General features: G+C 59.4%; 805 protein-coding genes, 2 tRNA genes, 16 pseudogenes and 1 riboswitch (2 of these 824 only partly in view). Of the genes and pseudogenes, 390 read left to right on the top strand and 433 right to left on the bottom strand.

Features of this window, described 5'->3' with window-relative positions:
* Window positions 1–104: the 3' end of an ATP-dependent Clp protease adapter ClpS gene (clpS, locus tag U6037_RS18205; protein WP_011334948.1), read on the top strand. Its footprint begins 280 nt before the window's first position; 104 of the gene's 384 nt are visible here — the last part of the coding sequence; its start codon lies beyond the left edge, outside the window; its stop codon occupies window positions 102–104.
* A 30-nt stretch (window positions 105–134) separates the two neighbouring features.
* The gene (gene clpA, locus U6037_RS18200; RefSeq protein WP_007920210.1) at window positions 135–2405 is read left to right on the top strand and encodes an ATP-dependent Clp protease ATP-binding subunit ClpA; all 2271 of its coding nucleotides are present in this window, start codon (window positions 135–137) and stop codon (window positions 2403–2405) included.
* A gap of 974 nt (window positions 2406–3379) precedes the next feature.
* On the opposite strand, the gene infA is transcribed toward clpA, so the two are convergent.
* From infA to trxB, 4 genes are all read right to left on the bottom strand, one after another.
* Window positions 3380–3598 carry a translation initiation factor IF-1 gene (gene infA, locus U6037_RS18195; protein ID WP_002553999.1) on the bottom strand — a complete coding sequence of 73 codons (219 nt, stop codon included), beginning with the start codon at window positions 3596–3598 and terminating at the stop codon, window positions 3380–3382.
* A 112-nt stretch (window positions 3599–3710) separates the two neighbouring features.
* Entirely contained in the window at window positions 3711–4418 is a 708-nt protein-coding gene (locus U6037_RS18190) for an arginyltransferase (protein ID WP_242207633.1), read from the bottom strand.
* A 57-nt stretch (window positions 4419–4475) separates the two neighbouring features.
* Window positions 4476–5156 (bottom strand): leucyl/phenylalanyl-tRNA--protein transferase, encoded by a 681-nt coding sequence (gene aat, locus U6037_RS18185; RefSeq protein ID WP_322844030.1) that lies wholly within the window; start codon window positions 5154–5156, stop codon window positions 4476–4478.
* A gap of 63 nt (window positions 5157–5219) precedes the next feature.
* Complete coding sequence (trxB, locus tag U6037_RS18180) at window positions 5220–6179, bottom strand: thioredoxin-disulfide reductase (RefSeq protein ID WP_322844029.1); 960 nt, start codon at window positions 6177–6179, stop codon at window positions 5220–5222.
* Between the two features lie 298 nt (window positions 6180–6477).
* Here trxB and U6037_RS18175 point away from each other — a divergent pair, with 298 nt between their 5' ends.
* The 6 genes from U6037_RS18175 (at window position 6478) to cysG (ending at window position 14103) form a co-directional block, all read left to right on the top strand.
* The gene (locus U6037_RS18175) at window positions 6478–8886 is read left to right on the top strand and encodes a DNA translocase FtsK (RefSeq protein ID WP_150775028.1); all 2409 of its coding nucleotides are present in this window, start codon (window positions 6478–6480) and stop codon (window positions 8884–8886) included.
* A gap of 67 nt (window positions 8887–8953) precedes the next feature.
* Window positions 8954–9574 carry an outer membrane lipoprotein chaperone LolA gene (lolA, locus tag U6037_RS18170; protein WP_322844028.1) on the top strand — a complete coding sequence of 207 codons (621 nt, stop codon included), beginning with the start codon at window positions 8954–8956 and terminating at the stop codon, window positions 9572–9574.
* 141 nt (window positions 9575–9715) lie between these two features.
* Window positions 9716–11038 carry a replication-associated recombination protein A gene (locus U6037_RS18165; protein ID WP_034155144.1) on the top strand — a complete coding sequence of 441 codons (1323 nt, stop codon included), beginning with the start codon at window positions 9716–9718 and terminating at the stop codon, window positions 11036–11038.
* The gene (gene crcB / locus U6037_RS18160; protein ID WP_064390665.1) at window positions 11038–11412 is read left to right on the top strand and encodes a fluoride efflux transporter CrcB; all 375 of its coding nucleotides are present in this window, start codon (window positions 11038–11040) and stop codon (window positions 11410–11412) included. The genes U6037_RS18165 and crcB overlap by 1 nt, the downstream gene beginning before the upstream one ends.
* A gap of 15 nt (window positions 11413–11427) precedes the next feature.
* Window positions 11428–12708: a serine--tRNA ligase gene (gene serS, locus U6037_RS18155; protein ID WP_007908080.1), complete on the top strand. Its 1281-nt coding sequence runs from the start codon at window positions 11428–11430 to the stop codon at window positions 12706–12708.
* Window positions 12709–14103 carry a siroheme synthase CysG gene (cysG, locus tag U6037_RS18150; protein ID WP_127928925.1) on the top strand — a complete coding sequence of 465 codons (1395 nt, stop codon included), beginning with the start codon at window positions 12709–12711 and terminating at the stop codon, window positions 14101–14103.
* 94 nt (window positions 14104–14197) lie between these two features.
* Here cysG and U6037_RS18145 read toward each other — a convergent pair whose 3' ends face one another.
* From U6037_RS18145 to U6037_RS18110, 8 genes are all read right to left on the bottom strand, one after another.
* On the bottom strand, window positions 14198–15199 hold the full coding sequence (locus U6037_RS18145; protein ID WP_322844027.1) for a glutathione S-transferase family protein: 1002 nt from the start codon (window positions 15197–15199) through the stop codon (window positions 14198–14200).
* A gap of 91 nt (window positions 15200–15290) precedes the next feature.
* Window positions 15291–16292 carry a glycosyl transferase family protein gene (locus U6037_RS18140; protein WP_322844026.1) on the bottom strand — a complete coding sequence of 334 codons (1002 nt, stop codon included), beginning with the start codon at window positions 16290–16292 and terminating at the stop codon, window positions 15291–15293.
* Window positions 16289–16624 carry a TusE/DsrC/DsvC family sulfur relay protein gene (locus U6037_RS18135; protein WP_322844025.1) on the bottom strand — a complete coding sequence of 112 codons (336 nt, stop codon included), beginning with the start codon at window positions 16622–16624 and terminating at the stop codon, window positions 16289–16291. The genes U6037_RS18140 and U6037_RS18135 overlap by 4 nt, the downstream gene beginning before the upstream one ends.
* Window positions 16621–16914, bottom strand: coding sequence for a sulfurtransferase complex subunit TusB (tusB, locus tag U6037_RS18130; RefSeq protein WP_322844024.1), 294 nt, complete (start codon window positions 16912–16914; stop codon window positions 16621–16623). Before tusB ends, U6037_RS18135 begins: the two co-directional genes overlap by 4 nt.
* Window positions 16914–17270 (bottom strand): sulfurtransferase complex subunit TusC, encoded by a 357-nt coding sequence (gene tusC, locus U6037_RS18125; protein ID WP_322844023.1) that lies wholly within the window; start codon window positions 17268–17270, stop codon window positions 16914–16916. The genes tusB and tusC overlap by 1 nt, the downstream gene beginning before the upstream one ends.
* Before the next feature lies 1 nt (window position 17271).
* Complete coding sequence (gene tusD, locus U6037_RS18120; RefSeq protein WP_322844022.1) at window positions 17272–17664, bottom strand: sulfurtransferase complex subunit TusD; 393 nt, start codon at window positions 17662–17664, stop codon at window positions 17272–17274.
* Between the two features lie 200 nt (window positions 17665–17864).
* A complete protein-coding gene (locus U6037_RS18115; protein ID WP_322844021.1) occupies window positions 17865–18569 on the bottom strand; it encodes a YoaK family protein in 705 nt (234 codons plus the stop codon).
* A gap of 25 nt (window positions 18570–18594) precedes the next feature.
* A complete protein-coding gene (locus tag U6037_RS18110; protein WP_322844020.1) occupies window positions 18595–18924 on the bottom strand; it encodes a DUF6388 family protein in 330 nt (109 codons plus the stop codon).
* A gap of 134 nt (window positions 18925–19058) precedes the next feature.
* Between U6037_RS18110 and U6037_RS18105 the strand changes: the two genes are divergently transcribed.
* Window positions 19059–19409, top strand: coding sequence for a hypothetical protein (locus tag U6037_RS18105; protein WP_322844019.1), 351 nt, complete (start codon window positions 19059–19061; stop codon window positions 19407–19409).
* Between the two features lie 117 nt (window positions 19410–19526).
* Here the strand turns inward: U6037_RS18105 and U6037_RS18100 are convergent, their stop codons facing one another.
* On the bottom strand, window positions 19527–19952 hold the full coding sequence (locus U6037_RS18100) for a GNAT family N-acetyltransferase (RefSeq protein WP_322844018.1): 426 nt from the start codon (window positions 19950–19952) through the stop codon (window positions 19527–19529).
* 148 nt (window positions 19953–20100) lie between these two features.
* On the opposite strand from U6037_RS18100, the gene U6037_RS18095 reads away from it, so the two are divergent.
* The 3 genes and pseudogenes from U6037_RS18095 to U6037_RS18085 form a co-directional block, all read left to right on the top strand.
* Window positions 20101–20538 carry a hemerythrin domain-containing protein gene (locus U6037_RS18095; protein WP_322844017.1) on the top strand — a complete coding sequence of 146 codons (438 nt, stop codon included), beginning with the start codon at window positions 20101–20103 and terminating at the stop codon, window positions 20536–20538.
* A 221-nt stretch (window positions 20539–20759) separates the two neighbouring features.
* A complete protein-coding gene (locus U6037_RS18090) occupies window positions 20760–21395 on the top strand; it encodes a lytic polysaccharide monooxygenase auxiliary activity family 9 protein (protein ID WP_150751079.1) in 636 nt (211 codons plus the stop codon).
* Window positions 21396–21438: 43 nt separating this feature from the next.
* Window positions 21439–22440 (top strand): annotated as a pseudogene (locus U6037_RS18085) (chitinase); the annotation flags it as partial.
* A 355-nt stretch (window positions 22441–22795) separates the two neighbouring features.
* On the opposite strand, the gene U6037_RS18080 reads toward U6037_RS18085, so the two are convergent.
* The 4 genes from U6037_RS18080 to U6037_RS18065 all read right to left on the bottom strand — a co-directional run bounded on the left by U6037_RS18080 (window position 22796) and on the right by U6037_RS18065 (window position 28995).
* Window positions 22796–23200, bottom strand: coding sequence for a hypothetical protein (locus U6037_RS18080; protein WP_322844016.1), 405 nt, complete (start codon window positions 23198–23200; stop codon window positions 22796–22798).
* A 103-nt stretch (window positions 23201–23303) separates the two neighbouring features.
* Complete coding sequence (locus U6037_RS18075) at window positions 23304–23696, bottom strand: hypothetical protein (RefSeq protein ID WP_322844015.1); 393 nt, start codon at window positions 23694–23696, stop codon at window positions 23304–23306.
* Between the two features lie 62 nt (window positions 23697–23758).
* On the bottom strand, window positions 23759–24145 hold the full coding sequence (locus tag U6037_RS18070) for a hypothetical protein (protein WP_322844014.1): 387 nt from the start codon (window positions 24143–24145) through the stop codon (window positions 23759–23761).
* Entirely contained in the window at window positions 24142–28995 is a 4854-nt protein-coding gene (locus U6037_RS18065) for an RHS repeat-associated core domain-containing protein (RefSeq protein ID WP_322844013.1), read from the bottom strand. Before U6037_RS18065 ends, U6037_RS18070 begins: the two co-directional genes overlap by 4 nt.
* A gap of 193 nt (window positions 28996–29188) precedes the next feature.
* Here U6037_RS18065 and U6037_RS18060 point away from each other — a divergent pair, with 193 nt between their 5' ends.
* Window positions 29189–29776: an NUDIX domain-containing protein gene (locus U6037_RS18060; protein WP_160040946.1), complete on the top strand. Its 588-nt coding sequence runs from the start codon at window positions 29189–29191 to the stop codon at window positions 29774–29776.
* 98 nt (window positions 29777–29874) lie between these two features.
* Here U6037_RS18060 and U6037_RS18055 read toward each other — a convergent pair whose 3' ends face one another.
* Window positions 29875–30390 (bottom strand): methylated-DNA--[protein]-cysteine S-methyltransferase, encoded by a 516-nt coding sequence (locus tag U6037_RS18055; RefSeq protein ID WP_322844012.1) that lies wholly within the window; start codon window positions 30388–30390, stop codon window positions 29875–29877.
* 152 nt (window positions 30391–30542) lie between these two features.
* On the opposite strand from U6037_RS18055, the gene ggt reads away from it, so the two are divergent.
* The 3 genes from ggt to U6037_RS18040 all read left to right on the top strand — a co-directional run bounded on the left by ggt (window position 30543) and on the right by U6037_RS18040 (window position 34050).
* Window positions 30543–32270, top strand: coding sequence for a gamma-glutamyltransferase (ggt, locus tag U6037_RS18050; protein ID WP_322844011.1), 1728 nt, complete (start codon window positions 30543–30545; stop codon window positions 32268–32270).
* A 66-nt stretch (window positions 32271–32336) separates the two neighbouring features.
* Entirely contained in the window at window positions 32337–32870 is a 534-nt protein-coding gene (locus tag U6037_RS18045; RefSeq protein WP_127928892.1) for a cysteine hydrolase family protein, read from the top strand.
* A 166-nt stretch (window positions 32871–33036) separates the two neighbouring features.
* Window positions 33037–34050: a hypothetical protein gene (locus tag U6037_RS18040; RefSeq protein WP_322844010.1), complete on the top strand. Its 1014-nt coding sequence runs from the start codon at window positions 33037–33039 to the stop codon at window positions 34048–34050.
* 21 nt (window positions 34051–34071) lie between these two features.
* On the opposite strand, the gene U6037_RS18035 is transcribed toward U6037_RS18040, so the two are convergent.
* Entirely contained in the window at window positions 34072–34716 is a 645-nt protein-coding gene (locus tag U6037_RS18035; protein ID WP_322844009.1) for a TetR/AcrR family transcriptional regulator, read from the bottom strand.
* Between the two features lie 143 nt (window positions 34717–34859).
* Here U6037_RS18035 and U6037_RS18030 point away from each other — a divergent pair, with 143 nt between their 5' ends.
* Entirely contained in the window at window positions 34860–35318 is a 459-nt protein-coding gene (locus tag U6037_RS18030) for a GNAT family N-acetyltransferase (RefSeq protein WP_322844008.1), read from the top strand.
* A gap of 128 nt (window positions 35319–35446) precedes the next feature.
* On the top strand, window positions 35447–36082 hold the full coding sequence (locus U6037_RS18025) for a hypothetical protein (protein WP_322844007.1): 636 nt from the start codon (window positions 35447–35449) through the stop codon (window positions 36080–36082).
* A gap of 41 nt (window positions 36083–36123) precedes the next feature.
* On the opposite strand, the gene U6037_RS18020 is transcribed toward U6037_RS18025, so the two are convergent.
* Both U6037_RS18020 and U6037_RS18015 read right to left on the bottom strand, forming a co-directional pair.
* Window positions 36124–36669, bottom strand: a complete 546-nt coding sequence (locus U6037_RS18020) for a hypothetical protein (RefSeq protein ID WP_322844006.1) — start codon at window positions 36667–36669, stop codon at window positions 36124–36126.
* Window positions 36670–36722: 53 nt separating this feature from the next.
* Entirely contained in the window at window positions 36723–37040 is a 318-nt protein-coding gene (locus U6037_RS18015) for a hypothetical protein (protein WP_322844005.1), read from the bottom strand.
* A 156-nt stretch (window positions 37041–37196) separates the two neighbouring features.
* On the opposite strand from U6037_RS18015, the gene U6037_RS18010 reads away from it, so the two are divergent.
* The gene (locus U6037_RS18010) at window positions 37197–38642 is read left to right on the top strand and encodes a SulP family inorganic anion transporter (RefSeq protein WP_322844004.1); all 1446 of its coding nucleotides are present in this window, start codon (window positions 37197–37199) and stop codon (window positions 38640–38642) included.
* Between the two features lie 483 nt (window positions 38643–39125).
* Here the strand turns inward: U6037_RS18010 and U6037_RS18005 are convergent, their stop codons facing one another.
* A complete protein-coding gene (locus tag U6037_RS18005; RefSeq protein ID WP_322844003.1) occupies window positions 39126–39638 on the bottom strand; it encodes a carboxymuconolactone decarboxylase family protein in 513 nt (170 codons plus the stop codon).
* A gap of 282 nt (window positions 39639–39920) precedes the next feature.
* Here U6037_RS18005 and U6037_RS18000 point away from each other — a divergent pair, with 282 nt between their 5' ends.
* Complete coding sequence (locus U6037_RS18000) at window positions 39921–40736, top strand: AraC family transcriptional regulator (RefSeq protein WP_322844002.1); 816 nt, start codon at window positions 39921–39923, stop codon at window positions 40734–40736.
* Between the two features lie 3 nt (window positions 40737–40739).
* Here the strand turns inward: U6037_RS18000 and U6037_RS17995 are convergent, their stop codons facing one another.
* Window positions 40740–41633 (bottom strand): DMT family transporter, encoded by an 894-nt coding sequence (locus U6037_RS17995; RefSeq protein ID WP_322844001.1) that lies wholly within the window; start codon window positions 41631–41633, stop codon window positions 40740–40742.
* 89 nt (window positions 41634–41722) lie between these two features.
* Here U6037_RS17995 and U6037_RS17990 point away from each other — a divergent pair, with 89 nt between their 5' ends.
* The 4 genes from U6037_RS17990 to U6037_RS17975 all read left to right on the top strand — a co-directional run bounded on the left by U6037_RS17990 (window position 41723) and on the right by U6037_RS17975 (window position 46068).
* A complete protein-coding gene (locus U6037_RS17990) occupies window positions 41723–43054 on the top strand; it encodes a PLP-dependent aminotransferase family protein (RefSeq protein ID WP_322847340.1) in 1332 nt (443 codons plus the stop codon).
* A gap of 52 nt (window positions 43055–43106) precedes the next feature.
* A complete protein-coding gene (locus tag U6037_RS17985; RefSeq protein ID WP_322844000.1) occupies window positions 43107–43502 on the top strand; it encodes a cytochrome c family protein in 396 nt (131 codons plus the stop codon).
* 74 nt (window positions 43503–43576) lie between these two features.
* Window positions 43577–45217: an AAA family ATPase gene (locus U6037_RS17980; RefSeq protein WP_322843999.1), complete on the top strand. Its 1641-nt coding sequence runs from the start codon at window positions 43577–43579 to the stop codon at window positions 45215–45217.
* On the top strand, window positions 45214–46068 hold the full coding sequence (locus U6037_RS17975; protein ID WP_322843998.1) for a hypothetical protein: 855 nt from the start codon (window positions 45214–45216) through the stop codon (window positions 46066–46068). Before U6037_RS17980 ends, U6037_RS17975 begins: the two co-directional genes overlap by 4 nt.
* Window positions 46069–46148: 80 nt before the next feature.
* Here the strand turns inward: U6037_RS17975 and U6037_RS17970 are convergent, their stop codons facing one another.
* Entirely contained in the window at window positions 46149–47021 is an 873-nt protein-coding gene (locus U6037_RS17970) for a LysR substrate-binding domain-containing protein (RefSeq protein ID WP_322843997.1), read from the bottom strand.
* A 160-nt stretch (window positions 47022–47181) separates the two neighbouring features.
* On the opposite strand from U6037_RS17970, the gene U6037_RS17965 reads away from it, so the two are divergent.
* From U6037_RS17965 to U6037_RS17955, 3 genes are all read left to right on the top strand, one after another.
* Entirely contained in the window at window positions 47182–48483 is a 1302-nt protein-coding gene (locus U6037_RS17965; protein WP_322843996.1) for an FAD-binding oxidoreductase, read from the top strand.
* Window positions 48484–48534: 51 nt separating this feature from the next.
* Window positions 48535–49623, top strand: coding sequence for a polyamine ABC transporter substrate-binding protein (locus tag U6037_RS17960; RefSeq protein ID WP_322843995.1), 1089 nt, complete (start codon window positions 48535–48537; stop codon window positions 49621–49623).
* Between the two features lie 91 nt (window positions 49624–49714).
* Window positions 49715–50008, top strand: coding sequence for a hypothetical protein (locus tag U6037_RS17955; protein ID WP_322843994.1), 294 nt, complete (start codon window positions 49715–49717; stop codon window positions 50006–50008).
* Here the strand turns inward: U6037_RS17955 and U6037_RS17950 are convergent, their stop codons facing one another.
* Entirely contained in the window at window positions 50009–51649 is a 1641-nt protein-coding gene (locus U6037_RS17950) for a diguanylate cyclase (RefSeq protein ID WP_322843993.1), read from the bottom strand.
* Between the two features lie 265 nt (window positions 51650–51914).
* Between U6037_RS17950 and U6037_RS17945 the strand changes: the two genes are divergently transcribed.
* On the top strand, window positions 51915–53525 hold the full coding sequence (locus U6037_RS17945) for an ATP-dependent nuclease (RefSeq protein WP_322843992.1): 1611 nt from the start codon (window positions 51915–51917) through the stop codon (window positions 53523–53525).
* 126 nt (window positions 53526–53651) lie between these two features.
* Here the strand turns inward: U6037_RS17945 and U6037_RS17940 are convergent, their stop codons facing one another.
* Window positions 53652–54092 (bottom strand): phage infection protein, encoded by a 441-nt coding sequence (locus U6037_RS17940; protein ID WP_322843991.1) that lies wholly within the window; start codon window positions 54090–54092, stop codon window positions 53652–53654.
* Window positions 54093–54215: 123 nt separating this feature from the next.
* Window positions 54216–54776 (bottom strand): chorismate mutase, encoded by a 561-nt coding sequence (locus tag U6037_RS17935; RefSeq protein WP_322843990.1) that lies wholly within the window; start codon window positions 54774–54776, stop codon window positions 54216–54218.
* 198 nt (window positions 54777–54974) lie between these two features.
* Here U6037_RS17935 and U6037_RS17930 point away from each other — a divergent pair, with 198 nt between their 5' ends.
* On the top strand, window positions 54975–56330 hold the full coding sequence (locus U6037_RS17930; protein WP_322843989.1) for an MATE family efflux transporter: 1356 nt from the start codon (window positions 54975–54977) through the stop codon (window positions 56328–56330).
* A gap of 74 nt (window positions 56331–56404) precedes the next feature.
* Complete coding sequence (locus tag U6037_RS17925) at window positions 56405–56962, top strand: YceI family protein (RefSeq protein ID WP_322843988.1); 558 nt, start codon at window positions 56405–56407, stop codon at window positions 56960–56962.
* A gap of 14 nt (window positions 56963–56976) precedes the next feature.
* Here U6037_RS17925 and U6037_RS17920 read toward each other — a convergent pair whose 3' ends face one another.
* Window positions 56977–57300 carry a YXWGXW repeat-containing protein gene (locus U6037_RS17920; RefSeq protein WP_322843987.1) on the bottom strand — a complete coding sequence of 108 codons (324 nt, stop codon included), beginning with the start codon at window positions 57298–57300 and terminating at the stop codon, window positions 56977–56979.
* Between the two features lie 278 nt (window positions 57301–57578).
* Between U6037_RS17920 and U6037_RS17915 the strand changes: the two genes are divergently transcribed.
* Window positions 57579–58265: a GNAT family N-acetyltransferase gene (locus tag U6037_RS17915; RefSeq protein WP_322843986.1), complete on the top strand. Its 687-nt coding sequence runs from the start codon at window positions 57579–57581 to the stop codon at window positions 58263–58265.
* A 64-nt stretch (window positions 58266–58329) separates the two neighbouring features.
* Here U6037_RS17915 and U6037_RS17910 read toward each other — a convergent pair whose 3' ends face one another.
* Window positions 58330–58770, bottom strand: a complete 441-nt coding sequence (locus U6037_RS17910) for a hotdog fold domain-containing protein (protein ID WP_322843985.1) — start codon at window positions 58768–58770, stop codon at window positions 58330–58332.
* Window positions 58771–58933: 163 nt separating this feature from the next.
* On the opposite strand from U6037_RS17910, the gene U6037_RS17905 reads away from it, so the two are divergent.
* A complete protein-coding gene (locus tag U6037_RS17905; RefSeq protein WP_322843984.1) occupies window positions 58934–59566 on the top strand; it encodes a TetR/AcrR family transcriptional regulator in 633 nt (210 codons plus the stop codon).
* A 183-nt stretch (window positions 59567–59749) separates the two neighbouring features.
* Here U6037_RS17905 and U6037_RS17900 read toward each other — a convergent pair whose 3' ends face one another.
* The gene (locus U6037_RS17900) at window positions 59750–60388 is read right to left on the bottom strand and encodes a TetR/AcrR family transcriptional regulator (protein WP_322843983.1); all 639 of its coding nucleotides are present in this window, start codon (window positions 60386–60388) and stop codon (window positions 59750–59752) included.
* An 85-nt stretch (window positions 60389–60473) separates the two neighbouring features.
* On the opposite strand from U6037_RS17900, the gene U6037_RS17895 reads away from it, so the two are divergent.
* Window positions 60474–61061 (top strand): NAD(P)H-dependent oxidoreductase, encoded by a 588-nt coding sequence (locus U6037_RS17895; protein WP_322843982.1) that lies wholly within the window; start codon window positions 60474–60476, stop codon window positions 61059–61061.
* Between the two features lie 96 nt (window positions 61062–61157).
* Here U6037_RS17895 and U6037_RS17890 read toward each other — a convergent pair whose 3' ends face one another.
* Both U6037_RS17890 and U6037_RS17885 read right to left on the bottom strand, forming a co-directional pair.
* Window positions 61158–62276: a P1 family peptidase gene (locus U6037_RS17890; RefSeq protein ID WP_322843981.1), complete on the bottom strand. Its 1119-nt coding sequence runs from the start codon at window positions 62274–62276 to the stop codon at window positions 61158–61160.
* A gap of 145 nt (window positions 62277–62421) precedes the next feature.
* Entirely contained in the window at window positions 62422–63537 is a 1116-nt protein-coding gene (locus U6037_RS17885; protein ID WP_322843980.1) for an extracellular solute-binding protein, read from the bottom strand.
* Between the two features lie 110 nt (window positions 63538–63647).
* Here U6037_RS17885 and U6037_RS17880 point away from each other — a divergent pair, with 110 nt between their 5' ends.
* Window positions 63648–64427: a helix-turn-helix transcriptional regulator gene (locus tag U6037_RS17880; RefSeq protein WP_322843979.1), complete on the top strand. Its 780-nt coding sequence runs from the start codon at window positions 63648–63650 to the stop codon at window positions 64425–64427.
* 121 nt (window positions 64428–64548) lie between these two features.
* Here U6037_RS17880 and U6037_RS17875 read toward each other — a convergent pair whose 3' ends face one another.
* Complete coding sequence (locus U6037_RS17875) at window positions 64549–65490, bottom strand: class I SAM-dependent methyltransferase (protein ID WP_322843978.1); 942 nt, start codon at window positions 65488–65490, stop codon at window positions 64549–64551.
* Window positions 65491–65689: 199 nt separating this feature from the next.
* Here U6037_RS17875 and U6037_RS17870 point away from each other — a divergent pair, with 199 nt between their 5' ends.
* Window positions 65690–66103 (top strand): response regulator, encoded by a 414-nt coding sequence (locus U6037_RS17870; protein ID WP_123594218.1) that lies wholly within the window; start codon window positions 65690–65692, stop codon window positions 66101–66103.
* A gap of 56 nt (window positions 66104–66159) precedes the next feature.
* Window positions 66160–66825, top strand: a complete 666-nt coding sequence (locus tag U6037_RS17865) for an HAD family hydrolase (RefSeq protein ID WP_322843977.1) — start codon at window positions 66160–66162, stop codon at window positions 66823–66825.
* A 119-nt stretch (window positions 66826–66944) separates the two neighbouring features.
* On the opposite strand, the gene U6037_RS17860 is transcribed toward U6037_RS17865, so the two are convergent.
* Both U6037_RS17860 and U6037_RS17855 read right to left on the bottom strand, forming a co-directional pair.
* Window positions 66945–67604 (bottom strand): isoprenylcysteine carboxylmethyltransferase family protein, encoded by a 660-nt coding sequence (locus U6037_RS17860; protein ID WP_322843976.1) that lies wholly within the window; start codon window positions 67602–67604, stop codon window positions 66945–66947.
* A 172-nt stretch (window positions 67605–67776) separates the two neighbouring features.
* Window positions 67777–68673: a LysR substrate-binding domain-containing protein gene (locus tag U6037_RS17855; RefSeq protein WP_322843975.1), complete on the bottom strand. Its 897-nt coding sequence runs from the start codon at window positions 68671–68673 to the stop codon at window positions 67777–67779.
* 113 nt (window positions 68674–68786) lie between these two features.
* On the opposite strand from U6037_RS17855, the gene U6037_RS17850 reads away from it, so the two are divergent.
* From U6037_RS17850 to U6037_RS17840, 3 genes are read left to right on the top strand one after another with little or no spacing between them, the layout of a single operon-like run.
* Window positions 68787–69809 carry an aldo/keto reductase gene (locus U6037_RS17850; RefSeq protein ID WP_322843974.1) on the top strand — a complete coding sequence of 341 codons (1023 nt, stop codon included), beginning with the start codon at window positions 68787–68789 and terminating at the stop codon, window positions 69807–69809.
* Complete coding sequence (locus U6037_RS17845) at window positions 69806–70603, top strand: SDR family NAD(P)-dependent oxidoreductase (RefSeq protein ID WP_322843973.1); 798 nt, start codon at window positions 69806–69808, stop codon at window positions 70601–70603. Before U6037_RS17850 ends, U6037_RS17845 begins: the two co-directional genes overlap by 4 nt.
* Before the next feature lie 23 nt (window positions 70604–70626).
* A complete protein-coding gene (locus U6037_RS17840) occupies window positions 70627–71037 on the top strand; it encodes an SRPBCC family protein (protein ID WP_322843972.1) in 411 nt (136 codons plus the stop codon).
* A gap of 129 nt (window positions 71038–71166) precedes the next feature.
* Here the strand turns inward: U6037_RS17840 and U6037_RS17835 are convergent, their stop codons facing one another.
* Together U6037_RS17835 and U6037_RS17830 are read right to left on the bottom strand one after the other, a co-directional pair.
* Entirely contained in the window at window positions 71167–72561 is a 1395-nt protein-coding gene (locus U6037_RS17835) for a HAMP domain-containing sensor histidine kinase (protein WP_322843971.1), read from the bottom strand.
* Window positions 72539–73222, bottom strand: coding sequence for a response regulator transcription factor (locus U6037_RS17830; protein WP_322843970.1), 684 nt, complete (start codon window positions 73220–73222; stop codon window positions 72539–72541). The genes U6037_RS17835 and U6037_RS17830 overlap by 23 nt, the downstream gene beginning before the upstream one ends.
* A 193-nt stretch (window positions 73223–73415) precedes the next feature.
* Here U6037_RS17830 and U6037_RS17825 point away from each other — a divergent pair, with 193 nt between their 5' ends.
* Window positions 73416–73724, top strand: a complete 309-nt coding sequence (locus tag U6037_RS17825) for a hypothetical protein (RefSeq protein ID WP_322847339.1) — start codon at window positions 73416–73418, stop codon at window positions 73722–73724.
* A 192-nt stretch (window positions 73725–73916) separates the two neighbouring features.
* The gene (locus U6037_RS17820; protein WP_322843969.1) at window positions 73917–74846 is read left to right on the top strand and encodes a hypothetical protein; all 930 of its coding nucleotides are present in this window, start codon (window positions 73917–73919) and stop codon (window positions 74844–74846) included.
* 24 nt (window positions 74847–74870) lie between these two features.
* Here U6037_RS17820 and U6037_RS17815 read toward each other — a convergent pair whose 3' ends face one another.
* On the bottom strand, window positions 74871–75080 hold the full coding sequence (locus U6037_RS17815; protein WP_322843968.1) for a hypothetical protein: 210 nt from the start codon (window positions 75078–75080) through the stop codon (window positions 74871–74873).
* Between U6037_RS17815 and U6037_RS17810 the strand changes: the two genes are divergently transcribed.
* From U6037_RS17810 to hcnC, 4 genes are all read left to right on the top strand, one after another.
* Window positions 75073–75612, top strand: coding sequence for a hypothetical protein (locus tag U6037_RS17810; RefSeq protein ID WP_322843967.1), 540 nt, complete (start codon window positions 75073–75075; stop codon window positions 75610–75612). The genes U6037_RS17815 and U6037_RS17810 overlap by 8 nt on opposite strands.
* A gap of 241 nt (window positions 75613–75853) precedes the next feature.
* Window positions 75854–76171 carry a cyanide-forming glycine dehydrogenase subunit HcnA gene (gene hcnA / locus U6037_RS17805; RefSeq protein WP_322843966.1) on the top strand — a complete coding sequence of 106 codons (318 nt, stop codon included), beginning with the start codon at window positions 75854–75856 and terminating at the stop codon, window positions 76169–76171.
* Window positions 76168–77577, top strand: a complete 1410-nt coding sequence (hcnB, locus tag U6037_RS17800) for a cyanide-forming glycine dehydrogenase subunit HcnB (RefSeq protein WP_322843965.1) — start codon at window positions 76168–76170, stop codon at window positions 77575–77577. The genes hcnA and hcnB overlap by 4 nt, the downstream gene beginning before the upstream one ends.
* A complete protein-coding gene (hcnC, locus tag U6037_RS17795) occupies window positions 77570–78829 on the top strand; it encodes a cyanide-forming glycine dehydrogenase subunit HcnC (RefSeq protein WP_322843964.1) in 1260 nt (419 codons plus the stop codon). Before hcnB ends, hcnC begins: the two co-directional genes overlap by 8 nt.
* A 119-nt stretch (window positions 78830–78948) precedes the next feature.
* On the opposite strand, the gene U6037_RS17790 is transcribed toward hcnC, so the two are convergent.
* Window positions 78949–80757 carry a monovalent cation:proton antiporter-2 (CPA2) family protein gene (locus U6037_RS17790; protein WP_322843963.1) on the bottom strand — a complete coding sequence of 603 codons (1809 nt, stop codon included), beginning with the start codon at window positions 80755–80757 and terminating at the stop codon, window positions 78949–78951.
* A gap of 262 nt (window positions 80758–81019) precedes the next feature.
* Between U6037_RS17790 and U6037_RS17785 the strand changes: the two genes are divergently transcribed.
* The gene (locus tag U6037_RS17785) at window positions 81020–81934 is read left to right on the top strand and encodes a LysR family transcriptional regulator (RefSeq protein ID WP_175553899.1); all 915 of its coding nucleotides are present in this window, start codon (window positions 81020–81022) and stop codon (window positions 81932–81934) included.
* Here U6037_RS17785 and U6037_RS17780 read toward each other — a convergent pair.
* From U6037_RS17780 to U6037_RS17765, 4 genes are all read right to left on the bottom strand, one after another.
* Window positions 81924–82694, bottom strand: a complete 771-nt coding sequence (locus U6037_RS17780) for a substrate-binding domain-containing protein (RefSeq protein WP_322843962.1) — start codon at window positions 82692–82694, stop codon at window positions 81924–81926. The genes U6037_RS17785 and U6037_RS17780 overlap by 11 nt on opposite strands.
* A gap of 12 nt (window positions 82695–82706) precedes the next feature.
* Window positions 82707–83999, bottom strand: a complete 1293-nt coding sequence (locus U6037_RS17775) for an MFS transporter (protein ID WP_108226972.1) — start codon at window positions 83997–83999, stop codon at window positions 82707–82709.
* 274 nt (window positions 84000–84273) lie between these two features.
* Window positions 84274–86229 (bottom strand): M48 family metallopeptidase, encoded by a 1956-nt coding sequence (locus U6037_RS17770; protein WP_322843961.1) that lies wholly within the window; start codon window positions 86227–86229, stop codon window positions 84274–84276.
* A gap of 22 nt (window positions 86230–86251) precedes the next feature.
* Window positions 86252–86848 carry a LemA family protein gene (locus U6037_RS17765; protein ID WP_416221683.1) on the bottom strand — a complete coding sequence of 199 codons (597 nt, stop codon included), beginning with the start codon at window positions 86846–86848 and terminating at the stop codon, window positions 86252–86254.
* Window positions 86849–86973: 125 nt separating this feature from the next.
* On the opposite strand from U6037_RS17765, the gene U6037_RS17760 reads away from it, so the two are divergent.
* Together U6037_RS17760 and U6037_RS17755 are read left to right on the top strand one after the other, a co-directional pair.
* A complete protein-coding gene (locus U6037_RS17760) occupies window positions 86974–87279 on the top strand; it encodes an RcnB family protein (RefSeq protein ID WP_034156152.1) in 306 nt (101 codons plus the stop codon).
* 101 nt (window positions 87280–87380) lie between these two features.
* Window positions 87381–87845 (top strand): hypothetical protein, encoded by a 465-nt coding sequence (locus tag U6037_RS17755; protein ID WP_322843960.1) that lies wholly within the window; start codon window positions 87381–87383, stop codon window positions 87843–87845.
* Between the two features lie 5 nt (window positions 87846–87850).
* Here the strand turns inward: U6037_RS17755 and U6037_RS17750 are convergent, their stop codons facing one another.
* Entirely contained in the window at window positions 87851–88927 is a 1077-nt protein-coding gene (locus tag U6037_RS17750) for a diguanylate cyclase domain-containing protein (RefSeq protein ID WP_322843959.1), read from the bottom strand.
* 163 nt (window positions 88928–89090) lie between these two features.
* Here U6037_RS17750 and U6037_RS17745 point away from each other — a divergent pair, with 163 nt between their 5' ends.
* Window positions 89091–89429 carry an FKBP-type peptidyl-prolyl cis-trans isomerase gene (locus U6037_RS17745; RefSeq protein ID WP_322843958.1) on the top strand — a complete coding sequence of 113 codons (339 nt, stop codon included), beginning with the start codon at window positions 89091–89093 and terminating at the stop codon, window positions 89427–89429.
* A 60-nt stretch (window positions 89430–89489) separates the two neighbouring features.
* On the opposite strand, the gene U6037_RS17740 is transcribed toward U6037_RS17745, so the two are convergent.
* The 5 genes from U6037_RS17740 to ftrA all read right to left on the bottom strand — a co-directional run bounded on the left by U6037_RS17740 (window position 89490) and on the right by ftrA (window position 92479).
* A complete protein-coding gene (locus U6037_RS17740; protein ID WP_322843957.1) occupies window positions 89490–89825 on the bottom strand; it encodes a hypothetical protein in 336 nt (111 codons plus the stop codon).
* An 8-nt stretch (window positions 89826–89833) separates the two neighbouring features.
* Complete coding sequence (locus U6037_RS17735; protein ID WP_322843956.1) at window positions 89834–90250, bottom strand: pyocin S6 family toxin immunity protein; 417 nt, start codon at window positions 90248–90250, stop codon at window positions 89834–89836.
* A 166-nt stretch (window positions 90251–90416) separates the two neighbouring features.
* A complete protein-coding gene (locus U6037_RS17730; RefSeq protein ID WP_322843955.1) occupies window positions 90417–90686 on the bottom strand; it encodes a hypothetical protein in 270 nt (89 codons plus the stop codon).
* A 2-nt stretch (window positions 90687–90688) separates the two neighbouring features.
* Complete coding sequence (locus tag U6037_RS17725) at window positions 90689–91069, bottom strand: DUF6124 family protein (RefSeq protein WP_116254971.1); 381 nt, start codon at window positions 91067–91069, stop codon at window positions 90689–90691.
* Window positions 91070–91504: 435 nt separating this feature from the next.
* Window positions 91505–92479, bottom strand: coding sequence for a transcriptional regulator FtrA (gene ftrA, locus U6037_RS17720; RefSeq protein ID WP_322843954.1), 975 nt, complete (start codon window positions 92477–92479; stop codon window positions 91505–91507).
* Between the two features lie 101 nt (window positions 92480–92580).
* Here ftrA and U6037_RS17715 point away from each other — a divergent pair, with 101 nt between their 5' ends.
* The 4 genes from U6037_RS17715 to U6037_RS17700 all read left to right on the top strand — a co-directional run bounded on the left by U6037_RS17715 (window position 92581) and on the right by U6037_RS17700 (window position 96338).
* On the top strand, window positions 92581–93009 hold the full coding sequence (locus tag U6037_RS17715) for a rhodanese-like domain-containing protein (RefSeq protein WP_322843953.1): 429 nt from the start codon (window positions 92581–92583) through the stop codon (window positions 93007–93009).
* A 337-nt stretch (window positions 93010–93346) separates the two neighbouring features.
* On the top strand, window positions 93347–94126 hold the full coding sequence (locus U6037_RS17710; RefSeq protein ID WP_016775210.1) for an ABC transporter substrate-binding protein: 780 nt from the start codon (window positions 93347–93349) through the stop codon (window positions 94124–94126).
* A 200-nt stretch (window positions 94127–94326) separates the two neighbouring features.
* Entirely contained in the window at window positions 94327–95439 is a 1113-nt protein-coding gene (locus tag U6037_RS17705; RefSeq protein WP_322843952.1) for a succinylglutamate desuccinylase/aspartoacylase family protein, read from the top strand.
* A 182-nt stretch (window positions 95440–95621) separates the two neighbouring features.
* Entirely contained in the window at window positions 95622–96338 is a 717-nt protein-coding gene (locus U6037_RS17700; RefSeq protein WP_322843951.1) for an alpha/beta hydrolase, read from the top strand.
* Here the strand turns inward: U6037_RS17700 and U6037_RS17695 are convergent.
* Together U6037_RS17695 and U6037_RS17690 are read right to left on the bottom strand one after the other, a co-directional pair.
* Window positions 96328–96885, bottom strand: a complete 558-nt coding sequence (locus tag U6037_RS17695) for a hypothetical protein (RefSeq protein WP_322843950.1) — start codon at window positions 96883–96885, stop codon at window positions 96328–96330. The genes U6037_RS17700 and U6037_RS17695 overlap by 11 nt on opposite strands.
* An 84-nt stretch (window positions 96886–96969) precedes the next feature.
* On the bottom strand, window positions 96970–97743 hold the full coding sequence (locus tag U6037_RS17690) for a hypothetical protein (protein ID WP_322843949.1): 774 nt from the start codon (window positions 97741–97743) through the stop codon (window positions 96970–96972).
* Between the two features lie 147 nt (window positions 97744–97890).
* On the opposite strand from U6037_RS17690, the gene U6037_RS17685 reads away from it, so the two are divergent.
* Both U6037_RS17685 and U6037_RS17680 read left to right on the top strand, forming a co-directional pair.
* Entirely contained in the window at window positions 97891–98427 is a 537-nt protein-coding gene (locus U6037_RS17685; RefSeq protein WP_322843948.1) for a chalcone isomerase family protein, read from the top strand.
* Window positions 98428–98499: 72 nt separating this feature from the next.
* Window positions 98500–99819: an Nramp family divalent metal transporter gene (locus tag U6037_RS17680; protein ID WP_322843947.1), complete on the top strand. Its 1320-nt coding sequence runs from the start codon at window positions 98500–98502 to the stop codon at window positions 99817–99819.
* A 128-nt stretch (window positions 99820–99947) separates the two neighbouring features.
* Here the strand turns inward: U6037_RS17680 and U6037_RS17675 are convergent, their stop codons facing one another.
* Window positions 99948–101051: a cytochrome P450 gene (locus tag U6037_RS17675; protein WP_322843946.1), complete on the bottom strand. Its 1104-nt coding sequence runs from the start codon at window positions 101049–101051 to the stop codon at window positions 99948–99950.
* A gap of 79 nt (window positions 101052–101130) precedes the next feature.
* Between U6037_RS17675 and U6037_RS17670 the strand changes: the two genes are divergently transcribed.
* From U6037_RS17670 to U6037_RS17660, 3 genes are all read left to right on the top strand, one after another.
* Window positions 101131–101889, top strand: a complete 759-nt coding sequence (locus U6037_RS17670; protein ID WP_322843945.1) for a helix-turn-helix transcriptional regulator — start codon at window positions 101131–101133, stop codon at window positions 101887–101889.
* Window positions 101890–102036: 147 nt separating this feature from the next.
* Window positions 102037–103257, top strand: coding sequence for a putative DNA modification/repair radical SAM protein (locus tag U6037_RS17665; protein WP_322843944.1), 1221 nt, complete (start codon window positions 102037–102039; stop codon window positions 103255–103257).
* Window positions 103254–104078 (top strand): TIGR03915 family putative DNA repair protein, encoded by an 825-nt coding sequence (locus U6037_RS17660; RefSeq protein ID WP_322843943.1) that lies wholly within the window; start codon window positions 103254–103256, stop codon window positions 104076–104078. The genes U6037_RS17665 and U6037_RS17660 overlap by 4 nt, the downstream gene beginning before the upstream one ends.
* Before the next feature lie 263 nt (window positions 104079–104341).
* On the opposite strand, the gene U6037_RS17655 is transcribed toward U6037_RS17660, so the two are convergent.
* The 5 genes from U6037_RS17655 to U6037_RS17635 form a co-directional block, all read right to left on the bottom strand.
* Entirely contained in the window at window positions 104342–105361 is a 1020-nt protein-coding gene (locus tag U6037_RS17655) for a branched-chain amino acid aminotransferase (protein WP_053121443.1), read from the bottom strand.
* Between the two features lie 229 nt (window positions 105362–105590).
* A complete protein-coding gene (gene lpdA / locus U6037_RS17650; protein ID WP_322843942.1) occupies window positions 105591–106964 on the bottom strand; it encodes a dihydrolipoyl dehydrogenase in 1374 nt (457 codons plus the stop codon).
* Between the two features lie 3 nt (window positions 106965–106967).
* Window positions 106968–108239, bottom strand: a complete 1272-nt coding sequence (locus U6037_RS17645) for a dihydrolipoamide acetyltransferase family protein (RefSeq protein ID WP_322843941.1) — start codon at window positions 108237–108239, stop codon at window positions 106968–106970.
* On the bottom strand, window positions 108240–109298 hold the full coding sequence (locus tag U6037_RS17640; protein ID WP_003224000.1) for an alpha-ketoacid dehydrogenase subunit beta: 1059 nt from the start codon (window positions 109296–109298) through the stop codon (window positions 108240–108242).
* Window position 109299: 1 nt separating this feature from the next.
* Window positions 109300–110535, bottom strand: coding sequence for a 3-methyl-2-oxobutanoate dehydrogenase (2-methylpropanoyl-transferring) subunit alpha (locus U6037_RS17635; RefSeq protein ID WP_322843940.1), 1236 nt, complete (start codon window positions 110533–110535; stop codon window positions 109300–109302).
* Between the two features lie 185 nt (window positions 110536–110720).
* Between U6037_RS17635 and bkdR the strand changes: the two genes are divergently transcribed.
* Entirely contained in the window at window positions 110721–111209 is a 489-nt protein-coding gene (bkdR, locus tag U6037_RS17630; RefSeq protein WP_025111414.1) for a Bkd operon transcriptional regulator BkdR, read from the top strand.
* Window positions 111210–111296: 87 nt separating this feature from the next.
* Here the strand turns inward: bkdR and U6037_RS17625 are convergent, their stop codons facing one another.
* Window positions 111297–112160, bottom strand: a complete 864-nt coding sequence (locus U6037_RS17625; RefSeq protein WP_322843939.1) for an MBL fold metallo-hydrolase — start codon at window positions 112158–112160, stop codon at window positions 111297–111299.
* A gap of 91 nt (window positions 112161–112251) precedes the next feature.
* Here U6037_RS17625 and U6037_RS17620 point away from each other — a divergent pair, with 91 nt between their 5' ends.
* The 3 genes from U6037_RS17620 (at window position 112252) to U6037_RS17610 (ending at window position 114813) form a co-directional block, all read left to right on the top strand.
* Window positions 112252–112593, top strand: coding sequence for an ArsR/SmtB family transcription factor (locus tag U6037_RS17620; RefSeq protein WP_007915092.1), 342 nt, complete (start codon window positions 112252–112254; stop codon window positions 112591–112593).
* Between the two features lie 165 nt (window positions 112594–112758).
* The gene (locus tag U6037_RS17615; protein WP_322843938.1) at window positions 112759–114003 is read left to right on the top strand and encodes an FAD/NAD(P)-binding oxidoreductase; all 1245 of its coding nucleotides are present in this window, start codon (window positions 112759–112761) and stop codon (window positions 114001–114003) included.
* A 9-nt stretch (window positions 114004–114012) separates the two neighbouring features.
* Window positions 114013–114813 carry a sulfite exporter TauE/SafE family protein gene (locus U6037_RS17610; protein WP_322843937.1) on the top strand — a complete coding sequence of 267 codons (801 nt, stop codon included), beginning with the start codon at window positions 114013–114015 and terminating at the stop codon, window positions 114811–114813.
* A gap of 43 nt (window positions 114814–114856) precedes the next feature.
* Here U6037_RS17610 and U6037_RS17605 read toward each other — a convergent pair whose 3' ends face one another.
* The 6 genes from U6037_RS17605 to U6037_RS17580 form a co-directional block, all read right to left on the bottom strand.
* Window positions 114857–116137, bottom strand: coding sequence for a TRAP transporter large permease (locus U6037_RS17605; RefSeq protein WP_038365546.1), 1281 nt, complete (start codon window positions 116135–116137; stop codon window positions 114857–114859).
* Window positions 116137–116664, bottom strand: a complete 528-nt coding sequence (locus U6037_RS17600; RefSeq protein WP_322843936.1) for a TRAP transporter small permease — start codon at window positions 116662–116664, stop codon at window positions 116137–116139. The genes U6037_RS17605 and U6037_RS17600 overlap by 1 nt, the downstream gene beginning before the upstream one ends.
* A 76-nt stretch (window positions 116665–116740) precedes the next feature.
* Window positions 116741–117712 (bottom strand): TRAP transporter substrate-binding protein, encoded by a 972-nt coding sequence (locus U6037_RS17595; RefSeq protein ID WP_322843935.1) that lies wholly within the window; start codon window positions 117710–117712, stop codon window positions 116741–116743.
* A gap of 58 nt (window positions 117713–117770) precedes the next feature.
* The gene (locus U6037_RS17590; protein ID WP_322843934.1) at window positions 117771–118664 is read right to left on the bottom strand and encodes an SMP-30/gluconolactonase/LRE family protein; all 894 of its coding nucleotides are present in this window, start codon (window positions 118662–118664) and stop codon (window positions 117771–117773) included.
* Window positions 118665–118694: 30 nt separating this feature from the next.
* On the bottom strand, window positions 118695–119519 hold the full coding sequence (locus tag U6037_RS17585; protein WP_016986822.1) for an NAD-dependent epimerase/dehydratase family protein: 825 nt from the start codon (window positions 119517–119519) through the stop codon (window positions 118695–118697).
* 416 nt (window positions 119520–119935) lie between these two features.
* Window positions 119936–121222, bottom strand: coding sequence for an OprD family porin (locus tag U6037_RS17580; protein ID WP_322843933.1), 1287 nt, complete (start codon window positions 121220–121222; stop codon window positions 119936–119938).
* Between the two features lie 307 nt (window positions 121223–121529).
* Here U6037_RS17580 and U6037_RS17575 point away from each other — a divergent pair, with 307 nt between their 5' ends.
* The gene (locus U6037_RS17575) at window positions 121530–123185 is read left to right on the top strand and encodes an MFS transporter (protein ID WP_322843932.1); all 1656 of its coding nucleotides are present in this window, start codon (window positions 121530–121532) and stop codon (window positions 123183–123185) included.
* Window positions 123182–124324: an HlyD family secretion protein gene (locus tag U6037_RS17570; protein WP_322843931.1), complete on the top strand. Its 1143-nt coding sequence runs from the start codon at window positions 123182–123184 to the stop codon at window positions 124322–124324. Before U6037_RS17575 ends, U6037_RS17570 begins: the two co-directional genes overlap by 4 nt.
* Before the next feature lie 115 nt (window positions 124325–124439).
* Here the strand turns inward: U6037_RS17570 and copD are convergent, their stop codons facing one another.
* Window positions 124440–125297, bottom strand: a complete 858-nt coding sequence (gene copD, locus U6037_RS17565; protein WP_322843930.1) for a copper homeostasis membrane protein CopD — start codon at window positions 125295–125297, stop codon at window positions 124440–124442.
* A 3-nt stretch (window positions 125298–125300) separates the two neighbouring features.
* The gene (copC, locus tag U6037_RS17560) at window positions 125301–125663 is read right to left on the bottom strand and encodes a copper homeostasis periplasmic binding protein CopC (RefSeq protein ID WP_322843929.1); all 363 of its coding nucleotides are present in this window, start codon (window positions 125661–125663) and stop codon (window positions 125301–125303) included.
* Between the two features lie 139 nt (window positions 125664–125802).
* Between copC and U6037_RS17555 the strand changes: the two genes are divergently transcribed.
* Window positions 125803–126423 (top strand): TetR/AcrR family transcriptional regulator, encoded by a 621-nt coding sequence (locus U6037_RS17555; protein WP_038365564.1) that lies wholly within the window; start codon window positions 125803–125805, stop codon window positions 126421–126423.
* A gap of 583 nt (window positions 126424–127006) precedes the next feature.
* Here the strand turns inward: U6037_RS17555 and preA are convergent.
* The 3 genes from preA to hydA all read right to left on the bottom strand — a co-directional run bounded on the left by preA (window position 127007) and on the right by hydA (window position 131253).
* On the bottom strand, window positions 127007–128281 hold the full coding sequence (gene preA / locus U6037_RS17550; protein ID WP_322843928.1) for an NAD-dependent dihydropyrimidine dehydrogenase subunit PreA: 1275 nt from the start codon (window positions 128279–128281) through the stop codon (window positions 127007–127009).
* Window positions 128282–129649, bottom strand: coding sequence for an NAD(P)-dependent oxidoreductase (locus U6037_RS17545; RefSeq protein WP_322843927.1), 1368 nt, complete (start codon window positions 129647–129649; stop codon window positions 128282–128284). It lies immediately after the preceding gene.
* A 164-nt stretch (window positions 129650–129813) separates the two neighbouring features.
* On the bottom strand, window positions 129814–131253 hold the full coding sequence (gene hydA / locus U6037_RS17540) for a dihydropyrimidinase (protein WP_102899263.1): 1440 nt from the start codon (window positions 131251–131253) through the stop codon (window positions 129814–129816).
* 625 nt (window positions 131254–131878) lie between these two features.
* On the opposite strand from hydA, the gene U6037_RS17535 reads away from it, so the two are divergent.
* The 3 genes from U6037_RS17535 (at window position 131879) to U6037_RS17525 (ending at window position 135849) form a co-directional block, all read left to right on the top strand.
* Window positions 131879–133363: an NCS1 family nucleobase:cation symporter-1 gene (locus tag U6037_RS17535; protein ID WP_322843926.1), complete on the top strand. Its 1485-nt coding sequence runs from the start codon at window positions 131879–131881 to the stop codon at window positions 133361–133363.
* Between the two features lie 158 nt (window positions 133364–133521).
* Window positions 133522–134805 carry a Zn-dependent hydrolase gene (locus U6037_RS17530; RefSeq protein WP_322843925.1) on the top strand — a complete coding sequence of 428 codons (1284 nt, stop codon included), beginning with the start codon at window positions 133522–133524 and terminating at the stop codon, window positions 134803–134805.
* A 102-nt stretch (window positions 134806–134907) separates the two neighbouring features.
* Window positions 134908–135849 carry a DHH family protein gene (locus U6037_RS17525; protein ID WP_322843924.1) on the top strand — a complete coding sequence of 314 codons (942 nt, stop codon included), beginning with the start codon at window positions 134908–134910 and terminating at the stop codon, window positions 135847–135849.
* On the opposite strand, the gene U6037_RS17520 is transcribed toward U6037_RS17525, so the two are convergent.
* Both U6037_RS17520 and U6037_RS17515 read right to left on the bottom strand, forming a co-directional pair.
* Window positions 135819–136685, bottom strand: a complete 867-nt coding sequence (locus U6037_RS17520; RefSeq protein WP_322843923.1) for a CAP domain-containing protein — start codon at window positions 136683–136685, stop codon at window positions 135819–135821. The two genes, U6037_RS17525 and U6037_RS17520, sit on opposite strands and share 31 nt — an antisense overlap.
* A gap of 274 nt (window positions 136686–136959) precedes the next feature.
* Window positions 136960–137730, bottom strand: coding sequence for an alpha/beta hydrolase (locus tag U6037_RS17515; RefSeq protein WP_322843922.1), 771 nt, complete (start codon window positions 137728–137730; stop codon window positions 136960–136962).
* Window positions 137731–137842: 112 nt separating this feature from the next.
* On the opposite strand from U6037_RS17515, the gene U6037_RS17510 reads away from it, so the two are divergent.
* A complete protein-coding gene (locus U6037_RS17510; RefSeq protein WP_322843921.1) occupies window positions 137843–138787 on the top strand; it encodes an aldo/keto reductase in 945 nt (314 codons plus the stop codon).
* 19 nt (window positions 138788–138806) lie between these two features.
* On the opposite strand, the gene U6037_RS17505 is transcribed toward U6037_RS17510, so the two are convergent.
* Window positions 138807–139700, bottom strand: a complete 894-nt coding sequence (locus U6037_RS17505) for a LysR family transcriptional regulator (protein WP_322843920.1) — start codon at window positions 139698–139700, stop codon at window positions 138807–138809.
* 97 nt (window positions 139701–139797) lie between these two features.
* Here U6037_RS17505 and U6037_RS17500 point away from each other — a divergent pair, with 97 nt between their 5' ends.
* Complete coding sequence (locus U6037_RS17500; RefSeq protein ID WP_322843919.1) at window positions 139798–140274, top strand: cupin domain-containing protein; 477 nt, start codon at window positions 139798–139800, stop codon at window positions 140272–140274.
* A gap of 292 nt (window positions 140275–140566) precedes the next feature.
* Here U6037_RS17500 and paoC read toward each other — a convergent pair whose 3' ends face one another.
* The 4 genes from paoC to U6037_RS17480 form a co-directional block, all read right to left on the bottom strand.
* Complete coding sequence (gene paoC, locus U6037_RS17495) at window positions 140567–142765, bottom strand: aldehyde oxidoreductase molybdenum-binding subunit PaoC (protein WP_322843918.1); 2199 nt, start codon at window positions 142763–142765, stop codon at window positions 140567–140569.
* Complete coding sequence (locus tag U6037_RS17490; RefSeq protein WP_322843917.1) at window positions 142762–143718, bottom strand: xanthine dehydrogenase family protein subunit M; 957 nt, start codon at window positions 143716–143718, stop codon at window positions 142762–142764. Before U6037_RS17490 ends, paoC begins: the two co-directional genes overlap by 4 nt.
* Window positions 143715–144338 (bottom strand): aldehyde dehydrogenase iron-sulfur subunit PaoA, encoded by a 624-nt coding sequence (paoA, locus tag U6037_RS17485; protein ID WP_322843916.1) that lies wholly within the window; start codon window positions 144336–144338, stop codon window positions 143715–143717. The genes U6037_RS17490 and paoA overlap by 4 nt, the downstream gene beginning before the upstream one ends.
* Window positions 144339–144629: 291 nt before the next feature.
* The gene (locus U6037_RS17480; protein ID WP_322843915.1) at window positions 144630–146384 is read right to left on the bottom strand and encodes an L-lactate permease; all 1755 of its coding nucleotides are present in this window, start codon (window positions 146382–146384) and stop codon (window positions 144630–144632) included.
* Between the two features lie 243 nt (window positions 146385–146627).
* Between U6037_RS17480 and U6037_RS17475 the strand changes: the two genes are divergently transcribed.
* Window positions 146628–146831 (top strand): hypothetical protein, encoded by a 204-nt coding sequence (locus U6037_RS17475; protein WP_322843914.1) that lies wholly within the window; start codon window positions 146628–146630, stop codon window positions 146829–146831.
* An 89-nt stretch (window positions 146832–146920) separates the two neighbouring features.
* The gene (locus tag U6037_RS17470; protein WP_322843913.1) at window positions 146921–147706 is read left to right on the top strand and encodes a hypothetical protein; all 786 of its coding nucleotides are present in this window, start codon (window positions 146921–146923) and stop codon (window positions 147704–147706) included.
* Window positions 147707–147819: 113 nt separating this feature from the next.
* On the opposite strand, the gene U6037_RS17465 is transcribed toward U6037_RS17470, so the two are convergent.
* A complete protein-coding gene (locus U6037_RS17465; RefSeq protein WP_141128123.1) occupies window positions 147820–148095 on the bottom strand; it encodes a hypothetical protein in 276 nt (91 codons plus the stop codon).
* Window positions 148096–148380: 285 nt separating this feature from the next.
* Here U6037_RS17465 and U6037_RS17460 point away from each other — a divergent pair, with 285 nt between their 5' ends.
* Both U6037_RS17460 and U6037_RS17455 read left to right on the top strand, forming a co-directional pair.
* Window positions 148381–149463: a hypothetical protein gene (locus U6037_RS17460; RefSeq protein WP_322843912.1), complete on the top strand. Its 1083-nt coding sequence runs from the start codon at window positions 148381–148383 to the stop codon at window positions 149461–149463.
* Between the two features lie 2 nt (window positions 149464–149465).
* The gene (locus U6037_RS17455) at window positions 149466–149819 is read left to right on the top strand and encodes a DUF1428 domain-containing protein (protein WP_322843911.1); all 354 of its coding nucleotides are present in this window, start codon (window positions 149466–149468) and stop codon (window positions 149817–149819) included.
* A 157-nt stretch (window positions 149820–149976) separates the two neighbouring features.
* Here U6037_RS17455 and U6037_RS17450 read toward each other — a convergent pair whose 3' ends face one another.
* Window positions 149977–150171, bottom strand: a complete 195-nt coding sequence (locus tag U6037_RS17450; RefSeq protein ID WP_322843910.1) for a hypothetical protein — start codon at window positions 150169–150171, stop codon at window positions 149977–149979.
* Window positions 150172–150279: 108 nt separating this feature from the next.
* Here U6037_RS17450 and thpR point away from each other — a divergent pair, with 108 nt between their 5' ends.
* Window positions 150280–150801, top strand: coding sequence for an RNA 2',3'-cyclic phosphodiesterase (gene thpR, locus U6037_RS17445; RefSeq protein ID WP_322843909.1), 522 nt, complete (start codon window positions 150280–150282; stop codon window positions 150799–150801).
* 254 nt (window positions 150802–151055) lie between these two features.
* On the opposite strand, the gene U6037_RS17440 is transcribed toward thpR, so the two are convergent.
* The 5 genes from U6037_RS17440 to U6037_RS17420 form a co-directional block, all read right to left on the bottom strand.
* Window positions 151056–152153, bottom strand: coding sequence for a polyamine ABC transporter substrate-binding protein (locus U6037_RS17440; RefSeq protein ID WP_322843908.1), 1098 nt, complete (start codon window positions 152151–152153; stop codon window positions 151056–151058).
* Window positions 152154–152329: 176 nt separating this feature from the next.
* Entirely contained in the window at window positions 152330–153205 is an 876-nt protein-coding gene (locus U6037_RS17435) for an ABC transporter permease subunit (RefSeq protein WP_127928702.1), read from the bottom strand.
* On the bottom strand, window positions 153202–154083 hold the full coding sequence (locus U6037_RS17430) for an ABC transporter permease subunit (RefSeq protein ID WP_371042493.1): 882 nt from the start codon (window positions 154081–154083) through the stop codon (window positions 153202–153204). Before U6037_RS17430 ends, U6037_RS17435 begins: the two co-directional genes overlap by 4 nt.
* Window positions 154084–154112: 29 nt before the next feature.
* Entirely contained in the window at window positions 154113–155255 is a 1143-nt protein-coding gene (locus U6037_RS17425; protein ID WP_064120849.1) for an ABC transporter ATP-binding protein, read from the bottom strand.
* Between the two features lie 364 nt (window positions 155256–155619).
* On the bottom strand, window positions 155620–156381 hold the full coding sequence (locus tag U6037_RS17420; protein ID WP_322843907.1) for a gamma-glutamyl-gamma-aminobutyrate hydrolase family protein: 762 nt from the start codon (window positions 156379–156381) through the stop codon (window positions 155620–155622).
* Between the two features lie 282 nt (window positions 156382–156663).
* On the opposite strand from U6037_RS17420, the gene U6037_RS17415 reads away from it, so the two are divergent.
* The 5 genes and pseudogenes from U6037_RS17415 to U6037_RS17395 all read left to right on the top strand — a co-directional run.
* Window positions 156664–158040, top strand: coding sequence for a glutamine synthetase family protein (locus tag U6037_RS17415; RefSeq protein WP_064120847.1), 1377 nt, complete (start codon window positions 156664–156666; stop codon window positions 158038–158040).
* Window positions 158041–158308: 268 nt separating this feature from the next.
* Window positions 158309–159799, top strand: coding sequence for an aldehyde dehydrogenase (locus U6037_RS17410; protein ID WP_322843906.1), 1491 nt, complete (start codon window positions 158309–158311; stop codon window positions 159797–159799).
* Between the two features lie 49 nt (window positions 159800–159848).
* Window positions 159849–161132, top strand: coding sequence for an FAD-binding oxidoreductase (locus U6037_RS17405; protein ID WP_322843905.1), 1284 nt, complete (start codon window positions 159849–159851; stop codon window positions 161130–161132).
* Window positions 161133–161773: 641 nt separating this feature from the next.
* Window positions 161774–162322: a cupin domain-containing protein gene (locus U6037_RS17400; RefSeq protein ID WP_007950154.1), complete on the top strand. Its 549-nt coding sequence runs from the start codon at window positions 161774–161776 to the stop codon at window positions 162320–162322.
* Between the two features lie 479 nt (window positions 162323–162801).
* Window positions 162802–163041, top strand: a pseudogene (locus U6037_RS17395) (cupin domain-containing protein); the annotation flags it as partial.
* 587 nt (window positions 163042–163628) lie between these two features.
* Here U6037_RS17395 and U6037_RS17390 read toward each other — a convergent pair.
* Window positions 163629–163913 (bottom strand): fructose-bisphosphate aldolase, encoded by a 285-nt coding sequence (locus U6037_RS17390; protein ID WP_322843904.1) that lies wholly within the window; start codon window positions 163911–163913, stop codon window positions 163629–163631.
* Between the two features lie 528 nt (window positions 163914–164441).
* On the opposite strand from U6037_RS17390, the pseudogene U6037_RS17385 reads away from it, so the two are divergent.
* Window positions 164442–164767 (top strand): annotated as a pseudogene (locus U6037_RS17385) (cupin domain-containing protein); the annotation flags it as partial.
* A 233-nt stretch (window positions 164768–165000) separates the two neighbouring features.
* Entirely contained in the window at window positions 165001–165423 is a 423-nt protein-coding gene (locus U6037_RS17380) for a hypothetical protein (RefSeq protein WP_322843903.1), read from the top strand.
* Window positions 165424–166128: 705 nt separating this feature from the next.
* Here the strand turns inward: U6037_RS17380 and U6037_RS17375 are convergent.
* Entirely contained in the window at window positions 166129–166917 is a 789-nt protein-coding gene (locus U6037_RS17375; RefSeq protein ID WP_322843902.1) for a DUF4225 domain-containing protein, read from the bottom strand.
* Window positions 166910–167410 carry an Hcp family type VI secretion system effector gene (locus tag U6037_RS17370; RefSeq protein ID WP_322843901.1) on the bottom strand — a complete coding sequence of 167 codons (501 nt, stop codon included), beginning with the start codon at window positions 167408–167410 and terminating at the stop codon, window positions 166910–166912. The genes U6037_RS17375 and U6037_RS17370 overlap by 8 nt, the downstream gene beginning before the upstream one ends.
* A 339-nt stretch (window positions 167411–167749) precedes the next feature.
* Here U6037_RS17370 and U6037_RS17365 point away from each other — a divergent pair, with 339 nt between their 5' ends.
* Complete coding sequence (locus tag U6037_RS17365) at window positions 167750–168034, top strand: hypothetical protein (protein WP_322843900.1); 285 nt, start codon at window positions 167750–167752, stop codon at window positions 168032–168034.
* Between the two features lie 78 nt (window positions 168035–168112).
* On the opposite strand, the gene U6037_RS17360 is transcribed toward U6037_RS17365, so the two are convergent.
* Window positions 168113–168544, bottom strand: a complete 432-nt coding sequence (locus tag U6037_RS17360) for a hypothetical protein (RefSeq protein WP_322843899.1) — start codon at window positions 168542–168544, stop codon at window positions 168113–168115.
* Window positions 168545–168710: 166 nt separating this feature from the next.
* Here U6037_RS17360 and U6037_RS17355 point away from each other — a divergent pair, with 166 nt between their 5' ends.
* From U6037_RS17355 to U6037_RS17345, 3 genes are all read left to right on the top strand, one after another.
* Window positions 168711–169100: a hypothetical protein gene (locus tag U6037_RS17355; protein WP_322843898.1), complete on the top strand. Its 390-nt coding sequence runs from the start codon at window positions 168711–168713 to the stop codon at window positions 169098–169100.
* 15 nt (window positions 169101–169115) lie between these two features.
* Window positions 169116–169538, top strand: coding sequence for an HD domain-containing protein (locus tag U6037_RS17350; RefSeq protein ID WP_322843897.1), 423 nt, complete (start codon window positions 169116–169118; stop codon window positions 169536–169538).
* 142 nt (window positions 169539–169680) lie between these two features.
* Entirely contained in the window at window positions 169681–170703 is a 1023-nt protein-coding gene (locus U6037_RS17345; RefSeq protein ID WP_322843896.1) for an AbrB family transcriptional regulator, read from the top strand.
* 214 nt (window positions 170704–170917) lie between these two features.
* Here U6037_RS17345 and U6037_RS17340 read toward each other — a convergent pair whose 3' ends face one another.
* Window positions 170918–171694, bottom strand: coding sequence for an NAD(P)H-dependent oxidoreductase (locus U6037_RS17340; protein ID WP_322843895.1), 777 nt, complete (start codon window positions 171692–171694; stop codon window positions 170918–170920).
* Window positions 171695–171779: 85 nt separating this feature from the next.
* Between U6037_RS17340 and U6037_RS17335 the strand changes: the two genes are divergently transcribed.
* Both U6037_RS17335 and U6037_RS17330 read left to right on the top strand, forming a co-directional pair.
* Window positions 171780–172673 (top strand): LysR family transcriptional regulator, encoded by an 894-nt coding sequence (locus tag U6037_RS17335; protein WP_322843894.1) that lies wholly within the window; start codon window positions 171780–171782, stop codon window positions 172671–172673.
* A 254-nt stretch (window positions 172674–172927) separates the two neighbouring features.
* Window positions 172928–173713, top strand: a complete 786-nt coding sequence (locus U6037_RS17330; RefSeq protein ID WP_322843893.1) for a DeoR/GlpR family DNA-binding transcription regulator — start codon at window positions 172928–172930, stop codon at window positions 173711–173713.
* 130 nt (window positions 173714–173843) lie between these two features.
* Here the strand turns inward: U6037_RS17330 and U6037_RS17325 are convergent, their stop codons facing one another.
* From U6037_RS17325 to U6037_RS17290, 8 genes are all read right to left on the bottom strand, one after another.
* Window positions 173844–175127, bottom strand: coding sequence for an FAD-binding oxidoreductase (locus U6037_RS17325; protein WP_322843892.1), 1284 nt, complete (start codon window positions 175125–175127; stop codon window positions 173844–173846).
* Window positions 175128–175274: 147 nt separating this feature from the next.
* On the bottom strand, window positions 175275–176639 hold the full coding sequence (locus U6037_RS17320; RefSeq protein WP_322843891.1) for a glutamine synthetase family protein: 1365 nt from the start codon (window positions 176637–176639) through the stop codon (window positions 175275–175277).
* Between the two features lie 408 nt (window positions 176640–177047).
* Window positions 177048–178391, bottom strand: a complete 1344-nt coding sequence (gene chrA / locus U6037_RS17315; protein ID WP_322843890.1) for a chromate efflux transporter — start codon at window positions 178389–178391, stop codon at window positions 177048–177050.
* Between the two features lie 315 nt (window positions 178392–178706).
* The gene (gene moaE, locus U6037_RS17310; RefSeq protein WP_322843889.1) at window positions 178707–179168 is read right to left on the bottom strand and encodes a molybdopterin synthase catalytic subunit MoaE; all 462 of its coding nucleotides are present in this window, start codon (window positions 179166–179168) and stop codon (window positions 178707–178709) included.
* Window positions 179169–179171: 3 nt separating this feature from the next.
* Window positions 179172–179423, bottom strand: a complete 252-nt coding sequence (locus U6037_RS17305; protein ID WP_322843888.1) for a MoaD/ThiS family protein — start codon at window positions 179421–179423, stop codon at window positions 179172–179174.
* Window positions 179420–179905, bottom strand: a complete 486-nt coding sequence (moaC, locus tag U6037_RS17300) for a cyclic pyranopterin monophosphate synthase MoaC (RefSeq protein ID WP_137216490.1) — start codon at window positions 179903–179905, stop codon at window positions 179420–179422. Before moaC ends, U6037_RS17305 begins: the two co-directional genes overlap by 4 nt.
* Complete coding sequence (fdhD, locus tag U6037_RS17295) at window positions 179902–180747, bottom strand: formate dehydrogenase accessory sulfurtransferase FdhD (RefSeq protein WP_322843887.1); 846 nt, start codon at window positions 180745–180747, stop codon at window positions 179902–179904. The genes moaC and fdhD overlap by 4 nt, the downstream gene beginning before the upstream one ends.
* 227 nt (window positions 180748–180974) lie before the next feature.
* Window positions 180975–181874: a LysR family transcriptional regulator gene (locus U6037_RS17290; protein WP_212621653.1), complete on the bottom strand. Its 900-nt coding sequence runs from the start codon at window positions 181872–181874 to the stop codon at window positions 180975–180977.
* Between the two features lie 287 nt (window positions 181875–182161).
* Between U6037_RS17290 and moaB the strand changes: the two genes are divergently transcribed.
* Together moaB and glp are read left to right on the top strand one after the other, a co-directional pair.
* Window positions 182162–182701 carry a molybdenum cofactor biosynthesis protein B gene (gene moaB, locus U6037_RS17285; RefSeq protein WP_322843886.1) on the top strand — a complete coding sequence of 180 codons (540 nt, stop codon included), beginning with the start codon at window positions 182162–182164 and terminating at the stop codon, window positions 182699–182701.
* On the top strand, window positions 182698–183903 hold the full coding sequence (glp, locus tag U6037_RS17280; protein WP_322843885.1) for a gephyrin-like molybdotransferase Glp: 1206 nt from the start codon (window positions 182698–182700) through the stop codon (window positions 183901–183903). Before moaB ends, glp begins: the two co-directional genes overlap by 4 nt.
* Window positions 183904–184307: 404 nt before the next feature.
* On the opposite strand, the gene U6037_RS17275 is transcribed toward glp, so the two are convergent.
* Window positions 184308–185204, bottom strand: a complete 897-nt coding sequence (locus U6037_RS17275) for a bestrophin family protein (protein ID WP_322843884.1) — start codon at window positions 185202–185204, stop codon at window positions 184308–184310.
* A 35-nt stretch (window positions 185205–185239) separates the two neighbouring features.
* On the bottom strand, window positions 185240–186238 hold the full coding sequence (gene moaA / locus U6037_RS17270; RefSeq protein WP_322843883.1) for a GTP 3',8-cyclase MoaA: 999 nt from the start codon (window positions 186236–186238) through the stop codon (window positions 185240–185242).
* A gap of 354 nt (window positions 186239–186592) precedes the next feature.
* Here moaA and U6037_RS17265 point away from each other — a divergent pair, with 354 nt between their 5' ends.
* The 4 genes from U6037_RS17265 (at window position 186593) to U6037_RS17250 (ending at window position 191589) form a co-directional block, all read left to right on the top strand.
* The gene (locus U6037_RS17265; RefSeq protein ID WP_322843882.1) at window positions 186593–188917 is read left to right on the top strand and encodes an FdhF/YdeP family oxidoreductase; all 2325 of its coding nucleotides are present in this window, start codon (window positions 186593–186595) and stop codon (window positions 188915–188917) included.
* 106 nt (window positions 188918–189023) lie between these two features.
* The gene (locus tag U6037_RS17260) at window positions 189024–190427 is read left to right on the top strand and encodes a cytochrome ubiquinol oxidase subunit I (RefSeq protein WP_322843881.1); all 1404 of its coding nucleotides are present in this window, start codon (window positions 189024–189026) and stop codon (window positions 190425–190427) included.
* 3 nt (window positions 190428–190430) lie between these two features.
* A complete protein-coding gene (gene cydB / locus U6037_RS17255) occupies window positions 190431–191447 on the top strand; it encodes a cytochrome d ubiquinol oxidase subunit II (RefSeq protein WP_322843880.1) in 1017 nt (338 codons plus the stop codon).
* The gene (locus U6037_RS17250; RefSeq protein ID WP_081265204.1) at window positions 191434–191589 is read left to right on the top strand and encodes a DUF2474 domain-containing protein; all 156 of its coding nucleotides are present in this window, start codon (window positions 191434–191436) and stop codon (window positions 191587–191589) included. Before cydB ends, U6037_RS17250 begins: the two co-directional genes overlap by 14 nt.
* A gap of 451 nt (window positions 191590–192040) precedes the next feature.
* On the opposite strand, the gene U6037_RS17245 is transcribed toward U6037_RS17250, so the two are convergent.
* On the bottom strand, window positions 192041–192892 hold the full coding sequence (locus U6037_RS17245; protein ID WP_322843879.1) for a CAP domain-containing protein: 852 nt from the start codon (window positions 192890–192892) through the stop codon (window positions 192041–192043).
* A 198-nt stretch (window positions 192893–193090) separates the two neighbouring features.
* On the opposite strand from U6037_RS17245, the gene U6037_RS17240 reads away from it, so the two are divergent.
* Window positions 193091–193711 carry a cell wall hydrolase gene (locus tag U6037_RS17240; protein WP_322843878.1) on the top strand — a complete coding sequence of 207 codons (621 nt, stop codon included), beginning with the start codon at window positions 193091–193093 and terminating at the stop codon, window positions 193709–193711.
* Here U6037_RS17240 and U6037_RS17235 read toward each other — a convergent pair.
* Window positions 193708–194595 (bottom strand): LysR family transcriptional regulator, encoded by an 888-nt coding sequence (locus U6037_RS17235; protein WP_322843877.1) that lies wholly within the window; start codon window positions 194593–194595, stop codon window positions 193708–193710. The two genes, U6037_RS17240 and U6037_RS17235, sit on opposite strands and share 4 nt — an antisense overlap.
* Window positions 194596–194698: 103 nt before the next feature.
* Between U6037_RS17235 and U6037_RS17230 the strand changes: the two genes are divergently transcribed.
* Window positions 194699–196111, top strand: coding sequence for an MFS transporter (locus tag U6037_RS17230; protein ID WP_322843876.1), 1413 nt, complete (start codon window positions 194699–194701; stop codon window positions 196109–196111).
* 28 nt (window positions 196112–196139) lie between these two features.
* On the opposite strand, the gene U6037_RS17225 is transcribed toward U6037_RS17230, so the two are convergent.
* The 4 genes from U6037_RS17225 to U6037_RS17210 form a co-directional block, all read right to left on the bottom strand.
* Entirely contained in the window at window positions 196140–197555 is a 1416-nt protein-coding gene (locus U6037_RS17225; RefSeq protein WP_322843875.1) for a heavy metal sensor histidine kinase, read from the bottom strand.
* Window positions 197552–198223, bottom strand: coding sequence for a heavy metal response regulator transcription factor (locus U6037_RS17220; protein ID WP_064119333.1), 672 nt, complete (start codon window positions 198221–198223; stop codon window positions 197552–197554). The genes U6037_RS17225 and U6037_RS17220 overlap by 4 nt, the downstream gene beginning before the upstream one ends.
* A gap of 9 nt (window positions 198224–198232) precedes the next feature.
* Window positions 198233–198490, bottom strand: a complete 258-nt coding sequence (locus tag U6037_RS17215) for a DUF2790 domain-containing protein (protein WP_242209210.1) — start codon at window positions 198488–198490, stop codon at window positions 198233–198235.
* 231 nt (window positions 198491–198721) lie between these two features.
* The gene (locus U6037_RS17210) at window positions 198722–199435 is read right to left on the bottom strand and encodes a murein L,D-transpeptidase catalytic domain family protein (protein WP_322843874.1); all 714 of its coding nucleotides are present in this window, start codon (window positions 199433–199435) and stop codon (window positions 198722–198724) included.
* 151 nt (window positions 199436–199586) lie between these two features.
* Between U6037_RS17210 and U6037_RS17205 the strand changes: the two genes are divergently transcribed.
* Entirely contained in the window at window positions 199587–201203 is a 1617-nt protein-coding gene (locus U6037_RS17205) for a L,D-transpeptidase family protein (protein ID WP_322843873.1), read from the top strand.
* Between the two features lie 3 nt (window positions 201204–201206).
* On the opposite strand, the gene U6037_RS17200 is transcribed toward U6037_RS17205, so the two are convergent.
* Entirely contained in the window at window positions 201207–201722 is a 516-nt protein-coding gene (locus U6037_RS17200) for a DoxX family protein (RefSeq protein WP_322843872.1), read from the bottom strand.
* 379 nt (window positions 201723–202101) lie between these two features.
* Here U6037_RS17200 and U6037_RS17195 point away from each other — a divergent pair, with 379 nt between their 5' ends.
* The 3 genes from U6037_RS17195 (at window position 202102) to U6037_RS17185 (ending at window position 205306) form a co-directional block, all read left to right on the top strand.
* Window positions 202102–202986, top strand: a complete 885-nt coding sequence (locus U6037_RS17195; protein WP_322843871.1) for a LysR substrate-binding domain-containing protein — start codon at window positions 202102–202104, stop codon at window positions 202984–202986.
* 104 nt (window positions 202987–203090) lie between these two features.
* On the top strand, window positions 203091–204206 hold the full coding sequence (gene aguA / locus U6037_RS17190; RefSeq protein ID WP_322843870.1) for an agmatine deiminase: 1116 nt from the start codon (window positions 203091–203093) through the stop codon (window positions 204204–204206).
* A gap of 2 nt (window positions 204207–204208) precedes the next feature.
* Window positions 204209–205306, top strand: coding sequence for an extracellular solute-binding protein (locus U6037_RS17185; RefSeq protein WP_322843869.1), 1098 nt, complete (start codon window positions 204209–204211; stop codon window positions 205304–205306).
* Between the two features lie 334 nt (window positions 205307–205640).
* On the opposite strand, the gene U6037_RS17180 is transcribed toward U6037_RS17185, so the two are convergent.
* Genes U6037_RS17180 through U6037_RS17170 form a run of 3 tightly spaced genes read right to left on the bottom strand, consistent with a single transcriptional unit; the run spans window position 205641 to window position 208184 of the window.
* Window positions 205641–206270, bottom strand: a complete 630-nt coding sequence (locus U6037_RS17180; protein WP_322843868.1) for a DNA-3-methyladenine glycosylase — start codon at window positions 206268–206270, stop codon at window positions 205641–205643.
* A 1-nt stretch (window position 206271) separates the two neighbouring features.
* Complete coding sequence (locus U6037_RS17175; protein ID WP_322843867.1) at window positions 206272–207069, bottom strand: isocitrate lyase/phosphoenolpyruvate mutase family protein; 798 nt, start codon at window positions 207067–207069, stop codon at window positions 206272–206274.
* Window positions 207070–207101: 32 nt separating this feature from the next.
* Window positions 207102–208184 (bottom strand): trifunctional transcriptional activator/DNA repair protein Ada/methylated-DNA--[protein]-cysteine S-methyltransferase, encoded by a 1083-nt coding sequence (locus U6037_RS17170; RefSeq protein WP_322843866.1) that lies wholly within the window; start codon window positions 208182–208184, stop codon window positions 207102–207104.
* A gap of 181 nt (window positions 208185–208365) precedes the next feature.
* On the opposite strand from U6037_RS17170, the pseudogene U6037_RS17165 reads away from it, so the two are divergent.
* Window positions 208366–208780: pseudogene (locus U6037_RS17165) on the top strand (VOC family protein).
* On the opposite strand, the gene U6037_RS17160 reads toward U6037_RS17165, so the two are convergent.
* Window positions 208777–209397, bottom strand: a complete 621-nt coding sequence (locus U6037_RS17160) for a LysE family translocator (RefSeq protein WP_122600309.1) — start codon at window positions 209395–209397, stop codon at window positions 208777–208779. The pseudogene U6037_RS17165 and the gene U6037_RS17160 sit on opposite strands and share 4 nt — an antisense overlap.
* Before the next feature lie 276 nt (window positions 209398–209673).
* Here U6037_RS17160 and U6037_RS17155 point away from each other — a divergent pair, with 276 nt between their 5' ends.
* The 3 genes from U6037_RS17155 (at window position 209674) to U6037_RS17145 (ending at window position 213360) form a co-directional block, all read left to right on the top strand.
* Window positions 209674–210288: a biliverdin-producing heme oxygenase gene (locus U6037_RS17155; RefSeq protein ID WP_322843865.1), complete on the top strand. Its 615-nt coding sequence runs from the start codon at window positions 209674–209676 to the stop codon at window positions 210286–210288.
* On the top strand, window positions 210285–212522 hold the full coding sequence (locus U6037_RS17150) for an ATP-binding protein (RefSeq protein WP_322843864.1): 2238 nt from the start codon (window positions 210285–210287) through the stop codon (window positions 212520–212522). The genes U6037_RS17155 and U6037_RS17150 overlap by 4 nt, the downstream gene beginning before the upstream one ends.
* A gap of 250 nt (window positions 212523–212772) precedes the next feature.
* Window positions 212773–213360, top strand: coding sequence for a LysE family translocator (locus U6037_RS17145; protein ID WP_322843863.1), 588 nt, complete (start codon window positions 212773–212775; stop codon window positions 213358–213360).
* A 121-nt stretch (window positions 213361–213481) separates the two neighbouring features.
* Here the strand turns inward: U6037_RS17145 and U6037_RS17140 are convergent, their stop codons facing one another.
* The 5 genes from U6037_RS17140 to U6037_RS17120 all read right to left on the bottom strand — a co-directional run bounded on the left by U6037_RS17140 (window position 213482) and on the right by U6037_RS17120 (window position 216749).
* Window positions 213482–213790: an antibiotic biosynthesis monooxygenase gene (locus U6037_RS17140; RefSeq protein WP_322843862.1), complete on the bottom strand. Its 309-nt coding sequence runs from the start codon at window positions 213788–213790 to the stop codon at window positions 213482–213484.
* Between the two features lie 21 nt (window positions 213791–213811).
* On the bottom strand, window positions 213812–214795 hold the full coding sequence (locus tag U6037_RS17135) for a zinc-dependent alcohol dehydrogenase family protein (RefSeq protein ID WP_322843861.1): 984 nt from the start codon (window positions 214793–214795) through the stop codon (window positions 213812–213814).
* Window positions 214796–214856: 61 nt separating this feature from the next.
* Window positions 214857–215159 carry an ArsR/SmtB family transcription factor gene (locus tag U6037_RS17130; RefSeq protein ID WP_077572353.1) on the bottom strand — a complete coding sequence of 101 codons (303 nt, stop codon included), beginning with the start codon at window positions 215157–215159 and terminating at the stop codon, window positions 214857–214859.
* A gap of 218 nt (window positions 215160–215377) precedes the next feature.
* Complete coding sequence (locus U6037_RS17125) at window positions 215378–216211, bottom strand: AraC family transcriptional regulator (protein WP_322843860.1); 834 nt, start codon at window positions 216209–216211, stop codon at window positions 215378–215380.
* Between the two features lie 34 nt (window positions 216212–216245).
* The gene (locus tag U6037_RS17120) at window positions 216246–216749 is read right to left on the bottom strand and encodes a VOC family protein (RefSeq protein WP_322843859.1); all 504 of its coding nucleotides are present in this window, start codon (window positions 216747–216749) and stop codon (window positions 216246–216248) included.
* 313 nt (window positions 216750–217062) lie between these two features.
* On the opposite strand from U6037_RS17120, the gene U6037_RS17115 reads away from it, so the two are divergent.
* Window positions 217063–217314, top strand: a complete 252-nt coding sequence (locus tag U6037_RS17115; protein WP_322843858.1) for a transmembrane sensor/regulator PpyR — start codon at window positions 217063–217065, stop codon at window positions 217312–217314.
* A 164-nt stretch (window positions 217315–217478) separates the two neighbouring features.
* Here U6037_RS17115 and U6037_RS17110 read toward each other — a convergent pair whose 3' ends face one another.
* The 3 genes from U6037_RS17110 to U6037_RS17100 form a co-directional block, all read right to left on the bottom strand.
* The gene (locus U6037_RS17110; protein ID WP_322843857.1) at window positions 217479–218147 is read right to left on the bottom strand and encodes a class I SAM-dependent methyltransferase; all 669 of its coding nucleotides are present in this window, start codon (window positions 218145–218147) and stop codon (window positions 217479–217481) included.
* A gap of 130 nt (window positions 218148–218277) precedes the next feature.
* Window positions 218278–219189, bottom strand: coding sequence for a carboxymuconolactone decarboxylase family protein (locus U6037_RS17105; RefSeq protein WP_322843856.1), 912 nt, complete (start codon window positions 219187–219189; stop codon window positions 218278–218280).
* 157 nt (window positions 219190–219346) lie between these two features.
* Window positions 219347–219712 carry a DUF6124 family protein gene (locus U6037_RS17100; protein WP_322843855.1) on the bottom strand — a complete coding sequence of 122 codons (366 nt, stop codon included), beginning with the start codon at window positions 219710–219712 and terminating at the stop codon, window positions 219347–219349.
* A 552-nt stretch (window positions 219713–220264) separates the two neighbouring features.
* Between U6037_RS17100 and U6037_RS17095 the strand changes: the two genes are divergently transcribed.
* From U6037_RS17095 to U6037_RS17085, 3 genes are read left to right on the top strand one after another with little or no spacing between them, the layout of a single operon-like run.
* Complete coding sequence (locus tag U6037_RS17095) at window positions 220265–220411, top strand: hypothetical protein (RefSeq protein WP_162835975.1); 147 nt, start codon at window positions 220265–220267, stop codon at window positions 220409–220411.
* 6 nt (window positions 220412–220417) lie between these two features.
* Window positions 220418–220837, top strand: coding sequence for a type II toxin-antitoxin system YafO family toxin (locus tag U6037_RS17090; protein ID WP_322843854.1), 420 nt, complete (start codon window positions 220418–220420; stop codon window positions 220835–220837).
* A gap of 27 nt (window positions 220838–220864) precedes the next feature.
* On the top strand, window positions 220865–221257 hold the full coding sequence (locus tag U6037_RS17085) for a GFA family protein (RefSeq protein ID WP_322843853.1): 393 nt from the start codon (window positions 220865–220867) through the stop codon (window positions 221255–221257).
* Window positions 221258–221401: 144 nt separating this feature from the next.
* On the opposite strand, the gene U6037_RS17080 is transcribed toward U6037_RS17085, so the two are convergent.
* On the bottom strand, window positions 221402–222232 hold the full coding sequence (locus U6037_RS17080; protein ID WP_322843852.1) for an alpha/beta hydrolase: 831 nt from the start codon (window positions 222230–222232) through the stop codon (window positions 221402–221404).
* A 265-nt stretch (window positions 222233–222497) separates the two neighbouring features.
* On the opposite strand from U6037_RS17080, the gene U6037_RS17075 reads away from it, so the two are divergent.
* The 4 genes from U6037_RS17075 to U6037_RS17060 all read left to right on the top strand — a co-directional run bounded on the left by U6037_RS17075 (window position 222498) and on the right by U6037_RS17060 (window position 226743).
* A complete protein-coding gene (locus tag U6037_RS17075) occupies window positions 222498–222953 on the top strand; it encodes a (2Fe-2S)-binding protein (protein WP_003224136.1) in 456 nt (151 codons plus the stop codon).
* Window positions 222954–222972: 19 nt separating this feature from the next.
* Complete coding sequence (locus U6037_RS17070) at window positions 222973–225135, top strand: xanthine dehydrogenase family protein molybdopterin-binding subunit (RefSeq protein WP_322843851.1); 2163 nt, start codon at window positions 222973–222975, stop codon at window positions 225133–225135.
* A 1-nt stretch (window position 225136) separates the two neighbouring features.
* Window positions 225137–225715: a hypothetical protein gene (locus U6037_RS17065; protein ID WP_322843850.1), complete on the top strand. Its 579-nt coding sequence runs from the start codon at window positions 225137–225139 to the stop codon at window positions 225713–225715.
* A 62-nt stretch (window positions 225716–225777) separates the two neighbouring features.
* Window positions 225778–226743, top strand: a complete 966-nt coding sequence (locus U6037_RS17060) for a sensor domain-containing diguanylate cyclase (protein ID WP_322843849.1) — start codon at window positions 225778–225780, stop codon at window positions 226741–226743.
* 382 nt (window positions 226744–227125) lie between these two features.
* On the opposite strand, the gene fabI is transcribed toward U6037_RS17060, so the two are convergent.
* From fabI to gloB, 8 genes are all read right to left on the bottom strand, one after another.
* Window positions 227126–227920, bottom strand: coding sequence for an enoyl-ACP reductase FabI (fabI, locus tag U6037_RS17055; protein WP_007910591.1), 795 nt, complete (start codon window positions 227918–227920; stop codon window positions 227126–227128).
* Window positions 227921–227939: 19 nt separating this feature from the next.
* Window positions 227940–229550, bottom strand: coding sequence for an ABC transporter ATP-binding protein (locus U6037_RS17050; protein WP_150650479.1), 1611 nt, complete (start codon window positions 229548–229550; stop codon window positions 227940–227942).
* A gap of 1 nt (window position 229551) precedes the next feature.
* On the bottom strand, window positions 229552–230571 hold the full coding sequence (locus tag U6037_RS17045; protein ID WP_322843848.1) for an ABC transporter permease: 1020 nt from the start codon (window positions 230569–230571) through the stop codon (window positions 229552–229554).
* A gap of 1 nt (window position 230572) precedes the next feature.
* Window positions 230573–231646, bottom strand: a complete 1074-nt coding sequence (locus U6037_RS17040) for a microcin C ABC transporter permease YejB (protein ID WP_016987121.1) — start codon at window positions 231644–231646, stop codon at window positions 230573–230575.
* 4 nt (window positions 231647–231650) lie between these two features.
* Window positions 231651–233492 carry an extracellular solute-binding protein gene (locus U6037_RS17035; protein WP_322843847.1) on the bottom strand — a complete coding sequence of 614 codons (1842 nt, stop codon included), beginning with the start codon at window positions 233490–233492 and terminating at the stop codon, window positions 231651–231653.
* The gene (locus tag U6037_RS17030) at window positions 233489–235321 is read right to left on the bottom strand and encodes an extracellular solute-binding protein (RefSeq protein ID WP_322843846.1); all 1833 of its coding nucleotides are present in this window, start codon (window positions 235319–235321) and stop codon (window positions 233489–233491) included. Before U6037_RS17030 ends, U6037_RS17035 begins: the two co-directional genes overlap by 4 nt.
* A 337-nt stretch (window positions 235322–235658) precedes the next feature.
* A complete protein-coding gene (locus tag U6037_RS17025; RefSeq protein WP_322843845.1) occupies window positions 235659–237122 on the bottom strand; it encodes a transglycosylase SLT domain-containing protein in 1464 nt (487 codons plus the stop codon).
* A gap of 99 nt (window positions 237123–237221) precedes the next feature.
* Window positions 237222–237989 (bottom strand): hydroxyacylglutathione hydrolase, encoded by a 768-nt coding sequence (gloB, locus tag U6037_RS17020; protein WP_322843844.1) that lies wholly within the window; start codon window positions 237987–237989, stop codon window positions 237222–237224.
* Between the two features lie 66 nt (window positions 237990–238055).
* Between gloB and U6037_RS17015 the strand changes: the two genes are divergently transcribed.
* The 5 genes from U6037_RS17015 (at window position 238056) to U6037_RS16995 (ending at window position 243426) form a co-directional block, all read left to right on the top strand.
* Entirely contained in the window at window positions 238056–238814 is a 759-nt protein-coding gene (locus U6037_RS17015; protein ID WP_016987126.1) for a class I SAM-dependent methyltransferase, read from the top strand.
* A gap of 91 nt (window positions 238815–238905) precedes the next feature.
* The gene (gene rnhA, locus U6037_RS17010) at window positions 238906–239376 is read left to right on the top strand and encodes a ribonuclease HI (RefSeq protein ID WP_322843843.1); all 471 of its coding nucleotides are present in this window, start codon (window positions 238906–238908) and stop codon (window positions 239374–239376) included.
* Between the two features lie 216 nt (window positions 239377–239592).
* Window positions 239593–240351: a DNA polymerase III subunit epsilon gene (gene dnaQ, locus U6037_RS17005; protein ID WP_322843842.1), complete on the top strand. Its 759-nt coding sequence runs from the start codon at window positions 239593–239595 to the stop codon at window positions 240349–240351.
* A 190-nt stretch (window positions 240352–240541) separates the two neighbouring features.
* On the top strand, window positions 240542–242797 hold the full coding sequence (locus tag U6037_RS17000; protein ID WP_322843841.1) for an Orn/Lys/Arg decarboxylase N-terminal domain-containing protein: 2256 nt from the start codon (window positions 240542–240544) through the stop codon (window positions 242795–242797).
* Between the two features lie 14 nt (window positions 242798–242811).
* Window positions 242812–243426 (top strand): GNAT family N-acetyltransferase, encoded by a 615-nt coding sequence (locus tag U6037_RS16995; RefSeq protein WP_322843840.1) that lies wholly within the window; start codon window positions 242812–242814, stop codon window positions 243424–243426.
* Here the strand turns inward: U6037_RS16995 and U6037_RS16990 are convergent.
* Together U6037_RS16990 and U6037_RS16985 are read right to left on the bottom strand one after the other, a co-directional pair.
* Window positions 243392–244285: a LysR family transcriptional regulator gene (locus tag U6037_RS16990; protein WP_322843839.1), complete on the bottom strand. Its 894-nt coding sequence runs from the start codon at window positions 244283–244285 to the stop codon at window positions 243392–243394. The genes U6037_RS16995 and U6037_RS16990 overlap by 35 nt on opposite strands.
* An 85-nt stretch (window positions 244286–244370) precedes the next feature.
* Complete coding sequence (locus U6037_RS16985) at window positions 244371–244601, bottom strand: hypothetical protein (protein WP_322843838.1); 231 nt, start codon at window positions 244599–244601, stop codon at window positions 244371–244373.
* 184 nt (window positions 244602–244785) lie between these two features.
* On the opposite strand from U6037_RS16985, the gene U6037_RS16980 reads away from it, so the two are divergent.
* Both U6037_RS16980 and U6037_RS16975 read left to right on the top strand, forming a co-directional pair.
* On the top strand, window positions 244786–245343 hold the full coding sequence (locus U6037_RS16980) for an NAD(P)H-dependent oxidoreductase (RefSeq protein ID WP_322843837.1): 558 nt from the start codon (window positions 244786–244788) through the stop codon (window positions 245341–245343).
* A gap of 156 nt (window positions 245344–245499) precedes the next feature.
* Window positions 245500–246783, top strand: coding sequence for an arsenic transporter (locus tag U6037_RS16975; RefSeq protein WP_322843836.1), 1284 nt, complete (start codon window positions 245500–245502; stop codon window positions 246781–246783).
* 105 nt (window positions 246784–246888) lie between these two features.
* On the opposite strand, the gene U6037_RS16970 is transcribed toward U6037_RS16975, so the two are convergent.
* A complete protein-coding gene (locus U6037_RS16970) occupies window positions 246889–247839 on the bottom strand; it encodes a DUF1853 family protein (protein ID WP_322843835.1) in 951 nt (316 codons plus the stop codon).
* 115 nt (window positions 247840–247954) lie between these two features.
* Between U6037_RS16970 and U6037_RS16965 the strand changes: the two genes are divergently transcribed.
* Genes U6037_RS16965 through pepN form a run of 6 tightly spaced genes read left to right on the top strand, consistent with a single transcriptional unit; the run spans window position 247955 to window position 254471 of the window.
* Window positions 247955–248845, top strand: coding sequence for an NAD(+) kinase (locus tag U6037_RS16965; RefSeq protein WP_003224174.1), 891 nt, complete (start codon window positions 247955–247957; stop codon window positions 248843–248845).
* Window positions 248842–249816, top strand: coding sequence for a metallophosphoesterase (locus tag U6037_RS16960; protein WP_416221723.1), 975 nt, complete (start codon window positions 248842–248844; stop codon window positions 249814–249816). The genes U6037_RS16965 and U6037_RS16960 overlap by 4 nt, the downstream gene beginning before the upstream one ends.
* A complete protein-coding gene (locus U6037_RS16955; RefSeq protein WP_322843834.1) occupies window positions 249813–250682 on the top strand; it encodes a rhomboid family intramembrane serine protease in 870 nt (289 codons plus the stop codon). Before U6037_RS16960 ends, U6037_RS16955 begins: the two co-directional genes overlap by 4 nt.
* A 33-nt stretch (window positions 250683–250715) precedes the next feature.
* Entirely contained in the window at window positions 250716–250976 is a 261-nt protein-coding gene (locus tag U6037_RS16950; RefSeq protein ID WP_007919229.1) for a YeaC family protein, read from the top strand.
* A complete protein-coding gene (locus tag U6037_RS16945; protein WP_038366003.1) occupies window positions 250973–251803 on the top strand; it encodes a DUF2797 domain-containing protein in 831 nt (276 codons plus the stop codon). The genes U6037_RS16950 and U6037_RS16945 overlap by 4 nt, the downstream gene beginning before the upstream one ends.
* Before the next feature lie 10 nt (window positions 251804–251813).
* The gene (pepN, locus tag U6037_RS16940) at window positions 251814–254471 is read left to right on the top strand and encodes an aminopeptidase N (RefSeq protein ID WP_322843833.1); all 2658 of its coding nucleotides are present in this window, start codon (window positions 251814–251816) and stop codon (window positions 254469–254471) included.
* 283 nt (window positions 254472–254754) lie between these two features.
* On the opposite strand, the gene katG is transcribed toward pepN, so the two are convergent.
* On the bottom strand, window positions 254755–257025 hold the full coding sequence (gene katG / locus U6037_RS16935) for a catalase/peroxidase HPI (RefSeq protein ID WP_322843832.1): 2271 nt from the start codon (window positions 257023–257025) through the stop codon (window positions 254755–254757).
* A 334-nt stretch (window positions 257026–257359) separates the two neighbouring features.
* Here katG and U6037_RS16930 point away from each other — a divergent pair, with 334 nt between their 5' ends.
* A complete protein-coding gene (locus tag U6037_RS16930; protein WP_322843831.1) occupies window positions 257360–259396 on the top strand; it encodes a TonB-dependent receptor in 2037 nt (678 codons plus the stop codon).
* 103 nt (window positions 259397–259499) lie between these two features.
* Here U6037_RS16930 and U6037_RS16925 read toward each other — a convergent pair whose 3' ends face one another.
* Complete coding sequence (locus U6037_RS16925; RefSeq protein WP_322843830.1) at window positions 259500–261710, bottom strand: LTA synthase family protein; 2211 nt, start codon at window positions 261708–261710, stop codon at window positions 259500–259502.
* Between the two features lie 407 nt (window positions 261711–262117).
* Here U6037_RS16925 and U6037_RS16920 point away from each other — a divergent pair, with 407 nt between their 5' ends.
* Window positions 262118–263134: an ABC transporter substrate-binding protein gene (locus U6037_RS16920; protein WP_322843829.1), complete on the top strand. Its 1017-nt coding sequence runs from the start codon at window positions 262118–262120 to the stop codon at window positions 263132–263134.
* 33 nt (window positions 263135–263167) lie between these two features.
* Here the strand turns inward: U6037_RS16920 and U6037_RS16915 are convergent, their stop codons facing one another.
* The 3 genes from U6037_RS16915 to U6037_RS16905 all read right to left on the bottom strand — a co-directional run bounded on the left by U6037_RS16915 (window position 263168) and on the right by U6037_RS16905 (window position 265379).
* Window positions 263168–264709: an alkaline phosphatase D family protein gene (locus U6037_RS16915; protein ID WP_322843828.1), complete on the bottom strand. Its 1542-nt coding sequence runs from the start codon at window positions 264707–264709 to the stop codon at window positions 263168–263170.
* A gap of 101 nt (window positions 264710–264810) precedes the next feature.
* Complete coding sequence (locus tag U6037_RS16910; RefSeq protein WP_194933138.1) at window positions 264811–265008, bottom strand: helix-turn-helix transcriptional regulator; 198 nt, start codon at window positions 265006–265008, stop codon at window positions 264811–264813.
* Window positions 265005–265379, bottom strand: a complete 375-nt coding sequence (locus U6037_RS16905; RefSeq protein WP_102899169.1) for a hypothetical protein — start codon at window positions 265377–265379, stop codon at window positions 265005–265007. The genes U6037_RS16910 and U6037_RS16905 overlap by 4 nt, the downstream gene beginning before the upstream one ends.
* A 234-nt stretch (window positions 265380–265613) precedes the next feature.
* On the opposite strand from U6037_RS16905, the gene U6037_RS16900 reads away from it, so the two are divergent.
* On the top strand, window positions 265614–266111 hold the full coding sequence (locus U6037_RS16900) for a hypothetical protein (RefSeq protein ID WP_322843827.1): 498 nt from the start codon (window positions 265614–265616) through the stop codon (window positions 266109–266111).
* A 74-nt stretch (window positions 266112–266185) separates the two neighbouring features.
* On the opposite strand, the gene U6037_RS16895 is transcribed toward U6037_RS16900, so the two are convergent.
* The 4 genes from U6037_RS16895 to U6037_RS16880 all read right to left on the bottom strand — a co-directional run bounded on the left by U6037_RS16895 (window position 266186) and on the right by U6037_RS16880 (window position 269650).
* A complete protein-coding gene (locus U6037_RS16895; protein ID WP_277758208.1) occupies window positions 266186–266665 on the bottom strand; it encodes a copper chaperone PCu(A)C in 480 nt (159 codons plus the stop codon).
* Window positions 266665–267270 carry an SCO family protein gene (locus tag U6037_RS16890; RefSeq protein WP_008079652.1) on the bottom strand — a complete coding sequence of 202 codons (606 nt, stop codon included), beginning with the start codon at window positions 267268–267270 and terminating at the stop codon, window positions 266665–266667. Before U6037_RS16890 ends, U6037_RS16895 begins: the two co-directional genes overlap by 1 nt.
* A 157-nt stretch (window positions 267271–267427) precedes the next feature.
* On the bottom strand, window positions 267428–268822 hold the full coding sequence (locus U6037_RS16885; protein WP_322843826.1) for an efflux transporter outer membrane subunit: 1395 nt from the start codon (window positions 268820–268822) through the stop codon (window positions 267428–267430).
* Window positions 268823–268855: 33 nt separating this feature from the next.
* Window positions 268856–269650, bottom strand: a complete 795-nt coding sequence (locus U6037_RS16880; RefSeq protein WP_322843825.1) for a helix-turn-helix transcriptional regulator — start codon at window positions 269648–269650, stop codon at window positions 268856–268858.
* A gap of 488 nt (window positions 269651–270138) precedes the next feature.
* Here U6037_RS16880 and U6037_RS16875 point away from each other — a divergent pair, with 488 nt between their 5' ends.
* The 7 genes from U6037_RS16875 to U6037_RS16845 all read left to right on the top strand — a co-directional run bounded on the left by U6037_RS16875 (window position 270139) and on the right by U6037_RS16845 (window position 312223).
* Window positions 270139–276549: a non-ribosomal peptide synthetase gene (locus U6037_RS16875; RefSeq protein ID WP_322843824.1), complete on the top strand. Its 6411-nt coding sequence runs from the start codon at window positions 270139–270141 to the stop codon at window positions 276547–276549.
* 261 nt (window positions 276550–276810) lie between these two features.
* Window positions 276811–289821 carry a non-ribosomal peptide synthetase gene (locus U6037_RS16870; protein ID WP_322843823.1) on the top strand — a complete coding sequence of 4337 codons (13011 nt, stop codon included), beginning with the start codon at window positions 276811–276813 and terminating at the stop codon, window positions 289819–289821.
* Window positions 289818–307661, top strand: coding sequence for a non-ribosomal peptide synthase/polyketide synthase (locus tag U6037_RS16865; RefSeq protein ID WP_322843822.1), 17844 nt, complete (start codon window positions 289818–289820; stop codon window positions 307659–307661). Before U6037_RS16870 ends, U6037_RS16865 begins: the two co-directional genes overlap by 4 nt.
* 66 nt (window positions 307662–307727) lie before the next feature.
* A complete protein-coding gene (macA, locus tag U6037_RS16860) occupies window positions 307728–308876 on the top strand; it encodes a macrolide transporter subunit MacA (protein WP_322843821.1) in 1149 nt (382 codons plus the stop codon).
* Between the two features lie 2 nt (window positions 308877–308878).
* Entirely contained in the window at window positions 308879–310837 is a 1959-nt protein-coding gene (locus tag U6037_RS16855) for a MacB family efflux pump subunit (RefSeq protein ID WP_322843820.1), read from the top strand.
* A gap of 679 nt (window positions 310838–311516) precedes the next feature.
* Window positions 311517–311882 (top strand): DUF6124 family protein, encoded by a 366-nt coding sequence (locus U6037_RS16850; RefSeq protein WP_095111868.1) that lies wholly within the window; start codon window positions 311517–311519, stop codon window positions 311880–311882.
* Between the two features lie 59 nt (window positions 311883–311941).
* Window positions 311942–312223: a DUF6124 family protein gene (locus U6037_RS16845; RefSeq protein WP_256588333.1), complete on the top strand. Its 282-nt coding sequence runs from the start codon at window positions 311942–311944 to the stop codon at window positions 312221–312223.
* Between the two features lie 224 nt (window positions 312224–312447).
* Here U6037_RS16845 and U6037_RS16840 read toward each other — a convergent pair whose 3' ends face one another.
* A complete protein-coding gene (locus U6037_RS16840) occupies window positions 312448–313194 on the bottom strand; it encodes a helix-turn-helix transcriptional regulator (RefSeq protein WP_322843819.1) in 747 nt (248 codons plus the stop codon).
* Between the two features lie 318 nt (window positions 313195–313512).
* On the opposite strand from U6037_RS16840, the gene ycaC (U6037_RS16835) reads away from it, so the two are divergent.
* Window positions 313513–314145 (top strand): isochorismate family cysteine hydrolase YcaC, encoded by a 633-nt coding sequence (gene ycaC, locus U6037_RS16835; protein WP_064390431.1) that lies wholly within the window; start codon window positions 313513–313515, stop codon window positions 314143–314145.
* An 81-nt stretch (window positions 314146–314226) separates the two neighbouring features.
* Here ycaC (U6037_RS16835) and U6037_RS16830 read toward each other — a convergent pair whose 3' ends face one another.
* Complete coding sequence (locus tag U6037_RS16830) at window positions 314227–315477, bottom strand: MFS transporter (protein ID WP_322843818.1); 1251 nt, start codon at window positions 315475–315477, stop codon at window positions 314227–314229.
* A 265-nt stretch (window positions 315478–315742) separates the two neighbouring features.
* Here U6037_RS16830 and U6037_RS16825 point away from each other — a divergent pair, with 265 nt between their 5' ends.
* Window positions 315743–317290: a sensor domain-containing diguanylate cyclase gene (locus tag U6037_RS16825; protein ID WP_322843817.1), complete on the top strand. Its 1548-nt coding sequence runs from the start codon at window positions 315743–315745 to the stop codon at window positions 317288–317290.
* Here the strand turns inward: U6037_RS16825 and U6037_RS16820 are convergent.
* From U6037_RS16820 to U6037_RS16805, 4 genes are all read right to left on the bottom strand, one after another.
* A complete protein-coding gene (locus tag U6037_RS16820; RefSeq protein ID WP_322843816.1) occupies window positions 317252–319714 on the bottom strand; it encodes a PAS domain-containing protein in 2463 nt (820 codons plus the stop codon). The two genes, U6037_RS16825 and U6037_RS16820, sit on opposite strands and share 39 nt — an antisense overlap.
* A 126-nt stretch (window positions 319715–319840) precedes the next feature.
* Window positions 319841–321379 carry a cryptochrome/photolyase family protein gene (locus tag U6037_RS16815; RefSeq protein WP_322843815.1) on the bottom strand — a complete coding sequence of 513 codons (1539 nt, stop codon included), beginning with the start codon at window positions 321377–321379 and terminating at the stop codon, window positions 319841–319843.
* A gap of 279 nt (window positions 321380–321658) precedes the next feature.
* Window positions 321659–322783 (bottom strand): alkene reductase, encoded by a 1125-nt coding sequence (locus tag U6037_RS16810; RefSeq protein WP_322843814.1) that lies wholly within the window; start codon window positions 322781–322783, stop codon window positions 321659–321661.
* A gap of 101 nt (window positions 322784–322884) precedes the next feature.
* The gene (locus tag U6037_RS16805; protein WP_322843813.1) at window positions 322885–323562 is read right to left on the bottom strand and encodes a type 1 glutamine amidotransferase domain-containing protein; all 678 of its coding nucleotides are present in this window, start codon (window positions 323560–323562) and stop codon (window positions 322885–322887) included.
* Window positions 323563–323774: 212 nt separating this feature from the next.
* On the opposite strand from U6037_RS16805, the gene U6037_RS16800 reads away from it, so the two are divergent.
* From U6037_RS16800 to U6037_RS16795, 3 genes and pseudogenes are all read left to right on the top strand, one after another.
* The gene (locus tag U6037_RS16800; RefSeq protein ID WP_322843812.1) at window positions 323775–324359 is read left to right on the top strand and encodes a TetR/AcrR family transcriptional regulator; all 585 of its coding nucleotides are present in this window, start codon (window positions 323775–323777) and stop codon (window positions 324357–324359) included.
* Window positions 324360–324425: 66 nt separating this feature from the next.
* A pseudogene (locus U6037_RS29480) lies at window positions 324426–324533 on the top strand (hypothetical protein); the annotation flags it as partial.
* Window positions 324526–324669: a hypothetical protein gene (locus tag U6037_RS16795; protein WP_416221733.1), complete on the top strand. Its 144-nt coding sequence runs from the start codon at window positions 324526–324528 to the stop codon at window positions 324667–324669. The pseudogene U6037_RS29480 and the gene U6037_RS16795, both read left to right, overlap by 8 nt.
* A 568-nt stretch (window positions 324670–325237) precedes the next feature.
* On the opposite strand, the gene U6037_RS16790 is transcribed toward U6037_RS16795, so the two are convergent.
* Genes U6037_RS16790 through U6037_RS16780 form a run of 3 tightly spaced genes read right to left on the bottom strand, consistent with a single transcriptional unit; the run spans window position 325238 to window position 327920 of the window.
* Window positions 325238–326236 carry an NADP-dependent oxidoreductase gene (locus U6037_RS16790; protein WP_322843811.1) on the bottom strand — a complete coding sequence of 333 codons (999 nt, stop codon included), beginning with the start codon at window positions 326234–326236 and terminating at the stop codon, window positions 325238–325240.
* Between the two features lie 56 nt (window positions 326237–326292).
* The gene (locus tag U6037_RS16785; protein WP_322843810.1) at window positions 326293–327132 is read right to left on the bottom strand and encodes an alpha/beta hydrolase; all 840 of its coding nucleotides are present in this window, start codon (window positions 327130–327132) and stop codon (window positions 326293–326295) included.
* 5 nt (window positions 327133–327137) lie between these two features.
* Entirely contained in the window at window positions 327138–327920 is a 783-nt protein-coding gene (locus U6037_RS16780; RefSeq protein ID WP_322843809.1) for an SDR family oxidoreductase, read from the bottom strand.
* A 216-nt stretch (window positions 327921–328136) separates the two neighbouring features.
* On the opposite strand from U6037_RS16780, the gene U6037_RS16775 reads away from it, so the two are divergent.
* On the top strand, window positions 328137–328733 hold the full coding sequence (locus U6037_RS16775; RefSeq protein WP_322847337.1) for a TetR family transcriptional regulator: 597 nt from the start codon (window positions 328137–328139) through the stop codon (window positions 328731–328733).
* Between the two features lie 128 nt (window positions 328734–328861).
* Window positions 328862–329494, top strand: a complete 633-nt coding sequence (gene ycaC, locus U6037_RS16770; protein WP_007915995.1) for an isochorismate family cysteine hydrolase YcaC — start codon at window positions 328862–328864, stop codon at window positions 329492–329494.
* 100 nt (window positions 329495–329594) lie between these two features.
* Here ycaC (U6037_RS16770) and U6037_RS16765 read toward each other — a convergent pair.
* The 8 genes and pseudogenes from U6037_RS16765 to U6037_RS16730 form a co-directional block, all read right to left on the bottom strand.
* A pseudogene (locus U6037_RS16765) lies at window positions 329595–330370 on the bottom strand (Fic family protein).
* On the bottom strand, window positions 330297–330590 hold the full coding sequence (locus U6037_RS16760; RefSeq protein ID WP_322843808.1) for a hypothetical protein: 294 nt from the start codon (window positions 330588–330590) through the stop codon (window positions 330297–330299). The pseudogene U6037_RS16765 and the gene U6037_RS16760 overlap by 74 nt, the downstream one beginning before the upstream one ends.
* A 143-nt stretch (window positions 330591–330733) precedes the next feature.
* The gene (locus U6037_RS16755; RefSeq protein WP_322843807.1) at window positions 330734–331657 is read right to left on the bottom strand and encodes a LysR family transcriptional regulator; all 924 of its coding nucleotides are present in this window, start codon (window positions 331655–331657) and stop codon (window positions 330734–330736) included.
* 93 nt (window positions 331658–331750) lie between these two features.
* Window positions 331751–332461: an SDR family NAD(P)-dependent oxidoreductase gene (locus U6037_RS16750; protein WP_322843806.1), complete on the bottom strand. Its 711-nt coding sequence runs from the start codon at window positions 332459–332461 to the stop codon at window positions 331751–331753.
* A 49-nt stretch (window positions 332462–332510) separates the two neighbouring features.
* Window positions 332511–333167, bottom strand: a complete 657-nt coding sequence (locus U6037_RS16745; protein WP_322843805.1) for a DsbA family oxidoreductase — start codon at window positions 333165–333167, stop codon at window positions 332511–332513.
* On the bottom strand, window positions 333164–333379 hold the full coding sequence (locus U6037_RS16740) for a 4-oxalocrotonate tautomerase family protein (RefSeq protein ID WP_322843804.1): 216 nt from the start codon (window positions 333377–333379) through the stop codon (window positions 333164–333166). The genes U6037_RS16745 and U6037_RS16740 overlap by 4 nt, the downstream gene beginning before the upstream one ends.
* Window positions 333380–333537: 158 nt before the next feature.
* Window positions 333538–334233: a tRNA (adenine(22)-N(1))-methyltransferase gene (locus U6037_RS16735; protein WP_322843803.1), complete on the bottom strand. Its 696-nt coding sequence runs from the start codon at window positions 334231–334233 to the stop codon at window positions 333538–333540.
* Window positions 334234–334356: 123 nt separating this feature from the next.
* Window positions 334357–335406 (bottom strand): NAD(P)-dependent alcohol dehydrogenase, encoded by a 1050-nt coding sequence (locus U6037_RS16730; RefSeq protein WP_322843802.1) that lies wholly within the window; start codon window positions 335404–335406, stop codon window positions 334357–334359.
* A gap of 188 nt (window positions 335407–335594) precedes the next feature.
* Here U6037_RS16730 and U6037_RS16725 point away from each other — a divergent pair, with 188 nt between their 5' ends.
* From U6037_RS16725 to U6037_RS16715, 3 genes are all read left to right on the top strand, one after another.
* Complete coding sequence (locus U6037_RS16725) at window positions 335595–336521, top strand: Gfo/Idh/MocA family oxidoreductase (protein ID WP_322843801.1); 927 nt, start codon at window positions 335595–335597, stop codon at window positions 336519–336521.
* Window positions 336522–336689: 168 nt separating this feature from the next.
* A complete protein-coding gene (locus U6037_RS16720) occupies window positions 336690–336890 on the top strand; it encodes a hypothetical protein (RefSeq protein WP_102899126.1) in 201 nt (66 codons plus the stop codon).
* A 29-nt stretch (window positions 336891–336919) separates the two neighbouring features.
* Entirely contained in the window at window positions 336920–337132 is a 213-nt protein-coding gene (locus tag U6037_RS16715) for a DUF2945 domain-containing protein (protein ID WP_322843800.1), read from the top strand.
* A 5-nt stretch (window positions 337133–337137) separates the two neighbouring features.
* Here the strand turns inward: U6037_RS16715 and U6037_RS16710 are convergent, their stop codons facing one another.
* The 7 genes from U6037_RS16710 to U6037_RS16680 all read right to left on the bottom strand — a co-directional run bounded on the left by U6037_RS16710 (window position 337138) and on the right by U6037_RS16680 (window position 345586).
* Entirely contained in the window at window positions 337138–338076 is a 939-nt protein-coding gene (locus U6037_RS16710) for an AraC family transcriptional regulator (RefSeq protein WP_322843799.1), read from the bottom strand.
* Window positions 338077–338087: 11 nt separating this feature from the next.
* Window positions 338088–338921: an oxidoreductase gene (locus U6037_RS16705; protein ID WP_322843798.1), complete on the bottom strand. Its 834-nt coding sequence runs from the start codon at window positions 338919–338921 to the stop codon at window positions 338088–338090.
* A gap of 167 nt (window positions 338922–339088) precedes the next feature.
* Window positions 339089–340354: an FAD-dependent oxidoreductase gene (locus tag U6037_RS16700; protein ID WP_322843797.1), complete on the bottom strand. Its 1266-nt coding sequence runs from the start codon at window positions 340352–340354 to the stop codon at window positions 339089–339091.
* A complete protein-coding gene (locus U6037_RS16695) occupies window positions 340344–341936 on the bottom strand; it encodes an aldehyde dehydrogenase (NADP(+)) (RefSeq protein WP_322843796.1) in 1593 nt (530 codons plus the stop codon). Before U6037_RS16695 ends, U6037_RS16700 begins: the two co-directional genes overlap by 11 nt.
* A 72-nt stretch (window positions 341937–342008) precedes the next feature.
* Window positions 342009–342956 carry a dihydrodipicolinate synthase family protein gene (locus U6037_RS16690; RefSeq protein WP_322843795.1) on the bottom strand — a complete coding sequence of 316 codons (948 nt, stop codon included), beginning with the start codon at window positions 342954–342956 and terminating at the stop codon, window positions 342009–342011.
* A gap of 55 nt (window positions 342957–343011) precedes the next feature.
* Window positions 343012–343938, bottom strand: a complete 927-nt coding sequence (locus U6037_RS16685; protein ID WP_322843794.1) for a 4-hydroxyproline epimerase — start codon at window positions 343936–343938, stop codon at window positions 343012–343014.
* Window positions 343939–343960: 22 nt separating this feature from the next.
* Window positions 343961–345586 carry an APC family permease gene (locus tag U6037_RS16680; RefSeq protein ID WP_322843793.1) on the bottom strand — a complete coding sequence of 542 codons (1626 nt, stop codon included), beginning with the start codon at window positions 345584–345586 and terminating at the stop codon, window positions 343961–343963.
* A gap of 231 nt (window positions 345587–345817) precedes the next feature.
* On the opposite strand from U6037_RS16680, the gene U6037_RS16675 reads away from it, so the two are divergent.
* Both U6037_RS16675 and U6037_RS16670 read left to right on the top strand, forming a co-directional pair.
* Window positions 345818–346585: an AraC family transcriptional regulator gene (locus U6037_RS16675; protein WP_322843792.1), complete on the top strand. Its 768-nt coding sequence runs from the start codon at window positions 345818–345820 to the stop codon at window positions 346583–346585.
* Between the two features lie 64 nt (window positions 346586–346649).
* Window positions 346650–346907 carry a hypothetical protein gene (locus U6037_RS16670; protein WP_249122227.1) on the top strand — a complete coding sequence of 86 codons (258 nt, stop codon included), beginning with the start codon at window positions 346650–346652 and terminating at the stop codon, window positions 346905–346907.
* Window positions 346908–346975: 68 nt separating this feature from the next.
* Here U6037_RS16670 and U6037_RS16665 read toward each other — a convergent pair whose 3' ends face one another.
* The gene (locus tag U6037_RS16665) at window positions 346976–347572 is read right to left on the bottom strand and encodes a LysE family translocator (RefSeq protein ID WP_322843791.1); all 597 of its coding nucleotides are present in this window, start codon (window positions 347570–347572) and stop codon (window positions 346976–346978) included.
* A gap of 55 nt (window positions 347573–347627) precedes the next feature.
* Window positions 347628–348464 (bottom strand): AraC family transcriptional regulator, encoded by an 837-nt coding sequence (locus U6037_RS16660; protein ID WP_322843790.1) that lies wholly within the window; start codon window positions 348462–348464, stop codon window positions 347628–347630.
* A gap of 147 nt (window positions 348465–348611) precedes the next feature.
* On the opposite strand from U6037_RS16660, the gene U6037_RS16655 reads away from it, so the two are divergent.
* The 20 genes from U6037_RS16655 to U6037_RS16560 all read left to right on the top strand — a co-directional run bounded on the left by U6037_RS16655 (window position 348612) and on the right by U6037_RS16560 (window position 370477).
* Window positions 348612–348887 (top strand): hypothetical protein, encoded by a 276-nt coding sequence (locus U6037_RS16655; RefSeq protein ID WP_322843789.1) that lies wholly within the window; start codon window positions 348612–348614, stop codon window positions 348885–348887.
* A gap of 68 nt (window positions 348888–348955) precedes the next feature.
* Window positions 348956–349879: a helix-turn-helix domain-containing GNAT family N-acetyltransferase gene (locus tag U6037_RS16650; protein ID WP_322843788.1), complete on the top strand. Its 924-nt coding sequence runs from the start codon at window positions 348956–348958 to the stop codon at window positions 349877–349879.
* Between the two features lie 884 nt (window positions 349880–350763).
* Window positions 350764–351720: an AraC family transcriptional regulator gene (locus U6037_RS16645; protein ID WP_322843787.1), complete on the top strand. Its 957-nt coding sequence runs from the start codon at window positions 350764–350766 to the stop codon at window positions 351718–351720.
* A gap of 142 nt (window positions 351721–351862) precedes the next feature.
* Window positions 351863–353218: a benzoate 1,2-dioxygenase large subunit gene (benA, locus tag U6037_RS16640; RefSeq protein WP_322843786.1), complete on the top strand. Its 1356-nt coding sequence runs from the start codon at window positions 351863–351865 to the stop codon at window positions 353216–353218.
* Window positions 353218–353706, top strand: a complete 489-nt coding sequence (gene benB / locus U6037_RS16635; RefSeq protein WP_322843785.1) for a benzoate 1,2-dioxygenase small subunit — start codon at window positions 353218–353220, stop codon at window positions 353704–353706. Before benA ends, benB begins: the two co-directional genes overlap by 1 nt.
* Window positions 353707–353726: 20 nt before the next feature.
* On the top strand, window positions 353727–354740 hold the full coding sequence (benC, locus tag U6037_RS16630) for a benzoate 1,2-dioxygenase electron transfer component BenC (RefSeq protein ID WP_322843784.1): 1014 nt from the start codon (window positions 353727–353729) through the stop codon (window positions 354738–354740).
* A gap of 21 nt (window positions 354741–354761) precedes the next feature.
* The gene (locus U6037_RS16625) at window positions 354762–355523 is read left to right on the top strand and encodes a 1,6-dihydroxycyclohexa-2,4-diene-1-carboxylate dehydrogenase (protein WP_322843783.1); all 762 of its coding nucleotides are present in this window, start codon (window positions 354762–354764) and stop codon (window positions 355521–355523) included.
* A 22-nt stretch (window positions 355524–355545) separates the two neighbouring features.
* On the top strand, window positions 355546–356667 hold the full coding sequence (locus U6037_RS16620) for a muconate cycloisomerase family protein (RefSeq protein ID WP_322843782.1): 1122 nt from the start codon (window positions 355546–355548) through the stop codon (window positions 356665–356667).
* A 15-nt stretch (window positions 356668–356682) separates the two neighbouring features.
* On the top strand, window positions 356683–356973 hold the full coding sequence (gene catC, locus U6037_RS16615) for a muconolactone Delta-isomerase (protein WP_322843781.1): 291 nt from the start codon (window positions 356683–356685) through the stop codon (window positions 356971–356973).
* A gap of 163 nt (window positions 356974–357136) precedes the next feature.
* On the top strand, window positions 357137–358054 hold the full coding sequence (gene catA, locus U6037_RS16610) for a catechol 1,2-dioxygenase (RefSeq protein WP_322843780.1): 918 nt from the start codon (window positions 357137–357139) through the stop codon (window positions 358052–358054).
* 396 nt (window positions 358055–358450) lie between these two features.
* Entirely contained in the window at window positions 358451–359497 is a 1047-nt protein-coding gene (locus U6037_RS16605) for an isopenicillin N synthase family oxygenase (RefSeq protein ID WP_322843779.1), read from the top strand.
* A gap of 27 nt (window positions 359498–359524) precedes the next feature.
* Window positions 359525–360334: a MetQ/NlpA family ABC transporter substrate-binding protein gene (locus tag U6037_RS16600; protein WP_322843778.1), complete on the top strand. Its 810-nt coding sequence runs from the start codon at window positions 359525–359527 to the stop codon at window positions 360332–360334.
* Window positions 360331–361131, top strand: coding sequence for a methionine ABC transporter ATP-binding protein (locus U6037_RS16595; RefSeq protein ID WP_322843777.1), 801 nt, complete (start codon window positions 360331–360333; stop codon window positions 361129–361131). The genes U6037_RS16600 and U6037_RS16595 overlap by 4 nt, the downstream gene beginning before the upstream one ends.
* Window positions 361128–361799: a methionine ABC transporter permease gene (locus tag U6037_RS16590; protein ID WP_322843776.1), complete on the top strand. Its 672-nt coding sequence runs from the start codon at window positions 361128–361130 to the stop codon at window positions 361797–361799. The genes U6037_RS16595 and U6037_RS16590 overlap by 4 nt, the downstream gene beginning before the upstream one ends.
* Before the next feature lie 8 nt (window positions 361800–361807).
* Window positions 361808–363361, top strand: a complete 1554-nt coding sequence (locus U6037_RS16585) for a sugar ABC transporter ATP-binding protein (RefSeq protein ID WP_322843775.1) — start codon at window positions 361808–361810, stop codon at window positions 363359–363361.
* Complete coding sequence (locus tag U6037_RS16580) at window positions 363354–364379, top strand: ABC transporter permease (RefSeq protein ID WP_322843774.1); 1026 nt, start codon at window positions 363354–363356, stop codon at window positions 364377–364379. The genes U6037_RS16585 and U6037_RS16580 overlap by 8 nt, the downstream gene beginning before the upstream one ends.
* A 23-nt stretch (window positions 364380–364402) precedes the next feature.
* Window positions 364403–365458 carry a substrate-binding domain-containing protein gene (locus U6037_RS16575; protein WP_322843773.1) on the top strand — a complete coding sequence of 352 codons (1056 nt, stop codon included), beginning with the start codon at window positions 364403–364405 and terminating at the stop codon, window positions 365456–365458.
* A gap of 148 nt (window positions 365459–365606) precedes the next feature.
* A complete protein-coding gene (locus U6037_RS16570; RefSeq protein ID WP_322843772.1) occupies window positions 365607–366272 on the top strand; it encodes a sulfite oxidase-like oxidoreductase in 666 nt (221 codons plus the stop codon).
* Window positions 366273–366699: 427 nt separating this feature from the next.
* Window positions 366700–369087: a TonB-dependent receptor gene (locus U6037_RS16565; RefSeq protein ID WP_322843771.1), complete on the top strand. Its 2388-nt coding sequence runs from the start codon at window positions 366700–366702 to the stop codon at window positions 369085–369087.
* The gene (locus tag U6037_RS16560) at window positions 369077–370477 is read left to right on the top strand and encodes an APC family permease (protein WP_322843770.1); all 1401 of its coding nucleotides are present in this window, start codon (window positions 369077–369079) and stop codon (window positions 370475–370477) included. The genes U6037_RS16565 and U6037_RS16560 overlap by 11 nt, the downstream gene beginning before the upstream one ends.
* 153 nt (window positions 370478–370630) lie before the next feature.
* Here the strand turns inward: U6037_RS16560 and U6037_RS16555 are convergent, their stop codons facing one another.
* The 3 genes from U6037_RS16555 to U6037_RS16545 form a co-directional block, all read right to left on the bottom strand.
* Window positions 370631–371092, bottom strand: coding sequence for a DUF3574 domain-containing protein (locus tag U6037_RS16555; protein ID WP_322843769.1), 462 nt, complete (start codon window positions 371090–371092; stop codon window positions 370631–370633).
* A gap of 108 nt (window positions 371093–371200) precedes the next feature.
* A complete protein-coding gene (locus U6037_RS16550; RefSeq protein ID WP_322843768.1) occupies window positions 371201–373585 on the bottom strand; it encodes a DUF3772 domain-containing protein in 2385 nt (794 codons plus the stop codon).
* Between the two features lie 168 nt (window positions 373586–373753).
* The gene (locus U6037_RS16545) at window positions 373754–374029 is read right to left on the bottom strand and encodes a hypothetical protein (protein WP_322843767.1); all 276 of its coding nucleotides are present in this window, start codon (window positions 374027–374029) and stop codon (window positions 373754–373756) included.
* A 214-nt stretch (window positions 374030–374243) separates the two neighbouring features.
* Between U6037_RS16545 and U6037_RS16540 the strand changes: the two genes are divergently transcribed.
* Window positions 374244–374954, top strand: a complete 711-nt coding sequence (locus tag U6037_RS16540) for a class I SAM-dependent methyltransferase (protein WP_322843766.1) — start codon at window positions 374244–374246, stop codon at window positions 374952–374954.
* On the opposite strand, the gene U6037_RS16535 is transcribed toward U6037_RS16540, so the two are convergent.
* Window positions 374951–375718, bottom strand: a complete 768-nt coding sequence (locus tag U6037_RS16535) for a helix-turn-helix transcriptional regulator (RefSeq protein WP_322843765.1) — start codon at window positions 375716–375718, stop codon at window positions 374951–374953. The genes U6037_RS16540 and U6037_RS16535 overlap by 4 nt on opposite strands.
* Before the next feature lie 108 nt (window positions 375719–375826).
* Here U6037_RS16535 and U6037_RS16530 point away from each other — a divergent pair, with 108 nt between their 5' ends.
* The gene (locus tag U6037_RS16530) at window positions 375827–376726 is read left to right on the top strand and encodes an EamA family transporter (protein ID WP_322843764.1); all 900 of its coding nucleotides are present in this window, start codon (window positions 375827–375829) and stop codon (window positions 376724–376726) included.
* Here U6037_RS16530 and U6037_RS16525 read toward each other — a convergent pair.
* Entirely contained in the window at window positions 376664–377236 is a 573-nt protein-coding gene (locus U6037_RS16525; RefSeq protein WP_322843763.1) for a GNAT family N-acetyltransferase, read from the bottom strand. The genes U6037_RS16530 and U6037_RS16525 overlap by 63 nt on opposite strands.
* Window positions 377237–377467: 231 nt before the next feature.
* On the opposite strand from U6037_RS16525, the pseudogene U6037_RS16520 reads away from it, so the two are divergent.
* Window positions 377468–377812, top strand: a pseudogene (locus U6037_RS16520) (Lrp/AsnC family transcriptional regulator); the annotation flags it as partial.
* Window positions 377813–377824: 12 nt separating this feature from the next.
* Here the strand turns inward: U6037_RS16520 and U6037_RS16515 are convergent.
* The 4 genes and pseudogenes from U6037_RS16515 to U6037_RS29475 all read right to left on the bottom strand — a co-directional run.
* Window positions 377825–377980, bottom strand: coding sequence for a DUF2986 domain-containing protein (locus tag U6037_RS16515; RefSeq protein ID WP_077572520.1), 156 nt, complete (start codon window positions 377978–377980; stop codon window positions 377825–377827).
* Between the two features lie 33 nt (window positions 377981–378013).
* Window positions 378014–378337 (bottom strand): gamma-glutamylcyclotransferase family protein, encoded by a 324-nt coding sequence (locus U6037_RS16510; protein WP_322843762.1) that lies wholly within the window; start codon window positions 378335–378337, stop codon window positions 378014–378016.
* A 68-nt stretch (window positions 378338–378405) separates the two neighbouring features.
* Window positions 378406–379314, bottom strand: a complete 909-nt coding sequence (locus U6037_RS16505; RefSeq protein ID WP_322843761.1) for an alpha/beta hydrolase — start codon at window positions 379312–379314, stop codon at window positions 378406–378408.
* A 71-nt stretch (window positions 379315–379385) separates the two neighbouring features.
* A pseudogene (locus U6037_RS29475) lies at window positions 379386–379493 on the bottom strand (methylmalonyl-CoA epimerase); the annotation flags it as partial.
* Window positions 379494–379598: 105 nt separating this feature from the next.
* On the opposite strand from U6037_RS29475, the gene U6037_RS16500 reads away from it, so the two are divergent.
* Window positions 379599–380072: an anti-virulence regulator CigR family protein gene (locus U6037_RS16500; protein ID WP_322847336.1), complete on the top strand. Its 474-nt coding sequence runs from the start codon at window positions 379599–379601 to the stop codon at window positions 380070–380072.
* 38 nt (window positions 380073–380110) lie between these two features.
* Here the strand turns inward: U6037_RS16500 and U6037_RS16495 are convergent, their stop codons facing one another.
* The gene (locus U6037_RS16495; RefSeq protein ID WP_322843760.1) at window positions 380111–381652 is read right to left on the bottom strand and encodes a class I SAM-dependent methyltransferase; all 1542 of its coding nucleotides are present in this window, start codon (window positions 381650–381652) and stop codon (window positions 380111–380113) included.
* 167 nt (window positions 381653–381819) lie between these two features.
* Window positions 381820–382302 carry a GNAT family N-acetyltransferase gene (locus U6037_RS16490; protein ID WP_322843759.1) on the bottom strand — a complete coding sequence of 161 codons (483 nt, stop codon included), beginning with the start codon at window positions 382300–382302 and terminating at the stop codon, window positions 381820–381822.
* A 264-nt stretch (window positions 382303–382566) separates the two neighbouring features.
* Between U6037_RS16490 and panB the strand changes: the two genes are divergently transcribed.
* Complete coding sequence (gene panB, locus U6037_RS16485) at window positions 382567–383382, top strand: 3-methyl-2-oxobutanoate hydroxymethyltransferase (protein WP_322843758.1); 816 nt, start codon at window positions 382567–382569, stop codon at window positions 383380–383382.
* Here panB and U6037_RS16480 read toward each other — a convergent pair.
* The 7 genes from U6037_RS16480 to U6037_RS16450 all read right to left on the bottom strand — a co-directional run bounded on the left by U6037_RS16480 (window position 383370) and on the right by U6037_RS16450 (window position 389640).
* Window positions 383370–384779, bottom strand: a complete 1410-nt coding sequence (locus U6037_RS16480; RefSeq protein ID WP_322843757.1) for a PLP-dependent aminotransferase family protein — start codon at window positions 384777–384779, stop codon at window positions 383370–383372. The two genes, panB and U6037_RS16480, sit on opposite strands and share 13 nt — an antisense overlap.
* Window positions 384780–384797: 18 nt before the next feature.
* The gene (locus U6037_RS16475; protein ID WP_322843756.1) at window positions 384798–385349 is read right to left on the bottom strand and encodes an AAA family ATPase; all 552 of its coding nucleotides are present in this window, start codon (window positions 385347–385349) and stop codon (window positions 384798–384800) included.
* Between the two features lie 140 nt (window positions 385350–385489).
* Entirely contained in the window at window positions 385490–385966 is a 477-nt protein-coding gene (locus U6037_RS16470; RefSeq protein WP_322843755.1) for a hemerythrin domain-containing protein, read from the bottom strand.
* 206 nt (window positions 385967–386172) lie between these two features.
* On the bottom strand, window positions 386173–386376 hold the full coding sequence (locus tag U6037_RS16465) for a PLD nuclease N-terminal domain-containing protein (RefSeq protein WP_007916127.1): 204 nt from the start codon (window positions 386374–386376) through the stop codon (window positions 386173–386175).
* A gap of 50 nt (window positions 386377–386426) precedes the next feature.
* The gene (locus U6037_RS16460; protein WP_322843754.1) at window positions 386427–387347 is read right to left on the bottom strand and encodes an ABC transporter substrate-binding protein; all 921 of its coding nucleotides are present in this window, start codon (window positions 387345–387347) and stop codon (window positions 386427–386429) included.
* Window positions 387344–387703: a (2Fe-2S) ferredoxin domain-containing protein gene (locus tag U6037_RS16455; protein WP_322843753.1), complete on the bottom strand. Its 360-nt coding sequence runs from the start codon at window positions 387701–387703 to the stop codon at window positions 387344–387346. Before U6037_RS16455 ends, U6037_RS16460 begins: the two co-directional genes overlap by 4 nt.
* Window positions 387703–389640: a TonB-dependent receptor gene (locus U6037_RS16450; protein ID WP_322843752.1), complete on the bottom strand. Its 1938-nt coding sequence runs from the start codon at window positions 389638–389640 to the stop codon at window positions 387703–387705. Before U6037_RS16450 ends, U6037_RS16455 begins: the two co-directional genes overlap by 1 nt.
* 91 nt (window positions 389641–389731) lie before the next feature.
* Window positions 389732–389938, bottom strand: a riboswitch (cobalamin riboswitch).
* Window positions 389939–390102: 164 nt separating this feature from the next.
* Between U6037_RS16450 and U6037_RS16445 the strand changes: the two genes are divergently transcribed.
* The 5 genes from U6037_RS16445 to U6037_RS16425 all read left to right on the top strand — a co-directional run bounded on the left by U6037_RS16445 (window position 390103) and on the right by U6037_RS16425 (window position 397445).
* Window positions 390103–393927 carry an autotransporter outer membrane beta-barrel domain-containing protein gene (locus U6037_RS16445; RefSeq protein WP_322843751.1) on the top strand — a complete coding sequence of 1275 codons (3825 nt, stop codon included), beginning with the start codon at window positions 390103–390105 and terminating at the stop codon, window positions 393925–393927.
* 96 nt (window positions 393928–394023) lie between these two features.
* A complete protein-coding gene (locus U6037_RS16440; RefSeq protein ID WP_322843750.1) occupies window positions 394024–394446 on the top strand; it encodes a MerR family transcriptional regulator in 423 nt (140 codons plus the stop codon).
* Between the two features lie 78 nt (window positions 394447–394524).
* Window positions 394525–395751, top strand: coding sequence for an NADH:flavin oxidoreductase/NADH oxidase family protein (locus tag U6037_RS16435; protein WP_322843749.1), 1227 nt, complete (start codon window positions 394525–394527; stop codon window positions 395749–395751).
* Window positions 395752–395824: 73 nt separating this feature from the next.
* Complete coding sequence (locus U6037_RS16430) at window positions 395825–396952, top strand: saccharopine dehydrogenase family protein (RefSeq protein ID WP_322843748.1); 1128 nt, start codon at window positions 395825–395827, stop codon at window positions 396950–396952.
* A gap of 1 nt (window position 396953) precedes the next feature.
* Entirely contained in the window at window positions 396954–397445 is a 492-nt protein-coding gene (locus U6037_RS16425; protein WP_322843747.1) for a DUF2269 domain-containing protein, read from the top strand.
* Here the strand turns inward: U6037_RS16425 and U6037_RS16420 are convergent.
* Both U6037_RS16420 and U6037_RS16415 read right to left on the bottom strand, forming a co-directional pair.
* Complete coding sequence (locus tag U6037_RS16420; protein ID WP_322843746.1) at window positions 397429–397896, bottom strand: thiol-disulfide oxidoreductase DCC family protein; 468 nt, start codon at window positions 397894–397896, stop codon at window positions 397429–397431. The genes U6037_RS16425 and U6037_RS16420 overlap by 17 nt on opposite strands.
* Window positions 397897–398031: 135 nt before the next feature.
* On the bottom strand, window positions 398032–399033 hold the full coding sequence (locus U6037_RS16415) for an acyltransferase (protein WP_322843745.1): 1002 nt from the start codon (window positions 399031–399033) through the stop codon (window positions 398032–398034).
* 253 nt (window positions 399034–399286) lie between these two features.
* On the opposite strand from U6037_RS16415, the gene U6037_RS16410 reads away from it, so the two are divergent.
* The 7 genes from U6037_RS16410 (at window position 399287) to U6037_RS16380 (ending at window position 406688) form a co-directional block, all read left to right on the top strand.
* The gene (locus tag U6037_RS16410) at window positions 399287–399628 is read left to right on the top strand and encodes a hypothetical protein (protein ID WP_322843744.1); all 342 of its coding nucleotides are present in this window, start codon (window positions 399287–399289) and stop codon (window positions 399626–399628) included.
* Between the two features lie 99 nt (window positions 399629–399727).
* Window positions 399728–400984, top strand: coding sequence for a TolC family protein (locus U6037_RS16405; RefSeq protein ID WP_322843743.1), 1257 nt, complete (start codon window positions 399728–399730; stop codon window positions 400982–400984).
* Complete coding sequence (locus U6037_RS16400) at window positions 400981–402228, top strand: efflux RND transporter periplasmic adaptor subunit (protein ID WP_322843742.1); 1248 nt, start codon at window positions 400981–400983, stop codon at window positions 402226–402228. Before U6037_RS16405 ends, U6037_RS16400 begins: the two co-directional genes overlap by 4 nt.
* Window positions 402225–405383: an efflux RND transporter permease subunit gene (locus tag U6037_RS16395; RefSeq protein WP_322843741.1), complete on the top strand. Its 3159-nt coding sequence runs from the start codon at window positions 402225–402227 to the stop codon at window positions 405381–405383. Before U6037_RS16400 ends, U6037_RS16395 begins: the two co-directional genes overlap by 4 nt.
* Window positions 405380–405706, top strand: coding sequence for a copper-binding protein (locus U6037_RS16390; RefSeq protein WP_322843740.1), 327 nt, complete (start codon window positions 405380–405382; stop codon window positions 405704–405706). Before U6037_RS16395 ends, U6037_RS16390 begins: the two co-directional genes overlap by 4 nt.
* 224 nt (window positions 405707–405930) lie before the next feature.
* Window positions 405931–406188, top strand: coding sequence for a hypothetical protein (locus tag U6037_RS16385; RefSeq protein WP_322843739.1), 258 nt, complete (start codon window positions 405931–405933; stop codon window positions 406186–406188).
* A gap of 176 nt (window positions 406189–406364) precedes the next feature.
* The gene (locus U6037_RS16380; protein ID WP_322843738.1) at window positions 406365–406688 is read left to right on the top strand and encodes a hypothetical protein; all 324 of its coding nucleotides are present in this window, start codon (window positions 406365–406367) and stop codon (window positions 406686–406688) included.
* Between the two features lie 222 nt (window positions 406689–406910).
* Here the strand turns inward: U6037_RS16380 and U6037_RS16375 are convergent, their stop codons facing one another.
* The 4 genes from U6037_RS16375 to U6037_RS16360 form a co-directional block, all read right to left on the bottom strand.
* Window positions 406911–407273 (bottom strand): DUF6124 family protein, encoded by a 363-nt coding sequence (locus tag U6037_RS16375; RefSeq protein WP_322843737.1) that lies wholly within the window; start codon window positions 407271–407273, stop codon window positions 406911–406913.
* Between the two features lie 496 nt (window positions 407274–407769).
* Window positions 407770–408162, bottom strand: coding sequence for a hypothetical protein (locus U6037_RS16370; RefSeq protein ID WP_322843736.1), 393 nt, complete (start codon window positions 408160–408162; stop codon window positions 407770–407772).
* On the bottom strand, window positions 408143–409276 hold the full coding sequence (locus tag U6037_RS16365; protein ID WP_322843735.1) for a polymorphic toxin type 44 domain-containing protein: 1134 nt from the start codon (window positions 409274–409276) through the stop codon (window positions 408143–408145). The genes U6037_RS16370 and U6037_RS16365 overlap by 20 nt, the downstream gene beginning before the upstream one ends.
* A gap of 246 nt (window positions 409277–409522) precedes the next feature.
* Window positions 409523–409885 (bottom strand): DUF6124 family protein, encoded by a 363-nt coding sequence (locus U6037_RS16360; protein ID WP_322843734.1) that lies wholly within the window; start codon window positions 409883–409885, stop codon window positions 409523–409525.
* Between the two features lie 496 nt (window positions 409886–410381).
* Here U6037_RS16360 and U6037_RS16355 point away from each other — a divergent pair, with 496 nt between their 5' ends.
* A complete protein-coding gene (locus tag U6037_RS16355) occupies window positions 410382–411389 on the top strand; it encodes an NAD(P)-dependent oxidoreductase (RefSeq protein WP_322843733.1) in 1008 nt (335 codons plus the stop codon).
* A 99-nt stretch (window positions 411390–411488) separates the two neighbouring features.
* Here the strand turns inward: U6037_RS16355 and U6037_RS16350 are convergent, their stop codons facing one another.
* Window positions 411489–411929 carry a hypothetical protein gene (locus U6037_RS16350; protein WP_322843732.1) on the bottom strand — a complete coding sequence of 147 codons (441 nt, stop codon included), beginning with the start codon at window positions 411927–411929 and terminating at the stop codon, window positions 411489–411491.
* A 1-nt stretch (window position 411930) separates the two neighbouring features.
* Complete coding sequence (locus U6037_RS16345) at window positions 411931–412218, bottom strand: hypothetical protein (RefSeq protein ID WP_322843731.1); 288 nt, start codon at window positions 412216–412218, stop codon at window positions 411931–411933.
* A 176-nt stretch (window positions 412219–412394) separates the two neighbouring features.
* Between U6037_RS16345 and U6037_RS16340 the strand changes: the two genes are divergently transcribed.
* The gene (locus U6037_RS16340; RefSeq protein WP_322843730.1) at window positions 412395–412886 is read left to right on the top strand and encodes a hypothetical protein; all 492 of its coding nucleotides are present in this window, start codon (window positions 412395–412397) and stop codon (window positions 412884–412886) included.
* A 558-nt stretch (window positions 412887–413444) separates the two neighbouring features.
* On the opposite strand, the gene U6037_RS16335 is transcribed toward U6037_RS16340, so the two are convergent.
* A complete protein-coding gene (locus U6037_RS16335) occupies window positions 413445–413693 on the bottom strand; it encodes a DUF6555 family protein (protein WP_322843729.1) in 249 nt (82 codons plus the stop codon).
* Window positions 413694–413887: 194 nt separating this feature from the next.
* Between U6037_RS16335 and U6037_RS16330 the strand changes: the two genes are divergently transcribed.
* The gene (locus tag U6037_RS16330; protein ID WP_322843728.1) at window positions 413888–414322 is read left to right on the top strand and encodes a DNA methylase; all 435 of its coding nucleotides are present in this window, start codon (window positions 413888–413890) and stop codon (window positions 414320–414322) included.
* Between the two features lie 45 nt (window positions 414323–414367).
* Here U6037_RS16330 and U6037_RS16325 read toward each other — a convergent pair whose 3' ends face one another.
* The 8 genes from U6037_RS16325 to U6037_RS16285 all read right to left on the bottom strand — a co-directional run bounded on the left by U6037_RS16325 (window position 414368) and on the right by U6037_RS16285 (window position 422291).
* Window positions 414368–414844, bottom strand: a complete 477-nt coding sequence (locus U6037_RS16325; protein ID WP_322843727.1) for a short chain dehydrogenase — start codon at window positions 414842–414844, stop codon at window positions 414368–414370.
* Between the two features lie 105 nt (window positions 414845–414949).
* Window positions 414950–416299 carry a PBS lyase gene (locus U6037_RS16320; RefSeq protein ID WP_322843726.1) on the bottom strand — a complete coding sequence of 450 codons (1350 nt, stop codon included), beginning with the start codon at window positions 416297–416299 and terminating at the stop codon, window positions 414950–414952.
* Window positions 416300–416384: 85 nt separating this feature from the next.
* Complete coding sequence (locus U6037_RS29470) at window positions 416385–417173, bottom strand: hypothetical protein (protein ID WP_416221682.1); 789 nt, start codon at window positions 417171–417173, stop codon at window positions 416385–416387.
* A complete protein-coding gene (locus tag U6037_RS16305) occupies window positions 417170–418222 on the bottom strand; it encodes a hypothetical protein (protein ID WP_322843724.1) in 1053 nt (350 codons plus the stop codon). Before U6037_RS16305 ends, U6037_RS29470 begins: the two co-directional genes overlap by 4 nt.
* Before the next feature lie 149 nt (window positions 418223–418371).
* The gene (locus tag U6037_RS16300; protein ID WP_322843723.1) at window positions 418372–419301 is read right to left on the bottom strand and encodes an MBL fold metallo-hydrolase; all 930 of its coding nucleotides are present in this window, start codon (window positions 419299–419301) and stop codon (window positions 418372–418374) included.
* A 52-nt stretch (window positions 419302–419353) separates the two neighbouring features.
* A complete protein-coding gene (locus U6037_RS16295) occupies window positions 419354–420556 on the bottom strand; it encodes an NAD(P)/FAD-dependent oxidoreductase (RefSeq protein WP_322843722.1) in 1203 nt (400 codons plus the stop codon).
* 216 nt (window positions 420557–420772) lie between these two features.
* Complete coding sequence (locus U6037_RS16290; protein WP_322843721.1) at window positions 420773–421144, bottom strand: response regulator transcription factor; 372 nt, start codon at window positions 421142–421144, stop codon at window positions 420773–420775.
* A gap of 130 nt (window positions 421145–421274) precedes the next feature.
* Window positions 421275–422291: a GlxA family transcriptional regulator gene (locus U6037_RS16285; RefSeq protein ID WP_322843720.1), complete on the bottom strand. Its 1017-nt coding sequence runs from the start codon at window positions 422289–422291 to the stop codon at window positions 421275–421277.
* Between the two features lie 200 nt (window positions 422292–422491).
* On the opposite strand from U6037_RS16285, the gene U6037_RS16280 reads away from it, so the two are divergent.
* The 4 genes from U6037_RS16280 (at window position 422492) to U6037_RS16265 (ending at window position 431028) form a co-directional block, all read left to right on the top strand.
* The gene (locus tag U6037_RS16280) at window positions 422492–423163 is read left to right on the top strand and encodes a response regulator transcription factor (protein WP_322843719.1); all 672 of its coding nucleotides are present in this window, start codon (window positions 422492–422494) and stop codon (window positions 423161–423163) included.
* A 72-nt stretch (window positions 423164–423235) separates the two neighbouring features.
* Entirely contained in the window at window positions 423236–428731 is a 5496-nt protein-coding gene (locus U6037_RS16275) for an AAA family ATPase (protein WP_322843718.1), read from the top strand.
* A 317-nt stretch (window positions 428732–429048) separates the two neighbouring features.
* The gene (gene gabP / locus U6037_RS16270; RefSeq protein ID WP_322843717.1) at window positions 429049–430449 is read left to right on the top strand and encodes a GABA permease; all 1401 of its coding nucleotides are present in this window, start codon (window positions 429049–429051) and stop codon (window positions 430447–430449) included.
* A gap of 165 nt (window positions 430450–430614) precedes the next feature.
* Window positions 430615–431028 (top strand): PaaI family thioesterase, encoded by a 414-nt coding sequence (locus U6037_RS16265; RefSeq protein ID WP_322843716.1) that lies wholly within the window; start codon window positions 430615–430617, stop codon window positions 431026–431028.
* A gap of 107 nt (window positions 431029–431135) precedes the next feature.
* Here U6037_RS16265 and U6037_RS16260 read toward each other — a convergent pair whose 3' ends face one another.
* The gene (locus U6037_RS16260; protein ID WP_322843715.1) at window positions 431136–431540 is read right to left on the bottom strand and encodes a hypothetical protein; all 405 of its coding nucleotides are present in this window, start codon (window positions 431538–431540) and stop codon (window positions 431136–431138) included.
* Window positions 431537–433396 (bottom strand): ABC transporter ATP-binding protein, encoded by a 1860-nt coding sequence (locus U6037_RS16255; protein WP_322843714.1) that lies wholly within the window; start codon window positions 433394–433396, stop codon window positions 431537–431539. The genes U6037_RS16260 and U6037_RS16255 overlap by 4 nt, the downstream gene beginning before the upstream one ends.
* A gap of 235 nt (window positions 433397–433631) precedes the next feature.
* Here U6037_RS16255 and U6037_RS16250 point away from each other — a divergent pair, with 235 nt between their 5' ends.
* Complete coding sequence (locus U6037_RS16250; protein ID WP_093433302.1) at window positions 433632–433826, top strand: hypothetical protein; 195 nt, start codon at window positions 433632–433634, stop codon at window positions 433824–433826.
* 58 nt (window positions 433827–433884) lie between these two features.
* On the opposite strand, the gene U6037_RS16245 is transcribed toward U6037_RS16250, so the two are convergent.
* The 4 genes from U6037_RS16245 to tspO all read right to left on the bottom strand — a co-directional run bounded on the left by U6037_RS16245 (window position 433885) and on the right by tspO (window position 436531).
* On the bottom strand, window positions 433885–434292 hold the full coding sequence (locus U6037_RS16245; RefSeq protein ID WP_322843713.1) for a hypothetical protein: 408 nt from the start codon (window positions 434290–434292) through the stop codon (window positions 433885–433887).
* A gap of 77 nt (window positions 434293–434369) precedes the next feature.
* A complete protein-coding gene (locus U6037_RS16240; protein ID WP_322843712.1) occupies window positions 434370–434996 on the bottom strand; it encodes a DUF3885 domain-containing protein in 627 nt (208 codons plus the stop codon).
* Window positions 434997–435089: 93 nt separating this feature from the next.
* Window positions 435090–436091 (bottom strand): alpha/beta hydrolase, encoded by a 1002-nt coding sequence (locus U6037_RS16235; RefSeq protein WP_322843711.1) that lies wholly within the window; start codon window positions 436089–436091, stop codon window positions 435090–435092.
* Window positions 436091–436531, bottom strand: coding sequence for a tryptophan-rich sensory protein TspO (gene tspO / locus U6037_RS16230; RefSeq protein ID WP_322843710.1), 441 nt, complete (start codon window positions 436529–436531; stop codon window positions 436091–436093). The genes U6037_RS16235 and tspO overlap by 1 nt, the downstream gene beginning before the upstream one ends.
* A 171-nt stretch (window positions 436532–436702) precedes the next feature.
* On the opposite strand from tspO, the gene U6037_RS16225 reads away from it, so the two are divergent.
* Both U6037_RS16225 and U6037_RS16220 read left to right on the top strand, forming a co-directional pair.
* Entirely contained in the window at window positions 436703–436939 is a 237-nt protein-coding gene (locus tag U6037_RS16225) for a hypothetical protein (protein ID WP_322843709.1), read from the top strand.
* A gap of 80 nt (window positions 436940–437019) precedes the next feature.
* Window positions 437020–437418 (top strand): hypothetical protein, encoded by a 399-nt coding sequence (locus tag U6037_RS16220; RefSeq protein WP_322843708.1) that lies wholly within the window; start codon window positions 437020–437022, stop codon window positions 437416–437418.
* Here U6037_RS16220 and U6037_RS16215 read toward each other — a convergent pair whose 3' ends face one another.
* Window positions 437419–438927: an EAL domain-containing protein gene (locus tag U6037_RS16215; protein ID WP_322843707.1), complete on the bottom strand. Its 1509-nt coding sequence runs from the start codon at window positions 438925–438927 to the stop codon at window positions 437419–437421. It lies immediately after the preceding gene.
* 343 nt (window positions 438928–439270) lie between these two features.
* Window positions 439271–439720 (bottom strand): GNAT family N-acetyltransferase, encoded by a 450-nt coding sequence (locus tag U6037_RS16210; RefSeq protein WP_322843706.1) that lies wholly within the window; start codon window positions 439718–439720, stop codon window positions 439271–439273.
* 160 nt (window positions 439721–439880) lie between these two features.
* Between U6037_RS16210 and U6037_RS16205 the strand changes: the two genes are divergently transcribed.
* Together U6037_RS16205 and U6037_RS16200 are read left to right on the top strand one after the other, a co-directional pair.
* The gene (locus U6037_RS16205) at window positions 439881–441800 is read left to right on the top strand and encodes a tyrosine-protein phosphatase (RefSeq protein ID WP_322843705.1); all 1920 of its coding nucleotides are present in this window, start codon (window positions 439881–439883) and stop codon (window positions 441798–441800) included.
* A gap of 208 nt (window positions 441801–442008) precedes the next feature.
* On the top strand, window positions 442009–442992 hold the full coding sequence (locus U6037_RS16200) for a hypothetical protein (RefSeq protein ID WP_322843704.1): 984 nt from the start codon (window positions 442009–442011) through the stop codon (window positions 442990–442992).
* A 113-nt stretch (window positions 442993–443105) separates the two neighbouring features.
* On the opposite strand, the gene U6037_RS16195 is transcribed toward U6037_RS16200, so the two are convergent.
* A complete protein-coding gene (locus U6037_RS16195) occupies window positions 443106–444089 on the bottom strand; it encodes an AraC family transcriptional regulator (RefSeq protein ID WP_322843703.1) in 984 nt (327 codons plus the stop codon).
* 265 nt (window positions 444090–444354) lie between these two features.
* Between U6037_RS16195 and U6037_RS16190 the strand changes: the two genes are divergently transcribed.
* From U6037_RS16190 to U6037_RS16175, 4 genes are all read left to right on the top strand, one after another.
* Complete coding sequence (locus tag U6037_RS16190; RefSeq protein ID WP_322843702.1) at window positions 444355–445158, top strand: 2OG-Fe(II) oxygenase; 804 nt, start codon at window positions 444355–444357, stop codon at window positions 445156–445158.
* Window positions 445159–445324: 166 nt separating this feature from the next.
* The gene (locus U6037_RS16185; RefSeq protein ID WP_322843701.1) at window positions 445325–445711 is read left to right on the top strand and encodes a hypothetical protein; all 387 of its coding nucleotides are present in this window, start codon (window positions 445325–445327) and stop codon (window positions 445709–445711) included.
* A 112-nt stretch (window positions 445712–445823) separates the two neighbouring features.
* The gene (locus U6037_RS16180) at window positions 445824–446942 is read left to right on the top strand and encodes a hypothetical protein (protein WP_322843700.1); all 1119 of its coding nucleotides are present in this window, start codon (window positions 445824–445826) and stop codon (window positions 446940–446942) included.
* 234 nt (window positions 446943–447176) lie between these two features.
* Entirely contained in the window at window positions 447177–448097 is a 921-nt protein-coding gene (locus U6037_RS16175; RefSeq protein ID WP_322843699.1) for a hypothetical protein, read from the top strand.
* A gap of 282 nt (window positions 448098–448379) precedes the next feature.
* Here U6037_RS16175 and U6037_RS16170 read toward each other — a convergent pair whose 3' ends face one another.
* From U6037_RS16170 to U6037_RS16150, 5 genes are all read right to left on the bottom strand, one after another.
* On the bottom strand, window positions 448380–448742 hold the full coding sequence (locus U6037_RS16170) for a DUF6124 family protein (protein WP_322843698.1): 363 nt from the start codon (window positions 448740–448742) through the stop codon (window positions 448380–448382).
* A gap of 419 nt (window positions 448743–449161) precedes the next feature.
* Window positions 449162–451660: a fimbria/pilus outer membrane usher protein gene (locus U6037_RS16165; RefSeq protein ID WP_322843697.1), complete on the bottom strand. Its 2499-nt coding sequence runs from the start codon at window positions 451658–451660 to the stop codon at window positions 449162–449164.
* A 75-nt stretch (window positions 451661–451735) separates the two neighbouring features.
* Entirely contained in the window at window positions 451736–452476 is a 741-nt protein-coding gene (locus U6037_RS16160; RefSeq protein ID WP_236432004.1) for a molecular chaperone, read from the bottom strand.
* A 91-nt stretch (window positions 452477–452567) separates the two neighbouring features.
* Window positions 452568–453116 (bottom strand): fimbrial protein, encoded by a 549-nt coding sequence (locus tag U6037_RS16155; protein WP_093433268.1) that lies wholly within the window; start codon window positions 453114–453116, stop codon window positions 452568–452570.
* Window positions 453117–453400: 284 nt separating this feature from the next.
* Entirely contained in the window at window positions 453401–454465 is a 1065-nt protein-coding gene (locus U6037_RS16150) for a fimbrial protein (protein ID WP_322843696.1), read from the bottom strand.
* Between the two features lie 246 nt (window positions 454466–454711).
* Here U6037_RS16150 and U6037_RS16145 point away from each other — a divergent pair, with 246 nt between their 5' ends.
* Window positions 454712–455020, top strand: a complete 309-nt coding sequence (locus U6037_RS16145) for a hypothetical protein (RefSeq protein WP_322847335.1) — start codon at window positions 454712–454714, stop codon at window positions 455018–455020.
* A gap of 32 nt (window positions 455021–455052) precedes the next feature.
* On the opposite strand, the gene U6037_RS16140 is transcribed toward U6037_RS16145, so the two are convergent.
* The gene (locus tag U6037_RS16140) at window positions 455053–455688 is read right to left on the bottom strand and encodes a TetR/AcrR family transcriptional regulator (protein ID WP_322843695.1); all 636 of its coding nucleotides are present in this window, start codon (window positions 455686–455688) and stop codon (window positions 455053–455055) included.
* Window positions 455689–455819: 131 nt separating this feature from the next.
* Here U6037_RS16140 and U6037_RS16135 point away from each other — a divergent pair, with 131 nt between their 5' ends.
* A complete protein-coding gene (locus U6037_RS16135) occupies window positions 455820–457037 on the top strand; it encodes an MFS transporter (RefSeq protein WP_322843694.1) in 1218 nt (405 codons plus the stop codon).
* A gap of 35 nt (window positions 457038–457072) precedes the next feature.
* Here U6037_RS16135 and U6037_RS16130 read toward each other — a convergent pair whose 3' ends face one another.
* A complete protein-coding gene (locus U6037_RS16130) occupies window positions 457073–457540 on the bottom strand; it encodes a hypothetical protein (RefSeq protein WP_322843693.1) in 468 nt (155 codons plus the stop codon).
* A 144-nt stretch (window positions 457541–457684) separates the two neighbouring features.
* Window positions 457685–458062, bottom strand: coding sequence for a hypothetical protein (locus U6037_RS16125; RefSeq protein ID WP_322843692.1), 378 nt, complete (start codon window positions 458060–458062; stop codon window positions 457685–457687).
* 93 nt (window positions 458063–458155) lie between these two features.
* Between U6037_RS16125 and msrA the strand changes: the two genes are divergently transcribed.
* Entirely contained in the window at window positions 458156–458662 is a 507-nt protein-coding gene (gene msrA, locus U6037_RS16120; RefSeq protein ID WP_322843691.1) for a peptide-methionine (S)-S-oxide reductase MsrA, read from the top strand.
* Here msrA and U6037_RS16115 read toward each other — a convergent pair.
* Entirely contained in the window at window positions 458625–459302 is a 678-nt protein-coding gene (locus U6037_RS16115) for a TetR family transcriptional regulator (protein WP_322843690.1), read from the bottom strand. The two genes, msrA and U6037_RS16115, sit on opposite strands and share 38 nt — an antisense overlap.
* Before the next feature lie 111 nt (window positions 459303–459413).
* Between U6037_RS16115 and U6037_RS16110 the strand changes: the two genes are divergently transcribed.
* Window positions 459414–460070: an O-methyltransferase gene (locus tag U6037_RS16110; protein ID WP_322843689.1), complete on the top strand. Its 657-nt coding sequence runs from the start codon at window positions 459414–459416 to the stop codon at window positions 460068–460070.
* A gap of 223 nt (window positions 460071–460293) precedes the next feature.
* Here the strand turns inward: U6037_RS16110 and U6037_RS16105 are convergent, their stop codons facing one another.
* Window positions 460294–462420 (bottom strand): TonB-dependent receptor family protein, encoded by a 2127-nt coding sequence (locus tag U6037_RS16105; protein WP_322843688.1) that lies wholly within the window; start codon window positions 462418–462420, stop codon window positions 460294–460296.
* A gap of 188 nt (window positions 462421–462608) precedes the next feature.
* Between U6037_RS16105 and ppk2 (U6037_RS16100) the strand changes: the two genes are divergently transcribed.
* Together ppk2 (U6037_RS16100) and U6037_RS16095 are read left to right on the top strand one after the other, a co-directional pair.
* Window positions 462609–463424: a polyphosphate kinase 2 gene (gene ppk2, locus U6037_RS16100; RefSeq protein ID WP_322843687.1), complete on the top strand. Its 816-nt coding sequence runs from the start codon at window positions 462609–462611 to the stop codon at window positions 463422–463424.
* A gap of 500 nt (window positions 463425–463924) precedes the next feature.
* Window positions 463925–464140 carry a hypothetical protein gene (locus U6037_RS16095; protein ID WP_322843686.1) on the top strand — a complete coding sequence of 72 codons (216 nt, stop codon included), beginning with the start codon at window positions 463925–463927 and terminating at the stop codon, window positions 464138–464140.
* A gap of 25 nt (window positions 464141–464165) precedes the next feature.
* On the opposite strand, the gene U6037_RS16090 is transcribed toward U6037_RS16095, so the two are convergent.
* A complete protein-coding gene (locus tag U6037_RS16090; RefSeq protein WP_322843685.1) occupies window positions 464166–466778 on the bottom strand; it encodes an EAL domain-containing protein in 2613 nt (870 codons plus the stop codon).
* Between the two features lie 221 nt (window positions 466779–466999).
* Between U6037_RS16090 and U6037_RS16085 the strand changes: the two genes are divergently transcribed.
* From U6037_RS16085 to U6037_RS16055, 7 genes are all read left to right on the top strand, one after another.
* Window positions 467000–469204, top strand: a complete 2205-nt coding sequence (locus tag U6037_RS16085; RefSeq protein WP_322843684.1) for an OsmC domain/YcaO domain-containing protein — start codon at window positions 467000–467002, stop codon at window positions 469202–469204.
* A 154-nt stretch (window positions 469205–469358) separates the two neighbouring features.
* Complete coding sequence (locus U6037_RS16080; RefSeq protein ID WP_322843683.1) at window positions 469359–469505, top strand: hypothetical protein; 147 nt, start codon at window positions 469359–469361, stop codon at window positions 469503–469505.
* Between the two features lie 110 nt (window positions 469506–469615).
* Window positions 469616–470668, top strand: a complete 1053-nt coding sequence (locus tag U6037_RS16075; protein ID WP_322843682.1) for a WYL domain-containing protein — start codon at window positions 469616–469618, stop codon at window positions 470666–470668.
* A complete protein-coding gene (locus U6037_RS16070) occupies window positions 470668–472389 on the top strand; it encodes a hypothetical protein (RefSeq protein WP_322843681.1) in 1722 nt (573 codons plus the stop codon). Before U6037_RS16075 ends, U6037_RS16070 begins: the two co-directional genes overlap by 1 nt.
* 47 nt (window positions 472390–472436) lie before the next feature.
* A complete protein-coding gene (locus U6037_RS16065; RefSeq protein WP_322843680.1) occupies window positions 472437–473021 on the top strand; it encodes a hypothetical protein in 585 nt (194 codons plus the stop codon).
* A 10-nt stretch (window positions 473022–473031) separates the two neighbouring features.
* Entirely contained in the window at window positions 473032–474057 is a 1026-nt protein-coding gene (locus tag U6037_RS16060; RefSeq protein ID WP_322843679.1) for a hypothetical protein, read from the top strand.
* Window positions 474058–474111: 54 nt separating this feature from the next.
* Complete coding sequence (locus U6037_RS16055) at window positions 474112–474405, top strand: YkgJ family cysteine cluster protein (protein ID WP_322843678.1); 294 nt, start codon at window positions 474112–474114, stop codon at window positions 474403–474405.
* 26 nt (window positions 474406–474431) lie between these two features.
* Here U6037_RS16055 and U6037_RS16050 read toward each other — a convergent pair whose 3' ends face one another.
* From U6037_RS16050 to U6037_RS16040, 3 genes are all read right to left on the bottom strand, one after another.
* Entirely contained in the window at window positions 474432–474926 is a 495-nt protein-coding gene (locus U6037_RS16050; protein ID WP_322843677.1) for a PaaI family thioesterase, read from the bottom strand.
* An 8-nt stretch (window positions 474927–474934) separates the two neighbouring features.
* Complete coding sequence (locus tag U6037_RS16045) at window positions 474935–476092, bottom strand: GGDEF domain-containing protein (RefSeq protein WP_322843676.1); 1158 nt, start codon at window positions 476090–476092, stop codon at window positions 474935–474937.
* Between the two features lie 147 nt (window positions 476093–476239).
* Complete coding sequence (locus U6037_RS16040) at window positions 476240–476488, bottom strand: hypothetical protein (protein WP_127928245.1); 249 nt, start codon at window positions 476486–476488, stop codon at window positions 476240–476242.
* Between the two features lie 169 nt (window positions 476489–476657).
* On the opposite strand from U6037_RS16040, the gene U6037_RS16035 reads away from it, so the two are divergent.
* From U6037_RS16035 to U6037_RS16025, 3 genes are all read left to right on the top strand, one after another.
* Window positions 476658–477302, top strand: coding sequence for an ATPase (locus U6037_RS16035; RefSeq protein WP_175554164.1), 645 nt, complete (start codon window positions 476658–476660; stop codon window positions 477300–477302).
* Window positions 477303–477389: 87 nt separating this feature from the next.
* Window positions 477390–477731 (top strand): hypothetical protein, encoded by a 342-nt coding sequence (locus U6037_RS16030; protein WP_150774748.1) that lies wholly within the window; start codon window positions 477390–477392, stop codon window positions 477729–477731.
* Window positions 477732–478528: 797 nt separating this feature from the next.
* Window positions 478529–479170, top strand: a complete 642-nt coding sequence (locus U6037_RS16025) for a LysE family translocator (protein ID WP_322843675.1) — start codon at window positions 478529–478531, stop codon at window positions 479168–479170.
* Here U6037_RS16025 and U6037_RS16020 read toward each other — a convergent pair.
* The 7 genes from U6037_RS16020 to U6037_RS15990 all read right to left on the bottom strand — a co-directional run bounded on the left by U6037_RS16020 (window position 479167) and on the right by U6037_RS15990 (window position 487009).
* Window positions 479167–480360: a GAF domain-containing sensor histidine kinase gene (locus U6037_RS16020; protein ID WP_322843674.1), complete on the bottom strand. Its 1194-nt coding sequence runs from the start codon at window positions 480358–480360 to the stop codon at window positions 479167–479169. The genes U6037_RS16025 and U6037_RS16020 overlap by 4 nt on opposite strands.
* 130 nt (window positions 480361–480490) lie before the next feature.
* Window positions 480491–482668, bottom strand: coding sequence for a TonB-dependent siderophore receptor (locus U6037_RS16015; RefSeq protein ID WP_322843673.1), 2178 nt, complete (start codon window positions 482666–482668; stop codon window positions 480491–480493).
* Window positions 482669–482953: 285 nt separating this feature from the next.
* Window positions 482954–483793 (bottom strand): glutathione-dependent disulfide-bond oxidoreductase, encoded by an 840-nt coding sequence (gene yghU / locus U6037_RS16010; protein ID WP_322843672.1) that lies wholly within the window; start codon window positions 483791–483793, stop codon window positions 482954–482956.
* Between the two features lie 125 nt (window positions 483794–483918).
* Complete coding sequence (locus U6037_RS16005; protein WP_322843671.1) at window positions 483919–484407, bottom strand: hypothetical protein; 489 nt, start codon at window positions 484405–484407, stop codon at window positions 483919–483921.
* Between the two features lie 107 nt (window positions 484408–484514).
* Complete coding sequence (locus U6037_RS16000) at window positions 484515–484925, bottom strand: GFA family protein (protein ID WP_242209010.1); 411 nt, start codon at window positions 484923–484925, stop codon at window positions 484515–484517.
* 2 nt (window positions 484926–484927) lie between these two features.
* On the bottom strand, window positions 484928–486004 hold the full coding sequence (locus U6037_RS15995) for an alpha/beta hydrolase family protein (protein ID WP_322843670.1): 1077 nt from the start codon (window positions 486002–486004) through the stop codon (window positions 484928–484930).
* A 78-nt stretch (window positions 486005–486082) separates the two neighbouring features.
* Complete coding sequence (locus U6037_RS15990; protein ID WP_322843669.1) at window positions 486083–487009, bottom strand: LysR family transcriptional regulator; 927 nt, start codon at window positions 487007–487009, stop codon at window positions 486083–486085.
* Between the two features lie 123 nt (window positions 487010–487132).
* On the opposite strand from U6037_RS15990, the gene U6037_RS15985 reads away from it, so the two are divergent.
* Window positions 487133–487408, top strand: coding sequence for a DUF2798 domain-containing protein (locus U6037_RS15985; RefSeq protein ID WP_127928222.1), 276 nt, complete (start codon window positions 487133–487135; stop codon window positions 487406–487408).
* Between the two features lie 135 nt (window positions 487409–487543).
* Here the strand turns inward: U6037_RS15985 and U6037_RS15980 are convergent, their stop codons facing one another.
* Entirely contained in the window at window positions 487544–488314 is a 771-nt protein-coding gene (locus tag U6037_RS15980; protein ID WP_322843668.1) for an APH(3')-II family aminoglycoside O-phosphotransferase, read from the bottom strand.
* Between the two features lie 185 nt (window positions 488315–488499).
* Between U6037_RS15980 and U6037_RS15975 the strand changes: the two genes are divergently transcribed.
* Together U6037_RS15975 and U6037_RS15970 are read left to right on the top strand one after the other, a co-directional pair.
* Entirely contained in the window at window positions 488500–490287 is a 1788-nt protein-coding gene (locus U6037_RS15975; RefSeq protein WP_322843667.1) for a thiamine pyrophosphate-requiring protein, read from the top strand.
* Window positions 490288–490409: 122 nt separating this feature from the next.
* Window positions 490410–491180 (top strand): DUF72 domain-containing protein, encoded by a 771-nt coding sequence (locus tag U6037_RS15970; protein ID WP_322843666.1) that lies wholly within the window; start codon window positions 490410–490412, stop codon window positions 491178–491180.
* A gap of 294 nt (window positions 491181–491474) precedes the next feature.
* Here the strand turns inward: U6037_RS15970 and U6037_RS15965 are convergent, their stop codons facing one another.
* The 8 genes from U6037_RS15965 to U6037_RS15930 form a co-directional block, all read right to left on the bottom strand.
* Entirely contained in the window at window positions 491475–491690 is a 216-nt protein-coding gene (locus U6037_RS15965; RefSeq protein WP_322843665.1) for a hypothetical protein, read from the bottom strand.
* Window positions 491691–491808: 118 nt separating this feature from the next.
* A complete protein-coding gene (locus U6037_RS15960; protein ID WP_322843664.1) occupies window positions 491809–493488 on the bottom strand; it encodes an MFS transporter in 1680 nt (559 codons plus the stop codon).
* A 188-nt stretch (window positions 493489–493676) separates the two neighbouring features.
* The gene (gene phnE / locus U6037_RS15955) at window positions 493677–494444 is read right to left on the bottom strand and encodes a phosphonate ABC transporter, permease protein PhnE (protein WP_322843663.1); all 768 of its coding nucleotides are present in this window, start codon (window positions 494442–494444) and stop codon (window positions 493677–493679) included.
* The gene (locus U6037_RS15950) at window positions 494441–495265 is read right to left on the bottom strand and encodes a PhnE/PtxC family ABC transporter permease (RefSeq protein WP_322843662.1); all 825 of its coding nucleotides are present in this window, start codon (window positions 495263–495265) and stop codon (window positions 494441–494443) included. Before U6037_RS15950 ends, phnE begins: the two co-directional genes overlap by 4 nt.
* A complete protein-coding gene (locus tag U6037_RS15945; RefSeq protein WP_322843661.1) occupies window positions 495259–496056 on the bottom strand; it encodes a phosphonate ABC transporter ATP-binding protein in 798 nt (265 codons plus the stop codon). The genes U6037_RS15950 and U6037_RS15945 overlap by 7 nt, the downstream gene beginning before the upstream one ends.
* A complete protein-coding gene (locus U6037_RS15940; protein WP_220558788.1) occupies window positions 496053–496916 on the bottom strand; it encodes a putative selenate ABC transporter substrate-binding protein in 864 nt (287 codons plus the stop codon). The genes U6037_RS15945 and U6037_RS15940 overlap by 4 nt, the downstream gene beginning before the upstream one ends.
* Before the next feature lie 129 nt (window positions 496917–497045).
* The gene (locus U6037_RS15935) at window positions 497046–497765 is read right to left on the bottom strand and encodes an SDR family oxidoreductase (RefSeq protein ID WP_322843660.1); all 720 of its coding nucleotides are present in this window, start codon (window positions 497763–497765) and stop codon (window positions 497046–497048) included.
* Between the two features lie 89 nt (window positions 497766–497854).
* Window positions 497855–498247, bottom strand: a complete 393-nt coding sequence (locus U6037_RS15930; protein ID WP_322843659.1) for a RidA family protein — start codon at window positions 498245–498247, stop codon at window positions 497855–497857.
* 116 nt (window positions 498248–498363) lie between these two features.
* Between U6037_RS15930 and U6037_RS15925 the strand changes: the two genes are divergently transcribed.
* On the top strand, window positions 498364–499290 hold the full coding sequence (locus U6037_RS15925; protein ID WP_322843658.1) for a LysR family transcriptional regulator: 927 nt from the start codon (window positions 498364–498366) through the stop codon (window positions 499288–499290).
* Here U6037_RS15925 and U6037_RS15920 read toward each other — a convergent pair.
* Window positions 499268–500128, bottom strand: a complete 861-nt coding sequence (locus U6037_RS15920; RefSeq protein ID WP_322843657.1) for a LysR substrate-binding domain-containing protein — start codon at window positions 500126–500128, stop codon at window positions 499268–499270. The two genes, U6037_RS15925 and U6037_RS15920, sit on opposite strands and share 23 nt — an antisense overlap.
* 111 nt (window positions 500129–500239) lie before the next feature.
* Here U6037_RS15920 and U6037_RS15915 point away from each other — a divergent pair, with 111 nt between their 5' ends.
* The 7 genes from U6037_RS15915 to U6037_RS15885 all read left to right on the top strand — a co-directional run bounded on the left by U6037_RS15915 (window position 500240) and on the right by U6037_RS15885 (window position 506875).
* Window positions 500240–501292 (top strand): agmatine deiminase family protein, encoded by a 1053-nt coding sequence (locus tag U6037_RS15915; RefSeq protein ID WP_322843656.1) that lies wholly within the window; start codon window positions 500240–500242, stop codon window positions 501290–501292.
* 4 nt (window positions 501293–501296) lie between these two features.
* Window positions 501297–502205, top strand: a complete 909-nt coding sequence (gene aguB, locus U6037_RS15910) for an N-carbamoylputrescine amidase (RefSeq protein WP_322843655.1) — start codon at window positions 501297–501299, stop codon at window positions 502203–502205.
* Between the two features lies 1 nt (window position 502206).
* Window positions 502207–503310, top strand: coding sequence for an extracellular solute-binding protein (locus tag U6037_RS15905; protein ID WP_322843654.1), 1104 nt, complete (start codon window positions 502207–502209; stop codon window positions 503308–503310).
* A gap of 46 nt (window positions 503311–503356) precedes the next feature.
* Window positions 503357–504478: an agmatine deiminase family protein gene (locus U6037_RS15900; protein ID WP_322843653.1), complete on the top strand. Its 1122-nt coding sequence runs from the start codon at window positions 503357–503359 to the stop codon at window positions 504476–504478.
* 50 nt (window positions 504479–504528) lie between these two features.
* Window positions 504529–505554, top strand: a complete 1026-nt coding sequence (locus U6037_RS15895) for a GlxA family transcriptional regulator (protein ID WP_322843652.1) — start codon at window positions 504529–504531, stop codon at window positions 505552–505554.
* Window positions 505555–506033: 479 nt separating this feature from the next.
* Window positions 506034–506399, top strand: coding sequence for a DUF6124 family protein (locus U6037_RS15890; RefSeq protein ID WP_110718657.1), 366 nt, complete (start codon window positions 506034–506036; stop codon window positions 506397–506399).
* A gap of 119 nt (window positions 506400–506518) precedes the next feature.
* On the top strand, window positions 506519–506875 hold the full coding sequence (locus tag U6037_RS15885; protein ID WP_007919067.1) for a DUF6124 family protein: 357 nt from the start codon (window positions 506519–506521) through the stop codon (window positions 506873–506875).
* 209 nt (window positions 506876–507084) lie between these two features.
* On the opposite strand, the gene U6037_RS15880 is transcribed toward U6037_RS15885, so the two are convergent.
* Window positions 507085–508113, bottom strand: coding sequence for an alpha/beta hydrolase (locus tag U6037_RS15880; RefSeq protein WP_322843651.1), 1029 nt, complete (start codon window positions 508111–508113; stop codon window positions 507085–507087).
* Window positions 508114–508432: 319 nt separating this feature from the next.
* On the opposite strand from U6037_RS15880, the gene U6037_RS15875 reads away from it, so the two are divergent.
* Window positions 508433–508507 (top strand) — tRNA-Gln (locus U6037_RS15875).
* A 115-nt stretch (window positions 508508–508622) separates the two neighbouring features.
* On the opposite strand, the gene U6037_RS15870 is transcribed toward U6037_RS15875, so the two are convergent.
* The gene (locus U6037_RS15870) at window positions 508623–510611 is read right to left on the bottom strand and encodes a U32 family peptidase (RefSeq protein WP_322843650.1); all 1989 of its coding nucleotides are present in this window, start codon (window positions 510609–510611) and stop codon (window positions 508623–508625) included.
* A 225-nt stretch (window positions 510612–510836) separates the two neighbouring features.
* On the opposite strand from U6037_RS15870, the gene U6037_RS15865 reads away from it, so the two are divergent.
* The gene (locus U6037_RS15865) at window positions 510837–511295 is read left to right on the top strand and encodes a hypothetical protein (protein ID WP_322843649.1); all 459 of its coding nucleotides are present in this window, start codon (window positions 510837–510839) and stop codon (window positions 511293–511295) included.
* 166 nt (window positions 511296–511461) lie between these two features.
* On the opposite strand, the gene U6037_RS15860 is transcribed toward U6037_RS15865, so the two are convergent.
* Together U6037_RS15860 and gstA are read right to left on the bottom strand one after the other, a co-directional pair.
* The gene (locus tag U6037_RS15860; protein WP_322843648.1) at window positions 511462–511842 is read right to left on the bottom strand and encodes a RidA family protein; all 381 of its coding nucleotides are present in this window, start codon (window positions 511840–511842) and stop codon (window positions 511462–511464) included.
* Window positions 511843–511927: 85 nt separating this feature from the next.
* Entirely contained in the window at window positions 511928–512539 is a 612-nt protein-coding gene (gene gstA / locus U6037_RS15855; RefSeq protein WP_322843647.1) for a glutathione transferase GstA, read from the bottom strand.
* A 110-nt stretch (window positions 512540–512649) separates the two neighbouring features.
* Here gstA and U6037_RS15850 point away from each other — a divergent pair, with 110 nt between their 5' ends.
* Window positions 512650–513549: a transcriptional regulator GcvA gene (locus U6037_RS15850; protein ID WP_322843646.1), complete on the top strand. Its 900-nt coding sequence runs from the start codon at window positions 512650–512652 to the stop codon at window positions 513547–513549.
* 123 nt (window positions 513550–513672) lie between these two features.
* Window positions 513673–514086, top strand: coding sequence for a cupin domain-containing protein (locus U6037_RS15845; protein ID WP_322843645.1), 414 nt, complete (start codon window positions 513673–513675; stop codon window positions 514084–514086).
* A gap of 9 nt (window positions 514087–514095) precedes the next feature.
* Here U6037_RS15845 and U6037_RS15840 read toward each other — a convergent pair whose 3' ends face one another.
* The 3 genes and pseudogenes from U6037_RS15840 to U6037_RS15830 all read right to left on the bottom strand — a co-directional run bounded on the left by U6037_RS15840 (window position 514096) and on the right by U6037_RS15830 (window position 515511).
* Window positions 514096–514305, bottom strand: coding sequence for a hypothetical protein (locus U6037_RS15840; protein WP_322843644.1), 210 nt, complete (start codon window positions 514303–514305; stop codon window positions 514096–514098).
* Window positions 514280–514441 (bottom strand): annotated as a pseudogene (locus tag U6037_RS15835) (MFS transporter); the annotation flags it as partial. The pseudogene U6037_RS15835 and the gene U6037_RS15840, both read right to left, overlap by 26 nt.
* Window positions 514442–514482: 41 nt before the next feature.
* Window positions 514483–515511, bottom strand: coding sequence for an acyltransferase (locus U6037_RS15830; protein WP_322843643.1), 1029 nt, complete (start codon window positions 515509–515511; stop codon window positions 514483–514485).
* Between the two features lie 289 nt (window positions 515512–515800).
* On the opposite strand from U6037_RS15830, the gene U6037_RS15825 reads away from it, so the two are divergent.
* Together U6037_RS15825 and U6037_RS15820 are read left to right on the top strand one after the other, a co-directional pair.
* Window positions 515801–516013, top strand: a complete 213-nt coding sequence (locus U6037_RS15825) for a hypothetical protein (protein WP_322843642.1) — start codon at window positions 515801–515803, stop codon at window positions 516011–516013.
* Between the two features lie 142 nt (window positions 516014–516155).
* Window positions 516156–516386, top strand: coding sequence for a hypothetical protein (locus tag U6037_RS15820; protein ID WP_322843641.1), 231 nt, complete (start codon window positions 516156–516158; stop codon window positions 516384–516386).
* A 207-nt stretch (window positions 516387–516593) separates the two neighbouring features.
* Here the strand turns inward: U6037_RS15820 and U6037_RS15815 are convergent.
* Window positions 516594–516681 (bottom strand) — tRNA-Ser (locus tag U6037_RS15815).
* Window positions 516682–516803: 122 nt separating this feature from the next.
* Here U6037_RS15815 and U6037_RS15810 point away from each other — a divergent pair.
* On the top strand, window positions 516804–517475 hold the full coding sequence (locus U6037_RS15810) for a Bax inhibitor-1/YccA family protein (RefSeq protein ID WP_008081508.1): 672 nt from the start codon (window positions 516804–516806) through the stop codon (window positions 517473–517475).
* Window positions 517476–517561: 86 nt separating this feature from the next.
* Here U6037_RS15810 and U6037_RS15805 read toward each other — a convergent pair whose 3' ends face one another.
* Together U6037_RS15805 and U6037_RS15800 are read right to left on the bottom strand one after the other, a co-directional pair.
* A complete protein-coding gene (locus tag U6037_RS15805; RefSeq protein WP_322843640.1) occupies window positions 517562–517879 on the bottom strand; it encodes a YceK/YidQ family lipoprotein in 318 nt (105 codons plus the stop codon).
* Window positions 517880–517936: 57 nt separating this feature from the next.
* On the bottom strand, window positions 517937–518374 hold the full coding sequence (locus tag U6037_RS15800; RefSeq protein WP_064381847.1) for an Lrp/AsnC family transcriptional regulator: 438 nt from the start codon (window positions 518372–518374) through the stop codon (window positions 517937–517939).
* A 138-nt stretch (window positions 518375–518512) separates the two neighbouring features.
* Between U6037_RS15800 and U6037_RS15795 the strand changes: the two genes are divergently transcribed.
* Window positions 518513–519406, top strand: a complete 894-nt coding sequence (locus tag U6037_RS15795) for a DMT family transporter (protein ID WP_322843639.1) — start codon at window positions 518513–518515, stop codon at window positions 519404–519406.
* Window positions 519407–519409: 3 nt separating this feature from the next.
* Here U6037_RS15795 and U6037_RS15790 read toward each other — a convergent pair whose 3' ends face one another.
* The 4 genes from U6037_RS15790 to U6037_RS15775 all read right to left on the bottom strand — a co-directional run bounded on the left by U6037_RS15790 (window position 519410) and on the right by U6037_RS15775 (window position 523583).
* Entirely contained in the window at window positions 519410–520450 is a 1041-nt protein-coding gene (locus U6037_RS15790) for an FUSC family protein (RefSeq protein ID WP_322843638.1), read from the bottom strand.
* Window positions 520451–520511: 61 nt separating this feature from the next.
* Window positions 520512–521471, bottom strand: a complete 960-nt coding sequence (locus U6037_RS15785; RefSeq protein WP_141129243.1) for an HlyD family secretion protein — start codon at window positions 521469–521471, stop codon at window positions 520512–520514.
* Between the two features lie 5 nt (window positions 521472–521476).
* Complete coding sequence (locus U6037_RS15780; protein ID WP_038368661.1) at window positions 521477–521827, bottom strand: DUF3302 domain-containing protein; 351 nt, start codon at window positions 521825–521827, stop codon at window positions 521477–521479.
* A gap of 130 nt (window positions 521828–521957) precedes the next feature.
* The gene (locus tag U6037_RS15775) at window positions 521958–523583 is read right to left on the bottom strand and encodes an NADP-dependent glyceraldehyde-3-phosphate dehydrogenase (RefSeq protein ID WP_322843637.1); all 1626 of its coding nucleotides are present in this window, start codon (window positions 523581–523583) and stop codon (window positions 521958–521960) included.
* 333 nt (window positions 523584–523916) lie between these two features.
* On the opposite strand from U6037_RS15775, the gene U6037_RS15770 reads away from it, so the two are divergent.
* The 14 genes from U6037_RS15770 (at window position 523917) to U6037_RS15705 (ending at window position 538091) form a co-directional block, all read left to right on the top strand.
* Complete coding sequence (locus tag U6037_RS15770; protein WP_322843636.1) at window positions 523917–524273, top strand: c-type cytochrome; 357 nt, start codon at window positions 523917–523919, stop codon at window positions 524271–524273.
* Window positions 524274–524349: 76 nt separating this feature from the next.
* Window positions 524350–525678 carry a D-arabinono-1,4-lactone oxidase gene (locus tag U6037_RS15765; RefSeq protein ID WP_322847334.1) on the top strand — a complete coding sequence of 443 codons (1329 nt, stop codon included), beginning with the start codon at window positions 524350–524352 and terminating at the stop codon, window positions 525676–525678.
* Window positions 525679–525752: 74 nt separating this feature from the next.
* A complete protein-coding gene (locus U6037_RS15760; RefSeq protein ID WP_322847333.1) occupies window positions 525753–526961 on the top strand; it encodes a DSD1 family PLP-dependent enzyme in 1209 nt (402 codons plus the stop codon).
* Window positions 526962–527222: 261 nt separating this feature from the next.
* Window positions 527223–527834 (top strand): transposase, encoded by a 612-nt coding sequence (locus tag U6037_RS29465; protein ID WP_007915478.1) that lies wholly within the window; start codon window positions 527223–527225, stop codon window positions 527832–527834.
* 56 nt (window positions 527835–527890) lie between these two features.
* Window positions 527891–529489, top strand: a complete 1599-nt coding sequence (locus U6037_RS15750; protein WP_322843635.1) for a ShlB/FhaC/HecB family hemolysin secretion/activation protein — start codon at window positions 527891–527893, stop codon at window positions 529487–529489.
* Window positions 529490–529501: 12 nt separating this feature from the next.
* Window positions 529502–531298 carry a DUF2341 domain-containing protein gene (locus U6037_RS15745; protein ID WP_322843634.1) on the top strand — a complete coding sequence of 599 codons (1797 nt, stop codon included), beginning with the start codon at window positions 529502–529504 and terminating at the stop codon, window positions 531296–531298.
* A gap of 11 nt (window positions 531299–531309) precedes the next feature.
* Window positions 531310–531735, top strand: a complete 426-nt coding sequence (locus tag U6037_RS15740) for an ExbD/TolR family protein (RefSeq protein WP_007915482.1) — start codon at window positions 531310–531312, stop codon at window positions 531733–531735.
* A 3-nt stretch (window positions 531736–531738) separates the two neighbouring features.
* Entirely contained in the window at window positions 531739–532443 is a 705-nt protein-coding gene (locus U6037_RS15735) for an energy transducer TonB (protein WP_322843633.1), read from the top strand.
* A gap of 39 nt (window positions 532444–532482) precedes the next feature.
* Window positions 532483–534180: a putative porin gene (locus U6037_RS15730; protein ID WP_322843632.1), complete on the top strand. Its 1698-nt coding sequence runs from the start codon at window positions 532483–532485 to the stop codon at window positions 534178–534180.
* Between the two features lie 17 nt (window positions 534181–534197).
* Window positions 534198–534827, top strand: a complete 630-nt coding sequence (locus tag U6037_RS15725) for a DNA repair protein (protein WP_322843631.1) — start codon at window positions 534198–534200, stop codon at window positions 534825–534827.
* Window positions 534828–534844: 17 nt separating this feature from the next.
* Window positions 534845–535315 (top strand): YbjN domain-containing protein, encoded by a 471-nt coding sequence (locus tag U6037_RS15720; RefSeq protein ID WP_122595734.1) that lies wholly within the window; start codon window positions 534845–534847, stop codon window positions 535313–535315.
* Complete coding sequence (locus U6037_RS15715) at window positions 535312–536259, top strand: peptidylprolyl isomerase (RefSeq protein ID WP_322843630.1); 948 nt, start codon at window positions 535312–535314, stop codon at window positions 536257–536259. The genes U6037_RS15720 and U6037_RS15715 overlap by 4 nt, the downstream gene beginning before the upstream one ends.
* A gap of 156 nt (window positions 536260–536415) precedes the next feature.
* The gene (locus U6037_RS15710) at window positions 536416–537396 is read left to right on the top strand and encodes a LysR family transcriptional regulator (RefSeq protein WP_322843629.1); all 981 of its coding nucleotides are present in this window, start codon (window positions 536416–536418) and stop codon (window positions 537394–537396) included.
* Window positions 537397–537572: 176 nt separating this feature from the next.
* Entirely contained in the window at window positions 537573–538091 is a 519-nt protein-coding gene (locus U6037_RS15705; RefSeq protein ID WP_322843628.1) for a GNAT family N-acetyltransferase, read from the top strand.
* 1 nt (window position 538092) lies between these two features.
* On the opposite strand, the gene U6037_RS15700 is transcribed toward U6037_RS15705, so the two are convergent.
* A complete protein-coding gene (locus U6037_RS15700) occupies window positions 538093–538785 on the bottom strand; it encodes an aspartate/glutamate racemase family protein (protein WP_322843627.1) in 693 nt (230 codons plus the stop codon).
* Between the two features lie 212 nt (window positions 538786–538997).
* Here U6037_RS15700 and U6037_RS15695 point away from each other — a divergent pair, with 212 nt between their 5' ends.
* The gene (locus U6037_RS15695) at window positions 538998–539489 is read left to right on the top strand and encodes a hypothetical protein (RefSeq protein WP_123593361.1); all 492 of its coding nucleotides are present in this window, start codon (window positions 538998–539000) and stop codon (window positions 539487–539489) included.
* A gap of 297 nt (window positions 539490–539786) precedes the next feature.
* Here U6037_RS15695 and U6037_RS15690 read toward each other — a convergent pair whose 3' ends face one another.
* Both U6037_RS15690 and ccoN read right to left on the bottom strand, forming a co-directional pair.
* Window positions 539787–540005 carry a hypothetical protein gene (locus U6037_RS15690; protein WP_016983187.1) on the bottom strand — a complete coding sequence of 73 codons (219 nt, stop codon included), beginning with the start codon at window positions 540003–540005 and terminating at the stop codon, window positions 539787–539789.
* Window positions 540006–540023: 18 nt separating this feature from the next.
* On the bottom strand, window positions 540024–541451 hold the full coding sequence (gene ccoN, locus U6037_RS15685) for a cytochrome-c oxidase, cbb3-type subunit I (protein ID WP_322843626.1): 1428 nt from the start codon (window positions 541449–541451) through the stop codon (window positions 540024–540026).
* 346 nt (window positions 541452–541797) lie between these two features.
* Between ccoN and U6037_RS15680 the strand changes: the two genes are divergently transcribed.
* The 3 genes from U6037_RS15680 to U6037_RS15670 all read left to right on the top strand — a co-directional run bounded on the left by U6037_RS15680 (window position 541798) and on the right by U6037_RS15670 (window position 545063).
* Complete coding sequence (locus tag U6037_RS15680; protein ID WP_322843625.1) at window positions 541798–543471, top strand: nitrite/sulfite reductase; 1674 nt, start codon at window positions 541798–541800, stop codon at window positions 543469–543471.
* Window positions 543468–543947 carry a DUF934 domain-containing protein gene (locus U6037_RS15675; RefSeq protein WP_322843624.1) on the top strand — a complete coding sequence of 160 codons (480 nt, stop codon included), beginning with the start codon at window positions 543468–543470 and terminating at the stop codon, window positions 543945–543947. Before U6037_RS15680 ends, U6037_RS15675 begins: the two co-directional genes overlap by 4 nt.
* Before the next feature lie 141 nt (window positions 543948–544088).
* Window positions 544089–545063: a hypothetical protein gene (locus U6037_RS15670; RefSeq protein WP_236428036.1), complete on the top strand. Its 975-nt coding sequence runs from the start codon at window positions 544089–544091 to the stop codon at window positions 545061–545063.
* A gap of 215 nt (window positions 545064–545278) precedes the next feature.
* Here U6037_RS15670 and U6037_RS15665 read toward each other — a convergent pair whose 3' ends face one another.
* The gene (locus U6037_RS15665; protein WP_322843623.1) at window positions 545279–547633 is read right to left on the bottom strand and encodes a tetratricopeptide repeat protein; all 2355 of its coding nucleotides are present in this window, start codon (window positions 547631–547633) and stop codon (window positions 545279–545281) included.
* 212 nt (window positions 547634–547845) lie between these two features.
* Between U6037_RS15665 and U6037_RS15660 the strand changes: the two genes are divergently transcribed.
* Window positions 547846–548520, top strand: a complete 675-nt coding sequence (locus U6037_RS15660) for a DUF3313 domain-containing protein (RefSeq protein ID WP_322843622.1) — start codon at window positions 547846–547848, stop codon at window positions 548518–548520.
* Window positions 548521–548568: 48 nt separating this feature from the next.
* On the opposite strand, the gene U6037_RS15655 is transcribed toward U6037_RS15660, so the two are convergent.
* The 15 genes from U6037_RS15655 to U6037_RS15585 all read right to left on the bottom strand — a co-directional run bounded on the left by U6037_RS15655 (window position 548569) and on the right by U6037_RS15585 (window position 567802).
* Window positions 548569–549564, bottom strand: coding sequence for a DUF3829 domain-containing protein (locus U6037_RS15655; RefSeq protein WP_322843621.1), 996 nt, complete (start codon window positions 549562–549564; stop codon window positions 548569–548571).
* Window positions 549561–551189 (bottom strand): J domain-containing protein, encoded by a 1629-nt coding sequence (locus U6037_RS15650; protein ID WP_322843620.1) that lies wholly within the window; start codon window positions 551187–551189, stop codon window positions 549561–549563. Before U6037_RS15650 ends, U6037_RS15655 begins: the two co-directional genes overlap by 4 nt.
* 101 nt (window positions 551190–551290) lie before the next feature.
* Window positions 551291–553795 (bottom strand): fused MFS/spermidine synthase, encoded by a 2505-nt coding sequence (locus tag U6037_RS15645; protein WP_322843619.1) that lies wholly within the window; start codon window positions 553793–553795, stop codon window positions 551291–551293.
* A gap of 188 nt (window positions 553796–553983) precedes the next feature.
* The gene (locus U6037_RS15640) at window positions 553984–555564 is read right to left on the bottom strand and encodes an arylsulfatase (protein ID WP_322843618.1); all 1581 of its coding nucleotides are present in this window, start codon (window positions 555562–555564) and stop codon (window positions 553984–553986) included.
* Between the two features lie 70 nt (window positions 555565–555634).
* A complete protein-coding gene (locus U6037_RS15635) occupies window positions 555635–556657 on the bottom strand; it encodes an HAD family hydrolase (RefSeq protein WP_322843617.1) in 1023 nt (340 codons plus the stop codon).
* The gene (locus U6037_RS15630; RefSeq protein WP_322843616.1) at window positions 556654–558078 is read right to left on the bottom strand and encodes a hypothetical protein; all 1425 of its coding nucleotides are present in this window, start codon (window positions 558076–558078) and stop codon (window positions 556654–556656) included. The genes U6037_RS15635 and U6037_RS15630 overlap by 4 nt, the downstream gene beginning before the upstream one ends.
* Window positions 558075–559655, bottom strand: a complete 1581-nt coding sequence (locus U6037_RS15625) for a VWA domain-containing protein (protein ID WP_322843615.1) — start codon at window positions 559653–559655, stop codon at window positions 558075–558077. Before U6037_RS15625 ends, U6037_RS15630 begins: the two co-directional genes overlap by 4 nt.
* A gap of 1 nt (window position 559656) precedes the next feature.
* Window positions 559657–560649, bottom strand: a complete 993-nt coding sequence (locus U6037_RS15620) for a VWA domain-containing protein (protein ID WP_322843614.1) — start codon at window positions 560647–560649, stop codon at window positions 559657–559659.
* A complete protein-coding gene (locus U6037_RS15615; protein WP_322843613.1) occupies window positions 560636–561235 on the bottom strand; it encodes a DUF4381 domain-containing protein in 600 nt (199 codons plus the stop codon). Before U6037_RS15615 ends, U6037_RS15620 begins: the two co-directional genes overlap by 14 nt.
* Complete coding sequence (locus U6037_RS15610; RefSeq protein WP_322843612.1) at window positions 561232–562167, bottom strand: DUF58 domain-containing protein; 936 nt, start codon at window positions 562165–562167, stop codon at window positions 561232–561234. The genes U6037_RS15615 and U6037_RS15610 overlap by 4 nt, the downstream gene beginning before the upstream one ends.
* Window positions 562164–563144, bottom strand: coding sequence for a MoxR family ATPase (locus U6037_RS15605; protein ID WP_322843611.1), 981 nt, complete (start codon window positions 563142–563144; stop codon window positions 562164–562166). Before U6037_RS15605 ends, U6037_RS15610 begins: the two co-directional genes overlap by 4 nt.
* 23 nt (window positions 563145–563167) lie before the next feature.
* Window positions 563168–564118, bottom strand: coding sequence for a SphA family protein (locus U6037_RS15600; RefSeq protein WP_322843610.1), 951 nt, complete (start codon window positions 564116–564118; stop codon window positions 563168–563170).
* 16 nt (window positions 564119–564134) lie between these two features.
* Complete coding sequence (locus U6037_RS15595) at window positions 564135–565538, bottom strand: DUF1254 domain-containing protein (RefSeq protein WP_416221681.1); 1404 nt, start codon at window positions 565536–565538, stop codon at window positions 564135–564137.
* Between the two features lie 13 nt (window positions 565539–565551).
* Window positions 565552–567003 (bottom strand): DUF1254 domain-containing protein, encoded by a 1452-nt coding sequence (locus U6037_RS15590; protein WP_322843609.1) that lies wholly within the window; start codon window positions 567001–567003, stop codon window positions 565552–565554.
* Window positions 567004–567013: 10 nt separating this feature from the next.
* The gene (locus U6037_RS15585; protein ID WP_322847331.1) at window positions 567014–567802 is read right to left on the bottom strand and encodes a hypothetical protein; all 789 of its coding nucleotides are present in this window, start codon (window positions 567800–567802) and stop codon (window positions 567014–567016) included.
* A gap of 626 nt (window positions 567803–568428) precedes the next feature.
* Here U6037_RS15585 and U6037_RS15580 point away from each other — a divergent pair.
* The gene (locus U6037_RS15580) at window positions 568429–568797 is read left to right on the top strand and encodes a DUF6124 family protein (RefSeq protein WP_122844117.1); all 369 of its coding nucleotides are present in this window, start codon (window positions 568429–568431) and stop codon (window positions 568795–568797) included.
* Window positions 568798–568970: 173 nt separating this feature from the next.
* On the opposite strand, the gene U6037_RS15575 is transcribed toward U6037_RS15580, so the two are convergent.
* The gene (locus U6037_RS15575; RefSeq protein ID WP_322843608.1) at window positions 568971–569396 is read right to left on the bottom strand and encodes a YciI family protein; all 426 of its coding nucleotides are present in this window, start codon (window positions 569394–569396) and stop codon (window positions 568971–568973) included.
* Window positions 569397–569731: 335 nt separating this feature from the next.
* On the opposite strand from U6037_RS15575, the gene tpx reads away from it, so the two are divergent.
* The 7 genes from tpx to U6037_RS15540 all read left to right on the top strand — a co-directional run bounded on the left by tpx (window position 569732) and on the right by U6037_RS15540 (window position 582837).
* A complete protein-coding gene (tpx, locus tag U6037_RS15570) occupies window positions 569732–570232 on the top strand; it encodes a thiol peroxidase (RefSeq protein WP_095112063.1) in 501 nt (166 codons plus the stop codon).
* A 175-nt stretch (window positions 570233–570407) separates the two neighbouring features.
* The gene (locus tag U6037_RS15565; protein ID WP_322843607.1) at window positions 570408–571715 is read left to right on the top strand and encodes an MdtA/MuxA family multidrug efflux RND transporter periplasmic adaptor subunit; all 1308 of its coding nucleotides are present in this window, start codon (window positions 570408–570410) and stop codon (window positions 571713–571715) included.
* Window positions 571712–574813, top strand: coding sequence for an MdtB/MuxB family multidrug efflux RND transporter permease subunit (locus tag U6037_RS15560; protein WP_322843606.1), 3102 nt, complete (start codon window positions 571712–571714; stop codon window positions 574811–574813). The genes U6037_RS15565 and U6037_RS15560 overlap by 4 nt, the downstream gene beginning before the upstream one ends.
* A gap of 142 nt (window positions 574814–574955) precedes the next feature.
* Entirely contained in the window at window positions 574956–578063 is a 3108-nt protein-coding gene (locus tag U6037_RS15555; RefSeq protein WP_322843605.1) for an efflux RND transporter permease subunit, read from the top strand.
* Entirely contained in the window at window positions 578060–579529 is a 1470-nt protein-coding gene (locus U6037_RS15550; RefSeq protein WP_322843604.1) for an efflux transporter outer membrane subunit, read from the top strand. Before U6037_RS15555 ends, U6037_RS15550 begins: the two co-directional genes overlap by 4 nt.
* Window positions 579530–579819: 290 nt before the next feature.
* A complete protein-coding gene (locus tag U6037_RS15545) occupies window positions 579820–581901 on the top strand; it encodes a putative bifunctional diguanylate cyclase/phosphodiesterase (RefSeq protein WP_322843603.1) in 2082 nt (693 codons plus the stop codon).
* Window positions 581902–582090: 189 nt separating this feature from the next.
* The gene (locus tag U6037_RS15540) at window positions 582091–582837 is read left to right on the top strand and encodes an SDR family oxidoreductase (protein WP_322843602.1); all 747 of its coding nucleotides are present in this window, start codon (window positions 582091–582093) and stop codon (window positions 582835–582837) included.
* Window positions 582838–582971: 134 nt separating this feature from the next.
* On the opposite strand, the gene mapR is transcribed toward U6037_RS15540, so the two are convergent.
* The 3 genes from mapR to U6037_RS15525 form a co-directional block, all read right to left on the bottom strand.
* Window positions 582972–584381 (bottom strand): GntR family transcriptional regulator MpaR, encoded by a 1410-nt coding sequence (gene mapR, locus U6037_RS15535; RefSeq protein ID WP_007919188.1) that lies wholly within the window; start codon window positions 584379–584381, stop codon window positions 582972–582974.
* Window positions 584382–584693: 312 nt separating this feature from the next.
* Window positions 584694–586124: a cytochrome c oxidase accessory protein CcoG gene (gene ccoG, locus U6037_RS15530; protein ID WP_322843601.1), complete on the bottom strand. Its 1431-nt coding sequence runs from the start codon at window positions 586122–586124 to the stop codon at window positions 584694–584696.
* Between the two features lie 195 nt (window positions 586125–586319).
* The gene (locus U6037_RS15525; RefSeq protein WP_322843600.1) at window positions 586320–586568 is read right to left on the bottom strand and encodes a DUF3203 family protein; all 249 of its coding nucleotides are present in this window, start codon (window positions 586566–586568) and stop codon (window positions 586320–586322) included.
* 122 nt (window positions 586569–586690) lie between these two features.
* Here U6037_RS15525 and U6037_RS15520 point away from each other — a divergent pair, with 122 nt between their 5' ends.
* Complete coding sequence (locus U6037_RS15520; RefSeq protein ID WP_322843599.1) at window positions 586691–587203, top strand: MgtC/SapB family protein; 513 nt, start codon at window positions 586691–586693, stop codon at window positions 587201–587203.
* A gap of 117 nt (window positions 587204–587320) precedes the next feature.
* Here the strand turns inward: U6037_RS15520 and U6037_RS15515 are convergent, their stop codons facing one another.
* The gene (locus tag U6037_RS15515) at window positions 587321–587479 is read right to left on the bottom strand and encodes a hypothetical protein (RefSeq protein WP_016985118.1); all 159 of its coding nucleotides are present in this window, start codon (window positions 587477–587479) and stop codon (window positions 587321–587323) included.
* Window positions 587480–587696: 217 nt separating this feature from the next.
* On the opposite strand from U6037_RS15515, the gene U6037_RS15510 reads away from it, so the two are divergent.
* The 3 genes from U6037_RS15510 (at window position 587697) to glgB (ending at window position 595436) form a co-directional block, all read left to right on the top strand.
* Window positions 587697–589691: an alpha-1,4-glucan--maltose-1-phosphate maltosyltransferase gene (locus U6037_RS15510; protein ID WP_322843598.1), complete on the top strand. Its 1995-nt coding sequence runs from the start codon at window positions 587697–587699 to the stop codon at window positions 589689–589691.
* Between the two features lie 169 nt (window positions 589692–589860).
* On the top strand, window positions 589861–593202 hold the full coding sequence (gene treS / locus U6037_RS15505; RefSeq protein WP_322843597.1) for a maltose alpha-D-glucosyltransferase: 3342 nt from the start codon (window positions 589861–589863) through the stop codon (window positions 593200–593202).
* A gap of 2 nt (window positions 593203–593204) precedes the next feature.
* Window positions 593205–595436 carry a 1,4-alpha-glucan branching protein GlgB gene (glgB, locus tag U6037_RS15500; RefSeq protein WP_322843596.1) on the top strand — a complete coding sequence of 744 codons (2232 nt, stop codon included), beginning with the start codon at window positions 593205–593207 and terminating at the stop codon, window positions 595434–595436.
* A 123-nt stretch (window positions 595437–595559) separates the two neighbouring features.
* On the opposite strand, the gene U6037_RS15495 is transcribed toward glgB, so the two are convergent.
* The 20 genes and pseudogenes from U6037_RS15495 to U6037_RS29455 form a co-directional block, all read right to left on the bottom strand.
* The gene (locus tag U6037_RS15495) at window positions 595560–596627 is read right to left on the bottom strand and encodes an autotransporter outer membrane beta-barrel domain-containing protein (protein WP_322843595.1); all 1068 of its coding nucleotides are present in this window, start codon (window positions 596625–596627) and stop codon (window positions 595560–595562) included.
* Window positions 596628–596949: 322 nt separating this feature from the next.
* On the bottom strand, window positions 596950–599487 hold the full coding sequence (locus tag U6037_RS15490; protein WP_322843594.1) for an autotransporter outer membrane beta-barrel domain-containing protein: 2538 nt from the start codon (window positions 599485–599487) through the stop codon (window positions 596950–596952).
* A 193-nt stretch (window positions 599488–599680) separates the two neighbouring features.
* Window positions 599681–600463, bottom strand: coding sequence for an endonuclease/exonuclease/phosphatase family protein (locus U6037_RS15485; protein ID WP_322843593.1), 783 nt, complete (start codon window positions 600461–600463; stop codon window positions 599681–599683).
* 194 nt (window positions 600464–600657) lie between these two features.
* On the bottom strand, window positions 600658–601416 hold the full coding sequence (locus U6037_RS15480; protein WP_322843592.1) for a PIG-L family deacetylase: 759 nt from the start codon (window positions 601414–601416) through the stop codon (window positions 600658–600660).
* Between the two features lie 156 nt (window positions 601417–601572).
* Window positions 601573–602259, bottom strand: coding sequence for a glycosyltransferase (locus tag U6037_RS15475; RefSeq protein ID WP_322843591.1), 687 nt, complete (start codon window positions 602257–602259; stop codon window positions 601573–601575).
* Window positions 602256–602855, bottom strand: a complete 600-nt coding sequence (locus U6037_RS15470) for an SAM-dependent methyltransferase (RefSeq protein ID WP_322843590.1) — start codon at window positions 602853–602855, stop codon at window positions 602256–602258. The genes U6037_RS15475 and U6037_RS15470 overlap by 4 nt, the downstream gene beginning before the upstream one ends.
* The gene (locus U6037_RS15465; protein ID WP_322843589.1) at window positions 602852–603610 is read right to left on the bottom strand and encodes a PIG-L family deacetylase; all 759 of its coding nucleotides are present in this window, start codon (window positions 603608–603610) and stop codon (window positions 602852–602854) included. The genes U6037_RS15470 and U6037_RS15465 overlap by 4 nt, the downstream gene beginning before the upstream one ends.
* Complete coding sequence (locus tag U6037_RS15460) at window positions 603607–604605, bottom strand: acyl-CoA dehydrogenase family protein (RefSeq protein ID WP_322843588.1); 999 nt, start codon at window positions 604603–604605, stop codon at window positions 603607–603609. The genes U6037_RS15465 and U6037_RS15460 overlap by 4 nt, the downstream gene beginning before the upstream one ends.
* 1 nt (window position 604606) lies before the next feature.
* On the bottom strand, window positions 604607–606766 hold the full coding sequence (glgX, locus tag U6037_RS15455; protein ID WP_322843587.1) for a glycogen debranching protein GlgX: 2160 nt from the start codon (window positions 606764–606766) through the stop codon (window positions 604607–604609).
* A gap of 224 nt (window positions 606767–606990) precedes the next feature.
* Window positions 606991–607305, bottom strand: a complete 315-nt coding sequence (locus tag U6037_RS15450) for a DUF2934 domain-containing protein (RefSeq protein WP_322843586.1) — start codon at window positions 607303–607305, stop codon at window positions 606991–606993.
* A 27-nt stretch (window positions 607306–607332) separates the two neighbouring features.
* Window positions 607333–610101 carry a malto-oligosyltrehalose synthase gene (locus tag U6037_RS15445; protein WP_322843585.1) on the bottom strand — a complete coding sequence of 923 codons (2769 nt, stop codon included), beginning with the start codon at window positions 610099–610101 and terminating at the stop codon, window positions 607333–607335.
* Window positions 610098–612176, bottom strand: a complete 2079-nt coding sequence (gene malQ / locus U6037_RS15440; protein WP_322843584.1) for a 4-alpha-glucanotransferase — start codon at window positions 612174–612176, stop codon at window positions 610098–610100. The genes U6037_RS15445 and malQ overlap by 4 nt, the downstream gene beginning before the upstream one ends.
* Window positions 612173–613975, bottom strand: coding sequence for a malto-oligosyltrehalose trehalohydrolase (treZ, locus tag U6037_RS15435; RefSeq protein ID WP_322843583.1), 1803 nt, complete (start codon window positions 613973–613975; stop codon window positions 612173–612175). The genes malQ and treZ overlap by 4 nt, the downstream gene beginning before the upstream one ends.
* 18 nt (window positions 613976–613993) lie before the next feature.
* Window positions 613994–615580 carry a glycogen synthase GlgA gene (glgA, locus tag U6037_RS15430; protein ID WP_322843582.1) on the bottom strand — a complete coding sequence of 529 codons (1587 nt, stop codon included), beginning with the start codon at window positions 615578–615580 and terminating at the stop codon, window positions 613994–613996.
* A gap of 592 nt (window positions 615581–616172) precedes the next feature.
* Window positions 616173–617126, bottom strand: coding sequence for a D-2-hydroxyacid dehydrogenase family protein (locus U6037_RS15425; protein WP_322843581.1), 954 nt, complete (start codon window positions 617124–617126; stop codon window positions 616173–616175).
* 13 nt (window positions 617127–617139) lie between these two features.
* Window positions 617140–618189 (bottom strand): alpha/beta hydrolase, encoded by a 1050-nt coding sequence (locus U6037_RS15420; RefSeq protein ID WP_322843580.1) that lies wholly within the window; start codon window positions 618187–618189, stop codon window positions 617140–617142.
* A gap of 87 nt (window positions 618190–618276) precedes the next feature.
* Entirely contained in the window at window positions 618277–618711 is a 435-nt protein-coding gene (locus U6037_RS15415) for a YqaA family protein (RefSeq protein WP_322847330.1), read from the bottom strand.
* The gene (locus U6037_RS15410) at window positions 618711–619157 is read right to left on the bottom strand and encodes a DUF411 domain-containing protein (RefSeq protein WP_322843579.1); all 447 of its coding nucleotides are present in this window, start codon (window positions 619155–619157) and stop codon (window positions 618711–618713) included. The genes U6037_RS15415 and U6037_RS15410 overlap by 1 nt, the downstream gene beginning before the upstream one ends.
* A 252-nt stretch (window positions 619158–619409) precedes the next feature.
* Window positions 619410–619937, bottom strand: a pseudogene (locus U6037_RS29460) (methyl-accepting chemotaxis protein); the annotation flags it as partial.
* Between the two features lie 381 nt (window positions 619938–620318).
* Window positions 620319–621401 (bottom strand): annotated as a pseudogene (locus U6037_RS29455) (cache domain-containing protein); the annotation flags it as partial.
* Between the two features lie 379 nt (window positions 621402–621780).
* Here U6037_RS29455 and U6037_RS15400 point away from each other — a divergent pair.
* Window positions 621781–622308: a hypothetical protein gene (locus tag U6037_RS15400; protein ID WP_322843577.1), complete on the top strand. Its 528-nt coding sequence runs from the start codon at window positions 621781–621783 to the stop codon at window positions 622306–622308.
* 60 nt (window positions 622309–622368) lie between these two features.
* On the opposite strand, the gene U6037_RS15395 is transcribed toward U6037_RS15400, so the two are convergent.
* The 6 genes from U6037_RS15395 to U6037_RS15370 all read right to left on the bottom strand — a co-directional run bounded on the left by U6037_RS15395 (window position 622369) and on the right by U6037_RS15370 (window position 629845).
* A complete protein-coding gene (locus tag U6037_RS15395) occupies window positions 622369–623307 on the bottom strand; it encodes a GNAT family N-acetyltransferase (protein ID WP_322843576.1) in 939 nt (312 codons plus the stop codon).
* Window positions 623295–624596 carry a phenylacetate--CoA ligase family protein gene (locus U6037_RS15390; protein WP_322843575.1) on the bottom strand — a complete coding sequence of 434 codons (1302 nt, stop codon included), beginning with the start codon at window positions 624594–624596 and terminating at the stop codon, window positions 623295–623297. The genes U6037_RS15395 and U6037_RS15390 overlap by 13 nt, the downstream gene beginning before the upstream one ends.
* 43 nt (window positions 624597–624639) lie before the next feature.
* Window positions 624640–627036: an acyl-CoA reductase gene (locus U6037_RS15385; protein ID WP_322843574.1), complete on the bottom strand. Its 2397-nt coding sequence runs from the start codon at window positions 627034–627036 to the stop codon at window positions 624640–624642.
* Between the two features lies 1 nt (window position 627037).
* Window positions 627038–628168, bottom strand: a complete 1131-nt coding sequence (locus U6037_RS15380; RefSeq protein WP_322843573.1) for an acyl-protein synthase — start codon at window positions 628166–628168, stop codon at window positions 627038–627040.
* Between the two features lie 11 nt (window positions 628169–628179).
* Window positions 628180–629427 carry an MFS transporter gene (locus tag U6037_RS15375; protein ID WP_322843572.1) on the bottom strand — a complete coding sequence of 416 codons (1248 nt, stop codon included), beginning with the start codon at window positions 629425–629427 and terminating at the stop codon, window positions 628180–628182.
* 277 nt (window positions 629428–629704) lie between these two features.
* The gene (locus U6037_RS15370) at window positions 629705–629845 is read right to left on the bottom strand and encodes a hypothetical protein (RefSeq protein ID WP_007918111.1); all 141 of its coding nucleotides are present in this window, start codon (window positions 629843–629845) and stop codon (window positions 629705–629707) included.
* A gap of 158 nt (window positions 629846–630003) precedes the next feature.
* Here U6037_RS15370 and U6037_RS15365 point away from each other — a divergent pair, with 158 nt between their 5' ends.
* Window positions 630004–630192, top strand: coding sequence for a hypothetical protein (locus U6037_RS15365; protein WP_038363103.1), 189 nt, complete (start codon window positions 630004–630006; stop codon window positions 630190–630192).
* 18 nt (window positions 630193–630210) lie between these two features.
* Here U6037_RS15365 and U6037_RS15360 read toward each other — a convergent pair whose 3' ends face one another.
* Window positions 630211–630588 (bottom strand): fe2+ zn2+ uptake regulation protein, encoded by a 378-nt coding sequence (locus U6037_RS15360; RefSeq protein WP_077572726.1) that lies wholly within the window; start codon window positions 630586–630588, stop codon window positions 630211–630213.
* Window positions 630589–632502: 1914 nt separating this feature from the next.
* On the opposite strand from U6037_RS15360, the gene U6037_RS15355 reads away from it, so the two are divergent.
* Window positions 632503–634848: an acylase gene (locus U6037_RS15355; RefSeq protein WP_322843571.1), complete on the top strand. Its 2346-nt coding sequence runs from the start codon at window positions 632503–632505 to the stop codon at window positions 634846–634848.
* Window positions 634849–634903: 55 nt separating this feature from the next.
* On the opposite strand, the gene U6037_RS15350 is transcribed toward U6037_RS15355, so the two are convergent.
* A complete protein-coding gene (locus U6037_RS15350) occupies window positions 634904–635917 on the bottom strand; it encodes a FecR family protein (protein ID WP_322843570.1) in 1014 nt (337 codons plus the stop codon).
* Between the two features lie 154 nt (window positions 635918–636071).
* Between U6037_RS15350 and U6037_RS15345 the strand changes: the two genes are divergently transcribed.
* The gene (locus U6037_RS15345) at window positions 636072–636341 is read left to right on the top strand and encodes a PepSY domain-containing protein (RefSeq protein ID WP_322843569.1); all 270 of its coding nucleotides are present in this window, start codon (window positions 636072–636074) and stop codon (window positions 636339–636341) included.
* A gap of 63 nt (window positions 636342–636404) precedes the next feature.
* On the opposite strand, the gene U6037_RS15340 is transcribed toward U6037_RS15345, so the two are convergent.
* Window positions 636405–641276, bottom strand: coding sequence for a dermonecrotic toxin domain-containing protein (locus U6037_RS15340; protein ID WP_322843568.1), 4872 nt, complete (start codon window positions 641274–641276; stop codon window positions 636405–636407).
* 234 nt (window positions 641277–641510) lie between these two features.
* Between U6037_RS15340 and U6037_RS15335 the strand changes: the two genes are divergently transcribed.
* Complete coding sequence (locus U6037_RS15335) at window positions 641511–642551, top strand: Ldh family oxidoreductase (protein WP_322843567.1); 1041 nt, start codon at window positions 641511–641513, stop codon at window positions 642549–642551.
* A gap of 69 nt (window positions 642552–642620) precedes the next feature.
* Here U6037_RS15335 and U6037_RS15330 read toward each other — a convergent pair whose 3' ends face one another.
* Window positions 642621–642938 (bottom strand): DUF883 family protein, encoded by a 318-nt coding sequence (locus tag U6037_RS15330; RefSeq protein WP_322843566.1) that lies wholly within the window; start codon window positions 642936–642938, stop codon window positions 642621–642623.
* A 154-nt stretch (window positions 642939–643092) separates the two neighbouring features.
* On the opposite strand from U6037_RS15330, the gene U6037_RS15325 reads away from it, so the two are divergent.
* Window positions 643093–643347: a hypothetical protein gene (locus tag U6037_RS15325; protein ID WP_038363082.1), complete on the top strand. Its 255-nt coding sequence runs from the start codon at window positions 643093–643095 to the stop codon at window positions 643345–643347.
* A 4-nt stretch (window positions 643348–643351) separates the two neighbouring features.
* On the opposite strand, the gene U6037_RS15320 is transcribed toward U6037_RS15325, so the two are convergent.
* A complete protein-coding gene (locus U6037_RS15320; RefSeq protein ID WP_322843565.1) occupies window positions 643352–644260 on the bottom strand; it encodes a LysR family transcriptional regulator in 909 nt (302 codons plus the stop codon).
* A gap of 84 nt (window positions 644261–644344) precedes the next feature.
* On the opposite strand from U6037_RS15320, the gene U6037_RS15315 reads away from it, so the two are divergent.
* Window positions 644345–645268, top strand: coding sequence for a carbon-nitrogen hydrolase family protein (locus U6037_RS15315; protein ID WP_322843564.1), 924 nt, complete (start codon window positions 644345–644347; stop codon window positions 645266–645268).
* 136 nt (window positions 645269–645404) lie between these two features.
* Here the strand turns inward: U6037_RS15315 and U6037_RS15310 are convergent, their stop codons facing one another.
* The 4 genes from U6037_RS15310 to U6037_RS15295 form a co-directional block, all read right to left on the bottom strand.
* Window positions 645405–645950 carry a GNAT family N-acetyltransferase gene (locus U6037_RS15310; protein WP_322843563.1) on the bottom strand — a complete coding sequence of 182 codons (546 nt, stop codon included), beginning with the start codon at window positions 645948–645950 and terminating at the stop codon, window positions 645405–645407.
* Window positions 645951–646003: 53 nt separating this feature from the next.
* Complete coding sequence (locus U6037_RS15305; protein WP_322843562.1) at window positions 646004–646477, bottom strand: LEA type 2 family protein; 474 nt, start codon at window positions 646475–646477, stop codon at window positions 646004–646006.
* Between the two features lie 67 nt (window positions 646478–646544).
* The gene (locus U6037_RS15300; protein ID WP_322843561.1) at window positions 646545–648011 is read right to left on the bottom strand and encodes a nucleobase:cation symporter-2 family protein; all 1467 of its coding nucleotides are present in this window, start codon (window positions 648009–648011) and stop codon (window positions 646545–646547) included.
* Between the two features lie 215 nt (window positions 648012–648226).
* Complete coding sequence (locus U6037_RS15295) at window positions 648227–649126, bottom strand: LysR family transcriptional regulator (RefSeq protein ID WP_322843560.1); 900 nt, start codon at window positions 649124–649126, stop codon at window positions 648227–648229.
* 99 nt (window positions 649127–649225) lie between these two features.
* On the opposite strand from U6037_RS15295, the gene U6037_RS15290 reads away from it, so the two are divergent.
* Window positions 649226–650317, top strand: a complete 1092-nt coding sequence (locus tag U6037_RS15290; RefSeq protein ID WP_322843559.1) for a polyamine ABC transporter substrate-binding protein — start codon at window positions 649226–649228, stop codon at window positions 650315–650317.
* Window positions 650318–650333: 16 nt separating this feature from the next.
* Entirely contained in the window at window positions 650334–651293 is a 960-nt protein-coding gene (speB, locus tag U6037_RS15285; RefSeq protein ID WP_322843558.1) for an agmatinase, read from the top strand.
* Window positions 651294–651389: 96 nt separating this feature from the next.
* On the opposite strand, the gene U6037_RS15280 is transcribed toward speB, so the two are convergent.
* Window positions 651390–652442 (bottom strand): aldo/keto reductase, encoded by a 1053-nt coding sequence (locus U6037_RS15280; protein WP_322843557.1) that lies wholly within the window; start codon window positions 652440–652442, stop codon window positions 651390–651392.
* Between the two features lie 201 nt (window positions 652443–652643).
* On the opposite strand from U6037_RS15280, the gene U6037_RS15275 reads away from it, so the two are divergent.
* The 5 genes from U6037_RS15275 to U6037_RS15255 all read left to right on the top strand — a co-directional run bounded on the left by U6037_RS15275 (window position 652644) and on the right by U6037_RS15255 (window position 656089).
* Window positions 652644–653360 carry a YafY family protein gene (locus U6037_RS15275; protein ID WP_322843556.1) on the top strand — a complete coding sequence of 239 codons (717 nt, stop codon included), beginning with the start codon at window positions 652644–652646 and terminating at the stop codon, window positions 653358–653360.
* A 51-nt stretch (window positions 653361–653411) separates the two neighbouring features.
* Window positions 653412–653753 carry a nuclear transport factor 2 family protein gene (locus U6037_RS15270; RefSeq protein WP_322843555.1) on the top strand — a complete coding sequence of 114 codons (342 nt, stop codon included), beginning with the start codon at window positions 653412–653414 and terminating at the stop codon, window positions 653751–653753.
* Window positions 653754–653775: 22 nt separating this feature from the next.
* A complete protein-coding gene (gene zapE / locus U6037_RS15265) occupies window positions 653776–654891 on the top strand; it encodes a cell division protein ZapE (RefSeq protein ID WP_322843554.1) in 1116 nt (371 codons plus the stop codon).
* A 17-nt stretch (window positions 654892–654908) separates the two neighbouring features.
* Window positions 654909–655490 (top strand): DinB family protein, encoded by a 582-nt coding sequence (locus U6037_RS15260; protein WP_322843553.1) that lies wholly within the window; start codon window positions 654909–654911, stop codon window positions 655488–655490.
* Between the two features lie 101 nt (window positions 655491–655591).
* On the top strand, window positions 655592–656089 hold the full coding sequence (locus U6037_RS15255) for a GNAT family N-acetyltransferase (protein ID WP_322843552.1): 498 nt from the start codon (window positions 655592–655594) through the stop codon (window positions 656087–656089).
* A 377-nt stretch (window positions 656090–656466) separates the two neighbouring features.
* Here U6037_RS15255 and U6037_RS15250 read toward each other — a convergent pair whose 3' ends face one another.
* The 4 genes from U6037_RS15250 to U6037_RS15235 all read right to left on the bottom strand — a co-directional run bounded on the left by U6037_RS15250 (window position 656467) and on the right by U6037_RS15235 (window position 661363).
* Window positions 656467–656676 carry a hypothetical protein gene (locus U6037_RS15250; protein ID WP_150649465.1) on the bottom strand — a complete coding sequence of 70 codons (210 nt, stop codon included), beginning with the start codon at window positions 656674–656676 and terminating at the stop codon, window positions 656467–656469.
* A gap of 173 nt (window positions 656677–656849) precedes the next feature.
* The gene (locus U6037_RS15245; protein ID WP_322843551.1) at window positions 656850–659078 is read right to left on the bottom strand and encodes a TonB-dependent siderophore receptor; all 2229 of its coding nucleotides are present in this window, start codon (window positions 659076–659078) and stop codon (window positions 656850–656852) included.
* A 144-nt stretch (window positions 659079–659222) separates the two neighbouring features.
* The gene (locus U6037_RS15240; RefSeq protein ID WP_322843550.1) at window positions 659223–660971 is read right to left on the bottom strand and encodes a phosphoethanolamine transferase CptA; all 1749 of its coding nucleotides are present in this window, start codon (window positions 660969–660971) and stop codon (window positions 659223–659225) included.
* A gap of 209 nt (window positions 660972–661180) precedes the next feature.
* Window positions 661181–661363: a DUF6026 family protein gene (locus U6037_RS15235; RefSeq protein ID WP_064391122.1), complete on the bottom strand. Its 183-nt coding sequence runs from the start codon at window positions 661361–661363 to the stop codon at window positions 661181–661183.
* 273 nt (window positions 661364–661636) lie between these two features.
* Here U6037_RS15235 and gnd point away from each other — a divergent pair, with 273 nt between their 5' ends.
* From gnd to U6037_RS15220, 3 genes are read left to right on the top strand one after another with little or no spacing between them, the layout of a single operon-like run.
* Window positions 661637–662617 (top strand): phosphogluconate dehydrogenase (NAD(+)-dependent, decarboxylating), encoded by a 981-nt coding sequence (gnd, locus tag U6037_RS15230; protein ID WP_007914838.1) that lies wholly within the window; start codon window positions 661637–661639, stop codon window positions 662615–662617.
* Entirely contained in the window at window positions 662614–664137 is a 1524-nt protein-coding gene (zwf, locus tag U6037_RS15225; RefSeq protein ID WP_322843549.1) for a glucose-6-phosphate dehydrogenase, read from the top strand. Before gnd ends, zwf begins: the two co-directional genes overlap by 4 nt.
* On the top strand, window positions 664134–664955 hold the full coding sequence (locus U6037_RS15220; protein ID WP_322843548.1) for an HAD family hydrolase: 822 nt from the start codon (window positions 664134–664136) through the stop codon (window positions 664953–664955). The genes zwf and U6037_RS15220 overlap by 4 nt, the downstream gene beginning before the upstream one ends.
* Window positions 664956–665077: 122 nt before the next feature.
* Here U6037_RS15220 and nhaB read toward each other — a convergent pair whose 3' ends face one another.
* From nhaB to U6037_RS15200, 4 genes are all read right to left on the bottom strand, one after another.
* Window positions 665078–666580, bottom strand: a complete 1503-nt coding sequence (gene nhaB / locus U6037_RS15215; RefSeq protein ID WP_322843547.1) for a sodium/proton antiporter NhaB — start codon at window positions 666578–666580, stop codon at window positions 665078–665080.
* 176 nt (window positions 666581–666756) lie between these two features.
* A complete protein-coding gene (locus tag U6037_RS15210) occupies window positions 666757–667686 on the bottom strand; it encodes a hypothetical protein (RefSeq protein WP_322843546.1) in 930 nt (309 codons plus the stop codon).
* Between the two features lie 144 nt (window positions 667687–667830).
* Window positions 667831–669120: a hypothetical protein gene (locus U6037_RS15205; protein WP_322843545.1), complete on the bottom strand. Its 1290-nt coding sequence runs from the start codon at window positions 669118–669120 to the stop codon at window positions 667831–667833.
* Window positions 669121–669399: 279 nt separating this feature from the next.
* The gene (locus tag U6037_RS15200) at window positions 669400–669666 is read right to left on the bottom strand and encodes a hypothetical protein (protein WP_242208065.1); all 267 of its coding nucleotides are present in this window, start codon (window positions 669664–669666) and stop codon (window positions 669400–669402) included.
* Window positions 669667–670021: 355 nt separating this feature from the next.
* Here U6037_RS15200 and U6037_RS15195 point away from each other — a divergent pair, with 355 nt between their 5' ends.
* A complete protein-coding gene (locus tag U6037_RS15195) occupies window positions 670022–671347 on the top strand; it encodes a sigma-54 dependent transcriptional regulator (RefSeq protein ID WP_016983762.1) in 1326 nt (441 codons plus the stop codon).
* Between the two features lie 99 nt (window positions 671348–671446).
* Here U6037_RS15195 and U6037_RS15190 read toward each other — a convergent pair whose 3' ends face one another.
* The 9 genes from U6037_RS15190 to U6037_RS15150 form a co-directional block, all read right to left on the bottom strand.
* Entirely contained in the window at window positions 671447–672751 is a 1305-nt protein-coding gene (locus U6037_RS15190; RefSeq protein WP_038361167.1) for a hypothetical protein, read from the bottom strand.
* A gap of 45 nt (window positions 672752–672796) precedes the next feature.
* Window positions 672797–673543 (bottom strand): hypothetical protein, encoded by a 747-nt coding sequence (locus U6037_RS15185; RefSeq protein ID WP_322843544.1) that lies wholly within the window; start codon window positions 673541–673543, stop codon window positions 672797–672799.
* A 44-nt stretch (window positions 673544–673587) separates the two neighbouring features.
* Window positions 673588–674268, bottom strand: a complete 681-nt coding sequence (locus tag U6037_RS15180) for a C39 family peptidase (protein WP_127927862.1) — start codon at window positions 674266–674268, stop codon at window positions 673588–673590.
* 63 nt (window positions 674269–674331) lie between these two features.
* Entirely contained in the window at window positions 674332–675333 is a 1002-nt protein-coding gene (locus U6037_RS15175; protein ID WP_322843543.1) for a heme utilization protein, read from the bottom strand.
* Between the two features lie 73 nt (window positions 675334–675406).
* Window positions 675407–675982, bottom strand: coding sequence for an adhesin (locus U6037_RS15170; protein WP_322843542.1), 576 nt, complete (start codon window positions 675980–675982; stop codon window positions 675407–675409).
* Between the two features lies 1 nt (window position 675983).
* Window positions 675984–676436 (bottom strand): hypothetical protein, encoded by a 453-nt coding sequence (locus tag U6037_RS15165; RefSeq protein WP_127927856.1) that lies wholly within the window; start codon window positions 676434–676436, stop codon window positions 675984–675986.
* A 357-nt stretch (window positions 676437–676793) separates the two neighbouring features.
* Window positions 676794–677318: an AAA family ATPase gene (locus U6037_RS15160; protein ID WP_322847329.1), complete on the bottom strand. Its 525-nt coding sequence runs from the start codon at window positions 677316–677318 to the stop codon at window positions 676794–676796.
* Entirely contained in the window at window positions 677315–677878 is a 564-nt protein-coding gene (gene pnuC, locus U6037_RS15155; protein WP_322843541.1) for a nicotinamide riboside transporter PnuC, read from the bottom strand. The genes U6037_RS15160 and pnuC overlap by 4 nt, the downstream gene beginning before the upstream one ends.
* Before the next feature lie 255 nt (window positions 677879–678133).
* Window positions 678134–679768, bottom strand: coding sequence for a methyl-accepting chemotaxis protein (locus tag U6037_RS15150; protein ID WP_322843540.1), 1635 nt, complete (start codon window positions 679766–679768; stop codon window positions 678134–678136).
* Window positions 679769–680072: 304 nt separating this feature from the next.
* Here U6037_RS15150 and U6037_RS15145 point away from each other — a divergent pair, with 304 nt between their 5' ends.
* Together U6037_RS15145 and U6037_RS15140 are read left to right on the top strand one after the other, a co-directional pair.
* Window positions 680073–680903: an undecaprenyl-diphosphate phosphatase gene (locus tag U6037_RS15145; RefSeq protein WP_322843539.1), complete on the top strand. Its 831-nt coding sequence runs from the start codon at window positions 680073–680075 to the stop codon at window positions 680901–680903.
* Window positions 680900–681331: a DUF1294 domain-containing protein gene (locus tag U6037_RS15140; protein ID WP_322843538.1), complete on the top strand. Its 432-nt coding sequence runs from the start codon at window positions 680900–680902 to the stop codon at window positions 681329–681331. Before U6037_RS15145 ends, U6037_RS15140 begins: the two co-directional genes overlap by 4 nt.
* Window positions 681332–681450: 119 nt before the next feature.
* Here U6037_RS15140 and U6037_RS15135 read toward each other — a convergent pair whose 3' ends face one another.
* Both U6037_RS15135 and U6037_RS15130 read right to left on the bottom strand, forming a co-directional pair.
* The gene (locus U6037_RS15135; RefSeq protein WP_123596121.1) at window positions 681451–681810 is read right to left on the bottom strand and encodes an MmcQ/YjbR family DNA-binding protein; all 360 of its coding nucleotides are present in this window, start codon (window positions 681808–681810) and stop codon (window positions 681451–681453) included.
* The gene (locus U6037_RS15130) at window positions 681807–682715 is read right to left on the bottom strand and encodes a LysR substrate-binding domain-containing protein (RefSeq protein WP_242208077.1); all 909 of its coding nucleotides are present in this window, start codon (window positions 682713–682715) and stop codon (window positions 681807–681809) included. The genes U6037_RS15135 and U6037_RS15130 overlap by 4 nt, the downstream gene beginning before the upstream one ends.
* Before the next feature lie 127 nt (window positions 682716–682842).
* Here U6037_RS15130 and U6037_RS15125 point away from each other — a divergent pair, with 127 nt between their 5' ends.
* Window positions 682843–683454: an FMN-dependent NADH-azoreductase gene (locus U6037_RS15125; RefSeq protein WP_322843537.1), complete on the top strand. Its 612-nt coding sequence runs from the start codon at window positions 682843–682845 to the stop codon at window positions 683452–683454.
* Window positions 683455–683688: 234 nt separating this feature from the next.
* A complete protein-coding gene (locus U6037_RS15120; RefSeq protein ID WP_322843536.1) occupies window positions 683689–684726 on the top strand; it encodes a dienelactone hydrolase in 1038 nt (345 codons plus the stop codon).
* Window positions 684727–684818: 92 nt separating this feature from the next.
* On the opposite strand, the gene U6037_RS15115 is transcribed toward U6037_RS15120, so the two are convergent.
* The gene (locus tag U6037_RS15115) at window positions 684819–686006 is read right to left on the bottom strand and encodes an MFS transporter (protein WP_322843535.1); all 1188 of its coding nucleotides are present in this window, start codon (window positions 686004–686006) and stop codon (window positions 684819–684821) included.
* 278 nt (window positions 686007–686284) lie between these two features.
* Complete coding sequence (locus U6037_RS15110; RefSeq protein ID WP_322843534.1) at window positions 686285–687871, bottom strand: ABC-F family ATPase; 1587 nt, start codon at window positions 687869–687871, stop codon at window positions 686285–686287.
* Window positions 687872–688252: 381 nt separating this feature from the next.
* On the opposite strand from U6037_RS15110, the gene lpxO reads away from it, so the two are divergent.
* On the top strand, window positions 688253–689152 hold the full coding sequence (gene lpxO / locus U6037_RS15105) for a lipid A hydroxylase LpxO (protein WP_322843533.1): 900 nt from the start codon (window positions 688253–688255) through the stop codon (window positions 689150–689152).
* Window positions 689153–689317: 165 nt separating this feature from the next.
* Here the strand turns inward: lpxO and U6037_RS15100 are convergent, their stop codons facing one another.
* A complete protein-coding gene (locus tag U6037_RS15100; protein ID WP_322843532.1) occupies window positions 689318–690184 on the bottom strand; it encodes a Ku protein in 867 nt (288 codons plus the stop codon).
* A gap of 189 nt (window positions 690185–690373) precedes the next feature.
* Here U6037_RS15100 and U6037_RS15095 point away from each other — a divergent pair, with 189 nt between their 5' ends.
* Together U6037_RS15095 and U6037_RS15090 are read left to right on the top strand one after the other, a co-directional pair.
* Window positions 690374–690694, top strand: coding sequence for a hypothetical protein (locus U6037_RS15095; RefSeq protein ID WP_322843531.1), 321 nt, complete (start codon window positions 690374–690376; stop codon window positions 690692–690694).
* Window positions 690695–690747: 53 nt separating this feature from the next.
* Window positions 690748–691902: a PQQ-dependent sugar dehydrogenase gene (locus tag U6037_RS15090; RefSeq protein WP_322843530.1), complete on the top strand. Its 1155-nt coding sequence runs from the start codon at window positions 690748–690750 to the stop codon at window positions 691900–691902.
* 108 nt (window positions 691903–692010) lie between these two features.
* Here the strand turns inward: U6037_RS15090 and U6037_RS15085 are convergent, their stop codons facing one another.
* On the bottom strand, window positions 692011–693111 hold the full coding sequence (locus U6037_RS15085) for a peptidase C39 family protein (RefSeq protein ID WP_322843529.1): 1101 nt from the start codon (window positions 693109–693111) through the stop codon (window positions 692011–692013).
* 92 nt (window positions 693112–693203) lie between these two features.
* Here U6037_RS15085 and U6037_RS15080 point away from each other — a divergent pair, with 92 nt between their 5' ends.
* From U6037_RS15080 to nudC, 4 genes are all read left to right on the top strand, one after another.
* Window positions 693204–694778 carry a RimK family protein gene (locus U6037_RS15080; RefSeq protein WP_322843528.1) on the top strand — a complete coding sequence of 525 codons (1575 nt, stop codon included), beginning with the start codon at window positions 693204–693206 and terminating at the stop codon, window positions 694776–694778.
* 7 nt (window positions 694779–694785) lie between these two features.
* Complete coding sequence (locus U6037_RS15075; protein ID WP_322843527.1) at window positions 694786–695709, top strand: magnesium transporter CorA family protein; 924 nt, start codon at window positions 694786–694788, stop codon at window positions 695707–695709.
* Between the two features lie 203 nt (window positions 695710–695912).
* Window positions 695913–696725 carry a crotonase/enoyl-CoA hydratase family protein gene (locus U6037_RS15070; protein ID WP_322843526.1) on the top strand — a complete coding sequence of 271 codons (813 nt, stop codon included), beginning with the start codon at window positions 695913–695915 and terminating at the stop codon, window positions 696723–696725.
* Between the two features lie 6 nt (window positions 696726–696731).
* The gene (gene nudC / locus U6037_RS15065; protein ID WP_322843525.1) at window positions 696732–697562 is read left to right on the top strand and encodes an NAD(+) diphosphatase; all 831 of its coding nucleotides are present in this window, start codon (window positions 696732–696734) and stop codon (window positions 697560–697562) included.
* Here nudC and U6037_RS15060 read toward each other — a convergent pair.
* Window positions 697530–698309, bottom strand: a complete 780-nt coding sequence (locus U6037_RS15060; protein WP_103302453.1) for a TSUP family transporter — start codon at window positions 698307–698309, stop codon at window positions 697530–697532. The genes nudC and U6037_RS15060 overlap by 33 nt on opposite strands.
* Before the next feature lie 332 nt (window positions 698310–698641).
* On the opposite strand from U6037_RS15060, the gene sfnG reads away from it, so the two are divergent.
* A complete protein-coding gene (gene sfnG, locus U6037_RS15055) occupies window positions 698642–699724 on the top strand; it encodes a dimethylsulfone monooxygenase SfnG (RefSeq protein WP_322843524.1) in 1083 nt (360 codons plus the stop codon).
* Between the two features lie 123 nt (window positions 699725–699847).
* Here the strand turns inward: sfnG and U6037_RS15050 are convergent, their stop codons facing one another.
* Window positions 699848–700327, bottom strand: a complete 480-nt coding sequence (locus U6037_RS15050) for a nuclear transport factor 2 family protein (RefSeq protein ID WP_322843523.1) — start codon at window positions 700325–700327, stop codon at window positions 699848–699850.
* 55 nt (window positions 700328–700382) lie between these two features.
* Window positions 700383–700946 (bottom strand): TetR/AcrR family transcriptional regulator, encoded by a 564-nt coding sequence (locus U6037_RS15045; RefSeq protein ID WP_007914737.1) that lies wholly within the window; start codon window positions 700944–700946, stop codon window positions 700383–700385.
* Between the two features lie 204 nt (window positions 700947–701150).
* Here U6037_RS15045 and pssA point away from each other — a divergent pair, with 204 nt between their 5' ends.
* Window positions 701151–702494: a CDP-diacylglycerol--serine O-phosphatidyltransferase gene (gene pssA / locus U6037_RS15040; protein ID WP_322843522.1), complete on the top strand. Its 1344-nt coding sequence runs from the start codon at window positions 701151–701153 to the stop codon at window positions 702492–702494.
* 123 nt (window positions 702495–702617) lie between these two features.
* Here the strand turns inward: pssA and efeO (U6037_RS15035) are convergent, their stop codons facing one another.
* The 6 genes from efeO (U6037_RS15035) to U6037_RS15010 form a co-directional block, all read right to left on the bottom strand.
* Window positions 702618–703442 carry an iron uptake system protein EfeO gene (gene efeO / locus U6037_RS15035; RefSeq protein ID WP_242208094.1) on the bottom strand — a complete coding sequence of 275 codons (825 nt, stop codon included), beginning with the start codon at window positions 703440–703442 and terminating at the stop codon, window positions 702618–702620.
* 27 nt (window positions 703443–703469) lie between these two features.
* Window positions 703470–704768 (bottom strand): iron uptake transporter deferrochelatase/peroxidase subunit, encoded by a 1299-nt coding sequence (gene efeB / locus U6037_RS15030; RefSeq protein ID WP_322843521.1) that lies wholly within the window; start codon window positions 704766–704768, stop codon window positions 703470–703472.
* An 18-nt stretch (window positions 704769–704786) separates the two neighbouring features.
* Window positions 704787–705986, bottom strand: coding sequence for an iron uptake system protein EfeO (gene efeO / locus U6037_RS15025; RefSeq protein WP_322843520.1), 1200 nt, complete (start codon window positions 705984–705986; stop codon window positions 704787–704789).
* An 8-nt stretch (window positions 705987–705994) separates the two neighbouring features.
* A complete protein-coding gene (efeU, locus tag U6037_RS15020; protein ID WP_322843519.1) occupies window positions 705995–706834 on the bottom strand; it encodes an iron uptake transporter permease EfeU in 840 nt (279 codons plus the stop codon).
* Between the two features lie 121 nt (window positions 706835–706955).
* Window positions 706956–707927, bottom strand: a complete 972-nt coding sequence (locus U6037_RS15015) for a DUF3829 domain-containing protein (RefSeq protein ID WP_322843518.1) — start codon at window positions 707925–707927, stop codon at window positions 706956–706958.
* Window positions 707924–709603 carry a J domain-containing protein gene (locus U6037_RS15010; protein ID WP_322843517.1) on the bottom strand — a complete coding sequence of 560 codons (1680 nt, stop codon included), beginning with the start codon at window positions 709601–709603 and terminating at the stop codon, window positions 707924–707926. The genes U6037_RS15015 and U6037_RS15010 overlap by 4 nt, the downstream gene beginning before the upstream one ends.
* 210 nt (window positions 709604–709813) lie before the next feature.
* Between U6037_RS15010 and U6037_RS15005 the strand changes: the two genes are divergently transcribed.
* The 6 genes from U6037_RS15005 to U6037_RS14980 all read left to right on the top strand — a co-directional run bounded on the left by U6037_RS15005 (window position 709814) and on the right by U6037_RS14980 (window position 716765).
* The gene (locus U6037_RS15005; RefSeq protein WP_322843516.1) at window positions 709814–710830 is read left to right on the top strand and encodes an AraC family transcriptional regulator; all 1017 of its coding nucleotides are present in this window, start codon (window positions 709814–709816) and stop codon (window positions 710828–710830) included.
* Window positions 710831–711056: 226 nt separating this feature from the next.
* Window positions 711057–712721, top strand: coding sequence for an AMP-binding protein (locus tag U6037_RS15000; protein ID WP_322843515.1), 1665 nt, complete (start codon window positions 711057–711059; stop codon window positions 712719–712721).
* Window positions 712722–712737: 16 nt separating this feature from the next.
* Window positions 712738–713499 carry an SDR family NAD(P)-dependent oxidoreductase gene (locus U6037_RS14995; protein WP_242208099.1) on the top strand — a complete coding sequence of 254 codons (762 nt, stop codon included), beginning with the start codon at window positions 712738–712740 and terminating at the stop codon, window positions 713497–713499.
* A gap of 12 nt (window positions 713500–713511) precedes the next feature.
* The gene (locus U6037_RS14990; protein ID WP_257355093.1) at window positions 713512–714705 is read left to right on the top strand and encodes an acetyl-CoA C-acyltransferase; all 1194 of its coding nucleotides are present in this window, start codon (window positions 713512–713514) and stop codon (window positions 714703–714705) included.
* A gap of 143 nt (window positions 714706–714848) precedes the next feature.
* Complete coding sequence (locus U6037_RS14985) at window positions 714849–715976, top strand: acyl-CoA dehydrogenase (RefSeq protein WP_064390162.1); 1128 nt, start codon at window positions 714849–714851, stop codon at window positions 715974–715976.
* A 15-nt stretch (window positions 715977–715991) separates the two neighbouring features.
* On the top strand, window positions 715992–716765 hold the full coding sequence (locus tag U6037_RS14980; protein WP_322843514.1) for an enoyl-CoA hydratase: 774 nt from the start codon (window positions 715992–715994) through the stop codon (window positions 716763–716765).
* Window positions 716766–717630: 865 nt separating this feature from the next.
* Here the strand turns inward: U6037_RS14980 and U6037_RS14975 are convergent.
* The 11 genes from U6037_RS14975 to argH all read right to left on the bottom strand — a co-directional run bounded on the left by U6037_RS14975 (window position 717631) and on the right by argH (window position 729622).
* Window positions 717631–718782, bottom strand: a complete 1152-nt coding sequence (locus U6037_RS14975) for an acyl-CoA dehydrogenase family protein (protein WP_322843513.1) — start codon at window positions 718780–718782, stop codon at window positions 717631–717633.
* 3 nt (window positions 718783–718785) lie between these two features.
* A complete protein-coding gene (locus U6037_RS14970) occupies window positions 718786–719892 on the bottom strand; it encodes an enoyl-CoA hydratase/isomerase family protein (RefSeq protein WP_322843512.1) in 1107 nt (368 codons plus the stop codon).
* Window positions 719893–720034: 142 nt separating this feature from the next.
* The gene (locus U6037_RS14965) at window positions 720035–720724 is read right to left on the bottom strand and encodes an HPP family protein (protein ID WP_322843511.1); all 690 of its coding nucleotides are present in this window, start codon (window positions 720722–720724) and stop codon (window positions 720035–720037) included.
* 169 nt (window positions 720725–720893) lie between these two features.
* A complete protein-coding gene (locus U6037_RS14960; RefSeq protein ID WP_322843510.1) occupies window positions 720894–722060 on the bottom strand; it encodes an MFS transporter in 1167 nt (388 codons plus the stop codon).
* A 239-nt stretch (window positions 722061–722299) separates the two neighbouring features.
* Window positions 722300–723649 carry an MmgE/PrpD family protein gene (locus U6037_RS14955; RefSeq protein ID WP_322843509.1) on the bottom strand — a complete coding sequence of 450 codons (1350 nt, stop codon included), beginning with the start codon at window positions 723647–723649 and terminating at the stop codon, window positions 722300–722302.
* Window positions 723646–724548, bottom strand: a complete 903-nt coding sequence (locus U6037_RS14950) for a polysaccharide deacetylase (RefSeq protein WP_322843508.1) — start codon at window positions 724546–724548, stop codon at window positions 723646–723648. The genes U6037_RS14955 and U6037_RS14950 overlap by 4 nt, the downstream gene beginning before the upstream one ends.
* The gene (locus U6037_RS14945; RefSeq protein ID WP_322843507.1) at window positions 724541–725386 is read right to left on the bottom strand and encodes a polysaccharide deacetylase; all 846 of its coding nucleotides are present in this window, start codon (window positions 725384–725386) and stop codon (window positions 724541–724543) included. The genes U6037_RS14950 and U6037_RS14945 overlap by 8 nt, the downstream gene beginning before the upstream one ends.
* Before the next feature lie 207 nt (window positions 725387–725593).
* Entirely contained in the window at window positions 725594–726418 is an 825-nt protein-coding gene (locus tag U6037_RS14940; RefSeq protein ID WP_322843506.1) for an ABC transporter substrate-binding protein, read from the bottom strand.
* 40 nt (window positions 726419–726458) lie between these two features.
* Complete coding sequence (locus U6037_RS14935) at window positions 726459–727223, bottom strand: amino acid ABC transporter ATP-binding protein (RefSeq protein ID WP_064587499.1); 765 nt, start codon at window positions 727221–727223, stop codon at window positions 726459–726461.
* 10 nt (window positions 727224–727233) lie between these two features.
* Complete coding sequence (locus U6037_RS14930; RefSeq protein WP_322843505.1) at window positions 727234–728112, bottom strand: amino acid ABC transporter permease; 879 nt, start codon at window positions 728110–728112, stop codon at window positions 727234–727236.
* Between the two features lie 82 nt (window positions 728113–728194).
* Entirely contained in the window at window positions 728195–729622 is a 1428-nt protein-coding gene (gene argH, locus U6037_RS14925) for an argininosuccinate lyase (RefSeq protein ID WP_322843504.1), read from the bottom strand.
* Between the two features lie 296 nt (window positions 729623–729918).
* Here argH and U6037_RS14920 point away from each other — a divergent pair, with 296 nt between their 5' ends.
* Window positions 729919–730884, top strand: coding sequence for a LysR family transcriptional regulator (locus U6037_RS14920; protein ID WP_322843503.1), 966 nt, complete (start codon window positions 729919–729921; stop codon window positions 730882–730884).
* A gap of 2 nt (window positions 730885–730886) precedes the next feature.
* On the opposite strand, the gene U6037_RS14915 is transcribed toward U6037_RS14920, so the two are convergent.
* From U6037_RS14915 to arnB, 10 genes are read right to left on the bottom strand one after another with little or no spacing between them, the layout of a single operon-like run.
* Window positions 730887–731405 (bottom strand): GNAT family N-acetyltransferase, encoded by a 519-nt coding sequence (locus tag U6037_RS14915; protein ID WP_322843502.1) that lies wholly within the window; start codon window positions 731403–731405, stop codon window positions 730887–730889.
* 51 nt (window positions 731406–731456) lie between these two features.
* Window positions 731457–733055, bottom strand: coding sequence for a glycosyltransferase family 39 protein (locus U6037_RS14910; RefSeq protein ID WP_322843501.1), 1599 nt, complete (start codon window positions 733053–733055; stop codon window positions 731457–731459).
* Complete coding sequence (locus U6037_RS14905; protein ID WP_322843500.1) at window positions 733052–734431, bottom strand: UDP-glucose/GDP-mannose dehydrogenase family protein; 1380 nt, start codon at window positions 734429–734431, stop codon at window positions 733052–733054. Before U6037_RS14905 ends, U6037_RS14910 begins: the two co-directional genes overlap by 4 nt.
* The gene (gene arnF, locus U6037_RS14900; protein ID WP_322843499.1) at window positions 734428–734832 is read right to left on the bottom strand and encodes a 4-amino-4-deoxy-L-arabinose-phosphoundecaprenol flippase subunit ArnF; all 405 of its coding nucleotides are present in this window, start codon (window positions 734830–734832) and stop codon (window positions 734428–734430) included. Before arnF ends, U6037_RS14905 begins: the two co-directional genes overlap by 4 nt.
* On the bottom strand, window positions 734829–735173 hold the full coding sequence (gene arnE / locus U6037_RS14895) for a 4-amino-4-deoxy-L-arabinose-phosphoundecaprenol flippase subunit ArnE (RefSeq protein ID WP_322843498.1): 345 nt from the start codon (window positions 735171–735173) through the stop codon (window positions 734829–734831). The genes arnF and arnE overlap by 4 nt, the downstream gene beginning before the upstream one ends.
* Window positions 735170–736822, bottom strand: a complete 1653-nt coding sequence (gene arnT, locus U6037_RS14890) for a lipid IV(A) 4-amino-4-deoxy-L-arabinosyltransferase (protein ID WP_322843497.1) — start codon at window positions 736820–736822, stop codon at window positions 735170–735172. Before arnT ends, arnE begins: the two co-directional genes overlap by 4 nt.
* The gene (gene arnD / locus U6037_RS14885; RefSeq protein ID WP_322843496.1) at window positions 736819–737703 is read right to left on the bottom strand and encodes a 4-deoxy-4-formamido-L-arabinose-phosphoundecaprenol deformylase; all 885 of its coding nucleotides are present in this window, start codon (window positions 737701–737703) and stop codon (window positions 736819–736821) included. The genes arnT and arnD overlap by 4 nt, the downstream gene beginning before the upstream one ends.
* Entirely contained in the window at window positions 737703–739694 is a 1992-nt protein-coding gene (gene arnA, locus U6037_RS14880) for a bifunctional UDP-4-amino-4-deoxy-L-arabinose formyltransferase/UDP-glucuronic acid oxidase ArnA (protein ID WP_322843495.1), read from the bottom strand. The genes arnD and arnA overlap by 1 nt, the downstream gene beginning before the upstream one ends.
* Window positions 739691–740707: an undecaprenyl-phosphate 4-deoxy-4-formamido-L-arabinose transferase gene (arnC, locus tag U6037_RS14875; RefSeq protein ID WP_322843494.1), complete on the bottom strand. Its 1017-nt coding sequence runs from the start codon at window positions 740705–740707 to the stop codon at window positions 739691–739693. Before arnC ends, arnA begins: the two co-directional genes overlap by 4 nt.
* The gene (gene arnB / locus U6037_RS14870) at window positions 740704–741852 is read right to left on the bottom strand and encodes a UDP-4-amino-4-deoxy-L-arabinose aminotransferase (protein ID WP_322843493.1); all 1149 of its coding nucleotides are present in this window, start codon (window positions 741850–741852) and stop codon (window positions 740704–740706) included. The genes arnC and arnB overlap by 4 nt, the downstream gene beginning before the upstream one ends.
* Before the next feature lie 447 nt (window positions 741853–742299).
* On the opposite strand from arnB, the gene U6037_RS14865 reads away from it, so the two are divergent.
* A complete protein-coding gene (locus tag U6037_RS14865) occupies window positions 742300–743145 on the top strand; it encodes a site-specific integrase (RefSeq protein WP_322847328.1) in 846 nt (281 codons plus the stop codon).
* On the opposite strand, the gene U6037_RS14860 is transcribed toward U6037_RS14865, so the two are convergent.
* From U6037_RS14860 to U6037_RS14825, 8 genes are all read right to left on the bottom strand, one after another.
* Complete coding sequence (locus U6037_RS14860; protein WP_322843492.1) at window positions 743146–744204, bottom strand: ABC transporter ATP-binding protein; 1059 nt, start codon at window positions 744202–744204, stop codon at window positions 743146–743148. It abuts the gene before it with no gap.
* A complete protein-coding gene (locus U6037_RS14855; protein WP_322847327.1) occupies window positions 744201–745748 on the bottom strand; it encodes an iron ABC transporter permease in 1548 nt (515 codons plus the stop codon). Before U6037_RS14855 ends, U6037_RS14860 begins: the two co-directional genes overlap by 4 nt.
* A 51-nt stretch (window positions 745749–745799) precedes the next feature.
* Window positions 745800–746813: an iron ABC transporter substrate-binding protein gene (locus U6037_RS14850; protein WP_322843491.1), complete on the bottom strand. Its 1014-nt coding sequence runs from the start codon at window positions 746811–746813 to the stop codon at window positions 745800–745802.
* A gap of 220 nt (window positions 746814–747033) precedes the next feature.
* Window positions 747034–747585: a PqiC family protein gene (locus U6037_RS14845; protein WP_322843490.1), complete on the bottom strand. Its 552-nt coding sequence runs from the start codon at window positions 747583–747585 to the stop codon at window positions 747034–747036.
* 17 nt (window positions 747586–747602) lie between these two features.
* Window positions 747603–749258 carry an intermembrane transport protein PqiB gene (locus U6037_RS14840; RefSeq protein ID WP_322843489.1) on the bottom strand — a complete coding sequence of 552 codons (1656 nt, stop codon included), beginning with the start codon at window positions 749256–749258 and terminating at the stop codon, window positions 747603–747605.
* Window positions 749259–749491: 233 nt separating this feature from the next.
* On the bottom strand, window positions 749492–750793 hold the full coding sequence (locus U6037_RS14835; RefSeq protein ID WP_322843488.1) for an FAD-binding oxidoreductase: 1302 nt from the start codon (window positions 750791–750793) through the stop codon (window positions 749492–749494).
* A complete protein-coding gene (locus tag U6037_RS14830) occupies window positions 750790–751878 on the bottom strand; it encodes a polyamine ABC transporter substrate-binding protein (protein WP_322843487.1) in 1089 nt (362 codons plus the stop codon). Before U6037_RS14830 ends, U6037_RS14835 begins: the two co-directional genes overlap by 4 nt.
* Before the next feature lie 151 nt (window positions 751879–752029).
* A complete protein-coding gene (locus tag U6037_RS14825) occupies window positions 752030–753388 on the bottom strand; it encodes a glutamine synthetase family protein (protein ID WP_322843486.1) in 1359 nt (452 codons plus the stop codon).
* Between the two features lie 162 nt (window positions 753389–753550).
* Here U6037_RS14825 and U6037_RS14820 point away from each other — a divergent pair, with 162 nt between their 5' ends.
* The 4 genes from U6037_RS14820 (at window position 753551) to U6037_RS14805 (ending at window position 758462) form a co-directional block, all read left to right on the top strand.
* Window positions 753551–754450 carry a helix-turn-helix domain-containing protein gene (locus U6037_RS14820; protein WP_322843485.1) on the top strand — a complete coding sequence of 300 codons (900 nt, stop codon included), beginning with the start codon at window positions 753551–753553 and terminating at the stop codon, window positions 754448–754450.
* An 88-nt stretch (window positions 754451–754538) separates the two neighbouring features.
* The gene (locus U6037_RS14815) at window positions 754539–755048 is read left to right on the top strand and encodes a sigma-70 family RNA polymerase sigma factor (protein ID WP_322843484.1); all 510 of its coding nucleotides are present in this window, start codon (window positions 754539–754541) and stop codon (window positions 755046–755048) included.
* Entirely contained in the window at window positions 755048–755995 is a 948-nt protein-coding gene (locus U6037_RS14810) for a FecR domain-containing protein (protein ID WP_322843483.1), read from the top strand. Before U6037_RS14815 ends, U6037_RS14810 begins: the two co-directional genes overlap by 1 nt.
* Window positions 755996–756062: 67 nt before the next feature.
* The gene (locus tag U6037_RS14805) at window positions 756063–758462 is read left to right on the top strand and encodes a TonB-dependent receptor (RefSeq protein WP_322843482.1); all 2400 of its coding nucleotides are present in this window, start codon (window positions 756063–756065) and stop codon (window positions 758460–758462) included.
* A gap of 55 nt (window positions 758463–758517) precedes the next feature.
* Here U6037_RS14805 and U6037_RS14800 read toward each other — a convergent pair.
* The 4 genes and pseudogenes from U6037_RS14800 to U6037_RS14785 all read right to left on the bottom strand — a co-directional run.
* Window positions 758518–758739, bottom strand: a pseudogene (locus tag U6037_RS14800) (substrate-binding domain-containing protein); the annotation flags it as partial.
* A gap of 93 nt (window positions 758740–758832) precedes the next feature.
* A complete protein-coding gene (locus U6037_RS14795) occupies window positions 758833–759867 on the bottom strand; it encodes a trans-3-hydroxy-L-proline dehydratase (protein ID WP_322843481.1) in 1035 nt (344 codons plus the stop codon).
* Between the two features lie 73 nt (window positions 759868–759940).
* Window positions 759941–760903, bottom strand: a complete 963-nt coding sequence (locus tag U6037_RS14790; RefSeq protein ID WP_322843480.1) for an ornithine cyclodeaminase family protein — start codon at window positions 760901–760903, stop codon at window positions 759941–759943.
* Between the two features lie 85 nt (window positions 760904–760988).
* Window positions 760989–761198 carry a 4-oxalocrotonate tautomerase family protein gene (locus U6037_RS14785; RefSeq protein WP_322843479.1) on the bottom strand — a complete coding sequence of 70 codons (210 nt, stop codon included), beginning with the start codon at window positions 761196–761198 and terminating at the stop codon, window positions 760989–760991.
* 494 nt (window positions 761199–761692) lie between these two features.
* On the opposite strand from U6037_RS14785, the gene U6037_RS14780 reads away from it, so the two are divergent.
* The gene (locus U6037_RS14780; RefSeq protein ID WP_041064625.1) at window positions 761693–762358 is read left to right on the top strand and encodes a GntR family transcriptional regulator; all 666 of its coding nucleotides are present in this window, start codon (window positions 761693–761695) and stop codon (window positions 762356–762358) included.
* 116 nt (window positions 762359–762474) lie between these two features.
* Window positions 762475–763758: an NAD(P)/FAD-dependent oxidoreductase gene (locus U6037_RS14775; RefSeq protein ID WP_322843478.1), complete on the top strand. Its 1284-nt coding sequence runs from the start codon at window positions 762475–762477 to the stop codon at window positions 763756–763758.
* Between the two features lie 29 nt (window positions 763759–763787).
* Here U6037_RS14775 and U6037_RS14770 read toward each other — a convergent pair whose 3' ends face one another.
* Genes U6037_RS14770 through U6037_RS14760 form a run of 3 tightly spaced genes read right to left on the bottom strand, consistent with a single transcriptional unit; the run spans window position 763788 to window position 767552 of the window.
* Window positions 763788–764222, bottom strand: a complete 435-nt coding sequence (locus tag U6037_RS14770; RefSeq protein ID WP_322843477.1) for a GNAT family N-acetyltransferase — start codon at window positions 764220–764222, stop codon at window positions 763788–763790.
* Window positions 764223–764275: 53 nt separating this feature from the next.
* Complete coding sequence (locus U6037_RS14765) at window positions 764276–765316, bottom strand: Ldh family oxidoreductase (RefSeq protein ID WP_322843476.1); 1041 nt, start codon at window positions 765314–765316, stop codon at window positions 764276–764278.
* 4 nt (window positions 765317–765320) lie between these two features.
* Window positions 765321–767552 carry a N,N-dimethylformamidase beta subunit family domain-containing protein gene (locus U6037_RS14760; protein WP_322843475.1) on the bottom strand — a complete coding sequence of 744 codons (2232 nt, stop codon included), beginning with the start codon at window positions 767550–767552 and terminating at the stop codon, window positions 765321–765323.
* Window positions 767553–767805: 253 nt separating this feature from the next.
* Between U6037_RS14760 and lhpH the strand changes: the two genes are divergently transcribed.
* From lhpH to U6037_RS29445, 8 genes and pseudogenes are all read left to right on the top strand, one after another.
* Window positions 767806–768813 (top strand): trans-3-hydroxy-L-proline dehydratase, encoded by a 1008-nt coding sequence (gene lhpH / locus U6037_RS14755; protein ID WP_179694988.1) that lies wholly within the window; start codon window positions 767806–767808, stop codon window positions 768811–768813.
* Window positions 768814–768937: 124 nt separating this feature from the next.
* Window positions 768938–769759 carry a transporter substrate-binding domain-containing protein gene (locus U6037_RS14750; protein WP_322843474.1) on the top strand — a complete coding sequence of 274 codons (822 nt, stop codon included), beginning with the start codon at window positions 768938–768940 and terminating at the stop codon, window positions 769757–769759.
* Window positions 769760–769815: 56 nt separating this feature from the next.
* Window positions 769816–770478 carry an amino acid ABC transporter permease gene (locus tag U6037_RS14745; RefSeq protein ID WP_179694986.1) on the top strand — a complete coding sequence of 221 codons (663 nt, stop codon included), beginning with the start codon at window positions 769816–769818 and terminating at the stop codon, window positions 770476–770478.
* A 10-nt stretch (window positions 770479–770488) separates the two neighbouring features.
* Window positions 770489–771142, top strand: coding sequence for an amino acid ABC transporter permease (locus U6037_RS14740; protein WP_322843473.1), 654 nt, complete (start codon window positions 770489–770491; stop codon window positions 771140–771142).
* Window positions 771139–771861 (top strand): amino acid ABC transporter ATP-binding protein, encoded by a 723-nt coding sequence (locus tag U6037_RS14735; protein WP_179694984.1) that lies wholly within the window; start codon window positions 771139–771141, stop codon window positions 771859–771861. Before U6037_RS14740 ends, U6037_RS14735 begins: the two co-directional genes overlap by 4 nt.
* Window positions 771862–772069: 208 nt before the next feature.
* Window positions 772070–776023, top strand: coding sequence for a trifunctional transcriptional regulator/proline dehydrogenase/L-glutamate gamma-semialdehyde dehydrogenase (putA, locus tag U6037_RS14730; RefSeq protein WP_322847326.1), 3954 nt, complete (start codon window positions 772070–772072; stop codon window positions 776021–776023).
* Between the two features lie 83 nt (window positions 776024–776106).
* Window positions 776107–777189 (top strand): annotated as a pseudogene (locus tag U6037_RS29450) (methyl-accepting chemotaxis protein); the annotation flags it as partial.
* Window positions 777184–778092 (top strand): methyl-accepting chemotaxis protein, encoded by a 909-nt coding sequence (locus U6037_RS29445; protein WP_416221722.1) that lies wholly within the window; start codon window positions 777184–777186, stop codon window positions 778090–778092. The pseudogene U6037_RS29450 and the gene U6037_RS29445, both read left to right, overlap by 6 nt.
* Window positions 778093–778112: 20 nt before the next feature.
* Here the strand turns inward: U6037_RS29445 and U6037_RS14720 are convergent, their stop codons facing one another.
* Window positions 778113–779045 carry a TIGR03571 family LLM class oxidoreductase gene (locus U6037_RS14720; protein WP_322843471.1) on the bottom strand — a complete coding sequence of 311 codons (933 nt, stop codon included), beginning with the start codon at window positions 779043–779045 and terminating at the stop codon, window positions 778113–778115.
* Window positions 779046–779255: 210 nt separating this feature from the next.
* A complete protein-coding gene (locus tag U6037_RS14715; RefSeq protein WP_322843470.1) occupies window positions 779256–780182 on the bottom strand; it encodes a LysR family transcriptional regulator in 927 nt (308 codons plus the stop codon).
* Between the two features lie 288 nt (window positions 780183–780470).
* On the opposite strand from U6037_RS14715, the gene U6037_RS14710 reads away from it, so the two are divergent.
* The 8 genes from U6037_RS14710 to U6037_RS14675 all read left to right on the top strand — a co-directional run bounded on the left by U6037_RS14710 (window position 780471) and on the right by U6037_RS14675 (window position 788644).
* A complete protein-coding gene (locus tag U6037_RS14710) occupies window positions 780471–780986 on the top strand; it encodes a flavin reductase family protein (RefSeq protein ID WP_322843469.1) in 516 nt (171 codons plus the stop codon).
* 57 nt (window positions 780987–781043) lie between these two features.
* On the top strand, window positions 781044–782030 hold the full coding sequence (locus tag U6037_RS14705; RefSeq protein ID WP_322843468.1) for an ABC transporter permease: 987 nt from the start codon (window positions 781044–781046) through the stop codon (window positions 782028–782030).
* 59 nt (window positions 782031–782089) lie between these two features.
* A complete protein-coding gene (locus U6037_RS14700; RefSeq protein WP_322843467.1) occupies window positions 782090–783043 on the top strand; it encodes a sugar ABC transporter substrate-binding protein in 954 nt (317 codons plus the stop codon).
* 22 nt (window positions 783044–783065) lie between these two features.
* Complete coding sequence (locus tag U6037_RS14695) at window positions 783066–784565, top strand: sugar ABC transporter ATP-binding protein (RefSeq protein WP_322843466.1); 1500 nt, start codon at window positions 783066–783068, stop codon at window positions 784563–784565.
* A complete protein-coding gene (locus U6037_RS14690; protein WP_322843465.1) occupies window positions 784565–785392 on the top strand; it encodes an SDR family oxidoreductase in 828 nt (275 codons plus the stop codon). Before U6037_RS14695 ends, U6037_RS14690 begins: the two co-directional genes overlap by 1 nt.
* A gap of 200 nt (window positions 785393–785592) precedes the next feature.
* Window positions 785593–786696, top strand: coding sequence for an LLM class flavin-dependent oxidoreductase (locus U6037_RS14685; protein WP_322843464.1), 1104 nt, complete (start codon window positions 785593–785595; stop codon window positions 786694–786696).
* A 79-nt stretch (window positions 786697–786775) separates the two neighbouring features.
* Window positions 786776–787660, top strand: coding sequence for a transketolase (locus U6037_RS14680; RefSeq protein WP_322843463.1), 885 nt, complete (start codon window positions 786776–786778; stop codon window positions 787658–787660).
* A 3-nt stretch (window positions 787661–787663) separates the two neighbouring features.
* Window positions 787664–788644, top strand: a complete 981-nt coding sequence (locus tag U6037_RS14675; RefSeq protein WP_322843462.1) for a transketolase family protein — start codon at window positions 787664–787666, stop codon at window positions 788642–788644.
* A gap of 212 nt (window positions 788645–788856) precedes the next feature.
* Here the strand turns inward: U6037_RS14675 and U6037_RS14670 are convergent, their stop codons facing one another.
* Entirely contained in the window at window positions 788857–789762 is a 906-nt protein-coding gene (locus U6037_RS14670) for an NAD-dependent epimerase/dehydratase family protein (protein WP_322843461.1), read from the bottom strand.
* Between the two features lie 147 nt (window positions 789763–789909).
* Between U6037_RS14670 and U6037_RS14665 the strand changes: the two genes are divergently transcribed.
* The gene (locus U6037_RS14665; protein ID WP_322843460.1) at window positions 789910–790833 is read left to right on the top strand and encodes a LysR family transcriptional regulator; all 924 of its coding nucleotides are present in this window, start codon (window positions 789910–789912) and stop codon (window positions 790831–790833) included.
* 119 nt (window positions 790834–790952) lie between these two features.
* On the top strand, window positions 790953–791735 hold the full coding sequence (locus U6037_RS14660) for an SDR family NAD(P)-dependent oxidoreductase (RefSeq protein WP_179694970.1): 783 nt from the start codon (window positions 790953–790955) through the stop codon (window positions 791733–791735).
* A gap of 121 nt (window positions 791736–791856) precedes the next feature.
* On the opposite strand, the gene U6037_RS14655 is transcribed toward U6037_RS14660, so the two are convergent.
* Window positions 791857–792720: a type 1 glutamine amidotransferase domain-containing protein gene (locus U6037_RS14655; protein ID WP_179694969.1), complete on the bottom strand. Its 864-nt coding sequence runs from the start codon at window positions 792718–792720 to the stop codon at window positions 791857–791859.
* 124 nt (window positions 792721–792844) lie between these two features.
* Here U6037_RS14655 and U6037_RS14650 point away from each other — a divergent pair, with 124 nt between their 5' ends.
* Window positions 792845–793789 carry a LysR family transcriptional regulator gene (locus U6037_RS14650; RefSeq protein WP_322843459.1) on the top strand — a complete coding sequence of 315 codons (945 nt, stop codon included), beginning with the start codon at window positions 792845–792847 and terminating at the stop codon, window positions 793787–793789.
* Here U6037_RS14650 and U6037_RS14645 read toward each other — a convergent pair.
* Window positions 793774–794874, bottom strand: a complete 1101-nt coding sequence (locus U6037_RS14645; RefSeq protein ID WP_322843458.1) for an alkene reductase — start codon at window positions 794872–794874, stop codon at window positions 793774–793776. The genes U6037_RS14650 and U6037_RS14645 overlap by 16 nt on opposite strands.
* Before the next feature lie 252 nt (window positions 794875–795126).
* Between U6037_RS14645 and U6037_RS14640 the strand changes: the two genes are divergently transcribed.
* Window positions 795127–796029, top strand: coding sequence for a LysR family transcriptional regulator (locus U6037_RS14640; protein ID WP_322843457.1), 903 nt, complete (start codon window positions 795127–795129; stop codon window positions 796027–796029).
* A gap of 14 nt (window positions 796030–796043) precedes the next feature.
* Here the strand turns inward: U6037_RS14640 and U6037_RS14635 are convergent, their stop codons facing one another.
* Genes U6037_RS14635 through U6037_RS14615 form a run of 5 tightly spaced genes read right to left on the bottom strand, consistent with a single transcriptional unit; the run spans window position 796044 to window position 799620 of the window.
* A complete protein-coding gene (locus U6037_RS14635; RefSeq protein WP_322843456.1) occupies window positions 796044–796463 on the bottom strand; it encodes an SRPBCC family protein in 420 nt (139 codons plus the stop codon).
* 24 nt (window positions 796464–796487) lie between these two features.
* Entirely contained in the window at window positions 796488–797696 is a 1209-nt protein-coding gene (locus tag U6037_RS14630; RefSeq protein ID WP_322847325.1) for an Nramp family divalent metal transporter, read from the bottom strand.
* Between the two features lie 57 nt (window positions 797697–797753).
* Complete coding sequence (locus tag U6037_RS14625; protein WP_322843455.1) at window positions 797754–798125, bottom strand: hypothetical protein; 372 nt, start codon at window positions 798123–798125, stop codon at window positions 797754–797756.
* Window positions 798122–799183, bottom strand: a complete 1062-nt coding sequence (locus U6037_RS14620; protein ID WP_322843454.1) for an L-dopachrome tautomerase-related protein — start codon at window positions 799181–799183, stop codon at window positions 798122–798124. Before U6037_RS14620 ends, U6037_RS14625 begins: the two co-directional genes overlap by 4 nt.
* Window positions 799180–799620 carry a cupin domain-containing protein gene (locus U6037_RS14615; protein WP_179694962.1) on the bottom strand — a complete coding sequence of 147 codons (441 nt, stop codon included), beginning with the start codon at window positions 799618–799620 and terminating at the stop codon, window positions 799180–799182. Before U6037_RS14615 ends, U6037_RS14620 begins: the two co-directional genes overlap by 4 nt.
* A gap of 273 nt (window positions 799621–799893) precedes the next feature.
* Here U6037_RS14615 and U6037_RS14610 point away from each other — a divergent pair, with 273 nt between their 5' ends.
* The 5 genes from U6037_RS14610 (at window position 799894) to U6037_RS14590 (ending at window position 808758) form a co-directional block, all read left to right on the top strand.
* Entirely contained in the window at window positions 799894–801018 is a 1125-nt protein-coding gene (locus U6037_RS14610) for a zinc-dependent alcohol dehydrogenase family protein (RefSeq protein WP_179694961.1), read from the top strand.
* An 11-nt stretch (window positions 801019–801029) separates the two neighbouring features.
* A complete protein-coding gene (gene gabD, locus U6037_RS14605) occupies window positions 801030–802508 on the top strand; it encodes an NADP-dependent succinate-semialdehyde dehydrogenase (RefSeq protein ID WP_322843453.1) in 1479 nt (492 codons plus the stop codon).
* A 526-nt stretch (window positions 802509–803034) separates the two neighbouring features.
* Window positions 803035–804204, top strand: a complete 1170-nt coding sequence (locus tag U6037_RS14600; protein ID WP_416221680.1) for an efflux RND transporter periplasmic adaptor subunit — start codon at window positions 803035–803037, stop codon at window positions 804202–804204.
* Window positions 804201–807383 carry a multidrug efflux RND transporter permease subunit gene (locus U6037_RS14595; RefSeq protein WP_322843451.1) on the top strand — a complete coding sequence of 1061 codons (3183 nt, stop codon included), beginning with the start codon at window positions 804201–804203 and terminating at the stop codon, window positions 807381–807383. The genes U6037_RS14600 and U6037_RS14595 overlap by 4 nt, the downstream gene beginning before the upstream one ends.
* Window positions 807376–808758: an efflux transporter outer membrane subunit gene (locus tag U6037_RS14590; RefSeq protein ID WP_322843450.1), complete on the top strand. Its 1383-nt coding sequence runs from the start codon at window positions 807376–807378 to the stop codon at window positions 808756–808758. The genes U6037_RS14595 and U6037_RS14590 overlap by 8 nt, the downstream gene beginning before the upstream one ends.
* 62 nt (window positions 808759–808820) lie before the next feature.
* Here U6037_RS14590 and U6037_RS14585 read toward each other — a convergent pair whose 3' ends face one another.
* From U6037_RS14585 to U6037_RS14555, 7 genes are all read right to left on the bottom strand, one after another.
* Window positions 808821–810128 (bottom strand): MFS transporter, encoded by a 1308-nt coding sequence (locus U6037_RS14585; protein ID WP_179694956.1) that lies wholly within the window; start codon window positions 810126–810128, stop codon window positions 808821–808823.
* A gap of 140 nt (window positions 810129–810268) precedes the next feature.
* Window positions 810269–811249, bottom strand: a complete 981-nt coding sequence (locus tag U6037_RS14580; RefSeq protein ID WP_179694955.1) for a transketolase family protein — start codon at window positions 811247–811249, stop codon at window positions 810269–810271.
* Window positions 811250–811251: 2 nt separating this feature from the next.
* The gene (locus U6037_RS14575) at window positions 811252–812139 is read right to left on the bottom strand and encodes a transketolase (protein ID WP_322843449.1); all 888 of its coding nucleotides are present in this window, start codon (window positions 812137–812139) and stop codon (window positions 811252–811254) included.
* A gap of 107 nt (window positions 812140–812246) precedes the next feature.
* Window positions 812247–813338, bottom strand: coding sequence for a glycerol dehydrogenase (locus tag U6037_RS14570; RefSeq protein WP_322843448.1), 1092 nt, complete (start codon window positions 813336–813338; stop codon window positions 812247–812249).
* 131 nt (window positions 813339–813469) lie between these two features.
* The gene (locus U6037_RS14565; protein ID WP_322843447.1) at window positions 813470–814162 is read right to left on the bottom strand and encodes an SDR family oxidoreductase; all 693 of its coding nucleotides are present in this window, start codon (window positions 814160–814162) and stop codon (window positions 813470–813472) included.
* A 31-nt stretch (window positions 814163–814193) separates the two neighbouring features.
* Window positions 814194–814994 (bottom strand): shikimate dehydrogenase family protein, encoded by an 801-nt coding sequence (locus U6037_RS14560; RefSeq protein WP_322843446.1) that lies wholly within the window; start codon window positions 814992–814994, stop codon window positions 814194–814196.
* Between the two features lie 28 nt (window positions 814995–815022).
* Window positions 815023–816621 (bottom strand): GMC family oxidoreductase, encoded by a 1599-nt coding sequence (locus U6037_RS14555; RefSeq protein ID WP_322843445.1) that lies wholly within the window; start codon window positions 816619–816621, stop codon window positions 815023–815025.
* A 221-nt stretch (window positions 816622–816842) separates the two neighbouring features.
* Here U6037_RS14555 and U6037_RS14550 point away from each other — a divergent pair, with 221 nt between their 5' ends.
* The 7 genes from U6037_RS14550 to U6037_RS14520 all read left to right on the top strand — a co-directional run bounded on the left by U6037_RS14550 (window position 816843) and on the right by U6037_RS14520 (window position 825590).
* Window positions 816843–817994 (top strand): glycerol dehydrogenase, encoded by a 1152-nt coding sequence (locus U6037_RS14550; protein WP_322843444.1) that lies wholly within the window; start codon window positions 816843–816845, stop codon window positions 817992–817994.
* 40 nt (window positions 817995–818034) lie between these two features.
* Window positions 818035–819207 carry an iron-containing alcohol dehydrogenase gene (locus tag U6037_RS14545; protein ID WP_322843443.1) on the top strand — a complete coding sequence of 391 codons (1173 nt, stop codon included), beginning with the start codon at window positions 818035–818037 and terminating at the stop codon, window positions 819205–819207.
* Between the two features lie 138 nt (window positions 819208–819345).
* Window positions 819346–820848: an aldehyde dehydrogenase gene (locus tag U6037_RS14540; protein ID WP_322843442.1), complete on the top strand. Its 1503-nt coding sequence runs from the start codon at window positions 819346–819348 to the stop codon at window positions 820846–820848.
* A gap of 47 nt (window positions 820849–820895) precedes the next feature.
* A complete protein-coding gene (locus tag U6037_RS14535) occupies window positions 820896–822137 on the top strand; it encodes a sugar ABC transporter substrate-binding protein (protein ID WP_179694946.1) in 1242 nt (413 codons plus the stop codon).
* A gap of 86 nt (window positions 822138–822223) precedes the next feature.
* Window positions 822224–823735 (top strand): sugar ABC transporter ATP-binding protein, encoded by a 1512-nt coding sequence (locus U6037_RS14530; protein WP_322843441.1) that lies wholly within the window; start codon window positions 822224–822226, stop codon window positions 823733–823735.
* Window positions 823728–824783 (top strand): ABC transporter permease, encoded by a 1056-nt coding sequence (locus tag U6037_RS14525; protein ID WP_322843440.1) that lies wholly within the window; start codon window positions 823728–823730, stop codon window positions 824781–824783. Before U6037_RS14530 ends, U6037_RS14525 begins: the two co-directional genes overlap by 8 nt.
* Before the next feature lie 132 nt (window positions 824784–824915).
* The gene (locus U6037_RS14520) at window positions 824916–825590 is read left to right on the top strand and encodes a GntR family transcriptional regulator (RefSeq protein WP_322843439.1); all 675 of its coding nucleotides are present in this window, start codon (window positions 824916–824918) and stop codon (window positions 825588–825590) included.
* A gap of 67 nt (window positions 825591–825657) precedes the next feature.
* On the opposite strand, the gene U6037_RS14515 is transcribed toward U6037_RS14520, so the two are convergent.
* From U6037_RS14515 to U6037_RS14455, 13 genes are all read right to left on the bottom strand, one after another.
* Entirely contained in the window at window positions 825658–826665 is a 1008-nt protein-coding gene (locus tag U6037_RS14515) for a zinc-binding dehydrogenase (RefSeq protein ID WP_179694943.1), read from the bottom strand.
* A gap of 184 nt (window positions 826666–826849) precedes the next feature.
* On the bottom strand, window positions 826850–827158 hold the full coding sequence (locus U6037_RS14510; RefSeq protein WP_322843438.1) for a putative quinol monooxygenase: 309 nt from the start codon (window positions 827156–827158) through the stop codon (window positions 826850–826852).
* A 32-nt stretch (window positions 827159–827190) separates the two neighbouring features.
* A complete protein-coding gene (locus U6037_RS14505; RefSeq protein ID WP_322843437.1) occupies window positions 827191–828390 on the bottom strand; it encodes an XdhC family protein in 1200 nt (399 codons plus the stop codon).
* Between the two features lie 13 nt (window positions 828391–828403).
* Window positions 828404–829624, bottom strand: coding sequence for a cytochrome c (locus tag U6037_RS14500; protein WP_322843436.1), 1221 nt, complete (start codon window positions 829622–829624; stop codon window positions 828404–828406).
* A 10-nt stretch (window positions 829625–829634) separates the two neighbouring features.
* The gene (locus tag U6037_RS14495) at window positions 829635–831827 is read right to left on the bottom strand and encodes a xanthine dehydrogenase family protein molybdopterin-binding subunit (protein WP_322843435.1); all 2193 of its coding nucleotides are present in this window, start codon (window positions 831825–831827) and stop codon (window positions 829635–829637) included.
* Between the two features lie 18 nt (window positions 831828–831845).
* Complete coding sequence (locus U6037_RS14490; RefSeq protein WP_322843434.1) at window positions 831846–832298, bottom strand: (2Fe-2S)-binding protein; 453 nt, start codon at window positions 832296–832298, stop codon at window positions 831846–831848.
* An 87-nt stretch (window positions 832299–832385) separates the two neighbouring features.
* Window positions 832386–832616 (bottom strand): hypothetical protein, encoded by a 231-nt coding sequence (locus U6037_RS14485; RefSeq protein ID WP_322843433.1) that lies wholly within the window; start codon window positions 832614–832616, stop codon window positions 832386–832388.
* Window positions 832617–832740: 124 nt separating this feature from the next.
* A complete protein-coding gene (locus U6037_RS14480) occupies window positions 832741–833982 on the bottom strand; it encodes an L-dopachrome tautomerase-related protein (RefSeq protein WP_322843432.1) in 1242 nt (413 codons plus the stop codon).
* 73 nt (window positions 833983–834055) lie between these two features.
* Window positions 834056–834850 (bottom strand): SDR family oxidoreductase, encoded by a 795-nt coding sequence (locus U6037_RS14475; RefSeq protein WP_322843431.1) that lies wholly within the window; start codon window positions 834848–834850, stop codon window positions 834056–834058.
* Window positions 834851–836763: 1913 nt separating this feature from the next.
* A complete protein-coding gene (locus U6037_RS14470) occupies window positions 836764–837873 on the bottom strand; it encodes a hypothetical protein (protein ID WP_322843430.1) in 1110 nt (369 codons plus the stop codon).
* A 186-nt stretch (window positions 837874–838059) separates the two neighbouring features.
* The gene (locus U6037_RS14465) at window positions 838060–839073 is read right to left on the bottom strand and encodes a LysR family transcriptional regulator (protein WP_322843429.1); all 1014 of its coding nucleotides are present in this window, start codon (window positions 839071–839073) and stop codon (window positions 838060–838062) included.
* 154 nt (window positions 839074–839227) lie between these two features.
* Complete coding sequence (locus U6037_RS14460) at window positions 839228–840358, bottom strand: alkene reductase (RefSeq protein WP_322843428.1); 1131 nt, start codon at window positions 840356–840358, stop codon at window positions 839228–839230.
* 172 nt (window positions 840359–840530) lie between these two features.
* Window positions 840531–841718, bottom strand: coding sequence for a XylR family transcriptional regulator (locus U6037_RS14455; RefSeq protein WP_322843427.1), 1188 nt, complete (start codon window positions 841716–841718; stop codon window positions 840531–840533).
* A 175-nt stretch (window positions 841719–841893) separates the two neighbouring features.
* Between U6037_RS14455 and xylA the strand changes: the two genes are divergently transcribed.
* The 4 genes from xylA (at window position 841894) to U6037_RS14435 (ending at window position 847220) form a co-directional block, all read left to right on the top strand.
* Window positions 841894–843210, top strand: coding sequence for a xylose isomerase (gene xylA / locus U6037_RS14450; RefSeq protein WP_322847266.1), 1317 nt, complete (start codon window positions 841894–841896; stop codon window positions 843208–843210).
* Between the two features lie 149 nt (window positions 843211–843359).
* Window positions 843360–844361: a D-xylose ABC transporter substrate-binding protein gene (xylF, locus tag U6037_RS14445; RefSeq protein ID WP_007913194.1), complete on the top strand. Its 1002-nt coding sequence runs from the start codon at window positions 843360–843362 to the stop codon at window positions 844359–844361.
* Window positions 844362–844526: 165 nt separating this feature from the next.
* On the top strand, window positions 844527–846083 hold the full coding sequence (gene xylG, locus U6037_RS14440) for a D-xylose ABC transporter ATP-binding protein (RefSeq protein WP_322847265.1): 1557 nt from the start codon (window positions 844527–844529) through the stop codon (window positions 846081–846083).
* Window positions 846084–847220 (top strand): sugar ABC transporter permease, encoded by a 1137-nt coding sequence (locus U6037_RS14435; RefSeq protein WP_322847264.1) that lies wholly within the window; start codon window positions 846084–846086, stop codon window positions 847218–847220.
* A 9-nt stretch (window positions 847221–847229) separates the two neighbouring features.
* Here U6037_RS14435 and U6037_RS14430 read toward each other — a convergent pair whose 3' ends face one another.
* A complete protein-coding gene (locus U6037_RS14430; protein WP_322847263.1) occupies window positions 847230–848153 on the bottom strand; it encodes a LysR family transcriptional regulator in 924 nt (307 codons plus the stop codon).
* A gap of 94 nt (window positions 848154–848247) precedes the next feature.
* The gene (locus U6037_RS14425) at window positions 848248–849447 is read right to left on the bottom strand and encodes an MFS transporter (RefSeq protein WP_322847262.1); all 1200 of its coding nucleotides are present in this window, start codon (window positions 849445–849447) and stop codon (window positions 848248–848250) included.
* A 307-nt stretch (window positions 849448–849754) separates the two neighbouring features.
* On the opposite strand from U6037_RS14425, the gene U6037_RS14420 reads away from it, so the two are divergent.
* From U6037_RS14420 to U6037_RS14400, 5 genes are all read left to right on the top strand, one after another.
* Window positions 849755–851023 carry a c-type cytochrome gene (locus U6037_RS14420; RefSeq protein ID WP_416221713.1) on the top strand — a complete coding sequence of 423 codons (1269 nt, stop codon included), beginning with the start codon at window positions 849755–849757 and terminating at the stop codon, window positions 851021–851023.
* Window positions 851020–851493, top strand: coding sequence for a (2Fe-2S)-binding protein (locus U6037_RS14415; protein WP_322847260.1), 474 nt, complete (start codon window positions 851020–851022; stop codon window positions 851491–851493). The genes U6037_RS14420 and U6037_RS14415 overlap by 4 nt, the downstream gene beginning before the upstream one ends.
* A complete protein-coding gene (locus U6037_RS14410; protein ID WP_322847259.1) occupies window positions 851490–853724 on the top strand; it encodes a xanthine dehydrogenase family protein molybdopterin-binding subunit in 2235 nt (744 codons plus the stop codon). The genes U6037_RS14415 and U6037_RS14410 overlap by 4 nt, the downstream gene beginning before the upstream one ends.
* 170 nt (window positions 853725–853894) lie before the next feature.
* Window positions 853895–855007, top strand: coding sequence for an alkene reductase (locus U6037_RS14405; protein WP_322847258.1), 1113 nt, complete (start codon window positions 853895–853897; stop codon window positions 855005–855007).
* A 228-nt stretch (window positions 855008–855235) separates the two neighbouring features.
* A complete protein-coding gene (locus U6037_RS14400) occupies window positions 855236–856195 on the top strand; it encodes a DMT family transporter (protein WP_322847257.1) in 960 nt (319 codons plus the stop codon).
* Window positions 856196–856224: 29 nt separating this feature from the next.
* Here U6037_RS14400 and U6037_RS14395 read toward each other — a convergent pair whose 3' ends face one another.
* From U6037_RS14395 to U6037_RS14385, 3 genes are all read right to left on the bottom strand, one after another.
* Window positions 856225–857154: a ZIP family metal transporter gene (locus tag U6037_RS14395; protein WP_322847256.1), complete on the bottom strand. Its 930-nt coding sequence runs from the start codon at window positions 857152–857154 to the stop codon at window positions 856225–856227.
* Window positions 857155–857217: 63 nt separating this feature from the next.
* Complete coding sequence (locus tag U6037_RS14390) at window positions 857218–857466, bottom strand: hypothetical protein (protein WP_322847255.1); 249 nt, start codon at window positions 857464–857466, stop codon at window positions 857218–857220.
* Between the two features lie 163 nt (window positions 857467–857629).
* Window positions 857630–858562 (bottom strand): hypothetical protein, encoded by a 933-nt coding sequence (locus tag U6037_RS14385; protein WP_322847254.1) that lies wholly within the window; start codon window positions 858560–858562, stop codon window positions 857630–857632.
* A gap of 291 nt (window positions 858563–858853) precedes the next feature.
* On the opposite strand from U6037_RS14385, the gene U6037_RS14380 reads away from it, so the two are divergent.
* Entirely contained in the window at window positions 858854–860152 is a 1299-nt protein-coding gene (locus U6037_RS14380; RefSeq protein WP_322847253.1) for an MFS transporter, read from the top strand.
* Window positions 860153–860194: 42 nt separating this feature from the next.
* On the opposite strand, the gene U6037_RS14375 is transcribed toward U6037_RS14380, so the two are convergent.
* Window positions 860195–861253: an aromatic ring-hydroxylating dioxygenase subunit alpha gene (locus tag U6037_RS14375; protein ID WP_322847252.1), complete on the bottom strand. Its 1059-nt coding sequence runs from the start codon at window positions 861251–861253 to the stop codon at window positions 860195–860197.
* A gap of 141 nt (window positions 861254–861394) precedes the next feature.
* Window positions 861395–862006 carry a dTMP kinase gene (locus tag U6037_RS14370; protein WP_322847251.1) on the bottom strand — a complete coding sequence of 204 codons (612 nt, stop codon included), beginning with the start codon at window positions 862004–862006 and terminating at the stop codon, window positions 861395–861397.
* Between the two features lie 127 nt (window positions 862007–862133).
* On the opposite strand from U6037_RS14370, the gene U6037_RS14365 reads away from it, so the two are divergent.
* Window positions 862134–863261 (top strand): aminotransferase class V-fold PLP-dependent enzyme, encoded by a 1128-nt coding sequence (locus U6037_RS14365; protein WP_322847250.1) that lies wholly within the window; start codon window positions 862134–862136, stop codon window positions 863259–863261.
* Between the two features lie 147 nt (window positions 863262–863408).
* Here the strand turns inward: U6037_RS14365 and ppk2 (U6037_RS14360) are convergent, their stop codons facing one another.
* Window positions 863409–864326 (bottom strand): polyphosphate kinase 2, encoded by a 918-nt coding sequence (gene ppk2, locus U6037_RS14360; protein ID WP_095048978.1) that lies wholly within the window; start codon window positions 864324–864326, stop codon window positions 863409–863411.
* Window positions 864327–864567: 241 nt separating this feature from the next.
* Between ppk2 (U6037_RS14360) and U6037_RS14355 the strand changes: the two genes are divergently transcribed.
* Window positions 864568–865665, top strand: coding sequence for a carboxynorspermidine decarboxylase (locus U6037_RS14355; RefSeq protein ID WP_322847249.1), 1098 nt, complete (start codon window positions 864568–864570; stop codon window positions 865663–865665).
* A 29-nt stretch (window positions 865666–865694) separates the two neighbouring features.
* Complete coding sequence (locus U6037_RS14350) at window positions 865695–866939, top strand: saccharopine dehydrogenase family protein (RefSeq protein ID WP_242208310.1); 1245 nt, start codon at window positions 865695–865697, stop codon at window positions 866937–866939.
* 81 nt (window positions 866940–867020) lie between these two features.
* On the opposite strand, the gene U6037_RS14345 is transcribed toward U6037_RS14350, so the two are convergent.
* Window positions 867021–867575 carry a hypothetical protein gene (locus tag U6037_RS14345; protein WP_322847248.1) on the bottom strand — a complete coding sequence of 185 codons (555 nt, stop codon included), beginning with the start codon at window positions 867573–867575 and terminating at the stop codon, window positions 867021–867023.
* Between the two features lie 21 nt (window positions 867576–867596).
* Between U6037_RS14345 and U6037_RS14340 the strand changes: the two are divergent.
* Window positions 867597–868004, top strand: a pseudogene (locus U6037_RS14340) (substrate-binding domain-containing protein); the annotation flags it as partial.
* A gap of 51 nt (window positions 868005–868055) precedes the next feature.
* On the opposite strand, the gene U6037_RS14335 reads toward U6037_RS14340, so the two are convergent.
* The 5 genes from U6037_RS14335 to U6037_RS14315 form a co-directional block, all read right to left on the bottom strand.
* Window positions 868056–871145 carry an efflux RND transporter permease subunit gene (locus tag U6037_RS14335; protein ID WP_322847247.1) on the bottom strand — a complete coding sequence of 1030 codons (3090 nt, stop codon included), beginning with the start codon at window positions 871143–871145 and terminating at the stop codon, window positions 868056–868058.
* On the bottom strand, window positions 871142–872251 hold the full coding sequence (locus tag U6037_RS14330) for an efflux RND transporter periplasmic adaptor subunit (RefSeq protein ID WP_322847246.1): 1110 nt from the start codon (window positions 872249–872251) through the stop codon (window positions 871142–871144). Before U6037_RS14330 ends, U6037_RS14335 begins: the two co-directional genes overlap by 4 nt.
* A 136-nt stretch (window positions 872252–872387) precedes the next feature.
* Window positions 872388–873659: an OmpP1/FadL family transporter gene (locus U6037_RS14325; RefSeq protein WP_322847245.1), complete on the bottom strand. Its 1272-nt coding sequence runs from the start codon at window positions 873657–873659 to the stop codon at window positions 872388–872390.
* A gap of 199 nt (window positions 873660–873858) precedes the next feature.
* Window positions 873859–874485 carry a TetR/AcrR family transcriptional regulator gene (locus U6037_RS14320; RefSeq protein ID WP_322847244.1) on the bottom strand — a complete coding sequence of 209 codons (627 nt, stop codon included), beginning with the start codon at window positions 874483–874485 and terminating at the stop codon, window positions 873859–873861.
* A 62-nt stretch (window positions 874486–874547) separates the two neighbouring features.
* A complete protein-coding gene (locus U6037_RS14315) occupies window positions 874548–875432 on the bottom strand; it encodes a LysR family transcriptional regulator (protein ID WP_322847243.1) in 885 nt (294 codons plus the stop codon).
* 168 nt (window positions 875433–875600) lie between these two features.
* Here U6037_RS14315 and U6037_RS14310 point away from each other — a divergent pair, with 168 nt between their 5' ends.
* Both U6037_RS14310 and U6037_RS14305 read left to right on the top strand, forming a co-directional pair.
* Window positions 875601–876956, top strand: coding sequence for an MFS transporter (locus U6037_RS14310; RefSeq protein ID WP_322847242.1), 1356 nt, complete (start codon window positions 875601–875603; stop codon window positions 876954–876956).
* Window positions 876957–876971: 15 nt separating this feature from the next.
* A complete protein-coding gene (locus U6037_RS14305; protein ID WP_322847241.1) occupies window positions 876972–877427 on the top strand; it encodes a type II 3-dehydroquinate dehydratase in 456 nt (151 codons plus the stop codon).
* Between the two features lie 18 nt (window positions 877428–877445).
* Here U6037_RS14305 and U6037_RS14300 read toward each other — a convergent pair whose 3' ends face one another.
* On the bottom strand, window positions 877446–878360 hold the full coding sequence (locus U6037_RS14300; protein WP_322847240.1) for a LysR substrate-binding domain-containing protein: 915 nt from the start codon (window positions 878358–878360) through the stop codon (window positions 877446–877448).
* An 85-nt stretch (window positions 878361–878445) separates the two neighbouring features.
* Here U6037_RS14300 and U6037_RS14295 point away from each other — a divergent pair, with 85 nt between their 5' ends.
* Entirely contained in the window at window positions 878446–878931 is a 486-nt protein-coding gene (locus U6037_RS14295) for a hypothetical protein (protein WP_322847239.1), read from the top strand.
* Window positions 878932–879034: 103 nt separating this feature from the next.
* Here U6037_RS14295 and U6037_RS14290 read toward each other — a convergent pair whose 3' ends face one another.
* A complete protein-coding gene (locus U6037_RS14290) occupies window positions 879035–880201 on the bottom strand; it encodes an MFS transporter (RefSeq protein WP_322847238.1) in 1167 nt (388 codons plus the stop codon).
* Between the two features lie 94 nt (window positions 880202–880295).
* Between U6037_RS14290 and U6037_RS14285 the strand changes: the two genes are divergently transcribed.
* Complete coding sequence (locus U6037_RS14285) at window positions 880296–881201, top strand: LysR family transcriptional regulator (protein ID WP_322847237.1); 906 nt, start codon at window positions 880296–880298, stop codon at window positions 881199–881201.
* A gap of 87 nt (window positions 881202–881288) precedes the next feature.
* Window positions 881289–882542: an MFS transporter gene (locus U6037_RS14280; protein ID WP_322847236.1), complete on the top strand. Its 1254-nt coding sequence runs from the start codon at window positions 881289–881291 to the stop codon at window positions 882540–882542.
* Between the two features lie 103 nt (window positions 882543–882645).
* Here U6037_RS14280 and U6037_RS14275 read toward each other — a convergent pair whose 3' ends face one another.
* The gene (locus tag U6037_RS14275) at window positions 882646–883656 is read right to left on the bottom strand and encodes an NAD(P)-dependent alcohol dehydrogenase (RefSeq protein ID WP_322847235.1); all 1011 of its coding nucleotides are present in this window, start codon (window positions 883654–883656) and stop codon (window positions 882646–882648) included.
* 174 nt (window positions 883657–883830) lie between these two features.
* Between U6037_RS14275 and U6037_RS14270 the strand changes: the two genes are divergently transcribed.
* From U6037_RS14270 to U6037_RS14245, 6 genes are all read left to right on the top strand, one after another.
* Window positions 883831–884745 (top strand): LysR family transcriptional regulator, encoded by a 915-nt coding sequence (locus tag U6037_RS14270; protein WP_322847234.1) that lies wholly within the window; start codon window positions 883831–883833, stop codon window positions 884743–884745.
* 170 nt (window positions 884746–884915) lie between these two features.
* Window positions 884916–885377 (top strand): hypothetical protein, encoded by a 462-nt coding sequence (locus U6037_RS14265; protein ID WP_322847233.1) that lies wholly within the window; start codon window positions 884916–884918, stop codon window positions 885375–885377.
* A 210-nt stretch (window positions 885378–885587) separates the two neighbouring features.
* Window positions 885588–886103 (top strand): sigma-70 family RNA polymerase sigma factor, encoded by a 516-nt coding sequence (locus tag U6037_RS14260; protein WP_038361474.1) that lies wholly within the window; start codon window positions 885588–885590, stop codon window positions 886101–886103.
* Window positions 886090–887070 (top strand): FecR domain-containing protein, encoded by a 981-nt coding sequence (locus tag U6037_RS14255; protein WP_322847232.1) that lies wholly within the window; start codon window positions 886090–886092, stop codon window positions 887068–887070. Before U6037_RS14260 ends, U6037_RS14255 begins: the two co-directional genes overlap by 14 nt.
* A 111-nt stretch (window positions 887071–887181) precedes the next feature.
* On the top strand, window positions 887182–889572 hold the full coding sequence (locus U6037_RS14250; RefSeq protein WP_322847231.1) for a TonB-dependent siderophore receptor: 2391 nt from the start codon (window positions 887182–887184) through the stop codon (window positions 889570–889572).
* A gap of 263 nt (window positions 889573–889835) precedes the next feature.
* Window positions 889836–890222 carry a hypothetical protein gene (locus tag U6037_RS14245; RefSeq protein ID WP_322847230.1) on the top strand — a complete coding sequence of 129 codons (387 nt, stop codon included), beginning with the start codon at window positions 889836–889838 and terminating at the stop codon, window positions 890220–890222.
* 250 nt (window positions 890223–890472) lie between these two features.
* Here the strand turns inward: U6037_RS14245 and U6037_RS14240 are convergent, their stop codons facing one another.
* A complete protein-coding gene (locus U6037_RS14240; RefSeq protein WP_322847229.1) occupies window positions 890473–891681 on the bottom strand; it encodes an MFS transporter in 1209 nt (402 codons plus the stop codon).
* A 230-nt stretch (window positions 891682–891911) separates the two neighbouring features.
* Here U6037_RS14240 and U6037_RS14235 point away from each other — a divergent pair, with 230 nt between their 5' ends.
* From U6037_RS14235 to U6037_RS14210, 6 genes and pseudogenes are all read left to right on the top strand, one after another.
* Complete coding sequence (locus tag U6037_RS14235) at window positions 891912–892844, top strand: AraC family transcriptional regulator (protein ID WP_322847228.1); 933 nt, start codon at window positions 891912–891914, stop codon at window positions 892842–892844.
* Between the two features lie 77 nt (window positions 892845–892921).
* Complete coding sequence (locus U6037_RS14230; protein WP_322847227.1) at window positions 892922–893377, top strand: (2Fe-2S)-binding protein; 456 nt, start codon at window positions 892922–892924, stop codon at window positions 893375–893377.
* A complete protein-coding gene (locus U6037_RS14225; RefSeq protein ID WP_322847226.1) occupies window positions 893377–895626 on the top strand; it encodes a xanthine dehydrogenase family protein molybdopterin-binding subunit in 2250 nt (749 codons plus the stop codon). Before U6037_RS14230 ends, U6037_RS14225 begins: the two co-directional genes overlap by 1 nt.
* A gap of 17 nt (window positions 895627–895643) precedes the next feature.
* Window positions 895644–896996 carry a cytochrome c gene (locus U6037_RS14220; protein ID WP_322847225.1) on the top strand — a complete coding sequence of 451 codons (1353 nt, stop codon included), beginning with the start codon at window positions 895644–895646 and terminating at the stop codon, window positions 896994–896996.
* Window positions 896997–897007: 11 nt separating this feature from the next.
* Complete coding sequence (locus tag U6037_RS14215) at window positions 897008–898012, top strand: XdhC family protein (protein WP_322847224.1); 1005 nt, start codon at window positions 897008–897010, stop codon at window positions 898010–898012.
* A 183-nt stretch (window positions 898013–898195) separates the two neighbouring features.
* Window positions 898196–899008, top strand: a pseudogene (locus U6037_RS14210) (DUF1206 domain-containing protein).
* Window positions 899009–899067: 59 nt separating this feature from the next.
* On the opposite strand, the gene U6037_RS14205 reads toward U6037_RS14210, so the two are convergent.
* On the bottom strand, window positions 899068–900045 hold the full coding sequence (locus U6037_RS14205) for an NAD-dependent epimerase (RefSeq protein ID WP_322847223.1): 978 nt from the start codon (window positions 900043–900045) through the stop codon (window positions 899068–899070).
* A gap of 603 nt (window positions 900046–900648) precedes the next feature.
* On the opposite strand from U6037_RS14205, the gene rfaH reads away from it, so the two are divergent.
* The 16 genes from rfaH (at window position 900649) to U6037_RS14125 (ending at window position 919545) form a co-directional block, all read left to right on the top strand.
* Window positions 900649–901185: a transcription/translation regulatory transformer protein RfaH gene (gene rfaH / locus U6037_RS14200; protein WP_322847222.1), complete on the top strand. Its 537-nt coding sequence runs from the start codon at window positions 900649–900651 to the stop codon at window positions 901183–901185.
* Between the two features lie 38 nt (window positions 901186–901223).
* Entirely contained in the window at window positions 901224–902384 is a 1161-nt protein-coding gene (locus U6037_RS14195) for an outer membrane beta-barrel protein (RefSeq protein ID WP_322847221.1), read from the top strand.
* Between the two features lie 11 nt (window positions 902385–902395).
* Complete coding sequence (locus U6037_RS14190) at window positions 902396–902929, top strand: polysaccharide biosynthesis/export family protein (protein ID WP_095118956.1); 534 nt, start codon at window positions 902396–902398, stop codon at window positions 902927–902929.
* 2 nt (window positions 902930–902931) lie between these two features.
* Entirely contained in the window at window positions 902932–905247 is a 2316-nt protein-coding gene (locus tag U6037_RS14185) for a GumC family protein (protein ID WP_322847220.1), read from the top strand.
* Between the two features lie 148 nt (window positions 905248–905395).
* Complete coding sequence (locus tag U6037_RS14180) at window positions 905396–906787, top strand: undecaprenyl-phosphate glucose phosphotransferase (RefSeq protein ID WP_322847219.1); 1392 nt, start codon at window positions 905396–905398, stop codon at window positions 906785–906787.
* 71 nt (window positions 906788–906858) lie between these two features.
* Window positions 906859–908199 (top strand): UDP-glucose/GDP-mannose dehydrogenase family protein, encoded by a 1341-nt coding sequence (locus tag U6037_RS14175; protein ID WP_322847218.1) that lies wholly within the window; start codon window positions 906859–906861, stop codon window positions 908197–908199.
* Window positions 908200–908211: 12 nt separating this feature from the next.
* Window positions 908212–908916 (top strand): WecB/TagA/CpsF family glycosyltransferase, encoded by a 705-nt coding sequence (locus U6037_RS14170; RefSeq protein WP_322847217.1) that lies wholly within the window; start codon window positions 908212–908214, stop codon window positions 908914–908916.
* A gap of 2 nt (window positions 908917–908918) precedes the next feature.
* Complete coding sequence (locus tag U6037_RS14165) at window positions 908919–909998, top strand: glycosyltransferase (protein WP_322847216.1); 1080 nt, start codon at window positions 908919–908921, stop codon at window positions 909996–909998.
* Entirely contained in the window at window positions 909995–911107 is a 1113-nt protein-coding gene (locus U6037_RS14160) for a glycosyltransferase (RefSeq protein WP_322847215.1), read from the top strand. Before U6037_RS14165 ends, U6037_RS14160 begins: the two co-directional genes overlap by 4 nt.
* Window positions 911104–912417 carry an O-antigen ligase family protein gene (locus tag U6037_RS14155; RefSeq protein WP_322847214.1) on the top strand — a complete coding sequence of 438 codons (1314 nt, stop codon included), beginning with the start codon at window positions 911104–911106 and terminating at the stop codon, window positions 912415–912417. The genes U6037_RS14160 and U6037_RS14155 overlap by 4 nt, the downstream gene beginning before the upstream one ends.
* A gap of 17 nt (window positions 912418–912434) precedes the next feature.
* Entirely contained in the window at window positions 912435–913388 is a 954-nt protein-coding gene (locus U6037_RS14150; RefSeq protein ID WP_322847213.1) for a glycosyltransferase family A protein, read from the top strand.
* A gap of 13 nt (window positions 913389–913401) precedes the next feature.
* On the top strand, window positions 913402–914820 hold the full coding sequence (locus U6037_RS14145) for an oligosaccharide flippase family protein (protein ID WP_322847212.1): 1419 nt from the start codon (window positions 913402–913404) through the stop codon (window positions 914818–914820).
* Between the two features lie 29 nt (window positions 914821–914849).
* Window positions 914850–915905 carry a UDP-glucose 4-epimerase GalE gene (gene galE, locus U6037_RS14140; protein ID WP_322847211.1) on the top strand — a complete coding sequence of 352 codons (1056 nt, stop codon included), beginning with the start codon at window positions 914850–914852 and terminating at the stop codon, window positions 915903–915905.
* Window positions 915902–917368: a family 16 glycosylhydrolase gene (locus U6037_RS14135; protein ID WP_322847210.1), complete on the top strand. Its 1467-nt coding sequence runs from the start codon at window positions 915902–915904 to the stop codon at window positions 917366–917368. The genes galE and U6037_RS14135 overlap by 4 nt, the downstream gene beginning before the upstream one ends.
* A gap of 124 nt (window positions 917369–917492) precedes the next feature.
* The gene (locus tag U6037_RS14130) at window positions 917493–918542 is read left to right on the top strand and encodes an acyltransferase (protein ID WP_322847209.1); all 1050 of its coding nucleotides are present in this window, start codon (window positions 917493–917495) and stop codon (window positions 918540–918542) included.
* Window positions 918543–918642: 100 nt separating this feature from the next.
* On the top strand, window positions 918643–919545 hold the full coding sequence (locus tag U6037_RS14125) for a bestrophin family protein (RefSeq protein WP_322847208.1): 903 nt from the start codon (window positions 918643–918645) through the stop codon (window positions 919543–919545).
* 43 nt (window positions 919546–919588) lie between these two features.
* Here the strand turns inward: U6037_RS14125 and U6037_RS14120 are convergent.
* The 3 genes and pseudogenes from U6037_RS14120 to U6037_RS14110 form a co-directional block, all read right to left on the bottom strand.
* Window positions 919589–919681, bottom strand: a pseudogene (locus U6037_RS14120) (methionine ABC transporter substrate-binding protein); the annotation flags it as partial.
* Between the two features lie 26 nt (window positions 919682–919707).
* Window positions 919708–922452, bottom strand: coding sequence for a cystathionine beta-lyase (gene metC, locus U6037_RS14115; protein WP_322847207.1), 2745 nt, complete (start codon window positions 922450–922452; stop codon window positions 919708–919710).
* Window positions 922453–922514: 62 nt separating this feature from the next.
* Window positions 922515–922746 carry the 3' end of a cysteine dioxygenase gene (locus U6037_RS14110; protein ID WP_322847206.1) on the bottom strand. 365 nt of this gene lie beyond the right edge of the window, so only the last 232 of its 597 coding nucleotides appear in the window; the start codon falls outside the window, past its right edge — the gene reads right to left on this strand; it ends in the stop codon at window positions 922515–922517.

The following is a 922746-nucleotide window of genomic DNA, read 5'->3' as shown; positions in this document are numbered from 1 at the left end:
GAGTGTTTACCCGCGACATCGCCGAGACAAAGGCCATGCAGGTCAACCAGTACGCCAGGGAAAGCCAGCATCCGCTACTCTGTGAAATCGAGAAGGACGGTTAATCGCCGACCACTTGGGTATGAGGTGAAGCTATGTTAAACCGCGAGCTCGAAGTCACCCTCAATCTAGCCTTCAAGGAGGCTCGTTCGAAACGTCATGAATTCATGACCGTCGAACACCTTTTGCTGGCCCTATTGGACAATGAGGCTGCCGCCACCGTTTTGCGTGCCTGCGGCGCAAACCTCGACAAACTCAAGCATGACCTGCAGGAGTTCATCGACTCCACCACGCCATTGATCCCCGTTCATGACGAAGATCGCGAAACCCAGCCAACCCTGGGCTTCCAGCGTGTACTGCAACGTGCTGTTTTCCACGTACAGAGCTCGGGCAAACGCGAAGTAACCGGCGCCAACGTGCTGGTTGCCATCTTCAGTGAGCAAGAGAGTCAGGCAGTGTTCCTGCTGAAACAGCAGAGCGTTGCGCGCATCGATGTCGTCAACTACATCGCTCACGGCATTTCCAAAGTGCCGGGGCATGGCGATCACTCTGAAGGTGAACAAGATATGCAGGACGACGAGGGCGGTGAGTCTTCTTCTTCAGGCAATCCTCTGGATGCTTATGCCAGCAACCTCAACGAACTCGCGCGCCAGGGTCGCATCGATCCGCTGGTCGGCCGTGAGTCGGAAGTCGAGCGTGTCGCGCAGATTCTGGCGCGCCGGCGCAAAAACAATCCGCTGCTGGTCGGTGAAGCAGGCGTGGGTAAAACCGCGATTGCCGAAGGTCTGGCCAAGCGTATTGTCGACAACCAGGTGCCGGATTTGTTGGCGGGTAGCGTCGTTTATTCGCTTGATCTCGGTGCTCTGCTCGCGGGCACCAAGTATCGCGGAGATTTCGAGAAGCGTTTCAAAGCGCTGCTCAATGAACTGAAAAAACGTCCGCAAGCCATTCTGTTTATCGACGAGATCCACACCATTATTGGTGCGGGCGCTGCGTCGGGCGGGGTCATGGACGCTTCGAATCTGCTCAAGCCGCTGCTGTCGTCTGGCGACATTCGCTGCATTGGTTCGACCACGTTCCAGGAGTTTCGCGGCATCTTCGAGAAGGATCGTGCCTTGGCGCGTCGCTTCCAGAAGGTCGATGTCGTCGAGCCATCGGTGGAAGACACCATTGGTATCCTGCGCGGCCTGAAAGGGCGTTTCGAACAGCACCACAACATCGAATACAGCGATGAAGCGCTGCGTGCTGCTGCTGAACTGGCATCGCGCTATATCAATGACCGACACATGCCCGACAAAGCCATTGATGTTATCGACGAGGCGGGCGCCTATCAGCGCCTGCAACCGGTCGAGAAGCGCGCCAAGCGCATCGAAGTGCCGCACGTCGAAGACATCGTGGCGAAAATCGCACGGATTCCGCCGAAGCACGTCACCAGCTCCGACAAGGAACTGCTGCGTAACCTTGAGCGTGACCTCAAGCTGACGGTGTTTGGTCAGGATGCGGCGATCGATTCGCTGTCTACCGCGATCAAGCTATCCCGTGCCGGGCTCAAATCGCCGGACAAGCCAGTCGGTTCGTTCCTGTTCGCAGGTCCGACCGGTGTCGGTAAAACCGAGGCTGCGCGGCAATTGGCCAAGGCGTTGGGGATCGAACTGGTTCGCTTCGACATGTCCGAGTACATGGAGCGTCACACCGTATCGCGTCTGATCGGTGCGCCTCCCGGGTATGTTGGTTTCGATCAGGGCGGTCTGTTGACCGAAGCGATCACCAAGCAGCCGCATTGCGTATTGTTGCTCGATGAAATCGAGAAGGCGCATCCGGAAGTCTTCAACCTGCTGTTGCAGGTGATGGACCACGGTACGCTGACCGACAACAACGGGCGCAAGGCGGACTTCCGCAACGTGATCGTGATCATGACCACCAACGCCGGGGCCGAAACGGCAGCGCGCGCTTCGATCGGTTTCACCCATCAGGACCACTCGTCTGATGCGATGGAAGTGATCAAGAAGAGCTTTACGCCGGAGTTCCGTAACCGTCTGGACACCATTATCCAGTTTGGTCGCCTCAGTCATGAGGTCATCAAAAGTGTGGTGGACAAGTTCCTTACCGAGCTTCAGGCGCAGCTGGAAGACAAGCGTGTGTTGCTTGAGGTTACCGACGCGGCACGCAGTTGGCTGGCGGCGGGTGGTTATGACTCGGCGATGGGCGCACGTCCTATGGCGCGTCTGATTCAGGACAAGATCAAGCGTCCGTTGGCGGAGGAGATTCTGTTTGGCGAGCTGGCCGAGCATGGCGGTGTGGTTCACATCGACATCAAGGATGGTGAGTTGACGTTTGACTTCGAGACCACGGCTGAGATGGCCTGACGGCTTGATGTTGATTGGGAAGGCGCCTTCGGGCGCCTTTTTGTTGTCTGGTGTTTTTGTGTGTATATCCGTTGCTGCGGTGATGGCTTATTACGGTTTCGCCCTTACGGCGACTCACTTTTTTTCAAACGCCAAAAAAAGTAAGCAAAAAACGCTTGCTCCTACGTGCGGCCCGCTCGCTGGGGCTCGGGGTTCCTTCGCTCCGGGATCCCTCCGGGCGCAGCGCCTACGGTTTGCTTCGCTGCACCTCCTCTCGCTGTGTTTGGCTGCGCCAAACGGTCGCTGCGCTCCCACGCCCGGATGAATCCCTCCACTCAGCCTTCCGATGTCGCTCGTGGATCAAGATCAAGAGCGGCAGCCGAGCTAACGCTCATCCTGTTGAGTGGTGAGGGGCACAGCGTGGTCGGCTTTGGATTTGCGTTGGAGCTGCCCCTCATCGGAACGCCGCCCGCCCAGCCCTCTCCCGAGGGAGAGGGAGCCGATTTTCGGGCTTTTCAAAGCCTGAGTTCGACTCGGTATTTCACGTCGGCGTACATCTCTCAAACACTTCGGTCAGTCCCCTCTCCCTCCGGGAGAGGGCTAGGGTGAGGGGCTCTTGATCTGGCTTTGGCTTTTGACGTTGCTTTTGATTTTTTGCCCCTTCGGCAGGCCGAGCGTAGGTGTCCATCCGGGGGGTAGGCGCGTAGCGCCGTGCGGCGTAGCCGCATACATCGAGAGGAGGTGCAGCGAAGCAAACCGTAGGCGATGCCCCCGGATGGACACCGTAGCGAGGGAACACTGAGCCTCAGCGAAGTGCCGTACGCCGGGGCAAAGCCTTTTGGGTTACCTTTTCGGCGTTTGGAAAAGGTGACTCGCTGTAAGAGCGAAACCGCCAGCGGCCGCACCCGAAAAAACGGATATGCCCCCAAACCCAAAACCCCAAAACGCACATACAAAAACGCCCGGCATAAACCGGGCGTTCTGTATTGACTTGATTAACGAGCGCGGTAAGTGATGCGCCCTTTGCTCAAGTCATAGGGCGTCAGCTCGACGCGCACTTTGTCACCGGTAAGAATACGAATGTAGTTCTTGCGCATCTTGCCGGAAATATGCGCGGTTACGACGTGCCCATTTTCCAACTCCACACGAAACATGGTGTTGGGCAGGGTGTCGACGACAGTGCCTTCCATTTCGAAGCTGTCTTCTTTCGACATGCAGTAAAGCCCTCGGTATCCAATGAATGGCCCGGTGCAACTGCGCCAGGCAAAAGCGGCGTGCATTGTGCCCGAAAAATGGGGTTTACGCCAAGGGGTTTACGGCTTGGGTTTAGTTGAGGATGACCCAGCGCTGATTAATCAGCAATTCGATGGGGCGATATTGCGTCTTGTAGTTCATCTTTTTGCAATTCTTGATCCAGTACCCGAGGTACACCGCTTCAAGTCCGAGGCGCTGTGCCTCGGCGATTTGCCAGAGGATGGCAAATCGGCCAAGGCTGCGGCGCTCTTCGTCGGGTTCGTAAAAGGTGTAGACCGCCGACAGGCCGTTTGGCAGCAAATCGGTTACCGCCACAGCCAGTAACCGTCCGTCGAGTCGGAATTCGTAAAAACGCGAGAAGGGCAGGTCACGTACCAGAAAAGTCGAGAATTGATCACGGCTGGGCGGGTACATATCGCCATCAGCGTGGCGTTGTTCGATATAGCGCTGGTACAGATCGAAATATTCTTCACTGAATTGCGGTTTGGCCGGGCGCACCTGCAAATCCATGTTGCGCTTGAAGATCCGCTTCTGCTGACGATTAGGTGTGAACTGCGCCACCGGAATGCGCGCAGGCACGCACGCATTGCAGTTCTGGCAATGCGGCCGGTACAGATGATCGCCACTGCGGCGAAAGCCCATTTCCGACAGGTCAGCGTAGACATGCACATCCATGGGCTGACTCGGATCGAGAAACAGGGTCGTGGCCTGCTCCTCGGGCAGATAACTGCAAGAGTGAGGCTGAGTGGCATAGAACTTCAACCGCGCCAACTCGGTCATGATCAACCCTCGGGATAAGCTGGTGAATTAAGTGTAAGCCACGCGCGCAAAAGTCGCTCAGCAAACCCAGGTGGCACGATTGGGTTGATCCAGATGTCGAGCCAGATAGTCAGCAAATTGCTGGCGGGGAATCGCCCGCGCGCCGAGGCTGTGCAGATGATCGGTCGGCATCTGGCAGTCGATCAGCACGACCCCGGAGTCCTTCAGATGGCGCACCAGGGTGGCAAAACCGAATTTCGAAGCGTTGTCGGCGCGGCTGAACATCGATTCGCCGAAAAACAGTTGGCCCATCGCCAGGCCATACAGGCCGCCGACCAATTCGCCCTGATCCCAGACCTCCACCGAATGGGCGAAGCCGCGACGATGCAGTTCGACATAGGCGTCCTGCATCGCCTCGGTGATCCAGGTGCCGTCGGCGTAATCCCGTGGTGCGGCACAGGCGCGGATTACCGCGTCGAAATCCTGATCGAAGGTCACTTGGTAGCGTTGCTGGCGCAACAGTTTGCCGAGGCTGCGCGATACATGCAGTTCGTCGGGAAACAACACCGTGCGCGGATCCGGCGACCACCAGAGAATCGGCTGACCCTCGGAAAACCACGGAAAGCAGCCATGGCGATACGCTTGAATCAGCCGGTCAGCCGACAGATCGCCCCCGGCGGCGAGCAATCCGTTGGGGTCGCGCATGGCCTTTTCCAGCGGCGGAAAAGTCAGGGAATTACGTTGTAACCAAGTCAGCATGGCATCCAGGCTTGCAGAAGGGGAGGGCGGTGCGAGCCGTTTGGCCCGCGATAAAGTGTGCCGTTAAATGACAGGAATGTCGTCCAGATACTTCTCGGCATCGAGCGCGGCCATGCAGCCGGCGCCTGCCGACGTCACCGCCTGGCGATAAACGTGGTCGGCCACGTCGCCGGCGGCAAACACCCCGGGAATCTCGGTGGAGGTAGCGTCGCCGTCGCTGCCGCCCTTGACCTGCAAATAGCCGTCGCGCATCGGCAGCTGGCCTTGAAACAGATCGGTGTTAGGTTTGTGGCCGATGGCGATGAATACGCCCGCCAGCGCCAGTTCACGGGTTTCGCCCGTATGGCTGTCACGCAGTCTCGCGCCAGTCACACCGCTGGCATCGCCGAGTACTTCGTCGAGATTCTGGTTCCAGTGCAGGTGCACATTGCCGTTGGCGGCTTTCTCGAAGAGTTTGTCCTGGAGGATTTTTTCCGAGCGCAGTTTGTCGCGACGATGGATCAGGTGCACTTCTTTAGCGATGTTCGACAGGTACAGTGCTTCCTCGACGGCAGTATTGCCGCCACCGACCACGGCGACCACCTGATTGCGATAGAAAAAGCCGTCACAGGTCGCGCAGGCGGAAACACCTTTGCCGGCGAAGGCTTCTTCCGACGGCAGGCCCAGATATTGCGCCGAAGCGCCGGTGGCAATGATTAGTGCATCACAGGTGTAAGTGCCGCTATCGCCGACAAGTTCGAACGGGCGCTGCTGCAACTTGGCGGTGTGGATGTGGTCGTAAACGATCTCTGTGGCAAAGCGTTCGGCGTGTTTCTGCATGCGTTCCATCAGTACCGGACCGGTGAGGCCTTCAACGTCGCCGGGCCAGTTGTCGACCTCGACGGTGGTGGTGAGCTGGCCACCGGCCTGCAGACCGGTGATCACCACAGGTTTGAGGTTGGCACGGGCGGCATACACGGCAGCGCTGTAACCGGCCGGACCGGAGCCGAGGATGATCAGGCGTGAATGCTTCGCTACGTTCATCAAATACACCTCATAAGCCTTTGTCACAAAAGGTAATGCATGCTCAAATTGAATCGCGGCTTCTGTGTGCTTGACTATGCTCAATCCTGGGGCTTGAAGCATGGCATCGGACGCACAAACCCGTACAATGCCGGGCTGTAACAGAATGTTCGTGGTGCGCTGTGTTTTATAAAACCGGCAGCACAGTGTTAAAAGTAGTCTCAGTTGCGTTCGTTCACTTTTTTACCTGCCTGGATTGGGCAGTTTTTTATCGTCATTCAATAGATGGACGCGCCTCGGGCGCAGGAAAAGAAGCGTTTTGAAGAAATCCACCGAAGCACCAAAAACAGTCGTTCCGCTCTGGCGCCAACAGTTGCACTACCGGCTCAAGGAAGGTGCATTGATCGCCATCGGTGCCTTGTGCCTGTTCCTGATGATGGCTTTGCTGACCTATGGCAAGGACGATCCGGGCTGGAGCCACAACAGCAAGATCGACGATGTACAGAATTTCGGCGGCCCGGCGGGCTCCTACAGCGCTGATATCCTGTTCATGGTGCTGGGTTACTTCGCCTACATCTTCCCGTTGCTGCTGGCGATCAAGGCCTGGCAGATTTTCCGCCAGCGTCATGAGCCGTGGCAGTGGAGCGGCTGGCTGTTCTCCTGGCGCCTGATCGGTCTGGTGTTTCTGGTGCTGTCCGGCGCGGCGCTGGCGCATCTGCATTTCCATGCAGCGTCGGGTCTGCCGGCGGGTGCCGGTGGCGCGTTGGGTGAGAGCCTCGGCAATCTGGCAAAGAACGCACTGAACATTCAGGGCAGCACGCTGTTGTTCATTGCGCTGTTCCTGTTCGGCCTGACCGTGTTTACCGACCTGTCGTGGTTCAAGGTGATGGACATCACCGGCAAGATCACCCTCGACCTGTTCGAACTGTTTCAGGGCGCCCTCAATCGCTGGTGGTCGGCGCGTACCGAGCGCAAGCAACTGGTCGCGCAACTGCGTGAAGTCGACGACCGTGTGCATGACGTGGTCGCGCCGACGGTCACCGACAAACGTGAGCAGGCCAAAGTCAAAGAACGCCTGATCGAACGTGAGCAAGCCCTCAGCAAGCACATGTCCGATCGCGAGAAACAAGTTCCGCCGGTCATTGCGCCAGCCCCGGCCAAAGCGCCCGAGCCAAGCAAGCGCGTGCAGAAAGAGAAACAGGTGCCGTTGTTCGTCGACAGCGCCGTGGAAGGTACCTTGCCGCCGATCTCGATTCTTGATCCGGCGGAAAAGAAACAACTCAATTACTCACCAGAATCCCTGGCGGCGGTCGGCCATTTGCTGGAGATCAAACTCAAGGAGTTCGGTGTCGAGGTCACGGTGGATTCGATTCATCCGGGCCCGGTGATTACCCGTTACGAAATTCAGCCTGCCGCCGGCGTCAAAGTCAGCCGCATCGCCAACCTGGCCAAAGACCTTGCACGTTCGCTGGCCGTGACCAGTGTGCGGGTGGTCGAGGTGATTCCGGGCAAGACCACCGTCGGTATCGAGATCCCCAACGAAGACCGGCAGATCGTGCGCTTCTCCGAAGTGCTGTCGACGCCTGAATACGACAACTTCAAGTCGCCGGTCACTCTGGCGCTGGGGCATGACATCGGTGGTAAGCCGGTGATCACTGACCTGGCGAAGATGCCGCACTTGCTGGTGGCCGGTACCACCGGTTCCGGTAAGTCGGTGGGTGTGAACGCGATGATCCTGTCGATCCTATTCAAGTCCGGCCCGGAAGACGCCAAGCTGATCATGATCGACCCGAAGATGTTGGAACTGTCGATCTACGAAGGCATTCCGCACCTGCTGTGCCCGGTCGTCACCGACATGAAAGATGCTGCCAACGCCCTGCGCTGGAGCGTGGCCGAGATGGAGCGCCGCTACAAGCTGATGGCGAAGATGGGCGTGCGTAACCTGTCCGGCTTCAACGCCAAGGTCAAGGAAGCCCAGGACGCCGGCGAGCCGTTGAGCGATCCGCTGTACAAGCGCGAAAGCATCCACGACGAAGCACCATTGCTGCAGAAATTGCCAACGATCGTCGTGGTGGTCGACGAATTCGCCGACATGATGATGATCGTCGGCAAAAAGGTTGAAGAGCTGATCGCCCGTATCGCCCAGAAGGCCCGTGCGGCAGGTATTCACTTGATCCTCGCGACCCAGCGGCCGTCGGTGGACGTGATCACCGGTCTGATCAAGGCCAACATTCCGACGCGTATGGCGTTCCAGGTGTCGAGCAAGATCGACTCCCGCACCATCATCGATCAGGGTGGCGCCGAACAACTGCTCGGCCACGGTGACATGCTTTACATGCCGCCGGGCACCAGCCTGCCGATCCGGGTTCACGGTGCATTCGTATCCGACGATGAAGTACACCGTGTGGTAGAAGCGTGGAAACTGCGCGGCGCACCGGAATACAACGACGACATCCTCAACGGTGTCGAAGAAGCCGGCAGCGGTTTTGAAGGCAGCAGCGGTGGCGGCGACGGCGACGATCCGGAAGCCGACGCGCTGTATGACGAAGCTGTGCAGTTCGTGCTGGAAAGTCGTCGCGCCTCGATTTCCGCGGTACAGCGCAAGTTGAAGATCGGCTACAACCGCGCCGCACGGATGATCGAAGCCATGGAAATGGCCGGGGTCGTCACCTCGATGAACACCAACGGTTCCCGTGAAGTCCTGGCCCCGGGCCCGGTACGCGACTGATTGCAAACGCAAGAGGCGGGACAATGATGTGCCGCCGCTCTCCCAACGAGTATTCAAGAGGACTCCCATGCGTCTTATCCGCATGCTGCTGCCAGTACTGGCGCTGACCACGCTCACGGCCCACGCCGATGACAAGGACGTGGCGCGTCTGACCCAATTGCTGGAAACATCCAAGACCCTGAGCGCGAACTTCTCGCAGCTGACCCTCGACGGCAGCGGTACGCAGTTGCAGGAAACCACCGGCGACATGACCCTGCAGCGTCCGGGCCTGTTCTACTGGCACACCAATGCGCCGGCCGAGCAGACCATGGTCTCCGACGGCAAGAAAGTCACTCTGTGGGACCCGGATCTGGAGCAGGCAACCATCAAGAAGCTCGACGAGCGCCTGACCCAGACCCCGGCGCTGCTGCTGTCCGGTGATGTGTCAAAGATCAGCCAGAGCTTCGACATCAGCGCGAAAGAGGCGGGCGGCGTGATCGACTTCACCCTCAAGCCGAAAACCAGGGACACCCTGTTCGACAACCTGCGCCTGTCGTTCCGCAACGGTCTGCTCAATGACATGCAACTGATCGACAGCGTCGGCCAGCGGACCAACATCCTGTTTACCGGGGTCAAGGCCAACGAGCCTGTACCGGCATCGAAGTTCAAGTTCGACATCCCCAAGGGTGCGGACGTGATCCAGGAATAAACACGAAACCCTTTGTAGGAGTGAGCCTGCTCGCGATTCGATTTGTCAGTCACATCTTCATCGTCTGACCCACCGCTATCGCGAGCAGGCTCACTCCTACAGGGTCAATGATCGGCAAAATAGAGGTTTCAACGCTACGTGATGGATCTGTTTCGCAGTGCACCGATTGCCCAGCCACTGGCCGCGCGTTTGCGCGCGACCAATCTGGATGAGTACGTCGGTCAGGAGCACGTGCTCGCTCGCGGCAAGCCTCTGCGTGAGGCGCTGGAGCAGGGTGCCCTGCATTCGATGATCTTCTGGGGCCCGCCGGGCGTGGGTAAAACCACCCTGGCGCGATTGCTCGCGGAAGTCTCCGATGCGCACTTCGAAACGGTCTCGGCAGTGCTCGCCGGGGTCAAGGAGATCCGTCAGGCTGTTGAAATCGCCAAGCAGCAAGCCGGCCAGTACGGCAAGCGCACGATTCTGTTCGTCGATGAAGTGCACCGTTTCAACAAGTCCCAGCAGGACGCGTTCCTGCCGTACGTTGAAGACGGCACGCTGATCTTCATCGGCGCCACCACCGAAAACCCATCGTTCGAACTCAACAACGCCTTGTTGTCGCGCGCCCGCGTCTACGTGCTGAAAAGCCTCGACGAAGCGGCGCTGCGCAAACTGGTGCACCGTGCGCTCACTGAAGAGCGTGGCCTGGGCAAGCGCAACCTGACGTTGAATGATGAAGGCTTCCAGATGTTGCTGTCGGCCGCCGATGGCGATGGCCGGCGTTTGCTCAATCTGCTGGAAAACGCCTCGGATCTGGCCGAAGACAATAGCGAAATCGGCACTGAACTGCTGCAAAGCCTGCTCGGCGATACGCGTCGGCGTTTCGACAAGGGCGGCGAAGCGTTCTACGACCAGATTTCGGCGCTGCACAAGTCGGTGCGCGGCTCCAACCCTGACGGCGCGCTGTACTGGTTCGCGCGGATGATCGACGGCGGTTGCGATCCGCTGTACCTGGCTCGGCGCGTGGTGCGCATGGCCAGCGAAGACATCGGCAACGCCGATCCGCGCGCCCTTAGCCTGTGCCTCGCGGCGTGGGAAGTGCAGGAACGCCTCGGCAGTCCGGAAGGCGAGTTGGCCGTGGCCCAGGCCATTACTTATCTGGCCTGCGCGCCGAAGAGCAATGCGGTGTACATGGGCTTCAAAACCGCTCTGCGTGCCGCTGCTGAGAACGGCTCGCTGGAAGTGCCGCTGCACTTGCGCAACGCACCGACCAAACTGATGAAACAATTGGGCTACGGTGACGAATACCGCTACGCCCATGACGAGCCGGACGCCTATGCCGCCGGCGAAGACTATTTCCCGGAAGAGCTCGATCCCATTCCGTTCTACCAACCGGTGCCGCGCGGCCTGGAGTTGAAGATCGGCGAGAAGCTCAACCATCTCGCCCAACTCGATCGTTTAAGCCCTCGGCAGCGGAGAAAATAGTGCTTCCATTGATTGTTGCGGTCTCCGTCGGGGGTGTCGCTGGCACCTTGTTGCGCTTCGCCACCGGCAATTGGGTCAACGCCAATTGGCCGCGGCACTTCTATACCGCGACGCTGGCCGTTAATATCGTGGGCTGTCTGTTGATTGGCGTGCTGTACGGCCTGTTTTTGATACGCCCGGAAGTACCGATCGAGGTGCGTGCCGGGTTGATGGTCGGCTTCCTCGGGGGGCTGACGACTTTTTCATCCTTTTCACTGGATACGGTGCGCCTGCTGGAAAGCGGGCAAGTGCCGCTGGCCCTGGGCTATGCGGCACTCAGCGTATTCGGCGGGCTGCTCGCGACGTGGGCTGGCCTGTCTTTGACCAAACTTTGATAACGAGAAACCGACATGCTCGATTCCAAACTGTTACGTAGCAACCTTCAGGACGTAGCGGACCGCCTGGCTTCCCGTGGCTTTGCCCTGGATACCGCGCGCATCGAAGCGCTGGAAGAACAGCGCAAGACCGTCCAGACCCGCACCGAAGCACTGCAGGCTGAGCGTAACGCGCGTTCCAAATCCATCGGTCAGGCCAAGCAGCGCGGCGAAGACATCGCGCCGTTGATGGCGGACGTCGAGCGCATGGCGGGCGAACTGAGCGCCGGTAAAGTCGAACTGGACGCAATCCAGACCGAACTGGATTCGATCCTGCTCGGCATCCCGAACCTGCCACACGAATCCGTGCCGGTCGGCAAAGACGAAGACGACAACGTCGAAGTGCGCCGTTGGGGCACGCCGACTGCATTCGATTTCGAAGTGAAAGACCACGTGGCGCTGGGCGAGAAGTTCGGCTGGCTGGACTTTGAAACCGCCGCCAAACTGTCCGGCGCGCGTTTCGCCCTGTTGCGTGGCCCGATCGCCCGTCTGCACCGCGCACTGGCGCAGTTCATGATCAACCTGCACGTCAACGAGCACGGCTACGAAGAGGCCTACACGCCTTATCTGGTTCAGGCCCCGGCGCTGCAAGGCACCGGTCAACTGCCGAAGTTCGAAGAAGACCTGTTCAAGATCGCTCGCGAAGGCGAAGCCGATCTGTACTTGATCCCGACTGCCGAAGTGTCGCTGACCAACATCGTTGCCGGCGAAATCGTCGACTCGAAACTGCTGCCGATCAAGTTCGTTGCCCATACTCCGTGCTTCCGCAGTGAAGCCGGCGCATCGGGTCGTGACACTCGCGGCATGATTCGTCAGCACCAGTTCGACAAGGTTGAAATGGTCCAGATCGTTGAGCCGTCGACCTCGATGGAAGCGCTGGAAGGCCTGACCGCCAACGCCGAAAAAGTCCTGCAACTGCTCGGCCTGCCTTACCGCACGCTGGCGCTGTGCACCGGCGACATGGGCTTCAGCGCAGTCAAGACTTATGACCTCGAAGTGTGGATCCCGAGCCAGGACAAGTACCGCGAAATCTCGTCGTGCTCGAACTGCGGCGACTTCCAGGCCCGTCGTATGCAAGCGCGTTTCCGTAACCCGGAAACCGGCAAGCCTGAGCTGGTACACACTTTGAACGGTTCGGGTCTGGCAGTCGGCCGTACGCTGGTTGCCGTGCTGGAAAACTACCAGCAGGCCGACGGTTCGATCCGTGTGCCGGACGTGCTGAAGCCGTACATGGGTGGCCTTGAGGTCATCGGCTAAATGAAATATCTGCCGCTGTTTCACAACCTGCGCGGCAGTCGTGTGTTGGTCGTCGGTGGGGGGGAAATTGCCTTGCGCAAATCCCGCCTGCTGGCCGATGCCGGTGCGCTACTGCGGGTGGTCGCACCTGAAATCGAAACGCAACTGCGTGAACTGGTTACTGCCTCTGGCGGTGAATGCCTGTTGCGCGGTTACGTTGAGGCGGATCTGGACGGTTGCGGGCTGATCATTGCCGCCACCGACGATGAGACGCTGAACGCACAAGTTTCCACCGATGCTCACAAGCGCTGCGTGCCGGTCAACGTGGTCGATGCGCCTGCCTTGTGCAGCGTGATCTTCCCGGCGATCGTCGATCGCTCGCCGCTGATCATTGCCGTGTCCAGCGGCGGCGATGCGCCCGTGCTGGCGCGGTTGATTCGCGCCAAGATCGAAACCTGGATTCCGTCGACTTACGGTCAGTTGGCCGGACTCGCCGCGCGTTTCCGCAATCAGGTGAAAAGCCTGTTTCCGGATGTGCAGCAGCGTCGTGGCTTCTGGGAAGACGTGTTTCAAGGGCCGATTGCTGATCGACAGCTGGCCGGGCAGGGCGCCGAAGCCGAGCGTCTGCTGCAAGCCAAGATCGATGGCGAAGCCATGGTCACGACTGGCGAGGTTTATCTGGTCGGGGCAGGGCCGGGCGATCCGGATCTGCTGACCTTCAAGGCGTTGCGTCTGATGCAGCAAGCCGACGTGGTGCTCTACGACCGTTTGGTTGCACCTGCGATTCTTGAGCTGTGTCGTCGTGATGCCGAGCGGGTCTACGTTGGCAAGCGTCGGTCTGATCACGCCGTGCCGCAGGATCAGATCAACCAGCAACTGGTCGATCTGGCCAAGGCCGGCAAGCGCGTGGTGCGGTTGAAGGGCGGCGATCCGTTTATCTTTGGCCGTGGTGGCGAAGAGATCGAAGAGCTGGCTGCTCACGGCATTCCGTTTCAGGTCGTGCCAGGTATCACCGCGGCCAGCGGTTGTGCGGCGTATGCCGGGATTCCGCTGACGCATCGTGATTACGCGCAGTCGGTGCGTTTTGTCACCGGGCATTTGAAGGACGGTTCCACCGATCTGCCATGGGCCGACCTTGTCGCCCCGGCGCAGACGCTGGTGTTCTATATGGGCCTGGTCGGCTTGCCGGTCATTTGCGAACAACTGATCAAACATGGTCGTTCAGCGGATACCCCGGCGGCGTTGATTCAGCAGGGCACCACGGTCAATCAGCGAGTCTTCACCGGCACGCTGGCCGATCTGCCGCGATTGGTGGCGGAGCATGAAGTGCATGCGCCGACACTGGTGATCGTTGGTGAAGTGGTGCAACTGCGCGAGAAGCTGGCGTGGTTCGAAGGGGCTCAGGCGCAAGTCTAAGTCAGATCAAAAGATCGCAGCCTTCGGCAGCTCCTACATGAGAATGCGTTCCCTGTAGGAGCTGCCGAAGGCTGCGATCTTTTGCTTTTTGCTATTAACCCTTCAACCAAACCCCTTTCCCAGCCAACCGCGCCCGATCATGGGCCGCTGTGAAATCCTGCTCCGGCCCCTTCGGCACAACCCCAGTCGGATTGATCGTCTTGTGACTGCCGTAGTAGTGATTCTTGATGTGCTGGAAATCCACCGTCTCGGCAATCCCCGGCAACTGATACACCTCACGCAGCCAGTTCGAGAGATTCGGGTAATCGGCAATCCGCCGCAGGTTGCACTTGAAGTGGCCGTGGTACACCGCGTCAAACCGAATCATTGTAGTGAACAAGCGGATATCGGCTTCGGTCAGGTACTCACCCGACAAGTAGCGATTGGCGCCCAGCACCCGCTCCAGATGATCCAGCTCGGCAAACACCTCATCGAACGCTTCTTCATAAGCCTGTTGCGAGGTCGCGAAGCCTGCGCGATAGACACCGTTGTTTACCGCCGGATAGATCCGCTCGTTCAGCGCATCAATCTCGCCGCGTAATGGCGCGGGGTAGAAATCCAGATCATTGCCGGTCAGATCATCAAACGCGCTGTTGAACATGCGGATGATTTCCGCCGATTCATTGCTCACAATGCGTTTGAGCTTCTTGTCCCACAGCACTGGCACAGTAACGCGGCCGGTGTAGTCGGCAGTGTCGGCGGTGTAGCGCTGATGCATGAATTCAAAGCCATCAAGCTTGTCGCCCGTCGAGCCAAGTGCTTTGTCGAAGGTCCAGCCGTTCTCCAGCATCAACCAGCTGACTACCGAAACGTCGATCAGACCTTCCAGACCTTTGAGCTTGCGCAGGATCAGGGTGCGATGCGCCCATGGACAGGCGAGAGAAACGTAGAGGTGATAGCGCCCGGCTTCAGCGGCAAAACCGCATTCACCGCTCGGGCCGGGCTGGCCATCTGCGGTGACCCAGTTGCGGCGTTTGGCCTGTTCACGCTGGAACGCGCCGTCCTTGCTGCTTTCGTACCACTTGTCCTGCCAGCGGCCATCGACGAGTAAACCCATGATCAAGACTCCGTAAACCAATAATCGTTGGAGTCGAGTCTATTCCGATGAGTTCGAACAAAAAGCGCAAAGATCGGGCGTGAATGATCGGTTAAATCGATTTGTTCCGCGCGGCCCAGTATTGCTCGGCGGTTGCGAAGGCTTGTTCGCGGGGCTGGCCGAGGCCGCGCAAGGCCAGTGCCATCGTCGCAATCAGGGCCATTTGCGGGTAACTGTCGACCACGTCGCCGCGCCATACGGCTTTCAAATGTTCAACGTCGAGGGTCGCCGGTTTGACGTGGCGTTGCGCCGACAATTGCGGCCATTCCTCGTCCCAGCTCTCGCCACCGGTGGTGCCGTAGAGGTGGCTGTCGGCATCCGGGTTGATCTCGATTTCGCCGCCATCACCCTTGACCACAATGGCCGTGTCGCCGAGCAGGCCGCTGGCATCACGGTGCACCGCCTGATAGCCGGGGTGGAAAATACTTTGCAGGCCGCAGCGTGCGCCCAACGGATTGAGAATCCGCGCCAGGGAATGGATCGGCGAACGCAGGCCCAGGGTGTTGCGCAGGTCGATCATGTTCTGCAACTGCGGCGCCCAGTCCACCAGCGGCATGAATGCCAGTCCGCCGTTGTCCAGCGCTGTGCCGACCTGCTGCCAGGTGCGGCACAACGGAATGTTCAACTCACCAAGCAGTTGCTCGCTGTACAACCGCCCGGCCGTGTGTGCGCCGCCGCCGTGCATGAAAATGCGCACGCCGTTCTGTGCCAGACACTTGGCCGCCAGCAGATACCACGGCAGATGGCGCTTCTTGCCAGCGTAAGTCGGCCAGTCCAGATCGACGTTCAATGTGGGTGCCTGCAAACGTGCGCGCAGGGCTTCGCTGAACCCGGCCATCTCCTCGGCGCTTTCTTCCTTGTGTCGCAGCAACATCAGGAAAGCGCCGAGCTGGGTGTCTTCAACCTTGTCGTCAAGCACCATGCCCATGGCTTCCCGGGCTTCTTCGCGCGTTAAATCACGGGCGCCGCGTTTGCCCTTGCCGAGAATTCGCACGAATTGGGCGAACGGGTGTTCGGCGGGCGTTTCTAGAGTCAGCGCTGGAAAATCGGTCATAAGCAATTCGTCGGTTTGGGCAGGCCCGCCAGTTTCGCGGCGAGTTTGGCAGGGGTGCCTTTGAACAGTCGGTTCAGGTGCAGGCTGTTGCCTTTGTCCGGGCCGAGTTTCAACGCGGTGTACTTGATCAGCGGTCGGGTGGCCGGGGATAGCTGGAATTCTTCGTAGAAGCTGCGCAGCAGTTCGAGGACTTCCCAGTGCTCGGGCGTCAACTCGATGTCTTCGGCGGCGGCGAGGGCGCTGGCGACGTCTGTCGACCAGTCACTCAGGTCGGCGAGGAAGCCGTCCTTGTCCAGTTCGATGGCGCGGGCGCCGACGGTCATGGAGTTCATAGCCAGCTGTTGACCTTGTCGTGGTGAATCGACAGTTCGACGAAGGCGGGATAATCGATGGCTTCGGCCCAGTTCGGCACTGCGATGGCGCGCGCCTGGGCATCCTCGGCCAGAACGAACAATTTGATCTGGCAGCTTTGCAATGCGCTAAACGGTGCGGTGCCCGCTTGCAATGCATAGACCGCGTCGCCGGACAGCAGCAGGGCATCAGCGGTGCCGATCAGGCGCAGACAACTGCTCAGGCGAGCATCGCCGAACGGGGAATGAGACAACACATGCAAAGTCGACATCAGAGGGTGATCACCTGGTCGTAACGGTCAATAAGGGCGGTGATTTGCTCGGCGGCCAGCGGCTGTGCTTCGTCCAGCGACAGATTGTTCAGGCCGCGAGTGATGGCGCTGTCGGCGCAATAGAACAGCTCTTCGACACCAAACATCGGCAGCGCCTGCAGGTTGGCGCTGAGGTCTTTCTGCTGCAGGGCCTTGGCGTTTTGCCCGGCGCTGAGTTGCAGCACGCCGTCATCGAGAAACAGCAAACCGATCGGTAGATCGAACGCGCCGCCGGCCAGCACAATGTCCAGCGCTTCGCGGGCACCGGGGCCAGACCACGGTGATTGGCGGCTGATGAGCAACAGGGATTTAGCCATCTCACGCACCTCCGAAGCAGATCAGGCGATCGGCATCTTGTACTGCGTCATGCAACTGGCCGAGACCGGACAATTCCCACGGCGCACTGACGGAGACGGCGTCACGCTGATAGCGCTTGGCTTCTTCAGCATTCAGCGCACCACGGCGCAGGGCCGCAGCGATGCACACCACACCGTCCAGCTTCTGTTCGCTGATGAACGCGCGCCATTGTTTGGGCAGGTCCAGTTCGTCCTGCGGAGTGACGACCGCATCCGAGGCGTTATAGACGCCGTCCTGATAGAAAAACAGCCGGACAATCTCATGCCCGCCGGCCAGCGCAGCCTGCGCAAACAGCAGGGCGCGGCGCGAGGAGGGCGCATGGGCGGCGGAAAACAGCGCAATGGCGAACTTCATGACGGACTCGATCAGCAAAACTGCGGCCATGATAAAGCATTGCAGACCGCAAAGGATCGCAGCGCTTACAGGGAAGCACGATCTCTGTAGGAGCTGCGGCACGCTGCGATCTGTTGATCTTGATTCTGAAAAACAAGATCAACAGATCGCAGCCTCGTTTCACTCGACAGCTCCTACAGGGAAACCGGGGAAGGCGTTTATTAGCGAGGCATGTAACCCAACTGCCAGCGCCGCGGGATTTTCAGGGAGAGCAGCCCGATCATCGCGGCCAGCAACCCGCTGACGAACATCGCTTTGAGCCCCAGATGATGTTCCAGTACCGCCCCCAGAATCGCGCCGATAAACATCCCGCTCCATGGCACCAGTTGCACCCGCCAGCCGCTGCGCCGTTCGCCAAGCATCCAGCGACCCAATCCACGGCCGAATCGCGACAATGCGCCAGTCACGTAAGTGAGCCCGACCGGCAAGCCGTTTACCTCTTCGACCGCCGCATTGAGCATGCCCATCGCAATAATTGCCGCCATCAGCGCCGGCAGTTGCGTGTCGAATGGCCAGACCGCCGCTGCGCACAGCAGGGTAGCGATACATAGCAGCAGCGGCAGCGCCCGGCGTCCACCCAAGCGCGCAACTACAACACCCAAAGCATTACCGACAACGAAAGTTGCGACGAGAATCACCAGACGCACGGTCAGCCCGACATCGCCATCACTGATCGCCACAGCGAGTCGAGTGGTGTTGCCGCTCATGAACGAGACGAAGTCGCCGCTGGCCATAAAGCCGATGGCGTCGGTCATTCCGGCCAGTACCGAGAGGCTGGCCACCAGTGCCAGACCCACCCGCCCGCGCCACTTCTGCGTGTGCAGATGGCCGGGGCTGGCGCGGTGAGTCGAGACGGATGGCAGCATGAGTGGCGGTGTCCTTTCGCGGTGGTTACGGTTCTATGCCATACAGATCGCAATATTCCAGCCAATCCATTCCGGCCATCTCCGCGACTTCACGATGTACGTCCAGGCGCTGCGCCTGATACTCCTCAGGCGAATCAGCGGTCAGTTGCAAGGTCAACTCCCAGGCGAACAGACCGAGACTTTCCGCCTCGGCCTCAAACGCTTCATGCAGTCGTTCTTCACGATACTGCGCCTGCGTTTCGCCTTTGGCCTGGGCCAGCAACGGGTTGAGGTGGTCGAGGGTTTCGCGCAGTTCGGGACGCGCGTCGAGAAACACTTTCAGGGCATGTTCATGTCGCTGGTCGGTAGGCGCCATGTGTTTTCCTTGTGAGGCTGATGACCTTAGGTTGCCGCAGCGGCCCGCGCGTGTCGCGCTATAAATGCAGTAAAGCAGAACGATTTCTGCTGCTGCGGTGATACAGTCCGCTTTTTTCTGAATGAGCGAATGCAATGCGAATTCTGATGGTAGCGCTGGCGGCGACGCTGCTGGCCGGTTGCGCCGGTTCGGTGATGGACGATGCTCGCACCAAAGCCCCCTATAAAGTACTGACTTCGGACAAAGCCGAAAAAGTCGTGGCGCAGTGTGTGCAGTTCGGCTGGCAGGACGAGGCGGTATTCGGCGTCGATGCGGCGGCGTATCTGGAACCGCGCAAATCGGGCGGTACGACGGTGTATACCCGTTCGGCGGAGTCGTTTGTCGACGTGATCACTCAAGCTTCGGGCACGACGCTGAATTACTACGCGCAGAAGGATGACTTTGTCGCCAAGCGCCGGTTGGCGGCTTTAGCGACCTGCCTCTGATCATGCGCTGAAGCGGCTGCCACCTTCGTCGGAACGCCGCCCGGAGCAGGCTCGCTCCCACATTTCGCAATGCGTTCCAATGTGGGAGCGAGCCTGCTCGCGAAGGGGCCGGTATATTCAACCTACAAGTCGCTTCTGGAAAAAGTGCCGTTTGTGCCCCGGCGGATAATCGACAATCTCCCCAAACTGGCTATACCCCAGTTTCTTGTAGAACTCCGGTGCCTGAAAGTCGAACGTGTCGAGCCATGCGCCGATGCAGCCTTTCTCACGCGCCAGCTCTTCGGCCATGCGCATCAGCTTCGATCCAATACCTTGACCCCGGCCAGCTTCAGGCACCGACAGCAAATCGATGAACAACCATTGGCAGACCAAACGGCCGTAAAGTCCGCCCAGAATCTGGTCGTTATCGTCACGCACCAGCAGGGTGAGCGGCTCGGATACAGCAATCCCGGCCTTGGCCACGTTATAGGCGTGCAGGGGGGCCAAAATGGCCTGACGTTCTTCTTCTGTTGAGTTTTGCGACAACTCGATACGCAGGTTCATGCATGACTTCCTTGTGGTTTGAATTTGCAGCCTATCCTGCCCCGCAGCCATCTTCCAAGCCCTTCTTCAACCCGGTGGAACTGCCGCTCTTACGTCGGGGTCTAGCCTTTACAGCGTCATTCCAGCACGCGGTTGATGAGGATCCCCCATGAATATTTTCGAAGCCCTTCGCGAAAGCCATGACCGCCAGCGTGGCTACGCCAAGACCTTGATCGAAACCAGCGGCGATACGCCGGAACGGGTCGAAGCTTACAAACAGCTCAAGGCAGAACTCCAGGCACACGAAACGGCCGAAGAACGTCACTTCTACATTCCACTGATGGAGTTCGATAACGGCGTCGATCTGAGCCGCCATGCCATCGCTGAACACCATGAAATGGACGAGATGATGGAAGAACTCGACGAGACCGAGATGTCCAGTCCGGCGTGGTTGGCAACCGCGAAGAAGCTTTCGGACAAGGTTCATCATCATTTAAAGGAAGAAGAGCAGAAGTTCTTCCAGATGGCCGGAAAATTGCTCAACGAGAAACAGAAAGTACAACTCGCCGGACAGTACGAAAAGGAGTTCAAGGCACAGTTGCCGTGAGTACTGAATGGCAGTTTTTGCAGCATTGGCGTGTAATCTTTTGGCGTCATCTCAGGTGGGCGTTATCGTAATTGACTGTATATGCATCCAGTATTTTCAGTGTTTTTACGTCTTGAGGCCGTCGACTGCGACAAAACCGCCGATGGACAAAAAATCCGTCTCCGTTAGCTTGAAGGCCTCTCCTCGGAAAGGAGAGTTCTTAAATCAACGGAGTGAAAAACATGAATCAACCACACGCACAAACCCAACTGCGACACGGTCGTGTCATCTCCCCTGCGAGCCGCGGTGCGGTGGCGATCGAGCAAGGATTGCTCGGCGCCTGGCAGGTCAACGAAATGGAAGGCGGGAAGAATTTCCCGGCACTGGCAGCGGGGCCGTTTCCGGCCCCTTACCAGAGCGACTCGGACAGTGTCACGCCACCGGCCGACGGCTACATTCTCAGCGGCGGCAAGAACGATGCCCGCGATTGCGTGAACTTCACCAATGAAGAGATGAGCAAGAAACTCGCTCGCCCGTTCACCTGGCCGCTGCTCAATGTCACGCCGGGGCAGACCCTCGAAATCAAATGGGAATACACCGCGCCGCACACCACCCGCGGCTACCGCTGGCTGATCACCAAGGATGGCTGGGACCCGAAACAACGCATCAGCCGCGCGCAACTGGAGGCGCAACCGTTTTTCGAGGACTTCTACACTCAGGTGCCTTATTACAGCTATCCGAATGAGCTGAAGGCCAAGGTCAATCACGCGGTGAAACTGCCAGCCAACAAGAGGGGCCATCACGTGATCGTGCTGATGTGGATCGTTGCCAACACCGGTAACGCCTTCTATCAGGCCTTCGACGTCGACTTCAAATAACGGCGCTGCGTCGTCAAACCCACACGTTCTGAAGGATTAGAACATGTCAAATATCGACTTTTCTTTAATGCAAAACCCGGCGAGCGATGCCGCTTCGCTGATGCCGAGCATTGCCGGCAAAAAGATCCTCATGGGCTTCTGGCACAACTGGCCAGCGGGGGCGAGCGATGGTTATCGCCAGGGCCGCTTTGCCAGCCTCTCGCTGGAGGAAGTGCCCAAGGAGTACAACGTCGTTGCAGTGGCCTTCATGAAGGGCAGCGGCATTCCGACCTTCAAGCCGTTCAACGTGTCCGATGCCGAGTTCCGCCGCCAGGTCGGCGTGCTCAACAGTCAGGGTCGGGCCGTGCTGATCTCCCTCGGCGGTGCCGATGCGCACATCGAATTGCGCAGCGGCCAGGAACAGCCATTGGCCAATGAAATCATCCGTCTGGTGGAAACCTACGGCTTCGACGGACTGGACATCGATCTTGAACAGAGCGCGATTGATTTCGCTGCCAACAAGACCGTCCTCCCGGCTGCGCTGAAACTGGTCAAGGATCACTACGCAGGCCAGGGCAAACACTTCATCATCAGCATGGCCCCGGAGTTCCCGTACCTGACCAGCACCGGTAAATACATAAGCTACCTGCAAGCGCTGGAAGGCTACTACGACTTTATCGCCCCGCAGTTCTATAACCAGGGTGGAGACGGTGTCTGGGTACCGGAAGCCAACAACGGCGCAGGTGCGTGGATTGCGCAGAACAACGACCCGCTGAAAGAGGATTTCCTCTACTACCTGACAGAGAGTCTGGTGACCGGCACGCGCGGCTTCACCCGGATCCCGGCGGACAAGTTCGTCATCGGCCTGCCCGCCAACAACGATGCGGCGGCCACCGGTTATGTGATCGATAAAACCGTGGTCGGTAATGTGCTCAAGCGTCTGGCTATCAAGGGGATACCGATCAAAGGCCTGATGACCTGGTCGGTGAATTGGGACAATGGCACCAGCAAGGATCGTGTGCCGTATAGCTGGGAATTCAGCCGGCGTTATGGGCCGTTGATTCACGGGGTCTCTTTCACCGGGCAGGCTGTCGATGACACGCGTTCACTCATCGCTCGGTAGTTGCAAATAAAGAAGCCCGGTAGCGCTGCCGGGCTTTTCTTATTTTTCGGTCAGACGCTGGAACGATTGGCTGTTGGGGTTTTTTGAACGTTTGCACCCCTTGGAAATGATGAGGGTTGCCGTGACACCTGAAAAACTGAAGGCAAGGAAGAGAGAGTCCCGAGTTGGCTGTCGTTTATAAATGATTCGGGGAACAAGGATCCGGGGTCGCTGATGGATGATGCGACCGTGCCGATGTATTTATCAAATTAAGGGGCGTGATTTGAGCCGCTCATCTTACAAAGGCTTCTGGTATTATTTATAACTCAGAACCATCAAAAGGGGAGTTTAGCCATTTGTAGTAAAACTCGCGCTGTTCCTCCAGGCTTTTTGCTAAGTTATTTTCTTCGTAATCAAATATTTGGACAATGTCTTCAAAAGTTGCGGCCTTACCATTCTTAAGTTCGTAAGCGATCACGCCGCCACTCATTTGTGAGCACATTCTTGATGGGGTTACGTTTAGTTTTGCCCCTTTGCACATAAAAATAACATCAGGGTGATCCTGTCTTATTTTTGCTAGGCATAGATAGTGATCAGTAGACTCGTCGGTCTTGGTGAAGCCATTTTGCATGGAGAAATTTATAGTGCTTTTTATCGAGTCGTAATAAATAGTGGTCTCTTCTCTAGCGCCATCGACGATAAGTGATATTTTTCTGTACTCCATTATTGCTCTCTCTTAGGGGTATGTTAAAAAGGCCTGCGGTGTATTTCTTGGTAGGTGCTGAGTATTCGGTGCAGGTATGTGTGTCGGGGTTGAATTTCTCTTTTTAAGTCTTTAAAGATTTAATCCAGCGAAAGTAAAAGGCTTTTTGAACCTCAAGGTCATTCGTTAAATTGTTGTCCTCGTAATCGAAGATGCGAACAATGTCAGACTCTTCGGTGGGTTGGCCATTAGTGAGTTCGTATGCGACCAAGCCAGTGGACATTTGTGATGTCATACGCGAAGGGTGAACATTTATTTTGGCGCCTTTGCATAGAAATTTGATGTCGGGGAAGTCTGCCCTGATTAGGCCGAAGCAAATATACAAGTCGGCAGCACTGCGTGTGCTGGTTTTACCGTCTTTCATAGTGAAGGTAAGTCTTTTTGTTTTTCGTTCTATCACAATATTTCCTGTTTCTCGCTTCAGATCTATAACGATCTCAACAGATATCGTTTTCATGCGTGACCTTTGTTGTTGTTTGACAAAAATTCCCACAATCCTTTCAGGGTTTATTTCTCGGTTTAAGATTTTATCCAGTTCAAGTAGAAAACGCGCTGCTCCTCCGGGTCGTTAGTCAATTGTTGTTCCTCATGATCAAATATGAAAACTAAGTCGGCAAGGGACGGCGTCTTACCTGCCTCTAGTTCGTATGCCTTCATGCCCAGAGTCATTTGCGCGGACATGCTTGAGGGGTGAACATTGATTTTCGCACCCTTACAAAAAAATGTTATGTGGGGGTTGGCCTTACGCAGTAGTCCGAAGCATTTGTAAAAATTGCTTTCAATGTAGGTTGTGGGGCTATCGTCTTCTAAGGTTGCGGTTATCGATATCGCCTCGTTATCGCAAATTAGCTCGGTTTTTTTTGTAATGTTTCCAGTGCTGATGGTTATTTCGAATTTTGCAATCATTTGTATGTTTTCCTGTGTGGGTTAGGGATGGAGTAGCCGAACTCTTTACCTTCGTCAGTGATGATAGTGGCACCTAGGATGTCTTCATTTTTGATTGCTCGGGGAATTGCAATCTCTTGTTCTCTATCAAACTTGTAACTGGAACCGAGCTCTTTTTTCAGGTCGTGACCTGGGACTTTGTTGAGGGTGTAAAGGAAGCCGGTTCTTGTGAAAAAACCTGTAGCAAACTCTATTCCCACATCTCTGGAGGGGGAGGTACTGATGAAGCCGCTTGGTGGGAAGTTGCTGTCAATTGAATGAAGCATCAGATCCATGCTATCTCCCTTGCTTTTGAAACCATTCACGAAGATATCCGAGGGGTCCGTTTTGTCTCCACGGTACAGATATTCTTGTCCACCTTTCGGCGCTGGGCGCTCCGGCTCTCCTTCATCTACCTTAGCCCCACCAATGCCACCCGGCACTTCACAGCCCGGCTTATTCGGCGGCGGACAATTGGAATTCAACCCCAACGGATCCACCCACCCCGTCGGATTCGGCACGTACTGGTACTGATTCAAGCCACCGGCCAATTTGATCGGATCCGGCGTCAGATACCGCCCCAGCCTTGGGTCGTAATACCGGTGCCGGTTGTAATGCAGGCCGCTTTCACCATCGAAGTACTGCCCCTGAAAACGCAACGGCTGGTTCAGGTAGTCGTCACCGGCCAGGGTCAGCGTGGCGACTTTGCCGTAGGCGTCGTATTGCGCGGACCAGACGATGTCGCCGCTGTAGTCGGTGAGCTCCTGCGGGGTGCCGAGGTGGTCGAGTTGGTAGTAGAACGGGCAGGCTTTTTTCGGGCCTTTGCCGTCGAGCAGCGCCAGCGGGCGGAAGGTGCCGGGTTCGTAGACGTAGCTGCGGTATTCGTGTTCGCTGCTTTCGGCGACGAGGTGGTCGCCTTGCCAGAAGAATTCGGTGATGACGTCGCCGACGGTTTTGCGGATGCGTCGGCCAAAGGCGTCGTATTGATAGGACGCGGTTTGGCCGGCGGGGCGGGTCAGGCCGATCAGGCGGTGCTGGCTGTCGTAGCAATATTCGGTAACGAGTGTTTGCGCGCGGCCGCGACGTTCGCGGATCAGGTTGCCGAAGGCATCGTAGTCATAGTGGCGGTCGCCCTGCAGCAGCAGGCGGTTGCCCTTGATCTGGCTGGGGCCGGGGCGGTCCTGCATCAGCAGGTTGCCGGCCGGGTCGTGGGCGAAGCTTTCCGGTAGTTCGTCGCGTGAGTGGCGCACGCGGATGAGGCGGTCGAGGGCGTCGTAGCCGTAGGTGCGCTGGCCGTGGCGGCTGTCGGCGATGTGCGCGAGATTGCCGTTGGCGCTGTAGGCATAATCGCGGCGATACAGCGAATCGTGCTGATGGCCTACGGCGTGAGCGAGTAATCGTCCCTGATCGTCGTAGGTATATTCGCTGAGCAGCAGGCCTTGCTGACGTCGTTGTTCACGACCTGACTGGTAGACGTGACGGCTCAGCTCCGCGCCATTGAGGTCGATGCCGGTCAGCGCGCCGCCCTTGGCGTGGTGGTAGTCGAGCACGCTGTTGTCCGGCAGACGCATGCGCTTGAGCTGGCCGCAGGCGTCGTAGCGGTAGCGCAGGGTGCCCCAGCCCTGATGTTCGGTGATCAAGCGGTCCTGGCGGTCGTACTCGAAGGCCAGCGGATGGTTCTGGCCATCGTCGACACCAATCAAACGACCGAGGCGGTCGTATTGATAGCTGACCTTGATGCCGTCGGGCAGGTTTTTGACCAGCAGACGGCCGGCAGCATCGCGCTCATAAGCGGTGACCAGTTGCGAGCCGTCATCGCCGAACTCGGTCTTCTCCAGCAGATGGCCGTTGAGGTCATAGGCGTACGCCGTGCGGCGGCCGTCAAAACCGCTTTCCTGACGGATCAGCCCGGTCGGCGTGTAGTCCAGCCGGTATTTTTCCCCGGACTCGTTTTCAATCTCGGTAAGCAGCAGTTGCGCATGGTCGTAGCGGTACTGCACCCGCGTGCCGTCGGGGTTGATTCGCCGTGAGACCAGATGCAGATCGTCGTCGTATTCGTAGCGGGTGATGCGCCCCAGTTCATCGCGCTCGGCGGTGACCTGACCGTAGGCGCCGTAGCTGTAGGCGCGGGTCGCACCGTCAGGAAATGTCGTCTGGATCAGTCGGCCGACGGCGTCCCAATGCTGACGGGTGACTGCAGCGTGTTCGTCGGCGGTGGTGGTCCGTCGCCCCAGCGCGTCGTAGGAAAAGCGCCGCACGCCGCCGCCGGGCAAGGTTTCTTCGGTCAACTGGCCGAGGCTGTTCCAGACCAGACGATGGCGGCTGCTGTCCGGATAACGGATCGACAGCAACTGACCCCGGGTGTCGTAGTAGTAATGGGTGACCTGGCCATCGGGGTCGACCGCTTCAGTGACATCGCCCTCGGCATTGCGCCGGTAGATCCACACCGCGTCGCCGCGAGTGCGTTTGTGCAGGAAACCGTTGCGATACTCGTAGGACGTGGGCGCGTCAGCAGCAGGAATCAGCGCAATCAGCCGTCCGACCTCGTCGTAGCGGTATTCGGTGACGGCGCCTAACGCATCTTGCTCGGCGATCAAGCGCCCGGCATCGTCATACGCCTTGAGCTGCTCGCCACCGTCCGCCGAGGCTTTACGTACGAGTCGCGCACGCTCGTCGTGGACGTACGTTTCTTCAGTGCCATCGACGTAATGCACCGCGACACTGCCGTCGTCGCTCCAGACGTAACGCGTGTTCATCTGCGAGAACGACGCCCAGTGGCGCACGCAACGGGCAGCCTTGCCTGACCGCTCCCACTCCCAGAAAAAACTCGCGCCGCCGGCCAGTTGCCGCTGCAGGATTACGTGGGCGTCGTCGTAGTCGTAACGCTCGCTGTCACCGACGGCGTTGGTCGCTTCGATCAGGTGCCGGTAGGCGTCGTAGCGGTAACTGACCAGCGCCTGTTCGGTGCCCCAGGCACCGTCGCGAAACACCTGATAATCGACACCCAGCAACTGCGCCCGGTCATAACGCAACAACAGCGAACGCCCGGCACCGTTGTCCAGTCGCTGCACCCGGTCAGACCGATCGCGCTGCACCGTCAGACGATTGCCATAGGCATCGCTGATCGCCGTCAGCCGTCCCGCACGAAAGTGATAAAACCGCGCCGTGTCCCCGGCCAGCGCCAGGATCAGCTCTTCCGGCTCATCACCCAGAAAAATCGCCGCCCGCGACAGGCTGTTGTGAATCGCCGGTCGTACAACACTGGGCAACGGGAAGCGAGTACGCCGGTTTTCATGGTCAACCCAGACAACAAAGTCGCCTTCAAAGACCAGCCGATGCGCCAGCGAATGGCTCCAGCCAAACCCCAACCCAAGATCAATCTCGACGGCGCTCGAGCGATACAACCGGGTGAACTCAAACGCCAACACGCCATCGAGCACGGCATCAGTGAGGGTCAGCAGCTCTTCGCCAGTAACCATCGACACCGGACAACCATTGGTGCAGGTAAAGGGCACGCAATCGGCGCTGTCACCGTTGGGATTTTTCGCCTGATCCGGCGAGTCGTCATGCGGCTCATGCCGCTCGATCCGGCTCGAAGCGCCAGACTTGTCCCGCACAACAGGCGCCGGATTCGGCACCGTCAACACCAGCGAATCGGTCTGACGAATGTTCAGCGGTATCGACGGTGTCGGTTTCAACTCAACGTCACGCACATTGAGCATCAGCGGCTTCAAAGCGCTGGCATGCCGCGTCAAATCCGCCGAGGACGTCAGTTCGGCCAAGCGCAACGCCGACGCCGCCAGCCATTCCCGCGCGCGGGGCGACTTGACCTTCGCCAGCACCTTGCTGCTCAAGCACACCGGCACGCCGACGCCGCCCGACAACCCCATCAGCAGAAAACTGATCAGCAGTTCGACCCGCACCTCGGCCACCACTTCAGCCAGATACTGCGGCGGCAGCATCTTCAGCCAACTGGTGAACGCGGCCAGATGAATGAACAGCAGTGGCTCGTCACTGAGGATCAGCAGACCGTTGGCGATGGCCTCGCTGGAGGCATTCAATAACGCCTCAAGCTCGGCCTCGCTGAGGTATTCCAGCAATTTTTCACTGTTGGCCTGCAAGTCGGCGAGCAGCGCGAATACCTGTTTGATGTCATCCCAGACGCCGTTCAGGGCTTTCTCGAACCCACGCCAGTCGGCCTGTTGCAGCTGACCGTAACGCTCAAGAAATCCGGCGCTGGAAAACTCCGTCCACTGGGGTTGAAACCCTGTCCACTCAGCGCGCAGCCAGCCTTCCAGGCCTGCAATGACACCTTCATAAGAGGCATACAGAGCACGCACATGGTCGGTGGACACATCGGGAAAGAAGGTGATGCGATAACGCTGGCCCCGATCGCAGTCGGTCACTTGCAGAATGCCGCTGGGGCCGATGGTGTAATGCAGCGCTTCGCCGAAAGTCAGCACGCCGCCGACATCGGCAAGCACTGGTTCGAGCGTCACCGGCGTGTCGCCGATCGGCACGAACCGCGCGGCCTCGAACATGTGCACCAGCGTCAGCGACCCGCTGGCCGAGCACATGACCACCGATGAGCTGAGCGGTTGGCGCGACTTGATCGGCGCGCTGAGGCGCACATCGTTGCCGACCGTGAACACCTGCTCGACATCCAGCGCGGTGCCTGTCCAGAACTGCTCGGCCCAGGCGTCGTAGTGGTTCAGGCACAGGCGGAACTCGCGGATCAGGTTGTCAAAATCCGGCTCGTCGGGATTCAAAGCAGCAACAACGAGCAGGCCGATGCTGTTGTTCAGGGCCAGAAGCCGATCGGTTGGAAGCATTCGCAGTTCTCGCGCACATCAAAAAGGTGCGCGGACTTTGCGGGGGATCAATCGGGAAAGAAGTCGGGCGAGTAGGCGTTATCTGTAGGATATTTCGACATAGTTTGTAGGGCGGTATAGGGTTTCGTATTTTCGTTCACAACTAATGGCCTTTACCTATCCGGGGCCTTCAATGACAAAAGGATCAAGCGTCATGTCCAACACAGCCGAGCGGGTCAACATCGTCGACACTCAGGTGTTGTCCCATGACTGGTATCTGCTGAAGAAAATCACCTTCGACTATCACCGCAACAATGGCGAGTGGCAGCGTCAGACCCGTGAGGTCTACGACCGTGGTAACGGTGCGGCGATTTTGTTGTTCAACCGCGAGCAACGCACGGTGGTGCTGACCCGGCAGTTCCGTTTACCGGTGTTCGTCAATGGCCATGATGGTTTGCTGATCGAGGTGGCGGCCGGATTGCTCGAAGGCGCGGCGCCGGAGCAGCGTATCCGCGACGAAGCCGAGGAAGAGACAGGTTATCGCGTGCACGATGTGAAGAAGGTCTTCGAGGCTTACATGAGCCCCGGCTCGGTGACCGAGAAGCTGCACTTTTTCATTGCTGAATATGATGCAGCGTCGAAAGTCAGCGACGGTGGTGGTCTGGAAGAGGAGACCGAAGAACTGGAAGTGCTGGAGTGGAGCTTCGACGAAGCGTTGGCAGCGTTTCAGCGCGGTGAGATCTGCGACGCCAAGACCATCATGCTGTTGCAGTATGCGGCGATGAATAACTTGTTTAACTGATAAATCAAAAGATCGCAGCCTTCGGCAGCTCCTACAGGAAAACGCATTCCAAGGTAGGAGCTGCCGAAGGCTGCGATCTCTTGATTCGTATTAACTGACTAAAACAAATCCCCGGTTTTGCCAGTCTGCAACCAGTCGCCACCTTCAAGGGTCAGCAAGCGCTCTTTCGCCTCAAGTCCACCGGCAAACCCGGTCAGCTTTCCCGAGGCGCCGATCACTCGATGACACGGCGCCACAATGGAGATCGGGTTGCGTCCGTTCGCTGCGCCCACTGCCCGCACGGCGCTGGGATTGCCGATCTGTTCGGCAATCTGGCTGTAGGTCCGCGTCTCGCCAAACGGGATAGTCAGTAGCGCCGTCCAGACCTTTTTCTGGAATTCCGTACCGACGAAATCCAGTTCCAGATCGAAGCAACTTCGAGTTCCGGAAAAATATTCTTCAAGTTGTCGAGCCGTTCGAATCAGGACCGGATTGTCGTTTGCTTCCGTCATCGGCCCGAGGCGCACGCGGTTCGGTTTGTCGTTTTCCCAGAGGATGGCTGCCAGTCGTAAGCCGTTCGCGACCAGCTTCAGCTCACCGACGGGCGAGGGCAGGGTGATGAACGTATAAGGCATGACGGCAGGCTCCGGATCAGGACGGCAATAGCGCCCAGCATACTGCCTCAACGGGGAGGCGCAATACGCAAAGCCGACCATACTGCTTGTTGCTCTTGACGCGTTCCCCCTCTGTTTTGCACAGACCCTAAAACAAAAAAAGAGATCGACTCATGAAGTACGAACCTTTGGCCAAATCGCTGATAGCGACCTCACTGGCACTCAGCTGTCTCATGGCTCACGCGGCGTCAGTCGCACCGGTTGCCGCCGAAAACGGCATGGTGGTCACCGCGCAACATCTGGCCACCCATGTGGGTGTCGACGTACTGAAAAGTGGCGGCAATGCCGTCGATGCGGCAGTCGCCGTGGGTTACGCGCTGGCGGTGGTGTATCCCGCAGCCGGTAACCTCGGTGGTGGCGGCTTCATGACCATTCAACTGGCGGATGGACGCAAGACCTTCCTCGATTTCCGTGAAAAAGCGCCGCTGGCCGCGACGGCCAACATGTACCTCGACAAGGAAGGCAACGTCATTCCCGACTTGAGCACCCGTGGCCACTTGGCGGTGGGCGTGCCCGGCACGGTGTCGGGCATGGAGCTGGCGCTGAGCAAATACGGGACCAAACCGCGCAAGGAGATGATTGCCCCGGCGATCAAACTGGCGGAAGACGGCTTTGCGCTGGAGCAGGGCGACGTCGAGTTGCTGGAGTACGCCACCGACGTGTTCAAGAAGGACATGCGCGATTCCGGCTCGATCTTCCTGCACAACGGCGAGCCGATGCAGGTCGGGCAGAAACTGGTGCAGAAGGATCTCGGCAAAACCCTGCGGACCATTTCCGATAAAGGCGCCGACGGCTTCTATAAAGGCTGGGTCGCCGATGCCATTGTCACCTCCAGTCAGGCCAACAAAGGCATCATCACCCAGGCCGATCTCGACAAATACAAGACCCGTGAACTGGCACCGGTAGAGTGCGATTACCGCGGTTACCACGTGGTTTCGGCGCCACCGCCAAGCTCCGGCGGCGTGGTGATCTGCCAGATCATGAACATCCTCGAAGGCTATCCGATGAAGGATCTGGGCTTCCATTCGGCTCAGGGCATGCACTATCAGATCGAAGCGATGCGCCACGCGTATGTCGATCGCAACAGCTATCTCGGTGATCCGGACTTCGTCAAAAACCCGATCGAGCACCTGCTGGACAAGAACTACGCGACCAAATTGCGTGATGCCATCCCGCCGCAAAAGGCCGGCGTGTCGGCTGAGCTCAAGCCTGGCGTAGCGCCCCATGAAGGCAGCAACACCACCCACTATTCGATCGTCGACAAGTGGGGCAACGCGGTGTCGGTCACCTACACCCTCAACGACTGGTTCGGCGCGGGCGTGATGGCGAGCAAGACCGGGGTGATCCTCAACGATGAAATGGATGACTTCACCTCCAAGGTCGGCGTGCCGAACATGTACGGGCTGGTGCAGGGCGAAGCCAATGCGATTGCGCCGGGCAAGGCACCGTTGTCGTCGATGAGCCCGACCATTGTCACCAAGGATGGCAAAGTGGTGATGGTGGTCGGCACACCGGGTGGCAGCCGCATTATCACGGCGACTTTGCTGACCATGCTCAACGTCATCGACTACGGCATGGGCCTTCAGGAAGCGGTCGATGCGCCACGCTTCCATCAGCAGTGGATGCCGGAGGAAACCAACCTCGAGGACTTCGCCGCCAGCCCCGATACGCGCAAGATTCTCGAGAGCTGGGGCCACAAGTTCGCCGGCCCGCAGGACGCCAACCACATCGCCGCGATTCTGGTCGGCGCACCGTCGCTGGGTGGTAAGCCTGTTGGCAAAAACCGTTTCTACGGTGCCAACGATCCACGCCGCAACACCGGCTTGTCACTGGGTTACTGAGGGGCGTAAAAAGGGGGCGGGCTCACGTCCGCCCCTGTCTCAAGGACTGATCAAGGAAGGCTCATCATGACCACCGCATTACTGATCATCGACGTCCAGCGCGCCCTCTGCTCGGGCGAATATCAGTGCCATGACATTCACCGGGTGATCGACACCATCAACGGTCTCAGCACCCGGGCGCGCAAGTCAGGTGTGCCAGTGGTGCTGATCCAGCATGAAGAAAAGGACAGCCCGTTGGCCCTTGGCGCCGAAGGCTGGCAACTGGCCGAAGGGCTTGAGACATCGCCTGAGGACTTGCGCGTACGCAAGACCACGCCGGATTCGTTCTACCAGACAGACTTGCGCAAACTGCTGCCGAGCGAAGATTTCGAAAAACTGGTCATCTGTGGTCTGCAAACCGATTACTGCATCAACGCCACCGTGCGTCAGGCCCATCAACTGGGTTATGACGTGGTGCTTGTGGCCGACGCGCATTCCACGGTCGACAACGGCAACATGAGCGCCGAAGACATCATCACCGAGCACAACAAGGATCTGGCGCACCTGACCGGCTCCGTGGCGCGGATCGACGTCATACCCGCAGCCGACATCACGTTCTGACAACCCACACAAAACCTGTAGGAGTGAGCCTGCTCGCGATAGCAGTGTGTCAGTTGGCGCAGCATCGTCTGACAGAACGCTATCGCGAGCAGGCTCACTCCTACAGTGGGGATTTCCGGCAGCAGCACTGGCATACTGCGCGCCGTCCGAAGAATGGAATCTCTCGATGTTCGCCATCTCCCTGCGTCATGCCTTGGTGCTGATGTCCGTTGCGTTTGCCTCTGTTACCCAAGCCAGCAGTTTCGATTGCGCCACGGCCAACAGCAAAACTGAAAAAGCCATTTGTGGTGACCCGCAGATTTCGCTGCTCGACGAGAAGCTGGGCAAGCTGTGGCATTCGACATTGGCTAATGTCCCCGATGCCCAAGCTCTCAAGACTGACCAGCGGCAGTGGCTGAAAAATCGCAACGCTTGTGGTGAGCAGACGGCCTGTTTGCGCCGCCAGTACCTGATGCGCCTGACCGAACTTGAACACGCCACCCAGCCCTTCAGTTGGGACGCAACCTGGCAACTCATACCGCCGGGGACTTCAACCTCGGCGACAGTGATAACCCAGCGCCGCGATGCCACGCACATCAGCATCGATATCACGGCGGCTGAGGGTGCCAACTCCGGTGATCTGGATGGCGTTGCCACACTCAACGACGGTAAAGCCGTTTACTCGGAAGATGAGTGCACCCTGTTGTTCACTCCCATCAACGGTGTGCTGGATATTTCGCTCGCAGGGGAAGGCGGGTATTGCAGTGCCGGATTGGGCGTCTACTACACCGGCCGTTTTGTCGCCTCGCAGCACCCGCTGACACTGGATTACGACATGCTCAGCCTGGGCCTGGCGCAAACACCGGAAGAGAACCAGGCACTGCACACCTTGCTCAAAGGTGATTATCAGACACTGGTGGAAAAGTCCGGCTCCCTGATGACGGGTGAGCCAGGCACCGATGTGCCGGGCAGTCAGGTCTGGGAGATGTGGATGCGCGGTCTGGGTGGCACCGGCATCGTGATGCGGTCACCCGATGGCCATTTCTGGGTGTTGTTGGTGACCTGTGACAGTTCCGGCCACTCGCGTCTGCGCTACTACACCAACGTGGCGAAATGGAAAAAACATCTACCCGATGCCTTGCGCGACTGGGATGAGCGCATGAAAGATCATCTGGAGCTGCCCGTAGACTTCATGCCCTGATCTGCGCGGTAGCCCATCCGCTCAAGTTGCAAACAAAACCCCACGGATCTCGCCCACACGCGGCGTCACGACCACGCCCTCCAGCACCATTCGCGTGATCGTCTGCGCCGCCATTTGATAATCCTCATCCTGCGGCACTTCACGTTCCATGATCCGGCCCATCTGCCAGCCGATGTTGGTGTACGTGCGCGTCGCCGACCAGATGAACAACATCAAATGCTCCGGATCCACCGGCGCGAGCAAACCGCGCTCGATCCAGCTGCGCAGACATTCAACATTGCGCCGCGCTTCGGCATGTAAAAGATCGCGGCACTCGTCGGGCAACTGTCGACCGCCCAGCAGCAACTCGCCACTGAACACCTTGGCAATCGCCGGATGCTCGCGAGCAATGCGAATGCGCGCGGCGACGTAGGCGCGAAGGCCCGTCAGCGGATCATCACTTTCACGCAGCGCCGCCGAGGCTTCCAGCAGCGGCTCGACAAAACCCAGCAGCACTTTGCTGTAGAGGTTTTCCTTGGTCTGGAAGTAGTAATACAGATTGGCCTTGGGCACCCCGGCACGCGCCGCGATGTCGCGGGTCTGGGTCGCGTCGAAGCCATTGGCAGCGAACTCTTCGCTGGCGGCGGCAAGGATCAACTGCTCGTTGCGTACGCGGATAGCACTCATGGAAGCACGGAATAGATGGACGGCATGGCAAGGTTCTGGCGATTTCGGTTTCGCAATATACAAAACTATATAGCGCTGAAGCCAGCGCACTCGACAGACAGCGCTATGATGGTTCGATCATCGAATGGAAATGGAGCGAGGACATGACCCTTCAGGCGCTGCGGGCCGACGTCAGACACCTGGATGCGGTGGCGCAATTGTTCGACGCCTATCGAGGCTTTTATCAGCAGCCGTCGAACCTTGAGCAATCGCGCGCCTTCATCGCCGAGCGCATGGCCGGCAACGAATCAGCGATTTTTCTCGCGCAGGATGAAAGCGGCGCAGCGCTGGGTTTTGTGCAGTTGTATCCGACGTTCTCGTCCATCGATGCTCACCGTACCTGGCTACTCAGCGACCTGTTCACCGCCCCCGGCGCCCGTGGACGCGGAGTTGGCCGACTGCTGATGAACACGGCGCGTGACTTTGCTCTGGCAACCGGCGCCAAGGGCCTGGTGCTGGAAACCGCCACGGACAATGTCACGGCGCAAGGCTTGTACAAATCCCTCGGCTACGTACGTGACAGCGGGTATTACACCTACCTGCTCGACTTGCGGCAGGGCTGAGCAAGTTTTTTTGCCGATTTCGCCAATTCAGGCTTTCGCTGGAAGGCCGCTCTCTCTAGAATCCGCCCGGCCTTCGCAATGAAGGCTCAATGCCATCATTTGGTCTTGTACACATAGGGACGGACATCATGCAATTCGGGAAAATTCTGGCGCTGGGGCTGGTACTTGCGCTGGGCGGTTGTGCCAGTTTCACCAAAGACGAAGTGGCGCCGGTGACCATGCCGTCGATGGCCAGTTACACCAACAAGCCAAACGTCTACGTCGATTTCGATTTCTACCAGGGTGGGCCGAAAAGTGGTTCCGCCGTGGAAGTGCCGCAGGCACGTGATCAACTGAAACCACAGCTGCAAAAAATCCTTACCGATTCGGGTCTGTTCGGCCGTGTCACTCTGGACGAGTTCCAGAAGCAGCCGGGCGACTACAGCCTGCGTCTGAAAATGTACAACCATCCGCCGAATGCCGGTTCCATGGTGCTGGCCTTCATCAGCGGCTTCAGCATGATGGTGATCCCGGCGTATGGCACCGATCAGTACACCTTGAGCCTGGAAGGCTTGGATGGCCAAGGTCAGGCCCTGACCACCGCGAGCAACCACGATGCGGTCGGCACCTGGATCGGTATCTGGTTCATCCCGCTGATGGCCAACACGCCTAAAGACGCGGTAAATGACACCTTTACCCGTCAGGTCAACGCGTTGCTCAAGCAAATGGTTGATAACAAAAACCTGAAGTACTCGGCGCTCGAAACCGGTATCCCACGGGTTTGAAGAAAAAAAAAAGAGCCGCGATTGCGGCTCTTTTTTTGCCCTTACTTCAGGGCCTGAATGAACTGCGGATCGCTATACAGTTCCTTCAGCAAGTCACGCACCAGCGGGTTGTAAGCGTTGACCGCGTTCGGGATCGCAATGAAACCGAAGAAGCTGCTGCTCCATTGGCTGCTGACATTCTTGGTTGCGTCGTACACCACATCGTTGCCGTTGAGCAGAGTGAAACGTGCGGCCAGTTTGCCGTCGCCCGTGCCCATGCCGGCGGACAGTTCGTTCTTCACCACCAGCACTTTCAACTGACGCTGAGCCTGCGGATCAAGCAGACCGGCCTTGCGCAGTTCTTCGGTGATCGCATCCTGAATGTGCGCCGGGATGCTGCCGGACGGTGAGCGAACCGGGTTGGCGCGGACCACCAGCGAACCTTCACCGGATTCGGCCGTAACCTGAGGATTGCTGATCGCATGCAGCGGCGGGGCTTGCTTGAGCTTCTGAACGTTCTCGAAACTCGGCTCGTAGCGGGTCATGGTCATGCCACAGCCTTGCAGCAGCACGGCCAGCATCGGGATCAACAACAGCGACTTCTTCACGGCAGTTCCTTGCGTGGGAATAGAGGAGGGCGCGAATTATGGGCAGAGTGCCATCATTGAGCAACCTCGTTCGTCTGCGCTTTGAGCAATTGCTCGATCTGCGCCAATTCCCAGGTACTGAGCAGGCTCACCGGGTCGGTGCCAAAACGCTGCCAGCGCTCTAGCGAGCCTTCTTGTCCAGCGCCGCTGCGGGCGTATTCACAGTGATGTAATCGCCCCCCGGCAAAATCCAGCAGCAGTTGCCAGCCGTCGATATCGACGGTGACCAGTGCGTTCTCGGCAGGTGCTTCGCAGACTTTCAACGCGAGCACACCGAGCGCCGCTTCACGCAAACGCTGGCACACCTCGCGGGACGTCAGAAATGCAGACATGTCGGACTCGATGAATACAGGAGCGCGCCAGCATAAAGCCCGAGTCGGCATGTGTCAGCGTTCACTGGCCCGATCCGGAACAATTCCGTAACATCCGCAACCCTCTTTTCCCGAACACCTGCGGCCATGCTCGTCGGCCGCTCAGTCAGGTAAGCCATGAAACCGATTCGTCTGCGCGCCGATGTCCTGGCCGGACTCACTACCTCGTTTGCCCTGTTGCCCGAATGCATTGCGTTCGCGCTGGTGGCGCACCTCAATCCACTGATGGGCCTGTACGGTGCCTTTATCATTTGTACGCTGACGGCTTTGTTTGGCGGGCGGCCGGGCATGGTCTCCGGCGCGGCGGGTTCGATGGCGGTGGTTATCGTCGCGCTGGTGGTGCAGCACGGCGTGCAGTATTTGCTGGCGACGGTGTTGCTCGGCGGCTTGATCATGATGGCGTTCGGCTTGCTGCGCCTGGGCAAACTGGTGCGCATGGTGCCGCACCCGGTGATGCTCGGTTTCGTCAACGGCCTGGCGATCATCATTGCCCTGGCGCAACTGGAGCATTTCAAGAGCGGCGAAGACTGGCTCAGCGGTACGCCGCTGTACCTGATGACCGGGCTGGTCGCGTTGACCATGGCCATCGTCTACATCCTGCCGCGCCTGACCCGCGCGGTGCCGCCGGCGCTGGTGGCGATTCTCGGCGTCGGTTTGCTGGTCTACCTCTTCGGCTTGCCGACCCGCACCCTCGGCGACATGGCGCATATCGCCGGCGGCTTGCCGACCTTCGCACTGCCAGATATTCCATGGAATCTTGAAACCTTGGGCATCATCGCGCCTTACGCGATTCTGATGGCGCTCGTCGGTCTGCTGGAAACCCTGTTGACGCTGAACCTCACCGACGAAATCACCGAAACCCGTGGCTACCCGGATCGCGAGTGCGTTGCGCTCGGTGCGGCGAATATGGTCTCGGGTGCGTTCGGCGGCATGGGTGGCTGCGCGATGATCGGCCAGACCGTGATCAACCTCAGTTCCGGCGGGCGCGGGCGCTTGTCTGGCGTGGTCGCTGGTGTGCTGATTCTGTTGTTCATTCTGTTTCTGTCGCCGCTGATCGAGCGTATTCCGCTGGCGGCGCTGGTCGGCGTGATGTTCGTGGTGTCGCAGCAGACCTTCGCCTGGGCCTCGTTGCGGGTGGTCAACAAAGTGCCGCTCAACGATGTGCTGGTGATCATCGCCGTGACCACCATCACCGTGTTTACCGATCTGGCAACGGCGGTGCTGTGCGGCATTATCATCGCCGCGCTGAACTTTGCCTGGCAGCAGGCGCGTGAGTTGTATGCCGATGAGCATCTGGAGGCTGACGGCAGTAAGCTTTATCGTCTGCATGGCACGTTGTTTTTTGCCTCGACTACGCCGTTTCTCAATCAGTTCGATCCGGCTAATGATCCGGCTCGGGTGACTTTGGATTGTCGGCATTTGAGTTTTGTCGATTACTCGGCGATTGCGGCGTTGAAGACTTTGCGCGAGCGCTATGCCAAGGCGGGTAAGCATTTGCAGGTGTTTCATTTGTCTGAGCGGTGCAAGAAATTGCTGAAGCGGGCGGGTGAGGAGCATCACTGATTATCTGGCTGACTGGGTACATATCCGTTGCTGCGGGTGTTGCTGATTAGGGTTCCGCCCTTACGGCGGGTCACTTTTTCCAGACGCCGAAAAAGTAACCAAAAAGGCTTGCTCCTACGTGCGGCCCGCTCGCTGGGGCTCGGGGTTCCTTCGCTCCGGGATCCCTCCGGGCGCAGCGCCTACGGTTTGCTTCGCTGCACCTCCTCTCGCTGTGTTTGGCTGCGCCAAACGGTCGCTGCGCTCCCACGCCCGGATGAATCCCTCCACTCAGCCTTCCGATGTCGCTCGTGGATCAAGATCAAGAGCGGCAGCCGAGCTAACGCTCATCCTGTTGAGTGGGGCGGCTTTGCCGCTTGGGTTGTACGCACGTTGAAACTGTGAGAGCGAGCCTGCTCGCGATGGCGGTGTGTCACTCAAAGATGCTTTGAATGACACACCGCCATCGCGAGCAGGTCAGCTCCCACAGGTTTTGTGTAGCCGGATTCAGATGGCCGGGAAGTCGATATCGGTCAGCGCCGCGTTGTTCAGGTAGTTGGTCAGGCTCTGCACGGCCACCAGTGCGATCACTTCGATGATCTTTACGTCGTCGATGCCGGCAGCACGGGCAGCGGCGATCTGTTCGTCACTCAAATGGCCGCGACTTTCGGTCAACTGACGGGCGAGGGCGGCGTACGCGTTGAGTTCGCCTTGGCGGGCGGCGACGATGTCTTGCGCCGAGAGCCCGGCCTTGCCGGCAAACAAGGTGTGGGCGGCCAGGCAATAGTCGCAACCGTTGACCTGTGAGGTGGCGAGGTACACGGCTTCTTTTTCCTGGGCGCTCAGCGAGGTTTTGCCGAGAATCGCCGAGGCTTGCACGTAGGTTTCGAGGGCCACCGGCGCTTTGGCCAGGGTGGTGAAGACGTTGGGCAGGAAACCGATTTTCTTTTTCACGCCTTCCAGCACAGAGCGGCTGGCGTCGGTGGCGTTTTCGAGGCTGATTGCGTGGATGCGGCTCATGGTGATTCTCCGAGATTCCGTCGCGAAGTGCGCCGGGGATGGAGGCCATGTTATTGAGTCGGGGTGGTGCATTGGCGGCAAATCGTCGAGGATATGCGGCAGATCGTCCAGATCTGGCGTTCGCTGACAGAATTGTGGTGACTGGACGGGCGTCTTCGCGAGCAAGCTCACTCCCACAGGGGAATGCGTTTCAAATGTGGGAGCGAGCTTGCTCGCGAAGGTCGCGGCGCAGTCTCAGCGCTGAAAAGAATACGAGCCGCCCGATAACTGTTGGAGCCGTCCATGGATCGCCTGTCTACCTTGCTCAGCCATTTCGGCGTGAATGCCGGCACTTTTCACAGCGGCACGTTCTGCGGCGTCGCGGTTCATGAAGATGAACCGGTCGGCCATGTGCATTTGTTGCAAGGTGGTGAACTGTTGCTCAAGCCGGGCAGCGAACGTGAGATTCGCCTCAGTGAGCCGTCGTTGATTTTCTTCCCCAGACCCTTCGTCCATCGCATGTTTGCCGACGAAGCCATGGACACTCAGGTGGTTTGCGCAACGCTGACGTTTGACGGCGGCTCAGGTAATGCACTGGCGGCGGCACTGCCGGATTATCTGGTGCTGAAACTGACGCAAATCCCGGAACTGGCCAGCACTGTAGAGTGGCTGTTCAAAGAGGCGTTCGAAGGGCATTGCGGACGCGTGGCGGTAATGGATCGCCTGTTCGAATTGCTGGTGATTCTGCTGTTGCGGCATTTGATCAGCAGTCGTGAACAGCAACCGGGGATGATCGCCGGGCTGGCCGATCCACGTCTGTCGCGCGCCTTGAACCTGATGCACGAGCAACCGCAAAAGCCGTGGAGTGTGGCGGATCTGGCCGCTGTCGCCAACCTGTCCCGCGCCAGTTTTGCCGAGCAGTTTCGCCGGGTGGTTGGGCAGACGCCGGCCGATTATCTGCTGAGCTGGCGCGTCAGTCTGGCGCAAAAGCGCTTGCGCGAAGGCAAAGCGATTGCGCTGATTGCCGAGGAGGTCGGTTACGAAAGTCCGTCGGCGCTGGCCCGGGCGTTTCGGCGCAAGACCGGGCTCAGCCCTCGCGAGTGGAAGGCCGGCGCCTGAGGTTCATTTGGCGAATTTCTTCGCCCCAGCCACACACAGAATCACGCCCAACGTCACGGCGAGCATGCCGAGGCTGACATGCTCATGCAGCAGCATCGCCGCCAGCGCCAGGCCGAAGAACGGCTGCAGTAATTGCAACTGACCGACCGCCGCAATTCCGCCCTGAGCCAGACCGCGATACCAGAAGACAAAGCCGATCAGCATGCTGAACAGCGACACATAGCCCAGACCCAACCACGCCGACAGGCTGATCGTGCTGAACGAGGCGGGCGCCAGCCACAGACTCAGAATCGTCATCACCGGCAACGACAGCAGCAGAGCCCAGCAAATCACCTGCCAGCCGCCAAGGGTTCGCGACAGCTTCGCGCCTTCGGCATAACCGAGACCGCAGGCCAGAATCGCCGCGAGCATCAGCAAATCGCCGGTGGGCGAAGCAGTCAGACCTTGTGCCAGCGCGAAGCCGACCACCAGCGCGCTGCCGAGAGTCGAGAAGATCCAGAACACCGGTCGCGGCCGCTCACCGCCGCGCAGCACGGCAAAAATCGCCGTGGCCAGTGGCAGCAAGCCGACAAACACAATCGAATGCGCCGACGTCACGTGTTGCAGCGCCAGTGCGGTCAACAAAGGAAAACCGAGCACCACGCCCAGCGCGACAATCAATAGCGACAGCCACTGATCGTGCGCCGGACGCCGTTCGCGAAACAGCCACAACAGCGCGACAGCCAACACCCCGGCGATGGCGGCGCGGACCACGGTGAGAAACACCGGATCGAACTCCAGCACCGCCAGACGCGTGGCCGGCAGTGAACCGCTGAAGATCACCACACCGATAAAACCGTTAATCCAGCCGCTGGTTTTTTCCAGTACCGGGGTCGTCAGATTCGAAGTCCGTTCCATAGCAGATCACGCTCAGAAGTGGGTTGCATTGCCGTGATGCTAAAGCCGAGAATCAGCACAATCAAAGAATTGTCATGGATACATCCGAGATGCCACGCTCGCGCTACAAGACCCTCGTTGACGCCTATGCAACGGACATTCGTTCCGGGCTTTTGCCGCCGGGTACGCGGTTGCCCACCCACCGGCAACTGGCCGCTCAAAAAGGGCTGGCGCTGGTCACGGCCTCGCGGGTCTATGCAGAGCTGGAGGCCATGGGCCTGGTCAGCGGCGAAACCGGGCGCGGCACGTTTGTCCGCGAAACCTCGCTGGCGCCGGGGCAGGGCATCGATCAGAAACAGGTGGCGGTCGGCATGATCGACCTCAATTTCAATTACCCGTCGTTGCCCGGTCAGGCGGACCTGTTACGCACTGCATTGCGCCAGTTGGCGCTGTCCGGCGATCTGGAAGCGTTGCTGCGTTATCAGCCGCATGCCGGGCGCGCCCACGAGCGCGCGTCGGTTGCTCGGCATCTGCTGACGCGCGGGGTGACTGTCGATGCCGAGCAAGTGCTGATCGTCAACGGTGCCCAGCAAGGCCTGGCCGTCACGCTGATGGCCTTGCTCAAACCCGGCGATGTGATTGCTGCCGACGCGCTGACTTATTCCGGCTTCAAAGTCTTGGCTGAGGCGCTGCATCTGGAGGTCGTGGCGACCCCGTTCAGCGATCAGGGGCCGGATCTCGCCGCGCTGGACAAACTCTGTCGCAGTCGCTCGGTGCGTGCCGTGTACAGCATGCCGACGTTGCACAATCCGCTGGGCTGGGTGATGCCATTCGCCCAGCGCGAGCAGTTGGTGTCTATTGCCCGTCGGCATGATCTGACGATCATCGAAGACGCGGCCTACGCATTTCTGGTGGAAAACCCACCGCGTGCGCTGATCAGTCTGGCGCCGGAGCGCACGGTGTACGTCTCGGGCCTGTCGAAAAACATCGCCACCGGCCTGCGCGTCGGTTTCATTGCCGCCCCGCCAGAAACGGTGCCGGCGCTGGAACGCATCATCCGCGCGACAACCTGGAACACCCCCGGCATCATGACCGCCATCGCCTGCGGCTGGCTCGACGACGGCACGGTGACGTTGCTTGAGGAACAGAAACGCAACGACGCCAAGGCGCGGCAAGCGTTGGCGGCCAAGGTGTTGAAAGGGTTGCCGAGCATTGGCCACCCGGCATCGTATTTTTTGTGGCTGCCGCTGCCGGAAGATGTGCGCGCCGATCAGATTGTCGTCGAGTTGATGCACGAGCAGATTTCCGTCACCACCGCCGAACCGTTTACGGTGTCGGGGCATGTGCCGCATGCGATTCGCCTGGCATTGGGTTCGGTAGACATGGAGGTGTTGCGTCAGGCGTTGATCAAAGTCAGAAGGATCATCGGCGCTTACCTGTAAAAACAACATGCTACCCTTGCGCCGCCCGATGCAGACCGATCCGGAACCCTCGATGAAAAACACCGCTGCACTGTCACTCGCCCTGATCCTCGGCACCAGCCTGCTCAGCACGTTGACCCATGCCGCAGGCGACCCCGAAGCCGGCGCAAAAATCTTCCCGCGTCTGTGCGGCGGCTGCCATCAGGTCGGCGAATCGGCCCGCCCGGGCTTCGGTCCGCAGCTCAATGGCATCATTGGTCGGCCTGCCGGTACGTCGGCCAACTACGTGTATTCCGATGCGATGAAGAACTCGGGCGTGACCTGGGATCGTGAAACGCTGATCGCTTATCTGAAGGACCCGAAAGGCGTCGTGCCCGGCACGCGGATGATTTTCTGGGGATTGAGTGATGAAGAGAAACTCGACAACCTGTTGGCGTATCTGCAAAGTTTTATCGGAGGGGAAAAGTAATCGCCCACTGCTTCACCTTCATAAGTAAAAAATATTTGTGTTTTAGTGAGTTTTATTGATAGGGATCATCGGAGATGCAAGAGCAAAGAAAATCAAAGCTTCAGGTTGTATTTTCGTTGGAAGTGCTGGAGCCAAAAATTGGCCAAGTAGTTATTGTTCCAGCCGACACATCATGGAATGATTTTGGACACCGTATTCGTTGTACCTTCCAAGCTTCGTTGAACGCCCAGTCGCCTGTTGTTAGCGGAGACATGTTTATAGGCTTCCTGCCGTCTCCCGGTGAACCTGAAGATGAATTTTTCAAGCGACGGCTTAGTTTGTTTGAAATTATAGAGAGTAACGGATTGTCGGCTATAGTTTCTGACGATGCTCCGACTTTTTTTACGTTGTTACCTGATTTGAAGGGCTACAGATATATAGTGGAGCGACTTGGACCTAAAGACGCGGATTTTTTTTTAAAGTCTGTAATGGATTTGGTTGCGTCTAAGGGAGGTAAAAATGAATGGGTTGAAAAGGCCTTGGCAACTGACGTATTTAAATTGGGTTTCATGAGAAATTCTGAACCTTTTTTTGCTTTTAATAACGCTGATAGTGTCTTGGGTGGGCTGGCTTCAGAAGATTTTACGGCTATTTCAAAGTCTTTGAATTTAAGTTTTCGTATGGAAGGAGCTGAACTGCCGTACAGTCTTGATCTTCGTTTTTCAAATCAGGATATAATACCTCGTCGTATAAATATCTTGATCGGAAAGAATGGTCTCGGTAAAAGTCAAACGTTGAAAAATTTCTGCCGGGCAGCACTCCAGTACAAGGATGAGGGGTTGAAATTGACAGATCATGATAGTCGCGATGGTCGACCCATGATTAGTCGAGTTCTCGCTATTGCTACTCCCGGTGAAACTAGAAATACATTCCCCCCAGAGAGAAAAAAAGATCAGAAACTTTTTTATCGTAGGCTTAACTTAACGCGTGGTGGAAAGTCTTCGGTCACTCGATCCATTGGAGATGCGTTGGTTCGGCTTGCTAGGAATGAAGAGTTTATTGGTGAGAATAGTCGTTGGAGTTTGTTTGTAGGGGCGCTAGAGAAGTCACTGCCGATCGATTCCATAGTTATTCCTCTTCAAGGTGGCGAATTCGCCTCATTGGTGGGTTTTGTTAGTGGGGGAGAACAGCGGTGTTTAGAACGATGGGCCAGTGTCGAGTCTAACGTAGAAGTAGGGTTGAAAATTTCTGGTGTTGTGTTCCCGTTAAGTAGTGGGCAGTTGACATTTTTTAAATTGACTCTGTTGTGTTGCTTGTATATTGAAAATGGGTCGTATGTATTGATGGATGAGCCTGAAACTCATCTGCACCCGAATTTAATATCTGAACTTGTGGATATATTGGATTATCTGCTTGAACAAACAGGGTCTCACGCAATTATTGCAACTCATTCGGCATATTTTGTAAGGGAGGTTTCAAAAGAGCAGGTTCATGTATTTCATCAGGTTTCAAATGGGCTGGTAGAAATTGATCAGCCAAGACTAAGGACTTTTGGGGCAACAGTAGATTCTATTTCGCAGTTTGTTTTTGGTGAGGATGTTGAAATTCGTCTCATAGATAAATTATATGAGCGCATAAAAGACAGGTCTTTTCAAGATGTTGATAAAGAGTTGGGTGATCAGTTGTCTCTGGCCGCCTTAATGGATATTCGCCGTAGAATGGAGGCAAACTCGTGAAAAAAATTCCGACTCCATTAGTTGATGATGTTTTGTTTACGACTGAAGTCTCAAAAAACTCATCGCTTTCTAGAACGTCCTATCCGCATTTAAAGAACGCGTTGTCAGGTGTGTTGGCTGGTTATCAGAATTATATTGATAATGCTGGCAATGCATTGTTGATAAATTCTATTGGTGTGAGCGAACTTCTTAAACTTGGCCTGCACAAGAATTATAATTCGCCACCACAATCACTGGCTCATATAGAGAGCATTAGAAAGTCCTCGCCAAAAATTTGCCCTATGTGCGGATCTCCAAAGACGACTTCATTGGACCATTTGTTACCGAAAGAGGATTATCCAGAATTCTCGATTTTTTCAAAGAATCTCGTTCCGGCATGTGATTGTAATACCAAGCGAAAAACAAATACCAAGGATGTTCGACTGCATGCACGAGTTTTGCATCCGTATTTTGATAGTTGTCTGTTGCTTAGGCAGGTAACTTGTGTGATCTCTCGAGTGACTTTTCCCGAGGCTAAAATTGAAGTCATTTGTTTGAATCCCGCGGATCCCATGATTGCATCACTAAAATTCCATCTGGAAAACGTGATATTGCCATCAGGTCTGGTTCGGTGGCTGGAAAGTCAGTGGTCTAGCTTGGTTGAGTACCCCGCAGGGATCATTCATACATTGCCGCATAAGACTATCTACTTTCCAAAGGAACTGAGGGGCTATCTGAATGATTCGTTACAGCGACACGACAGAGGGTATGGAACTCCTAATAATTGGGAGTCTGTCTTTGTTCACGGACTAATTAACTCTCCTGGAATCGCAAGATGGATTATGCGGCTGCATAATCAGCATTATGTTTAGGTTGTTTTAGGTGAGGGGAGGGCGCAGTTTGTTTAGAGGACTATCATCCGTTGAATATAAAATATGTGCGCGCGTATCGACTATTCTGCTTTATCGGCAAGCAAATGCATGATCGCTGTTCTTGCCGGATGCGATCCCGCCGCCTGCAAACACAACGAATAAACCCCACCCGTTCTCAACGGTTCGCCAAACGGCACCACCAACACCCCACGCTCGATCGACTCTGCTGCCAACGTCATGTCCGTCACCGCCACGCCCAATCCCCGCGCCGCTGCGTCCAGCGCCAATTCATCAAGGTTGAATGGAATGTGCCGGTAATCCTCCAGCGGCTTTCCCTCATTCGCCGCCAGCCATTCAATCCACGCCTGACGATCGGCTGAGCGATGCAGTAACGGGAAGCGCAGCAACTCGTCGACTGAGCGCGGTGCACCGGCGAGGGTGGGCGAGCACACCGGCACCAGCATTTCCTCGAACAGCGTCAGGCAATCCGGATCGCTCGATGGCTGCGGCAAATAAAGAATATAGGCGTCACTGTCATTGCCCGGTTCGACGACTTCAGTGGCGACGGTTTCTATCGCCAGCGAAACCTCGGGATGAGTCAGATAGAAGTCGCTGAGTTTCGGTAGCAACCAGCGCACCGCCAGCGACACATGCATGCGGATGCGGAAGGGGCGTTGCTGCGGGGCGAGACGTTCTTCGAGCGTCTTCAGTTGTTCAAGGATGCTGCGGGCGCTGGCCAACACCTGTTCGCCTTCTGCGGTCAGGCTCAGGCTGCGGCTGCTGCGGATGAACAGTGCGACATTGAAATGGCTTTCCAGTTGCTGGATCTGCCGGCTCACTGCGCTTTGCGTCAGGCACAGGGTTTGCGCAGCGCGGGTGAAGCTGCCGCAACGGGCGACTTCAACCAGTGCTTGCAGTGCTTGTAGCGAAGGAACGTGGCGAATTTTATCCATGCTTTTTCTGAATGGCTCGATGATTTTATAGCGTTGGTCGGCCTGTTGTAGACCTTATAGATTCTAGCTCTGGCGATGATCTTCTCAAGCCTTGCATGCGATTCACGCATGAAGGGGGTGCAGAGGCAAGCCGCAGAATGACAGTCGAATGAGGTGAGGCATGGAAAACGTATGTGGCTGGATCGCGCAGGCCGGCAGTTCGCCAGAGCGTGGTCGCCTGAGCGGGGCGCAAACAGCTGATTGGCTGGTGATTGGCGCCGGGATCACCGGGCTCAGTGCCGCACACGCACTGGCCGATCTGCACCCGCAGGCGCGTATCGTCGTGGTTGATCGCCAGCGTGCGGCGCAGGGGGCCTCGGCGCGCAACTCGGGGTTCGTCGTGGCCCATGAGCATCCGGCGCACAGCGAGTTGATCGGCGCACCGGGTTTTGCCGGGTTTGAAGTCGACACGATGATCTCCCGCGCGGCCAGCGAAGAGGTGCGGCAACGGATCAATCGCCATGATATCGACTGCGATTTTCGTGACAGCGGTTATTACTTTGCCGTCAACGACCGCGCCAAGCTCGACCATGTCGACGCGAAACTGGCGACCCTGCGTGCCCTCGGCGCTCGTGCGGAGTTTGTGCAAGGTCCGGCATTGGCGCAGAAGCTCGGCACCGGTCACTACGAGGCAGCGATCTGGTGTGGCAACGGCAATGCGCTGTTGCAACCGGCGAAATACGTGAACGGTTTGCTCAATGCCTTGCCGGGCCATATTACGGTTTACGAAAACACCGACATCACCGGATTTGAGCGACTTGCGCAGGGACGACTGCGCGCCAACTGCGCGCAAGGCAGTATCGAAGCCAATCGCGTTCTGGTGTGCCTCAACGCTTTTATTCCTCGGGTCGGGATCGCCGACAGCGCAACGTTCCCGATGGAACTCAGCGCCAGCCTCACGCGACCGCTGACCGATCAGGAGTTCAACGCCATCGGTGCAGTTGAGCCGTGGGGCGTGCTGTCGACGCGACCGCTGGGCGCCACGGTTCGATTGACCCCGGATCGCCGCGTGATGATCCGCAACACCGCCGAATACCGTACTCGCGATCTTTCCAGCAGTGAACTCGCGTTGCGTCGCCAGCACCATGTTCGCGGCTTGCAACGACGCTTCCCGTTTCTCGGTGAGCAAGACATTCAATACACCTGGACCGGCCATTTGAGCGCCAGCCGCAGCGGTCAGGCGTTTTTTCAGCGAGTTGAAGAGGGCGTCTTCGCCGTGGCCGGTTGCAATGGTTCGGGGGTGGCGCGCGGAACGTTATGGGGGCGATTGCTCGCGGAACTGGCCTCGGGTGTCGACTCGCCGCTGCTGCAATCAGTGATGCAGCGCGCTGAACCCGGCTGGCTGCCGCCGCGTCCGTTTTTCGACATCGGTGCCATGCTTCGCCTGCGCGTGGAGGCGGTCAGGGCCAGAACAGAAATCTGAAATTCCGCCTATCGCACAACAAAAAAAGCCACTCAATACAGGTAACAGACCATGCGCATCCACCCGCTTTCACTGGCCGTCGTCGTCGCGGCTGCGTCGACCTCAGCCCTCGCCGACGAAACCGTGAACATCTCCAACTGGAACAGCTACATCGCCCCGGACACTCTGGCCAATTTCACCCAGACCACCGGCATCAAAACCACCTACGATATTCACGACAGTAACGAAGTGCTGGAATCGAAATTGATGACCGGCAACACCGGTTATGACGTGGTCAGTCCGTCGAACCACTTTCTGTCGCGTCTGATCAAGGCCGGTGCAATCCAGAAACTCGACAGAACGCAACTGCCGAACTGGAAGAACCTCGACCCGGTCCTGATGCAGAAACTTGAAGTCAACGACCCCGGCAACCAGTACGGCTACCCGTATATGTGGGGCACCGCCGGCATCGGTTACAACGTCGAAAAGATCAAGGCGATCTTCGGCAATACTGATGTCACCCGTTCATGGAAGTTGTTGTTCGACGAAGACAACATCAAGAAACTCAGCCAGTGCGGCGTGGCGTTCATCGACAACCCGACGCAGGTGTTGCCGATCACCCTCAACTATCTGGGTTTGCCACCGCACAGCCATGAGCCTGAGGACTACAAAAAAGCCGAGCAGGCCTTGTTGAAAATCCGCCCGTATATTCAGTACTTCCACGCTTCGAAATACATCAGCGATCTAGCCAACGGCAACGTCTGCGTGGTGATCGGTTTCAACGGCGACGTCGTCCAGGCGGCGGCCAGCGCCAAGGAAGCCAAAAACGGCATCGACATCGCCTATTCGATCCCCGACGAAGGCACGACGCTGTGGTTCGACATGCTGGTGATGCCGAAGAACGCACCGCACGAAAACAACGGCTACGCCTACATGAACTACCTGCTTGAGCCGAAGGTAATCGCCAACATCAGCAACAGCATTCATTACGCCAATCCGAATGCTGCCGCCGGTGAGTTTCTCAATCCGGACGTGCGGCAGGATGCGGCGATCTACCCGCCGAAAAGCGTGATGGAAAAGTTGTTCACGGTGGAGGAATTGCCGGCGAAGATTGCGCGGCTGACGACGCGCTTGTGGACGAAGTTGAAGACCAATACCTGACCGTGAGTGTGGCAACAAGGCGCTGGCCGGGCTGAGGGATTTGCGGTATTGCTTAAGGCGTCGGCACACCGTCGCACTCAAGGAAACCACCATGAAACCTTTGCTGCTGGCAGCGCCGCTGTTGCTTGTAACCGGACTGGCCCACGCTGGTATCCCCATGCTCAACGCCACGTGCCCTGGCAAGATCGAGGTGCACTCGGATGAAGGCGGGCCGATCTACATCAATGGCAAGGAAGGCCAGTTGAAGAGATTCAACGACAACTACTTCGAGGCCAAAGGCGCGGGCGTGACCATTTCTCTGAGCATCAATCCCGACGGCTCGCCGGCGGTGTCGTACACCGGGAAGAACAGGGCCAACGGGATCTGTGAAGTGAAAAGCGGCTGATCAAGCGATCTGATTGCGACCGGCAGCCTTGGCCTGATACAGCTGCTGATCGGCGCGTTTGATCAGTGCGCTGTGGCTGTTGTCGGCCGGGTCTGCCAGGCCGACACCGATGCTCACCGTCACATTCCCGACCGCAGGGAAATCAGCCTCGGCAACCGCCGCGCGAATCTTCTCGGCGACGACTTCCGGGGTGTCGGGTTGGGCGATTTCCGGCAACAGCACAGCGAACTCTTCGCCGCCATAACGGGCGACGAAATCGGTGGTGCGCAGGCTGGCCTGAATCAGTTGCGCCAACTGTTGCAGCACCTCATCGCCCACCGCGTGACCGTGGGTGTCATTGATTCGCTTGAAGTGATCAGCATCGATCAGCAGCAGGGAAAACGGGCGTCCGGTGCGGCGGAACAGCAGTGTGTATTCGGTGAGTTTTTCGTCGAAACGGCGGCGGTTGTAAACGCCGGTCAAACCATCGTGGGTCGCCAGACTCAGCAGTTCGGCATTGGCCTGCGTCAGGGCTGCGGTGCGTTGCGCGACGGTTGCCTCCAGCGAGGCATTGGCCTCTTGCAGTTCGCGCTCCTTGCCCAGTAGCGATTGGGTCATTGCATCGATGGACTGGCCGAGCTGCGCAATTTCCAGCACCGGGTGTTGCAGCGGGAATTGCGCGCCGGGCTGCTGGTTCTGCACCTGCCGGGCCGAGCGCGCGAGTTGCTCGATCGGGCGGCTCAGATATAGCGCCAGATAGTAGGCCACCAGGCCAAACAGCACGGCCGCGACCACGCCGAGTATCAGCAGTTTGTAGAGCAGCAGGCGCGCCGGCTGCAGCGCGGTTTCCAATGGCTGGCGCACGGCAATTGACCACGACAGTGCCGTGCTGGAAGGCGTTGGTACGGTGACCATGCTGGTGAGGAAGCCGTTGCCCGTCGTCCATCCTTGCGACGTCGAATCTGTAGCGAGTTGCTGGCCCATCAGGGCTTCCGGATAGAGGATCTTGCCATCGTGATCGATGATCAACGCTTCGATATCCGGCGTCGAGTTTTTATGTGAAAACGCCGCCGACTCAACAATGCGTGTCACCCAACTCCAGTGCGCGTGTGCGCCTAAAACACCAATCACCTGACCGTCAGCGTTACGGATCGGCGCGGCGAAATCGATGAAACGCAGCGGTTCACCGTTCGGCAGGGCCGGGAGCATTTTCGCCAGCAACACTGCTTCATGGGGATCGCCGGTGTACTCGCCGCGCAACCCGGCCTGGAACCATGGTCGTTGTTGCACTGATTGGCCGACCAGCAAGTCGTTTACTGCCTGATGCACCTTGCCCTCGGCGTCGGTGACGCCCATCCACGCATACTCGGCGCGGGCCTGGGTGCGCAGTTGCATCGACTTCAGAATTGCCGGGTTGTCCAGATCGCCACGTTCCAGATGAGGCGCGCGGCTGAGCAGATACACCTCCAGCTGGCGTTCGCGCAGTTGCTCACCCAATAACGAGGCGGCCGAGCGCGCGGTGTTGAGCAACGCATTGCCGCTGGCCTGCTTCATTTGTTCGGTGGCGATGTGGCCGACATAGAAACCCACGCTCAGCAGCGTCAGCAGGGACAAACCGGCAAACCAAAGGGTGAGATGGCTACGCAGACTGGCTTTGAACATGGGCGAGGTCTGTCTTTATTGGTGTGGCGCAATGGTATGCGACATCGTCAACGGGCTGCCAGCGAAGTGGTGGATGAGTGTGTCGAGCGCAATTTCAAAGAGCCATTACTTTCAGTAAGGTGTGTGCCCGAATATCAACGATAAGGCTTGGTCCGGATTTTCCAACCCGTGAGTTTCGATTGGAATACGGCGGTTCGGGGAATGCTGGCTCAAACGAATTCCTTCTTGTTGTTCAGGTGGACCCTTTACCCGTCAGGTGGCTGCATTGCATATAGAAAAAATCAAGTTCAGTGCCCTCAGAGGCGTGGCCTTCTACGTCGGAGTCGGTGCAGATATTCACGGCTCCGACGCAGGATTCCACGACATGCAATGCGCTGATCTGGAGCAGATCAATGTGTTTGGCGGCAGGAACGGTGCAGGCAAGTCAACGCTTCTGGATGTGGTGGGTGCCTTGTCCAGGCCAGAGTTGTTTCAGACCCTGAAGCGCACGGCACTCGGCGAACGAGTCTTTCACGGGCTGGATATTACCTTCAAGGGCGATGACTCGAGCTACACGCCCACACCGGATCCGATGGTCTTGCATGTCGAGTTTGAGGCGACCCGGACGCCGGTCCTGGCATTGCGCGTTTTTAACCGGGCGAATTACTCGGAAAAGATTCTGGATGCGATATACGCGCCCATTCCGGCGACAGGCGTAGCGACAGACGACATATGGAAAATCAGTCAGATCGTATCGAAAATGGGGATCAACGTTTCCTGTTGGCGAGGCCCCGAGCAAACCTGTTTCGATGCGGCGTTTGTTGTCGCCTTGCGGGAGATCCAGCCAGAGTTATGCGGGGTCAGACACGTAGAAACTGCTACGACGCAAGAACTGCAAGAAACCGGCGTCGTGAAGTTGCGGCTTTATTCCGATCTGATGGTTTCCCAAGCCGTCCCGTTTGAATATTTGCCTTCGGGGTGGAAAGCGGCTGCCGGTATGCTCGGTTGGCTTCGAAAACAACAAGACGGTTCAATTGTCATTATTGAAGAGCCGGAGTCTCATTTGCACCCTCGACTCCAACGCTTGTTGGCGATGAATCTGGCGCTGTTGGCGAAGGAAAAGAACCTGCAGTTGCTGGTTTCTTCGCACTCCTCAGTTTTTCTCAGCCCTGATGTCTGGGGTGCAAGTGACGCAACAGGCTCTGTTTCGATCGCTCATTTCCATGTGGACGGACGCCGTATCCATAGCTTGCAGGGGCCGCGTGTAAGCGCTTCGCCACAAAAACTGCTGGACGAGTTGGGTGTGCGGGCGAGTGATCTTTATCAGTCGAATTTCGTGATATGGGTCGAAGGCCCTTCGGATCGGCTGTACATAAAGTATTGGTTGCAACGCTGGTGTCGAGAGCATGCCGAAGCCGAACTGGTAGAGAATGTGCATTATTCGTTCGTGCTCTATGGTGGGTCGATATTGTCCCACTATCACGCGGGTGAAGAGTTGCAGACAGAAGAGGCAATCTCGATGCTGCGTATCAACAGGAATTCTTTTGTCGTCATCGATCGTGACCACGATTTTGAGTTCGACGGTGATGTCACTCACCGTACGAAGAAAGATTCAGCAAAGTACAAGGTGCTTGATCAGCTGGATGAAAGCAGCACCTGGATTACTCGGGGCTATACGATGGAAAGCTATTTGCCCGACGCCTTTAAAAAATACCTGGTCAGGAAAAGGAACGGAGCCGTATCTATCGGAACCAAACTGACCAAAGTGGAGCTGGCGAAGAAATATATGAAGGAGACTGAGGGGCTGAAATTCAACCAGATTTTCAAGCGCACTCAAACCAGCGCCATTCAGGAAATCGAGAAGATTTTTCGCGGTATAACCCGAGCGAATTTATAACGTCGCGACCGTTGGCGATCAAACCCGGGGTCACGAACAGGCATGGCCCGTCCTCCAACACACGCCATAAAACAAGCCCGGCTGATCAGACCGGGCTTGTTTGGGAACTACGATGAAGCCGGTGGTTTAGGCAACGCGTCGTTCAAGCAGACGATCGGAACCGCCTTCGGCAACGCGGCGTTCGAGCAGACGATCGGAACCGCCTTCGGCAACGCGGCGTTCGAGCAGACGATCGGAACCGCCTTCGGCAACCCGGCGTTCGAGCAGACGATCGGAACCGCCCTCGGCAACGCGGCGTTCGAGCAGACGATCGGAACCGCCCTCGGCAACGCGGCGTTCGAGCAGACGATCGGAACCGCCCTCGGCAACGCGGCGTTCGAGCAGACGATCGGAACCGCCCTCGGCAACGCGGCGTTCGAGCAGACGATCGGAACCGCCCTCAGCAACACGACTTTCAATCAACTTGTCCGAGCCGCCTTCAGCGACCTGGGTGTGTGCCGGGGTGGCGGCAAAAGCGTTAATGGCGAAAACCGAAAAAGCGATGCTGAGAAGGGTTTGGCGTTTCATGATCGTGTGCTCCAAGGGGTAGTTGTTTGTCTGGAGCCGATGTTACGCCGCGGATTTTTTATGAGAACTTCATTGACGTGATGGTGACTATCGACGCCAGCAATGTATGCCCGAGCCACCGTTTCATGGGGTTGGTGGTCGCACGCACAGTTCACCGGTAGCCCGCGTCAGAGCCAGCTCATGCAGCGCGTCGTGGGTCAGGCCACTGCGCGCCTTGGCCAGCCACGCCGGGCAATTGGCGTCGTGGCGATACGGCAGGAACGCGGCGTATTGCTGCAGCAGACGGGTTTGCAGCTCATCCAGACGCGGACGGATCTGTTGACCCAGGTCGGGGCGCGCGGTGTCCGGCGCGGCACCGGCCGCTTGCCACTGCGCGAGCAACCCGTACTGCACCAGTTTGTTCGCCTCCATTTGCGCCGCGATCAGTTGCGCCACGTCTTCCGGGTCGAGCTGGCGTTCGGCGGCCAGCGTGCGGGCATTAGCAATGACCTGCGCTTCACGCGGGCTGTCCTGAATCGGCTTGCCGCTGTCCCATTTGGTCAGCGCGACGAGGTCGCCGATGTTCAGGCGTTCGTTCAGCGTTTCCAGTAAAGGCTTCAAGGTGTCGGCGGGTGCGGCGGCGTGAGCGGTGGTGGCGAGCAAAGCGAGGAGGGTGCCGGTCAGCAAGTTGGCAAAGTGCGGCATGAACAGAGCCTCAATCAGAGAAATGAAAGTGGGCAGTTGTTTACCACAGCTGTGAAGCGACACCTACAGATCCGCGCCAATTACACAGATGTGGGCAGCGCTGATAAACAGCGATTTGAAATGTTAATTGCGCCCCACGAGCAACTCACCGAAGCTATCCTCAATCAGCCCTCCCGCCGTCGAGATGGACCTCTATTAATGCAAGCCGCCACCCAACGCCCACTCTGGCAAACCTACCTGCTGTTCCTCGCGCCGATGGTGCTGTCGAACTTTCTGCAATCGATGTCGGGCACGGTCAACAGCATCTATATCGGCCAGATGCTCGGCACGCAAGCACTGGCGGCGGTGTCGGGGATGTTTCCCATCGTATTCTTCTTTATCGCCCTGGTGATCGGCCTCGGCGCGGGCGCCGGTGTGCTCATCGGTCAAGCCTGGGGCGCGCGGGAGCCGCATATGGTCAAGGCGATTGCCGGGGCGACGCTGTTGCTGGGCGTATTGATCGGTCTGGTGGCCGCAGTGCTGGGCAGCGTGTTTGCGCGCCAGGCACTGACGGGGTTGGGAACGCCAGCGGATGTGCTCGACGATGCGGTGGCGTATGCCCATGTGATGATGTGGATCTTGCCGTCGCTGCTGGTGTTTGTGTTGTTCACGCAGCTGTTGCGCGGGGTCAGTGACACGCTGTCGCCGTTGCTGGCGCTGATCGTCTCGACTAGTGTCGGCCTGGCACTCACGCCGGCGCTGATTCGCGGCTGGTTCGGCTTGCCGCAGTTGGGCATTCAAAGTGCGGCTTACGCCGGGCTGGCCGGTAACCTGGCAGCGATGGCGTGGCTGGCGTGGCGCCTGATTCGCAAGGGCCATCCACTGGCGCCGGACCGCGAGTTCTTCAACGCGCTGCGTCTCGACGGGGCGATTCTCGGCAAGGTGTTGCGCATCGGCCTGCCGACCGGCGTGCAGATGATTGTGCTGTCGCTGTCGGAGCTGGTGATTCTGGCGCTGGTCAACCAGCACGGCTCACAAGCGACGGCGGCCTATGGCGCGGTGACGCAGATCGTCAACTATGTGCAGTTTCCGGCGTTGTCGATTGCGATCACCGCGTCGATCCTCGGTGCGCAGGCCATCGGCGCCGGACGTCTGGAGCGCATGGGGCCGATTCTGCGCACCGGGCTGTTGATCAACGTCTGTTTGACCGGTGGTCTGATCGTGCTGGGTTATCTGTTGTCGCACTGGTTGCTGGGCCTGTTTCTCACCGAGGACTCGACTCGGGCAATGGCTGAGCATCTGTTGCACATCATGCTGTGGAGCCTGTTGGTGTTCGGCTTCCAGGCCATCATCGGCGGCATCATGCGCGCCAGTGGTACGGTGTTGGTACCGGTGGCAATCGCGATCATCTGTGTGGTCGGGGTGCAGTTGCCGGCGGCATACTGGCTGGACGGGCAGTACGGTTTGCAGGGTGTGTGGATGGCGTTTCCGGTGGCGTATCTGGGCATGCTGGTGCTGCAGACCTTGTATTACAAACTGGTCTGGCAGCATCAGAAGATCGAACGGTTGGTGTAGACGCTGGCGTAACGGCCGGATGTTTGCTTAAGTCAATCGAGGCCCTCGACGGCAAGCTACGCCCGGAGAATCCCATGTCGATCCGATTGCTGCTGGCTGCCGCGTATTCGCTGTGCGTCGTTTATGACGCGAACGCCGTCGAATACACTCGGGTCAACACCAGCGCCAGTCAGATCAGTTTCACCTATAGCCAGATGGGTTCGCGGATGTACGGCACCTTCGGCAAGTTCGAAGCGACGCTGGACTTTGATACCAATAATCTCGCCAGCGCCCGCACTACATTGCACATCGACCTCAGCAGCATCGATGCGGGTAGCGCGGACGCCAACACCGAACTGGTGAAATCGGCGTGGTTCAACACTGAAAAATTCCCCGTGGCGGTATTCGAGTCGAGCCATTTCACTCTAGTTGCCGAGCATCGTTACTTGATCGATGGCGAGCTCACCCTAAAAGGCATCACCCGCAAAGTGCAGGTACCGGTGGAATTGAAACCGGGCAACGACATCGGCATTTTCGACGGTGAACTGCTGCTCAAGCGTGACGAGTTCGGCCTCGGCGCGGGGGAGTGGGCGGACACCGTGGTGTCCAAGGATATCGCCATCAAATTCAAGGTGGTGGCGCCACAGCAGTGACGCCCCAGCGCCATTCATCGCACCCAATGCCCTTCGACCCAGAACCAGTTCGGCCCGCGCGCCTGCCAGTGCCCGGGTTTCCAGCGTGCGCCGTACCTCACCGGTTGCCAGTGGCCGGGCATCCACACATAACCACGTCCTTGCCAGCGCCAATGCCCTTGATCCCAGACATAACCGGGACGCGCACCGGGCATCACTTCCATGCGCATCGGCGGTGGCGCGTGCTGGACGATCACCACCGGTTGCGCAAACACCGGGGCGCTGCTCAGTGCGGCCAGCGTCAACGGCACCAGCAGCAGGGTTTTTCGCCATTTGGACAGGGAACGCAAAACGCTCATGACAACTCCTCAAGGCCTGCGTCGAAAAGTGAACGCAGCTGCAGAATTGGATGCCGGATTTGCGAAAGATCCCGCCTGAGGCGGATGAAATTTTTGTCAGGGACAACCCTGTGGGAGCGAGCCTGCTCGCGAAGGCGTCGGGTCAGTCAATTTCTATGTTGAAGGTGCTACTGCATTCGCGAGCAGGTTCGCCCCCACCTTCGATTTGTCGTTGCCAATGCAGGCTGAATCGGCTCACAGGGTATGATGTCGCGGTTTTCCGCCGGAGTTCGCCCGCCATGCCACGCATCAACCACTACAAATCCCCATGCCCCGAAAGCGTCAACAGCCAGATTCTGCAACTGGTCGTCGACTACCTGACCGACATCAGCGCGGTCGGTCTCGGCCCGAGCAATCTGCTGTACAACGTCTATCAGTACGCAGTCGGCTATGAGGTGCATCTGTATCTGGAAGCGTTGAATGGCGAGAAGGGTATCGACGTCGAATTGCTGGTCGCTACCGACGAGGATGATCCGGAGCAAGTGATCGGCTTTCTGTTGTATCTGCCGGTGCAGGGCGATTGGGAAGCCTGCAGCGTGGCTTACATGGCGGTGCGCGAAGGGCATCGGCGTAAAGGCGTGGCGCGGGCAATGATTGGCGAAATGGTCGGGCGTTATCCCCATGCCGAACTGGCCTGCACAGTCGGCAAAGTCCCGTATTTCGAAGCGTTGGGCTTTGAAGTGATTGGCCAGCGTGAAACGCAGGTGTTGATGAGCACCCGGCATTATCGCAGCAACGGTTTGCGCGGATTTATCGACACCACGCCGATCTACCGGTCGCTGGAAGTACAGCAGATCCACACTTATCTCCTGCAGAAAAACGGCAAACGCGCGATGCTCGATGCGGAGAAACAGCGCGATCGACACCTCGATCAGACCACCCGTCACACCGAAGAATTTGTCCGCCAGCGCCTGACCGTGCACTGATCTCACATTGCTGAAAAAGCCCTTGCTGTGAATGCCGCAGCAAGGGCTTTTTTGTCGGCGCGATTCAGCCGAGTTTGACGTTCATGGTGATCTGCGCCGTGAACACTTTTTTGCCCTCGGTATCGTGAATGTCCACGGTGACGATCTTGTCGCCCTCGCTTTGCCAATCCACGCCTTCACCACTGGCCACCGCCGTCACATCGGTTTTTGCCTTGGCCAGATATTCGACGGTCATGCCTTTGGGGATCCAGCGTGCGCCGGACGGAATCGACACGTCGGTCATCATCCCGGCAGCAAGCTCTGCGGCGTTGCACATGGCAATCGCATGCACGGTGCCGAGGTGGTTGGTGATCTCACGGCGGAACGGTACTTGTACCGTCGCCGCGTTCGCACGCAACTCGGTCACCAGTGGGTTGATGCTGCTGAAGTACGGCGCGACCTGGCAGGCCATCTGGCTGAAGGCTTGCGGACCTGCGCTGTTGAACATGCTGAGAAACTGACTCATGGAAAGCCTCGCGGAAAGTGATTTTGCAGAATGATGTTCCGTTACAGAATTATATTCTGTAACGGAACGGTATTCGGTCTGCGGGAAATCTGTCAACCTGTGCGTGTTTTTTCCATGGGCACGACGAGTGCCTTTCAATCCCGATTTTCAGGCAGTGAGCCGCATGGATACCGCAGACTTACTTGAACGCAGCTACCCCGGCCGCCGCGCCGAACTCAAGCGCGATATCTTTCGCAAGGCGCTGAGCCTGTTCAACGAACAGGGCATCGAGGCCACCACCATCGAGATGATTCGCGCCGAGTGCGACACCAGTGTCGGGGCGATTTATCACCATTTCGGCAACAAGGAGGGCTTGGTCGCCGCGTTGTTTTTCACCGCGCTGGAGGATCAGGCGCGACTGCGCGATGCCTACCTGGAGGCGGCGAAAACCACCGAGGAAGGTGTGCAGGCGCTGGTGTTCAGCTACGTCGATTGGGTCGAACGTCAACCGCAGTGGGCGCGCTTCCAGTACCACGCACGATTTGCCGTGACCAAAGGGCCATTCAAGGACGAACTGGCCGAGCGCAACAAGACTCGCAATCTGCGTCTGCGCGACTGGCTGGCCGAATCGGGGCGCGCTGCCGAACTCAAGGCACTGCCCGCCGAACTCTTGCCGTCGTTGATCATCGGTCAGGCCGACAGTTACTGCCGCGCCTGGTTGGCGGGGCGGGTGAAGGGCAGCCCGGCGGACTACCGCGAATTGCTGGCGCAAGCGGCCTGGCGCTCGATTCGCGTCGATGCGCTGCCGGACTGCTGATTTACGCAGACAAAAAAAGAGCCTCAAAGCTCTTTGATGGGGAGGAAGTAGAGCCCTCGAGGCTCAAGATGCGCATGAAGCAAGGCTCGGGCTTGATTGGGGTTCAGAGCACCCGTGCCTACGCAGCGCCCGATAGAGCGGAGCCACTGCGTGATTCCATCCTAGGAGTGTGCAAGTGGCTGCTCAAGTACCGCCAGTCGCCCGAACGGCGGCGCGTTCGACCATGGCTATGATGGTTGCAGACAGCTCGTCGCTGGCCTCTTTTGCGCTTATTTCACCGTTGGCAGCGGCGTGCGAAAGTGCTTCGGCGGCGCCGAGCATGGCGCGCAATCCTGCCGGCGTGATCTGCCCGCCGCTGGCGTACGGCGCCAGATCGCTGCGGCATTTTTCAAGGAAGATCGCCTCGTATTCGCGCTTTATCTTTTCCAGCTCCGGGGTGCTCGCCAGCGCGGCGATGATCCCCGGAATCTCCGTGCCCTGGAACATGACGCAATCGACGTACGCCTTGGCAATCACTGAGGCGAGGCCGCTCAGTGTCGGTTCGCTGCGGGCGATGGCGGCATCCATCAATACCGTTTGTCGTGCATCGAATTCCCGATACAGCGCTGCAAGTAAACCGGCACGGGTGACGAAATGGTCATAGACCACCGGTTTGGTCACCCCGGCTTTTTCTGCCAGATAACCGAGGGTCAAGGCTTCGGTGCCTTGGGCACGGATGATTTGCCATGCGACGTCGAGCAACTGGCGCAAGCGGTCTTCGCGCGCCAAGCGGCGGCGCGGTTGAGCGGAGGATTGCTGTGCTGAAGTTTTACCGGTTGACATGCTTATCTACCATACGTAGCTTACTGTTGGTAACTTACTCCAAGTATATAAGCCTTGCTGAGCAATCACCAGCCGGAGATTTTCCATGCACGCCTTGATTGTTGTTGCCCACCACGACCCGCGCTCGCTGACCCACAGCGTGGCCGCGCAGATTGCCGAAAGCCTGGTTCAGGCCGATCCGGCCAACACCTTTGAAATCGCTGATCTCTACGCCGAAGGCTTCGAGCCACGTTTCGGCGCTGCGGATTTCGCGGTGCATCACCGTAAGTCCATGCCGCCTGTGGACATACTGGCCGAGCAGGCACGCATCGACCGCGCCGATACGTTGGTGCTGGTCTACCCGGTGTACTGGTGGTCGATGCCGGCGCTGCTCAAAGGCTGGATCGATCGGGTGTTCAGCAATGGCTGGGCCTTCGATTTCACCGGCGATCTCAAGCACGTGAAGCTGCTGCAGCGCCTGCGTGTGCATCTGGTTGGCCTTGCCGGCGCGGAGGCGCGAACCTATGAGCGCCATGGTTATGGCGCGGCGATGAAAGCGCAGATCGAACACGGGATTTTCGATTACTGCGGAGCGACGGTACTGAGTTCGACGTTGCTGCCGGAATCGGAGTTGCGCGATCCACGGGAGCAGTTGGCGGTTGCAAGGGAACTCGGTAGCCAAATGCTCACATAACCCCTGTAGGAGCTGCCGAAGGCTGCGATCTTTTGATCTTGTTCTTAAAATCAAAAGATCGCAGCCTTCGGCAGCTCCTACAGGGTTTTTGCGGTGTCAGCGGGCGCCGGGCCAGCCTGATTTTTCGAGGGCGGCGAACAGGGTTTCGGCATCCAGTCCCGGTACTGAATGCCCGTTGCCTTCGGTGCTCTCGCTGGCCAGCAGGGCATTGATGATCGCTTCTTCAACCGCCTCGGTCGCCGCCAGAAACAGCTCGCTGATATGGTCATTGTTGACCATGCGCAAACCGTCACAGGTCGGCGCGCCTTTGCCTTCGTAGGCGGCGGGCGGTACGTGATCATTGCCGGTGGCGAAGGCGATGAAAATGTCGCCGCTGTGATCCTCGTTGCCACCGCCGGTGCGCGCCAGACCCAAGCTCGCGCGCTGTGCCAGGCGAGTGCATTGATGGGGCAATAGCGGCGCATCGGTCGCCAGGCAGACGACGATCGAGCCCATACCCGGATGCGGCAACGACGCGCGCAAGAACGGCGAATCCTTCTGTTCCATGTAGCGCCCGACCGGGTAGCCATCGACCCGCAATTCACTGCGAATGCCGTGGTTGGCCTGCACGATCGCGCCGACGGTCCAGCCACCCTGAGCACGGCTCAAGCGGCGCGACGAAGTGCCGATGCCGCCCTTGAACTCATGACAGATCATGCCGCTGCCACCGCCGACCGCGCCCTCTACCACGGGACCGTCGACGGCTGCGCTCAACGCTTGGGCAACGTGTTCAGGCTGGACATGGAAACCGTTGATGTCGTTGAGCAAACCGTCAAAGGTTTCCAGTACCACCGGCATGTTCCAGTAGAGGCGACCGTCGTCGGGTTGCTGCTGGCGATCCAGTGCAATCAATGCATCGCGCACCACACCAAGGCTGTGGGTGTTGGTAAAGGCAATCGGGCTGGTCAGCAGCCCCGCCTCGCGAATCCATTCAAGCCCGGTGGCGTCGCCATTGCCATTGAGCACATGCACGCCGGCAAAACACGGTTGCTGATTGGTCGAGCCAGCGCGCGGTTCGATCAGTGTGACGCCGGTGCAGATGTCGCGTCCGGCGCTGCTGCGTCCGCGCACGTTGCTGTGGCCGACGCGCACGCCGGGCACGTCGGTGATGGCGTTGAACGGGCCGGGATGCAGTTGGCCGATGCGGATGTTGAGGTCACGAGCACGAGGTTTCATCGATTGTTGTCTCTCTAAAAAATGCTGGGTTGCGCACGGCCCCTGTGGGAGCGAGCCTGCTCGCGAAGGCGTCGGCACTTTCAACACATCAGTGCCTGGACCCACCGCTTTCGCGAGCAGGGTTTTGTGCAATGTTCAAAAGGTCTTACTGGCCGTTCTTGACCTTGCTCCACACCCGCGTGCGCACGCGTTCGGTGGCTTTCGGCAAAGGTTCAAGGGTGTATAGCGTGGCCATCGCCGTGGCAGACGGATAAACCGCCGGGTTGTCCCGCGTGGCTTCGGCCACCAGCGCTGTTGCCGCACGATTGCCATTCGGATAAGACAGATGATCACTGACCGGCGCGATCACTTCGGGCCGCAGCAGATAGTCGATAAAGGCCAGGCCTTGAGGACGATTCGGTGCGTCCTTGAGCAGCACCAGCGTGTCGAACCACACCGGTGCGCCTTCCTTGGGCAGGCTGTAGGCGATCTTCACGCCGTTGTTGGCCTGCTCGGCATTGGTCTTGGCTTCCAGCATCGCCCCCGACCAGCCCACTGCCACGCAGATGTTGCCGTTGGACAGGTCGCTGATGAATTTCGACGAATTGAAGTAGGCAATGTGCGGCCGCAGTTTCAGCAGCAGCGCTTCGGCTTTTTTATAGTCTTCAGGGTCGGTGCTGTTCGGAGGCAGCCCCAAATAATGCAGGGCGACCGGCAGCATCTCCGACGGCGAATCGAGCATCGCCACACCGCACTGGCCGAGTTTGGCGAGGTTGGCTTCGTTGAACACCAGATCCCACGAATCCACCGGCGCCTTGTCGCCCAGCGCCGCGCGCACCTTGTCGACGTTGTAGCCGATGCCGTTGGTGCCCCACAGGTACGGCACCGCGTATTGATTGCCGGGATCGTTGTTGGCCAGTTTCGCCAGCAGCTCGCTGTCGAGATTCTTCCAGCCCGGCAGTTGCTCGCGTGGCAGCGGGGCGAGGGCGCCGGCCTTGATCAGCGTCGGCAGGCTGAAGTTACTTGCCACCACCACGTCGTAGCCGCTGCGGCTGGTCATCAGTTTGCCTTCGAGGACTTCGGCACTGTCGAAGGTGTCGTAGACCGGTTGGATACCGCTGTCGCGCTGAAAGTCGTGGAGGGTGTTCGGGCCGATATAGTCGTACCAGTTGTAGACGTGCACGCTCGGCGCGTCAGCGGCCAGGGCGATCGAGCTGGCGCCAATCCCGGCCAGCAGGCCCAGTTTACTGCTGAGGTTGATACAGCCACGGCGACGACGCATGATGCGGCACTCCTGGCCTGTGCAGGCCGGTGATGAACAAGAGTGGTCAGCCTATCGGGCCGGCCAGGCCTGACCCATTCCCATCATGGGTTACTCAAAAGGGGTAGTGCGTGGACGCGTTGCTGCAGGAACTGCCAGTGCATCAAAGCCTGGCGCGGGTATTTGCCGGTGTCGGTCAGGCCGGTTTCTGGCGCGCGCTGGTGGACACCTTGCGGTTGCTGGTGCCGCTGGACAACGCACTGGTAGCGCTGATGCAAGCCGGGCAGGCGCCGCAGTTGCTCATCGACTTCGACAGCCAGGGTCGCGCCGACGAGCAAGAAGAACTGGCCGGCTACAGCGCCGGGATGTACCTGCTCGATCCGTTTTATCAAGCCGCATCGACTGGCATTGCCGACGGCTTGCACAGCCTCGCCTCGGTGGCGCCGGACCAGTTTCTGCACAGCGAGTACTACCAGAGTTACTTCCGTTCGGTGGTCGGCGAGGACGAGTTGCAGTTCATGGTCAATGTCGAGGGCGGCGTGCTCGGATTGTCATTGGGTCGCTCGACGCCGTTCGACATGGCCGAGCAGGGCCGATTGCTGTGCGTGCGCGATTGGGTGCTGGCGGCGATGCGTCGGCATGTGCAGTTGCTGCCACCGCAGGGCGCGGTGGCTGAAACGCCGGTTGGGGATCTGGCGACGTTACTCGATCGCTTCGATGCGCGGCTGACCGTGCGGGAGGTCGACACGGCGCGGCTGATCCTGCAGGGTTTCTCCAGCAAGGCGATGGCCCAGCAGATGGGGATTTCGCCGGAGACGGTCAAGGTGCATCGGCGCAATCTGTATCACAAGCTCAATGTCACCGGGCATGGCGAGTTGTTTGCGCTGGTGCTGCGCCCACCAACTCCCTGACCCAACACAATCCCCCTGTAGGAGTGAGCCTGCTCGCGATAGCGGTGTGTCAGATATCACCTATTTGACTGATAGACCGCTATCGCGAGCAGGCTCACTCCTACAAGGGATCTTCGGGGTGTCAGATAGTGCGCTGGAAGACCAAAGCCTTGAGGCCGCTTTCAGGATCAATATCCGCAAACTCCGGCGGATTCTCCAGCCGCTCTACAAAACGCAGACTCGGCGCTTCCTGCGTCACGCCCTCAATCAGAAAGTCCGAACCGAATGCCGGGTCGTTCATGCACGCCAGCACTGTGCCTTGCGCCGTAAGCAATTCCGGCAGGCGGCGCAGCACGCGCTGGTAATCCTTGGTCAGCAGGAAACTGCCTTTCTGGAACGACGGCGGGTCGATGATCACCAGATCATACGGGCCACTGTTGATCACCTTGCCCCAGGACTTGAACAGGTCGTGGCCGAGAAAACTGACTTTGCTCAGGTCATGACCGTTCAAGCGATGATTGTCGCGGCCACGGCTCAGGGCCGCGCGGGACATGTCCAGATTGACCACATGGCTGGCGCTGCCCTCGATGGCGGCCACGGAAAAACCGCAGGTGTAGGCAAACAGATTGAGTATGCGTTTACCGTTGGCCTGTTCGCGCACCCAGTTGCGCCCGTAACGCATGTCGAGAAACAGCCCGGCGTTTTGTTTGCGTCCCAGGTCGACGCGGTAGTGCAAACCACCCTCGACGATGCTCATTTCCTCGATCTCATCGCCCAGCAGCCATTCGGCGGTGCTCTGTGGCAAATAGCGATGCTGGATCAACAGCGTGTGCGCGCCCGACTGTTTCCATTCGGCGGAACCCGTGAGTTCCAGCAGCAACGCCTTGAGATTGTCCAGTTGCTCAGGCAGCGGTTCCTTGAACAGCGACACCAGCACCACGCCTTGCAGCCAGTCCACGGTCAACTGCTCCAGCCCCGGCCAGCAGCGTCCGCGCCCGTGGAACAGGCGGCGGGTTTCGCTCGGTGCTGCCGCGAGGGCCGGCAGCAGATGGGCGTGGAGGGTGGCGAGGGCTTCAGGGGTCATCGGTCAGGATCGGCAAGCAAAAGGGCCGGCATTTTAACCACAAATACATCGCCGCGAACGATTGCCGCTGACGGGCAAAAGCGCCGTTTCGCAAAAGAGCTGTATCAAAAATGAATTTCTGCAGAGCCCGCTGCTCATACCAGTTAAGCAGCGGATTCAAGCCGCTAAATCGTTAATGCAATTCAGGGAGTGCAGTTCCATGTGCCCAACACCGACGGCGGACGCGCACCTTCCTGACGGATTGATTCTGGTGGTTGAGGATGATCCGTTGATTCTGGAGTTTCTCTGCGAAATTCTTCAGGAGGAAGGTTTCAAGGTCGAGCCGCAGACCAGTGCCGACGCCGCATCACTTTATCTTGAGCAGAACGCCCCGAACGTGGCGTTGCTACTGACCGACATCACCATGCCCGGCACCCTCAATGGCGCTGATCTGGCCAATCTGGTCGGCGACCGCTGGCCGGACAAACCGGTGATGGTCATGTCCGGCTATGAAACGCCCGAGACCTCCGGGGTCAAGCATCCGGTGGCGTTCATCAAGAAACCCTGGGCCATCGGTCAATTGCTCGACTGCGTCGACAGCGCCTTCAAATCCAAGGCACCGCGCCTGCACTGACAAGTGCTACATTGCCGGGCACATCTGCCCGGCCCCTTGCCAGAGGAAGCGAACTTTTGCCTGCTCACGACACTCTTTTCAATCGCGCGTTCGGCGCGTTTCTGTTCGACATGGACGGCACCGTCCTCAATTCCATCGCCGCTGCCGAGCGGATCTGGTCAGCCTGGGCCGTGCGCCATGGCGTCGACGTGGAAACCTTTTTGCCGACCATTCATGGCGCGCGTGCCATCGACACGATCAATCGCCTGAATCTGCCGGGCGTGGATGCCGAGGCGCAAGCAGCGTTCATCACCGAGGCGGAAATCGCAGACGTTGAGGGCATTGTCGAAATTCCCGGCGCCGCGCAGTTTCTCAACAGCCTGCCCAACGATCGCTGGGCGATGGTGACGTCGGCGCCACGGGATCTGGCGTTGCGGCGGATGGCGGCGGCGGGGATTCCCGCGCCTGCGGTGATGATCACCGCTGAAGATGTGAAGGCTGGCAAACCTGATCCGGCCGGCTATCTTCTGGCAGCCAAACGTCTTGGCCTGGAAGCGCGTGATTGCCTGATTTTTGAAGACGCTACGGTCGGTATTCAGGCTGCCGAAGCCGCCGGTGCGCCGCTGATGATCATTACCACGACGCATCAGCATCCGCTGGAAACGGCGCACGCGACGTTGGCCAGTTACGCTGCGGTCAGCGTCAAAGTCGACAGTAACGGCCTGCACCTGCAACGCAACTGACAAACACAATCCCTTGTAGGAGTGAGCCTGCTCGCGATAGCGGTCTGTCAGACACATGGATTTGACTGACCCACCGCTATCGCGAGCAGGCTCACTCCTACAGGGGACGTGTTCGCAAATCAATAAACCCCCGGCACCAAACGCCAACTCCGCGCACAATAAGCCTCGTACTCCGCCCCAAATTGCGCACGCAGCAGCGCTTCTTCCGAATGAATCCGGGCAATCAACGGGATCAGTGTCAGCGCCGCCAGCATCAGTCCGACCACCGAGCGAAACGCCAATGCCCAGCCCACAGCATTGATCACCAGCCCCAGATAACTCGGGTTGCGCAGGTGCTGATAGATGCCATCGGTAACCAACCGGTGCCCCGGTTGAATCGCCACCAATCCACTGAAGCGCCGCCCCAGCACAAACACCGGCCACAGTCGCAGCGCGCCGCCGACGATAAACAGCAAAGCGCCGAGCCAGCGCATGCCTTCACCGCCAAACGTCCAGAAATTCACCCGGTCGCAATAGGCCGGCAAAAAACCACTGACCAGCCCGATCACACCAAACGCTGGAATCACCCAACGATTGGCGCGATCTTCACGTTCGCCAGAGCTGAGGTTGACCTCGCTGAACAGTGAGGCGATCACCATGGCTACCGTCGCCAATGCCACGACCACCAATGAACCGTGGGAAAAGAACATCCCCACGCCGCCAATGCCCCACACCGCCAGACCCAGCCAGGCAAGGGTGGCGAGTACCGCGACAACGGTCATTTGCGCAGACATTTTCATGGTCAACTCACGGCTGGGTGCGTATCCGTTGAGTGTAGAACGCCCGAGGGCAATGGTTGTGGCTGCTGGCCTCATCGCGGGCAAGCCCGCTCCCACAGGGATTTGCGGCGTACACAAAGTTCAGGCTCACCCATGAACCTGTGGGAGCGGGCTTGCCCGCGATGAGGCCCGTTCAGTCAGCGGAAATCTCATTACCTGTCAAAACGGTGCGGAAGGTCTCGACCAATGGCCGCAGATTGATCCGGTGCCACGCCGCCCACAATGGCGTGGTCAAGGTCAGCCACGGCAGCTCCCGCAACACCACGCCCGGCGGCGCGTTATGGCTCAGGCCTTTTTGAATCATCGCAATCCCCAGCCCCGACGCCACCAGCCCCAGCGCGGTAAACGGTTCGGTCGCCTGCATGCGCACATCGGGGGTGAAGCCTGCGCGGATGCAGGCGCTGGCAAACTCGTCATTGGCATCCTGACGCGGTTGCACGCCGATCCATTCCTGCTCGGCCAGATCCTCGGGGTTCAACGCCGCTTGCTGCGCCAATGGATGATGCTCCGGCAGCGCCAGCAGCATCGGATCATCCAGCACCTGAAAGCCCAGCAGATCCGGATCGTCATCGGTCGGCGGTTCACTCACCAAGGCAATATCGAGACTACGCTGTCGCAGGCCTTCCAATTGCTCGGCGGAACTGAGGTTGTACAAGGCGACGTGCACATTCGGCCGATCGGCGCGCAACACGCGCAAGGCATTAGGCAAGACTCCGGCGTGCATGGCGTTTTCGATATAGCCGATGCACAAACCACCTTCTTCGCCTCGACCGAGACGTTTGCCGAGGGATTCCAGGCGATTGGCGTGGGTGAGCAGGGCGCGGGTTTCGGCGAGGAAGGTCTGGCCGTCGCGGGTCAGGCGAATGCGTTGCTGGCTGCGTTCGAACAGGGTCAGGCCCAAGCGCTCTTCGAGCTGGGCGATCTGTCGGCTCAGCGGCGACTGGGAAATGTGCAGTCGTTCGGCGGCGCGGCCGACGTGTTCTTCTTCGGCGACAACAACGAAGTAGCGCAATTGGCGGATGTCGATCATGTCAGACCTATAGGGACTCAAGTGCTGCGCATTATGTCTTGGACGGTCTCGGTGTCGCAATCTAGGATCTGCTCAACGGTCACACCGACCCAGAACCTATTGAGGAAAATCCAATGAGCTTGAAAGACAAACTCCCCGGCCAACTGGGCTTCGGCACCGCGCCACTGGGCAACATGTTCCGCGCCATCCCGGAAGCCGAAGCGCAAGCCACCGTGCATGCCGCGTGGGATGCCGGCGTGCGTTACTTCGATACCGCGCCGTTCTACGGTTCCGGTCTGTCGGAGATCCGCCTCGGTGAAGCGCTGAAGCAATACAAGCGTGACGACTATGTGCTGAGCAGCAAGGTCGGTCGGGTCATCCTCGATGAAGTCGAAGACGCCGCTGCCCGTGATCTCGGTGAGAAAAGTGGAGTATTCGAACACGGTCGCCCGAACAAGATCGTCAATGACTACAGCGCCGATGCAACGCTGCGTTCGATCGAGGACAGCCTCAAACGCCTGCAAACCGATCGCCTCGACATCGTCTGGGTGCACGACATCGCTCAGGACTTCTACGGCGATCAGTGGCTGGAATACTTCAACCAGGCCCGCACCGGCGCATTCAAAGTACTGACCCGGTTGCGTGAAGAAGGCGTGATCAAGGGCTGGGGCCTGGGCGTGAACAAAGTCGAACCGTGCGAATTGACCCTCGACCTCAGCGAAGCACAGCCGGACGGTTTTCTGTTGGCCGGTCGCTACACGCTGCTCGATCACGAGCGCCCGTTGCAACGCTTGATGGATTCGGCCCGAGCGCAGAACGTTGAAATCGTCGTCGGTGGCCCTTATAGCTCTGGAATCCTGGCCGGTGGCTCGCACTTCGAATACCAGCAGGCCAGCCCTGAAGTCATCGCCAAGGTCGAGCAGATCAAACGCATCGCCGCCGCTTACAACGTCGATATCAAAGCCGCTGCGCTACAGTTTTCGCTGGCCAATCCAGCGGTTGCTGCGGTTATTCCCGGTGCAAGTAAACCGGGTCGTATTGCTGAAGATGTCGCCGCATTGTCAGCCGTTATTCCTGCCGGTTTCTGGCAGGCGATGCGCGACGCCAAACTAGTCTCCGAACGTGCACCATTGCCAATCGATGAGGTGAAAGCATGAAGATTGATCTGAGTGGAAAACTGGCCATTGTCAGCGGCAGCACTGCGGGCATTGGTCTGGGTATTAGCCAGTCGCTGGCCGAAGCGGGCGCCACGGTGGTGGTGATCGGCCGTGATACGGCCAAGGTCGAGCAGGCGCTGGCGAGCATTCGGCAGAAAGTCCCCGGCGCACAGTTGCGCGGTTTGACCGCTGATCTGGGCACCGCCGAAGGTGCGCAAAAGTTGTTCGCTGCTGAACCGCGTGCGGACATTCTGGTGAACAACCTCGGCATCTTTAATGATGTGGATTTCTTCGATGCGCCGGACAGCGAGTGGACGCGTTTCTATGAGGTCAACGTGATTTCCGGCGTGCGCCTGGCGCGGCATTACGTGCCGGCGATGGTCGAGCAGGGCTGGGGCCGGGTGATTTTCCTGTCCTCGGAATCCGGCGTCGCCACGCCAGCCGACATGATCAACTACGGCGTGACCAAAAGCGCCAATCTGGCGGTGTCCCACGGCCTGGCCAAACGTCTGGCTGGCACCGGGGTGACCGTCAATGCGATCCTGCCGGGGCCGACCTTCACCGATGGCCTGGAAGACATGCTCAAGGATGCCGCTGCCGAATCCGGGCGCAACCTGCGCGATGAAGCCGACGCCTTTGTACGCAAGGCCCGCCCGACCTCGATCATCCAGCGCGTAGCGGATGTCGAAGAGGTCGCGCATCTGGTGACCTACATTGCTTCGCCGCTGTCCTCGGCCACCACCGGCGCTGCTTTGCGCGTCGATGGCGGCGTGGTCGACAGCCTGACCATCTGAATTTCCGAGAGAGACGTTTATTTATGCCAACAGCATCTGCAACCATCGACATCCCGGCTTCGGCCGATCAGGTCTGGCAATTGATCGGCGGCTTCAACACGCTGCCCGACTGGCTGCCCTTTATTCCCAACAGTGAACTGAGCGACGGCGGCCGTGTGCGCACGCTGCAAACCGCTGACGGCGGCGTGGTGGTCGAGCGATTGCAAGCGTTCGACAACGCCGCGAAGACTTACAGCTATTCGATCGAACATGCACCGTTCCCGGCCACTGATTATCTGGCGACGATCAAGGTCGAAGCCCAGGGGCAGGGCTCGCGGGTGACGTGGTCAGGGCGCTTTAATGCCAAAGGCGTGAGCGATGAGGAAGTGGTGGCGCTGTTTAGCGGCATCTATCAGGGTGGCCTCGAGGCACTCCGAGCCAATTACCCAACCTGAAGAACACCACGATCCAACGTAGGAGTGAGCCTGCTCGCGATAGCAATCTGTCAGTAACGAATAAGTTGACTGACACACCGCTATCGCGAGCAGGCTCACTCCTACAGGGGTTGCGTTCCAAAGTGGGAATCAGGAATTCTCGATCAGGCTCTGCCGGCAATCCAGCACCAGTTTCGCCCCGCCCAGATCACTGCTGGCGACTTCAAGACTGAAGCCATGCAAGCTGACAATCGCCGCCACAATCGACAGCCCCAAGCCAAATCCGCCCTGCGGCTGCCCGCCCTCTGCACGATAGAACCGCTGGAATACCGCCTCGCGCTCTGCCTCGGGAATCCCTGGCCCCGAGTCGTGCACTTCAATCCGCGTCTGCCCACCCGCGTTCACCCCACGCAGCATCACCGTGCCGCCGACCGGCGTGAACTTGATCGAGTTGCTCAGCAGATTCGCCAGCGCTTCGAACAACAACGCCCGATCGCCATTCAGCGGCGGCAATGTTTCCGGCATGTTCAGCTCGAAACGCAACTCGCCTTCTTCGGCCAGCGGCAGGTAAAACTCGTGCAGTTCTTCAAGCAATTGCACCGGGTCGAGTTCGACAAAACCTGAGCGTCGCTGACGATCCTCCAGTTCGGAAATCCGCAGCAACCCGCGAAACCGCGCCATCAGCGTGTCCGCTTCGGCCAGCACCAGATCCAGTTGCGCCGCCTCCTGCGAGCCTTCGCCGGCCTGCTGCTGCATGCGATACAACTGCGCGCGCAGGCGCGTCAGCGGCGTGCGCAAATCATGGGCGATGTTGTCGCAGACGCCTTTGACTTCATTCATCAAGCGCTCAATGCGTTCGAGCATGGCGTTGACGATGGCGGCGAGCATGTCCAGTTCATCGCGGCGATTGGACAGCGGCAAACGGTGGGTCAGGTCGCCGGCGACAATCGACTGGGCACTGGCCTGAATCGCCCGAATCCGCCGCAACGGTCGGCGTCGCAGCAAATGCCAGCCGGCAATCCCCGGCAGAATCGTCAGCGACACGCCCCAGAACAACGCATGCAAAATGATTCGCGTCACCGCAAACAGCGAGCCGTTGTCGCGCAACAACACCAGCCAGCGACCGTCGCGGGTTTGCGTGGCGACCGCGTCGCAGCTGTCATTGGGCAGGGTCGGGTCGTCGGAGTCGGCGCAGTCGGCGAGCATGTGGATCTTGCCGTCCAGCGGCAGGCCTTCGGGAATCTGCTGCAACGCGCCACCGAGGTAAACGCCGTCGGCATCGAACAAGCCATAGGCGTCGATGCCACGAATATCGAAGGTCATGCTGGCGGCGAGGGCGTCTTCCAGCTGTGCGCCGCGAAAGTGCGAAAACAGGTGCTGACGTTGCATCAGCGAATGTTTGGCGAGGTTGTCGAGGTAGCCGGAGACCTCGTAATACATGACCCCCATGAGGATCGCGCTCCAGGCCACGAACAGCGAACTGTACAGCGCCAGCAAGCGGCTGCTGGAGGAGCGCCAGCCGTCAGACGGGTTCGGCAATGACATAACCCGAGCCCCGTACCGTGCGGATCAGCGGCACATTGCCGACGGCGTCGATCTTCTTGCGCAGACGGCCGATGTGCACGTCGATCAGGTTGGTGCCGGGGTCGAAGTGATAACCCCAGACCTCTTCGAAAATCATCATCCGCGAGAGGATCTGGCCGCTGTTGCGCATGAGGAATTCGAGCAATTTGTACTCGGTCGGCAACAGCGTCAGCACCTGTTCGGCACGGCGCGCTTCGTGGCTGATCAAATCCAGCTCGAGGTCGGCCACCTGCAACGTTGTCGTCTGAGCCGCGCCGCTGTTCTGTCGGCGCAACAACACTTCAACTCGCGCGGCCATCTCGTCGGTGGCGAACGGTTTGGTCAGGTAATCGTCGCCGCCAGCGCGCAAGCCGCGTACGCGCTCATCGACATCGGAGAGGGCGCTGATCATCAGAATCGGTGTGGCCACGCCCATGGTGCGTAGGGTGGTGACGATGGCCAGACCATCGAGTTCGGGCAGCATGCGGTCGAGGGTGATCAAGTCGTAATTGCCGCTCACGGCGCGGTCGAGGCCTTCGCGGCCATTGTCGACCCAGTCAACCTCCAGCCCGTGGCTGCTCAGTTCGGCGACGATTTCCCGGGCGGTCACGGCGTCGTCTTCGATGGTCAAGATACGAGTCATAGGCAGGCCTGCTGATCGGTTCAAACGGAATGGCAGCATTTTGCCAAGAAATTGCGCTGACGCTTTAAATTAACTTTCATGTTGTAGCTGTCGTTTGCGCGCCTTGGGGATTTATTTGCCGCAACGTTGATATCATCTGGCCACAATTTCCATCAGGAGTGGTGCCGTGCGTCTTTCGATTCGCTGTGGCTGGATGCCGATCACCGGTCTGTTGCTGGTGCTGTTCAGCGCCTCGGCATGGGCCGCCAATACGCCGTGTTCCGGGAAGAAAGGCGGGATCGATCGCTGCGATGGCGACCTGTTCCTGTGCAATGACGGCTCCATCAGCGGCTCGAAGAAAAGCTGCGCGGCGATGTTTGGCGAGCGCCAGCAGGCCCGCCCGCAAAACTTCCTGCAAAGTAATGATGGCTGCGCCTGCGGCACCGGTTCCTTCTGCACTGGCCCACGCGGCGGGGTGTATTGCCTGACCCCAAGCGGTAACAAGAGCTACAAACGCAAATAACTGGCATTTGTGCCAATGCATAAAACCCGCTGTTATTCGGCCCTTGTTGCAATTTGCATGGTCCGGCGAAGTTCATTCTTTCTAACTGATTGAAACTGAAGGATTTATTTATTTTTCGCGACTGGCACGGTCACTGCAATTCCTCTGATGACGAGTTGTAACACCATTTTTCATGCCTGGAGCAGAACAACAATGAATAGATCCCCTGATGGGTTTTATCCCGCCGTTGAAGAGTCGAGCAGCGTTTCGGGCGTGTCCTGGGGCGCGATCTTCGCCGGTGCTGCGGCTGCCGCTGCACTGTCGATGATTCTGGTCCTGCTCGGTTTCGGTTTGGGTTTCTCTGCAGTTTCACCGTGGGCCGGAGAGGGCGTCAGTGCCAAAGGCCTGGGCATTTCGACAATCGTCTGGCTGGCGGCGACGCAAATCATCGCTTCCGGCATGGGTGGCTACATCGCCGGTCGCCTGCGGGTGAAGTGGGCAAACATGCACGGTGACGAAGTGTATTTCCGCGACACTGCGCACGGCTTCCTCGCCTGGTGTGTGGCGACGTTGGTCACCGCTGTACTGGTCGTCGGTTCGGTCAGCAGCGTGATCAGTGGTGGTGTCCAGGCCGGTGCGAGTGTCGCTGGCGGTGCTGCCAGTGCCATGACCCAAGCGGCTGGTACCGCTGCGGCGAACACCGACAGCAACCAGTACGGTTACTACATCGACAGCCTGTTCCGCGATGACCGTCCGGCCTCCGTCAGCGATGACGCGGCGCATGGCGCCGTGGCGCGGATCTTCGCGCAAAGCCTGGCCAACGGTCAGCTCAGTGCCGAAGACCGTACCTACCTCGCGCAACTGGTCGCACAACGGACCAACCTGACTCAGGCCGATGCCGAGCGCCGCGTCGATGAAATCTATGCGCGCACTCAGAAAGCCCTGGCCGACGCCAAAGTCAAAGCGCAACAAGCCGCCGACACCGCTGCGAAAGTCGCTGCCTGGACCTCGCTGTGGATGTTCATCTCGCTGTTGGCCGGTGCGTTCTTCGCCAGCCTCGCTGCCACCTTCGGCGGTCGTCGCCGCGATGCGGTCGAGTACGTTGAAGTCGACACCTACACCACGACCACTCCAGTCCGTTAAACAAGGAGCATGACCATGCGCTCACTACTGCTGTTTTTCCTCGGCGTGCCAATCCCGATCATCATCCTGATCGCCCTGTTCGTGCACTGACTGCTCCATTGAGGCCCATGCCTCGGCCGCTTCCACTCTCGGGTGGAAGCGGCTTTTTGCTTTCTGGCGGGCAATAAGGCGAGAATCCGCGTCGGCAACGGGGCGGCCGTTGCGCGCACGTTTAAGGATGAATACGTTGGACAAGCAACAAATCAAACGAAAGGTCGTCGAAATGCTCGATGGCGGGCATTCCAGGGCCGAAACCTTCAAGGCGTTTTCGGGTGGCAAGGTCAAGGATCGAGTGCTGGCGGGCTGGATCGGGGCGCATCCGGATCCCGCCCTGAGAAAACGACACGCCGTTAAAGTCAACATTCTGGTCGCACTGATGGGTATCTGGGGACTCCTCGGGGCGATAGCCGGGCTTCTTCAAATCAATGACGGCGGCATCGCTATGGCATTGACCATGGTGTTGATTATTGGCGTGATTCCGCTCTTGTTTGCGTGGGGCTTTTACAAGGGCATCGCGGTGGTTTACACAATCTATGTCACCTTCACGATCAGCCAGATTCCTCGTGAATTTTACGGCTTCAGTGAAGAGCCCGTGTCGACTCTGCTCGGCGTGGCGTTCATTCTGGCCATGGTGTTCTACGCCGCCTGGGTCAAATGGCTGTTGTTTCCGGACCTCGCTTTGGTCGGTACAAGGAAGATCAAGGGGCAGTACGTTTTCTCCAATTGATCGTTGGACAATCCAACCGCTTTCACTGGCCTGGATCAATATTACGAGCGGCGAGATCGCCTAACGTAAATGATCCCGGCCTTTGCTGAGGTATGAACTACAGTGCTTCACGCGCACCTTGTTGCGCTGACGAAGTACCCGCGTCGACGCCCCATCACAGCAACAATAAACGCGTCGACACGCTGTAGTGCAGCAAGGAGCTGACACCACCTCAACCGAACTTTCACGGATGAACATCGCAATGCACTGCCAAGAAAGAACTTTCGATATCCAGCCATTGGCGCAGGCGGATATGACCGTCCACATCAACGGTCAAGCGGTCACCGCCGCCATCGGCGAAACCGTCCTCAGCGTTATCCAGTCCCTCGGCGTGCGCCAGATCGCGCGCAACGATCACAACCAGATCATCGGCGCCTATTGCGGCATGGGTGTGTGCCAGTGCTGCCTGGTGAAAATCAACGGTCGACACAAGCGCCGTGCCTGTCAGACCGTGGTGCGTGACGGCATGCAGATCGAAACCCAGGTCAACCGCATCACCGCGCAAGAGGTGATCGTATGAGCCTGCAACCGGTCATCGTCGGCGGCGGCCCGGCGGGGATGGCGGCAGCCATCGAACTGGCGCGCCACGGCGTGCGCTGCACCCTGCTCGAAGAAGCTTCGCGCCTCGGCGGTGTGGTCTATCGCGGGCCGTTGCGTGACGGCGTGCAGCTGGATTATCTCGGCCCGCGTTACTCCGAAGCGCTGGGCAAACTGCACGGTGATTTTCAGGAACAGTCCGGGCTGATCGACGTGCGCCTCAACCATCGCGTGGTCGGCGCCGAAGGCACCCGCGCGCTGGTGGTGCTCGATGGCGACGAGCAATTGCATGAGATCGAGTATCCGCAGTTGCTGTTGGCTGCCGGCTGCCATGAACGCAGCGTGCCGTTTCCCGGGTGGACCTTGCCGGGGGTGATCATGCTCGGTGGTCTGCAACTGCAAATCAAAAGCGGCGTGGTCAAGCCGCAAGGGCCGGTGATCATCGCCGGCACCGGGCCGTTGCTGCCGCTGGTGGCGACACAACTGCATGCCGCCGGCGTCAGCGTTGCGGGCGTGTATGAGGCATGCGCGTTCGGCAAGATTGCCCGCGAAAGTCTGGCGCTGCTGAACAAACCGCAACTGTTCCTCGATGGCTTGAGCATGCTCGCCTACCTGAAGCTGCACGGCATCCCGATGAACTACGGTTGGGGCGTGGTCGAAGCCCACGGCGAGGGCGAGCTGAAAAGCGTCAGCGTCGCGCCGTACTCGGCCACTTGGGAACCGGACATGAGCCGCGTCGAGCGCTTTGAAGCCAAGACCCTCGCGGTCGGTTACGGCTTTATTCCGCGCACGCAACTGAGCCAGCAGATGGGCCTGGATCATGGCTTCAGCGACGACGGTTATCTGCGCGCCAACGCCAACGTCTGGCAGCAAAGCAACGAACCTCACGTGCATTTGGCCGGCGACATGGGCGGGATTCGCGGTGGTGAAGCGGCAATGCTCGCCGGCAAGATCGCGGCGACCTCGATTCTGCTGCAGCGCGGAGTGCTCGAAGAAGAGCTGGCGCGGGTTCGTCGCGACCGCTACTTGAGCAAACTCAAAGCCATCGTGCGCTTCCGTGCCGCCGTCGATCGCTACACCGAACGCGGCGTCGGCCAGACTGCATTGCCCGCCGCCGACACGGTGATCTGTCGCTGTGAACACGCGACCCGCGCCGACATCGACCTGGCGCTGGAGCAGGGCGTGCAAGACATCGCCAGCCTGAAAATGCGCACCCGCGTAAGCATGGGCGATTGCCAGGGGCGCATGTGCGTCGGTTATTGCAGCGACCGTCTGCGCCAGGCCACCGGCCGCAAGGACGTCGGTTGGCTGCGTCCGCGATTCCCGATTGATCCGATTCCTTTTTCCGCGTTTCAGTCTGTCGGCACGGAGGCCGCTGCCCATGAGTAAGTTCTATGACGTGGTCATCGCCGGTGGTGGCGTGATCGGGGCGTCCTGCGCCTATCAATTGTCCAAGCGCAAAAACCTCAAGGTGGCACTGATCGACGCCAAGCGCCCCGGCAACGCGACCCGCGCTTCGGCCGGCGGTTTGTGGGCGATCGGTGAGTCGGTCGGCCTCGGCTGCGGGGTGATTTTCTTCCGCATGATGTCGGCCAACCGCAAGCGCGAAACCCAGGGCGCGGCGGTGGCGGTGGACGCGAGCACGCCGCATATTTTGCCGGAGTCGTTTTTCGATTTTGCCCTGCAGTCCAACGCCCTGTACCCGGCGTTGCACCGTGAGCTGAAAGACAATCACGGCATGGATTTCAAGTTTGAAAAGACCGGGCTGAAATTCGTCATTTATGACGACGAAGACCGCCTCTACGCCGAGCACATCGTCGGTTGCATCCCGCACTTGGCCGATCAGGTGCGCTGGCTCGATCAGGCGGCGTTGCGCGAATCTGAGCCGAGCGTCAGCCATGAAGCACGCGGCGCGCTGGAGTTTCTCTGCGACCATCAGGTCAGCCCGTTTCGCCTCGCCGACGCCTACATGGAAGGCGCGCGGCAGAACGGCGTCGACATCTTCGTCAACACCAACGTCACCGGTGTGTTGCATCACGGCAGCCGCGTGACCGGTGTGCAGACGGCTGAAGAGGGCGTGTTCCACTGCAAGACCCTGATCAACGCCGGCGGTGCCTGGGCGGCGGATCTGAGCGATTGGGCCACGGGGATTCGCATCCCGGTAAAACCGGTGAAAGGCCAGATTCTGCTGACGGAGCGCATGCCGAAGATTCTAAACGGCTGCCTGACCACCAGCGACTGCTACGTGGCGCAGAAGGACAACGGCGAGATCCTGATTGGCAGCACCACCGAAGACAAAGGCTTCGACGTCACCACCACCTACCCGGAAATCGCCGGGCTGGTGCAAGGTGCGGTGCGTTGCCTGCCGGAACTCAAGGACGTCAATCTGAAACGCACGTGGGCGGGCTTGCGTCCGGGTTCGCCGGATGAGTTGCCGATTCTCGGGCCGATGCGTGGGGTGGAAGGGTATTTGAATGCCTGCGGGCACTTCCGTACCGGGATTCTGACCTCGGCGATTACTGGCGTGCTGCTGGACAAACTGGTCAACGATGAGCCGCTGCCGCTGGATATCACACCGTTTCTGGCGGATCGGTTTGCAGGGGCTCCGGTCAAGCAAGCGTCCGAACTCGAGCTGGCCTGACACAACCTCCTGTAGGAGTGAGCCTGCTCGCGATAGCAATCTGTCAGTAATGAATAAGTCGACTGACACACCGTCATCGCGAGCAGGCTCACTCCTACATTTGGATCTGGGCAAGGGGCTCAGGATTTGCGCGACTCTTCTTCCAGCTGATCCGACTCAAACAACCGCGCCAGTTCCGCCCGGGCTTCCTGGGCGGTTTGCAGGACTTTGGCCGCGTCGTCGTAGATCGCGTGTTGTGCCTCCAGCACCTGTTCGTCGTGATGCTTGAAGCGCTTGATCCGCGCATCGGCCTGGGCCTGGGTCAGACCAAGCCCCACCAACGTACGTCGACTCATTTCCAGACTTGAATAATAAGTCTCTCGAATCGCCTCGGCGCCGACATCGACCAACCGATGCACATGCTGACGGTTACGTGCCCGGGCGATGATCTTCATGTGCGGATACAGCTTGCGCACCACCTCGGCGGTCTTGATGTTGGTCTCCGGATCATCCGTGGCAATCACGAAATATTCCGCCTCGCCGACCTTGGCCGCGTTAAGAATTTCCGGGCGCATCGGGTCACCGTAGAACACCGGCACACCGCCAAAACTGCGTGACAGTTCGATGGTTTCCACCGAGGTGTCCAGCGCGACGAACTTGATGTTCTGCGCCCGCAGAATCCGCGCCACGATCTGACCCATCCGGCCCATACCCGCAATCACCACACGCGGCGTGTCAGTGTCGATCTCGCGGTATTTTTCCGGTACTTCCACCGGCTGCACTTTCGGACTGACCAGCCGCGCGCAGAGCAACAGCAACAACGGCGTCACCGCCATCGACAGGGTGATGGTCAGCACCAGCAGATCATATAGACGCGGTTCGAACAGGCCCTGATCACGACCGATCTTGAACACCACAAAGGCAAATTCACCACCCGCCGCCAACACGATACCGAGACGAATCGCACTGACCTTGTTCAAGCCACCGGCCAGACGTCCGACGACAAACAGCAGCGGCAGTTTCAGCCCGATCAACAGCAGCGTCAGCCCCAACACGGTCATCGGCGCACTGAGCAGCAAACTCAAGTTGGCGCCCATGCCGACACTGATGAAAAACAGCCCGAGCAGCAGCCCTTTGAACGGCTCGATCTGCGCTTCCAGTTCATGACGATATTCCGAATCCGCCAACAGCAGACCGGCAAGAAACGCGCCCAGCGCCATCGACACACCGACCAGATCCATCAACCACGCCGTGCCGATCACCACCAGCAACGCCGTAGCCGTCGACACTTCCGGCAAACCGGTTTTCGCCACCACGCGGAACACCGGCCGCAACAGATAGCGCCCACCGACCACGACCACGGCGATACCGCCGAGTACCTGCAACGCGTGATTCAGACTTTCGGCGCTACTGGTGTCGTGAGAACCACCGGCGAGCATCGGCACCAGCGCAATCAACGGGATCGCGGCGATGTCCTGGAACAGCAGAATCGCAAACGCCAGACGCCCGTGGGGGCTGGTCAGTTCCTTGCGTTCGGCCAGGCTTTGCAACCCGAATGCCGTCGAAGACAGCGCCAGACCGAGGCCCAGCACAATCGCGCTGTTCAGCGGTTGGCCAAACACCGACAACGCCAGCACGCCGATCACCGAAGCCGTCAGCAGCACCTGCGCCAGACCGACGCCGAACACTGATTTGCGCATCACCCACAAACGTCGCGGCGACAGCTCAAGGCCAATGATGAACAGCAGCAGCACCACGCCCAGTTCGGAAATGTGCGCCACGCTCTGCGGATTGCCGATCAGACCCAACACCGACGGGCCGATAATCACCCCGGCAAACAGATAACCGAGCACGGCGCCCAGTTGCAGACGTTTGGCCAAAGGCACGGTGAGCACGGCCGCGAACAGAAAGACGACAGCGGCTTGCAACAGATTGCCTTCATGGGGCATGGGGGATTACTCCTGACAACGGTACGGCGGGGGTGACAAGGATAAGGGCTACCGCGATTCCATATCCACAGAAGATCCCCTGTAGGAGCTGTCGAGTGCAACGAGGCTGCGATCTTTTGATCTTGCTTTTGCCTTCGAAGAATCAAGATCAAAAGATCGCAGCCTGCGGCAGCTCCTACAGGGGATCTTCATGTGGCCTGTAATAATTTGCATCAATTGGTTACATTCATAATCTCTGCGAATCAATCTCCCGAGTCTCGCCATGGCCATCAACTTCGACCTCAACGACCTGCAAGCCTTCCGCGCCGTGGTCGAGCAGGGCAGTTTTCGCAAGGCCGCCGACACCGTGCGCCTGTCGCAACCGGCGTTGAGCCGGCGCATCGAGAAGCTTGAAGACGCCCTCGGCGTAAAACTCTTCGAACGCACCACGCGCAAGGTCAGCCTGACCCAGGCCGGGCGTGGTTTCATGCCCAGCGTCGAGCGTTTGCTCGATGATCTCGACGTTGCCTTATTGGGCATCAGCGAAGTCGCTTCGACCCGTTTGGGCCACGTCACCGTCGCCTGCGTGCCCTCGGCGGCGTACTACTTCATGCCCCGCGTGGTCGCGCGCTATCACCAGCAATTCCCACGGATCAAAGTCAAAGTGCTCGACTCCAGCGCGCATGATGTGTTGAGTGCGGTGGTCAATGGCGAGGCGGATTTCGGCTTGAGTTTTCTCGGCACGCAGGATGCCAAAGTCGAGTTCGAACCGCTTGTGCAGGAGTGCTACGTCGTTGCCTGCCGCCGCGATCACCCGTTGGCCGGACGCAGCAGTGTGAGCTGGGACGAGTTCTATCAGCAGGATTACATCTCGCTCGACAAGACGTCCGGCAACCGCTTTCTGCTCGATCAGGCGTTGAGCAGCGTGGTGCCGCAGCGCTCAAGCATCTGCGAAACCCGGCATGTGACGACGATGATCGGTCTGGTCGAGGCGGGGTTGGGCGTGGCGGCGGTGCCGCTGATGGCGATGCCCGGGCCGGATCATCCGATCCTGACGCGGGTGCCGCTGACCGATCCGCAAGTGATGCGCAGTGTCGGCATCATCAAGCGCCGGGGTCGCACGTTGACCCCGGCGGCACTGGAACTGGAGCGGCTGGTGGTGGAGATGAAAGTCCAGCCGCCTACGATCAGCGCTTGACCGAATCCAGTCCGGTGGCTTGCACGTCAGCTTGTGCGGCTGGCGCGGCGAGGTAAGCGAGCAGGGCTTTGGCTTCTTCAGGATGCTGTGCGCCGACCGGGATCCCGGCGGCAAAGCGCGTCACCGACTGCACCGGTTCCGGAATCTTCGCGACGAAACTCACGCCCGGCACCGGCAGCAATTCGCTGACCTGCTGGAAGCCCAATTGATAGTCGCCAGTGGCAACCACCGAGCCGACCGGGATTTTCGGGATCATTTTGGCCTTGGGTTTCAGCTGATCTTCGATGCCCAGTTTCTTGAACAACTGCTGCTCGATGTACACGCCGCTGGCGCTGTCGGAGTAGGCCACCGATTGTGCGTCGAGCAGAGTTTTCTTCAAGGCGTCGACGCTGCTGATGTCTGGTTTCGGCGCGCCTTCACGCACCACCAGGCCGATCCGCGAGTCCGCCAGTTCCACGCGCGAGGCCGGGTCGACCTTGCCTTGCTTGATCAGGTCATCGAGGGCGTAACCGACCATGATCACTACGTCGGCGTGTTCACCGCGCGCGAGGCGATTGGGGATCGCCTCCGGCGCCTTGCCCATCGATGGACCAAGGCTGGTGGTCAAAGTGTTGCCGCTGGCGGCGGCGAATTTCGGGCCGAGAATCTTGTAGGCGGCAGTGAAGCCTCCGGAGGTCATCACGCTCAATTCTTCGGCCTGGGCCGTGAGGTTGAACGCGAGACCGGCGAGCAGGGCGGTGACAGTAAACAGTTTTTTCATGGCGAATTTCCCTCAGGCCGCGACAGGTTGCAGACGACCACCGGCACGGCGGTACAGATAAAGAGTGGCGCACAGGGCACACAGCGCACCGATGCTCATCCAGTAACCCGGCGCGGCTTTGTCGCCGGTGTACTGAATCAGGAAGGTCGACATCGCCGGAGTGAAACCACCGAAAATGGCGGTTGCCAAGCTGTAGGCGAGGGAGAAACCGGCAACCCGCACTTCAACCGGCATGATCTCGGTGAGCGCTGGAATCATTGCGCCGTTGTATAAACCGTAGATAAACGACAGCCACAACAGCGACAACAACATGTGGCTGAAGCTCGGCGCCTGCACCAGGTACGACAACGCCGGATAGGTCGTGGCCAAGGCCAGCAGCGACATGGCGATCAGCACCGGACGACGGCCGATACGGTCGGACAACAGGCCGCCAATCGGCAGCCAGAAGAAGTTCGACACACCGACCAGCAAGGTCACCAACAGCGCGTCCGAAGTACTCAGATGCAGCACGGTTTTGCCGAAGGTCGGCGCGTACACGGTGATCAGGTAAAACGCGGTGGTGGTCAACGCGACCATCAACATGCCGCCGAGTACCACGCCCCAGTTCTGGCCGAGGGTGCGGAACACTTCGCCCATGCTCGGGCGGTGTTTGCGTGCGGCGAACTCTTCGGTTTCCGCCAGGTTACGCCGCAGGAAAAAGATGAACGGCACGATCATGCAGCCGACGAAAAACGGAATCCGCCAGCCCCAATCGGCAATCACATCCGGTGCCATCCACGCGTTCAAGGCGTAGCCCAGCGCAGCGGCAACAATGATCGCCACTTGCTGACTGGCCGACTGCCAAGCGGTGAAGAAACCTTTGCGGCCCGGCGTCGCGATCTCGGCGAGATACACCGACACACCGCCCAATTCCGCACCGGCCGAGAAGCCTTGCAACAAGCGCCCGATCAACACCAGTGCCGGCGCAAACAGGCCGATGCTTTCGTATCCGGGCACCAGCACAATCAAGATCGTGCCGCTGGCCATGATCGACAGGGTGACGATCAAACCTTTACGCCGGCCGACATCATCGATGTACGCACCGAGCACAATGGCGCCCAGCGGACGCATCAAAAAGCCTGCGCCGAATACGGCAAAGGTCATCATCAGGGAAGCGAACTCACTGCTCGCCGGAAAGAACACCGCCGCGATCTGCGTGGCATAGAAACCGAACAGAAAGAAGTCGAACTGTTCGAGGAAGTTGCCCGAGGTCACCCGGAAAATGGCACCGGCCCGCGAGCCGTTGTGTGGGATTGAGGCTGTCATAGAAAAGTACTCCACCGCTTTTATGACGTGCGCGACGGGAGGGCGGCGCACGGTTTTTATTGAGGCGGATGGTGGCGCAGGTGTAACTGGATGTTAATTGCATTGTTGGCATGGATTGATGTGCAGAGTGGATCAATCCCTCTAAGCCGATACCGCAGACCATTGTGGGAGCGAGCCTGCTCGCGAAAGCGGTGGTCCAAGCAAAGAAGATGTCGAATGTACCAACCCCTTCGCGAGCAGGCTCGCTCCCACAGGTTTTGTCGCACCTGCAAACTCAGGACGTTGCAACTGCATGGTGAACAGTGTCACGGGTGCTGTCAGCCATTTCGGCGTGTACGGCAAGCAACGGTGGCAGCGGGCAGTCGAGCAAGTCCGCGACGGCGCGAAACAGTTCTGCTTCAGCCACGGTGATCACGCCATCGTGCATCACGCAGCGGGTCATGGCATCAAGCAATGCCGGACGCTCCTCCGGCATGAGATGGCGCAGGCGCTTGATCGCCGCTTCCAGCCCCGCCAGATCTTCCAGTTCGGCGCGCATTTCTTCAGGCTGTTCGAACGCAAGACCTTGCCAGGCAAACTGAATGGCCTGCGACGCTGCCGATAAATTGTCCTGCCCGGCACGGGCCATCGCGGTCAACAGGGCCATGAGTTCTTCGGCGCACTGGAACAGTCCGAATTTGAACTGCACCGGTGTCGCGCCTTCAACATTGCGCTCGACGATGCGCAACAGCGTCCACTCCAGCAACTCTGTTTCGTTATCCGCTTCGATCAGCAAATTCAGGTTGTGCTTGACCTTGGCAAAGGGCTTTTTGCCAAGCTCTCGCAGACTCGGGATGGCCAGATCCAGCAATGGCAGGCGCAGGCCGGGACTCAGCGACGACAGGGGCTCGCGCAGCTGACTCAAATAGTCGAACACCGTGGCGTCGATTTCCGGCTTCAGTAGCTCGACTTGCATGCCCAGCAGGGAGGTTGAACGCGACAGCAGCAGCCCATACACAACGGCCTGGGCGCCTTCAATATTGCGTGCTGCCATTTTGAGTGTGTGCGGAATGTCTTCCAGCACGCGGCGAGCTTCCAGCAGATGTTCTGGCTGCGGCGCGCCAATGGCCGCCACGGAAGCCTGGACCGCATTCATGTCGTAGAGCACCGACTTGGCCGCAGCGGGGATGCCGCCGAATGCATCGGGCACAGGCAGAGCGACCGAAGGTTGTGCATCTGCGGGCGGCGCCGCCACTTTGATGAAGCTGCCGTCCCATTGCGCATCGACCCGACGGATCCGCTCATTCAAATCCGGATGGGAAGCCGTCGAGTCGGTGTTCGAGTAACCCGGTCCAAAGTACAAGTGGCTGTATTCCTCCGCGCGTGCGGAACGGATGCTTGCGCCCAGTTCATAACCGCCAATTTTCTTCAACGCTCCGGCGATGCTTTGCGGGTTGCGGGTGTATTGCACCGCCGTAGCATCGGCGAGGAATTCACGCTGTCGACTGATTGCAGATTTGATCATATTGCCAAAAATCGTCCCCGCGATACCCACAAACAACAGTACAAAACCAATCAACATCGGTATCGCGACGAACTTGCTGCGCTGTAGCGGGGTTTTACCGACCTGCTCGGTGCCTTCCAGGATATAGCTGCCGGTCAACCCGAGAACCATGATCCCGTGGACGATGGCAATCAGTCGGGTGTTGAGGCGCATGTCACCGTTATAGATATGACTGAACTCATGGGCGATCACCCCTTGCAGCTCTTCGCGGGTCAATACATTGATTGCGCCCTGAGTGACGCCGATGACGGCGTCCTGTGGTGTGAGTCCCGCCGCGAAGGCGTTGATGCCCAGATCGGGCAGCAAGTACACCGAGGGCACGGCAGTGCCGGAGGCGATGGCCATTTCTTCCACCACGTTCATCAATCGCTGCTCTTCCAGCGTCTGCGCGCTGTGGTTGATCACGCGCCCGTCGAGGCGCCGCGCAACCACTTTGCCGCCCTCTGACAACTCCGCAAGCTTGGACAGACTTGCCAGCAGCACGATGCCGACGACCACGGCTGACACGGTCATGACCAGTTGCTGGTCGAGTTCCAGATCCATCAGGACTTTACCGCTGCCATCCTCGACCGGAATGGTCATCAGCACACACGACACGGCGATCAGGCTGAGCACGGCCATGAACATCAAGAAAATGAGGTACACGGTGCGGCGCTTGGCCCGGCGCTGTTGTTCAAAGAAATTCATGTTGCCATCCGTTGGCTGAGGGTTAGAACGAAACCTTTGGCGCTTCCTGAATGGCCGCGCTATCAGCGAACGTCAACGCCGAGGCATCGGCACCGTGGCCGAACAGCGGGGCGAGCAGGGCTGCCGGGAAACTTTGCTTGAGCGTGTTGTAGGTCATCACTGCATCGTTGTAAGCCTGGCGGGCAAAACTGACTTTGTTTTCGGTGCTGCTCAGCTCTTCACTCAGTTGCTGCATGTTTTGCGACGCTTTGAGTTCCGGGTACGCTTCAACCGTTACATTCAGCCGGCCCATGGCATTGCTCAGCGCATTGTCGGCCTGGCCCAGTTGCACGATGCTCTGGGCATTGCCCGGCTGCGCCTGAGCGGCCTGAAGGCCGGCGACGGCGTTGTTGCGCGCGGCAATCACCGCTTCCAGGGTTTCGCGCTCGTGGGCCATATAACCCTTGGCGGTGGCCACCAGATTGGGTATCAGGTCATAGCGGCGCTTGAGTTGCACTTCGAGTTGCGCGAAGGCGTTTTTGATTTGATTGCGTCGAGCGACGAGGCTGTTGAAAAGGAAGATGGCATAGAGGGCGAGGAGGCCGCCAACGACCAAAAGGATGACGAGGGTGCTGTTCACGGTGATGTCCTTGTTCACACGGTGGAATGGGGCGCGGCATGTTAGCGCAAATGCAAAAAAACAAGGAATGATTCCCGAACCCGGCAGTCCGAGTTCAGGTAGCACACATCTCAGGAGGTTCACCGATGAACAGCAAAACCCTAATCGCCAGCCTGGCCCTCGTCGCCGGCATCGCCGGGATCAGTCCACTTGTTCAAGCGGCGCAAACCTCAAATGAACAGGCCGTGCAATCCCCGGTCAGCGACCGCGAACTGAAGGTCAACGACCGTGCTCCGGATATTTATCAGCGCAGTGAAAAAGCCATCGACTGGAAAACCAAGGGCCTGAAAAAACCTGTTGATCAGGCGCAATGGGTACAGATCAATGACCAGTACGTCATGGTGATGATCACCAACGGCACCATTGTCGAGATGAAACCGGTCCCGCGTTAAACCTCCGGCAACAATCAGCCATGGACGGTTGATTGCAATCGAGCGCCGTTCGGGTAAAACCCGTGGGGCGTTTCGAGTGAAGGGAAGTCAGGAGCAACAGGTTGGAAAAGAAACCGCTGTATCGCAAAGAAAACACCACCGCCCACAATGTCTGGCGCAACAACCCAGGCGGGCACTACCGCGACCAACGAAACACCAAAGCGCAAAGCCGCAGCGAGGCCACGCGCGGCTCGATGCATGGCATCAAACACCACGGCTACGACTACACGCCGTTGTTTCGTTTTCTGTTATCCCGCGTCGGCGGTCATTGGGATGAGATTTTCAGCGAAGCGGTATCTCGCCTTGATCGACCAGAACCGGTTTTCTGGATGGTTGCCATCCACGAAGACGATCGCAAGGACATTGTGCGACTGGGCGAGTCGGCCTACTTCAACGGCCTGTTCGTCGATGAGCAAAAGCAGCTGCAAATCGTCAACCCGCAGTTGACTCCCGAAGATATGAAACCTCATTGCCGTTGCTGCACGCATACCTTCAATGGTATTCCGTTTGGGCTGCCTGCGGACTGATCGAGCTACTCGACCCGAACCTGATTCATCACCTGCCCACCCCCCAACCGATACTGATTATTACCACTGCGCTTGGCCTCATACATCGCCAGATCGGCAATGTGCAGCAAGCGATCCATGGCCGTCGCATGATCCGGAAACACCGCCACGCCAAGGCTGGTGCCGATGTGGCGCTGGTCGTTGCCGATGCTGATCGGGGGCGACAGTTCGATGAAGATTTTCTGGCAGATACTGCGGGCTTCGTCCGGCAAACTCAGGTTCGGCGCCAGGCCTTGCAGGATCACCACGAACTCGTCGCCGCCAATGCGCGCAACGGTGTCGGTGGCGCGCAGGATGCGTTTCAGCCGCGTGGCCGTGGTGATCAGCACGCGGTCGCCGGCGGCATGACCGTAGCGGTCGTTGATGGTTTTGAAACCGTTGAGGTCGACGAACACCAGTGCGACGCGCGTGTCGCTCTGTCGCGCGTGGTCCAGCGCTTCGGACAAGCGTTGTTCCAGCACCAGGCGATTGGGCAGGCCGGTCAGCGGGTCGAAATGGGCGAGGTGTTGCAGGTAACTGGCCGAGGCTTTTTCTTCGGTGATGTCGCGCACCACGCCCATCATCTTCACCACCGCATCGTGGTCGTTGTGCACCACGTTGCCGGTTTCCCGCAGCCAGCGAATCGTGCCGTCGGGCCACACCACGCGGTATTCCTCATCATGGTTTTCGCCGGTTTCAAGACAGCGCAGTTCACCTTCGCGCACCTTGGTGCGGTCGTCCGGGTGCACGCAGGAACAGAACAGCGCATAGGACGGGGTGATTTCACCGATCTTGAACCCGAACATGCCGTAAATCGCATCCGACCAGTACAGCCGATCCGTGTCGACTTCCCAGTCCCAGGTGCCGATGCGTGCAAAGTACTGGCTGCGTTTGAAGCGCTCGACGTCGCCGTCCTGCTGAATGTGTTGGCCATCGGCGGCCCGTCTCAGCAGATCCCGATATTGCGCGAGCTGCCGGCGCAAACCGCGCTCGCGCCACAGCAGCAGGGCAATGACGGCCAGCATGCTCGCGCCCACGGCAAGGCTGATCCAGAACAGAGTCATTCGGGCGCTGCCAGCATGGCGGATCTATCCGTGGAGTAATGGCGGTTGGCTATGTTAATGCTTCAATACTCGGTTCGGATACCACGTTGATCGGCGCTGGCAGGTTGCCAATTACCGGTAATTCTGGGAAAACGGCGGCCAGCTGAACAATAGAGTGAATGTTATGAATGATGAACTGCAGGTTATCGATCTTCAGATCGGCGAAGGCAAAACCGCCGTCAAAGGCGCACTGATCACCACCCAATACACCGGATGGCTGGAAGACGGCAGCGAGTTCGATTCTTCCTACAGCCGTGGCAAACCTTTTCAGTGCGTGATTGGCACCGGGCGCGTGATCAAGGGGTGGGATCAGGGTTTGATGGGCATGCAGGTGGGGGGCAAACGCAAATTGCTGGTGCCGGCGCATCTGGGGTATGGCGAGCGGACGATGGGCAAGATCCCGCCGGGTTCGAATCTGGTGTTTGAGATTGAGTTGTTGGAAGTGCTGACGCGGGAGGATTGAGGTGGGGGGGCGACGATTTGGATGAAGTCCGTTACTTCATCCAAATGCCGTCAGGTTGGATCAGGTGAATACGTCTATATCGTCAAGCGTGTCTTCGATGATCCCTTGCAGTGAAGGGTGCGTTTGCTTGGCTGATTCGAGTGCCGCAAAAACTGTTTCAGTATCCAGCTCGCCATGTCGGCGAGCGATGTGCCCGAGTGCAGTAGCCGCAGCGGCCACAATTGCTTCGGCTTTGCTGGTGAGGTGTTTCAGGCAGATGTCCTGAGCCCAGTTTCTATCGGTTTCATTCAGGCCAATGGATACGAGTGCGGCGATCACGTTTGCATCCGTATCACTGGCAAGGAGTCTTATGGCCTCGTCATGGCTTATGGATGGATCTTGATAGATGAGGCCCATTGCCGAAGTTAACCCCTGATGCCGATAAAAAGATCGAATTCCGATGGCAGTTGTTCGTTAACCGCCATACCGATTTTTTGAGCTTGATCGAGTGTCAGCAGCCATTCGCCGTCGGGACTTTCATCAAGGCTCTTCCAACCCATTGCAGCCAAAACTGCCGGTTCAAATTTCGGCCCAACTGTAAGTTCGTATTTTAAGGTGTCGTCTTCGTCGTCACCTTTTAAGAAACCGCTAATCCATAAAAACATCTGTAGCTTCCTGTCTGCCTCATCCATTGGAGTGGCTGGTCTGACGGGGGAGTTCTCTCGTGAAAGCGTGCGCCTCAACTTGGCCAGCAGGCGCATATTGGCGGCGTCCTGCGGTGTGTCTTCCAGTGCATCCCAGACACAAGTGAAACTTTGGAATCGGGAGGGATGTTCCTTCATGGTTTAAGCCTTCCTGGTATTTGGCTTTTAGATATTCACCAGCAGAAAGAACGCTTTCGCGAGCAGGCTCGCTCCCACATTGGGACGGCGGTGTACTCGAATGCCGCGAGTAACCGCGAACAACTGTGGGAGCGAGCCTGCTCGCGAAGAACGATCCCGCGGTCAATCAGGCTGCATGCGCCATCTCGGCCAGTGTGTCGGCCACGGTCCTTTGCAGTGAGGGGAACCGGCGGGTCACGCGGCGCAGTGCGGGCAGCACGGTGTCGATTTCCAGTTCATCGAGTTGGGGAAGGACGGTGACGGCGGAGGCGACGATGGATTCGCGTTCGCTTTCGAAGAGCACCAGGCAGGCGTTCTGTGCCCAGCGTCCGTCGCGTTCGTTGAAGCCCATGGCCACCAGTGCCGCGACGACTTGTGCATCGGTTTTGTTGGACATGTTTATTGCCTCAGGGCGGGTTCGATTTTGTCGAGGGCGCGGTTGACCGCGAGTTCGCCGAGCATGACCACTTGCTGGATGCCGAGCACGGTGTTGCGGTAGGGCGAGTCGAGCAGGGCGGCGAAGTCGCTGAGCATGATGCTGGCCGAAGCCATGGATTCGCAGGCGTGGGCCATGAGGTCTTCGGCGCCGGTGTTCGGGTCGACGAGGAACATGGTGCTGGGTCTGCGCGGTGGTGAAGGCGGTGTGGGTTTCAGGTAGTGGTCGAGGGCGCGTTCGGCGGCTTCGTGGAGTTTTCTGGAGCCCGGTGTGGAATAGGGGGATGTCGGATTTTGATCGATTTCCGCATCTGTTTCGGGCGGATTCGGCGTTATTTTGAACATATGCTAGGAAACCTCAATGAGGCTGACACCGTTTGCGACTAAACATTGGGTGACAGCTATACGCAGGTTAGTCGACCGGCCCCCTAGCTAAACCGGCGCGCTCGAAAGCGCCCTGCGCATAGCCGCCATTGAGTGCAGGCATGGAAATGCCAGACTGAATAACAGCTTGCTAGCTAGAGATGACACCGAGCGACTAAACCCGATCACTGAACATTCAGTGACGCGATCCAAGTTACCGGCAGCTCCCAAGCCGCACAAGCCGGCGGATTCTGGCGTAGTTGTAGGCAAAGGCGCAAGGCGCTGTAGCCTTGTGGCTGATGTCTAAATGATGCTGCGTTTGACTGGGCGCCTTCGCGAGCAGGCTCGCTCCCACAGGGGGAATGCATTCCAAACTGTGGGATCGAGCTTGCTCGCGAAGGCGCCTTCAAAATCACTTCAGGATTCAACCCTCACACCCCGCCCAAACCGCTCCCGATACACCGACGGCGGCACACCCACCACCCCGCGAAACGCCACACGAAAACTCTCCACCGACCGATAACCACAACGCTCGGCAATCTGCTCGGTGTTATGCGGCGTGCTCTCCAGCAACTCTCGCGCCCTCGCTAATCGTTCGTGCTGCAACCAGGCCTTGGGCGACTGCCCACTGGCCTCGGTAAAACGCCGCAGAAACGTACGCTCACTCATCGCCGCTTCGCTGGCCAGATCGCGCACTTCCAGCGGTTCATGCAAACGCTCGCGCGCCCATTGCATCACCCGCGACAGATCGTTGCGCGGCGTCGGGCTGACCGGGGTTGGAATGAATTGCGCCTGGCCGCCAGTACGCTGCGGCGACATCACCAGACGCCGCGCTACCGAGTTGGCGACTTGCGTGCCGAAGTCCCGCGCCACCAGATGCAGGCAGGCATCGATCCCGGCGGCGCTACCAGCCGAAGTGATCAATTGACCGGAGTCGACATAAAGCACATCCGGATCAACCGCAATTGCCGGGAAGCGCTGCGCCAGTTCCGCCGCGTAACGCCAATGGGTTGTGGCGCCGTGGCCGTCGAGCAGGCCGGTGGCCGCCAGCACAAATACACCGGAGCAGATCGACAGTAATCGCGCGCCTCGGGCATGGGCCTGACGCAACGCGTCGATCAATGCTGGAGGCACCGCCGCGTTACGGTCGCGCCAGCCGGGAATAATGATGGTGCGCGCTTCGGCCAACAATTCCAGACCGCCATCGGCCAGCACCTGAATCCCGCCCAAGGCGCGCATCGGGCCTTGATCGACCGCCGCAATGGCGTGGGTGTACCACGGGAAATCGAACTCCGGCCGGGTCAGGCCGAAGACCTCCACGGCGATGCCGAACTCGAATGTGCAGAGGCCGTCGTAGGCCAGAATCGCGACCAGACCTGGTGATGTCGGCATTTGGCGGAAAATTCCCGGTGAGTGTCTTGTGCGCCACTGTAGCCGCAAGCGGCCGCTCGATAAAGTCTGTTCACACCCGTTCAGATAAAGGAGCAACACTCATGGTTAGTCTGGTTCGCGACATCCCCGCAGCACCGTCGGCGATCGCCCTGATGCACTTCAGCAATCGTCTGACTTTCGAGACCGATTGTTCCGACGTGTTCAGCAGCCAAGAGGCTGGCGAGATCGATTTTGTCCTGGTCGACGTTCGCGGCTCGCTGGCCTTTGAGCGCGGGCATGTGCCGGGCGCGATCAATATCCCGAACCGCTTGCTGACGGCGGCGGAACTGGCGAGTTACCCGAAAACCACGCTGTTCGTGGTCTATTGCGCCGGCCCGCACTGCAACGGCGCGAACAAGGCGGCGGTGAAACTGGCGGCACTGGGTTACCCGGTCAAAGAAATGATCGGCGGGGTTACCGGATGGCTGTATGAAGGCTTTCAGTTGAGTGTGCCGCAAGGGGTCAATGCGGCCATCGGCTGCGAATGCTGATCCCCTTGTAGGAGCTGCCGCAGGCTGCGATCTCTTGATCTTGATGGTTAAAAAAACAGATCAAAAGATCGCAGCCTGCGGCAGCTCCTACAGGGAAATCAGCGTTTTTCTGCGCTGGAAATGCCCTTGTCCTACAGCCCTTGCACCACGACGGCGCACCCGTTGACCCCGGTCAATCGGTGCGCCGATCTTTCATAAGTATTTGTCGCTTAAACACAATTTACCCTGTGCGCGCCGCCATAGACTGCCGGCCACTTCGGTTTTTGCAGCCAATTGGCCATGACCGAACGCTGAATCGAAAGCTGCCAATAAAAGCCTCCGCACACAGGAGTTATAAATGAAGAAGCTAGTGATGTTCGGTGCCCTGGCACTGTCGATGTTGTCCCTGACCGCTGTGGCCGAAGACGCCAAGCCGATCCGCATCGGTATCGAAGCCGGTTACCCGCCATTCTCGATGAAAACCCCTGACGGCAAACTGACCGGTTTCGACGTCGACATCGGCGATGCGCTGTGCGCGCAGATGAAAGTCAAATGCACCTGGGTCGAGCAGGAATTCGATGGCCTGATCCCGGCGCTGAAAGTGAAGAAAATCGACGCGATCCTGTCGTCGATGACCATCACCGACGACCGCAAGAAAAACGTCGATTTCACCATCAAGTACTACCACACCCCGGCGCGCTTCGTGATGAAGGAAGGCTCCGGTGTCAAAGACCCGCTGACCGAGCTCAAGGGCAAGAAAGTCGGCGTGCTGCGTGCCAGCACCCATGACCGTTACGCCACCGAAGTGTTGGTGCCGGCCGGGATCGACCTGGTGCGTTACGGCTCGCAACAGGAAGCCAACCTCGACATGGTTTCCGGGCGTATCGACGCGATGCTGGCCGACTCGGTCAACCTCAGCGACGGTTTCCTGAAAACCGATGCCGGTAAAGGTTTTGAATTCGTTGGCCCGACCTACGAAGACGCCAAGTACTTCGGCGGCGGCGCCGGCATTGCAGTGCGCAAGGGCGATACCGCGCTGGCCGAGCAGTTCAACAAAGCCATCACCGAAATCCGCGCCAATGGCGAGTACAAGAAAGTCCAGGACAAGTACTTCGACTTTGATGTGTACGGCCATTAATACGCCGTAGAAAAAAGTGGCCCCGTTTGCGCGATGGCCACTTTTTTTGCGCTCTAATTGTGATGAGACCCTTGTAGGAGTGAGCCTGCTCGCGATAGCGGTGTGTCAGACAACGATAATGTTGAATGTTAAACCGCTATCGCGAGCAGGCTCACTCCTACAGGGGATCTTTGTGATCCAGATATTGAGGAGATTTTCCCTTGCAACGCATCGACCATGTTCTGCCCTGGAGCCACTTGGGCAGCGAGCGCTCGCTCAGCGTGTTTCGCTATGGCGCGGGCACCCGCAAGGTGTACATCCAGGCCAGCCTGCACGCCGATGAACTGCCGGGCATGCGCACCGCGTGGGAACTCAAGCAGCGCCTCAATGAGCTGGAACAACAAGGCCGTTTGCAGGGCGTGATCGAGCTGGTGCCGGTAGCCAACCCGATCGGCCTCGATCAACACGTGCAAGGTGCGCACATGGGCCGTTTCGAACTGGGCAGCGGCAAGAACTTCAACCGTGCCTTCGTCGAACTCAGCGCGCCGGTCGCGGCGTTGATCGGTGAGCGTTTGGGTGCTGATGCCGAGGCCAACGTTGCGCTGATCCGCCAAACCATGGGCCAGGTGTTCGATGAGCTGCCGGCCCCGGCCTCGCAACTGGAAGCCTTGCATCGCTTGCTGCTGCGCCATGCCTGCGATGCCGACATCACCCTCGATCTGCATTGCGATTTCGACGCGGCGATTCATTTGTATGCGCTGCCGCAGCACTGGCCGCAGTGGCAGTCGTTGGCAGCTCGTTTGAAGGCCGGGGTGGCGCTGTTGTGTGAAGATTCCGGCGGCAGTTCGTTCGATGAATCCTGCTCGACGCCGTGGTTGCGGCTGGCGCGGGCATTTCCTAACGCTGCGATTCCTGCGGCGAATCTGGCGACCACGCTGGAGCTGGGCAGTATGGGCGACACCCGGGTCGATCAGGCGCAGGCCAATTGCGAGGCGATTCTGGGCTTCCTCGCCGAGCAGGGTTTTATCAGCGGCGAATGGCCGGCGGCGCCAAGCGAGTGCTGCGAAGGCCTGCCGTTCGAGGGCACCGAATACCTGTTCGCACCGCACCATGGCGTGGTGAGTTTCCTGCGCAATGCCGGCGAGTGGGTGGAGAAGGGCGATGCGCTGTTTGAGGTGGTGGATCCGTTGCAGGATCGTGTGACCACCGTGCGCGCCGGCACCAGCGGCGTGTTGTTTGCGCTGGATCGCGGACGCTACACCGAGCCGGGGATCTGGCAGGCGAAAGTGGCGGGGCGGGTGGCGTTTCGGACGGGTAAATTGACGAACGACTGACGGGATCTCCGTTGGGGCTAATGGCCTCATCGCGAGCAGGCTCACTCCTACAGGGGAATGCATTCCAAATGTAGGAGTGAGCCTGCTCGCGATGGCGGCATCAGCAACACCACCGAATTTGGATCCTTGGCCGAGGATGTTAGGCTCCCCCCCGAACCCGACTCTCCGTGAAGGAAGGCTCTATGTTGAAGGTCTTTGCTCTGTTGACCCTGCTGGCGTCCACTACTGTGCAGGCGCAAACCACGCTGCAATCCGATCTGCCGCTCAAGTACCTCGAACAGGTTCACGCCGATGCCGAGGCGCGGCCGCTGGTGATTTTTCTGCACGGCTACGGCAGTAACGAAGCCGATCTGATCGGCATGAAATTCCAGCTGCCGGCGCAATACAACTACCTGTCGGTGCAGGCACCGTTGTCGCTCGGTGAAGGACGTTTCCAGTGGTTTCGCAAGAAAGGCGAAGGTGCCTACAACGGCGAGACCGATGATCTGAAGGTCAGTGGCCAGAAGCTGCGCGACTTTATCGCGCAAGCGGCGCAGAAATATCACACCACCCCAGACAAGGTGTACCTGATCGGTTTCAGCCAGGGCGCGATGATGACCTACGAAGTGGGGCTGAGGCCGCCAGTGGCGGTCGGTGGGATCGCCGCGCTGAGCGGGCGTTTGTTGCCGGTGTTGAAGGCCGAACTCAAAAGCGAACAGCAGCCGTTGCCGCTGAGCATCTTCATCGGCCACGGCACCGCCGATGATCCGGTGCCGTATAAAAACGGCACCGAGGCTAACACGCAGCTACAGAAACTCGGTTATAACCCGCAGTTCCATGCCTATCCCGGCGTCGGCCACAGTATCAGTGCGGCCGAGCTGCGCGACTTGAACGGCTGGTTGCAGCAGCTCAATCCTTGAGGATGGTTTTCACCAGGGCATCGTGACCTTTCTTGTCGCTGGCGCGGGAGATCACCTGCACAAGCGCCATCTTCGTGCCGGAACCGGCCATCAGCGTGGTGTTGAGAGTCTGGCCACCGCCCTGGGTCGCGGTGCTGTCGACCTGACGCAAGCCAAGGCCGGTGCCTTTCTGGGTCAGGCTCTTTTCGCTGAGTTTGTTGAAGTCCGGCAGCGCCTTGCGTTGGTCTTCGATGAAGCTCGACACGCTGCCGTCGAGGAACTGCCCGTCGTTGTCCTTGACGTGCTGGCCTTCGGGGATCTTGTTTTCAGCGGTAATGACCACGGTTTTCGTGGCCTCGTTGGTGTACATCGTGCCCGTGGTCCCGCTCGGGCTGGTCGGTAGCGGGTCGGCGACGAAACCTTTTGGCAGCACAAAGGTGAACTTGCCCTCGAGCATCGAGACTTTCTCGGTGCCGGCATTTTTCTTGGCCGCTTGCGCGTGAATGGCGCCGAAACCGGCGAGGGCCGCCACCAGCAGGACGACGGTTTTTTTGCTCAACAATGACATGTGAATCTCCGGTGGATGGTCGCGCGAGGCGGGCGATCATCCCACGGAGCGTGCCGGTCGTTCCAGCGCGAATCATCTGAGCGGTTACTGTGTCTGCGCTTTCGCCAACGGACGGGCCAGCAGGCGTTTGGTCACGCCGAGCATGGCCACCGACACCGCAACGCCGACGGCAAATCCGCTCAGGCCCATGCTTGGCAAGGTCAATGCCGAGACCAGACAAAACGCTGAGAACGAATACATGCCGGTCGCCGTCGCCCTTAACAATGCGGCGGTAAATGCCGGGCCGCGGGTCTGTTGCGAGAACACCGCCATCACACTGCCGAGTACCGGGAACACTGCGAGCAAACCGCTCCAGCGCTCGCCGACGGTGCTGGCGAGCATCGTCACCACCAAGGTCAACGCGGCGCCGGCGATCATCCGCCAGATCAGTTTGTCCGACTTCGGCGCCTTGCCGCTGAGCACCGGTTGCACGGTGGGAAACAGATACGGCGATGCCAATAACGCAACCGCCGCCGCTGCCACTGAAAACGGCAGCGACGCCGGAATCAGCGACAGCACCCCTGCGATCACGGCCCACACCGACAGCGACGCCGCCAACGCCAGCGGCCAGTTCGCCCGTTGCGCCACCTGCGCGTAAGTGATGCAGAACGCAATCATCGCGAACATCGCCGATAACGCCGCCACCGCTGATTGCGCGGCAAAGCCCGGACCCTGCTCGATAGCGAGGAAAAACAGAATCGGCCCGACCACCACCGGCAACCCCGACAGCCACCCGGCCACGCTCGGCCCCCAGCGTTTGCCCGCCAGGGAAATCAGCAGCAGAAAACCGGGAATCAGCAGCAGTTTGAGGATCAGCACGCAGGAGTCTCCATCCGTTGAAGGTTCGCCACGTTAGCATTGTCGATCGGCGATTGCTGCCTATGTGTGCGGTTTTTGTATACAAAGTGCCGACGACGATACCCGGCTATGCTTTGATTATCAGGGCTTGCCGGAGTCGATACCGCGATGAACAAAACACCCAAGGTGTTACGGGGATGTTGCGGCATAGGCTTGTGGGCGCTATTGCTGACGCCAACCTGGGCCAATTGGCAGGACGCCGTGCCCGGCGCGCAAATCATCGGCACCGGCGATTACAGCGTATTTGGTTTCGATGTCTACAACGCGCGCCTGTGGAGTGCCGCGCGGCCCCTGGTCGACGGTCAGCCGTTTGCGCTGGAGCTGATCTACCGCCGCAACATTTCCCGCGACGACCTGGTCAAGGCCAGTGTCGATGAAATCAAACGCCTGGCTGATGGCCGCGTCAGCCCGGCGCAATTGGCCGGTTGGCAGATCCAGATGCAGCAATCGTTCGTCGATGTGCAAGCCGGCACGCGCATTACCGGGGTGTATCTGCCGGGGCAGGGCGCGCGGTTTTTTGTCGGCCAGCAGTTACAGCACGAGATCGATGACCCGCTGTTTGCCCGAGCGTTTTTTGCTATCTGGCTCGATCCGCGCACGCGCAGTCCCGAGTTGCGCGAACAGTTATTAGGTATGAGCCAATAGATTTTTTTGCGCTTCAAGGCTCAGGCGGAAACCTCTAAGCTGCGTCTTTCCGACTTGTTTCTGGATGTGTGCGTGAAATTCAGTTTGCCCAAAATCGCCACCGCGCCGTTTTGCCCACCGGAAGTGGCTGGCAGTGTTGCGGTTGATCCCAATGCCTCGTTCTTCAAACGGGTGCTGCGCTTCGCCGGTCCCGGTTTGCTGGTGTCGATCGGTTACATGGATCCGGGCAACTGGGCTACCGCTATCGAGGCCGGTTCACGCTTTGGCTACAGCCTGTTGTTCGTGGTGTTGCTGGCGAGTCTGGCGGGCATGGTCGTGCAATGTTTGTGTTCGCGGCTGGGCATCGCCACCGGGCGCGATTTGGCGCAATTGTCCCGCGAGCGCTACAGCACGCCGACTGCACGGCTGCAGTGGGTACTGGCGGAAATCTCGATCATCGCCACGGACCTCGCTGAAGTGCTTGGTTGTGCGCTGGCGTTTCACTTGTTGCTCGGCTGTTCGCTGACCTTCGGCATTGCCCTGACGGCGTTCGACACCTTGCTGGTGCTGGCCCTGCAAAATCGTGGTTTCCGCAGACTGGAAGCGATCATGTTGGTGCTGGTCGCAACCATCGGCGTGTGTTTCTTCGTTGAACTGTTGCTGATCAAACCCTACTGGCCGGATGTCGCCCAAGGTTTCAAACCGTCGCTGGCGGCGATTGGCGAGGCGGCGCCGTTGTACCTGGCCATCGGTATTCTCGGCGCCACGGTGATGCCGCATAACCTCTATCTGCACACCTCGATCGTGCAGACACGGATGATCGGCAAGGATCTGGCGAGCAAGCAGGACTCGGTGAAACTGGCGCGCATCGACACCATCGGTTCGCTGGCGCTGGCGTTGCTGGTCAACGCGGCGATCCTGATCCTCGCCGCTGCGGCGTTTCACCAGTCCGGGCACACCGATGTGGTGGACATTCAGGACGCCTACCACTTGCTCGATCCGCTGGTCGGCGGTGCGCTGGCCAGCGTGTTGTTCGGCGTCGCGCTACTGGCGTCGGGGCAAAGTTCGACCTTCACCGGCACCATCGCCGGCCAGGTGATCATGGAGGGGTACCTGAACCTGCGGATCCCGTGCTGGCAGCGACGCTTGATCACTCGCGGACTGGCATTGATTCCAGCGTTTATCGGCGTGTGGCTGATGGGCGATAACGCGATTGGCAAGTTGCTAGTGTTGAGTCAGGTGGTGCTCAGTCTGCAACTGCCGTTTGCCCTGTATCCATTGATTCGCATGACCAACGACAAACAGCTGATGGGGCCGTTTGTAAATCGCTGGCCAACCCGGGTGTTGGCTTGGGGGTTGTTTGTGGTGATCAGTGGCGCTAACAGCTGGTTGATTTTGCAGTGGGCGGTTTGATCCAGCATTTGCAGTGACTGGGCTGGCCTCTTCGCGAGCAGGCTCGCTCCCACAGTTTCCAAGGTGATTTCAACAGTGTGTACACCTCGTAACCTTGTGGGAGCGAGCTTGCTCGCGAATGCGGAGTATCAGGCTCCGACATCGCTAAATATTGGAATGCGCCCATTGAGCGAAGGCCGGTAGTGCCAGTTCAAGCGATTCAGATCGATGCCACGCCCAAGTATTTCCCGCACCGTCGCCCCGGCAATACTCATCGCCAACGCTTGCCCCGGACACTGATGTCGGCCACTGCCAAAACTGAAACTGCGGCGGTTGGCGCGCTGCGGCAGAAACTGCTCAGGGTGTGCGTTAAGCGCCGGATCACGATTGGCCGAGGCCAACAAAACCAGAATCACATCACCCGCCTCGACACGCACACCGGCAATCTCGCACGGCGCGGCGACGAAGCGCCGGGTGTTCTGCACCGGCGGATCGAAGCGCTGGACTTCGTTGAGCAGTGCTTCGATGGATTCGCCGCGCAGTGCTGGCTGACGACGTAGCGCCAACAGCGTGTTGCCGATCAGCCCGGCGCAGGCTTCGAACGTCTGCGAGCAGAGGCCGATCAGGTTGGCGATCAGGGTTTCTCCATCGCCGGCAAAACGCTGCTGGATGGCTCCCAACAAATTGCTGGCAGGCTCGGCGAGTAACTCGATGAAGTAGCCGCGCAGTTGTTCGGCCGCCGCATTCGCTGCGGCCAGTTGCAGGTCATTGCTCAGCGGCGACAGGCAGGCGACGAAGTCCGCCGTCAGCTCGCTGACTGCCCGCGCCTGCGCCGGGGTGAATCCCAAAAGCGCCGCGATTACGCATGCCGGGCCGCGAAACATTGCCTTGTACACACCGTCGGCGTCCGCTGTGATCAGCCGGGCGGCGACCAAAGCATTGATCGTCTCAAGGTCCAGCGCTGCCAGCTCAGGCTCGATTGCCGAACGCGGGCAGCGCTGGCGTTCGCCGTCATTCATGCGCATCAATTGGCCGAAGACCTTGCCGGCCATGCTTTTTGCAATCGCCGTGGGTACGGGTTCCTGCGCCGGGCGCACCCGACAATCAGCGTGGGCCAACACCGCACACACCGCGCGGGCGCTGCTGGCGACCCACAGTTTCAACTCCGGATGAAACGTCATTCCACTTGCTGCGCGCAGTTCGGCGTAGTAGGGATAAGGATCGACATGCGTTGCGGCACTGATCGGGTTCATGGTTTGCATCCTTGTCGGCGGGGAAAGTGTTGCTACTATCTCCACTGCGCAACGACGACGATTCGTCCGGGAGCGAACTATGCACGCAGAACATCAAGACATCGGCGTATCGCAGGTGGCCGCCGCCATCGCCGAGCCGGCGCGAACCAAAATCCTCTGTTCGCTGATGGACGGCCACGCCCGCACGAGCACGGAGCTTGCGACGATCGCCGAAGTCAGCGCCTCGACCGCCAGTGTGCACCTGGCGAAACTCAAGGACCTGGCCTTGGTGCGTCTGCATGTGCAAGGCCGTCATCGCTATTACAGCCTCGCCGATCAGCGTGTGGCGCAAGCGCTGGAAGCGTTGATGGTAATCGGTCAGAACGCCGCGCCGACGTTCAAGCCGCACACCCCGGATCGCCTGCAATTCGCCCGTACGTGTTACGACCACATGGCCGGAACGCTGGCGGTGTTGTTGCATGATCGTTTACTCGCAGCGGGTTGGCTGGTGCAGACCGACGAGCAGGTGTATCGCTTGAGTGATACGGGCGAAGTGTTGTTTGTTGGACTGGGCATCGAAGTGCAGGATTTGACCACCCTGCGCCGCAAGTTTGCCTGCCCGTGCCTGGACTGGAGCATGCGCCGGCCGCATCTTGGTGGCTCGCTGGGCGCTGCGCTGTTGCAGACCGCGCTGAAGCGCAAGTGGGTGACGCAGGATCTGGACAGTCGGGCGCTGGCGTTGACGGCGGCGGGGCGCAAGGAGATCGGTGCGCGGTTTGGCGTTGAGTGGCCGGTAGACGGGCAGACCAACAGATCGCAGCCTTCGGCAGCTCCTACAGGAATCGCGTACACCCGATAAATCTCGACTCTACCCAATCCATGTAGGAGCTGCCGAAGGCTGCGATCTTTTGATTTTCAGCTTCTGACCGACGAGGGGCGCATCTGCCACCTTGTATCACCGCAGACGACTCTATACTGTATATGCAAACAGTATAGGGCCCGCGCCATGCAAATCATCGACAAGCTGAGCATCCTCGCCGACGCCGCCAAGTACGACGCCTCCTGCGCGAGCAGCGGCGCGCCCAAGCGCAGCTCCGAAGGCAAGAGCGGGTTGGGCTCGACCGATGGCATGGGCATCTGCCACAGCTACACGCCGGACGGGCGTTGCGTGTCGTTGTTGAAGATTCTGCTGACCAACTTCTGTCTTTACGATTGCCAATACTGCGTCAACCGCCGCTCCAGCGATGTTCCGCGCGCTCGTTTCACCCCCGAGGAAGTCGTCGCGTTGACCATGGATTTCTACCGGCGCAACTGCGTCAGCGGATTGTTCCTCAGTTCGGGGATCATCCGCTCGGCGGACTACACGATGGAGCAACTGGTGCGGGTGGCGAAGCTGCTGCGCGAAGAGCATGAGTTTCGCGGGTACATCCATCTCAAGACCATTCCCGAAGCCGATCCGGCATTGATCGAAGAAGCGGGACGCTACGCTGATCGCCTGAGCGTCAATATCGAACTGCCGACCGATGCCAGCCTGCAAGTGCTGGCGCCGGAGAAGGACATCGCGTCGATCAAACAGGCAATGAACACCATCTACACTGGCGTGCAGACCGTGTTGAACGAACCGCGCTCGGCGAAGTTCGCTCCGGCCGGGCAGAGCACGCAGTTGATTGTCGGCGCCGACGACACCGACGACAGCACCATTCTCCACAGTGCCCAGGCCTTGTACGGCAACTTCCGTCTGCGGCGGGTTTATTACTCGGCCTTCAGCCCGATCCCTGACAGTCCGAAAAGCGTGCCGCTGGCCGCGCCGCCGCTAATGCGCGAACACCGCTTGTATCAGGCCGATTTTCTCTTGCGCAGTTATGGCTACAGTGCCGATGAACTGCTCAAGGGACCGGGCAATCTCGCGTTGGACATCGACCCGAAACTCGCCTGGGCCTTGCAGAATCGCGAGGTGTTCCCGCTCGATCTGAACCGTGCCGAAGCATCCCTGATTGCGCGTATTCCCGGCATTGGTTTGCGTACCACCGAACGTCTGGTGGAGTTGCGCCGACAACGGCGCATTCGTTACGAAGACGTCGCGCGCATGCGCTGTGTGCTGGCCAAGGCCAAGCCGTTCATCATCACCAGCGACTACCATCCGCAACAGGCCGAAGTCACCAGCCATTTGCTCTATCAACAATTGCGCGACCGGCCGATGCCGCACCAGATGGGGCTGTGGGGATGATCAATCTCGATTGCGACGACCTGTTCGACACGTGGCGCCAACAGGCGCGCTGGTTGCTGAGCCATGAAGTCGATCCGAGTCTGGTGAGCTGGGCCTCGGAGGGGGTGGGTGATCTGTTTGCCAATGATGATCCGGTGCCTGAGGGGCAGGGGCCGTTTGTGGCAAAGATCCCGCGCGCGTTGCTCGACACGCTGGAACAGGCTTCGCGCTATCGCGGCGATCAACGCTGGAGTTTGTTGTATGAAGTGTTGTGGCGCGTCAGCCACGGCGACCGCACGGCGATGATGGCCGGGGACAAACTGGGCAGCGAACTGCAGCGACGAATCAAACAAGTCAATCGCGAAGCCCATCACCTGCATGCGTTTGTGCGTTTCATCGAACGCCCTTCATCCAGCGCGGGTCCGCAATATGTGGCTTGGCATGAACCGGCCCATGACATTTTGCACAGCGCCAGTGAGCATTTCATCGGGCGAATGGGCCGCCACCGCTGGTTGATCGCCACGCCGCGTGACGGGGTTTATTACGATGGCGAGCAACTGATCTATCAGCGTCAATGCCCGGTGGAATGGCAGCAGCTGGCGCAGAATGTCGATGATCCTCATGGGGATCTGTGGCTGACGTATTACAGCCACATCTTTAATCCAGCGCGGTTGAACGAGAAGGTCATGCAGGGGCATTTGCCGGCGCGGTTCTGGAAGAATCTTCCCGAGGGGGAGTTGATTCCCGGATTGATTACGCAGGCGCGGATGGGGAAGCAGCAGAATGGGCAGGCGAGTGGGATTGCCAACCGTGCAGGTAAACGGATTGCCTTGAAGAGCTAAAAGCCTACCCTCACCCTAACCCTCTCCCAGAGGGAGAGGGGACTGACCGAGGTGTTCGGACTTGATCCATCGACCTGAAAGTTTGCGTCGAACTTCGGTCTGGAGAACAACCGAGATCGGCTCCCTTTCCCCCTCGCCCCCCTGGGGGAGAGGGCTGGGGTGAGGGGGCGAGGATCTCCAGCACGACATAAAAATCCCGGCACAATAAAAAGCCCTCCACCAATCACTCGGTGGAGGGCTTTTCTACATCAACACCCGTCAAATCAAACCTTGACGATCCAGCCCGCTGGCGCTTCGATGTCGCCGGTCTGTACGCCCGTCAGCTCTTTGTAGAGCTTCTGGGTCACAGGACCCACTTCGGTCTCGCTATGGAACACATGCAGATGGTCGTTGTAGCTGATACCACCGATCGGCGTGATCACCGCAGCCGTACCGCAAGCGCCGGCTTCCTTGAAGTCCGACAGTTTGTCGATCAGCACGTCGCCTTCAACCACTTCCAGGCCCAGACGCGATTTCGCCAGTTCGATCAGCGACAGGCGGGTGATGCCTGGCAGAACCGACGGCGAGTTCGGCGTGATGAACTTGTTGTCGTGGGTGATCCCGAAGAAGTTGGCCGAGCCGACTTCTTCGATCTTGGTGTGGGTCATCGGATCCAGATAGATCGCGTCGGCGAAGTTGGCTTTCTTCGCTTTCGAGCCCGGCATCAGGCTGGCTGCGTAGTTGCCGCCGACCTTGGCTGCGCCGGTGCCTTGTGGGGCGGCGCGGTCGTAGCTGGAGATCTGGAAGTTGTGCGGGGTCAGGCCGCCCTTGAAGTAGGCGCCGACCGGGATGCAGAAGATCGAAAAGATGAACTCGGGTGCAGTGCGCACGCCGATGTTGTCACCCACGCCGATCACGAACGGACGCAGGTACAGCGCGCCGCCGGTGCCGTAGGGCGGAATGAAGCGCTCGTTGGCACGAACCACTTCTTTACAGGCTTCGATGAACTGCTCGGTGTCGACCGTTGGCATCAACAGACGCGCGCAGCTGCGTTGCATGCGCAGGGCGTTCTGGTCCGGGCGGAACAGGTTGATCGAGCCGTCCTTGCAACGATAGGCCTTCATGCCTTCGAAGCACTGCTGGCCATAGTGAAGGGCCGTCGAGCCTTCGCTGATGTGCAGCACGTTATCTTCGGTCAGGGTGCCTTTGTCCCACTCGCCATCGCGAAAGTACGACAGATAGCGTTTGTCGGTCTTGATGTAGTCAAAACCCAGCTTGTCCCAATTGATGCTTTCGTTACCCATGACACCCTCTATCACTGAACAACCGTCGAAACGGTTCAAGGCTTCTGACGTTTTTTGGATGGGCACAACAATACTTCATTCTTGAGCGGTTTCGCAGCCCGGACTATCGGATGACAGGCAGATAGTTCGTGTTGACCTCAAGAATTCGCGAGCAGGTCGAATCGTCGCACCGTCGCTCCCACAGGGAAACGCATTCCAAATGTGGGAGCGAGCCTGCTCGCGAAGGGGCCTACAGGTGCAACGCATGCCCGAGGGCACGCAACGCCGCTTCCTGCACCGCTTCACCCAAGGTCGGATGCGCATGAATGGTGCCGCCGATGTCTTCCAGCCGCGCACCCATTTCCAGGCTTTGCGCAAACGCGGTCGACAATTCGGAAACACCCACGCCCACCGCTTGCCAGCCTACAATCAGATGATTGTCCCGACGAGCGACCACACGCACGAAGCCGCTTTTCGACTCCAGCGTCATCGCCCGGCCATTGGCGGCGAACGGGAAACTGGAAACGATGCAGTCCAGTCCCGCAGCTTTTGCTTCGTCCGGGGTCTTGCCGACGACCACCAGTTCCGGGTCGGTGAAGCACACCGCAGCAATGGCCGTCGGGTTGAACTCGCGGCTCTTGCCGCTGATCAACTCGGCAACCATTTCGCCCTGAGCCATGGCGCGGTGGGCCAGCATCGGTTCGCCGCTCAAATCGCCAATCGCGTAGACGTTGCGCATGCTGGTCTGGCAGCGGCTGTCGATCTTGATCGCCGAACCGTTCATGTCCAGATTCAGCGCTTCCAGATTCAAGCCCTGCGTATTCGGTTTGCGACCAACGGCGACCAGCACCTGATCGGTTTCCAGGTTGAGGGTTTCGCCCTCGGGATCGCGTACCTGCAAGGTGCCATCGAAGCCCAGCACGCTGTGCTTCAGATACAGCTTCACGCCCAGTTGCTTCAGCGCGTCATGCACCGGTTGCGTCAGTTCAGCATCGTAGGCCGGCAGGATGCGATCCTGCGCCTCGACCACACTGACTTCAGCACCAAGCTTGCGATAAGCAATGCCCAGTTCCAGACCAATGTAACCACCGCCCACCACCACCAGACGTTTTGGCACGGATTTCGGCGCGAGTGCTTCGGTGGAAGAGATGATCGGCCCGCCAATTGGCAGGATCGGCAGATTGACGCTGGTCGAACCGGTGGCCAGCGCCAGGTGCTCGCACTGGATGCGCGTGTCGCCAACGTCAACGGTTTTGCCGTCGATGACTTTGGCCCAGCCATTGATGACCTGAACCTTGTTCTTTTTCAGCAAGGCAGCGACGCCGGTGGTCAGGCGATCAACGATGCCGTCCTTCCACTCGACGCTTTTAGTGATGTCGAGGCTCGGCGCGGCAACGCTGATGCCCAGCGCCGAATGCTGGCTGTGGTGCTGCGTCTGATGAAACTGCTCAGCCACATGAATCAGCGCTTTCGACGGGATGCAGCCGATGTTCAGGCAGGTGCCGCCCAGCGATTGGCCTTCAACCAGAATGGTCGGAATGCCCAGTTGACCGGCGCGAATCGCCGTCACATAACCGCCGGGGCCGCCGCCGATGATCAGCAGCGTAGTGTTCAGAGATTGCATGCCTTACTCCACAAACAAAGTGGCAGGTTGTTCGATCAAGCCGCGAATGGCCTGGATGAAGAGTGCCGCGTCCATGCCATCGACCACGCGGTGATCGAAGGAACTGGAGAGGTTCATCATCTTGCGGATCACCACCTGGCCTTTGACGACCATTGGCCGTTCGACGATTTTGTTGACGCCGACGATCGCCACTTCCGGCAGGTTCAGCACCGGCGTGCTGACAATGCCGCCCAGCGCACCGAGGCTGGTCAGGGTGATGGTAGAACCGGATAGCTCATCGCGACTGGCCTTGCCATTGCGCGCGGCGTTGGCCAAACGGGAGATTTCCGTGGCGCTGTCCCACAAGCTGCGCGCCTCGGCGTGACGCACCACCGGCACCATCAGGCCGACATCGCTTTGCGTGGCGACGCCGACATGCACCGCGCCGAGGCGGGTGATGACCTGGGCTTCGTCGTCGTAGCGGGCGTTCATTTGCGGAAAGTCGCGCAGGGCGACGACCAGCGCACGGACGAGGAACGGCAGCAAGGTCAACTTGCCACGGCTGGCGCCGTGTTTTTCATTGAGATGCGCGCGCAGTTCTTCAATCGCGGTGACGTCGATTTCTTCGACATAGCTGAAGTGCGCGGCACGCTGCGTGGCGTCCTGCATACGCTGGGCGATCTTGCGGCGCATGCCGATCACTTGAATCTGTTCTTCGTCGTTACGCTGGGCGTAAGCGGCGGCGACTGGTGCTGAAGCGTTGGACTGACCTTGCGCCAGATAGGCTTCAAGGTCTTCGTGCAGCACACGACCGGCCGGGCCGGAACCGCGCACCAGGCGCAATTGAATGCCCAGATCCAGCGCATGTTTGCGCACGGCCGGGGAGGCGAGCGGGCGTTCGTCTGCTTCGCGCGCAACCATCGGGCCTTGGCAAACCGCAGCAGGGCGCGGCGCGGCTGGAGCAGGTTTGCTCTCAACAACGGTTTCAACTTTCGGCGCAACCGGCGCTTCTTTAACAGGCGCAGGTGCGGCGGACTCTTTCAAGTTCCCGGCACCTTCAACCTCGATGCTGATCAGCACACTGCCAACCGCCATCACTTCACCCGGCTGACCACCGAGGGCAATCACCTTGCCGTGCACGGGCGATGGAATATCAACCATCGCCTTATCAGTCATCACATCCGCCAGCACCTGATCTTCAACGACCAGATCGCCCACCTTGACGTGCCACTGCGACAGTTCTACTTCTGCGATGCCTTCGCCGATGTCCGGCATCTTGATAACGTGCGTGCCCATTCAGACCTCCATGACCCGTTTCAACGCCGCACCCACTCGGGACGGCCCTGGGAAATACGCCCACTCCTGCGCGTGCGGGTAGGGAGTGTCCCAACCGGTGACGCGTTCGATCGGCGCTTCCAGGTGATGGAAGCAATGCTCTTGCACCAGCGACACCAGTTCGGCGCCGAAACCGCAGGTGCGGGTGGCTTCGTGTACTACCACGCAGCGGCCGGTTTTCTTCACCGACTTGACGATGGTTTCCAGGTCCAGCGGCCACAGGCTGCGCAGGTCGATGACTTCGGCATCCACGCCGGATTCTTCGGCAGCGACTTGCGAGACGTAAACGGTGGTGCCGTAGGTCAGCACCGTCACGTCCTTGCCCGGACGGGTGATCGCGGCAACGTCCAGCGGCACGGTGTAGTAACCGTCCGGAACCTGGGCTTGTGGGTGTTTCGACCACGGGGTTACCGGGCGGTCGTGGTGGCCGTCGAACGGGCCGTTGTACAGGCGTTTCGGCTCAAGGAAGATCACCGGGTCATCGTTCTCGATGGAGGCGATCAGCAGGCCTTTGGCGTCATATGGGTTGGACGGCATCACGGTGCGCAAGCCGCACACCTGAGTGAACATCGCCTCGATGCTCTGGCTGTGCGTCTGACCGCCATAGATGCCGCCGCCGCATGGCATACGCAGGGTCATCGGTGCGGTGAACTCGCCAGCCGAGCGATAACGCAGGCGCGCCGCTTCGGAAATGATCTGGTCGGAAGCCGGGTAAACGTAGTCGGCAAATTGAATCTCGGCGACCGGACGCAAACCGTAAGCGCCCATACCGACGGCAACACCGACGATGCCGCTTTCCGAGATCGGTGCGTCGAACACCCGCGAGGTGCCGTACTTGGTCTGCAGGCCTTCGGTGCAGCGGAACACGCCGCCGAAGTAGCCGACGTCCTGACCGAACACCACGACATTGTCATCACGCTCAAGCATCACATCCATGGCCGAGCGCAGGGCCTGGATCATGGTCATGGTGGTCGTGGTCATGGCGGTTTCCAACTGAATATTGTTGTTGTGGTCGTTCATGTCAGATCCCCAACTGCTGACGCTGGCGCTTCAAGTGCTCCGGCATCTCTTTGTAGACGTCTTCGAACATGGTTGCGGCGCTAGGAATCTGACCGCCAGCGAGGGTGCCGTACTGTTCGGCCTGTTTCTGCGCGGCAATCACTTCGGCTTCGAGCTCGGCGCTGACAGCGGTGTGCTCTTCTTCCGACCAGTGGCCAACCTTGATCAGGTGCTGTTTGAGACGGGCGATCGGGTCGCCGAGCGGGAAGTGGCTCCAGTCATCGGCCGGACGATATTTCGACGGATCATCGGAGGTCGAGTGCGGGCCGGCACGGTAGGTGACCCATTCGATCATGGTCGGGCCGAGGTTGCGGCGGGCGCGTTCGGCAGCCCAGGCAGATGCCGCATACACCGCGTAGAAGTCGTTGCCATCCACGCGCAGCGAGGCGATGCCGCAACCGACGCCGCGTCCGGCGAAGGTGGTGGCTTCACCACCGGCGATGGCCTGGAAGGTCGAAATCGCCCATTGGTTGTTGACCACGTTGAGGATCACCGGCGCACGATATACGTGGGCGAAGGTGAGGGCGGTGTGGAAGTCCGATTCGGCGGTAGCACCGTCACCGATCCACGCCGAGGCGATTTTGGTGTCGCCCTTGATCGCGGAAGCCATACCCCAGCCCACGCCTTGAATGAACTGCGTGGCGAGGTTGCCGGAGATGGTGAAGAAACCGGCGTCCTTGACCGAGTACATGATTGGCAACTGACGACCTTTGAGCGGATCGCGCTCGTTGGACAGCAGTTGGCAGATCAGGTCGACCAGTGGCACTTCGCGGGCCATCAAAATGCTTTGCTGACGGTAGGTCGGAAAGCACATGTCGTCGATGTTCAAGGCCAACGCCTGAGCACTGCCGATGGCTTCTTCGCCGAGGCTCTGCATGTAGAACGACATCTTTTTCTGACGCTGGGCGACCACCATACGGTTGTCGTAGATGCGCGTCTTGAGCATGGCGCGCATGCCTTTTCGCAGGATCTCGACCGGCACGTTCTCGGCCCATGGGCCGAGGGCGTTGCCCTGATCGTCGAGCACACGAATCAGCCCACGCGCCAGGTCGGCGGTGTCGGCAGGTTCTACGTCGATGGAAGGTTTGCGCACCGTACCGGCATCGGTCAGATGCAGGTAGGAAAAATCGGTTTTGCAGCCGGGACGGCCCGAGGGTTCAGGGACGTGCAGGCGCAGCGGTTCATACGCTTGGGTCATGGCTTCTACGCTCGATCTTGTGAATTTCTTGTAGTGAGCTGGCAGTCATTCTTCGGTAGAAGAAATCTTGTCCTACAACAATCATAGGCCCGGGCAAGAAGAATATTTATCTCTGTTTCGTTGCGCTGAAGACGATTTGCAGATAGAAATTCTGCATAAACATAAAAAACAGGTGGTTTTGTCTCATGCGCAAACTGGACCGTACCGACATCGGCATTCTCAACAGCCTTCAGGAGAATGCGCGCATCACCAACGCCGACCTCGCACGCTCGGTGAATCTGTCGCCAACGCCGTGCTTCAACCGGGTCAAGGCGATGGAAGAATTAGGCCTGATTCGCGAGCAGGTGACGCTGCTGGATGCCGACCTGCTGGGGCTGCACGTTAACGTGTTCATCCACGTCAGCCTGGAGAAGCAGGTCGAGGAAGCGCTGCAGCATTTCGAGGAAGCCATTTCCGATCGCCCCGAAGTGATGGAGTGCTATCTCATGGCCGGAGACCCGGATTACCTTATCCGGGTCCTGGTGCCGACCATTCAGTCGCTGGAGCGCTTCATGATGGACTTCCTTACAAAGGTTCCCGGCGTGGCGAACATTCGCTCAAGCTTTGCGCTGAAGCAGGTGCGCTACAAGACCGCGCTGCCGCTGCCGGCGAATGGGTTAACGTTGGGGGCGTGAAGATCAAAAGATCGCAGCCTTCGGCAGCTCCTACATTGGATTCGCGTTTCTCCTGTAGGAGTTGCCGCAGGCTGCGATCTTTTGACGTTAAAGCTTGTTGATCGGGATCTTCAGGTACGTCACACCATTGTCGTCCGCCGCCGGAAAATTCCCCGCCCGCACATTCACCTGAATCGCTGGCAGCAACAGTGTCGGCATGCCCAGCCCGGCGTCACGCTTCGTGCGCATCTCGACAAACCCCGCTTCATCAATGCCGTCATGCACGTGAATATTGCTTTTGCGCTGCTCACCGACGGTACTCTGGCACTGCGATTGGCGACCCTCTGGCGGGTAATCGTGACACACGTAGAGTTTCACGCTGGCCGGGAAGGCCAGCAGTTTGTGGATCGAGTTGAACAATTGGTGGGCATTGCCACCGGGAAAGTCGCAGCGCGCGGTGCCGACATCGGGCATGAACAGCGTGTCGCCCACCAGAATCTGCTCGCCATCGATCAGATAAGCCATGTCCGCCGGGGTGTGGCCGGGGACGTGCAGGGCGGTGGCCTTGAGGTTGCCGATGCGAAACGACTCGTTCGGCGCAAACAGGTGATCGAACTGCGAGCCATCAACGCAAAACTCCGGCTCTAGATTGAACAGTGCCTTGAACACGTTCTGCACTTTGCTGATCGATTCACCGATGGCGATTTTGCCACCCAGTTCCCGACGCAGATACGGTGCGGCGGACAGGTGATCGGCGTGGGCATGGGTTTCCAGCAGCCACTGCACTTGCAGGTTGTGGGCGCGAACGAAGGCGATGATTTTGTCGGCCTGGGCAGTGCAGGTACGCCCGGCAGCGCCGTCGTAATCGAGCACCGGATCGACGATCGCACATTGCCCGCCGTCGGTTTCATAGACCACGTAGCTGTAGGTCGAAGAGGCGGGGTCGAGGAACGATTCAATCTGCGCGGGCATGGACACCAACCTGAACAAGGGAAATGGGTTGCAACACTTTATCTAAAAACATAATGTTCGCAGCTTAAGTGACCTTGAAGGCATCGTGCAAATGCAATCCAGTCTGACCGAATGTGAAGTTGCCCAACTCCGTGCCTCGGCCTCCAAGGCCTGCGCGTTGCTCAAGGCCATGGCCAATGAGGATCGCCTGTTGATCCTGTGTCAACTGACTCAGGGTGAGCGCAACGTCGGCGAACTGGAAAAAATGACCGGTGTGCGCCAACCGACGCTGTCCCAGCAACTGGGCATCCTGCGCGATGAAGGGCTGGTCGCGACCCGTCGTGAAGGCAAGTACATTTTTTACGGCCTTGCCAGTCCGGAAGTGATTCAGGTGATGAAGACCCTGTCCGGGCTCTATTGCGGCGCCGTGCTGAAAAGTCTCGGTCATCAATAAAGTGCCAGCCAACACAAAACCCATGTAGGAGTGAGCCTGCTCGCGATTGCGGTGTGTCAGCCACACATTCATTAACTGACACACCGCTATCGCGAGCAGGCTCACTCCTACAATGGATTTGTGTGAAGGCTGAGAAATCCTTGCGTGCAGCAAAAGGAACAAGCAATGAACGATCAACACTGGGGCCCATCCATCAGTGCAGACATCGTGGTCATCGGCGGTGGTACGGCCGGTATCGGTTTCGTCGCCAGCCTGCTCAAGCGTGATCCTGCGCTGAAAGTTACCGTGATCGAACCCAGCGCCCAGCATTACTACCAACCGGCGTGGACGCTGGTCGGCGGTGGTGCCTACGACGTCAAAGACACCGCACGGCCGATGAACAAGGTCATGCCAAAGCAAGCAAACTGGCTGCAAGCGGCAGTCACCGCAATCGACCCGGACCAGCGCCAACTCACCCTCAACGATCAACGCACCGTCAGCTATCAAAACCTGATCGTCTGCCCCGGCCTGCGCCTGGCCTGGGAGAAGATCGAAGGCTTGGCGGAAAGCCTCGGTCAGCACGGCGTCACCTCCAACTACAGCTACCAGCACGCGCAGTACACCTGGGATCAGGTGCAGAAACTGCGCGGCGGCAAGGCCCTGTTCACTCAACCGGCGATGCCGATCAAATGCGCCGGCGCGCCGCAAAAAGCGTTGTACCTGTCCTGCGATCACTGGCGTAAAACCGCTGCGCTGGACAGCATCAATGTCGAATTCAATCTGGCCGGCGCCGCCCTGTTCGGCGTGGCGACGTTCGTGCCACCGTTGATGAAGTACATCGAGAAATACAACGCGCAATTGGCCTTTAACTCGAATCTGGTCAAGGTCGACGGCCCGGCGAAAATCGCGTGGTTCGAGATCAAGGACGCTGACGGCAACGTAACCCGCGAGGCGAAAACATTCGATCTGCTGCACGTCGTGCCGCCACAGATCTCGCCGGATTTCATCGCGCAAAGCCCTTTGGCTGACGCGGCTGGCTGGTGCGAAGTAAACCCGCACAGCCTGCAGCACCCGCGTTATCCGGAAGTGTTCGCCCTCGGTGATATCTGCGGCACCAGCAACGCAAAAACCGCCGCAGCGGTGCGCAAGCAAGTCGTGGTGGTCGCGGAAAACCTGCTGGCCCTGCGCAAGCAACAACCTATGCCGCTGAAGTACGACGGCTACGGTTCCTGCCCGCTGACGGTGGAGAAGGGCAAGGTGATCCTTGCCGAGTTTGGATACGCCGGCAAGTTGCTGCCGACCTTTCCACTGGACCCGACCGTGGCGCGACGTTCGGCGTGGTTTCTCAAGGCGACGCTGCTGCCGTGGTTCTACTGGAACGGCATGCTCAAGGGCCGCGAGTGGCTGACTGGTCTGTCCAAGGTCGACTGAGAAAACCCTATGTTGCTGGCAAGTCTGTTTGGCATGGTGATGGGATTGGTCCTCGGTTTGACCGGGGCCGGCGGCGGGATTCTTGCGGTGCCAGCGCTGGTGCTCGGGCTTGGCTGGACGATGACGCAGGCAGCGCCAGTGGCGCTGTTTGCGGTCGGCAGTGCGGCGGCGGTCGGCGCTATCGACGGTTTGCGTCATGGCTTGGTGCGCTATCGCGCGGCATTGTTGATAGCGGCGCTGGGTGCGGTGTTTTCGCCGTTGGGCATTTACTTCGCGCACCAGTTGCCGGAGAAAATCCTGATGATCCTGTTCAGTCTGCTGATGGTCATGGTGGCCTGGCGCATGCTGCGCCGCGAGCGTCAGCAGGAGGGGCCGAGCGATCACGGTCACGCCAGTTGGGGTCAGAAGAACTGCATGCTCAATGAACAAACCGGGCGCTTTGACTGGACGGCCAAATGCACCGCAACGTTGGCTGCGTTAGGCGCAATTACCGGCGTGGTGTCGGGTTTGCTCGGGGTCGGGGGCGGCTTCTTGATTGTGCCGGCGTTCAAGCAACTGACTGACGTGCAGATGCGCGGAATTGTCGCGACGTCGTTGATGGTGATCAGTCTGATTTCGGCAATCGGGGTGATCGGCTCGTTTCACGCAGGCGTGCGGATTGATGCGCAGGGTGCGGCGTTTATCGTGGCCAGCATTGTCGGCATGATCATCGGACGCAAGCTCTGCGCACGGGTGCCGGCGCGGACGTTGCAGGTGGGGTTTGCCAGTGTTTGTCTAGTGGTGGCGGGGTATATGTTGTTGCGGGCGTAAAGCAAAAACCGCAGCCCATCAAGGGCTGCGATTTTTTAACGGCTTACAACACCAAATGCGGCAACCACAGCGAAAGTGCCGGCACGTAAGTCACCAACATCAACACCAGGAACAGCACGGCATAGAACGGCAGCAGCGCCTTCACGGTGCTTTCGATACTGACCTTGCCCACCGCCGAACCGACAAACAGCACCGCACCCACCGGCGGCGTTATCAATCCGATCCCAAGGTTCACCAGCATGATCATGCCGAACTGCACCGGGTCAACACCAATGCCGAGAATCACCGGCATCAGGATCGGCGTGAGAATCAGGATCAGTGGCGCCATGTCCATCACCGTGCCGAGCAACAGCAGCATGACGTTGATGCACATCAGGATCACGTAGCGGTTGTCCGACAGGGTCAGGAACAGCGTGGTGATCTTCGCCGGGATCTGCATCAGGGTCATGATGTAACCGAAGCTTGCGGCGAAACCGATCAGGATCATCACGATCGAAATCGTTCGCACGGTGCGGTGCATCAGCTTCGGCAACTCACGCCATTTGTAGTCGCGGTAGATGAACATCGTGACGAAGAACGACCACAGCACGGCGATGGCCGCCGATTCGGTCGCGGTGAAGATGCCGGACAGGATGCCGCCGAGGATGATCACCATCGCCATCAGGCCCCAGAGGGCTTCGCCGACGATTTTCAACGCCTGGCGCATCGGGATCACTTCACCCTTGGGATAATTGCGTTTTCTCGCGAAAATCAGACACAGCACCATCAGGCAGGCGCTCATCAGCAAGCCCGGCACGATGCCCGCCATGAACAGCGAGGCAATCGAAACCGTGCCACCGGCGGCCAGGGAGTAGAGCACCGAGTTATGGCTGGGCGGGGTCAGCAGGGCTTGCACCGAACCGCTGACAGTCACGGCGGTGGAGAAGTCCCGTGGATAGCCCTTGCGTTCCATCTCCGGAATCAGCACCGAACCCACCGACGCGGTGTCGGCCACCGACGAACCGGAGATCGCGCCGAAAAAGGTCGAGGCGACAATGTTGACCAGTGACAGGCCACCGCGCACAAAACCCACCAATACCCCGGCACACGCCACCAACCGGCGAGACATGCCGCCCTCGGCCATGATCGCACCGGCCAGCACGAAGAACGGAATGGCCAGCAGCGAGAATTTGTTCACCCCCGAAGCGACCTGGATCATCACCGCCTGGAACGGGATGTCGATCCACCAAGCACCGATGAGCGCGGCGGCGCCCAGCGCGTAGGCGACGGGCATGCCGATCAGGATCAATACGATAAAGCTGCCCAGCAGTATCAAAGCGTCCATTAAGCGGCACCTTCATTTTCTTCAACCAGGTCGAACTGCACGACCCGCCGTTTGCTCTGGTCACCGAGCAAGAGTTTTTCCAGCACGAAAATCAGTGTCAGCAAGCCGCCCACGGGAATGGGCAAGTAGGTCACGCCAACGCGCAGATCGGGCAGGGCTGCCATGAACTGATTCCAGGTGGACATGCACAGCTTGGCGCCCCAGATCGTCATGAAGATGCAGATCGCTGCCATGAGCAGCTGGGAAAAAATTGCCGCCGCGGTTCTCAGCTGCGGCGGCATGCGGTCGGTGAGCATGGCCACGGCCATGTGCGCACCGGCGCGGTAACTGGCGGCGGCGCCGATGAAGGTAAACACCATCATCAACAGGATCGCCGTGGGCTCGGGCCAGCTCGAACCGGTGCCCAGCACGTAACGGGCGAACACGCCCCAGGGAATCATCAGGGAAATCGCCAGGACGGAAAGGCCGGCGATCCAGATGCACGTCATGTAGATCTTGTCGTTGATACGCAGCAGTAGATTCTTCATCGGGTTCCACCGTAACCGGGCGCGCCGCAGTCATCGGGCGCACCGGGCCTTGTTCAAGGGGACGGAGCGGGAGGCCTTACTGAACGGCTTCGATCTTTTTGATCAGATCGGCATACGGCGCGCCGTATTTCTCACGAACCGAGGCGGTGGCGTCGTAGAAGGGTTTCTTGTCGACCTGGATGAACTCGACGCCGGCAGCCTTGAGTTTTTCTTCGCTGGCAGCGGACTTCTTGTCCCACAGCACGCGTTCTTCAGCCTGGGCAGCCTTGGCGGCTGTTTTCACCAGCGTCTGTTGATCCGGGGTGAGTTTTTCCCAGGTGATTTTCGACATCACGATCGGCTCTGGCAGGATCAGGTGACCGGTCAGGCTGTAGAACTTGGCGTTCTGGAAGTGGTTGTGTTCGAGCAGGGTTGGCGGGTTGTTTTCCGCGCCGTCGATCACGCCGGTCTGTAGGGCACTGAAAATTTCGCCGGTGTCCATCGCGATGCCGTTACCGCCCATGGCGTTCATCATGTCGATGAACATCGGGTTGCCTTGCACGCGGATTTTCATGCCCTTGAGGTCTTCGAGCGTGCGCACCGGTTTCTTGGTGTAGATGTTGCGCGTGCCGCCGTCCATCCAGGCCAGTGCCACCAGGCCGAATTCGGAGTTGGTGATTTTGCCGAGGATTTCGTCGCCGACCGGGCCGTCGATGACATCGCGCATGTGTTGCTGGTCGCGGAAGATGAACGGCATGTTGAACACGTTTACGTCCGGCACCACTGGGCCGACGATACCCAGGCTGACGCGCGACAGCTGCACCGCGCCGACCTGCATCTGCTCGATGACTTCCTTTTCCGAACCGAGCACACCGCCCGGGAAGTACTTGAAGGTCAACTCGCCGTTGGTTTCCTTGGTCAGGGTCTTGCCCATGCTTTCTTCGGCTACGACGGTCGGGTAACCGGCGGGGTGAATGTCAGCGAATTTGAGTTCCAGCGCCTGAGCGGCACCGGCAAAGGTGAACATCAGTGGAAGTGCAGCGGCGAGCAAGGTGCGTTTGAAGTCCATGGGGGTGTCTCCAGTCTTGTTATTGTTGTATTCAAGGCGCAGCGGTGCAGCAGAGGGTTTAAAGCAAATCGTTGAAAAAGGGTTCCGGAAGGCCTTTGACGCCTGGCTTCAAGGCGAACACGCCGCCGGCCAGGGACTGCGGATCGTGGTCGTCGCCGGGACGAATCGAGGTGACGAACAAGGTGTCCATCCGGGTTCCACCGAAGGCGCACATGGTCGGTTTTTTCACCGGTACGGCCAGCGAGAAGTCGAGTCGGCCGTCCGGCGCGAAGCGGTGAATGAGGCCCGCGTCGTTGGCGCAGATCCAGTAGCAACCTTCGGCGTCCACGGCGGCACCATCGGGCCGGCCGGGGTAGTGGTTCATGTCGACGAAAACCCGGCGATTCGACGGTGTGCCGGTGTCGGTGTCGTAATCGAACGCCCAGATCAACTGCACATCGGGGTGCGAATCGGACAGATACATTGTCTTGCCGTCGGGGCTGAAACCGAGGCCGTTGGGCACGATGAAACCGTCGAGTTGCGCTTCGATCACGCCAGACTGCCCGGCGCCGTAACGATAGAGCCGACCCTCGGGCGCATTCAGACCCATGTTCAATACCATGCTGCCGGCCCAGAAGCGGCCCTGACGGTCGCAGCGGCCATCGTTCAGACGCATGTCGTCGCGACTGTGTGCAACGCTGGCGAGCCGCTCACTGTCGAGGCTGCTGTCGCTGTGCGGGTGCAGATGAAAGAAGCCGCTTTCCATCCCGGCCACCCAGCCGCCACGGCTGTGACGGGCGATGCAGGCGAGCATCTCCGGGGCTTTCCAGGCATGTACGTGGCCGGTGTCAGCGCTCCAGCGTTGCAGGCCGCCGTTGGGAATGTCGACCCAGTACAGCGCGTTTTCCTCTGCTACCCAGACCGGGCTTTCGCCCACGGCGTTGCGCGCATCGACGATCAATTCGGCTTGCATACTCAATCCCTTGTGTCGTTGTCAGAGTGATCAGTCGCCAAACGGACCGGCCGCGACAAACGCGCCGCCCTGATAGATTCGCGCCGGGTCATCGGCCGCCGGCATTGGCTGCGCCTCGACTTTTTCGCGGAACACTTCGGAGCTGTCCTTCGCCTCGAAGCCGAGGTGGCTGGCGAATTTGTTGTCCCACCAGACGTCCTTGTTGGCGGACATGCCGTAGACCACGGTGTGGCCGACGTTCGGTGTGTACAGCGCGCGTTCGAGCAATTGGGTGAGGTCGTCGAAGCTCAGCCAGGTGTGCATCATTCGACGGTTTTGCGGTTCGGGGAACGAGGAGCCGATGCGGATGCTGACGGTCTCGATGCCGTAGCGATCGAAGTAGAAACTGGCCATGTCTTCGCCGTAGGACTTGGACAAACCGTAGTAGCCGTCGGGGCGGCGCGCGGAGCTGGCGTCGAGCGCCTCGTCCTGCTTGTAGAAACCGATGACATGATTGGAGCTGGCGAAGATCACCCGCTTCACGCCATGCCGGCGCGCCGCTTCGTAGATATGGAAAACACCGCAGATGTTGGCGCCGAGAATCTCTTCGAACGGGCGCTCAACGGAGACGCCGCCGAAGTGCAGGATCGCATCCACGCCTTCGACCAATTGGTGCACGGCGTGTTTGTCGGCCAGATCGCAGACGACAATTTCTTCGCGATCATCGACAGCCGGGGCGAGGGCGGCGATGTCCGACAGACGCAGGACATTGGCGTAAGGGCGCATACGTTCGCGCAGGACTTTGCCCAGGCCACCGGCAGCGCCGGTCAGCAGCAGGCGATTGAATGGAGCGCGGGGAGTAGAGGTAGACGTCATGGCAATCCCTGGACACATTGTTATTAGGTTTGTTGTAGGTTGTCGTATGACTGTGCTGAAGTATCGGTAGGGTTTCCGGAACTTGTCAACGCGACTTTTGGTGTAAATGACGAAGGGGCTCTTTCACTTTTCAATCACCACGACTCCTTCGTTGCAATGCAATCCCCTTGTGGGAGCGAGCCAGCTCGAGAAAGCGGTGTATCAATCAACATCGATGCTGAATCTGCCGCCGCCATCGCTGGCAAGCCAGCTCCCACAGGGTGTTGTGGTGGCCACAGACATCGAAAACAACTTCGATACCTGTGGGAGCTGGCTTGCCAGCGATGAGGCCGGTGCAGGCAACTCTTGCATCGACTGACACGCCGCCTTCGCGAGCAGGCTCGCTCCCACAGGTAAACTCGGTGTGGCGACTGGCTTTACAACAACGAAATCGGATAACTGATAAAGATCCGGTTCTCGTCAAACTCGTTGGTGCTGAAGTCCCGACGAATCGTCGCGTTACGCCATTTCACGTTGAGGTTCTTCAGCGGCCCGCTCTGCACCGTGTAGGCCAGTTCCGATTCGCGGCCCCACTCCTTGCCGTCGGTGATCGTGCCGGTATGCACGTTATCGCCGCTGATGTAGCGGTTCATCATTGTCAGCCCGGGGATGCCGAGGGCGACGAAGTTGTAGTCGTGGCGCAGCTGCCAGGAGCGTTCCTTGGCGTTGTCATAACTGGCGTTGTAACTGTCGTTGGCGAGGGTGCCGCCGCTGGTGCCGTTGACCCGCATCCACGCGTCGTCGCCGCTGAGTTTTTGCAGACCGACATAGAACGTGTTGCCACCGTATTTCGCCGAAAGCAGAGCGAACGCCGTCTTGTTGTCGAGGTCGCCTGCCTGGGCGCTGCCGTCTTCCTTGCCGGTGAAGAAACCGAGGTTGGCGCCCAGCGTCCAGTCGCCCAACGGCTGGCTGTGGCTGAGGTTGAAGTACTGCTGCTGATAAATGTCGCTGAGTTCGGCGTACCACACGCCGACCAGCGTGCGCTTGTCGTTGAAGGTGTATTCACCGCCGCCGAAGTTGAAGCGATCGGAAGTAAACGCACCGCGGCCGTTCATCGACATGTCTTCCATGCTCGCGTCGTTGCGCGGGCTGTTGCCACGGAACTGCCCGCCATAGACGGTCAGGCCATTGATCTCGGTGGACGTGATCTGACCGCCGCGAAAGGTCTGCGGCAGCGAGCGGCCATCGTCGGAGCGCAGGATCGGCAGCACCGGCATCCATTCGCCGACCTTCAGTTCAGTCTTCGACACCTTGGCCTTCAGCGCTACACCGAGGCGCCCGAAGTTGTCGGCCGGACGTCCGTCATCGTGGATCGGCAACAGTTGCGTGCCCCCCGTGCCTTTACCGCCATCAAGCTTTTGCGAATACAGCCCCAGCACATCGATGCCAAAACCGACGGTGCCTTGGGTGAAGCCGGATTTGGCATCGAGGATAAAGCTCTGCGTCCACTCTTCAGCCTTGCCCTGCGGGTAGGCGGGGTTGACGAAGTTGCGGTTGAAGTAGGCGTTGCGCAGGTTCAGCGTGGCTTTGCTGTCTTCGAGAAAACCTTCGGCATCGGCGCTCATCGGCATGGCGAGGGCGAGGCTGCTGCAGCCGATCAGGCCAAGTGTGGAACGGCTGGAAAAGCGGGAAGGGCGGACGGAATTGCAGACGAATGTGCTCACTGTGACGCTCCCTGTTTCGTTTGTTGTTTTTATTATTTGTCATACGTCGTCGTACAACGTGGTTGCGGATATTTCCTAGGTTTCCCGGGAATGTCAACACTAAGTTATACGATGACTTTTTGGTTCACCCGGATCTCCTGTAGGAGTGAGCCTGCTCGCGATAACGGTCTATCTGAGATGAAAATGTTGACTGACACTCCGCGATCGCGAGCAGGCTCACTCCTACAAGGATTTGTGTTGTCCATGGGATGTGTGTTGCCGATGAATTTGCGGCAAACTTCACCCACCCTCCGCACAAGGCCTTTCAATGGATCAATACGCCCCGCGCAACTGGCAGCCGCACGAAAAGCCCAGTCTGCCCGGTTCCCCCTCGACGCCGTTGCACTCCAATCCCAAGCGCCTGGCCTATGCGCTGGTCGGTTTGCTGGTGGCGTTGACCGGTGGTTTGGGCAACTCGCTGGTGGTCGCCAACCTGCCTTATCTGCAGGGCGCACTCGGCGCGACCACCGCAGAAATGGCCTGGCTGCCGGCAGCGTATGTGATGACCAACGTGTCGATGAACCTGTTGCTGGTGAAGTTTCGCCAGCAGTTCGGTTTGCGTGCATTCACCGAGGTGTTTCTGGTGTTGTATGCGTTGGTGACCTTCGGCCATCTGTTCGTCAACGATCTGAATTCAGCGGTAGCGGTGCGGGCGGCCCACGGCATGGTCGGCGCGGCGCTGAGTTCGCTGGGCCTGTATTACATGGTTCAGGCGTTTCCGGCGAAGTGGCGGATGAAGGCGCTGGTGCTCGGTCTCGGCACCTCGCAACTGGCGTTGCCGCTGGCGCGTTTGTTCTCCGAAGACTTGCTGCAGATCGCCGAATGGCGCGGCTTGTACCTGTTCGAATTGGGCATGGCGTTGCTGTCGCTGGGTTGTGTGTTGCTGCTCAAATTGCCGCCGGGCGACCGCTTCAAAACCTTCGAAAAACTCGACTTCCTCACTTTCGCCATTCTCGCCACGGGCGTGGCGTTGTTGTGTGCGGTGTTGTCGCTGGGGCGCATCGACTGGTGGCTGGAGGCGGACTGGATTGGCGTTGCCCTGGCCTCGTCGATTGCGCTGATCGTCATGGGCCTGGCCATCGAACATAATCGCAGCAACCCGCTGCTGATGACCCGATGGCTGGGCAGCGGGGCGATGGTGCGGCTAGCGTTGGCGGTGGTGCTGATTCGCATGGTGACCTCCGAACAATCCACCGGCGCGGTCGGCTTCATGCAAAACCTGAATATGAGCAGTCAGCAATTGCACAGCCTGTACGTGGTGATGCTGCTGGGCAGTGTCGCCGGGCTGTTGACCAGTGCGCTGACCATCGACCCGAAACACCTGATCATGCCGCTGATCATCTCGTTGGCGCTGATGGCCACCGGTTCGGTGATGGACAGTTATTCGAACAACCTGACCCGCCCGGAAAACCTGTACTTCAGCCAGTTCCTGCTGGCCTTCGGCAGCACGTTTTTCCTCGGTCCGACCATGGTCCTCGGCACGCGCAACGTGCTGACCAATCCGCGCAATCTGGTGAGTTTTTCCGTGCTGTTCGGGATCTGTAACAACCTTGGCGGACTGATCGGCGCGGCATTGCTTGGTACTTTCCAGATCGTCCGGGAAAAATTCCACTCCAGCCACATCGTCGAGCATCTGGTGATGTCCGATCCACTGGTCGCTGCGCGGGTGCAGAGCGGTGGTTCGGCGTATGGCTCGTTGCTCGCCGACCCGAGCCTGCGCAACCTCGCCGGCATTCGCAGCCTGTCCAACGCCGCCACGCGCGAAGCGAACGTGCTGGCCTACAACGATGTCTTCATGTTGATCGCCGTGATTGCGGTGCTGACCATGATCTGGATTTCCATTCGTGCGCTGTGGCTGATGAGCACCACCAAAGCCGTCGCCGCCACGCCTTCCGTACCTTCGAGCGGTGCCCCTTCTTCATGACCGAACCGACCACCACAACCACCAATGCCATTGCCGCCACGCCCGAAGGTGTGGCGCCGCCGTCATCGCCGAACACCGAGCCACGCTCGTTGCGCGTGCGGATTATTTCTTCCATGGGCTTCGCGGCGATTGCCATCGTTGGCGTGTTGATTGTGCTTTATGCCTGGCAACTGCCGCCGTTCAGCAGTGCGGTTGAAACCACCGAAAACGCGCTGATTCGTGGGCAAGTGACGATCATCGGTCCGCAACTCGCCGGTTATGTCTACGAAGTACCGGTGCAGGATTTCCAGTACGTGAAGGCTGGCGATTTGTTGGTGCGCCTGGATGACCGCATCTATCAGCAGCGCCTCGACCAGTCACTGGCGCAATTGGCGGTGCAAAAAGCGGCGCTGGCCAATGTGGTGCAGCAGCGCAACAGCGCCGAGGCGACAATCAAATTGCGTCAGGCCGTGCAGGCCGACAGCGAAGCGCAGTTGCGCAAAAGCGAGGCTGATCTGCGACGGAATCAGGAATTGGTGCGCGACGGTTCGGTGTCCAAGCGCGAGATGGATGTGGCGCTGGCGGCCAATGCGCAAAGCGTTGCCGCCGTGGCGCAAGCCAAGGCCAATCTGGAAATCGCCCGTCAGGATCTGCAAACGGTGATCATCAATCGCGGCTCGCTGGAAGCCGCAGTGGCCAGCGCCGAAGCGGCGGTGCAACTGGCGCGGATCGATCTGTCGAACACCCGCATCGTCGCGCCGCGTGACGGTCAGCTCGGGCAGATCGGCGTGCGCCTCGGCGCCTACGTCAACTCCGGCGCGCAGTTGATGGCGCTGGTGCCGAACCAGAAATGGGTAATCGCCAACATGAAGGAAACCCAGATGGACAACGTGCGCGTCGGGCAACCGGTGCGCTTCACTGTCGATGCCTTGAACCACCGCCGATTCACCGGGCATGTGCAGCATATTTCCCCGGGTACGGGGTCTGAATTTGCGCTGTTGCAGGCGGATAATGCCACCGGCAACTTTGTGAAAATCGCCCAGCGCGTGCCGGTACGAATCACCATTGATGCTGATCAGCAGGAAGAGGAACGCTTGCGGCCGGGGATGTCGGTGGTGGTCAGCATCGATACCGCAGCAGGCGACACACAACCTCACTGACACAATGCATAACCCTGTGGGAGCGAGCCTGCTCGCGAAAGCGTCGTATCAGTAACATTTCTTTATCTGACACAGCGCTTTCGCGAGCAGGCTCGCTCCCACATTTGAACTGTGTTTATCCAGAGATCATCGGCGGCAGGGTACCGAGCAGCGAGACGGCCGCCACCGCGCCAATGCCCAGCAGCCATTCGAGCATCACACTGCGCTTGAGCGCGCCCATCCGCTGTTCGCAATCCTCAACCCGCAAGCGGTTGAACAGCGCCAGCCCAAGCATCCCCAGCACGATCATCGCCTTGATCAACAGAATCAGGGCAAACCCGCTGAACAGCGGCGTCGGCCACCACTGACCAGTCAGCACGCGCACATTGATCAACCCCGTGATCAGCAGCCCCGCGACCAACGCATAACCCACTCCACTGAAGCGCCGCAAAACCTCGCGCATCGGCTCACTCGGCTGACGCAGAATCAACACCAGCAACAACAACCCGCCAAGCCACGCCGCCACGCAAGTCAGATGAACGATCTGGTTGAGAATCAGCAGTTGCCCGCTCAAACCATCGAGCATCGCTCCGTGCCCGACCGGTGCCAAGGTCGCCAGCAACAACGTACTCAAGGCCAACCGCAACGGCATGCTTGAGCGCCAAGGTGTGAACAGCAACGCCAACAGCGCGGCATTGATCAGCAGGTGCCAACGCCACACCTGACCGAAAAACGTATTGCCCAAGACCAGCGCAACCGTGTCTGGATCAAACGCCGCTGCGGCTGAACCGGCCATGCTCGCGGTAATCAGCAGCGCCCAGACAATCCCGCTGGCCAGCGCAATCGCGGTCAGCCAACGCGCCAGTCGCGCCAGGTGCCGGTCCACTTGCGGCGCTTCATCCTTGAGCAGCAATGGCCTGAACAGCCAGGCCCCGAACAGCATCAACACCACGATGAAATGCACAAAGCGGCACAGCACCAGCGCTTCGCTCATGGGTTACTGGCCAACCTTGAACTGATAGGCGCCTTCGCTTTTGTGCGTGTCGACTGAAACGGCATGCCATTCGACTTTGTACTCGCCAGCGGTCAGCGGAGCAGCAGGGGTGACGATCAGGGTTTTCTTGTCGCCCTCGGTGGTCAGCGGCTTGAGCGCGACTGCTGCGCCATCCTTGGACACGGTGACTTTGGTGAAACTGGCTTCGACGCCTTCGGAAAAGGTCAGGCGCAAATCGGCCGGGGCAGCGACGGTGCTGTCGGCCGCCGGGGTCTGGTTTTTCAGGTGGGCGTGAGCGAATACCGAGGATGCGGCGAACAGCGAAGCGAGCAGGGCAGTGGTGGTCAGGACGTTCTTGAACAGCATCGCGGATACCTCTGAGGCAAGACAAAGAAGCCGTCAGTTTAGCCATCCGCGCACGGCTGTACGAAGTTTTGTTTGCAGCGGTCGCCCGCGGACCAGAGCGGATGCTAGTCTTGGGCAACGCTGTTGTCAGGGAGCCCTTATGGGCAATCACAAGATCGAAATTCGCCGCAGTAACGTCGAGAAAATCCTTCTGGCGGCGGAGAAAGTCTTCGCCGAAAAAGGCTTCGGCGGCACCGCCATGGCCGACATTGCGGCTGAAGTGCAACTGCCGCGTTCCAACCTGCATTACTACTTCAGCACCAAGAGCGAGCTGTACAGCGCGGTGCTGTTCGACCTGCTGGAAGTGTGGAAACAGGATGCGCTGTGCTTCGAAATGTTCGACGACCCGCGCGTGGTACTGAGCAGCTATATCCGCGCCAAGATGAATCACTCGCGCAGTCGGCCGTACGGCTCGAAAGTCTGGGCCAACGAAATCATCCACGGCGCGCCAACGCTGGGCGAGGCACTGGATGTCAGCCTGTATGACTGGGCGAAGATGAAGGAAGCGAAGATTCGCCAGTGGGTCGAGGACAAGCGGATTTTGCCGGTGGAACCGTCGAGCCTGCTGTACATGATCTGGGCGTCGACCCAGCACTATGCCGACTTTGATCATCAGGTGAATATTCTGAATGAGCATCAGCCGTTGTCGGATATGCAGTTTGAGCGGGCGGTGCAGACGGTGACGAGTGTGATCTTGCGTGGGATCGGGCTGGAACCCTAAAAGCAAAAGCCGACCCTCACCCCAGCCCTCTCCCGGAGGGAGAGGGGGCCTACCGAGGTGTCTCTCGAGGTACATCGACCTGAAGAACCGAGTCGATTGCGGATTCAAAGCAAATCGTTCACGTCGGTGGATTTCTGAAGCATCCCCCAATCAGTCCCCTCTCCCGGAGGGAGAGGGGGCCTACGGACGTGTCTCTCGAGGTACATCGACCTGAAAGACCGGGTCGATTATGGATTCAAAGCAAATCGTTCACGTCGGTGGATTTCTGAAGCATCCCCCAATCAGTCCCCTCTCCCGGAGGGAGAGGGGGCCGACCGAGGTGTCTCTCGAGGTACATCGACCTGAAGAACCGAGTCGATTGCGGATTCAAAGCAAATCGTTCACGTCGGTGGATTTCTGAAGCATCCCCCAATCAGTCCCCTCTCCCGGAGGGAGAGGGGGCCGACCGAGGTGTCTCTCGAGGTACATCGACCTGAAGAACCGAGTCGATTGCGGATTCAAAGCAAATCGTTCACGTCGGTGGATTTCTGAAATATCCCCCAATCAGTCCCCTCTCCCTTTGGGAGAGGGTTAGGGTGAGGGGCTAGACCGCAACGTGATACGGATTCCGCGGGTCATGATTCCAATCGAGAAACGGCTTGCCAGTCTCCATCGGCACCATCTCGATGCAATCCGCCACCGGACAAGTGATCTGACACAAATTGCAGCCCACACACTCCTCATCAATCACTTCATATTTATGCGTGCCGTCCGCCTGCTTCAGACTGCCAATCGCCTGATGTGAAGTGTCCTCGCAAGCAATGTGGCAACGCCCGCAACCAATGCACGCGTCCTGATCAATCTTGGCGATCACCTGATAGTTGATGTCGAGGTACTTCCAGTCCGTGGTATTGCCCACCGCGCGCCCGGAAAACTCACTGATGCTGGCGTAACCCTGACTGTCCATCCACCGCGACAACCCATCCTTCATCTCTTCGACAATGCGAAAGCCATGCAGCATCGCCGCCGTGCACACCTGCACCGCGCCGCTGCCCAGCGCGATGAACTCCGCCGCATCGCGCCAACTGCCGATGCCGCCAATCCCACAAATCGGCAAGCCATGGGTCTGTGGATCGCGGGCGATTTCGGCGACCATGTTCAGCGCAATCGGCTTCACTGCCGAGCCGCAATAACCGCCGTGGGTGCTTTTGCTGCCGACGGTGGGCAGGGCGACCATGTGTTCCAGGTCGACGCTGGTAATCGAGTTGATCGTATTGATCAGCGACACCGCATCGGCGCCACCACGATGGGCTGCGCGGGCAGCGACGCGGATGTCGGTGATGTTCGGCGTCAGTTTGACGATCACCGGCAGCGAGCAATAGGTCTTGCACCAGCGCGTGACCTGCTCGACGTACTCCGGCACCTGACCGACCGCCGCGCCCATGCCCCGTTCAGGCATGCCGTGCGGGCAGCCGAAATTCAGCTCGATACCGTCAGCGCCGGTGGCTTCCACCAGCGGCAGAATGTATTTCCACGACTCCTCGACGCACGGCACCATCAGCGAAACGATCAAGGCGCGATCCGGCCAGTCCTTTTTCACCTGGGTGATTTCACGCAGGTTGATTTCCAGCGAACGGTCGGTGATCAGCTCGATGTTATTGATGCCGAGCACTTCGCGGTTATTGCCGTAATGCGCTGAGTAGCGCGACGAGACGTTGACCGCCGCCGGATCCTCACCGAGGGTTTTCCAGACCACGCCACCCCAGCCTGCTTCAAAGGCGCGGACGACGTTGTAGGCTTTGTCGGTCGGCGGCGCGGAGGCCAGCCAGAACGGATTTGGCGCTTTGATGCCGGCGAAGACTATCGAGAGATCGGCCATTTACGCAGCCTCCACGTTAAGCATCAGTTGAGCGTTGATCGCCTCGGCGGCGCGTTTGCCGTGCTGCACGGCTTGCACGGTGAGGTCCTGATCGAGGCTGGTGCAGTCGCCGCCGGCATACACGCCGGGGATGCTGGTGCGCAGGTTTTCATCGACGTAGATGCGTTCGCCCTGACGCTTCAGTTCACGGGCCAGCGGGTCGGCGAGGGCGCTGCCATCGAAGGCTTGGCCGATGGCTTTGAAGATCGCGTCGGCGACCAGTTCGAAGGTCTCGCCGGTGGTTTGCAGGCGACCGTCGACCAGACCGGTGCGGGCGAAACGCATGCCGCGCACATGGCCCTGAGCGTCGAGCAAGACTTCTTCCGGTTGTGCCCAGGTCAGCAGGCGCACCTGATTGGCTTTGGCGATGTCTTGCTCATGTCCGGTGGCGCCCATGTCGGCGGCGCCACGGCGATACACCAGATTGACGTCGCGGGCACCGAGCCGGGCCATTTGCACGGCCATGTCGATCGCGGTGTTGCCGGCACCGAGGACGATGCAGCGTTCGGCCAGTGGCAGTTGCGTGAGGTCATCGGCCTGGCGCAATTCGCGGATGTAATCGGTCGCAGCGAGCAAGCCCGGGGCATCTTCGTGGGGTAGGCCGAGTTGTTTGCTGGCGTTGAGGCCGAGGCCGAGGAACACCGCGTCGAACTGCTGATGCAGTTCACTCAGCGTCAGATTCTCGCCAAGCTTCTGACCATGACGAATTTCGATGCCGCCGATTTGCAGGAGGAAATCCAGTTCCTTCTGCGCGTAGTCGTCGACCAGTTTGTACTTGGCGATTCCGTACTCATTGAGGCCGCCAGCCTTCTCCCGTGCTTCGAAAATCACCACGTCGTGACCGTGCATGGCGCTGCGATGGGCGCACGACAGACCAGCCGGCCCGGCACCGACCACGGCAATGCGTTTACCGGTGGCGGCGGCGCGCTGGAACGGGTGCTCGCTGAAGTGCGCGTTGTCGACGGCATAGCGTTGCAGCAGGCCGATCAGCACCGGCGCGCATTCGTGGGCGTTGTTGCGCACGCAGGCTTGCTGACAGAGGATTTCTGTCGGACAGACCCGCGCGCAACTGCCACCGAGGATGTTCGCCGAGAGGATTTTCGTCGCGGCACCGGTGACGTTGTCCTGGTGAATATTGCGGATGAACGACGGGATGTCGATCTCGCTCGGGCACGCATTCACGCACGGTGCGTCGTAGCAATAAAGGCAGCGCGAAGCTTCCAGATGCGCCTGCCGGTCGTTGAGCGGCGGCGCCAGATCGGTGAAATGCCCGGCGAGGGCGGCCGCGCTTTCGTGCGGGTGGGGGAGATGGTTCAGGGTCTCGATCACGGTTTTTTGCCTCACGGTTATTGAGGTTCTCTGCCTCTGATGGGCAGTGGTTTTTGTAGCGTTCGGGATGGCCTCATCGCTGGCAAGCCAGCTCCCACAAGGTTTTGTGAGCACCATAGATCCCTGTGGGAGCTGGCTTGCCAGCGATAGGCCGAAGGCCGATTTCAGCGTTTCACAGCAACTGGCTTATGTTGCTCAGCCCGCTTGCTCAGCAAATCAAACACCGCCGGATAAGCCGGCCGCTCGATATACCGCCCGGCGCCACGCTCCGCACGCAGGTCGCCGTCGGCCCAGACCAGCCGGCCCTGGCTGACGGTATGACTCGGCACGCCGCGCACGGTCTTGCCTTCGAAGATGTTGAAGTCCACCTGCTGATGGTGGGTCTTGGCGGAAATGGTGCGGGTACCTTGCGGATCCCATAGCACCAGATCGGCATCGGCGCCGACGCGAATCGCGCCTTTGCGTGGGTAGAGGTTGAAGATTTTTGCGGTGTTGGTGGAGGTGAGGGCGACGAAATCCTGCATCGACAAACGCCCGGAGTTAACCCCCTCATCCCAAAGCACTGCCATGCGATCTTCGATACCCGCCGTGCCGTTGGGAATCTTGCTGAAGTCATCACGGCCGGCGGCTTTTTGCTCCGCGCAGAAGCAGCAATGGTCAGTCGCGGTGGTGTGCAGATTGCCGTTTTGCAGACCGTGCCACAGCGCTTCCTGATGACCGCGCGGGCGGAACGGTGGGCTCATCACATAACCGGCAGCGGTTTGCCAGTCCGGGTGTTGATAGACGCTGTCGTCGAGCAGCAAATGCCCGGCGAGCACTTCGCCGTACACCGGTTGGCCCTTGCTGCGCGCATAGGTGATTTCGTCGAGGGCTTCTTTGGTCGAGACGTGCACCAGATACAGCGGCGTGCCAATGGTTTCGGCAATGCGAATCGCCCGGCTCGCCGCTTCACCTTCAACCTGCGACGGCCGCGACAGCGGATGCGCCTCCGGGCCGGTGATGCCCTGGGCCATCAACTTGCGTTGCAGGTGATAGACCAACTCGCCGTTCTCCGCATGCACGGTCGGCACCGCACCGAGTTCGAGGCAACGCTCGAAACTCGCCACCAGTGTGTCGTCGGCGGCCATGATCGCGTTCTTGTAAGCCATGAAATGCTTGAAGCTGTTGATGCCGTGATGGCTGACCAGCTCGGCCATTTCCTCACGTACCTGCTCGCTCCACCAGGTGATTGCAACGTGGAAGCCATAGTCGGACGCGGACTTTTCCGCCCAGCCGCGCCACTGATGAAACGCTTCCATCAGTGACTGCTGCGGATTGGGAATCACAAAGTCGATGATTGATGTGGTGCCACCGGCCAGTCCCGCCGCCGTGCCACTGTAAAAGTCTTCACTGGCCACAGTGCCCATGAACGGAAGCTGCATGTGGGTGTGCGGGTCGATGCCGCCGGGCATCAGGTATTGGCCACTGCCGTCGAGCACTTCGGCGCCGGCGGGAATATCAAGGTTTTCACCAATGGCTTTGATCACGCCGTCGGCGCAATAGACGTCGGCGCGATAACTTTCATCATGGGTAACAACGGTGGCGCCACGGATCAACAGAGACATTCCGAGTTCCTCGCAGGCATTGACCGACTTGTGTCGGTTCTAGATGTTTTATTGATGTACAGCGTTGCAGAGCGTATTCCTGTCAGCGCTGTCAGGAATAGAAGCTAGTCGCAGATTTGCAATAGATCAAGATTATTTTTTATAAGCTTATTGCTGTTTTAACTATATGAAAAATAACGATAAAAACTGCAAATCACCAAAATGGTGAGGCCGTTCACCATTTTGACGCACTTGACAGGATGGAAATATGAGCAAGATTTTGTATGTGAAATCAGCCGCTTGAAGTTGAGCTGCGGCTGCTCGCTCACAATGAAAATAAATGCAGTGCACCAGATTGAGTCCTGACAGTTCGAACAACTTGCCCGACGTTAAGCCTGAGCGTTCAGACAAGTTTTCGCGGACCGGCAAGGTGAATAATTAAAACTGATGAATATCAGGAAGTTGCAAAACGTTTGCAGTACCGCCCGATGCGCAAGCGGGGCACCCGGCACGTTTATTGATGCCGCCGCTGACACCGTGGCCGGTGCATGAAAGTTGTCAGTTCCTCCGGCCATCGTCCGGCTGCACCTGCGTGTGCAAGCCGCCTGATGAGCAAAAAAATAATCAGAAGAACAGTGGAGCGGCCATGCAACAGATCAGATCGCAAGTGACCGAGCGCGACGGCTTGTTCGAGCTCGAAGCCGGCAGCGACGTCCTCGACAGTCCCCGTTACAACCACGATATGGCGCCGACCAAGGTGCGCGAACGAACATGGAACAAATGGCACATCACCGCGCTGTGGGTCGGCATGTCGATCTGCGTGCCGACCTATACCCTCGGTGGCGTGCTCACGGCGTACTTCGGTTTGAGCGTCGGTGAAGCGCTGATGGCGATTCTGTTCGCCAACATCATCGTGCTGATTCCGCTGACGCTTAACGCTTTTCCCGGCACCAAGTACGGCATCCCGTTTCCGGTGTTGCTGCGCTCGTCGTTCGGCATTCTCGGCTCCAACGTGCCGTGTCTGATTCGTGCGTTGGTCGCATGTGGCTGGTTCGGCATTCAGACGATGTTTGGCGGGCTGGCGATTCACCTGTTTCTCGGCTCGGTGTTCGAGGGCTGGAAATCCCTCGGCGGCACAGGGGAGGTGATTGGCTTCATGGTGTTCTGGGCGCTGAACCTGTGGGTGGTGATTCGCGGCGCCGAGTCGATCAAGTGGCTGGAAACGTTGTCGGCACCGCTGCTGGTGGCGGTCGGCATCGGTCTGCTGGTGTGGGCGATGCCCAATGTGTCGATGAGCGAACTGATGGCGATCCCGGCCAAACGCCCGGAAGGTGCGAGCGTGTACGGTTACTTCGCCGCCGGGCTGACGGCGATGGTCGGCTTCTGGGCGACTTTGTCGCTGAACATTCCGGACTTCAGCCGTTACGCCAAGAGCCAGAAAGATCAGATCCTCGGGCAGATTTTCGGCTTGCCGCTGACCATGTTTCTGTTCGCCTCACTGGGCGTGATCATGACCGCGGCGTCGGTGAAACTGGTCGGCGTGACCGTATCTGATCCAGTCAGCCTGATCGGCCATATCCAGAGCCCGGTGTGGGTCGCGGTGGCCATGGCGTTGATCATTATTGCCACGCTGTCGACCAACACCGCCGCCAATATCGTCTCGCCGACCAACGACTTCCAGAACATCGCGCCGAAGGTGATCAACCGCACCAAAGCGGTGTTGCTGACCGGTCTGGTCGGATTGTTGTTGATGGGCCATGAGCTGCTGAAAAAGCTTGGCTTGATCGTTTCCGATGTCAGCCTGGAGACCGTGTATTCCAACTGGTTGCTGGGCTATTCAAGCCTGCTCGGGCCGATTGCCGGGATCATGGTGGTGGATTATTTCCTGATCAAGAAACAGCAACTGGACCTCGCCGGGCTGTACCGCGACGACGTGTATCCAGCGTGGAATTGGGCCGGGTTTCTCGCGTTTGGTGTGCCAGTGGTGCTGACCTTGTTGTCGCTGGGCAGCGATGCGTTCAGCTGGTTTTACAGCTACGGCTGGTTCACTGGCTCGGCGTTGGGCGGATTGATTTATTACGGGTTGTGCGTGATGCGTGCGCAGCCTTCGGTCGTGAAAACAGCGGTGTGAATGAGGGCCCCATCGCTGGCAAGCCAGCTCCCACAGGGATCGAGTCGTACACAAATTGTGTGTTCACTCAAAAACCTGTGGGAGCTGGCTTGCCAGCGATAGCGGTCTACCAGGCACCACAGCGACATCCATAAGAAAAGCAGCCTGAGGAGATCCCCATGAACGCAGCCGTAGACGTTCTGCAATCGAGCCATCAGCACATCAACCGCGACCGCTTGTGGGCGTCGCTCATGGAACTGGCCAAACTCGGCGCGACGGTCAAGGGAGGGGTCTGTCGCCTGGCCCTCACCGATCTCGACCGCCAGGCCCGCGACCTGTTCGTGCAATGGTGCAAGGACGCCGGATGCAGCGTCACGGTCGATGCCGTCGGCAACATCTTCGCCCGTCGCCCGGGACGCAATCCGAACCTGCCGCCGGTGATGACCGGCAGCCACATCGATACGCAACCCACCGGCGGCAAGTTCGACGGCTGCTTCGGCGTACTGGCCGGCGTCGAAGTCCTGCGCACCCTCAACGACCTCAAAGTGGAAACCGAAGCGCCGCTGGAAGTGGTGGTCTGGACCAACGAAGAAGGCTCGCGATTCGCTCCGTGCATGATGGGTTCCGGCGTGTTCGCGGAGAAATTCACCCTCGAAGAAACCCTCGCCAAAGTCGATGCCGATGGCGTCACCGTTGGCGAAGCGCTGAACGCCATTGGCTACGCGGGTCCGCGTAAAGTCAGCGGGCACAAGGTCGGCGCCTATTTCGAAGCACACATCGAACAAGGCCCGATCCTCGAAGACGAGCAGAAAACCATCGGAGTGGTGCTTGGCGCGCTGGGACAGAAGTGGTTTGACCTCAAGCTGCGCGGCGTCGAAGCGCATGCCGGACCGACACCGATGCACCTGCGCAAAGATGCACTGGTCGGCGCCTCGGTGATCGTCGGCGCCGTCAACCGCGCCGCCCTCGGCCACCAGCCGCATGCCTGCGGTACGGTCGGCTGCCTGCAAGCCTATCCCGGCTCGCGCAACGTCATTCCCGGCGAAGTGCGCATGACCCTCGACTTCCGTCACTTGGAACCGGCGCGGCTGGATTCGATGATCGCTGAGGTGAAGCAAGTCATCGACGCCACCTGCGAAGAACATGGCCTGACTTATGAACTGACCCCGACTGCCGACTTCCCGCCGCTGTATTTCGAAAAGGGCTGTGTGGAAGCCGTGCGCGGCGCGGCAAAAGGGCTTGGCTTGTCGCACATGGACATCGTCAGCGGCGCCGGGCATGACGCGATTTTCCTCGCTGAACTCGGCCCGGCCGGGATGATTTTTGTGCCGTGCGAAGGCGGCATCAGCCACAACGAAATCGAAAACGCTGCGCCGGATGATCTGGCAGCGGGGTGTGCGGTGTTGTTGCGGGCGATGCTGGCGGCTTCGGCGATGGTGGCCGCCGGTAAAGCTGCGGCGTAACAACAAAAAAGATCGCAGCCGTGTAAGCACTGCCGAGCGAAACACGGCTGCGATCTTTTCCTTTCATCCAAACGTCATAAACCTGTGCGATGTTGCCGGCCCATGAAAATCATCACCTCCGGCGCGTCCTATCTGGACATCGACGCCTACGCCTGCTGCATTGCCTATGCCGAATTGCTCAACCTGCAAGGCATTCCCGCCCGCGCCGTCAGCAGCGCGCCAGCCAACGCCAGCGTTTCGCCAAGCGTGCTCGGCTGGGCCGCGACTTTTCACGACTACCAGCCGACGTCGGTCGATGAGTTCGTCTTGGTCGATGTCTCCGACTATCAGCATTTCGACCCACTGGTGGTGCTCGAACGGGTAGTGGAGGTCATCGACCATCATCCCGGCTACGAAAACTATTGGCAGCAGAAGCTTGGATCTGCTGCCGATATCCGCCCGATCGGCGCCGCAGCGACTCAGGTTTTTCAGCGTTGGCAGACGGCCGGTGTGCTGCCGCAGATCAGCGTGCCAAGTGCCGCTTTGCTGGCGACGGCGATTCTCGACAACACGCTGAACTTTACCGGGCAGATGACCACGCCAGCGGACATCGAGGCCTACGCCGACCTCGCGTCACGCGCGAAACTGCCGGCAGACTGGCCCCAGCAGTATTTTCGCGAATGTCAGGCAAGCATCGAATCGGACCTGCCCGCTGCATTGGCAGCCGACTCGAAATGTATGAAGCCCGAAAACAACCTGCCAGGCTTCTTCGCCCAAATGACCGTATGGGATGCCGACGCTTTGCTGCAAAAACACCTGCCGCGGATCAAGCGCTGGATGGCGGAGCAGGGCGATGACTGGCTGCTGAATGTAATCAGTATCCGCGACCGCAAAAGCTGCTTTCTGGCGCCAGCCGAGGTCAGCCAGCAAAAGCTCAATCGCTTGTTGCCACTCGACTGGCAGGCCGGATTGGCCGTTCAGGCGCCGTCAATGCTGCGCAAGGAACTGTTGAAGTTGGCACTGGAGGCTGGCAGTTACTGCGCACCAAACACCATCGTCCAGTAAACCCCTTCATCACTGCGCGCCTCACTGGCAAACCCGGCGCCGACCTGGGTAAACATCGGGTTCATCAGATTGGCGCAGTGCCCGGGGCTGGCCAGCCAGCCGGCCATGGCCTTGCCCGGCGAACTCTGCCCGGCGGCGATGTTTTCGCCGATTTGTCGACCGCGATAACCGGCCGCGCGGGCGCGATCTGCAGGCAGGTCGCCATCCGGGTCGCGGTGGGCGAAGTAGTTGCCGTAAGCCATGGCTTTGCTGTGCCCCTGTGCGGCGGCGCCCAGCGCGGCGTTCCAGCTCAATGGCCGGGCGGCGGCGAATCGCTGGCGGCCGCACATCCGGGGCCGGGCGCGCGCGGCGTTGACCTCTGCCAGCAGCGCCTTGCCGACGCTGCGATTATCGCCAACGCGACTGTCGAGCACCGGTTGCGCCAACACTACTTGCCACTCATTGCGCGACCGACTGACGCCGATGTCGGCGTAGCTCGCATCCAGCAGCGCAGCGCAGTGCTCGTCTTGCAGCAGGTCGAAAGCCTCTTCGGCATCCTCAGCGCCGATTACGCGAATACTGCGCACCGCGACGGCGGAATAGCCGGACGACTTCAACGCTTCACGCATGCCCCCGGCGTAGCGATAACCGATCGGCAAGGCCAGGTTCGACTTCAGCGATAGCGGTGCCAAACGCTGCGCCGGGCGTCGATCGCAGCGTTGCGGGTGGGCGCGATAGTCGTTGATGGCGGCCACCAGTTGTCGCTCCGCACCGGCATGGGCGATTTCAGCGAACAACGGTGAAAGGATCATCAGGCACAGCGAAACGAAGCGAGACGAACGAACGGCGTGGCGCATGAGACGGGCAGCTCTGAAGAGGGACAGCGCGAAGGTTGAGTGAACCGCAGAATGCGGCGCGAGTAGGACTGGGCTTTTTCGACTTGGTTCAAAGGGCGGGGAGGGTTTATCGGAGGGCGACGACGGGCAGGATCAAGCCGAGTGCAATGTTGTGTTTGATGACGCCATCGCGAGCAGGCTCACTCCTACATTTGGAATGCGTTCCCCTGTAGGAGTGAGCCTGCTCGCGATGGCGTCACTGAAAACAACACAAAAAACACAGGCGGATCACAAATCAGCGATTCAACACATCCGCCATCCACTGCAAATACTGCGCACGATCCGAGATCGAGTTATGCCCCGAATCCGGCACCACTCTGAGCAGTGCCACGCCTTGCGGGAAGTTCTCAAGCAAGCGCTGCGTGCTGGCGCGTGGAATCACCTCGTCGTCGCTGGCCGCGAGCAGCAGCGTCGGCACACGGATATGCGCGGCGTACTTGCCCGATTCAAAGCGATCCTTGAGCAACCACTTCACCGGCACCCACGGGTATTGCCGTGCCGCGATTTCTTCGAGGCTGTTGTAGGGCGTCACCAGAATCAGATTTTGCACTGGCCGTTGGCTGGCCAGACGCACGGCGACGCCCGATCCCAGGCTGCGGCCAACTAGCGAAACCTGCGGATGACTGGCATAGACCTGATCGAACAGCGCCAGCGCATCCTCGGCAATCGCTTTCTCGGACGGTGAACCACCGCTGCCACCAAAGCCGCGATAGTTGAGCAGATACACCGCGTATTCAGGAAACGCCTCGGCAAACTCCGGCAGGTTGCGCGAAACGTCCTCGGCATTGCCGCCAAAGTAGATCAGCGCCCGGGGCCCGACGCGCTCGCGGGTGATCACTGAAACCTGTGCGTCCGGCATCGACAGGGTCAGTTGTGAGTCGCTGCTGATGACAGCATTGGGCTGCGGAAAATAGATCAGCGAACGCTGAAAAAAGAACAGCGCCGCGCACAGCACCAGGTACACGGCAACGATCAATGCGACGAGTGACATCAGGGTTCGGGACATTCGGCTACTTTTAACGGTGTGTGAAGGTTGGCTGTCGCAGTGTAGTCCAGCCCTGCAACCGGACCGCTCGCACACACAACATGCAACAGATCCACGCAGCAGGGGAACCAGCATGAGCCACACTGAGGGTTACTCCCGTCGCCGATTGCTCACGCTGGCTGCCGGGGTTTCGGCGGTCTTCACCTTTGATCGGGCGTTGGCCACCGCGACGACGCCCGCGACTACCGGAGGCCACGCCATGCAGACCCGCGCCATCCCGTCCAGCTCCGAATTGCTACCCATCGTGGGCTTGGGCACCTATCGCGGTTTCGATGTCGCCCCCGGTGATCCGGCCTATCGGCAGCTACCGGCGGTGCTCGATGAGCTGTTCACCAAGGGCGGAACGCTGATCGACAGTTCACCCATGTATGGCCGGGCAGAGGAAACCACCGGTGAACTGCTGTCGATCCACGAACCGCGTTCGCCGGCGTTTCTGGCAACCAAGGTGTGGACGCGCGGGCGCGAGGAGGGCATCGCGCAGATGGAGCAATCGTTCAGCCTGCTGCGCACCGAACGCATCGACCTGATGCAGATTCACAACCTGCTCGACTGGCAAACCCACCTGCCGATCTTGCGTGAATGGAAAGCCCAGGGGCGCATCCGTTACATCGGCATCACCCATTACACGCCCTCAGCCTACGAGGAAGTCGAAGCAGTGCTGAAAGCCGAGCCACTGGATTTTCTGCAAATCAATTACGCCCTTGATGATCGAGGGGTGGAGAAACGTATTTTGCCTTTGTGCCGCGAACGCGGTGTGGCGGTGATCTGTAATCGGCCATTCGGCGGCGGCGGTGTGCTCGCGCGTCTCAAAGGCAAACCGTTGCCGGGCTGGGTGTCGGATGTGCAGGTCAACAGTTGGCCGCAACTGGCGTTGAAGTTTCTGCTCTCGCATTCGGCGGTGACGTGCGTGATTCCGGGGACAGGTAATCCGCGCTACATGGCTGATAACGCAAAGGCCGGGTTCGGGCCGATGCTCACCGATGCGCAGCGGCATCAGTTGATTGCCTTAGCGGGGTAATCAATCTCGTCGACGGCGCTCAGCCGCGATAGCGCAACGCCTCCAGCAACAACGCAAACGCCGGCGCAGCCTGACGCCGGCTCGGGTAATACAGGTGATAGCCGGCAAACGTCGGGCACCAGTCTTCCAGCACTTGCCGCAAACGGCCGTCGACCAGAAAGGGGGCGACGATGTTTTCCGGGATGTAACTCAGGCCGAAACCGTCCAGCGCAGCGTCGAGCAGCGGGTAGACGCCGTTCAGGGTGATCTGCCCGGACACCCGCACCTTCAGGCTTTCGCCATCCTTCTCGAATTCCCAGCTGTACAACCCGCCATTAGTGGGCAAACGCAGGTTGTTGCAGGCGTGATCGGTCAGATCCCGTGGCGTTTTCGGCACGGACCGTCTGGCGAAGTAGGCAGGTGAGCCCACCACCGCCATGCGCATGTCGGGGCCGATGCGGGTGGCGATCATGCCTTGCGCGACGTCTTCGCCCAGGCGCACGCCGGCGTCGAAACCTTGCCCGGCGATGTCGACGAAACCATAGTCGCAGCTCACCTCGACGCTGATGTCCGGGTACTGCGGCAGAAAGGTTTTGAGCACCGGGCGCAGCAGCCAGTCCAGCGAATGGTCGGTGGCGTTGAGGCGGATCTTGCCCGCCGGGGTGTCGCGCAGGTTGCTCAGCGCCGCGAGTTCCACTTCGATTTCTTCGAAGCGTGGGCCGATGGTTTGCAGCAGGTGCTCGCCAGCCTCGGTGGGTGAGACGCTGCGGGTGGTACGGGTCAGCAGGCGCAGGCCCAGACGGGCTTCGAGGGCGCGGATGGTATGGCTCAGTGCCGATTGCGAAACGCCGAGTTTGGCAGCGGCTTTGGTGAAGCTGCGCTCGCGGGCGACGGCGAGGAAGGCGAGCAGGTCGGTGGCATTTTCACGCAGCATTGATGAGTGTCCTGCATAAGTTTTTTTGAATTCTAGACGATTATCGGAACAGTTCGGCTCGGTAAAGTGGTGGCATTGATTATCTGGAGGCATTGCCATGAACCCGATTGCCGCTTCTGCGTTGACCCTTTCCCTGTTGGCGGGTGAGGTGCAGGCCAATGACAATCCCCGCGTGACCGTGACACCCAATGGCTCACAAGCTTCGGCCAGAGGCCCGGTGGATTGGTTCACTGGCATTGTGCGTGTCGATGCGCCGTTCAAAGGCACTGAAGCGGCGCGGGTCAGTGGTGCTACGGTGACGTTTGAGCCGGGCGCGCGTACCGCTTGGCATACGCATCCGTTGGGACAGACCTTGATAGTCACGGCAGGGTTTGGGTTTGTGCAGGAGTGGGGGCAGCCGGTGCGGGAGATTCGTCCTGGGGATACGGTGTGGATTGCGCCGGGGGCCAAGCATTGGCATGGGGCGGCTGCGACCACGGCGATGACCCATATCGCTATTGCTGAAGTGCTGGATGGCAAGGTGGTGGAGTGGATGGAGCAGGTGAGTGCCGAGCAGTATCCGCGAGCGGACTGAAAGCTGTCAGGTAGCGCACTAGCACCCCATGCTAGTGCGCTACCTGATTTCCCTCACCCCAGCCCTCTCCCGGAGGGAGAGGGGGCTGACCGAGGTGTCTGGCTTCATACATCGACCTGAAAGACCGAGTCGATTATGGACTCACAGCAAAGCGTCATCCATCGACCTGAAAGTGCTGTGTCGACTATGGATTCACAGCAGGACGTTCAAGTCGATGCAGCTTCTGAATATCCCCGGATCAGTCCCCTCTCCCTCTGGGAGAGGGCTAGGGTGAGGGGCTTTTAACGGGTCATCACATCATCTCCGGCAACGACGACAAAATCTTGTCCAGCGTAATCGGATACTCCCGCACCCTAGCCCCCGTGGCGTTGTAAATCGCATTCGCCACCGCCGCACTAACCCCGCAAATCCCCAGTTCACCAACACCCTTGGCCTTCATCGGCGAGGAAACCGGATCAGTCTCATCAAGGAAAATCACCTCCTGATGCGGTATGTCGGCATGCACCGGCACCTCATACCCGGCCAGATCATGATTGACGAAAAACCCCAGCGTCTTGTCCACCGCCAACTCCTCCATCAACGCCGCACCGACGCCCATGGTCATCGCGCCGATCACCTGACTGCGCGCCGCTGTCGGGTTGAGAATCCGCCCGGCCGCGCACACCGCCAACATGCGGCGCACACGCACTTCCCCGGTCGCCGCATCCACCGCGACCTCAACGAAATGCGCACCAAAGGTCGACTGCTGATACTTCTCGGCCAAGTCGGCAAACTCGATGCTGTCCTCAGCCACCACAACGCCGTCCTGCGCAGCGTTGCGCATCGGCACGCTCTTGTCGCCGAGCCGCACCTGACCGTCGACAAACTCCGCCTGATCCGCCGCCATGCCCAGTTTGCCAGCCACCGCCTCACGCAGTTTCATGCACGCGGCATACACCCCGGCGGTCGAGCAGTTGGCGCCGAATTGCCCGCCGGAACCTGCCGACACCGGGAAGCTCGAATCGCCCAGATGCACAGTGACATCCTTCAACCCGACGCCCATCATCTCGGCCGCCGTCTGCGCAATGATTGTGTAGCTGCCGGTGCCGATATCGGTCATGTCGGTTTCCACCGTGACCTTGCCATCGCGCTCCAGCCGCACCCGCGCGCCCGACTTGACCAGCAGGTTGTTGCGGATCGCGGCGGCCACACCCATGCCGATCAGCCAGCGCCCTTCGCGACGTGTACCCGGCTGCGCATTGCGCTGGTTCCAGCCGAATTTCTCGGCGCCGGTCTGCAGGCATTCGATCAGGCGCCGCTGCGAAAACGGTCGTTCGGTTTTTACTGGATCGACTTGCGTGTCATTGATAATGCGGAACTGCACCGGATCAAGCTTGAGCTGTTCGGCCATTTCGTCCATGGCGATTTCCAGCACCATCAGCCCCGGGGTTTCACCGGGTGCACGCATCGCGTTGCCTTCGGGCAGATCCAGCGGTGCCAGACGCATGCTGACCTGGCGATTTTCAGCGGCGTACAGCAACTGGCTGGGTTGCGCCGCGACCTCGACTTTGCCTTCCGCCAGATTGCCCGACCAGCCTTCGTGGGCGATCGCGGTGAGTTTGCCGTCCGCTGTCGCACCCATGCGAATGCGCTGAATTGTCGCCGGGCGGTGGGTGGTGTTGTTGGCGATCTGCGGGCGGGCGAGGGCGACTTTTACCGGTCTGCCAGCCATCCGTGCACCGAGGGCGGCCAGAATTGCATCGGCGCGCACGAACAGTTTGCCGCCGAAACCGCCGCCAATGTAGGGCGACATCAGCCGGACTTTTTCTTTCGGCAAACCAAGTGTTGTGGCGATGTCGCCGACGCTCCAGGCAATCATCTGGTTCGACGTCCACAGGGTCAGTTGATCGCCTTTCCAAGCTGCTAATGTGGCGTGCGGTTCCATCATCGCGTGGGACTGATCCGGCGTGGTGTAGGTCTGGTCGAACTGCACCGGCGCAGCGGCGAACGCCTTGGCGAAATCACCGTGGCTGACGTCGGGCAACTCCTCTTTTGGCTCGACGCCTTTATCGCGCACGCTGGCCAGATCGAACTCGCCTTTGGCAGCGACGTAATCGACTTTGACCATTTGCGCAGCCGCGCGGGCCTGCTCGAACGTCTCGGCCACCACCAGCGCGACAGCCTGGTGGTAGTGCTGAATCTCCGGCCCGGCCAACAAATGGGCGGCGTTGTACTTGCCCTTGCCGAGTTTGCCGGCGTTGGCGGCGGTGACGATGGCCAGTACACCGGGCGCGGCTTTCGCTGCTTCGAGATCGATATTGTTGATGCGGCCCTTGGCGATGGCCGCGCCGACCATAAAGCCGTAAGCCTGATTGGCCACCGCCTCATGCTGCTCATAGGCGTATGGCGCCTGACCGCTGGTTTTCAGCGGGCCTTCGATGCGTTCGGTGGGTTGGCCGATGACCTTCAACTGGTCGATCGGGTTGGTGGTGGCGGGCGTGTCGAATTTCATGCTTCATCCCTCGCTTGCGCCAACACCGAACCGAGCGTGCGCTCGACCAGGGTCAGTTTGAATTGGTTGTCGTGGGTCGGGGTGGCGCCGTCGAGCAGACGTTCGCTGACGGCTTTGGCGCCTTTTGGCAGCAGCGCTTCGGCGGCTTCAACCCGCCACGGCTTCGGCGCAATACCGCCGACGGCGACGCGACCGCTGCCGTCCTTTTGCAGGATCAGACCGACCGAGACCAGCGCAAACGCGTAGGAGGAGCGATCACGCACCTTGTGATAAACGTGGGTGCCGCCGACGGGCGCAGGCAACGTCACCGAGGTGATGAACTCGCCAGGCGTGAGGCTGGTTTCAATGTTCGGCGTGGTGCCCGGCAATTGATGAAAATCAGCCATGGCGATGCTGCGAGTGCTGCCGTCAGGTTTGACAGTTTCAATCTGCGCATCGAAGGCCCGCATGGCGATTGCCATATCACTCGGGTGGGTGGCGATGCAGGCGTCGCTGACGCCGATAATCCCCAGTTGCCGACTGACCCCGGCAATGGCTGCACAACCACTGCCGGGTTGGCGTTTGTTGCAGGCCTGATTGGTGTCGTAGAAGTACGGGCAGCGCGTGCGTTGCAGCAGGTTGCCGGCGGTGCTCGCCATGTTGCGCAACTGCCCGGAAGCCCCGGCGAGCAGGGCGCGGGAGAGCAAGGCGTAATCTTTTCTGACGCGCGCGTCGGCCGCCAGATCGGTGTTGCGCACCAGCGCGCCAATGCGCAATCCGCCTTCGGGCGTGGCCTCGATCTGGTCCAGCCCGAGGTGATTGACGTCGATCAGGTGCAGCGGCGTTTCGATGTCGAGTTTCATCAAATCCAGCAGGTTGGTGCCGCCGGCGATAAATCGCGCACCTTCGACTTGCGCAGCTTGTGCGGCGGCTGCGGCGGGGGAGTCGGCACGGCTGTAATTGAACGGTCTCATGCCGGCACCTCCGCAACTTCAGTGATGGCTTCGATGATGTTCGAGTAGGCGCCGCAGCGGCAGATATTGCCGCTCATGCGTTCCTGAAATTCGCTGGCGATCAACTGCGGCGCCTCGGTGAGGCTTTCACTGACATGGCTGGGAATACCGTCGCGGATTTCTTTGATCACCGCCACCGCCGAACAGATTTGCCCGGGCGTGCAATAACCACACTGATAGCCGTCGTGCTTGATAAACGCGGCTTGCATCGGGTGCAGCTTGTCAGGCATACCGAGGCCTTCAATGGTGGTGACTTCGCTGCCTTCGTGCATCACCGCTAACGTCAGGCAGGAATTGATCCGCCGGCCATCGGCGATCACCGTGCAGGCGCCGCACTGGCCGTGGTCGCAGCCTTTTTTAGTGCCGGTCAGTTGCAGGTGTTCGCGCAGGGCATCGAGCAGGGTAGTGCGTGTGTCGACATCCAGCTCGCGCGGCTGGCCGTTGACATTGATCGTCACTTTGCTCATGGCCGATTGCTCCAGAGTGGCCGCGTAGGCCTTGAGGCTGATAAACGGTGGCATCGCGAAGGCAGTAGCGGTCACGGCGCCGAGGATCAGAAATCTGCGTCGGGAAATCGTCATGGTTCGATTCCTTTTCTCTCTTCATCAGGGCAGCAGGGTCGTGGATGGCCCAAGCGGGCAGCCAGCGTCATCGCCGGTCTCGTTATGGAGTGACTGCTGATGAGAGGAAAAGGTTTTTGCGGATTTTCGCTATAGAGTTATGCAGGTGGCTCATCAATTGCCTGACCCGACACAAATCCCTGTGGGAGCGAGCCTGCTCGCGAAGAGGCCGGCACAGCCAATATCTTCACTGGCAGACCGGACGTCTTCGCGAGCAGGCTCGCTCCCACATTGGATAGGTGTATGGCCGCCCTAATGCCCGCCCACCACCATAGAGGTAAACGGCGCCACATACGCCTGCAACGTCACCAGCCCGCCGACCAGAATCGCCAACACAATCGAGTGGAAGAACACATAGCGCAGAATCTCGCCCTCATGCCCGTACCAGCGTGTCGCCGTGGAGGCGACCACAATCGATTGCGCATCGACCATTTTGCCCATTACCCCACCGGAACTGTTCGCCGCTGCCATCAGCACCGGACTGATGCCGAGCTGTTCCGAGGTGACTCGCTGCAAACCACCAAACAACACGTTCGACGCGGTATCCGACCCGGTCAACGCGACACCCAGCCAACCGAGCAACGTGCCGAACATCGGGTAGAAAATCCCCGTCGCCGCAAACGCCAGGCCCATGGTCGCGTCGAGCCCCGAGTAGCGCGTGAGGAACCCCAGCGCCAACATCGCCGCAATGGTGATCAGCGAAAACCGCACCACCCACAACGTGCGCAGGTATTGCCTGATCAGTTGCGGAATCGAGTAGCCCATCAGCAAACCGCCGACAATCGCTGCCAGCAGAATCCCGCTGCCAGTGGCGGTGAACCAGGTGAATTTGTATACCGCTTCCTCGGCTTTCGGCGCGGCCACCACGGGCGGGACTTTTTCGATCTGTAGGTGCAGGGTGGTGAAGGTCACCGCCGGCGCGAAGATCGGATTAGCCTCGTTCACCGGTTTGCCCGCGGGGTCGAGTTTGGCCGAGTGCGTGACGGGATCGATCGCCGGGCGCACATCAAAAATATTCTTGAAGCCCTGCGTACCCCAGGCAAATACGAACACGGTGAGGATGATCCACGGCATCCACGCGCGCATCACCGCCGGGCGCGCCTGATCGCTGAACGCGGCGCTGGCGGTGACTTTTTCTTCTTCGACTTTGGAGTTGTCGACTCGCCCTGAAAGAGCTGCCGAGGTGTGAATGGTCGCCGGTTTCCACACCTTTAAAAACAACGTCAGGCAGGCCATGGAAATCAACGCGGCGATCACGTCCACCAGCATCGGCCCGTGGTAGTTCGACACCAGAAACTGCGGCACAGCGAAGCTTACCCCCGCCACTAGAATCGCCGGCCAGATCTCGAGCATTTTGCGCCACCCGGCAAACGCCCAGATCAGCCAGAACGGCACGAGCACCGAGAAGAAAGGCAACTGCCGACCGACCATCATCGACAGCTCCATTTCATCCAGCCCGGTGACTTTGGCCAGGGTAATGATCGGCGTGCCGAGTGCGCCGAATGCCACCGGCGCGGTGTTGGCGATCAGCGCCAGACCCGACGCGGCCAACGGTGAAAAACCGAGACCGATCAGAATCGCCCCGGTCACCGCTACCGGCGTACCGAACCCCGCCGCGCCTTCGAAAAATGCACCGAAGCAGAAGGCGATCAGCAGCAACTGCAGACGTCGGTCATCGGTGATCCGTGCGAGAGAATCCTGCAGCACTTTGAACGAGCCGTTCTCGGTGGTCAGGCGATGCAGAAAGATGATGTTGAGGACGATCCAGCCGATTGGCAGCAAGCCATTCGCCGCACCAAACAACGCGGCGGAACCAGCCATATTCGCCGGCATGCCAAAGGCAAAGATCGAGATCAGTAGCGCCGATGCCAGCGCCAATAGCGCCGCCAAATGTGCCTTGACGTGAAAGAACGCCAGTGCCGCGAGCATCACCACCACTGGCACGGCGGCCATGAGCGTGGAGATCACCGGGTTGCCGAACGGGTCGTAGATTTGCTGCCAGACCATGGTCCACCTCTGCTTGTTGTTATTGAGGGCGCAGATCCATTGCGTGGGGCTTGGTTGCAAGGAGTATAGGTGGCATTTCGCCGCTGTTTGGGCAGCGCGAACAGGGCGACAAACGGTCGATAGTGGCCAGTGAATCAACGGCGTTTTGCCCGGTCGTATCTGCGGCTGCGCGCACCGCGTCCTGAAGGCGCGGGCAGCGTCGCCGATTCCGTCGTCAAGACCTTGGTTTTAGGGAAGTGTTGAATGAAGCGCGCAACAACGATGCTGCTGACCGTGACCGCCGCCGTATTGCTCGGCGGCTGTGTCGCGGACTTTGATGATGATCACCACCATGGCCGGCATTACGACCACGATCATGGCCGCAACTACGACCATGACCGGCGTTGGGATGACCGCGACGATCGCCGCGACGGGCGTCGTTACTACCGTGATCGGGATGGTGATTAAATCGTTGGATCTTTAAACGTTACACGGGTGGACGGGTTATTGGCTGCTCAGTAGCATTGGCGGTTTTTACCCATCTTCAAGGATGATCCGTGAACAAGAAAATAATGTTATGTAGCTGGGTGGCAGCAATTTCTATCGCCCAGGTACTTATTGATAAAGTATTTTTTCCTGAAAACGAAAAAATAGGTCGCAGGGAAAGCGAGTTATATCAACCCATGTCAGAGTTACAGTACAAGCAGCAGCAGGTGATCAGAATCATCCGGGACAGAGAGTATATCAATCAGTTAGATCCTGGGTTTGGCCAAAAAACAGTCGATCAGAAATACATGAATACCCTGCTCGATTATCATCGGGAGATGGTAAATCTATACGACATAACGACGTCCAAGACTTTGCTTTTTTCTATATCCGAAATGGCAACTGATGTGGCGAAAATGTCAAAGGATTTCGGTCTCTGTATTCAAGAGTCCCAGCGGGAAGAATTCTTCAAAGCAACCATGGAAATTATTCCGCTTACCGAGAAAATGCTCCAGACCAAGAGCAAGATTATTGACTTTGATACACGGGTCAGAGCGGCAGAGCCTGATAGGGATGCACAAGGAAACCTTGTAGTTGAGGCTGCTAGCAAGCACCTTAAGATGATTATTGAGTTTATGAAAGATCCGGATCTTTTGATCAGGGTTAACAAAGAGGAAACGCCTCTTAACGATATCGATAAGTTTGTTGAGTATTACAATGTTATTCACTTGGGTTATGGTGATTGCACAAGAGCTTATTCAGAAGAAAGCGAAAATTCTGCAAACTACAAATTGTTTTACCAAATCATCATTTTCCTACTGCTGACGTATGTCATATATAGGAAAGATATGCTCTGAATCATTTAAGCCATAGTCAGGCCGAAGACAATCTTATTGACATGGCCCACTGAGCAATTTTTATTCAGCAAGCTTTCCTAGGGCATCCTTCGCGATTTCGCTTGGCCCCTCAATTAAAAGTGAGCGCTCGCCCGGACGCTGGATCGCGCAGGCACGGAGGCCTCGATGTCCAGCAAATGGGTGGCGAGAATGTCGCTCAGAAAACGGAATTGATCGTTGATGCCGACCACTTCATTACTGAAATGATTAGTCGCGGCGGGCATCAGCAAATCTTCGAAATCTTCGTTGAACACCAGTGCCTGCGCTTTGTGCGACACGACGTGCTGGTCGTAATAGTTGCTGCCGAACACCGGGAAACTCACGGAGAGTGTGACGTGGGTGTGAATCATGTTGTGAACTCCTCGTTGTGTTTCGGATGAGCCAATCGTGCCTTTGATGGGCGGTGGGCGGAAGGCAATCGTGGCGATGGTGAATATCGATGGCAGTGATGGTTCGGTTTTTAGTGGTGTTGCTGATGGCCCCTTCGCGAGCAGGCTCGCTCCCACTTTGAAACGCATTCCCCTGTGGGAGCGAGCCTGCTCGCGAAGAGGCCAGTCCAGCCAAACCGGACAAGCGGCCTTGCACCCACACCTATACTCAAATCTGCTTCCGCCCTTTAAAAGGAAATCTCAACCGTGAACCCGCGTGCGTTGCTCGTCGCCGCACTGTTGTTGCTGTCCGGCTGCGCCACTTCGGCGCGGGCCCCGGTGTCAGCGCCGCAGGCCGTTTTTGTCTCACCGGCCACGTGGCAGCAGATCGACCGGGAAATTGTCAGCGTTTCGCAGCAGTCCACCGAGCAAGTCAAAGTGTTTGCCCGTGGCTCAATGGAACATTGGCGCACTCGGGTCTATCAGCAAACTGAAGAAAATTTCATCCCGTGGTTCAGCAGCTACTGGACCCAGGAATGGCTGTCGATGAAGGTCAGTTGGTACACGATCAATGCCGGCGGCGAGCAGGACGCCTCGGCCAAGCGACTGGCGGCGTATCTGCTTGAGCAATATCAGGAAAGGGTGCTGGCGCCGGTGGCGGTGGAAATCGATCCGGATGCAATTCTGGGGCAGGCGACGGCGTTCTATGCGCAGTTGATGGCGCAGCAGATGCCGCTCATCGCCCAGCGTCATGGTGTGCCTGTCGCTCAGCTCAACGGGCGTTTGCAGAAAGTCCCCGCCATTGCACTGGGCCCGCCGCCAGCGCGGGATGCTTCGTTGTTTCAAGTGATCAGCACGGAACCATTGAACACCTTGCCGGCCTATGCCGCGCTGATCGACAAGATCCACACTGACGGCGGCGCCAAGGGCATTGCCTCGACCGATGCCGGCATGGCCCCGGTGGCCAAGCGCGCCAGTCAGCGGATGGAAGCGGAAATGGCGCCGCGCGGGGCCGCCAGTGCTGTAGCGGCCGCGGCGGGGAAACTGGCTGGAGGGCTGATCTCGGTCGGTGTCGCCGGCATTCGCGCGATCATCCAGGCCAATGACCGGCCCGACAGTGAAGCGTTGATCCGCAGCAGCCTGGGCAGCACCTTCGACAAGGCCTGGCTGAAACTGGTGCAGAACCCGACAACCGGGGTGATGGCCGGCACGCTGCACATGGCCGCACAGGTCGAGCGCAATCTGGGTGAGGGTGAGGAACCGTCGGTCGGCTTGGGCGTGAATTCTGTCGAATGGCAGCCGCCGCAATCGACTAACCAGCAGATCGAACCCAACGTGCAAGGAGAGTGATCATGGCTTACATCGATATTTTTGTAGCGCCGGTGCCGACTGCCAATCTTGAGCAGTACAAAAAGCACTGTGAAATCGCCGCCAAATTGTTCAAAGAATACGGTGCTCAGGACGTGGTTCAGTGCTGGGGTGATGACGTGCCGGAAGGCAAAGTCACCTCATTCCCGATGGCGGTCAAACTCAAGGAGGGTGAGACGGTATCGGCCGGCTGGCTGATCTGGCCCGACAAGGCCACTCGCGACGCTGGCATGGGCAAAATGATGGAAGATCCGCGCATGCAACCGGACGTCAACCCGATGGGGTTTGATGGCCAGCGGATGATCTTTGGTGGCTTTAAAAATATTCTTGAGTCCTGAACCCGATTTTGGAATGGACAAGATTCATGCTTCACCACAAAACCCTGTGGGAGCGAGCCTGCTCGCGAATGCAGTGTGTCAGTCGACAAAAAGGTCACTGATACTCCGCTTTCGCGAGCAGGCTCGCTCCCACAGGATTAGTGCTCACTGGCTGTGTTCACTCGGCTGAAGGGGTGATGCGACAGCTTTTACGGTTGCGGATCTGCTCGTCCGTCGGGCGTTCACGGACGAACTCGAAACGCGGCTCACCCTCGCTGTAATGCACCAGCCAGCCCCATTCCAGTTCCTTCTCTTCCTGCCCGGGATTGGGTGGGCGCGCCCACCACGGTTCTTTGCTGAGGATCTCGCGCATGGCGGCCTCCGGTTTGATGGCAATCCTTGAACTATAGCTTCCTGTCACGAGTCGTCAGATCAGGCTGTGTAGAATCCGGCGGATCACGATGAACAGGGGAGCAGGGCCATGACTGTTGAGACAAAGCGACTGTTTTTCGCCCTCGATTGCCCATCTGCGCAGCGCAAGGCGATTGCTCAATGGCGAGGGGAGTTGGGTTTGCGCACCGGTAAGCCGGTGCCGGCGGACAACTTTCATCTAACGCTGCTGTTTCTCGGCGCGGTGCCATTGGCGCAGATCAACGAAGTCTGCGAGGCGGCCGGGCAAGTGCGCACACCGGGAGAGGCGTTAAAGATTTCGCTGGATCGCTTGCAGGTCTGGCATCGCGCCGGGGTGTTGTCGCTGGCGCCCGTGCAGGCGCCGCAGACGTTGTTGCGCTTGGTCTATGCGCTGGAGCAGGCGATGTTGCCGTTTGGCTTTGAAGAGACGCCACGCGAGTTTCGCCCGCACCTGACGCTGGCCCGTGAGTACCGTGCGCCGGAGCCGGAATCCGCTACGCCGCCGGAGTTTTTCCTGCGTGCCGAACGCTTCGCCCTGTTCGAATCGCACAAGGGCCGTTATCGGATTCTGCAAGATTGGCCGCTGATCTGAAGGCACAAAAAAAGGCGCCCGAGGGCGCCTGAGAATTCACCTGAGCCGAGGGAGCCAGGTGAGGCCGTTCATAGCAGGGTGCAGCGGTGGTAAGGCGCTGCGTGAACGGGAAATCATTAATTCTTTCTGTTACAACACCGAACCATTGTAGGAGTGAGCCTGCTCGCGATGAGGTCGGTAAATACAGCACCACTGCTGCCTGACACACCGCTATCGCGAGCAGGCTCACTCCTACATTTGGATGTTTGGTGGATTTACTTGCCGAGCTTCACCCGGGTCCAGCCACGGGTCATGATCCGTTGCGTGGCAATCGGTTGATCCGGCACCGCATACAACGTCGCCATCACCGCATCTGTCGGGTACGAACCCGGATCGTTGCGGATCGCTTCATCCACCAATGGCGTGGCCGCCGAGTTGGCGTTGCTGTAGCCGTTGCTGTTGGTGATCTCGGCGATGATGTCCGGGCGCATCAGGAAGTCCATGAACAGGTAAGCGTTCTCGACGTTGGCGGCATCGCGCGGGATCGCAACCATGTCGTAGAAACTGCCGGCGCCTTCCTTGGGAATGCTGTAGTCGATGACCACGTTGTTGCCCGATTCCACGGCGCGGGCCTTGGCCTGCAGCACGTCACCGGAGTATCCGACCGCCACGCAGATGTTGCCATTGGCCAGATCGGAGATGTATTTCGAGGAATGGAAATACGCCACGTTCGGGCGGATCTTCATGAACAGCGCCTCGGCTTCCTTGATGTGCGCAGTGTCCCTGTCGTTCACCGGGTAACCCAGATAGTGCAGGGCGGCCGGGATCATTTCGGTCGGCGAATCGAGGAAACTGATGCCGCAGGCTTTGAGCTTTTCAGCGTTTTCCGGTTTGAACAACAAGTCCCAGGAGTTGGTCGGGGCGTTGGCGCCGAGCACTTCCTTGACCTTGGCCGGGTTGAAACCGATGCCGATCGAGCCCCACATGTACGGGAACGCGTGGGCGTTGTCGGGATCACTGGCGGCGGCGTTTTTCAGCAGCACCGGGTTGAGATTCTTCCAGTTCGGCAGCTTCGATTTGTCCAGCGTCTGATAGACGCCGGCCTTGATCTGCTTGGCCAGGAAACTGTTCGACGGCACGACCAGGTCGTAACCGGATTTGCCCGCCAGCAAGCGCGCCTCAAGGGTTTCGTTGCTGTCGAAGACGTCGTAGGTCACGCGGATGCCGGTCTCGTCTTCGAACTTCTTGACGGTGTCCGGCGCAATGTAATCCGACCAGTTGTAAACACGCAGCACCTTGTCGTTGGCCTGGGCGCCCATGACGATTGCGCCCATTAAGGACAGTGTCAGCAGAGTCCTGCCAAACATTTTCATCGGTACAACTCCATTCTTTTTATTCACGTTACGCAAAGCCCCCTAACCCTCTCCCGGAGGGAGAGGGGACTGACCGAGGGGCTGACTACATTTTTGTAGTAGCTGCGGCACGCTGCGATCTTTTGATCTTCAAAAACAACGTCAAAAGATCGCAGCGTGCCGCAGCTCCTACAGGGTCAAGCGGTGGCAGCTTGTTGCTGTGGTTGCCACGACTCGTTCGCGGTCTGATCCATCGCTTCCTGAATCGCTTTTTTGCGGTTGGCTTCTGCCTTGCGGCCGAAGTACCAGACCAGGAAGGTCACCAGCGAAACCGCCAGCAGAATCAGGCTGGCTACGGCGTTGATCTCAGGCTTCACGCCCAGCCGTACCGCCGAGAACACTTCCATCGGCAACGTCGTCGAACCCGGGCCGGAGACGAAGCTGGCCAACACCAGGTCATCCAGCGACAAGGCGAACGACATCATCCCGCCCGCCGCCAGCGACGGCGCGATCATTGGAATGGTGATCAGGAAAAACACCTTGAACGGCTTCGCACCGAGATCCATCGCCGCTTCTTCGATCGACAGGTCCAGCTCACGCAAGCGCGCGGAGACTACCACCGCGACATAGGCGGCACAAAACGTGGTGTGGGCGATCCAGATCGTGACGATGCCACGCTCCTGCGGCCAGCCGATCAGTTGGGCCATCGCCACGAACAGCAGCAACAGCGACAGACCGGTGATCACCTCAGGCATCACCAACGGCGCGGTGACCAGACCGCCAAACAGCGTGCGGCCCTTGAAGCGCGTTACCCGAGTCAAAACGAAAGCGGCGAGGGTGCCCAACGCGACCGCAGCGATCGCGGTGTAGCAGGCGATTTCCAGCGAGCGCACCACCGAGCCCATCAGTTGCGTATTGTCGAGCAGGCCGACGTACCACTTCACCGACCAGCCGCCCCACACCGTCACCAGTTTCGAGGCGTTGAACGAGTAGATCACCAGAATCAGCATCGGCAGATAAATGAACATCAGGCCGAAGATCAGCATGAACTTGGAAAAACCGAAGCGTTTCATCCCCGTGCCTCCATCTCTTTGGCCTGGCTGCGGTTGAACAGCAGAATCGGCACAATCAGGATCAACAGCATCACCACCGCCAGCGCGGACGCCACCGGCCAGTCGCGGTTATTGAAGAACTCTTGCCACAGCACGCGACCGATCATCAGCGTCTCGGGGCCACCCAACAACTCGGGAATCACGAATTCACCGACCACTGGAATGAATACCAGCATGCAGCCGGCAATAATGCCGTTCTTGGCCAGCGGCACAGTGATTTTCCAAAAGTTGTTGAAGTTGCTCGAACCCAGATCCTGTGCGGCTTCCAGCAGGCTGCCATCGTGCTTCACCAGGTTGGCATAGAGCGGCAAGACCATGAACGGCAGGTAGGCGTACACCACGCCGATATACACCGCAGTGTTGGTGTTGAGGATCTCGATCGGGTGATCGGTCAGCCCCGTCCACATCAAAAACGCGTTGAGCAAACCGTTGTTGCTGAGGATGCCCATCCACGCGTAAACGCGGATCAGGATCGCCGTCCAGGTCGGCATCATGATCAACAGCAGCAGGACGTTTTGCGTTTCCTTGCCGGTCTTGGTGATCGCGTAGGCCATCGGGAAACCGATCAGCAGGCACATCATCGTGCTCAGCGCCGCGACTTTCAGCGAACCGAGGTAGGCCGACAGGTACAGCTCGTCTTCGCCGAGCATGGTGTAGTTGCCGATGTTCAGCAGCAGCTGGAATTTCTGTTCGGCGTAGGTGTAGATCTCCGAGTACGGCGGGATCGACAGTGCGGCTTCCGAGAAGCTGATCTTCATCACCAGGAAAAACGGCAGCATGAAGAACAGGAACAGCCAGATGAACGGAATACCAATGACCAGTTTTCGTCCGCTGGGCACCAGGCGCAGGAATTGCTGATTGAAGGTTTTCATGAGCGCAGTACCACGCCGCTGTCGTCTTCCCACCACACGTAGACTTTGTCGTCCCAGGTCGGACGCGCGCCACGGCGTTCGGCGTTGGCCATGAACGACTGGACGATTTTGCCGCCGGGCAGTTCGACGTAGAACACCGAGTGACCGCCGAGGTAGGCGATGTCATGCACCTTGCCTTCGGACCAGTTGTAGCGGAATTCCGGCTTGGTCGTGCTGACGAGCATTTTTTCCGGACGGATCGCGTAGGTGACCGACTTGTCCTGCACCGAGGTGCTGACGCCGTGGCCGACGTAAATCTTCTGTTCCAGGTCCGGGCTGTGGATGATCGCGTGACCTTCAAGGTCTTCCACCACGGTGCCGTCGAAGGCGTTCACGTTACCGATGAACTCGCAGACCATGCGGCTGACCGGCGCTTCATAGATGTCGACCGGGCTGCCGATCTGGGCGATCCAGCCCAGGTGCATGATCGCGATGCGCTCGGCCATGGTCATGGCCTCTTCCTGGTCGTGGGTCACCATCACGCAGGTCACGCCGACGCGTTCGATGATCTGCACCAGCTCCAGTTGCATCTGCGAACGCAGCTTTTTATCCAGCGCACCCATCGGCTCGTCGAGCAGCAACAGCTTCGGACGCTTGGCCAGCGAGCGGGCGAGGGCGACGCGCTGACGCTGACCGCCGGACAACTGGTGCGGGCGGCGTTTGGCGTATTGGGTCATGTGCACAAGGCGCAGCATTTCATCGACACGGGCATCGATTTCGCTGGCGGGCAAACGGTCTTGCTTGAGGCCGAAGGCGATGTTCTGCGCGACGGTCATGTGTGGGAACAGCGCGTAGGACTGGAACATCATGTTGATCGGCCGCTCGTACGGCGGCATGTCGGTGATGTCCACGCCGTCGAGCAGAATCCGCCCTTCAGTCGGGCGCTCGAAACCGGCGAGCATGCGCAGCAGGGTCGATTTGCCCGAACCGGAGCCGCCGAGCAGGGCAAAGATTTCGCCCTGATGGATCTCCAGGGACACATCGTCCACTGCCACGGTTTCGTCGAACTTCTTGGTGACACGGTCGACTTTCACCAGCACCTTTTTCGGTTGCTGATGACCTTCAAGTGCCTTCCTGTAAGTGCTGGAGGCGTTTGCCATGTGAAACTCCCAACAGGTTTCGTTCGCCTGGCCAATGTGGCCGGGCTTAAGTGGATTGCAAGCCTGTAAGCGCAATCTCAGTCATTACACATCCCCTGTAGGAGTGAGCCTGCTCGCGATGAGGCCATGTCAGTCGACATCTCTGTTGACTGGTCTATTGCTATCGCGAGCAGGCTCACTCCTACAGGGGAATTGCGCATGCCTGACTGACCTTGCACTGCCGAGGGCTTGGTCGGCGCCGCCGTCCTGGCTGCCTGGGTCGTACTTGTTGTTATTACGGGTGTTGCTGTTCACGAATGACGGATGTGCGCAGGCACACCCGACGTCCGTGGGGGCAGTAAATCGTTGCGATCTTCGGGGTGTGTCAGCGCTGGTCGCGCCGCGCCGCCCGTTGCCGGCAAGCCGCGCCGAATGCCTGGAAAATCTTCAGGTAGTTCGGGTTATCGAGCACTTGCCATTCCGGGTGCCATTGCACGCCGAGGGCGAAGGTCGGGCTGTGCTCGACCGAGACCGCCTCGATCAAACCGTCCGGCGCCACCGCTTCGGCGCGCAGGCCGGGGGCGAGGCGATCGATGCCCTGGCTGTGAATCGAGTTGACCAGGAACTCGCCCGGCAACTCCAGCGCCTCAAACACGCCGCCGCCGAGCACAGTCACCGCATGGGCCGGTGCGTATTGCACGGCCACATCAGGGCTGTCGGCTTCGCGGTGATCGAGCATGCCCGGCAGCTCGTGCACCTTCTGATGCAGGCTGCCGCCGAACGCCACGTTCATTTCCTGGAAGCCCCGGCAAATGCCGAGCACCGGAACGCCCGCCGCGATGGCTGCACGCAATAAAGGAAGGGTGGTGGCATCCCGCGCCGGATCGTGATCCGTGCCGGGGGCGCTGGCCGGGCCTTGATAGTGGAAGGGCTCCACATTCGAGGGCGAGCCGGTCAGCAGCAGACCGTCGAGTTGACCGAGCAGGTCTTCGATTTCAGTCAGGTTGCCAAGGGAAGGAATGACCACTGGCAACCCGTTAGCGCCAACGCTGACAGCACGTACGTACTTGTCGCCGCTGATGTGATAGGGGTGCAGGCCAATCTGTTTGACGCACGCAGTAACGCCGATCAATGGCTTGAATGCCATTTTTATTCACCTCGAAGTTTGACACTTGAACGAGCTTTTCCGGAGCTTAGCCTCGTTGATTTTAATTAACAACTGCCATGTAAAAAATTCTAAACGCCGTTCATCAAATCTTCATGATTCTCGGGGCTCTGGCGCCTGTGTTGGCACGCTGGTGTTAAAAAAAGCCCGAAAAATAAACCCTGGGCGGCCATCTGTTCGCTATTGACTTCACTTTGCCGTTCGGGTTGACTGGCTCGGCGAAACAGCAGTGAACATAATAATTAACAGCTAAATAGGTGCATCATGTCGGTCCCTCTGCGTACCGTTCAACTCAACGAAGCAAACGCATTCCTTAAGAAATATCCTGAGGTTTTGTACGTCGACCTTCTGATTGCGGATATGAACGGTGTGGTGCGCGGCAAGCGCATCGAACGCACCAGTCTTCATAAGGTTTACGAGAAAGGCATCAACCTGCCGGCCTCGCTTTTCGCGCTCGACATCAACGGCTCCACGGTGGAAAGCACCGGCCTGGGTCTGGACATCGGCGACGCTGACCGTATTTGCTATCCGATCCCCGGCACGCTGAGCATCGAGCCGTGGCAGAAGCGCCCAACCGCACAACTTCTAATGACCATGCATGAGATCGAAGGCCAGCCGTTCTTCGCTGACCCGCGTGAAGTGCTGGCCAACGTCGTACGCAAATTCGACGACCTCGGTCTGACCATTTGCGCGGCGTTCGAACTCGAGTTCTATCTGATCGATCAGGACAACGTGAACGGCCGTCCGCAATCGCCACGTTCGCCGGTGTCCGGCAAGCGTCCAGTGTCGACTCAGGTGTACCTGATCGACGATCTCGACGAATACGTCGACTGCCTGCAAGACATCCTCGAAGGCGCGAAAGAGCAGGGCATCCCGGCCGACGCGATCGTCAAGGAAAGCGCCCCGGCGCAATTCGAAGTCAACCTGCATCACGTCTCCGATCCGATCAAGGCGTGCGACTACGCCGTCCTGCTCAAGCGTCTGGTGAAGAACATCGCCTACGACCACGAGATGGACACCACCTTCATGGCCAAGCCGTATCCGGGTCAGGCGGGCAACGGTCTGCACGTACACATTTCGATCCTGGACAAAGAAGGCAACAACATCTTCGCCAGCGAGGATCCCGAGCAGAACGCCGCACTGCGTCACGCGATCGGCGGTGTGCTGGAGACCCTGCCTGCGCAAATGGCGTTCCTCTGCCCGAACGTCAACTCGTACCGCCGTTTCGGCGCGCAGTTCTACGTACCGAACTCGCCGAGCTGGGGCATCGACAACCGCACCGTGGCCGTGCGCGTACCGACCGGTTCACCGGACGCCGTGCGTATCGAGCACCGTGTCGCCGGTGCCGACGCCAACCCGTACTTGCTGATGGCTTCGGTGCTGGCCGGTATTCATCACGGTCTGACCAATCAGATCGAGCCGGGCGCCCCGGTTGAAGGCAACAGCTACGAGCAGAACGAACAGAGCCTGCCGAACAACCTGCGCGACGCACTGCGCGAGCTGGACGACAGCGAAGTCATGGCCCGCTATATCGACCCGATGTACATCGACGTGTTTGTCGCGTGCAAGGAAAGCGAGCTGGCCGAGTTCGAGAACTCGATTTCTGACCTTGAGTACAACTGGTATCTGCATACGGTGTGATTGGCTGAGGCCCTCAACAGCTGAAGAGCCCCTCACCCTAACCCTCTCCCAGAGGGAGAGGGGACTGACCGGGTTGTATTGAGATATCCGGCGACCTGAACGATCCAGTCGATTATGGATTCGGCAAAGATTGTTCAGGTCGGCGGAGATTCGGAGCATCCCCCGATCGGTCCCCTCTACCTCTGGGAGAGGGCTAGGGTGAGGGCAGCCATCTCAACCCAGACCCAACACCCCAACACCCCCAATTCCCCCTTGTCGAGCCACAACAATGACAACGACCCGCAACGACTGGGAACAACGCTTCCAGTCCCTGACCATCGAAGCCCGCGCGTTCATCAACGGTGAATACCGCCCGGCCATCAGTGGCGACACCTTCGAATGCCTGAGCCCCGTCGACGGCCGTTTCCTCGCCTCCGTGGCCAGCACCGATGAAGCCGACGCCAACCTCGCCGTTGAAGTCGCGCGCCAGTCTTTTGAATCCGGCGTGTGGGCGAAAAAAGCCCCGGCCGAGCGCAAGCGCATCCTGATTCGCTTCGCTGATCTGATCCTGCAGAACCAGGAAGAACTGGCGCTGCTGGAAACCCTCGACATGGGTAAACCGATCAGCGATTCGATGAGTATCGACATCCCGGCGACCGCCAACGCGATCCGCTGGAGCGCCGAAGCCATCGACAAGATCTACGACGAAGTCGCCGCCACCCCGCACGACCAACTTGGCCTCGTCACCCGCGAGCCATCCGGCGTGGTCGCGGCCATCGTGCCGTGGAACTTCCCGTTGATCATGGCCAGCTGGAAGTTCGCTCCAGCGCTGGCAGCAGGCAACTCGTTCATCCTCAAGCCTTCGGAAAAGTCGCCACTGACCGCAATCCGCATCGCCCAGCTCGCGCTGGATGCCGGCATTCCGAAAGGCGTGTTCAACGTCCTGCCGGGCTTCGGCCACACCGTCGGCAAGGCGCTGGCGTTGCACATGGACGTCGACGTGCTGGCCTTCACTGGCTCCACGGCGATTGCCAAGCAACTGATGATTTATGCAGGCCTTAGCAACATGAAACGCGTCTGGCTCGAAGCAGGGGGCAAGAGCCCGAACGTGGTGTTTGCCGACGCACCGGACTTGCGCGCGGCAGCACAAGCGGCGGCCGGCGCCATTGCCTTCAACCAGGGCGAAGTGTGCACGGCGGGTTCGCGCTTGCTGGTCGAGCGTTCGATCCGCGAGCAATTCATCCCGCTGCTGGTGGAAGCACTGCAAGCGTGGAAACCGGGTCACGCACTCGATCCAGCCACCACCGTCGGTGCCGTGGTCGATCAGCGTCAACTCGACAACGTGCTGCGCTACATCAGCATCGGTCGCGAGCAGGGCGCCGAGCTGATCGCGGGCGGCCAACGCACCCTCGAAGAAACCGGCGGCCTCTATGTGCAACCGGCGCTGTTCGACGGCGTGACCAACGCGATGACCATCGCCCAGGAAGAAATCTTCGGCCCGGTGCTGTCGCTGATCACCTTCGACACCGCCGAAGAAGCGCTGCAGATCGCCAACGACAGCATCTTCGGCCTCGCCGCCGGCGTGTGGACCAGCAACCTCAGCAAGGCGCACACCTTCGCCCGTGGCCTGCGTGCCGGCAGCGTCTGGGTCAACCAGTACGACGGCGGCGACATGACCGCTCCGTTCGGTGGCTTCAAACAGTCGGGCAACGGCCGCGATAAATCGCTGCACGCGTTCGACAAGTACACCGAGCTGAAAGCGACCTGGATCAAGCTCTGACTCTATTACAGCGGTGGTCGCCGTTTATTGGCGACCCTCGGAGAAACGTATGAAACAACAACACGTAAACAGCTACTACGCCGCCACCCGCAACGAAGTCATCGACTTTCCGGTTCTGGAAGAGTCGGTCGAGTGCGATGTCTGCATCATCGGCGCCGGTTACACCGGCCTGTCCTCGGCGCTGTTCCTCACCGAAGCCGGCTATAAAGTGACGGTGCTGGAAGCAGCAAAAGTCGGCTACGGCGCCAGCGGTCGCAATGGCGGTCAACTGGTCAACTCCTACAGCCGCGACGTCGACGTGATCGAAGAGCGTTACGGCGACAAGACTGCAGAAATTCTCGGCAGCATGATCTTCGAAGGCGCCGACATCATCCGTTCGCGCATCAAGGAATACGACATCCAATGCGACTACCGCCCGGGCGGTATCTTCGCAGCGATGAACAAGAAACAACTCAACGGTCTGGCTGAGCAGAAGCGTGGCTGGGAACGTTACGGCAACCGCAATCTGAAGATGCTCGACGCGGCTGAGATTCGTCGTGAAGTCGGCTCCGATGCATACGTCGGCGGTCTGCTCGACATGCAGGGCGGCCACGTTCACCCGCTGAACCTGGCGCTCGGTGAGGCGGCTGCGATCACACGTTTGGGTGGCAAGATCTACGAGCAATCGGCGGCCGTGGAAATCAAATACGGCGAGCCCAACGTCGTGCGCACTGCCAAAGGCCAGGTCCGCGCCAAGTACTTGCTGATCGCCGGCAACGCCTACCTGCCGCAAGGTCTCGACAACCGCGTGACCGCGAAAAGCATGCCGTGCGGCTCGCAGATCGTCGTCACCGAGCCGTTGACCGAGAAACAGGCGCGCAGCCTGATCACCAACAACTACTGCGTCGAAGACTGCAATTACTTGCTGGATTACTACCGCCTGACTGCCGACAACCGTCTGCTGTACGGCGGCGGCGTGGTCTACGGCGCGCGTGAACCGGACGACATTGAACAACTGATCCGCCCGAAGATCCTCAAGACCTTCCCGCAGCTCAAAGACGTCAAGATCGACTACCGCTGGACCGGCAACTTCCTGCTGACCATGTCACGCATGCCGCAGTTCGGCCGCATCGAAAAGAACGCCTATTACATGCAAGGCTACAGCGGCCACGGCGTCACCTGCTCGCATCTGGCCGGCAAACTGATCTCGGAAATGATCCGCGGCGACGCCGAACGCTTCGACGCCTTCGCATCGCTGCCGCACATGCCAATGATCGGCGGCCGCACCTTCTCGGCGCCACTGACCGCCCTCGGCGCCGTCTACTACTCCTTGCGCGACCGCTTCGGCCTCTAAGTTACCTCCCCGGCGGCGGCCCAAGACCCCGCCGGTTTTTCTTATCGCAACACTCCCTGATATCCAAATGTGGGAGCTGGCTTGCCAGCGATGAGGCCAGCAAACACAACATCAATCCGACTGAAACACCAAAGATCAAATTGTAGGAGTGAGCCTGCTCGCGATGAGGCTAGAAAAGACACCATCACTCCCGCTGACACACCACAAAACCTGTGGGAGCTGGCTTGCCAGCGATGGCGGTCTTTCAGCAAAAGGGATGTTGAATGTGCCACCCAATCGCTGGCAAGCCAGCTCCCACAGGTTTTGTATTCAGCCCAGAATTACCACCGGCAGGTTCATTTCACCCACCGTCCATCGAACCTGCTGAGCAACACCGGCAAACGTGATTTAATAGCCGCCTTTCACGGTTCCGGGACACGGGAGCAACGTGATCCGCGCCCCTCGCGCGGCACCCGCCACCCACCCCCATTACCCGTGGGTCTGTGCGAGAACCGCCGAGCGGCGATCAGGCAAGGCAAAAACAGGCGAGGAAGCGGAGTGTAGGGCCCTACATGAGCATTCCGAGCCTGTTTTTAACGCAGCATGATCGTCGCGCAGGCAGTTTTCGCGCAGAGCCTAAGTACTTCTCACATAAGGCAGTCATGGATACGGGTTCTCGACTCAAACTAGTACGCGAAAGCTACAAACTCTCCCAGCGCGAGCTGGCCCGGCGTAGCGGCGTGACCAATGCCACCATCTCCCTGATCGAACAGAATCGCGTCAGCCCCTCCGTCAGCTCCCTGAAAAAGCTGCTCGAAGGCATACCGATGTCCCTGGCCGACTTCTTCACCTTCGACCAACCCCCGCGCGAACACCAATACGTCTTCCGCGCCAACGAACAACCCGACCTCGGCCGCCACGGCCTGCGCCTGCTGCTGATCGGCGCCTCCGTACCCAGCCGGCAGATGCGCTTGCTGCGCGAGCAATACGCCCCGGGTGCGAGTTCCGGGGAAGAGCCGATTGTGCATGCGGAAGGTGAGGAGTGCGGGCTGGTGACGCGTGGCACGGTGGAGTTGACTGTGGATGGGTCGGTAAGTGTTTTGAATGCGGGGGATGGGTACTATTTTCCGACGACGCTGCCGCATAAGTTCCGCAATATTGGGGCGGATGAGGCAGAGATTATCAGTGCGAATACGCCGGCGAATTTTTGATTCATTATTTATTTAGTTGTCCAGCGGATTTTTCAGCTTTTTGAGAGCTCCGCTGGACCTGGCGCAGGCGCTGTTTATTTATCTTTGCACTCACCATTACTTCCTTTGGAGCTTTGAGGGCAGTTAGTTCCATATACAGATTTGCTTTCCTTATAAATATTTTCGGATTTAAGGTTTGCCAGCGTTAGACTTGAGTATCCTATGCAGCCGAATACTAGTAGCGCTAATGAAGCGGGTGCGATTTTACGAGAATTTTTCATCACGATCCTTATGCCTGTATGATTTGTTAATGGGGTTTAATTGGTATTGCCTCTCACGGTTTGAACGTAATGGCGAGTCAGGGTTTTCACACCTGTAATTTCTGACAGTTTTTTATACTGGTTTGCTATGTATGTGGTTTGTTTTATTCCGATTTCACAATGATTGGTATGAAAGGTTACCCAGTATAAAAGGTGACGGTACAAAGGGTTGTAAGTCTATTTTTATACGAGCAATACGCCCCGGGCGCGAGTACCGGGGAAGAGCCGATTGTGCATGCGGAAGGCGAGGAGTGCGGGTTGGTGACCCGTGGCACGGTGGAGTTGACCGTGGATGGGTCGGTGAGTGTGTTGAATGCGGGGGATGGGTATTGCTTTCCGACGACATTACCGCATAAGTTTAGGAATATCGGGGCGGATGAGGCTGAGATTATTAGTGCGAATACGCCGGCGAATTTTTAAATAAAAATTTTCGTCTGAGAAAGCTTTCCATTTGTAAAAAGAGAAATCGCTACATTGCGATTTCTCTTGATGTTAGCGGTTGGGAATGACCTGTTTTGCTCAGTCCTTTGTTTAGTATGTAGGGATGCAAGTTACGGGTATATCTATTCTTTTTGTTTGCTCAGTCACTTCTCCGTTAGAATTTTTACATGAGAATGTGATTTTTGTTGAGAGCTGATCTTTTGGTCTGCAAGCATCATTGCATGCCAATACTTGTGTCTTGGATTCGCATGTTAGCAGTCCTGTTTCATCTTGTGTCTCGTAGGTTACCAATTTTCTGGTTAGGCAATATTCATCCGCTATTGCAATAATGCTTGCCCCCATTGTTACGCTAAGAAAACATACCTTGAGCAAGATTTTCATGTGATCACCGTGGTGTGTGGAGTGTGTGTTTTTCTGGGGTGTTCGGTTAGTGATATTGGGTAAGGTTGCCAGTGTTTGCACCTGTCAAAGTTGACAGGTTTTTAGAATCAAATGAAATTAATACAATTTCAATTGGCTTTCTCGAACCGATGGTGAAGGTTAATGCTACAGCTAATAAGCAGCGTTCATTCCTGACTAAATCCTCGTTGCTCAATCACCTGAAACAAATCACGCACATCCTGCACCATTATCCTGGCGATGTTGGTCACGGTGTCGATGTCATGTTCGGCGTGGTCGGGGAAGCGGATGCAGGCGATGAGGTCAAGGTATTTGAGGACGGCGTTGAGGCGTTCGGCTGCGCAGGCGTGGAGGTCGCGTAGTGGGGCGTTGGTGTCGATGAGGAGGACGGGCTGGTCGGTGGCGGGGTGGGACATGTGGGCGTAGTGGTGGAGCGGTTTTTTGATCGTCATAGCAAAGGCCTCTCAGTAAAAATGAGCCACCGTTTTGCTGCGAAACAAGATGGGTGGCGGTTGTGAGCGGGTTCGCAGACCGAGGAGAAACCAGACTCGGCAGACTCGAAAGTCTCCCGCACACAACCGCCATAAAACGTAATGCCGGCGAATTTTGCCAGAATTGTCGCTAGACGGTGTTAGCCAATTTCTCGTTAGGGCTGCGAAACCCATCGCTGACGGCGGTCAGCGACAGATCCACTCTAGGCAGCAATTTCACCATCAACAACCGACCTGTAGGACGTGAAACGTGCACCTGTGGCGAGGGAGCTTGCTCCCGCACGGCGACGCAGTCGTCGTAATCCGGGGCGTACGGTATGTCTGGGAGAAACGGACTATCTGGCTTTGGGGCCGTTTCATAGCCCAGCGGGAGTAAGTTCCCTCGCCACACGGGGTGTTTTCCTACGAAGTTTTCAGACATCGAAATTGCGCGAGCCTTTAGGCGATAACTATTCGTCTGGCGCATCGCACCTTCTTCGCACACCCTCTGCCAATGCTGTAACAGACCTTGGCCGCCACGACCGGCGCCTGCTGCTTTTCGGCCTCTCCGTGCTCAGCCGGCAGATGCGCTTGCTGCGCGAACAACACGTACCGGGCGCAAGTTCTGGGGAAGAGCGGATTGTGCATGCGGAAGGCGAGGAGTGCGGGCTTGTCACCCGTGGCACGGTTGAGTTGCGGGGGATGGGTATTACTTTCCGACGACGCTGCTGAATAAGTTTCGGAATATCGGGGCAGATGAGGCGGAGATTATTAGCGCGAATACGCCGGCTAAACTCTGGATGGTGTCTGTAAGAACCGTCGTAGGGTGTGAATAATCCGATATCTGTTTGGGTGTCGGATTTTTTATTAATTTTTATTTTGAACGGGGAGGTCGCTGCTTTGAACTTGACCAGTTCTATTGGGAAACGTTTGTAAGAGTTTTCCCGAGGTGCTGTAAGACGAGTATGAGTTTTTACTGGTGATGTGGCCAGGAAGTGCTCGTCCTTTCTGGTTGTGTGTATATTGATTTTGTTTTTATCTTTCACTAATTGGGAGTGTGAGTGGAGATATGTTGATTCGAGAGTTTGGTGTTGTTATTGGTCTTTTCATTGTCACTCTCTTTCTCAGTGCGCTGTATAGCGCGCTACTGGTGCATAATTTGGAAAAGCTTGTTCCTCTGAGTGGTGTTGTCAGAAAGGTTATTTTAGGTGTTATTTTTTTTGGAATGTTGTTTGTTAATTTTCGTTATTTTTTTGTTGGGGAGCTTGCGGAGTGGCTTGGTCGAGATGCAGGGATAGAAGAAACTCCAGTAATTGTCGGCTATATTTATATTTTTGTTTCCGCATTGTTTTGCGCTGAGATTGTCGTTCAATTCATCGTTCAATTTATCGGTGGCGGATTCGATTTTACCGATCTTTATCGTGGCGTCATAGGTGTAGTGATGTTTGTAATAATTTTTATTTGGCTCTGGTTGCGCACGATAGATTTGTGATGGTGCTAGTTTGTTTTTGATGTGTTTGTGTTGTCTTTGTCTGTCATGCTTTTTATTGTAAGTGAGCTGGTCATTGCTTCAAATGCCAAGGCCAATTTCCCCATCTGATTGTAGGCGTTTTCTTAATTCATTGGATCTCGAATAAATAGTTTGGTTGAGTTGGTTTTCGAGTCAGTCTAAAGATGCCAATGATAGAGCGGCCCAATAGAGGGGCGAGGATTTTGATTTGTAGAAAAGATCTGAATGGTTGCATGAAGGTGCAGGGTCGGTGATGTTATGGATTTTTTGGCGTGTTTACATTGTGTTGCGGTTCAATTTTTTGAGGCTGAGAATTGGTCTTGAGGTTTTAGGGTGAGTTAATGAAACTGTATGACCTTCGGTATTATTTTAGTGTCTTCTGTCTTATTGTCGGTTCCGCTGGTTTCTGGGCGGTAATGATTGTGAGTGGTATTCGCCAGCTCATCGATCTAGAGGGAGGTTGGCTTTGGGTAGTTTTCTGGGGTATTTATATATTTCTTGTGGTGTTTGATTTGGTTTATAATTTACCGCGACTTCGTAACGTGCTCTATGGCGAAATGATTGAGGAAAAGTATTATAGCTTACGAGTTGCATGGATTCAGATAGTTGTTGTATCTATAACTGCGACTTTTATTTTTACTCCTTTTTTAATGGGGGTTGATTTATTTGTTGATGTCTCTTGCTGGGTTATGGCTGGTGGGCTGTTTTTTTTGTTTCTTGGGTTATTTTGTTATTTGAGTTTTTTCCAGCGATCATTTCGTTCTCGCCGTTGATAAAGCCGTCACTTGATAATTTTGCAGGAATCGACTCCTTTATAATGGTTCTCAGTGTGATGCTATCTGCAAGTGCTTCGAGGGCTAGTGCGAGCGCTCCCATTTGTTTGTATCCGCGCTCGTAGTTTATCGGGTCTCTATTGAAAAGCTGTACCGAGTCAGGCTTTCGAACAAAATTCATCATTCCGTTAATAGATAGGTAGAAATCGAAGGTGTAATAGGCCAAGTTGCCATTTTCAATGCCGAAAGTTTTTTGATAAGCCATCCTTATAGGCCCCAAAATACCTGGTTTTTCAGGGCCGACGTAGATGTTTCCCACTCCCTCGTAAATGTTGTTGATGCCATGAGCCACTAGGGCAGCGCCCTTGACACCGGCCCTCCCTCGGCTAGCTGAAATTACTAAGGCGCCCGCCTGAAGTTGCATGCTTCCCGCAGCGATAGTCACCCCATTCTGAAAATAAAACATGGATTTGGCAGAAAGCTCTGAATGCTCATCCCTGAGCTCCTTCAACCCTTGCTTCGCACTAATAACACCTTCATCCACCGCCCGAATAATCTCATTCGCATAAGACGACACAATCTCGCCAAATTTCAGCTGACTGAAACTGTCGTACAACTGCGTGGCACCAATCTGGCAGCCGAAAGCGACCAGGTCTGACGCGGCACGGGTAACGTCGTTAATGTCGCATGAGTCCTCATTCATCGTTATTCCCCCACGTGCTGGAACCGCACGTGCCCGCTTGAATATGCGTCCAACTGATTTCGCGATAAGTGAACGACACCAGTTCCTGTGGTTCTGCGTCATTGAGGTGAATGGCGTGGGGTACTTGAAGGTTGATGTGGGCGACTTTGGCGCCGGTTATGTGGATTTTGAAATATTTATCTTGAGTGCCGGCGGGCGAGGTTCGGTAGAAAAATATTGTGCATTCCAGCACTTCGCGTTCGTGAAGTGCGGCGGACAGGAGAGGGGAGGATTTGTCGATGTTCTTGGTGATCATGATTGGCAGGTGTTGGCCTCGGTCGGCACCCACGCTGCCGTTATTGCCGGCCGTCATGTTGTGTGAATAGGCCAGCACCATGATTTCATCCAGGTGGCCCAGCTGGCATTTATTGCCGATTGAGCTAGTGTCGGAACACCCGGCGGAGATCAGTCCTTGTCGGTTTCCGGTGATAGTCATGTAACTGTGATTGGCCATGGATGCTCTGCTTTATTGGCAAGTTAGTCTTGTCTGCAGAGTAACCGCCAACTAAAGCCAGGGCCGAGAGGCAGGGTTTCGCTGTTTTTGAAACTCAGACGGGTCTTACAGGGGCGGTAGAAAGTCAGGAAGTGAATGTTCTGAAGTGCTGCAGGTTATGGCCGGTTTTGGAACCGAGCGGGAGCAAGCTCCCTCGCCACATGGGGTGTTTTACTGCGAAGTTTTCAAACATCGAAATGGCCCGAGCCTTTTGGGCGATAACCATTCGTCCGACACGCCGCACCTTCGCCGCACACCTTCTTCCAATGCTGTAACTCCCCACGCAAAGGAAGAGCCACCATGCTGAACCATAAAATCGCGATGTTAACCCTCGCGGCGTTGCTGTCAGGCAGTTCGCTTTACGCGATCGCGGCCGGCGAAACGTCGACCCCGACAGCGAACGACGGCAACAGCCAGACTCGTGAACCGGCGTCTCCAGCCACCAATGCCGACCCGGATGCCAATTCGCTGCCCAAGGGTGGTGATGGTGGCAAGACCGACAATGGGCCGGTGCCTTCTGCCTCCAAACCCAGTCCTGCGGGTCAACCGTCCGGTAGCAGCAGTGGTGGTAATGGCGGTGGTTAATGGATATCGCGCACTAAAAGAGCCCGGTCTTTTGAGCCGGGCTTTTCTTTGCGTATCGCCAGCGCAAATATCAAACGATTACTTCGCTTTCCAATGCCCGCCACCATTCTCACAATCAATCCGCGCCTGCGCCAAATGCTCCACGTCGTAGTAATACGTGGTCACTTGGGCGTTGTCGGGGATGTTCAGCGCCTTGGCATTCTTGTCTTTGCTGGTGGAGTGCGGATTGGCCAGGGATTCCTGGGTTATGGTGGCGATGCACGTGGCCTGGTAGTGATCGGCACAGTGTTCGACCTTGGTTTTAGTGCTGCTGAGCATGTCTTTGCTTTCGTTGCTGCACGACCAGTCGATTGAGTTAACCGGCATGCCTTCGTATTCATAGCAGCTGTGGGTTTCCACCGCTGGCACCGAGGCGCTGGAGGATTGGGTCTGGACGTCGCAGCCTTCGGCCATGACGCAGGTGGGGATGACGGCGAAGCTGGCGATCAGAAGCAGGAAGCGAATGTTCATCGGGGTTTCCTCTTCAGGGGCGCCGGGTCTGATCGATGATTTTGGCGCTTTAAAGTTTCGAGGCGGAGTGGAGGAGGGAGGTTCCATCGGGTTTTTGATTTGCTCCTGTGGCGTACACTGCGAAACAATCGGAAACACTCAGCGCCCAAGGATTGGAACATTGCCCATGATCGAAATCGGCAGCCGCAATAACGCGCCCCCCGCACAGCATCCGTTCCACGACATCTATCTGTTTCACATTGACCCTGCAAAGCCAGACACGCCTTTCTGCTTCGAGCAGTCGATGTCCGGCGGGCACATGGAGCATGGCGGTGCGCGATGGTTGGCGCTGGATGAGCTGGACGCCTGGCCTGGAGAGTGGCGTGAGCATCTGCACAAGGCCGATTGCGCGTGGGTTGCCGAGTTGATCGATGCCCATCCAAAAGCCGATCAGGCCACACTGGTGTCGCTGATTCTTCAGCGTCATTGCGGGCCAGCGAAGCCAGTCAGTCGCCTGAAGGCGATCGGCAACTGGCTCAAGCGCAATATCCATGTCGGCGGCCGCTACGGTGTTTAAACCTCGGAGATTTTCATGACCCAGACCCTCGAACGCGCTATCGCCATCGCCGCCACGGCCCATGCCGGGCAGGTCGACAAGGGCGGTGCGCCGTACATTCTGCATCCGCTGAAAGTCATGTTACGCATGAGCACCCTGGAAGAGCGCATCGTCGCCGTGCTGCACGATGTGGTTGAGGATTGCGGTGTCAGCCTTGATGACTTGCGCAAGGAAGGCTTCAGCGAGGAGGTTTTGAGCGCTATCGAATCCGTGACCAAAGTGCCGGGCGAATCCTATGAAGACTTCGTTGACCGCGCCGCACAGAATCCGATCGGCCGGGTGGTGAAGCTGGCGGATCTGGAAGAGAACAGCGATCTGTCGCGAATTGCCTCGCCAAGTTGGGAAGATCTCGAACGGGTCGAAAAATACCGCCGGGCGATTGGCCGGTTGCGCGGCTGAAAACGAATACATCCCCTGTAGGAGCTGCCGAAGGCTGCGATCTTTTGATCTTGCTTTTAAAAACAAAAGTCAAAAGATCGCAGCCTTCGGCAGCTCCTACAGGGGGTTGTGGTGTGTCAGGTAAATAGCCAGGAAGGCGACTATGAAATCCATTTTCTGTTTGTTGATTGCCGCCGGTTTCGGCGCGCTGTTGCAGTTCGAAGGTGTGCCACACGGTTTACTGTTGGGCTCGATTGTCGTCACTGCATTGTTTGCCAGCAAAACCGGTATCGCCCCGGCAACTCCTTATGGACTTGGCTACATCCAGGTCACGCTGGGCATCGCCACCGGGTTGATGTTCGAAGCGTGGGATAGCGAGACGGCGTCAACGATGTTGCCGAGCCTTGGTGTGTTGTTGATTTGCCTGACGGTGCAAATCGTGTTGGCCGGATGGTGGCTGACACGCGGCGCAGGCTGGAATCGCACCGATGCGCTGTTGGCGGTCTATCCCGGTGCACTGGCTGCGGTGTTCGATTTACTCGAGTCGGAAAAAGCGTCAAGCAAGGTCATCATCGTGCACTTGATGCGCTTGCTGTTGATCACGGTGTTGGTGAGTTTCTTGATTCCCGGTCAAGCCACTGCGGTGGCGGTTGCCGATGGTGATCCTTTAACGACAGGCATGGCCCTGACGGCGCTTTCGGTGATTGCGTTGAGCGTGCTGCTCGGACGCTTGCTACTGGTAATCGGCGTACCGGCGCCGTTCATGCTCACCGCGATCATCATCACAGCGGTGTTTGTGAAATCGGGATGGCTGCACGGTTTTCATATGCCGGACTGGAGCCTGAATCTGGCGGCGCTGATTCTCGGCGTGCGGATCGGCTCAAGGTTTCAGGGGCTGGGCGTCGCGGAACTGGGACGTCATGGGCGCACAGCGTTGGTCTCGGTTGGGTTGATGATCGTGGTCGCGGCGGTATTTGCTGAAGTGGCGGCGCGCTGGTTGGGCAGTGATCCGCTGTCGCTGTGGTTGGCGTACATGCCGGGGGCGATTGAGACGATTGCGATTGTCGCGTTTGGTGGGGGGCTGAATGTGGTGTTTATTCTGACTCATCATTTGAGCCGGATGGTGTTGCTGCATTTTGCGCCGGCGTTGTTGGTGCAGGTGCGGCGGGCGCGCGAAGAGGCCTGACTGGAGCTGATGTCAATGTGTTGCGGTGTGTCAGTTAGATTCATCCCCCTCACCCCAGCCCTCTCCCCCAGGGGGGCGAGGGGGAAGGGAGCCGATCTCGGTGTCTTTCAAAAGCTGAGTTCAACTCGAGATATCAGGTCGGTGTAACTCGAACATCCAACGCGGTCGGCGCCCTCTCCCTCCGGGAGAGGGCTGGGGTGAGGGCAATGCGGCGCTAACGGATGTGTGCGTCGAAGCCTTCGCTATCCGGCGCGATATCGCTCTTCAACGTCAAAGCAGGAATCTCATACTCCCCGGCATTCTGCTGCCGAAACCCGATCGGCCTTGCACTCCACAACTCATCCAGCCGCCGCCCCAACTCATCGCAAGTCTCGGCATACCGCTCCGCATCCATCCGACTCGTCCGATACACCACAAACGGTGGCACCACTTCAAAACCGGGGTAATACAAAATCCCGTGCTGAATCGGAAACAGCAAATCATCCATCGGCCCGTTAATCCCGCGCGGCGCGTAGTGCGATTCCCAGCCGCCAGTGGTGACCATCAACATCGCCCGTTTGCCTTTCATTTTCCCTTCGCCATAACGCTCGCCCCAACGACTGTCGGAATGTTCGCCGACGCCATAGGCAAAACCGTAGGCGTATACCCGATCGACCCAACCTTTGAGAATGGCGGGCATGGTGAACCACCACAGCGGAAACTGCAGAATCAGCGCATCCGCCCACAACAGTTTTTCCTGCTCGCGAGCGATGTCGGCGGCCTGAGTGCCTTCGGCGTAAGCGACTTTCGAGTCGAGCGAGGCATGGAACGGTTTCGTCGCATCGCGCTCAGGGGCGTCGTCGGCGTCCAGCGTGGCTTTCCAGTTCATCGCGTAGAGGTCGGAGACTTGCACGGTGTGACCGGCGGCTTGCAGGCGCTGGACGCTGAAGTCGCGCAGCGAGCCGTTGAGGGAAGTCGGTTCCGGGTGGGCGTAGACGAGTAAGACGTTCATGTTGAAGCTCCGTTAGCTGAGTGACTGCAGGATCGGCGTTCAACCGGTATATTGGAAATGAATGTCTGATATGTCTGGTATAGCCATGAATAATTTGAGACGGCTGGATATCAATCTGCTGCTGACCCTCGATGTGCTGCTCTCCGAGCACAACGTCACCCGCGCGGCGCAGCGCCTGAACCTGTCGCAGCCTTCGGTGAGCGTGCATCTGGCCAAGTTGCGCGACATCTTTGGCGATCCGTTGCTGTTACCCGGACCTCGGGGCATGCGCCCGACGGCGCGCGCCGATGAGTTGCGTGAGCCGTTGCGGGAGGCGCTGGAGGCGTTGGAGAGGGCGGTGGCGCCGGCCAGTGCGTTCGACCCGGCGCTGGCGACGCACACCTGGAAGATCGCCGCGACCGATTACGGCGAGTCGACGGTGGTGTTGCCGGCGCTGAGCAGCTTGCGCGAACAGGCGCCGGGCACGCGTCTGGCGGTGATCGATCTGACACCGGCGCATCTGGTCAAGCAGGCCGAGCAGGGCGTGTTCGATCTGGCGCTGCACATCAGCGAAGACGCGCCGCCGGAGCTGCATCGACGGCCGCTGTTCACCGAGCGTTATGTGCTGGCGGGTCGAGTCGGCCATCCGGGATTAAAGTCTGCACCCACACGCAAACAATTCTGCGCGCTGGAACACGTGATGGTGTCGCGAGAGGGCGGGGGCTTTTTCGGGGTGACCGATCGGGCGTTGGCCGATGTCGGGCTGATGCGCAAAGTGGTGTTGTCGGTGCCGCACTTTCTGATGGCGATGTCGGTGTTGGCCAGCACCGATCTGGTGGCGATGCTGCCGTCACGCCTGGTGCGCGGCAACCCGGCGTTGCAAGTGGTCGACGCGCCGCTGGAAGTGCCCGGTTACGAAATGGCGATGTTCTGGGGCGAGCGTTCGCATCGCGATCCGGCACACAAATGGTTGCGTGAGCATTTGTTGGCGTCGGTCTGAGGCACTGTCAGGCATGGCCCAGGGCAATCGCAAATGACACGACGATCATGCACGCAAACGCAAAATTGAGATTCATGAGGTGTTCATCCTGAGCCTTTTAGAGTGGGGCCATTCTGAACAGGCTGAAAGCAAAGAAAAAATTCGCCTTGTTGATTCCAATGATCGAAACAATTGATACCCCGTCGGTTTGTGTTTGTTGAAGCCTTTCGCTACTCTCGCAAAACCTGCAATTACAAGCATAAACAGGCATAACCATGCACGATCATTCCGCGGCTGAACTGCCATCCCTGCGCCGGCAGAAAATCCTCTTGCTCCTCGAACGTGACGGCAAGGTCATGGCGTCCGAGTTGAGCCAGCACTTCGCAGTCTCAGAAGACACCATCCGCCGCGACCTCGCCGAACTGGACAACGCCGGACTGGTGCAACGCGTGCACGGCGGGGCGCTGCCGCGTCCGAAAGACTCCGGCAAGGATTACTTCACGCGGCTGGACGAGACGGATGAGGTGAAGATTCGTCTGGCGCAACGGGCGGCGCAGGAGATTGAAGACGGGCAGATTGTGCTGTTCGATTCCGGCTCGACCACGTTGCAGGTGGCGCGCTCGTTGCGTGCCGATATCAGCATCACGGCGGTGACCGCTTCGCCGATGACGGCGATTGCCTTGTCCGAATTCAAGGGTGTGAAGGTGATTCTCGCTGGCGGCCAATTGAACCCGCGAACGATGGCGGCGGGCGGGCATGAGGCGCTACGACTGCTGGCCGGGATCAGGGCGGATCTGGCGATTACCGGGGTGTGTGCGATTCATCCGGACGTGGGGATTACTTCGCTGCATTTCGACGAGGTGCCGGTGAAGCAGGCGATGCTGGAGGGCGCGGCGCGGGTGATTGCGGTGACCACGGCGGACAAGTTGGGGGCGGTGGAGCCGTTTGTGGTGGCGTCGTGTACGCGCCTGCATACGCTGATAACCGAGCGGCATGTGGCGTCGGGGAGTGTCGAGGATTATCGGCGGTTGGGGATTGTGGTCGAGCAGTTGGCGGATTGAAGTTTTGCTGATTTGAGTGCCTCTTCGCGAGCAGGCTCGCTCCCACAGGTGACCGAGATCTGGCTCAGGAACGCGGTCGAATGTGGGAGCGAGCCTGCTCGCGAAGGGGCCGGTACATTCAGCACATGTTTCAGCGCAGACGCTCAAGCATCTGGTAATACCACATCCCCGCAGCCAACAACGGGTTACCCAGCAAATCCCCCATCGGCACACGAATGTGCTGGCACTGGGCAAACGTATCGAAATGCTCCATCTGCCCGGTGATCGCCCGGCTCATGATTTCACCCATGATGTGCGTCGTCGCGATGCCGTGCCCCGAGTAGCCCTGGCAATACCAGACATTGTCCGAGAGCTTGCCCAGTTGCGGGATGCGGTTGATCACGATGCCCATCGCGCAGCTCCACTGATAATCGATCTGCACGCCTTTGAGTGCCGGAAAGGTTTGTTCGATGCACGGGCGCAGTTCGGCGGCGATGTCCCGTGAATCCTTGCCGCTGTAGTTGGCACCGCCACCGAACAGCAAGCGGCCGTCGGCGGTGAGGCGGTAGTAGTCGAGGACGAAGCGGCAGTCGTACACCGCAAGGTCTTCGGGGTTGATCTGTTTCGCCAGATCGCCGAGGGGCGCGGTTGTAACGATGCCGCCCATGGCCGGGAAAATCTTGCCCTTGAGCTGACCGGGCTCGAGCTTGTGATAGACATCGCCGGCAAGCATCACCTGATTGGCGTCGATCTGCCCGTGAGCCGTGCGCACACCGGGTGTAGCGCCGTGAATGATCTCCAGCACTTCGCTGTTTTCAAAGATCAGCGCCCCGAGACTTTCCGCCGCCCGCGCTTCACCGATGCACAGGTTGAGCGGGTGCAGATGCATGTTACGAGTGTTCTTGATCGCACCGTGATAGAGGTCGCTTTGCAGCAGGTCGCGCACCTGACTGCGGTCGAGCAGGCTGACCTCATCGCCCAGTCCGCGGCGCACGGCTTCTTCATAATCCTTGCGTAGATCGGTCATATGGCTGGGCTTGTACGCCGCGTGCAAATGGCCGTGTTTGAGGTCGCACTGAATGCCGTATTTCTCGACGCGTTGCTGGATGATTTCATGCCCGCGCCAGCGCAGGTGCCAGATGAAGTCATCGACGTCATCGCCGAGTTTCGCGCGCATCTGTTTGCGCATCGCGCCGTCGCCGGAAAGGCTGCCGGTGACTTGTCCGCCATTGCGCCCGGTGGCGCCCCAGCCTATTTTATTACTTTCGACGATGGCGACTTTCAGGCCTTTTTCGGCGAGTTCGACGGCGGTGGCGACGCCGGTGAAACCGCCGCCGATGATCACCACGTCGACGGTGTGCCGACCTTGCACGGTCGGGTAGTCGGTGTCCTGGTTGAGGGTGGCGGTGTAGTAGGAATTGCAGCGTTCGGTCATGTCAGTGTCCACAGGAATTCTTAGGTTGTACGCGGTCCCCTGTAGGAGTGAGCCTGCTCGCGATAGCGGTGTGTCATTCACCCATGATGTGACTGACATGGCCGCATCGCGAGCAGGCTCACTCCTGCAGGGGGTAGGGGTGAGTCTTCAGGCCTCGGTGAGATACCAGCGCCAATCCTGCTCACCCACTTCGGCCATGAACTGCCGGTACTCGGCACGCTTCACCGCCAGATACACCCCGAGAAACTCCTGCCCCAAGGCATCCCGCGCCCACACCGAATTCTCCAGCGCCTGCAGCGACGTCAGCCAATCGGTCGGCAGCAATTCCTTCGCCTGCGCATAGCCATTGCCCTCGACCGGCGCACCCGGGTCGAGGTCTTCACGAATGCCGCGATGAATCCCGGCAAGGATCGCCGCCGCTGCCAGGTACGGGTTGGCATCGGCGCCGCAGATGCGGTGTTCGATGTGCCGGGTGTTGGCCGGGCCGCCCGGAACGCGCAGGCTGACGGTGCGATTGTCGACGCCCCAGGTCGGCGCCAACGGTGCATAGCTGTTGGCCTGAAAGCGCCGGTACGAGTTGGCGTTCGGGCAGAACAGCAGCAGCGAATCGAGCAAGGACGCGAGCATGCCGCCAATCGCTGTGCGCAGCAGCGGCGTGCCGGCCGGGTCTTCCGAGGCGAACAGATTGTGCCCCGCGCCATCGGCCAGACTGACGTGCATGTGCATGCCAGTGCCGGCCAGATCATCGAACGGCTTGGCCATGAACGTCGCCTGCATACCGTGCTTGTGGGCGATGGCCTTAACCAGACGTTTATAGCGCACGGCCTGATCCATCGCCTCCAGTGCATCGCCATGTTCAAGGGTGATTTCCACCTGGCCCGGCGCGTACTCGGAGATCGCCGTGCGTGCCGGAATACCGTGCAGTTTGCAGGCGCTGTAGAGGTCGGCGAGGAACGGTTCGATCTGTTCCAGCTCACGCAAACCGTAAACCTGAGTGTGTCGCGGTCGGCCTCCGTCAGCATCCAGCGCCGGTTGCGGGCGGCCGTTGTGATCACGTTTGGCGTCGAGCAGATAGAACTCCAGTTCGCAGGCCATCACCGGGTAATAACCCTCAGCTTTGAGGCCGTCAATGACCTTGATCAGCAAGTGTCGCGGGTCGGCGATGCTGGCGGGCATGCCCTCGGTCGGGTGCATGCTGACCTGCACGGCGGCGGTCGGAATCTTGCGCCACGGCAGGCGCACCAGACTGCCCTCAAGCGGATAGGCGCGGCAGTCGATATCGCCGACGTCCCAGACCAGACCGGAGTTTTCGACGTCTTCACCTTGCACGGTCAGACCGAGAATAGTGCTCGGTAGCGGCCGGCCGCTTTGGTACACGGCGAGCAGTTCTTCGCGGTGCAACAGCTTGCCGCGTGGCACGCCGTTGGCGTCGAGGATGAACAGTTCGATCATGTCGATATCGGGGTTCTGTTCAAGGAACAGGCGTGCGTCTTCGATGGCTGCGAATTTCATAATCAATCACTCACGATGGCGCCGCACAGGCGCGCAGATTCGGGCCGGACACGACGCAGCAATAGGCGTGGCTGTCCTGGCAGGGATATCAAGAAGCAGGGGGCTGTCGCGGTTCTTTAACGGACGCGATCAGACAGACCGGGCGATATCCGGCGGGCGTGCGGAGTGACGCAGCTTGGAACGGCGCAGGGCCATGGGGAGATTGACGATACGATTCATACGCCGCCCCTGTTAGAGAGGGCGCGCAGGGTAGAGACGTTCAACGATTCTGCTTGTTGTAGTGACGTACTCATAACGCGTGTTTCCGTTGGCGGAAAACGTCGGCGGCGGGCTGACCCGCCGACCGGTGTGCCCGGATAGTAAGGGGGAATTCGCGGGCGTGTAAACGGGAGATTAGCAGGCCAGGGTTCAGCGCATCAGGTGAAAGCCCAGCCCGGCGAGGGCGCAAACGATCAACACACTGATCACGCCGCGTTTGAAAACGAACAGCGCCAGCGCCGCCGCAACTGCCAACATCAGCGAAAACACATCCAGCGCCCCGGCAAAACCGTTCGGCCACAACACGTGATAGGCGAAGAAACACGCCAGATTCACAATCACCCCGACCACGGCGGCAGTGATTGCCGTCAGCGGTGCCGTGAACTTCAGTTCGTTGTGCGTCGATTCCACCAGCGGCCCGCCGGCGAGGATGAACAGAAACGAGGGCAGGAAGGTGAACCAGGTCACCAGCGTTGCCGCCAGCGCACCGGCGGCAAATGCATGCTCGGGACCGAAGGCCGGTTGCACGTAGGCACCGACGAAACCGACGAACGCCACCACCATGATCAGCGGGCCCGGCGTGGTTTCGCCGAGCGCGAGGCCGTCGATCATCTGCGTCGGCGTCAACCAGCCGTAATGCCCGACGGCGCCCTGATAGACGTAAGGCAGCACCGCGTAGGCGCCGCCAAACGTGAGCAGGGCGGCTTTGGTGAAGAACCAGGCCATTTGCGTGAACGTGCCGTCCCAGCCGAACAACGTCGTCAATAACGCCATGGGCAAACACCAGAGCACTGCGCCGATCAACGCCAGACGCAGCAGCTTCGGCAGACTGAAACGGGCGTGTTCGGGCGCTGGCGTATCGTCATCGATCAATGCCGCACCGAAGGACTTTTTGCTATTGCGTTGACCGCCATGGCTGAACCGATGCGGCGCAAATCGTCCGCCCAGATAGCCGATCAACGCGGCCCCGAGAACGATCAAGGGGAAGGGCACATTGAAGGCGAAAATCGCCACGAACGAGGCGCCCGCAATCGCCCATAGCCAGACATTCTTCAACGCACGCGAACCGATGCGATGCGCGGCGTGCAGCACAATCGCGGTGATCGCCGGTTTGATCCCGTAAAACACCCCGGCCACTGCTGGCACATCACCGAAAGCAACGTACAGCCAGGACAAGCCAATCAGAATGAACAACGACGGCAGCACAAACAGCGCACCGGCGATGACTCCGCCCCAGGTGCGATGCAGCAGCCAGCCGATGTACGTCGCCAATTGCTGGGCCTCGGGGCCGGGCAGCAACATGCAGTAGTTGAGCGCGTGCAGGAAACGTTTTTCGGAGATCCAGCGCCGACGCTCGACCAGTTCCTGATGCATGATCGCGATCTGCCCGGCCGGGCCGCCGAAACCGATACAGCCGAGTTTCAGCCAGAAGCGCCAGGCCTGGCGCAGGGTGACGGGGTCGGGGCGGGGCAGGTGGTTCGGCGCTGTGCTCAAGCGAGACTCCGGAGTTGAAACCTGGCGGAGCGGCTATCTAATCAGACTTTCAACCCTCACCCCAGCCCTCTCCCAGAGGGAGAGGGGGCCGACCGAGGTGTCTTGTGTTATCCATCGACCTGAAAAATCGAGTCGATTATGGATTTGATGGTCACCCGAAGGGGCTGATCGAGGTGTCTGCCGTTCTCCATGACCGGAAAGATCCCATCGATTATGGATTCAATAAAGTACTTCCAGGTCGGCGTACCTCTGCAATATCCCCCAATCAGTCCCCTCTCCCTCTGGGAGAGGGTTAGGGTGAGGGGCTTTTGCTGTTCAGGCATGCGCCAGGCTCCAGCGCAAAGCAGCATTCTGATCACTCTCCCGAGCTTCGACCCAATGCGCACCCTGCGACGTAGTCTCGCGCTTCCAGAACGGCGCACGGGTCTTGAGCACGTCCATGATGAACGCGCAGGCCTCGAACGCCATATGCCGATGCTTGCTGCTGACCCCGACAAACACGATCGGCTCGCACACCGACAGCGTACCGACCCGATGCACAATCTCCACCCCCAACAACGGCCAACGCTCGCGGGCCTCTTCGGCGATTTGTTCGAGGGCCTTTTCGGTCATGCCCGGATAGTGCTCAAGAAACAACTCGTTCACCGTCTGGCCAATATTCAGATCACGCACGTAACCAATGAAATTCACCACCGCGCCCACCCGTGGATTGCGCGCGTGCAGGTCGGCGGTCAACTGGCCGACGTCGAAGCTTTTGTACTGGACTCGAACTGTCATCAATCAGCCTCCGGTGACCGGCGGAAAAAAGGCAATTTCATCGAAATCCTCTATCGCTTGACTTGGCTGACACAATTCCTGATTCACCGCGCACATCAGGTTGCCGGCACCGAGCACTTCACGCCACAGCTCGCCGCGCTCCATGAGCATTTGCCGCACGTCTTCAACGCAGCTCAAAGCCTCAGTCAGCGGGATTTTTTCACCGCCCAGATTGAGCCGGTCACGGTAGCTGGCGAAGTAGTTGATCAGGATCATTGCGCGTCCTCCCATTGAAAGTGGCCTGAGCGGCCGCCCTGTTTGCTGAGCAGGCGGATGTCGCCGATGACCATCGCCCGATCCACCGCTTTGCACATGTCGTAAATGGTCAGCGCGGCGACGCTGGCGGCAGTCAACGCTTCGAGTTCGACGCCGGTCTGGCCGGTGAGGCGACAGGTGCTGGTGATCTGCACCCGGTCAGGTTCGCAGGCCTTGAGTTCGACGTGAATCGAACTGAGCAACAGCGCATGGCACAGCGGGATCAGTTCATGAGTGCGCTTGGCCGCTTGAATTCCGGCGATCCGCGCCACCGCGAAGACATCGCCTTTCGGATGACCGTTGGCCTGAATCATCTGCAAGGTTTGCGGGTGCATCTGCACCCAGGCTTGCGCGCTGGCTTCGCGGCGGGTCGCGGCTTTGTCGCTGACGTCGACCATGTTGGCGCGGCCCTGATCGTCGAGGTGGGTGAGGGTGTGGCTCATGCGGAAAACTCCTGGATCGGGCTGTAAATTCGCGGGGCGTTGCGGTGCGGCACGTGGATCAGGTTGAGTCGATGCCTGAGCGCCCAACCCACGGTCAGTGCGGTAGGCGCTGACAGGCTGACGAGGGTGCCAAGGCGAGCGCGCACGGCTTTGTGGATCAGTTCGAGGCTGCAACGGCTAGTGACCACCACAAAGCCTTCAGCGGCATCAATGGTGTCGATCTGCATCGCGCCGATCAGCTTGTCGAGGGCGTTGTGGCGACCGATGTCTTCACGGCACAGCAGCGCTTCGCCGTCGCCGTCGAAATACAACGCGGCGTGCAGCGCGCCACTGCTGCGCGCCAGTTGCTGGGCCTGTTCGATGCGTTGGCGGATGCCGTCGAAATGCTCGGACGGCGGTAACGGCGAAGGTTGCAGGATCTGCAGCTGCGGCAACGCCTGCTCCAGCGCTTCGACGCCACAGATGCCGCAACCGCTGGTGCCGGTCATTTGCCGGCGATGATCCTTCAAGGCCCAGAACGCGCGGCTGGAAATCTGCACGTTGGCCTGACAGGCCTGATCGAAATGCGTCAGGCGGATGTCGTAGATCTCGTCGACGCTGTCGATGATCGCGTTGCTCAGGCTGAAGCCACGGATGAAGTCTTCGAGGTTGCCGGGCGAGACCATCATCACTGCCTGGCTGAGGCCGTTGTAGCTGATGGCGAGGGCGATTTCCGAGGCGAGAGCTGCCTGGGAAAGCGGGGCGTTCGGCAGGTATTCGCGAAACGCCACTTGTGCCGGTTGCGGGGCGGGGGCGTTGGGTTCGCTGGTGGATTCTGCGATGGTTTCGACTTGGCAGAGCATCTTGAAAGTCCCGAAGCGCTGAAGAGTGTTCAGGCTACGGGGGCGTTAAAAGTGCGTCCAATCGCTTGTTCTGATGTGGTGATTGCTTTGGTCGATCAACACGGTCACATCCAAAATTTTTGCTGTTTGGTCGGGCCTCTTCGCGAGCAGGCTCGCTCCCACAGGGGAACGCATTTCAATTGTGGGAGCGAGCCTGCTCGCGAAGGCGGTCTGACATTCAACATCAATTATTCGGCAGAAACCTCAACCCCAAACAACTTCCGCGCCTCGGCAAAACACTTCTCGGCAATTGCCGAGCGCGGTTCGGTCTTGCGCATCACCAGCCCCAACGGCGCCAGCACACTGGCATCCGGCAATTGCATGAACGACAGATGCTCGATCGGCTCCTCAAGCCCGCTGTCCAGCGGCATGATCGCGCAGCAGAAGCCCTGGTGAATCGCCTGCAACAGCTGATAGGTCGAATCGCTTTCCATGATCGGCTGCGGACTGAGCCCACGGCTGCGGAAGCTCAGGTCGATGGATTTGCGGTAATGCATGCCGGCGGTGATCATTCCCAGCGGCAATTCGGCGGCGTCTTCCCAGCTCATTTCCGAGCCTTCGAAATGGAAATGCCGGTTGTCGTAGAGCAGCCCTACGCGCGTCTCACCAATCTCGAAAAACTCGAAGTAATTCGGGTTGACGTGGTCGAGGTAACACACACCCAGATCAAGCTGATTGTTGCCCAGCCCGGCGATGATCTCGTCGGAACTGAGCGACGACAGGCTGAACTTCAACTCCGGGTACGTCGCCGACAACCCCTGAATGTAATTGACCGGGTTGAAGCTGCTCAGCGGCACCAGACCCAGACGCAAGCTACCCACCAGTTGCCCGCGACACGCCGCCGCTTCGGCGAACAGGCCGTCATGCGCCGCCAGCAAAGTACGCGCCCAGGCCAGCACGCGTTCGCCGGCCTGAGTGAAACCTTCAAAGCGCTGGCCACGGTTGACCAGCACCAGATCCAGTTCGTCTTCCAGATTGCGCAGGCGCATCGACAACGTCGGTTGGGTGATGTGGCAGCGTGCGGCGGCCTGGCCGAAGTGGCGGGTTTCGTCCAGCGCGATCAGGAACTTGAGTTGTTTGATGTCCACGATGGCACCTGCTCGATGGGGATTTTTTGATTGAGTATTGACGCAGATGCGCAAGGCGCACGAAAAGCGCAGGGTGCGACGATCTCACTTGAACGATTGTTCGTCCAATCGGAAGTGTTTAAAGGACTATCGATCAGCTCTATCAGCCACGGTTTCACTGGCTTTGTTCAGTGCAAAAGGCGCTGATAGAGCCGCTCGATAATGTGGTTGGCCAGAGTGATTAGACAGTACTCATAAGTGGCACTTAGGCTGCTCGGCAATCTGATTAATTACTGCCGGAGAGTCCCATGAGCGCCAAAGCGGATGCCCTGTTTGTCCCCCTCAATATTGCCGTGCTGACGGTCAGCGATACGCGCGACTATGCCAGCGATACCTCGGGCCAGTTGCTGGTCAGTCGCTTGCTGGAGGCCGGTCATACGTTGAGCGAGCGCAACTTGCTCAAGGACGATCTGTACAAGATCCGCGCTCAGGTAGCGAACTGGATCGCCGACGAAGGCATTCAGGTGGTGCTGATCACTGGCGGCACTGGTTTCACCGGTCGCGATAGCACGCCGGAAGCGGTGGCGTGCTTGTTCGACAAACAGATCGATGGTTTTGGCGAGCTGTTCCGCGCGATTTCGATTCTGGACATCGGCACGTCCACCGTGCAAAGCCGTGCACTGGCCGGGCTGTCGAACGGCACCCTGGTGTGCTGCCTGCCGGGCTCGACGGGCGCTTGCCGCACGGCGTGGGAAGGCATTCTTGCCGAGCAACTGGATAACCGTCATCGCCCGTGCAACTTCGTCCCGCATCTGAAAGCGGTGCAGACGTGTGGGCCGCGCGGATGAGCCGTTCACCCTTGATGCCGGTGGAGGACGCGCTCGAGCAGTTGTTGCTCATGGCCAATGAACAACAACTGGCCGACAGCGAAGTGCTGGCGCTCGATGAGGCGCGCGGCCGGGTGTTGGCCAGTGATCTGGTAGCGACCCTCGATTTACCGCCGTGGCCGAACAGCGCCATGGACGGTTATGCGTTGAACCTGGCCGATCTGGATCAGCAGCCGCTAGCGGTGTCGCAACGGGTTTACGCGGGGGCCGCTCCTGAGGTGTTGTTGCCTGGAACTTGCGCGCGGATCTTCACTGGCGCGCCGGTGCCACCCGGTGCCAACTGCGTGGAAATGCAGGAAAACGTCGAGGTACTGGACGACGGTCGCGTGCGGTTTTTGCAGCCGTTAAAGGTCGAGCAGAACATTCGCGCACAGGGTCAGGAGAACCGCGTCGGCGATATTTTGCTGCGTGCGGGCAAGCGCCTCGGTCCGTTTGAACTGGCGGTGGCGGCGGGGCAGGGGCTGGCGCAGTTGCATGTGGTGCGCCGGCCGAGGGTGGCGCTGTTGTCGACCGGTGATGAGCTGGTCGAACCGGGTCAGCCGTTGCGCCCCGGCAGCATTTACAACAGCAATCGTGTGCTGTTGGGGCATTGGCTGCGTGAGTTGGGTTGTGAGGTGATCGACGCCGGGATCCTCCCGGATCATCCGGCGCAGACACGGCTCAAGCTTGAGCAACTGCAAGTGAGCGCGGATCTGATTCTGACCACGGGCGGCGTGTCTGCCGGTGATGCCGACTGCCTCGGGCAGGTGCTGCGCGACAGCGGCAAACCGCTGTTGTGGAAACTGGCGATCAAGCCAGGCAAACCGCTGACGGTCGGGCATTTCGGTACGGTGCCGGTGATTGGTCTGCCGGGCAATCCGACCTCGGCGCTGGTGACGTTTGGCTTGTTGGCGCGGCCGTATCTGCTGCGCATTCAAGGTGTCGAAGATGTCATGCCGCTGAGTTTTACGGTCAACGCAGGCTTCGATTGGCACAAGCCCGGCGGCCGTCGTGAGTACCTGCGGGTGAAGCTGGAAGCGGGGCGTGCGGTGCTTTATCCGAATCAAAGCTCCGGCGTCCTGCTCGGCGCGACCTGGGCCGACGGCCTGGTGGAAATCCCTGAGAACAGCACGCACAACCTCGGCGACCCGCTGCGCTTCATCCCCTTCAGCGAACTCTTCTGACCTCACCACCAATCAAACTGTGGGAGCGAGCCTGCTCGCGAAGGCGGTGGCCCAGTCAACATCTGCGTTGGCTGGTCAACCGCTATCGCGAGCAGGCTCACTCCTACAATGGTTTTGTGGTGCTCAACAATATCCGCGGTGTACGCAAAACCTGTGGGAGCGAGCCTGCTCGCGAATGCGAAGTGTCAGTCAACATTGATTTTGGCTGATAGGGCCCCTTCGCGAGCAGGCTCGCTCCCACAATGGCTTTATGGCGCTCATCAATATCCGGGTGTGAATGCAAAACCTGTAGGAGTGAGCCTGCTCGCGATGGCGGAGGGTCAGTCGACGAAGATGTTGACTGGGCCGGCGCTATCGCGAGCAGGCTCGCTCCCACAGGGTTTCGGGGTGTCTGGAGAGAAGGATCAGCTCAGCACATAGTCCACCGGTTTCAGCGCCGGCGGTACGTCTGCGCGCAGTTCGCTGAGGATATCGCGTTCGATGGTGCGCACCAGTGCATCGGTGGGCAGGTCGTTTTCGTCGCGGCCGAAGGGGTCTTCCAGTTCATCGGCAATCGCATCCAGGCCAAAGAACGTGTAGCTGACAATCGCCGTGAACAACGGTGTCAGCCAGCCCAGCGGTTCAGCCATGGCAAACGGCAGCAGGATGCAGAACAGATAAATCGTCCGGTGCAACAACAGCGTGTAAGGAAACGGCAGTGGCGTGGTTTTGATCCGCTCACACACCGCTTGCGCTTGGGTCAGGCTGGTCAAATGGTTGGCCAGCAACATGTAACGCCACTCAGTCAGCTCACCGTTCTGATGCAGATCGGAACACTGCTGGCCGACCGTTTGCAGGATGCGCCCGCTGTAATCCGGTGTCTGCGGATCGGGTTTCGGCATGATCCATTGGCTGCTCGCATCGGCCTCGCTTTCCTTGCGTAATCGCGCGTTCAGCGCATGGGCAAAGCCGCACAGATTGAGCAACAACGGCTTGCGCTCAGCCGACTCACGAATGACATGGGTTTCACGAATCACCGAGCGAATGTGCACGATCACTTCGCCCCAGGCTTTGCGCGCTTCGTACCAGCGGTCATAGCAGGCGTTGTTGCGAAAATTCATGAAGATCGACAGCGACAAACCGAGCAGCGTAAACGGCGTGGCGTTGACCTTGGTGAAGTTGCTTGGATGGAGGATTTCCACCAGCACGATAGCCGAAGCGAGCAGGGTGACCATCAACGTGCGCATGGCGATGCGCTTGGCGATCGAACCCTTGAGGGTGAAGAGAATGGCGAACTGGTTGACCTTGGGTCTGATGATCATGCTGTGCGGTTCCGATAACCCTTGGAAGGGGCGGTCTAGCCGCCCGTCATGTTCATGAAGCGCACGACCTGAACATCATCGTTCACTTCGAAATTATGTCGATACGGCTTGAGTTTCATCGCCTCGATGATGGCTTTCTCCAGCCGCTGCGGTTGCCCCGGATGCGCACGCAGCACCGCTTTCAGATCCACCGCATGCTCGTTACCCAGACACAGTAGCAGGCGCCCTTCGACGGTGAGGCGCACACGGTTGCATGTGCCACAAAAGTTGTGGCTGTGCGGCGAGATAAAGCCCAGGCGAATCTCCGGCGCCTCGGCCAGCCGCCAGTAGCGTGACGGGCCTTGCGTCGACTCGGCAGAGTCAATCAGGGTGTAGCGCTCGGCAATCTTTTCGCGCACCTGTGCGCTGGAGAAAAATGACTCGGCACGGCTGTGTTCGCTGATGATCCCCAGCGGCATCTCTTCGATGAAAGAGACGTCGAGCTGACGGTCGATCGCGAAGCTCACCAGATCGTTGATCTCTTGATCATTACGGCCCTGCATCACCACGACATTGAGTTTAGTGCGGGTAAAACCGGCCTTGCGCGCGGCATCGATGCCGTTGATCACCTGCGCCAGATCGCCGGTGCGGGTCATCTGTTTGAAGCGCTGCGGATCAAGGCTGTCGAGGCTGATGTTCAGGCGTTTGACCCCGGCATCGAACAGTGGAGCGGCGAGTTTGCCCAGTTGCGAGCCGTTGGTGGTCATGCACAACTCGCGCAGGCCGGGCAGGGCGGCGATCTGCTCGCACAACTTGACCACGCCCGGACGGATCAGCGGCTCGCCACCGGTGAGGCGAATCTTGCGCGTCCCCAACGCCACAAAGCTCTGTGCCAGTTGATAGATCTCTTCCAGCGTCAGCACTTGCTGGCGCGGCAGAAACTGCATGTCTTCGGCCATGCAATAGACGCAGCGGAAGTCGCAGCGGTCGGTCACCGACATGCGCAGATAGTCGACGCGGCGGTTGTAACCATCGATCAAGACACGCTCTGACATGACAGCCTCGCAGGAATGAAAACCCCGGTTGAAGGAGTTTGGTCAGCGCAGGTTATGGCTAACTTTAAGTGCCGTCCAATCACTGTTAATGAACAGCTGATTGATGCCGTCGATGATGAATTATTTTTCGCCGAAAGTTGCTCCGTTAGTTTCGCAAGGCCCCGTAAATAAGGGGTTTTAATCCGTGATAGATGCTTTCGATAAGACGGTCATTAATAGCGATTAGACAATGTTTTGTAACGGTTCATATCCTTGCCCCGGCAAACCCAACGACCACTTTTCAACCTTTAAAGTCGGCCGTCGCTGTTTAACCGAATCAGGTTCATGCCTGTGTACATCGTCATGGAGAGTCCCATGTCACAAGTCGACCGTTACAAACCCTACAAAGGCGCCGCTGCCGGTTGGGGCGCTGTCATCAGCCTGACCAAGAGCTGGCTGGGCAGTGAAAACGCCCTGAAAAACATCCGTGCCATGCTCAAGACCAACCAGAACGGCGGCTTCGACTGCCCGGGTTGTGCCTGGGGTGAAGCACCGGGCGCGAGTATGTTGAAGTTCTGCGAGAACGGCGCGAAAGCGGTGAACTGGGAAGCGACCGGGCGCTTGGTCGACCCGGCGTTCTTCAACAAGTACACGGTGTCGAGCCTGGCCGAACAGAGCGACTACTGGCTGGAATATCAGGGCCGCCTGACCCACCCGATGCGCTACGACGCGCGGGTCGACCGCTATGTGGAAATCAGCTGGACAGACGCTTTTGCGCTGATTGCTGATCATCTGAAAAACCTCAAATCGCCGCACGAAGCCGAGTTCTACACCTCGGGTCGCGCCAGCAACGAAGCGGCGTTTCTCTATCAATTGTTCGTCCGTGCGTTCGGCACCAATAACTTCCCCGACTGCTCGAACATGTGCCACGAAGCCAGTGCGGTGAGCATGAACGAGACACTCGGCGTCGGCAAAGGCACCGTGGTTTACGAGGATCTGCACCACGCCGACGCGATTTTCGTCATCGGCCAAAACCCCGGCACCAACCACCCGCGCATGCTCGAACCGCTGCGTGAAGCGGTGAAGCGTGGCGCGCAGGTTGTGTGTATCAATCCGCTGAAAGAGCGTGGCCTGGAGCGTTTCCAGAACCCGCAGAACCCGCTGGAAATGCTCAGCAACGGCTGGGAAGCGACCAACACCGCGTACTTCCGCCCGGCGCTGGGCGGCGACATGGCGATGATTCGCGGCATGGTCAAATTCCTGTTGCAGTGGGAGCGCGAAGCGCAAGCGACTGGCGGCGAACCAGTGTTCGATCACGCCTTCATCGCCGAGCACACTACGGGTCTGGACAGCTATCTGGCTGAAGTCGAGGCAACAAGCTGGGAGCATATTCTCGAGCAGTCCGGCGTGCCGCTGCATGACATTGAACTGGCCGCGCGCATGTATGGCCGCGCCAAAAGCGTGATCATGTGCTGGGCCATGGGCCTGACCCAACACGTGCATTCGGTGGCGACCTTGCAGGAGGTCATCAACCTGCAACTGCTGCGCGGCAACGTCGGCCGCCCGGGCGCCGGGCTTTCCCCGGTGCGCGGGCACAGTAACGTGCAGGGTGACCGCACCATGGGCATCAACGAACTGGCGCCGAAAGACCTGATGGACGCGCTGGAAAAACGCTTCAACTTCGACGTGCCGCGCATGCATGGGCACAACACGGTGATGGCGATCGGCGCCATGGAACGTGGCGAAGCCAAGGTGTTCATCGGTCTGGGCGGCAACTTCGCCCAAGCCACGCCGGACACCCCGCGCACCCACGCCGCCATGCGTAAACTCGATCTGACCGTGCATATCGCGACCAAGCTCAACCGCAGCCATTTGGTCACCGGTCGCGACGCGCTGATCCTGCCATGCCTCGGGCGTACCGACATTGACATCCAGGCCGAAGGCCCGCAAGGCGTGACCGTCGAAGACACCTTTAGCATGGTGCATTTGTCATTCGGTCAGTTGAAGCCGAAATCGGCACATTTGAAATCCGAGCCGGCGATCATTGCCGGGATCGCCGCCGCGACGCTGGGCAAGCACCCGATCGATTGGGAGTGGGTCGTGGGCGACTACGGGCGCATCCGCAACCTGATTGCCGATGTGATTCCGGGCTTCGAAAACTTCAATGAAAAACTGTTGATTCCGGGTGGCTTCCACCTCGGCAACGACGCCTCGGATCGGGTCTGGAATACCGAAAGCGGCAAGGCCCAGTTCACCCCGTGTGTGCTGCCGGAGCACTTGATCAACGAAGGTGTGCGCAACCTGCCGGTGAAACCGCATCTGATCCTGCAGACCATGCGTTCCCACGATCAGTACAACACCACGCTGTACGGCCTCGATGATCGGTATCGCGGGGTTTACGGCATGCGCGATGTGATCTTTGCCAACCAACAGGACATCCAGCGTCTCGGTTTCGAACCGGGGCAGAAGGTCGATCTGGTGGCGCTGTGGGATGACGAACGTGAACGTCGGGTCAGCGGTTTCACCCTGATCGCTTACGACATTCCGGCAGGGCAGGCAGCGGCGTATTACCCGGAGACTAACCCTTTGGTGCCGCTGGAAAGCTACGGCGACCGGACCTACACGCCGACTTCCAAATTTGTGGCGATCCGCCTCGAAGCCGCGAAGGTCAGCAACCTGATTCCGTCGTCGGTGGCGTAACCCGCCACTCATAAAAACACTGGAAACTTTACTGGCTGCAGGCGTTCACGTCTGGCGGTGGCCCGGGTTCGTGCTGCCGCTTTTCAGCCTGGATGAGGACATCATCATGTTCAATCTGGAGGCACTGGACCTGGCGCGAATCCAATTCGCGTTCACGGTTTCGTTCCACATTATTTTCCCGGCGATCACCATTGGCCTGGCGAGTTTCCTTGCGGTGCTCGAAGGTCTGTGGCTGAAAACCCATAACGACACGTACCGCGATCTCTACCATTTCTGGTCGAAAATTTTCGCGGTCAACTTTGGCATGGGCGTGGTTTCCGGACTGGTCATGGCGTACCAGTTCGGTACCAACTGGAGCGGGTTTTCCGACTTTGCCGGGAGTATCACCGGGCCGCTGCTGACCTATGAAGTGCTGACGGCGTTCTTCCTTGAGGCCGGGTTCCTCGGGGTGATGCTGTTCGGCTGGAACCGCGTTGGCCGTGGCTTGCACTTCTTTGCCACGGTGATGGTCGCGATAGGTACGTTGATTTCGACCTTCTGGATTCTCGCGTCCAACAGCTGGATGCAAACCCCGCAGGGCTTTGAAATCGTCGACGGTCGGGTGATGCCACTGGACTGGCTGGCGATTGTGTTCAACCCGTCGTTCCCGTTCCGTCTGGCGCACATGGCGATTGCCGCGTTTGTGGCGACGTCGTTCTTCGTCGGTGCGTCCGCTGCCTGGCATTTGCTGCGCGGCAACAACACGGCGCCGGTGCGCAAGATGTTTTCCATGGCGCTGTGGATGGCGCTGATTGTTGCGCCGATTCAGGCAGTGGTCGGTGACGCCCACGGCTTGAACACGCTGGAGCATCAACCGGCGAAGATCGCTGCCATCGAAGGCCACTGGGAAAACGCCGACAACGGGCCGACGCCGCTGGTGCTGTTCGGCATTCCTGATATGCAGGCGGAGAAAACCAGGTACGCACTGGAAATCCCGTACCTCGGCAGCCTGATCCTCACCCACAGCCTCGACAAGCAGATCCCTGCGTTGAAGAGCTTCCCGAAAGAAGACCGGCCGAATTCAACCGTGATTTTCTGGAGTTTCCGCGTCATGGCCGGGCTGGGGATGTTGATGATCCTCGTCGGTTTGCTCGGTCTGGCGTTGCGCCGTGGCGGCAAGCTCTACGCTCATCGCGGCTTCCAGCGTCTGGTGCTGGTGATGGGGCCGAGCGGCTTGATTGCGCTGTTGGCCGGGTGGATCACCACGGAAGTCGGGCGCCAGCCGTGGGTGGTTTACGGTTTGCTGCGCACCCATGACGCGGCGTCGCATCACTCGGTGGCGCAGATGAGCACGTCGCTGGCGCTGTTCGTGGTGATCTATTTCACCGTGTTCAGCGTGGGCATCGGCTACATGATGAAACTGGTGAAAAAAGGCCCGCAGCCTCACCACGAGCACCCGCCTGCGGGTGATGAATTGCAGACGCCGCGCCGACCGCTTTCGGCGGCTACCGCCCCTATGAAGGAGCATTGAGTCATGGGTATTCAAGGTATCGATCTCTCGTTGATCTGGGGAGTGATCATCGCCTTCGGGGTGATGATGTACGTGATCATGGACGGCTTCGATCTGGGGCTGGGGATCCTGTTTCCGCTGATCCCGGATGAGCAGGAACGCGATGTGATGATGAACACCGTCGCGCCGGTGTGGGACGGTAACGAGACCTGGCTGGTGTTGGGTGGGGCGGCGTTGTACGGCGCGTTTCCGCTGGCGTACGGGGTGATTCTCGAGGCGTTGTATCTGCCGCTGATCCTCATGCTTTGCGGTTTGATTTTCCGCGGCGTGGCGTTCGAGTTTCGCTTCAAGTCGTCGCCGCAAAAACGCCATTGGTGGGACAAGGCGTTTATCGGTGGTTCGCTGCTGGCGACGTTCTCCCAAGGCGTGGTGATCGGCGCGTATGTGTCCGGGATTCCGGTGGTCGATCGGCAGTTTGCCGGTGGCGGTCTGGACTGGTTGGCACCGTTTCCGCTGGTGTGTGGCGTGGGGCTGGTGATCGCCTACGCGTTGCTCGGCAGCACGTGGTTGCTGGTCAAGACTGAGGGCATGCTTGAGTCGCGGATGCGCCTGTTCACCCGCCCGCTGGCCTTGCTGTTGATGGCGATGGTGCTGGTGATTGGCGTGTGGACCCTGCAGCTGCATCCGGAGCTGGCGACGCGTTGGTCGACGCACGGGCATCTGCAGGTGTTTGCCGGGTTGGTGGTGTTGGCGTTGCTGGCGATGTTCGGGCTGTTGCGCACGTTGCGTCAGCGGCATACGCACTGGCCGTTCGTGTTCACCCTGGTGTTGATGTTGCTCGGTTACATCGGTCTGGCGCTGAGCATCTGGCCGAACATCATTCCGCCGTCGGTGAGCATCTGGGCTGCCGCATCACCGCCGTCGAGCCAGTTGTTCGCGCTGATCGGCGCACTGTTCATCCTGCCGGTGATCCTGATGTACACCTTCTGGAGCTACTACGTATTCCGCGGCAAAGTGAGGATTGGCGATGGCTACCATTGATTCGCGCGAAGTGAAATCCAGCCGCTGGTACAAGCGTTTGGGCTGGCTGTTGTTGATCTGGCTGGGCAGCGTGGTGTCGCTGGCGGTGGTGGCCAGTCTGCTGAAACTGGCGATGTACGCCGCGGGGATGAGAACCCATTGACCCCAAAAAAACCGGAGCCTGGCTCCGGTTTTTTATTGCCGCCGATCTTGAGGTCACTGACTACCCCCTGTAGGCCTTCGCCTGCTCGCGATGGCGGTGGATCAGTCAATGGAGATATTGACTGTGCCGGCCTCATCGCGAGCAGGCTCACTCCTACAAGGATTTGTGGTAGCTGGAGAATATGTAAATACCGCCGGACACTGTGGGAGCGAGCCTGCTCGCGAAGGCGGCAGGTCAGACAACATTGATGTTGAATGTAATGGCCTCTTCGCGAGCAGGCTCGCTCCCACATTTGATCTGGGTTCGGCCGAAGATCGACTGATCAACTCAATCCCCGGTGGAGCGAGCCTGCTCGCGAAGGCTTCAGGTCAGACACATTGATGTTGACTGTAAAGGCCTCTTCGCGAGCAGGCTCGCTCCCACAGGTGTTGTGGTGTTTTTGCGATTGGGCTTACTGGGCGCCGAACATGGCGGTCCAGTAAATGCCGGCACTGCTTTTCGGGTCGGTCGCGTAGGCGGCGCCGAGTTCCTGGTATTGCGGGTTCATCAGGTTGGCGCAATGGCCGGGGCTGGCGAGCCAGCCTTCGACGACTTTGTGCACGGTGTCTTGCCCGGCGGCGATGTTTTCGCCGACCTGTTGGCCACTGTAACCGGCCAGTTCCGCGCGATCGCCGGGGGTGCGGCCGTCGCGGTCCTTGTGGTCGAAGTAATTGTTGTTGGCCATATCGCGGCTGTGATCCTGGGCGATCGTGCCCAGTGTCGCATTCCAGGCCAACGGTGCGGCGGCGGCGAAAGCCTGGCCGCCACACTGACGCGCCTGGCTGCGGGCGACGTTGAGTTCACTGAGCAATTTCTGCCCCTCACTTTGCGCATCGCCCAACTTGGCCGACAGCAGCGGCCGCGCCAGCACGATGCGCCAGTCACGGTCATCACGGCTGATACCGACATCGACAAACTGCGGATCAAGCACTACCTGACAGAAACTCTCCTGAATGGCCTTCATCGCCGACGCCGCATCACGCGGGCCGTTGAGGGTGATCGCCTGCACATTGACCATCGGATAACTGGCGCTGGCCATGGCTTGCTGCAGATCGACGGCACCGGTGGCGCGTAATCTCAGCCGTGGATCAGCCGACAACGGTGGCAATTCATTCGACGCCTGCGACCCGCAACGCTGCGGTTGGCTGCGGTAGCTGTTGATCGACTCGATCAATTGCGACTCATCGCCGGCCAGCGCCGGGATGGCCAACATGACGCCCACGGACAACGCGGCAAGACGCAAAACGGATGGCATGAAGCGCATGGAAATCTCCCTTGAGCTGAATGCGCCCATGATGCGCGAAAGGCCCCCGGTGAGTGCAATGTCTTTTTTCTTCATTCAGGTTTTTTTGGCGCAACTTTGCCGATGGATTTGCCGTCTACACTCACCGAAGACCCCGGAAACCGGGTGTCTCCCCGACGTAACACCTTGCCCGTATCGGGCGCTGCCGGATGAACTGACATGGGATTGAAAGGCTGGGCGGGTTGTCTCGTATTTACCCTGTTGGCAGGCTCTGCATGGGCCACCGATCAGGCCCCGATCAAAGCGAAGGCCGAAGAGAAAGCCCAAGTGCTGGAAGAGAAAGCGGCGGACAAAGTCAGCGCCGCGCCGGCGCCGAAAACCGAAGCGATCACCCCGACCGAAGTGCAAGCGGTCGACCCGGCCGGCGCCGCACCACTGGACGATCCGATTACCTGTCTGGCGCGCAGTATCTATTGGGAAGCCAAAGGCAAAGACACCCCGGAAATGGAAGCCGTGGCCAGTGTGGTGATGAATCGCCTCGGTCACGAGGGCTTTCCCGACACGGTGTGTGCTGTCGTCAAACAAGGTTCGGAAACCAAGAGTTGCCAGTTTTCCTGGTGGTGTGACGGCAAACCGGATCAGGTCAAGGAAGATGCCGAATACACGCTGGCCAAGGATATCGCCCGCAAAGCGCTGAACCGCCAGCTCAAGGATCGCACCAACGGCGCGCTGTATTTCCACGACCGCAACGTGCATCCGAGCTGGGCCAGGGAGTACCGCAAGACTGCCGAAACGAAAAAATTCCTCTTCTACAAACCGGCCGGTGGCGACGCGCGCTAGGCGCAGACTTGCCGCACACAATCGCGCAGCCAGCGATGCGCCGGATCGGCGTCCATGCGCGGGTGCCAGAGCATCGACACGCTGATGTCCGGCATCGCGAAGGGCAGGGTAAAACTGTGCAGGCCGGTGCGCAGTTTGCTGGTATGACGCTGCGGGACCGTGGCGATCAGGTCGGATTCGCGGACCAGCGTCAGGGCTGCCGAGAATCCGCCGAATGAGGTGACGATATCCCGCGTCAGGCCGAGCGTGAGTAGCGCTTCGTCGACCGGGCCGCTGCTGCGCCCGCGTCGTGAAATAAGAATGTGCTCGCCGCCGGCAAAGCGCCTGCTGGTGATTTTTCCCGTGCTCAAGGCATGCCCCTCACGCACCACACCAATCCACTGATCCTGAAACAGGATGCGGCTGTGCAGCGTCGGGTCGGTGCTGTCATCGACCACGCCGGTTTCCAGATCGACACGGCCTTCGCGCAGCGGCGTGCTGTCCTTGTCGGCCTTCTGCACAAAGCGCAGGCGCACGCCGGGCGCCTCTTCAGCGATGCGCGCGAGCAGGGCGGCGGCGAAGGTTTCGACAAAACCATCGGTGTTGCGCAGGGTGAAGGTGCGTTGCAAGCGGCCGGGATCAAGCACTTCGGCAGGTCGCAAAACCGCCTCGGCGTCCTGCACCAGGTGACTGACCCGTTCGCGCAGTTCCAATGCGCGCGGCGTTGGCACCAAACCTCGACCCGCTCGCACCAATAACGGATCGCCCGTGGTTTCGCGCAAACGGGCGAGGGCGCGACTCATGGCCGACGGGCTCAGCCGCAGACATTTGGCGGCGCGGGCGACGCTGCCTTCGCGCAGCAAGACGTCGAGGGTGATCAGCAGGTTCAGGTCCGGCGCAGTCATGACATGGCGTTCCGTGCAGGTATTGAGTGCAAAGCATGCGTCTTGCGCCGTGTCTTGTCGAGGCTCAGGCTATGGCGGGTCACCTTTGCATTGTGAGCCCGCCATGTCCCAAGAATCCCTGAGCACACCTGCCCGCTGGGCGCTGACCAGTCTGGCCTTGTCGATGTTGATGCCGTCACTGGACACCAGCATCGCCAATGCCGGGTTGCCGATTCTGGCGTCGGCGTTTGCCGCGACGTTTCAGCAGGTGCAGTGGATCGTTCTGGCGTATTTGCTGGCGATCACCACGTTGATTGTCAGCGTCGGGCGTCTGGGCGATGGTTTTGGTCGGCGGCGATTGCTGCTGATCGGGATCGGCATTTTCACCAGCGCCTCGTTGGCTTGCGCGTTGGCTCCGGGACTGGGCTGGCTGATCGGCGCGCGGGCAGTGCAAGGCGTTGGCGCGGCGATCATGTTCGCCTTGACGGTGGCGCTGGTGTCAGAAGCCGTGCCCAAATCGCGGGCGGGCAGCGCGATGGGGTTGCTGGCAACGATGTCGGCGACTGGCACCAGTCTTGGGCCGTCGCTGGGCGGGCTGTTGATGACGCATGCCGGCTGGCAGGCGATATTTTTACTCAACGTGCCATTGGGCTTGCTCAATATTTGGCTGGTGTACCGCTTTTTGCCAGCGGATCGGGCAACAGGGCCGCGTGCAGCGTTCGATTATTCTGGCAGCGCAGTGTTGGTGCTGACGCTGGCGGCCTATGCGCTGGCAATGACGCTTGAAGGTTTGATGTTGCCATTGCTGCTGGCCAGCCTGTGCGGCGCAGGATTGTTCATCGTGGTCGAGATGAAGGCCAAATCGCCGCTGATTCGTTTGTCGCTGTTTAGCGACGTGCGACTGAGCAGCAGTCTGGCGCTGACGTTGCTGGTGACGACGGTGATGATGACCACGCTGGTGGTCGGCCCGTTTTATCTGCATCGGGGTTTGGGCCTCAGCAGCACAATGGTCGGAGTGGCGTTATCGATCGGACCATTGTTGTCGGCGCTGAGTGGGGTACCGGCGGGACGTTTGGTGGATCGCTTCGGCGCGCGACGGATCGTGCCGGGCGCGTTGCTCGGGATGGCCGGCGGTTGCGGCCTGTTGGCACTGTTGCCGATGAGTCTGGGGTTGCCCGCGTACGTAATGCCGATCATGGTGATTGCCGCCAGTTACGCGTTGTTTCAGGCGGCGAACAACACCGGGTTGATGGCGGGTGTTCGTCAGGAGCAGCGTGGTGTGGTCTCGGCGATGCTCGGGCTGGCGCGCAACCTTGGGTTGATCACCGGCGCGGCAGTGATGGGCGCGGTGTTTGCGCTGGCAGCGGGGGATCCGACACAAGCGCCTGCAACGGCGATTGCCAGCGGATTGCACATCACTTTTGGCGTCGCGGTGGCGTTGATGCTCATGGCGTTGATCATCAGCCGAGCGCAGTTCAACTGTAGGAGTGAGCCTGCTCGCGATAGCGGTGTATCAGTCAATAAAGATGTGGGCTGACCCACCGCTATCGCGAGCAGGCTCACTCCTACAAGGGATTTGTGCTGTCTTGCCGGGCGGGGAAAAACAGTTCGAAGCAGGTGATGCCATCTACACTGCTGACGCTGTAGCGGCCCTGATGCAACTGCATGATGGTTGCCACGATCGACAGGCCCAAACCATTGGATTGTGACGAACGCTCACGGGACTGATCGACACGGTAGAAACGTTCGAACAGCCGCGCCAAGTGTTCAGGGGCAATGGTTGTGCCGTGGTTACGCACCCGCACATAGCTGCCATCCGGCTCGGCAATCGCCTCCACCTGCACCGTCGAATCCGCCGCGCCGTACTTGATCGCATTGGCGCACAGGTTGGCCAGCGCGCGGCGCAGCAGCATCGGCTCGGCCCAGATCACACCGCTGCCGCGCGCCTCGATACTCACCCCTACATCAGCCGCGAGGCCTTCAAAGTAATCGGCAATGCGCTGCATTTCATCCGCCGCGTCCAGCTCCTGGCGCTGGCTCAAGGCGCTGGCCGGATCGGTGCGGGCCAGAAACAGCATGTTGTCGAGCATTCGCGTCAGCCGTTCGAGCTCTTCGACGTTGGAGGCGAGCAACTGTTGATACGCCTCGCTGCTGCGATTCTGCTGCAGCGCGACCTGGGTTTCGCCGAGCAGATTGTTGATCGGCGTGCGCAACTCGTGGGCCATGTCGGTGGACACCTGACTCAACTGCGCAAAGCCCTTGGCGAGTCGATCAAGCATGGCATTAAAGGCTTCGATCATTGGCTGCAATTCTCGCGGCGCACCGCTGCTGGCAAGGCGTTCGCCAAGGTTGCCGACGCCGATGCCATGAGCGTGTTTCGCCAGTCGCCGTAACGGCAGCAACCCGCGATACACCAGCAGGCAGCCGACCACCGCCAGCACCAGCGCTGCCAGCGAGGCGAGGCCATAAACACTCAAACGGTAGTTGGCGAGCATCGCCGTGCGCTCGCTCATCAGGCGCCCGGTGGTGACTCGCAGATTGCCCAGTTCGCCGGAGTCGATACTCGCCGCCACCGCCGAAAACGGCACACCGTCGACGCTCGGCAGATGCTGCACATCTTTGAGCGTCATCGCCTGGTCGATGGGCACCGCCGGCAACGTCGGCGTTTTCAGATTGCCCGGGTTGACCACCAGCAGCGGCGGTTGCCCCGGCGTGCCGATGGTCAGTAGCGCTTCGCGGTTGCCGAGCATGTTCTGGAACAGCGCCGGTTTGTTCTTGATCAGCTCCAGGGTGTTGCTGTCGTTGAGGAACGTGCGCAGTTGGTCGACGCGGCTGACCAGTGAGATGTCGTCGCGGCGGGTCAGTTGATCTTCCAGTTCGCCATACAGCGCCGCGCCGAGGCCGGCCAGCGAAGCGAAGGCGAGCAGGGCGAAGGCCAGCGCCAGGCGCAAGGTCAGGGAATACGGGCGAGGGCTGTTCATGGCTGCGTATCGAAGCGATAGCCGATGCCGCGCACGCTGTGGATCAGCTTGAGCTGGAACGGGTCATCGATCTTCGCCCGCAAACGGCGCACGGCGACATCGACCACATTGGTGTCGCTGTCGAAGTTCATGTCCCAGACCCGCGAAGCAATCAGCGAACGGGCCAGCACCTGCCCGGTGTGGCTGGCGAACAATTGCAGTAACGCGAACTCCTTGTTGGTCAGGGTGATGCGCACACCGGCGCGGCTCACGCGGCGTTTCAGCACGTCAATCTGCAGATCGGCGACTTGCAATTGTTCGTCTTCATGAATCGGCCCGCGTCGGGTCAGGGTGCGCAGACGCGCCACCAGTTCGGCGAAGGAAAACGGCTTGATCAGGTAATCATCGGCGCCCAGTTCGAGGCCTTTGACGCGGTCGGCGATGTCATCGCGGGCGGTGAGGAACAGCACCGGCGTGTCAGCTTCCTTGCGCAACCGGCGCAGGACTTCCCAGCCATCCATCCTGGGCATCATCACATCGAGCACAATCACGTCGAAGCTGTGTTCCAGCGCCAGGTGCAAGCCGTCGGCACCGTCGCGGGCGAGGCTGACGCTGTAACCCAGTTCCTGCAAGCCATTGAGCAGGTAATTGCCGGCCTTGGGTTCGTCTTCGACAACCAGAATATTCATCGATCAGTCTCAATGGTCATTGATGCAGCCGCTGCCTTGTACGTCATAGTTCAGCACATGCTCGCGGCCCTGATGGTCGAGGTAATTCAATTGCGCCGGGACCACGCCGCACGCTTGTGAAATATCGGTGCTGGACAGGACTTTGTCGACATCCAGATTGACGTAGAAACCGGATTTGTCATGAATCACGGCGGTGTCGGGCATGTTCGCGGCGAACGCGGAACCGGTGGCGAGGAGGGCGGTGAAGGCGAGCAGGAGGGTTTTCATGGTCAGTCACTCAGTGGTCAAAGTTGATCGGCATTGGCGCCGGGACAACTTCAGGCTACCGAGCGATCCGCACGGCAAACCGACAGCTGAATGACAAAGTTGTAATGAAAGTGACTGCGAATCTCCCTGTAGGAGCTGCCGAAGGCTGCGATCTTTTGATCTTGCTTCTAAAAGTCAAAGTCAAAAGATCGCAGCCTTCGGCAGCTCCTACAGGGGATTTGTGGTGGTCGGTCAGCTCGCGTGGGTATTGAGGATGCTCGCCACCTGCTGCGGCTGGCAGTTGAGATACGGCGAAGACTTCAACCAGCGCTGATCCGGGTACCACGAAAACATGAACTGGCCATTCTTCAACCGGTCGATCACCTGCTTGGCAATCTGTGGCCGAACCGCCGGGCAACCCTGACTGCGGCCGATGCGCCCCTGTTTCTTGCTCCACAACGGATTCACATAACTGGCGGCGTGAATGACGATCGCGCGATCGCGGGCCATGTCATTGAAGCCCGGCTCCAGACCGTCCATGCGCAGTGAATAACCGTGGGTGCCGCTGTAGCTTTCCTGCGTGCGGAACAGGCCGAGGCTGGACTGGTAGCTGCCTTCGACATTGGAGAACTGCGTGGCGAAATTTTCCCCGGAGTTGGAGCCGTGGGCGACCAGATCGCGCAGCACCAATTTCCGTTTGCTCAGGTCGAAAATCCATAGGCGGCGTTCGGTGGACGGTTGCGAATAATCGATGATCGCCAGATGGCGGGACGGTTTCGCACCGCTGTTGACCGCGCATTGCATGGCGTTCAGGGCACCTTTCAGCGCCTGGGGATTGAGTTCTGGCGCGGCGTGCGCGAGGCTGTTGTAGAGAACCGGCGATGGTTTGCCGGCGGCAAAAACGGGACTGGACACGGCGACAAGGGTCGCGGTGGTCAACAGAAGTCGGCGCAAAAACGTCAACATTTTATAAAGTGTCCTCACTTGCTACTTATTTGGCACTTTGGCTCCTGACGTCCAGTCAATACCTGCAAGCCCGTCGATCGAGCCTGACTGTTCAGCGCACCTGATGTAAGGTTGGCCATCATCTAGACGGCCATGGATTGGAGTAAAGCAGTTGTTCAAAAAGTACGCATGCTACTTGAGCATTTGTTTGCTCGCTGCGCCGTTTGTCGCTTGTGCCGATGAGCCGCTGCCGCCGCTGGAGACATTGCCAACGCCACCGGCGGAAATGCCGGTCGAGCCGCAAAGCCCGTTGCAGGCTGTGTTGATCAGCCTGCCGCAGTCATGCCCGGCGATCGCCGCACAGCTCAACGGCCCGGCGCTGACGCAGTTGCAGGCGTTCTATGAACAGCAGGACTGGATGCCGGTATGGGCCAGAGAAACCGCACGATTGCAGACGTTACACGGCCAATTGCAGATGTTGGCGGACGATGGTCTGAATCCGAAGCGCTATCCGGTCGCACTCACAGCGCCGCAGGATGGCGAGTTATGCGCTGACATCGACATCAGTCGCTACTACCTGCAAGCGCTGCAGGATTTGCATTACGGTCGCCTGCTGCAATCGCACTTCGAACCGCTGTGGCATTCCGACGACACCCCGCGTGACCGTCAAGCGGAATTGTTGGCCATCGCCGTACCGGGCATGCACGACATTCCTGCCGCGTTCGACCTGGCGCGTCCGCGCCTGGCGCAATATCAGGACTTGCGTCAGCTGTACGCGGCGCAACGGCTCAAGGCTTTGCCGCAATGGCAATCAGTCGGTAGCGGGCCGCTGTTGCGCCCGGCCATGGAAGACAAGCGCGTACCGGAACTGGCCCAGCGCTTGTACAGCGAGGGCTATCTGGCTCACGCCATCGGCACACCGGGCAACGCCTATGACGGCGTGCTGGTCGACGCCGTGAAGAGTTTTCAGGCCAATCATTCGTTGCAGGCCGACGGCGTGGTCGGGCCGGGGACGATTGCCGAACTCAACATCAGCCCGCTGACCCGCCGCGAACAGTTGCGCGTCAACCTTGAACGTTTCCGCTGGATGGCTCAGGACATGGAGCCCAATGGCCTGCTGGTCAACGTCGCCGCCGCTGAGTTGACGCTGTATCAGGGCGGCGTGCCGGTGTGGCAGACCCGCACCCAGGTCGGTCGTGCGGAACGCCAGACGCCATTGCTGAAATCCCGAGTGACGCGCCTGACCCTGAACCCGACCTGGACCGTGCCGCCGACCATCTGGAAAGAAGACAAACTGCCGGAAATCCGCAAGGACCAGACCTTCCTCAGCCGGCAGAACCTGCAAGTGCTCGACGCCAACGGGCAGCCGCTGGCAGCAGCGGATATCGACTGGGACAACCCCGGCAATATTCTTCTGCGCCAGGACGCCGGGCCGCGCAATCCGTTGGGGCAAATGGTCATCCGCTTCCCCAACCCGTTCTCGGTGTACCTGCACGACACACCGAGCAAGGCGCTGTTCGAAAAAGGCCCGCGTGCTTTCAGTTCGGGCTGCGTGCGGGTCGAGCATCCGATGCAACTGCGCGATCTGCTCCTGACCCCGGCGGAAAAGGCCCGCACCGAAACCTTGCTGGCCACCGGCACCACCCACGAATTTCGCCTGTCGGCGCCGGTGCCGATCCTGATGACGTACTGGACGGCGCAGGTCGACAGCAGTGGCCGGGTGCGTTACGCGCCGGACATCTACAGCCGTGACAGCGCCTTGCTCGCCGGACTCGACCGGGCGCACTGAGCCTCAGCGGGTGCTTCTGTTCCAGAACACCCGCGCCAGCCAGGCATCGACACTCAACTTGCCAGCCCCGGCGAACACCAGCGGCAGCAACGCGACCAGGTAAATTGCCGGCAGCTTGAAGTTGCCGAAGCCTTTGTTGGTGATCGCATAACCCTGTGCCAATTCACTCAACGACGACCAGTCGGCCGGCCAGTGCACGGCGGCGGTGGCGACGACCGTTACCACCATCAGCGAAATCGCTGAGATCCGTGTACCGAAACCCACCAGAATCGCCAGCGCGCAGATCAGCTCGGCCCACATCGACAGTTCCCAGTTCAGCGTTGCCGGCAATTGATCGAAGGGGAAGGGGAATCGCTCCTGAATGTCTTCGAACCAGTTCTGCCCGTTGAATTTCTCCAGCCCGGATTCGAAGAATTCCCAGGCGATGAACAGGCGCAGTGTCAGCGGGGCAAGCCAGCTGCCGGCGCGGTCGAGGTTCAGGTGCAGGTGTTTGACGGCGGTGGAAAGGGTGGTGGTCATGGTGCAGCTCCGCTGAGTTGAGTGAAATCGACCGGGGCATTTCAGCGTCGGGGTGTATCGGGGATGTGTCGGCGGGGTGGGGGATTGTGCGTTTGGTGTGTCTGCGGCTTCCGGGTATACAGTGCGATACAGGCAAAAGCCCCTCACCCTAACCCTCTCCCGGGGGGAGAGGGGACTGACCGAGTTGTCTTGCGTCATCCATCGACCTGAGAAATCCGGTCGATTATGGATTCACCGAAGCACGTTCAGGTCGGCGTACATCCTCAATATCCCCCGATCGGCCCCCTCTCCCTTTGGGAGAGGGCTGGGGTGAGGGGCAACAGGGCTGGACGCAGACCCACGGCCCAGTCAGCATGGCAAAAAAAACGGACCACCCCCCATGCGACGACTCCCCTCACTGGCCGCCCTGCGCACCTTCGAATGCGCCGCCCGCCACGCGCATTTCGGCCGGGCAGCGGCCGAACTCTGCGTCACCGACAGTGCCGTCAGCCATCAGATCCGCCAGCTCGAAGAGCAACTCGGCGTGCCGCTGTTCATCCGCGAAGGACGACAAATCCGCCCGACCATCGCCGCCGGGCGCCTGATGCAAAGCCTGCAACAGGCCTTCGAACTGATCGGCGATGCCTGCGATGAGTTGCGCGACCCCTCGTCGCTCGCCGTGCTCAGACTGGCCGTCACCGCCGAACTCGCGCAGAAATGGTTGATGAGTCGCCTTACCGATTTCTACGCGCGCTATCCGCACATCACCTTGCACCTCTACGAACAACCGATCGACGCCAGTGCGCCGGGCGAAGACATCGACCTGGCAATCACTTACGGCACCGGCCCGGTGGACAGCAGCGCCTACTTCGTCCGGCCGTTGCCAGCCCTGCAGTTCTTCCCGGTATGCAGCCCCGGCCTGTTCAACCAGGGCACATTGAAAACGCCGAAGGATCTGGCTCGCCACTGCCTGCTGCACGACGATCAGGACGGCAAGACCTGGACCGCCTGGTTGACCAGTCACGCCGGCGATCAACGCCCGCAACGTCAGTTGTATTTCGCCCATGCCGGTCTGGCGCTGGAAGCCGCAGCGCAAGGGCAGGGCGTGGCCATGGGCGACAACCTCACTGCGCAGGAAGATCTGCAAAGTGGTCGACTGGTGCGTCCCTTCGCATCGAGCATGACCGCCCTTGGCCAATACGCGCTGGTCTGTGAACGGCTGCGGCTGGAGCGTCCGGCGGTGGCGCAGATGCTCGAATGGTTCAACGATCAACTAGTGGATTGATGAGTTGAATTCAACTGTTCCGTAATAATCATCGTTGGCGGGCGTGCTGCGTGCGCCCTTAGCCTGTGGTCATTCCCATCCCATCGCGAAGACGAGGTTTGACCATGGCACGTTTGCTCGACTCCACCCCCAAACACGACGGCTTCCGTCTGCCCGGCGAATTCGAAGCCAAATCCGGTTGCTGGCTCGGCTGGCCGGAACGCACCGACGTCTGGCGCAACGGCGCCAAACCGGCGCAGAAAGTCTGGGTGCAGATCGTCACCGCCATCTCCCACAGTGAACCGGTCACTGTCTGCGCATCGGCCGCGCAGTTCGCCACGGCGCGTCGGCAGTTGCCGCCGCAAGTGCGCGTGGTCGAGATGACCTGCAACGACACCTGGTTCCGCGACAGCGGCCCATGCTTTGTGGTCAATGATCAGAGCGGTGACGTGCGCGGCGTGGATTTTGAGTTCAACGCCTATGGCGGGCTCGACGGCGGCCTCTATTACCCGTGGGACAAGGACGACCAGATCGCCAGCAAGATCCTCGAGATCGAGCGTTTCGACCGCTACCGCGCGCCGCTGATTGCCGAACTGGGCGGCATCCAGAGTGATGGTCAGGGCAGCATCCTCACCACCGAACAATGCCTGCTCAACCGCAATCGCAACCAGCATCTGGGCAAGGACGAAGTGACCCGACGACTGACGGATTACCTCGGCGCCGAGCAAGTGATCTGGCTGCCACGCGGCTGCAAGTTCGACGAAACCGACGGCCATGTCGACGACCTCGCTTGCTTCATCCGTCCGGGCGAAGTGGTGTTGCAATGGACCGACAACCGCGACGATCCGCAGTGGGAGATTTATCAGGAAGCCTACGACATCCTGCGCAGCACCCGCGACAGCCGTGGTCGTGAATTGATCGTGCACAAACTGCCGCAACCGGACGTACTGGAGTGGACCGCCGAAGAAGCCGAAGGCCTCGATCAGCAGGACAGCACCCACACCCGTCAGGCCGGCACGAAAATCTGCGCGTCGTACATCAACTACTACGCCGGTAATAGCTCGATCGTCGTGCCGCTGTTCGGTGATCGCAACGATCAAGTGGCGATGGCGACGCTGGCCGAGCTGTTCCCGCAGCACAAAATCGTCGGCATCGAAAACTCCCGGGAAATCCTCCTTGGCGGCGGCAACGTCGCGTGCATCACCATGCCGCAATACGCCGGCCTGAAAAAAGGAGCCTGAGCATGCGCCTGCACAAACTGACTCAAGCGTTATTGCTGGTGCTTGCACCCTTGTGTGTGCAGGCTGCCGACAGCGCGAAACCGGTGGTTAATCTGTATATCTGGGGCGAGTACCTGGCGCCGGATACGCTGAAGAATTTCGAGGCGAAAACCGGCATTCATGTGGTCGCCGATCACTTTGATTCGCTGGAAACCGTCGAGACCAAACTGCTCACCGGGCGCAGTGGATACGACCTGGTGCTGACCGCCGGCCAGCACCTGTCGCGGGCCATCGAAAGCGGCGCGATCCAGCCGCTGGACAAGGCCCGGGTCCCGCACTTTGCCGGGGTTGGCGAGGAGTTTCGCCAACACATGGCGGTGTTCGATCCGGGCAATCGCTACGCCGGGATTTACGCCTGGGGCACCACCGGCGTCGGCTATCAGGAACAGGCGATCAAGCAGCGTTTGCCCGATGCACCGACGGACAGTTGGGCGATGTTGTTCGATCCGGCAGTGGTTTCGAAATTCGCTGACTGCGGGGTGAGTCTGCTCAACGATCCCAACGAAGTATTCGCCGCTGTCATGAAATACATGGGGCTGGACATCAACCGGCAGAACCTCGATGACTTGAAACTCGCCGAGCAGCAACTGGCGAAGATCCGGCCGTACATTCGCTACTTCGACAATGACCTGAATATCAGCGACCTGGCCAACGGCAATACTTGCGTGGCGATGTCGTGGAACGGCAATGTGGCGATCGCGGCGGGGCAGGCTGAGGCGGCGAAGAAACCGTTCACGCTGAGTTACCGGATTCCGAAGGAGGGCACGTTGATCTGGTTCGATGCCATGGTCGTGCCCAAGGACGCGCCGCATCCGCAGGCCGGGTTGGCGCTGATGGATTATCTGATGACGCCGGAAGTGATTGCGCCGATCACCGACACCATTCACTACGCCAATGCGATCACGGCGGCGGATGGTTTGGTGGACGCGTCGATTCGCAATGATCCGGGGACGTACCCGTCCGAGCAGGTCAGGGCTTCGTTGTATAGCAAGAATGACAATGGCAAGGCGTTCAATCGGGCGTTGATCCGGGCGTTCAGCCGGTTGAAATCCGGGCTTTGAAAAGCTGACCCTCACCCCAGCCCTCTCCCGGAGGGAGAGGGAGCCGACCGAGGTGTCTTGCGTTATACATCGACCTGAAAAACCGAGTCGATTATGGATCTAAGTCTTGGCGTTCATGGATTCACAGACGCTATTTCAAGTCGGTGTAGATCTCCAATCTCCCCCAATCAGTCCCCTCTCCATCCGGGCGGTCCGACGTTTCGGGAGGGCTAGGGTGAGGGCGGTCGATTATGGAATTGAGAAGTCTTGGCGTTCATGGATTCAAAGACGTTATTTCAAGTCGGTGTAGATCTCCAATCTCCCCCAATCAGTCCCCTCTCCCTCGGGGAGAGGGCTAGGGTGAGGGCAACGGTTTAGGCACCCGCCACAAATACCAAGCCGCCACCGTCCGAAAAGGACTCCACGCCAACCCGATCTCAACCATCTGCCTGCGCGTTGGCTGCACCTCCAGCCCCTTCAACCGCCGATAACCCTCACGCACACCAAAGTCATCCGCCGGCAAAATATCCATGCGCTCCAGGCTGTAGATCAGCAACATCTCCACCGTCCAGCGACCGACCCCGCGCAAACTGACCAAACGCTCAATCAGCGCCTCATCATCCATCGCCAGCGCCGTAGCGTAATCCGGCACCACACCCGCCAGCGTCGCCTGAGCAATCCCTTGAATCGTCGCAATCTTGCTCGCCGAAAACCCGCAACCGCGCATGCGCTCAAAATCAGTCGCAAGAATCTGCTCCGGTCGCGGAAACGCCTGACCGGGAAACAACCCCACCAACCGCCCTACAATCGCATCCCCGGCCTTGGCATGCAGTTGCTGATAAGCAATCGCCCGCACCAGCGACTCGTACGGATCACGCGCCGGATGCGGTTGATGCAGGCACGGGCCGACCGCTGCGACATGGCGCTGCCAGTGCGGATCGAGCGCGGCCAGAAACGCGCTGGCCGCCTGATAAGCGTCGGCCATGTTATTTCAGCAGGCCGTTGACTTCGCCGTAGCTGAAGGCCTTGAGGTCATGGGTGTCGAGTTTGCCGCTGGCGAGAAAGCTTTTCACCAGCCCACCCATCGCGCCATAGAGGAATTCGGCAATGCCGGAACCCGCACTCAAGCGGCGTACACCCAGCGCTTGCAGCTCTTGCGGCGAAGGCAGGCAAGCAAAGCCAAGCACGTTGACCGGCAGCGCAGAGCCCTTGCAGATGGCCTCGATTTCATAGGCCGACGTGACGCCCGCCGCGAACAAACCATCGGCGCCGGCCGCTTGATACAGCGCCGCGCGGCGCAGGGTTTCGGCGACGCGATCCTCGGCCGGCACCAGGCTTTTCAGATAGACATCGGTGCGCGCATTGATGAACAGCTGCACATCGCGCTTGCCGGCGACCTGTCGTGCCACTTCGATCTTGCGCGCGAGCAATTCAGGATCGGCAGAACCGTCCTCGATATTGATCCCCACGGCACCCGCCGCAATCACCGCATCCAGCACTTCGGCCACGCGCCCGAGGTCATCGGAGTAACCGGCCTCGACGTCCACGGTCAACGGAATACTGATCACCCGCGCGATCGACTCCACCGTCGACACCAGCCGTTCAAGGGGCAGGGTGTTGCCGTCCGGATAACCGTGGGCCCAGGCCACCGCCGCACTGCTGGTGGCCACGGCTTTGCCGCCCAGATGCTCGACCAGTCGCGCACCGGTGGCGTCGGCGACGTTGGTCAGCATCAACAGGCCTTGCTGGTGCAACTGGTGAAACTGCGTAGCGAGCGCGTTCATCAAAAATCCTTCTTGTCAGTTGATGGGGTTGGTCAGAATGCCAGGGGTTGGGTGAGCTGCACGGCGGCGTTTTCCAGCCTCAGCAGAAACGCCTTGCGCGGCTGCCCACCACCATAGCCGGTCAGCGAGCCGTCCGCGCCGATCACCCGATGGCAGGGCACCACAATCGACAGCCGATTGTGCCCGTTGGCCAGACCGACCGCACGACTGGCGCCAGGTTTGCCCAAACCGGCGGCGATGGCGCCGTAGGTGCTGGTGTGGCCGTAAGGGATCAGCAGCAGCGCCGCCCAGACCTGCCGGGCAAACTCGCTGCCGGGCAAGTGCAGGGGCACGCTGAACTCGCTGAGTTTGCCGGCGAAATACGCCATCAGTTGCTGCTCGATCTGCTGCAAATGCGCGTTGTGCCCCGGCGCGACCGCGTAGCCGTAACGCTGCTGCAGTTCTTCGACTTCGCGGGTCAGCGCCGGCCGATCAAGAAACTCCAGCAACACCAGCCCCCGGCGTTCGGCCATGGCGATCATCGGCCCCAGCGGTGTTGTCAGCCGGGTGAACAGCAGCGGTTCACTCTGCGCGACGCGGCCGGGCGTGATGTGAAAAGACTTCTGAAAGGCATCGCGAAAACCGCTGAGCGACTCATAACCCGAATCGAACGCAGCGTGATCAATTGACGTGCCTTGCTTGATCCCGCCCAGTGCCATGCCCAGCCGGCGCGTGCGCAACCAGGCGTGGAAGGTCATGCCGAAATGCTGCTTGAACCAGCGCCGCAGCTTCAGCGGCTCAATACCTTCGGCGAGCAATTGCGCATCGCTCCAGCGCAGCTCCGGGTCGGTCTCCACGGCTTTGAGCAACCGCTGCACCCAGTCCGGCGCAATGGCAGCGGCGTCCAGCGGTTTGCAGCGCAGGCAGGCGCGATAGCCGGCTGACATGCATTCGTCGGCATGGGCGAAAAACTCGACGTTCTCCGGTTTCGGCTTGCGCGCCGTGCAACTGGGGCGGCAGAAGATTCCGGTGGTTTTCACGGCCGTGAAGAACACACCTTCATAGGCAGTGTCGCGCTCGAGCATGGCGCGAACCATCTCGGCGTGGGGCGGCAGGACAGCGGTTTGTATGTTCATGGCTGGAGAGTAAAACCAGATTCTCGATGGCTCCACCGAAAAATCGACAGTGAATTTTCAAATCCCCTGAACTACCGTGTAGGAGCTGCCGCAGGCTGCGATCTTTTGACGTTGATCCTCAAAAACAAGATCAAAAGATCGCAGCCTGCGGCAGCTCCTACCGTTTGTTGAGGTGTACCCGATGCATCCGTTTTCCATTCGACACATTGATCACATCGTCCTGCGCGTCGCCGATCTGCAACGCAGCATCGACTTCTACGGCCAGGTGTTCGGCGCCGAAGTGGTCAAGCGCAACGAACCGCTGGGCCTGATCCACCTGCGCGCCGGCACTTCGATGATCGACCTCGTCGACCTGCAAGGCGAGCTCGGCCGCAAGGGCGGCGGGGCGGCCGGGGCCGGAGCGGCGTAACGTCGATCACTTCTGCCTGCGCATCGAACCGTTCGACGAAGAAACGCTAAGCGCACACCTGCAATCCTTCGGCCTGAGCGTGGCAAAAGCCGAGTCACGCTTCGGCGCCGAGGGCAAAGGCTTGTCACTGTACTGCTTTGACCCGGACGGCAATCAGGTCGAGCTCAAAGGTCCGTCCGAGGTTTAAGCGCGCTTCGCCATTAACAACACCGAAGCCGCCGCCGACAGCAAGCCTGCGCAGCAACGATTGAATATCCGCTTGCCGCGCGGCTCGGCGAACCAGCGGCGCATGTGCAGGCCCATCCAGGCGTAGGCGCTGATGGCGATCCATTCCAGTAACAGGAACAGCACGCCGAGCACAGCGAATTGCGCTGGGACCGGGCGCGCCGGGTCGACGAACTGCGGCAGAAACGCGGTAAACAACAGGATCGCTTTCGGATTGCCCGCTGCTACCAGAAACTCCTGCCGCGCCAATGCAAAGAAACCAACGGTCGCGCCCGTTACCTGCTGCTCGGCCTCGGGATTGGCCCGCCACAACTGCCAGGCCAGGTACAACAGATAAGCCGCGCCGACGATCTTGATCGCATGGAACAGCCATTCCGAGGTCTGCAACACCACCGACAGACCCGCGCCGGCCAGCGCAATCATCCCGGCGAACGCCAGAATCCGCCCGATGCCCGCCGTGCAGGCGCGGCGAAAGCCATAGCGCGTGGCGTTGCTGACCGACAGCAGATTGTTCGGCCCGGGGGCCATGTTCAGGGCAAAACAGGCCGGAAGAAACAGGGTGAGGGTGGCGAGATCCATGACGGTACTCCAATAGCGAGAGCGATATTTTTATCACAGCCCCAACGCGCCCAGACCCATACAGTCACGCCGCGCTGTCGCGGTACAGCGCCCGGCGCCGTTGGGTAACGCGGTCGAACTTTTCGCTGACGCCTTTACTCTGAATGAATCAGAGAAGGATGGATTCGGCAGGAAAAACTATCCATGCGGTCAGAAAAGGCGTTTGCCGTGTAAGATTTCGCCCTATGTTTTACTCATCCAGTCTGGCCCCAGGCGGCCCCACCAAGAGCGATCTACATGCAAGCAAAGGCCCGTGAAGTTTATGTGCCACCGGTGCTGCAAGATCTGCGAGCCGGCACTGCCGAGCTGCACATCGCACTGGAAAAACGCCTTCCCTTTTTCTCCGATGCCCTCGATACACGGGCCTTTGTGCAGCTGATGCAGGCCTATTACGGTTTCTATCTGCCGTTGGAAAGCGCCTTGGTCCGCAGTGATGCAATTCCTGCCGATTTTGATCTGACGCCTCGACTCAAAGCGCCAACCTTGCGCATTGATCTGCACGCGCTGGGCGTATCTGCCGAAGCGCTGCAAGGTCTGCCGCAGTGTGAGCAGTTGCCGGTGATCGACTCCAGCGCTGCCTGCCTTGGCGTGCTCTACGTCCTCGAGGGCGCAACGCTCGGCGGGCAGATTCTGCGCCGGGAAATTTCTGCACGGTTAGGCCTGGAAGCCGACAACGGCGCAGCCTTTCTTGATATCTACGGCGCCGCCACCGGGCGCCGCTGGCGCGATTTCATCGAATATCTGGGCAATCGCCCGATCAGCGCCGACGAACGCACCGCCGTCGTCACAGCGGCACAAACCACATTCAGCTGTTTCGAGCGCTGGCTCGAAAGCCGGGAGGTACTGGCATGACTGCGCAAGACAAAGAAGCCTTTGAAGAACTGCTGGCCAACTGTGCCGATGAGCCTATTCGCTTCCCCGGCGCGATCCAGCCCCACGGTTTGCTGCTGACGTTGAGTGAGCCTGAACTTGCGATCATTCAGGTCAGCGCCAACGTTGAAACCTTGCTGGCGCGGGCGCCGCAAAGCCTGATCGGTCAGCCGCTGGAAAGTCTGTTGGGCGACACTGAGGCGGCGCAAGTGCGCGAAGCCTTGCAGCAACCGTCACTGTCCGACGCGCCGCCGCTGCACTTGCGGCTCAATGGCACCGCGTTCGAGGGCTTGCTGCATCGCCATCAGGGCGTGCTGATTCTGGAGCTGGAAATCCACGTCGAAAACTTCCAGCCGCGCAACGTCGCCGGCAACCAGACGCATCTGGGGCGCATGCTCCAGCGTCTGCAAGCGGCCACCACGCTACAGGCGCTGTACGACATCAGCGTCAAGGAAATCCAGGCCATGACCGGTTACGACCGGGTGCTGATCTATCGTTTCGAGGAGGAGGGCCACGGTCAGGTCATCGCCGAGGCCTCTGATCCGTCGATGGAAGTGTTCAATGGCCTGTTTTTCCCGGCCTCGGACATTCCCGAACAGGCGCGCGAGCTGTATCGCACCAACTGGCTGCGGATCATTCCCAATGCCGACTACCAACCGGTGCCGCTGCTACCGAAGTTGCGCCCGGACACCGACACGCCGCTGGACCTGAGTTTCGCCACACTGCGCAGCGTGTCGCCGATCCACTGCCAGTACATGAAGAATATGGGCGTGCTGTCCTCGATGAGCATTTCCCTGCTCAAGGGCGACAAACTCTGGGGCTTGATCAGTTGCGGCAATCGCCAGCCGTTGCACGTGCCGCACGAGCTGCGCGCCGCCTGCCAGACCATCGGCCAAGTGCTGTCGCTGCAGATCAGCGCCATGGAGGCGCTGGAGATCAGCCGCCAGCGTGAAGAGAAAGTCGAAGCGTTGGCGCTGCTCAATCAAGCGATGATCGACTCGCCGCAGAATGTCTTCGACGGTCTGGCCAATCAGCCGCAGACCTTGATGGCGCTCACCAACGCTGGCGGCATCGCAATCATCGAAGACAAACAACTGCACCGCTACGGCAATTGCCCGGAGCCAGAAGAAATCCGCGCTTTGCACAAGTGGCTGCAGGACAGCGGCGAAGCGGTGTTTGCCAGCCATAACCTGGCCAGTGCCTACCCGCCGGCCGCGCAGTATCAGCAGGTGGCCAGCGGTGTGCTCGCCATGAGCCTGCCGAAACCGGTGGACAACGGCGTGTTCTGGTTCCGTCCAGAGGTCAAGGAAAACATCAATTGGAGCGGCGATCCGCGTAAGCCGCTGGACCTGGAAAACTCCGACGCCGGCCTGCGTTTGCGCCCGCGTACCTCGTTCGAGATCTGGAAAGTCGAGATGGCCGGGATCTCCACCAAGTGGAGCCACGGTGATCTGTTCGCCGCCAATGATTTGCGGCGTTCGGCACTGGAAAACGATCTGGCCCGGCAAGTGCGTCGCGAGCAGGAAGCGGTGCGCGCCCGCGATGAGTTGGTAGCCGTGGTGTCGCACGATCTGCGTAACCCGATGACCGTGATTTCAATGCTCTGCGGCATGATGCAGAAGGCCTTCAGCTCGGACGGCCCGCACACTTCGCGCCGGATCTCGACCGCCATCGACACCATGCAACAGGCTGCCGGACGCATGAATACACTGCTGGAGGATTTGCTCGATACCTCGAAAATCGACGCCGGGCGCTATTCCATCACCCCGCAGAAACTCGACGTCGGGCAGATGTTCGAAGAGGCGCAGGCACTGCTCGCGCCACTGGCGCTGGACAAGGACATCAGCATTTCCTTCGCGGCCGATCCTGATTTGCGCATTCACGCCGACCCGGAGCGGCTGTTCCAGGTGCTGTCGAATCTGGTCGGCAACGCGATCAAGTTCACGCCGCGCTTGGGCACGGTGGGCGTGCTTGCCACCTCCGTCGGCGCTGACATCGTCTTCACCGTGCGCGACAGCGGCGAAGGCATTCCCAAAGAGCATTTGCCGCATGTGTTCGATCGTTACTGGACGGTGAAAGAGGGCAACCCGACCGGCACGGGGCTGGGTTTGTACATCACCCAGGGCATTGTCGAAGCCCACGGCGGGCGGATCTTCGCCGAGAGCGAGCCGGGGCAGGGCAGCGAGTTCCGCTTTACCGTGCCGCGTCTGGACTGAGCGTAGATTTTAATGTGGGAGCGAGCCTGCTCGCGAAAGCGGTGGGTCATGTGATCGTTCCCACGCTCCGCGTGGGAATACCTCAACGGACGCTCTGCGTTCGGCTCTGAAGGGGACGCGGAGCGTCCCAGGCTACATTCCCACGCAGAGCGTGGGAACGATCAGGATCACAGGGGCATTTTCTTCAATACCGAGGACCGGGTGCTCGCTACCGTGAGCACCTTGTTCCTCGATTTGAAGCAGGTGTGCGATGAGTCTGATTGTTTCGATGGCGGCGTTTGCGCTGGCGGCGTCCATCACGCCGGGGCCGGTGAATATTGTGGCGTTGAGTTCCGGGGCGCAGTTCGGTTTTCGCGCCAGTCAGCGGCATGTTGCCGGGGCCACGTTGGGGTTTGTGTTGCTGCTGGTGCTGATGGGGCTGGGCTTGCATGAGGTGCTCAAGCTTTGGCCGTTCATGACCCGGGTGGTGCAACTGGCCGGCGTGGCGTTTCTGCTGTTCATGGCGTGGAAACTGGCCGTGGATGACGGGCAATTGAATGCCGGTGATTCCGGACGGGCGCCGTCGATGCTGTACGGCGCGGTGATGCAATGGCTCAACCCGAAAGCCTGGCTGGCCTGCGTCGCGGGCATGGGCGCGTTTGTCGCCGATGGCGAGGCGCGCTTTGTGTGGCAGTTTGCGGCGGTGTATCTGGTGATCTGTTATCTGTCGGTCGGCTGCTGGGCGTATGCCGGGACGTGTTTGCGCGGGTATCTGGGCAACGCGGCGGCGATGCGCTGGTTCAATCGGGTGATGGCAGCATTGTTGGCCGTCAGCGCGATATACCTGCTGCTACCGTAAACCCTGTAGGAGTGAGCCTGCTCGCGATAGCGGTCTATCGGTCAATATAAAATGTCGAATGATAGACCGCTATCGCGAGCAGGCTCACTCCTACAATGGATCGCGGGTAGCCGAGAGATTATTAGCCGAACGGCTGCTGAAAGGCACCGCCCTCAATGTGATAAACCTTCGGTTCCTCCGAAAAATATTCTTCCAGACCCAGCATGAACAGCCGATGGTCTTCACTCGCTTCAAACCCCGGCGTGTGATCCACGAGTGATTGCCAGCGCACGATCAGATTGAAAACCTCCGGCGTTTCGATCCCTTGCGCGAGCAGGTGTCCGCCGTAACCCTTGGCGCGGCTGAGCAACGGCTCGACCTCGGCAAATGCCTGCTGGAAAGCTTCGGTTTTCCCAGTGTGAACGGGCAGTAAAGCGATCTCATAAATCATGGTGTTCTCCTTGCACTGAGTTCAGCGATTGGCGAGTTCTGGCGACGGCACGACAGCAATCGCGATCTTCCCTTGGACGCCGTTGTTGGGCGTTTCCAGCAAGGCATGGGCGAGCCCGATGTCGGCCAGCGAATAGACGGCGCCAACGTGCGGCCGTAACTGACCGCGAGCGATCAAGGCGCTCAGTTCATCGAGCTTGCCGCGATTCTGTCGGGTGAAAACGAAGTGAAAGCTGGCGTTTTTGCCCCAGGCCTGAATCAGGTTTTGTGGTCGGGCAAGGTCGACAATCGACACCACGCGGCCAAGCTGTGCGAGGGCATCGGGACTGCGCGACAGGGTGTCGCCGCCGATAGTGTCGAACACCACATCGACGCCGCGACCCTCGGTTTCGCGCAGGATCGCGTCGACGTAATCCTCCTTTTCATAGTCGATCAGCACATCGGCGCCCATGCGCCGTGCGAACTCGAAATTGCCTTCGCGCACGGTGGTGAAGACCTTCGCACCGATGGCTTTGGCCAGCTGGATCGCAACATGGCCGACGCCGCCCGCGCCGCCGTGGATCAGAATGCTCTCGCCGACTCTGAGCGCCGCCCGCACGACCAGCGCCTCCCACGCCGTGCCGCCAACCAGGCTCAGGCTCGCCGCTTCTAGATGGCTCAGTGCGGGCGGTTTCTTGCCGATAATATTTTCGGCCGCAACGTGGTACTCGGCATAGCTGCCCGGCCCGCCGAAAATCTGCGGGGTGTACCAGACTTCGTCACCCGGCACGAACGCCGTCACCCCCGGCCCGACGGCTTCGACAACGCCAGAAACGTCGTGCCCGGTAATGGCGGGGAGGGGCACCAGATCGGCATAGTCGCCACGGCGCACCTGATAATCCAGCGGATTGATGGCGGTGGCGTGCACCCGCACCAGCACTTCTCCCGCGTGTGGCACTGGTTTGGGCACTTCACAAAGTTCGAACGATTGTGCGCCGCCAAATGAAGTAAGGATCATCGCTTTCATTGCATTTCCTCGTTTCGGTAAAAAGGGATATCGGGAATTATCGATATCGTGGGGCAAAAAATTACAGCTCGCTGCCGATGATCTCGGCCAGCGCACTGATCGCTGCTTCGTTACGTTTGTAATAGGTCCACTGCCCAATGCGCCTGACCTCGACCAGGCCGGCGCGTTGCAGCGTCGCCAGATAATCGGACACCGTCGACTGCGACAGCCCGACGCCTTCCTGAATACTGCTGACGCAAACGCCCACCGTGTGCACGTCCCCTTCATCCTGGGGAGGGAAGTGTTTCTCGGGATCCTTCAGGCCTTTGAGGATTTCCAGGCGTGTGCGGTTCGAGAGGGCTTTGAAGATTTCGAGTAGTTCCATGCCGCGACGATATCGGAATTTACCGATATGTCAATATCTGAATGTGATGGCCAGCGATTGATCGTTCCCACGCTCCGCGTGGGAATGCCTCAACGGACGCTCTGCGTTCGGCTCTGGAAGGGACGCGGAGCGTCCCGGGCTGCGTTTCCACGCAGAGCGTGGGAACGATCAAACAAGCTCGCTCCCACGGGGGAAAGTGTTGAGTTTCAGATGAAGTGTCAGCCGCGATATTGGCCGGGCGTCGCCGCCAGATGCTGCTTGAACGCCCGCTGAAAATGCGCCTGATCGGCAAACCCTGCCTCAAGTGCTACATCGGCAATCAACTGCCCGCCGCGCAAACGCTCGCGGGCAAACTGGATGCGCTGGTTGACCACAAACGCGTGGGGCGTCATGCCGTAATGCTGTTTGAAGGCGCGGATCAGGTACGACGGCGACAGTTGTGCCGCCGCGCAGATGTCGTCGAGATTCAGCACCCCGGTGCAGTGCTCGCGGATGAAATCGGCCGCGCGTTCAAGTTTGAAATTCGGCTGGCGCAACGACGGGCCGGCAGGGTTGAGGCGCAGTTGCAGGTCGCTGAAGAATTCCACCGCCGCGCTTTGCTTGCGCAAGACATCCTGTTGCTCGTCGACCAGTACGTCGTATAGCGCGATCAGGTCGCGAAACAATCCTGCCTCCTGCAGATGCGTGTCGGAAAACCGCCGAAACTCGAGCTCGGCACTGAACCCCAACTGATGCTGCAAATCCGTCAGCCATGGCGTCTCGACATACAGCATCACATACGACCAGGGCTGATCATCGATCGGATTGCACGCATGCACATCGCCGGGGTTCATCAGCACCACGGTGCCCGCCGCGACCTCGAACTGCGCCTGCTCGTGCACATACGTGCTGCGCCCGGCGGTGATTGCGCCTATGGAAAAGTGCGCATGGGAATGCCGCGCATAGCAGACCTCGCGACCATCGGCGATGGCCCGCGCTTCAATGAATGGCAGCGCCGCGTCGCGCCAGAAGCGCGGGGCTTTTTCAGGGTTTTTGGCGGCAACGTGTTTCATTGTTGTATTCCCGGCAGGCCAGCGCGCCAGTTTATTAGCTCTGGCCGGCAAAGGCCCGTTCGAGTTCGGCAATGTCGAGTTTTTTCATCTGGAACATCGCCTGCATCGCCCGCTGTGACTTGGTGGTGTCCGGGTCCAGCATCATGTGCATAAAGGCCACTGGCACGATCTGCCACGACACGCCGAACTTGTCCTTGAGCCAGCCGCATTGCTGGGCTTCGACGGGGCCGCCCTCGGACAGATGGCCCCAGAAATGGTCGACTTCTTCCTGGTTCTGGCAATTGACCTGAAACGAAATCGCCTCGCTGAATTTGAACATCGGCCCACCGTTGAGCCCGGTAAAAGTCTGGCCATCGAGCTCGAAACTGACGGTCATCACCGCACCTTCCGGCTTGCCGTGAAATTCCTGGCCGACCTTGCTGTAGTGGGTCAGGCCGGTGATTTTCGAGTGATCGAAGATCGAACAGTAAAACTTCGCGGCGGCTTCGGCCTGATCGTCGAACCACAGGCAGGGCGTGAGTTTTTGAAAGCGTTGCATGGCAGTCATCCTCGGCAGGTTAGACACGCAGGATTTACAGCGTAGTCAGTCCTTGGTCGATTGCCGGTGCCGTAGATCGACAATTGCCGAGCATTGGAAATCCCGACGACGAAGACACCGAGCCGCAGACCGGCTTTTCCTTTCGTGCCTTGCTGTAGTCCTAATGACAAGGTTTCTGGTCGAATTGACTGCGTCCGGCTTGTGTCAAATGGACTCGTTATCGTGCAACTAACTGATTCTATTCAATTGAAAATCTGGCACGAGACTTGATGGACTCAACTTACCTAAAGGAACCGCTCAGGAGTACGCCACCATGCTCACTTTCTTTGATAGCCCGCTGAACGTTCTGCACCTGTCGAGCAAAATCCTCATCGCTGGTCTGCTCATGTTGCTGGCCGGCATCTACGGTGCGTATCTCTACAACGGCCACATGCCGATTGCGCTGCTGGTGACGATGCATTCGCTGACCATCCTCGGCCCGACCCTGATCAAGATCGGCTACGTCATGCGCCTGCTGTCGCAATACCGCATCCGTGGTCCGCAGATGATCCGGCAAACTGCATAGATCCCACAGGTTTCTGTGGTGCCCACAAATTCCGGGAACAACTGAAATCACTGTGGGAGCTGGCTTGCCAGCGATGGCGGTGGGTCTGGCAACATTGATGTTGAAGTTACGGCCTCATCGCTGGCAAGCCAGCTCCCACAATGATGGGTGGTGTTTCTAAAATTTCAGCGGCGCTCAGCCACCATCAGCAACGACTGCGGCAGCGGATTTTGCGGGTGTTGTGGTTCTTGCAGGCTGGCCAGTTGGAACTCGGCCATGTCCAGCGCATTCAGCCAGCTCGACAACGTGCGTAAATACCACGGCATCGGCTGCCACTGGCCTTTGAACCCGGCGAACGATTCTTCGCGCCAGCCATCCTGATAATCCCCAGCCGCCACAGCCCACGGATGCAGTGTCTGAATGACTAAAACCCCGCCGGGAACAAGCAGCGTATTCATCGCCGCAAGCAACGGAATGATGTCCTGATGCAGCAATGAAAAATTGGCGCAGATCAGGTCATAGTCGCGACCGATGTCGATCTTGCCATCGACCAGGATTTCATAAGAGGCGACATGCACCCGCGCCGCCCCCGCCAAACGCGCCGCTTCAATAAGCCGCGCATCGCCATCAACACCGACAGCTTCAATCCCCCGATCCGCCAGCGCCCGCAACAACCAGCCTTCGCCACACCCCAGATCCAGCACGCGCTGCGGCTGGCGGCCCATGATCGCCAACAGGATGGCCTGATCCGTAACCTGCTGACGGCTTTCAATGGCGCCGCTGCGGATCGCTTCGATCCAGGCATCAGCGTTGGCATGCCAGCTCTGCAATAGGCTGGATTCGGGGGAGGGCATGGCGGTGTCCCGACTTTTGAAAACCACAGTATGGACGCTGAACGCGGGCGAGGGCTTGTAGATCAGCGCATTCACCACAACCCCGAACGCCGATTTTCTTTAAGACATCGATATCAGGTCCATTTTCAGGTCATTTTTTCGAAGCCGCCAAAACCTCCTTGAGCGCTGCATTCGCACGTTCGGCAGTCTGCGCATCCTCGTGTTTTTTCAACTGCTTAGTGACCTCGCCCAACTGTGCCGCGCTGAGCCCGACGCGCAAGCTTGCCGCCATATGCGCGCGCAGTTGCGGTTCCACGCCCGGCGTCGCTGCCAGCGCTCCGACAGTGGCCAGTTCACGGCTTTGCCAGTCGAGGTTGTCGCGCTCGAAGATGTCGCCGAACAGGTGGGTTTGCAAAAACTGGTTAATCACTGGGGCGAACTCGAACACCGGGCCTTTGACCGGAGCGCCCGAGATTTTCGTTTGATTCGCGGTGCCGGCGGCCAGCAGTTCATCCCCGACTGGAATCGCCTGGCTCGGCTCACGCCCTGGCGCATCTTCGATGCCGCGTTGTTGGCGCGCCTGCACCACGGTCATGAGCTCATTCAAGGCATTGAGGCTGCGCGGGAAGCCCACATAGGCGTAGAGCTGCACGAGAATTTCCCGGGTTTCGCTGATCGTCAGGCCAGCGTCCAGTCCTTGGTTGAGGGCCGCGTTGAGGTTGGGCATGTCGCTGGTCGCCATGAACGCAGCTATCAGTGGAATCGTCTGTTGTTTGCTCGAAAGGGCTTGTCCGGTGGTTTGCGGGGTGGTCATGGATTTCGGTGCCTCGGCTGCTTGGGTGGTAAGGCTGAACATCGCGCCAACGCTCAGGCAGAGCGCCATGAGTGCGGGGAGGGCAGCGCTGCTGCGTGTGTCAGTGGCCATCGTGAAAGGCTCCGTCCACTGTGGTTCTGCGATTCTCTGGGTATCCGTGGTCGGGCCATAACCACGGCTCAGGCCCATGCAGCCAAAGCCGAGGGCGGATACTTCGAGTGAACGGATGCCGAGTGTGCGCTTGTGCATGTCGATCTCCCATTGGGCGTGGGGGAAAGACTAAGCGAGGTGACTGGTGGGGACTAGACGGATAAATCGGGATGGCTTGATGAGTTCTGCTCATCAATCTGCGGGAGGCGGCAAAGCGAAAGTGAGGGTGTGACCCCTCACTCAGTCCGTCTGTTGACTACTGCGGGATGCGCAGCTTGTCCAGCAGTCGGTTGACCAACAGCTCGTTCAGCATGATCACCTGTTGCAGCGCCAGCAGCGGTTTGCGCTCCGGGCCGCCTATCGAGTTGGCGATGTTACCGGCCATGGAGTGGGCGTAGGAAAGCGACTCACAGGCTTCGACCAACAGGGTTTCTTCATCCAGCGTGGGGTCGACCAGATAGACCGGGCGAAACGGGGGCGAGCTTGGTGGAGCGCCCAGTGCTTCGGGTCGCAGGTAGTAGTCGAGGGCGCGGTCGGTGGCTTCTTTGACCTTTTGCGGGTTAAGCGCGGGGTCGTGAGGGATTGGATCGGTGATCGGTGGGTTGGGCGTGATTTTGAACATGGATGAAACTCCTATCGCAGTTTAAGGAGCCATCACTCTCGCTACCAAACGAGTGGGTGGTGGCCATACGCGGGTTGGTAGACCGGCTGCAATAGGAACCCGGCGCTCACGAGTGAGCCCCACGCATGACTACCATTGAACTGAGCTCCACAAAGAGACAGCACAGGATGTTGTCACACGGCTATTACAGACGGGCTACCAAACCCGATCACTGTTTTGCAGTGACAGGCAAACGATATAGCCCGGCCCATAGCCGTGTAAGCCGGCGGATTCTGGCGTACGCGTAGGTAACGGCGCAAGGTGTTGTAGGGAGGATGGCGTAACGGTTTGTGTGCTTTAAACGTGATAACCGGATGATGTTTACCAATGGGCATTGCCGAGCAATGAGATCTAAATTCAGGAGTTTTACGGACTACAATTTTGGGTGTAATGACCTACATATCTGCAAGAATCCGCCGACTTGTCTGCCTTGAAACAAGATCCTATCGTTTGCCGGTCAAAACTTAATCACTTAAGCTGGTCAGCATGAATACACATCCTTCGGAGGCTCCGATGGCCACCACCAGAAAGACCGACAAACCTGACAAAAAGGAAGTTCGTGATGAGCTGACATTCCTTGATGTTCGGCAAGCCGCGCGTGATGGGCAGAAAGTGTTCGATAAATTTGTGATCACTGGCAGGCTACCTATTACAAAGTAGGCCTGAATGCCAGCCATCAAGATTTCTGCGCTTTTTGAAAAAATCACTAACTGGCAAAACTTCGCTGCACATTTTTATAACTACAAGGTGTGCGGTGAATTACCCGGGATTTTCGGGCGTGACGAACGACTCGATCTGACCGATATGCACCATATCCACCTTGCCAGTACTTCGTCACTGCAAGCTCGATGGGCAAAAATAAATCGTCAGTATTACCGCACTGTATTGGTTGACGACGCTGATAATGACTTTTGGCTGATCTATGCCTATGACGCGTTTCGGGATGAATATCTGTTACTGACGGTCACCGGCCCGGATGCCCATAACCGAAGCGAGTGGGGCTCATTCCTGCGCAATGTGCATTGCCAGATTGTTGAGCCTTGGACGCTGGGCAGGATTGCCTTTTCCGATTTGGACGATCTGTAATTTGCAGTCGAGCAGAGGAGGTGTCATATGAATCGATTGACTGGCGGCTGCCTGTGCGGCGATGTCCGTTTCGAAGTGACAGGCCAGCCCTACCGAGTCGGCATCTGCCACTGCCTCGACTGTCGCAAACGCCACGGCGCGCTGTTCGGTACCTCGGCCATATTTCCTGAGGATGCGTTGGAGGTCACTGGCGAAACCCGCGACTACAACGGGCGCTTTTTCTGTCCGCGCTGCGGCTCACCGGTTTTCACGCATTCGGCAGATGAAGTGGAGGTCAACGTCGGGTCACTCGATGAGCCGAATCAGTTCAAACCCACCTACGAACTCTGGACCATTCGCCGCGAGGCGTGGCTGCCGGTGCTTCCACTGGCTCACCACTACGAGCGTGATCGTGAAAGCACGGGACGCACAGAGGAATGATGGACGTGAGCCCAATCACATCCCCCTTGTGGGAGCGAGCCTGCTCGCGAAAGCGGTGGGTCATTCAGCTCAAGTTCAACTGACAGATCGCATTCGCGAGCAGGCTCGCTCCCACAGGGGGGATGTGTACGGCTGCCAATGATCTCAGCCGCGAATAAAGGCCAACAGATCCGCGTTAATCGTTTCGGCCTCCGTCGTAGGCATCCCATGCGGAAACCCCGGATACGATTTCAACGTGCCATTAGGCAGCAACTTGGCCGACAACGGCCCCGAATCCGCATACGGCACAATCTGATCATCTTCGCCGTGCATCACCAGCACCGGCACGGTGACCTTCTTCAAATCCTCAGTAAAATCCGTCTGCGAAAACGCCACGATCCCGTCGTAATGCGCCTTCGCCCCACCGATCATGCCCTGACGCCACCAGTTGGCAATGATCCCTTCCGATGGCGTGGCACCCGGCCGGTTGTAGCCATAAAACGGCCCGGTCGGAATATCCCGATAAAACTGCGCGCGATTCGCCGCCAGTTGCGCCTGAAAATCATCGAACACCGACTTCGGCAGCCCGCCCGGATTGCTCTCGGTCTGCACCATCAGCGGCGGCACCGCGCTGATCAGCACACCTTTGGCGACGTTGTCCTGGCCATGCCGGGCGATGTAATGAATGACCTCACCGCCCCCGGTCGAGTGGCCGACGTGCACGACATTCTTCAAGCCCAAATGATTGACCACCGCCAGCGCATCGTCGGCGTAATGGTCCATATCGTGCCCGTCCCAGACCTGGCTCGAACGCCCGTGCCCACGCCGATCATGGGCAATCACCCGAAAGCCCTTGCCGAGGAAGAACAGCATCTGCGCATCCCAATCGTCCGAACTGAGCGGCCAGCCGTGGTGGAAGTGGATCACCGGCGCGTCTTTCGGGCCCCAGTCTTTGTAGAAAATCTCGACGCCGTCTTTGGTGGTGACAAATCCCATGTTCGCGACTCCAGACCAATGTGATAGGTAACCCGCGCGGCAGGCGCGGACCGGTTTTGCTCATGATGGATTTCTGCTGCGCAGGCTCAGTGCGAGCCGTTATCAACTGTAGGATTAAAGTCGACATCTGCATGACCGGTGGTCGCAACGTCTGGCTTCACGCGCAAATTAGGCTTTGCTGAAAGGGATAAGCCGAGGCGCGCGTAGGCATTGATGGCCACAGCGGCGCCCCTTCAGAACACCGTGAGTCTGAGGAATTTCCCCGATGCTGACCTTGAATATCAATGGCAAGGATCAGGAGCTCGATGTCCCTGCGGACATGCCGTTGCTCTGGGTCCTGCGCGATGTCGCGCACCTGACCGGTACCAAATTCGGCTGCGGCATGGCCCAGTGCGGGGCCTGCACCGTGCACGTTGACGGCGCGCCGCTCCGCGCCTGCATCACGCCCGCAACCGCCGTGGCCCACGGCCAGAAAATCCTCACCATCGAAGGCCTGTCCACCGACGGTTCGCACCCGGTGCAACAAGCCTGGGCCGAACTCGACGTGGTGCAATGCGGTTACTGCCAGTCGGGGCAGATCATGTCGGCCGCCGCCTTGCTGGCAAAAATCCCCAAACCCACCGACAGCGATATCGATCAGGCGCTTTCCGGCAATATCTGCCGTTGCGGCACCTATCCGCGAATTCGCGCAGCGGTGAAGCGTGCTTCGGAAATCGGCTGATTTTGCGGGGAGATAGACGATGAACAGTCCTGTATCGCGTCGGGGTTTTCTCAAGGGCAGTGCCGTGTTGGGCGGCGGCCTGGTGGTGGCGTTTGTCGTCCCCGGCGGCCACAAGTTTGCCTATGCAGCGGAAAATGAAGGCAAGGTTTTCGCGCCGAATGCGTTCTTGCGCATTGCGGCAGACAACAGCGTCACCGTGTTGCTCGGCCATTCAGAGATGGGCCAGGGCATCTGGACCGGGCTGACCATGTTGATCGCCGAGGAACTGGACGCGGACTGGTCGAAGATCCGCGTCGAGCACTCGCCAGCGTCGGCGGCGGATTACGGCATGCCGGGGTTTGGCGGCATGCAGATTACCGGTGGTTCGACGTCGACGTGGATGGAGTTTGACCGTTATCGCCTGGCCGGCGCGACCGCTCGGCAGATGCTGGTGGAGGCGGCGGCGAAACGCTTTGAAGTGGCGCCATCGGCGATTCGCACCGAATCCGGTGTGGTGATTGCTGGCGATAAACGTGCGACTTACGGCGAGTTGGCGGATGCCGCCGGGCAACTGCCGGTACCGGATCCGAAGTCGATTACGTTCAAGGAAGCCAAGGACTGGAAAGTCATTGGCAAACCGACCAAACGCCTCGATACCCCGGAGAAAATCACCGGTCGCGCCAGGTTCGGCATGGACGTGCAGTTTGAAGGCTTGATGACCGCGATGGTCGCGCGCCCACCGGTATTCGGCGCCAGCGTTAAATCCTTCGAAGGCGCTGAAGCGTTGGCGGTGCCGGGCGTGCACAAGGTGGTGCAAGTGCCGACCGGCGTGGCGGTGATTGCCGATCATTATTGGGCGGCGAAGCTGGGCCGCGATGTGCTGAAGATTGATTGGGATCTTGGCCCGCATGCGGACTTGAGCAGCGAACAACTGTTGGCGAGCTTCCGCAAACTGGCCGCGACACAAGGTATATCAGCGAGTCAGGCCGGCGATGCCAAGGGCAGTTTCGGCAAGGCGACGAAGAAAATCGACGTTGAATACAGCGTGCCGTATCTGGCCCACGCGCCGATGGAACCGCTCAACTGTACGGTGAAGATCAGCGCGGAAAAATGCGAGATCTGGACCGGCACCCAATTCCAGACGCTCGATCAAATGGTCGCGGGAAAGATCACCGGGCTGAAACCCGAGCAGGTCGAAATCCACACTGAGTTTTTGGGCGGTGGATTTGGTCGCCGGGCCAATCCGACTTCTGACTTTGTCGCCGAAGCGGTGCAAGTGGCGAAAGCCGCTGCGATGCCGGTGAAAACCGTGTGGTCGCGCGAAGACGATATCCGTGGCGGTTATTACCGTTCGATGTTCCTGCATCAAGCGAAGATCGGTCTGGGCGCCGATGGTATGCCGTCGAGCTGGCAACACGTGCTGGTCGGACAGTCGATCATGGCCGGGACGATGCTGGAAAAAACCATGGTCAAGAACGGCGTTGACGCAACGTCGGTCGAAGGTGTCTCCGACAGCCCTTACATCGAGGGCCTGGCCAATCACCAAGTCGATCTGCATTCGCCGCAAACCGGCATCAATGTGTTGTGGCTGCGCTCGGTGGGCCATAGTCACACCGGTTTTGTCATGGAATCGCTGATCGATGAAATGGCCACGGCGGCGGGCAAGGATCCGGTCGAATACCGACGAACCTTGCTCAAGGATCATCCTCGGCATCTCGGTGTGCTCAATCTGGCGGTGGAAAAGGCCAATTGGAAAGCCCCGTTGCCGGACGGCCATGCGCTGGGCGTGGCGGTGCATGAGTCATTCGGCAGTTACGTGGCGCAGGTCGCCGAGGTGTCACAGGACAATCTGAAGATTCGCGTGCACCGCGTGGTTTGCGCCGTGGATTGCGGGATTGCGGTGAATCCGCAAAGCATCGCCGCGCAGATGGAGTCGTGCATCACTTTCGGTCTGGGCATGGCGCTGCACAGCAAACTGACGCTCAAGAACGGCGCGGTGGTGCAGTCCAACTATCACGATTATCAGGTGTTGCGGCTCAACGAGATGCCGGTGGTCGAGGTGCACATCGTGCCGAGCAGCGACAAGCCCGGTGGTATCGGCGAGGCCGGTGTGCCGCCGACCGCGCCGGCGGTGGCCAACGCGGTGTTCGCCCTGACCGGGCAACGCCTGCGCGAATTGCCGTTGCAACTGTCGGGGGTGTGAGATGAAACGACATCTAGTGTTGGGCACCGTGATTCTGTTGGGGCTGGGCGGTTATGCCTCGGACCTTTTCGCCGATGATCAGGAAGCGCTGAAGGCGTTCGGCACGGTACAGAAAGTGTTCCAGAGCCCGCGCTGCCAGAACTGCCACATTCCCGGCGATTCACCGTTGCAGTTCGACGCCGGCGTTCCCCACGCCATGAACGTGGTGCGCGGCATGGACGGCAAGGGCGCCGCCGGTTTGCCCTGCGCCACCTGTCACGCCGAAAACAATCCACCTGCCAGTTACGGCCCGCATGCGCCACCGGGGGCGCCGCACTGGAGCCTGCCGCCGGCGTCACACAAAATGGCCTGGATCGGCCTGCCGCCGGACAAGCTCTGCGCGATGATCAAGGACCGCTCCAGCAACGGCGATCGCGACTTTGCCGCACTGCTCAAACACGTCAGCGAAGACAAACTGGTGCTCTGGGGCTGGAACCCCGGGGCAGGGCGCGCGCCGGTGCCAGTGCCGCACGATATTTTTGTCGCGCAGTTCAAGCTGTGGGCCGATGCCGGCGGGCCGTGTCCGGTGGCGGGGATCTGACGGGGTGAAGCCTCGCTGATTTGCGCTACGCTCAAGTGCATTGATGACAATGGAGTGTGCGAATGCTGGTTCCAGGAAAACCCGCCAATGAAGCTGCGCGGATTCAGGTGTTGCACGGCCTCGATCTTCTCGATTCGGCACCGGAGGAACGTTTCGATCGGCTGACGCGGTTGGCCAAGCGCCTGTTCAACGTGCCGATTGCACTGGTGACACTGGTCGATAAGGATCGGCAGTGGTTCAAGTCCTGTGTGGGCCTTGATGCCACTGAAACGCCGAGGGATGTTTCGTTCTGCGGCCACGCGATACTTCAGAACGACCTGCTGCTGGTGCCCGACGCCAGGGAGGACGTACGTTTTCATGACAATCCGCTGGTCACCGGCGCGCCAAATATCCGCTTCTATGCCGGCTACCCTTTGACCGTGCCCAACGGCAACAAGATGGGCACGCTGTGCCTGATCGACACCAAACCCCGTGATCTCGATGATGAAGAGCGCGCGCTGTTGCGCGATCTGGCGGAAATGGCCGAGCAAGAGCTGACGGCCGTGCAGATGGCGAGCATGGACGAGCTGACGCTGCTGTCCAACCGTCGCGGCTTCAAACAACTGGCCCAGCATGCACTCGATGCGTGCGCACGGCTGGAGCGCCCGGCAACCTTGCTGTTTTTTGATCTGAATGACTTCAAGCAGATCAACGATCTTTATGGCCATGCCGAGGGCGACAGTGCGCTGAAGACCTTCGCCGATGTGCTGCGCATTGCCTTTCGCGAAAGCGATGTGGTCGGACGCTTGGGCGGCGATGAATTTGTCGCGCTGTTGACCGGCTCAAGCCACATCGAAACCACGGCAATCATGGCGCGGCTCAAGGAAATTCTCGAAGAGCGCAATGCCACGTTGCACCGGGGGTATGCGATTCGCTTCAGCGTCGGGCAGATTGAATACGACGCCAAACGCCATGAGACCGTGGATCGACTGTTGGCGGATGCCGATGGCGCGATGTATGCGCACAAGCAGGCCCTGAAGCGTTGTTAGTTCGGGCCTCATCGCTGGCAAGTCGAATCGTCGCACCGCAGCTCCCACAGGTTTCTCGGGTGTTCACAAAGTCCCGGTTCACTGCAGATCCCTGTGGGAGCTGGCTTGCCAGCGATGGCGTCCGGCCATTCAACATCTTCATTGGCTGACCCAGCGCTATCGCGAGCAGGCTCACTCCTACAGGGGGGGGGCGGGTGTCCTCAAAATCCCGGTTCACCACAAATCCATGTGGGAGCGAGCTTGCTCGCGAAGAGGCCGGCACAGGCATTATCTCCGGTGACTGACACACCGCTTTCGCGAGCAGGCTCGCTCCCACAGGGAACAGCGTTGCAGGCATAAAAAAACCCGCCGGATCGGCGGGTTTTTATCGGCTAAGCGAAGATCACTCTTCGATGTTGCCCATGGCGGTGGTGTTGAAGCCGCCGTCGACGTACATGATTTCGCCGCTGATGCCCGACGCCAGGTCGGAGCACAGGAAGGCGCCGGCGTTGCCGACTTCGTCGATGGTGACGTTGCGACGCAGCGGGGTTTGCGCTTCGTTGGCGGCCAGCATCTTGCGGAAGTTCTTGATGCCCGACGCTGCCAAGGTACGGATCGGGCCAGCCGATACGCAGTTGACGCGGGTGCCGTCCGGGCCCAGGGAGCCGGCCAGGTAACGCACGCCAGCTTCCAGCGAAGCCTTGGCCATGCCCATCACGTTGTAGTTAGGCATGGTGCGCTCGGCGCCCAGGTACGACAGGGTCAGCAGGCTGCCGTTACGGCCTTTCATCATTTCGCGGCCGGCTTTGGCCAGGGCCACGAAGCTGTAGGCGCTGATGTCGTGAGCGATGCGGAAACCGTCACGGGTGGTGGCTTCGGTGAAGTCGCCGTCCAGTTGGTCGCCCGGGGCGAAACCAACGGAGTGGACGATGCAATCCAGGCCGTCCCACTTCTTGCTCAGTGCTTCGAAGACCTTGGCGATTTCTTCATCGCTGGCCACGTCGCACGGGAAGCACAGCTCAGGGCTCGAACCCCAGCCTTGGGCGAATTCTTCAACACGACCTTTCAGTTTGTCGTTCTGATAAGTGAAGGCAAGCTCAGCGCCCTCGCGATGCATGGCGGCAGCGATGCCGGATGCGATGGACAGCTTGCTGGCGACACCGACGATCAGTACGCGCTTACCGGCGAGAAAACCCATGTGTTGCTCCTCTTTCAGGTTATTGCGCAGTGGCTGGTGCCAAAAAAGCGGCTTCCAGCAACTGCTGTGTATACGGATGTTGGGGGGCGGCAAAAATACTTTGCGCGTCTCCCTGTTCGACCACTTGGCCATGCTTGACCACCATCAACTGGTGGCTCAGCGCTTTGACGACAGCCAGGTCATGGCTGATAAACAAATACGTCAGGTTGTACTTGGCTTGCAGTGAACGCAACAGCTCCACCACTTGCCGCTGCACCGTCCGGTCGAGCGCTGAAGTCGGCTCGTCCAGCAGGATCAGCGCCGGTTTCAGCACCAAAGCCCGGGCAATGGCGATTCGCTGCCGTTGCCCACCGGAAAATTCGTGGGGGTAGCGGTGCCGGGTTTCCGGATCCAGACCTACCTCCTTCAATGCCGCAATAATCGCCGCCTGTTGCTCCTCAGCGGTGCCCATCTTGTGAATCCGCAGGCCTTCGCCAACGATGTCGCTGACACACATGCGCGGGCTCAGGCTGCCAAACGGGTCCTGAAACACCACCTGCATCTCCCGTCGCAACGGGCGAACCTCGTTCTGCGTCAGGCAGTCTAGCTGCTTGCCTTCAAAGCGGATCGCGCCTTTGCTGCCGATCAGCCGCAAAATCGCCAGACCCAGCGTGGATTTGCCGGAACCACTTTCCCCGACAATCCCCAGCGTCTGACCCTGAGGCAGGCTGAAATTGATGCCGTCCACTGCCTTGACGTGATCCACCGTGCGTTTGAGCAGGCCTTTCTTGATCGGGAACCAGACTTTCAGGTCCTCGACCTCAAGCAGCGGCGCGCCGATTTTATTGCTCGCCGGGCCTCCGCTGGGCTCCGCGCCGAGCAATTCCCGAGTGTACGGATGCTGCGGCGAACGGAACAGCTCTTCGCACGATGCCTGTTCGACGATGCAACCGCGCTGCATGACACATACGCGATGCGCAATTCTTCGCACCAGGTTCAAATCGTGACTGATCAGTAACAGCGACATGCCCAATCTGGCCTGTAATTCCTTGAGCAAATCGAGGATTTTCAGCTGAACGGTCACATCCAAAGCGGTGGTCGGCTCATCGGCAATCAACAATTCCGGCTCGTTGGCCAGGGCCATGGCGATCATCACCCGTTGGCGCTGGCCGCCAGAGAGTTCGTGGGGCAGGGCCTTGAGGCGCTTGTGCGGCTCGGGGATGCCAACCATTTCCAGCAGTTCCAGCGTGCGTTTGGTCGCGACTTTGCCGGTCAGGCCCTTGTGGATGCCGAGCACTTCGTTGATCTGCTTCTCGATTGAGTGCAGCGGGTTCAGCGAGGTCATCGGCTCCTGAAAGATCATCGCGATGCGGTTGCCACGAATATGGCGGATGGTTTTTTCACTCAGGCCCAGCAGGTTTTGCCCGGCATAGTTGATGCTGCCGGCCGGATGGCGGGCCATCGGGTAGGGCAGCAGGCGCAGGATTGAGTGCGCAGTCACCGATTTGCCCGAACCGGATTCGCCGACCAGCGCCAGGGTTTCGCCGCGCTTGATGTCGAAACTCACGCCTTCGACGACCCGGTGCACGCGCTCGCCGAAACCGAATTCGACGGCGAGGTCACGCACTTCGATCAGATTGTCCTGATTCATTTCACTTCCTCGGGTCGAAGGCATCGCGAGCGGACTCGCCGATAAACACCAGCAAACTCAACATCAACGCCAGCACGGCGAAGGCACTCATGCCCAGCCACGGCGCTTGCAGGTTGGATTTGCCCTGGGCGACCAGTTCACCCAGCGATGGACTGCCGGCCGGCAAGCCGAAACCGAGGAAGTCCAAAGCGGTGAGGGTGCCGATGGCGCCGGTGAGGATGAACGGCATGAAGGTCATGGTCGAGACCATCGCGTTGGGCAGGATGTGGCGAAACATGATCGCGCCGTTCTGCATGCCCAGCGCCCGCGCCGCGCGTACGTATTCGAGGTTGCGGCCACGGAGGAACTCGGCGCGCACCACGTCGACCAGGCTCATCCACGAGAACAGCAGCATGATCCCCAGCAGCCACCAGAAATTCGGCTGGACGAAACTGGCGAGAATGATCAGCAGGTACAGCACTGGCAAACCCGACCAGATTTCCAGGAAACGCTGCCCGGCCAGATCGACCCAGCCGCCATAGAAACCCTGCAAAGCACCGGCAATCACACCGATGATGGAACTCAACATGGTCAGCGTCAGCGCGAACAGCACGGAAATGCGGAAGCCGTAAATCACCCGCGCCAGCACATCGCGGCCCTGATCGTCAGTCCCGAGCAAATTGTCCGCCGACGGTGGCGCCGGCGCCGGGACTTTCAGGTCGTAGTTGATGCTTTGGTAGCTGTAAGGAATCGGCGCCCACAACACCCACGCATCCTTGGCCTTGAGCAGTTCGCGGATGTACGGGCTCTTGTAGTTGGCTTCGAGCGGGAATTCGCCGCCGAAGGCGGTTTCCGGGTAGCGCTTGATCGCCGGGAAGTACCAGTTGTTGTCGTAATGCACGACCAGCGGCTTGTCGTTGGCGATCAGCTCGGCGCCGAGGCTGGCGCCGAACAGGATCAGAAACAGCCACAGCGACCACCAGCCACGCTTGTTGGCCTTGAACAGTTCGAAGCGGCGGCGGTTGAGAGGGGACAGGTTCATCTCAATGCTCCCGGCTTTCGAAGTCGATGCGCGGATCGACCAGGGTGTAGGTGAGGTCGCCGATCAGCTTCACCACCAGCCCGAGCAGGGTGAAGATGAACAGGGTGCCGAACACCACCGGGTAATCGCGGTTGATCGCCGCCTCGAAACTCATCAGGCCGAGGCCGTCGAGGGAGAAGATCACTTCCACCAGCAAGGATCCTGTGAAGAAGATGCCGATGAACGCCGACGGGAAACCGGCAATCACCAGCAGCATGGCGTTGCGGAACACGTGGCCGTAGAGCACGCGATGGCGGGTCAGGCCTTTGGCTTTGGCGGTAACCACGTATTGTTTGTTGATTTCGTCGAGGAAGCTGTTTTTGGTCAGCAGGGTCATGGTCGCGAAATTGCCGATCACCAGTGCGGTCACCGGCAGCGCGAGGTGCCAGAAGTAATCGAGGATCTTGCCGCCGAAACTCAGCTCATCGAAGTTGTTCGAGGTCAGCCCGCGCAACGGGAACCAGTCGAGATAACTGCCACCGGCAAACACCACGATCAGCAGGATCGCAAAGAGAAACGCCGGGATCGCATAGCCGACGATGATCGCTGAACTGGTCCAGACGTCGAAGTGGCTGCCGTGCCGCGTGGCCTTGGCGATCCCCAGCGGGATCGACACCAGGTACATGATCAGCGTGCTCCACAGCCCCAGCGAGATCGACACCGGCATCTTTTCCTTGATCAGGTCGATGACCTTGGCGTCGCGGAAAAAACTGTCGCCGAAATCCAGCGTCGCGTAGTTCTTGACCATGATCCACAGACGTTCCGGGGCCGATTTGTCGAACCCGTACATGTGCTCGATTTCCTTGATCAGCGCCGGATCCAGACCCTGCGCGCCGCGATACGATGAACCGGCCACCGACACCTCGGCACCGCCGCCGGCAATGCGGCTGGTGGCGCCTTCGAAGCCTTCGAGCTTGGCGATCATCTGCTCCACCGGGCCGCCGGGTGCGGCCTGGATGATCACGAAGTTGATCAGCAGAATGCCGAACAGGGTCGGGATGATCAGCAGCAGTCGCCGAAAAATATACGCCAGCATCTGATTACTCCGTGCCCGCAGGGTCGGCTTGCAGTTTGGTTTCGACTTCTACCGCAGGTTTCGCGTCAGGCTTGACCCACCAGGTGTTGATGCCGATGTCGTATTTCGGTGAGACCTTTGGATGGCCGATGTGATTCCAGTAAGCCACGCGCCAGGTCTTGATGTGCCAGTTGGGGACCACGTAAAAGCCCCACTGCAATACGCGATCCAGCGCACGGGCGTGGGCCACCAGGCTTATGCGCGAATCGGCATTGATCAGGTTTTCCACCAATTGATCGACGATCGGGTCCTTCAGGCCCATGGTGTTACGACTGCTGGCCTTGTCGGCGGCAGCGCTCATCCAGTATTCGCGCTGCTCGTTACCCGGCGAGTTGGACTGCGGGAAACTGCCGACCATCATGTCGAAATCCCGCGAACGCACGCGGTTGATGTATTGCGAAACGTCGACGCGGCGGATTACCAGATCGATGCCGAGATCGCTGAGGTTGCGCTTGAACGGCAGCAGAACCCGTTCGAATTCGGTCTGCGCGAGGAGGAACTCGATGACCACCGGTTTGCCCGTAGAGTCGACCATTTTGTCGTCGACGATCTTCCAGCCGGCCTCTTGCAGCAGTTGGTAGGCCTCGCGTTGCTGGGTGCGGATCATGCCGCTGGCGTCGGTCTTGGGATTTTCGAAGGCTTCGCTGAACACTTGCGCCGGCAACTTGCTGCGAAACGGCTCGAGGATCGCCCGTTGATCGGCGTCGGGCAGACCGGTGGCGGCCATTTCCGAGTTCTCGAAATAGCTGCGGGTGCGGAAGTAGGCACCGTTGAACAGTTGTTTGTTGGTCCATTCGAAATCGAACAGCAGCCCGAGCGCCTGACGCACGCGCACATCCTGAAACACCGGGCGGCGCAGGTTGAAGACGAAACCCTGCATGCCGGTCGGGTTGCTGTTGGCGATCTGTTCCTTGATCAGTCGGCCCTCGGTGACTGCCGGGATGTTGTAGGCGTTGGCCCAGTTCTTTGCAGTCATCTCCAGCCAGTAATCGAACTGCCCGGCCTTCAAGGCTTCGAGGGCGACGGTGTTGTCGCGGTAGTAATCGGTGGTCATCGTGTCGAAATTGTAGAAGCCACGGTTGACCGGCAAGTCCTTGCCCCAGTAATCCTTGACCCGCTCGTAGCGCACCGAGCGCCCGGCCTTTACTTCGGCGACCTTGTACGGGCCGCTACCGAGCGGAATTTCCAGGTTGCCTTTGTTGAAATCGCGATCGGCCCACCAGTGTTTCGGCAGCACCGGCAATTGGCCAAGGATCAACGGCAGTTCGCGATTGTTGCTGTGCTTGAACTTGAACAGCACTTTCAGCGGGTCTTCGGCGATCACTTCGGAGACGTCGCTGTAGTAGCCGCGAAACATCGGCGAGCCTTCCTTGGTCAGCGTGTTGAAGCTGAACACCACGTCGTCGGCGCGCACCGGGTGACCGTCATGGAAGCGCGCTTCGGGGCGCAGGTAGAAGCGCACCCAGCTGTTGTCCGGGGCTTTTTCGATTTTGCCGGCGATCAGGCCGTATTCGGTGAACGGCTCGTCGAGGCTGTGTTTGGTCAGGGTGTCGTAGATCTGCCCGACATCATCGGCCGGCACGCCTTTGCTGATAAACGGGTTGAGGCTGTCGAAGCCGCCGAACCCGGCCTGACGGAACACGCCACCCTTGGGCGCGTCGGGATCCACATAATCAAAATGCTTGAAATCGGCCGGGTATTTCGGCGGCTCGTTGTACAGGGTCACGGCGTGTTGCGGGGCGGCACAGGCCAGCCCGGCGAACAACAAGCCGCTGGCCTGGACGAGCAGGGCGCGGATCGGTTTCATTGATCTTTCTCCGAAGACTTCAGCCACCACGCGCTCAGGCCCAGGGTGTAGGGCGGCGTAGTGACGAAGGCCAACCGGTTGCGGTAGGCCAGACGGTGATAATTGAGGTACCAGTTGGGAATGCTGTAGTGCTGCCAGAGCAGCACGCGGTCGAGCGCCTTGCCGGCGGCGACCTGTTCGTCGCGGGTGCGCGCGGCGAGCAATTGTTCGAGCAGGTGATCGACCACCGGATTGGCGATGCCGGCGTAATTCTTGCTGCCCTTGACGTTCACCTGACTGGAGTGGAAGTACTGCCACTGCTCAAGGCCCGGGCTAAGGGTCTGGTTGAGCGTCATCGAGATCATGTCGAAATCAAATTGATCGAGGCGCTGTTTGTATTGGGCGCGATCCACGGTGCGCAGTCGCGCGTCGATGCCGATGCTGTTGAGGTTCTCGATGTAGGGCTGGTAGAGGCGCTCAAGGTTCGGATTGACCAGCAGCAGCTCAAACCGCAGCGGTTGGCCGTTAGCGTTTTGCAGGCGTTGGCCGTTGAGTTTCCAGCCGGCCTCGGCGAGCAGCGCCAGTGCCTTGCGCATGGTTTCCCGGGGGATGCCGCGACCGTCGGTTTTTGGCAGGGTGAACGGCTCGGTGAACAGTTTGGCCGGTAGTTGATCCTTGTACGGCTTGAGCATCAGCCACTCACCCCCGACCGGCAGGCCGGAGGTTGTGAATTCACTGTTGGGGTAGTAACTGGTGGTGCGCTTGTAGGCATCGCTGAACAGCGCGCGATTGGTCCACTCGAAATCGAACATCAGGCCCAGCGCTTCGCGGGTCTTCACATCGGCGAAGGTCGCGCGGCGGGTGTTCATGAACAGGCCCTGACTCTGAGTCGGGATCTGATGCGGAATCTGCGCCTTGATCACGTCGCCACGGCGGATGGCCGGGAAGTTGTAGCCGTTGGCCCAGTTCTTCGCCTGATGCTCGATGTAAATGTCGAATTCGCCAGCCTTGAACGCTTCGAAGGCGACATCGCTGTCGCGGTAGAACTCGACTTCCATGCGATCGAAGTTGTACTTGCCGCGATTGACTGGCAGGTCCTTGCCCCAGTAATCCTTGACCCGTTCAAAGATCAGCTGCCGGCCCGGCGTCACCGAGGTGATGCGATACGGCCCGCTGCCCAGTGGCGGCTCGAAAGTAGTGGCTTTGAAGTCGCGGTCCTTCCAGTAATGCTGCGGCAATACCGGCAGTTCACCGAGGCGCAGGATCAACAGCGGATTGCCCGAGCGCTTGAGTACGAAGCGAATCCGCTGTTTGTTGAGGATGTCGACCCGCAGCACTTCCTGCAGCGCGGTGCGATACAGCGGATGGCCGTCCTTGAGCAGCGTTCGATAGGAGAACGCCACGTCGTAGGCGGTGATTGGCGTGCCATCGTGAAAACGTGCTTCCGGGCGCAGATTGAACACCACCCAGCTGCGATCTTCGCTGTACTCCACCGATTGCGCGATCAAGCCGTAGCTCGATGCGGGTTCGTCGCCAGACGGTGAGTACTGGCCGGTGCCGACCATCAACGGTTCGTTCAGCTCATTGATGCCGTACTGGAGGAAGTTCGCTGTGGTGACCGGGCTGGTGCCCTTGAACGTGTACGGGTTGACCGTATCGAAGGTGCCGAACGCCATCACCCGCAACGTACCGCCCTTGGGCGCTTGCGGGTTGACCCAGTCGAAGTGGGTAAATCTGGCCGGGTACTTGAGCGTGCCGAACTGCGCATAACCGTGACTTTCGGTAATCGTCGCGCTTGCGGTTGAGCTCAAGGCCAGGCTGATCAGGAGCAGGAGGAGGGGACGCTTCAAGTCAGATCCGATCCAGGCGGCTTGGGCTTTGTGGGCCGTACAGTAACAGCTTGTCTGGGCAGGAAAAAGATGCGGGTTAATGCGGGGTTAATCGTTTGCGCGAAGAGGCCCTCACCCTAACCCTCTCCCGGAGGGAGAGGGGACTGATCGTGGTGTTTGGGAGAGCTGCACCGACGTGCGATACCGAGTCGAACGCACGTTTTGAAAAGCCCCCGATCGGCTCCCTTTCCCCCTCGCCCCCCGTGGGGGAGAGGGCTGGGGTGAGGGGGATCGATCTAAAGCACGCCACAAAATCCGAAACAAAAAAAAAGCCCCCGAAATCTCAGGGGCTCTTCTGTCAGTGCGGCTGATAAACCGTGAGCATCTGCCCAGGCTTGAGTGCCTTGCCCGCACCCGGGTTCCAGCGCTTGAGATGCTGCATCTCAACGTTGAATCGCTTGGCCACCACGTACAGCGTGTCGCCGCGTTTGACCTTGTACTGAGTCTGCTGCGTGCTGTCGTCCTTGCCTTTGGTCTTGCTGTTGGCTGCAACCACCGTGTTGACCCGGCCGGACTTGCGAGCCGGCGCGCGTTTGGTGGTGTCCTGCATGACTAGCGTCTGGCCGACCTTGAGGTTTTTGCCGGTCAGCTTGTTCCAGCGTTGCAGATCCTTGACTTCGACCTTGTTGGCCTTGGCGATGGAACCGAGGTTATCGCCACGCTTCACGCGATAGGCACGCTTGAGTTTTGCCACTTCGGAAGGATCGGCGCCTTCGAACACTGGCTTCAGCGAACGCGGGCTGATCAGCTCGTCCGGCCGCATGGTCTGAAGGCTGGCGGTCAGCAACTGCGCCTTCGACGTCGGCACCAGCAAATGCTGCGGGCCGTCGATGGTGGTGCGCTGCTTGAACGCCGGGTTGAGCTGGAACAGTTCGTCTTCGTCGATGTTGGCCACCGCCGCAACCTTGGACAGGTCCATGCGCTGGTTGATTTCGACGACCTGGAAGTACGGTTCGTTGGCGATCGGGTTGAGGTTGACCCCGTAGGCTTCCGGCGCCAGGACCACTTGCGACAGTGCCAGCAGCTTCGGCACGTAGGCCTGGGTTTCTGCCGGCAGCGGCAGGTTCCAGTAGTCGGTGGGCAGGCCGAGCTTTTCGTTACGCTCGATGGCGCGGCTGACCGTGCCTTCACCGGCGTTGTACGCCGCCAGCGCCAGCAGCCAGTCACCGTTGAACATGTCGTGCAGACGGGTCAGGTAGTCCATCGCAGCGGTGGTCGAGGCGGTGATATCGCGACGGCCATCATAGAAACGGGTCTGACGCAGATTGAAGTAACGCCCGGTGGACGGAATGAATTGCCACAGCCCGACAGCATCGGCCCGGGAATAGGCCATTGGGTTGTAGGCGCTTTCAATCACTGGCAACAGGGCCAGTTCCAGCGGCATGTTGCGTTCTTCAAGACGTTCGACGATGTAGTGAATATAGAGACTGCCGCGTTCACCGGCGTTCTCGAGGAAAGAGGGATTGCTGGCGAACCACAGGCGCTGTTGCTCGATGCGCGGGTTGACGCCGAGACCTTCCTGCAGCTGAAAGCCCTGGCGCATGCGTTCCCAGATGTCCTGGGGAACCTGTGGGCTGGGCTTTTCGGTCAGCCAGATCGGCTTCTGCTTGGCTCGCGCAGCAATGTTCGGCGTATGGGTCGCTTCAGTCTGCGGAGCATGGCTGGAACAGCCCGCCAAGGTGGCGGACACAGCCACCGCGATGGCTTGCGCCAGGCGGGTCAATGCGTCTGAATTGACGGACTTACGTATGGATGACGACATTGGCTGGAAGTAAGTTCCGGGCAAAAATGTCGGGCGATTCTAGAAAGCGCACCCCTTGCGGTCAACCATTCAGAATTTTTGTACCAGGCAATGGGGGTCTTAGAACTTATCTTTCCATGCCCGCAGAGCCGCAAAAACCTCACTCGGCGCCCGGTTTTGAGCGCCTGCCCGTTCGTCCACTTTTTGTGTAACTAATGTTTCAGTGGTGCGCAAAAACGGGTTTGTGAGCTTTTCCAGGGCCAGGGTCGAGGGCAGGGTCATTACGCCGTTTTGCCGTTGCTGGGTGACTTTTTCCAGACGGGCGGCGATGTCCGGGTTGCTCGGCTCGACCGCGGCGGCAAACTTCAGATTGCTCAAGGTGTATTCATGGGTGCAGTAGACCAGCGTATCTTCCGGTAGAGCGGCGAGGCGGTTGAGCGAGTGGTGCATTTGCTCCGGCGTGCCTTCGAACAAACGGCCGCAACCGGCAGCGAACAGGGTGTCGCCGCAGAACAGCAGGCCATGGTGGTAATAGGCAATGTGGCCCAAGGTGTGACCGGGCACCGCATAGACATCGAACTCCCAGCCGAGCACGCTGACCGTGTCGTTGTCCTTGAGCGCCACGTCGCGCGCCGGGATGGTTTCGCTGGCCGGGCCGTAAACGGTCGCGCCGCTCGCCGCTTTCAGGCGTTCGACGCCGCCGACGTGATCATGATGGTGGTGGGTGATCAGGATATCGCTCAACACCCAGCCTGGATGCGCTTCGAGCCATGCCTGCACTGGCGCGGCATCGCCCGGATCGACCACCGCGCAGCGCTGGGTGCGGTGATCCTGTAACAACCAGATGTAGTTGTCGGTGAACGCGGGCAGGGCACTGATCTGTATCATCGTCGGAATTCGCCAAGCGGAAAACATTGGCGCATCTTAGTAGTTCCTGGCGCTTTGGAGAATGCGATGAGTGATAAAGCGTTCGCACAGGCTGATCCTGACTGGCTGGCCCTGATCGGTGCAGCCCGTGAATGGCTGTCCGGCCCGCTCGGGCAATTTCTGCTCGATGAAGAGCGGCGCATGCTCGAAGACGAGTTGGGCCGCTTCTTTGGCGGCTATCTGGTGCATTACGGGCCATCGGCCGAAACCCCGCCGGCAGCGCCGCAAGTGCAGCGCAATGTGCGTCTTGGCGCGCCGTTGCCGGGTGTCGAGATTGTCTGCGAAGAGCAGGCCTGGCCGCTGAGCGAGCACGCCGCCGACGTGGTGGTGATGCAGCATGGGCTGGATTTCTGCCTGTCACCCCATGGTTTGCTCCGTGAAGCGGCAAGCAGCGTGCGCCCCGGCGGGCATTTGCTGATCATCGGCATCAACCCGTGGAGCACTTGGGGCTTGCGCCATGTTTTTGCTCACGACGCCTTGCGTCAGGCGCGCTGCATATCACCGTCACGGGTCGCCGACTGGCTCAATCTGCTGGGCTTCGCGCTGGAGAAACGCCGCTTCGGGTGCTATCGTCCGCCGCTCGCGTCAGCCAAGTGGCAGGCCCGTCTGGCCGGCTGGGAACGCAAGGCGGGTGACTGGCAGCTGTCGGGCGGCGGCTTCTATTTATTGGTCGCGCGCAAGATTGTGGTCGGGCTGCGACCGTTGCGTCAGGAACGTCGCGAGCCGATGGGCAAGCTGATTCCGCTGCCGATGGCCAAGGTCAATCGCCGGCGCATCGAACCGTAAACCTTCTTTTATTTGTGGCCGGGCTTGTCCCGGCCCGGGCCATCGTCGATCCGTGATCGGCGAGGCAGGCATTTATTCTGGATAGAGTGGCATGAGCGAAAGCGTTGAAAGCGTCGACACCGTAGAGCTGTTCACCGACGGCGCCTGCAAGGGCAACCCCGGCCCGGGCGGCTGGGGCGCCTTGCTGGTGTGCAAGGGCGTCGAAAAGGAACTGTGGGGCGGCGAAGCCAATACCACCAACAACCGTATGGAACTGCTCGGCGCGATTCGCGGCCTCGAAGCCTTGAAGCGGCCGTGCGAAGTGCTGCTGGTGACCGACTCGCAATACGTGATGAAAGGCATCAACGAGTGGATGGCCAACTGGAAGAAGCGCGGCTGGAAAACTGCCGCGAAGGAACCGGTGAAGAACGCTGATCTGTGGAAAGAGCTGGACGCGCAGGTCAACCGTCACAAGGTCACCTGGAAGTGGGTGCGTGGGCACATTGGTCATCACGGTAACGAGCGGGCGGACCAGTTGGCTAACCGTGGTGTCGACGAAGTGCGCGGTTACAAGCAGAGCTGATTTTGCCGTTACACCGTGGCGCGGCCTTCGCGAGCAGGCTCGCTCCCACAGGGAAATGCATTCCAGATCTGATGTCCCTTCCCTGAATTGGAATGCATTCCAATGTGGGAGCGAGCCTGCTCGCGAATGGGGCGACACGGTCCGACTGAAACACCCCGCCGAGCGTGTTAACATCCGCGTTTTTTGCAAGATTGACCCGCTGAGAGCTGAACACTGATGGCCACCAGATCCGTTGTACTCGATACCGAAACCACCGGCATGCCGGTGACCGATGGTCACCGGATCATTGAAATCGGTTGCGTCGAACTGATTGGTCGGCGCCTGACGGGCCGGCATTTTCACGTTTACCTGCAACCGGATCGCGAGAGTGATGAAGGCGCCATCGGCGTTCACGGTATTACCAACGAGTTCCTGGTTGGCAAACCACGGTTTGCCGAAGTGGCCGATGAGTTCTTCGAATTCATCAAGGGCGCGCAGCTGATCATCCACAACGCGGCGTTCGACGTTGGCTTCATCAACAACGAATTCGCTTTGATGGGCCAGCACGATCGCGCTGACATCACCCAGCACTGCTCGATCCTCGATACCTTGATGATGGCCCGGGAACGTCACCCGGGGCAGCGCAACAGCCTCGATGCGTTGTGCAAACGTTATGGCGTCGACAACTCGGGCCGTGAACTGCACGGCGCCTTGCTTGACTCGGAGATTCTCGCCGACGTCTACCTGACCATGACCGGCGGCCAGACCAGTCTGTCGCTGGCGGGCAATGCGTCTGACGGCAATGGCACGGGCGATGGCGCGGACAACTCGGCAACCGAGATTCGTCGTTTGCCGGCGGATCGCCAGCCAGCGCGGATCATTCGCGCGACTGAGGATGAATTGGCGGCGCATCTGGTGCGGCTGGAAATCATTGCCAAGTCTGCCGGCGGGCCGGCGATGTGGACGCAGATCGCCGAAGCTGACGCGCAGGTTTAAAAGATCAAAAGATCGCAGCCTTCGGCAGCTCCTACAGGGGATCGTAATCTTCTGTAGGAGCTGCCGAAGGCTGCGATCTTTTGCTTTTACAGACATGAAGCCAACTGGCCACCCTCGCCACATTCGCTGCAACCCTCTACCCTGAGTGCATTGGCAGATTCAAACCTGCCGCCTCAGGACACTGAGCCTCATGTACAAAGATTTGAAGTTCCCGGTGTTGATCGTCCATCGCGACATCAAGGCCGACACGGTCGCCGGTGACCGTATCCGTGGCATCGCCCGGGAGTTGGAGCAGGAAGGTTTCAATATCGTTTCGGCCATCGACTACACCGAAGGGCGGTTGGTGGCGTCAACGCACCACGGCCTCGCGTGCATGCTGATCGCCGCCGAGGACGCCAGCACCAACTCGCACCTTTTGCAGAACATGGCTGAACTGATCGGACTGGCGCGGGTGCGCGCACCGGATCTGCCGATCTTCGCCCTCGGTGAGCAAGTCACTCTGGAAAATGCCCCGGCCGATGCCATGGCCGAGCTTAATCAACTGCGCGGCATTCTTTATCTGTTCGAAGACACCGTGCCATTTCTGGCCCGGCAAGTCGCGCGGGCGGCGCGCAAGTACCTGGATGGTTTGCTGCCACCGTTTTTCAAGGCGCTGGTGCAGCACACCGCCGATTCCAATTATTCCTGGCACACCCCCGGCCATGGTGGCGGCGTGGCGTATCACAAAAGCCCGGTGGGGCAGGCGTTTCACCAGTTCTTTGGCGAAAATACCTTGCGTTCGGACTTGTCAGTGTCGGTGCCGGAACTCGGCTCGCTGCTCGATCACACCGGGCCGCTCGCCGAAGCCGAAGCGCGCGCGGCACGCAATTTCGGCGCCGATCACACCTTTTTCGTGATCAATGGCACCTCAACGGCGAACAAGATTGTCTGGCACTCGATGGTCGGGCGCGATGATCTGGTGCTGGTCGATCGCAACTGTCACAAGTCGGTGTTGCACGCGATCATCATGACCGGCGCCATTCCGTTGTACCTGTGCCCGGAGCGCAATGAACTGGGGATCATCGGCCCAATTCCCCTGAGCGAATTCAGCCGCGAGTCGATTCAAGCCAAGATCGATGCCAGCCCGTTGACCAAGGGCCGCGCACCGAAAGTCAAACTGGCGGTGGTCACCAATTCAACCTACGACGGCCTCTGCTACAACGCTGAACTGATCAAGCAGAGCCTCGGCAACAGCGTCGAAGTCCTGCATTTCGACGAAGCGTGGTACGCCTATGCCGCGTTCCACGAGTTTTTCGCCGGGCGCTACGGCATGGCCACGTCGCGCAGTGAAGACAGCCCGCTGGTGTTCACCACCCATTCCACGCACAAACTGCTCGCCGCGTTCAGTCAGGCGTCGATGATTCATGTGCAGGATGGCGGTGCGCGGCAACTTGATCGCGACCGTTTCAATGAAGCGTTCATGATGCACATCTCGACCTCGCCGCAGTACAGCATCATCGCTTCGCTGGACGTGGCGTCGGCGATGATGGAAGGCCCGGCCGGGCGTTCGCTGTTGCAGGAAACCTTTGATGAAGCGCTGAGTTTTCGCCGCGCGCTGGCCAATCTGCGCCAGCACATTGCCGCGGATGACTGGTGGTTTTCGATCTGGCAGCCGCCGGGTGTCGAAGGCATCGACCGTGTGCAGACCGAGGACTGGCTGCTGCAACCGGAGGCCGACTGGCACGGCTTTGGCGAGGTGAGCGACGATTACGTGTTACTCGATCCGATCAAAGTCACGCTGGTGATGCCGGGGCTGAATGCCGGCGGTGCGCTGAGCGATAAGGGCATTCCGGCGGCGGTGGTCAGCAAGTTCCTCTGGGAACGTGGCCTGGTGGTGGAAAAAACCGGGCTGTATTCGTTCCTGGTGCTGTTCTCGATGGGCATCACCAAAGGCAAATGGAGCACGCTGCTCACCGAGTTGCTCGAATTCAAACGCAGTTACGATGCTAATGTGCGCCTCGACTGTTGCCTGCCGTGCGTGGCCCAGCAAGACACCACGCGTTATCGCGGCATGGGCCTGCGCGATTTGTGTGATCAGTTGCATGCCTGTTATCGCAGCAATGCCACCGCCAAACACCTTAAACGCATGTACACCGTGCTCCCGGAAATCGCCATGAAACCCGCCCACGCCTACGATCATCTGGTACGCGGTGAAGTCGAGGCGGTGCCGATCGATGAGCTGGAGGGACGTATTGCCGCCGTCATGCTGGTGCCGTATCCGCCGGGGATTCCGTTGATCATGCCCGGCGAGCGCTTCACCGAATCGACCCGTTCGATCATTGATTACCTGAAATTTGCTCGCACGTTCGATAGCAGCTTCCCCGGTTTTGTCGTGGATGTGCATGGATTGCAGCACGAAGACGAAGGCAGTGGACGGCAATACACCGTCGATTGCGTCAAGGAATGAGGACTTTCCCGAGTATGCAACCGGTCATGAATCCGAAATACCCAGGGCTGTCGGTGCGTGTCGCCGATGAAGGCTTTGCGCCGTATATCTGGGGCAGCGACTTCAGTTTCGAAGTCGCGGCCTATGGAGCCGCCGTGATCGGCCAGCCTGTCGAACAGTGGCGGGTCACACCGATCGTGCCTTACCGCAAGTGCTACGGCATCGATCCCGAGGAGTTCAGCAGCTTCCACAACGCCGCCGACAGCGCGATTTTCATGGCGTATCTCGACGATGAGCCGGTCGGTCATCTGGTGATCAGCACCAACTGGAATGGCTTTGCGCATATCGATGAGCTGGCGGTGCACGCGCCGGCTCGCCGGCATGGTGTGGCCAAGGCATTGCTGGATGTCGCGCAGTTCTGGAGCCGCAAAAAAAAGTTGCCGGGGATCATGCTCGAAACCCAGAACAACAACCTTGGCGCCTGTCGGCTGTATGAGCGCTGCGGTTATGTGATTGGCGGCGTTGACCAGTTGCGCTATCGCGGCATTGATCCGAACACCGCCGAAGTGGCGTTGTTCTGGTACCGATTGTTCGATAATCCGCTGGAAAACCCGCTCAGCTCGACAGCATCGCCTCGGCTTGTTCCGTGACGATGCCGAGCAAGGTCTGAATCGCCGCTGACGGCGCCGCGTGCTTGAAGGTCAGGGCGTACAGGCTGATCGGCACCGCTGGCGACAGCGGGCAGACATCCAGCCCGGCCGAACGCGCGCCCAATGCGGTGAACGGATCGACAATGGCCAGGCCTTCGCCGGCCTCGACCATGCTGCGCATCATCTGATGGGTTTGTACGCGGGTCTGGATGCTCGGTGCCGGGCGCAGTGCCTGCAGCTTGTTTTCCAGCGCCGGGCTCAGCGGGTCCTGGCCTTCGAGGCCGACCATGGTCTGACCGGCCAGGTCCTGCAGGGAAATGTACTTCTGTTTTGGTTGCAGCCAGCCGTGGGGCGCGAGCAGTTGCAGCTTGCCTTGCGCCAATGGCCGGCAATCAATGTCGGGGTGTTCGGGGTCGTGCAGGCTCAAGCCCAGATCGCTTTCGCGCAACAACAGGCTGCGGACGATATCGCGGGTAGGCGCACTGAGCAGGCTGCACGGTGCATCGGGCAGACGTCGGCGCAGGGCGGCGAGACTTTGCGGGAGTAATTGTTGCGCCAGCGGCGGGGTGCCGATGATGCGCAAGGGCGGGGCGAGGTATTGCTTGAGGCTGCTGGCCAGACGTTGCACCGGCTCCAGCGCTTCATAGACATGGGCGATTTCGATCTGCAATGCCCGCGCCTCGGGCGTCGATTGCAGGCGTCCGCGCACGCTGGCGAACAGCATGAACCCCAACTGACTCTCGGCTTCGCGCAAACGCTCCTCGACCTCGGCCACCGGCAACTGCAGCCATTCGGCGGCAGTGCCCAGGTGACCGGTCTGCAAGAGCGCCTGAATCACTTCGATATGACGTAAACGCATGCGTGAAGTCCATGTTCAGCAGGTGGGGTCAGTGACTGAATCCTACCCCAAGTCTGCGCATATGACTTCTGCTCATAACGGCCAGTTATGAAGCGACGGTTGTCTCAGGTTCGCGGATCAGGGTGATACCTGACTGAACCAGAAGAAACTCGCTCTCACTGACCTTATTGACGCGATCGCCAATGGCCAGTTTGTAAATCGGCTCCGAGCCAGTAGAACCGTCGACCGACGGATTGGATTCCTGGAACTCATGCACGGAATAAACGCGGCCTTCCGCATCTCTTGCATGGAACTGACCGACGAGTACTGCTGCCATCTGCTTAGAACCTCTGGAGATAAAACGCTTGATTTGCGGCTTGGTAGACCGCCATCAAGGCCTGTAAGTTTTCCTACAGGAAAAAAATAATCAGCTCGCGGGATTTTCCCATCGGGTGCTGGTGGAATCGTCACCGGATCATCTATAACTACTGGCTCCTCCCACGGACCATCGAGAGTCTTCCATGAGCAATGTCTACAACGTCGCTGTAGTGGTCGGTAGCCTGCGCAAAGCATCGATCAACCGCAAGGTCGCTCTGGCACTGGCAGAGCTGGCCCCGGCCAACCTCAAGCTTGAGATTGTCGAAATTGGCGATCTGCCACTTTATAACGAAGACATCGACGGTGATTCACCGCCGGCAGCCTACAGCACTTTCCGGGAAAAAGTGGGTTCTTCCGACGCGGTGCTGTTTGTCACGCCCGAGTACAACCGTTCGGTACCGGCGCCACTGAAGAATGCGATCGATGTAGGCTCGCGGCCTTATGGCAAAGCCGTCTGGAGTGGCAAACCGGGGGCGGTGATCAGCGTGTCGCCGGGGGCGATCGGTGGTTTCGGCGCGAATCAGCATCTGCGCCAGTCGTTCGTGTTTCTCGATGTGCCGTGTATGCAGCAGCCGGAGGCGTATCTGGGCGGGGCGGGTTCAGCGTTTGATGAGGCGGGCAAGTTGAGCGAATCGGTGAAACCTTTCTTGCAAAGCTTCATCAATGCTTACGGACAATTCGTAGAGCAACACAAAAAATAAGCCATACACGGAACAAAATGTAGGAGTGAGCCTGCTCGCGATAGCGGACTGTCAGTTGCCGATTAGTCGACTGACACACCGCTATCGCGAGCAGGCTCACTCCTACAGGTTTTTGTGTCGGCTTAAATACTCCATTTCAATTTAAGGCTGTTGCGGATGCTCGCTGCGTCACTGATTTTCCTGCTGACCATCACCCTTGTCATCTGGCAACCCAAAGGCCTCGGCGTCGGCTGGAGTGCGACGCTTGGTGCGGTTCTGGCGCTGATTTTCGGCGTCGTCCATCTCAGCGATATCCCGCTGGTGTGGCAGATCATCTGGAACGCCACCGGCACCTTTGTCGCCCTGATCATCATCAGCCTGCTGCTCGACGAAGCCGGATTTTTCAATTGGGCCGCGCTGCATGTGGCGCGCTGGGGACGCGGCAGCGGGCGCAAGCTGTTTGCCTTTATGGTGCTGCTCGGCGCGCTGGTTTCGGCGCTGTTTGCCAACGACGGCGCGGCACTGATTCTCACGCCGATCGTGATTTCAATGTTGCTGGCGTTACGCTTTTCCCCGGCGGCGACATTGGCCTTCGTCATGGGCGCAGGCTTCATCGCCGATACCGCGAGCCTGCCGCTGGTGGTGTCGAACCTGGTCAACATCGTTTCGGCGGACTTCTTTCACATCGGTTTCAACCGCTACGCAGCGGTGATGGTGCCGGTGAACTTTGTCAGCGTGGCGGCGACACTGGGCATGTTGCTGTGGTTCTTCCGCCGTGACATTCCGGCGGCTTACGACCCCGAACAACTCGAACATCCAGAGACCGCGATCCACGACAAAGCGACGTTTTATGCCGGTTGGGCGGTGTTGGTGATTCTGCTGATCGGTTGCTTTGCGCTGGAGCCGCTGGGTATTCCGATCAGTGCGATATCCGCCGTGTGCGCCGCGCTGTTGTTGGGCATCGCCGCTCGCGGTCACAAGATTTCCACGCGCAAGGTGATGAAGGAAGCGCCGTGGCAGATCGTGATTTTTTCCTTGGGCATGTACCTGGTGGTGTACGGCCTGCGCAACGCCGGGCTGACCGGGTATCTGGCCGGTTGGCTGGATGTGTTTGCCGGCCATGGCGTGTGGGGCGCGGCTATGGGCACCGGTGTGCTGACAGCGTTGCTGTCGTCGATCATGAATAACCTGCCGACGGTGCTGATTGGCTTGCTGTCGATTGACGCCAGTCAGGCGAGCGGGGTGGTCAAGGAGGCGATGATTTACGCCAACGTGATTGGCAGTGACCTGGGACCGAAGATCACGCCGATTGGCAGCCTGGCGACGTTGTTGTGGCTGCATGTGCTGGAGCGCAAGGGGATTCACATTGGCTGGGGGTATTACTTCAGGGTCGGGATTGTGCTGACGGTGCCGGTGTTGTTGGTGACGTTGGCGTCTTTGGCTTTGCGGCTTTCCCTTTAAACCGAGTCGGCCCTATCGCGAGCAGGCTCACTCCTACATTGGAATGCGTTCCCCTGTAGGAGTGAGCCTGCTCGCGATGGGGCCGGTACAAACGCCACAAAAACTTCAGGCCTGGCCGGGGACATTCGGCCAAAGATCGGACACCAGAAACAACCGCTCCGCCTCTTCCCATTCCCCTCGCGCATTTTCGATCAGGCGCACCATCAGCTGCGCCGGGGCCAGCGGCTCGAGATCTTCCAGCCACATCCGTAAATGCTCCAGAGACCAGGTCTGATCAGCCGGATAATGCGCCGGCGCCAGCCAGGCATGCCGGGGCAGCGGCTGCCAGCGTCCCGCCGGACGGTGCGCCACAAACGCAGGCCAATCCTTCTGATGCAGCCAACTGCCGCGCAAATGCTGCGGGTGCGCGCCATTCGGTGATTCGGAATGACCGGGCCACGGGTACAGCAAATAACCACCGAGCCACAGTTGCGCGCTGAACACCTCGATATCCAGCGCCGCCAGCACTTCGCGGCTTTCCGGGCGCGCCGATATCGGCAATTGATGCTCGGCCAGATGCGCCAGTTTACGGTCCAGTCGATCATGACAACCCGGCCCCAACCACTGCGCCGAATCACGACCATCGCCATCCTGCGGGCCGAGGTAGAGCTTGATCGCCAATTCCAGGTGATGCACGCCGTCGCGGTCACGCAGAAGCATGTCCAGCTCGCCAAGTGTGTGGCCCTCGCGGCGGATCGGCAGGTTGGCGGCAATCAGCTCAATCCCCGGCGCATGCTCCACGGCAAACTGCCACAGCCGTTCGTAATACAGGCCCAGACGTCGCGTGCGTGCCTGCGACAACCAATGCAGCAAGCCATAGCTGTCGCGGTCGAGCTGGCGCAACCAGTGTTCCAGGCGTTGCGGGTCGTGTACCCAATCACTGCCGGCCAACGGATGGCGCTGCGGCCACGGCGTAGTGCCGAGCATCGGCGGGGCGAGGATCACCCACGCCAGATCGCGCACTTCCGGGTGGCGTAATTGGTGAGGCAACTGGAGCAAGTCGGGAAATAGGATCATCTTGCGAGCATAGCCGTAAACACGAGCACACCCTTGAGGCTGAAAGGATTTTGTCTAACCGGCGCTTTCGCCCATAATCGGGTTTTTCGCGTTTTCGATTGTCCGCAGAGGTCTCATGGAGCAATTTCGTAATATCGGCATCATCGGTCGCCTGGGCAGTTCCCAGGTGCTGGATACCGTCCGCCGACTGAAACGGTTTCTGCTCGATCGTCACCTGCATGTGATCCTCGAAGACACCATCGCCGAAGTCCTGCCGGGCCACGGCCTGCAAACCTCGTCGCGCAAGATGCTCGGCGAAGTCTGCGACATGGTCATCGTCGTCGGCGGTGACGGCAGCCTGCTCGGCGCCGCGCGGGCTCTGGCCAAACACAATATTCCGGTGCTGGGCATCAACCGTGGCAGCCTCGGTTTCCTCACCGACATTCGCCCGGACGAGCTGGAAGTCGAAGTCGCCAAAGTGCTCGACGGCCACTATCTGGTGGAAAACCGCTTCCTGCTGCAAGCCGAAGTGCGCCGCCACGCCGAGGCTATCGGCCAGGGCGATGCACTCAACGATGTGGTGCTGCACCCGGGCAAATCGACGCGGATGATCGAGTTCGAGCTGTACATCGACGGCCAGTTCGTCTGCAGCCAGAAGGCCGACGGCCTGATCGTCGCCACGCCGACCGGTTCCACGGCCTATGCGCTGTCCGCCGGCGGGCCGATCATGCATCCCAAGCTCGATGCCATTGTGATCGTGCCGATGTACCCCCATATGTTGTCGAGCAGGCCAATTGTGGTCGATGGCAACAGTGAGCTGAAAATCGTCGTGTCGAAAAACATGCAGATTTACCCGCAAGTCTCCTGCGACGGGCAGAACCACTTCACCTGCGCGCCGGGCGACACCATCACCGTCAGCAAGAAAGCGCAGAAACTGCGACTGATTCATCCGCTCGACCATAACTACTACGAAGTCTGCCGCACCAAGCTCGGTTGGGGCAGCAAGCTGGGCGGTGGAGGCGACTGATGCTCGATCCCGCGCGCAGTTATGACCTGATTGGTGACGTGCACGGATGCGCTCTGACCCTCGAACACTTGCTTGACCGACTCGGTTATCACAAGCAGGGCGGGGTCTGGCGGCATCCATCGCGCATGGCCGTGTTTGTCGGCGACATCATCGACCGTGGCCCGCGCATTCGCGAGGCGCTGCACATTGTCCACGACATGGTCGAGGCCGGTCAGGCCTTGTGCATCATGGGCAACCACGAATTCAATGCACTGGGCTGGAGCACACCGGCGCCACCGGGCAGCGGCAAGCAGTTCGTCCGCGAACACACGCCGCGCCATGCGCGCCTGCTGCACGAAACCCTGACGCAATTCGAAGACCATCCCGGCGACTGGCACGATTTCCAGCGCTGGTTCTATGAGTTGCCGCTGTTTGTCGACGCCGGGCGTTTCCGCGTCGTGCATGCGTGTTGGGATGCCGGCCTGATCGAACCGCTGCGCGCGCTGTTCCCCAATGGCTGCATCGACGAACACTTCCTGCAGGCTTCGGCCGTGCCGGACAGTTTCGCCTGCACCGTATTCGACCGCCTGCTGCGCGGCACCGACATGCGCTTGCCACACGGTTTGACCATGACCAGCGGCGACGGCCTGGTGCGCTCGTTCTTCCGCACCAAGTTCTGGGAAGATGACCCGAAAACCTACGGCGACATCGTCTTCCAGCCCGATGCACTGCCGGAGCCGGTGGCGCAAACACCGTTGACCTCCACGGAAAAGAATTCCCTGCTGCGCTACGGCGTCGATGAGCCGTTGCTGTTCGTCGGCCACTACTGGCGCAGCGGCAAACCGGCGCCGATCCGCCCGAACCTCGCGTGCCTGGATTACAGCGCGGTGCTCTACGGCAAACTGGTGGCCTATCGTCTGGATCAGGAAACACGTCTGGATCCGCATAAATTTGTCTGGGTCGATGTCGAGCGGCCGGAGGTGCTGCAATGAGTGCGATAGCGGTATTGCGTCTGCCGTTGGCGGTGGACTTGAGCGGTTTCGTCAAACTGCTGCAACGCATGCAAGTGCCACATCGCGTCAGCGAGGAGGCCGGCGAACAAGTGTTATGGGCACCGGCAGAAATCAGCGAAGACGTGCGTTCCTTGTACGAACGCTTCCCGGCGGGCGATCCCGAGCAAACGCTGGACATCCCCGTCGCGCCAACCTTCAAGCGGCCGAGCTTCGCCGAGCAACTGAAATACGCCAAGGCCACCGGATTCATCCTGTTGTTGTGCCTGATCGTTGGCGGGCTGACGTACCTAGGTGAGAACCTGCAGACCTTGCGCTGGCTGACGTTCCTCGATTTTCAGGTGGTCGGCGAGTACATCCATTTCACACCGTTGGCCGACAGCCTGGCGGCGGGGCAGTGGTGGCGTCTGGTCACACCGATGCTGATCCACTTCGGCATCCTGCACCTGGCCATGAACGGCATGTGGTACTGGGAACTGGGCCGGCGCATCGAGTCGCGCCAGGGCAGTATCAACCTGATCGGTCTGACGCTGCTGTTCAGCCTGGTGTCCAACTACGCACAGTTTGTCTGGAGCGGCCCGACCTTGTTCGGTGGTCTGTCCGGCGTGCTGTACGGTTTGCTCGGGCATTGCTGGATCTTCCAGCTGCTGGCACCGAACCCGGCCTATCGCCTGCCGCGCGGCGTGCTGGTGATGATGCTGGTGTGGTTGCTGGTATGCATGTCCGGGCTGATCTCGATGATCGGTTTCGGCGAAATCGCCAACGCCGCCCACGTCGGCGGGTTACTCATCGGATGCTTCACCGGTTTGTTGGGTGGTTTGTATAACCGCCGTAAACTGGCCGCCTGAATTTTTTTGTAGATAAAGAGCACGGAGACCCTGATGTCCTCTTTTAACGACATGATCAACAACATTACCCCGGACATCTACGAGAGCCTGAAACTGGCCGTGGAAATCGGCAAGTGGTCCGACGGTGGCAAGCTCACCGCCGAGCAGCGCGAACTGTCGTTGCAGGCGATGATCGCCTGGGAAATCCAGAACCTGCCTGAAGACCAGCGCACCGGTTACATGGGCCCGCAGGAATGTGCATCGAAGTCGATCGAAGTGCCGAACATCCTGTTCAAGTCGGATGCCATCCATTGATCGAGATTGGCCGCGGTGCAATCAGCAAAATGTCGGCGCGCCTGGACGGGCCGAATGTGCAATACGCGTTTCGTCTGGATGACGTCGAGGTGCCGGTCAACCCGTTGATCGGCACTACGGTGCGTCTGGAATACCTCGGGGCGATCCACTGCACCCATTGCGGGCGCAAGACCAAAACCAGTTTCAGTCAGGGTTACTGCTATCCGTGCATGACCAAGCTGGCGCAGTGCGACCTGTGCATCATGAGCCCGGAGCGTTGCCACTATGACGCCGGCACCTGCCGCGATCCAGCGTGGGGCGAGCAGTTCTGCATGACCGATCACGTGGTTTACCTGTCCAATTCGTCGGGCATCAAGGTTGGCATCACTCGTGCTACGCAACTGCCGACTCGCTGGATCGATCAGGGTGCATGTCAGGCGTTACCGATCATGCGTGTTTCGACGCGGCAGCAATCGGGCTTCGTTGAAGATTTGTTCCGCAGCCAAGTGGCCGACAAAACCAACTGGCGCGCGTTGCTCAAGGGCGATGCGGTGGCGGTCGATCTGGCACAAGTGCGCGATCAACTGTTCGAGAGTTGCGCCGAAGGCCTGCAAGGCCTGCAAGAGCGATTCGGCCTGCAGGCGATTCAGACCATTGCCGACGTCGAACCGCTGGAAATCCGCTACCCGGTCGAGCAATACCCGGCCAAAATCGTCAGCTTCAACCTGGACAAGAACCCGATTGCCGAAGGCACGTTGTTGGGGATCAAGGGCCAGTACCTGATCTTCGATACCGGCGTGATCAATATTCGCAAGTACACGGCTTATCAGCTCGCCGTGCATCAATAAGGACTCCAGCATGCGCACCGAACAACCGAAGATGATTTACCTCAAGGACTATCAGGCGCCCGAGTACCTGATCGACGAAACACACCTGACCTTCGAGTTGTTCGAGGATCACAGCCTGGTGCACACGCAGTTGGTGATGCGCCGCAACCCGGCACGTGGCCCGGGCCTGCCGCCGCTGGTGCTCGACGGCCAGCAGCTGGAATTGCTGTCTGTGAGTCTGGCCGATCAGGCGCTGTCTGATGGCGAGTATCAACTGACGGAAAACCACCTGACCCTGCAGCCGGCCAGCGAAACCTTCACGCTCGACACCAGCGTCAGGATCCACCCGGAAACCAACACCGCACTGGAAGGCCTGTACAAATCCGGCACGATGTTCTGCACCCAGTGCGAGGCCGAAGGTTTCCGCAAGATCACTTACTACCTCGACCGCCCGGACGTGATGAGCAAGTTCACCACCACCGTGGTCGCCGAACAGCACAGCTACCCGGTGCTGCTCTCGAACGGCAACCCGATTGCCTCAGGCCCGGGCGAAGACGGCCGGCACTGGGCGACGTGGGAAGACCCGTTCATGAAACCGGCGTACCTGTTTGCGCTGGTGGCCGGTGACTTGTGGTGCGTCGAAGACACCTTTACCACCATGACCGACCGCAACGTCGCGCTGCGCATTTACGTCGAGCCGGAAAACATCGACAAGTGCCAGCACGCGATGACCAGCCTGAAGAAGTCGATGCGCTGGGACGAAGAGGTCTACGGTCGCGAGTACGATCTGGACATCTTCATGATCGTCGCCGTGAATGACTTCAACATGGGCGCGATGGAGAACAAGGGTCTCAACATCTTCAACTCCAGCGCCGTACTGGCCCGCGCCGAAACCGCTACCGATGCCGCCCACCAGCGCGTTGAAGCGATCGTCGCCCACGAATACTTCCACAACTGGTCGGGCAACCGCGTGACCTGCCGCGACTGGTTCCAGCTGTCGCTGAAGGAAGGCTTCACAGTGTTCCGTGATTCCGGCTTCTCCGCCGACATGAACTCGGCCACGGTCAAGCGGATTCAGGACGTGGCTTACCTGCGTACCCACCAGTTCGCCGAAGATGCCGGCCCGATGGCTCACGCTGTGCGCCCGGACAGCTTTATCGAAATCTCCAACTTCTACACCCTGACCGTGTACGAAAAGGGTTCGGAAGTGGTCGGCATGATCCACACCTTGCTCGGCGCCGAAGGCTTCCGTAAAGGCAGCGATCTGTACTTCGAGCGTCACGATGGTCAGGCAGTGACTTGCGATGACTTCATCAAGGCGATGGAAGATGCCAACGGCGTCGATCTGACCCAGTTCAAGCGCTGGTACTGCCAGGCCGGCACGCCACGTCTGGCGGTGAGCGAGTCTTACGACGCTGCCGCGAAAACCTACAGCCTGACCTTCCGCCAGAGCTGCCCGGAAACCCCGGACAAGGTTGAAAAACTGCCGTTCGTGATCCCGGTCGAACTCGGCCTGTTGGATAGCAAAGGCAACGAGATTGCTCTGCGTCTGAGCGGTGAAGCGACGGCACAAGGCACCACCCGCGTGATATCGGTGACCGAAGCCGAGCAGACTTTCACCTTCGTTGATATCGCTGAACAGCCGCTGCCATCGCTGCTGCGCGGCTTCTCGGCACCGGTGAAACTGAGCTTCCCGTACAACCGCGATCAACTGATGTTCCTGATGCAGCACGACAGCGACGGTTTCAACCGCTGGGATGCCGGTCAGCAACTGTCGGTGCAAGTGCTGCAAGAACTGATTGGCCAGCAGCAGAAGGGCGAGAGCCTGAAGCTTGATCCGCGTCTGGTCTCGGCACTGCGCACGGTGCTGTCGGATGAATCGCTGGATCAGGCGATGGTCGCCGAAATGCTTTCGTTGCCGGGTGAGGCGTACCTCACTGAAATCAGCGAAGTGGCGGATGTCGATGCGATTCATATCGCCCGTGAGTTCGCCCGTCAGCAACTGGCGGAAGGTCTGTTCGAAGCGCTGTGGCTGCGTTATCAGGCCAACCGTGACCTGTCGAAGCAAACTCCGTACGTGGCCGAAGCCGAACATTTCGCTCGTCGCGCGTTGCAGAACATTGCGCTGTCGTACCTGATGCTCAGCGGCAAGCCGGAAGTACTGGCGGCGGCGCTGGAGCAATTCGAAGCAGCCGACAACATGACCGAACGCCTGACGGCGCTGGCCGTGTTGGTGAACTCGCCATTTGAAGAGCAGAAAGCCTTGGCGCTGGCGAGTTTCGCCGAGCACTTCAAGGACAACCCGCTGGTTATGGATCAGTGGTTCAGCGTGCAGGCCGGCAGCACTTTGCCAGGCGGTCTGGAGCGGGTGAAAGCGCTGATGCAGCACCCGGCGTTCAACATCAAGAACCCGAACAAGGTGCGTGCACTGGTCGGCGCGTTTGCCGGGCAGAACCTGATCAACTTCCACGCGGCGGATGGCTCGGGTTATCGCTTCCTCGCGGATCTGGTGATTGAGTTGAACGGCTTCAACCCGCAGATCGCTTCGCGCCAACTGGCGCCGCTGACTCGCTGGCGTAAATACGACAGCGCCCGTCAGGCGTTGATGAAGGGCGAGCTGGAGCGGATTCGGGCGTCGGGGCAGTTGTCGAGTGACGTGTTTGAGGTGGTGAGCAAGAGCCTGGCTTGATGGTGGATTGGAGTCGGTGTTCCAGCTGTGGACTGGCCCTCACCCTAACCCTCTCCCAGTGGGAGAGGGGACTGACCGAGGTGTCTTTGCGCTATACGCCGACCTGAAAGTCCGGCGTCGAACTCAGGTTTTGAACGGCCCCCGATCTGCTCCCTTTCCCCCTCGCCCCCCTGGGGGAGAGGGCTGGGGTGAGGGGGTAAGATCCAGGCCTCACCACAAACTCCAAGCCGTACACATAAAAAAACGCCGCATTAATCAATGCGGCGTTTTTATCGACTAAAAGTTACTTCAGGTCGAAACGGTCCAGGTTGGTGACCTTCGTCCAAGCCGCGACAAAGTCCTTAACGAACTGCTCCTTCGCATCCGAACTGGCATACACCTCGGCCAACGCCCTCAACTGCGCATTGGAACCAAACACCAGATCCACCCGCGTCGCCGTCCACTTCACGTTGCCGGTTTTACGGTCGCGCCCCTCGAACTCATCCGCATCCCTTGAAGTCGGCTTCCACTCCACGCCCATGTCCAGCAGGTTGGTGAAGAAGTCATTGGTCAGCGCTTCAGTCTGGCTGGTGAAGACGCCATGCCGGGTTTGCCCGACGTTGGTGTTCAACACCCGCAGGCCACCCAGCAGCACAGTCATTTCCGGCGCGGTGAGGGTCAGCAACTGCGCCTTGTCGATCAGCAGTGCTTCGGCCGAAACGGTGTATTTGCCTTTGCTGTAGTTGCGGAAGCCATCGGCAATCGGCTCAAGGAAACCAAAGGAATCTACGTCGGTTTGCTCCTGGCTTGCATCCGCGCGGCCGGGCGTGAACGGCACCGAGACCGAATGGCCGGCGTTTTTCGCCGCTTGCTCGACCCCGGCATTGCCCGCCAACACGATCAGGTCTGCCAGCGAGACTTTCTTGCCAGCGCCGCCGTCATTGAACTCGTTCTGAATGCCCTCAAGGGTTTGCAGCACTTTGGCCAGTTGCTCAGGCTGGTTGGCCTGCCAGAATTTCTGCGGTGCCAGACGCAGACGACCGCCGTTGGCGCCGCCGCGCTTGTCCGAACCGCGGAACGTCGAGGCGGCTGCCCAAGCGGTCGAGACCAGTTGCGACACTGAAAGTCCTGACGCGAGGATTTTGCCTTTCAGCGCAGTAGCGTCGCCGTCGTCGATCAGCGGGTGAGCGACAGCGGGAATCGGATCCTGCCACAGCAGTTCTTCGCTCGGCAGTTCCGGGCCGAGATAGCGGGACAGCGGGCCCATGTCGCGGTGGATCAGTTTGTACCAGGCACGGGCGAAGGCGTCGGCCAATTGATCCGGGTTGGCGAGGAAGCGCCGCGAGATCTGCTCGTAAGCCGGGTCGAAACGCAGCGCCAGGTCGGAGGTGAGCATGGTCGGCGAGAGTTTTTTGCTCGGGTCATGGGCATGTGGAACGGTGCCGGCACCGGCGCCGTTTTTCGGAATCCACTGGTGCGCACCGGCCGGGCTTTTGCTCAGCTCCCACTCGAAGCCGAAGAGGTTTTCCAGATAGTTGTTGCTCCACTTTGTCGGCGTAGTGGTCCAGGTTACTTCGAGGCCGCTGGTGATGGTATCGCCACCCTTGCCGGTGCCGAACGCGTTGCGCCAGCCGAGGCCCTGTTCTTCGAGGCCGGCTGCTTCAGGTTCCGGCCCGACGTTATCGGCAGGGCCGGCGCCGTGGGTTTTCCCGAAGGCGTGACCGCCAGCGATCAACGCGACGGTTTCCTCGTCGTTCATGGCCATGCGGCCAAAGGTTTCGCGAATGTCGTGGGCCGAGGCCACTGGATCGGGATTGCCCTCAGGGCCTTCCGGGTTCACGTAAATCAGGCCCATCTGCACGGCGGCCAGCGGGTTTTCCAGATTGCGTTCGCCCTGATCGGTGCGGCTTTCTTCTTTGCCATGCAGATCCGGCTCGGCGACCAGCGTGCCGTCTCCGGGTTCCTGCATGGCTGACTTGTCTTTGCCGTAACGGCTGTCGCCGCCCAGCCACTCGTGCTCCGAGCCCCAATAAACATCTTCGTCCGGCTCCCACACATCGGGGCGGCCACCGGAGAAACCGAAGGTTTTGAAGCCCATGGACTCCAGCGCTACGTTCCCGGTGAGAACGATCAGGTCGGCCCAGGAAATATTGCGTCCATATTTCTGCTTGATCGGCCACAGAAGGCGGCGGGCCTTGTCGAGGCTGACGTTGTCCGGCCAGCTGTTCAGTGGTGCAAAGCGTTGTTGCCCGGAGCCGGCGCCACCACGGCCATCGGCGGTGCGATAAGTGCCAGCGCTGTGCCAGGCCATGCGGATGAAGAGGGGGCCGTAATGGCCAAAGTCGGCTGGCCACCAGTCCTGGGAGTCAGTCATCAATGCGGTGAGGTCTTGTTTCAGCGCCTGGAAATCCAGGCTCTTGAAGGCTTTGGCGTAGTCGAAATCCTTGCCCAGTGGGTCGGACTTTGGCGAATGCTGACTGAGGATTTTCAGGTTGAGTTGATCCGGCCACCAGTCACGGTTCGTCGTACCACCACCGGCGGCGTGGTTGAACGGGCATTTCGATTCGTTTGCCATGTTCGGGTCCTTATCAGGTCTGCTACGGCCGGCTCGTGCCGACTTCGGACTAGTAAGGCTAGACCCGACTTGGAGAGTCAGCTAATAGGCCGACTATTGGAGGCTGATAGGTAAAGTCTTTCAGTGTTTTTCGGAGCTCTCCACCGATGAGTAGATAGCGTCTGCTTGCTGGAAACACGCGTTGTTGAGCCTCTGCAAAAAAACAAAAGTGAAAATCGGGGTGACAGGAAGAAATGTTATTGTATAACATTAAATTCGTTTCATTCTGTTTCTGTCTGCGTTATCTACAAACGCTGGCAGCGATCTTCACTTTTCAGCGCATGGAAATTCTGCAATGCCTGCCCGTTCCCACCTCCTGCAACGACGCCTGAATCCGTTGGCCGCCGCGCTGCTTTTTGCTGCGCCGGTGTTCGCCGCCGACACCCTCGAACTGCAACCGCAAGTCATCACTGGCAATCCGCTCGGCAGCCAGACACTCGCTTCGCCATCGACGGTGCTCAGCGGCGACGACCTCACGTTTCAACAGAAGGGCAGCCTCGGTGAGACCCTGAACAAGCAACCCGGTGTGTCCTCGTCGTACTTCGGCCCGGGGGCGAGCCGGCCGATCATTCGCGGCCAGGACGGTGACCGCATCCGCATCTTGCGCAACGGTGTCGGCGCACTGGATGCCTCGTCGCTGTCTTACGACCACGCAGTGCCGCTGGACCCGGTCAACGTCGAGCGCGTTGAAATCGTTCGTGGTCCGGCGGCGCTGTTGTACGGCGGCAGTGCCATTGGCGGGGTGGTCAACACCTTCGATAACCGCATTCCGACCGAGGCTATCGACGGTATCCATGGCGCTGGTGAGTTGCGCTACGGTGGTGCCGATACTACGCGCAGCAGTGCCGGCAAGCTTGAGGCCGGTAACGGTGAGTTCGCATTGCACCTGGACGCCAGCGCCCGTGAATTCAATGATCTGAAAATCCCCGGTTACGCGAAAACCAGCCGAGAACGCGCAAACGACGACGGCGACTCGAAAAAGCATCGTCTGGGCAACAGTGATGGTCGGCAGGATGGCGGCGCGGTCGGCGGGTCGTACACCTGGGATGACGGTTATGCCGGTCTGTCCTACAGCAACTACGACTCCAACTATGGTTCGCCCGCAGAACAAGACGTGCGCATCCGCATGCAACAGGAGCACTACGCCTTCGCCTCGGAGATCCGCAATCTCGACGGGCCGTTCAGTTCGATCAAACTGGATGCCGGTTACACCGATTACGAGCATCGCGAAATCGAAGGCGGCGAGGTTGGCACGACGTTCAAGAACAAAGGTTACGAGGCGCGGGTCGAGGCGCGGCATCAGCCATTAGGGCCGTTCAATGGCGTGATCGGTGCGCAGGTCAGCCGCAACGAGTTTTCGGCACTGGGTGAAGAGGCGTTCGTGCCGCAGACCGATACCGATGCCGCTGCGTTGTTCGTTCTGGAGGAGTTGCAAGCCACCGACCGACTGCTGTTCACCCTCGGCGGACGCCTGGAGCACACTACGGTCGATCCGGATGCGAAGGGTAATGAGCGCTTCGCCGGCGCCGACCGCTCCAGCAGCTTTACCGCCGGCAGTCTTTCCTCCGGTGCGGTGTACACCCTGACGCCGATCTGGTCGGTGGCCGCGACGCTGGGCTACACCGAGCGCGCACCGACGTTCTATGAGCTTTACGCAAACGGTGCCCACGTCGCGACCGGCACCTATGAAGTCGGCGATGCCGGGCTGTCGAAGGAAAAAGCCGTGTCCAGCGACCTGGCATTGCGTTTTGACAACGGCACGCACAAGGGCAGTGTGGGGGTGTTCTACAGCCACTTCTCCAATTACATCGGCTTGCTCGGCACGGGCCGAACGCTGAATGACGAGGGCGAAGAGGACGCTGACGGTATTCCTGAATACACCTATTCCGGCGTGCGGGCGCGCTTCAGCGGCATTGAAGCGCAGGATCACTGGAAGCTTGGCGAAAGCGCTTACGGCAAATTTGCCCTGGAAGTGTCTGGCGATTACACCCGAGCGAAGAACCTCGACACCGGCGAAGACTTGCCACGCATCGCACCGCTGCGGCTCAACACCGGGCTGCTGTGGAAACTGGACAAGTGGCAGGCACGCATCGATATCGAACACGCCAGTTCACAACATCGCGTGCCGGATAACGAAAGCAGCACCGACGGCTACACGACACTGGGCGCCAATGTGGGCTATCACTTCGATGTCGGCCAGAGCCAATGGCTGGCCTTCGTCAATGCCGAGAACCTGACCAATCAAACCGTGCGTTACGCCAGTTCGATCCTGCGCGACATTGCGCCGGCGGAAGGGCGCAGCATTCAGGTCGGGTTGCGCACGACGTTCTGATAAACACTCATTCCCACTGCAGGAACTGCCGCAGGCTGCGATCTTTTGATCCCCATTTTAAAAGCAAAGATCGCGGCCTGCGGCAGCTCCTGCACGGAACCCATCAGGTGGATTGGGCGGTGTCGTCATCCGGCACGTCGTCAAGAATGTCCTCCTGCCCCGGCAACTCAGTGATCACACTGAAGTCCGTCACTTCAACCGCGCCCAGCCCATACCCCAGCAAATGGAAAGAAAACGCTTTGCGCTCTTGCGGGTTGTCGAAGCTGAAGTTCATTTCCAGTGGCTGGTCGGCGGTTGCGACCATCTCCTGCGGCAAGCCGATCTGCACGTCCTGTTCAAACTCCTTGGCCTTGAGCTGAATGTACGCCGCCTGTTGCGGGTCGACTGAACGTACGGTCAGGCGCACGCGAGTGTGCGAGCCTTTGGGCATTTCCAGGTATTGCGCGCCGATCAGGTTGTCGGCCCAGTCATCCTTGATCTGCGCTTGCAGCGGGATGACGTTGGTGCTGCCGAATTGATAGCGATGATTGAGCGGTGTGCGCAGCAGCGACAGGTCGAGGGCGTTGGCGCGGGCCGCGATCTGCCGGGCCGGGTGACCGCTGTAGTTGCCTTTGTACGTGGCAGTTTCGGCGATGAAACCGGCGCTTTCGTAGTAACGGCAGCGGCGCGGCATGTCGCACTCGGAGAAGATCCCCTGACCGTTGTGATAGCGCAGTTTGCCGTTGGTGAACGACATGATTTCGCGGCCGCTGTCGTAGTCGCGAAACAGCGAACGTCCGCTCAGCGCGGAAGGCACCGGCAAGTCGAAGTAGTCGAGGATCGAGGTGCTCAGATCGACGTGGCCATACACGCCTTTGTTCAGCCGTGGCAGTTGTTCATGCTCCGGCGCCAGGGTCAGATTGAAGCCCCACGACGAGGCCAGTCGCACGCCATCGATGCCGTGGGATTCGTCGGAAGTGATCACCACCAGCGTATCTTTCAGAACGCCCTGGCGCTCGAGGCCGCCGAGGAACTGTTCCAACGCATCGTCGAGATAACCGACGGCGGCTTGTTTCGGCGTTTCGTAGCGCTCCAGATATTCCTCGGGCGCGGAGTAGGGCTGATGGGTGCCGACGGTCAGCAATGTCAGCATCCAGGGCTTTTTCTGCTTTTTCAGTTGGCCGACATAATCCAGCGCGCCTTCGAAAAACGCCTTGTCATCCTTGCCCCACGGGAATTCCAGATAGTTGCTATTGCTGAACCACTCCAGACCATGGGTCGCATCAAAACCGATGTGCGGCATGATCTTGTCTTTGGCCATGAAGCGCAGGCCGGCACCTTGCAGATAGTGCGTGCTGAAGCCGTGCTCCCGCAGTTGCGCCGGCAGGCAGGCCTGATTGCGCTCGTTGAGAGTGAGCATCTCCACGCCTTTGGGCGTGCCGTTGTTGAGTTTGTCGTAGTCACCGCAAAGCATGGCGTACAGACCGCGAATGGTCTGGTGCGTATGCAGCACGTAATCCGGGGTGTTCATGCCGCGCTCGGCCCAGCGGCTGAGGTTGGGCATCAGGTCTTCCTGATAATGGCTGCCGATGGCCTCGCGGTTGGCGCGGATGTAGGCACCGGGAATGCCTTCCAGGGCGATGACCAGTACGTTGCGCGCTTGACCCGGTGCAGCCAGCAGTTTCTGCCCGTTGAGGTCGACGTCGGTGAGCCCGGCCATGGCCGGCGCGGGTTCTTCGACATCACCGTCCAGCCATTCCTCGCCCCGAATCTGCAGATCGGCGACCTCGGTCGCCAGCAACTGGTGCGGCAGATTGTACTGGCGCCACGGGTCTGCTTCGCTCGGCCACAGGTTTTGCGCACCCCAGTGTGCGGCGAACAGTACCAGCGGTGCGGCCCAGATTGCGCGGGGCAGGGGCGGACGCGGCATGCCACGGCCGGCAAATTGAGTCAGCAGCCAAAACAGCAGGGCCAGCAGCAAGGTGATGCCCAATGCCGGATGCGCCAGCCCGCCACCGGTGGAGTTCTCGACGAACTGCGGATCGATCAGGTAATGAATATCCGAAGGTGTCGGCAGACGCCCAACCGCGCTGACCAGTTCAGCGGTCGCCACGGCCAGCAAGCCCCAGAACAGCAGCACCGGCAAGGCCAGCCACCAGGCCCGACGATGCAGCAAAACCACCAGCAGACTGCCGATGGCCAGATCCGACACATAGCCCAGCGGTGTCGACCAGCCCAGTGCTGCACGCAGGCACACCGGCACAATCAACACGAGAAAAATCAGCGAAAAGAGGCGGGCATACGGCTGCCGCAACCGGTTAAAAAGAGCGCTCACAAAAAAGACCTTCCAGCCATTAAAACGTCATAAAAGTGTGGGCGATGATACCAAGGGTAGGCTGTCTGATCGCCCTTTTAAACGCACAGCTGATGCGCTGGTGCGCGGGCTCTCGAAGGTGATGGCGCGTCTGCAGCCCTGACCGGCCCTTGGGTTGCACGGCAATCGGCGATATGGCCAGCGCCGGATTTATTGTTTCAGGCTGTTTAAGCCGCCAGACCATCACCGTTATCCAATGTGGGAGCTGCGCAACGCTGCGATCTTTTTAAACCTCAGAATCAAAAGCGAGCAGCCTCATTTCGCTCAACAACCCGTGCTATCGATATGCGATAAAGATATTTAATTTCTGTTTTTTATATCTATAAAGTCAGGCCTTTCAGCAAACCACCCCATGCTGCGAGGTTGTCATGGCCACACCGTTCAAACGTTCCGCACTGACTTTATTGGCCGCTTCCCTAGCCGCGACTGGGTTGTTCAGTACCGTCGTTCACGCCGAAGGCAAGATCAGCATCGCGCAGCAATTCGGCATCGGCTACCTGATTCTCGACGTGGTGCGCGACCAGAATCTCATCGAAAAACACGGCAAGGAGCAGGGCCTCGACATCAAGGTCGACTGGAACAGCATTTCCGGGGCCACGGCGATGAACGAGGCGCTGCTGACCGGTTCGCTCGATGTGGTTTCGGCGGGCGTGCCGCCGATGCTCACCGTGTGGGATCGCACCAAAGGCAAACAGAACGTCAAAGCCATCGCCGCGCTCGGTTCGATGCCCAACTATTTGCTGACCAACAACCCGAACATCAAGACACTCAAGGACTTTAGCGACAAGGACCGGATCGCCGTGCCGGCGGCCGGCGTGGGTTTCCAGTCACGCACCTTGCAGATCGAAACCGCCAAGGAATTCGGCGACGCCCAGTACAAGAAATTCGACGATATTTCGGTGAGCCTGCCGCACCCCGATGCGACGGCCGCGCTGATTGCCGGCGGCTCGGAAATCAACTCGCATTTCTCCAGCCCGCCGTTCCAGTACCAGGCCCTGCAGAACCCCAACGTGCACAAAGTGCTGAGTTCTTACGACGTGCTTGGCGGGCAGGCAACGTTCAACGTGCTCTACACCACGGAAAAATTCCACGACGAAAACCCGAAAACCTACAAGGCGTTCTACGACGCGTTGGCCGAGGCCGAGAAGATCATCAAGGCTGACAAACCGGCAGCGGCTCAGGCGTACATTCGTGTCGAGCAGTCGAAGTTGCCGCTGGCCTTGGTCGAGCAAATCGTCAACGACCCGGAAATCGACTTCACCGTGGTGCCGCAGCGTACGTTTATCTATGCCGAGAAGTTGCAGGAGCTGGGCGTGCTGAAGAACAAAGCGGGGAGCTGGAAGGATTATTTCTTTGAAGAGGCACATGGTGGGGCCGGTAGCTGAAGGCTCCGGCCCGGTAACGGGAACTTTCGGGACTCAACCTGCGGGCTCGATGAGTCGCGTGATGGCGTGGTCGTGCCCCTCGACGTGCCATTTCACCCACAACCGATTGCGTCCGTCGGAGCTTTTATCTGGCTCGATGGACAGCCAGTTACGACTGGCAATCAGGCAATTTCCGTCGTAGCCAATGGCTTGCATTTCGGCAGTCAGGTCAGTGTCGATCTTTTCCCGGGTACCGGTGATTGTTTCCAGGCTTCTGATCGTCAGCACAGGCAGAGGAGGATGGACGATGCCGGTTGAAATCAACTGATGGATGACTTCTGTACCATTGTCGATATGTCGGGGGTTGGTCGAACGAATGACGCTAGCGGCAGCCACGTGCACATCCCCGGAGACAATGGTGACTTTGCACTTCGCCAACTTGGCGAAATCGAGCAATCCATTGATCAGTTGCTTGCGTTCGTTTTTGTGCGGCTGGTGGCGCCAGTGGTCGCGGAAATCATCCTCTGGCCCGATCTCTCCCGGAATCCATCCGATCAGGGCCTCAAGCAGCGCCAGGTTGACGAACGATACCGGAACGCTGGAGATGAACAGCAAGTGTGAAGGTTTGCTGACCGTCAGGCTTTTGATCCAGGTAAACATCTGCGAGATGCTTTTTTGCGACATGATTTGCGTGGGCTGTTTGAGCTGGCCGTTTCTGCCCTTGATGTCGGGCGCACGTTCAGACCTCAGGTCGGGAACGACAATGGCGAGGCCACCGAGTCCTTCAAAAGCGAAGGTATGCCCTTGGCGGGTAATCGCACCCGGACGACTCTCGGTTTCCTCGACCTGTAATTGGTAGAGACGAAAGTAATAGCTGGCAATGCGGAACAGCCCTTGGTGTACGGGACTTTCATGCAAGGCCTGGGGATAGGAACCCCAACCGTCGATGATGTCGTGATCGTCCCACATCATCAGGGTCGGAACGCAGCTGAGCATGTTCAGGATCTGAGGTCTGGCCCAGTATCGCGGGTAAACACTGGCGAAAAACTCGTCTGCCTGAACCTCCATTTCTTCAGTCCACAGAGTGTCATCGCGATTCCAGGAGAACTGTTTGTACCAGTCATTCAAGGGGCCTTGAGTCTGTAACAGTTCATCGCTGTAAATCTGATCGCCTCCCATGATCAACAGATGGTACTCGGCTTGTTTGTGGGTCTGCGCGAGATGACTCCAGCGTTCGGCATAGCGATCTGCCAGTGAATTCAGGTATTTGACGTCCGACACACCGTTGCACGAGGTGTAAGCGATGCGGGGAGCCTGATCCAGAGGCGGAACGTGAAATGAACCGGACACACCGCCCAAGTCGTAGTCGATCTTCAGCTGCGTTTTACTTTGCTGGATCTGCATGTCCAGTCGCCAGACGGCCATGCGCGGTTTGATCAAAGGAATCCGGGCAATCCGTTTGATCGTCGGATTGTGTGCCTGCGCGACCTGCGTGGTGGGTTCCGGCGCGTTGAGGTCTTGCACCAGCAGGGCAGATACACAGTATTTCTGATTCTGAATACCGCGAAAGCTCAAAACCGGGCCAAAGGGACTCATGTTGTCGTCCTCGCTGACAATTGAAAAACGGATGCCACGCAATGCCGTGGTGTCACCGAGCGTAGTCCGTTTTTGCAGGTAGCGAGGAAGCGAGGGGAGCGTTAGTTCATGCCATCATCAAAAATGCTTTCGATTGATAGCTCGAACGCCCGGGCAATCTGAAAGGCCAACGGCAGGCTCGGGTCGTAGCGTTCGTTTTCAATCGCGTTGATGGTCTGGCGCGACACGTTCAGGCGTTCCGCCAGATCGACCTGCGACCATTTGCGCTCGGCGCGCAATTCCTTGAGGCGGTTTTTCATTGGTAGCGGCGTCGCGCAATTTGCAGGCCGACAATCCACATCAGCCCCATCACCGGCCACACACACGTCCACGGAATGTGCGGAGCGCCGACGTTTTCCAGAAAACCGTAGCTGAAGGTCAACAATGCCGAGGCGGCGAAGGCAAACCCCAATGCTTCGAACTGGATGCGCAAATGCATTTCGTCCATGCGCCGCATATTGCGCACAATGGCCCAGCACATCAGTCCCGCCGGAATGATCGGCGTCAGTGCGACGGCCGAGCGCAGCACGATGGGGGCGTCCATCAGGTATTGCGAGGCAATCAATGAGGCTGTCAGGACCAGCATGTAGATGATTAATGCTGCGCCCAATTCGAGGTAGTACCGGTTCATTTTTCACTTCCTATGTAAAAGACCCTTTACATGGTCGCTGAAGATTTGTCCGATGTAAAGCACGCTTTCCATCATGGCTGGTAGTCTCGAACAGACTCATGCCGGAGGATTTTCGCCTAGGTCTGCCGCTAAGGGGCACGCTTTCTGGACAGCGTAATAACCACTCAGTAGCATTCGACTCCAACGGATTATCCCTTCGCACGTCGTCCGACGTGGAACGCTCAAGGAATCGACATGCGCGACACCCCCATTGACCAAAAACGAACGGTCGTGACCCAGGTCAACGGCGAGATTCACTACGAAGCCCAGATCAGTTTCAGCTCCACGTCGGTCGTCGATGGCGAAATTCGGGTGCATCGTGCTGAAGGTAATCAGCTAGACATTCCGGTGGCCGGGGCGGATTTCGCTTGGCGCATTGATCTGGATGGGGTGCACAGAGTACCGGTGTCGCAGGCAGCGGTTGAACCGGAGGAACCGCTGCCTGTCGATGACAGTTTGAAGTTGTTCACCTCGAAAACCGTGTGGATCACACTGGCGCTGTGGTTCTTCGTCAGTTCGGTGTTCGGTTGGCTGGGGATTGTGGCGGCAGGCGGATATCTCGGTTACCAGTGGCGTCAGGTGGAAAAACGCAAGGAACAGTTGGCCAAGGCAACCGTCGTTGAAACCGTGACCCGTTCCGCCTCGGGGATGTCACGAGAAAGCGTGCGCAGGGCTTTGGCCCGCAAGCGTTAGTGCATACCCAAAACAAAAAAGGGGCGGCCTGATCATCGATCAGGCCGCCCCTTTTTTATTGCCGCTTAGTCAGATCAGTGCATTTTGCTGTGATCGTGACCTTCCATGTTGGTCAGCGCGCGCACCGGCGCTTTGACCTCGATGGTTTCTTTCTCGCCCTTGGCGTTTTCCACGGTCAGGGTCAGCGGCACTGTTTCGCCTTCTTTCAGTTGACCGGTCAGGCCCATCAGCATCACATGGTAGCCGTTCGGATCAAGCTTGACCGCTTTGCCGGCCGGCAGCTCGACGAACTTCACCGGGCCCATGCTCATGACGTCGTTCTTCATGGTCATTTCGTGGATCTGCACGTCTTTGGCCACTGGCGTCGCGACGCTGAGCAACTTGCTGTCGCTGTCGGCGGTGAGGGTCATGAACGCGCCGCTGGCGGACTGGGTCGGCACGGTGGCACGCACCCAGGCGTCGTCGACTTTGGTCTGCGCGGAGACCTGGAACGCCAGGCCCAGCAGAGACAGACCGATGACAGCGCGTTTGATGTGGTTCAGAACAGGTTGCATCAGCAAACCTCCATAACAGTAAGCAAATCTTCAGTACATTGTTCTGCCGAAAGCGAGGTGGACAGCCCCAGGCGCAAGCCGCCATTAGAGTCGTAAACGTAACTGGTGGCAGTGTGCGAGATGGTATAGGTGTCGCCGGCCGGGACTTTCTCGTAGAACACGTCGAATTCCTTGGCGGTGGCCGCGGTTTCCTCAAGTGTGCCGTACAGCGCAACGAAGGTCGGGTCGAAGGCTTTCATGTAAGCGTCGAGGATTTCTGGCGTATCGCGCTCGGGATCGAGGCTGATGAAGATCACCTGCAAACGGTCGCCATCGGCGCCCATCAGCTTCTTGATTTTTGCCGCGCGGGCGAGGGTGGTCGGGCACACAGCCGGGCACTGGGTGAAGCCGAAGAAGACCATCGGCATCATGCCGCGAAAGCTCGACAGCGTCATGGTTTCGCCGTCGGTGTTCTTCAGTTTGAAGGTGCGCCCCATGATCTTGTTACTCAGATCCTTGCCGTACTTGTACGACAGTTGGCCGCGGGTGTCACAGCCGGCGAGCAGGCCTAGCCCGAGCACGCCCATTCCCGCAAGCACCTTGCGGCGAGTCAACAAAGCCGTCATCTAATACCGCCTTTTGCAGCCCGTCAGTCAGCAGGACTGGCGGGGGGTTAACCGTAAAAGCGGCGCATGATACCAAACTGAGGGCAGAGGCCGGCCACGGATCGCCGCACGGCGCAGGATCGAGCGACAAAAGGTGTAAGAAAAAGTGACGACGGACTCACTGCACCTGCGAATACTCAACGCTCCAGCCGCCGCCCAGCGCGGTGTACAGATTGACCTCGGCGACCAGTTGCGCGAGACGATCGGTGATCAGACCCTGTTGCGAACTGAACAGTGATCGCTGCGCATCGAGGAACGTCAGGCTGCTGTCGACACCGTTCTGATAACGGTTATGCGCCAGGTTGTAATAGGTCTGCGTGGCCTGGACCAGATCGCGTTGCGCCTGCAATTGTTGCTGATAGGTGCTGCGTGCGGCGAGGCCGTCGGCGACTTCCTGAAACGCGGTCTGGATCGATTTTTCGTATTCAGCCACCGCTACGTCTTTCTGCAACTTCGAATAATCGAGGCTCGCGCGCAGGCTGCCGGCGTTGAAAATCGGCAGGTTGATCTGCGGCTGAAAGGTCCACGCGCCCGAGCCGGCGCCGAACAATCCGGACAGGTCACGACTGGAGGTGCCGGCATTCGCCGTCAGGCTGACGCTGGGGAAAAACGCTGCCCGCGCCGCGCCGATGTTGGCATTGGCGGCTTTGAGTTTGTATTCGGCCTGGAGAATGTCCGGGCGCCGTTGCAGCAGATCCGAAGGCAGCCCGGCGGGCAGTTGTTGCACCAGATCGCTGGCCAGCGGACGCGCCGGCAGAGAGTCCGGCACCGGCGCGCCGACCAGCAGGGTCAAGCTGTTCAAGTCCTGCGCGACCTGCCGCTGATAGCGCGCCAGATTGGCCCGTGAACTGTCGACGCTGGTCTGCGCCTGCGCCTGTTCCAACGCTGAAGACTTGCCGGCCTCGCGGTTACGCGTGGTCAGGTGCAGGCTCTGAACGTCGGCGGCGAGGGTATCGCGGGTCAGTTCCAGCAGCTCCTGATCGGCGCGCCAGGTCAGGTAGGCATTGGCGACGTTGGCCACCAGACTCAACTGCGCACTGCGCCGCGCCTGTTCGGTGGCCAGCCAGGTTTGCAACGCCTGTTCGCTGAGGCTGCGTACGCGACCGAAGAAGTCCAGTTCATAGGCGCTGATGCCAAGATTGACCGAGTACGACGAATTGATCAGCGCTTTGCCTTGGGTCACGCTTGGTGGCATGCGCTGGCGCAACTCATTGGCATTGGTCGACACCGCCGGCAGGAGGTCGGCGCGCTGAATGCGGTATTGCGCCTGAAAGGCTTCGACGTTGAGAGCCGCCACGCGCAGATCGCGGTTGTTGACCAGTGCGCTTTCGATCAACTGTTGCAGCGCCGGATCAGTGAACAGCGTGCGCCAGTCCTCGCTACTCGTTGCCGCTTGCGTCGCTGTCGGATACTGCGCGGCACTAGGTGAAACGGGCCGCTGATACTCGGGAATCAATGAACAGCCGCCCATCAGCATCGCCATGGACAGCAGGGAAAGTCGCAACGTCAACATCAAACTGCCTCATGCATATAAAGAGCGTTGTGCTCAGGCCCCGGCCATCCATTTCGCCAGACCATGCCGACCACTGACCCCGAGTTTGGCCGTGGCGCGTTTCAGGTACGTCTCGATCGAGCTGTTTTTGACTCGTAGCTGTTCGGCCATTTGCGGCACGGTGCCGCCGGTCAACAAACCCAGGCAGACCTCTTTCTCACGCACCGACAGGGCGATGTCGCTTAACGCCAGCCGCTCATCGAACACCTGCGCCAGTGGCGCCTGATCCAGCTCGGCCAACGGCTGGCGCGGTTGCCGGGCGAGGATTTGCCGGCTGATCTGCGCGTGGCGTTCGATCAGCGGCAGCAAGGTGTCCGACAGGCGCTTGAGAAACGACAACTCCGGCAGGGAAAACACCCGTTGTGTATGAGGTCGGTAAAACGAAATCACGCAACGGCGGTTCGACGTGCGCGAGACCAGATTGCATTGATGGGCGCTGTGTTGCGGATGGCGAGGCTGCAGCGAGGCTCGCAGCTGAATCAGCAGCGAGTCGTTCATCTCGATCATTTTCTGCAACAACGGATGATCGTCGGGACTCTCCAGCGGGTCGGGCGGGGCACACGTCTGCGTCAGACCGGCGCTGCCCAACGGTTTGATATCGACCACGCTGGCCTGTCGCTCATCCAGCGTCCACTCGCTGAGATCTACCCGGTTGACCGGCACCAGTGTGTCGACCAACTGGAACATGTTCGTGGCGAAATGATCATCGCCGGTACTGGCAATCAGTTCACCGAGTTGCCAATAGAAATGCGGGTTTTCCATATTGCGAATACTGCCGGTCAGATTCATATCCTTGTCATCCCTGGTTCAGAACCCTCACTGAATCGTCTGCCGTTTATGCAAAAACCGCCCACGCCGTCCTTTCTCCTTGAACATGATCCGGAGCGGGATTTAAGCCTATGGATTTGTCCTACGTCTGTAGGGGAAAACAGGGACACAAAGTGCCACTATTTCTGAATGTTGGCGCCGGGGTTCTGACGCCGCTGAACACAGGCGTACCGACTTGGGTGACTGTTCAGTCACACTCAAGCCCCGGAAACCCGGGCGATGGTCATTTCTGATCGGCAACGCTCGAGCAAATGGCGGCGCTGCTATGTGGTTTTTTTCCTACAAGCTTTTCAGTATTTCCTCTCCGAACTTTTGGACGTTGCCTGCGATAACCGCGCCAGCAGCACCAGGCAGGCGCCTGCGAGCGTAGTGATTGTCCGGGTTTCAGGTGTCATGTCAGCGTCAGGGTCGATGTTTGAATACCGGCAAAATCACATGAGAAGGATCTTATGCAGCCTACTTCTGCCAACGTGGCGGACGATCTGTCCGTGCCTGTCGAGACATTCGCGCTGACTGCCGCTCAACGGGATATCTGGCTGGACCAACTGAGCCGCGGAGATTCGCCGCTGTATAACATTGGCGGTTATGTCGAACTGACCGGGCCGCTGGATCCGGCATTGCTGCGAACGGCGCTTGAATCTCTGGTGGAAGCGAATGATGCCTTGCGCATTGTTCTGTTATCGGACGTTGGTCATGACGGGCTGCCGTTGCAAGGGTTTGCCCAGGCGTTGCCGGTGGCCATGCCGCTGCTTGATGTCAGCGGGCAGCCCGATCCACAGTCGGCGGCCAGGGCGTTGGTCGAAGCGCAGATGGCGCAGGCCTTTGGGCTGAGCGGGCAAGCGTTGTTCCGCTGCAGTCTGATTCGCCTCGATCGCGATCGCCACTGGTTGGCGGCGCAGGCCCACCACTTGATTATCGATGGCTGGGCTTTTGCTCTGCTGTTCAAGTCGCTGGGCGACATCTACAGCGCGTTGTGCCGTGGCGAGCGCCCGAGTGGGGCGGCACCGTCCTATGTCGACTTCATCGAGGATGACGCGCGCTACCAGCAGTCACCGCGCTATGAGCTTGATCAACGCTACTGGCTGAACAAGTACCGCAGCCTGCCCGAACCCTTGTTGACTGCCCGCCATCGCGAATCCCTCGACGTTGAAACCGCCCCCAGTCGCATCCACGTCGAGGCTTTTCCAACCGTGCTGCACGAGCGCATGAAGGACTGCGCGCGGCAATGGGGTGGTTCGGCCTTTCACGTCTTGCTGGCGGCGCTGCATGTGTATTTCAGTCGCACTGCCCAACGTGACGAGTGGGTGGTCGGGTTGCCGATTCTCAATCGCTCCGGTGCCCGTTTCAAAAGCACTCTTGGGTTATTCACCCAGGTCAGTGCAATGCGCATGGGCTTTGGCCGGGCACTGTCATTTGGTGAGTTGATCAAAGCAATCGGCGATGGCCTCAAGCAGGATTTTCGCCATCAGCGCTACCCGCTGAGCGAGATGAACCGCGCGCTGGGCCTGTTGCGCGAAGACCGTTCGCAGCTGTTCGAACTGTCGGTGTCCTACGAGCAGGACGACCATGAATATCGCTACGGGGAGGCGTTGGGACACTCAGTCAAGGTCTCCAACCAGCACGAGGCGACACCGCTGGCCATTCACCTGCGCAGCAACCGGTACAACGACAAGGCCTGGTTGCATCTGGTGTACTCGCCGGCCTGTTTCACGGCTGATGAGATAGCGTCGTTCACCGAGCGCTTGTTGCTGATTCTGGAGCAAGGCCTGGAGTCTCCTGAGCGGATCGTCGCCGATTTCAACCTGAACAGCCTGGCAGAACTCGCCCGGTTGAATGAGTGGAATGACACCCGAGTCAGCTATCCGCAAAACCGGACAATTCATCAACGCTTCGAGTCGCGCGTGGCCGAACAGCCGGACGCCGTGGTCGCGACTTATCAGGGGCGGTCGCTGAGCTACGCCGAACTGAACCGGCAAGCCAATGCGCTGGCCCATCATCTGCTGGGCCTCGGCGTACGGCCGGATGACCAGGTAGCGATTGTTGCCCGCAGAGGCCTCGATACATTGGTCGGGCTGCTGGCGATTCTCAAGGCTGGCGCCGCTTATGTGCCGATTGACCCGGCGCATCCGCCCGAGCGCCTGAGCTATTTGCTCAGTGACAGTGCTCCAGTGGCGTTGCTGAGCCAAAGCGATCTGCGTGAGCGTTTGCCCGCCACAGCGCTGCCGGTGATCGAGCTCGATCGGCGCGAGTGGTCGCTCGACAACTTAGTCGATCCCGACGTGCCGGGGTTGACCACGAACAACCTCGCTTATGTGATTTACACCTCCGGCTCCACCGGATTGCCCAAAGGCGTGATGGTCGAGCACCGCACACTCGGCAATCTGGTCGACTGGCACTGCGCGGCATTCGGTCTCGGCCCCGGCCAGCACACTTCGAGCCTCGCCGGCTTCGGTTTCGACGCGATGGCGTGGGAGGTCTGGCCGGCGCTGTGTGCCGGGGCAACGCTGCACTTGTCGCCCGCAAGCGAAGGCAACGAAGACATCGACGCACTGCTCGACTGGTGGCGGGCACAGCCGCTGGACGTCAGCTTCCTGCCAACGCCGATTGCCGAATACGCTTTCAGCAAACAACTCGACCATCCGACCTTGCGCACCTTGCTGATCGGCGGCGATCGTCTGCGCCAGTTGAAACGTGCGCAGTCTTTTGCGGTGGTCAACAACTACGGCCCGACCGAAGCCACGGTGGTGGCGACCTCGGGGCTGATCACCCCGGGGCAGCCGTTGCACATCGGCAAACCGGTGAGCAATGCCACGGCTTACCTGCTCGATGATCAGCAGCGCCCGGTGCCGATTGGCGTCATTGGCGAACTGTATGTCGGCGGCGCCGGGGTTGCCCGGGGTTATCTGAATCGCCCGGAATTGACCGCCGAACGCTTCCTCGACGACCCGTTCATTGCGCAGCCGGATGCGCGCATGTACCGCACCGGCGACCTCGCACGCTGGCGCGCCGACGGCAACCTTGAGTACATCGGTCGTAACGATGATCAGGTGAAGGTGCGCGGTGTGCGTGTCGAACTGGGCGAAATCGAAGCGGCGCTCAGCAGTCATGACGCGGTACAGGAAGCCGTGGTGCTGGTGCGCGACGGTCAGCTGTTGGCATGGTTCACCGAGCATGAGGCGCTGGATATCCTGCAACTGCACGCGCATTTGACCTCGCGCTTGCCGTCCGCCCTGTTGCCGGCGGCTTACGTGCGCTTGGCGACGTTGCCACTGACGGCCAACGGCAAACTCGATCGCCTGGCCTTGCCAGCACCGGGACCGGAGGCGTTGATCCGTCGCGCGTACGAGGCGCCACAAGGTGACGTCGAAATCGCTTTGGCACAGATCTGGGCCGAAGTCCTGCAGGTCGAACGGGTAGGGCGTCACGACCATTTCTTTGAACTGGGCGGCCATTCATTGTTGGCGGTCGGGCTGATCGAGCGCATGCGTCAGATCGGTATGAGCAGCGATGTGCGGGTGCTGTTCAGCCAACCGACACTGGCCGCGCTGGCAGCGGCGGAGGGCAGTGGCCGCGAAGTCGAGGTGCCGGCCAACCGCATTCCTGCCGATTGCACGCACATCACGCCTGAGCTGCTGCCACTGGTGCAACTGGATCAGGCGATGATCGAGCGTATCGTCGCAACCGTGCCAGGCGGTGCCGCCAATGTGCAGGACATCTACCCGTTGGCGCCGTTGCAGGAAGGCATTCTCTATCACCACATCACCGCCGCGCAGGGCGATCCGTATCTGCTGCAATCACTGCTGGCGTTCGACAGCATCGAGCGGGTCGAGGCCTTCGCCGCTGCGTTGCGTCAGGTCATGGCACGCCACGACATCCTGCGCACGGCCGTGGTCTGGGAAGGGCTGACGTCACCAGTGCAGGTGGTGTGGCGCGAGGGAATTCTGCCGGTGCAAGAGGTTGAACTTGATCCAGCCCACGGCGCGATCATCGATCAGTTGCACGCGCGCTTCGATGCTCGGCGCTATCGTCTGGATGTCAGTCAGGCGCCGCTGCTGCGCCTGATGTATGCCCGTGATCCGGCGCACAACCGAGTGGTCGGCATTTTGCTGTTCCACCATCTGGCAATGGATCACATTGCGCTGGAGGCGATGCGCGAAGAAATTCACGCCAGCCTGTCCGGGCACTCGGAGACGCTGGCGCCGCCAGTACCGTATCGCAACTACGTGGCGCAGACGCGACTGGGCGTGAGTGAACAGGAGCACGAAGCGTTCTTTCGCCAGATGCTCGCCGACATCGACGAGCCGACCTTGCCGTTCGCTTTGCAGAACGTCCAGGGCGATGGCAGCAACATCGAAGAAGCCGAGCAAACCCTGGCCAGCGAACTCTATCAGCGCTTGCAGCAGCAGGCGCGTCTGGCTGGCGTCAGCGTCGCCAGCCTGATCCACCTCGCCTGGGCGCAAGTGTTGGCGGCAACATCCGGGCAGCAAAGCGTGGTGTTCGGCACGGTGCTGATGGGGCGCATGCAGGGCGGCGCAGGGGCCGACCGGGCGCTGGGCGTATTCATCAATACCTTGCCGCTGCGGGTCGATGTCGGTGAAGGCGCGCGTACGGCGGTGAAATCCACCCATGCGCGCCTGACCGCTTTGCTCGCCCATGAACATGCCTCTTTGGCGCTGGCCCAGCGTTGCAGTGGCGTTGCCGCGCCAGCGCCGCTGTTCAGTGCCTTGCTCAACTACCGGCACAGCGATGACGTCGAGCAAAAGAACTCCCGGCAAACCTGGCAGGGCATCGAAACGCTGGCCAACGAGGAACGCACCAATTACCCGTTTACCCTGAGTGTCGATGACCTCGGCACGGGCTTGCGTCTGACCACCAGAACCCTGTCGAGCATCGGCGCGCAACGGATTTGCAGTTATGTGCAGTCGGCGCTGAACGGTTTGGTCGAGGCACTGGAGAACACGCCGCAGCGGCCGCTGAACAGCCTGCCGTTGTTACCGCAGGAAGAACGGCAACGGCTGCTGATCGAGTTCAACGATACGGCGGTCGATTGCCCGATGGACCAGCCACTGCAGGCGCTGTTCGAACAACAGGTGCAGCGCAAACCGAATGCCATCGCCGTGCAATTCGCCGATCAGCGCCTGACCTATCGCCAGCTCAACGAGCAGGCCAACCGCCTGGCTCATCATCTGCGCGAGCTCGGCGTGCAGCCGGATTCGCGGGTCGCGATCTGCGTCCAGCGCGGGCCGGAACTGGTGATCGGTCTGCTGGGCATTCTCAAGGCTGGCGGTGCTTATGTGCCGCTCGATCCGGATTATCCGCTGCAACGGCTCAACTACATGTTGCAGGACAGCGCACCGGTCGCGCTGCTGGTGCATGGGGCCACGCGTGATCTGCTCGGCGAACCCGGCGTGCCGCTGATCGATCTCGACCTCGGTGCCTGGCAGGACCAGCCCCTCGACAATCCGCAGGTGCCGGGCCTCGGCGCGGCGAATCTGGCCTATATGATCTACACCTCCGGCTCCACCGGTACACCGAAGGGCGTGATGATCGAACACCGCAGCGCTTGCAACATGGTGCATTGGGGCTCGCAACTGGCTCCGCCGACTGAACACGGCGCGTTGCTGCAAAAGGCCCCGTACAGTTTCGACAGTTCGGTGTGGGAGATTTTCTGGCCACTGTGCTCAGGCATGCGTTTGGTGCTGGCGCGGGCCGACGGCAATCGCGATTCGGCGTATGTCACGCAAGTGATCCGCGAGCAGAACATTACCGTGGTCAAGTTCGTCCCGGCGCTGTTGCAGCAGTTCATCGAACAGGACGACGTCAGCCAGTGCACCAGCCTCACCGACGTGCTCAACGGTGGCGGCGAGTTGACCGTTGCGCTGACCCGGCAAGTGCGTGAGCGCCTGCCGTGGGTGCGCCTGCACAACGTCTATGGACCGACCGAAACCACCGTCGACAGCAGCGGCTGGACCCTGGAACCCGGTGAACCGCTGCCGCAGACGCAGGTGCCGATCGGCAAGGCGCTGAGCAACACGCGGCTGTATGTGCTCGATGCCGGCGATCAACCGGTGCCGGTTGGCGTCAGCGGGCATTTGCACATTGGCGGGGTGGGCGTGGCGCGGGGCTATTTGGGGCTGCCGCAGTTGCAGGCCGAACGCTTTATCGACAGCCCGTTCGTGGCCGGTGACCGCTTATATCGCACTGGGGATCTGGTGCGTTACGGCGCTGACGGCAATCTCGAGTTTCTCGGTCGCAATGACTTTCAGGTCAAGCTGCGCGGGGTGCGTCTTGAGCTGGGCGAGATTGAAGCGCGCCTGCTGGAACATCCGGCGATCCGCGAGGCGGTGGTGCTGGTGCGCGATGAGCGGCTGGTGGCTTATTACACCCTGCGTGCCGAGCTGACTGCGCCGACGCTTGAAGCATTGCGAGCGCATGTGTTGGCGCAGTTGCCGGAGTTCATGGTGCCTGGCGCCTACGTGATGTTGGTGGCGTTGCCCTTGACGCCCAACGACAAAATCGATCGCAAGGCATTGCCGGAACCGGGGGCGGAAGCGCTGCTCAGTCGGCCTTATGCGGCACCTGAAGGCGACGTGGAAATTGCCTTGGCGCAGATCTGGGCTCAGGTGCTCAAGGTCGAGCAGGTCGGGCGCGACGACAACTTCTTCGAACTGGGCGGGCATTCGTTGCTGGCGGTCAGTCTGGTCGCGCGCATGCGTCTGGCCGGCCTGCATGTCGATGCGCGGACGTTGTTCAGCCAGCCGACGCTGTCCGCGCTGGCGGCACAGACCTCGCGGCAGGCGAAACAGGTCGAGGTCGCCCAGACCACCATCCCGAGCCTCAACCGCAAACGCCGGCTCTGACGGCGACCACAATCCCTGTAGGAGTGAGCCTGCTCGCGATTGCGGTGGGTCAGTCACGAACATATCGCCTGAACTGACGCTTTCGCGAGCAGGCTCACTCCTACAGGGGGCCGGTTGTGTGGCCCATATCCGATATGGCTTGTCCCCGCTTCCCATGTCAGACACCCACGCCCCGATGTTTTAGTTTTTCCAAGCTGCGCGCCGTCTGCACGGACTCGCTGCTGCGCGCTCCTTTTTTCCGTATTTACAGCAGGTTACCTCATGCATTTCAGCGAACTGATGGCTGTTATTTCCACCCATGCGATCCGCCTTCAACAGGAAGATGAAGACCTGGTCATTCTGGGCAGCGACGACGCGCTGGACGACGCGTTGTGGGACAGCCTCTCGGCGCACAAGGCGCAACTGCTGGAACTGGTCGCCGAACACGGCGGTGACTGGTTGAGCCCGGCCTTTCGCATCACCCCGGACATGCTGCCGCTGGTGAAGCTGAAGCAGGATACTCTTGACCGCATCGTCGCCACGGTGCCGGGTGGCGCAGCCAATGTGCAGGACATTTATCCGCTGTCCGCCTTGCAGGAGGGCATGCTCTATCACCACCTCTCGGCGACTGCTGGCGACCCTTACATCTCGCAGGCGCGTTTCGTATTCGACAGCCCGCAACGGCTGGACGCCTTCGCCGATGCGCTGCGCTGGGTGGTCAAGCGCCACGATATCCTGCGCACCTCGTTCGTCTGGGAATGCCTCGATGAAGCCGTGCAAGTGGTCTGGCGCGAGGCGCCGCTGGTGTGTGAGGAAGTCAGCGTCGACAGTGGTACTGACGTGCTCACGCAACTGCTCGAACGCCATGACCCGCAGCACTTCCGCCTCGACATGCAACAAGCGCCGCTGCTGCGCATGGTCTATGCGCAGGACCCTGCGCAGGGCCGCGTGGTCGCGCTGTTGCTGTTTCATCACATGATCATGGATCACGTCGCGCTGGATGTGCTGCGCCGGGAAATCCAGGCCTGTCTGCTCGGGCAGACTGCGCAGGTGCCAGCGGCGGTGCCGTATCGTGATCACTTGGCCAAGGCCCGCAGCGCGGGCAACGAGCAGGCGCAGGAAGCATTTTTCCGCGGGATGCTCGCCGATATCGACGAGCCGACACTCCCGTGTGGTTTGCAGGATGTGCAGGGTGACGGCCACGCCATCGAGGAGTCTTCGTTGATGCTCGACAGCCGCTTGAGCCGGCAGTTGCGCGAGCAGGCGCGGCAGTTGGGCGTGAGTGTCGCGAGCCTGACGCACCTGGCGCTGGCACGTGTTTTGGGGCAATTGTCCGGGCGCACGGCGGTGGTGTTCGGCACCGTGCTGCTGGGGAGGATGGACGCGGGCGAAGGCGGCGAGCAAGCGCTGGGGATGTTCATCAACACCTTGCCGCTGCGCGTTGATGTCGGCGAGCAAAGCGTGCGTGCCGGCGTGCGGGCGACCCATCAGCGCCTGACCGCGCTGCTGGCCCACGAGCAGGCTTCGCTGGCGTTGGCGCAACGCTGCAGTGCCGTTACGGTGCCGACGCCGCTGTTCAGCGCGATCCTCAACTACCGGCACAGCAGCGTCGAAGAAGTCGCGGACGTGGTCGACATTGCCCCCGGTGTGCAGGTGCTCGGCGCGCGCGAGCGCACCAATTATCCGTTGACCATCAACATCGATGACCTCGGCGCAGACTTGCGCATCACCGCGCTGGCGGATGCAGCGCTGGGTGCCGAGCGCGTGGCCGCGTACCTCAATACGGCGCTGGAGAGTCTGCTCGCGGCGCTGCAAACCAGCACCGATGTGCCGCTGCAAACCCTGCGCATCCTCCCGGCCAGCGAACGTGAACACCTGCTGCGCGGCGTCAATTTGCCGCTGGCGCCGTTCCCCGAAACCCCGATGATCCACCAGCAATTCGAAGCCCAAGCGCAGGCTCGACCTGACGCCACGGCGTTGATTTTCGAGGGGCAGACGCTCAGCTACGGCGAGCTCAACCGCCGCGCCAATCAGGTCGCCCATCATCTGCTGGCCCTCAACATCCGCCCCGATGACCGCGTCGCCATCTGCGTCGAGCGTGGCCCGCAGATGATCATTGGCCTGCTCGGCGTGCTCAAGGCTGGCGCCGGCTACGTGCCGATCGATCCGGCCTATCCGCTCGACAGAATCAGCTTCACCTTGCAGGACAGCGCCCCGGTGGCGGTGCTGATGCAAGCGGCAACGCGTGATCGCTTGGCTGATCTCGACGTGCCGAAAATTGACCTCGACAGCGGCCACCTCAAGGCCGAACTCGACAGCAATCCGCAGATTCCCGAACTGACCCCAGCGCATCTGGCCTATGTCATCTACACCTCCGGCTCCACCGGTTTGCCCAAAGGCGTGATGGTCGAGCACCGCAACGTGACGCGGCTGTTTTCTGCTACCCATGACTGGTTCCAGTTCAATCAGCAGGACACCTGGGCGCTGTTCCATTCCTTCGCGTTCGACTTCTCGGTGTGGGAGATCTGGGGTGCGCTGGCCTTCGGCGGGCAATTGCTGCTGGTCCCGCAAGCCGTCAGCCGCTCGCCGGACGACTGCTATGCATTGCTCTGCCAAAGCGGCGTCACCGTGCTCAACCAGACGCCAAGCGCATTCCGTCAACTGGTCGCCGCGCAGGGCAGCAGTCAGCTTCAACACTCGTTGCGTGAAGTGATTTTCGGCGGCGAAGCGCTGGAGCCGGGGCTGCTCAAACCGTGGTACGCGCGGGTCGGCAATGCCGGAACGCGGCTGGTCAACATGTACGGCATCACTGAAACCACCGTGCACGTCACGTATCGACCGCTGCAAGCTGCCGACGCGCAATTGCTTGGCGTCAGCCCGATAGGCGTGCGCATTCCCGACCTGCAACTGTATGTCCTCGATGCGCAGCGCGAGCCGGTTCCGGTTGGCGTGATCGGCGAGTTGTACGTCGGCGGCGCCGGCGTGGCGCGCGGTTATCTGAATCGCGAAGCGCTCACGGCCGAACGTTTTATCAATGATCCGTTTGGCGAAAATGCCGATGCGCGTTTGTATAAAACCGGTGACCTCGCGCGCTGGGCCGCCGATGGCAGCCTCGAATACCTGGGCCGCAACGACGATCAAGTGAAGATTCGCGGTTTCCGCATCGAACTGGGCGAGATCGAAGCGCGCCTTTGCGCTTGCGCAGGGGTGCGTGAAGCCGTGGTGATTGCTCGCGAAGACAGCCCCGGTGATCAGCGTCTGGTTGCCTACTGGCTGGCCGACGCAGACGCGGCGCCGGATGTGGCGCAATTACGTGATCATCTGCTGGCGGTGTTGGCTGATTACATGGTGCCGAGCGCCTTCGTGCGCCTGGAGGCCTTCCCGCTGACCACCAACGGCAAGCTCGACCGCAAAGCCTTGCCAGCCCCAGACAGCGATGCATTCGCCCGACGGGGTTTTGAAGCACCGGTCGGTGCCGTGGAAAACCTGATTGCCGAACTCTGGCAAACCTTGCTCGGTGTCGAGCAGGTGGGCCGCCACGACAATTTCTTCGAACTCGGTGGTCATTCGTTACTGGCGGTGAAGCTGATCGAACGCATGCGCCAACAGGATCTGCACTGTGACGTTCGCGTGCTGTTCGGTCAGCCTAGTGTGGCAGCGCTGGCGGCGACTCTGAGCAGCGAACGCGTCATCGTCGTTCCCGACAACCAGATCGAACCGGGTTGCACGCGCATTACTCCGGCGATGCTGCCGCTGGCCAATCTCGATCAAACCGCAATCGATCGTGTCGTTGCAACGGTGCCGGGCGGCATCGCCAATGTGCAGGACATCTATGGGCTGGCGCCGTTGCAGGCGGGGATTCTCTATCACCACTTGGCAACCAGCGCTGGTGACCCGTATGTGTTGCAGGCGCAATTTTCCTTCGACGGTCTGGCACAGATCAAAGACTTCGTCCGTGCCTTGAATGGCGTGATCAAGCGCCATGACATTCTGCGCACCGGCATCGTTTGGGAGGGGCTCGAAGACGCCGTACAAGTGGTCTGGCGTGAAGCGCCACTGGCGCTGGAACGCGTCGATGCCGATGAACTTGACGGCGACGTGCTGGAGCAGATGCAGGCGCGGTTCGATCCACGCCACTATCGCCTCGACCTCAATCGCGCGCCGCTGATGCGCTTTGTCTACACCGAAGATCAGCCAAACCAGCGCTGGGTCGGCATTCTCCTGCTGCACCATATCGTCCTCGATCACACTGCACTGGAAGTGCTGATCACGGAAATGAACGACGTCATGCTCGGCCACAGCAGCGACCTGCCGCCGCCGGTGCAGTACCGCCACTTTGTCGCGCAGGCGCGGCTCGGCGCCGATGATCAGGCGCATGAAGCGTTCTTCCGCGAGATGCTTGGCGATATCGACGAGCCGACCGTGGCCTTCGGTTTGCAGGACGTGCACGGTGACGGCAGCGCCATCCTCGACAGCCAATCAGAGCTGGACGCAGGCCTCGGTCAACGTCTGCGCGAGCAGGCGCGGCGGCTGGGTGTCAGCGTCGCGAGTCTGGTGCATCAGGCCTGGGCTCAGGTGTTGGCGCAGGTGTCCGGCCAGCAAGACGTGGTGTTCGGCACGGTATTGCTCGGCCGCATGCAGGGCGGTGAGGGCGCGGATCGTGCCTTGGGCATGTTCATCAACACCTTGCCATTGCGTATCAGCGTCGCTGCCGACTCGGCAGAGAACGGCGTGCGGGGCACCCATGCGCGCCTGGCGCAGTTGCTCGGCCATGAGCAAGCCTCGCTGGCACTGGCCCAGCGTTGCAGCGGTGTCGCCGGTTCGCAGACGCTGTTCAGCACTTTGCTCAACTACCGCCACAGTGCGCCGGAGGCAGCCGCTGTGATGTGGGATGGTGTGCAGATTCTCAGCTCCCGCGAGCGCAGTAATTATCCGTTAGTGGTCAGCGTTGACGACCTCGGCGAAGGTTTCCGCCTGAACGTGCAAGCCGTGCCGCAGGTGGACGGTGTGCGGGTCTGCGATTTCTTGCAAACCGCGTTGCACAGCCTGGTCACGGCGCTGGAATTCACGCCGCAGGCGCCGTTGCAACAGCTGTCGATCGTGTCGCCGGGCGAGCGGCAACGGGTGCTGGTCGGCTTCAATATCAGCGGTCGGGAATACCCGCCGGCGCAGACCGTGCCGCGTCTGTTCGAAGCGCAAGCGGCGGCGCATCCCGAAGCGCTGGCGGTGGTGCAGGGCGAGCAACAGCTCAGCTACCGCGAACTGAATCAGCGCGCCAACCGTCTTGCCCATCACTTGATCGGCCTCGGCGTGCAAACCGATGACCGAGTCGCGCTGTGCCTGCGTCGCGGCCCGGACATGCTGGTTGCGTTGTTGGCGATTCTCAAGGCCGGCGCCGGTTATGTGCCGATCGATGCGGATTATCCGGCAGAGCGCATCGCCTACCTGTTGCAGGACAGCGACCCGATTGCGGTACTGGCGCAGACGTCGACGCGCGACCTGCTCGGCGTTGTGCCGGTGGTTGATCTGGACGCCAGCGACTGGCGCCACCTGCCTGACAGCAACCCGCAACGGCCGGGCCTGACCCCGGCAAATCTGGCCTACGTGATCTACACCTCCGGCTCCACCGGGCAGCCGAAAGGCGTGATGGTCGAGCACCGCACCCTGGAAAACCTCGTGCACTGGCACGCCGAAGCCTTCGCTCTACACGCCGGCAGCCACACCGCCAGCGTTGCCGGTTGCGGTTTCGATGCCATGGCCTGGGAAGTCTGGCCGGCGTTGTGCGTCGGCGCGACCGTGCATCTGCCTCCGCCATCGATCAACAATGAACACCTCGATGAACTGCTGGAATGGTGGCGCGCGCAGCCGTTGCAGGTGAGTTTTCTGCCGACCCCGGTCGCCGAATACGCATTCAGTCGCGAATTGGGCCATCCGACTCTGCGCACGCTGTTGATCGGCGGCGACAAGTTGCGCCAGTTCCCGCGTGACCAGACGTTCGATGTGATCAATAACTACGGCCCGACCGAAGCCACGGTGGTGGCGACTTCCGGGCGCATCGAACCCGGGCCGATTTTGCACATCGGCCGGCCAATCGCCAATGCGCGGATTTATCTGCTGGATCGTCAGCAGCAGCCAGTGCCGACCGGTGTGCAAGGCGAGTTGTATGTCGGTGGCGCCGGGGTTGCGCGCGGTTATCTGAATCGCCCGGAACTGACCGCTACACAGTTCCTCGACGACCCATTCAGTGACGAGCCGCACGCGCGGATGTATCGCACCGGCGACCTCGCGCGCTGGCTGGACGACGGCAATATCGAATACCTCGGGCGCAACGACGATCAGGTGAAACTGCGCGGTGTGCGTATTGAATTGGGCGAAATCGAAGCGGCACTGAGTACGCATTACGCGGTTCGCGAATGCGTGGTGCTGGTGCGCGAAGGGCGTCTGGTTGCGTGGTTCACTGACATCGAGCAGGTCGAAATCGGCGACTTGCACCGCCATCTGCAAGCGCGACTGCCGGACACTTTGATGCCGGCTGCCTACGTGCGACTGGACAGTCTGCCGCTCACGGCCCACGGCAAACTCGATCGCAAGGCCTTGCCCGAGCCGGATCAGGACGCGTGGCTCAGTCGTGAATACGAAGCGCCACAAGGCGCGGTCGAAATGACGCTGGCGCAGATCTGGGCCGACGTTCTGGGCATCGAGAAGATTGGCCGCCACGACAACTTCTTCGAACTCGGCGGCCATTCGCTGTTGGCGGTGAGCCTGATCGAACGCATGCGCCAGGCCGGTCTGAGTGCCGATGTGCGGGTGCTGTTCAATCAGCCGAGCCTCGCGGCGCTGGCGCGTGCCTTGGGCAGTGGCCGGGAAATCGATGTGCCGGCCAATCTGATTGCGGCCGATTGCACGCACATCACCCCCGACATGCTGACCCTGACCACGCTGGATCAGGCCAGCATCGAGCGCATCGTCGCGACGGTGCCGGGCGGTGCGGCCAACGTGCAGGATATCTATCCGCTGGCACCGTTGCAGGAAGGCATTCTCTATCACCATTTGAGTGCCGAGCAGGGCGATCCGTATCTGCTGCAATCGCGTCTGGCTTTCGACAGCCTCGAACGTTTGCAGACCTTCGCCGCGCACTTGCAGCAGGTCATCGCCCGTCACGACATTCTGCGCACCAGCGTGGTCTGGGAAGGTTTGCCGAGCCCGCATCAGGTGGTCTGGCGCGAGGCGCAGATGGTCGTGCAGCAAGTGCTGCTGGATGTTCGGGACGGCGACGTTCTGCAACAGCTGCACGCGCGCTTCGATGCCCGGCATTTCCGTCTCGACCTGAACCAGGCACCGCTGATCCGCATGGTCTACGCCGAGGATCCGTTGCAGCAGCAAGTGGTCGCGATCGTGCTGTTCCATCACTCGATTCTCGACCACACCGCCATGGACGTGATCGGCCGGGAAATGCACGCGTTGATGTTCGATCAGCTCGACACGCTGACGCCGCCGATGCCGTACCGCAATTACGTAGCGCAGGCACGCCTCGGCGCCGATGCGCAGGAACACGAAGCATTCTTCCGCGAGATGCTCGGTGATATCGACGAGCCGACCTTGCCCTTCGGTCTGCAGGATGTGCAGGGCGACGGACGTGGTATCGAAGAAGCGCTGCAAGCGGTCGATGCGACGCTCAATCTGCGCCTGCGTGAACAGGCGCGGCAGTTGGGCGTCAGCCCGGCGAGCCTGATGCACATGGCTTGGGCGCAGGTGCTGGGCGTGGTCTCCGGGCGCCGCGACGTGGTCTTCGGCACGGTGTTGATGGGGCGCATGCAGGGCGGTGAGGGTGCCGACCGCACGCTGGGCGTGTTCATCAATACCTTGCCGCTGCGGGTTGATCTCGCGGAAGGCGTGCGTGCCGGGGTGAAAACCACCCATGCGCGGCTGACGGCGCTGCTCGGCCATGAACATGCGTCGCTGGCGCTGGCCCAGCGCTGCAGTGCCATGACCGGTTCTGCACCGCTGTTCAGCGCGCTGCTCAACTATCGACACAGCGCCGCCGAACAACAGCCGCGCGACGGCCAGGGCATCTGGCAGGGCGTGCGCATGCTCGGTGGCGAGGAGCGCAGCAATTATCCTCTGACCTTGTCGGTGGATGATCTGGGCGAAGGCTTTGCCCTCGACGTGCTGGCAGTCGCCGAGATTGGTGCGCAACGTATCTGCAGTTACATGCACACCGCACTGGAACATCTGGTGACGGCACTGGAGGAGGCACCGCAACGTCCGCTGAACCGTTTGCCGGTGCTTTCGGTGGCGGAATACGAGCATTTGCTGGTCGGTTTCAACCAACAAGGCGCGGCCTACCCGCGTGGCGCGACGATTCAGCGCTTGGTCGAGGCGCAGGCCGAGCAACAGCCGGATGCACTGGCCGTGGTTCAAGGCGCGCAGCAACTGACTTACGTTGAACTCAATCAGCGCGCCAATCGACTGGCCCATCACTTGCTCGGGCTCGGCGTGCAGCCCGATGACCGCATCGCCGTGTGCCTGAGCCGCGGCCCGGACATGCTCGTCGCGTTGCTGGCGATCCTCAAGGCCGGCGCCGGTTATGTGCCGGTCGACCCGGCGTACCCGGCGGAACGCATCGCTTATCTGCTGCAGGACAGCGCGCCGATGGCGGTACTGGCGCAGGCTGCGACGGCTGATTTGCTCGGCGCTGTGCCGTTGATTGATCTGGACCATCCCACTTGGCAGCACTTGTCCGAGAGCAATCCGCAATTACCGACGCTGACCCCGGCGCATCTGGCCTACGTGATCTACACCTCCGGCTCCACCGGCCAGCCGAAGGGCGTGATGGTCGAGCACGCGACGCTGGAAAACCTTGTGCACTGGCACTGCGAGGCCTTCGACCTGCGCGCCGGCAGCCACACGTCGAGTGTCGCCGGGTTCGGTTTCGATGCGATGGCGTGGGAAGTCTGGCCGGCGTTGTGTGTCGGCGCGACCCTGCATCTACCACCGCAATCGGTGAGCAACGAGCACCTCGACGAGTTGCTGGAATGGTGGCGCGCGCAGCCGTTGCAGGTGAGTTTCCTGCCGACGCCGGTCGCCGAATATGCGTTCAGTCGCGACCTCGGCCACCCGACCTTGCGCACGCTGTTGATCGGTGGCGACAAACTGCGCCAGTTCCCCCGCGAGCAGACCTTCGCGGTGATCAATAACTATGGCCCGACCGAAGCCACGGTGGTTGCCACCTCCGGCGCGGTCGAGGCCGGGCAGGTGCTGCATATCGGCCGGCCAATGGCCAACGCGAAGATTTACCTGCTTGACGACCAGCAGCGGCCCGTCCCGGTCGGCGTCGCTGGTGAGTTGTATGTCGGCGGCGCCGGTGTGGCGCGCGGGTATCTGCATCGCCCCGAGCTGACTGCCGAACGCTTCCTCGACGACCCGTTCAGCGACGAACCGCAGGCGCGCATGTACCGCACCGGCGACCTCGCGCGCTGGCTGGCTGACGGCACAATCGAATATCTTGGACGCAACGATGATCAGGTCAAACTGCGCGGCGTGCGCATCGAGCTGGGGGAAATTGAAGCGGCGTTGAGTCGTCACGCGGCCGTGCAGGATTGCGTGGTGCTGGTGCGCGACGGCCAGTTGCTGGCGTGGTTCACCGAACGCCTGAACGTCGACATCGAGGATTTGCGCAGTCATCTGCAAGCGCAGTTGCCGCAAGCGCTGGTGCCCGCCGCTTACGTGCGCCTGCCAGCACTGCCGCTGACCGCCAACGGCAAACTCGACCGCAAGGCGTTGCCGGAGCCGGATCAAACGGCGTGGCTGAGCCGCGAATATGCCGCGCCGCAAGGTTCGGTGGAAATCGCGCTGGCGCAGATCTGGTCTGACGTCTTGAACGTTGAACAGGTCGGGCGCCACGACAACTTCTTTGAACTGGGCGGGCATTCATTGCTGGCGGTGACGCTCATCGAACGCATGCGTCAGGTCGATCTGAGCACCGATGTGCGTGTGCTGTTCAGCCAACCGACCTTGGCCGCACTGGCTGCGGCGGTAGGCAGCGGTCGCGAGGTCGAGGTGCCGGCCAATCTGATTGCAGCCGACTGCACGCACATCACCCCGGACATGCTGCCATTGGTGCAACTGGATCAGGCCAGCATCGAGCGCATCGTCGCCACGGTGCCGGGTGGCGCCGCCAACGTGCAGGACATTTATCCGCTGGCACCGTTGCAGGAAGGGATTCTGTATCACCACCTTAGCGCCGCGCAGGGCGATCCATACCTGCTGCAATCGTGTCTAGCGTTCGACACTATCGAGCGTTTCCAGGCGTTCGCGGCGGCGCTGCGCCAGGTCATGACCCGCCACGACATCCTGCGTACTGCGATTGCCTGGCAAGGCCTTGCGGCGCCGGTGCAAGTGGTCTGGCGTCAGGCCGAGCTGCCGGTTCAAGCCGTGGCGCTGGAGCCTGCGCAGGGTGAAGCCATCGATCAGTTGCGTGCACGCTTTGATGCGCGGCATTGCCGTCTGGAGCTTGATCAGGCACCGCTGTTGCGCTTGGTGTATGCCCTCGACCCGGACAATCAGCGCGTGGTTGCCATGCTGCTGTTCCATCACATCGCCATGGACCACACCGCGTTGGCGGTGGTCAGCGCAGAAATGCAGGCGATTCTGCGCGGCGATGAGCGATTGCCGGCGCCCGCAGTGCCATATCGCAATTATGTCGCGCAAACCCGCCTTGGCGTCAGCGAACAAGAGCACGAAGCGTTCTTCCGCGAAATGCTCGGCGACATCGACGAACCGACGCTGCCGTTCGGCTTGCAGGATGTGCACGGCGACGGCAATGACATCGAGGAAGTCTGTCGGCCGCTGCCTGCCGTGGTGGCGCAGGGTCTGCGCAGTCAGGCGCGCTTGCTCGGCGTCAGCGTTGCCAGCCTGTTCCATCTCGCCTGGGCACGGGTGCTGGCGGCAACGTCCGGTCAGGAGCGGGTGGTGTTCGGCACGGTGCTGCTTGGCCGCATGCAGGGCGGCGCGGGTGCGGATCGCGGGCTGGGCATGTTCATCAACACCTTGCCATTGCGCGTGGATGTCGACGAAACCAACGTGCGCGCCGGGGTCAAGGCGACCCATGCGCGGCTCAGTGCACTGTTGGCCCACGAACATGCTTCGCTGGCGCTGGCCCAGCGTTGCAGCGGTATCGCGGCACCGTCGCCACTGTTCAGCGCGATGCTCAATTACCGGCATAGCGACAGTGAAGCTCAGCAAAATACCAAGCGTGAGGCCTGGCAAGGCATCGAATCGCTGGCCGGCGAGGAGCGCACCAATTACCCGTTGACCCTCAACGTCGACGATCTGGGCAGCGGCTTCGAACTGACGGTGATGACCCCGGCGCGCATCGGCGCGGCACGCGTCGGCCAGTTCATGCAGAACGCGCTGCGTGCACTGGTTGAAGCACTGGAACCAACACCCCTGCAACCGTTGAACCGCTTGACGGTGTTGCCGGAGGAGGAGCGGCAGGCGTTGCTGTTCGGCCTCAACGACACCAACGTTGATTACGATTTGCAGCAGACGTTGCACGGCATGTTCGAAGCGCAGGTACGGCGTACGCCACAGGCTGTGGCCGTCGTCATCGGTGAACAGGCATTGAGCTACGCGCAGTTGAACGAGCGCGCCAATCGCTTGGCCGGGCACTTGATTAGCCTCGGTGTGCAAGTGGATTCGCGGGTGGCGATCTGCGTCGAACGCAGCCTGGCAATGGTCATCGGCCTGCTGGCGATCAACAAGGCCGGCGCCGGTTATGTGCCGCTCGACCCGGCCTATCCGCCGGAGCGTCTCGCCTACATGCTTGAGGACAGCGCGCCGGCCGTGGTGCTGGTGCACGGGGCGACCCGCGAGCTGCTGGGGGATATTAAGGCGGTCGATCTCGACCACAACACCTGGCAATCCTTGTCCGCCGACAATCCGCAAATCCCGGCGCTGAAACCCCAGCACAGCGCTTACGTGATCTACACCTCGGGCTCGACCGGCCAGCCGAAAGGCGTGGTCAACGAACATGCCGGGGTGGTCAACCGTCTGCTGTGGATGCAGGACGCTTATCAGTTGACCGCGGCCGATTCAGTGTTGCAGAAAACCCCGTTCAGCTTCGACGTGTCGGTGTGGGAGTTCTTCTGGCCGCTGATGACCGGCGCGCGACTGGTCATGGCGCAGCCCGGCGGGCACAAGGACCCGCAGTATCTGAGCGAGGTGATCGAGCGTGAAAACATCACCACGCTGCACTTTGTGCCGTCGATGCTCGATGTGTTCCTCGCTAACAGCGACACCACACGCTGCGACAGCGTGCGTCGGGTGATGTGCAGCGGTGAAGCGTTGCCGGGCAGTCTGGTGCGACGTTTCAAACTTCAGTTAACAGGTAGCGAGTTGCATAACCTCTACGGCCCGACTGAAGCCGCCGTCGATGTCACCGCGTGGAACTGCGCCGGGCCTGTCGAGCAGACCCCGGACAACACGCCGATCGGCAAACCGATCGCCAACACCCGCCTGTACATTCTCGATGCGCAGCAGCAACCGGTGCCGCAAGGCGTGATCGGCGAGTTGTACATCGCCGGTGTGCAGGTCGCGCGCGGTTATCTGAACCGACCTGAGCTGAGTGCCGAGCGCTTCCTCGACGATCCGTTCCAGGCCAACGGGCGGATGTATCGCACCGGTGACGTCGCCCGCTATCTGGTGGATGGCAACATCGAATACCTGGGGCGCAACGATGATCAGGTGAAGATTCGCGGTCTGCGTATTGAACTGGGCGAAATTCAGGCGCGGCTTGCCCGGATTGACGGTGTGCAGGAGGCCGTGGTGGTCGCCCGTGAAGAAGTGCCCGGCGACAAACGCCTGGTCGCTTATTACACCGGTGAACGGCTGGAAATCGACCTGCTGCGCAGCCATTTGCTCGAGCACTTGCCGGACTACATGGTGCCCGCCGTGTTCGTCCATCTCGACGCTTTGCCGCTGAGCCCCAACGGCAAACTCGACCGCAAGGCCTTGCCGGCGCCGGATCAGCAATCGCTGAAAACCCGCGAATACGAAGCCCCGGTCGGCGAAGTCGAAATCACCCTCGCACGGCTCTGGGCCGAGCTGCTCAACGTCGAGCGGGTAGGGCGCCACGACCATTTCTTTGAGTTGGGTGGTCACTCATTACTGGCGGTCAGTCTGATCGGCCGGTTGCGTCAGGAAGGCATGGAAGCCGATGTCAGGGCGTTGTTCGAACAACCGACCCTGGCCGGTTACGCCGCAATTACCGAAAGAATGGAGATCGTCCTGTGAAGGTGCTCGAACTGTTGGCCACATTGAAGGCTAAAGACATCCAACTGGCGGTCACCGATGATCAGCTGCGGGTGAACGGCAACAAACAGGCCTTGAGCGATCCGGCACTGCTGGCCGCGCTGCGTGAACACAAACCGGCACTGATCGAACTGATCAAGGCCGGGCAATACTCGGCCAGCCGCGTCGGCCAGATCGACGTCCCGGCCAACGGCATTCTTTCCGGCAGCACGCACATCACGCCAGCGATGGTGACCCTGGCCGAAGTGGATCAGCCGACCCTCGACCGCTTGATCGCCGAGGTACCCGGCGGCGCCGCCAATGTGCAGGACATCTACCCACTGGCGCCGTTGCAGGAAGGCATTCTCTATCACCATGCGAGCAACGAGCAGGGCGATCCCTACGTCATGCAATCGTACTTCGCGTTCAACAGCCGTGAGCGTCTGCAGGATTTCGCCCAGGCGTTGCAAAAGGTTATTGATCGCCACGATATCCTGCGCACAGCGGTGCATTGGGAGGGGCTGGACGTGCCGCTGCAAGTGGTCTGGCGTCAGGCACAGCTGCCGATGGAAGAGGTCGTGCTGGCAGACGGCGAAAGTGATGCGCTGCAGCAACTGCACGAACGTTTCGATGCACGGCATTTCCGACTGGACGTCCGGTGTGCGCCGATGATGCGTCTGGCCTACGCGTGGGACGAGGACGGTCAGCGCGTGGTCGCGACGTTGTTGTTCCATCACATGGCCCTGGACCACTCGGCGCTCGACGTGGTGCGTCACGAACTGCTCGCCTGCCTCACCGGCGACGATCAATCGCTTGGGCGCCCGGTGCCGTTTCGCAATTACGTGGCGCAGGCGCGGCTGGGCATCAGCGAAGCCGAACACGAGGGTTTTTTCCGCGAGATGCTCGCTGACATTGCCGAGCCGACGCTACCGTACGGTTTGCAGGACGTGCAGGGTGACGGCCTCGGCATCGGCGAGCTGAGCCAGCCGATCAACCCGTTGCTCGGCCAGCGTTTGCGCGCGCAGGCGCGGCAACTCGGCGTGAGTGCCGCGAGCCTGTTTCATCTGGGCTGGGCACAGGTGCTGGCAGTGCTCACCGGCAAACAAAACGTGGTGTTCGGTACGGTGCTGATGGGCCGTATGCAAGGCGCCGAAGCCACCGAACGGGCGCTGGGGATGTTCATCAACACCTTGCCGCTGCGGGTCGATGTCGATGCGCAGGGCGTGCGTGCGGCGGTGGAGGCGACGCACAAACGCCTGACCACGCTGATGCGCCACGAACACGCGCCACTGGCACTGGCCCAGCGTTGCAGCGGCGTGGTCGCGCCGACGCCGTTGTTCAGTGCCTTGCTCAATTACCGTCACAGCCACACGGCGGCGACGGCCAGTGCCGAGACCCTGGCCGCGTGGGAGGGCATCAGCACCATCAGTTCCGAAGAACGCACCAACTATCCGCTGACCCTGAGCGTCGATGATTTCGGCGATGCGTTCAGCCTGACGTTGCTGGCCACCACCGAGGTCGATCCCCAGCGTATCTGCGATTACTTGCATTGCGCCCTGGAAAGTCTGGTGCTGGCACTGGAGCAGGCGCCCGATAGTGCGATCAACCAATTGCCGATTCTGCCGGCGGTCGAGCGTGAGCAGGTGCTGTTGGCGTTCAATGCCACTCACGCTGACTACCCGGCAACGTTGACCATTGCCCAACGTTTCGAAGCGCAAGTGGCGCAGCGGCCCGAAGCCGTGGCCGCGCAATACCTCGGTGAGCAACTGAGTTATGCCGAACTCAACCGGCATGCCAATGCCTTGGCCCATCATCTGATCGCACTGGGGGTCAAGCCCGATGATCGCGTCGCCATCGTCGCCCGCCGTGGCCTCGATACGCTGGTCGGGCTAGTGGCGATTCTCAAGGCGGGCGCCGGTTATGTACCGGTCGACCCGGCGCACCCGGCCGAGCGTCTGCATTACTTGCTCAGCGACAGCGGCCCCGTCGCTGTGCTGACCCAAAACACTCTGCGGAAGCGCTTGCCGGCGCTGGCGGTGCCGGTGATCGATCTCGACCCGCGCTCCTGGCCGCTGAGCGAGACCCTTGATCCGCACGTGTCGGGCCTGACCACCGCGCATCTGGCTTACGTGATCTACACCTCCGGTTCCACCGGCCTGCCCAAAGGCGTGATGGTCGAACACCACACCTTGTCGAATCTGGTCGATTGGCATTGCAGCGCGTTTGATCTGTGCGCCGGTCGCCACACCTCAAGCCTTGCCGGCTTCGGTTTCGACGCCATGGCCTGGGAGGTCTGGCCGGCGTTGTGCGCCGGCGCGACCCTGCACCTGGCACCGACGCAAGAAGGCACCGAGGACATCGATGCGCTGCTCGACTGGTGGCGCGCGCAGCCACTGGACGTGAGTTTTCTGCCGACGCCAGTGGCCGAATACGCCTTCAGCCAAAACCTCGAGCACCCGACGCTACGCACGCTGTTGATCGGTGGCGACCGCTTGCGTCAGTTCAGCCGCAACCAGCAATTCGATGTGATCAACAACTACGGTCCGACCGAAGCCACCGTGGTTGCGACCTCCGGGCGAATCGAGGCGGGCGACGCCTTGCACATCGGCAAACCGGTGACCAATGCCACGGTGTACCTGCTGGATGAACAGCAGCGTCCGGTGCCGATTGGTGTTATGGGCGAGTTGTACGTTGGCGGCGCCGGGGTCGCTCGCGGCTATTTGAACCGTGCCGACCTGAGCGCCGAACGCTTCCTCCAGGACCCGTTCAGCGCCTTGCCGAATGCACGCATGTATCGCACCGGCGATCTCGCACGCTGGCGTGCGGACGGCACGATCGAGTACCTGGGGCGTAACGACGATCAGGTGAAAATCCGCGGCGTGCGCATCGAACTCGGCGAAATCGAAACTCGCCTCAATCAGTTGCCCGGCATTCAGGAAGCCGTGTTGCTGGCCCGCGAAGATGAACCCGGCCAGCCGCGCCTGGTGGCGTATTTTACCGAGCAGAGTCAGGTTGAACCGCTGGCCGTAGCCGAGTTGCGCACGCACCTGTTGAGCCAGTTGCCGGAGTACATGGTGCCGGTGGCCTTCGTCAAACTCGACGCGCTGCCGTTGACCGCCAATGGCAAGGTCGACCGCAGGGCCCTGCCGAAACCTGAGCGTGCGGCGCTGTTCACCCGCGAATACGAGGCACCGCACAACGAACTGGAAAGCGCCTTGGCGCAGATCTGGGCGCAGGTGCTGCACGTCGAGCGAGTCGGGCGTCAGGACCATTTCTTCGAACTCGGCGGCCATTCGCTGTTGGCGATGCGCATGGTGTCCCAGGTTCGCCAGCGCCTTGGCGTGGAGTTGGCACTGGGCGATCTGTTTGCCAACGCCGAACTGGCAGCGGTTGCCGCGGCGGTGGCGCAGGCCGGGCGCAGCACGCAACCGGAGATTGTCGCGGTGGCCCGAGACGGCGCCTTGCCGCTGTCATTTGCTCAGCAACGCTTGTGGTTTCTCGCACAAATGGAAGGCGCCAACACCGCGTACAACATTCCTATCGGCCTGCGCCTGCGTGGGCAGCTGAATGAACCGGCCCTGCAACAAGCCTTGGCGCGCATCGTCGCGCGGCATGAAACCCTGCGCAGCCGTTTCGCCCAGTTCAATGACGAGGCGCAAGTGCTGATCGCGCCGATCGACAGCGGTCTGCTACTACGCGTTGAAGACCTGCGCCAGCACCCGCAAGCCGACGAGACCTTAGCGGCGTTGATTCAGGGCGAAGCATCGGGGCCGTTCGATTTACAGGATGATGCGCTGATTCGTGGCCGGTTGGTGCGCCTGGCCGACGATCATCATGTATTGCTGCTGACCCTGCACCACATCATCTCCGATGGCTGGTCGATGGGGGTTCTGACCCGTGAGCTGATGGCGTTGTATCAGGCGTTCAGCCATGGCCAGCCGGACCCGCTGCCGCCGCTGGCGCTGCAATACACCGATTACGCGGTGTGGCAGCGGCGCTGGCTCAGCGGTGAGGTGCTACAGCGTCAAAGTGAATACTGGCAACAGACCCTGGCCGGCGCTCCGGCACTGTTAACGCTGCCGACCGACCGCGTGCGCCCGGCGCAGCAGGATTACGCCGGCAGCACCGTCGACGTGGTGCTCGACGAACGCCTGAGTGCTGGACTCAAGGCCTTGGCTCAGCGTCATGGCGTGACGATGTACATGCTCATGCTCAGCGCCTGGGCGAGTCTGTTGAGTCGGTTGTCCGGGCAATCCGAGGTGGTCATTGGCTCGCCTGTGGCCAACCGTACCCGCGCCGAGATCGAAGGCCTGATCGGCATGTTCGTCAACACCCTGGCGCTGCGTATTGATACGTCGGGCGAGTTGAGCTGCGAAGCGCTGCTGGCGCGGGTCAAGGCGCGGACGCTGCAAGCGCAGGCGCATCAGGATCTGCCGTTCGAGCAAGTGGTGGAAATCACCCGGCCGCTGCGCAGCATGGCGCACAGCCCGTTGTTTCAAGCGATGTTCAGTTGGGACAGCGGCCACGGCGCTAGCCTGAGCCTGGGCGAGCTGACGCTGGAAAGCGTCGCCGAGCCGAGCCATTTCGCCAAATTCGATCTGTCGCTGACGCTGGCTGAGGCGCCGGGCGGGATTCGCGGTGTACTGGAGTACGCCGTTGCCCTGTTCGACGAATCGACCATTGAGCGTTATGTCGGTTACTTCCAGCGACTGTTGCAGGCAATGGTCAACAACGATCAAGCGGTACTGGAGCAGGTGGCGCTGTTGGCAGATGACGAGCGTCAGCATCTGCTGTTCGATCTGAACGCAACCGCCGTCGCCCACGATCTCCAGCAGACCGTTCATGCTCGTTTCGAGGCGCAGGTATTGCGCACACCTGACGTTGACGCCGTGGTGGCCGGTGAGCTGCGTTTGAGCTACGCCGAGTTGAACCGCCGCGCCAACCGCCTCGCGCATCACTTGCGCCAGTGCGGCGTGGGCAGCGATGCGCGGGTGGCGATCTGCGTCGAGCGCGGGCCGCAGCTGCTGGTCGGGCTGCTGGCGATTCTCAAGGCTGGCGGCGCTTATGTGCCGCTGGATCCGGGTTATCCCGCCGAGCGTCTGGCCTACATGCTTGAGGACAGCGCGCCCGTGGCGGTGCTGGTGCATGCGCCGACGCGTGCGCTGATCGGCGAGTGGGCGGGCGTGCGGGTCGATTTCGACAATTGCACTTGGCAAAACCTTGCGCAAAGCAACCCGCAGGTGCCGGACTTGAGCGCGGCGAATCTGGCCTATGTGATTTACACCTCCGGCTCCACCGGCACGCCGAAAGGCGTGATGGTCGAGCACCGTAACCTGGGCAATCTGCTGCACTGGAGCACCGGCCTGTGTCCGCTGCCGACTGGCGCCGCGCTGTTGCAGAAAACCCCGTTCAGCTTCGACGCTTCGGTGTGGGAGCTGTTCTGGCCATTGACCAGCGGCATGCGTCTGGTTCTCGCCGGCCCGGACGACCACCGCGATCCGGCCGCGCTGGTGCAGCTGATTCGTGAGCAACAGGTCAATGTCGTCCAGTTCGTACCGGCGCTGTTGCAGCAATTCCTTGAAGTGGAAGACGTCGTTGAGTGCCGCAGCCTGAGCGATGTGTTCTGTGGTGGCGGTGAGCTGACCGCCGCGTTGGTGCGCAGCGTCCGCGAGCGTCTGCCGCAGGTGCGCCTGCATAACGTTTATGGCCCGACCGAAGCCACTGTCGACAGCACCGTGTGGACGCTGGAGGCAGATTCGCCGGTGCCGGACGGCACGCCGCCAATCGGCAAACCGCTGTGCAACACCTGCGTGTACATCCTTGATGCGCATCAGCAACCGACGCCGTTGGGTGTGGTCGGCGAGATGTATCTGGGCGGGGTGCAGGTGGCGCGGGGTTATCTGAATCGACCTGAACTGACGGCCGAACGCTTCCTCGACGATCCATTCAATGATCAGCCCGGCGCGCGTTTGTACCGCACCGGCGACGTCGCGCGGTATCTGGCTGATGGCAACATCGAGTACCTGGGGCGCAACGACGATCAAGTCAAAATCCGTGGTTTGCGCATCGAGTTGGGCGAGATTCAGGCACATCTGGCGCACATCGACGGCGTGCGCGAAGCGGTGGTGCTCGCTCGTGAAGACGTGCCGGGCGATCAGCGTCTGGTCGCGTATTACAGCGGCGAGCTACTGGAAACCGATCAGCTACGCAGCCAATTGCTCACGCACTCGCCGGATTACATGGTGCCTGCCGTGTTTGTGCATCTGCAGGCCTTGCCACTGAGCCCCAACGGCAAACTGGACCGCCAGGCCTTGCCGGCCCCTGACCCGTCGGCGCTGCTGACCCGCGAGTACGAAGCCCCGGTCGGTGAAGTCGAAACCGTGATTGCCGGTATCTGGGCCGAGTTGCTAAAGGTCGAGCGGGTAGGGCGCTTTGATCATTTCTTTGAACTGGGCGGCCATTCGTTGTTGGCGGTCAATCTGGTCGCACGCATGCGTCGGGCCGGCCTGTCGGCGGACATTCGCGTGCTGTTCGGCCAACCGACGCTGGCCGCACTGGCGGCGGCAGTGGGCGGGAAGCCTGAAGCGGCGGTGCCGGCGAACCTGATTCCAGCCGACTGCACGCGCATCACGCCTGAACTGCTGCCGCTGGTGGCGCTGGATCAGGCGACGATCGACCGCATCGTTGCGAGCGTCCCCGGTGGTGCGCGCAACGTTCAGGACATCTATCCGCTGGCTCCTTTGCAGACTGGCATCCTGTTCCATCATCTGTCGGCCGCACAGGGCGATCCGTATGTGCTGCAGGCGCAGTTTGCCTTTGCTGATGAACAGCGATTGCAGGCCTTTACCGACGCGCTGCAACGGGTGATCGAACGCCATGACATTCTGCGCACGTCGCTGTTCTGGGAGGGGCTGGAAGAGCCGGTGCAAGTGGTCTGGCGTCAGGCTTCGCTGAGCTGCGAGGCATTGGAACCGGATACCAAAGCAGGCGATGCGCTGAGCCAGTTACAGGCGCGATTCACCATCGATAACTACCGTATGCCGGTTGCCGAGGCGCCACTGATGCGCGTGGTGTACAGCCGCGATGAGGTCAATCAACGCGTGGTGGCATTACTGCTGTTCCATCACCTGGTCATGGATCACGTGGCGCTCGAAGTGTTGCAGCACGAGATGCAGGCGTTTCTGCTGGGGAACGCCGGGCAACTGAGCGAGCCGGTGCCGTACCGCAATTATGTGGCGCACACCCGTTCCGGCCTGACCGAGCAAGAGCACGCCGGTTTCTTCAGCGAGATGCTCGGCGCTGTTGATGAGCCGACCTTGCCCTACGGACAGAGTCTGACCGACGACGGCCCCGCACAAGAGGCGCAACTGAATCTGGAAAGCCCACTGAGCCACAGCGTGCGTCAGCAGGCGCGGCGCTTGGGTGTCAGCGCCGCCAGCCTGATGCACCTCGCCTGGGCGCAGGTGCTGGGGCAGTTGTCCGGGCGCGACGCCGTGGTGTTTGGCACGGTGTTGCTCGGCCGATTGCAGGGTGGTGAAGGCTCGGAGCGCGCGCTCGGTGTGTTCATCAACACCTTGCCGTTGTGCATCGAGCTGAACGCTCATAGCGTCAAAGGCGCCGCACTGGCGACCCACGAACGCCTGAGTCAGTTGCTCGCTCACGAGCATGCGCAACTGGCGCAGGTGCAACAGTGCAGCGCCATGCCAGCGGGCACGCCGCTGTTCAGCACATTGCTCAATTATCGTCACAGCGCCCCGGTCGGGCCGATATCCGCCGAGGTGCAGGCAGCGTGGCACGGTATGCAATTGCTCAATGCCGAGGAACACAGCAACTATCGCCTGACCCTCAGCGTCGATGATCTCGGTGAAGGTTTCAGCCTGAAGGTATTGGCCGGGGCCGGCATTGATGCGCAACGCATTTGCGGGTACATGCAGGCTGCGTTGAACGTATTGCTTGATGCGCTGGAGCATACTCCGCATGTGGGTTTTGACCGGTTGTCGATCCTGCCGGCAGCAGAGCGCGAGCAGTTGCTGATACGCTTCAATGCAACCGCAGCCGACTACCCGCGTGGGCTGACGATTGCGCAGCGCTTCGAGTCGCAGGTCGCCGAGCGTCCGCAGGCCGTGGCAGCGCTGTTTGCCGGACAGCCACTGACTTACTTGCAGCTCAATCGCCAGGCCAATGCGTTGGCTCATCACTTGATCGAACATGGGGTGAAAGCCGATGACCGCGTGGCCATCGTCGCCCGCCGGGGGCTGGATACATTGGTCGGGCTGGTCGCCATCCTCAAGGCTGGCGCCGGTTATGTGCCGATCGACCCGGCGCATCCCGCCGAGCGGATCAGCTATTTGCTCGGCGACAGCGCGCCGGTCGCGGTGCTCACGCAAAGCGATCTGCACGAAAGACTGCCACTGCTGACTGTGCCAGTGATCGATGTCGACCTGTGCGCGTGGCCGGCGCAGGCGCAGCACAATCCTGCGGTGCCGGGCCTGACCGCTGCGCATCTGGCGTACGTGATCTACACCTCGGGTTCGACTGGTCTGCCCAAAGGGGTCATGGTCGAACATCAGACGTTGTCCAATCTGGTCGACTGGCACTGTGAGGCGTTCGACTTGCGTGCCGGCAACCACACCTCAAGCCTCGCCGGGTTTGGCTTTGATGCCATGGCGTGGGAAGTCTGGCCGGCACTGTGTGCGGGCGCGACGGTGCATCTGGCACCTACTCACGACGGCGCGGAAGACGTCGATGCCTTGCTCGACTGGTGGCGCGCGCAACCGCTGGACGTGAGCTTTTTGCCGACACCGGTCGCCGAATACGCCTTCAGCCAGAATCTTGATCATCCGACCTTGCGCACCTTGCTGATTGGTGGCGATCGCTTGCGTCAGTTCAGCCGTCAGCAGCGCTTCGCCGTGATCAACAATTACGGCCCGACCGAGGCCACTGTGGTCGCCACTTCCGGGCATGTCGAAGTGGGCGCGGCGTTGCACATCGGCCAACCGGTGGCGAACGCGGCGGTCTATTTGCTCGACGAGCAGCAACGCCCGGTACCAATGGGCGTGATGGGCGAGTTGTACGTCGGTGGCGCCGGAGTAGCTCGGGGTTATCTGAATCGTGCTGATCTGACCGCCGAACGTTTCCTGCTCGACCCGTTCAGCCGCACGCCGAATGCGCGCATGTACCGCACCGGTGACCTTGCCCGCTGGCGCGAAGACGGCTTGCTCGACTACTTGGGGCGTAACGACGACCAGGTGAAAATCCGTGGCATGCGCATTGAATTGGGCGAAATCGAGACCCGTCTCAATCAGCTCCCCGGTATCAACGAAGCGGTGCTGCTGGCCCGCGAGGACCAACCCGGCCAGCCGCGACTGGTGGCGTACTTCACCGAACAGACCGGGGCCGAGCCACTGGCAGTGGGCGAATTGCGCGCACAGCTGTTGACGCAGTTGCCGGACTACATGGTGCCGGCGGCGTTTGTCCGGCTCGAGGCTTTGCCGCTGACCGCCAATGGCAAGGTCGACCGCAAGGCGTTGCCGAAACCGGATCTGGCCGCACTGCCCACCCGCGAATACGTGGTGCCGCAAGGCCAACTGGAAACCGCGCTGGCGCAGATCTGGGGCGAAGTGCTGCAAGTCGAGCAGGTCGGCCGTCACGATCACTTCTTCGAACTCGGCGGTCATTCGCTGTTGGCGATGCGCATGGTTTCGCTGATCCGTCAGCGCCTCGGCGTCGAACTGGCGCTGAGTGATTTGTTTGCCGACGCACAATTGCGCGCAGTCGCTGAAGTATTGAATCGCGCCGGGCGCAGCGTGCTACCGGACATCGTGCCGGCACCGCGTGATCAAGCGCTGCCGATGTCCTTCGCCCAACAACGCCTGTGGTTCCTGGCGCAGATGGCGGGTGGCAACTCGGCGTACAACATCCCTGTCGGTCTGCGCTTGCGTGGTCACCTCGACGTCGATGCCCTGCAATCAGCGCTGGCGCGGATCGTTGCCCGCCACGAAACCCTGCGCAGCCGCTTCATTCGCCTCGACGACGGCGCACAGGTGTCGATTGCCCCGGTCGACAGCGGTTTGCTCTTGCGCGTGGAAGACCTGCGCCAAGACTTGCAAGCCGAACTCACCTTGCAGGCATTGATGGCGCAAGAAGCCTCAACAGCCTTTGATCTGCAGGACGATTCGTTGATTCGTGGGCGACTGGTGCGTCTGGCCGACGAGCATCATGTGCTGCTGTTGACCGTGCATCACATCGTCGCTGATGGCTGGTCGATGGGTGTGCTGACCGCTGAGTTGATGGCGTTGTATCAAGCGTTCAGCCATGGGCAGCCTGATCCGCTGCCAGCCCTGACCCTGCAATACGGCGACTACGCCGTGTGGCAGCGGCGCTGGCTCAGCGGTGAAGTGCTGCAACAGCAAAGCGACTACTGGCAGCAGACCCTCGACGGCGCGCCGGCCTTGTTGATGCTGCCGACCGATCGCCCGCGTCCGGCGCAGCAGGATTACACCGGCGGCAACGTCGAAGTGCTGCTGGACCCGCGCCTGAGTGCAGGGCTCAAGGCCTTGAGCCAACGTCACGGCGTGACCCTGTTCATGACCGTGATGAGTGCCTGGGCATCGCTGATGAGTCGCCTGTCCGGGCAGACCGATGTGGTGATCGGTGCGCCGGTGGCCAACCGCAGCCGCGCTGAACTCGAAGGCTTGATCGGCATGTTCGTCAACACGCTGGCCTTGCGCATCGACACCTCGGGCGCGGTGAGCGTCGAAGCGCTGTTGGCGCAGGTCAAGGCGCGGACACTGGCGGCCCAGGCGCATCAGGATCTGCCGTTCGAACAAGTGGTGGAAATCGCCCGACCGCTGCGCAGTCTGGCGCAGAGCCCGCTGTTCCAGACCACATTGAACTGGGACAGTAGCGTCGGCCCGCAACTGGCGTTGGGCGATCTGACGCTGGAGGGCATTGCCGGGTCGGGCGATGTCGCCAAGTTTGACCTGACGCTGACACTGGGCGAGGTCAATGGAGTGATTCGCGGTTCGCTGAACTACGCCACGGCGCTGTTCGATGCGTCGACGGTCGAGCGGTACATCGGCTACTTGCAGCGCTTGCTTGAAGCGATGATCAGCAGTGATCAAACGGTGTTGGAACAGGTGCCGTTGCTGGCAGCAGATGAGCGCAAGCGCTTGCTGCGTGACTTCAACGCCACGGCGCGCGATTACCCGCAAACCCTGACCGTGCACGGAATTTTCCAGCAGCAGGCGGCCGCGCATCCCAAGGCTGTGGCGGCGGTGCATGGTGCGCATTCGCTGAGTTACTTTGAGCTGAATGCCCAAGCCAACCGTTTGGCCCATCACCTGATCGCTCACGGCGTGCAACCGGGCGATCACGTGGCAATCCTGCTGCCGCGCTCGCTGGAGCTGCTGGTGGCGCAATTGGCCATTGCCAAGTGTGCGGCGGCGTACGTGCCGCTGGACATCAATGCGCCGAGCGAACGCCAGGCGTTCATGGTCGAGGACTGTCAGGCAGTGGCGCTGCTAACCTTGAGCAGTGAAATCATCGCCTACGCCGCGCCGCGCATCGATCTCGACACCCTGACCCTCAACGGCCAGCCGACGCACAATCCGAATCTTGTGCAGTCTTCCGAGGCGCTGGCGTACATCATGTACACCTCGGGTTCCACCGGCACGCCGAAAGGGGTGATGGTGCCGCATCGGGGCATCGGTCGGTTGGTGCTCAACAACGGTTACGCCGATTTCACTGCCCAGGATCGTGTGGTGTTCGCCTCGAACCCGGCGTTCGACGCCAGCACCATGGACATCTGGGGGCCACTGCTCAACGGCGGTCGCGTGGTGGTCATCGACCATCAAACCCTGCTTGATCCGAATGCCTTCGGCCGTGAACTGAGTGCCAGCGGCGCGACGATCCTGTTTGTCACCACCGCGCTGTTCAACCAGTACGTGCAACTGATTGCGCAGGCGCTCAAGGGCCTGCGGATTCTGCTGTGCGGCGGTGAGCGTGGCGATCCAGCGGCATTCCGGCGACTGCTGGCCGAGGCCCCGGCGTTGCGCATCGTGCATTGCTACGGCCCGACCGAAACCACCACCTACGCAACGACGTTCGAAGTGAAGGAGGTGGCTGAAAATGCCGAGAGCGTGCCGATTGGTGGCCCCATCGGCAACACGCAGGTGTACGTGCTCGACGCGTATCAGCAACCGGTGCCGATGGGCGTGACCGGCGAGCTGTATATCGGCGGGCAGGGCGTGGCGCTGGGTTACCTGAATCGGCCGGATCTGACCGCCGAGAAATTCCTCTGCGATCCGTTCAGTGAAAAACCGGGTGCGCTGCTCTACCGCACTGGCGACCTCGCGCGTTGGCTGGCGCCGGGGCAACTCGATTGCATCGGGCGTAACGACGATCAGGTGAAGATCCGTGGCTTCCGCATCGAACTGGGGGAAATCGAAAACCGCCTGCTGAACTGCCCGGGCATCAAGGAAGCGGTGGTGCTGGCGCGCCGCGACGGTCAGGACGCCACGCGGCTGGTGGCTTACTACACGACGCAGGATAGCGTCTTGGACAGCGCCGAACTGCACGCGCAGATGCACGCACGACTGCCGGAATACATGGTGCCGACGGCGTGGGTGCAACTCGATGTATTGCCGTTGAACAACAACGGCAAGGTCGACCGCAAGGCACTGCCGGCACCGACGCAGGAGGCGCTGCTCAGTCGGGTTTACGAGGCGCCGGCCAATCCTTTGGAAGCCGCTCTTGCGCAGGTCTGGGCCGAGGTGTTGCAGGTCGAACAGGTCGGCCGCCATGACAACTTCTTCGAACTTGGCGGTCATTCATTGCTGGCGATGCGCATGCTCTCCCAAGTGCGCCAGCAACTGGGCGTGGAGCTGGCGCTGGCGGATCTGTTTGCCAACCCGGAACTGGCGGCGGTCGCTGAAGTGTTGAGTCAGGCCGAACGCAGCAGCTTGCCGGAAATTCTGCCGGCACCGCGCGATCAGGCGCTGCCGTTGTCGTTCGCCCAGCAACGTTTGTGGTTCCTCGCGCAGATGGACGGCGGCAACACCGCCTACAACATTCCTCTGGGTCTGCATTTGCGTGGCCCGCTGAACGCCGTGGCACTGCAACAGGCATTGGCGCGGATCGTTGCGCGGCACGAATCCCTGCGCAGCCGTTTCACGCAATTGAACGACCAGGCACAGGTGCTGATAGCCCCGGTCGACAGTGGGCTGACGCTGATTGAGGAAGATTGGCGGCAACAGCCGCAGGCAGAGCAGGCGTTGCGCACATTGCTCGACACGGAGGCGCGCGGGCCATTCAATTTGCAAGACGGCCCGTTGATTCGTGGTCGTCTGGTGCGTCTGGCCGATGAGCACCATGTGCTGTTACTGACGATGCACCACATCATCTCCGACGGCTGGTCGATGGGTGTGCTGACTCGTGAATTGATGGCGTTGTATCAGGCGTTCAGTCACGGCGAGGACGACCCGCTGCCACCGCTGGCCCTGCAATACGCCGACTACGCGGTGTGGCAACGTCGCTGGCTGAGCGGCGAGGTGCTGCAGCGCCAAAGCGATTACTGGCAGCAGACGCTGGCCGGCGCCCCAGCGTTGCTGAGCCTGCCGACTGACCGGCCACGTCCGGCGCAACAGGATCACCACGGCGGCAGTGTCGAAATAGTGCTGGACGAGCAGACCAGCGCCGGCCTGAAGCTGTTATGTCAACGCCACGCCATGACGCCATACATGGTGATCATGAGCGCGTGGGCGATGTTGTTGGCTCGCCTGTCCGGGCAGTCCGATGTGGTGATCGGCTCGCCCGTGGCCAACCGTACCCGCGCCGAGATCGAAGAGCTGATCGGCATGTTCGTCAACACCCTCGCGCTGCGTGTCGACACTTCAGGTGAGCTGACGGGCGCAGCGTTGCTGGCGCGGGTCAAAGCGCAGACCCTGGCCGCGCAGGCGCATCAGGATCTGCCGTTCGAACACGTGGTGGAAATCACCCGGCCGCTGCGCAGCCTTTCCCACACACCGTTGTTCCAGACTCTGGTGAGCTGGGACAGCAGCGTCGCGCCAGCCTTGGCGCTGGGCGGGCTGACGCTGGAAGGCGTGGCCGGGGACAATCACTTCGTGAAGTTCGACCTGTCGCTGAGCCTGGGCGATACACAGGAAGGTGTTCGCGGTTCGTTGCGCTACGCCACGGCGTTGTTCGATGAGGCGACCGTGCGGCGGTTTGTCGGTTACTTCCAGCGTTTGCTGGCTGTATTGGTCAGTGATGATCAGGCCGTGTTGGCGCAGATCAACCTGCTGGCGGTGGATGAACAGCAGCGTTTGCTTGGCGATTTCAACGCGACAGCGGTTGATTGCCCGGTCGAGCAACCGGTGCAGAGCCTGTTCGAAGCGCAAGTGCAGCGTCAGCCGGACGCCATCGCCGTGCAGACTGACGAACACTGTCTGACTTACCGCGAACTTAATGCGCGTGCCAACCGCCTCGCCCATCACCTGCGCGAGCAGGGCGTGGGGCCGGATGCGCGGGTGGCGCTGTGCGTCGAGCGTGGACTCGATCTGGTGGTGGGGTTGCTCGGTATTCTCAAGGCCGGTGGCGCTTACGTGCCGCTGGATCCGGCTTACCCAGCGGAGCGCCTGGACTTTATGCTCAGGGATTGTGCGCCGGTGGCAGTGCTGGTGCAGACGGCGACTCGATCGCTGTTTGCCGGGACCGACGCAGCAGTCATCGACTTTGACCAATGCACCTGGCACGAGCAATCAGAAAACAATCCGCAGGTGCCCGGCCTCAATGCCTCGAATCTGGCCTACATGATCTACACCTCGGGTTCGACCGGCACACCAAAAGGCGTGATGCTCGAACACCGTGGCTTGTGCAATCTGGTGCATTGGGGCTCGCAGATTTGTCCGCCAGCCCCAAACGGCGCGTTGTTGCAGAAAGCGCCATTCAGTTTCGACGGTTCGGTGTGGGAGTTCTTCTGGCCGCTGACGGCCGGCGTACGCCTGGTGCTGGCACGGCCCGGCGGTCATCGTGAACCGGCGTATCTGGCGCAAGTGATTCGTCAGCAACGGATCACGGTGGTCAAGTTTGTGCCGGCGCTGTTGCAGCAGTTTGTTGAGCTGCAGGAGGTCAGTGAATGCACCAGCCTCACCGATGTGTTCTGTGGTGGTGGCGAACTCACCGCGGCGCTGGCCGATGCTGTGCGCCAACGCCTGCCGTGGGTACGCCTGCATAACGTGTATGGCCCGACCGAAGCCACAGTCGACAGCACGGCGTGGACACTGGAACCGCACATGCCGGTGCCGTCCACCGAATTGCCGATCGGCAAAGCCATCTGCAACACCCGCCTGTATGTGCTCGATGCGCACGATCAACCGGTGCCGCTCGGCGTCATTGGCCAGTTGCACATCGGCGGTATCGGCGTGGCGCGCGGTTACATGGCGCTGCCGCAGATGCAGGCCGAGCGCTTTATCGACAGCCCGTTTGTGGCCGGTGATCGCTTGTACCGCACCGGTGATCTGGTGCGCTACCGCGCTGACGGCAACCTTGAATTCCTCGGGCGCAATGACTTTCAGGTCAAGCTGCATGGCTTGCGTCTGGAACTCGGTGAAATCGAAGCGCGGTTGATCCAGCACCCGCTGGTTCGCGAGGCGGTGGTGCTGATGCGCGACGAGCGTCTGGTCGGGTATTTCACTGCAGTTGATGGCAGTGCTGTGCCTGCGATCGACGCGCTGCGCGCGTTCATCCTCGAACAATTGCCCGAATACATGGTGCCGGGTGCGTTTGTTGCGCTCGACGTTTTGCCGTTGAGTCCCAACGGCAAGATCGACCGTCAGGCGCTGCCGGCTCCGGGCCTCGACGCCGTGCTCAGCCGTCACTACGAAGCCCCGCAAGGCGAGGTTGAAACCTTGCTCGCGCAGGTGTGGGGCGAGGTGCTCAAGGTCGAGCAGGTCGGTCGTCACGACAACTTCTTCGAGTTGGGCGGGCATTCGCTGCTGGCTATTCGGCTGGTCAACCTGCTGCAACGTGCGGGGCAACAGGTGACGCTGGCGCAGTTGTTCCAGCGTCCGAGCATTGAGGCGCTGGCCGCGTTGCTCAGTCAGTCCGGCGCAACGCTCGCGCAGCCGGAAGGCTTGGTCGTGGTGCGACCGGGTGAAGGCGACAATGCGCTATTTCTGATCCATGAGTTCAGCGGCCGGGACGTGTATTTCCCGGCATTGGGCATGCACATCGAGGGGCAGTTTCCGATTTACGGTTTGCCCGGTGTGCCGCTGGGGCAGCCGCAACTGCGCACCCTTGAATGCATGGCCACGCGGATGGTCGGGATTATCCGGGCGGTGCAGCCGCATGGGCCGTATCGTCTGGCCGGGTGGTCGTTTGGTGGTTTGCTGGCGTATGAAGTCGCTCAGCAGTTGCTCGGTCTGGATGAGGCGGTGGCGTTCGTCGGCCTGCTCGATACCTACGCACCGCATCCGGCCAGCCAGGATAAATCGCGTTGGAGCGGCGAGCATCGCGATAAACGTCAGTTGCTCGAGCATTGCCGCGCGCGCTCGCAGATGCGTGGTCAAGAAGGGTTGCAAGCATTGACTGACGTCGAAAGGCTTGAGGCTGAAGTCGAGCTGATCGGCTTCGACGAACTTTTCCAGCGCTGCTGCGAACAGCAATTGCCTGACCCGGAACTGGCCGCACTGAGCGCAGCGGACGTCTGGAGTTACTTTGATCGTGAGGCCGCTCATGGCCTGGCGCTGGCGCATTACCGGGTCAGCCCGGCCAGCCAGCCAGTGCATTTGTTCCGCGCTCAGGCACTGATGCCAGGGCAGGTACAGCCGAGTCCGACCCGTGGCTGGGAGCCGAAAGTCGCCAGCGATTTGCTGCGTTGCATCGATGTGCCGGGGGATCACCGCAGCATGATGAAAACGCCGGATATCGAGGCACTCGGTCAGGCCCTCAGTCAGGCAATGGCGGCAGCACAGGCACCGCAGCCCCAGGCTTATCAGCCGGTGTTGACCATCCAGAGCGGGCACGCCGGGCATGCGCCGATCTTCTGCGTGCCGGGCGCGGGCGACAGTGTCACCGGGTTTATTCACCTGACCGAAGCACTGGGTCCGGAATGGCCGATTTTCGGTCTGCAACCGCGCGGGCTCGATGGCAGCGGCGTGCCGCACAGCCAGGTTGAAGCGGCAGCGAAGTGCTATCTGCAAGCCGTCGAGCAGTTGTATCCGCAAGGTGCGGTGCACTTGATCGGGCATTCCTTCGGCGGTTGGGTCGCGCATGCCATGGCAGTGCAGTTGCAGGCGGCGGGGCGTGAAGTGGCGTCGTTGACCCTGATCGACAGTGAATCTCCCGGTGGCAATGGCACAGCGGGCAAACCGTACACCACGACCGCCGCGCTGGAACGCTTGATCGAGACGCTGCAACTGTCCAGCGGCAAGTCCCTGGGCATCGATCCGCTGGCGTTCGCCGAGGCTGATGACACTATGCAAATGTCCCTGCTGCACGAGGGCATGGTACGCGCCGGTGTGTTGTCTGCGCGTTCGTCAGCGCAGGCGATGCATGGCCCGGTCCGCACCTTCGCCACAGCCTTGCGCACGGTCTATCAACCGCCACTGGCCTACACCGGGCCGGTGCGGCTGGCGCTGGTCGATGACCCGACGCTGGACGCGTGGGGCAATCAGCGCGAACAAGCGGCGATGGTCGAGGGTTGGCAGCGCCAGGTTGCGGATCTGGCGGTGTGGTACGGGCCGGGCAACCACTTCACGATTCTCAAGGCACCCAACGTCTTCAGTCTCGCGGCGTGGTGGCATGACGGCCTGAAAGTGCCGGCCGGCCAAGTGGTTTCCTGATTGTTGTTTATCTACCAGAGCCCGGCCGCTGGCCGGGTTCACCCCTGAACGGACTTGTGGTTATTTATGGAAAAGTCGAAGTTGCGCAAAGTCGGTATGGGTTTGGCATTAGTGGCAGTAACAGGATTGGCGTTCTACGCGGTGCAGGCACCGGCCGAGGCGCCGCAATACCTGACCGCGCCGGTTGAACGCAGTGACATCGAAAACGCGGTGCTGGCCACCGGGTTGCTCGAAGGCATCAAGCAAGTGGACGTCGGTGCGCAGGTGTCCGGGCAATTGAAGTCGCTCAAGGTCAAGGTTGGCGACAAGGTGAAGAAGGGCCAGTGGCTGGCGGAAATCGATCCGCTGGTGTTGCAGAACACCCTGCGTCAGGCCCAGGTTGATGAGGAAAACCTGCAAGCGCAAAGACGCGCGACCCAGGCTCAACTGAGGCAGACCAAAGCGATTTACGAGCGCTACAAGAACTTGCAGGACGACGCGTCGATCTCGCGCCAGGATTTCGAAACCGCCGAGTCGGATTATCAGGTGCAGCAGGCTAACCTGATGTCGCTGGATGCGCAGATCAAAAGTGCGCATATCCAGATCGACACGGCCAAGGTCAATCTGGCCTACACGCGGATTGTTGCGCCGATCGATGGTGATGTGGTCGGTGTGGTGACGCAGGAAGGGCAAACGGTGATCGCCAGCCAACTGGCGCCGGTCCTGCTGAAACTGGCGGATCTGGACACCATGACGGTCAAGGCGCAGGTGTCCGAGGCCGATGTGATCCACATTGCGCCGGGGCAAGAAGTGTATTTCACCATTCTTGGCGAGGACAAACGCTACTACGCAAAATTGCGCGGCACGGACCCGGCGCCACAGAATTTCCTCGAAACGCCGCCCGCCGGTACGCCGAAACAAAGCAGCGCGGTGTTCTACAACGCCTTGTTCGAGGTGCCGAACCCCGACCATCGTTTGCGCATTTCGATGACCGCGCAGGTGCGCATTATCCTCGACACCGCCAAGGCTGTGCTGACCGTGCCGGTGGCGGCGCTCGGCCCGCGCAATGCCGATGGCAGCTTCCCTGTAAGGGTGCTGGATGCCAAGGGCCACGCGCAGTCGCGCAATGTGCAGACCGGGATCAACAACAACGTCAAAGTGCAGATCAATGACGGCTTGGCGGAAGGTGATCGCGTGGTCATCGGTGATCCGCTGACCAATGTAGCGGGGGCCTGAGCATGACTGAGCCACTGCTGCAGCTCACCGGCATCACCCGCAGTTTCACCGCCGGCGACCGCGAATTTCTGGCGCTGAAAAACATCAACCTGACAATCAACGCCGGGGAAATGGTCGCGATCATTGGCGCTTCGGGTTCCGGTAAATCGACGCTGATGAACATCCTCGGCTGCCTCGATTACGCTACCGCCGGCAGCTACAGGATCAACGGCCAGGAAACCCGCGATCTGGACAATCAGGCGCTGGCTGAACTGCGCCGTGACTACTTCGGTTTCATCTTCCAGCGTTACCACTTGCTGCCGCATTTGAGCGCGATGCACAACGTTGAGATGCCGGCGATTTACGCCGGTACGCCGCAGCTTCAGCGCCATGCCCGTGCCCGTGAATTGTTGGCGCGGCTGGGCCTGGAGGGACACCTGGCGCATCGGCCGAGCCAGCTTTCCGGCGGTCAGCAGCAGCGGGTGAGTATCGCCCGGGCCTTGATGAATGGCGGCGAAGTGATCCTCGCCGACGAACCGACCGGCGCCCTCGATACCGCCAGCGGCAAAGAGGTGATGCGCATCCTGCTGGAGCTGCACGCGGCGGGGCACACGGTGATTCTGGTGACCCACGACCCGAAAGTCGCGGCCAACGCCGAGCGCATCATCGAAGTCAGCGACGGCGAAATCCTCAGCGACCGCGCCAACGAACGCGACACTACGCATCTGCTCAGCGACGAACCGGTGACGCCGAAAGCCACCGCCTCCCGGCGTCTTGTTGCCAGTCTCGGGTTGTTCAAAGAGGCGTTCGCCATGGCGTGGGTGGCGTTGATTTCCCATCGCATGCGCACCTTGTTGACCATGCTTGGTATCGTCATTGGCATCACCTCAGTGGTGTCGATTTCGGCGGTCGGGGAGGGCGCCAAGAATTACGTGCTCAAGGACATCGCCGCGATTGGCAGCAACACCATCGATGTCTATCCCGGCAGCAGTTACGGCGACAAACGTGCCGCCGCCATCGAAACCCTGACGCCGGCCGATGTCACCGCGCTGAATCAGTTGTATTACGTCGACAGCGCCACGCCGATGATCGGCCGCAGCCTGTTGCTGCGCTATCGCAATATCGACCTGGATGCACAGGTCAATGGCGTCAGCGATCAGTACTTCAAGGTGCGCGGGATCAAGATGGCGGCGGGTATTGCGTTCAGCGAAAACGATGCACGGCGCCAGGCGCAGGTGGTGGTCATCGATCACAACACCCGGCAGCGCCTGTTTGGGCAAGACGTGGATCCGTTGGGCCAGGTGATCCTGATCGGTAACCTGCCGTGCACGGTGATCGGTGTGGCCGCGCAGGATAAAAGCCTGTTCGCCTCGGGCAAGACCCTCAACGTCTGGGTGCCTTATGAAACCGCCGCCGGGCGGGTGTTGGGCCAGCGATATCTGGACAGCATCAGCGTGCGCATGAAGGACGGCCAGCCGAGCAAAGTGGTGGAAGAACACGTCACCCAACTGCTGCTGCAACGCCACGGCACCAAGGATTTCTTCACCAACAACCTCGACAGCGTCTTGCAGACCGTGCAGAAAACCAGCCGTTCACTGGCGTTGCTGCTGTCGCTGATTGCAGTGATTTCGTTGGTGGTGGGGGGGATCGGAGTGATGAACATCATGCTGGTGTCGGTGACCGAGCGTACGCGGGAAATCGGTATTCGCATGGCGGTGGGCGCGCGGCAGTCGGACATTCGTCAGCAGTTTTTGGTGGAGGCGGTGATGGTCTGTCTGTTGGGCGGGGCGATCGGGATTTCCCTGTCGTATGCGATCGGGCATTTGTTTTCGGTGTTTATCAAGGAGTGGGAGATGGTGTTTTCGCTGGCGTCGGTGCTGACGGCGGTGGTGTGCTCGACGTTGATCGGCATTGTGTTTGGTTTTGTGCCGGCACGGAATGCTTCACGGCTTGATCCGATTGAGGCGTTGGCGCGGGATTAAGAGCGGCCCTCATCAAACCTGTGGGGCATGGCTCAGGTCGTGATGTTGGGGGGAATTGGCGGTGAATCAGGCATTGGTGCACGTCGCGGGATTGCCCTCACCCTAACCCTCTCCCAGAGGGAGAGGGGACTGATCGCGGTGTTCTTTCGAGGTACGCCGACTTGAAATATCGCGTCGAACTCAGGCACGAAAACTACACAAATCTGCTCCCTTTCCCCCTCGCCCCCTTGGGGGAGAGGGCTGGGGTGAGGGGGTAGATCCAACTGACACACTGCAAAACCTGGAACCACCGCCCTCCAGTATTTCCGTCAATAAACACAACGCCGATTGCCCGTTTAAATTACACGCCCCGTTACGTCATACCGCCTACAACACCTTGCGTCGTTACCTACGCGTACGCCAGAATCCGCCGGCTTACGCGGCTATGGGTCGGGATATATCGTTTGCCTGTCACTGCAAATCAGTGATCGGGTTTGGTAGCCCGCTTCGGTACCGCCGTATGGCGCCACCTTATGCAGTCTCTTTTTTGCGGCTGCGTTTTATATGGTGGACATGCGTGGGGCTCATTCATGAGCGCCGGGTTTCCGTATCGACCGGTCTACCAACCCGCGCATGGCCGCCACCTTCGTTTGGTAGCGAAAGTGATGGCTCCGGTTAATTTCGATACGAGATTTTATCTATGTTCAAAGCCACACCCAACCCACCAGATACCGATCCAATCCCCTACGACGCCGCACTAGAACCTCAAAACATCAAAGAGGCCACAGAACGGGCGATCAATTTCTACCTCAATCCTTCCGCGCTCAAGACCTCAAAACCCACCCGCAAAACCGGCAAGATCTACCTGATCGACCCCACCATCGACGACGAAACCCTGCTCGTTGAAGCCTACGAATCGTTGTCCTCGGCCAGTGACATGGCCCGCGACCTTGCCGACTCGATCGACAGCCCGCACCGCAAGAAGATGCTGATCCTGCAACAGGTGATCATGTTGAGTGAACTGGTGGTGAGTCGCGTCCTCGACAACCAGCGCTTGCCCAACTAATTGCGAAACAGCCGCGCGAGGGAGCCTGCTCCCTCGCTGCGCAGAAGGAGTTTGTGCGAATGTCAAAGACACCCGATCCACCGGTCACTGCGGCAAATATCATGGCCACGCCCTATACGCCCAACGCTATGTTCCGGGTCAACCCGCAAACCGATACGGAATCCCTGCTGGCAAACGCCTGTGAATCGCTGGCCTCGGCCTCGGTCATGTTGTGTGATTTTGCCGGGATGCTGGAGGGGCCCAATCGCCAGACCTTGCTGGGCATCGCGCAAGTGGTGATGTTGGGGGAATTGGCGGTGAATCAGGCATGGGGGCACGTCGCGGGATTGCCCTCACCCTAACCCTCTCCCGGAGGGAGAGGGGACTGACCGAGGTGTTCTTTCGAGATGCACCGACGTGAGATACCGAGTCGAACTCAGGGTTTGAACAGCACAAAGATCGGCTAAAAAATCGAACTCAGTTTCGAATTCAACCGAGATCGGCTCCCTTTCCCCCTCGCCCCCTTGGGGGAGAGGGCTGGGGTGAGGGGGTAGCGATCCAGAGCCGTGCACAAAACCCACCTCTGTCACGCCGCACTCGACGCCAACGCCTCCAACGGCGAATACATCCAGCGCATCAACGAATGCCGCCCGCTGATGCCCAACTTGATTGCCGCGCGTTTCAGATAACTCTCCACGGTATTGACCTTCAATGCCAACTGCTCGGCCAGTTCCGGCGCCGTGCGGCCGGCGAGCAGGCCGACACACACTTCGGTTTCGCGGTTGGACAGGCTCAGCCCCAGTTGCTCCAGGCGCTCGTCAAAGCGCAGGCGCAAGGTTTCCAGGCCGTTGCCTTCGGCGGCCTCGGGTAGGCTTTGTGGATCAGGGCTGGTCGGTTGCAGGGCGTTGATGTGTTTTTCCACCATCGGCAGCAGCACCGGGGAGATGTCCTGCAACAGGCTGCGCTCCTGCGCGGAAAAACGCTGCGACTCGCCGTTGCGGTACACCGAAATCACGTAGCGATAGCCGTCCTTGCGCCGGGTCAAGTGCAGCTGCGAAGCGTCTGCGCTGGTTGCGGCCGGCGGATTCTGTAAGTGGTGGGCCGCCGCACTGTGTTCGGAAAACACCGTTTCGGCGAGCAGGGCCGGCTCTTTCAGCGGCTCCGGCTCATTGCGACTCGATGCGCGGCCCAGCGGTTCGACACGCATCTGCCGGATGTGCGTGGCGTCCACCGCCAGTTGCGTCAGGATCAGGTCATGCAGCATGCGCGGAAAGTGCCGGCTGCCGGTGCTGGCGATGACCTTGCCGATGTGGGGGAACAAGTGTGAGTTCATATGCGTGTCATCCCTGAGAGGCGTCAATTCAAAAACGTCTGCAGCACCGTCGACGATCTCCTTGGTCGACGAAATACCGCAGACTTGGATCCTATCCTAGTACAACGTTTGAGCGACGGTTTAATGAAGGTGTTATTAGCTAATAACCGCGACTCTGCTGGGTTGAAGGTAAAAACGCCGAGGCATCGATGGCGAATTGTCCCGTTCAGGTTGACGGTGAAACGCGTTTCAGCCGATTTATCCCTTTTCGATGCGTCAGTAATCTGTACCCAACTTGAACGCAACAACAACTTCAAAAACTCAAAAGGGACGCAGACCATGACCACTCCAACCTACAACCGCCTGAACAAAGACGACGCCATCGTGCTGCTGGTCGACCACCAGACCGGTCTGATTTCCTTGGTGCAGGACTTCTCGCCCAACGAATTCAAGAACAACGTGCTGGCCCTGGCCGATCTGGCCAGGTTCTTCGAACTGCCGACCATCCTCACCACCAGTTTCGAACAAGGCCCGAACGGCCCGTTGGTGCCGGAACTGAAAGAAATGTTCCCGGATGCGCCGTACATCGCTCGTCCAGGTCAGATCAACGCCTGGGACAACGAAGACTTCGTCAAAGCGATCAAGGCTACCGGCCGTAAACAGATCATCATTGCCGGTGTAGTGACGGATGTCTGTGTAGCGTTCCCGACCTTGTCGGCGCTGGCGGAAGGGTTTGATGTGTTTGTGGTGACTGATGCGTCGGGCACCTTCAACACCACGGTGCAACAAGCCGCGTGGAGCCGCATGACGCAGGCCGGCGCACAGATGATGAACTGGTTCTCGGTGGCGTGTGAGCTGCACCGCGACTGGCGCAACGATATTGAAGGTTTGGGCAATCTGCTGTCGCAGCGGATCCCTAACTACCGCAACCTGATGAACAGCTATTCGGCGCTGACGGCTCAGCAGAAATAATCCTGCGCGACAAACGAAAGCCTGCCCTGAAAAGCAGGCTTTTGTCGTGCTCGTACGTTAAAGCTGAACAGCAGGATACGTTCAGGATTCTGCAGCGGCCTCGACCACGCCGGTTTCAGCCAGATGACCACTGCGCTGGGTTTCCGGCACCCCGATCCCGAGCAGGACAACAGCCACTGCCGCAATAGCGGCCAAAGTTAGAAACGCTGCACTGTAACCGGCCTCTCGCACCACGAATCCAGCGAGGCCGTTGCTCAGCGCCGCGCCTAGTCCGAAAGCTGTCGTCAGTGCGCCAAGGCTGATGTTGAAGTGACCGGTGCCCTGGGTGAGATCCTTGACCATGATTGGAAACAAGGCGCCGAACAGACCGGCGCCGACGCCGTCGAGCATCTGCACCGCGACCAGCCAATAGGCATCGTCCGACAGCGTATAGAGCACACCGCGCAAAGGCAGGATCAGAAAACCGGCCAGCAGCAGCGGTTTGCGCCCCCACAGATCGGCTTTCGCACCGACCAGTAACGCCGCCGGCACCATCACCAATTGCGCCGCCACGATGCAGGCGGAGGTCAGCGGGGTGGCCATCTGCAAATTGGCTTGCGCGAGTTTTTGGCTCACCAGTGGCAACATCGCCGCATTGGCGAGGTGGAACAGCGCACAGCAAATGGCGAACAGCAGCAACGGTCGGTTGCCGAGCAACACGGATAAACCGGAAGGCTGGCGATGGCCAGCGTCGGCAGGATCGAGTCCGCGCGCCAGATCATGGTCGATGGCTGCTGGCGAAACGCAAGCAATGGCGATGACACTGGCCAGCGCCATGGCCGCCATCAGATAGAACACCGCCACCGGGCCGAACAGATAAGCGAACACGCCGGCCAGCAGCGCGGCGCAGGCATTACCGGCGTGATTGAAGGTTTCGTTGCGCCCGGTTCGCCGAGTGAACGCTCGCGGTCCGGTCATGCCCAGGGTGATTGCGCAAATGGCCGGGGCGAATATTGATGCGGCCATCGCACTCAGGGTTTGCGTCAACGCCACCCAGGTGAAGGACGTCACGAACGGCAGCAACAGGCAACTGCCGGTCACCAGCAGCGCGGCGATCGCAATCAAAGCACGCTTGCGATGGCTGTTGTCGACCCAGGCGCCGGCGGGTGTCTGCGTGATCAGCGCGGCGACCCCGGCGATGGTCATCACCAGGCCAATGCTCGCTGGCTCCCAGTGATGCACCGCCAACAGGTAAATGGCCAGATAGGGGCCGAGACCGTCGCGCACGTCGGCGAGAAAAAAATTCAGGCTGTCCAGAGACAGGTTGTTGCGGCGATCCAGATCAGCGGCCACGGCAGTGTCTTCAATGTTCGAGGTCTGCGAATGGATTCAACCTCAGCAAGCCTAGTGACCTGCGGCCGTGAATATAAGTTGCAGGCCGCTGCCGTGTCGTTGCGAAACAACGCCAAGGGACTGAAAACGACGTTCCGTCACGCGGTTGCTGCGCGTTTAGCGCGCTACTTGTATCCTTGCGCCGGTCGAGGACATACGACCGCTGTTATTGCCTTGAATCAGTAACGGCAGGAACGGAAAACCGGACTTTCCATAAGGTACTTTCGTGAAGCGTGATACCCACCTCGTCACCCTCTTGCTGCTGGTCATCGGCTGCTCTCTGGCGTCGCTGACCATCTGGAAAGTGCTGTCCTCGCGCGATCGTGCGCTGGAGGAAGTCAACGTGCACGGGTTGAACCTGACCCAGGCACTCGAGACCTATTCCGAGGGCATTGTCCGGCAAAGTTCGCTGCTGTTGCTCGGGCTGGTCGAGCGCCTGGAAACCGAAGGCAGTGGCCCCGCGCAGATCCAGCGCTTGGGTGCGTTGATCAACCGCCAACAGCCGTTGATGCCACAAATGAGCGGGATCACCATCTATGACCGTCAGGGCCATTGGCTGATGTCGTCGAACCGACCGATTCCGGCGGGGGCCAATAGCAGTGATCGGGCCTACTTCATTCATCATCGCGACGACCCGAGCCGCGAACCCTTTATCGGGCCACCCATCCGCAGCCGCTCCAATCAGGAGTGGGTGATCACCGTCAGCCGCCGTTTCAATGATGATCGCGGCGAGTTTGCCGGGGTGGTGGCCGTGACGTTGGGCGTGGAAAACTTCCTGCGCCTGTTCGGCAAACTCGACGTCGGCCAGGAGGGGGCCATCGGCTTGTCGTATACCGACGGCACGTTGCTGGTGCGCTATCCGTTCCGCGAGCAGGACATGGGCCGCAACCTTTCCAAGTCGCCGATCTACGCCAAGTACCTGGTCGATCAATCGGTCGGTACCGCGTCGTATACCTCCAGCCTGGATGGCGTCGAACGCCTCTACGCCTTCCGCAAAAGCGAGAAGTTGCCGCTGATCACCACGGTCGCCATCGGCAAGCGTGAAGCCCTCGCGGCCTGGCGAACCGAGGCGCAGCTGTCGGCCGTGGTGGTGGCGGGGCTGTTGGGGCTTACCGGACTGATCGGCTGGTTCTTGATTCTCGATATCCGCCGTCGGACCCAGGTAGAAGGTGAACTGCGCATCGCTCAACAGCAGTTGCTCGGCTCGAACCGACAGTTGGAGTTGTTGGCCATGAAGGATGCGCTGACCGGTCTGGCGAATCGGCGCTGCTTTGATCAGACCCTGGCTTCAGAGGCGCGGCGGGCACAGCGCGACGGCTCGTCGCTGGCCTTGCTGATGATCGATATCGATTACTTCAAGCGGTTTAACGATGCGCTTGGGCACGTTGCCGGCGACGCCTGTCTGCAGGCGGTCGGTAACGTGCTGGATGCCTGTGTGCGGCGGCCGTCGGATCTGGTGGCGCGCTACGGCGGTGAAGAGTTCGCGGTGATCATGCCTGACACCGACATTGAAGGCGCCACGGTGGTTGCGCAGCTGATTATCGAGCGCTTGCAGCAAGCCAACATTGCCCACCCCACCAGTCCCGAGACCCGCGTAAGCCTGAGCATCGGCATCGCCGCCGCGCGCGGTGCGCAGCTGGATCCGGTGCACGGTCTGATCGAGTGCGCCGATCAGGCGCTGTATCAAGCGAAGACGGCCGGGCGCAACAGGTTCATGACGTCTCCTGCGCAACCCTCATTCGACGTCGATGGACAGCAAACCACTGACCCGTGACACCAGTGTGTCAACCGCAAAAGGCTTGGTTAGCACCTGCATACCGGGGCCGAGTTGGCCGTTACCGATCACTGAGTTTTCCGCGTACCCGGTAATGAACAAGGTCTTCAGTTTCGGCCTGATTTGCCTGCCCGCATCGGCCATTTGCCGGCCGTTCATGCCGCCCGGCAAGCCGACGTCGGTGATCAGCAAATCGATGTGCGCGCTGGAGCGCAATGTCTCCAGTCCTTCAACGCTGTCGGCAGCTTCGAGCAGGTTGTAGCCGAGGTCGTTCAGCACGTCTTTGAGCAGCGTGCGAACGGTGGGTTCGTCGTCGACAATCAGGATGGTCTCACCGGCCTTGGCATGAGGCGTCGCTGAGCTTTGCGTGTCATCCTGATTGCGCTGCGTTTCGCCGAGGTAGCGCGGCAGGTAAATGCAGATGATGGTGCCTTGCCCCACGGTCGATTGCACCCGCACTTGCCCGCCGGATTGTTTGGTGAAACCGTAGATCATCGACAGCCCCAGCCCCGTTCCCTGGCCCAGCGGCTTGGTGGTGAAAAACGGGTCGAAAGCCTTGGCCATGACTTCCGCACTCATACCGGTACCGGTGTCCGAGACCGACAAGCACAGGTATTGCCCTTCGGGCATTTCCCGTACACGCGCTGATTCAGCATCCAGGGTTCGATTGGCGGTTTCGACGGTAATGCTGCCGCCATCGGGCATCGCATCGCGGGCGTTGATGCACAGGTTAAGCAGGGCGTTTTCCAGTTGACTGGCATCCACCAGCGCCGGCCACAAATCAGCCGCGACGACCGTGTTCAGGCGAATGCTCGGGCCGACGGTGCGCTGGATCAGTTCGCTCATGCCGGCAATCAGTGCGTTGACTTCGGTCGGCCGTGGATCGAGGGTCTGTCGCCGGGAGAAGGCCAGCAGGCGATGGGTCAGGGCGGTGGCGCGTTTGGCGGCGTCCTGGGCGATCAGCATGTATTTGTCGATGTCGTTCAAGCGACCTTGGGCAATGCGTTTTTCCATCAGTTCAAGGGAGGCGCAAATGCCTGCCAACAGGTTGTTGAAGTCATGGGCCAGGCCGCCGGTGAGTTGCCCGACCGCTTCCATTTTCTGCGATTGGCGCAGCTTCTCTTCGGCCTGCATCAGTTCTGCAGTGCGCGCCGAGACGCGCTGCTCCAATGTGTCGTTGAGCGCCTTTAACGCGGCGGTGACCCGGTCGCGCTCGGCTTCGACATTGCGCCGGTCTTCGACATCGATGAGCACGCCGGGAAAGCGCAGAGGTGTGCCGTCTTCAGCGCATTCGACGCGTCCGTTGGCCTCAATCCAGGTGTATTGGCCATCCGCACCGCGCACTCGGTACTGGTGCGAATAGGCACCGCCGCGGGCAATGACTTCGTTGATGGCGTTTGTAAGTCCGACTCTGTCGTCGGGGTGAACGGTCTTCACCACTTGCTCCAGGCTCAGACCGTCGAGACCCCAGGCAGGGTCGAGGTTGAGAACCCGGGCAAAGGCCTCATCGACGCTGAAGCGATCGCTGGGCAAGTGCCAGTGCCAGGTGCCGATAATGGCGCCGGCGGCCAGGGCGAGTTGGACCCGTTCGACGTTTTCCCGCGCGACCGCCTCGCTGACGCGCAAGCGTTCTTGCGCGTCGCGACGCTCGGTGACATCGCTGAAGAAGATTGCAATCTGCCGATCGGCCGGGTCGCCGACACGCACGGCGCGCACATCGAACCAGCGTTCGAAGGTATTGGCGTAGTTCTCGAAGTTGGCTGGCTCGCCGGTCTTGGCCACATGGCCGTAGGTTTCGAACCAGAATTTTTCCAGGTTGGGCGCAAACTCGGTGACCCACTTGCCCCGCAGATTGACCCCGGCCTGACGTTCGAACGCCGGGTTGGCTTCGACGAAGCAATAGTCGATAGGGTGGTCGTCGGCGTCGAATTTGACTTTGACGATGGCGAACGCCGCCTCGATGGTTTCCAGAATGGTGCTGAAGCGTTCTTCACTCTGGCGTAGTGCGGTTTCGGCGCTACGCGAACGGGTGAGGTCGAGCATCGCACCGATCATGCGTTCGGCTTTGCCATCGGCATTGCGGATCAGATGTCCGCGATCCAGCACTTCGGCGTATGAACCATCGTGGCAGAGGAAGCGGTACTCAGCGCTCCAGGTCGTGCCAGAGCCGTCAATCGCCGAGCGAATCGAGGTTGTCACGCGCGAGCGATCCTGCGTGTGAATCTGCGAAAACCGCCAGTCACACGTCGGTTCTATGGCGGTTGACGCGTAGCCATAGGCCTGTTGCAGCGAATCGTTCCAGATGACCTGGTTGGTTTGCAGATCCCAGTCCCAGACGGCGTCGCAGGTTGCCCTGACAGCCAGGCGCAGACGCGTGACCTCGGACTCAAGCTCCTCGCGAGTAAGCTGTTTCAGGATGTTCACCCTTCATGCGTTGATGGTTGGCTTGCGTTCAATTGGTCTTTCAAGCCCTATGCTTCACAAGCTTTGTGAGCCATTGACCCGGGGCCTCATGGTTAAGTTGCACGCGGGACAAGGGCGCAGGTGTTTTCATAACGATTCGCCGCGATCCAGTCTGTCGAGCAGCCCTTGTCCGCGTTGCCACAATGCCTCCTGTTTATCCGGCGGCATGCGATCGAGGTTTTTGTACATCATGGCCATGCGCTGATTGCCGCGCAGAAGGTCACCGTGACGCATCAGAAAATGCCAGTACAAGGCATTGAACGGGCAAGCGTTGTCAGCCGTGGTTTCGCGCACCGAGTAAGCACAGTCGCGACAGTAGTCGGACATCCGGTTGATGTACTGGCCGCTGGCGCAGTAAGGCTTGGAACCGAGGTAACCGCCGTCGGCGTGCATGACCATGCCGAGGGTATTGGGCAGCTCGACCCAATCGAAAGCGTCCATGTAAATCGCCAGATACCACTCACAGATCTGACTCGGCGCGATGCCTGCGAGCAGGGCGAAATTGCCGGTGACCATCAGGCGTTGTATGTGATGAGCGTAAGCGTGTTTCAGGCTCTGGCCGATGGCCTGGCGCATGCAGTTCATCTGCGTGTCACTGGTCCAGTAGAACTCTGGCAAGCGCCGCGTATTACCGAAGGCATTGCCCTCGGCGTACTCCGGCATGTGCAGCCAGTAGACGCCCCGCACATATTCGCGCCAGCCGATCAGTTGACGAATGAAACCTTCGGCGGCATTCAGGGCAATGTTGCCTGACCAATAGGCAGACTCCACGTCACTGCAGAGTCGGCGCAGGTCGAGTAAGCCAATATTGAGCGCCGCGCTGATGCGGGCATGGAACAGAAACGGCTCGTCGCTGGCCATGGCGTCCTGATAATCGCCGAACCCGGCCAGGCCGTAATCGAGAAACCAGGCCCACAGTGCCTGAGCATCGGCGTGGGTCACCGGATAGTTGAAGTCATCCAGACTGCCGTAGTGACTGGCGAAGCGATCCTTGACCAGTGCGAGAACTTCGAGGGTGATTGCATCGTTGTTGAAACCCGCCGGGTAGGGCGCTTTTACCGTTTTGGGCAAGGCTTTGCGATTGTCTGCGTCAAAGTTCCAGGCGCCGCCGACGGGCGTGCCGTCGCCGTTGAGCAGCAGACGACTCTTGCGGCGCATCTCGCGATAGAAGAACTCCATGCGCAGTTGCTTTTTACCAGCGGCCCACGCGCGGAATTCGTCGCGGCTGCAGAGGAAACGGTTGTCGGCATGCCAATGGATCGGCACGCCACACTCCTTGAGCGATTGCTCCAGACGCCAGTCGCCGCACTCCGTGACGTGCAACTCGTTGGCCTGCAACAAAGCCTGCCAGCGTTTCAACTCGCCGGGCACCGAGCCGCTGTTCTGCGGGTCATCGAGGGTCACGTAATGCACTCGGATGCCCTGGTTCTCCAGGGCCTGAGCGAAGTGACGCATGGCACTGAAGATCAGGGCGATCTTCTGCGGGTGATGGGCAACGTGGCTGGCTTCTTCCATGACCTCGACCAGCAGCACACGATCATGTTCGCGATCCAGACCGGCCAATGAAGCCAGATCGAACGATAACTGGTCGCCCAGAACGAGGCACAGCCGATGGGTTTTGTTCATTTCACGGATTCAGCGTAGTGAGCAGCGAGCTGCCTGATGGACGTTTACATGTTAAGTCCAGATAGTTGTACAGATTGTAGTCTGTGTATAGGTTTTTGTGCGGTGAATATTCACATCCCCCTGTGGGAGCGAGCCTGCTCGCGAAGGCGTCGTCACATTCAACATTGTGAGTGACTGACCCGCCGCTTTCGCGAGCAGGCTCGCTCCCACAAGGGCTTGTACTCCGACTCGGATAAACGCTCCCGATATTTCGGGAGCGTTTACTGTGTATTGAAAGGCTTAGCCGGGATAAACGGGGTAGTCGGAGTAGCCCTCGGCGGTACCGCCATACACGGTGGCCGGGTTCAACGCATTCAACGGCCAGTCATTGGCAATCCGCGCCGGCAGATCGGGGTTGGCCATGAACGGGCGGCCGAAAGCGACGAAGTCGGCCAGTCCGGATTCAAGCAGTTGCGCACCGGATTCTGCGGTGTAGCGCCCGGCATAAATGATCGCGCCGCTGAAGGTGTCGCGCACGGCCTGACGGAACGTGAGGGGCATCGCCGGGGCGTTGTCCCAGTCGGCTTCGGCGATCGACAGGTAGGCGATGCCCACGTCCTGCAGCACTTTGATCGCTTCGATGTAGATGGTGTGCGGATCTTCCTCGACCATGCCCAGGTAAGTGCGCGCTTCATCAGTGGTGGTGAACAGCGGCGCGAACCGCACGCCGACCTTTTCCTTGCCGATGCACTCGGCGACACCGGCGACGACTTCCTTGAGAAAGCGCAGGCGATTTTGCAAGGAACCACCGTACTGATCGTCGCGCAGATTGCTGTGGGCGGAGATGAACTGGTTCACCAGATAACCGTTGGCGCAGTGCAACTCGATGCCGTCGAAGCCGGCGTCCATGGCGTTGCGTGCCGCCTTTATGTACAGCTGAACCAATTCCTGTACTTCATCGGTGCTGAGCGCGCGAGGTGCCGACGGTGTGACCAGTTCACCGGCGCCGGGCGCGGTTTCGATAAACACGCTGACCCGATCGGTGGCTACGGCGGAGGCCGAAACCGGCGCCGCGCCGTCGGGTTGCAGCGCGGTATGCGAGACACGGCCAACGTGCCACAACTGGGCGAAAATCACCCCGTCCACGGCATGCACGGCGTCGGTGACTTTGCGCCAGCCGGCGATTTGCTCAGGCGTATGAATGCCCGGCGTCCACGCATAACCCTGGCCACGGGGTTCGATCTGCGTGCCTTCGGTGACCAGCAAACCGGCGCCGGCACGTTGTTGGTAATACTCGGCCATCAGCTCGTTGGCGATATTGCCCGGCTGGGTGCTGCGCTGGCGGGTGAGGGGCGGCAGAACGATGCGGTTTTTCAGAGTGTGGTGGCCGAGTTTGGCCGGGGTGAAAAAAGGGTTGTTGTTCATGAGGGACCTTGTACGCTGGTTATTAGACCAGTCGTCTATCAGTTAGGTAAAAAATAACGCCGGACAAGACGCATCCGGCGTTTGGGAAGGTTGTGCGGGTTTTAGCCCAGCATCTCCAGCAGTTTTTTCGCGACAGCGGCGGAGCTGGCCGGATTCTGGCCAGTGACCAGTTGCCCATCGGCGACCACATGCACCTGCCAGTCGGCGACTTTCGAGTAATAACCACCGAGACGCTGAAACTCGTCTTCGATCAGGAACGGCACCACGTCCGTCAGGCCGACGGCGGCTTCTTCGGCATTGGTGAAACCGGTGACCTGGCGATGCTGGACCAGCGGTTTACCGTCAGCGGTGAGGGCGTGACGCAACACACCCGGCGCATGGCAGACAAAGCCGTGGGGCTTGTTGGCGCGGTCAAACGCTTCGATCAATGCGATCGATTGCTTGTCTTCGGCCAGGTCCCACAGCGGACCGTGGCCGCCCGGGTAAAACACCGCATCGAAATCATCAGCGCTGACGTCAGCCAGGCGGCCGGTGTTGGCCAGTGCCTGCTGCGCGGCGGAGTCTTTGCGGAAGCGGTCAGTTTCAGCAGTCTGCGCGTCTGGCTCATCGCTTTTCGGGTCCAGCGGCGGCTGACCTCCAGCGGGGGAAACCAGCGTGACCTCGGCGCCGGCGTCCTTGAAGGCGTAGTAGGGCGCGGCGAACTCTTCCAGCCAGAAGCCGGTTTTCTTGCCGGTGTTGCCGAGTTGATCGTGGGAAGTCAAAACCATCAGGATTTTCATAGAGCACCTTGAGTCGATCAGGTGTCTTCGATTGAGCGAAGGATTCGCCCATCGGCCACACCGGTCAGAAAACGTTTGTCGGGGCGCAGCATAGATTCCAATTAGACCAGTCGTCTAGTAATTTTTTATCCTGCGGTTTTTCATCGACAGGTATGGCAAACTTCCGTTCCTCGAAATATACGACTGGTCTATTGCCTGGTAATGTGCGCCCGATGAAAGCGACCTACGACGACACCCGCCAACACTTGCTCGATACCGGCCACCGGATGATGGCCGAGAAGGGCTTCACCAGTGTCGGACTCAACGAAATCCTGCAAACCGCCGGTGTGCCCAAGGGTTCGTTCTATCACTACTTCAAATCCAAAGAGTTGTACGGCCAGGCGTTGCTGGCGGATTACTTCGTCGGCTACCTCGCCGACATGGAGCGGCGCCTGACGCTGCCAGGGCTGAACGCTTACGAGCGGCTGATGGATTACTGGCAGGGCTGGCAGAACCGCTGCACTCTCGAAGGCCACGGTGACGAGTGTCTGGTGGTCAAGCTCAGTGCCGAAGTCGCCGACCTGTCCGAGTCGATGCGACTCACATTGCGCGATGGTGCCGAGCAAGTGGTGGCGCGTATCACCCTGTGCATCGAGCAGGGCCAGGCCGAAAACAGCTTGCCCGAGGGCGATGCCCGGCATCTGGCGGAAACCCTGTATCAGCTGTGGCTGGGCGCCAGTTTGTTGAACAAATTGCAGCGCACCGGGCAGTCTTTGGAAACATCGATGGCGATGACGAAGCGGCTTTTGCGCGTTTGATCAGGATTTTTGTGCGACGCAATGGATGACACACGTACCGGCATTCGGCCGGTCAAACATACGAATGGGAGGCAGGGCCTGACCACGGTCACCGTGCGCGGCTTCACCACGAGCGAGTTCTACCGCAACGGTTTCCCGATCAATCGCGGCTACCCGAACATGCCCGATGCCAACCGATTTGCTTGGCTTCTACAAGGTCAACGAGAAGGTGCGGCTCAATCTTGACGTGAAAAACCTGTTTGACCGCGATTATGAAGAGGGCGCATTCGGTAATGTCTACGCCTATCCGGGTGCGCTGAGAACGGTGTAGGTGGGGATTTCCTACACCTTCTAAGTCGGTGCACAGCGGCCCCTCACCCCAGCGCTCTCCCGGGAGGAGAGGGAGCCGACCGAGGTGTCTTGCGTTATGCATCGACCTGACAGCTCGCGTCGATTACGGGTCCATCCGCAATGCTAGGCGGTATTGGATTCACAGGCGCTATTGCAGGTCGGCGTTCATCGCCAATATCCCCCAATCGGTTCCCTCTCCTTGGGGAGAGGGCCAGGGTGAGGGCTAGGGAGAGGGCAGCTGTTTCGGCACGCGCCACTTAGCCAGTGACACAACCCTCCGGCGTCTTCCCGGCAAAGCTTTCCAGCAAACTCGCCACCACCCTCTCACCCATGCACGTTGAACACCTAGGGCTCAAGCATCAAGGGCCGCCAGACGATCGGAGTAACACCAAGTATTGCGTTGTGCTGCTTGGGGTTGGGCGTTTCGTGGTTCGCGGGTTCAGGTGGATGTTTGTTCTCCGTGTTTTGCCGTTCGTTGGTGGGGGGCTTTTCAGTGTCGCAGGCAGCGTTATCCATGGGTCTTTCGCCAGATGATTACAGGCAGGCAACTATTTGATCTGCACGATTACCTTGCCTTTTGCACGGCCCTGTTCGACGTAAGTCAGGGCTTCGCCCGCTGACTCGAAGGCGAAGGTGCGATCCAGCACGGGCCTTATTTCGCCGGCTTCAATCAGGGAGGTGATTTCTTGCAGTTGTGTACCGTTGGCCCGCATAAACAGGAAGCTGTACCGGGCATCCTGCTTTCTTGCCTTGCGCCGAATACTCAGGCTCAACAAGCGCATGACTTGGCGCAACGGCCAGGCCAGTCCCTGCGCCTTGGCGAACTCGGCAGTTGGCGGGCCTGAAATGGAAATCAGCTGACCGCCCGGCTTGAGTATCTTGAGCGAGTTTTCCAGAACGTCGGTGCCGAGGCTGTTCAGCACCACGTCGTAGTCGCGCAGCTCCTGCTCGAAGTGCTGCTGTTTGTAATCAATCACCACGTCTGCGCCCAACGCTTTAACCCATTCGACATTCGCGGTGCTGGTGGTGGTCGCGACAACAGCGCCGAGGTGCTTGGCCAGTTGAATGGCGATGGTTCCGACACCGCCGGAACCGGCGTGAATCAAAACCTTCTGACCCCTTTGCAAACGGGCGATGTCGACCAATGCTTGCCAGGCTGTCAGGGCGACCAAAGGAATCGCCGCGGCCTGTTCCATGCTGAGGTTGGCGGGCTTCAACGCTACGGCGTTTTGCTCGACGGCGATTCGCTCGGCGAACGTGCCGATTCGCTGTTCGGGCACGCGCGCATACACCGCGTCGCCGGGCTTGAAGCCCTTGACCGCTGCGCCAACCTCAATCACCACACCGGCACAATCATTGCCCAGCACCAAGGGGAATGAATACGGCAGAATCAGTTTGAATTCGCCGCTCCTGATCTTTGAATCGAGGACGTTGACGCTGGCAGCATGGACTTCAATCAGCACATCGTGGGCGCCCGGCAGCGGCTCGGATAAGTCGCCAATACGCCCGTTCTGCTTGCCGTAGCGATCGATAAAATAGGCTTTCATGGTGAATACGGCTCTCACAGTTTTGAGGGCGGGCGGCGTTGCCTGAGCAGATGGGTTCAGCTGTCGAGAAACGCCTGCGCTGTGCTGATAAAGTCAGCGTAGTTCTGGAAAATCGCGCCGTGTCCGGCGTCTTCATAAATGATCACTTGCGCGTAGGGAGTCCGCTTGGCCAGATCAATCGAGTTGACCGTGGGCACCATGATGTCGTTGTCGCCGCTGACCACCAGCGTCGGGATTTGCAGGCCGCCAAGGTTCTGCGGCATTTGTTTTCCCCATGCCTTGATGGCTTTCAACTGCCGCAGAAAAGCGCTCGGTGTCGGGCGTTTGTCGCGATCGTTGCGGCGTTCTTTCAAACGTTGCAGAAAGTCTGTCGCGGCCCGTCGTCCGTTCGCAGTCGTGGTGAAAAACAAGTAAAACTTGGGATCGCGCAGGGTCAACAAGCCCTTGAGCATCAGTGGCCAGGAAACCGCACCGACCTTGGCGATACCGACTCCGCCAGCAGGCCCGGTGCCGGTCAGAATCAGGCGCCGCACCAAGGCAGGATTTTTGAGCGCGATGTCCTGAGCAACGAATCCGCCAAGGGAAAAACCCAGCAGGTCGACGCTGTTGAATTCCAGCGCAGCGATCAGGCTGATAACGTCGTCGGCCATTTGCGCGACGGTCAGGGGCGCGGTGCCGCCTGAGCCACCGACACCGCGATAGTCAATGGCGATCACATGTCGGGTTCGCGCCAGACCATCGACGATTCGCGGGTCGAAGTCGTCGAGTGCCGCGCCCCAATGATTGAGCAGGATCAGCGGCACCGCCGATCTGGCGCCGAGGTCTCGATAGGCGAAGGCCGTGCCGCCAACCAAAATCGATTGGTTGGCGGCTTTGACGTAAGGCATTGGTTCCATCGGTCTCACGCCAGATAGCGCTGGGCGACTGCCGACTGGCGGATCTGCGCCAACAGACCCTGCCGCGCGGTCTGCAAGGCGTCCCAGCGCTCACCTTCATGCAGCGGCGGAATGGTCACCGGTTCGCGACGATCGAAACCGACCAGCGCCGCATCGACCAGATCGGTGACTTCCATGATCTCGCTCAAGGTGTTGATGTCGATGCCCGCGCGATCCCAGATTTCCGTGCGGGTAGCCGCCGGCAGCACGGCTTGCACGTAGACACCGAGTGGCGACAGTTCCAGGCTCAACCCCTGAGACAGGAACAGGACAAACGCCTTGGTCGCGCCGTACACCGACATGCCGAACTCCGGGGCCAGACCGACCACCGAGCCGATGTTGATAATCGCGCCGTTGCCGGCGTTCGCCAGACGGGGAGCGATGGCACTGGCGAGCCGCACCAGTGCCGTGGTGTTGAGTGCAACCAGATTGGCCACTTTGTCGGTGCTCTGCTCGATGAAGTTGCCGGACTGCGCAGCTCCGGCGTTATTGACGAGGATGCCAATACGCGCATCGTCGCGCAGGCGCGTTTCGACAGTGGTCAGGTCTTTGAGTTGGGTCAGGTCGGCCTGAAGCACATCCACGGCGACGCTGTGTTCGCTGCGCAGTTTCGCGGCGAGTGTTTCCAAGCGCTCGAGATCGCGGGCGACCAGCACCAGATCGTGCCCGCGTTGAGCGAAGCGTTCGGCGTAAACTGCGCCGATGCCGGTAGAGGCGCCAGTGATGAGAACAGCAGGGCGGGTAGTCATGGGATCATCTCTTTTTCAAAAAATCGATTAGGGTTGATGCATGAGGCAGAAATTACGGCGGAGTTCGACCTACTGAGCAACAGCGCTTGGTGTCTGTGTGTGCAGCCGTAACCACTGCATTTAGGATGATGATCGAAATCTAAACTGTCAACGGTTTTGATTATGGCTGACATCTATGTATCATCGGCGCATGATTTTTCAGCGGAGGTATTGCACGTGAGAGTCACCAAAGCCCAGGCACAGGCGAACCGCGAGCACATCGTCGAGACCGCCTCGGTGCTGTTTCGTGAGCGAGGTTTTGACGGTGTCGGCGTCGCGGACCTCATGGCGGCAGCCGGATTTACCCACGGCGGCTTCTACAAACATTTCGGTTCGAAGGCCGACCTGATGTCCGAAGCCTCAGCCAACAGCCTTGCGCGCTCGTTGGCCAGTGCCGAAATGGTCGATGTTCAAGGCTTCATCGATGCTTATGTGTCGAAAGAACATCGAGACGAGCGGGGCAGCGGTTGCACCATGGCCGCTTTGTGCGGCGACGCCGCGCGCCAGTCTGACGAGGTGAAAACAGCGTTTGCCGATGGCATCGAGCGCACGTTGCAGACACTTGGCGACAAGTACCCGACAGGGCCTGACGCGGCGCCTGATGCGGGCAGAGTGAAAATGATCGACATGCTCGTGCGGGCGGTGGGCGCGATTATTCTGTCGCGTGCCTGTCCGGATGACTCAGCGCTGGCCGATGAAATACTTGCGGTGTGCCACGCTGAAATGACCGCCTCATTGTCGATTGCTGCCAACAGTGAAGCAGAGGGTGGTTGATAGGTATTGTCCCTTTTGAGTTGACGGTGAAACGCTTTCCAGCCGATTTATCCCGTCCGTGTGCGTCAGTAATCTGTACCCAACTTGAACGCAACAACAACTTCTAAAACTCAAAAGGGAAACAGACCATGACCACTCCAACCTACAACCGCCTCAACAAAGACGACGCCATCGTGCTGCTGGTCGACCACCAGACCGGCCTGATTTCCCTGGTGCAGGACTTCTCGCCAAACGAATTCAAGAACAACGTCTTGGCCCTGGCCGATCTGGCCAAGTTCTTCGAACTGCCGACCATCCTCACCACCAGTTTCGAACAAGGCCCGAACGGCCCGTTGGTGCCAGAGTTGAAAGAGATGTTCCCGGATGCGCCGTACATCGCTCGCCCAGGTCAGATCAACGCTTGGGACAATGAAGACTTCGTGAAGGCAATCAAAGCCACCGGTCGCAAGCAAATCATCATTGCCGGTGTGGTCACGGATGTCTGCGTAGCGTTCCCGACCTTGTCGGCGCTGGCGGAAGGGTTTGAGGTGTTTGTGGTGACCGATGCGTCCGGCACCTTCAACACCACCGTGCAACAAGCCGCGTGGAGTCGTATGACTCAGGCCGGTGCGCAGATGATGAACTGGTTCTCGGTGGCGTGTGAGCTGCACCGCGACTGGCGCAACGATATTGAAGGGCTGGGTAACTTGCTGTCGCAGCGGATTCCTAACTATCGCAACCTGATGAACAGCTACTCGGCGCTGACGGCTCAGCAGAAGTAAGCCTGCGCGCCCAAACAAAAAGCCTGCCCTGAAAAGCAGGCTTTTGCTCATTTTGAAGTCAGAACGTGGATTTCAAAAGCGACGCTACCGGACGCGTCGATCATTCAAGCGGCATTGCTCGATACGCTTTATAAAGTCGCTGAACCTCGGGATCATCCAGGCTCTTATAGATGATCCCTTCCTTGTCCAACCCATCCAGACCCTTTATCCCGCCAATCATTGCGAGCCATTCGTCGCGGCTGGAAATATCAATGACGAAGGGGGCCAGATAACCATCCAGATGGCCTGTGAAAGGGTCTCGTATTTCGTCGGCGAGTGCTCGCAGGTAGTCGTCTTTGTTGGTTTTTGACCAGTCGATGGCGAAGCGGGTCCGATAGCACAACTCCATGTAGATGAGCAGGATTGTGCGGCCATTGCCATCCAGAAACGGGTGGGCGGACGCCAACTGGCCCATTACTTCGCCGGGGCGCTCACGAAAGCGTTTTTTGTTTGCTGCGAGTTCAAAGGCGTATTCGACGGACCTTTTAATCAGGTCTGGACGTTCAAATATCGTGTGATGCGGATCATCTTTCGATCTCTTGAAAACCCGAGATGGGGGACCAGTTCATTCCTGTCTTTCCCTGCCCAGGGATAAAAAACGGAGAACAGTACTTCGTGGGTCTTCAGGACAGCTTTGTAGTCGATGGTTTTCTTCTTGGCGAGATAGGCAAGGGCATCTTCGATACTGGCTTCGAAGGCGAGATGCTCGGACTCTTTGACCTCAAGAGGGTCCTTCAGTTTGAGCGAGTTTTGAAGATAACCTTCAGTCTCGAAATCGCCGAAGGGGTCGAAAGTCTGCGCTAAGCTGCCTCTTGCAACGCCTCTTTTCTTGGAGATAGCGTCCTTGCAGGGCCATGATTTCTGCTTTGTTCAGTACACCTTTACGCTTGAGATTGACGAGCAACTGCTCAATACCGTCCAGCTCGACAGCATCACCTGCCAGGCGAGTAATGGTCGCAGCCATGCAGCTCATGCTGTCACGCTCAGCGGTAATCTTATGTTTTTGGGCGAGTTTGCGGACTTCGCTCGCAACGCCACCAGTGGCTGGACTGGTCATTTGAAACCCTCGTTTTCTCTTTCGAAGCATAGCATGGCGCCAGCCCTGTAAATTTTCCAGCAGCGCCCGGCTGTCAGCGCGAACAATGTCCTGTTCCGTTTTATGGTGAAACGCCTTTCAACCGATTTATCTCTTGTTCAGCGCTAAACCTGCGCCCACTCATCACGAAACTCCAACAGAAAATCAACAAATGCCCGCACCCTTTGCGGCACATACCGGCCGTGCGGGTAGAGCAAGGTGTAAGGTCGCGAGCGCCCGGTGTACGGTTGAAGAACCTCGACAAGGCTGCCGTCCGCCAGCTCCTTTTCGACAATAAATTTATAGGTCTGAAAGACCCCGGCACCATGCTTGGCCAGAGTGACGCCGCCAAGCACGTCATCGGAACAGGAGTAGCCGCCGTCGGAAATCACTTCACGGTCCTGACCGTTTTCCTGGAACAGCCAAGAGATCCGCCGCCCGCTGCTCGGCAGTTCGAACTGAATGCATTCGTGTTGCACCAGGTCTTCCAGCGTCTGCGGTGTGCCAGCCTTTTTCAGGTACTCGGCGGAGGCGACCACCACCAGTTTTGCATCCTCCAGCAGCCGCGCAACCATGGTCGAATCCGGTTGGGCACGGACGCGGATCGCCAGATCGTAGCCTTCGCCGACGAAGTCGATATTGCGGTTACCCAAGTGAATGTCGACGGTGACGTCGGGATACAGCGCGCGAAACTTTGGCAGTAGCGGCAGGATGCGGTGATGTCCGTAAGTGGTGGGCAGGCTGATGCGTAACTGACCAGACGGTGATGTCTGCGCGCCCATGACTTCCTGTTGCGCTTCGACCAGTTGGGTCAGGGCCTGGCTGCACTGGACGAAAAAGTTTCTGCCAGCCTCGGTCAGGCGAATGCTGCGCGTGGTGCGGGCAAACAAGCGTGAACCCAATCTTTTTTCGAGGCGCAGAATCGACCGGCTCACGGCGGCCGGCGTTACACCGGCAAGCTGCGCGGCGGCGGTGAAACTGCCGGCTTCAGCGGCGAGGCAAAAGAGTTCGATGCTGCCTAACTGCAAGTCTTCAAAGTGGCGCTTCATGTGAGTACACCGAGGATCAACTGACGGTTCATTCTCAGGCTTATCTCATGAAGCGGCACCGCCGGTACACACCGGCAGTGCTGTGGCGAGGTATCAATGGCCAGCGCTTTGCCCACCGTCAACGTGGAGGATTTCGCCGGTGACGAAGTTCGCGCTGTCCAGATAGAGGATCGCTTGCACGATGTCGTCGATTTCGCCCATATGACCAACCGGATGCAGGCTACCGAGGGCGGCATGGGATTCTTCGCCGTGCATCGGTGTCTTGATAATGCCGGGCGACACCGCGTTGACCCGAATACCGCGCTTGGCGTACTCGATGGCCAGGGATTTGGTCGCTGCATTGATGCCACCTTTGGTCAGCGAAGCGAGCACCGACGGCACGCCGTCAATCGCGTGGTCGACCAGACTGGTGGTGACGCTGACGATGTGGCCGCTGGCGTTTTTCTCCATTTCGGCGATGGCCAATTGCGAGATGTGGAAGAAGCCGCTCATGTTGGTCGCCACGACCTGTGCGTAGTCTTCCTTGCTGTATTCGGTGAAGGGTTTGGCGACGAATATCCCGGCGTTGTTCACCAGCGTGTCGATACGACCGAAACGTGCAACGGCTTCGCGGATCACCCGTTCGGCGGTTTGCGGGTCGGCAATGTCACCGGCGACGGCGAGAATGTCCGGGTCAGTGGAAGGCTTGATCGAACGCGAGGTCGCGACAACCTGATAGCCGCGCTCACGGAATCCCTTGACCAGGCCTGCACCAATGCCTTGCGAGGCGCCAGTGATCACTACAACTTTCTTGGACGTGTTCATGATGTTTCCTCATGCAATCTGGATGGTTTGAATAAATGGATTTCGCAGGTCAGGCGTGAGCCGCAACCTGTGCTGCCTGACGTAACGCTTGCTGGTAATAAGCGACGGACTGGGAACCGGGGATGATCTGTTTGTCATCGAGGACCATGGCCGGAACCGAGTCGATACCGCGCTGCTGGTAAAACCGTTCAAGTTCGCGCACTGGTTGGCTGAACTCCGCGTTGGCCAGCACCTCTTGCGCACGCTGACTGTCGAGCCCGACTGCGCCTGCCAGTGTCACCAGCGTGGCGTGGTCATTCGGGTTTTCGCCGTCGCTGAAGTAGGCCTTGAGCAAGGCTTGCTTCAGCTCACGCTGACGTCCTTGTGTGGCGGCCCAGAACAGCAGTCGATGAGCATCGAAGGTGTTGTGAAAATGGCTGCGCTTTTCAAGATCGAAGTGGAAACCGATCTGCTCGCCGCGCTCGATGATCATCGCGTTGCGATCCGCCACTTGCTCGGCGCTGCGCCCGTATTTGCGCGTCATGTGCTCGATGGCGTGCTCACCTTCGGCGGGCATGTCCGGGTTCAGTTCGAACGGTTTGTAAGTCAACTCCACGTCGACTTCGCCCGCCAGATTCTGGATCGCTTGCTCCAGCGCAGTGACGCCCAACGCGCACCAGGGGCAAACGACATCCGAGACGAAGTCGATTTTCACGGTACGGCTCACGACTGCGAATCCGCTAACTGCTGGCGATATTCGGTGGTGGTGCTGCCGGCATAACCCCAGTTATCGGTGTCGACTTCTTCGATCACGATGTGGGTGAGTTTCGGATCCTTGTGCAGCACCCGCTCCATCGTTTCGGTGATTTCCTTGATGACCTGGGCTTTCTGTTCCCGGGTCACGCCGTCACGGGTGATGCGTACGCTGATGAAAGGCATTTGGGGTATCTCCAGTCGCTGGCCCGTCGGAGTGACGGGCGGCTGTTGGAGAGAACTTTAAGAGGAGGGCTGGAGTTGATAAATGGGGTTTGATGTACATCATTTGTGATGCGGTGTATCAAATGAGGGCGCGCGCCTTTCCGGCGAAACGCCAGCGCTCAGGCCAGCAGTTCGCTAATCCAGCGTGTCTGTTGCGTCAGGTCTTGCACCTTTCCATCCGGTAAACCCTGCTGCGCATGGGCGAGCTGGCTGAGTGTCTTCTGCTTATGGTGAAGTTTGTGTTGCCACTTGATCAGAAACTCGGGGCTGCGGGTCTGCAGGTGCAAGGGGCCGAAGTACAGCTCCCTGGCGGAATAAGTCATCGGTTCGGCGCGCTCGGCAACGATGATTTCATAGTGGAAACGGTTTTCCCGCAGCAGTTCTTCGCTGAGGATGCGGTAGCCGTTTTCCATCAGCCATAGACGCAGCGGTTGTTCGCCGCCATTGGGTTGCAGAATCAGGCGTTCTTTGCCGCTCAAACGGGCTTTGCCGCTGTCGAGGATGTCGCGGATGGTTTCACCGCCCATGCCGCAGATCGTGATGGCGGTAATCCCGTCGTCAGACTCGATGGCAGCCAGACCATCAGCCAGGCGCACGCTGATGTGCTGCTGCAGATCATTCTCGCGCACGGTGCGTGCGGCCGCGTGGAACGGCGTCGACGCGACTTCAACCGCCACGGCCGCTGCGATCAGGCCACGGCGCATCAGCGCCACCGGCAGATAGCCGTGATCCGAGCCGATATCGGCCAGCCGCGCGCCGGCCGGCACGTGTGCAGCCACGCGCTCAAGGCGCATGGACAATGTCTGTTCGTTCAACGGCAACCCCTCGATGGCAGGCAAAGGGGTGCGACTCTGGCGAGCATCGCCGGGCCTGTCAAATCCCGGCGACGGAATTCAACGGCTGATTGGCAACACCTTGTGCCAATCAGCCGTTTGCGTTTAGCCCGCCAACGTCGCGTTGTCGATCACAAAGCGATATTTCACGTCACCCTTGAGCATGCGCTCGTAGGACTCGTTGATCTGGTCGGCGCGGATCAGTTCGATGTCGGAGACGATGCCGTGTTCGGCGCAGAAGTCGAGCATCTCCTGAGTTTCCGCAATGCCGCCGATCATCGAACCGGCAATCGTGCGGCGCTTCATGATCAGGTTGAACACGTTCGGCGAAGGATGCGAGGTGGCCGGCGCGCCGACCAGCGTCAATGCACCATCGCGCTTGAGCAGCACGAGGAAAGCATCGAGATCGTGCGGCGCCGCGACGGTGTTGAGGATCAGGTCGAAACTCTTGGCGTGCGCGGCCATTTCTTCGGCATTGCGCGACACCACAACCTCATCGGCACCCAGCGCCTTGGCCGCTTCACGCTTGGATTCAGAGGTGGTGAACGCAACAACGTGCGCGCCCAGAGCATGGGCCAGTTTGATGCCCATGTGGCCAAGGCCGCCGATGCCGACCACGCCGACTTTCTTGCCCGGCCCGGCGTTCCACTGACGCAGTGGCGAGTAGGTGGTGATGCCGGCACACAACAGCGGCGCGACGGCGGCCAGTTGCGCTTCGGGGTGGCGGATGCGCAGCACGTAGCGTTCATGCACGACGATGTTTTGCGAATAGCCGCCCAGCGTCCAGCCGGGTGCGTCCGGAGTCGGGAAGTTGTAGGTGCCGATCATGCCGTCGCAGTAGTTTTCCAGACCGCTTTCGCAGTCATCGCAATGTTTGCAGCTGTCGACAATGCAACCGACACCGACCAGATCACCGATTTTGTAGTCCGAAACATGGGCGCCAACGGCCGAAACGCGGCCAACGATTTCATGCCCCGGTACGCAAGGAAATTGTGTACCGGCCCATTCGGCGCGCACCTGGTGCAGGTCGGAATGGCAGATGCCACAGAACGCGATGTCGATCTGCACACCATGGGCGGCCGGCGCGCGACGCTTGATCTGCATCGGCTCCAGGGGTTTGTCGCCAGCGTGGGCGCCGTAGGCTTGTACAAGCATGGGAACATCCTCGATCGGTTTGTCGTAAGGCATTGTTTCTTTTTCAGCGCTGCGGGCACTAGTGCATTCCTGTGCAATCCTTGCCTGATTCTGTGCGTCGTTGTGACATTGCGCGGACAGACGCTCGTGGCGTTTGCAGGTAATCTCCCGGTTCACTGACGACAACAAAATCAAAACAGGAGTCATTGATGCAACCAATCCGTCTCGGTCTGGTGGGCTACGGCAAGATTGCCCAGGATCAACACGTCCCGGCAATCCTCGCCAATCGCGCATTCCGCCTGGTCTCCGTCGCCACCCAAGGCAAGCCTTGTGCTGGCGTGGAAAACTTCCAATCGTTGAGTGAGTTGCTGGAAAACGGCCCGCCGGTGGATGCGATTGCCTTCTGCACGCCGCCGCAAGGACGCTTTGCGCTGGTGCAGCAGGCGTTGGCCGCCGGCAAACATGTGCTGGTGGAAAAGCCGCCGTGTGCCACGTTGGGTGAGGCATTGGCCTTGGTCGATCAGGCCGCAGAGCAGGGCGTCAGCGCTTTGTTTGCCTGGCATTCACGCTACGCGCCCGGTATCGAAGCCGCTCGCGACTGGCTCGCCTCGCGCACTTTGCAAAGCGTGCAGATCGACTGGAAAGAAGATGTACGCAAATGGCACCCCGGCCAAACGTGGATCTGGCAACCCGGTGGCCTCGGCGTATTCGATCCGGGCATCAATGCCTTGTCGATCGTCACTCATTTACTGGCGCTGCCGCTGTTTGTCGAATCGGCCGAACTGCGCGTACCGAGCAACTGCCAGTCACCGATGGCTGCGTCGATCAAAATGGCTGATGCGCGCCGCCTCGATGTGCGCGCGGAGTTTGATTTTGACCATGGCCATGATGAGCTGTGGAGCATCGAGGTGCGTTGCGCTGAAGGGGTTTTGCGACTGGATAACGGCGGCGCATTGTTAAGCATCGACGGTGTGCGCCAGGCCGTGTCGGAGGAGGGCGAGTACGCGGCGGTGTATCAGCATTTCCAGCAGTTGATCGGCGACAAAACCAGCGACGTCGACGTGCAACCGTTGCGCTTGGTGGCGGACAGTTTTTTTGTCGGCAGTCGGGTGTTGGTTGAGGCGTTTTACGATTAGCGTCCGGCTGGCCCGGCACGATTATTTTAATCGCCAAGCGAAAGCCTGCCCTGAACGGCAGGCTTTTTTCGTTGGAGCACCGTTCGTCCAGTGCCCGGCACTTGCGCTGTGCCGTTGCCTCTCACGTTTAAGCGCGGATATCCCGCGTACAAGAACGGAGAAACAAGCATGGACATCGATGAAAATGCACCGGGCAACCGGTCACAGCAAGACGTGACACGGACGACGGACAATGAGACGGGGCATGACCCGAAACGCAACCCGCCCGAGGTCCCATTGCCCGCCGATGAAGAGTCGCCGGTCGATGAAGACATGACGGATGTGGCGGCCAACAACTCGGTGTCGAGCGAGCATCCTGAGTCGCAATGACCGGATTGAACAAGTGTGGGGGAGCGGTCATGAGCACGTCATTCAAGGTCGGCGACGCGGTTCACTGGAACAGCGAGGCTGGCGAGATTCACGGCAAGGTGGTCAAGGTGCACACCCGGGATGTCGAGTTCATGGGCCGCCATCGGCCTGCTTCCAAGGACGAGCCGCAGTACGAAGTCAAAAGTGACAAGACCGGGCATCTGGCGATGCACCACGGCGCGGCGCTTCATCCCGCGAAATGACCGGTCTAGTGCGACGAAACGAACTCGGAAGGCGTTGTCGGCGGCGGCAATGAGTACGTCGCCTTCATCCATTCAATTTCCGCCTGCGGCGTCCGGCCGAAAAACCGTTTGAACTCGCGACTGAATTGCGAGGCGCTTTCATAACCGACGTCGAACGCTGCCGCCGATGCGCTCATGGCCTGGCGCAGCATCAGCAGCCGCGCCTGATGCAGGCGTGTCGACTTCAGGTACTGCATCGGCGAGGTGTCGGTCACACTGCGAAAGTGCAGGTGAAAACTCGGCACGCTCATGCTCGCTTCGTGGGCCAGTTGCTCGACGTCGAGGCGCTGCTGATAACAGCTGTGAATCTTGCGGATCGCCCGGCTCACCTTGCCGAAATGCCCGCGCCGATGCAGCGCGGCACGCATTGAACCACCTTGCTCGCCCGTGAGAATGCGGTAATAGATCTCACGTACCAGCGCCGGCCCGAGAATTTGCGCTTCACCGGCGACGCTCATTGCCTCGAGAAAACGCAAGGTCGTGGTGCGCAGCGCATCGTCCATCGGCGAGGCGTACATGCCTTTTGGCTCAGCATCGCTGAGGCCATGCACTTCATCGACTTGCAACATCAACTCGCTGGCCAACTGAAAGTCCAGTTGCATGTAAATCGCGAGCATCGGCTCGGCTGCCGTGGCGTCGGTTTCCATGGTGAAGGGGATGGGCACGGACACCACCAGATAATGCTGCGCGTCATAGACGTAGGTGTCCTCACCCAGATAACCGCGCTTGCGACCCTGGCAGAGGATGACAATGCCGGGGTCGTACAACACCGGAGTGCGGGTCAGTGGGCGATTCGAGCGCAGGAAGCGCACGTCATCGAGCGCGCTGAGGTTGTAGCCCTCGACCGGCGCGAGAACTTCCATCAGTTGCACCATGCGCGCGGTGCTGCCATCGGCCTGCATCATTGCCTTCTCTCTCAGTGATCGGTGGAGCAGCTCAGCGCTTGCCATTTATCAATCTCGTCGAGCGCCTGTTGCAGGCGGTCACGCACCAGCCCCAACGCATCACTGCCGAGGAGCAAATGGGCGGGAGGCTCGGCACAGTCGATAATCTGCAGCATCGCTTGCGCAGCCTTCTGCGGGTCGCCGAGCTGCTTGCCGCTTTTTGCTTCCCGGGCTTGGCGGATTGGGTCGAAACTGGCGTCGTAGTCGGCAATGCTGCGCTCGGTGCGTTGCATCGAACGGCCCGCCCAATCGGTACGGAACGAGCCCGGCGCCACGGCAGTGACGAATATGTTGAATGGCCGCAGCTCCTTGCTCAGGGTATCGGAGATCCCTTCGAGGGCAAATTTACTGCCGCAGTAATAGGCGATGCCCGGCATCGTGATGGTGCCGCCCATGGAGGTGATGTTGAGGATATGCCCCGCGCGGCGCTCGCGGAAGAACGGCAAACAGGCTTTGATCATCGCCACCGCACCGAACACGTTGACGTCGAACTGACGGCGCATCTCCTGCAAGGGCGATTCTTCGAAGACGCCTTCGTGGCCATAACCGGCGTTATTGACCAGCACGTCGATGGGGCCGTGTGTGGCTTCGACTTGCGCAATGACACTGTCGATCCGCTCGAAATCAGTGACATCCAGCAGCACGCCGCAAGCGTTGTCCGGGGACAGTGCCTGGAACTTTTGCAGATCAGTTTCACTGCGCACCGTGCCGATGACACGGTGGCCTGCGGCAAACGCCTCTGTGGCCAGCGCATGGCCGAAACCGCTGCTGACGCCGGTGATGAACAGGGTTTTAGTGTGAGTCATGTCGAACTCCCAGTGGGTCAGGTCTGAGGCCATGGTAGCGATCAACAAACGGCGCACCTATGCCGGTTTATCTTTGAGCATTGCCTATTCCTATGAGGCGTTTGTGATCGTCAGAAAAAACGGTGGCGGTTCCCTTACGCCCGCTCACCGTTCTTGCTGGTCAGTGGTCACCAGAAACGCGTCAGTCTGTAGGAGTCGGTTTTCGGCAAAGCAAATGCCGGGATTGTGCCTGCGCCGGCCATCCGCACCACCATCTCCGCCGTCACCGCCGCCTGCGTCAGCCCCAGATGCTGATGCCCGAACGCAAGCAACACCTTGCCCTCACACACCTGATCAATCACCGGCAACGAATCCGGCAACGACGGACGAAAACCCATCCACGGCGTCGCCGCTTCAGCACTCAGATCCTTGCGAAACAAGCCCTGACTCAACCGATGCAACTGCCACGCGCGTTCCATGCTCGGCGATTTTTCCAGTCCGGCGAACTCGACAGTGCCGGCCAGACGCAGCCCTTCGGTCATCGGCGTCATGATGAACTTGCGTTCCAGCGAGGTGACGGGGAAGGGCAAGCGATCGTGTTCCTGAGGCAGCATCAGGTGGTATCCGCGCTCGGTGTCCAGCGGTACTTTTTTGCCAGTGAGGGCGGCGGTGAGTTTCGCTGAGTGCGCACCGCAGGCGATGAGCACGCGGCTGGCAGTCAGACCGTCATTGCCGGTGATCAGCGAAACGCCGTGTTCCTGCACGTAGCCGCCCTGAACCTGTTGCTGGACAAAACTCACACCACTGGCTTTGGCCGCTTCGACCAGTTCACACACCACGCGATACGGATCGATGAAATGCCCGGTGCGTGGGAAGAACAAACCGCCCTGAATCTGTTCGCTGAGTTGCGGCGCGGTGTCGCGTATGCCGTTGGCTTGCCAGTAGTCGACCGGCACCTGCTGCTGATGCAGGCGAGCCTGTAATGCCTGGATTGCCTGACGCGATTCGGGACGTTCGAACACCAGTAACGAACCATCGACCTTCAGCAGGTCCGGTCGCTGGATGTCGGCGAGCAAGCGCTGCCAAGCCTCAAGGCTGCTTTCATTCAGGGCACGCAAGCCTGCCACGGTGTTCTGAAACGGCGCCGGGCGCAGATTCAGCAGCAGGCGGGTGAACCATGGCAAGGCGCGCGGCAGGTACTTCCAGTCCAGCCGCAACGGCCCCATCGGGTCCATCAACATGGCGGGCAGGCGCTTGAGGATGGACGCGTCGGCAATCGGAAACACCTGTTCGGTCGCCAGATGGCCAGCATTGCCAAACGAGGCGCCGTGGCCGGGTGGCTGCTGATCGATCACCACCACGCGCAAGCCCTGACGAGCCAGACGCAATGCACAGGCGACGCCGATGATGCCGGCCCCGACCACAGCGATGTCGTGGGAGACGTTACTCGCCATAGCGCTGCGCTTCCCTTTGCCCATTGAGCAGACGCCGCAATTGCAGCGGATTAGCCTGTTTCAGTGCGACAGGCAGCAAGCTGTCGGGGAAATCCTGATAGCAGACCGGTCGCAGGAAACGCAGGATCGCCGCTGTACCGACTGATGTTGCGCGGGCATCGGAGGTGGCCGGGAAAGGCCCGCCATGCACCATCGCGTCACACACCTCGACCCCGGTTGGCCAACCGTTGACCAGCAGGCGGCCGGCCTTGCGTTCCAGGGTTGGCAGCAATGCGCGCGCCTGTTCAAGGTCTTGGTCATCCAGGTGCAACGTGGCGGTCAACTGGCCTTCCAGGTGTTCGCAGAGCTGGCGGATTTCAGCTTCACTGCTGCATTGCACGATCAGCGCAGCCGCGCCGAACGCTTCGGCTTGCAGCTTGTGATCGGTAAGAAAGTCGGCAGCATCTGTGACGAACAGGTGCGCCTGACATTGGTTCGGGCCGCTGCCGTTCTGACCCACACCGCTGAAGTGCGCTGCGGCATTCTCAGCCAGTGCATTCACGGCAGATTGGTAAGCGCTGAAAATGCCCGGTGTCAGCATCGTCTGCGCCGGACTGCGTTGAATGATCTCGCTGATGGCGGCAATAAACCTGTCCAGCGCCGGTCCTTTCAAGGCGATCACCAAGCCCGGATTGGTGCAGAACTGGCCCGCGCCGAGTGTCAGCGAGGCCACAAACCCTTCAGCCAACGCTTGCGTGCGATTGTCCAGCGCCGCCGGAAACAGCAGCACCGGGTTGATCGAACTCATTTCCGCGTACACCGGAATCGGTTCGGGTCTGGCCTGCGCCGCTTGAATCAGCGCCAGGCCACCGCTGCGCGAACCGGTGAAACCCACCGCTTTGATCCGTGGATCTGTGACCAGTGCGATGCCCACTTCGCGGCCGGAACCGTACAGCAACGAGAACACGCCTTCCGGCAAGCCAGAGTTTTTTACCGCCCGAGCAACTGCGCGACCGATCAGTTCGCTGGTGCCGGGATGCGCGCTGTGCGCCTTGACGATCACCGGGCAACCGGCGGCCAATGCTGACGCGGTGTCACCGCCCGCCACGGAAAATGCCAGCGGAAAATTGCTCGCACCAAACACCGCGACCGGCCCCAGCGCGATCTGACGCTGACGCAGATCCGCGCGTGGCAAAGGCTGGCGTTGCGGTTGTGCGCTATCGACGCGCACATCCAGCCACTCACCGGCGCGGACCGTGCGGGCGAACATTCTTAATTGTTGGCAAGTGCGCCCGCGTTCACCTAGCAGGCGCGCGCGCGGCAGGCCGGTTTCGGCGTGGGCGCGGTCGATCAGTTCATCGCCGACGGCTTCGATTTCCATGGCAATGCTTTCGAGAAATTCAGCGCGAACATTCAGCGCCGTCTCGCGATAAACATCGAACGCTGCCCAGGCCAGCGCACAGGCCTGTTCGACATGCTCGGCCGATCCACCGGCATACGCGGGCTCCAGCGTTTCATTGGTAGCCGGATTGATCCCGCGAATGGCGGCGCGATGGCCAGCAACCGTGTGCTGTCCGATCAGCATGTGGCCCGTCAGAGTCATGGTGTCTTCCTGATAAAGAGGGAAAGGCCTGCCGCGCAGCACAACGCATCGCGGCAGGTGAGGCTTGCGGTGTCAGGCGAAACTCTGTTCCGCCGACCAGTTCTCGTACCAGTGACGGAACAGCGAATACTGCTTCTCGGCATAACGCCGCTGCGAATCGCTCAACGTATCGGTTTCGTTGAAGTGCAGGGTGTATTCCTTGTCGCCGTTGAGCACCATCAGGTGCTTGTAATACAGCACCAGATCGCAGCCCTCATCGAACGACGACAACACGGCCAGCGCCGATTCCAGTTCCCGCGCCTGACGACGGGCCTTGGCATCACCCTTGGCCGCCTGCTTGCTCAGCGCCACCAGTTGCAGCACCTCGCGGGGCAGGGCGTTGCCGATACCGGTGATCGCGCCGGTGGCGTTGCAGTTGACGAAACCGTGGACCACTTGGGTGTCGACGCCGACCATCAAGGTCACGTCATCGTCCTTGGAGGTGATGTTTTCGGCGGCGTAGCGCAGGTCTGCGCCACCGCCAAACTCCTTGAAGCCAATCAGGTTCGGGTACTCGCGACGCAGTTCGAAGAACAGATCGGCACGGGTGGCGAAGCCGTAGTAAGGGCTGTTGTAGATCACCGCCGGCAGGTTTGGCGCGGCTTGCAGAATTGCCGCAAAGTAGGCCTTTTGCGCAGTGACCGAAGCGCCACGGGACAGCACGCGGGGAATTACCATCAGGCCCTGAGCGCCGACTTTTGCCGCGTGGGCCGCGTGGGAAACCGCTTCACGAGAGTTCACTGCGCCGGTTCCGACAATGGTTGGTATCCCGGCAGCGACCAGACGCGCCACGCCTTCCTGACGTTCGGCTTCGGTCAGCAGCGGCCAGTCGCCCATCGAGCCGCAATAGACCACGGCGCTCATGCCGATATCGATCAGCTCGCGACCCTTGGCCACCAGCGCATCGAAGTCGGGTTTGCGCTGGGCGGTGCACGGGGTCATCAGGGCCGGCATGCAACCGGTGAAGATGTTGTCGCTCATTGTTTTAACTCCTTGGCACATCATTCAATTTGAGGTGAAAAGTCAGCGCGGTGGCTCAGATGCCCCACGCAAACGGGTCTGCTTCGTCGATCAGCAAGGTGCTGTCGGCGGTCATGTAAGCGCGGCCGGTGATGAACGGGCGGACTCGTTCGCCGTCCCATTCGAAGCGGCCTTCGAACTGGCTGCCGGTGATGCTCGCCTGCACCCAGGTGGCGCCGGGTTGCAGCTTGTCGTCGGCGGCGAGGCAGGCGAGTTTGGCGCTGGTGCCGGTGCCGCACGGTGAGCGGTCGTAGGCTTTGCCGGGGCACATGACGAAGTTGCGGCTGTCGGCTTCGTCGTCATCGGCAAACAGTTCGATGTGGTCGATCACCGCGCCGTCTTCGCCGTAAATGCCTTGGTCTTCGAGAGCCTTGAGCATGGCCCAGGTGTACGCGGTGAGGTGTTCGACGTTGTCCATCGTCAACGTTTGCCCGTGCTCGGAAACGAGGAAGAACCAGTTACCGCCATAGGCGATATCACCGAAGACGCGGCCGAATCCCGGCACATCCACCGGCACCTGTTTGCGATGTCGATAGGCGGGTACGTTGCCCAAGGTGACGGTTCCGTCGTCATGCAACGTGGCGCTGACCGGGCCGACTGGTGTATCGATTTTGTGGATGCCCGGCTGAATTTTTTTCAAGTACTGCAACGAATTGATCAGGCCAATCGTGCCGTGGCCGCACATACCGAGATAACCGGCGTTGTTGAAGAAAATCACTCCGCAAGTCGCGTCCGGCGAGACCGGCGCGCAATACAACGCGCCGACCAGCACATCGTTGCCGCGCGGCTCCAGCAGGCAGGCGCGGCGCCATTGATCATGCTGAGTGCGCAAGGCGTCACGTTTTTCGGCGATGGTGCTGCCGGGCAGATCGGGGAAGCCTGTCATCACCAGACGCGTGGGTTCACCGCCGGTGTGGGAATCAATGACGTGTAGTTGTTTCATGAATAGATCCCGTTGGATGATTTCAGTAGGCGCCGGCAGGGCGCGCAGACACGGTCAAAGCCGGGGCGGCGACTTCGCTTTCTTCGTCGTCCTCTTCCAGACGCAGCAGGTGCGCCGGTACGCCGGTCGCCGCGCCCCAGTAGTAAATGCCAGTGGCACAGGCAGCGACCACGAGGGTGTCGTACGGATGGGCGAGGATGCCGAGACCGCCGAAGGTGCCGAGTTTCGACAACACGATGGTCACCGCGTAGAAGGCGATCAGCCACGCCGAGGAGCGCACCTGACGCGCCAGATTGAGGTGGACGGTCGGCACAAAACGACCGCAGAGCAGGTAGACCACGAACATCAGGATTTGCAGGCCGAGCAGCCACGACACGGTGTTCCAGCCCGACCAGTAGACGATCAGCGCGGCGATGATGAACGACACCGGCCCGAGCAGACCCATGCACTTGACCCGGAACGGCCGAGGCATATTCGGCGCGTTGCGGCGCAGCGCGGCCACGGACACGGGCGCCACGGCGTAGCTCAACACCAGCGCGGCGGAGACCACGTTGATCAGCGCTTCCCATGACGGGAACGGCAAGGTCCAGAACACCGACAGGGCGAAGGTCAGCCACAGCGCCGGGCGCGGGATGCCGGACTTCTCATCGATATGGGTGAAGACCTTGAAGAAGGTGCCGGTCTGCGCCCAGCCGTAGATCACTCGCGGGGTCGCGTTCATGTAGATGTTGCCGCAGCCGCTCGGCGAGATCACCGCGTCGGCTACCACCAGATACGCCAGCCAGCCCACGCCCAGTGCCAGTGCGATGTCGCGGTACGGCAGGGAAAACTCTTTGCTGATTCCAGCCCAGCCATTGGCGAGCATTTCGGTCGGGATGCTGCCGAGAAAGGCCATTTGCAGCAGCACATAAATCAGCGTCGACAGCAGCACCGAGAGGATCAACGCGATGGGAATAGTGCGCTGCGGATTCTTCACTTCACTGGCCACCGAGATGATCGGCGTCAGCCCCAGATAAGCGAAAATAACGCCACCCGCCGACACCGCCATTTCGATACCGGACAAACCGAACGGGGCGAATCCTTGCACGTGGAAGTTGGCCGGTTTGAAGAAGGTGAACAGCACGCCGATGACCAGTAACGGCACGATGAACTTGAACACGCTGACCAGATTATTGGCCTTGGCGAAGGTTTTCACGCTGCGGTAGTTGAGCAGGAAAAACACGCACAGCAGCCCGAACTGCACCATCCAGCCGAGAATCGTCGGGTCGCCGCTGCCAGCCTTGGTCAGCTCGGGAAACCATGCGGCCGCGTATTGGCGTGAAGCAACCACTTCGATCGCCACCAGGCTGGAAAACGCAATCAGGGTGATGAAGCCCATCAAGTAGCCAAGCAGCGGCCCGTGGGAGTAAACCGGGTAACGCACGACGCCGCCGGCACGCGGTAATGCCGCGCCCAGTTCGCAATAAACGATACCCAGCAACAATACGGCGAACCCGCCCAGCAACCAGGAGAAAATCCCCGCCGGCCCGGCGATGGCGGACACATGGCTGGCCGCGAACAGCCAACCGGAACCGAAGATCGCACCGAGCCCGATAAAAGTGAGGTCGATCAGTGAAAGCTGTTTTTTGAACTTGCCTTGGCCTGACATGGCATCGCCTTCTTGTGAGTTATTGGATAGGCAGTTGTGTCACTGGGACGGCCAGACTTTGAACTTATCAACGGTGGGGCGATTGATGTTTTGTCACAGGATCAATGACGAAATCAGCACAGTTGCGTAGACGAAACGTGGCCCTCGACACTTCTTGAACGATGCTGCAATCTGCACGCGAAGGCCGCATGGCAGGCGCTTTGTCCATCCACGTTACGAGGGGATTGTTTGATGCAGCAGGCGTTTTCGATCCTGACTCAAGGTATTGATGGGCATCGCCCGCAGACACTTGAGGAGCTGTTGGCGGGCGCGGCGCTGCTGTTGCCGATGCTCGATGTGATCCCCAATGCGGCTATTTTCATCAAGGATGTGCAAGCCCGTTATGTACTCGCCAATCGCACGCTGGTGCAACGCTGTGGCTTGAAGGATTTGCGCCCGTTACTTGGCAAAACCAGTGCACAGGTGTTCCCGGCGCAACTCGGGCCGGGCTACACCGAGCAGGATCGCAAGGTGCTGGAGGAAGGGTTTGTGCTGGAAGATCAGCTTGAACTGCATCTGTACGGCAGTCGCGAACCGGGCTGGTGCCTCACGCACAAGCAGCCGCTGTACAACCGTGACGGGGTGATCATTGGTCTGGCGGGGATTTCCGTGGACCTGCAATCGGCCAGCGAAACCCATCCGGCATTCGAGCGGCTGGCGGCTGTCGATGAGCATATTCGCGCGCATTTCAATCGTCGGGTCACCCTCAGTGAACTGACCCGAATCGCCGGCATTTCAGTCGCGCAACTGGAGCGCTACTGCAAACGAGTGTTCCACCTGACGCCACGGCAGATGATCCAGAAAGTGCGCCTCGAACACGCGCACCGATTGCTGCATACCGACCTGCCGATTACCGACGTGGCGCTGCAATGCGGCTACACCGATCACAGCGCCTTCACCCGCCAGTTCAAGGCGTCGACCGGGTTCACTCCGCGCGAGTATCGGCAGGCAACGGGATAGAGACTGACTGAGGCGCAAACGTTTTTTCGAGTACTGTTGGCCTGATCTGGAGAAGCGAGGATGAATGTTGAATCATGAACTGTGGCTGGAGCCTGATGGCTTAGAGTTGTTTGTGGTGTCCGGGCCTCATGGTGATGAGGCGCGAGCGCTTCTTGCACCGGGGTCGAAACTGGTCTGGGAAGTCACCGCCGACAGCTATTTTGAAGCGATGACCAAGTACTTCGCATACATGGATTGGGGAGTATGGACGACCGATTTTCCAGAGCACGATAAAACCAGCTATCGGGATCGCGGTTGGGACACCAGCCAGAACGATGAGTAATGCTGCACGACAATATCGCGACATCGATGCAGGAGCTGCTGCAGGCTGCTCCTGCAAGGACAGCGTTGTCAGGTCAATACGCTCAGCCATGCCGAAAGTAGCAGCAACAACGCCAGTGCCGTGTTCATCCGCTTGAACGCCTTTGGCGATCCCATCAGCCGCGCACTGCCCACGCCCAGCAATGCCCAGAACGTCATGCACGGCAACGACACCAGCAGAAATGCCAACGACAACACCAGCAATCGCAGGGTCTTGTCACCACCGCCGACAAATACACTGACCACCGCCACGGCCATCATCCACACCTTTGGATTGAACAGTTGCAGTATGGCCGCGCCCAGCACGCTGAAACCTTCCTCCTGGGTATCTGCGGGGTCCAGCGATGGCGGTGTGCTGCGAAAGATTTGCCACGCCAGCCAGCTCAACCAGAGCACACCGCCCCAGGCCATGGCTTGCTGCACGCGCGGGTAGCGCAGCAAGGTTTCGCCGGCACCGAGGCCGACCACCAGCACAATCAGTGCCGCCGCCGCGCAGGCGCCAAAAATGATCGGCAGCGTGGCGAGCAAGCCTTGGCGCGAACTGTGGCTCAACACCAGAATATTGGTCGGCCCCGGGGTGATCGAAGCGACGAAAGCAAACAGCAGAAAGGGCAGTAATGACGCCATGATCCGGATTTCCTGAAAATGAACACAGGCAGCCATGATCGCCAGTCGGTATGCGTCAGTCTGGAAGGTTTGAGCAGCGCTTGCGGTAGTCGGCAGGGGTGAGTTGGTAGGCGCGGCGGAACCAGCGACCGAGATGACTCTGATCAGCAAAGCCGAGCACGCTGGCGACCTGTGCCGGCGTTTCGCCGCGCGCCAGCAATTGCCGCGCCTTGGCCAGGCGCAATTGGATCAGGTACGCGTGAGGAGCCAGGCCAAAGGCTGTCTTGAACGCGCGGCTCAGACGAAAGCGATCCACCCCGCAGACCCGGGCGAGGTCATCGAGACCGATATCTTCATAGGTATGCGCGTGCAGAAAGTCCCGTGCCATTTGGGCGACCAAAGGCAGGCGCGGATCGAAATCCTGACGTTTGCGCCAAGCGAGATGGCGCGTGAGCGAGCCTAGCAGGCCGTCGACGGCGGTCTGGCGGACGATGCGCAGATCGCCGTCATGCAGCGCATGAAAAGCTTGATTGATCGCTGTGGCCAGGCGCGGGTCCTGACTCAGCGTGTCGGCAAAACCGGGCTGGCTGTCGGACGGTGCGTCTTCGAACAGCGCGTGCATTTCACGCTCCAGCCAGTGCGGATCGAGGTAGAGCATCGAATAGGTGAAACCTTCCTCGGTCGGCGCCTGGCCATCGTGGATTTCCCCCGGCTCCAGCAGGAACACGTTGCCCGGCGTACTGCGATGGCGCACGCGGCGGCAATTGAATTGCTGCACACCTTGTTCGGTGACGCCGACGAGGAAACTGTCATGCCAGTGTGGATCGTAGGCGTGTCCCTCGAAGTGAGCTCGAATCGATTCGATCCCGGTATCGCCATCCTGGGACAGCTCGATCCAGTTGCGTTTATCCATGGAAGGCTCCCGAGGCTCGGCTTTGAAAGGTGCGGCTCGATAAAATACCGCGCAACGGTGAAGAGCGTTTAGAAGATTTGTGCAGATGGGGCAGGGCAACCCGCTAAACTCGATAAAACACGTCCCTCTGGCGACAGGTGAAACGCGATGATCGACCGACGCTCGCTGTGGCTCCTGCCCATCCTGATCGCGCTCAGCCTGACGCTAACGACAGCCTGCTCAAACCGCAAACACTATCCGCCCTCAGGCGTCGGCGACAGTTGCTACGCCAAAGCCTTGCCAACGGTCGGCGAGGGCGGCCTGGCCTGGGGCTCCAGTCTGAACATCGCTCGACAAAAATCGCTGAACAACTGCATCCGGTATGCCGGGCGTTCCAGAGGTACGCCGGACACCTGCCAGGTGGTGTTGGCCAAGTGTCGCTAGTTCTTCTGTTGACATGGTTGCTTTAGGCAAATATATAGTTGCCTGAAGCAACTAAATGAGCTTTCGTCATGTCCAGTACTCATCTACTCGAGCAAGCCGACGTCGTGCGCGGCTTCAATCGCTTCTACACCCATCAGATCGGCGTATTGCAGGAACATCTGCTGCAAAGCGACTACTCGCTGACCGAGCTACGCATTTTGTATGAGCTGGCCTCACGGGGTGACCTGACCAGCGCCGATCTGCGCCAGATGCTCGGCCTGGACGCCGGCTACATGAGCCGGATCATCAGCGGTTTCGAAAAGCGCGGACTGATTCAGAAAGTTCCGTCGCCCACGGACGCCCGCGCTGCACAATTGCACCTCACCGACCTCGGGCGCGAAATTCTGGTCCCGCTGGAAAAGGCCTCCCGCGAACAGATCGTCGCCATGCTCGAGCGATTGCCTGAACCGCAGCAAAAACAACTGATCGGCGCCATGACGCTGATCCAGACACTGCTGGAGGGCAGCAAGGACTCAACTTACCTGTTGCGAGATCCGCAGCCGGGCGACATGGGCACGGTGATGCAACAACAAGCCGCACTCTATACCCGCGAATACGGCTGGAATTCGGAGTTCGAGGCGCTGGTGGCCGAGGTGGTCGCCAAGTACCTGCGCGATTATGACCCGAGCTGCGAGCGCTGCTGGATTGCGGAAAAGGACGGCAAGGTCATCGGCTCCGTGTTCATCGTTCGCCAGGATGCCACCACCGCCAAACTGCGCATGCTCTACGTCGACGCCAGTGCGCGGGGCTTGGGCATTGGCAGTCGTCTGGTCGAGGAGTGCCTGCGTTTCGCCCGTCAGGTTGGTTACCAGAAAATGACCTTGTGGACGACCAGCAACCTGACGGCAGCGCGCAAGATTTATCAGCAGGCCGGATTTGAATTGGTGGAGGAGGAGGCGGTTCACAGCTTTGGCAAGGATCTGGTGAGTCAGACGTGGGCGCGGGTGTTGTGATCTGTTTTTCGTCGTCGGGTGCAGTGAAAAGGCAGACGAAAAAAAAACCACCTTAGCGAGGTGGTTTTTTTGTAAACCTTGGTTTGCGACCGAGGTTTGTTGCTTCACTAGCCGAACTGACGTGTGAGGATAGTATGAGCCTTTGCGCCACCTTGCAACGGTAATAGCTTTTTTTGAACGACTTTTTCCAGATATGTTTATTCTAATAAACAGACAGAAATAACGGTTTACAAAGGCAATAGAACTCTCTGCATGAAATCCTTTTATTGAGGTTATGATGCAGGCGCTCATATGTTGGTTCGGTAGTGAGATCTGGCTGGAAAACTTAACAGTTTCTTTCCCTTTGACACGGTTTTGCACCCGTGCCGGGATGATGGCTCAGAGGGCTTTCAACCGGCCGCCTCACTAGTCGAACTGACGTTCAGGCTGAAAGCAAGCATGGTCCGGTAAGCTTGCTGGAGGTTTGGCCCCCAGCCCTGGAGGCCAAAACGTATGAAGCTTTTGCTGCGTGCGCTGAGCCTTGTATGGAGATTGTTTAAAGCCTTTCGCTTTTACGAGTTCCTGCGAGACCACTTTGACGACCTGAAGTAACGGTCGTTGAAGTGGGAGAAGCCCGTTTCAGTTTCGACTGAAACGGGTTTTTTTTGTGGTAAATAACCTGTCATTAGTAGGAGTTCTGCAAGTTCGATCTCTTGACCCTGTAGGGCATTTCGTCGACATGTGTGGGTGTTGTCCCAAAGCGTCTCCACCGCCCACAAAAAGTGTTCGATTATCGAGTACCCAAACCTTCGTCCAATTGCCCACCGTGACACTCCGGCGTACTGTGAGTCGTGATGCCTGAAACCCCGTGATCCCAAAATAACGACAACAACGAGCAATGCCCCATGGACAGCCATCTGCTGAGCGATCGCAGCAGCGTGTTCCGTCACGCTGACCCTTATGCCGTCTCCGACTACGTCAATCAGCACGTCGGCCAGCACTTCATCGGCCTGTCCAGAACCGCCCACCCGCAAGCCAGCCTCAACCATCGCAAACTTGCCAATCTCGATCTGGCCCGCATCAGCTATGGCGGCAGCGTACGCGTGACCTCCGTGGCCCTGGAGACCGTTTACCACCTGCAAGTGCTGCTGCAAGGCAATTGCCTGTGGCGCGGGCACAAGCGCGAGCAGCATCTGGTGCCGGGCGAGTTGCTGTTGATCAACCCGGATGATCCGGTCGATCTGACTTACTCGGATGATTGCGAGAAATTCATCCTCAAGGTGCCGGTCAGCGTGCTTGAATCGGTGTGCGACGAGCAGCGCTGGCAGCGTCCGGCAAGCGGTATCCGTTTCCTGCGCAATCACTATCAGCTCGATGAACTGGAAGGCTTCACCAACCTGCTGGCGATGATCTGTCAGGAAGCCGAGGCCAGCGACCCGTTGCTGCGGGTGCAGGAGCATTACGCACAGATCATCGGCAGCAAACTGATCTCGCTGATGAACACCAACGTCAGCCGTGAATGCCTGAGTGCACCGAACGTCAGCTTTGAACGCGTCGTCGATTACATCGAGCGCAATCTGAAACTGGATTTGCCGGCCGAACATTTGGCCGCACAGGCGAGCATGAGCCCGCGCTCGCTGTACACCTTGTTTGAACGCCAACTGGGCGTCACGCCGATGCAATACATCCGCCAACGCAAGCTTGCGCGCATCCACGCCTGCCTCAGTGACCCGAGCTGCCCGGTGCGCAACCTCACCGAGCTGGCGCTGGACTACGGCTTCCTGCATTTGGGCCGTTTCTCCGAAAGCTATCGCCAGCAGTTTGGTGAACTGCCGTCGCAGACCTTCAAGCGCCGCCACTAACACTCCCCGCTGAAACTTCCCCGAATCACCTGCCGCGCCATCCTGCACAAATCGGATAGTGATCTGCAGGATTCGGCTATTGCCCCGTGCTGCGCCTCCCTAATCTGACCTGGCCTGAACAATAACAATGGAGGCCCCGGCCATGTCCCTGGGAATCGACTACCTCAATGCCATGCTTGAAGAAGACAAGGAGAAGGGCGCCTACCGCTGCAAGCGGGAGATGTTCACCGATCCGCGTCTGTTCGAACTGGAGATGGCGCACATCTTCGAAGGCAACTGGATTTACCTCGCCCACGAAAGCCAGCTCCCCAACAACAACGATTTTCTGACCACCACCATGGGGCGCCAGCCGATCTTCATCGCGCGCAACAAGGACGGTGTACTCAATGCGTTCCTCAATGCCTGCAGCCATCGCGGCGCCATGCTCTGCCGGCACAAGTCCGGCAACCGCTCCAGCTACACCTGCCCGTTCCACGGCTGGACGTTCAACAACAGCGGCAAACTGCTCAAGGTCAAAGACCCGAGCGAAGCCGGTTACCCGCAAGGTTTCAACTGCGAAGGCTCGCATGACCTGACCAAGGTCGCGCGTTTCGAGTCCTATCGCGGTTTTCTGTTCGGCAGCCTGAATGCCGATGTGAAATCTCTCACCGAACATCTGGGCGAGTCGGCAAAAATCATCGACATGATCGTCGACCAGTCGCCAGAAGGCCTGGAAGTGCTGCGCGGTTCCAGCTCTTACATTTACGAAGGCAACTGGAAACTCACCGCTGAAAATGGCGCCGATGGCTACCATGTCAGCTCGGTGCACTGGAACTACGCCGCCACCCAGAACCAGCGCCAGCAGCGCGAAGCCGGTGAAGCAATCAAGACCATGAGCGCCGGCAGTTGGGCGAAGAAGGGCGGCGGTTTTTACTCCTTCGATCACGGCCATCTGCTGCTCTGGACTCGCTGGGCCAACCCCGAAGACCGCCCCGCCTATGAGCGCCGCGATGAACTGGCCCGTGATTTCGGTCAGGCCCGTGCCGACTGGATGATCGAAAACTCGCGCAACCTGTGCCTGTACCCGAACGTGTATCTGATGGACCAGTTCAGTTCACAGATCCGCATCGCCCGGCCAATCTCGGTCGACAAGACTGAAATCACCATTTACTGCATCGCCCCCAAAGGCGAGAGCGCCGAAGCCCGCGCCAAACGCATTCGGCAGTATGAAGATTTCTTCAACGTCAGCGGCATGGCCACACCGGATGACCTCGAAGAGTTCCGCTCGTGTCAGACCGGTTACGGCGCCGGGCGCGGCTGGAATGACATGTCCCGTGGCGCGACCCATTGGGTCGAAGGCGCCGACGCCGCCGCCGAAGAAATCGATCTGAAGCCGCTGCTCTCGGGCATGCGTACCGAAGACGAAGGCCTGTTTGTGCTGCAACACAAGTACTGGCAGGAAACCATGCTCAAAGCCGCTGCCACCGAGCCACAGCTGATTCCCGTGGAGGCCGTGTGATGAGCAACCTTCACGACACCGTGCGCGACTTTCTCTACCGCGAAGCGCGCTATCTCGATGACGGCCAATGGGATCAATGGCTGGAGCTGTACGCCGCGGATGCGACCTTCTGGATGCCGGCCTGGGACGACAACGACACGCTTACCGAAGACCCGCAAAGCGAAATCTCGCTGATCTGGTACGGCAACCGTGGCGGCCTCGAAGACCGCATCTTCCGGATCAAGACCGAGCGCTCCAGCGCGACCATTCCCGACACTCGCACCTCACACAACCTGAGCAACATCGAGATCGTCGAGCAGGGCGACGGCCAGTGCCAGGTGCGTTTCAACTGGCACACCCTGAGCTTTCGCTACCAGGTCACTGACAGCTACTTCGGCAGCAGTTTCTACACCCTCGATCTGCGCGGCGAACAGCCGCTGATCACGTCCAAGAAAGTCGTGCTGAAAAACGATTACGTCCGTCAGGTCATCGATATTTACCACATCTAGTCGACACGACGAGGTGCACCATGAATTTCCAGATTGCGCTTAATTTTGAAGACGGCGTCACCCGTTTCATCGAGGCTGGCGGCCATGAAACTGTGGCCGACGCGGCGTATCGCCAAGGCATCAACATCCCGCTGGACTGCCGCGATGGCGCTTGCGGCACCTGCAAATGTTTCGCCGAGGCCGGGCGTTATGACATGGGCGACAACTACATCGAAGACGCCTTGAGCGCCGACGAACTCGCGCAAGGTTATGTGCTGACCTGCCAGATGCGCGCCGCCAGCGATTGCGTCGTCCGCGTGCCGGCCGGCTCGCAGCTGTGCAAGACCGAACAGGCCAGTTTCCAGGCCTCGATCAGCGCTGTCCGGCAGTTGTCCGAGAGCACCATCGCGCTGTCGATCAAGGGCGAGGCACTGAGCAAACTGGCGTTTCTGCCGGGTCAATACGTCAATCTGCAAGTGCCGGGCAGCGCGCAGACTCGCGCTTATTCCTTCAGCTCGTTGCAGAAGAACGGCGAGGTCAGCTTCCTGATTCGCAACGTGCCCGGTGGCCTGATGAGCAGCTTTCTCACCGGCCTGGCCAAGGCTGGCGACAGCATGAACCTGGCCGGTCCTTTGGGTAGTTTTTATCTGCGCGAAATCCGCCGACCGCTGTTGCTGTTGGCGGGCGGCACGGGCCTGGCACCGTTCACCGCCATGCTGGAGAAAATCGCCGAGCAGGGCAGCGATTATCCCGTGCATTTGATCTACGGCGTGACCAATGATTTCGATCTGGTCGAACTCGATCGTCTCGAAGCCTTCGCCGCCCGCATTCCGAACTTCAGTTTCGGCGCCTGCGTGGCCAACCCGCAGAGCGCGCATCCGCTCAAGGGCTACGTCACCCAGCACATCGAGCCACGCCATCTCAATGAGGGCGACGTCGACGTGTACCTCTGCGGCCCGCCGCCGATGGTCGAAGCCGTCAGCCAATACATCCGCGAGCAGGGCATCACCCCGGCGAACTTCTACTACGAAAAATTCGCCGCAGCGGCTGCCTGAAACCCTTATTTCGAGGTTGTCATGAACAACAGATTCTCCAACAAGGTCGCGCTGGTCACCGGCGCGGCGCAGGGTATCGGCCGCCGTGTGTGCGAACGCTTGTTACGCGAAGGTGCGCAAGTGGTTGCCGTCGACCGCTCCGAACTGGTTCACGAACTGCAAGGCGAGGGCGTTCTCGCGCTGACCGCCGACCTTGAGCAATACGCCGATTGCGCGCGGGTCATGGCCGAAGCCATCAACACGTTTGGCCGTCTCGACATTTTGATCAACAACGTCGGCGGCACGATCTGGGCCAAGCCGTTCGAACACTACGAAGTCGAACAGATCGAAGCGGAAGTGCGCCGTTCGCTGTTCCCGACCCTGTGGTGTTGCCACGCCGCACTGCCATACATGCTCAAACAAGGATGCGGCGCCATCGTCAATGTTTCATCGATTGCTACCCGCAGCGTCAATCGCGTGCCTTACGGTGCGGCCAAGGGCGGTATCAACGCACTCACCGCGTGCCTGGCCTTTGAAAACGCCGAGCGTGGCATCCGCGTCAACGCCACGGCTCCGGGCGGCACCGAAGCACCGCCCCGGCGCATCCCGCGCAATGCCGGCGAACAGTCGGCGCAGGAGCAAGCCTGGTATCAGGAAATCGTCGCGCAAACCCTCGACAGCAGCCTGATGAAGCGCTACGGCAGCCTCGACGAACAGGTCGGCGCGATCCTCTTTCTGGCTTCCGATGACGCCTCGTACATCACCGGCGTGACCCTGCCGGTCGGTGGCGGCGACCTTGGTTGATCACTCTGTAAAGGACACAGACATGCAGCGAATTCTGATTGAAAGCCTGTCGACCATCATCGTCGACCTGCCAACCATCCGCCCGCACAAGCTGGCGATGCACACGATGCAGAAGCAGACTCTGGTGATTCTGCGTCTGCGCTGCAGCGATGGTATTGAAGGTATCGGCGAAGCCACCACCATCGGCGGTCTAGCTTACGGTTATGAAAGCCCGGAAAGCATCAAAGCCAATATCGACGCGCACTTGGCGCCGGTGTTAGTCGGCATGGAAGCGAACAATATCAACGCGGCGATGCAGCGGCTCGACAAGATCGCCAAGGGCAATACTTTCGCCAAGTCCGGCATCGAAAGCGCATTGCTCGATGCTCAAGGCAAGCGCCTCGGTCTGCCGGTCAGCGAACTGCTCGGCGGCCGTGTACGTGACAGCCTCGAAGTGGCCTGGACCCTGGCCAGTGGCGACACCGCCCGCGACGTTGCCGAAGCCGAACAGATGCTCGACGCGCGCCGCCATCGCATCTTCAAACTGAAGATCGGCGCCAACCCGCTGGAGCATGATCTCAAGCACGTCATAGCGATCAAAAAAGCCTTGGGCGAGCGCGCGAGTGTGCGGGTCGACGTCAACCAGTATTGGGATGAATCCCAAGCGATTCGTGGCTGTCAGGTCTTGGGTGCCAACGGTATTGACCTGATTGAGCAGCCGATCTCGCGGGTCAATCGTTCCGGACAGATTCGTCTGAACCAGCGCAGTCCGGCACCGATCATGGCCGATGAATCGATCGAAAGCGTCGAGGATGCTTTCAGCCTCGCTGCCGACGGCGCCGCCAGTGTGTTCGCCCTGAAAATCGCCAAGAACGGCGGCCCGCGTGCCGTGTTGCGCACCGCACAAATCGCCGAGGCAGCGGGCATCGCGTTGTACGGCGGCACCATGCTTGAAGGCTCCATCGGCACGCTGGCCTCGGCGCACGCCTTCCTCACGCTCAAACAATTGACCTGGGACACCGAACTGTTCGGCCCGTTGTTGCTGACCGAAGACATCGTCACAGAAACGCCGCAGTACCGCGATTTCCACCTGCACATCCCGCGAACTCCGGGCCTTGGCCTGACGCTGGACGAAGAGCGTCTGGCGCGTTTTCGCCGCCACTGAATCAGGAGAGCCACCATGTTGTTCCACGTAAAAATGACCGTGAAGTTGCCCGTCGATATGGACCCGTCTCTGGCCAATCGGCTCAAGTCTGACGAGAAGGAACTGGCCCAACGGCTGCAACGCGATGGCGTCTGGCGGCACTTGTGGCGCATCGCCGGGCACTACGCCAATTACAGCGTGTTCGATGTGCCGAGCGTCGAGGCGCTGCACGACACGCTAATGCGCTTGCCTTTGTTTCCCTACATGGAGATCGAGGTCGACGGCCTCTGCCGGCATCCGTCGTCGATCCACAGCGACGACCGCTGACCCAACCCGGTCCCTGTAGGAGTGAGCCTGCTCGCGATAGCGGTGTGTCATTCAGCATTGATGGTAACTGGCAGACCGCTATCGCGAGCAGGCTCACTCCTACAAGGGACGGTGCTGGAACTCAAGAACTGCGTCGACAAAACAACAAGATGAGGTAACCACCATGACCGTGAAAATTGCCCACACCGCCGAGCTGCAAGCCTTCTTCAAAGAAGCCGCCGGTTTCGCCAACGACGAGGGTAATTCCCGCCTGAAAACCATCGTCCTGCGCATCTTGCAGGACAGCGCCAAGATCATCGAAGACCTCGACATCAGTGATGACGAATTCTGGAAAGCGGTCGACTATCTCAACCGACTCGGCGCGCGTTCGGAAGCCGGACTGCTGGTTGCCGGCCTCGGAATCGAGCATTTTATCGACCTGTTGCAGGACGCCAAGGACGCGCAGATCGGTTTGACCGGCGGCACACCGCGCACCATCGAAGGCCCGCTCTACGTGGCCGGCGCGCCGCTGTGTGAAGGCGAGTGCCGCATGGATGACGGCAGCGAGGAGGGCGTCGCCACGGTGATGCTCCTCGAAGGCCAGGTGTTCGATCTTCACGGCCAACCGTTGGTCGGTGCCACGGTTGACCTGTGGCACGCCAACACCAAGGGCACGTACTCGTTTTTCGACCCGAGCCAGTCCGAGTACAACCTGCGTCGACGCATCATTACCGACGCCGAAGGCCGCTACCGCGCTCGCAGCATCGTCCCGTCCGGTTATGGCTGCGACCCGCAAGGCCCGACCCAGGAATGCCTGAACCAACTCGGCCGCCATGGCCAGCGCCCGGCCCATGTGCACTTCTTCATCAGCGCGCCGGGGCATCGGCACCTGACGACGCAGATCAATCTGTCGGGTGATCAGTATTTGTGGGATGACTTCGCCTATGCGACCCGTGAAGGGTTGGTTGGGGAGGTGGTGTTTCGTGAGGACGCGGCGTTGGGGCGTTTTGCCGAGCTGAAGTTCGACTTCCAGTTGCAACCCGCGCCGGACGCCAGTGCTGAGCAACGCAGCCAACGGCCGCGTGCGTTGCAAGACGCTTGATACCGAGTCGTCAGTGCCCCTCACCCTAACCCTCTCCCAGAGGGAGAGGGGACTGATCGGGGTGATCTTGAGCGCTACGTCGACCTGAACGTTTTGTACCGTGCTACGCCGACCTGAACAGTTTGTGCCGAATCCATAATCGACTCGGTCGTTCAGGTCGATGTATCGCGATATACACCTCGGTCGGCTCCCTCTCCCTCTGGGAGAGGGCTGGGGTGAGGGGAAATCGGGCCTAAGGTAATGCGAAAAAGATATTGGCTCAGTATTTTTAAGATCGTTTAGTTTTGTCGCAACGACGAATCAAAACGCATCAAACCGATAGACCCCCGATTGCCATGACGGCACACGCTGAATCGATCACAGGTTCTTCAGGTTTGATTCACACGGGAGTGAATCATGCCGCATACCCTCGATATCACCGCATTACCAACGCTGGACCTGTCGCTGTTCGAAGGCACGGCGCAGCAGCGCTACGAGTTTCTTGAAAACCTGCGCCACGCCGCCCGTGACGTCGGCTTCTTCTACCTGACCGGGCATGGCATCGACAATGACTTGCTCAAGCAAGTGCAGGCCCACGCCCATCAATTCTTCGCCTTGCCCGACAGCGAGAAAACCGCCGTCGGCATGATCAACTCGCCGCACTTTCGCGGTTACAACCGGGCCGCCTCGGAGATCACCCGTGGCCAGCCCGATCTGCGTGAACAGTTCGATCTGGGTGCCGAGCGCGAGGCGCTGCCCTTGACAGCGGACAGCCCGTTCTGGGCGCGGCTGCAAGGTCCCAATCAATGGCCGGCGGCACTGCCGGAACTGAAACCGTTGCTGCTGGAATGGCAAGAGGCGATGACGCGGATGTCGTTGCGCCTGCTGCGTGCGTTCGCTCAGGCGTTGTCGCTGCGCGCCGATGCGTTCGATCAACTCTACGGCGACAAACCCAACGAACACATCAAGTTGATGCGCTATCCCGGCCAGTCCAGCGAGTCGAGCCATCAAGGCGTCGGCGCACACAAGGACTCAGGTTTCCTCAGCTTCCTCCTGCAAGACCAGCAGGCCGGTCTGCAGGTCGAGATCGAAGAGGGCCGCTGGATCGATGCGTTGCCGCGCGAGAACACCCTGGTGGTGAACATCGGCGAACTGCTTGAGCTGGCCAGCAACGGTTATCTGCGGGCCACGGTGCATCGCGTGGTTTCGCCACCGGCGGGTAGCGAACGCCTGTCTGTCGCGTTCTTCCTCGGCGCGCAACTGGACGCCGTGGTGCCGCTGTATCCGTTGCCCACCGCACTGTTGCGCGAGGCGCGCGGGCCGGCGAGTGATCCGCTCAATCCGCTGTTTCGCGATGTCGGCTGGAACTACCTCAAGGGTCGTCTGCGCTCGCATCCCGATGTCGCCCAGCGCTTCTACGCCGATGCGCTGCTGCCGCCACCGCCCGTTCGCAAATCCGCCTGACTCATCACTCGCTCAAGGACTCCGCACATGATCAACAAAGCAGGTTTGACCCTGGCCGTGCTCGGCGCGCTGCTGACGTCGTTCGGTTCGCAGGCGCTGGAGCCGCTGCGCGTCGCCGCCGACCCGGTGCCCCACGCGCAGATTCTGGCGTATATCCAGAAAATCGATCCGCAGCTCAATCTCAAAGTCATCGAGATCCCCAACGGAGTGAACTCCAACGAGCTGTTGGTGCACGGTGACGTCGACGCCAATTACTTTCAGCACTTGCCGTACCTGAAATCCCAGGAAAAGGCCCTCGGCGAAAAACTCGCGGTGGCCGCCACGGTGCATATCGAACCCTTGGGCATTTACTCGCACCGGCACAAAAGCTTCGCTGACGTGCCGGTAAAAGGCACCGTCGCCGTGCCCAACAATGTCACCAACCTGAGTCGCGCGCTGTACCTGTTGCAGGACAATGGCCTGATCAAACTCAAACCCGGCTTCAACGATCCGGCGGCCGATCAGGCAACGCCCAAGGACATCGCCGAGAACCCGAAACAGCTGAAGATTCTCGAGATCGAATCACCGCAGATTCCGCGCTCGCTGGATGACGTCGATCTGGCCGTGATCAACGGCAACTACGCGCTCGACGCAGGCCTGGTGCCGGCCAAGGATGCCTTGGGTCTGGAGAAAGCCGAGCACAATCCTTACGCCAATATTCTGGTGACTACGCCGAAGCTGGAGCACGACCCGCGTATCGCGCAATTGGCCAGGGATCTGACGTCGCCCGAGGTCGCCAAGTACATCACCGATAACTTCGCAGGTTCGGTGATTCCGGTGGCGGGCGGCAAACCATGATCGCCGTCGAGCAGGTGAGTAAGACCTACCCCTCGGCCACGCAACCGGCGCTGGATCAGGTCTCGCTGAGTATTCCCGACGGCGCGGTCTACGGGATTCTCGGGCGTAGCGGGGCGGGCAAGTCGACGTTGCTGCGTTGTCTTAACCTGCTGGAACGTCCGGACAGCGGACGCATTCTGCTCGATGGCATCGACCTGACGACGCTGTCGGTCAGCGATTTGCGCCGCCAGCGTCAGCGCATTGGCATGATCTTCCAGGGCTTCAACCTGCTGCATTCGCGCACCGTTTTCGACAACATCGCGGTGCCGCTGGAGATCGCCAATGTCGGCAAACCGTGGCGCCACGTGCGGGTTCGCGAATTGCTGGAACTGGTCGGTTTGAGTGATAAGGCGCAGGCCTTTCCCTCGCAATTGTCCGGCGGGCAGAAACAGCGCGTCGGCATTGCCCGCGCCCTCGCCGCAGAGCCGGCGTACCTGCTCTCGGACGAAGCCACCAGTGCGCTCGACCCGGAAACCACCGAATCGATCCTTGAACTGCTGCGCGACATCAATCGGCAACTGGGCGTGACCATCGTGCTGATCACCCACGAACTGGAGGTGGTCAAGTCGATCTGCGACCACGCGGCCTTCATGGCCAACGGACGTCTGGTCGAAGCCGGGCCGGTGCCACGATTGCTGGCCGATGCGCAATCGCAACTGGGCGCTTCGCTGCGCCCGACTTGCGGTTTGCCGTTGGGCCACGCTGAGCCGGGCCTGAGTTTTCTAAAACAATACGGCGTACGGGCGGCGCACTCATGAACCGCACGGTCAATTGGGATGAAATCCTGCAACTGGTGTTCAACGCCACCGGTGAAACCCTGTACATGGTCTTGCTTGCGGGGCTGTTCACGCTGCTGATCGGCTTACCGCTGGGCGTGTTGCTGTTCATCAGTCGTCGCGACGGACTGTTGCCGTTGCCACGCTTGAATGCCGCGCTGGGTAGTGTGGTTAACCTCGGCCGCTCACTGCCGTTCGTGGTCATGCTGATTGCGTTGATTCCGCTGACACGGCTGCTGGTCGGCACAACGCTGGGCAGCACCGCCGCCGTGGTGCCAATCACCATCGGCGCGTTTCCGTTTTTCGCGCGCATCGTCGAAAACGCTCTGGACGAAGTCGACAAGGGTCGCATCGAAGCGATCCTCGCCATGGGCGGCGACATCGGTCATGTGATCTTCAAAGTGCTGTTGCCCGAAGCGCTGCCGGCATTGCTTGCGGGTATCACGCTGACGCTGGTGATGCTGATCGGTTTTTCCTCGATGGCCGGGGTGATCGGTGGCGGCGGGCTGGGTGATCTGGCGATCCGTTACGGCTATCAGCGTTTCAACAATGAAGTGATGGTTGCCACGGTGGTGGTGTTGGTGATCCTCGTTCAGGGCGTGCAAAGCCTGGGCGATCGGTTGGTTCGTTCGCTGGCGCATCGCCGCTAAGGAATTGTATGAGTGTGCCGGTCGCCGTCGTTCGCGAGCCTTTGATTCGTGTACGTGAGCTAAGCAAACTATTTGGCGCGAGTCGGGCGCTGGACCGTGTCAGCCTGGACATCTATCCCGCCGAAGTGGTCGCGTTGCTCGGTGCCAATGGCGCGGGCAAATCGACCCTGGTGAAGATTCTCGCGGGCAGCCAGACCGCCGACGCTGGCGAGATCTGGCTGGAGGGCGCGCCGCGACATTTCAGTTCGCCGCTGTCGGCGCGGCGCTTCGGCATTGTCGCAGTGCACCAGCAGATCAACGAGGGCATCGCACCGGGTTTGAGCGTCGCGGAAAACCTCCTGCTCGATGAACTGTGCAAGCCGGACGCGGACTTCTGGCTCAATCGCCAACGTTTGCTGAAACGCGCCGCGAGCATCGCCGCCGGGCTGGGTTTGACCTTGCCGCTGGAGCAGCCAATCGAACATCTCGGTCAGGCCGAACGGCAATTGGTGGTGCTCGCCCGGGCCTTGGCGTTGCAACCGCGCCTGCTGATTCTCGATGAGCCGACGGCGGCGCTCTCCGACACCGAGGCGCAGCGCCTGTTTGGTTTGATCGACACCTTGCGCAGTCGCGGCGTGGCGATTCTGTACATCTCCCATCGACTCTCCGACCTGCAACGCGTGGCGGATCGCGCCATCGTTCTGCGCGATGGTCAGTTCGCGGGCGAGTTCACGGCGCGGCAATTGCCGGAGGCGGTGAGTGCCATGCTAGGGCTGGCGCTGGCCGAGCATGTTTATCAGCCAAGCGTGGCCGGGCGCGAGGTGTTGAAAATCAGCGCCATGCAAATCCTGCCGCGCTCCGCCGCGTTCGATCTGAGCCTGCACGAGAATGAAGTGGTGGTGCTGACCGGGCTGTTGGGTGCCGGTAAAAGTGAAATGGCCGAGGTGCTGTTCGGCCTGCGTAACGCGTCCTCCGGCCGCTTGCAACTGGATGGCGCGGACTGGCGTGCGGACTCACCACGCCAGGCCATTCAAAGCGGGGTGTTCTTCGCGGCCGAAGATCGCGCCAGTCAGTCGCTGATACCTGATTTCTCCCTGCGCCGGACCTTGACCTTGCCGTTTCTGGAGCGTTTCAGCCGTGGCGGTTTTATCCGTAACCGCGCCGAAGCGGCAGCAGTCGAGGCGCAAGTGGCGGCGCTCGGTATCAAGACCGCCGGTATCGATGTGCCGATGACTGCGTTGTCGGGCGGCAATCAACAGAAAGTCGTGCTCGGCCGCTGGCTGCTCGGCGAAGGGCGAGTATTGATCCTCGATGAACCGTTTCAAGGCGTCGACGTGCGCGCCCGCCGCGACATCGGCCAACTGCTGCGCGACAGCGCCGAGGGGCGCGCGACTTTAGTGATTTGCGCCGACGTCGATGAAGCCTTGGAAATTGCCGACCGCATCCTGCTGGTGCGCGATCACGCCGTGGTCGCGGAATACCCGCGTGCCGGCCTCAATCGCGCTGATCTGGTGGCCGCGCTGGCCGGCAGCGACGTGATCGAACATTCCCCTCAAGCCCCAAGGAGCAGAGCGAGTGCCTGATTCAAGTTCACTGTTATCGATCAAGCCGGCACGCGCCGAGCGTCTGTTGCACGGGTTGATCCGCTACGGCCTGCTATGGCTGCTGGGGCTGATCGTGGTGTTTTTCAGCGTTGCCGAGCCGGCATTCCTGCGCGTCGGTAACCTGTTCAGCATCCTGCAATCGGTGTCGATTGTCGCGCTGCTGGCGCTGGGCGTGACGCTGACCATGGCCGTCGGCGGCCTCGATCTGTCGATTGGCGCGGTGGCAGCGATGAGCCTGATGATCGCCAGTTACGTGATGGTTGTGCTCGGTTGGGGCGCGGTGCCGGCGGTGTTGATCAGTCTCGCGGGCGGGGCGCTGGTCGGCCTGCTCAACGGCTGGCTGATCGTCAAACTGCGGGTGCCGGACATTCTCGCGACGCTCGGCAGCATGTTTCTGGTGATTGGCGTGCAGCTGATTCCCACTGGCGGACGCTCGATTGCGGTCGGCATGACGCTGCCCAGCGGAGAAGAGACCGAAGGTACGTTCAGTGCCGCGTTTCTTGCGCTGGGGCGTGGGCGGTTGTGGGAGGTGGTGCCGATTCCCGTGCTGATTACCGCCGCAGTCGCTTTAGCCGTGTGGCTGTTTCTCGAACGCACGCGCATTGGCCGTTTGTTCTATGCCATCGGCGGCAACGAGCAAGCCGCACGCTTGGCCGGTGCGCCGGTGCAGCGCTTCAAATTGCTGGCTTACGTGCTCTCGGCGTTGCTCGCATCGCTGGGTGGATTATTGCTCGCGGCGCGCCTGGGCCGTGGTGACGTCAGTTCGGGCAACGGTCTGGTGCTGGATGCTCTCGGCGCGGCGCTGATCGGTTTTGCCGTACTCGGCGCGAAGAAACCCAACGCCTTTGGCACCCTGGTCGGGGCGCTGCTGGTGGCGGCGCTGCTCAACGGCCTGACCATGCTCAACGCGCCATATTACGCGCAGGATTTCGTCAAGGGACTGGTGTTGGTGCTGGCCCTGATGTTCACGTTCGGCCTCGCGCATCGGGCGCGTTGAGCCGCTTTATGCAAGGAAGTTGTATGCACGGTTCAATCACACAGTTCGCCCGTCATTGCCTCGCCGGTGCGCTGCTCTCGGCAATGGCGCTGAGCGCTCAGGCCAAAGCCTTGCCCGGCGCGCCGGCACCGTTCGACAAAGGTCAGGTGCAGATCGCGCTGGTGGGGTATCTGTTTTCCGGGGACTTTCCCGAGGCGTATCTACGCGGTGTCGAGAAGCAGACCGAAGCGCTGGGGGCCAACCTGCGGGTATTCGATGCCCGGCAGCAGGCGGCGAGTCAGGGCGAGATGATCGATCAGGCGATTGATCTGGGCGTCGACGGCATCATCGTTCAGCTCGGCCTGGCAGAAACGCTGAAAGCGCCGATTGACCGGGCCATCGCCAAAGGCATCAAGGTCGTCGCTTTTGACGTCGATCTGAACACCCCGCAAGTGACCCAAGTCGAGCAGGATCACCATGCACTGGCGCGTCTGGCGCTGGATCAGGCCGTCAAGGACAACGGCACGAAGTTCGATGCCGGCTACGTGTACATCAGTGGTTTTACACCGATGGAGCGTCGCGATGAAGTCTGGAGTCAGGTCAAGAAAGCCAATCCGGGGATCGTCGAGAAGGCACGCTTTGGCACGCTGAATCCGCCGATCGCCAACTCGGTCGCAGATCAGGCCAGCGCCGTGCTTCGAGCCAACCTGGGTATCAGCGTGATTTTTGCGCCGTTCGATGAATTCGCCAAAGGCGCGAAAATCGCCGTGGATGAGGCCGGGCTGACGAGCAAGGTGAAGATCTACAGCGCCGATATTTCCACCGCCGATATTCAGATCATGAAAGAGCCGGACAGCGCTTGGGCGGCGACGGCGGCGGTCAATCCGCAAGTGGCGGGGGCGATCAGCGTGCGCAGTCTGGCGATGTTGATTGCCGGGGAGAGTCCGGGGCATCAGGTGCTGGTGCCGCCGACGCTGATTACCCGTCAGCAGTTGCTGGATCTGGATGTGAAAAACGTTCGAGATCTGGCGCAGAAACTCCCGGCCTTCGGTGATACCGCCAATGTCGCGCGGGCGCCGTGGATCCCGGTGGTCAACTAGATCCTCCTACCGACAACGATCCCCTGTAGGAGTGAGCCTGCTCGCGATGGCGTCAGGTCTGTCGACATCTTTGGCGCTTGACCCAGCGCTATCGCGAGCAGGCTCACTCCTACAGGGAATTGGGGGCACCCTTGAAAATGGAGTGACTATGCACAACAAAGCTGCACGCTTACACAAAAGCCGTTCCCCGAAAACCGATCCGGCACTCGGTAAACGACTGCCCCCAGGCCAAGTGCTGACGGAGCGATTTCCAATTCTCCACGAAGGCGAAATCCCGGACTACGACCTCGCCAACTGGTCGCTGCGCCTGTTCGGCACGCTCGCACAGCCTATCGAATTACGTTACGCCGACCTGCAGGCACTGCCGCAACGACAACTGCGCTGCGACATCCATTGCGTGACACGCTGGTCGAAGTTCGACACCGAGTGGAGTGGGGTGCATCTGCAGGATTTGTTGCAGGCGTTCGATATCCAGCCAACCTCGGCGTTCGTCATGGCCCATGCCGACCACGATTACCAGACCAACTTGCGACTCGATGATCTGTTACACCCCGACAGCTTGTTGGCCACCCACTACGCCGGCCAGCCGCTGAGCGCGCAACATGGCTGGCCGTTGCGGCTGGTGGTGGCGGGGCGGTATTTCTGGAAGAGCGCGAAGTGGCTGCGCGGGCTCGAATTTGTCGAGCAGGAACAACCGGGGTTCTGGGAGCAGAACGGCTTTCATCTGCACGCCGATCCGTTTGCCGAACAGCGTTTCAGTGGTGATGAACTGGATATTGCCGAGGATGCCTGGCTGGGAAAAGAGTTCGACTAAGTAGCGTCTGATGCAGATCAAAACTGTAGGAGTGAGCCTGCTCGCGATAGCGGTGTGTCAGTTGACAACTTTCTTACTGATATACCGCTATCGCGAGCAGGCTCACTCCTGCAGGGAACCGTATTTCAGTCTAAAAATTGTTTTTAGTTGGTTGAAGTGTTGGCCCCGCAACACTTCTGCTGAACTAAGAACAATCCTTTAGAGCGATCTAACCTAAGCGTTATTGGTTCTTTTACGAGTTGCGGCAGCTCGTCTAGCATCGGCTTTCAAGGGGAAACGTCTCACGTTGGGGAAACTGCAACTCACCGTAAAAAAGCTTTACTGCCTTCCAGAAATCCAAAACTACAGCAGACATTGCCGCGCATTGCTTGCCGAACTTTATTGTCGGCAACGGCCGGGTATTAACTGCGATTCAAGGAGCTGTTATATGCAATACCGTTCCCGTTCATTACTGGCGGCTGCTGTCGTGTCCGCTATCTGGCAACTTCCGGCCAACGCCGAAGAAACTTCCGTCAGCGCTGCCAGCGAATCCCGACTCGGCACCGTGTTGGTCACCGGCACCCGTGGCACTTCACGCACCGTGCTCGATTCGCCGGTCCCGGTCGATGTGCTCACCGCCGAAGACCTCAAATCCGCTGGCGCCGCTGACGGTGAACTGGGCGCGGCGTTGCAGACGTTGCTGCCATCCTTCAGCCTGCCGCGCCAATCCAACTCCGGCGGCGCCGACCACGTGCGCGCGGCGCAACTGCGTGGCATGAGCCCGGATCAGGTGCTGGTGCTGGTCAACGGCAAGCGCCGCCATACGTCGGCGGTGGTCAACGATTCCTCGAAGATTGGTCGCGGTACCGCCCCGGTCGACTTCAACTCGATCCCGCTCAGTGCGATCAAACGCATCGAAGTGCTGCGTGACGGCGCCGGCGCGCAGTACGGTTCCGACGCGATTGCCGGGGTGATCAACATCATCCTCGACGACGCCCCCGAGGGCGGAGAAGTGTCCACCAGCTATGGCGCCTATCACACCCATCAGGACGCCATCGACAAGACCACCACCGACGGCCAGAACAGCGTCACCACCGCGAAGATCGGTACGCGCCTGGGCGAAGAGGGCGGGTTTATCCGTGGAGGCACCGAATACAAGGATCGCAACCCGACCAACCGCGCCGGTTTCGACGGTTTTGCCGACAGCCCCGGCCAGCGCAACTATGTGATGGGCGACGGCGTTGCGCGTGACGTCAACCTCTGGTTCAACAGTGAACTGCCGCTGGCCGGCGGCAAAGCCTACAGCTTCGGCACCTATAACCAGCGTCACACCACCGGCGCCGAGTTCTATCGCTACCCGTCCGAACAACCGCAGTTCTACCCCAACGGCTACTTGCCGCAATCGCTCGGCGACAATAAAGACGTCTCCGCCACCGCCGGTTTCAAAGGCCTGATCGGTGACGAGTGGGACTTCGACAGCAGCGTCACCCACGGTCGCAACCGCTTCGATGGCTCGACCCGACGCACGCTTAACGTCAGCCTCGGCGAAGACTCACCCACGAAGTTCGACACCGGCGATTACGAGCTGCGGCAGACCACCACCAACCTCGACTTCAGCCGTGAACTGCGTCTTGGCGAGCGCTCCTTTGTATTGGCGGTTGGCGGCGAATACCGCTACGAAAACTACCTGACCTATGCCGGTGACGAGGCCTCCTATATTGGCTCCGGAGCCGACGGCGCCAATGGCCTGCGGCCGAGCGAAGAGTCGGATCTGGATCGCAATGTGTTCGGCACTTACGCCGAGTTGTCCGGCGATCTCACTGACCGCTTCTTCGTTGACGCCGCCACCCGCTGGGAGCATTACGACGATGCCGGCAGCAAGCTCACCGGCAAACTCAGCGGTCGCTACAAACTCACCGAACAATGGGCCCTGCGCGGTGCGGTGTCGAACAACTTCCGCGCACCGTCGCTGGCGCAGAGTGGCTTCCAGAACACCACCAGCAACTTCGGCGATGGCGGTACGCTGACTGACATCCGCGTGCTCTCGGTCAACGACCCGATCGCCCGTGCGCTGGGTGCCGAGAAGCTTGATCCGGAAACCTCGAAGAACTTCAGCCTTGGCCTGACTTTCCAGTTGAACGAACGCTTCGACGCGTCGCTGGACGTGTTCCGCATCGACGTCAAAGACCGCATCACCCTGTCGCAACGCATTGGCAGCGATGCCTTGGAAAACTACATCAACGACAACTTCGGCGTCGCCGGTGTGCACGACGTCAACTTCTTCACCAACGCCGCCGACACCAGCACCCACGGCGCCGAACTGGTGCTCAACTACCATCAGCCGTTCTACGACGGGCAACTGGGCCTGACCACCGCGTACACCTACAACCACACCAAAGTCACCAGCACCAAAGGCACGCCATCGCAACTGACGGCGCTGGGCATCGGCAATGACGCCCTCGTTGGCGTCGAAGAAACCAACACCTTGACCGACGCGGCGCCGAAGGATCGTTTCATCTTTTCCGCCAACTGGGCCAGCGAGCACTGGGGCTTGCTCGGTCGCCTGACGCGCCAGGGCGAGACCACCCGGGTGTTCGATTTTGGTGATTCGCAACCGGAGCAAACCTACGGCGCGGTGTGGCAACTGGACGCCGAAGTGGCTTACAAATTTACGCCGAAATTCAACATTGCCGTGGGCGGCAACAATCTCACCGACAACTACCCGGAACGTTCTGGTTCGGCGATCAACTACGGCGGCAACCTGCCGTACGACGTGCTCTCACCAATCGGCACCAACGGCGCCTACTACTACGCTCGCGCCACCTATGGTTTCTGAGGCGGGGCCGGGGCGGCATCTGCCGGTGTTTCAGGCGTTGCTGATCACGCTGGGCATGGTGATCACCACCGACATCCTGAAAACCGCGCCGACCGTGGCCCTCAATGTCGGGCCGGAATATTTCTACCTGGTGTGGGTGCTGGGCGGTGTCGCCTCAATGATCGGCGCGCTGTGTTTTGCCGAGATGGCCACGGCGTTTCCGCATCCGGGCGGCGACTATCACTTTCTGCGCACGGCGTATGGCGAACGCATGGGGTTTTTGTTCGCCTGGTCGCGGTTTTCGGTGATGCACACCGGGTGGATTGCCTTGTCGGCGTTCATGTTTGCCGATTATGTCGATGCGGTGGTGCCGCTGGGTCAGTACGGTTCGGGGTTGTTTGCCGGGGTGGTGATTGCCGCGCTGGTGCTGCTCAACCTCACTGGCAAGCACATTGGTTTTATGACCCAGACTGTGTTGGTGGGGCTGTTGGCGCTGGGCTTTTTGAGCATTGCCAGTGCCGGCGTTTTTTTGGCCTGGCAAGGTATCGAAGCGCCTGCGCCGGGTGTCTCGCCCGTCGCGGAAAACACCGGTATGGCGGGGTTTTCGGCGGCGATGATTTTTGTGTTTCTGGCGTTCGGCGGCTGGAGCGATGCGGCGACATTATCGGCGGAAGTGCGTGATGGCCGGCGGGGGATTTTCATCGCCATGCTCGGTGCGCTGAGCGTATTGATGGCGATCTATCTGGCGCTGAATTGGGCGTTCGTTCAGGGCTTGGGATTCGCTGGATTAGCGGCCAGCAATGCACCGGCGGTCGAGTTGTTGAACCGGGCCTTCGGTGCGCCGGGTGTCATGCTGATTTTGCTGATGGTCGGTATCGCCGCGATTGCGACCATCAACTCGACGCTGCTGGTCGGCGCTCGCACTACTTACGCTGCTGCGCGCGATGTACCGCAACTGCGCAGTTTTGGCGCCTGGGATGACCGCCATGGTGTGCCGCGCAAAGCGTTGCTGGCGGAAGGTGCGGTGGCGTTGTTGCTGGTGCTGTTTGGCAGTTTTACCCAGAGCGGTTTCAACACAATGGTCGAGTACCTGACCCCGGTGTACTGGCTGTTTCTGAGTTTGAGCAGTGTGGCGCTGATTATTCTGCGGCGGCGTTTTCCCGAGGTGCCGAGGCCGGTCAAGGTGCCGTTGTATCCGCTGTTGCCGCTGCTGTTTTTCGGGTTGTGCCTGTACATGCTGTATTCCAGCGTGACGGTGGTGGGGGTGGGGGCGTTTTTCGGGATTGGGGTGTTGCTGGTGGGGGCTGTGCTTTTGGCTGGATTAAGTCGTTTGAAGGCGGACCCTCACCCCAGCCCTCTCCCAGAGGGAGAGGGGGCCGACCGAGGTGTCTTGGGTGATACATCGACCTGAAAGACCGAGTCGATTATGGATTCAGTGAAGCAAATACAGGTCGAAATCGATTACGGATTCAGTGAAGCACGTTCAGGTCGGCGTACTTCTTCAATATCCCCGGATCGGTTCCCTCTCCCTTTGGGAGAGGGCTAGGGTGAGGGGCTTCTGATTCTAGAAGGACACCTCCGCCGGCTGCGACAACCGCAGCACCGACAAATCCCCGGTAATACGCTTGTAAGCCAGTCGAATCGCTTCGATGCTGGCCCCATTCTTCGCACTGTTCTCATGCAAGATCACAATCACCTTGGTGCTCAAGCGCTCAGGCTCCTTCGCGCCCTTGTCCCGCCACTGCCCATAAGCATCCAGCACACTGAAACCATCAGGAAACCGCGACGTAACCTCCTGATCAAGAAACTCGCGCCAGCGCGCCGGGCTGACCGCACCTTCCTTGCCATCAATCGAACCCACGGAAAAGTACAACTCGGTACGAATCCACTGCGCCTGAGCCGGCCGTGAAGCATCGCCTTGCAGAGTCGAACTGGCGGGATCATGGGTGTGGACGGACGCAGGAGGAGGGCTGGCACAACCGGCGACGGCGAGGAATAAAGCCGCCAGGAAAAGACGTTGAGGCATGGAACATCCTTATTGATCGTTAGGAGAACCCATCGAGTATAAGGTTGCGGTTTGCTCGCCAATAAAGACCTAAAAGGCAGGCTTTTAGGCGCTTCGGGAATAACCCGCTTACGTCGTTCCCGGCGGTTTCGCCAATGCGATTCCGGCCGCTCCGAGGCGCTTGAGAATTTCAAACAACAAGTCACTTTTGGTCACCCCGACAATCCTCGGGCTGCCTACATATCCGGTGACCGACAAGGCAATCCCGTCCGGCGACAACTTGCTGAAACGCACAAAAGGGGCGGGTTTATCGAGGATGGTTTCATTCTCCCGATAAGTATTGAGCAACAGGTCCTTGACCTCTTCAGGATCGATGTCCAGCGGGAACACCAGTTCCAGCCCCGCCACGCCTTGGGCGCTGCCGCCCAACGTCACGTTGCGCAGGTTCTGCGAGATCAGTTGCGAGTTGGGCACGATGACGATCGAGCGGTCGCTGAGCTGGATTTCCGTGGCGCGCACGTTGATGCGGCGGATGTCGCCTTCCACACCGCTGATGCTGATCAAGTCGCCGACCTTCACCGGTCGTTCCGTCAGCAGAATCAGGCCCGAGACGAAATTCTTCACGATCTCCTGCAAACCAAAGCCGATGCCCACCGACAGCGCACTGACGATCCACGCCAGATTGGTCCACTGCACGCCCAGTGACGACAGTGTCAACAGAATCACAAAGGCATAACCGATGTTGGAAAACAGCGTGCTCAGCGACGCACACATGCCCGGGTCCATGTCGGTCTTGGGCAGGAACTCATTGTCGAGCCAGCGGCGCAGGGCGCGGATCAGCCAGATACCGATCATCAGCGCCAGCACGGCATTGAGCAGGTGGCCGGGGACGATGTTCAGCTTGCGCAGCCCGGCACCGCCGAGGATCGCCATGATGTTGCTCGCCAGTTGCCCGAGCGTGGTGCCGATGCCGCCGACAAACAGGGCGATGACCGCCAGCAACAGCAGCGCTGCCCGACTGAAACCCGATAGCAGAATCTCGATCTGATCAAGCCGTCGATCACCAATGCCGAGCAGCTGTTTGAGCGCCTTGCCGCTCGCATGGCGGGGTGAAAACACATGCTCACAGACGTCCTTGACCAGTTGAATCAGCAGGTAGAAACCCGACAAGACAATGTACGCCCACACCAGCTCATAACTGATGAACCGTGCCAGTGATACGTAGCCGGTGAGCAGGGCAATCGCCGAGACAAACATCGAGATGCTCGCGATGGTGTAAATCACCCCGGCAAATGTGCTGTTGGCCGCCGAGGCATCATTGGCCGCGACCAGTGCCTTGCGCATTTTGCCGACGCGCAACAGCAGGACCGTCACGATCGCCAGCACGACGATCGAAATGACCCCGCGCCCGGCGATCACGATCTGGCTGCTCATGCCGGTGGCATTGCTGACCTGCACCAGCGTCACCAGCACCAGCAGCGTGCAGGACAAAATGCGCGGGTAGGGTCTGAGCGCCAGCGCGACCTGATCGGCAATCGCCGGCAGGCGCCACGAGGGATGTTCGGTCGACAGCAACGCGCGGCTTAGGCCGGTGATCAGCACGCAGGCATATACAACCTTCTCGAACTCTTCGGAAAACGTTTCCAGCACAGGGGGTAACGGTTGGTGGCGGGTGCAGGCATAGAACAGCAACTGCAAGGCAATGCCGGTGGTGGCAATGGTCGCCAGCGCCGAGGCGAACGCCAGCGCACTGCGGCGCAGACGTCCCTCGGGCATGCGGTAAATGCACACCCAGGTCAGACCGCGTTCGGCCAGCCTGCGCCCGAACGTCCAGATGATCAGCGCCAACGCCATCAGCACACTGGTGTAAACGCGTTGGCCCGGGGCCCACACGGTGGCCCATGTGTCGCGCACCTGCGCGACGAAAAAACGCAGACGCTGACGATCATCCTCGGTCGGATTCACCAGTGGCAACCAGAAACTTGGACTCAGCACGCTGTCAGTGCCCAGCGTCAGTTCACTTTCCAGCAACGTGCGGCGGATACCGGCAATCTGCGTAATAAGATCCGCGGCACTCTGCTTCAATGCCGCGAGACTTTTCAGCGTGCCGTCGACCTTGCTCTTCTGTTCCGCCAGGGACGCCCGTTGCGCGACGATATCCGCCTGTTCCGCCGCCACCTCGGCATCTGGCGCCGCTCCCAACACCCCTAACTGCACGGCCAGTTGCGCCTGCTGCGGCAACAACGCCGCCGACAACCGGTCGACATCCAGAATGAACGCCTGCACCCGATCCTGCGGGCCCTCGAGCTGGTTATAGTTGTTCGCGGCGGAAATCTGTTGTTTGAGGCCATCGAGGCGCAGTTGCAAGGCCTGCAGATCGCTTTGCGAAATCACCGGCAACGGCGCGGCAGCGGTGGTTACCGGCGCCGGCAAGTCGGCTGCCCACAGCGGCGGACTGCCGCCAACCAGCAGCATGAACACGACAAAAAACAACGACTTCAATGTGTTGCGCATGGGTGAGGCGGCTCGAATGAATCACACAGTCTATGAGGTTAGGTGATCGAGCCGATCGAGGAGGAAAACTTTTGGGCAGAGCAGGGCCGGTGAGCAGAGTTTCAAAACGAAAAAAGCCCGACGGGTGAGGTCGGGCCTTTCTTCGGTGACGGCGATGAAGCGCTGCATTCAGACGGCGCGGCGTTCAATCAAACGGTCTGAACCACCTTCGGCGACGGCATCGCTGAACAGCGGATCGGTTTCGGTTGCGGCGGCTACCGCGTCGCTGAACAGTGGATCAGTCTGGGTCGCGGCGGCTACTGCATCGCTGAACAGTGGATCGGTCTGGGTCGCGGCGGCTACTGCGTCGCTGAACAGTGGATCGGTCTGAGTGGCAGGGGCATCGGCAAAAGCATTCAGGGCGAAGAGCGAGAAAGCGATGCTGAAAAGTGCTTGGCGTTTCATGATGAGTGCTCCGTGGTGTAGTGGGTTTGTCTGGAGCCGATCTTACGCCGCAGGATCGATAAGAGAACTTCATTGAATTAATGGTTGTTATTGATGGGGTTAATGACTGGGGTGCGCGCGGCATTCCCGAGTGGAATGCATGGCATGAAATTAATGAATTTTTCTTATCTGGCGTGTCAGCGTAGTTTTCTCTGAAACAGAAAGGAGTCTCGTCGTGAACCCAACATCAGCAGAAAAATTCGACACCTCCCGCGCCAGCGAATACGCCCGACAAAGTCGCATCGCCCTGGCCGGCTACGATGCCTGTCACGATCTGGCGGCGTGCATGTTGGCCGCCAGTCTCGGTTCGCGCCCGGCCAACATACTGGTGGTCGGCGCCGGCGGTACGGCGCAGGAAATCATTGCGATGGCGGCGCTGGAACCGCAGTGGCGTTTCATTGCCGTTGATCCTTCCGCGCCGATGCTGGAAGCCGCCGTGCAGCATCTGCAGGCCAACGACTTGCTGCATCGGACGCAGGTTCATCTCGGGCATGTCGACGACCTGCCCGCCGATGCGTCATTCGACGCGGCGACGTTGATCGGTGTGCTCCATCATCTGAACGGTGACGATCCCAAGCGCCAGATCCTGCAATCGATTCAGGCACGTCTCAAGCCGGGCGCGCCGCTGATTGTCGCGGGCAACCATTACGCCTATGCCAGTCAACCGTTATTGCTGCAAGCGTGGGGGCAGCGCTGGCGGCAGCAGGGGGCGAGCGCGGAGGAGGTGAAGGCCAAGCTTGGCAAGATTCTGCAAGGCGCCGATCCGCCGCACTCCGAGGCGGCGGTTCAGGCGTTGCTGCGTGAGGCCGGGTTTGGCGAGGCGACGCGGTTTTTCAGCAGTTTGTTCTGGGGGGCGTGGCTGGCGTGTAAAAGCGACAGCCTCTAAAAGTAGCGACTTGGTACTTCCCCCAGCACTTGCTTGAATACCGTCGCAAACGCACTGGAGCTGCTGTAGCCCAAGTCCATGGCGACTTGTGTGACCGACTGACCTTTGCCCAGCATGACAATCGCCGCCAGCAGGCAGGCTTGCTGCCGCCATTCGATAAAGCTGATCCCGGTGTGCAATCGAAAATGTCGGGTAAAGGTGCGTCGGCTCATTCCTGCACGTTGCGCCATGTCGTCGATACCGACCTCCAGCGAAGGCTGCTGCAGAAACGCCCGGCACACGGCCGCCAGTCGTGGCTCTGCCGGCAACGGCGCATTGAGCGAAAGCACGGGCATGCTGGCGATTTCGTGCAGCAGCAATCCCATCAAATGGCCGTCATGCCCTTGCGTGGAATAGCGCGCCGGTACATCGATGGCTTTCAACAGCAGATGGCGCAATAACGGCGACACATCCAGCACCTGGCATTGCCCCGGCAGACCGAGGCGCTGCGCCGCTTGTTTGCGGATGTAGGTGTTGTGCAGCGTAACCGGCCCGCGCATTTGCATGGAGTGCGGCAGTTGCGCAGGAACCCAGATGCCACGTTGCGGCGGCACGACCCAGTTGCCGTCATCGGTAAAAACGGTGATGACGCCGCTGGCGGCGTAGGCAAATTGGCCGCGCTGATGATCGTGCAGCGGGAACAGCGTGCCATCCGCGTAATCGATGGCGGTCACGACGGCATCGCGCGGGGTGTTTTGATAGGGATGGCGGGTGATTTCTCGCATGGCCCGATTCTAATGAAAGTTGGCCTGTGACTGAAAGCAGGCCATGACAATTGCCTGCATATTTCTCCGCGTCCGAGTACTTCCGCTCGGCACCGGGAAAGATCGAACATGCAAAAGAAACATCTGCTACTCGCCGTTCTGGTGACGGCTGTCTGGGGATTGAACTTCCCCGTGACCAAACTCGGACTGGCCGCGATCGACCCGCTGTTGCTCACCGCGCTACGTTTCACGTTGGCTGCCTTGCCTTGGGTGTTCTTCGTCGAGCGTCCACGCGTGGCGTTTCGCTGGCTGGCTGCCTACGGATTGATTTTCGGTGTGGCCATGTGGGCATTGATCAACCTGGGCATCGCGTGGGGCGTGCCCCCCGGAACCGCATCGCTGCTGATCCAGTTCAGTGCGTTTTTCACTTTGGGCTGGGGTGTGGTTTTTTTCGGCGAACGTTTGGAACGGCTGCAATGGCTTGGCACCTTGCTGGCCGCATCAGGCCTGACAGGCATCGTACTGAGTCGGCCCGGCGACGCCTCGACGGCCGGTTTGGCACTGGTCATTGGCAGCGCCCTGGCGTGGAGCATCGGCAACGTCGTGATCAAGGTCTCGAAGGTGCGTGAGATCTTTGCGTTTGTGGTGTGGGCCAGCGTGTTTCCTCCGATCCCGCTCATGCTGCTGACATGGCTGCTGCACGGTTCGGCACCGTTCACTGCGCTGCCGTCGCAGCTCAATGCGATGACCGTTTTTTCGCTCGCGTTTCAGGTCTTCGCGGCGACGCACTTCAGTTATTGGGGATGGAACCTGCTGTTGCGCGAATACCCGATTTCGCGCGTCGCGCCGTTGTCACTGTTGATTCCCCTGTTTGGGATCTTCAGTTCGATAGCGATTTTCGGCCAGTATCCAAGCCTCTTTGACTGGCTTTCGATCTTGCTGGTGTTACTCGCGATCCCCTTGGGATCAGGGCACGTGCACGCCATGCTGCTGCGCCTTCGGGTCCGCCAGCCACTGTGCTCTGGATAACCCGTAGCACTTGCACAGGGCAGGTGCCCCGGAAAGGTTCAATTCGGCGTCATACAAGTGCCCGGCGCCGATTTTCAACAGCGCTTTTTGCGAGCGAAGGTTGGCGGGGCCGACGTGGAAATAGACGGTGTCGTAGACCTTGAAGGCATGTTCCAGCATCAGTCGCTTCAACTCACGATTGGCATCGCCACCCCATTTCGCCCGCACCAGAAAGGTATAGCCGATGGCGATACTCGCGGGTTGATCCGGCGGCGTGTAGTAGCTGGACATCCCCACGATCTGCCCCGACTCCTTATCGATGACGGCGAGTGCTTTTGCGCTGGCCAGGCGTGCAGCAAAGTATGCTTCAAACACTGGCCGTTCATAGCGATCGCTGGCGGGGTGACCGGCCCAGATGAGTGGATCACTGGCCGCCAGAAACAGTGCTTGAAAATCACTGAAGATCAACGCCCTGAGTTTCAGCGTGCTTCCATCAAGGACGGGTTGGCAGTCGAAGGTGCGCAAAGGCATGGTTTCCGTTCCTGGTCGATCTGGGGAGTGCGGTCAGTTTAGGGTGGCAGCACGTTAAGGAAAGATCCATTTCGAGGTGGATTCATGGAACCATCGGCCTACGGGTTTCGCAGGGCAAGTTGGTGGATCTGTTGCGTTGAAAGGTATGCAAACGTTTGACGTTGGTCTGTATGCAGATTGGCGATTCTCGGACAGGTGCCGTTCATGAGCGATCGTTTAGCCAGAATAGGTCGCGTGCGGGCGCTGGAAGAGTCCGGTGTGCTGCTGGGCTATCGCGCGCAACTGGACCCTACCGCACTCGGCCTCAATTTCTCTGCGATGGTCTTTGTCACGTTGCGTGAGGGTGACCGGCCAGCGGTCGAGGCCTTCGAAACGGCGCTGCTGGACATTGCACAAGTGGTCGATGCGCAAAGGCTGTTTGGCGAACCGGATTACTTGCTGCACGTCATCACTGAGGACTTGCCTGCGTTCCAGCGTCTGTATGACGAAAGCCTGTCGACCTTGCCCAACGTGCAGCGGCTGACCTCGACGCTGGTGATGAAACGAGTAGTGCAGGATCGGCCGTTGCCGTTGTAGCTGAGGGGAATTTCAGCTTTCGCTGGTTTCGACTGGCTCTGCGGCTTCAGCTTCCAGTTTCGCCCGGTCAGCCTTGCTGATGTACTTGGGCTTTTTCGGCGCCAGTTTGGCGCTGGCCTTTTTGGCCTTTTCCTTGAACAACTGCTTGAGTTTCTTTTGACGATTCATGTTTTCTACCCGGTCTGCAAGTTTGAATATCGGTTAGCGAAGGGCGTAAACGTACGCATCAAGGGGCGAGCCGTCAGCGAGTGTCACCTGCGTCAGAACACGCTGGTATTCGCCGCCTTCGAACTCATCGAGGCCCGCCCAATGTGCGGCGAAGTTTTCCGACGAGAAAACGTAGCCTTGGATATCGTCGCCATCGTCGGCAATCACCAGCCCCGGGAAGCCCATTTCCGCGCCCCAGCCTGCCTGAGCCAAACGGCCCTTGACCGAGGCGGTTTGCCATGTGCCGCCGATGTTCAGCATGACATGCTCATTCGGGCGCCCTGGTCCCAGGGTTCCATAAACGAATAGACGCTCCACGTTTGCTCCTTTCGCTCGAAAAGGGGCGAATCCTGACGTAAGCCTAGGGCCAAGGCAATGCCAATTCCTCACATTGCGATGAAGTCGCGTACAGCTTTGATGGTCGGCGCCGGGGCTTCTTCCATCAGCCAATGTCCGGCTGCTGGAATGACCACCTCGGTGACGTTGTCCGCAGCATTGCGCATGACGATCGCTTCGTTGTTGCCGAAGGATTTTTCACCACCGACGGCCAGTACCGGCATGCTCAAGTGTTTCTGCAGGACCGGAGCGTTATCGAGGGCGTCCTGACGAATGCTGCGGAACTGCGCGAACGCGGCGTGCATGGCGCCAGGGCGGGCGTAAAGCTTGGCGTAATGCTGGCGGGTGCCTTCATCAACTTTCGCCGGGGTGCCGGCGAATTCGTTCCAGAAGCGGTCAAGGTAGATGCGCTCGCGCCCGGCGACCAGACGCTCCATGTCCGCGCCGCCGAAGTCGAAGTGCCAGAGCATCGGCGAGCGGACAATGTCGTTCCACGGCGTGATGCCGGGGACGGGTGCGTCCATCACCACCAGGCGCTCGGTCAGCTCTGGATAGCGCGCGGCATAGGCAAACGCGACCATGGTGCCGATGTCATGCCCGATGACCACCGAGTGCTCGATCTTCAATGCGCTCAACACCTGACGAATGTCGCCGGCCTGGGTTTTCTTGTCGTAGCCGCCCTGTGGGATCGATGACAAACCCATGCCGCGCAGATCCGGCACCACCACGGTGTGATCGCGCGCCAGATCCGCCGCCAGCGGCGCCCACATATCGCCGGTATCCCCGAAACCATGCAACAAAACAACCGCCGGGCCTTTGCCACCGACACGCACGTGCATTGTCGCGCCTTCGACCTTGATGTCCTCAGTGTGGAAGGTCGGCGGGAAGGGGGCGACGTCGGCCAAAGCCTGGAAACTCAGGGCAATAAGGGCGAGGGCGGCCAGTAGCGGACGAGTCATGACGAAGTCTCCAAGCGTGGGGGGATGGAGAGAGCGTAGACGTATCGATCAGGGCTGGCGGAGTTTCATCCTCAAGCAAACGCCGCCTCGATAAACGCTCCCAGCGCCTGCTCTTCAAGAATCTCGATCGAGAAATGTCCGAAGCGTTTCGGCAGCCAGATGATGCGCGTTCCGGACGGGTGTCGATGGGCTGGGCCTAATCGACGATCGGTCAGCCGGAATATACTAAGCTGATGTGTAACGTCAAGATGACACAGGAGCATCCCACCATGAAGGCGCGCCGCATGATCAAGTCACGTACGTTGATTGCAACGATTTCTTCCCTGGCCCTGGTTTTCAGTTCGGCGATGGCATTGGCTGATCCCGGTAATGGAAAAGGTCAGGGGCAGGGCAATGGCAAGGGCAATCCACAGAACATGCAGGGCCACGGTAACCAGAAAGGTAACGGCAACAAGGGCAACAACTCGGGTGGTGACTGGAGTCATGGCCCAAGCATTGATCGCGGCAATGTGCTCGGGATTGTTGGCGGCTATCGCGACTACTGGAGCCCGGGCCCCTCGCTGCCACCGGGCATTCAAAAGAACCTGGCACGCGGCAAGCCATTGCCGCCCGGTATCGCGAAAAAGCTCGATGGACGGCTGGTCGGTCATCTGCCGCATTACGATGGCTACGAATGGCAGCAGGCGGGCACGGATCTGATCCTGGTCGCGCTGGCCACCGGCCTGATTTATGAGGTGCTCAACGGGGCGTTTGATTAAGATTTTCTGCCCGCACCACTGCGCACCACCCACCTCGATCAAACGATTTTCAAAGCACTCAGCACAATCAGCGATTGCTCGGCAAACGCCTGGGCCTGTTCGGTCAGCGCGGCGATGTTGGCGTCGACGGTGGTCAGCGTTTTGCCGTCCTTGACCAACACTTCGTTCTGTTCGGCGATGACGCTCCATGCCAGTTGCGCCCACTCCGCCGGGTGCTGCTTGCCTTGACGAATTGCAATCAGAAACAGTTGCTGGATACGACTGACGGTGACGCCGCCACCGGTAACCGGGCTGCTCAGCACCTGAATGTCGGCGTTGAACAGCGCGCGCTTGCACAGTTGCAGGTTGAACGCAGCGCAGCGTTCGTAAACCAGCGCCTCGGCGGCTTCGCTCTGGCACGGGGCTACCGCGCCCATGCTGACCAGGATGGCGATGGCTTGTTCGAGATCGTCATAGGCCATTGGCGACACTGCATCGAGCAACTGCTGCATCGTTTTGGCTTCATAGGTCTGGCCCGCGAGTGCATCGAGGACCGGGCCATAAATTTCTGGTTGCAGTGACGCTTCGCCTGCGGGGCCGGTGACGCTGGACGCCACGTTTTCTACCGGTTGCATAAGGACAAAACGCGTACTGAGCATGCGCGACCGGCGCTCGGTCGCGCTGAGTCGGTTGGCACCGCGCACGTACAGGTCGCGACGGAAAGCCTGGTTGACGAAGTAGTCACGCGCCTGCTCGCGCATTATCGGGTGCTCGATACCGTCGAGAAAGGCCAGGCCTTCGGCGCTCAGGTTGAGTACGTCGACCGAATCCAGCGGCACCGCCGTCGTGACGTAATCGAGCTTGGCCGGGGCCAGCGCATCCACCATGTCGGCGAAATACATGCAGTTCCAGTCGCGATTGAAATATTCATGGGCGACGTATTGGCGGTCCTGACCTTTGATGGTCTGCAGCCGGGCACCCAGACTCGGCGCGGCGATGGCGTACTTGGGGTTGGCCGCCAGCAACGCTTCGGAAAACTGCAGCGCGGCATCGATGCGCTGATCCGGCCGCGTCGAGTGACTGGCAAAGCGGTCGTGCAGGCTGAACAACTGGCGCAACGGCGCCGAAGGCGACCAGCCCGGGAAGGCGTTGTAGCTGACGTACAGATGACCACCCGGTTTGAGGTGGCGCCGGGCGAATTCGACGATCAGTTTCTGGTTGTCTCGGCTGACCCAGGTCCAGATGCCGTGCAGGCTGATGCTGTCGAACTGCGGCAGATCATGGCGCGCCAGCAGTTGCTCGAAGCTGTCGTCATACAGCTGCGCACCGTTGTTGCCAAGCGCTGCCAGTTCAATGGCATGGGCTGCCTGACCGGGGTGGAAGTCCGTACCGACGAAGCCGGCAGGACTGGCCGTGGCGTGAATATTGATCGACACACCCTGACCAAAACCGAGTTCGCAGTGATAGCCGTCGGGATTGTCCAGACCGGCAAAGCCGCGCAACAACAGGCAGTAACGCTGGAAAACCGGATTGATTTCCCGGCTATAGCTGTAGGTGTAGCCTTCGTCGGTGAAATAACCTTCGTTCCAGGCATTGCTCATGGGTGCAGCCTCTTGAATCGTAATGGAAAGTAGCTCTTGTAAAAGGCATGGACGTGCGTCGTTCAGTCTTGCGCAGGCCACCCGCATGTTGTCGGCAGGATCGAACCATTCGATAGGGTTCGTGCTGATATTTTGCCGGGTTATTCATGATCGGAGTTGGTCGCTCCTCACAAACGCACGCCCATCTCCAGGGCGCGGGTCTCGAAGCCGAACTCGGCATACATGCGCACCGCGCGCTCGTTGAAAGGCCAGACCGTCAGGCGCAAGTCCTGCGCATTCTGCTCGATGGCCCAGTCTTTTACCCGTTGAATCAGTGCGCGGCCAATGCCTTTGCCCCAGAACGGCTCGGCGACACAGACTGAGCCGATGCGAACCACGTTCTGCGGCTGCATCAACGGGCCGGAACTGGCGGACAGGGTGGCCGTAATGAATGCGGCGGGCTGATCCCCAACACTGGCGATGAAGGCAATCTGGCCGGGCTTTTCGAATACCCCGGCCCAGTGCGGCAAGTCGCGGGCAAAATCATCGGTCGCGGCGGCGTAGATGTCGGGGCGGGCGGCGTGGTGGACCGAATTGAGCAATTGGCCCAGTTCGCTCATTGCCAGCGCGTCGTCGGCAGTGGCGGTGCGGTAGGTGATGATTTCTTCCATGACAAACATTACTCCTGGGGTGTGCTAATAAGCTTCGCATCCTGCGGCAAACCGCGAAATAAAGCATCCCGGATCCTGCGGGCATTTCAACGAAGCAGGAAGCACCTGGGTCGCTTTTTCAGGCCAATCTGTGCATTGAATGTTGCTGCGTTAAACGAATAATCGAGCGCTCGAATCCTTTGGAGTTGGGCACTGTATGGAAGTCTTACGCAATCATTTTGATGATGTTCTTGCAATCCAAGCGATCGACGCGGGGAGCCGCTCATGAGCTTGCATACCCGCACTAAACGCTTGACCGTGCCGCAGCTGGTCGCCATGAAAGGTCAACAGAAAATCGTCTCGCTGACGGCGTATTCGAGCAGTATCGCCAAGCTGATCGACCCCATCGTCGACTTCATTCTGGTCGGCGATTCCACGGCCATGGTCGGTTATGGCCGCGCCTCGACGCTGAGCATGCAGCTCGAAGAAATCATCGGCCACACGCGGGCTGTGGTCGATAGCACGCGTCTGGCCTGTGTGGTGGCCGACATGCCCTTTGGCAGTTATCAGGAATCCCACGAGCAAGCCTTTCGTAATTGCGCTCAGGTATTGGCGCGTACCGGTTGCGACGCGGTCAAACTGGAAGCCAACAAGGCCTTGGCGCCGACGGTCGAGTTTCTCGTGGCGCGCGGGATTCCGGTCATGGCCCATGTCGGGTTAATGCCGCAGTTCGTCAATGTCATGGGTGGTTTCAAGGCCCAGGGCCTGACCGCTGAGACCGGCGCAGTGATTGCCGAGGATGCCCGGGCCAATCTCGAGGCAGGCGCCTTCAGCCTGTTGCTCGAAGGCGTGGCGGAGGGCGTGGCGCGGCAGATTACCCTGGAGTCGAAAATGCCCACCATCGGCATCGGCGCCTCACCGGCTTGCGACGGCCAGGTGCTGGTCACCGAAGATGTGCTCGGCCTGGGCGGTGAGCATCTGCCGCGTTTCGTCAAACGCTACGCCGATGTCGGCGCAGTGATCAGTGAGGCCTGCACGCAGTTTGCCGACGATGTGCGCCATGGCCGGTTTCCTGAGGCGCGGCATTGCTATGGACTGTAAACGCGGTTTTCTTCGGTGATCGCCTGCGCCAGTCGTTGCACCGCGTGGGCGATGTTCTTGTCCCAATCGAGGCTGTAGCTCAGGCGCAGGTACTGCTTCCAGGCGCCTTGCTGGCTGAAGATCTCGCCGGGGGCGATGACGATTCGCTCGGTCAGCAAACGCTCGAACACCCGTTGCATGTCGATTGGACGCACAGCCTTGAGCCAGAAGCTCGCACCGCCCTGTGGGGCGACTACCTGCCACTGACCGTTACCGTGTTCTTCCAGCAAGGTCTGTAGCTGTTGCATGCGCTTGCGCAACAGTGCTCGCAGGGTGGTCAGGTGCTGGTCGATGCGCCTGGAGCTGTAGAGTCTGGCAATCGCTTTCTGCCGAATGGGCGAGAGGCGAAACCCACGCTGCATAAACAATCGATGAAATTGCGTTGCATGCTGGCGGCACAGCACATAACCATACGGGGCTTCGCCGCCAATGATCTTGTCGAACGTCGAGAACACCAGCAGCTTGTCCGGGTCGGCAAAATCGCGATAGCGCGCGGGTGAATCGGAGAAACACAACTCGCCCCAAGCATCGTTTTCGAACAGCCAGACATCGCGCTCGGCCAGCCAGTGACAGATCTGCTGTTTATCCTGTGCTGGCATCAACTGGCCTTGGGGAATATTCACCGTGGAGGACAGCACCGCGAGGCGCACCGGTTCGCGCGTGAGCAGTTCGTTCAGCGCGGGCAGGTTGAAGCGGCCATCATCGCCGAGGGGCATTTCGATGACGCGGATATTGGCCGCCTGCAACTGGCGCAGAATCGCCCACGAGCAGGGCGACTCCACCAGCGCCACAGTGCCACCGAGATTCAAGGCACTGAGCGACAACTCCAATACGCTGCGCAGGTCCGCGCCGATATACACCTGCTCGGCGTGCCAGTGGCTGTGCGCGGAACGGGTGTAGCGTTCAGCCAGGGCGGCGCGTAATTCCGGCTCGCCGAGTGGCTGATAGAGCGGTGCATTCGAGGGCGGGTATTGGCGAGTCAGCTCACGCTCGATCAGCAACAACGGCCCCTGCAGCGACAGCAACATCGCCGGCGCATCGCTGCTCAACGCCAGCATGCCGGGCTGACGGGCGCTGGCGAAGACGTGGTCTAGAAGATTGCCGGAGCTGGCTGTCACAGGCGCTGCCGGCATCGAACGGGTGAAATAGCCGAACCTGGGTTTGGCGTGGATTCTGCCTTCGTCCTCGAGCAGTGCGTAGGCGTATTTGGTCGTCGACACCGAAACGCCGAGGCGCAAGGCCAGTTGTCGCAGGGATGGCAGTTTCTGCTCAGTCGTGCCACTGGCCGCCTCGATCAGGCCTAGGAGGTAGTGGTAGACCGCCTGATAGGCGAATGAAGCGTCCTTGCGTCCCGTCAATGCTGCTCTCCTTGAATGTCAGCGCGTCAGCGTCGGGTCCATTGAGGTTTTGGCGACATCGGGCAGTTCAGCCAGAAATTCCGAAATCTGCTGCCTACTGCGCAAGTGAATGACTGGAATCTGCGGCCCGACGGTAACACGCATCGCCTCGATACCGGGGCGATTGACCCGGTCAAAATTCCACACGTATTTCAGGAACTGCAAAAACGCGCGGTCCAGCCGCTCGGTGCAGCCAACCGGCAGATCAGCGCGTGGGCGATTCAGTGCGCTGCGCAGCATGACCCGTTTCATGCAGGTCAGCCGCGGCGTATCCAGCCAGATAACCAGGTCGGCGCGGGGCAATCGCAGATCGAAGGTTCGGCGCGAATAATTGCCTTCACAGATCCAGGTATCGCCCGCCACGGCTTGGCGAACCCGTTCGCGGAACGCTTCATTGTCCGGCTCAACCCAGCCCGCCTCCCAGAACAGCGGGTCGAGGTGAACCACTGGCAGGTTCAGACGCCGGCCGATTTCGCGGGCGAGGGTGGATTTTCCGCTGCCCGAGTTGCCCAGAATGACGATGCGTTGCACGTGCAAATCCCTTGCTGCAAAAAGTCGGCAAGTCTAAATCAAGCGTCTCCGGAATTCTGAAAAAACGCTCTGGGCTGTGGGGGCCGAGTGGCAAACAGAAAAAAGCCCGACCAAAGCCGGGCTCGTAAATCTGCAACGGGCTAAGCAGCCATGTTGCCGGCAGCCATTTCCTTCTTGCAGCTGGCCTTCATGGCTTCCATCTGCGCGCCCAACTCTTCGAGTTTTTCCTTGCCCAGAAGCTTTTTCGCTTGGGGAAACATTTCCGTTTCTTCCTCTTCGATATGGTGCTCCAGCAGTTCCTTGACCACTTTCACCCGACCGGAAAACTCTGGGGTTCCCGGGTCGGTGAGTTTCAGATCGGGCAGCACCAGTGAGTCCACGGTGCGGTGTTCTTCCTTGGCTTCGAAGTACATGACGTCCTGTTCCTTGCTGCCGGCGGCCTTGAACGCCGGATAGAGAATTTCCTCTTCGAGGCGGGTATGGATGGAGATTTCCATTTCCAGTTTGCCCAACAGCTCGACACGTTTTTTCAGCGCGCGGTCGGTTGAATCACTGAGTTGGCTAAGGATGTCTTTGACTTTTGCATGATCGGCTTTGAGAAGGTCGATGGCGTTCATGGCGTTTCCTCTGCTGTCACGGAGTGAACACAGGCCGCTGTTCCACGGAGCTGTGAATGCCCTGAATCAGCCGCATTTGCCGTGCCAGTCCATGGCGGATGCTCAAACGCTCTGGATCAAGGGCTTGCGACGTCACAGGCAAAAAGCCTTCGTGCAGCCTGCATGAAGAGGGCGTTGCAGGCATTGCAGATCACGGCTTCGTCACGTTACGACGCCGAATGCTGGCTGACATGCTTGGGCCCCGCCAGCGCCCAGGCAATCAAGCCGAACAATGGCACAAACACGATCAGCACAATCCACACGCCTTTATTGCTCGCTTTCCCCTCGCTCTTGCGCACCCGATTGATGGCCCAGAGTTCGATTAGCAGAAGAACTGCCGCCAGTACGATCCACACGGTTTCGATTTGCATTGGCTACCTCCTGATGGTCTGTTCGTTAGGTCGCTTGGGGGGCGGTGGGTTCATTTATTTTTCTTCAAGGCGTTGAGCTGGCGGGCCAGTTCCAAAGCGACGCGGCCGCTGTTGAAGGTCGGCAGCAGGTGGGTGAAAGGGATCTCGATGATGCGGTTCTCGCGTACCGCGCGCAGTTGTGAGAGCACCGGGTCGTGGGTCAACAGATAGCGTTTGCGGCGCGCTGGGGACCATTCAGCGTCGGCCAGCAGAATCACGTCCGGGTCGCTGGCCAGCAGGGTTTCGGTGTTGACGGTGACTCGATAGAGGTTGATGTCGGCGAACACATTGCGTGCCCCGGCGGCGGCCAGCAGTGGGGTGACAAAACCACGCCGGCCTTCGCTGTCGAGGCCTTTGACCTCGCTGTCGAGATAGAATACTGACAGCGGTTCACCCGCACCGGCCAAGGCTCGGGCGCTGGCGAGATCGGCGTCCATTGCCTCCCTCAATTGCCGCGCTTGCGGCTGCTTGTGCAGCAGCTTGCCCAGCGTCAGCAAGTCGCTACGCACATGCGCGAAGTAATCCAGCGAATGCCCGTTGCAGGCCGACTCCAACAGATACGAACCCACGCCATTACGGGCAAGCCCTGAGCGTGAAGTCACACCGTCACCGAATGCCGTGGCAAACCCGCCGATCACCAGATCCGGCCTCGCAGCGTAAAGCACTTCGCTGGCCGGGTACTGCCGCGCGATCACCGGCACGCCGAAATACTCGGAAGGCCGCTGACCGGCATCGGTGTCATCCAGATACGCCACGCCGACCAGCGCTGGCCCCGCACCCAGTGCCAGCACGAGATCCGCCGCATGCTGATTGAGCGCGACGATGCGCGAAGGCGCAGCGGCGCGCCAGTCCTCGCCGCAATTGCGCAAATGGTCGGCGAACGCAGGCGCCGCGCAGAGCAGGGCACTCAACAGCACGCACAACCGGCTCATGCCCGCGCCTTGATCAGCAAATCGGCGACCACCTCGCCGCCCAGCAGATGCCCCTCGACCAGTCGCTGCGCATCTTCATGGCTGTGCACGCCATACCAGCAGCGCTCCGGATACACCGTCACAATCGGCCCCTGATTGCACGGAAACTGGCAGTGCGTGCGCGTCAGCAAGACGCCGCCCGGTGTCTCGATGCGATCGTGCGTCAGTAAATGCCGGCGCAAGGTTTTCCATAACTGCAAGGCGCCACGCTGGGTGCAGCGCGGGCCGGTGCAGAGGAACACATGACGCGCGTGCTCGGGCACATTTGACCAGTCCGGGTGGCTGTCGACGCCGTCGATGGTTGTGATCTCACTCATCAGAAGCGGTACGTGTAGCGCACTTCGGAAGTGAACGGCCGACCAAGGTTGTCGACGTTGCTTGAGCGGCTGGTGACGTAATCACGGTCGAAGAGGTTTTCCACCAGCAGACTTACGCGGTGCTGGTGGGCGTTGTCGAGATAGCGATAAGCGTCGGCGTCGACCACGCAATAGTTGCCGTATTCGACCTGCTTCGAGCTTGTGATGTCGCGAATGTAGCGGATCGCACCGCCGGCACCCCACAGACGGTTTTCCGATTCATAGCCGACCCGCGAACGGGCGAAAAAGCTCGGAATATCGTTGATAGTCACGCCGGTGCGCGACTCGGTGAGGTTGCGCGTCATGTCCGCTTGCAGGCTCCACCGCTCGTTGAGCGCCAGCTTGGCGTCGGCCTCGAAACCGCGCATCTGGATCGTGCCTTCGCCGTTGACCCACTGAATGTCATCGAGGGTGATCAGGTCGTCGATCTTGCGTTTGAACAGGGTCACGCTGGCGCTGAATTCGCGGTTGAGCAAAAAGCCTTTGTAGTCGACACCCAATTCAGCGTTGCGGCTCTTTTCCGGTTTCAGGTTGCGGTTGCCGATCTCGTCGCCCGGCTCGTTGACGAACAGCTGCTCGGCGTTCGGCAGTTTGTAGGCGCTGCCGTACTGACCGCGCACCGACCAGTTGTCGTTGAGGTCATACAGCGAAGTGAGCATGCCGACCGTGGCACTGTCGCCACCGCTCATGGCTTCGTGACGCACGCCGATGCTCGGGTGCCAGTCGGGCAGGGCGTCGATCTGCGGGCGCAACTGCGTGTAGAACGCGTGGGCTTCTGCCTTGTCGTTGTCGATGATCAGCACATCGTCCTGGCCCTTGAACCACTGGTTGTCGCTGCCGAATACCAGCACATGACCGCCGGGCAATTCAGCCTTGCCTTCGGCCTGCACGCCCCAGTCGGTGAAGCCCCAATAGTCATCGTGGTTGATGACTTTGGTGCCGCCGCCGACGACGTTGTTGACGCGGGTGTAGCGCGTGTCCCAGTCGTTGATATGGCCTTTGACGAAGTAGCTCAGACGCTCGTTGACGGTCTGCTCGAAAGTCGCCGTGGCGATCTGCTGCACGCGATCGTTGGTGGTTTTGTGGTTGTCGACCGGGCGGGCGAAATCGAGGTTGGCGTCGGCGTATTGGTAGAACAGTTCAAGCCGGGCATCGTCGCCGAACGACTGGATCGCCTTGCCACCGAAGGTGGTGACTTCGTAGGCGCGGTTCTTCCCTGAATCGTTTTTCATGTCGCGGTTGCGATACGGCTGATAGCCGTCGGAAACGTTGTGGCTGACGTACGCCAGCAAACCCAGATCGCCGAAGCCGTTAGTGAAGATATTCTCGACCCGCGCATCTGCAGTGGTGCCGCCGAAGCTGTCGACGCCCAGGTTGACCTCACCGGAGGCTTTGCGCGATTGCGGGCTGCGGGTGACGATGTTGATCACGCCGGAAACGGCCTGAGTGCCGAACAACAGACTCTGGCCACCCTTGAGCACTTCGATGCGCTCGACGGCGTTGGCCGGCAGAGTGTCCAGATAGAGGCCGCCGTACAGGCGATTGTTCAGGCGTACGCCGTCGAGCAGGATCAGCGTGTCGTCGTTGCGCCCGCCCAGCAGCGAATAGGTGCCGTAGTCGAACGGGCCGTTTTTCGGTGCTACGTACAGGCCGGGAATGAACATCTGCATGACGCGACTGACATCGGCGCTGGGGCCGGCGCGCTCGATCTGCTCGCGGGTCACAATCTCGACTTTGCTGCCGAACTTCGCCATATCAGCGACGGTGGTGGACTCCACCGACGGCGCAGAAACGATTTGTTGATTGAGCTCCAGTGGCGCGTCATCGGCCAGCAGCAACGGGCTGAACAGGCAGCCAAGGAACAGGGTTGGAGCAGAAGTGTTGAAAGGTCGAATCATTGTCTTCTCGAAAAGGATCTTCGCAGAAGAGCATGCAGGAGAAGGCATCGCGCACAGCCAATACCGGCCCATGCCCGCCCACCGCAGGATTTTGCCAAACGAAATTTCAGGCCGGTCTCCGGGCTCGCGCGTATAGAGGCTTTCACCTTCCCATGGCCGTGCGGCCACAGTGGTCTATCGAAAGCATCACGCGCATACCGTTGCGGGGGCAGCACCGGACTTGTTCGAAAAGAACGTACCGGTTTCCCGTTTCACCCCATGCGCGGCGGCATGGGACACCTGAAACTGGGCGGCATCTGAACATTCGACAGACCGTTCGTCAACTTGCCGGTACCGACTCTCGATCCGCGAATTACCAACTTTCGAAATAACTACTAAGGTCTATGACGGTAACCACAACGCGATATCCGTGGTGTCGACAGGCGCGAGTTGCTCGAGGAGCAGTCGAACAAGGAGGTTTTCATGCACGCTGCCAGCGACCATGTTCCCGGCGGGTTCGCCCCGCACTTCATTCGCAACGCCTTGCTGGTCGCGATGGCCAATGCGTTGACGCTGAGCGACGCGCAAGCGGCGTGCGGGCCTTTGGCCGAAGGCGCCTATAACGTCTCGCAAACCTGCTTGCCAACGGCCGGAGTCGATGCGTCGATCAGCACTCAGACAGGTACCACCATCACCACCACGGCCGGATCCTCGCTGAACAGTCGAGGCAACAACGCCAACACAACGCTGACGCTCAGCGGTACGACGGTCAACAGCACGCCCCCGACGGCTGCCAACGCGGTGTTCGCCAATGTCATTGGCACCACCGGCAACGCGAACCTGAGCGTCGATGGCGGCACCAATACCGTCAACCTCGGCGGCAGCGGGCTGGATGCGCTGGCGCTCAGTAATGCCGGCGCAGGCCTGTCGACGTTCACGGTCAGCGCCGGCACCACGCTGAACATCCTCAACACCGTGGTCGGCAATGAGCACGACGGCATCGACATCAATGCCAGCGGCGGCGGCACGATCATTCTGAACCATCAGGGCAGCGGCCAGATCACCTTGCTCGGCGGCAACGGTATCTGGAGCAAAGCCAGCGGCAGCGGCGACAACAACGTCAATGTCGGCAGCGGCGTCAGCATTCTGGTCAACAACGACGATGCACTGTCGGCGGGCCCACCGATCGGTGATGAAACGTTGCCCACGGCGGGCATTGGCAACCACGCCGGCGTGCATACGCGCGCGGTCAATGGCAATACCACTGTGGTCAATGCCGCGAACGTGCAAGGGATCGGCATGAACGCATTCGGCGTTTTCACCGAAGGTGGCGCCGGTAATACCCGCCTGAATAACAGCGGCACGATCAACACCAACGGTCTCAACGGATTCGGTATTCGCGCGTTCTCCACCGTTGGCAGCATCGCTATCGTCAACGAAGGCGCGATCACCACAACCGGCGGCGCAGCGCACGGCATTTATGCCAACGACAACGTCGGCGCCACCGGCTCGATCAGCATCGACAACAATGCCGCGCTGAATGTTGGCAGCACCGCCAATGCTGCCGGCTCCCGAGCCATTTACGTAATCAAGCGCGGCACCGGCGATGTCACGATCACGGGCAGCGGCAACATCAATGTGCTTGGCGGACTCAACACCACGCGGGCTTACGCGATCATCGTCAGCGCGGAAAACAACAATGTGCTGATCGATTATGCGGGCGACCTGTTCGCCAGCGGTTTTGGCGCAGGCGGCATTCGGGTCGATTCGACCGGGGGCAATGTTCAGATCAACTATCGTGGCAATCGCATCGAAACCCTGCACAGCAACGCCAATGGCATCTATGCCTCGACGCAGTCGCCGACCGGTACGGTCAACGTCAATGCCGGCGGCACGATCATCACCCACTCGGACGCCGGTTCGGGTGATGGCAGTGGCATTGGTTCTTTTGGCATTCAGGCGCTGACGCTGGGCGGTGACGTCGGTGTCGCGTTCACCGGTTCGCTGATCGACGTCAACGGCCAGGGCGCGGCGATACTGGCGGGCAATGCTTTCAATTCCGGAAGCGGACTGGGCACGCTGAGTGTCAGCAACAGTGGGGAACTGATCGCGCGTGGCAATGACCAGCGCGGTATCCGTACGCTGTCAGTCACAGGCGCCCAGACTGTGGTCAACAGCGGCGCGATCCAGACGCTCGGCGCCAGCAACAGTCAGGGCATTCTCGCCGAGGCGTCGGGTGCGGCCAGTGTTTCGGTGAACAACAGCGCGGTGATCACCACCCAAGGCACGGGCTCGTCGGCGATTGAGGCGCTGACCGCAGGCGGCAGCGCCAACGTCAGCAACACGGCGACCCTTCAGGGTGGGCGAGCCGACAGTAGCGGTGTCGCCCTCGGAGGCGCGAGCCAGACACTGAACAACTCGGGCGCGATCAGTGCGCTCAGTGATGTCGCCGTACGCGCCGACGCGACCACTCCCGGCACAACGTTTTCGCTCGGCAACACCGGACAAATGACCGGCGCCGTGAATGCCGTCAGCGCTGCCAGCACGGTGGTCAACAGCGGCACCTGGACACTGCGCAATTTCACCGCCAGCAATGCCAGCGGCAGCCGCGATACCTGGGGTGTTGCGGTCAGTGATCTCGGCACATCGGGCACCAACAGCATCGATAACAGCGGCGTGATCCGCCTGGCCGCGCAACCGGCGACTGGCATCACCACCTTCAACGCCAGCGGCGCCTATTTGCCTTTGGGCCAGGCTGCCAATGCGCCCACGTCAGGCGGCGCCGTACAGGGCCAATTGCTCGGGGTCAACCGCTTCATCAACAGTGGCACCCTTGACCTTGCCGCAGGCAGCAACAGCGTCGGCAATGTTCTGTTGATCAGCGGCGCGACCACGGCTGGCACCGATGGCGGAGGGGTGTTCGTGTCCAATGGCGGCCGGCTGCTGCTTAACACCACGTTGAATGGCGGCGGCGCGAACAGCCTGTCCGACATGCTGGTGGTGGACTCGACCAGCACCGCCAGCGACCGCACCACCGGCGTGGTCGTGAGCAACGTCGGCGGGCAGGGCGAGCTGACTCAGGGCAACGGCATTGCGGTGGTCGAGTTGCTCAACAAGACCGAGGGGGCGAGCGACGCCAACGCGTTTCAACTGGCCCGGCGAGTGGTGGCCGGCCCGTACGAATATCGCCTGCAGCAAGGCGCCGAGGATGGCAGCGGCAAGGACACCTGGTATCTGCGTTCGGACGCCGTGCCTCCGGACGGTCCTCCCGGTCCTGATCCCGATCCCGTTCCATCCCCGGTGCCGAATTACCGTCCGGAAGTATCGCTGTACGGCGCCGTTCCGGCGTTGGCGCTGGTCTACGGCCGGACGATGGTCGACACCCTTCACGAGCGAGTCGGCGAGGAGCGTCTGAATCGCGGTGATCCGTTGCCCAAGGAAGACGAATCCACCCTGGCGCCGTCGATGGGCTGGGGGCGGGTGATCTATCGCAGCGGTAAACAGGACGGCGACCGCAAAAACGCCTTGGGCAATACGCCCGAATACAACTATGACCTGACGGCTTTCCAGGTCGGCACCGACCTCTACCGCAAGGACCGGCCTGACGGCAGTCACGAGCAGGCCGGGCTGTCGTTGTCCGCCGGCACCATCGACGCTGGCGTCAGCCACTACACCCGGCGCGCCGCCGGTGAAGACACCTTGCGCGCTTACGGCGTCGGCGCGTACTGGACGCACTTCGGCGCCTCGGGGTGGTATCTGGACGGGGTGTTGCAGGTCAATCGCTTCGACATAGAAGCCAAACCCAACGACCTGGCGAAACTGAAAACCCGTGGTTGGGGCTACACCGCGTCGCTGGAAAACGGCTACCCGTTCGAAGTCGACAAAGACTGGTACATCGAGCCGCAATTGCAGGCGATCTACAGCTATGTCGATCTGGACAGCAGCGATGACGTCGGCGCGAACATTCGTTTCAAGGACGTGGACTCTCTGATTGGCCGTGCCGGCGTGCGCATCGCCAAGGACTGGGACACCGAGGGCGTCGACAAAAGCGCACGGCGCACCAACGCGTGGATTCGGCCGAGTGTCTGGCATGAGTTCAAGGGGCAGCCGAAAACCGAGTTTTCTTCCGAGTCGGGGTACATCCCGTTCGAGTCAGACCTGCAGGGCACGTGGGGCGAGGTCAATGTGGGGGTGGACTATCAGGCCAATCAGCGCACTACCTTTACCGCTTCGGCCGGTTATCGGCAGGGGTTCGACGGCGACAGCCACGGGTATGACGCAATGCTGGGGTTCAAGATCAATTTCTAGTCCCGTGCATACACCACAAAACCCGTGTACATCCTGTTCGCAAGACACTTGAAGGTTTAAAGTTCACTTCAAAGTCGTTTGCAGCTCAGGTCAATCATGAAAATCGGTGAACTGGCAAAAATCAGCGGTCTGGCGCCTTCGCGCATCCGCTTCTATGAGGCGAGCGGTCTGATCAAATCGGTCGGGCGCAAGGCTAACGGCTATCGCGATTACGCCCCGGAAACCGAGTGGATCCTGCAGATCATCACCGGCGCGCAGTCAGCGGGGTTTTCCCTCGAGGAAATACGCCAGTTACTGCCGGTGAACGCGCAGGACTGGCAGCACGAAGAAATGCTGGTCGGGCTCAAACGCAAGGTCGAAGAAATCGAAATCCTCCAGCAACGCCTGGCGCATAACAAGGCGCAGTTACTGCGGGTCATTCACGGCATCGAGAGCAAACCCGCTGACGTTGGCTGTGCCGACAACGCGCAGTTGTTGATCAGCCAGATCCGCGAGGAGAAGGCCGCTACGGGCAAATAATCACAGTTGATAAAAAGGCCTTGACCTTAAAGTTGGCTTTAATCTTATGGTTGTCCCACGCCCAATCGAGGACTCCTCATGAACGTGTTCGACAACCTGCAACTTCCCAACGGTTCAACCATCAAGAACCGCATCGCCAAAGCCGCCATGGAAGAAAACATGGCCGACGCCGATCAGGCACCTTCGGAAGAACTGATGCGCCTGTATCAGGCCTGGGCCGATGGCGGTGCCGGGCTGCTGATCACTGGCAACGTCATGGTCGATGGCCGCGCGATGACCGGGCCGGGCGGCGTGGTGTTGCAGGATGACCGGCAACTGGCCAAGTTCAAACGCTGGGCGCAGGTTGGTCGATCCGGCGGCGCGCAGTTCTGGTTGCAGATCAACCATCCGGGGCGGCAGATGCAGGCCAATCTCGGTCAGAAAACCTGGGCGCCGTCGGCGGTCCCGCTGAGCATGGGCAGCCTGTCCAGACACTTCACCACGCCGCATGCGATGACGGCCAGCGTGATCGCTGACGTCATCCAGCGTTTCGCCCGTAGCGCACAGCTTGGCGAGCAGGCCGGCTTCACTGGTGTGGAAATCCACGCCGCCCATGGTTATTTGTTGAGTCAGTTTCTGTCGCCGCTGACCAATCAGCGTACGGACGAGTGGGGCGGTTCGCTGGAGAACCGCGCGCGGCTGTTGCTGGACATCGTCAAGGCTGTGCGGGCGCTGGTTTCGGCGCAGTTTGCGGTGGCGGTGAAACTCAATTCCGCCGACTTTCAGCGCGGTGGCTTCAGCGCCGATGACGCGCGGCAAGTCGTCGAATGGCTCAACGATCTGGGTGTGGATCTGGTCGAATTGTCCGGCGGCAGCTACGAAGCCCCGGCCATGCAGGGCGAGGCGCGAGATGGTCGTACCCTGGCACGTGAGGCGTACTTCGTCGAGTTCGCCCAGGACCTGCAGAAAGTCGCGCGGATGCCGCTGATGGTTACCGGCGGCGTACGTCGTCGGCCCATCGCTGAAATGGTCGTTAACAGTGGCGTGGACATGGTCGGCATCGGCACGGCATTGGCCATCGATCCGAACCTGCCGCGTGACTGGCTGCAGGGCCTGGACAGCGCCCCCGAGCTGCCGCCGATCACCTGGAAGAACAAGGCCATGGCCTCGCTGGCGAACATGGCGGCGGTCAAGTTCCAGTTGCGCAAACTCAGTCAGGCGAAAACACCCGATCCGCACGTCTCACCGCTGCGCGCGCTGATTCTGCAGCAAATCGGCAACGCGTTGCGTACCCGCCAGTACCGCAAGTGGGTAGCGAGCAACTGATCTGAATGGCTTGCTGACGTTCGTCCCTATATCCTGCACGCCTGTTTGATGGATTGATTTAGGGAAGAATTGCATGCCGTTCAGGGTGATGGTGGTCGGTGGTTACGGAAACTTCGGCAGCATTGTGTGCCGGCATCTAGCGCTGATGCCGACCATCGGCCTGGTGCTCTCGGGCCGTGATCCGCGCAAGTTGCAGCGCAAAGTCGATGAGCTGAACAGCCAATCGGGCTACGTCTGCGAAGGCTGGTGCGGCGATGCCATGGGCAGCGAGTTCAAAGCCGCATTGCGGGCTCTGAATATTCAGTTGGTCGTGCACACCGGCGGGCCGTTTCAGGGGCAATCCTATGCCGTCGCCGAGAGCTGCATCGACGCTGGCGTTAGCTACTGCGATCTGGCTGACTGCCGCACGTTCGTCAACGGCATCCACGTTCTCGACCCGCGGGCGAAGCAGGCCGGCGTGGCCATCCTCAGCGGTTGCAGCTCGGTGCCGACATTGTCGTCAGCGATCATCGATGAACAGCGCCAGCGCTTTTCGCGTATCGACTCGATCGAACATGGCATTTCTTCGTCGGCGAAAATGCCCGGGCTGTCGACCATCGAAGGCGTACTGGCTTACGCCGGCAAACCGATCAAGCAACTTAAAAACGGCAAGGTGCACGAGGTGTCGGGCTGGCTGGATTTGACCTTGCGCAAAATGCCGCAGATGGGCATGCGGCTGCTGGCCAACGTCGATGTGCCGGACATGGATATTTTCGCCGGCCGTTATGGCGCGCACACCCTGAAGTTCAAGGCCGGCGCCGGGCTAAAACTCGGCGGCATCGCCAACGGTCTGCTGGCTCAGGCACTGAAGATCGGACTGGTGCGCGACCATGCTCTTTGGGCTGCAAGATTGCATCGCCTCGGTACGCGATTCGAACGTTTCGGCGACGGTAAAAGCGCGATGTACATCGACGTGCAGGGCCTCGGCGTTGACGGCAAACCGCTGTCGATGACCGCGCAACTCACCGCCCTGAACGACAAAGGCCCGGAAATCCCCAGCTGCGCCGCAGTAGCCCTGGCGACAAAAATGGCCCAAGGCTACGTGCCGACCGCCGGCGCCCGACCGTGCGTGGGTGAAATCAGCGTCGCCGAGTACATGGCCGCGATCAACGACCCGGCCAACCTGAGCCTGTCCGTGCATTTTTCGGACGGACAGCGCTGACATGCTCTATCTGTGCCTGAAGTACCTGCACATCATCGCCGCGATCTTCCTGTTCGGTTTCGGTATGGGCTCCTACCTCTACCTGATCGCCGCCAGCCGCACGCGCAACCCGCAAGTGATTGCTCACGTCGCGCGCATGGTCGTGCGCTTCGACACTTGGATCACCACCCCGGCGGGGTTTGTGCAGATCATCAGCGGTTATCTGTTGATGCGAATTTCGGGGTTGTCGATGAGCACCGAGTGGGTACTGACTTCGTTGATCATTTTCCTGTGCGTCGGCTCGCTGTGGCTGCCGGTGTTGCTGTTGCAGAAGCGGCTGCATGCGATGGCAGCGAGTGCGAGCGAGGTGGGGTCGGGGCTTGATGAACAATATCAAGCGGTTTACCGCAAATGGTTCTGGATGGGCGTGCTCGGTTTTACCGGGATGTTTGTCATCGTGTTGATGATGGTGACGAAGATGACACCGGTGCAGTTGTTCAGCTTTCTGCTGTAGGTACGGTGGTTTTCAGGAAACGCTGTTCGTGATCTGGAGTGGGCAGCAGGCAGGTGTCGTATTTGCCGAACAGGCGATAGCGGTTCAGCGCGATGCGGTCGTAGGCCCAATCGCGTAGACCACGAGGGAAGATGCGCAACAGTCGCAACGGCTGCCAGCGGGCGGGCAGTTGGCTGATGACTTCGAAGAAAGCGTCGGATCGTTCCCAGTAGTGGCGGTCGCGGATGACCGCCATGGTGTCGAATTGATCTATGGGCAGACCGGCCCACGCGAGCAACGCCTGGCCCTCCGGCGACTGAACCGCTGCCAAGCGTACGCGACGCTGATGATCGTGGCGGATCAGGAACCGCGCCCAGCCATTGCAGAGTTTGCAGACACCGTCGAACAGAACTACGGATTCGCCGGGGTTGAGGAGCGGGGCGGGGGTTGGGCGGTTTTTTGGGCTGGGCATGGGGTTTGTATTCAAGAGGTCGAGTGTTGCGATCATAGCGCCGCAAGGCTTTGTTCGCGAATGACTGCACTTGGTCAGAAACCCGGATGGAAGGGACAGACGACGTTTAGGCGCGTGATCTGTCTCCTGGCGCCGTCAAGCTGTTGCCTCACCTTCCTGGATTTCCCTCACTCGATCCTTCGATCCGGCCCGAAGCGCATGCCGAAGCGTCAATGCCGGCCGCTCGACGCAGTAGTACGAAACGCCACTCAGCAAGAACGACAGCACCAGCACCGTTGCGACCTTGTGCCAATCGAAATAGGTGATCGGCCAAAGCCCGTGCAGGAAGTAAATCACCACGAAGTGATTCAGGAACACGCCGTAGCTGATGTTCCCCAGCAATTCGTCAATCCTGTGAAACTTGAGCTTCGACAACCAGTACACCGCGGGGATGCCCAGCGCAATGCCGGCGGCTACTTCAGCGTTGGACGGCCGGCGTTCGATCCAGCCCGCCATAATCGCCACAAAGATCAATGCTGCCGCCACAGCGGTGCCTGCGGCGATCGCCAAACCCTTCGCTTGCGGTTTGTAGAGGTAACTGCCGCAGAGGAATACAAACAGGACGCCCGGCAACAAACGGTAGCCGTAATAGTCGGTGTTGATGAAGCCAAGGCACGCCGGGATAAAGACTGCAACGGACAAGGCGAAGGCCACGCCCCGTGCTCTGTAGATGAGCAGGAACGGGATCACCAGGTAGAAGCACATCTCCAGGCCGAGCGACCAGGCCGGAGGCACAATCCACGTTCCGCTCGCGCCGAACATATAGAAACCGAGGGGCACGATCGCGAGGTTCGCGGCGATGTTTCTGAAGGTCAGTTCGGCCCACTGTGGCGTGCCGGGCAGCAGGAAATAGATCACCGTACAAGAAGCGATGAAGTAGAACAGGAATTGCGGGTAAAGACGCAAGGCCCGGTCCAGGTAGAACCGACCGATTTTTTCGGGCGCCTTGTAGTTGCGCTCGATCAATGAGGTCATGACGAAACCACTGATGAGCAGGAAGGAAATCACCGCAACCACGCCCGGGTTGAACCCCATGAACAACTTGCCCATATGCGAAACAGCGACCAGAACGGCCAACAGCAGACGATAGGCTCCCACGTGTATCCCCAAACGACCTTGTAGTTATGGCGGGTAAATTACGATGCTTCGCGGGCGGATAACAGGTTTTTTTCCGCGCTCGGTCTTTCCGGAAAAGGGTTTGCCGGGTGGTATTGAGCAACTGGCGAAGAACTAATCCTCGCTTAATACTGATGCGCTTTCATCTTGCGCATCCAACGCCTCGCACGAGATTGCTGCGAGCCCGTGTCCCATCGATTGTTCGCGCCAATTGCGACGGCTACACTCCAACCCCATGAAACGCTACCTGCGGCTTTGCCTCATCTTCGTGATCAGCCTGGCGCTTCCCCTCAGCGGGATGGCGGGGGTGCAGGCGCCGACAGAACCGTGCCCGATGAAGACGATGGGCATGGCGATGATGGACGACATGGGCATGGATTGTTGCAATGACATGAAAAGCCCGACCGAGCATGGCAAACCCTGCAAGCCGGGTCAGGAATGCAAGACGGGCGGGATGCTGCAAGTCTCGATCGTCAAGCCGCCCGTGACCCTGTTCAGCCCCGTCGTGCTGGCCTTTGCCAGCGATTCCGTTCCTGTGCCCACCCCGTCCGGGGTCTGGCGACCGCCCCGCGTCTGATTCCTGTCCGTTATTGAACCTCATCCTGTTTTAACGGGATGGCATGGCTGTGCGCAGGTCGTTTGACGCGCGCAGCGGATCATCACAGGAATCGCAAACATGAACTCCAAGTGCTGTTGCACAGGTTGGTCCCTCGTGGCCGGGCTGCTGGCAAGCGTGCTGGCCTTGCCGAGCCTCGCTGCCGCTTTGACGCTAGATGAAGCCTTGCGACTGGCGGAAAACACCGCACCATCGCTGGCGGCGCAGGATGCAAAGATTCAGGCTGCCAGCAGTGCGGCTGTTCCAGCGGGGGAATTACCCGACCCGAAGCTGATTGCCGGCCTGCAGAACTATCCCATCGGCGGCCCGGACCGCTGGAGTGTCAACGACGACTTCATGACCATGCAAATGGTCGGGGTCAGGCAAGACATGCTCAATGCTGACAAACGCAAGGCGCGCATCGACGTAGCCAACGCTGGTGTCGATCGTGCTGCCGCCGAGCGTCAGGTCGAACGCCTGAACGTTCGCCAGGCCACGGCGCTGGCCTGGATCAGCAGCTATTCGGTGGAACGCAAGGACGCGCTGTTTCAGGACTTCTATAAAGAGAATCGCCTGCTGAGCGACACCGTCCGCGCGCAGATTGCCGGGGGGCTTGCGCAACCGGCCGATGCCGTGACACCGAAGCAGGAAGCGGCGCAACTGGCCGAGCAGCAGGACGATCTGATTCGCCAGCGTGCCCAGGCACGCGCGGCACTGAAACGCTGGATCGGTCCGGCTGCCAACGAAACGCCGGTGGGCAGTCTGCCGCAGTGGCCGATCAATAATTCAGGCCTGTCTCATAAGCTGCAACACCATCCTGAGTTGGCCGCGTACGGGCCGATGACCCGCGAAGCGCAAGCCAGGGTGCGCGAGGCGCAGGCGGAGAAAAAGTCCGACTGGAGTTGGGAGGTGGATTATCAGCATCGCGACCGGCAGTTTGGCGACATGGTCAGCGTGCAACTGTCCTGGGATCTGCCGCTGTTTGCGCAGACCCGACAGAACCCGAAAATCGCCGCGCGAGAAGCGGAAGTCAACCAACTCGAATCCGAGCGCGAAGCCTTGTCACGCGAGCACACCGAGCAACTGGAAAGTGCGCTGGCTGACTATGAACGGCTGAATCGCGCGGTCCAGCGCAATGCGCAAAGTCTGGTGCCGCTGGCCAAAGAGAAAGTCGAACTGAACATGGCCAGCTACCGCGCCGGCAAAATCGATTTGAATGCGCTTGTCGCTGCCCGCCGAGAACTCATCGAGGCTCGTCTTAAGCAGATCGACGTGGAGGAGCAGCGAGCGCTGACCAGCGCACGGCTCTACTTTGCCTACGGGGAGGTCAGCCAATGAGCCTTAAATGGAGCGGGGCATTGCTGGCCGGCGTTGCAATGGCAGTGGGCGTTGTCGGTGGTTACTGGCTGGCGCCTCAACGCATCAGCAACGTGCAGGCCGCTGCGCCTGAGCAGCACCTCAACACGGCGAACGATCGCAAGGCGTTGTACTGGTACGACCCGATGTACCCGCAGCAAAAATTCGACAAGCCAGGCAAGTCGCCCTTCATGGACATGCAACTGGTGCCGCAATATGCCAGTGGCAGCAGCGATCAAGCGACGGTCAGCATCGATCCCGGCGTGGCTCAGAATCTCGGGTTGCGCTCGGCAGCGGTCGCCCGTGGGGTGTTTGACTCGCCTCTCGACGTGACCGGGATCCTCGCTTTCAACGAGCGGGATGTCGCGGTCATCCAGGCCCGCACTCCGGGCTTTGTCGAGCGGGTTTACGCCCATGCGCCAGGTGATCTGCTCAAAGCCAACGCGGCGTTGGCGGATATTCTGGTGCCCGAGTGGGCGGCGGCGCAGACCGAGTTCCTGGCACTCAAAAACAATGGTGATCGCGATTTGCTCGCTGCGGCGCGCCAGCGCTTACGGCTCACCGGGATGCCCCCGGCATTGATTGCGCAGGTCGAGCGCAGCGGTAAGGTCCAGCCTTACCTGACGTTGACCAGCCCGATTGGCGGCGTGTTGCAAGAGCTCAACCTGCGGATCGGCATGACCGTGGCGGCGGGCGAGACGCTGGCGCGGGTCAATGGTTTGAGCCGTGTCTGGCTGGCGGTGGCCGTTCCCGAATCAGAGGCTGGCACCATCGCCGCGGGCCAGTCGGTTGAGGCGCAATTCCCGGCCTTTCCCGGAACCAGGGTCATAGGCAGGGTCAGCACCATTCTGCCGGACACCAATGCGGACAGTCGCACCTTGCGCGTCCGCGTCGAACTGCCCAATCCGGACGGGCTCCTCAAGCCCGGTTTGACGGCGCAAGTACGCTTGATTCGTTCAACCGGGCAGAGTGTGTTGTGGGTGCCGAGCGAGGCGATCATTCGCACTGGCCGACGTGCCCTGGTGATGCTTGCCGAAGACGTCGGCCGCTATCGTCCCGTGGAGGTGCAACCGGGGCAGGAGAGCGATGGCAAAACCGTCATTCTCAAAGGCCTCGAAGAGGGCCAGAAAGTCATCACGTCGGGGCAGTTCCTGCTCGACTCAGAGGCCAGTCTCAAAGGCATCGTCGCCGGTTCTGAAGACGCGAAATCGGGAGGTCAGCCATGATCGCTGCTCTTATTCGCTGGTCCGTCGCCAATCGTTTTCTGGTGCTGCTGGCGACGCTATTTGTCACCGCGTGGGGCGTCTGGTCGGTGCAGAGCACGCCTGTCGATGCGCTGCCGGACCTGTCCGACGTGCAAGTCATCATCCGCACGCCCTATGCGGGACAAGCCCCGCAGATCGTCGAGAACCAGGTGACCTATCCATTAGCGACCACCATGCTCTCGGTGCCGGGGGCGAAAACCGTGCGCGGTTACTCGTTCTTTGGCGACAGCTTTGTCTATGTGCTGTTCGAGGACGGTACGGATCTTTACTGGGCGCGTTCGCGGGTGCTCGAGTACCTGAGCCAGATCCAGAGTCGACTACCGGCGAGTGCCAAACCGGCATTGGGGCCGGATGCCACAGGGGTTGGCTGGATCTATCAGTACGCGCTGGTGGATCGCACCGGTGGGCATGATCTGGCGCAACTGCGCGCACTGCAGGACTGGTTCCTCAAGTTCGAGCTGAAAACGCTGCCCAATGTCGCGGAAGTGGCCACGGTCGGCGGCATGGTCAAGCAGTATCAGGTGCAACTTGAACCGCTGAAAATGGCCAGCCTCGGTATCACGCAGAGCCAGATAGCCGCAGCGATCGGCAAAGCCAATCAGGAAACCGGTGGTGCGGTGCTGGAGATGGCCGAATCCGAGTTCATCGTACGGGCGTCCGGTTACCTGAAGTCGCTCGATGATTTTCGCGCGATCCCGCTCAAACTCGGCGCCGGCGGCGTACCGGTGACGTTGGGCGATGTAGCGACGATTCATTTGGGCCCGGAAATGCGCCGTGGCATCAGCGAACTCGACGGCGAAGGCGAGGCGGTCGGTGGCGTGGTGATTTTGCGCAGCGGCAAGAACGCCCGGGACACCATTGCAGCAGTCAAAAACAAACTCGACGAACTGAAAAGCAGCCTGCCGGCCGGTGTTGAAATCGTCACCACCTACGATCGCAGCAAGCTGATCGATCGCGCGGTCGAAAACCTCAGCCACAAACTGCTCGAAGAGTTCATCGTCGTGGCACTGGTGTGCGGGATCTTTCTGTGGCACTTGCGCTCATCGCTGGTGGCGATCATTTCCCTGCCGGTGGGCGTGCTGATTGCCTTTATCGTCATGCGCTATCAGGGCCTCAACGCCAACATCATGTCGTTGGGCGGGATCGCCATTGCCATCGGTGCGATGGTCGACGCCGCCGTGGTCATGATCGAGAACGCGCATAAAAAAATCGAGGCGTGGCATGCGGCCAATCCGGGCGAGGAACTGCAGGGTGAGCGGCATTGGCAGGTGATGACCGACGCGGCGGCAGAAGTCGGCCCCGCGCTGTTCTTTTGCCTGTTGATCATCACGCTGTCGTTCATCCCGGTGTTCACACTCGAAGCGCAGGAGGGTCGGTTGTTCGGGCCGTTGGCGTTTACCAAGACCTACGCCATGGCGGCAGCGGCTGGTTTGTCAGTGACGCTGGTGCCGGTACTGATGGGTTACTGGATACGCGGACGCATTCCCGGTGAACAGCAGAACCCTTTGAATCGCTGGCTGATCCGGATCTACCAACCTGCGCTGGACGCGGTGCTTCGTCGTCCAAAAATCACCTTGCTGGCAGCACTATTGGTGTTCGTCAGTGCGCTGTGGCCAATGTCGCGTTTGGGTGGCGAGTTTCTCCCGCCGCTGGACGAGGGCGATCTGCTTTATATGCCGTCGGCTTTGCCTGGGCTGTCGGCGCAGAAGGCCGCGCAATTGCTGCAACAGACCGATCGCCTGATCAAGACCGTGCCCGAAGTGGCGCACGTCTTCGGCAAGGCCGGCCGCGCCGAAACGGCCACGGACCCGGCGCCGCTGGAGATGTTCGAAACCACCATTTCGTTCAAGCCCCACGAGCAATGGCGCGCCGGGATGACCCCGGAGAAACTGGTGGAGGAACTCGACCGCGTGGTGCGTGTGCCCGGTTTGACCAACATCTGGATTCCGCCGATTCGCAACCGCATCGACATGTTGGCCACCGGTATCAAAAGCCCCATTGGGGTAAAAGTCGCTGGCACCAACCTCGCCGAAATCGACGCCGTCACCCAAGCGGTCGAGGGCGTCGCGAAAAACGTCTCCGGCGTCAGTTCCGCACTGGCCGAACGGCTGACCGGCGGGCGCTACATCGACGTTGATATCGACCGCAAAACGGCGGCCCGCTACGGCTTGAACATCGCCGATGTGCAAGCCATCGTTGCCGGCGCCATCGGCGGTGAAAACGTCGGAGAAACCATTGAAGGCCTCGCGCGTTTCCCGATCAACCTGCGTTACCCACGCGAGTGGCGGGACTCGCCGGGTGCCCTGGAACGATTGCCGATCTACACCGCATCAGGCCTGCAGATCAGCCTCGGCACCGTCGCCAGAATCACCATCACCGACGGCCCCCCGATGCTCAAAAGCGAAAACGCCCGACCCTCAGGCTGGGTGTACATCGACGTGCGCGGACGGGACATCGCCTCGGTCGTCGCCGATCTGCGCCATGCCGTCAACGAACAGGTCAAATTGCAGCCCGGCATGAGCCTCAGCTACTCGGGCCAGTTCGAGTTCCTCGAAAGGGCCAACGCACGCCTCAAACTGGTAGTCCCGGCGACGCTGTTGATCATCTTCGTGCTGCTCTACCTGACCTTCACCCGCTTCGACGAAGCTCTGCTGATTATGGCCACGCTGCCGTTCGCACTGACGGGCGGCGCGTGGTTTCTCTATCTGCTTGGCTACAACCTGTCGGTCGCCACCGGCGTCGGCTTCATCGCCCTGGCCGGCGTTTCCGCCGAGTTCGGTGTGATCATGTTGCTCTACTTGAAGAATGCCTGGGCTGAGCGCATAGACCTCGGCGACACCTCCGAGCGCGCACTGGTCGCAGCCATTCGCGAAGGCGCCGTGCAACGAGTGCGACCCAAGGCCATGACGGTGGCGGTGATCATCGCCGGGTTGTTGCCCATTCTGCTGGGGAGTGGATCGGGGAGTGAAGTGATGAGCCGTATAGCTGCGCCGATGGTGGGTGGGATGGTCACGGCACCGTTGCTTTCGTTGTTTGTGATTCCGGCGGCGTATCGGTTGATGCGTCGGCGGGGGGTGGCTGTTGAACGTGTCATTAATGAAGGGGAGGCTGTATGAAACTGGGTTTGATTGCGGTTTTCGGGATTGCCGGGATGTTGTCGTTTGCTGCTTGGGCGGAGGACATGGCAGGAATGAAAATGGAGCAGGCGTCGCAGTCGTCCGCTGTTGCGAGTGCTGAGGGGACGATCAAGGCGATTGATCCTGTGAAGCATATGGTAACGCTGGCGCATGGCGCGGTCCCGGCGTTGCAATGGCCGCCGATGACGATGGGGTTTTCAGTGGCGGAGGAGCAGTTGGCAGGGTTTGAGGTTGGGGATCGGGTGGTGTTTTCATTTCGGGTGGATGGGGGGAGGGCAGCGATCATTGACATGAAAAAATGAGGGGTTGAGGGAGCGTTTGCCGGCACGGGTTATTGTGCCGGTTTTGCTAATAAGTTAGTCCGAGGCGGGCCGTAGTCCAGCTGAGTTCGCTCATTTTCGACCGGTAGCTTTCGGCCAGAAGCGGACATAGCCCAAAGGAAGCCTTCGGACCGAAAAAAGACCTTTTCTTAAAAAACCGATAGGCTCATGTACTTCTTTATCAGTAAAAATCCAGGTGAAAGGACATGGCACTTTCTAAAGGCGATCTCATAAAACTAATCAGCGCTGATCAAACAAAAGTAGTTTTAACTGATTGGATTAGCTCTCGGGAGGCGGCACCGGGGGATATCGCTTTGGTGGAAGAAGTCTGTATCGCAGAGGATGGGCAGATCGTTCGCCTTCTGTGCGAGGACCGTCCTGGTTTTCTAGAATGGCGAACGTGCTTTTATGAGGCAGGGTTGGCCTATGAACTCCTTCTGGGCCCCGCCGACGTCGCCAATTGAATCTTTGCGCCAGACAATTATTGCTCTCCACCAAGAGCTGCTTATGGTCGATGGACACTCGTCACGAACGACTGCTTTCGGCCAGAAGCGGACATTCATACCGCTAGTCAAATACATTGTCGCGACGATCGCATTCAAATTTGGTGCAAGTGTTCAGCGGGAAAAAGGGAGGATTGATGAGTCTTGATCTGTGTTTGGAAGCTGATAGTACGCTCACAATTTTGACATTGAGCAATGCCCTTGAGAATGCTGGTGCTCGAAAAGTCGAGGTAACAGAAGATGGGCTATACGCTGAATTTAGCTCAGGACTTAAATTAAGTACCGATGACGCCTTCGGTGACCCCACGATTTATGCTGAGAATACAATGGGTTTCGACTTTCCTGTCGCTGTGCGTTGTACCATTAGAATTAAAGGGCCTGAACCAGAGGGAGAGTCGGCTATGGAAGATTTGGAAAAAGTCGCCCAATCAATACTCAGTCGTGTTCAGCCTTCTTTCTAGTTAGCTTTCAGTTCGAACAAACCATGTACTGGCGGGATGCGACAGGGCTACATCGTCCTTGAGTTCGGTGCCTGCGCGTCGTGCTTCAGATATTTTTGAATGGTGCTTTTCGGACAAAAGCGCCTTTAATTGATGGGCCGCAATTGGCCGATAGCAGGCGCATTAAGCACTCTTAATCCCTATGCGGCGGCAACCTGACCGCCGCCACAAAGGGATGTCCCCTCAATCCACCGGCACAACTTCATCCAGTGCTTTATTCACCGCCAGTTCCCCCAGCATCACCACTTGCGCAATCCCCAGCGCAGTTTTGCGGTGGCCAGGGTCCAGGAGGGCGGCGAAGTTGCAGAGCATTTCGGTGGCTGAGCTGAGGGATTCGCTGGCGTTAACCAGCAGGGACTCACTGTCGTAGTCGGAATTGGCCAGAAACATGGGCGCGTGTTTTTTGTCGCTGCCCATGATGCGGCGGGTTGGCGTGAGGTAGTAGTCGAGGGCGCGTTCGGCGGCTTCGTGGAATTTCCTGGAATCGGGGGATTCGTACGGGGAGGCCGGATCTGTTTCCGGCGGGTTCGGCGTGATCTTGAACATGTTCTTCTTTTTCCTGTGGTGTGGCCGCCGCACCGAGCTACTAAACAAGGGGTGGCAGCTGTACGCAGGTTAGTAGACCGGGGAAAAGAAGAAAGCCGGCGCGCCCGAGAGCGCCCTACGCACAGCCACCATCAAGTGCAGGTACGTGAATACCTTTTGACGGACGCTTGTGCACTTTCATTTACCACGGGCTACTAAACCCGATCACTGGGAATCAGTGACACGAACCAAGTTACCGGTGGCCTTTGAAGCGCACAAGCCGGCGGATTCTGGCGTAGTCGTAGGCAATGGCGCAAGACGTTGTAGCCTTAAGCAGGTAGCGCGACGTGTCTTTTAAACAGTGATGGAAAACTCCTAAACACGTCGTTCAAAATGACGCTCGTCAGTCTGTCCTCCAACAAAAAACGGTAGGTTTTATTTCTAGAACCTGGGGACGGGTTTGAGGCAAACCACGCGCAGATACATGGTCTGGTCTCGCACGATCCCTCGACCTTTTCTACTCCGGAAATGGCCCACAGGCTTCAATCGCTTCGTCATCAGTACGGCTATCGATACCACCATCCTCCCCGATGTAAACATCAGTATTCGGCCATTTCGGGTTAACCCGGATGCAATGTGATTTCCCGCCGTTGTTCCAGTCGAACTCCATAAAAAACTGGCTGTTCGGGAAAATAAGTCCTGCGCCCCCAGTAACTTCACCCGGGTAGATCTCGCCTTTTGAGATGTCGTGTTGAACATTCAGAATGTAACCGAGGCGCCCCTGTCCCTTCTCAGAGAAGTGGAAGCTCACTTGTGGAGTCGCGACATACCAAAAGGCGATGGGTGCGAGCAACAACGCCACCGCCCAGCGCCAGAAATGCCGTTTCGGTTTATTTGCAGACGTGGTCACGTGTGCCGTCTCCCCAGCTTGAACGTGGTAGTGCTAAAACTTCGCCCATTACCATTTTTGCCGTAATCCCTCCGTTGGGGTGCTGCTTGTAGAGTTTGACGCCAATGCTGATCGAGACTCGGTCGCCTATGTCGTCCCAAGCCCGCATGCCTTCGATGTCCGCTGAGCGGTGAGGCCCTTTCCGTTCGTTCCACTTCTGAATTTTACGAAGGGAGTCAGATGCCACTTGTTCAAGACCGGCTCCGTCCAGAAGAATCTCTTCAGAAAGCCCACCGTAGCGCCCCACGTAGCCATAGTGGATGTTCGACCAGATGTCGTAGAAGTAATCGAGCTGACCTTGCTTCTGCCAAGGCCCACCGAACTTTTGCCCAATTGTCACCTTATGATCCCAAGGCCGATTTTGACCTACCCGCTCAGCCCAAAGGCCCATTGCAGTGACAGTGTTAGCAAGTGCAATTGCTTGGAAGTTAGGAGGGGCAAGGCGCGCATACAAAGGTAGCTTTTGAAATTCTGCGTTTTCGGCTGCTGCGTCGTAGCTCAACAGCTTCTTCATTTTGAGTACAGAGGGATGGGTGATGTTACGGTTCATTTCCCCGGCGATATAGCTGGCCACCTGTTCCATCATGTCAGGGTCTTTGCACGTGACGGCAGCTTTGGGTTCAGGCTTTGCCTTGGGCTTTTTCGGGGTGGGTTTGGGCGTTACAAGAGCGTTTGCGGCTACTGCTTTCTCTTTCAATTTCGGGTCAGCGAGCAGTGTGGCCATTTTTTCGTCATCCACAGAGCCATCTGGACGGAACGCACCGAGCGCCATGAAGTTGATGATGGTTGCACCACCCGCATCCCCCATGACAAAACCACCACCCACATCGCCTGACCCGGAAATGATTGTTCCGCCGTGGCTGGTTGGACTGCCCAAATGGGCCATGGGGCGCCCGTTCACCTGAATGGAGGGGAATCCTGTGGTGATCACAGCTCCACAGCCGCAGGTATCGCCAACGCGAGCAGATCCCATGAAGTTAATGTTTACATCACCACTGGCGGAAGCAATCGGGGTAGTGGCGTGACCGGGCATTGGGCAGACATGCTTGTCACCCAATCGAGCGGAGGGAGTCATACGGCATCCTTGTCGTGCAATAAAAATGTCAAATCGTGAAGACTGAAAGTGCTTTTTAGACACGGGGAGATTACCGCACCGGCTCAGGTGAGTCTTTAGGAGCAATCTGAGTTTGTGTTTTTGGCAGACATATTTTATCCGGCAGCTATCGGCCGGGAGTCTCAGTCCTTGGCCGATAACAGACGCGTTAAATATACGTTCCCCACTGTGGCGGTGACCTCACAGCCGCCACAGTGGGAACTCCCATCAGTCCACCGGCACAACTTTATCCAGTGCTTGATTAACCGCCAGTTCCCCCAGCATCACCACTTGCGCAATCCCCAGCGCAGTTTTGCGGTGGCCTGGGTCAAGGAGGGCGGCGAAGTTGCAGAGCATTTCGGTGGCTGAGCTGAGGGACTCGCTGGCGTTGACGAGCAGGGACTCGCTGTCGTAGTCGGAGTTGGCCAGAAACATGGGAGCGTGTTTTTTGTCGCTGCCCATGATGCGTTGGGCTGGCGTGAGGTAGTAATCGAGGGCGCGTTCGGCTGCGTCGTTGAGTGTTCGGGAGTCCGGGAATTTGTAGGGTGAAACTGGATCGGTTTCTGGTGGATTCGGCGTTGGTTTGAACATAGATGAAGCTCCATATGGGACTTAAGGAGCCATCACCTTCGCTACCAAACGAAAGGTGGTGGCCATACGAAGGTTGGTAGACCGGCCCATATGGAAAATCCGGCGCGCCCGAGGACGCCCTGCGCATGGCCACCATAAGACAAATGCTGAAAAAGCATCTGCGCACGGTGACGTTATGCGTCATATGGAAACGGGCTACCAAACCCCATCACTGTTTTTCAGTGACCCGGAAACGATAAAACCTGCATCCCAGACGCACAAGCCGGCGGATTCTGGCGTAGTCGTAGGCAATGGCGCAAGAAGTTGTAGCCTTGAGCCGGTAACGCGACGTGTCTTTTAAACAGCTACGGAAAACTCCTAAACACGCATCATCAACACGCCGTTCAAAATGACATTCGTCGGCCCGCCCTGTAGCTCAGGCAATGGCTTGGAACCCTCGCGGCCGGGCACGCACCAACACTAGGTTGCAACCCAAAAAAGACGAGGAAGGATACCCATGTCAGTTCATCCGATTTTGTTTCTGGGTGGCTCCGGCGCCATCGGCCACCGTTCTGCCAAAGCCCTGCGCGCCGCCCATCCCGACGTCCCGTTGCTGATCGGCGGCCGCGACCTGGCCAAAGCTCAACAAGCCGCCGAGGAAATGGGCGGGGCGCAGGGGGTGGTCATTGATCCTGCGGCAGATGACCTGGGATTGGGCAATCGCCCGATCAGCGCCGTGGCGGTTTTCTACATGGATCATTCCCTGGCCGGGTTGCGTTTTGCGCAGCAGCGCAAGGTGCCGCATCTGAGCATTTCGTCCGGCATTTTCGAGATTGCGCCGCAAATCGCCAGCTACATCCATCGCCCTGACGCGTCCCCCATCGTGCTGGGTTACGAATGGATGGTGGGCGCGACGACGGTGGCGGCGCTGCACATTGCTGAAGCCTTTGCCCGGGTGCGCGACATACGCATTGATGCGTTGGTTGACGAGCAGGACGGCGGCGGGCCGACCGTGGCTAAAGATTTTGAACACTTGAGCAAAATGCTGCCCGCCGCCCTGACGCGGCGCGATGGCAATTACGTCTGGCGTGAAGGTGAGGAGCATAATGTCAGCTTCCGGGCGGTGGACGGCACGTCGATGCAAGCCTCTGGCTTCTCGTCCATTGATGTTACCGGGCTGGCTGCCGCCACCGACGCGCCAAATGTGCAGTTCAATCTGGCCAGCGGGGTGAGTTCTTCGCGACGCGCGGGTCGGCCGATGTCGACCGAGATCCTCATCGAAATGGTCGGCGAGGATCGCAAGGGTCGGGCGTTGCACACACGGCATGCCGTCGTTCACCCGGCAGGTGCCGCAGCGTTGACAGGGCTCAGTGTGGCCATGTTATTGGAACGACTGCTTGGGCTGGATGGCAAACCACCCACTCCGGCAGGTCTGTACTTCCCTTATCAGTTGCTCGATGCCAGTGCGTATCTGGAGCGTTTGAGTAAAGAGGGCGGTGAGCTGCTGGAACTACGAGTGCAGTAACCGTCATGCGCAGCACCGCCGACTTGCCGCTCATTCAGGTCGGCGGTGCTGCGCATTCACTCAACTGTTGAAGCGTAAAACCGATCTGGTAAGCGTGAACTACTCAGCGAATTGTTCCGAGAGCAACTTTTTACAGTCCAATTGCAGGTCACCCAGGAATGGGTGGATTTCCGACGACTCCATTAAAGCCATCAGCTCTGTGGCTCGCGTCCTGATGGGCATCCATTCTTCATGCTCAAAGATCAGGCGATCATGGCAATGAAATGCGGCCTCGGTAAGGCTATTGCATCGCTGCCAAATGTCTTCCAGCCGGCTTTTCACGTCCTCCGGTAGCCCGCTTCCGCAGATTGAAAGGACCTTTTCTATCGGAAGAATCATGTCGGACCAGACTTCACAGGCGGGGCAATCCGGAATAGTTGTCTGCTGTATGTCCGAGGTTTGGGCCAGAAACCCAAGCGCTTCGATTACCTCGCATACGGCAAGAACCCGCTTGTACTCATTTTGACCGTACCACCCCCATAGCGTGGTGGAGAACCCCATATCAAACTCCAGAAAAATCCAGCCCCCGAGACCTCACATGTTCTATCGCTTCGAGAAGCTGGCCGTCGAAGTACTCGGAGCCATCTCTTTCCCGCGCTTCGATGCGGTGTTTTGCCTCGATCAACAGGTGTGCGGGCGCGATATTTTGATTCAAAAAAGTAGCGACCATCAGATCGCTCAAATGGATTAGCGGTGTGTCCCATGACTCCTTGCAGCGTTGCATCAGCCCGGTATCGGCATCCCCGCGCCATGGCCATAAAAGATTCGAGACTGCCAATTCGGAGATCATTAACGTGCCTTACATGAATAGTCGAATTGCCGGACCGCTGGTGGCCAACGCGAGACGCTACGTGGGCGTGCCGCTCGCGCATTCGGCCACAAAAAAGCATCAGGATGATAGCAAATAGATGGAGCTCCTCTTACGCTAGGTCTTCCGTTAGTCAGCCAGTAATCAGGTGCAGTCCCGTGCGTCACGTCCTCGGCTTATACACCCCGAAAAATATAGACCGATCATGGTTGCTGGACGATCAGGACCTAATTGCTTTCAATACTGATTCCTTTCATTCGCATGGATACTTTTCTCTGATTGCATCTGCTTTTGAACAATATGCGCAAAGAGATGCGGGAATAGGCATTGGAACGATAAACGTGAAGTTCCAGCTCAAAGGTGATGACCTGGATGACGCGTTGGAGATTTTAAATAACCTGGAAACGGAGCTCTGTCAGCGACCGGCTCGTTGGCGCGAGCATCTAGGTACCGTTCACTATCCAGGGCAACCCGTGCGGCCGGTTCAACCCTTGTTGTTCAGGAACCGAGTTTTGCGGCTTGTCCGCATGCTGCAAGCCTTGGTTCACAAAGCCAAAGCCGGAGAGAAGTGGCTGGTTTATGGGAATGGCGTTTGCTATCGCACCCTGCGCGGCATAAAACGACCGCCCGGCGTTGAGGAGTATTCATAGCGACCAGCTAACGGGCCGGGCCATTTGCTTTGCTCGCTCAGGGGGGGAGATGAAAATCGCTTCTCAATCAAATCCTTAATGTTGCCTACAAGATCCTGATATGAAAAAGCTAAGTAACGATTTCAGCGGAGCACTCCGAACGTTCGCATACTTCATGGCCAGTGGAAGCCACTACATGCTCGAGGACGTGAAGTACCTCGATATGTATGGCTCAGAGCCCAGTGCGATTGAACAGGTCTTTGCGATATTTGCGAATGTCATAGAGATGGACGACGAAGGCAATGTCCTTAATTTCACTCACGCGCAAAAAAGGGCGACTGACTACCTACGGTCATACTGCGATCGGTCTTTCGAAGTAAAACCGCCTTTTGAGGACTGGGAAACCGAACTCTATGGGCCACCCAAAAGCAGGCGCTAATTTCTAGTTTACGTGCCAACCCGAGACATCCGCGGGATGCCCGGGTTTGTATCCGCCTGGCGTCGGCGAGGCGCTTGAGGATCCTCACGGCGACTGCCCAATCCCACCATCCAGCGTGTTACCGATCTGTTTGAGCATGACTATGCTTCTGTCCAGTTCACGGTCGCCGTTTCACGCCACTTAACTTCGGTAATGCCAAAGCGCTCGGCCTGGGGTTTGGAGATGACTTTCAACGGTGGTTTGCCGGGTTTGGGAATTGGCGCGATGCCGGCATCGCAACTCGCCCAATGCCAGGCATCGGCATTGCGCATGGTTTTCGCGCGGATGACGAATGATTTTGGCTGGCCGTGAAGTTTGTATTCGATGACGAAGATGTCGACGTTGCTCATGCGTTCCTCCTTACGCTCATACGCAAATGAGTTTTGCCGACCCAAAAAATTCAAAGGATTTTCGGGGTTTGTTTCAGGCTGCTGACAATTGTTTTGCTTTGAACGGTTGGAACCGGCGGTGGCCTAAAGATCGAGCGTCTGCCAAGCAGACACGCGGACGAACAGACTCAACGAATTCACCCCCGGAGGTCCCGGTGAACAAGACGATCAGTGCCGAGGATCTGGCTATTCAGCTCAAGCACGACGATGACGCTGCACTGTTCAAATGGCTGCTTGCCAGTTTCCTGATGGGCAAGCGGATACAGGCCGAAATCGCCGCCGAAGCCTATCGGGTGATTGCCGATAAACACGGGCGCGATACACCGCGCAAACTGGCCGCATGCAGCCATCGTGAACTGGTCGCGATGCTCGGGGAGGCGCATTACGTGCGTTATGACGAGACTACCGCCGTACGGCTGCACGCCTTGGCACGCCGGTTAAACGACGAGTACGCGGGCAAGGTCAGCCATATGGTCGAGGCCAGCGCTGATCGCCAGGCGTTTGAGAAACGGCTGTTGGAGTTCGACGGCATCGGTCCGAAAACCGTGGAAATCTTCATGCGCGAAGCAAGCGCTGTACTTGGCTTTTGAGCGCGGGCAGCGACAAGGCAACGGCCACCACCCGCTCTGTGAAGGCTACCTGACTCGACGACCAGAACGATTGATCGCCAACAGGCACAGCCCGACCAGCAATGCAGCGCCTGCAACCAGGAGCGCCGAAGGTTGCATCGGTTGGCGCAAGCCTGCTGCTGTCTGCCGCTGCGATATCGTCAGTGGTCGGGGTTCAACGATCACTTCGTCAAATGACCGGAATGGCGTAACGACCTCTGCCTGAAACGGCATTTCCTCGATGCTCAGACGCAGGCCGTCTGTCAGCGCCAGTGTCCGTGCGGCGATCGTGCCGACGATCCTGTCCGGATAAACCGGTTCGCCATTGGGATCGAGTTGGTCATACAGGAAATTCTGCCCTTCAAGCCAGCCCACGGCCGTTTGCAACTCGGGGCCCAGGTAATACTTGCCGTCGAGGAAAAATCCGGAAAATTGCGGCGCGCGCTCGACGCTTTCAATGCGATAACGCTCACCCGGTTTCATACCGGTTTCAGGGGCAATCATGGTCAATCCCTCCGCTGTAGGTTCAGCGGTAGAGAACAATGATCGACCGTCGTTCCATGTAAAGGAGGAAAGGTAGCAGTTGTATTAATCAACAGTCCGGATCATTCAGGAGAGCAAACGTACACCTGAGCGGATCAGTCCTTGTGCCGTCAACTCTCGAATCTTTTCCCGCATTGCTTCGCGCTCGGCCTTGGGCGTTACCGGATCGGCGGCCAGATACTGCCGGTCGCACCACCCTTCGATTTGACCTATCCAGTAAGTTTGTCCGGCATGCCCCGTGTCGAGGCGGCCTAACAAGTAGCCGATTTGTTGCCAGGTCGGCAGCAGCTGGAAAATGGCGCTGCGCCGCGCCAACGGGAGTTCATACCAGTCTTGATCAAGTTTGGCTGTCACTCCACGGATCAACAACGGCCAGGACACTTTGTCCAGTCGCGCAATCACTACCGAAAAAACTTTATCCGACGGGTCATCGAGTGCCGCGAACAGTTCTGGCAATTGATTATCGCGAAGCAGGCGCGCTGCGGCCTGTCGCACGGTGACAAAAGCCGAGCGTAATGCGCGGGCATGCCAGTGCTCTGGCAACGTGCCAGTGAGTTCACTGGTCAGGCCGAGCACGCCCAGCCAGTGTTGTTTCGCCGTGGGCAAAGGTTGACTCAAGCGTTCGGCCAGCACGGCATGCGCATCAACGTCGTTACGCGATGCGGCCCACAGCGCCAGATTGCGCACTGCCGGTGACACATCCAACAAGGCTTCGCGCAGAACAGGTTGCGGATCGGCGAGCAGCGGCAGCAGCGCATACAGCACGCGCACGCGGATTTTGCCGCCCGGGCGTGACATCGCTTCAACGAGCAACGGCAGACTTTTCGCCGCCGGCAACATCGTACTCGCCGGCACCGCCATCAAACGTACGGTCAACTCGCGATGCGCCAGAGCACTACGGAGCAGGGTTTCGGGATTTTCAGGGTTTTCCAGCAACAGCGTAAACAGGTAGCGCGCGGTTTTGCCCTGACGATGCAAGAAGTCGGCATACACCTCATCCCGGCATTCCGCCGATTGCAGCAGTGCGCGCACCGTCGACAGCGTCTGGCTGTGGTCGACCCGGCGTTGCGCTGACAGTCCCATCAACGGTTCAAGTGCGGACAACCAAGCCTGGGTGTGGGCGGGAGACAAGTAGTGTTGCAGGCCTGCCGCTGCCAGGTCGCGTACCTGCGGGACCCAATCGTTCAGACGCTCGATCAGCACCACTAATGCTTCGGCAGAAGGCTGCCTGCACAGTTCTCGGACAGCGACTTCCCGAACAAAACCGTTGGCGTGATTGCTCACGTCTGCCCATGAGCCGGTGTTGCCGAAGTGAGCGAGTATCTCCAGCGCCTCGTTGCGCCGATAGTCCTCATAAGTGGCAGGCTGTCCTTGCTTGCGTGCCAATCGGATCAGCCATTCTTGTGTTGTGTTCATGGGTCAGTCCTGTGCGTCCTTGCGGGGGCAAATTGTTTGCGCAAAAGCGCCAGCCTACCCGACTGGTGCCGGAGAGCAAAAAACCTTACTTTTTTAAAGACCTCATCTCTGCCAAGAGCGACTTGATTTTTTCAAGTTCTTCAAACGTTACCTCATGAGTGACGACTATTTTTTCGATTGGTAGTGGTTCGGGGGCTAGGAGTCTGTGTAGGCATTGCCATGTCTTTGATAGAAAAAACAAAGCTGCCATGTAAGCGATGAGATAAAAGCTAAATACAAAAATGAGATTTGCGCTTTCTTTGAAATCCAGGAGGGAGGAGAGGTAGATGAGGGTGTTGGTGCAGGTAATAAATAAAAGAATAAAGACCCACGACAGGAAACTTTGCATCCCGGAACCGAGTTTTTTGTGATTCATTCTCATGATCTTTGTTTTAGTGAAAGTTTTTATGCTTGGGTTGGCGAACTTTATTTGCGTAGCGCGCATCACTCTAAAAGGAGCAGCAAAACGCCCATTAAATTTGTGACCACCTATGCGGCTACTGTAGTTCGGTGGCTGGCAAACGATAGAAGGCCCGTTCCAAGCGTACAAGCAGCGGATTCCGGTGGGTTTGTAGGCAACGTCGTCAATCGAAGTAGTCTCGGTGCCTAACGAAGGCGCGCCGCAACAATCCCGGATGGATTGTCCATGGCCCACCATCCGCAACAGGCACCTCGCCCGGGTCACTAGGGTTGACCCCTTCAAGGCAGCCGCCATTGACACCGGACTTAGGTGGATTGGTCCTGCGTCGATGGTGGGTGTATAGACAAGTCCCGCAGAAAATTGAATGACCAAATTGGAAACCTGGCCCACGCCAATTGTATTTCTCCAGCTCAATAGCCTTCCATAAACAACACCGCTTCCAGTTGTCGGGCGCTATACGCCAAGCCTGACCGCGCCTGCAGCGCGTGCAAGATGGCCGCAACAAGGCGGTTTGCGTCGAGCTGCGCCGGCCAGGACATGTAGGCATTGCGCCAACCGGCACGGGTCGCTCGTGGGCGGCTACCGCCACGCCCAGCGATAAGACCCAAGTCAGGATATTGCGCCTTGAAGCTGTCGAGCTCGGCATCGTCGAGCACCGCCTCGGCAATGCCCACCAATGCAGTGGCTACGCGTGAGTCGTAGATCACGAAGGCATCCGGATAAAACATGGCGTAAAGCTTCGTCCATGCACTGTTCATCGCGGCTGGCTGCTGAGCGTTGCGGTTTGCAGCGCGCTGCAGGTTGGCGACGACCGCATTGGCATCTTGCGTGGGCACGCGCACTCCGCCCCACTTGCAAATGGACGCGAACAACGCCAGCACCGAGTCGGCATTATCAGCTAGATGAGGAATGAGTTTCTGCGCACGCTTGATATAACCCTGCAACTCTTGCTCGGTGGCTGTAAAACTCACTGCTGGCGAGGGCCAGAAGTAGTTGTTCAATCGCGCGTCCAGCCCAACGACCGCCTCGGCTGGATAGAGCTTCCGGCGGCGGCGATCGTAAATTTGAAAGGGTTCATGCTCAAGGTAACAGGCAAACCGTGCTTCCAAAGATTTCAGACTTCGGCAGTTCGGCGAAACCGGTATTTCGCAATCGGGTTCTACTTCCGCCGTCAGCTCTTGCGTTTCATCGAGGCCAAGCAACTCATATACGCCCTTGGCTACCCGTCGGTAACGCGCTGCTTGACCGTTGCGCGTAAAAAAACCGGTGTGCTCGCACAGATTTGCCAACTGCGTACTGATCGTACTGGCGGCGAAGAAATCCAGACCCACGCGGTAGCGATGGTTGGCGTCGGTGGGGCTTCGGTAAACCCTGCGTCCAATGGTTTTAAGGTCCGCGGCGCGGAAATGTCGCGGGAGTACGCCGGCGTGGATTTCAAAGGCGATTGCGTCGTGCAGTGCCATTAGGCATTCCAAATGCTGAGGGAAGAGTTTTTTCGAAACGGTCGTAGATTACTCGGCCTCACGCGTGTATTCCACTTGGTAACCCTACATCTGTGTATTCGCAACTTCGCCCGACAAAGGCCGGGCGAAGGTGTACACCGCAATCGCGATCAATAATCCCAAATCGCCGGAATCCAGCGAAACACCTCGCCATTCACGGCAACACGGCCCACCGATGGAAACGGCAGGTGCGTGGCGACAAACAGTTCGCCACTGGCCGCAGCTTCCTGCAGCAGCCGCACGCGCACACGCACCGCTTCATCGGGATCGTGCTCGAAGCCGTTGTGCCAGTCCGGGTGGTCGAAGGCCACCGGGAACAGGGCGTCGCCGGCGAAGGTCAGGCGTTCGTCGCCTGAGCTCACGTAGACCACGCAGTGGCCCGGGGTGTGGCCGCCGGTGAGTTTGGCGACAACGCCGGGGGCGACTTCGAGCGCGTCTTCGAAGATCCGCAGTTTGCTTTGGTACTGCTGGATGAACGCGTTGGCGGTCGAGCGCAATACGTCCGGCACCGGTGCGGGCATGTCGGTATAGGTGAAGTCCGGCGAGGTCCAGAAGTCGACTTCGGTGGCGGTGACGTGGATGCGCACGTCGTCGCGCAGACGGTTTTTCACGGTGTCGACGAGCAGGCCGCCGATGTGGTCCATGTGCATGTGGGTGACGACAATATCGGTGACGTCTGCGAGGTCGATTCCGGCCGCCGCGAGGCGTTTGGGGAATTGCCCGGCGCGAGGGAAACCGGGGAACTGCCCGCCGAGGCCGGCGTCGACGAGGATCACCTGTTCGCCGCTGCGCACCACCAGCACGTTGAGTGCCCAGTCGAAGGCGTCGGGGCCCAGATACATCTCCTTGAACCACGCAGCACGGGCTTCGGGATCGGCGTTGGTCGACATGGTCTGGGTCGGCAGCGGCAGGACGCCGTCGCTGATCACCATCACGTCGATGTCACCCAGGCGCAGCGCGTAGCGCGACGGCACCAGTTCTTCGGGCGGGGTTTGCAGGGTTGCGCTGTTGGCGGTGAAGGAATCCAGATGCACGGTCATGGTGTTCTCCTTGTACTCAGGCAAGACATCGGTTCGAGGTTGAACGGGGCGATCAAGCCACCGGAATCGCCGGGTCAGCAGCGGCCAGCGCGGCGCTACGCTCGGCGACCGGCGGGTAAATCCACACGCTGTTGATTTGTGTCTTCAATTCTTTGGCTTCGGCTTTCACCAGTTTCAGTTGGCGATCCCAGCCCTCGGTGTACACGGCGCCCCAGGTACCCAGGTCGAGGCAGGTAACGTACTTCGGCTGACGGTAAGTGGTTGGCGCGACGCCGAGCAGATCGGCGATGGCGTTGTTGCCGGCGTGACGACCGAGGCTGATGGCGTGTTGGCAGGACATCACAGAAAAATTGCCGACGTCATCGGTGGCGGCGCGGGCGACATCGCCGGCCGCAAACACGTGCTCGAGGCCCTGCACTTTGAGGTTGCCATCGACGTGCAGACGGCCTTGGCCATCGCGTTCGGCGTTGAGCTGTTCGGTCAGCGGACTGGCGCGGAAACCGACGGTCCAGATCACCGTGTTGCTCTCGATGTGGCGCCCGTCAGCAAGGGTGACGCCGTTGGCATCCACGCCGGCGACCGTGGCGTCGACGATCCACTCGATACCCAGTTCTTTCGAGGCTTCGATGATGGACGGGCGAATGCCGTCGCCCATGGTCGCGGCGATGTCTTTGCTGCGATCCACGATGATCACTCGAACGTCTTGACCCTCACCCAGAATGGCGCGCAAACGGGCGGGCATTTCGGTCGCGGTTTCGATCCCGGTGAAGCCACCGCCGGCGATGACCACGGTGTTGCGGGCCTTGCTGGCCGGCTGACTGGCCAGCGAGATCAGGTGGCGTTCGAGCCGCGCCGACGATTCGATCTGGTCAACGTCGAAGGCGTGTTCTTTCAGACCCGGCACTGGCGGACGGGCCAGTTGGCTGCCGCTGGCCAGCACCAGTCGATCGTAAGAAAGCTCACCCGGGCGACCGCTTTCATCGCGATAACCAACGCGACGTGCCTGGCCGTCGATGCTTTCAGCGGTGCCTTTGACGAAACGCACACCGACAGCGTCGAACAGCGCATCGAGCGGTGCATACATGCTGTGCACATCGGGTTCGTAGAAACGCGGACGGATGCGCAGTTCGGCTTGTGGGGCGAGGAGTGTGATCTCGACATCGTGACGGTCATGCATGTCCAGCAAACGCGCGGCGCTCAACGTGCTCCAGAGTCCACCGAACCCTGCACCGATCACCAATAATTGCTGTTTCATAATGTGCTCCCTGACGCTGATGGATGGATAAACCGAGTCGTGGTTTCGACGCTGGCGTGACGATCACTGGCCGCCGCAAACTGCTTGCCGTACTGCATGGCGCTTAGTCGCCTGCTGTCGAAAACAATGCTATGGCGTGAGGGCTGCGGGCGCAGTTGTCCATCGGTGTGCGTCGATTACGCATGCGTTGAAGGGAGGTATACGAAGGTATCGAACCTACACGGACTTGGTTCGGTTCAGGGCTATGTCGATGTGCTTGAGCAAGTCATCTGCCTGGAAGGGCTTGGGCAGGCAAGCCTCCACTCCGGGGACTCGGGTGTTCACGTCATCGGGATGAGCAGTGACGAAAATCATCGGAATGCGCAAGCCTCGCGTGCGCAACGCTTCATGGAGTTCCAGGCCGCTCATGCCGGGCATCTGGATGTCGGAAATCAGGCAATCCACCTGATCGAGGTCTGTAGAATCAAGGAAAGCACGGGCGGCGCAATAGGTCTGCACCCGATAGCCGCTAGCGCGCAGCAAGCTTTCCAGCGCACTGCGAATGGCCTTGTCGTCGTCCACCACTGCAATGACAACCGTGTTCTGCATAGGGCTCTCTGGTCGGATGGGCACGTATGGCGACTCCTGTTGTTCTTGCACCATACGCCGTACGCACCGGCGCAAAACTATACCTAGGTATAGTCGGTCAGGACCCTTTGACCCTCAGCCGTTCCGGCTATCAGCCTTCACGGCTGAAGCGGCTGCGGTAATCACGCGGTGAAATCGACAGGTGCCGCTGAAAGCAGGCGCGCAGCCGCTCTTCATCACCGAAGCCGCAGAGGCTGGCGACCTTGTCGATGTTGTGCGCTGAGTTTTCCAGCAGACGCTTGGCCGCTTCGAGGCGGAACAATTCGATGGCTTTGGACGGCGTGCGCCCGGTGCTCTGTTTGTAGACCCGGGTGAAGTTGCGCAGGCTCATTCTGGCCTGCTCGGCGAGACGCTCCACACTCAGCTTGGGATCGCCGAGGTTGTCCATCAGCCACAGGTGCAGTGAGTCGAACAACGGACTGTCCTGCACCTGCGCTTGCAGCAGCGTGCTGTATTGCGCCTGACCACCGGGACGCTTGAGGTACACCACCAGTTCGCGGGCGACCTGCAAGGCCACTTCGCGGCCGCCATCCGCTTCGACCAGCGCCAACGCCAGATCGATACCGGCCGTGACCCCGGCCGATGTCCATACCATGCCTTGCTGGATGAAGATTGCATCGGCATCCACTTCGATCGCCGGGAAGCGTTCACGCAGCGTTTCGCACATGGCCCAATGCGTCGCGGCGCGACAGCCGTCGAGCAGGCCAGCCTTGGCCAGCAGAAACGCGCCGCTGCACACCGAGACCACGCGTTGCGCGCTCGGGCCCTCGCGACGTAGCCAGTCGGTCAACTCACCGTGTTCATCGAGGGTCTGGCAGATGTCCGGTGCGCCGGGGACGACGAGGGTATCCAGCGCGGCAATGTCCAGTTCGCGCAACGCTCGGGTGTCGACGGCCAAACCTTCGACGGTGTGCACCAACCCGCCTGCAAGGCTGGCGGTGTGCAGTTGATAGCCGGGTTGGCCACGTTCGGCCAAGGCTCTGCTCGCCGCCCAGAACACCGTTTGTGCGCCGCTGAGGTCGAGCAGGCTCATGCGCGGGTAGGCAATGAACACCACGTCGCGTGATCGCGTGGTAGCAATGCGGGGCTGTAAGGAATCGCGGAACATCGAAATCGTGCCTGTTCAATCGGCTGAAGTGGGGCGCTGACGGCATGGCCGATTTTCAGGGTTTTCTGGCCTGTCGGCAACGCGTGCCGACTGCTAGCCTGCTGCGCGACCGTTTGGCTGGCCTCTGGCTGCGTTTGCCATCATGGACTAGATTTAACCACCTGCACATCGCACCCGTGCGATCTCGCCGAGGAGACAGCATGACCCTGTGGTCGCATTCCAGCCTTAGCGCCAACCCGCCGACGTTGCGCGAACCGGTGGTTTATGTGGTCGACGACGACGCCTCGATGCGCCAGGCCCTCGACGGTTTGCTGCGCTCCATCGGCCTGCAGGTGCAGACGTTCGAAACCTCTCAGGATTTTCTCGCATCGGCCAAACGTGACGTGCCCGGTTGCCTGGTGCTCGATGTGCGCCTGCGCGGTGAAAGCGGCCTGACTTTTCAGGAGCAGATGGAAAAGACCGGCGTGCACATTCCCATTGTGTTCATGACCGGACACGGCGATATCGCCATGACCGTCAAGGCGATGAAGGCCGGTGCGGTGGATTTTCTCGCCAAGCCGTTTCGCGATCAGGACATGCTCGACGCCGTCGCCAGCGCGCTGGCCCGCGACAGTGCGCGGTTGCTTGCCGAGCAGTCTGGCGCGGCCCTGCGCCAGGCCTACGAGACTTTGACGGTGCGCGAGCGTGAGGTGCTCAGTTTCGTCATTGGCGGGCTGATGAACAAGCAGATCGCCGCGCAACTCAACCTCAGCGAAGTGACAGTGAAAGTCCATCGCGGCCAGGTGATGAAGAAACTTTCGGCACGCTCGGTGGCGGATCTGGTGCGCATCGCCGAAGCCCTTGGCATCGAGCCGGCGCGGCGCAACGCTTGAACAGCGGTCTTCGCTAAAAAATCGCGGGTCATCCACCGCGCGGCAGAAAACCCTTTGACGGTGTCGACACAGATGGCCAGCAAAAAGCAGATTTTGTGGGACGACGGCGAACGGGTGTTTGCCCGCGAGCGCGGCCAGGAGGAGGGCAGCCGCAATGTTCTGGTGATGCGCCCGACCCTTGCTCAGCCGCTGCCTGCGACCCTCGATCGACTGGCGCACGAATACAGCCTCAAGGACGATCTCCACGGTGAATGGGCGCTGCAACCGCAGGCCCTTGAACGCGCAGGCGCAACCACGCGTCTGCTGTTCGACGACCCCGGCGGCGAGCCGCTGTCGCGTCTATTGATCGCGCCGCTGGACACCGAGACCGGCCTGCTGCTGGCCATCAACATCGCCGTGGCGCTGGGCCGCCTGCACCAGTGCGGGCTGGTGCACAAAGACCTCAAGCCGCAACACATTCTGGTCAATTGCAGCGACGGCCAGACACGCCTGACCGGCTTCGGCCTCGCTTCACGTCTGCCCCGTGAACGGCAGGCGCCGGAACCGCCGGAAACCATCGCCGGCACCTTGGCCTACATGGCGCCGGAACAAACCGGGCGGATGAATCGCTCGATCGACTCGCGCAGTGATCTGTATGCCTTTGGCGTGACCCTTTATCAGATGCTCACCGGCTCGCTGCCGTTCAGCGCCAATGATCCGATGGAATGGGTGCATTGCCACATCGCGCGGTTACCGATGCCGGCGTGCGAACGGGTGGCCACCGTGCCGGCGATGCTTTCGCGGGTGGTCATGAAGTTGCTCGCCAAGACCGCCGAAGAGCGCTATCAAACCGCTGCCGGCGTCGAGCATGACCTGCGTCGTTGTCTGAACGATTGGCAGCGCGCCCGGCACATCGAGACATTTACGCTGAACGAGCAGGGCGCGATCGATCGCCTGCTGATCCCGGAGAAACTCTACGGTCGTGAGCGCGAAGTGCAAACGCTGATCGATGCATTCGCAGACGTGGTGCAGAGCCAGTCGCCGAAGCTGGTGCTGGTGTCCGGTTACTCCGGCATTGGCAAATCCTCGGTAGTCAGCGAGTTGCATAAAGTGCTGGTGCCGTCGCGGGGGCTGTTCGCCTCCGGCAAGTTCGATCAGTACAAGCGCGATATTCCCTATGCGACGCTGGTTCAGGCCTTTCAAGGACTGGTGCGCACGCTGCTGGGCAAACGCCGCGAAGTGCTCGTTGAATGGCGCGCGGCGCTGTTGCAGGCGCTGTCGCCGAACGCGCGGCTGATGACCGAGTTGATCCCGGAACTGAAACTGATCATCGGCGAGCCGCCAGCGGTGCCGGAGCTTGAACCGCAACAAGCGCAGCAGCGTTTCCTGCGGGTGTTGCAGCGTTTTATCAGCGTGTTTGCCCGACCGGAACACCCGTTGGCGCTGTTCCTCGATGACCTGCAATGGCTGGATGCGGCGACGCTGGATCTGCTCGAAGAACTGCTGACCCGCGCTGAGGTTGGCCATCTGCTGCTGGTCGGCGCCTACCGCAATAACGAGGTCGATGCCGACCACCCGCTCAGCAGCAAACTCAAAGCCATTCGTAGTGCCGGCGCGCACATCGACGAGATTCGGCTGACCCCGCTCGCGGGTGTGCACATCGAACAACTGATCGCCGAGTCCCTGCGCTGCCCACCCGCGAGCATCGTCACGTTGGCGCGGCTGGTGCTGGACAAGACTGGCGGCAATCCGTTTTTCGTCATTCAGTTTCTCCAGGCCCTCGCCGAGGAAGAACTGCTGATTTACGACCATCAGCTCAATCGTTGGCGCTGGGATCTTGAGCTGATCAACGGCAAAGGCTACACCGACAACGTTGTCGATCTGATGGTCGGCAAGCTTGCGCGTTTGCCGCTGGAAACCCGGCAGGCCCTGCAGCAACTGGCGTGCCTGGGAAACGTCGCGCGGATCGACACGCTGGCCACCGTGCTCGATCTGTCCACGGCTCGCGTGCACGCGGCGCTGTGGCCGGCGGTGCGCCAGGATCTGGTTGAACGTCTGGACGGCGCCTGTGCGTTTGCCCACGACCGTGTGCACGAGGCGGCTTACTCGCTGATCGCCGAAGCCGAACGTGCGCAGATGCATTTGCGCATCGGCCGGCTATTGGCGCTGCAAACGCCGTTCGAGGGGCGCGAAGAGGCGATCTTCGAAATCGTCGGCCAGCTCAATCGCGGCGCCAGCCTGATCAGCGCCCGGGCCGAGCGTGAGCAGTTGGCCGAATTCAACCTGCTCGCCGGTCAGCGCGCCAAGGCTTCGACCGCTTATACCTCAGCGCTGACCTACCTGGGCGTGGGTGCAACGGTGCTTGGCGAACAAGGCTACGAGAGTCGCCATGAGTTGGCCTTTGCCCTGGAGCTGAACCGCGCCGAGTGCGAATTCCTCACCGGACAATTGGCGCTCGCCGACGCCCGTTTGCAGGCTCTGGCCGAGCGCGCGATCACCACCGTGGAGCGCGCGGCGGTGACATGTCTGCACATGGATGTCCACCTGTTGCTTGATCGCAGCGACCGCGCGGTTGCCGTCTGCCTGGCGTATTTGCGTCAGGTTGGCGTCGACTGGACGGCGCATCCCGACGATCAGCAAGTGCGCCAGGAATACCAGCAGATCTGGACGCAGCTGGGTGAACGCAGCATCGAACAATTGATCGACCTGCCGCTGATGGAAGATCCGGCCTCACTGGTGACGCTGGATGCGTTGAGCAAACTGTTCGCGCCGGCCTTGCAGTCGGATGCGAACCTCGCCTGCCTGACCATTTGCAAAGCGGTCAGCCTGAGCCTGCAACATGGTAACTGTGACGCTTCTTGCGTGCTGTACGCCAACGTCGCCCGAGTTGCCGGGCGGCGCTTTGGCGACTATGCCGCCGGTTACCACTTTGGCCGCCTGGGTTGTGATCTGGTCGACCGTCGTGGCCTGACGCGGTACGAGGCGAGCACTTATCTTTGCTTTTCGATTTTCGTGGTGCGCTGGATGCGCCCGGTGCGCGAGTGCCGTGAATTGTTGCGCCGTGCGCTCAGCGCCGCTAACCGAATTGGCGATTTGCCCTATGCGGCGTATGCCGGCAACAGCCTGATTTCCGACCTGCTGTTTATTGGCGAGCCGCTGGCGGAGGTGCAGGTTCAAGCCGAGGCGGGATTGGCCTACGCACAAAAAATCCGCTTCGGTCTGGTGGTGAATTTCATGAGCTGCCAACGGGCACTGATCCGCATGCTGCGCGGGCAGACCGTGGAATTTGGCAGTTTCAACGATGAACAATTCGATGAAACGCGATTCGAGGCGAACCTCGCCACGCCTGATCTGGCGCTGGCCCGGGGCAAATACTGGGTGCGCAAGTTGCAAGCGCGCTATCTGGCCGGGGATTACGTGGCGGCCGCCGACTGCGCGGCTCAAGCCCGGGAATTGATGTGGGTGATCTCGTCGTTTTTCGAGGAGGCTGAATACCACTTCTACGCAGCGCTGACATTGGCCGCCCATGGCGCCACCGATAGCGATCAACTGCAGCGCTTGGCAGAACACCACGATCAACTGCAGACCTGGGCACAACAGTGTGCCGAAACCTTTGCCAGCCACGTGGCGCTGGTTGGCGCGGAAATCGCTCGGGTTGCGGGGCAACTGATTGAAGCAGAGTTGCTATACGAGCGGGCAATTCAATTGGCGGTGGATAGCGGTTTCGTGCACATCGAGGCTCTGGCCAACGAACTGGCGGCGCGTTTCTACGGTGCTCGCGGTCTGGCGAAAATCGCCCGCGTTTACCTGCAAGACGCGCGCTACGGTTACTTGCGCTGGGGCGCCGATGGCAAGGTGCGACAACTGGAGCGACGGCACCGTTTTCTGCGCCAGGACGACGCGCTGCCCAGCCCGACGGCGACCATCATTACTGCCGTCGAGCATCTGGACCTGGCCACGGTGCTCAAGGTCTCCCAGGCCGTGTCTGGCGAAATTGTCCTCGACCGGCTGATCGAAACGATCATGCGCACCGCCATCGAGCAGGCCGGCGCCGAGCAGGGTGTGCTGATTCTTGCCGAAGGCGAGACGTCGTATATCGCCGCGCGAACGCGCATTGGCGACAGCGCCACATTAATGTGCAATGAACCGGTCAATGCGATGGCGCTGGCCGAGTCGGTGCTCTACCAGACGCTGCGCACCGGCGAAAATCTGTGTCTGGACGATGCCGTCGCCGATCCGGCATTCGCCGCTGATCCTTATATTCAACAGCACGGCGCCCGCTCGATTCTGTGCCTGCCGTTGATGAATCAGGGCCGGGTCGCCGGGGCGTTGTACCTGGAGAACAATCTGTCAGCGGGGGTGTTCAGTCCGGCGCGTATTGCCGTGCTGCGGCTGGTCGCCTCACAAGCGGCAATCTCGCTGGACAACGCGCGGCTGTATCGCGACGTCGCCGAGCGCGAAGCGAAGATTCGCCGGCTGGTCGACGCCAATATCATCGGCATCATTGTCTGGAGCGTCGAAGGGGAAATCATCGAGGCCAACGACGCGTTCCTGCGCATGGTCGGCTACCAGCGCGAGGATCTGCTCTCGGGAAACGTGCATTGGCGCGACATGACCCCGCCGGCTCGGCGCGCCGAAAGCGAAGCGGCGCTGGCGACGGCGATCCGCACCGGGCGCGCCCAGCCGTTCGAAAAGGAATACATCCGCAAGGACGGCAGCCGCCTGTCGGTGATCGTCGGTCTGGCTGCGTTCGAAGCCAGTCAGCAACAGGGCGTGGCGTTCGTCCTGGATTTGAGCGAACGCAAGCAGGCTGAAGAACAAGTGCGCGAAGGCGAGCGCCGTTACCGCCAGGTACAAGCGGAACTGGCCCACGCCAACCGCGTGGTGACCATGGGCCAGTTGGCGGCGTCCATCGCCCACGAAGTCAACCAGCCGATCGCCGCCACCGTGACCAATGCCAACGCCGCGTTGCGCTGGCTCGGCGCGCAACCGCCGAACACCGATGAAGTCGAGCAGGGCCTCAGACGCATCATCAGCGATGGCAACCGCGCGGCCGACGTACTCGGTCGCATCCGCGCGCTGATCCGCAAAACGCCACCACAACGGCAAGCGCTGGACCTCAATGCGGTGGTGGGCGAAATGGTCGGGTTTACGCGTGGTGAGGTGACCAGATACGGGGCGGTGGTATCCGTGCAACTGGTCAGCGACTTGCCGGCGGTATTGGCGGATCGGGTCGAGTTGCAACAGGTTCTGCTCAATCTGATCGTCAACGGCCTCGAAGCCATGGCGGTGATGGAGGAGGGCGAGCGTCGGCTGTCGATCAGCAGCGCTTGCGTCGGCGAAAACGTGCGGATCACGGTCAGCGACTCCGGACCGGGGTTTGCCTGCGAGCGCGCGGAAGAAGTCTTCACCGCGTTCTACACCACCAAAGCCACCGGGTTGGGGATGGGGCTGTCGATCTGTCGCACGATCATTGAGGCGCATGGCGGACGCTTGTGGGCGGAGGCGAATGCGCCTTGTGGGGCGCGGGTCGTGTTTGCGCTGCCGGGGTATAAACAAAGTCCTTTCGCCGAAGGCGGATGCGATTGAGTTGCCGAGTCATGAGGCGTTGCAGCGGACATAGGTTGCAATGTGCACGCGGTGACCCGCCGGTTTTCATCGTGAACACATAGTTCTCGAATGTCGATATCAGACACAACCATGGCGCAATCAGGCTACTGACTTATCGGGCAGGCCGGGTAAGGTGAGGTGTCTTTAAGTCAAGATAACCCCATACAGATCATGGGGTTGATAAGAACTGCGGCGGTTGAGTGGGGCTTCTTTCGTGGAGTTCTTCGGGCAACGATGATGATCGTTTGCTCACATCAACTTGCTCAAATGTCGATCAGCAGAGAATAAAAAAACCAATGATCAGCCCTAACTCCATGGATTCGAGTAGCCAATTGGCGCAGGGCTTCAAGCCTCGTCACGTCACCATGCTGTCCATCGCCGGGATTATCGGCGCCGGTTTGTTCGTAGGCTCGGGGCATGCCATTGCCGCAGCGGGGCCGGCGGTGCTGCTGGCTTATCTGTTCTCGGGTCTGCTCGTCGTACTGGTCATGCGCATGCTCGGCGAAATGGCGGTGGCCAATCCGGACACTGGCTCGTTCTCGACCTATGCCGATCAGGCGATCGGGCGCTGGGCCGGTTTTACTATCGGTTGGCTCTACTGGTGGTTCTGGGTGTTGGTGATTCCCATCGAAGCATTGGCGGCCGGGCATGTATTGAACCAATGGTTTCCCCAGGTCGATGCCTGGTTGTTCGCCTTGGGCTCGATCATTGCGCTGGTGGTGACCAACCTGTTCAGCGTGTCCAAGTACGGTGAGTTCGAGTTCTGGTTCGCCATGGCCAAGGTTGTGGCGATCATCGGTTTTATCGGTGTCGGGTTTGCCGTGCTGATGGGCTGGATTCCCGACAGGGAAGTCAGCGGCTTGAGCGGGTTGATGGCCGACCACGGCGGATTTGCGCCCAACGGTCTGTCGGCGGTTGTTGGCGCTTTCATCACCATCATGTTCAGTTTCATCGGCACCGAAGCGGTAACCATCGCTGCCGCCGAATCCAACGATCCGTCGCGCAACATCGCCAAGGCCACGCGTTCGGTGATCTGGCGCATTGGCGTGTTTTACCTGCTGTCGATCTTCGTGGTGATCTCCGTGGTGCCCTGGAATGATCCGTTGCTGGCCTCGGTCGGCTCTTATCAGCGCGCTCTGGAAATCATGAACATTCCCCACGCCAAGTTCATGGTCGACGTGGTTGTGCTGATCGCCGTGGCCAGTTGCATGAACTCCTCGATCTACATTGCCTCGCGCATGCTGTACTCGCTGGGCCGTCGTGGCGATGCGCCGAAAGCGCTGAAGGCGACGTCCGCTGCAGGCGTGCCAAGGGCAGCCGTTATCGCCAGTACCGTGCTCGGTGCGTCGATCACCGTGTGGAGCTACTTCATGCCCGCCGGGCTGTTTCAATTCCTGCTGGCCAGCTCCGGTGCGATTGCCTTGCTGGTGTACCTGGCGATTGCGGTATCGCAGCTGCGCATGCGGCGGATGTTGCGGCAGCGCAATGTCGAGCTGACTTTTCGCATGTGGTTGTTTCCCTGGCTGACGTGGCTGGTGATCGTGTTCATCTGCACCGCGCTGGCGGTGATGATGATTACGCCGGAGCACCGTACCGAAGTCACCACAACGATCGGCCTGGCGTTGGCGATTTCCTTTATCGGCGTGGTGACGTCGCGTCATCCTGCGCCAGCGGCGAGAGTTACATCGGTGGGGTAAAAAAGGGAGCGGATTGCGCCGATCTATTGATGTCGCCGGGCTTTATCACCACAAATTCCGCAGCCGTATAGTGCTTGCCCCGTTACGCGATTGCCCATAAACCCTCCCACTGAACCGAAGTATTCAGGTCAATGACGCCGGTAGTCGCCGGCGCACGGAGGGATCATGGACGTCACCGCAATTCCCGAAGGATTCACCCCATTTACCCGCAGCAGCCCGTTGCTGGATCTGCTTGGCCCGATCTACGCCAGGGGCAGCGGGCTGCAACTGGAACTGGGTTTATTGACTGACTCACGCCATGCCAATGGCCGCGGCACCCTGCATGGCGGCGTCTTGGCGACCTTGGCCGATGTCGGCATGGGTTACGCCATGGCCTTTTCCAGCGACCCTCCGCAGCCGTTGATCACAGCCAGCATGACTCTGGATTATCTTGGCGCGGTGAAAATGAATGAGTGGCTGGAAGTGCGTCTGGAGTACTCGAAGAAAGGACGTCAATTGGCGTTTGCCGCTGTCAGTTTGCATGTCGGGGAGCGCACGGTGGCGCGGGCCAGTGCGGTGTTTGCGGTGCCGATGGGTTAAAAGGCGTGGCCATGAATGCGTGGGTAATCCATAAGCCGCTTCATGATGCTCTGCGGATGGGTGTTACCGGGCCACCTTGTATGGCCGCTATTGGCCGATGCCATCCTCTACCTGCGTAAGTATTTCAACGACTCCGGATCGAATGACACATTGGCCATACTTCGAGTGTCAGCGACTAATTGCCATTGCCCAGCAGTGCCGTCGATTTCGCGCAGGGTCCATTGCCCGGGGCCGGACCAGGACAGTTCTATGAACGGCCCTTCAAGTGCTTTGCTCGCTATTAACATGTCGACTTCGTCAGCAGGCCCGGGGAGCATGCCTCCGACAGCAATGGGCACGCGCTGACGCAAAAGGCTGTTGAGCAGGCTCAGCAACTCGGCACGTGATGTGTAAGGCACTCGGTGCTCCCCGACTTCGGTGTGGGCAAACACCAGGCTGCCGGTATCGGCGTCCACGGAACTGATCAACGCGAGATGCGTCGGTGGCCGGCCAGAGTCCCTTGAATACCTCATGCCTGATCCATCGCCGCCGCCACGCCCTGTTCCTCACCCAGAAACCCACCACTCTGATGCTGCCAGAGCCGGGCATAAATGCCGTTTCTGTTAAGCAATTCAGTGTGCGTCCCCTGTTCGATGATGCGTCCCTCGTCCATGACAATCAGTCGATCCATCGCCGCAATCGTCGACAGCCGATGGGCGATGGCGATCACGGTTTTGCCCTGCATCATTTCATCGAGGCTTTCCTGAATGGCCACCTCGACTTCCGAGTCCAGCGCACTGGTGGCTTCGTCGAGCAGCAGAATCGGTGCGTTCTTCAGCATCACTCGGGCAATGGCGATGCGTTGGCGCTGGCCGCCGGAGAGCTTGATGCCGCGCTCACCGACCAGGGTGTCGTAGCCGCTGTGGCCTTGCTTGTCGCTGAGTTGGCTGATGAAACCGTCGGCTTGCGCATTGGCGGCGGCGCGGCGGATGTCTTCGTCGGTGGCGTCCGGGCGGCCGTAGGCGATGTTGTCGCGAATCGAGCGGTGGAGTAGCGACGTGTCCTGGGTGACCATGCCGATCGCGCTGCGCAGACTGTCTTGGGTCACGTGCGCGATGTTTTGCCCGTCGATACGGATCTCACCGCTGTCGACATCATAAAAACGCAGCAGCAGATTGATCAGCGTCGATTTGCCCGCACCGGAACGGCCGACCAAGCCGATTTTTTCGCCGGGGCGGATGTGCAGGCTCAGGTTGTCGAGGACCTGGCGTTCGCCGTTGTAGTTGAAATTCACCTTGTCAAAAGACACCGCGCCGCCAGCCGGCACCAACACAGTGGCGTTTGGCGCATCTTGCACTTTGGGGCCACGGGTGAGGGTGGCCATGCCATCCTGAACGGTGCCGATGTTTTCGAACAGCGACGTCATCTGCCACATGATCCAGTGCGACATGCCGTTGATGCGCAATGCCATGGCGGTGATCGCCGCGACCGCGCCGGTGCCGACCTGACCCAGATGCCACAGCCACAGGGCATAGCCGCCGGCACCGATAATCAGCCCGACCACTAGCGCCTGATTGACGATTTCGAACTGGCTGACCAGACGCATCTGGCGAAACCCGGTGAGCTTGAAATCTTCCATCGCCGCGCGGGCGAAGTGCGCTTCACGCTTGGAGTGCGAGAACAGTTTCACCGTGGTGATGTTGGTGTAGGCGTCGGCAATCCGCCCGGTCATCGACGATCGTGCATCGGCCTGTTCCTGGCCGACTTTCCCCAAACGGGGCACGAAGTACAGCATGGCCAGCCCGAACAACGCGAGCCAGGCAATGAACGGCAACATCAGTTTCAAGGCAAAGCCGCCGGCCAGGGCGATGATCGCGATGAAGTAAACGCCAATGCCCGGTGCGATTTCGATCAGCGTGAACAACACCTCGCGCACGGCCAGCGCGGTCTGCATGACCTTGGTCGTGACCCGTCCGGAGAACTCATCGGAGAAGAACGAAAGGCTTTGCCGCAGCATCAGTCGATGGAAGTCCCAGCGCAGCCGCAACGGTAAATTGATCGCCAGGATCTGGTGCTGAACCATGGTGCGCAGCGCCACCAGCCCGATGCTGATGAACAACACGATGCCGATGCCCCACAGCACGCGACTTTCTTGCGCGTTGACACCGCCGCCGGCCTGCCACGTCGAGAGCAGATCGACGACCTGGCCGAGAAAGGAAAACAGCCAGGCTTCGTAGATCGACACACCGGCACTGAGTAGCGCCAGCGCGAGGATATAACCGCGTGCGCCGCGCGTGCAGGCCCACAGGAACCGCATCAGGCCAACGGGCGGAGGTGGTGCTTCGTCGGGAGGAAATGGGTCGAGCCGTTGTTCAAACACGCGAAGCATTGTGGTCTCCGAAATCATCAGGGTCAGGGGATTTTGCCACTTAATGGCGGTGTTGCGGGTCTGCATGTCACTGACTTGTCCCCAACAAGTGTTATCGCCCGGGATCACTGCGGTGCACAACCCCAAGAATTCCGGGTACATGCCGATCAGCTAAGCTGTCTGCTCAGACGACTTGAGCAGCGCACGATGCAGCGAACAAATCCGGTTTCATGTTGGGAGTCGATGGGCAAAGGAAATGTTTAATTTCTTTTTGACGTTTTTGTTCGTGTTGATCCCCACGGCGTCGCTTTCACTCGACAGTTACCTGCGTTACCGAGTCGCCAGAAACAAACCGGTGAGCAACGTCTGGAAGGGGTGTAATCATTTGCTTTCCATTCTGCTGCTCATGCAGTTGCTTGGCTTGGCGCTGTACTTCTTCTACATCGCCTGAGCGCGGCGATTGTCGGCCTTCCAGAGAGAGGAAACCTAAGCCTGAAAACGGGCGCCTATTACAGTGCAAGCACTTCACGCCTGACCTGCAAAGAAATCACAGCAAAGCCTTGGCCGGTGCCGCGCTGGGAAGCCGTATAGTTCTGATGCGCCGACACGTCCTCCCATTGGCTTACGAACTCAACGTGTTGATGATCACTGTCGGTGTCAATTTGAAACGCTATGAACCGTTCCGCTTGATCGAGGATCAAGCCATACAGGCGTGGCATTCCGGGAAAGTCGACTTCAAGATCGAGTACGACGGTTTCTGACCAATCAACACCTTGGCGCTCGCCGAAACATGCCAAGGCCTCGGGAATACCCGTATCACGCCAGAATCGAGCAGTTTCCGTCAGGCGATGGGCAGTCACCGCATTCTGTTCCTGCACATTGAGTTGCCGCTTCTTGAGCAGACGATCTATTTCCATATTGCGCCCCCAGTATTGCTCACGCCCAAAAGCTCCCTTTTGGGATTCGTCGCTGATGTCAGTGCCATGTGTAGCAATTAACGCGCCCCTGCGAACGTGGCATCCATGGCCGAGCGGTCATAGGCCAGCAGGTACTGATTGTGCCGTTTGTACAGTTGCGAAAGCAGCTGTGTATTGGGGCCAACGACATCCATGCCTCTGTCGTCGTAGGGGAAGACCATGACCTGTTTCGGCAGATTGAACAGATACACATCACAGTGGGGATTGGGCTCAATAGCGCCAAAATCTTTAGCCAATGCACACCAGAGAAATGTTTGAAGACTTGCAATCGATGCTTCGAATGCGATGTTGATCCAGTACTCCGGCTCTTCCTCGCAATACCATTCTTCGGGATCTATCGCCTCGCTCCAGACTGAGCGTTCAGGAGGGAAATTAACGCCTGCAGATCGAAATGCCTGAATCGCGGCCCGATGAGTAAATCCATGGCTGCCTGAGTGAGTGCGCAGACACACCACAAACGTTGCCGCGTCAGAAAAGATATCGCTGCAGATCGTTGTCGATTTTCGTAGGGCGGTCAGGAACTGCTCAATGATCCCACCCGTTTCGGAGAGCTCAAAACGCAGTCCTCCAGGGCAGGAATAGAAAAGAGGTCGGGCAAAGGCTTTGCCTTGAAAAGTCCTCTCGATTTCATCTCGTAGGTTCACGTTGTCCCTTCGTATTCATTAGCCTGTCTCCTCAACCAAGGAGTTGCGGACAGATCTTACTTTAACCCCGACTCTAGAGCTAAGTCGGTGGACTCAATGAGACGGTGCCGCTGCTGGCGTTTGTGGCGAACCAACGGCCTCGACGCGCGCCGAAATCCATTTCCGGCTGTAGGCCAGCACGCCTTGAGCGATTACCGTGGGGAAGTGAATGAAACCGTGAGGCGAGGAGGGCAGCAGGTACATTTCGACCGGGGCCGCTTGTGCCCAGCGCTTGGCGATGGCGAGGGTGTCGTCGCGCAGCGGATCGAGTTCACCGGCAAACAGCAGCGCGGGCGGGAGGCCGGAAAAGTCACCATACAGCGGAGACAGCGATGGCTGACGGCGCTGCTCGTCGGTCAGTTCGGGTGTGAGCAAGCGCAACGCCTCGACCATGCCGGGGCCGTCCAGCACCAGTGTGTCCGCAGGCGCGTTGCGTACGCTTGGCGTTCCGGTGAGGTCGTAGACGCCGTAATACAGCAGTGCGCCGTTGATGCGTTGCAGTAAATCGGGCCATTGCTTCAGCGCCAACAAGGTCGTCGCCGCCAGATGGCCGCCCGCCGATTCACCGACCACCACCACGGGCAGACCGGCAAATTCGGCATCACTCAATACTCCGCGCGTAGCGTTGAGGCAGTCTTGCAGCAGACCCTCAATCGGCGTCGAAACCGCTAATCGATAGTCGACCGAAACCACAGTCACTTCGCAGGTCTCAACAATGGCCGCGTTGAAGTTGTCGTCCATCTGCGCATTGCCGATCACCCAGCCGCCACCGTGAAAATCCAGCACCACGCCTTTCGCTGGGCCTTTAGGACGGATAATCCGCACCGGTACGTTATCAATCAGCCTGCGCTCAGCGGTCAGGCCAAACTTGCGCAACGCGCCCGAGCCGCCAAGCTGACTCGCGCGCAACAGCGCCTGAATCAAGCGTGGCGTCAGTCGATTGCGGATTTTGAAACGCGGCAGCCAGGCGAGCTTCCTGTTAAAGGCCCGCGCTTGCGCCAACTCGCGCTCGCCCAGTGGCCACGGTGTTTCACTACCCCAATTGGCGTTGGTCATCAGCGGTTCTTGATCAGGATGGAAAAATTCAACGCCGCCGCTACGCACAGCCACGCCAGATACGGAAACAGGATCAAGCCAGTGATCAGGTCAAGTTGCAATGCCAGCACCACCATCGCCGCGACCACCAGCCACAACACGGTGAGAATCACCATCGCCGCCAACACCTGATGCGCACCAAAAAACACCGGAGTCCACAGTGTGTTCAGCGCAATCTGCGCCGCCCACAAGGCCAGCACGGTCTGGCTGCCGGGTATCAGGCTCAAGCGGTAACCGGCCCACGCCAGCAGCACATAGATAATCGTCCAGGCCAGCGGGAACGCCCAGTTCGGCGGGGTAAAACCCGGTTTGTTCAGCGCTTCGTACCACGGCCCCGGCTTGAACATGACACCAGTGGTTGCCGCTGCTGCACAGGCCAGAAGAAAAATGAAGAAGGTCATCGCCAGTCCTTGGCTGAAATCAGCCGGTAAGGGGTTTAAGAAAAGGACGCCCCAGCGAGCGAAAAGTTTGCCATGAATTCCAGATTGGTCTGAGGGCGATTCAATTTGAACTAAAAACTGACCATTGCGTCAGGATAGTCAGTTGCCTTTCCTACTGACGCGGATGACATCATGTACACCTATCACATCGAATATCGATTCAACGGCGAGCCTCGTACTTTTCTGCTTGAGCTCAAGGAACAGCAGTTGGCCGTCCACGAAGCCGCGATGCATCTACTGGAGTTACATCTGGGCGACGCGGAAAACGGCCTGCTCATGCCCACCGCAGACTCGACACCCGAGCAGATCCTCGAACATGCCGAGCGAGTAGGGATCACGCACATCAAGGTGGTCAGCCAGACCAACTGAAGCGTGATGCAAACGTTGGCAACGGCGGCGATCCATCGCATGCTGCGCGCACACTTCACTGTACGCCTGGAGGACACGCTGTGCCGACCCTGAGCCGCGCTGATCTTGCTTACGTTCTGCAAATCCTCGAGCAAGACACGATTCACGACTTGAGCCTTGTTTGTCAGGCTGTGAAGATGAATTCTCGCGACCTGTTGAATCAAGTCGCTATTGCCATGGCCGATCAGTTCCTTAGCGGTGCGCGCGACTTTCACGCATGCGACGAGGTGATGAATCTTTTGTTCAGCGATATCGTCAACCTCGGCATGGATGCCGAAATGCCTGAGCCTGCTTTTTCCATCTACCTCGCGTTTGATTCCGGAGAGCATAGGCACACCGGTGATAACGAGGAGGTCGTACCGTGGGAAAAATGGACGCGACCTGAGCTCGTGCAGATTCTTGATCGGCTGACGGGTGACTTGTCCGGGGCTCGTCGATAGTTACACGCTTTCTAGCGCTGGGTGTTCGACTAGCAGGTTTTCCCGCTCTTGATAGAACCGCAAAAACTCCTCCGCCGGCATCGCTTTGCCGAACAGCCAGCCCTGACCAAACTGCACACCGTGATCGCGCAGGTAATCGCGCTGTGCTTCGGTCTCGATGCCTTCGGCGACTATCTGCAGGCGCAGACTCTTGGCCATTTCGATGATGTGGCCGGTCACTGATCCAGTGGCTGCGTCCTGATCGATGTTGTCGACGAACGACTGGTCGATCTTCAACACATCCAGCGGCAATTGCTGCAAATGCTGAAGACTGGAAAAACCGGTGCCGAAATCGTCGATGGCCGCCAAATAGCCCAGCTCGCGGGCGCGATTGACTGTCGTGCGCGCAGCGTCGATCTCGACGAAACCGCGCTCTGTCGCCTCCAGCCAAATCTGATGCTGCTGCACATTGGCCCGGTTCAGCGCGGCCTCCAGTTTCGGCAGGAAGCGGCCGCTGCTGACGTCTTTCGCTGCCAGGTTGATTGCCACGTGCAGGCTGCGTTCCTTGACCAGCAATGGGCCGAGGTCACGCATCACATTGTCGATGACCTGATCGGTGATCGGCAGAATAAAACCGCTGTGCTCGGCCAGTGGGATAAACGCATCGGGGCAGACCCGCGTACCGTCCGGGTGCTGCCAGCGCACCAGTGCCTCGGCGCCAACGCAGGCGCCGTCGTCCAAGCGAATAATCGGTTGATAGTGAACGACGAACTCACGGTTGCGCACCGCCAGTTGCAATTCGGCCAGCGGCGACAGACGTTGCCGGGTGCGGCGCACGATCAGCAACACCAGCACCCCCGCGAGCAAACCACCGATGGGCAACAGCAGTAATTCCCGGCGGATCAAGCCTTGCATCAGTTCATGGCGCGACAGCGCGGCGATGGCGACCCAGTCGCCGCTGTGCACGAGGGTGTAGAGATAGCCGTCGGCAAGGCCCGAATGCGGGCCGGAATGCACGCGAGCCAGGAAGTGTTCCGCACCCGGGCGCGAGGTGCTGATCAATTGCCCGGTCGCGGTGCCGACCGCCAAGTGCAAATCCTCATCAAGCATCACCTGCAAAAACTGCTCGGGATCGACCAGCACGTTGAACGCCGCGTACTGCAGCGCCATCATCGGTTTCGCCGCAACGATGCGCGACTGCACGCCGAGCGACACGCGCACGCCGTCCGAGGTGGTGAAGTCCTCGCGCCATGGCGTCGCGTGCTGCCCGACCGGTCCCCAGGAACCGCAGGCGTAAATCTCTTCTTCGACGTAACCGATCGACTTCACCGAGAGGGTGTTTATGGTCAGCAGGCGCATCTCGTCGATGCTTTCCGGCGTGCACGGCGCGAGCCGCGAGCCGGCGATGGATTTCAGTGCACCGGCCGCTTCACTGAAAGTCCCGTGGGCGCGACTGGAGGCGACGGAAGCGAGGGTTTCCAGGCGCTGTTGCGCCGCCGCCAGATTCAACATCCAGGCGACGTAACCCATCAAAAGGAGCGGAAGCAAGACACACGGAAGGCCCAGGAGAACGCTCCCCCAGACAATGCGTTTTTTGTTCATGGCGCCACCTTGGCCACAAGGCCTGTGACGTGCGCACAGCACGGCTGTTTTCAGCCACTGCAGAATAACGCCGCTGTGTGGGGCAACTATTGCTGTAGATCAACCAGGCTGACTGCGCGAGTGGTTATGTTCAACCGCCGATTCTGCGAACACCACGCACCCGTGTAGGAGCGAGCCTGCTCGCGATGGCGGTGGGTCAGGCCGTTGATGTGCTAGATGACACTCTAGCTATCGCGAGCAGGCTCACTCCTACAGGGGGCTGCCGCTGCGGTCACAACAGCTTTTGCATGATGATCGTGCGTTCGGCTCCGTGATATTCGTCGCGAATCCTGTCGAATCCAAGCGTTCGGTAAAAACCTTCAGCCGTGATCGAAGAGGGTACGTGCAGCTTTGTGAAACCCTGGCTAACAGCGACCGACTCAAGCTTTCCCATCAGCCGCTTACCCAGCCCTTTACCCTGACAGCCCGGCTCGACAAACACGCTGCGAACAACGTCCTGATCAAGACTGGCGGTGGCGACAATGTGCTGATTGAAAGTCGCCACGTAAACCTGACGCCTGCCCAGCAAATCAAGAATCGCTTGCGGCGAAAAGCTGCGTTGCACCTGCTCGATTATGTCTGGCGAATAGTCGCGGCCATTGGACTCACGCAAAGTCCTCACGATGAGCTCACTGATCATGGCGGCATCTTCGCCTGTTGCGATCCGAATCTGATCTTCCATTTTCGTTAGTCCCTGAGACGTTTCCTGCCGGTGGATGGACCAATCACGCACCCCACGGCCCGATCGCGCAACCATTTCCATTCAAAGCAAAACTGTCATATTCAGTATCACTTGCCTACCCATAGTGACCAGCCCAACGCTTAAACAATGAGGCTGCACCGTGTTTCAACGTCTTCTGTGTTCGCTGTCCGTACTGAGCCTGTCCATCGCCGCCGCCCATGCTGCCGAGTCTGTGCCGCTCGATACGCCGCACCTGCAAGGCATCGACAACTTCCGCGACGTCGCCGGCATCACCACCGCGTACACCACGGCCCACGACGGCACGATGCGCGCCGGGGTGTTCTACCGTTCCAACGCGCTGACGCCGACCGCCGCCGATCTGGCGATTCTCAACGGGCTCGGCATCAAAGCCGTTTACGACTTGCGTACCCCCAGCGAAATCGCCGCGACCCCCGACACCATGATCAGCGGCGCCACCTGGCAGAACATCGACATCATCGGCAGCACCACCTCTGGCTCGAACATCACCAACATCTCCTTCAAAAGCGCCGCCGACGCCATCGCCATGATGGAGCAGACCAACCGCGCTTTCGTCAGTGACGCCGGCATGCGCGGCCAGTTCGGCAAGCTGTTCAATGAACTCGCCAGCGTCGACGCCGCGCAACTGTTCCACTGCACCGCCGGCAAGGACCGTACCGGCTGGACCGCCGCCGTGTTGCAGAGCATCGCCGGTGTCGACAACGCGACCATCATGGCCAACTACCTCGCCACCAACGACTACACCGCCGCCCGCGTCGCCGCCACGCTCAAAGCGCTGCCGCCGAGCATGGCCGCCATCTACGAGCCGCTGCTCGGCGTCCAGGCCAGTTACCTGCAAGCCGGCCTCGACGAAGTGACCGCGCAATACGGCAGCATGGACAACTACCTCAAACAAGGTCTCGGTCTGTCGCAGGAAACCATCTATGTGCTGCGCGGCAAACTGGTCGAATACAACAGCCTGCCGGGTCAGGCCGGGCTGATCGGCAACGCCGCTGCCGGCGCCGAATTGCTCCGCCAATTGCAGAGCACCAACCTGTCCGGCACCTACAGCGCCTACAACTACTACCTGCAATCGGCCATCGACGCCGGCACCCTCGGCGGCGTCGAATCCCAGGTCGGCGGCCAGGTTCACGCCGACGCCGCCAGCTACTTGCTGCGGCAAAACGCGATGATCGAACAAGCCGCTGCACCATTCGCCAGCGGCACTGACCTCAAGGTCGGCCAATATCGCCTCTGGACCACCGCGCTCGCCGGCTACCTCGGTACCGACGGCTCGGCCCACGCCGAGAGCAGCAACGAACACAGCCAAGGCCTGATGGTCGGCATCACCCAACGCTTCAGCGAACAACTCAGCGCACGCGGCGGTTTCGGCTACAGCAAAGGCACTGTCGGCGGCGCGGGTGGCGAAGCCGACACCGACTTCACCTTCCTCAACGTCGGCGCCCGCTACGGCTTCACCAGCCTCGAACAAGGCCTGTTCCTCGACGCCAACGCCAGCGCCGGCTACGTCGACTACGACAGCAAACGCGACCTCGGCGGCGGCCTCGGCACCGCGAAAGGCAACAGCCACGGCAACCTCACCGGCGCCACCGTCGCCCTCGGCTACCGCGCCCCGGTCAACGGCATGACCTTCGAGCCAAGCCTCGGTTTTCGCGTCAGCCACCTCGATCTCAACGGCTTCAAAGAGAAGGGCAGCGAACTGTCACTCGACGTCGACGACAACAGCGCCACCCGCCGCAGCGCCGTCGCCAATCTCAACGTCGCGTTCGCCCCGGTGGCGATGGGCGCATGGCAATTGGTGCCGGGCGTACAAGTCGGTTACGAACGCACACTGGGCGACAACCAGGTCGACAGCCAAAGCCACCTGCTGGGCCTCGCCATCGAACAACGCGCCGCGTTTGATAATCGCGACCAGTTCAGTGGCGGTGTGAATTTGATGGCCAGCCTCGGCGCCCTGAGCCTGGGCGCAGAAATCGGCGCCAATGGCGGCGGCGACAGCCACGGCTTCAACGGCGGCCTCAAGGCTAGCTATCAGTTCTGAGGCGATCAATTGAACTCAGCCGTCGCGTTTCGATGGCTGAGTTCGATCTGTACTCCACTGGCTATTTATTTAATTGGATCTATATTTGCCTGATCATGTTTCAGCGAGATCCGTGAATTACGGGAAGACTGATTGTCTAATGCTGAAAAAGTGCAACTACCCGCTTGCCAGGTTAGGGTTTTATTCATTTTATAAGGGAGGACTCAATATGGTAATGGTAGCTGATGCATTCAAAAACTACCTCGTCGAAGTCACTGTTATGGGGATAGCCAAGGAGTGTGAGGAATCGGGTATGCTGAGTGCAGCAATACATGCGCGGCATAAGGTCAGGAAAACCGATTTAGAGTTTTTCTTTGAACGCGCAAGTCAAGTAGACAAAGGCTCTTGGGAGAGAAGGTTCTATACCGGTTGTTTGATTGTTTATGCGTTGGCGGCGTATGAAAGTATTGAAGGCATTATCAACTCAGGTAAAAGTGCATTTGGTCAATCAGCAGTAAAACCCCATTGGTCCAAAGAGGGGAAAACTCACACCTTGGAGTCAATTGTTTTTTATGAGCCGCTGAATTTGTTTCCCGGTCTGTCTACCGATAACCTTTCTTCTAATCACACAACAATCGATCAGCACGTAGCCGCTCATTACTCGGATGGCACCAGCAAATCAATGGCGATGATGTCGCATCAACAGAGAGAAAAACCCACGACCAATCAGATTACCGCCCAACATATACTATTGCAAAGCCATGGTCAGTCTGTCTCAAGTCCAAGCCCGCAAACCCCATTGAAGCAGTCAGGTTTTAAAACGCATGGCACGCCTCTCAGCGACACCTTATCCAAGGGTGGCAGGATCGCTGGAAATATCACTACGAACTCAAGTATGGACGAAGATTTAAGCACATTCGATGCTGCTAAAAAAAAGATGGAAAAGAATAACGCAGCACACGTTATTCATGAGCGGGTCAATGCTCTTTGTATTGATGCGCAGTCTTTAACGATGGCGGGTGTGAAGCATTACGATAATCTTATCGTCAATTACAAAAAGGCCCTGCTCAGTCTGCAACAGGCATCTGATGATCTGGATTTCGAGGCTACTTTGATGTTGGCTAAACAAAACTGGATGATTTATCGAGGCGCTTTGGAGCAGTCGCTTAATAAACTCAAGGAAGAAACCCTTAAGGAATTTCCTTTGACGTAACCAGGCCGGTTGTTTTTTTTAAGAGGTAAATGGAGTTCTATTTACACTCGCCGCTGTTGGCCGCACAGGCGGTGTTCGAGTGTAAGTCTAATTGCCCTTACTGTATTGCGAACTCAACGGTGAATTCTTGTCTGGTCTTTCAAATTTGCCGGACTCACCCCAAAAGCCCCCTGAAAATACCGACAAAAGCGCCCCACATTGCTGAATCCCAAACGCAACGCCACCTCAGTCACCGACCCGGAACCCCGCCGCTTCAAAACCTCATAAGCCCGCTCCAGCCGCACCTGCCGCTGATACGCCACAATCGACATCCCGACAAACCGCCGAAAGCCCTCCTGCAACGCGCGCTGACTCACATGGCTCAACCGCGCCAGATCCACACCACTGACCAACTGCTCCGGATGCGCCTGAATAAACTCCACCGCCAACTTCACATGCCGCGGCGCAACCATCGCCGTCGGCCGCCGCAACGCCTCGGAAAAATTGTGCGGCCATGCCTCCAGCACCGCATCAATCAACATCTCGCGCAACCGCGACGGCATCAACGTTCCACTGTTGAGCAACAGGTCAAACTCTGCCCCCGTCGCCAGATCAATCAACGCCCGAATCCCCTGAAACGCTGCAGTGTTCAGGTCCACGCTGGGTGCAAAAACGATCTTCTGCAGAATCGGCTTATCCAACAGCATCGACAGCCGCTCGGTGAGTTGATGACGATTGATCGACATGCCGTGATGCGCGTGATCATTGAAGAAGCGCATCGAGCGGATGTCAGCCTTGTCGATCGCCAGCCCAACCTGCGACTCACCGATGGACTCAGTGGCATGGTTAAAAACGATCTTGCCCGCCGTGGGGATGACGAAGGTGATTTCATCCTGCGGATCGGGAAAGGCAACCGTGAAATCGCCGCGATAATGCATCCGCCGAAAACTCACCCCCTCATGTCGCCCATAGACCCCGCCAATCATGATGTTCGACGGCAGCGGCGGATTGTCCGCATAGCGATTACCAAACAACTTCGAAAACAATGCACCGAAGTCGTCCGAACGGAGGTTGTCGGAACGCAGGATAATTTGCTGGCGAACAGGAGACGGAAACACCTTGGCGGCACCTTCGGTTGGGGGCTCTAGAACAGGGGTGAAGGGTAGGGCGCCGAGGAGGTTAGCAGAGGAAATATGACGCGTTTGTGACAGCCGGAAACATGCCGTAACACCGCAGCGTCACGTTTAAGCAAAGGACACTCGGCAGCCAATCGCCGACATGGCAACCTGCTCGCCACTGTACTCAGCAAGCAAACACAGGCACCGCGCCAAGCCCCAGCCCCTGTTTGCCCAGCCCTGAAAGCCCAAAATCATCGGAGCGGCAATGCAAGCCAACACGCAAACACTCCCCATCACCTTGACCCCGGAACTCGACTTCGACCAAAACGCCGCCAGCGCTTTCGGCGAATCGCTGACCCGCGAATACACCCAAGCCACGCCATTCCCGCACATCGTCATCGACAACTTCCTGCAAGCAGACGTCATCGCCAGCATCCGCGAACACTTCCCGGTCGAACCGACCGACAACGAACAGATCTACGAGCGCGGCTACAAAGGCCAACTCAAACGCCAGATCAGCCCCAACGCCTGCAGCCCGTACCTGAAGAACGTATTCAACACCTTCAACTCCGCGCCAATGCTGGAATTCCTCGAAAAACTCACCGGCATACAAGGCTTGATCCCCGATCCTTACTTCACCGGCGGCGGCCTGCACGAAACCAAAACCGGCGGCTTCCTCGGCGTGCACTCGGATTTCCGCCTGAACAAAAAGCTCAACGTTGAGCGGCGGCTGAACGTGATCATTTACCTGACCGAGGACTGGCAGGAAGCGTACGGCGGCAACCTGGAGCTTTGGGATGTGGGGATGAAGAAATGCCTGAAGAAAGTGCTACCGGTTTACAACCGGTGTGTGATCTTTAATACGGATAAGGACAGTAACCATGGGCATCCGGAGCCGTTGACTACGCCGGAAGGCATCACTCGACGGTCGATTGCGCTTTATTACTACACGGCGAGTGGGGTGGGGGTTGATCCGGGGCAGAGGAATAAAACGCACTATAAGCCGCGGCCGAAGGATCGTGTCAGTTTGAAGTATTACTTGAATAAATTGTTTAAGAAGAAGGGGTGAGGAGGCTGCGTAATCAGGGAAGCAGCCGTTTTTTGGACTGGGTGGTGAGCAGCTGGTGCAGTTTACGGCAAGAAGGAGACGTTCAAGCCACTAGCCCAATACACTATCGCGAAGATCGTACTCAAAATTTTGGTGTAACTGTTCAGGCAGGAAAAAGGGAGGATTCATGAGTCTTGATCTGTGCTTGGAAGCTGATAGTACACTCACAATTGCAGCGCTGAAATGCGCCGTTGAGAATGCGGGGGCTTGGGAAATAGAGGTGGCGGGTAATGGCTTGTCCGCTGTATTTGCCTCGGGGCTTAGATTGAATGGCGGTGATGTAACAGATGACTCTACGATCTATGCTGAGAATACAAAGGGACTCGACTTTCCTGTCGCTTTGCGTTGCACCATCAGATTAAAAGGCCCCGAACCTGAGGGGGAATCGTCTATGGAAGATGTGGATAAAATCGCTCAATCCATATCTCAGTCGTGTTCGGCCTTCTTTCTTATTAGCTTCCAATTCGAAGAAACCTTGTACTGGCGAGATGCTACAGGGCTGCATCGTCTTTGAAGTCGGTGCCTGCGCGTCCTCGTTCGTCCATTTCTGAATGGTTTTTACGGACGGAATACCCCTGAACTGGGGTGGGCTTCAATTATTTCAATGCACTTCACAGGAGCGATGCGTGATCGATCTGAGCGAAACTATCAGGCTCTTTTCAATGGAAGGGGCAACCCATCTCTATTCGAGCCTTCCATCGATGCTGACGCCGGCAGACCTTTACCATATAAAGGACAATCCAGTTCATAAGGCCGCGCTCGCTGGCTCCAACATTTATCTAATCGTCAGTCGTCATCGCATTTACCTGAATCCTGAAAATCTATCTCGCAATGGACAGATCGTTTTGGGTGAGTTTTTGGTACTGCGCGAACACGGGGTGACGCTGGTCCCCTTTACTTATGAGATTCGTCTTCCAACAAATGCGGGTGCCGCAGACATTTTAGGTGTCGCCGTTGCTGCCAACGGATCATCGATGGTCGTGATGACTTCCGAAGGAGATCAGATGATTGCCGTGAGTGTCATCGTTGCGGCTGCCGAAAGTGAATTGACGCGTCCCGACACGGATATGGAAGTGCTCTATGTTGGCCAGAGCATCGGACGAACGAATACCCTGACGGCGTTGAATCGCTTGTTGTCGCATACCAAGTTTCAGCAAATTCTCGCCGAGAACTCGACACATTCCCCGGAGCGCGAGGTTTTACTTTTGCTCTATCGGTTCGAGCATCGGAGGACAATCATCAGCAATGGAGGCGACTTCAATGTGGAAGCTCAGGCCACTGATGCGCAAGATTCTGCCCATTTCAATCGTCTTAGGGATGTGCGACTGCAGCGACATGAGGTGGTATCCCTGGCAGAAGCAGCGTTGATTAATTATTTCAAGCCGCGCTACAACACCCTACTGAAAAAAACGAATTTTGCTGCAAGCGAAAAGCTTAGAGTGCTACAGCAGTTGATGAAAAAAGGCGTTGCCGGATTGGTCGTGGAGCTTTGCTCGGTAAACATACGATCTCGTCTAGGCTCGGCTAATGCGATACCCATTGAGCTTGTGGATTTGTTCTCAGAAGAGGTGCTTGAAGGGCGAAACATCCAAGAGCTGGAAATCAAGCAGCAGTGGCAAGAGGAGTTGAGCGTGATCGCCCATTCGCATTGGGCCCGATTTGCGCTAACCACTACGCAGGAGCGTAATACGTTCCTGCATGGTTCGAAGTTTATGGGGCAGACTGAGCAACCATGGGCTTGGTAATCACGGGGTGAAAAAGGGGCGGTGAAAAAGGGGGACGGATTAATTTTCAGTCATGGTGCGTATATCCGAACCTCCTCCATGACGGCATCCTAGCCGTCATGGAGGAATTTTCATTGCTCCGTCGGCATCACGTTATCCAGTGCCCGATTCACCGCCACAGCACCGGGCACTTCGCCAACTAACGACTACACTGATTTACGGTTTTCGACTACACGCTTATTCAAGGAGCTTCACATGATCTGCTGGAATGCAGTTGTCGAAAGAAAAGTCAAAGCCGGCGTCGTCATAAAAAACATACTTGACGGGAGCGAAGCACTGATCCCGTTTATGACACTAAAACTGGCAGTTCTAGACCCTGTCAACAAGTTAACCGATTGGTTGATAGGAACGCCGTGGGTCGCAGAAACCGAAAAAGAATCGGTCATTGTCGGGCGAGCATTAATTGTATTTTTCAAGCAAAAGGAAGAAGAGCTGGTGCCTGCTTATGCCGCTTTTCGCGGGGATTTCAAATTCAGAATTGATGAGGAAGAGTTCGTCGATCCTTATCAGCGTGAAATAGTGGTGATCTACCACGATTTTTCAGAAGAGATCAAAAAGGGCAACTCGGGCAGTGCTTTTGCTAAAGGTGTCGAGAGCTATGTTGAGACGTTTTCAGGCGTGTCGCACCTGGTTCATGCCGATGGCACATATGAAGAGCTGGTTGTAAAACTGACCAGCGTGGCAGAGGTGGCTGACGGTTGGATCGACACTGTACTGATCGTCACACATGGTTATATCGGGCAGATGTGGCTGGGTAATGCGGACGAAATATTTGTAAAGAGAAATTTTGCTGCAGTGTTGGGCCGGTCTGAATCCGGAAAGGATTTTATCAATCCGGAATCATTTGGCGTGCTGTTGAAGAAACTGTTTGGCCCTAAATTGGGTATTGGCATTTACGCCTGCAACTTTGCGTGCTCGCCCGGAGGCGATGAAGTTGCCATAGCGATCAGAGGGGCCGCTGAAGCGAGAGTTGTTGTCGCAGGTAAAGCGGATGTTTTCCTCAAGCCCAATTCAAAAGGCCACCGCCCGGTCGCAGAGTGCAAAGGGGCGGTGGCGTTCTACTCAGAACATAAAATTGAAATCAAAGGAGGTCAGGTTCCGGTATTTCCGATCTAGCGGTTGTATAGAGGTGGATTCGGCGTGCGCCTCTTGCGCGAACCTTCGTGGCTGTTGCACTGCATTCCTGCTCTTGGCCATTCGAACCTGCGTCCGATCACTTCGGAGCCCGCCAAAGCCTGAAAACCAGGAAAACACCACATTGCCGTTGTGCCCTCTGTATTCGGCTTTCGCCCTGAGTTGCTAACGGCAATAAAACGAGAATAAAGGGGGCTGATTTATTTTCTGTCTTGGTGGGTCTGCCTCCATGACGACATCCCGACCGTCATGGAGGAGTTTTCGTTACTCCGTCGGCACTACGTTATCCAACGCCCGATTCACCGCCAACTCCCCAAGCATCACCACTTGCGCAATGCCTTGCAGTGTCTTGCGTGCCGGTCCGTGAACCAGCCCGATCACATCCCCAAGCATCACCGAGGCCGAGCCGAGTGATTCGCTGGCATTCACCAGCAATTCCTCAGTCTTGGTGTTCGGGTTGGCGATAAACATCGTGTTGGTTTGGTACGGGGTGAGCATGATTTCCGGGGCGGGGCCGAGGTAATGGGAGAGGGCGCGGTCGACGGCTTCGTTGAATTTTTTTGCGTCTGGGGATTCGTCGCCTGAGATTGGATCGGTTTCTGGCGGATTCGGCGTAATTTTGAACATAGATGAAACTCCTGGGAAACGATTAATGAGCCATCACACTTCGCTACCAAACGAGGGGTGGCGGCCATGCACAGGTTGGTAGACCGGCCCAGGAGCCCGGCGCGTCCGAGGACGCCCTACGCATGGCCACCATAAAGCGGAGACCAAAAAAAGAGATCTCTGCGAAAGGTGCGCAATGCGCCTGGGAAAGTCGGGCTACCAAACCCGATCACTGCTATTCAGTGACCGACCCACGATAGAACCCGCCCACCCGGCGCACAATCCGGCGGATTCTGGCGTAGTCGTAGGCAACGGCGCAAGGCGTTGTAGCCTGTCGGACGTATCTCGGAACGTTTTTAAACCCGTCGTTGAAATGCCAGGCGTGTGAGGCCTGGCATTCTTAAACCGCGTCGATCATCACCGCGCATCAAGCCCCGGTTTTACTTACACACGGCATCCGCCACGCGATAACCATCCACCAACGGTGCTTTGCTCACGTCCAGATCGATGCGGCAGCTTTGATCGGCTTTTCCCCCCCATTTCATTTGGTAGACCTTGCCTTCACCCACCGACAGCAACACTTGACCGGCCTGGCCGACGACGCCGGCGCCTTTTTCGTTGGTGATGGGGGTGCCGAACGGCGGTTGTTTGCCGTCCTTGAGGCGCACGTTGAGCAGGGCTTTTTCCGAGCGGCTGGCGGCGAAGCTGGCTTTGACCACGGCGCCGCGACGGGGCACGACGTTGGTCACGCCTTCTTCGATGTCGATGTTGTTGTCCAGCTCGCCGGTGTCGAGTGCCACGCGGTTTTTGCGGTACGGCGTGACGTACGGCACGAGGGCGTACCCCTTGGCGTTGGTGAGGGTGCCGGGGGCGTTGAGGACGCCGACGTCCGGGGTGTCTTTGACTTCGACCAGGGCCACGGTTTCGCCGAGGGTCTGGCCGAATTCGAGGCCGTCGCTGTGGCCGAGCACGGAGCCAGCGGCGCTTACCGAGGTCTGGCGGTAACCGCTGCCGACGCTGACGCCCGCGCCGAGTTGGGCGAACGGTGCGCGGTAGCCGATCAGGGCGGAGCCGTTGTTGCCGCCGTTGTCGGAACGGTTGGCATTGACGTTGTAGTTGAGGTTGCCGTCGCGCCCGCTCAGGCCGGCGCGCTGGTCGAGGCTGCCGTCGTTGTTGCGGGTGACGGTGTAGGTGCCGGTGCTGCGCGTCTGGCCGATGGGCATCGACACGGTGAACACCACTTGATTGTTCTGGCCGAAGTTGTCGGTCAGGGTCTTGCTCGCGTAGATGCCGTAGGTCACGCCCTTGTGTTGGGTGTTGAAGCCCAATTGCATCTGTTTGTCTTCGCGCGAGCTGCCCCAATAGTTCTGTTTGCTCATGTTCAGGTAGAACGAGCCGTAGCTGTCGAGCGCCTGGTTGATGCTGGCTTCGACTTTGCTGCGCTTGGAGAACGTGTTGAATTCGTTCGGTTCCTGCAAGCTCACCGCTTCATCGAAGTCGCGATAGCCTTCGGTGGAATAGCGATAGCCGGCGAAGCGTACCGAGGTGCCGGTTTCGAAGGCCTTGCCGTAACGCGCGCCAAAACTCTGGCCCTTTTCTCTACCAGCCGCGACCCCGGAGCCGCTCGGCACGTCGGTCTGCGCCTGGGTCACGTCCAGCGACACGGCGCCGAGACTGCCGAGGCTTTTGCCCACGCCGACGACGCCGGCGCGATAGAAGTCAGCGCCCAGCAGGCCGCCATACAGCGTCAGGTCGAACGGCAAACCGTATGCCAGCGACGCCTGAGCGAAGACCGGGCGCTGACCGCCGTCGACGGCGTTGTACTCACCGGCGGTGGCGCTGTAACGCCAGGTTTTTTCCCGCAGCATGTTGGCCAGCGTGGCGTACGGCTGGGTGAAGCGCCGTTCGCGGCCGTCGGCTTCGGTGATGATCACTTCGAGGTCGCCGCTGCCCGACGCGGCGTTGAGGTCGTCGATTTCGAATGCACCGGGCGCCACGTAAGTGGTGTACAGCGAGTAGCCGTTCTGCCGCACTTCGACCTTGGCCTGGGTTTCGGCGATGCCGCGAATGATCGGCGCATAACCCTGCATCGAGTCCGGCAACATGCCCATGTCGGACGCCACCTGAGCGCCGCGAAACGGAATGCTGTCGAACACGTCGCCCGGGGTGAAGCTTTCGCCGAGGGTCAGGGTGCCTTTGATCGCGGTCAAATCGCGCTGTGCGTAGGTGTTGCTGCGCTGCCAGTCCTGCTGGCCGTCTTCGTCCTGACGGAACGAGGAGCTGGAGCGAAAACGCCAGTCGCCGAGGTTGAATCCGCCGTTGGCGTAGAGGTTGTACTGCGTACCGTTGCCACGGGCGTCGGACTGGGTGTTGGCCGCCGAGAACTGATAGTTGAGCATCGCCGCGTTGATCCCGCGATCCCATTCTTCGGGTGCGACATAACCGGCGGCGTCGCGGCGCAGAGCGATCTGCGGCACGCTGATGTCGAGGGCCAGGCGCCCGGCGTCGAAGCTCACCGAAGCGCCTTCGATCAGTTCGGCAAGGTCGATGCACGCGGGGAATGTTTCGCCCGGCGTCAGGAACGCCTCGACCTTGACCCCGAGTTCCTTGAGAAACGCCTCGGAAAGGCAGGCGCGCACTTCAGCACTTTTTGCGTCCTTGGCGAAGGTCATGTCGCGGCGGTCGAAAAAGCTCTGGTTCAGACGGATCACCACCGGATACGTGCCGGGGCCGATGCTGCCGCTGTTGGCGATGGCGTCCAGGTCGAGGTTGGGCCCGGCGCTGGCGCCGCCGAAGGGCTGCATGAAGCTGGCATCAAACTTCGCCGGTTCGTCCGCGCTCGCCGAGCTGCCCATCAGCGCCGCGAGGATGGCGACCGACAAATGCAATGGAACAAAAGGCGCGGACTGACGATGACGGTTCAGGGCTTCGATTCGCATGACAATACTCAACACTCGGCCGCCACGCGGCATCGGCAGCGTGCAGGCAGGTTCGCAAGGAAAGGGGTGGCGGTGTTACGGGGCGCTGCTCAGCTCGACTTTTTTCGGCTCGCTGTAACCGCCGTAGTCGTTGATCGCGGAGAACACCACCGCGCCGCTGCGGCCGCTGAAACCTGGCAGTGCGTAACGCTGGCTGCTCATCGGCGCGACCATTTTCGGTTCATTGACTTCAACGACTTGCGCACCGGCCTCGACTTTCACGCCGATAAAGGACACGTGAAACGCTGTCGGGTTGTTGACCACCAGCACCGGTTTGCCTTGTTCCTGTTGCAGGCTCCAGCGCAGTTGTGGCGGCGCATCCATCGCGCTGCCCTTGAGGGTGGGCGGGCGATAGAAGACTTTGATCCGCGTGCGCATGGCGATTTTCAGGGTGTTGGCGTCGGCCTTGCCGGCCAGCGGAATTTCCTGGGCGTTGAAGTAGAAGACCGATTCGCGGTCTTGCGGCAGATCGCCGGGGACTTTCTGGATGCGCACCATTTGCTCTTTGCGCGGATCGAGACGAAACAGCGGCGGGGTGGCCACGAACGGGGTCGCGGTGGTGTTGTCGTCGGCCTCGGTGTTGATCCAGGCTTGCACCGCGTAGGGTTCGGCCGTGGTGTTGCTGACGGTGATCGAGGCATCGCGTTTGTTGCCGTCGTACACGATACGCGTGCCGCCGAGCATCACACCGGCCTGGCTGAAACTGCTGAGCAACGTTGCGCTCAACAACACGGCCAATACCGATGCGGTTTTGAAGGAGGTTTTTGCTGGGTTCATTGCGTTCATCCTCTTGTCGGCACGGCCACAAAAACCGTGGCAAAGGGAAGGGCATCCGGCGGCGCCAATCGCCGCCGGAGGCTGACCGGACTTATTGGTAGTCGACGGTAAACGCGGCTTTGGCGTTGGCCGGACCGGAAGTGGCTGCGCCGGTGGCGACGTAGTTAGCGGTGAAGCGCAGCGGCTGGGTCAGGTCCAGATATGGCGAGGATTCCAGGCCCAGTTGCACGTCTTTGCCGGACGCATCTTTGATCTGCACGGCGACGTTGGTGGCCACGCCGGCTTCCGGCAGCAGGCCGATCCACTGGCCGCTGGAACCGGCGTTGCCGCTCAGCGAAAGGAACTTGACCACGGCTTTCTTGCCGGTGACGTTGCAGCCCGGTGCGGTGGTGTCGATGGTCAGGGTGAACGCGCCGCCACCCGCCACTGCGCCGGCTGTGGCCAGGGAGGTCGCCGGCACACTGCCGAGGCCAACGTCGCCGGCACCGGCCGAACCGTTGAGGTCGGAAACCACTACCGGGCAGGTGTTGTCGGTCACGCTGCCGACAAAGTTGATTTCACCGTCGGCGGCCATTGCAGCTTGCGAAGCGGCTGCCAGAACCAGGGCCAGGGACAAACCTTTGAGCGCAAAATTTTTCATGATCACTTCCAGATATTGAGTAAATGTCCTGAAGCCCGAAGGCCCTGAGACGGATCGACGTCACCATCCCTTCGGGGGCAGAGCGTGGCGTCTGAGGCTCATTATCGGGATGCGGGTCAGGGCGCTATGTAGGGAAAATCCCTTCGCTTGTAGGAAAATTCCTAGCGCTGCTATGGGATCAATAAGTCGTTGCCAAAAAAAACGCCCCGCCTTTGGCACCGCGCGAAATGGGCGATGGGAAAGGGGAGCGCCGGGAAAAACAGGTGGATTTTTGTTGGTGGATTTCAGCGGTAAGTCACGGTGAAACTCGCATGGCCATTGGCGGTGCCCGGTTGCGGCGTCGGCCCATCGCCGGTCTGGATATAACGGGCTCGGAGCGGCACTGAAGTTACGCCGTTGACGATCCGATTGAGGCGCACGGGCTGGCCCAGATTCATCGGCGTGCCGTTGTCCTGCAACACCTGAATGGCCACGCCTTGCGCCGTCGAATCGCTCGACAGGCTCAGGACACCGTTGGCCGCGTCGAGGATGGTTGAGGTCTTGTCGGCATCGATCTGAATGTTGGCGAAGTTGCCATTGAAGTAGCCGTTGGTGTTCGACGGGTAGTTGTTGCCGGCGATGCAGGCGTTGAGGGTGATGGCGAACGGCTGGGCCTGTGTGGTGGAGTTTTTGCCGTTGAATACGCGTTTTTCCCAGGTGCCCATCGGCACGTTGATCTGATTGCCCGGTGCGGCCGGCATCGAACAACCGGCCACGGTCACGGTGGCGGTGAAATTTAGATCGAAAATATGTCCACGATCGGAAGTCCCCGTCGCGACCAGTTGGTTGATGCTGTGGCTGCCGGGTGGTATGTCGCCGGTCTTGATCAGCGCGTAACGCACCATGGCAGAGGGCATGCCACTGAGGGCGTAGGAGATATTGAGGTTCAGCGTGAAGGGGATAAACCGCGCCGGATTGCCCGCAGGCATTTGCCACTGACCGGCAAATCCGGTCATGTACATCGCCAGGCCAATCCCCGGGACGTTGGTCTGCAGCAGCGAATTGGCCGGGACAACGATGTTGTCGACCGGAATATTGTTGACGACAGGCCCGACCAGAGCGGTGCTGTAGCTTGCGGTCAGACCACACACCAGGCGGTCACCGAAAGGCAGATCGCGGATGGCGCCGGTCGTATTCAGGGTACTGCCGACCGGAATGTCGCGCGGCGCAAACACCGCGCCGCCATTGAGCGTCAGTTGTTTGGGCGTCCAGTCACTGCCGTTCCAGGTGCACGCCGCCATCGCTGGCGCCGCCATCAGCATCAACGCCGACGCGCCAAGCCCGCCCAGCATCCGTAATCCGATCTTCATGGTGTATGCCCTCCTGAAAAGAAAACGGCCATTCAATGCAGGCTGACTGCATCTGGACGTTGTTGGCGTCGGCCAACGAAGGGCTGAATTATCAGGAATGCGGGGCATGCATCGAATAGCCGGCTTCCCGCTGGCTTGTAGGAAATTTCCCAGAGAATTACCCTGCCAGACAGGCGCCGACGCCCAGGGTGAGTGTCACCGCGTTGGCGTGGTAAACAGCTTCACCGCCCAGACCAAAACCACCCAATTCGCAACGCTCAGGGGTTGTCCGATGCGCGCACGGTGTTTCACTACTTCGTCGAAAGCGCGGCGGTTTGGGGGACTTATGCGGGTGGGCATATTCGCATGGGCAACCAGGTTGGGCGGGTGACAGGGCCGGACAGTATCGAGCTGCTTTATCAGTGCATCACCACGGATGGCGAGATCCGCGCGGGTTGGTCGCGGGGTGTGGTTGGTGTTGATGAGGTGGGGCGGACGACGTTGCTGTTTGTGTGGGGGTGGTTGTCGGGGGCCGAGGGGGGCGGGGAGTCGAGTTATGTTGAGGTGGTCGCGTAGCCGTCCGGTTTTTAGCTACGCGAGCCTTTCAGTCACTGCAAATCCAATGAAGGCTGACTCACCGCCGCTACATCCCACGTCCGCATCACCTGCGTAATCGCCGCATCAATGCTTTCAATCGGCGTGTCATCCCGAGCAAGGATGGAAATCCCCTGCAGGAAACTGTCGAACACCGTGGCCATGGCGGCTGCATTCGTGTCGTCCGCTAGCAGTCCTTCACTCACACCACGTTCGACGCACGCAACAATCCCCGCGCGGGTTCGGGCGCGTGAGTGGGTGAGGGCTTGAGCGACGTGGGCGTTTTCCGGACTCGGGGCGCTCATGACGCCGAGGGTGACCATGCAGCCTTTCGGATGCCCGTCGTCGCATTGCATGCGTGCTGACTGGCGCAGTGCGGTTTCGATGGCTTGGCGTGGTGGCAGGCTTTCGTCCCACAGGCATTCGGTGACTTGGGCGAAGGTCGTCAGGTAGCGCTGCACACATTCGTCGAACAGGGCTTCTTTGGAGCCGAACGCGGCGTAGAAGCTCGGTGCGGAAATGCCGCCGCCCAGTTCAGCCTTCAACAGTGAAAGGGATGTCGAGTCATAGCCGTGTTGCCAGAACAATTGCATCGCCTGGTCAACGGCGTCGTCGCGATCGAAAGCGCGGGGGCGACCGGTTCTGGCCATAGCAGAAACTCCTCGGAAAGTGATTTGGATACTAGTCGATACATAAGTCGTTGACAACGTGCCTCGGCTGCCGCCAGTATTTTATATCGATCGGTATTTAAGTCTGACATTCTGCTCACAAGGAGTTTCCCGTGACACCTTCAATGACTCTATCGGCAGCGCCCAAGCGCCTGCCCATCGGCGCCTTGCTGGCGCTGGCCATGACCGGTTTTATCTGCATCGTCACCGAAACCCTGCCCGCCGGGCTGTTGCCGCTGATCAGCGATGGCCTGGCGATTTCGCCGTCCATGGCCGGGCAAATGGTCACCGCGTACGCGCTGGGCTCGGTGCTGGCGGTGATCCCGATGACCATCGCCACGCGGGGTTGGCGTCGGCGCAATGTGTTGTTGCTGACGATTGTTGGTTTTCTGTTGTTCAACTCGATTACGGCGTTGTCGTCGCATTATGGCGTGACGCTGGTGGCGCGGTTTTTCGCCGGGGTTGCGGCAGGTCTGGCGTGGAGTCTGTTGGCCGGCTACGCGCGACGCATGGTCGAGCCGGATCAGCAGGGCAAGGCGTTGGCGTTGGCCATGGTCGGCACGCCGATTGCCTTGTCTTTGGGCGTGCCGCTCGGCACATGGCTGGGAGGGCTGGTCGGTTGGCGCACGACGTTCGGGCTGATGTCGGCCCTGACCTTGATACTGATCATCTGGGTGTTGGTGAAGGTGCCGGATTATCCGCCGCAACCTGCGCATCAACGTCTGTCGCTGCGTCGCGTGTTGACCACGCCGGGCGTCCGACCGGTGCTGGCAGTGGTGATCAGCTGGATGCTCGCGCACAACATTCTCTACACCTACATCGCGCCGTTCGTAGCGCCGGCAGGGTTGGCCGATCGTGTGGATCTGGTCTTGCTGGTGTTCGGCATCGCCGCGCTGGCGGGGATCTGGCTGACGGCGAAACTGGTTGAGCCGCTGTTGCGCAAGACCGTGCTGGTGAGCCTGGCGACGTTTGCACTGGTTTGCGTGGTGTTTGGCTTTTTCGGGCGTGTGCCGCAGGTGGTCTACCTCGGCGTGGCGGTGTGGGGATTGAGTTTTGGCGGTGCGGCGACTTTGTTGCAGACGGCACTGGCAGATGCCGCCGGTGATGGCGCCGATGTCGCGCTGTCGTTGAATGTGGTGGCGTGGAACAGCGCGATTGCCGGTAGCGGGGTGGTCGGCGGGGTGTTGCTCGACCGCTGGGGCGTCGCCTCGTTTCCCTGGGCGATGGTGGTATTGGTGAGCCTTGGGTTTGTAATCGCCTTCGGCGCGCGGGTGCACGGGTTCCGGTCTGGGCCGCGTGTTGCTGGAGCGGCGGCGGTTGTCGGGCACTAATGCCCGGAGGTGTCGGGCGGCGGTGGTGTAGCCTGCTACTCGGCAACCCCGGCTTTCATCAGTCTGTAAAAATCCTCCAGCGCGCCGCGAAACTGCGCCAGGGAAAAACTGACCGGACGGTTTTCGGCGTCCCACCGCGTACTGATGCCGACTTCCAGGCCGCTGGAAACGCTCAAGCCAAACCGACGCCAGTGCAACGTGTCGCCATCGATCACCTGTTCGGTCATCAGCACAAAGCAATCGAAGTCCATGTCATCGCTGCAGACCAGCAACGGCACCAGCGTCGACGAACCGTCCTCGGCAGGTGCGAAGCGGCGTTGGGCGAGGGCGTCTTCTTCCTCGTCCAGCAACCAGATCAGCGAAAGAGCGTTCATGTCGAGGCCGGGGTATTCGAGATGGTCGTTGAGCCACCGCTCGATGGGAACGTCGTCGATAAACAGCCAAGCGCAGGCGCTACGGCTGAAGGTTGCCTGGTGATAATCGGCGTGGATACGGTGAAGCATTGGAGAGTCCATGATCAATAGAGGATTGGCGGGTGGATCAGTGCGAAAATGCTCAGGCCCGACTGAACCACCGAACAGGTTATCGCCAGCCTTGAGGGATACTGAAGGCCCACTTGTACCAGGCGTATTTAAACGCTGTTGAACCTAGGCCGCTGGATAACTGAACGGCTCCAGAAAAATCTGTGGATCCACCCACAACCTCAGGCCAAAGGGAATCACTGAGTACCCGTCATATCGGCCGGTGAAGGTGTTTGACGCGGCAAATTCCACAAATTTTCCACGTTTATCATCAATAACCCGGATACCGGGGCAACCCAGCATTGTGTATTTGATAATGGGGTTGGGTAATGATCTTTCCCACACCTGAATCTCTACATCCGAATCGTATTGCCAGATCGTCAGCTTCAGGCTGATAGAACCCTGTTCGATCAAGTATTGATGGGATGTTCCATGCTCGTCCTGATCGGGAATCACGCCTAGCGCAGCAATAAGGTCAAAAGGGTCCCATGTGAGCAGCGGCATAGCGTTTCCTTGGTCTGAAATCTGCGCTTATGGTACTCATCACTGATCTGTAAAAGTACACTCACGTACTACTTCCGAGAGGAGCCACAACCCATGACCACTCAAACCGAAACCGCCATCCTCGCCGGCGGCTGCTTCTGGGGCATGCAGGATTTGCTGCGGCGCTATCCCGGCGTGTTGCAGACCCGCGTCGGTTACTCCGGCGGTGATGTGCCGAACGCCACGTATCGCAACCATGGCGACCACGCTGAAGCCATCGAGATCACCTTCGATCCTGCGGTGATCAGCTACCGACAGATCCTTGAATTCTTTTTCCAGATCCACGACCCGAGCACGCCTAACCGCCAGGGCAACGACCTCGGTCGCAGCTATCGCTCGGCGATTTATTACTTCAGCGAAGCGCAACGCGATATCGCCGAGGACACGGCTGCCGATGTCGATGCTTCAGAACTGTGGCCGGGTCGCGTGGTAACCGAAATCGAACCGGCGAGGCCGTTTTGGGAAGCGGAACCGGAGCATCAGGATTACCTTGAGCGTATTCCGAATGGCTACACCTGCCATTTCATTCGGCCGAACTGGAAGCTGCCGAAGCGCGCGTGAGAGGTGCCCGCCGCTCATTCAGCGCCAGCACATAAGCACTGAACATATCCGCCAGCCCGTCGGCGCATACCGAGATTTCCTCCTCGGTACGCGGGCTGCCGGAAAAATCCTTTCCGACCGAACTGAGCGTGGTCAGGATCAGATCGCACACTGCGGTACGGATCTGCTCACCGACCTCGGGCAGCAATTCTTCCATGAATGTCGCGAAAATCTGCCGCCCGGCCGCGCGCACTGCGTGGGCCTCGGGCGCGTTGCGGTAGAGCGGGGCGGCGTCGTTCAGTGCGCCGCGCATCTGCGCTTCGTCGCACTCTGAACGAATGAACGCCTGCACCAGAGTGCGCAGGCGAGTGAGTGGCGGCTGCTCGAATTCTTGCAGAATCCGCTGCAACAGCTGCGTGGTGTGCAGCCATTCATCGCTCTGCAAGCGGAACAGGATTGCGGCCTTGTTGGGGAAGTACTGATACAGCGAGCCGATGCTCACACCGGCCTTTTCTGCCACCCGTGCGGTGGTGAAACGGCTGGCCCCATGCTCGCTCAAAACCTGAATAGCCGCTTGCAGAATCGCCGCCACCAGCTCGTTGGAGCGTGCCTGCTGCGGCTGTTTGCGTGAGGAAATACGGGCAGTCTGGCGGTTGGTCATGGGCAGCTCGGGCGTCCGTGGGAATGCGAATAGCGCAAGAAGCGAATCGCTCGCATCATTTAAATGCGACGAATCACTCGCATTTTAATCCCCAACTAACGGAAAGCAATCATGACCACTCTGACCACTGAACCCTTGGCGAGCCTGATCGAACGCCTCTACACCCAGGCCAGCGCCGCTACCAGCCCGATGCTGGAAACGGTGTCCGGCGAAGAGCGCGAGCGCCTGATGCACAGCAAAACCGAATACCTGAAACTCTATGAAATGCTTAAAGACCTGTGGCTGCCGGTCTCTCGCGACACCGGCAAACTGTTGTACATGCTGGCGCGCAGTACCAAAGCCAAAGCCATCGTCGAGTTCGGCACCTCGTTCGGCCTATCCACCCTGCACCTCGCAGCGGCGCTGCGCGATAACGGTGGTGGTGTGCTGATCGGCAGTGAGTTCGAGCCGTCGAAGATTGAACTGGCGCGGCATCACTTCGTTGAAGGTGGCGTCAGCGATCTGGTGGAGATTCGCCAAGGCGATGCGCTGGTGACGCTGGCGACGGACCTGCCGGAATCGGTCGATCTGCTGCTGCTCGATGGGGCCAAGGCTTTGTATGGCGACGTGCTGAGTCTGGTCGAAATGCACTTGAATCCGGGCGCGCTGGTGGTGGCGGACAACACCGATTATTGCCCGGAGTACCTGGCTTACGTGCGTGCGCCGCAGAACGGATATTTGTCTGTGCCGTTTGCGGGTGATATTGAGCTGTCGATGCGGCTGGATTGAGGCACTGGAGAAAGCTGGTGTTCTTTCAGTTGTTCAAATGTTGAATGGACTACCGTCTTCGCGGGCAAGCCCGCTCCCACAGGTTTTTGTGTTGCCTGCAAAATCCAAGTGCAGCACAAATCATTGTGGGAGCTTGCCTGCAAGCGATGGCGGTAGATCCGTTAGCTAATTCGCAACAGATACGCCGCCATCGCCAGCAGGCTGGCTCCCACAGGGCTAGGTGTCAGAGCAAACTCCACGACACCCCAACATAAACCCCCATCCCTTCACCCGGCGTCGACCGCGCGGCATCTAGCCCTTTGTCGTCATACCCCGGTGTCACCGTCGCCGCATAGTGCTTGTTGCTCAAATTGCGCATATCCACCCAACCCTGCCAATCACCCTTCGGCGCGTTGTAACCCAGCGTCGCGCCAAACAGTGCGTAAGGATCGGCGTAATAACTGTTGGCGTAATCCACCGCAACTTTCGACACCAGTTGCGTGTTCACCGCCGCAAAGAACCCCTGCGGCCAGTCATAACGCAATTCGCCCTGGTAGTAATGCATCGGCAAACCCGGCAAGCGGTTATCGCCGAATCGATCGTCATCGCGATAGTGGAAATCGCTGAAGGTATACGCCTGACGCAAGCTCAACTGACGGCCATCAGCGGCCGACCAGAGCTTGCTGTTGAGGCTGGCTTCCACGCCTTGGTGCACGGTCGGGCTTGCATTCAACTCATACGGCGTAACAGCCGTGGCATCCGGCAACACTGACAGCAACTCATGCCGCACCTGCGCGTAGTACCACGCCAGACTCCATTCACCGACGACGCTGTCACCACGACCGCCCAGCTCCAGCGTGGTCGCGGTCTGGTTTTGCAGTTCGATCGGGTCTTTCTGCGTGCCGGTCGCGGCGCCGCTGCCAGCCGGGAAGCGCACGTTGGAGCTGTAGATCAGCGACCACGGGTGCGGCGCTTCAACCGAGCGGCTGAGGTTGCCGAACACTTGCAGGTCCGGGGTGATCTGGTAGCGCAGGCCCAGGCGTGGGGCGTAGTCCCAGTCGTTCATGCTGGTTTTGCCGCCGCTTTGCGGGTAGGTCACGTCGCTTTCGCGGCGGGTGTAGATGGCGGCGAGGCCGGTGGTCAGCCACAGGTCGTCGGCGATTTCCAGGTCGTTGCCGAAGTGCAGAACGGTGTCGGAACCCTGATAGGTGAAGTTGCGCATGCGGGTGCCTGACGCATAGCTGGCGGTGTTGCCGGTGGGGATGCGCACGAACTCGCTGGCGCCGTCGTTGGGCAGGTGTTTGGTCACGCGCAGGCCGACGTTGCTGCGGCTTTCCATGCCGAAAATCGTGTCGCGACGTTTGTAGTCGAACGTGCCACTGACATCGGTATAGGCGACTTTCAAACGGTTCGGGCCTTCGCGCAGGTCCATCGGGTAGTCGTGGTAGACGAGGCCGGTCTGAATGCTCGAATCGTCGTCGATGTAATAGGTGGTCTTGTTGCCGATGAAGGTGCTGCCCGGCTGTTTGCGGCTGTCGTCGCGCGCCACGTAAGACGGATTGGCCGCCCGCGGCGAGTGTTCGATGGAGTGCTTGGTCACGCGGCCGGCGAGGTCGTTGTCGGTTTCGCGGTAGCGGATATAGAAGCGGGTTTCCAGGTTCGGGTTGAAGCGATAGCCGAAATTGGCGATCACGCCTTTGCTTTCGCTGGCGGTGTGATCCTGGTAGCCGTCGGCGTTGGAATCGGTGAGCGACACGTAGTAATCGAAATCGCCGAGCACTTGTCCCGAGCTGACCTGACGCTGCTGATAGCCGTGGCTGCCGGTGGCGTAGCGCACTTGCAGTTTCGGCGCGTTATAGCCGGTGTGGCTGACGTAGTCGATGGCGCCGCCGAGTGCCAGCGAACCGCGATCAAAACCGTTGGCGCCGCGCAGCACTTCAACATGATCGACCCACAGCGGTTCGAGCAATTCGTACGGCGTGCCGCCCGGACCGCTCAGCGGCAGACCGTCGAGCATCGTGTACAGCCCCGATGCGTGGGCGCCCGGCGCGCGGTTGATGCCCGAGCCACGCACCGAGATTTTCACGCCTTCGTTGCCCGCCGACTGCGCATAAACTCCCGGTTGATACGCCAGCACATCCTGATTGCTCGCCACGCGGCCCTGCAACGGCTGACGCATGTCGACCACGTTGGTGCCGCCGGGCACTTGTTCCAGGCGGGCCCGGGCTTCTTCAACACTGGCGTCGGAACCCCGTTGCTCATCTGCCGAAATCAGTACTTGCCCCAACTCCAGACCTTGAGTCTCGGCCATGGCCGGGCAGGCGAGGGCCAGGCCGAGCAGGGCGGTGGGCAGGGATTTGGGCGACGGCATCGAGAAACTCCAGGCAGGCAAGAACGGGCAATGAACAGTGCGACGTAACAAAGAACGAACGAAACACATGGCAATTTGGCTTTTTGCCCGGCAATGGCAATCAGCACGGCATGGACTAACCTCACGTGTCTGGTTTGTCCCGTCAATCAACACTCTGTTTCTGCATTTACTGGAGAGAGGCCAAGGTCATGGCAAAAGGCAAAAAGAAGGCCGCCACGGCGCCTGAAAGTCCCAAATTGAAAAACAAGGATTACCTCGATCAACTACGCAAATTGCACGTTGAACTGGTCAAGTTGCAGGAGTGGGTGATCGCCAAGGGCGTCAAGGTCTGCATCGTCTTCGAGGGACGTGATGGCGCGGGCAAGGGCGGTACGATCAAGGCGTTGACCGAGCGTGTCAGCCCGCGAGTCTTCCGCGTAGTGGCGCTGCCGGCACCGACCGATCGCGAGAAAAGCCAGATGCATGTGCAGCGTTATCTGCCGTATCTACCGGCGGCAGGCGAAGTGGTGATCTTCGATCGCAGTTGGTACAACCGCGCGGGTGTCGAGCGGGTGATGGGGTTCTGCACCGATGAGCAGGCCGACAAATTCCTCAGATCGATTCCCTGGGTCGAGCACGCGATCGTCCAGTCCGGGGTGATTCTGCTCAAGTACTGGCTGGAAGTCAGCCCCGAAGAGCAGACCCGCCGGCTTGAGGCGCGGATCAACGACGGGCGCAAGACCTGGAAACTTACACCGATGGACCTGAAATCCTACAGCCGCTGGTATGACTACTCACGGGCGCGGGATGAAATGTTCAAGCACTCCGACACCGAACACGCGCCATGGCTGGTGGCCGATTCCAACGACAAACGCCGCGCACGCCTGAATATCATCACCGATGTGCTCAGCCGCATTCCGTATGAGGATGTGAAGCGCGAGAAGGTCGAATTGCCCAAGCGGCAGAAGCCGGGCAAGTACCGGGATCCGGATTATCCATACCGGCGCGTGGCCGAGAAGTTCTGACAAACTGCCCCAATCCCCGTAGGAGTGAGCCTGCTCGCGATAGCGGTGTGTCAGCCAACACATCCGCCACAGACAATCCGCTATCGCGAGCAGGCTCACTCCCACAGGGTTCGGTGGTGTATCCATCATTGCTGATCAGCGCAAACCCTCTGGGAGCTGGCTTGCCAGCGATGAGGCCAGCCCAGTCAGCCTCTGTATGACTGACCCACCGCTATCGCTGGCAAGCCAGCTCCCACAATGATCACCAGCGCTCCAATGTTTCTGACCAGCACCGATCACTGTGGGAGCTTGCCTGCAAGCGATGGCGGTGGGGCAGCCAATATTTTCGGTGCAGACAATCCGCTTTCGCGAGCAGGCTCGCTCCCACAGGGTTTGGTGGAGTTTCCTGCATTGCTGATCAGTACTACCCCTTAGAAGCAAGCCGTCCATCCGTCGATTACGCTGAACCACCGGGATCTCACGTCTTTCTATCAAGGAAGTCCTTCACGAGATCATTCCCGATGTTCGATCAGCGCAAACAAGCAAAACTGGCGGCATGGCGAAAATTGGCGACGCAAGCGCAGATGCGTCTGGACCCGGAAGAACAGTACGACGAACTGCTCAAGGCAGCCGATGAAATGGAGGAGCAGGGGCTGATCACCAGCGCCGAGTGGCGGCAGTTGGTGCGCGATGCGGGCAATGTGTTTACCGGTGACGCGGGGCGAACACTGGGGTGATCAGTCGGCGGACGTTTCAAAACGTTCAGATCACCCGGCCTTTCTTCAGCTTCAGTGGCGTGCCTCTGGAATCGCGCAAAAGTCGCGCAAACGCGACTTTGTCGATCGGCCGACTCATGAAGTAACCCTGAACTTCATTGCATTGATCGACCCCGAGAATATCCAGTTGCTCTTCGGTCTCGACCCCTTCGGCGGTGACGGTCAGGCCCATGGCTTTACCCAACCCGATGATCGCCTGCACCACCGCGCGATCATTGGTGCCGCTGCTGATCGAGGCGATGAAGCGCTTGTCGATCTTGATCCCGTCGAAAGGATAAGCACGCAAGTAACCCAGCGATGAATACCCGGTGCCGAAATCATCCATGTTCAGGCGCACGCCGAGCTCTTTCAGGGCATTCATGGTGGTCAGCGCGCCGTCGGTGTCGTTGAGCATCACGTTCTCGGTGATCTCCAGTTCCAGGCGACTGGCCGGGAATCGGGTTTGCACCAGGACTTCGCGAACATCCTCGACCACATCGCTGACGGCAAACTGCGCGGGCGACAGATTGACCGACAGCAGAATATCTTCCGGCCAGCCCAGCGCGGTTTCGCAGGCCTCGCGCAACACCCAGCGCCCAAGCGGCACGATCAGGTCGGTCTGCTCCGCCAACGGAATGAACAGGTCCGGGCCGAGCAGGCCCTTGGTGGGATGTTGCCAGCGCACCAGCGCTTCGACCGAAACGATGTGCTTGCCATCGACCTTGTAGCGCGGTTGATAGTGCAGGATGAATTCGTTGTGTTTGAGCGCATGGCGCAAATCATCTTCCATTTGCCGGCGAGTCTGGATCTGGTCGCTCATGTGCGCTTCGAAATAGCACCAGGTGTTCTTGCCCTCGGACTTGGCCTGATACAGGGCAATGTCGGCGTAACGGATCAGGTCGCTGGGTACGTAGCCGTGGCGGCGACTAAGCGAGATGCCGATGCTGGCGCCGATGTGCAGCGGATGATGTTCGAACACCACCGGTTGATGCAGGCTGCCGATCAGGCGGGTGCAGAACTTGTCGATTTCGTGCGGACTGTCCATGCCGTTGAGCACCACGATGAACTCGTCGCCGCCCAGACGCGCGACGATGTCGTGTTCGCGGGTGCATTCACGCAGGCGCACGGCGACTTCCTGCAGCACCGCATCACCGGCCGGATGGCCGAGCGAATCATTGATCGGTTTGAAGTTGTCGAGGTCGATCATCAGCAGCGACAGCGGTGGCGCGTGCTCCTTGAGCAGCAGTGCTTCATCGAGATATCGCGCGAGTTTGTTGCGATTGGGCAGGCCGGTCAGGGCGTCGTGCATCGACAGATGTTGAATCTGTGCATGGGCGGCGACTTCGTCGGTGATGTCGCTGGCGGTGCCGCGATAGCCGATCACCGTGTGTTTGTCGAAGATCGGCCGGGCGGACAGCCGACAGTGGCGCGTCTGGCCGGACTGGTCTCGGTAGGTACAACGCAAGTCACTCGCGCTGTTTTCCTCGGTGAGTTTTCGCAGCCACAGTTCCAGCGGCGTGGTGTCGCAAAAAAGCAGCTGACCGATGTCCTGTCCCAGCCACAGGGTTTGCGGGTAACCGGTCACTTCGCTGAAACGCGCCGACAAGTAAGTCAGCGCCAGGTTGCGGTCGACTTCCCAGATCCAGTCCGACGCAGCCTCGGCCACCGCGCGAAAACGCTCTTCGCTGGCTTCCAGGCCACGGTTGGCGGTTTCCAACGCCTGGTTGGAGGTCTGCATGACGGCAAAACTCTGGTCGACGTATTGCGATGAGCGCAAGGCGTGCCGAAAGAAATAGGCGGTCAGCAGCATCAGCACCACCATCGTCGCGCCGAGCGGCGGCAGCAACGACCACAATAGATGTTGTCCGGGCCGTTCCAGGTCGGCGATCAGGCTGTAACCGGTGCTGTCCAGCGGCACTCGCGGGCGGTCGGGCGCAAGGGTTTCATCCAGCGCCAGGGTCAGGTTGCGCAAGCCGTAGCCGCTGCCGATCAGGCGTAATTTGGTCGGGGTGAGTTTATCGACGAACACCAGCACCGAGGTTTTCTGCGCCGAGTCCAGCGGCCGCTCATCATTGGGAATGATCGCCGCCGCCGACACCAGCGCCGGCCAGCCCTCGAACAGCGAGTAGGTGCTGACCGGTTTGCTCAGATCGCTCTGCCCCTGAACCTGATCCAATAGCGATGTCGCGCTGACCTGCAGATACGCCGACAGGTCCGCATCGAGCAGTTGCCCGCGCACCACGGCATATTTGGTGCGTTCGCGGTCGAGCACGAATACGCCGTCATAGCCGTCATTGGTGAACAGGGTTTTGCCCATGTTCTGCTCGGTGTAGGCCCAGTTTGTGTCGATCTGACCGCTTAAATGCTCGTAGGCGGTGGTCCAGTAGGCGTAGCTGGTGATGTAGTTCTTTGATGCGGTGATGCGATTTTCCAAAGCACGTGCCGAATAAAAGCGGGTTTTTTCGATTTCTTCGCTATCCAGCGCATTGGCAATCCCCAGCAAAGCCACCGTCGCGGCAATCACGCCGCTGACGAACAGCGCACCCACGGCGACGGCCAGGCGCCGGGTGACGGCGCTTTGCCGGGGAGGGAGAGGGGCTGCATAGCTGGAAATGTCCATGTGCTCGTCCTTGATCCGCTGTCTTCTGAATCTAGAACCACGGCGCGGGCGCAATGTTCAGATTCTTCTCGGCGACTGCAATGAAAGCGTAGTGAACCCGGCGTGAATTGCCTCCCCAAGTGCAGGACGCCGATCAGCGGCGATTCCCGAAAGGGCAAGACTTCCCGCGCAAAAACCGGATAATGGCGGCCATTCGTTTAGCCGTATTCTGGTAATCCCGCATGGAAATCAAGGTCAACTTTCTCGACAACCTTCGACTTGAGGCCAAGTTCGACGACTTCACGGTGATCGCTGATCAGCCCATCCGCTACAAGGGCGATGGCTCGGCACCGGGGCCGTTCGATTACTTTTTGGCGTCGTCGGCGTTGTGTGCGGCGTACTTTGTGAAGTTGTACTGCGACACCCGCAACATCCCGACCGAGAACATTCGCCTGTCGCAGAACAACATCGTCGACCCGGAAAACCGCTACAACCAGATCTTCAAGATCCAGGTGGAGTTGCCGGCGGACATCTCCGAGAAAGATCGTTTGGGCATCCTGCGTTCCATTGATCGCTGCACGGTAAAGAAGGTTGTGCAGACCGGGCCGGAATTCATCATCGAAGAAGTCGAGAACCTCGACGCCGATGCCCAGGCGCTGTTGATGCCGGTTGCCGGTTCGGACGCGGGCACTTTCATCGCCGGCAAGGACCTGCCGCTGGAGCAGACCATTGCCAACATGTCGGGCATCCTCGCCGACCTCGGGATGAAGATCGAAATCGCTTCGTGGCGCAACATCGTGCCTAACGTCTGGTCGCTGCACATCCGCGACGCGCATTCGCCGATGTGCTTCACCAACGGCAAGGGCGCGACCAAAGAAGGTGCACTGGCCTCGGCACTGGGCGAGTTCATCGAACGCCTGAACTGCAACTTCTTCTACAACGACCAGTTCTGGGGCGAAGAGATCGCCAACGCCGAGTTCGTCCATTATCCGGACGAACAATGGTTCAAGCCGGGCCCGAAGGACGAGTTGCCGAGCGAGATTCTCGACGACTACACCCGGAAGATTTACAACCGTGACGGCGAACTGCGCGGTTCGAACCTGTTCGACACCAACTCCGGCAATACCCAGCGTGGCATCTGCTCGCTGCCGTTTGTGCGTCAGTCCGACAACGAAGTGGTGTACTTCCCGTCCAACCTGATCGAAAACCTCTACCTCAGCAACGGCATGAGCGCTGGCAACACCCTCGCCGAAGCGCAGGTGCAGTGCCTGTCGGAAATCTTCGAGCGCGCAGTCAAACGCGAAATCCTCGAAGGCGAAATGGCCCTGCCGGACGTGCCACAGGCAGTGCTGGAGAAATACCCGAGCATCCTCGCCGGCATCAAAGGCCTGGAAGAGCAGGGCTTCCCGGTACTGGTCAAGGATGCGTCGCTGGGCGGTGAATTCCCGGTGATGTGCGTGACCCTGATGAACCCGCGCACCGGCGGCGTGTTCGCCTCGTTCGGCGCGCACCCGAGCCTGGAAGTGGCGCTGGAACGCAGCCTCACCGAACTGTTGCAGGGCCGCAGTTTCGAAGGCCTCAACGACTTGCCGCAGCCGACGTTCTCCGGTCAGGCGGTCACCGAGCCGAACAATTTTGTCGAGCACTTCATCGACTCCAGCGGTGTGGTGTCGTGGCGTTTCTTCAGCGCCAAGCCAGACTTCGAATTCGTCGAGTGGGACTTTTCAGGCCAAGGCGAAAACTCCAACGCCGAAGAAGCCGCGACGCTGTTCGGCATCCTCGAAGACATGGGCAAGGAAGTCTACATGGCGGTCTACGAGCACATCGGCGCCAAGGCCTGCCGGATTCTGGTGCCGGACTACTCGGAGATCTACCCGGTCGAAGACCTGATCTGGGACAACACCAACAAAGCCCTGCAATTCCGTGCCGACATCCTCAACCTGCACACCCTGAGCAAGGTCGGCCTGCGCAATCTCGCCCAAGGCCTGGAAAACAGCGAGCAGGACGATTACACCGAGATCACCACGCTGATCGGCATCGAGTTCGATGACAACACGCCGTGGGGCAAGCTGACCATTCTGGAACTGCGCCTGCTGATCTGCCTCGCGTTGCAGAAGTACGAGCAAGCCAAGGATCTGGTCGAAGCCTTCCTGCAATACAACGACAACACCGTCGAGCGCGGCTTGTTCTATCAAGCGGTCAACGTCGTGCTGGAGATGGAACTGGACGAAGATCTGCTGCTGGAAGACTACGAAGCCAACTTCCGTCGCATGTTTGGCGACGAGCGTATGGATGCGGCGATTGGCTCGGTCAATGGCAGCGTGCGCTTCTACGGTTTGACGCCGACGAGCATGAAGCTGGAAGGGCTCGATCGGCATTTGCGGTTGGTTGAGAGCTATAAAAAGCTGCACACGGCGCGGGCGAAGGTGACGAACCTGACGCGCTGATCAACGACGAACAAAAAAGCACCCCTTGGGGTGCTTTTTTTTTGACCAGAAAAAGGCAGCAGAAAAAACACTCCTTGAAAGCACGCGACACAGAATGTCGCTGGCTCGTTGAATGATTGCGCCTGACGACAGCAATCATTCGTGAGGTTTGTTTATGAAAGAGTTGATTTCCTTTGCCATTGGCGTGGTGGTAGGTGTGGTGATCATGAAGCGCAGTCAGGCTGTCGATGAGCTGCGCAAGGAGCTGGAGCGCGAGAAGGCACATAACCGTTTTCGGGCGGCCAGTGAGTCCGCATCGTGATCAGTGATGGCTATTCGCCTTGTATGACATCAAGCAATAGTGTTAAAAAGCCACCAAAAGGAATGTCAGGCAGCGCGATGGCGCTGCTGGACGATCAAGGTCGATACCCCATGTCAGATCCAAAAGATCGGTTGTTCAGGCACTTGGCCCTGTTGCGACTGATCCCGCGAGCACCCAAAAGCATTTCCACCACCGAGTTACTGGAAAAGCTCAAAGCCGAACAGTTCGATATCGATTTGCGCAGTTTGCAGCGTGATCTTGTCGGGCGTCTGTCGCTGGACTTTCCGCTGCAATGTGATGAGCGCCAGCGGCCCTTTCGCTGGAGCTTTTCCAGAGACACGCCGCCATTCGACTTCCCGGCTCTGGACACGCCAACGGCGTTGGCCTTCGTGCTCGCGGAAAGTCATCTGGGCAAATTGCTGCCGCCGTGTGTGCATCAGTTGCTGGCGCCGCATTTCGATCTCGCCCATCGACAGATTGAAGGGCTTGCGCACAATAACCTCGCGAACTGGCCCAAGCGTGTGCGCGCATTACCCAATGGCAAAGCGCTGCAGCCTGCAGAAGTCGATCCGCTGATCTGGGCCGAAGTGGCGACGGCGCTGCTGGAAACGCGACAGCTGCAGATTCGCTACCTGAGCCGCAGCAAGGGTGAGCACAAGTCGTTGCTCATACATCCGGCCGGCATGATTTCCCGGCACTCCGTGAGCTATCTGATCGGTACCGTCGATGGCTACAGCGACCAGCGCCAGTTCGCCCTGCATCGAATCGAACAAGCCGACTGCCTTGAGGCGCCGGCTCGCGAGACACCGCAATTCGAAGTTGACCAGTACATTCTCAGCGGCGGATTCAACAACCCCAGCCCAGTGCAGCTGCACACGCTGCTGGCGGAAGTTTCGCCTCAGGTGGCCTGGCTGTTACGCGAAACCCCCATCGCACCTGAACAGACCTTGCAGCCGCTGCCCGGCAGTGACTGGCTGCGTTTGCGTGCGCAAGTGCCGAACGATCAGGAAACCCTGTGGTGGGTTTTCGGGTTGGGCGAACACATTCGGCTGCTTGAACCCCAAAGCTGGATTCACAGCATCAAGGCCAGACTCGACAGCATGGCCGCGTTGTATGCATCACCCATCCCTGCGACACCATCAAATGCCTGCCAGGAGGCTTAATGAGTACTCACGATACTGATGCTGACAACGCTGCGCCGGACAGCCACCGGGAAGAAATCGCCAAGGATATTTTCGGTGCAACGGTAGCACTGGCGTCCCGCGAGACCGTGCAGCGGTATGGCAGCGCCCATGCGGAATACATCAAGGGTTTTCGCGGCTTCGATCATGAAACCGGCGAGAAGCTTGCCAAAGGCCTGGCCGATATCGCCAAACACAAAGTCAATGAAGACCCCGGGTACGCCGCGCAGAACATCAAGCAGCAGGCCGGGTTCAGCGCTGAGGTCGCCACCACCAGCCGCGACAACGCCGAGGCGATCATCAGTGGTTCGAAGGTGCGCACGTCACGCACTGACGACCTGGCGCAGTTCGGCAAGAACCACAATGTCGTCGATCGGGTTCAACTGCTCGACGGCGTTGTGATCGAAGGCTCGCAATCGCAGATGAAATTCGTCGGCAACCGCGATCTCCTGCTCGACAAAATCGCTCAGGAAAACGGCGAGTTCGCCCGTTATCGCGGCACCAAACTGGAGCTGCCGACAGAGCAGTTCGAGGGCGACAAGCAGTACTTCGCTGAGGAAGCCAAAAAACTGCGTGCGCGTGTCGAGCAGGCCGGTGCCAACCCGAAAAACCCCGAGCTGGTCAGCAAGTGGGAAAAGCAGGCGCAGAAATATGAGCAGCGTGTCGCCTCGGCTGATTTTCAGCCTGAAACTGCCGCCGATTACTGCCAGAAGCAGGCCCGTCAGCGCCGACTGAACGCCGATAAGGCAGAGGCAAGCGGTAACAGGGACGCGGCGGACAAGCTACGCCGCGAAGCCGACAATTACGACAACCTGGCGCAAGACACCCGCGACAGCGGCCTGACCACCGAAGACGCCATTTTCTATCGCGAGCATCCCGAGCTGGCGACGTTGATGGATATCGGCAGCACGGCGCACCGTGCGGGCCTGGAAGGTGCCAAATATGGCGCCGTGATTGGCGGCAGCATTTCCATGCTGCAGAACCTTTTTGCGGCGGCGCAAGGCGAAAAGGACGTCAGTGACGCCCTCCGGGACGCCGGTATGGATACCGTAAAGGCCGGCGCTCTGGGGTATGCCACTGCGTTTGCCGGATCGGCCCTCAAGGGTGGCATGCAACAGTCCGGCAACACGTTTGCACGGCAGTTGGCCAACACCAGCGCGCCGACATTGGCGATCAACATCTGCCTGTCACTGGCCAGCTCGGTCAAACGCTACGTCACCGGTGAAATCAGTGAGGCGCAACTGCTGACCGAAGTGGGCGAGAAGGGCGCCGGAATGCTCTCCAGCGGCATGATGGCCGCACTCGGTCAGGTGGCGATCCCGATTCCGTTCGTGGGCGCCGCCATTGGCGGGATGATCGGCTACACGCTGTCCTCGATGTTCTATCAGAGCGTCCTTGATGCCGCGCGCGGTGTTGAGCTTTCTCGTGAGCAACTCAAGCGAGTGCGACTCATCGAGGGCGCCGCGCGTGAGCGCATTGCGCTGGAGCAGGCGCAACTGGACGCCTTCATGGGGCGTGAATTGCCGCAACTGCAAATGGAAACCCGGCAGTTGCTGGTCGCCATCAGTTGCACTGACACCGATGCTGATGTCTTCGCCGCCAGCATCAATCAATACGCAACCCTGTTAGGTAAACAACTGCAATTCCAGACGATGTCCGAGTTCGATGACTTCATGAATTCCGACAGTCCGCTGGTGTTGTAACCGCCTCTGTACTCACAGACCCACCGTGAAAAAAGGACGACCCTTCAATGCTGATCAAGCTGCTGTCCGATGTGGACAAAAAACATTTGCTGGAGCTGTCGCGACTGTTGGCGATGGCCGACAAGCCGTTGCTGTGGGACGGCAAGACCTCCGACGAATTCAGCTCAAGCACCGACCTCAATGCCTTGTCCATCCGTGAGGACGATCAGGAGCGCGAGCTGATTGCCGAGCTGGAGAGCTCTGCCGGTGTCGCCCGCACGAATACGTTCGGCCTGAATTTCGCGCCATTTACGCTGACCTCGGACGTTCGCGAGCGTTTGATCGAGGTGCTCAAGACCTATCCGATTCCAAAAATGGAGAAACCGGAAACGCGGGTGCAGGCAGCGACGACGGTGCTCAAGGAATTGCTCAAGGGCAAGACGTTCGAGTTGCTGAGTGCACCCAAGGTGATCCTGTTCGAACTGTTGCTGGTGGCATTGCGCGACGGGCACATCTCAAGTATCGAGTGGGCATTGCTCAAGGAGTATCAGCGTCACCATCAACTGGAAGACTTCATCTTCGATGACCTGTTGGAGCGTGCTGAAACGCTGAACCAGGAAGTCAGCAAAACCATTGCCATCATTCTCGAATAAGGAACAGATCATGCCTCTTCCATTGATTATCGGTGCGGCGGCCATTGCCGGTATTTACGGCGCGGTCAAAGGGATCAGCGGCGCTGTCGACCACAGCAACGCCAAGGACATCAACAGCGACGCCAGCTCCATGGTGGAGTCGGCCAACCGCAAGGTCGAAGACCAGCGTCAGTCGACCAACAGCACGCTGGAAGATTACGGCCAGCGCAAGCTGCGGGCCTTCAATGGCGTCATCGTTGAGTTCATCGAGACCTACGAGCGGTTGAAGAACGTCGAGCTCGGCGAGAACCCGGAGCTGGACAAACTCACCGCAGGTGATTTCTCCAACAAGACGCTGGCGGGGCTGCGTCAGGATTATCAAGCGCTCAAGGATGCAGGGCTGGGTCTGGGTGCAGGCCTGGGCGGCGGCGCAGCGTTGGCTTTCGGCGCCTACAACGGCACGATGCTGCTGGCAACCGCGAGCACCGGTACGGCCATTTCTTCGCTGGGCGGTGTGGCGGCGACCAACGCCACATTGGCGTGGCTGGGTGGCGGTTCGCTGGCTGCCGGTGGCTACGGCATGGCCGGTGGCATGATGGTGTTGGGTGGCATCGTCGCAGGTCCGGCGCTGGCCATTTTTGGTCACGTGATGGGCAACAAGGGCGAAGAAGCCCTGAACACTGCCCGCAGTAATCTCGAGCAGGCTCGCACCATCCGCGATCAAGCCGAGTTGATGGCGAACAAGCTCAAGGCCATCGAAAAAGTCACCTCGCTGGCCAACACCACGTTCTCCAAGGTCAGCTCGCAACTGCGTCGCGCCGTGGCTGAGTTGAAAAAAGTCCTCGATAACGACGGAGTGGACTTCCGCACGTACTCGGACGAAAGCAAAAGCGTGGTATTCCGCTCCGTCAAGTTTGCCCAACTGCTCAAAGCGATGATCGATACCGCGATTCTCGATCAGGACGGCAATCTGGTGCTGTCGACAGAGAAACGCCTTCAGGATGTCGCCGCCGTGGCGAATGGTCAAAAAAACCGGCTTGATCCAATCCCTGCCTGATAAACCGGCCCGTGCCTTGCGCACGGGCCTGTTCCAGCATTTTCTGGCGTTGCCATGACCTCGAGTTCCTGTACTTTTCCCTGCACGCAATGCGGCTTGTGTTGCCAAAAGGTCGATAGGGCGGAGCAAACCCGCTTCCTCGATCGCGGCGACGGCACCTGCCGGCACTACAGTGCGACCGACAAGGGCTGTGGTATCTACAATGAACGGCCGGATATTTGCCGCGTCGATCGGCAGTATCAGTTGCATTACCGTCAGGCTTATAGCTGGGATCGTTTTGTGGCAATCAACGTGGAAGTCTGCGAAGCGTTGCAGGCGCAAGCGATTGACCATGCGGCAATCGAGTGACGCTTGTGCACCCGCGTCGGCGGGACTTAACGCCCATGCGCCGCATCCGCCAGTTGCCCGGTATCGACCCGCACAAACACCGAATCACCCACCGCCGTCAGCACATCCCCCGCATACACCTCGCAGATCACCCGGGTCTTGCGCCCAACCTCACCCTCGACTATCGCCCGTAAAACCAGCGGCACGCCCATCGGCGTCGGTTTGATGAACTTGATGCCAAGGTTGCCAGTAACGCAGTCAATGCGCGGCAAGCTGCCGGGTTCGCGGTTCTCCGCGCGGTAGTGGTAGGCCATGACTGTCCAGTTGGAGTGGCAGTCGACCAGCATCGCGATCAGCCCCCCGTAGACCAGATCCGGCCAGCCGCAGTACTTGGCCTCCGGCAGGTGTTCGGCAATGACGTGCACGCCGTCTTCATGCCAGTGGCTTTTGACGTGCAGGCCATGCGGGTTGCGGCCGCCGCAGCCGTAACAAACGCCTTCGGGCGCGGCGAGGTCTTGCAGCGGAGTATCGAGGCTGGACATGCTTTTTATTATCCTGGAGTGGTGAGTCCGGTCAGGCGCAGGCGATTGCGTCCGCCGCGTTTCGATTCGTAGAGGGCGGCATCGCCTTGTTCGATCAGCGCGGTGAGGTTGGCAGGCGCTTTGTCGAACAGGTTGGCGCCGATGCTCAGGGTCACGGCTGCGGTGGTGGGGAATGTCTGTGCGGTCATGCTCATAAACTGCTCGCGCAAGGCGTTGCCCAGTTCCATGACGCGCTCGCTCGATGCGCTGTTTAACAGAATGACAAACTCGTCACCGCCCAGGCGCGCCGTCAGCGCATTGCGCGGCAGCACCGAGCGGATCATCTCGCTCAGGGCGATCAGCAAACGGTCACCGGCGGTGTGGCCATACTGGTCGTTGACCAGTTTGAAATTGTCGATATCGATCAACAGCAAAGCGCCAGGATGCTCCGGCGAAACGTGTTCGAGCAGGCGCGGCGCACGCTTTTCCAAGGCTCTACGGTTGTACAGCGCCGTCAGCGGGTCGCGTTCGGCGAGGCGGGCGATCTGTTTTTCCCGGCGATAACGTTCGGTGCCGGTCATCGACAAGGCGATCAACATGATTGCCATCGCGCCCTCGACCAGAGAAATCTGGATGATCTCGCCACGAAACGCCGCCAGATCGATCAGCGTGCCGGGGATCACCACGGTCAAGGCTTTGGCGACATAGAAAATCCCGTGACCGAGCAGCACGTAACGCAGTTGCACCGCGCCGACGCTGAGCGACTTGCCGTGAGGGCGCAGCAGCGAGCTGGCCTTGAGCGTCGATAGCGCCACCAGCAGCGAATTGGCCGCCAGCATCACCTTCGACCACAGCGGCCCGTCCGGCAACAACAGCATGACCAGCCAGCTGACGAAGATCAGGTACCAGGCCGGCGACAGGCGTATCTGGGTGAAACGCGCCACACCGAGCAGAAACAGGAAATGCGCGGTCACCAGCAAGCCGTTGGCGAACCAGATGCCGATCAATAAAAAGCCGCTGCTGCGCAGCAGGGCCAGGGTGGAACCGACAGTGATGGTGGCGAAACCGGCGCTCCAGAACAGCAGCGAAGGCTCACGAATGCTGCGCCACTCGATCGCCAGATACAGCGCGGCGGCGGCTGCGAGGGCGATGGAAATGGTCAACATCGTAGGTGGGTCGAGCGGCATTTCTTGATGAGCCTGTCTGATTGGCAGTTAGACCGGCGATTGTAAGCGTTCGGGCGGTTTTTTCGCAGAGGTCGCGTTGCCGCGCAGACCACTGGCAACGGGGAGGTCGCGGTTGCTCGCCGCCGCCCCAACCACTGCGCGGATCGGTCATTGCTCCGGCGCGAGCCAGGTGTCGACGACTCGACGATCCAGTTCTTCCCAATAAGCCATACCCAGCACGCGGGTGGTGTTCAGCCCGCGCAGGTAACCGCGTAACTGATTGGCGGTGTCTGTGATGAGCTGCGGGTCGGTGAGGTTTTTGTCCAGCAATATGCTTTCGTACTGGACCAGGTACTCGGCCACGCGCTCGCGGAAGTCGGGCAGAACGGCGTCTCGGATCAGGTCAAACGTTCTCAAGGAAGGTTCCTCATGGGTCTTTTTCTACTTGTATTGAGTGTGTATCAGTCTGCACGTCGCGCAACTATTGCTAGAAGTAATAGTGACCATCAAGAAACGCAAGTTCTGCTTTGTCGGCAATCGGCGGAAAATCGCCTCCATCGAACACGCAGCTCAAGGAATTTGCGCGATGAACACATTGACTCGACTGGCTTTGGTCGCCCTGCTGACGGGCGGAGCACTCTTCACTGCACCGACGTTTGCAGCCGACGCCGGGTCGTGTCATTTCCAGACCCTCACCGGCAGCAGCGCGACATTGCAGCATTCGCAAACTGTCGGCGTGTTGCTCAGCGAGAACACCCTGGACAACCTGCAATACCTTGAGCGTTACCACGACATGGCGGTTAACGGCGCGAAAGATGCGCTCGACTCGCGGATTCGTGAAGCCTTTGTCAGCAGTTCCGATCCGGAACTGGCCATCGACTGGCTGGTGAGTTCGCTGCAACAGCAGTTCTTGTCGGTGACCGTATACGACAACCTCGATGCATTGGTGCAAGCGCATCCCGACGTGGTGGTGAAGCTCGATACCTTCAATCGCTTGCTGACGCAGCAAAACAGCCTGGTCGAAGCGCGCTTTACCGCGCGTTTCTACGACGCCGACCTGCAATACATCGGCAAGGCTGAAGGTGCTGTCGAGAAACAGTTGCCATCAGTCTGGGTGCATAACCAGGCGGCACCGGCCATCGCTGCGCAGATCGATAAACAGCGTGACCTGCAACTCAACGCCTTGAAGCAATTCGATGTGTCGCTCAAGGCGCTGGTGGCGTCGAGCTGAACACTTAAAACATGAATGGCGACGGCGGCTCCGTGAGGCTGAACCGTTGCCGGTTGAACCGAACCTTTTATTTTCAGGATGACACCGATGCGTCTTTTCTTTGTGCCTGCTCTGGCCGTTGCCTCTTTGCTGCTCGCTGGTTGCGCTTCGGCGCCGAATAACCCGAGCCTGACGTTGCAGACCAGCAAGACGCCTGCGCAGTACGCCGATTGTGTTGTGCCGAAGTTGCAGGGCAGTGCGTTGAACCCGACGGTTTCGCAGACTCAGCGCAGTTACCGGATTGTGGTACCGAGCAAGATTTCGGCTGACAACGTGCTTGAGGCTTATAAAGCCGGGAATGGCGGCAAGGTGTTTATCTACGAGCGTCATTTGTTGGCTTCGAATCTGTTGCCTTCGAGTTTTGAGCGGGCTGCGCAGGATTGCATCTGATTTCGGCTTTTGTACGTATTTGACTGAGCTCCTTTGGTTGGCCGCAACCAACCAATTTTTTGCCTCGCGGCCTTATGTGGTTGCGGGGCTTTTTTTTTGTTTGGGCTTGGCGGCCTTTGGGCCGACCAGGCTTTTGGGGTTTTTTGTGAATATCCGTTGCTTCGGGTGTTGCTGCTGGCGGTTTCGCCCTTACGGCGAGGCACTTTTTCCAGACGCCGAAAAAGTACCCAAAAAGGCTTGCCGCAACGTTCGGCCCGCTCGCTGGGGCTCGGGGTTCCTTCGCTCCGGGATCGATCCGGGCGCAGCGCCTACGGTTTGCTTCGCTGCACCTCCTCTCGCTGTGTTTGGCTGCGCCAAACGGTCGCTGCGCTCCCACCCCCGGATCAATCCCTCCGCTCAGCCTGCCGACGCGGCCGGTGAATCAAGATCAAAAGCTGCAGCCGAGCTAACGCTCATCCTGTTGAGTGGTGGAAGAGCGTGCGGTCGGCTTTGGGTTTTTGCTGGAGCCGATTTGTGGGCTTTTCAATGCCTGAGTTCGACTCGGTATTTCACGTCGGCGTATCTCTCACAATCACCTCGGTCAGTCCCCTCTCCCTCTGGGAGAGGGCTAGGGTGAGGGGCTTTTGATCTGATCTGCTGCCGAGCTTGAATTCAGCTCGATATTCCAGGTCGGCGTATTTCCCCTGAACAACTCGGTCAGTCCTCTCTCTTTGGGAGAGGGCCAGAGTGAGGGGTTTTTGATCTGGGCTATCGCGCAGCTGTACCATGCGGCTACTTCACATTGGCGAGCAGCGAAAATGGATTCTCACTCGATTCTGACCTTCACTTTGGTCGCGGCGATTGCCATTGCCAGCCCGGGGCCGGCGACTTTGATGGCGATCAACAATAGTCTCGCTCACGGGCAGCGCAGCACGATCTGGTCGTCGCTGGGCAATGCCAGTGGTTTGTTCTGCCTGTCGGCGGCGGCGATGTTGGGGTTGGGGGCGTTGCTGGCCAGTTCGGAAATTCTGTTTAACGCAGTGAAGATCGTCGGCGCCGGCTATCTGTTTTACCTCGGCGTCAAGCAGCTGTTCAAAAAGGGTCCGATGCTCCCGGAGGACGTCGAAGGGGAGGTGAGCAAGGTGCGGCCGACTCGCGGCAAGCTCTATAAGTCGGCGTTTCTGACGGCGGTGACCAACCCCAAGGCGACGATGTTTTTTACTGCGTTGTTTCCGCAGTTCATCGATCAGGGCGCCGCGCTGCTGCCGCAATTTCTGATCCTGACTTCGATTTTCATGGCGTTGTCGGTGTCGTCACTGAGCGTATACGCCGCGTTGGCTTCCCGCGCCAAGGGCGTGCTGACCCGGCCGGCCTTGTCGCGTTGGGTCAGTCGTGTGGTCGGTTCAACGTTCATCGGTTTTGGCGCGGCGATTCTGACGATGCGTCGGCAGACCGTTTAAACCCATTTGAACCGGGCCGGGAATCTCGCCACAAAGCAGGTGCCCGACTCGCTGTTTGAGGATACGCTCAAGGTGCCGTTGTGTGCCGTGGCGATCTGCGAGGCGATGTAAAGCCCCAGACCCAAGCCTTCGCAACGTTGCCCGGCTTCGGCGCGGGAGAACGGTTCGAACAGCAATGGCATCAGTTGTGCGGGAATCGGCGTGCCCTGATTGGTCAGCGAGAGGACAATTTCGTCGCGCTCGGCGTAAGCCTTGAAAATGATCGACGTGGCATTCGAACCGTGGGTGACAGCGTTCCCCAGCAGGTTGGAGAGCATTTGGCTGATGCGCAATGCATCGCAATAGACGCCCGCCGGCACATCCAGCTCCGCGATGAACGTCGCCTGCGGATGCGAGGCTTGCACCTCGGCAAGGGTCAGTTGCAGCGTGTGTTGCAAGTCGTCAACCAGCGTACGCTGCACGGGAATCCCGCCGCCCAGGCGTCCACGGGCAAAGTCGAGGATGTTTTCGATCAGCACGCCCATGCGTACCGAGCTGTTGCGGATCGCCGAAATCAGATTGAGTGAGCGCTTTTCTTCGGTTTTGCTTTCCAGCAGGTCAGCGCTCATGCGAATGGCACTCAGTGGTGTGCGCAGGTCATGCCCGAGCACGGCGATGAACTGCTCGCGCAGGCGGCCCAGCTCATTGGCGTTGCTCAGTTCGACCTTGGTTGCCTCAAGATGAGTTTGCGTGTCGAGGCTCATGGCAATCAGTTGGGCGAAGAGGGTGAGCGTCTTGGCGATAGCCGGTTCGTCCAGATTGGCGGGCACGGAGTCGATGGCGCAGAGGGTGCCGAAGAAGTCGCCATTGGCTTTGACGATGGGGATGGAGATGTAGCTCTCCAGTCCATAGGTTTTCGGTGTGTGGTGCAGGGAAAAGATCGGATGCGCGCTGGCGTGACCGAAAATCACCGGCTGCTGATGCTGGCGGATCTCATGGCAAATGGTCGACTCAAGCACCAGTTCGCCACCGGGTTTGAGCCCGAAATCAATCGAATCATCGACGGCGCAGGCCACCCAGTTTCGGTCAGTGACGCGGGCAACTGCAGCGAAACGCATGCCGGTGAGGTGCTTGACCATGCTCAGGATGACCGGCACAGCATCAATGCTGCGGATGGCGTCGATGTCGGGGATGAATGCCGGGTTGGTCATGGACGATGCTTCTTGAAGAGTTCGCTCAGAGACTATCTGTTATTGCTAGGCATGACTAATGCGGCAATCAAGAAAGAACATGGGCGCCACGGATTTCCCGGGCGCCCTTGTGTTTTATTGCCGGTGCGACTCAGAACTTGTACTTGGCCGTCAGCATATAACTGCGCGGGTTGCCGTAGTTGTCGTTGGAACCCCAGGTGACATTGGAGCCGATGGCGGAGTAGTAGACGCGGTCAAAGATGTTGTTCGCGTTGACTTGCAGATCCAGGTGTTTGTTGACTTCGTACCCGGCCATCAGGTCGGTGACCGCGTAGCCACCCTGTTCGAGGCGGTAGCTACCGTTATTGGCCAGGGCGACATCGTTGTACATGCGGCTCTGCCAGTAAACGTTGCCACCCACGCGCAGGTGTTGCAGCGGACCCTGGAAGCGGTACACGGTGGAGACCTTGAACAGATGTTCAGGTGTGTCGGTCTCGAAACGCTGATTGTTGTTGGCCGGGTTCTCATCCTTGATGTAGTGCGCGCGGGTGTAGGTGTAGCCGGCGCCGACCTGCCAGTTGTCGGTCAGGGCGCCTTGCAGTTCCATGTCCACGCCTTGGCTGCGCACCTTGCCCGATGATCCGTAGCAGGTCAGGACCGGGCAGCCGAACTGATTGTCGGCCAGGGTGGCGCGGCCGGTCTGGTCCATCTGGAACACCGCCAGACTGGCGTTGAGGGCGCCGTCGAAGTACTCGCCCTTGATGCCGACTTCGTAGTTTTCACCGACGATCGGTTCGAGCACTTTGCCGCCGAGGTCCTTCTGGGTCTGCGGGGTGAAGATATCGGTGTAACTGGCGTACACCGAGTAGTGGTCGTCGAGCTTGTAGATCAGGCCGGCATAGCGAGTGACGTTACGGGTGACTTTGTAATCGCCGTCGCCGGAGCGGTCATCGTAGTCATACCAATCGAGACGGCCGCCGAGGATCAGCGTCAGCGGGTCGGCCAGGCTCAGGCGGGTGGTCAGGTACACGGCGTCCTGAGTGGTGACGGTGCGGGTTTTGCCGTCCCGTACGAAGTCAGGCTTGGGTGCGCCAATCGGCCACGCGGTGGTGTACGGGTCGTATTCCTTGGTGGTCGCGTCATACACGCGGTTGCTGGCGCCGACGACCAGTTCGTGGCTGCGGCCGAACGCTTCGAACGGGCCACTGGCGAAAACGTCGAGCGAGCGCTGCTTGTCGGTGTGATGGGATTGATAGGCGGTGGTTTCCAGCGGGCCGGCGTAGCGCGACAGGTAAGTCCCGGAGAACTCGCCGTCGAGGGTCGAGGTCGAGCCGGCGACGTGCAGTTTCCAGTCGTTGTCGAAACGGTGCTCCACTTCACCGAACACGGTGTCGATTTGCAGCTTGCGGTTTTCCCAATCGGTGCCCGGATAGGTGGAGCGGGGCAGGTCGAGGTGATGGCCGTTGGTGCCGATCGGCAAGCCACCCCAGAAATAGTTGGTCTGTTCATTCTGCCGCGAGAAACCGAGGGTCGCGGTGGTGCTGTCGCTCAGGTCGGCTTCGCCGATGGCGTAGAACAAGCCATGATCGTTCTCTTCCTTGTCGCGGAAACTGTCGGCGCCCTGATAGGAGCTGACCACGCGGCCGCGCAAGGTGCCGCTTTCGTTCAACGGGCTGGACGCGTCGATCTCGCCACGGTAGTCATCCCAACTGCCAGCGGCGCCGGTGAGGGTCACGCGTTGATCGGCAGTCGGGCGTTTGCGCACCAGGTTGATCGCCGCCGAAGGATTGCCCGCACCGGTGACCAGACCGGTCGCGCCACGGACGATCTCGACGCGGTCGAACATCGCCAGGTTGGGTTGCACTGCCATCGAGAACGGCGAGTACGAACTCGGCAGGCCGTCGTACATGATGGTGTCGATGTCGAAACCGCGCGAGCTGTACGTCTGCCGACCCGGGCCGCTGGCCTGGCTGAGGAACAACCCCGGCGTGCCTTTCACCACGTCGTTGATGCTGGTCATGTTCTGGTCGTCCATCCGTTGACGGGTAATTACCGTCACCGCCTGAGGCGTTTCGCGCATGGTCAGCGACAGCTTGGTTGCCGTGCGCATCGGGCCGGTGGTGTAGGACTGGGTGTCTTCGGTAGTGCTGCTCATCTGGGTGGCACCGATTTCAGTGGCGTCCAGTTCCAGCGTGGCCGGGGCGGCACTTTCAGGCGAGGCGGGCGTTGCCTCATCGGCCAGCGCCGGTGTGACGCTGGCCATGCAAATGGCCAGCGCGAGCAGGTTAGGTGAACGGTTTGAGCGGCGGTGAATGGTGCGAAACGACATCAATCTGCTTCCCCAAATGATACGAAAACGAATCCAGTGCGAGTGCGTGTAGGAATTATTCGCATTAGTGTGTCAGATCATTCCGGGTGAAGAAAGCCGTTCGGCTCAGTTAGTTAATGAATTTTTCACAATTGACCGGAGGCTCTACCGCGAGGGATTGGCAGGGAAGTGGGGTTTTCGGGGGCGTGCGAGGGGTGAATCAAAGCGCAGCGGCCCGGCGCAAAAAAACTGCGCCGGCGCTGCTGATGGGGGACGCTCAGCGGATGAGCGTGAGGTGAAAAGGGCTCAGTTCAGATCTTCGGCCTGGTGCCGCTCGGGCACTTGAGTTGCCTCATCGCCCCACGTGCGATTGACGCGTTGCCCGCGAATGACGGCCGGCCGTTGGGCGATCTCCTCTGCCCAGCGCTGCACGTGCGTGTATTCGTGGGCCGCGAGAAACTCTGCGGCGGAATAGACATTGTTGCGCACCAGTTGCCCGTACCACGGCCAGACCGCGATGTCGGCGATGGTGTAACGGTCACCCGCCAGGTAAGTGCTTTCGGCCAGACGTCGATCAAGCACATCCAGTTGGCGCTTGGCTTCCATGGTGAAGCGGTTGATCGGGTATTCCATCTTCTCCGGCGCATAGGCGTAGAAATGCCCGAAACCGCCGCCCAGATACGGCGCCGAGCCCATCTGCCAGAACAGCCAGTTCAACGTTTCAGTGCGGCCGGCCGGGTCTTTCGGCAGGAAGGCGCCGAACTTTTCCGCCAGATACAGGAGGATCGAGCCCGATTCGAACACACGGATCGGCGGCTCGACGCTGCGATCCAGCAGCGCGGGGATTTTTGAGTTCGGATTGATCTCGACAAACCCGCTGGAAAACTGATCGCCCTCGCCAATGCGGATCAACCATGCATCGTACTCGGCAGCGCTGTGCCCCAGCGCCAGCAGCTCTTCGAGCAGAATGGTCACTTTGACGCCGTTGGGCGTGGCCAGCGAGTACAGCTGTAATGGATGCTTGCCGACCGGCAGGGTTTTGTCATGGGTCGGCCCGGCAGTCGGCCGATTGATGCTGGCGAACTGGCCGCCGGACGGTGCCTGGTTTTTCCAGACCTGGGGCGGAACGTATGGCGCTTTGCTCATGTAAGGGGCCTCATCGTTGGCAAGTGGGAAAAATACCTCGCTGATAATGGACAGGACACCACAGAACCCGCTGTGTATTCCAGAGGGCGATGGATTGAACGTCAAACGGTGAGCTCTGGCAGTCGTCAGCTCGATGGCGGTTTCGTCAGCGCCTGATTCGCCGTGTCATTCATCTTGTCTGCATGACGGATATCGCCGCAGAAAATATCCACGTTGCCATCGGTCGCTGCGGTGCGCACCACGATGGCGTACTCGCCGGTCAACAACGTCGACAGGCTGACCGGCGCGCTGCGCGAGAAGGCCCAGCCGCGCACCGGTTGGCGTTCGGTGGTGACTTTGTCGTTCATCGCGTAGGCCACTGGCCCGGGCTGCGCGCAACTGCCTTTGTAGACGAACGCGTACAGACGCAACGGCAGCGAGGCGCCGTTGGGTGCGCCACTGATGAAGAAGCTGAATCCGGTGTCCTTGCCCCAGTCGGCCAGCGTGACATTGCCGATTTGCCCGCTGTTTTGCCGGGTGGCGGTCAACGGCACGTTGGTCCCGGGGTTCGAAGAGCCCGCACAGCCGAACAGGCTGGCGGCCAAGAACACGACAGTGAGTTTTGCCGGTGTCATCGCTGGCCTCCTGAAAAACAAGAACTGCAACGAACCAGTTAAGCAGAAGAATTTAGCCGTCGTGCGACGCGGAAAACGCAGATTGGCGCTCGATTCCGGTTTCAGGCTCAGCGCTGTGGCCATTGATCCTTGATTTCAAACCACGGCGCCTTCGACGTGACTTCGACATGCTGCTGTTTTTCCGTGGTGAACGTCGTGTCGAGCGTGCCCAGCGCTACCGAAATCCAGTCGCTGTATTCACCCTGATTGCGTGCCCAGAACAGCGACGAGCCGCAGTGCGTGCAGAACTGGCGTTGCACCGATTCAGATGACTGATAGGACTTGACCTGGTCGGCGCCCTCGAGCAATTCCAGGTTCTGGCGCAGCACGCTGCCGTAGCTGGCGAATGCCGCGCCGTGGCTTTTGCGGCATTGGCTGCAGTGGCAGTGCGAAAGCGCTTTGGGCCGTGAGCGAATCTGGTATTTCACGGCGCCGCACAGGCAACTGCCCCGGAAGGTCTGAGGGGAGGGCGTCAGCATTATTATCGGGAGTCCTTGTAGGCCATGGCCGGTTTCAAATTGCCGGGTGATTGCTTCAGAAAGTCGCTGATCAGGGAAATCACTTGTTGTTGAATCACCGCGCGCGGACGACCGCCGACGCCATCGGTGCAGATGATGCTGTCGCCCGGCACATCCTCGTCAAGCATGGCCACGGCGCCAGGTTTGCAGATCGCCATGAACGTGAAGTGACTGGCATCGCTGATTTCGACGTAACGCGATGAGGTTTTCGGCAGGCGTTTGGCGAGGTCGACCGATTCCAGTTGCGCGGGCAGTTCTTTCGACGGTACGCCGGCGGCAATCACCAGAATCGGCACGGGATAGGTCGCAAGGCTGGCATCGGTCATCCCGCGCGACAGGCCCAGATCCAGAGAAACCACGGCGGTGACGCGCTGGTCACGCCAGTCTGCCGCCAACCGGGCTTTGGATTGCGCCGTGCTGTCGGGGTTTATCTGTTGGTAAACAGTGCAACTGGCCAACTGAGTGTGAGCCTTGCAGTCTTCGGCAAAACGCTCGGGATCGAAGCGTGCGCCGCCGGTTTCGAGCACTGTCCAGCCGCCGAGAGAGTGGCCGATAACGGCAATTCGATCCTTGGCCACCACGCCGAACTTATCCGGTTGTGCCGTCACCGCATCGATGGCGCGGCTCAGGTCGACCGGACGCTGCCACAACTGCGCCGCTGCTTGCGGGCTGCGATCGCGACTGGTGGTGCCGGGGTGGTTGACCGCTGCGACGATGTAACCCTGATGGGCCAGCGCACTGGCCAGCCACGTCTGGTTGATCCAGCTTCCACCGTTGCCGTGGGAAAGCACCACCAGTGGATGCGCGCCGCTGGCGACGGGGGCATCGAGCACCGCAGGAGCGCCGACGAAGACCGGGTTGTCGCCGAACAGTCTGGTTGTCGTCGAGGTGGTCGCACTCGGGTACCAGACGACCATTTCCAGCGGGCGCTCGTTGCGCGGATCGGCCAGCGTGGCGTACTGGAAACCAATGGGTTGAGCGTCAGCGAATACGTGGCTGTTCAGGCAGAACAGAAGCAGTGCGCCGAGAGTCTTTTTCATTGTTGCAATCTTCCATGACGGGGCGATTTGGCGAGGTGGACTTTGACCGATTTCGCGTGCTTCAGCGAGCCCTGCGTCTTAAACATTTTCCAGCGGCCAGCGCGCGGCCAGTTGCGCGCTCAGATAATCCAGAAAGGCTTTGACCTTCGGCGTCATCGCCGCGCGTTCCTGTACGCAGGCGTAGATGTCCATCGGCTGGACGACGGAGTGGGACGCATCGCTGCGTCCAAACAGCGGCACCAGTTGCCCGCTGGCGAGATAAGGGGCTGCCACGAACTCCGCCAGTCGCGTAATCCCGGCGCCGTGGACAGCCATCTGCGCCAGCGCATCGATGTCATCACTGATGGCCGTGGCATTGATGGTGGCGTCGAAACGCTGACCGTCGCGGACAAAGCTCCAGCGCAGAAAGCGCCCGTCCAGGGGATAACGAAACGCCAGGCAGGCGTGGTTTTGCAGGTCATCGGGTGATTGCGGCCATCCAGCGCGCTGCAGATAGGCCGGCGCAGCGCACATGATGAAGGGCAGTGAAACGATCTTGCGCGCGACGATGCCGTCCTCCAGCTGCGGCTTGATCCGCAGGCTCAGATCGATGCCGTCCTGGATGTGGTTGATCTTGCCGTTGGTGGTCGAGAGCTCGATCAGCAGGCGCGGGTGCAGTGCACCGAAACTGGCGATCAGCGAGGCCAGCACATGGCGGCCGAACGCTGAGGTGGAGGCAATGCTCAGCCGGCCTTGCAGCTCGGTTTCATCGTGGCTGATCGAGCTTTGCGCGGCTTCCAGATCGGCAGCGATGCGCCGGACTTTCTCGTAGTACACCGCGCCGTTTTCGGTCAGCGCCATGCTGCGCGTGGTGCGTTGCAGCAGGCGTACGCCGAGGTGCGCTTCCAGTCGATTGATCGTCTGGCTGACCGCCGCTGCGCTGACGCCGAGAATCTTGGCCGCGCCGACTATCGAGCCGGCTTCGACCACTTTGATAAAACTGGCAATCGCCGCTAACAGATTCATCCATGTCCCGCTGAGGGTTGATTCGTAAGTTGTGCTTTATAAAGTACCTGCGGTTGAGCGTCTAGTTGCGCTGGGTCGGCTTTGCTAACGTGCGGTCTCCCTGTCAATGGATGGAAAAGCCATATGAATCAAAGAACCAACGCCGAAGCCTTGATCATCGGTCGCCGCAAGCTGGCACCGCGTGCCACGCCGTATGTGTTTGCGTTGTACATGGCGACGATCATGGCGTTTCTGATGTCGCTGGTGATCACTGCCGCCAACTCGGGCATTGATAACGACTACCTGAGTAATGCCTTGCACGCTTACAAGCTGGCGATGCCCGTGGCGTTTCTGTGCATCCTGGTCGTGCGGCCGATCGTGATCAAACTGGTGGCGTGGACGGTGCATCCGCATTGTTGAAAGGCCCCGTCTCAGCAGTGACTGTTCTGACGTCTTCGCGAGCAGGCTCGCTCCCACATTTAGACCGCGATTCCCTGTGGGGGCGAGCCTGCTCGCGAATGGCCTCACTGCCGACCCAGAGGTCTTATGGGGACCTCAGAAAAACTCGTCGAGCAACTGATAAAAGGCGATCCGCTGCTGATCCGGTTCCACACCATAGACCTCGAAAAACAGCGGCAGCCACTGCGCGCCGAGGTTGTCCGTGATGCTGTGGGCGGCCAACGCCAAATCCTGATAACGGTCAGCGACGCCCAGTCGTCCGCAGTCGACAAACCCGCTGAAGCGACCCTCGTCGGCGAGCAGATTGGGCAGGCATGCATCGCCATGAGTCACCACTAGATCTTCGTGCTCGGGGCGTGCGGCGAGCATCTGCTGGAACACGGCTTCGGCGGATTGGCCAATGCGCGAATCGTCGAAGTCCTCTTCATCGATCAATCCGGCGAGCAGGTGTTCGCGGGCCCGTGTGATCTTCTGCTCCAGACTGTGATCGAACGGGCAACTGTCGATCGCCACCGCGTGCAATGTGCGCAATGCCTGCGCCGCGAGCGCGACGATCTGCTCCGGCGAAAGGTGCTCGCTGCTGGCCAGATCCCGCCCCGCAATGGCGGTCATCAGCAGCCAGTTGCGATTGGCTTCAGTGGTGGTCTCGAGCACACGCGGCGCCGGCAAGTCCTGGCTCGCCAGCCAGCGCAAGCGCTGTACCTCACCGGGCAACTCGCCCCAAGTCATCACTTGTTCGGTTTTGACGAACTGCGGCGCCGCCCCGGCAGGTGTAATCCGCCATACATCAGCGCGCGACTCGCCAATGGTCTGCTGTTCAATGGCCGCAAGGGCAAATTGGCTGCGCCATGCTGCGGGGAACTCCATGTCTTTTGTCCTTGCGATTATCGAAGCGCGCATTGTGCCGCTCTGGCGGTTTGGTGCGCAAACAAGGATCGGTTCAGGGAAATCAATCGAAACTTCGCCGACAAGCCGACTGTCCAGACCCTTACACCTCCCGGCGGATGTTCCGTCGGGGCAGCTCCATGCAGCGGAGAAAGACGAGGATCAAGATGACGATGACCGTAGGAGACTTTCTGGTTGAGCGGCTCAGCCAATGGGGCGTTACGCGGATTTTTGGCTATCCGGGTGACGGCATCAACGGCGTGTTCGGCGCGCTCAGCCGGGCCAAGGGAAAAATCGAATTCATCCAGGCACGCCATGAAGAAATGGCCGCGTTCATGGCCTCGGCGCATGCCAAGTTCACTGGCGAGTTGGGTGTGTGCATCGCCACTTCCGGCCCCGGCGCTTCGCACCTGATCACCGGCCTCTACGATGCGCGCCTGGATCACATGCCGGTGCTGGCCATCGTCGGCCAGCAGGCGCGCACGGCGCTCGGCAGTCACTATCAGCAAGAGCTTGATCTGGTGTCGATGTTCAAGGATGTCGCCGGAGCATTCGTGCAACAAGCGTCAGCGCCTTCGCAGGTTCGGCATCTGCTCGACCGTGCAGTGCGCACCGCAGTCGGTGAGCGCCGGGTGACCGCGCTCATTCTGCCCAACGATTTGCAGGAGCTGAAATACGAAGCGCCGGCGCGCGAGCATGGCACCGCCCATTCCGGTGTCGGTTACACGAAACCGAAAGTAGTGCCGTACGACGCTGATCTGCAGCGCGCGGCCGACGTTTTGAACGCCGGAGAAAAGGTTGCGATCCTGGTCGGCGCCGGGGCATTGCAAGCGACTGATGAAGTCATTGCGGTGGCGGAAAAACTCGGCGCCGGCGTCGCCAAGGCCCTGTTGGGTAAAGCCGTGTTACCGGATGATCTGCCTTGGGTCACCGGCAGCATCGGCCTGCTCGGCACCGAACCGAGCTACAAGCTGATGAACGAATGCGACACCTTGCTGATGATTGGTTCAGGCTTTCCCTACGCGGAGTTTTTGCCCAAGGAAGGCCAGGCGCGCGGCGTGCAGATCGATTTGCAACCCGACATGCTCAGCCTGCGCTATCCGATGGAGGTCAATCTGGTCGGTGATTCGGCGGAAACCCTTGCCGCGTTGTTGCCGCTACTCGAACAGAAAACCTCAAACAAGTGGCGCAAGAAAATCGAAGGCTGGCGTGGTAGCTGGGAGAAAACCCTGGAAAAACGGGCGATGGCCAAAGCCGACCCGGTCAACCCGCAAAGGGTGGTGTATGAGCTGTCGCCGCGCCTGCCCGATAACGCAATCATCACCAGCGACTCCGGCTCGTGCGCCAACTGGTTTGCCCGTGACCTGAAAATCCGCCGTGGCATGCAGTGCTCATTATCCGGTGGCCTCGCGTCCATGGGCGCCGCTGTGCCTTATGCGATTGCCGCCAAGTTTGCTTATCCCCAGCGTTCGGTCATTGCGCTGGTGGGCGATGGCGCGATGCAGATGAACAACATGGCCGAATTGATCACCGTCGCCAAATACTGGCGGCAGTGGGCAAGTCCGAAATGGATCTGCGCGGTGTTCAACAACGAGGATCTCAATCAGGTCACGTGGGAGCAGCGGGTGATGGAGGGCGATCCAAAGTTCGAAGCTTCGCAAAGTATTCCCGACGTGCCTTATCACTTGTTTGCCATTTCCATCGGCCTGAAAGGCATTTTTGTCGATCGTGAAGAAGACGTCGCCGCTGCCTGGGAAAAGGCTCTGGCCTCGGAGGTGCCGGTGCTGATCGAGTTCAAGACTGACCCGAACGTGCCGCCGCTGCCGCCGCACATCAAACTTGAGCAGGCGAAGAAGTTCGCCACGACCTTGCTCAAGGGCGATCCGGATGAGGCCGGGGTGATCATGCAAACCGCGAAACAGGTGCTCGGCGCCGTGTTGCCCGGCAAAAAATAACCGGTTAATCGACAGACAACTGTAGGAGCTGCCGGAGGCTGCGATCTTTTGATCTTGATCTTTAAAAACAAAATCAAAAGATCGCAGCCTTCGGCAGCTCCTACAGGTCAGGAGGTGGACTTTTGATTTATGTGGGCTGCGCAGGCTGGAGTCTGGGGCGCGAGCATTGGCCGGCATTTGCGGCAGACGGTACGCACTTACAGCGCTACGCTTCGCGCCTCAACTGCGTGGAAATCAACAGCTCGTTCTACCGTCCGCATCGTCGACAAACCTATGAGCGTTGGGCCGATGGCGTACCGGAGGCTTTCCGCTTTTCTGTGAAAATACCCAAACACATCACCCATGAATTGCGCCTGGCGGGTTGCGAGGCGGCGCTGGATAAATTTCTGGCTGAATGCGGCGGTCTGGGCGAGCGCCTGGGTTGCCTGCTCGTGCAATTGCCGCCATCGCTGGCATTCGACGAAACCATCGCCGAAGCCTTCTTCGTGACATTGCGCCAGCGCTTCTGCGGCGCCGTGGTGCTTGAACCACGGCATACATCGTGGGTCAGCGCTGAGCCAATGCTGAAGACTTGTCAGATCGCCCAAGCGGCCGTCGATCCCTCGCGCATCAGCAGTGATGCTGCGCCCAGTGGCTGGGCGGGAACCCGATATTGGCGCCTGCACGGTTCACCGCGCATTTACCACAGCGCCTACGATGCACCTTACCTGCATAATCTCGCACAAGCCTTGCAGTCAGCGGCTGCAGCAGGTGCGGCGACCTGGTGCATTTTCGACAACACCGCCAGCGGCGCAGCACTGAGCAACGCTTTGACGCTGGCCACACTGACGGCCGATTGGGAGCAGATACGTGCGGCCGTGAAACTCAACCCGGCGAAGCAGCCCTCACCCTAGCCCTCTCCCAGAGGGAGAGGGGACTGATCGAGGTGTTTGTGCAAGTAACGCCGACCTGAAAGACTGAGGTGAACTCAAGCTCTGAAAAGCCTACAAATCGGCTTCCTTTCCCCTCGTGCCCGAGGGAGAGGGGACTGACCGAGGTGTTTGTGCAAGTAGCGCCGACTTGAAAGACCGAGTTGAACGCAAGATTTGAAGAGCACAAAAATCGGCTCCCTTTCCCCCTCGCCCCTGGGGGAGAGGGCTGGGGTGAGGGGGGAGATCCAGCAGACAGTTGCGATCGCCTGCAAACCACTAATTACCGTCGGCCACTTTGCGCTCGATCTCATCGATCTTGCGCTGCAGCGTCTCGGCGTCTTGCTCTTTCACTCTTGTGGACGAGGGCGTGATGATCTCATCCACGGCCTCTGTGTCATCATCCCTGTCTTCAAGATCACGCTCGACGACGTTCACCGGTTTGCCGGACGTATCAGTTGGCGGGGCGTTCGGGGTTTTATCGTTGCTGTTCATGTGGGTGACCTCCAGTGGTGTAAACATTGGAGGCAGGCAGTGCGGCAGGCGTTCGATATTTTTGCCGGATTGTGCCGAATGGCGCCCTCCCGCGGTGGAGAGGGCGCGCTGACAGTTTTCAGTCCTTGAGAATGTCGCGATCCTTGGTTTCCGGCAGGAAGAACGTGCCCAGTACCGCGGTCATGACTGCAATCACGATCGGATACCACAAGCCGTAGTAGATATCCCCCGTGGCCGCGACCATGGCGAAAGCCACCGTCGGCAGGAAGCCACCGAACCAGCCGTTGCCGATGTGATACGGCAGTGACATCGAGGTGTAGCGGATGCGGGTCGGGAACAGCTCGACCAGCCACGCCGCAATCGGCCCGTAGACCATGGTCACGTAGATCACCAGCACGGTGAGCAGGAGCAGCACCATCGGGTAGTTGGTTTTCGCCGGGTCGGCTTTCTCTGGATAACCGGCCTCTTTGAGCGCGGTGCCGAGGGTAGCGGTGAACGCGTCGTTGCGCGTCTTGAAGTCAGCGGCAGGCAGGGCACTGCCTTCGAAGCTCTCGACGACTTTGTCACCGATGCGCACTTGCGCGACGGTGCCCGGTTCGGCGATCACGTTCTCATAAGGGATCGCCCGTTTTGCCAAAAGGGTCTTCGCCAGATCGCAGGAACTGGTGAATTTGGCCTTGCCCACCGGGTCGAACTGGAACGAGCACTGGTCGGGGTTGGCGATGACTTTGACCGGGTTTTTCTCCTGAGCGATGAACACGTCGGGGTTACCGTACTGGGTCAGCGCATGGAAGATCGGGAAGTAGGTCAGCGCCGCCAGCATGCAGCCGACCATGATGATCGGCTTGCGCCCGATACGGTCAGAAAGACTCCCGAAAATCACGAAGAACGGCGTGCCGATCAGCAGCGAACCGGCGATCAACAGGTTGGCGGTCTGCGGGTCGATCTTCAGCGTTTGCAGCAAGAAGAACAGCGCGTAGAACTGCCCGGTGTACCAGACCACCGCTTGCCCGGCCGTACCGCCGAGCAGCGACATGATCACCACTTTTAGGTTGTCCCAGCGCGCGAAAGACTCGGTCAGTGGCGCTTTCGACGCCTTGCCTTCAGCCTTCATCTTCTGGAACACCGGTGACTCGCTCAGTTGCAGGCGGATGTACACCGAGACGATCAACAGCAGGATCGACAGCAGAAAAGGAATCCGCCAGCCCCACGCTTCGAAGGCTTCAGTGCCCAGTGCCGTGCGGCAGGCGAGAATCACCAGCAGCGACAGAAACAGGCCGAGGGTCGCAGTGGTTTGAATCCATGAAGTGAAAAAGCCGCGTCTGTTGCGGGGGGCGTGCTCGGCCACATACGTCGCTGCACCGCCGTACTCGCCACCTAGCGCCAGACCTTGCAGCAAGCGCAGGGTAATCAGGATGACCGGGGCAGCGACACCGATAGTCGCGTAGCCGGGCAAAATACCGACAATCGCTGTCGAGACACCCATGATGACGATGGTGATGAGAAACGTGTGCTTGCGCCCGATCATGTCGCCGAGCCGGCCGAACACAATCGCCCCGAACGGCCGCACCGCGAACCCCGCGGCAAACGCCAGCAGGGCAAAAATGAACGCGGTGGTTTCGTTGACGCCGGCGAAGAAGTGCTTGGCGATGATCGCCGCCAGTGAGCCGTAGAGGTAAAAGTCGTACCACTCGAAAACCGTGCCGAGCGAGGAGGCGAAGATGACCTTGCGCTCCTCCTTGGTGATGCCGCCGCTGCGCGGTGGACTGCCGGTGGAAGCTGTGTCGATTGTGGCCATGGGTGTTCTCCGTCGTGCTTATTGTTTTAGGCCGGAGTCCCCCGTTACCGCTTATCGCACTCTGGCCTTGTGGCAAATGCCGCAACTGCTCTCGCGTGAAACTTGCACAGTCTGACCGCCTCGCATGGCTGCGAGGTTTCCTGAAGCATAATCAGCTTTTGCCAGATATCCACTCGCCGGCCTGCACACTACGCCTTCACCCAGCGCTGCCGACTCCAGGCACTCAACCAGTCGACCACAAACACCAGCACCAGCATCGCCAGAATCACCGTGCTGGCCTGGGCTTCCTGAAACAGGCTGAGGCTTACATAGAGCATTTGCCCAAGCCCGCCGGCGCCGACAAAACCGAGCACACTGGCCATGCGGATGTTGTTTTCCCAGCGGTACAGAACGTAAGCGAGCAGCTGCGGCGCAAGGTTCGGCAAGGTGCCGTAGCAGAACGCGAGGAGTGGATTGCCGCCCTGCAAACGAATCGCATCGGCGGGTTGCGGCGGGGTATTCTCCAGCGCTTCGGCGAACAACCGCCCAAGTACGCCAGTGGTGTGCAGGGCGAGGGCGAGGGTGCCGGCGTTCGGGCCAAGGCCGGCGGCAAGCACCATCAGAGCCGCCCAGACCAGTTCCGGAATCGCCCGCAAGGCGTTGAGCAGCAGACGTGAAGCACTTTGCAGCGGCCAGCCAAAACGCCCGGCGGCGGGCAGGGCCAAAGCGATGCCGAAAACCGCCGCGAGCAGCGTGCCGAGGGCCGACATGGCCAGGGTTTCCATCGAGCCGTGCAATATTGCTTTGAGGTAATCCGCGCTCAGGTCCGGGCTGAGAAAACGCTGCACATAGGCGCCCATCTGCTTGAGACTGGTGGTGCTGCCCAGTTCGCCGAGATCCAGACCCAGATAGGCAAACGAGGCGATGACAGCCAGCGCGATGCCGGCAATCAGCAACAGGTTGATCAGCCGATTCATGTCAGCCTCCAGCGCAGCAAGCGGCTGAGTTGATCGGCGCCCAAAACCAGAATCAGAAAGCACAGCAAAATACTGGCGACTTCACCACCGGCGAACATGCGAATTGACAGGTCAATCTGCTGCCCCAAACCTCCGGCGCCGACAAATCCCATCACCACTGACGCGCGGATCGCGCATTCCCAACGATAAACCGTGTAGGAAAGCAGTTCCCCCGCGACATTGGGCAACGTACCGTAAGCAAACGCTGCCAGTCGACCACTGCCGGCCTGCAACAACGCGTGCGCCGGACGCTGATCGGTCGATTCGAAAATCTCCGCGTAGACTTTGCCGAGCATGCCGCTGTAGGTAATGGCGATGGCCAGCACACCGGCTGCCGGTCCCAACCCTACGGCGCGCACGAACAGCAGCGCCCAGACGATTTCCGGCACGCTGCGCAGAAAAATCAACATCCCGCGCACCGGCCAGCGCAACAGACGCCCCAGTCGGCTTGGCACGCCACCGCGTGAGGCGGCGGATAGCGACAGCGCCCGGCTGGCGATCAGGCCGGCCGGTATTGCCAATAACAGCGCCAATGCCATGCCGGCGGTGGCGATGGCCAAGGTTTGCAGAGTCGCTTTCAACAGTAACTGAAGAAACTCCCCGTCGTGCGCCGGTGGCCAGAATTGCGCGACAAAACGGCCCATTTCATTCTGGCTGTCGGGCAGTAACACGCCCAGATTCAATTCACTGAGCTGAATGCCCGGCCACAACAAGGCAATCGCCAGCAGCGTCAGTAGCAGTCGTGGCCCCGCCGCTGGATCGCGTGAATCAGCCTTCAGCATCGTGGAATCTGCACAGTCAGAGGCGCCACCGCAGCGGTCGGCGATTGCAGTTTTTCGTTGGCGTACAGCGCATCGAGCATCTCGTGGCTGACTTGCCCGGAAGGGCTGTCGAACAGAATCTGCCCGTCACGCAAACCGATGATCCGTGGAAAGTGCGACAACGCCAGATCCACCGCGTGCAGGCTCGCCACCAGCGTGACGTTATGTTCGCGGGCATGGCGCGAGAGGATCGACAGCGTGTGCCCGGCCATCACCGGGTCCATCGCCGACACCGGTTCGTCGGCCAGCAGAATCTCCGGCGCCTGATACAACACGCGGGCAATGCCGACGCGCTGCAACTGGCCGCCGGACAATTGCTGGCAATGGGCGAAGAGTTTGTCGCCCAGATCCAGCCGCGCCAGCGCCGCGCGCGCACCTGCTACATCCAGCGGATGCAACAGGTTCAGAAGACTTTTACCCAGACTCCATTGGCCGAGCTTGCCGGCCAGCACCGCCGTGACCACGCGCTGACGCGGTGGCAGCGGCGGTGCCTGATGCACCAGACCAATCCGCGCGCGCAGACGTTGACGCTGGCGGGCGGACAAGTGCCAGGCGCGTTCGCCGAGCACTTCGATCTCACCACTGCTGGGCCGCAGTGCGGTGGCCAGCAGGTTGAGCAAACTCGATTTACCGGCCCCGGACGGGCCAATGATGGCGACCTGTTCGCCAACGCCAATCTGCAAGTCGACATCGCGCAGGGCGTCGACTCCATTGGCGTGGCGCAGGCTGCCGTGTTTGAGGCGTAGGGTCATTTCAGCAGTTCGGCGGCGCGGGCGGCTTCCTCGATGCCCTTGTAGTTCTCGGGCTTGGTGTCGATGAAACGGCTGGCGGCTTGCAGATCAAGAATCTTCTTTTGCTCAGGGTTGGCCGGGTCCAGGTCAAGGAAGGCTTTTTTGATCTTCGCCGCGAGCGCTGGGTCGAGGGTGCCGCGCACGGTCCAGTTGTAATCAAAGTAGGTCGGCGTGGTGGCGAAGACTTTGACCTTGTTGGTGTCGACCTTGCCGGCATCCACCAGCTTCTGCCAGACACTGGCGTTCAGCACACCGGCATCGACCTTGCCGGCCTGCACCCAGGCCACGGTGGCGTCGTGCGCGCCGGAGTAGGCGACGCGGCTGAAATAACCTTCAGGTTTGATGTTGTCGTTTTTCAGCATGAAGTAACGCGGCATCAGGCTGCCGGAGGTCGACGACACCGAACCGAAGGCGAAGGTCTTGCCCTTGAGGTCGGCGAGGCTATGTACGTTCGGGTCGGCGGTGATGAATTTGCTGGTGAACTGCGCGTCCTGCTCGCGCTGAACCAGCGGAATGACTGGCGTCGTTGCGTCAGTCTTCAAACGCGCCTGCACAAAGGTAAAACCGCCGAGCCAGGCCATGTCGAGGCGATCGGTCGCGAGGGCTTCAACCACTGCCGGGTAGTCGGCCACTGGCACGAACTGCACTTTCATGCCCAGTTGTTGTTCCAGATACGCGCCAAGCGGTTCGAACTTGCGCAGCAGTTCGGTCGGCGCTTCATCGGGAATCGCGCTGACGCGCAGAACGTCGGCGGCCTGAGCCATGAATGCAGAAAAGGACAGGGCCAGGCCGGCGGTCAGTGCCAGTGTTCGTTTGAGCATGGAATTCTCCGTTTCGTGAGCGTCAAAAAGTGTGAAGTGCTGAACCAGGGCGCTACGTGAGGGTAGACGAATCGGCGTGGTTATACGTATTCCCACGCGCAAAGGCCAGCGCCATCGGGGCTGCAGTGGTCAAAAACGTTCGTCGAGTATCGCCGGGAGCGTGAGCTCTTTGACGTAGCTGGCCGAGGACAGACTCAGGATCATGCGCACCACGTCGACGACATCGTGCACGGGAATCAATTGACCCTCGCCACGTTGCGACGCCAAATCCCGCGGCGTGCTCAGCAGGTCTTCGGTGTTCAGATAACCAAGATTAAGGCTGGTGACTGCCAGACGCTGATGCCGGTAGCCTTCGCGCAACGTTTCGGCGATCCCGCGCAGGGCGAATTTCGAGGCGCCGAAAGCGACTTCCGGGCGTCCGCTTTGCGGCAGGCCCGAGGTTGATCCGGTGAGGATGATTCTGGGATGGGCGCTTTTCAGCAGGAGGGGAAGCAGGCGTTTGATCAACAGGATCGTTGAGCTGATGTTGCAACTGACGATGGCTTGCAATTCGTCGTCCGGACTGTCGAGAAAGTCATAGGCTGGATCGAAAGCCGACTCTTCCCAGATGCCAAGGTTGTAGATCAGCGTATCCAGCCCATTGTCGACCACCGCCTGCTCGATGGTATGCGCGGCTTTGGCCGGGTTCATCAGATCGGCTTCCACCCAGCGTACTGGACGCTCTGCCTCGAACATCAAACCTTCGGGACGCGTGCGGGACACACCAATCAGCGTGTCTCCCGCGTTACCCAAACCTTCGATAAAAGCTCGGCCCAAGCCTTTACTGGCACCCACCACCAAAATGTTCATCGATCCTCTCCCTGATCTGAATGCTGATGTGGGACAGCATGCAAACAGACGACCTCTGAAATGGCAAACGAATGGGTGTGTCCGGATATTTACGGCAACCTGGCAATCACCTTGATCTCGAAATCAAACCCATACAGCCAGGTCACGCCAACCGCCGTCACCGTCGGATGCGGTGCCTCGCCCCAGAACTCGGTCAGCACCACATCCCAGATCGTCTCGAATTTCGACTGGGGGTCAACGATAAACACGGTGACATCGACCACGTCATCGAAGCTGGCACCGGCCTCTGCAAGGATTGCATTGAGGTTGGTGAAAGCCTGACGCACCTGGTTTTTCAGATCCGGCTCTGGCGTGCCGTCCTCGGTGCTGCCGACCTGTCCCGAGACAAACAGAAAACCGTTGGAGCGAATGGCTGGCGAATAGCGATGGCGTTCGTAAAGTGTGCGGCGTGCGGGTGGGAAAACAACGTCGCGCTGAGTCATGGGGGGTGTCTCCTTCATTTGAGTTGATGGAGCCACTGTAGGTATTTGCAGGCGGGCGATAAACGCGCAAGCTTGGCGTTCACTGTTTGTGAAATCCAAACAATCGAGGGCGCACCTTGGACCGTTTTGACGCAATGCAAGCCTTCGCCCGGGTGGTCGAGGCGGGGAGTTTCACCAAAGCGGCGGAAACCTTGCACATGAGCAAAACCACCGTGACGCAACTGGTTCAGCAGTTGGAGGCACGGCTGCGAGTCAAGTTGCTTAACCGCACTACGCGCAAGGTCAACGTCACCAACGACGGCGCGGTTTATTACGAGCGAGTGATCAAGTTGCTGGCCGATATGGACGACGCCGAAACCAGCCTGCCCGGCGCGGCGGCGTTGCCCAAGGGACGGTTGCGCGTGGACGTGCCGAGCCCGCTGGCGCGGTTGATTCTGGTGCCGGCCCTGCCTGAGTTTCACGCGCGTTATCCGGATGTCCAGATCGACATGGGCGTCAGCGACCGCATCGTCGACATCATTGATGAGAATGTCGACTGCGTGGTGCGTGGCGGCGAACTGATGGACCTGTCGCTGATGGCGCGCAAGGTCGCCGATCTGCAGTTGGGTGTATTCGCCGCACCGCACTATCTGGCACGCGCGGGCACACCTGCGCATCCAAGGGAACTGGAAGACAGCCATCATCGCGTGGTCGGTTTCCTCTGGGCACGCACCGGCAAACCGGTGCCGTATGCCTTGCACAACGCCAGTGAAAACCTGCAAATCAAAGGACGCCACGTGCTCGCCGTCGATGATGGTAATGCCTACCTCGCGGCAGGTCTGGCGGGCTTGGGTGTGCTGTGGCTGCCCAAATACATGTCTGCCGAACACGAGGCGCGCGGCGAACTGGTGCCGCTGTTCGCGGACTGGCAACTCGAGCCGATGCCGCTCTATGTGGCTTATCCGCCGAACCGGCATGTCAGCCTCAAGCTGCGTGTATTCATCGACTGGATTGTCGAGGTGATGGCGCAGCATGCACCGGTCATTGATCGGCCAGGTTATTGATCAGCCATTCACTGAAACTGCGCGCCAGCGGATCATGCTCACTGTCGCGGTGGGTCAACAGCGCCCAGTTCGGCCCGCGAATGGTGTTCTCGACCAAAGGTTGCAACAAGCCGTCAGCCCGCGCCTGACGGCTGAGCAGTTGACTGACCAGCGCAATGCCAAGCCCTGAACAGGCGGCGTCGAGCAGCAGCCCGGGATCGGAAAAATTCAATCCCTGATCCCGCTGACCGACGTCGATCCCGGCCTCGACCGCCCAATGACTCCAGTCCATTTCGCGCTCGCCATGCAAGGTGGTGCGCTCTGCTTGAGCGACTTGGAGCAGGCGCGGATGGCACGCCGGAAAGAGTCGGTCGGCGTGCAGCACGTTGAAGCTGCATTCGACCTGTGAACTGATGTCGTCGCGCACCGCCAGATCAATGGTCTGCGTGGCCATGTCCGGCACTTCATCGGTGCTGTAGATCCACAGATCAACCTCGGGATGCTGCGCGCGAAAATCCGCCAAGCGTGGCAGCAACCAATGCCGGGCAAACGCCGGGGTGGTGTTGAGCACCAGTTGGTTGGGTTTCTGATACTGGCCCAGACGCCGAATCCCCACCGCCAATTGCTGCAGCATCGCTTGCGTGGTGCTGAGCAAATCGTGGCCGGCATCGGTCAACGCCACGCTGCGACCGCTGCGGAAAAACAGCGGCTGGTCCAGGTACGTCTCAAGGCTGCGGATCTGCTGACTGATCGCCGACTGCGTGAGGCTCAACTCCTCGGCAGCCTTGTGAAAACTGCCGAGCCGGGCGGCGGCTTCGAAGCCACGCAGAGAGCTGAGCGGCGGCCAGTGTTTAAGCATATCGATAAGCTCCTCTAATCAGTTGTCCGCAAAATCCATCGTTTGTTTGCCGTTTTTATGGGTCGTAGCATAAGCCCATTGAACACAACGGCTTAACTAACGAGGCTTATCATGCAGCACAACGACAAAAAAAACAGCGCCTGGATGATGCCGGCAGAGTGGGTGACCCACGCCGCGACGTGGATGGTCTGGCCGCACAACCAGACGTTGTGGGAATCCGGTTGGCGCGTGACCCTGGCGCAGGTGCAGGAAGATTTCGCACGCGTCGCCAACGCCATTGCTCGTTTCGAACCGGTGAAACTGGTGGTCGATCCATCGGCCATCGCCAGCGCCAGAGCCTTGTGCGGGCCGAACATTGAATTGATCCCGCTGGCAGTGAATGACAGTTGGTGCCGCGATTCCGGCCCGACCTTTGTCTGTCATCCGCAGCAAGGGCTGGCCGGCGTGAGCTGGCGCTTCAACGCCTGGGGCGGGAAGTCGGCGCACGATCTGGACGAAAGTCTGGCGCGCCGCGCGCTCAATCACCTCGGCCGGGAATGCTTCGGCACGCCGCTGAGCAACGAGGGCGGGGCGATTCATGTCGACGGTGAAGGCACGCTGATCACCACTGAATCGGTGTTGCTTAACCCCAATCGCAACCCCGGCATGAGCAAAGGCGAGATGGAAGAGATCTTCAGCCGCTTGCTCGGCGTGAAGAAAACCGTCTGGTTGCCGGGCGATCCGGATTACGTCACTGGCGATATGACCGATGGCCACGTCGATGGCGTCTGCGCCTTCGCCCGTCCGGGTGTGCTGCTGGTTGACGCCACCCACGACAAGTCGTCGGTCTACGCCGAAGTAGCCCGAGAAAACCGCCGAGCACTGGAACTGGCCACCGATGCGCAGGGACGCAAATTCGAACTGATCGAACTGTTCGAAGCCTCCGATGCGGTCGACACCGAAGCCGAAGTGTTCTGCGCCTCGTACACCAATTTCTACATCGCCAACGGCGCGATCATCATGCCGGCGTATGGCATCGAGGCTGACAACGTCGCCGCCAAAGTGCTGGAGCAAGCCTTCCCCGGCCGCGAAGTGGTGCCGGTGCGGATCAATCATTTGGCCCATGGCGGCGGCGGGGTGCATTGCATCACGCAGCAGCAGCCAGCCTGGCCGCTGAGAGGTTGAACGCATGAGCATTCTGACCATCGCGACCACCCAGATGCCGTGCACCTGGGATTTACCCGGCAACCTTGATCGCGCCGAGCAACTCGTCCGTGACGCAGCGCAGCAGGGCGCGCAAGTGATCCTGTTGCAGGAGCTCTTCGCCACTCCGTACTTCTGCATCGAACAAAGCCATAAACACATGGCGTTGGCCGAGGAATATCGCGACAGCCGTGTGCTCGCGCGCTTCGCCGCGCTGGCCCGCGAGTTGGGTGTGGTATTGCCGCTGAGCTGGTTCGAAAAGGCCGGCAACGCCTACTTCAATTCGCTGAGTGTGGCCGATGCTGACGGGCGCCTGTTGGGTGTGTATCGCAAGACCCATATTCCCAACGCCATCGGCTATCAGGAGAAGGAATATTTCAGCCCCGGCGACACCGGTTTCAAAGTCTGGGACACCGCGTTCGGCCGTCTCGGCGTGGGTATCTGCTGGGATCAGTGGTTCCCGGAAACCGCCCGTTGCCTGGCGCTGATGGGCGCTGAAGTACTGCTGTACCCGACGGCGATCGGCTCGGAACCAGGCTGCGCGGCGCTGGATTCCCGCGATCACTGGCAGATGACCATGCGCGGCCATGCCGCTGCCAATCTGCTGCCGGTGGTGGCATCGAATCGGGTCGGTCGAGAAACCGCGACCACCGATTCGAACCTGCAAATGAGCTTCTACGGTTCGTCGTTCATCAGCGATCACAAGGGCCAACTGCTCGCCAACGCTGACCGCGACAGCAGCGGTGTGCTGGTGCAGCGTCTCGATCTGGCGGCGATGCGCGAAGAGCGTTTGAGCTGGGGCATCTATCGCGATCGTCGGCCTGACATGTACGGGCCGTTGCTCAGTCAGGACGGTCGCCACCTTCATGCACGCTGGAACACCCAAGGGGTTTGACATGGCTACCCATCACAAACGCTTGCGCGGCGCGATCGGCCTGGCGCTGATCTGCTTGATACCGTCGCTGCACGCCGAAGACAAAACCCTGCGGCTGTACAACTGGGCGGATTATTTTGCCGAAGACACCTTGAGTCGCTTCACCGCCGAAACCGGGATCAAGGTGATCTACGACGTCATGGACGGCAGCGAAACACTGGAGGCGAAGATGCTCTCCGGCGGCAGCGGTTATGACCTGATCTTTCCCGGCGACACTGTCGCCGAGCGCTTGATGCGCGCCGGCAGCCTGATGCCGCTGGATCAAACGAAGCTGACCGAGCTGGCCGACATCGAACCCGGTTTGCAGAAGCTGCGCGGCCATTACGAGCACTCCAGCAAAGCCACGGTGCCTTACACCTGGGGCACCATCGGCCTGACCTACAACGAAGAACAGATCAAACAGCGCATGGCCGATGCGCCGGTGAACAGCCTCGACATGCTGTTCAAACCGGAGCTGGCGGCGAAGTTTGCCGATTGCGGCATCTCGATGATCGACTCGCCAGACGAAGCCTTGGCGGTGGTGCTCAATTACCTCGGTCGCGATCCGCGCAGCGGCAAAGCCGAGGATCTGGCCGCCGCCAGTGAACTGCTGATGAAGCTGCGTCCGTACATCCGCAAGTTCCAGTCGCAACCGGTGACCGATCTGGTCAACGGCAACCTGTGCCTGTCACTCGGCTACAGCGGCGACATGACCCAGGCTCAGCGCACCTCGGACAGCGCCGGCAAACACACGCGCTTCCAGTATCGCGTGCCGCGCGAAGGCACCACGGTGTGGATGGACACCATGGCCATTCCGGTTGACGCCAAGCACCCGGAATACGCCTACGCGTTCATCAACTTCGTCATGCGCCCGCAGAACATGGCAGCGATCAGCAATTTCACCGGTTACCCGACTTCCAACGCCAAGGCGCGGGCGAGTGTTGATGAAAGCATGCGCGACAACCCGGATATCTACCTTGACGAGGCGACCTATGCTCGATTGATTCCGGGCAAGGATATTCCTCAGGCCGACATGCGCGCGCGCATGCGCACCTGGACCAAATTCAAGACTGCCACTGGCAAATGATCAATGGCCGGCGCGTTCGCCGGCCCTTATTTACAGGAATAGCAAGATGTCGACTCGTCGTGAGTTCATCAAACAAGTCACGGTCGCCGCCGGTGTCGGCGCGGCATTTATGGGTCTTGGCCTGTCGCCGGGCAAAGTATTCGCCGCTGCCCAAGGTCGCTGGTTCATGCCCGACGAGGGCGATAAACATGAGCGCGCCTACATCGCTTTCGGCGCGCAGGACGCGATCTGGGAAGACTTCACCGGAGACGTCCAGGCAGCCCTCGGCCGCATCGCCCGCGCCATTGCCCGGTTTGAACCGGTCACCGTGTTCTGCCGCAAGAACGAACGCAGCCTCGCCGAAGAATTCTGTGGTACGCGCAATATCACTTATGTCACTGCCGGGCTGGATGACATCTGGATGCGCGACATCGGCGCCAACTTCGTCATCGACGACAAGGGTGGTCTCGGCGCGGTGGACTTCAACTTCAACGGTTGGGGTGGCAAACAGCAGCACAGTAAAGACTCGAAGATCGCTGCAGTGGTCGCCGACGACGCGCAAGCCACGTACATTCGTACCGATCTGGTGGGCGAGGGCGGCGGCATCGAAGTCGACGGTCACGGCACCGGGATCATGACCGAGAGCAGCTGGATCAACAGCAACCGCAATCCGGACTGGAGCAAGGCCGATGTCGAAGCTGAACTGAAGGAGCGTCTGGGCCTGCGCAAAATCATCTGGCTGCCGGGGATCAAGGGCAAGGACATCACTGACGCCCACGTCGATTTCTACGCGCGCTTCATCAAGCCCGGCGTGGTGATTGCCAACCTCGACACCGACCCTGAATCCTACGATCACAAGGTCACCCTGGCGCACCTGGAAATCCTCAAGAACGCCACCGATGCCGATGGCCGCAAACTGCAGATCCACACGATGTCGCCGCCGCTGAAACCGCGCAAAAGCAAGTTCAACCAGAACAACCCGGACTTTGCCGCCGGTTACATCAATTACTTCGTCATCAACGGCGCGATCATCGCCCCGGAGTTTGGCGATAAAGCGGCAGACAAAAAGGCTTTCGATCTGTTGTCGCAACTGTATCCGGATCGCGAAATCGTCCAGCTCAACATCGATGCCATCGCCGCTGGCGGTGGCGGAATTCACTGCGTGACCAGCCATCAACCACAGGCGTGATTGACTCTGACGCGGATCAAGCCAACTATCGGCGCATAACAACATGACCGATGGACCACAACTTGATCGAACGACGCCAATTCAGCGGAGGCATGAAGGGGAAAAACCTCCGCTATCTGAATGAGCAAAGCGCGGAAGACCCGCGCATGACCCGCACTGGTTTTCTGCTGCTCGAACACTTTTCGCTACCGGCGTTTACCCAAGCGCTGGACACCGTTGTCACTACCAACCTGTTGCGTCCGGGGTTGTTTTCCTCGCGCACGTTTGGTTTGGGCGACGGTGAAGTCATCAGTGATCTGGGCCTGGTGATCCGCCCCGATGCACGTCTTGATTTGGCTGCGCTTCAGCAGCTGGATCTGCTCGTGGTGTGTGGCGGTTATCGCACCGAACTGCGCGCAAGTGATGAGTTTATCGGCTTGCTCAGATCGGCAGCAGAGCGCGGCATCTCGCTCGCCGGGTTGTGGAATGGCTCGTGGTTTCTCGGTCGCGCCGGATTGCTCGACGGCTATCGCTGCGCGATCCACCCGGAGCACCGCCCGGCACTGACCGAAATCGCCAAAGCCACCCACGTCAGCAGTGAACCCTACGTGATTGATCGCGATCGGCTCACGGCGTCGAGTCCGTCCGGGGCGTTTCATATGGCGCTGGACTGGATCAAAAGCCTGCACGGCAAGGCGTTGGTCGAAGGTATCGAAGATATTCTGGCCTTCGAGGAATCGCGCTACCGGCGGATCAAACCGGACGAGAACATCTGCGTCAGTGCGCCGCTGCGTGAAGTGGTGAAACTGATGGATGCCAATCTGGAGGAGCCGCTGGAGTTGGAGCAATTGGCGGTGTACGCCGGCCGATCCCGTCGCCAGTTGGAGCGTTTGTTCAAGGAGCAACTGGGCACCACGCCGCAGCGTTATTACCTGGAACTGCGCATCACCGAAGCGCGACGGTTGTTGCAGCACACTGAGCTGTCGCAAGTCGAAGTGCTAGTCGCTTGCGGCTTCGTCTCGCCAAGCCATTTCAGCAAATGCTACAGCTCATATTTCGGCTACAGACCTTCCAAAGAAAAACGACTGGTCAAATAACACCAGCCGTTTCCCAGCCAGAGTGCGCCGCGCAATCACAGGTCGGCGAACCTCGCCCAAACACCTCGGTCAGTCCCCTCTCCCTCGGGGAGAGGGCTAGGGTGAGGGGCTTTTAAACACCATCACCCACACACGTTTAACTTACACGCACTGTTACGCCATAACGGCTACAACACCTTGCGCCGTTGCCTACGCGTACGCCAGAATCCGCCGGCTTACGCGCCTTGAGGCGGGCTGTATCGTTTCCCTGTCACTGCAAAACAGTGATCGGGTTTGGTAGCCCGTTTTCTAAGCGTAATGCGCCGCTATATGCAGTCTCTTTTCGAGGCTCGGTTTTATATGGTGGCCATGCGTGGGGCTCCTTCGGGAGCGCCGGGGTTTACTCGCTTAGACCGGTCTACCAACCTGCGCAATGGTCACCACCTCGTTTGGTAGCGTGAGTGATGGCTCCTTATTTTTTTGCTAAGCGAGTGTCATCTATGTTCAAAATTACGCCAAACCCGCCAGAAACCGATCCAATCCCCTACGACGCCGCGCTCGAACCTCAAAACATCAAAGAGGCCACCGACCGCGCGATCAACTTCTACCTCAATCCTTCCGCGCTGAAGACTTCAATACCCACCCGCAAGACCGGCAAGATCTACCTCATCGACCCCACGGTTGATAACGAAACATTACTCGTCGAAGCCACTGAAACCTTGTCCTGCGCCAGTGACATGGCCCGAGATCTCGCCGACGTGATCGACCCTTCACAGCGCAAAAAGATGCTGATCCTGCAACAGGTGATCATGCTCAGTGAGCTGGTGGTCGGTCGAGTTCTGGATAACCAGCGCTTGCCGCACTAGTCGCGATGCAGATAGGCGAGGGGGTGTGCCCCCTCATTTGCACGGAAGCGTCCGCAATCGCGACGCTTCACGCCTTCTATCAAAGAGCCGCCAACGGTTCTTGTCTGGAGTTTAAGCTGATGTCTCAGCCACCTGAACCACCGGTCACAGACCTGGTGTCCCCGTACGCATCGCCCAATTCAAGAAAGCTGCACGAAGCGGCAGAGCGTGCGCTCGACCATTACCTGTTGCCCGCCGCGATCATGGCCACACCCTATACGCCCAGCACGATGTTCATGGTCAACCCGCAATCCGACGCCGAGTCCTTGCTGAGCAATGCCAGCGGTTCGCTCGCATCCGCCACGGTCATGCTCGGCAATTTTGCTGGCGTGCTGGAGGGATCGAACCGTCATACCCTACTGGGCATTGCGCAAGTGGTCATGTTGGGGGAGTTGGCGGTGAACAAAGCGTTGGATCTTGTTGTGCCAACTGAGTGATCGCGCACGTTAGTCGGGGTTGAGGGTGTTTGGTCGGGCGTCATCGCGAGCAGGCTCACTCCTACAGGGGGACGCATTCCAAATGTAGGAGTGAGCCTGCTCGCGATGACGCCCGTTCAGGCAAAGAATCTGTAAAACGTGACCATCCCTCAATCCCACCCTCAAGTAATCAAGCAGTCAGCCTTTGCGGCTGACTGCTTTTTTTGTTTCTACAGGTGGTCAGCGTCGATCACGGCTTTGGCAAACGCCTGCGGATCTTCCTGCGGCAAGTTGTGGCCAATCCCGCCATTGATCAAGCGGAACTGATACTTGCCGGTAAAGCGCTTGGCGTAATCCTCCGGCGCCGGGTGCGGCGCACCGTTGGCGTCGCCTTCAAGAGTAATGGTCGGCACGCTGATCGACGGCGCGGTGGCGAGCTTCTGCTCCAGCGCGGCGTACTTCTCTTCGCCTTGGACCAAGCCGAGGCGCCAGCGGTAGTTGAACACGGTGATATCAACGTGATCGGGATTCTCCAGCGCTTTGGCGCTGCGGTCGAACGTGGCGTCGTCGAATTTCCATTGCGGTGAAGCGGTCTGCCAGATCAATTTGGCGAAGTCGTGGGTGTTCTTCTCGTAACCGGCACGGCCACGGTCCGTCGCAAAGTAGAACTGATACCACCACTGCAATTCAGCCTTGGGCGGCAGCGGGTTTTGCCCGGCGGCTTGATTACCGATCAGGTAACCACTGACCGAGACCAGCGCTTTCACACGTTCCGGCCACAACGCCGAAACGATGTCCGCCGACCGTGCGCCCCAGTCATAACCGCCGAGTACCGCTTGCTTGATCTTCAGCGCATCCATGAAGTCGATGACGTCACTGGCCAGCGCCGCCGGTTGACCATTGCGCAGGGTGTCTTTGGAGAGGAACTGCGTATCGCCATAACCCCGGGCATAGGGCATCAACACCCGATATCCCTTGGCCGCCAGCAGTGGCGCGACTTCGTCGTAGCTGTGAATGTCGTAGGGCCAGCCGTGCAGCAGGATCACCACTGGGCCATTCGCGGGGCCGGTTTCGGCATAGGCGACGTCGAGCACGCCGGCCTTCACATGCTTGAGCGGGCCGAAAGGCGAGGGCGCGGAATAGCTGACGGCGGCGGGTTCAGCGCTTTGCGCTTGAGTGGTGCCAAAAGCGCCGAACAACGACAAAGCCAGAATCGACAAACCGAACGCGGTTTTGCGGGTGTGCAGTGCCATCTTCATGGTGACGTCTCCTTTGCGAGCCTTTGGTCAAGGGGTCTGAATGAACCCTTGAAACCTTGAGTGCATTTGAGCGTTGGGACGTATCTGGGCTGTGTCGTAAAACGGCTTTGTTGAAAGTCGATGTGTCGCGGTGGGGTTCGTACACAGTGTGATACACGGCGGCGAAGCCGGCTCAGCATGGACCTGATTCAGGCCAAAATAATAAGTCGCTGTTTTAAAACAAAAAATATTTCACTTGGCGCTTCCCAAAGGCAAAAAACCTTGGTAAATTGCGCCCCGTTCTCACAGCGAACCTAACGAAGTAGCTGGAAAGAGCAGTAGGGGCGTCGCCAAGCGGTAAGGCAGCAGGTTTTGATCCTGCCATGCGTTGGTTCGAATCCAGCCGCCCCTGCCATATTCGAAAAAAACGCCAACTTCGCAAGAAGTTGGCGTTTTTTTATGCCTGCGATTTGGCCAGGCGTTGGTAACGCAGGCGTGCGCGGCGCCGAAGCACCGCACACGCCATCCACTCAGTGCGGTGCGCGCGGAATGGTTTTCATCAGGTCTTCGGGGCTGATGTGGCCGACCACGCTGCCCGGTTGCGGCAGGTTGAGGATGTGGCCTTTCATCTTGCCGATGATGTGCATTTCGCACGGCTTGCAATCGAACTTCAGTGTCAGCACTTCATCGCCGTGGATCAACTGCATCGGCGCGACTTTGGTGCGCACGCCGGTCACGCCTTTCGCCTGTTTCGGGCACAGGTTGAAGGAGAAACGCAGGCAGTGCTTGGTGATCATCACCGGCACTTCACCCGGCTCTTCGTGCGCTTCATACGCCGCGTCGATCAGCTTCACGCCGTGACGGTGGTAGAAGTCGCGCGCCTTCTGGTTGTAGACGTTGGCGAGGAAGGTCAGGTGCGAATCCGGGTATACCGGCGGCGGGCTGGTTTCCGCTTTACGGCTGCCACGCGGGTGCGCGGCGACACGGGCGGCGGTCAGGTTCTCGATCACTTCACGGCGCAGGGCTTTGAGCTGCGAGTTGGGGATGAAGAACGCCTGTGGCGCATCCAGCTTGATGTCGGTGGCGTGGTACTGCGTGGTGCCGAGCTGGCCGAGCAGATCGCGCAATTGCTCCAGCGCTTGCTCAGGTTTGTTAGCGACACCGAACGGACCGGGCAGGGTGACGCTGGCGTTGATGCCTTCTTCGCTGGTGGCGGTCACTTCCAGTTGTTCTTCACGCAGACGAGCGACCCAGCTCAGGGCCACGCGACGCTCCGAAGAGGTCTTTTGCAGGGCCTGTTGCCAGTTGTGATCGAGGTTGCGATTGAGCGGGTGATTCGGGCGCAGCTTGAACAAGCCTTCGGGCATTTCGTTCGGCTCGACGCGATAGCGGTAGCGCTTCTCGCCGTCTTCTTCGAACTCGCCTTTGGCTTCGGCGATGTTGGCGCGGAAACCGACCACTTCGCGTTTGACCAGCACGTTCAAGCCGTCACCGTTGGACAGCGGCTCCTGAGTGACGACCTGCATGTCGCGTTTGCCGACTTTCTCGACGGTGCCCACTGGCAGGCCGGTGAAGGTCGGCGAGTCGAAAGCGCCGATGTCGATCTTGCGATCGGTGACGAAGTAATCGGTGCTGCCGCGGTGGAAAGTCTTTTCCGGGTCCGGCAGGAAGAAATGCGCGGTGCGACCGCTGGAAGCGCGGGCCAGGTCCGGGCGGTCGTCGAGCACGTCGTCGAGGCGCTGGCGGTAATAGGCGGTGATGTTCTTCACATAGCCCATGTCCTTGTAGCGACCTTCGATCTTGAACGAGCGCACACCGGCTTCAACCAGGGCGCGGATGTTGGCGCTCTGGTTGTTGTCTTTCATCGACAGCAGGTGTTTTTCGTAAGCGATCACGCCACCCTTTTCATCTTTGAGGGTGTACGGCAAACGGCACGCCTGCGAGCAGTCGCCACGGTTGGCGCTGCGACCGGTCTGCGCGTGAGAGATGTTGCACTGGCCGGAGAAGGCCACGCACAACGCGCCATGAATGAAGAACTCGATGGCGGCGTCGGTTTCTTCGGCGATCGCGCGGATTTCCTGCAGGTTCAGCTCACGGGCCAGAACAAGCTGCGAGAAACCGGCCTGATCAAGGAACTTCGCCCGCTCTAGGGTGCGGATGTCGGTCTGGGTCGAGGCGTGCAGCTCGATCGGCGGAATGTCCAGTTCCATCACGCCCAGATCCTGAACGATCAGCGCGTCGACGCCGGCGTCGTACAACTGATGGATCAGCTTGCGCGCCGGCTCCAGTTCGTTGTCGTGCAGGATGGTGTTGATGGTGGTGAAAATGCGCGCGTGATACTTGCGGGCAAACTCCACCAATTCGGCGATTTCGCCGACTTCATTACAGGCGTTGTGGCGCGCACCGAAGCTCGGGCCGCCGATGTACACGGCGTCGGCGCCGTGCAGGATCGCCTCACGGGCGATGGCGACATCGCGGGCAGGGCTGAGCAATTCCAGGTGATGCTTGGGCAAGGACATAGTTTTTTTAGTCAGGCTGTCACGGTTAGGCGCGTATTGTACCTGCGAAACGGCTGGGCGGCATCCGTGTACCGATGTCGGGTAACTAGCGCTTAACATAAATACGCATAGCGCGTAACTGTAAAGTCTGTCAGTTGTGCTGCCGGATTAAAAACATAAGTATCAGGTGGTGAATAGAAAAAGGTTCACGGATATACACCACACATGAAAATGGAGCTTCAGGCTATGAAAAGTAACAGCGCTTTTACATACCTTGGTATCACTGATACTGCATCGTTGAAGTCTCGGCGTGAGGCCCCGGCCGAAGAGTACTACAAGGCAATCATTGATCCCGCTCATCCGGGCATTGGCACCCCGAAATTCTCCGCTACGCGGAAGCTCTATTTCGGCACGGAAAAAGTGTTCAGTGTTATTGGTCAACATTCCACGGAAATCATTTCATTTGTAATAAGTCGCTCCCTGAAGGACGGTACACATAAGATTGGAGGGCAGGGGAGTGATGTACAGGGGGTCATGACGGTAGCGTCGGAAGTGTTGTATGCGCAAAACGGAGAGATTACATTTAACCGCGAAAAATTGAACGATTCGATCTCGGCAACATTCAAGTTTGAGGTCGTGCACGAGGGCAAAACATATCAAGTATCAGAAGGGAAGCTATTTCTTCTGGCAACCGGTCCTCTTTAAGTTTGGCTGGATAAACGCTTGAGGCAAATGCCTTGAAGTGTACGTAGCGGCGCCTGCTAACCGTCTCAATCCGCACGCTGTGTTTGGCTAGCGCCCTATTTATTTTTCAATGCGTTCGACCGCCCCCAAATTTGTGAGGGCAGCCTACGGACTGCTGCGAAAAAAATCAGGCCTTGGCCGCCATCGCAGTCACTTCCACACGCATTCCTTCAACTGCCAGCGAGGCCACACCCACTGCCGCACGCACCGGCCATGGCTTGGCGAAGTAGCGCTTGTAAACCTCATTGAATGCCGCGCGATCGGCCATATCGGTCAGATAAATGGTCAGGTGCATCACCCGATCCATCGAGCTGCCGGCGCGCTCCAGTGCAACTTTCAACGCCTGCAGGGTGCATTCGCTTTGCACGGTGATATCGCCCAGTTCCAGGCTGCCATCGGCACGGGTCGGGATCTGCGTGGACACCATGATCCCGTTGAACGTGGTGACGTCCGACGAAATCGAATCTGCGTCCGGATCCGGGGTGAAGGTGATGTCTTGGTTAGCCATGCTGATCCCTTGTTGAGCGAATAAAGATCGCGCCAGTTTACAGATTCAGGGCCAACATGGCCCGTTCCATGGCTGCTGAGGTCGATCAGACAGGCTGCGTCGCCGCCTCCGCGGCAATGGCCGCAATGACACTGGGGCGGGCGGCGATGCGGCGCATATAGGTGGCCAGTGCCGGCCAGTCCTGTATGTCGATGTGGAACGTCGGTAGCCACGTCAGTACGCTGAACAAATAAGCATCGGCTACGCCAAATATGCCCATCAGGCCGTTCTGATCCGACAGTTGCTGATTCAGATAATCAAGACGCTTGAACAGCCTCTGTCTGAAAATCGTTTTGACCGCTTGCGGGATTTCGGCGTTGAACAGCGGTGCACTGCCACCGTGAATTTCCGAACTGATGAAGTTCAGGTGTTCTTGCAGACGCGCTCGCTCCCAAGTGCCATTGGGTGGCGCTAGCGTGTTGCCCGGCACCTGATCGACCAAAAACTGCAGGATCGCTGGCCCCTCCGTCAGCACCTCGCCGTTGTCCAGCAGCAATGCGGCGACGTAGCCCTTCGGGTTGATCTCACGAAAGTCACGCCCGTCGGCGGTGCGTTTGCTTTGGTTGTTGACGCGAACCAGTTCGAAGGGCAAACCCAGTTCCCGCAGCACAATATGCGGGGAAAGCGAGCAGGTCATCGGCGCGAAATACAGTTTCATGGCACTTCCTTGCAATGTCGAAGGCGCCACAATCCTGCACCCGCGCAGCTTTCGCAAAGGTCATTTACGGTGCTAGCTTATGACAAAATCTCATGAGCTCCCTTGATTCCATGACTGTCTCACTACCTTCGCTCAACGGCCTGAGAGCCTTTGAGGCCGCTGCCAGACACATGAGTTTTACCAAAGCCGCCGAAGAACTCAACGTCACCCAAACAGCTGTCAGCCACCAGATTCGTCGACTCGAAGCGGAGCTGGGTGTGCATCTGTTTCTGCGGCTCGCCGAAGGGTTGGCGCTCAGCGAAGAAGGGCAGGCCTATTTGCCGGGCATTCGTGCGGCGTTTCAGGAGCTGCGCTATTCGACTGAGCAATTGCTTGAAGGACGCCACAAAAGCGTACTGACTATCAGCACCCTGGTGTCCGTGGCATCGAAGTGGTTGCTGCCGCGACTGCCGTCCTTTCAGCAGGCGTTTGCCGATATCGATGTGCGGATCAGTGCGTCCACTGAGCTGGTCGATTTTCGCAAGGGCGCTATCGATGCGGCGATTCGTTACGGGCGTGGTGACTGGAAGGGCTTGCAGGCCGATTTTTTGATGTCCGATGAAATCTTTCCGGTGTGCAGCCCCGCACTGGCGAAGACATTGAGCACGCCTGCAGATCTGGCGAGGCACACAATGCTGCAGGTCAGCGGTGTGACAGCTAATGACTGGAGCACTTGGCTCAGCGCTGCGGGCCAACCGCCGCGACTCGCCGAGGGGCCACGGTTGACCTTTGATCTGGCGATGATGGCAGTACAGGCGGCGGTTGACGGGCAGGGCGTGTGCATTGGCCGTTCGACCTATGTCGAGGACGATCTGCGAGCCGGGCGTCTGGTCGTACCTTTCGATCTGCGTTTGAAAGATCAATTGGGTTTTTATCTGGTGACGCCCCGTGAAACGGCACAGGTGAAGAAAATCGTCGCCTTCAGGGCATGGCTGTTAGCGCAACCGCTAGCCAGAGAGACCTTTGTATAAGCGTGTATCAATCTGCCGTGGATACACACGTGAACAATAAACCCGGGGTTTACGACACATCCTCCCTACATGACCCGCTCAAAGTAGAGGCCACCACACCACTACGTTCGAGAGGGCAACACCATGCATCGTCCATTGTTACTGGCCAGCGCCGCGATACTCGCTTCAATGATCGGCGTCACCCATGCGGCTGACGCACCGGCCAAGAGTTGGCAACAAGGCTTGAGCCGCACGGATCTGGTTCGCCAGGATCTCGGGGCTGCCGAGCGCGAAGTGATTCAGGCTCGCGTCGATTTCGAACCGGGCGTGACCTCGCCAAGACACGCGCATCCCGGTGTTGAGGTCGCGTATGTGATCAGCGGTACTTTCGAATATCAACTGGAGGGCAGGGCGCCGGTGACGCTGAAAGCGGGGGATTCGTTGTTCATTCCGGAAGGTGTGGCGCATGTCGCCAAAAACGTGGGTGCGGACAAGGGTTCGGAATTGGCGACTTACATCGTGAAGAAGGGTGAGCCGTTGCTGATCCTCAAACCGTAGGCCCACACCTCAATGGAGCGTCGCCGCTCGGCGACTTTCTCCAATCCTGATGCGGTCGAGCGCCCGGTTCAACGCATCGAGGGCATCGAGCAGCGCTTTCGCCTCGGCTTCCCGGCCTTCGCCCCACAAGCGCTCGGCCATTTTGTTCAGGGCTTGAATCGAGCGCTCGATGTCGGCGGCGGTTGCGTTTTCTCTAGGCGCCAGTGGTTTCTTCGGCATTCAGGGGTCCTCTGCTGTCAGCGAACCACCATACCGCTGCGGTGCCCAGCAGCATAGTCAGGACGGCCAGAATCAGGATCACGCCTTGTGTGCCCAGGCCCGCCGCCAACAACGCCACCAGCAAACCGGCCAAGGGTTACCTGACTCGCCTAACGACTTTCATTGATAGCGTAAAAGTCAGGCAACATCGCTTTGAGGTTGATTCGTCATCATCCGTTTGCCGATGAAGTTATCAATGCCCGGGCGTATTTTCGTTCTATAAAGCTGGTGCTCAATCTTGCCGAATAGAATTGCGATCGGGAGTGCCGCAATGACCATCCATAGGATGGAAGTAGAGATATTGGTGTCGGTGTCTTTGACTGCCCAATATACGCAGTAAATGATTGGCAGGTGAGCAAGGTATATTCCATAAGAATAGTCACCAAGATTATTCAAGAATTTCGGAAGCGGCGCTGATTTGATTGCCCAGATAATTGCAACGATGGTCAGTGCGCAGGTTGAAAGCGGACCTTTCATCGCGGGAATGAAAATGCTTGATACAGCGATCAGGAACAGCGCAAAAAGAGCGAGACCTTGTTTTTCAGACAAAAGAATTCTTGATAAGAAAAAACCTGCAATAAAGTAAATGTTCAGCGGTGACAACGGGATCTCAGCCAAAGTCGGCATGGCTACGTTGAACGTCACGCCTTGCGCTGTCTGAAAGATCATTACAAGAAGCCACAGGAAAACCGCAGAATCAATCAGATTTTTGTGTCCTCTGAACACGGTCATGAGCATCAGGATCAGCGCGTAAAAGAACATCTCATATATCAGTGTCCAATACGGTACCTGGAACGATACGTTTAATGAGCCGGTAGGGATTAAAAATATTGACATTGATGTGTCAGTGAGAGAGGGGCGATAACCGGAAAAAATAACGAGCACGGTCGTCGAAAAAATAATGGCAGCAATATATCCAGGGTAAATCCGGAGAATCCTGTGCAGCATGAATTGAGCAGGCTTTCGGTCGGTCTGCATGGCAATGACGAAGCCGGAGATAACAAAAAAAACAAAAACACCGAGGTCACCAAATCCCCAACTAAGAAACTTGCTGGCGGGTGTGTCGGTAGCCAGGCTGGAAAAGTATACAGCGTGCTGCGCAACTACAAGTATTGCCGCAATAAAGCGCAAAAATTGTATGTTTTGTAAGTTGTGGCTTCCGTTCATTTTCGGACTATCCATTCGTTATTCAGAAAAGAAGTCCTGCGACCCGAGTTTCGGTGCACCAGCCTCCTTGCTTTCTCGTGGATTCTGAATCAAGTGCGTAAATAGCACAAGGAATCAGCGAACTAGATTCAGTTTCTGTGTTTCTGGATTGGATCTGGGGCATCCGATATCGCTTGTTTGGAGGCAGGCGCAAGCGCCGCCGTGATCTCGATAACTCCGCAGAACCGGTCTGGAGTGCCTCGCGAGCAGATCCCCTTGTCGTTCTGTCCTGCAATAACGCGTCGCGACAATGAACACGCAACATGATGTCCCCTTTTGCGTGCCCAGGCAGCAGGCCGGCATCAGCGATATTACTTATCTGCGACGCGTCTTTCGGGCGAATGTTCCGAATCTGCAACTCGCCGATTCAGCTGGCCAGCTAATCGTCACCCTGCTCGGCGGTCTTTTGTCGGGTGTTCTCTGCGCATCCAGGCGATCTGGTTCTCCGGCGGTGAGCATCTGATTGCGCAGCGACGTGTGCATATTTTTTCGAAGAAGACCCACTGAAGCCCAGTGATTGATCTGCCTGCGATCGCGGCTATTGTGATTCGTACAAGTGGGTATTTGTGCTTGACTCGACATCAGGCCGGATCAAGGAGGCTGAAGTGGATGAACAACCGTCTAACAAACTGATCGCAGAGCAGAGCGGTCTGACCGAGGCAGAGGTCGGGACGTACTTGGCGGCCCTCGAAAAGCAGGCCGATGGAAGCTGGATGGTTTATTTCGGTGTTGAAATAGAGCGATCACCGGACGCCAGCAAAAAAGTCGACGCATCTCGCACCCTGTTGATCCCGAGCTGGCTGGTCAGGTACTGGGTGGACCGCAACATTGGTTAGTGCACCACTCTCTGTGACCGGTCCTGGCACGTCATCATTTCGTGAGGTAGCGCCGGTGGCGCATTTCTTCTGTTGGTGTACGTCGGCAGAACGCCGGGAAGGGGCTGAAAATCTGTGAGTTATGGAACACTTCAGCGCGAGCCGCGCTTTGTCCAAACCCCAGAAACGACAAAGCCCTGAATAATCAGGGCTTTGTCGTACATAAGATGGCGGAGGCGATGGGATTCGAACTCATGGACCTGTTACAGTCGACGGTTTTCAAGACCGTTGCCTTAAACCACTCGGCCACACCTCCGTTGCGTTGCGGGCGCCATAATACCTGAATGAAACACACTGTCAAACTCTCTGCATGGCTTGTTACAGAGCGTCTGTTATGATCTTTGCGACTGAACGTTTCAAACCAACAGGAGTGTCGCCATGCGCGAACAGGATTACGCAGTTAATAACAGCGTGCAGGCTGAGCAGCTAGAGGTTAGCCGCGTCCTGCGCAACACTTATGGCCTACTGGCTCTGACCCTCGCATTCAGCGGCGTCATGGCTTTCGTTGCCCAGCAGATGCGTGTTGGCTACCCGAACATTTTCGTGGTGCTGATCGGCTTCTACGGGCTGTTCTTCCTCACCAACAAACTGCGTGATTCCGCGTGGGGCCTGGTGTCCGCTTTTGCGTTGACCGGTTTCATGGGTTTCCTGCTCGGCCCGATCCTCAACCGTTACCTGGGCATGCAGGGCGGCGCTGAAGTGGTCAGCTCGGCTTTCGCGATGACCGCGCTGGTGTTTGGTGGTCTGTCGGCCTACGTGCTGATCACCCGCAAGGACATGAGCTTCCTCGGTGGTTTCATCACCGCTGGTTTCTTCGTGTTGCTGGGTGCAACGCTGGCGAGCTTCTTCTTCCAGATCAGCGGCCTGCAACTGGCGATCAGCGCAGGTTTCGTGCTGTTCTCGTCGGTGTGCATCCTGTTCCAGACCAGCGCCATCATCCACGGCGGCGAGCGCAACTACATCATGGCGACCATCAGCCTGTATGTATCGATCTACAACCTGTTCATCAGCTTGTTGCAGATCTTCGGCATCATGAGCCGTGACGACTGATCAGTTGTACTGACACAACAAAAAACCCGCTTATGCGGGTTTTTTGTTGCCTGCAAGAAAGTCGGCGGATGCGTGCAAGCTATCGATCAATTGATGACGATGCTGCCATCAGCCTGTTGCTTATAGATGGTGTAGGGGAGCAACAAGGTGTCGAGCACCCCGGAAGCCACGGCATCGAGCGCCCAGCCGGGCAGGGCGGCGTTGTACTTGTTACCTTCGTCTATCGGCGCATGCAAACTGCAGAAGTCATACATCACGCCGCTGTAGATCCTCGGCACCGCCCCGCAATAGGATTTGTTCGATCTCAGATCGTCCACGGCGACCTGATCGTCGCGCACGACCGTCTGCACTGTCCCGCAACCGCTTAACACTAATGCCATCAGCATCATTGCCCGAAACTTCATACCGCCAATCCTTCGCCGGAAAAACCTCAATCTACGCCAAACGTGCGGAAAAAGCATTTAGGCCATCGGCGGCAAACGACGCTTGACCGGGGTCTTCTTGACGATGGCGGTATTGGTTTCGGCCAGGGTATTGAGGCGGTCGAGCAGCGTGTCCAGTTGTTCCATTGAGCGCACGTGCAGACGGGCGATGAAGCAGTCTTCGCCCGTCACCTTGTCGCACTCGGTGAACTCGGGAATCGACAGGATCTGCCGTTCTACCTCCTGCAACTGCCCTGGTAATGGCCGCACACGGACGATGGCCTGCAATTGGTAACCAAAGCATTTCGGGTCGATCTCGACCGTGTAGCCCTTGAGCACGCCGCGCTCTTCCAGTCGACGCAAGCGTTCAGCCACGCTTGGCGACGACAATCCGCTGATTTGCGCCAAGGCCTTGAGCGAGCGCCGCGAATCCTCCATCAATGCGCCGATGAGGATCTGATCAATATCGTCAGTCATGAAAAAACTCCAGCATTAGGCAATTAGTGAAAACTACCCACGATAAAAAAGGCAGATGTCGAGTTTAGCCTGCTTTTTGCGCTGGAGCGCCTGCGGGTTTGCTTGGCATACTTTTGCCACAAAGACAGGAGATTGATGATGGACAAAACAATCCGTCGTGGCTCGTTTGAAATGACCGCCGCCATGCTGATATCCGGAACCATCGGCTGGTTCGTGCTGGTGTCCGGGCAACCGGTGCTGGACGTGGTGTTCTGGCGCTGCGTATTCGGCGCAGGGACTTTGCTGCTGATTTGCGCGGCGTTCGGCTTCTTGCGCCCGGGCATTCTGACCCGCACCACATTTCTGCTCGCCGTGGTTAGCGGGATGGCGATTGTCGGTAACTGGGTGCTGTTGTTTGCCTCGTACTCCCGCGCTTCGATCGCCATCGGCACGGCGGTGTACAACGTCCAGCCGTTCATGCTGGTCGGGTTGGCGGCGCTGTTTCTCGGCGAAAAAATCACTTTGCAGAAGCTCTTCTGGCTGGCGATTTCGTTCATGGGCATGCTGGCGATCGTCAGTGCCCACGGCACTCAGGGTGAAAGCGGCAACGACTATCTGATGGGGATTGGGTTGGCGCTGGGTGCGGCGTTTCTCTATGCGATTGCCGCGTTGATCATCAAGCGCCTGACCGGCACGCCGCCCCATCTGATCGCGCTGATTCAGGTCTGCACCGGGATTTTGCTGCTGGCACCGTTCGCGCATTTCAGTGCGCTGCCGCAAGCGCCGAGTGCCTGGGCCAGTCTGGTGACGTTGGGCATCGTCCACACCGGTTTGATGTATGTGCTGCTGTACGGCGCGATCCAGAAGTTGCCGACCGCGTTGACCGGCGCACTGTCGTTCATCTACCCGATCGCGGCGATTTTCGTCGACTGGTTCGCGTTCGGTCATCGCCTGGAAACCCTGCAATGGCTCGGCGTAGCGGCGATCCTGCTGGCCGCCGCCGGCATGCAACAGGGCTGGGGCCTGAAGCGCCGGCGACTGGCCGCGCAGTAACCCTCAGATGTTCCAGCGCGGTGCGGTTTTCGCCAGGCGCTGGCGCATCTCGGCGATGTTCGCCGCCAGTTGTCGAGTCAATAACCGGTAGCCATCCAGCGCGCTGTAAACCGGCGCATCGAGGTTGGGCTCCGGCAACTCCAGCGGCCTGTCCAGGCGTTGTGAGGCACCGGTTTTCAACGCCCGGGCCATGCCGATCAGTTGCACGCGAATCTGCCGGTGTTCAGCTTTCAATGCCGCTTGCAAATGGGCCATGGCCTCGGGATCGTTGGCATCCGGCCGTGTGTTGCCGAGGATCTCCAGCGTGCTGATGCACATGCGCAGATTGCGCTGGATGGCATCGAGTTCGGTCATGGAAATCTTCACTTCCTTGGACACCGACGGCATCAACGAACGCAACTGCACCATCACCGCACCGAGCCGCCCCATCAGTTTCAAATGCTCATCGGCGCTGACCGGTTGGCCGCTGATGATCCGCCCATACACCGTGGCGCAATCACGCAGGGCATCGGCGAGGTTGTAGCGCCACGAATACACCGCGTAGAGCGGCAGGGCGAAAGAGAAGGCCAGTGCCAACGCAATCCCGATCAAGATGTCGACGCCGCGCCACAAACCGTCGGTGATCGGGTTGTCGCCATGTCCGGCGACGATGAACACGGTGATTGCCGAAAGCAGGGCGGTGTAACCCCCTTTGCCAATCGCGTGATAAGAGAAGAAACCGCAGACCACTGCCATCGCAAAATAGGTCAGCCATGGCATGCCGAGCCACGCCTGCTGTGCCACCAACAGCAACCCGACGCCGGCACCGATCAAGGTGCCGGTGGCGCGTTCGGCGGCTTTTTTGCCGATGTTGCCATGGTGTTGCAAGCCGCCGATCACCACCAGCATGGTCACTGACGCCCATTCGCCATGCGGCAGGTTGATACCGGTAGTGAGCAGGATGGTTGCCAGTAACCCGAGGGCCACGCGCACCGCATGAATCAGCCGCGCGTGCCGGTAACGTCGATAAGGATCAAGCAACGGACGCAGGACACGGCGCAGCAAGGGCGGAAGTCGATGGGTGCTGTAAGTACTCAGTGCGGGCCTCTCGTGATTGGGCTTCAGGTCAATGGAAAGGGAAAATGTAATTCATCCATGCTGCCATACGCAGGAGGATTTTGCGCATCGTGCCAATGTGGTGGAAGTGCTGACTGTACAACGCGGCCTGCCCGTAAGCACCGCCCGGCATCAACTTGCTGTACTGGGCGAACTCGGGATCGGTGATTTCAATGATCACCGGCACGCGCCCGGCCGGCGGCGAACCGGTATAGCCGATCAAAGTGCCGGACGGTTGCACCTGACCTTCGGCAATCACCCCGATGACATTCTTCACCCGACCTGCGAAAACCTTGCCGGGAATGCCATCGAACGCGACTTCCGCTTCATCGCCGACAGTCAGGCGCAGCAGGCTGTTCTGGCGCATCCACGCGGCAAAGTATTGGCCTTCCTCGGGAATGAACACCATCGAGGGACGCAACGGCAACTTGCTCGCCATCATCCCCGGCCGCAAGGACACGTGAGTTACGAAGCCTTTGCTCGGCGCGCGGACGGTGGTGTTGTCCAGTTCGAACTGGGCGTTATCCAGTTGCGCCTGCAGATCATCGGTGCGGGCGATCGCGGCATCCAGTTCGCGCTGGGTGCCGAAGTTGCGCCGGATCAACTCGGTGATGCGGTAGCGATCACCCTTGGCAGCGACCAGTTGCGCCTTGAGTGATTTCAGCCGGTTTTCAAACGGCGTAGGGTCGATGCGGAACAGCACATCACCTTTTTCCAGTGGCTCGTTACCCTTCACCGGCACATCAATCACCTGGCCGCTGACGATGGGGATGACCGGCACAGAAACGAAATAGGTACGTGCCACCTCGGAGTAGGGATGGTTGTAGTTCATGGTGAAAATCAAGGCGCCGATCATCAGGATGCCGCCCAGTACGGCGGTGGGCACCGTCCATTTGTTCAGCGGGATACGGAAGATCTTGAACACTGCGACGCAGATCGCGGCGTAAGTCAGGATAAGGAGTAGATCCATGGCGTTCAGCCCTCCCTGTTGTGGGGAGCAGTGGCGTTCAGCGCTTCGAGTCGTTCGAGGCGTCCTTGCAGTTCGACCACCTGTTGCTCCAGGCGAACGACATGGTTTTGCACGGATTTACCGTCACCGAAGCCCCAGCCGCGATCTTCTCGATAGGCCATCGCCCAGATCCACAGGAAAGGCCAGAGCGCATGCAGCGTGAACAGACTGACCCAGCCAGTGGCATGGATCGCATCCTGATGCGGGTGTTTACGATGGACGGCAATCTCATAGGGAATGTCGTGCAACACGATGATCCCGTAAAACAGTACGAGCCCGGCAAACACCAAAACCCCTAGCGCAAAGTAATCCAGCATGGTCAAGCTCCCGGCATCCAGCACAGTGCTGGCATCAGTGTAGACACTGATTTGCCGGGCGCTTGGCGACTTTTGATCAGAGCCGGATGCCGTCGCCTTTTTACTTATTCATGATCCTGGTGACAGTTGCTCAGAAGATGTAATCGGTGGTCAGGAAGCTCGAATCACGTCCGCGAATGATCTCGCTGATCAAGTCCTTGTTACTGTCCTGGAACTTGGTCGCCACCAGCGTACGGATCGAGAACACGCGCAACGCATCGTGCACCGAGAGCGTACCTTCGGCGGAATTCTTGCGGCCATTGAACGGATAGGTGTCCGGCCCGCGCTGGCACTGGGCGTTGAGGTTGATCCGCCCGACCTGGTTGGCAAAGGTGTCGACCAGGCGGCCGACCGCCACCGGGTTGGTGCCGAAGATGCTCAACTGCTGGCCGAAATCCGACTCCAGCACGTAATCGATCACGGTATCGAGGTGACGGTACGGCACGATCGGCACCACCGGGCCGAATTGCTCTTCCTGATACACGCGCATCTGCGGATTCACCGGGTACAGCACCGCCGGGTAGAAGAACGACTCGCGGGATTCGCCGCCATTCGGGTTGACCACTTCGGCGCCTTTACTGCGCGCATCGGCGACTAGCCCGTGCAGGTAATCGACCTTGCCCGATTCCGGCAGCGGAGTCAGCGACACGCCGCTGTCCCACGGCATGCCCGGTTTCAGCGTGGCCAATCTGGCGTTGAATTTTTCAATGAAGCTGTCAACCACGTCTTCATGGACGAAGAGGATTTTCAGCGCGGTGCAGCGCTGGCCGTTGAACGACAGCGAGCCGGTCACCGCTTCGCTGACGGCGTTTTCAAGGTCGACTTCCGGCAAGACGATGCCCGGGTTCTTCGCATCCAGCCCCAGCGCCGCACGCAAGCGGTGTGGTTTGGGGTGCAGTTTCTTCAGGTCGCTGGCAGCCTTGTTGGTGCCGATGAAGGCGAAGATGTCGATCTTGCCGCTGGCCATCAGTGCGCTGACGGTTTCGCGGCCGCTGCCGTAGATCACGTTGATCACGCCGGTGGGGAAGCTGTCCCGGAACGCTTCGAGCAGCGGACGGATCAGCAGCACGCCGAGCTTGGCCGGTTTGAACACCACGGTGTTGCCCATGATCAGCGCCGGAATCAGCGTGGTGAAGGTTTCGTTCAGCGGATAGTTGTAAGGGCCCATGCACAGCGCTACGCCGAGCGGCACGCGGCGGATCTGCCCTAGGGTGTCCTGCTCCAGCTCGAATCGGCTGGAGCGGCGGTCGAGTTCCTTGAGTGCATTGATGGTATCGACGATGTAGTCGCAGGTACGGTCGAACTCTTTTTCCGAGTCCTTGAGGTTCTTGCCGATTTCCCACATCAGCAACTTCACCACGGCATCGCGCTGTTGGCGCATGCGGCCGAGGAAGGCTTCGACGTGCTGAATGCGTTCGGCTACGCGCATGGTCGGCCACAGGCCCTGGCCACGGTCGTATGCGCGAACGGCGGCGTCGAGGGCGGTGAGGGCGGTGTCGGCATCAAGCAGCGGCGTGCTGCCGAGAATGACTTGTTCGTCGCCATTGTCACCTTTCAGATAGACCGGGCTGCGCACGGTGGCGAGCGGGCCGTCCCAGCGGCGCAACTGGCCGTCGACCAGATATTCACGTTGCTCGACCTGAGCGTCGAGGCGGTATTTTTCCGGGATGTCGCTGACAGAAGGGAACAGATTGCCAAGGATGTTTGCTGTGGTCATGTCGCTACCCCGTGTTGATGTCCGTATGCAGATCAAAAAGCCTTCACAGGTTATACGCCTGAATGCGCCGGAATTTAAACCCGCAAATGTCACCCGAATGTCACGCAGAGGCGCACAGCAGAGCGGTGATTCCCACCGAAAACCCTGTAGGAGCTGCCGAAGGCTGCGATCTTTTGATTTTGCTTTTGGAGGGGCAAGATCAAAAGATCGCAGCCTTCGGCAGCTCCTACATGGGAGGTCATGTCCCCGGATGCCCCCTCTCTGGCCTGCAATGCCCTCAACCTGCTGCGGCCGCTGCCTTAAGGTGTGAGCACAACAATAAGCGAGGCCGTTATGCGGGCAATCCGACTCACATTATTAATGGCGTTATCGCTGGCGCTGTTCGGCTGCGGCGAAGACCCCGAACCCCCGGCCACCACCCACAACAACGCCATGCCCAAAGACCCGGCACTGGCGCAGATCTACGCCAACAGTTGTCAGCTCTGCCACGCAAACCCGGCGGCCAACGCACCGCTCACCGGCGACCGCAAAGCCTGGGAGCCGCGCATCCGGCAGGGCACCGACACGCTGCTCGACCACGCCATCAACGGTTACAACGGCATGCCGCCGATGGGCCAGTGCGTCGAGTGCTCGGAAGAACAATTCCTGCAATTGATCGGCTTCATGGCCGACCAGCCCCTCCCAGAATAAGGTGCCCGGCATGACAATGGATCTGACACGGCGTCAGTTGTTGCAACGGGCAAGTATTGTCGGCGCGTTCAGTGCGTTGGCGAGCAGTCCGGCATTGGGCCAGTTGCTGCGGGCGCCACGCTTGATTCCGTGGCGCAACTGGTCGGGCGGGCAGAGTTGCCTGCCAGCGGCGCGGCTGGCGCCGAAGAATCTCGATGAGCTGGTGGCCGTGATCCAGCAGGCACAAGGCAAGATCCGCCCGGTCGGTTCGGCGCACTCGTTCAGCGCGCTAGTGCCCACCGACGGCACGCTGTTGTCGTTGAGCTATTTCAACGGTCTGCTCGATCACGATGCGAAAACCCTGCAAGCCGAGTTTGCCGCCGGCACACCGATGTCACGCATGGGCGTACCGCTGAAAGACATCGGCCAGGCCCTGCAAAACATGGCCGACATCGATTACCAGACCCTCGCCGGAGCCATCGCTACCTCGACCCATGGCACCGGCAAAAACTTCCAGTCCTACTCGGCCCACGTCTGCGGCATGCAACTGGTCACCGCCAGTGGTGAGGTGCTCGACTGCGACAGCCAGCGCCACCCGGACGTATTCAACGCTGCGCGCGTCTCTCTCGGCGCCCTCGGTGTGGCAACAAAAATCCGCCTGCAAAACCGCCCGGCCTATCGCCTGCGCGAGCGCCAATGGATCGCCAAAACCGAAGAACTGCTCGAAGACCTCGACAACAACACCCGTGAAAACCAGCACTGGGAAATGCTCGTCGTCACGCATTCCGACTATGCCTTGTCCATCGCCCTCAATGAAACCGACGACCCGGCCACGCCGCCGATCAGCCCGGAAGAAGAGGGCGGCAACGAGTTCGTCACCCTGATCGAGAAGATCGACAAGTACGGCAGCGACTTCCCCGACCTGCGCCGCACGCTGCTCAATAGCCTGCGCCATCTGGCCAGTTTCGATGATCGCGTGGGTGATTCGTTCGACATCTACGCCAACGTGCGCACCGTGCGTTTCAACGAGATGGAATATTCGGTACCGGCTGAGCACGGCCCGGCCTGCCTGCGCGAAATCCTCAAGCTGATTCAGGACAAGGACCTGCGCACCTGGTTTCCCATCGAGTACCGCTACGTCAAGGCGGATAACATTGCGCTGAGCATGTTCGAAGGCCGCGACAGCTGTTCGATTTCCGTCCACCAGCATTACCAGATGGATCATCACAATTTCTTTGCGGCGGTCGAGCCGATTTTCTGGAAGTACAACGGCCGGCCGCACTGGGGCAAGTTGCACACGCTCAACGCGAAAAACCTGCAGCCGTTGTATCCACGCTGGCGCGAGTTTGTCGATGTGCGCCAGGCGCTGGATCCGAGCGGGCGGTTCCTCAATGCGCATCTGTCTTCGATTTTGGGGGTGAGTTGATGGCGGTCAATCGACGTAATTTTCTCCTCGGTACATTGGGTGTCGGCGCGTTGTTGGTGGGGGGTGGCGCGTGGTTGCGACCGGGTGATCGGGGCGCGCCGTACAGCGATTATTTCCGCGCACTGAACAAAGAATTGAAGGACAACGGGCCAATGCGCCCGGTGCTGCTGATCGATCTCGATCGTCTCGATCACAACATTGATGTGGTGATGCAATCGGTCAAGCGCGGCGGCAAACAATTGCGTCTGGTGGAGAAGTCGCTGCCGTCACCGGGGCTGTTGAGCTACATCGCACAACGTGCCGGAACGCAGAAGCTGATGTCGTTTCATCAGCCGTTTCTCAATCACGATGCACAGGTTTTTCCGCAGTCCGACATTCTGCTCGGCAAGCCATTGCCGGTGCGTTCGGCAGAGCTGTTTTATCAATCCCACAAAGGCCCGTTCGATCCCGCGAAGCAACTGCAATGGCTGCTCGACGGTCCCGAACGTTTGCAGCAATACCTTGCGCTGGCTCAAGGACTGGGCACGCGGATGCGCATCAACATCGAGCTGGATGTCGGCCTGCATCGCGGCGGGGTCAGTGATGAGCAGGTGCTGGGGCAGATGCTTACGCTGATCAGCGCCAACCCCCAGCATCTGGAATTCGCCGGGTTCATGGGTTACGACCCGTTCGTGGGTATGGGCGTGCCGGGAGTTCTCGGCTCACCCGAGGAGCTGTTCGCCAAGGTCATGGTGATTTATCAGCGCTGCGTCGATTTCACCCGGCAGCAATTTCCCGCGTTGTGGCATGACGGCTTGTGCCTGAACACCGCTGGCAGCCCGAGTTATCGCATTCATGAAAACGAGAAACTGAGTACCGAGGTTTCCGTGGGTACGGCGATGCTCAAACCGACGCACTATGATTTGCCTTCGCTCACCGAGCATGTGCCCGCGACCTACATCGCCACGCCAGTTCTAAAAAGCACGGGGGCTGTGAACATCCCGGCGCTGGATGACAAGTCAAAACTGTTCTCGTGGTGGGACGCGAATCAGCGTCAGACTTTCTTCATCTATGGCGGCAACTGGATGGCCGAGTTCGAATCGCCCGCTGGTCTGCAAAGCAACGGCGTGTATGGCCGCAGCTCCAATCAGGAAATGGTCAACGGCTCCAGTGCAGTCGGCCTCACTGTGGAAGACCAGGTGTTCCTGCGCCCGACCCAGACCGAAGCCGTACTTCTGCAATTCGGCGATCTGCTCGCCGTGCGCAACGGCAAGATCGTCGACACCTGGCCCGTCTACACCTGACCTGAAATCACCACAAATCCCCTGTAGGAGTGAGCCTGCTCGCGATAGCGGCCTGTCAGTTGATATTTATTTGGCTGACACACCGTTATCGCGAGCAGGCTCACTCCTACATTGGATGCGTGTACACCCATACGCGGTAATGAAGCTTTTATGACAAAAGTTCGGTAGCACATCGCCAGTCCGGTCATGCCTATGTAACGCGCTTGAGGGGCCCAACGGGGCGCTTTTCACAAGCCGAGGCGGGACGCCGGGAGTGAGGCAATGGGGACTATGGAACGCTACTCGAAAGTGGGCATGCAGGAACTCGATCAACGCTTGTCGAAGATCGTCGAAGCCGCGCGCAAGAAGCCGGTTTCGGTGTATCGCTACGGCGCGCCGTGGGTCTGGATTGTCTCGCAGGATGACTGGCAGGGTGCCTTGAAAGAGGTGTCGAGCTACATTCCGCCGGGCCATTCGCTGGTGTTGCTGCGCCCGCAGATCGACGACTTGCTCGACGCCCACCGCGAGCTCCTGCACGACCTCAATGCCGAGCCGGGCATGCTGATTCCCGCGCAAACGGTGATGCACATCCTGCTCCTGCAACTGCTCTATTCGGTGCCCAGCGAACAGCAACTGTATGAACAGCTCAATTACAACCTGCTGTTCCGCTGGTTCGTCGGTCTTGGCCTGAACCAGAAAGTCTGGAGCTTCAACGCCCTCAGTCGCGACATCGCCACGTTGCTCAACGAGCCGCGCGCGGTGCTGCTCATTCAAAAAATCATCGGCGAAGTGTTCTGCGGTGCCTTGCTGCAAATGCCCGAGTTCTCGCTGAACTTCGCGCTTTTGCACACGTGGCTGGGCAAACACGCCTGCGCCTCGACAGCCAGCAATTGACGCCATACACGCGGCGTTCGAAACGCCAACAGGTCATCGCGAATTCAGGGGGTAGTGTGGAACCGATTTTCAAGTCACGGCTGGCGCTGTGGGGCTGGCTGCTGGTGACGGCGGGCGCGCAGCCGGCATTGGCCGAAGAGGCTGCCGAAAACGCGGCGGCGAAGCGTCTGGTCGACGTCAACGAATACTTCGTGCGCGGCAACACCGTGCTCGATGCGCGGGCGATTGAGGAAGCGGTCTACCCGTTTCTTGGCCCGCAAAAAGCCCTCAGCGATATCGAAGGCGCACGCGATGCCTTGCAGAAGGCCTATCAGGAACGTGGCTATCAATCGGTGTTCGTCGAACTGCCGGAGCAAGCCGTCGCTGACGGCATCGTCTATCTGCAAGTTAGCGAAACCAAGGTCGGCCGCGTGCGTGTGGTCGGCGCCAAACACTATTCGCCGCTGGACATCCGCGACGACGTCCCGGCGCTGAAGGAAGGCGAGGTGCCGGACTTCGCCAAGGTCCAGGGCGAACTGGCGCAACTCAACAAAACCCCGGGCCGGCAAGTCATGCCGCTGGTGCGCGAAGGTCAGCGCCCCGGCACCATGGACGTCGATCTGCAGGTCGAAGACCAGAACCCGTGGACCGCCAGCGTCGGCCTCAACAACGACTACAGTGCCGACACGGAAAAGCTGCGCACCGTCACCAGCCTCGGCTACAACAACCTCTGGCAACTCGGCCACAGCATCTCGCTGACGTACTTCACCGCACCGCAGGAAACCGACAACGCCAAGGTCTGGTCGGGCTCCTACACCGCGCCGCTGACCGAGCGCTGGAGCGTGCAGTTCTCCGGTTATCAGTCCGACAGCAACGTCGCCACCATCGGCGGCAGCAACGTGCTCGGCAAGGGCCATTCCTATGGCGTCTCGGCGATCTACACGCTGCCCTCCAGCGGCAACTGGTCGAACTCGCTGTCGGCCGGCATCGACTTCAAGGACTTCGACGAACGCCTGACCCTGTCCGGCGAAAGCGACAAAGTCCCGCTGCAATACGCACCGTTCACCTTCGCCTACAACGGCTATCGCTACAGCGAAAAGAGCCAGCTCGGCCTCGGCCTGAGCCTGGTAGCCGCCACTCGTAGCATTTTCGGCTACGGCAGCTCCGACGAAGACTTCGACTACAAACGCTACCGCGCCAAACCGAGTTTCGCCGTGCTCAAGGGCGACACGAATTACACCTGGACCTTCGACAGCGACTGGCAGAGCGCGAGCAAAGCCGCATTCCAACTCGCGTCCGGGCCGCTGGTTTCCAACGAACAATTCTCCGCCGGTGGCGCTACTTCGGTGCGCGGCTATCTGGCCGCCGAACGCACCGGTGATGACGGCTTGCTGCTCAGTCAGGAAGTGCGCACGCCGTCGCTGGCCAAGTACGCCGGCACGTGGATGCAGGACTGGCGTTTCTATGCCTTCGCCGAAGGCGCGCAACTGTATCTGCGCGACGAACTGCCGGATCAGGACGCCAATTACGCCCTGGCCAGTGTCGGCCTCGGCACCCGCGCCAGCCTGAGCAAATGGCTGTCCGGCAGCCTCGACTGGGGCTACCCGCTACTCGAAGGGCCGAACACCTCGAAGCAGGAATCGCGCCTGCACTTCAACCTTCAAGCCACTTTTTAAAGGAGCACGTTCATGCAGCGCCTCATTCTTTCGTTGTTGATCTGCCTGGGCTTCGTGCTCCCGGCCACGGCTCAGGCCTGGTGGCAGGACGACTGGCACTACCGCAAACAGATCGCCGTCGACACCACGCCGCAAGGCGCGGCGATCAATCAGGCCCTCGGTCGCACGGCGCTGCTGGTGCGCCTGCACACCGGCAACTTCACCTTCGACGGGGTGAAGGAGGACGGTTCGGATCTGCGCTTTGTTGCTGCCGATGACAAAACCGTGTTCAACCACCAGATCGAGAGTTTCGACGCATTGATGGGCATGGCGCTGATCTGGGTCGATTTGCCGAATGTCGAGGGCGGTCAGCGCCAGGACATCTGGATGTACTACGGCAATCAGAAGGCCCCGGCGACCGGCAACGGCCAGCTAACTTTCGATCCGAATTACACCGCGCTCTATCACTTCGACGGCGCCACCGGCACCCCGGCCAAAGACACCACCGCCTACGGCAATACCGCGCAGAGTGCGACCGGCGCGGCGATTGACGGCGTCGTCGGGCGCGCGTTGCAGTTCAGCGGCCAGCCGTTGTTGCTGCCGGCCAGTCCTTCGCTGCAACACAACGCCGGCAGTGCGTTCACCTTCAGTGCCTGGCTGCGTCTGGATCAGGCCAATGGCGAACAACTGATTCTCGCCCGTCGTGAAGGCGCCAACAGCCTGCTGGTCGGTGCCAATCAAGGTGTGCCGTTTGTAGAGATCGACGGCCAACGTGTCGTCGCCTCCCAAGCGCTGAATCCGGGCCAATGGCAACACGTCGCACTGACCGCTGAAGGCTCGAAAGTGACCCTGTTCATCAACGGTCGCGAAGCGGCCACGCTCGCTCAGGCGATGCCCGCATTCAACTCGGTCATGGCCATCGGCGCTGACGTGCACGAAGGTCCGTTCCAGCCGTTCGTGGGCGCTATCGATGAATTGCGCCTGTCGAAGGTTTCACGCCCGGCGGCGCTGTTGCTGGCCGACGCAACCTCGCAAGGCGCCGAGTCGAAACTGGTGGCTTACGGTGTCGACGAAGAACAGTCCGGTTTCGGTTTCGGCAGCCTTGGCTTCCTGCTCAACGCCGTGCCAATCGACGCCTGGGTGATCATCGCCGTGCTGGTGCTGATGATGTTCCAGTCGTGGATCATCATGCTGCGCAAGAACCGCAGCCTCAGCCGCGTGTCTGCCGCCAACGAAGACTTCCGCGTGCAGTTCGCCAAGGTCGGCACGCGTCTGGAGATGTTCGCCGACGACGTGCAACTCGCGCAGCGTTTGCAGCATTCGTCGCTGTGGCGCCTGTACCTGGTGGCGGTCAAAGAAATTCGCACCCGCCGCGAGCAGGGCGCCGATACCTCCTCGGTTTCGGCTGCGACCATCGAAGCGATCCGCTGCTCGATGGACGGCGTGCGTACCCGCGAAAATCAGCAGCTCAGCTCGAAGCTCTCGACCCTGTCCAACGCCATCGCCGGCGGCCCGTACATCGGCCTGCTCGGCACCGTGCTGGGGATCATGGTGGTGTTCCTCGGCACAGCGATGGCCGGCGACGTCAACATCAACGCCATTGCTCCGGGTATGGCCGCAGCCTTGCTCGCCACCGCCATGGGCCTGTTCGTCGCGATCCCGGCGTTGTTTGGCTACAACCGCCTGATCACGCGCAACAAGGAAGTCAGCGCCGACATGCGCGTGTTCGTCGATGAGTTCATCACCCGTCTGGCGGAGATGCACGGCGAGAGTCAGTTCAGTGAGTCGTCGCATCGCGGCCATCACGCCAACCACTCTCTACCGGCCTGAGGAGCACTGACATGGCGTCCGTAAATGCCTCCCACGACGATGATGAAGATGCAGCAGTGGACAGCATCAACATCACCCCACTGGTCGACGTGCTGATGGTGGTGCTGGTGATGTTCATCCTCACCGCTACCGCGCAGGTCTCCGGGATCCAGATCAACCTGCCCAAGGCCAGCGCTTCGGTGTCGCTGTCCGAGGCCAAGACCAAGGCGATTTCGGTGAATGACGGCGGGCAGGTTTTCCTCGACGCTTACCCGGTGACGCTGGCCGAGCTGGAAGAGCGCCTGCGCATCGAGAAGGCGCAGAGCCCGGATTTCCCGGTGATCGTGCGCGGTGACGCCACGGTGCAGTACCAGAAAGTCATCGAAGTGCTGGACCTGTTGCGCCGGCTCGAACTGTCCCAGGTCGGTCTTGTGACCGGCAAACCGAGTCAGGGCTGAGTCATGACCGCACAACTCCCGATCGAGCCGCTGCCGGTGAAAAAGCAAGCGCTGCGTTACGCGAAGTGGGGCGCCGGATTGCTGATCGGCGCGCTCGCTGCGTGGTTCCTCTGGCAGTGGGCCAACGACATGAGCGGTATTCGTCGTGAAGCGCCGAAGGTGCCGACGATCATTCCGTTGCCGCCACCGCCACCTCCGCCGCCGGAAAAACCACCGGAACCGGAAACCCCGGTGGAAGAGAAAGTCGTCGAGCCTGAGCCAACGCCGGAGCCGGAAGAGGTCAAGCCCGAGGAAGAAGCGCCGCCATCACCGGCGGACGATCTGGCCAACCCGATGCAAATGGATGGCGATGCGCAGTCCGGCAACGACGCCTTCAACATCGGCGCGGGCAAGGGTGGCGGCATGGCCGGTGCCGGCGGCGGACGTTTGGGCACGGGGACATACAGCCAGTTTCTGGCGTTCACCTTCCAGCGTTTGCTGCGCGAGAACCCCGAGCTGCGCAACCTCGCGTTCTCGTTGCAGGCCGATGTCTGGCTGAGCAGCGTCGGCGAGATCACCCGGGTCGAGCTGATCAAGTCCAGCGGCAACCCAGAGATTGATACGCAAGTGCTGGCCGCGCTACGTGGCGCGCCGGCGCTGAGCGAACGGCCTCCGGCCTCCATCACGTTGCCTGTGCGCCTGTCCCTGCAAGGGCGGCGTCCGGGTTAATTCACTTATTTACGCTTTGGCAAAAGGAGTTGTGTGCAGATGATTTCCAACGTGAATCGATTGTCCCTGGCGGTCGGCATGGTCATTGCGACCCTGGTCGGTCAGGCCGTGGCAGCGCCCGCGCCCTCGGAGAACGCCACGATCAATCTGATCCGCTTGCTGGTCGAGCAGGGCATTTTGAAACAGGACAAGGCCGACGCGCTGATCGCTCAGGCGCAGAACGAAGCCGCCCAGGCCAAACAGGCTGCGGCATCCACCGCCGTAGCCGCTGGGCCCGTGGCGGCGCCGGGTGACGTCCGTGTGCAATACGTGCCGGCAGCGGTGCGCGACCAAATCCGTGATCAGGTCAAAGCCGAAGTCATGGCCACCGCTAAACAGGAAAACTGGGCCGCGCCCAACAGTTTCCCGGAATGGGCTGCGCGCATCAGTTTCGACGGCGACATTCGCTTGCGCAACGAATCGCGCTACTACTCGGACAGCAACAGCAACGAGATCGTCGACTTCGCCAAGCTCAACAACAACGGCCCGTACGACGTCAATCCGAACAGCAGCACCAATCTGCCGCCGCTGCTCAACACCCGCGAAGACCGTACCAACCAGTTCCGCATCCGTGCGCGGCTGGGCATGAAAGCCGAGATCTCGCCGCAATGGACCGCTGGCATTCGTATCGGCACCGGCTCGGACAACAACCCGGTATCGACCACGCAAAACCTCGGCGGCGGTTTCGCCAAAAAGGACATTTGGCTCGATCAGGGCTACCTGAACTGGAAGCCTACGGATGAATTGACCCTGACCGGCGGGCGCTTCGCCAACCCGTTCATGTCCACCGACATGCTCTATTCCAATGACTTGAATTTCGATGGCGTCGCGGCGATTTTCGACCACAAGCTCAACCGCGATTGGGGCGTGTTCGGCACCGTCGGTGCGTTCCCGGTGGATTACACCAACGACACTGCCAGCAGCAACGGCTTCGACAAGGAAGAAAGCGACAACAAATGGCTGTACGGCGCGCAGATTGGCGCCAAGTGGGCGATCAACAGCAACAACCGCTTGAAGGGTGCATTGGCGTACTACCGCTTCGACGACATTCAAGGTCAGCGCTCCAGCCCTTGCGAACCGTGGGCCGGCGCACCGGGCTGCGACAGCGACGGCAGCCGCGCGGCGTTCATGCAGAAGGGCAACAGCGTGTTCCTGCTGCGCGACATCACGCCGAACCCGCTCAACCCGACGACTACGCCGCAGCCGCAGTTTGTTGGCCTCGCTTCGGAATTCAATCTGCTGGATCTGAACATGGTCTGGGACGCCGACCTGCCGGAAGACTTCAAACTGCGCAGCCAGGGCAACTACATCCACAACCTCGCGTACGACGAAGGCGACATGCGCAAGCGCTCGGCCGGGCAGATCGTCAACAACCTCGACAGCAACGGCGACATCGAAAGCGGCGCCAATGCGTGGATGGTGCAGTTCACCCTCGGCAGCGAGCTGGACCTGAAAAAGCAGGGCGACTGGAACATGTTCGCCGGCTACAAATACATCCAGCCTGATGCCTTGCCGGACGGCTTCAACGACTCGTCGTTCCACCTCGGCGGCACCAACGCCAAGGGTTATTTCATCGGCGGCAACTACGGTCTGGCGAAGAACGTTTACGCCACCGGTCGCTGGATGAGCACCGAAGCGGTGTACGGCGCGCCGTTCGACATCGACGTCTTGCAGCTTGAGATCAACACGCGCTTCTAAGGCGCCGGGAGAGGGTTATGAAAACGCGTTTGTTGGGTCTGGGACTGGGATTGTTGATTGCCACTGGAGCGCATGCCGAAGGCATGGAAGAACGCCTGCGCACGCAATTGCGCAGCACTACGCAACAGTTGCAGGCCCTGCAAAGTCAGCAGGCCCAGGCCAGCGCCGCGCAACTGGCGGCGCAGAACGAGGCCAAGGCTGCGCAGGCGCAAATCAAGCAATTGAGCGCTGAACTGGCCAAGGCCAAAGGCGTTGCCGAGCAACTGGCCGGGCAGCAACAGAGCCTGCACAGCCAGGCGCAGGCACAAGTGGCGGCCAGCGCCGAGCAGACCGGCAAGTTCAAAAAGGCCTATGACGAGTTGCTGGTCATGGCCCGTGCCAAAGAGGCAGAACGGTCTAAGCTTCAAGCGCAATTGACTGAACGTGACACACAAGTGCAGCAATGTTCAGTCAAGAATCAGCAGATGTACGGCGTCGCCAAACAGATCCTCACTGCCTACGAAAACATCGACGTGGCCGAGGTGATGAAGATCCGCCAGCCCTTCGCGGGCAGCGCCCGGGTCAAGTTCGATGAACTGGCCCAGGGGTTCGGCGATGACCTTTACAAGACTCAATTCGACGCGCCGCAAGCCGCGCTCACGCACTGATAAACAAGGAAGAAGTAATGACTCAATTGATCAGCCACGTATCGCCAAAATCCCTGACCGAAGTCCTGCAAGCGGCCGGTTATCGCGTCAACGAAACCGAACAGAACGGTATTGTTCAGTTGCTCAGCGCCAGTCAGGGCATCGGTTACGCCGTGCGTTTTGGTAATCCGGCGGTGGAGCAGGGCAGCTACGTCGATTTCACTTTCAGCTGTGCGCTGCGGGTGCAGGGTGAGTTGCCACAGGGCGTGGCCGAGCAGTGGAACGCGAGTCGGCGTTTTGCGCGGTTGTCGTTGCAGGGCGAGTTTCTGGTGATGGAAATGGACGTGGTAGTGGCGGCGGGCGTGAGCAACGATCACCTGCGTGGCAACCTGGAATTGTGGGATCGCCTGCTGCAAGAGTTCATCGTTTATCTGCGTGATTTTACCCAGAACGGCAGCGCGCAGACCGCCAAAGTCGCCGTTGCCGAGCAAGAGGAAGTCGCGCTGTGAAAAAGCCTGCCATGGTGATCAGCGCCGCTGCGGTGGCGTTGTTGGTGGTGGCCGTGGCGCTGGTGGTGCGGCCGGGCAGTGACCCGGTCGCCGCCCAGCAATCGTCGCCGCTGGCGGCGGTTGCTGCGGGGCCGGCGGTGGCGCGATTGGGTAATCAGCAGGTGTCGCCTGACGAGTTGCAAGCATTGCTGGCAACAGTGCCACCAGAGACTCGCGAACAATTACGCGGCAATCGTGAGGCACTGGAGCGCTGGATTCGCACGCGTCTGGCCGAGAAAGCGGTGCTGGAGCAGGCCGATGCGCAGGGTTGGGCGCAGCGTCCGGAGGTTGCGCGGCAGACTCGGGCGGCGACTGAGCAGATCGTGTTCCGTGATTACTTGCGTTCGGTCAGTGAGGTGCCGGCAGATTATCCGAGTGCGGCTGAATTGCAGCAGGCCTATGACGCCGGCAAGGCGAACTGGCAGACACCGCCACTGTATCGGGTCAGTCAGATTTTCCTTGGGGTGAGTGATCCGCAGACGCTTGAAGCGGTGCGCAAGCAGGCGCTTGAACTGAGCAAGAAAGCGCAGGCGACGCCGACAGAATTTGCTGCATTGGCGACTCAATATTCACAGGATCGCGTCACCGCTGAACGTGGCGGTGATAGCGGTCTGCAACCGTTGCAGCAACTGGTACCGGAAGTGCGAGGCGCCGTGGCACGTCTCAAGGTTGGCGCCGTCTCTGATCCCGTCCAAAGTGCCGCCGGGTTCCATGTGATCAAGCTCACCGAGCAACAACCCGCCCGTACCGCAACCCTCGATGAACTGCGCGATCAACTGACCCAGGCCTTGCGTGCGCAACGCCAGGAGCAAATCGCCCAAGCCTATCTGGACGGCATGCTCAACACCGCAACGCTGAGCATCGACGGCGCCGAACTGAACAAAGCCCTCGAGGAAAAACACTGATTTCACCTTCACCACAAACCCCCTGTAGGAGTGAGCCTGCTCGCGATAGCGGTGGGTCAGGTTAGTCAATGTCAACTGACCGGACGCTATCGCGAGCAGGCTCACTCCTACAGGGAGCTGCGTAAGACAAATACAAAGATCGACAGGGAGTCATCGATGTCATTCACCGAACCCGCAGGACGCCAGGGCACCAGCGATTACCGCTGGCCACACGACAACAGCGAACCGTGGCTCGCACACGCCGCGACCATCGACGCCGATGTCGCTCAATACTTCCTGGTCAGCGCCCGCTGCGGCTGCTTCATGCAAGCCGCACGCAGCCTCAACGTGCGCTCGACCTTGCTGCGCAAACAACTCGCGCAGCTTGAGCAAGAACTCCAGCACACCCTGTTCAGCTTCCAGGGCAGCGCCTTGAGCCTGACCCGCGAAGGCCAGCAACTGCAGGCCAAACTGGTGGCGCTGGCCAACGAACGCAAACTCCCGGTAATCGAACAACCATTGATTCGCCTGGCTGTCGCCGAATCGATCCTCCACGACATCCTTGGCCGCGACCTCATCGCACTGCTGCGCCGCAACGCCAGCGTGCGTCTGGAAATCATCGCGCTGGACAGCGAACTGTCCCTGCGCGCCGTCAGCGCCGACATCGTCCTCTGGCTGGCCAACGGCGAAACCCCGCACCCCGGCCCGACGTTCGCCACCAGCGAACCACAAGCGCTGGCGCGCCTCGACTACCTGCCACACATCGCCAAACGCTACTCCCGTGTCACCGCGCGGCCGGACACCCCTGATGACCTCGCCGACTTCATGCTGGTGCAATGGCAACATGATCGACAGATCGACAGCTTTCGCCCTTGGAATGAACTGGTTGAACAGCGTCTGGCCGGGGTGGTGCAGATGCAGTCTTATGAATTGATGCTGGAGATGATTCGCTGCAGCGCGTGCATCGGGTTGTTGCCGGCGTATATGAGCCGCTTCGATCGGGGCCTGATCGCACTGCCCGGATTATTCGCCGAACCCATGCAATTGCAGGCTTGGCTGGCGGTCAACGCGGACTCACAAAATATCAGCGAAGTCCAAACCCTGACCGACCTCATCCACCACACCTTCAACGAACGCCATGAATGGTTCCAGCCTTAACGCGATCCCCCTGTAGGAGTGAGCCTGCTCGCGATAGCGGTGTGTCAGATTGATCAATGTTGACTGACATACCGCTATCGCGAGCAGGCTCACTCCTACAAGTATTTACCTATGGCAGATGTCGTGTTTGGCGGTTTAGAGTGGTCAGCCACACATCGATCCAGGAAGGATCCGCCATGCCAGACCACAACGCCGCCATTCACATCGAACGCTTCAGCGAGTCGCACCTCGAGGCTGTCACGGCGCTTTACAACGAGCGGGCCGTCACCCGGCAGGTGTTGCAGATGCCGTTTCAGTCCGTCGACGTCTGGCGCCAACGGTTGCTGGCGGAAAATGAACGGGTGTTGAAGCTGGTCGCGCTGCATCAGGGGCAGGTCATCGGCCATTTGGGGCTGGAAAACTATTCGCGGATTCGTCGCAGCCACGCCGGCAGCGTCGGTATGGCAGTCGCCGTGGAGTGGCAGGGCAAAGGCGTGGGGTCGAAGCTGTTGGCGGCGGCGCTGGACGTCGCCGACAACTGGATGAATCTGCACCGCGTGGAACTCTCGGTTTACGCCGACAACGATGCAGCCATCGCGCTCTACCGCAAATTCGGTTTCGAAACCGAAGGCCTGTTTCGCGATTACGCCGTGCGCGACGGGCAGTGGGTCGACACCCTGAGCATGGCCCGTCTGCGCAATCGCCCGACAACCTGACTCAGTCGCCCAGCGCGAACGCCACCGCCGACTGTGCATGCAGCTCGGTGGTGTCGAGCAGGGGCAGGGCGCTGTGTTCGGGCTTGATCAGCATTCCGATTTCCGTGCAGCCGAGGATGATCGCCTGAGCGCCACGAGCGGTAAGGGATTCGATGACCCGCTGATAGATTTGTCGCGATTGATCGCTGATCACGCCAACGCAGAGTTCGTCATAGATGATCCGGTGCACGTCCTTGCGCTCGGCTTCGTCCGGCACCAAAACTGTCAACCCCTGGGCGATCAGGCGTTGCTTGAGAAAGTCCTGTTCCATGGTGAACGCCGTGCCGAGCAAGCCGACCGTGCGTGCGTCGATTGCCAGGGCAGCCTGCGCAGCCGGTTCAGCGATGTGCAAAAACGGAATGCTGATCGCCGCCTGAATATGTTCGGCAACTTTGTGCATGGTGTTGGTACACAGCACCACACAATCAGCGCCACCGGCTTCGAGCCTGCGCGCGGCATCGACCAGAATCGCTGCGGCATCGTCCCAGCGCCCGGCGTGCTGGGCCTGTTCGACAGGGCCGAAGTCGACGCTGTACATCAGCAATTGTGCCGAGCGCAACGGGCCGAGACGGTCGCGGACTTGCTGATTGATGAGGCGATAGTATTCGGCGCTGGATTCCCAGCTCATGCCGCCGATCAGGCCGATGGTGCGCATTGGATTTCCTCAGGCAAATGACAGTGTCGAGCGTTCAGGTCTGCCCGGAGTTTCCTTTTGTTCTCGGTCCGATGCCAGCAACAAGTGACTGTACCGCTGATCTTTCACGCAAGTGTCATGGTGCTTCATCGGGCCTGATGCAGGTTAAACGTACGCCGGGGCTGGTATCTGCCACTATCGACCTTTGCAGGTCCTTTCTGAGGAACACCGCTATGGACGATGTACAACAACTGGGCGAAATGCTCCGTCATTACGCCGAGAGCGAAGCGCACAAGAAGCAATTGTTCGAAACGCAATCGGCGGCATGGGCCACACGGATTACCGCGCTGTTCGGCGATATCCAGCAATGGCTGGAGCCGGTGCAGGCGCCGAATCTGCTGGAGGTGAGTCGTGAGGCGTATGTCGCGTTCGGGCCGAGTACGCCGGTAGAGACTTCGACCTTCAAAACGGAAAAGCTGAGCATTGTGATTGCCGGCAAACCGGTGGAGTTTGTGCCGGATGTGATGGGCAGCGCTGGGCAGATCTCCCTTGCTGTGATGGGGCTGACGGCAGCGCGTTATGGCAGCATTTCGTTGGTAGGGCTGCCGAACGGTGAGTGGCAGTGGCGCAAGACCAATGGTTTGAAGGATCCGGATACGTTTGCCTTTGACGCCAACTTCCTAGCCCAACAACTGCAAAGCCTGATTCCTCGCGACCGTAGTTAAGATCAAGAGCTTACCCCCTCACCCCAGCCCTCTCCCCCAGGGGGGCGAGGGGGAAAGGGAGCAGATCTTCGTCGTGTTTGAGATTGCATTCACCCGAGATATTTCAGGTCGGTGTAGTTCGCATAAACCACGCGGTCAGTTACCTCTCCCCCAAGGGGGAAAGGGTGCAGACCGAGTGCTGTTCAAAACCTGAGTTCGATTCGATATTTCAGGCCGATGTATTTCGCATAAACCACGCGGTCAGTTCCCTCTCCCTCCGGGAGAGGGCTAGGGTGAGGGCAGCCCACCTGACACTCCTCACATATCGAGATTGACCCACCCCGGCTTCGCCACCTCCGGCGCCACCGCTTTCACAGTCTTGCCGGTGGCCAGCTCCACCCGCCGCGCCACCTCCGGATCATCGGCAAACGGCACCATGCTCGCCTCATCAAGACTGTCCGCCGTTTCCCGCCGCAAGCAGTACTCCACCGCCAGCCACAGAAACACCACGCCCAACACATCAAAGAAAATCTCCATCACGAGCGGCTCCCTGCCTCAGGCGATCTGTGCTTCGCGGTGGGCCAGCGCGACGTCGGCAACCCGCACCGTGCGCCAGACGTTGTAAGCCATCAGCAACATACCCGTGAGGAAGAACACCCCGCCGGCAAAGCGCACGATGAACCCCGGATGACTGGCTTGCAGCGCTTCGACAAACGAATAGGTCAGCGTGCCGTCCTCGTTGATCGCCCGCCACATCAGGCCCTGAGTGATGCCGTTGACCCACATCGAGGCGATGTACAACACCGTGCCAATCGTCGCCAGCCAGAAGTGCAGGTTGATCAGTGGTGTGCTGTACATCTGCTCGCGGCCAAAGACTTTCGGCACCATGTGATAAGTCGCGCCGAAGGTGATCATCGCCACCCAGCCCAAAGCCCCGGCGTGCACGTGGCCGATGGTCCAGTCGGTGTAGTGGGAGAGGGCGTTGACGGTTTTGATCGCCATCATCGGCCCTTCGAACGTCGACATGCCGTAGAACGCGAGCGACAGTACGAGAAAGCGCAGAATCGGATCGGTGCGCAATTTATGCCAGGCGCCGGACAAGGTCATCATGCCGTTGATCATCCCGCCCCAGCTCGGCGCCAGCAGGATCAGCGACATGGCCATGCCCAGTGATTGCGCCCAGTCCGGCAACGCGGTGTAGTGCAAATGGTGCGGGCCGGCCCAGATGTACAGGGTGATCAGCGCCCAGAAATGCACGATCGACAGGCGATACGAATAGACCGGGCGATTGACCTGTTTCGGCACGAAGTAATACATCATCCCGAGGAACCCAGTGGTCAGGAAGAAGCCCACTGCGTTGTGCCCGTACCACCACTGCACCATCGCGTCGGTAGCACCGGAATACACCGGATACGACTTGAACCAGTCCACCGGAATCGACAGGTGATTGACCACGTGGAGCATGGCGATCACCAGAATGAACGCGCCAAAAAACCAGTTACCGACGTAGATGTGTTTGGTCTTGCGCTGTACCACGGTGGTGAAAAACACGATGGCGTAAGCGACCCAGACCACGGCCATCCACACCGCGCCGGAGAATTCGATCTCGGCGTATTCCTTGGTGGTGGTGTAGCCCAACGGCAGGGTGATCAGCATGATCACGATCACCGATTGCCAGCCCCAGAAGGTGAACGCCGCGAGTTTGTCCGAGTACAGCCGCACCTGGCAGGTACGCTGGACTGCGTAATAACTGGCGGCGAATTGCGCGCTGCCGGCGAAACCGAAAATCACCAGGCTGGTGTGCAGCGGGCGCAAGCGGCCGAAGGTGGTCCACGGCAGGTCCAGGTTCATCTCTGGCCAGACCAGTTGCGAGGCGATCAACACGCCCATCGCCATGCCCACCACACCCCAGAAAATTGTCGCGATGACGAATTGGCGGACGACCTTGTAGTTATAAGCCTGTCCGATTGTTGCTGTGCTCATGGTCAGTTCATCCACGGTTGCAAAGTCTTGCCAGGCCACCCGGTCTGACATGAGCTGCACTGTAGAAACCCCGCCAGAAACAAAACAGGCTCAGGAATCTTTCATTTGTGCGGATCAGATTGAAGTGCTGACTGCGGCGTTCTGCCGCGCCCTGATATGGTTTTTATCGCTTCAGGTGAATCTGTAACGTGCTGCGCTGTTCCGCCATAGTCTGGGAAAATCTGTAGGAGTGAGCCTGCTCGCGATAGCGGTGTGTCAGTCAACATCTCAGTTGCCTGACACACCGCTATCGCGAGCAGGCTCACTCCTACAGGAATTGTGTGCGTCCTGATGAGGTGGCAGTGGCATGTATCAATATGATGATTACGACCGGGCGCTGGTGTTCGAGCGCGTTGCGCAGTTTCGCGATCAGGTCGAGCGCTTCATGGCCGGGGAATTGAGCGAAGAGGAGTTCCTGCCGCTGCGCCTGCAAAACGGCCTGTACATGCAGAAGCACGCCTACATGCTGCGAGTGGCGATTCCCTACGGCACGTTGAGCGCCGAGCAGATGCGCACCTTGGCGAGCATCGCCAGCGATTACGATCGCGGTTACGGCCACTTCACTACGCGGCAGAACATGCAGTTCAACTGGATCGAACTCTCCGAGGTGCCGGATATCCTCGAACGTCTGGCGCAGGTCAACATGCATGCGATCCAGACCTCCGGCAACTGTGTGCGCAACATCACCACCGAGGCGTTCGCCGGGGTCGCGGCGGACGAGTTGATCGACCCGCGTCCACTGGCCGAGATTCTGCGGCAGTGGTCGACGATCAATCCGGAATTCCTGTTTCTGCCGCGCAAATTCAAGATTGCCATTTGCTCGGCGAAGCAGGATCGCGCGGCGATCATGATGCACGACATCGGCCTGTATCTTTACCCCGGTCGCGACGGGCAGATGTTGCTGCGAGTGATCGTCGGCGGTGGTCTGGGACGCACGCCGATTCTTGGTTTGCAAATCCGTGAGGGCTTGCCGTGGCAGCATTTGTTGTCCTACGTTGAGGCCGTTTTGCGGGTGTACAACCGCCATGGCCGGCGCGACAACAAGTACAAGGCGCGGATCAAGATTCTGGTGAAGGCGTTGGGCATCGAGGCGTTTGCCAAGGAAGTCGAAGAGGAATGGCAGCACCTCAAGGACGGCCCGGCGCAGTTGACCAAGGCCGAATACCAACGGGTCGCCAGTGCCTTCGTGCCGCCGGTTTATCACACCCTGGCCGACACCGATCTGGACTTCGGCACACGCCTGGCGGAAAGCCCGGCGTTTGCCCGTTGGGTCGCGCGCAACGTGCAGCCGCACAAAGTGCCGGGTTACACCAGCGTGGTGTTGTCGACCAAACCGGGCATGGCGTCGCCGCCGGGGGATGTCACCGGTGTGCAGATGCTGGCGGTGGCCGACTGGTCGCAACGTTTCGGTTTTGGCGAGATTCGTATCGCCCATGAGCAGAACATCGTCCTGCCCGACGTGGCGAAAACCGACCTCTTTGCGTTGTGGCAACTGGCGTGCAAACACGATCTGGGCAGCGCCAACGTCGGCCTGCTCACCGACATCATTGCCTGCCCCGGCGGCGATTTCTGCGCGTTGGCCAACGCCAAATCGATTCCGATCGCCCAAGCGATTCAGGCGCGCTTCGACAACCTCGATTACCTGCATGATCTGGGCGATATCTGCCTGAATATCTCCGGCTGCATGAACGCTTGCGGCCATCACCACATTGGCAATATCGGCATTCTTGGCGTCGATAAGAACGGCAGCGAGTGGTATCAGATCACACTCGGTGGCGCCCAAGGTAAACACAGTGCGCTGGGCAAAGTCATCGGCCCATCGTTCAGCGCCGCTGAAGTGCCGCAGGTGATCGAGCGGATCATCGGCACGTTTGTCCGCTATCGCGAGCACGAGGAATTGTTCGTCGATACCGTGGCGCGGATTGGCCTGGAGCCGTTCAAGGAACGGGTCTATCCGAAAACGCTGGAGGCCACTGCATGAATAATTTATTGCGGCTGGAGCAGGGCGCGGCACGGATAGTCACGGATGACCCATGGACGCTGCTGCGTGAGCCTTCGACGCCGAGGCCTGACGGCTTGCTGATGCTGCCGCTGGCGCATTGGCTGCAATCACCGTCGACCCACGCGGTGTGGCTCGGCCCGGACGACGAGGTTGAAAGTCTGGTGCCGTGGCTGGGATCGTTGCCGCTGATTGCGCTGGATTTTCCGAGTTTTCGCGACGGCCGTGCATATAGCCAGGCGTATCTGCTGCGCAGTCGGTTCGGCTGGGCAGGGGAGTTGCGCGCGATCGGCGATGTGTTGCGTGATCAGCTGAGCCATATGCGCCAGTGCGGGTTCGACAGTTTTGCGGTACGTGAGGACAAATCTGCCGAGGATGCGTTGAAAGGATTGGCCGGGATGAGCGTGCTGTACGGGCGTTCGGTGATCGAACCACGCCCCTTGTTCCGTCGGCGCTAACCCTTTGCCCGGGCAGGGGAAACCCCTAGAAACCTCATGAATCGGGCATTTTCCCTTGGGTCGATGGTGGCCTTTTGGTAGAGTCGCCGTCGCCAGCGGGTTTTCGGCTGGACGATGGAACCGAAGAAGGGAGTCTGATCAGTGAGTCCGGGCAAAAAAATTCTCGGCCTCACAGCGTTGCTTTTAATGGTGACGCTGTGGGCCAGTTACTTTTACGTATTCAAGGAAAACCGCAGCGGCCAGCTCGGCGGCGTCGGTGAAAGCACCGCGTGGTGCGGCACGCCACCGTCCACGGAAGCGGCGTTGCTGGGCAAGGACCAACTGACCTTGCGCGTCACCAACAACCTGCGCGGCGAGTTCATGCTCAGTGGCTCATTGGTGGTTTCGGAACGCACGTTCAACCGCTATGACCTCGGTCGCAACGAACTGCGTTTGCGTCTGGAACCCTTGCAATGGTCCTACGGCGTTACGCCGATCTTCCTTGAACAGGTCAAGGTGCAGCCGCTGAGCCGCAACCTTTCCGCCACCAACAAAAGTGCCTACGCCGAACTTGAACCGCGCCCGATCGGTGTGCAGGGGCAAGTTACCGAATTCCCTTTCGACACGTATCGCTACGGCTATAAACCGGTGCTCTATTACCTCAAGGGCAGCGAACGTATTGACCTGCGTTTCAAGAACATCACCACGTTGATGGAGATGTCCAACACCTTTACGCCGATCCAGAAGTACAACCGTGTCGACTACATCAACGAGAAAACCTCAATGATTCGTGACGAGGATTACAAGGCTTACGGCCCGCACGAATGTGCCTTCAGCGTCGAGCGCAAGGGGTCGTTCAAGGTTGTGGTGTTGTTGCTGCTGTTGGTGCTGTGCCTGCCGTTGCTGCTGGTGTTTTACCGTAATGAGCCGGGGATCGACTTCCTTGCCACGCTGTTGGGCGCCGCGATCGTGCGGGTGCTGCTGATCGGGCCGGTGCAGGATTTCCAGCTGTACAACATCGACTTCCTGTTGGGCGCGGCGATTTTGCTGGTGGGCACGGTATCGTTGATCAAGGCGATGCACATCAACAGCCGGCGGGAGATGGCGTTGCGCAGTGGTGAGACGTCGTCCTGGTAATTGGGTGAACCCTTAAAAGCCCCTCACCCTAACCCTCTCCCGGAGGGAGAGGGGACTGACCGAGGTGTCTGGCGAGTGACACCGACGTGAAAGACCGAGTCGATTATGGATTCAAAGCCAGTCGTTCACGTCGGTGTATCTCTTGAATATCCCCCAATCGGTCCCCTCTACCTCTGGGAGAGGGCTAGGGTGAGGGCAAGAGGATCTCCGGCCAATCACTTAAGCGCCGGATCCCCCATATTCATCTTCTTCCATCCCTGCAACAACACCTGCGCCTTCGGCTCCTGCCCACTGTCGAGATACCACTGAATCAGCGACAACCGCGCATTGCGGTTCGCCGGTTGAACCTTGAGCAGCCCCTCCAACACCGCGCAGGCCTCATCGACCTTGCCGCTTTCATGCAACGCCACCGCCAGCACATAACCGTATTGCGCGTTCTGCGGCTCCAGTTGCGCGGCTTTCTTCAGCGGCGACATGGCGTCGACGGCCTTGCCGGCACGGATCAGCGACAGGCCCCGGGTGTGCTGCAACAGCGCCGCGTCCGGGTGTTGCTTGAGGCTGTCATCGAGCAACGTTTGCGCTTCCTGACCTCGACCATTGGCTTCAAGCCATTGCACCAGCGTCACCAGCGCCGGGTAAAAGTCCGGGTCGCGCTTGAGCGCCGAGCGCAGCAGACCTTCAACTTCCGCGGCACGGCCACTGGCCTGGTACAGCATCGCCAGATTCAGATTGGCCTCGGCACGTTCCAGCAGACTCTTCTGCACCGCTTCGTACTCGGCAATCGCCGCATCCCAATTGGCTTGCGCTGCGCCAAGACCGCCATTGCGCGCAACACTCAGCAGATCCCGTGCGGCAACGATGCGCACGGCTTTCACCGGATCACCCAGCAGCGGTGCCAACAACGGTGCTCGCTCCGGAGGCGGCAAGAACGCACTGATCGCCCGCACGGCACTTTCGCGCACTTGCGGCGCCGGATTCTTCAGATCCTGCGTTGCCAGTTTCAACGCCTGTTCGCTCGGATACAGCGGCAGGTCCGCGAGCAATGTCGCGCGTTGAATCGCCGGCAGATTGCTGCGCTGCAACTGCTCATACAACGCATCCGCAGCACCCGGCTGGCCGTTGCGGATCAGCCACAGACTTTCGTCATAACGCGGTGCCTGCGGCGCGGTGGACGCGTTCCACAACTTGAACTGCGCGGTGACCTTGTCGCCAGCCTTGCCCTGATGGCAGGTCAGGCACGCGTCCGGCGTGCCGAGCTTCTGCGCCCGTTCCGGGTTGGGAATGCTGAAGCTGTGGTCATGGCGGAAGTCGTTGCCCATGTAGAACTTGCCGGGCATGTGGCAATCCACGCACTGCGAACCGGGCTGGCCCAGGGTGTGGCGGGTATGTTCGACGGAGTCGTAGTTCTTCGCTTGCAGGCCTTTGCCGTCAACGCCTTCGATCGAAGTCTTGCCGGCGGCGTTGTGGCATTGCAGGCATACCGCGTTGCCCGGTGCTTTCAGTTCGGTGCTGTGCGGGTTGTGGCAGTTGCTGCACCGCACGCCCTTGTCGAACATCTTGCTTTGCAGGAATGAGCCGTGTTCGAACACCTCATCCTTGATCTTGCCGTCCAGCGCATACAACTCGCGGGTCAGGGTGCTGGGCAGGTAATCGTCCATCAGGCGCTTGCCGACGGTGTAGCCATCGCCCAGCGGCGCACGCCGCGCGTGGCAACGGGCGCAGGTTTCGATCTCGACGGTGGCGTTCTTGTTCTTGAGATCGACGTCGAAACCCTGATGGATCAGATCGGTTTTTTTCTGCGTCCACTCCAAGTGATTCGACGCCGGACCGTGACACGCCTGACAACCGACACCGAGGCTGTTCCAGTGACTGTTGAAGGTGTTGCTGGCCGCATCGAAATTGCGCTTGAAGCCAGTGGTGTGGCACTCGACGCACATGAAGTTGGCGTTCTGGCTCGGCTTGCTCCAGTGCAGCGGATTCTTGAAGTTCACGCCTTGGCCGGGGTAGAGATGAAACCAGCGGTTTTTCTCGGTATCCCACGCCACACCGAGTGCCTGCAAGCGACCCTCACCGACTTCGATCAGGTATTGCTGCAGCGGTGCGATGCCGAAGGTGTAGGCGACTTTGAAGTCGGCATGCTTGCCGTCGATGCCGGGCGTGTTGACCCAGAACTCATCGCCCTTGCGCGAGAAGCGCGTGGTCTCGTTTTCGCCTTTGAAGGTGATGTTGTTGAAGTTGCCGAGCATCGTTTCAGCGTTCGCCGGCTGCATCGCCAACTGGTGATGTGAACCTTGCCAGTCCTTGACCTGTTCGCTGTGGCAGCCCTGGCATTGTTGTTCATCGACCATCGTCACCGGTTTGTTCACCACAACAGGCTGCGGCTTTACGGCTGCTGACACGCTTATTGGCGCAGGTTTTACGGGGGCGGGAGCAGGGCTGAACAGAAACCAGCCGATCCCCGCCACGGCGGCCAGCAGCACGCCAATGGTGATCGGGAACAGATATTTTGAGAGTGAAGATCGAGGTGAATCAGGGTCAGGTTGTGCTGTTTTATTTTTATGCTTGGGCATTGCGACTTCCGTAGTCCAGGTGCATTTGCCGTCTGGCGTGCGTTCAAGCTCGGTGCAGCTTTGCCGGATGACCGGCGTCTGTCAAATGACGGTTGTGATCCGCTGCGCAGCGTTGCGTGAATATTGTGCTTTGCAATCGCAATTGCTGAGGTTTTAGCTATACCTGTAACTCCCCTAGGCAAAGTTTTCGGCCTTCTGACAGGAGTTACAGCATGAAGCTAGCAGTGATGATGGGCACACTGTGTTTTGCCACCCTCGCAGTGGTAGGTTGTTCCAGCAAAACCGTCGACCCGAAAGAGTACTCCGGCTTCCTCAAGGACTACAGTCAGCTCAAGGAGGCCAAATCCCCGTCCGGTGCCGAGGTCATGCGCTGGATCGATCCGAAGGTCGATATCAAAAAATTCACCAGTGTGTACATCGAGCCGACTCAGCTCTATCCGAAACCGCAACCGACCGCGAAGATCTCCCAGCAGACCCTCAATGGCATCACTTCCTACTACGATCAGGCACTCAAGCGTGAGATCGGCAAAGACCTGCCGTTGGCCACCGGCCCAGGCCCTGGCGTGATTGTGGTGCGTGCGGCGATCACCGCCGTGAGCAGCAAGACCGAAGGCCTGCACGCGTATGAGGTGATTCCGATTGCCCTGGTGGCAGCAGCGGTCAGCACGGCCAGCGGTATTCGCGATCAGGAAACTACGTTGGCCACCGAAGCGGTGTTCCTCGATGGCGCGAATAACAAGGTCGTCGCGCAAGTGGTACGCAAAGGCACCGGCAAGCCACTGGAAAATGATTCGCAGGCGATGAGCGCCAACGACGTCAAACCCGTCATCGATGGCTGGGCCTCAGACCTGCGTCAGTCGTATCTGAAGCTCAAGGCAGCCAAGTAAACGCACGAGGCCGGAGGTCCGCGAGGAATCTCCGGTCTGTGCACACCCTCAGAAGTCGGCGCGCGCCCGGCGGTTGTAGTGACTGAGCAGGACGTCGTAACCGCGAGTGACGGCGTAGTAGTCGTCGCTCAAGCGTTGCGGTTCGGCGTGGTTTTGCCAGTCCTCGTGCAGGGTTCTCAACGCGTCGAGATACGTTTGCGAGGGCGCGCGGATGTAATCCCACAAGTCACGCGCGTCATCGTCCTTGTTTCGCAAACCACCCAAACGAAGGCCCATGAGCGGCTCGTGGCGATCCCACGCCTGTTGCAGATCGGCGGTGGTGTCGGCCACGGCTTGCGGGGTCAGCGTGCGGTGTTTCATCCCGTCTTCGAGCAGGTCCAGTGTCTCCCGGGCCTGAATCATGTACGCCAGCAGCGACCAGTGGATCTCCTTACCCACGCGCGCTTCCAGCAGCTTGAGCTGCTCGGGGCGCTGAGCCACGTCCAGTGGCAGCAGTTCCTCTCGCAAGGCTGTCGATGCATTGATGTAGGCATTGCTGGCGGCCTGGATTTGCCCCGAGCCCTGGGACAACCGGGCGAGCGGCGTGGCATAAAAATTCGCACTTCTGTCGAGTCGCTCCGGCGTAAAGATCACCGCTGCTCCCTGCAGTGCTTGCGCGTAGTCACGGACTTTTTGTGAAAGCACTGGCTGATAGGCCAAGAGTTCGAGTTTTTCGTTGATATGACTGAGGCAGAGATCCTTTTGGATGTCCTGCACGGTGTACGCATCCGTGTTGTCGAAATCCCGTGCCTCAGCAAGATAATGCCCGAATGCATCACTTGTTGGCCGCGGACGTTCGAATTTGTCGTAGGCGTTGCGCCAGTGCACATCGACGCGGTTGACGCAGGCGATGATCGGACTCAACGCATTGGCCTGGGCGGTCACAAGGGATTCGCGCTGATCAAGCCACAGATCGAGTTTCAGGAACGGCCGGGTCGCGCTCGACAGCCCCATCACCACCAGAACGACCACTACGCCGCTGACAAACATGAATCTCGACGTCATGGCCGTGCCTCCGCGGGATACCACTGTTCACGGGTGGCGGGAGCGCCGCAATCGAAAGAACTCGCCGGCAACCGGCTACACAAACGCTCGGCCCAGGGTTGTAGCCCCTGATTGCGATTGACCGTGCCTTGACTGGCGGCCACTTTGAACACGCCCAGCACCAGCACCAGGGCGACAACGCCGAGTAGCGTCAGGCCGATTTTCGCCGGCAGGTTGGTCTTTTCCCAGGACGTGTGTGGCTTGACCTGACGGCGACGGATCAAACCCACGCAGGCCAGTGTGGCGGCATAGACGCCGCCAGCGATGGGGCCGAAAAACCAGCTGAGCCCAGCCACCATCAATGCGCAGGGAATCAGATCACGCAGTATGCCGAACGGTGCAGCCTCCTTGGCGAACCCTGGCCACAACCGTGCGCTGAGGCGGTCATCCAGCAGCCAATGGGTGTGCGCCAATTCGTGAGTCAGCCAGTTGATGCCCGCAGCGATCACCCCAAACACGATCGTTGAGGTCATGACGATATTGAACAGCCCGGTGACGCGCAGCCCCAGCGGGATGAAATGAGTAAACGCACCGATCAGACAGGCCAGCACCACGCCAAGGTAGGTCGGCCATTCGCCACGGCTCAGCTCCCAGTCACGCCAGAAAAACGCGGTGCCACCGGGCAACTCTGCACAGACCTTCGGATGATTGGCATACAGCGCCGAACTCAAATGTCGGCAATGCTCCCAATCTTTCTCACGCAGGCGCCGGGCCAGCGCGCGACGCTGGCTGAACGGGCCGCTCCCGAGCAACAGGCGCGCGGCGCGGTGTTCGGCAGTGGCGGGTGGCTCTTGCGCGAGCTGACGTTGTTGCGCGATAAAAATCGGTGCCTCATGGCGCGCGACCAGACGCTTCCATTCATCTTGCGGGCAACGGTTGGCCGGGCCGGAATGCCAGCCCTGGCCCGCACAAACCTGCTCGAAAACAGCGCAGGACCAGTGTTCGCTGTCCAGTAGCAATCGACTCAGGAACAGGTTGAACCACAGCCGGTGTACTTCAGCGTCGAGCCACAGACATTGGCCGCACTGTGCGTAGGCCTGCAAAAAGGCCGCACTGTCCTCACGATCGAGGGCATCACGCAGCGGTCGAGTAATGCGTTCGCGCTGCTGATCGAGCAAATGTTCGATGGATTCCTCATCCAGTTCCAGGCGCTGCCAGGCACTGAACCAGTGATAGGTCTGCACCGCCCAATCGACCATCGGCGCCGATGTTTGCGGGTTCTCGATGCAATGCTGCAGCAGGGTTTCTTCGAGGATATGCGCGCAACCCTGCTCAACGGCGAGGGCATGGCGTTGTTGCAACTGCGCAAGGCTGGTGCCTTGCAGCGAGCGAGTTGCCTGTTGCAAGGCATCGACTTCGACCACGGTCAGGCCGGTCAAATCCCAGCTGTCGTCTTCGCTCTCTGTGTTTTCGTTGGCCTGCGCCCATTCCTTGTAATTCAGGGCTTGCTCATAGGCGTCACGCAGGCGCTGGAAGCCCTCGGCGTCTTCGTCCGGACGGGTCTGTTTGAGCAGGGCAGCGTATTGGCGTTTGATACTGCGCGTATCGGCGTCGGCCGTAAGGCCAAGGACGGTCCAGCAACTCATTGCGTGTACAACTCCATTGAAAACCTGCGACGCGGTCCAGTGATGGCACTTTGATTTTGCGCACCCTACCTGTTTCGCGTCGAAAAGTCCTCAGCCGTCGTTTACTTGCCGACGAACCAGCGGAAATAGGGGTTGCCACCATCACTGCGCATCACTTCACCGATATCCCGTGCCCAGGCATCGCGGTCGCCGTCGTAGGCATGCAGGCTGGCGCGATAGAACTGCATCAGGCGCTGGCGATGGATTTCCATGCGCTCGTTGAACCCGGCATCGGCATTCACCAATGGCGGCGCCTGATACAGATCCAACAGTGCCGGCAACACCCGCGTGATCTCCTTGCTGCGCACCCACGGCGCATATTCGATACGGGGCTGATCGTCGGTTACCGCCGGCGCGTCGGCAGCAAAACGCTCGAGGCCGGCGCGATCGGTGACCCAGGTCGCGAGCAGGGCAGCGGCGGAACCGATGCCGACATCCTGCAAGGTGCTGCGTACGCTGTCCTGCTGGAAACGCGCGGTGATTTTCGCGGCGTCCAGTTCCATCGGTTGCAGCGAACCGACCAGCAACATCTCGTGGAACTCGCTGGTCCACAGCGACGCGTACGGGAACACGTCGAGGAAGCTGCGCACGAGCGAACGCGAGTCATCAATGTTCTGCGTCGGCAGCGGCAGCCACTGGGCGACGATGCCTTTGTGCTCAAGGCGACTGGCCGCCAACTGGTAGAAATCCCGCGAATACAAATTGACTACGCCGGCCGCAGACGGCGGTGGCGGTTCGAGGGTGATCAGGTCGTAGCTTTGCGCACTGCGCAACAGTTCCTGGCGCCCGTCGCGCAGACGCACATCGACGCCGGGATCGCTGGCGGCGTTGAAGTTGCCTTTGAACAGTGGCGCGGCTTTGACCACCGACGGCAGCAGCTCGGCGACCACCCGATGTTCCAGGCCCGGATAGCGCAACATGGCGCCGGCGGTGATGCCGGTGCCGAAACCGATCACCAGCGTCGAGCGCGGCTCGCCGTTGTGAATCAGCAGTGGCAGCAACGCTTGCACGCGCATGTAGCGCAGTGAAGGCATGGCGTCACCGGTGTTCGACACGCCTTGAATATACAAACGATGAAAGGTGTTATCGCCGCGACCTTGAGCAACCACGGCGACGGTGCCACCACGGCCTTCTTCATAGAACGACAGGCTGCCGTTGCGCGCACCGGGCAGCAGGCTGGCGAGTTTGTCGACCGGGGTGAACACAGCAAAAGCAATCGAGACCAGACCGAGAGCAACCACGGTCTGACGCCGGCCTTTTTTGACGTGATGACCTTTGCGCACGGCAAAGTAGCCGACGCCGGCGGCGATAATCGCCAGCAGGCCCAAGGTGCGCACAAGCCCCAATAGCGGGATCAACAGAAAGCCGCAAAGCATCACCCCGACAATCCCGCCGAGCGTATTGAACGCCACCACGGCCCCCACATCCCGGCCGACGCGTTCATGGCCGACACTCAGGCGCAAGGCCAGCGGAAACGCCGCGCCGAGCAGCAGCGTCGGCACAAAGACAATGCTCAAGGCTGCCACCGCGAAGCGTGCGCTCATGCCGGTCAGTTCACTGGCGCCCAGGCTCAACAGCCACATTTCCGCCTGACTTTGCGCGATCACCAGCCAGCGCCCGAGCAGGGCGATTTCCAGCAAGGCGACCAGCCCTGCGCCGGCAATCAGCAAACCGAACACGCCCCACGGATCACGAATGCGCTCGACCCGCCGGGCGAGCAGGGCGCTGCCGATAAACAGCCCGGTCAGATAGGTTGCAAGCACCACGGCAAACGCGTAGGTGCGGGTGCTCATGAACTGCACGATCGATTGCGACCAGACCACTTCATAGCCGAGCGCCACGCCACCGGCGATGGAGTACAGCCACAGCGCGCTGCGATCCGGGGCTTTTTCCGCATGATGTTTAGTGAGGGTTGCCACTGGCACCGGATGCTGCCGGGCCAGCCACAACGCACCGATGGCAGCCAACAGATTGAGCATCGCCGCGAACAACGCGCTGCCACGGACGCCGAGGCTGGCGATCAACACAAACGCGGCGAGCAGGGTGCCGACAATCGCCCCCAAGGTATTGGCCGCATACAACTGACCGCCAGCCTTGCCCGGATCGGCGGCGAGCGAACGCACCAGCACCGGCAGGGTGCCGCCCATCAACACCGCGGGCAGCCCCACCAATGCGAACGGCAATATCCACGCAAGCAGGCCGACATGCTCTTGCAGCCAGGCAAACGGACTGGCCGCCAGACTCATGGTCACGGTCGCGCCGACGCCGAGAATCGCCACCAGCACTTCCAGCCCGGCATACAGCAACACCGGTTGCTGCAAGCGATCGGCCCAGCGCCCGAACAGCCAGCCACCGATCGCCAGCCCGGCGAAAAACGCGCTGATGCCAGTGGTGATCGCGTACACCTCGACCCCGACTACCAGCGACAGTTGCTTGATCCACAGCACCTGATAGACCAGCGCCGCAGTGCCGGAGATGCACAGCAGCAGCGCGGGGACGAGCAAGGCTGGGGAGGTGGTTTGTGTGACGGGTATGGCCGATGGCTTGCTGGCGATACGTGAGGACATGCGAAGGCCTTAATTCAAGAGTCACTGTGACGGTACTGGCTCCTTCGCGAGCAGGCTCGCTCCCACACTGGACCTGTGTCCACCACAAATCCCCTGTGGGAGCGAGCCTGCTCGCGAATGGGGCCGATACGGTCCCAAGTCAAAAATAGGGCCGTCCGCCGGTGAGGGCGAACGGCAGTCCAGCGGGCTTACTGTGCAGCTTTCATTTTTTCAGCGATTTTGGCGTCAACCGCAGCACGGATCTGGTCGATGCTGAAGCTGGCGGGTTTCTGGCTAGGTGGGTACTCGACGAAGGTCTGCAGGAACGCCGCCGACTTCATCACGGCCATTTCGGTCAGATAAACGTTTTTGGTGGTCCAGTCGTAGTACTGATCGGAAACGATGTCAGCACGTTCGTACGGGTCCATCCGCAGGTTGAAGATTTTCGGTACACGCAGGCACACGAACGGTTCGCTCCAGACCTTGAAACCGCCCGGGGCGCGTTGTTCGCAGAACACCGCTTTCCAGTTGCCATAGCGCATCGACACGAGCACGCCGTCGTCGTTGAAATAGTAGAACTCTTTACGCTCACTCTTAGGGCTTTGGCCGGTCAGGAAAGGCAATTGGTTGTAACCGTCCAGATGCACCTTGAAGCTGGTGCCGCCGGAGGTCGGCGCCCAGCCTTTGAGCAACTTGTTGGCGACATCGGTTTCACCAGCCGCTGCGAGCAAGGTCGGGAACCAGTCCAGACCCGAGAACATCTCGTTGGTGACTTCACCGGGTTTGATCTTGCCCGGCCAGCGAACCATTGCCGGCACGCGATAAGCACCTTCCCAGTTGGAGTTTTTCTCGTTGCGGAACGGCGTGGTCGCCGCATCCGGCCAGGAGAACTGGTTAGGACCGTTGTCGGTGGTGTAGACAACGATGGTGTTGTCGGTGATTTTCAGGTCATCAAGGGTTTTCAGCAGTTTGCCGACGTCGGCGTCGTGTTCGAGCATGCCGTCCGCATATTCATTGCCGGGCATGCCACTCTGGCCCTTCATCGAATCACGCACGTGGGTGAACAAGTGCATGCGCGTGGTGTTCATCCAGACGAAGAACGGTTTGTCCGCCTTGGCCTGTTTCTCGATGAACGCTTGCGCAGCAGCGGTGGTTTCGTCGTCGATGGTTTCCATGCGCTTGGTGGTCAGCGCGCCGGTGTCTTCGATCTTGCCGTCGGCGAAGCTGTGGATCACGCCACGCGGAGACACAGCCTTGACGAACTCGGCGTCATCTTTCGGCCAGTACGGACGTTCAGGTTCTTCTTCCGCATTGAGGTGGTACAGGTTGCCGAAGAATTCGTCGAAACCGTGGTTGGTCGGCAGGTATTCGTCCTTGTCGCCCAAGTGGTTCTTGCCGAACTGGCCGGTCGCATAGCCCTGCGACTTGAGGGCCTGAGCAATGGTGATGTCACGTTTCTGCAGGCCCACCGGAGCACCGGGAATGCCGACTTTCGACAGACCGGTACGCAGTGGCGTCTGGCCGGTGATGAACGACGATCGTCCAGCCGTACAGCTGTTCTCCGCATAGTAATCGGTGAACATCATGCCTTCTTTGGCGATGCGGTCGATGTTCGGGGTCTTGTAGCCAACCACCCCCATCGAATAGGCGCTGATGTTGGTCTGGCCGATGTCATCGCCGAAGATCACCAGAATGTTGGGTTTTTCAGCCGCTGTGGCCGTTGCCGACAGCGCCATGACCGAAGTCGCCACTAAGGCGAGCTTGGGTAGCCACTTGCGTATGCGAGTCATCTGACTTGCTCCTTTTCGCGGGGGTCGTTTATTGCGACTAACGTTTATTGCAGTCCTGCATCACGCTTTCTTATTGCACTTGCCCGGTTGCCGGCGATTCGAACGGGTAGATCCGGCGCCATTCGGACGCCATGTCGACCACGGTCCAACCACGGGAATTGGCTTCGTCGAGGGCCTTGTCGAGCCGGCCGATATCGGATTGGCGGTCATACGCCCATTCGCGTTTGGCGTCGGTGTGATGCACCAGCCCCATGAAACGCTTGCCGGAGCCGGCGGCTGTCCACTGCAGCATCTGCAGGTCGCCGTCGGAGTTGCCGAAGGCGAGGATCGGCCGTTTGCCGATCACCGCGTCGATGCTTTCCGGTTTGCCGGGGCCGTCGTCGTTGTGCGCCAGTTTCGGCGTGCGCACGATCGAGGCCTTGCCGTCCTTGTATTGAAATGAAGTGATGAAGGTGGTGCCGATCACTTGTTCTGGCGGGATGCCGTAGACCTTCTCGGCGAAGGCGCGCATGAACGCGGTATCGCCGCCGGAGACGATGTAGGTCTTGAAGTCCTGGCTGCGCAGATAGTCGAGCATTTCCAGCATCGGCTGGAAGATCATCTCGGTGTACGGCTTGCCGGTTTTCGGATGCCGTGCCTGACTGAGCCAGGTCTTGGCGTAGTCATCGAAAGCCTCGGTGGTCATGCCGGTGTGGGTCGCCCCAACGATTTTCAGCAGCCCCTCCATGCCGGAAGCCGCCAGAGCCTTGTGATCGTTTTCCAGTACGGCTTTGAACGGCTGGGTGGTTTTCCACTCCGGATGCTGCGCGGCGGTGCGCTTGACCTCATCGAAGGCGAACAGCAATTCGAAATAGGCCGGTTGTTCACTCCACAACGTACCGTCGTTGTCGAACACGGCGATGCGGTCGCCCGGTTTGACGAAGTCCTTGCTGGTCTGGTCGGTCACCGCCTGCACGAACTCGATAATGTTCTTCTTCGCCGGGCCGTCACTCCACGACGGCAGCGGCTCGTTGGCTTGAGCCAGCAGTGGCAGGGCGAGGCCAAACAACAGGGCGAGTCCGAAACGTTGGCGTTGCCGTAGCGCAGTCGTCATGGGAAATCCTTCTCGTGAACGGGGTTGAGCGGGCGCAGGGCCGAGGCCGGTTTTGCGTGTTGCTGTTCGGCCTGACTGTGAAGCGTAGTCAATGATTCGCGCAGTTGAACGAGTGTTTGCTCGGTACTCGGCTGGCGACCGTAAAGCCCGCGTAACAGGCCTTGCAGGCGTGGGCCGGCATCGACCAGTTTCAGGCCCAGGCGACTGCGCCGCAGCCACAGGTACAGCGCGCTCAACTGCGCCGGTCGGGCTTGCAGTTGTGCATCGATTTGTTGCCAGGCGAAGTCGGGGGATTGCTGCCACGCCCATTGTTTAGCTTGCCGGCGTGCTTGCCAGTTTTTTCTGGCGCGGATGAGTGCCGGACGCAACAGATAAGCGGCGGCAACGACAGCGGCGATCAGCGTTAGCCACAACAGCCAGCGGGTGGAGAAACGCAGATGATTCTGGCCCAGTTGCTTAAGGTCTTGGCTGATCGAAAACACCGGTTTGTAGGCCGTGCCGGCCGCTGCTTCGAAGGTCACCGCCGGCACTTTCGCGGTGCGCGATTGGCGAGTGCTGGCGTCCCACCATTTCACCTCAACGGCCGGCAGCGTGTGCGAACCGGCCTTGTCGATGCGGTAGGTGACGCTGTCGATGCGCTGGCCACCAAGGATGTCACCGCGACCATCATCCAGAGAAGTGACTTGCGGGGTTTTGGTATAGCGGCTCAAACCGGGGATATCACCGAACGCGGGAATCGGCAGCGCCATCGCCAATGCGCCGTCCGCTTGCAGGGTCAGTTGGCGGGTGATGCTGTCGCCGACTTTCAACGGCGTCGTCGAATTTGTGATGCTTTGAGTGAAACGCAAACCGCTGGCCACCAGCGGGGTTTCCCCGGGTTTGAAACCGGGCGGTTGTGCGGCGCTGAACTGCACCGCTTGGCTTTGCGCAGTGATTTCTGTCGTGGCTTGGCCGGGTGTCGCGCGCACGGTCAGAGAAGGGATATCAAACGTGCGCGCAACGTTCGGGGTGATCAGGTAGCTGTAGCGCAAACCGCTGAAGGCCTGGCCGTCGATGGTTTGATTCAGGTGCTGCGCCTGACCGTCCGGCGGCATGACCAGTGCGCCGTCGAGTTTAAGGTCGGGCAGGGTGGCGGCGCTGGTGAACCAGGTGTCGGTGAGGACGTCGATTTGCAGCTCGACGAGGCCGCCGACCATGGCGCCTTCGGCGGGCTGCAGATGGGCCTGGACTTTGAGTTGCGGGTCGGCGGCGAGGGCCTGGAGTGTGAACAGGCCACTGATGAGTAAGGTGCCGAGTATCCGGGTGCCTGTGCTGGCCTTATCGCGAGCAGGCTCACTCCTACAGGGGATTGTTGGCGCACACAAAACCAATGTAGGAGTGAGCCTGCTCGCGATGGCCACAACTCGGTTCATAGGGTTCATGGCCTGGCTCCTTGCTGATCCTGCAAGCTGAATTTCTGCTTGAGAAACTTCGCCGGCGAAGTGGTCAGGTTCTGCAACCACAAAGCATCTGACGCGGCCTGCTCAGTCTGCACGGCTTTGCTCTGGCCCTTGCCCGGTGCCTTGTCGAATTTCACCTCATCAGGTTTCGTCTCCGGGGCGTTTTTCTCGGCGCTTTCGGTGTCCTTGAGCAACGCCTGGGCCAAGGCTAGATTGGCCGTCGCTTCGGGGAATTGCGGTTGCAGCTTCAAGGCCTGGGTATACGCAGCGATGGCTTCATCGAACTTGAAACGACGCACATAAATATTGCCCAGATAGAAATAGGCCTGCGGCGTGTCGAGCCGCGCGAATGTCGCCAGCGCCAGGTCGTAATCGGCCGCGTGATACGCCGCGACACCTTTCCAGTACGGGTCGACAAACAACGCCGCCGCTTGCGGCAGGTGCTCATGCTCGAAGGCCCAGCGGCCTTGCTGATCGCGGGTGAAGAAGGCATCGGTCAGGGCGTTGGCCTGCGCTGGCGCCGCTGGCCAGCCGAGGCCAATCGCCAATGCCAGCGCGGGCATCCAGTTGACGCTCCAGCCCTTGCGCACATTGATCAGCGCCAACAGCAGCAGCGGCCAGCACAACCAGTAACCGGCGTCTTTCCAGTGCAATTCACGCTGCTCGGCGCTGGCACTCTGGAAGTGTTGCTGCGCGTGCAGTTCGATCCAGTCCAGGTCGTCGTTATTCAGGGTCAGGCTGCCCAGCGGCGCATCGAGGGCAGAGGCCAGTTGTTTGATTGCAGCCTGATCGAAACTGCCCAGCGCCGGACGCCCGTTGGCGTCGGTGCGCGGCTGGCCGCTGGCGTCGTGAATGACGCCGCCGTCCTCACTGCCGACCGCCAAAACCAGCACTTGCAACGGACTGTCGCCCACCCGTTTGTCGAGGCCGTCGAGCTGTGCAGTGTCGGCGCCATCGGTGATCAACAGCAGGCTGCCGGGCGTTTTTTCGGCGCTGAGCAAGCGCTTCGCCTGATCGATCACCGCGCCGACATCTTTGCCCGGCTTGTCGATCAGTCCGCTGCCCAACGCTTGAATGAAGGTGTCGAGCAGCGCCGGATCGTCGGTGGGCGGCAACACCAGATGTGCGCTGCCGGCGTAGGCGATCAGTGCGGTGCGGGCGCCGGCGCGGCGCTGGATCAGGTCGTGCAGTTTGTGTTTCGCCGCTTCCAGGCGAGTCGGCTGCACATCGCTGGCGTCCATCGACGGCGACAGGTCCACGGCGATAATCAACGGCGCACGGTTTTCGAGAAAGTCCGGTCGATCCTGTTCCCAGGTCGGCCCGGCCGCCGCAACCGCAGCGACGATCATCAGCGCGCACAGCAGGTGCACCGGGCGCAGGCGTTGATGGTCCTGTGGGGTGATCAGCAAATGCGGCAACAGGTGTTCGGCGATGTTGCCGCGCAGCCGTCGTTGCAGGTCGCGACCGCGCCGCCAGAGTAGCGGCAGCACGGCGCCGAACAGCGCCAGCAGCAGCCAGAGGGGACGGAGGAAATGGAAGTCACTGAGGTTGATCTCCATCTCAGGCCTCCTGCCGCTGACGGGCAAACGCCAGGCGCACACGCAGCAGCGCGCCGAGGTGATACAGGACCAACAGGGCAATCGCCGCGCCCAGTGGCCAGTAGAACAACTCGCGTTGCGGTTGATGGCTGAGGGTTTTCACTTGATGCGGGGTCAGCCGATCGAGGGTGCTGTAGACCTGATCCAGCGCGTTGCGGTCTTCGGCGCGGAAGAATTGGCCGCCGGTGGTTTTGGCGATCTGCTCCAGCGCTGACAGGTTGACCTTGGCTTCACCGGACGCGCTCGGGTCGCCGATGCCGATGGTGTGAATGATCACGCCTTTGTTGGCGGCCATTTCAGCGGCGTGATCGGGAGTGATCGCGCTGCTGGTGTCGTTGCCGTCGGTGAGCAGGATCAGCACTTTTTCCTGCTCATGGGCCTGATCCAGCAGCTTCAGGCTCAGGCCGATGGCATCGCCGATCGCGGTGTTCGGGCCGGCCATGCCGATGCCGGTGTCGGCCAGCAACAGCGACAGACTGGCATGATCGAGGGTCAGCGGTGCCTGCGGATAGGCGCCGCTGCCGAACACGATCAGGCCGAGACGGTCGTCCTTGCGCTTGTCGATGAAGCCTTGCACGACTTGTTTGACGGCGGCGAGACGATTGATTTTTTCGCCGTTGGCGTTGCTGAAATCTTCGGTTTCCATCGACTGCGAAAGGTCGATGGCGAGCATCAGGTCGCGCACCGGTTGTTGTCGTTCGATAGGTTTTTCAATGAATACCGGGCGTGCGGCGGCCAACAGAATCAGGGCCCACACAAGGAAGTTCAACAGCAGTTGCCAATGATTGCGCCGGCTGCCGACGATGCCGGGTGCCTCACCGACGGCCCTGCTCATCGCTGAGAAAAACGGTACGCGCACGGCGCTGCGGGCCTCGTTGTAGGCGGGCAGATAGCGGTAAGCCAGCCAAGGCAGCGGCAGCAGGAGCAACAGCCAGGGGTAATCAAGCTGCCACATGGTGATGCTCCATCCAGTATTGGCAGGCGTCGAACAGGGCCAGGCGTTGCTGCGCGGGGAGGGCGCGCAGGGTGGCGTCGGGGGCGTAGGCGAGTTGTGCGAGTTGTGCGCTGAAGTCTGCCGGCAGCGGTTTTTTGCTGTGTTGCTGCAAAAAGACTTGCCAATCCTCCCGCCCAAGCGCCGCAGGACCCTGTAGGAGTGAGCCTGCTCGCGATGGCGTCCGATCAGTCGACGAATGTGTTGAATGCGATGACGCTATCGCGAGCAGGCTCACTCCTACAGGGGTTGTATTCCAATGCCGGGATTGTGTGGGCATCGAAAGTGCCACGCGTTTGAGCAGTTCCGGCAGTTCGCGCAAGGCATTCAAGTCATCACTGCGACCACGCAATTGCGCCAGACGGGCCAGGCCTTCACGCCGATAAGCATCCCTTCGCCATTGCACATAGCGGCGCACGCCCACCACGATCGCCAGCACGATCAAAAGCCCTAGCAACACCCACCATCCCCACGTCTGCGGCGCATAACTGACCGGCGCGGGCAGGCTCAGCTCCTTAAGCTGTTCGATACTGGGGATCTGCGGATTCACCGTTTTGCCCCGGCGGTTTTACCCAGCTCGGCACGCAGTTGCGCATGGGCCTCTTCGGCGGTGCTGAACATCATCAGCGGCACCTGACTGCGGCGCAGCAGGGTCGCAACGTCCTGCAGCCGACCACTGAGAAAGTCCCCCAGCGGTTGGTGCACGTTGCGTTTTTCCACCGCCAGTTCCACTTGCAATTCGCCTTGGGTAACCAGCAGGCGACCATTGGTTGGCAGCTTCATGGCCAGCGGGTCGTAAACCTGCAGCGCAATCACATCGTTGTGCGCCGACAGTTGCCGCATCAGTTGCAGGGTACGTTCGCCAGCCCCGGCAAAGTCGCTGACGATGCAGATCAAATGATCGTGACCGGCCAGCGCGAGGCAGCGCTGCAGGACCTTGTCCAGTTGATCTTCGTCTTCAGCGTCGGGGTTGGCCGCGCTCAGTGCCTGATTCTGTTCGGCGATGCGGCTCAGCAAGGCTTCGACCCGTTTGCGGCTGCGCAACGGCGCGATGCTGTCGATACGCTGATCGTTGAACACCAGCCCGCCGACCCGATCGCCGGCGTTGAATACCATCCACGCCGCCAATGCCGCGAGTTCGGCGCCGAGGGCCGATTTGAAGCTGCGTTGCGAGCCGAAGAACATCGACATGCGTTGATCGACGACGATCAACGCCGGGCGGTCGCGCTCTTCGGTGAAGGTGCGCACCACCGGTTTGCCGGTGCGCAACGAGGCGCGCCAGTCGAGGTGACGCAAATCGTCGCCTGGCTGATAGCGGCGCAACTCATCGAAATTCAAGCCACGCCCGCGCAGACGTGAAGCATGGTTGCCGGCAAGGATGCTGCCGCGGGGCTGACGGGCGAGAAAACTCAGGTCACGGGCCTTGAACTCCAGCGCCATCAATTGCGCGAGAGAAACGTAGACCAGACCTTCATCGTTCATGCCGGAATCGCCACTTTGTCGAGAATCCGGTCAAGTACCTGATCGGCACTCACACCATCGGCCACCGCGTCATAGCTCAACTGCAGGCGATGGCGCAGCACCGGATGCACCACCGCGCGCACGTTGTCTGGCGAGACAAAGTCCTGACCCTGCAACCACGCATCGGCACGCGCACAACGATCGAGGCCGATGCCGCCACGCGGGCTGGCGCCGATGGCAATCCAGCGCGCAAGGTCTTCGTCGTAATCGGCGGGGTGGCGGGTGGCGTTGATCAGGTCGATCAGATAGCTGTCGATGGCCGGAGACACGTGTACCGCGCTGACTTCCTTGCGGGCGGCGAAGATCACGTCCTGTGCCAGGCTGAAACCTTTGGCCGGCGTGGTGCTCGCGCCTTGGGCGAACTCTTCGTTGCGCAGCAGGCGCAGCACCTGGCTTTCGTTTTCGGCGCTTGGATAATCGAGCAGGACTTTCATCAGGAAACGGTCCATCTGCGCTTCCGGCAGCGGATAGGTGCCTTCCTGTTCGATCGGGTTTTGCGTCGCCACCACGATGAATAGTTCGGGCAATGCATGGCTGTTGCCGGCCACGGTGATCTGCCGTTCTTCCATGGCTTCAAGCAACGCTGCCTGGACTTTCGCCGGTGCGCGGTTGATCTCGTCGGCGAGAATCAGATTGCCGAACAGCGGCCCCGGCTGAAAACGGATTTCGTTTTTGCCTTCGACCTGATGCAGCACCTCGGCACCGGTGATGTCCGAGGGCAGCAGATCCGGAGTGAACTGGATACGGCTCATTTTCGCGTCGAGGTGTTTGGCCAGCGCCTTGACCGTGCGGGTCTTGGCCAGCCCCGGCAGGCTTTCCAGCAGCAAGTGACCGTTGGCCAACAGGCCGAGGAGGATCTGGCGGATCACCTGATCCTGGCCGAGCACCGCTTCGGCGATGCTGGCTTGCAGGGCGTTGAGGTCGGTAAGCGCAGTCATGGGGGCAGTCCTTTGTGGCCGGTCTAGAAAAAGGCCAGGGTCAGGTTGACGCTGAAACCGTTGCCTTCAGGGCGATTCTTGGTGTCGAACTCCGGCACCCAGCGCGCACTGATGTTGGCTTGGGCATCGGCGAATTTGCCGGTCCAGCCGACCACCGGGCCGGCACCGACAGAGCGACCGCGATAACCGTTGAAGGTGTCGGCGGTCTGGCCCTTGTCATCGGTCAACTGCTGGATGTAGCCGGCGGCGACGCCGGCGTTCCAGCCATTGCCAAAGCCGTGGGTCCACAGGGCATCGAGGCGGAAGATGTTGCCGTTGCGGTAATCAGTCGCGTCGTTTTCGGTGTAGCGCTCGAAGGCGCTCATCAGGCTGAACTCGCCACCCTTGCCATCCAGATGCGTGAACGCCACCGTTGGCATGAAGGTGTAGTTGTTCTGTCCCGGGTTGGCCAGGCGATCCTTGTTGTAGGCGCCGGTTGGCACGTAGATCGGCAGCGAAAACGAGATGTGATTCAGTTCATCGAAGTGGTAACCGGCGGCAATCGGCGTGATCAAGGCGTCGGCGAATTGCGTGCCGGAGTCGCTGTCACCCAAAGTGCGGCCGCGCGGTCCGGTGATGCTCGCCTTGATGTCGGTGTACTGCACCGGCACGCCGATCGCCGAAGCGTAATTCCATGACCCTTTGCCGGTGTCCCAGACGTGGGTGAAGTTGCCCATGGTGTAGGAGACTTTCATGTCGATCCCGCCGCTGACTGCGCCGGAAATCGGTGCACCGTTACTGCCCTTGAGCGAGCCGTCGTACCAGATGCTGGTGAGCGACATGACCCAACCCGGCTCGGGCGGGACGATCCCGGCGTTGGAGAACACCTGCTGACCGGTGATCGGTCGACCGACACCACCCTCCGCTGCGTAAAGCAGAGGACTGCCGATCATGCACAGCGCCAACAGCGGGCGCACAACGTTGGGCTTGATCATCAATCAATGACTCCGCTTATTGTTTTGAGTTGACCGGGATCAGTGGCGGCATTTTCCATTCGCCGCTGGCCACTTCCGGTTTTGGCAGATAAAGACGCAGGATCCCGTAGAACGGCCCGTTGGGCGCTGGCAGCCAGTTGGCCTGTTTGTCCTTGCCCGGGTTCTTGTGCTGCACATACAGGGTCAGGCCGCCGTCGGCATCCAGCGCAAGATCCGGCAGCATTCGCGAGTTGATCAGGTAGCGATTAAGCGGGTTGGCCACCAGTAATTTGTTCTTGCCGTCATACATTGTCAGCGACCAGAACGCGTCGGCCGGGGGCAGGGCGCCCTTGTCGAAATGCAGGGTGTAATCGTGTTTCGAGGCGTCGGCTGGCTGGCCGTCCTTATCGACGAAATAGCCGATGTAATTCGCTTCCTCGGCGGAGTTGCCGAATATGCCCATGTTGGCGCCGGCGTAGCGGTACAAGTAATTGCCCTTGAGGTGATCGCGGGTGCCGAAGAAATCCCCGCTGGTCACTTGATGGGTGTCGACCTTGTCCTTTTTGAACGCGGCAAATTCGGCTTTGGCATCGCTGATACCGTCTTCTAGCGCCTTGCGCTGCTCGGCGGAGAGTTTCTTCAGGTCGAACGGCTGGCCGGCGCCGATGCCGATTTTGCTAAAGCGTGCGAGCAGATCCTTTTCGACATCCTGCGGCGGCGTGAACGCCAGCATGAAGTTCAGGTAACGAAACAGCTCCGGGGTTTCGCTCATGGTCGGCGTCGGTTTTGGCCAACTGACCTTGGGTGCCGGGGCCGGGGCTTTCTGTTTGACGTAATGGCTGAGGGTTTCGACCTTGTAACCTTTCTGGATCTGCTTGACCTTGGCCAGGTCTTTCTCGTCGAACAATTGCGTGCGGTACAGCGCGTAGGTGATGTTGCTTTCGCTGCGCAGCAAGCGGTCGATGTTGACCGGTTGCTGACCTTGCCAGTCCGGCCCGGCAATCATGAAATGCCCACCGTTGTTGCCGGTGCTGCGCGTGCCCAGATAGGCGAAGTTCTGCGTGTAGGCGTCGATCAGTTGCACCGAGTAATAACGGTGTTCTTCGATCGGCGGCAGGGTCAGGATCAGCGGCTCGGTGCGCAAGTCCATCCAGACGAAGGAGTAGGGCGTGTCGGCGTTGGGCGTGACAAACGCGGTGTCCTTGGCGGTGAAGGCTTTCGCCGTGTTGCCGATCTGGTTCAGCGGCGCCTTGTAGTTCGGGCTTTTGCTGTCGATGGCTTGGGTGTAGAGGGTTTTGTACATCTCCACCACGGGGAAGCCGTAGAGGTAGGCCTCTTTGGCAATCCCTCGGGCCTCTTCCGGGCTGGCGGTGAAATCGGCCAGGACGCTGGTGCTCAGCGTAAGCGTCAGGCTGGTCAGCAACATATTGCGTGTGTGCATGGTGCGTCCTTGTTTATTGCGCGAGCGTGATGTCGTCGAGTTTCCAGCTCTTGTCGAAATACGCTTCAGTCGGCGCGTACAGACGGAAATAACTGAACCAGTGTTTGCCGGGCAGGGTTTGCACCCAGTTGCTTTCCAGGCCCTTGGGCGCGGTCGGACCGAAGTACAGGTCCACCGAGCCGTCGGGGTTCTTCTGCAAATCCTGACGCGAAGAAAGGTCGGCCTTGCGCTGCGGATTGTCGATCAGGCCGCGGCTGGTGATGTCGTAAACGGTCATCGACCAGAATTGTCTGGCCGGCGGGTTGGCGCCAACGTGCAGGCGATAGCTCTTGCCACCGTCGAGCCAGTCACCCTTGGCATCGGTGTAGGCGCCGAGGTAGGTCTGGCCCAGCCCCGGCGTTTTGGAAACCATGCCTTTGGTGTTGGTGACCGCCTCGTAGAACCAGGCACTGCGTTCCCACAACTGATCGTAATAGGCCACACGTTGGGATGGCTCGGCGATGTTCAGCACCGTGTCCCAGTGCCGGTCGGGCCAATACTGAGCGTCAGGGAAACGCTTGGCGAAGGTGTTGGCCTTGGCAATCAGTTCGCCGACCTGCGCACCTTGCTCAAGGGCCTGACGTTGATGGGTATTGGGGTTGAAGGGTTTGTCCTTTTCGATACCGAGGCTGGCAAGCATCGCCATGTAGAACCGGTCACGCTCGTTGACCGGTTCTTTCTGGATGATCTGGTACAGGCGTTCCCAGTAGGCGATGCCTTGGGGCTGTGTACCGGACCAAGGTTTGCCTTGCGGCGAGAGCAGGCGAGTGTCACCCGGCTTATTGCGTTGGGCGTACGGGTACATCTTGAACTTTTCGACCAGTGCCTTGCCCTTGGCCGGGTCCGGATCGAGCACACGGAAACCCACCAGCACGTTCATGGTTTCCGATTTGGCCAGGTAGTACCGGCCGGCATCTGCCGGTGGTTCGGCTCCGGGTGGCAGCACCAGGTATTTGCCGCCCTGACCCTTATCCGGGCCGGTCTGCCCCATGTCGATGATCGCCCGCTGCCAGAAATCACCGATGCCGCCAGCGGTCGGCCCCGGTGGCAATTCGATGACCAGTGGCCCGGTTTCACTCAGATCGACGAAGCCGAGAATGTAGGGGGTAGTGGCGTTGGCGGTGATCACCCCGAGCTTGTCTTCGTAGCTGTTGAGTACCATCAGATCGCCGCTGCGCGCGCCGAGCTTTTCGCGAAACTCTTCCTGCCACTGGGCATAAGACACCAGCGGCAAGGCCCACAGATAACTCTGGGTCGCCTGCTGGAAATCCAGTTCGGCGTACAGTTTGGCAATCGATTCATGGCTCGGCAGCTCGCCCTCCATAGCGATCTTGCCGATAGGGGTATCGAGGTCCTGGGCGCCGACGCCACAACTGACAAACATCGTCATCAAACTGAAACCGGCGGCTTTGAGGGCTGCGTGCATAGCGATTTCCTTACTTGCCAAACGTCACGTTGAGGCCGGCATAGAGGGTGAATTGCGGCAGGCCATCGCCCTTGCGATCGACCGTCCACTGCGGCTCGACGAAGGCGTTGAGAATGTTGCTGCCAGACTTCCAGGCCTTGCCCACACCCAGGCCGAGCGGGATGTAGTGGGTGTCGTTTTTCAGGTCGAAGGTCCAGGTGCCGGTGGAGCGCAGATACCAGCCTTTTTCCAGGTTGTGGATGATGAACGGCTGCATCGTGGCGCTCTCGACGTGGGGCCGATCGTTGTCACCGGCAAACGAGCTTTGGTATTGCACCAGGGCGCCGAGCAGACCGCGTGGTGAGGCGTCGATGGCCACCGCAGCCAGTCCGCCTTGCCACTTGCCGGTGCCGAGTTCGTCCTGTTCGGCCGTCGGCGCGGTGATCAGCGGACCCACGCCCAACTGCACGCCTTCGGTTTTCAGAATGAAGATGTCGAACAGGTTCAGATCGCCAATGCCGGTGCTGTAACCGTTGTGCGGATCGGGGCGGGTGCTGATCGGCAGCGTCGCGCGAACCAGTTGCGGCACACCGATGAAATCGTTCGGCGCGATCGGCAGGGTGCCGCGCAGCAACACGTCATTGCTGTGCGCGTTGCTGTCGTAGAGTTTCGGGGTGTAGTAGTCCTGCAGATTGGCGCCGGGCGCGACGTTCAGCGGGTTGTTGCTTTTGTTTGAGTCCTCGGCGTTATCCGCTTGCGCGCAGCACGCAGCCGCCAGCGAACCCGCCAGAAAAAGAGTCTTCCCCACTCGATTGAACATCATCCCCGATTCCCTGGTGGCTTTTGGATAACTTGGCACTTCGCGGCCGTTACTGCGTAATCCCTTTCTTATCAAGCCCGTAGGACACGTATGAAAGACGCTAGCAGCTAATCGGGAGTTAGCCAGCCGAAGGGATTAATTCTTTGGTTTTGTGAGCAGGATCACGGTGATTTTGTGTACTAAAAGGCTGGTGCCCGTGTAGGAGCTGCCGAAGGCTGCGATCTTTTGATCTTGTTTGTAAGTTCAAGATCAAAAGATCGCAGCCTTCGGCAGCTCCTACCTATGCGTATTTCAATTCGGGATGTTTAAAGGTTGTTTCGATTTTGCGGAACGTTCCCACAAGGTTTTCAGGTTGTCCGTCGGACGTCGGGTCTCTAGCCTGTGTTCGTCGCTGCCAAATCAGCGACCGGGACTGGAAACCCCGACGGGTATTAGTGGCGCGTACACGCCTTTCATAACGTATCCTTGCGCACTTCGAATGTGTGCACTCCGTTATGGCGGCTGTGCGCGGGAGACCTTCGGGTCGACCGGGTCGCCGCTGCCCGGGTTTCCAACCTGCGTACAGCTGCCACCTCTTCGTCCGGAAACCGAATGGGGCAGCTCCAACTTTCCAGTGGAGTTCCACCATGAAAAAACCGACACCCAATCCCCCAGAATCAGACGCCGACACCACATCCCCCTACGCCTCGGTCGACAGTAAAAAACTCCACGAAGCCGCCGACCGCGCCCTCGACTACTACCTCAATCCCGCCGCCCGCATCATGTCCAGCGCCAACGAGCCAGAACCCATGTACCTCGCCAATCCCAGGTACAACACCGAATCCCTGCTCGCCAACGCCAGCGAAACCCTCGGCTCGGCCAGCGAGATGCTCATCAACTTCGCCGCCTCGCTGGAAACGTCGCAGCGCAAGACCGCACTGGGCATCGCACAGGTCGTCATGCTGGGTGAGCTTGCGGTGAATCAAGCCTTGGATCACGTCGAGCTCAATGACTGATCTCTGTTGAATGATCGTCCCCACGCGCAGCAAAGGAATGCAGCCCTTGACGCTCTGCGTCAATTCGCGAGCTGGAACGCAGAGCGTCCCTTGAGGCATTCCCACGTAGAGCGTGGGAACGATCAATATCAAAAGATCGCAGCCTTCGGCAGGTCCTACGCGGGATATCCGGTTCAGCTGTTTTTCTTGGCTTGTTCGCGGATGCGTTCTTCCTGAGCGCGCGCTTCCGGGGTGAATTCTGCGCCGAAGTCTTCGGCAGAAAATATCTGGCGGATTTCAATTTCAGAATCGCCCGGCATTGGGTTCGGGCAGCGCTTGACCCATTCGATGGCTTCTTCTTTTGACTTCACTTCCCAGATCCAGTAACCGGCGACCAACTCCTTGGTTTCGATAAAGGGGCCGTCGATGACCGTGCGTTTATCGCCGGAGAAGCGTACGCGGGCGCCTTTGCTGCTCGGATGCAGGCCATCGCAATCGATCAGGATGCCGGCCTTGACCAGTTCTTCATTGAAATTGCCCATTTCGGTGATCAGCTCTTCGCTGGGCATGATGCCGGCTTCGGAATCGGCGCTGGCTTTGACAAGGATCATGAATCGCATGGCGGTTACTCCGTGGATTGTGAGGATTCGTTGTTTAGTCGAACGAGCCAGCGGTGAATCGACAGGGTCTCTGAATAAAAGACCAGTAACGCCTCAAATCCAATTGTAGGAGTGAGCCTGCTCGCGATGGCGGTGTGTCATGTACGCAGATGTTGACTGACACAACGCCATCGCGAGCAGGCTCACTCCTACAAGGGAACGGCGATGGTTTTGTATACAATTTTTCAGGCAGGCCCCCAACAATTTCCAAACAGGGCATAGGTCGTCGGACAATTTCGTGGTTAACTTCCGCCTCTTGCATGCTTTCCAATCAAAACATCAGAAGGACTCAAGTCATGGCTCAAGTCACCCTTAAAGGCAATCCGGTTCAAGTCAACGGCCAGTTGCCACAAGCCGGTTCCAAGGCGCCAGCCTTTTCTCTGGTTGCCGGCAATCTGTCCGACGTCACCCTGCAAGACTTCGCCGGCAAGCGCAAAGTCCTGAACATCTTCCCAAGCGTCGACACCCCGACCTGCGCGACCTCCGTGCGCAAGTTCAACGCTCAGGCGAACGACATCAGCAACACCGTGGTGCTGTGCATCTCCGCTGACCTGCCGTTCGCCCAGGCGCGTTTCTGCGGCGCTGAAGGTCTGGAAAACGTACAGAACCTGTCGACCCTGCGCGGTGCCGAGTTCATCGAGAACTACGGCGTGGCCATCGCTGACGGCCCGCTGAAAGGCCTGACCGCCCGTGCGGTCGTGGTTCTGGACGAAAACGACAACGTCCTGCACAGCGAACTGGTCAAGGAAATCGCTGAAGAGCCTAACTACGAAGCGGCACTGTCCGTTCTCAAGTAAGCGCTTTTACAATTGTTAACGGCCTGGCCCTGTCCAGGCCGTTTTCATTTGTGTATCAGTGTTTTGCCTCACACCTTGAAACGTAAGTTGAAGGTAAATTGCCGGTAAAGCTGCTTTGCTATTTCCCCACCAGTGCTTATCGTTCAGCCTCCCGTAAAAGAAGCCCACGCGCCCAATGGTTAATGACTCCATGCAATCGTCCCCTCGTAACTCCCGTCGCTGGCTGATCAGCCTGCTTGTCTTGTTGGTGATCGCCGTTCTGTGCTGGAAATTCTGGCCCGCCGGTTCGGCCCACAAAGAGGGCGCTGACAAGGCGGCGGCCGGGCACACCGGGCGTTCGGGGATGATGCGGCCGGGCTTCGGTGGCGGCGCCGGGCCGATTCCGGTGCGCGTGGCGCCGGCGGTCACCGGCGACTTCCCGCTGTATTACAAGGCGCTGGGCACGGTGACCGCGCTCAACACCATCAATGTGCGCAGCCGGGTGGGCGGCGAATTGGTGAAAATCAATTTCGAAGAAGGGCAGATGGTCAAGGCTGGCGACCTGCTGGCAGAGATCGATCCACGTCCATACCAGAACGCCTTGCTGCAGGCCGAAGGCACGTTGCTGCAGAATCAGGCGCAACTGAAGAATGCTCAGGTCGACGTCGAGCGTTATCGCGGTTTGTACAAAGAGGACAGCATCGCCAAACAGACGCTGGACACCGCCGAAGCGCTGGTTGGCCAGTACCTGGGCACGGTCAAGACCAATCAGGCCGCGGTCAACGACGCCAAGCTCAATCTCGAATTCACCAAAATCCGCGCGCCGATCGGCGGTCGCGTCGGCCTGCGTCAGGTCGATGTCGGCAACCTGGTCACCGCCAACGACACCACTTTCCTCGCGGTGATCACCCAGACACAACCGATCAGCGTCGCTTTCACTTTGCCGGAAAACAGCCTTGAAACCGTGCTCGCCCGCTATCGCAGCGGCGCCAAGCTGCCGGCCGAAGCGTGGGATCGCGGCGACACCAAACTGCAAGCCACCGGTGTGCTGCAAAGCCTCGACAACCAGATCGACGTCGCCACCGGCACCCTGAAATTCAAGGCCCGTTACGAAAACCGCGATCAGGCTTTGTTCCCCAATCAGTTCGTCAACGTTCATTTGCTCGCTGACACGTTGAAAGGCGTGGTGCTGGCACCGTCGGCGGCCATCCAGTTCGGCACCAACGGCACCTTCGTCTATGCACTGGACGGCGACAAGAAAGTCACCATTCGCCAACTGAAGATCGGTGCCAGTGATGGCGAAAACACCGTCATTACCGAAGGTCTGGCCGCTGGCGACCGCGTGGTACTGGAAGGTACCGACCGCCTGAAGGAAGGCAGTGAGGTGGAAGTGGTCAACGACAGCAATCAAGTGCCGACCACTCCAACTGAACACCTGCAAGGCAAATCTGCTGCCACCCCGACTGACGCTGCTGTCACCGATAAGGCCAAGAAGGGCGCATGAACATTTCGCGGCTGTTCATCCTCCGACCGGTAGCCACTACCCTGAGCATGCTGGCCATTGTCCTGGCCGGTCTGATCGCTTATCGCTTGCTGCCGGTATCGGCGTTGCCACAGGTCGATTACCCGACGATCCGCGTCATGACCCTGTATCCCGGCGCCAGCCCGGATGTGATGACCAGTGCCGTGACCGCGCCACTTGAGCGCCAGTTCGGGCAAATGCCGGGCCTCACGCAAATGGCCTCGACCAGTTCCGGCGGTGCGTCGGTGCTGACCCTTCGTTTCAGCCTCGACATCAACATGGACGTCGCCGAGCAGCAGGTGCAAGCCGCCATCAACGCCGCGACCAATCTGCTGCCGACCGATTTGCCAGCGCCGCCGGTGTACAACAAGGTCAACCCGGCGGACACCCCGGTACTGACCCTGGCGATCACCTCGAAAACCATGTTGCTGCCCAAGCTCAATGACCTGGTCGATACGCGCATGGCGCAGAAAATCGCCCAGATCAGCGGTGTCGGCATGGTCAGTATTGCCGGCGGTCAACGTCAGGCCGTGCGGATCAAGGTCAACCCGGAAGCGCTGGCCGCGAACAGCCTGAACCTGTCGGACGTGCGCACCTTGATCGGCGCCTCCAACGTCAACCAGCCGAAAGGCAACTTTGACGGCCCGACGCGGGTGTCGATGCTCGACGCCAACGATCAGCTGACCTCGCCCAAGGATTACGCCAACCTGATCCTCGCCTACAAGAACGGCGCACCGCTGCGGCTCAAGGATGTCGCGGAAATCGTCGATGGCGCCGAGAACGAGCGTCTCGCCGCGTGGGCCAACCAGAATCAGGCGGTATTGCTCAACATCCAGCGTCAGCCGGGCGCCAACGTGATCGAGGTGGTCGACCGCATCAAGGCATTGCTGCCGAGCATCACCGATAACCTGCCGGCCGGTCTTGATGTCACCGTGCTGACCGACCGCACACAAACCATCCGTGCATCGGTCACCGACGTACAACACGAATTGCTCATCGCCATCGCCCTGGTGGTGATGGTGACCTTCCTGTTCCTGCGCCGCGCCAGTGCCACGATCATTCCGTCGGTGGCGGTGCCGCTGTCGCTGATCGGCACCTTTGGCGTTATGTACCTGGCCGGCTTCTCGGTCAACAACCTGACCCTGATGGCTCTGACCATTGCCACCGGTTTCGTGGTCGACGATGCGATCGTCATGCTGGAAAACATTTCGCGCTTCATCGAAGAAGGCGATAGCCCTATGCAAGCGGCGCTCAAAGGCGCCAAGCAGATCGGCTTCACCTTGATCTCGCTGACGCTGTCGCTGATCGCGGTACTGATTCCGCTGCTGTTCATGGCGGACGTGGTCGGGCGCCTGTTCCGCGAATTTGCCATCACCCTGGCCGTGGCGATCCTGATTTCCCTGGTGGTTTCACTGACCCTGACGCCGATGATGTGCGCGCGTCTGCTCAAGCGTGAGCCGGAAGCACATGAACAGGGCCGTTTCTACCGTGCCAGCGGTGCTGTCATCGACTGGATGATTGCCGAATACGGTCGGATGCTGCGCTGGGTGCTCAAACACCAGCCGCTGACCTTGCTGGTCGCCATCGGCACACTGGCGTTGACCGTGTTCCTCTATATGGTCGTGCCGAAAGGCTTCTTCCCGGTGCAGGACACCGGGGTGATTCAGGGTATTTCCGAGGCGCCGCAGTCGATTTCCTTTGCCGCGATGGGTGAGCGTCAGCAGGAACTGGCGAAGATCATTCTGGAAGATCCGGCAGTGCAGAGCCTGTCGTCCTACATCGGTGTCGACGGCGATAACGCCACGCTCAACAGCGGTCGCTTGCTGATCAACCTCAAGCCCCATGGCGATCGCGATCTGAGCGCCACTGAAGTGATTGCACGCCTGCAACCGCAACTGGACAAACTGGTCGGCATCCGCCTGTTCATGCAGCCGGTGCAGGACCTGACCATCGAAGACCGCGTCAGCCGCACTCAGTATCAGTTCAGCATGTCCTCGCCGGATTCCGAGCTGCTCAGTCAGTGGAGCGGCCGTCTGGTCGAAGCGCTGGCCCAGCGTCCGGAACTGACCGACGTTGCCAGTGATTTGCAGGACAAGGGTTTGCAGGTCTATCTGGTAATCGATCGCGATGCCGCCTCACGTCTGGGCGTCTCGGTGGCGAATATTACCGACGCGCTGTACGACGCCTTCGGCCAGCGGCAGATTTCGACCATCTACACCCAAGCCAGCCAGTACCGCGTGGTGCTGCAAGCCCAGGCCGGAGAGAAGATCGGCCCGCAGGCGCTGGACCAGATTCACGTCAAGACCACTGATGGCGCGCAGGTTCGTCTGTCGAGTCTGGCCCACGTCGAAGAACGTCAGGCGCAACTGGCGATCACCCATATCGGCCAGTTCCCGGCAGTGATGATGTCGTTCAACCTGGCGCCTGGTGTGGCGCTGGGGCATGCGGTCGACATTATCGAACAGGTGCAGCAGGACATCGGCATGCCGGTGGGCGTGCAGACCCAGTTCCAGGGGGCGGCGGAAGCGTTCCAGGCTTCGCTGTCGAGCACCTTGCTGCTGATTCTGGCGGCGGTGGTGACCATGTACATCGTGCTGGGCGTGCTGTACGAGAGCTACATTCACCCGATCACCATTCTCTCGACCTTGCCGTCGGCGGCAGTTGGCGCCTTGCTGGCATTGCTGCTCAGTGGCAATGATCTGGGCATGATCGCCATTATCGGCATCATCCTGCTGATCGGTATCGTGAAAAAGAACGCGATCATGATGATCGACTTCGCCCTCGATGCCGAACGCAATCAAGGCATGGCCCCGCAGGAGGCGATCTATCAAGCGGCGCTGCTGCGCTTCCGGCCGATCCTGATGACCACGCTGGCGGCGCTGTTTGGTGCGGTGCCATTGATGCTCGCCACCGGTTCCGGCGCAGAGTTGCGTCAGCCGCTGGGTCTGGTGATGGTCGGCGGTTTGTTGGTGAGCCAAGTGCTGACACTGTTCACAACGCCAGTGATCTACCTGTATTTCGACCGCCTCGGTCGGCGCTTTGGCAAGACCAATACCGATAGCGAAGAGGTGTCGGTATGACTGTCCGAACACATAACCCCTGTAGGAGTGAGCCTGCTCGCGATGAGGCCGGCACCTGCAGCATCAATGTAAACAGACACACCGCTATCGCGAGCAGGCTCACTCCTACAGGGGATTGGTGTGACGTTGGGGATCGCGTTCGATGAACCTCTCCGGTCCTTTCATCAAACGCCCGGTCGCGACGATGCTGCTGAGCCTGGCGATCATGCTGCTCGGCGGCGTCAGCTTCGGCCTGCTGCCCGTAGCGCCGCTGCCGCAAATGGATTTCCCGGTGATCGTCGTGCAGGCGAGCCTGCCCGGTGCCAGCCCGGAGGTCATGGCGTCGACCGTGGCGACGCCGCTGGAACGCTCGTTCGGCGCAATCGCCGGCGTCAACACCATGAGCAGCCGTTCCAGTCAGGGGTCGACCCGGGTCATTCTGCAATTTGACCTCGACCGCGACATCAACGGCGCGGCGCGGGAAGTGCAGGCGGCGATCAACGCTTCGCGAAACCTGTTGCCGAGTGGCATGCGCAGCATGCCGACCTACAAGAAGGTCAACCCGTCGCAAGCGCCGATCATGGTGCTGTCACTGACCTCCGATGTGCTGGAAAAAGGCCAACTCTACGATTTGGCCTCGACCATTCTTTCGCAGAGCCTGTCGCAAGTGCAGGGCGTCGGTGAAGTGCAGATCGGCGGCAGTTCGCTGCCGGCGGTGCGCATCGAGCTTGAACCGCAGGCGCTGAACCAGTACGGCGTAGCGCTCGACGATGTGCGCAAGACCATCGCCGATGCCAACGTGCGCCGGCCCAAGGGTTCGGTCGAAGACGGCCAACGGTTGTGGCAGATCCAGGCCAACGACCAGTTGGAGAAAGCCAAGGACTACGAATCACTGATCATCCACTACGCCGACGGCGCCGCGCTGCGCCTCAAGGACGTGGCCAAGGTCAGCGACGGCGTCGAAGACCGCTACAACAGTGGTTTCTTCAATGATGACGCGGCGGTGCTGCTGGTGATCAACCGTCAGGCCGGCGCCAACATCATCGAGACGGTCAACGAGATCAAGGCGCAATTGCCGGCGTTGCAAGCGGTGCTTCCGGCCAGCGTGAAGCTGAACCTGGCCATGGACCGCTCGCCGGTGATCAAGGCAACCCTGCATGAAGCCGAGATGACCCTGCTGATTGCCGTGGCGCTGGTGATTCTGGTGGTGTTCCTGTTCCTCGGTAACTTCCGCGCTTCGCTGATTCCGACATTGGCCGTACCAGTGTCGCTGGTGGGCACTTTTGCGGTGATGTACCTCTACGGTTTCTCGCTGAACAACCTGTCGCTGATGGCGCTGATTCTGGCGACCGGCCTGGTGGTGGACGATGCCATTGTGGTGCTGGAGAACATCTCCCGGCACATCGATGAAGGCGTCAAACCGATGCAGGCCGCCTACCTCGGAGCCAAGGAAGTCGGTTTCACCTTGCTGTCGATGAACGTCTCGCTGGTGGCGGTATTCCTGTCGATCCTGTTCATGGGCGGGATTGTCGAAAGCCTGTTTCGCGAGTTTTCCATCACCCTGGCGGCAGCCATTGTCGTCTCGCTGGTGGTTTCCCTGACGCTGACGCCGATGCTCTGTGCCCGTTGGCTGAAACCGCACACGCCGGGGCAGGAGAACCGCCTGCAACGCTGGAGCCGGCGCACCAACGACTGGATGGTCAGCAAGTACGCGACCAGCCTCGATTGGGTGCTGCGCCACCGCCGGCTGACATTGCTCAGTCTGCTGATCACCGTTGGCGTGAACGTCGCGCTGTATGTAGTGGTGCCGAAAACCTTCATGCCGCAGCAGGACACCGGCCAGTTGATCGGTTTCGTGCGCGGTGACGACGGCCTGTCGTTCAGCGTGATGCAGCCGAAAATGGAAATCTTCCGCCGTGCCGTGCTCAAAGACGAGGCGGTGGAAAGCGTCGCCGGGTTCATCGGTGGCACCAACGGCACCAATAACGCCTTTATGCTGGTGCGTTTGAAGCCGATCAAGGAACGCCAGCTCAACGCGCAGAAAGTCATCGAGCGCCTGCGCAAGGAAATGCCCAAGGTGCCCGGTGCGCAACTGATGCTGATGGCGGATCAGGATCTGCAATTTGGCGGTGGTCGTGAGCAGACTACGTCGCAGTACAGCTACATCCTGCAAAGCGGTGATCTGGGCGAGTTGCGCAAGTGGTATCCAAAAGTGGTTGCCGCCCTGCGCGCGTTGCCTGAGCTGACCGCCATTGACGCCCGTGAGGGAGCCGGCGCACAGCAAGTGACACTGATTGTCGACCGCGATCAGGCGAAACGCCTCGGTGTCGACATGGACATGGTCACCTCGGTGCTGAACAACGCCTACAGCCAGCGGCAGATCTCGACGATCTACGACAGCCTCAACCAGTATCAGGTGGTGATGGAGGTCAATCCGAAATACGCCCAGGACCCGGTGACGCTAAAGCAAGTGCAGGTGATCACCGCTGACGGCGCGCGGGTTCCGTTGTCGACCTTTGCCCATTACGAAAACAGTCTGGAAGACGACCGCGTCAGTCACGAAGGCCAGTTCGCCTCCGAAGACATTTCCTTCGACATGGCCGAAGGCGTGACGGTGGAGCAGGGCAGCGCTGCCATCGAGCGGGCGATTGCCAAGCTCGGCCTGCCGGAAGACGTCATCGCGAAAATGGCCGGCACCGCCGACGCCTTCGCCGCGACGCAGAAGAGCCAGCCGTTCATGATTCTCGGCGCGCTGCTGGCGGTGTATCTGGTGTTGGGCGTGCTGTATGAAAGCTACATCCATCCGCTGACGATCCTGTCGACCCTGCCGTCGGCCGGGGTCGGCGCGTTGCTGTCGATCTATGCGCTGGGCGGCGAGTTCAGTCTGATCTCGTTGCTCGGGCTGTTCCTGCTGATTGGTGTGGTGAAGAAAAACGCCATTCTGATGATCGACCTCGCGCTGCAACTGGAACGTCATCAGGGCCTGTCGCCGCTGGAGTCGATTCGCAGTGCCTGCCTGCAGCGCCTGCGGCCGATTCTGATGACCACCCTGGCGGCGATTCTCGGCGCCTTGCCGTTGCTGCTCAGCCGGGCCGAAGGCGCGGAAATGCGCCAGCCGCTCGGTTTGACGATCATCGGCGGGCTGATTTTCAGCCAGGTGCTGACGCTCTACACCACGCCTGTGGTTTACCTCTATCTCGACAAGCTGCGCCATCGTTTCAACAAATGGCGTGGCGTGCGTACTGACGCCGCTCTGGAAACTCCGCTATGACTGACCGTTCGCTTTTCAATCTGGCCACTGCTCGCGGCTCGCGTCTGCTGAGCCTGTCGCTGTGCGTGGCGATGCTCAGTGCCTGCGCCGTCGGCCCGGACTACCAGCGTCCGCAGACTGCTGAAATTGCCCAGTACAAGGAAGCCGAAGGCTGGACCCAGGCCAACCCGAGCGATTCGCTGGCCCGTGGTGCCTGGTGGGAGTTGTACGGCGATCAGCAGCTCAACGGGCTGATCGACAAACTCAACAGTTCCAACCAGACGGTCGCGCAATCGGAAGCCCAGTATCGCCAGGCTCAGGCTTTGGTACGCAGTGCGCGCGGGGCGTTTTACCCGAGTGTCGATCTGAGCCTGGGTAAAACCCGCTCAAGCCAAGGCACCGGCAGCAGCAGTTCGAGTCTGAGCAGTTCCTCCAGTGGCATCCGCGACACCTACAACGCCGAGTTGGGCGTCAGTTGGGAAGCGGATGTGTGGGGCAAGCTGCGCCGTGGACTGGAAGCCGATGAGGCCAGCGCCCAGGCCAGTTTTGCCGACTTGGCGGCCATGCGCCTGAGCCAGCAGTCGGAGTTGGTACAAAACTATCTGCAACTGCGCGTGATCGATCAGCAAAAACGTCTGCTCGAAGCGACGGTGGCGGCGTATGAGCGGTCGCTGAAAATGACGCAGAATCAATACCGCGCGGGTGTTTCCGGGCGCGATGCGGTAGCGCAAGCGCAGACGCAACTGAAAAGTACCCAGGCCGATCTGGTCGATCTGATCTGGCAACGTGCGCAGTTCGAAAATGCGATTGCCGTACTGACCGGGCAAGCGCCGGCGGATTTCAACATTGCCGAAGTGCAGACCATTCCGAAGCTGCCGCAGGTGCCGTTGAGTCTGCCTTCACAGTTGCTGGAACGGCGTCCGGACATCGCCTCGGCGGAGCGTTCGGTGATTGCCGCCAACGCCAACATCGGCGTGGCCAAAGCGGCGTATTACCCGGATCTGAGCTTGAGTCTGAGCGGTGGCTACAGCAGCAGTACCTCGCAGAATCTGATCAGCCTGCCGAACCGCTTCTGGTCGGTGGGGCCGAAACTGGCGCTGCCGCTGTTCGACGGCGGTATTCGTTCGGCGGAAGTCGACCGCACCGAAGCGGTGTATGACCAGACCGTGGCCAAGTATCGCCAGACGGTGCTCGACGGTTTCCGCGAGGTGGAAAATTATCTGGTGCAGCTCAAGGTATACGAGGACGAAGCGGCGGTGCGCCAGGAAGCCCTCGATGCTGCCCGCGACTCCCTGCGCCTGACGGAAAACCAGTACAAGGCCGGATTGATTGCCTACATCGATGTGGTGGTGGTGCAAGCGACAGCGTTGAGCAACGAGCGCAATGTGCTGAACATTCTGCAAAGCCGCTTGATTGCCAGCGTGCAATTGATTGCGGCGCTGGGCGGTGGCTGGGACGGGCAACTGGAAGTGAGCAACTCCAACTGACTCCATGGCCCTTGTAGGAGCTGCCGGAGGCTGCGATCTTTTGATTTTGCTATTTAGGACAAGATCAAAAGATCGCAGCCTCCGGCAGCTCCTACAGGTATGTGTTTCAGTTTTGAGCAAAGCCGTGAGCGCCGGGCCAGAGCCTTGTCGGACGATCGAACAAGCGTTTCATCGGCTTGATGGCCATTTGATTACTTTGTCAGTGCGTTCTTCTGTGCAATCAGTACAATCGCCGCATTTGCCCGACCGGGAACGGACGCAATCCGTGTTGGGTGGCCACGAGAATTCTCATGCTCATCGGTAGTTATTCCTCCACGCTGGTTTTCATTTCTTTGTGTGTGGCGATTCTCGCTTCGTATACCGCGCTCGACCTCACCGGTCGCATCGCCACGGCCAAGGGCCGCGCGGTGCATTTCTGGACGGCGGGTGGGGCGTTCGCCATGGGCATCGGCGTCTGGTCGATGCACTTCATTGGCATGCTCGCCTTCAAACTGCCGATCGATCTCGGCTATGACATCAGCCTGACCGCGCTGTCGCTGCTGATTGCTGTGCTGTCCTGCGGGTTCGCCTTGTGGCTGGTCAGTCAGCCGAAACTGCCGATTCTGCAACTGGCGTTCGGCGCGCTGATCATGGGCGCCGGGATCAGTGCCATGCATTACACCGGCATGGCGGCGATGCGCATGACCCCGGGGATCGACTACGACCCGACGCTGTTTGGTGCCTCATTGCTGATTGCGGTCGGTGCGTCGGCGGCGGCGCTGTGGATCGCCTTCCGCTTGCGTCAGCACTCTCCCTATGTGCGGCTGATTCGCGGCGGCGCAGCGATCATCATGGGCATCGCGATTGTCGGCATGCATTACACGGGCATGGCTGCCGCGCAATTCCCTGATGGCAGTTTCTGTGGCGCCACCGTCAATGGCTTGAAAGGCAATGGCCTCGACAGCCTGGTGTTGATTACCACGTTGGCGGTGCTGTCGATTGCCTTGCTGACCTCGATTCTCGACGCGCGCCTCGAAGCACGCACCGCCGATCTCGCGCACTCGTTGACCGTGGCCAACCGCGAACTCACCCAGCTGGCCCTGCACGACACCCTGACCGGGCTGCCGAACCGCATGCTGCTGGACGACCGCATTAATCAGGCAATGAAAAAGGTCCATGAGCAGGGCGGCTGTTTTGCCTTGATGTTCATCGATCTGGACGGCTTCAAACCGGTCAACGATGCGTTTGGTCATCACATGGGCGATCAGTTGCTGCGTGAAGTGGGGTTGCGTCTGCGTGAAGACTTGCGCGGCCCGGACACGCTGGCGCGGATCGGTGGCGATGAATTCGTGTTGTTGGTGCGCCTCACCGAACCCAATGACGCTTTGGGGTTGGCGGCCCGTCAGGTCGGCTTGATCGCGCAATCGTTCCGCGTCGCCGAGCATGACTTGCAGATCTCCGCCAGTGTCGGCATCGCCCTGTATCCGGGCAATGGCCAGAACGCTCAGGAACTGTTGATGAACGCCGACGCCGCGATGTACCACGCCAAGGGCGGCGGCAAAAACGGTTACAGCTTTTTCGACGCCTCGATGAACAATAACGCCCGCAAGCAGTTGCAGTTGTTGCAGGACCTGCGTGCAGCGTTGGAGCACAGTCAGTTCAGTTTGCATTACCAACCGAAGTTCGACGCCGCCAATGGCCGTCCGGTCGGCGCTGAAGCGTTGCTGCGCTGGCAGCATCCGGTCCACGGCATGCTGATGCCGGACAAGTTCATCGAACTGGCCGAGAAGAGCGGTCTGATCATTCCGATCGGTGAATGGGTACTCAACGAAGCCTGCCGGCAGATGCGTGAGTGGTACGTGCTCGGTTACACCGATTGGCGTATCGCGGTGAACCTGTCGGCGCTGCAGTTCTGCCACACGGGACTGGTGCGCAGCGTGGCCAAGGCGCTGGCCACCCACCACCTCCCGGCCAACAGCCTGACCCTGGAAATCACCGAGACCACGGCGATGAGTGATGCCGATGCGAGCATGACGGTGTTGCAGGAGTTGTCGGACATGGGCGTCGACCTGTCGATCGATGACTTCGGCACCGGTTATTCCAGCCTGATGTACCTCAAGCGGTTGCCGGCCAATGAGCTGAAGATCGACCGTGGATTTGTCCGCGATCTGGAGCATGACAGTGACGATGCGGCGATTGTCTCGGCGATTGTCGCGTTGGGGCAGGCGCTCGGTTTGCGCATTGTTGCCGAAGGCGTGGAAACCGGGGTGCAGCAGGAGTTCTTGACGCAATTGGGTTGTGATTCGCTGCAGGGTTATCTGCTCGGGCATCCGATGCCGGCGGAAAAATTCATGCAGGATATTGCACGGGGTGAGCAGTTAGCGGTGGTCTGATCGACCGCGTTATCGTTCTTCGCGAGCAGGCTCGCTCCCACAGGGGGCGGCGTGGAGCACAAATACAGTGTGGGAGCGAGCCTGCTCGCGAAGGCGTCTGCCCAGACACCACAGACTCCATGCAAAAGCCGCCAATGGCGGTTATTCTTCCCCCCGACTGTTACGTGTGCATTTGGGGGAAAGGTCAGCATGGATAAAGTCATTGTGATCACCGGTGGCGGGCGCGGAATTGGCGCCGCGACGGCGCTGTTGGCTGCCGCGCAAGGCTATCGGATCTGCATCAACTATCAGTCGGATGAACAGGCCGCGCAAAGCGTGCTGGAGCAAGTTCGTGCACTGGGCGCACAGGCCATTGCGGTGCGCGCCGATGTCAGCATCGAAGACGAAGTGATTGCGCTGTTCCAGCGCGTCGACAGCGAACTGGGCCGCGTCACCGCTCTGGTGAACAATGCTGGCACCGTCGGACAAAAGTCGCGGGTCGACGAAATGTCCGAATTCCGTATTCTGAAAATCATGAAAACCAATGTCCTGGCGCCGATCCTCTGCGCCAAGCACGCGATCCTGCGCATGTCGCCCAAGCACGGCGGGCAGGGCGGCAGCATCGTCAACGTGTCGTCGGTGGCCTCGCGTCTCGGCTCGCCGAACGAATACGTCGATTACGCCGCGTCCAAAGGCGCACTCGATACCTTCACCATCGGTCTGTCCAAGGAAGTGGCGGGCGAGGGGATTCGGGTCAACGCGGTGCGCCCGGGTTACATCTATACCGATTTCCACGCCTTGAGCGGCGACCCGGATCGAGTCAGCAAGCTTGAATCGGCGATTCCGATGGCCCGTGGCGGGCGGCCGGATGAGGTGGCGGAGGCGATTGTCTGGTTGTTGTCGGACAAGGCTTCGTATGCGACCGGGACGTTTGTTGATTTGGGGGGTGGGCGTTAAGTCCAGAGAGTTTCGCTGCCAAGTCGGCCCTCTTCGCGAGCAGGCTCGCTCCCACATTGGTTCTGTGTCCGGCACAAATCCAGAGTGGGAGCGAGCCTGCTCGCGAAGGCAATAGCCCAAACAACAGAGGACTGTCAGAACGACCGCACAATCCGCCCCAACGTCTCCATGGCCTTCTCCGAATCCTCGGTCCAAGGGCTGCCATAGTTCAGGCGAATACAATTCCTGAACCGCTGTGTCGGCGAGAAAATCGGCCCCGGCGCGATGCTGATGCCTTGCGCCAGTGCCATCTGAAACAGCTTCAATGAATCCATCTGGGGCGGTAATTCCAGCCATAAGAAATAGCCGCCGGCCGGCTGGCTGACCCGCGTCTGTGCCGGGAAATAACGGGCAATCGCCGCGAGCATCGCGCTCTGCTGCTCTTCCAGGGCGTAACGCAATTTGCGCAGATGCCGGTCGTAGCCGCCGTGTTGCAGATAGTCGGCAATCGCTGCTTGCGCCGGCATTGAGGCACACAGCGAAGTCATCAGTTTCAGTCGTTCGATTTTCTGTGCGTAGCGGCCGGCGGCGACCCAGCCGATGCGATAGCCGGGCGCGAGGCTCTTGGCGAAGGAGCCGCAATGCATCACCAGGCCTTCAGTGTCGAAGGCCTTGGCCGGTTTCGGGGCCTGCTGGCCGTAATACAGTTCGGCGTAGACGTCGTCTTCGATCAGCGGCACTTGATGGCGGCGCAGCAGTTCGACCAGTTCCTGTTTCTTCGCCTCGGGCATGGTGGCGCCCATCGGGTTCTGGAAACTGGTCATGCACCAGCAAGCCTTGATCGGATGGCGTTCCAGGGTTTGTGCGAGTACACCGAGGTCGATGCCATCGCGCGGGTGCACGGGGATTTCCACGGCTTTGAGTTTCAGCCGTTCCAGCACTTGCAGGCTGGCGTAAAACGCCGGGGCTTCGATGGCCACCAGATCACCGGGCTCGGTCACGGCTTGCAGGCACAGGTTCAGCGCTTCGAGGGCGCCGTTGGTGATCAGCAGTTCCTCCATGGGCAACATCAGGCCGCCGACCATGTAGCGCAGGGCGATCTGCCGGCGCAACTGCGGGTTGCCCGGCGACATGTCGGTGACGACCATGCGCGGGTCCATCTCGCGGGCGGCGCTGGCCAGCGAGCGCGACAGGCGTTGCAACGGGAACAGGGTCGGACTGGGAAATGCCGAGCCGAAGGGTACGGTGCTGGGGTCCTTGATCGAATCCAGGACCGAGAACACCAGTTCGCTGACGTCGACTTCGGTGGAATCGTTGACGTGGCTGCTGATCACCGGCTCGGAAAACGGGCTCGGTGCGTGGGTGTTGACGAAGTAGCCGGAACGCGGCCGGGCACGGATCAGGCCACGGCGTTCGAGCAGGTAATAGGCCTGGAATACCGTGGACGGGCTGACGCCGTAGGTCTGGCTGGCGTAACGCACCGAAGGCACGCGCTGGCCGGGGCCGAGGACGCCGGAGCGGATCAGTTCAGCGATGTCGTCGGCGAATTTTTCGTAGCGTTTCATCGAGGAGCCTTGGTGCTGGTTGATGATGAGGTGTGTCAGGGGAACTGCCCCTCACCCTAGCCCTCTCCCAGAGGGAGAGGGGACTGATTGGGGGATGCTTGCTAAATACACCGACCTGAAAGTGCTTTGCTGAATCCACAATCGACTCGACCTGAAAGTGCTTTGCTGAATCCACAATCGACTCGGCCTGAAAATGTTTTGCTGAATCCACAATCGACTCGGTCTGTCAGGTCGATGTCTAGCGACAGACACCTCGGTCGGCTCCCTCTACCCCTGGGAGAGGGCTGGGGTGAGGGAGCGGATTCTAAGGGATCAACGATTCATCGGCGCCACAAACCTGCTCTTCGCCACGCTGTAAACCTCAGGCTCATCACTGTCGGCAATCTTGAAACTCAAGGTCTGCGAGCTGCTGGCCGGGCGTTCTGTGGTCATCGCCACCGACACCGGCACATCGACAATTTCCCCCGGTGCCAGGCTCAACTCGGTCTTGCCTTGCAACTGGAAGCCATCGCCGTCGACCAGGCTCAGGTGGTAATCCTGACGCTGCTGGGTCTTGTTGATGACTTTGAGGCTATAGATGTTTTCGATCTGGCCCTGACCGTTCTCGCGGAACAGCCCGCGATCCTTGGTCACGTCCAGCGACACCATCGGTCGCTCGATCAACGCCAGAGCCAGCGCGCCGATCATCGCCACCAGCACCACGGTGTAGCCGATCAGGCGCGGACGCAGCAGATGGGTCTTGCCACCCTGCAATTCGCGCTCTGAACTGTAGCGGATCAAGCCGCGCGGATAATTCATTTTGTCCATGATCGAGTCGCAGGCGTCGATGCATGCGGCGCAACCGATGCACTCCATCTGCAAGCCGTCGCGGATGTCGATGCCGGTCGGGCAGACCTGCACGCACAACTGGCAGTCAATGCAATCACCCAGACCGGCTTCAACTGGTTTCACGTCGCGTTTACGCGGTCCACGGTTCTCGCCACGGGCCACGTCGTAGGAAATCGCCAGGGTGTCCTTGTCGAACATCACGCTCTGGAACCGCGCATACGGGCACATGTGCATGCACACCGCTTCACGCAACCAGCCGGCGTTGATGTACGTCGCCGCAGCGAAGAACAGCACCCAGAACAAGCTGACACCGCCGATTTGCAGGGTTAGCAATTCTTCAGCCAATGGCCGGATCGGGGTGAAATAACCGACGAAGGTCAGGCCGGTCATTACGCTGATCGCCAGCCACAAAGTGTGCTTGGCCGCGCGGCGCGCCAGTTTGTTCAGGCTCCAGGGTGCGGCTTGCAGTTTGATGCGCTGGTTGCGCTCGCCTTCGGTGATCTTCTCGCACCACATGAAGATCCACGTCCATGAACTTTGTGGGCAGGTGTAGCCGCACCAGACCCGACCGGCAAACACGGTAATGGCGAACAGGCCGAACGCGGCGATGATCAGCAGCGCCGAGAGCAGGATGAAATCCTGCGGCCAGAACGTCGCGCCGAAGATGTGGAATTTGCTTTCGGAAAGATCCCAGAGCACTGCCTGACGTCCGCCCCAGTTCAGCCACACGGTGCCGAAAAACAGCACAAACAGAAAACCCGCGCCGCTCATGCGCAGGGTGCGGAACAGGCCGGTGAAGCTGCGGGTGTGAATCTGGTTGTCGCTGGATTTGGCCGTCGCCTTCATTGGGCGTGCGGGTATGCTTTTTATAGTGGGAGATGCTTCTACGGTTCGGACGGGGATTTGTTCGCTCATGGTTATTCGCTCATCAGCCTCCATCAGGCCAGAGCACTATGAGCGTCGATCTGTTTGCATAACAGACTCAGGTATTTCAATAAAAAGCAGATCAGATGAGATTCTGCGCAGCGCCTGCGACAACTTGAAGCAGCCCGCAGACGTGGGCGCAAACGCCTATCGCAGACGTTTGCGCGCGGTGTTGATCAAGGTCAGTCAAATCACCGAATCACTCTCGTCGGCTTTCAGGTGTTTGCGTCCGTCCTTGGCGCCTGCGACGGTGAGGGCGTCGGCTTCTGATTCGGTCACATAGACGCGGCGACCTTCGATTTCCACGAAAGACATGGCTATGTCGCTATCCGTGCGCACTTCCAAGGTGTCGCAAATGCGAATTTCCTCGCCATTCTCGACAGTGAAAAAACACACTTTTTGTTCGGGATTGGATTCATCGACTCGAAGCGGCATGGGGCTGTCCTTTTTCAGGGGTGTCTGAAAGGTTAGGGCGCACGCTGCGCCGATCGTTCTGCGCAACTGATTAATGGTCGCCGCTGTCCATCCTCTATAGACCCAATAACAAGGACTGCACGATGAACGCGTGGTGGCATGAAGTGTGGGAAACCCTGCAAGCGGAGTTCGCCGACGTTGGCGATGCTTCGCAATTGACGCGCATTACCGTGCGCCTGCTGATGGCGGCGGTGCTGGGCGGAATTCTTGGCTTCGAGCGCGAGCACAAGGGCAAGGCTGCCGGGGTGCGCACGCATATGTTGGTGGCGCTGGGGGCGGCGTTGTTTGTACTGGTGCCGCAGACGTCCGGGGCCGAGTCCGATGCGATGAGCCGGGTGGTGCAGGGGGTGATTGCCGGGATCGGCTTTCTCGGTGCCGGGACTATCCTGAAAAACAAGGAAGGCGATGAAGGTCATGTCAAAGGCCTGACCACGGCTGCCGGGCTGTGGATGACGGCGGCCATTGGCGTCGCGGCCGGGCTGGGCAGGGAGGCGACGGCGCTGCTCAGTACCTTTCTGGCGCTGGCAATTTTTAGCGTGATGCCGCGCATCGTACGCCTGTTCGAAAAAGATGAGCAGAAGAACGATCACCTGTAACCACGCCGAACTATCCCTGTAGGAACTGCCGAAGGCTGCGATCTGTTGATCTGGCTTTTAAAAGACAAAATCAACAGATCGCAGCCTTCGGCAGCTCCTACATGAGCGGTAGCGGATTCAGACGATCACGGGTGGCATCGTGCTCGGCGGTTCTTCCTTAGGCGGTGGCGTGGTGCCGGGCGGTTCCTGTTCGGGAATCGGTTGCGGCTCGGTCTCGGGAAGAGTGGGTTTGTCGATGTTCGGATCAGGCGTTTCGGCCGGGATCGGGATGTTCATCTGTTGACCTCCGTGTGGCACATGGCGTGAGAAGTGCTTAAGTGGATTGACCACCCTGCGCACAATTCGATCCGCTTTTCTGACACGGCAATTTCATCTGAACTTTTCCCGGCGGCGGTCGCTCGGAACCTAAGTGAGTTCATGACGGGGCAGGTGCAACGTTGTGAACACTGATCCGGCACAAGAGCGTCCTTGGGGCGTTAAGGAGAGATGCTCAATGACTGCTGAAAAACCCTCAGAGCTGAGCTACAACCCGCACATGCCGCTGTCGCAGGCGTTGCTGCTGCCGCGCATTGTCATCGAAAACACCATGCCGACGCTTGATGGCGGGCAGTTCGCCGTGAAGTCGATTGCCGGCCGCGAAGTGGTGGTCACCAGCAAGGTGTTTGCCGACGGCCACGACAAACTCGCCGTGCGCATCCGCTGGCGCGAGGAAGGCGAGGAGACTTGGCAAAGCGAAGTCATGGCCGATCAGGGCAATAACGGCTGGCAAGGCCAGTTCCGCCCTGAGCATCAGGGTCGCTACCTGTATTGCATCGAAGCGTGGATCGATCACTTCGCCAGTTTTCAGTATGAACTGGAGAAGAAGCACAACGCCGCCGTCCCTGTCTCACTGGAGCTGCAGGAAGGCCGGACGATGGTGCAACAGGCCGCCGAACGCAGCGAAGGTCAGCTCAGTGAGCAACTGGCTGCCTTGCACCATGAGTTGTCCGGCCTGCTCGAAACCGAGCAAGTCGCACTGTTTCTGCACTCGCGCAGTGCGCTGTTGATGGCGGAAGCCGATCACCGCGCCTACTTGAGCGTCAGTCCTGAGTTCCCGATGGACGTCGAACGCGAACTGGCTGAATTCGCCAGTTGGTACGAACTGTTTCCGCGCTCGATGACCGACGATCCCCGCCGCCATGGCACTTTTAACGACGTGCACTCGCGCCTGCCGATGATTCAGGACATGGGCTTCGACGTGCTGTACTTCACGCCGATCCACCCGATCGGCCGCGCCCACCGCAAAGGTCGCAATAACTCCCTGACAGCGGGACCGGAGGATCCGGGCAGTCCTTATGCGATCGGCAGCGAGGAGGGCGGTCACGAGGCGATTCATTCGCAACTCGGTACCCGCGAGGACTTCCGCCGACTGGTGGCCGCTGCTGCCGATCACGGCCTGGAAATCGCTCTCGATTTTGCTATCCAGTGTTCTCAGGACCACCCGTGGCTCAAGCAGCATCCGGGCTGGTTCAACTGGCGGCCCGACGGCACGATCAAATATGCCGAGAACCCGCCGAAGAAATATCAGGACATCGTCAACGTCGATTTCTATGCGCCAGATGCGATTCCGAGCCTGTGGGTCGAATTGCGCGACATCGTCATTGGCTGGGTCGAAGAGGGCGTGAAGATCTTCCGCGTTGACAATCCGCACACCAAACCGCTGCCGTTCTGGCAATGGCTGATCGCTGATGTGCGGGCGCTGTACCCGGAAGTGATCTTCCTCGCCGAGGCATTTACCACGCCGGCCATGATGGCGCGCCTGGGCAAGGTCGGTTACACCCAGAGCTATACCTATTTCACCTGGCGTAACAGCAAAGCAGAACTGGCGACGTATTTCACCGAGCTGAATGAATCGCCGTGGCGCGAATGCTACCGGCCGAATTTCTTCGTCAATACGCCGGACATCAACCCGGCGTTCCTGCACGAATCCGGGCGTCCGGGCTTTTTGATCCGCGCCGCGCTGGCAACCATGGGTTCAGGCCTGTGGGGCATGTACTCGGGTTTCGAACTGTGTGAGTCGGCGCCGGTGCCGGGCAAGGAGGAATACCTCGACTCGGAGAAATACGAAATCCGCGTCCGCGACTTCACCGCGCCCGGCAACATCATTGCCGAGATCGCCCAGCTCAACCGCATTCGTCGGCAGAACCCGGCGCTACACACGCACTTGGGTCTGAAGATCTACAACGCGTGGAACGACAACATTCTGTACTTCGGCAAGCGCAGCTTTGACGGCAGCAACTTCATTTTGGTGGCGGTCAGCCTCGATCCGCACAACGTGCAGGAAGCGAATTTCGAACTGCCGCTGTGGGAAATGGGCTTGCCTGACGATGCGACGACCCACGGCGAGGATTTGATGAACGGGCATCGCTGGGACTGGCATGGCAAATACCAGTTCATGCGCCTGGACCCGGCGTATCAGCCGTTCGGCATCTGGCGAATCACTGCCTGAACACAGATCCATTGTAGGAGTGAGCCTGCTCGCGATAGCAATCTTGCAGGCGACAACTCTGCCGAATATGAAACCGCGATCGCGAGCAGGCTCACTCCTACAGGTTGCTCAGCGTTTTCGAGTCAGGTGATCGGCTCGCGGCTTTTCTAGAATTGAACAGGAGTTTCACATGGCGAAGAAACCCAAGGCAGCCACCTTCATCAAAGACCCGCTCTGGTACAAGGACGCGGTGATCTATCAAGTTCACGTCAAATCATTTTTCGACTCCAACAATGACGGGATCGGCGACTTTCCCGGCCTGATCGCCAAACTCGATTACATCGCCGACCTCGGCGTCAACACTATCTGGCTATTGCCGTTCTACCCCTCGCCACGCCGCGATGACGGCTACGACATCGCCGAATACCGTGGCGTGCACAGCGATTACGGGACCATGGCTGACGCCAAGCGTTTTATCGCCGAGGCGCACAAATGCGGCTTGCGGGTGATCACCGAGCTGGTCATCAATCACACCTCGGACCAGCACCCGTGGTTCCAGCGTGCACGCAAGGCCAAACCGGGTTCGGCGGCGCGGGACTTCTATGTGTGGTCGGATGACGATCAGAAATACGATGGCACGCGGATCATTTTCCTCGACACGGAAAAATCCAACTGGACCTGGGATCCGGTCGCCGGCCAATACTTCTGGCACCGTTTTTATTCGCACCAACCGGATCTGAACTTCGACAACCCGCAAGTGATGAAAGCCGTGCTGTCGGTGATGCGCTACTGGCTGGACATGGGCATCGACGGCTTGCGCCTCGACGCGATTCCGTACCTGATCGAGCGCGACGGCACCAACAACGAAAACCTGCCTGAGACTCACGACGTCCTCAAGCAGATCCGCGCCGAGATCGACGCCAATTATCCCGACCGCATGCTGCTTGCCGAGGCCAACCAATGGCCGGAAGACACGCAGCTGTATTTCGGCGACACCGATGCCGCGGGCCTCAATGGCGACGAATGCCACATGGCCTTCCACTTCCCGCTGATGCCGCGCATGTACATGGCGCTGGCCCAGGAAGATCGCTTCCCGATCACCGACATTCTTCGCCAGACCCCGGAAATTCCCGCCAACTGCCAATGGGCGATTTTCCTGCGCAACCACGATGAACTGACGCTGGAGATGGTCACCGACAAGGAACGCGACTACCTGTGGAATTACTACGCCGCTGACCGCCGTGCGCGGATCAACCTCGGTATTCGTCGGCGTCTGGCGCCATTGATGGAGCGCGACCGCCGCCGCATCGAATTGCTCAACAGCCTGCTGCTGTCGATGCCCGGCACGCCGACCTTGTATTACGGCGACGAGATCGGCATGGGCGACAATATCTACCTCGGCGACCGCGATGGTGTACGCACACCGATGCAATGGTCGATCGACCGCAATGGCGGCTTCTCCCGCGCTGACCCGGCCAGCCTGGTGCTGCCGCCGATCATGGATCCGCAATATGGCTACTTGTCGGTCAACGTCGAAACCCAATCCGGCGACCCGCATTCGCTGCTGAACTGGACCCGGCGTCTGCTGGCGGTGCGCAAGCAGTCCAAGGCCTTTGGCCGTGGCACCTTGAAGATGCTGTCACCGAACAACCGCCGGGTGCTGGCCTACACCCGCGAATTTACCGACGCCGACGGCAAGCACGAAATTATCCTCTGCGTGGCCAACGTCTCGCGCAGTGCGCAAGCGGTGGAGCTGGACCTGTCGGCCTACGTCGGTATGGTGCCGGTGGAGATGCTTGGCGGTAACGCTTTCCCGCCGATTGGTCAGTTGAATTTTCTCCTGACGTTGGCGCCGTACGGTTTCTATTGGTTCGCCCTCGCGGCAGAAAACCAGATGCCAAGCTGGCACGTTGAACCGGCGCAGAGCCTGCCGGACTTCACCACGCTGGTGCTGAAAAAACGCATGGAAGAATTGCTCGAAGCGCCGTCGCGCACGACGCTGGAGCAAAACATTCTGCCGAGCTGGTTGCAGAACCGTCGCTGGTTCGCCGGCAAGGATGCGGCCATCGACAAAGTGCATCTGGCCTACGGCGTGCGCTTCGGCGATGCCCAGCATCCGGTGCTGCTCAGCGAAATCGAAGTCACCAGCGGCGGGCAGACCAGTCGCTATCAATTGCCGTTTGGTTTTATTGCCGAAGATCAGGTCGGCCCGGCGTTGCCGCAGCAATTGGCTCTGTCCCGTGTACGCCGTGTACGACAAGTCGGTCTGATCACCGACGCGTTCAGCCTTGAAGCGTTTGTTCGCGCAGTGCTGCAAGGCATGCAGAACAACACCGTGCTGGAGTCGGCTGAGGGCGAAATCCGCTTTGCGCCGACGCTGCATCTGGAAAAACTCGGCCTGGGTGCAGAGTCGGAAGTGCGTTATCTGTCCGCCGAGCAATCGAACAGTTCGGTGGTGATCGGCAACAGTCTGGTGCTCAAGCTGATACGTAAAGTCGCTTCTGGCGTACACCCGGAACTGGAGATGAGCGCTTACCTGACCGAGGCCGGATTTGCCAATATCTCTCCGCTGCTCGGCTCGGTGATTCGCCGCGATGCCAAGGGCGAAGACAATCTGCTGATGATCGCTCAGGGTTACTTGAGCAATCAGGGCGATGCGTGGGAATGGACGCAGAATAACCTCGAACGGGCGCTGCGTGATGAACTCGCCGATGCCATGTCCGAACAGGAGCAGCATTACAACGCGCTGGGTGAATTGAAGGATTTTGCCGGCATGCTCGGCCAGCGTCTGGGCGAAATGCATCAGGTGCTTGCTGCGCCAACCGACAATGCCGACTTCGCGCCGCAGGTGTCGACGGCCAAAGACATGCAGGCCACGGGCAAGGATGTCGTCGCTCAGGTCGAGCACGCCTTGAAACTGCTCAAGCAGCATCAGGGCGAACTCAGCGCAGCGGATCAGAAACTGGTGAAACGGCTGGTCGACGAGAAGAAAACCATCCTCGCCCACGTGCAGGATCTGGCGAAAAAAGCCACGGGTGGCTTGCGTATCCGCGTCCACGGCGACCTGCATCTGGGCCAGGTGCTGGTGATCAAGGGCGATGCCTATCTGATCGACTTCGAGGGCGAACCGGCGCGGCCATTGAGCGAGCGCCGTGGCAAACACAGCCCGTACAAGGATGTCAGCGGCGTGCTGCGCTCGTTCGATTACGCGGCGGCGATGACCATCAACGTGCATAACGTTGACCACAGCGCCGAGTCTGAAACCGCGCGGCGTCTGGTCGCCGAGCGCTATTTGCGTGAGGCCCGCGAGGCATTTGTGCAGGCATATCGCCGGGCGGCAGCTAGTCTTGAGCATGCCTGGCAAGATCCTGAAGGTGCCGACGCCGCGCTGGCGTTGTTCGGCCTGGAGAAGGCGGCCTATGAAGTGGCCTATGAAGCCGAAAATCGCCCCACGTGGCTGCCCGTGCCGTTGCACGGTTTGTATGGGTTATTGACGGGGCTTAAACCCTTTTCCGATCTTGGTGGAGAGTAGTCATGAGTTTCTCGAACAAGGAACAGGGTGCGGTCAAAGAAGCGTTGCTGCCCTCGGCAAAAGATATCGATGCCTTGGTCCGCGCTGAACATCACGACCCTTTTTCCATTCTTGGCCCGCACGGCGATGGCGCTGGCGGGCAGTTCATTCGCGCTTATCTACCCGGTGCGTTGAGTGTCGTGGTGCTGGACAAGGACAGCGGTGAAGAACGCGGTCCACTTGAGCAAACCGAAACACCGGGCCTGTTTGTCGGCCATTTCGACCAAGCGCGGCCGTATCAGCTACGCACGCGCTGGGCCGGCGGCGAGCAGGTTGCCGAGGATCCGTATAGCTTCGGCCAGTTGCTCGGTGAAATGGATTTGTACCTGTTCGCTGAAGGCAATCATCGCGACCTAAGTGCCTGCCTTGGCGCGCAGTTGATGACCGTCGATGGCGTCGACGGCGTGCGTTTTGCCGTGTGGGCGCCGAATGCCCGACGGGTCTCGGTGGTGGGGGATTTCAACGTCTGGGACGGTCGCCGCCATCCAATGCGCTTGCGTCATCCGTCCGGGGTCTGGGAGTTGTTCATTCCGCGCCTGCAAGCGGGCGAGTTGTACAAATACGAGATTCTTGGTGCCCACGGCATTCTCCCGCTCAAGGCCGACCCGATGGCACTGGCCACCAGCCTGCCGCCAGACACCGCGTCGAAAGTCGCTGAACCGCTGCAAATCGACTGGCAGGATCAGGACTGGATGAGCAGCCGCCGTGACCGGCAGACGCACTCGGCGCCGCTGTCGATCTATGAACTGCACGCTGGTTCCTGGCAGTGCGAGCTGGACGATCTGGGCGAAGTGGCGCGCCAGTACACCTGGCCGGAGCTCGCCGAGCGGTTGATTCCGTACGTCAAGGAACTGGGTTTCACCCACATCGAACTGATGCCGATCATGGAGCACCCGTTCGGTGGCTCCTGGGGTTATCAGTTGCTTTCGCAGTTCGCGCCGAGCGCGCGGTATGGCTCTCCGGCGCAGTTCGCCGAATTCGTCGACGCCTGCCACCGGGCGGAAATCGGTGTGATCCTCGACTGGGTGCCAGCGCATTTCCCCACCGATACCCATGGTCTGGCGCAGTTCGACGGCACCGCGCTGTACGAGTACGGCAATCCGCTGGAAGGTTTCCATCAGGATTGGGACACGCTGATCTACAACCTGGGTCGCACCGAAGTGCACGGCTACATGCTGGCGTCGGGGCTGCACTGGTTGAAACATTTCCATGTCGACGGTTTGCGCGTCGATGCGGTGGCCTCGATGCTTTATCGCGACTATTCGCGCAAGGCCGGTGAATGGGTGCCCAACCGTCATGGTGGTCGGGAAAATCTGGAAGCGATCGACTTCCTCCGGCATTTGAACGATGTGGTTGAACTGGAAGCGCCGGGCGCGCTGGTGATCGCCGAAGAATCCACGGCGTGGCCGGGTGTCAGCCAAAGTACGCAACAGGGCGGACTGGGTTTCGCCTACAAATGGAACATGGGCTGGATGCACGATTCGCTGCATTACATTCAGCAGGACCCGGTGTACCGCGCCCACCATCACAACGAGTTGAGTTTTGGCCTGGTCTACGCTTGGTCCGAGCGGTTCATCCTGCCGATCTCCCACGACGAAGTGGTGCACGGCAAGCATTCGCTGATCGACAAGATGCCCGGCGACCGCTGGCAGAAATTTGCCAACTTGCGCGCCTATCTGAGTTTCATGTGGACCCATCCGGGCAAGAAACTGTTGTTCATGGGCTGCGAGTTTGGTCAGTGGCGCGAGTGGAATCACGATCAACAGCTCGATTGGTATCTGCTGCAGTACTCCGAGCACAAAGGCGTACAGAAACTGGTGGGCGACCTCAATCGGCTGTATCGCGACGAGCCAGCGCTGCACGATCAGGACGACGCGCCGCAGGGCTTTCAATGGTTGATCGGTGACGATGCGATCAACAGCGTTTATGCCTGGCTGCGCTGGAGCAAGGACGGCAAACCGGTGCTGGTGGTGGCCAACTTCACACCGGTGCCGCGTCAGGCGTATCGCGTCGGTGTGCCGTTTGCCGGGCGCTGGACTGAACTGCTCAATAGCGATGCCGACACCTATGCCGGTTCCAACTACGGCAATGGCGGCGGGGCGTTTACCGAGGAAGTGTCGAGCCATGGTCAGTCGTTGTCGCTGGAGCTGAATCTGCCGCCGCTGGCGGTGTTGATCCTCAAACCGGAGGGCTGATCCAGTACCGAGTTGCTGCCATCGCGAGCAGGCTCACTCCTACACTTGGAATGCGTTCCCCTTGTAGGAGTGAGCCTGCTCGCGATGGCGTCAGCACAAACACTATCGCCGCCAAGCCAAACGCTACCAACGCATCCGCACCCCAAGGCTGCCAATGATCCCGTTCAAATCATTGTCATCGACATCGCTGCTGTAATCGGCACTGACATACAGGCTTACCGCCGGCGTCACCCGCGCCACCAGACCCAATCCCAACTCGACGGTGGATGACTTGCGGCTGCTGCTGATCTTGTCGACCTGATCCAGCGTCACGGTGTTGCCGGTGTAGACGGTGTGCCAGAGGTTGGTGCGCACATAGGGTTCGACCGGCAGGCCATTCAAATCGTAACTGCCTTTCAAACGTGCACCGACGCGGCCGCTCCACGCCGTCAGATCGGAGGACGAGGCATTGCCTGAACCGGCGTAGGGCGTGTCGAGGGTGATGCGTTGATTGATCAATTGCGCCTGCGGTTCGACCACCCAGTTTTCGCTCAGGCCAATCGGATAACCGCCTTCTACTGACAGCGTCAGTGCGCTGCCCTCGGTGGCTTGCCGTGCGCCCTGTTCGTTGCGACTGAAACCACTGACCCGGCCACCACTGGCGGACAAGTCCACGTGCCAGCCCTGGGCTCCGCTCAGGCTGTAATAGGCGCCAAGGCTTTGGCCTTGCAGATTGAGGGTGTCGCTGTTCGGGTCTGCCAGGGCGCGGCTGGTGAGCAGGCCATTGGCATTGGCTTGAATCTGGTTGAGGCCGCCGATCAGGCCGATGGTCTGGGTATGGCTGCCACTTTGCAGAGTCAGTACGGCTGGGCCTTTGAAGTCGCCGCTGCCGGGTGTTGCGTAACCCGACGACAGCACATCGGTTTGTGCCTGACGCGCACTTCTGCCGTACAACTCATCCCAGGCTGACGGGGCGAGGTCTTCGGTGATCAGGTTCGGCCCCTGCAAGTCCGGGCGTGGGCTCAAGCGTTGCGGGCCGGGGGTAATGACGGTCACGGGCAGTGTCATGACCGGCACGTCCGCGCGATACCACGGGGTGGTTTCATCCGCCGCAGGACCGGCCTGCGCCTCCATGGATGAGCACAGCAAGATAGAACTCGACACTGTGCAGAAAGTGATTTTGATCTCGTGTGGGCTGATTGAAGTTCTCATGGAGGTCTACCTTGCAGGCGCATGCATTCTCTCTGTGTGGCGTCTCTCCTACCCCGAACGAGGGGCGACCGAATGGAGCGGGGCGAGCCCTGACCGCTCGATTTTGCGAGTGTCCGAAGGCTCGTCCCGGGTAGTGATTCCGGGGGTAGTAAGGTAGAGATAAGAAGAGTCGAGCGCGCCCGTCAAGAAATTGAACGATGAGCGGTAGTGGTAAAACGGGCTTTGCAAGCGTTTGTTTTTCTGCACATAACTAAGTGGTTGTTTGCATGGAAAAACGCAGGAAAAGCTCCGAGGTAGAGAGGTTTGATTGCCGACGGAAGGTCTACCAGCTAATGCGCACACCCAGATTGCCGACCACGCCGCGCACGTCAGTACTGTCAATATTGCTGCTGTAATCGGTACTGGCGTACACACTGACGGCGCGGTCGAGGGTCAACACTACGCCCAGGCCAATATCTGCTGTCGAGGATTTCTGTTCGGTGCTGATGACATCGCTGGCGCCGAATGTCACCGAGTCAGTAGCGGAAAACGTATGCCATAGATTGGCGCGCAAATACGGTTCTACCGGCAGCCCGCTGACTTGATAACGGCCCTTGAGGCGGGCACCGAGGCGGCCGGTCCAGGCACCGTCGGAATCGAACGAGACGCGCGAAATGCCATCGTCCTGGCTGTCGAGGGAGATTTTCTGGTGGATGACCTGCGCCTGCGGCTCGATCACCCACGTATCACTGATCGGCAATGGATAACCGGCTTCGGCCGACAAGGTCAGCGCGTGCCCGCGATTATCCAGTTTGACGCCGCGGTCGGAATGGTTGTCGCCGTCAAAACGGGTGCCCATCACCACGGTGTCGACGTACCAGCCGTAAGGGTCGGTCAGCGTCCAGTACAGGCCATAGCTGTCGCCTTCGAGTTTGATCTTGCCGGCGCTGTTGTGCTGGAAGCCCTCGTTGAAACCGTCGACATCACCCTGCAAACGGCTGTGGCCGACAAAGAACCCCACGCGCTGGTTCTGGCCGCCGGAAGTCTGCGAGCTGTACAGATCATTGCCGACCTGAAAGCCATTGAGCGAGCCGTCCAGACGCGGAGTCACCGTACCAGCCCAGGTCTGCTCGAGATTCTTGCCGTAGACCCGGCCCCAACCGGCGCCAAATGCGCCGGTTTCGCTGAGCAGGCGCTGATCGCCCTGACGATCATGAAACGTGCCCAGTGCATTCAGCGTCAGTTGCGCGGCGGCGGGCGGCAACACCGACCAGGTCGGTACTTCCGGGCGATACAGAGGAATTGGCGCGGCACCGGCCACGGCGGCAGGTAACACCGGCAGCGAGGCGATGGACAGCGCTTCGCCGGATTCGCCGTCGAGCGGGGTAATGGCCGCTGCAATGGGTGTGGCCACGACCGGAACCAGAAGCGGCGGTAATGCCGGATCGGGATTGGGCACGCTCATCAATTGCGGTGCGACAACGGCTGAGCGCAGATACCAGTTGTTCTCGGTGCCGGCGGTGACGCCACCCTTGAACAGGTAGTAATCGTACGCGCCGGCAGACACCGGGCCGCTGAGAGTAAACGCTGTATTGCTGCTGACGGCGCCGCCTTGTGCCTGCACCAGTTCAATGCCATTGACCTGAGTCAGTGCGCCCAGACCGCCGACATTGCTGACACCGATAACCGTCGAACCCTCCAGGCTGCCGTTGTTGACGACCAGTCTGTCGCTTGCCGAATCATCACCAGCAACGGTGCTTTGCAGCAGTAACTGACCACGGTTGCCGACGTAGTTGCCTTGCACGGTCAGTGTGTCGTTGGTGCGGCTGTTGCCTTGTGTCAGGTCGATGATCCCGGCGTTGTTGAGCGTCACGCTTTGTCCCGTCAGCGCTGGCGCAACGCTGCCCTGAGTGGAAACCAGTGTGCTGCTGGCGTCGATGTTCAACGCGCCCGTGCCGGTTCCCGCGTCACCCAGCACCAGGCTGGACGAACCCAGATCAAGCTGCGAGGCATTGCTCAGGTTGACTGTTTCCCAATTGATCAAGCGCGCGGGCAGGGCGGTGCGCGTGTTGTCCAGTGTCAACGTATCGGTGCCGACGCCGCCATCCACGCTGGGCGTCAGCGTGAGAATGCTGTCGCCAAGATTGCGCAGGGTAGCCGTGTCATCGCCGACGTCCATCAGGATCGCCGAGCGGATAATGCCGCCGCCATCCCACAGGAAACGGTCATTGCCGACGCTGGCGCGAATCTCGCCGACGATTTCCCCACCACTGACGGTGATGCTGTCGTTACCGCCGCTGACACTGATGTTGCCGCCGATGCGGCCGCCGGAAACGATGATCGTATCGGTGCCGAACCCGGTCACCAGATTGCCGAGAATCTGCCCGCCGGACATGTCGAAAATGTTGTTGTCGAGTTTCATGTCGACCCGGCCGATCGTGCCACCGGTCATGCGCGCGACATCGCCGTCCTCGAAGGCGCCGACGATGGTGCCACCGGTCATCAGGAACGTATCGCGGCTGTCGCCTTGGGCCAGTGAACCGATTGAACCGCCGTTCATGACGAAATCATCGACGCCGTTGCCCTGACTGACCGCACCGGTGATGACGCCGGAGTTGATCTCGACCCGGTCGGCACCTGCGCCGAAAGTCACGCTGCCATTGATCTGGCCAGTGCCGTTGGCGGGGAAGGTCAGGCTGTTGTTGCCGGCGAGATCCGTCAGTGAACCGCTGGTGCCGCTGTCACAGGTGAAGTTGTCATTGCCGGGTCCGGGCACCAGGTTGCATGCCGCAGAAGCGGGGTGGCTGGTCAACATCAGCAGAGAAGCAGGCAGGAGCAAGAGGTGCGGTAGTGACCGCAGAGGTGTGGAGTAGCGCGGCATGGTCATTCCCTACGGCAAATTCGGGGAATTCATCCTTGGGTGTGCCATGAATCGGGCATCATCTAGAGTTGATGCCCTACATCAAATCCATGGCCTAACGGATTGAATGCGCTACTCCTTGAGCTTTTTTAGGTGTAGATGAATTTCCTCACGGTTCAAGCAGGGCTGACGGACGGTCTTGTCAGAATCGCGCTTACAGGTGCACTTCCACCGCCAGCGGCAAGTGATCCGACAGGTGCGTCCACGGCTTGTTGCCGAGGATCTGCGGGTCATGGCTGCTGGCATTGCGCAGGTAGATCCGGTCCAGCCGCAGCAGCGGAAAACGCGCCGGGTAAGTCTTGGCCGGGCGCCCGTGATGGCGCTCGAAGGCTTCGTGCAGATAGTCGCGACGGGCGAGGGCGACATTGCCCTGAAGCTGCCAGTCGTTGAAGTCGCCGGCGATGATCACCGGGGCGTCGTCGGGCAGGGATTCGAGCAACTGGCAGAGCAGTTGCAACTGCAATTGCCGATGGCTTTCGAGCAGACTCAAATGCACGCAGATCGCGTGGACCTCAGCGTGCCCTGGTACGTCGAGCACACAATGCAGCAAGCCACGGCGTTCGGGCCCGGTGATCGACACATCGAGGTTGCGGTATTCACGGATCGGGTATTTCGACAGCAGCGCATTGCCATGATGGCCGTCTGGGTAGACGGCGTTGCGCCCGTAGGCGAAATCGCTCCACATGCTGTCGGCGAGAAACTCGTATTGCGAGGTTTGCGGCCATTCGTTGTAACGGCTCGAATGCCGCTCGTGTTCACCTACCACTTCCTGCAGAAACACCAGGTCGGCCGAGGTGCTGCGCACCGCTTCGCGCAGCTCCGGCAGGATGAAGCGCCGATTGAACGCGGTGAAACCCTTGTGGGTGTTGACCGTCAGCACCCTTAAACGATGGATGACGGGCGCGTCGACAACATGACGCTTGGGATCGCTGGACACGTTCACTCCTCTGGATTGCGGGCCGCTTATTCATGCGACTGATGGGGAGGGGCGGCAGTTCCTTGCAAATAATATTCGATGACCACCCGATTCCTGTGGGAGCGAGCCTGCTCGCGAAGGCGTCGGCAAATCCAATACATCAGTTGATAGAACCACCGCTTTCGCGAGCAGGCTCGCTCCCACCCTAAACGGCGTCAGACAAAGACGATTTCGTAGGGCAAACGCATTCTTTCGAGAATCACCGGCGGCAGCATCGGCGCAATGCCGATCGCCGGTTCGCCGTTGAGCTGGCTGGCATAGGCGTGGGTAGCGTGACTCTTGCGCGCGACGGTCCAGGTGTCGAGGCGCAGTTTGCGCGCGCGTTCCCAAGGGATCAGTTGCTGGTCGCGCTCCGGCCAGTGCCAGGCCCACACCGGCACATCATGAAAGGTCGCGCCGGCCTGTTGCGCTGCTTGCGCACTGGCCCGGCCCACCGCTTCATGGTCGTCGTTGCCATCGCCGCGCCAGGTGCTGAACACCACGTCGCCGGGGCGCAGGTAGCGGCTGATGAACTCGGTCACTTGCGTTTGCTGTTCGCACAGGGCGTTATCGGTGAAGCCGCCGCGTACCCATTTCAGGCTGTGCATCGGCAGGCCGAGGCGGCGCAAGGCTTCGACGCTTTCTTGTGGACGGAACACGCTCAGGCGTTTTTCCGACCATTGCCGTGAACCTGGATGGCTGGCACTGCCATCGGTGATGGAGAGCAGTTGCAGCGGATGACCGAGGCTGGAAAGTAATTGCAGCAGGCCGCCGCAGGTGACCACTTCATCGCCCGGATGCGGTGCGATGACCACGGCACGGGCACCGTCGGGCACCAAGCTGCGGGTATTGATGACGGGAATATTGTCCAGTTGCGGGGCGCTGTTCCAGATTTGCGCCGGCAGGCTGGTGTCGCTGAGGGATAACGGTTTCATGGTGTGACGTCCTTGTGTGGTTTCGCCCTCAGTCATGTGCGCGGCGATGATCGCCAGGCGCTACGGACCCGTGAAGGCTGGTTGAATGCCTTGCGACGCTCCGAACCCTGGATTGCCGCGCAGCAGAGTATTGCTCATGAAGTGAAGTTCGTCGCGTCACAGATCAATCTGATCCGCTCTTTTTTGCTCTATCTGTGCCAGATTTCGCAGATAGTCACCAAAGCCACCCCGCGCACGGCTGTCGAAGCGAGCGCTGGTCAGCACTTGCGGACGATGGCTCCAGGCGATGTTGGCACCGTCCAGTTCCAGTTCCCGCACCAACTGCACATCTTCGTCGCAGGCCAGCGGTTTAAAGCCTCCGGCCCAGCGGTAGGCGTCAGCGCTGATGCCCAGATTGGCACCGTGGATATGCCGATGGCCATCGCAGGCCTGGTAATGCCGGTGGTAGCGGATTTGCGCCGCCGCATCGAACGACTCGTGCCAGTGCTCGACGGTGACGGTACCGCACACGGCGTCTGCCCCCAAGCCCAGCTGTGCCACCAGCCAGTCATCGGCGACGCGGCTGTCGGCGTCCGAACAGGAGATCCAGCGCGCACCGCGCTCCAGCAACAGCTGTGCGCCAGCCGCGCGCGCCTGGCCGACATTGCGGGCGTCGATGTGCAGACTCAGCACCGGATAGTTGCTGACAATCTGCGCCGAGCGGTCGTTGCAACTGTCGAGCACCACCAGCACTTCAACACGCTCGCCGGCCAGCAAGCCATGCCGGCTGGCGCGCAGGGCCGCGCTCAGGCATTCGTCGAGCAAGTCTTCTTCGTTGTGTGCCGGGATCAGAATGCCGATCATCGCAACCCCTCCAGCGCCGCCACCGAGCGCGGTTCGCGGCTCCATATCTCAAGGATGAAGTCCGCTTCCTGATGCAGAACCAGACGCGGCAGATGCAGTTTTTCGTGGATCAGGTCGTGAACCTGCCGCGCATTCAGCGGGCAGCCGTCGATGGGCGGACGCCAGTGGCAGGCGAGGAACTGACCGTCGGCAGTCAGGCAATCACTAGCCCGACGGATCACGTCTGTCAGATCTGCGCCGTCGAGGTAGTAGCCGATCTCGCTAAATACAATCAGGTCGAATTTTTCCTCCGGCCAGTCGCCGGGAAGACGGTTTTGCCGCACTTCGGCGTGATCGAACAGGCTCAGCCGCGTGCGCGCCAAGGTCACCGCTGCGCTGGCCGTGTCACAGCACAACAACCGATCACAACGGCCGGCGAGTTCGGCGCTCAATTCGCCGTTGGCGCAGCCCGGCTCGAAGATTGCCCGATAGTGCGGCCGTGGCAGGGCGGCGAGGGTGATCGCGCGTTTGCGCTGTTCGTACCAGCGCTCGCGGAACGCCCAAGGGTCGTCGTTGCCGGCAAACAGGCCGTCGAAATAGCGATCCTCGACACTCATAGAAACACCACTTCAAAGGGTTGCAGCAGGCGATCAAGCACATAAGGCGCGAGCACCGGGCCGAGTCCTGCATCCGGATCGCCTTCCAGTTGACTGGCAAAGGCGTGCACCGCGTGGCGTTTGCGCGCCACTTGCGCTGGCGTCAGGAGAATCTTGCGCGCCCGCTGCCACGGTACAAAGGCGTCTTCCGGCGTTGCCCAGTGCCACGTCCACACCGGCAGTTCATGGCAGGTTGCGCCAACCCGACGCGCCGCTTCGGCACTGGCGCGGCCAACGGCTTCGTGGTCGCAATGGCCGTCCTCGCTCCAAGTGGCGAAAAGCACGTCGTCAGGGCGCAGATGACGCTCGATGAACTCGACCAACTGCGCTTCCTGCGCCGCGACCTGAGTGTCAGTGAAGCCGCCGCGCAGCCACTTCACGCGATGCATCGGCAGACCGAGTCGGCGCAGCGCTTCGGCGGATTCCTGTGGGCGAATCACGCTCAACCGTTCTACTGGCCAACGACTGGAACCGGGGTGGCTGGCGCTGCCGTCGGTCACGGAAATCAATTGCAGAGACCTGCCAGCGGCGGCGAGCAATTGCAGCAAGCCACCACAACCGAGCACTTCGTCGTCCGGGTGCGGCGCGATAATGACTGCGCGTGCGCCCGGTGGCACCAGACTGAGGATGTCGATGCTGTCCAGCTCCGCCAGGTGCCGCGAAGCCTGCCACTGATGCAGGCTCGTGCCCTGACCGACAATCGGATTGGTTTTCATAGTGCCCATGCCTCCGTAGAGTGCCCGGCCACCAATTGCCCGAGCGCGGCCAGATCGCGCTCGGCATGACTTTGGCGCAGAAACACCGGCAGGTCGGCGCTGAGCCGGGCAAAGTGGCGATCCTTGCAAAACGGCCCCGCACCAAGCGCGCGACCGACCTCACGCATCACCTGTTCGGCCGACTGTTCGACCACCGCGCGAGCACGCCGGGCGAGCAGTTCCGCGTTGTCGTCGGGATGCGCATCGATGTGCAAGGCGCTGAAACGCAATACATCGGCGGCGGCCTGCAAAGCGCTGTCGACCGCGCCGAGATGCGCCAGCGCATGCGGTTCCGGACGTTGCCCACACTGCGTGCGCAAGGCTTCGGCAATTTGCCGCGCGGCGCCGTACCAGCATGCAGCAATGCCGATTCCGCCCTGCCAGAAACCCGGGCGTTGCAGGTAATCAGCGGGGTTGCCGATGGCTTGCGCTTCGGCGCCGTCGAACAGCACCTCGACGCTGCCAGTGGCGCCCATGCCCACGGCTTGCCAGCCTTGCACGGTGATGGTCACACCGGGTTGGTCGAGGGCGACCGCCACCAGTTGTTGCTGATCATCGGCGTCCCACGCGGTCAGCAAGGCATGGCTGAGCACCGCAGCACCGGAGCACCACGCCTTGCGCCCGTGCAACGCGACCATGTGCCCGGCCGGACTGACCTTGACTCGTGCCTGTGGCGGTTCAGCCGCCCACATGCCCCACGTGCTGCCCGGCGTCGGTGTGCCGCCCAGTTGCTCGATGATCGCCAGCGCGTCGGTATGGCCTTCGAACAGTTTGCACAAACCGAGGTCATGCCCAGCGACCTCCGCCAGGCGCTGAAAACGCTCCAGCGTGCGGCCACTGCCCGGTAACGGCAAACGATCCAGCCCGGCCTCGACCAGCGCCCGTAGGCAACCTCCGAGGGCTACGGTGTGCGGATAATCCGCTGGACGCCGGGCGAGATAATTGTGCAGATCCATATCAATCTTCTTCATCACGTTGCAGTTCGAACAGCAGCAGCGAGCGCCCGGTGACCGAGTATTGGTGACCGAACTCGAAGCGTTCCTGACCGCGAATCGACGGCTGATTGGTGTCGATCATGCAGGTCCAGAAGCCGCCGTCCGGCACTTCCGGCAAGGTGAAATTGACGATGTCGTGGTGCGCGTTGACCACCAGCAGCAGCGTCGCATCCGCACCTTTGCGGCGAATCCCGGTTTCCTGGGCGCGGCCGTCGAGCAACATGCCCAGGCAGCGGTTGTGCGCATCGTGCCAATGCTCGGTGGTCATTTCGGTAGCGTCCGGCGCTAGCCAGGTGACGTCCTTGACGCCAATGTCCTCGTTGTACTCGCCAACCAGAAAACGTCCACGGCGCAAGATCGGATAAGTCAGGCGCAGCTTGATCAGGCGTTTGACGAACTTCAGCAGTGCCTTGCCGTCCTCGCTCAGGTCCCAGTTGACCCAACCGATCTCGCTGTCCTGGCAATAAGCGTTGTTGTTGCCGTCCTGGGTGCGGGCGAATTCGTCGCCGGCGACGATCATCGGCGTGCCCTGTGCGAGCAGCAGCGTGGCGAAGAAGTTGCGCATCTGCCGGTGGCGCAGGGCGTTGATTTCCGGATCGTCGGTCGGGCCTTCGACGCCATGGTTCCAAGACAGGTTGTTGTTGCTGCCGTCCTGATTGTTTTCGTCGTTGGCTTCGTTGTGCTTGTCGTTGTACGAGACCAGATCGTTGAGGGTAAAACCGTCGTGCGCGGTGATGAAATTCACCGAGGAATACGGACGCCGCCCACGCTGGTTGAACATCTCACCGGAAGCGGTCATGCGACTGGCGAAATCGGCAACCTGGCCATCGTCACCTTTCCAGAAGGCGCGCACGGTGTCGCGGAACTTGTCGTTCCATTCAACCCAGCCCGGCGGGAAGTTGCCCACCTGATAACCACCGGGGCCGCAGTCCCACGGCTCGGCGATCATTTTCACCTGACGCAGCACCGGGTCCTGGCGGCAGGCAACGAGGAAGCTGTGACGCTCGTCGAAACCGTCGTGATAGCGGCCGAGAATGGTTGCCAGATCGAAACGGAAACCGTCGACATGCATTTCGCTGGCCCAATAGCGCAACGAGTCGGTGACCATTTGCAGCACGCACGGGTGGCTCAGATCAAGGGTGTTGCCGGTACCGGAATCGTTGATGTAGAAGCGCTTGTCGTCGGGCATCAAGCGGTAGTACGAAGCGTTGTCGATGCCGCGCATCGACAGGGTCGGGCCTTGCTCGTTGCCCTCGGCGGTGTGGTTGTAGACCACGTCGAGGATCACTTCGAGGTTGGCTTCGTGCAGGTGCGCGACCATTTCCTTGAACTCGGCAATCTTGCCGCTGGCGAGGTAGCGCGGGTCCGGGGCAAAAAACGCGATGCTGTTGTAGCCCCAGTAATTGGTCATGCCTTTGTGCAGCAGGTGCTGGTCATTGACGAAAGCGTGGATCGGTAGCAGTTCGACCGTCGACACGCCGAGCTTGCGGATGTGTTCGAGCACATCGTCGACCATCAGCCCGGCGAAAGTACCGCGCACATTCTCCGGCACCGACGGGTGACGCATGCTGATGCCGCGCACATGGGTTTCATAAATGATGGTCTTGTCCCACGGCACGCTGACGCGGTGGTCATTGCCCCAGGTGTGCGCCGGGTCAATGACCTTGCATTTAGGCACGAACGGCGCGCTGTCACGTTCATCGAAACTGAGGTCGGCGTCGGGGTGGCCGATGGTGTAGCCGAACAGCGCTTCCGACCATTTCAGTTGGCCGACCAGTTGTTTGGCGTAGGGGTCGATGAGCAATTTGTTGTGGTTGAAGCGGTGGCCGTTGGCCGGGTCGTACGGGCCGTAGACGCGGTAGCCGTAGATCAGCCCCGGATGCGCATCGGGCAGGTAGCCGTGATAGATCTCGTCGGTGTATTCCGGCAGTTCAATGCGTTCGAGTTCGACCTCGCCGGCATCGTCGAAGATGCACAGTTCGACTTTGGTGGCGTTGGCGGAAAACAGCGCGAAGTTGACCCCCAGCCCATCCCAGGTCGCACCCAGCGGGAAGGGCAGGCCTTCACGGATTCTCGACGGCTCGGCGTGCGCGGTGGGCTCGGCTTTCTTTGGACGGGTCATGATTGCTCCTGCAAAACGGGTAATTTCTGGGCTTACACATCCCCCTGTAGGAGTGAGCCTGCTCGCGATAGCGATCTATCAGGCGACATCAATGTTGAATGTCAGATAGCTATCGCGAGCAGGCTCATTCCTACAGGGGATTGGTGGGTTTCTTGAGGACGAACGCGCCCTCGGTGGCGAGCGAACCCGCCACACATTGATTCATTTCAATAGTCCGGTAAGCGTCAGATCGCCGAAGGCTTCTTCGGCGCTCGGGGCTTTTTCTCGGTGGCTTTTTCGCCCGGGGGAATCACTTTGGCGGCGCTGGCGGGCTTGGCTTTGGCCGCAGGTTTCGGTTTGGCGGCCGGCGTCTTGGTTTCGGCAGTCTTGCCAGCGGTTTTGCTGCCAGCCGCTTTCGGTGGCTTCTTCGGTGCCAGCGCCTCGGCTTCGGCCAGTTTGCGCGCCATCTCCCAGTGGCGCGCTTCCTGACCGTCAGGCTGACCTTCCGATTCCCAGATTTGATAGGCGAATTCGCGAATGCGTTTATCGTCGGTACTCATCGCAATGCTCCTGAACTGAACTCGTGCTTACGTTAAGTGTTGGATAAAGAGATTGACCGGGACATCCCCCAGCGCGTCGCTGATATTCAGCTCCCTGTTTTTTGTGACTGCGCTGCTTGAAAAAAGTCCCTTCAGGTTTGTGTCAGAGGCGGCGAACGGTAAAACCACCCGCGTATCGCCCCAGCGCAGCGCATCGACCTGAGGTACAGCACTGTTTTCCAGCAGCGTGGCGCAACGGATCGGCACGATCACGATGGCCTGCTTCCCCTCGTGTTCGCGGGCAAACGCGAGCACGTTGTGCGACTGATTGCCCAGTACTTCCAAGGCTTGGTAGGTGCCACGCCGAAACAGCTCGGCATGCTCGACGCGCAGGTTCAGCACCTCGGCGATCAAGGCTTGCTTGATGCGCCCGTCACGCCAGTTCGCCAGCAATTCCACAGGTGGCAATGGCTCCTGCAAGGCGTGTTCGCGAGCGGCGTAATCCACCGGCCGACGGTTGTCCGGATCAACCAGGCTGAAGTCCCAGAACTCGTTGCCCTGATACAGATCCGGCACCCCCGGCACGGTCATGCGCAGCAAGGTTTGCGCCAAACCATTGAGGGCGCCGGCAGCGGCGATGCTGTTGACGGTCTTGCTCAGTGCGGCGCGCAGCAGTTCGCCTTCCTCACCGGTAAGGAGTTTTTCGGTGAATGCCTGTGCGGCGTTTTCATAGGCTTCGTTGGGCGCACTCCAACTGCTTTGCAGCTTGGCCTCGCGCAGGGCTTTCTGTTGCCATTGCCAGATGCGTTTGGCGTAGTCGGCGAACCCGGCCTGATCGTCATCGCGCAGATGCAGCGGCCAACTGCCGAGCAACGCTTGGTAGAGAATCAGCTCATCGCCACTCGACGGCATTTGATCGTCAACCCGCACTGGACGGGCGAGGGCGCGCCACAGTTCGATCTGCTCGGCGTACCAATGGCTGCGCTCGCTGAGCACGGCCAGCCGCGCGCGGGTGTCTTCGCCGCGTTTATGGTCGTGGGTTGCGGTGGCCAGCAGGTTGTCGGGAAATTCATTCAACCGTTGCTGATTGACCGCATGAAAGTCGCTGACCGGCGCGCTGAACTGTTCGGTGTTGTAGCCGACGTCATTGCGCGACAGCAGCACGGCCGAGCGATACAGCGCCGTGTCTTCCACGGCTTTGGCTGCCGCTGGTGACGTCAGTTGCTGAAAGCGCACGCAGGCATGTTTGAGCATCTTGCGTGAGCGCCCGCGCGGTTTGTGCCGCCACGGTGTGCCACCGAGCCAGGCGGCGACGCAATCGAGTACCGGCCAGTCGGCTTCGCTGAGGGTTTGCCGCGCACCGTCCATGGCCTGCTGGAAAAATCTTTCGTCCTGTTCGGAGCGACCCATCGCGCTGATGTAAGTGCGATACACCGGGAAATGCACGATCAACGCCTGCAACACCCGGCGGATCGCGCCCAGCGTCAGGTCGCGGGTCATCAGGTCATCGCGGGCGACTTGCAGCAGCGCCTGGGCGACGCTTTCGCAGTCACTGGCGAGAGAGCCGTTGAGGATCTGCTGGCGCGCCAGTTGCGCCTCTTCGATAAAGGCGGCCGGGCGTTCGGTGCGGCGTTGCCAGAGATCACCGAGTACGTATTCACCATCGGGATCGTGTTGCAGCAGCGACAGCTGATTCATGAATTCATAACCGGTGGTGCCCTCCACGGCCCAGTCGCGGTGCAGGGTTTCGCCGGCGCCGAGGATCTTTTCGACGTAGATCGGCAAATGCCTGCCCGGTGCCAGCAGATCGACGCGGCGGCGCAGTTTGCGGCAGTAACCGCGCGGGTCGGCGAGGCCGTCGATGTGGTCGATGCGCAAACCGTCGACCAGACCTTCGGCGATCAACTGGAAGATCTTGCCGTGGGTGGCCTCGAACACCGCTGGGCGCTCAACACGCAAACCGCCGAGCTCGTTGATGTCGAAGAAGCGCCGCCAGTTGATGTCATCTGCGGCGGTGCGCCAACTGGCGAGGCGATAGCTCTGACGCTCCAACAACGCATGCAGTGTGTGGAAGCCTTCTTCGCTGGTTGAATCGAAGTGTTTGAGGTTGTTTTCAATGGCTTCAGCGATTGAAGAATCCGTCGCCAATTGCCGCAACTCTTCCTTGAGCGGAGTCGCCAACGAGTGGGCATCGGTCTGATAGCTGAGGGTGCTGAAGCGATCGGCCAGAGGCTTCAGCGCTTTCTCGGATTTGAGCAGTTCACCGTAATCGTTCGGGCAGATCGGGAAGTGATGATCGTAATGCTCGACGTAAAAGCTGCCGGTGTCTGGGTTGAAACGCAGTTTCAGCGTGCCTTCCTGCAGCGCAACTCCATAATCGCTGCCAAGAAATGGCAGCAACAACTGGCCCTCCATCAACGGATCGGGCGAGTGCCACTGAATATCGAAGAACTCGCCATAAGGGCTCAGTCGCCCCCATTCCAGCAGGTCGAGCCACCACGGGTTGTCGCTGCCACCGACCGCCATGTGGTTGGAGACGATGTCGAGGATCAGCCCCATGTTGTGTTCACGCAGGGTGCTGACCAAGCGCCGAAGCGCGGGCTCACCGCCAAGCTCCGGGTTGACCTGGGTCGGGTCGACCACGTCGTAACCGTGCATGGAACCAGCCCGCGCCGCGAGCAGCGGCGAGGCGTAAATGTGGCTGATGCCGAGCCGGGCAAAGTACGGCACCAGTGGCACGGCTTGTTCGAGGGTGAAACCTTTATGAAATTGCAGACGCAAGGTCGCGCGCAAGGGCTGGATGAGCGTTTGATTCATTGGTCACGCTCGGCAGCCTGAAGACGCGCGCAGGCGAGTAGTTCCAGGCGTCGCGCCGCATCCGCGCCATCGAGCAGCGCTTCACTGGTGCCGGGCAAGCGCCGTGACCAGTTCGGATGGGTGTCGATCGTGCCCGGCAGGTTCGCTTGTTCGTTGATGCCCAGCGCATCCTCCAGCGGCAACAGCACCAGCGGCGCGCGGGTGTGGCCCAGGAAACGCACAGCGGCATCGACCACTTGATCGGCCTCGTGGGATTCCTCGCGAAAGTTCTGCGGGTCCTGGCTGAGAGCGCTGCGCAAGCCTTCGCGCTCACGCTGGCGGTGATGGCGCCATTCGATTTCACCGTTGGCATCGACAAAACCCAAGCGCGCGTTCCAGTCGATGTCGCGGCCATGCCACCAGCCGTTGAGCGTCGGCAGATCATGGGTGCTGGTGGTCGCCAGTGCGTTGTCCGGCCAGTCGAGAATCGGTTTGAAATGCGTGTTGTCCTGCTCGAACAGCAGCACGCGCATGCCGAGCATGGAGCGGGCGATCAGTTTTTCGCGAAGACCATCGGGCACGGTGCCGAGGTCTTCACCGAGGACAATCGCCTGGTGGCGATGAGATTCAAGAGTCAGCAGGCGCAGCAAGTCATCGACCGGGTAATACAGGTACGCGCCATCGGCAGGTGCCGAGCCGTTGGGAATCACCCACAGCCGTTGCAGGCCCATCACATGGTCAATTCGCAAGCCGCCAGCGTGGGCGAAGTTTGCCCGCAGCATGTCAATGAACGCACGGAAACCGTTGCGGATCAGGCCCTCCGGGGAGAATGCCGAAATACCCCAGCCTTGGCCCGAGCGATTGAGAATGTCCGGCGGTGCGCCGACGGTCAGCGAGGCCAGCAGTTCATCCTGAAAACTCCAGGCCTGACTGCCGGCGCCATCGGCACCTACTGCCAGATCGGCGATCAGGCCAATGCCCATCCCTGCGCTGCGGGCGGCGGTTTGCGCGCGCTCCAGGCAACGGTGGATCAGCCATTGGCAGAAAGCGAAATAGCCGATGCGTTCGGCGTATTCCTCGGCAAACGCTTCGAGCGCCGCGCCGCGTGGGTCGTGCCAGTGTTCCGGCCATTGCCGCCAGTCGAGGTTTTCACCACGGGCGGCGCGCATTTCCTGAATCGCTTCGAAACGGCAGTGGTTTTCCAGTGCCTCGCCACCGGCGTGGCGGAAGCTGGCGAAATCCGGGTGCAAGGGATGGTCACCGGCGATGAAACCTTCGTACAACGCCTGCAAGAGTTTCTGCTTGGCGTCGGCGGCGCTCGGCCAGTCGATCAGGGTTAGATCTTCCAGTTGCGCAAACTGCTCGGCCAGGCCGGCCGCGTCGACCGCATCACGCAAGGCGCGCTCGCCGAGAATCGCGCCAGGTGCTGCGTAAAGAGAGTTGAGGAACAACCGGCTCGAGGGCGAATAAGGGCTGTAGCGCCCGGTATCAGCGCTGAACATGGCGTGCAGCGGGCTGATCGCCAGGGCATCGGCGCCGCGCTCACCGGCCACGCGGACCAGATCTTCCAGTGCTTGGGTATCGCCGAAACCGCCGTCGCCGGCGCGGCGCAAGGCATACAGTTGCGCACTCAGTCCCCAGGCGCGGGGGATCGGATTATCCACCGCATCGCCGACGCTGAAGCAGCGCTCCGGGGCCACGGCCAGGGTGAAATATTGATCGCCGATATGCACTTGTTGATAGCCGACCGGGATCAGCCCCGGCAGTATCGCTTCGGAATCGAGTTTCAGGTTCAGCCGTGAGCCGTCTTCAAGGTGGATTTCACAAGGCGTTTCCGGTGCAAAGTAGCGCGCCAGATCCACGCCGACACCAACATCGGCGGTCAACAGCGGCGGCAAGTGACGGTCTTGTTGAACGGCTTGCAGTTCCAACAGGCTGGCGTCGATTTCCTGCGCCGTGCTGGCGGGGTGGCCGAGGCCGATCAGGACATTGCGCAGCACCGCCGGGGCGACTTTTTGCGGACGGCCGTTGGCGTCGATCCAGTCGACGGCGAGGCCGGCTCGGCTGGCAAGAATTTCCAGTTGCGCATCGCTCATAGGCGCTCTCCATCCAGAGGTTGCAAAGGGGTTGCGGCCGTGAGGCTGACAAGCGCGCAATACGCGGGCAGTACGCCCGATTCCGATAGATCGACGGTGGGTGGCTGTTGAAACAACCACACGGCCTCGGTCTGTGGAGGGTTGACCACTGGCGTATCGCTGAGGTTCAGGTCAATTCGCAGCTCGCTGCCATTGCCCAGACGCCAGCGTGCGCTGACCGCGCCATAACCGAGCATGTGGGCACCGAGCGCTTGCGTGCCGGACAGATGGGGGATGATGTATTGATGGCGAAATTGCAGCAGCTTCTGGTACAGCTCCAGGGTGGCCTGCTGTTTTGCGCTGCCATGGCCGACCAACCTTGGCTGTGAGGCGTGGAAGGTTTTGTCGGCATTCGGGTCGGGAATCTGTTCGCGCTTGTGCGGATCGGTGAAGGCGCTAAACGCGGCGAATTCATTGCGTCGACCTTCTCGCACCAACTCCGCCAGTTCGCCGTGGTGACTGGTGAAAAACAGGAACGGCTGCTCGGCGGCAAACTCGTCGCCCATGAACATCAGCGGAATCATCGGTGACAGCAGCAACAGCACGGTCGCTGCCTGCACGGCGCGCGGATCGGCCAGATGATGCAGGCGCTCGCCGAGCGCACGGTTGCCGATCTGATCGTGGTTCTGCAAGAACAGCACGAATGCGGTGGATGGCAGGTGTTCGCTGGGCTCGCCGCGAGGTTCGCCGTGACGGGTGATGTGCCCCTGGAAAACAAAACCCTGACTCAGGCAGCGCACCAGTTGCTCGGTCGGTTGCAAAGCGTAATCGGCGTAGTACGCGTCGGTTTCACCGGTCAGCAGCACGTGCAGGGCGTTATGACCGTCGTCGTTCCACTGCGCGTCGTAATCGTATTCGAGCAGGCTCGACTGGTTCAGCTCGTTCTCCACGGTCAGCCAGACATGCCGGTTCGGGTCGATCTGCGCGCGGATACGCTGAGCCATCTCGGTGAGGAAATCCGGGTCTTCGATGGCATGCACCGCATCCAGGCGCAAACCGTCGAAGCGGTATTCGAGTAACCACATCAGCGCATTTTCGATGAAGAACTCGCGCACTTCGCTGCGGCGAAAATCGATCGCCGCGCCCCATGGCGTGTGTTTGTCTTCGCGGAAAAAGCCTTTGGCGTAACGGTGCAGGTAATTGCCGTCGGGGCCGAAGTGGTTGTAGACCACATCAAGAATGACCGCCAGACCGTGGCCGTGGGCACTGTCGATCAGGTGCTTTAGTTGTTCCGGCGTGCCGTAGGAGGCTTGCGGTGCGTAGGGCAAAACACCGTCGTAGCCCCAATTGCGTTCGCCGGGAAATTGCGCCAATGGCATCAGCTCGATGGCGGTAATACCCAGGCCCGCGAGGCGCGCCAGATGTTGTTCGACCTCGGCAAACCCGCCCAGCGCACCCACGTGCAACTCGTAGATCACCGCTTCGCTCCACGGCCGACCGTGCCAGCTGCTGTGCCTCCATTGATAGGCCAGCGGATCGACCACCACGCTGCGGCGGTCGAGATCACCATCCTGCGCCCTGGAGGCCGGGTCGGGCACCTCCAGTTCGCCGTCGATGTTGTAGCGGTAGCGGGTGCCCGCCGGGCAACGGGCCTTGATCACAAACCAGCCGTCCGCCTGAGACAGCATTGGCAGCGACTGGCCGTTTTCCAGTTCGACACTGACGTAAAAAGCATCCGGCGCCCACAGCGCGAACTGTGTGTGTTCGGCGTCCAGCATGATCGCGCCGTGGGGCCAGTTTTCAGAAGACCGTAACGGCATCGTGGCAAACCTCCCTGGTTACTTGTGGTGCGTTTTACCCAGTGCCTTGGCCACCAGTCGTTCGTAGAGTTCGGCGTACGGTTCAACCGCTTTGCACCAGTTGAACGGCGCCGCCATCGCCCGGCAACGCATGGCATTGAGCAGTTCGGGGAACGCGAAAACCTTGAACGCGCGGCTCAGGGCTTCCTGATAGCTTTCGGCGGTGGATTCATCGAAGAGGAAACCGGTGACGCCGTTTTCAATGGTGTCGGCCAGCCCGCCGGTGTTGCGCGCCACCGGCAGCGAGCCGAAACGCTGGGCGTACATCTGGCTCAAACCGCAAGGCTCGTAACGCGAAGGCATCAGCAGGAAGTCGCTGCCGGCGAACATACGGCGGGCGTCGGTTTCATTGAAGCCGATGCGCACGCCTATCTGGCCGGGGAAGCGCAGCGCCAGTTCACGCATGGCTTGCTCTTCTTCCGGTTCGCCGCGACCGATGATCGCGATCTGGCCGCCGTTTTCAACGATGTACTCGGATACCGCGATCGTCAGGTCGAGACCTTTCTGATAGACCAGTCGCGACACCACGGCGAACAGCGGGCCTTCAGAGTCATTCAATTCAAATAGCTCACGCACGTGCGCGGCGTTGACCGCTTTGCCTTCCCAGTCACCAATGGCAAATGGCGCGAACAGGTGCGGATCGGTGGCAGCGTCCCAGCTCTCATCGATGCCATTCGGGATACCGCTGAGCAAGCCTTGCTGGGTCTTGGCGGCGAGAAAACCGTCGAGGCCGCAGCCGAAATCCGGGGTGGTGATTTCCTGCGCATAGGTCGCGCTGACCGTGGTGATGTGGCTCGAATAGGCCATGCCGGCCTTGAGGAACGACATCTTGCCGTAGAACTCCATGCCTTCCTGTTGCAGGGCATGGTTGGGAATCCCCAGTTCAGGGCAGGAACCGAGGCTGGTGACGCCTTGATAAGCGAGGTTGTGAATGGTGAACAGGGTCGGCGTACGCTGCCCGCGCCAGTGCATATAAGCCGGGGCCAGACCGGCCGGCCAGTCATGGGCGTGCACCAGATCCGGGCACCAGTGGATTTGTGCGAGGTTGGCGGCGATGTCGGCAGCGGCCAGACCGAGGCGGGCGAAACGAATGTGGTTGTCCGGCCAGTCGCGACCGTTGTTGGCGCCGTAGGGCGAGCCTTCGCGCTCGTAGAGTTCCGGGCAGATCAGCACGTAGATGACCAGACCGTCGGGCATGTCCATGCGGCCGATCTTGCACGGCGGCAGCGCTGCGTGGCCACCGAGTTCGCCGATGATGTGGATCGGGTTCTCGCTGTGCATCACTTGCGGGTAACCGGGGATCAGCACGCGCACATCGTGCAGATGGGCCATGGCGCGGGGCAGGGCAGCGGAGACGTCACCCAGACCACCGGTTTTCACCAGGTCGGCGATTTCCGAGGTGACGAACAGCACTTTCTTTTTGTTCGGGTTCTGGCTCGCTACCGGAGTCAGCGTTTTGGTGCCGGGGACGTTGATCTGTCGGCTGCTGGGAACACTAACGGTGCTCGATTCACCAACCGCCTGCTGAGCACGCTCTCCCTGAATATCCAATGCCGCACTGATCATATGTAACTCCCGTTTTGTTGATCTGATTCTTGTCTGGAACAAGTGATGTCCATGGCCACATCCTGTGGCCGGGCGCAAACGCGCCACGCATCGGTGAGCAAACGCTACCCAACACGCGCAAGCAGAATGGGTGTAGAGGCCTTTGCAAGGATTGCACCAGTCGCTTTGGCCCTGCCTTTCAGATGACCCGCCGCTTTGGGCAAAAGTTTCGAGTTTTTTTCCGCAATGTGACCGACAGGTCGTACCCCGAAAAAACCAGTCTAGGCCAGATCCTAGAGCGGGCCAGAGCAAATGGGTAAATTGTTCGACAATCGGTTTGCCGTTAACGGAAACCGTGCTCTGGAGAGGAAAACGCACCGACGAAGTGCAGGTTTTTCGGCAAGAGAGGGCCAAAACAGTGACTGCTCGGTCACGATTTTGTGCTAGCGGGAAGGGCGGTCGCACTGTTGTGGTGCGGGCAGTTTGTTGATGGGGTGACTGTTATGACGCTATCGCGAGCAGGCTCACTCCTACAATTGAAATGCGTTCCCCTGTAGGAGTGAGCCTGCTCGCGATGACGATGGTGAATTCACCCTATCATCAAAGCATTGGTTTAATTCAACAGGCGAACCGACTCCCCAGCAGACCAAGCCTGAATATCCTCAATCATCTGCGCAAAGAACTGTTCATAGTTCTGCCGACTGACATAGCCCACATGCGGCGTCGCCAGCACGTTGGCCAGTGTGCGAAACGGGTGCATGGCCGGCAACGGTTCCTGCTCGAACACGTCCAGTGCGGCCCCCGCGATCTGCTGTTTCTGCAACGCCTTGATCAGCGCTGCTTCATCGACAATCGGCCCGCGCGCGGTGTTGACCAGCAGGGCCGTCGGTTTCATCCAGCCCAGCGCCTGCGCATCGACCAGGCCGCGGCTGCGCTCGCTGAGCACCAGATGCACCGACAGCACATCGGCCTGCTCGAACAGTGCCTGCTTGCTCACGTACGTCACGCCCACCTGTTCAGCCCGTTCGGCGGTGAGGTTTTCGCTCCAGGCGATCACTCGCATGCCGAACACCTGGCCGAACTGCGCGACGCGCTGGCCAATGCTGCCCAGACCGAGAATGGCGAGGGTCTTGCCCTGCAGATCGCCGCCCAGACCTTGCTGCCAATGACCAGCGCGCAGGGAGTTGGCTTCATTCACCAGATTGCGCGTTGCGGCCATGATCAGTGCCCAGGTCAACTCTGGCGCGGCATGCTTGTAGCTGTCGGTGCCGCAGACCTTGATGCCCAGCTTTGCTGCCGCCTGCATGTCCAGCGCCGCGTTGCGCATGCCGCCAGTGACCAGCAATTCAAGATTGGGCAAGCGCTTGAGCAGGTCTTCATCGAACCGCGTGCGCTCGCGCATCACACAGATCACCTGATAGCGGCCGAGACGCTCGGCCAGTGTGGCGTTGTCGGCCGGGTAATCGTGCTCGAACGTCACTTCCCCAAGGCTATCGAGCACTGACCAGTCGACCACGTCGCGGGCCACGTCCTGCCAGTCATCGATCACTGCAATCTGCACCGCCATCAGCCTTACCCCATCAACTAACGGGATTGGATCTATTCAGCCAGCCGAGCAGGGCTTTGTGGAACTGCGCCGGTTCTTCCATTTGCGGCGCGTGGCCCATGCCGGGAAACTCCACCAGCGTCGACTGCGGGATCAGCTTGGCCACTTGTTTGCCGAGCACTTCGTAATGGCCGATTTTGGCTTTTACCTCAGGTGGCGCGAGGTCCTTGCCGATGGCGGTGGTGTCGGAGGTGCCGATCAGCAGCAGGGTCGGCATCTTCAGGTCCTTGAACTCGTAGTACACCGGCTGGGTGAAAATCATGTCGTAGATCAGCGCCGAGTTCCAGGCCACTTGTGTCTTGCCCGGGCCTTTGCTCAGGCCGGCGAGCATGTCTACCCAGCGGTCGAACTCCGGTTTCCAGCGGCCATCGTAGTAGGTGGTGCGTTCGTAATCACGAATGCCTTGGGCGCTGACTTTCAGTTCGCGCTGATACCACTGATCTACCGTGCGGTAAGGCACGCCGAGGGCTTTCCAGTCTTCCAGGCCGATCGGGTTGACCAGCGCCAGTTGCTCGACCTGCTCGGGGAACAGCAAGGCATAACGGGTGGCGAGCATGCCGCCGGTGGAATGACCGAGCAGTGTGGCTTTTTGAATGCCCAGCGCCTTGAGCAACTGCTGGGTGTTGGTTGCCAGTTGCTGGAAGCTGTATTGATAGTTGTCCGGTTTGCTCGACGTGCAGAAGCCGATCTGATCCGGTGCAACCACCCGGTAACCGGCCTCGCTCAAGGCCTTGATCGAACTGTCCCAGGTGGCTGCGCAAAAATTCTTGCCGTGCATCAGCACCACGGTGCGGCCATTGGCTTTGCCATGAGCGGCGACGTCCATGTAACCCATCTGCAGGGATTTGCCCTGCGACTGGAAAGCAAAGTGTTTAAGCGTGTAAGGGTATTCGAAACCTTGCAGTTCCGGGCCGTAAGCCGGGCCTTCAGGCGTTGCTTCGGCTGGCGCGGCAGCCTGCGCAGACAGGGGCAGGGCGGCGCAGAGAAGCAGGGAGGGGAGCCAACGGGAAAACGTGACAGACATAAGGTCAAACTCCGTTTGAAATCGGCCGATGCTGGAACGGCTGGATTATGGCGACGTTAAACACAGGCAATCCCCGCGCCTGATCGTTCAACCGAGCCAGCCCAGCGTGAGCATGGCCAGCACGCCATAACGTGCACCTTTGGCCAGGGAGACGATCAATAGAAAGCGCCCGAGCGGCTCGCGCATGACCCCGGCAATCAGCGTCAGGGGATCGCCGATGATCGGCACCCAACTGAGCAGCAACGACCAGTGGCCATAGCGCTCGTAATGGTTGCGTGCGGTGGCCATGTGTCTGGCGCTGACCGGAAACCAGCGTCGATCCTGAAATCGTTCCAGCCGGCAACCCAGCCACCAGTTGATCAGTGAGCCAAGTACGTTGCCCAGCGTCGCCACGGCGAGCAGGCCCCACACCCAGTAGCGTTCGCTGACAATCAAACCGACCAACAATGCCTCGGACTGCAGTGGCAACAATGTCGCTGCACCGAACGCGGCAAAGAACAGCCCGAAGTAAGCCGCGCCGATCAATGGGCCGGGTAGTCCGCCACCACCACATCAGCACCGTCCTTTTTCAGGCCGATCACTTGATAGGCATCGCTCATTCCGTCCATTTCCATGCCCGGCGAACCCATCGGCATGCCCGGTGCGGCCACACCGAGCAGATCATCACGCTTGCTCAGGGCCAGCACTTGCTCTGCCGGCACATGGCCTTCGACGAACTTGCCATTGATGATTGCGGTGTGACACGACGCCAGACGCGGCGGCACGCCATGTTGTTGCTTGAAGCTGCTCATGTCGCTTTCGACGTGATCGTCGACTTTGAAGCCGTTGGCTTCGAGGTGGCTGATCCATTTTTTACAGCAACCGCAATTGGCATCGCGGTGCACTTCGATCGGGATCAGATCAGCGGCCTGGGCCAGGGAGGAAATGAACAGGGCGCTCAGGGCGGCCAGACGCAGGTGGGTTCGCATAGCGGATTCTCGGCTCGGGTGACGATCGGAAAGCACGCATTTTGACCGGTTTTTTCCGCCGGTCATCAACGCAATGTTTCCAGTTGTTGCAAAACGGATTGGCAGGATGATCGTAGATCACGGCTGACAGGTTGCTGAGCGCGAGATGACAAATCTGTCAGGTGGCAATGGTGTGAACGCCATCGAACCCTGTGGGAGCGAGCAGGCTCGCTCCCACAGGGGTTATCTGACTGGCAGAAACCCCTGCATGAATCAGCGGACTTTGAAACGTCCCATGATCGCGCTCACCCGGCTGTTGGCCTCGAGCAACTGGTGGGTGTTGAGCTCGCTGGCTTTGCCGCTTTGCACCAGTTCATCGACCATGTGGCGGATCTGCACCATGCTGCGGTTGATCTCTTCGGTCACCGCGCTTTGCTGTTCGGCAGCGGTGGCGATCTGGGTGCTGAGGCTGTTGATGTGGCTGACGGAACCGGCCATTTCATCCAGGCCCGAGTTGACCCGGGCGGTGGCGTCGGCGGCAGACTGGCAACTGGCCTGGGTGTTTTCCATGGCGCTGACCGATGAGCTCACACCCTGCGTCAGACGCGTCAACATTTCGTTGATCTCCGAAGTGCTGGCCTGCGTGCGGGCGGCGAGGGCGCGGACTTCATCGGCAACCACGGCAAAGCCCCGTCCCTGTTCACCGGCGCGTGCTGCTTCGATGGCGGCGTTGAGCGCCAGCAGGTTGGTCTGCCCGGCAATCGCGCCGATCACCCCGAGAATCTCGGTGATGCGCTGGGCGTCCTGCTGCATGTTTTCGACTTTATGTGTAGCGCTGGCGACTTCATCGATCAGCGCCACGACACTGTTGGTCGCTTCGCCCACTACCACGCGCGAACGGTCGGCGTTTTCATTGGCGCGCTGGGTGAAAGCGGCGGTTTCAGCGGCGTTCTGCGCCACGCTTTCTGCCGTCGAACTCATTTCGGTGATGGCGGTAACGGTCTGGTCGGTTTCCGAGGCGTGACGCAGCAGGATCTGGCTGGTGTGTGCCGAGGTGCGTTGCAGGTTGTCGAGGCTCGATGCCATGGCGCCGGTGGCCTGGGTGACTTCGCCGATCATGTTTTGCAGATAGGCGATGAAGGTGTTCACCGAATGGCCAATGGCGCCGAGTTCGTCTTCGGCGCGAATGGTGATGCGCCGGGTCAGGTCGGCATCGCCGCTGGACAGCAGGTCGATGTTGGCTTTCAACGCTTTCATGCGCTGCACCAACTGGCGAATCGCATAGACCTGCAACAGCACCAGCAGGATCACCAGTGGAATCTGCAATAGGCTCAAGGTGCTGAGAACGTCATCACGTTGCGCCGTGAGCATTTTCGTCGGCAGGGCGGTGGCGAGGAACCACGGCGTGCCTTCAATCGGCCGCATGAAGAAGGTGCTGGCCTCACCGTTGTTACCGAACTCGACGCGTTGCGCCTGATCGCGGTTTTGCAGGCCGGCTTTGACCTGGCTGGCAAAGGTTGAGGTGCCGGCCAGTTCGCTGATGTTCTTCAGCACGATCGGGCCACTGATGCGCGAACTATTACTGATGATCTTGCCGTCGGCTTCAACGATGAGCATTTCGGCGTTGAGGTCTTTTTCCTTGCGCGCGACCAGATCGTTGAAAAAGCCGAGGGTGACGTCGATGGTCGACACGCCCCAGGCACTGCCATTTTTCTGGATGGCCATGGCGCAGTTGGTGCGCGGCTCGGCACTCGCGTCATCTTTGTATGCCGCCGCCCAGGCACATTGGCCGCGTGGCGTGGCCATGCCGCCCTTGTACCAGCTCTGATCGTAATAGTTGGGGGCTGCGTCGCTGTTCCAGAACGTGTTCACCGCCAGTTTGCCTGAGGCATCGCGGTGCCAGAACGTGCTGAATTTGTTGCGCCCGGCCTCACGCTGCCCCGGCAGCGGCCAGATCCCACCACCGAAGACCTTCAACTCGCCGTACTGATCGACCAGGCCTGGCAGCACCGTGTCGATGGCGGCGCTATCGAGCAGCGGGATGGTCTGGGTGATGCTGCGCTGTTGCGCCTGCACTTTGTTCAGCTCGCCCTGGATCTGCTCGGCCACTTCGGCGATGCGGTTGAGGACGACTTGTTCTTCGGTTTGACGCAGTTTGGGGGCGACCAATTGGCTGATGCCGACCACGGTCAACACCGACAACAGCAGGATGAACAGAACCAGAAACAGCGTGTAGCGAGCCGAAATAGTACGGAATGCGGGCATGGAGACCGGTCCTTGAGCAGCGTTTCTTATTAGGGGGCAGGGGTAAAACAGTGCGGGTATCCACAACGTATCGTCGTTACGCCGCGAAGCTTTAGGTACTTGCGTCCTAAAAAGGCTGAGTGCCGATGACTGGTCGGTATCGGGTTCGATACACAAGTGCTGGTCATCGCCTGAGACTGGCAGAAAAAGCCATTTTCATTTCATTGTGATGACAGCTCTGGATCAGGGTTTGCGGGGCGTTGAGCTTTTGTATCGAGAATGTACAAGATTTGTAAAAAAGTGCAGAAAGAGGTTGGTGCCATCAGTTCGCCCGTCGATACTCGCGGCCATTAATGCCGTTCACACGGATATTTCAGGTCATTTCACAGGGAGTCTTTTCATGACGATCGGTATTGTCGGCGGCTGGCAGGCCAAGGCAGGACTACTGGTGCGCGACACCGGCGCAAAGAAACAAGTGTCCCAGAGCGTCAAGGTGCAGCAGATGCTGACCCTGGTCGGTAATGATCCCAACGCGCTGAATACCGCCGAAATGGACAAGCAGGGTTTGCGCAAGGCGATCAAGGGTTTCGATCCAGCGAACGTTTCAGTCAAACAATTGGGCAATCTGAGCGAGATGCTGCGTAGCCGCGGGCTGATTTCCGAGATCACTTCCTTTACGTTGAAGAACGCCGGCGACAAGTTCGACCGTTTTGGCGTGACCAAGGACATCGATGCCAAATTCAACGCATTGGAATACTTCGCTACCCAGCTCGACGCTATTCAGTCCAACGGACTCAATGGCAACGCCTACGGAAAAAATCTGATTCCCGAGTTCAAGAAGGCGATTTACGTCCTGCAGAATCTGAAGACCTATGGTGATGGCAACGTGGCGAAGCCGGTGGACCAAGGCATCAAGTCCAAGGCATAAGCTCGTTGGTTGTCGCCCGTTCAGGCTTGAACGGGCGAAGGTTGACGGCTCAGCCATTGCTCAAGATGGCGGCGACGCCTCTTTGGCGGGCGCTGCGATTTGCGATTGTGCCTGATCATGCAAACGCTGCATGTGCGGGCAATGTAACTCCAGCGAACGCGGGCGATAGCCCCGATGAAACAACGCCAGCCAACCCGCGCAGCGATCATTCGGGGCAATCCCGGTGAAGATGAACCCCATTGCCGACAGGTCTTCCACGGCGCTGGCAAACCCCGCTGCAAGTCTTAGCCTTATTGAAATCATCCAGTGTGCTGGCAATTGTCGAAGCTGCTTGAGCAGGCTGCTGTCGAGTTTTTTCAGCATCACGTCATAGCGCCCGGTACAGGGCTCGACATGGATCGGCGGTCCCACCCAGGGAGTCTCCTTGTCCTGTGTCCCGTATACCCCGCACAGATGCTCCATGAAATCGCCACAGCTTTGCGGCCATGGCAGTGCCGGGAGCGGGCGGCGGTAGCCATCAATCGGCGTGTAGCCAATGACGATGGACTCCGGCAGCAGTTCGCCAAACGGCGAGGGAACGTAGTCGAGTAACAATCCGCTGCTGCAGAAGCCGAGCCGGTCAGCCATGCGTTGTGTGTAGGGGTGTTGCGTCACTTGTTTAATGGTCACGCCTTGGCAGCCGAGCGCTTGCGCATGGATCAATAGCCGAGTGCCCAACTGCGTGGCGATGTTCTGCCCGCGGGTCGACGGATGGACCACACTCAATGCCAGTTCCGCGGTAGGCGATCCGGGGTTTCTGCATAGCGTGGCGTGACCGAGCATTTTTTTGCCGGACTCCGCCACCAGTGAATGCCAGCTCCCATCGCCATGGTTCTGGTTGATCATCAACGGCAAATACACGTGTGGCTGCACGTAATGATCACCATAGATTTTCCGGAACAGACGGCTGACAGCTCCGGCGTCGGTGCGTCGATAGCTGCGCAGCGTCATGTTGTCCATGGGCGTTGCTCCGGGCGTTGGGTGTCGTAGATGCGCAGGTCGACGATTCGTTGTCGCTTGCCGGAGCGCGGATGTCGAGCGAGTTCATCGGTTGTGCAATGGATTACCTGCAATTCAAGTTGGCCCTCAACGCACAGTTGCGTCATCAGCGGGTAATGCTCGATCAACTCACGGTGCAGCGATGTGCCGGCGTCAGCACTTTCGGTCTTGATGCCGTCGGGCACCCACTTCAGACGCAAGACATCGACGTTTGCCGATTGGCTGATGACCAGTTGCCAGTCGTCGCTGGCGGTGGTGCGCTGGACGATACGGGCGATGTCCTCGACCAGCAGGGTCAGGCTGCTCACCCGCACGCGCTGACTGCTGGCGCTGCGACCCAGCAGGGCAAACTTGCGCATGGCCGCCGTGGCTGGCTCTCGCCAGCAGGCGAGGTCACCCACGGGGTAACGGATCAATGGCATAAGCCGGCGGGTGAGGTTGGTGATCAGCAGTCGCCCGCTGCGGTCGCATTCTTCGATCACTTCTCCGGTATGTTCGTCGACGATTTCCAACAGACTGTGGCTGGCCTGCATCCGGTGTTCACCCAAGGCGCAATCGCGGCTTGTGGCACCGATGAAGCCCGCGTCGACACTGGCGTAGCCGATGGAGGCGATCCGCGCGTTGGGAAACACTCGCTGCAATAACTGCAATTGCCCGGCGAACAGGCTTTCGCCGCCATACAGCACAGTTTCGACTTCAACCAGCGTTTGCGCCTGACGCTCCAGCACGCCGGCGAACGCCAGCAATTGCGCGGGCACACCGGCCAGCACGTTGATCCGGTGCTGATGGATGGAGTCAGCCAGCACAAAAGGGTCGACATCACCGGTAAACGGGTACTCGGTGACACCCGCCGTTTCCTGCGCCAGTGCGTCGTGGATGAAAATGAAACTGGCATACAGATCGCCAACAAAAAACAGATTTGCCACCCGGTCTCCCGGATTCAGTTGTTGGCCGAGATGGCTGCCGAAGTCTTGTACAAGTGTCTGCCATTCTTCGCGGGTAAATGCCGAAAGTTTACCGGCGCTGGAGGTTCCTCCGGTCTTGAACACCAGTGCGCGCTCAACCGTTGACGTCAGTACGGGCCATTGATCGAAGTTCTGGCTACTTGCCCAGTAGTGCTGCGGATCAATGACCGGAAGTTGATCCAGCGTGCTGACTTGCGCGGTAATGTGATGCAAATGTCTGGCGTAATACTTTGAATGTTCGCGGGCAAAAGTGACCAGCGCGTTTAACTCAAGTGTCGTGTTCATGATGTTGTCCTGGATAATGGCCGCCGTGGGCGATAGTGCTTTTTTAACGGCGCGCGTCGATGACTGACGGGACTTTTCCGCTGTGTCTGTTTCTGCGGAATTGCTCCGGCTCGCAGGTTTGCGCTTCAACCGTGAGCAGCCCGGTGCGCTGCAGAACGGCCAGCGTCGAGTAGTTCTGCAGTTGCTCGAGGATGTCGGCAGGCTCGCCGGGGCTGCGAATCAGCAAGCGCTCCAGGCCATCAGGCGCGTGATCGAGGTGTAACTGAAACGGCGCTTGCAGGTGCCGGGCGAGTTCGTTCAGGCAGATGAAATCGGTGCCGATACGCAGCAGTCTGCCGTGCCGTTGCAGCAACTCGAAACGTGGTGAACTCAGCCCGCACGCGCATTCGCCGGACAGCCACCGACCGGTGTCACCGACTTCATAGCGCTGTACCTGCTGGCCCTCGCGCGCTTTGGAGGTGAACAGTAAACGGCCGACTTCATCAGCAACGACAGGCACGTCCTGCTCCAGCGCTACAATTTCCAGATGCTGAATAGCGTCCATCAGATGAAACACACCATCGCCGGTCGCGGCGCAGGCATGCCCGAATGGTCCCGCGTCGACACTGCCGTATACCGCCGAGCGAATGCTGGAGACGCCGCAGCGTTGCAGTAATTCGCGACACTGATCGCTGATGTGCTCACCGCCGAGAAAGACTTTTTCAATCGCACCATAACGACTCAGACGCTGTTGCTCATTCAAGAACAAACGATGCACGGTGCTGGGCATGCCTATCAGTACGGTCACGCGCTGTTCGATGATCACCTGCGCAATGTCGCTGTAGTCATCGTCGGCCGGGGCGCCCATGGGCAGATGAGTGGCGCCCAGCAGTTCCAATACTTTGGAAAAACTGAAAAAGCCACCGTACAGACCGCCACTGAAAAACAGGTTCATCACCTTGTCACGGCCCGGATCGAGACCCGCCGCGAATAGCCCGTCGGCCGTCGCCTGCATTTGTCGTTGAAAGTCGTGGTAACTGAATCCCGACAACGCCGGGGTGCCACTGCTGCCGCCGGAGCGGAAAAACAACTGCGCGGCCGCTGTCGTCGGCCGAGTGATAAACGCTTGTTTATCGGTGATCGGCAAGTTGCTCGGGGGCAGCGCACAAGGTGTCCGATCAAGGCTCATATGGCTGGGCAGCTGCGTTGGCGCGACGCTGACCGACACACGCCGGCTCAGGCGTTGCAGTGCGTAAACGCCGTCGTGGGGTTCGCCGTCGTAGCCGTCATGGATCGCCTCGATCGGGGTGATTCGGCTGACGCCCGCCGCAATCAGTGTGCGCGACAGTGCGGCGATCTGTGCTTCGCTGCACACCAGCGCACAGCTCTGCAACACGTTGCGCCAGGGCAGCAGGGCTTGCGGCAAGCGCTCGCGCGGCAGCGGTTTGAGCAGCAGCGTGCGAAACAGCGGCGAGGGCGCGAGCAACTCATTGTGGGTCCAGACAACGCGCCAGCCCGGCGCACTCCAGACCTGCGCAGTGACCCCGGAAAAACTCCTGCTCAAACGCGTCATCATGCTGTGGCTGCTGATTTCGCTGGCTTCCTGAACCGTCGGGACCAGCGCCGGCCAGTGCCCGGCACGTCGCTCGAACGCTTTGGCCAATGCGCAACCGATGTCCTCCAGAACGATCGGGTCATCGCTGTCGACCAATAACCACTGCGGGCTGGAGCAGGCCTGTTGATCCAGTCGACAAACCTCATCGACGATCGCTTCCAGTGCCTGCGGCGAGGCTGCGTCTGGCGTCAGATAGGCAAAACTGATGCGGTGTCCCCAGTCGATCCAGCGACAACCGGGTGGCAGCTGTTGGCGGATCGCTTGCAGTGCCGCTTCGCCACCCCACGCCGATACGCCATTGGCCATTTTGCACAAGCGGCCGATCTGCTCCGTCGCCAGCGGCAGCACGGCCACGTGATCGCGCAACTGACCGCTAGGGTCGCATTGCACCAGCGCGTGCAGCACACCGGCCGTCAAACCGTGATCGCTGCGGCTGGGACGTAGCCAGTTGATGTTGCCGGCCAAGAGGCTTTCGATCATCGCGCAGCACGCCAGCAGTGGCGCGTTTGCCGGTGTGACATGGACCACCAGACCCAGCGGGCTCCAGCGTTCAAAGTGCGATTGCCGATAATCGAGACGCCGCAGGGTTTCGGCTTGATCGCCCAATTCTCGTTTGAGTTTGGTTTGCAGCGCGTGAGGCTGGCAGAAGTCGATCAGCGCCTGGCGTTGTGCGTCATCCAGCGGCAGCTCGGCACTGCGCAGATGTCGGGCAAAGTGGGCGGTTGCGGTCAGCACGGTGGCGCTGTCCAGCGGCGTGTTCAGGTGTTGCGGCAAGGTCTGATGAAGCCCTGCCAGTGCGCTGTCGAGGTCGAGGTCCGCGTGCAGTTCTCCGTTGATCAGGTACATGTCAGTGACTCCCCAGTAATTCCGATGCGGCCATCGCACAGCTTCTGCTGGCAGTGGTACCCGCGCGTCCATGCAGTTCGAACCAGTCACAGGCCAGGCCACAGCCACAACTCGAGCCGGGGTGCAGCGTTGCCAGATCACTCATCACTACCGCGTGCGCCGGGCTGGATGAAATGTAGGGTGAGACGAATCCCAGCAAGCCTTGCTGGCCGTAGGGCTGCACGGAGAAGTCCAGCGGATTGCGCACGTACGCTTTGGCGTAAACCGGCACATGAAAATGATGCTGGGCACATTCGATGTAAGGCACCGCGTGCTCGACCGCACCGTAACCGTCGCGACAGCGCGATATCGGGATGCCGAGTTGCCGGGAGATGCGCCCATACAGTTGCAGTCTGGGGATTTCCTCGCTGCTGCGGGTTTTCCAGCCACCGCCGAAAAACACCAGCGAATCGTCCGGCAGTTTCAGCTCAGGCATGCCGTTAGCCTGCATATGCTGCAAGGTCTGCCAAAGGAATGCCGGGAAGCCGAAAATGCGCACCGGCAAGCCTTCTTCGGCGAATGATTGCAGGGCCGCGATGACCCCGAACAGATCGAACTGGTGGCCGTCACCGTTACAGCGCAAGGCGTAGGCGACGCGATTGACCGGGGCAAACTGGCAGAGGAACTGGTCGGTGTATGCCGTCCCCAATGTGATAGCGCCCTGCGGTTCATAGCTCAGCAGCAGGTAGTTGCACGGCGTATCGGCGCAGTTCCAGCCGTAGTGGCTAAAGATTCGTTCGACCATGAACTGCGCGCGCGACAGACTGCGCGGGTCGTAACGCATGCGACTTTTCTGGCCACTGGTGCCGGACGATGTCAGTTCCAGGGCGTTTTCCCCGGTCGGACTGAGCAACAGTTGCTGTTTGAAAAAATTGGCCAGAATCGGTGGCAGCCGCGACCAGTCATCCAGACTGTCGAGCGCTGCCACGTCGAGACCGTTGGCATTCAGCCAATGGGCGTAACCGGGAGTGTGCTGGCAATGATATCGACTGATCTCGGTCATGGCCCGATCGAACAGGCTTGCAGGCACCGAATCCGGGCAGTAGGGGTGTGGCAACGCGCAGAGCGCATCGCTGGCGGGGAACAGATTCATTCAATATTCCTTTATTGAGCGGTGGGGGAGTCGGCGTGTGAGCCTTGTAACAATCCCTGCACCAACGGCAGGCTCATCAGGCCGCTGAAGGCGGCGAAGAGCGCGAAGAGTTCGAGGCGTGCGCCACCGCCGAAGGCAGCAATCAGCAAGCCGCCAAGGCCCATCACGGCAATCGAAATCATGCCGACCATTGCCGAGACCAGGCCTTTGCTGTCATCGCTGGTAAATAACGCCAGCCGATAGAGTGCGGCGTTGCTCATGCCCAGACTGACCGCGTACAACGCCAGGCTGGCGACCACCAGGCCCAGGCCTGCGCCGGACAGTGCGCTGACGATCAGCGCCAGCAGCCCCAGACAAAAAGGCCAGAGCGCCAGCCGGATCAGTTGGCGCAAAGAGTGAGTGGCGAGCAAACGGTCGAGGATCAGGTTGCCGGCGATCACGGCAGAAAAAACCGGAATCTGCCACACACCGTATTCAACAGGCGACAGCCCGAGCAACTGCATCAGCAGCAACGGTGACAGGCCGATCCAGGCAATCAATGGCAAGCTCATCAGCCCGAGCGCGAGGCTGGCAGCGAGGAATCGGCCATTACCAAACAAGACCCGGTAGCGCTGGCAGGTCTGGCGCCAGGAAAAACGTACCGCGGGTTGCAGATGCCCGTCGCGGCGCGTCACCCCGACCGTTTCCGGCATGTAGACGAACAGTCCCAGCCAGACCAGCGACGCTACCAGGCCCAGGCCCAAAAACAGTTCGCGCCAGGACAACCATTGCAACAACAGAATGCCCAGCAGCGGCCCCACCAGCGGTGACAGCAGGGCGATGTTGCCGAGCAGCGCCATCAAACGCACCGCATCGGCCTCGCAGAAGACTTCTTGAAGGGCCGGGTAACTGACCGCGACAACAAAACCCAAGCCCATTCCTTGCAGCAGTCTCAGTAGATTGAAGGCTTCAATACTCTTCGTAAGAAACGCAGCGGCGCAGGCCACAGCAAACAATGCGCAACCGCTCAGCAATACCCGCCGTCGGCCCCATTGATCGGACAATGGCCCGATCAGCCATTGCAGGCAGATACCGCCAAGCAGATAAAGATTGAAGGCGTTGGGAACATGCCGCACATCGGCCTGAAGATCAGTTGTAACGTTGAGCATGGCTGGCATGATCAGGTCGCTGGCCATATACGTCAGAAGTTCAAAAGCGCTTAGCGCAAAACAGAATCCGAGCACTTGTCGCGGCCCGATTTTTATCAGTGTTCTCTGCATAAACGTCCCTGTTAGTGAGTGAAAGGAAAGTTGCCAGAGACTAGTTGCAGGGCCGTGCATGACCTATTTTTTTGCTGCGACATAAGATTTCAAATGCTTGCAACTTGTTTTGTGGGTTGCGCGTTGCCGCTAAGCGTTAGTTACGAAGGCGTGGCGGACCCGGCGGCAAAAACAGAAAAGCCCGCAACAGGGCGGGCTTTGTTTGAAGTTGAGCGGACTTGTTGATTTCCTGCCGCAGTCTGCTTATCGGCCAGCGGGCAGGGCGAACAATCCTGTTCTATCGATGTTGGTAGTAGCCGGGGCCGCCCTGGTAGTAACGGTGGTGATCGTCATGCCAGCCACCGTGGGGGAAGATGATGCAGCCACTTAGGGTCAGCAGGGCAAGAACGGGAATCAGCCAGGTGATTCGACGCAGCATTTTGAAAGTTCCTCATGGTTACGCCGTCATGAAGCCAAAACTCTTCATCGGCTGTAACATGAGACCCCGATTGCCACGATGCATCCCCGAAGAACGGTAAGTACATGGCATGCAATCGGATACAAAGCAGATACATTTCAACGTTTCAGGAAGCCGCAATGACCCACAAGCAACGCTTGATTTATTCGATTCTGATCGCCGTGTCGGTGCTGGCGATCATGCTCGGCCTGTCCTGGCTGCAAAACGCCGGAATGATTTCGGAGAAGACGTTCCAGTTCGTCGCCATCGGTGTGGCAGTGATCGTGGTGGTGATCAATGGCGTAATGCGCCGCAAGGTCAAGCCTTGACGGCGTTTGCCGCACGCATCAATCGTTGTTGAGGACGGCCGCAGCCTGTGGGTGCAGGCTGTAGCTCTTGTCTTCATTGAAGGTGATCACACCTTCGGCGCACAGCCGTTTGAGCACTTCGCGCACACTGAGGAAAGACAGCGGAATATCCAGATCCAGCAATTGGCTGTGGACACCGCGCACGCCCAGACGTCGCTCGCTTTGTGCGGCAACCAGCAGGGCGTCGATGACTTTCAGACGAATCAGGCTGGTGCGCAGGCCGAAACTTTTCAGCAGCAGCCGGATGCGTTCATTGCCGTGACGCTCGACGCGTTGCCCGAAATCGCTCGCGTGGGGGCTCATGGAAACTCCTTTGGGTGCCTGGCTACCGTCCGTTGGTAGTTGCGAGTTGTACATGCGATTACTCCTTTTCAGAGCCTGATCGGGATGGTTTTTTTGCGCTCTCTAAGACAAGACGTATCAGCACGACAAATCATGAAAGAAAAAATGTAGAAAATTTGTCGGGGATTTGTCTTTTCCTTGTGATCGTGGTTTGAAGTTGCGTTGGGCTTGGCGGCCTTTGGGCCGACCATGCTCTTGGGGTTTTGGGTGTATATCCGGTGCTTCGGGGGGTGCGGCTGGCGGTTTCGCCCTTACGGCGAGGCACTTTTTCCAGACGCCGAAAAAGTACCCAAAAAGGCTTGCCGCAGCGTTCGGCCCGCTCGCTGGGGCTCGGGGTTCCTTCGCTCCGGGATCGATCCGGGCGCAGCGCCTACGGTTTGCTTCGCTGCACCTCCTCTCGCTGTGTTTGGCTGCGCCAAACGGTCGCTGCGCTCCCACGCCCGGATCAATCCCTCCACTCAGCCTGCCGACGCGGCCTGTGAATCAAGATCAAAAGCTGCAGCCGAGCTAACGCTCATCCTGTTGAGTGGTGAAGAGCTGGGTGTGTTTGGCTTTTGATCTGGTTTGTTGCTGGGCTTGAATTCAGCTTGGTATTTGACGTCGACGCATCTCTGCAAAACGCCTCGGTCAGTTCCCTCTCCCTCCGGGAGAGGGCTAGGGTGAGGGGCTTTTGATCTGTTTCAGTATTGAATTCGACTCTGTTTTTCACGTCGGCGTATCGCCCACAATCACCACTGTCAGTTCCTTCTCCCACCGGGAAATGGCTAGGGTGAGAGGCTTTTGATCTGTTTCAGTATTGAATTCGACTCTGTTTTTCACGTCGGCGTATCGCCCACAATCACCACTGTCAGTTCCTTCTCCCACCGGGAAATGGCTAGGGTGAGAGGCTTTTGATCTGTTTCAGAATTGAATTCGACTCGGTTTTTCACGTCGACGTATCGCCCACAATCACCACTGTCAGTTCCTTCTCCCTCTGGGAGAGGGCTAGGGTGAGGGGCTTTTGATCTGTTTCAGAATTGAATTCGACTCGGTTTTTCACGTCGACGTATCGCCCACAATCACCACTGTCAGTTCCTTCTCCCACCGGGAAATGGCTAGGGTGAGAGGCTTTTGATCTGTTTCAGAATTGAATTCGACTCGGTTTTTCACGTCGACGTATCGCCCACAATCACCACTGTCAGTTCCTTCTCCCACCGGGAAATGGCTAGGGTGAGAGGCTTTTGATCTGTTTCAGAATTGAATTCGACTCGGTTTTTCACGTCGACGTATCGCCCACAATCACCACTGTCAGTTCCTTCTCCCTCTGGGAGAGGGCTAGGGTGAGGGGCTTTTGATCTGTTTCAGAATTGAATTCGACTCGGTTTTTCACGTCGGCGTATCGCTCACAATCACCTCGGTCAGTTCCTTCTCCCTTCGGGGGAAGGCTAGGGTGAGGGTCTTTTGATCTGTTTCAGAATTGAATTCGACTCGGTTTTTCACGTCGGCGTACCTCTCACAATCACCTCGGTCAGTTCCTTCTCCCTCCGGGGGAAGGCTAGGGTGAGGGTCTTTTGATCTGTTTCAGAATTGAATTCGACTCGGTTTTTCACGTCGGCGTACCTCTCACAATCACCTCGGTCAGTTCCTTCTCCCTCCGGGGGAAGGCTAGGGTGAGGGTCTTTTGATCTGTTTCAGAATTGAATTCGACTCGGTTTTTCACGTCGACGTATCGCTCACAATCACCTCGGTCAGTTCCTTCTCCCTCCGGGAGAGGGCTAGGGTGAGGGGGCTTTAGATTCTGCGTTTTTGGGGGATTGCGTGGCGGTCCTAAATTTTTTGCTCTGGCTTCGTTTCTTCGACAGGCTCATTGCGCGTGGACGCGTGGGTGTTCCCAGGGCGGATCGGCGTTAGCGCCAGATCCGCTGTTTGGCAGGTCGATCAGGAGCGAGTGTGATTATTTCCAGACAGTTAACCGGACTGACCTTGGCGGGCGTGTTTCTTGGCCTGAGTTGTTCGGCTCATGCGTTCAGCCCGGCCACTGATGTCAGTGCCGATATTCGTCGCACCGCTTTTGGCGTGCCGCATATTCGCGCGCAAGACGAGCGCGGGCTTGGTTTCGGTATCGGTTATGCCTATGCGCAGGACAATCTGTGCCTGCTGGCCAACGAGATCGTCACGGTCAATGGCCAGCGTTCACGTTTCTTCGGTCCGGATCAGTTCACCGTCGAACAGCGCGAGAACCGTGTCAGCGATGTGTTTTTTACCTGGCTCAACACCCCCGAAGCGGTCAAGGCATTCTGGCAGGCGCAACCTGCGCAGGTGCGTGATCTGGTCGAAGGCTATACCGCCGGTTACAACCGTTATCTGGCCGAGCGTCGCCAGCAGGGCTTGCCGCAACAGTGTCAGGGTGAGTGGGTGCGTGAGATTGCACCGGAAGATCTGGTGAAGCTGACCCGCCGTCTGTTGGTCGAGGGTGGGGTCGGGCAGTTTGCCGAGGCTTTGGCCGGCGCCACTCCGCCGCAAGCGACAGCCGGGATCGAACACGACGTGCAGGCTTATCGGTTGGCCGATGCGCGTCAGCAGCGTTTTGCTCTTGATCGTGGCAGTAACGCTGTCGCGGTGGGCAGTGAGCGCTCGTTCAATGGGCGCGGGATGTTGCTGGCGAACCCGCATTTCCCTTGGGTGGGCGGCATGCGCTTTTATCAGATGCACCTGACCATTCCCGGCAAGCTCGACGTCATGGGCGCCGCGTTGCCAGGGTTGCCGATGATCAATATCGGCTTCAATCAGCATCTGGCTTGGACGCACACGGTCGATTCGTCGAAGCATTTCACCCTGTATCGCTTGCAACTCGATCCTAAAGACGCCACACGCTACCTGCTCGATGGCAAATCCCTGCCGATGAACAAGCAGACTGTGACCGTGCAGGTGAAGCAGGCTGACGGGCAGGTGGTGGCGGTTTCGAAGGATGTCTACAGCTCGCAGTTCGGGCCGATTGTGCAATGGCCGGGCAAGCTCGACTGGGACAATCAGTTCGCCTACAGCCTGCGTGATGCCAACCTCGACAATGATCGAGTGCTGAATCAGTGGTATGCGATGAATCAGGCGTCCACGCTTCAGGAGCTGCAGGATTCTGTGCACAAGATTCAGGGCATTCCTTGGGTCAATACCCTGGCCGTCGATGACAAGGGCCAGACGCTGTACATGAACCTGTCAGTGGTGCCGAACGTCAACGCCGAGAAACTGGCCAAGTGCAGTGATCCGCGTATTGGTACAAAAATGATCGTGCTGGACGGTTCCAACAGTGCCTGCGCGTGGGACATTGATCCACAAGCCGCGCAGAAAGGCATTTATGCCTCCAGCCAATTACCGCAACTGCTGCGCAAGGACTTCGTCCAGCACTCCAACGATTCGGCGTGGCTGGCTAATCCGGCGCAACCGCTCACCGGTTTCTCGCCGCTGATCAGTCAGGACGGCCAGCCGCTGGGCTTGCGTTCACGGTTTGCGCTGGATCGTTTGAGCAAGCTGGGCAATAAAGGTCCACTGGCGGTGAAGGATCTGCAGCAAATGGTGATGGACGATCAGGTCTATCTGGCGACTCAGGTTGTCCCGGATCTGTTGAAGTTCTGTGCTTCTGACCTCGGCGCCGACGCGCAGGCGCTCAAGCCGGTTTGCGTCAGTCTCAAGGCCTGGGATGGCCGCGCCAATCTGGAATCAGGCCTGGGCCTGGTGCATTTCCAGAACATCATGCAGGCGCTGCAGGCTTTGCCGGATGTCTGGCGCGTGGCGTTCGATCCCAAAGATGCGCAACACACGCCGCGTGGATTGGCGGTCGAGCAGCCAGCGGTGGCCAGGGCGCTGCGTGAAGCCATGTTGGCGTCGGTCGAGTTGAGCACGAAAATGGGCCTGAAGCCGCAAACCCGCTGGGGTGATATCCAGGTGGTCAGCAGTGGCGGGCAACAGACGCCGATTCACGGCGGCCCGGGCACTCTGGGGATCTACAACGCCATTCAGAGCGTGCCGCGTGAAGACGGCAAACTTGAAGTGGTCAGTGGCACCAGCTACCTGCAAGTCGTGACCTTCGATGAGAAGGGCCCGCACGCCCAAGGGCTGCTGGCGTTTTCGCTGTCGAGCGACCCGGCATCGAAGTATTCGCGGGACCAGACCGAGGCGTTCTCGAAGAAACAGTGGAGTGTGCTGCCGTTTACCGAGCAGCAGATTCAGGCTGACCCGCAGTACCAGGTGCAGACTGTTCGCGAAACGCTGGACGAGGCGGGGAAAGTCGCCGCTCAATAATTCGAGCGTTAAATGCATCGAGCCCGAAGGCCGCCTCCTGCAAAGGACGCGGCCTTCAGCTTTTTGGCGGTTGTTGCGGTATCGAGTTGATCACCGGGTTACCTTCCTTGTTACGGCTCAGGTAGACCGGCAGTACCTTGGGCAGGCTGTTGGCCAGGTTGTTCAGCTCTTTGATGTTGTAGATGCCACCCACGCGGATCGAACCCGTGCTGTTGTCAGCCAGCTGCAATGGATTGCTCAGATAACGATTGATCAGTGGCAGGGCTTCACTCAACGCCAGGTTATCCAGCACCAGTTTGCCGTTGCGCCAGGCCAGTGACGTGTCACCGGAGTAGGTCTGGCTGATCTGCGGGATGTAGTCGCCGTGTTTGTAGCGCGCCTGCATCGACGGGCCGAGGCGCAAGCCATCGCCGGGCAATGAGCGATCACTGGTGACCAGCACCGAACCTTCGATCAGGTTCACCCGTACTTGATCCTGATACATCCAGACATTGAAACGCGTGCCGGTGACGCGAATCTTGCCTTCGCCTGCGCGGACGACAAACGGGTGGGACAGGTCGTGGCTGACGGTAAAGAATGCCTCGCCTTTTTTCAGGGTGACCCGGCGTTCGTCCTTGTAGTTGCTGAAGGTCAGATCGGTATTGAGGTTCAGTTCGAGTTGGCTGCCATCGCTCAACGTCACCTGCCGGACATTGTCGGTGGCGGCGAAATGCTCATAGCTGTTGGGCAGCCAGCCCAGGTTCCAGCCGGTGTACGCCGCCAACGGTAGCGCGAGCGCACAAACACCTGCGGCTACAGCGAATTGACGCCACGTACGCGAAGGCTGCCGCACTGGCAGGTGGGTCGGGATGACGGTGGCCGAATCCGGGCGCGGCAAGTGTTCGGCCACGTCCCAGATTTCCAGCATGGCTTCATATTCGAAGGCGTGCAGCGGATGGGCGTCGTGCCATTGCTTGAATGCGCGACGCTCTTCATCGGTGCAGTCGGCGGCGTGCACACGCATGCACCAATGCGCGGCGGCATCGGTGATCGCATCGTATTCGGCTTCCGAGAGAGTGTCTTGGGTCATTGACTCGTCCTGATTTCGCACATTCTAACCTTGTCGGGAAGTTACCGAGAACATTCGTCATGGCATTTACCCATCAAAGTGGAACTTATTTTTCGCCCCGGCACCCCAAAAAAACAGGATGCAAATGCCTACTATCCACAAATGGAGTGAAAAAATGATCAAAAAGACAATCGCAGCACTAATTGCCACTGCCGGCTTGCTGAGCGCGGGTGCAGCTATGGCCGACCGGCCGGGCGCTGGCTGGATCACCATCGAAAAAGCCATCGAGATCGTCAAGACCAAGGCTGGTTATGTCGAGGTCTACGAGATCGAAGCCGACAACGATGGCTATTGGAAAGGCGAAGGGCGCAAGGCTGACGGTGTTGTCTACGAGTTCCGCATCGACGGCGCTTCGGGCAACGTGTTGCGGGATCAGAAGGATTAACCGAGGCGGCTGCGCCTTGTGATGAAACGCCGGCTTCATGCCGGCGTTTCTCTGGTCCGGTGGTTATGGCAAAGCTGGCAAGGCACCTGCCTGGCTGACGATTGGCGCCGGCAGAGGTATCGGCGCCGGAAGGGGATCGAGCCGCCTGCCCATTTCACTGATGAGCAGTGCAATGGAGTCGGCGTTGGCCAATTTCACCTCTATGCGTACGTCGGCAGACACTGGATTGCGGAAGGCTTTGCGTGCATCTGCAAGGTTTTTGCTTTTGGTCAGTTTGAGAATTTTTCTGTAGTCATTGGCCCGCTCCGGCACGTGGTCCATGTCTATCCACACGCCATTTTTGCTCTTGTCTGCAAACAGGCGTGTCGGCGCCGCAGAGCGGGACAAGGATTTACGCTCACGCTCCAGACGCGCTTTGAGCGTTTTACCGTCAACGGTTGTTATGTCGATAAGGTCTGGGTAGGGACTCATCGCCTCCACGAAGTCCAAATCTTCAGCGTCGCAAACCAAATGAGACAGTTCGTGGATCAGCGTGACAGCGCGAGCATGGGAGTCGACATTGAACCTGGGGGGCAAGAAGGCAGTGTAGGGATCCAGGCGCGGATTAAAGAACAGCTCGGTCAGGTGGACGATCTTTCGCCGGTCCTGTTTGAACACAAAGGCCACCGTATCGGTGTCGTAATGCACGTTCAAACCGGCGAAAAATCGCTCTGTATAGAGCAAGTCATCCGCTGGATCCGTCAGCTCCCGGCAGATGGGGATGATCACCTTTTCAAATCTTCCGAGCAGTGCTGGCGTGACTTGTGATACCTCGAAAAAATCCTTGAGTACAGTTTCCAGGCGACTGCCACCCAGGTGGTCGCGATGTATGACGAAGTTATGCAGACAATTCAGCGCATATTCTCTTGCCCGAGCCACAGCTTGCCGGATCACGAAAGCCCTGGCCGGATAGCGGCGATTGATTTGGGCCATCCCTTGCGCCTGGATATACATCAGTATTGAACGGCTGCGTTCAACGTCGGCTTGCAGACGGTTGCGCTTCGATCGACAGCGATGAACGATCTGACCGGGGCGTGCCAGTACCAGCCTTGAGTTTTTCTGTTCGAGGGCTGGTCCCTGTCCGCCGTCTTTATTGCGCAAGTACCAGACTTTTTCATCCTCGATCACGGGATAGACCTTGCCGGCGATCGCTGCATACCTTTGTGTGCTCGATGCACTGCCATAGACAAGTTTATTGCTTTGAAGCTTTAAATTTTCCAGCGCTGTGGTGGTTTCAAAAGGCTGTAAATCAACGCGAGACGGCGTAACGGGGTCGACCTTCGACCAGCGCGGAGCGGCTTTCGCTGTCGTGCTTGCGCCGGTTTCGGCAGCCGTCGTGCCGGGTGTTTGCGCCTCGGCGGCAAATTCGGCCGTTTGCGTTTCTGCCTCTGTTTCCCAGGAAAGGCGGCCCAGACTGAACAGGGAAATCGCCCCCGAGATAAAGCTTTTCAAGGCATTTGCCCAATGATGTTGCTGAAGCTCCTCGGCAGACTCCTTGAAATCCTCGTAGCTTTTCCAAAGAAAAAACAGGGAAGCGAGTTTCCCCGGCAGAAGGTGTGGGACCAGACGAACACCGTGACTGAATAGAAACTTTGCCGCCTCCCAGTCCGCTTGCGCGTTGATCTGTGGTTGGCAACCGAGTAACTGCGGCAAAAGGCTGAGCGTATCCCTGTGCAGATGTTCCAGCACATTGCCGCTGACGGGCGTGCTTTGCAGCTGGATTTCACTGGTTTTGCCAATTGTCGTTTTTAGCAGATTCTTGAACACGGCCTGCTCGCCGGAGGGCAGGCGCCGGATGATCAAGTCCTGAAAGTGTCCGGGTGCATTCAGTGCATCGATCAACTGCGCTGCATTTTCGAATTCACGAAAAACGTATTTGGAGTAGGGGGCATAAAGCACCTGTGGTCCTGTCTGCCCCGCGCCTGGCCCGATGACATAAAGCCCGAGGGTATCGACGAAGTCAGCCCCCGTGGTCGTGATCAATGACAGTGGGCTGACGACGGCGTGAGCACCCTCTACGGTGGCACGCGCTACTCCGTCCGGCATGTCCAGCACCTGACAAATGTAGTCATAGCCGGTTTCTGACAACTGTTGCTGCAACTTCATCGCGTGCGCATGCTGCATCAATTGCCAGGGCAACTGACGTAAAAACCGCTCTTTGCTGGTGCGCGCAGACTCACTGTCAGCTGACAGCGCCTCGCTCACTTTCTGCGTGTAGGTGGTGCTGATATCGAGGGATTGCAGCAGTTGGCGGACGGCGGACTGATTGAGTTTTGCCGGCAACCCTGCGGTGGTATTCGAGGCAACCTTGAACCCGGTGCCCTGCACAATGTTGTAGTGGTGCAGAGCAAATTCGAGCAGGTTGCAGGCAGGACCGGCCAGCGTCAGATTCGGGGTGATGCGGATGTCTTGTGGCTTGAGGCCGTTGTTCGGAAATCTGCTGTCGAGCAGCGTTTTCAAGGTCTGCTCGACGTGGCTGTCCAACGCGGGCACACCCTCGAGAAAATCCTTGCCTTCGATAAAGCAGCGGCGCAACTCGTCCAGCAGTGCGAGCTGGGTACGCTGTTCCGCGACCGGGGCCATGCGCAGCCAATCGGGGAAATCCAGATGACGGGCAACAGTCCTGGCAAGCTCAACGGCCCGGCGCAGATTGGTCTCGATGACCTTGTTTTTCAGTTTGTCGAGAAAACCGGCGAGTGAGTCCTCATCCTTTATGCAAACGCGTAACGCCTCGCAATGGTCCAGATAGTGGTCAATGGCCGATTGCATACGGTCGTTCAACACGTTGCCTTCAATCAATTGAAAGGTGCCCAGCGTGTATTGCTGATCCAGCCGATGTTGCGTCTTCGGCAGGTTTTCCAGCAGCGTCTGGCTCTGGTTGTTGTCGTTCAGGCGCTGTTGCAATTGTTTTTGCGCAATCGCTATGTTGTCGAACGATTCCAGGCCGATGGCGGGCGTCCACAAGATGGCGCGCCCGGAGTGCGCTACGTCCATGCCTCCGCGCTCGGTCAGCAACACACAGTGAGCGAGTGACAGCACGCCACTTCGGCCCTCGCAAGTGAGGTTGAGCGCCCACGCATCCGGCCGGAAACCGTTGAGTGACTGGCGGTCCATGCGTGTTGCGTGTTTTGCGTCGAATACGGTATCGACGATTTTTCGTTCCGCTGCAGGCCAGGAGTCGCTGAGATTTCTCATGTGCGCTTCACCGCGCACTCCATCCTCGAAAGCCTGCGCCAGTTTCCATCGAATGCCTTCGAGAAAGACCCGTTGTTCAGCGCTGCTCGCGGTCGGCTGGCCCTTGAAGTTGTCGGTGAGATTTTCCAGTGTTCGTTCTAACGTTGTCGCCAGTTGCGCAGCTTTGTCGGCCTGGACCATTGACGAGGGCGGTGCGCTGGAGAACAGCGGACGGGTGCTCCAGCGCTCATAGACGTCTAGCCTGACCAGGCGCTCGTGAATCATCGAACGGATATCCAGCGCCTTATCGAAAAATGCATGAATGTCAGTACGGCGTTCGCTTTGGCGAAACAGCTGCAAGGCGAATTCAACGCTCTGCCGTTGCTTGGTGATAATCGCCTCCATCAGTGTTGCCATGATATCGCCGGCTATGTTTTCGCCGGACACCTGAGCATTGGCGAAGCCCAGGTAGCGATTGCGCTCCTCCAGGTTCATGAGCCCGTACAGCTCGTCTTCATGTCCGGCGGCATTGAGTTTGGCGATCAGCGTTTGGCGCAGGTCGGCGTAGTCGGTGAGTACTTGCACGCCTTGGGTGGGGGTGTAGAGATAAGCCTTGTCATGGTTGATCATCAGCGATCCAGCCAATTCGACATAGGCGGTTCCTTCGCCCAGGCAAACCGTTTCGAAGGTCGGACGCCGCACGGCGCTGTCCGGCTTTCGTATCAAGCTGTGAAGAGCGTCGAATTCCTTCGCGTCGAGGATGCCGGTTTCGCGTTTGAGCAGTAAGTCTGCACGCACCTGATCCAGCAACGTCCGGCTGAAGAATGTGCGTCTGGAGGAGCCCTCGAAAGCGGCAGCATTCCAGTAAACCTCAAGCTGTCGAAACAACAGCATGGTCAGTTTTCCCGAGGCGGTCTTGATCGCATCCGCCCATGCGGTCTGGTCAGCCTCTGTGCTGGAACGGGCCGGGTTGGAGAATTCGGCTTTCTGCCCGTGCGGCCAGCCTTGGCGGCGAAAGTGCAGCAACAGTGCTTCACTCAGTGACAGCGAATCGACCCATTGCCGCACATCCCCTGAGAGGGGCGCGGTGTCGGCGAAAAAACTGACGCGGGTGTGTGATTGTTGCAGACCTGCGAAGTGGGGTTCGAGCAGTTCGTCGAGAATCTTTTCCAGCAGGGTGGTGAGCGAAGGCAGGCGCTTGAGCTCATCCAGCAGGTCGCGCGTCGACGATTCCTGGGACGTGTTGATCGCCGCTTGTTGATCATCAAACACGTCTCCTTCGATCGTTTCGAGGGTCAGGCTGATACCGCGCTTTTCCACCAGTTCCTTGCGCAGCGAAACGCTGAGGAACGCCAACAGATCATCCTCTTCGTCAGCGTTGTCGAGGCGCGCCTGCAACGCTTCGAGTAGCGCCTCTTGATCGCTGTATTTTTTCAGGCCGTCATAGGGGGTGTACAGAAACACACCGCCATCATCCGGCCCGGCGCCGAGAATAAAACTCCCGGCCAGCGGCACCGCCAATTGCCTGTCGGCGTTAAGCAGAATGCGCTCGGCCAACATCGGCGGGGTTTGTTCACTGCGCAACGTGTGAGTCGCGAGTTCCACATGCGCAAGCCAGCTGAAATCTTTGCTGTTGAGACCATGCGTGGTAGCCAGGTCAGCGTGCTGGCCGGGAGCTTTGAGAACATCCGGAAACAGGAGTGGAGCAAGGGGCGTAGACATCATCGAGACTCGGAGCGGAGGCGTTGGGGCCGGGGAGCGCAAGAATAGAGACGCGACTGGGCGCACTGGTGGTAAATAGTTACCGCACGCACCGAGTCGAAATGTGCCAGGACAGCGATGCCAGTCATGGCTGAGCAATCGAAAGGTTGACAGCCGGCAGCTGAGCCATGGTTAATCGGTGAGCTAGTCGTCCATACGCTGTTGTTCCCTCCAATAATCATTCTGGAGCTTCAGATGTCTGCGCCACACGATCATGTGTCCTCTGCTGTCTCGTCCTCGTTGTCTCTCGAAGCGCTGACGCAACTGCTTGAAACGATTTTTCTGCGCCACGGCACCTCCGCCGAAGTCGCGCAAGTGCTGGCCGCCAATTGCGCCGGCGCCGAGCGCGATGGTGCCCACAGTCACGGGGTTTTCCGCATTCCCGGTTATGTCTCGACCCTGGCCAGCGGCTGGGTCAACGGGCACGCCGTGCCGCAAGTCGAAGATGTTGCCTCGGGATTTGTCCGTGTCGATGCCGGTAACGGTTTCGCTCAGCCGGCATTGGCCGCCGCTCGGCCGCTGCTGGTGGAAAAGGCGCGGCACGCCGGGATCGCCGTGCTGGCGATTCGTAACTCTCATCACTTCGCCGCGCTGTGGCCGGATGTCGAGCCTTTCGCTGACGAAGGTCTGGTGGCGCTCAGCGTGGTCAACAGCATGACCTGCGTGGTGCCCCATGGCGCTGACCGGCCGCTGTTCGGCACCAACCCGATTGCCTTTGCCGCGCCACGGGCGGGCGCTGCGCCGATTGTCTTCGATCTGGCCACCAGCGCGATTGCCCATGGCGACGTGCAGATTGCTGCGCGCAAAGGCGAACGGCTGCCGGCCGGAATGGGCGTGGACAGCCTCGGCCAGCCAACCCAAGATCCTAAAGCGATTCTTGAGGGCGGGGCGCTGTTGCCGTTCGGTGGCCATAAAGGCTCGGCGCTGTCGATGATGGTCGAGCTGCTGGCGGCCGCATTGACGGGGGGCAATTTTTCCTTTGAGTTCGATTGGTCCAATCATCCCGGGGCGAAAACGCCGTGGACTGGGCAGTTGTTGATTGTTATTGATCCGAGCAAAGCCGCCGGGCAGAGTTTTGCCGAGCGCAGTGGCGAGCTGGTGCGGCAGATGCACGGCGTCGGGCTCAAGCGATTGCCGGGGGATCGTCGGCATTGGCAGCGTAGTAAGTCGCTGGCGGAGGGGATTGTGCTGGATGGGCAGACATTGGCGCAGTTGCGTGAGCTGGCGGGAGCATGATCAAAAGCCTGGATCAGGCAGGCATAAAAAAGGCGAACCCATTGGGTTCGCCTTTTTTGCGCGCTTGAATCAGCGACGGCCGAGCAACAAGCCGACTACCAGACCGAATCCGGCGGAGATCGCCACGGTCTGCCACGGATGACCACCGATATAACTTTCAGTGGCATCGACCGCCGGTTTGGTGCGATCCCGCACGCTCGATACCGAGTCCAGCGCCTGCTGCAGTTTCAGGGCGATCTGTCCATGCAGCGTTTCCGCTTCTTCGCCGACCAGTGAGGCGCTGCTCTTGAGCAGTTTGTCCGACTCTTCAATCAGAGCCTGAAGTTCGCTGAAGGCCTGATCCTTGATTTGATCTTCGGCGGCTTGCACGGCGGTTTTGCGGGCCATTGGGTGACTCCTTGCAGTTGAATGGACAGTGATCAATGGAGTGTGGGGCTGATCAAAAAGTTGCACTGAATTTAGGCCAGAAAGAAAAACCTGCGCGGGAGATTTCCGTCGAGCGTGTAAGATGTCGCCATTTTACGCAGCAGGATAATTCCCGATGAGTTTCAATCTGGCCGACAAATCACTCGCAGAGCGCGCCGCGCTGGAGGACGAGAAGTCCCGTCTGTTCGAACTCTGGCAAAACAATCTGGGCAAGGCCAAAGGCGAAGCCGCGCGTTTGTTCGGCGAGCGCGCCAAACGCAAAGGTAAATGGGCCGAGTGGGTCCGCGCCGAACTGGACGGCATGTCGCCGCCGGAGTTCGCCAACATGGTGCGCAGTGAAGTCAATCGACTGATGGCCGCCAACAAGTAATGCCTCAGGTGAAGGTCGCGGCAATCACCTCGCGAACCTTGACCACCACCGGATCGATCTGCGTGCTGGTGCGCCAGCCCAGTTCGATCGGATAGCGCGGCAATTTCAGCGGGCAGGGCAGCAGTGCCAGGCCGCTGAGCGCCGCGATGCTCTCGGCGGCATGCGTCGGAATCGTCGCCAGCGCCTGACTGCCCTTGAGCAGATACGGTAGCGCGGCGAAATGCGTGGTCGAGGCGCACACCCGCCGGCTCAGGCCCAACGCCGCCAAGCCCTCATCGGTAATCCCGATAAATCCGCCGGACGACACCAGAATGTGCTCGCGGGCGACGAACTCTTCAAGATCGATCTGCTGCTGGCCGGGCGCCAGACTCGCTGGATCGAGCAGACACGCATAACCGCCTTCGCCCAACACCTGACGACTGAGCAAACGCTCGGCAAAACCGCCGGCGGTGATCGCCAGATCGATACTGCGCTCCAGCAGGGCGCTGGCGACAATCTGGCTGTGGGTCTGACGAAAAATCAGCCGCAGCTTCGGTGCGCTGCGGGCAATTTCCTCGATCAGCCGGCGACCGTAGGCGATCTCGAAGTCATCCGACAGGCCCACGGTAACCGAGCGACCCTCGTATTGATTGGCTGTCGGGTCGACCATCGCCAGGCTTTGCCGGCACTTGTTCAGCGCTTCGCTGACCACCGGTTTCAATTGATTGGCTTTGAGCGTCGGTGCCAGTCCGCGCCCGGTGCGCACGAACAACTGATCGCCGTAAACCTCGCGCAACCGGCGCAACGCCGCACTGACCGCCGATTGCGTAACGCCCAGACGTAACGCCGCGCGGCTGGCGCTGGACTCTTCGTGCAGGGCTTCGAAGACTTTCAGCAGGTTGAGGTCGACGGTGGCGATATTCATTTGGCTCATATCATTCAGCAGTGAACGGGGCTTTATTCATGATCGCGTGGCGCTGCAGAATCGGCAACCACTGAACCTGACGGAGTTATTGCGATGGCCAAATCAATTGTTGCTGCGCTGCAAATCGGCGCCTTGCCCGAAGGCAAAGGCGCGACCCTGGAGCAGATTCTGAGTTGGGAAGGCGCGATCATCGAGTCCGGTGCGGCGTTGGTGGTGATGCCGGAAGCGTTGCTGGGCGGCTATCCAAAAGGCGAGGGCTTCGGCACGCAATTGGGTTATCGCTTGCCTGAGGGGCGTGATGCCTATGCCCGTTACTTCGCCAATGCGATCGATGTGCCGGGGGCCGAGACGCAAGCACTGGCCGCGCTGTCGGCGCGCACCGGGGCCAATCTGGTGATCGGCGTGATCGAGCGTGCTGGCAGCACCTTATATTGCACGGCGCTGTATTTTGACCCGCAGGCAGGCCTTGTCGGCAAACACCGAAAACTGATGCCCACCGGTACCGAACGGCTGATCTGGGGCAAGGGCGACGGTTCGACCCTGCCGGTGTTCGACACGCAGGTCGGCAAGCTTGGCGCGGTGGTGTGCTGGGAAAACATGATGCCGCTGCTGCGCACGGCGATGTACGCCAAAGGCATTGAAGTGTGGTGCGCGCCGACCGTCGATGAGCGCGAAATGTGGCAGGTCAGCATGCGTCATATCGCCCACGAAGGCCGCTGCTTTGTGGTCAGTGCGTGTCAGGTGCAGGCTTCGCCTCAGGCGTTGGGCGTTGAAATCGCCAATTGGCCAGCGGAGCGTCCGCTGATTGCCGGCGGCAGCGTGATTGTCGGGCCGATGGGCGATGTGCTGGCGGGGCCGTTGCGCGGCGAGGCGGGGTTGCTGACGGCTGAAATCGACACCGATGAACTGGTGCGCGCGCGGTATGACTACGATGTGGTCGGGCACTATGCGCGGCCGGATGTATTTGAGCTGTCAGTGGATGAACGCGCCAAGCCCGGGGTGCGCTTCAACACATAGGGTACTGTCTGACACCGAACCCTGTAGGAGTGAGCCTGCTCGCGATAGCGGTCTGCCAGACACCATAATCGTTAACTGACAGATTGCTATCGCGAGCAGGCTCACTCCTACAATGGATCGGTGGTGTGTCTGGAAATCAGTGGCGCTTCAGCCATTCTTCACGAGTGATTTCCCAAAGCTCCCGTGGAAAACGCCCACCGACGAAATCGCCTTCATCTGTCCGGATCAAGCGCATCCCCGCGCGTTCCGAGAGCTTGCGCGAGCCAATGTTCGGCGCCGCTTTCGGTACGCGCATCACCGGGCGCTGAAGAACGTTGAACCAGTAATCGGTCACCACCGCACAGGCCTCCGTCATCAAACCCTGACCTTGCCACGCCGGGCCCAGCCAGAAGCCACGGTGGTTGTCCGTTTGATCCATCAGGCTGATCTTGCCGATCAATCGCTCCGGTGCCGATTTCAGGCGAATCGTCCAGTGCCATTCCTTGCCCGCCGCAACCGCCGGCAAGGCAATGTCGCGCAGATAGGCGAGGGCACCGTCGTCCGGGTACGGCCATGGTACGGCCGCGTTCAGATAACGCACCACGTCCCAATGCGGAAATTCGCGCTGCACGGCTTCGGCATCGGCCAGTTGCAATGGGCGCAGGATCAGTCGCTCGGTGTACAGCGTCGGTGTGTCTTCCATAAACCTGCAGCCTCCATGAATGTCTTTAAGGAACGAAGCAGGCTAACGCATTTTTACCAGGTCGCGGCAGTGGCTTTGGGCAGGCTGAGCTTGCCGCTGTCGACGAACCGCATGGTGCCGAACAAGCCGCCGGCGAGTTTGCCGCGCAGCACGTAAGGCAGGTTGTCGAGGGTTTGCGTCTGGCTCAGGCCAAGGGTCTGGCGCAGGACCGAGAACGCCGAGATGCTGACGGGAACTGTAACGATGCTTTCGGAAAAACGCGGGATCGAGCCGCTTTGATCACTGACACCGGAGGCCAGCGAATGGCCGTTGACCTCCAGATCCAGCGCGATGCCGTTGTAGTCGATGGCCGTTTCATTGGGGTTCTGCACGCGAATCTTGATGGCGAAGCGCACTTCCAGATCCTGGCTCGGCAGCGGTTCGAGGCCGACCACGTTGATGTTCACCGGGTCGCGATTGGGGAATAGCGCACAAGCGCTGAGGGACAGCAGGAGCAGTGACAGCATGACGGCTTGGAAACGGCGCATAAACGGTCTCTCGACAAAAAAGGGCTGAACCGTCGCCGGCTCAGCCCTTTCTGTCAAAGGCCAGACCTTAGCGGTTCAACTGTGCGACAGCCGCCGCTGGGGCAGGTTCACCTTTGGCCGGCAGGTCCGGGTTTTCCATGACCTGAAGAATAGAGGCTTCCGGGTCGAAATCGTCTTCTTCCAGCTCGATGAATTCTTCTGGCAGGAAGATGTTCAGCACGATAGCGCACAACGCGCCGACGGTGATCGGCGATTCGAAGATGTTGCGCAGCGCTTGCGGCAATTCGCGCAACACTTCCGGTACAGCGGCGATGCCCAGGCCCATGCCCAGGGAAATCGCCACGATCAGCATGTTGCGCCGATGCAGGCCGGCTTCGGCGAGGATCTTGATCCCGGCCACCGCCACAGTGCCAAACATCACCAATTCGGCGCCGCCGAGTACTGGTTTCGGCATCAGTTGCAACACCGCGCCGATCATCGGGAACAGCCCCAGCAGCACCAGCAGACCGGCAATGAAGAAGGCCACGTAACGGCTGGCCACGCCGGTGAGCTGAATCACGCCGTTGTTCTGCGCGAAGGTCACCATTGGCATGCTGTTGAACACGGCGGCCATGGCTGAGTTGAGGCCGTCGGCGAGCAGGCCGGACTTGATCCGGCGGATGTACAGCGGGCCTTTGACCGGTTGCCGCGAGATCATCGAGTTGGCCGTCAGATCGCCCGCAGCCTCCAGTGGCGACACGAGGAAAATCACCGCCACCGGCACGAACGCCACCCAGTCGAAATTGAAACCGTACTTGAACGGCACCGGCACACTGACCAGCGGCACCTCGGGCATCGAGGCGAAATCCACCGTGCCCATCAGCCACGCCACTACATAGCCAAGGGTCAGGCCGATGACGATCGCGCCGAGGCGCAAGAACGGTACGTCGACGCGGTTCAGCACGACGATGGTGCCGATCACCAGCGCTGCCAGAAACACATGGCTGGCGGCGCCCAGATCAGGCGCGCCGAAGCCGCCGGCGATGTCGGTCATCGCCACTTTGATCAGCGACAGGCCCATCAGTGTGATGATCGTACCGGTGACCACCGGGGTGATCAGCATGCGCAGTTTGCCGATGAACTGGCTCAGCACCACTTCGATGAACGCTGCGAAAAAGCACACGCCGAAGATCGTCGAGAGAATTTCATCGGTGCCGCCACCGCGTGCCTTGACCATGAAACCGGCGCTGAGAATCACGCTGATAAAGGAAAAACTGGTGCCTTGCAGGCACAACAATCCCGAACCGACCGGGCCGAAGCGCTTGGCCTGGACGAACGTGCCGAGGCCAGAGACGAACAGCGCCATGCTGATCAGGTAGGGGATTTCACTCTGCAGACCGAGGGCGCCGCCCATGATTAACGTCGGGGTGATGATGCCGACGAAGCTGGCCAGCACGTGTTGCAGTGCGGCAAACACGGTGGCAGTCAGGTGCGGGCGGTCGTTGAGGCCGTAGATCAGGTCGTTGTTGCGCGGGGCTTTTTCAGAGGCGGTCATGGTGTTTTGCGCGCCGCAAGGCGGGGCCGGGTCAGAAAATGGAGGCGCAGGATGCCGGAAGAGGGCGGCGAGGGCAACGAGCAATAACTGCCTGAAAGGTCAGGTTTTATGGGGCGCTATCGGCAAACGCCCGTGTAGGAGCTGTCGAGTGAAACGAGGCTGCGATCTTTTGATGTTGCTTTGCAAGATCAAAAGATCGCAGCCTGCGGCAGCTCCTACACGAGATTGAATGCGGCCAGTAAATCCTCTTCAAAAGCTTTTTGCGCATCCCCCGGCACCTGCGCCCGATGCCGGGCCAGATGAAAGGCCACGTCAAAACTCAACTCGCCTTCACGCAGCGGTCGCAGCAAACCCTTCGTTTGCCAGCTCCGCGCATAGTGATCGGGCAGATAGCCGACATGTTTGCCCGACAGGATAAACGTCAGCGTGCCTTCGACCTGTTCCGATCGCGCCGAGCAGAGCTTGCCCTGAAACGGCTCATCGCTGCGCAAGAACCGATAGGGGTGATCGACCCGGTCGCTGGCCTGCAACGCGGCGTCGCTCGGCGCTTCATCGGTAAACAATGGATGGCCGGCGGCACAGTACAAATGCTGGGTTTCGCTGAACAACTGGTGATAGTCGAACGCACTTTGCACTTGCGAGAAATAGCCGATTGCCAGATCCAGCCGTTGTTGCAGCAGCAGTCGTTCCATTTCGCCGGGCATGGCACTGATCAGCTCGATGCGCACCGACTCATCGCGTTCGCGAAAACGCCGGATCGCCGCCGCTACTCGCTGCAATACCGATTGATCGACCGACTCGGAAATCCCCAGACGCACCTCACCGATCAAGCGGCCGGCGACGCCGTTGGATTGATGGCGGAAAGTTTCGATCGATTCAAACAACGTGCGCGCAGCGATCAGCAGTTGCTCGCCCTTGGGCGTGACACTGAAACCGCCCTTGCCGCGACTGCACAAACGGTAGCCGAGACGGGTTTCCAGTTTGGCCATTTGCTGGCTGATGCTCGATTGGCTCAGGCCCAGATCGCCCTGGGCGGCACTGAAACCACCGCACTCGACCACCCGCACAAACAGGCGCAACAGTTGCAAATCCACGTCGTGCAGTTGACCCAACATCACATTACTCCGGGATAAAGTCAGGATAATTATTCGGCAATTTTTCTAATGTATCCGACGGCGCATCCTGCAACCACTTCCTCCGGTCAGGTGTTCGTCATGGCTCCCGTGTTCAAGCTGTGTTTCCCCGCGCTGCTGTTGTCCGTGGCTCTTCAGGCGCAGGCCGAAGACAAGACGCTCAATCTCTACAGCTGGGCCGATTACGTGCCGCCGCAAACCCTGCAACGGTTTGAGCAGGAGACTGGCATTCATGTGCGTTACGACACCTTTGATACTTCCGAGGTGCTGGAGACCAAATTGCTCACCGGCGGCAGCGGTTATGACGTGGTGGTGCCGTCGTCCAGCGTTCTGGCACGGGGACTCGCGGCCGGGGCGCTGAAGGAAATTCCCCACGAGGGCCTCAAGGGCTACGCCAATCTTGATCCGGACTTGCTGGAGAAAATGGCGGCGGTCGACCCCGGCAATCGTTACGGCGTGCCGTACACCTGGGGCACGCTGGGTCTGGGCATGAACGTCGAGGCCGTGAAGCAGCGGCTGCCTGATGTGCCGCTGAACAGCCTCGACCTGCTGTTCAAACCGGAGAACGCCAGCAAGCTCAAGGATTGCGGCATCGCCATTCTCGATTCGCCGCAAGAGGTTATCGGTCTGGCCCTGCATTACTTGGGTAAAGATCCCTACAGCACCGACAAGAACGATCTGGCTGCCGCCGAGGCGTTGTTGCAGAAACTTCAGCCATCGGTGCTCTACGTCGCCAGCGGCCGGCAGATCAATGATCTGGCCAGTGGCAACGTGTGCCTCGCGCTGACCTATAACGGCGATGCGAGCATGGCCGCTGATCAGGCACGCAAGGCCAATAAACCGTACGAAGTGGCCTACCGCATTCCCAAGGAGGGCACGCTGGTGTGGCAGGACAATCTGGCCATTCCCAAAGACGCGCCACATCCCGAAGCCGCGCGAGCGTTCATCGAGTTCATGCTGCGCCCCGATTCCGTGGCCGAACTGACCAACACGCTGTTTTTTGCCACCGCCAACCAGGCCGCCACGCCATTGGTGGATGAGGCAGTGCGCAACGATCCCGACATCTACCCATCGAGCGATGTGCGCGCGCGGCTGTATGCCGATCGCAGCATGAGCCTCAAGGACATGCGCCAGCGCACGCGTCTGTGGACCACTTTCCGTAGCCATCAATAACAACAGGAGCACCACGATGGATGTGCCCATGCAAAACGATCAGGCGATCACCCGTGACAGCCTTTACGGCACTGCCGCCGAAAGCACCTACGCCGGCATCACCAGTTTCATGCGCCGGCGCTACAGCCGTGACCTGCGCGGCGTCGATGTCGCGGTCAGCGGCGTGCCGTTCGACACCGCCACCAGCAACCGCCCCGGCGCCCGTTTCGGACCTCGCGGGATTCGCGCCGCCTCCACCGGGATTGCCTGGGAACGCCACTGGCCTTGGACATTCGACCCGCTCGATCATCTGGCGGTGATTGATTACGGCGACTGCGACTTTGATTTCGGCTCGCCGCACAGCGTCCCGGAAAGCATCGAAGCCCATGCCGAGCAGATTCTCAGCGCGGGCAGCGCGATGTTGACGTTTGGCGGTGATCACTTCATCAGCTATCCGCTGCTCAAGGCCCACGCGCGCAAACACGGCACGCTGTCGCTGATTCACTTTGATGCGCACAGCGACACTTGGCCGGATGAGGAGGGTAAGCGAGTCGATCACGGTACGATGTTCTGGCATGCGGCGCGGGAAGGTTTGGTCGATCCGGCGCGTTCAGTGCAGATCGGTTTACGCACGACCAATGACGATCACATGGGTTTTCAGGTGCTGGACGCCCGGCAGGTGCATCGCCGTGGCTGCGAAGCGATTGTCGAAGCGATCCGCGCCCGGGTGGGCGATAACCCGGTGTACTTGACGTTCGATATCGACTGCCTGGATCCGGCCTTCGCTCCCGGCACCGGAACGCCTGTCTGCGGCGGCTTGAGCACCGTGCAAGCGCTGGAGATTCTTGGCGGTTTGCGCGGGATCAATCTGGTCGGCATGGACGTGGTGGAAGTTGCCCCGGCTTACGATCACGCCGAGGTCACCTCGCTGGCCGCCGCGACACTGGCCATGGAAATGCTTTGCCTTTATGCCGCCCGACACAAGGTCGATCTCTGACCAACACACCATACCCCTGTGGGAGCGAGCCTGCTCGCGAAGGCGTCAGACCAGGCAACATCGCTGTTGAATGGCAGACCGCCCTCGCGAGCCGGTTCAGGCCACCGGAATGATCGGCAGGTCCAGCGTTTGCGGACCGGTGAAGCGGGGTGTGGCACCGGCGATCGTCTCGTGCGGTACACCGGCCGGCACGCTGCTGCTGTCTTCCAGCCGAGCCATGTGCTGTTCGCTCAGTTGCACCTCGAGTGCGCCGAGGGTGGCGTCGAGTTGTTCGCGGGTGCGCGAGCCGAGGATCGGAATCAGCGCGGTAGTCGAGCGCCGGGCTTTTTCGCGAAGCCAGGCGATGGCGACGTGGGTCGGGCTGGCGCCGATTTCTGCAGCTACGGCCAGCAACGTATCGAGCAGGGCAGTTTCGCGGGCGCTTTTTTCCGCGTGCACCAGCATGCCGAGTTTGCTCGCACGGTTGTTGTCATCACCGCCGCGATACTTGCCCGTGAGGAAGCCACCGGCCAGTGGCGACCACAGCGTCGCCGCGAGTCCCAGCGCTTCAGCCATCGGCAGCAGTTCGCGCTCGGCAGTGCGCTCGGCGAGACTGTACTCAACCTGAATCGCTGCAATCGGTGCGAAGCCACGCAGTTCCGCCAGTACGTCGCCGCGGGCAACGCGCCATGCCGGGAAGTTCGACAGGCCGGCATAGTGAATCTTGCCAGCGCGCACCAGGTCATCAAAACCGCGCAGGATTTCTTCCATCGGCGTCACGCCATCAGTCACGTGGGCCCAGAACAGATCGATGTGATCGGTGTTCAGGCGTTTGAGGCTTTCCTCAACCGCGCGCACCATGTTTTTCCGGCTGTTGCCGGTGTGGGAAATGCCGTCGGCCGGGGTTGTGCCCATGCTGTATTTGGTGGCGATCACCAGGCGATCACGCTCCGGCGCAATGAATTCGCTGAGCATCGTTTCCGATTGCCCACCTTGATAGCCATTGGCGGTATCAATGAAATTGCCGCCAGCATCGAGGAAGCCATCAAAGATACGCTTGGCTTCGTCACGTTCGGCGCCATGACCCCAACCGGTGCCGAAATTGCCGGCGCCCAGCGCCAGTTCAGAAACACGCAGACCGGTCTTGCGGCCAAAAACCTTGTAATGCATGGCAATGCCCTCGATGGAAATTCGTCTGATGAAAAAAATTACGCTCGAAATATTGCGCTAATATGATATCGGTAATATTCACTGTCAAGACGCGTGCCGCTCAACGGTCAAACCAGCTCATCACCGTCGCCACGCTACTGCCATTTTCTGACACCAGCCTCTGCTAAGCTGCGAGCACTTTCCCTGCTGAGCCTGGCCATCGTGTCGCGTACCACTCGTCTTTTGACTTTGCTGCAAGTGCTGCGCGGCAAGAAACGCCCGGTGACGGCGGCAACACTGGCCGCCGAGCTGGAAGTATCGGAACGCACGCTCTACCGCGACATCGCTGAATTGACCGCCCTCGGCGCGCCGATCCATGGCGAGGCGGGGATCGGTTATGTGCTGCGCAGCGGTCTGTTTCTGCCACCGCTGATGCTCAATGCCGACGAGACCGAAGCCATCGTCCTCGGTTTGCGCTACGTCGATCAGCGCGGTGACGAAGTCCTCGGCAAAGCGGCGGCGGATGCGTTGGCGAAAATTGCCGCCGTGCTTGATCCGCAAGCCCAGGAGGCGTTGCGCAACCCCACCGTGATGCCGGGCCCGCCGGGCTATGGTTTTCCGCAAAACGCCGTGCCGTTGAACGTTTTCCGTCATGCCATCCGCGATCAGGCCAAATTGCTCATCGATTACGCCGACGCGCAACAGACGCACAGTCAGCGCCTGATCTGGCCCTTGGCGCTGGGCTTTCTCAATGAGGTGCGGATCATCGTCGCGTGGTGCGAATTGCGCGGCGCCTACCGTACATTTCGCACCGACCGGATCAGCGCTGCCAGCCGCCAGGGCGACGGTTATCCGGGACGGCGCAGCGACCTGTTGCGCACCTGGCGCGAGCAGATGCAACTGGATGAGAGCGGACGTTTCACTCCTGACAAAAACTGACGCAACGCTGTTTTAGGATGGTCGCAGAACCAAACAACAGGAGCTGCAACCATGTCCCATCCCGTCTCTGCACTGGCCCCGGCGATCGCTGCGTATATCGATGCGGCGAATGCGCGCGATACGTCGAGGGTCGCCAGTTTTTTTGCCGAGGATGCCAACGTGTTCGACGAAGGCCAGCATCAGGTCGGCCCGCAAGCCATCGCGCAATGGATGCAAGACACCGGGCAACGTTATCAGCCTCGGGTCGAAGTGCTGGAGGTCCAGCAACGCACCGGCAAAGTGCTGCTGCACGGACTGATTTCCGGGACATTCCCCGGCAGCCCGGCCCAGCTGCGCTATACGTTCCGCTTGAACGAGCAGGGCAAAATCGCCCGCCTGGATATTTCCCTGTAAGCATCGTGGCATACTGCCGCGCATGACTTTCGACTCCCCCCTCAGCGCCTGGCAGTACGCCGTTCAACACAAGGGCTTCATCCAGGATGAAGCTCAGGAACACGCAGTCTGGGCGCTGCAAAAATGCCATGAAGCCTTGCACGCCAGTGCCCGTTCGGTCACTGGCGTATATCTGTGGGGGCCGGTCGGGCGCGGCAAGACCTGGCTGATGGATCAGTTCTATCAGAGCCTGCGGGTGCCGGCGCGACGCCAACACTTTCATCACTTCATGGGCTGGGTGCACCAGCGCTCGTTCCAGTTGACCGGGATTGCCGATCCGTTGCGCGTGCTGGCCAAAGAGCTGGCGGCGGAGGTTCGGGTGCTGTGCTTCGATGAGCTGTTCGTCAACGACATCGGCGACGCGATCATTCTCGGGCGGTTGTTTCAAGTGATGTTCGACGAAGGCGTGGTGATCGTGTGCACATCCAACCTGCCGCCGGATGATCTGTACGCCGATGGCTTCAATCGCGACCGTTTTGTGCCGGCCATTGCCGCGATCAAAGCGCACATGCAGGTGGTTGCGGTGAATGGCGCCGAGGATCATCGCCTGCATCCGGGGGCGGGTCTGCAACGCTACTTTGTGGCCACGTCCGGTGTGAGCGCGCTGGAAGAAGTCTTTCAGGCGTTGAACGCCGGGCAGCCAGCCAGCGCCGAACCGGTGGCGGTCGGTCACCGTCAGTTGAACGTGGTGCAGGCCAGTGAAACGGTGTTGTGGTGTCGCTATGCTGATCTCTGCGAACAACCGTTCGCCGCCATGGATTTCATCGCGCTGTGCGATCGCTACAAGGCTATTCTGTTGAGCGAAGTGCCGAACCTCAGCGCCCGGAAACGCGAAGGGCGCATCGCGCGCGGCACCGAAGATGGCGCTGAGCGGGTGGTGGCCGGTGATCGCGAGTTGCCGCAATTGTCGGTCCACGATGACGGCGTGCGGCGTTTCATCGCGCTGGTCGACGAGTGCTACGACCGCAAGGTGCCGCTGTACATTGAGGCGCAAGTGCCAATGGCTGCGTTGTACACCGAGGGTTATCTGGAATTTCCGTTCCGCCGCACCCTCAGTCGCTTGCAGGAGATGCAGTTGCAGCGCTTTGCCGAAGCTTGAGTGAAGAGGGCGCTGACATGAGCCAACCGCTGTCCCATCATCTGCTGACCATGGCTTACCAGAATGCCTGGGCCAATCATCGTCTGGCCAAGGCCTGGAGCCAACTCGGCGCGGTTGATCTGGCCGCCCCCAGGGTGAGCTTCTTCCCGAGCATTCGCCTGACGCTTAATCACATCCTGACCTGCGACTGGTTTTACGTCGATGCATTGGAGCGCGAATTGCGCGGGGCCGAGCCGCATCCTGACTGCTATGTGTTTTTCAATGCGCACGAGCCGTTTACCGAGGGCCCGCAGCTGCGTGAAGAGCAGGCTCACGTTGATCGACGGCTGATTGCCTATTGCGAACAACTGCGCGATGTCGATCTGCCCCGGATCGTCACCATCGCGCGCGACACGCCGCAGCACGACAGCCGTTTGCGCATGCTGTCGCACCTGTTTGAGCATCAGCTTCATCACCGTGGCCAGGTGCACGCGATGCTTAGCGGCACTTCAGTGAAACCGCCGCAACTGGATGAGTTTTTCTGTGCCGGTGAGAGCGAATTGCGCGCCGAAGACTTTGCCGAACTTGGCTGGACCGAGGAGTTGATCTGGGGACACTGACAGAGCAAAAGATTGTCGCCCGGTCCGCACTCGCGCTAAGGTCAGGCAGCCTTTCAGCACGCACTTTGCGCGCCGGGGCTTTTGTGTGTTCGGGGATGGAAATGGATTCCGCAGAGATTCTTGTACTTCAAGCCAGCTACAGCAATCCAACGCACGCCGAGGCCATCGGCATCGTGCTCAATCATTATGCTGAAGATCCCATGGGCGGCGGTCATTCACTTGACCCCGATCTGCTGCGTCGACTGCCCGAAGAACTGGCCCGGCGACCGCACGCGTTCAGCGTGCTGGCCTTTGTCGGTGGCGAACCGGCGGGGCTGGTGAACTGCTTTGAAGGGTTTTCCACGTTTGCCTGCAAACCGCTGGTCAACGTCCACGACGTGGCGGTGGTGGGCAAGTTTCGTGGCCTCGGTCTGAGCCAGAAAATGCTCCAGAAAGTTGAGGAAATCGCCCGCCAGCGTGGCTGCTGCAAGATCACCCTCGAAGTGCTGGAAGGCAACGCCGTCGCGCAGAATGCCTACGGCAAATTCGGCTTCGTGCCGGGCATGTTCGACCCGAATCACGGGCGCATGCTGTTCTGGATCAAGAATCTGCAGGCCTGAAAAGCCTGAAAAGCCCCTCACCCTAACCCTCTCCCGGAGGGAGAGGGGACTGACCGAGGTGTTTGGGCAAGGTACGCCGACCTGAAATATCGAGTCGAACTCAGGTTTGAAAAAAACCACAAATCAAACACCCAATCCTGCTTGCCAGGCAAACTCCGATCCCGAAAACACCACAAAACAGCTCCCTCTCCCTCGGGAGAGGGCTGGGCGGGCGGCGTTCCGATGAGGGGCGAATTCACCACAAATCAAAAGCCGGACACCCAATCCTGACTAATCAACTGAATGCCCATAAAAAAGGCGCCCTAATCAGGGCGCCAAACTGTCTTCTCCCAGGCCAGAGCGGAGCCACGGGAGGTCCATCGGTTGCTCGGTCAATCTCAGTCGCGGTAAGACTCGGTCACTTGCGCAGTCTGGTCGGCGGGAACGCGAATTTCTTTCGCGTTGGCGTCGCTCTGCTGCGCGCTCTGGGCGTGGTGAACCGGGAAGTTGTCGTAGTAATACCGCATACGCTCAGCGCCGCCTTCGGCGAAGACACTGGCAGAACCCAGGGCAAACAGCCCGGCAAGGATTACGGTAGCGATTTTCATGGTGCCTCCTACTGAACAAGTGGGAGCCGTTTCATCCATGAATCAGAACTCGAGAGGAGTCTCTCCCGTGTGAATTAACACGGGGTTAACGCTCGTTTAGTGTAGGTTTTGCAGCATGTTGCAGAGCGATATCGGACAGACGCGGCGCACAGGGCCGCGTCAGAAAGCAAACGTCAGAGCTTCCAGTCGAGACTCACCGTTAGTGTGCGCGGATCACCCCAATACACGCCGTCATAGAAGCCGACGTTGTCGTAATATTTCTTGTCGAACAGATTGTTGACGTTCAGCGATGCTGACAGGTGCCTGTCGAACTCATACCGCGACATCAGGTTGACCACGGTGTAGCCGCTCTGGTTGATGCGCGTCTCTTCAGTGTCGAGGCCAACCGGTCGGGGCGCGGTGCCATACATATCGCTTTGCCAGTTCACCGCGCCGCCGACGGTCAGCGCCTGCCATTCGCCCGGCAGACGATACGCGGTGGAGACGCGCAACAGGTTCATCGGCTGATTGGTGTTGGTTCGCTCGCTTTCACCGTCGACCGAGTGGGTATAGGTGTATCCGGCGGTCATGTTCCAGCCACGGAGAATTTCCCCGGACACTTCAGCTTCAAAGCCGTTGACCTTGTTGCCCTTGCCGCCGGATTTGTAGAACTGCTCGCGGGTAACCGGATCCGCCGGCACCGAGTTATCGAGTTCGGCGACGTTATCCTGCTTGCTCCAGAACAGCGCCGTGGACAGGTTCAGGCGTTCCTCGAGCAAACTGCCCTTGAGGCCCAGCTCATAGTTTTTACCCACCACCGGGTCGATGTATTTGCGATTCTTGTCGCGATTGCCCTGGGGTTTGAAGATATCGGTGTAACTCACGTACGCCGTGTATTCCGGGGTCAGGTCATACAGCAGACCGGCGTAAGGCGTCCAGACGTCGTTCTGTTGCTGGCGGGTGTAATCGACCTCGGTCAACTGCCGGTTGGCGTTGTAGCTGTTTTCGGTTTTGGACGCTTCCCAACTGCCGTAACGGCTGCCCAACACCGCGTGCAGCTCATCCGTCAGGCTCAGGCGCGTGGCGATGTACCCGGCTTTCTGCCGGGTATTGTCCTTGGAGCCGGTGAGGTCGGTGACGGTGTCGCTGAATTTGGCGATGTCGCCCATGTATTTCCAGTCGCGAATGGTCCCGTAGCCCTTGGGGCGCGCACCGGCAATGGTGTAAGGAGAGTTCGAGCGGCGCTCGGCCTCTCCGTAGCCGAACATCATTTCGTGCTCGCGGCCCAGCAGCGAGTAGGGGCCGGAGACATTGAAGTCATACGCCTGCATTTTCTGCGTGCCGATCATGTGCGAGATGTAGGCGCTCATGCCGCTGCGGTCGGGCTCGGGATATCCAGTGCCAGCGTAATAGACCTTGCCGTCGGTATTGCTGTCGCGGTGGGTGTACGCCGCTTTCAGGCGCCAGCCGCCAGCCAGTTGCTGATCGAGAGTGGCAAACGCGGTTTTGTCCTGCAGCGGCCAGGAACTCCACGACGTCGCCATGTTGGTCGAACGTCCCAGACCGGCCTTGCTGCCATCGGCATTCCAGTAGGGCACGGTGCCCCAGGACGAGCCTTGCACATGCTTGTTCTGATAATCGTAACCGACCGCCAGCACAGTAGAGTCGGTCAGATCCGCCTCGAGCACGCCATATCCGACTTCTCGTTGCAGTGCGTATTTATCCTTGATCGACTGGTTATCGCGATAGGCCAGCACCGTGCGTCCGCGAAGACGACCGTCGAACGCCAGCGGCCCGCCGACATCGACATAGCTGTAGTAATTGTCGTAACTGCCACCACTGACCCCGGCCAGCGCCTGCCATTGCGCGGTCGGACGCTTGCGCACCATGTTGATCGTTGCCGACGGATCGCCCGCACCTGTGGTCAACCCGGTGGCGCCGCGCACCACCTCGATACGGTCATAAATGATGGTGTCGGAGTCCGACTTCATGCGATCGAAGGTGTTGAGCATCCCGTCGATCTGGAAGTTGTTGATCGCATAACCACGCGACGAATAGCTGACCCGATCGGAATCCAGATGCTGTACCACAATGCCCGTGGTCTGGCGCATGGCCTCGGACAATGTACCGAGTTTGAAATCATCCATCTGCTGACGTGTGATCACGGAGACCGATTGCGGAGTTTCCTTGATCGACAGGTTCAGGCGAGTAGCGGTGCTCATCGCGCCGGTGGTGTAGGACTCGGTGTTTTCGGTGGTGGTGCCCAGGCCTTTTGCGCTGACGTTGGTCGCGGCCAGCTCCAACGCCGGATTGCCGGGCTGCGACGATTTTTCGGCTTCGGTTTCAGCCAGCAAATCAGCGCTGAACGCAGCGCTGCACAGGCCGAAGGTGAGGGTCATGGAACGGGTAATGGGCGCGAACATCGCAGCCGACTCCTTGTCTTCGAGGGAAAAATTCCGTTTGTTCAAAGACGAAAGGTGGGGCCGGGATTTAGTATCAAACGAGAAATATTGTTATTTGAAAGTGTGTCGAGCATGAAAAAGGGGCCTTTCCAGGCCCCTTCGGTATTACTGCTCCGCCGCGTCGGCGACGGTGGTATCGGGTTTCTTCGGCTTCATCAGGCTGAAGTCGATCAGCGCACGCTGGTCGGTCTGGTACGGGTCGCCGATCAGCAGTGGCCGCGCCTTGAAGCTGTCGCTGACCAGGCTCTTGCTGCGGTCGAGCTCATCGAAGCTCAAGCCGGCAAGATCAGCCCAGGTGTGGATCAGGTGCGAGCTGCTGTACGGACGATCGAGGTCGCCGGCGAAGTTCCAGTCGTGGTTGGCTTTCCACTTTGGCGACGCCCAGGCCATGAACGGGATGGTGTACATCGGCGCGGTCGGTTTGTTTTCGTTGCGGCCCAGGGTCTTGTGGCCGACCGAGTCGAACACGTCTTCACCGTGGTCGGAGAGGTACAGCAAAAAGCCGTTCGGATCGGATTTGGCGTAATCCTTGATCAGGCTCGACACGACGAAGTCGTTGTACAGCACGGCGTTGTCGTAGCTGTTGTAGGTCGGTACCTGATCATCACGCACGCCCGCTGGCACGCCGGTACGGTCCTGGAACTTGTCGAACGTCGGCGGATAGCGGTACTGGTAGCTCATGTGCGTGCCGAGCAGATGTACGACGATGAGTTTGCGCGGTGCGGCGTCAGCCAACGCCTTGTTGAACGGCTCGATCACGTCGCCATCGTACTGCGCGGCGTTCTGGTTGCGGTTGTTGTTCAGGTACACCTGCTCGTCGGCCTGTTCGGAGAACGTGGTGAGCATGGTGTTGCGCTTGGTCATGGTCTGCTGGTTGGTGATCCAGAAGGTCTTGTAGCCGGCCTGCTTCATCATGCTGACCAGCGACGGCGTGGACAGGTACAGATCCGGGTTTTCCTCGTCGGCAAAGGTCAGGACCTGCTGCAACGCCTCGATGGTGTACGGACGCGGGGTGACGACGTTGTCGAACACCGCCAGTTGATCCTTGAGCTTGTCCAGTTCCGGCGTGGTGTTGCGCTGATAGCCGTAGAGGCTCATGCGCTGACGGTTGGTCGACTCACCGATCACCAGCACCAGGGTCTTCGGCTGATCGGCCGAGGCGTCCTTGAGGTTTTTCAGCGGCGGGATCTTGCTGACGTTGTGCAGCATGCCCTGCATGTCGGCGAGGGTATCCAGATAACGGTGATAAGCCACGGCCATCTGCCATGGCACGGCCGGCTCGATGCGGGTTTCGAATTTCTCGAAGCCTTGGGCGAAGGTGCCCATGCGCATCGTTTGTTTGACCAGCGGATAACCGACCACGGCAATCACGATCGCAAGTGCTGCGACCAGCGCGCGGCCACGGGGCATGTACACCGGGCGCAGGCGAGTCCACAGGAAGTAGGCGAACGCGGTATGGGCGAGGAACGCGGCAACCATCCACCAGGCAAAGTACTGGGTCATGTACTCGCCGGCTTCAGAGATGTTCGACTCGAACATGATGAAAATCACGCTCTGAGAGAATTCCTGCTGATAGATGAAGAAGTAACCGAGGCTGGCCATCGAGCAGGCCCACAACACCACGCCGATCACGGCAGCGAGCAATTTGGTGCGTTTGGGGAAGAGCAGCATTGGCGCGAGCCACAGCGCGCTCATGAAGAACGCCTGGCGGAATCCGCTGAAACCGGAGGTGCCGGTCAGCTGGATCAGCAGTTGGGTGATACCGGAGAAGTACCAGAAAAACACAAACAGCCAGAGAAGACCGGCCCAGTCGAAACCTGTCGCAGTCGTTTTGCTGCGTTTGAACAATGCCATTCGGCGCTCCAGCTTACTCGTTACAACCACCGCCGGAACATCCGAGAAACCGACGAACGGAGGCCGTACGCGAAGGTACGGCCAGAATGGGGGCGGAGTATTACGAAGAGAATGTGAAAAGTTTGTGAGTTGCCGCTTTTTGCAGACAGAAGCGGGCAGGTATACAGCGGGTCGGGAACCGCATTTGCCGTTCCCGAGTCAGGCGGGGATCAAGCGTGCGGGTGGCGCTGAACGACCGGCAGGGGTTTGGGCTGAGCGCCCTGAGTCAAAGCGCGCAACTGCGCCAGTTCCTGTTTCAACTGGTCGCGCTCGTCTTTCAACTGGCGCAATTCATCGCGACGGATTGTCACGTACAGGGTTTGTGGCGGCATTGCTGTGTGTACTGTGCCCATTGCTCACCTCGCAAATGGCGTGCATCAACTGTAAATCGTCCCGGTTGGCGGGTACTGACTTACTATCGGCGCCGATTTTGATTTCTTTTGCCTGTGAATGGAACTTTTTTATTTTTCATGGTCGGTGTGTCTTCGGCATGATTCGGGGCGTTATCAGTCTGGATCGGGCACAATGCCCGGAAACTTCATCGCGACGCTCTGGACTAACCTCCATCAACTGCGTTGGGCTATAACCAATGACACACATTTATTTGTAGTAAGGAGCATCAGCACATGCAACTCGGGATTATTGGACTGGGCCGCATGGGCGGCAATATTGCGCGACGTCTGATGCTCAACGGGCACACCACCGTTGTTTACGACCGCAATACCGCTTTCATCGATAACCTGGTCGCCGAGGGCTCCACCGGCGTCGCCGACTTGCCGGCACTGGTTGCCGGCCTGGCCAAACCGCGCGCGGTCTGGGTCATGCTGCCGGCCGGCGCACCGACCGAAGACACCATCAACACCCTGAGCACTTTGCTCGAAGCCGGCGATACCATCATCGACGGCGGCAACACCAACTATAAGGATGACATTCGCCGGGCCAAGACCCTGGCCGAGAAGGGCCTGCACTACATCGACGTCGGTACTTCCGGCGGTGTCTGGGGCCTGGAACGCGGCTATTGCATGATGATCGGCGGTGACGCTGAAACCGTGCAGCGCCTCGACCCGCTGTTCGCCGCACTGGCGCCGGGCATGGGTGACATCCCGCGCACCAAGGATCGCAAGTCCGATGACCACCGTGCCGAGCACGGCTACATCCACGCCGGTCCCGCCGGTGCCGGGCACTTTGTGAAGATGATTCACAACGGCATCGAGTACGGCATGATGGCCGCGTTCGCCGAGGGCTTCGACATCCTCAAGACCAAGTCCAGTGAACGCCTGCCGGAAGATCAGCGTTTTGATCTGAACGTGGCCGACATTGCTGAAGTGTGGCGTCGTGGCAGCGTCGTTTCCTCGTGGCTGCTGGACCTGACCGCCGATGCACTGGCCAGCGATCCGAAGCTCGACGGTTTCTCCGGTTCCGTCGCCGACAGCGGCGAAGGTCAATGGACCATCGAAGCCGCCATGGAACAAGCGGTGCCGGTACCGGTACTGTCGAACTCGCTGTTCTCGCGCTACCGCTCGCGCGGTCAGGGCACCTTTGGCGACAAGATTCTTTCGGCCCAGCGCTTCGGCTTCGGCGGCCACGTGGAGACACCGAAGAAATGACCCATACGATCCGCAGGAAATCCAAGGCAGAACCCGCACCACCGACCACGCTGTTCCTGTTCGGTGCCCACGGCGACCTGGTCAAGCGCTTGCTGATGCCTGCGCTGTACAACCTCAGTCGCGACGGCTTGCTTGACGAAAACCTGCGGATCGTTGGCGTTGACCACAACGCCATTACCGATGAAGCCTTCGCGCAGAAGCTCGAAGACTTCATCCGTACCGAAGTGGCGGCGAAGGTCGGCAAGGGCGATCAGATGCTTGATCCGGCCTTGTGGGCCAAACTCGCCAAAGGTATCAGCTACGTCCAGGGCGACTTTCTGGACGACAGCACTTATTCCGCGCTGGCGGCGAAAATCGCCGACAGCGGCACCGGCAATGCGGTGTTCTACCTGGCCACCGCGCCGCGTTTCTTCAGTGAAGTGGTGCGCCGACTCGGCAGCGCCGGTTTGCTTGAAGAAACGCCGGAAGCGTTCAGAAGGGTGGTCATCGAGAAGCCGTTCGGCTCCGATCTGCACACCGCCGAAGCATTGAACGCCTGCCTGCTCAAGGTAATGTCCGAGAAGCAGATCTATCGGATCGACCATTACCTGGGCAAGGAAACCGTACAGAACATTCTGGTCAGCCGGTTCTCCAACAGCCTGTTCGAAGCCTTCTGGAACAATCATTACATCGACCACGTGCAGATCACTGCGGCGGAAACCGTCGGCGTCGAAACCCGTGGCAGTTTTTACGAACACACCGGCGCACTGCGCGACATGGTGCCCAATCACCTGTTTCAGTTGCTGGCCATGGTCGCTATGGAACCGCCGGCGGCTTTCGGCGCTGATGCGGTGCGTGGCGAGAAGGCCAAAGTGGTTGGCGCGATTCGTCCGTGGACGACTGAAGAGGCGCGGGCCAATTCGGTTCGTGGCCAATACAGCGCGGGCGAAGTCGACGGCAAATCTCTGAACGGCTACCGCCAAGAGCCCAACGTCTCGCCGGACAGCACCACCGAAACCTACGTCGCCCTGAAAGTGATGATCGACAACTGGCGTTGGGTCGGCGTGCCGTTCTACCTGCGCACCGGCAAGCGTATGAGCGTGCGTGACACCGAGATCGTCATCTGCTTCAAACCGGCGCCGTACGCGCAATTCCGTGACACCGAAGTCGATGAACTGCAGCCGACCTACCTGCGGATCCAGATCCAGCCCAACGAAGGCATGTGGTTCGACCTGCTGGCCAAACGGCCGGGGCCGGCGTTGAACATGGCCAACATCGAGCTGGGTTTTGCCTACAAAGACTTTTTCGAGATGCAGCCGTCGACCGGTTACGAGACTCTGATCTACGACTGCCTGACCGGCGACCAGACGCTGTTCCAGCGCGCCGACAACATCGAGAACGGCTGGCGTGCCGTGCAACCGTTCCTCGACGCCTGGCAACAGGATGCAAGTGTGCAGACCTACGCCGCCGGTGAAGATGGCCCGCAGGCTGCCGAAGATTTACTCACTCGCGATGGCCGCGTCTGGCATGGCCTGGGATGAGTGACGTGTCAAAACAACCTATCCGTTTTCTGCTCAGCGATATGGACGGCACGCTGCTGCTGCCCGATCACACACTGAGCCAGCGCACCATCGATGCAGTGCGTTCGTTGCGTGAGGCCGGCGTGTTGTTCAGCCTCGCCACCGGGCGGCCGCCAAAAGCCATGCTGCAGCAGATTGAAGCCCTGGGCGTTGATTTGCCGACAGCGGCATTCAATGGCGGCACGATCGTCAATCCGGATGGCAGTTTGCTGGTCGCGCATTACCTGCCGGCCACCACCGCGCTGATTGCACTGGCAACGTTTGCCGATCAGCCGGATGTGGAAATCTGGGTGTTCAGTGGCGGCGACTGGTTGCTCAAGGATCCGCACGGGCCGATGGTGCCACGCGAACAGCATGGCCTCGGTTATCCGCCGGTGGTGGTCGAGAGTTTCGAACCGTATCTGGAACGCATCGACAAGATTGTCGCGACCAGCAACAACACCGAACTGTTGATCGAACTGGAGGCGCGACTGTTGCCCAAGGTCAACGGCATGGCGCAAGTGTCACGTTCGCAACCGGTGTATCTCGACGTGACGGCACTGGAGGCCAACAAGGGCACTGCGCTGGCGACCCTGGCCGAGCACTTGGGCATACCGCTGGAGCAGACTGCTGCCATCGGTGATGGCGGCAACGACCCGGCAATGTTTCATTGCGCAGGCTTGTCGATTGCCATGGGGCAGGCGGAGGAGGCGGTGAAGCGCCAGGCCGACGTGGTCACCGCGCCGAATACCGAAGACGGCGTGGCTCAGGCGATCGAGAAATACATCCTGCGTCACTGACCCCGCATAACCAAATGTAGGAGTGAGCCTGCTCGCGATAGCAATATATCAGTCACCATTTCCTGGGCTGATAAACCGCTATCGCGAGCAGGCTCACTCCTACAGTTTTTACGCGGTGTTGATCAGAGCCAGTAGCTCACCGCATACCAGCCCAGCAATCCCATCACGAAGGTGTACGGCAACGCCATCCACACCATCCGCCCGTACGACAGACGCACCAGCGGCGCAATCGCCGAGGTCAGCAAAAACAGAAACGCGGCCTGACCATTCGGCGTCGCCACACTCGGCAGGTTAGTGCCGGTATTGATCGCAATCGCCAATGTCTCGAAATGCTCACGGCTCATGTGCCCGGCAAGGAACGCCTGTTTCACTTCGGTGATGTAGATCGTCGCGACAAATACATTGTCACTGATCGCCGACAGCAAACCGTTGGCAATAAACAGCATGCCCGGTTGTTGCTCGACCGGCAGCGCCAGTACCCACTGGATCAACGGCGCGAACAGCTGTTGATCGTGAATCACCGCCACTACCGCAAAGAACACCACCAGCAATGCGGTGAACGGCATGGCGTCCTTGAACGCGCTCCCCAGTCGATGCTCGTCGGTGATGCCGGTAAACGCGGTGATCAACACAATCACCATCAAACCGATCAGGCCGACTTCAGCGATGTGAAAGGCCAGGCAACCGATCAGGATCAATGCCGCCGCGCCTTGCACCAGCAGCGCAGCGCGTTGGCGAGCAGTACGTTCGGCGTTGTCTTCGGCGGCGTAGTTGGCCAGCACGGCGCGAACATTGTCCGGCAGCAGCGTGCCGTAGCCGAACCAGCGCAGCTTCTCCAGCAATACGCAGGTCACAAGACCGGCCGCCAGCACCGGCAGCGAAACCGGCGCGACTTTCTGGAAGAACTCGCCGAAGTGCCAGCCCATTTCGTGGCCGATCAACAGGTTCTGCGGCTCCCCGACCAATGTGCAAACGCCGCCCAACGCCGTGCCGACCGCGCCGTGCATCAACAGACTGCGCAAGAAGGCGCGGAATTGTTCCAGATCGTCGTGATGCAGTTTTGGCAGGTTCTGGTCGTCAGCGAACTCGCTGTCCTGGCGCGGATCATTGCCGGACGCGACGCGGTGGTAGACGGAATAGAAACCGACCGCTGCACTGATGATCACCGCCGTCACCGTCAAGGCATCAAGAAACGCCGAGAGAAACGCCGAAAGAAAGCAGAACATCAAGGCCAGTGCCGCTTTTGAACGCACGCCCAACAGCAGCCGCGAGAACAGAAACAGCAATAGATCCTTCATGAAATAGATGCCGGCCACCATGAACATCAGCAGCAGGATCACCGGGAAGTTGTGCACCAGTTCATCGTAAAGCGCCTGTGGCGTGGTCATCTTCAGCAGCAGCGCTTCGATCAGCAACAAACCGCCGGGCATCAACGGATAGCACTTGAGCGCCATCGCCAGGGTGAAGATGAATTCGATCACCAGTAACCAGCCGGCCGCGACCGGGCCAACCGTGAACAGCACCAGCGCATTGAGGATCAGAAAACCGACGATGGTCGCCTTGTACCAACGCGGCGAGTGCCCGAGAAAATTGTGCGCGAACGCCTGGGCCAATGAACCGGACATCGGTTGCTCCTTGTTTTATTGAAGCGCGCAAGTTGCCGGATGTGTCAGGGAAGATCAAGGTGCTCGTCGATTTAATCCCGTCTGTCGTAGTTGAAACAGGTTTTTTTACAATTGGCGGTTTTAAACAATAAGACCCGCCGAGTCATCCTCGACGGATCTTTTCACGATGAACAGAATTACCGTTGCGGCAGTTTCGAGGATGCTACTTGGATTTTCCAAGGCTCCGAGACCCGATCCGGTCCGGATCGGCAGATAAACGTATAACTGAAGCCGGGTTGCAAGTCCTCAACGAGTGCAGTGAAAATTCCGTACTGATTCGCATCGAAATCAACTCCATCATGTACATCGCTGAGGATGCGACCGTGCTCGTATGCTTTTGCAGTACCGACCAGAACCACTGCTGTTTGCAGCGTGGTTTCGCCATCTTCGATGGGTTGATGATTTCCTTGGCCGTAGCCAAACTGAATACTCAACAGTGCCTGTTTTTCTATCAGAATCTCCCAAGGGGCTGATTCCTTGCCGCTCAACTCTCGAGCAATGAATTTATGGTTGCCCGGCCGAAGGTCTTTCAGGTGAGCACTCCAATGCCCAGTCTCAGCGACATTTAACAGCCGAAGCACTATCCCGTTATCGACAAGTTCCACTACCTGACGAGGCGGGGCCCAGCCGGCAAATTGCAGAGAGTTATGTGTGGTGCTTGAACCGTTTTCGATCAGCTCATTGTTAGGGCCGACTACATATTCGATGGATGTCTGGCGCCGTTCGTCCACGGTGACTGACCAAGCGGATGATTCTTTCCCATCTAGATCGAGCACGGTGTACTCGTGAAAACCCTGAGACTGTTGAAACAACTCGGCAACGAAGTGGCCTGTTTCGTCAACGACAATAGAGGCAATCGCAGTTCCTCCGTCCAGAATGTGCACTACTGTCTTCGAAGTGGCTACGCCCTTTAGAAAAAAATCACTAACCTGAACAATACTGCCGCTTTCGATATACGTCCCGTTGCTGTCGGTGAGTTCGAGGATCCGTGGTTCAATGGTTCTGGCACGCTTGTCTGAAGCTTCAACCTGAGTAAGCCGTCCGGACAATTTCTCTTGATCAGTCATGTCAAAAATTCCTTTTTCAGATTCAACACGCAGCCATCTGCGTGCGCCTCCATCTGACTGCTGATCCAAGGCTGCGTCTACTGTCAGAAATTACAGGTAGAGAGTTGAATCCGACGAATGGTAAACGCCGTTACCGACTGTTTTCTATTGATTGAGATACCGCGCCACCATTGCCCGGTAATTCCCATCCAGCGAATAACCGCCCACGAGAATGGCGTCATCCGCCTGCACGGCCAGCGAATTGGCCGTGTCCAGACTTCGGCCCAGCCGCGTGCGCAGCCAGCCTTTACCGTCGCCAAAACTGTGATCCAGGTCGCCATCACTCAAGTAGCGAGCGACGATGAAATCCGCTTCGATTCCACCAATGGTTGCACCGACCGCGATGATGCGGCCGTCCGCCATGCGCTGGGCGGCGCTCCACTGGCAGCCGCTGGGGCCGATTTCCAGGAGGTGTGGCTGGCCGCCATGGTTGTGCAGATTGGGGCGGCCATTGGTGTGCGGGCTGAAGGCCAGGCAACGGATCGGGTCGCGACTGCTGCCGAAACAGTGCAGCGCGTCGGCGGACTCAAGGACCTGACTGACCAGAGCGCTGTTGCCGTGCGCCTTGAAGGCCATGAAACCGTCTACGGCGAAGCGTTCATCGAGGCGCCCGTCGGGCAGATAGCGCGCCAACAGACCTTCCTGCGGAAAGTCGATGGAACCTGCCACCACGATGCGCCCGTCCTGTTGCACCAGCAGGCTGCTCAGCCAGGTGTTGAGCAGCAAGTGGCGAATCATCACAAAACCGCGGCCATTAAAGGTTTCATCCAGGCTGCCATCGGGTTTGAGGCGAATCAGCATGCCGGCATGGTCGGCGAGTTCGAAGTGGTGATTGGCGATCAACAGAATATGGCCGTCGTCCTGCACGACGAAGTCGCAGGCTTCGGCACCCGGTACACCCGGCGGCAGCCAGCTGTCACGACTGCCCATGGACAGGTCGCCGGGCAGGCGCACCACTTGACGGCCGTTGTCGCCGAAGCGCAAATCCGGCTTGCCCTGAGCGTCGAACAACGCGAGTGCGGGCAGGGTGCGATGAGCGTTTTCATAGTGCAGGCCGGCGAGCAGGATGCGTCCGTCGGGCAGTGCCTGGACTTTGCCGGCCGTGGCTTCGAAGCCTGGAGCAAAGGTATCGATCACGCTGCCTTGCTCGCCAAAGGCCAGATCGGCCGAGCCATCGGCGAGCATTCGCGCCAGTCCGAACCGGTTGCCGGCAGCAACGCCGACTTTCGCTGCGACGAGGATCCGTCCCTGTGCATCGAGGGCGATATCCTCGGTCAGGCTGGACAGACTGCCAGCGAAATACACTTGGGCGATGCCGGTGGTGGCGAATGTTCTATCGAGTTGGCCGGCAGACGTCGATAACGCCGGCAGCGCAAAAGTGTTCAGAGTGGACATGCACGCATCTCCTTGCGAGTTGACCTGTACCGGAAACCGGGTGGGTAACTGCATGAGCGGAACATTCAATCCCTGAACCGGGAGAAGTACAACTGTAAGAACTAACAGGTGGAGGGTCGCACTGTGCCAGAACAGTGTCTTTTTGAACCAATAGCAAGCCGGCCAAGCAGTTATGTCTGGGTACGTTGCAAAGAGTTGTACAGAAGTAGCGGGTGTTTAAAAGATCACAACTAAGCGAAAAGGGCGGATGACCTGAAAGTCATCCGCATCGCCCGGCTGTTAGTGTGGCATCGACCACGATTGCAGGCTGTAACCTTCTTTACTGAGTTCGGCGCGAGCCTGCTGCAGCAGTTGCTCGAGTTGCGCTGGATCGGAGTAGGCGCTGCTTGGGATCTGTTGGCGACCGATGTGCGAATTGGTTCGGTCGATGACGGTAAGGCTCAGTTCGCCATTGCCGTCTTGTGGCGCCCAGGCCACGCACTGGAAAGGTTTGAACGCGTGGTTGGCAATCAAAAGAGCTTCGTTGATACGGAGCGGGGCGGTCATGGGGTGTTCTCTCCAGGTTGCCCAATCAAGTGATGTGCCGTCGGTTGGGCTTACCGTGCGGCTGGTTACTTGTACTGATGCACCGAACCTGTCGACGGGTCACACATGAAACAAAGAAATTTCAACTTTCTTTCATGAAATTGCTTTTTACGCGGTTTTTGAAAGCGTGTTGAAAGCTTGGGACTAGAAATTAGTCGATAGCTCACTAACAACTTCGTTTCTTATAACGTGTTTGCTTGTACACCTATAAGCAATCGATACAAGGCCCTGTCAAAATCTTGCTAATGTTACAGTCGGGTCTGCCAAATGACTGTTTTTACAATCATTTCTAATAATTTGGCGCCAAGGAACAGTCATGAGCGAAGCGCCTGCGTTACGACGTTTATTGGTGGTCGATCCGTGCGACGACTGCCACCGCTTATTGCCCGGATTACGCGCCGTAGGTTGGGATGTCGACAGCTGTACCCTGGAAAATGCCGCTGATCGAAGTTGTGATGTCGGCCTGCTGCGATTACAGCCGTTTCACCTCGAACGTCCCGAAGCCGTCAAGGAACTGATCAGCCGCAGCGGCACTGAATGGATCGCTGTGCTCAATCAGGAAGTCCTGCGTCTGCAAAACGTCGGTGACTTCGTCTGCGAATGGTTTTTCGATTTTCACACCTTGCCGTTCGACGTTTCGCGCGTGCAGGTGACGCTCGGGCGCGCGTTCGGCATGGCGCGTTTGCGCGGGCAAGGCACGATCCACGTCGATCAGCCCGAACATGAACTGCTCGGTGACAGCAAGCCGATCCGCGAGCTGCGCAAATTACTCAGCAAACTGGCACCGACCGAGTCGCCTGTGTTGATTCGCGGCGAAAGTGGCACTGGCAAAGAACTGGTCGCCCGCACCCTGCACCGGCAATCCCAGCGTCACAGCAAACCGTTTGTGGCGATCAATTGCGGGGCGATTCCCGAACACCTGATTCAGTCCGAGCTGTTCGGTCACGAGAAAGGCGCGTTTACCGGCGCCCATCAGCGCAAGGTCGGGCGCATTGAAGCTGCCAATGGCGGCACGCTGTTTCTCGATGAGATCGGTGATTTGCCGCTGGAGCTGCAAGCCAATCTGTTGCGCTTTCTCCAGGAAAAGCACATCGAGCGCGTCGGTGGCAGTCAACCGATTCCGGTGGATGTTCGCGTTCTGGCGGCGACCCACGTCGACCTTGAGGCGGCCATCGAGAAGAAGCGTTTTCGCGAAGACCTGTATTACCGGCTCAACGTCCTGCAAGTGGTCACTGCGCCTTTGCGTGAACGCCATGGCGACCTGTCGATGCTGGCCAACCACTTTTCCCATTTCTACAGCCACGAAACCGGCCGCCGCCCACGCAGTTTCAGTGAAGACGCGCTGATTGCCATGGGCAAACACGACTGGCCAGGCAACGTCCGTGAACTGGCCAACCGTGTGCGACGTGGTCTGGTGTTGGCTGAAGGGCGGCAGATCGAGGCGCGAGATCTGGGGTTGATCAGCCAGCATTCGATCGCCACACCGATGGGCACACTGGAAGATTACAAGACCCGCGCCGAACGCCAGGCGCTGTGCGATGTGTTGAACCGGCACAGCGATAATCTCAGTGTTGCGGCCAAAGTACTGGGGGTGTCGCGGCCGACGTTCTACCGTTTGCTGCACAAACATCAGATCCGCTAGCTGGCTGAAGAGCAAAAGATCGCAGCCTTCGGCAGCTCCTACATTGGGTTTGTGTAATCCCTGTAGGAGCTGCCGAAGGCTGCGATCTTTGGCTTTTGCCTAGAAGTAATACGGGAATTTCAGGCTGAAGGAAAAGTCCGGGGCATCATCCGTCATGCCGATGGACAGGTTGGGTACGATGGTCAGGTTGTCGGTGGCCGCAATGGTCATGCCGACGTTGAAGTAACCGGCGTTGGCGTCGCTGGACACCACCGATTCCCAATCCCCGCCATCCTGTTTCAGCTTGCTCTTGCGTTGCACCAGATCAGACACCGAGAACGACATACTCATCTTCTCGTTCAGCGCGAAGGCGATGCCGGCGCCAATCTGGAAGCTGTCGCCAATGCGTACCTTGCCCGGGTTTTTCTGGTTGACGGTGGAACTGATGTCGTCGAACGACTCCTCGAGGTTGTGGGTGTAGGACAAGCTGCCGAACAGCACCGCCGGGTCGAATGTCTTGACCAGCGAGATGCCCGGCGTGATCGACCAGACGCCGTTACCGGTGGGCAAGGTGTCAGGTACAAACAGATTGGAGTTGGCATCGGTCTGGCGCAGTTTGATCCCGAACGGATCCTTGCCGGTTGGCGCCTTGACCCGCAACGTGACGACCGCATCCGGCGTATTGACCGACTCGTCGAGGAACTTGTAGGCGATGCCGAAGTTGACGTCGCCAATGGTTGGATCCTTGGTCACGGTTTCTTCTGTGGTGACACCCGCCGCGCCCTCATTGCCGCCGCCCGACTGATAAGTCGATTCGCGATAGACCACGGGCACGTTCAAGTCGAACTGCCAGCGGTTGTCGAAGTTGTAGCGGCCGGTAAGGTCGAGGGTCCAAGTGTCAGCCTTGATCCGGTCAAGGTTGATGTTGCCAAGAAAGATCGAATCGAGTGCGAGGAACCCGTTGAGAATCAGCTGACGGGTGTCATAGCGCGAGTAGGTGATGCCGGTTTCGACACTGAACTTGCCGCCGCCGAAGAAGCCGCTGGCTTCGTCGTACAGGTTGGAAACGCTCTGCGCCGGTTGTGAGTCGTCCGCCAGTGATTGCCCGTAAGAAGCGCCACTGCCCCCGGCGGCGCCTCCTGATGCTGCTGCCGCACCGGTGCCGGTGGCGACGCGGTTGCCTTTCATGTCCGACGGCGATTTGGCCAAGCGTTTTGGTGGTGGGGCGGCGGGTTGCTCTTCAACCTGGCGGACTCGTTGTTCAAGAACCGCCAGGGCCTTTTGTTGTACTTCGTATCGTTGCTTCAGCTCCAGAAGTTCCTGTTTCAGGGCCTGTACATCTGCATCCGGTGCTGCTTGCAGCATCGCCGCAGGAAGAAGAGTGCTCAAACACACTGCGGCACGCAGTGATACTGATCGATACATGAATAAGCCGTCCCTTTAAGCCCAATGATCGAGACTCAGCGTAGTTCAATATCCAATAGTGCGTAGTGCCCTGAGCTGACTCAGGTTGCAATCCAGTGCGCCGGCACTCATGCCGTTATTGTTCAATACGACGTTGAGTTGCGTCATGTTATTGACCACGTTGGCACTGCCGAGCAGACGGGTGTTCTGCAGCAAACCACCTTGGGCGACTTGTTGCAGGGCGGTGCCCTGATTGCCGGCAGCCTGAATGGCCATTTGTACGCCGCCACCGCTAGCCGAAACGGCCACACTGCCCGCAGCATTGCTGCCGCCGATGGTCTGTCCGGCCATCAGCGCCTGCCCTTGAGTGGGCACCAGCGCGGGTGCCTGATTGGCTTCCGAAACGTTGATGGCTACATTGTTGTAGGCGGTATTGCTGTCGCCAGCGGCACGCACGCTCTGCGTCACGCCCTGGCTGCTGTTGAGGCCGGCACCACCGGTGATCGTGCCGGTACCCGTAGGAAGGGCGCTGCCGTTGCCGTGCTCTTTGATCGTTTGCACATAAAATTCGGGTCTAACCGTTGCTGCCTGAAGTTGCATCGAGGTGGCTGCCCCGATCAGATCGCCACTGGCGTTGCGCCAGGTACTGCTCATGACAATGCCGAAGCTGATAATCCGCCCCGGCATGACATAACGACCACGCAGCTCGGCGAGCTCCTGGTCCTTGATTTCTATGGGTTTGAATCCTGCATTGGCATAGCCTGACGCACTCGCTGCCAAGCAGGCGGCGGCCAGCCAGTATGAGGTTTTCATCTGCTGCTCCCGGGACATCCAGTCCCATTTTCTATAATCGGCGATTAAAAGAAGTCGCTCTGAATGAACCCGAAATCCATCAATTCAGCATCTTTGACCGGGTTGAAACCATCCAGCTTGTTCTTGGCCGTCAAGGGCACCGGAGGGCTGCGCAAGGCGTTGGCCTTGTCATATCCGGGACCGACGATGGCGAAGACAATGCCGTTCCAACCTTTGACAAAGTCATCATGTTTGTAGCGTTTATGGCCGAGCACCGGGTCTCCGATGTAAACCCAATCCTTGTCCGAGCGCTGCAACACGACGAAATGCTTGTAGCCGCGAATTTCCATCAGTACCACCACCGGGATCGTTACCGCTTCGAGCTTTTCCGGTGGAATCTTGTAACCCCTGGCGCGCATGCCGATGCTTTCTATGTAGCGCTTCATGTCCAGCATGGAAAAACCTTGAGTACGAACAAGGTCCTGGTCAGCGTTGACCAGCATGCCTTTGATGATGTGCTCCTCATCGACGTCGAGCCAATAGGCCTGGCGTAATACCGTTGCCAGTGCAGCAGCGCCGCAGCTGAAATCGGTTTTCTGTTCGACGATGTCGGCAAACTTGCGCTCACGAATGCTCTGCACGTTTTTGTAGACGAGCGTGCCACCCGGCAGGGCAGCCACGGGCATCTGACCGGCCTGAGTCAGGCCACAGACGAAAAGCAGAGCGAGGAGGGCAGTCTTACGCATGATCGATACGCCTTTGCGGACTGAGGAAAAGCCCCGTTTCCGGGGCTTTCGTTTCGATCGCGATTACATGCAGGCTTTGCAACCTGCAGCGATGGACAGCGAGTTGCTTTGTTGGTTGCCCACACCCGCCGAGACGTTGGCTCCGCCGTTGCCGGAGAAGTTGTTCATCGAGTTGGTCATGTTGGCATTGTTCACAACAGGGGCTTTCCAGCCGTCTTTGGTCATCACTTGCTGAGTGGTTACGCCAGCGAGGCCAAAGGTACCGACGGCTTCGAATTTGGCTTTCTGGTCATCGTTGCCACCGTGGCCGCCGCCACGATTGCCATAACCGCCGTGGTCATCGTCTTCGATGGTTGCAGTGCCTTTGGCTTTGAACACGCCAGCTGCGGCGTAAGTGCCGGTAAGGGTGTCGGTTTTGTAGGCCTGCACGCCTTTGTTTTCTACAACCAGGCCAGTGGAAGACTGGTTGGCAGAAGCAGCAGCCTGAGCTACGCGGCCACCGGATACGGCGATCGCCAGGTTGTTTTTCTGCTGGTTGAAGTTGCCGGCAGTGACGTTGATGCCGATGTTGCCGGAACCATTGTTGCCTGCGTTGTTAAGCGTAGCGTTGTTGAAGGTGGACGAGTTTTTCACATAGTTGTTGTTGTTGACTTGAGTTGCACTCGAGGCAGCAACAGCGGTGCCGAAGATGAAGCTTTCGTCGGCAGTCGCCAGGGCGGCGGCGTTGTCTTGTTGGTTGCCGTCGCCGGCTGCAACGTTGGCGCCCATGTTGCCGTTCGAACCGTTGAGCGAATCACTGGCATTAGCGTTGTTCAGAGTGCCCTGGTTTTTCACCACGTTGCCGTCGCTGTCTTGCACGTCAAGCACAGCGGCACCAGCGCCTGCGGTGATTTGCAGCAGTTGTTCCAGGGTTGGGCCTTTAGGCTGGTTATTGCCATGGCCGTTGCCGTGCCCGTTACCGTGACCATTACCATGATCGTCATCACGACCGCCTGCCTGTGCTGCGATTGCCATCACTGCTGCAAGTGCGAAAACCAGTGGTTTGAGAGCCATTGTAGGTTTCATGGTGTTTCTCCATCGTGCTTATTAGTTGGTTAAGTGTTGGTACTTTCTAATTGCACTGCTTTTGTTGTTTGGGTCAGTCAGCGACCCGGATGCTCAGGGTGTTAGCCATTCGGTTCCCCACCCCGGCACTCTGGTTCACCTGGATTACCCCGCGGCTGCCGGTGAAGGCCTGATCACTTGTCGTGACCTGGCGACTGCCGGGTGAGGTACCAGTTGCTCCTGAGCTCGGTAAAAGCGCCACGTTCTGTTGCGAAAGGGCACTGTCGTCAACGCTCTGCGGGGCAGCACTGATGCTGACGCGCGTCACATTGGCCATCTGGTTGTTGGCCCCGGCGCCCTGGTTCACGCCCAGGATCCCGTTGCCATTGCTGAAAGAGGTGCCGCCGATGGTTGCGCTGGCGTCCATCGAGCGCGAGGCAGGTGTATCGATTTTCTGTATGACGCTGGTAGTGGCGTGGGATTCGGTGCCGATCGCCACGGCCTTGACGTTGGCCTGTTGCATTTGATCGCCAGCCGCCTGGTTGACGTTGAAATTGCCGCGGTACTGAACCCCGGAATCTTGAATGTTGGCCTTGTTCACTGAACCAGGTTCAGCAGCCATGGCAGTGGTGCAACCGAGCAGGGCAAGCAGAAGGAGTGAACGATTCATCTCATTGGCCTCCGGCCATGCGGGTCAATGGCGCAAGGCCGGAACTCATTGCGCGGTTGATCGTGCCGGAAATCGCGCCACCGGAACCGCCGCCGTGTCCTGCGCTCATGCCGGGCATGCCATTGGGATTGGTGACGGTATTGAGGCCTGGCAGATTGCTGCCGGCCTGGACATTGTTGACGGTGCGGAACGCGCTGCCGCTGGCGACACCGGCGAAGTCGCCGTCGCTCAATTCGGTGCTGTTCATGGTGGAGTTGATGCGTGCTGACGGATTGGCATTGACGGTGGTCGGGTAGGGGTCTTTGCCGCCATTGCGACCAATCGGGATCGGCTGGACATCGCGGTTGAGGACGATGACGCCATTGCCTTCTGCGTGGACATTGAAACTGAGCAATGTGCTGGCTGCTGATCCGATCAGTAGAAGGCAGGTCAAACCTTTTTGGATATTCCCCACGGCTGCAATTCCTTCTTCAGTGGGCTGGCCCGAGTCAGCGTTGTGAAGGAGAGAGCGAAAGCTGTGCCGCTTTTTAAATGTTGTTTGGTTTCAGATGCTTGCAAAAATCAGCCGCGCAGCTGATACACACACTGTTTCAGGATTGATACACGCGTGAGCGCGCCGACCTGTCTATTGGCTGAACAAAGCTCTGGAACGAGGGTTTGCGACGATGTGTTTCAACCGTGAAACAACGGCGATGACAAAACAGTGAACAGTGCTGAGACGGGCGCTTTGCACCTCACGGAGTGTTTCAGTATCGGACACTTTGCCCCCAAAACAGGGGGAATCTTTGGGGAAACTGACCCGTTGGCCGGGTCACTCCGCCAGCAGTTGCTCGACGGCGGCAAAAGCCTGTCGTTGGCGTTCGGCCCAATTGCCCTGAATGATCAGAAAGCGCTGATGGTGGGTTTCCAGCCAGTTTTGCGTGGACTGGTAAAACGCCAGACGCTCGTCCAGATCCGGTTGACAGCGCTGACCGTCATCGGTCCAGTCGACCTGTTCCGGGGACAAGAGAAGGTGCAGGTCGTAATGCCGTGCCAACAGCTCGGTTTCCAGCCAGCCCGGACAGTCGGCAAACAGGGTATGGCTCCACAGCATGTTGCTCAGCAAATGGGTGTCGAGGATCAGCAGCGCAGGCTGTTGCGCCCGCGCTTCATCTTCCCATTGCAGTTGGCCCCGAGCGATATCAGGGATGTCGGCAAGGCACGTATCGCGGGGATTGAGTTCGATAAACCGACGCACGTATTCATCCACGCGCAAGCCGCCAAAGCGTTGTTGCAGTCCCGCCGCCAGCCAGCTCTTGCCGGTGGATTCGGGCCCGGTCAGGACCACGACCTTCATGTGCGCAACGCCGGATCGGCGCGCCATTCGCGAAAGCCTTGAATCGCCAGCAAGGTAAACAGCCCGTACAGCGCAGCGGTCAGGTACAGCCCTTTATAGATGAACAAGCCGACAAAGATCACATCGAGCACGAACCACAGCGCCCAGCACTGCAGGCGTTTCTGCGCCATCCACAGTTGCGCGACCAGGCTGAAACCGGTGAGCGCGGCATCGAGCCACGGTTGCGCGGCGTCGGTCCAGTGGGCCATGGCCGCGCCGAGCAGCAGGCTGCCGACCGCGCCAGCACCGAGGCCGATCAGGATAGAGCGTTGATCGAGGCGGGTGACCTCGCGGCCGTCATGCATCGTCCCGGCGCGAGTCCATTGCCACCAGCCATAGACTTGCAATGCGGCGTAAATCACTTGCAGCAACATGTCCGAGTACAGCTTCACTTCAAAGAAGATCCAGCTGTAGAGCAGCACCATGACCAGCCCGATCGGCCAGCACCACGGATTCTGTTTGACCGTCAGCCAGACGGCGACCACACCGAGGGCGGCGGCAAACAGTTCAAGCCCGGACATAGGGGTTCCTTGGGGGAAATTGAGGAGGGGGCGGATTGTACTGCATTGGGCCAAACCCCTCACCCTAACCCTCTCCCAGAGGGAGAGGGGACTGACCCAGTTGGATGTTCGAGATACGCCGACCTGATCTTTCTGCGTTGAATCCATAATCGACTCGATTTTTCAGGTCGACATATAGCTTGAGACACCTCGGTCGGCCCCCTCTCCTCGGGGAGAGGGCTGGGGTGAGGGGTGGGCTCACCACAGTTACACGGGTCAGACGCGGAACTGGCGCAGGAGGGCGTTGAGTTGCTCGCTCAATTGACCAAGGCGCAGGCTGGCTGCACTTGATTGCTCGGCCGCGATCGCCGTGCTGTGCGAGAGGCCGGCAGCCTGCGTCACGTTCTGATTGATGTCCTCGACGACATGCGCCTGTTGCAGCGTGGCGCTGGCAATCGACGCATTCAGGCCATTGAGATTGCGCAATGCCTGGCCAATGGCATTCAGACTGGCACCGGCCAGCCCGGCTTGTTCAATGGTCAATTGCGACGCCTTGCTGCTGTCGCCAATGACCTTCACGGCGGCTTCGGAATGATTCTGCAAGCGTTCGATCATCGACTGGATTTCCGCTGTCGACTTCTGCGTCCGCTGCGCCAGCAGGCGTACTTCATCCGCCACCACGGCAAACCCGCGACCTTGCTCACCGGCCCGCGCCGCTTCGATCGCGGCGTTGAGCGCGAGCAGATTGGTCTGCTCGGCAATCGAGCGGATCACTTCCAGTACGCTACCGATCTGAGTGCTTTCGGCCGCGAGGGTGCGAATCACTTCAACCGCTTGATCGATGGTGCCGGACAGCTTGTCGATCTGCTGCAAGCTGCCATCGATATTGATCTGGCCCTGTTGCGCCTGCGCTTCGGCGTCACGCATTTCAGCGGCGGCGTGCTCGGCGTTTTTCGCCACATCCTGCACGCCATAGGTCACTTCGTTGATCGCCGTGGCCACCAGTTCCATCTGCTGCGATTGCTGCTGGCTGCGTTGCTGGGCCTGCGAGGCGTCGTTGCCCAGTTCGCTGGACGATTGGCCAAGGGCGCTGGCCGACACCTGCAAATCACCGATCACCCGCCGCAGTTTGGCGGTGAAGGCGTTGAAGTGATGCGCCAGTTCAGTGACCTCATCTTTGCCGTGGGTATCGAGGCTGCGCGTCAGGTCGCTTTCGCCGCTGGCAATGTTGGCCATGGCGTTCACGGTTTCTTGCAGCGGACGGACGATGCTGCGTGCGATCAGGATCACCAGCAGCGCCATGATCAGCGCAATCGCCAAACCGATGACCGAAGCCTTGATCATTTGGCCCTGGAATTCCGCCTGCACATCATCGACGTAAACCCCGGAGCCGAGCACCCAGCCCCAAGGTTCGAACAGTTTGACGTAGGAAGTCTTGGCCACCGGGTCGCTGTCGCCGGGTTTCGGCCAACGGTAGTCGACCATGCCGGCACCTTTGGCCTTGGCGATGGCAACCATTTCGTTGAACACCGCAAAGCCGTCCGGATCGCGGATCGCCGAGAGGTTCTGGCCTTCGAGTTTCGGGTTGGTCGGGTGCATGACCATCACGGGCGTGAGGTCGTTGATCCAGAAATAATCGCTCTGGTCGTAGCGCAGGCCGCGAATCGCCGTCAGTGCCTGCTTCTGCGCCGCGTCTTTGCTCAAAGTGCCGGCGGTTTCGAGGTCGTGGTAATAGGTCAGCAGGCCGCTGGCCGTCTGCACCACGTGCTGGGTTTTCTGAGCCTTGGCGTGATACAGGTCGTCGTGGATCTGCTTGAGCATCAACACGCCCAAGGTCAGCAACATGACCACCGCCACAATCAAGATGAGCCACAAGCGTCGGCTGATCGACACACTGCGCAAGCTGTTCATAACGCTGTCACTCCGGATTCTTTTTCTTGTAATAAACGACCGCCAGCATCCAACCACGATTTCGTGAGCGGGCATACGCGACCCAAGTCGTATAACGCGGCAGCGCTATTAAGGCTTGTCTGTTAGGATTTCGGCCCCGCGCGTGAAAACCTGAATCCAAATTGATATTTCACGGAATTTTGACCGTTTCGTGTGGATCCTGTGCGCGCGGAATCGGTACAGCCACAACCAGCTACGCTGATCGCAGTGAACGTAAAAAAATACTATCGGGGCATGCCGGCGCGCATCGCTCTTTGGGGGATTGATGGATCTTTGGACGGCCTTGCAGGCACTGATACTAGGAGTTGTAGAAGGGCTGACGGAGTTTTTGCCCATTTCCAGTACCGGACACCAGATCATTGTTGCCGACTTGCTCGAATTCGGCGGCGAACGAGCCATGGCGTTCAATATCATCATCCAGCTCGGCGCGATTCTCGCGGTGGTCTGGGAGTTTCGGCGCAAGATCCTCGACGTGGTCATCGGTTTGCCGACCCAGCCAAGCGCACGGCGTTTTACCGCCAACCTGCTGATCGCGTTTCTGCCCGCTGTGGTGCTGGGCGTGATCTTCGCCGACCTGATTCACGAATACCTGTTCAACCCGATTACCGTCGCGGCCGCGCTGGTGGTGGGCGGCATTATCATGTTGTGGGCGGAAAAGCGTCAGCATGAAGTGCACGCTGAGACGGTCGACGAAATCACCTGGAGAGATGCGCTGAAAGTCGGTTTTGCGCAGTGTTTGGCGATGATCCCGGGCACCTCGCGTTCCGGCTCGACGATCATTGGCGGCTTGCTGTTCGGCCTGTCGCGCAAGACCGCCACCGAGTTTTCGTTCTTTCTTGCCATGCCAACCATGGTCGGTGCGGCGGTCTACTCGGGCTACAAGTATCGCCACCTGTTTGTGCCGGCGGACTTTCCTGTGTTTGCCATCGGTTTTGTCACCGCGTTCATCTTCGCCATGATTGCCGTGCGTGGCTTGCTCAAGTTCATCGCCAGCCATAGCTATGCGGCGTTCGCCTGGTATCGGATCGTGTTTGGTCTGGTGATTCTGGCGACGTGGCAGTTTGGCTGGATCGACTGGGCGGCAGCCAAGCCATGAGTGATTCCCGCGCACGCCGGCCGGAAGGTCGACCTTCCGGTGGCAACAACATCCAGCATCTGAAGCTGAAACTGGTGATTCTGCTGGTCGTCTGCGCGCTGCCGTTGTTCGGCTCTGTGTCGATGTGGCTGCGCGGGATTTCGTTGGTGCCGCTGGCCGCTTACGGGATCGTCAGCGTGCTAGCGTTCTTCATGTATTGGGCCGACAAGCGCAAGGCGCAGACGGCTGCCTGGCGTACACCGGAGAACATCCTGCATGCCGTAGAGCTGGCGGGCGGCTGGCCGGGCGCGTTGATCGCCCAGCAGGTGTTCCGGCACAAAACGCGCAAGGTGTCGTTTCAGATTCTGTTCTGGGTGATTGTGCTGCTGCATCAGGTGTTCTGGATCGACCAGTTGTTTCTTGGCTCGAACCTGCTAGCGCTGTTCTGACAGCTTACACAAAACCCTTGCAGGAGCTGCCGAAGGCTGCGATCTCTTGATCTTGCTTTTTAAAAGATCAAAGTCAAAAGATCGCAGCCTTCGGCAGCTCCTACACAGGGGGATCGGGTTTACAGCAATAAACCGATTTGGGTCTTTTTCGGCAACTTGCTCACCACCAGTTGATGCGAGCGCTGCAACAACCCGCGCAATTCCTCAGCACCCAACGGGTAGGGCGGATGCATTATGATCCACTGCGCCCGCGCCAGATACGGCGCCGGGTGAATCCCCGGGCGGTCGCAATGGCCGAGAAACAGATCCTTGTCGACCTTGAATGCCAGCGAATCGCCGCGCAGCCCCTGCAAGGCAAACATCTTGTTACCGGCAATCGAAAACACCCGCACGCCACCCCATTTGTAATCTTCCCGAGCGCCCGGCAATGCCAGGCAGAACGCCGCCACGTCGGCTTCGCTCATCTTTCCCTTGCTCATAACAACCGCTCCCCACAGGCATTGAACGACTCGACCAGATGATCGATCCAGGCACGCACCGCCGGCATCACCCCGCGTCGATGCGGATACACCGCTTGCAGCCAGCCGCCAGGCAGCGACCACTCTGGCAGCAATTGCACCAGCGTGCCGTTCCTCAGTTCTTCTTCGCAGTACATCATCGGCAGCAAGGTAAAACCCTGGCCGGCCAGCACGCAGGCTTTGCGCACAATAAAGTCATCGATGCCCAGGCGTGCCTCCATGTTCAACTCAAAGCTTTCACCCTGTTGATCAAGCAAGCGCACATGCACCATGCGGTCAGCCTCCAGGGCGCCGAGCACCGGCAGATTTTTCAGGTCTTGCGGATGGTTGATCGACTGGCCCTGTACAAAATCCGGACTGGCGACCACGACCATTTGTGCCTGCCGCAAGCGCCGGGTCACCAGCAACGGATCTTCGTCACCGTGTTCACGCACGCGCAGCGCCACATCAAAGCCTTCGCCGACCAGATCGACGCGGCGGTTGAGCAAGACGACTTCCAGTTGCACCTGCGGAAATTTGCCAAGGAACTCGCTGATGACCCACGGCAACATTTCCCGCGCCAGACCAGTGGGGCAGGACACTCGCAGTCGGCCACGCGGCTCGCTGGACATGCTCGCCACCGCTTCATCGGCCATCTCCGCCTCAAGCAACATCGCCTGACAGTGACGCAGATAACGTTCACCCACTGCCGTGAGGTTGAGTTGCCGGGTGGTGCGTTGCAGCAAACGCGCGCCAAGGCGCTCTTCCAGTTCGGCGATCCGTCGTGACAGCCGCGACTTGGGAATGCCCAGCAGACGCCCGGCCGCGGCAAAACCGCCGGCCTCGACGACTTTGGCGAAATAGTAGAGATCGTTGAGGTCTTGCATCGGGAAATCCAACTGTTCTATCAGTGGGACAAACTATCGCATTTCAGGCGGCTAATCATCCATTGGTTTCTTGCGTAGGATTGTCTCCATTCCGTCGCCACCGGCGATTCCTTCCAGGAGATTCCACATGAAACTGCTGCATATCGATTCGAGCATTCTGGGCGACAACTCGGCTTCCCGTCAGTTGAGCAGCGAAGTCGTCAAAGCCTGGCAGGCCGCCGAGCCAAGCGCCGTGGTGACCTACCGTGACCTGGCCGCCGATGCCATCAGCCACTTCTCGTCGACCACGCTGGTCGCCGCCGGCACCACTGCTGAGCTGCGTAACGCCGCACAACAGCACGAAGCCAATCTGAGCGCTTCGACGTTGGCCGAATTTATCGCGGCCGACGCCGTCGTCATCGCCGCGCCGATGTACAACTTCACTGTGCCGACCCAACTTAAAGCGTGGATCGATCGCGTTGCCGTTGCCGGTCAGACCTTCCGTTACACCGAAGCCGGCCCTGAAGGCCTGTGCGGTGGCAAGAAAGTGGTGATCGTTTCCACCTCGGGTGGCATCCACGCTGGCCAGGCCAGCGGCATCGCTCACGAAGAATACCTGAAGCTGGTGCTGGGCTTCCTCGGCATCACCGACATCGAAATCGTCCGTGCCGAAGGCCTGGCGTATGGCGAAGAAGTACGCAACAACGCCATGACCGCTGCCCAGGCAAAAATCAGCGAGCAACTGTTCGCCGCAGCGTAAGGCTTGCGTAAAGAACAGCTGATGTTCAGGTAACACCCAAAAAACTCTGTATTCTGGTTCCGCAAGGGGCGAATACGGAGTTTTTTGTTTCTGGCTGTTACATAATCTGGCCCGGGTTATGCAGTCGAACAATCAGTGTCTGAATGCATGTCGTACCGAAGCACCGAATCCCGGCGTTTCTGGCCCGCCACGCAACGGATCTTTCGATTGAGTAACAACAGGGTGGGGCATCCCATGATGCGTCTTTGTGCAACGTTACTGATTTGCCTGCTTGGCAGCCTTAACACAGTGCATGCTGCGCCTGGGCGACACCCTGTGTGGAGCGTCGGTTATCACGAGATGACCTTCCTCGACCCCTTGGATCTGCAACCGATGCGCGCCATCGCGTTCTATCCCTCCAGCGACCGCGAACACATGAGCCTGCTCGAGGGCTACTCGGTCGAGGCCGGCGAAGACACCAAAGTCGCCATCGGCCGCTTTCCGATGTTGATGCTCTCGCATGGCAACACTGGCACGCCGCTGGCCTTGCACGACCTCGCCACGTCGCTGGCGCGCAAAGGTTTTGTCGTGGTGGCGGTGATCCATCCCGGTGACAACTCCAAAGACCACAGCCGACTCGGCACCCTGAGCAATCTGTACGGGCGGCCGATCCAGATTTCCGAAGCCATCACCGCGACCCTTGGCGACCGCATGCTCGCGCCGTACGTCAACGCCGATCAGGTCGGGGTGATCGGTTATTCGGCGGGCGGCGAGACGGCGTTGATCCTGTCCGGGGCGCAACCGGATCTCGATCGTTTGCGTCGTTATTGCCAGGAACGTCCAGATGATCGTGACGCCTGTAACACGCAGGGTGAACTGATCGTCGATCGCGATGACCTGCAACCGGTGGCCGATCCGCGTGTTCATGCGTTGCTGTTGATGGCGCCGCTGAGCCTGAAGTTCGGCCGGCACACCTTGGCCGATGTGCATGTGCCGGTGCTGCTCTACAGCGGCGATGGCGACAAACTGGTGGCCTTCGACAAGAACGCGGCGGCGCTGGCGCGCAAACTGCCGACAGCGCCGGATTTCAAATTACTGGCCGGGGCGGGGCACTTCGTCTTTATGGCGCCGTGTAATGAAGAGCAGATTCGCGCGATGCCGGCACTGTGCACCGATGCTGATGGTGTCGATCGCGAGGACATCCATCGCAACCTGATCTCTGAAGCCGGGCGTTTCTTCTCGCACACGTTGGGCAGACCGACCCGGGCCGGCATGCAAACCGCAGATCAATAGATCAAAAGATCGCAGCCTTCGGCAGCTCCTGCACGGGAATACCGTACAACCTGTAGGAGCTGCCGAAGGCTGCGATCTTTTGACTTTGTTTTTCAGCTTGTTGCGCGGCGCTTGAGCAGCAACGTCAGTCCCAGCCCGATCACCGACAACAGCGCGGCACAGAAGAATATCCACGAATACCCCAGATTCAACGCCACGGCGCCCATCAACGGCCCGGCAATCGCCAGCGCCAGATCGAAGAACACTGCATATGCGCCCAAACCGGATCCTCGGCTGGAGCTGGGCACCTGTTTGATCGCTTCGACGCCCAACGCCGGATACACCAGCGACAGGCCAAACCCCGCCAGTCCTGCGCCGATCAAAGCGAATGCGGTGGAGGGTGCCAGCCACAACATCACCAGGCCAACGGTTTCGATGGTCATGCAGGCGATCGCCGATTTGAAGCCGCCAAAGCGACTGATCGCCGAAATAAACAGCAGCCGCGACAGAATGAAACACACACCGAACACCGTCAGGCAGTACGCTGCGCCGGTCCAGCCGCGGTTGAGATAATAAAGGGTGATGAACGTGGTCAGCGTGCCGTAACCGATTGAGGCCAGGGTCAGGCTGGCGCCATACGGTGCGATCTTGCCGAACACGGCCCAAAACGGCAGGCGTTCGCCACGGATCACCGGCACCGGAGGTTTGTTGCGGATCAGCAGCAGTGCGCCGGCCGCCAGTACCGCCAGCGCAATGCCGAGGCTGGTGAAACCGTAATCGGCGACCATCACCACGCCCAGTGGCGCACCAATGGCAATCGCGCCATAGGAGGCGATGCCGTTCCAGCCGATGGATTTCGCGGTGTGTTCGACACCGACCTGGCCCATGCACCAACTGATGGTGCCGACGCCGATCAAACCCTGCGCGATACCGAGCAGCAAACGGCCGATGATCAGAATGATCAGGCTGGCCAGCGGGAAACTCTGCAACAGCGTGGAGAGCAGCGTCAGCAAGCCGCTGAGGACAATCCCCCACAAGCCATAAATGATCGCTCGTTTGGTCCCGACCGTGTCCGACATGCGCCCGGCCATTGGCCGGCTGAGCAGGGTGGCCAGATACTGCGAGCCAATCACCAGCCCGGCAATGACTGCGCTGAAACCCAGTTGCTCGTGCACGTAACCGGGCAACACCGCGATCGGCAGACCGATGCAGAGGAAGGCAATAAAGGTATAGAACACGATGGAGACGATCTGCAGGGTGATCGCCATGGAGCTTTGCGGTGGCTGTTGCTGCGCAGACATGAGGACTCGTTCGCGGGCGGCGGTGGGAGAGTTCGCATCATGGCGTGGGCTTGAGATAAAAGAAAGCAGGCTAACTATTTTCCCTGAGGATTGATGCAGCCGCTGATGGCCCCTTCGCGAGCAGGCTCACTCCCACCTTTGAAATGCATTCCCTGTGGGAGCGAGCCTGCTCGCGAAGGTAGCCGCACCCGCAAATCCCTCACCTTGGAATGCAAAAAGCCCCGTCACATGGACAGGGCTTTAGCTTGAAGCTAGCAGCTCAACACTTGAAGCTGCTTTTAGAACACTACGCCCTGACTACGCAGGTAGTCATCGTAAGTGCCGCTGAAGTCGGTCACGCCATCCGGGCTCAGCTCGATGATGCGCGTGGCCAGGGACGATACGAACTCACGGTCGTGGCTGACGAAGATCAGCGTGCCCGGGTAGTTTTCCAGCGCCAGGTTCAGCGCCTCGATCGATTCCATGTCCAGGTGGTTGGTCGGTTCGTCCATGATCAGCACGTTCGGCTTTTGCAGGATCAGCTTGCCGAACAGCATGCGACCTTGCTCACCACCGGAGATGACCTTGACCGACTTGAGGATCTCGTCGTTGGAGAACAGCATGCGGCCCAAAGTGCCGCGAATCATCTGCTCGCCCTGAGTCCACTGACCCATCCAGTCGAACAGCGTGACGTCGTCTTCGAAATCGTGCGCGTGATCCTGAGCGTAGTAGCCCAGTTCTGCCGCGTCGGTCCACTTGATGCTGCCGGCGTCCGGGGTCAGTTCGTTGACCAGGGTGCGCAGCAGGGTGGTTTTACCGATACCGTTCGGGCCAATGATCGCTACGCGCTCGCCAGCTTCAACCTGGAAGCTGAAGTCTTTGAACAATGGCTTGCCGTCGAAGCCTTTGGCCATTTTTTCGACGATGACCGCCTGGCGGTGCAGCTTCTTGTTCTGATCGAAGCGGATGAACGGGCTCACGCGGCTCGAAGGCTTGACCTCGGCCAGCTGGATCTTGTCGATCGCCTTGGCGCGCGACGTGGCCTGCTTGGCTTTCGAGGCGTTGGCCGAGAAGCGGCTGACAAATGATTGCAGCTCGGAAATCTGCGCTTTCTTCTTGGCGTTGTCCGACAGCAGTTGCTCGCGGGACTGGGTCGCCACGGTCATGTATTCGTCGTAGTTGCCCGGGAACAGGCGCAGCTCGCCGTAATCCAGGTCAGCCATGTGCGTGCACACGCTGTTCAGGAAGTGACGGTCGTGAGAGATGATGATCATCAGGCTGTTACGCTGGGTCAGGATGTTTTCCAGCCAGCGAATGGTGTTGATGTCCAGGTGGTTGGTCGGTTCGTCGAGCAACAGCACTTCCGGATCGGAGAACAGTGCCTGCGCCAGCAGCACGCGCAGTTTCCAGCCCGGCGAAACTTCGCTCATCGGGCCGAAGTGCTGCTCGATGCCGATACCCAGGCCCAGCAACAGTTCACCGGCGCGGGATTCGGCGGTGTAGCCGTCCATTTCGGCGAATTCGGTTTCCAGCTCGGCCACGGCCATGCCGTCTTCTTCGCTCATTTCCGGCAGCGAGTAGATGCGATCGCGCTCGGCCTTGACCTTCCACAGCTCTTCGTGACCCATGATCACGGTGTCGATCACGGTGAATTCTTCGTAGGCGAACTGATCCTGACGCAACTTGCCCAGGCGCACGTTCGGCTCGAGCATGACCTGACCGCCGGACGGGTCGAGGTCACCGCCGAGGATTTTCATGAAGGTCGACTTGCCGCAACCGTTGGCGCCGATCAGACCGTAGCGATTGCCCGCGCCGAATTTGACCGAAACGTTTTCGAAGAGCGGCTTGGCGCCGAACTGCATCGTGATGTTAGCTGTAGAGATCAAGAGTTTTTCCTGCGAAGCATTCTTAAAAAGCGAGGGTGCGGCTGCAGCGCTTGGCCCGAGTCAAAGTGCGCTGAAGCGGGGAAGTCCCGTCATCAACCAAGGGGGGCGCGTAAAGTTTGGCGGCGATTGTACTGGTCTGGCGCTTTAAACGATAGGGCGATCACGCCACGATCGCCGATTGGCATGATCGCAGGACAGTTTTTCACAGTTGAAGATTCACTATCGGTTACAAACTGTGGCTAAAATGCCACCTTTCACCGAGCGCCCGGTTTCTGGCGCGGGCTCAAGGACGTGCCATGTGTATTCAGACCACTGCATAAGACGCTGGGCCCCAGGCCGCCAAGCGCGCAGTTTGTTCACTTCTGACGTGTGACGATTTCCGTGAAACTCATCATTGCTGCTATTTATGTCATTTCGATTGCATACGTTCATCTTCGTGGCCGTGTGCGCCACAAACTGGGTCGACAGCTCAGCGACCATTCGACGTTTCTCGCGCCGATCAACTGCTTTCTGTATCTGTTCTCGAAAAAGCCGAACAAGCCTTATCTCGACCCGGCCGAGTTCCCTGATCTGAGTCCGTTGCAGGCGCACTGGGAAGAAATCCGCGAAGAAGGGCAAAACCTGCTGCGTGCCGGCGAAATCAAGCGCTCCAACCAATACGACGATGTCGGTTTCAACTCGTTCTTCAAAAGCGGCTGGAAGCGTTTCTATCTGAAGTGGTACGGCGAGAGCCATCCGTCGGCGATGAAGCTGTGCCCGCGCACCACCGAGCTGGTGCAGAGCATCGGCTCGATCAAAGCGGCAATGTTCGCCGAGCTGCCACCGGGTTCGAAGCTGGTACGCCATCGTGACCCGTATGCAGGTTCCTACCGCTACCATCTGGGTCTGGACACGCCGAACGACGCCGGCTGCTACATCAACGTCGATGGCGAGAGCTACCACTGGCGCGATGGCGAAGCGGTAATGTTCGACGAGACGTTTATTCATTACGCCGAAAACACTACCGACAAGAATCGCATCATCCTCTTCTGTGACATCGAGCGGCCGATGAAGTACCGCTGGGCTGCAGCGTTCAACGCCTGGTTCAGCCGCACGGTGATGTCGGCTGCCGGTGCACCGAACGATGCCGGCGACCGCACTGGCGGCATCAACCGCTTGTTCACGCGGATCTACAAGATTCGTCTGCGTGGTAAAGAGCTGAAAAAACGCAATCGCAAGCGCTACTACATGGAAAAGTGGGCGATCTTCGGCGGTTTGCTGGCGGTGTTCATTCTGATCTGAGTTTTTGCATTGCTTTGGCTGGCCCCTTCGCGAGCAGGCTCGCTCCCACCTTGGTCTTGAGTGATAGCAATTTTCTCATTCGACTCAGAACCCTGTGGGAGCTAGCCTGCTAGCAATGACTCTCTCAAATACAACCTGTCAGTTGGCTGACAATCCTTCTATTTGTCATTCTCCCGAGGCCTTCTTTGTCCTCTTGGCTGGCGCAGCCTTGGTGGCGGCCTTCGCCTTCGGCTTCGCCGGTGCTTTTCCGCCAAGGCTACGTTTCAGCAACTCGGTCAAATCGATAACATCGGCCGTTTTGCGCTCTTCTTCGCCGCCCACCGTCTCGACATCCTCGATCTTGCCTTCATGGGCTTTCTTCTCGACCAGCGCCATGATCTTGTCTTCGAACTCATCCTTGTAATCCTCGGGCTTCCAGTCCGCGCTCATGTCCTGCACCAACCGCTTGGCCATGTCCAGTTCGCCCTTGGCCAACTGCGGTTTGGTCACTTCAGGACCCAATTCCAACTCGTCAAGGCCACGCACCTCCTGCGGCCAGCGCAATTTCACCAGCACCAATGCATCTTCCAGTGGCATCAACGCCGCAAGGTATTGGCGCGTATGCAGTACCACCCGGGCGAGGGCGACCTTGTTGGTCTTGCTCAGGGTTTCACGCAGTAACGCGTAGACCTTGCCGCCACGCTTGTCCGGCGCCAGGTAGTAGGGTGTGTCGATGTTTTGCAGGGGAATCTGTTCGGCGTCGACAAAGGAAAAGATGTCGATGGTCTGCGTTGAAACCGGGTGCGCCGAGCGGATTTCCTCTTCGCTGAGCACCACATAACGACCTTTTTCATAGGCCACACCTTTGACAATGTGTTCCTTGGTGACTTCCTTGCCGGTGACCTTGTTCACCCGTTTATAGCCCACCGGGTCCATGCTGCGGCTGTCGAGCCAATCGAAATCGACGCCCTGCGACGAGGTCGCCGAGACCAGTGCGACAGGGATGTGTACCAGTCCGAAACTGATCGCGCCTTTCCAGATTGCCCGAGCCATGATGCATTCTCCGAGTGATGATCGGATGACCTGCAGCTGTGGCTGAAAGTTTCCCCGAAATGCGCGGGTTTCCAGGGACTCGGTCAAGCCGTGTTACATGTTGTTTAAGGCTTGTGGGTTAACAAATCCGAACCCTCGGCGTAGCGTGGACTCGAAGGCTCTATCCCTGGCCCATCGAGAGGCAGCGTCATGAACCGCATTCTGCTTGGCATCGTCGTCCTGACCCTCAGTGGCGGTCTGGTTCATGCCGACGTCCTGTTGGCCCAAAGCCCGACGGGTAACAGCAACAACCCCTACAACAGTCCGATTCGCCGGGCCAACCCTAATAGCATGCAGGGCACCCAGCCGAGCGCTCCGCCCGTTCGGGGGCCGAACACTGTGCCGACGCCACGTCAGCCTACGGTCGAGAACCGAGGCATTGGCAACGGCCAGCCGATCCGCTCGGTGCCGAGTACACCCCCCACGTTCATTCCCAACCCTCCTTCGCGTAGCGGAGACAGCAACCGTTGAGCGGCAGAACAGAGGTTCTGCCGGCCTTTGCAAACGAACAAAAGGAATCGTGCATGTTGCGTAAAACCCTTCTAGCCACTTTCTGTGCCGGCGCGCTGATCAGCGCTCCGGTATTCGCCGCCGCCCCTAAAGAGCTGCAAAGCGAACAGGGCACCCTCGAAGTCACGACCATCAGCGCAGGCCTTGAGCATCCATGGGCCTTGGCATTTCTGCCGGATCGCCAAGGCATGCTGGTCAGTGAACGTCCCGGCAATCTGCGCGTGGTGAGCGCCGACGGCAAGCTGTCGGCGCCGATTTCCGGCGTGCCGCAGGTCTGGGCCAAAGGGCAGGGTGGGTTACTGGATGTCGTGCTGTCGCCGGACTTCAAAGAGGATCGCCTGGTCTATCTTTCTTTTGCCGAAGGTGGCGGTGCCGGCGACAAGGCAGGCACCGCCGTCGGGCGTGGACGGCTTTCGGACGATTTGAAGACGTTGAAGGACTTCAAAGTGATCTTCCGTCAGGAACCGAAGCTTTCGGTGGGCAACCATTTCGGCTCGCGGCTGGTGTTTGATCGCGACGGCTATCTGTTCATCACCCTGGGTGAGAACAATGACCGGCCCACGGCGCAGGATCTCGACAAGCTGCAAGGCAAGGTCGTGCGCATTTATCCGGACGGCAAGGTGCCGGACGACAACCCCTTTGTCGGCCAGTCCGGCGTTCGTCCCGAGATCTGGGCATACGGCCTGCGCAACCCGCAGGGCGCGGCGCTTAACCCATGGACCGGCACGTTGTGGGAAAACGAGCACGGCCCGCGCGGTGGCGATGAGGTGAACATCATCGAACGCGGCAAGAATTACGGCTGGCCACTGGCGACCCACGGCATCAATTACTCGATGCAGCCGATCCCGGAAGCCCAGGGTAAAACTGCCGAAGGCACTGTCGCGCCGCACCACGTCTGGGAGAAGTCGCCGGGCGTCACCGGTATGGCGTTTTACGATGGCGACCGCTTCAAGCCGTGGCAGCACAACGCGTTTATCGGCGCCTTGGTGACTCAGGAACTGATTCGTCTGCAGTTCGATGGTGACAAGGTGGTGCACGAGGAGCGTTTGCTCGGCGAACTCAAGCAGCGCATTCGCGATGTGCGGCAAGGGCCGGACGGTTACTTGTATGTGCTGACGGATGAAGAGAAGGGCTCGCTGTACAAGATCGGCCTGAAGCCCGCACCTTGACGGGTATTCCCCTGTCGGAGCTGTCGAGTGCAACGAGGCTGCGATCTTTTGATCTTGTTTTTCAAAATCAAAAGATCGCAGCCTGCGGCAGCTCCTACAGGTGGGTTCTCACGTTTCGCGGGAATACAGCACCACCGCAGCACGCAATTTGCCCCGGCCAAACCGGCACATTTTCTCGAACTCGCCATGGCTCACCGGCACATGCTGGCAATCCATGGGCTGTCGATGCTGGCTGTGATCGACATCCGGGTCGTGCAGGTAAACGAAATCTTCGTCGCAATCGGTCACGACCACCCAATGCGGTGATTTAGAGCGGGTCAGCCGATAGCTGCTGATCAACACCAGTGGCTGCCCACCGGCGTCCAGCAGTCGCGGCAGATCCAGCGCCACACCGAGCAGGCACTCGACATCAGTTTCCTGTAACTGCGCCGTGAACTCGTCGTGCACCAAACGCATGACGTCTTTTTTATGCGCATCACGCACACCGTCGAGGAACAGCGGCCCAGCCAGACTCAACTGCAAGCACACCTTGAAGCCCCGCCGCCACGCCGCCAACGCCAATCCCTGCGGACTGCAACCGCCGTGGCCGGAGGTCATGAACACCGTGGTCGCCTCACGCCAGAGCTGCAGTTCTTCACGTCGCTCCAGTAGCCGCTCTGATTGCAGTGCGCCCATGGCCATCAACAGACACGCCGGGCCACAGGTGAAATCGGTGGTTTGCCGGTAGTAGGGCACCTTGATGCTGCGCGAATCGCGATGCTGAAGAATGCGTTTCTCCAGGCGCAGCGCATCGGCATGGTCTTCGTAGTAATCGTGAATCAGTGCAAAGCGCCGGTAGCCATTGCGTTCATACAGCGCAATCGCGGCAGGGTTGTCGGTGCGCACCTCCAGGCGCAGGTACGCGCAGTCGTGCTCCAGCGCCAGCGCCTCAATGCGTTGCAGCAGTTGTTTGCTCAGGCCGGTGCCGCGCGCTTCGATGGCGAGTGCGATGGAATACAGCCGCGCGAGTGAAGTACCGCGATGGAACAACACCAACGCGTAACCCAGCAATTGACCGTCGCACTCGGCCACCAGCAGCCGCCCGTGAGCGCGGGTGATCATCCATTGAAAACTGCGACTGGTAAGCCGGTCAGTGGTGAAACATTGCATTTCCAGTGCCAGCAGCGCCGGCAAGTCGTCAACTACCGCCAAACGAAAAACAGCCTTCATATGACCACCGTAAAAGTTGCGTAACGAAACGAGACTTTCGAAAAACTTCGTGCTTAATAGAAAAGGTCTTGTTCTCCAACGGATCAATCTCTATGTCAGCGGTACAGGGTCATTGGCGCGAAGTATCCGAGCAAAGTTTGCCGGCGGCAACTTATTTGAACTCGGCGATCAAAACATCCAGCCAGGTTGTAATTATTGTCGAGCGCAAGGAAGACTGGGCGTCATACTTCCCCAGTGAAGACATCGTGACGGCTCAGGAGTACCTCGAGCACAGTTGCGACAGCGAGACGGGAAAACGTGTGCAGGTGATCAATCTGTGCCGCAGTTACAAGTACCTGGGCCACGGCTACTACTGTTCGTTGCTGGCCGAAGCGCGGGGGCACAAGGTGATTCCGTCGGTGCGCACCATCAGCGAACTGACGAAAAAATCACTCTACGGCCTGGCACTGGACGATCTTGATAAAACCCTGGAGAAAGCCCTCAGTCATCACCTCTACAGTGATACCGAAGGTTTTACCCTGACCCTGTATTTTGGCCGAACACATATCGAGCCCTTACAGGATCTGGCCCGGCAGTTGTTTGAAGTGTTTCCCTGTCCGATTCTGTTAGTTGAGTTTCGCCGAACTAGCGGCTGGCACATCGAAGGGATAAAGTCTGGTGCTCTGCACAAGTTGCGCGATGATCAGGAAGATCAGTTCGCCAATGCGCTGGACGGTTTCAGTCGCAAAGTCTGGCGGATACCGCGTTCTCCGCAAGTGGCGCGCTACGACCTGGCAATTTTGCACGATCCACAGGAAGCGTTGCCGCCCTCCAACAGCAAGGCACTGGCGAATTTCGTCCGGGTCGGCAAAACCATGGGTATCGACGTCGAACTGATCGAACGTAAGGACTATGCGCGGCTGGCCGAGTACGACGGCCTGCTGATTCGCGAAACCACCAGCGTCGACAACCACACCTATCGCTTCGCCAAGAAGGCCGAGAGCGAAGGTCTGGTGGTGATGGACGACCCGACATCGATCCTGCGCTGCACCAACAAGGTCTATCTGACCGATCTGCTCAACAGCCATCAACTGGGTATGCCCGCCACCGAAATTCTCTACAAGGAGCGACCCGAAGACTTCGAACGCGTGGGCGAGCGTCTCGGTTTCCCGCTGGTGCTGAAGATTCCCGACGGTTGTTTTTCCCGAGGCGTGATCAAGGTCGAAAGCCAGCAGGCTTTGCTCGAAGCCACCGCTGAGTTGTTTGAGCATTCGGTGTTGCTGCTGGCTCAGGAGTTTTTCTACACCGAGTACGACTGGCGCATCGGCGTGCTCAACCGTAAACCGATTTTCGCCTGCCAATACTTCATGTCGAAGGGCCATTGGCAAATTTACAACCACAAGGCCAAAGGCCAGGACGTCAACGGCGAATGCCGGACGATGGCGATCCACGAAGCACCGCGTGCGGTGGTCGAACTGGCGGTGAAGACTGCCAACCTGATCGGCGACGGCCTCTACGGTGTCGATTTGAAACAGGCGGGCGACAAGGTTGTGGTGATCGAAGTCAACGACAACCCCAACCTCGACGCCGGTATCGAAGACGCTTATTTGCACGACGATCTGTATTCATTGGTGCTGGATGAGTTCGTGCGCCGTCTGGAACTCAAGCGTCGCGGTCAGGCCTGGTGATGCGCCGATGATCAACAGCTTTGCACTGAGCCACGGCGCCTTGCAGCGGGTCGAGCGACTGGACGCCGAGGTCATGCTGTTCAGCAACCCGGATGCCGCCGAGCGCGACTTGCTGCACAGTCATTTCAAGGTCGATGCGCATGCACTGGCGTCAGCGCTGGACCCGGACGAGGTGTCACGCATCGAGTTTCACCCCGACCATTTGTTCCTGATCTGGAAGCGTCCGGAAAACTATTCCGGTGGCGGCAGTCTGGCGTTTGAAGTGTCGTCGTGCGGATTGCTGTTCGCCCCGGGACAACTACTGGTGATCGCCACCGACGACACGCCGCTGCATGGCCTCGGCACCCGCCAGCCGTTGAATACGCCGCTGGATGTGTTGCTCGATCTGCTGTTCAACAACATCCATCACTACCTCGGCCATTTGAAGGTGATCAAACTGGTCGCCCGCGAACTGCAGCAGAAATTCAACGCCTCGATGCAGAACCAGCATCTGGTGCAGATGTTCAACCTCAGCGAAAGCCTGATCTATTACATCAACGCACTGCACAGCAACGGCGCGGTCCTGACACGCCTGCGCAATCATGCCGAGAAGCAGCATTTCGGCAGTGAAGCGCTCGGTCTGATCGACGACCTGATCATCGAAAACAACCAGTGCTACAAGCAGGCGGAAATCTACTCAACGGTGTTTTCCGGGCTGATCGATGCGCGCGGCAATCTGATGAACAACAGCATGAACAACCTGCTGCGCAAACTGACGTTGATCAACGTGGTATTTCTGCCGTTGAACCTGATTGCGAGCATTGGCGGCATGTCGGAGTTCAGCATGATGACGGCGGGGACACCGTGGTGGATTTCCTATCCGGTGTTTCTGGCGGTGATGTTGCTGGGGGCAGGGGGGATGTTGTTTGGATTAAGGCGTTTGGCCAGATGAGTGGGGTTGTGCAATAACCCGGGTAGGAGCTGCCGAAGGCTGCGATCTTTTGATCTTGGCTCTTAAAAACAAAATCAAAAGATCGCAGCCTTCGGCAGCTCCTACAGAGAACGCGCGCTGCAGTCCCGCATTTGGCCGAACCGCCACCGTGATGCCTTGTTATAGTTCGGGCCTCATTTTCAGCCCGGTAAAGGATCACTGCCATGACTCAATACTCCGCCTTCAGTGTCGAACTGGCCGACAACATCGCCCATGTGCAGATCAATCGCCCGGAAAAGATCAATTCGATGAACGCGGCGTTCTGGAGCGAGATCGTCGAGATCTTCCAGTGGATCGACGATACCGATGAAGTGCGCGTGGTGGTGCTCAGTGGCAACGGTAAACACTTTTCTTCCGGCATCGACCTGATGATGCTCGCCGGCGTCGCCAATGAACTGGGCAAGGACGTTGGCCGCAACGCGCGTCTGTTGCGCCGCAAGATCCTTACCCTGCAAGCGTCGTTCAACGCGGTTGACAACTGCCGCAAACCGGTGCTCGCAGCGATTCAGGGATATTGCCTGGGTGGCGCCATCGATCTGATTGCGGCCTGCGACATGCGTTATGCCGCCGAGGACGCGCAATTCTCGATCAAGGAAATCGATATCGGCATGGCCGCTGATGTTGGCACTTTGCAACGGTTGCCACGGATCATCGGTGACGGCATGCTGCGTGAACTGGCGTACACCGGTCGCACTTTTGGCGCTGACGAGGCGCGCAGCATCGGCCTGGTCAATCGCGTGTACAGCGACAAGGAAGCGCTGCTCGAAGGCGTGGTCGACATCGCCCGTGAAATCGCGTCGAAATCGCCGATCGCGGTCACCGGCACCAAGGAAATGATCAGCTACATGCGCGACCATCGCATCGACGACGGCCTCGAATACGTTGCCACCTGGAACGCCGCCATGTTGCAATCCACCGACTTGCGCGTGGCCATGGCGGCCCATATGAGCAAACAGAAACCCGAATTTCTGGACTGAGAAACCATGACATCTCGCTGGACCACTGCAGTACTCGATACCGATCAACCCGGCGGCTGGGCCGTGGCGCGCAGCCCGGACGGCTTTCTGTTCGATGACAACGGCGCGTTGTTCCCTCGGGAATGGCTCAAGCGTCAGGACCTGTCGATCCTCGCCGAGCACGGTATCGGCCATCTCGATGGCGAGCCGGTGTACCTGCTCGAACTGCGCAGTGCCAGCGAAGTGCCGGGTTGCAACTGGAAAGGTCTGCGGGCGTTCATGCTCGATGGCGATCACACGATCTACAAAGTGCTTGGTTACGCCGCTCAGATCGGCACGTGGGCGCGTGAGCATCGTTTCTGCGGCAATTGCGGGCAGGCGATGACACAGGTGCCGCGCGAACGGGCGATGTATTGCCAGCCGTGCGACCTGCGCAGTTATCCGCGCATTTCGCCGAGCATGATCGTGCTGATCACCCGTGGCGACGAGATTCTGCTGGCGCGTTCACCGCGTTTCGTCACCGGGGTTTACAGCACGCTGGCCGGGTTCGCCGAACCGGGCGAGTCGGCCGAGGATTGCCTGATTCGGGAAGTGCGCGAGGAAGTGCAGATCGAGGTGCAGAACATTCAGTACCTGGGCAGCCAGTGCTGGCCGTTCCCGCATTCGATGATGCTCGGCTTCCATGCCGAATATGCCGGTGGCGAGATTGTCTGTCAGGAAGACGAGATCGAAGACGCCCAGTGGTTCAACGTGCACGATCTGCCGCCGCTGCCAGCGTCCAAATCGATTGCCCGTTACCTGATCGACGTCTACGTCGCGCGGCGCTTAGGCCACGCTGAACCAGTGTTGCCAGGCTAGGCGCACGGTCAAACCCAGCACCACGGTGATGAACACCGGGCGAATGAACTTGGCGCCGCCGCTGATTGCGGTGCGCGCGCCAAAGAACGCGCCAACCATCACCGACAGGCCCATGCTCAGGCCGATGATCCAGTCCACCTGCCCGGAAAACACGAACACCGACAGCGCCGCAATGTTGCTGACGAAGTTCATGCTGCGCGCCACGCCGCTGGCCTTGACCAGGTCGATCGGGTAAAGCAGCAAGCTGCTCACCGTCCAGAATGCGCCAGTGCCGGGCCCGGCCACACCGTCATAAAAACCGAGGCTGAAGCCTTGGGTCGACTGCCATTTCTTTTTGATCGGCGCATCGCTGTCCAGCGGTGCTTTTGGCGTGCCGCCAAACAACAGATACAGACCGCAAGCGAAGACGATGACCGGGAGCATCTTGTTCAGCCATTCGGCCGGCAGGTAATGGGCGACGATGGCGCCGGTCAATGCGCCGACCAGCGTGCCGACAATCGCGTGCACCCACTGCCGTGGGTGGAACAGCTTGCGGCGGTAGAAGGTGAAACTGGCGGTGGCCGAGCCGAACGTCGAACTCAGTTTGTTGGTGCCCAGCACCAGATGTGGCGGCAGGCCTGCGGTCAGCAGCGCCGGGGTGGTCAACAGACCGCCGCCGCCGGCGATGGCGTCGATGAAACCGGCAATGAAAGCGACAAGGGCCAGAATGGCCAGAGTGGTGAGGTCAACGCTGAGTTCGAAAGGCATGGAAATCGGCTTATTCGGCAGGGCGCAGATTTGGCTGCGGGGAGGGCGGTCATGTTACCTGTATCCAACTGTTGCGGCGACCCGTAAAGCCCAATCGCGAGCAGGCTCACTCCTACAGGGGAACGCATTCCAAATGTAGGAGTGAGCCTGCTCGCGATGACGCCAGTCCGGCCATTCCATCACCCACTGTTGCCCACCCGACACCCAGACAACAAATCTCCTTGTGCAAAACATCTGCACAATCGAAAAAACCAACAAAACCGGGCATTTCCAGGCTGGCACATTTGCTGCTCTACCACTCTCATCTCCGCAAATGTCCCGAGGACACGCCAATGAGTCAGCAAGCCGTGAAATTTGCCTACTGGGTGCCGAACGTCAGCGGTGGGCTGGTGGTCAGCAAGATCGAACAGCGCACCGATTGGGGCATCGACTACAACCGCAAACTGGCGCAGATCGCCGAAGCGGCCGGGTTCGAATACGCGCTGACGCAGATCCGCTTCACCGCCGGTTACGGTGCCGAGTTTCAGCATGAGTCAGTCGCGTTCAGCCACGCATTGCTCGCAGCCACCAGCAAACTCAAAGTGATCGCGGCAATTTTGCCCGGCCCGTGGCAACCGGCACTGGCGGCGAAGCAACTGGCAACCATCGATCAACTCACCAACGGCCGCATCGCCGTGAATATCGTCAGCGGCTGGTTCAAAGGCGAATTCCACGCCATCGGCGAGCATTGGCTGGAGCATGACGAGCGTTATCGTCGTTCCGAAGAGTTCATTCGTTCATTGCGCGGCGTGTGGAGTCAGGACAACTTCACCTTTCGCGGCGACTTCTATCGTTTCGACAATTACAGCCTTAAACCGAAACCGCTGGGCCGTCCGGAGATTTTCCAGGGCGGCAGTTCCCGTGCGGCGCGAGACATGGCAGCGCGGGTTTCGGACTGGTATTTCACCAATGGCAACAGCGTTGAAGGGATCAAGGCGCAGGTTGACGATATTCGTGCCAAGGCAGCGGCGAATAATCATTCGGTGAAAGTGGGCGTCAACGCGTTTGTCATCGCCCGTGATACCGAAGAAGAAGCGCGCGCCGTGCTTGCGCAGATCATCGATCAGGCTGACCCGGAAGCCGTGAACGCCTTTGGTGATGCAGCAAAACAGGCGGGCCGGGCATCGCCGGAGGGTGAGGGCAACTGGGCGAAATCGACGTTTGAGGATCTGGTGCAGTACAACGATGGCTTCAAGACCAATCTGATTGGCACGCCGCTGCAGATTGCCGAGCGCATTGTGGCGTTGAAGGCGGTGGGTGTGGATCTGGTGCTGGCGGGGTTTCTGCACTTCCAGGAAGAGGTGCAGTATTTCGGTGAGCGAGTGTTGCCGCTGGTGCGCGAGCTGGAGGCCGAAAAGACTGCCGCCGTCGCCTGAACAACACAAACCCCCTGTAGGAGTGAGCCTGCTCGCGATGAGCGTCTGAACAGTCACCTTATATGTTGACTGACACACCGCTATCGCGAGCAGGCTCACTCCTACAATTGGACCTGTGTTGGCTTACAGGCCGAGGTCGGACAGGCTCGGATGATCATCCGGGCGGCGGCCCAGCGGCCAGTGGAACTTGCGCTCGCTTTCCTTGATCGGCATGTCGTTGATGCACGCGTAGCGCTGGAACATCAGGCCGTTATCATCGAACTCCCAGTTTTCGTTGCCATAAGAGCGGAACCAGTTGCCCGAATCATCGTGCCACTCATAGGCGTAACGCACGGCGATGCGGGTGTCGGAGTAGGCCCACAGTTCCTTGATCAAACGGTAATCCAGCTCCTTCGCCCATTTACGGGTCAGAAATGCCTTGGCCTCTTCACGGTTGTTGGCGAATTCGGCGCGATTGCGCCACTTGGTATCAAGGGTGTAAGCCAGCGAAACCCGTTCCGGATCACGCGAGTTCCAGCCATCCTCGGCCAGACGAACTTTCTCGATCGCCGATTCACGGTTGAAGGGCGGCAATGGCGGACGTACCTGAGCTGCAGTAGACATGTTCAGTCTCCCGATCTAATTAATAATTGAACAACAAGTCCGGCTTATTAAGGCGTTACAGGTCCAATAACTTTCGCGCCATGCATTGCGCATTATCGGCGGCACTGTGATCACCCATCACAAGCGCTACGGTAATGGCGCCGTCAATCAGGATCAGCAGCTGTTTGGCCAGCAGTTGCGGATCCTCGGCACCATGTTCGGTACACAGCTCGCACACGTAGTCGAGCAGCTTCTGTTTGTGTTCTTTCGCCACCAGGCGCACCGGGTCCTGTGGATCGCCGGTCTCGCCGCTGGTGTTGATGAAGGCGCAGCCGCGAAAGCCTTCGGAGGCGAACCAGCTCTTGAGCACGGTAAACAGGTTGAGCAGGCGATCGGCCGGGGTTTCAGCTTGATCGACAGCGCTTCGGTACCAGTGCATCCAGCGCACATCGCGGCGTTGCAGGGCGGCGACGGTCAGTGCGTCCTTATCGGCAAAGTAACGGTAGATACTTTTTCTGGAGACGCCGGCGGTTTTCACCAGAAGATCCATGCTGGTGGCAGCGATGCCACTTTTGTAGATCAGCTTTTCGGTGACATCCAGAATGATGTCGCGTGTGTCGTTGCTAGTGATTTCGTTCATGTGGCGAACAGTAGAACGATTGTTCTCCTTTGGCAATTTATTTTTAAGATCAAAAGATCGCCGCCTTCGGCAGCTCCTACATTGGCCTGTGTAGGAGCTGCCGAAGGCTGCGATCTTTTGATCTCTTTACGGGCACTAACAAGACCCGAAGGATGTGATGGTGTAAGCTCTCGGGTTCTTCGGATTCGACCCATTGCGAGCCCTATGCCGTTGCTTTTCAAACGTTCCTTGCTGCCCAAACTGCGCAGCTTTCCGCTGACCGCCGAGGCCGTGACCATTCTGTCCGGCGCCGCCGAGTTCCGTCGTTGCCTGCTGGAGAAAATCGCCGCCGCGACCCAGCGCATCTACATCGTTGCGCTGTATCTGCAGCAAGACGAAGCCGGTCAGGAAATCCTCGATGCGCTGCATGCCGCCAAGCTCAAGCGTCCCGAGCTGGAAATCGCCGTGGTCGTCGATTGGCTGCGCGCGCAACGCGGACTGATCGGTGCCGGCAAGCAGCCGGGCAATTCGGCTTGGTATCAGGAAATGACCCGCACGCACCAGAGCGAAGTGCCGGTGTACGGCGTGCCGGTGCAGACCCGTGAACTGTTCGGCGTGCTGCATCTGAAGGGCTTCGTGATTGACGACTGCGTGGTTTACAGCGGCGCGAGCCTGAACAACGTTTATCTGCACAAGTTCGACAAGTACCGCTTCGACCGTTATCACGTCCTGCAAAGCCACGAACTGGCGGACTCGATGCATCACTTGGTCAAGCACGGGCTGATCGAATCAAAAGCGGTGCATCGCCTCGATCTGCCGAACCTGCCGAGCACGCGCAGTCTGCGCAACGACATCGGCGATCTGCGCAGCCGCTTGAAATATGCCACTTACGACACGGCCACGGGCAGCACCGCCCGAGACGGCTTGTCCGTTACCCCGTTGCTCGGCGTCGGCAAGAACAACCCGTTGAACCGGGCGATTCTTGAGTTGATCGCCAGCGCGCAAAAACAGCTGACCATCTGCACGCCGTACTTCAACCTTCCGCTGGGGGTTATCCGTGAGGTCAATCGTGCGTTGGCCCGTGGCGTGAAGATCGACATCGTGGTCGGCGACAAGACTGCCAACGACTTCTATATCCCGCCGAGCGAGCCGTTCAAGGTGATTGCGGCGCTGCCGTATCTGTACGAGATCAGCTTGCGCCGCTTCGCCAAACGGCATCAGCGCAACATCGACAGCGGCCAGTTGAACCTGCACCTGTGGCGTGATGGCGACAACACCTATCACCTCAAGGGCATGTGGATCGATCAGCGCTATACGCTGCTGACCGGCAACAACCTCAATCCACGGGCGTTCCGTCTGGATCTGGAAAACGCGTTGTTGATTGATGACCCGAAAGGCGAATGGCTGGAGCCTCGGGCGAAGGAACTGGAGGAGATTTTCCGCCATACCACGCGGATCGACAGCTTTCAGAGTCTGGAGACGCTGCCAGAGTACCCGGCCGGGGTGGCCAAGTTTCTCAAGCGGGTGAGCCGGGTGCGGATTGAGCGGTTGCTCTACCGGATTTTGTAAGGCTTTAGATTTGTAGCGGTCATACAACCGCTATCGCGAGCAGGCTCACTCCTACAGGGGAACGCATTCCAAATGTAGGAGTGAGCCTGCTCGCGATAGGGTCTCAACATACGCTACAAGAACTCAGTTGAGACCGAGTTTGCCACGCAACGTGGACAGGTCTTCCGCCAGTGTATTCACCGGCCCAACCAGCGCTTTACGGTCGTTATCCTTCACCTTGTCATAAGTCTCAAACCCACCATCCTTGGTCTTGTACTTGGCCAGAATCTTGTCGACCGTGGCAAAGTTCTTATCGACCTTCGCTACGAAAGCCTTGTCCTGCTTCTCGATCTGCGGACGGAACAGGTCGACGATTTTCTTCGCGCCGTCAATGTTGCCCTGGAAGTCATACAGGTCGGTGTGGCTGTAGCGATCTTCTTCGCCGGAGATCTTGGTGGCGGCCACTTCTTCCAGCAGCGCAGCAGCACCGCCGACGACTTTCTCAGGCGGGAAGGTCAGGCCGGCAACACGGGTTTGCAGGTCTTTGACGTCTTTGTTCAAACCGTCTGCCAGGGCATCGAGGTCTTTGGTGCTTTTCTCCGAAAACAGCGAGTACTCGATGCGGTGGAAACCGGTGAAGTCTTCCGCTTTCACGCCTTTCTCGTGGTCGTCGACGCGCGAGTCGATGGACGCATCAAGGTCACTGAACAGCTCGGCAATCGGCTCGATCGACTCGTAGTAGACGCGGGTCGGTGCGTAGAGCTTTTGCGCGGTGGCCAGGTCGCCTTTTTTCACCGCGTCGGTGAACTGCTGCGTGTGGCTGGCCAGTTCATCGAGTTGTTCGGTGACGTAAATCTTGTAGTCCGACACCGGCCCCACCAGGTCCAGCGGTGCTGTCGCGGCAAACGCCGACAGCGGGGTGTTGAGCAAACCAAGGGTCAGCAATAACGCGAGTGGCGTCTTTTTCATGGGGGCGGCTCCAGTGTTGAGATTGTTTTATGCAGCGGTTTTCGGTTGTGTGGCGTTGAGCAGCGAGCGACCGATGAAGTCCCTGTCGCCCGTGACACCCGGCAGGGTGAAGAAGTAACCACCGCCGACCGGTTTGAGGTATTCCTCCAGCGGTTCGCCGTTGAGGCGGGTCTGCACGGTGATAAAGCCTTTTTCCAGATCAGCCTGGTAACAGATGAACAGCAAACCCATGTCGAGCTGGCCGTTCTTGTTCACACCGTTGGAATAGTTGAACGGCCGGCGCAGGATCAGGTTGGCCTGAGTCGCGGCCGTGCGCGGGTTGGCCAGGCGAATGTGCGCGTCGAGTTTGGTCAGCTTGCCCGCCGGGTCCTTGCTGTAATCCGGGACTTCGCTTTCATGCTGGCCACCCATCGGTGCACCGGTGGTTTTGACCCGGCCAAGGATGCTTTCCTGCTCCTGCAACGGCGTGCGGTCCCAGCGTTCGACAAAATTGCGGATGATGCGTACGGCCTGATAACTGCCGTGGGCGGCCCAGGCTGGCTCGTCGCTGCCCGGCTGCACCCAGACCAGGCGATCCATGGCTTTGCCATCGTTGGAATCAGGGTTGGCCGAACCGTCGCGGAAGCCCAGGAAGTTACGCGCCGATTGCGCTGGCACACCCGGTTTCGCAGGGGCTTGCGGCGGCACGCTGCCTTCCTGTTTCCAGCGCACCAGCAGCAGGTCGGGCAGGTTTTTGACGATGTCGCGCAGGGCGTGAATGTTGGTGTCGGCGGTGTTCGAGCAGAACTGCAGGCTCAGGTCGCCGTGGCAGCAATCGGCTTCCAGCGCATCGTTGGGGAAGCCGACCATACGGATCAGCCGTTTGGGTTTGGCGTCGGCCAGACCGAAGCGTTCGTCGAACAGCGACTCACCAACGGAAACGGTAATGGTCAGGTTATCCGGCGTCACGTTCGGGCCGAGGATGCCGGAATCCGGTGGTGGCAGTTTCGGATCGATCTGCGCGACCGGGCCGCCCTTCATCAGGAACGCAATGCGCTCGTTGAGCGTACGGAACAGCCGCTCGAGGTCTTCGCGATCACTGGCCAACACATCGAACGAAACCAGCATGCCCGAGGTCGGGCGCGGGGTGACGACGCCGGTTTGGTGTACACCGTGGAAATCGTGGCGGTCTTCGGTCTTGTCACTACTCGGCGCTTCGGTGACTTGTGCGGGCGCAGCGGCCATGGCCGGGCAGCTCAGGGCTGAACCTGCGAGGGCGACACCGGCGGCGCCCATGCCCATCAGGACACGGCGACGTTGCAGGTTGAGGTTTTCTGAATCTTTCATCGTGAATGGGTCTTCTGCTTACAGGCCGGAGAGGCCGAGGGCGGGATCGATGCCATCCAGTGCGTCGGCCAGGGCCTGAGCCTTGTCGGCGATCTGCTTGCGTTGTTCGCCGCTGATGGAGTCGTAGCTGGCGTAGCCGTCCTTGATCTTGTAGCTGTCGAGTTCGCTGTCGAAATCGGCCAAGGCCTTGTCGATTTTCGGCAGCAGGTCGGCGGCTGATTTGCTCAGCATCGGCCGTAGCAGATCGACGACTTTGCGCGCGGTTTGCGCATTGGCGGCGAAACCGTAGAGGTCGCTGTGGCTGTAGCGTTCTTCCTCACCGCTGGCGGCGCGCACGTCGGCTAGCGTGTTGAGGTTGCGCACGACGATGTTGACCAGTTGCTCCGGTGGCAGCGATTGCGCGAGCAGTTGCTGCTTGAGCGTGGTGACGTCGCTGAGCAGGCGCTGGGCGACCGGTGTCAGTTCGTCGAGTTTGCGTTGCTGGAACAGCGCGTATTCGACGCGGTGGAAGCCGACGAACGCCGGATCCTGCTCGCGTTTCTCGAAGTAATCGGCACGGGCGTTGATGCTGTTGTCCAGTTCCGCCAAGCGCTGCGCGGCCGGGGCCAGATGTTGATATGCCGCACGTGCCGGCAAATACAGCGCCTGAGCCTGGCTCAAGTCGCCGCTTTCAATCGCTTGATTGAGCGCCGTCACGGCTTTGATCAGCACGCTGCCTTGGCTGGCCAGGTACACGCGGAATTCTGACAGCGGCCCAACGAAAGCGACCATTGATGGTTTGGCTTTGGCGGCAGCGTCGGAGGCGGCGGTTGGCGTCACGTGCAAGGTGCCGCGCGGGTTGCTCAGCAGGCCGCAGGTGATCGCATAGTCGCCGGGCTGCAGATTGGCGTTGATCACCTGACTCAGGCCCGGTGCAATGTTTTCACGCTCTTCGACAACGAGCACGCCATCGAGAATTTCCCACTCCACCGCACGGTCGGAGCGGTTGACGATGCGGAAACTGGCGCGGCCGGCCGGCACCGTCAGTGCATTCGGCTCGCAGTTACCGGGATGAATGTTCACCACCACTTCATCGTGGTTGTGCTGACGCTTGGCGGCGGCCATTTTCGAGGCGTAATAAAACAGGCCACCGGCGGCGATCATTACTACCACCGAGCCGGCCACCGCCCAGCGCAAGGCGCGGGGAGGGGAGGCCTGAGGAGAGTTAGGCTTTGACATGAATGCCCTTATTGGCTGGAAACGGAAGACGGTTGTGCGCAGGACTTCGGTGCCGGGAGGAAAAACATCACCAGCGCCACCAGCAGATAGATCAGATACGCCCCAAGGGTGCTGACGGTCGGCGCATCCTGATAACCGAACATGCCGGCCAGCACCGAGCCCAACGGGCCGTCCATTGGCAGCGTCGCGCTGAAGTCGAAGAGCACGGTTTGCAGGTGATTCCATAGTCCGGCTTCATGCAGCGCTTGCACCGAGTTGGCAAGAATCCCGGCGGCGACCACCAGAATGAACAGGCCGGTCCACTTGAAGAACGCCGAAAGGTTCAGACGCATGCTGCCGCTGTAGATCAGGAAACCGACGATGATCGCCAGAATCAGCCCGAGCAGAGCACCGATCGGCGCGCCCGGGCCTTCGCTTTGCTGGAACACCGCGAGCAGGAAGAACACCGTTTCCAGACCTTCACGGGCGACCGCGAAAAAGACCATGGCGATCAGCGCAATGACCTGATGCTTCGAAGAGGTCAGCGCGTGATCCAGCGAGGCTTGCAGCGAATGTTTGATCGAACGCGCGACCTTGCGCATCCAGAACACCATGGAACTGAGAATACCCACCGCCACCAAACCGACGATGCCTTCGAACAGCTCCTGCTGCTTTTGCGGGAATTCGGCACTGACCAGTTCCAGACCACCGCCAACCAGCAGGGCGAGGGCGGCGGCGAGAAACACGCCGATCCACACGGCGGGCATCCATTGACCACGGCCAGTCTGTTGCAGGTAGCTGGCGATAATGCCAACGATCAGCGCGGCTTCAATGCCTTCGCGCAGCATGATCAGGAAGGGAACGAGCATTCGGCACCGAGTTGTAAGAGGAGATGTCAATTTGTAACATAATGACACTCATTCTCAAACAGCAAGGATTGACAATTACCTGAACGTAAGCTGAACAGCTCAACGCATGGCTCAAATGCGCTTAATACAGCTGGGAGACCTGGCCGTTGTAGACCTCGATCAACTGATCATAAGCGCGACCTACCCGCTGATAATCTTCACTCAACTGCTGCGCGGAGGCTTTTGCCGCCCAGTGATCGTGCAGGCGGTTGATCGCTTCCAGATACCGTTGGCCGGGTGCTCGCACATAGTTCCAGAGGTTCTCAGGCGAATCGGCGGTGCTCGTTGCCGGATGAGCCTGCATATACGCGCTGCCTGCGTCCCAGGCATCCTGCAGTGCCATTGCGCCCAGGCTCAGATCATTGGGCGAAAACGCCTGATCGCGAACCCGGTTATCGAGCGTGAGCATGAGGTTTCGCGCGTGCGTCATGTAGGTGAGGACATGCGCGTATTTGAACTTCTCCCGGGCCTTGAGTTGCTGCAGTTGCACCTGCCGCAAATCCTGATCTTGACGATCAAGTGCCCGGCGCAGCTGATCTGACGCGTCGAGGAAGTCTCTGGCCAGAGGAATGAACTGACTGTCGCGATCCGCCTTGTCCGCAGGACTGACCGAATAGAGCGCTCTGGGACTGAAAAAGTCGAAGCTTGTGGCCACAGCGTTGGCCGCCTTCAGGCTGGCTTCGTAGCGTTGTTGCAGTTGCAGTAGTTCGGGCGCGGTTTTCCGTAGAGCGCTGCTTTGCTGCGCATTCATCTGACAGCCGTACGCGTCATGAACGCTGGCGTAGAAAACCCTGTCGCGGGCATCGACCTTGCGCTGGTCAATGTTCAGATCCCGGCTCAGGTAACGGTCATAGGCATCACGCCAGCGGCCGTCGGCCTGGTTCAGGCAGGCAATCAGCGGGCGCAGGGCACTGGCCTTTTCCTGCTCGGCGAGGTCTGGTTGTTCGAGCCAACGCTGGACCGGGGCCAACAGCGCATGGTTGTCTTTCACTATATTGAGCAAGCCCCCGGTCAGCACGATGGTCAGCACGACTGCTTTTGCGCGTTTGTTCATCGCTGAGTCTCCCGTGCCTGTAAATGCCCATACCATTGTTTCAAATCAGGGATTTCCCGGCATTCCGGGCGACTGTCGAAAGCGCCGCTGCAACTGCGCTTGGCGAACGGTTGCAGGCCTTGATCGACGCCCATCAATTGCGCGCGAGCAATCAGAAAAACCAACACAGTTGTACCAATGACACCGACCATCAGGGCGATCGAGCCTGCCGCACCGAGCACGGGCAGGCGAACCTTGGGGCGCCTGAGGGTCAGCGTGCGTAGCCGGGCAACACGACTCAAACGACTCGCCGCGAGCATCACCACGCTGTACCCGGCAAAAGCTGCCGCTCCACAACAAGCCCACGTCAACGCGCCCATCACCCAACACGGCAACAACTGGCGAAGCACCAGCGGAGCGGGACGTCTGAAACTGAGGTGCCGTGACAATGTCCGGCTCAAGCGCATGTCCAGAGACCACAACCGGTCTGCCATCGGCCGCCATACCCACAGCAAGGCGGCGCCCGGCATTGCCAATGCGCACAGCCAGAACAGCAATGCAGCAAGGCTTGTGCCGAGCCCTGATCGATCAACCCAGTATTGCGCGCCCACCACCGTGAGTGACGCGCCAAACAGCCCGGCGTACATCGGCCAGTCCTGATTGGGCTGCCTGAGCGATTTCCAGAAATACGGATCGCCGTCGGGCATCTGCTGACTTCTCGCCGGGTCGAGGCGCTTGAGTGTTTCGGTGAGCGTCAGGCAGGCATTCCAGTCGGCTTCGAAAAAGCGCCGGGCAAAGGCGCGTCGTTCCTCGTCGCTCATAGGTGTCAGTAACAGGCGCGCCGCGCGGCTTTCGGGGGTACGGTCAGCCCGCTTGGCGAGGTTTTCAAGGGTTTCGATCATCACCCGGTCATCCCGGCGCTTCACCAGGATCGGCCAGCTTTGCGGGCAGCGTGATTGCTCGTCGTCGGTGTACCAGTGCTGATGCGTACAAAGCGTTTCAAACAGGCGGGGCGACCAGACGTGCGATTGCACCAGTAAACAGGCCAGCGTCTCATTGAACCAGTCATAGCGTTCGAACGGCTGTAACCAGTCAGCCTTTTTCAGCACCAGATAGCGCTCGATGAAGGCGTCGATCTGGCCTGCGTCGAGCAACTCGCGCAAGTCCTGTTCGACATGTTTGCAGTAAGCACCCAGCAGCAAATCAAGCGCGGCGGGCGACAAGTCCTCGCGCTGCCAGGCACTGAGCCAGTTGAAGTGCTCCAGTGCCCAGGCGGCGAGTTGCATCCTGTCGTCGCGCGGTGACAGGCACAGCATCAACAATTGATCTTCGAACGCCCGCTCGCAGTGTGAAACCCGCGCCTGAGCAAAACGTTCTGCAAGCTGATCGACGCAAACGCCTTCCAGCAACTGCGCAGCCTGTCGTTCTGCAGGGTCGCGCTCGATCTCCAGGGGTGGTGCAAGCGCGGGAGCCGGCGGCTGAGTTTGCACAGCAGGCTCTTGGCCATCGGGCGAATGCCTTGTCGCCATGTGGCGACTCCACGCCATTGCCTGCTCGTAAGCTTCGCGCAGACGCTGAAAACCGCTCGGATCTTCGTCCGGGCGGTGTACTTTGAGCAACGCGGCGTATTGGCGTTTTATGCTGCGTAAGTCGCTATCGGCTTCCAGCCCCAGAATGGCCCAGCAATTCAATGCCACGAACCTCGTTCCGCAACAAGGCGGCCAGTAATAGCCAAATCAACGCCGACGTTCATACGCTTACCGCTCCCTTTCAATTGCGCAATTCAACACGACAGCCTATCGGCCAGCGGGGCCGGTAGTTGAGCCGGCTTTTGCACAACGCTGGCTTTTTACTCAGTGCTGCCTAAGATGGCCGACAGATCAATCCGTACACCCGAGTGACGTTCAATGTCGGAAAAGGACACCATTGCCATACAACTGGTGCGTGAAGCGCTGCTGCAAAGTTGTGCCCCGGGCGCAGCCACCGAAGAGGTCTTGAACAAGGTCGGGATTGATCCGGCGTTGCTGCACACCGAACACAGCCGGGTGCCGGCCTCGCAGTACGCGAAGCTCTGGCGGTTATTGGCCCGCCGTGGCGATGACGAATTTTTCGGCATGGACCCGCGCAAGCTCAAGTCCGGCAGCCTTGAGTTCCTGTGCCGCAGCGCGATGGCGCAACCGACGCTGGCGGCGGGTTTGAACACGGGCCTGAGTTTTCTCTCATTGATGCTTGAACGCATGCCGGCGCAACTGGTGCACCAGCAAAGTCTGGCGGAAATCGTCCTGCTCGAAGATGACCCCGAGCCACGCCGCGCCTTCACTTATTTCACCTATTGGATGATCGTCCACGGCGTGGCCTGCTGGCTGGCCGGGCGGCGGATTCCGATTCTGGCGATCGAACTGCGCTGTCCGGCACCGGATTTCACCGATGACTACCGGGTGATGTTTTCGGAAAATCTGCGTTTTGAGCGGCCACGTACTCGAATGATTTTTTCTGCTGATTGCCTCGATCTGCCGATCAAGCGCACTGCCGAGGAATTGAAACGCTTTCTCGCCCACGCCCCGGCCAACATTCTGGTCAAGTACCGCGACCCGGAGAGCCTGGCCAGTCGGATCAAGCAGGATCTGCGGCAACTGCCCGCCGAGCAGTGGCCGGAAACTGAAGCGCTGGCGCAGCAGCTGTGCATGTCGGCCTCGACCTTGCGCCGACGCTTGGCGGAAGAAGGGCAGACCTATCAAGGGCTCAAGGACAGCGTGCGCAAGGAGTTGGCCATCGTCTGGCTGGCAGAGCCTTCGATCAGTTTTGTCGAGATTGCGGCGCGGTTGGGATTTGCCGATGCGAGTTCGTTTTACAAGGCGTTTCGCAAGTGGTCGGGATCGAATCCGGGCCACTATCGGACGCTGATCCTGAATGAGGTTGTCTGAACCGGCCTCTTCGCGAGCAAGCTCGCTCCCACAGGGGAATGCATTTCAAACTGTGGGAGCGAGCCTGCTCGCGAAAGCTTCCTTCCAGGCAACACAAGACTTAAACCTTGGCCAAACCAGTCAGCCACTTTGATGGCTTTGACCATTGCCGCCACCGCCCTACAGCGCGACTATCCCCCTGTTGTTTACGCTTCCCAGCCTAATAAAAAACAGAGGGATTCTGGCAATGCGCGATTACTTGTCTGCCACCACACAGTTCAACTATCAGCACACCGTGGATGCCGCGCTCAGCGGTACGCTGGAGGCGCTCAACGCCTGCGTCGAATGCTGCGACCGCCATGCCTTGCCGGGGCGTATCGCGCTGTTCTGGGAAGGCCGCGACGGCGCCAGTGCGACGTACACCTTCAGCGACCTGCAGGACAAAGCCGCGCGTTTGGCCAATTTCCTTCTCGCCCAAGGCGTGCAGAAGGGCGACAAAGTCGCGGGTCTGCTGCCGCGCAACGTCGAATTGCTCATCACTGTGTTGGCCACTTGGCGTATCGGCGCGGTGTATCAGCCGCTGTTCACCGCGTTCGGCCCCAAAGCCCTCGAACATCGCCTGAACAGCTCAGGCGCCAAAGTCGTGGTCACTGACGCGGTCAACCGGCCGAAACTCGCTGAGGTTGCTGACTGCCCGACACTCGTCACCGTTGGCGGCGCCAAAGGCCAGGGCATCGTCCGTGGTGATTACAGTTTCTGGGCCGAACTGGCCAACTATTCCAACGTTTGCGAACCGGTGCTGCTGACCGGCGAAGATCCATTCCTGCTGATGTTCACCTCAGGCACCACCGGCCCGTCGAAAGCCCTGTCGGTACCGCTCAAAGCCATTGTCGCGTTCCAGAGCTACACCCGCGACGCCGTCGATCTGCGCCCGGAAGACTCATTCTGGAACGTCGCCGATCCGGGTTGGGCCTACGGCATTTACTTCGGCGTGACCGGGCCGCTGTCGATGGGCCATCCGATCACCTTTTACGATGGCCCGTTCACCCTCGAAAGCACCTGCCGGGTGATCAACAAATACGGCATCACCAACCTGACCGGTTCGCCAACGGCTTATCGCTTGCTGATTGCCGGCGGCGATGAGTTCGCCAAGTCGATCAAAGGCAAATTGCGCATTGTCAGCAGCGCTGGCGAACCGCTGAACCCGGAAGTGATCCGCTGGTTCGCCGACAACCTCGACGTGGTCATTCACGACCATTACGGCCAGACCGAACTGGGCATGGTGCTGTGCAACCACCATGGACTTGAGCATCCGGTGCACGTCGGTGCCGCCGGCTTCGCCTCGCCGGGCCACCGCATCGTTGTGCTCGATGATCAGTACCACGAACTCGGCGTCGGCCAGCCAGGCATCCTCGCCATCGATCGTCCGCAATCGCCGATGTGCTGGTTCGGCGGTTACGAAGGCGCGCCAACCAAGGCGTTCGTCGGCGATTACTACCTGAGCGGCGACACCGTGGAATGGAATCCGGACGGCAGCATCAGCTTCGTCGGCCGCAGTGACGACGTGATCACCACTTCCGGCTACCGCGTCGGCCCGTTCGACGTCGAAAGCGCGTTGATCGAACACCCGGCGGTGGTCGAAGCGGCGGTCGTCGGCAAACCGGATCCGGAGCGCACCGAACTGGTCAAAGCTTTTGTGGTGCTCAGCGCGCAATACCGCGCCGCCCCAGAACTCGCGGAGGAGCTGCGCCAACACGTGCGCAAGCGTCTGGCCGCGCATTCGTACCCGCGTGAAATCGAATTTGTCAGCGAATTGCCCAAGACCCCGAGTGGCAAATTGCAGCGCTTTATCTTGCGCAACCAGGAAATCGCCAAGGCTCAAGAGGCTGCGGCGCATAACGTTTCAGCTTGAATCAGGAAATACAGTCATGCAGATCGAGAACAAGGTTTTTATCGTCACCGGCGGCGCATCCGGCCTCGGTGCCGCCAGCGCTGAATTGCTGGTCAGTGCCGGCGCCAAAGTGATGCTGGTGGACATGAATGCCGAAGCGGTCGCCGCGCAGGCTCAGCGTCTCGGCGCGAAAAGCGTGGTTGCCGATATCAGCAATGAAGCTGCCGCCGAAGCCGCCGTGCAAGCGACCGTCGCAGCGTTTGGCAGCCTCAACGGTCTGGTCAACTGCGCCGGTATCGTGCGTGGCGAGAAGATCCTCGGCAAAAACGGCCCGCATGCACTGAGTAGTTTTGCTCAGGTGATCAACGTCAACCTGATCGGCAGCTTCAACATGCTGCGTCTGGCAGCTGCGGCGATCGCCGAGAGCGAAGCCAACGCGGACGGCGAACGCGGCGTGATCATCAACACTGCCTCGGTGGCAGCGTTCGACGGTCAGATCGGCCAAGCGGCTTACGCGGCCTCCAAAGGCGCGATCGCCAGCCTGACGCTGCCCGCCGCCCGCGAACTGGCGCGCTTCGGTATCCGTGTGATGACCATTGCCCCAGGCATTTTTGAAACGCCGATGATGGCCGGCATGACCCCGGAAGTCCGCGATTCGCTGGCTGCCGGCGTACCGTTCCCGCCACGTCTGGGCAAGCCCGCCGAGTACGCCGCACTGGTTCGGCATATCATCGAAAACAGCATGCTCAACGGCGAGGTGATCCGTCTCGACGGTGCCTTGCGCATGGCCGCCAAGTAAGGAGGATTTGTCATGACTATTTCCAACGATCCGATTGTTATCGTCAGCGCCGTGCGCACGCCAATGGGCGGCTTTCAGGGCGAACTGAAAAGTCTTACCGCGCCGCAACTCGGTGCTGCGGCGATCAAGGCTGCGGTTGAGCGTGCCGGTGTCGCCAGCGACTCGGTCGATGAAGTGCTGTTCGGTTGTGTGCTGCCTGCCGGGCTCGGCCAGGCACCTGCACGTCAGGCTGCGCTGGGCGCCGGGCTGGATAAATCGACCCGTTGCACCACCGTCAACAAGATGTGCGGTTCGGGCATGGAAACCACCATTCTCGCCCACGACATGCTGGTTGCCGGCAGCGCCGACGTGGTGATCGCCGGTGGTATGGAAAGCATGTCCAACTCGCCGTACTTGCTTGATCGCGCCCGCGCCGGTTATCGCATGGGCCATGGTCGCGTGCTCGACTCGATGTTCCTCGACGGTCTCGAAGACGCCTACGACAAGGGGCGTCTGATGGGCACCTTCGCCGAGGATTGCGCCGAGACCAACCACTTCAGTCGTGAAGCGCAGGACGCCTTTGCTATCGCCTCGACCACCCGCGCGCAGCAGGCGATCAAGGACGGCAGCTTCAAGGACGAAATCGTCCCGCTCACCGTGACCGTCGGCAAAGAGCAGGTGCTGATCAGCCATGACGAACAGCCACCGAAAGCCAAACTCGACAAAGTGGCCTCGCTGAAACCGGCGTTCCGCGAGGGCGGCACGGTGACGGCGGCGAATTCCAGTTCGATCTCTGACGGTGCGGCGGCGCTGGTGCTGATGCGTCAGTCGCAGGCACAGAAACTCGGGCTGAAACCGCTGGCGGTAATTCATGGCCATGCTGCGTTCGCCGACACCCCAGGCCTGTTTCCGGTGGCGCCGATTGGTGCGATCAAGAAGTTGATCAAGAAAACCGGCTGGTCGCTGGGTGACGTCGATCTGTTCGAGGTCAACGAAGCGTTTGCCGTGGTTGGCATGGCGGCGATGACGCATCTGGAAATTCCCCATGACAAGTTGAATGTGCATGGTGGGGCCTGTGCGCTCGGCCATCCGATCGGTGCGTCGGGTGCACGGATTCTGGTGACGTTGCTGTCGGCGTTGCGCCAGCGGAAGCAGAAACGCGGTATCGCGGCGATCTGCATCGGCGGCGGCGAAGCGACAGCCATGGCTGTGGAATGCGTCTACTGAAACAAACGCCAATCCCCTTGTAGGAGTGAGCCTGCTCGCGATGACGTCGTGTCAGTCACCACTGATTTATATGACCCACCGCTATCGCGAGCAGGCTCACTCCTACAGGTGAAAGCGGTGCGACTGATATTTAAGGATTCACCATGATTCCCAACGAAGACCAAACCCAGATCCGCGACATGGCCCGGCAGTTCGCCGAGGAACGCTTGAAGCCGTTCGCCGCCGAGTGGGATCGCGAGCACCGTTTTCCCAAGGAAGCCATCGGCCAAATGGCTGAGCTGGGCTTCTTCGGCATGCTCGTGCCGGAGCAGTGGGGCGGTTGCGACACCGGTTATCTGGCCTACGCCATGGCCCTGGAAGAAATCGCCGCCGGCGACGGCGCCTGTTCGACGATCATGAGCGTGCACAACTCGGTGGGTTGCGTGCCGATTCTCAAGTTCGGCAACGATGATCAGCGTGAACGCTTTCTCAAACCCTTGGCCAGCGGCGCCATGCTCGGCGCCTTCGCGCTGACCGAACCGCAGGCTGGTTCCGATGCCAGCAGCCTGAAAACCCGCGCACGCCTGGAAGGCGATCACTACGTGCTGAATGGCTGCAAACAGTTCATCACCTCCGGGCAAAACGCCGGGATCGTCATCGTGTTTGCGGTGACCGATCCGAGCGCCGGCAAGCGCGGCATCAGCGCGTTTATCGTGCCGACCGATTCGCCGGGCTATAAAGTCGCCCGCGTCGAAGACAAACTCGGCCAGCACGCCTCCGACACCTGTCAGATTCTCTTCGAAGATGTAAAAGTGCCGGTGGCCAACCGCTTGGGCGAAGAGGGCGAGGGCTACAAGATCGCCTTGGCCAACCTCGAAGGCGGCCGCGTCGGCATCGCTTCGCAATCGGTGGGCATGGCCCGCGCGGCGTTCGAAGCGGCGCGTGATTACGCCCGCGAGCGCGACACCTTCGGCAAGCCGATCATCGAGCATCAGGCCGTGGCATTTCGCTTGGCCGACATGGCTACACAGATAGCCGTTGCCCGGCAAATGGTGCACTACGCGGCGGCCCTGCGTGACAGTGGCCAACCGGCGCTGGTCGAGGCGTCGATGGCCAAGCTGTTCGCCTCGGAGATGGCCGAAAAGGTCTGCTCGATGGCCTTGCAAACCCTTGGCGGCTACGGTTACCTCAACGACTTCCCGCTGGAACGGATCTACCGCGACGTGCGCGTCTGCCAGATCTACGAAGGCACCAGCGATATTCAGCGCATGGTTATTTCGCGCAATCTTTGAGAAGGAATTTTATTCATGACTTATGAAACCATTCTGTTGGAAACCCACGGCCGCGTAGGCCTGATCACCCTCAATCGCCCGCAGGCGCTGAACGCGTTGAATGCGCAGTTGGTCAGCGAAGTGAATCAGGCCCTTGATGCGCTGGAAGCCGATGCGAACATCGGTTGCATCGTCCTCACAGGCTCGAAAAAGGCTTTCGCCGCCGGTGCTGACATCAAGGAAATGGCCGAGCTGACCTACCCGCAGATCTACATGGACGACCTGTTCAGCGACAGCGATCGCGTGGCTAACCGACGCAAGCCAATCATCGCGGCGGTCAACGGTTTCGCCTTGGGCGGCGGCTGTGAACTGGCGTTGATGTGTGACTTCATTCTGGCCGGTGACAACGCCAAGTTCGGTCAGCCGGAAATCAACCTCGGCGTGCTGCCGGGCATGGGCGGGACCCAGCGCCTGACTCGCGCCGTGGGCAAGGCCAAGGCCATGGAAATGTGCCTGAGCGGGCGTTTGATTGACGCCGTAGAGGCTGAGCGTTGCGGCATCGTTGCGCGGATTGTGCCGAGTGATGAGCTGCTCGATGAGGCGCTGAAAGTGGCCGCAGTGATCGCCAGCAAATCGCTACCGATTGCGATGATGGTCAAGGAAAGCGTCAACCGTGCCTTTGAAGTGAACCTGACCGAGGGCGTGCGCTTTGAGCGTCGTGTGTTCCATGCGGCGTTTGCCACCCAGGATCAGAAGGAAGGGATGGCGGCGTTTGTGGCCAAGCGTGAGGCGGAGTTCAAGGGCAAATAAATGCGGTGCCTGAGCTGACGCCTTCGCGAGCAGGCTCGCTCCCACATGAGGTTCTCGGCGTTCACAAAACCTGTATTCGCTGGAGATCTTTGTGGGAGCGAGCCTGCTCGCGAAGCTTTCAAGGCTTGATGTACATCAAAATCAAAAGCCCCTCACCCTAGCCCTCTCCCGGAGGGAGAGGGGACTGATTGGGGAATATTGATGATCTGCGCCGACCTGATTCTGATTTAGCGAATCCATAGTCGACCCGGTCTTTCAGGTCGATGGATACTGCCAGACACCTCGGTCGGCCCCCTCTCCCTCTGGGAGAGGGGACTGATTGGGGAATATTGATGATCTGCGCCGACCTGATTCTGATTTAGCGAATCCATAGTCGACCCGGTCTTTCAGGTCGATGGATACTGCCAGACACCTCGGTCGGCTCCCTCTCCCTCTGGGAGAGGGGACTGATTGGGGAATATTGATGATCTGCGCCGACCTGATTCTGATTTAGCGAATCCATAGTCGACCCGGTCTTTCAGGTCGATGGATACTGCCAGACACCTCGGTCGGCCCCCTCTCCCTCTGGGAGAGGGGACTGATTGGGGAATATTGATGATCTGCGCCGACCTGATTCTGATTTAGCGAATCCATAGTCGACCCGGTCTTTCAGGTCGATGGATACTGCCAGACACCTCGGTCGGCTCCCTCTCCCTCTGGGAGAGGGGACTGATTGGGGAATATTGATGATCTGCGCCGACCTGATTCTGATTTAGCGAATCCATAGTCGACCCGGTCTTTCAGGTCGATGGATACTGCCAGACACCTCGGTCGGCTCCCTCTCCCTCTGGGAGAGGGCTGGGGTGAGGGAAAGGGGCCAACGCCATTACAACTGATAGTTCTTCAACTCCCGCGCAATCACCATCCGCTGAATCTCGCTCGAACCTTCATAGATCTGGGTAATCCGCGCATCGCGGTAGTACTTCTCGACTGGATAATCCTCCAGATACCCATAGCCGCCATGAATCTGAATCGCCGATGAGCAGACCTTCTCGGCCATCTCTGAGGCAAACAACTTGGCCTGCGAAGCCTCGGACAAGCACGGTTTTCCTGCCGTCCGCAGCCGCGCCGCATGCAGAATCATCAGCCGCGCCGCGTTGATCTGCATGTGCATGTCGGCCAGCAGATTGGCAATGCTCTGGTGTTCATTGATCGGTTTGCCGAACTGGATACGGTCGCGCGAATACACCAGCGCCGCTTCAAACGCCGCACGGGCGATACCCAGTGCTTGCGCGGCGATCCCGATGCGTCCGCCTTCGAGGTTGGACAGGGCAATCGCCAGCCCCTTGCCGCGCTCGCCGAGCAGATTGGCCTCGGGAATGCTGCAGTTGTTCAGCGTCACCGCGCAGGTATCCGAGGCGCGAATGCCCATCTTGTGTTCGGTGCGATCCACGATAAAGCCGCCGGTATCGGTCGGCACCAGAAACGCCGAAATACCTTTCTTGCCCAGATCCGGATCGGTTACCGCAAACACGATCGCCAGCTTCGCCCGTTTGCCGTTGCTGACAAATTGCTTAGCGCCATTGATCACCCATTGACCGTCACGCAGTTCGGCGCGGGTGCGCAGGTTGTGCGCTTCGGAGCCGGCCTGCGGCTCGGTCAGGCAGAAGCAGCCGATGGTTTGACCGCTGGCCAGATCCGCCAGCCAGGTCTGTTTCTGTGCTTCGCTGCCGTAGTTGAGCACCGGGCCGCAGCCGACCGAGTTATGGATGCTCATGAACGCGCCGGTCGCGCCGTCACCGGCGGAAATCTCTTCCACAGCCAAGGCGTAGGCAACGTAATCGACGTAAGTGCCACCCCATTCCTCAGGCACCACCATGCCGAGCAAACCGAGTTCACCCATCTTCGCGACCAGCGCGTCGTCGATCCAGCCAGCCTTTTCCCAGGCCTGCGCGTGGGGCGCGATTTCACCACGGGCAAAGTCCCGGGCCATGTCGCGGATCATTACTTGTTCTTCAGTCAGTTCGAGATCGTGCATGGCTCAGCTCCCGCTCTCGGCAAATTCGTGAAAGAAACTCGCGACATGCTCCGCGTCCAGCGCAGCCAGGGTCGGTGGGTTCCAGCGCGGTGTCTTGTCTTTATCGATCAGCAGCGCGCGCACGCCTTCGATCAGGTCGCCACGTTCGAACCACTGGCGATCCAGATGCAGTTCGAGCGCGAAGCAATGTTCCAGGCTCAAGTGGCGACCACGACGGAGCATTTCCAGGGTCACCGCCATGGCTAGCGGCGAGCGGGTTTCCAGCAGGTCGGCCGTGGTGGTCGCCCATTCGTGGCTGTCAGCGACGGTCACTGCGCGCAATTGCTCGACCATGCTTGGCACATCCGGCAGCGCAAAAAAGTGGTCGATGGCCGGTCGCAAAACCTCAAGTGGCGCATCGGGCAGGGTTTGCACGGCGTGTTTAGCCAGCAGGTTCTGCAGCGCCTTGAGCGGCGTGTCCTGCCATTCCATCTGATCGAGTCTTTCATCGAGCAGCGCCAGTTTGCTGCTGTCCAGATACCAGTCGGCCAGCCCGCAATACAACGCATCGGCCGCGCGGATCTGCACGCCACTGACCCCGAGATAAATCCCCAGCTCACCGGGAATGCGCGGCAGGAAATAGCTGCCACCAACATCGGGGAAATAACCGATGGCTACTTCCGGCATCGCCAGCCGGCTCTTCTCGGTGACCACGCGCAGATCGGCGCCTTGCACCAGACCCATGCCGCCACCGAGGACAAAACCGTCCATCAAGGCCAGCACAGGTTTGCGGTAGTGATGAATCGTCAGGTCGAGGGCATATTCCTCGACAAAGAAATCTTCGTGCAGCGTGTCGCCGCTTTTGAAGCTGTCGTACAGGGAACGAATATCGCCGCCGGCGCAGAAGGCTTTTTCACCGGCACCGCGTAGGACAACGGCGTGGACATTGGCGTCGGTCGCCCAAGCGTCGAGTTGCTGTTGCAGCAAACGCACCATGTCGAGGGTAATGGCGTTGAGGCCGGCGGGGCGGTTGAGGGTCAGGTGACCGATATGGTTGCGAACCTCGGCCAGCACTTCGTTTTGCGTGGCGTCCATGGACTGGGTCCGCGTGGATGAAGCCTGAGCAGTCATCAGTAACTCCCTGCTTTTATTGTCTTTATTCGAAAAACTCGTGCGCGAGTGTTACCGGATCGTAACAGTGCAAATTTGCCCTGTACAACGGGGATATGTGCAGGCGCTGTCTGCGTTTTTACCTTAGACGATATGCAGAAGATTACTTCGAAAAAACCTCACCGATACTGCGGCGCCTGGCGTGCAGTTCGCTGGCATGGATCAACTGCTCGAGATCCTCTGGCGTCACATCGATAAACGCTTCCATATCCGCCAGCGCCAGTTTCAGGTCTTCGGCGGTGATGGCCTGACTGTCGACCGGGGCCAACACCGGCGCCGGTTCAGCCGGGCGTTTCGGATAACGGATGCGCGTCAGATTGTTGTAGGCAAGGGCGCTGATCAGCATGCTCGCCGCGCCGAGCATCACCGGTTCCATGGCCTTCCAGTCCAGGGCAATGGTCGCGGGATCGGCCAGCACCAACGTCAATGCCAACGCGCCTGCCGGTGGGTGCAGGCAACGCAGCCAGCACATCAGAATCAGCGCCATACCTGCTGCCAGACACGCGCTGCCAAGGGTTCGGCCAAGCACGTGAGCGACCAGCAACGCGACAACGCCGGCACACAAATAGCCGCCGAGAATCGACCACGGCTGAGCGAGAGCACCAGAGGACACGGCGAACAGCAACACCGCCGAAGCGCCCAGCGGGCCGATCAGGTGATAGGCGACTTCATGGCCGAACACCTGCGCGCACAGCCACACGCTGAATAACGTGCCCAAGGCCATGCCGATGGCGGCACGGCTCCATTCAGTCGGGCGGGTGTTGATGGCGGCGGGCAACCAGCGAGCGAGCATGTGAATCCGATCCTTGCAGCAAAATCGAGGCAAAAAAAAGGACTTGTCCGGCATATCCGGAAAGCCCTCGAAGCGTTCCAACATTGGGGGAGGAACGTGCACAGTGTGCCGGGCAAACTCGATGCTGACAAATTCATATTAATGAAGACTTAGTGCATTAATTTTGCATTCAAACCGCTCGGCGTCCACTGAGGAAGCACAGGGTGCCGCCCATCGCGGTCAGTGCGCTCAAGGCGTAGAACATCGTCGGTGCCGGTGTGTGCATCAACAGGAAGCCACAGATAACCGGGCTCAACGCGCCGCCCAGCGCGGCCAGATTTTGCGCGCCGTAGTAGCTGCCGCGCAGTTCTTCCGGGGCCAGGGTATCGACGAAGAGGAACTCCGACGGGTAAATGATCATTTCGCCAAGGGTGAAAATAAACATGGCAATGCACCAGCTGAGCAAGCTGTCGGCGAGGCTGAAACCGATCAATCCAAGGATGAACAGGCTGGTGCCGCCGGCAATCCAGTAGCGCAGTTTTTCGCGGCTGAGAAAGCGGCCAATCTGGTATTGCAGGAGGATCACCGTGATCGCATTGCAGGCGAGCAGGGCGGCCATGACTTGCAAGGCGCGCTTGGAATCACTGACCACCAGCAGATATTGCGACAGATACAGGGTGAATCGCCCGTGCACCACGGTGCTGAGCAGGCAGCCGCAAGTGAACATGATCAAGGTGCGATCGTTTTTCAGGGTCACCAGAGTTTTCAGGAAGTTTTGCGGCTGACTGATCACGGCGACCGGCTCAGCGTCTCTGGGTATGCCAATCATCAGGAAGATGCTGCCGAAGGCGATCGCCGCCGCAATCAGAAACGGCGCAATCGGATAATGCCCGGCGATCACCACGCCAAGCATCGGCCCGGTGGCGTAGCCGATGTTGGTCAGCGTGTAGCGCAAGGAAAACGCCTTTGCCCGTTGGCTCATCGGCAGTTTTTCACTGAGGATCGCCTTGGAGCCGATGAGGAACAGCGCCGACGCGGTCTCGGTGATTACCAGTGTTGCTGTGGTCAGGTACAAATCTTTGGCAAACGTCAGCAGGACGAAACCGATCGCACTGGAGAGCATCGCGACAATCAGCAGCCGACGTTTTTCCAGGCGATCGATGATGTAACCGCCGTACAGCGCGAGCAGGGTGGCGATGAACACCGCAATGCCCAGCAGCAGCCCGACGTCCTGTTGGTTGAGGCCCAGTTTGGTGCTCAGAAACAGCGTCAGCAGCGGGCTGGTGATGGCGCGGCTGACAACGATGGTCAGCGAGACGATCATCAGACGGCGGATGACGAGCGAGTAAGTGGCCACGGGAAATCGAATGTCCTTATTTCAGTTGTTTTTGGGTTCGGCCAGACACCGAGTCGCCTTATCGCTGGCGAGCTCCCACAGGTTTTGCAGTGACCGTAACTTTTGTGCATGGCTGACCCCTTTAGGAGCAGGCTTGCCAGACCCCAAAATTTTCCCGGTGACCACAGCCTTTGTGCAAGACAATGAACCTTGTGGGATCTGGCTTGCCAGCGATAGGGCCGGTACCGGCGATACATTTTTCAAGCCAGCCACCGATCCAGATCGCCCACCGATTCCAGCCTTTCCAGACCCTGCAAATCCTCCAGCAATCCCTCGGCCCGCTGCCGTGACACCACCCGCAACGCCAGGCTGAAAAACTTCTCCTCCAGCACCCCGTCACTCAACGGATTGCCCGGCGCGCCCAACGGTACTTCAACGCACAAACTCGCAGTGCGCCCATCCAGCGTCAGTACGCTGACCCAAGGCTCGCCATCCTCGGACAGTTGCTCATCCACTTCAAGGTGAATGCGCGCCAACCAAGGGGCGATGCGCGGATCCTCGCGTTGCTGATCGTCGTACGCCTCAAGCCGACAGTGCCCATGCACCAGCCTCGCCGCGAGGGCATACGGCAAGCTCATCTGCGCCGCCGCCAGACTGCCAACCTCACGACCACCGCACATGTCCTGCAGGAAGCCGCACAACCTGACGTCGACGCTTTCAACCTGATCGGCACTGACCTCAAGTTGATCGAGCAACGACCCCAGCGCGTCAATCGCCGAATGCGTACCACGACACGCCGCATAGGGTTTGATCGAGCAGCGCGCCAATTTCCACACCTTGCCAAGATCGGCGTCGAGCATTTGCGGTTGCGCGCTGTTGGGTGCGAGGGTCTTGAGAAAACCGCCCCAGACATCCTCGAACAGCATCGACGGCCCGGTGACGCCTTCGCGGGCAAAACTTGCCGCGAGCAAGCCCCCTTCGGCGGCGCGCCCACTGTGGAGTTTTTTACTCAACGAACCGTCGTGGATAAACGCCCAGACGCCGCCGCTGAAACTGCCGGCGATGCCCAGTGCCGACACGGTTTGCGCCGCGTGGAGGGCGAATATCCTTGCACAGGCCGCGGCCGCACCGAACACTCCGCACGTCGCGGTCGAGTGCCAACCGGCGCCGTTGTGCGCCGAATAACTGCCGCAGGCTTCCAACACGCGACGACCGATTTCGTAACCGATGACCACAGCAGCGATAAATTCGCGCCCGCTGATGGCTCGGTCGACCATCGACACTGCGGCCATCACTGCCGGCAACACCACCGCACCGGAATGGTCGCATCCGCCGGTGTCATCCAGTTCCAGCGCGTGCGCGGCGATTCCGTTGAGCATCGCCGCATGACCGGGATTGATGCGCAACGTGGTGCCCCAGACCAAGGCTGATCCGACGCCGCTGCCGAGCACCTGTCGCGTTTGCACAGCGACGCTGCTGTCAGTGCCGGCCAGCGCTGCGCCGAAGGTGTCGAGAATGTGCCGCTTGGCCTGGATGACCAGTGCTTCGGGCAAGTCCTCAAACCGAGTCTCGACACAGAATCGCGCGAGCCGCAGCATGCGTTCGGTCATGACAGATAATCCCGATAATGCTGCTCATAAACCGCCGCCGGATGATCGTCGCTGACCGGCGCTGCGGTTTCTGCCCACCATTGCGCAACCTCGGCACCGCTGGCGATCCACACATCGTCATGCTGTTGAATGCCTTGCAGCAACTCGCGCAGCACGCCGATGCGTCCCGGGGTGGCGATGATTTCCGGGTGCAGGCGCAGCACGTAGCACAGGCCAAAGCGATGGAATCCGGCGAAGTCCATTTGCAGGTTGCCCAAGGTGTGGCGGTACGAAGCAATCCGCGATTGCGCGGGCGGCACGGCGGGGCTGAGATTGAAGGCGAAGTACGGTTCGTCTTCCAGTTCGTAATGCAGCGGCAGTTCGATGACCTCGGCCGCCGTCGGGTGAGCGAAGGGCAAATCATCGCCACGCCACGAAGACGACCAGACGATGCCGTGATCTTTCAGCGCGGCAATAAAACCCGGCGCGCCATTGCCCGCGGGGATGCGAAACCCGCTCGGGCGCCGACCGGTCAGGGCCTCAAGCGCTGCGCAACCCTTGGCGACTTCAGCACTCTGCGCAGCCAGATCGTGCCCGTCGTAATCCTGATGCCGATACCCGGCGCAGGCGATTTCATGTCCACCGGCGAGTATCGCGGCGATGTGTTGTGGATTTTCTTCGGCGACGATGCCGGGGACGAACCAACTGCTGGTGACGCCGAGTTCCGCGAACAGATCGAGCAGGCGCGTCACGCCACGCTGCGTGCCATAGCGCCAGACCGACAATGTCTTGTCGCGACCCGCCACTTCCGGCGCTTGGGTGAGAATGCCGTGAATATCGTTGTAGTCGACCGTCAACACCACGGCGCAGCGTTTGCCGTCGGGCCAGCGGCTGGGTGGCAAAACCTCGGAATCAGCCATGGTAATGCTCCTTCAGCCACCAACGGGCGACATCGCGGCACGTGGCGAACCACACGTCATCACGCTGACGCATGTGTTCAAAGAGTTTTTCCAGCAACAGGATGCGCCCGGGTTTGCCGGTGATTTTCGGGTGAAACAGGGTGGTCAGGCACAGGCCTTCATCCATCGCGCCGTCGTATTCGCGCTGCCAGTTGTCGAGGGTCAATTCATAACTGGCGGTGCGGTCGAGGCCGGACGGAAAATTCGGCGCGCGGGTGTAGGCGAGGGAGGCGTAGTCGTCCATTTCCCAACGGCCGGGGATTTCCACCAGTGGTGTGCTGTGCCCGGGAACGTTGACCAGATACGGTCGATCGTCGCCGCGCATGCTGCTCGAATAGATGACGCCGTTGTCTGCCAGCATCGCCGGGGTTTCCGCGCGCCAGTCACCGGACGGGGTGCGGAAGCCTTCGGCGCGAATGTGCAGGTGTTGCCAGAACACGTCCCTGGACTTGGCCATCACGGCTTGCTGCTGGTCCAGCGTCAGAGCGTAAAAGGATTCGTGTTTATAGCCGTGGTACGCGACTTCATGGCCGCGTTCGACGATGGCCTGGCACTGTTTCGGCCAGTTCTCGACGACCCATGCCGGAACGAAAAACGTCGTGGGAATGTTGAAGGCTTCGAGCAGATCGAGCAGGCGTGGCAAAGCGCGATAAGGGCCGTAGCCGCCGAAGCCGAAATACTCGGGTTTGCGCCAGATCGAGCCGTTGAGCATGGCGTCGCCGGTCGGGCCATCGAGGTCGAAAGCCAGGGCGAGGCAGGCTTTGTGTTGGTCGGGCCAGGTGGGTTGGCACGAAGACATGGTTGTGGCTCTCCGGTGTTGAATCAATAGAAACCCTCACCCCAGCCCTCTCCCCGAGGGAGGGGGAGCCGATCGAGGTTGTTCTCCAGCCCTGCATCGACCTGAAAGATCGAGTCGAACTCAGGCTCTGAACCCACGAAGATCAGCTCCCTTTCCCCCTCGCCCCTTGGGGGAGAGGGTTGGGGTGAGGGGGATGGATCTAAGGGTTTACTTGCCCGCGTTGACCGTCACGTCCTTGATCGCGCCCAGTTCCAGGTCCCATTTTTTCAGGATCGCGCCATAGCTGCCGTCATCGACCATGCTCTGTAACGCGACCTTCACCGCCTCACTCAGCTCAGGCTTTTTCTTGCTCACGCCCAGACCGGTGAACTGCACGGAGATCGGCTGGTCGACAGTCTTGTACATGTCCTTTTCCTGAGTCTTCAGGTACGACAGGGTCTCGCTGCCTTGCATCGCCGCGTCAATGCGGCTCTGGCGCAGTTGCGCGCGGGCGTCGGCCGAGCCTTCGGTGCCGATCACGTTGATTGCCGGTTTGCCGGCGGCCTCGCAGTTGGCCTTGCTCCACGCGGCGATTTCCGCCGGGAATGTGGTGCGGCGGCTGGTGCCGACTTTCTTGCCGCACAGGTCGATGATCTCGTTGGTCGCCGCGTTCTTCTGCAAGGTGTAGAACTGCGGGCCGCTGGTGAAGTAGTCGACGAAGGTCACGCTGGCCTGACGCTCAGCAGTGTCGGTCATGCCCGACAGCACCAGGTCGACGCGGTCAGTGGTCAGCGCGTTGATCATTTGCTCGAAGCCGGTTTCCTGCCATTTGATCTTCACGCCCAGACGTTCGGCGAGGGCATTGCCCAGGTCGTAGTCGAGACCGGTGAGGGTGTTGGTGGCCGGATCCTTGAAATCCATCGGCGGGTAGTTGGGCATGATCGCGACAACGATCTCGCCTTTGTCCTTGATGCTGGCCGGCAAATCGGCGGCCACGGCGAAACCGCAAGACATGACGGAAGCGAGTACAGCGGGGATAACAAAATTCTTCATGGTCGTTCTCTTATGAGTGTTGTAAGGCCAAGTCGGCCCTTTAGGTTCGAACGGCAGAAATGAAGCTTTGGGTGCGCGGGTTTTGCGGACTTATTAGTATTTCTTCGGGGCTTCCAGCCTCCACGATCTGCCCGCCGTCCATGAACACCATGCGATTGGAAACCTCGCGGGCGAAGCCCAGTTCATGGGTGACGACGATCATGGTCATGCCGGTCTGCGCCAGATCGCGCATCACCGACAGCACCTCACCGACCAGTTCCGGGTCGAGTGCCGAAGTGGGTTCATCGAACAGCATCAATTTCGGGCGCATGGCCAACGCCCGGGCAATCGCCACGCGTTGCTGCTGACCGCCCGACAGTTCGATCGGGTAGCTGTCGCGTTTGTCGGCGAGGCCGACGCGGGCCAACAGTTCCAGGGCTTCTTCGTGTGCTTCTTTCGGCGAACGCTTGAGTACCTGGCACGGGCCTTCGATGATGTTTTGCAGCACGGTCATGTGCGGGAACAGGTTGAACCGCTGGAACACCATGCCGGTGGCCAGACGTTGCCGGGCGATCTGCGACTCGTTGAGCTCGTGCAGCTTGTTGCCGACAACGCGGTAACCGACCAGCTCGCCGTCAACCCACAGGCCACCCTTGTCGATCTTTTCCAGCTGATTGACGCAACGCAGCAGGGTGCTCTTGCCCGAGCCGGACGGGCCGATGATGCACAGCACTTCGCCTTGCTCGACTTCGATGTTGATGTCCTTGAGCGCGTGGTACTGGTCGTAATACTTGTTCAGGCTGACGGCCTTGACGATGCTTCTCATGTTCGACTCCTCAAGAACGCTTGCCGGCGCCGCGAGCGAAACGACGCTCCAGACGGCTTTGACCGAAGGACAGCACGGTGACGGTGGCCAGATACCAGATGCCTGCGACGATCAGCAGCTCCATCACGCGGGCGTTGGCGTAGTAGATGTTCTGCGCGTTGTAGAGCAGTTCCGAGTACTGAATCACGCTGGCCAGCGAGGTCATTTTGACCATGCCGATAAACTCGTTGCCGACCGGCGGAATGATGATGCGCATGGCCTGCGGCAGGATGATCCGGCGCAGCGCTTGCAGGCGCGGCATGCCGATCGACTTGGCCGCCTCGTATTGACCGGTGTCCACCGACAACAGGCCGGCACGCACCACTTCAGCGGTGTAGGCGCCCTGGTTGATGCTCAAGCCGAGCAGGGCGGCCACGAACGGTGTCATCAGGCTGACGGTGTCGAGCTCGACCAGACCGGGAATGCCGATGGTGGGAAAAATCAGCGCCAGGTTGAACCACAACAGCAGCTGCAAAATCAGCGGCGTGCCGCGAAACAGCCAGGTGTAGGTCACGGCCACGTAGCGCAGGATAGGGTTGGCCGACATGCGCATGATCGCCGTGATCACCCCGAACACGATGCCCAGCGCCATCGCCAGCACGGCCATGATGATGGTGTTGAACAGGCCCCACATGATCGCTTCGGAGGTGAGGAACTGGCCGATGTACGACCATTCGATCTTGCCTTCGGCGAAGGCGCGTACCAGGCCGATGATCGCGATCACAATCACCGTGGCGAAGAAGATCCGCCCGTAGTAACGCCGCGGCACGTGTTGGTACTGGGTGATATCGAACTGGTTTTCTGCCAGTTTGCGCTCCGCCTGGAGTCGTTCTGCCTGGGTCTGGCTCATGGTGTTTCTCCGAACTGTTCTTTCCAATCCAACACATTCCACTTGTAGGAGTGAGCCTGCAGGTTTATGCGTGTGGCGGCCGTTAGAGGCGGAAGCCCTGGTAGTTTTCCGTCCATTGCTGTTGCACGGCGAGGGCGGTTTTCAGGCGGCCGATCTGCTCGCGGACCTGTTGCGGCGCGGTGCCGCCCCAACCGCTGCGGGCCGCGATGGCCGCTTCCAGGGTCAGGCTGTCGCGCACATCGGCGGTCAGGCGTGGATCGATTTCGGCCAACAGCGCCGGCGACGCTTCCCACAATTCGATGCCGTGTTTTTCACAGGCCTGCACCAACGCGCCGGTGATTTCGTGGGCTTCCTTGAATGGCACGCCGCGTACCGCCAGCCAGTCGGCGACTTCAGTGGCGAGGGTGAAACCCAGCGGCGCCTGGCGGCGCAGCTCTTCGACGTTGACGGTCATGGTCGCGACCATGCCGGCCATCGCTGGCAGCACCAGCAGCAGGGTGTCGACGCTGTCGAGCACGCCGTGCTTGTCTTCGCTGAGGTCGCGGTTGTACGACAGTGGCAGGGATTTCAGCGTCGACAGCAAACCGGTCAGGTTGCCGATCAGCCGTCCAGCCTTGCCCCGCGCCAGTTCAGCGATATCCGGGTTTTTCTTCTGCGGCATGATCGAACTGCCGGTGGCATAGGCATCGTCCAGATCGACCCAGCGGAACTGGCGCGACGACCACAGGCAAAACTCTTCGGCGAGGCGCGAAATATTGATGCCGAGCATGCTGGCGATAAACAGGAATTCCGCCACGTGATCGCGGCTGGCCACGGCGTCGATGGAGTTCTCGCAGACCCCGGCGTAACCCATTTCCTTGGCCGATTGCTGCGGCTGGCGGGCAATCGCTGAACCGGCCATGGCCGCGGCACCGAGTGGCGACAACGAGGTGCGCGCGTCCCAGTCGACCAGGCGCTGCACGTCACGCAGCATCGATTGCGCGTGGGCCAACAAGTGGTGGGCGAACACAATCGGTTGCGCCTGCTGCAAGTGGGTGAAACCCGGGCAAATGCTCTCGACATGCTGTTCGGCCTGATCGACCAGCGCTTGCTGCAAAGCGAGGACTTCGACGGCGAGAGTGCGCACGTGATCGCGCAGAAACAGGCGCAAGTCGTTGGCCGTCTGATCGTTGCGCGAACGCCCGGCGCGCAACTTGCCGCCCAGTGCGCCGAGACGCTCGGTGAGCAGGCGTTCGATGAAGGTGTGCACGTCTTCGTCGTCCAGTGTCGGCGCAATACGGCCGGCGCGGAAGTCGACACCGATGCCGTCCAGCGCTTCGAGCATGGTGCGCGTTTCCTGCTCGTCGAGCAGACCGGCACGCTGCAATTCCCCGGCATGCGCCTTGGAGCCGGCGAGGTCGTACGGCGTCAGGCGGAAGTAGCGCTCGGGGCAACGGGACAAGGCAGCAAGGGCGGCGGAAGGGCCGCTTTTGAAGCGGGCGCCCCAGAGGCGTTCGGTGGTTTGAGACATGTGTTGTTTTCCTCGTCGGTAACGCGAACTGAAATCGGTGTGCCGGGCCGTGATCGTTGCTGCAAATACAGCAGACGGATTCAGGCCAAAGCAGTTTTCAAGAGGGCAGTTGCAATGTCGCGAGAGCTGATCGAAGTGTCAGCTTTTAATGTTTGGCGATCAGTGAGTTGGCACTGATGTTCGGGATTTTCTGGCGGTTGCCAAGGCTTGTTTTCTGTGGTCATTATTATTAGCCGGCGATGTTTTTGTTGTTGGACACAGATTGTTGAACAGAGCGCCAGAGGTAAATAAGCATTATGGAAACCCCACTTTCCAATTCCGGAAACCCGCCGCCGAAAACGGCTCAACGCGCACCGTTGGCGCTCAGCGGACTGGACTTCAAACTGCTCAAGGTGTTCAAGGCAGTGGTCGAGGCCGGAGGCTTCAGCGCCGCGCAGAACGAGCTGAACGTGGGCCTTGCCGCTATCAGCAAACAAATTTCCGATCTGGAAATTCGCATCGGCATGCGCCTCTGTACGCGGGGTCGAGAGGGTTTTCACCTGACCGAAGAAGGGCGTCTGGTGTATCAGGCGTCGATTGACTTGTTTACCTCGGTCGACAACTTTCGTGATCGGCTTAGTTCTGCACAGAATGAACTTATTGGCGACCTCGGCGTAGGCGTTATCGACAATACAATTACCGATGAGAATTCACCGTTAGTTGCCGCGCTTAAACAACTGAATGAGCAATCGCCAAAGGTCAGGTTCCAACTTCAGGCCTCGCAACTCGATGAAGTCGAAAGAGGCGTAGTAGAGGGGCGTCTGGTGGCCGGCATTGTTCCGGTGTATCAACGCCGAGAAGAGTTCGACTATTACCCGTTGTATGAGGAACGTTCGCAGGTTTACTGCGCCGTTGGCCACCCGTTGTTCGACATGCCCGAGGCGCAAATGGGCAGCAACGTGTTGCAGGATTACGAGTGCATCAACCACCGCTACGCGATCCACCGCGACAAGCTCAATTACGCGCGCTACGACAGTTTTTCCGCGTCGGCGACCCAGGTCGAAGCCGTAGCCCTGCTGATCAAGACCGGGCGTTTCGTGGGTTTTCTACCCGAGCACTACGCCGCCACAATGGTCGCGGCGGGGCAGTTGCGAGCGGTACTGCCGGAGCGCATCAGCATCAGCACGCCGTTCCATTTGATCCTGCGCCACAACACCGTACGCAGTCCGTTGGTCAAGGCGTTTGCCCAGGCACTGGGTGTAGATCTGAAGTCGCCGGCCTGAGCTCAGCGCAACATCAGGCGCATGGCGCAACGCCGTTCAGCGGGCAAACCGTGGGCGCTGTCGTGGTGCAAGGCGTCGATTAAATGCGCGGCCGTTTCATCCGCGTTCAATAGCGTAAAACCCATTCGTTGATAGAACGGCGCATTCCACGGCAGGTCGCGGAAGGTGGTCAGCGTGACCGCACAAAGTTGTTGCTCGCCGGCCTGCGCGATTGCCGCCGAGAGTAACTTGCGGCCGATACCCTGACCCTGAAAGTGTTGGCTGACGGACAGTTCCTCTATATGCAGTTGGTTATCGACGGGCACCGCGCGCAAGAACCCGGCAAGTTGCCCCTCGCAGGCTTCGGCGACCCACACCCGGGCCTGCCGGATGGCCTGCACATGAAACGCGGCGTCGGCCACTTCGGCGTCGGCCAGCCAGGCCAGTGGCGGATTAAGACGAAACAGCTCGGCGGCCGAGCGTTCGATGGCGGGGAGGGCGGTCGCATCAGCCGGCAGTGCAAGACGGATGGTCATGTTCATGTGCAATCTTTTGGTCTTTAAACCGCAAAAGATCGCAGCCTTCGGCAGCTCCTACAAGGGTTTGGCGTAAAGCAGGACGTAATCGTTCTTATCGAAGCTGCCACTGAGCACAGGCTGCAATGCACCGATGAGCGTGCCTTGCAGGGCCAGAAAATCACTGCGGTCCATCATCAACCACGCCGGTCCTTTGAGCGCCTCCAGCTGCTGCACCGAGTCGCTGAACTGCGGTTGCAGATCCTGTGAGAGATTGACCATGAACTTGATCGCCTTCGCGTCCTTGCCCATGCCGTGCAACACCAGTGGCGCCGGATTGTGCTGAACCTGGGCGAACACCGCGTGACTGAAAGTCTGCGTGTCATACAGGCGACGTTCTACGGGTTCAAACACTGCCGCGTACACCGTCCATAGCGCCAACACGGCACACAACGCCAATACCTCGGTGCGCCAACGCGCAATCAACAATCGCGACAGTGCCAGCAGTTGCAGCACGCCCAGGGCGATCACCACAAACGTTATGTCACTCACCTGCTCGGGAAAGCGCCGTTGGGCGACCAGCAAAACCACCAGCAGCAAGCCCGGCGTAACCAGCCACAAGCCCATGAGCAAACCGCGCAACCAGCGGAACACGCGACCGTGCGCGACCTGAAACGGATACGCCGCAATGATCGCCGCCATCGGCAGCATCGGCAGCAGATAACGGGCCTTCTTCGCCTGCGGAATCGACAGCCCGGCCATCACAATCAACCCCGCCGCCGCGCAATACTGCACCAGGCGCAGCGCCGGGCCACGTTGCTGCGGTTTGCTCAGCCACGCTGCCGCCAACACCAGCAATGCCAACGGATACGCGAGCGCATAGTTACCGAACGAGCTGGTGAAGTAATACAGCGAACCGCTGACACCTTCGCTGCCGTCCATGCGCCCCATGAACTGCATGCGGATCACGTCCTGCAGGAACACCGGGCCAGCGCTGACCTGCGCCAGCCATAACAACAATCCGACACACGCGGCCAGCACCACCGAAGCCAACACGCCGAACACCAGCAACCGCGACCATTCACGGTTGAGCAGGTAATAGCTGCAGAGCATGCCGGTCGGCACCACCAGCCCGATCGGCCCGCGAATCCCGAAACCCAGCAAGAGCAATACGAAGATCAGCGGCCAACGACGCCCGCCGCCAAAATGATCATGGGCATAACCCAGATAGAACACCGCGAACGCCACCGCCGCGAGCATCAAGTCCTGCGACACCGCGCGCACTTCGGTGACGAAACCGCTGGTCAGCATCAGCAAGGCAATACTGATCAACGCCCAGCGTCGTGAGTACGGTGCCAGCAGTCGATACATCAGCGTCACGATCAACGCGCCCGCGAACGCACTTGGCGCCCATGCAGTAAACGCATTCACCGCGTCGAACGGCAACGACAGCAGCCAGATGAACAAGGTCGACAGGGCCGAATAGTCCGCGTACGGCTGACCATAGGTGGTCGGAAACACCGTCGGCCCATGACGCAGCATTTCCTGCGCAAACAGCACAAACCGCGAGTCGAAACCGATCGGAGCCTGCCCATAGACCCCGGCCATGAACACTAAAAACGCCAGCAGCCCTGCGATCAGGGACTGCCGGCGAATCTCGGGCGATAACGCGATCAAGCGACGTCGGACGCGTGCGGCCACTGTTGCAGCGGGATCGGCAATGTGCGCGATTCGCCACGGCCCATCGGGAAATAATGGAAACCGTTGCGCGCCAGACGTTCGGCGTCGTACAGGTTGCGCCCGTCGAAGATCACCGGGGTGTTGAGACGCTGTTTGATCAGATCAAAATCCGGGGCCTTGAACTGCTGCCACTCGGTGCAGATGATCAGCGCGTCGGCGCCGGGCAGTACCGATTCCGGTGTGCCCATCAGCATCAGTTTCGATTCGTCCGGGTAAAGGTTCTGGGTTTCCTGCATGGCTTCCGGGTCGAAGGCGCGCACGCTGGCGCCGGCGGCCCACAACTCTTCCAGCAACACCCGGCTCGGCGCGTCACGCATGTCGTCGGTGTTGGGTTTGAACGCCAGGCCCCACAGGGCAAAGGTCTTGCCACGCAGATCGCCGCGGTAGAACGCGTTGATACGCTCGAACAGTTTGTGTTTCTGCCGCTGATTGATCGCCTCGACCGCTTGCAGCAAGTCGCTGGAGCAATGTGCTTCTTCGGCGCTGTGGATCAACGCGCGCATGTCTTTGGGGAAGCACGAGCCGCCATAACCGCAGCCCGGATAGATAAAGTGGTAACCGATGCGCGTGTCGGCACCGATGCCCTGGCGCACCGATTCGATGTCGGCGCCCAGGTGTTCGGCGAGTTCGGCGATCTGGTTGATGAAGCTGATCTTGGTCGCCAGCATGCAGTTGGCGGCGTATTTGGTCAGCTCGGCACTGCGCAGGTCCATGAACATGATGCGGTCGTGGTTGCGGTTGAACGGCGAGTACAGATCACGCATCACGTCGCGCACTTCATCACCTTCGCAGCCGATGACGATGCGGTCCGGCCGCCGGCAATCGGCAACCGCCGAGCCTTCCTTGAGAAATTCCGGGTTGGAGACGATATCGAATTGCAGCAGGCGGCCAACCTTGATCAAGGCTTTCTCGATGTGCGTGCGCAACGTATCGCCGGTGCCCACCGGCACCGTGGATTTCTCGACGATGATCAACGCCTGCTCACGATGCCGGGCAATCGCGTCACCCACCGACAGCACATAACGCAGATCGGCCGAGCCGTCCTCCCGCGACGGCGTACCGACGGCAATAAACGCCACCCGACCATGCTGCACGGCAAGTTGCTCATCAGTGGTGAATTGCAGGCGTTTCGAATCGAGACCTTCGCGCACCAGACTGGCCAGCCCCGGTTCGAAAATGCTCACGTGACCCTGGCGCAACAGGTCGACCTTCTTCTGGTCGACGTCCATGCACACGACATCATGGCCGACTTCGGCCAACACAGCCGCTTGCACCAGACCGACGTAACCGCTGCCAAATACTGTGATTTTCATGGAGCACTCCTGAATTCGGGCGCACGAGCCGGACGAGTGTTGATGGTGATGACCCCGAGCATGACCAGCGCCACGCCCAGTGATTTAGTGAAACTGAAAGATTCGTTGAACAGCGGCAGACTGGCCGCCAGCAGGTACACCAGCGCATAGCTGATGCTCAGCAGTGAGTAAGCCCGGCCCAGCGGCAGATCGCGCAGGGCAGCGAGCCAGCAGAGCGTCGACAGGGCGTAGGCGAAGATCGCCGCAATGACCACGGCCAGCGCGCGCCAGTCGAGGCTGCCGGTGTGCAGCCATTGGTCCGGTGCAGGCAGACGGGTCATGCTCCAGCGCATGCCCAGTTGCGCAGCGCTGACGAGGAACACGCTGCCCAGTGCGAAGGTGATGCCACGACGCGGGTTCATGACTGTTGCCCCAGCAAAATCACGCCGCCGATCACCAACGCCACGCCGAGCCAATGCTGGCGGTCGATGGGTTCACGGAAGACGAAGCGCGCGATCAGGGTGATCAGCACGAAATTGAGACTGAGCATCGGGTAGGCGATGCCGACTTCCAGGCGCTGCAACACCAGTAGCCAGACCAGCAGGCCGCAACCGAGGGCGAACAGGGCCAGCCATAACCACGGCGAACGCAGTTTGCCGGTCATTGAAGAGTCGACCCCGCGCCAACTTTCCACGGCATATTTCTGTGCAATCTGCCCCAGGCAGGTCAGCAGGCACGCAGTCAACAGCAGCACCAGGCTCATGACGCCTCCTTGGGCAGGATCATGATCACCAGGTTGCCCTGTTCGTAACGGATGCCGTCCTTTGGCAGTCTGTCGATTTCGTCCAGTTCGTCCTGCCCCTTGACGCGCATCACCACGCCGACCGCACCGCTGCGGCGTGCCTCGCGCATCCACTCTTGCACGTGATCGGGATCGACCCGCTGTTGAATGCCGTCAGGATAGGCAAGGCCATATTTCAATTCGCCTATCGTGTTGTACAACGCGACTTGCGGCGTTTTCAGGCGCCAGGCCAGCGCCGAAGCGGCGCCGAGGTCGTTGCTCAGCAGATGGCTGGTTTGCGCCAGTTCGGTGAGGTGATGCCGGATGAATTGGTCGGGCATCTTGTTGGCGACCACCGATTTGGGCAGTGCCGCCGGTAGCACCGCGATCAGCAACAGGCTACCGAATGCCGGCGCCGCCCAGCATTGCAGGGGCAGCAAGGCTTGCAGCAGGTTGGCGATGATCCAGCCGACCAGACCGATGAATACCAGCACCAGACTGTGCAGTTCGTGGTCGTACAGCGGCCGGTTCAATTGCAGGTAAACCACCGCGATCAGGGCAACGGCGCCGATGAGCAGATTGAGCAAACCGTTGAGGCCCAGCGCCCGGCCTTGTTCCAGCCGCAAGCGATCGGCCAGCGCGCTGCCGAGCAACAACGCCAGCGGCAGCAGGCACGGCAGGATGTAGGTCGGCAATTTGCCGTTGCTCAGGCTGAAGAACAGCAACGGCAGCAGCAGCCACAGCAACAGAAAAACCACTTTGGGCTGCGCGCGGGTTTGCCACGCCTGTTTGAACGCCGTCGGCAACAGACCGGCCCATGGCAGGCTGAACGCCACCAGCAGCGGCAGGTAAAACCACCACGGCGCATCGTGTTGCGCATCGTCACCGGCAAAACGGCGGATGTGTTCGTGCCAGAAGAAGAACCGCCAGTAGTCGGGCTCCTGCGCATGCACCGACAGCACCCACGGCAGGCTGATGACGATCGCGATGGCAATCGCCACCGGCCCGTAAGTCAGCAGTTCACGCCAGCGTTTTTGCCAGAGCAGCCACGGCAGGGCGATCAACACCGGCAGCAGCCAGGCGAGAAAGCCCTTGGTCATGAAACCCATACCGCAGGCCAGTCCCAACACCGCCCAGGCCGCCATGCGTTTACCGCTGGTGTAACTGTCGACAGCAAACCACAGTGCCACCAGGCTCAGATTGACCCAGAAAGTGAATTGCGGATCGAGGTTGGCGTACCCGGCCTGACCGGCAACAATCGTGAAGCTCATGTAGAGCAGGGCGCAGGCAAAGCTTTTGCGCGGCTCGTTCCACAAGCGTCGAGCGACCAGATAGCACAGCAGCACGCTCAAGCCAGTGCTCAGCGCCGACGCGAAGCGCACACCGAACAGGTTTTGCCCAAACAACTCCTGACCTAGCGCGATCATCCAGTAGCCGGCAATCGGCTTCTCGAAGTAGCGCAGGCTCATGAAGTGCGGCGACACCCAGTTGCCACTGAGCAGCATGTCCTGGCTGATCTGCGCGTAACGGGTTTCGTCGGGAATCCACAAACCATGGCTGCCCAGTGGCAGCAGATAGGCCAGCAGACAAATGCCCAGCAACAACAGCGGCAAAGCCCAGCGTTTAGTCATGCGCCTTGCACTCCCAGCCAGCCTTCACGGCCGTCGAGGGCGCCGCGTTGCACACGACCTACGGGCAAGGTGTTGAAAAACTCGGGCAGCAAATCGCCCAGCGGTGTGAAGTCGATGTTGCGCTGTCTCGCGTCGGCGAGCAGTTGGCGAAAGTCCTCGGCCATGAGAATCCCTTCCACTTCGGCATGAATGGTGTAGACGTTGAGCTGTTGCGGGCGAAAGTGATCAAGGATGAAACCGTTGAAATCCCGCGCTGCGACGATGGGGCCGACGACTTCATCGAAGGTCGGCAGGTCCACCGGAATCTGCGGCGTGCCCGGCGTGCCATCAGCCAGCAGCGGACGGAACAGGCGGTTGCCTCGGCAATCGCTGTTGTAGCGAAAACCGAAGGCTTGCTTGGCCTCGATCACGCGTTCATCCGCACGCCAACCAGCGGCGGCGGAACAGTCGACTTTGGCGCCGAGAATGTCGCTCAACGTGTCGACGCCCTGACGAATCTGCTCGATCAGTTGCTTGTCGCTCCAGGTCCCGGCGTTGGCCTGCCAGCCGTGGTGATCCCACGCATGCAGGCCAACCTCATGACCGGCATCGCGGGCCTGACGCATCAGGTGCCCGAGATCACGGCCGATCGGTTTGCCCGGCCACGCGGTGCCGGCCAGCAGAATGTCCCAGCCATACAGGCCGGCCGCGTTGGAGCGGAGCATCTTCCAGAGGAACTGCGGGCGGATCAGGCGCCACAGATGCCGGCCCATGTTGTCCGGGCCGACACTGAAGAAAAACGTTGCCTTGATCTGCGCCTCGTCGAGCATCTCCAGCAAACGTGGCACACCTTCACGGGTGCCGCGATAGGTGTCGACATCGATACGAAGGCCTGCCTGCATTAGCGCTTGTCCGCTTGTTCGAGCATGGCTTCACGCAAGAAAAAGTCGAGCGTGTTGCCGATGGTCTCGCGCATTTCCACGGTTGGCGTCCAGTCGAGCAGACGCTTGGCGTTGGCAATGCTGGGTTTACGGTGTTCGACGTCCTGGTAACCGGCACCGTAGAACGCCTTGCTTTCCACGTCGCGGAAACCGGCGAACGGCGGGAAGTTGTCACGCAGCGGATGCGCTTCGAACTGACGCAGCAGCTCTTCGCCCAACTGGCGGATGCTCGCTTCGTTGTCCGGGTTGCCGATGTTGATGATCTGACCGTTGCAGACATCGTTGTCGTTATCGATGATCCGCGCCAGCGCCTCGACGCCGTCGGCGATGTCGGTGAAGCAGCGCTTCTGCTCGCCGCCGTCGAACAGACGAATCGGCGTGCCTTCCACCAAATTCAATATCAACTGAGTAATGGCGCGGGAGCTGCCGATACGGGCTGAATCCAGACGATCAAGGCGCGGGCCCATCCAGTTGAACGGGCGGAACAGGGTGAAATTCAAACCCTTGGCACCATAGGCCCAGATCACCCGATCGAGCAGTTGCTTGGACACCGAGTAGATCCATCGCTGCTTGTTGATCGGGCCGACCACCAGGTTGGAGGTGTCTTCGTCGAAGTGCTTGTCCTGGCACATGCCATAGACTTCCGAGGTCGACGGGAAGATCACGCGCTTGTTGTACTTGACGCAGTAACGCACCAGTTTCAGGTTTTCTTCGAAGTCGAGTTCGAACACCCGCAGCGGGTTGCGGGTGTATTCGATCGGCGTGGCGATGGCCACCAGCGGCAGGACCACGTCGCACTTCTTGATGTGGTACTCGATCCACTCGGAGTGAATGCTGATGTCGCCTTCGACGTAGTGGAAATGCGGGTGGCTGCGCAGACGGTCGATGGCATCGGAACCGATGTCCAGGCCATAGACTTCGTAGCGGTCGTCACGCAGCAGACGCTCGGACAAGTGATTACCAATGAAGCCGTTGACGCCAAGGATCAGCACGCGAGTGCGACGCGGTGCGCGGCCGGATTCAGCTCCGCGCAACAGCGAGCCGTCGACCAGACCGAGTTCGTTGGCCAGTTGCGGGCCACTGAGGAACAGGCCGTTGTCGTTGCGTTGGCCGGAGAGGATCACCAGCGAATCTTCACCACAAGCAATGCGCAGCGGAGCAACGCTGATTACGCGGCCGGGTGCCTGGCCGTCGTTGCCTTTGACGACTTCGGCGCTCCAGACGATGAGTTTGTGCTCTCCGACCGCGCAGAACGCGCCCGGATACGGTTGGGTCACCGCGCGAACCAGGTTGAACAATTGCTCGGCAGGTTTCGCCCAGACCAGTTTGCCGTCCGCTGCGGTACGACGACCAAACACGGTGGCTTTGGATTCGTCCTGCGCGGTTTCGCTGGTCTTGCCTTGCAGCATGGCCGGCAAGGTGTCGCGCAGCAGATCCGTCGCGGCGATGCGCAGCTTGCCATGCAGACTCAAAGCGGTGTCGCTGCGCTCGATGGCCACGCGTTGCTGGGCAACAATGGTACCGGCATCTGCACGTTTGACCATGCGGTGCAGGGTCACGCCGGTTTCGCTTTCGCCGTTGACCAGTACCCAGTTGGCTGGGGCGCGGCCACGGTAGCTTGGCAGCAACGAGCCGTGCAGGTTGAACGCGCCTTTTTTGGCCAGGGCCAGCAGCGGCTCGCTCAGCAGGTTGCGGTAGTAGAAGGAGAAGATGTACTCAGGGGCGAGCTTGGCAATCCGCTCGATCCACAGCGGGTGGTTGACGTCTTCCGGGGCATGCACCGGAATGCCTTTGTTGGCACAAAGTTGCGCAACCGATCCGTAGAAGGCGTTCTCTTTCGGATCATCGGCGTGAGTGAATACCGCCGCAATGTCATAGCCGCTGTCGAGCAGGGCTTGAATGCCGGCGCAGCCGATATCGTGATAAGCGAAGACAACCGTTTTTGCGCTCATGAGAGAACCTGATCATTGGAGGAGGAGAGACCGTCGACGGTGATGGCGCGCGGCGGCATGGCGGGTTGGCCGCGCACGACTTTTTCAACGAAGAAACGCGGGCGGGCGCGCACGTCGCTGTACATGCGCCCCAGGTATTCGCCGAGCAGGCCCATGCCGATGAACTGGCCACCGGTGAACACGAACAGCACCGCGAACAGCACGAACATGCCGTCACCGGCCCAACCGGCACCGAACACCAGACGCAACACGATCAGTGCGGCGGCAAACAGCACGCCGAGGCCGGCCATGGTGAAACCGACGATGCTCAGCAGGCGCAAAGGTGTGGTGGTCATGCAGGTGATCAAGTCGAACATCAGATTGATCAAACGCATCGGGCTGTACTTCGAATCGCCGTGTTCGCGCTCGGCATGGGCGACGACGATTTCCGTGGTGTGGCGGGCGAAGCTGTTGGCCAGAATCGGGATGAAGGTGCTGCGTTCCCGGCAGGCAAGCATGGCGTCGATGATCGTGCGGCGGTAAGCGCGGAGCATGCAGCCGTAATCGCTCATGGCGACGCCGGTGGAGCGCTGCACGGCGAGATTGATCAGCTTCGACGGATAGCGGCGCAGGGCCGAATCCTGACGGTTGCCGCGCACCGTGCCGACGACGTCGTAACCTTTTTCGGCCTCGGCGACCAGGCGCGGGATTTCTTCCGGCGGGTTCTGCAGATCGGCGTCGAGGGTGATGACGACATCGCCTTTGCACTGCTCGAAACCGGCCATGATTGCCGCATGCTGGCCGTAGTTGCGGTTGAGAATGACCGCCACGAACGGGCTGTCTTCACGGCTCGCGGCTTCTTCAAGAAGGTTGGCGGACTCATCACGGCTGCCGTCGTCGACAAGGACGATTTCATAGTCGTGACGCAGCATGCGGCAGGCCGCTTCAGTGCGGCGCAGCAGTTCCGGCAGGCTGTCCTGTTCGTTGTAGACCGGGATGACGATCGACACGCAGCGGATCGGATAGGTTTTCACAGGCGTTTGTCCATAAGGGTGGCGATGGCGCCGACCACGCGATCAAGGTCTTGATCGCTCATGTCGGGGAACAACGGAATCGAGCACAGCCGCGCCGAGTTCCATTCGGTGTCGGGCAGATACAGGTCGGGGTCACGCTGGCGATACCAGGTGTGCAGGTGGGTGGCGATGAAATGGATACCGGTGCCGATGCCCTGGTCCTGCAAGCCTTTCATGAAGGCTTCGCGGTCCATGCCGCAGCGCTCGCTGTCGATGCGCAGGATGAACAGGTGCCAGGCGTGGGTTTGTGCGTAAGCGGGCAGGGCCAGCGGTTGCACCGGCAGGCCTTCGAGTTTTTGCCGGTAGGCGGCGGCCAGTTCAGTGCGGCGCGCGTTGATTGCGTCCAGACGCTCAAGCTGCACCAAAGCAATCGCAGCGTTGATGTCGGCGAGGTTGTACTTGAACCCCGGCTCCATCACTTGCGCCTGCGGCTTGCGGCCACCGGTCAGGCGATCGTAGGCGTCAACGCCCAGACCGTGGAACTTGAGCATGCGCACACGGCTGGCCAGCGCTTCGTTGTCGGTGACGAACATCGCGCCTTCGGCACAGGTCATGTTCTTGATTGCGTGGAAGGAGAATATCGCCGTGCCTTGCGCACCGACGTGGCGACCCTTGTAACGGGTGCCGGCGGCGTGGGCGGCGTCTTCGATGACCGCGATGCCGTGCTTGTCGGCCAGGGCGTACAGCGGATCGAGATCGAACGCGGCACCGGCGTAATGCACGGGAATGATTGCTTTGGTGCGTGGGGTGATGGCGGCTTCGATGCGCGCGGCGTCGGTCATCAAGGTGTCGCGATCAACGTCAACGAACACCGGTGTGGCGCCGAGCAGCGAGATCATGTTGGCGGTCGACACCCAGGTCTGCGAGGGCGTAATCACCTCATCACCGGGGCCGATGCCCAAGGCCAGTAACGTGATGTGCATACCACCGGTTGCCGAGGAAAGTGCCACTGCATGCTTGCAGCCGACATAGTCGGCAAACTGTTCTTCCAGTGCCTGGCTTTTAGGGCCGGTAGTAATCCAGCCAGAGCGTAATACTTGTTCAACCGCGGCTATTTCTTCATCGCCGATACTCGGCCGGGAAAACGGCAAAAACGCTTGACTCATAAGAACCTCGGGGCGACAGCCATCCTTCAGCCGATTGTCTGAAAAACACGGAATTTCAAAGGGTTGAGTAACCGGTCGGGGAATACCTGATTGACTTTCCAGTCCGCGGCCGGCAGGGTTGCAGGCCTTTCGGGGCAACCTGTTGTAACTAAGGTTATGCGCGTTTTTGTCAAAGGAACATGAAAAAACGGTCGGCGATTCGTCTATCTGTAAGCCATACAGCCACCGTTCAGACTTCTTCCGTTCATCGGCTGTTTTCGTAGAAAAGTCCTACGGAAGAGTCGCTATTTATATAAGTTTGTTTGCACTTTTAAGTTGTTTTGTTGAACTGTTTTCTATTCAAGGCCGTTTCGTTTGATTGACTTGTCGAGTACTGCATCCACCCCGTCCAACACTAATCCGCTAACGCTGTATCTGGCCCGCCTGGCGCCCTCCAGCCAACTGACCATGCGCTATGTCTTGCAGGATGCTGCGGACCGCCTCGGTTTCGAAGACGTGGACATCGAAGAAATCCCCTGGCACGGGCTGCAACCGGAAGACGTCGTGGCACTGGTCGCCGCGTTGCGCGCCGACGGCTATGCACCGAATACCTCGTCGCTGTATGTGAATGCCGTGCGCGGGGTGATGAATGAAGCGTGGCGGATGAGTTTGATTTCTCAGGATCATCTGTTGAAGATGCGTTCGGTCAAAGCCATTGCCGGCACCCGCTTGTCGCAGGGGCGCAACTTGAAGCGCACGTTGATCCATGAATTGATGGAAGTTTGCGCCGCCGATCCACGCCCGCAAGGCCTGCGCGACGCGGCAGTGATTGCGTTGTTGTACGGCACCGGCATGCGTAAATCGGAGTCGGTGGATCTGGACTTGAATCAGGTCGACTTCACTGAGCGCAGCCTGACCGTCACCGGCAAGGGCAACAAGCAACTGATCAAGTACGCGCCGGCCTGGGCCTTCGCCAAACTCAATGCGTGGCTGGAGCTGCGGCGTTCTGAACTCAAGGAAGGCGAGAGCGACGATGCCTTTCTGTTCAATCGCATCCGTCGCGGCAGCCACATTACCCGCGAGCGCATCACCAAACACGCGATCTATTACATCGCCCGACAGCGTGGCACGCAGGTCGGGGTGAAGATCATGCCCCACGATTTCCGCCGATCGTTTATCACGCGGGTCATCGAAGAACATGATCTGTCGATCGCCCAGAAGCTGGCGCACCACAGCAACATCCAGACCACCGCCAACTACGATGTGCGCGATGACAACGAGCGGCGGCGGGCGGTGGATCGCTTCGATCTGTGATCAGGAAAGCGCGAAGATGTGAGCAGCACCGAGTACCGATAACTGTACGTCGCTACCGGCCGGTGGCGCGTGCATGCCGGAGCTGCGTACCAATAGCGAGCGGCCGGGATCCTGATTGATCGACGAGCGCAGTTCAACCGTGAGGGTGCAGGTGTTGCCGGCGAAATCCCGTTCGGTGACCACGGCGTGACAGCCTTGGTTACCGATCACCGTACCGGACAACTGCAACTGTTCAGGCCTGAGCATGATCTGCGCGTTGCCGCTAAAACCGTTGCTGTTCACCGGCACCGGACCGAGATCGCAGTGGGCCAGACCGGAGTCGATCCGCGCAGGCATCACCACGGCTTCGCCGAGAAAGTGTGCGGTCTGCTCGTCGTGTGGGTATCGGTAAAGATCCATCGGATGCCCGGACTGCACCAGCCGCCCGCCGCGCATCACCGCCAACTGATCGGCAAATGACAGCGCTTCGCCCTGATCGTGGGTCACCAGAATCGTCGTGACGCCCGCGTCCTCCAGCAGTCGCGCGACCATTTTGCGCATGGCACTGCGCAGGCCGGTGTCGAGGGCGGAGAACGGCTCATCGAGCAACATCAGTCGTGGTTGCTGGGCGAGCGCCCGGGCGAGGGAAACCCGTTGCTGCTGGCCGCCGGACAGTTCATGGGGCCAACGGTTGGCCATGTTGGCGTCCAGCGAAACACTGTCCATCAATGCCTTGATCCGTTCCTCTCTGGCGGTGCCGGTCAGGGCAAGACCGAAGCCGATATTGGCGGCGACCGTCATGTGCGGAAACAGTGCGCCATCCTGAGGGACATAACCGATTTGCCGCTGATAAGCGGGCACTGCGTGAGTGCTGTCGACCAGCACCTGACCGTTGAGGGTCAGGCTGCCGGTATCGGGGAATTCGAAACCGGCAATCATCCGCAGCAATGTGGTTTTGCCGGAGCCGGACGGGCCGACAATCACCGTGCGGCTGCCGGTCGGCACCGACAGACAGATGTCATCCAGCGCTTTCTGCGCGCCAAAGGATTTGCTCAGAGAGATCAGTTCAAGTGCGTTCATCGGCCAGCGGTGCGCCTGGATTGGTGATAGAGGAGGGCGGTCAGCGGCAGCGATAACAACACCATCAACAGCGCATAAGGCGCGGCGGCGGCGTAATCGATTTCGCTGGTCATGGCCCAGAAACCGGTGGCCAGGGTGCGGGTGCCGTTAGGCGCAAGCAGCAAGGTTGCGGTTAATTCATTGGTGATCGCCAGAAACACCAGCGCGGCACCGGCAGCTGCGCCCGGCGCGGCAAGGCGCAAGGTGATCAGCCACAAGGCGCGCACCGGCGATCGGCCGAGGCTTTGCGCAATGTTTTCCAGCTCGACCGGCGCCTGGGCGAACCCGGCGCGCAGGCTGACCAAGGCACGCGGCAGAAACATCAGCAAGTAGGCGAGCAACACGGTGATGGTGGTCTGGTAGATCGGCCGGGCGAAATGGATGGTCACGGTGACCAGGGCCAGCGCCACGACAATCCCCGGCAGCGAACTGGTGATGTAGTTGCAGCCTTCAAGCAGGCGCTGCAACTTGCCCGGCGCACGAATCGACAGCCAGGCAATCGGAATCGCCGCCAGACTGGTCAACAGTGCGCCGGCCACACCGAACGACAGGGTTTGCAGCAACGCCGGCAACAGTTCGCCGCCGCCCCAGACCTCGGCGCCACCGGCAATCAACCAGCGCCCCAACGTCAACAACGGTACGCCGAGCGCGAGCAGACAGGTCAGCACTTGCAGGCTCAAGCCAAGGAACACGCTGGCGCGATTCAAGCGCACCGTGCGTTGCTCGCGAGCGCTGCCGGAACCGACGCGGGCGTAGCGAGCCTTGCCTCGGGCGGCGGATTCGACGGTGAGCATCGCCAGACAGCACAAGGCCAGAACGCCCGCCAGCATGTTCGCCGCCGGACCGTTAAAGGTTGATTTGAACTGGTCGAAAATCGCCGTGGTGAAGGTGTCAAAACGGATCATCGCGTAGAGGCCATACTCGGCCAGCAGGTGCAAGCCGACCAGCAGCGCACCGCCACAAATGGCCAGACGCAACTGTGGCAACACCACCCGGAAAAACACCGCCCAGGGTTTCAGGCCAAGGGATTCGGCAACGTCTTCAATGGCCGGATCGAGGCGGCGCAATGTCGCCGCCACCGGCAGGTACAGAAACGGAAAATAAGCGATCACCGACACCAGCACCCCGGCCGGCAATCCGTGAATCGAAGGAATCAGACTGACCCACGCATAACTGTGAACAAACGCCGGCACCGCCAGCGGTGCCACGGCCAGCAATGACCACAGGCGTCGACCGGGCAGGTTGGTACGCTCGGTCAGCCAGGCCAGTGCGGTGCCGAGCAGAATGCACAACGGCAGGGTGATCAACACCAGCAACACCGTGTTGATCAGCAGTTCAGCCACGCGCGGGCGAAACACCAAGGCTTCGATGGTCGCCCAGCCGGTGGCCCACGACACTCCGAGCACAAATGCGATCGGCAGCAACGACAACAGTGAAACACCGACGGCCAGCGCGACCACCCAGGAACCTCCGCGCCCGGTCAGGGCGCGGGGTTTTAGCCTCAGGCGGGCGGAGGAGGCCGCAGGGACCTGCGCAGGGAGGGTTTCGGGGAGCACTTACAGGATTCCCGCCTGAGTCATCAGCTCGACGGCTTTTTTGCTGTCGAGTTTCGACGCATCGACTTTGGGTGCGTCGAGCTCTTTCAGCGGCGTCAGTTTCGGGTTGGACGGTGCGTCTTTGCCGACCGCGTACTCAAACGAAGTGCCGCTGTGCAGAATCTCCTGGCCTTCCTTGCTGGTGATGTATTTGACGAACTTCTGCGCCTCTTCCTGATGTTTGCTGGAGGCCAGCACGCCGGCGCCGGAGGTGCTGACGAACGCGCCCGGGTCCTGATGCTTGAAGTAATAAAGCTGGGTGTTCTTGCTGTTTTCGCCGGTCTTGGACTGATCGACGAAGCTGTAATAGTGATAGATCACGCCGCTGTCGATCTGCCCGGCGTTGACCGCTTTGAGCACGGCGCTGTTGCCGCGATACACGGTGGCGTTGGTTTTCATGCCTTTGAGCCAGTCCAGCGTGGCGGCTTCGCCTTTTTGCTCAAGCACGGCAGCGACGATGGCCTGGAAGTCTGCGCCGGCCGGCGAGGCAGCCCAGCGACCTTTCCACTCCGGTCTGGCCAGATCAAGGAGGGATTTCGGCAGGTCTTTTTCCGCCAGTTTCGCCGGGTTGTAGACGAACACCGTTGAACGCGCGGCGATGCCGATCCACTGGCCATGTGCCGGGCGGTACGCCGCTTCGACTTGTTCCAGCGTGGCTGGCGCGATCGGGGCGAACAGCTTGGCATTGTCGACCAGTACCATCGCCGGCGAGTTTTCGGTGAGGAACACATCGGCCGGCGAGGCCGCGCCTTCCTGCACCAGTTGGTTGCCCATCTCGGTGTCATCGCCATTGCGGATCGTCACCGGAATCCCGGTTTCTTCGGTGAAACCGGCGACCCAGGCTTTGGTCAGGCTTTCGTGCTGGGCGTTGTACACCAGCAAACCAACGCCATCGGCAGCATAGGCCTGGCTGGCGCCGAGCAGGGCGGTGGCCAATAAGGCGCGTTTCAGCAAGGCGGGCAAATGTGGACTCATGGCGGGCGGGCTCCTGGCTTTTTAGACGTTATGGGCAAACCTGCGCCGGACGTTGATGCGAATGGTTTGCAGATATTGAGTCGTAGGCAATGTAGGCAGGCAAATGAGAAAAAAACGTTAAAAAAACCGTTAATACATGTCATTCCTATTCAGGTTAGCAGCGACGCGACGACGCACGAGGGCCGTGCGTCTTAACGCGAGGTTTTTTTGCGGCGGGGAATCAGGAGGCGGGTGGGCAGCCGCGTGCACTGCCGGCGGCCTGGATGATCTGTGCGGCGAGACGTTTGACGTTGTTCTGCTGCGCCGTCACCAGTTCATCAATGCTCGGCCCCGAGGGGGTTTGCAGCACTGAGCGGCAGGTGAGGAGGGTGCTGTCAGTCGCGCCGAGCGGACGCAGTCGCCATTTCACGTCAATCAAGCCGTACTGGCCGGGAATCGAATCGAAACGTTGAACATCGACGCGCACCGACATTCTTTGCTGACTAGCCGTGTTGCTCAGTTGATCGACCAGCGCACTGCGCAATTCGTCGGCGAGGCTGGCGCCCCACCATTCGGTTTCGAGAATCGCCAGACCACTGTTGCCTTCGCGTATGACGATTTGCGCACGGTCGACTTGTGGCGGCACGGTGATGCCCTCGATGGCGATGTCGGCTCCGCTGCGGCCGGCGCCGGGTTGCACCGGGGTCAGGGTATGAAAGCTGATCGGGTCGCTGCGGCAGGCGCTCAGCAACATAACGGCAGCGAGCACAGTAATCTTCAGCGGTGATGCCATGGGTTCAGCTCCTGTGCTCAATTGCGTGGCGGTCCTTTCAGGTCCAGCGGTGCGGCGTTGTCGGGACGGCCACGAATCAGCGATTCCGGATGACGACCGAGATAGTCGGAGAGTTCACGCAGAGAGCGCGACATGCGCCCGAGCTCTTCGAGGGTTTCACCCAATTTCTCGCGTTGCGGCGAATCTTCGGCCAGCGTTGAATTGGCGGACTGCAAGGTCTTGCTGACATCGGCGAGGGTGCTCTGCACGCCCGGCAAGGTCTTGGCGTTGAACTGGGTCAGGCCTTTGCGCAGTTCGACCAGATTGCTGTCGAGGTTGCCGGCGATGCGTTCAATCGGCAGTGCGTTGATCTTGTTGACCATCGCTTCGAGTTTTTCCTGCAACTGTTCGAGGCTGCCCGGGATGGTCGGGACGCTGATCGGTCGGGCGGTGGGGTCAAACGCGACTTTCGGCGCTTTCGGGTAGAAATCCAGCGCGATGTACAACTGGCCGGTGAGCAGGTTGCCGTTGCGTGCCTGGGCGCGCAATCCGTTTTCGATGAAGGTGCCGAGCAGGCGCGCGCCAGTGGCTTCGTCGTTTTCGTCGCCATTGAATGCCTTGAGCATTTTCTGATGCGCCCGGCCCAGGCGTTGCGGATAAATGACGATGCCGACGTTCACCGGGAACGTACGTTTGACTTCGTCGAAGTCCAGATTGACCGCGACCACACGCCCGATCTCGACGCCGAGAAACTCGACCGGGGCATCGACTTTGAGTCCGCGCAGCGCCTGATCGAAACGCAGGCTCAGGTATTGCGCCTTGCCGTTGGGCGGGGCGAGGGCGGCAGTCTGGTCGGCGAAGAGCTCGAAGTCTTTGTTTTCCGCGGCGACGCTATCGTTGGGGCTGTAGTCCGGTGCACGGAAGGCGATGCCGCCAACCAGCAGGGTCGACAGTGATTCGGTTTTTACCGCAAAACCGTTGGCGCCGACGCTGACATCCACGCCGCTGGCGTTCCAGAAACGGGTGTTTTCGGTGACGTAGGCGTCGTTGGGCGCGTGGATGAACACTTCGATATTCACGCCCTTGCCATCGGGATTCAGCGCGTAGGAGACCACTTGGCCTACGGGGATCTTGCGGAAGTAGACCGGTGAACCGATGTCCAGCGAGCCGAGGTCGGCGGTGTGCAACGAGAATGTCTTGCCGGGTTCGCCATAGGTGATCGGTGGCGGGTTTTCCAGGCCCTTGAAGTTCTTCGCGCGGTTATTGGCCTCGCCAATGTCGGCGCCGATGTAATCGCCGGAAAGCAGGGTGTCGATACCCGAGACGCCACCCGCACCAATCCGTGGGCGCACGACCCAGAACTGCGAGTCTTCACGGGTAAACTCTTCGGCCTGCTTGGCCAGTTTGATCGTGGCGTTGACGCTTTTGTGATCGCTGGCCAGTTCTACATCCGAGACATGGCCGATCACCACATTGCGGTATTTGACTTCGGTCTTGTTGGCCGTCAGACCATCCCCGGTCTTGAAGGTGACGGTGATGGTCGGGCCTTCCTGCAGGATGTTGTGCACCACCAGCGAGATGCCCACCAGCACGGCAACGATCGGTACGATCCAGACGAGCGAGATGCCGAAACGGCGGGTTTTCACGGGGGCTTGGCCTGGTGCTCGCGGCTCGTCGGTGGCTGACGACTTCATCCATGTCCTCCTCGATTGATTGGGCACTGAGCGTCAGGAACGCAAAAGCACCTCATCAATATAGAAGCGCTTGGCGATAGAGCAAATGTGTATAGCGCGCATTGTTGGCAGTTTCCATGTAGGCGCTGTCGAGTGAAACGAGGCTGCGATCTTTTGATCTTGCTTTTTTAAGATCAAAAGATCGCAGCCTTCGGCAGCTCCTACTTGGGCATGGTGTCGGAGCGGGTTGCGGGTCAGCCGAGCATTTCCCGCAAGCGATACCAGAACATGCCCAATGCCAGTAATGGCGAGCGCAGGGCCGGGCCGCCGGGGAAGGTCATGTGCGGCACGCCGCTGAACACGTCCATGCCCTGGCTGTGACCGGCGTGAATCGCCTCGCCGAGCAGTTTTGCGCACCAGTGCGTAACGTTCAGACCATGGCCGGAATAACCCTGGGCGTAGAACACGTTCGGGTGCTGCTTTAGGCGACCGACCTGGGGGAAGCGATTGGCGGTGATGCCGATCTTGCCGCCCCATTGGTAATCGATGCGCACGTCCGCCAGTTGCGGAAAGACTTTGAGCATCTTCGGTCGCATATAGGCGGCGATGTCCGCCGGATCGCGCCCGGAATAGTGGCAGGCACCGCCGAACAGCAGGCGCCGATCCGCCGAGAGTCGGTAGTAATCGAGGCCGACTTTCTGGTCGCACACCGCCAGATTCTGCGGAATCAGTTGCGCGGCGCGTTCCTCGGACAACGGTTCGGTGGCGATGATGTAACTGCCGGCGGGCAGGACCTTGCCACTGAGCTGTTGCTCAAGTTCGTCCAGATGCGCGTTGCAGCCGAGTACCAGACTGCCAGCGCGCACCGTGCCATGGGCGCAGCGTACTTGCACGGTCGAACCGTGGATGATTTCCAGCACTTCACTCTGCTCGAAAATTCGCACGCCGAGTGACGCCGCCAGTCGCGCTTCGCCTTGCACCAGATCCAGCGGGTGCAGGTGCCCGGAACCCATGTCGAGCAGTCCGCCGGCATAGATGTCGGAATTCACCACTTGCTGACGGATCTGCTCCGGACCGATCAGACGGGTTTCGTGGGCGTAACCGAGTTCGGCGAGGTTGACCAATTCATCCTTGAAGGCAGCGAACTGCGCCGGGGTATTGGCCAGATCGCAGAAGCCCCAGCGCAGATCACACTCGATGCCGTTGTCGCCGATGCGCTGACGCACCAGTTCCACCGAGTCGATGCCGGCGCGCTGCAAATAACGCACGCCTTCCTGGCCGACGTATTTGGCGAAGCCTTCAACTTCATGACCGATCCCGCGAATCAACTGACCGCCGTTGCGCCCGCTGGCGCCCCAGCCGATACGCCGGGCTTCGACCAACACCACCGACAATCCGCGCTGAGCCAGCTCGATGGCGGTGTTGACCCCGGTGAACCCGCCGCCGATCACGCAGACATCGGCCGTCAGGTCAGCGTCCAATACCGGATAAGGTGTGGTCGCCCGCGCCGAAGCAGCGTAGTAGGAGCGAGCGTGTTCCTGGGTGTACTGATTCATTTGTTCGACTTCACTTTGCTCCAGGAACGGGTCATCAAACGCATGATCGCCTGGGGCGGGGTGGTAGAAATGTAGAGTTTGTCGAGCACGGCTTGAGGTGGATAAACCTCTGGGTTGTTGACCAGTTCCGGATCCATGAACTGCTTGGCGGCCGGGTTCGGGTTGGCGTAACCCACCGAAGCGCTGACCTTGGCGATCACTTGTGGATCGAGCAGGTAATTAATGAAGGCGTGGGCTTCTTTGGTGTTGCTGGCGTCGGCCGGGATAGCCAACAGGTCGAACCAGAGGTTGGCGCCTTCCTTTGGAATCGCGTAGGCGATGTTCACGCCGTTCTTGGCTTCCTTGGCGCGATTGGCGGCCTGGAACACGTCGCCGGAATAACCGAAGGCCACGCAGATATCGCCATTGGCCAGGTCCGATACGTATTTCGAGGAGTGGAAATAGGTGATGTACGGACGGATGCTCAGCAGTTTCGCTTCAGCCTTCTTATAGTCTTCCGGGTTCTCGCTGCGCGGGTCCATGCCCATGTAATTGAGCACAGCGGGAAAGACTTCGTCGGCGGAGTCCATCATCGACACGCCGCACTGAGTAAGTTTCTTCAGGTTCTCGGGTTCGAACAGCACCGCCCAGGAATCGATGTGGTCGATGCCCAGCACTTGCTTGACCTTGTCGACGTTGTAGCCGATGCCGTTGGTGCCCCACAGGTATGGCACCGAGTGTTCGTTGCCCGGGTCGTTTTTCTCCAGCAGTTCGAGCAGCTTCGGGTCGAGGTTCTTGAAGTTCGGCAACTGCGAGCGATCGAGTTTGAGGAACGCACCGGCCTTCACCTGACGGGCGAGAAAGTGGTTGGACGGCACGACCACGTCATAGCCGGTGCGCCCGGCGAGGAGTTTGCCTTCGAGGGTTTCGTTGGAGTCGAAAACGTCGTAGATCACCTTGATCCCGGTTTTGCTCTGGAAGTCGGCGAGGGTGGTTTCGCCGATGTAGTCGGTCCAGTTGTAGACGCTGACCTGGGGTTGGGCTTGGGCTCCGATGCTGCACATCAGGGCCAGAGCGGCGGGAACCATGGTTTTCAACAGACGCATATCTACACCTCTAATTTTTTGGATTTTTCAGGTGGTTCTTTGCTGTTTGAGCTGCCGCCATCGCGAGCAGGCTCACTCCTACATTTTGGAATGCATTCCCCCTGTAGGAGTGAGCCTGCTCGCGATAGCGGTGGTACAGACAACGAAGGTCTTAAACGCTCAGCATCAGGAACTCACGCTCCCACGAGCTGATCACGCGCTTGAAGTTTTCATGCTCGGCGCGTTTCACCGCGACATAGCCCCGGACGAATTTGTCGCCAAGGTATTGCGCGACGGCCTCGCATTCTTCCATTTGCGTCAGTGCTTCTTCGATGGTGATCGGCAGGCGCAGGTTGCGGCGCTCGTACGCACGGCCTTGTACCGCAGCGCTCGGCTCGATGGCTTCAACCATGCCGATGTAACCGCAGAGCAGACTCGCGGCAATCGCCAGGTACGGGTTGGCATCAGCGCCCGGCAAGCGGTTTTCCACGCGCATGGCTTCCGGGCTAGAGGTCGGCACACGCAGGCCAACGGTGCGGTTTTCTTCGCCCCATTCGACGTTGACCGGTGCCGAGGTGTCCGGCAGGAAGCGGCGGAACGAGTTGACGTTGGGCGCGAACATCGGCAGCACTTTCGGGATGTATTTCTGCAAACCGCCGATGTAGTGCAGGAACAGCTCGCTCATCTGCCCGTCTTCATTGGCGAAGATCGGCTTGCCGGTGGCGATTTCCACCACACTCTGGTGAATGTGCATGGCGCTGCCCGGCTCATCGCCGATCGGTTTGGCCATGAACGTCGCGGCGACGTTGTGCTTGAGCGCTGCCTCACGCATGGTGCGTTTGAACACGGTGATCTGGTCGGCCAGATCCAGTGCGTCGCCATGACGGAAGTTGATTTCCATCTGCGCCGGGCCGTCCTCGTGGATCAGCGTGTCGAGGTCCAGGCCTTGCAGTTCGCACCAGTCGTAGACGTCTTCGAACAGTGGATCGAATTCGTTGGCGGCATCGATGGAGAACGACTGCCGACCGCTTTCCGCACGGCCCGAGCGGCCCAGCGGTGCCTTGAGCGGCAAGTCCGGGTCTTCGCAGCGTTGGGTCAGGTAAAACTCCATTTCCGGCGCAACAATCGGCTTCCAGCCTTTGTCGGTGTAGAGCTGCAAGACTTTCTTCAGCACGTTGCGCGGTGACAGTTCGATCGGGTTGCCGAACTTGTCGAAGGTATCGTGAATGACGATGGCGGTCGGTTCGATCGCCCACGGAATCACGTAGACCGCGTCAGCCACTGGCTTGCAGACCATGTCGATGTCGGCAGGATCGAGCAGGTCGTAGTAGATGTCGTCGTCGACAAAATCCCCGGTTACCGTTTGCAGCAGCACACTTTCCGGCAGGCGCATGCCTCGCTCATGCAGGAACTTGTTGGTCGGTGCGATCTTGCCGCGGGCGATGCCGGTCAGGTCGCTGACCACACATTCGACTTCGGTAATCTTGTGATCTTTCAGCCACGTGAACAGCTGATCGAAAGGGGCATTCATAAAGACCTCGTTATTGGTTTCATAGACGCCGGGGAGGGCGGGTTTCATCTTCCGCCCCTTCCCCTGTGGCGCGTTGACGACTATCTTGGGCGAGCCTTGCAGTTCCATCTATCCACTTTAAGCAGCACCAAAGCGCACCAAAAGAGTGCGCAAGGTCACCCCATGACAACGTGCAATCCGCTCCAGGTTCAAGCGTTCAACACCGCCGATGTGGCCGAGCAAGTCCGCGCCACACCGGGCTGGGTCCAGCATTACCAACAGATGTCGCCGGGCCATTTCGCCGGGCAGATCCGCTATCTGGATCTGCAAGGTGTCGAGGTCTATGAAGAGCAGATGAACACCCGGGTCGAGCAGAATTTCAGCGCGCCGTCGGGTGCTTTGGCGTTCTGTTTTGATCGCAGTGACAACGCGCTGTACCTGCTCAATGAAGACAGCCGCAACATCTGGATCACCCCGGAGAACTACCAGGAAATCGCCGTCGTGTTCGGTCCGGAGTTTGTCCGTCAGCACGGTCTGAATGTGGCGAAACTTGAAGGGTTGTTCATGACGCAACTCAATTGCGGGCAGAACGCCTTGTTCAGTAAATGGTTAAGCTCGACTCTCACGAAGGTGTCGCAAGCTATTGATCCATTTGATAAAGATTCGCTGACAAAGCAGCTACTTGAAGATTGCCTGTTCATTCTCGACAACGCTCACACCAGCCTCGATCGCGGTGGCTTACAACGGCGCACCGAAGAACGGATGATCATGAAACGGGTAGGCGAGTGGGCGGCGGATTCTCCGGAAGACACCCTCAATCTGCTCGAACTGTCGCATGTGGCAGGGGTGCCATTGCGGCAATTGCAGCAGGCATTCAAGGCCTACACCGGGATGACCCCGAGTCACTGGCTGCGCCTGCGCCGGTTGAACAGCGCTCACCGCGAACTGCTCAAGCGCCGGCCAACGGAAACCACCGTGGCCGAGGTGGCGATGCACTGGTCGTTCTGGCATTTGGGAAGGTTTTCAAGCAGTTATCGGGCGTTGTTCAAGGAGTTGCCGAGTGAGACGCTGAAGCGTTCATAAAACGCGTGGCATAAAAAGGCTTTGTGTCGGCGCGCAAGTTAAATAGAATCACTCTCATTTGAAACTGACTTCGCGCAGGACTCTTGAGATGACTGAAGCCGCGACGCGCTCGCCGCAGCACCTGCACGAACTGTATCGCGATCATCGCGGCTGGCTGGAAACCTGGCTGCGCCGGCGGATGGGCAACGCCTGGGATGCGGCGGACCTGAGCCATGACACCTTCATGCGCGTGCTGTGCAGCGCGCAACCGATCGCCGATATGCGCGAGCCGCGCGCGTACTTGCTGACCGTGGGCAAGCGCCTGCTGAGCAATTTCTACACCCGCCGCAGTCTGGAAAAAGCCTATCTCGAAGCCTTGGCGCAGTTGCCGGAGGAGTGCGTGCCGTCGCCCGAGCAGCGTTGGCTGCTGCTGGAAACCCTGCAAGCGCTTGACGAATTACTGGATGGTTTGCCACGGCCGGTGCGTCGGGCGTTTTTGTGGAGTCAGCTGGAAGGTCTCGGTTACCGCGAAATCGCTGAGCGTCTACAAGTCTCAGAGCGAACAGTAAAACGTTATATGGCAATGGCTTACGAGCATTGCTTGATGTTGGATCTATGATGCGCGCTGCAGCAGACGCAGAGGCGCGCGAAGTTGCACGCGCCGCCGCGCAATGGCTGGCATTGCTGGAATCCGGGGATGCCAACGATGACGATCGCGCGCGACTGCAGCATTGGCGCAGCAGCGATAGCCGTCATGAAAACGCCTGGCAGAAGATTCAACTGTTGCGGCAACGGTTTTCAGCGGTGCCGGCGGCGCTGGCCATGGCTACGCTGGATCGTCCGGATCTGGCGCGGCGCGCGGCGCTGAAACGTGCGCTCGGTCTGGCCGCGTTGGTGCCGGCGGCGTGGCTGATCAGTCGTCAGTTGCCGCTCGACGTCTGGCGCGCCGATTTGCAGACCGGCACTGGCGAGCACACCCGAACACGGTTGGCCGACGGCAGCACCTTGCAACTGAACACCGCCAGTGCGGTAAACGTCGATCTGGCCAGCCATCAGTTGACCCTGGTGCGTGGCGAGATGGCGCTCAACGTCCCCGGCAGCACGGCGTTGACGGTCAACGCTGCATACGGTCGGATCATCGTCAGCCGCAGCGAAATCTGCGTGCGCCTCAACGAGCGTGACTGCAACGTGTCGGTGGTCAGCGGCTCGGTGCAATTGCAGCCGTTACACGGGCCGGCGCTGCAGTTGAACGCCGGGCAACAGGTCAGCCTGCAAGCTTCCGGCGCCGGACCGATCGCGCTGTTCGACGCAAAGATGCCGGGCTGGCGTGACGGTGTGTTGATGGCGCAAAACCAACCGCTGGGGGATTTCCTGCGTGAGCTGAGCCGCTATCGTTCGGGGCTGTTGCGCTGGGATCCAACGTTGGAAGCGTTGCGCATCACCGGTAGTTTCCGCCTCGACAATACCGATCAAATCCTCGCACTGCTCGCGGCGAGCCTGCCGATCGAAGTCCACACCCGCACCCGGTTCTGGGTTTCCCTTACGCCTCGGCAAAATGTTGGCTGAAGCCTGTCCCTTTTTTGCGCCTCACCGGTCATTCCAGGCAAGTGAACAAAATCGAGAGCTTCTTCCAATGCCCGCAGTATTCCCAAGTCGTTTGCGTCCGTTGTTGCAGTTGAGCCTCCTGCTGAGCCTGAGTGCCAGCCCGGTGTTGTTCCAGTCCAGTTGGGCCGAAGACGCCCGGCGTAGTTATCAGGTGCCGGCCGGCAGCCTCAGTGCCGCGTTGACGCGGTTTGCCGGTTTGGCCGGCGTCAATCTTTCTGTGGATCCGGCGCTAGTCAGCGGGCGCAACAGCAATGGTTTGTCCGGCGAATTTGGTGTGGAGGAGGGGTTCACCCGGTTGTTGCTGGGTTCTGGCTTGCAACTGCAGCCGCTGGGCGATCACGCTTTCACCCTGATTCCTGCGCCTGAGGGCAGCAGCCTGCAACTGGCGCCGACTTCGATCCTCGGCGCGAGCGATTCGACGGGCGCCGATGTATTTGCCGGTGGCCAGGTGGCGCGTCGTGGTTCACAGGGTTTGCTGGGCTCGAAAGACTTCATGGAAACCCCGTTCAGCATGACCACCTACACCAGCGAAACGGTGAAAAACCAACAGGCGCGCACCCTTGGCGATCTGATCGCCAGCGACCCTTCGGTGCGTGCAACCAACCCGGCCGGCGGACGTTACGAGCAGTTCACCATCCGTGGTTTCAGTCTGTTCAACAGCGACGTGGCCTATAACGGCCTCTACGGTGTGTTGCCGACTTACACGATCGACATGGAAATGGCCGATCGCGTCGACATCCTCAAAGGCCCGACCCAACTCATTAACGGGATTTCGCCGCGGGGCAGTGTGGGCGGGGGGATCAACGTGGTGCCAAAGCGCGCTACCGATAAGCCGATCACCTCGTTGACCACCAATTACGCGTCGAATAATCAAGTCGGTGGTGCCGTGGATGTCGGCCGTCGTTTCGGTGAGGACAACCAGTTCGGTCTGCGCTTCAACGGCGTCAAACAGTCCGGTGACACTGAGTGGGATCACCAAAGTGTCGACCGCGACATGGCTGTGCTCGGCCTCGACTTTCGCGGCGAGCGTTTACGAATTTCGACCGATATCGGCCACACCGAACGCGATACCGACGCACCGCAAGAGCGCGTGCAAGTCGCCGCGAATGCCAAGGTTCCGAGCGCGAATAGCGTGCATCGCAATTACGCGCAACCTTGGAGCCAGGCGAAAACCGAGGACACCTTCGGCACGCTCAACGCTGAGTTCGACGTCAGTGATTCGGTGATGGTGTATGGCGGCGTCGGTGCGCGCAAAAGTAATCATGACTTCTTGCGCCACGCCGTTTCTGTCACCAACGATGCCGGTGATTTCAGCGTACTGCCGCGCGACTTCACCCGCGACGAAAACGTGCGCACGGCCACGGCAGGCGTGCGCAACTGGTTCCATACCGGGCCGGTGAGCCATGAGGTCAACCTCGCGGTCAGCTACTTCTACATGGATTTCGAGAACGGCGGCGCACGTTACGCGGCAGGTCGCAGCAATCTGTATGACCCGGTGGAAACCGCCAAACCCGGCACACCGACGCGCTATGACGCCAAGGTCTATACCGAAAACCGCTTCAGCGGCGTGGCGCTGTCCGACACGCTGGGCTTTTTCGATGATCGACTGTTGCTGACCCTCGGTGCGCGCTGGCAACGGGTGAAGGTCGACGACTGGAGCGATGACGTCAAAGGCGACACGGCTTACGACGAGGAAAAGGTCTCGCCCTCGGGCGGGATTCTGTTCAAGGCTACGGACAAATTGTCGCTGTACGCCAACTACATGGAAGGCCTGAGTCAGGGCAAGATCGCGCCGTCGACGTCAGTGAACGAAGACGAAATCTTCCCGCCATTTATCAGCCGTCAGGTTGAAGTGGGCGCCAAATACGATGCCGGCGCCTACGCGTTGACTGCTGCAGTGTTTCGCATCAAGCAGCCAGCCTATGAAACCAACGCCACCACGCGGGTCTTTGGCCCCAATGGCAAACGCGAGAACAGTGGCGTGGAGCTGAGCGTGTTCGGTGAACCGCTCAAAGGCTTCCGTTTGCTTGGCGGAGTGATGTACATCGACAGTGAATTGGCCAAGACCACCAATGGCACCTTCGACGGCAACCGTGCGCCGGCGACACCGAAATACAACGTCAATCTCGGCGCCGAGTGGGATGTGCCGACGGTGCAGGGGCTTACGCTGACCGGGCGCGGTATTTATTCCAGTTCGCAGTATCTGGATCAGTCGAACGACAAGGAAATCGACTCCTGGGAGCGCTTCGACGTAGGCACGCGCTATGCCTTCAAGGTTGACGACAAGACCATCACCTTGCGCGGGAATATCGAGAACGTGCTGGATAAACGCTACTGGAGTTCGGCAGGCGCTTCGGATGACAGCGAGCCGGGGTTGACGTTGTCGACACCGAGAACTTATCTGCTTTCAGCGACGGTGGATTTCTGATTCCACTCGGCAAATCCAAAGCAATCGGGAGTGCCATCAGCGAGCGGATCCACTCTCAGAGTGATGTCCTGACCACCAATGGATAGTCAACTCGCTGAGTTCCCGATAGCTCCAGGGTCTCGATCAGATGCCGTGCAGCCTGGCGCCCAATTTCGTAGTACGGCAGTTGCACCGTGGTCAGCGGCGGGATGAACAACTCGACAATGCCGATCATGTTGTCGTAGCCGAGCACGGCGACATCGTCGGGAATTTTCAGGCCACGCCCCAACAACAACAACAACAACAACAACAACAACCGCTTCAACTTGTTTGATCCATAACAGCTTGGATCTCTGAGAAAAATTATCGTTAGCACTTGAATAAGTGGCTATCACTGCTTCTCTACAGGCCAAGTGTCGGAAAGACGATAACCTGCCGGAAACGGGTCGGTCGGATCCAGCGTGTGTTGGTGTGTACCTGTAATCCAGGCTTGTCCGGAAATTATCGGACTGATACCTGGACGGCCACCCACGGACAATACTGAATCGATCCGACAATCGAACTCGGTGCCCAGGATCGACTTGCCGATGAAGCGATCACCCGATTTCATCTGGCCTTTTGCATGCAGGACTGCCATGCGGGCCGAGCAGCCCGTGCCGCATGGGGAACGGTCTACTTTTCCAGGGCGGATAGCCACCGCATTGGCTGCGGTCAGAATGCCGTTTTTCATCTCTACCGGGTTAGCGATCTGGCAGAAGGAAATATGCTTCCAGTCATCGTTTTCCGGGTGGACAAACCTCAATTGTTCGTTGGCTGCCTGAGTGATCTTCATGCCGTAATCGGCAATCTCCCTGGCTTCGTCAGGGGTCAATGAAAAGCCCAGTCTTCTGGCGTCGGTAATGACGAAACTGTCACCACCATAGGCCGTATCGACGAGTAGAGACCCAATCCCCGATACCTCGATAGTCACATCAAGTTTGTCAGCAAATGACGGCACGTTGCGTACGGTAATTCGCTCAGCCTTGCCATTTCGGCAGCTCGCAACCACTTCGATCAACCCTCCTGGCGGCTCAAGGAACATGCGGGTTTCCGGCTCTACCATAGGGATGATTCCGGTCTCCAGCAGTACGGTCGCCACGCACATCGAGTTGGAACCTGACATGGGTGGTGTATCGCACGGCTCCATGATGATCCAGCCAACGTCTGCTTGCGGATGCTTGGGCGGAACCAGCAGATTGACGTGCCGGAACACCCCACCGCGAGGCTCATTCAAGACAAAGTTGCGCAGTGCCTGGTCGGTTTCAATGAACTTGCGCTGCTCCCAGATCGTTTCCCCCGGAGGGGTGGCAACACCGCCAACAATGACGTCGCCCACTTCACCCGCTGCATGGCAACTGACGACATGGATGACTTTGGATGATCGCATGGTATTTCTCCGGGGATTCGGTGGGCGCCTGGCGCCCGACATGTATTGAACGTGCAAACGTTGAAAGGGGGGCTCAGCGGGAAACTGAAGTCCGCTGGTAAGCCAGAATGGCCGCTGCGAGGTCTTCTACCGACGCGCCAACCGATTTGAACAGGGTCATGGCTTTATCCGGAGTCGTCAGGACAGAGCGCCCGAAGTGTTTCCCGGCACACAGTTCGCTGAACTCGGCGATTACGTCGTCTTCGGTAATGACGCCTTTCTGAATCGGCTGGATCAGGTCACCTGTCTCCGCGAGAGCACCTTCGCGGGTATCAACGAAAATGCTACAGCGCGCCACAACATCGTCGTCGACTTCGCGCATGATCGGGGTAAAGCTGCCGACCAGGTCCAGATGAACGCCAGGTTTCAACCACTGACCTTGTATGACCGGTTCCGTGGCCAGTGTGGCGCAACTGATGATATCGACGGCAGCAGCGGCTGCGGGTAACTCCTGAAGTGTGACGGCTTTTGCCTGGATTCCCTGGGCCCTGATGTCGTTCGCGAATGCCGTTGCGGCTTCGAAGTTGAGGTCATAAACAATGACCTCTTCCAGATCGCGAACCGATCGGTGCGCGCTGACCAGATAGCGCCCCATACGGCCGGCCCCGACCATAAGCAGTCGTTTCGAATCGGTACGAGACAGATAGCGAGAGGCAAGTGCAGAAGCCGCGGCTGTGCGGCGGGCTGTCAGTTCGTTGCCGTCAAACTGACCCAGCGGTAGGCCGGTTTTCGCACAACTGAGGAGATAGTGGCTGCTGAGCCCCGGTTGGCCTTTTGCATTGTTACCGGGGAACACGGTGACTTGCTTGACCCCTAGATACTCGCCTTCGATCCAGGCTGGCATCAACAACAGCATGGCAGCGGGGTCGCCCGGTACTTCTATCTTGTGGTGGTGACGCACAGGGGAGTGCACGGTACGGGTGAAGATATCGGATAGCGCATTCATCAGCGCGTCCCAAGGCAGTGCATCGGCCAGTTGTTGGGCATTCAAATACATGAGTGAAACTCGACATTGAAGGATAGAAAACACAGTGCTTCGGGATTGATCGCGTTCAATCCACAAACGCTATTCAGTGAATCGTTTAACGCTGGGGCGAGGGCGCAGTGACGGAAGCACTGAGCGGTTCGCCGGCAATTACCCAGTCGGAGGGCGCCACATCGGTGAAAGTGATGGTGACGTCCTTTGGTGCGGAACCAAGGATTCTGGAAAAGGCAGCCGTTATTTCACTTGCCAGTTCGTGCTTTTTCTCGCTTTGTCGTCCGGCGAGCATTTTGATTTTTACTATCGGCATTTCGGGTTCTCCTGAGTGTTCGAGTGGCGAACGTCGAAGGGGGGGGCGATAAACCGGTATCAAAGAATCAACAGATGTTCGCTAGAGCCGGGCACATTCATCAGGTCGTGGAAAAACGACCTGAGGTCGTCGTGCTTGCCGGTTTTGTGGGGGGGGTGCCGAGACGCACTGGGGGCGTCTGTCGCTTTGTCGGCAATCCGCGATTGTTTGGCTGGCTTTTGGGGAGACGAATGCATGCAGGTTTCTCCTGTTGTTCTTGTTGGCAGGTATGCAGCGCAAGCCTGGTGTTGAGTGCTTGACACCGGGTGAGTCGAACTCTAGATTGAATATCGTATACGTTGATAGTGGTGTCAACGGGTTTTTAGGGGCTGATGAAGCGCATCAGTCACCCGGCGAGGCTGTATCACCAGACAGACCAGCCGATGGTAAGCTGCGAGCTGATATAGAATACGTTATTCGATCGTGGCTTCCCGATTGCACACATGGAGTTCAAATTGCCCCTAAGTCCTGCAGATCTGCCGTCACTTGGCTCCGCGCCTACGGCGTCCGACATCATCGCCAATCACATTCGTGAGGCGATCATCACGGGTGACTTCGATGAAGGCGAACCGATTCGCCAGGATGACGTCGCCAAGCTGTTCGATGTCAGTAAGATACCGGTGCGTGAAGCGCTCAAACGCCTCGAAGCCGAAGGCCTTGTCGAGTTTCAGCGTAACCGCGGCGCTGTCGTCAAAAGCATTTCCGAGCCGGAAATTGCGCAGATTTTCGAGGTCCGGGCAATGCTGGAGTCCAGCGCGCTGAAACTGTCCGTGCCTCTGATGACCGAAGCCACTTTCAAGAGGGCCGAGCAGTATTGTGACGAGTTCGCGCAAGAGACCAATGTGGCGCGCTGGGCGGAGCTCAATTGGCAGTTTCATTCCTGCCTCTATGAGGATGCCAACCGGCCGTTCCTGATGAACCTCATCCGTTCGGTCAATGACCGTATCGAGCGCTATTTGAGAATTCAGCTCACCCTGTCCGGTGGGACAGGTGTGGATGATCGCGAACACCGGCAGATCCTGGCGGCGTGCCGCAAAGGCGATGCCGAGGAGGCCGCTGAACTGTTGCGTCAGCACATCACCAAGGCCTGCGAATCATTGCTGGACAACATTCGCAAGTAAATCCAAGCGCAGATGTCCACATCGCCGTAGCCTTCGCTACGGCGATTTTGCTTTGTTGTGATGCGTATACCATATCTGATAATGGCCATCATTTGACGCATCTTCAAGGGGGATACATGGCGCCTGTTCACTCTTCCGAACACTTTCGCCTGTTTTCAGAAAGGGTAGTTGTCGTAGGTGGGGGAATCGTAGGGACATGCTGTGCCCTGTATCTTCAAAGGGAAGGGTATGCCGTTACTTTGATCGATCCCGCCGCGGCAGGCGACAGCACGGCCAAATGGAGCTGTGGCCAAATGGCCATCGGCGAAGTGGTTCCACTGTCCAGACCTGGGGTGATGCAAAAGATTCCGGGGTGGCTACTCGATCAGGAAGGGCCTCTGGCGTTGAGAGCCAGCGCATTGCCCGGCATGTTGCCGTGGTTCCTGAGGTTTCTGGCGTGTGCCAAGCAATCGAAATCCGAAGAAATTGCTCGGGATATCGCCAGTCTTACACTTTATGCGCACGCGGATTACGCGCCATTGTTACAGGCTTGTACTGAGCAGGGATTGCTGCGCGAAGGTCCTGTGATCAAGCTGTTTGAATCCTCAGCAGGTATGGAGCAGGAACGTCCCCATTTGGCATTCCGAACAGCCTTGGGCTTCAAAGCAGAAATACTGGATGCCGCGGCAATTGCCGATCTCGAACCATCGCTAGCGGGCAAGTTCAGTCACGGCTTGCTTTTCCCTGACTGGCGCTCGGTAAGCGATACCGAGGGGTTTATCGCATCGTTGACGCAAAGTTTTATCGACCAGGGCGGTGTCCGAGTTCGTGGACAGGTCAAACGCCTGGATGAAGGGGCCCAACGTGCAAGCGGTGTCACGCTGGCCGATGATCAGCGCTACGCAGCTGATCATGTGGTGATTGCAGCGGGTGTCGGTTCACGACAGTTTTTTGCTCAGCTAGGCGTACAGATTCCGCTGGTCGGGATCGCGGGTTACCAAGCGCTTCTGCCAGCGGAGGTGGAGAGAGTGCAACACTCGGTCATTTTCCCCGATGGAGGTTTTTGCATCAGCCCCATGACTCGCGGCCTGCAAATCGGCGGCACCATGGAGTTTGCACGGCCCAATGCCGAGCCGAATTTCAAACGCGCAGAAATCATTCTTGAAAAGGCGCGCAAGATCATTCCCGGATTGCGATTGAGCGACCTGGAGTACGGCGTCGGTTACCGGCCGTATTTGCCAGACACCAAGCCCGTGATCGACCGCAGTACCCGGCTATCGAATGTATTCATGGCTTTAGGACATGGCCAGCTTGGCCTGACCTTGGGAGCCACGACCGGCCGGCTCATTGCGCAGATGGTTGCCGGCCGCCAACCCACGCAGAATCTGGAACCTTTCAGTGCCAAGCGTTTTTCCATATGACGGGATCGCGGCCGGAATCGGGTTTACCCCTATGCCTTGCGCATGAAGTTCAAACCGGCCGCTGCGGTGGCAAAACCCCATTTTTCATAGAACGGCACCATGTCGTCCAGGCAGTAGAGTTCGCGGTGTTTGATGTCGACCAATGCAGGATCGTTCAGCACTGTGTTCATGAGTACAGCGCCCAGCCCGGTCCCACGCCACGTCTCCTTGACGATAATGTCGAAGATCATCGCCTTATAAACGCCGTCGGTCATTGCTCGGGCGAACGCGACAAGTTCATCGTTCTGCGGGTCAATGAAAGCGAAGAGCGGGCCGCCCGATTGCACCATCTTTTCTACATCTGCGCTGATGCGTCCCTTGGTCCACCATTCGGTTTGAAAAAGCGCCACCAGTTGTTCGATGTGTGAAGACGATAGCGATCGATGAAGTTCCAGGGTGCCGGTGTCGCGGGATAGGTTGCTCATGTTTTTTCCAGAATGTTGCTTTAGAGGTGAGGTGAATGTGTCTATAAGTGCGATCAAGGCGCCTGTATGGCGTTGTCCGCGGCCATTTGCTGCAGATCCGCGATGGCTTTTTTTGTAAGGAAAATGCCTTGGGTCAGTGCGGTGTGCCGGTTCTTGTGGCGCCTTGCACCTGGCAGTCGATCCTGACCGGCTTCCATCAAGCGGTTGCACAGGAACGCAGCACGCTGGCTGAAGTCGGTTGTGCCGCCACGATCCGGATCGATCACGATCATTAGCTGCCCGGCCTTTGGCGTCTGTGCGCCAACGCAACTGCCGAAGTCGTTCTCGAACGACAATTGTCCTCCGGTCAGGGCACCAGCCAACAGCTCGACCATGAGCGCAATCGAAGAGCCCTTGTATCCGCCGAATGTGTTCAATGCTCCGCCGGCCAGCACCGCATGTGGATCCGTAGTGGCGCTACCTGAGCTGTCGATGCCGGTACCGGGCGGAAGTGGTCGATCGTCCAGCGCATGCAGTCGAACTTCGCCATTGGCCATGACGCTGGTCGCCTGGTCCACCACGAGCGGCTCGGCGCCGGCGACCGGCGTTGCGAAGGCAATCGGGTTGGTTCCGAAAACCGCTGTGTGTCCGCCGTGCGGGACGACATTGGCCAGACCGTTGACGAAGCTGATCGCGACCAATCCTTTGCGTGCGAACGGTTCAACGTCAGGCCAGAGTGCACTGAAATGATGGGAGTTGCGGATAGCGATGACGGCTACGCCGGTACGTTCGATGGCTTCATCAATGGCCTTCGCTGCGGCGGCCAAGGCTGGTTGGGCGAATCCGTTGCGGGCATCGATGCGGATGAACGAAGGGCTTACGATGTTCACCTCGGCATTGGCTTGTCCGTCCACCCAGCCGGTTTTCAGAGAGGCCACATAGCCGGGCATGCGAAAGATGCCATGGCTTAGCGCACCATCGCGCTCGCAGCCTGCGCAATTGGCGGCCAGGATGTCAGCAACGAAATCGGATGTGCCGTGGCGGATGAAGATTTTTCTCAACAGCAGGCTGAGTTCGTCGAAGTCCATGTGCACTAAAGAAAGCTCGTCTGTCATGGCGTCAATCTTCTTTTAAGGAGGTGGCGGAGTGAGGGGAGGGTTGTTCTGACTCATCGGCGCTGCCTGAGAGTTGGAGAAATTTACGCAGACAGTTTTCCAGCAGACGCGACACGTTATTGTCGTAGTGGTTGTGCGAGAGGCTGCCGCAAAACGTAATAGACCCGACCGAAAACAGACCTCCGCCGTTCTCGTCGATGCCATAGACGATGTTCGAGCGAATGCCGCCGTAAGGTCGCGGGCTGCCATCGAAGACACCCGGAAGCAGAAGCTCTTCGAAGCTGGTTTCAAAGGTCGGGCCATGACCTTCAGAGACAGCAACGACCGAAACGAAGTCCGGGGTACCCAAGTCCGAACAGACCTGGTCGATCTCGAAGCCGGCAGCACCGCCTCCCGAAAGACCGAAATCGCCTATTCGCTGATCGGGTGCAATACCCTCAAACAGGAAGGCCAGTTCACTGCGAAACGATTCCGGAGTGCGGACGTAGTACGTCCCCTCGAATGCGCCTTCGGCGGTGAAGCCCACGCCGGCGACTTGTTGCGGTGCGATTCCGTTGCGACGCCACAAGCCGCCATACTCGCCATCGAGTTGGTGGTAATACTCGCCGGGCTGGCTGGCCCAGACCCGCATGCCACCTTCTGCGCGACGCACCTCGATCATATGAGGGAGCTGTGGATGGCGGCCGATTTTCCAGTAGAAGCCGTTACCGCCGAGGTACATCAGTTTGCCGCCGCCCTCGCGATAGGCGATCAGCGCTTCCAGTGTCCTGCGCGTTTGATATTCAGGCTGGGTCCCGGTCAGCACGACATCGTAGTGAGTCAGGGCATCAATGCCTTCACGATCCAGATCCTCATCGGTAATGACGTCGAACTCGTACCCTTTGGCTTGCAACCAGTCGGTCAGATGCGAGTCCGAAGCAAAGCCACGCATCCCGGAACCTCGCTCGTCGAGATAGACCAAATACGCAGGGCGCATAGTCATCATCGGCCGCAATCGGGAAGAAAGGGTTATCCCTGAGCCATCCGGGTGGCAGTTGTAGTTTGAATATCCAAATGTACCGATGACGTCCGGATTATGAGGATAGGCATTCCACTCACTGACTCGGTTCTGCAGCGCGCCGGCGAATGTTCCGCGGGTATGGTTCGCATAGGCCTGATAGGTAAACGTGGGTGCCAGAAAGAGAATTCTGCGGCGAGGTAAACCTGCACCGGGAAGAACGTAGAACGGGATAGTGTCGCTGCCCGATGGATGATCCACGATCAGTCCGTAAACTCCTGATGGCATACCGGCAGGCACTCGAACCGCAAGGGTCGTGCTCCACTGACAGTCGCTCAGGTCATCGGCGTGGAAAGCGATGGCGGCGTATTCGTCAGGCGCGGTTTTCCAGTCCATGTTACGGCCGGTCCAGCCCGAAGAGCGCACGCCGCGCATCGGCATGTTGACCAGGGTGAGATGGCGCGAAGGATTAATGTCGTCTTCAACCGTTTGCTTGTATGCATCATTGGCAAAAGACCAGCGCGCAAGCACCTCGATGTCGGCGTTCGTGCCAGCCTGAGTCCGGGTCAGGCATGGTGCTTCGATGGCGCCGTTGAGGCAATCGACGGGATGGCCGCTCCAGATGGCAGCGAGAATCAGGTGACTGGAGTTCTTGAGCAAGGCATGAAGCCCTTCCAGGCGGGTGCTGGATTCGGCGGTTTCTCGTCTGCCCACCCGCCTTGAGCGAACGACGATGTCTTGCAGGCCGAAGCCGATTTTCAGCTGGGTCCAACAGTTGATCTCCAGGCAAAGACCAATCTCCAGGCGGGTGTGCTCCCCCAGTCGTTTTAACTCAAGCGTGCCTGCGTTGAGGATCAATGCGAAACCCGTCGTTGCAGTTTCATCCTGCCACGAAAAAATCACTTGGTCAGTGGTGCTGTACAGCGTGGGCTTTATGAACAGCGACAGTGTCAGATTGCTGGTATCACGGAGACAGGGCAGAGGAGCAATTGCACACGATCCGAGGTAAGTCTTTTGTTCGGTTGCCCGATAGCTCTCGTCCAGATCGAAATCCACGTCCACGCTTTTGAGGCCTGGGCCCTGCGGATTGGGATCGCAGCAGTCAAGCCGGACAACCCTGGCGCGAATGTCCTTATCACCTGCCGAGGAAATCTTGAATTCGAGAAGTTCTCCGGGTTGCGCGCTGAGCGGTGTGACATAGCCGATGACAGCCGGGGAATCGATTTCTGAATGAGTCATACATCCGATACCTGATGTTTTTATCGAATATCGTATACCGTATCGCCTGTGTCAATGACGTCATCAAGTCATAGGTGGGCTGGATTCTTTTCCTTCTTTATAAGCCTTACAGGAATTTGCCTCCTGATCGGCCTGGATCATCGGACTCGCTATTTGACAGTTGACGCTTATCGTTTATCGTATACCATATCTGAAATGGCGATCTGTTCACGCCATTGCCAGCTTTCGCAACCCTGAGATACGGAGAATACGAATGCAGTACGAACGATCATTTGCCACGGTTGAGCTGCACACGAGCGGGGAAACGTTCCGTCTCGTTACCCAGGGGCTACCCAAAGTGCCTGGTGCGACCATTGTCGAGCGCAGTACCTGGTTGCAACAGAACGCTGACCATTACCGGCGAGCTCTCATGCTTGAGCCACGTGGTCACAAGGACTTGTATGGCGGGTTTCTGACTGAACCGGTGAGTGAAGGTGCCGATTTCGGCATCATTTTCCTCAATAACATGGGCTATAGCCCACATTGCGGTCACGGTGTGATCGCGCTGGCCACGGCTGCTGTGGAGCTGGGCTGGATTGAGCGAAAAGCCCCCGAGACCCGTGTAGGTATCGATGCGCCATGCGGCTTCATCGAGGCGTTCGTCGAGTGGGATGGTGTGCGGGCAGGGGCGGTACGTTTCGTCAACGTAGCGTCATTCATCTTCGAGCGAGATGTGACGGTGACCACGCCAACGTTCGGCAAGGTGACGGGTGATATCGCCTACGGCGGCGCGACTTATTTCTACGTCGATGGCCGGCCGCACAATATCGCCATCCGCGAAAAAGATCTGTCGACGATCACCCAGTTCGGCTATGAAATTAAAACCGCTATCAATGCCCGGGGCTCGTTCATCCACCCTGAGATCCCCGAATTCAATGATGTGTACGGCGTAATGGTGTATGGCGATCCGCGTCACGAGGGGTCAAGTCAGGCCAACTGCTGCGTGTATGCCGATCGTGCGATCGACCGGTCACCAACCGGATCGGGCACCGCGGGCCGCGTTGCACAGCTTTATCTGCGAGGTGAATTGTCAGCCACCGATACGTTGGTCAACGAATCCATTATCGGGACCGTTTTCAAAGGCCGCGCGCTCAGCGAAACAAAGGTCGGTCCGCTGGACGCCGTAATTCCCGAAGTGAGCGGAAAGGCCCACATCTGTGGATACGCCAACTGGATCATCGACGAGACCGACCCACTTACCTACGGTTTTCTCGTCCAGTGATACCAACAATAACGATCTAAGAGCTGTAATTTTACTGCCCCGATAATACGTATACGATATCCAAGATACGCTAAAATACGCGTATCTTGTTTCTGAGTTCAGCCAACAAACGAGGGGAACAAAAATGCGCATTAACTCACTCATCCTGGCCGCAGCCGTTGCTGCCCTGAGTACTACCGCCGTTCACGCAGACCAGTTGGACGACATCATTTCGTCAGGCAAGCTGCGCTGTGCGGTAGAGCTCGACTTCCCGCCTAACGGCGCTCGAGACAAGGACAACAAGCCGATCGGCTTTGATGTCGACTACTGTAATGATCTGGCCGCCGCTCTTGGTGTAAAGGCGGAAATCGTCGATACCCCGGACCCTGACCGGATTCCAGCGGTGCTGTCGGGACGGGCTGATGTCGGGATTGCCGTAGCCTCAGATACTCTGGAACGCGCAAGGACGATCGGCTTCTCGATTCCTTATTTTGTCTTCAAGACCATCATCCTAGCCCGCGAAGACGCGGGAATTAACGGTGTTGCCGATTTCAAAGGGCACACGGTGGGTGGCCCGGCCGGGGCCTATGAAACGACTGCTCTGAAAGAAACGGTGCAAAAGATCAATGATCCGGCCACCAAGATGCTGACCTTCCAGTCCCAGTCGGACAGCTTCCTGGCGCTAAGCCAGAAGAAGATTGACGCGACATACACCACTGCAACGATTGCTACCCACGTGATCAATTCGGGCAAATATCCGGGGCTGAAGATCGTCGGTGATGCGCCAGTCGATCCCGATTACTGCGCGTTCCTCGTGCAACGCCAGGAACAGGGCTTGCTCAACTACGTGAATCTTTTCCTCAACCGGCAGGTGCGCTCAGGTCGCTATGCGGAGCTGTACGCCAAGTGGGTGGGAACTGAAGGCGGGCCGGCTCCTGATCTGACTGTCCCAGGCACCTATCGTTAAAGAAACGGAGCATTCGTTCCGCATCACAAAAACCTTTCGCGTAAAAAGGTAATCGTATGTCTTATACCTTCCAGTGGCGCCCGGTTCTGGAATCGCTTCCGGAAATGTTATCGGGGGCGGTAGTCACTCTGGAGATTGCCACGCTGGCGATGGCAATTGGTACGGTGTTGGCAGTCCTGTTGGCGCTTGCAAAACGATCGGGTAACAAAACCCTATCTGGTCTGGCCAGTGTGTGGATTGAAACGGCGCGCAATACCCCGGCGCTGTTCCAGATTTACATGGTGTATTTCGGGCTGGGCTCCATTGGAGTGGGTATCGACTCGTACTATGCACTCTTGCTCGGTATTACGTTCAACAACGCAGGCTATCTGGCAGAAACGTTCCGGGGCGGCTTCTCCGCCGTCCCGGAAACTCAAGTCCGGGCTGCTCGTTCGTTGGGCATGGGAGCGGTTCAGACGTTGTGGCACATCGTGCTTCCGCAGATGTTGCGGGCGGTGTTCCATGCCATGACCAACCAGATGGTGTGGTCAATTCTGATGACGTCTCTCGGAACCATCGTTGGTCTGACGAGCGATCTGACGGGTGTTACTCAGCAACTTAATGTCATGACCTATCGGACATTCGAGTACTTCTTCGTCGCGGCTTGCCTGTACTACCTGATATCGAAAATATTCACGATTTGCGCGCGGCTATGTGCTTGGCGCCTGTTTCGTTATTGAGAGGTGCGCCATGTTTTTTGAAGGGACATTAGCGTGGAGCGACATCCTGTATTTATTAAAGGGTGCCGTTGTCACAATCGCAATTACTTTGGCTGCGGTCGGGATAGGCACAGTGTTCGGCACACTGTTTGGTGTAATAAGAGCAGGTGCTGCGTGGTGGATAAGCTCCCCCATAGGTTGGGTGCTGGATATCTTTCGTTCTGTGCCGCTGTTGATTCAATTGGTCATATTCAATTCGTTCAACAGCATGTTTCGCCTGAACTGGCCTACTTACGTTGTGGCGTGTATTTGCCTCGGTGTCTATGCCGCAGCACTGTGCACAGAAATCGTCAGGAGCGGGGTGGCGGCAGTGCCGGCGACAACCCGTCGCGCCGCGCGGTCGCTGGGTTTGACCTGGCGTCAGGAGGTGGTCTCGATCACTTTGCCGATTGCTACCAGGATCGTATTCCCGAGCTGGATCGGTCTGGCCCTCGGCATCATGAAAGACACATCGCTGGTGTTGTGGATCGGCATTATCGAACTGCTGCGCAGCTCGCAAATTGTTACAACCCGAGTGCAAGAGCCACTGACCATTCTGGCAATCACTGGCGTGATCTACTTCTTAATAAGCTTCCCCATTGCGAGACTCGGCGCTCGTCTTGAGAAAAGGTGGCAAATACAATGATAAAAATTGAAGACGTACATAAAAATTTCGGTTCTCTGCATGTTCTCAAGGGTGTCAGCCTGAGTGTGAACAAGGGCGAAGTGTTATCGATGATCGGCGGTTCGGGTTCCGGAAAGTCGACCATGCTGATGTGTATCAATGGGTTGGAAGATATCCAGCAAGGTCGCATCAGTGTTGATGGCATTCATGTGCACTCGAAAAAAACCGACCTCAACAAACTTCGGCAAAAGATCGGAATTGTGTTCCAGCAATGGAATGCCTTTCCCCATATGACGGTTCTCGAGAACGTCATGCTTGCCCCCCGAAAAGTGCTGGGTAAGTCCAGGCAGGAAGCGGAGGCAATTGCTGTCGAGAAACTCAGACACGTGGGCCTGGGTGAAAAGCTGACAACGTTTCCGGCACGTCTGTCGGGCGGGCAACAGCAACGGATGGCGATCGCCCGCGCGCTGGCAATGTCGCCGGACTACATGTTGTTTGACGAGGTGACCTCGGCCCTGGACCCACAGCTGGTTGGCGAGGTTCTGGATACCTTGCGTATGTTGTCCCATGAAGGGATGACGATGATCGTGGTCACCCACGAAATGCGCTTCGCTCGCGAGGTGTCGGATCGTGTCGCCTTTTTCCATAAAGGGCTTATCCACGAGTTAGGGACGCCCGACCAGATCTTCGACCGGCCTGAAAAAGCTGAAACAGCAGATTTCCTGCGCTCGGTACTCTGAAGATCACGCTCTCGCAATGAGAGCTGCGAACACCGCGGTTACCGGTTGATGCCATAACCGCGGTGGTGGCGAATACAGCGTCATTTACCTGATGGCAACCATGGCCTTTGCGCGCGCTGAAATTGCCAGAAGTGTCGTATTTACGCGCTTTCAATTCGGTTGATGACCGCCCCATTTTCCTTTTAACGGTTTCCTTGGCTGGGCTCTAATAATGGCGACTACCCTCGGTGTGAAACTCGACGACCTTACTCGTGAACGTCTCAAATCTGCCGCCGCATCAATTGATCGAACTCCACACTGGCTGATCAAGCAGGCACTCTTCAACTGTCTGGAAAAGCTTGAAGGTGGGGTCACGCTCGATGAGTTGCTGGGCACACATCTCGGCGATGCTGAAGAGCAAGGGGAGCTAGCAGTGGAGACCGCTTGCCAACCCTTTCTCGATCTGGCGGAAAATATCCATCCGCAGTCGGTCCTCAGGGCAGCGATTACTTCAGCCTATCGGCGACCAGAAGAAGAGATGGTACCGATGCTGTTGGAGCAGGCGCGTTTACCTGAAGAGATGGCTACATCAGCGGCCAAATTGGCTACCGGCATCGCCGAAAAGTTACGCAATCAGAAGAGCGCCAGCGGCCGGGCAGGGCTCGTGCAAGGTCTGCTTCAGGAGTTCTCGCTGTCTTCGCAGGAAGGCGTTGCTCTGATGTGCCTGGCCGAGGCGCTGCTGCGCATCCCGGACAAGGGCACGCGCGATGCGTTGATCCGGGACAAAGTCTGCAACGGCAACTGGCAGACGCATATCGGCAAAAGCGGCTCTCTGTTCGTGAACGCTGCGACCTGGGGATTGTTGCTGACCGGGAAACTGGTTGCTACTCATAGCGAATCCGGAATGACCTCAACGCTAACGCGCATTATCGGTAAAGGCGGGGAACCGTTGATTCGCAAAGGGGTAGACATGGCCATGCGGGTTATGGGCGAGCAGTTTGTCACCGGTGAAACCATCGCCCAAGCACTGGCCAACGCTACCCGGTTCGAGTCAAAGGGATTTCGGTATTCTTACGACATGCTGGGTGAGGCAGCTCTGACCGAACACGACGCTCAGAAGTACCTGACGTCCTATACACAGGCCATCCATGCCATAGGCAAGGCCTCCCACGGGCGGGGAATCTACGAAGGGCCCGGCATTTCGATCAAGCTGTCCGCTCTGCACCCGCGTTACAGCCGTGCGCAATATGATCGAGTGATAACCGAGCTTTACCCGCGCCTGCTGTCGCTGACCCTGCTGGCCAAGCAATACGACATCGGCCTGAACATCGACGCCGAAGAAGCCGACCGCCTGGAGTTGTCGCTGGATCTGCTTGAGCGCCTGTGCTTCGAGCCGCAACTGACCGGCTGGAACGGCATCGGTTTTGTGATCCAGGCCTACCAGAAGCGTTGCCCGTACGTGATCGACTACGTGATCGACCTGGCTCGCCGCAGCCGTCATCGCCTGATGATCCGTCTGGTGAAAGGCGCGTACTGGGACAGCGAAATCAAGCGCGCCCAGGTCGAAGGCCTGGAAGGCTATCCGGTCTACACCCGCAAGGTGTACACCGACGTTTCCTACATCGCCTGCGCCCGCAAACTGCTGTCGGTACCGGAAGTCATCTACCCGCAGTTCGCCACGCACAACGCCCACACTCTGTCGGCGATTTATCACATTGCCGGTCAGAACTATTACCCGGGCCAGTACGAATTCCAGTGCCTGCACGGCATGGGCGAACCGTTGTACGAGCAGGTTGTAGGCAAAGTTTCCGAAGGCAAGCTGAACCGTCCGTGCCGTGTGTACGCTCCGGTCGGCACTCACGAGACCCTGCTGGCGTACCTCGTACGTCGTCTGCTGGAAAACGGCGCCAACACCTCGTTCGTCAACCGAATTGCCGACCACTCCATCACCCTCCAGGAGTTGGTTGCTGATCCGGTGCTGACGGTAGATGCAATGGCTTTTGAGGATGGTGCTTATGGCCTGCCTCATCCAAAGATTCCTATGCCAAGGGATTTGTATGGCGTCGATCGTGCCAACTCCGCCGGAATCGACTTGGCGAATGAACATCGCCTTGCCTCTCTTTCCTGTGCGTTGCTCGCTACCGCGAACACTGAATGGGTCGCCATGCCTATGCTGGGCGGAGGGGGGCGATCGGGTGAGGCTAAGCCGGTCTGCAATCCTTCGGACTTGCGTGACGTCGTTGGTCACGTTCAGCCAGCAGACCTTGAGGATGTCGAGCAAGCACTCGGACATGCAACCAGTGCTGCCCCTATCTGGCAGGCAACGCCCGTCAGCGAGCGAGCGCAAATTCTGGAGCGGGCAGCGGACCTGATGGAGGCGGATATTCAACCGCTCATGGGCCTGCTCGTGCGAGAGGCCGGGAAAACCTTTGCCAATGCTATTGCCGAAGTGCGAGAGGCTGTCGACTTTCTAAGGTATTACGCCACACAGGCTCGCAGGGAGTTTACCAATGATGCTCATCGGCCATTGGGCCCGGTGGTCTGCATCAGCCCCTGGAACTTCCCGTTGGCAATTTTCACCGGCCAGGTCGCTGCCGCATTGATGGCTGGCAATACGGTACTGGCCAAACCAGCCGAGCAGACATCATTGATCGCCGCTCAGGCTGTACGCATCCTGCTTGAAGCCGGCACTCCAATTGGCGTACTACAGCTTTTGCCGGGGCGTGGCAGTGTCATCGGCTCGGCGCTAATCAGTGACGACAGAGTCAAGGGGGTCATGTTTACCGGGTCGACAGAGGTGGCACGCCTGCTTCAAAAAAATATCGCCGGACGCCTCGATGCGGTAGGTCGCCCTGTTCCGTTGATTGCAGAGACAGGTGGACAGAACGCGATGATCGTTGACTCATCGGCTTTGACCGAGCAGGTCGTTATCGACGTCGTGGCTTCCGCTTTTGACAGTGCCGGGCAGCGCTGCTCAGCGTTGAGGGTGCTATGCCTCCAGGATGACTCAGCGGATCGGGTGATCGAGATGTTGAAAGGCGCTATGGCTGAATGCCGGCAAGGCAATCCGGATCGGTTAAGCGTGGACATCGGGCCAGTGATTGATGCCGAGGCGAAAGCGGGCATCGATAAACACATCGAAGCCATGCGTGTCAAAGGTCGCTCGGTTTACCAGGCCTCAATCATGTCAGGTGAGGATTTCCGCAGAGGTACATTCGTACAACCGACGCTGATTGAGCTGGAAAGCATTGACGAACTGGAGCGGGAGATCTTTGGGCCGGTACTTCACATCGTTCGTTACAGCCGCAAGAATCTTGACCGACTGATCCAGCATATCAATGGTTCCGGGTACGGGCTGACGCTGGGGGTGCATACCCGTATCGATGAAACCATTGCCAAGATCATTGGTAATGTTCACGCGGGCAATGTCTATGTAAATCGCAACATCGTCGGAGCAGTTGTCGGCGTGCAGCCATTTGGAGGGGAAGGGTTATCCGGCACCGGCCCGAAAGCTGGCGGACCGCTCTACATGTATCGACTGCTGTCGACAAGGCCTGAGCATGCTTTGTCCAAAGCATTTGGTGAATCCGACGGGCAGAACATTCCAGAAAAAAGTGCTCGGGAAAGTTTGCTGCTACCACTCAAGTCTCTCGTTGGTTGGGCACACTCCAATAGAAACAACGCGCTGTATTCACTCTGCACAAGATTTGAAACCGAATCGCAAAGCGGACTGACTCGTGTGCTGACCGGGCCTACGGGCGAGCGGAACACTTACACGATTCTGCCTCGGACCCGCTTACTTTGCATCGCCCACACGGAAGCGGATCTGCTGGTACAACTGGCAGCCGTGCTCGCCGTGGGCAGTCAAGTCTTGTGGGTTGAAAACTCACAAACAAAAGCGTTGTTCAGCAAGCTTCCTGAAGCAGTGCAGCGCGTGATCAGCAGAGCTGTGGCATGGAACAGCGGGACGGTGGAGTTCGATGCCGTTCTTCATCATGGGCATTCAGATCAGTTGCGGCATCTATGCCAGCTCATCGCTTCCCGGCCAGGTGCAATCATCAGCGTTCACGGCCTGTCATCCGGTGAGAGTGACATTCCACTGGAACGGCTGGTCATCGAACGGGCGGTGAGCGTAAACACCGCCGCAGCAGGTGGTAATGCAAGTCTGATGACCATCGGTTAAGCGAAGGGCAGGGGGCTGACAGGGAACGTCGGCCGTTTGACGTGATATCTCGCAACCAGCGATCTCCATTTGTAGGAGCAGTGATGTTCAGACCCGTTCTGGCTTTGATGAACCGTGCGCGATATGCGCAGAAGTTTTCACTGATTTTCGTGGTGTTCATGCTTCCGTACTGTTGGCTCTCCTTTGATAAGTTGATCACCATTTATCAGGAGTATCAGACTGCTCTACTCGAACGACAAGGCCTTGTGGCCATTGGTAAAAGTCTAGCCGAGTACAAAAGCGCCGTTGAACTCTCAGGCCTTCAGGTCGTTGCCCACGCTCGCAACAAACCCGATATCGCCGAGCTCACTCGCAAACAAACGGAAAGCCTCAAACTACAAACCGCAGAAGTGAACCAATGGCTTGAAAAAAGCCCGTTCTCCAACTACCTCATAAGCTCGGATTTCCATGCAAAAAACACTGATGCTGCACCGCCCTTGAGTGTGCAATACACCGAGCAGGCGCGTTCGCTGCACAGACGACTCATGACGATCAAGGAAATGGCGACATCGGCACGCCTTAATCATGACGATAACCCAATGGTCTACCGCAACATGGCGCTGCTGTTCGACGAGATATTGCCCCTGTATCAAGTTCTGGCGCAGACCCAAAGTTACGCAGGTTACGTCACTGCTTTTGGCTACCTGGATTCGTCCACGCAATCCACCGTCATGAATCAACTGAATTACTTTGATCGATTCATTCAGGCTGAAAATAACGGTTCGGGCAATGCTGATGCACGATCGCTCATTGCCAGCGCGGCTCAGGAAGCCGAGTCTCGATACAAATCCAGCATTATCGAACCGTACTCAGTAACCGGCTCGGTGTATCAGAAGCTGATGGGGACCTGGCTTGAGCGCTTCAAAGATTACGCGCCTTTTCTGGCAAAACTGGATCAAGCGACGGAATCGGTGCTGGCGCAGGCTGATCATCAGTTACATGAGCGCATAGCCAGATACCAACACAACCTGATGCTCTGGACCCTGACTCTGACGACAACAGTGATCGTGATCATTTACCTGTTCATCGGTTTTTACCTGTCTGTTCGCCAAGCCATCAAAGAACTCTCTGGAGCGACACGTCTCCTGGCGCAGGGCGATCTACGGCAAGGGATCAAATCCATGGGGCGGGATGAATTGGGTGACCTGTCTCAAGACTTCAACCTTATGCAAACCCGTATGCGTGAACTGATATCCGAAGTGAAAAACTTCTCCTTTTCAACACAGGACAAGGCAGTGCATGTCAGCGAACATGCACTGTCATCGCACAAAAGCATAGAACAGCAAGACGCCAGGCTCGAGTTGATTGCAGCCTCAATGGTGGAGTTGGTCAGCAGCGTGCAGGAGGTCAGCGTCAGTTCCAACACGACGGCCGAAAAAGCCAGCCTGGCAGGTCAGAAGTGCCGAGACGGCACCATTCAGGTGGGCCGGGCGGTGAAAGGAATTAATAACCTGTTCCAGGAACTGAACGACTCAATGGTTTCCATCAGTGCGGTGGAAAGCGAAAGTCAAGCCATCTCAAAAGCGGTAGGGCTCATCAAGAGTGTTTCCGAGCAAACAAACCTGCTCGCACTCAATGCCGCGATCGAGGCAGCCCGGGCTGGTGACCAGGGCCGGGGATTTGCGGTGGTCGCCGATGAAGTACGTAGCCTGGCGATTCACTCCCACAAGCTGACGGGCGAGATCCACGCCAACATTAACCGCCTGCAACAAGAGGTGCTCAATGCGGTCTCGATCATCCGCAGTTGTCATGTCAACGCATCCTCAACAGTTGAGGAGGTCTCCCGAGCAGCCGGGTACTTTGATGACATTACCCACGGCATGACTCTCATCATCGACCAAAATATCCAGATCGCTTCAGCCACTGAGGAGCAGGCAAATGTTGTGCAGGACGTTGAGAAAAATACGTTAGAGATAAAAACGCTTAGCGAGTCTACGGCAGGCCAGGCCATGAGCACGGTCAATATCAGCAATCAGGTTGCTGATATGACACGTGACTTGCACGGCCTCATTGCCAATTTCAAAGTGTGAGTCAACGGCCGGGTCTTGTTTCACTCGGTGCCGTGAAACCGGGGTAACACGTACTCGGCAATTTCCTCAATTACCTCGGCAACCGGACGCGTGTTGTGACGCAGATGCAGGCCGACATGTTGCACCCCCGCTTCACGCAGTGCTTCCAGTTCGTCAATGAGGGCCATCCTTCCGCCTCGTCCGCCGAAGCGCACGGGTTTCATTGGCGAGTTAGGATCGGCTTCAAGATGAAGGTGCAGGAACGTAATGTAAGGCTTGTCCCCGGCGACTTCTCGCCACAGCCCGACACGCCGGCGATGTTCCTGTGCTGTTCCGGGGTAAGCGAGCCAGCCGTCCATGTGTTTTCCTATCCACTCGGGTGATTGCTGGCCAAGCCCAGCGACGAGCAGGGGAGCGTGTTCTTCGCGCTGTGGCAGAAGTTGAGCACCTTCAGGCAAGCGTCCGCTGCCCTGGCTTTTGAGCAGTTCTACAGCGCTGCGAAAGTGTGCTCCCCGCTGTTCGTAATCGACCCCGAACAGCGGGTATTCCATCGGACGGTCGCCACTGGCCACTCCCAGCAACAGACGACCATCGCTCAGCTCGTCGATGCTGTTGGCGGCCTTGAGGGTCAACCACGGTTGTCGAAGCGGCAATACGACCGCCGCAGTGCCGAGCATGATGTTATTGGTGATGCCAGCCAGATAACCCAGGTAGGAGAAAGTCTCGAATACTTGCGCTGCATCTCCGAAATGCGGGTCGTACAACGGTACATCACGCACCCAGAGTGCTCGAAAGCCGCTGCTGTCGGCCAGTCGCGCCAGTTGCGCATGTTGCTTGAGGTCAGGGACGCCGAATGGACGATCCTCCGTTATACGCAGGCGTTGGCCTGTTGTGGACCAGTCATTGTCCAGTGGCAGTTCCAGGCCGATGGAGAAGTTTTCCGGGCCAAGCAATCGTTGAAAATGTGAGTTCATCAGACCTCCTGCGCCTTGTGTGCAACCAGGCAATACAATGTGTGAATGCCGGCAAGTATCTTCGGATCCATAAGGGAGAAAAATGCGCCAATACGCACAAGAGTCTTGAGCAAAACGCACGACTGAGTTGCGAAGCAGGTCTCCTGGCGCGCACTCCTGGAGGCTCATGCCAATGCTGGACCGGCCGTGCAGATTGCGACCCTGTTGGAGCTAAGGAGAGGGCAGGAGGTATCGCGACGGTGTTTCGAGGTTTTTGAAGTACTGCACGGCATATTCGACGAACGTCTTTACGCGCGACGGTAGCTTTTTCCCACCCTCGGTCAGCAAATGAAATCCAGTGCTCGGGCATTGATAGTCTTCAAGCAATGGGATCAACCGCTTGGCGTGCAGGTCGTCTGCCACCTCCCAGACTGACTTCCAAATGATCCCAAGGCCTTGTACTCCCCACTGACGCAGCGCGAATCCGTCATTGGCCATCCGGTTTCCCTTGACCTGAATGGTGGTTGGCACCCCTTTCTCCATGAATTTCCAGCGATCAAGCGTGAAATCCGCACTCAGGTGCACCAGGCAGTTGTGATGCTGCAGGTCTTCAGGGGTGCGCGGTGCGCCGCGCTGTTGAAGATATTGTGGAGAGCAGCAAACGATATGGCGGTCCACTCCGAGTGAGCGGGCGATAAGCGAGCTGTCCGGAAGGTCGCCGAACCTGATCGCAATGTCTGAGCCGGACTCGACAAAATCCAGTACACGGTCAGTGAGGAAAAGGCGGATGACGATATGAGGGTTTTCGCTGATGAAGCTGTCGACCAACTGGCTAATCCACTGCCGCCCCAAATCGGTAGGGCACGTGAGTCCGATGGTGCCAAGCACATCGCTATGGCCGTTTTTGATGATGCTGTCGAGTGTGTCGACCTCTTCAAGAATTTTCCGGGCATTTTCAAACAGCAGTTGCCCTTCGGCGGTAGGGCTCAGGCTTCGCGTGTTGCGCTTGAGCAACCGCAACCCATAAAAGTCTTCCATCGCCTTGAGTCGACCACTCATGGCCGCAGGTGACAGACCCATCTGCCGACCCGCAGTTGAAAGGGAACCCGTCTGAACGACAAGGCGAAACAGCCGCATGTCCTGCAATCGATCGACCATGGGAATCTTGTCTCGTGGAAGTTGTTTTTGTTTTCAGAAAAGTATCAGTCAATTATTCAGTAAAAACCACCCAATCAAAGTGGCAGCGAAAAAACAGAGAGAGTACGCAAGTGCTTTGGAATGGGGCTTTGAGTATACCTGTGAAGCAAATTCAAATATGTTTGTTGTTGGGTTCACCTTTCAGCGTTAGTGAATAGTCATTTCCTTAAAATCGAATAGAAAAGTCCGATTGATTGTTAATAATGCAAGTCAGTGCCTGTGAGTCACAATAAAAAGAGGGTTTATGCTATGCGTGTTCAATATCAAGAGACCGCCCCTTCGATAGACCTGGCCGGTCAGTTCAAAATGGCAATGGGCCGCTTCGCCTCTTCAATAACCCTTATCACCACACTCGATGACGATGGTCAGCCCCACGGCTTGGCCGCGACTGCCTTTTCCTCGGTGTCGATGGATCCCGCCTCGGCGCTGATCTGTGTCAACCGGACTGCCAGTGCCTCGCCGATCATCAAGCGTTCCGGGCTCTTCTGCGTGAATATGCTGCAAAGTCAGCATGAGCCAATCTGCAAGATCTTCAGTCAACCCGACTTGCGAGAACGGCGTTTCGTGGAAGGCGATTGGCGCACCGGCGTGCATGGTATCCAGTATTTGGCCGATGCACAGGCGGCGATCTTTTGCGAAGTGGTACAGGAGATAGAACACGGTTCACATACAGTGTTTATCGGCAACGTCATAAATGTGATTACGCAGCCACTGGAAGAACCTCTCCTTTATATGGGAGGCCGCTACCGGGAGCTCGGTCACTAAATCGTAGTTGTTGCATTGCTCGATCTTATAACAATTAAATAAGAAGTGGATGTGGGTATGAACAATCAGTTGTTGGCAAAAACGCGGCTCTCTGGAGCAATTCCTAAGTGGATTGGTCTGGAATCCAGTATCGCTGGCCCTATGGTCGGCTTGTTGTTGTTATGCGCAGTATTGACCATCTTTACCGATAGCTTTCTGACCCTGAGCAACTTGCTCAATGTACTGGATCAAGTAACGGTGCTGGGCATCATGGCCTTAGGCATGACCCTGGTAATTCTTATCGGTGGTATCGATCTGTCCGTGGGTGCCGTGCTGGCGGTGGCGATCATGGTCATGAGCTGGCTCGAACAGGTCTTCGGCCTGCCGATGTGGGCGGCCATGCTTGCGGCGATCGCCGTGGGTGCAGCGTGTGGATCGACAACCGCGTTACTGGTGGTGCGAGCGGGCCTGCCTTCATTTATCGCAACGCTCGCGATGATGTCGGTCGCTCGTGGCTTGGCCTATATGGTCACAGACGGCGCTCAGGTCAGCGGTTTTCCGGAGTGGTTCAGCAACCTCTCGGTGATTCGTTACGGAGGTGTGCTGTCGCTGACGGTCAGTTGCTTCGTGGTGCTGGCGTTGGTGTTCTGGTTCGTCCTCAAGTTTACGATCTCAGGCCGAAGCCTTTATGCCATCGGTGGGAGCAGCAAAGTGGCCAAGCTCGCCGGCATCCGGGTCAAGGGGTACACCAGCGCGGTGTACATCATCTCCGGCATCTGCGCGGCACTGGGCGGCATCGTCATGACGTCGCGTCTGGACACTGCCGGCGCCGGCGCAGGTGTCGGTTATGAACTCGATGTGATTGCCGCCGTCGTGATCGGCGGAGGCAGCCTCAAAGGCGGTGCGGGCAGTGTGGTGGGCACAATCATCGGCGTGCTGATCATCGGCGTCTTGCGCAACGGCCTGAACCTGGCGGGCATTTCTCCTTTCGTCCAGCAAGTGGTTATCGGCGCGGTCATCGCGTTCGCGGTAATGCTCGATTTACTCAAGCGCAAGACTGATTGAGTCCGGATTACGCCTCAAAAGCCTCCCACGTCTACACACACGATTAGAAGGATAAAAACATGAAACTGTGTGCTGTTTTCTCGCTACGTTTTCTGTGGTTGCCGTTGCTCGGCTGCCTGATGTCGATGACTGTTCACGCACAAAGCAAGGCGGTGGATGAAATCACTGTGGGGATGTCGATCCCCAGCCTTCAGTGGGTGTTCTATCTGATGGTTCGCGATGGTGTCATGGAGCAGGCAAAAAACCTCGGCATCAAAAATGTTCTGGTGGCTGATGCCCAGGCCGACCCGGCGCGGCAGGTCAGCCAGATTCAAGACATGCTGAGTAAGAAAATCGACGTACTGCTTTACACCGCTACCGGTAGTGCTGCTTCGGCCGTGCCGGTGCGTCTGGCAAAACAGCAGGGTGTACCGGTGATCTGCATTGACAACTTTCCGAAAAACGTCGAGTGCGACGCTTATGTTTCAACGGACAACCTGGCAGCCGCAGGTGAGCTGGCCCGGCAGATGATCCAGTTGACGGGCGGCAAGGCTGAAATCGGTCTGTTGCAAGGCACCCTGGGCGACTCCACTGAAGTGGCCCGTGCCAAAGGCCTGGACGCGGTGCTGTCCGAGGTACCTGAAATGAAGATCGTCGACCACAAGCCCACTGACTGGCTGCAGGAAAACGGCTTCAAGGTCGCCCAGGACATGCTGCAGAAGAACCCGAATATCAATGTGTTCATCGGGCGCTCCGATGCGCCAGCGCTGGGTGCAGCGCAGGCAGTAAAAGTAGCCAACATCGATCACAAGGTCTGGGTGTTCGGCTATGACGGCCTGCCATCTGCCCTGGAGGCCATTCGTGATGGGAAGATGGATATGACCATTACCCAACAAGCCGTGGAAATGGGTCGTACCGCGTTGCGTACCGCAGTCGATCTCCAGCAAGGCAAACAGGTAACCAAGACCCAGCTGTTGCCGGCCTTCGTGACGACCCGGGAAAACGCAGCAACCTTCCTCGAGAAGCACCCGTGAGTCAGGTGAAGGAGGGCACGTCATGACAGTCATCAAGACCCACAAGGCGCCTTTGTTTCGCGCGAGCAATATCGGCAAGTCTTTCAACTCGGTCAGGGTGCTGGAAGACATCAGCCTCGACATTGGCTATGGAGAAGTGGTCGCTCTGCTTGGCGAAAACGGCGCGGGAAAATCCACCTTTTCCTCGATCGTCGCCGGCGCGCTGACGCCATCGAAAGGCAAGATGTTTGTTGCCGGCGAACCTTACGCGCCGAACGGCCCGGGCGCTGCCATGGCGCAGGGGATCAACATGATCCACCAGGAAATCCATCTGCTGCCCGACCTGAGTGTGGCGGAGAACGTGTTCCTTGGTCATTTACCCACGCACAACGGCATTGTCGACCGCAAGGCCATGTTGCGTGAAACCGAGAAACAATTGCGCCGTCTCGGCCTGAACATCTCGCCGGAGACGCCGGTGCGCCAGCTGAAAATCGCTGCACAGCAACTGGTGGAAATAGCGCGGGCGCTGACGCTCAACTCGCGGCTGTTGATTCTCGATGAGCCGACCGCCGCGTTGGGCAAAGACGAAACCGAGCTGCTGTTCAAGCAAATCCGGGAGCTGAAAAAGGAAGGCGTGTCATTCATCTATATCAGCCACCGCATGGACGAGATTGCGCGGATCGCCGACAAGGTAGTGGTGATGCGCGACGGTCACCTGATCGCGCGACACGACAGTGGTTCGGCCGATGTCGGTGTTCTGGTCTCGCAAATGGTGGGGCGCCCGATTGATCGCCTGTTTCCGGAATTACCCATCCCTCGGGACAAGGTGGTTTTGAACGTCGAGCAGCTATCGGACAGGGCGGGGCGCTTTCACGATGTGTCGTTTTCAGTGAATGCTGGGGAGATATTCGGTATTGCCGGCATTGTCGGCGCCGGACGTACCGAACTGGTTCAGGCGATTGCCGGATTGAGCGCACTGAGTACCGGCACAGTAATGCTGGGTGATCGAACGCTGCCCGCCAACAACGTGCTGGCGGCGATTGACGCCGGCATCGTGCTGATCCCGGAAGATCGAAAATCCGAGGGTGTAGTGCTGAATCAGACGATTGCCGAGAACCTTGCGTACTGCAATCTGGACAGCCTCAGCTCCTGTGGAGTGATCGCCGGTCACCGGGTAGCGGCATTCGCTCGTGAACGCATCGCGACCCTGGGGATCAAGGGTGTAGCGGGGCAGATGCTCGACAAGTTGTCCGGTGGTAATCAGCAGAAAGTCGTGATTGCCAAATGGATCGCTCGCAATCCGAGAGTCATCATCCTCGATGAGCCCACCCGAGGCATCGACATGGGCGCACGGGCGGCGATTTACGAACTGATCATTGACCTGTCGAAAACCGGTGTGTCGGTGATTGTCGTCAGCTCCGACCTGGAGGAAGTCATCGGATTGTCCCATCGGGTGATGGTCATGGCTCGCGGTTGCTCCCAAGGCATCCTGCATCGGCCGCAGATTGCCCCTGACCGCATCATGACGCTGGCCACCGCGTGATGACCGTGAATCTTCGAGGAATATCAAACATGTCATCCCCCTATCAAGCATTGCCATACCGGGCTTTTGCCGAGCTTCTTGATTTATCCGGTAAAACCGCGGTGGTTACTGGCGGTGGCAGTGGCATCGGCTTCGCCATCAGTCTGCGACTGGCTGAAGCCGGGGCCAACGTGGTAATTGGTAGCCTTGCCCCGGAGCGCAGTGGAGAGCTGGTGGAGGCTGGTTTTCCCGTGGCGTTTCAAGCAACCGATGTCAGCCGTCAATCGGATATCCAGCGGTTAGCGGACACCGCTGTCGGGCGATTCGGCAGCGTGGATATCTGGATCAACAACGCGGGCATTTATCCGCTCAAGGCCATTGACGATGTCGATGCAGACTTCTGGGACAGCCTGCACGCTATCAACACGCGAGCGGTATTCGTGGGTGCGCAGGTGGCGCAGCGGCAGATGCGCCGGCAGCAGAGCGCTGGGGCGATCGTCAACCTGTCGTCGATTTGTGGCCACAGGCCCATGGCCAATCACTGTACCTACGACACATCAAAAGGCGCGGTCATGGCCATGACTCGCAGCCTCGCGAAAGATCTGAGCCCCTTCAATATTCGGGTCAATTCGGTGTCGCCGGGGCTGACCGCGACACCCGGAAATCTGGAGCCGGAACTGCTTGAACAGCACCGCAAAAACAACGTGCTGGGCAACATCGCCCTGGGCCGCGCGGCGGAACCGTGGGAGATCGCCGATGCGGTGCTGTTTCTGGTTTCGCCGCTGTCGTCCTATGTGACCGGCATTGATCTGCTGGTGGACGGCGGTTGGTTGCTGCACGGAAGTTGAAGCACAGGTCAAACACTTAAGGGTGAGTTGCAAGCGCTGAAATCACGCCTCACTTACCCGGACATTTAACCCATTCCTTGACCGTTGCGACTTGCAGCGCCGGCACTGGCACGCCTGCGAAACGAGCGCTCGTCATAAAAACGGTGAGTTGTGAAAGCTGTTCACAGCGCGCCGGTCACTAAAAGCAGCAGGAGAACGACATGAAACTCGCTATGTTCATGCAGCCACTTCATCACAAGGGCTGGGACTATCACGAGATGTACGATCAAGACATCGCCTGTGCTGTCCATGCTGACAGCGTCGGTTTTGATGAACTCTGGGTCGGTGAACACACGTCACAGCGCACTGAGCCGATCACCAACGCGCTGCAATTTCTGTCTACCCTGATTCCGCTGACTCAACGCATGAAACTGTGCACCGGCGTACTGAATCTGCCACACCATTTTCCGGCACGCATTGCCGCCGACGCCGCGATGTTCGACCACATGTCCAAGGGGCGCTTCATCATGGGCATCGGCCCTGGCGGGCTCGCTTCCGACTTCGAGGTGTATGGCAGTAACGGCAAGGACCGTGGGCAGATGATGGTCGAGTGCTACGAGATGATCCGTTCAATCTGGAACTCGAAGGCGCCCTATGATTTCTCTTCAGAGCACTACCAGGTCAGCCTCAAGGACGCTGTGCACCACGAGCTGGAAATCGGTTACATGCCAACGCCTTTCCAGAAGCCGTTTCCACGTGTGGCAACCACCGCCATGAGTCCGTTTTCCGGTACTGCGAAACTCGCCGGTGCCAGGGACTGGGACCTGATGTCCGCAAACTTCAACCCGACTGCCACGGTTGCCTCCCATTGGCTGGCTTACTGCCAGGGCGCCGAAAGCGCAGGTATCAAGGCCGATGCCAATAACTGGCGAGTAGCCCGTTCCGTGTTTGTTGCCGACTCTCAGGCCCAGGCCGAAGACTATCTAGCGCAAGAGAGCTGCACGCTGCGGCGCTACTTCGATTACATGATCGACAACCTCGCCACCAATCATTACACGAAGATCTTCAAGACCCGCCCCGACATGACTGACGAGGAAGTCACGGTCGACCACTGCATCAAGGAAATGGTCATTTACGGCGACGTGAATTCCGTCACCGAGCAGTTGGTCGCGTTCAGTGAGCAGACCGGGCCGTTCGGCACGTTGATGACCACTTTCCATGAATGGGACGACGAGGCGCTGTGGCGGCGATCGATGCAGCTGACTGCGCAGCAGGTCATGCCTCGTCTGAACGATTACATGACTCCTCGTTTGAAAGCGCAGTGATCGCCTGATTGCCGTGGGCTTATGTGGGGCCGCATCTCGGATGCGGCCGAAATTCTGGTAATGCGCCTGGACACGACATATGACTGATTTGACAGATATCCGCGAAAGCGCGGATCACGCCTTTGAACTGACCGAAAAGGAGTTGGCTCGCCTGCGGGAAAAAGCTCAATTCATCCGTCTGGAAACCATCCGGCTGATCGAGATCGCCAAAGTCGGCCACTACACTTCGGTGTTTTCCGCTGCCGAGTTGTTCGCTGCGTTGTATTACGACGTGATGGACCTGCGATTCGGTCAGCCGAAATGGCCCGATCGCGACCGCTTCATGATGGGCAAGGGACACGCTGCCGTCGGCTTGTTTCCAGTGTTGGTGGAGTGGGGCTTCTTCGCCAAAGAAATCCTCGACAACTACACGCGCCTCGGAAACCCCCTGGGTGACCACCCTGACATGCGCAAAGTTCCTGGTGTGGATTTCTCCTCCGGCTCCATCGGTCATGCCCTGTCCGGTGGTTTGGGCATGGCTCTGGCCGGGCGGATGCTGGGGAAATCATTTACCACTTACGTGATGCTCGGCGATGGAGAAATGCAGGAAGGGCAAGTGTGGGAGGCGGCGTTGTCGGCAGCCCACCACAAGACTGCAAACCTTGTGGCGATCATCGACCGCAATGGCTATCAGCTTGACGGCAACGTTGATGACGTGATCGGCATCGAGCCCTTGGCGGACAAGTGGATTGCATTTGGCTGGGAAACCCACGTGGTGGATGGCCATGATCTCGCTGCTGTCACGAGCCTGTTGCGTCGCCTCAAAGCCGACAAGACGCGCACTCAGCCAGTGTGCGTCATTGCCAATACGGTCAAAGGCAAAGGGGTTTCTTACATGGAGACCGAGCCAGGTTGGCACTTGGGATACCTCGATCCCGAAGATGCACAACGAGCTATCGACGAAATCAAAAGCAAGGTGATCTAACTCATGAATACCGCATCTCTGTCGAACAACTCCTGGCAGTACCGGGAACTCAATAGCCAGACACCAAGCTTGAATGCCTTGTCGGATGCCTTGATCGAACTGGTCGAGAGGGGCGAGCCGATCGTTGCCGGTACCGCTGACCTTCAGTACTCCAACGGTCTGTCAAAATTCGCCAAACTGCACCCAGAGAAATTCGTTCAATTCGGAATCTCCGAACAGAATATGGTGTCAGCCGCTGCCGGCATGGCAGCGGTGGGCATGAAACCGTTCGTGGCGACCTTCGCGTCGTTTCTGCCTCTGTTGTGCTGTGAGCAGATCCGCATGGACGTTGCCTATTCGGCTCTACCGGTACGCCTGATCGGTCACCACGCCGGAATCTCACTCGGCTTTTACGGCACCTCGCACCACGCCACCGAAGACCTGGCAATCATGCGTTCGATTGCCGATATCACAGTCGTCGCGCCTGCTGATGGCAACCAGCTCAAGGCCGCGATTCTTGCGTCAGCCAATTACCCGCAACCGATCTACTTCCGTATCCAGCGCGGGCGTGATCCTGTGGTGTATGACACTGTTCCGGACTTTGTCTTCGGCAAGGCGACCGTGCATTTTACCGGCGATGAACTGACGATCATTGCCACCGGTTCCACGGTTCACCCGGCCCTCGAAGCGGCGCGGGCATTGAATGCTGCCGGACGCTCGGTAGGTGTGATCGACATGACCACCATCAAGCCGCTGGATCGTGAGGCGGTACTGACCGCTGCGCGAAATAGTCGGGCGATTCTGACCGTTGAAGAACACAATATCATCGGCGGGCTGGGCGGTGCAGTGTGTGAAGTGATTGCGGAGGAGGGCGTAGGCGTCAAAGTCCGCCGGCATGGTATCTACGACGAATACAGCCTGATTGCCCCGCCAACCCATCTCTACCGGCACTACCGGCTCGATGCCGAGGGCATTGAAAGCGTAGCGTTGGAAGTTTTGGGTTGATGACGTAAATCGCATACCTGCGATGTAGTCAGAGCGTAACGGCATTTCCGGCTTTCCCCTTCAGGCGATTTAAGCCTGCACGTGCGATCAGGGTGTTCATTGATGAAGACCTTGGCCGCACGTTTTTTTATGGGGGTGATTTGTTCAAAAGGACAATTTGTACAGGCACAAAAAAGCTCACCGAAGTGAGCTTTCGTACAGCGCAGCGACAATTACCATTGCACGCCGCTGGTCTCGATCCATTGCAGCATCGACTCACGCTTTGGCGCCCACCCCAGCAGGTTTCTGGCGTTGACGGCACGCACACGGCTATTGGAGCCGATGGCGAAACGCGCCCAGTCTCCCAACTGAGCGATTGCCTCGTCGGCCGGCCAGCTTTGAATGGTGCCACCAAAACCGAGGGACTTGCTGATGGAGCACGCGATGTCGAGGAACGACGCTTCGCCGTTTTCCGCAAAGAACAAAGAGGCTGACGGCGCCTTTTCGATGGCCAGACGATAGAGCTCTGCCAGATCCTCAATATGCACGTTGGACCAACGATGCACACCGGCACCGATGTAAGCCCCCGCGCCATACTTGCGCGATTGTTCGAACAGTTTCGGCAGTTGATCGCTTTTCACGGGCAAACCCAGGGATTCACCGTAAATCATGGTCGGGCAGAACACGATGCTGCGGATGCCCTGTTCGACACCTGCTCGCCTCACAACCTGGTTGATATGGACACGGTCTTTACGGATATCCATAGGCGTAAACGGCGTTTCGTCGGTGAAGATCTCCTTGCGCTCATAAGCGCCGCGTGCATCGTCACCGACAACACTCGAGCCCGAGGTGTGCAGCAGGACTTTCCCACTACCGCTCAGAGCCGAAATAAAAGTATGTACCGAAGCCAGATGGTCGGAGTTGGCTGCGTTCACAACTGCGTCGGCAGCACGTGCCTGTTCGGTCAGGATGAAGGCGTCATCCAGGGTACCGAGCACAGGTTTGATGCCCAGTGCCTGCAACGCTCCCCGCTGTTCCGGGTTGCGCAGCAGACCACTGACTTCATGGCCTGCATCCACCAGGTACTTTGCCACAGAGCCGCCGATGTAGCCGGTCACGCCGGTAACGAAAATTTTCACTGTACTGCCTCCCTCTTATTTTGATTGTGCCTGGCCTTTACAGAGCGAAAGGCGCAGTCATTCCCGAGTAAGGAATCACATCACCATACGACGGCTGCTTTTTGTGAGCTAGACTGCTCTAACTACAAGAATCTGTGAATCAAGTTCATGCTAAATCTCAAAGACATCAATCGCTCTGGCGAAATGGAAGTGTTCACCCGAGTGGTCAATGCTGGCACTTTCTCAGAAGCGGCCCGGCGGCTGGAAATGTCTCCATCAGCGGTCAGCAAACTGATTGCTCGTCTGGAAGCACGGCTGGGTGCCCGTTTGCTGCATCGTTCCACTCGGCGACTTGAACTCACGGCCGAAGGCGAGCGCTTCAACAACGAATGCTTACGCATTCTTGAACTGATCGACTCTGCCGAGCGAGATATCGGTAACGTGTCCAAGCCCAGCGGGCTGATACAGGTCAACGCCAATCTTCCATTTGGCTTGCACTATTTGTTACCGCAATTGCCTGATTTTCTGGCGGCCTATCCTGATATCACCCTGAACGTGGAACTGACTGATACCGTTGTGGATTTACTGGAGCGACGCGCGGATGTCGCGATACGCACCGGCCCTATGAAGGAGTCGAGCCTGGTCCAGCGTCGACTGGGTGAAAGCCGAATGATCACGGTGGCTTCACCGGCGTACATCGCACGATACGGTCAGCCGGAAACGCTGGATGACCTGCATCGACATAATCGGTTGAGCTTTGGATTTCATCGTCATTCGCAGGCCTGGGTTTATCGCGACGCAGAAGGCCAGCGCATTGAGATTGAACCCAAGGGCAATGCATTGCTCAGCGATGGCGAGAGCATGCGTCAGGCTGCGCTGGCTGGTCTGGGTATTGCCAGACTCGCAAGCTTCCACATCAATTCCGATATCGAGTCCGGGCGGTTGTTACCGTTGCTGGAGCAATTCAACAGCGGGGAAACCGAGGCCATCCATGCAGTGTTTATAGGCCCTGGACAGCAACTGCCTCACCGGGTGAGGGTCTTTATTGATTTTCTCGTGGAAAGAATTGCTCCACATCTCGGTTCTCAATGAAGGCAGGTCAAGTACCCACTTTCGTTGTTTGGTTAAAACAGTCTTCTGCAACCCTTGAAAGACTTCATTTTGAGCCTGGGGCAAAATTTTGCCTATAACAACAAAACAAGGCAGCTTCCATGGATTATCAACTGACTGGCAAAACCGCACTCATTACTGGCGGGGCGACAGGCATTGGCAAGGCCATCGCCCAGCGCTTCATTCTCGAAGGTGCGAAGGTTGTCATTAGCGGGCTATCTGCAGACGAAGTGAATACAGCGGTTGAAGAACTGGGTGCCCTCAGTAGGGGACTGGTTGTCGATTTAACGGAGGAGGGGGCGGCCGAGAGACTGGTCAATATGGCCCTGAAGGCCGGCCCCATCGACTTCCTGATCAATAACGTCGGAATATTCGAAGTCAGAGATTTTTTCGAAACGGACGATGCCCAGTGGTTTCATTACTTCAACGTCAATGTCATGAGCGGTGTGCGCATGACCCGCCTGGTGATGAAGGCAATGCTTGACCGCGGGCAAGGTTCGATTGTGTTTATCAGCAGTGAGTCCGCGGTCAAGCCGCAGCCGTGGATGGTTCACTATGGCGCGATGAAAACGTGCCTGCTGGGCATTTCCCGGGCGTTGGCTGAATTGACTAGAGGCACCGCCGTACGGGTCAACTCTGTACTGCCTGGGCCAACCTACACCGATGCGGTCAAGCGCTATCACCAGGAAATCGCACAAGAGAAGGGCATCTCGGCGCAACAAGTAGTACAGAATTATTTTGACGAAACCGAACCCACATCCTTGATCAGACGAATGATCGAACCCGAGGAGGTGGCCCGCAGCGTCCTGCACCTGGCAGCCTCGCCGGCGCTTAACGGCATGGCCATGCGCGTGGAAGGCGGAACCATACGCTCGATATTGTGAGATGGGTTTCGAAGTTCTAGCGCTGGTTTTTTTTGCCAGCGCTGTCTATTCAAAGGGGCAGCGAGCTACCCGATGACTCTGAGAGTGGTCCGGAACTCACCGCGAACAGGTGACTGAACCCTCAACGTATTTGAGCTGGTTGTGAGTCTTTGAGTCGCTGGAGTAAAACCTTTCCCACATCCAACGCTGAACCCGGGTTTTGTCCTGTCACCAGTTCGCGGTCAATGACGACATTAGAGGTCCATGGAGTGGTGTTACTGCTGTATAGGCCACCGGCCTGTTCAAGTGCAGTTTGTGGATAGAACTTCATGGTGCCTCCCTTCAACAACCCTTTGGCCAGTTCTTCTTCCTGATTGCTGATGACGGTGAACTTGTATCCGGCATAAATCCAGTCCGATGCTTCGGCTTTGCTGCCGGCTTCGAGCTTGCGGGTGAAGGCTGTCGGGTCGGACAGCGTCGACAGCAAGGCAATTGGCCCATGACAGACGAGGGCTGTTGTCTTGTTGGTCGCGTGGAAATTGTTGAGCAGTCTTCCCAGCGCTGCGTTATGCAGTAAATCCTGCATCGGTGCGTGACCACCGGGTACATAGATCGCATCGAAATGTGCGTAGCCGATCTGTTCGACGCGCGAAAGACTGATGACGGGGGATTCGCCCGGCGATGTAATCTTGAGCTGCTCCAGCAACGCCTTGTGTTCCTGAAGCGCCGTCAGGTCATTGTTGAAATACATCTTGTCGCTGGATGACTGGTCCAATGTCGGCGCCTTGCCTGTTGGCGTCGCAAAGGTCACCGAATGCCCGGCATCAAGCAACAGTTTCACCGGTTGCATCAGTTCATTCAGATAAAAACCGGTTGCGAAGACTTTCTTGTCTTTGAGGTCGAGATGGTCTGAGTCTGACAATACGATCAGTACATTGCTGGCTTGGGCGTTTACGGTTGCGGCGCAAATAGCCATTGCAAGGGCGAGTCGATTGATAAGGCGCATGAGATTTCCGCAGAGTGATAGGTAGGTTCAGATCAACAGTGTTGATCGTTGACGAAACTTTATTCGTGCCTCTGTCGGCGATAAACTGGCCATCAAGAAAATCAGCTGTTCTTTTGAGGCAAATATGACGCGTCGATTCGATTATCTGGCGGACGTGGAAGTCTTCATCACTGTGGTGGAAAAGGGCTCATTGAGCTCAGGGGCCGTGGTTTTGGCGACCACGCCGTCGGTGGTCAGTCGGGCGATCTCCCGGCTGGAAGCACGTCTGGGCGTCCAGTTGCTTCGACGCACGACCCGCCGTTTGAGCCTGACCGATGCAGGTCTGCTTTATCTCGAACAGTCACGCGCGGCGTTCGCACTGATCGATGATGCCGAACGAGTCATTCATGGCCGAGAGGGTGCGTTGAACGGCCGAGTGCGCCTGAGCGTGCCGACGACTTATGGACATCACCGACTGCCAGCCTTTCTCTGTCGCTTCACTCGGCAGTTTCCGCAAGTGCGCATCGAGTTGGGTATCAGCAATCGAAATGTGGATCTGGTGGCCGAAGGGTATGATCTGGCTATTCGCCTGGGGCAATTACCTGACAGTGGCCTGATCGGTCGCAAGCTCGAAGACGCGAATTTGTGCGTAGTCGCCGCCCCCGAATATCTGCAGCGAGCAGGTATTCCTCTCAGTGTTGAAGATCTGGCAGACCATGCCTGTCTGCCATTTGTGATGCCCAGCACGGGTCGGATCGGCCCCTGGTTGTTCTGCGAGCATGGGATTGATCGCGAGTGGATACCGGAGGCAAGCGTTCAAGTGTCTGACGATGTGCTGGGCACTGTGTCTTTGGCCGAACACGGTATGGGGATTTGTCAGACCTACGACTTCATTGTCAGGGACCGAATCCAGAGTGGACGCCTGATTCCGTTACTCGAACAGTCGGGTGGACGGTCCCGGCCGTTCTCGGTGATATACCCGCCTCATCGCCAGTTATCGGCGGCGGCCCGGGCGCTGATCGACTTCCTGACCCATGAAATTGCGGATAAGCGTCACTCAGCCTTCAATGAGCATCAATTGATCGAGTAGGTCGGGTAATCGGTATACCCCTGCGCTCCGCCACCATAGCTCAATGCGCGGTCGGGTTTTAACAGTGGCCAGTTGTTCCGCAGGCGTTCAACCAGATCGGGATTGGCGATAAACGGTTCACCGAAAGCAGCGATGTCAATCAGTCCCTCATCCAGAAATTTCTCCGCCCGTTCTTTGGACATGCCGCCAGCGAGCACCAGTGTTCCGTGGTAGTGGTTGCGAAAGCTTTGCAGAAAATGGTCTGGGATCGGCGAACTGCCCCGCGACAGTTGATCCATGAAATGGACGTAGGCCAATCCTCGCCGAGACAGTTGATCAGCGACGTACAGATAGGTCTCCTCGACGTCCTCGTATAACCCCATGTCGAACAGACCGCCAAACGGTGAGAGGCGGATGGCTGTGCGTTGCGCACCGATCCGTTCAATCACGCTGTCTACAACTTCCAGCAAAAAGCGCGAACGGTTTTCGATGGTGTCGCTTCGGTACTCGTCCGTGCGGTCATTGACCAGAGGATTGAGAAACTGCTCGATCAGGTAGCCATTTGCACCATGCAGCTCAATCCCGTCGAAGCCGGCCTCCATTGCATTGGCGGCAGCCTGGGCAAAGTCACGGATGACCTCCTTGACTTCCTGTGTGCTGAGGGCGCGAGGTGTGGAAACATCAACCGGGCCCGGCTCGCCACGCTCGGTCATACCCCAGGCCTGGGAGTTGCGGGCAACCCGGGATGTCGAGCTGACCGGGGCAATGCCTCCCGGCTGAATGCTGACATGGGAAACACGTCCGACATGCCACAGCTGAGTAAAGATAACTCCGCCGGCCTCGTGGACCGCCTGCGTCACTTTGCGCCAGCCGTTGATCTGGGGTGTCGTATAGATGCCGGGGATGGCCAGAAAACCTTCAGCCGAACGTGAAATCGGAGTGCCTTCGGTAATGATCAGCCCGGCACTGGCGCGTTGGCTGTAATAAAGCGCGGTCAATTCATTGGCGACGCCATCGGGGTTGCGAGCCCTGGTCATAGGAGCCATTGCGATGCGATTGCGCAGCGTCAGCAATCCGGTCTGGTAGGGAGTCAATAACGTGCTCATAGCGTGCTGTCCTCACTGAATGGTGGTTAAGAGGGTATGCACCGATCGACTCGTTGATAACCTGCTCAGGGCGAACAGGTTCTGTGAGGTCGCTTCACAAATCATCAGAGATACGGAAATAGCTTTGGCGTGCGGGCCGAGTCAATCCTGTGAAAATTATTCCAAAGACAAATGAACGCTATCCTTCTATATCCATGATTCACACCAAGGTGCTTGTGATATTTTTTCACGAGTCATTCCGAGGATAGAGACGTGGATAACAGAGCGGGTGAGATGTCGGTCTTCGTGCGAGTGGTCGATGCCGGCAGTTTTTCGCAGGCCGCGCGCCAGATGCTGATGACACCTTCGACGGTCAGCAAGTTGATAGTTCGCCTGGAGCTTCGTTTGGGCGTGCGCCTGCTGGAGCGCTCAACGCGCAAGCTGTCATTGACGGACGAAGGACGTATTTACTACGAGCGCAGTCATGCATTGTTGGCTGAACTTGAAGATGTTGAAAGGGTGTTGGCGCAAGGCGCACAAAAGGCCCGCGGGACTGTGCGCATCAATGCATCGGTTGCGTTTGGCACACTGGCGATCGAACCCAGTCTGCCCGCTTTCTGGGAGGCGCATCCCAACATTCAAATCAACCTGTCCTTGAGCGATGACATCGTCGACATGTACCTGGACAGGACGGATATCGCGTTCCGGGTAGGCGCACTGAATGACTCGACATTGCGAGCGCGGAAGATCGGGGTTGCCCGGCGCAAGATCGTCGCCTCGCCGGAATACCTGGAGAAGTACGGTGTTCCCGTTACCCTGGAAGATCTTTGCGAACACAACTGTCTGAGTTTCAACTTCCGTCGTTCCAGTCCGGTCTGGCCGATGCACCAGAGTGGCCGCATCGTGGACCGTATCGAACAGGGCAACCTGCAGGCCAACAATGGCGAGACGGTTCGGCGCATGGCGATTGCCGGTGTCGGGATTGCCAGACTGGCGGATTTTCACATCGATGACGATCTGGCCTCTGGTCGCCTGGTCGAGGTGCTGGCTGAAAATGGCCATGACTGCGAGGAAGTCCATGCGCTTTATCAGGGCGGCCAGCATGTACCCCAGCGTATCCGGACGTTCCTCGACTTCATGGTGCCGCGCCTGCAAGCCTTCATGGATCGCGGGTGAGCACGTTGCCTTCTTCAGTCGTGGAGCTCGATGACGGATTTGAGGCTTTCCAGGCCTGAACGATAGAGGGCCTCAAAGTGTGCAACCATCTCGGTTTCATCGGTCCCGTCGACCAGAAAAGTGCTCGACCAGGACGCCAGTGTTCCACCTTTGCCATCGGACTGCGCTGACATTCTGCCGACGTAGTCAATGACCGGCGAAGGCCCTTCGAGCAAGGCATAGCTGTAGTGCTTTTCATCTTCGTCAAATGTGAGCAGACGCTCGACAATGGTCGCACCATTCGTGGTTTTCAGGTGCCGCAAGCGCCCCCCATCGCTCAAGGTACTGCTGGCGATCACATCGAGCCAGCGGGGCAAACAGTCAAAACCGCCGAGAAGCGACCAGACCTGTTCAAGGGGGCGTTCGATTGCAATCCAGACGTGGACTTCACTCATGGTTTCACCTGTTTTGTGGGGTTTTCAGAGAATGACGGACGCGACCAGCCACAGATTGGCGACGCCAATCAGCAGGAAGATCAACCAGGCCATGAGAGCGACCGGGCGTGATATGGCAAAGTCGCCCATCAGTGTTTTATCGCGGGTAAAACGAATCAGGGGATAAACGGCAAACGGTAGTTGTATCGACAGCACCACCTGTGAAAACACCAACAGGTCGCCGACTGCACGATCACCGAGCCAGTGGATTGCCGACAGCGCCGGCACGATGGCCAGCAGCCGGGTGGCGATACGTTGCTTCCATAATGGAACCCTCAGTTGCAGAAATCCTTCGAGCACCACTTGACCGGCGAGGGTGCCTGTCAGTGTTGCGCTTTGTCCGGATGCCAGCAGGGCCAGGGCAAACAGCACCGCGGACAGCGCGACCCCTGTCAGGGGCGTCAACAGTTGATGGGCCTGCTCTATACCGCCAATTCCGGTGTTACCGCTTTCATGGAACACAGCGGCAGCCACCAACAGAATGGCGACCTGCACAGCGGCAGCAATGGACAGTGCGCGAATCGTGTCGTGGGAACCGCTGCGCAGCGATTGCCTGACCTGCACATCGTCATTGAGGCGACCGGGGGAACGGGCCAGAGCTGAATGCAGATAGAGGTTATGCGGCATGACCGTGGCGCCAATGATGCCCACTGCAATGAACAGCGCCCCAGGCTCAGCCAGCGTGTCCAGTGAAGGAACGAATCCCTGAAGCAGCTTGTTTGTGTCGACTGTGATCAGTGCCAGTTCTACGGCAAAACACATGACAATGATGGTCACCAGTGTCAGGACGATCCTCTGCACGCGGCCATTGGCAGCGCCCTTTATGCCCAGGATGATCAAAGTACTGATTGCCGTCAGCAAGATGCCGATACTGAGCGGCAGGTTGAACAGCAGTTTAAACGCCAGCGCCGCCCCCAATACTTCAGCAATATCGGTGGCGACGATGGCTGTTTCGGCCATCGCCCAATGCGCGAATGTGACGGGGCGGGGGTAACGAAGGCGGCTGGTCTGGGCGAGGTCCTGACCCGTGACGACGCCCAGGCGCAATGCGAGTGTCTGCAACAACATGGCCGCCAGACTCGACAACACCACCATGAACAGCAGTTTGTAGCCAAACTGCGCACCCGCAGCGATACCCGTTGCCCAGTTGCCCGGGTCCATGTAACCCACTGCGATCAACAACCCCGGGCCCATCAACAGTGGGAGACGCCCGGGTACCGATGATCGCTGGCTGGCCTGTGCCGTCACTGATCAATGCCTCACTGGCCGCGGGCGCCGAGGCAGGCGCGCCAGCAGCAGAGTATGAATGAACAGCAGAAGGCCGGTGATCGAGAGCGTCGCGGAGACTGTCCCGTTTACCGTCTGAGCAGACAGCAGACAAACCAGGGCTGCCATCTGCGTCAGCAGGCGCTGGGTCAGTGCTGCCCGCGAAGCACTCGATGCGTCGAAGAGGCAGCTGGGCCAGACATCTGGCATCGACCTTGAGAACCCCATGACGGCAACCGCCACCACGGCGTACAGCCAGATGCCGACTCCTGACGTGCTCTCGGTCAATGCAACGACGACGGTGCTGACGATGAACAACATTGCAATGACAGTGAGCGCAACACGGTTATGGGTCATGGTGTTTCGCTCAAACCCATCGGTGCATCCACACGCAGGCGCAACACATGGAACGGTGGCTGACTGTCATCTTCACCCGCATTGAGCAACGGGTGACGGTGCAGTTGGTTGGCTGTGATGTACAGCCATTTGCCTTGTGCATCGAGTTCGACACCGTCCGGCCAGCCGAGCAGCCGGTCGTCCTGGGCCAGGATGCGATAGCCCACCGGCGATGCCAGCCCGATGGCGTTGTTGGCGATATCGGTCACGTAGACATTGCCCTCGGCATCGACATCGAAGCCATCGCAATGCGGCTTCTCGCACCAGTACTCCACGGCTTCGCCCAACGCTGTCTCACTGTCGGGCAAGGCAAGACTTTCGGTGCTGATCCGATAGACCTTGCGAGCAGACATCGAACCGAAATACACCCAGCGGCCCAATGGGTCGATGGCAATTGGATTCAGCCCGTAGCGATACGGAATGACTTCACCCTCGGCAGTGCGCAGGGCCAGCGGTTTACCCGCAACGAGCAGAGGCACGTCGCCCGGCATCAGTCCCGGATAGCACTCCAGCGAACGCCATGACAGACCCGTCTGCAGGTCAACCACGACGATTGCAGGGTAGTCACTGGCGCCACTGGCGTTCATCGTCATGTCCGCGATGTAGATGCGCTGGCGCCGCCAGTCGATGACGAAGTCCTGAGTGAAGGAACTCGGACGCAGCACGTTTTGCGGCAAGACAATCAGGCGATGCAAGCATTGCTCACGATCATTCCAGGCAATCAGCCGGGGTTGCTGTTGCTCCGGCTTGCCCATATCGAGTATCCAGACGATCCCTTCGGGGTCGGTGCGGATACCGATCACGGCGGACATGCCACGCCCGTCGTCGCGAGGTTTGCCAGCCCAGGTCTCATTGGGGTAGGCCGAATGCTCGCCGTTCTGCGCTACCGCCCGCACCGAGATGTCGGGGGCAATGATGGCCGACACCGATACCAGCACCCGGCCGTCAGGCATTACGGTGGGGTTGCCCGGGCGCTCGACCGGGAATGTCGCGAAGATTTCCAGTGCCGGGCTGCTCATGGCTTGGCCTGCACGAATGATTCAGCGGTGCCGCTGGAAGGATCGACAAAAATGATGTCGCTTGGATCACGGCGCGGTGTATCGACCGACACCATGAACAGCGGGTGTTCGAGGATCTTCGGCATGCCGTGAACGGTGAATTTCTTGAAGAACAGCATTTCACCCGGGCCCACTTCGAACTCTTCGCGGTCGCCCATAAAAAACGTAGCGCGTCCCGAAAGCACGATCAGGTACTCGTCACAGGTGGCGTGATAGTGCGCGGGGGTCGGGTGGTACACCCGAAAGACACGGGCACTGGCTTCGTCTTCGTCGGTGAGTCGGGTGTCGACGAGGAGCGTTTCAGCTGTTTCGGGGAACGTCTTGACGATCTCGTCGAGATTGAACGAGGCGTGGGGAGCAGCCTCGACCAGTTTCTTCCGGGTGCTTGATTCGGTCATTTTGAAACCCTCATTCAGGCGTCTCTACGGGACGCTGTGATGTTGTTTGTGGTTTCAGAATAAGCACTGGGTCAGTAGCCGGGAATGCGCTGGCCGTGCACAAGATTTGAGAACTCAAATAACAATTCGATTCACTTGAGTGTTCGCTGGAATGGCGCGCTTTTGCGAATTCGATTCCAAACAGCTGCGCCCGGCAGTGCATTTCTGGCGTGATCGAGCTACGGCATAGTGGTGAGCACTCACTATCGAGTCCAGCTGCGTCGGAGACAAAAGATGCAAGTCAGAGCTGCTGTTCTAAGACACATGAATGTTGCCCCGCCCTATGCCCTGAGCAAGCCGATTTCGATCGAAACCATCGAATTGGCGCCGCCGGGCCCGGGCGAGGTATTGGTGCGAATTCGTGCTGCCGGTCTGTGCCATTCCGACCTGTCGGTGATCAATGGTGACCGGCCTCGGCCAATGCCCATGGCACTCGGTCATGAGGCTGCCGGTGTGGTGGAGGCCTTGGGCGAAGGGGTGAGCGACCTTGAGCCGGGCGATCATGTGGTCATGGTCTTCATGCCAAGTTGCGGTCACTGCCTGCCATGCGCCGAGGGCCGCCCGGCACTGTGCGAGCCGGGAGCGAAAGCCAACGCCGCCGGGACATTGATCAACGGCTCGGTGCGTTTGAGCGCGGCTGGCACTCACGTTCATCACCATCTTGGTGTTTCGGCGTTCGCCGAGTACGCCGTGATGTCGCGCAACTCGGTGGTCAAGATCGATCGCGAGTTGCCCTTTGTCGAAGCCGCGCTGTTTGGTTGTGCGGTGTTGACCGGTGTCGGTGCGGTGGTCAATACCGCGCAATTGCGCGTGGGCTCGACCGCCGTGGTCATTGGCCTGGGCGGTGTCGGTCTGGCTTCGGTTCTGGGGGCACGGGCCGCAGGGGCGAGCAAAATCATCGCGGTCGACCTGTCAGCGGAAAAACTCGCTTTGGCCAAGGACGTCGGTGCCACCTCCGTGGTCAATGGTGGCGATCCCGACGCCGTCGAGCAGGTGCTGGCACTGACCGGTGGCGGCGCCGACTACGTTTTCGAAATGGCCGGTTCAATCCGGGCGCTGGAGAACGCAATGAAAATGACCAGGCGCGGAGGGATGACCGTGACGGCCGGCCTGCCACCACCCGGTTCGTCGCTGCCGGTCAATGTCGTCCAGCTGGTAGGCGAGGAGCGCACCCTCAAGGGCAGCTACATCGGCACCTGCGTGCCGCTTCGCGATATTCCGCGGTTCATCGAGCTCTATCGCGACGGACGTCTGCCGGTGGATCGACTGCTGAGCGGCCGGCTCAAGCTGGACGATATCAACGAAGGTTTCGATCGCCTGCACGATGGCAGTGCGGTGCGGCAGGTTATTGAATTTTGAGGAGCGACAGCATGGCTGATACCAATTTCCTTTCTACGCTCGAAGATCCGACGCTGTTCCGCGAGGCGAACTACATCGATGGCCAGTGGCTGGAGGTGGGTGAGGGGCGCAGCATCGTCGTCACCAATCCGGCCAACGGTAAAGTGCTCGGGCGCGTACCGTCACTGGGCGCGGTCGAGACTGCGCGCGCCATTGCCGCCGCCAGACGCGCGCAACCGGCATGGCGGGCACTCACCGCCAAAGAACGTGCAGCAAAATTGCGATTGCTGTTCGAGTTGATGATCACTCATCGTGAAGACCTCGCACGCATCATGACCGCTGAACAAGGCAAACCGTTGGCCGAAAGTCGCGGTGAGATCACCTATGCCGCGTCGTTCATTGAATGGTTCGCGGAGGAGGGCAAGCGCGTCTATGGCGACACCATCGCCTCCCATTCGCCAAACAGTCGCATCATCGTCCAGAAAGAACCCATCGGCGTGTTTGCCGCTATTACCCCGTGGAACTTTCCGGCGGCAATGATCACTCGTAAGGCCGGACCCGGTTGGGCAGCCGGTTGCACGGGCGTGTTGCGGCCAGCGAGCCAGACACCTTTCTCGGCGATTGCCATTGCTGTACTGGCCGAGCGTGCCGGTCTGCCGGCGGGTGTTTGCAACGTGATTACCGGTCCCGGCAGTGAGATAGGTGGCGAACTGACTGCCAATCCGGATGTGCGCAAATTGTCCTTCACGGGTAGCACTGAAGTCGGGGCGACCTTGCTGGCCCAGTGCGCGCCGACGATCAAGAAGACCAGCATGGAGCTGGGCGGTAACGCTCCTTTTATCGTGTTTGACGATGCCGATCTGGACGCGGCCGTGCAGGGGGCGTTGGCTTCCAAGTACCGCAATGCCGGGCAGACATGTGTCTGTGCCAACCGCTTGCTGGTGCAGGACGGCATCTACGATGCGTTCGCTGCCAAACTGAAAACCGCCGTCGAAGCGCTGAAGGTAGGCAGCGGTTTTGAAGACGGCGTGACGATCGGCCCGCTGATTGATGACAACGCAGTACGCAAGGCTGAAGAGCATGTTGCCGATGCGGTCGAGCGGGGCGCCTCGGTGTTGACCGGTGGCGAGCGTCATCCCTTGGGCGGCAGTTTCTATCGGCCGACGATTCTTGTGAATGTGCCAAGGGAATCAAAAGTGTTCCGTGAAGAGACGTTCGGCCCGGTGGCGCCACTATTCCGGTTCAGTACAGAGGCACAAGCCATCGAGATGGCCAACGACACCCAGTTTGGCCTGGCTTCGTATTTTTACAGTCGCGATATCGGGCGGATCATGCGCGTAGCCGAAGCACTGGAGTGCGGTATCGTCGGGATCAATGAAGGACTGATTTCGACCGAAGTCGCACCATTCGGGGGCGTCAAAGCGTCGGGACTTGGCCGTGAAGGGTCCAGATACGGCATCGAAGACTATCTTGAAATCAAATACCTCTGCTTGGGCGGTATTAATCGCTGAGTGTTGAAAAAGATGGCCGACAGGCCATCTTTTTTTTGCGCGCCTTAAACAATCCTGCCTTTTTGAAATTTAACTTTCGAGGTGTTTCCCTGTACGCGTAAATGATCGGTGAACACGCTTCACAGGTTAATTTCACGTGGGCGATAGAATCCCCATATGTCTCGTTTCAGAGCGTTGGCTCTTGCCTTTTAGTCAATATTCTTTTCGCGTTTCGACGGTTTATCTCGACCGGGTGCTCACGGAAAATCCTTTTTATTCAAACACTACCGAGGACACTTGAAATGACTTACGTAAAAAAATCCATTGCTCTGCTCGCGACTTTGGCTGCGCTCTCTGCGTCCCTGGCGGTTCACGCTGAAGAGTCCGGTGCCTTTATCGAGCGTAATAAATCCCACAGTGAATACACGTCTAAAAGTTAACTGCTTTGCCTTAGAAACTTGCTAATACCTCGCTCGAATTACAGCTCAGTTATCTGTCTGGCCATTGGATGCAGTGCATTCAATGGCCAACTGCGGAGATTACAAAAGTGAATTCATTGTTATTAAAAGGCGTGGCGGTGTCGGCGTTAAGCCTGGCGCTGGCCGCGGCCCTTAGCGGTTGCGGACCCGATCAGGCCAGTCACGCACCGGCAGCGCCGACTGTCACCGTCAGCAAACCAGTCAAGTCGGTCATCACTGATTGGGACAGTTTTACCGGCCGTTTTGAAGCCACCGATTTGGTGGACGTGCGTTCGCGAGTCAGTGGTTATCTGGAGAAAGTCGCGTTTCAGGACGGCGCCATCGTCAAGAAGGGTGACTTGCTCTTCGTGATCGATTCGCGCTCGTTCCAGGCGGCCGTGGTGCAGGCCCAGGGCAAACTCGCGCAGGTGCGTTCGCAACTGGCTCTAGCCGAGCAGGAATTCGCCCGCGCCAATGTTTTGATTGAGTCGAAAACCATTGCCCGCAGCCTTTATGACCAGCGCCTCCAGGCGCGTCAGGCCGCACAGGCCGAGGTGTTGAGTGCCGAGGGTGCGCTGAGCAATGCCAAGCTCGATCTGGAGTTCACCCGGATCACCGCCCCCATGAGCGGGCGCATCAGCCGCAAGCTGATCAGTGAGGGTAACCTGGTCAACGGCGGGAACAGCAACGCGACACTTTTGACCACCATCGTCTCGCTCGATCCGATCGACATCTATTTCGATATTGATGAGCAGAGCTACCTCAAATACCGGCGTCAGCCGACGGCCAGCGCCAATCAGAGCCAAGTGCGGATCGCCTTGCCCGGCGAGGTCGAGCCGAGCATGACCGGGCGCATGGACTTCATCGACAACCGCCTCGATACCGCCACTGGCACCCTGCGCCAGCGCGCTCGCGTCAGCAACCGTGACCTGCGTTTGAGCCCGGGGCAATTCGGCCGCGTGCAGTTCTCCAGTCAGGCGGCGTACCCGGCGCTATTGCTGCCGGACACTGCGATCGGTGTCGATGCGACCCGCAAGGTTGTGTACGTGCTCAACCCACAAAACAAAGTAGAAATCCGCCCGGTCACCCTTGGCAAACTGCATGACGGTTTGCGGGAAATCGTCAACGGCTTGCAGGAACAGGACCGGGTAATCGTCGACGGTCTCCAACGCGTGCGTACCGGAGACACTGCGACCGCACAGGAGCGCGAATTGGCAACGGTGGCGAAAACTGCTGGTAGCCAAGGGGCGCCACTATGAGCCTGGGACGCACCTCCATCGAGCAACCGGTGCTGGCGATTGTGCTTTCAATCGTCTTGATGATTGTCGGCGGACTGGCCTATCTGGTTCTGCCGACGTCCGAGTACCCGGATATCGCACCGCCCACCGTCGTGGTGACCGCCACTTATCCCGGTGCTTCGGCGCAGACCGTGGCTGAAACGCTGGCGATCCCCATCGAGCAGGAAGTCAACGGCGTCGAAGACATGCTCTACATGTACAGTCAGGCTACGTCCGATGGCAGTCTCAACCTGACCGTGACCTTCAAAAGCGGCACCGATGTCGATAAGGCACAAGTGCTGGTGCAGAACCGTGTCGCACTGGCTACTCCACGCTTGCCCGAACCGGTACAGCGCAGTGGTGTGACGGTACGAAAGTCTTCACCTACGCAGCTTTCGACGATCTTCATTTCCTCACCCAAAGGCACTTACGACCAGCTCTACGTTTCGAACTTTGCAATTCGTAACGTGGCTGATGTGCTTAAACGCATTGACGGTGTCGGCGATATCAATCCGTTGGGTGCGCGTGAATACTCGATGCGTATCTGGCTCGATCCGGAGCGTGTGGCCGCGTTCAATCTGACCCCTGCCGACATCATCGCTGCAGTACGCGCGCAGAACACTCAAGTGGCGGGTGGTGTCATCGCTCAGCCACCGGTAGCGTCTCAGGCCTTTCAGCCGAACCTGATTTTCGAGGGGCGACTGAAGGAGCCAGCCGACTTCGACAACATCGTCCTCAAGTCCGGGGATGCCGGGCGTCTGGTGCGGCTCAAGGACGTTGCTCGCACGGAAATCGCCGGGCTGGCATACGTCAACAACACCTACTACCTGCGCAACCCGGCCATCGGCCTGCAAGTGCTGCAGCGCCCGGGCGCCAACGCGTTGGCGACGATGAAAGTAGTAGAAGAGACCATGGAGAAAATCGGCAAGGACTTCCCCGACGGTATTGAATACAGCATCGGCTACAACCCGACCGCGTTTATCGCCGACAGCATCGGCGAGTTGGGCAAGACCATCTACGAGGCGGTGATTCTCGTGGTGCTGGTGATCATGGTGTTCCTGCAAGGCTGGCGGCCTTCGATCATTCCGATCCTGGCGATTCCGGTATCGCTGGTTGGTACATTTGCGGTCATGGCGATGCTCGGTTACTCGATCAACAACCTGACCCTGTTCGGACTGGTGCTGGCGGTGGGGATCGTGGTCGATAACGCCATCGTCGTGGTGGAGAATGTCGAGCGGCATCTGGCCGATGGCAAGAGCCCGCTGGAGGCGACCATCGTCACCATGCAGGAAATCGGCGGGGCGTTGATTGCGATCACGCTTGTGCTGTGTGCGGTGTTTATTCCGACAGCGTTCATTCCGGGTATCTCCGGGGAGTTCTTCCGTCAGTTCGGGATTACCATTGCGGTGGCCACGGCGATCTCGCTGTTCAATTCGGTGACGTTGTCGCCGGCACTCGCTGCAATGATTCTGCGCCGACATGACCCCAAAGTTCACCACACACCGAAAGCAGGTTTGTCCGGCCTGTTCAAGCGTGCGGCCGACGGGTTCAACAACGGCTTCCTGAAGCTGTCATCGAGTTATGCCGCCAGCGTGCGTGCGCTGGTGGCGAAAACCCCGTTGATGCTGACGATCTACGCGGTACTGATTGCCGCCACCGCTTACTTGTTGGTGTCGACGCCAAAGGGTTTTATCCCGATTCAGGATCGCGGTTATCTGGTGGTCATCGTGCAATTGCCTGACGGTGCGTCGCTGGAGCGTACCAACGAAATCTCTCAACAGATCGAAGCGATTGCCCTTGAAGTGCCTGGGGTTGATCGGGTGCCGACCTTCTCCGGTTTCTCGATGGTTACCGGTACCAGTTCATCGAACTCGGCGGGTCTGGCGCCTGTGTTCCAGCCCTGGTCTGAACGCAAGTTGCACGGGCTGACGTCGGACAGGATCGCCGAAGACTTGCGTGAACGCTTGAAGGTAGTCAGCGGTGCAACGGTCATCGTCGCGACACCACCGCCCGTTCAAGGGTTGGGCAGCACCGGTGGTTTCTCCATGCGATTGCAGGACACCGCCGGGCTAGGAACCGAAGCCTTGGCCAAAGCGACCGATGACCTGATCGCCGCTGCGAATGCCACCAAAGGTATGACGGGTGTCTATTCACCGTTCTCGGCCAGGACACCGCAGGTGTTCGTCGAACTGGACCGTGAGCGCGCCGAAATGCTTGGTGTGCCCAGCAGCCAGATCAACCAGGCGATCGAGACCTACTTCGGGTCGTCCTACATCAACGACTTCAACCTCGTCGGTCGTACCTATCGCGTGACTGCGCAAGCCGACTTGCCTTACCGCGTCACGCCGGAGGATCTGGCTCGGGTCAAGGTACGCAACGATGCAGGAAAAATGGTGCCGATCGCCAGTGTCACCCGCTTGCATGAAGCGCTGGGGGTGGAGCGATTCCCACGCTACAACTTGTTCCCGACGGCGGAAATCAACGGCGATACCTTGCCGGGCCTGGGGTCGGAGTTCGGCATCAAGACTATGGAGCGACTGGCGAAAGAGACGCTGCCAGCCGGTATCACCTATCAGTGGACCGACCTCAGTTACCAGCAGACCACTGCGGGAAACATGGGGCTGTTGGTATTCCCACTGTGTGTGATCTTCGTGTACCTGGTGCTGGCGGCGCAGTACGGCAGTTGGAGCCTGCCGCTGTCGATCCTGCTCATCGTGCCGATGTGTCTGCTTGCGGCTGCCGGAGGCGTGCGGCTGATGGGACTGGACATCAACATTCTGACGCAGATCGGTTTCATCGTCCTCGTGGGATTGGCGGCGAAAAACGCGATTCTCATTGTCGAGGTCGCACGTCAACAAGAGAAAGAAGGGCAGGGAATCGTCGAGGCAGTGGTTGAAGCCTGTCGCCTGCGTCTGCGGCCGATCCTGATGACTTCGCTGGCTTTTGTACTCGGCGTGCTGCCCTTGGTGATGTCCGAGGGTGCAGGTTCGGAAATGCGTCAGGCAGTGGGCTCGGCGGTGTTTTTCGGGATGATCGGAGTCACGCTGTTCGGTCTGCTGTTCACGCCGGTTTTCTATGTGCTGATCCGTCGTCTGGCCGGTGGCGAGCGTCACGCAACTGGTCAATCCATTCATTCAGAACAGGGTGTGGCTCATGAATAACTCTTTTCGTGTAACCGGGCTGATGATGGGGGCCGCGTTGCTGAGTGCGTGTGCGTCGCCGGTCATGCCGCCCGAGTCGAAGATGCCGGTCGAGCGATACGTCAATGCTCAGACGGCCGAACCTGCCAGCGTGATTGAGCAGTGGTGGACGCAATATCAGGACCCGCTGCTCAATCGTCTGGTGGAGCGCGCGGTGAGTGAAAACCTTGATTTGCAGATGGCTCTGGCGCGGATCGATGCAGGCCGGGCATTGCGCAATATCGCTGGGGCTTCGGGCAGTCCGCAGGTTGATTTGACCGCCAGTGCGGCACGTCAGCGGATCTCCGCTGACCAAGCGGGCTTCAGTGACTCGCTGATTACCGAGCCTGCCTCGATCGGCTTGGGTGCTGCGTGGGAAATCGACCTGTTTGGCCGCATTCGAGAAGGTGTGCGCGCTGCCGACGCGGACCTCAATGCCACCGAAGAGGCGGCGCGCGGCGTGCGGGTGGCGTTGATTACCGAAGTGGTGCAGGCCTACGCCGAGGCGCGTGGCTTCGAAGAACGTCTCGCGATCGTCAAGCAAAGCGCGGCCAGTCAGGCCGAAACCCTGCAGTTGACCGAGCAGTTATATGCGGCAGGTGACAGCCCCGAAGCGGACGTGTTGCGCGCTCGTTCGCAATCGGACTCCACGGCTGCCCAAGTGCCTGCTCTGCAACTGAATTGGCAACGCTCGCTGCATCGGTTATCGGTGCTGTTGGCCCAACCGACAGACAAGCTGTATCAGCAGTTCAAGGACAGCCCGGCGAAGCTGTCGACGGTAGCGTTGCCGGGTGCCGGTACGCCACCGGATCTGCTGCGCCGGCGCCCCGATATCCGAGCTTCCGAAGCTCGTTTGATTGCGGCTTACGCCAGGGTCGGGGTGGCCAGGGCGGATCTGATGCCGCGCTTGAGCCTGGCTGCGGCGTTGGGTTCTTTGATTGATGGGGTGAGTGCTGCCAACCTGGCGAGTTCTACGTTCTGGCTGGCCGGTGTGAATGCCAGCGCGCCAGTGTTCGATGGCGGACGTCGGCGCAGCGTTGTCGATCTGCGGGATGCCGAAGCGCGGCAGGCGCTGCTGAGTTATCGGCGCACGGTGCTGACGGCAGTGTCCGAGGTGGAATCGGCGTTGGCTGCGGCTCAGCGCAATGCTGAACGACAGGCCTATCTGGCGAGTGCGGCCAGTCAGGCCAGCTCTGCTGCCGAGCAAATCAAGCGCGCCTGGCAGGCTGGGGAAACGCCGTTCCTGGATGTACTTCAGGCTCAGCGTGTGCAACTGGCAGCGCAGAATGCGCTGTCCCAGGTCAAGACGGCGCAATGGCAGAATCAGGCGGCGATGGTGAATGCGTTGGGCGGCTGATCTGCGCCGGACACCGCTGAAAAGACCTGTGGGAGTCGGTTCGATCCCACAGGCTTTATGCTTCAGATTTTGTCGATCGGTACGCCGTGGTTGTTCTTCCACATCAGTACGACAGCACTGGCGATGATGGCAACCACAATCAGATAGATGTTGAACATCCAGCCCATGTTCTCTGAATACAGCCAGGTCGTCAGATAAGATGCCGTACCCCCAAACACCGCGACGCCCAATGAGATGCACACGCCGAACATCCGGGTGCGGTAGCGGGTCGGGATCTGCTCTGAAATCGATGCCGGTTTGCACCCGGTAATGAAAGCCACGAGCAGCAGGCCAGCGGTTTGCGCCACCATCAAGGTCCAGGGTTCACTGGAGATCAAACCCCACAGCGGGAACAGTGTGGCGGCAATCCCGAGTAACGATATCAGTGCGGAAATCTTGCGCCCCCATTGATCCGAGATCCATCCTGAAATTGGCAGGAACACCAGATAAATGACCTGTGCAATGCAGCTCATGGTGAACGCACTGCGTGGATCCATTCCCTTGACGCTGATCGCGTAGATCGAGGCAGAGGTCACCCAGGTGTAGTAGGTCAACGTGGCGCCGGCTTCATAGAGAAACAACCGGATGCCGTGCTGGATGATGGTGCCGCGACTCCAGCCGGGTGATGTCGACTCGCTGCCTGCACTGGGGCTGTGTTCGCTTTCCATCATATTGCGGCGCAACCACAGGGCAACCACGGCCAGAAGACCTCCAGTGGCAAAGGGAATGCGCCAACCCCACTCCTGCATCTCACTGACGGACAACACCGACGTGAGCAGTGCCATGTAGAACGTCGCCAGCAACGATCCGCAACCCACCGCCAGGAACACTGTGCTCGACCACAGGCCACGGCGTTCAGGAGGAGCAATTTCGGCGATGTAGGCGTAGGAGGTGGTGGTTTCACCACCATGGGCAAAGCCCTGGATCAGCCTGGCCAACAACAAGAGAGCCGAGGCCCAACTGCCAATGGATCCATAGGACGGTATGAAAGCGATTAACAGGCTGGCACCGGCCATCAGCAGCATGGTGCTGAGCAATACCACGCGCCTGCCCAGTCTGTCGGCGAGAATGCCAAAGAAGATTCCGCCAATCGGCCGTAACAGGAACCCGGCGGCAAACACCGCCAGGGTACTGAGCAGGGCCGAAGTCGCGTTGCTTTTGTCAAAGAGAGCCGCGGCGATGTAGACCGAAGCGACGGTGTAGATCGTCCAGTCGAACCACTCCAGCAAGTTGCCGACGCCGGTGGCAAGCAATGACTTTCTGCGCAAGGATTTACGTGTTTTGCCTTGTCCGACGGCTTGATCGGACCAGGTCTCGGTGATGTTATTCATTATTGGCTCCGAGATGTTTCATCAACCACGGGAAGTGGGGACGACTATGGTTTTTGCGTGAATCTCCCTGAAAAAACGCGCTATCCAGTTCAGAAAAAATCACTGCGGGAGCGAGCAGGGTCGCTCCCGCAGGACTGGGATCAGGCGTTCAGGTGCGCCAGTGCCACTTCTTCGATGCCAGCGGCATCGAGCTTGTAGTGTTGGTACAGGTGAGTCGGCGGGGCGATCAGACTGTACTCGTCGTAGATGCCGTGCCGCTTGAGCTTCACACCGACGCCTTCGTCCGCCAGGACTTCAGCCACGGCAGCGCCGAGGCCGCCGAGCACGTTGTGCTCTTCGACAGTCATCATGCGTTTGCTGCGGGCGGCGGCACGCAGAATGGCATCGCGGTCAATTGGTTTGATCGAAGCCATGTCGATAACGCCTACTGAACGGCCCTCGGCGTTCATTTTGCGAGCGGCGGCCAGCGCCGGATGTACGGTGATGCCGCAGGCGATGATGGTCAGTTCGTCGCCTTCGAAATGCTCATGTGCCTTGCCGAACTCAAAGACCACACCATCCTCGTAAACGATCGGGTCACGACCGCGACCGATACGGAAATACACCGGTTTGTCATAGGTGGCCGAAGCTTTGATCGCTGCCACCAACTGTGGGCCGTCCGCCGGTGAAACCACCGCGAGATCCGCGATTGAACGCATGGTGGCGATGTCTTCTGTGGCATGGTGCGAGGTGCCGTAGAAACCAAGAGAAATACCTGTGTGGTGGCCGATCAGGCGCACGGGTTGCGCCGAATAGGCAACGTCCATGCGAATCTGCTCGCAGCACAGCAGGCCAAGGAACGAGGCGAAGGTCGCCACGAACGGCATCACGCCACATGTAGCCAGACCGGCCGCGGCCGTCACCATGTTTTGCTCCGAGATACCGAACTGCAGGTAACGTTCGGGAAAGCGGGAGGCGAATTTGTTCAAACCATTGGAATACTGCAAGTCCGCTGAACCAGCCATTACCGGATAACCAGCCTCGGTCAGTTCGATCAGTGCATCAGACAGGTACGACAGGCCTGGGTTGAGGGCGTTGAGGCCACGGTACTGCCAGGAATTGGGGGAAAGAGGGGCGTTCATGTTCAGATCTCCGTGGCTTCAATTTCAGCGATGGCGCGTTTGGCGTCTTCCGGGTCGAGATAACCGAGGTGCCAGCCGGGTTCGGTCTCCATATAGGAAACACCTTTGCCTTTGACGGTCTTGGCGATGATGCACACGGGTTTGTCGCGTTTTTCATCGGCCTTCACCCGGCGCAGGGTCTCGGTCACTTCAGCGATGTTGTGGCCATCGATGACATGGACTTCCCAACCGAATGCACGCCATTTTTCATCCAGCGGCTCAATGCCAATGACGTCGTCGACTTCACCGTCGAGTTGAAAACCGTTGCGGTCGACGATTGCGATCAGGTGCCTGGCCTTGTGGTGAGCCGCGCTCATGGCGGCTTCCCATACCTGGCCCTCTTGCATTTCACCGTCTCCGAGCATGACGAACACGTCGTAGATCTCGCCGGTGAAACGCTGGGCCAGGCACATGCCCAGACCACCGGAGAGCGCGTGGCCGATGGAGCCGGAAGAGAAGTCGATGCCGGGTACTTTGCGCATGTCAGGGTGATCGCCCAGAGGGCTGCCCAGGCGGGTGTATTCATCAAGCCATTCCTTGGGAAAGACACCGAGGTCTGCCAGGATCGGGAACTGACCCACGGCAGCATGGCCCTTGCCCATGAGGAATCGGTCGCGTCCCGGCCACTTTGGTTCTTCGGGGCGGATCGTCATGACGTCGTAGTACAGTGCGGAGAACAGTTCGGCGGCGGAGAACACCGAGGTGTAATGGCCGGTCTTGGCAATTTCAATCAGCCGAATGGTTTCCAGACGGACGAATTTCGCCCGTTCCTTGAGCTTGCTGACGGTCTCGGCGGACGGCACAAAATTGCTGGCCTTCCACTGTTCTAGCGTTTCGCGGGGCGTAGACATCTCTACCTCCAGATCACAGGCATGTAGTTGTTGAAGTCGTATTTCAGTGGTGAGGGTTGAACTTCAACGGGGTGGTTGTGGGTTCATTTTCAGGCGGGAGTCGAGGGTCAATGGGTCAACCCTTCGAGTGCGCGCATGGCCGCGATCAGTTCGTCACAGGTCAGTGCATCGCCTGAGTCCGTAACGAAATTTTTCGCGTGTGGAGCTTTCAAGGTGGGTTCGGCGACCTGTCTCAGCAGTGCATCGTCGACTTCAGGCACACCCAGTTCCGCCAGGTTGCGGGGCAAGCCGATACGTTGATAGAAACTCAACATATCGCCCATGAGCTCGGCGTCCCGGTCTTCCAGCACCAGCTGTACCAGCAAGCCATACGCCACTTGCTTGCCATGAACTTGCTGTTGTGCGCCGGGGATTTTTGACAGGCCGCGAGTCATCGCATGGGCGATGGACAAACCACCGCTTTCGAACCCCAGTCCGCTCATCAATAGCACCGCTTCGATCAAGTGATCGAAGGCAACCGTAACCTCGCCAGTGCCGGCGAGGGCCAGTGCCGGTTCGGCATAACGACGAATGACTTCGTAGCACTCACGCGCCAGCACCAATCCCGACAACGCCGGCCGGGCGCCGAACATGTTCACGCCCGCGGCTTTGTAGCACTGCTCAGCTTCGAATTTCTTGGTCAGGGCATCGGCGATACCCGCCAGCAAAAACGGGCGTGGCGCCTGAGCAATCAGCGAGGTGTCCACCAGCACGTAGCGAGGGCTGACCAGCAAGTGGCCGACTTCGCTGAGTTGGTGATGGTCGTCGTAGATCACATAGTTTTTCGAGGTGGGTGCGTCGTTAGAGGCCACAGTGGGCATGGTGATCAGGGCGCGCCCCGAAGAGTGGGCGAGGGCTTTGCCGGCATCGATGCACTTGCCTCCACCGACGGCCAGGATCATCTCGAATTCGATATTCGCGGCGGCGGCCCGCAGGCCCGCGATACCGTCGGCGGTGATCTCGCCATCGTATGTGATGTAGTGCAGCTCGACTTGTGCATGGGCACATGAGTCGTCGAGTCGTTGGCGGATCAGTCCCAGCACATAGCTGTCGATTACCACTACGGCGCTGCGTCCACAGTGCGCCAGGTAGGCACCCGCTTGAGCGAGCACTTCAGTGCCCTGGACATAACGCCCGGGCGAGCCGAAAACCAGATTCATTCAGCACCTCTCACTTGACTGCTTATTGTTATTCGAGGCTCGGCGGGCAGGGTGCCGAGCAATCGATCTTGTTGTGATGCATGATATATCATGTTTTTTGACGGTCAAGCACTCAATCGACGAGTTGCGATTCAGGCGATGGAATACCCGCCGTCTACCGGCAACGTCGCCCCTGTGACATAGCGGGCGTTGTCTGAAATCAGGAACGCAATCACATTGGCCACGTCTTCCGGAGCGCCCCAGGCCTTCATGGGAATGCGTGCCAGGATACCTTCGGAGCGGCTCGGATCTTCGAACGCGCGGCGCGACAGGTTGGTCAAAATCCAGCCCGGCGCCACGGCGTTGGCGCGTACACCATCCATTGCCCAGGCCACCGCCATGCAGCGGGTCAATTCACTGATAGCGGCTTTGCTCGAAGCATAGGCCGGTGTTTTGGCCGAACCGAAAATGCCCCACATCGAAGCGAAGTTCACCACCGACCCCCGGGCCGCTTTCAACCCGGGCAGGGCAGCGTTGGTAATTCGCAATACCGCCGTGAGGTTGACATCCATCACTCGGCTGAACCCCTCAAGCTCCCACTCGCGGATGTGATCGATGATGCCGGCAGCATTGATGACGGCATCAATGCGTTCGAACTGTGCGAAGAACTCGGTCACCGCCTCGTCGCTGGTCACGTCCAATTCTTGATAATGAAGCCCTTCGATCCGTTGCTCGGGCTCGCCAAGACCCAGGGTGTGTACGTCGTAGCCGTCGTCGAGCAGGCGTCGTGCTGTGGCGAGGCCGATTCCAGAACCGCCGCCGGTCACGATTGCAGTTTTTTTCATGGTTGTTCCTTTGGGCTTGGGGGAGGGCGTACTAAACGCCGGATTGGGAAAACAGAAACGCGGCCAGCAGATCGATCTGGCCAGTGATCATGTGCGCGCCTCGGTGGATTACGCAGCCGCGCTCGGCTGCGGCACTCAGCAGTGGGGTGATGTCAGGGTTCATCACGACCTCGCCGACCACGGTGCCAGGCGTCAGCGTTTCTACCGGTAATGGCAATGGGTCGTCGATCTTGAGACCAAGCGCCGTGCCGTTGATCACGACATCAAAGCCGCTTGCGTCGGCAGGTCCCGCGGTGACGTGTCGTGCCGGGAACATTTGCTGCAGTTCCGCCGCCAGTTCTTCGGCTTTGGCCGGTGTGCGATTGCTGATTACCAGCGCCTGGATATCTTCAGCCAGCAAAGCATGGGCGATGCCGGTTGCCGCGCCCCCTGCACCGAGCAGCAGCACTCGTTTGTCGCGCAAGTCGTGGCCTTGTTTTTTCAGTCCGGCAACGAAGCCGTCACCATCGAACATACGTCCGGTGAAACGTCCATCCGGCAGCCGCCTGGCGACGTTACACACGTTCATCAGGCGAGCAGTACCCTGCAACTCATCGCACAATTTTGCGACCTCCAGCTTGTGTGGGACGGTGACGATCACTCCCGCGAGGTTCTCGATTCCGCGCAAGCCTTCCCAGGCGGTAGCAAGGTTGGCCGGTGAGACTTCCCAGGGTACGAGTACTCCGTCATGGCCGAGACGTTCCAGTAACGGGTTGAAAAACTCAGGTGTCCGCAAATGTCTGGCAGGGTAGGTCAGATGAACCACGACCCGGGTTTTACCGCTGATAGGCATGTGATGCTCCTTTGTTGAAAAGGGGGGATCAGGCTCCGGCCGCTTGGAGCGCGGCGTGCCCCAGGATCATGTCGGCCGCTTTTTCGCCGATCATGATTGACGGGGCGTTGGTGTTGCCGGAGATCAGGTTCGGCATGATGGAGGCATCCACCACGCGCAGATTGCGCAAGCCGTGCACGCGCAGTTCAGGATCGACCACTGCCATGTCATCAGCACCCATCTTGCAGGTGCCAACCGGGTGGTAAACGGTCTTGGCGCGCTGATTGATATAACTCAGCAGGGCTTCGTCGCTGCGTACACTCGGGCCCGGATAGATTTCTTCGCCGGTGTACTGGCGCATGGCAGGTTGCCCAAGGATTTCCCGTGCCAGGCCCAGGCCTTTGATAGCGACGCGGCGGTCTTCGGGATGAGCGAAATAACGCGGGTCAACCACGGGAGCGGCAATTGCGTCACTCGACCGCAGGCGAATTTCGCCACGGCTCATCGGGCGCAAGACGCAGGTGTTGATGGTGGCACCCGGTTTCTTGATCGCTTCCTGATCGAGGTCGAAGAATACGATAGGCACAAAGTGCATCTGTGCATTGGGGCGTTGCGCAGCATTGTCGGTGTTGATGAATGCGCATGCTTCGGTGACATTCGAACTCACGGGTCCACTGCCGAACATCAGATACTGCAGGCCGTTCTTGAGTGAATTAAGCGCGTTGTCCTGGCCGTAGTAACCGTAGCGGCCATGACAATAGGCGATGGTGCCGACTTCGGCGTGGTCTTGTAGATTCTGGCCGACACCGGGCAGTTCGTGGTGCAGCGCGATACCATGGCGTTCGAGTTCCTGTGCTGGGCCGATGCCCGAAAGCATCAGCAGTTTCGGTGACTGGATGGCTCCGGCGCTGAGGATCACTTCCTTGCTGCCACGAACCTGCATCACCCGGCCCTTGCGGGTGTATTCGACTCCCACGGCCTGCTTGCCTTCAAGCAATATGCGCTGCACCGTGGCGTCGGTGACGACGGTCAATCGCCCGGACTTTTCGGCCGTGCGCAGGTAGGCCACGGCAGCACTGCAACGCCGGTTGTTTCGGGCGGTGATCTGGTTGAAACCGACACCATTCTGGCGTTCGCCATTGAAGTCCGCCGTGAAGGGAATCCCGGCTTGTTGCGCAGCTCGCACAAACCCACGAGACAACTCACACACTTGCTTCAGGTCCGAAACGCCCAGAGGGCCACCGGTGGCGTGGTAGTGATTGTCAAACCGCTCATTGTCCTCCGCGCGCTTGAAGTAAGGCAGCACCTCACGATACGACCAGCCGTTGCAACCGCTGCTGGCCCAGTCGTTGTAATCCTCCTGTTGTCCACGGATATAAATCAGTGCATTCACCGAACTGCCACCGCCCAGGACGCGGCCTTGCGGCAGGATCCGAGTGCGTCCATCCATTGTGGTTTGCGGTTGGGTTTCGTGACGCGACAGCAGGGGGCTTGAGAGTAATCGGGTGAAGCCGGCGGGGATATGGATCAGTGGATGGGTGTCGCGCGGCCCTGCTTCGATCAGCAGAACCGAGGCGCCGGCCTCGATCAGTCGGCCTGTCAGTGCACAGCCTGCGGAGCCGCCACCAATGACAATGTAATCGTGCATGCCTTTCTCCGAACAGTGTTGTTCTTGTTTTCATACATCATATATCTTCGATCCCCTCAAGCGTCAATCCCGTATTTTTCCTTGAGCAACTCCATCGAAAAAGGACTTTGTAGCAAAATATAAAACATGATATATCATCCATCAATCGAGCTGCGAGCACTCGAAAACGTCCTCAGAGCAATAACAAAAAGCCTCCACGACGAGGCCAGGATGACGATGAAATGACCCAAATGTTTGCTGCACCTGGCCGCTATATCCAGGGCTACAAGGAACTCGACAGATTGCACCGGCATGTGGCCTGGTTCGGTCGTCGGTTGATGGTAATCACCACTCAGGGCCGCTTCGACAGCCTGCGACAGACGTTGATTGCACAGTTCGCGAATATTCAGACTGAACTTCACTTTGGGATTTTTTCTGGCGAAGTAACGCGCCAGGAGATACAGCGACTTGCCACGCATATGCGCAGGCTTGAATGCGACGGGGTAATCGGAGTCGGAGGTGGCAAAGTGCTCGACGCGGCCAAGGCTGTCGCCAACCAGCTCAAGGTTCCGCTGTGCATCGTTCCCACCATTGTCTCCAACGATGCACCCACCAGTTCTCTATCCGTTTTGTATACCGAGGCGGGCGCTTTTGACGACGTACTCTTTTATGAGCGCAGCCCGGATGTTGTGGTGGTCGATACCTGGGTCATTGCACAGGCGCCAGTACGGCTGCTGGTCGCCGGAATGGGCGATGCGTTGTCGACTTACTTCGAGGCCCGCACTTGTGTGGAGGCGGACCGCGATAACTTTCTCGGTAATGCGGGAGCGGGGATGAAGGAGGGCGCTTGCGGCGCCAAGGCCACGCTCACCTCTATGGCGATTGCCCAGCTGTGTTATCGAGTGCTGCTGGAGGATGGTCTGCAAGCTCGACGCGCCGCCGAAAACAAGTGTGTGACCAAAGCCTTCAACCGAGTGGTGGAAGCCAACGCCCTCATGAGTGGCATTGGCTTCGAAAGCAATGGTGTTGCTACTGCTCACGCAGTCTATTGCGGGTTCAGCAAACTGGGTCGTCGGGCAACGATGTACCACGGTGAATACGTGGCGTTCGGCACATTGGTGATGCTGGTGCTTGAAGGCAAGTCCACCCATGAGCTGGATGCAGTCTTGAAGTTTTGCCTGAGCGTCGCCCTGCCCGTGACGTTCGAGGATCTGGGGCTGAGCGACATCACCCCGGAAGAACTCGACAGCGTGGCACGTACCGCCTCCGATCCTGGCCAAACCAGTAAGGTCGAACCGTTCGAAGTCACCTTCGATGAAATGAAAGCAGCGCTGATCTGCGCCAGCGACCTTGGCCAACTCTATAAAGAAGGTGGATCGCTACTGGCTGGCTGATGCCATCTGTAGCGCATCCTCACAATCGAAAGGTGAGCTGATGAAAGCATTCAAGGCAAGTCTGCCGCTGGCTCTGGATTTTCAGGTCGGGGCGATCAAACACATTGGGGAAAAGGTCGAACCGTTCGGAAAAAAGGTTTTCCTGATGATTGATCCGTTTCTTCAGGACAGCGATCTGGTGGCCCAGATAACCGGAAGTTTGGTCGAGCGTGGCATCGGCTTTGTCGACTTTTACGACATCGTGCCCAACCCCCGGCACACCACGATCGATCACGCAGTGGTCATGGTGCGTGAGGCGGGTTGCGACGTAGTGGTGGCGGTGGGTGGCGGCAGCGCCATCGATTCGGCAAAGGCGGTGGCATTCGTCGCCGTTCACGGCGGTCGCTGCTGGGACTACACCGAACGTCTGGGTGAAACCGTTACCCGTCCGCAAAGCCGTGGTCTGCCGTTGCTGGTTGTGCCGACCACCTCAGGCACCGGTACCGAAGCTACGCCGTTCGCGGTAATCAACAATCCGGAGCTGGGGCTTAAATGTGCCATCGTCAATCCATTCATTTACCCCAATGTTGCCTTGATCGATCCGCAGATATTAGTGTCGATGCCACCCAGATTGACCGCATTGACTGCCATCGACACTTTTTGTCACGCGCTGGAAGCCTTTATCAGCATTCACTGCACGCCTTGGGTGGAGATGGTAGCGCTGGAAGCGATTCGATTGTTTGCGGCCAACGCATTGCGGTGTGTGCAGCAAGGTGAAGATCTGGAAGCTCGCGCCAGCATGGCGTTCGCTTCGACCCTTGGCGGCATGGCGATCGCCAGTGCGGGGGTGACGGTGTCCCATGCGCTCGGCCAGCCACTGGGCGCAATGACCGATGCGCCGCATGGCGGTACTGTCGCGGCAAGTACGCCTTATGTGGTCAGTTGGACTTTGCCAGTGTGCACCGACAAGTTTGCCCGGGTGGCGGGGATTCTCGAACCTTCGACGCTGAGCCTGACTGAGGGTGACCGTGCGCTGCGTTTGCCAGACATCCTCAAGAGTCTGTTCGCCAGTCTGGGAGTTACCGACACCTTTCGCAGTTACGGTCTGCGCCCGGAGCAGGTCGATGACTTTGCCCTGACTGTCTGGACCAGTTTCAACCAGGATCTGGCTTGTCACCCAAAGAAGATCAACAACAAAGAGGAAGTCGCTGACATCGTGAGGATGTGTTTCTAGCGAAGTCGCTCTAACGCCGTGCTGACGACCGTTGTTGCACCGACCCAGTCATTGGGCCGGCAGGGATCTGCATGCTCGAAAAACACAAAAACCATCAATAAACCAGTTTCGGGAACACGCCTCAGGAGAAGCAAAAGCATGAATACCCTCGTTGATATCGCTGCAGTCCAAAAGCGCGTCGCTACCCTGACTCTGCCGGGGCAAGCCTTTATCAATGGCCGTTTTGTCGACGCGCTCAGCGGCGAAACGTTCACCAACATTTCCCCGCGCAACGGACAGGTGCTGAACCAGGTTGCATCCTGTCAGGCCGAAGACGTCGATCTCGCGGTCAAGGTCGCACGCCAGGCATTTGATAGCGGTGTGTGGTCGCAACTGGCACCCAAGGAACGCAAGAAAGTCATGTTGCGGTTTGCTGCGTTGTTCGAGCAGCACATGACTGAGTTGGCGCTGCTTGAAACCCTGGACATGGGTAAACCGGTTTCTGAGAGCAGTGGTTTCGATGTGCACGCCGTGCTCGAGTGCCTGCAGTGGTACGCCGAATGCTGCGATAAGGTCTACGACGAAGTTGCCCCTTCAGGCCCAGGTGCGCTGGGCATGATCACCCGCGAAGCCATCGGTGTGGTGGCGGCGGTGACCCCATGGAATTTCCCGATGCTGATGGCCATGTGGAAGGTCGCCCCGGCGTTGGCGATGGGCAATTCGGTGATTCTCAAACCTGCCGAACAATCACCGCTGACGGCTTTGCGCATTGCCGAACTGGCAGCCCAGGCAGGTATCCCGCCGGGTGTGTTCAACGTGTTGCCCGGCTTTGGTCCTACGGCCGGACGCGCACTGGGCCTGCACATGGATGTCGATACGCTGGTGTTCACAGGTTCCGGTGAAGTCGGAAAGCTGTTCCTGCAGTACTCGGGGCAGTCGAACATGAAACGGGTGTGGCTGGAGTGCGGTGGCAAGACGCCGAACATCATTCTCAATGACTGCCATGACCTGGAAAAAGCGGCCACCACGGCCGCCAGATCGATGTTCTTCAATCAGGGCGAAGTCTGCGTGGCGCCCTCGCGACTGATCGTCGAGCAAGGTATTGGTGATGAGTTCATCGCCGAGGTGTTGAAGGTCGCACGAAGCATTGCCGTGGGTGACCCACTCGATCCAGCCACGCAGTTGGGCGCGTTGGTTGACCGTGCGCAGATGGATCGCGTACTCGGCTACATCCGGAAAGGAAGCGAAGAAGGCGCGCAAGTCATTCTCGGGGGCGAGCGAGTTGGCGGTGCACTGGCCGATGGGTTCTTCATCCCGCCGACAATTTTTGACAACGTCACCAACGACATGACTATCGCCCGTGAAGAGATTTTTGGACCGGTACTCTCGGTGATCCATGCCAGGGATCACCTGGAGGCCGTGCGCATCGCCAATGACTCGCCTTTTGGGCTGGCTGCCAGCCTCTGGACCAGCAACCTGACCCGCGCCCACTCCATTGTTCGCTCCTTGCGAGCCGGCAGCGTCTGGGTCAACTGCTTCGATGGTGGCGACATCACCATGCCGTTCGGCGGCTACAAACAATCGGGCAATGGCCGTGACCGCTCGATGCATGCCCTCGACAAGTACTCGGAACTCAAGTCCGCCTGGATTGATCTGGCCTGAGCCTCCCGCATCACCGATCAAAATCAGCGCACTGGAGAATAATAATTATGAAGCTGTCAGCTGTTCGTTCGATCACCACGCTGGCCCTGGCAAGCCTTATTGGTACATACGCCTGGGCAGCGCCGAAGCATGAAATCTATACGTTGATGCCGAATACGGCGCTGTCGGGTGTTGTAGATCCCGACATGCCGGATCGCATCTCCATCGACAAAGGGTTACCGCTGAAAAAGAAGGGCGAGCGTCTGCGTATCGGCTGGACCGAAATCACCCTTGGCAACCCTTGGTTTGTCTCGATGATCGACGATTCGAAGACGATCGCAAAAAAGTACAACTACGACATCGAACTGCAGGTAGCAGACAGTGATGTCGCCAAGCAGAGCGCCCAGGTTGATAACTTCATCACCCTTGGGGTCGACCTGATCGTGATCGACCCGACTGACGTACTTGGCTCGGTGTCGGATGTGGAGCGGGCAGTGGCGGCTGGCATTCCCGTCATAACTGTCGGCACTGCTCCGGATGCGCGGGCGCCCGTCATTACTACCAGTACCGGCAACCCGTACGGCAGTGGTTTTGAGGCGGGGCGCTATATCGCAGCAAAGATCGACCCGGCCAAGGAAATCAACGCGGCAATGGTCATTGGGGTGATGGGCAACTCTACATCGGAAAGCCGTCTCAACGGCATGATCTCCGGGATTGTCTATGCACGATCGCAAGAGCGGAAACTGGCATTGTCCAAGGAAGACGCAATGCTCAAGGGCTTCAAGCTGTTCCAGCAGGTCAAGGCCAAAGGCAGCTTCAACTGGCCGGAGGGTGGTTTCAACGTGTTGGCCTGGGGGCGTGGTGACTGGACGGAGGAGGGCGGCCTGGCGGCGACCGAAGACATTCTTTCGTCCCAGGGTGACAAGCTCAATCTGGTCCTGGCCGAGAACGATTTCATTGCGATTGGTGCGATCAATGCGCTGGAAAACGCCGGCAAGAACAACAGTGTAATGGTGGCCTCCGGCGCTGGCAGTTTTCGCGTGGCTCTGGACTTGATCAAACAGGGCAAATTGCTGGTGACTGCCACGAACAGTGGATCGGAAACCGGGGTCGCCGCTATCGAGCTGATCCATCAGATTCTCGACAAGGGCCTGGATGCCAACAACCTGCCACTGGCGTCCTACTTTCCGGTCACCTTGATCACGCCGGATAACGTCGATACCTACATCAAAGCTGATGGCTTGCCTCCATCCACGGACACCGTTCCGCCGTTTCGCTCAATCGAGCAGATCAGAACCGCGATGAAGTGATCTCGTGAATGAACCGGGCACTGGCACCTGTATTGAAACAGTAGTCAGCGCCCGAATGGCGACAGTTTTTATAGACGGTGAACACAATGAATGCGATGCACAAACCTGCCGTGGAGATGCTCGATATCTCCAAGAAGTTCGGCGGCATCAGCGCCCTTGCCAACGCCAGTTTTTCAGCTCGGCCCGGAGAAATCCACGCCCTGATGGGTGAAAACGGCGCTGGCAAATCCACCTTGATGAAAATTCTCTCCGGAGCTTATGTGCGCGATACCGGCACAGTCAGCCTGAACGGTGAGACAGTCGACATCCGCAAACCCGGAGATGCCCTCAACCTAGGGATCTCGATCATTTACCAGGAGTTTGCTCTGGCCCCGCATTTGTCGGTGGCCGAGAATATTTGCATTGACGATCTGGGCAAGAACAAGGGGCTCGTACGTTGGGCATCCATGCGTAAAAAAGCCCGGGTAATTCTCGATGAGTTGGGCTTCAGTGACATCGATGTGAGCCAACCTGTCAGCAGATTGCCGGTGGCGTATCAGCAAGCCGTAGAAATCTGCAAGGCACTGTCGCGTAACTCCAAGGTACTGGTCTTCGACGAACCGACGGCGGTACTGACCTCTCATGAAGCGCAAAAGCTGTTCAAGATCCTTGATGAACTGCGCCGAAAAGGCGCTTGCATCGTCTATGTATCCCACCGCATGGACGAAATTTTTCGTCTTTGTAACCGTGCCACTGTGCTCAAGGATGGCAGAACCGTTGGCACCTTGGAGTTGGCCGATATTACCGAGCGCGACTTGATCCAGATGATGATCGGTCGTGAATTGAGTGATCTGTTTCCCGCACGCCAGGCGCAGATCGGCGAGGTGGTGCTGACGGTCGAGCATTTGTGCGCCGGGCGCCAGGTGCGCGATGTGAGCTTTGAGGTGCGCGCTGGCGAAGTCCTGGGTTTCTGCGGACTGGTGGGCGCCGGGCGTACGGAATCCATGCGTGCGATCTTCGGTGCTGACCGCAAGAGCTCCGGTACCTTGCGCCTGGATGGCCGGGAGGTCCACAACCGAACTCCCCGAGAAGCCATTGCCAATGGAATCGGCCTGTTGCCCGAGGACCGCAAGCAGCAGGGCGTGCTGTTGGAAATGTCGATCCGGGTCAATGGCGCGCTGCGCCCCGACAGTCCCTACAGCGGATCCATGGGCTGGATTGCCAACGGCCGGGAAACCCGTGGGATTGAAGCCTTGCGTCAGCAACTGGCAGTGAAGACCCATTCGATCGAGCAGTTGGCGGGCGACTTGTCAGGCGGTAATCAACAAAAAGTTGCACTGATGAAATGGGTCGGCGCCGGCTGTCGTGTGCTGATTCTCGATGAGCCTACCCGTGGCGTCGATGTAGGCGCCAAGACTGAGATCTACCGGGTCATCAACGAGCTTGCCGAACAGGGTGTGGCAATCATCATGGTTTCTTCGGAAATGATGGAAATCATAGGGATGTGCGATCGCGTGCTGGTCATGCGTGAAGGCGCGATCGCCGGCGAATTGTCGGGCGAGCGTATTAAAGAACAAGCAATGATTTGCCTGGCAATGGGAGTCGAGCACCATGAATAACCCTGATCTCAAGCTGGCCACGACCGAGCTGGTTCAGCACAGCAGTTACGCGGGAGGGGCACGCTCCCGCCAGCGCTCGTTGCAGCGACTGTTTCTGGAGCACAACGCGTTGGTGATGCTGGTAGTGCTGGTGGTTGTCGCGAGCATGCTCTCGGCGGACTTCTTCACCTATCAGAACCTCGGTAACCTGTTACGCCAACTGACGCCGCTGTTGCTGGTAAGCATCGGCATGTTGATCGTGATCCTGACGGCGGGTATCGACTTGTCCGTGGCATCGGTAGCGGCCGTTGGGGGAATTGTAGTTGCCATGACCCTCAATGTATTGCCGGTTGATGGTAGTGCCGGTCTGGTACTCGCAGTGTTAATCGCAGTAGTGGCCGGGGTGTTGATGGGGCTGGTGACGGGGACCTTTGTTGCGTACTTCCGCATGGCGCCTTTTATCGCGACCCTGGCCATGATGACCGTTGCCCGTGGTTTGGCATTCATCCTGTCCAACGGCCAGCCGCAACGGCTGGATGACAAACTCGTCAGTGCTCAACTACTGCGTGATTTCGGACGTTTGTCCGACGGCGTGCTGGGTATTCCCTGGCCGGTATGGCTGGCCGGATTGGTGACGGTCGTCTTTATCTTGATCCTGCGCTACAACACCTATGGCCGCCTGACCATCGCCAGCGGGAGCAACGAAACGGCGGTGCGCCTGGCAGGCATTCCGGTGGAGCGTTACAAGCTGGCGGCCTACGGTATTTGTGGTGGCCTCGCAGCTTTGGCCGGAGTGGTGATTGCCTCGCGTTCGGGGGTAGCCACTCCCAGTGCCGGTATGGCCTTGGAACTCGACGCGATTGCTGCTTGCGTGATCGGTGGCGCCTTGCTTTCTGGCGGCAAAGGCACGATTTTCTATACGGTGGTAGGTGTACTGGTGTTGGGTCTGATTGGCAATATCATGAATTTGCTCAGTGTCCCGGCGTATCCGCAACAGATTATCAAGGGGGCGATTATTGTCATTGCAGTGCTATTGCAAGGTGTCGGTCGGCAAGACGCACGTATTTGAACCGATCAGTGGCCGGAGTGGCAGTTGCGAAATGATGATGTATGATGCGTTCTCGGCGCTTCAGGGCGGTAGATTCACAAGTCTACCGTCTGACGCACAGTAATCGACGATGGAGATCGAGCAACAGTGACCGTGCATAAGCCTATTGATAAAGGCAACCTGAGCGAACGGGTGTATTCCATTATCCGCACCGCGTTGATGGACGGGCAGTACCAACCCGGTGACCGGTTGCGCATCAGCACCCTGGCGGAAGAGTTTGGTGTTTCGATCACTCCGGTGCGCGAGGCGATTTTCCGTCTGGTCAGCGACCATGCGCTGGACATGAAGGCCGCCACTTCGATTTATGTCCCGGAGTTGACGGTCAGCCAACTCCGGGAAATCCAGCTGATTCGTCATTTGCTGGAAGGCGAGGCGGCAGGCATGGCGGCCCAACGCATTACCAAAGCGGAGCTGGAGAACCTCGAGGCCATTCAGGATAAATTCCAGAAGGCTGTTTCAGTCGATCACAAACAGGCTGCGCTATTGAACCGGGAGTTTCACTTTGGGTTGATCTCTGCCGCGCGCATGCCGGTGGTATCCAAGACACTGGAGAACATGTGGGTCATCATGGGGCCGCTACTCAGCCGGTTTCATGCCGAGGTGCCAAAGTTTGAACTGGCCAGCGCGAAACACAAGCATTTTGAAGTATTGGAAGGCTTGCGCACTCGCGATTCGGACAGAGCCAAGAATGCGTTGCAGGCTGATATCGCTTGGGGTGAGCTGATGATTGACTGGCTAGAGAAAAAGGAAAATCTGGCCGAAGTCTGAATGGTTTCCCGCAACCTACCGGCGCCCTGACTCCAAAAGAGAGATTCAGGCGCCGTAGTTTCATCGGTCAATCGAGCATTACGGGATCCGACTCGTTCAGCCGGGCGATCCATTTCCCGCCTTCACCACCTTGCTTGAGGGCCAGCAACGCCTCGGGGAGTTTTCGGAAATCGAAAAACTGACGCTTGGGGATTGTCAGACGACCATCCTGAAGGCTTGCCAACAGACGCTCCCCGGCATGTCGCAGGCGTTGTCGATCACTCAGACTGGCATGGGCGTGGAAGCTGTTGAGCGCCACTTCATGTAAGGATATCGCGGTACTGAAGGCGGGAAGTGGCGAGGTTTCCTGACGATCCTGGATGCAGACCAAATGGCCGTTGTAGCCCAGCAGAGGTGCGAGACTGGCAGCATGAGCGCCGCTGACAGTATCAAAAACGGCTTGCAATCGCCGATCCCCCAAAGCAGCTTGAAGTGCTTGCTGCCAGTTGTCTCCCCTATAATCGAAAACGCCGGCAACGCCCAATGCCTTCAATTTTGAATGATGCCTTTGAGCCGCAGTGGCCCATACTCGACAGCCGCGCTCTACGGCCAACTGCACCAGCAACAGGCCAACTGCACCACCAGCACCCACTACCAACACGTCACCACAATCCTGCGGTACTTTTTCCAGTGCTTGCCAAGCAGTCAGTCCTGGACAGGGCAGCGACGCCGCGATGCCATCCTCGAGCGCCGGCGGCACGACCAGCACCGTGCTGGCATCCAGTAAGCAGAACTCGGCGAAACTGCCGTCACGCGCCAGCGATTGGTGATACGCCACGCGTGTACCGGGTTTGATGGGAACATCAGCACCGGCCGCAACGACAACGCCTGCACCGTCGACACCGGGAACGTGACCATCCTGCCAGGCCGGATGGCCCCACTCTACGATTTTCCAGTCCACCGGGTTAAGGGCAAGTGCGCGGTTGGCCACAAGCACTTCCGATGGACCAGGTTGCACCAGTTTCTTTCGAGTCAATTTCAAGCCCTCGATACCTCTGCCAGAGGTCCAGGACCAAGCGGCGAAATCAGCGTGCATCGTTTGTCCTCATGTTGAAAAGGAACGAAGCCATTACGATCCGGCGACATACCTTGGGTAGCTCGCCTTGCTCCACCCTCCAAAGCTGCAGTATTCCTTTCAAACTGTAAGAGGAGAACGATGATTTTTAGAACAGGTGTTGTGAACTGAAATCAACATACCTCGCTCATCATTTAAGCGCGGATCATGACTCCGGACTATCAGCAAGCTCCTCTAGTAGATGCACCTGGCGGTCGACCAGCAAATCGATTAGCCCGTTGGCCAATGTTTTGTAATGGGGCATCTGACGGTGTAGCTCTATCGCTTCACGGCTGGTCCAGCGCTCGAAGAATACGAACTGTCTCGCATTATCCAGGCTCCGATGTAACGAATAGGCCAGACAGCCGGCTTCCGCTCGCGACGGCTGGACGCAGGCTCTAAGAACCTGTTCGACCTGATCTTCTTTGCCTTCTCGGGCCAGCAGTACCGCTACTACGCGTATTTCCTGATTCATGGTGAGTCACTTCTCGTTGGTGGATGAATTCGTCAGCGCTGCATTGCCAAGAGCTGATCAGCTTCTGATTCGGTGTCCCGCGTGACCAGGTTGCTGACGGCCATCGGGTCGATGTCGTGTATTTTCGTGGGTCTGAGTCGCAGATTGCCGCCTGAGCGACCATTGAGGCTTGCCTGAATTTCCGCCAGGACAGCGATGGCGACGCTTTGAGGCGTGTCGCCGCCCAGGTCGAGTCCGATCGGGTAGTGCAGAGAATCGAGCGTCGACAACGTCCCTCGGCGACTACAGATGTCAGCCAGCAGACGCTCGGTTCTTTCGCGTGGGCCCAACTGACCGATGTAACTTGGCCGGCTGAGCAGTACGCCATCCAGCCAGTGCGCATCCTGAATCAGGCTGTGGGTCATGACCGCCACCGCAGCCTGTTCCACCAGTTCGCCATAGGCGAATGGGCGGTTGATATCGCCGACGATCACCAAGTCGGCTTCTGGGAAACGCTCAGGCCGCGCGAAATGTGCACGGCTATCGACCACTGACACGTGCCAACCCAGCAGCTTCGCCATGCGCACGAGAGGCTGAGCATCATGACCACCGCCAAAAATCACCAGGCGACGGGCAGGGTGGAGGTACTCGAGGAAGACTTCGATTGTTTCCTGGCCGTTGATGTAGTGGTGAAGTGAGGATCTCTTTTGCTCCAACACCCTCTGCAGATCGCTGCTGATCTGATCGGCGAGAGCGTCGCAGGCAATATCGCCCGTGACCCGTTGCCCTTGCATCAGGACCAAGCGTTGGCCGGTCGCACGCGAGTCCTGAGGGTCGATGGCAATGACTGTTGCGAGTGCGGCGGGTTGTTGTGTCTCGCGAACCCGCTTCAGCACGTCTATCAGCAGGCTTGTACCGCTGGCGGGCAGGCGCTCGAACAGAACGTGTACTTTGCCGTTGCAGCCCAGACCAAAACTCAGTGCCTCGTCACCATCCTCATCGTCGGTTGCGGTGCTGTAACTGCGCACGACTGGGCCCGACTCCGTCAGCCACCAGGCTTTTTTCGCCACGGCTGCCTCAAGGCAACCGCCACTGATGGTGCCTTCGGCACGTCCAAAACGCGAAACCAGCATGCGAGCACCCGTACGCCGGTAAGCGGACCCTTCGACCTTGACCACGGTAGCCAGGACGCAATCCTCGCCTGCGTCTTGTGCTGTGTTCAATGCATTGAGTAAGGCATCTATATCCGACATGGTCTGACTCCACTCAATGCAGGGATTCGGTACGCCGCTTGGCAACCGCCTGTTCAGATACCTGGGCTTCGCTGTCCCCAAAGCGACGGAGAATGTAACGCGACAATGCGGCCAGTTCCTGATCGCTATAGAGCGTGCCAAACGATGGCATTCGCCTATCCACTGCGGTATCTCGTGATTCGTGTCCACTAAGCAGCATGCCCAGCAGATTACTGGCGGCAGGATCGTTGACAGTCTTGAGCCCGGTCAGCGTGGCCGCCAGACTCTGGTTGCCGCTGCCGTCCCAGCGGTGGCAACTGGCACAGGCGTCGGCGAACAACTTGCGACCAAGCGGGTTTTCATCTCCTTCCTCCGTTACCTTGCCCGGCGCCGGGCGCGCTACGCCTTCGGTGCGCGCCGGTGTGTTCTTGAGGTACACCGCAATCGCTCGACGATCAGCATCCGTCAGGTGGCGCAGACTGTGTTCAACCACCTCGGCCATCGGGCCCCCGGCTACGCCCCAACCCGGCGCCATGCCTTCTTTCAGATAGTCAGCCAGCTTCTCGGTGGGCCAGGCTCCGACGCCGTGCACCGGGTCGGAACTGATGTTATAGGCATTCCAGCCCTGGATCAGATTGCCAGCCAGGGAGCGGTCGCTGCTTACTGCCTGGAACAGGTTGCGCGGGGAATGACACTCACCACAGTGCCCGGGCCCCTCAACCAGATATTTGCCACGATTCCACTCTGTGGAGCGCTGACTATCGACCTGAAAGGGCGCATCGTCATGAAACAGCAAGTTCCAGAAGAACATTCCCCAGCGCTGGTTGAACGGAAAGACGATGTCGTTCTCCCGCGCGGCTTGCCGTACCGGTTCCAGACTTCCCAGGTAGGCCTTGATGGCAAGGATCTCTTCACGAGACATCTTGCTGTAAGAGGTATAGGGAAACGCTGGGTAATAGTGTTTCCCGTCGCGCCCGACACCTTTTTGCAGGGCACTGACGAACTCATCGTCAGTCCAGTTGCCGATGCCGGTTTCCTTGTCGGACGTGATGTTTGGCGAGAACAGCGAGCCGAACGGCAACTTGAACTCCACGCCACCGGCAAAAGCCTTGCCGTTTGACACGCTGTGGCAAGCCACACAATCGGCAGCACGGGCCAGGTACTCGCCTTGACGGATCAGGTCTTCGTCCGCCTGTGCCGAGTGCGCAACGAACGCGCCTGTAAACAATGCGAGCAAGATGTTTGTCAGCTTCATAAAGGTTTCCTTAAACCGGGTAGTAGCCCATGCGGCTCAGCGGCAGTCGACGGATACGTTTTCCGCTGGCGGCGAAGAGGGCGTTGACCAGGGCGGGGCCGATCAGGGCGGTGCCGGCTTCGCCTATTCCTCCCGGTGTTTCCAGACTGCTGATCAAATGCACTTCCACCGGTGGCGCTTCACTGATTCGCAGTTGTCGGTAGGTATGGAAATTGGTTTGCTGCACCTGACCGTTCTTGATCAGGATTTCGTTGAACAGGGAGGCGGACAGACCAAACAAGGTGCCGCCTTCGATCTGGGCGATGACTGACGTCGGATTAATGACGAGACCGCAGTCCACGGCGCTGACGAGCCGCTTGATGCGAAACGCGGTGTCACCCTGCATCTCCAGCTCCACCAGCGTTGCCACATAGCTGCCGAACACCGCGCTGACCGCGATGCCTCGTCCTTGTCCGGCGGGGAGGGGATGGCCCCAGTCGGTTTTTTCGGCGAGCAGGCGCAACACTGCCTGTGCACGTGGCTGACGTTCCATCAGGCTCAATCGATAGGCGACCGGATCGGCCTTGGCGTTATGGGCAAGCTCGTCGATGAAGCATTCAAGTGCATAGGTGCTGCGCAGCGGACCAACCCCGCGCCACCAGGATACGGGCACCACACCAGGGTCCTGGCGGATATAGCGCACCTGCAGGTGCGGAAGGTGGTAGATAGGTTCCACTGCCACCTCCACGGCGTCGGCATCTACGCCACTGGGTGGCAGACTGCCGACGTAACGCGCGAGCACCGAGGCTCCGGCAATACGGTGCTCCCAGCCGATTGGCCGACCTTGCTCGTCGAGCGCGGCATTGAGACGGTCGGCGTATAGAGGTCGGTAAAGATCATGGGTCATATCCTCTTCACGACTCCAGATCAGTTTGATCGGGTAATCGACCTGTTGAGCGATGGCGACCGCCTGAGTGACGAAATCGAACTCCAGGCGTCGCCCGAATGCACCGCCAATCAACTGGTTATGGACCTGGATCTTGTCTTCGGGTAGCCCGGTTACCCTGGCAGCAGTCTGCATAGCGAACACGGGCACTTGGGTTCCAACCCACAAATCACAGCCGTCCGGGCGCACGTGGGCCACGCAACTGACAGGTTCAAGTGGCGAGTGGGACAACATGGCTTGTTCGTAGACGGCCTCGAACTGACTGGCTGATTGTTGCCGGGCCTGATCGATATCGCCTTCGTGTCTGGCAATTACGCCTGAGCGTTTGCTGGCCTCGATCAAGGCATCATCAAGCTCCGCTGAATTGATGCTGGCGTGCGGTCCAAAATCCCACTCGATTAGCAGGACTTTGATCGCTTGCTGGCAAGCCCAAAAGCTGCTGGCAGTAACCGCAACCGCGTTATCCAGGCGCACGATGTCGCGCACACCGGATACCTGCAATGCCTGGCGGTCGTCGACGGAGCGCAACCGGCCACCATGTACCGGGCAAGTGACAGTGGAAGCAATCAACATGCCGGGGATCTGCAGATCTATGGTGAATCGCGCCTTGCCGTTGACCTTTGTCGGCGTATCCAGACGCCGCGCCGGGGTGCCCAGAAGCTTGAACTGCTCCGGTGACTTAAGCGGTACGTCATTGGGTAACGGTAGCGTGGCAGCCACTTCGACCAGTTCGCTGTAGCTCGCGTGCTGGCCATTGGGGCCAAGCACCCGGCCGTTGTCGGCGCGACACAGGCTGGGGGCCACGTGCCAGCGCAGTGCGGCAGCCTGGACGAGCAGGATTCGGGCCGTGGCGCCCGCGCGGCGCAATGGCTCCCAGGTATAGCGCGTCGATGTCGAACCACCGGTCGCCTGAAACTGCATCAGCGTGTCGGCATAAAGTGCCGTGTTCGGTGGAGCTTCTTGAATGGTGACGTGTTCGAGACCGACCTCAAGTTCCTCGGCGACCATCATGGCGATGCCCGTTTGCATGCCCTGGCCCATTTCGATTTTTGGAGATATCACGGTGACTCGACCGTCATGACCAACGCGCACAAATGCGCCAAAGCCATCAGTGGACCGATCGCCCAAACGGCCTGCGGCGGCGGCTTCAGCGGCTGCGCTTTTCGTCACCAGAGGCGGAAGCCAGCTACTCAGGACCAGGCCCGTAAGGGCGGTGCTGCCCCCCAGCAGGAGGCGGCGTCGGGAAAGCTCAAGAGTGTTTTTTTTGCGTACTCGCATGATGTTTGCCTCCCTGTTTCAGCGGCCAGCAACGCTTTTGATGGCGCTGCGGATGCGGGTATAAGTGGCGCAACGGCAAAGATTGCCCGCCATTGCCATATCAATGGCCTGGTCATCTGGGTTGGGGTTGTTTTGCAACAAGGCGGTAGCGGCCATGATCTGCCCGGACTGGCAGTAGCCGCACTGCACGACTTCGTGCTCTAGCCACGCCTGTTGCACCGCCTGACCAACCGCGTTCTGGTCAATGGCTTCGATGGTCGTGATCTGGCGGCCCGCTACAGTGCCAACCGGCATCACGCAGGAGCGGACAGGCTGTCCGTCCAGGTGGACGGTACACACGCCGCATTGAGCGATTCCGCAACCATATTTGGTTCCGGTCATGCCCAAAACATCGCGCAGGACCCAAAGCAATGGCATATCTGCGGGTACGTCGACTTGGCGTGACTGTCCATTGATCATTAGCGTTTGCATGATCGTTCCTCAGGCTAATTGTGTTGATGCCGAAAATCGTGCGGCCAAATCAATTTTCAGGCTTGTTGCAAGCATCCGGGCTCGTCGTCAGGCTCGCCTGAATCGGGACAGCAGCCATCTGACGAGCGGGAAAGATACGAGCTGGGTGACGGGCACCAAGACCGCAACTTCAACCAGTACCATGAGAGGAAAACTCAAGTCGTGGGTCACTGGCGCGAGTAACGTCAGCACCAGCAGCAGAGTTGGATACAGGCCGAGATAGCCGACCAGAATGCGTCTGGTGGCGGACTCTTGCGTGGGTTGACTGCGTTGTTGCATGGCGTTTTCCTCGGTTGCCCGTCTGTTGGCGGGCAGTCAGGTTCATTTCTGTACGCAACAGAGAGCGTCGACACGATTGCAGGGCAATGTGGTTCCTCTCTGAAAAATCGAATGTCAGGGTGCTTCAGCGGCTCGCCTCGGACTCAGGCAGCGGATCGGCTTCCGGCGTGTTACCGGCCAGTGGTAGGCGCCACAGGTCAAAACGTTCAGCCCCCGGGCTGACTTGCCCAGCGAGGTGGTCATTGAGTGCGCTTGAAGTGAAAACAAGATCGCCGTCAGGCAGGAAGGTCGGCGTATCCGGCCAGTGCACGTTGTCATCCGCTGCCATCAACGTCATGACCTTGGTGCGTGGGTCGTACTTGACGATGCCATTGCGTGTGACGTCGGTGATATAGAGAATGCCTTTGGCATCCGTGACGATCCCGTCCGTGTTGCCACCGACGGCGCCCAGGTCATCAATGACGGAAGCGACCTGCGCTGTGTCGGCATCCGTATTTCGAAGCATCGCGGTCGGAATCGAATGGGCGCGGGTGCCGGTAGTGACAGTCCAGTAAAGGGTGTCGCCATCCGGGGACAGCGCAACGCCGTTGATGCCGATCATTAGGGGTTTTCCAGGCCAGACCGGTTTGCCATGAGCGACGACATTCACACCTGGTTCAATATTCAGTGAAGGGTGCCTGTCCAACACACGGCGAGCCGAGCCCGAAGCAAAATCGACAACGATCAGACCGGCCTTGTTATTCGGCGCGCTACGGGAGCCGCTGTCGGACAGATAGGCCACGCGCCGTTTCTCATCAACGGTAATGTCGTTGAGAAGACTCCCTGCGCGGTCTGCTACCGGGTCAAGGTTGATGCGTTTGACTATGCTCCCTGACTTTAAATCGATGATCAGGACTTTTTGGCTGCCCACGGGAGCTTCGGACTCGCCGGCGATAAATCCCATGTCCAGAGCCCAAAGCCAGCCGTTGTGATTGTCCACGTAAAAACCCAATACGTTTCGCAGACTATCTGCGGGCGAGCCCGAGATGGCATTGGCTTGCACCGACGGAAATGCTGCAAGACGTGCAGGGCCGCTTTTCACGCGAGTGTCCAGCGTGCTCAGCGTCGCAGTTAGAGAGGCTGACGCCAGGCGCGGAGTACTGACGAAAGCGGTGCCTCGTTCGTCGAAATGCAAACCCGCGATGGGGGCGTTGACCGAATCGACGAAAGGTTTTGCCGCCACTTGAGAAGGTGAAGCCTCCCAACTCACACCGGCGTAACTGCGCCAGCGTTCCAGTCGGGTTTCTTCGGCCGCGCCGGCGTGCTGACAGAATGTGACGGCAAATGCCAACGTGAAGAGGGGCAAGGAGAGCGGACGATAGGACAAGATGGTCACCGTTGTTCGTTTTGGATGGCGTCGTGACGGTCAGCGTGCACTGACAGAGCGCTGCACTGTGTGCTCAGAGAATCGAGCGAAAGGTTCCACCCTCGACACGCACAGCGGCACCATTGGAAGCGGCACCCAGCGGACTCGCCAGCAGGGCAACCATTGCCGCCACTTCCTCGGCCTCGATCATTCGCGCGATCAGCGAGCTGGGGCGATAAGTGTTGAAGAAATGCGCTTCGATTTCGGCATCGCTCATCCCGGGTTGCGGAGCGGTTTGGCGCAGGTAATCGACGATGCCCTCCGAACGAGTCGCCGCCGGCAGCACGCTATTGACGGTCACGCCTGTGCCCTTTGTCAGTTCGGCCATGCCGCGGGAAACAGCGAGCTGGGCGGATTTGCTGACACCGTAATGCACCATGTCTGGCGGGGTGAAGGCGCCGACCTCGCTAGACATAAAAATGACGCGACCCCAATTTTTCGCGAGCATGCCTGCGAAGTAATGGCGTGACAGACGCACGCCCGACATCACGTTGACGTCCAGCATGCGATACCAGTCTTCATCGGTGATTTCGGCAAATGGCTTGGCTTCGTAAAAGCCAAGGTTGTTCACCAGAATGTCGGTGTCTGGCTGAGCTGCGATGAGCTTGGCTACCCCCTCAGTTTCGCTGACATCAGCAAGAACGGTTTTCACATGGCTGCCCGGAGCGGCAGCAGAGATCTTCGAAGCGGCGCCTTCGAGCTTGTCGGCACTGCGCCCGGTGATGGTGACGACCGCACCTTCGCTGGCCAGGGTTTTAGCGATAGCCAGGCCGATCCCGGCCGTCGCGCCGGTGATAATGGCGGTTTTGCCCGCAAGTTGCAGATCCATGGTTCTTATCTCCAGCGTTGGCAAAGTGACGGGAGGACTTCGACACTTGCCTGGGTTCAATTGAGGCGCGCGGCAAGCGCATCTGCCTGCCGAGCGCACTCTATTGATGCCTTGAATGGAGATAAACTTCCGCTGGAGAACAAGACCTGTTCTTTTCGGAGCAATATTGCTCTAGCGGGGGTATCGAGTTGCCGCCTTGATGCTGAGCTGCGGGAGTTGCTGGATGTCCAAAGGGTAGGGGACAAGTCTGTCTGCGTACGAGTGGTGATCCAAGAGGTGCTGGAGGGGCCGCCAGACACGGTGCGCTACGATACGATTGACAGGTGAAGGGCGAAACTCACGATGTCACTGTGGTGGATTCGCTTCAGAAACTCGGACCACATCAGTCTCATTTGCAAGGAAGATCCTCAGGGTGTAGGAACCTGAGCGCTAATGGCTCAAAAAGGCCTCGGTAGCTTAGTAAAGGATTTGCCGAGTGAGACGTTGCAGCGCGCATTGCGGTAAAAGCGGGCGAAGGGGATTGTTCGAATTTCCACTGATTATGCAGCCATATTCTGATAACTAAACTAAATGGATGTTTAGTTGAGTTGGCTACTGATTCCACCTAAAGCTTGTTACCTTGCCATGACGGTAGACCATCTTCAAGAGTACATATCTCTCGTCAAAAACGCCGCGTCAGGGCGCTTTGATGTGCTTTAACCTAATCCAGCAGGATGCCAAAAATTGTTAGCTACGGCTGACTGAGCAGTCGAGTGATAGTAAGGAAAAGGGTAACCATTCCAAACGTATGCTTTGAAATCCCAGGCATGCTAGGCAAATCGAGGCTAAAACGCAGGTTCAGTATTACGCTGTAAACCTGGTTTTTGACCTGTTAACTACAGTGGTTAACAAGTCAAATTTGTGGTTAACAACGGTACCGGATGAGCTTTTCACTGAGCTTTTCATCCAGCCAGATCTCGGCGAGCTTCCGGAGGTATTGGGTGGCCGGAAAACTCCATCTCCTTAAAACGGAACGCGTGCATCGCCAAACCGTCAGCGTCTTCAAGCAAATCAATGGGCGGTTGTGTTTTCCACTCGTCGCAACCTTGAAATCTGCGCACCAACTTCACGCTGAACGCTGCAGATTTCACACAGCGATGGGTTTGCGGGCTGGGGCGCATAGTAAGACTGTAAACGGAAAAGCGTTCCACACAAAACGCCAAAGCCTAGGCTGCGGACTTGTCCATATGACTGCTGCGGATCAGCATCGTCCAGGCTCACGTATGGCAGAAATTGGACGCAGCGAAGACAAGAAGTGATTTGTGAATTCGGAGCGAAATCGGTTCTGTCTATGAGTTAGTTCCGCAAACGTCCCAAAAATCACTTCCGAGGACTGCAAGCGATCGGGTGACCATACCGGCCGTAAACTCATCAGATAGAATGTGAGATATGCAGGTAGAGGTAAATTCTTTTCCAGGCTGCTATACGGCTACGAACGGGATTTAGTTCACGGAATGAAAAGAGATTACTTCCGAGAGCTAATGTCGACAGTGGGCAACGAGGCTAATCTCGAAACACATTGTTACGTGTAATGTATATTATGTTAAATCATGTATTGCGCTACGCACCCTGGCCAACAACGACAACGAGCAACGAGAATCCTTTCCTAAACCTGCATGGGCCTACATTGATCGCACCAGAAAGAACGACGCGCGGAACTAGCTATGCCAATTTCGAGTTGCAGAACCTGGGCATGATTGACGTCAATTACGACTGGCCATTGCCTTCCAAATATGACAAGTAGCGGGTAGCTCAGTCTGCTTCCCGGTACTCGATAGCTGGCGTTCGGGGCTGCGGCGCTACCAAGTCAGCCCCTACGCGCTCAAGACATGCCGGTAAGCGTTACCTAAGCAAAACCAGTCATGGTAATCAGGCTAGCCTCCCTTCCCCATCAGCTTAGCGATCCAGTCATACGCCCCAACCGCCTTGTCCACGACATCTCCCGAGGTATTCACAAATTCCAGGACTGACTTGAGGCGAGTCAGCTGGCTTCGGTTGATTCGGGTAGTGGCGACTTGCTTAGCTGGCAAAAGACCTTGCAGACCTTCGAACAGCTTGTCGCGGCTTTCAACCCAATGCTGTGCCAGTTCCGTCACTGATGGGATAAAGAGCTCACCACGCTGGAGCTCAATGATCGGAGCCCGAAGGCTATCTAGCTCCGTTGCCAGTTTGAGCAGGCGTGCGACCTGCTCGTCTCTGAGAAACTTTTCAGAATCTTTGAAAGAGAACCGCGCAAGTAGGCTTTCAAGGATAACGCGCCCCTGACAGCCTTGACCCACGTAAGACGCTACCATCCGATGATCTTCTTCGTTCCCATTGTGCCGACGAAGCACCTGATCCAAGATTTTGGATATCTGGCCTGCTTTTGCACCAATGCTGGCGACGAGATCTTGAAGTCGTTCCAAGGGTTTAGGCAGATGGGCTGCCATAGCTGAGATTTGCTCCTTGAAATTCGGGGCGCCATCCACAATCTTGCGGATCCTCACTAGAACTTCCTTGAGTTCTTCTACAGTCCAGTCCTTTCCTAGGGAAAGGACAATGGATTCGTCCACTCCATGCACGACCAAGCTTAGGCAAGGCAGATCCTCGGGGCCTACCTTGAAAATCTCCATGAACTCAGGGACGAACCTTGCCAGCCCTCGTGCTGAGGTCCGCGCTACGTGATCTCGGTGGTTTGCCCAGTCATCTGTCAGATCTCGAAAGCTCGTGGTGTCTCGCAATGGAAAAGCAGTGCCTGAAAACGCCCCGACCTCCCCCATGCCACGGTCAAGCCCCACAGCTGAATCTCCATTGGGATCGAGCAAGATGAAGGCTACTTCGCTGCCGAGCCAAGCGTCTGCCGCTGCAAAGCGGAGAGTCAAATCCTTCAGCTTCTGCTGATCTTCCAATTCTGGAGCCAGCATGACACACATGATTCGCTGGTCTTCTTGCCTTGTGTGGAACCAGTCTACAAGCTCTTGTGGCGTTGCGGAGGTGATCAGCATGAGGCTTCCTTTTTAGTGCACAGTCAGATCTGTGTTCCGTGGCAGAGAGTGGGGTCGCCCAGCGCAGCCTGGCGAAAATCATTCCTCCCTGAATGCAGTAGCTTTATGCCATGAAAGCCCGGTTCAAGTCAGCAGTTTGGCCATGCCTGTCGTAAGTTCTCCGAAGAGGTTCACCACGGCTCAAGATTATTTCAGACGATACGCAGTCGAGACGAGCCCAGCCACTTTTGCCTTACCTCGGGACGGCATCTGAGGCTCACCGTCAGTTCGAGGATCACCGAGATCATCCCAATAAGGAGGCGCACCGATCGCTTTGATGAAGTAGTCCCACACCACACGGACCTTCTGAGACCGCAGGCGATTCTCTGGGGAAAGCAGATGAATCTGGCTCGGCGTTTGTTCCACCGATCCCTCCCAAACAGGTAACAGCCGAATCAGTTGGCGGCTCGTGAAGCTCTCGCGGCTAAAGAGCCAGGACGGAAAAAACACGATCCCCCTGCCCGCCAGCGCGGCCTCCACCAGTACCTGACCATTGTTACTTCTGAGCGGACCATGGACATCGATGATCTCGGGCTTGTCGCTGCCAGGTTTTCTGAAATACCAGCGCTGAGCGCCGCCGGTTCCCTTGTAGACCAGACAGGCGTGATTCTGCAGATCCTTGGGTGACGAGGGTTTGCCGTGCTTCGCGATGTAATCCGCACTGGCGCACAGAACATAGTGCTGATCGCAGATTTTCCGGCCGATCAAGCCAGAATCGCCCAGGTGTCCCACTCGAAAGATGAGGTCGGCGCCCTCCTGAACCGGGTCGATAAAGGCGTCGGTAACCGTCAGCTCGACCGTCAGCTCGGGATATTTGTCATACAGACCATTGAGCAGTTTGACGATGTGCAGACTGCCGAAGGCGACTGGAGCGTTGATCCGTACGAGTCCGCGCACCTCTGCACCTTTTCCAGCGATCTCCTCATCAGCGGCATCGAGCAATTCCAGCACTTCGCGGATCTGCTGGTAATAACGCTCGCCCGCGTCCGTCAGTTTCACTGCTCGGGTGTTTCGATAAAGAAGCTGCTGCCCCACCTCTCGCTCGAGCGCCGCGATGAAGCGCGAAACGGAGGATGCCGGCACTTGGAAGTGCCGAGCCGTCGCCGAGAAACTGCCAGTCACGGCAACCATGGCGAAGTACCGGTGCGCTTTGAGGTGCATGAGGAATTCCGATCATCAGGGACAGTTGGTTTGCACTAAAACAGAACTTCGCCTGCTTGTCCTCTCGCAACATCCTTGCAGGCCTGTTTGCAGCCGACATGAAAAAGCAGCCGCCCCGAATAACGGTGACGGCTGCCACTGCTTCAGCGGCTACTTAGCCTTTATAGGGCGGGTAATCGACATAACCCTCGGCCCCGCCGCCGTAAAAGGTTTCGCGTTTGGCGTCGGTCAGAGGCCAGTTGTGCTGCAGCCGCGCCACCAGATCAGGGTTGCTGATGTAAGCGGTACCAAACGCGGCGAGGTCGATGATGCCGTCATTGATCAGATCGTCCGCACGCTGGCGCGACATGCCGCCCGCCAGAATCAGCGCGGTGGCCGGCAATTTCGACTTGATGGTCGACAGCAAATTGATGAAGGTTGCCTTCGGCCCGCCGCCACCGCCCTCAGTACCCGGAGCAGGAAAACCGGACTGATCCATCACATGAACGTAGGCCAGTTGCCGCGCACCAATCTCTGCAGCCAGCGCGGTGTAAGTTTCATCGATCTGCTCATACAGCGGCATATCGAACAGCTGGCCATACGGCGAAATACGAATGCCCACCCGACCCGCGCCAATCCGCGCGACTACAGCATCGATCACTTCCAGGGTGAAGCGCAGACGATTTTCCAGTCGATCGGCCGAGTACTGATCGGTTCGATCATTGACCAGCGGATTCATGAACTGCTCGAACAAATAGCCATTGGCACCGTGAATTTCCACGCCATCGAAACCCGCCTCAATCGCGTTTTGCGCAGCCTGTGCGAACTCACCGACGATCCGCGAAACCTCAGCCGTTTCCAGTTGACGGGGCGCCGGCGGCTCGACCAGTGCTGGCTTGCCATCAGCGTCATAACCGAACGCTGTCGCGCCGACGGCTTGCTTCGACGTGGCGCTCACCGGCAGTTTTCCACCTTCCTGGATCGACGGATGCGAGACGCGGCCGACGTGCCAGATCTGCGCAAACATCTTGCCGCCCACGGCATGCACCGAGTCGGTGGTCAGGCGCCATCCAGCGATCTGCTCGGCAGTGAAGATACCGGGATTGAACAGATAGCCCTGCCCCTCACGGGAAATCGGCGTGCCTTCGCTGACGATCAAGCCTGCGGTAGCGCGTTGCGCGTAATACAGCGCAACGCGTTCATCGGCAGCATCATTGGGTGCTCGCGAACGGGTCAGCGGCGCCATGACGATGCGGTTTTTGAGCGTATTGTCGCCAAGGCGAAATGCTTCGAAGAGTTTCGACATCAGAATTTTCCAAGGTTGATCAACTGAGACGACGATCAGCGCAGTGACAGGCTAACGATGTGGACTGTCTCGAACCCGCGCCAAAGGCCTGATGAGTTGCAGCAATGGATTGATGCTAACTTCTGATATAGGCGGCAACAATCCGCCGGAATCGCAAATGACTATTGCTTTTTTAGCAATGAGATTTAGGCGCAGCCTGCTGATACTCCCGAGGCGTACAACCCAACTCCCGTCGAAAAACCGTATGCAGATACTGCGCAGATTTAAACCCACAACTGTGCGCAACGTCGGCAATCACCGAATCGGTACTTGTCAGGCTCTTGGTCGCCGCTGCCAGTTTGAAACGCAAAATCTCGTCATGCACGCTACAACCCCGCTCAGCACGAAAATGCGCTTCAAGTGACGAACGCGACACGCCGACATAAGCCGCGACCTGTGCCGTTTTGACGCCTTGGCAGGCATATTGGCGAATGAACAGCAGCGCCTGCATAACATAGGGATTGCCCAACGGTTGATGCAAACTCGACACCTGCACGTTGACCGCATCGGGAGGAATCAGGATCTGCGTGCCGGTCGACGGCATGCCGTGCAGCATCTGGTGGAGTAATTGCGCGGCGGTACGGCCCATGGTTTCTGTGCCCTGGATGACTGAGCTCAGCGGCACGCGGGTCAGGCTGCGGGTCAGCGGGTCGTTGTCGATGCCAATCAATGCCACCTGTTCCGGCACGGCAATACCGGCGGTCAGGCAGGCTTGCAGCAGTTGCCGGGCGCGGGCGTCGCTGACGGCGATGATGCCGATGGGTTTGGGCAGGCTGTGCAGCCAGGCGATCAGTTGTTCGACGGCGCTGTCCCACAGCGGTGCGCTGGTGCCCATGCCGCGATAGATTTCGCCGTGCAAGCCGTCGCGTTTCATCAGTTTGCGAAAGGCTTTTTCGCGCTCCTGAGCCCAGCGATTGGCTTGCGCTTCCGGCAGGCTGAAGCAGGCAAAGCGCTGCAGTCCCGCCTCGATCAAATGCGTGTAGGCCAGCGTCATCAGCGCGTTATTGTCGGTGGCGACGTAGGGAATCGCTTTCGGATAGGCGCGCTTATCCTCGTACGAGCCCCCTACTGCTACCACCGGCATCTGGATATCAGCCAGTGCCTCGCCAATCAGCGGATCGTCGAAGTCGGCGATGATCCCGTCGCCCTGCCAGCGCTCGATGCCTTTCAGGCGACAGAGAAAATCCTCTTCCAGGAACAAGTCCCAGGAAGCGCGAGTGCTGCTCAGGTAGTTGCCGATGCCGCTGATGATCCCACGGTCATAGATCTTGCTGCCGTTGAACAACAGGGCGATGCGGTGAACAGGCGGTACGGTTTTCATTGTTTTTATGCTTGTCCCGGGGCCCTTTTCACAGAGGCGATTGGCACAGACTAGGCGCCTGGTCAGAGAAGCTCAATACGCAAAATCGCACCCCGTGTTGATGTTTTTCATAATCAGCGGGCACAGGGCCGTTGCTAGTATCGAGACACCGCCAAGAACAACAAGGACAAGGTCCATGCAGTATTTCCCCGATGTCGATGCGATTCGCTACGAAGGCCCGGATAGCGATTCTCCCCTCTCCTTTCGTCACTACGACGCCGACAAACTCATCCTCGGCAAACCCATGCGCGAACACTTGCGCATGGCTGCCTGTTACTGGCACACGTTCGTCTGGCCGGGTTCCGATGTATTCGGTGCGGGGACGTTCAAGCGCCCATGGCAACACGCTGGCGACCCTATGGAACTGGCCATCGGTAAAGCCGCAGCCGCTTTCGAATTCTTCTCCAAACTGGGCATCGACTATTACTGCTTCCATGACACCGATGTCGCCCCGGAAGGCCAGTCTCTGAAGGAGTACCGCAACCACTTCGCGCAGATGGTTGATCACCTCGAGCAACATCAGGAACAAAGCGGAATCAAGCTGCTGTGGGGCACCGCCAACTGCTTCAGCAATCCGCGTTTCGCTGCCGGCGCCGCGAGTAATCCGGATCCGGAAGTGTTCGCCTGCGCCGCTGCTCAGGTGTTCAGCGCGATGAACGCGACCCATCGCCTGAAAGGCGCCAACTACGTGTTGTGGGGCGGTCGCGAAGGCTACGAAACCCTGCTCAACACCGACTTGAAGCGCGAGCGCGAACAACTCGGGCGTTTCATGCGCATGGTGGTCGAGCACAAGCACAAGATCGGTTTCACCGGCGACCTGCTGATCGAACCCAAGCCGCAGGAGCCGACCAAGCACCAATACGATTACGACAGCGCCACCGTGTTCGGCTTTCTCCAGCAGTTCGGGCTGGAGCACGAAATCAAGGTCAATATCGAGGCTAACCACGCAACCTTGGCCGGGCATAGTTTCCATCACGAGATCGCGACGGCGGTCTCGCTGGGGATTTTCGGCAGCATCGACGCCAACCGGGGTGATCCGCAAAACGGCTGGGACACCGACCAATTCCCCAACAGCGTCGAAGAAATGACCTTGGCCACCTATGAAATCCTCAAGGCCGGCGGATTCAAGAATGGCGGATTCAATTTCGACTCCAAGGTTCGCCGGCAAAGCCTTGATCAGATCGATCTGTTCCATGGCCACGTCGGCGCCATGGACGTTCTCGCCCTGTCTCTGGAGCGCGCCGCGGCCATGATCCAAAACGACGAGCTGCAACGGCTGAAGGATCAACGCTACGCCGGCTGGCAGCAGCCGTTCGGGCAAGCGGTGATGGCCGGCGACTTCAACCTTGAATCGCTGGCCGAGCACGCGTTCACCAACGAGTTGAACCCGCATGCCGTCAGCGGCCGCCAGGAAATGCTCGAAAACATTGTTAACCGGTTTATCTATCGCTGATCACACAGAGTGTCTGCAGGCGCATCCACGCGGTGACATTTCTACGACAATTCTGTGCCTGCGGCGCCTGCGGATTCTCTACAGTTTTACCAGCCCGATACTCATCGTCAGGCCGTGTCTTTCCAACAACAATAAAAGGACGCCCCACTATGAAGAACGTAAAACGCACGCTATTGGCCACTGCCCTGGCGCTGCTGTCACTGCCGGTGATGGCTGACGCAGCCCACCCGAAAATCGGTTTCTCCATTGATGACCTGCGCCTGGAGCGCTGGTCGCGTGACCGTGATTACTTCGTCGCGGCGGCCGAAAAAATGGATGCCAAGGTCTTCGTGCAGTCGGCGGATGCCAACGAGCAAAAACAGATTTCCCAGATCGAAAACCTGATTTCCCGGGGCGTCGATGTCATCGTCATCGTGCCGTTCAATGCCACGGTGCTGACGAACGCGGTGGCCGAAGCGAAGAAAGCCGGGATCAAAGTCGTCTCCTATGATCGTCTGATCCTCAACGCCGATGTCGACGCCTACATTTCCTTCGATAACGAAAAAGTCGGCGAAATGCAGGCCAGCGGCGTGCTGAATGCTGCGCCCAAGGGCAATTACTTTCTGCTGGGAGGTGCGCCCACCGACAACAACGCCAAGATCCTGCGTGAAGGCCAGATGAAAGTGCTGCAACCGGCCATCGACAAGGGCGATATCAAGATCGTCGGCCAACAGTGGGTGAAGGAATGGAACCCGACCGAAGCGCTGAGCATTGTTGAAAACGCTCTGACCCGCAACGACAACAAAATCGACGGCATCGTCGCCTCCAACGACGCCACGGCCGGCGGAGCGATTCAGGCACTGGCGGCACAGCAACTGGCCGGCAAGGTGCCGATTTCCGGGCAGGACGCCGACCTTGCCGCAGTCAAACGTGTGATCGCCGGCACGCAAACCATGACCGTGTACAAACCGCTCAAACTCATCGCCACCGAAGCCGCCAAGCTCTCGGTGCAACTGGCGCGCAACGAAAAACCCGCCTTCAGCTCGCAGTACGACAACGGCAGCAAAAAAGTCGACACCATCCTGCTCACGCCCACCCCGCTGACCAAGGACAACATCGACCTGCTCGAACAGGACGGCTTCTACACCAAGGCGCAAATTGCCGGGAAGTGATCCCATCACAACTCTGCGGTGATGCGAAAACCCTTGTGGGAGCGAGCTTGCTCGCGAAGACGGCAGCACATTCAGTATCGATGCCAGCTGAACTACCGCTTTCGCGAGCAAGCTCACTCCCACAGGTTTCGTGGTGTGTGAGTCTTTGATATACGAGCCCTGTCCATGTCCGACTATCTGCTGCAAATGAACGGCATCGTCAAAACCTTCGGCGGTGTCAAAGCCCTCAATGGCATCGACATCAAGGTCAGACCCGGCGAGTGCGTTGGCCTGTGCGGCGAGAATGGTGCCGGCAAGTCCACGCTGATGAAGATCCTTTCGGCGGTCTACCCCCATGGCACCTGGGACGGTGAAATCCTCTGGGACGGGCAACCGCTCAGGGCGCAATCGATCAGCGAAACGGAAGCCGCCGGTATCGTCATCATTCACCAGGAACTGACGCTGGTGCCCGACCTTTCAGTGGCCGAAAACATTTTCATGGGCCATGAACTGACGCTGCCCGGCGGGCGGATGAATTACCCGGCGATGATCCACCGCGCCGAAGCGCTGATGCGCGAATTGAAAGTCCCCGACATGAACGTATCGCTGCCGGTTTCGCAGTACGGCGGCGGCTATCAGCAACTGGTAGAAATCGCCAAAGCCCTGAACAAAAAGGCCCGCCTGCTGATCCTCGACGAGCCTTCCTCGGCCTTGAGCCGTTCGGAAATCGAGGTGTTGCTGGACATCATCCGCGACCTCAAAGCCAAAGGCGTCGCCTGCGTCTACATCTCGCACAAGCTCGATGAGGTGGCCGCCGTGTGCGACACCATTTCGGTGATCCGCGACGGCAAACACATCGCTACCACCGCCATGGCCGACATGGACATTGCGCAGATCATCACACAAATGGTCGGGCGGGAAATGAGTAACCTCTACCCCTCCGAGCCACACGATATCGGCGAAGTGATTTTTGAAGCCCGCCATATCACCTGCTACGACGTCGACAACCCCAAGCGCAAACGGGTCGACGATATTTCCTTCGTCCTCAAACGCGGCGAAATCCTCGGCATCGCCGGGCTGGTCGGTGCCGGCCGCACTGAACTGGTGACCGCGCTGTTCGGCGCTTACCCCGGCCGTCATGAGGGCGAAGTCTGGCTGGACGGGCAACCCATCGACACGCGCACGCCGCTCAAATCAATCCGTGCCGGCCTGTGTTTGGTGCCGGAGGACCGCAAACGCCAAGGCATCATTCCGGATCTGGGCGTCGGTCAGAACATCACCCTCGCCGTGCTGGACAACTACTCAAAACTGACCCGCATCGATGCCGAAGCCGAGCTGGGCTGCATCGATCAGGAAATCTCGCGCCTGCACCTCAAAACTGCGAGCCCTTTTCTGCCGATCACCAGCCTTTCGGGCGGCAATCAACAAAAAGCCGTGCTGGCGAAGATGCTCTTGGCTAAACCGCGGGTGCTGATTCTCGATGAGCCGACCCGAGGCGTGGATGTCGGCGCCAAATACGAAATCTACAAATTGATGGGCGCGCTTGCCGCCGCCGGCGTCTCAATCATCATGGTCTCGTCGGAGCTGGCCGAAGTGCTCGGCGTGTCCGACCGCGTGCTGGTGATCGGCGAAGGTCAGTTGCGTGGCGACTTCATCAACCAGGAACTCACCCAGGAACAGGTACTCGCCGCCGCCCTCAGCCAGCCTGGCAGCCATAACAATAATGATCGGAAGACCGCGTAAATGAATCAGGTCAAACAACTGTTCACCCGCTACAAAATGCTCGCGCTGGTGTTTGCCGTGGTGCTGATCTGGCTGTTCTTCAGCTGGCAGACCGAAGGCGGATTCCTGACCCCGCGCAACCTCTCCAATCTGCTGCGGCAGATGTCGATCACCGGGATTCTCGCCTGTGGCATGGTGCTGGTGATCATCAGCGGCGAGATCGATTTGTCGGTCGGTTCATTGCTCGGCTTGCTCGGTGGACTCGCGGCGATTCTCGATGTGGTCTATCACATTCCGCTGCTGGCTAACCTGAGTCTGGTCGCCCTGTGCGGGCTGATGATCGGCCTCGCCAACGGCTATATGGCGGCTTATCTGCGCATCCCTTCGTTCATTGTCGGCCTGGGCGGCATGCTGGCTTTTCGCGGGATTTTGCTGGGGATTACCGGCGGCACGACCATCGCACCGGTATCGCCGGAGCTGGTTTACGTTGGCCAGGGTTACCTGCCCCACGCGATCGGCACTGGCCTCGGCGTTTTGCTGTTTGCACTGACGGTGTTCCTGACCTGGAAACAACGACGCAATCGCGCCCTGCACGGCCTCGCGGTGCATTCGTTGGTGCGTGACGTCATCCGCGTGTTGGTGATCGGCGCCGTGCTCGCCGGCTTCGTGCAGACGCTCAACAGCTACGACGGCATTCCCGTGCCGGTGTTGTTGCTGCTGATTCTGCTGGGCGTGTTCAGCTACGTCACCAGCCAGACCGTGTTCGGCCGCCGCGTGTATGCCGTGGGCAGCAATATGGAAGCGACGCGCCTGTCCGGGATCAATGTGCAGGCCGTGAAGCTGTGGATCTTCGGGATCATGGGCGTGATGTGCGCCCTCGCCGGTGTGGTCAACACTGCGCGCCTCGCCGCCGGTTCGCCTTCGGCCGGGAGCATGGGTGAACTCGACGCCATCGCCGCGTGCTTTATCGGCGGCACCTCCATGCGCGGCGGCTCCGGCACGGTGTACGGCGCCCTCCTCGGCGCGCTGGTCATCACCAGTCTGGACAACGGCATGTCGATGCTCGACGTCGACAGCTACTGGCAGATGATAGTCAAGGGCAGCATTCTGGTGTTGGCGGTTTGGGTGGATGTCAGTACGCGGACCGGGCGCCGTTGAGCGGCAGGGTCACGCGGCGGGCGTGGTCGCGGGGGCCGGGCTGAGAATTTCCATCAGAAAATCGATAAACACATTGATCCGGCTGGACCCTCGGTGATTGGGTAAATACAAGGCGTTGATGCAGGTGCTGGCACTGCCGGGATTGACCTCGTACTGCTCGAGCAGCCGGGTCAACCGGCCGGCTACCACGTCGTCGCGCACCAGCCAGTCGGCCAGCAGCGTTACCCCGCCTCCACCGATGGCGGCTTCGCGCAGGATGTCGGCGTTATTGCTTTGCAGGCGCCCGTGGACGTTGAGCTGAATGGGCGCGTCTTCATTCTGAAAGGTCCAGTGCTGGTGGGTGCCGCCGTAATCGAAACGCAGGCATTGATGCTCCAGCAAATCCCGTGGATGACTGAGCGCCGCGCTACTCGCCAGATAATCCGGGCTGGCCACCACCCAGCGTTCGAACTGCCCTACGCGTTTGCTGACGATGTCTTCACTGACCACGGACGATCCCAGCCGCACTGAAACATCGATCTGCTCGCTGAGCAGGTCGCTGACTTGATCGCTCAGCGACAGACTGATCTCCAGGCCCGGATGCCGCTCGAGCAAGCGGCTCAGGTGCGGCGCGATCAGGCGTCGGCCGAACTCCACCGGCACGCTGATGCGCAGACGGCCCTGCGCTTCAGCGCCACGATCGGCGACGACAGCATCGGCTTCGTCGATCGCGTCGAGAATCGCCACGGCTTTTTCGAAATAGGTCTGGCCGGCAACGGTCACGCTGGTGTTGCGCGTGGTGCGATTGAGCAGACTCGCGCCCAGTTCGTGTTCCAGCCCGGCCACTTGCCGTGTCACTGACGACGTGGATATCCCGAGTTTGCGCGCTGCCGAGGAATAGCCTCCGCAGCGCACGGTTTCCACAAACATCTTCAGTGCCAGCAACTTGTCCATAAGCGGGGTCCGGTCGAGAGGGAACGCGGATGATTGTGCATCACTGTTCCCCCGACGTCTTGTACCGCCGTGCTTGCCGGCACCTGCTGGATGTTCAGACATCGGCCTTGCGGCTCAGGAACAACCCGAGCGCGAGCGCTGGCAGCAGCGCCACCGCGACGGCGGAAAGGTTCCAGCCGAAGTGCTCGTACAGCGGACTGGCGACCAGCGACCCCACCGCTCCGCCGACGAAAATACTGGTCATGTACACCGCGTTCAGGCGCGCGCGGCTGTGGGGATCGAGGGCGTACACCTCACGCTGGCCGAGCACCATGTTCAATTGCACGGCGAAATCCAGAAGCACCGCGCACACCACCAGCCAGACATAGCCGCTGCCCGGGAGCGCGGCGATCAGCAACGAAACCGGCGCTAGCAACAGTGCGACCAGCGTGCCGCGACGACCATGCCCGGCATCGGCCAGACGTCCGGCAATCGGCGCCGCAATGGCACCCACCGCACCGACCAGTGCAAAGATCGCGACTTGCGTCTGAGTAAAGCCGTGGTGACGCATCAGTTCAATCGGTGCAAGGGTCCAGAACAGGCTGAAACTGGCAAACAGCAGCCCTTGATACAGCGAGCGCTGACGCAACAGCGGATAGCGCCGAGCCAAGGCAAACACCGAGCCGATCAGCGCAGCATAGGTGGCTTTATGCGTCGGTAGCCGACGCGGCAGTGCTACAGCGGTAATCAGAGCGATGACGGCCATCAGGGCCGCCGCGCTGTAAAACACCCCGCGCCAGCCGAACACTTCAACCAGCAGGCTCGACAGTGGCCGCGATAACAGAATGCCTAGCAGCAGACCGCTCATGATATTGCCCACAACGCGGCCACGGCTGGCCTCCGGCGCCAGGTGTGCCGCCAGCGGCACAAGGATCTGCACGGCCACCGACGTCAAACCGATGAGCAAAGACAACACCAGGAACATCGACGGTGAATGTGTCAGCCCGGCGCACAGCAATGTGACGCTCGCCGCCAGGGTGAAGCCGACCACCAGCCGGCGGTTTTCCATCAGGTCGGCCAGTGGCACCAGCAGTAACAGGCCCAGCGCGTAACCAAACTGCGTCAGCGAAACAATCAGGCTGGCATTGGCGCTGGACAGACCGATCTGCGGTGCAATGAGTTCGACGATCGGTTGTGCGTAATAAAGATTGGCCACAACCGCGCCACAGCAGAATGCCAGGAACGCGACCATCAGGCCGGAAAGTGAAGCTGGCTGTTCGGCGCTGGCCGCAACGGCCGGATTGCCCGTGAGCATGATGACACCTCATTGAGTTCAGGAAAGTGCTGCCAAGGCTACGGCCCTGTAGCGATGCGCAGAATCCACGCGGCGGGCAATGCACTGATGCGTCCTGCGCAACGGCGCGGGCGTTGCTTCTCGCGCAACGCGCTGTTGCGTGCGCCGCTGATTTTCCGACGCTGGTGGTTTCTCTACGCTTTGGCCTCTGGCGCTGTCGTCCCCAGCGGCGCCCTTCCCCGGCTGTTACAAGGAGCGTTGTCATGACCCGTATCCCCTCCGTTCTGCCATTGCCTGCCGCGTTTTTCTCCGCCCCATGAACCGCCATTTGCTGAAGTCCAGAACGCTATGGATCAGCGTGGCAGTCGTCGCCGTGCTCGGTCTGATCGTCGCCATTTGGCTGATGTGGCGCCCGGCAATTAGACCGATCGAGCGCCCGACGCTGTTCGATACTGCGCAGTTGCAACGCGGGGCGCGGGTGGTCGAGGCTGGCGATTGTGCGGTCTGCCATACCCGCCCCGGCGGTGAATATCTGGCCGGCGGACTGCCGCTGGTAACGCCGTTCGGCACGCTGTACAGCACCAATATCACCCCGGACGTAGAGACCGGTATCGGTCAATGGTCACTGCCGGCCTTCGAGCGGGCGATGCGTCAGGGCATTGCTCGCGATGGTCACTTGCTCTATCCGGCGTTCCCCTACGTGCACTACCGGCGCATGAGCGCAGCAGACATCGCCGACGCCTACGCCTACTTGATGAGCGGCCCTGCCGTGCACGCGCCGGCCGCGCAGAACCAGATGAATTTCCCGATGAACATTCGCCCGTTGGTGTCGTTCTGGAACCTGCTGTTCCTGCACGGTGAGCCGCTGACACCGCTAGCGGGGCGCAGCGAGGCGTGGAATCGCGGACGCTATCTGGTCGACGGTCCGGGCCATTGCGCCGGCTGCCATTCGCCGCTGAACCTGATCGGCGCGGAAAAATCCTCGGAGTATTTGCAGGGCGGCAGCGTCGATGACTGGCAAGCGCCCGCGCTGGTAGGCATGGGGCAGCGCGGCAACCCGTGGAGTCGTGAGCAACTGGTGGGCTATCTGCGCGCCGAGATCGTCGATGGCCACGGCACACCCGCCGGGCCGATGCGTCCGGTCAGCTTGAGTCTGGCGCGCTTGCCCGCCAGTGAAGCCGAGGCGATTGCCGAGTATTTGCTCAGCCTGGAAAACTCGCCTTCGGTGACAGAGACGACGGCGAAGACGCCTGCCAGTGAAGCGGCAGACCATTCGACCGGCGCCCTGCTCTTCAGCAGCGCCTGCGCCGGTTGCCATGGCCCGGCGGCGCCGATGCGCAGCATCGATGGTCGCCCGGGCCTGCAAAACACCTCGGCGCTGCAAGCGGCCAGTTCGCGCAACTTTCTCAAAACCGTGCTTGAAGGCTTGCCCGCCACGCCAGGATCGCCCGGCCCGGTGATGCCTGCATTCGCCGCCAGCCTGGACAACGCGCAACTCGGCGCACTGGCCGCGTATCTGCGTCAGCAAGCCAGCCCCGATCAGCCGTGGGCCGACCTCCCTTCCACTATTGAAGCGTTACGTCAGGAGACGAAATGAGCCAGATCACCCTCAACGTCAACGGAGCCACGCAACCGCTTGAGCTGGAGCCGGACATGCTGCTGCTGTATGCGCTGCGCAATCACTTGAACCTCAACGGCGCCAAATACGGCTGCGGTCTCGGGCAATGCGGTGCCTGCACGGTGATCGTCGATGATCGACCGGTGTTCGCCTGCCTGACGCCCTGCGCCGGCCTCGAAGGCAAAAAAATCCGCACCGTGGAAAGCCTCGGCAGCGCGGAAAAACCCGGCGCTCTGCAAGCTGCGTTCATCGAGAAACAGGCTGCGCAATGCGGCTACTGCATTGCCGGCATGCTGATGCGCGCGCAGGCGTTGCTTGAGCGTAATCGACACCCGGATGAGGCGACCATTCGCGAGCACATGGCCGGCACCCTGTGCCGCTGTGGTACGCACTTGCGGATCATCGAGGCGATCAAACAGGTGGCCGGGCACAACGGGAGCCTGACATGAGTGAGTCGAATGAATTGAACCCGAGTCGACGCGCCTTCCTGCGCGGTGGCGCGTTGCTGGTGGCATTCACCCTGCTGCCGGTGGCGCGACGTGTGTTGGCGGATACCGAAGTCGATACGCTCGGCACCGTGGTCCTCGCGCCCGACCTCCCCGGCAGCCTGCGCACCAACCCGTTTCTCGACGCCTGGATCCGCATCGGCGCCGACGGCATTACCGTCTACACCGGCAAGGTCGAATTGGGCACCGGGGTGAAAACTGCGCTACTGCAAATCGCCGCCGAGCGTTTGCAGGTGCCGGCTACCGCCATCAACTTGCTCACCGCCGACACCGCGTTGACACCCAACGAAGGCTACACCGCCGGCAGCCACAGCATTTTCGACAGCGGTACCGCGTTGTATAACGCCGCCGCGCAGGTGCGCGAAATGCTCGTCGAGGCCGCCGCGCGACGTTGGCAGGTTGATGCCGCGCTGCTGAGCACCCGCGACGGTGTGATCGAAGGCCCGGCCGCTCAACGGATGAGTTACGCCGACGCGGTCAAGCATGTCGATGTGCATCAATATGCCAAGGCTCAGTCACCAGCGATGGCCGCCGCTGACTTCAAACTGATCGGCCATTCGTTGCCGCGCCTCGACATCCCGGCGAAGGTCAGCGGTGGCGCCGCATTCGTCCAGGACATGCGCCTGCCGGGCATGCTGCATGCACGGGTGATCCGCCCGCCTCGGCCCGGCTGCACGCTGCAAGCATTCGACGCGGCGTCCATCGAGGCGCTGGCTGGGGTGGTCAAGGTGATCCGCGACGGCAACTATCTGGCGGTGCTCGCCGGTGATGAGTGGCAAGCGATCAAGGCCATGCGCCGTGCCAGCGAAATCGCGCAGTGGAGCAGCGGCGAGGCGATTCCTGATGCGGCGCAGATTCATGACCTGCTCAAACGCCTGCCCTCACGGCGCTATCCGATCAGCCACAGCGGCACGCCGAGTGGTGCGGCCGACACGCGTTTTCAGGCGCGGGTCACCAAGCAGTATTTGATGCATGGCTCGATCGGTCCGTCCTGCGCAGTGGCCTGGTTCAGGGACGGCACGCTCACGGTCTGGACCCACACCCAAGGCGTTTACCCGCTGCGCGCCGGCATTGCCGAAATGCTCGGTCTGCCACCTGAACGGGTGCGCTGTATTCATACCGAAGGCTCAGGGTGTTACGGGCACAACGGTGCCGATGATGCCGCCGCCGATGCGGCATTGATCGCCCTGCGCGTGCCCGGTACGCCGGTGCGCGTGCAATGGATGCGCGAACAGGAAAATCTTTGGGAGCCGTATAGCTCGGCGATGGTCACTGAAGTCGACGCTGGCCTCAGCCACGGCCGCCTGCAGGATTGGGCCTACGAACTCTGGACCACGCCGCACAACGAACGCATCGTCAACGCCGGGCGCCTGTTGCCGGCACGCTTGCTCGCGCGGCCCTTCGTCTCGGCGCCGTCCGTGCCGATCGCCCAACCCGAAGGCGATGGTGATCGCAACGCCGTGCCGCTGTACGAGTTGAACTCGACGCGCATCAACATGACCTTCGTCACCGAGATGCCCTTTCGCACCTCGGCCATGCGTTCGCTGGGTGCGCACATCAACATCTTCGCCATCGAGGCGAGTATCGACGAGCTGGCGATCAGGGCCGGCCTCGACGCGGTCGCCTTGCGTCTGGTCCATCTCAGCGACCCGCGTGCTCGAGCGGTGGTAGAACGTGTGCGTGATGAGATCGGTTGGCCGCAAAAAAGCAGCGAGCCCGGCGCCGGTATCGGTTTCGCCTTCGCCCGCTACAAAAACATCATGGGTTACTGCGCCATCGCGGTGAAGCTGCGGGTGCATCCGCAGACCGGCGAGATCCGCATTGATCACGTAGTGACGGCGGTTGACGTTGGCCAGATCGTCAGCCCCGATGGTCTGCGCAATCAGGTCGAGGGCGGCATCGTGCAGTCCGCGAGCTGGACCCTGTACGAAAAAGTTGCCTACGACCCGGGCGGCATTCGCAGCTACGACTGGAGCGGTTATCCGATTCTGCGTTTCACACAATTGCCGAAAAAAGTCGACGTGCATTTGCTCGACCAGCCGGGAGAACCCTTTCTCGGTGCCGCTGAAATCGTTCAGGGGCCGATGGCCGCCGCCCTTGGCAACGCCGTCGCCAACGCCACCGGCCGGCGCTGGCTAAACCTGCCGCTGACGCGCTCAAACCCTTCCGCCTGAGCTACGCCCGTGTTCATCGCAGATGAGCACGGGCGCCGTTGCGCCGTGCGCAAAACAGCGTAGCGCCGGTCACCGATTATCAGCCCCGCTGAGCGCGGTTAAGTTAGCGGCACTGATTCGCAGCACCGCTGCCGCGCTTGAATTCCTTCTATTGAAATATGGAGCTACCCATGAATCGTCGTCTGTTCCAACCCCTCGCACTCGGCCCTTACACCCTCGCCCATCGCGTGGCGATGGCACCGTTGACGCGCTCCCGCGCCGGCCAACCGGGCGATGTGCCGACGTCGATGAACGCCGAGTACTACCGCCAGCGGGCCAGTGCCGCGCTAATCATCACTGAGGCCACGCAAATCTCCCGGCAGGCTCAGGGTTACGCCTGGACGCCGGGGATCTACAGTCCCGAGCAAGTCGAGGCGTGGCGTGACGTCAGCGCGGCGGTGCATGAGGCCGGCGGATTGATCTTCATGCAGCTGTGGCACGTCGGCCGGGTGTCCCATCCGAGCTTTCAACCCGATGCCGGCCTGCCCGTTGCGCCGAGCGCGCTGCCGGTGCCGGGCAAGACGTTTATCGTCGACGAAAAAGGGAACGGCGTCTGGGGTGATGTACCGGTGCCGCGCGCGCTGGAAACGGCGGAAATCGCCGGCATCGTCGAGGACTATCGGGTGGCCGCGCGCAACGCATTGCAAGCGGGCATGGATGGTGTAGAGATTCATGCTGGCAACGGTTACCTGCTCGACCAGTTTCTTAACAGCAACAGCAATCAGCGTGACGATGCCTATGGCGGCAGCGTGGAGAATCGCGCGCGGTTTCTGCTGGAAGTGGTCGCGGCCGTCACTGAAGAGGTTGGCGCCGAACGGGTCGGCGTCCGCCTGACGCCGATGGGGCGTTTCATGGGCATGGGCGATGACACTCCGGAAGCAACCTTCGGCCGCCTCGTCGAAGCGCTCAACCAGTGGAATCTGGCCTACCTGCACTTGGTCGAGCCGGCGATGGTCGGCACAGTCAAAGATGAGAACTTCGACCCGCGCTGGGACGCGATCATTGCCCAGTTGCGCAAAACGTGGAACGGCGTGCTGATCCTGGCCGGCGGCTACGATGCGCAATCTGCCGAACAGGCGCTGGTTGCCGATCGTGCCGACATTATCGCGTTCGGCCGCCCGTTCCTGGCCAACCCCGACTTGCCGCGCCGGCTGCACGATGGCCTGACACTCAACGTGCCAGACTCAGGCAGCTTTTTTGGCGGGGATCAGCGTGGTTACATCGACTATCCATTTCATGCCTGAACAAATGTAGTTATGTGAGAGGGGCGGACGTGCCCCTTTTCTATTAGGTCATACGATCTCTGCGCTTAATTAGAGGCGAGGGAAATCCCCCGTAACGTCAAATATATGCCTAGCTTTGCGTTTTCAGATCTATTGCCCCACGTCGCCGAATGCGGTAAAACCGCCTAGTTGTACGACAACCTAATAAAAACCAAGTCGTTCGAACGGCTAACAATCCTGAGATCTGCCATGCCTCGCCCTACCGCTACGCAAACCGTTCCGCCGCCCTACCCTCGTTATCTGGCTGTGATCATTCTGCTGTGCATGGGCTGTGCGTTTGCCGGCAATCATGTGGCGGCGCGAGTCGCCTTTGATGATGGCGCGGGTGTGCTGCTGGCGATTTTGATGCGTTCCGGCGGGACCTTGCTGGTGCTCGCCATTCTGGTGCTGTGGCAAAGACAAAACCTGCGCTTGCCGGCGGGAGCCTGGCGCTGGCAGCTGTTGCTGGGGTTGCTGATCACTGCGCAGAGTCTGTGTCTGTATTCCGCTGTCGCACGGGTGCCGGTGGCGTTGGCCCTGCTGGTGGCGAACGTATTCCCTATTCTGCTGGCATTGCTCACCTGGGCGCTGGGTGGCCAGCGACCGAGCGCACGCACTGCGACGTTAATGGGCTTGATTCTATTGGGCCTGGTGTTTGTGCTGGACGTCCCCGGGCGGCTCTCGACCACGACAGACGTCAGTGCGCAATGGCTGACGGGCGTCGCGCTCGCGTTCTGCGCCGCCAGCGTGTTCGCCTGTGCGCTGTGGATCACTGACCACAAGCTGTCTCAGGTACGCGGCTCGGTGCGCAGTCTGCTGACCATTTTCATCGTGTTCAGCAGCGTCAACCTGGCAGGGCTGACGGGCGCCCTTCCTGGCGGATTGAACCTGCCCGCCACCTCGACCGGGTGGCTGGCCCTCGCCACCCTGGTGGTGCTGTACGGCACAGGTTTTATCGTTCTGTTCATTTCGGTGCCTCGACTCGACATGCCGCGCAATGCGCCGGTCATGAACATCGAGCCATTGGCAACGCTGCTGATGGGCTGGATTGTGCTGGACCAGATGCTCAGCAACGGACAGATTTTCGGCGGGGTGATCGTGGTCATGGGCATCGTTTTGCTGACTTATCGTAAATCAGTGGTCAAGGCTGAGGTTAAAGCCAGTGCGTGACGGTTTCTCTCCGGTGGCCAGGTTCGTGATTAACCCAAAGCCGTATCGAGAAACATCATCACCCCAAAGCCAAGCATCAGTCCCAAGGTGGCCGGGGTCTCATGCCCGTTGCGATGGGTCTCGGGAATGACCTCATGGGACACAACAAAAATCATCGCCCCCGCTGCCAGACCAAGCGCAATGGGATATCCCAACGCAAAGCTGCTGGAAATACCCAGTCCGACAACGGCGCCAATCGGTTCCATCAACCCCGAACCCACCGCAATCAGCGCTGCGCGCAGTGCGGAGATGCCGGTTACGCGTAATGCCAGGGCGACTGCCAGGCCTTCGGGAATGTCCTGAATGGCGATGGCAGTGGTCAGCGGCAGTCCCACTTTCATATCGCCGTTGGCGAAGCTCACGCCAATCGCCATGCCCTCCGGCAGGTTATGCAGTGTGATTGCCAGCACGAACAACCAGACACGATTGATGCGCTGCGCATCTGGCCCCCGGCGTCCGCTTTTCTCGTGTTCGTGAGGCACGAAACGATCAAGACCGACCATCAGCGCAACGCCCAATCCCAATCCTGCAACGACGACGCAAGCTGCGAGCAACGGGTTACCGCAAAGCGCCTGAGCCGCTTCTATGCCAGGCAGAATCAGCGAAAACGAACTGGCCGCCAGCATCATCCCGGCGGCGAAGCCGAGCATGATGTCTTGGGTTCGGGCAGCGATGTCTCGCAACGCGATCGCTACCACAGCGCCCATTGCCGTGGCAGCGAAGCCGGTCATGCCACCGATAAAGGCGAAGTGCAGATTGTGTTTATTGGCCCCGACGAAGGCACCATACCCGCTGATCAACAGGAAGACTGTCACGCTGATCAAAATTGACCAGAAGACGCGCCCGCCCCATCCAGACTCTGAGAATCGAGCGAACCAGGAGCGAGGTGGTGCGGCTGATGAGGTCAACGGCTCGGGCATGGAAATCTCCTGTTTTCGTGAATCGATATTTTCAGCGGCTGCGCATAACGACCGTACATGACCTCAATGGTAATCGTCTCCAGCGACTGCGCGCAGGTACGCAACGTCTGCTTCTCTGCGCAGGTCGCGCCACTCGTCCCAGCTGAGTATGCCCAAGCGATCCATTTCATCCGACTGGCGCAGCAGTTCGTCGTGATAGGCGTCTGGGCAGTCCATGCGCAATTCAAGGTTTTCCAGTGCGCGTTGCCAAGTCGCCAAAGCGAGTAATTTGGTTTCTTGTGCGAATGTCAGTTGATTCTTGAACGCGTTCATTTCGCTCACCCCGAACATTTCCCGGTTGAGCAACCGCTATCGAGTTAGGTTCAAAATGTCTGACGAAAAGCGGATTACCTGAAAGCAACAGAAAAAAGGAAGGCTTGTTGCGGGCCTTCCAGCGCGATGCCGGCAGATGCGCTACGCCGGCATTCTCATGGGGCTATTGATTAGCCATTGCACTGGCGTCTTTTTGGCCTGCTTCGGCCAGCTTCTTTTGTACATAAAAAAGCATCAACACCGAATTTGTCTGAGCCTGTCGAGATTGCTGCTCAAACATCGCCACAAGCTCCTCTTCACGCTTGCACTCAGCCTTGACATCGCCCTTTGTAAATTCGCAGCTAGCGTATTGGCCCCAGCCTTTGCGAGCCTCATCAGTATCTCGGGCGGGATACACCCAATACGCTTTCCATGCACCGTCGACGACAGGTTTGCCGGCTGCGTCTATCTGCTCTATCGCCTGCAAGGTGGCTGTCGCGGCGTCATCCAAAAAGTGCTGAGGAGTGGCATCGGCTTTACCTGCCTCATCACGAAGCGCCTGACACTGCGCTTCAGACAAACCGAACACTGGCAGCGCTTCAATGCTTTCGAACTCATCAAACGGATCGGGATCATTGCCCGGCAACTTGGCGTGGTAAGCCGGCACGACATGGCCGGGGACGCTCATGTCCTGTATGTAATGCAAGACCCTTCCCGCTTGCTCGTATACCGCAACAGGATCGGCATCAGGTTCCGCCAGCAGCGCGTTCAGCTTTTCAATACGTTTGGAAAAAATCACGTCCAGGCTACGGTTGGCGAACCAGAATGGCTCAAGTTTTTTGTTGCGGTTATAGAAGTGCCAATTGGTAGCGCGCTGAGGGAGCGTCAGCAGGTTTGAATCCTCAGCGTCAGTGCCTGCCGCCAAAGCCTCGGCCAACTGCTCGGGCAACTTCACCCCCGGGCAGCGTTGATACGCCTGCGCTGCTCTCAGTGCATAGGCCGAATGCAGCTCGGGGTTGAAGGCGAAGGCCGGGGTTGAAGGGTTGAACAGCAGCGATAGACCAAATGCTGCGAGGTAACGTGTTGCGGCTGTTCGGCCTATCGGGGTGGCTTCCATGCTGTTGATCTCCAGAAACTTGCGTGATTGCACAACACTGACCGTACACGAGGCAATTTAGCACTTAGGTGATGGCAAAAAGCTGTTTTTTCTCCGTACGCTCAGGACAAGCATAAATGGCAACACCTGCGTCCTAACGTCGCAGCAAACAGCTATTGGCAAATCCTGCACAAGCCTTAGAATCCCGCGCTCTCTTGCAGCCCCCTCGGTGTCTGCCCGCACCACACACCCCGGCTTGGCAATCGCATGCGCAGAGGCGCACGTTGCGCTGTTCGATCTCTAGAGGTTTTTATGTCTCCGCGTTTGCTGGCCATGGCGCTGGCGCCCCTGCTCGGGCTGTTCATTGTTGCGCTGGGCAACGGCTTTCTGTCTTCGCTGACCACCCTTCGACTCGACGCCGCCGGAGCCTCGGCGACGATGATCGGTGTCGTGTCATCGGCCTACTTCATCGGTCTGACCCTGGGTGCCGTGTTCAATGACCGTTTGATTCTGCGCATCGGTCATATCCGCGCCTACGGCAGTTTTGCCTCGCTGATCGCCGTGACCATCCTGCTCCAGGGCTTGTTTTATGACACCTGGGGCTGGTTCGCCCTGCGTCTGATCAATGGCTGGGCCACGGTCGGTGTGTTTCTGGTGATCGAAAGCTGGCTGCTGCTGGCGGGCGACGCGAAGATTCGCGGGCGCTTGCTCGCGTTGTACATGATCGTCTTGTATGGCGCCGGTGTGCTGGGCCAAGCAACGCTGGGCAAAATCACCGGGCTCAGCGACAGCGCACCGTTCATGGTCGCCGGCATGCTCGCTTCGTTCTCGGTGCTGCCGATCGTGATCCTGCCGCGCGTGTCGCCGCTGCTCGATCAGGTCGAGCCGCTCAAACCACGCCAACTGCTGGGTGTGACGCCGACCGGGCTGGTCGGCTGTTTCGGCTCGGGTGTGACCATCGCGGCGATTTACACCTTGCTGCCGTTGTATCTGCAGCGCAGCGGTCTGAATGTCGGGGAAGTTGGCAGCATGATGGCCTGGACGATTCTCGGCGCCATGCTCCTGCAATATCCGGTCGGACGTTGGTCCGACCGCAAGGATCGCTTGCAGGTGCTGACGATCCTGACAGTGGCGTGCACCTTGCTATCACTGGTGATCGTGCTGGTGCCGTTGTCCACGACGATGCTCGCGGCGATGTTGTTTCTGCTCGGCGGCGGCGTGTTCGCGCTGTACCCGGTTGCCGTCAGCCATGCTGCTGACCGTGCGCCGGCCGAAGCGTTGGTGCCGATGATTCAGGGCTTGCTGCTGATCAACTCATTGGGCTCGGCGATCAGTCCGATGATGATCTCGCCGGTGATGAATTCGTTCGGCGCCAATGGTTTGTTCTGGGTGTTCGCGCTGGTCAATCTGTGCATGGTCACCTTCTTCCTGTGGCGCCGTGGCAAACGCCCGGTTCCGGCCAATCCTGCGCCGTTTGCAGCGGCAGCCACCTTCTCGCCGACAGGTGCGGAGCTGCGGGTGACCGAAGATTTGCGTCAAGCGGTGCAGGAGCATCCGCCGATGGTCGATGCATTGAGCGGTGAGCCTTCGCCGCAATGTGAGACGCGCTAAGGCTTTCGCCAGTCTGTGCCAAGCGCAGGCTGGCTCGCACCGCTATTCAGATTCGTGGGTGATATCCACGAGCGGAATCGGCTCGATCGCCCAAGCGCGAATCTGACGACGCTCCGGGCTGGGTATTGCACAGGCCTTGCGTCCGGTGAACGTTCGCGCCAGCCGCTCTTCATCGATACGCCAGCCGCGCAACTCCAGTGCCTGCACGTCTTTGCGAAAGGCAATCTGCAGCGCGTCGGATTTCAACGAAACCTCCTGCTGGAAAGAGTCCGGCACACGTTCGGGCCGCACATTTTTCAGTACGGCGTGATCTTGTTTGAAGATTCGGATATTGCTCGCAATGAATCTGCGATCGAGCAGTCGCGAGCGCAGGAACGTTCTGCCCATCATCCACCAGGTACGCGTGCGGTTGGCGTCAATCGGCACATGCGCCGAGACGATGTAGATTCGCCAGCCATTCGGCAACTCAAGCTCAAGCGTGGTGCACGGACCCGAGAGGTGAAACCCCGGAACAGTGGCGACGCTGACAAACTCGGTGGAGGATTTGCGCCGCAGCAGCCCTTTGCGCGCCGGCCTGCGCATAAGCATTTGGGCGCTGCCGCTCCATGCATCGCTGTCGACCTCGAATGATTCAATCTCGGGATGATCGGGATCGCCGAAGGTTGAACCATGGACAAACGGTGCGTGGGCGAAGTCCAGACCGTTTTCGATAATCCGGTCCCAACTGGCCTGCCAGTCAAAGTGGCCCGAGACCACGCGGATGGCGGGATCGTCGATCCAGTCGAGCGTGGGCAACGGTGGGCGCTCAGACTCCGGCAGATCACCTAAAAACGCCCAGATCCAACCATAGCGCTCCAGCGTCGGGTACGCATCAACTCGCGCCTTGGCGGGAATCCGCAGGTCGGGCTGCGCCGGTATCTGCGTGCACACACCATCAGCGCCAAACCGCCAGCCGTGATAGGGACACTGCACGCTGTTGCCGACCTTGCTGCCAGCGGAAAGCGAGCCGCCGCGATGCACGCAAATATCTGAAAGCACATGAGCGACACCCGCGTCATCGCGGAACGCCACAAAAGGTTGTCCGAGCAATTGAACCGGCATCAGTCCATCAGTCAACTGCGACGATGGGAGAACGACATACCAGAGGTTTGTGAGCATGGGTGGCGTGTGATCCGTCAGTACAGTTAGCTCAGATCAGAGAAACCTGAAATTCAAATTCAACCAGCGCCTGCGCAGCGACAATCAGCCAAGCACTTTATAGATCTCTGCAACTACCTGAGTCGTTGCGGCTTCGATGGTTCCTTCGTTACGGCACAACACCCAGCCATGATCGGCAACCGCCTGCTCGAACATCTCGCTACAGGTGACGTGCTCGGCGTGTTTCTGGATCACCGTGCCGCCCAGGCCTCGCGATCGTGCCGTTGCCCTCGCCCATGAAATATCCGGTGCGGTGACAACGCCGACATGCAGATCCGGCACGCGTACGCCTCGCTGCATGTTCAACTGCAGAATCTCGGCAAACGGCACGCTATGGCGAAATGCGGCATCTGACGGATACCAGCGGTCGATCAGGATGATGCTGTCCAACGGCTGTTTGGGCAGCACTTCTTGGGAAATCCAGCGACGGCTATCGGCAAGGCGCTGACACACCGCCCACTCCAACTCCCGCGAGGGATGTCTAGCGAGCTGATTGACGAGGGCCATGGTTTCGCCGCGGTACGGATCGCTTTTTCTCTCGCACAGCCGAATGACTTTCTGGTTGTTTGCCCGCAGTGCGGCGGTGACGGCCTCCAGCAGTGTGGTTTTGCCGGTGCCCTTGGGCCCGTCCAGAGAAATAAACAGCGGCAGCTTCATGGTTCACGCAACGATAGAGACATTGCTGAGCACTCTAACCTCATTTGCGCAAATCAATGAGCTGATCCCTGCCCTTTGCCTACACTTGCTTGCCAAAGATGTTTACCCCTCTGCCAAAGGAGTCACCATGTCAAAGCTCTATCCGAGCATCGATCCCGAGGGATTGGTCGAGTACTCAGTGGTCTACACCGACCGCTCGCTGAACCACATGTCGCAGTCCTTTCAAGGCGTGATGAAGAACATTTCCAACACCCTGAAACAGGTCTACAACGCCGAAGCGGTGGCGGTGGTTCCGGGCAGCGGTACATTCGGCATGGAAGCGGTGGCGCGGCAGTTCGCCACCGGCCAGCAATGCCTGGTGATACGCAACGGCTGGTTCAGTTATCGCTGGAGCCAGATCCTTGAGATGGGCAACATCCCGGCGGCTACCACGGTGCTCAAAGCCCGGCCGGTTGACACGGGTCGCCAGGCAGCCTACGCCCCGCCGCCTCTGGATGAAGTGCTGGCCGCCATCGCGGCGCAGAAACCCCAGGTGGTCTTCGCCCCCCACGTTGAAACTTCATCCGGAATCCTCCTGCCCGACGACTACCTGCGGGCCGTCGGCGACGCCGTGCACGCGGTGGGTGGTCTGTTCGTGCTGGACTGCATCGCCTCCGGCGCGATTTGGGTGGACATGCACAAATGCGCCGTCGACCTGCTGATCAGCGCACCGCAGAAAGGCTGGAGCGCCTCCCCTTGCTGCGCCCTGGTGATGTTCAGTGCTTTGGCGCTCGAGCGTATCGAACAGACGCAAAGCAGCAGCTTCGCCTGCGACCTGAAAAAGTGGCTGCAGATCATGCAGGCCTACGAACAGGGCGGACATGCCTATCACGCGACCATGCCCAGCGATTCCCTCGCCCGCTTCAATGACGTGATGACAGAGACGCAAGCGTACGGGTTCGACAAGGTTCACGACGAGCAACAGGCGCTGGGCGATCGGGTGCGTGCGCTGTTGACCGGCAAAGGCATCAAAAGTGTCGCCGCAGAAGGCTTTCAGGCGCCCGGCGTCGTCGTGAGCTACACCGATGATGCCGACATTAAAAGCGGCAAGAAATTTGCCCAACACGGCCTGCAGATCGCTGCCGGAGTACCGCTGCAATGCGATGAGCCGGCCGACTTCCAGACCTTTCGCCTCGGCCTGTTCGGGCTGGAGAAGCTACAGAATGTCGAGCGCACGGTCAGCCTGCTGGAGCAGGTACTGGATGAGGTTATTTAGATACCCGGCAGTCGGGCACTTGCTTCATGACATAACCGTCAGTTGGATTCCCAGGCTGTCCGGATTGTTGAATGAATTGAGTGTTGCGCAGCCAGGCCGGATCGAGTCTGAAACGATACAAGTCGTCGGGCCGCCTGGTTCGGCCGTTTAATAGACTTGAGGCACCATGAGTTCCGGTGGCGTAGGACTGCGAGAGTAGTCCTCCTCGCGCACGCGCTGCGGCAGTTCAATCAGCGGTAACTCGACTTCTTCGTAAGGCATTTGGCCGAGTAGATGATTGATGCAGTTAAGTCGGGCTTTTTTCTTGTCGTCGGCTTGCACCACCCACCAGGGTGCTTCGGCAATGTGGGTGCGTTCGAGCATGATTTCCTTGGCCTTGGTATAGGCCTCCCAGCGCCGACGTGACTCCAGGTCCATCGGGCTGAGTTTCCACTGTTTGAGCGGGTCGTGAATGCGACTAAGGAAGCGCAGGTGTTGTTCTTGGTCGGAAATGGAAAACCAGTACTTGATCAACTGAATGCCGGAACGGGCGAGCATCCGTTCAAACTCTGGCACGGTCCGGAAAAATTCTTCGTACTGATAGTCGTTGCAAAATCCCATAACCTTTTCAACACCGGCGCGGTTGTACCAACTGCGGTCAAATAGCACGATCTCACCTGCTGCCGGTAGGTGCGAGACATATCGCTGGAAGTACCATTGAGTTCGCTCGCGGTCGTTGGGCGCGGGCAAGGCAGCGACACGGCATACCCGAGGGTTGAGCCGCTGGGTTATGCGCTTGATTACCCCTCCCTTGCCAGCGGCATCGCGCCCTTCAAACAAGATCACTACCTTGTGTCCGGTCTTGACCACCCAGCTTTGCAACTTCACCAGTTCACCCTGTAGGCGAAACAACTCGCTGAAATAAAGCCGTCGGTCGTCCTTCTCAATACCATTCGGAACGTGGTCATCGAACAGCGCGTTCAGGTCATGCCCGTCTTCGGACAACTCCAATTCCAGCTCCTCGTCACTGTGGTCGAGCAGCTCGCGCTGAATGCGGTGTATCAACTGATCTTGAGCTGAGGGCATGGTGAAGACCTCGGGTACTGGATGGTACTGCCATACTGACGTCGATTTATGACTGAGCAGTTACCGGGGTTCTCGGGATTGCTGATTGCTTGAAGCAGACGTTGCATACCGGCCCAACGTCCCGAGCGTTCAACTCTATTGGGTATCCGCTCAGTGAGCCTCACGCTCTGCTCTTTCGATATGTAGTCAGTCGGGGCACAATGCGCATCCTTTTTTGGCTGGCCTTGCCGGAGGCCTCGAAATGATCAAGACACCGTACTACCTCATCGACAAACAGAAACTGCTGACCAACATGCAGAAGATTGCCTATGTGCGCCAACAATCCGGGGCCAAGGCCCTACTGGCGCTCAAGTGCTTCGCTACCTGGTCGGTGTTCGACTTGATGCAGCAATACATGGACGGCACCACATCGTCGTCGCTGTACGAACTCAAGCTCGGCCGCCAGAAGTTCGAAGGCGAAACCCACGCCTACAGCGTGGCCTGGGCTGACGATGAGATCGAGGAGATGCTCGACAATTGCGACAAAATCATCTTCAACTCCATCAGCCAGCTGCAACGCTTTGCCGAGCGCTCTGAGGGCAAAGTCCGTGGCCTGCGCGTTAACCCGCAAGTCAGCAGCTCCGATTATCTGCTGGCCGACCCGGCGCGTCCGTTCAGCCGTCTAGGCGAATGGGACCCGGTGAAGATCGAAGGCGTTATCAGCCAGATCTCCGGCTTCATGTTCCACAATAACTGTGAGAACGGCGACTTTGGCCTTTTCGACCAAATGCTCTGCACCATTGAAGAACGCTTCGGTGAGCTGCTGCACAAGGTCAGCTGGGTCAGCCTGGGCGGCGGCATTCACTTCACCGGTGAAGGCTACGCACTGGACGCGTTCTGCGCTCGTCTCAAGGAGTTCTCGCAAAAGTACGGCGTGCAGGTCTATCTGGAGCCTGGCGAAGCGGCGATCACTAACAGCGCTTCGCTGGAAGTCACCGTGCTCGACACCCTCTACAACGGCAAGCACCTGGCCGTCGTGGACAGCTCCATTGAAGCCCACTTGCTCGACCTGTTGATCTATCGCCTGAACGCCAAGCTGGCGCCGAGCGAGGGTGAACACACCTACATGGTGTGCGGCAAATCGTGCCTGGCCGGAGACATCTTCGGCGAGTACCAGTTTGACCGTCCGCTGGCCATTGGCGATCGACTGTCATTCATTGATACCGCCGGCTACACCATGGTCAAGAAGAACTGGTTCAACGGCCTGAAAATGCCATCCATCGTGGTGAAACAACTCGATGGCACCGTCGAAGTAGTTCGCCAATTCGGTTACGAAGACTACCTGTCCAGCCTTTCTTGAAACGGACAAACAAAGGAGAGAAAAAGCAATTGAAAAAGAATGTTCTTATCATTGGTGCAGGAGGTGTCGCTAAGGTGGTGGCCCACAAGTGCGCGCAGCATAACGATGAACTCGGTCGTATCGCTATCGCGTCGCGCAACATCTCCAAATGCCAGGCCATCATCGACAGCGTCAAGGCCAAGGGTAGCCTCAAACAACCCGCCGATATCAAAGCCTTCTCCCTCAATGCCCTGGATGTCGAGGCGACCAAGGCGCTGATACGTGAAACCGGATCCCAGATCGTCATCAACGTCGGCTCCGCGTTCCTCAACATGTCGGTGTTGCGTGCCTGCATCGATACCGGCGTCGCTTATCTCGACACCGCCATTCACGAAGAGCCGGGCAAGATCTGCGAAACCCCGCCCTGGTATGGCAACTATGAGTGGAAGCACCTCGCCGAGTGCCAAGAGAAGAACATCACCGCCATTCTCGGCGTGGGCTTCGACCCGGGTGTGGTCAACGCCTATGCAGCACTGGCACAACAACAGTATTTCGACCGCATTGATTCGATCGACATTCTTGACGTAAATGCCGGTTCCCACGGCAAATATTTCGCCACCAATTTCGATCCGGAAATCAATTTCCGTGAATTCACCGGGCAGGTGTGGAGCTGGCAGAACAGCCAGTGGACCAGCAACACCATGTTCGAAGTCAAACGCACCGACGACCTGCCAGTCGTAGGTTCACAGAATCTGTACCTGACCGGTCACGATGAAGTGCACTCGCTGTCGAAGAATCTGGACGTACCCAACGTACGTTTCTGGATGAGTTTCGGCGAGCACTACATCAACGTGTTCACGGTCCTCAGGAACCTCGGCCTGCTGTCCGAACAACCGGTCAAGACCGCCGAAGGCCTGGAAGTTGTGCCGCTGAAAGTGGTCAAGGCCGTGCTGCCTGATCCGAGCTCGCTGGCGCCCGGCTACACCGGCAAGACCTGTATCGGTGATCTGGTCAAGGGCACCAAGGATGGCCAGTCGCGCGAAGTGTTCATTTACAACGTGGCCGACCACGAGGAAGCCTTTGCCGAAACCGACAGCCAAGGCATTTCCTATACCGCTGGCGTACCGCCTGTTGCCGCTGCCCTGTTGGTCGCCCGCGGCGAGTGGGATGTGCAGCGCATGGCCAACGTCGAGGAACTGCCGGCTGAGCCGTTCCTCAAGGCGCTGGACGTCATGGGACTGCCGACCCGCATCAAGGATGAAAACGGAGATCGTCCCTGGAACGGCGTAGCCTGAGGCTCGCAATAACCCGCGACGCGTCACTGCCCGCTACAAAAAACGCCGCTCATTGAGCGGCGTTTTTGTTTGCACTGAAAATCAGGACACGGCTTCTGGACATTGTTGCGCCGGATTCCTGCTCCTGCCCTGTTGTTGCCGGGCGAGCAGTGCCTGTACGTCAGCGACGGCATCCAGAACCCGCTGCGCCCAATGCTCATCCTCCGGGTGCACGACAACAACGCGAAAACCGTGATCATGGCCTTCCGAGCGCACACCTTCGGAGTCATCGACATGCAAGTCGATATCGAAGGCCGGGGGGAATTTCGACGGACCGTTTGCCAACCCGTTTGTCATCAAAGCCTGGTTATGCACCACACTGTTGACCACCCCGTCGACGCGGATGCCATACAACAACAGCCAACGCCTGATATAGGCCGGGGTCCGACCGGACGACGTGTAAACCCAGATACTGCAGCCCTGACGACGCAACTCGCGGGTCAATGAGCGCGTACCGCATCGCAGTGGCTCGCCGAGCCAACGATGCAGATAGGCCGGCAAACAGCTCTGCTCGACGGCACAGTGATGCAACTGGCAGGACAGCGTGTCATCGATATCGAACGAAACACGTATGCGCTGGCGACCGAGTACGCTCATGGGGATAGCGCCGAGGAAGGCTGCAACCCCGAGCACCCATTGGCGCAACTCGATAACGTCACGTTCGACGACCTGCACGTCCATCGCCGCCTGGCCTTCAGCGCCCACGCGAGCAAACTGCCGAGCAGTGAATACCTGCGTTCGACCCAGTTGTGGCAGGCGGAAAGTTATCTGGCGTTATTGGAAATGGTCCGCGCCGGACTCGGCTGGGCCACCCTGCCCCGCCAGCTCGTTCAGCGTGAACTGGCCAAAGGTGAGCTGGTGGAACTGCAGCTCTCGGCGTATCCGCATACGGACTGGCAGATTGGTGTCGATTTGCTGTGGGCGCGGCAGCGGCCGCTGGGTAAAGCCGAACGTTGGTTGAAGGAGAAATTGCAGGGCAACAAGGTGTATGAACTGGATCGCAATGGGCAAATCACCACGCTTTGACGTGGGGACAAAGAGGCCCGCGAAAGCGGGCCTCGATTGCAGGCGTTGTCACTACGCCAGTTTGACTGTTTCGGTTTGAACCTCGTGCTCAGGGCGAATCTTGAACCAGATCGAATACATCGCCGGCAGGAACACCAGCGTAATGATAGTGCCGACGAACGTGCCGCCAATCAGGGTGTAAGCCAGCGTCCCCCAGAACACCGAGTGTGTCAGCGGAATAAACGCCAAAATGGCCGCCAGCGCCGTCAGCAGTACCGGCCGCGCACGTTGCACCGTGGCTTCGACCACGGCGTGGAACGGGTCCAGTCCTTCCAGCGTGTTGTGATGGATTTGCCCGATCAGAATCAACGTATTGCGCATCAGGATTCCCGACAGCGCAATCAACCCGACCAGCGCATTGATGCCAAATGGCTGATTGAAGATAAGCAGCGTCGGCACCACGCCAATCAAGCCTAATGGCGAGGTGAGGAAGACCATGATCATCGCCGCGATCGAACGCACCTGCACCATGATGATCAGCAGCGTCATGGCGATCATGATCGGCAGCAAGGGCAAGATCGCCTTGCCCGCTTTGCCGGACTCCTCGATGGCACCCGCCTGCTCGATTCGGTAACCCGAAGGCAGTTTTTCAATGATCGGCTGCAATTGCTTGAGGATCTCACCCGACACATCCGGAGGCTGCAAACCTTCGGCAATGTCGCCCCGCACGGTGATGGTCGGCGTGCGGTCACGGCGGCGCAGAATCGGATCTTCCATGCGCACATCGACCTCGCCGATCTGCGACAACGGGATGCGTTGCCCCTCCGCGCCGACCAGAGTGAAGCCTTTGATTTGCGCCGGGTCGAGCCTGATATTGCCCGCCGCACGCCCGACGACCTGCACAGAACGAATATCCTCGCGCACCGCGGTGATCGGCACTCCGCTCAGCAGAAACTGCAGTTGCTGGGCAACCGCATTCGACGTCAGCCCCACGGCTTGCAGACGGTCCTGATCGAGACTGAAATGCAATGTCGGGGTCAGCGGTCCCCAGTCAGTGTTCACCGTTCTCATCATTGGGCTGTCTTGCAGCACGCCGCGAACCTGCTCGGCGATGTCGCGCAACTTCGCCGGCTCAGGCCCCATCACCCGGTAGGCAACCGGAAACGGCGAATAAGGACCAAAGACAATTTGCGTGGCCCGCACACGAGCCTCCGGCGCGAGGCCTTCAGCAACCGCTTCACGCAAGCGCAACTTGAGGGTTTCGCGTGCTTCCTGACTGTCCGTGAGCACCACGATTTTGGCAAAAGAAGGATCGGGTAATTCTGGCGCCATCGCCAGGAAGAAACGTGGCGCACCTTGGCCGATATAGGCCGTGACGATTTTGGCCTCATCCTGCTTGTGCAACCAGGCCTCGACCTTGGCGGCCGTGGCGCTGGTCTGCTCGATCGAGGTCCCGTAAGGCATTTGCACCTCGATCATCACCTCGGGACGGTCGGAGGTCGGAAAAAACTGCTTCTTCACCAGCCCCATGCCTGGAACCGCAACGAAAAACAGCGTGACCACCGTACCTGCCACCAGCCATTTGCGAGCAATCACCGCAGTCAGCAGCCGGCGGAAGCGGTTGTAATTCGGCGTGTTGTAGATCGCCGCGTGGCCGCCTTCGACCTTCTTGATGTCCGGCAACAACTTCACGCCCAGATACGGGGTGAACGCCACCGCGACAACCCAGGAAGCGATCAGCGCGATGCCGACGATCCAGAACATATTGCTGGTGTACTCGCCGGCAGTGGACTGGGCAAAACCGTTCGGCAAAAAGCCGATTGCAGTCACCAGCGTACCGGACAGCATCGGCGCCGCCGTATGGCTCCAGGCATAGGCAGATGCTTTGATGCGGTCGTAGCCCTCCTCCATTTTCACCACCATCATTTCAATGGCGATGATCGCGTCATCGACCAGCAGCCCGAGCGCGAGGATCAATGACCCGAGGGTGATGCGATCAAAGTTCTTGCCGGTGGCGGCCATCACCACGAACACGATCGCCAGGGTCAACGGCACAGCCGCGGCGACTACCACCCCGACCCGCCAGCCCATGCTGAGAAAGCACACGAGCATGACCACCAGCAGCGCGACGAAAAACTTGACCATGAACTCGCCGACCGCCGAGTCGATATTGACCGCCTGGTCGGTGACTTTGGCGAGGGTCATGCCCAATGGCATTTCCGCATTGATCCGCGCGGTCTCCGCATCCAGCGCCTTGCCCAGATCCAGACCGTTCCAGCCCTCGCGCATCACCACACCCAGCAGCAACGCGTCTTCACCGTTATTGCGCACAACAAAAGTCGCCGGGTCTTCGTACCCGCGTTCAACCGTCGCGACATCAGAGAGTTTGAGTGTGCGCCCCTGCACGGAGACCGGTGTGTCGCGAATTTTCTGCACCTTGTCGAAAGCACCGTCGAGACGCAGAAACACCTGTGGCCCATTGGTTTCGATGGAGCCGGCGGGCGTCAGCACGTTCTGACTGTTCAGCGCGGCGAAGATCTCCTGCGGTGACAAGCCGAGGGTGGCCAACCGGTCATGGGAAAACGAAACGTAGATGCGCTCGGCCTGCTCACCGATGATGTTGATCTTCTTCACCCCCGGCACATGCAGCAGACGCTGGCGCATGGCTTCGGCATCACGCACCAGCAAGCGCTGCGGCTCGCCTTTGGCTTTCAAGGCGAACAGCGCGAAGGTCACGTCGGAAAACTCATCGTTGACCATCGGCCCGATCACACCGGCCGGCAGCCTGATGGCTTCATCGTCGAGTTTCTTGCGTGCTTGATAGAACTCTTCCTGCACTTGCGAGGGCGGCGTGCTATCGAGCAACGACACCATCGTGAACGCCAGTCCAGGGCGAGTGTAGGTTTCCGAGCGGTCGTACCACTTGAGTTCTTGCAGGCGCTTTTCAAGGGGTTCGGCGACCTGATCCTGCATCTCTTGCGCCGTCGCGCCCGGCCACGCGGTAATCACGGTCAGCTGCTTGACCGTAAACGGTGGATCTTCCGCACGTCCCAACTCAAAGAACGACAACGTCCCTGCAACAGCGATCAGAAAAATCAGGAACACCGTGATTGCCCGCTCGCGCACGGCGATGGCCGAAAGGTTGAAGCGCCCCTGACTCATGGACGGCTCCCGGCAACGCTGGTTTCGCTCTGTTGGGGCAATCGCACCTCTTCGCCATCGCGCAGCAGATGTGCGCCCAACGCTACAACCTGCTCACCGGCAGTGAGGTCGCCGGCGATGCGCGCCGAATCATCGCTCAACCCCAGCACCTGAACCGCTCGCCAAGCCACCTTTGCCGGTGTTCCGGTGATCACCCACACACCGGGTCCTTTGCCCGGGTCGTAAACGGCGGCGATGGGGACTTGTAACGCTTGTGTCTGCGTGGCGCCTTCGGCAATGCTGAGGGTCACGGTCGCACCGATCGGCGCATTGGCCAGCGGCCCCTCGAGCACATACCGCGCTTCGAATGTGCGCGTCGTACGGTCTGCAGAGTCCGAAAGCAACCTGAGACTTACCGTGACAGGCGCTGAGTTCACTCCGTAAAGGCTGGCTTGCGCGTTGGAACCGGCTGCCGGACGCAACGTTTCCGGCAGATGCACGATGGCCTCGCGTTGCCCTGCGCAGGCCAATCGCACCACCGGTTGTCCCGGGCTGACCACTTGGCCCGGTTCAGCGAGGGTTTCCACCACCACGCCGTCCGCATCAGCGACCAGCAGCGCATAACCCGAAGCATTGCGGGCCACGTCGGCTTGCGCTTGCGCGGCGTTGAGCTGCGCTTTTGCAGTCTCTGCGGCGGCTCTGAACTGATCGTAAGCTGATGCCGAAATGGCGCCAACGCCGACCAGTTTGCGATAGCGAGCCTCATCGTCGGCTGTCTGTTTGGCGCTGGCGCGAGCTGCGATGACCGCCGCCTGCTGCGCCCGCGCTTGCAGTCCGAGGTCGATCGGGTCGAGACGCATCAGCGGCTGCCCGCGCTTGACGACCTCCCCCGTATCAACCAGACGTTCGAGCACCTTGCCCGAAACGCGAAACCCCAGGTCGCCCTGAACGCGCGCCGCGACCACTCCGGTGAAAGAGCGAGCGACATCGGCTGATGCCTGAACGGCAGCGGATCTGACCAGTGGCGCCTGTGTGCGGGGATCTGCAACGCTGGAAGATTCGCCACAGGCGCTCAGGGCGAGAGGCAACAAGCATGCGGCAATGGGGAAAGGTCGGAGCCGGCGCATAGATTCCCTTACTGAGGAATAGGATGATCATCATATTCTCAGTCTTGTGACCATTATCGTCAATAGTCACTACATGAGAAATAACTGCATCCTGACCATCAGCAATATCGGCCTGCAAATCGACTGACAGGCCCGACTAAAAACGGTAGCTCACCGAAGTCCCCAGCCCGCTCGCACTGTTCTTGTATCGGGCACTGTAGGCACCTCTCGATGCCGAGGTGTCGTTGATCTCGACGCTCTCCTCCCACAGGTAGGAATAAGCCAGGTCGATCGTGACATTTTCCAAGGGCGTCCAGCCTGCACCGAAGCTGAGCACCTTGCGGTCGCCCGTCGGAATGCGCGGCCCCCGATTGGTGTTGTTGGCCGGTGACTGATCAACCGAAAAACCGGCACGAAGCACCCATTGGTTATTCAGTTGATAGGCCGCACCGATCGCGTGAGCCCAGGTGTCGTGCCAGTTCTGCTCTTCGCTGATCGTGCCCAGTTGGCCGCTCAGCAACGGCGGCAAGCCACTGTTCTCGATCGTCAGCTCCTTGAAGCGGCTCCAGCGCGTCCAGGTACTGCCCAGATAAAGCGTCCAGTCGTTATTGAATTGATGCGTGACCGAAAAATCCACCGACTCCGGCGTGTCCACGTCCAGCGACGCGTCATAGCTGCGGCCGCTGACGCCCAGCACGCTGAAGATGCCATCGGTGACCTTGGTTTTCGCATCCAGGTGGTAACTGACTTTGGAGTGGTAGGTCAGCCCCAGGCGGGTTCGGTCTGTGGCCTGCACCAGCACGCCGGCGTTGAAACCCAGCGCGGTATCATCGCCCGTGCTTTTGAGCTTGCCGTCATTACGCCCCGGGCTGAGTGGATTGGGCACCATGCCCGATATCTCGCCGCTGATACGGTTAATGGTCGGACCGAAGCCGATCGAGACTTTTTCGTTAAAGGCGTAGCTGATGGTCGGCTGGAAAGTCAGCGTGGTGACTTCACTCTTGTTGGCGTAATAGCGTCCGGCAAAGCCACTGCCGTAGTCGGTGATCAGACCGAACGGTACATAAAATCCGACGCCAAATGCCCAGTGGTCATCAATCGGTTTGACGTAATACCCCATCGGTACGGTGGTCGTCGGCACCATGTCGCCGTCTTCGTTGCCACCGAACGTACTGCGCGTGCGGCTGATATCTGACTTGGCGAACAGCGTCGCCGAGCCCACGCTGACCTGCTCTTGTTTAAGCCGGGCCATGCCCGCCGGGTTGCCAAAGACTGTACTGGCGTCTTCGGCTGATGAAGAGCGCCCGGCAAAACCGGAGCCCATCCCGCTGATGCTTTGTTCGTTGAGTGCAAAGCCACCGGCAAACACATTGGAAGACGCAAGCACGAAGGCCAGGCCCACGGGGCTCTTGAGCATTGTTTTTTTCATTATTGGACTCTATGTAGATCACTGGAATAGAACATCGAGCACTACAGCGAAACCATATTATCCATGTGACCGATTCAGTCAATGGTCACATCAAGCAAAATTCAACGCCCTCCGGGCACTCATGTACCGGGAACAGGAAACTTAATAACGGGGATGTCGCCTTAACCCGAATCGCCTGAAAACCTTGCTCAGCGATGGGTCAAGGCATGAGGCTGCGCAGGATGAGATTGGTGGTCAGCGTGGGCGCTTGTTCGATCAAATCCAGATTGTGTTGCAACAGCAGCGGATTGACGAAAGGCCGCAACGCCAGATTGATCGCCTCGACGGTCTCGTCCAGCGGGGTCTTGCGCTCGAACTCCCCCGCCTCTCGACCTTGACGCACGATATCGAGGATAAAGCCCTTGATCTGCGCTTCGTACACTTGGGCACTGTTCCAGCGCTCCGAAGCGGAAAACGCGGCGATGTCGTAGAGCTTGCGATCGTTGAAGAACAGGTCCACGCCCGTGGCGATCACGGTTTTCACCAACCTGCGCAAACGCTCGGTGGCTGAAATCGCTTCGGTATTAACCGCTTGTTCGACTGCCGCAGCGATTTGCCCAAGACAGTTGGCGCAAATGGCCTCGCCAATTGCCTGCTTGGAGTCAAAGAATTTATAGATGTACGCCTTGGAAAAACCGATGGCTTTGGCCAAGTCGGAAACCGTGGTTTTACCGTAGCCATATTGGCTGAAATGCTCGTTGGCCGCGGCGACAATCTGGTCACGGATGTCGTGTTCGGCGGGGCCGCGAGTGCTCGGCGAGGAGGTAGATACGGATGGCTGATTCATGGGCGCAGCTTACTCAGCCTGTCGGCGACTGACAATGTGTGATGCGCTATGAACAGCGCATTTCATCCCCAACCCTGTGCCTCTTTAATGAAGTGCAGCACCGCGCTGGACCTTTCATCAATCCGCGAAATCAGCGAAAGCTCACTGACCATTTCCGCTTGAGCCAGCGGCACGATGCGTATGCCCGGCATGGTCAACCGCGTCATCGTTTCCGGGACGATGCTCAGGCCGATGCCGGCCGCCACCAGCCCCGGAATGCTCATCAACGACGGCACGTGCATGATGTTCTCGGGGTGCAGCTGATTTTGCCGGCACGCCTGGAGAGTGTGTGAGGTCAGACCGATGCCGGCGCTGTCCTGTAGAAACACGAATTTCTCATGACGCAGCGTCGCCAGTTCGCCGGTAAAACTGTCCGCCATTTCATGGTTGTCCGGCATCAGCAAGACCAGCCTCGACTGGCTGAAATGATGGGTGCGCAGGCGCTCCGGCAAATGGTCCTTGAAGACCCGGGCGAAGGCCAGGTCCAGTTTGTGGTCGAGCAACATGTCGAACTGCGCGCGGATACCGGCGTCCACCAGCGACACTTTTACTTCCGGGAAAGTGCTGAAGTAATGCCGCAGCAACTGCGGCAAATTGGCCTCGAATAGCGCCGAGTGATAGCCGATGTTGAGCTCGCCCACTTCACCACGGCGCGCCCGCCGTGCGGCAGCAATCGCCAGTTCACTGGACTCGATGGACTGCCGCGCATGGGGCAGAAATGCCTCGCCGGCAGCGGTCAACGCGACGCCACGGTTTTCCCGGCGGAACAATGCCAAGCCCAGCTCGGACTCCAGGGTTCGCATCAACTGGCTCAGTGCCGGCTGCGCAACGCCCAACTGCTCAGCGGCGCGACTGAAGTGCTGCAGGTCAGCGGCAACGACAAAGGCTTTCAGATGACGCAGTTCCATATTTGCTACCCATAAGGCTGGCTTATCTATTTATCGTGATTTCGATAATTATTCTGCAAGCGAGATGCGCTAACGTCTAGCCACCTCGACGATGACTGCCAATTGCGACGCTACTGCGCAGAACCGTCCGGGCATCCCGACACTATAAAAATAATGATGAGCACCCTTATGAGCACAATCAGTCACGAGACTCATGATTCGCGCATGCCGCGCAAAGCGGTGACCGCTGCGACCATCGGCACAGCCCTGGAGTGGTTTGACTTCACACTGTATGGCGCGATGTCCGCGACCATTTTGCCCAAGTTGTTTTTCCCCGCGATGGAGCCAACCGCCGGCCTGCTTGCGTCCCTGGCAACGTTCGGTGTCGGCCTGGCCGCGCGGCCATTGGGCGCCATCACCTGTGGCTACCTGGGTGACAAACTCGGCCGCCGTAACCTGATGCTGGCCACCGTGACCATGATGGGTCTGGCTTCGGTGCTGATGGGTTTGTTGCCCACCTACGCTCAAGTGGGTATCTGGGCGCCGATCCTGCTGGTGTTGCTGCGGATCGTTCAAGGCTTTGCGCTGGGCGGCGAGTCCACCGGTGCACAACTGATGGCGCTGGAACACGCCTCCCCTGATCGCCGCGGGCGCTATTCCGGCATGCTCGGCTTGTGCTCCCCGCTCAGCCAGATATTGGCCAATGGTGTGTTGATGGGCCTGGCCGCGAGCCTATCAAGCGAGCAATTCGAAAGCTTTGGCTGGCGAATTCCTTTCCTGATGGGCTTCCTACTGGTCGTGGTGGCGATTTTCATCCGCCTGAAAGTCGATGAGACCCCGGCGTTCGTGGCCTTGAAAAACACCCCGGTCAAACAGGAAAAAAGCCCGCTCAAATCCGCGGTCGGCAGCCACTACAAAACCATCCTGCGCCTGATGCTGTTTTTCTGCTCGCCCGCTGCGCTGTTCTATCTGATCGTGATTTTCTCCCTCAGCTACCTGACCAAGCACTTGGGCTTCAGCCAGTCGACAGGCTTCATGTCACTGATGGTGGCGAACGTCTGCGCGATTTTCGGTGCGCTGGCCGGTGGTTATCTGTCTGATTGCTGGGGCCGGAAAAAGGCCTTGGCGCTGGGTTCCTGCATGACCCTGCTGATCCTGTTCGTGTACTTCCCGATCCTCAACACGCTGAACGTTGCGGCCATCATGGCAATCATGGGGCTGTTCCTGGGCTTCACCCAGTTCCAGAGCGGAATCCAGCCTGTGGCTTTCGCCGAGGCGTTCCCGACCCAGGTGCGCTATTCGGGTTCGGCACTGGCCTACACCGGCGCCAACCTGGTGATTGGTGGGCCGATGCCGATGATCGCCGTGTGGCTGATGAGCCAGTCGAACAACTCGCCGTGGCCGCTGGTGACCTTGTGCGCGGTGATCAACCTGATCTCCCTCGCGATGATTGTCATCGGCCCGGAAACCCGCGGCATCGACCTGAACGCCGTCGCCAGTGACTACACCCTCGACACTCGCGCTACCGCCCTTCTCTCCAAATAACGCAGCAGGACAACCATGAACCGCACCGTCTTCATCCTCAACGGCCCAAACCTCAACCTGCTGGGTCGCCGTGAACCGCACATTTACGGCCACACCACCCTTGAGCAGATCCGGCAACGCAGTGAAACACTGGCCAAGGAACTCGACCTGATCTGCGACTTTCGCCAAACCAACCACGAAGGCGTGATGGTCGACTGGATTCAACAGGCGTTCGAGCAAGGTGCGGCCGTCATCATCAACCCGGCCGGCCTGTCGTTCCACTCGATTCCGGTACTGGATGCGCTGAAGCTGCTCGACACACCGCTGATTGAACTGCACCTGTCGAATATCCATGCTCGGGACGAACTGCACCGCCATTCGATCATGTCAGGGGTGGCCAATGCGGTGATTTGCGGCATGGGCGCCGACGGGTATCCCCTCGCCATTAGGGCGGTCGATGACTTGTTGCGGCGTCAGGCAAGCGATCACTAACCAGCCTTTGCCGAACGGCTAGTCGGCGGTCGTTTTCGTCTCTTGGCTTAAACTCAACAAACGGCGAAGCCTCGACCGAACCCTCATTGGTGGGGTGTGAGCTGGCCCGGGCTTCGACAGGAGGAAGAACCTCAGCGGACTTGGGCAGCTCAATGCATTCAACGCAATCAATTGCCCATTGAATGCCTCGAGAGAGTGAATCGCTGGATTCCAGAGTGCGATGCCCAACCCTGAGCGGGCGGCTTCGATTGCCTGGGCGTAGTCACCCAGCACCCTGTCGCTGGGCCTGGAGGTCAGGCGTTTGCCGTGATGGCTCATCCATGCTCGCCACAATGTCGTATCGCCGGTGTGCAGCAGTGCAGTGTTCTGTATCAAGGACAGCGGCTGTTCGTTCATGGCGATGACGTCAGGTGACGCCACAGGACAAAGCGACTCGTCGAATAATGGCTCTTCGTCTCCGTCATTCCACAGTCCGCGCCCGTACCTGATGGCCAGATCGACCTCGCCTGAGGACAGGCTGGCATTCAGCGCAGAAGTGACCAGTTCGATACGCAGATCCTGAGGCGACCCTTCCAGTTTGATCAAGCGCGGGATCAACCAGAAACGCGCGAAGGATGCCGTCGTGGCCAATTTTACGACGGGCAAAGTCTGGCCGCCGGGCCGGAGCTGTCGCGCTTGTTTAAGCTGGTCGAAGGCATGAGCAACCTTGCCCAGAGCGATTTGTCCCGTGGCCGTAACGGTGACGCCGCGCGCATGCCGGTCGAACAAGGCGCATTGAAACCATTTTTCAGCCATTTCCACACGTCGACTGATGGTCGCATGGGTAACCTCCAGTTCCTCGGCTGCAGCCGTGAAGGAGCCGGTTCTGGCAGCCGTAAGGGCAGCTTGAAGGGCTTCGAAGGGAGGGAGAATGTCGTCTGAGCTGTACGTCATATGCACAGCTTATGGATAAGTTGCGCTATAGGTCAACAGCTCGGGGCTACCTATGCTGCGCTGCCTTGTTCATTGAGATAGCAGCATGTCGTCTTTCAAAACGCTTATTTCGCCAGTGATGTTCATCGCTCAAGCAACGGGGCTGTGGGCGGGCAATTATTGTTACGCCGACTCCAGCGTACAAAAGCCCATCGTACGAGGTTACGAAGGGAATGGCGGCGTCACCGTTGAACTGGTCATGTCAGGCACGCCTGAAGACGAATGGGCATTGCTCAGAATTCGAGGAGTGGCAACGGAAACGGAGTCAGTGGTACATCAAGCCAGCGTTCAGCGCTCGCCCGTATCGACGTCCTTCGTAGAAACTATCAACGGTGTTTCACGGACAATTTTTGAGGTGCGGATGCATCAGGGTTTTCTCCCGCTTCAAAATCAGGAGAACCATGTTCTGGGAGAAAGCGCTCGCCTGGAGCGACTGAGTGATATCGGCAGTGAACTTGAGAGGTTCGAATCAGAGCGCTATTTCACTCACTCGGCAGGCACTCAGGCAGTGATATCCGCAAGCCGTCCTTGAGGGAACGGCTACTCCAGGCCGTTTGCTGCCTTGCGCGACAGGCAGAAAACGGCCCAAAGCTGTTGGTACATTCAGTATCGGTGGGGGTTGAAACTATACGCAGTTAAACCACTGCAGCTTCAACAGTTCTGGAGCGCCACGCAAACCCCAACACCATCAGCAGTCCCAGGCCCGCCATTGCCGCGCCGGCCAGGGAGATCGCCGGATAACCCAATCCGCTGCTGATCACCGCACCACCCAGCGCTGCGCCAATCGCATTGCCGAAGTTGAAGGCGCCGATGTTTACCGCCGAGGCCAGATTGGGCGCATCCTTCGCCGCTTCCATGACGCGCATCTGCAGCGGCGGCACCAGGGCGAAGCTGGCAATACCCCAGATCAGAATGGCCACAGCGGCCGGCAGCGGCCAGCGCATCAGTACGGTGAACGCCAACAAGACGACAATCAGTACGCTCAGCGAGACGATCAGAGTGCGATCGATTGAGCGGTCAGCGGCCTTGCCGCCCCACATGTTGCCCAGCGTCAACCCGACACCGTAAAGCATCAACATGGCGGTGATGAAGGCAGTGGACGCATGGGTCTCGCTGCTGAGGATCGGTGCGATATAGGTGAAAACGGTGAACATGGCACTCGAGCCGACGACGGTCAGGGCCAGCGCGGCCAGCACCGGGCCGCGCCCCAACACTCGAATTTCTGCCATGACACCGACGCTTTGCGGCGCCCGTACGTTGGGCAAGGCGAACCACAACGCGGCCATGGTCACCACGCCAAGGCCGGTAATCCCCCAGAAAGCGGTGCGCCAACCGAACAGTTCGCCAAACCAGGCGGCCAGCGGCACACCGCCGATGGTCGCCAGCGTCAGGCCCATGAACATCGCCGCGACCGCCCCGGCACGTTTCTCCGGAGCGACCAGGGTGGCGGCGACGACTGAGCCAATGCCAAAAAAAGCACCGTGGCTCAGTGAGGTCACGACCCTGGCAATCATGAGACTGTAGTAATCGGTGGCCAGGGCTGACATCAGATTACCCACGGTGAAAATCGCCATAAGCCCGATCAGCAGAGAGCGCCGGGGAATCTTGCCGGTGGTCAGGGTCATCAGCGGTGCGCCGAGCAATACGCCCAGCGCATAAGCACTGACCAGCAAACCGGCGGCGGGAATGGAAACGCCCAGATCCGCAGCGATACCCGGCAACATGCCCATGGGGGCGAACTCTGTGACGCCGATGCCGAAGGCACCGATGGCGAGTGCAACAAGTGGTGGATTGATACGCATGGAAAGCTCCTCATCTATGCCGCCAATGCTACGATCCTGTCTTTTCAGGCGGTAGATAGCATTTTTGGCAATCACCTTTGCGTAGGAGGCAAAAGTGGATTTCAACGGCAGGTCAGGTGAAATGAGCGTGTTCACTACCGTGGCCCAGGAAGGCAGCCTGTCGGCCGCCGCGCGTGCGCTGGGCCTGACACCTTCGGCAGTCAGCAGGATCATCGCGCGCACCGAGCAACGGCTTGGCACTCGCCTGCTGTTGCGCACCACCCGCGCGATCACCTTCACCGCCGAGGGCGAAGCTTTCCTGCGCGGCGCCCGGCGTATCCTCGCCGACATGGATGAGGTCGAAGAAGCCATCGCCGACCAAGGCGTACCCAAGGGGCGACTGCGGGTCAGTGCCGCCCTTGGCCATGGACGCCTGGCCATCGTTCCCTTGGTCGCAGCCTTCAGCGCCCGATATCCAAACATCGTCGTCGACCTCACCCTCGGCGACGAGGTGGTCGACATTCTTGGCGGGCAAGCCGACGTCGCGGTGCGCTTCGGCCATCTGCCCGATAGTCCGCTGACCGCACGCAGGATCGGCACTACCGGCCAGGTCGTGGTGGCATCGCCCGAATATCTGCAACGCCACGGCGTCCCCCAGGAACCGGAAGACTTGCTCCAACACAACTGTCTGCGCTTCAACTTCCGGCGTGCCGAACCCAACTGGCCATTTATCCACGATGGCAAAGTGTTTTCCCTGAAGGTCAGCGGCAACATCGAATGCAGCAGTGGTGAAGCGCTGGCACAACTCGCGCGAATGGGCGCCGGCATTGCCCGTATCGGTGCGTTCAGCGTGAGCGAGGATCTGCAGCGCGGCGACCTGATTGCGCTGCTGGAAGCCTGGAACCCCGGGGACCAGGAACCGATTCATGCGGTGTTCGTCGGAGGCGCGGCGATGCCGGCGCGGGTGAGATTGTTCGTCGACTTCCTGGTGGAACATCACCGGATGTCAGCGCAGGTATAAGCTGATATTTGCGCAGCTGCATTGCGGATAATTCGGCGCATGCGAATGAGATCCCAAACACAAGGTGCGGAACAAGGAAGTCACCCTTTGAGTACATTTCGAAAGTATCTGTGCCTGGACTTGTTACTCTGGATCTACCTCGGTTGCTGGAATACCACGCTACCTCTGATTATCGTGCAGCGAGGAAGCCTGCTGGAGCTGGCCGCCTACGAAACAGCGCTCGCACTCGCGGCGATCATTTCGATGTTGTGTCTGGCGCCGCGTGTTGAGTCGATGCGCCGCAGTACGGCGCTCGAGGTGGGCTGTTTTGCGATCTTGATGGCCAGCGTATTGCGATATTTTTTTGCCGCAAACTGGTATTCGCTTGATGCGCTGATACTGATCGATGTGATCGCTGCATCAGCATTTGGAATGATCCAGCCTCTGTTGGGTATCTATCCTGCGGAAACCGTTGATAAACATCGGACGGACGCTGCATTTCGCGTCCGACGCATCGTTGTTACTGTCGGCCGGGTTGCTGGGCCTTTGTTGGCGGGTATTGTGATTACGGTTTCCTCACTGGAAGTCTCGGTGCTATTTGTGTCGATAGTGGGATTCTTCATTGTGGTTGTAGCCAAGGCGTTACCCGTCAGCGCAGCCCCTGCCCTGCAACCCAGAAAATCATTAACCGATCTTGTTAATGACATGTTTTTGGGGCTCAAACTCAAATGCGTTCTACCGCCAGAACAGTTTTTGACGTTTTCAGGATTGCTACTGGGTTTGGCCGTAACCGCCACCGTACCGATGCTGGTTCCAGCGCTCATACACACACGCGGTCTGGCTGACGGTAGCGTGGGCTTGTTCAATGCAGTGATCGCGGGTGGAGCCGTCGCAGGTTTGTTCTTTTTAAGTCCGCTGATTACCAGAAAGCAGAATCAGCGCAACAAGTATCTTGGATGTTGGGCCTTATTAACGTTTGCACTCTGTGCAGCGACACAAACCGACGAAATCTGGCAGTTGAGTAGTTGCCTGTTTTTCGCCGGGGCGGCGAGTGCTTGCATTACGATGGTCGGAATGGACAAGAGGGTCATGTCGATCCCCTCCGGCGTACGCGTACGACTGATGGCATCCACGTTAGTGATCAGTCAACTAGGAAGCTCGGTCTCATTCATGATGACGGGCGCCATCATGTCCAGATCCGGCGCAACCAGTTTGATGTGGCTTTATCTCGGGGTATTTCTGATTATCGTCATATATTCCATGCGATCAAAAAAGATATGGCACTTCCTCGAAGATGACGCTGAGTCAGAGCTGTATTACGCAAAAAACCATCCGAAACTGGCGGCGATCATGAGTCCATGAAATGCGGTTGAAGACATTACTCTGTCAACTCCAACTCAGACTCTGCTGGCGAATCTGCTGCGATGGGCCAGAAAAAGGCGCCAAAATTGGCGCCTTAACGTTATCAAGCGACTTTGATCACAACCTTCCCAAATGCTCCCCTCGCGAGATGTTCGTAAGCTTCTCGTGCTTTCTCGAACGGATAAACCTGATCGATCACGGGACGGATTTTATGCTCGTTGAGGAAACTATTCATCCGGTCGAATGATGAGCGCGGCGCCACGGCGATTCCGCGAATGGTCGTCTGGCGAAAAATGAGTGGCATCAGATTGAGTTCAACGGTTTGTCCTGTCAGAAAGCCGATCTGCGCAATACGCCCCGATGCCTTGGTTGCTGCGACCGATTGGTTGATGCCACTGCCACCGGCCACATCAAGTAGTAAATCGACGCCTTTACCTCCGGTCAGTTTCAGCACTTCGTCTGCCCACTTCGGGGTGGTTCTGTAATTGATGCCCGCCACAGCCCCCAGCCCCTTCACGGTTTGCAGATTCTGGTCGCTGCTTGATGTTGCGATTACCTTTGCGCCCAGTGCAGTAGCGATCTGCACGGCAAATATCGATACACCTCCAGTGCCTTGAACCAATACGGTTTGACCGGGCTGGATTTGTCCAAAGTCCACCAGCGAATACCAAGCTGTGAGCGCAGCAATGGGAAGTGTTGCCGCCTCTTCGTCGCTCATGTTGTCGGGTGCACCGACGGCGCTGTCTTCATGGATGATCATGTACTCGGCCAGACCGCCGGGCAACGGTGAACCGAAGCAGTAATCGGGTTCGTTCGGCCCTGGCTCGCCATCCAGCCAACGTGAGTAAAGATGGGAGTTGACGCGATCACCGACTTTAAAACGCGTGACGTTGTCACCAATCGCCACAACCGTGCCAGCTGCATCGCTCACGGGAATCAGCGGTTTGGGCACCATGTGCGGTTCGTAAATGCCGTCGACGATAGCCTTGTCGCGAAAGTTGAGCGAGACAGCACCGACTTTCACCAGTAGCTCGCCAGTCTTGGGTTGCGGGGTCGCTACCTCTCCCAATTGCAGGTTTTCGAGTCCGAAATCTTTCAATAACCACGCTTTCATTGCCAATCTCCAAATACACATCAATGGCCTCGAACCAGAACCGGTTCTGCCTTGGGTGCATTTTTCGCTTTTGAAGGTGCGCAATAAATGCGTGGAAAAAGACATGATTGTTCTATTCTTGGATAACAATCATGTTCAACCTCTTGATTCACTCGGGTGTCATAGGAAAGCGTCATGGAATTGCTTCAATCGATGCGACTGTTCGCCAGGCTTGCCGAACTTGGCAGCTTTACCAAAGCCGCCGAATCGCTGGACATCGGGCGACCTCAGGTGACTCGGTATATCCAGGAGTTGGAAAAGTCACTGGGCGTGCGCTTGTTCCAGCGCACCACGAGAAAGGTCGCCCTCACCGCCGAGGGCGAAAGGTTCTATGAGCGGGTACAGGAAATTCTGGCGGATATTTCTGCTGCGACCTCAATGTTCGATCGATCCGGAATAACGCTCACAGGCCGACTTCGCGTCGATATCCCAAGCGCCTTCGCACAGATGAAATTCATCAATAGCCTTAAAGAATTCACCGTCTGCTACCCAGGTATCAACATGATTCTGGGCGTGACTGATCGGGCCGTCGACTTGATAGGCGAAGGCGTCGACTGTGCGTTGCGTATCGGCGATCTACCGGATTCGAGCCTGATCGCTCGCCCTGTCGCAATGGCGACGATGGTGACGTGTGCCGCGCCAGAGTATTTGAACGAGCATGGCGAACCCAAGACGCTCGACGATCTGGCCTCCCATCGAGGCGTCAACTTCTTGTCCGGTCAGAGCAACAGAATATTGCCCTGGCATTTTTCGGTAAAAGCTCAGGATCGATCCTTTGTGCCTGACGCCGGCATCACCGTCACCGAGTCGAATGCGTACGTTCAGTGTGGCGTGTCGGGCTTCGGAATAATTCAGGCGCCCGGGATCGCCGTGGCCAAGCATTTGGAAAGTCGCGGTTTGGTGGAAATTCTAAAACCCTATCGGCCAGCCCCTCGTCCCGTGTCATTGCTATACCCGAGCCGGACTCATCTTGCGCCCCAGGTTCAAGTTTTTATTGAGTGGCTGCAAGTGCGTTTTCCGCAGCTTCATTCTGACTGGCTGGAACTTTAGCGATTGAGCTGTGTGAACGATGGTTATGGGCAGAACCGATCCTCCCTGAACGTCCCTTCTTCCCCTATTCACACAACAGCCCTTATGTAACCCGAAAACACGCCGATACCGTGCTGCAGCACGGAAGCACCGCAGCAGCACTTACTTCATGGACGGTAGGAACCCGATCAATGTTGGAACACCTCTGGCGCAGCATCCATTCCCCGGACTACTTGCCCAACGTAATGGAGTGGATGCTCCATATTCTGCTCAGCCCGTTCATGGTGATCATGTGCCTGATGGTCGGCGCGCTGGCCGGCAAATGGTGGAGAGCACTGCCCTACGGCAGTCTGACTTGTTATGTGGTCTTTCTGAGCCGGTCTTCTTTCTATCGGTGGGAAAGCATTTTCCCCGTAGCCGGTCTGCCTGCACTGGCAATCGATGGCGCGCTATTGGCGCTCCTCGGCTTCTATTTGAAAGGCGTACTAAGAACCCGCTCTGAAGCAAAACCCGAAGGCCATTGGCTGCGCAGGCTTTATCAAGGCCTTAAGGTCTTCATGGTGACAGTCATGGTGATGTTCTGGGGAGTCGTCGTGCTGTTTGTCGTGGTCTTCACTGTCTCGGTCGCGACCCAACCGTCATTGGCACACTGAGCGGCCTTCTGCTGGCCAGGGTCTGAACGAAAAAGTGCCCGCTGGCTAGCGTTCAAATCGTCCAGACGCTGGATGCATTCTTTTACTCGCAGCCCCTACAGGGTGACGCCATTCGCACCAATGCGAACGCTGAACGCTTCGTATTTGCCTAAGGCCTGTCGCCTGAGTAGAATGAGATTAATTATCAATCATGTACTTTCCGGGGATTCGATGCGCAGCGATGAAACGCTAGGTACTGCAGATCTAGGGCTGCTCTATCGCACCCACCACTCGTGGTTACACGGCTGGCTGATCCGACGCATTGGATGTCGCGATAACGCAGCAGATTTGGCGCAGGACACCTTCGTACGTCTGCTCAAATCCCGTCAGTCCAGCCCCTTGCGCGAACCACGTGCCTATTTGAGCAGTATCGCCCGCGGACTGATGATTGATCAGTATCGTCGTCGCGAACTCGAACGTGCCTACCTGGAAAGCGTCACGTTGCTGCCTCAACACGAGGTTCCCTCGGAAGAAAGCCGGCTGCTGATTCTTGATGCGCTGGAGCGCATAGACCGCATGCTCAGCATGCTTAAACCAAGGGTTCGCCAGGCGTTTTTATTTGCCCGACTCGACGGTCTGACGTGCGCGCAAATAGCCGAAAAGCTCGGTGTTTCCCGCGCGACGATTGAGCGCGACCTAGCCACTGCCCTGCAACACTGCTATCGCTTGCGTTATGTCGAGGCCTGAGCCGCAGGCGCTGGATCCGGCCATTGTTGAACAGGCGATCCAATGGCTGGTGCGCCTGCGCTTCAATCAAGCCGATGAACAAACACAGCTTACTTTTGAGCACTGGCTGCAGCAGCGCCCAGAGCATGTGTTGGCGTGGCAGCGTGTGGAAACGCTTGGGGATGAGTTTGCCGGCGTACCCGCTCAACTGGCGCGCCAAACCCTTGATGGCAGCCATCAGGGAATGCGGCGGCGGGACGGCCTGAAACTACTGGGCATATTGGCCACCGTTGGCACGGCAGCCTGGCTCGGCCGGGACTACACACCCGTACCCGCCATGCTTGCGCAGCAGCGCAGCAGCACCGGCGAGCGACGACGTTTCCAACTCGATGATGGCAGCCTTATCCAACTCAATAGCGATAGCGCCGTCGACAGCGATTTCGACGCCCAGCGACGCCTGATCATCCTGCGACGGGGTGAAATCATCGTGAATGTCGGCGCCGATCAACACTCGCCGCAAACGCGACCGTTCTGGGTGCAATCACGCGACGGGATCATGCGCGCCCAAAGTTCCCGCTTTCTGGCACGCGAGCTTGACGAAGGCACGCTGGTCGCAGCTCAGGAAGGATCAGTCACGGTGTTCCCCGGCGCCAGTCAAAGTCCTGCGAGCCGCAGCGTCCAGGCAGGCAATCAGTTGCTGTTCACATCAAGTGGCGCCCGAACGTTCAGCGACAACGGTCTTGATCTGTGGAGCTGGGGTGACGGCGTGATCAGTGCGCGCAATATGCGCCTCAAGGATTTCATCGTGGAGTTGTCGCGCTATCGCCCAGGGGTATTGCGCTGCGCCGAAGAGGTTGCGGATCGCCGCGTTTCCGGCACCTTCCAGCTCGGCGACAACGATCAGGTCCTGGCACTGATCGCGCAATCACTGCGCTTGCACATTGATTACCGAACCCGTTATTGGGTAACCGTGACCGCTGCTACCTGAGCCCATCAAAACTACCTGAAAAATAATGAGGTGGTTTCTCATTATCGTTCGACCTCTAAGGAAGGCCGGAATACAGGCCAGTCTGTCGATGTCCTTTCTTGGAGCGAGAAAATGAGTTCGTCCCCGGTTTCACAGCGCCATCCATTGAATCGTGCCTTGCAGGGTGCGATGTTGGGTTTGATCGTCAGCAGCTACACATTGCCGTCGCTGGCGCAAACGTCGAGCGCTGACCACAGCAATCAAATAAAGCAGTGGAACATCGCTGCCGGCCCACTGGCGCCGGCGCTTGATCGCTTTGCGCGCGAGGCCGGCATCAGTCTTTCCTTCGACGCGTCGAGTGTTGCGAACCGCACCACCGCTGGCGTGAATGGCTCGCTCGATACGTCTACAGCACTGTCATCGTTGCTGCAGGGGAGCCAATTGCAGATCGAACAGCAAGGCCCGAATGCTTACCTGCTGGTCCCTCAAGCAAAGACCGCCGGCCCGCTGGAACTCGACGCAACGGACGTCGAGGACTACCGCCTTGCCCCTCTCATCATCAATGCCAAGGTCAGGGTCAGTGCCGACGACGACGCCAACTCGGTGGTCGCCAAGGAACTCTGGGTTGGCGGCAAGGTGGCGACCAGCATTCTCAATACACCGGCATCGGTATCAGTTGTTACCAACAAAGAAATGGAGCAACGCAGCGTCAGCACCACGGAAGAGGCGCTGCAATACACACCCGGCGTGATCACTGACTTCTATGGTACGGATGACCGCAACGACTATTTCCAGATCCGCGGCTTTCAGGCTACAACCTACCGGGACGGCTTGACCCTGAGTTCGATGCGCGGCGTACGCGAAGATCCATTCGCTTATGAGCGCATCGAGATTCTGCGTGGCGCCAACTCCACCCTGTTTGGCCCGGCGGACCCTGGCGGCTCGGTAAATTTCGTGAGCAAGCAGCCGCGCTTCGAGCAGTTTGGCCAAGGCTATGTGACCTACGGATCCTTTGACCATGTCGAGACAGGCATCGATGTGGGGGATGCGCTGAACGACGAGAAAACCCTGGCTGGCCGCTTTACTGCCAAGGGCCAAAACAGCGACCGCGAGTACGATCACTCGCAGGACGATAACCAGTTGTTCATGGGTGGCCTGACCTGGGCACCGACGGATTACACGTCGGCGACGATGATTCTGGACTACCTGAAAACCGAAAGTTCGCCCAACAGTGGCGGTTATCCGCTGGACAAGGAATACGACCGCAGCAAGTTTTATGGCGAGCCCAGCTACAATTTTCACGATGTCGAGCGCACCAGTCTCAGCGGTAACGTCACCCATGACTTCGACAACGGCTTCGTGCTGCGCAGCAATCTGCGTTACAGCAAGTTGACCGATGATTTTGGCTACGTTTACCTGAGCGACAGCGCCGCACGTGTCGGTACTACCGTTGACCGCTATCAGTTTGGAACGGACACCGAAGCCGACCAGTTCAACGGCAATCTGATGCTGCAATACGATGCCCGCTTCGAGAACATCGACAGCAGCAGCCTGGTGGGCGTGGAGTACCTCGATTCGACCACCAAGGAAAGCTCGGTCTACGCCCCGACGACCTCGATTGACATTGCAAACCCCGTGTTTACTGGCGTTTCACGCTCAATCGCGCCATATGCCGTCAACAAGCGAGACGCGACCACCAAGGCCGTATTCCTTCAGCAGAACCTGTCGTTCTACGAGCGTTTCATCGTCACCGGCGGTGTGCGCAACGACTCGATGGACCTGACCAGCAAAGGCTTGCAATCCACTGAGAAAGACACCTTCTCCGAAACCTCCTACCGAGGTGCGTTGACCTATATCGTCAACGACGAGGTGTCGACCTATGTGAGCATGGTGGAATCCGTCTCGCCGCCGCAGGTTGGCGTCACCCCGCAGACGGGCAGGCAGTACGAAATAGGCGTGAAGTATGCGCCGATGGGGATGGACGCCCTGTTCTCCGCAGCCGTTTATGACCTGACTCAGGAAAACGTCACCATCGCCGTGGTGCTGCCGAGCGGCATCATTGAGCAACAGACCGTGGGCGAGTCGCGGGCGCGTGGCCTCGACCTGGAGGCGAAGGCGCAGGTGACGCAGAACCTCAGCCTGATCGGTGGCTATTCCTATATGGAGTCCGAGGTACTGCGCGGTGCGTTGTTCGACGGCAGTTCGCTGAAGGGTAATGAGTTCGCCACGGCACCCAAGCATTCCGCTTCGCTCTGGAGTTACTACGACGTGCCCGCGACTGATGTCAGCGTTGGCTTGGGAGCGCGCTATATCGGCTCTTATTACTTCGACGCCGCCAACTCCGGCAAAAGCGATGGCACCACGCTGTTCGACGCCGCCTTCAACTACAAGATCGCCAAAGGCACCGACCTTGCGGTGAACCTCAGCAACCTGCTGGATGAGCAGCACGTGGTCGGTTCCGGCACAGCAAACTTCTACAACCCGGGTCGCGAGGTTACCGCCAAATTGAGTTACAACTGGTAAGCAGGCGTGTAGGCCTTTTTCCCATATAGGAACCGGTGCCCGCTTAATCGCGGGCACTGTCAATCTGGCCATCAATCGGCAAGGTGAAAGCAAGGACGTTTGATTTTCACCGTTACGTGCCAGTCACGCGAGATCGCATCAACCTGTTTTCGAACATCTGCTTTCGGCCCAGAAGCGGACATTCGTACCGCTAGTCAACTACACTGTCGCGACAATCGCATTCAAATTTGGTGCAAGTGTTCATCGGGAAAAAGGGAGGATTGATGAGTCTTGATCTGTGCTTGGAAGCTGATAGTACGCTCACAATTTTGACATTGAGCAATGCCCTTGAGAATGCTGGTGCTCGAAAAGTCGAGGTAACAGAAGATGGGCTATACGCTGAATTTAGCTCAGGACTTAAATTACGTACCGATGACGCTTTCGGTGACCCCTCGATTTATGCTGAGAATACAATGGGTATCGACTTTCCTGTCGCTGTGCGTTGTACCATCAGAATTAAAGGGCCCGAACCAGAGGGAGAGTCGGCTATAGACGATTTGGAAAAAGTCGCCCAATCAATATCTCAGTCGTGTTCAGCCTTCTTTCTAGTTAGCTTTCAGTTCGAACAAACCATGTACTGGCGGGATGCGACAGGGCTACATCGTCCTTGAGGTCGGTGCCTGCGCGTCGTGCTACAGATATTTTTGAATGGTGCTTTTCGGACAAAAGCGCCTTTAATTGATGGGCCGCAATTGGCCGAAAGCTGACCCTCCACACCCGCCCAATCTCAGATGGGCATCCCCCCTCCATCGTCACAAGATGATTGATCGCTGAACCAAAACGCCCCAAGTCAACGAAAAACCGGAAAATCCGGATTGTCATCGACTTCCAACACTGCCTCATGAGAAACGGCTGCTCCCCTCAAGCAGCCGCATTCGCCTCGACAAGATGAACCTCCGTGGCATTGCGCCCCGCCATCCACGCCAACACCGACGCGACAACCAAGACAGCGGCACTAAGCTCGAACGTAGCTTTATAACCACTCAAATCAAAAGCCAGACCACCAATGATCGCGCCACCGGCGATTGCCAGTTGAACAATCGCCACGAGCAAGCCGCCTCCGGCTTCCGCATCATCCGGAAGCGTCTGCGCCAGCCATGTCCACCAGCCGACCGGTGCGGCCGTGGCGACCAGTCCCCAGAGGCCGAGCAACACGGCGGTCAGCACCGGTGATTTGCCGAAGCTGACCAACGCCAGCGCGATGGCCGCCATGATCAGCGGGATGACGGTCAACGTGCGGTACAGGCCGCGGCCCATAAACCGTTCGATCAGAAAGGTGCCGACAAAACCGGCCAGTCCCAGCCCTAGCAGCATCAAGGACAACGTTGAAACGCTGGCGCCCGTCACGCCTTCAAGAAAGGGTCGCAGGTAGGTGAACAGCATGAATTGGCCCATGAAAAAAACGCTGACGGCGACCATGCCCAAGGCCACCGGCGGCTGCTTCATCAGGCGCAGGACGTTGCCGCTATTTGCCTGGCGCTCAGCCTTGAACGACGGCAGGCTGATCATCAGCCACACGGCGGCAAGCACCGCGACCGGAACCACACAGAAGAATGCGCCACGCCAGCCAATCAGCGAGCCAAGAAAGCTGCCCGCCGGAGCGGCGATTACGGTGGCCAGCGCGTTACCGCCATTGACGATGGCCAGCGCTCGCGAAACCTGTTCAGGCTTCACCAGACGCATTGCAGTCGCCGCCGATAGTGACCAGAAACCACCAATCGCAATCCCGATCAACGCGCGCCCTAACATGAAAGACGGGTAGCCCGGCGCGACCGCGACCACCGTGCCGGAGACGATCATCAGCAAGGTCAGGCCCAGCAGCAATTGTTTGCATTCGATGCGCGCGGCGACCGAGGCGATCAACAGGCTGGTGATCAAGGCAAAGGCGCCCGACACGGAAATCCCCTGCCCGGCCTGGCCTTCGGTGATGTGCAGGTCTGCCGCAATCGGCGTCAGCAGGCTAACCGGCATGAACTCTGAAGCGACCAAAGCGAATGCGGCCAGCGACATGGCCAGCACAGCGCTCCAGCCGCCTGTTCTTTTAGAAGGATCTGTAGAAGGAAAGGTCATGGGAACTACCTGTGGTGCGAAAAAACGTATGGGTGTGATGCGCAGGGGCAAGCAGTTTGTCGCTCTTGCGAGCACTGCCCCTGTAACAGATAGACACATTCTCCCGGTCAATCCGGCCCTTCCCTAGTGCATTCCTCTTGAATGCTTGCCTGATCCTCTGGCGATGCAGGGTGATGGATAGGAAACGTCTCGCGCGCGGATTAGAGTTCGGTCAACAGGAGTGACCCGACATGATCCCTACCCCTCTGCCGCAGAAATCACCTTTGGCGTTGCACATTGACCCGCGCGTGAAGGCCCCGGGTGACTTCGCCACGGCCATCCCTGGCTTGTCGTTGTTTCGTCGCGACCAACCGGCGCCGCCCGTGGTGTGCATGATCGAACCGAGCCTGATTCTGGTCGGTCGCGGCGAGAAGCGCTTGTGGGTCGGTGGTGAGGGCTACAGCTATGACCCTTCACGGTTTCTGGTGACCTCACTGGATCTGCCCGCCAACTCCGAAGTGATGCTTGCCAGTCCTGAGCAGCCCTGTGTCGGCCTCGTGCTGAAGCTGGATGTGAGCATGCTCGCCGAGGTCATCACCAAGAGCGGCTTGCCGGCCAAGCGGCAGCCAGCAACGGGCACGGGCGCCGCGATTGGCAGTCTGTCGTCGGCGTTGGAGGGCGCGCTTGATCGCCTGCTGGCATTGCTCGACGAACCCGAGGCGATCCCGGTGCTGGCGCCGCTGATTCTGCGCGAAATCCACTACCGGTTACTCCACACCGATCAAGGTGCGCGGCTGCGGCAGATCACGGCCGTCGATGGTCAGGGTTATCGCATCGCCAAGGCGATTGACTGGCTCAAGCTCAACTACGCAGATGCCCTGCGCATCGACGATCTGGCCGCGCGGGTGCAGATGAGCGCGCCGACCTTTCACCATCATTTCCGCCAGCTCACCGGCATGAGTCCGCTGCAGTACCAGAAATGGCTGCGGCTCAACGAAGCGCGGCGGCTGATGCTGGTCGAGCGCCTCGACGTTTCGCGGGCGGCGTTTGCCGTCGGCTATGAAAGCCCTTCGCAGTTCAGCCGCGAATATGGCCGGCTGTTCGGCACCGCGCCGAGTCGTGACATCGCCCTTTTGCGCGGGCAGCCATTCGAAGCAGAAGCCCTCGGCACAGTCGCGAATTGAACGAAAAACGCTGATGCGCCTCGCCGCGTGTCACCGCTCATAACAATGCACGTCAACCGATGATCAGCGGGTGAATCATGGAACTACGAATCAACCAGAAGACCTATCAGGTCGATGCCGACGCCGATACGCCCTTGCTGTGGGTGATCCGCGATGATCTGGGCATGACCGGGACCAAGTACGGCTGCGGACTGGCGCAATGCGGCGCCTGCTCCGTGCTGGTGGACGGCAATGTAGTGCGCTCGTGCGTCACGCCGGTGGCCGGTGTGGTCGGCCGGGAGGTCACCACGATTGAGGCCATCGAAACCGATGACGTGGGCAAACGAGTGGTCTCGACCTGGGTCGATCTGCAGGTCGCTCAGTGCGGCTATTGCCAGTCCGGGCAGGTGATGGCCGCCACCGCGCTGCTCAAACAAAACCCCAAGCCGAGTGCTGCGCAGATCGAGGCGGCAATGGTCAATCTGTGCCGCTGCGGCACTTACAACGCCATTCATGCCGCCGTGCATGAGCTTGCCGGCAAGGGAGACGCGTGATGAACGTTCGAATCGACCCTTCACAGCAAGCCTCGGTACTGGATCTGCACGAGCCGATCAATGTATCGCGCAGACGTTTTCTCACCGGTACCGCCGTCGGTGCACTGGTCCTCGGCTTCGGTCTGCCGCTGGGTGCGACGCGCGTGCAAGCTGCCGCTTCTGCGACGGTTGAACGCGGCACGCAGGTCCCGGCGTTTCTCGAGATCCGTCCGGACAACCGCGTGCGCCTGCTCTGCCCGTTCATGGAAGGCGGACAAGGCACGTTCACCGCGATGGCGCAGATTGTCGGTGAAGAACTCGATGCCGACCCGGCGACCTTTCTGGTTGAAGCGGCGCCGCCCGGCGAAGCCTATGTGGTGTTGGAAAACGGCATGCGCATCACCGGCGGTAGCATGTCGGTGCGCATGAGCTACCCGGTCATGCGCCGCCTCGGCGCCCTCGCCCGCGCCATGTTATTGCAGGCAGGCGCGCAGCAACTTGGCGTGCCGGTGAGCGAGTTGAGCACCGAGCCCGGCAAAGTCGTGCATGCCAAGTCGGGCCGCTCGCTGGCTTACGGTGAACTGGCCGAGCGCGCGATGGATCTGCCGGTTCCCGATCCGGCCTCCGTGCAACTGCGTGATCCGAGCCAGTTCCGCTGGATCGGCAAACCGGTGAAGCGCCTCGATGCCTACGACAAGTCCACCGGCAAGGCGCTGTACAGCATCGATCTGAAGGTCGACGACATGCTCCATGCTGCCGTGCAACATGCCCCGCGCCTGGGCATGACGGTCGGCAACCTGCGCAACGAAGAGCAGGTCAAGGCAATGAAAGGCGTGCATTCCGTGCATCGTCTGCCGGGTGCCGTGGCGGTGCTCGCCGAGCGCTGGTGGCACGCCAAACGTGCCGTCGAGGCAATTCAGGTCGACTGGCAAGAGCCAACGGCCGATAGCAAAGTGCGGCCGATGCCCGCCGACTTTTCCAGCGATGCCTGGTTCAAACGCCTCGCCGAAGATAAAGGCCCGGCCAAAGATGATGAAAACGAAGGCGACGTGGCGTCGATCCTCAAGGAAACCAAGACCCGGATCGACGCCACTTACCACAACCAATACCTGAACCATGGACAACTGGAGCCGCCTTCGGCACTGGCCCGATTCAACCCGGACGGTACGCTGGAAGTCTGGTTGCCGAATCAGGCGCCGGACATGTTCCGTGCCGACATTGCCAAACGCACAGGGCTGGATCCGTCGCGCATCACCTTGCATTCGCCGCTGCTAGGCGGGTTCTTCGGCCGGCATTTCCTCTACGACTCGGCCAGTCCCTACCCGCAGGCGATCGCGCTGGCGAAAGCGGTTGGCCGCCCGGTCAAGCTGATCTGGAGTCGCGAAGAAGAGTTCCTGCGTGATGTGCTCCGTCCGGTTGCCGCAGTGAATTTCCGTGGCGCTCTGGACGCCGACGGCTGGCCGCTGGCAATCGAAGCGATCAGTGCCACTGAAGGCCCGACCGAAGCCCTCGCCGGCAAGCAAGGTGAAAAGCTCGACCCGACGGCGCTTGAAGGGTTGTCAGGCAAAACCTATGCGATCCCCAACAAACGCATCGCGCAGATCTACGTCAAAGGTCCAGCGATGCTCGGTTACTGGCGTTCGGTGGGCAATTCGCTCAACGACTTCTTTTATGAATCGTTCCTCGATGAACTGGCCGACAAGGCCGGCAAGGACCCGTTCGACCTGCGCCTGCATTTGCTGCGCGACAACAAACGCCTGACCACCCTGCTGCAAACGGTGGGTGAACTGTCGGGCGGCTGGAAGCGCGGGCCGTTTACCGCCGAGGATGGCAGCAAACGTGCACGCGGCGTGGCCATGGCTTCACCGTTCGGTACAGAGACGGCGGTGATCGCCGAGGTGTCCATCGAGAATGGCCAGGTCAAGGTGCACGACATCTGGCAGGCGATTGATCCGGGCAGCATCGTCAACCCGGCGATTGTCGAGGCTCAGGTCAATGGCGCTGTGGCGCTGGGGCTGTCGCAAACCCTGGTGGAAGAAGCCGTGTGGATTGATGGCAAACCCCGGGCGCGCAACTACGACTTGTATCCGATCCTGCCGCCTGCGCGGATGGCTCGGGTCCATGTGCGGGTGGTCGAGAGTGGAGAAAAAATGGGCGGCATCGGTGAACCGCCGTTGCCTGCGGTCGCGCCCGCCGTCGCTAACGCGGTGGCAAGGCTAACCGGTCAGCGGGTGCGCAGCCTGCCCATGAGCCGACACACCTTCACTTGATTAGCGCCGGAGCGTCCATGAATAACAGCCGATTCGCAAGAACCGCTGGCTGGCTGGCGGTGCCGTGCCTGGTCGCGGCAGGCCTGCTGGCCTGGTATGTCACCCGCGAGCCCGTCTCGCGCCTTGAAACCCATCAGATCGCCGTGGCCGACATCGACCCGGCGCTGGTCGCTCGAGGCGAATACGTCGCCCGGCTCAGCGACTGCGTGGCCTGCCACAGCGTGCCGGGCGGTGCGCCGTTCGCTGGCGGCCTGGAAATGGCCACACCGCTGGGCTCGATCCATGCGACCAATATCACCCCGGACGCGGAAACCGGCATCGGCCACTACAGCCTGGCGGATTTCGACCGGGCGGTGCGTCACGGCGTGGCACCCGACAGTCGCCGTCTGTATCCGGCGATGCCCTACCCGTCCTACGCCAAGCTCAGTGACGATGATGTGCGTGCGTTGTATGCGTTCTTCATGAAAGGCGTGGCGCCGGTGAAACAGGCGAACATCCCGAGTGCGATTCCGTTCCCGCTGAACCTGCGCTGGCCGATTGCACTGTGGAACGGTGTGTTTGTCGATGCCGAACCGTATGCGGCCAAACCGTCGCAGGATGAACAGTGGAACCGTGGCGCTTACCTTGTTCAAGGCGCCGGGCACTGCGGCAGTTGCCACACGCCGCGCGGCCTGGCGTTCAACGAGAAGGCACTCGATGACACCGGTAAGCCGTACCTCGCCGGCGCCTTGCTCGATGGCTGGTACGCACCGAGCCTGCGCGATGATCACAACACTGGGCTGGGCCGTTGGAGCGAACCGGAGATCGTGCAGTTCCTCAAGACCGGGCGCAACCAACACGCGGTGGTCTACGGCTCGATGACCGAAGCGTTCAACAACTCCACGCAGTTCATGAGCGATGACGATCTGAGCGCGATTGCCCACTACCTGAAGTCGCTTCCCGGAGATCGCGAACGGGATGGCGCGCCTTGGCAGTATCAAGCAGTGTCGGCAACGGAACGTCTGGACTCACCCGGTGCGCATACCTATGTGACGCGCTGTGCTTCCTGCCATGGTCTGGACGGCAAGGGTCAACCTGAATGGATGCCGCCGCTGGCCGGCGCTACCTCGGCACTGGCCAAGGAGAGCGCTTCGGCGATCAACATCACCCTGAATGGTTCGCAGCGTGTCGTAGCCGCCGGTGTGCCGGACGCCTATCGCATGCCGGCCTTCCGTGAGCAGTTGTCGGATCAGCAGATCGCCGAAGTGCTGACCTTCATGCGCAGCACCTGGGGCAATCAGGCCAGCGCTGTCGATGCGCAGACCGTGGGCAAACTGCGTGAGCACACCGATCCGGCCAGCAGCAGCCCGATCATCCTGCAGATGCGCTAGAGGAGAGCTTGATGGAAAGCATCGACTTGCTGGTTCTGCGCACAGCGCGGGACTGGCTTGCCGCCGGCGAACGTGTGTTGCTCGCCACGGTTGCGCGCACCTGGGGTTCTTCACCGCGTCCGACCGGGTCGATGATGGCTTTGCGTGACGATGGTCGCGTGATGGGCAGCGTGTCCGGTGGCTGCATCGAGGACGATCTGATCCTTCGCTTCACCACGGCGCATGGCGGCAGCGCTTTTAGCGACAGCGCACCGCAAGTGGTGCGCTATGGCGTCAGCGCCGACGAGGCGCATCGCTTCGGCTTGCCGTGCGGTGGCACGCTGGAACTGATCCTTGAGTTCAACCCGGCGTGGCAGTCGCTTGATGAGCTGCTGGCGCAACTGGACGCAGGGCAACTGGTTCGCCGTCGCCTGACGCTGGAGTCCGGTCAGGTCATACTTGAATCCACCGCAACGCCGGAACAATTCAGTTTCGATGGTGCGCAGATGCTTAACACTCTGGGACCGGGCTACCGGATGCTGATGATCGGGGCCGGCGCGCTGGCCGAATATCTGGCCACCATGGCGTTGTTCAACGGCTTCAAGGTGGCGGTGTGCGATCCGCGTCCCGAGTACATCGAGACGTGGGCAGTAGACGGTGTGGAGCGGATTGTCGGCATGCCGGACGACGTGGTCCGCGACTTCGCGGTCGATCTGCGCACCTGCATCGTCGCCTTGAGTCATGACCCCAAACTCGACGATCTGGCCCTGCTCGAAGCGCTCCACGGCCCGGCGTTCTACATCGGTGCGATCGGCTCGCGGCGCAACAGCCAGCTGCGCCGGGAACGCCTGATTGAGCATTTTGGTGAAACCGAAGCGTCGCTTGAGCGCCTGCACGGGCCGATCGGCCTCTACATTGGCAGCAAAACGCCTGCGGAAATCGCGGTCAGTGTGATGGCCGAGATTCTTGCGGCGAAGAATGGCGCCAGCCTGCCGAAAGCGTTTTCAATTGCCAGGGCCAAAGCGCTCGCAGAATGAGCCGCGCGGCTACTCTGTGTCGGCGATGTCGGCCGGCAGCGAAACGACGTGGTTTATCAGGTGACGATTCCGGCTATTGATGAGTTGTCTGCACAAACCAGCTCACTGTGTTCTTCGACAGGTCATAGAACCCCTCCCGACCAGAAGGGTCTGCTCTCCTATGACCTCACAGGAATACGTCCCATGTCCGCGCAAAGCAACCTTGTCATCCTCGCTCGGGGAGGCTACGCCGCCCGGGGAATGCTGTATCTGATCATCGGTATCTTTGCGTTACTGGCAGCCCAGGATTCAACCAAACCGAAAGACAGCCACAAGAGTCTGGAAGCCCTGCTGGGCCAGCCTTTCGGCTATTTTCTGGTGGGGCTTGTCGTTGCGGGACTGCTCGCGTTTGCCGCCTGGCGTGTTCTGTAAGCCACGCGTGATGTCGATCATCACGGCAAAAAACTCAAAGGCCTGGTGATTCGCACAGGGCTGTTTGTGGGCGGCTTGGTCAACGGTGCTCTGGCGTTCTTTGCATTGGGCCTACTCATAAGCGGGATTAAAAGCTCGGGCAATTCCGCAGGACAAACCCAAGACTGGCTGGCGCATCTGCTGTCCTGGGAACACTCGAACTGGCTGGTGTACCTGATCGCCCTCATTCCTCTTGGGGTCGGCATTGCTCACATCTTCAAGGGTTGGAAAGCGACGTTCGAGAAATATTTCGAGGCCGACGAGGATGTCATGCGCTACGTCCGCCCGGTCTCGCGGTTTGGTCTGATCGCGCGCGGTGTCGTGTTTATCGAGATTTCATTGCTGCTGGCAATCAGCGGCTCCACCTATCAGGCCATGGATCCACCGGGTATGAAGGAAGCGCTCGATGCGCTGCAGAATCTACCCGCTGGCTGGCTGATCTTGATGGTGATGGCCTTGGGGCTGATTGCCTTCTCGGTCTACAGTCTGGCGGAAGCTTTCTGGCGCAAGATCAATATGGATGTGCCGGGAGTCGCGAGACCGTAGGGTGTAATCCAGTCCCCATGGCGCTCGTCACCCCGTCAGCGGGGACGCTACTGTTTCGATCACACCCGATAATACTCGCGATACCACCGTACAAACTCCGCCACACCCACCTCAACCTCGACCTGCGGCGAAAACCCGATCCAGTCTGCCAGCGCCGAAACATCAGCCCAGGTCTTGACCACATCGCCGGCCTGCATCGGCAGCAAATTGCGCTGGGCTTTTATGCCTAATGCCGTCTCCAGGCAGTCGACAAAATCCAGCAGCGCTATCGGCCTGCCCCGCCCCAAGTTGAAAATCCGGTGGCTGCCACGGGCGTCTTTGTCGGGCGTTGGCGGCTTCGGGCACAGGCGGACGATGCTTTCGACAACGTCATCGACGTAGGTAAAGTCCCGCGCCATCTGACCCTGGTTGTAAACATCAATCGGCCGCCCCTGAAGGATCGCTTCGGTGAACCTGAACAACGCCATGTCCGGTCGGCCCCATGGCCCATAGACGGTAAAAAACCGCAGGCCGCTGGCCTTCAGGCCGTAGAGATGGCAGTAGCTGTCGGCAAGCAATTCATTGGCGCGTTTGGTGGCGGCATACAGGGACACCGGATGCTCGACCGCGTCATCGACGCTGTATGGCAGCTTGCTGTTGGCCCCGTACACCGAACTGCTCGACGCGTAGATCAGATGCGCAGGTGGATAGTGGCGGCAGGCTTCCAGCACATTGAGAAAGCCCAGCAGATTTGATTGCGCATAGGCATCCGGGTTGTCGAGCGAATAGCGCACACCCGCTTGCGCGGCCAAATGCACAACCTCGGTGAACCCCTGCTCTTCGAACAGAGCCATCAAGGCTGGCTTATCGACAATGTCTATGGTCTGGAAACGGAAACCTTTTAGCTCGCTCAACTGCTTGAGGCGCGCCTGTTTGAGTTCCACGCTGTAATAATCGTTAAGATTGTCGATGCCGATTACTTGATGGCCTTGCAATATCAATCGTCTGACCGTGTGATATCCGATAAAGCCTGCAGCACCTGTAACAAGAACGGACATATTCGCCTCTCCAGCCAAGTCGCCAGGCGATTAGTTATAGCGTTGGTCGACTTGCGGAGTCCAGACTTTATAACTTCCCCAACTATGGGGTTTAACGTCTGATCTAAATGGCAAGCGACGACTCTGAAGTGACAGTAAAGTTTCTTGCCTTCCGACAAAAGGATGACGCCTTAAAAAACAATAACCTGCGCACGAGTGCCATCACTAGCGGATAAATGGCGTGTTTTTTGACTGGGAACGTTTGACAGACCGCAAAGACTGGCCGATAACTACCAAGGTTCATTTTTACAGGGCGCGAGCAATCTTCTACTCGCGCCCTGTCGTTTCAGAGACAACTACTTAGTTACCTATCATTAAAGCTGCATGAGCAGACCGTGCGGTAGCTTTGTCTTCTGAAAAGTTAAGCCGCGGCTTATTGCCTATGCGCCGCACACTATAGCGTCACGCCGCAGTTCGACGCACCTTAATGAAACGCTGTGTGATTCAAGTTTGAAACACTTCAGTGTTAATAAAATAAGAATAGACTTTCACCCTTTGCCCTTACTTAGCCCTCGATAGAGCTCCTGCCTGCATAAACTTTCGATCATTACAGAGTTTACCAGCATGCCAGTTATCAGCTCCGAACGTCCCTTTTGGTACCTTTTGCAATGCAAGCCACGTCAGGATGAGCGCGCTCATCTCAACCTGCTCCAACAGGATTACGTGGTATTTCACCCCCAACTCCTCAGTGAACGCATCATTCGCGGGAAACGACAGCGAGTGCGCGAATCGCTATTCCCCGGGTATTTGTTTATCCAACTCAGTCGTAACGACAATTGGGGGCCCTTGCGTTCTACACGCGGGGTCAGTCGCATCGTCGAATTCAATCACGGTCCGGCGACGGTGGCAGAGCACGTCATCGAGCACTTGCGTGCGCGCTGTATCGAATCATCACTGTCGGGGCCGGATGAGGCCCTGGAACCGGGGCAGAACCTGCAGATCGTCAGCGGCCCGCTGGCACCCTTGGAGGGCGTGTTTCTCGGCTTGCACGGCAGCGACCGGGTGATGATCCTCTTGCAGTTTCTTAATCGCGAACAATCCGTTTGCTTGCCACTCAGCGTGATCGAACGTCAACAACCCAACGTTCAGAACTATCACTAACCCCCTTGCCTTATAGGCCTTTGCTCAGGAGCTATAACATGGCTTTGAAGTCACGATGCCCTGTCGCACTGCTGATGGCCTCTCTCTATCCTGGAATGGCCTGGAGTATCGATCCGCAAGCCATTAATGTTTACGGATTCGATTTCACGCCATCCTTTTTGTTTTCAGAAAGTTATGACGATAACTTTCGCGAAGTGGAAAACAGTAAACAGTCATCGATGGTCACCAAATTGGCGCCGACCTTCGAGCTCAAGGCGGAAGATCGCAACAGCGCGACTCGACTGATCTGGCAGCCCACTCGTTATATCTATCACGACGATTCCGATGCCTCGAACACAGCCCAGCGTGTGCGTGCCGACAGCATCATGGAGTTCACCGACCGCCATCGTCTCAAGCTCGATGCCGAATACCGTAAATGGGAGCGCACCGAGTCGACGGCGGTCGAGGGCATCAACGACAAACTCAACAATAAACGCGTGGGCGGTCTCTACACCTTCGGCGCTAAAAGTGCCGACAACCAAATCGATGTCGGCGCCAGTTACGCGCAACTTCGCTACGACAATGCCGACGGCATCAACGACGACAAGGAACGCAATACCACCGCCCTCACCAGCACCTGGTACCACCGCATCGGCAGTAACACCCGCGGCCTGCTGGAATATGACCACACCGACTTTGATTATCAGCAAGCCAACAGCCCGCGCAGCAGCAAGTCCGATGCGGTACTGGCCGGTGCCGTGTGGGACTTCACCGCACGTACGACGGGCAAAGTGCGCCTCGGTTATGAGCGCAAGAACTTCGACAACAGCGAATCCAAAGACCTCAACAACCCGACCTGGCAAGTCGATTTGCAATGGAAACCGCGAACCTATTCGACCTTTACCTTTGTCGCCCGTCAGGCCCTCGCCGAAGGCGACGATGGCGCTGATGCCGTGAAGTCGACGTTCACTCAGGTCGGTTGGCGCCACGGCTGGACCGAACGCATCACCACGGTGGCACAGGCCGGATACGGCCGTTATGTCTACGAAGGCCAAAGCCGTACCGACAATCTTCAGGACTACAACCTCGCCGTGGTGTACGCGATGCGCCGCTGGCTGGATATCGAATTGGGCTATCGGTATCGCGACAACGATTCCGATGCCGACGACGAAAGCTTCACCCGCAACGTGTTCCAGATCAGTTTCAACGTCAGCCTTTAGAGGGTCTCGACATGAACACACGCACACTCGTCTTGTTGTTCGCCCTGTGTTTTGTACCTCATACCTTTGCCGCAGACCCCAGCACGCAATACAAACTGGCCGCTGGCGATGTCTTGCGGATCATCGTCTTCGGTGAGCCGGAATTGAGCCTGAAAAAGATCCGCCTCAGTGATGCCGGCACTTTTTCCTACCCTTTTCTCGGTGAGATCTCTGCCAAGGGACTGACCCCCGGCCAAGTCGAAAAAATCATTGTCGACGGGCTGAAACAGGGATACCTGATCGACCCCAAAGTCAGCCTCAGCCAGATTGAATACCGCTCTTTCTACATCAATGGCGAAGTCAAGAAACCCGGCAGTTACCCGTTCGTGCCCGGCCTGACCCTGGAGAAAGCCATCGCCTTGGGTGGTGGCCTGACCGAGCGAGCCTCGATCAAACGCGTGACCATTTTGCGCGGCGATGGTGGCGCGACCCTCACCGATGACGTGACGCGCAACACCACGATTGCCCCTGGCGACACCATTTCCATTGCACAAGGCTTTTTCTAATCATGGACAACAGCCCTAGCACCTACGTCGAACGTCCTCTGCAAGCGCATCTGCATCAGCAGTACAGCGAAGACAAGGACACCCTTGACCTGTTAAAGCTCTGGAGAGTGATCTGGCGCGCCAAATGGAGCATCGCCTGGCTGGTGCTGGCGAGTGCTGCGCTGGCCGCGATTGTGGTCTCGAACATCACGCCGCAATACATCGGCAGCACGACCTTACTGTTCAACGATAAAACCCCGCCGCTGATGTCGTTCCAGCAAGTCAAGGATTCCGGCGGCAACGCCACGGATTACTTGCAAACCCAGCAGGCGCTCCTGCAATCGCGTGACCTTGCCGAACGCGCAGTGAAAAAACTCGGCCTGACCACGCACCCGGTCACCGACCCGCGCCAGCAATCAAAGCCCTGGTTTACACCGCGCCAGTGGCTGGCGGATCTCGACCTTGATCAATGGATCCCGGGGCTGAACCGCTTGATGCCGCTGAGCAAAAAAGACGAGCCCACTGAAGAAGATGTTTTCAATCAGGTCACGCAGAACCTCATGCTGCACACCAGCGTCAAGTTCGTCGGCAAGAGCCAATTGCTCGAGATCGAGGTCGAGTTGCCCGATCCGGTTCTGGCAGCTGCGGCGGCCAATGCGTTGGCGCAAGGCTTCACCGACAGCCAGCTCGATACCAGCGAGAAGTCCTCGCAAACCACCACCGCCTGGATGAACACACGGCTGGTCAAGCTGCGCGACAACTTGCGCGTGGCCGAGAAAAAGCTCCAGGGCTACCGCGAAGAGCAAGGTCTGGTGGACGTCGGCGGCGTTGCCACCATCAGTGCCAACGAACTGGAAATGACCGGTAATCGCATGGTCGACGCCCGGCGCAACCGCGCTGAAGCCGAGAGCGAATACCGCCAGGCGAAGGCCTTGGGCAACGGTGATCTGAGCCGCCTCTCCAGCGTACCTGCGGTGCTGAGCAATCCTTTGGTGCAGAAGTTCCAGGCCGACCGCGCTGTGGCGCAAGCCAAGGTGGATGAACTGGCGGGCCGTTATGGGCCAAAACACCCGAGCCTGCTTTCTGCGCAAACCGAATTGCGCACCGCCACCACCAGCCTGCAATTGCAGGTGCAGCAAGTGGTCGCCGGTATCGAGCGGCAATACCAGCTCGCCACTGCCAGTGAAGCCTCGCTGCGTCAGTCGTTCAACAGCAACAAGGCGCAAATCCAGGACATTGCGCGCAAAGAGTTTCAGTTGCGCGAGTTCCAGCGTGAGGTCGACAGCTCCCGCGCGCTGTATGAAACCTTCGTCACCCGCTTGAAAGAAACCACCGCCACCGCCGACATGGACTCGACCAAGGTGCGCATCGTCGACCCGGCCATTGTCCCGGTCGATGCGAGCAAACCGCGTAAAACCCTGATTGTCGCGATCGTCGGATTAATCGCAGCGGTGATCGGCGTTGCCTTGGCGCTGCTGTTCGAGAGCCTGAGCAATACCTTCAAAACCGACGAGTCGATCGAAAGCGCGCTGAACATTCCACTGCTCAGCGTCGTGCCGCTGGTGACGAAGAAAACCCGTCGGCAACTGGCGCGCTTGTTCGAGGATAACGACAACCCACGTTTTTCCGAAACCATTCGCAACCTGCGTACCTGGTTGATGCTGCAAAGCAGCGAAATGCCCTCGCAGGTGGTGCTGGTGACGTCGACGGTTGCCGGTGAGGGTAAAAGCACCATTGCCAACAATCTGGCCAGCTCGCTGACGTCACTCGAGCGAGTGCTGTTGATCGATGCCGACATGCGTCAGCCAACCTTGTCGCTGAACTTCGATTTCCCACCGGACAGCCCGGGGCTGGCGAATGTCATTGCCGGCACCGCCAGGCTTGAAGACTGCATTGTCTCGGTGGGCAATCTGGACATGTTGCCGGCCGGCAAGGTCCTGCCGGCACCGCTGGACATGTTCGCCGCCCGGCGTCTGCCGTCGCCGGCCGATTCGCTCAATCCCTTACAGCCGCCGCCGCAGGATCTGCTCAGCTCACCGCGCATGGCGCGCATGCTTGAGGCACTGAGGTCGCGTTACCGCCACATCATTATCGACTCTCCTCCTGCCGAGATGATCAGCGACGCGCTGTTGCTGGCGCGGCATTCGGATGCCGTGATCTATGTGGTCAAGGCCGACAGCACGCCGATCAGCCAGGTACAGCGCGGCCTTGCCGCGTTGCAGCAGAGCCATGTGCCGGTGTTTGGCACCGTGCTCAACCAGGTCGACCTGCGCAAGGCGCGCAAGTACGGCCATCACCACTCCCGGGCGTTCTATAACTACGATTTCGCGCCCAGGTAACACCTCAGGCGAATACGCCAGCCGCTACCCCCCTTCTGCCATCGCACAACCCGCTTCACCTCTGCCGAGCTACGGAATAGCCATCGGGCGACCCGTCCTGTCCGTTCGATTAGCGCTGATACATGACTGCTGCCTTGAGGTTAAGCCCATGACACCGCTCTATACCGCTCACCTGACGCACCGCCGAGGCCTGACCTTCTGGGGCCAGTGGCTGTGTGCACTGTCGCTGACCACCGTGTTGCTGATGTTGCTCGTGCATTGGCGCGTCGGCAGTCTGAACAGCGAATACCGCATCCTGATCATTCTCGCCGTGCTCGGCTCGGTGCCGATTTACAGCGTGATGCAGGTCTATCACAAGCGCCATGGTCTGTTGGTCGGCCTGGGCCGATTACTTGCCGGCTGGCTGATTCTACTGGCCGTGCTCGCGGCCATTGCCTTCATCACCCAGACCAGCGCGATCTATTCACGCCAAGTGATTATTGTCTGGGCCGTGTTGGGTTTCGTGGTGCAGGCGGCGAGTTTTCTGCCCCTGCATTACTTCGCCCGGCTGCACTCGCGCAAGGTCTGCAAAGAGCGCCGTTCGGTGATCATCGGCACCTGCCCGACGGCCCATGAGCTGGCGAAAAAACTCTCGCGACCGAACCGCGCGCTGGTGCTCGGTTTCATCGCCGCTGCCGACAATAGCGGCCCGGCCCCGAGCATTCTGCCGCTGCTCGGCAACGTTGCCGCGATCCGCGAGATCATCACGCGCCTGGAAGTGCGCCGCGTCTACATCGTACTGACCATGGCGCATGCCGCGACCATTGAAGCGCTGTACATCGACCTCTTGGACATGAATGTCGACGTGGTGTGGATTCCGGATTTCGGCAGCATGGTGTTGCTCAACCATTCGATCTCGGAAATCGAGCGAATGCCGGCGATCTACCTCAATGAAAGCCTGATCAGCTCGCACCCGGCGAGTCTGTTTTGCAAGGACCTGTTTGAACGCAGCCTGGCCGGCGCGGCCATTATTCTGCTCAGTCCCTTGCTGCTGGCGGTGGCTGTCGCCGTCAAGCTCACCTCCGCAGGCCCGGTGCTGTTCAAGCAGGCCCGCCACGGTTGCAACGGTGAAGTGATCAAGGTCTGGAAGTTTCGTTCGATGCACGTCCACGACGATCGCGAGGTGCGCCAGGCCACCCGTGACGATGCCCGTCTGACCCCGATCGGCGGCTTCCTGCGCCGCAGTTCCATCGACGAATTGCCGCAGTTGTTCAATGTCGTGTCCGGCCAGATGGCCCTGGTCGGCCCGCGCCCGCATGCCGTCACCCACAACATTTATTACACCGGCAAGGTGCGCGCCTACATGGCCCGCCATCGCCTCAAGCCGGGCATCACCGGTCTGGCCCAGATCACCGGCCATCGCGGCGAAACCGAGACCGTGGAAAAGATGCAGCTGCGCGTCGCCCAGGACCTCAACTACATCAACCAATGGTCGCTGTGGCTCGACATCAAAATCCTCATCAAGACGCCCTTCACGCTGTTCTCGAAAAACATCTACTGACCCCTGCCCGACCGCTTGATCCCCGCCCTGCCCCTGCGTTGACAACCTTCACAACGAGCTGAGGTTTGACCATGAATGTGAGCGTATTCGGTATTGGTTACGTGGGCCTTGTCCAGGGCGCCGCACTGGCCGAGGTCGGGCACAACGTGCTCTGCGTCGATGTCGACGCGGCCCGGGTCGAGGCGCTGAAACAAGGCACGCTGCCGATCTACGAGCCGGGCCTGAAAAGCCTTGTGCGTGACAATTATCAAAGTGGTCGTCTGCGCTTCGGCACGGATCTGGCGGAGGCCGTTCAGCATGGCGATGTGCTGTTGATCGCCGTCGGCACACCGCCCGACGAAGACGGTTCGGCCGATCTGCAATACGTGTTGAGCGTGGCGCAAACCATCGCGCTGAACATGGATCGGCATCAGATCATCGTCGACAAATCCACGGTGCCGGTCGGCACGGGCGATCAGGTGCGTGCGTGTATCGAGCAGGTGCTGGCCGACAACGATCGCAGCCATCTGACGTTCGACGTGGTGTCGAACCCGGAATTTCTCAAAGAAGGCTGCGCGGTCGAAGACTGCATGCGCCCGGACCGGATCATCATCGGCACCGACAGCGCGCATGCCGAAGCGGTGATGCGCGAACTGTATGAGCCGTTCAATCGCAGCCGCGAAAAAATCATCGTCATGGACGTGCGCAGCGCTGAGCTGAGCAAGTACGCCGCCAACTGCATGCTGGCGACGAAGATCAGCTTCATGAACGAGATGGCCTGCCTTGCGGAAAAACTCGGCGCCGACATCGAAAAAGTCCGCCACGGCATCGGCGCCGACCCGCGCATCGGTTACCAGTTTATCTACCCGGGCGTGGGCTACGGCGGCTCGTGCTTTCCCAAAGACGTCAAAGCGCTGATCCACGCCGCAACAAGTGTCGATATCGACGCCCGCCTGCTCAAGGCTGTAGAGGCGCGCAACCAGGACCAGAAAGCCAGTCTGTACAGCAAGATTTTCAATCACTTCGACGGTCATCTGCGCGGCAAGACGTTTGCCCTGTGGGGTTTGAGTTTCAAACCCAATACCGACGACATGCGCGAAGCGCCCAGCCGCGTACTGATGGAGGCCTTGTGGCAAGCCGGCGCCAGCGTTCAGGCGTTTGATCCGAAAGCCATGGAAGAGGCCCAGCGCCTGTATGGCGCACGCGATGACCTGACGCTGGCGGGGACCAAGGAAGCGGCACTGAAAAATGCCGACGCTTTGATCATCGTCACCGAGTGGCAAGCCTTTCGCGCGCCGGACTTTGACTTGCTCAGCCGGCAGCTCAAACAACCGTTGATCTTCGACGGACGCAATCTGTTCGATCCGCAGCGTTTGAGCAACCGTGGCTTCACCTACATATCCGTGGGGCGGCCAACCCCTTCAGTCATTTGAAGGAGCCGCGCCATGTTGCAGCTGGAACTGGTCGGGCATTACTCGGCGAAATTACTGGAGGCCAACCAGGCCTATTCCTTTATCAACTTTGCCTCCATCGGCAGCGTTTTCCAGCAGACCCCGGGCAGCGTCGCCTATTTCTGCGACGGCATGTTGATGTCGACCTTCATGTCGCGGGTGACCGGCAGGACGATTGGCCGGGTCAGCTTCGACTTCACCTCGATCGCCGACCTTGTCCTCGGTAGCGCCGAGCAACTGGGCAAGCGCGTGTACTTCGTCGGCGCCCGGCAAGCCGAACTGGAGCTGTTTATCGTCAAGATCAGGGCGCTTTATCCGCGGCTGGCCATCGCCGGTTACCACAACGGCTATTTCGACGCCGTCGAGGCCGAAGACATTCAAGCGGACATCTGTCGCAGCGCCGCCGACATCCTGATTGTTGGCCTGGGCGCCGGGCTGCAAGAACAGTTCGAACAGGACGCCCTGCGCGCAGGCTTTCGTGGTGTCGCCTTCACCTGTGGCGGGTTCATCCGCCAGGAAGCGCTGGCCACGCGGCAATACTATCCGGCGCTGATCAATCGCCTGCACCTGCGCGCATTCTATCGAATGTACCGCGAGCCACACACGATCAAACGCTACCTCATCGATTACCCCAGCAACTTCTTGCACCTGCTGACAATGCTCGCCCGGCACAAAGTTGCCATCAGCGTGGGGGAATGACCATGCACATCCTGTTTATCCTCAAGGATTTCAAGCTGGGCGGTGGCGTCGAGCGCGTGCAGCAACGCTTGTCCGAGCAGTTCCTCAAGGACGGTCGCCGGGTGAGTTTTTTCGTCATCAACGCAGACGTGCCCGATACCCCGGGTGTGCAGCGCTTCAACGGCGGCGGCAGCGGTCTCATCGGTTTGCTCAAGTCCATCATTTTGTTGCGCCGGCTCATACAGCGTGAACGCGTCACCCACCTGATTGCCGCCAAGGAACAGGCCAATCTCTGCACCTGGTTCGCCACCTTGGGGCGTTTGTGCAAAGTCATCTATTGTCGCCACGCGACCCTCGATTGCAGTGAACAGAACACCGGTCCCGCCAGCCTGCGCGTGCTCTACAGCTTGTACCTGTGTGGCAGCGGCAAGGTCGTCACCGTCTCCAATGCCTTGCGCCAGACGCTCGTCGAGTTACTGCCCTGGGGCCAGCAGCGCATCCGTTATTGCCCCAATGCGGTGGTCACCGAGCAACTGTTTCAAGCCTCGCAGGCGCCGCTACCCGCCGGCATGCCCGGTGCTTACTGGTTGGGCCTGGGCCGTTTGGTCGAACCGAAAGGTTTTCAGCTGTTGCTCGATGCTTACGCGCTGGCATTGCGCAGCGCTGCGCTGCCGGATCTGGTGATCGTCGGCGATGGCCCGTTGCGCGAGGCACTGACCGCTCAGGCCCGTCGTCTGGGCATTGCCCCGCGGGTGCATTTCACCGGATTCCTGAGCAACCCCTATCCGCTGCTCCGGCACGCGCAACTGTTCATTTTGAGTTCCGTGCAAGAAGGCATGCCGACGGTATTGATCGAGGCGCTGGCACTGGGCACGCCGGTGCTGGCCAGCGATTGCGAGACCGGCCCCCGAGAACTGCTCGACAACGGCCGACTGGGCCAGCTGGTGAGGGTCAACGACGTACCGGCGCTGGCCGACGGCATGCTGCGCAGCCTGGCCCCACGCGATGACGTTGCCTTCAGCGAAACCAGACTCACTGACACCCTGCGTCAGTACACCAGCCAGCAAGCGGCGCAGGCGTATTACCAGGTATGGAATCAATGAAAAAACTGCTGATCATCCTGCATGACCTCAGCGCCGGCGGGGCTGAAAAAATGATGGCGCGTCTGGCTGGAGCGCTGGTGGACGCGGGCAATGACGTGACCTTGCTGATGCTCACCGGCGGCGGCATTCACGCCGCGCACCTTGACCCACGCGTGAAAAAGGTTGAGTTGAATAGTCCGCGCAGCGTCCGTGCAGTGCCGGCACTCACACGTTTTCTGCGGGCCAATCGCTTTGACGCACAACTGGCGGCCCTCACCCACGTCAACGTGGTGGCGATCGCTGCGGCGGTGTTGTCCGGCACGCTGGCACGCCTGCACGTCAGCGAGCGCAATGCCTTTTCCCACGACAAGCACGTCAACCCCGACTTCATGGTGCGCGTCGCGTACCTGCTGGCGCCGCTGTTGTATCGGCTGATTCCCAACCCGGTGATCTGTGTCTCGCGGGGTGTAGCCCAGGACCTGGTCGACACCACCGTGGCCCGCCGCCAGGACGTGACCATTGCCGACAACCCGGTGCTCGACAATGACTTTCGCGAGAAGACGCCCGGTCTGCCCAGCCACCGCTGGCTGCAGGAAAAATCCGGCCCGGTGATTGTCGCCGTGGGTCGACTGGCGCCGCAAAAAGGCTTCGACACCTTGATCAGCGCGTTCGCCGCATTACCGGCCAGCAATGCCCGCCTGATCATTTTTGGCGAGGGCGCACTCAGGCCCAACCTGCTGGAGCAGGCGCGCGCACTGGGCGTGGCGGAGCGCTTCGATCTGCCGGGCTATGCCAATTCTCCGTTGGCAGAGGTCGCCGTCGCCGATTGCTTCGTGCTGTCGTCGCGCTTCGAAGGCAGCCCCAACGCGTTGGTAGAGGCGTTATCCACGGGCACGCCAGTGGTGGCAACCCGCTGTCCCCATGGCCCGCAAGACATTCTCGTTGGCGGTGTGGTCGCGCCACTGGTTGACGTCGACGATCCGCTCGCCCTGGCACAGGCGATTGCCCTGCAACTGGCCACACCGCGCAATCTGCAACGTGAATTGCGCCTGGAGGCCGCGGCCCGATTCATCAATGCCAGCGCGGTGCAGACCTATCTCAAAGCGTTGATCGGGAGCCCGTCATCATGAGCACACTGGCGATCAGGTATTCAACATTACGCGACGGCTTCACCTTGTTCGGCGTGCTGTTCTACATCCAGGTGATTACCTTTGTCCTCAGCCTGGGCGGAGCCGCCAGCTTCGGCGACATCAACAAAGACCTGGAAGGCAACGTGGCCAATCAGATCTGCGGACTGATCACGCTGCTGGTACCGTTGTTTTTCTTCATCCGCAACAAGGTGTTCCTCAGCAAGACCTTTTATCGCAGCAACTTTTTCATGCTGCTGTTCTTGCTCTGTGTCATCGCGTCGATCGGCTGGTCTCACGACCCGATGCTGAGTTTCAAGCGCTTTATCGCGATGCTCAGCATGGTGTTTTTCGCCGGTTTCCTTGCCTACAACTATTCGCTGGAAAAAATCACCTTCATGCTCGGCTGCGCCATTGGCGTGGCGGCGTTGATCGGCTTGATCCTCGCGGTGGTCATGCCTGACGTTGCGTTCTTGTCCGGGGGGATTCGCGACGGTGCCTTCAAGGGGATTTTTGCCGAAAAGAATGCCGGTGCGCGGCTCAACGCGATCGCCATCCTGTTATTGCTACCGATGATTCGCCGCCGCAATCACTGGGCGCTGTTCTGCGCGTTTTTCTCGCTGATCGCTATCCTGCTCGCGCAGTCGGCGACCGGGGTCGCGCTGATTGTTTCCGGCGCGATCAGCTATTGGTACTTCCTGACCTTGATCCGTTTGCGCATCAACCATTCGCCGCTGATGTTTCTGGGCTGCACCCTCCTTTACCTGCTGGTGTGCCTGTTCCTCTACAGCAACTTCGCGGTGCTGCTGGAAATGGCCGGTCGCGACCCGTCATTGACCGACCGCACCTTGATCTGGGAACTGCTCGGGCCCTTTATCGACGGGCAGTTCCTCAAGGGTTACGGCTTCGGCGCCTTCTGGTCCAGCCCCGATGCCGATGGCTTCATTACCCGTTGGGGTTACATCGGTAACGCCCACAGCGGCTACGTCGAAACCCTGCTCAACGGCGGAATCATCCAACTGACGGCGCTGGCGCTGATGTTTGGCGAAGCACTGCTCAAGCAGTACCGCGCGGTGACCGCGAATCAAACGGCGCAGTTTCGCGCCAGTGCGCTGGTGATCATCGGTTTGTTCGCCGTCACCAATTATGTGGCGTACGTGATCCCCAACTATCGCTCCGCCGAGTTTCTGGTGTTCTGCACTCTGGCCCTGTCTTTCCGCCATCACCTCGCGGCTTACCCCGAAACCTCAGCGGCAGCGCAGCGTCAGCGTGTGCCTGGCAGAGCAGTGCCGCGCGATTCAGCCAACGCGTAACCCAAGGAGAACCACCCGTGCCCAACCAAGCCCCCTCTTCCGTGGATTCAGTGTGCGTCGTCATCCCGATGTACAACGGCGCCGACAGCATCGAGCAGACATTGGCGTCGCTGGTCGGGCAAACCCGCCTGCCGGATCACGTCATCGTCATCGACGATGGCTCCACCGATGACGGCCCACAACGGGTCAGAAACTTCGTCGCGCCGTTTCGCCTGACGCTGCTGCAGCAAGCCAACGAAGGCCAGGCCAGCGCGCGTAATCACGGCATGCGGCACTCGCAAGAAACCTTTGTGGCGATGCTCGATGCCGATGACCAGTGGCACCCGCAAAAGCTTGAGCTGCAACTGGCCCTGTACGAAGAACTCAGTCGTCAGGGTCGGCCGGTGGGGTTGATCGACTGCTACGCGCAGGTCAATTACAGCGACGGCCGGCGGCAACTGGACAACCGCCGCAAAAGCGGCAGGCACTTCTACGACTTCATCCACGCCAACGTCGTCAATGGCGTTTCCACTGCGCTGGTCAGGCGCGAGGTGATCATGCAGCTCGGCGGCTTCGATGCCAGCCTGCGCTACTCCGAAGACCGCTACATGTGGACGCGGATCGCCGAACACTGGGAGGTCCACACGGTGCCGCAGGTGCTGCTGGAGCGTACGGTCAACGGCGGCAACATGACCGCGCAACCGAAAAAGTACTACCAGAACAAGATCCATTTCATCGAGGTGTACCTCGCCCGCTACGGCGAGATGCTCAGCCAGCAACAACGGATCAATTTCGTCCTGAGCAACCACACCGATTTTCTCGAAGCGTTTTCCCGACGCGGCGAGCATGACCAAGTGCTCGGCGTGTACCGGCGAATGCTCGAGTGCTCCTGGCAAGCGCTGATCTTCGCCAACGGTAAACCGACCTTGCGCTATCTCTATGCCCGCGCCAGAACGTGGCGCAAGGCAACGGCGTCAACCCCAGCTCATTGAACCGGTAACCGCCATGGCCAATCACCGTCTGGTGACATTGAGCTGGATCTTCACCGAGAAATTCGGCCTGATCCTGCTGTCGATGATTACCTTTGTCGTCTACGCGAAGCTGCTATCGCCGGCCGAGCTGGGTGTGGGCACGATCATCATTGCCATCGTCGAGTTGATTGGTCTGGTGTACTCATCGGTGCTGGAAGATCCGCTGGTACGCCTTGAACGGCTGGAAGACAAACACATCTCCACGGCTTTCTGGGCCGGGGTGCTCGTCAGTCTGGTGTCGATTGTCATCATCTCGCTCGCGGCATTCCTGTACACGCCCGACCCGCTGCTGCAATGGCTGACGGCAGTGGCCTCGGTGAAAATCCTGTTCACCATGATGGCGCGGGTCTATGTGGCGCAAATGCGCCGTAGCGGTAACTTCAAGATGCTCGCGTCGCGCACGTTACTGGGCAAAGTCGCGGGCGGCGTCGGCGGCATCGTAGTGGCGCTGTACGGTTGGGGTGCGTGGGCAGTGATTGCCCAGGCGCTGATCATGGAATGGGTGTCGGTCATTGTTCTGATGCGTGCAGACCGGCGACGCATCGCCTTTGCTATCGACCGCCGGATCTTGCGTGAGCTGCTGCAGGCCGGCGCACCGGTTGCCATAAACTCCCTGAGTTCACAAACCTTGCAGCGCGGCGTCAACGTGGTGCTGGGGATGACGGCCGGGGCGAACGCAGTCGGCATGTTCAACATGGCGATGCGCATCATCGAACTGCCGCGCACAGCGATTTATAACGGTCTGCTGAGTTATGCGTTGCCGGCGTTCGCCCGACGCAGTGCGGAACCCAAGCGACTGCTCGGGATCATTGGCGACTCGACCGCGGTCAGCGGCTTTGTGTTGACGCCGCTGTTCATTGGCCTCGCGCTCACGGCCAACGACCTCATTCTGTTGATCTTCGGCGCCAAGTGGGCCGACGCCATTCCACTGTTGCAAGTGCTGGCCTGCACCGCGGCCATTGGCAACACCGCCATGTACGCCACCACCGCACTGGTGGCGGTCAACCGCAGCCACCTGACGATCAAGGCGGAAGTGCTGACTACCGTCCTGGCACTGGCGCTGGTCTACAGCCTCGGTAACGTTTATGGCGGCATGGCCGCAGCCGGCGCTCTGCTCGCGCGCATGTTGCTGATCACGCCACTGCAAATTCGCGGCCTCAACCTGGCCATCGGTTACAGCTGGCGACGGTTTGTCGAGGCCAATTACCGCAGCGTGATTGCCGCGCTGGTCATGGCCGCGACCGTATTGCTGGTGTCACCGCAACTGGGCTTTCAAGGCTACCTGCACCTGATCGGCAACATCGCAGTGGGCGCGTTGAGCTACGCCGTGGCGTATAGCCTCATCCACCCGCACTGGCCGCAGGAATTCAAATCGGTTTTCACCGCCCGCTGATTCAGTCCCTGAGACAGGAAGACCTCACCATGCGCAAAACCACGTTGATTACTGGCGGGGCCGGTTACATCGGCTCGCATACCGCTTTGGCGCTCATCAATGCCGGGCACCGGGTGCTGGTGCTCGATAACCTGTGCAACAGCTGTCAGGAGTGCATCGCGCGCCTTGAGCAACTGACTTTGACCCGGGTCGATTTCATCAAGGGCGACATCCGTGATTCCGACCTGCTGGACGACATTTTCAGGCGCTATGACATCGATGCGGTGGTGCATTTTGCCAGCCTAAAATCCGTCGCCGAAAGCGTGCGCAAGCCACTCGACTACTACGCCAACAATGTCGCCGGTACGCTGGACCTGTGCCGGGCCATGGCGCGCAACAACGTCTTCCGCCTGGTGTTCAGCTCATCGGCCACGGTGTACGGCGAGCCGACCCGTACGCCGATTGCCGAAGACTTTGGCACCGGTAAACCGGTCAATCCGTATGGCCGCACCAAGCTGATGATCGAAGAGCTGCTGACGGATTTGTGCGATTCCGATCCGCGCTGGAGCATTGGCCTGTTGCGCTACTTCAATCCGATTGGCGCCCACGAAAGCGGGATGATCGGTGAAGACCCGCGCGGCCGACCCAACAACCTGTTGCCGTGCCTGACCCAGGTCGCCATTGGCCGGATACCGGAACTCACGGTGTACGGCAGCGACTATCCCACCGTCGACGGCACCTGCGTGCGCGACTACATCCACGTGGTCGACCTCGCCATTGGCCACCTCAAGGCACTGCTGGTGTTGCAGCAGAACCACGGCATCCATTTCTGGAACCTCGGCACGGGGGTCGGCTACAGCGTGTTGCAGATCATCCACAGTTTCGAGGACATCACCGGCATCAGCATTCCTTACCGGTTTGCACCGCGCCGCGAAGGTGACATCGCCAAGTGCTGGGCCGACCCGGCCAAGGCCGGACGCGAGCTGGGATGGACCGCGCAGCGCGACCTGCAACAAATGATTGTCGATGCCTGGCGCTGGCAGTCGTGTAATCCGCAGGGGTATCAGTCTTCCTTCGAAATTCCAGCGTTGCTTGCGTTCAAATGATGTTCTTACGATCGCTGCCGGCGTTGCTGCTGTGGGTTGCGCTGACTTGCAACGCCGCACAAGCGCCTCCGAATGCCGGGCTGGTGCTGTGGCTGGACGCCGCCGATGCGTCCAGCCTGACCGTGAATGCGCAGAACCGTGTGCAGCGCTGGGGCGATAAATCCGGCCAGTCCCATGACGCCAGGGTCGACGAAGGCACCGAGCAGCCGCAACGCCTGGAAAATGCCGTGAATGGCCATGCGGTCGTGCGTTTGAGTGGTACTTCGGCGTTTCTTGGCAAAAACATTCGCAGTGGAAAAGGGCCTGTCACGGTATTGGTCGTGTCCCGCCGATTGCCAGAACAGGCCGGCGTCGATCCGTGGCAGCGGTTGTTCAGTTCACGTGCGCAAACCGCTGACAACGATAACGTGTTGCCGAACTTCGCCATCAGCCTGGCGCAAACCACCGCGTATGAACCGACGGTTTCCGTCCTGGAACTGCAGGGTGTGCCGATCGGCCCGTATGCGGTCGGGCGCAATGCCATCGGCACGTCGGAAAACTTTCGCGGCGATATCGCCGAGGTGCTGGTTTACGACCGCCCGTTTGCGTCCCTCGCCGAGCGTCAGCAGGCTTTTCAGTACCTTGCGCACAAGTGGTCAGTGGCCGTTCCCACCCACGCCGATACGTGGACCCGTGTCGGTCCGCTGGGCACGGTGCCGACCCGCACTCACGTTTATCTGCCACTGTCCGATCAAAACAATGCCGGACGCTGGGTACTCGACACCAACCTGTCCGATGACTTCAACGGCGGCAGCCTCGACCCCACCCGGTGGCACGTCAACAATGCCATCGGCAATGAATCGCTCGGGCGCAAACCGGCGCTGTTCACTCCACGCAATGCCAGCGTCAGCAACGGCAACCTGAACATTGTCTTTCGCAAGGAAACCTTGCCGCAGAAGTACGTCGAGCTTGGCTTCAAGGATTACACCTCAGCCATGGTCCGTACCCGTGAACGCGGTTTCTACGGCTACTACGAAGCACGCGCCAAACCGATGAACTCCGCAGCGTCGAGCGCCTTCTGGCTGGCGTGGACGGGCTTCACGGACAACGCCACTGAAATCGATATCTTTGAAATTGGCGGTAAAACCAAAGGCGCAGCTTCGGATCGTTCTTACAACATGAACGCTCACTTATGGGCCACGCCGCAAAGTAAAGAACACATCGCCAACGGCAGCACCTGGATCAGCCCTTGGCGCCTGGCCAGTGATTTTCATGTCTACGGCTTCGACTGGCAGCCCGACACCCTGCGCTGGTACGTCGATGGCGTGCTGGTCAGAGAGTCGAAGAACCGCCACTTCTTCTTCCCGATGCAAATCGTCTTTGACAGTGAGGCCATGTGGAAATGGTTCGGCGTGGTCGACGACGCTGACCTGCCGTCCACCTTCGAAGTCGACTACATCCACAGGTGGCAACGCGGTCCATAACCGTCACACAACGCTGGGACAGTCGATGCCCCCTCCTGCTGCCATAGCTTTCGCCTTGGGTCGAATTCCACTCGGCAGAGTCGTCAGTTCTCAATCAGCGCTAACACGTCCGGAGCGCCCAAACATGAACAACCGACGACTGAAGGAGCTGGATTTGCTGCGCTTCCTGGCTGCGCTCGCCGTGGTGATTTTTCACTACGCGTTTCGCGGGTATGCGCGGGGCGACATGTCGGTCATGCCCTATCCGCTGCTGGCCGAGGTGGCCAAATACGGTTACCTGGGCGTGGAACTGTTTTTCATGATCAGCGGATTTGTCATCCTGATGACGGCGTCGAGCAACAACCTGCAAGTGTTTTTCATCTCCCGCGTGGTGCGCCTGTGCCCGGCATTCTGGGTGTGCTGCACGCTCACCTTTCTGATCACACTCGCCTTCGGACAGCCCAGATTCAGCGCGGATCTTTATCAATACCTGATCAACATGACGTTCCTTGGCGATCTGATCGGCGTCCCGCCCATCGACGGCGTTTACTGGTCGCTGTTTGTCGAAATCAAGTTCTACCTGATGATCTCGATTCTCCTGGCCTTGAAGAAAATAGACAAAATCGAACCCTGCCTCGTGCTGTGGCTACTGGTGTCGGCCACGGCGGAAGTCCTCGCTTTTGAAAAGCTGCGCTCGATTCTTATCACCGATTACGCGGCCTACTTCATCGCCGGTGCCACGTTCTACCTGATCTGGGCAAAGGGTATGACAAAACTGCGCATTGCCCTGGTGGCGGGCGCATTGGCCTTGGCCACTTTCACCGCCATTACCTGGGCCGAGTCGATCGAAAGCAAATATGCGACGGAGTACGATCCCTCGATCATCGGCAGCGTCATCATCGTTTTCTTTATGACCTTCCTTTTGATCGCAACCAACAAAACAGCCGCCATCGGGCAATTGAACTGGACGACCCTGGGGGCCCTCACGTACCCGCTTTACCTGTTGCATCAAATGATCGGTTTCATCATCTTCAACATGGCCTATCCGGCGGTGAATGCGCACCTGCTGCTGTGGGGCACCGTGGCTTTGATGATCGCGGCGTCCTATGTCATTCACGAAAAGATCGAAACGCCGATGGCCAGACTGATGAAAAGATCCCTGTCATTTTCCTTCAATCGTCTCCGGGCCGATTAGCCGACGGCGACGAAAGCTGAAGCGATTTAGCGAACCTTTCCCGCGAAAACAGCGTCCGAGCTAAAGCGTTAACGCTTACCGCTCGTCACGAGGTTTCCGTTTGAAAGCTGCCATCGTCAGAAAATACCGTTTGATCATCAAGACTCTGGGCTATGTCGGCTGGGCGTTGTTCTGGCTGCTGCTTTGGGACATCGCCGTCACCGTCGACTTCATGCTGTTCCTCAACGCCAAGCTGAATCTGCCATTGATGCCCCTGACGTTATTGGGTTCGGCATTGATCGTGCTGATCAGTTTCCGCAACAGCAGCGCTTACAACCGCTGGTGGGAAGCACGCACGTTGTGGGGGTCGATGATCAACAATTCGCGCAGCTTCGCCCGGCAGGTGCTGACGTTGCTGGATGATCCCGACGGCGAGGTCAATCCGGTCAAGTCGACCCTGTTGCGCCGCCACGTCGCCTATGTGAATTGCCTCGCGGCGCATCTGCAAGGCCAGCCTTGCCCTGAGGAAGTCCGCGCGTTTATTCCCGCCAATGAATTCGCCCGCAGTGGCACGACCAATAACTTCGCCAATGACATCCTCACCGGATCAGCGACTTTGCTCGCGCGGGAATACAAGGCCGGGCGCCTGGACAGCATTCGTCTGGCACGGCTGGAGTCGACGCTGGTCGATTTATCCAACAGCCAGGGTGGCATGGAGCGGATCGCGAATACGCCGCTGCCCTACCCGTATGTGTATTTTCCGCGGCTGTTTATTTCGCTGTTCTGCCTGATCGTGCCGGTCGGACTGGTGGAATCGTTGGGCTGGTTCACGCCGCTGGCTTCGACCGTGGTGGGTTTTATGCTGCTGGCCATCGAACGCATCGGCACCGATCTGCAAAGCCCGTTTCGCCACAGCGAACACCAGATTCAGATGGAAGCGCTGTGCGAAACCATCGAGAAAAACCTGCAGTCGATGCAGCGTGATTCGTTGGGCAATGTGCGCCGGGTTGAAGAGAACGCTTGAAGATATCGGGAGCCGTCAGCATGTCTGGCGACTCCCGACGGAGTCAGAACGCCGGCACCACATCGCCGTGATAACGCTCAAGAATGAACTGCTTCACCTGCGGTGAATTGAGCAATGCACCGAGTTTCTGCACCGCCGGCGCGTTGGCCTTGTCGCGACGCGTTATCCCAACGCCGCAAACCCCCGCCGTAAATCCTCAATCAGCGCGGCAACATCCTCCAGCCCGACATGCAACCTCAGCACCGGATTGAGCAAGCGCTCGGCTGCGCCAACGCGATCTTGGGTATCCGCCACGGTGATCAGGCTTTCATACCCACCCCACGAAGCCCCCAGTCCGAACACCTGCAACGCATCAATGAAGCGCTCAACGCCGTCCACATCGGCATCGCGCAATTCAAAGGACAACAAGCCGTTGCTGCCGCTGAAATCGCGTTTCCACAGTTCATGCCCCGGATGTTCAGACAGCGCCGGGTGAAACACCCGCTTCACCTGCGGCTGATCCTGCAGCCAATAGGCAATCTCCAACGCCTGACGCTCGTGCACTTCCAGCCTTGGCGCCAAGGTTCGCGCACCGCGCAGCACCAGATAGGCATCGTCCGGGCTGACGGTGATGCCAAAGGTGTCGCTCATCGACGCTAACGGCTGCCAGACCTCCTGCAGTGTGCAGACGCTGCCCATGACCACATCGCTGTGCCCACACAGATACTTGGTCAGCGCCATGATCGAGATGTCAGCGCCGAGTTTCAGCGGTCGATACAGGTAGCCCGAACCCCAGGTGTTGTCGACGGCCAGCAGGATGCCTCGTGGTTTGCATAGCGCGGCGATGGCTGGCAGGTCGGCGAGTTCATAGAGCAACGAGCCGGGGACTTCGGTGTAGACCATTTTCGTCTGGGGCAGCAGTTGCGCCGCCAGGTCGCTGCCGTCGGGGGCGAAGTAGTTGACCTGGATGCCGAACGGCTCGAGCAGTTCGCGGGCCAGACGTCGCACGGGCGCGTACACCGCGTCAGTGATCAGCAGGTGATCGCCGGGGCGCAGGTAGGTCAGGAAGGTTTGGGCGACAGCGGCCAGCCCGGTGCCGAACAGACGGGTGCGGTAACCGCCCTCCAGTTCGGTGACCAGATCTTCCAGAGCGAACGCCGTCGGATTACCCCGCGCGCCGTAGCTCAGCACGCGTTCTTTGTCTCGGCGGGCACGGGCGTCGCGCATTTGCGCCAGATTGTCGAACAGCACCGTGCTCAAGCGACTGACCGGTACGTTGACGCCTCGGGCACCACTGCCCTTTGCGCTTCGCCCGGCTTGCACAAGGTGCGTGCGGACTCGCCAATCGGCTTGCACACGCAGGGGTTTGAGACTGGCGATCTCATCCGCGCTCATCTGCGCCAACAAGCCGATTTCCCAAGCCAGATACTGACGGGCGGCGTCTTTGTTGCCGGAGTGCCGATCGTGGGTGAAAAACAGAAAGTCGATGCATTGCTCATCGGGCGGCGCGTTAGCGTCCTCCTGCACGGCGAATCCAGCCGCGCGCCAGGCAGCGAGACCGCCCTCCAACAGGCGCACGTGCTCACGCTGATCGGCCGTCAGCGCTTGTGTGGCGAAAGCGGCCAGCCGTGGGTCGTCGGCCAGCAACACCACAGGGCGCTGCTCGCCAGCGAGGTCATTGGCGAACAGCGAGCGGATTGACCAGCGCGAGCCGGCAATATGGGCCTTGCGATAGCTCATGCTCGGGCGCAGGTCTATCAGCGCTACCGCGTCATCCTTCAGCGCATCATTGAGCGACTGCGCAGTGATGACGGGCAACGCCGAATGAGCCGGAGCCTCATGCACCGGCAACGCCAGATCACTGTTGACCCCGCCTGCCAGCACATAAGCCTCATGACCCAGTTGTCGCAGCCAACTCGCGACAATCGGCGCGCGCACACCATCGCTGTCAAGCAACACCAACCGCGCCTGACGCACGCCGATGTACAGATCCGTCGATTGAATCAACTGCCCACCCGGGGTGTGTTGCGCACCCGGCAGGCTGCCAGCGGCAAATTCCTCGGCAGTGCGCACATCACAGAGAAACAGACTGCGTGCGCCCTCCTTCGCCCATTGCCGAACCTGCGCAGCGACCACCGTTTTCACGCCTGCCTGCTCGGCCACTCGCGTGGCGGCGAGACGTTGTTGTGGCAAGGTCTGCGCAGACACCGCATCGGCATAGCGCCGTGTGCTGCCGTGCTCCAGCTGGAAGTCTTCGAGGTACCAGCCTTGCGTGCCGTTCTCCAGCGCGTAAACCGGGTTCTTCACGCCCAGATTGATCAAGGTCTGGGCGCCGATGATGCTGCGGGTCCGCCCGGCGCAATTGACCACGATCGGCGTGCTGTCGTCCGGTACCAGATCCTGTACACGATAACCCAGCTCACCATTCGGGCAGCAGACCGAACCGGGAATGGTCATCTTGCGGTATTCGTCGAACGGCCGTCCGTCCAGCACCACCAGCGGCTCACCCCGCGCCTGCCATTCGGCCAACTGCGTGGCGGTGACATGCGGCGTATGCGCGGCCTCCTCGACCAATTCGCCGAACGCCTTGGACGGCACATGCACCCCGGCGAACAATTGATAACCGGCCGCCTGCCAGCCGTTGGCACCCCCGACGAGCACGTGCACGCGGCTGTAACCCAGCGTTTGCAAAAGCTGAGCGCAACGTGCCGCCACATCCCCGCCATTCTGGTCATAAATCACCAGTCGCGCCCGAGGGTTAGGCGCCAGGCGCCAGACCTCCAGTTCCAATCGGCTATAGGGCAGATTGACCCCGAAAAACAAGTGAGCTTCGCCATACTGGCCATGCTCGCGCACATCGAACAGGGCGATTTCCTGTCCATCGAACAACCACTGCTGCAATCGCTCCGGGGTTACGGTCTGGCTCATGGGAGTTCCGAAAAAAAGAAATTATTGAAGCGCCGGCGAGCGCTCATTGGCCGCGATGTCGATCATGCGTAGGCCTTGATCGACGGCGCCATTTGCGAGGCGTTGTAATTGAGAATGCGCCCATCGGCTTCGACGCCATAACGGCCGTTCAGCGACTCCAGCGGCAAACCGTAGAGGTGAAAATGCAGGGTGGCCTGCTCGCCTTCGACACGAATGCCATGCAGGTCTTCACCGAGAAATGCGATTGAGACGCCGGGCTTCACGATCACCTCTTCTTGCAAGTTCAACGTGGTG

It is taken from the genome of Pseudomonas sp. B33.4, from assembly GCF_034555375.1.
Classification (GTDB): Bacteria; Pseudomonadota; Gammaproteobacteria; order Pseudomonadales; family Pseudomonadaceae; genus Aquipseudomonas.
The sequence above is the reverse complement of the archived record's forward strand: the minus strand, read 5'-3'. Positions and strand labels throughout refer to the sequence as shown.

Coding starts and splice junctions, on each gene's coding strand:
- U6037_RS14525 (WP_322843440.1), top strand. CDS start 823,728: ATGAATAACCCTGATCTCAAGCTGGCCACGACCGAGCTGGTTCAGCAC.
- U6037_RS16695 (WP_322843796.1), bottom strand. CDS start 341,936: ATGACTCTGACGGGCCACATGCTGATCGGACAGCACACGGTTGCTGGC.
- U6037_RS17995 (WP_322844001.1), bottom strand. CDS start 41,633: ATGGAACGGACTTCGAATCTGACGACCCCGGTACTGGAAAAAACCAGC.
- U6037_RS17340 (WP_322843895.1), bottom strand. CDS start 171,694: ATGAACGTCTTACTCGTCTACGCCCACCCGGAACCGACTTCCCTCAAC.
- macA (WP_322843821.1), top strand. CDS start 307,728: ATGGAAAAGTCGAAGTTGCGCAAAGTCGGTATGGGTTTGGCATTAGTG.
- U6037_RS17365 (WP_322843900.1), top strand. CDS start 167,750: ATGCTGAACCATAAAATCGCGATGTTAACCCTCGCGGCGTTGCTGTCA.
- U6037_RS17595 (WP_322843935.1), bottom strand. CDS start 117,712: ATGGACTTCAAACGCACCTTGCTCGCCGCTGCACTTCCACTGATGTTC.
- U6037_RS17770 (WP_322843961.1), bottom strand. CDS start 86,229: ATGAATTTCTTTGAACAACAGCGCCGGGCCAAGCGCCGCACCGTGTAC.
- U6037_RS16095 (WP_322843686.1), top strand. CDS start 463,925: ATGTTCGATCAGCGCAAACAAGCAAAACTGGCGGCATGGCGAAAATTG.
- U6037_RS15975 (WP_322843667.1), top strand. CDS start 488,500: ATGACGATGACCGTAGGAGACTTTCTGGTTGAGCGGCTCAGCCAATGG.
- U6037_RS17900 (WP_322843983.1), bottom strand. CDS start 60,388: ATGTCAACCGGTAAAACTTCAGCACAGCAATCCTCCGCTCAACCGCGC.
- arnD (WP_322843496.1), bottom strand. CDS start 737,703: ATGCAGGCAGGCCTTCGTATCGATGTCGACACCTATCGCGGCACCCGT.
- U6037_RS17025 (WP_322843845.1), bottom strand. CDS start 237,122: ATGTCGTCATCCATACGTAAGTCCGTCAATTCAGACGCATTGACCCGC.
- U6037_RS15280 (WP_322843557.1), bottom strand. CDS start 652,442: ATGCATTACAAGGTTTTTGGCCGCAAGACCGGTCTGCGTGTTTCTGAA.
- U6037_RS17175 (WP_322843867.1), bottom strand. CDS start 207,069: ATGAACGCGCTCGCTACGCAGTTTCACCAGTTGCACCAGCAAGGCCTG.
- U6037_RS15730 (WP_322843632.1), top strand. CDS start 532,483: ATGATTTCCAACGTGAATCGATTGTCCCTGGCGGTCGGCATGGTCATT.
- U6037_RS16950 (WP_007919229.1), top strand. CDS start 250,716: ATGTCCTCTTTTAACGACATGATCAACAACATTACCCCGGACATCTAC.
- U6037_RS16080 (WP_322843683.1), top strand. CDS start 469,359: ATGAAAGAGTTGATTTCCTTTGCCATTGGCGTGGTGGTAGGTGTGGTG.
- U6037_RS14375 (WP_322847252.1), bottom strand. CDS start 861,253: ATGCCGGTTCAATTGCTCGGACAACCTTTTGTGGCGTTCCGCGATGAC.
- U6037_RS15200 (WP_242208065.1), bottom strand. CDS start 669,666: ATGACCGCCCCGCTCCGTATCAACGAAGCTCTTTTGATTGCCAACCAC.
- U6037_RS16450 (WP_322843752.1), bottom strand. CDS start 389,640: ATGATTCGACCTTTCAACACTTCTGCTCCAACCCTGTTCCTTGGCTGC.
- U6037_RS15905 (WP_322843654.1), top strand. CDS start 502,207: ATGGCTACCCATCACAAACGCTTGCGCGGCGCGATCGGCCTGGCGCTG.
- U6037_RS15460 (WP_322843588.1), bottom strand. CDS start 604,605: ATGGATCTGCACAATTATCTCGCCCGGCGTCCAGCGGATTATCCGCAC.
- U6037_RS15695 (WP_123593361.1), top strand. CDS start 538,998: ATGGACGATGTACAACAACTGGGCGAAATGCTCCGTCATTACGCCGAG.
- U6037_RS17090 (WP_322843854.1), top strand. CDS start 220,418: ATGCCAGCCATCAAGATTTCTGCGCTTTTTGAAAAAATCACTAACTGG.
- U6037_RS16105 (WP_322843688.1), bottom strand. CDS start 462,420: ATGCCGTCGCCCAAATCCCTGCCCACCGCCCTGCTCGGCCTGGCCCTC.
- U6037_RS14740 (WP_322843473.1), top strand. CDS start 770,489: ATGTTTTTTGAAGGGACATTAGCGTGGAGCGACATCCTGTATTTATTA.
- U6037_RS14415 (WP_322847260.1), top strand. CDS start 851,020: ATGAGCCAGATCACCCTCAACGTCAACGGAGCCACGCAACCGCTTGAG.
- U6037_RS15640 (WP_322843618.1), bottom strand. CDS start 555,564: ATGACTCGCATACGCAAGTGGCTACCCAAGCTCGCCTTAGTGGCGACT.
- U6037_RS14845 (WP_322843490.1), bottom strand. CDS start 747,585: ATGGCATCACCGCTGAAGATTACTGTGCTCGCTGCCGTTATGTTGCTG.
- U6037_RS15845 (WP_322843645.1), top strand. CDS start 513,673: ATGCATCGTCCATTGTTACTGGCCAGCGCCGCGATACTCGCTTCAATG.
- U6037_RS17050 (WP_150650479.1), bottom strand. CDS start 229,550: ATGAATCAGGACAATCTGATCGAAGTGCGTGACCTCGCCGTCGAATTC.
- U6037_RS14990 (WP_257355093.1), top strand. CDS start 713,512: ATGACTATTTCCAACGATCCGATTGTTATCGTCAGCGCCGTGCGCACG.
- U6037_RS15295 (WP_322843560.1), bottom strand. CDS start 649,126: ATGTTGGGTCAACTGCACGACGTGGATTTGCAACTGTTGCGCCTGTTT.
- U6037_RS17515 (WP_322843922.1), bottom strand. CDS start 137,730: ATGTCCCGAACCCTGATGTCACTCGTCGCATTGATCGTTGCCGTGTAC.
- U6037_RS16975 (WP_322843836.1), top strand. CDS start 245,500: ATGCTCGCTGCGTCACTGATTTTCCTGCTGACCATCACCCTTGTCATC.
- U6037_RS15340 (WP_322843568.1), bottom strand. CDS start 641,276: ATGTCTACGCCCCTTGCTCCACTCCTGTTTCCGGATGTTCTCAAAGCT.
- U6037_RS17400 (WP_007950154.1), top strand. CDS start 161,774: ATGGATACGGGTTCTCGACTCAAACTAGTACGCGAAAGCTACAAACTC.
- U6037_RS14995 (WP_242208099.1), top strand. CDS start 712,738: ATGCAGATCGAGAACAAGGTTTTTATCGTCACCGGCGGCGCATCCGGC.
- U6037_RS17185 (WP_322843869.1), top strand. CDS start 204,209: ATGCGCCTGCACAAACTGACTCAAGCGTTATTGCTGGTGCTTGCACCC.
- U6037_RS14930 (WP_322843505.1), bottom strand. CDS start 728,112: ATGAGCCAGACCCAGGCAGAACGACTCCAGGCGGAGCGCAAACTGGCA.
- U6037_RS14985 (WP_064390162.1), top strand. CDS start 714,849: ATGATTCCCAACGAAGACCAAACCCAGATCCGCGACATGGCCCGGCAG.
- U6037_RS14395 (WP_322847256.1), bottom strand. CDS start 857,154: ATGCCCGAGCCGTTGACCTCATCAGCCGCACCACCTCGCTCCTGGTTC.
- U6037_RS15645 (WP_322843619.1), bottom strand. CDS start 553,795: ATGTCCTCACGTATCGCCAGCAAGCCATCGGCCATACCCGTCACACAA.
- U6037_RS17305 (WP_322843888.1), bottom strand. CDS start 179,423: ATGATCCTGATCAACTACTTCGCCAGCTACCGTGACCGGCTCAATCTG.
- U6037_RS17635 (WP_322843940.1), bottom strand. CDS start 110,535: ATGACCCAAGCGTATGAACCGCTGCGCCTGCACGTCCCTGAACCCTCG.
- catA (WP_322843780.1), top strand. CDS start 357,137: ATGACCGTGAAAATTGCCCACACCGCCGAGCTGCAAGCCTTCTTCAAA.
- U6037_RS16225 (WP_322843709.1), top strand. CDS start 436,703: ATGTACACCTATCACATCGAATATCGATTCAACGGCGAGCCTCGTACT.
- U6037_RS16405 (WP_322843743.1), top strand. CDS start 399,728: ATGAACTCCAAGTGCTGTTGCACAGGTTGGTCCCTCGTGGCCGGGCTG.
- U6037_RS18065 (WP_322844013.1), bottom strand. CDS start 28,995: ATGCTTCCAACCGATCGGCTTCTGGCCCTGAACAACAGCATCGGCCTG.
- U6037_RS16445 (WP_322843751.1), top strand. CDS start 390,103: ATGCACGCTGCCAGCGACCATGTTCCCGGCGGGTTCGCCCCGCACTTC.
- U6037_RS14130 (WP_322847209.1), top strand. CDS start 917,493: ATGAACAACCGACGACTGAAGGAGCTGGATTTGCTGCGCTTCCTGGCT.
- U6037_RS15965 (WP_322843665.1), bottom strand. CDS start 491,690: ATGAACAGCAACGATAAAACCCCGAACGCCCCGCCAACTGATACGTCC.
- U6037_RS16350 (WP_322843732.1), bottom strand. CDS start 411,929: ATGGGGTTCTCCACCACGCTATGGGGGTGGTACGGTCAAAATGAGTAC.
- xylA (WP_322847266.1), top strand. CDS start 841,894: ATGCAGTATTTCCCCGATGTCGATGCGATTCGCTACGAAGGCCCGGAT.
- U6037_RS16525 (WP_322843763.1), bottom strand. CDS start 377,236: ATGCCTTTGCGCACCTTCGACTGCCAACCCGTCCTTGATGGAAGCACG.
- U6037_RS15070 (WP_322843526.1), top strand. CDS start 695,913: ATGACTCAATACTCCGCCTTCAGTGTCGAACTGGCCGACAACATCGCC.
- U6037_RS14155 (WP_322847214.1), top strand. CDS start 911,104: ATGAGCACACTGGCGATCAGGTATTCAACATTACGCGACGGCTTCACC.
- U6037_RS16280 (WP_322843719.1), top strand. CDS start 422,492: ATGACCCTGTGGTCGCATTCCAGCCTTAGCGCCAACCCGCCGACGTTG.
- U6037_RS18115 (WP_322844021.1), bottom strand. CDS start 18,569: ATGCTGCCATCCGTCTCGACTCACCGCGCCAGCCCCGGCCATCTGCAC.
- U6037_RS17425 (WP_064120849.1), bottom strand. CDS start 155,255: ATGGCAAACGCCTCCAGCACTTACAGGAAGGCACTTGAAGGTCATCAG.
- U6037_RS15220 (WP_322843548.1), top strand. CDS start 664,134: ATGAGTGACGTGTCAAAACAACCTATCCGTTTTCTGCTCAGCGATATG.
- bkdR (WP_025111414.1), top strand. CDS start 110,721: ATGCGCAAACTGGACCGTACCGACATCGGCATTCTCAACAGCCTTCAG.
- U6037_RS16090 (WP_322843685.1), bottom strand. CDS start 466,778: ATGGACATTTCCAGCTATGCAGCCCCTCTCCCTCCCCGGCAAAGCGCC.
- U6037_RS16955 (WP_322843834.1), top strand. CDS start 249,813: ATGAGTGCGATAGCGGTATTGCGTCTGCCGTTGGCGGTGGACTTGAGC.
- U6037_RS14290 (WP_322847238.1), bottom strand. CDS start 880,201: ATGCGTATCAATCCACCACTTGTTGCACTCGCCATCGGTGCCTTCGGC.
- U6037_RS14790 (WP_322843480.1), bottom strand. CDS start 760,903: ATGTATTTGAATGCCCAACAACTGGCCGATGCACTGCCTTGGGACGCG.
- U6037_RS14475 (WP_322843431.1), bottom strand. CDS start 834,850: ATGGATCTGCAACTTGCGGGCAAAACCGCCATTATCACCGGCGCGACG.
- moaE (WP_322843889.1), bottom strand. CDS start 179,168: ATGACAGTTCGAGTCCAGTACAAAAGCTTCGACGTCGGCCAGTTGACC.
- arnB (WP_322843493.1), bottom strand. CDS start 741,852: ATGAGTCAAGCGTTTTTGCCGTTTTCCCGGCCGAGTATCGGCGATGAA.
- U6037_RS17210 (WP_322843874.1), bottom strand. CDS start 199,435: ATGTTGACGTTTTTGCGCCGACTTCTGTTGACCACCGCGACCCTTGTC.
- U6037_RS16875 (WP_322843824.1), top strand. CDS start 270,139: ATGCAGCCTACTTCTGCCAACGTGGCGGACGATCTGTCCGTGCCTGTC.
- U6037_RS15930 (WP_322843659.1), bottom strand. CDS start 498,247: ATGACTCAGCGCGACGTTGTTTTCCCACCCGCACGCCGCACACTTTAC.
- U6037_RS16245 (WP_322843713.1), bottom strand. CDS start 434,292: ATGGAAATAGATCGTCTGCTCAAGAAGCGGCAACTCAATGTGCAGGAA.
- U6037_RS17180 (WP_322843868.1), bottom strand. CDS start 206,270: ATGGCCGACGCTTATCAGGCGGCCAGCGCGTTTCTGGCCGCGCTCGAT.
- U6037_RS16085 (WP_322843684.1), top strand. CDS start 467,000: ATGGAAATCAAGGTCAACTTTCTCGACAACCTTCGACTTGAGGCCAAG.
- U6037_RS17015 (WP_016987126.1), top strand. CDS start 238,056: ATGAGTGATAAAGCGTTCGCACAGGCTGATCCTGACTGGCTGGCCCTG.
- U6037_RS17100 (WP_322843855.1), bottom strand. CDS start 219,712: ATGTTCAAAATCACGCCCAACCCACCGATCACCGATCCAATCCCTCAC.
- arnA (WP_322843495.1), bottom strand. CDS start 739,694: ATGAGCGCAAAAACGGTTGTCTTCGCTTATCACGATATCGGCTGCGCC.
- U6037_RS16130 (WP_322843693.1), bottom strand. CDS start 457,540: ATGCTTCACCGTATCCACGCCGATTATCACCAGGCAACCTTCAGCCGT.
- U6037_RS16645 (WP_322843787.1), top strand. CDS start 350,764: ATGGACAGCCATCTGCTGAGCGATCGCAGCAGCGTGTTCCGTCACGCT.
- U6037_RS17260 (WP_322843881.1), top strand. CDS start 189,024: ATGTTCAATCTGGAGGCACTGGACCTGGCGCGAATCCAATTCGCGTTC.
- U6037_RS17320 (WP_322843891.1), bottom strand. CDS start 176,639: ATGAAATTCGCAGCCATCGAAGACGCACGCCTGTTCCTTGAACAGAAC.
- U6037_RS15980 (WP_322843668.1), bottom strand. CDS start 488,314: ATGGAGTTCCCCGCAGCATGGCGCAGCCAATTTGCCCTTGCGGCCATT.
- U6037_RS17970 (WP_322843997.1), bottom strand. CDS start 47,021: ATGGATAAAATTCGCCACGTTCCTTCGCTACAAGCACTGCAAGCACTG.
- ggt (WP_322844011.1), top strand. CDS start 30,543: ATGAAGTACGAACCTTTGGCCAAATCGCTGATAGCGACCTCACTGGCA.
- U6037_RS17870 (WP_123594218.1), top strand. CDS start 65,690: ATGTGCCCAACACCGACGGCGGACGCGCACCTTCCTGACGGATTGATT.
- U6037_RS17790 (WP_322843963.1), bottom strand. CDS start 80,757: ATGCCCCATGAAGGCAATCTGTTGCAAGCCGCTGTCGTCTTTCTGTTC.
- efeB (WP_322843521.1), bottom strand. CDS start 704,768: ATGAAAGATTCAGAAAACCTCAACCTGCAACGTCGCCGTGTCCTGATG.
- U6037_RS15825 (WP_322843642.1), top strand. CDS start 515,801: ATGAACACGCAACATGATGTCCCCTTTTGCGTGCCCAGGCAGCAGGCC.
- U6037_RS15495 (WP_322843595.1), bottom strand. CDS start 596,627: ATGAGAACTTCAATCAGCCCACACGAGATCAAAATCACTTTCTGCACA.
- U6037_RS15130 (WP_242208077.1), bottom strand. CDS start 682,715: ATGCAAGACCTCAACGATCTCTACTATTTCGCCAAAGTCGTCGAGGCC.
- U6037_RS15900 (WP_322843653.1), top strand. CDS start 503,357: ATGTCGACTCGTCGTGAGTTCATCAAACAAGTCACGGTCGCCGCCGGT.
- U6037_RS15345 (WP_322843569.1), top strand. CDS start 636,072: ATGATCAAAAAGACAATCGCAGCACTAATTGCCACTGCCGGCTTGCTG.
- U6037_RS16420 (WP_322843746.1), bottom strand. CDS start 397,896: ATGCCCAGCCCAAAAAACCGCCCAACCCCCGCCCCGCTCCTCAACCCC.
- U6037_RS15770 (WP_322843636.1), top strand. CDS start 523,917: ATGCGGGCAATCCGACTCACATTATTAATGGCGTTATCGCTGGCGCTG.
- U6037_RS14310 (WP_322847242.1), top strand. CDS start 875,601: ATGAGCACAATCAGTCACGAGACTCATGATTCGCGCATGCCGCGCAAA.
- U6037_RS17355 (WP_322843898.1), top strand. CDS start 168,711: ATGATCGAAATCGGCAGCCGCAATAACGCGCCCCCCGCACAGCATCCG.
- U6037_RS17645 (WP_322843941.1), bottom strand. CDS start 108,239: ATGGGCACGCACGTTATCAAGATGCCGGACATCGGCGAAGGCATCGCA.
- U6037_RS15605 (WP_322843611.1), bottom strand. CDS start 563,144: ATGACTGCGCTTACCGACCTCAACGCCCTGCAAGCCAGCATCGCCGAA.
- U6037_RS14455 (WP_322843427.1), bottom strand. CDS start 841,718: ATGAAAACCGTACCGCCTGTTCACCGCATCGCCCTGTTGTTCAACGGC.
- U6037_RS14860 (WP_322843492.1), bottom strand. CDS start 744,204: ATGAACGCACTTGAACTGATCTCTCTGAGCAAATCCTTTGGCGCGCAG.
- paoA (WP_322843916.1), bottom strand. CDS start 144,338: ATGACGATTTCCCGACGCAGATTTCTGATCCTCGGCGCCGTGACCGCT.
- U6037_RS17225 (WP_322843875.1), bottom strand. CDS start 197,555: ATGAACAGCCCTCGCCCGTATTCCCTGACCTTGCGCCTGGCGCTGGCC.
- U6037_RS15920 (WP_322843657.1), bottom strand. CDS start 500,128: ATGCTTAAACACTGGCCGCCGCTCAGCTCTCTGCGTGGCTTCGAAGCC.
- U6037_RS17615 (WP_322843938.1), top strand. CDS start 112,759: ATGAACGATCAACACTGGGGCCCATCCATCAGTGCAGACATCGTGGTC.
- U6037_RS15175 (WP_322843543.1), bottom strand. CDS start 675,333: ATGAAACCTACAATGGCTCTCAAACCACTGGTTTTCGCACTTGCAGCA.
- U6037_RS17930 (WP_322843989.1), top strand. CDS start 54,975: ATGCAAGCCGCCACCCAACGCCCACTCTGGCAAACCTACCTGCTGTTC.
- U6037_RS17040 (WP_016987121.1), bottom strand. CDS start 231,646: ATGCTGGCGTATATTTTTCGGCGACTGCTGCTGATCATCCCGACCCTG.
- U6037_RS15425 (WP_322843581.1), bottom strand. CDS start 617,126: ATGGCGGTGCAGATTGCAGTGATCGATGACTGGCAGGACGTGGCCCGC.
- U6037_RS15365 (WP_038363103.1), top strand. CDS start 630,004: ATGACCCACAAGCAACGCTTGATTTATTCGATTCTGATCGCCGTGTCG.
- catC (WP_322843781.1), top strand. CDS start 356,683: ATGTTGTTCCACGTAAAAATGACCGTGAAGTTGCCCGTCGATATGGAC.
- U6037_RS16110 (WP_322843689.1), top strand. CDS start 459,414: ATGACCACTCTGACCACTGAACCCTTGGCGAGCCTGATCGAACGCCTC.
- U6037_RS16985 (WP_322843838.1), bottom strand. CDS start 244,601: ATGGCAGCAGTACTCGTCGGTCAGTTCCATGCAAGAGATGCGGAAGGC.
- U6037_RS15555 (WP_322843605.1), top strand. CDS start 574,956: ATGAACCTCTCCGGTCCTTTCATCAAACGCCCGGTCGCGACGATGCTG.
- U6037_RS18010 (WP_322844004.1), top strand. CDS start 37,197: ATGAAACCGATTCGTCTGCGCGCCGATGTCCTGGCCGGACTCACTACC.
- U6037_RS16620 (WP_322843782.1), top strand. CDS start 355,546: ATGCAGCGAATTCTGATTGAAAGCCTGTCGACCATCATCGTCGACCTG.
- U6037_RS15945 (WP_322843661.1), bottom strand. CDS start 496,056: ATGACCCTACGCCTCAAACACGGCAGCCTGCGCCACGCCAATGGAGTC.
- U6037_RS14830 (WP_322843487.1), bottom strand. CDS start 751,878: ATGCGTCTGTTGAAAACCATGGTTCCCGCCGCTCTGGCCCTGATGTGC.
- U6037_RS15015 (WP_322843518.1), bottom strand. CDS start 707,927: ATGAACAAACGCGCAAAAGCAGTCGTGCTGACCATCGTGCTGACCGGG.
- pepN (WP_322843833.1), top strand. CDS start 251,814: ATGCGCACCGAACAACCGAAGATGATTTACCTCAAGGACTATCAGGCG.
- U6037_RS17065 (WP_322843850.1), top strand. CDS start 225,137: ATGAAACGACATCTAGTGTTGGGCACCGTGATTCTGTTGGGGCTGGGC.
- U6037_RS14530 (WP_322843441.1), top strand. CDS start 822,224: ATGAATGCGATGCACAAACCTGCCGTGGAGATGCTCGATATCTCCAAG.
- U6037_RS18100 (WP_322844018.1), bottom strand. CDS start 19,952: ATGAACCTGCGTATCGAGTTGTCGCAAAACTCAACAGAAGAAGAACGT.
- U6037_RS14245 (WP_322847230.1), top strand. CDS start 889,836: ATGAGTCTTGATCTGTGCTTGGAAGCTGATAGTACGCTCACAATTTTG.
- ppk2 (WP_095048978.1), bottom strand. CDS start 864,326: ATGCCCTCAGCTCAAGATCAGTTGATACACCGCATTCAGCGCGAGCTG.
- U6037_RS14950 (WP_322843508.1), bottom strand. CDS start 724,548: ATGGCTGATTCCGAGGTTTTGCCACCCAGCCGCTGGCCCGACGGCAAA.
- U6037_RS17575 (WP_322843932.1), top strand. CDS start 121,530: ATGGATCAATACGCCCCGCGCAACTGGCAGCCGCACGAAAAGCCCAGT.
- U6037_RS15795 (WP_322843639.1), top strand. CDS start 518,513: ATGGACAAAACAATCCGTCGTGGCTCGTTTGAAATGACCGCCGCCATG.
- U6037_RS16625 (WP_322843783.1), top strand. CDS start 354,762: ATGAACAACAGATTCTCCAACAAGGTCGCGCTGGTCACCGGCGCGGCG.
- U6037_RS15180 (WP_127927862.1), bottom strand. CDS start 674,268: ATGCGTAAGACTGCCCTCCTCGCTCTGCTTTTCGTCTGTGGCCTGACT.
- U6037_RS17455 (WP_322843911.1), top strand. CDS start 149,466: ATGGCTTACATCGATATTTTTGTAGCGCCGGTGCCGACTGCCAATCTT.
- U6037_RS14810 (WP_322843483.1), top strand. CDS start 755,048: ATGCGCGCTGCAGCAGACGCAGAGGCGCGCGAAGTTGCACGCGCCGCC.
- U6037_RS14630 (WP_322847325.1), bottom strand. CDS start 797,696: ATGGGCCCGGGGTTGTTGATCGCAGTGGGTTACATGGACCCGGGCAAC.
- U6037_RS14840 (WP_322843489.1), bottom strand. CDS start 749,258: ATGAAGTCGTCAGCCACCGACGAGCCGCGAGCACCAGGCCAAGCCCCC.
- U6037_RS16050 (WP_322843677.1), bottom strand. CDS start 474,926: ATGTCCAGCCTCGATACTCCGCTGCAAGACCTCGCCGCGCCCGAAGGC.
- U6037_RS14635 (WP_322843456.1), bottom strand. CDS start 796,463: ATGAGTGAAGTCCACGTCTGGATTGCAATCGAACGCCCCCTTGAACAG.
- U6037_RS14305 (WP_322847241.1), top strand. CDS start 876,972: ATGAACCGCACCGTCTTCATCCTCAACGGCCCAAACCTCAACCTGCTG.
- U6037_RS15135 (WP_123596121.1), bottom strand. CDS start 681,810: ATGAGCAAGGGAAAGATGAGCGAAGCCGACGTGGCGGCGTTCTGCCTG.
- U6037_RS15595 (WP_416221681.1), bottom strand. CDS start 565,538: ATGCACACACGCAATATGTTGCTGACCAGCCTGACGCTTACGCTGAGC.
- U6037_RS16585 (WP_322843775.1), top strand. CDS start 361,808: ATGAGTGTGCCGGTCGCCGTCGTTCGCGAGCCTTTGATTCGTGTACGT.
- U6037_RS16175 (WP_322843699.1), top strand. CDS start 447,177: ATGATCTGCTGGAATGCAGTTGTCGAAAGAAAAGTCAAAGCCGGCGTC.
- U6037_RS15660 (WP_322843622.1), top strand. CDS start 547,846: ATGAAGCTAGCAGTGATGATGGGCACACTGTGTTTTGCCACCCTCGCA.
- U6037_RS14825 (WP_322843486.1), bottom strand. CDS start 753,388: ATGAATGCCCCTTTCGATCAGCTGTTCACGTGGCTGAAAGATCACAAG.
- U6037_RS14425 (WP_322847262.1), bottom strand. CDS start 849,447: ATGCTCACGGGCAATCCGGCCGTTGCGGCCAGCGCCGAACAGCCAGCT.
- U6037_RS14760 (WP_322843475.1), bottom strand. CDS start 767,552: ATGACTCATTCAGAAATCGATTCCCCGGCTGTCATCGGCTATGTCACA.
- U6037_RS15840 (WP_322843644.1), bottom strand. CDS start 514,305: ATGCCGAAGAAACCACTGGCGCCTAGAGAAAACGCAACCGCCGCCGAC.
- lhpH (WP_179694988.1), top strand. CDS start 767,806: ATGCAGTACGAACGATCATTTGCCACGGTTGAGCTGCACACGAGCGGG.
- U6037_RS17195 (WP_322843871.1), top strand. CDS start 202,102: ATGCGACGACTCCCCTCACTGGCCGCCCTGCGCACCTTCGAATGCGCC.
- rnhA (WP_322843843.1), top strand. CDS start 238,906: ATGAGCGAAAGCGTTGAAAGCGTCGACACCGTAGAGCTGTTCACCGAC.
- U6037_RS14970 (WP_322843512.1), bottom strand. CDS start 719,892: ATGACTGCTCAGGCTTCATCCACGCGGACCCAGTCCATGGACGCCACG.
- fabI (WP_007910591.1), bottom strand. CDS start 227,920: ATGGGTTTTCTCGCCGGTAAGCGCGTACTGATCGTCGGTGTCGCCAGC.
- U6037_RS17625 (WP_322843939.1), bottom strand. CDS start 112,160: ATGCCCGCGCAGATTGAATCGTTCCTCGACCCCGCCTCTTCGACCTAC.
- U6037_RS17740 (WP_322843957.1), bottom strand. CDS start 89,825: ATGGGCCTCATCTATCAAGATCCATCCATAAGCCATGACGAGGCCATA.
- U6037_RS16725 (WP_322843801.1), top strand. CDS start 335,595: ATGCAACCAATCCGTCTCGGTCTGGTGGGCTACGGCAAGATTGCCCAG.
- U6037_RS14250 (WP_322847231.1), top strand. CDS start 887,182: ATGAGTTCGTCCCCGGTTTCACAGCGCCATCCATTGAATCGTGCCTTG.
- U6037_RS14650 (WP_322843459.1), top strand. CDS start 792,845: ATGACGCGTCGATTCGATTATCTGGCGGACGTGGAAGTCTTCATCACT.
- U6037_RS16990 (WP_322843839.1), bottom strand. CDS start 244,285: ATGCGTTTACGTCATATCGAAGTGATTCAGGCGCTCTTGCAGACCGGT.
- U6037_RS18070 (WP_322844014.1), bottom strand. CDS start 24,145: ATGATTGCAAAATTCGAAATAACCATCAGCACTGGAAACATTACAAAA.
- U6037_RS16440 (WP_322843750.1), top strand. CDS start 394,024: ATGAAAATCGGTGAACTGGCAAAAATCAGCGGTCTGGCGCCTTCGCGC.
- U6037_RS18140 (WP_322844026.1), bottom strand. CDS start 16,292: ATGACCGATTTTCCAGCGCTGACTCTAGAAACGCCCGCCGAACACCCG.
- U6037_RS16900 (WP_322843827.1), top strand. CDS start 265,614: ATGCGCGACACCCCCATTGACCAAAAACGAACGGTCGTGACCCAGGTC.
- U6037_RS15480 (WP_322843592.1), bottom strand. CDS start 601,416: ATGAAACCGTTATCCCTCAGCGACACCAGCCTGCCGGCGCAAATCTGG.
- U6037_RS17610 (WP_322843937.1), top strand. CDS start 114,013: ATGTTGCTGGCAAGTCTGTTTGGCATGGTGATGGGATTGGTCCTCGGT.
- U6037_RS17415 (WP_064120847.1), top strand. CDS start 156,664: ATGTCGGTCCCTCTGCGTACCGTTCAACTCAACGAAGCAAACGCATTC.
- U6037_RS15515 (WP_016985118.1), bottom strand. CDS start 587,479: ATGAACATCCCGATCCCGGCCGAAACGCCTGATCCGAACATCGACAAA.
- benC (WP_322843784.1), top strand. CDS start 353,727: ATGAATTTCCAGATTGCGCTTAATTTTGAAGACGGCGTCACCCGTTTC.
- U6037_RS15620 (WP_322843614.1), bottom strand. CDS start 560,649: ATGTGGCAGCTTGATTACCCCTGGCTGTTGCTCCTGCTGCCGCTGCCT.
- U6037_RS14765 (WP_322843476.1), bottom strand. CDS start 765,316: ATGACAGACGAGCTTTCTTTAGTGCACATGGACTTCGACGAACTCAGC.
- U6037_RS16680 (WP_322843793.1), bottom strand. CDS start 345,586: ATGTCAGGCCAAGGCAAGTTCAAAAAACAGCTTTCACTGATCGACCTC.
- U6037_RS18040 (WP_322844010.1), top strand. CDS start 33,037: ATGTTCGCCATCTCCCTGCGTCATGCCTTGGTGCTGATGTCCGTTGCG.
- U6037_RS17940 (WP_322843991.1), bottom strand. CDS start 54,092: ATGAAACGCCAAACCCTTCTCAGCATCGCTTTTTCGGTTTTCGCCATT.
- U6037_RS16290 (WP_322843721.1), bottom strand. CDS start 421,144: ATGCAGAACACGGTTGTCATTGCAGTGGTGGACGACGACAAGGCCATT.
- U6037_RS29445 (WP_416221722.1), top strand. CDS start 777,184: ATGGGGCGGGATGAATTGGGTGACCTGTCTCAAGACTTCAACCTTATG.
- U6037_RS14820 (WP_322843485.1), top strand. CDS start 753,551: ATGACAACGTGCAATCCGCTCCAGGTTCAAGCGTTCAACACCGCCGAT.
- U6037_RS14945 (WP_322843507.1), bottom strand. CDS start 725,386: ATGTCTTCGTGCCAACCCACCTGGCCCGACCAACACAAAGCCTGCCTC.
- U6037_RS17245 (WP_322843879.1), bottom strand. CDS start 192,892: ATGCGCTTCATGCCATCCGTTTTGCGTCTTGCCGCGTTGTCCGTGGGC.
- U6037_RS16300 (WP_322843723.1), bottom strand. CDS start 419,301: ATGACCGTGCATCTGGATTCCTTCACCGCCAACAGCGCAACCCTGCAA.
- U6037_RS17110 (WP_322843857.1), bottom strand. CDS start 218,147: ATGCCCTCCCCCGAATCCAGCCTATTGCAGAGCTGGCATGCCAACGCT.
- U6037_RS15995 (WP_322843670.1), bottom strand. CDS start 486,004: ATGAAAAAGACTCTCGGCGCACTGCTTCTGTTCTGCCTGAACAGCCAC.
- U6037_RS18165 (WP_034155144.1), top strand. CDS start 9,716: ATGGATCTGTTTCGCAGTGCACCGATTGCCCAGCCACTGGCCGCGCGT.
- U6037_RS14510 (WP_322843438.1), bottom strand. CDS start 827,158: ATGAATCAGGAAATACGCGTAGTAGCGGTACTGCTGGCCCGAGAAGGC.
- U6037_RS17440 (WP_322843908.1), bottom strand. CDS start 152,153: ATGAAAATGTTTGGCAGGACTCTGCTGACACTGTCCTTAATGGGCGCA.
- U6037_RS16005 (WP_322843671.1), bottom strand. CDS start 484,407: ATGACACCGGCAAAACTCACTGTCGTGTTCTTGGCCGCCAGCCTGTTC.
- U6037_RS16000 (WP_242209010.1), bottom strand. CDS start 484,925: ATGCTGACGCCCTCCCCTCAGACCTTCCGGGGCAGTTGCCTGTGCGGC.
- U6037_RS16495 (WP_322843760.1), bottom strand. CDS start 381,652: ATGAGCAATGCCTGGAACGAAGGTTATTTCACCGACGAAGGCTACACC.
- U6037_RS14370 (WP_322847251.1), bottom strand. CDS start 862,006: ATGAAGCTGCCGCTGTTTATTTCTCTGGACGGGCCCAAGGGCACCGGC.
- serS (WP_007908080.1), top strand. CDS start 11,428: ATGCTCGATTCCAAACTGTTACGTAGCAACCTTCAGGACGTAGCGGAC.
- U6037_RS14705 (WP_322843468.1), top strand. CDS start 781,044: ATGAACAATCAGTTGTTGGCAAAAACGCGGCTCTCTGGAGCAATTCCT.
- U6037_RS14320 (WP_322847244.1), bottom strand. CDS start 874,485: ATGAATCAGCCATCCGTATCTACCTCCTCGCCGAGCACTCGCGGCCCC.
- U6037_RS17710 (WP_016775210.1), top strand. CDS start 93,347: ATGAAGAAGCTAGTGATGTTCGGTGCCCTGGCACTGTCGATGTTGTCC.
- U6037_RS17960 (WP_322843995.1), top strand. CDS start 48,535: ATGCGCATCCACCCGCTTTCACTGGCCGTCGTCGTCGCGGCTGCGTCG.
- U6037_RS14745 (WP_179694986.1), top strand. CDS start 769,816: ATGTCTTATACCTTCCAGTGGCGCCCGGTTCTGGAATCGCTTCCGGAA.
- copD (WP_322843930.1), bottom strand. CDS start 125,297: ATGAGCGAAGCGCTGGTGCTGTGCCGCTTTGTGCATTTCATCGTGGTG.
- U6037_RS16905 (WP_102899169.1), bottom strand. CDS start 265,379: ATGAACCGGTACTACCTCGAATTGGGCGCAGCATTAATCATCTACATG.
- U6037_RS15000 (WP_322843515.1), top strand. CDS start 711,057: ATGCGCGATTACTTGTCTGCCACCACACAGTTCAACTATCAGCACACC.
- U6037_RS17760 (WP_034156152.1), top strand. CDS start 86,974: ATGAACAGCAAAACCCTAATCGCCAGCCTGGCCCTCGTCGCCGGCATC.
- xylF (WP_007913194.1), top strand. CDS start 843,360: ATGAAGAACGTAAAACGCACGCTATTGGCCACTGCCCTGGCGCTGCTG.
- U6037_RS16980 (WP_322843837.1), top strand. CDS start 244,786: ATGAGCAATGTCTACAACGTCGCTGTAGTGGTCGGTAGCCTGCGCAAA.
- U6037_RS15610 (WP_322843612.1), bottom strand. CDS start 562,167: ATGAACGATGAAGGTCTGGTCTACGTTTCTCTCGCGCAATTGATGGCG.
- aguB (WP_322843655.1), top strand. CDS start 501,297: ATGAGCATTCTGACCATCGCGACCACCCAGATGCCGTGCACCTGGGAT.
- U6037_RS16060 (WP_322843679.1), top strand. CDS start 473,032: ATGCCTCTTCCATTGATTATCGGTGCGGCGGCCATTGCCGGTATTTAC.
- U6037_RS15520 (WP_322843599.1), top strand. CDS start 586,691: ATGAACGCGTGGTGGCATGAAGTGTGGGAAACCCTGCAAGCGGAGTTC.
- U6037_RS15350 (WP_322843570.1), bottom strand. CDS start 635,917: ATGACCCAAGACACTCTCTCGGAAGCCGAATACGATGCGATCACCGAT.
- U6037_RS15710 (WP_322843629.1), top strand. CDS start 536,416: ATGTCATTCACCGAACCCGCAGGACGCCAGGGCACCAGCGATTACCGC.
- U6037_RS14685 (WP_322843464.1), top strand. CDS start 785,593: ATGAAACTCGCTATGTTCATGCAGCCACTTCATCACAAGGGCTGGGAC.
- U6037_RS15705 (WP_322843628.1), top strand. CDS start 537,573: ATGCCAGACCACAACGCCGCCATTCACATCGAACGCTTCAGCGAGTCG.
- lpdA (WP_322843942.1), bottom strand. CDS start 106,964: ATGCAATCTCTGAACACTACGCTGCTGATCATCGGCGGCGGCCCCGGC.
- U6037_RS17120 (WP_322843859.1), bottom strand. CDS start 216,749: ATGCAACGCTTTCAAAAACTCACGCCCTGCCTGTGGTTCGACGATCAG.
- U6037_RS15850 (WP_322843646.1), top strand. CDS start 512,650: ATGACTGTCTCACTACCTTCGCTCAACGGCCTGAGAGCCTTTGAGGCC.
- U6037_RS14770 (WP_322843477.1), bottom strand. CDS start 764,222: ATGAGCAACCTATCCCGCGACACCGGCACCCTGGAACTTCATCGATCG.
- gabP (WP_322843717.1), top strand. CDS start 429,049: ATGATCAGCCCTAACTCCATGGATTCGAGTAGCCAATTGGCGCAGGGC.
- U6037_RS16545 (WP_322843767.1), bottom strand. CDS start 374,029: ATGAAACGCCAAGCACTTTTCAGCATCGCTTTCTCGCTCTTCGCCCTG.
- U6037_RS16880 (WP_322843825.1), bottom strand. CDS start 269,650: ATGAATCTGACCGGCAGTATTCGCAATATGGAAAACCCGCATTTCTAT.
- U6037_RS15240 (WP_322843550.1), bottom strand. CDS start 660,971: ATGGCATTGTTCAAACGCAGCAAAACGACTGCGACAGGTTTCGACTGG.
- U6037_RS14735 (WP_179694984.1), top strand. CDS start 771,139: ATGATAAAAATTGAAGACGTACATAAAAATTTCGGTTCTCTGCATGTT.
- lolA (WP_322844028.1), top strand. CDS start 8,954: ATGCGTCTTATCCGCATGCTGCTGCCAGTACTGGCGCTGACCACGCTC.
- U6037_RS15575 (WP_322843608.1), bottom strand. CDS start 569,396: ATGCGATTCATGATCCTTGTCAAAGCCAGCGCCGATTCCGAAGCCGGC.
- U6037_RS16335 (WP_322843729.1), bottom strand. CDS start 413,693: ATGAGCAACGTCGACATCTTCGTCATCGAATACAAACTTCACGGCCAG.
- infA (WP_002553999.1), bottom strand. CDS start 3,598: ATGTCGAAAGAAGACAGCTTCGAAATGGAAGGCACTGTCGTCGACACC.
- benA (WP_322843786.1), top strand. CDS start 351,863: ATGTCCCTGGGAATCGACTACCTCAATGCCATGCTTGAAGAAGACAAG.
- U6037_RS16150 (WP_322843696.1), bottom strand. CDS start 454,465: ATGAAGATCGGATTACGGATGCTGGGCGGGCTTGGCGCGTCGGCGTTG.
- U6037_RS16795 (WP_416221733.1), top strand. CDS start 324,526: ATGCCAACCGATTTGCTTGGCTTCTACAAGGTCAACGAGAAGGTGCGG.
- U6037_RS14615 (WP_179694962.1), bottom strand. CDS start 799,620: ATGACCGAATCAAGCACCCGGAAGAAACTGGTCGAGGCTGCTCCCCAC.
- U6037_RS15830 (WP_322843643.1), bottom strand. CDS start 515,511: ATGAACGGAAGCCACAACTTACAAAACATACAATTTTTGCGCTTTATT.
- U6037_RS15865 (WP_322843649.1), top strand. CDS start 510,837: ATGAAAAGTAACAGCGCTTTTACATACCTTGGTATCACTGATACTGCA.
- U6037_RS16320 (WP_322843726.1), bottom strand. CDS start 416,299: ATGAACACAACACAAGAATGGCTGATCCGATTGGCACGCAAGCAAGGA.
- U6037_RS18030 (WP_322844008.1), top strand. CDS start 34,860: ATGACCCTTCAGGCGCTGCGGGCCGACGTCAGACACCTGGATGCGGTG.
- U6037_RS16785 (WP_322843810.1), bottom strand. CDS start 327,132: ATGGAACCAATGCCTTACGTCAAAGCCGCCAACCAATCGATTTTGGTT.
- U6037_RS14325 (WP_322847245.1), bottom strand. CDS start 873,659: ATGAAAAAAACAATGCTCAAGAGCCCCGTGGGCCTGGCCTTCGTGCTT.
- U6037_RS17080 (WP_322843852.1), bottom strand. CDS start 222,232: ATGGGATTTGTCACCACCAAAGACGGCGTCGAGATTTTCTACAAAGAC.
- U6037_RS16265 (WP_322843716.1), top strand. CDS start 430,615: ATGGACGTCACCGCAATTCCCGAAGGATTCACCCCATTTACCCGCAGC.
- U6037_RS15890 (WP_110718657.1), top strand. CDS start 506,034: ATGTTCAAAATTACGCCAAACCCGCCAGAAACCGATCCAATCCCCTAC.
- U6037_RS15740 (WP_007915482.1), top strand. CDS start 531,310: ATGGCGTCCGTAAATGCCTCCCACGACGATGATGAAGATGCAGCAGTG.
- U6037_RS16565 (WP_322843771.1), top strand. CDS start 366,700: ATGCAATACCGTTCCCGTTCATTACTGGCGGCTGCTGTCGTGTCCGCT.
- U6037_RS15300 (WP_322843561.1), bottom strand. CDS start 648,011: ATGACCGCCTCTGAAAAAGCCCCGCGCAACAACGACCTGATCTACGGC.
- U6037_RS16805 (WP_322843813.1), bottom strand. CDS start 323,562: ATGAAAATCCTGATGGTTTTGACTTCCCACGATCAACTCGGCAACACC.
- U6037_RS16750 (WP_322843806.1), bottom strand. CDS start 332,461: ATGAACACGTCCAAGAAAGTTGTAGTGATCACTGGCGCCTCGCAAGGC.
- U6037_RS18105 (WP_322844019.1), top strand. CDS start 19,059: ATGCGAATTCTGATGGTAGCGCTGGCGGCGACGCTGCTGGCCGGTTGC.
- U6037_RS17390 (WP_322843904.1), bottom strand. CDS start 163,913: ATGACGATCAAAAAACCGCTCCACCACTACGCCCACATGTCCCACCCC.
- nudC (WP_322843525.1), top strand. CDS start 696,732: ATGACATCTCGCTGGACCACTGCAGTACTCGATACCGATCAACCCGGC.
- U6037_RS14390 (WP_322847255.1), bottom strand. CDS start 857,466: ATGAACGCGTTCAAGAATCAACTGACATTCGCACAAGAAACCAAATTA.
- U6037_RS17905 (WP_322843984.1), top strand. CDS start 58,934: ATGGATACCGCAGACTTACTTGAACGCAGCTACCCCGGCCGCCGCGCC.
- U6037_RS17535 (WP_322843926.1), top strand. CDS start 131,879: ATGCAACAGATCAGATCGCAAGTGACCGAGCGCGACGGCTTGTTCGAG.
- katG (WP_322843832.1), bottom strand. CDS start 257,025: ATGGCAAACGAATCGAAATGCCCGTTCAACCACGCCGCCGGTGGTGGT.
- U6037_RS17450 (WP_322843910.1), bottom strand. CDS start 150,171: ATGCGCGAGATCCTCAGCAAAGAACCGTGGTGGGCGCGCCCACCCAAT.
- gabD (WP_322843453.1), top strand. CDS start 801,030: ATGGCTGATACCAATTTCCTTTCTACGCTCGAAGATCCGACGCTGTTC.
- U6037_RS18145 (WP_322844027.1), bottom strand. CDS start 15,199: ATGGGTTTACTCGTCGATGGCCGCTGGCAGGACAAGTGGTACGAAAGC.
- U6037_RS14170 (WP_322847217.1), top strand. CDS start 908,212: ATGTTGCAGCTGGAACTGGTCGGGCATTACTCGGCGAAATTACTGGAG.
- U6037_RS15550 (WP_322843604.1), top strand. CDS start 578,060: ATGACTGACCGTTCGCTTTTCAATCTGGCCACTGCTCGCGGCTCGCGT.
- U6037_RS14460 (WP_322843428.1), bottom strand. CDS start 840,358: ATGTCGAAACTCTTCGAAGCATTTCGCCTTGGCGACAATACGCTCAAA.
- U6037_RS15465 (WP_322843589.1), bottom strand. CDS start 603,610: ATGAAAACCAATCCGATTGTCGGTCAGGGCACGAGCCTGCATCAGTGG.
- moaA (WP_322843883.1), bottom strand. CDS start 186,238: ATGTCAGAGCGTGTCTTGATCGATGGTTACAACCGCCGCGTCGACTAT.
- U6037_RS16275 (WP_322843718.1), top strand. CDS start 423,236: ATGGCCAGCAAAAAGCAGATTTTGTGGGACGACGGCGAACGGGTGTTT.
- U6037_RS17410 (WP_322843906.1), top strand. CDS start 158,309: ATGACAACGACCCGCAACGACTGGGAACAACGCTTCCAGTCCCTGACC.
- U6037_RS14750 (WP_322843474.1), top strand. CDS start 768,938: ATGCGCATTAACTCACTCATCCTGGCCGCAGCCGTTGCTGCCCTGAGT.
- U6037_RS29465 (WP_007915478.1), top strand. CDS start 527,223: ATGGGGACTATGGAACGCTACTCGAAAGTGGGCATGCAGGAACTCGAT.
- U6037_RS16650 (WP_322843788.1), top strand. CDS start 348,956: ATGTCCAGTACTCATCTACTCGAGCAAGCCGACGTCGTGCGCGGCTTC.
- U6037_RS17380 (WP_322843903.1), top strand. CDS start 165,001: ATGTTGATTCGAGAGTTTGGTGTTGTTATTGGTCTTTTCATTGTCACT.
- U6037_RS17085 (WP_322843853.1), top strand. CDS start 220,865: ATGAATCGATTGACTGGCGGCTGCCTGTGCGGCGATGTCCGTTTCGAA.
- U6037_RS16260 (WP_322843715.1), bottom strand. CDS start 431,540: ATGAGGTATTCAAGGGACTCTGGCCGGCCACCGACGCATCTCGCGTTG.
- arnF (WP_322843499.1), bottom strand. CDS start 734,832: ATGAACCCGCGTCGTGGCATCACCTTCGCACTGGGCAGCGTGTTCCTC.
- U6037_RS17035 (WP_322843847.1), bottom strand. CDS start 233,492: ATGAAACCGATCCGCGCCCTGCTCGTCCAGGCCAGCGGCTTGTTGTTC.
- U6037_RS15805 (WP_322843640.1), bottom strand. CDS start 517,879: ATGAAGTTTCGGGCAATGATGCTGATGGCATTAGTGTTAAGCGGTTGC.
- hcnA (WP_322843966.1), top strand. CDS start 75,854: ATGCACTGCCAAGAAAGAACTTTCGATATCCAGCCATTGGCGCAGGCG.
- tusB (WP_322844024.1), bottom strand. CDS start 16,914: ATGTCGACTTTGCATGTGTTGTCTCATTCCCCGTTCGGCGATGCTCGC.
- zwf (WP_322843549.1), top strand. CDS start 662,614: ATGACCCATACGATCCGCAGGAAATCCAAGGCAGAACCCGCACCACCG.
- efeU (WP_322843519.1), bottom strand. CDS start 706,834: ATGCTCGTTCCCTTCCTGATCATGCTGCGCGAAGGCATTGAAGCCGCG.
- U6037_RS14575 (WP_322843449.1), bottom strand. CDS start 812,139: ATGTCTACGCCCCGCGAAACGCTAGAACAGTGGAAGGCCAGCAATTTT.
- U6037_RS15210 (WP_322843546.1), bottom strand. CDS start 667,686: ATGACTGATCAAGAGAAATTGTCCGGACGGCTTACTCAGGTTGAAGCT.
- ftrA (WP_322843954.1), bottom strand. CDS start 92,479: ATGCCGACATCACCAGGTCTGGTCGCGATTCTGGCCTACGACGGCCTC.
- U6037_RS15560 (WP_322843606.1), top strand. CDS start 571,712: ATGAACATTTCGCGGCTGTTCATCCTCCGACCGGTAGCCACTACCCTG.
- U6037_RS16210 (WP_322843706.1), bottom strand. CDS start 439,720: ATGGAAGATCAGATTCGGATCGCAACAGGCGAAGATGCCGCCATGATC.
- U6037_RS17775 (WP_108226972.1), bottom strand. CDS start 83,999: ATGACAGCCTCAATCCCACACAACGGCTCGCGGGCCGGTGCCATTTTC.
- U6037_RS18095 (WP_322844017.1), top strand. CDS start 20,101: ATGAATATTTTCGAAGCCCTTCGCGAAAGCCATGACCGCCAGCGTGGC.
- U6037_RS17505 (WP_322843920.1), bottom strand. CDS start 139,700: ATGCTGCGTGAAAATGCCACCGACCTGCTCGCCTTCCTCGCCGTCGCC.
- U6037_RS14410 (WP_322847259.1), top strand. CDS start 851,490: ATGAGTGAGTCGAATGAATTGAACCCGAGTCGACGCGCCTTCCTGCGC.
- U6037_RS16470 (WP_322843755.1), bottom strand. CDS start 385,966: ATGAACGCCATCGACCTTCTCAAAGCCGATCATGCAAAAGTCAAAGAC.
- U6037_RS15045 (WP_007914737.1), bottom strand. CDS start 700,946: ATGAACGAAATCACTAGCAACGACACACGCGACATCATTCTGGATGTC.
- U6037_RS17715 (WP_322843953.1), top strand. CDS start 92,581: ATGGTTAGTCTGGTTCGCGACATCCCCGCAGCACCGTCGGCGATCGCC.
- U6037_RS17990 (WP_322847340.1), top strand. CDS start 41,723: ATGCCACGCTCGCGCTACAAGACCCTCGTTGACGCCTATGCAACGGAC.
- U6037_RS15310 (WP_322843563.1), bottom strand. CDS start 645,950: ATGGAAGACACACCGACGCTGTACACCGAGCGACTGATCCTGCGCCCA.
- U6037_RS15725 (WP_322843631.1), top strand. CDS start 534,198: ATGAAAACGCGTTTGTTGGGTCTGGGACTGGGATTGTTGATTGCCACT.
- U6037_RS16590 (WP_322843776.1), top strand. CDS start 361,128: ATGAACCGCACGGTCAATTGGGATGAAATCCTGCAACTGGTGTTCAAC.
- U6037_RS14380 (WP_322847253.1), top strand. CDS start 858,854: ATGTCTCCGCGTTTGCTGGCCATGGCGCTGGCGCCCCTGCTCGGGCTG.
- U6037_RS16710 (WP_322843799.1), bottom strand. CDS start 338,076: ATGATGCAGGCCGATGGCAGCACCGCGCGCATGGTGCAACTGATGGAA.
- U6037_RS16115 (WP_322843690.1), bottom strand. CDS start 459,302: ATGACCAACCGCCAGACTGCCCGTATTTCCTCACGCAAACAGCCGCAG.
- U6037_RS17130 (WP_077572353.1), bottom strand. CDS start 215,159: ATGGAACTACTCGAAATCTTCAAAGCCCTCTCGAACCGCACACGCCTG.
- U6037_RS15650 (WP_322843620.1), bottom strand. CDS start 551,189: ATGAGTTGCTGGACCGTCCTTGGCCTTACGGCCGACGCCGATACGCGC.
- U6037_RS16855 (WP_322843820.1), top strand. CDS start 308,879: ATGACTGAGCCACTGCTGCAGCTCACCGGCATCACCCGCAGTTTCACC.
- U6037_RS16690 (WP_322843795.1), bottom strand. CDS start 342,956: ATGAGCGACAACATCTTCACCGGTTGCATGCCGGCCCTGATGACCCCG.
- dnaQ (WP_322843842.1), top strand. CDS start 239,593: ATGGCCACCAGATCCGTTGTACTCGATACCGAAACCACCGGCATGCCG.
- U6037_RS17660 (WP_322843943.1), top strand. CDS start 103,254: ATGATCAATCTCGATTGCGACGACCTGTTCGACACGTGGCGCCAACAG.
- U6037_RS16170 (WP_322843698.1), bottom strand. CDS start 448,742: ATGTTCAAAATTACGCCGAATCCGCCAGAAACCGATCCAATCTCAGGC.
- U6037_RS16360 (WP_322843734.1), bottom strand. CDS start 409,885: ATGTTCAAACCAACGCCGAATCCACCAGAAACCGATCCAGTTTCACCC.
- U6037_RS16595 (WP_322843777.1), top strand. CDS start 360,331: ATGATCGCCGTCGAGCAGGTGAGTAAGACCTACCCCTCGGCCACGCAA.
- U6037_RS15510 (WP_322843598.1), top strand. CDS start 587,697: ATGACTGCTGAAAAACCCTCAGAGCTGAGCTACAACCCGCACATGCCG.
- U6037_RS18015 (WP_322844005.1), bottom strand. CDS start 37,040: ATGTCTGCATTTCTGACGTCCCGCGAGGTGTGCCAGCGTTTGCGTGAA.
- U6037_RS15785 (WP_141129243.1), bottom strand. CDS start 521,471: ATGGATCTACTCCTTATCCTGACTTACGCCGCGATCTGCGTCGCAGTG.
- phnE (WP_322843663.1), bottom strand. CDS start 494,444: ATGAATCGGCTGATCAACCTGTTGCTGATTGCCGGCATCGCGCTGGCT.
- glgB (WP_322843596.1), top strand. CDS start 593,205: ATGAGTTTCTCGAACAAGGAACAGGGTGCGGTCAAAGAAGCGTTGCTG.
- U6037_RS18135 (WP_322844025.1), bottom strand. CDS start 16,624: ATGAACTCCATGACCGTCGGCGCCCGCGCCATCGAACTGGACAAGGAC.
- U6037_RS17265 (WP_322843882.1), top strand. CDS start 186,593: ATGTCACAAGTCGACCGTTACAAACCCTACAAAGGCGCCGCTGCCGGT.
- U6037_RS17685 (WP_322843948.1), top strand. CDS start 97,891: ATGAACAAAACACCCAAGGTGTTACGGGGATGTTGCGGCATAGGCTTG.
- U6037_RS16965 (WP_003224174.1), top strand. CDS start 247,955: ATGGAGCAATTTCGTAATATCGGCATCATCGGTCGCCTGGGCAGTTCC.
- nhaB (WP_322843547.1), bottom strand. CDS start 666,580: ATGTCCGGTTCATTGGCCCAGGCGTTCGCGCACAATTTTCTCGGGCAC.
- U6037_RS15720 (WP_122595734.1), top strand. CDS start 534,845: ATGACTCAATTGATCAGCCACGTATCGCCAAAATCCCTGACCGAAGTC.
- U6037_RS14490 (WP_322843434.1), bottom strand. CDS start 832,298: ATGCAAACGCTAATGATCAATGGACAGTCACGCCAAGTCGACGTACCC.
- U6037_RS14565 (WP_322843447.1), bottom strand. CDS start 814,162: ATGAAAAAAACTGCAATCGTGACCGGCGGCGGTTCTGGAATCGGCCTC.
- U6037_RS14145 (WP_322847212.1), top strand. CDS start 913,402: ATGGCCAATCACCGTCTGGTGACATTGAGCTGGATCTTCACCGAGAAA.
- U6037_RS16705 (WP_322843798.1), bottom strand. CDS start 338,921: ATGACTCACACTAAAACCCTGTTCATCACCGGCGTCAGCAGCGGTTTC.
- U6037_RS16155 (WP_093433268.1), bottom strand. CDS start 453,116: ATGAAAAATTTTGCGCTCAAAGGTTTGTCCCTGGCCCTGGTTCTGGCA.
- gloB (WP_322843844.1), bottom strand. CDS start 237,989: ATGATACAGATCAGTGCCCTGCCCGCGTTCACCGACAACTACATCTGG.
- U6037_RS15675 (WP_322843624.1), top strand. CDS start 543,468: ATGAATAATTTATTGCGGCTGGAGCAGGGCGCGGCACGGATAGTCACG.
- U6037_RS17840 (WP_322843972.1), top strand. CDS start 70,627: ATGCCAACAGCATCTGCAACCATCGACATCCCGGCTTCGGCCGATCAG.
- U6037_RS16810 (WP_322843814.1), bottom strand. CDS start 322,783: ATGAACAACAACCCTTTTTTCACCCCGGCCAAACTCGGCCACCACACT.
- U6037_RS17700 (WP_322843951.1), top strand. CDS start 95,622: ATGTTGAAGGTCTTTGCTCTGTTGACCCTGCTGGCGTCCACTACTGTG.
- U6037_RS17060 (WP_322843849.1), top strand. CDS start 225,778: ATGCTGGTTCCAGGAAAACCCGCCAATGAAGCTGCGCGGATTCAGGTG.
- U6037_RS15395 (WP_322843576.1), bottom strand. CDS start 623,307: ATGGACAACATGACGCTGCGCAGCTATCGACGCACCGACGCCGGAGCT.
- U6037_RS16850 (WP_095111868.1), top strand. CDS start 311,517: ATGTTCAAAGCCACACCCAACCCACCAGATACCGATCCAATCCCCTAC.
- U6037_RS14385 (WP_322847254.1), bottom strand. CDS start 858,562: ATGGAAGCCACCCCGATAGGCCGAACAGCCGCAACACGTTACCTCGCA.
- U6037_RS14710 (WP_322843469.1), top strand. CDS start 780,471: ATGCGTGTTCAATATCAAGAGACCGCCCCTTCGATAGACCTGGCCGGT.
- U6037_RS16030 (WP_150774748.1), top strand. CDS start 477,390: ATGCGTCTTTTCTTTGTGCCTGCTCTGGCCGTTGCCTCTTTGCTGCTC.
- U6037_RS15885 (WP_007919067.1), top strand. CDS start 506,519: ATGTCTCAGCCACCTGAACCACCGGTCACAGACCTGGTGTCCCCGTAC.
- hydA (WP_102899263.1), bottom strand. CDS start 131,253: ATGTCTCTGTTGATCCGTGGCGCCACCGTTGTTACCCATGATGAAAGT.
- U6037_RS17620 (WP_007915092.1), top strand. CDS start 112,252: ATGCAATCCAGTCTGACCGAATGTGAAGTTGCCCAACTCCGTGCCTCG.
- U6037_RS16055 (WP_322843678.1), top strand. CDS start 474,112: ATGACCTCGAGTTCCTGTACTTTTCCCTGCACGCAATGCGGCTTGTGT.
- U6037_RS17655 (WP_053121443.1), bottom strand. CDS start 105,361: ATGGGTAACGAAAGCATCAATTGGGACAAGCTGGGTTTTGACTACATC.
- U6037_RS16255 (WP_322843714.1), bottom strand. CDS start 433,396: ATGCTTCGCGTGTTTGAACAACGGCTCGACCCATTTCCTCCCGACGAA.
- U6037_RS17925 (WP_322843988.1), top strand. CDS start 56,405: ATGTCGATCCGATTGCTGCTGGCTGCCGCGTATTCGCTGTGCGTCGTT.
- U6037_RS14955 (WP_322843509.1), bottom strand. CDS start 723,649: ATGACCGAACGCATGCTGCGGCTCGCGCGATTCTGTGTCGAGACTCGG.
- sfnG (WP_322843524.1), top strand. CDS start 698,642: ATGAGTCAGCAAGCCGTGAAATTTGCCTACTGGGTGCCGAACGTCAGC.
- U6037_RS17915 (WP_322843986.1), top strand. CDS start 57,579: ATGCCACGCATCAACCACTACAAATCCCCATGCCCCGAAAGCGTCAAC.
- U6037_RS16660 (WP_322843790.1), bottom strand. CDS start 348,464: ATGGATAAACGCAACTGGATCGAGCTGTCCCAGGATGGCGATACCGGG.
- U6037_RS17855 (WP_322843975.1), bottom strand. CDS start 68,673: ATGATCGACATCCGCCAATTGCGCTACTTCGTTGTTGTCGCCGAAGAA.
- U6037_RS16885 (WP_322843826.1), bottom strand. CDS start 268,822: ATGTTGACGTTGCGACTTTCCCTGCTGTCCATGGCGATGCTGATGGGC.
- U6037_RS16400 (WP_322843742.1), top strand. CDS start 400,981: ATGAGCCTTAAATGGAGCGGGGCATTGCTGGCCGGCGTTGCAATGGCA.
- U6037_RS17275 (WP_322843884.1), bottom strand. CDS start 185,204: ATGATCATCAGACCCAAGGTCAACCAGTTCGCCATTCTCTTCACCCTC.
- U6037_RS16800 (WP_322843812.1), top strand. CDS start 323,775: ATGAAAGCGACCTACGACGACACCCGCCAACACTTGCTCGATACCGGC.
- U6037_RS16530 (WP_322843764.1), top strand. CDS start 375,827: ATGCAAAAGAAACATCTGCTACTCGCCGTTCTGGTGACGGCTGTCTGG.
- U6037_RS16740 (WP_322843804.1), bottom strand. CDS start 333,379: ATGCCTTTCATCAGCGTACGCATCACCCGTGACGGCGTGACCCGGGAA.
- U6037_RS15655 (WP_322843621.1), bottom strand. CDS start 549,564: ATGACGTCGAGATTCATGTTTGTCAGCGGCGTAGTGGTCGTTCTGGTG.
- U6037_RS17590 (WP_322843934.1), bottom strand. CDS start 118,664: ATGCAAGCCGAATTGATCGTCGATGCGCGCAACGCCGTGGGCGAAAGC.
- U6037_RS16555 (WP_322843769.1), bottom strand. CDS start 371,092: ATGCCTCAACGTCTTTTCCTGGCGGCTTTATTCCTCGCCGTCGCCGGT.
- U6037_RS14185 (WP_322847220.1), top strand. CDS start 902,932: ATGGACAACAGCCCTAGCACCTACGTCGAACGTCCTCTGCAAGCGCAT.
- U6037_RS16560 (WP_322843770.1), top strand. CDS start 369,077: ATGGTTTCTGAGGCGGGGCCGGGGCGGCATCTGCCGGTGTTTCAGGCG.
- ccoN (WP_322843626.1), bottom strand. CDS start 541,451: ATGAGCACAGCAACAATCGGACAGGCTTATAACTACAAGGTCGTCCGC.
- U6037_RS14240 (WP_322847229.1), bottom strand. CDS start 891,681: ATGACCTTTCCTTCTACAGATCCTTCTAAAAGAACAGGCGGCTGGAGC.
- preA (WP_322843928.1), bottom strand. CDS start 128,281: ATGGCCGATCTCTCGATAGTCTTCGCCGGCATCAAAGCGCCAAATCCG.
- galE (WP_322847211.1), top strand. CDS start 914,850: ATGCGCAAAACCACGTTGATTACTGGCGGGGCCGGTTACATCGGCTCG.
- U6037_RS15780 (WP_038368661.1), bottom strand. CDS start 521,827: ATGCTGGATTACTTTGCGCTAGGGGTTTTGGTGTTTGCCGGGCTCGTA.
- U6037_RS14515 (WP_179694943.1), bottom strand. CDS start 826,665: ATGCACGCTGATTTCGCCGCTTGGTCCTGGACCTCTGGCAGAGGTATC.
- U6037_RS14540 (WP_322843442.1), top strand. CDS start 819,346: ATGAATACCCTCGTTGATATCGCTGCAGTCCAAAAGCGCGTCGCTACC.
- speB (WP_322843558.1), top strand. CDS start 650,334: ATGGATGTGCCCATGCAAAACGATCAGGCGATCACCCGTGACAGCCTT.
- U6037_RS15490 (WP_322843594.1), bottom strand. CDS start 599,487: ATGCCGCGCTACTCCACACCTCTGCGGTCACTACCGCACCTCTTGCTC.
- U6037_RS16070 (WP_322843681.1), top strand. CDS start 470,668: ATGAGTACTCACGATACTGATGCTGACAACGCTGCGCCGGACAGCCAC.
- U6037_RS17335 (WP_322843894.1), top strand. CDS start 171,780: ATGAATAATTTGAGACGGCTGGATATCAATCTGCTGCTGACCCTCGAT.
- U6037_RS15320 (WP_322843565.1), bottom strand. CDS start 644,260: ATGAGCCAAATGAATATCGCCACCGTCGACCTCAACCTGCTGAAAGTC.
- U6037_RS16140 (WP_322843695.1), bottom strand. CDS start 455,688: ATGGCCAGAACCGGTCGCCCCCGCGCTTTCGATCGCGACGACGCCGTT.
- U6037_RS14315 (WP_322847243.1), bottom strand. CDS start 875,432: ATGGAACTGCGTCATCTGAAAGCCTTTGTCGTTGCCGCTGACCTGCAG.
- U6037_RS18060 (WP_160040946.1), top strand. CDS start 29,189: ATGTCCAACACAGCCGAGCGGGTCAACATCGTCGACACTCAGGTGTTG.
- glp (WP_322843885.1), top strand. CDS start 182,698: ATGAGCCGTTCACCCTTGATGCCGGTGGAGGACGCGCTCGAGCAGTTG.
- U6037_RS16160 (WP_236432004.1), bottom strand. CDS start 452,476: ATGAACCCAGCAAAAACCTCCTTCAAAACCGCATCGGTATTGGCCGTG.
- U6037_RS14535 (WP_179694946.1), top strand. CDS start 820,896: ATGAAGCTGTCAGCTGTTCGTTCGATCACCACGCTGGCCCTGGCAAGC.
- U6037_RS15915 (WP_322843656.1), top strand. CDS start 500,240: ATGCAGCACAACGACAAAAAAAACAGCGCCTGGATGATGCCGGCAGAG.
- U6037_RS17140 (WP_322843862.1), bottom strand. CDS start 213,790: ATGATTTATGAGATCGCTTTACTGCCCGTTCACACTGGGAAAACCGAA.
- U6037_RS17895 (WP_322843982.1), top strand. CDS start 60,474: ATGCACGCCTTGATTGTTGTTGCCCACCACGACCCGCGCTCGCTGACC.
- U6037_RS18190 (WP_242207633.1), bottom strand. CDS start 4,418: ATGACCGAGTTGGCGCGGTTGAAGTTCTATGCCACTCAGCCTCACTCT.
- U6037_RS15305 (WP_322843562.1), bottom strand. CDS start 646,477: ATGCGCCGTTTCCAAGCCGTCATGCTGTCACTGCTCCTGCTGTCCCTC.
- U6037_RS16380 (WP_322843738.1), top strand. CDS start 406,365: ATGAGTCTTGATCTGTGTTTGGAAGCTGATAGTACGCTCACAATTTTG.
- U6037_RS16600 (WP_322843778.1), top strand. CDS start 359,525: ATGATCAACAAAGCAGGTTTGACCCTGGCCGTGCTCGGCGCGCTGCTG.
- yghU (WP_322843672.1), bottom strand. CDS start 483,793: ATGAGCAAAGCGCCATACGTTCCGCCCCAGGTCTGGAAAAACCAGGCA.
- U6037_RS17920 (WP_322843987.1), bottom strand. CDS start 57,300: ATGAGCGTTTTGCGTTCCCTGTCCAAATGGCGAAAAACCCTGCTGCTG.
- U6037_RS15475 (WP_322843591.1), bottom strand. CDS start 602,259: ATGATCGGCATTCTGATCCCGGCACACAACGAAGAAGACTTGCTCGAC.
- U6037_RS15375 (WP_322843572.1), bottom strand. CDS start 629,427: ATGCAGAGAACACTGATAAAAATCGGGCCGCGACAAGTGCTCGGATTC.
- U6037_RS15250 (WP_150649465.1), bottom strand. CDS start 656,676: ATGAAAATCGCTACCGTAATCCTTGCCGGGCTGTTTGCCCTGGGTTCT.
- U6037_RS15800 (WP_064381847.1), bottom strand. CDS start 518,374: ATGACTGACGATATTGATCAGATCCTCATCGGCGCATTGATGGAGGAT.
- U6037_RS15315 (WP_322843564.1), top strand. CDS start 644,345: ATGGCCAAATCAATTGTTGCTGCGCTGCAAATCGGCGCCTTGCCCGAA.
- U6037_RS17890 (WP_322843981.1), bottom strand. CDS start 62,276: ATGAAACCTCGTGCTCGTGACCTCAACATCCGCATCGGCCAACTGCAT.
- U6037_RS17520 (WP_322843923.1), bottom strand. CDS start 136,685: ATGCGCCACGCCGTTCGTTCGTCTCGCTTCGTTTCGCTGTGCCTGATG.
- thpR (WP_322843909.1), top strand. CDS start 150,280: ATGACTGTTGAGACAAAGCGACTGTTTTTCGCCCTCGATTGCCCATCT.
- U6037_RS14160 (WP_322847215.1), top strand. CDS start 909,995: ATGAAAAAACTGCTGATCATCCTGCATGACCTCAGCGCCGGCGGGGCT.
- U6037_RS14365 (WP_322847250.1), top strand. CDS start 862,134: ATGTCAAAGCTCTATCCGAGCATCGATCCCGAGGGATTGGTCGAGTAC.
- U6037_RS17135 (WP_322843861.1), bottom strand. CDS start 214,795: ATGAAAGCGATGATCCTTACTTCATTTGGCGGCGCACAATCGTTCGAA.
- U6037_RS18110 (WP_322844020.1), bottom strand. CDS start 18,924: ATGGCGCCTACCGACCAGCGACATGAACATGCCCTGAAAGTGTTTCTC.
- U6037_RS15145 (WP_322843539.1), top strand. CDS start 680,073: ATGGATCTTTGGACGGCCTTGCAGGCACTGATACTAGGAGTTGTAGAA.
- U6037_RS14835 (WP_322843488.1), bottom strand. CDS start 750,793: ATGAATCAGTACACCCAGGAACACGCTCGCTCCTACTACGCTGCTTCG.
- U6037_RS15860 (WP_322843648.1), bottom strand. CDS start 511,842: ATGGCTAACCAAGACATCACCTTCACCCCGGATCCGGACGCAGATTCG.
- U6037_RS17785 (WP_175553899.1), top strand. CDS start 81,020: ATGGCCATCAACTTCGACCTCAACGACCTGCAAGCCTTCCGCGCCGTG.
- U6037_RS15095 (WP_322843531.1), top strand. CDS start 690,374: ATGAACCGCATTCTGCTTGGCATCGTCGTCCTGACCCTCAGTGGCGGT.
- U6037_RS16670 (WP_249122227.1), top strand. CDS start 346,650: ATGTTGAATCATGAACTGTGGCTGGAGCCTGATGGCTTAGAGTTGTTT.
- malQ (WP_322843584.1), bottom strand. CDS start 612,176: ATGAGCGATGCGCAACTGGAAATTCTTGCCAGCCGAGCCGGCCTCGCC.
- U6037_RS14270 (WP_322847234.1), top strand. CDS start 883,831: ATGGAATTGCTTCAATCGATGCGACTGTTCGCCAGGCTTGCCGAACTT.
- U6037_RS16490 (WP_322843759.1), bottom strand. CDS start 382,302: ATGGAAGAAATCATCACCTACCGCACCGCCACTGCCGACGACGCGCTG.
- U6037_RS15115 (WP_322843535.1), bottom strand. CDS start 686,006: ATGTCTGCGCAGCAACAGCCACCGCAAAGCTCCATGGCGATCACCCTG.
- U6037_RS18090 (WP_150751079.1), top strand. CDS start 20,760: ATGAATCAACCACACGCACAAACCCAACTGCGACACGGTCGTGTCATC.
- U6037_RS18080 (WP_322844016.1), bottom strand. CDS start 23,200: ATGGAGTACAGAAAAATATCACTTATCGTCGATGGCGCTAGAGAAGAG.
- U6037_RS14215 (WP_322847224.1), top strand. CDS start 897,008: ATGGAAAGCATCGACTTGCTGGTTCTGCGCACAGCGCGGGACTGGCTT.
- U6037_RS17835 (WP_322843971.1), bottom strand. CDS start 72,561: ATGTCATTGCCGAACCCGTCTGACGGCTGGCGCTCCTCCAGCAGCCGC.
- U6037_RS15590 (WP_322843609.1), bottom strand. CDS start 567,003: ATGCACGCAGCCCTCAAAGCCGCCGGTTTCAGTTTGATGACGATGTTT.
- U6037_RS14965 (WP_322843511.1), bottom strand. CDS start 720,724: ATGCTCGCTCGCTGGTTGCCCGCCGCCATCAACACCCGCCCGACTGAA.
- U6037_RS16390 (WP_322843740.1), top strand. CDS start 405,380: ATGAAACTGGGTTTGATTGCGGTTTTCGGGATTGCCGGGATGTTGTCG.
- U6037_RS15630 (WP_322843616.1), bottom strand. CDS start 558,078: ATGAACCCTATGAACCGAGTTGTGGCCATCGCGAGCAGGCTCACTCCT.
- U6037_RS14195 (WP_322847221.1), top strand. CDS start 901,224: ATGGCTTTGAAGTCACGATGCCCTGTCGCACTGCTGATGGCCTCTCTC.
- U6037_RS14550 (WP_322843444.1), top strand. CDS start 816,843: ATGACCCAAATGTTTGCTGCACCTGGCCGCTATATCCAGGGCTACAAG.
- U6037_RS16355 (WP_322843733.1), top strand. CDS start 410,382: ATGTCAGTTCATCCGATTTTGTTTCTGGGTGGCTCCGGCGCCATCGGC.
- U6037_RS17745 (WP_322843958.1), top strand. CDS start 89,091: ATGAATGATGAACTGCAGGTTATCGATCTTCAGATCGGCGAAGGCAAA.
- U6037_RS15450 (WP_322843586.1), bottom strand. CDS start 607,305: ATGAGTACCGACGATAAACGCATTCGCGAATTCGCCTATCAAATCTGG.
- U6037_RS14805 (WP_322843482.1), top strand. CDS start 756,063: ATGCCCGCAGTATTCCCAAGTCGTTTGCGTCCGTTGTTGCAGTTGAGC.
- U6037_RS14295 (WP_322847239.1), top strand. CDS start 878,446: ATGTCGTCTTTCAAAACGCTTATTTCGCCAGTGATGTTCATCGCTCAA.
- U6037_RS16385 (WP_322843739.1), top strand. CDS start 405,931: ATGGCACTTTCTAAAGGCGATCTCATAAAACTAATCAGCGCTGATCAA.
- U6037_RS17910 (WP_322843985.1), bottom strand. CDS start 58,770: ATGAGTCAGTTTCTCAGCATGTTCAACAGCGCAGGTCCGCAAGCCTTC.
- U6037_RS16575 (WP_322843773.1), top strand. CDS start 364,403: ATGCACGGTTCAATCACACAGTTCGCCCGTCATTGCCTCGCCGGTGCG.
- cysG (WP_127928925.1), top strand. CDS start 12,709: ATGAAATATCTGCCGCTGTTTCACAACCTGCGCGGCAGTCGTGTGTTG.
- U6037_RS15255 (WP_322843552.1), top strand. CDS start 655,592: ATGGATTCCGCAGAGATTCTTGTACTTCAAGCCAGCTACAGCAATCCA.
- U6037_RS15150 (WP_322843540.1), bottom strand. CDS start 679,768: ATGAACAGCTTGCGCAGTGTGTCGATCAGCCGACGCTTGTGGCTCATC.
- U6037_RS14495 (WP_322843435.1), bottom strand. CDS start 831,827: ATGCGAGTACGCAAAAAAAACACTCTTGAGCTTTCCCGACGCCGCCTC.
- U6037_RS17220 (WP_064119333.1), bottom strand. CDS start 198,223: ATGAATATTCTGGTTGTCGAAGACGAACCCAAGGCCGGCAATTACCTG.
- U6037_RS17845 (WP_322843973.1), top strand. CDS start 69,806: ATGAAGATTGATCTGAGTGGAAAACTGGCCATTGTCAGCGGCAGCACT.
- U6037_RS17095 (WP_162835975.1), top strand. CDS start 220,265: ATGGCCACCACCAGAAAGACCGACAAACCTGACAAAAAGGAAGTTCGT.
- U6037_RS14625 (WP_322843455.1), bottom strand. CDS start 798,125: ATGACCCATAACCGTGTTGCGCTCACTGTCATTGCAATGTTGTTCATC.
- U6037_RS16920 (WP_322843829.1), top strand. CDS start 262,118: ATGGCCACACCGTTCAAACGTTCCGCACTGACTTTATTGGCCGCTTCC.
- U6037_RS14715 (WP_322843470.1), bottom strand. CDS start 780,182: ATGGTCGATCGATTGCAGGACATGCGGCTGTTTCGCCTTGTCGTTCAG.
- U6037_RS17670 (WP_322843945.1), top strand. CDS start 101,131: ATGCACGCAGAACATCAAGACATCGGCGTATCGCAGGTGGCCGCCGCC.
- U6037_RS17200 (WP_322843872.1), bottom strand. CDS start 201,722: ATGACCACCACCCTTTCCACCGCCGTCAAACACCTGCACCTGAACCTC.
- U6037_RS14260 (WP_038361474.1), top strand. CDS start 885,588: ATGCGCAGCGATGAAACGCTAGGTACTGCAGATCTAGGGCTGCTCTAT.
- gnd (WP_007914838.1), top strand. CDS start 661,637: ATGCAACTCGGGATTATTGGACTGGGCCGCATGGGCGGCAATATTGCG.
- U6037_RS16910 (WP_194933138.1), bottom strand. CDS start 265,008: ATGAAAAACCGCCTCAAGGAATTGCGCGCCGAGCGCAAATGGTCGCAG.
- gstA (WP_322843647.1), bottom strand. CDS start 512,539: ATGAAACTGTATTTCGCGCCGATGACCTGCTCGCTTTCCCCGCATATT.
- U6037_RS14935 (WP_064587499.1), bottom strand. CDS start 727,223: ATGAGAAGCATCGTCAAGGCCGTCAGCCTGAACAAGTATTACGACCAG.
- benB (WP_322843785.1), top strand. CDS start 353,218: ATGAGCAACCTTCACGACACCGTGCGCGACTTTCTCTACCGCGAAGCG.
- U6037_RS16790 (WP_322843811.1), bottom strand. CDS start 326,236: ATGAAAGCCTATTTTATCGATCGCTACGGCAAGCAGAACGGGCGTATT.
- U6037_RS15170 (WP_322843542.1), bottom strand. CDS start 675,982: ATGAATCGTTCACTCCTTCTGCTTGCCCTGCTCGGTTGCACCACTGCC.
- U6037_RS15985 (WP_127928222.1), top strand. CDS start 487,133: ATGAATCAAAGAACCAACGCCGAAGCCTTGATCATCGGTCGCCGCAAG.
- U6037_RS17370 (WP_322843901.1), bottom strand. CDS start 167,410: ATGGCCAATCACAGTTACATGACTATCACCGGAAACCGACAAGGACTG.
- U6037_RS16970 (WP_322843835.1), bottom strand. CDS start 247,839: ATGATCCTATTTCCCGACTTGCTCCAGTTGCCTCACCAATTACGCCAC.
- U6037_RS17950 (WP_322843993.1), bottom strand. CDS start 51,649: ATGTTCAAAGCCAGTCTGCGTAGCCATCTCACCCTTTGGTTTGCCGGT.
- U6037_RS14430 (WP_322847263.1), bottom strand. CDS start 848,153: ATGGACAAGTTGCTGGCACTGAAGATGTTTGTGGAAACCGTGCGCTGC.
- U6037_RS16720 (WP_102899126.1), top strand. CDS start 336,690: ATGGACATCGATGAAAATGCACCGGGCAACCGGTCACAGCAAGACGTG.
- U6037_RS16435 (WP_322843749.1), top strand. CDS start 394,525: ATGAACGTGTTCGACAACCTGCAACTTCCCAACGGTTCAACCATCAAG.
- U6037_RS14700 (WP_322843467.1), top strand. CDS start 782,090: ATGAAACTGTGTGCTGTTTTCTCGCTACGTTTTCTGTGGTTGCCGTTG.
- U6037_RS14620 (WP_322843454.1), bottom strand. CDS start 799,183: ATGAGCAGCCCGGCACTGGAAATCTTCGCGACATTCCCGGTCGAGCGC.
- U6037_RS14165 (WP_322847216.1), top strand. CDS start 908,919: ATGCACATCCTGTTTATCCTCAAGGATTTCAAGCTGGGCGGTGGCGTC.
- U6037_RS17850 (WP_322843974.1), top strand. CDS start 68,787: ATGAGCTTGAAAGACAAACTCCCCGGCCAACTGGGCTTCGGCACCGCG.
- argH (WP_322843504.1), bottom strand. CDS start 729,622: ATGTCTCAAACCACCGAACGCCTCTGGGGCGCCCGCTTCAAAAGCGGC.
- U6037_RS15325 (WP_038363082.1), top strand. CDS start 643,093: ATGAGTTTCAATCTGGCCGACAAATCACTCGCAGAGCGCGCCGCGCTG.
- U6037_RS16665 (WP_322843791.1), bottom strand. CDS start 347,572: ATGGCGTCATTACTGCCCTTTCTGCTGTTTGCTTTCGTCGCTTCGATC.
- U6037_RS17160 (WP_122600309.1), bottom strand. CDS start 209,397: ATGGATCTCGCCACCCTCACCCTGTTTCTTCCGGCCTGTTTTGCCCTG.
- U6037_RS16285 (WP_322843720.1), bottom strand. CDS start 422,291: ATGTTCCGCGATTCCTTACAGCCCCGCATTGCTACCACGCGATCACGC.
- U6037_RS16165 (WP_322843697.1), bottom strand. CDS start 451,660: ATGCGAATCGAAGCCCTGAACCGTCATCGTCAGTCCGCGCCTTTTGTT.
- U6037_RS17985 (WP_322844000.1), top strand. CDS start 43,107: ATGAAAAACACCGCTGCACTGTCACTCGCCCTGATCCTCGGCACCAGC.
- U6037_RS18025 (WP_322844007.1), top strand. CDS start 35,447: ATGCAATTCGGGAAAATTCTGGCGCTGGGGCTGGTACTTGCGCTGGGC.
- treZ (WP_322843583.1), bottom strand. CDS start 613,975: ATGCCGTTACGGTCTTCTGAAAACTGGCCCCACGGCGCGATCATGCTG.
- U6037_RS16250 (WP_093433302.1), top strand. CDS start 433,632: ATGTTTAATTTCTTTTTGACGTTTTTGTTCGTGTTGATCCCCACGGCG.
- glgX (WP_322843587.1), bottom strand. CDS start 606,766: ATGACCCGTCCAAAGAAAGCCGAGCCCACCGCGCACGCCGAGCCGTCG.
- U6037_RS17735 (WP_322843956.1), bottom strand. CDS start 90,250: ATGAAGGAACATCCCTCCCGATTCCAAAGTTTCACTTGTGTCTGGGAT.
- U6037_RS17825 (WP_322847339.1), top strand. CDS start 73,416: ATGCCGATCACCGGTCTGTTGCTGGTGCTGTTCAGCGCCTCGGCATGG.
- tusC (WP_322844023.1), bottom strand. CDS start 17,270: ATGGCTAAATCCCTGTTGCTCATCAGCCGCCAATCACCGTGGTCTGGC.
- glgA (WP_322843582.1), bottom strand. CDS start 615,580: ATGATCAGTGCGGCATTGGATATTCAGGGAGAGCGTGCTCAGCAGGCG.
- treS (WP_322843597.1), top strand. CDS start 589,861: ATGGCGAAGAAACCCAAGGCAGCCACCTTCATCAAAGACCCGCTCTGG.
- U6037_RS16550 (WP_322843768.1), bottom strand. CDS start 373,585: ATGCGCAACACATTGAAGTCGTTGTTTTTTGTCGTGTTCATGCTGCTG.
- U6037_RS15090 (WP_322843530.1), top strand. CDS start 690,748: ATGTTGCGTAAAACCCTTCTAGCCACTTTCTGTGCCGGCGCGCTGATC.
- U6037_RS15260 (WP_322843553.1), top strand. CDS start 654,909: ATGAGCCAACCGCTGTCCCATCATCTGCTGACCATGGCTTACCAGAAT.
- U6037_RS17640 (WP_003224000.1), bottom strand. CDS start 109,298: ATGAACGACCACAACAACAATATTCAGTTGGAAACCGCCATGACCACG.
- U6037_RS17820 (WP_322843969.1), top strand. CDS start 73,917: ATGAATAGATCCCCTGATGGGTTTTATCCCGCCGTTGAAGAGTCGAGC.
- U6037_RS16505 (WP_322843761.1), bottom strand. CDS start 379,314: ATGACTCGTCCGCTACTGGCCGCCCTCGCCCTTATTGCCCTGAGTTTC.
- U6037_RS15775 (WP_322843637.1), bottom strand. CDS start 523,583: ATGACCACAGCAAACATCCTTGGCAATCTGTTCCCTTCTGTCAGCGAC.
- U6037_RS14795 (WP_322843481.1), bottom strand. CDS start 759,867: ATGCGATCATCCAAAGTCATCCATGTCGTCAGTTGCCATGCAGCGGGT.
- U6037_RS14400 (WP_322847257.1), top strand. CDS start 855,236: ATGCCTCGCCCTACCGCTACGCAAACCGTTCCGCCGCCCTACCCTCGT.
- U6037_RS16780 (WP_322843809.1), bottom strand. CDS start 327,920: ATGACTACCCGCCCTGCTGTTCTCATCACTGGCGCCTCTACCGGCATC.
- U6037_RS16215 (WP_322843707.1), bottom strand. CDS start 438,927: ATGGGTTACGTCGCCTGGATGTTGAATCTGGCGGCGGCGCAACAGCGC.
- U6037_RS14655 (WP_179694969.1), bottom strand. CDS start 792,720: ATGCGCCTTATCAATCGACTCGCCCTTGCAATGGCTATTTGCGCCGCA.
- U6037_RS16035 (WP_175554164.1), top strand. CDS start 476,658: ATGAACACATTGACTCGACTGGCTTTGGTCGCCCTGCTGACGGGCGGA.
- panB (WP_322843758.1), top strand. CDS start 382,567: ATGAGCTTGCATACCCGCACTAAACGCTTGACCGTGCCGCAGCTGGTC.
- U6037_RS15370 (WP_007918111.1), bottom strand. CDS start 629,845: ATGCTGCGTCGAATCACCTGGCTGATTCCCGTTCTTGCCCTGCTGACC.
- U6037_RS17695 (WP_322843950.1), bottom strand. CDS start 96,885: ATGTCATTGTTGAGCAAAAAAACCGTCGTCCTGCTGGTGGCGGCCCTC.
- U6037_RS15100 (WP_322843532.1), bottom strand. CDS start 690,184: ATGGCTCGGGCAATCTGGAAAGGCGCGATCAGTTTCGGACTGGTACAC.
- U6037_RS17405 (WP_322843905.1), top strand. CDS start 159,849: ATGAAACAACAACACGTAAACAGCTACTACGCCGCCACCCGCAACGAA.
- U6037_RS16870 (WP_322843823.1), top strand. CDS start 276,811: ATGCATTTCAGCGAACTGATGGCTGTTATTTCCACCCATGCGATCCGC.
- U6037_RS17170 (WP_322843866.1), bottom strand. CDS start 208,184: ATGAACATACAAACCGCTGTCCTGCCGCCCCACGCCGAGATGGTTCGC.
- U6037_RS14675 (WP_322843462.1), top strand. CDS start 787,664: ATGAATACCGCATCTCTGTCGAACAACTCCTGGCAGTACCGGGAACTC.
- U6037_RS16605 (WP_322843779.1), top strand. CDS start 358,451: ATGCCGCATACCCTCGATATCACCGCATTACCAACGCTGGACCTGTCG.
- U6037_RS15185 (WP_322843544.1), bottom strand. CDS start 673,543: ATGAAAACCTCATACTGGCTGGCCGCCGCCTGCTTGGCAGCGAGTGCG.
- U6037_RS15380 (WP_322843573.1), bottom strand. CDS start 628,168: ATGAATCTGTTCCCCGCCAGCGATGCGCTCTGCGCGTTGCCACACCCC.
- U6037_RS15360 (WP_077572726.1), bottom strand. CDS start 630,588: ATGTACAACTCGCAACTACCAACGGACGGTAGCCAGGCACCCAAAGGA.
- zapE (WP_322843554.1), top strand. CDS start 653,776: ATGACTTTCGACTCCCCCCTCAGCGCCTGGCAGTACGCCGTTCAACAC.
- U6037_RS17145 (WP_322843863.1), top strand. CDS start 212,773: ATGAGTCTGATTGTTTCGATGGCGGCGTTTGCGCTGGCGGCGTCCATC.
- U6037_RS17830 (WP_322843970.1), bottom strand. CDS start 73,222: ATGACTCGTATCTTGACCATCGAAGACGACGCCGTGACCGCCCGGGAA.
- U6037_RS14190 (WP_095118956.1), top strand. CDS start 902,396: ATGAACACACGCACACTCGTCTTGTTGTTCGCCCTGTGTTTTGTACCT.
- U6037_RS14595 (WP_322843451.1), top strand. CDS start 804,201: ATGAGCCTGGGACGCACCTCCATCGAGCAACCGGTGCTGGCGATTGTG.
- U6037_RS14815 (WP_322843484.1), top strand. CDS start 754,539: ATGACTGAAGCCGCGACGCGCTCGCCGCAGCACCTGCACGAACTGTAT.
- U6037_RS16075 (WP_322843682.1), top strand. CDS start 469,616: ATGTCAGATCCAAAAGATCGGTTGTTCAGGCACTTGGCCCTGTTGCGA.
- U6037_RS17125 (WP_322843860.1), bottom strand. CDS start 216,211: ATGAAACACGTTGCCGCCAAAAACCCTGAAAAAGCCCCGCGCTTCTGG.
- U6037_RS16365 (WP_322843735.1), bottom strand. CDS start 409,276: ATGACTCCCTCCGCTCGATTGGGTGACAAGCATGTCTGCCCAATGCCC.
- U6037_RS15585 (WP_322847331.1), bottom strand. CDS start 567,802: ATGTTCAATCGAGTGGGGAAGACTCTTTTTCTGGCGGGTTCGCTGGCG.
- U6037_RS17150 (WP_322843864.1), top strand. CDS start 210,285: ATGACTGCGCAAGACAAAGAAGCCTTTGAAGAACTGCTGGCCAACTGT.
- U6037_RS17115 (WP_322843858.1), top strand. CDS start 217,063: ATGCTCACTTTCTTTGATAGCCCGCTGAACGTTCTGCACCTGTCGAGC.
- U6037_RS15385 (WP_322843574.1), bottom strand. CDS start 627,036: ATGTACCTGATCAACGGAGAACTGCACGCGGACCTCGACCTCGACAGC.
- U6037_RS16685 (WP_322843794.1), bottom strand. CDS start 343,938: ATGAAACAACTACACGTCATTGATTCCCACACCGGCGGTGAACCCACG.
- U6037_RS17155 (WP_322843865.1), top strand. CDS start 209,674: ATGCAAGCAAAGGCCCGTGAAGTTTATGTGCCACCGGTGCTGCAAGAT.
- U6037_RS17420 (WP_322843907.1), bottom strand. CDS start 156,381: ATGGCATTCAAGCCATTGATCGGCGTTACTGCGTGCGTCAAACAGATT.
- U6037_RS16890 (WP_008079652.1), bottom strand. CDS start 267,270: ATGACGGCTTTGTTGACTCGCCGCAAGGTGCTTGCGGGAATGGGCGTG.
- U6037_RS15270 (WP_322843555.1), top strand. CDS start 653,412: ATGTCCCATCCCGTCTCTGCACTGGCCCCGGCGATCGCTGCGTATATC.
- hcnC (WP_322843964.1), top strand. CDS start 77,570: ATGAGTAAGTTCTATGACGTGGTCATCGCCGGTGGTGGCGTGATCGGG.
- arnT (WP_322843497.1), bottom strand. CDS start 736,822: ATGACTAAACGCTGGGCTTTGCCGCTGTTGTTGCTGGGCATTTGTCTG.
- U6037_RS15410 (WP_322843579.1), bottom strand. CDS start 619,157: ATGCGAACCCACCTGCGTCTGGCCGCCCTGAGCGCCCTGTTCATTTCC.
- U6037_RS17935 (WP_322843990.1), bottom strand. CDS start 54,776: ATGCCGCACTTTGCCAACTTGCTGACCGGCACCCTCCTCGCTTTGCTC.
- U6037_RS14905 (WP_322843500.1), bottom strand. CDS start 734,431: ATGAAAATCACAGTATTTGGCAGCGGTTACGTCGGTCTGGTGCAAGCG.
- U6037_RS15005 (WP_322843516.1), top strand. CDS start 709,814: ATGTCGGAAAAGGACACCATTGCCATACAACTGGTGCGTGAAGCGCTG.
- U6037_RS14225 (WP_322847226.1), top strand. CDS start 893,377: ATGAACGTTCGAATCGACCCTTCACAGCAAGCCTCGGTACTGGATCTG.
- U6037_RS14690 (WP_322843465.1), top strand. CDS start 784,565: ATGACCGTGAATCTTCGAGGAATATCAAACATGTCATCCCCCTATCAA.
- U6037_RS14180 (WP_322847219.1), top strand. CDS start 905,396: ATGACACCGCTCTATACCGCTCACCTGACGCACCGCCGAGGCCTGACC.
- U6037_RS14610 (WP_179694961.1), top strand. CDS start 799,894: ATGCAAGTCAGAGCTGCTGTTCTAAGACACATGAATGTTGCCCCGCCC.
- U6037_RS17510 (WP_322843921.1), top strand. CDS start 137,843: ATGAGCCACACTGAGGGTTACTCCCGTCGCCGATTGCTCACGCTGGCT.
- paoC (WP_322843918.1), bottom strand. CDS start 142,765: ATGAAATTCGACACGCCCGCCACCACCAACCCGATCGACCAGTTGAAG.
- U6037_RS14175 (WP_322847218.1), top strand. CDS start 906,859: ATGAATGTGAGCGTATTCGGTATTGGTTACGTGGGCCTTGTCCAGGGC.
- U6037_RS16730 (WP_322843802.1), bottom strand. CDS start 335,406: ATGCTTGTACAAGCCTACGGCGCCCACGCTGGCGACAAACCCCTGGAG.
- U6037_RS14555 (WP_322843445.1), bottom strand. CDS start 816,621: ATGCACGATTACATTGTCATTGGTGGCGGCTCCGCAGGCTGTGCACTG.
- U6037_RS15625 (WP_322843615.1), bottom strand. CDS start 559,655: ATGGAGATCAACCTCAGTGACTTCCATTTCCTCCGTCCCCTCTGGCTG.
- U6037_RS14545 (WP_322843443.1), top strand. CDS start 818,035: ATGAAAGCATTCAAGGCAAGTCTGCCGCTGGCTCTGGATTTTCAGGTC.
- U6037_RS15085 (WP_322843529.1), bottom strand. CDS start 693,111: ATGAAGGCTGTTTTTCGTTTGGCGGTAGTTGACGACTTGCCGGCGCTG.
- U6037_RS15140 (WP_322843538.1), top strand. CDS start 680,900: ATGAGTGATTCCCGCGCACGCCGGCCGGAAGGTCGACCTTCCGGTGGC.
- U6037_RS17530 (WP_322843925.1), top strand. CDS start 133,522: ATGAACGCAGCCGTAGACGTTCTGCAATCGAGCCATCAGCACATCAAC.
- U6037_RS17600 (WP_322843936.1), bottom strand. CDS start 116,664: ATGAAGAATCTACTGCTGCGTATCAACGACAAGATCTACATGACGTGC.
- U6037_RS14485 (WP_322843433.1), bottom strand. CDS start 832,616: ATGCAACAACGCAGTCAACCCACGCAAGAGTCCGCCACCAGACGCATT.
- tspO (WP_322843710.1), bottom strand. CDS start 436,531: ATGACCTTCTTCATTTTTCTTCTGGCCTGTGCAGCAGCGGCAACCACT.
- U6037_RS16190 (WP_322843702.1), top strand. CDS start 444,355: ATGCAAGCCAACACGCAAACACTCCCCATCACCTTGACCCCGGAACTC.
- U6037_RS15700 (WP_322843627.1), bottom strand. CDS start 538,785: ATGCGCACCATCGGCCTGATCGGCGGCATGAGCTGGGAATCCAGCGCC.
- U6037_RS15635 (WP_322843617.1), bottom strand. CDS start 556,657: ATGACGACTGCGCTACGGCAACGCCAACGTTTCGGACTCGCCCTGTTG.
- U6037_RS14850 (WP_322843491.1), bottom strand. CDS start 746,813: ATGAGTCCACATTTGCCCGCCTTGCTGAAACGCGCCTTATTGGCCACC.
- ccoG (WP_322843601.1), bottom strand. CDS start 586,124: ATGAGCGAACAAATCCCCGTCCGAACCGTAGAAGCATCTCCCACTATA.
- hcnB (WP_322843965.1), top strand. CDS start 76,168: ATGAGCCTGCAACCGGTCATCGTCGGCGGCGGCCCGGCGGGGATGGCG.
- mapR (WP_007919188.1), bottom strand. CDS start 584,381: ATGAAACGCTACGAAAAATTCGCCGACGACATCGCTGAACTGATCCGC.
- U6037_RS17215 (WP_242209210.1), bottom strand. CDS start 198,490: ATGAAAACCCTCCTGCTCGCCTTCACCGCCCTCCTCGCCACCGGTTCC.
- U6037_RS15235 (WP_064391122.1), bottom strand. CDS start 661,363: ATGGGCACAGTACACACAGCAATGCCGCCACAAACCCTGTACGTGACA.
- U6037_RS15470 (WP_322843590.1), bottom strand. CDS start 602,855: ATGAGTGTCGAGGATCGCTATTTCGACGGCCTGTTTGCCGGCAACGAC.
- U6037_RS14915 (WP_322843502.1), bottom strand. CDS start 731,405: ATGAACATGACCATCCGTCTTGCACTGCCGGCTGATGCGACCGCCCTC.
- U6037_RS15330 (WP_322843566.1), bottom strand. CDS start 642,938: ATGGCCCGCAAAACCGCCGTGCAAGCCGCCGAAGATCAAATCAAGGAT.
- U6037_RS17980 (WP_322843999.1), top strand. CDS start 43,577: ATGCAAGAGCAAAGAAAATCAAAGCTTCAGGTTGTATTTTCGTTGGAA.
- U6037_RS14500 (WP_322843436.1), bottom strand. CDS start 829,624: ATGAAGCTGACAAACATCTTGCTCGCATTGTTTACAGGCGCGTTCGTT.
- U6037_RS17730 (WP_322843955.1), bottom strand. CDS start 90,686: ATGTCCAACAAAACCGATGCACAAGTCGTCGCGGCACTGGTGGCCATG.
- U6037_RS18045 (WP_127928892.1), top strand. CDS start 32,337: ATGACCACCGCATTACTGATCATCGACGTCCAGCGCGCCCTCTGCTCG.
- U6037_RS14665 (WP_322843460.1), top strand. CDS start 789,910: ATGCTAAATCTCAAAGACATCAATCGCTCTGGCGAAATGGAAGTGTTC.
- U6037_RS16410 (WP_322843744.1), top strand. CDS start 399,287: ATGAAACGCTACCTGCGGCTTTGCCTCATCTTCGTGATCAGCCTGGCG.
- U6037_RS16185 (WP_322843701.1), top strand. CDS start 445,325: ATGAGTCTTGATCTGTGCTTGGAAGCTGATAGTACACTCACAATTGCA.
- U6037_RS14345 (WP_322847248.1), bottom strand. CDS start 867,575: ATGAGCGTACTCGGTCGCCAGCGCATACGTGTTTCGTTCGATATCGAT.
- U6037_RS17875 (WP_322843978.1), bottom strand. CDS start 65,490: ATGACCCCTGAAGCCCTCGCCACCCTCCACGCCCATCTGCTGCCGGCC.
- U6037_RS14645 (WP_322843458.1), bottom strand. CDS start 794,874: ATGAGCACGTTATTGACTCCCTACCAGACCGGATTGCTGACGCTGCGC.
- U6037_RS14300 (WP_322847240.1), bottom strand. CDS start 878,360: ATGACGTACAGCTCAGACGACATTCTCCCTCCCTTCGAAGCCCTTCAA.
- U6037_RS14505 (WP_322843437.1), bottom strand. CDS start 828,390: ATGTCGGATATAGATGCCTTACTCAATGCATTGAACACAGCACAAGAC.
- U6037_RS14435 (WP_322847264.1), top strand. CDS start 846,084: ATGAATCAGGTCAAACAACTGTTCACCCGCTACAAAATGCTCGCGCTG.
- U6037_RS17860 (WP_322843976.1), bottom strand. CDS start 67,604: ATGAAAATGTCTGCGCAAATGACCGTTGTCGCGGTACTCGCCACCCTT.
- U6037_RS16125 (WP_322843692.1), bottom strand. CDS start 458,062: ATGCCGCTGCTCACATGGGACCCTTTTGACCTTATTGCTGCGCTAGGC.
- U6037_RS14220 (WP_322847225.1), top strand. CDS start 895,644: ATGAATAACAGCCGATTCGCAAGAACCGCTGGCTGGCTGGCGGTGCCG.
- U6037_RS16455 (WP_322843753.1), bottom strand. CDS start 387,703: ATGAGTGAGATCACAACCATCGACGGCGTCGACAGCCACCCGGACTGG.
- U6037_RS15400 (WP_322843577.1), top strand. CDS start 621,781: ATGACGATCGGTATTGTCGGCGGCTGGCAGGCCAAGGCAGGACTACTG.
- ycaC (WP_064390431.1), top strand. CDS start 313,513: ATGACCACTCCAACCTACAACCGCCTGAACAAAGACGACGCCATCGTG.
- aat (WP_322844030.1), bottom strand. CDS start 5,156: ATGCTGACTTGGTTACAACGTAATTCCCTGACTTTTCCGCCGCTGGAA.
- U6037_RS15160 (WP_322847329.1), bottom strand. CDS start 677,318: ATGAAGGTCGTGGTCCTGACCGGGCCCGAATCCACCGGCAAGAGCTGG.
- U6037_RS16655 (WP_322843789.1), top strand. CDS start 348,612: ATGATCGACCGACGCTCGCTGTGGCTCCTGCCCATCCTGATCGCGCTC.
- U6037_RS18075 (WP_322844015.1), bottom strand. CDS start 23,696: ATGAAAACGATATCTGTTGAGATCGTTATAGATCTGAAGCGAGAAACA.
- U6037_RS14940 (WP_322843506.1), bottom strand. CDS start 726,418: ATGAAGAATTTTGTTATCCCCGCTGTACTCGCTTCCGTCATGTCTTGC.
- arnE (WP_322843498.1), bottom strand. CDS start 735,173: ATGAGCCTGGTGCTGCTGTTGACTGCGTGCCTGCTGACCTGCCTGGGG.
- U6037_RS17750 (WP_322843959.1), bottom strand. CDS start 88,927: ATGACTCTGTTCTGGATCAGCCTTGCCGTGGGCGCGAGCATGCTGGCC.
- U6037_RS15075 (WP_322843527.1), top strand. CDS start 694,786: ATGATCAACAGCTTTGCACTGAGCCACGGCGCCTTGCAGCGGGTCGAG.
- U6037_RS15120 (WP_322843536.1), top strand. CDS start 683,689: ATGATGCGTCTTTGTGCAACGTTACTGATTTGCCTGCTTGGCAGCCTT.
- U6037_RS14695 (WP_322843466.1), top strand. CDS start 783,066: ATGACAGTCATCAAGACCCACAAGGCGCCTTTGTTTCGCGCGAGCAAT.
- U6037_RS18000 (WP_322844002.1), top strand. CDS start 39,921: ATGGATCGCCTGTCTACCTTGCTCAGCCATTTCGGCGTGAATGCCGGC.
- U6037_RS16235 (WP_322843711.1), bottom strand. CDS start 436,091: ATGACCAACGCCAATTGGGGTAGTGAAACACCGTGGCCACTGGGCGAG.
- U6037_RS16535 (WP_322843765.1), bottom strand. CDS start 375,718: ATGCGAGAAATCACCCGCCATCCCTATCAAAACACCCCGCGCGATGCC.
- clpA (WP_007920210.1), top strand. CDS start 135: ATGTTAAACCGCGAGCTCGAAGTCACCCTCAATCTAGCCTTCAAGGAG.
- U6037_RS14470 (WP_322843430.1), bottom strand. CDS start 837,873: ATGCTGATCACCTCCGCAACGCCACAAGAGCTTGTAGACTGGTTCCAC.
- U6037_RS16375 (WP_322843737.1), bottom strand. CDS start 407,273: ATGTTCAAGATCACGCCGAACCCGCCGGAAACAGATCCGGCCTCCCCG.
- U6037_RS17345 (WP_322843896.1), top strand. CDS start 169,681: ATGAAATCCATTTTCTGTTTGTTGATTGCCGCCGGTTTCGGCGCGCTG.
- U6037_RS18055 (WP_322844012.1), bottom strand. CDS start 30,390: ATGCCTTATACGTTCATCACCCTGCCCTCGCCCGTCGGTGAGCTGAAG.
- U6037_RS17780 (WP_322843962.1), bottom strand. CDS start 82,694: ATGAAAAAACTGTTTACTGTCACCGCCCTGCTCGCCGGTCTCGCGTTC.
- U6037_RS16045 (WP_322843676.1), bottom strand. CDS start 476,092: ATGCCGCTCGACCCACCTACGATGTTGACCATTTCCATCGCCCTCGCA.
- U6037_RS14590 (WP_322843450.1), top strand. CDS start 807,376: ATGAATAACTCTTTTCGTGTAACCGGGCTGATGATGGGGGCCGCGTTG.
- U6037_RS17480 (WP_322843915.1), bottom strand. CDS start 146,384: ATGGTCTGGCAGCAAATCTACGACCCGTTCGGCAACCCGGTGATCTCC.
- U6037_RS17375 (WP_322843902.1), bottom strand. CDS start 166,917: ATGAATGAGGACTCATGCGACATTAACGACGTTACCCGTGCCGCGTCA.
- U6037_RS15245 (WP_322843551.1), bottom strand. CDS start 659,078: ATGTTCGCGCCCATTACCCGTTCCATGACCCTCACCTTCGGCCTGTGC.
- U6037_RS15680 (WP_322843625.1), top strand. CDS start 541,798: ATGTATCAATATGATGATTACGACCGGGCGCTGGTGTTCGAGCGCGTT.
- U6037_RS17500 (WP_322843919.1), top strand. CDS start 139,798: ATGAACCCGATTGCCGCTTCTGCGTTGACCCTTTCCCTGTTGGCGGGT.
- U6037_RS15125 (WP_322843537.1), top strand. CDS start 682,843: ATGAAACTGCTGCATATCGATTCGAGCATTCTGGGCGACAACTCGGCT.
- U6037_RS16020 (WP_322843674.1), bottom strand. CDS start 480,360: ATGACCAACCCGGCATTCATCCCCGACATCGACGCCATCCGCAGCATT.
- U6037_RS14265 (WP_322847233.1), top strand. CDS start 884,916: ATGTTGGAACACCTCTGGCGCAGCATCCATTCCCCGGACTACTTGCCC.
- tusD (WP_322844022.1), bottom strand. CDS start 17,664: ATGAAGTTCGCCATTGCGCTGTTTTCCGCCGCCCATGCGCCCTCCTCG.
- U6037_RS15445 (WP_322843585.1), bottom strand. CDS start 610,101: ATGAATCAAACGCTCATCCAGCCCTTGCGCGCGACCTTGCGTCTGCAA.
- U6037_RS16930 (WP_322843831.1), top strand. CDS start 257,360: ATGCCTGCCCGTTCCCACCTCCTGCAACGACGCCTGAATCCGTTGGCC.
- U6037_RS15545 (WP_322843603.1), top strand. CDS start 579,820: ATGCTCATCGGTAGTTATTCCTCCACGCTGGTTTTCATTTCTTTGTGT.
- rfaH (WP_322847222.1), top strand. CDS start 900,649: ATGCCAGTTATCAGCTCCGAACGTCCCTTTTGGTACCTTTTGCAATGC.
- U6037_RS15895 (WP_322843652.1), top strand. CDS start 504,529: ATGGACCACAACTTGATCGAACGACGCCAATTCAGCGGAGGCATGAAG.
- U6037_RS16815 (WP_322843815.1), bottom strand. CDS start 321,379: ATGAACAAAACCCATCGGCTGTGCCTCGTTCTGGGCGACCAGTTATCG.
- moaC (WP_137216490.1), bottom strand. CDS start 179,905: ATGAGCCACACCCTCACCCACCTCGACGATCAGGGCCGCGCCAACATG.
- U6037_RS17070 (WP_322843851.1), top strand. CDS start 222,973: ATGAACAGTCCTGTATCGCGTCGGGGTTTTCTCAAGGGCAGTGCCGTG.
- U6037_RS16065 (WP_322843680.1), top strand. CDS start 472,437: ATGCTGATCAAGCTGCTGTCCGATGTGGACAAAAAACATTTGCTGGAG.
- U6037_RS16425 (WP_322843747.1), top strand. CDS start 396,954: ATGCTCTATCTGTGCCTGAAGTACCTGCACATCATCGCCGCGATCTTC.
- moaB (WP_322843886.1), top strand. CDS start 182,162: ATGAGCGCCAAAGCGGATGCCCTGTTTGTCCCCCTCAATATTGCCGTG.
- U6037_RS14205 (WP_322847223.1), bottom strand. CDS start 900,045: ATGTCCGTTCTTGTTACAGGTGCTGCAGGCTTTATCGGATATCACACG.
- U6037_RS15665 (WP_322843623.1), bottom strand. CDS start 547,633: ATGCCCAAGCATAAAAATAAAACAGCACAACCTGACCCTGATTCACCT.
- U6037_RS17465 (WP_141128123.1), bottom strand. CDS start 148,095: ATGATTCACACCCACGTCACACTCTCCGTGAGTTTCCCGGTGTTCGGC.
- U6037_RS16460 (WP_322843754.1), bottom strand. CDS start 387,347: ATGAGCCGGTTGTGCGTGCTGTTGAGTGCCCTGCTCTGCGCGGCGCCT.
- U6037_RS16345 (WP_322843731.1), bottom strand. CDS start 412,218: ATGATCTCCGAATTGGCAGTCTCGAATCTTTTATGGCCATGGCGCGGG.
- U6037_RS17490 (WP_322843917.1), bottom strand. CDS start 143,718: ATGAGACCGTTCAATTACAGCCGTGCCGACTCCCCCGCCGCAGCCGCC.
- pssA (WP_322843522.1), top strand. CDS start 701,151: ATGCCGTTGCTTTTCAAACGTTCCTTGCTGCCCAAACTGCGCAGCTTT.
- U6037_RS16715 (WP_322843800.1), top strand. CDS start 336,920: ATGAGCACGTCATTCAAGGTCGGCGACGCGGTTCACTGGAACAGCGAG.
- U6037_RS15690 (WP_016983187.1), bottom strand. CDS start 540,005: ATGGAGATTTTCTTTGATGTGTTGGGCGTGGTGTTTCTGTGGCTGGCG.
- U6037_RS17570 (WP_322843931.1), top strand. CDS start 123,182: ATGACCGAACCGACCACCACAACCACCAATGCCATTGCCGCCACGCCC.
- U6037_RS16840 (WP_322843819.1), bottom strand. CDS start 313,194: ATGAACTCACACTTGTTCCCCCACATCGGCAAGGTCATCGCCAGCACC.
- U6037_RS16995 (WP_322843840.1), top strand. CDS start 242,812: ATGCAACCGGTCATGAATCCGAAATACCCAGGGCTGTCGGTGCGTGTC.
- U6037_RS15580 (WP_122844117.1), top strand. CDS start 568,429: ATGAAAAAACCGACACCCAATCCCCCAGAATCAGACGCCGACACCACA.
- U6037_RS14660 (WP_179694970.1), top strand. CDS start 790,953: ATGGATTATCAACTGACTGGCAAAACCGCACTCATTACTGGCGGGGCG.
- U6037_RS17965 (WP_322843996.1), top strand. CDS start 47,182: ATGGAAAACGTATGTGGCTGGATCGCGCAGGCCGGCAGTTCGCCAGAG.
- U6037_RS16430 (WP_322843748.1), top strand. CDS start 395,825: ATGCCGTTCAGGGTGATGGTGGTCGGTGGTTACGGAAACTTCGGCAGC.
- U6037_RS14235 (WP_322847228.1), top strand. CDS start 891,912: ATGATCCCTACCCCTCTGCCGCAGAAATCACCTTTGGCGTTGCACATT.
- U6037_RS14920 (WP_322843503.1), top strand. CDS start 729,919: ATGGAAACCCCACTTTCCAATTCCGGAAACCCGCCGCCGAAAACGGCT.
- U6037_RS14275 (WP_322847235.1), bottom strand. CDS start 883,656: ATGAAAGCGTGGTTATTGAAAGATTTCGGACTCGAAAACCTGCAATTG.
- U6037_RS17605 (WP_038365546.1), bottom strand. CDS start 116,137: ATGGACGCTTTGATACTGCTGGGCAGCTTTATCGTATTGATCCTGATC.
- U6037_RS15735 (WP_322843633.1), top strand. CDS start 531,739: ATGACCGCACAACTCCCGATCGAGCCGCTGCCGGTGAAAAAGCAAGCG.
- U6037_RS15420 (WP_322843580.1), bottom strand. CDS start 618,189: ATGTCTGTCACGTTTTCCCGTTGGCTCCCCTCCCTGCTTCTCTGCGCC.
- U6037_RS17435 (WP_127928702.1), bottom strand. CDS start 153,205: ATGAAACGCTTCGGTTTTTCCAAGTTCATGCTGATCTTCGGCCTGATG.
- U6037_RS17525 (WP_322843924.1), top strand. CDS start 134,908: ATGAAAATCATCACCTCCGGCGCGTCCTATCTGGACATCGACGCCTAC.
- ppk2 (WP_322843687.1), top strand. CDS start 462,609: ATGGCAAAAGGCAAAAAGAAGGCCGCCACGGCGCCTGAAAGTCCCAAA.
- pnuC (WP_322843541.1), bottom strand. CDS start 677,878: ATGTCCGGGCTTGAACTGTTTGCCGCCGCCCTCGGTGTGGTCGCCGTC.
- U6037_RS15080 (WP_322843528.1), top strand. CDS start 693,204: ATGTCAGCGGTACAGGGTCATTGGCGCGAAGTATCCGAGCAAAGTTTG.
- U6037_RS17075 (WP_003224136.1), top strand. CDS start 222,498: ATGCTGACCTTGAATATCAATGGCAAGGATCAGGAGCTCGATGTCCCT.
- U6037_RS17885 (WP_322843980.1), bottom strand. CDS start 63,537: ATGCGTCGTCGCCGTGGCTGTATCAACCTCAGCAGTAAACTGGGCCTG.
- U6037_RS17350 (WP_322843897.1), top strand. CDS start 169,116: ATGACCCAGACCCTCGAACGCGCTATCGCCATCGCCGCCACGGCCCAT.
- U6037_RS16515 (WP_077572520.1), bottom strand. CDS start 377,980: ATGAATCGTCAAAAGAAACTCAAGCAGTTGTTCAAGGAAAAGGCCAAA.
- U6037_RS17240 (WP_322843878.1), top strand. CDS start 193,091: ATGGGATTGAAAGGCTGGGCGGGTTGTCTCGTATTTACCCTGTTGGCA.
- U6037_RS15810 (WP_008081508.1), top strand. CDS start 516,804: ATGCGCGAACAGGATTACGCAGTTAATAACAGCGTGCAGGCTGAGCAG.
- U6037_RS14135 (WP_322847210.1), top strand. CDS start 915,902: ATGATGTTCTTACGATCGCTGCCGGCGTTGCTGCTGTGGGTTGCGCTG.
- U6037_RS17250 (WP_081265204.1), top strand. CDS start 191,434: ATGGCTACCATTGATTCGCGCGAAGTGAAATCCAGCCGCTGGTACAAG.
- U6037_RS14580 (WP_179694955.1), bottom strand. CDS start 811,249: ATGAACGCCCCTCTTTCCCCCAATTCCTGGCAGTACCGTGGCCTCAAC.
- U6037_RS17105 (WP_322843856.1), bottom strand. CDS start 219,189: ATGCACAAGCGCACACTCGGCATCCGTTCACTCGAAGTATCCGCCCTC.
- U6037_RS14255 (WP_322847232.1), top strand. CDS start 886,090: ATGTCGAGGCCTGAGCCGCAGGCGCTGGATCCGGCCATTGTTGAACAG.
- U6037_RS14405 (WP_322847258.1), top strand. CDS start 853,895: ATGAATCGTCGTCTGTTCCAACCCCTCGCACTCGGCCCTTACACCCTC.
- U6037_RS14465 (WP_322843429.1), bottom strand. CDS start 839,073: ATGCACCTCAAAGCGCACCGGTACTTCGCCATGGTTGCCGTGACTGGC.
- U6037_RS17675 (WP_322843946.1), bottom strand. CDS start 101,051: ATGAACCCGATCAGTGCCGCAACGCATGTCGATCCTTATCCCTACTAC.
- U6037_RS16760 (WP_322843808.1), bottom strand. CDS start 330,590: ATGACCAGTCCAGCCACTGGTGGCGTTGCGAGCGAAGTCCGCAAACTC.
- U6037_RS16025 (WP_322843675.1), top strand. CDS start 478,529: ATGGATTCTCACTCGATTCTGACCTTCACTTTGGTCGCGGCGATTGCC.
- copC (WP_322843929.1), bottom strand. CDS start 125,663: ATGCTGTTCAAGAACGTCCTGACCACCACTGCCCTGCTCGCTTCGCTG.
- metC (WP_322847207.1), bottom strand. CDS start 922,452: ATGAGCCAGACCGTAACCCCGGAGCGATTGCAGCAGTGGTTGTTCGAT.
- cydB (WP_322843880.1), top strand. CDS start 190,431: ATGGGTATTCAAGGTATCGATCTCTCGTTGATCTGGGGAGTGATCATC.
- U6037_RS14330 (WP_322847246.1), bottom strand. CDS start 872,251: ATGCGCCGGCTCCGACCTTTCCCCATTGCCGCATGCTTGTTGCCTCTC.
- U6037_RS14230 (WP_322847227.1), top strand. CDS start 892,922: ATGGAACTACGAATCAACCAGAAGACCTATCAGGTCGATGCCGACGCC.
- U6037_RS14785 (WP_322843479.1), bottom strand. CDS start 761,198: ATGCCGATAGTAAAAATCAAAATGCTCGCCGGACGACAAAGCGAGAAA.
- U6037_RS15540 (WP_322843602.1), top strand. CDS start 582,091: ATGGATAAAGTCATTGTGATCACCGGTGGCGGGCGCGGAATTGGCGCC.
- U6037_RS14585 (WP_179694956.1), bottom strand. CDS start 810,128: ATGAATAACATCACCGAGACCTGGTCCGATCAAGCCGTCGGACAAGGC.
- U6037_RS16915 (WP_322843828.1), bottom strand. CDS start 264,709: ATGAGTCCCTTTGGCCCGGTTTTGAGCTTTCGCGGTATTCAGAATCAG.
- efeO (WP_242208094.1), bottom strand. CDS start 703,442: ATGAAAAAGACGCCACTCGCGTTATTGCTGACCCTTGGTTTGCTCAAC.
- U6037_RS15940 (WP_220558788.1), bottom strand. CDS start 496,916: ATGCTCAAACGAACACTGGCACTGACCGCCGGCCTGGCCCTGTCCTTT.
- U6037_RS15565 (WP_322843607.1), top strand. CDS start 570,408: ATGGTTAATGACTCCATGCAATCGTCCCCTCGTAACTCCCGTCGCTGG.
- U6037_RS17955 (WP_322843994.1), top strand. CDS start 49,715: ATGAAACCTTTGCTGCTGGCAGCGCCGCTGTTGCTTGTAACCGGACTG.
- U6037_RS14975 (WP_322843513.1), bottom strand. CDS start 718,782: ATGCACGATCTCGAACTGACTGAAGAACAAGTAATGATCCGCGACATG.
- U6037_RS17555 (WP_038365564.1), top strand. CDS start 125,803: ATGGGCAATCACAAGATCGAAATTCGCCGCAGTAACGTCGAGAAAATC.
- trxB (WP_322844029.1), bottom strand. CDS start 6,179: ATGAACGTAGCGAAGCATTCACGCCTGATCATCCTCGGCTCCGGTCCG.
- U6037_RS15290 (WP_322843559.1), top strand. CDS start 649,226: ATGGCTCCCGTGTTCAAGCTGTGTTTCCCCGCGCTGCTGTTGTCCGTG.
- U6037_RS15060 (WP_103302453.1), bottom strand. CDS start 698,309: ATGCCTTTCGAACTCAGCGTTGACCTCACCACTCTGGCCATTCTGGCC.
- U6037_RS14680 (WP_322843463.1), top strand. CDS start 786,776: ATGACTGATTTGACAGATATCCGCGAAAGCGCGGATCACGCCTTTGAA.
- U6037_RS14570 (WP_322843448.1), bottom strand. CDS start 813,338: ATGAATCTGGTTTTCGGCTCGCCCGGGCGTTATGTCCAGGGCACTGAA.
- U6037_RS17330 (WP_322843893.1), top strand. CDS start 172,928: ATGCACGATCATTCCGCGGCTGAACTGCCATCCCTGCGCCGGCAGAAA.
- U6037_RS16395 (WP_322843741.1), top strand. CDS start 402,225: ATGATCGCTGCTCTTATTCGCTGGTCCGTCGCCAATCGTTTTCTGGTG.
- U6037_RS14335 (WP_322847247.1), bottom strand. CDS start 871,145: ATGAGTCAGGGGCGCTTCAACCTTTCGGCCATCGCCGTGCGCGAGCGG.
- U6037_RS17000 (WP_322843841.1), top strand. CDS start 240,542: ATGTACAAAGATTTGAAGTTCCCGGTGTTGATCGTCCATCGCGACATC.
- U6037_RS16895 (WP_277758208.1), bottom strand. CDS start 266,665: ATGCAACCTGTTCTGAACCACATCAAACGCGCTGTCATCGGTCTGTCT.
- U6037_RS15190 (WP_038361167.1), bottom strand. CDS start 672,751: ATGTATCGATCAGTATCACTGCGTGCCGCAGTGTGTTTGAGCACTCTT.
- U6037_RS15745 (WP_322843634.1), top strand. CDS start 529,502: ATGCAGCGCCTCATTCTTTCGTTGTTGATCTGCCTGGGCTTCGTGCTC.
- U6037_RS16465 (WP_007916127.1), bottom strand. CDS start 386,376: ATGCAAATCGAAACCGTGTGGATCGTACTGGCGGCAGTTCTTCTGCTA.
- efeO (WP_322843520.1), bottom strand. CDS start 705,986: ATGTCAAAGCCTAACTCTCCTCAGGCCTCCCCTCCCCGCGCCTTGCGC.
- U6037_RS17585 (WP_016986822.1), bottom strand. CDS start 119,519: ATGACGTCTACCTCTACTCCCCGCGCTCCATTCAATCGCCTGCTGCTG.
- U6037_RS15205 (WP_322843545.1), bottom strand. CDS start 669,120: ATGTCCACTCTGAACACTTTTGCGCTGCCGGCGTTATCGACGTCTGCC.
- U6037_RS15195 (WP_016983762.1), top strand. CDS start 670,022: ATGAGCGAAGCGCCTGCGTTACGACGTTTATTGGTGGTCGATCCGTGC.
- U6037_RS15960 (WP_322843664.1), bottom strand. CDS start 493,488: ATGGCCACAATCGACACAGCTTCCACCGGCAGTCCACCGCGCAGCGGC.
- tpx (WP_095112063.1), top strand. CDS start 569,732: ATGGCTCAAGTCACCCTTAAAGGCAATCCGGTTCAAGTCAACGGCCAG.
- U6037_RS17235 (WP_322843877.1), bottom strand. CDS start 194,595: ATGACTGCGCCGGACCTGAACCTGCTGATCACCCTCGACGTCTTGCTG.
- U6037_RS17475 (WP_322843914.1), top strand. CDS start 146,628: ATGAAGCGCGCAACAACGATGCTGCTGACCGTGACCGCCGCCGTATTG.
- U6037_RS16305 (WP_322843724.1), bottom strand. CDS start 418,222: ATGGCACTGCACGACGCAATCGCCTTTGAAATCCACGCCGGCGTACTC.
- U6037_RS15525 (WP_322843600.1), bottom strand. CDS start 586,568: ATGCCGCTTCGAGTCGATGAATCCAATCCCGAACAAAAAGTGTGTTTT.
- U6037_RS15600 (WP_322843610.1), bottom strand. CDS start 564,118: ATGATCAAGCCCAACGTTGTGCGCCCGCTGTTGGCGCTGTGCATGATC.
- U6037_RS18035 (WP_322844009.1), bottom strand. CDS start 34,716: ATGAGTGCTATCCGCGTACGCAACGAGCAGTTGATCCTTGCCGCCGCC.
- U6037_RS16675 (WP_322843792.1), top strand. CDS start 345,818: ATGCAGCAGGCGTTTTCGATCCTGACTCAAGGTATTGATGGGCATCGC.
- U6037_RS16700 (WP_322843797.1), bottom strand. CDS start 340,354: ATGGCGAGTAACGTCTCCCACGACATCGCTGTGGTCGGGGCCGGCATC.
- U6037_RS17230 (WP_322843876.1), top strand. CDS start 194,699: ATGTCCCAAGAATCCCTGAGCACACCTGCCCGCTGGGCGCTGACCAGT.
- U6037_RS16295 (WP_322843722.1), bottom strand. CDS start 420,556: ATGAAACAGCAATTATTGGTGATCGGTGCAGGGTTCGGTGGACTCTGG.
- U6037_RS16500 (WP_322847336.1), top strand. CDS start 379,599: ATGATCAAGTCACGTACGTTGATTGCAACGATTTCTTCCCTGGCCCTG.
- U6037_RS15050 (WP_322843523.1), bottom strand. CDS start 700,327: ATGTCTACTGCAGCTCAGGTACGTCCGCCATTGCCGCCCTTCAACCGT.
- U6037_RS15935 (WP_322843660.1), bottom strand. CDS start 497,765: ATGAACATTTTGGTGGTGGGTGCCAGTAAAGGCTTGGGCCGAGCTTTT.
- aguA (WP_322843870.1), top strand. CDS start 203,091: ATGGCACGTTTGCTCGACTCCACCCCCAAACACGACGGCTTCCGTCTG.
- U6037_RS15390 (WP_322843575.1), bottom strand. CDS start 624,596: ATGAACACGACACTTGAGTTAAACGCGCTGGTCACTTTTGCCCGCGAA.
- U6037_RS15880 (WP_322843651.1), bottom strand. CDS start 508,113: ATGAAGATGGCACTGCACACCCGCAAAACCGCGTTCGGTTTGTCGATT.
- U6037_RS16755 (WP_322843807.1), bottom strand. CDS start 331,657: ATGAAGCGCCACTTTGAAGACTTGCAGTTAGGCAGCATCGAACTCTTT.
- U6037_RS17325 (WP_322843892.1), bottom strand. CDS start 175,127: ATGACCGAACGCTGCAATTCCTACTACACCGCCACCCTCAACCAGGAC.
- U6037_RS14355 (WP_322847249.1), top strand. CDS start 864,568: ATGATCAAGACACCGTACTACCTCATCGACAAACAGAAACTGCTGACC.
- ycaC (WP_007915995.1), top strand. CDS start 328,862: ATGACCACTCCAACCTACAACCGCCTCAACAAAGACGACGCCATCGTG.
- U6037_RS16845 (WP_256588333.1), top strand. CDS start 311,942: ATGTCAAAGACACCCGATCCACCGGTCACTGCGGCAAATATCATGGCC.
- U6037_RS15335 (WP_322843567.1), top strand. CDS start 641,511: ATGTCTGCGCCACACGATCATGTGTCCTCTGCTGTCTCGTCCTCGTTG.
- U6037_RS14720 (WP_322843471.1), bottom strand. CDS start 779,045: ATGAACTCACATTTTCAACGATTGCTTGGCCCGGAAAACTTCTCCATC.
- U6037_RS16015 (WP_322843673.1), bottom strand. CDS start 482,668: ATGTCGTTTCGCACCATTCACCGCCGCTCAAACCGTTCACCTAACCTG.
- U6037_RS14865 (WP_322847328.1), top strand. CDS start 742,300: ATGCGCTATGTCTTGCAGGATGCTGCGGACCGCCTCGGTTTCGAAGAC.
- U6037_RS15990 (WP_322843669.1), bottom strand. CDS start 487,009: ATGAATCTGTTAGCGGCGATTGCCAGTTTTATCAAAGTGGTCGAAGCC.
- msrA (WP_322843691.1), top strand. CDS start 458,156: ATGACCACTCAAACCGAAACCGCCATCCTCGCCGGCGGCTGCTTCTGG.
- U6037_RS14560 (WP_322843446.1), bottom strand. CDS start 814,994: ATGCCTATCAGCGGTAAAACCCGGGTCGTGGTTCATCTGACCTACCCT.
- U6037_RS14775 (WP_322843478.1), top strand. CDS start 762,475: ATGGCGCCTGTTCACTCTTCCGAACACTTTCGCCTGTTTTCAGAAAGG.
- U6037_RS16570 (WP_322843772.1), top strand. CDS start 365,607: ATGCACAACAAAGCTGCACGCTTACACAAAAGCCGTTCCCCGAAAACC.
- U6037_RS14980 (WP_322843514.1), top strand. CDS start 715,992: ATGACTTATGAAACCATTCTGTTGGAAACCCACGGCCGCGTAGGCCTG.
- xylG (WP_322847265.1), top strand. CDS start 844,527: ATGTCCGACTATCTGCTGCAAATGAACGGCATCGTCAAAACCTTCGGC.
- U6037_RS16325 (WP_322843727.1), bottom strand. CDS start 414,844: ATGATTGCCCCTGAAACCGGTATGAAACCGGGTGAGCGTTATCGCATT.
- U6037_RS17665 (WP_322843944.1), top strand. CDS start 102,037: ATGCAAATCATCGACAAGCTGAGCATCCTCGCCGACGCCGCCAAGTAC.
- U6037_RS15870 (WP_322843650.1), bottom strand. CDS start 510,611: ATGTCCTTGCCCAAGCATCACCTGGAATTGCTCAGCCCTGCCCGCGAT.
- U6037_RS18005 (WP_322844003.1), bottom strand. CDS start 39,638: ATGAGCCGCATCCACGCAATCAGCCTCGAAAACGCCACCGACGCCAGC.
- U6037_RS17725 (WP_116254971.1), bottom strand. CDS start 91,069: ATGTTCAAAATAACGCCGAATCCGCCCGAAACAGATGCGGAAATCGAT.
- U6037_RS17360 (WP_322843899.1), bottom strand. CDS start 168,544: ATGAACATTCGCTTCCTGCTTCTGATCGCCAGCTTCGCCGTCATCCCC.
- U6037_RS17045 (WP_322843848.1), bottom strand. CDS start 230,571: ATGAACCTGTCCCCTCTCAACCGCCGCCGCTTCGAACTGTTCAAGGCC.
- U6037_RS15950 (WP_322843662.1), bottom strand. CDS start 495,265: ATGCTGAAGGCTGATTCACGCGATCCAGCGGCGGGGCCACGACTGCTA.
- fdhD (WP_322843887.1), bottom strand. CDS start 180,747: ATGCTCTGCCAAGTCGAAACCATCGCAGAATCCACCAGCGAACCCAAC.
- U6037_RS16200 (WP_322843704.1), top strand. CDS start 442,009: ATGGTAATGGTAGCTGATGCATTCAAAAACTACCTCGTCGAAGTCACT.